Annotated in this window: 719 protein-coding genes, 9 tRNA genes, 1 pseudogene and 1 riboswitch (2 of these 730 running past the window's edge); of the genes and pseudogenes, 445 read left to right on the forward strand and 284 right to left on the reverse strand. The window is 35.6% G+C overall.

The window, feature by feature from the left end:
- From BXY64_RS03040 to BXY64_RS03050, 3 genes are all read left to right on the forward strand, one after another.
- Positions 1 to 100: the 3' portion of a chorismate mutase gene (locus BXY64_RS03040; protein ID WP_120238486.1), read on the forward strand. Its footprint begins 995 nt before the window's first position; only the last 100 of its 1,095 coding nucleotides appear in the window; its start codon lies beyond the left edge, outside the window; its stop codon occupies positions 98 to 100.
- Between the two features lie 143 nt (positions 101 to 243).
- Positions 244 to 2,181, forward strand: a complete 1,938-nt coding sequence (locus tag BXY64_RS03045) for a DUF3857 and transglutaminase domain-containing protein (RefSeq protein WP_120238487.1) — start codon at positions 244 to 246, stop codon at positions 2,179 to 2,181.
- Between the two features lie 9 nt (positions 2,182 to 2,190).
- Entirely contained in the window at positions 2,191 to 3,036 is an 846-nt protein-coding gene (locus BXY64_RS03050; RefSeq protein WP_170150560.1) for a CPBP family intramembrane glutamic endopeptidase, read from the forward strand.
- 71 nt (positions 3,037 to 3,107) lie between these two features.
- Here BXY64_RS03050 and BXY64_RS03055 read toward each other — a convergent pair whose 3' ends face one another.
- Positions 3,108 to 3,851 (reverse strand): CDP-alcohol phosphatidyltransferase family protein, encoded by a 744-nt coding sequence (locus BXY64_RS03055; RefSeq protein WP_120238489.1) that lies wholly within the window; start codon positions 3,849 to 3,851, stop codon positions 3,108 to 3,110.
- A 123-nt stretch (positions 3,852 to 3,974) separates the two neighbouring features.
- Between BXY64_RS03055 and BXY64_RS03060 the strand changes: the two genes are divergently transcribed.
- From BXY64_RS03060 to mscL, 3 genes are all read left to right on the forward strand, one after another.
- Entirely contained in the window at positions 3,975 to 5,039 is a 1,065-nt protein-coding gene (locus tag BXY64_RS03060; RefSeq protein WP_147375881.1) for a putative type IX sorting system protein PorV2, read from the forward strand.
- A 773-nt stretch (positions 5,040 to 5,812) separates the two neighbouring features.
- Positions 5,813 to 6,499 (forward strand): hypothetical protein, encoded by a 687-nt coding sequence (locus BXY64_RS03065; RefSeq protein ID WP_120238491.1) that lies wholly within the window; start codon positions 5,813 to 5,815, stop codon positions 6,497 to 6,499.
- Between the two features lie 171 nt (positions 6,500 to 6,670).
- A complete protein-coding gene (mscL, locus tag BXY64_RS03070) occupies positions 6,671 to 7,099 on the forward strand; it encodes a large-conductance mechanosensitive channel protein MscL (RefSeq protein ID WP_245996580.1) in 429 nt (142 codons plus the stop codon).
- Between the two features lie 43 nt (positions 7,100 to 7,142).
- Here the strand turns inward: mscL and BXY64_RS03075 are convergent.
- Positions 7,143 to 7,218, reverse strand: a tRNA-His gene (locus tag BXY64_RS03075).
- A 23-nt stretch (positions 7,219 to 7,241) separates the two neighbouring features.
- Positions 7,242 to 7,317: transfer RNA gene (locus tag BXY64_RS03080), tRNA-His, on the reverse strand.
- Positions 7,318 to 7,438: 121 nt separating this feature from the next.
- Here BXY64_RS03080 and BXY64_RS03085 point away from each other — a divergent pair.
- From BXY64_RS03085 to BXY64_RS03115, 7 genes are all read left to right on the forward strand, one after another.
- A complete protein-coding gene (locus tag BXY64_RS03085; protein ID WP_120238492.1) occupies positions 7,439 to 8,113 on the forward strand; it encodes a DNA alkylation repair protein in 675 nt (224 codons plus the stop codon).
- A 127-nt stretch (positions 8,114 to 8,240) separates the two neighbouring features.
- Positions 8,241 to 9,002, forward strand: coding sequence for a Bax inhibitor-1/YccA family protein (locus BXY64_RS03090; RefSeq protein ID WP_120238493.1), 762 nt, complete (start codon positions 8,241 to 8,243; stop codon positions 9,000 to 9,002).
- Between the two features lie 34 nt (positions 9,003 to 9,036).
- A complete protein-coding gene (locus BXY64_RS03095) occupies positions 9,037 to 10,251 on the forward strand; it encodes a GNAT family N-acetyltransferase (protein WP_211334397.1) in 1,215 nt (404 codons plus the stop codon).
- Between the two features lie 87 nt (positions 10,252 to 10,338).
- Positions 10,339 to 10,590: a type B 50S ribosomal protein L31 gene (locus BXY64_RS03100; RefSeq protein WP_120238494.1), complete on the forward strand. Its 252-nt coding sequence runs from the start codon at positions 10,339 to 10,341 to the stop codon at positions 10,588 to 10,590.
- 179 nt (positions 10,591 to 10,769) lie between these two features.
- Complete coding sequence (locus tag BXY64_RS03105) at positions 10,770 to 11,960, forward strand: GlmU family protein (protein WP_120238495.1); 1,191 nt, start codon at positions 10,770 to 10,772, stop codon at positions 11,958 to 11,960.
- 171 nt (positions 11,961 to 12,131) lie between these two features.
- Positions 12,132 to 14,585, forward strand: coding sequence for an endopeptidase La (gene lon / locus BXY64_RS03110; protein ID WP_120238496.1), 2,454 nt, complete (start codon positions 12,132 to 12,134; stop codon positions 14,583 to 14,585).
- Between the two features lie 134 nt (positions 14,586 to 14,719).
- Positions 14,720 to 15,820, forward strand: coding sequence for an AI-2E family transporter (locus BXY64_RS03115; RefSeq protein WP_120238497.1), 1,101 nt, complete (start codon positions 14,720 to 14,722; stop codon positions 15,818 to 15,820).
- Between the two features lie 114 nt (positions 15,821 to 15,934).
- Here BXY64_RS03115 and BXY64_RS03120 read toward each other — a convergent pair whose 3' ends face one another.
- The gene (locus BXY64_RS03120) at positions 15,935 to 16,852 is read right to left on the reverse strand and encodes an NAD-dependent epimerase/dehydratase family protein (RefSeq protein WP_120238498.1); all 918 of its coding nucleotides are present in this window, start codon (positions 16,850 to 16,852) and stop codon (positions 15,935 to 15,937) included.
- A gap of 294 nt (positions 16,853 to 17,146) precedes the next feature.
- Between BXY64_RS03120 and BXY64_RS03125 the strand changes: the two genes are divergently transcribed.
- The 18 genes from BXY64_RS03125 (at position 17,147) to BXY64_RS03210 (ending at position 38,844) form a co-directional block, all read left to right on the forward strand.
- On the forward strand, positions 17,147 to 19,996 hold the full coding sequence (locus BXY64_RS03125; protein ID WP_170150561.1) for a hybrid sensor histidine kinase/response regulator transcription factor: 2,850 nt from the start codon (positions 17,147 to 17,149) through the stop codon (positions 19,994 to 19,996).
- A gap of 501 nt (positions 19,997 to 20,497) precedes the next feature.
- Positions 20,498 to 22,225 (forward strand): OmpA family protein, encoded by a 1,728-nt coding sequence (locus BXY64_RS03130; RefSeq protein WP_120238500.1) that lies wholly within the window; start codon positions 20,498 to 20,500, stop codon positions 22,223 to 22,225.
- Positions 22,226 to 22,295: 70 nt separating this feature from the next.
- Positions 22,296 to 23,528, forward strand: a complete 1,233-nt coding sequence (locus tag BXY64_RS03135; protein ID WP_120238501.1) for a hypothetical protein — start codon at positions 22,296 to 22,298, stop codon at positions 23,526 to 23,528.
- 11 nt (positions 23,529 to 23,539) lie between these two features.
- Positions 23,540 to 24,223, forward strand: coding sequence for a hypothetical protein (locus tag BXY64_RS03140; protein ID WP_120238502.1), 684 nt, complete (start codon positions 23,540 to 23,542; stop codon positions 24,221 to 24,223).
- Positions 24,224 to 24,305: 82 nt separating this feature from the next.
- The gene (locus BXY64_RS03145) at positions 24,306 to 25,241 is read left to right on the forward strand and encodes a hypothetical protein (protein ID WP_120238503.1); all 936 of its coding nucleotides are present in this window, start codon (positions 24,306 to 24,308) and stop codon (positions 25,239 to 25,241) included.
- A gap of 120 nt (positions 25,242 to 25,361) precedes the next feature.
- Positions 25,362 to 26,360 (forward strand): hypothetical protein, encoded by a 999-nt coding sequence (locus tag BXY64_RS03150; protein ID WP_120238504.1) that lies wholly within the window; start codon positions 25,362 to 25,364, stop codon positions 26,358 to 26,360.
- A gap of 197 nt (positions 26,361 to 26,557) precedes the next feature.
- Positions 26,558 to 26,902: a DUF805 domain-containing protein gene (locus tag BXY64_RS03155; RefSeq protein WP_120238505.1), complete on the forward strand. Its 345-nt coding sequence runs from the start codon at positions 26,558 to 26,560 to the stop codon at positions 26,900 to 26,902.
- A 27-nt stretch (positions 26,903 to 26,929) separates the two neighbouring features.
- Entirely contained in the window at positions 26,930 to 27,412 is a 483-nt protein-coding gene (locus BXY64_RS03160; protein ID WP_120238506.1) for a hypothetical protein, read from the forward strand.
- A 52-nt stretch (positions 27,413 to 27,464) separates the two neighbouring features.
- Positions 27,465 to 28,007: an outer membrane beta-barrel protein gene (locus BXY64_RS03165; protein ID WP_120238507.1), complete on the forward strand. Its 543-nt coding sequence runs from the start codon at positions 27,465 to 27,467 to the stop codon at positions 28,005 to 28,007.
- A gap of 154 nt (positions 28,008 to 28,161) precedes the next feature.
- Complete coding sequence (locus tag BXY64_RS03170; RefSeq protein ID WP_147375883.1) at positions 28,162 to 29,235, forward strand: hypothetical protein; 1,074 nt, start codon at positions 28,162 to 28,164, stop codon at positions 29,233 to 29,235.
- A 15-nt stretch (positions 29,236 to 29,250) separates the two neighbouring features.
- Positions 29,251 to 29,769 carry a DUF3592 domain-containing protein gene (locus BXY64_RS03175; RefSeq protein ID WP_120238509.1) on the forward strand — a complete coding sequence of 173 codons (519 nt, stop codon included), beginning with the start codon at positions 29,251 to 29,253 and terminating at the stop codon, positions 29,767 to 29,769.
- A gap of 38 nt (positions 29,770 to 29,807) precedes the next feature.
- A complete protein-coding gene (locus BXY64_RS03180; RefSeq protein ID WP_120238510.1) occupies positions 29,808 to 30,575 on the forward strand; it encodes a TIGR00266 family protein in 768 nt (255 codons plus the stop codon).
- Between the two features lie 393 nt (positions 30,576 to 30,968).
- On the forward strand, positions 30,969 to 32,120 hold the full coding sequence (locus BXY64_RS03185; RefSeq protein ID WP_120238511.1) for a cytochrome c3 family protein: 1,152 nt from the start codon (positions 30,969 to 30,971) through the stop codon (positions 32,118 to 32,120).
- Between the two features lie 56 nt (positions 32,121 to 32,176).
- A complete protein-coding gene (locus BXY64_RS03190) occupies positions 32,177 to 35,149 on the forward strand; it encodes a Fe-S-cluster-containing hydrogenase (protein WP_120238512.1) in 2,973 nt (990 codons plus the stop codon).
- 10 nt (positions 35,150 to 35,159) lie between these two features.
- Positions 35,160 to 36,539 (forward strand): NrfD/PsrC family molybdoenzyme membrane anchor subunit, encoded by a 1,380-nt coding sequence (gene nrfD, locus BXY64_RS03195; RefSeq protein ID WP_110361076.1) that lies wholly within the window; start codon positions 35,160 to 35,162, stop codon positions 36,537 to 36,539.
- A gap of 4 nt (positions 36,540 to 36,543) precedes the next feature.
- Positions 36,544 to 37,065, forward strand: coding sequence for a DUF3341 domain-containing protein (locus BXY64_RS03200; protein ID WP_120238513.1), 522 nt, complete (start codon positions 36,544 to 36,546; stop codon positions 37,063 to 37,065).
- A gap of 19 nt (positions 37,066 to 37,084) precedes the next feature.
- Complete coding sequence (locus BXY64_RS03205; RefSeq protein WP_120238514.1) at positions 37,085 to 38,248, forward strand: quinol:cytochrome C oxidoreductase; 1,164 nt, start codon at positions 37,085 to 37,087, stop codon at positions 38,246 to 38,248.
- A 20-nt stretch (positions 38,249 to 38,268) separates the two neighbouring features.
- Complete coding sequence (locus BXY64_RS03210; RefSeq protein WP_110361073.1) at positions 38,269 to 38,844, forward strand: c-type cytochrome; 576 nt, start codon at positions 38,269 to 38,271, stop codon at positions 38,842 to 38,844.
- Between the two features lie 486 nt (positions 38,845 to 39,330).
- Here the strand turns inward: BXY64_RS03210 and BXY64_RS03215 are convergent, their stop codons facing one another.
- From BXY64_RS03215 to BXY64_RS03245, 7 genes are all read right to left on the reverse strand, one after another.
- Positions 39,331 to 39,651 carry a cation transporter gene (locus BXY64_RS03215; RefSeq protein WP_120238515.1) on the reverse strand — a complete coding sequence of 107 codons (321 nt, stop codon included), beginning with the start codon at positions 39,649 to 39,651 and terminating at the stop codon, positions 39,331 to 39,333.
- A 90-nt stretch (positions 39,652 to 39,741) separates the two neighbouring features.
- Positions 39,742 to 40,608, reverse strand: coding sequence for a protoheme IX farnesyltransferase (locus tag BXY64_RS03220; RefSeq protein ID WP_120238516.1), 867 nt, complete (start codon positions 40,606 to 40,608; stop codon positions 39,742 to 39,744).
- Between the two features lie 3 nt (positions 40,609 to 40,611).
- Positions 40,612 to 41,562 carry a cytochrome c oxidase subunit II gene (gene coxB / locus BXY64_RS03225; RefSeq protein ID WP_120238517.1) on the reverse strand — a complete coding sequence of 317 codons (951 nt, stop codon included), beginning with the start codon at positions 41,560 to 41,562 and terminating at the stop codon, positions 40,612 to 40,614.
- Between the two features lie 3 nt (positions 41,563 to 41,565).
- A complete protein-coding gene (locus tag BXY64_RS03230; protein WP_120238518.1) occupies positions 41,566 to 41,853 on the reverse strand; it encodes a cytochrome C oxidase subunit IV family protein in 288 nt (95 codons plus the stop codon).
- A 10-nt stretch (positions 41,854 to 41,863) separates the two neighbouring features.
- On the reverse strand, positions 41,864 to 42,481 hold the full coding sequence (locus tag BXY64_RS03235) for a cytochrome c oxidase subunit 3 family protein (RefSeq protein WP_120238519.1): 618 nt from the start codon (positions 42,479 to 42,481) through the stop codon (positions 41,864 to 41,866).
- Positions 42,474 to 44,084, reverse strand: a complete 1,611-nt coding sequence (locus tag BXY64_RS03240) for a cytochrome c oxidase subunit I (protein ID WP_120238520.1) — start codon at positions 44,082 to 44,084, stop codon at positions 42,474 to 42,476. Before BXY64_RS03240 ends, BXY64_RS03235 begins: the two co-directional genes overlap by 8 nt.
- Positions 44,085 to 44,155: 71 nt before the next feature.
- Positions 44,156 to 44,938, reverse strand: coding sequence for an SCO family protein (locus BXY64_RS03245; protein WP_120238521.1), 783 nt, complete (start codon positions 44,936 to 44,938; stop codon positions 44,156 to 44,158).
- Between the two features lie 225 nt (positions 44,939 to 45,163).
- Between BXY64_RS03245 and BXY64_RS03250 the strand changes: the two genes are divergently transcribed.
- Positions 45,164 to 45,634, forward strand: a complete 471-nt coding sequence (locus tag BXY64_RS03250) for a c-type cytochrome (RefSeq protein WP_120238522.1) — start codon at positions 45,164 to 45,166, stop codon at positions 45,632 to 45,634.
- Between the two features lie 7 nt (positions 45,635 to 45,641).
- Here BXY64_RS03250 and BXY64_RS03255 read toward each other — a convergent pair whose 3' ends face one another.
- The 5 genes from BXY64_RS03255 to rsfS form a co-directional block, all read right to left on the reverse strand.
- Entirely contained in the window at positions 45,642 to 45,905 is a 264-nt protein-coding gene (locus BXY64_RS03255) for an SEC-C metal-binding domain-containing protein (RefSeq protein ID WP_110361064.1), read from the reverse strand.
- An 81-nt stretch (positions 45,906 to 45,986) separates the two neighbouring features.
- The gene (locus tag BXY64_RS03260) at positions 45,987 to 46,763 is read right to left on the reverse strand and encodes an SDR family oxidoreductase (RefSeq protein WP_120238523.1); all 777 of its coding nucleotides are present in this window, start codon (positions 46,761 to 46,763) and stop codon (positions 45,987 to 45,989) included.
- Positions 46,764 to 46,850: 87 nt separating this feature from the next.
- Complete coding sequence (locus tag BXY64_RS03265) at positions 46,851 to 47,675, reverse strand: phosphatidate cytidylyltransferase (protein ID WP_170150562.1); 825 nt, start codon at positions 47,673 to 47,675, stop codon at positions 46,851 to 46,853.
- Between the two features lie 223 nt (positions 47,676 to 47,898).
- Positions 47,899 to 49,923 (reverse strand): ATP-dependent zinc metalloprotease FtsH, encoded by a 2,025-nt coding sequence (ftsH, locus tag BXY64_RS03270; RefSeq protein ID WP_120238525.1) that lies wholly within the window; start codon positions 49,921 to 49,923, stop codon positions 47,899 to 47,901.
- 16 nt (positions 49,924 to 49,939) lie between these two features.
- Positions 49,940 to 50,323: a ribosome silencing factor gene (gene rsfS / locus BXY64_RS03275; RefSeq protein WP_120238526.1), complete on the reverse strand. Its 384-nt coding sequence runs from the start codon at positions 50,321 to 50,323 to the stop codon at positions 49,940 to 49,942.
- Between the two features lie 213 nt (positions 50,324 to 50,536).
- Between rsfS and BXY64_RS03280 the strand changes: the two genes are divergently transcribed.
- Positions 50,537 to 51,286 carry a biotin--[acetyl-CoA-carboxylase] ligase gene (locus BXY64_RS03280; RefSeq protein ID WP_120238527.1) on the forward strand — a complete coding sequence of 250 codons (750 nt, stop codon included), beginning with the start codon at positions 50,537 to 50,539 and terminating at the stop codon, positions 51,284 to 51,286.
- Between the two features lie 78 nt (positions 51,287 to 51,364).
- Here BXY64_RS03280 and BXY64_RS03285 read toward each other — a convergent pair whose 3' ends face one another.
- From BXY64_RS03285 to pyrE, 4 genes are all read right to left on the reverse strand, one after another.
- Complete coding sequence (locus BXY64_RS03285; RefSeq protein WP_170150563.1) at positions 51,365 to 53,674, reverse strand: TonB-dependent receptor; 2,310 nt, start codon at positions 53,672 to 53,674, stop codon at positions 51,365 to 51,367.
- A 108-nt stretch (positions 53,675 to 53,782) separates the two neighbouring features.
- On the reverse strand, positions 53,783 to 54,109 hold the full coding sequence (locus BXY64_RS03290; RefSeq protein WP_120238529.1) for a hypothetical protein: 327 nt from the start codon (positions 54,107 to 54,109) through the stop codon (positions 53,783 to 53,785).
- A gap of 84 nt (positions 54,110 to 54,193) precedes the next feature.
- Positions 54,194 to 54,691, reverse strand: coding sequence for a hypothetical protein (locus BXY64_RS03295; protein ID WP_120238530.1), 498 nt, complete (start codon positions 54,689 to 54,691; stop codon positions 54,194 to 54,196).
- Between the two features lie 86 nt (positions 54,692 to 54,777).
- Positions 54,778 to 55,410, reverse strand: coding sequence for an orotate phosphoribosyltransferase (gene pyrE, locus BXY64_RS03300; protein WP_120238531.1), 633 nt, complete (start codon positions 55,408 to 55,410; stop codon positions 54,778 to 54,780).
- 93 nt (positions 55,411 to 55,503) lie between these two features.
- Between pyrE and BXY64_RS03305 the strand changes: the two genes are divergently transcribed.
- Positions 55,504 to 56,097, forward strand: coding sequence for an NUDIX hydrolase (locus BXY64_RS03305; RefSeq protein ID WP_170150564.1), 594 nt, complete (start codon positions 55,504 to 55,506; stop codon positions 56,095 to 56,097).
- Positions 56,098 to 56,113: 16 nt separating this feature from the next.
- A complete protein-coding gene (locus tag BXY64_RS03310) occupies positions 56,114 to 56,614 on the forward strand; it encodes a hypothetical protein (RefSeq protein ID WP_120238533.1) in 501 nt (166 codons plus the stop codon).
- Between the two features lie 390 nt (positions 56,615 to 57,004).
- Here BXY64_RS03310 and BXY64_RS03315 read toward each other — a convergent pair whose 3' ends face one another.
- The gene (locus BXY64_RS03315; RefSeq protein ID WP_120238534.1) at positions 57,005 to 57,703 is read right to left on the reverse strand and encodes a Crp/Fnr family transcriptional regulator; all 699 of its coding nucleotides are present in this window, start codon (positions 57,701 to 57,703) and stop codon (positions 57,005 to 57,007) included.
- Positions 57,704 to 57,837: 134 nt separating this feature from the next.
- Between BXY64_RS03315 and BXY64_RS03320 the strand changes: the two genes are divergently transcribed.
- The gene (locus tag BXY64_RS03320) at positions 57,838 to 58,293 is read left to right on the forward strand and encodes an OsmC family protein (protein WP_120238535.1); all 456 of its coding nucleotides are present in this window, start codon (positions 57,838 to 57,840) and stop codon (positions 58,291 to 58,293) included.
- Between the two features lie 170 nt (positions 58,294 to 58,463).
- Here the strand turns inward: BXY64_RS03320 and BXY64_RS03325 are convergent, their stop codons facing one another.
- The 6 genes from BXY64_RS03325 to BXY64_RS03350 all read right to left on the reverse strand — a co-directional run bounded on the left by BXY64_RS03325 (position 58,464) and on the right by BXY64_RS03350 (position 65,765).
- On the reverse strand, positions 58,464 to 59,870 hold the full coding sequence (locus BXY64_RS03325) for a TlpA family protein disulfide reductase (RefSeq protein WP_120238536.1): 1,407 nt from the start codon (positions 59,868 to 59,870) through the stop codon (positions 58,464 to 58,466).
- 21 nt (positions 59,871 to 59,891) lie between these two features.
- On the reverse strand, positions 59,892 to 61,028 hold the full coding sequence (locus BXY64_RS03330) for a serine hydrolase domain-containing protein (RefSeq protein ID WP_120238537.1): 1,137 nt from the start codon (positions 61,026 to 61,028) through the stop codon (positions 59,892 to 59,894).
- Between the two features lie 3 nt (positions 61,029 to 61,031).
- Entirely contained in the window at positions 61,032 to 61,511 is a 480-nt protein-coding gene (gene coaD, locus BXY64_RS03335; RefSeq protein WP_110361050.1) for a pantetheine-phosphate adenylyltransferase, read from the reverse strand.
- 34 nt (positions 61,512 to 61,545) lie between these two features.
- Complete coding sequence (locus BXY64_RS03340) at positions 61,546 to 62,349, reverse strand: ABC transporter substrate-binding protein (protein WP_120238538.1); 804 nt, start codon at positions 62,347 to 62,349, stop codon at positions 61,546 to 61,548.
- Positions 62,349 to 64,571: an APC family permease gene (locus tag BXY64_RS03345; protein WP_120238539.1), complete on the reverse strand. Its 2,223-nt coding sequence runs from the start codon at positions 64,569 to 64,571 to the stop codon at positions 62,349 to 62,351. The genes BXY64_RS03340 and BXY64_RS03345 overlap by 1 nt, the downstream gene beginning before the upstream one ends.
- A gap of 66 nt (positions 64,572 to 64,637) precedes the next feature.
- A complete protein-coding gene (locus BXY64_RS03350; protein ID WP_120238540.1) occupies positions 64,638 to 65,765 on the reverse strand; it encodes a DUF4369 domain-containing protein in 1,128 nt (375 codons plus the stop codon).
- Positions 65,766 to 65,907: 142 nt separating this feature from the next.
- Here BXY64_RS03350 and BXY64_RS03355 point away from each other — a divergent pair, with 142 nt between their 5' ends.
- Positions 65,908 to 67,035, forward strand: a complete 1,128-nt coding sequence (locus BXY64_RS03355) for a saccharopine dehydrogenase family protein (RefSeq protein WP_120238541.1) — start codon at positions 65,908 to 65,910, stop codon at positions 67,033 to 67,035.
- A 417-nt stretch (positions 67,036 to 67,452) separates the two neighbouring features.
- Here BXY64_RS03355 and hydF read toward each other — a convergent pair whose 3' ends face one another.
- The 8 genes from hydF to BXY64_RS03395 form a co-directional block, all read right to left on the reverse strand.
- Positions 67,453 to 68,673, reverse strand: a complete 1,221-nt coding sequence (gene hydF, locus BXY64_RS03360) for a [FeFe] hydrogenase H-cluster maturation GTPase HydF (protein ID WP_120238542.1) — start codon at positions 68,671 to 68,673, stop codon at positions 67,453 to 67,455.
- Between the two features lie 38 nt (positions 68,674 to 68,711).
- Positions 68,712 to 70,160, reverse strand: coding sequence for a lyase family protein (locus BXY64_RS03365; protein ID WP_120238543.1), 1,449 nt, complete (start codon positions 70,158 to 70,160; stop codon positions 68,712 to 68,714).
- 2 nt (positions 70,161 to 70,162) lie between these two features.
- Entirely contained in the window at positions 70,163 to 71,326 is a 1,164-nt protein-coding gene (locus tag BXY64_RS03370; protein ID WP_120238544.1) for a sigma-54-dependent transcriptional regulator, read from the reverse strand.
- A 2-nt stretch (positions 71,327 to 71,328) separates the two neighbouring features.
- Complete coding sequence (locus BXY64_RS03375) at positions 71,329 to 72,300, reverse strand: Ppx/GppA phosphatase family protein (protein ID WP_120238545.1); 972 nt, start codon at positions 72,298 to 72,300, stop codon at positions 71,329 to 71,331.
- Between the two features lie 224 nt (positions 72,301 to 72,524).
- Positions 72,525 to 73,865 (reverse strand): ABC transporter permease, encoded by a 1,341-nt coding sequence (locus BXY64_RS03380; RefSeq protein ID WP_120238546.1) that lies wholly within the window; start codon positions 73,863 to 73,865, stop codon positions 72,525 to 72,527.
- A 16-nt stretch (positions 73,866 to 73,881) separates the two neighbouring features.
- The gene (locus BXY64_RS03385) at positions 73,882 to 74,805 is read right to left on the reverse strand and encodes an ABC transporter ATP-binding protein (protein WP_120238547.1); all 924 of its coding nucleotides are present in this window, start codon (positions 74,803 to 74,805) and stop codon (positions 73,882 to 73,884) included.
- Between the two features lie 191 nt (positions 74,806 to 74,996).
- On the reverse strand, positions 74,997 to 76,145 hold the full coding sequence (gene dnaJ, locus BXY64_RS03390; protein ID WP_120238548.1) for a molecular chaperone DnaJ: 1,149 nt from the start codon (positions 76,143 to 76,145) through the stop codon (positions 74,997 to 74,999).
- Positions 76,146 to 76,177: 32 nt separating this feature from the next.
- A complete protein-coding gene (locus BXY64_RS03395; RefSeq protein WP_120238549.1) occupies positions 76,178 to 76,780 on the reverse strand; it encodes a nucleotide exchange factor GrpE in 603 nt (200 codons plus the stop codon).
- Positions 76,781 to 77,028: 248 nt separating this feature from the next.
- On the opposite strand from BXY64_RS03395, the gene BXY64_RS03400 reads away from it, so the two are divergent.
- Entirely contained in the window at positions 77,029 to 77,472 is a 444-nt protein-coding gene (locus tag BXY64_RS03400; RefSeq protein WP_120238550.1) for a hypothetical protein, read from the forward strand.
- 55 nt (positions 77,473 to 77,527) lie between these two features.
- Here the strand turns inward: BXY64_RS03400 and BXY64_RS03405 are convergent, their stop codons facing one another.
- The 4 genes from BXY64_RS03405 to BXY64_RS03420 all read right to left on the reverse strand — a co-directional run bounded on the left by BXY64_RS03405 (position 77,528) and on the right by BXY64_RS03420 (position 82,785).
- Positions 77,528 to 78,064, reverse strand: coding sequence for a TlpA family protein disulfide reductase (locus tag BXY64_RS03405; RefSeq protein ID WP_120238551.1), 537 nt, complete (start codon positions 78,062 to 78,064; stop codon positions 77,528 to 77,530).
- Positions 78,065 to 78,149: 85 nt separating this feature from the next.
- Positions 78,150 to 79,460: a UDP-N-acetylglucosamine 1-carboxyvinyltransferase gene (gene murA / locus BXY64_RS03410; RefSeq protein ID WP_120238552.1), complete on the reverse strand. Its 1,311-nt coding sequence runs from the start codon at positions 79,458 to 79,460 to the stop codon at positions 78,150 to 78,152.
- A 116-nt stretch (positions 79,461 to 79,576) separates the two neighbouring features.
- Positions 79,577 to 80,206 carry a DUF4290 domain-containing protein gene (locus BXY64_RS03415; RefSeq protein ID WP_120238553.1) on the reverse strand — a complete coding sequence of 210 codons (630 nt, stop codon included), beginning with the start codon at positions 80,204 to 80,206 and terminating at the stop codon, positions 79,577 to 79,579.
- A gap of 260 nt (positions 80,207 to 80,466) precedes the next feature.
- Positions 80,467 to 82,785 carry an ATP-dependent helicase gene (locus tag BXY64_RS03420; protein WP_120238554.1) on the reverse strand — a complete coding sequence of 773 codons (2,319 nt, stop codon included), beginning with the start codon at positions 82,783 to 82,785 and terminating at the stop codon, positions 80,467 to 80,469.
- Between the two features lie 264 nt (positions 82,786 to 83,049).
- Between BXY64_RS03420 and BXY64_RS03425 the strand changes: the two genes are divergently transcribed.
- The gene (locus BXY64_RS03425; protein WP_120238555.1) at positions 83,050 to 84,402 is read left to right on the forward strand and encodes a gliding motility-associated C-terminal domain-containing protein; all 1,353 of its coding nucleotides are present in this window, start codon (positions 83,050 to 83,052) and stop codon (positions 84,400 to 84,402) included.
- A gap of 210 nt (positions 84,403 to 84,612) precedes the next feature.
- Here the strand turns inward: BXY64_RS03425 and BXY64_RS03430 are convergent, their stop codons facing one another.
- Complete coding sequence (locus tag BXY64_RS03430; RefSeq protein ID WP_120238556.1) at positions 84,613 to 86,769, reverse strand: elongation factor G; 2,157 nt, start codon at positions 86,767 to 86,769, stop codon at positions 84,613 to 84,615.
- A 409-nt stretch (positions 86,770 to 87,178) separates the two neighbouring features.
- On the opposite strand from BXY64_RS03430, the gene rpsL reads away from it, so the two are divergent.
- The 34 genes from rpsL (at position 87,179) to eno (ending at position 106,663) form a co-directional block, all read left to right on the forward strand.
- On the forward strand, positions 87,179 to 87,556 hold the full coding sequence (gene rpsL / locus BXY64_RS03435; RefSeq protein ID WP_054714004.1) for a 30S ribosomal protein S12: 378 nt from the start codon (positions 87,179 to 87,181) through the stop codon (positions 87,554 to 87,556).
- A 126-nt stretch (positions 87,557 to 87,682) separates the two neighbouring features.
- A complete protein-coding gene (gene rpsG, locus BXY64_RS03440; protein WP_120238557.1) occupies positions 87,683 to 88,159 on the forward strand; it encodes a 30S ribosomal protein S7 in 477 nt (158 codons plus the stop codon).
- A 36-nt stretch (positions 88,160 to 88,195) separates the two neighbouring features.
- On the forward strand, positions 88,196 to 90,310 hold the full coding sequence (gene fusA / locus BXY64_RS03445; protein ID WP_120238558.1) for an elongation factor G: 2,115 nt from the start codon (positions 88,196 to 88,198) through the stop codon (positions 90,308 to 90,310).
- 28 nt (positions 90,311 to 90,338) lie between these two features.
- Positions 90,339 to 90,644: a 30S ribosomal protein S10 gene (gene rpsJ / locus BXY64_RS03450; protein WP_120238559.1), complete on the forward strand. Its 306-nt coding sequence runs from the start codon at positions 90,339 to 90,341 to the stop codon at positions 90,642 to 90,644.
- A 37-nt stretch (positions 90,645 to 90,681) separates the two neighbouring features.
- Complete coding sequence (gene rplC, locus BXY64_RS03455) at positions 90,682 to 91,299, forward strand: 50S ribosomal protein L3 (RefSeq protein WP_120238560.1); 618 nt, start codon at positions 90,682 to 90,684, stop codon at positions 91,297 to 91,299.
- Positions 91,299 to 91,931: a 50S ribosomal protein L4 gene (gene rplD, locus BXY64_RS03460; protein WP_120238561.1), complete on the forward strand. Its 633-nt coding sequence runs from the start codon at positions 91,299 to 91,301 to the stop codon at positions 91,929 to 91,931. Before rplC ends, rplD begins: the two co-directional genes overlap by 1 nt.
- Positions 91,932 to 91,941: 10 nt before the next feature.
- Positions 91,942 to 92,232, forward strand: a complete 291-nt coding sequence (gene rplW, locus BXY64_RS03465) for a 50S ribosomal protein L23 (RefSeq protein ID WP_120238562.1) — start codon at positions 91,942 to 91,944, stop codon at positions 92,230 to 92,232.
- Between the two features lie 7 nt (positions 92,233 to 92,239).
- Positions 92,240 to 93,064, forward strand: a complete 825-nt coding sequence (rplB, locus tag BXY64_RS03470) for a 50S ribosomal protein L2 (RefSeq protein ID WP_110361026.1) — start codon at positions 92,240 to 92,242, stop codon at positions 93,062 to 93,064.
- Between the two features lie 19 nt (positions 93,065 to 93,083).
- Positions 93,084 to 93,353: a 30S ribosomal protein S19 gene (gene rpsS, locus BXY64_RS03475; protein ID WP_110361025.1), complete on the forward strand. Its 270-nt coding sequence runs from the start codon at positions 93,084 to 93,086 to the stop codon at positions 93,351 to 93,353.
- Positions 93,354 to 93,390: 37 nt separating this feature from the next.
- Positions 93,391 to 93,804, forward strand: a complete 414-nt coding sequence (gene rplV / locus BXY64_RS03480) for a 50S ribosomal protein L22 (RefSeq protein ID WP_120238563.1) — start codon at positions 93,391 to 93,393, stop codon at positions 93,802 to 93,804.
- Positions 93,805 to 93,809: 5 nt separating this feature from the next.
- Positions 93,810 to 94,520, forward strand: a complete 711-nt coding sequence (gene rpsC / locus BXY64_RS03485) for a 30S ribosomal protein S3 (protein WP_110361023.1) — start codon at positions 93,810 to 93,812, stop codon at positions 94,518 to 94,520.
- Positions 94,521 to 94,546: 26 nt separating this feature from the next.
- Positions 94,547 to 94,978, forward strand: a complete 432-nt coding sequence (rplP, locus tag BXY64_RS03490; RefSeq protein WP_110361022.1) for a 50S ribosomal protein L16 — start codon at positions 94,547 to 94,549, stop codon at positions 94,976 to 94,978.
- Positions 94,979 to 94,980: 2 nt separating this feature from the next.
- On the forward strand, positions 94,981 to 95,178 hold the full coding sequence (gene rpmC / locus BXY64_RS03495; protein ID WP_054714037.1) for a 50S ribosomal protein L29: 198 nt from the start codon (positions 94,981 to 94,983) through the stop codon (positions 95,176 to 95,178).
- 7 nt (positions 95,179 to 95,185) lie between these two features.
- Positions 95,186 to 95,440 carry a 30S ribosomal protein S17 gene (gene rpsQ / locus BXY64_RS03500; protein ID WP_054714042.1) on the forward strand — a complete coding sequence of 85 codons (255 nt, stop codon included), beginning with the start codon at positions 95,186 to 95,188 and terminating at the stop codon, positions 95,438 to 95,440.
- Positions 95,441 to 95,442: 2 nt separating this feature from the next.
- Positions 95,443 to 95,808, forward strand: coding sequence for a 50S ribosomal protein L14 (gene rplN, locus BXY64_RS03505; RefSeq protein WP_120238564.1), 366 nt, complete (start codon positions 95,443 to 95,445; stop codon positions 95,806 to 95,808).
- Between the two features lie 19 nt (positions 95,809 to 95,827).
- The gene (rplX, locus tag BXY64_RS03510; protein WP_110361020.1) at positions 95,828 to 96,145 is read left to right on the forward strand and encodes a 50S ribosomal protein L24; all 318 of its coding nucleotides are present in this window, start codon (positions 95,828 to 95,830) and stop codon (positions 96,143 to 96,145) included.
- The gene (rplE, locus tag BXY64_RS03515) at positions 96,145 to 96,699 is read left to right on the forward strand and encodes a 50S ribosomal protein L5 (protein ID WP_120238565.1); all 555 of its coding nucleotides are present in this window, start codon (positions 96,145 to 96,147) and stop codon (positions 96,697 to 96,699) included. Before rplX ends, rplE begins: the two co-directional genes overlap by 1 nt.
- A 4-nt stretch (positions 96,700 to 96,703) precedes the next feature.
- Entirely contained in the window at positions 96,704 to 96,973 is a 270-nt protein-coding gene (gene rpsN / locus BXY64_RS03520) for a 30S ribosomal protein S14 (protein ID WP_110361018.1), read from the forward strand.
- 71 nt (positions 96,974 to 97,044) lie between these two features.
- Positions 97,045 to 97,440, forward strand: a complete 396-nt coding sequence (gene rpsH, locus BXY64_RS03525; protein WP_120238566.1) for a 30S ribosomal protein S8 — start codon at positions 97,045 to 97,047, stop codon at positions 97,438 to 97,440.
- A gap of 16 nt (positions 97,441 to 97,456) precedes the next feature.
- Positions 97,457 to 98,011: a 50S ribosomal protein L6 gene (gene rplF / locus BXY64_RS03530; protein ID WP_120238567.1), complete on the forward strand. Its 555-nt coding sequence runs from the start codon at positions 97,457 to 97,459 to the stop codon at positions 98,009 to 98,011.
- A gap of 18 nt (positions 98,012 to 98,029) precedes the next feature.
- On the forward strand, positions 98,030 to 98,386 hold the full coding sequence (gene rplR, locus BXY64_RS03535) for a 50S ribosomal protein L18 (protein ID WP_054714065.1): 357 nt from the start codon (positions 98,030 to 98,032) through the stop codon (positions 98,384 to 98,386).
- 5 nt (positions 98,387 to 98,391) lie between these two features.
- The gene (gene rpsE / locus BXY64_RS03540; protein ID WP_054714068.1) at positions 98,392 to 98,904 is read left to right on the forward strand and encodes a 30S ribosomal protein S5; all 513 of its coding nucleotides are present in this window, start codon (positions 98,392 to 98,394) and stop codon (positions 98,902 to 98,904) included.
- 10 nt (positions 98,905 to 98,914) lie between these two features.
- Positions 98,915 to 99,091, forward strand: coding sequence for a 50S ribosomal protein L30 (gene rpmD, locus BXY64_RS03545; RefSeq protein WP_054714072.1), 177 nt, complete (start codon positions 98,915 to 98,917; stop codon positions 99,089 to 99,091).
- A 29-nt stretch (positions 99,092 to 99,120) separates the two neighbouring features.
- A complete protein-coding gene (gene rplO / locus BXY64_RS03550) occupies positions 99,121 to 99,567 on the forward strand; it encodes a 50S ribosomal protein L15 (RefSeq protein WP_120238568.1) in 447 nt (148 codons plus the stop codon).
- 8 nt (positions 99,568 to 99,575) lie between these two features.
- Positions 99,576 to 100,928, forward strand: coding sequence for a preprotein translocase subunit SecY (secY, locus tag BXY64_RS03555; RefSeq protein WP_120238569.1), 1,353 nt, complete (start codon positions 99,576 to 99,578; stop codon positions 100,926 to 100,928).
- Between the two features lie 21 nt (positions 100,929 to 100,949).
- Positions 100,950 to 101,711, forward strand: coding sequence for a type I methionyl aminopeptidase (map, locus tag BXY64_RS03560; RefSeq protein WP_120238570.1), 762 nt, complete (start codon positions 100,950 to 100,952; stop codon positions 101,709 to 101,711).
- Between the two features lie 23 nt (positions 101,712 to 101,734).
- Positions 101,735 to 101,956, forward strand: coding sequence for a translation initiation factor IF-1 (gene infA, locus BXY64_RS03565; RefSeq protein ID WP_054714084.1), 222 nt, complete (start codon positions 101,735 to 101,737; stop codon positions 101,954 to 101,956).
- An 11-nt stretch (positions 101,957 to 101,967) separates the two neighbouring features.
- Positions 101,968 to 102,084: a type B 50S ribosomal protein L36 gene (ykgO, locus tag BXY64_RS03570; RefSeq protein ID WP_054714088.1), complete on the forward strand. Its 117-nt coding sequence runs from the start codon at positions 101,968 to 101,970 to the stop codon at positions 102,082 to 102,084.
- Between the two features lie 36 nt (positions 102,085 to 102,120).
- Positions 102,121 to 102,498, forward strand: coding sequence for a 30S ribosomal protein S13 (gene rpsM, locus BXY64_RS03575; RefSeq protein WP_120238571.1), 378 nt, complete (start codon positions 102,121 to 102,123; stop codon positions 102,496 to 102,498).
- A 10-nt stretch (positions 102,499 to 102,508) separates the two neighbouring features.
- Complete coding sequence (rpsK, locus tag BXY64_RS03580; RefSeq protein WP_110361010.1) at positions 102,509 to 102,898, forward strand: 30S ribosomal protein S11; 390 nt, start codon at positions 102,509 to 102,511, stop codon at positions 102,896 to 102,898.
- 143 nt (positions 102,899 to 103,041) lie between these two features.
- Complete coding sequence (rpsD, locus tag BXY64_RS03585) at positions 103,042 to 103,650, forward strand: 30S ribosomal protein S4 (protein WP_110361009.1); 609 nt, start codon at positions 103,042 to 103,044, stop codon at positions 103,648 to 103,650.
- A gap of 21 nt (positions 103,651 to 103,671) precedes the next feature.
- Positions 103,672 to 104,664, forward strand: a complete 993-nt coding sequence (locus BXY64_RS03590) for a DNA-directed RNA polymerase subunit alpha (protein ID WP_110361008.1) — start codon at positions 103,672 to 103,674, stop codon at positions 104,662 to 104,664.
- A gap of 6 nt (positions 104,665 to 104,670) precedes the next feature.
- Positions 104,671 to 105,177 (forward strand): 50S ribosomal protein L17, encoded by a 507-nt coding sequence (gene rplQ / locus BXY64_RS03595; protein WP_110361007.1) that lies wholly within the window; start codon positions 104,671 to 104,673, stop codon positions 105,175 to 105,177.
- A gap of 202 nt (positions 105,178 to 105,379) precedes the next feature.
- Positions 105,380 to 106,663, forward strand: a complete 1,284-nt coding sequence (eno, locus tag BXY64_RS03600) for a phosphopyruvate hydratase (protein ID WP_120238572.1) — start codon at positions 105,380 to 105,382, stop codon at positions 106,661 to 106,663.
- Positions 106,664 to 106,730: 67 nt separating this feature from the next.
- Here eno and BXY64_RS03605 read toward each other — a convergent pair whose 3' ends face one another.
- Positions 106,731 to 107,237 carry a response regulator gene (locus BXY64_RS03605; RefSeq protein WP_170150566.1) on the reverse strand — a complete coding sequence of 169 codons (507 nt, stop codon included), beginning with the start codon at positions 107,235 to 107,237 and terminating at the stop codon, positions 106,731 to 106,733.
- 218 nt (positions 107,238 to 107,455) lie between these two features.
- Here BXY64_RS03605 and ettA point away from each other — a divergent pair, with 218 nt between their 5' ends.
- From ettA to hisS, 4 genes are all read left to right on the forward strand, one after another.
- Positions 107,456 to 109,144 (forward strand): energy-dependent translational throttle protein EttA, encoded by a 1,689-nt coding sequence (ettA, locus tag BXY64_RS03610; RefSeq protein ID WP_120238574.1) that lies wholly within the window; start codon positions 107,456 to 107,458, stop codon positions 109,142 to 109,144.
- 80 nt (positions 109,145 to 109,224) lie between these two features.
- Positions 109,225 to 109,578, forward strand: a complete 354-nt coding sequence (locus BXY64_RS03615; RefSeq protein WP_120238575.1) for a DUF4870 domain-containing protein — start codon at positions 109,225 to 109,227, stop codon at positions 109,576 to 109,578.
- A gap of 79 nt (positions 109,579 to 109,657) precedes the next feature.
- Positions 109,658 to 109,999, forward strand: a complete 342-nt coding sequence (locus BXY64_RS03620) for a hypothetical protein (RefSeq protein ID WP_120238576.1) — start codon at positions 109,658 to 109,660, stop codon at positions 109,997 to 109,999.
- 658 nt (positions 110,000 to 110,657) lie between these two features.
- Entirely contained in the window at positions 110,658 to 112,019 is a 1,362-nt protein-coding gene (hisS, locus tag BXY64_RS03630) for a histidine--tRNA ligase (RefSeq protein ID WP_120238578.1), read from the forward strand.
- A gap of 51 nt (positions 112,020 to 112,070) precedes the next feature.
- Here hisS and BXY64_RS03635 read toward each other — a convergent pair whose 3' ends face one another.
- The 6 genes from BXY64_RS03635 to BXY64_RS03660 form a co-directional block, all read right to left on the reverse strand.
- Positions 112,071 to 112,556, reverse strand: coding sequence for a hypothetical protein (locus tag BXY64_RS03635; protein WP_120238579.1), 486 nt, complete (start codon positions 112,554 to 112,556; stop codon positions 112,071 to 112,073).
- Positions 112,557 to 112,566: 10 nt separating this feature from the next.
- Positions 112,567 to 112,956: a hypothetical protein gene (locus BXY64_RS03640; protein ID WP_120238580.1), complete on the reverse strand. Its 390-nt coding sequence runs from the start codon at positions 112,954 to 112,956 to the stop codon at positions 112,567 to 112,569.
- Positions 112,957 to 113,022: 66 nt separating this feature from the next.
- Entirely contained in the window at positions 113,023 to 113,577 is a 555-nt protein-coding gene (locus tag BXY64_RS03645) for an RNA polymerase sigma factor (protein WP_120238581.1), read from the reverse strand.
- Positions 113,578 to 113,890: 313 nt separating this feature from the next.
- Complete coding sequence (locus BXY64_RS03650; RefSeq protein ID WP_245996584.1) at positions 113,891 to 115,954, reverse strand: transketolase family protein; 2,064 nt, start codon at positions 115,952 to 115,954, stop codon at positions 113,891 to 113,893.
- Between the two features lie 158 nt (positions 115,955 to 116,112).
- The gene (locus BXY64_RS03655; RefSeq protein ID WP_120238582.1) at positions 116,113 to 117,489 is read right to left on the reverse strand and encodes a vWA domain-containing protein; all 1,377 of its coding nucleotides are present in this window, start codon (positions 117,487 to 117,489) and stop codon (positions 116,113 to 116,115) included.
- A 61-nt stretch (positions 117,490 to 117,550) separates the two neighbouring features.
- Positions 117,551 to 118,594 carry a transglutaminase domain-containing protein gene (locus tag BXY64_RS03660; protein WP_120238583.1) on the reverse strand — a complete coding sequence of 348 codons (1,044 nt, stop codon included), beginning with the start codon at positions 118,592 to 118,594 and terminating at the stop codon, positions 117,551 to 117,553.
- Between the two features lie 181 nt (positions 118,595 to 118,775).
- Here BXY64_RS03660 and ychF point away from each other — a divergent pair, with 181 nt between their 5' ends.
- The 4 genes from ychF to BXY64_RS03680 all read left to right on the forward strand — a co-directional run bounded on the left by ychF (position 118,776) and on the right by BXY64_RS03680 (position 122,536).
- Positions 118,776 to 119,876, forward strand: coding sequence for a redox-regulated ATPase YchF (ychF, locus tag BXY64_RS03665; RefSeq protein WP_120238584.1), 1,101 nt, complete (start codon positions 118,776 to 118,778; stop codon positions 119,874 to 119,876).
- A gap of 159 nt (positions 119,877 to 120,035) precedes the next feature.
- Complete coding sequence (gene crcB, locus BXY64_RS03670) at positions 120,036 to 120,413, forward strand: fluoride efflux transporter CrcB (protein ID WP_120238585.1); 378 nt, start codon at positions 120,036 to 120,038, stop codon at positions 120,411 to 120,413.
- Between the two features lie 57 nt (positions 120,414 to 120,470).
- Positions 120,471 to 120,821: a DUF190 domain-containing protein gene (locus BXY64_RS03675; RefSeq protein WP_120238586.1), complete on the forward strand. Its 351-nt coding sequence runs from the start codon at positions 120,471 to 120,473 to the stop codon at positions 120,819 to 120,821.
- Positions 120,822 to 120,910: 89 nt separating this feature from the next.
- Positions 120,911 to 122,536: an alkaline phosphatase family protein gene (locus BXY64_RS03680; RefSeq protein WP_120238587.1), complete on the forward strand. Its 1,626-nt coding sequence runs from the start codon at positions 120,911 to 120,913 to the stop codon at positions 122,534 to 122,536.
- Between the two features lie 326 nt (positions 122,537 to 122,862).
- Here BXY64_RS03680 and BXY64_RS03690 read toward each other — a convergent pair whose 3' ends face one another.
- The 5 genes from BXY64_RS03690 to mutY all read right to left on the reverse strand — a co-directional run bounded on the left by BXY64_RS03690 (position 122,863) and on the right by mutY (position 127,016).
- Entirely contained in the window at positions 122,863 to 123,492 is a 630-nt protein-coding gene (locus BXY64_RS03690) for a 4'-phosphopantetheinyl transferase family protein (protein WP_120238589.1), read from the reverse strand.
- A complete protein-coding gene (gene gldD / locus BXY64_RS03695; RefSeq protein ID WP_120238590.1) occupies positions 123,492 to 124,073 on the reverse strand; it encodes a gliding motility lipoprotein GldD in 582 nt (193 codons plus the stop codon). The genes BXY64_RS03690 and gldD overlap by 1 nt, the downstream gene beginning before the upstream one ends.
- Positions 124,074 to 124,100: 27 nt before the next feature.
- Entirely contained in the window at positions 124,101 to 125,339 is a 1,239-nt protein-coding gene (gldE, locus tag BXY64_RS03700) for a gliding motility-associated protein GldE (protein ID WP_120238591.1), read from the reverse strand.
- 125 nt (positions 125,340 to 125,464) lie between these two features.
- Positions 125,465 to 125,890, reverse strand: coding sequence for a single-stranded DNA-binding protein (locus BXY64_RS03705; protein WP_120238592.1), 426 nt, complete (start codon positions 125,888 to 125,890; stop codon positions 125,465 to 125,467).
- Positions 125,891 to 125,966: 76 nt separating this feature from the next.
- Complete coding sequence (gene mutY / locus BXY64_RS03710; protein ID WP_120238593.1) at positions 125,967 to 127,016, reverse strand: A/G-specific adenine glycosylase; 1,050 nt, start codon at positions 127,014 to 127,016, stop codon at positions 125,967 to 125,969.
- 150 nt (positions 127,017 to 127,166) lie between these two features.
- Between mutY and BXY64_RS03715 the strand changes: the two genes are divergently transcribed.
- From BXY64_RS03715 to BXY64_RS03730, 4 genes are all read left to right on the forward strand, one after another.
- Complete coding sequence (locus tag BXY64_RS03715; RefSeq protein ID WP_054714163.1) at positions 127,167 to 127,451, forward strand: HU family DNA-binding protein; 285 nt, start codon at positions 127,167 to 127,169, stop codon at positions 127,449 to 127,451.
- A 248-nt stretch (positions 127,452 to 127,699) separates the two neighbouring features.
- Entirely contained in the window at positions 127,700 to 129,250 is a 1,551-nt protein-coding gene (locus tag BXY64_RS03720; protein WP_120238594.1) for an Rne/Rng family ribonuclease, read from the forward strand.
- 121 nt (positions 129,251 to 129,371) lie between these two features.
- Positions 129,372 to 131,369 (forward strand): protein-disulfide reductase DsbD family protein, encoded by a 1,998-nt coding sequence (locus tag BXY64_RS03725; RefSeq protein WP_120239744.1) that lies wholly within the window; start codon positions 129,372 to 129,374, stop codon positions 131,367 to 131,369.
- Positions 131,370 to 131,546: 177 nt separating this feature from the next.
- A complete protein-coding gene (locus BXY64_RS03730) occupies positions 131,547 to 132,938 on the forward strand; it encodes an NAD(P)/FAD-dependent oxidoreductase (RefSeq protein ID WP_120239745.1) in 1,392 nt (463 codons plus the stop codon).
- Between the two features lie 49 nt (positions 132,939 to 132,987).
- On the opposite strand, the pseudogene BXY64_RS21660 reads toward BXY64_RS03730, so the two are convergent.
- The 4 genes and pseudogenes from BXY64_RS21660 to BXY64_RS03750 all read right to left on the reverse strand — a co-directional run.
- Positions 132,988 to 133,119 (reverse strand): annotated as a pseudogene (locus BXY64_RS21660) (ATP-binding protein); the annotation flags it as partial.
- A gap of 64 nt (positions 133,120 to 133,183) precedes the next feature.
- The gene (locus BXY64_RS03740) at positions 133,184 to 133,489 is read right to left on the reverse strand and encodes a two-CW domain-containing protein (RefSeq protein WP_120238596.1); all 306 of its coding nucleotides are present in this window, start codon (positions 133,487 to 133,489) and stop codon (positions 133,184 to 133,186) included.
- Between the two features lie 113 nt (positions 133,490 to 133,602).
- On the reverse strand, positions 133,603 to 134,562 hold the full coding sequence (locus BXY64_RS03745; RefSeq protein WP_120238597.1) for a DUF4269 domain-containing protein: 960 nt from the start codon (positions 134,560 to 134,562) through the stop codon (positions 133,603 to 133,605).
- Positions 134,563 to 134,717: 155 nt separating this feature from the next.
- Entirely contained in the window at positions 134,718 to 135,287 is a 570-nt protein-coding gene (locus BXY64_RS03750; RefSeq protein WP_120238598.1) for a hypothetical protein, read from the reverse strand.
- A gap of 340 nt (positions 135,288 to 135,627) precedes the next feature.
- Here BXY64_RS03750 and BXY64_RS03755 point away from each other — a divergent pair, with 340 nt between their 5' ends.
- Positions 135,628 to 137,142: a S41 family peptidase gene (locus tag BXY64_RS03755; protein ID WP_120238599.1), complete on the forward strand. Its 1,515-nt coding sequence runs from the start codon at positions 135,628 to 135,630 to the stop codon at positions 137,140 to 137,142.
- A 14-nt stretch (positions 137,143 to 137,156) separates the two neighbouring features.
- Positions 137,157 to 137,765, forward strand: coding sequence for a M23 family metallopeptidase (locus BXY64_RS03760; RefSeq protein WP_120238600.1), 609 nt, complete (start codon positions 137,157 to 137,159; stop codon positions 137,763 to 137,765).
- Between the two features lie 84 nt (positions 137,766 to 137,849).
- Here BXY64_RS03760 and BXY64_RS03765 read toward each other — a convergent pair whose 3' ends face one another.
- The 11 genes from BXY64_RS03765 to BXY64_RS03815 all read right to left on the reverse strand — a co-directional run bounded on the left by BXY64_RS03765 (position 137,850) and on the right by BXY64_RS03815 (position 147,054).
- A complete protein-coding gene (locus tag BXY64_RS03765; RefSeq protein ID WP_120238601.1) occupies positions 137,850 to 138,893 on the reverse strand; it encodes a hypothetical protein in 1,044 nt (347 codons plus the stop codon).
- A gap of 56 nt (positions 138,894 to 138,949) precedes the next feature.
- A complete protein-coding gene (gene lnt, locus BXY64_RS03770; protein ID WP_120238602.1) occupies positions 138,950 to 140,473 on the reverse strand; it encodes an apolipoprotein N-acyltransferase in 1,524 nt (507 codons plus the stop codon).
- 2 nt (positions 140,474 to 140,475) lie between these two features.
- Positions 140,476 to 141,342: a DMT family transporter gene (locus tag BXY64_RS03775; protein WP_120238603.1), complete on the reverse strand. Its 867-nt coding sequence runs from the start codon at positions 141,340 to 141,342 to the stop codon at positions 140,476 to 140,478.
- A gap of 20 nt (positions 141,343 to 141,362) precedes the next feature.
- Entirely contained in the window at positions 141,363 to 141,902 is a 540-nt protein-coding gene (locus BXY64_RS03780; RefSeq protein WP_120238604.1) for a DUF4924 family protein, read from the reverse strand.
- Between the two features lie 53 nt (positions 141,903 to 141,955).
- Entirely contained in the window at positions 141,956 to 142,333 is a 378-nt protein-coding gene (locus BXY64_RS03785) for an RNA-binding S4 domain-containing protein (RefSeq protein WP_120238605.1), read from the reverse strand.
- A gap of 10 nt (positions 142,334 to 142,343) precedes the next feature.
- A complete protein-coding gene (gene pth, locus BXY64_RS03790; RefSeq protein ID WP_245996587.1) occupies positions 142,344 to 142,988 on the reverse strand; it encodes an aminoacyl-tRNA hydrolase in 645 nt (214 codons plus the stop codon).
- A gap of 183 nt (positions 142,989 to 143,171) precedes the next feature.
- A complete protein-coding gene (locus BXY64_RS03795; protein ID WP_120238606.1) occupies positions 143,172 to 143,750 on the reverse strand; it encodes a 50S ribosomal protein L25/general stress protein Ctc in 579 nt (192 codons plus the stop codon).
- 116 nt (positions 143,751 to 143,866) lie between these two features.
- Entirely contained in the window at positions 143,867 to 144,799 is a 933-nt protein-coding gene (locus BXY64_RS03800; RefSeq protein WP_120238607.1) for a ribose-phosphate pyrophosphokinase, read from the reverse strand.
- 186 nt (positions 144,800 to 144,985) lie between these two features.
- Entirely contained in the window at positions 144,986 to 145,588 is a 603-nt protein-coding gene (gene yihA, locus BXY64_RS03805) for a ribosome biogenesis GTP-binding protein YihA/YsxC (RefSeq protein ID WP_120238608.1), read from the reverse strand.
- A gap of 131 nt (positions 145,589 to 145,719) precedes the next feature.
- A complete protein-coding gene (locus tag BXY64_RS03810) occupies positions 145,720 to 146,700 on the reverse strand; it encodes a type I phosphomannose isomerase catalytic subunit (protein WP_120238609.1) in 981 nt (326 codons plus the stop codon).
- A gap of 51 nt (positions 146,701 to 146,751) precedes the next feature.
- A complete protein-coding gene (locus tag BXY64_RS03815; protein ID WP_120238610.1) occupies positions 146,752 to 147,054 on the reverse strand; it encodes a Dabb family protein in 303 nt (100 codons plus the stop codon).
- A gap of 89 nt (positions 147,055 to 147,143) precedes the next feature.
- On the opposite strand from BXY64_RS03815, the gene udk reads away from it, so the two are divergent.
- The 3 genes from udk to BXY64_RS03830 all read left to right on the forward strand — a co-directional run bounded on the left by udk (position 147,144) and on the right by BXY64_RS03830 (position 149,770).
- A complete protein-coding gene (udk, locus tag BXY64_RS03820; protein ID WP_110360963.1) occupies positions 147,144 to 147,761 on the forward strand; it encodes a uridine kinase in 618 nt (205 codons plus the stop codon).
- Between the two features lie 83 nt (positions 147,762 to 147,844).
- Positions 147,845 to 148,567, forward strand: coding sequence for a 3'-5' exonuclease (locus tag BXY64_RS03825; RefSeq protein WP_110360962.1), 723 nt, complete (start codon positions 147,845 to 147,847; stop codon positions 148,565 to 148,567).
- Positions 148,568 to 148,657: 90 nt separating this feature from the next.
- On the forward strand, positions 148,658 to 149,770 hold the full coding sequence (locus BXY64_RS03830) for a hypothetical protein (RefSeq protein WP_120238611.1): 1,113 nt from the start codon (positions 148,658 to 148,660) through the stop codon (positions 149,768 to 149,770).
- Between the two features lie 370 nt (positions 149,771 to 150,140).
- Here the strand turns inward: BXY64_RS03830 and BXY64_RS03835 are convergent, their stop codons facing one another.
- Together BXY64_RS03835 and BXY64_RS03840 are read right to left on the reverse strand one after the other, a co-directional pair.
- Positions 150,141 to 150,950: an alpha/beta fold hydrolase gene (locus BXY64_RS03835; RefSeq protein ID WP_120238612.1), complete on the reverse strand. Its 810-nt coding sequence runs from the start codon at positions 150,948 to 150,950 to the stop codon at positions 150,141 to 150,143.
- A gap of 344 nt (positions 150,951 to 151,294) precedes the next feature.
- Positions 151,295 to 152,008: a pyridoxine 5'-phosphate synthase gene (locus BXY64_RS03840; protein WP_120238613.1), complete on the reverse strand. Its 714-nt coding sequence runs from the start codon at positions 152,006 to 152,008 to the stop codon at positions 151,295 to 151,297.
- Between the two features lie 105 nt (positions 152,009 to 152,113).
- Between BXY64_RS03840 and BXY64_RS03845 the strand changes: the two genes are divergently transcribed.
- The 8 genes from BXY64_RS03845 (at position 152,114) to murI (ending at position 160,016) form a co-directional block, all read left to right on the forward strand.
- Entirely contained in the window at positions 152,114 to 152,779 is a 666-nt protein-coding gene (locus BXY64_RS03845; RefSeq protein WP_110361347.1) for a CBS domain-containing protein, read from the forward strand.
- A gap of 129 nt (positions 152,780 to 152,908) precedes the next feature.
- Positions 152,909 to 153,793: an NAD kinase gene (locus tag BXY64_RS03850; RefSeq protein ID WP_120238614.1), complete on the forward strand. Its 885-nt coding sequence runs from the start codon at positions 152,909 to 152,911 to the stop codon at positions 153,791 to 153,793.
- Positions 153,794 to 154,001: 208 nt separating this feature from the next.
- Positions 154,002 to 154,667: a type IX secretion system protein PorG gene (gene porG / locus BXY64_RS03855; RefSeq protein ID WP_120238615.1), complete on the forward strand. Its 666-nt coding sequence runs from the start codon at positions 154,002 to 154,004 to the stop codon at positions 154,665 to 154,667.
- 3 nt (positions 154,668 to 154,670) lie between these two features.
- Positions 154,671 to 155,417 carry an isoprenyl transferase gene (locus BXY64_RS03860; protein ID WP_120238616.1) on the forward strand — a complete coding sequence of 249 codons (747 nt, stop codon included), beginning with the start codon at positions 154,671 to 154,673 and terminating at the stop codon, positions 155,415 to 155,417.
- 24 nt (positions 155,418 to 155,441) lie between these two features.
- On the forward strand, positions 155,442 to 157,955 hold the full coding sequence (bamA, locus tag BXY64_RS03865) for an outer membrane protein assembly factor BamA (protein ID WP_120238617.1): 2,514 nt from the start codon (positions 155,442 to 155,444) through the stop codon (positions 157,953 to 157,955).
- 76 nt (positions 157,956 to 158,031) lie between these two features.
- Positions 158,032 to 158,553: an OmpH family outer membrane protein gene (locus BXY64_RS03870; RefSeq protein WP_120238618.1), complete on the forward strand. Its 522-nt coding sequence runs from the start codon at positions 158,032 to 158,034 to the stop codon at positions 158,551 to 158,553.
- Positions 158,554 to 158,582: 29 nt separating this feature from the next.
- Positions 158,583 to 159,098, forward strand: a complete 516-nt coding sequence (locus BXY64_RS03875) for an OmpH family outer membrane protein (RefSeq protein ID WP_120238619.1) — start codon at positions 158,583 to 158,585, stop codon at positions 159,096 to 159,098.
- A 90-nt stretch (positions 159,099 to 159,188) separates the two neighbouring features.
- Positions 159,189 to 160,016 (forward strand): glutamate racemase, encoded by an 828-nt coding sequence (gene murI, locus BXY64_RS03880; protein WP_120238620.1) that lies wholly within the window; start codon positions 159,189 to 159,191, stop codon positions 160,014 to 160,016.
- 51 nt (positions 160,017 to 160,067) lie between these two features.
- On the opposite strand, the gene BXY64_RS03885 is transcribed toward murI, so the two are convergent.
- Positions 160,068 to 160,601: a gamma carbonic anhydrase family protein gene (locus BXY64_RS03885; protein WP_120238621.1), complete on the reverse strand. Its 534-nt coding sequence runs from the start codon at positions 160,599 to 160,601 to the stop codon at positions 160,068 to 160,070.
- A 440-nt stretch (positions 160,602 to 161,041) separates the two neighbouring features.
- On the opposite strand from BXY64_RS03885, the gene BXY64_RS03890 reads away from it, so the two are divergent.
- From BXY64_RS03890 to BXY64_RS03920, 7 genes are all read left to right on the forward strand, one after another.
- Positions 161,042 to 164,089 carry a SusC/RagA family TonB-linked outer membrane protein gene (locus BXY64_RS03890; RefSeq protein ID WP_120238622.1) on the forward strand — a complete coding sequence of 1,016 codons (3,048 nt, stop codon included), beginning with the start codon at positions 161,042 to 161,044 and terminating at the stop codon, positions 164,087 to 164,089.
- Positions 164,090 to 164,107: 18 nt separating this feature from the next.
- Positions 164,108 to 165,628 (forward strand): RagB/SusD family nutrient uptake outer membrane protein, encoded by a 1,521-nt coding sequence (locus BXY64_RS03895; RefSeq protein WP_120238623.1) that lies wholly within the window; start codon positions 164,108 to 164,110, stop codon positions 165,626 to 165,628.
- A 204-nt stretch (positions 165,629 to 165,832) separates the two neighbouring features.
- The gene (locus tag BXY64_RS03900) at positions 165,833 to 168,760 is read left to right on the forward strand and encodes a M16 family metallopeptidase (protein WP_120238624.1); all 2,928 of its coding nucleotides are present in this window, start codon (positions 165,833 to 165,835) and stop codon (positions 168,758 to 168,760) included.
- Positions 168,761 to 169,294: 534 nt separating this feature from the next.
- Entirely contained in the window at positions 169,295 to 172,336 is a 3,042-nt protein-coding gene (locus tag BXY64_RS03905) for a SusC/RagA family TonB-linked outer membrane protein (protein WP_120238625.1), read from the forward strand.
- A gap of 14 nt (positions 172,337 to 172,350) precedes the next feature.
- Positions 172,351 to 173,841, forward strand: coding sequence for a RagB/SusD family nutrient uptake outer membrane protein (locus tag BXY64_RS03910; RefSeq protein WP_120238626.1), 1,491 nt, complete (start codon positions 172,351 to 172,353; stop codon positions 173,839 to 173,841).
- 465 nt (positions 173,842 to 174,306) lie between these two features.
- Positions 174,307 to 176,151 carry a 2-oxoacid:acceptor oxidoreductase subunit alpha gene (locus BXY64_RS03915; RefSeq protein WP_120238627.1) on the forward strand — a complete coding sequence of 615 codons (1,845 nt, stop codon included), beginning with the start codon at positions 174,307 to 174,309 and terminating at the stop codon, positions 176,149 to 176,151.
- Between the two features lie 2 nt (positions 176,152 to 176,153).
- The gene (locus BXY64_RS03920) at positions 176,154 to 177,191 is read left to right on the forward strand and encodes a 2-oxoacid:ferredoxin oxidoreductase subunit beta (protein ID WP_120238628.1); all 1,038 of its coding nucleotides are present in this window, start codon (positions 176,154 to 176,156) and stop codon (positions 177,189 to 177,191) included.
- A gap of 336 nt (positions 177,192 to 177,527) precedes the next feature.
- Here BXY64_RS03920 and BXY64_RS21295 read toward each other — a convergent pair whose 3' ends face one another.
- The gene (locus BXY64_RS21295; protein WP_170150567.1) at positions 177,528 to 177,698 is read right to left on the reverse strand and encodes a hypothetical protein; all 171 of its coding nucleotides are present in this window, start codon (positions 177,696 to 177,698) and stop codon (positions 177,528 to 177,530) included.
- A 639-nt stretch (positions 177,699 to 178,337) separates the two neighbouring features.
- Here BXY64_RS21295 and BXY64_RS03925 point away from each other — a divergent pair.
- Positions 178,338 to 181,313, forward strand: coding sequence for a PEP/pyruvate-binding domain-containing protein (locus tag BXY64_RS03925; protein WP_120238629.1), 2,976 nt, complete (start codon positions 178,338 to 178,340; stop codon positions 181,311 to 181,313).
- Between the two features lie 82 nt (positions 181,314 to 181,395).
- Here BXY64_RS03925 and fabD read toward each other — a convergent pair whose 3' ends face one another.
- Both fabD and folE read right to left on the reverse strand, forming a co-directional pair.
- Positions 181,396 to 182,286, reverse strand: coding sequence for an ACP S-malonyltransferase (gene fabD, locus BXY64_RS03930; RefSeq protein WP_120238630.1), 891 nt, complete (start codon positions 182,284 to 182,286; stop codon positions 181,396 to 181,398).
- Between the two features lie 171 nt (positions 182,287 to 182,457).
- A complete protein-coding gene (gene folE, locus BXY64_RS03935; protein ID WP_120238631.1) occupies positions 182,458 to 183,084 on the reverse strand; it encodes a GTP cyclohydrolase I FolE in 627 nt (208 codons plus the stop codon).
- 108 nt (positions 183,085 to 183,192) lie between these two features.
- On the opposite strand from folE, the gene BXY64_RS03940 reads away from it, so the two are divergent.
- A complete protein-coding gene (locus BXY64_RS03940) occupies positions 183,193 to 183,882 on the forward strand; it encodes a hypothetical protein (protein WP_120238632.1) in 690 nt (229 codons plus the stop codon).
- On the opposite strand, the gene BXY64_RS03945 is transcribed toward BXY64_RS03940, so the two are convergent.
- Entirely contained in the window at positions 183,875 to 185,179 is a 1,305-nt protein-coding gene (locus tag BXY64_RS03945) for an MATE family efflux transporter (RefSeq protein ID WP_120238633.1), read from the reverse strand. The two genes, BXY64_RS03940 and BXY64_RS03945, sit on opposite strands and share 8 nt — an antisense overlap.
- Positions 185,180 to 185,362: 183 nt before the next feature.
- Between BXY64_RS03945 and BXY64_RS03950 the strand changes: the two genes are divergently transcribed.
- Both BXY64_RS03950 and BXY64_RS03955 read left to right on the forward strand, forming a co-directional pair.
- Positions 185,363 to 185,965, forward strand: a complete 603-nt coding sequence (locus BXY64_RS03950; protein WP_120238634.1) for a superoxide dismutase — start codon at positions 185,363 to 185,365, stop codon at positions 185,963 to 185,965.
- A 126-nt stretch (positions 185,966 to 186,091) separates the two neighbouring features.
- Positions 186,092 to 186,673 (forward strand): superoxide dismutase, encoded by a 582-nt coding sequence (locus BXY64_RS03955; protein WP_120238635.1) that lies wholly within the window; start codon positions 186,092 to 186,094, stop codon positions 186,671 to 186,673.
- Positions 186,674 to 186,704: 31 nt separating this feature from the next.
- Here the strand turns inward: BXY64_RS03955 and BXY64_RS03960 are convergent, their stop codons facing one another.
- Together BXY64_RS03960 and BXY64_RS03965 are read right to left on the reverse strand one after the other, a co-directional pair.
- On the reverse strand, positions 186,705 to 187,586 hold the full coding sequence (locus BXY64_RS03960) for a DUF6268 family outer membrane beta-barrel protein (protein ID WP_120238636.1): 882 nt from the start codon (positions 187,584 to 187,586) through the stop codon (positions 186,705 to 186,707).
- Between the two features lie 40 nt (positions 187,587 to 187,626).
- A complete protein-coding gene (locus BXY64_RS03965) occupies positions 187,627 to 188,718 on the reverse strand; it encodes an adenylate/guanylate cyclase domain-containing protein (protein ID WP_120238637.1) in 1,092 nt (363 codons plus the stop codon).
- Positions 188,719 to 188,888: 170 nt separating this feature from the next.
- Between BXY64_RS03965 and BXY64_RS03970 the strand changes: the two genes are divergently transcribed.
- Together BXY64_RS03970 and BXY64_RS03975 are read left to right on the forward strand one after the other, a co-directional pair.
- Positions 188,889 to 189,461, forward strand: a complete 573-nt coding sequence (locus tag BXY64_RS03970) for a nitroreductase family protein (protein ID WP_120238638.1) — start codon at positions 188,889 to 188,891, stop codon at positions 189,459 to 189,461.
- 34 nt (positions 189,462 to 189,495) lie between these two features.
- Positions 189,496 to 190,209, forward strand: coding sequence for a carboxypeptidase-like regulatory domain-containing protein (locus BXY64_RS03975; RefSeq protein WP_120238639.1), 714 nt, complete (start codon positions 189,496 to 189,498; stop codon positions 190,207 to 190,209).
- Positions 190,210 to 190,256: 47 nt separating this feature from the next.
- Here the strand turns inward: BXY64_RS03975 and BXY64_RS03980 are convergent, their stop codons facing one another.
- From BXY64_RS03980 to BXY64_RS03990, 3 genes are all read right to left on the reverse strand, one after another.
- On the reverse strand, positions 190,257 to 191,189 hold the full coding sequence (locus tag BXY64_RS03980; RefSeq protein WP_120238640.1) for a DUF4249 domain-containing protein: 933 nt from the start codon (positions 191,187 to 191,189) through the stop codon (positions 190,257 to 190,259).
- 22 nt (positions 191,190 to 191,211) lie between these two features.
- Positions 191,212 to 193,626 carry a TonB-dependent receptor gene (locus BXY64_RS03985; RefSeq protein ID WP_120238641.1) on the reverse strand — a complete coding sequence of 805 codons (2,415 nt, stop codon included), beginning with the start codon at positions 193,624 to 193,626 and terminating at the stop codon, positions 191,212 to 191,214.
- A gap of 113 nt (positions 193,627 to 193,739) precedes the next feature.
- Positions 193,740 to 194,651: a proline dehydrogenase family protein gene (locus tag BXY64_RS03990; protein WP_120238642.1), complete on the reverse strand. Its 912-nt coding sequence runs from the start codon at positions 194,649 to 194,651 to the stop codon at positions 193,740 to 193,742.
- Positions 194,652 to 194,911: 260 nt separating this feature from the next.
- Between BXY64_RS03990 and BXY64_RS04000 the strand changes: the two genes are divergently transcribed.
- Positions 194,912 to 195,499, forward strand: coding sequence for an OmpH family outer membrane protein (locus BXY64_RS04000; protein WP_120238644.1), 588 nt, complete (start codon positions 194,912 to 194,914; stop codon positions 195,497 to 195,499).
- Positions 195,500 to 195,738: 239 nt separating this feature from the next.
- Positions 195,739 to 197,007: a glycosyltransferase gene (locus BXY64_RS04005; protein WP_120238645.1), complete on the forward strand. Its 1,269-nt coding sequence runs from the start codon at positions 195,739 to 195,741 to the stop codon at positions 197,005 to 197,007.
- A 498-nt stretch (positions 197,008 to 197,505) separates the two neighbouring features.
- On the opposite strand, the gene BXY64_RS04010 is transcribed toward BXY64_RS04005, so the two are convergent.
- From BXY64_RS04010 to nhaC, 3 genes are all read right to left on the reverse strand, one after another.
- Complete coding sequence (locus BXY64_RS04010) at positions 197,506 to 197,814, reverse strand: FtsB family cell division protein (RefSeq protein ID WP_120238646.1); 309 nt, start codon at positions 197,812 to 197,814, stop codon at positions 197,506 to 197,508.
- A 398-nt stretch (positions 197,815 to 198,212) separates the two neighbouring features.
- Positions 198,213 to 199,844: an L-glutamate gamma-semialdehyde dehydrogenase gene (gene pruA, locus BXY64_RS04015; RefSeq protein ID WP_120238647.1), complete on the reverse strand. Its 1,632-nt coding sequence runs from the start codon at positions 199,842 to 199,844 to the stop codon at positions 198,213 to 198,215.
- Between the two features lie 251 nt (positions 199,845 to 200,095).
- A complete protein-coding gene (gene nhaC / locus BXY64_RS04020) occupies positions 200,096 to 201,535 on the reverse strand; it encodes a Na+/H+ antiporter NhaC (protein ID WP_120238648.1) in 1,440 nt (479 codons plus the stop codon).
- Between the two features lie 234 nt (positions 201,536 to 201,769).
- On the opposite strand from nhaC, the gene BXY64_RS04025 reads away from it, so the two are divergent.
- Genes BXY64_RS04025 through BXY64_RS04035 form a run of 3 tightly spaced genes read left to right on the forward strand, consistent with a single transcriptional unit; the run spans position 201,770 to position 204,319 of the window.
- The gene (locus BXY64_RS04025; RefSeq protein ID WP_120238649.1) at positions 201,770 to 202,558 is read left to right on the forward strand and encodes a hypothetical protein; all 789 of its coding nucleotides are present in this window, start codon (positions 201,770 to 201,772) and stop codon (positions 202,556 to 202,558) included.
- Positions 202,555 to 203,628: a sensor histidine kinase gene (locus BXY64_RS04030; protein ID WP_120238650.1), complete on the forward strand. Its 1,074-nt coding sequence runs from the start codon at positions 202,555 to 202,557 to the stop codon at positions 203,626 to 203,628. The genes BXY64_RS04025 and BXY64_RS04030 overlap by 4 nt, the downstream gene beginning before the upstream one ends.
- Positions 203,609 to 204,319, forward strand: coding sequence for a LytR/AlgR family response regulator transcription factor (locus BXY64_RS04035; RefSeq protein WP_120238651.1), 711 nt, complete (start codon positions 203,609 to 203,611; stop codon positions 204,317 to 204,319). Before BXY64_RS04030 ends, BXY64_RS04035 begins: the two co-directional genes overlap by 20 nt.
- A 110-nt stretch (positions 204,320 to 204,429) precedes the next feature.
- On the opposite strand, the gene BXY64_RS04040 is transcribed toward BXY64_RS04035, so the two are convergent.
- The 4 genes from BXY64_RS04040 to BXY64_RS04055 form a co-directional block, all read right to left on the reverse strand.
- A complete protein-coding gene (locus BXY64_RS04040; protein WP_147375885.1) occupies positions 204,430 to 204,609 on the reverse strand; it encodes a hypothetical protein in 180 nt (59 codons plus the stop codon).
- 36 nt (positions 204,610 to 204,645) lie between these two features.
- Positions 204,646 to 205,620, reverse strand: a complete 975-nt coding sequence (bioB, locus tag BXY64_RS04045; protein WP_120238653.1) for a biotin synthase BioB — start codon at positions 205,618 to 205,620, stop codon at positions 204,646 to 204,648.
- A gap of 21 nt (positions 205,621 to 205,641) precedes the next feature.
- Entirely contained in the window at positions 205,642 to 205,998 is a 357-nt protein-coding gene (locus BXY64_RS04050; RefSeq protein WP_120238654.1) for a hypothetical protein, read from the reverse strand.
- Between the two features lie 133 nt (positions 205,999 to 206,131).
- Entirely contained in the window at positions 206,132 to 207,421 is a 1,290-nt protein-coding gene (locus BXY64_RS04055) for a type IX secretion system plug protein (RefSeq protein WP_120238655.1), read from the reverse strand.
- Positions 207,422 to 207,627: 206 nt separating this feature from the next.
- Between BXY64_RS04055 and BXY64_RS04060 the strand changes: the two genes are divergently transcribed.
- The 7 genes from BXY64_RS04060 to BXY64_RS04090 all read left to right on the forward strand — a co-directional run bounded on the left by BXY64_RS04060 (position 207,628) and on the right by BXY64_RS04090 (position 214,628).
- Entirely contained in the window at positions 207,628 to 208,983 is a 1,356-nt protein-coding gene (locus tag BXY64_RS04060) for a Na(+)-translocating NADH-quinone reductase subunit A (protein ID WP_120238656.1), read from the forward strand.
- Positions 208,984 to 209,004: 21 nt separating this feature from the next.
- Positions 209,005 to 210,183: an NADH:ubiquinone reductase (Na(+)-transporting) subunit B gene (locus BXY64_RS04065; protein ID WP_120238657.1), complete on the forward strand. Its 1,179-nt coding sequence runs from the start codon at positions 209,005 to 209,007 to the stop codon at positions 210,181 to 210,183.
- Between the two features lie 20 nt (positions 210,184 to 210,203).
- Positions 210,204 to 210,908 carry an NADH:ubiquinone reductase (Na(+)-transporting) subunit C gene (nqrC, locus tag BXY64_RS04070; RefSeq protein ID WP_120238658.1) on the forward strand — a complete coding sequence of 235 codons (705 nt, stop codon included), beginning with the start codon at positions 210,204 to 210,206 and terminating at the stop codon, positions 210,906 to 210,908.
- Positions 210,909 to 210,915: 7 nt separating this feature from the next.
- Positions 210,916 to 211,560 carry an NADH:ubiquinone reductase (Na(+)-transporting) subunit D gene (locus BXY64_RS04075; RefSeq protein ID WP_120238659.1) on the forward strand — a complete coding sequence of 215 codons (645 nt, stop codon included), beginning with the start codon at positions 210,916 to 210,918 and terminating at the stop codon, positions 211,558 to 211,560.
- 18 nt (positions 211,561 to 211,578) lie between these two features.
- Positions 211,579 to 212,196 (forward strand): NADH:ubiquinone reductase (Na(+)-transporting) subunit E, encoded by a 618-nt coding sequence (nqrE, locus tag BXY64_RS04080; protein ID WP_120238660.1) that lies wholly within the window; start codon positions 211,579 to 211,581, stop codon positions 212,194 to 212,196.
- Between the two features lie 54 nt (positions 212,197 to 212,250).
- Positions 212,251 to 213,510 (forward strand): NADH:ubiquinone reductase (Na(+)-transporting) subunit F, encoded by a 1,260-nt coding sequence (gene nqrF, locus BXY64_RS04085; protein WP_120238661.1) that lies wholly within the window; start codon positions 212,251 to 212,253, stop codon positions 213,508 to 213,510.
- A gap of 113 nt (positions 213,511 to 213,623) precedes the next feature.
- The gene (locus BXY64_RS04090) at positions 213,624 to 214,628 is read left to right on the forward strand and encodes an FAD:protein FMN transferase (RefSeq protein ID WP_120238662.1); all 1,005 of its coding nucleotides are present in this window, start codon (positions 213,624 to 213,626) and stop codon (positions 214,626 to 214,628) included.
- Positions 214,629 to 214,763: 135 nt separating this feature from the next.
- Here the strand turns inward: BXY64_RS04090 and BXY64_RS21300 are convergent, their stop codons facing one another.
- Both BXY64_RS21300 and BXY64_RS04095 read right to left on the reverse strand, forming a co-directional pair.
- Complete coding sequence (locus tag BXY64_RS21300; protein WP_170150568.1) at positions 214,764 to 214,931, reverse strand: hypothetical protein; 168 nt, start codon at positions 214,929 to 214,931, stop codon at positions 214,764 to 214,766.
- A gap of 107 nt (positions 214,932 to 215,038) precedes the next feature.
- Positions 215,039 to 215,284 (reverse strand): hypothetical protein, encoded by a 246-nt coding sequence (locus BXY64_RS04095; protein ID WP_120238663.1) that lies wholly within the window; start codon positions 215,282 to 215,284, stop codon positions 215,039 to 215,041.
- A 239-nt stretch (positions 215,285 to 215,523) separates the two neighbouring features.
- Between BXY64_RS04095 and BXY64_RS04100 the strand changes: the two genes are divergently transcribed.
- On the forward strand, positions 215,524 to 217,968 hold the full coding sequence (locus tag BXY64_RS04100) for an alpha-ketoacid dehydrogenase subunit alpha/beta (RefSeq protein WP_211334398.1): 2,445 nt from the start codon (positions 215,524 to 215,526) through the stop codon (positions 217,966 to 217,968).
- 746 nt (positions 217,969 to 218,714) lie between these two features.
- On the opposite strand, the gene BXY64_RS04105 is transcribed toward BXY64_RS04100, so the two are convergent.
- Positions 218,715 to 220,643, reverse strand: a complete 1,929-nt coding sequence (locus BXY64_RS04105) for a Na+/H+ antiporter NhaC family protein (RefSeq protein ID WP_120238664.1) — start codon at positions 220,641 to 220,643, stop codon at positions 218,715 to 218,717.
- Between the two features lie 128 nt (positions 220,644 to 220,771).
- Between BXY64_RS04105 and BXY64_RS04110 the strand changes: the two genes are divergently transcribed.
- Positions 220,772 to 221,389, forward strand: coding sequence for a YqgE/AlgH family protein (locus BXY64_RS04110; RefSeq protein WP_245996588.1), 618 nt, complete (start codon positions 220,772 to 220,774; stop codon positions 221,387 to 221,389).
- Here the strand turns inward: BXY64_RS04110 and BXY64_RS04115 are convergent.
- From BXY64_RS04115 to BXY64_RS04150, 8 genes are all read right to left on the reverse strand, one after another.
- Positions 221,386 to 222,240: an aminotransferase class IV gene (locus tag BXY64_RS04115; protein ID WP_120238665.1), complete on the reverse strand. Its 855-nt coding sequence runs from the start codon at positions 222,238 to 222,240 to the stop codon at positions 221,386 to 221,388. The two genes, BXY64_RS04110 and BXY64_RS04115, sit on opposite strands and share 4 nt — an antisense overlap.
- 1 nt (position 222,241) lies before the next feature.
- The gene (locus BXY64_RS04120; RefSeq protein ID WP_120238666.1) at positions 222,242 to 222,739 is read right to left on the reverse strand and encodes a D-glycero-alpha-D-manno-heptose-1,7-bisphosphate 7-phosphatase; all 498 of its coding nucleotides are present in this window, start codon (positions 222,737 to 222,739) and stop codon (positions 222,242 to 222,244) included.
- A 3-nt stretch (positions 222,740 to 222,742) separates the two neighbouring features.
- Positions 222,743 to 223,348 (reverse strand): rhomboid family intramembrane serine protease, encoded by a 606-nt coding sequence (locus tag BXY64_RS04125; RefSeq protein ID WP_120238667.1) that lies wholly within the window; start codon positions 223,346 to 223,348, stop codon positions 222,743 to 222,745.
- 11 nt (positions 223,349 to 223,359) lie between these two features.
- Positions 223,360 to 225,441 (reverse strand): OmpA family protein, encoded by a 2,082-nt coding sequence (locus BXY64_RS04130; protein ID WP_120238668.1) that lies wholly within the window; start codon positions 225,439 to 225,441, stop codon positions 223,360 to 223,362.
- A 5-nt stretch (positions 225,442 to 225,446) separates the two neighbouring features.
- Complete coding sequence (locus tag BXY64_RS04135) at positions 225,447 to 226,400, reverse strand: PorP/SprF family type IX secretion system membrane protein (protein ID WP_120238669.1); 954 nt, start codon at positions 226,398 to 226,400, stop codon at positions 225,447 to 225,449.
- Between the two features lie 2 nt (positions 226,401 to 226,402).
- Positions 226,403 to 227,020 (reverse strand): T9SS type B sorting domain-containing protein, encoded by a 618-nt coding sequence (locus BXY64_RS04140; protein WP_170150569.1) that lies wholly within the window; start codon positions 227,018 to 227,020, stop codon positions 226,403 to 226,405.
- A gap of 104 nt (positions 227,021 to 227,124) precedes the next feature.
- A complete protein-coding gene (gene holA / locus BXY64_RS04145; RefSeq protein WP_120238671.1) occupies positions 227,125 to 228,126 on the reverse strand; it encodes a DNA polymerase III subunit delta in 1,002 nt (333 codons plus the stop codon).
- 9 nt (positions 228,127 to 228,135) lie between these two features.
- Positions 228,136 to 228,906, reverse strand: a complete 771-nt coding sequence (locus tag BXY64_RS04150; protein ID WP_120238672.1) for an AMP nucleosidase — start codon at positions 228,904 to 228,906, stop codon at positions 228,136 to 228,138.
- Between the two features lie 60 nt (positions 228,907 to 228,966).
- Here BXY64_RS04150 and BXY64_RS04155 point away from each other — a divergent pair, with 60 nt between their 5' ends.
- Positions 228,967 to 229,425, forward strand: coding sequence for a type I restriction enzyme HsdR N-terminal domain-containing protein (locus BXY64_RS04155; RefSeq protein WP_120238673.1), 459 nt, complete (start codon positions 228,967 to 228,969; stop codon positions 229,423 to 229,425).
- Here BXY64_RS04155 and BXY64_RS04160 read toward each other — a convergent pair.
- The 4 genes from BXY64_RS04160 to recR all read right to left on the reverse strand — a co-directional run bounded on the left by BXY64_RS04160 (position 229,412) and on the right by recR (position 235,655).
- The gene (locus BXY64_RS04160) at positions 229,412 to 229,948 is read right to left on the reverse strand and encodes a GNAT family N-acetyltransferase (protein WP_120238674.1); all 537 of its coding nucleotides are present in this window, start codon (positions 229,946 to 229,948) and stop codon (positions 229,412 to 229,414) included. The genes BXY64_RS04155 and BXY64_RS04160 overlap by 14 nt on opposite strands.
- Before the next feature lie 39 nt (positions 229,949 to 229,987).
- Positions 229,988 to 233,044: a PD40 domain-containing protein gene (locus tag BXY64_RS04165; protein ID WP_120238675.1), complete on the reverse strand. Its 3,057-nt coding sequence runs from the start codon at positions 233,042 to 233,044 to the stop codon at positions 229,988 to 229,990.
- A gap of 325 nt (positions 233,045 to 233,369) precedes the next feature.
- On the reverse strand, positions 233,370 to 234,680 hold the full coding sequence (locus tag BXY64_RS04170) for a dihydrolipoamide acetyltransferase family protein (protein WP_120238676.1): 1,311 nt from the start codon (positions 234,678 to 234,680) through the stop codon (positions 233,370 to 233,372).
- Positions 234,681 to 235,034: 354 nt separating this feature from the next.
- On the reverse strand, positions 235,035 to 235,655 hold the full coding sequence (recR, locus tag BXY64_RS04175; protein ID WP_120238677.1) for a recombination mediator RecR: 621 nt from the start codon (positions 235,653 to 235,655) through the stop codon (positions 235,035 to 235,037).
- A gap of 108 nt (positions 235,656 to 235,763) precedes the next feature.
- Here recR and BXY64_RS04180 point away from each other — a divergent pair, with 108 nt between their 5' ends.
- The 3 genes from BXY64_RS04180 (at position 235,764) to BXY64_RS04190 (ending at position 241,116) form a co-directional block, all read left to right on the forward strand.
- Complete coding sequence (locus BXY64_RS04180) at positions 235,764 to 237,206, forward strand: sodium:solute symporter (RefSeq protein ID WP_120238678.1); 1,443 nt, start codon at positions 235,764 to 235,766, stop codon at positions 237,204 to 237,206.
- A gap of 312 nt (positions 237,207 to 237,518) precedes the next feature.
- Complete coding sequence (locus BXY64_RS04185; protein WP_120238679.1) at positions 237,519 to 238,376, forward strand: ChaN family lipoprotein; 858 nt, start codon at positions 237,519 to 237,521, stop codon at positions 238,374 to 238,376.
- A 310-nt stretch (positions 238,377 to 238,686) separates the two neighbouring features.
- Entirely contained in the window at positions 238,687 to 241,116 is a 2,430-nt protein-coding gene (locus BXY64_RS04190; RefSeq protein ID WP_120238680.1) for a PAS domain-containing protein, read from the forward strand.
- 806 nt (positions 241,117 to 241,922) lie between these two features.
- On the opposite strand, the gene BXY64_RS04195 is transcribed toward BXY64_RS04190, so the two are convergent.
- Positions 241,923 to 242,666: a DUF6261 family protein gene (locus BXY64_RS04195; RefSeq protein ID WP_147375887.1), complete on the reverse strand. Its 744-nt coding sequence runs from the start codon at positions 242,664 to 242,666 to the stop codon at positions 241,923 to 241,925.
- A gap of 915 nt (positions 242,667 to 243,581) precedes the next feature.
- Between BXY64_RS04195 and BXY64_RS04200 the strand changes: the two genes are divergently transcribed.
- From BXY64_RS04200 to BXY64_RS04230, 7 genes are all read left to right on the forward strand, one after another.
- Positions 243,582 to 244,037 (forward strand): hypothetical protein, encoded by a 456-nt coding sequence (locus tag BXY64_RS04200; RefSeq protein WP_120238682.1) that lies wholly within the window; start codon positions 243,582 to 243,584, stop codon positions 244,035 to 244,037.
- 14 nt (positions 244,038 to 244,051) lie between these two features.
- Positions 244,052 to 244,651, forward strand: coding sequence for an RDD family protein (locus tag BXY64_RS04205; RefSeq protein WP_120238683.1), 600 nt, complete (start codon positions 244,052 to 244,054; stop codon positions 244,649 to 244,651).
- A gap of 10 nt (positions 244,652 to 244,661) precedes the next feature.
- Positions 244,662 to 245,201, forward strand: a complete 540-nt coding sequence (locus tag BXY64_RS04210; RefSeq protein ID WP_120238684.1) for a hypothetical protein — start codon at positions 244,662 to 244,664, stop codon at positions 245,199 to 245,201.
- A 6-nt stretch (positions 245,202 to 245,207) separates the two neighbouring features.
- Positions 245,208 to 246,068 carry an RDD family protein gene (locus BXY64_RS04215; RefSeq protein ID WP_120238685.1) on the forward strand — a complete coding sequence of 287 codons (861 nt, stop codon included), beginning with the start codon at positions 245,208 to 245,210 and terminating at the stop codon, positions 246,066 to 246,068.
- 53 nt (positions 246,069 to 246,121) lie between these two features.
- Entirely contained in the window at positions 246,122 to 246,682 is a 561-nt protein-coding gene (locus BXY64_RS04220; protein ID WP_147375889.1) for a hypothetical protein, read from the forward strand.
- Positions 246,683 to 247,033: 351 nt separating this feature from the next.
- Entirely contained in the window at positions 247,034 to 247,855 is an 822-nt protein-coding gene (locus tag BXY64_RS04225; RefSeq protein WP_120238687.1) for a DUF4412 domain-containing protein, read from the forward strand.
- A 107-nt stretch (positions 247,856 to 247,962) separates the two neighbouring features.
- Positions 247,963 to 248,796 (forward strand): FKBP-type peptidyl-prolyl cis-trans isomerase, encoded by an 834-nt coding sequence (locus BXY64_RS04230; RefSeq protein WP_120238688.1) that lies wholly within the window; start codon positions 247,963 to 247,965, stop codon positions 248,794 to 248,796.
- Between the two features lie 71 nt (positions 248,797 to 248,867).
- On the opposite strand, the gene ccsA (BXY64_RS04235) is transcribed toward BXY64_RS04230, so the two are convergent.
- A complete protein-coding gene (gene ccsA / locus BXY64_RS04235; protein WP_120238689.1) occupies positions 248,868 to 251,933 on the reverse strand; it encodes a cytochrome c biogenesis protein in 3,066 nt (1,021 codons plus the stop codon).
- 495 nt (positions 251,934 to 252,428) lie between these two features.
- On the opposite strand from ccsA (BXY64_RS04235), the gene BXY64_RS04240 reads away from it, so the two are divergent.
- The 5 genes from BXY64_RS04240 to ccsA (BXY64_RS04260) all read left to right on the forward strand — a co-directional run bounded on the left by BXY64_RS04240 (position 252,429) and on the right by ccsA (BXY64_RS04260) (position 258,152).
- Positions 252,429 to 253,706, forward strand: coding sequence for an alginate export family protein (locus tag BXY64_RS04240; protein ID WP_120238690.1), 1,278 nt, complete (start codon positions 252,429 to 252,431; stop codon positions 253,704 to 253,706).
- A 30-nt stretch (positions 253,707 to 253,736) separates the two neighbouring features.
- Positions 253,737 to 254,336, forward strand: coding sequence for a cytochrome c nitrite reductase small subunit (gene nrfH, locus BXY64_RS04245; protein WP_120238691.1), 600 nt, complete (start codon positions 253,737 to 253,739; stop codon positions 254,334 to 254,336).
- Between the two features lie 19 nt (positions 254,337 to 254,355).
- Positions 254,356 to 255,867, forward strand: a complete 1,512-nt coding sequence (nrfA, locus tag BXY64_RS04250) for an ammonia-forming cytochrome c nitrite reductase (RefSeq protein ID WP_120238692.1) — start codon at positions 254,356 to 254,358, stop codon at positions 255,865 to 255,867.
- A gap of 186 nt (positions 255,868 to 256,053) precedes the next feature.
- Positions 256,054 to 257,295, forward strand: coding sequence for a cytochrome c biogenesis protein ResB (locus BXY64_RS04255; protein WP_120238693.1), 1,242 nt, complete (start codon positions 256,054 to 256,056; stop codon positions 257,293 to 257,295).
- 71 nt (positions 257,296 to 257,366) lie between these two features.
- Positions 257,367 to 258,152 carry a cytochrome c biogenesis protein CcsA gene (gene ccsA / locus BXY64_RS04260; protein ID WP_211334400.1) on the forward strand — a complete coding sequence of 262 codons (786 nt, stop codon included), beginning with the start codon at positions 257,367 to 257,369 and terminating at the stop codon, positions 258,150 to 258,152.
- Positions 258,153 to 258,312: 160 nt separating this feature from the next.
- Here ccsA (BXY64_RS04260) and BXY64_RS04265 read toward each other — a convergent pair whose 3' ends face one another.
- Together BXY64_RS04265 and alaS are read right to left on the reverse strand one after the other, a co-directional pair.
- Complete coding sequence (locus BXY64_RS04265) at positions 258,313 to 258,663, reverse strand: DUF5684 domain-containing protein (protein ID WP_120238694.1); 351 nt, start codon at positions 258,661 to 258,663, stop codon at positions 258,313 to 258,315.
- Positions 258,664 to 258,937: 274 nt separating this feature from the next.
- Positions 258,938 to 261,571 carry an alanine--tRNA ligase gene (gene alaS / locus BXY64_RS04270; protein WP_120238695.1) on the reverse strand — a complete coding sequence of 878 codons (2,634 nt, stop codon included), beginning with the start codon at positions 261,569 to 261,571 and terminating at the stop codon, positions 258,938 to 258,940.
- Between the two features lie 131 nt (positions 261,572 to 261,702).
- On the opposite strand from alaS, the gene BXY64_RS04275 reads away from it, so the two are divergent.
- The 5 genes from BXY64_RS04275 to BXY64_RS04295 all read left to right on the forward strand — a co-directional run bounded on the left by BXY64_RS04275 (position 261,703) and on the right by BXY64_RS04295 (position 265,512).
- Positions 261,703 to 262,671 carry a M23 family metallopeptidase gene (locus tag BXY64_RS04275; RefSeq protein WP_120238696.1) on the forward strand — a complete coding sequence of 323 codons (969 nt, stop codon included), beginning with the start codon at positions 261,703 to 261,705 and terminating at the stop codon, positions 262,669 to 262,671.
- Between the two features lie 149 nt (positions 262,672 to 262,820).
- On the forward strand, positions 262,821 to 263,156 hold the full coding sequence (locus tag BXY64_RS04280) for a MerR family transcriptional regulator (RefSeq protein WP_120238697.1): 336 nt from the start codon (positions 262,821 to 262,823) through the stop codon (positions 263,154 to 263,156).
- A 19-nt stretch (positions 263,157 to 263,175) separates the two neighbouring features.
- Positions 263,176 to 264,270 (forward strand): Nif3-like dinuclear metal center hexameric protein, encoded by a 1,095-nt coding sequence (locus BXY64_RS04285; RefSeq protein ID WP_120238698.1) that lies wholly within the window; start codon positions 263,176 to 263,178, stop codon positions 264,268 to 264,270.
- 4 nt (positions 264,271 to 264,274) lie between these two features.
- Positions 264,275 to 265,111, forward strand: a complete 837-nt coding sequence (locus BXY64_RS04290) for a zinc ribbon domain-containing protein (protein WP_120238699.1) — start codon at positions 264,275 to 264,277, stop codon at positions 265,109 to 265,111.
- Positions 265,112 to 265,182: 71 nt separating this feature from the next.
- Entirely contained in the window at positions 265,183 to 265,512 is a 330-nt protein-coding gene (locus BXY64_RS04295; RefSeq protein WP_170150570.1) for a thioredoxin family protein, read from the forward strand.
- Between the two features lie 46 nt (positions 265,513 to 265,558).
- On the opposite strand, the gene BXY64_RS04300 is transcribed toward BXY64_RS04295, so the two are convergent.
- From BXY64_RS04300 to porU, 4 genes are all read right to left on the reverse strand, one after another.
- The gene (locus BXY64_RS04300) at positions 265,559 to 265,927 is read right to left on the reverse strand and encodes a CoA-binding protein (protein ID WP_120239750.1); all 369 of its coding nucleotides are present in this window, start codon (positions 265,925 to 265,927) and stop codon (positions 265,559 to 265,561) included.
- A 123-nt stretch (positions 265,928 to 266,050) separates the two neighbouring features.
- Positions 266,051 to 266,527, reverse strand: a complete 477-nt coding sequence (ispF, locus tag BXY64_RS04305; protein WP_120238701.1) for a 2-C-methyl-D-erythritol 2,4-cyclodiphosphate synthase — start codon at positions 266,525 to 266,527, stop codon at positions 266,051 to 266,053.
- Positions 266,527 to 267,702 carry a type IX secretion system outer membrane channel protein PorV gene (porV, locus tag BXY64_RS04310; protein ID WP_120238702.1) on the reverse strand — a complete coding sequence of 392 codons (1,176 nt, stop codon included), beginning with the start codon at positions 267,700 to 267,702 and terminating at the stop codon, positions 266,527 to 266,529. Before porV ends, ispF begins: the two co-directional genes overlap by 1 nt.
- 59 nt (positions 267,703 to 267,761) lie before the next feature.
- A complete protein-coding gene (porU, locus tag BXY64_RS04315) occupies positions 267,762 to 271,541 on the reverse strand; it encodes a type IX secretion system sortase PorU (protein WP_120238703.1) in 3,780 nt (1,259 codons plus the stop codon).
- A gap of 338 nt (positions 271,542 to 271,879) precedes the next feature.
- Here porU and BXY64_RS04320 point away from each other — a divergent pair, with 338 nt between their 5' ends.
- From BXY64_RS04320 to sugE, 3 genes are all read left to right on the forward strand, one after another.
- Positions 271,880 to 273,394, forward strand: coding sequence for an SUMF1/EgtB/PvdO family nonheme iron enzyme (locus tag BXY64_RS04320; RefSeq protein WP_120238704.1), 1,515 nt, complete (start codon positions 271,880 to 271,882; stop codon positions 273,392 to 273,394).
- 103 nt (positions 273,395 to 273,497) lie between these two features.
- Positions 273,498 to 274,787, forward strand: a complete 1,290-nt coding sequence (locus tag BXY64_RS04325; RefSeq protein WP_120238705.1) for a UDP-N-acetylmuramoyl-tripeptide--D-alanyl-D-alanine ligase — start codon at positions 273,498 to 273,500, stop codon at positions 274,785 to 274,787.
- A gap of 2 nt (positions 274,788 to 274,789) precedes the next feature.
- Positions 274,790 to 275,116 carry a quaternary ammonium compound efflux SMR transporter SugE gene (sugE, locus tag BXY64_RS04330; RefSeq protein ID WP_282014384.1) on the forward strand — a complete coding sequence of 109 codons (327 nt, stop codon included), beginning with the start codon at positions 274,790 to 274,792 and terminating at the stop codon, positions 275,114 to 275,116.
- A gap of 844 nt (positions 275,117 to 275,960) precedes the next feature.
- On the opposite strand, the gene BXY64_RS04335 is transcribed toward sugE, so the two are convergent.
- From BXY64_RS04335 to BXY64_RS04360, 6 genes are all read right to left on the reverse strand, one after another.
- Complete coding sequence (locus BXY64_RS04335) at positions 275,961 to 276,995, reverse strand: glycosyltransferase family 2 protein (protein WP_120238706.1); 1,035 nt, start codon at positions 276,993 to 276,995, stop codon at positions 275,961 to 275,963.
- Positions 276,996 to 277,067: 72 nt separating this feature from the next.
- Entirely contained in the window at positions 277,068 to 277,943 is an 876-nt protein-coding gene (locus BXY64_RS04340) for a lysophospholipid acyltransferase family protein (RefSeq protein WP_120238707.1), read from the reverse strand.
- 25 nt (positions 277,944 to 277,968) lie between these two features.
- The gene (locus BXY64_RS04345; RefSeq protein WP_120238708.1) at positions 277,969 to 278,769 is read right to left on the reverse strand and encodes an inositol monophosphatase family protein; all 801 of its coding nucleotides are present in this window, start codon (positions 278,767 to 278,769) and stop codon (positions 277,969 to 277,971) included.
- Between the two features lie 71 nt (positions 278,770 to 278,840).
- A complete protein-coding gene (gene mtaB, locus BXY64_RS04350; RefSeq protein WP_120238709.1) occupies positions 278,841 to 280,172 on the reverse strand; it encodes a tRNA (N(6)-L-threonylcarbamoyladenosine(37)-C(2))-methylthiotransferase MtaB in 1,332 nt (443 codons plus the stop codon).
- 232 nt (positions 280,173 to 280,404) lie between these two features.
- On the reverse strand, positions 280,405 to 281,310 hold the full coding sequence (locus BXY64_RS04355; protein ID WP_120238710.1) for a Ppx/GppA phosphatase family protein: 906 nt from the start codon (positions 281,308 to 281,310) through the stop codon (positions 280,405 to 280,407).
- Positions 281,311 to 281,411: 101 nt separating this feature from the next.
- Positions 281,412 to 282,743 carry a PhoH family protein gene (locus BXY64_RS04360; protein ID WP_120238711.1) on the reverse strand — a complete coding sequence of 444 codons (1,332 nt, stop codon included), beginning with the start codon at positions 282,741 to 282,743 and terminating at the stop codon, positions 281,412 to 281,414.
- A gap of 269 nt (positions 282,744 to 283,012) precedes the next feature.
- Between BXY64_RS04360 and BXY64_RS04365 the strand changes: the two genes are divergently transcribed.
- The 3 genes from BXY64_RS04365 (at position 283,013) to BXY64_RS04375 (ending at position 285,236) form a co-directional block, all read left to right on the forward strand.
- Complete coding sequence (locus tag BXY64_RS04365; protein ID WP_120238712.1) at positions 283,013 to 284,299, forward strand: bifunctional folylpolyglutamate synthase/dihydrofolate synthase; 1,287 nt, start codon at positions 283,013 to 283,015, stop codon at positions 284,297 to 284,299.
- A 58-nt stretch (positions 284,300 to 284,357) separates the two neighbouring features.
- Positions 284,358 to 284,432, forward strand: a tRNA-Val gene (locus BXY64_RS04370).
- Positions 284,433 to 284,582: 150 nt separating this feature from the next.
- Positions 284,583 to 285,236: a redox-sensing transcriptional repressor Rex gene (locus BXY64_RS04375; protein WP_120238713.1), complete on the forward strand. Its 654-nt coding sequence runs from the start codon at positions 284,583 to 284,585 to the stop codon at positions 285,234 to 285,236.
- A 77-nt stretch (positions 285,237 to 285,313) separates the two neighbouring features.
- On the opposite strand, the gene BXY64_RS04380 is transcribed toward BXY64_RS04375, so the two are convergent.
- The 3 genes from BXY64_RS04380 to BXY64_RS04390 all read right to left on the reverse strand — a co-directional run bounded on the left by BXY64_RS04380 (position 285,314) and on the right by BXY64_RS04390 (position 288,394).
- Positions 285,314 to 285,562 carry a DNA-binding protein gene (locus BXY64_RS04380; RefSeq protein ID WP_120238714.1) on the reverse strand — a complete coding sequence of 83 codons (249 nt, stop codon included), beginning with the start codon at positions 285,560 to 285,562 and terminating at the stop codon, positions 285,314 to 285,316.
- A gap of 104 nt (positions 285,563 to 285,666) precedes the next feature.
- Complete coding sequence (locus tag BXY64_RS04385) at positions 285,667 to 287,025, reverse strand: sensor histidine kinase (RefSeq protein ID WP_120238715.1); 1,359 nt, start codon at positions 287,023 to 287,025, stop codon at positions 285,667 to 285,669.
- Positions 287,015 to 288,394, reverse strand: coding sequence for a sigma-54-dependent transcriptional regulator (locus BXY64_RS04390; RefSeq protein WP_110361451.1), 1,380 nt, complete (start codon positions 288,392 to 288,394; stop codon positions 287,015 to 287,017). The genes BXY64_RS04385 and BXY64_RS04390 overlap by 11 nt, the downstream gene beginning before the upstream one ends.
- A gap of 249 nt (positions 288,395 to 288,643) precedes the next feature.
- Between BXY64_RS04390 and BXY64_RS04395 the strand changes: the two genes are divergently transcribed.
- From BXY64_RS04395 to BXY64_RS04440, 10 genes are all read left to right on the forward strand, one after another.
- Positions 288,644 to 289,894 carry an efflux RND transporter periplasmic adaptor subunit gene (locus BXY64_RS04395; RefSeq protein WP_120238716.1) on the forward strand — a complete coding sequence of 417 codons (1,251 nt, stop codon included), beginning with the start codon at positions 288,644 to 288,646 and terminating at the stop codon, positions 289,892 to 289,894.
- 4 nt (positions 289,895 to 289,898) lie between these two features.
- Positions 289,899 to 292,247, forward strand: a complete 2,349-nt coding sequence (locus tag BXY64_RS04400) for an ABC transporter permease (RefSeq protein ID WP_120238717.1) — start codon at positions 289,899 to 289,901, stop codon at positions 292,245 to 292,247.
- A gap of 18 nt (positions 292,248 to 292,265) precedes the next feature.
- Positions 292,266 to 292,949 (forward strand): ABC transporter ATP-binding protein, encoded by a 684-nt coding sequence (locus tag BXY64_RS04405; RefSeq protein WP_110361454.1) that lies wholly within the window; start codon positions 292,266 to 292,268, stop codon positions 292,947 to 292,949.
- Between the two features lie 49 nt (positions 292,950 to 292,998).
- Positions 292,999 to 295,437 (forward strand): ABC transporter permease, encoded by a 2,439-nt coding sequence (locus tag BXY64_RS04410; RefSeq protein ID WP_120238718.1) that lies wholly within the window; start codon positions 292,999 to 293,001, stop codon positions 295,435 to 295,437.
- Positions 295,438 to 295,463: 26 nt separating this feature from the next.
- Entirely contained in the window at positions 295,464 to 295,754 is a 291-nt protein-coding gene (locus tag BXY64_RS04415) for a hypothetical protein (protein WP_120238719.1), read from the forward strand.
- 74 nt (positions 295,755 to 295,828) lie between these two features.
- Positions 295,829 to 297,073 carry a hypothetical protein gene (locus BXY64_RS04420; RefSeq protein ID WP_120238720.1) on the forward strand — a complete coding sequence of 415 codons (1,245 nt, stop codon included), beginning with the start codon at positions 295,829 to 295,831 and terminating at the stop codon, positions 297,071 to 297,073.
- Between the two features lie 343 nt (positions 297,074 to 297,416).
- Entirely contained in the window at positions 297,417 to 306,965 is a 9,549-nt protein-coding gene (locus tag BXY64_RS04425) for a T9SS type B sorting domain-containing protein (protein ID WP_120238721.1), read from the forward strand.
- A 36-nt stretch (positions 306,966 to 307,001) separates the two neighbouring features.
- Positions 307,002 to 308,063 (forward strand): PorP/SprF family type IX secretion system membrane protein, encoded by a 1,062-nt coding sequence (locus BXY64_RS04430; RefSeq protein WP_120238722.1) that lies wholly within the window; start codon positions 307,002 to 307,004, stop codon positions 308,061 to 308,063.
- 78 nt (positions 308,064 to 308,141) lie between these two features.
- Positions 308,142 to 309,494, forward strand: coding sequence for a choice-of-anchor Q domain-containing protein (locus tag BXY64_RS04435; protein WP_120238723.1), 1,353 nt, complete (start codon positions 308,142 to 308,144; stop codon positions 309,492 to 309,494).
- Complete coding sequence (locus BXY64_RS04440) at positions 309,491 to 310,543, forward strand: endonuclease/exonuclease/phosphatase family protein (RefSeq protein ID WP_120238724.1); 1,053 nt, start codon at positions 309,491 to 309,493, stop codon at positions 310,541 to 310,543. The genes BXY64_RS04435 and BXY64_RS04440 overlap by 4 nt, the downstream gene beginning before the upstream one ends.
- A gap of 189 nt (positions 310,544 to 310,732) precedes the next feature.
- Here the strand turns inward: BXY64_RS04440 and BXY64_RS04445 are convergent, their stop codons facing one another.
- The gene (locus BXY64_RS04445) at positions 310,733 to 312,187 is read right to left on the reverse strand and encodes a monomeric [FeFe] hydrogenase (RefSeq protein WP_120238725.1); all 1,455 of its coding nucleotides are present in this window, start codon (positions 312,185 to 312,187) and stop codon (positions 310,733 to 310,735) included.
- A gap of 134 nt (positions 312,188 to 312,321) precedes the next feature.
- Complete coding sequence (locus BXY64_RS04450; protein WP_120238726.1) at positions 312,322 to 313,743, reverse strand: CCA tRNA nucleotidyltransferase; 1,422 nt, start codon at positions 313,741 to 313,743, stop codon at positions 312,322 to 312,324.
- 210 nt (positions 313,744 to 313,953) lie between these two features.
- Between BXY64_RS04450 and trxA (BXY64_RS04455) the strand changes: the two genes are divergently transcribed.
- The 6 genes from trxA (BXY64_RS04455) (at position 313,954) to BXY64_RS04485 (ending at position 320,413) form a co-directional block, all read left to right on the forward strand.
- Entirely contained in the window at positions 313,954 to 314,316 is a 363-nt protein-coding gene (gene trxA / locus BXY64_RS04455; protein ID WP_120238727.1) for a thioredoxin, read from the forward strand.
- Between the two features lie 107 nt (positions 314,317 to 314,423).
- Entirely contained in the window at positions 314,424 to 314,864 is a 441-nt protein-coding gene (gene trxA, locus BXY64_RS04460) for a thioredoxin (RefSeq protein WP_120238728.1), read from the forward strand.
- 93 nt (positions 314,865 to 314,957) lie between these two features.
- Positions 314,958 to 315,054, forward strand: a riboswitch (TPP riboswitch).
- A 61-nt stretch (positions 315,055 to 315,115) separates the two neighbouring features.
- On the forward strand, positions 315,116 to 317,587 hold the full coding sequence (locus tag BXY64_RS04465; RefSeq protein WP_120238729.1) for a TonB-dependent receptor: 2,472 nt from the start codon (positions 315,116 to 315,118) through the stop codon (positions 317,585 to 317,587).
- Between the two features lie 53 nt (positions 317,588 to 317,640).
- Positions 317,641 to 318,228, forward strand: a complete 588-nt coding sequence (pnuC, locus tag BXY64_RS04470; RefSeq protein WP_211334401.1) for a nicotinamide riboside transporter PnuC — start codon at positions 317,641 to 317,643, stop codon at positions 318,226 to 318,228.
- A 49-nt stretch (positions 318,229 to 318,277) separates the two neighbouring features.
- Entirely contained in the window at positions 318,278 to 318,901 is a 624-nt protein-coding gene (locus BXY64_RS04475) for a thiamine diphosphokinase (RefSeq protein WP_120238730.1), read from the forward strand.
- A gap of 228 nt (positions 318,902 to 319,129) precedes the next feature.
- A complete protein-coding gene (locus BXY64_RS04485) occupies positions 319,130 to 320,413 on the forward strand; it encodes a DcaP family trimeric outer membrane transporter (RefSeq protein WP_245996590.1) in 1,284 nt (427 codons plus the stop codon).
- Positions 320,414 to 320,464: 51 nt separating this feature from the next.
- Here BXY64_RS04485 and BXY64_RS04490 read toward each other — a convergent pair whose 3' ends face one another.
- From BXY64_RS04490 to BXY64_RS04510, 5 genes are all read right to left on the reverse strand, one after another.
- Positions 320,465 to 322,135 (reverse strand): sensor histidine kinase, encoded by a 1,671-nt coding sequence (locus BXY64_RS04490; RefSeq protein ID WP_170150572.1) that lies wholly within the window; start codon positions 322,133 to 322,135, stop codon positions 320,465 to 320,467.
- Between the two features lie 231 nt (positions 322,136 to 322,366).
- Positions 322,367 to 323,791, reverse strand: coding sequence for a D-alanyl-D-alanine carboxypeptidase/D-alanyl-D-alanine endopeptidase (gene dacB / locus BXY64_RS04495; protein ID WP_120238734.1), 1,425 nt, complete (start codon positions 323,789 to 323,791; stop codon positions 322,367 to 322,369).
- Positions 323,784 to 323,984: an exodeoxyribonuclease VII small subunit gene (xseB, locus tag BXY64_RS04500; protein ID WP_120238735.1), complete on the reverse strand. Its 201-nt coding sequence runs from the start codon at positions 323,982 to 323,984 to the stop codon at positions 323,784 to 323,786. The genes dacB and xseB overlap by 8 nt, the downstream gene beginning before the upstream one ends.
- Positions 323,985 to 325,376 (reverse strand): exodeoxyribonuclease VII large subunit, encoded by a 1,392-nt coding sequence (gene xseA, locus BXY64_RS04505; RefSeq protein WP_120238736.1) that lies wholly within the window; start codon positions 325,374 to 325,376, stop codon positions 323,985 to 323,987.
- A 17-nt stretch (positions 325,377 to 325,393) separates the two neighbouring features.
- The gene (locus BXY64_RS04510) at positions 325,394 to 326,203 is read right to left on the reverse strand and encodes a toxin-antitoxin system YwqK family antitoxin (RefSeq protein ID WP_120238737.1); all 810 of its coding nucleotides are present in this window, start codon (positions 326,201 to 326,203) and stop codon (positions 325,394 to 325,396) included.
- A gap of 310 nt (positions 326,204 to 326,513) precedes the next feature.
- On the opposite strand from BXY64_RS04510, the gene BXY64_RS04515 reads away from it, so the two are divergent.
- Positions 326,514 to 327,260, forward strand: a complete 747-nt coding sequence (locus BXY64_RS04515; protein ID WP_120238738.1) for a hypothetical protein — start codon at positions 326,514 to 326,516, stop codon at positions 327,258 to 327,260.
- A gap of 90 nt (positions 327,261 to 327,350) precedes the next feature.
- Here the strand turns inward: BXY64_RS04515 and dnaK are convergent, their stop codons facing one another.
- Entirely contained in the window at positions 327,351 to 329,267 is a 1,917-nt protein-coding gene (gene dnaK, locus BXY64_RS04520) for a molecular chaperone DnaK (RefSeq protein ID WP_120238739.1), read from the reverse strand.
- Positions 329,268 to 329,694: 427 nt separating this feature from the next.
- On the opposite strand from dnaK, the gene panB reads away from it, so the two are divergent.
- Both panB and BXY64_RS04530 read left to right on the forward strand, forming a co-directional pair.
- Positions 329,695 to 330,513: a 3-methyl-2-oxobutanoate hydroxymethyltransferase gene (gene panB, locus BXY64_RS04525; RefSeq protein WP_120238740.1), complete on the forward strand. Its 819-nt coding sequence runs from the start codon at positions 329,695 to 329,697 to the stop codon at positions 330,511 to 330,513.
- 52 nt (positions 330,514 to 330,565) lie between these two features.
- Positions 330,566 to 331,279 (forward strand): RluA family pseudouridine synthase, encoded by a 714-nt coding sequence (locus BXY64_RS04530; RefSeq protein ID WP_245996591.1) that lies wholly within the window; start codon positions 330,566 to 330,568, stop codon positions 331,277 to 331,279.
- A gap of 36 nt (positions 331,280 to 331,315) precedes the next feature.
- On the opposite strand, the gene BXY64_RS04535 is transcribed toward BXY64_RS04530, so the two are convergent.
- The gene (locus BXY64_RS04535; protein WP_120238742.1) at positions 331,316 to 331,801 is read right to left on the reverse strand and encodes a cytidine deaminase; all 486 of its coding nucleotides are present in this window, start codon (positions 331,799 to 331,801) and stop codon (positions 331,316 to 331,318) included.
- A 258-nt stretch (positions 331,802 to 332,059) separates the two neighbouring features.
- On the opposite strand from BXY64_RS04535, the gene BXY64_RS04540 reads away from it, so the two are divergent.
- Entirely contained in the window at positions 332,060 to 332,995 is a 936-nt protein-coding gene (locus BXY64_RS04540) for a glucosaminidase domain-containing protein (protein ID WP_120238743.1), read from the forward strand.
- Positions 332,996 to 333,056: 61 nt separating this feature from the next.
- On the opposite strand, the gene BXY64_RS04545 is transcribed toward BXY64_RS04540, so the two are convergent.
- Complete coding sequence (locus BXY64_RS04545; protein WP_211334402.1) at positions 333,057 to 333,506, reverse strand: hypothetical protein; 450 nt, start codon at positions 333,504 to 333,506, stop codon at positions 333,057 to 333,059.
- Between the two features lie 291 nt (positions 333,507 to 333,797).
- Between BXY64_RS04545 and BXY64_RS04550 the strand changes: the two genes are divergently transcribed.
- Positions 333,798 to 337,088, forward strand: coding sequence for a WD40/YVTN/BNR-like repeat-containing protein (locus BXY64_RS04550; protein WP_120238744.1), 3,291 nt, complete (start codon positions 333,798 to 333,800; stop codon positions 337,086 to 337,088).
- A 190-nt stretch (positions 337,089 to 337,278) separates the two neighbouring features.
- Positions 337,279 to 337,626 carry a hypothetical protein gene (locus BXY64_RS04555; RefSeq protein ID WP_120238745.1) on the forward strand — a complete coding sequence of 116 codons (348 nt, stop codon included), beginning with the start codon at positions 337,279 to 337,281 and terminating at the stop codon, positions 337,624 to 337,626.
- Between the two features lie 114 nt (positions 337,627 to 337,740).
- Here the strand turns inward: BXY64_RS04555 and BXY64_RS04560 are convergent, their stop codons facing one another.
- Entirely contained in the window at positions 337,741 to 338,115 is a 375-nt protein-coding gene (locus BXY64_RS04560; protein WP_147375893.1) for a hypothetical protein, read from the reverse strand.
- A gap of 5 nt (positions 338,116 to 338,120) precedes the next feature.
- Complete coding sequence (locus tag BXY64_RS04565) at positions 338,121 to 338,684, reverse strand: RNA polymerase sigma factor (protein WP_120238747.1); 564 nt, start codon at positions 338,682 to 338,684, stop codon at positions 338,121 to 338,123.
- A 273-nt stretch (positions 338,685 to 338,957) separates the two neighbouring features.
- Between BXY64_RS04565 and BXY64_RS04570 the strand changes: the two genes are divergently transcribed.
- Positions 338,958 to 339,329, forward strand: a complete 372-nt coding sequence (locus BXY64_RS04570; RefSeq protein WP_120238748.1) for a hypothetical protein — start codon at positions 338,958 to 338,960, stop codon at positions 339,327 to 339,329.
- Between the two features lie 742 nt (positions 339,330 to 340,071).
- Positions 340,072 to 340,830 (forward strand): hypothetical protein, encoded by a 759-nt coding sequence (locus tag BXY64_RS04580; RefSeq protein WP_120238750.1) that lies wholly within the window; start codon positions 340,072 to 340,074, stop codon positions 340,828 to 340,830.
- A 225-nt stretch (positions 340,831 to 341,055) separates the two neighbouring features.
- On the opposite strand, the gene BXY64_RS04585 is transcribed toward BXY64_RS04580, so the two are convergent.
- The 9 genes from BXY64_RS04585 to BXY64_RS04620 form a co-directional block, all read right to left on the reverse strand.
- Complete coding sequence (locus tag BXY64_RS04585) at positions 341,056 to 342,840, reverse strand: acyl-CoA dehydrogenase family protein (protein WP_120238751.1); 1,785 nt, start codon at positions 342,838 to 342,840, stop codon at positions 341,056 to 341,058.
- Between the two features lie 105 nt (positions 342,841 to 342,945).
- Positions 342,946 to 344,130, reverse strand: coding sequence for an acetyl-CoA C-acyltransferase (locus BXY64_RS04590; RefSeq protein ID WP_120238752.1), 1,185 nt, complete (start codon positions 344,128 to 344,130; stop codon positions 342,946 to 342,948).
- Positions 344,131 to 344,177: 47 nt separating this feature from the next.
- Entirely contained in the window at positions 344,178 to 346,577 is a 2,400-nt protein-coding gene (locus tag BXY64_RS04595) for a 3-hydroxyacyl-CoA dehydrogenase/enoyl-CoA hydratase family protein (RefSeq protein ID WP_120238753.1), read from the reverse strand.
- A gap of 34 nt (positions 346,578 to 346,611) precedes the next feature.
- Positions 346,612 to 348,396 (reverse strand): AMP-dependent synthetase/ligase, encoded by a 1,785-nt coding sequence (locus BXY64_RS04600; RefSeq protein ID WP_120238754.1) that lies wholly within the window; start codon positions 348,394 to 348,396, stop codon positions 346,612 to 346,614.
- Positions 348,397 to 348,683: 287 nt separating this feature from the next.
- Positions 348,684 to 349,640 carry a methionyl-tRNA formyltransferase gene (fmt, locus tag BXY64_RS04605; protein ID WP_245996592.1) on the reverse strand — a complete coding sequence of 319 codons (957 nt, stop codon included), beginning with the start codon at positions 349,638 to 349,640 and terminating at the stop codon, positions 348,684 to 348,686.
- Between the two features lies 1 nt (position 349,641).
- Positions 349,642 to 349,809, reverse strand: a complete 168-nt coding sequence (locus tag BXY64_RS21305; RefSeq protein ID WP_165836038.1) for a DUF5522 domain-containing protein — start codon at positions 349,807 to 349,809, stop codon at positions 349,642 to 349,644.
- A 1-nt stretch (position 349,810) separates the two neighbouring features.
- Positions 349,811 to 350,281 carry a nuclear transport factor 2 family protein gene (locus BXY64_RS04610; protein WP_120238755.1) on the reverse strand — a complete coding sequence of 157 codons (471 nt, stop codon included), beginning with the start codon at positions 350,279 to 350,281 and terminating at the stop codon, positions 349,811 to 349,813.
- A complete protein-coding gene (locus BXY64_RS04615) occupies positions 350,274 to 351,731 on the reverse strand; it encodes an LptF/LptG family permease (protein ID WP_120238756.1) in 1,458 nt (485 codons plus the stop codon). Before BXY64_RS04615 ends, BXY64_RS04610 begins: the two co-directional genes overlap by 8 nt.
- Before the next feature lie 157 nt (positions 351,732 to 351,888).
- Entirely contained in the window at positions 351,889 to 352,263 is a 375-nt protein-coding gene (locus tag BXY64_RS04620; protein ID WP_245996593.1) for an START-like domain-containing protein, read from the reverse strand.
- A 349-nt stretch (positions 352,264 to 352,612) separates the two neighbouring features.
- Between BXY64_RS04620 and BXY64_RS04625 the strand changes: the two genes are divergently transcribed.
- The 5 genes from BXY64_RS04625 (at position 352,613) to tsaA (ending at position 356,313) form a co-directional block, all read left to right on the forward strand.
- Positions 352,613 to 352,686 (forward strand) — tRNA-Met (locus tag BXY64_RS04625).
- Positions 352,687 to 353,044: 358 nt separating this feature from the next.
- A tRNA-Met gene (locus tag BXY64_RS04630) sits at positions 353,045 to 353,118 on the forward strand.
- Positions 353,119 to 353,290: 172 nt separating this feature from the next.
- A complete protein-coding gene (locus BXY64_RS04635; protein WP_120238758.1) occupies positions 353,291 to 353,797 on the forward strand; it encodes a DUF4494 domain-containing protein in 507 nt (168 codons plus the stop codon).
- A gap of 295 nt (positions 353,798 to 354,092) precedes the next feature.
- Entirely contained in the window at positions 354,093 to 355,499 is a 1,407-nt protein-coding gene (aspA, locus tag BXY64_RS04640) for an aspartate ammonia-lyase (RefSeq protein WP_120238759.1), read from the forward strand.
- Positions 355,500 to 355,812: 313 nt separating this feature from the next.
- Entirely contained in the window at positions 355,813 to 356,313 is a 501-nt protein-coding gene (tsaA, locus tag BXY64_RS04645) for a tRNA (N6-threonylcarbamoyladenosine(37)-N6)-methyltransferase TrmO (RefSeq protein ID WP_120238760.1), read from the forward strand.
- Between the two features lie 586 nt (positions 356,314 to 356,899).
- Here the strand turns inward: tsaA and hemH are convergent.
- From hemH to BXY64_RS04665, 4 genes are all read right to left on the reverse strand, one after another.
- On the reverse strand, positions 356,900 to 357,910 hold the full coding sequence (hemH, locus tag BXY64_RS04650) for a ferrochelatase (RefSeq protein ID WP_120238761.1): 1,011 nt from the start codon (positions 357,908 to 357,910) through the stop codon (positions 356,900 to 356,902).
- Between the two features lie 90 nt (positions 357,911 to 358,000).
- Positions 358,001 to 358,906 carry an oxygen-dependent coproporphyrinogen oxidase gene (hemF, locus tag BXY64_RS04655; protein WP_120238762.1) on the reverse strand — a complete coding sequence of 302 codons (906 nt, stop codon included), beginning with the start codon at positions 358,904 to 358,906 and terminating at the stop codon, positions 358,001 to 358,003.
- Positions 358,907 to 358,922: 16 nt separating this feature from the next.
- The gene (locus BXY64_RS04660) at positions 358,923 to 359,240 is read right to left on the reverse strand and encodes a DUF6787 family protein (protein ID WP_120238763.1); all 318 of its coding nucleotides are present in this window, start codon (positions 359,238 to 359,240) and stop codon (positions 358,923 to 358,925) included.
- 185 nt (positions 359,241 to 359,425) lie between these two features.
- Positions 359,426 to 360,946 (reverse strand): peptide MFS transporter, encoded by a 1,521-nt coding sequence (locus BXY64_RS04665; protein ID WP_120238764.1) that lies wholly within the window; start codon positions 360,944 to 360,946, stop codon positions 359,426 to 359,428.
- Positions 360,947 to 361,257: 311 nt separating this feature from the next.
- On the opposite strand from BXY64_RS04665, the gene BXY64_RS04670 reads away from it, so the two are divergent.
- The 3 genes from BXY64_RS04670 (at position 361,258) to BXY64_RS04680 (ending at position 365,681) form a co-directional block, all read left to right on the forward strand.
- On the forward strand, positions 361,258 to 362,769 hold the full coding sequence (locus tag BXY64_RS04670) for an NAD(P)H-hydrate dehydratase (RefSeq protein WP_120238765.1): 1,512 nt from the start codon (positions 361,258 to 361,260) through the stop codon (positions 362,767 to 362,769).
- 50 nt (positions 362,770 to 362,819) lie between these two features.
- Complete coding sequence (locus BXY64_RS04675) at positions 362,820 to 363,962, forward strand: DUF4831 family protein (protein ID WP_170150573.1); 1,143 nt, start codon at positions 362,820 to 362,822, stop codon at positions 363,960 to 363,962.
- Between the two features lie 243 nt (positions 363,963 to 364,205).
- Entirely contained in the window at positions 364,206 to 365,681 is a 1,476-nt protein-coding gene (locus tag BXY64_RS04680) for an aminoacyl-histidine dipeptidase (protein WP_120238767.1), read from the forward strand.
- A 100-nt stretch (positions 365,682 to 365,781) separates the two neighbouring features.
- On the opposite strand, the gene BXY64_RS04685 is transcribed toward BXY64_RS04680, so the two are convergent.
- The 3 genes from BXY64_RS04685 to BXY64_RS04695 all read right to left on the reverse strand — a co-directional run bounded on the left by BXY64_RS04685 (position 365,782) and on the right by BXY64_RS04695 (position 368,875).
- Positions 365,782 to 366,231: a DUF2062 domain-containing protein gene (locus BXY64_RS04685; RefSeq protein ID WP_120238768.1), complete on the reverse strand. Its 450-nt coding sequence runs from the start codon at positions 366,229 to 366,231 to the stop codon at positions 365,782 to 365,784.
- Between the two features lie 67 nt (positions 366,232 to 366,298).
- Positions 366,299 to 367,417: an alanine racemase gene (locus BXY64_RS04690; protein ID WP_120238769.1), complete on the reverse strand. Its 1,119-nt coding sequence runs from the start codon at positions 367,415 to 367,417 to the stop codon at positions 366,299 to 366,301.
- Positions 367,418 to 367,456: 39 nt separating this feature from the next.
- Positions 367,457 to 368,875, reverse strand: coding sequence for a nicotinate phosphoribosyltransferase (locus tag BXY64_RS04695; RefSeq protein ID WP_120238770.1), 1,419 nt, complete (start codon positions 368,873 to 368,875; stop codon positions 367,457 to 367,459).
- Between the two features lie 171 nt (positions 368,876 to 369,046).
- Between BXY64_RS04695 and BXY64_RS04700 the strand changes: the two genes are divergently transcribed.
- From BXY64_RS04700 to BXY64_RS04720, 5 genes are all read left to right on the forward strand, one after another.
- On the forward strand, positions 369,047 to 370,432 hold the full coding sequence (locus tag BXY64_RS04700) for an MFS transporter (protein WP_211334403.1): 1,386 nt from the start codon (positions 369,047 to 369,049) through the stop codon (positions 370,430 to 370,432).
- Between the two features lie 261 nt (positions 370,433 to 370,693).
- Positions 370,694 to 372,133: an MFS transporter gene (locus BXY64_RS04705; protein ID WP_120238771.1), complete on the forward strand. Its 1,440-nt coding sequence runs from the start codon at positions 370,694 to 370,696 to the stop codon at positions 372,131 to 372,133.
- A 927-nt stretch (positions 372,134 to 373,060) separates the two neighbouring features.
- Positions 373,061 to 374,425 (forward strand): MFS transporter, encoded by a 1,365-nt coding sequence (locus tag BXY64_RS04710; protein ID WP_170150574.1) that lies wholly within the window; start codon positions 373,061 to 373,063, stop codon positions 374,423 to 374,425.
- Positions 374,426 to 374,632: 207 nt separating this feature from the next.
- Complete coding sequence (locus BXY64_RS04715; protein ID WP_120238773.1) at positions 374,633 to 375,262, forward strand: hypothetical protein; 630 nt, start codon at positions 374,633 to 374,635, stop codon at positions 375,260 to 375,262.
- A gap of 67 nt (positions 375,263 to 375,329) precedes the next feature.
- Entirely contained in the window at positions 375,330 to 375,866 is a 537-nt protein-coding gene (locus BXY64_RS04720; protein WP_120238774.1) for a DUF6515 family protein, read from the forward strand.
- 50 nt (positions 375,867 to 375,916) lie between these two features.
- On the opposite strand, the gene BXY64_RS04725 is transcribed toward BXY64_RS04720, so the two are convergent.
- From BXY64_RS04725 to BXY64_RS04750, 6 genes are all read right to left on the reverse strand, one after another.
- A complete protein-coding gene (locus tag BXY64_RS04725) occupies positions 375,917 to 377,188 on the reverse strand; it encodes an adenylosuccinate synthase (protein WP_120238775.1) in 1,272 nt (423 codons plus the stop codon).
- Positions 377,189 to 377,434: 246 nt separating this feature from the next.
- Entirely contained in the window at positions 377,435 to 377,893 is a 459-nt protein-coding gene (locus BXY64_RS04730; protein WP_054714678.1) for a Fur family transcriptional regulator, read from the reverse strand.
- A gap of 100 nt (positions 377,894 to 377,993) precedes the next feature.
- Positions 377,994 to 380,252, reverse strand: a complete 2,259-nt coding sequence (locus BXY64_RS04735; protein WP_120238776.1) for a RelA/SpoT family protein — start codon at positions 380,250 to 380,252, stop codon at positions 377,994 to 377,996.
- A gap of 195 nt (positions 380,253 to 380,447) precedes the next feature.
- Complete coding sequence (locus BXY64_RS04740; protein ID WP_120238777.1) at positions 380,448 to 381,752, reverse strand: M16 family metallopeptidase; 1,305 nt, start codon at positions 381,750 to 381,752, stop codon at positions 380,448 to 380,450.
- A gap of 2 nt (positions 381,753 to 381,754) precedes the next feature.
- Positions 381,755 to 382,993 carry a M16 family metallopeptidase gene (locus tag BXY64_RS04745; protein ID WP_120238778.1) on the reverse strand — a complete coding sequence of 413 codons (1,239 nt, stop codon included), beginning with the start codon at positions 382,991 to 382,993 and terminating at the stop codon, positions 381,755 to 381,757.
- Complete coding sequence (locus BXY64_RS04750; protein WP_120238779.1) at positions 382,994 to 383,941, reverse strand: NAD(P)H-dependent flavin oxidoreductase; 948 nt, start codon at positions 383,939 to 383,941, stop codon at positions 382,994 to 382,996.
- 342 nt (positions 383,942 to 384,283) lie between these two features.
- Between BXY64_RS04750 and BXY64_RS04755 the strand changes: the two genes are divergently transcribed.
- The 3 genes from BXY64_RS04755 to hutG all read left to right on the forward strand — a co-directional run bounded on the left by BXY64_RS04755 (position 384,284) and on the right by hutG (position 389,321).
- Positions 384,284 to 386,059, forward strand: a complete 1,776-nt coding sequence (locus BXY64_RS04755; protein WP_245996594.1) for a chloride channel protein — start codon at positions 384,284 to 384,286, stop codon at positions 386,057 to 386,059.
- A gap of 338 nt (positions 386,060 to 386,397) precedes the next feature.
- Entirely contained in the window at positions 386,398 to 388,173 is a 1,776-nt protein-coding gene (locus tag BXY64_RS04760; RefSeq protein WP_120238781.1) for a chloride channel protein, read from the forward strand.
- A gap of 137 nt (positions 388,174 to 388,310) precedes the next feature.
- Complete coding sequence (gene hutG, locus BXY64_RS04765) at positions 388,311 to 389,321, forward strand: formimidoylglutamase (RefSeq protein WP_120238782.1); 1,011 nt, start codon at positions 388,311 to 388,313, stop codon at positions 389,319 to 389,321.
- A gap of 153 nt (positions 389,322 to 389,474) precedes the next feature.
- On the opposite strand, the gene BXY64_RS04770 is transcribed toward hutG, so the two are convergent.
- From BXY64_RS04770 to BXY64_RS21190, 3 genes are read right to left on the reverse strand one after another with little or no spacing between them, the layout of a single operon-like run.
- Complete coding sequence (locus BXY64_RS04770) at positions 389,475 to 390,350, reverse strand: hypothetical protein (protein ID WP_147375894.1); 876 nt, start codon at positions 390,348 to 390,350, stop codon at positions 389,475 to 389,477.
- A 10-nt stretch (positions 390,351 to 390,360) separates the two neighbouring features.
- A complete protein-coding gene (locus tag BXY64_RS04775; protein ID WP_120238784.1) occupies positions 390,361 to 391,497 on the reverse strand; it encodes a hypothetical protein in 1,137 nt (378 codons plus the stop codon).
- 32 nt (positions 391,498 to 391,529) lie between these two features.
- Positions 391,530 to 391,724 carry a hypothetical protein gene (locus BXY64_RS21190; RefSeq protein WP_147375896.1) on the reverse strand — a complete coding sequence of 65 codons (195 nt, stop codon included), beginning with the start codon at positions 391,722 to 391,724 and terminating at the stop codon, positions 391,530 to 391,532.
- Positions 391,725 to 391,964: 240 nt separating this feature from the next.
- On the opposite strand from BXY64_RS21190, the gene BXY64_RS04780 reads away from it, so the two are divergent.
- On the forward strand, positions 391,965 to 392,711 hold the full coding sequence (locus tag BXY64_RS04780; protein WP_120238785.1) for a hypothetical protein: 747 nt from the start codon (positions 391,965 to 391,967) through the stop codon (positions 392,709 to 392,711).
- Between the two features lie 770 nt (positions 392,712 to 393,481).
- Positions 393,482 to 395,257, forward strand: a complete 1,776-nt coding sequence (locus BXY64_RS04785; RefSeq protein ID WP_120238786.1) for a chloride channel protein — start codon at positions 393,482 to 393,484, stop codon at positions 395,255 to 395,257.
- Positions 395,258 to 395,329: 72 nt separating this feature from the next.
- Here the strand turns inward: BXY64_RS04785 and BXY64_RS04790 are convergent, their stop codons facing one another.
- The 3 genes from BXY64_RS04790 to BXY64_RS21310 all read right to left on the reverse strand — a co-directional run bounded on the left by BXY64_RS04790 (position 395,330) and on the right by BXY64_RS21310 (position 397,097).
- Complete coding sequence (locus BXY64_RS04790) at positions 395,330 to 395,941, reverse strand: hypothetical protein (RefSeq protein WP_120238787.1); 612 nt, start codon at positions 395,939 to 395,941, stop codon at positions 395,330 to 395,332.
- Between the two features lie 135 nt (positions 395,942 to 396,076).
- Positions 396,077 to 396,580: a hypothetical protein gene (locus BXY64_RS04795; RefSeq protein WP_120238788.1), complete on the reverse strand. Its 504-nt coding sequence runs from the start codon at positions 396,578 to 396,580 to the stop codon at positions 396,077 to 396,079.
- 34 nt (positions 396,581 to 396,614) lie between these two features.
- Entirely contained in the window at positions 396,615 to 397,097 is a 483-nt protein-coding gene (locus tag BXY64_RS21310; RefSeq protein WP_170150575.1) for a hypothetical protein, read from the reverse strand.
- 418 nt (positions 397,098 to 397,515) lie between these two features.
- Here BXY64_RS21310 and glyA point away from each other — a divergent pair, with 418 nt between their 5' ends.
- Both glyA and BXY64_RS04810 read left to right on the forward strand, forming a co-directional pair.
- Positions 397,516 to 398,796, forward strand: coding sequence for a serine hydroxymethyltransferase (gene glyA / locus BXY64_RS04805; protein WP_120238789.1), 1,281 nt, complete (start codon positions 397,516 to 397,518; stop codon positions 398,794 to 398,796).
- Positions 398,797 to 398,953: 157 nt separating this feature from the next.
- Positions 398,954 to 399,724: a sulfite exporter TauE/SafE family protein gene (locus BXY64_RS04810; RefSeq protein ID WP_110361527.1), complete on the forward strand. Its 771-nt coding sequence runs from the start codon at positions 398,954 to 398,956 to the stop codon at positions 399,722 to 399,724.
- Between the two features lie 91 nt (positions 399,725 to 399,815).
- On the opposite strand, the gene BXY64_RS04815 is transcribed toward BXY64_RS04810, so the two are convergent.
- From BXY64_RS04815 to BXY64_RS04835, 5 genes are all read right to left on the reverse strand, one after another.
- Complete coding sequence (locus tag BXY64_RS04815; RefSeq protein ID WP_120238790.1) at positions 399,816 to 400,760, reverse strand: cell envelope integrity protein TolA; 945 nt, start codon at positions 400,758 to 400,760, stop codon at positions 399,816 to 399,818.
- 2 nt (positions 400,761 to 400,762) lie between these two features.
- On the reverse strand, positions 400,763 to 401,155 hold the full coding sequence (locus BXY64_RS04820) for an ExbD/TolR family protein (protein ID WP_110361529.1): 393 nt from the start codon (positions 401,153 to 401,155) through the stop codon (positions 400,763 to 400,765).
- Positions 401,156 to 401,160: 5 nt separating this feature from the next.
- On the reverse strand, positions 401,161 to 401,871 hold the full coding sequence (locus tag BXY64_RS04825) for a MotA/TolQ/ExbB proton channel family protein (protein ID WP_120238791.1): 711 nt from the start codon (positions 401,869 to 401,871) through the stop codon (positions 401,161 to 401,163).
- Between the two features lie 127 nt (positions 401,872 to 401,998).
- Complete coding sequence (gene nhaD / locus BXY64_RS04830) at positions 401,999 to 403,387, reverse strand: sodium:proton antiporter NhaD (RefSeq protein ID WP_120238792.1); 1,389 nt, start codon at positions 403,385 to 403,387, stop codon at positions 401,999 to 402,001.
- 151 nt (positions 403,388 to 403,538) lie between these two features.
- Positions 403,539 to 407,873, reverse strand: coding sequence for a translocation/assembly module TamB domain-containing protein (locus BXY64_RS04835; RefSeq protein ID WP_170150576.1), 4,335 nt, complete (start codon positions 407,871 to 407,873; stop codon positions 403,539 to 403,541).
- A gap of 270 nt (positions 407,874 to 408,143) precedes the next feature.
- Here BXY64_RS04835 and tsaD point away from each other — a divergent pair, with 270 nt between their 5' ends.
- Positions 408,144 to 409,166, forward strand: a complete 1,023-nt coding sequence (gene tsaD / locus BXY64_RS04840) for a tRNA (adenosine(37)-N6)-threonylcarbamoyltransferase complex transferase subunit TsaD (RefSeq protein WP_120238794.1) — start codon at positions 408,144 to 408,146, stop codon at positions 409,164 to 409,166.
- A gap of 57 nt (positions 409,167 to 409,223) precedes the next feature.
- On the opposite strand, the gene BXY64_RS04845 is transcribed toward tsaD, so the two are convergent.
- The 6 genes from BXY64_RS04845 to BXY64_RS04870 form a co-directional block, all read right to left on the reverse strand.
- On the reverse strand, positions 409,224 to 409,667 hold the full coding sequence (locus BXY64_RS04845; RefSeq protein WP_120238795.1) for a hypothetical protein: 444 nt from the start codon (positions 409,665 to 409,667) through the stop codon (positions 409,224 to 409,226).
- 63 nt (positions 409,668 to 409,730) lie between these two features.
- Positions 409,731 to 410,273, reverse strand: coding sequence for a class IV adenylate cyclase (locus tag BXY64_RS04850; RefSeq protein WP_120238796.1), 543 nt, complete (start codon positions 410,271 to 410,273; stop codon positions 409,731 to 409,733).
- A 432-nt stretch (positions 410,274 to 410,705) separates the two neighbouring features.
- The gene (locus BXY64_RS04855) at positions 410,706 to 411,272 is read right to left on the reverse strand and encodes a chemotaxis protein CheB (protein ID WP_120238797.1); all 567 of its coding nucleotides are present in this window, start codon (positions 411,270 to 411,272) and stop codon (positions 410,706 to 410,708) included.
- The gene (locus tag BXY64_RS04860) at positions 411,272 to 412,114 is read right to left on the reverse strand and encodes a CheR family methyltransferase (RefSeq protein ID WP_120238798.1); all 843 of its coding nucleotides are present in this window, start codon (positions 412,112 to 412,114) and stop codon (positions 411,272 to 411,274) included. The genes BXY64_RS04855 and BXY64_RS04860 overlap by 1 nt, the downstream gene beginning before the upstream one ends.
- 3 nt (positions 412,115 to 412,117) lie before the next feature.
- Positions 412,118 to 413,710 carry a response regulator gene (locus tag BXY64_RS04865; RefSeq protein WP_120238799.1) on the reverse strand — a complete coding sequence of 531 codons (1,593 nt, stop codon included), beginning with the start codon at positions 413,708 to 413,710 and terminating at the stop codon, positions 412,118 to 412,120.
- 18 nt (positions 413,711 to 413,728) lie between these two features.
- Positions 413,729 to 417,466, reverse strand: coding sequence for a response regulator (locus BXY64_RS04870; RefSeq protein ID WP_170150577.1), 3,738 nt, complete (start codon positions 417,464 to 417,466; stop codon positions 413,729 to 413,731).
- Between the two features lie 316 nt (positions 417,467 to 417,782).
- Between BXY64_RS04870 and BXY64_RS04875 the strand changes: the two genes are divergently transcribed.
- From BXY64_RS04875 to BXY64_RS04885, 3 genes are all read left to right on the forward strand, one after another.
- Positions 417,783 to 418,307 (forward strand): hypothetical protein, encoded by a 525-nt coding sequence (locus BXY64_RS04875; protein WP_120238801.1) that lies wholly within the window; start codon positions 417,783 to 417,785, stop codon positions 418,305 to 418,307.
- Positions 418,291 to 418,836 (forward strand): PepSY-associated TM helix domain-containing protein, encoded by a 546-nt coding sequence (locus BXY64_RS04880; RefSeq protein ID WP_120238802.1) that lies wholly within the window; start codon positions 418,291 to 418,293, stop codon positions 418,834 to 418,836. Before BXY64_RS04875 ends, BXY64_RS04880 begins: the two co-directional genes overlap by 17 nt.
- 164 nt (positions 418,837 to 419,000) lie before the next feature.
- A complete protein-coding gene (locus tag BXY64_RS04885; protein WP_120238803.1) occupies positions 419,001 to 420,047 on the forward strand; it encodes a hypothetical protein in 1,047 nt (348 codons plus the stop codon).
- 320 nt (positions 420,048 to 420,367) lie between these two features.
- Here the strand turns inward: BXY64_RS04885 and BXY64_RS04890 are convergent, their stop codons facing one another.
- Positions 420,368 to 422,716, reverse strand: a complete 2,349-nt coding sequence (locus BXY64_RS04890) for an ABC transporter permease (RefSeq protein WP_120238804.1) — start codon at positions 422,714 to 422,716, stop codon at positions 420,368 to 420,370.
- A gap of 11 nt (positions 422,717 to 422,727) precedes the next feature.
- Entirely contained in the window at positions 422,728 to 423,438 is a 711-nt protein-coding gene (locus BXY64_RS04895; RefSeq protein ID WP_120238805.1) for an ABC transporter ATP-binding protein, read from the reverse strand.
- Between the two features lie 228 nt (positions 423,439 to 423,666).
- On the opposite strand from BXY64_RS04895, the gene BXY64_RS04900 reads away from it, so the two are divergent.
- The 7 genes from BXY64_RS04900 (at position 423,667) to BXY64_RS04935 (ending at position 434,104) form a co-directional block, all read left to right on the forward strand.
- Entirely contained in the window at positions 423,667 to 425,043 is a 1,377-nt protein-coding gene (locus BXY64_RS04900) for a sigma-54-dependent transcriptional regulator (protein WP_120238806.1), read from the forward strand.
- 4 nt (positions 425,044 to 425,047) lie between these two features.
- Positions 425,048 to 426,391, forward strand: coding sequence for a sensor histidine kinase (locus BXY64_RS04905; RefSeq protein ID WP_170150578.1), 1,344 nt, complete (start codon positions 425,048 to 425,050; stop codon positions 426,389 to 426,391).
- 82 nt (positions 426,392 to 426,473) lie between these two features.
- Positions 426,474 to 427,049 carry a TetR/AcrR family transcriptional regulator gene (locus BXY64_RS04910; protein ID WP_120238808.1) on the forward strand — a complete coding sequence of 192 codons (576 nt, stop codon included), beginning with the start codon at positions 426,474 to 426,476 and terminating at the stop codon, positions 427,047 to 427,049.
- 183 nt (positions 427,050 to 427,232) lie between these two features.
- Positions 427,233 to 428,312, forward strand: coding sequence for an efflux RND transporter periplasmic adaptor subunit (locus BXY64_RS04915; protein WP_170150579.1), 1,080 nt, complete (start codon positions 427,233 to 427,235; stop codon positions 428,310 to 428,312).
- Entirely contained in the window at positions 428,309 to 431,371 is a 3,063-nt protein-coding gene (locus tag BXY64_RS04920; protein WP_120238810.1) for an efflux RND transporter permease subunit, read from the forward strand. The genes BXY64_RS04915 and BXY64_RS04920 overlap by 4 nt, the downstream gene beginning before the upstream one ends.
- A 10-nt stretch (positions 431,372 to 431,381) precedes the next feature.
- Complete coding sequence (locus tag BXY64_RS04925) at positions 431,382 to 432,758, forward strand: TolC family protein (protein ID WP_120238811.1); 1,377 nt, start codon at positions 431,382 to 431,384, stop codon at positions 432,756 to 432,758.
- 245 nt (positions 432,759 to 433,003) lie between these two features.
- Positions 433,004 to 434,104: an adenylate/guanylate cyclase domain-containing protein gene (locus tag BXY64_RS04935; RefSeq protein ID WP_120238813.1), complete on the forward strand. Its 1,101-nt coding sequence runs from the start codon at positions 433,004 to 433,006 to the stop codon at positions 434,102 to 434,104.
- Between the two features lie 25 nt (positions 434,105 to 434,129).
- Here the strand turns inward: BXY64_RS04935 and proC are convergent, their stop codons facing one another.
- From proC to recG, 11 genes are all read right to left on the reverse strand, one after another.
- A complete protein-coding gene (gene proC / locus BXY64_RS04940; protein ID WP_120238814.1) occupies positions 434,130 to 434,936 on the reverse strand; it encodes a pyrroline-5-carboxylate reductase in 807 nt (268 codons plus the stop codon).
- 648 nt (positions 434,937 to 435,584) lie between these two features.
- On the reverse strand, positions 435,585 to 438,419 hold the full coding sequence (locus BXY64_RS04945) for a PAS domain S-box protein (protein WP_120238815.1): 2,835 nt from the start codon (positions 438,417 to 438,419) through the stop codon (positions 435,585 to 435,587).
- Between the two features lie 205 nt (positions 438,420 to 438,624).
- Positions 438,625 to 439,197 carry an electron transport complex subunit RsxA gene (rsxA, locus tag BXY64_RS04950; RefSeq protein WP_120238816.1) on the reverse strand — a complete coding sequence of 191 codons (573 nt, stop codon included), beginning with the start codon at positions 439,195 to 439,197 and terminating at the stop codon, positions 438,625 to 438,627.
- An 11-nt stretch (positions 439,198 to 439,208) separates the two neighbouring features.
- Entirely contained in the window at positions 439,209 to 439,793 is a 585-nt protein-coding gene (gene rsxE / locus BXY64_RS04955) for an electron transport complex subunit RsxE (protein WP_120238817.1), read from the reverse strand.
- Positions 439,793 to 440,401 (reverse strand): RnfABCDGE type electron transport complex subunit G, encoded by a 609-nt coding sequence (locus BXY64_RS04960; RefSeq protein WP_110361557.1) that lies wholly within the window; start codon positions 440,399 to 440,401, stop codon positions 439,793 to 439,795. Before BXY64_RS04960 ends, rsxE begins: the two co-directional genes overlap by 1 nt.
- A gap of 2 nt (positions 440,402 to 440,403) precedes the next feature.
- Positions 440,404 to 441,399 (reverse strand): RnfABCDGE type electron transport complex subunit D, encoded by a 996-nt coding sequence (locus BXY64_RS04965; protein WP_120238818.1) that lies wholly within the window; start codon positions 441,397 to 441,399, stop codon positions 440,404 to 440,406.
- A 72-nt stretch (positions 441,400 to 441,471) separates the two neighbouring features.
- Positions 441,472 to 442,800, reverse strand: a complete 1,329-nt coding sequence (gene rsxC, locus BXY64_RS04970; RefSeq protein ID WP_120238819.1) for an electron transport complex subunit RsxC — start codon at positions 442,798 to 442,800, stop codon at positions 441,472 to 441,474.
- A gap of 15 nt (positions 442,801 to 442,815) precedes the next feature.
- The gene (locus tag BXY64_RS04975) at positions 442,816 to 443,766 is read right to left on the reverse strand and encodes a Fe-S cluster domain-containing protein (protein WP_120238820.1); all 951 of its coding nucleotides are present in this window, start codon (positions 443,764 to 443,766) and stop codon (positions 442,816 to 442,818) included.
- A 4-nt stretch (positions 443,767 to 443,770) separates the two neighbouring features.
- Positions 443,771 to 444,199 carry a SoxR reducing system RseC family protein gene (locus BXY64_RS04980; protein WP_120238821.1) on the reverse strand — a complete coding sequence of 143 codons (429 nt, stop codon included), beginning with the start codon at positions 444,197 to 444,199 and terminating at the stop codon, positions 443,771 to 443,773.
- Positions 444,200 to 445,034: 835 nt separating this feature from the next.
- Complete coding sequence (locus BXY64_RS04985) at positions 445,035 to 446,420, reverse strand: hypothetical protein (protein WP_120238822.1); 1,386 nt, start codon at positions 446,418 to 446,420, stop codon at positions 445,035 to 445,037.
- A 135-nt stretch (positions 446,421 to 446,555) separates the two neighbouring features.
- Complete coding sequence (recG, locus tag BXY64_RS04990) at positions 446,556 to 448,661, reverse strand: ATP-dependent DNA helicase RecG (RefSeq protein WP_120238823.1); 2,106 nt, start codon at positions 448,659 to 448,661, stop codon at positions 446,556 to 446,558.
- 93 nt (positions 448,662 to 448,754) lie between these two features.
- Here recG and BXY64_RS04995 point away from each other — a divergent pair, with 93 nt between their 5' ends.
- The 3 genes from BXY64_RS04995 (at position 448,755) to BXY64_RS05005 (ending at position 450,420) form a co-directional block, all read left to right on the forward strand.
- The gene (locus tag BXY64_RS04995; RefSeq protein WP_120238824.1) at positions 448,755 to 449,501 is read left to right on the forward strand and encodes a hypothetical protein; all 747 of its coding nucleotides are present in this window, start codon (positions 448,755 to 448,757) and stop codon (positions 449,499 to 449,501) included.
- Positions 449,502 to 449,580: 79 nt separating this feature from the next.
- Positions 449,581 to 450,141, forward strand: a complete 561-nt coding sequence (locus tag BXY64_RS05000; RefSeq protein ID WP_120238825.1) for a cob(I)yrinic acid a,c-diamide adenosyltransferase — start codon at positions 449,581 to 449,583, stop codon at positions 450,139 to 450,141.
- 57 nt (positions 450,142 to 450,198) lie between these two features.
- Positions 450,199 to 450,420: a DUF2795 domain-containing protein gene (locus tag BXY64_RS05005; RefSeq protein WP_054714819.1), complete on the forward strand. Its 222-nt coding sequence runs from the start codon at positions 450,199 to 450,201 to the stop codon at positions 450,418 to 450,420.
- 62 nt (positions 450,421 to 450,482) lie between these two features.
- On the opposite strand, the gene BXY64_RS05010 is transcribed toward BXY64_RS05005, so the two are convergent.
- From BXY64_RS05010 to guaB, 6 genes are all read right to left on the reverse strand, one after another.
- Entirely contained in the window at positions 450,483 to 452,054 is a 1,572-nt protein-coding gene (locus tag BXY64_RS05010; protein WP_120238826.1) for an OstA-like protein, read from the reverse strand.
- Between the two features lie 5 nt (positions 452,055 to 452,059).
- Positions 452,060 to 453,025, reverse strand: coding sequence for an AAA family ATPase (locus BXY64_RS05015; RefSeq protein WP_120238827.1), 966 nt, complete (start codon positions 453,023 to 453,025; stop codon positions 452,060 to 452,062).
- Positions 453,026 to 453,105: 80 nt separating this feature from the next.
- Positions 453,106 to 454,458 carry a peptidylprolyl isomerase gene (locus BXY64_RS05020; protein ID WP_120238828.1) on the reverse strand — a complete coding sequence of 451 codons (1,353 nt, stop codon included), beginning with the start codon at positions 454,456 to 454,458 and terminating at the stop codon, positions 453,106 to 453,108.
- A 10-nt stretch (positions 454,459 to 454,468) separates the two neighbouring features.
- Positions 454,469 to 455,308, reverse strand: a complete 840-nt coding sequence (locus BXY64_RS05025; RefSeq protein ID WP_120238829.1) for a peptidyl-prolyl cis-trans isomerase — start codon at positions 455,306 to 455,308, stop codon at positions 454,469 to 454,471.
- Positions 455,301 to 456,947, reverse strand: coding sequence for a peptidylprolyl isomerase (locus BXY64_RS05030; RefSeq protein ID WP_120238830.1), 1,647 nt, complete (start codon positions 456,945 to 456,947; stop codon positions 455,301 to 455,303). Before BXY64_RS05030 ends, BXY64_RS05025 begins: the two co-directional genes overlap by 8 nt.
- A gap of 81 nt (positions 456,948 to 457,028) precedes the next feature.
- On the reverse strand, positions 457,029 to 458,498 hold the full coding sequence (gene guaB, locus BXY64_RS05035; RefSeq protein ID WP_120238831.1) for an IMP dehydrogenase: 1,470 nt from the start codon (positions 458,496 to 458,498) through the stop codon (positions 457,029 to 457,031).
- A gap of 181 nt (positions 458,499 to 458,679) precedes the next feature.
- Here guaB and BXY64_RS05040 point away from each other — a divergent pair, with 181 nt between their 5' ends.
- From BXY64_RS05040 to BXY64_RS05085, 10 genes are all read left to right on the forward strand, one after another.
- Entirely contained in the window at positions 458,680 to 460,587 is a 1,908-nt protein-coding gene (locus BXY64_RS05040) for a RecQ family ATP-dependent DNA helicase (protein ID WP_120238832.1), read from the forward strand.
- 131 nt (positions 460,588 to 460,718) lie between these two features.
- On the forward strand, positions 460,719 to 461,348 hold the full coding sequence (locus BXY64_RS05045; protein ID WP_120238833.1) for a DUF5063 domain-containing protein: 630 nt from the start codon (positions 460,719 to 460,721) through the stop codon (positions 461,346 to 461,348).
- 31 nt (positions 461,349 to 461,379) lie between these two features.
- Positions 461,380 to 461,970 (forward strand): 3'-5' exonuclease, encoded by a 591-nt coding sequence (locus BXY64_RS05050; RefSeq protein WP_120238834.1) that lies wholly within the window; start codon positions 461,380 to 461,382, stop codon positions 461,968 to 461,970.
- Positions 461,971 to 462,054: 84 nt separating this feature from the next.
- The gene (locus BXY64_RS05055) at positions 462,055 to 463,242 is read left to right on the forward strand and encodes a class I SAM-dependent rRNA methyltransferase (protein WP_245996596.1); all 1,188 of its coding nucleotides are present in this window, start codon (positions 462,055 to 462,057) and stop codon (positions 463,240 to 463,242) included.
- A gap of 77 nt (positions 463,243 to 463,319) precedes the next feature.
- Entirely contained in the window at positions 463,320 to 464,528 is a 1,209-nt protein-coding gene (locus BXY64_RS05060; protein WP_120238835.1) for a DEAD/DEAH box helicase, read from the forward strand.
- 22 nt (positions 464,529 to 464,550) lie between these two features.
- Positions 464,551 to 465,747, forward strand: coding sequence for a protoporphyrinogen/coproporphyrinogen oxidase (locus BXY64_RS05065; protein WP_147375898.1), 1,197 nt, complete (start codon positions 464,551 to 464,553; stop codon positions 465,745 to 465,747).
- Between the two features lie 18 nt (positions 465,748 to 465,765).
- Positions 465,766 to 466,293, forward strand: a complete 528-nt coding sequence (locus BXY64_RS05070; RefSeq protein ID WP_120238837.1) for a DUF4230 domain-containing protein — start codon at positions 465,766 to 465,768, stop codon at positions 466,291 to 466,293.
- Between the two features lie 8 nt (positions 466,294 to 466,301).
- The gene (locus BXY64_RS05075) at positions 466,302 to 468,431 is read left to right on the forward strand and encodes a Tex family protein (RefSeq protein WP_120238838.1); all 2,130 of its coding nucleotides are present in this window, start codon (positions 466,302 to 466,304) and stop codon (positions 468,429 to 468,431) included.
- 9 nt (positions 468,432 to 468,440) lie between these two features.
- Positions 468,441 to 468,734 (forward strand): hypothetical protein, encoded by a 294-nt coding sequence (locus BXY64_RS05080; RefSeq protein WP_120238839.1) that lies wholly within the window; start codon positions 468,441 to 468,443, stop codon positions 468,732 to 468,734.
- Positions 468,710 to 468,943 (forward strand): hypothetical protein, encoded by a 234-nt coding sequence (locus tag BXY64_RS05085; RefSeq protein ID WP_120238840.1) that lies wholly within the window; start codon positions 468,710 to 468,712, stop codon positions 468,941 to 468,943. Before BXY64_RS05080 ends, BXY64_RS05085 begins: the two co-directional genes overlap by 25 nt.
- Positions 468,944 to 469,038: 95 nt before the next feature.
- Here BXY64_RS05085 and BXY64_RS21315 read toward each other — a convergent pair whose 3' ends face one another.
- The 7 genes from BXY64_RS21315 to BXY64_RS05120 form a co-directional block, all read right to left on the reverse strand.
- Positions 469,039 to 469,197, reverse strand: a complete 159-nt coding sequence (locus tag BXY64_RS21315; protein WP_170150580.1) for a hypothetical protein — start codon at positions 469,195 to 469,197, stop codon at positions 469,039 to 469,041.
- Positions 469,198 to 469,656: 459 nt separating this feature from the next.
- On the reverse strand, positions 469,657 to 470,382 hold the full coding sequence (locus BXY64_RS05095; protein ID WP_211334404.1) for a head GIN domain-containing protein: 726 nt from the start codon (positions 470,380 to 470,382) through the stop codon (positions 469,657 to 469,659).
- 185 nt (positions 470,383 to 470,567) lie between these two features.
- Positions 470,568 to 471,386 (reverse strand): uroporphyrinogen-III C-methyltransferase, encoded by an 819-nt coding sequence (gene cobA / locus BXY64_RS05100; RefSeq protein ID WP_120238843.1) that lies wholly within the window; start codon positions 471,384 to 471,386, stop codon positions 470,568 to 470,570.
- 10 nt (positions 471,387 to 471,396) lie between these two features.
- A complete protein-coding gene (locus BXY64_RS05105) occupies positions 471,397 to 473,103 on the reverse strand; it encodes an NADPH-dependent assimilatory sulfite reductase hemoprotein subunit (RefSeq protein WP_120239758.1) in 1,707 nt (568 codons plus the stop codon).
- Between the two features lie 16 nt (positions 473,104 to 473,119).
- Positions 473,120 to 474,895, reverse strand: a complete 1,776-nt coding sequence (locus BXY64_RS05110; RefSeq protein ID WP_120238844.1) for an assimilatory sulfite reductase (NADPH) flavoprotein subunit — start codon at positions 474,893 to 474,895, stop codon at positions 473,120 to 473,122.
- 3 nt (positions 474,896 to 474,898) lie between these two features.
- The gene (locus tag BXY64_RS05115; protein ID WP_120238845.1) at positions 474,899 to 475,375 is read right to left on the reverse strand and encodes a precorrin-2 dehydrogenase/sirohydrochlorin ferrochelatase family protein; all 477 of its coding nucleotides are present in this window, start codon (positions 475,373 to 475,375) and stop codon (positions 474,899 to 474,901) included.
- Between the two features lie 12 nt (positions 475,376 to 475,387).
- Positions 475,388 to 475,636, reverse strand: coding sequence for a DUF2061 domain-containing protein (locus BXY64_RS05120; RefSeq protein ID WP_211334405.1), 249 nt, complete (start codon positions 475,634 to 475,636; stop codon positions 475,388 to 475,390).
- Positions 475,637 to 476,431: 795 nt separating this feature from the next.
- On the opposite strand from BXY64_RS05120, the gene BXY64_RS21590 reads away from it, so the two are divergent.
- The 7 genes from BXY64_RS21590 (at position 476,432) to BXY64_RS05155 (ending at position 480,117) form a co-directional block, all read left to right on the forward strand.
- Positions 476,432 to 476,566 carry a hypothetical protein gene (locus BXY64_RS21590; protein WP_262706497.1) on the forward strand — a complete coding sequence of 45 codons (135 nt, stop codon included), beginning with the start codon at positions 476,432 to 476,434 and terminating at the stop codon, positions 476,564 to 476,566.
- 105 nt (positions 476,567 to 476,671) lie between these two features.
- Complete coding sequence (locus BXY64_RS05130) at positions 476,672 to 476,926, forward strand: hypothetical protein (protein WP_054714877.1); 255 nt, start codon at positions 476,672 to 476,674, stop codon at positions 476,924 to 476,926.
- An 11-nt stretch (positions 476,927 to 476,937) separates the two neighbouring features.
- Positions 476,938 to 477,135 carry a PspC domain-containing protein gene (locus BXY64_RS05135; RefSeq protein ID WP_211334406.1) on the forward strand — a complete coding sequence of 66 codons (198 nt, stop codon included), beginning with the start codon at positions 476,938 to 476,940 and terminating at the stop codon, positions 477,133 to 477,135.
- 273 nt (positions 477,136 to 477,408) lie between these two features.
- Positions 477,409 to 478,125, forward strand: a complete 717-nt coding sequence (locus BXY64_RS05140; protein ID WP_120238848.1) for a hypothetical protein — start codon at positions 477,409 to 477,411, stop codon at positions 478,123 to 478,125.
- 253 nt (positions 478,126 to 478,378) lie between these two features.
- Positions 478,379 to 478,759, forward strand: coding sequence for a pyrophosphohydrolase domain-containing protein (locus BXY64_RS05145; protein ID WP_120238849.1), 381 nt, complete (start codon positions 478,379 to 478,381; stop codon positions 478,757 to 478,759).
- Positions 478,756 to 479,541: a PhzF family phenazine biosynthesis protein gene (locus BXY64_RS05150; protein WP_120238850.1), complete on the forward strand. Its 786-nt coding sequence runs from the start codon at positions 478,756 to 478,758 to the stop codon at positions 479,539 to 479,541. The genes BXY64_RS05145 and BXY64_RS05150 overlap by 4 nt, the downstream gene beginning before the upstream one ends.
- A gap of 9 nt (positions 479,542 to 479,550) precedes the next feature.
- Positions 479,551 to 480,117, forward strand: coding sequence for a pentapeptide repeat-containing protein (locus BXY64_RS05155; RefSeq protein WP_120238851.1), 567 nt, complete (start codon positions 479,551 to 479,553; stop codon positions 480,115 to 480,117).
- A gap of 45 nt (positions 480,118 to 480,162) precedes the next feature.
- On the opposite strand, the gene BXY64_RS05160 is transcribed toward BXY64_RS05155, so the two are convergent.
- From BXY64_RS05160 to BXY64_RS05175, 4 genes are all read right to left on the reverse strand, one after another.
- The gene (locus BXY64_RS05160) at positions 480,163 to 480,714 is read right to left on the reverse strand and encodes a carboxymuconolactone decarboxylase family protein (RefSeq protein ID WP_120238852.1); all 552 of its coding nucleotides are present in this window, start codon (positions 480,712 to 480,714) and stop codon (positions 480,163 to 480,165) included.
- 104 nt (positions 480,715 to 480,818) lie between these two features.
- A complete protein-coding gene (locus BXY64_RS05165; protein ID WP_120238853.1) occupies positions 480,819 to 481,637 on the reverse strand; it encodes a helix-turn-helix domain-containing protein in 819 nt (272 codons plus the stop codon).
- 9 nt (positions 481,638 to 481,646) lie between these two features.
- On the reverse strand, positions 481,647 to 482,159 hold the full coding sequence (locus BXY64_RS05170; protein WP_120238854.1) for an SRPBCC family protein: 513 nt from the start codon (positions 482,157 to 482,159) through the stop codon (positions 481,647 to 481,649).
- Between the two features lie 670 nt (positions 482,160 to 482,829).
- On the reverse strand, positions 482,830 to 484,500 hold the full coding sequence (locus BXY64_RS05175) for an alanine/glycine:cation symporter family protein (RefSeq protein ID WP_120238855.1): 1,671 nt from the start codon (positions 484,498 to 484,500) through the stop codon (positions 482,830 to 482,832).
- 258 nt (positions 484,501 to 484,758) lie between these two features.
- Between BXY64_RS05175 and BXY64_RS05180 the strand changes: the two genes are divergently transcribed.
- The 4 genes from BXY64_RS05180 (at position 484,759) to BXY64_RS05195 (ending at position 491,332) form a co-directional block, all read left to right on the forward strand.
- On the forward strand, positions 484,759 to 487,191 hold the full coding sequence (locus tag BXY64_RS05180; protein WP_120238856.1) for an alpha/beta hydrolase family protein: 2,433 nt from the start codon (positions 484,759 to 484,761) through the stop codon (positions 487,189 to 487,191).
- Between the two features lie 189 nt (positions 487,192 to 487,380).
- Complete coding sequence (locus BXY64_RS05185) at positions 487,381 to 488,046, forward strand: tetratricopeptide repeat protein (RefSeq protein WP_120238857.1); 666 nt, start codon at positions 487,381 to 487,383, stop codon at positions 488,044 to 488,046.
- A gap of 68 nt (positions 488,047 to 488,114) precedes the next feature.
- On the forward strand, positions 488,115 to 488,705 hold the full coding sequence (locus tag BXY64_RS05190; protein WP_120238858.1) for an outer membrane beta-barrel protein: 591 nt from the start codon (positions 488,115 to 488,117) through the stop codon (positions 488,703 to 488,705).
- A 119-nt stretch (positions 488,706 to 488,824) separates the two neighbouring features.
- Positions 488,825 to 491,332 carry an endonuclease MutS2 gene (locus BXY64_RS05195; protein ID WP_120238859.1) on the forward strand — a complete coding sequence of 836 codons (2,508 nt, stop codon included), beginning with the start codon at positions 488,825 to 488,827 and terminating at the stop codon, positions 491,330 to 491,332.
- Positions 491,333 to 491,845: 513 nt separating this feature from the next.
- Here BXY64_RS05195 and BXY64_RS05200 read toward each other — a convergent pair.
- Together BXY64_RS05200 and BXY64_RS05205 are read right to left on the reverse strand one after the other, a co-directional pair.
- Positions 491,846 to 492,787, reverse strand: coding sequence for a hypothetical protein (locus BXY64_RS05200; RefSeq protein ID WP_211334407.1), 942 nt, complete (start codon positions 492,785 to 492,787; stop codon positions 491,846 to 491,848).
- A 150-nt stretch (positions 492,788 to 492,937) separates the two neighbouring features.
- Positions 492,938 to 494,119, reverse strand: coding sequence for a CD0519/CD1768 family membrane protein (locus BXY64_RS05205; RefSeq protein ID WP_110361603.1), 1,182 nt, complete (start codon positions 494,117 to 494,119; stop codon positions 492,938 to 492,940).
- A gap of 231 nt (positions 494,120 to 494,350) precedes the next feature.
- Here BXY64_RS05205 and recQ point away from each other — a divergent pair, with 231 nt between their 5' ends.
- From recQ to BXY64_RS05240, 7 genes are all read left to right on the forward strand, one after another.
- Complete coding sequence (gene recQ / locus BXY64_RS05210; protein ID WP_120238860.1) at positions 494,351 to 496,465, forward strand: DNA helicase RecQ; 2,115 nt, start codon at positions 494,351 to 494,353, stop codon at positions 496,463 to 496,465.
- A 97-nt stretch (positions 496,466 to 496,562) separates the two neighbouring features.
- On the forward strand, positions 496,563 to 498,680 hold the full coding sequence (locus tag BXY64_RS05215; RefSeq protein WP_120238861.1) for a S9 family peptidase: 2,118 nt from the start codon (positions 496,563 to 496,565) through the stop codon (positions 498,678 to 498,680).
- A 93-nt stretch (positions 498,681 to 498,773) separates the two neighbouring features.
- Complete coding sequence (locus BXY64_RS05220; protein WP_120238862.1) at positions 498,774 to 499,541, forward strand: LytR/AlgR family response regulator transcription factor; 768 nt, start codon at positions 498,774 to 498,776, stop codon at positions 499,539 to 499,541.
- A gap of 121 nt (positions 499,542 to 499,662) precedes the next feature.
- Complete coding sequence (locus BXY64_RS05225) at positions 499,663 to 502,215, forward strand: NACHT domain-containing protein (RefSeq protein WP_120238863.1); 2,553 nt, start codon at positions 499,663 to 499,665, stop codon at positions 502,213 to 502,215.
- A gap of 232 nt (positions 502,216 to 502,447) precedes the next feature.
- Complete coding sequence (locus tag BXY64_RS05230) at positions 502,448 to 506,686, forward strand: hypothetical protein (protein ID WP_120238864.1); 4,239 nt, start codon at positions 502,448 to 502,450, stop codon at positions 506,684 to 506,686.
- A 32-nt stretch (positions 506,687 to 506,718) separates the two neighbouring features.
- A complete protein-coding gene (locus BXY64_RS05235; RefSeq protein WP_120238865.1) occupies positions 506,719 to 507,951 on the forward strand; it encodes a nucleoside recognition domain-containing protein in 1,233 nt (410 codons plus the stop codon).
- A gap of 42 nt (positions 507,952 to 507,993) precedes the next feature.
- Positions 507,994 to 508,200 carry an RNA-binding S4 domain-containing protein gene (locus tag BXY64_RS05240; RefSeq protein WP_110363871.1) on the forward strand — a complete coding sequence of 69 codons (207 nt, stop codon included), beginning with the start codon at positions 507,994 to 507,996 and terminating at the stop codon, positions 508,198 to 508,200.
- A gap of 90 nt (positions 508,201 to 508,290) precedes the next feature.
- Here the strand turns inward: BXY64_RS05240 and BXY64_RS05245 are convergent, their stop codons facing one another.
- Complete coding sequence (locus BXY64_RS05245; protein WP_120238866.1) at positions 508,291 to 508,674, reverse strand: SRPBCC domain-containing protein; 384 nt, start codon at positions 508,672 to 508,674, stop codon at positions 508,291 to 508,293.
- A gap of 280 nt (positions 508,675 to 508,954) precedes the next feature.
- Between BXY64_RS05245 and BXY64_RS05250 the strand changes: the two genes are divergently transcribed.
- From BXY64_RS05250 to ilvA, 29 genes are all read left to right on the forward strand, one after another.
- Positions 508,955 to 510,259 (forward strand): dihydrolipoamide acetyltransferase family protein, encoded by a 1,305-nt coding sequence (locus BXY64_RS05250; RefSeq protein WP_120238867.1) that lies wholly within the window; start codon positions 508,955 to 508,957, stop codon positions 510,257 to 510,259.
- A gap of 2 nt (positions 510,260 to 510,261) precedes the next feature.
- Positions 510,262 to 512,352 carry an alpha-ketoacid dehydrogenase subunit alpha/beta gene (locus BXY64_RS05255; protein ID WP_245996597.1) on the forward strand — a complete coding sequence of 697 codons (2,091 nt, stop codon included), beginning with the start codon at positions 510,262 to 510,264 and terminating at the stop codon, positions 512,350 to 512,352.
- A 23-nt stretch (positions 512,353 to 512,375) separates the two neighbouring features.
- Entirely contained in the window at positions 512,376 to 512,885 is a 510-nt protein-coding gene (locus BXY64_RS05260; RefSeq protein WP_120238868.1) for a flavodoxin, read from the forward strand.
- Between the two features lie 318 nt (positions 512,886 to 513,203).
- On the forward strand, positions 513,204 to 513,932 hold the full coding sequence (locus BXY64_RS05265; protein ID WP_147375901.1) for a hypothetical protein: 729 nt from the start codon (positions 513,204 to 513,206) through the stop codon (positions 513,930 to 513,932).
- A gap of 283 nt (positions 513,933 to 514,215) precedes the next feature.
- Positions 514,216 to 516,393: a S9 family peptidase gene (locus tag BXY64_RS05270; RefSeq protein WP_120238870.1), complete on the forward strand. Its 2,178-nt coding sequence runs from the start codon at positions 514,216 to 514,218 to the stop codon at positions 516,391 to 516,393.
- 1,916 nt (positions 516,394 to 518,309) lie between these two features.
- Positions 518,310 to 519,668 carry a toll/interleukin-1 receptor domain-containing protein gene (locus BXY64_RS05280; RefSeq protein WP_120238872.1) on the forward strand — a complete coding sequence of 453 codons (1,359 nt, stop codon included), beginning with the start codon at positions 518,310 to 518,312 and terminating at the stop codon, positions 519,666 to 519,668.
- Positions 519,669 to 519,886: 218 nt separating this feature from the next.
- Positions 519,887 to 520,468, forward strand: coding sequence for a toll/interleukin-1 receptor domain-containing protein (locus tag BXY64_RS05285; RefSeq protein ID WP_120238873.1), 582 nt, complete (start codon positions 519,887 to 519,889; stop codon positions 520,466 to 520,468).
- Complete coding sequence (locus tag BXY64_RS05290; RefSeq protein ID WP_245996599.1) at positions 520,468 to 521,079, forward strand: TIR domain-containing protein; 612 nt, start codon at positions 520,468 to 520,470, stop codon at positions 521,077 to 521,079. Before BXY64_RS05285 ends, BXY64_RS05290 begins: the two co-directional genes overlap by 1 nt.
- 17 nt (positions 521,080 to 521,096) lie before the next feature.
- Entirely contained in the window at positions 521,097 to 521,756 is a 660-nt protein-coding gene (locus BXY64_RS05295; RefSeq protein WP_120238874.1) for a hypothetical protein, read from the forward strand.
- Between the two features lie 230 nt (positions 521,757 to 521,986).
- A complete protein-coding gene (locus BXY64_RS05300) occupies positions 521,987 to 522,340 on the forward strand; it encodes a hypothetical protein (RefSeq protein WP_147375903.1) in 354 nt (117 codons plus the stop codon).
- Positions 522,341 to 522,549: 209 nt separating this feature from the next.
- Positions 522,550 to 523,059 (forward strand): hypothetical protein, encoded by a 510-nt coding sequence (locus tag BXY64_RS05305; protein ID WP_120238876.1) that lies wholly within the window; start codon positions 522,550 to 522,552, stop codon positions 523,057 to 523,059.
- 437 nt (positions 523,060 to 523,496) lie between these two features.
- Positions 523,497 to 529,727 (forward strand): right-handed parallel beta-helix repeat-containing protein, encoded by a 6,231-nt coding sequence (locus tag BXY64_RS05310; protein WP_120238877.1) that lies wholly within the window; start codon positions 523,497 to 523,499, stop codon positions 529,725 to 529,727.
- A gap of 116 nt (positions 529,728 to 529,843) precedes the next feature.
- The gene (locus tag BXY64_RS05315; protein WP_120238878.1) at positions 529,844 to 531,283 is read left to right on the forward strand and encodes a M20/M25/M40 family metallo-hydrolase; all 1,440 of its coding nucleotides are present in this window, start codon (positions 529,844 to 529,846) and stop codon (positions 531,281 to 531,283) included.
- Positions 531,284 to 531,732: 449 nt separating this feature from the next.
- Positions 531,733 to 532,812 carry a toxin-antitoxin system YwqK family antitoxin gene (locus BXY64_RS05320; protein ID WP_147375905.1) on the forward strand — a complete coding sequence of 360 codons (1,080 nt, stop codon included), beginning with the start codon at positions 531,733 to 531,735 and terminating at the stop codon, positions 532,810 to 532,812.
- A 110-nt stretch (positions 532,813 to 532,922) separates the two neighbouring features.
- Positions 532,923 to 533,492, forward strand: a complete 570-nt coding sequence (locus BXY64_RS05325) for a hypothetical protein (protein ID WP_147375907.1) — start codon at positions 532,923 to 532,925, stop codon at positions 533,490 to 533,492.
- A 30-nt stretch (positions 533,493 to 533,522) separates the two neighbouring features.
- Positions 533,523 to 534,260 carry a hypothetical protein gene (locus BXY64_RS05330; RefSeq protein ID WP_120238881.1) on the forward strand — a complete coding sequence of 246 codons (738 nt, stop codon included), beginning with the start codon at positions 533,523 to 533,525 and terminating at the stop codon, positions 534,258 to 534,260.
- A 56-nt stretch (positions 534,261 to 534,316) separates the two neighbouring features.
- Entirely contained in the window at positions 534,317 to 534,892 is a 576-nt protein-coding gene (locus tag BXY64_RS05335) for a hypothetical protein (RefSeq protein ID WP_120238882.1), read from the forward strand.
- Positions 534,893 to 535,660: 768 nt separating this feature from the next.
- Positions 535,661 to 538,066: an ABC transporter permease gene (locus BXY64_RS05340; RefSeq protein ID WP_147375909.1), complete on the forward strand. Its 2,406-nt coding sequence runs from the start codon at positions 535,661 to 535,663 to the stop codon at positions 538,064 to 538,066.
- Positions 538,067 to 538,254: 188 nt separating this feature from the next.
- On the forward strand, positions 538,255 to 538,629 hold the full coding sequence (locus BXY64_RS05345; protein WP_120238884.1) for a NifB/NifX family molybdenum-iron cluster-binding protein: 375 nt from the start codon (positions 538,255 to 538,257) through the stop codon (positions 538,627 to 538,629).
- Positions 538,630 to 539,417: 788 nt separating this feature from the next.
- Complete coding sequence (gene ilvD, locus BXY64_RS05350) at positions 539,418 to 541,253, forward strand: dihydroxy-acid dehydratase (RefSeq protein WP_120238885.1); 1,836 nt, start codon at positions 539,418 to 539,420, stop codon at positions 541,251 to 541,253.
- Between the two features lie 23 nt (positions 541,254 to 541,276).
- Positions 541,277 to 543,013 (forward strand): biosynthetic-type acetolactate synthase large subunit, encoded by a 1,737-nt coding sequence (gene ilvB, locus BXY64_RS05355; protein ID WP_211334408.1) that lies wholly within the window; start codon positions 541,277 to 541,279, stop codon positions 543,011 to 543,013.
- Positions 543,014 to 543,109: 96 nt separating this feature from the next.
- Positions 543,110 to 543,625 carry an acetolactate synthase small subunit gene (gene ilvN / locus BXY64_RS05360; RefSeq protein ID WP_120238887.1) on the forward strand — a complete coding sequence of 172 codons (516 nt, stop codon included), beginning with the start codon at positions 543,110 to 543,112 and terminating at the stop codon, positions 543,623 to 543,625.
- 77 nt (positions 543,626 to 543,702) lie between these two features.
- Positions 543,703 to 544,749: a ketol-acid reductoisomerase gene (ilvC, locus tag BXY64_RS05365; protein ID WP_120238888.1), complete on the forward strand. Its 1,047-nt coding sequence runs from the start codon at positions 543,703 to 543,705 to the stop codon at positions 544,747 to 544,749.
- A gap of 557 nt (positions 544,750 to 545,306) precedes the next feature.
- The gene (locus tag BXY64_RS05370) at positions 545,307 to 546,803 is read left to right on the forward strand and encodes a 2-isopropylmalate synthase (protein WP_120238889.1); all 1,497 of its coding nucleotides are present in this window, start codon (positions 545,307 to 545,309) and stop codon (positions 546,801 to 546,803) included.
- Between the two features lie 157 nt (positions 546,804 to 546,960).
- Entirely contained in the window at positions 546,961 to 548,361 is a 1,401-nt protein-coding gene (gene leuC, locus BXY64_RS05375; protein ID WP_120238890.1) for a 3-isopropylmalate dehydratase large subunit, read from the forward strand.
- Positions 548,362 to 548,430: 69 nt separating this feature from the next.
- On the forward strand, positions 548,431 to 549,012 hold the full coding sequence (leuD, locus tag BXY64_RS05380) for a 3-isopropylmalate dehydratase small subunit (protein ID WP_120239762.1): 582 nt from the start codon (positions 548,431 to 548,433) through the stop codon (positions 549,010 to 549,012).
- A 53-nt stretch (positions 549,013 to 549,065) separates the two neighbouring features.
- On the forward strand, positions 549,066 to 550,625 hold the full coding sequence (locus BXY64_RS05385; RefSeq protein WP_211334409.1) for an alpha-isopropylmalate synthase regulatory domain-containing protein: 1,560 nt from the start codon (positions 549,066 to 549,068) through the stop codon (positions 550,623 to 550,625).
- Positions 550,626 to 550,635: 10 nt separating this feature from the next.
- The gene (gene leuB, locus BXY64_RS05390; RefSeq protein WP_120238891.1) at positions 550,636 to 551,706 is read left to right on the forward strand and encodes a 3-isopropylmalate dehydrogenase; all 1,071 of its coding nucleotides are present in this window, start codon (positions 550,636 to 550,638) and stop codon (positions 551,704 to 551,706) included.
- A 101-nt stretch (positions 551,707 to 551,807) separates the two neighbouring features.
- Positions 551,808 to 553,073 carry a threonine ammonia-lyase IlvA gene (ilvA, locus tag BXY64_RS05395; RefSeq protein WP_211334410.1) on the forward strand — a complete coding sequence of 422 codons (1,266 nt, stop codon included), beginning with the start codon at positions 551,808 to 551,810 and terminating at the stop codon, positions 553,071 to 553,073.
- A gap of 71 nt (positions 553,074 to 553,144) precedes the next feature.
- Here ilvA and BXY64_RS05400 read toward each other — a convergent pair whose 3' ends face one another.
- Complete coding sequence (locus BXY64_RS05400; RefSeq protein WP_120238892.1) at positions 553,145 to 555,232, reverse strand: prolyl oligopeptidase family serine peptidase; 2,088 nt, start codon at positions 555,230 to 555,232, stop codon at positions 553,145 to 553,147.
- A 138-nt stretch (positions 555,233 to 555,370) separates the two neighbouring features.
- On the opposite strand from BXY64_RS05400, the gene BXY64_RS05405 reads away from it, so the two are divergent.
- From BXY64_RS05405 to BXY64_RS05440, 8 genes are all read left to right on the forward strand, one after another.
- Positions 555,371 to 556,906 carry a TldD/PmbA family protein gene (locus BXY64_RS05405; RefSeq protein ID WP_120238893.1) on the forward strand — a complete coding sequence of 512 codons (1,536 nt, stop codon included), beginning with the start codon at positions 555,371 to 555,373 and terminating at the stop codon, positions 556,904 to 556,906.
- A 40-nt stretch (positions 556,907 to 556,946) separates the two neighbouring features.
- Positions 556,947 to 558,263 carry a TldD/PmbA family protein gene (locus BXY64_RS05410; RefSeq protein WP_120238894.1) on the forward strand — a complete coding sequence of 439 codons (1,317 nt, stop codon included), beginning with the start codon at positions 556,947 to 556,949 and terminating at the stop codon, positions 558,261 to 558,263.
- 103 nt (positions 558,264 to 558,366) lie between these two features.
- Complete coding sequence (locus BXY64_RS05415) at positions 558,367 to 559,977, forward strand: DUF6377 domain-containing protein (RefSeq protein ID WP_120238895.1); 1,611 nt, start codon at positions 558,367 to 558,369, stop codon at positions 559,975 to 559,977.
- A 193-nt stretch (positions 559,978 to 560,170) separates the two neighbouring features.
- Positions 560,171 to 562,249 (forward strand): glycoside hydrolase family 97 protein, encoded by a 2,079-nt coding sequence (locus BXY64_RS05420; protein ID WP_120238896.1) that lies wholly within the window; start codon positions 560,171 to 560,173, stop codon positions 562,247 to 562,249.
- 194 nt (positions 562,250 to 562,443) lie between these two features.
- Positions 562,444 to 565,725 (forward strand): S41 family peptidase, encoded by a 3,282-nt coding sequence (locus BXY64_RS05425; RefSeq protein ID WP_120238897.1) that lies wholly within the window; start codon positions 562,444 to 562,446, stop codon positions 565,723 to 565,725.
- A 338-nt stretch (positions 565,726 to 566,063) separates the two neighbouring features.
- Entirely contained in the window at positions 566,064 to 568,886 is a 2,823-nt protein-coding gene (locus BXY64_RS05430) for a M16 family metallopeptidase (protein WP_120238898.1), read from the forward strand.
- A 179-nt stretch (positions 568,887 to 569,065) separates the two neighbouring features.
- Positions 569,066 to 569,650 carry a hypothetical protein gene (locus tag BXY64_RS05435; RefSeq protein ID WP_120238899.1) on the forward strand — a complete coding sequence of 195 codons (585 nt, stop codon included), beginning with the start codon at positions 569,066 to 569,068 and terminating at the stop codon, positions 569,648 to 569,650.
- Between the two features lie 41 nt (positions 569,651 to 569,691).
- Positions 569,692 to 571,113: a flotillin family protein gene (locus BXY64_RS05440; protein WP_120238900.1), complete on the forward strand. Its 1,422-nt coding sequence runs from the start codon at positions 569,692 to 569,694 to the stop codon at positions 571,111 to 571,113.
- Between the two features lie 149 nt (positions 571,114 to 571,262).
- On the opposite strand, the gene BXY64_RS05445 is transcribed toward BXY64_RS05440, so the two are convergent.
- The 16 genes from BXY64_RS05445 to BXY64_RS05520 all read right to left on the reverse strand — a co-directional run bounded on the left by BXY64_RS05445 (position 571,263) and on the right by BXY64_RS05520 (position 596,856).
- Positions 571,263 to 571,637: an endonuclease domain-containing protein gene (locus tag BXY64_RS05445; RefSeq protein ID WP_120239765.1), complete on the reverse strand. Its 375-nt coding sequence runs from the start codon at positions 571,635 to 571,637 to the stop codon at positions 571,263 to 571,265.
- 807 nt (positions 571,638 to 572,444) lie between these two features.
- Entirely contained in the window at positions 572,445 to 573,182 is a 738-nt protein-coding gene (locus tag BXY64_RS05450; RefSeq protein ID WP_120238901.1) for a hypothetical protein, read from the reverse strand.
- Positions 573,183 to 573,759: 577 nt separating this feature from the next.
- Positions 573,760 to 575,793, reverse strand: a complete 2,034-nt coding sequence (locus BXY64_RS05455; protein WP_120238902.1) for an MGH1-like glycoside hydrolase domain-containing protein — start codon at positions 575,791 to 575,793, stop codon at positions 573,760 to 573,762.
- Between the two features lie 139 nt (positions 575,794 to 575,932).
- Positions 575,933 to 579,082: a glycoside hydrolase family 2 TIM barrel-domain containing protein gene (locus BXY64_RS05460; RefSeq protein WP_120238903.1), complete on the reverse strand. Its 3,150-nt coding sequence runs from the start codon at positions 579,080 to 579,082 to the stop codon at positions 575,933 to 575,935.
- A 141-nt stretch (positions 579,083 to 579,223) separates the two neighbouring features.
- Entirely contained in the window at positions 579,224 to 580,852 is a 1,629-nt protein-coding gene (locus BXY64_RS05465; RefSeq protein WP_120238904.1) for a dipeptidase, read from the reverse strand.
- Positions 580,853 to 580,995: 143 nt separating this feature from the next.
- Complete coding sequence (locus BXY64_RS05470; RefSeq protein WP_120238905.1) at positions 580,996 to 582,288, reverse strand: S28 family serine protease; 1,293 nt, start codon at positions 582,286 to 582,288, stop codon at positions 580,996 to 580,998.
- Between the two features lie 15 nt (positions 582,289 to 582,303).
- On the reverse strand, positions 582,304 to 583,344 hold the full coding sequence (locus tag BXY64_RS05475) for a proline racemase family protein (RefSeq protein WP_120238906.1): 1,041 nt from the start codon (positions 583,342 to 583,344) through the stop codon (positions 582,304 to 582,306).
- Between the two features lie 10 nt (positions 583,345 to 583,354).
- A complete protein-coding gene (locus tag BXY64_RS05480; protein WP_120238907.1) occupies positions 583,355 to 585,613 on the reverse strand; it encodes a S9 family peptidase in 2,259 nt (752 codons plus the stop codon).
- Position 585,614: 1 nt separating this feature from the next.
- On the reverse strand, positions 585,615 to 586,574 hold the full coding sequence (locus BXY64_RS05485) for an ornithine cyclodeaminase family protein (protein ID WP_120238908.1): 960 nt from the start codon (positions 586,572 to 586,574) through the stop codon (positions 585,615 to 585,617).
- A 63-nt stretch (positions 586,575 to 586,637) separates the two neighbouring features.
- Complete coding sequence (locus BXY64_RS05490; protein ID WP_120238909.1) at positions 586,638 to 588,020, reverse strand: aminopeptidase P family protein; 1,383 nt, start codon at positions 588,018 to 588,020, stop codon at positions 586,638 to 586,640.
- Positions 588,021 to 588,299: 279 nt separating this feature from the next.
- Positions 588,300 to 590,114 (reverse strand): M6 family metalloprotease domain-containing protein, encoded by a 1,815-nt coding sequence (locus BXY64_RS05495; RefSeq protein WP_120238910.1) that lies wholly within the window; start codon positions 590,112 to 590,114, stop codon positions 588,300 to 588,302.
- Positions 590,115 to 590,133: 19 nt separating this feature from the next.
- Positions 590,134 to 590,739 (reverse strand): lysine exporter LysO family protein, encoded by a 606-nt coding sequence (locus BXY64_RS05500; RefSeq protein ID WP_120238911.1) that lies wholly within the window; start codon positions 590,737 to 590,739, stop codon positions 590,134 to 590,136.
- Positions 590,740 to 590,763: 24 nt separating this feature from the next.
- A complete protein-coding gene (locus BXY64_RS05505) occupies positions 590,764 to 591,036 on the reverse strand; it encodes a LysO family transporter (RefSeq protein ID WP_120238912.1) in 273 nt (90 codons plus the stop codon).
- Positions 591,037 to 591,171: 135 nt separating this feature from the next.
- The gene (locus BXY64_RS05510) at positions 591,172 to 592,707 is read right to left on the reverse strand and encodes a RagB/SusD family nutrient uptake outer membrane protein (protein ID WP_120238913.1); all 1,536 of its coding nucleotides are present in this window, start codon (positions 592,705 to 592,707) and stop codon (positions 591,172 to 591,174) included.
- Between the two features lie 12 nt (positions 592,708 to 592,719).
- A complete protein-coding gene (locus tag BXY64_RS05515; RefSeq protein ID WP_120238914.1) occupies positions 592,720 to 595,881 on the reverse strand; it encodes a SusC/RagA family TonB-linked outer membrane protein in 3,162 nt (1,053 codons plus the stop codon).
- A gap of 702 nt (positions 595,882 to 596,583) precedes the next feature.
- The gene (locus BXY64_RS05520) at positions 596,584 to 596,856 is read right to left on the reverse strand and encodes a DUF493 family protein (protein ID WP_170150581.1); all 273 of its coding nucleotides are present in this window, start codon (positions 596,854 to 596,856) and stop codon (positions 596,584 to 596,586) included.
- 363 nt (positions 596,857 to 597,219) lie between these two features.
- On the opposite strand from BXY64_RS05520, the gene BXY64_RS05525 reads away from it, so the two are divergent.
- From BXY64_RS05525 to BXY64_RS05540, 4 genes are all read left to right on the forward strand, one after another.
- Entirely contained in the window at positions 597,220 to 597,834 is a 615-nt protein-coding gene (locus tag BXY64_RS05525; protein ID WP_120238916.1) for a DUF6266 family protein, read from the forward strand.
- A gap of 278 nt (positions 597,835 to 598,112) precedes the next feature.
- Positions 598,113 to 599,231 (forward strand): efflux RND transporter periplasmic adaptor subunit, encoded by a 1,119-nt coding sequence (locus BXY64_RS05530; protein WP_120238917.1) that lies wholly within the window; start codon positions 598,113 to 598,115, stop codon positions 599,229 to 599,231.
- A 26-nt stretch (positions 599,232 to 599,257) separates the two neighbouring features.
- Entirely contained in the window at positions 599,258 to 602,422 is a 3,165-nt protein-coding gene (locus BXY64_RS05535) for an efflux RND transporter permease subunit (protein ID WP_120238918.1), read from the forward strand.
- Positions 602,423 to 602,466: 44 nt separating this feature from the next.
- Complete coding sequence (locus BXY64_RS05540) at positions 602,467 to 603,753, forward strand: TolC family protein (protein WP_120238919.1); 1,287 nt, start codon at positions 602,467 to 602,469, stop codon at positions 603,751 to 603,753.
- A gap of 60 nt (positions 603,754 to 603,813) precedes the next feature.
- Here BXY64_RS05540 and BXY64_RS05545 read toward each other — a convergent pair whose 3' ends face one another.
- Entirely contained in the window at positions 603,814 to 604,275 is a 462-nt protein-coding gene (locus BXY64_RS05545) for a PaaI family thioesterase (protein WP_120238920.1), read from the reverse strand.
- Between the two features lie 252 nt (positions 604,276 to 604,527).
- On the opposite strand from BXY64_RS05545, the gene BXY64_RS05550 reads away from it, so the two are divergent.
- The 4 genes from BXY64_RS05550 (at position 604,528) to BXY64_RS05570 (ending at position 611,053) form a co-directional block, all read left to right on the forward strand.
- Positions 604,528 to 605,658 (forward strand): glycerate kinase, encoded by a 1,131-nt coding sequence (locus BXY64_RS05550; protein WP_120238921.1) that lies wholly within the window; start codon positions 604,528 to 604,530, stop codon positions 605,656 to 605,658.
- A 1,644-nt stretch (positions 605,659 to 607,302) separates the two neighbouring features.
- On the forward strand, positions 607,303 to 607,809 hold the full coding sequence (locus BXY64_RS05555) for a MarR family winged helix-turn-helix transcriptional regulator (RefSeq protein ID WP_120238922.1): 507 nt from the start codon (positions 607,303 to 607,305) through the stop codon (positions 607,807 to 607,809).
- A 445-nt stretch (positions 607,810 to 608,254) separates the two neighbouring features.
- Entirely contained in the window at positions 608,255 to 609,418 is a 1,164-nt protein-coding gene (locus tag BXY64_RS05565) for a hypothetical protein (RefSeq protein ID WP_120238924.1), read from the forward strand.
- Positions 609,419 to 609,442: 24 nt separating this feature from the next.
- Complete coding sequence (locus BXY64_RS05570) at positions 609,443 to 611,053, forward strand: BCCT family transporter (RefSeq protein ID WP_120238925.1); 1,611 nt, start codon at positions 609,443 to 609,445, stop codon at positions 611,051 to 611,053.
- 260 nt (positions 611,054 to 611,313) lie between these two features.
- On the opposite strand, the gene BXY64_RS21320 is transcribed toward BXY64_RS05570, so the two are convergent.
- Entirely contained in the window at positions 611,314 to 611,472 is a 159-nt protein-coding gene (locus tag BXY64_RS21320; protein WP_170150582.1) for a hypothetical protein, read from the reverse strand.
- A gap of 241 nt (positions 611,473 to 611,713) precedes the next feature.
- Here BXY64_RS21320 and BXY64_RS05575 point away from each other — a divergent pair, with 241 nt between their 5' ends.
- From BXY64_RS05575 to BXY64_RS05615, 8 genes are all read left to right on the forward strand, one after another.
- Complete coding sequence (locus BXY64_RS05575) at positions 611,714 to 612,154, forward strand: GNAT family N-acetyltransferase (RefSeq protein WP_120238926.1); 441 nt, start codon at positions 611,714 to 611,716, stop codon at positions 612,152 to 612,154.
- 6 nt (positions 612,155 to 612,160) lie between these two features.
- Positions 612,161 to 613,261 (forward strand): alanine racemase, encoded by a 1,101-nt coding sequence (locus BXY64_RS05580; protein ID WP_120238927.1) that lies wholly within the window; start codon positions 612,161 to 612,163, stop codon positions 613,259 to 613,261.
- A gap of 404 nt (positions 613,262 to 613,665) precedes the next feature.
- The gene (locus BXY64_RS05585) at positions 613,666 to 615,132 is read left to right on the forward strand and encodes a sodium:solute symporter family protein (protein ID WP_120238928.1); all 1,467 of its coding nucleotides are present in this window, start codon (positions 613,666 to 613,668) and stop codon (positions 615,130 to 615,132) included.
- Between the two features lie 398 nt (positions 615,133 to 615,530).
- Entirely contained in the window at positions 615,531 to 616,670 is a 1,140-nt protein-coding gene (alr, locus tag BXY64_RS05590) for an alanine racemase (protein ID WP_120238929.1), read from the forward strand.
- A gap of 187 nt (positions 616,671 to 616,857) precedes the next feature.
- The gene (locus BXY64_RS05595; RefSeq protein ID WP_120238930.1) at positions 616,858 to 617,229 is read left to right on the forward strand and encodes a CorA family divalent cation transporter; all 372 of its coding nucleotides are present in this window, start codon (positions 616,858 to 616,860) and stop codon (positions 617,227 to 617,229) included.
- Between the two features lie 217 nt (positions 617,230 to 617,446).
- Positions 617,447 to 617,665: a CorA family divalent cation transporter gene (locus BXY64_RS21665; protein ID WP_394340476.1), complete on the forward strand. Its 219-nt coding sequence runs from the start codon at positions 617,447 to 617,449 to the stop codon at positions 617,663 to 617,665.
- A gap of 161 nt (positions 617,666 to 617,826) precedes the next feature.
- A complete protein-coding gene (locus BXY64_RS05610) occupies positions 617,827 to 618,420 on the forward strand; it encodes a hypothetical protein (RefSeq protein WP_120238933.1) in 594 nt (197 codons plus the stop codon).
- A 211-nt stretch (positions 618,421 to 618,631) separates the two neighbouring features.
- Positions 618,632 to 621,133: a beta-mannosidase gene (locus tag BXY64_RS05615; protein ID WP_170150584.1), complete on the forward strand. Its 2,502-nt coding sequence runs from the start codon at positions 618,632 to 618,634 to the stop codon at positions 621,131 to 621,133.
- A gap of 74 nt (positions 621,134 to 621,207) precedes the next feature.
- Here the strand turns inward: BXY64_RS05615 and BXY64_RS05620 are convergent, their stop codons facing one another.
- From BXY64_RS05620 to BXY64_RS05630, 3 genes are all read right to left on the reverse strand, one after another.
- The gene (locus BXY64_RS05620) at positions 621,208 to 621,918 is read right to left on the reverse strand and encodes a response regulator transcription factor (RefSeq protein WP_120238935.1); all 711 of its coding nucleotides are present in this window, start codon (positions 621,916 to 621,918) and stop codon (positions 621,208 to 621,210) included.
- A gap of 161 nt (positions 621,919 to 622,079) precedes the next feature.
- Positions 622,080 to 623,570 carry a sensor histidine kinase gene (locus BXY64_RS05625; protein ID WP_120238936.1) on the reverse strand — a complete coding sequence of 497 codons (1,491 nt, stop codon included), beginning with the start codon at positions 623,568 to 623,570 and terminating at the stop codon, positions 622,080 to 622,082.
- 264 nt (positions 623,571 to 623,834) lie between these two features.
- Positions 623,835 to 626,588 carry a TonB-dependent receptor gene (locus BXY64_RS05630; RefSeq protein WP_120238937.1) on the reverse strand — a complete coding sequence of 918 codons (2,754 nt, stop codon included), beginning with the start codon at positions 626,586 to 626,588 and terminating at the stop codon, positions 623,835 to 623,837.
- 292 nt (positions 626,589 to 626,880) lie between these two features.
- Between BXY64_RS05630 and BXY64_RS05635 the strand changes: the two genes are divergently transcribed.
- The 36 genes from BXY64_RS05635 (at position 626,881) to BXY64_RS05810 (ending at position 686,439) form a co-directional block, all read left to right on the forward strand.
- A complete protein-coding gene (locus tag BXY64_RS05635) occupies positions 626,881 to 629,793 on the forward strand; it encodes a triple tyrosine motif-containing protein (protein ID WP_120238938.1) in 2,913 nt (970 codons plus the stop codon).
- 417 nt (positions 629,794 to 630,210) lie between these two features.
- Positions 630,211 to 633,264 (forward strand): SusC/RagA family TonB-linked outer membrane protein, encoded by a 3,054-nt coding sequence (locus BXY64_RS05640; RefSeq protein WP_120238939.1) that lies wholly within the window; start codon positions 630,211 to 630,213, stop codon positions 633,262 to 633,264.
- A 28-nt stretch (positions 633,265 to 633,292) separates the two neighbouring features.
- The gene (locus BXY64_RS05645; RefSeq protein WP_120238940.1) at positions 633,293 to 634,855 is read left to right on the forward strand and encodes a RagB/SusD family nutrient uptake outer membrane protein; all 1,563 of its coding nucleotides are present in this window, start codon (positions 633,293 to 633,295) and stop codon (positions 634,853 to 634,855) included.
- A gap of 41 nt (positions 634,856 to 634,896) precedes the next feature.
- Positions 634,897 to 636,297, forward strand: coding sequence for a PKD domain-containing protein (locus BXY64_RS05650; RefSeq protein WP_120238941.1), 1,401 nt, complete (start codon positions 634,897 to 634,899; stop codon positions 636,295 to 636,297).
- Between the two features lie 64 nt (positions 636,298 to 636,361).
- Positions 636,362 to 637,468, forward strand: coding sequence for a glycoside hydrolase family 16 protein (locus BXY64_RS05655; RefSeq protein ID WP_120238942.1), 1,107 nt, complete (start codon positions 636,362 to 636,364; stop codon positions 637,466 to 637,468).
- Positions 637,469 to 637,505: 37 nt separating this feature from the next.
- Positions 637,506 to 638,333 (forward strand): glycoside hydrolase family 16 protein, encoded by an 828-nt coding sequence (locus tag BXY64_RS05660; protein ID WP_120238943.1) that lies wholly within the window; start codon positions 637,506 to 637,508, stop codon positions 638,331 to 638,333.
- 3 nt (positions 638,334 to 638,336) lie between these two features.
- The gene (locus BXY64_RS05665) at positions 638,337 to 639,893 is read left to right on the forward strand and encodes a sugar porter family MFS transporter (RefSeq protein ID WP_120238944.1); all 1,557 of its coding nucleotides are present in this window, start codon (positions 638,337 to 638,339) and stop codon (positions 639,891 to 639,893) included.
- 95 nt (positions 639,894 to 639,988) lie between these two features.
- The gene (locus BXY64_RS05670; protein WP_211334411.1) at positions 639,989 to 643,441 is read left to right on the forward strand and encodes a hypothetical protein; all 3,453 of its coding nucleotides are present in this window, start codon (positions 639,989 to 639,991) and stop codon (positions 643,439 to 643,441) included.
- A 69-nt stretch (positions 643,442 to 643,510) separates the two neighbouring features.
- Positions 643,511 to 644,395 (forward strand): glycoside hydrolase family 17 protein, encoded by an 885-nt coding sequence (locus tag BXY64_RS05675; RefSeq protein ID WP_120238945.1) that lies wholly within the window; start codon positions 643,511 to 643,513, stop codon positions 644,393 to 644,395.
- Positions 644,396 to 644,432: 37 nt separating this feature from the next.
- Positions 644,433 to 645,374, forward strand: coding sequence for a glycoside hydrolase family 17 protein (locus tag BXY64_RS05680; RefSeq protein WP_211334412.1), 942 nt, complete (start codon positions 644,433 to 644,435; stop codon positions 645,372 to 645,374).
- 17 nt (positions 645,375 to 645,391) lie between these two features.
- Positions 645,392 to 646,471: a glycosyl hydrolase family 17 protein gene (locus BXY64_RS05685; protein WP_120238946.1), complete on the forward strand. Its 1,080-nt coding sequence runs from the start codon at positions 645,392 to 645,394 to the stop codon at positions 646,469 to 646,471.
- Between the two features lie 48 nt (positions 646,472 to 646,519).
- Positions 646,520 to 647,956: an MFS transporter gene (locus BXY64_RS05690; protein WP_120238947.1), complete on the forward strand. Its 1,437-nt coding sequence runs from the start codon at positions 646,520 to 646,522 to the stop codon at positions 647,954 to 647,956.
- Positions 647,957 to 647,978: 22 nt separating this feature from the next.
- The gene (locus BXY64_RS05695) at positions 647,979 to 649,472 is read left to right on the forward strand and encodes a glycoside hydrolase family 30 protein (protein WP_120238948.1); all 1,494 of its coding nucleotides are present in this window, start codon (positions 647,979 to 647,981) and stop codon (positions 649,470 to 649,472) included.
- An 18-nt stretch (positions 649,473 to 649,490) separates the two neighbouring features.
- A complete protein-coding gene (locus BXY64_RS05700) occupies positions 649,491 to 650,495 on the forward strand; it encodes a glycoside hydrolase family 2 TIM barrel-domain containing protein (RefSeq protein ID WP_211334413.1) in 1,005 nt (334 codons plus the stop codon).
- 59 nt (positions 650,496 to 650,554) lie between these two features.
- A complete protein-coding gene (locus BXY64_RS05705; protein ID WP_120238950.1) occupies positions 650,555 to 651,439 on the forward strand; it encodes a hypothetical protein in 885 nt (294 codons plus the stop codon).
- A gap of 38 nt (positions 651,440 to 651,477) precedes the next feature.
- Positions 651,478 to 652,026 (forward strand): GNAT family N-acetyltransferase, encoded by a 549-nt coding sequence (locus BXY64_RS05710; protein WP_120238951.1) that lies wholly within the window; start codon positions 651,478 to 651,480, stop codon positions 652,024 to 652,026.
- An 89-nt stretch (positions 652,027 to 652,115) separates the two neighbouring features.
- Positions 652,116 to 652,907 (forward strand): PfkB family carbohydrate kinase, encoded by a 792-nt coding sequence (locus BXY64_RS05715; RefSeq protein WP_120238952.1) that lies wholly within the window; start codon positions 652,116 to 652,118, stop codon positions 652,905 to 652,907.
- A 41-nt stretch (positions 652,908 to 652,948) separates the two neighbouring features.
- Positions 652,949 to 654,301, forward strand: a complete 1,353-nt coding sequence (locus BXY64_RS05720; RefSeq protein WP_120238953.1) for an MFS transporter — start codon at positions 652,949 to 652,951, stop codon at positions 654,299 to 654,301.
- Between the two features lie 167 nt (positions 654,302 to 654,468).
- Complete coding sequence (locus BXY64_RS05725; protein ID WP_170150585.1) at positions 654,469 to 655,137, forward strand: DNA/RNA non-specific endonuclease; 669 nt, start codon at positions 654,469 to 654,471, stop codon at positions 655,135 to 655,137.
- A 239-nt stretch (positions 655,138 to 655,376) separates the two neighbouring features.
- Positions 655,377 to 655,961 carry an RNA polymerase sigma-70 factor gene (locus BXY64_RS05730; RefSeq protein ID WP_120238955.1) on the forward strand — a complete coding sequence of 195 codons (585 nt, stop codon included), beginning with the start codon at positions 655,377 to 655,379 and terminating at the stop codon, positions 655,959 to 655,961.
- 172 nt (positions 655,962 to 656,133) lie between these two features.
- Positions 656,134 to 657,126, forward strand: coding sequence for a FecR family protein (locus BXY64_RS05735; protein WP_120238956.1), 993 nt, complete (start codon positions 656,134 to 656,136; stop codon positions 657,124 to 657,126).
- Positions 657,127 to 657,312: 186 nt separating this feature from the next.
- Positions 657,313 to 660,564: a SusC/RagA family TonB-linked outer membrane protein gene (locus BXY64_RS05740; RefSeq protein ID WP_120238957.1), complete on the forward strand. Its 3,252-nt coding sequence runs from the start codon at positions 657,313 to 657,315 to the stop codon at positions 660,562 to 660,564.
- Positions 660,565 to 660,581: 17 nt separating this feature from the next.
- Positions 660,582 to 662,114, forward strand: a complete 1,533-nt coding sequence (locus BXY64_RS05745) for a RagB/SusD family nutrient uptake outer membrane protein (protein WP_120238958.1) — start codon at positions 660,582 to 660,584, stop codon at positions 662,112 to 662,114.
- Positions 662,115 to 662,205: 91 nt separating this feature from the next.
- A complete protein-coding gene (locus BXY64_RS05750; protein WP_120238959.1) occupies positions 662,206 to 664,527 on the forward strand; it encodes a GH92 family glycosyl hydrolase in 2,322 nt (773 codons plus the stop codon).
- Between the two features lie 63 nt (positions 664,528 to 664,590).
- A complete protein-coding gene (locus BXY64_RS05755) occupies positions 664,591 to 666,930 on the forward strand; it encodes a GH92 family glycosyl hydrolase (RefSeq protein ID WP_120238960.1) in 2,340 nt (779 codons plus the stop codon).
- A 97-nt stretch (positions 666,931 to 667,027) separates the two neighbouring features.
- Positions 667,028 to 668,473, forward strand: coding sequence for a basic secretory protein-like protein (locus BXY64_RS05760; protein WP_120238961.1), 1,446 nt, complete (start codon positions 667,028 to 667,030; stop codon positions 668,471 to 668,473).
- A gap of 50 nt (positions 668,474 to 668,523) precedes the next feature.
- Complete coding sequence (locus tag BXY64_RS05765; protein WP_120238962.1) at positions 668,524 to 670,545, forward strand: basic secretory protein-like protein; 2,022 nt, start codon at positions 668,524 to 668,526, stop codon at positions 670,543 to 670,545.
- A 166-nt stretch (positions 670,546 to 670,711) separates the two neighbouring features.
- Positions 670,712 to 673,636 (forward strand): GH92 family glycosyl hydrolase, encoded by a 2,925-nt coding sequence (locus tag BXY64_RS05770; protein ID WP_120238963.1) that lies wholly within the window; start codon positions 670,712 to 670,714, stop codon positions 673,634 to 673,636.
- A gap of 667 nt (positions 673,637 to 674,303) precedes the next feature.
- Positions 674,304 to 675,506 carry a site-specific integrase gene (locus tag BXY64_RS05775; protein ID WP_120238964.1) on the forward strand — a complete coding sequence of 401 codons (1,203 nt, stop codon included), beginning with the start codon at positions 674,304 to 674,306 and terminating at the stop codon, positions 675,504 to 675,506.
- A 319-nt stretch (positions 675,507 to 675,825) separates the two neighbouring features.
- Positions 675,826 to 677,595 carry an LPP20 family lipoprotein gene (locus BXY64_RS05780; RefSeq protein ID WP_211334414.1) on the forward strand — a complete coding sequence of 590 codons (1,770 nt, stop codon included), beginning with the start codon at positions 675,826 to 675,828 and terminating at the stop codon, positions 677,593 to 677,595.
- A gap of 32 nt (positions 677,596 to 677,627) precedes the next feature.
- Entirely contained in the window at positions 677,628 to 680,078 is a 2,451-nt protein-coding gene (locus tag BXY64_RS05785) for a PEGA domain-containing protein (protein WP_120238966.1), read from the forward strand.
- A 230-nt stretch (positions 680,079 to 680,308) separates the two neighbouring features.
- Positions 680,309 to 682,990, forward strand: a complete 2,682-nt coding sequence (locus BXY64_RS05790; RefSeq protein WP_120238967.1) for a PEGA domain-containing protein — start codon at positions 680,309 to 680,311, stop codon at positions 682,988 to 682,990.
- 125 nt (positions 682,991 to 683,115) lie between these two features.
- A complete protein-coding gene (locus BXY64_RS05795; RefSeq protein ID WP_120238968.1) occupies positions 683,116 to 684,117 on the forward strand; it encodes an RteC domain-containing protein in 1,002 nt (333 codons plus the stop codon).
- 298 nt (positions 684,118 to 684,415) lie between these two features.
- Positions 684,416 to 684,703, forward strand: coding sequence for a helix-turn-helix domain-containing protein (locus BXY64_RS05800; protein WP_120238969.1), 288 nt, complete (start codon positions 684,416 to 684,418; stop codon positions 684,701 to 684,703).
- A 182-nt stretch (positions 684,704 to 684,885) separates the two neighbouring features.
- Complete coding sequence (locus tag BXY64_RS05805; RefSeq protein WP_120238970.1) at positions 684,886 to 685,626, forward strand: hypothetical protein; 741 nt, start codon at positions 684,886 to 684,888, stop codon at positions 685,624 to 685,626.
- A gap of 375 nt (positions 685,627 to 686,001) precedes the next feature.
- Positions 686,002 to 686,439 carry a hypothetical protein gene (locus BXY64_RS05810; protein WP_147375910.1) on the forward strand — a complete coding sequence of 146 codons (438 nt, stop codon included), beginning with the start codon at positions 686,002 to 686,004 and terminating at the stop codon, positions 686,437 to 686,439.
- 231 nt (positions 686,440 to 686,670) lie between these two features.
- Here the strand turns inward: BXY64_RS05810 and BXY64_RS05815 are convergent, their stop codons facing one another.
- Positions 686,671 to 687,063, reverse strand: coding sequence for a hypothetical protein (locus BXY64_RS05815; protein ID WP_120238972.1), 393 nt, complete (start codon positions 687,061 to 687,063; stop codon positions 686,671 to 686,673).
- A gap of 354 nt (positions 687,064 to 687,417) precedes the next feature.
- On the opposite strand from BXY64_RS05815, the gene BXY64_RS05820 reads away from it, so the two are divergent.
- The 10 genes from BXY64_RS05820 (at position 687,418) to BXY64_RS05865 (ending at position 698,795) form a co-directional block, all read left to right on the forward strand.
- Complete coding sequence (locus BXY64_RS05820; protein ID WP_120238973.1) at positions 687,418 to 687,762, forward strand: hypothetical protein; 345 nt, start codon at positions 687,418 to 687,420, stop codon at positions 687,760 to 687,762.
- Complete coding sequence (locus BXY64_RS05825) at positions 687,749 to 688,678, forward strand: PD-(D/E)XK nuclease family protein (protein WP_120238974.1); 930 nt, start codon at positions 687,749 to 687,751, stop codon at positions 688,676 to 688,678. The genes BXY64_RS05820 and BXY64_RS05825 overlap by 14 nt, the downstream gene beginning before the upstream one ends.
- A gap of 55 nt (positions 688,679 to 688,733) precedes the next feature.
- Positions 688,734 to 689,492: a hypothetical protein gene (locus BXY64_RS05830; protein ID WP_120238975.1), complete on the forward strand. Its 759-nt coding sequence runs from the start codon at positions 688,734 to 688,736 to the stop codon at positions 689,490 to 689,492.
- Between the two features lie 137 nt (positions 689,493 to 689,629).
- Complete coding sequence (locus tag BXY64_RS05835) at positions 689,630 to 690,634, forward strand: hypothetical protein (protein ID WP_120238976.1); 1,005 nt, start codon at positions 689,630 to 689,632, stop codon at positions 690,632 to 690,634.
- A gap of 59 nt (positions 690,635 to 690,693) precedes the next feature.
- On the forward strand, positions 690,694 to 691,353 hold the full coding sequence (locus BXY64_RS05840; protein ID WP_120238977.1) for a hypothetical protein: 660 nt from the start codon (positions 690,694 to 690,696) through the stop codon (positions 691,351 to 691,353).
- Positions 691,354 to 691,454: 101 nt separating this feature from the next.
- A complete protein-coding gene (locus BXY64_RS05845; RefSeq protein WP_120238978.1) occupies positions 691,455 to 695,270 on the forward strand; it encodes a type IIG restriction enzyme/methyltransferase in 3,816 nt (1,271 codons plus the stop codon).
- 185 nt (positions 695,271 to 695,455) lie between these two features.
- Positions 695,456 to 696,235, forward strand: a complete 780-nt coding sequence (locus BXY64_RS05850; RefSeq protein ID WP_120238979.1) for an ADP-ribosylglycohydrolase family protein — start codon at positions 695,456 to 695,458, stop codon at positions 696,233 to 696,235.
- 640 nt (positions 696,236 to 696,875) lie between these two features.
- Positions 696,876 to 697,727: a helix-turn-helix transcriptional regulator gene (locus BXY64_RS05855; RefSeq protein ID WP_120238980.1), complete on the forward strand. Its 852-nt coding sequence runs from the start codon at positions 696,876 to 696,878 to the stop codon at positions 697,725 to 697,727.
- Positions 697,728 to 697,800: 73 nt separating this feature from the next.
- Positions 697,801 to 698,280: a hypothetical protein gene (locus tag BXY64_RS05860; RefSeq protein ID WP_120238981.1), complete on the forward strand. Its 480-nt coding sequence runs from the start codon at positions 697,801 to 697,803 to the stop codon at positions 698,278 to 698,280.
- A gap of 77 nt (positions 698,281 to 698,357) precedes the next feature.
- A complete protein-coding gene (locus tag BXY64_RS05865; RefSeq protein WP_120238982.1) occupies positions 698,358 to 698,795 on the forward strand; it encodes a hypothetical protein in 438 nt (145 codons plus the stop codon).
- Between the two features lie 204 nt (positions 698,796 to 698,999).
- On the opposite strand, the gene BXY64_RS05870 is transcribed toward BXY64_RS05865, so the two are convergent.
- The 3 genes from BXY64_RS05870 to BXY64_RS05880 form a co-directional block, all read right to left on the reverse strand.
- Positions 699,000 to 701,522 carry an NHL repeat-containing protein gene (locus BXY64_RS05870; protein WP_120238983.1) on the reverse strand — a complete coding sequence of 841 codons (2,523 nt, stop codon included), beginning with the start codon at positions 701,520 to 701,522 and terminating at the stop codon, positions 699,000 to 699,002.
- Positions 701,523 to 701,552: 30 nt separating this feature from the next.
- Positions 701,553 to 703,004: an SH3 domain-containing protein gene (locus BXY64_RS05875; protein ID WP_120238984.1), complete on the reverse strand. Its 1,452-nt coding sequence runs from the start codon at positions 703,002 to 703,004 to the stop codon at positions 701,553 to 701,555.
- A 394-nt stretch (positions 703,005 to 703,398) separates the two neighbouring features.
- A complete protein-coding gene (locus BXY64_RS05880; protein ID WP_120238985.1) occupies positions 703,399 to 704,556 on the reverse strand; it encodes an SH3 domain-containing protein in 1,158 nt (385 codons plus the stop codon).
- 520 nt (positions 704,557 to 705,076) lie between these two features.
- On the opposite strand from BXY64_RS05880, the gene BXY64_RS05885 reads away from it, so the two are divergent.
- The 7 genes from BXY64_RS05885 (at position 705,077) to trxB (ending at position 715,097) form a co-directional block, all read left to right on the forward strand.
- The gene (locus tag BXY64_RS05885; RefSeq protein ID WP_120238986.1) at positions 705,077 to 706,960 is read left to right on the forward strand and encodes a hypothetical protein; all 1,884 of its coding nucleotides are present in this window, start codon (positions 705,077 to 705,079) and stop codon (positions 706,958 to 706,960) included.
- Between the two features lie 1,229 nt (positions 706,961 to 708,189).
- On the forward strand, positions 708,190 to 708,417 hold the full coding sequence (locus tag BXY64_RS05890) for a hypothetical protein (protein ID WP_147375912.1): 228 nt from the start codon (positions 708,190 to 708,192) through the stop codon (positions 708,415 to 708,417).
- Between the two features lie 65 nt (positions 708,418 to 708,482).
- Positions 708,483 to 709,106, forward strand: a complete 624-nt coding sequence (locus tag BXY64_RS05895) for a DUF6266 family protein (RefSeq protein WP_120238988.1) — start codon at positions 708,483 to 708,485, stop codon at positions 709,104 to 709,106.
- A gap of 1,011 nt (positions 709,107 to 710,117) precedes the next feature.
- On the forward strand, positions 710,118 to 711,674 hold the full coding sequence (locus tag BXY64_RS05900; protein ID WP_110361971.1) for an acyl-CoA carboxylase subunit beta: 1,557 nt from the start codon (positions 710,118 to 710,120) through the stop codon (positions 711,672 to 711,674).
- Positions 711,675 to 711,713: 39 nt separating this feature from the next.
- The gene (locus tag BXY64_RS05905; protein WP_110361970.1) at positions 711,714 to 711,902 is read left to right on the forward strand and encodes a hypothetical protein; all 189 of its coding nucleotides are present in this window, start codon (positions 711,714 to 711,716) and stop codon (positions 711,900 to 711,902) included.
- 52 nt (positions 711,903 to 711,954) lie between these two features.
- Complete coding sequence (locus BXY64_RS05910; RefSeq protein WP_120238989.1) at positions 711,955 to 713,859, forward strand: pyruvate carboxylase subunit B; 1,905 nt, start codon at positions 711,955 to 711,957, stop codon at positions 713,857 to 713,859.
- 245 nt (positions 713,860 to 714,104) lie between these two features.
- The gene (trxB, locus tag BXY64_RS05915) at positions 714,105 to 715,097 is read left to right on the forward strand and encodes a thioredoxin-disulfide reductase (protein ID WP_211334415.1); all 993 of its coding nucleotides are present in this window, start codon (positions 714,105 to 714,107) and stop codon (positions 715,095 to 715,097) included.
- A gap of 289 nt (positions 715,098 to 715,386) precedes the next feature.
- Here the strand turns inward: trxB and BXY64_RS05920 are convergent, their stop codons facing one another.
- Complete coding sequence (locus BXY64_RS05920; protein WP_120238990.1) at positions 715,387 to 716,637, reverse strand: aminotransferase class I/II-fold pyridoxal phosphate-dependent enzyme; 1,251 nt, start codon at positions 716,635 to 716,637, stop codon at positions 715,387 to 715,389.
- A gap of 168 nt (positions 716,638 to 716,805) precedes the next feature.
- Here BXY64_RS05920 and BXY64_RS05925 point away from each other — a divergent pair, with 168 nt between their 5' ends.
- The 9 genes from BXY64_RS05925 to cysN all read left to right on the forward strand — a co-directional run bounded on the left by BXY64_RS05925 (position 716,806) and on the right by cysN (position 725,461).
- A complete protein-coding gene (locus BXY64_RS05925; protein ID WP_120238991.1) occupies positions 716,806 to 717,609 on the forward strand; it encodes an outer membrane protein assembly factor BamD in 804 nt (267 codons plus the stop codon).
- Between the two features lie 23 nt (positions 717,610 to 717,632).
- On the forward strand, positions 717,633 to 717,968 hold the full coding sequence (locus BXY64_RS05930) for a DNA-directed RNA polymerase subunit omega (RefSeq protein WP_054721395.1): 336 nt from the start codon (positions 717,633 to 717,635) through the stop codon (positions 717,966 to 717,968).
- Between the two features lie 66 nt (positions 717,969 to 718,034).
- Positions 718,035 to 718,592 carry a flavoprotein gene (locus BXY64_RS21520; protein ID WP_245996602.1) on the forward strand — a complete coding sequence of 186 codons (558 nt, stop codon included), beginning with the start codon at positions 718,035 to 718,037 and terminating at the stop codon, positions 718,590 to 718,592.
- 44 nt (positions 718,593 to 718,636) lie between these two features.
- Complete coding sequence (locus tag BXY64_RS21525) at positions 718,637 to 719,239, forward strand: phosphopantothenoylcysteine decarboxylase domain-containing protein (RefSeq protein ID WP_245996638.1); 603 nt, start codon at positions 718,637 to 718,639, stop codon at positions 719,237 to 719,239.
- A 58-nt stretch (positions 719,240 to 719,297) separates the two neighbouring features.
- Positions 719,298 to 720,197 (forward strand): type IX secretion system protein PorD, encoded by a 900-nt coding sequence (gene porD, locus BXY64_RS05940; protein ID WP_120238992.1) that lies wholly within the window; start codon positions 719,298 to 719,300, stop codon positions 720,195 to 720,197.
- A 69-nt stretch (positions 720,198 to 720,266) separates the two neighbouring features.
- A complete protein-coding gene (gene recN / locus BXY64_RS05945; protein WP_120238993.1) occupies positions 720,267 to 721,922 on the forward strand; it encodes a DNA repair protein RecN in 1,656 nt (551 codons plus the stop codon).
- A 118-nt stretch (positions 721,923 to 722,040) separates the two neighbouring features.
- Positions 722,041 to 722,880, forward strand: coding sequence for an enoyl-ACP reductase FabI (locus BXY64_RS05950; RefSeq protein ID WP_110361964.1), 840 nt, complete (start codon positions 722,041 to 722,043; stop codon positions 722,878 to 722,880).
- Positions 722,881 to 723,202: 322 nt separating this feature from the next.
- Positions 723,203 to 724,108: a sulfate adenylyltransferase subunit CysD gene (gene cysD, locus BXY64_RS05955; protein WP_120238994.1), complete on the forward strand. Its 906-nt coding sequence runs from the start codon at positions 723,203 to 723,205 to the stop codon at positions 724,106 to 724,108.
- A gap of 81 nt (positions 724,109 to 724,189) precedes the next feature.
- On the forward strand, positions 724,190 to 725,461 hold the full coding sequence (gene cysN, locus BXY64_RS05960; protein ID WP_120238995.1) for a sulfate adenylyltransferase subunit CysN: 1,272 nt from the start codon (positions 724,190 to 724,192) through the stop codon (positions 725,459 to 725,461).
- 107 nt (positions 725,462 to 725,568) lie between these two features.
- On the opposite strand, the gene BXY64_RS05965 is transcribed toward cysN, so the two are convergent.
- Positions 725,569 to 727,077, reverse strand: coding sequence for an OmpP1/FadL family transporter (locus BXY64_RS05965; RefSeq protein WP_120238996.1), 1,509 nt, complete (start codon positions 727,075 to 727,077; stop codon positions 725,569 to 725,571).
- 106 nt (positions 727,078 to 727,183) lie between these two features.
- Positions 727,184 to 728,722, reverse strand: coding sequence for a hypothetical protein (locus tag BXY64_RS05970; protein WP_120238997.1), 1,539 nt, complete (start codon positions 728,720 to 728,722; stop codon positions 727,184 to 727,186).
- Positions 728,723 to 728,822: 100 nt separating this feature from the next.
- On the opposite strand from BXY64_RS05970, the gene proS reads away from it, so the two are divergent.
- The 4 genes from proS (at position 728,823) to BXY64_RS05990 (ending at position 734,594) form a co-directional block, all read left to right on the forward strand.
- On the forward strand, positions 728,823 to 730,298 hold the full coding sequence (gene proS, locus BXY64_RS05975; RefSeq protein ID WP_120238998.1) for a proline--tRNA ligase: 1,476 nt from the start codon (positions 728,823 to 728,825) through the stop codon (positions 730,296 to 730,298).
- Positions 730,299 to 730,391: 93 nt separating this feature from the next.
- Positions 730,392 to 731,075 (forward strand): hypothetical protein, encoded by a 684-nt coding sequence (locus tag BXY64_RS05980; RefSeq protein ID WP_120238999.1) that lies wholly within the window; start codon positions 730,392 to 730,394, stop codon positions 731,073 to 731,075.
- A gap of 137 nt (positions 731,076 to 731,212) precedes the next feature.
- Positions 731,213 to 732,439, forward strand: a complete 1,227-nt coding sequence (gene pepT, locus BXY64_RS05985) for a peptidase T (protein WP_120239000.1) — start codon at positions 731,213 to 731,215, stop codon at positions 732,437 to 732,439.
- A 145-nt stretch (positions 732,440 to 732,584) separates the two neighbouring features.
- Positions 732,585 to 734,594 (forward strand): sensor histidine kinase, encoded by a 2,010-nt coding sequence (locus tag BXY64_RS05990; RefSeq protein ID WP_120239001.1) that lies wholly within the window; start codon positions 732,585 to 732,587, stop codon positions 734,592 to 734,594.
- 17 nt (positions 734,595 to 734,611) lie between these two features.
- Here the strand turns inward: BXY64_RS05990 and BXY64_RS05995 are convergent, their stop codons facing one another.
- Positions 734,612 to 734,947: a winged helix-turn-helix transcriptional regulator gene (locus BXY64_RS05995; RefSeq protein WP_211334416.1), complete on the reverse strand. Its 336-nt coding sequence runs from the start codon at positions 734,945 to 734,947 to the stop codon at positions 734,612 to 734,614.
- A gap of 115 nt (positions 734,948 to 735,062) precedes the next feature.
- Between BXY64_RS05995 and BXY64_RS06000 the strand changes: the two genes are divergently transcribed.
- The 6 genes from BXY64_RS06000 to BXY64_RS06025 all read left to right on the forward strand — a co-directional run bounded on the left by BXY64_RS06000 (position 735,063) and on the right by BXY64_RS06025 (position 742,529).
- Positions 735,063 to 736,055: a YhdH/YhfP family quinone oxidoreductase gene (locus BXY64_RS06000; protein WP_120239002.1), complete on the forward strand. Its 993-nt coding sequence runs from the start codon at positions 735,063 to 735,065 to the stop codon at positions 736,053 to 736,055.
- A gap of 130 nt (positions 736,056 to 736,185) precedes the next feature.
- A complete protein-coding gene (locus tag BXY64_RS06005) occupies positions 736,186 to 737,271 on the forward strand; it encodes an SGNH/GDSL hydrolase family protein (RefSeq protein ID WP_120239003.1) in 1,086 nt (361 codons plus the stop codon).
- Positions 737,272 to 737,300: 29 nt separating this feature from the next.
- Positions 737,301 to 737,741 carry a DUF6265 family protein gene (locus BXY64_RS06010; protein WP_120239004.1) on the forward strand — a complete coding sequence of 147 codons (441 nt, stop codon included), beginning with the start codon at positions 737,301 to 737,303 and terminating at the stop codon, positions 737,739 to 737,741.
- A 515-nt stretch (positions 737,742 to 738,256) separates the two neighbouring features.
- Positions 738,257 to 739,570, forward strand: a complete 1,314-nt coding sequence (pabB, locus tag BXY64_RS06015) for an aminodeoxychorismate synthase component I (protein WP_120239005.1) — start codon at positions 738,257 to 738,259, stop codon at positions 739,568 to 739,570.
- Positions 739,571 to 739,672: 102 nt separating this feature from the next.
- Positions 739,673 to 740,995 carry a tRNA lysidine(34) synthetase TilS gene (tilS, locus tag BXY64_RS06020; protein ID WP_147375914.1) on the forward strand — a complete coding sequence of 441 codons (1,323 nt, stop codon included), beginning with the start codon at positions 739,673 to 739,675 and terminating at the stop codon, positions 740,993 to 740,995.
- A 451-nt stretch (positions 740,996 to 741,446) separates the two neighbouring features.
- Positions 741,447 to 742,529: an alpha/beta hydrolase family protein gene (locus BXY64_RS06025; protein WP_120239007.1), complete on the forward strand. Its 1,083-nt coding sequence runs from the start codon at positions 741,447 to 741,449 to the stop codon at positions 742,527 to 742,529.
- 65 nt (positions 742,530 to 742,594) lie between these two features.
- Here BXY64_RS06025 and BXY64_RS06030 read toward each other — a convergent pair whose 3' ends face one another.
- From BXY64_RS06030 to BXY64_RS06045, 4 genes are all read right to left on the reverse strand, one after another.
- Positions 742,595 to 744,130: an acyl-CoA carboxylase subunit beta gene (locus BXY64_RS06030; RefSeq protein ID WP_211334417.1), complete on the reverse strand. Its 1,536-nt coding sequence runs from the start codon at positions 744,128 to 744,130 to the stop codon at positions 742,595 to 742,597.
- Positions 744,131 to 744,189: 59 nt separating this feature from the next.
- On the reverse strand, positions 744,190 to 744,699 hold the full coding sequence (locus BXY64_RS06035; protein ID WP_120239008.1) for a biotin/lipoyl-containing protein: 510 nt from the start codon (positions 744,697 to 744,699) through the stop codon (positions 744,190 to 744,192).
- An 18-nt stretch (positions 744,700 to 744,717) separates the two neighbouring features.
- Complete coding sequence (gene accC, locus BXY64_RS06040) at positions 744,718 to 746,241, reverse strand: acetyl-CoA carboxylase biotin carboxylase subunit (RefSeq protein ID WP_120239009.1); 1,524 nt, start codon at positions 746,239 to 746,241, stop codon at positions 744,718 to 744,720.
- 361 nt (positions 746,242 to 746,602) lie between these two features.
- A complete protein-coding gene (locus BXY64_RS06045; RefSeq protein ID WP_120239010.1) occupies positions 746,603 to 747,925 on the reverse strand; it encodes an SO_0444 family Cu/Zn efflux transporter in 1,323 nt (440 codons plus the stop codon).
- 202 nt (positions 747,926 to 748,127) lie between these two features.
- On the opposite strand from BXY64_RS06045, the gene BXY64_RS06050 reads away from it, so the two are divergent.
- Positions 748,128 to 749,297 carry a porin family protein gene (locus BXY64_RS06050; RefSeq protein ID WP_120239011.1) on the forward strand — a complete coding sequence of 390 codons (1,170 nt, stop codon included), beginning with the start codon at positions 748,128 to 748,130 and terminating at the stop codon, positions 749,295 to 749,297.
- Between the two features lie 78 nt (positions 749,298 to 749,375).
- Positions 749,376 to 749,915: an FMN-binding protein gene (locus tag BXY64_RS06055; protein WP_120239012.1), complete on the forward strand. Its 540-nt coding sequence runs from the start codon at positions 749,376 to 749,378 to the stop codon at positions 749,913 to 749,915.
- On the opposite strand, the gene BXY64_RS06060 is transcribed toward BXY64_RS06055, so the two are convergent.
- From BXY64_RS06060 to BXY64_RS06085, 6 genes are all read right to left on the reverse strand, one after another.
- A complete protein-coding gene (locus tag BXY64_RS06060; protein ID WP_120239013.1) occupies positions 749,912 to 750,472 on the reverse strand; it encodes a manganese efflux pump MntP in 561 nt (186 codons plus the stop codon). The genes BXY64_RS06055 and BXY64_RS06060 overlap by 4 nt on opposite strands.
- A gap of 96 nt (positions 750,473 to 750,568) precedes the next feature.
- Positions 750,569 to 752,623 carry a tetratricopeptide repeat-containing sensor histidine kinase gene (locus tag BXY64_RS06065; protein ID WP_211334418.1) on the reverse strand — a complete coding sequence of 685 codons (2,055 nt, stop codon included), beginning with the start codon at positions 752,621 to 752,623 and terminating at the stop codon, positions 750,569 to 750,571.
- Between the two features lie 322 nt (positions 752,624 to 752,945).
- Complete coding sequence (nadA, locus tag BXY64_RS06070; protein ID WP_120239015.1) at positions 752,946 to 753,872, reverse strand: quinolinate synthase NadA; 927 nt, start codon at positions 753,870 to 753,872, stop codon at positions 752,946 to 752,948.
- 24 nt (positions 753,873 to 753,896) lie between these two features.
- On the reverse strand, positions 753,897 to 754,745 hold the full coding sequence (gene nadC, locus BXY64_RS06075; RefSeq protein WP_120239016.1) for a carboxylating nicotinate-nucleotide diphosphorylase: 849 nt from the start codon (positions 754,743 to 754,745) through the stop codon (positions 753,897 to 753,899).
- Between the two features lie 15 nt (positions 754,746 to 754,760).
- A complete protein-coding gene (gene nadB, locus BXY64_RS06080; RefSeq protein WP_120239017.1) occupies positions 754,761 to 756,338 on the reverse strand; it encodes an L-aspartate oxidase in 1,578 nt (525 codons plus the stop codon).
- 153 nt (positions 756,339 to 756,491) lie between these two features.
- Positions 756,492 to 758,696: a bifunctional alpha,alpha-trehalose-phosphate synthase (UDP-forming)/trehalose-phosphatase gene (locus BXY64_RS06085; RefSeq protein ID WP_120239018.1), complete on the reverse strand. Its 2,205-nt coding sequence runs from the start codon at positions 758,694 to 758,696 to the stop codon at positions 756,492 to 756,494.
- 245 nt (positions 758,697 to 758,941) lie between these two features.
- Here BXY64_RS06085 and BXY64_RS06090 point away from each other — a divergent pair, with 245 nt between their 5' ends.
- The gene (locus BXY64_RS06090) at positions 758,942 to 760,753 is read left to right on the forward strand and encodes a glycoside hydrolase family 15 protein (RefSeq protein WP_120239019.1); all 1,812 of its coding nucleotides are present in this window, start codon (positions 758,942 to 758,944) and stop codon (positions 760,751 to 760,753) included.
- Between the two features lie 174 nt (positions 760,754 to 760,927).
- Here the strand turns inward: BXY64_RS06090 and BXY64_RS21195 are convergent, their stop codons facing one another.
- The 3 genes from BXY64_RS21195 to BXY64_RS06105 all read right to left on the reverse strand — a co-directional run bounded on the left by BXY64_RS21195 (position 760,928) and on the right by BXY64_RS06105 (position 765,354).
- Entirely contained in the window at positions 760,928 to 761,299 is a 372-nt protein-coding gene (locus BXY64_RS21195) for a hypothetical protein (RefSeq protein ID WP_147375916.1), read from the reverse strand.
- Positions 761,300 to 761,683: 384 nt separating this feature from the next.
- On the reverse strand, positions 761,684 to 764,830 hold the full coding sequence (locus BXY64_RS06100) for a PKD domain-containing protein (protein WP_120239021.1): 3,147 nt from the start codon (positions 764,828 to 764,830) through the stop codon (positions 761,684 to 761,686).
- A 131-nt stretch (positions 764,831 to 764,961) separates the two neighbouring features.
- Positions 764,962 to 765,354: a hypothetical protein gene (locus BXY64_RS06105; RefSeq protein ID WP_120239022.1), complete on the reverse strand. Its 393-nt coding sequence runs from the start codon at positions 765,352 to 765,354 to the stop codon at positions 764,962 to 764,964.
- Between the two features lie 324 nt (positions 765,355 to 765,678).
- Between BXY64_RS06105 and BXY64_RS06110 the strand changes: the two genes are divergently transcribed.
- Entirely contained in the window at positions 765,679 to 766,113 is a 435-nt protein-coding gene (locus tag BXY64_RS06110) for a hypothetical protein (RefSeq protein ID WP_147375918.1), read from the forward strand.
- Positions 766,114 to 766,165: 52 nt separating this feature from the next.
- Positions 766,166 to 769,903 carry a T9SS type A sorting domain-containing protein gene (locus BXY64_RS06115; RefSeq protein WP_120239024.1) on the forward strand — a complete coding sequence of 1,246 codons (3,738 nt, stop codon included), beginning with the start codon at positions 766,166 to 766,168 and terminating at the stop codon, positions 769,901 to 769,903.
- A gap of 157 nt (positions 769,904 to 770,060) precedes the next feature.
- Here BXY64_RS06115 and purL read toward each other — a convergent pair whose 3' ends face one another.
- Positions 770,061 to 773,750 carry a phosphoribosylformylglycinamidine synthase gene (purL, locus tag BXY64_RS06120; protein WP_120239025.1) on the reverse strand — a complete coding sequence of 1,230 codons (3,690 nt, stop codon included), beginning with the start codon at positions 773,748 to 773,750 and terminating at the stop codon, positions 770,061 to 770,063.
- Positions 773,751 to 774,262: 512 nt separating this feature from the next.
- Between purL and mce the strand changes: the two genes are divergently transcribed.
- The 5 genes from mce to BXY64_RS06145 all read left to right on the forward strand — a co-directional run bounded on the left by mce (position 774,263) and on the right by BXY64_RS06145 (position 778,803).
- Positions 774,263 to 774,667 carry a methylmalonyl-CoA epimerase gene (mce, locus tag BXY64_RS06125; protein WP_110361930.1) on the forward strand — a complete coding sequence of 135 codons (405 nt, stop codon included), beginning with the start codon at positions 774,263 to 774,265 and terminating at the stop codon, positions 774,665 to 774,667.
- Positions 774,668 to 774,789: 122 nt separating this feature from the next.
- On the forward strand, positions 774,790 to 776,346 hold the full coding sequence (locus tag BXY64_RS06130) for an acyl-CoA carboxylase subunit beta (protein WP_120239026.1): 1,557 nt from the start codon (positions 774,790 to 774,792) through the stop codon (positions 776,344 to 776,346).
- Between the two features lie 11 nt (positions 776,347 to 776,357).
- On the forward strand, positions 776,358 to 776,708 hold the full coding sequence (locus BXY64_RS06135) for an OadG family transporter subunit (RefSeq protein ID WP_245996603.1): 351 nt from the start codon (positions 776,358 to 776,360) through the stop codon (positions 776,706 to 776,708).
- Positions 776,709 to 776,712: 4 nt separating this feature from the next.
- A complete protein-coding gene (locus BXY64_RS06140; RefSeq protein ID WP_110361928.1) occupies positions 776,713 to 777,135 on the forward strand; it encodes a biotin/lipoyl-containing protein in 423 nt (140 codons plus the stop codon).
- A gap of 33 nt (positions 777,136 to 777,168) precedes the next feature.
- Complete coding sequence (locus tag BXY64_RS06145; protein WP_245996605.1) at positions 777,169 to 778,803, forward strand: sodium ion-translocating decarboxylase subunit beta; 1,635 nt, start codon at positions 777,169 to 777,171, stop codon at positions 778,801 to 778,803.
- A gap of 421 nt (positions 778,804 to 779,224) precedes the next feature.
- Here BXY64_RS06145 and BXY64_RS06150 read toward each other — a convergent pair whose 3' ends face one another.
- The 3 genes from BXY64_RS06150 to BXY64_RS06160 all read right to left on the reverse strand — a co-directional run bounded on the left by BXY64_RS06150 (position 779,225) and on the right by BXY64_RS06160 (position 782,010).
- Entirely contained in the window at positions 779,225 to 779,449 is a 225-nt protein-coding gene (locus BXY64_RS06150; protein ID WP_120239027.1) for a (2Fe-2S)-binding protein, read from the reverse strand.
- 113 nt (positions 779,450 to 779,562) lie between these two features.
- Positions 779,563 to 780,342, reverse strand: a complete 780-nt coding sequence (locus tag BXY64_RS06155) for an HD domain-containing protein (protein ID WP_170150587.1) — start codon at positions 780,340 to 780,342, stop codon at positions 779,563 to 779,565.
- Between the two features lie 204 nt (positions 780,343 to 780,546).
- Complete coding sequence (locus BXY64_RS06160; protein WP_120239029.1) at positions 780,547 to 782,010, reverse strand: aminoacyl-histidine dipeptidase; 1,464 nt, start codon at positions 782,008 to 782,010, stop codon at positions 780,547 to 780,549.
- A 372-nt stretch (positions 782,011 to 782,382) separates the two neighbouring features.
- Here BXY64_RS06160 and BXY64_RS06165 point away from each other — a divergent pair, with 372 nt between their 5' ends.
- The 4 genes from BXY64_RS06165 to BXY64_RS06180 all read left to right on the forward strand — a co-directional run bounded on the left by BXY64_RS06165 (position 782,383) and on the right by BXY64_RS06180 (position 792,158).
- Positions 782,383 to 785,445: a SusC/RagA family TonB-linked outer membrane protein gene (locus BXY64_RS06165; RefSeq protein ID WP_120239030.1), complete on the forward strand. Its 3,063-nt coding sequence runs from the start codon at positions 782,383 to 782,385 to the stop codon at positions 785,443 to 785,445.
- Positions 785,446 to 785,451: 6 nt separating this feature from the next.
- A complete protein-coding gene (locus BXY64_RS06170) occupies positions 785,452 to 786,819 on the forward strand; it encodes a RagB/SusD family nutrient uptake outer membrane protein (protein WP_120239031.1) in 1,368 nt (455 codons plus the stop codon).
- 463 nt (positions 786,820 to 787,282) lie between these two features.
- Positions 787,283 to 790,528, forward strand: a complete 3,246-nt coding sequence (locus tag BXY64_RS06175; RefSeq protein ID WP_120239032.1) for a SusC/RagA family TonB-linked outer membrane protein — start codon at positions 787,283 to 787,285, stop codon at positions 790,526 to 790,528.
- 19 nt (positions 790,529 to 790,547) lie between these two features.
- Positions 790,548 to 792,158 carry a SusD/RagB family nutrient-binding outer membrane lipoprotein gene (locus BXY64_RS06180; RefSeq protein WP_120239033.1) on the forward strand — a complete coding sequence of 537 codons (1,611 nt, stop codon included), beginning with the start codon at positions 790,548 to 790,550 and terminating at the stop codon, positions 792,156 to 792,158.
- A 216-nt stretch (positions 792,159 to 792,374) separates the two neighbouring features.
- On the opposite strand, the gene BXY64_RS06185 is transcribed toward BXY64_RS06180, so the two are convergent.
- The 4 genes from BXY64_RS06185 to BXY64_RS06200 all read right to left on the reverse strand — a co-directional run bounded on the left by BXY64_RS06185 (position 792,375) and on the right by BXY64_RS06200 (position 799,944).
- The gene (locus tag BXY64_RS06185; protein ID WP_147375920.1) at positions 792,375 to 793,094 is read right to left on the reverse strand and encodes a hypothetical protein; all 720 of its coding nucleotides are present in this window, start codon (positions 793,092 to 793,094) and stop codon (positions 792,375 to 792,377) included.
- A gap of 104 nt (positions 793,095 to 793,198) precedes the next feature.
- Positions 793,199 to 795,592: a TonB-dependent receptor gene (locus BXY64_RS06190; RefSeq protein ID WP_120239035.1), complete on the reverse strand. Its 2,394-nt coding sequence runs from the start codon at positions 795,590 to 795,592 to the stop codon at positions 793,199 to 793,201.
- 108 nt (positions 795,593 to 795,700) lie between these two features.
- Positions 795,701 to 797,353, reverse strand: coding sequence for a Zn-dependent hydrolase (locus tag BXY64_RS06195; protein ID WP_147375922.1), 1,653 nt, complete (start codon positions 797,351 to 797,353; stop codon positions 795,701 to 795,703).
- Between the two features lie 446 nt (positions 797,354 to 797,799).
- Positions 797,800 to 799,944: an HD family phosphohydrolase gene (locus tag BXY64_RS06200; protein ID WP_120239037.1), complete on the reverse strand. Its 2,145-nt coding sequence runs from the start codon at positions 799,942 to 799,944 to the stop codon at positions 797,800 to 797,802.
- A gap of 181 nt (positions 799,945 to 800,125) precedes the next feature.
- On the opposite strand from BXY64_RS06200, the gene BXY64_RS06205 reads away from it, so the two are divergent.
- A complete protein-coding gene (locus BXY64_RS06205) occupies positions 800,126 to 800,923 on the forward strand; it encodes a C40 family peptidase (protein ID WP_120239038.1) in 798 nt (265 codons plus the stop codon).
- Positions 800,924 to 800,959: 36 nt separating this feature from the next.
- The gene (locus BXY64_RS06210; RefSeq protein WP_211334419.1) at positions 800,960 to 801,397 is read left to right on the forward strand and encodes an NUDIX domain-containing protein; all 438 of its coding nucleotides are present in this window, start codon (positions 800,960 to 800,962) and stop codon (positions 801,395 to 801,397) included.
- On the opposite strand, the gene BXY64_RS06215 is transcribed toward BXY64_RS06210, so the two are convergent.
- The 8 genes from BXY64_RS06215 to thrS all read right to left on the reverse strand — a co-directional run bounded on the left by BXY64_RS06215 (position 801,389) and on the right by thrS (position 809,177).
- On the reverse strand, positions 801,389 to 802,030 hold the full coding sequence (locus BXY64_RS06215) for a WbqC family protein (RefSeq protein WP_120239040.1): 642 nt from the start codon (positions 802,028 to 802,030) through the stop codon (positions 801,389 to 801,391). The two genes, BXY64_RS06210 and BXY64_RS06215, sit on opposite strands and share 9 nt — an antisense overlap.
- Before the next feature lie 92 nt (positions 802,031 to 802,122).
- A complete protein-coding gene (lepB, locus tag BXY64_RS06220) occupies positions 802,123 to 803,511 on the reverse strand; it encodes a signal peptidase I (RefSeq protein WP_120239041.1) in 1,389 nt (462 codons plus the stop codon).
- A 101-nt stretch (positions 803,512 to 803,612) separates the two neighbouring features.
- The gene (gene lepB, locus BXY64_RS06225; protein ID WP_120239042.1) at positions 803,613 to 805,004 is read right to left on the reverse strand and encodes a signal peptidase I; all 1,392 of its coding nucleotides are present in this window, start codon (positions 805,002 to 805,004) and stop codon (positions 803,613 to 803,615) included.
- Between the two features lie 32 nt (positions 805,005 to 805,036).
- Positions 805,037 to 805,750, reverse strand: coding sequence for a 4-hydroxy-tetrahydrodipicolinate reductase (gene dapB / locus BXY64_RS06230; RefSeq protein ID WP_120239043.1), 714 nt, complete (start codon positions 805,748 to 805,750; stop codon positions 805,037 to 805,039).
- A gap of 222 nt (positions 805,751 to 805,972) precedes the next feature.
- Positions 805,973 to 806,326, reverse strand: a complete 354-nt coding sequence (gene rplT, locus BXY64_RS06235) for a 50S ribosomal protein L20 (protein WP_120239044.1) — start codon at positions 806,324 to 806,326, stop codon at positions 805,973 to 805,975.
- Positions 806,327 to 806,416: 90 nt separating this feature from the next.
- Positions 806,417 to 806,614, reverse strand: coding sequence for a 50S ribosomal protein L35 (gene rpmI, locus BXY64_RS06240; protein ID WP_054722596.1), 198 nt, complete (start codon positions 806,612 to 806,614; stop codon positions 806,417 to 806,419).
- A gap of 37 nt (positions 806,615 to 806,651) precedes the next feature.
- Complete coding sequence (gene infC / locus BXY64_RS06245; RefSeq protein WP_120239045.1) at positions 806,652 to 807,203, reverse strand: translation initiation factor IF-3; 552 nt, start codon at positions 807,201 to 807,203, stop codon at positions 806,652 to 806,654.
- Between the two features lie 21 nt (positions 807,204 to 807,224).
- On the reverse strand, positions 807,225 to 809,177 hold the full coding sequence (gene thrS, locus BXY64_RS06250; protein WP_120239046.1) for a threonine--tRNA ligase: 1,953 nt from the start codon (positions 809,175 to 809,177) through the stop codon (positions 807,225 to 807,227).
- A gap of 360 nt (positions 809,178 to 809,537) precedes the next feature.
- On the opposite strand from thrS, the gene BXY64_RS06255 reads away from it, so the two are divergent.
- The 4 genes from BXY64_RS06255 to BXY64_RS06270 all read left to right on the forward strand — a co-directional run bounded on the left by BXY64_RS06255 (position 809,538) and on the right by BXY64_RS06270 (position 812,351).
- The gene (locus tag BXY64_RS06255) at positions 809,538 to 811,751 is read left to right on the forward strand and encodes a S9 family peptidase (RefSeq protein ID WP_120239047.1); all 2,214 of its coding nucleotides are present in this window, start codon (positions 809,538 to 809,540) and stop codon (positions 811,749 to 811,751) included.
- 184 nt (positions 811,752 to 811,935) lie between these two features.
- Positions 811,936 to 812,008, forward strand: a tRNA-Gly gene (locus tag BXY64_RS06260).
- A gap of 98 nt (positions 812,009 to 812,106) precedes the next feature.
- A tRNA-Gly gene (locus BXY64_RS06265) sits at positions 812,107 to 812,179 on the forward strand.
- 99 nt (positions 812,180 to 812,278) lie between these two features.
- Positions 812,279 to 812,351, forward strand: a tRNA-Gly gene (locus tag BXY64_RS06270).
- A 355-nt stretch (positions 812,352 to 812,706) separates the two neighbouring features.
- Here the strand turns inward: BXY64_RS06270 and BXY64_RS06275 are convergent.
- The 5 genes from BXY64_RS06275 to BXY64_RS06295 all read right to left on the reverse strand — a co-directional run bounded on the left by BXY64_RS06275 (position 812,707) and on the right by BXY64_RS06295 (position 816,388).
- A complete protein-coding gene (locus BXY64_RS06275; RefSeq protein WP_170150588.1) occupies positions 812,707 to 813,948 on the reverse strand; it encodes a DUF3570 domain-containing protein in 1,242 nt (413 codons plus the stop codon).
- A gap of 38 nt (positions 813,949 to 813,986) precedes the next feature.
- Positions 813,987 to 814,211 carry a DUF4266 domain-containing protein gene (locus BXY64_RS06280; RefSeq protein WP_120239049.1) on the reverse strand — a complete coding sequence of 75 codons (225 nt, stop codon included), beginning with the start codon at positions 814,209 to 814,211 and terminating at the stop codon, positions 813,987 to 813,989.
- Complete coding sequence (locus BXY64_RS06285; RefSeq protein ID WP_120239050.1) at positions 814,204 to 815,244, reverse strand: FAD:protein FMN transferase; 1,041 nt, start codon at positions 815,242 to 815,244, stop codon at positions 814,204 to 814,206. Before BXY64_RS06285 ends, BXY64_RS06280 begins: the two co-directional genes overlap by 8 nt.
- Before the next feature lie 4 nt (positions 815,245 to 815,248).
- The gene (locus BXY64_RS06290) at positions 815,249 to 815,686 is read right to left on the reverse strand and encodes a thioredoxin family protein (RefSeq protein ID WP_120239051.1); all 438 of its coding nucleotides are present in this window, start codon (positions 815,684 to 815,686) and stop codon (positions 815,249 to 815,251) included.
- A gap of 153 nt (positions 815,687 to 815,839) precedes the next feature.
- Positions 815,840 to 816,388, reverse strand: coding sequence for a hypothetical protein (locus BXY64_RS06295; RefSeq protein ID WP_120239052.1), 549 nt, complete (start codon positions 816,386 to 816,388; stop codon positions 815,840 to 815,842).
- Between the two features lie 142 nt (positions 816,389 to 816,530).
- On the opposite strand from BXY64_RS06295, the gene BXY64_RS06300 reads away from it, so the two are divergent.
- The 5 genes from BXY64_RS06300 to BXY64_RS06320 all read left to right on the forward strand — a co-directional run bounded on the left by BXY64_RS06300 (position 816,531) and on the right by BXY64_RS06320 (position 820,720).
- Positions 816,531 to 816,614: transfer RNA gene (locus tag BXY64_RS06300), tRNA-Leu, on the forward strand.
- 91 nt (positions 816,615 to 816,705) lie between these two features.
- A complete protein-coding gene (locus tag BXY64_RS06305) occupies positions 816,706 to 817,383 on the forward strand; it encodes a DUF554 domain-containing protein (RefSeq protein WP_120239053.1) in 678 nt (225 codons plus the stop codon).
- 44 nt (positions 817,384 to 817,427) lie between these two features.
- On the forward strand, positions 817,428 to 818,867 hold the full coding sequence (locus BXY64_RS06310) for a RapZ C-terminal domain-containing protein (RefSeq protein ID WP_120239054.1): 1,440 nt from the start codon (positions 817,428 to 817,430) through the stop codon (positions 818,865 to 818,867).
- Positions 818,868 to 819,071: 204 nt separating this feature from the next.
- A complete protein-coding gene (locus BXY64_RS06315) occupies positions 819,072 to 819,821 on the forward strand; it encodes a nucleotidyltransferase family protein (RefSeq protein ID WP_245996609.1) in 750 nt (249 codons plus the stop codon).
- 269 nt (positions 819,822 to 820,090) lie between these two features.
- Complete coding sequence (locus BXY64_RS06320; RefSeq protein WP_120239055.1) at positions 820,091 to 820,720, forward strand: hypothetical protein; 630 nt, start codon at positions 820,091 to 820,093, stop codon at positions 820,718 to 820,720.
- A gap of 503 nt (positions 820,721 to 821,223) precedes the next feature.
- On the opposite strand, the gene mnmA is transcribed toward BXY64_RS06320, so the two are convergent.
- Entirely contained in the window at positions 821,224 to 822,396 is a 1,173-nt protein-coding gene (gene mnmA / locus BXY64_RS06325; RefSeq protein ID WP_120239056.1) for a tRNA 2-thiouridine(34) synthase MnmA, read from the reverse strand.
- 264 nt (positions 822,397 to 822,660) lie between these two features.
- Between mnmA and BXY64_RS06330 the strand changes: the two genes are divergently transcribed.
- A complete protein-coding gene (locus tag BXY64_RS06330) occupies positions 822,661 to 823,545 on the forward strand; it encodes a DUF3078 domain-containing protein (RefSeq protein WP_120239057.1) in 885 nt (294 codons plus the stop codon).
- A 56-nt stretch (positions 823,546 to 823,601) separates the two neighbouring features.
- Here BXY64_RS06330 and BXY64_RS06335 read toward each other — a convergent pair whose 3' ends face one another.
- Positions 823,602 to 824,015 (reverse strand): DUF6146 family protein, encoded by a 414-nt coding sequence (locus BXY64_RS06335; RefSeq protein WP_120239058.1) that lies wholly within the window; start codon positions 824,013 to 824,015, stop codon positions 823,602 to 823,604.
- A 166-nt stretch (positions 824,016 to 824,181) separates the two neighbouring features.
- Positions 824,182 to 828,063: a fibronectin type III domain-containing protein gene (locus BXY64_RS06340; protein ID WP_120239059.1), complete on the reverse strand. Its 3,882-nt coding sequence runs from the start codon at positions 828,061 to 828,063 to the stop codon at positions 824,182 to 824,184.
- Positions 828,064 to 828,419: 356 nt separating this feature from the next.
- On the opposite strand from BXY64_RS06340, the gene BXY64_RS06345 reads away from it, so the two are divergent.
- Entirely contained in the window at positions 828,420 to 831,677 is a 3,258-nt protein-coding gene (locus BXY64_RS06345) for a UvrD-helicase domain-containing protein (RefSeq protein WP_120239060.1), read from the forward strand.
- Positions 831,678 to 831,734: 57 nt separating this feature from the next.
- The gene (locus BXY64_RS06350) at positions 831,735 to 832,541 is read left to right on the forward strand and encodes a toxin-antitoxin system YwqK family antitoxin (protein WP_120239061.1); all 807 of its coding nucleotides are present in this window, start codon (positions 831,735 to 831,737) and stop codon (positions 832,539 to 832,541) included.
- Positions 832,542 to 832,596: 55 nt separating this feature from the next.
- Here BXY64_RS06350 and BXY64_RS06355 read toward each other — a convergent pair whose 3' ends face one another.
- Positions 832,597 to 833,172: a DUF2284 domain-containing protein gene (locus BXY64_RS06355; RefSeq protein WP_170150589.1), complete on the reverse strand. Its 576-nt coding sequence runs from the start codon at positions 833,170 to 833,172 to the stop codon at positions 832,597 to 832,599.
- 146 nt (positions 833,173 to 833,318) lie between these two features.
- Here BXY64_RS06355 and BXY64_RS06360 point away from each other — a divergent pair, with 146 nt between their 5' ends.
- The 8 genes from BXY64_RS06360 (at position 833,319) to BXY64_RS06395 (ending at position 845,301) form a co-directional block, all read left to right on the forward strand.
- Positions 833,319 to 835,100, forward strand: coding sequence for an SLC13 family permease (locus BXY64_RS06360; RefSeq protein ID WP_120239063.1), 1,782 nt, complete (start codon positions 833,319 to 833,321; stop codon positions 835,098 to 835,100).
- 43 nt (positions 835,101 to 835,143) lie between these two features.
- Complete coding sequence (gene cysQ, locus BXY64_RS06365; protein ID WP_120239064.1) at positions 835,144 to 835,953, forward strand: 3'(2'),5'-bisphosphate nucleotidase CysQ; 810 nt, start codon at positions 835,144 to 835,146, stop codon at positions 835,951 to 835,953.
- Between the two features lie 46 nt (positions 835,954 to 835,999).
- Complete coding sequence (locus tag BXY64_RS06370) at positions 836,000 to 838,801, forward strand: alpha/beta hydrolase family protein (RefSeq protein WP_120239065.1); 2,802 nt, start codon at positions 836,000 to 836,002, stop codon at positions 838,799 to 838,801.
- 85 nt (positions 838,802 to 838,886) lie between these two features.
- On the forward strand, positions 838,887 to 839,234 hold the full coding sequence (locus BXY64_RS21200; RefSeq protein ID WP_147375923.1) for a hypothetical protein: 348 nt from the start codon (positions 838,887 to 838,889) through the stop codon (positions 839,232 to 839,234).
- A gap of 274 nt (positions 839,235 to 839,508) precedes the next feature.
- A complete protein-coding gene (locus tag BXY64_RS06380) occupies positions 839,509 to 839,970 on the forward strand; it encodes an Lrp/AsnC family transcriptional regulator (RefSeq protein WP_110361887.1) in 462 nt (153 codons plus the stop codon).
- A 209-nt stretch (positions 839,971 to 840,179) separates the two neighbouring features.
- Positions 840,180 to 843,539, forward strand: a complete 3,360-nt coding sequence (locus BXY64_RS06385; protein ID WP_120239067.1) for a PAS domain S-box protein — start codon at positions 840,180 to 840,182, stop codon at positions 843,537 to 843,539.
- A 71-nt stretch (positions 843,540 to 843,610) separates the two neighbouring features.
- The gene (locus BXY64_RS06390) at positions 843,611 to 844,537 is read left to right on the forward strand and encodes a hypothetical protein (protein WP_120239068.1); all 927 of its coding nucleotides are present in this window, start codon (positions 843,611 to 843,613) and stop codon (positions 844,535 to 844,537) included.
- A 128-nt stretch (positions 844,538 to 844,665) separates the two neighbouring features.
- On the forward strand, positions 844,666 to 845,301 hold the full coding sequence (locus tag BXY64_RS06395; protein ID WP_120239774.1) for a 7-carboxy-7-deazaguanine synthase QueE: 636 nt from the start codon (positions 844,666 to 844,668) through the stop codon (positions 845,299 to 845,301).
- Between the two features lie 96 nt (positions 845,302 to 845,397).
- On the opposite strand, the gene BXY64_RS06400 is transcribed toward BXY64_RS06395, so the two are convergent.
- Positions 845,398 to 846,147, reverse strand: coding sequence for a TorF family putative porin (locus tag BXY64_RS06400; RefSeq protein ID WP_120239069.1), 750 nt, complete (start codon positions 846,145 to 846,147; stop codon positions 845,398 to 845,400).
- Between the two features lie 483 nt (positions 846,148 to 846,630).
- On the opposite strand from BXY64_RS06400, the gene rbr reads away from it, so the two are divergent.
- Positions 846,631 to 847,209: a rubrerythrin gene (gene rbr, locus BXY64_RS06405; protein ID WP_120239070.1), complete on the forward strand. Its 579-nt coding sequence runs from the start codon at positions 846,631 to 846,633 to the stop codon at positions 847,207 to 847,209.
- A 32-nt stretch (positions 847,210 to 847,241) separates the two neighbouring features.
- On the opposite strand, the gene trmD is transcribed toward rbr, so the two are convergent.
- On the reverse strand, positions 847,242 to 847,919 hold the full coding sequence (gene trmD / locus BXY64_RS06410) for a tRNA (guanosine(37)-N1)-methyltransferase TrmD (RefSeq protein WP_120239071.1): 678 nt from the start codon (positions 847,917 to 847,919) through the stop codon (positions 847,242 to 847,244).
- A 270-nt stretch (positions 847,920 to 848,189) separates the two neighbouring features.
- Here trmD and BXY64_RS06415 point away from each other — a divergent pair, with 270 nt between their 5' ends.
- The 4 genes from BXY64_RS06415 (at position 848,190) to yidC (ending at position 854,542) form a co-directional block, all read left to right on the forward strand.
- A complete protein-coding gene (locus BXY64_RS06415) occupies positions 848,190 to 848,627 on the forward strand; it encodes an Hsp20/alpha crystallin family protein (protein WP_120239072.1) in 438 nt (145 codons plus the stop codon).
- Between the two features lie 294 nt (positions 848,628 to 848,921).
- Positions 848,922 to 850,844 (forward strand): DUF349 domain-containing protein, encoded by a 1,923-nt coding sequence (locus tag BXY64_RS06420; RefSeq protein WP_120239073.1) that lies wholly within the window; start codon positions 848,922 to 848,924, stop codon positions 850,842 to 850,844.
- A gap of 187 nt (positions 850,845 to 851,031) precedes the next feature.
- Positions 851,032 to 852,633: a CTP synthase gene (locus BXY64_RS06425; RefSeq protein WP_120239074.1), complete on the forward strand. Its 1,602-nt coding sequence runs from the start codon at positions 851,032 to 851,034 to the stop codon at positions 852,631 to 852,633.
- A 46-nt stretch (positions 852,634 to 852,679) separates the two neighbouring features.
- Positions 852,680 to 854,542, forward strand: coding sequence for a membrane protein insertase YidC (gene yidC, locus BXY64_RS06430; RefSeq protein ID WP_120239075.1), 1,863 nt, complete (start codon positions 852,680 to 852,682; stop codon positions 854,540 to 854,542).
- Between the two features lie 172 nt (positions 854,543 to 854,714).
- Here yidC and BXY64_RS06435 read toward each other — a convergent pair whose 3' ends face one another.
- Positions 854,715 to 855,104 carry an endonuclease domain-containing protein gene (locus BXY64_RS06435; RefSeq protein ID WP_120239076.1) on the reverse strand — a complete coding sequence of 130 codons (390 nt, stop codon included), beginning with the start codon at positions 855,102 to 855,104 and terminating at the stop codon, positions 854,715 to 854,717.
- Between the two features lie 365 nt (positions 855,105 to 855,469).
- On the opposite strand from BXY64_RS06435, the gene BXY64_RS06440 reads away from it, so the two are divergent.
- Both BXY64_RS06440 and BXY64_RS06445 read left to right on the forward strand, forming a co-directional pair.
- Positions 855,470 to 856,600, forward strand: a complete 1,131-nt coding sequence (locus tag BXY64_RS06440) for an amidohydrolase (protein WP_120239077.1) — start codon at positions 855,470 to 855,472, stop codon at positions 856,598 to 856,600.
- A 383-nt stretch (positions 856,601 to 856,983) separates the two neighbouring features.
- Entirely contained in the window at positions 856,984 to 857,694 is a 711-nt protein-coding gene (locus BXY64_RS06445) for a peptidoglycan DD-metalloendopeptidase family protein (protein ID WP_211334420.1), read from the forward strand.
- 319 nt (positions 857,695 to 858,013) lie between these two features.
- Here the strand turns inward: BXY64_RS06445 and BXY64_RS06450 are convergent, their stop codons facing one another.
- Positions 858,014 to 858,778, reverse strand: coding sequence for a hypothetical protein (locus tag BXY64_RS06450; protein WP_120239079.1), 765 nt, complete (start codon positions 858,776 to 858,778; stop codon positions 858,014 to 858,016).
- 526 nt (positions 858,779 to 859,304) lie between these two features.
- Here BXY64_RS06450 and BXY64_RS06455 point away from each other — a divergent pair.
- The 27 genes from BXY64_RS06455 to BXY64_RS06585 all read left to right on the forward strand — a co-directional run bounded on the left by BXY64_RS06455 (position 859,305) and on the right by BXY64_RS06585 (position 893,947).
- A complete protein-coding gene (locus BXY64_RS06455) occupies positions 859,305 to 860,663 on the forward strand; it encodes a S41 family peptidase (protein WP_120239080.1) in 1,359 nt (452 codons plus the stop codon).
- A 622-nt stretch (positions 860,664 to 861,285) separates the two neighbouring features.
- Positions 861,286 to 863,544 carry an NADP-dependent malic enzyme gene (locus tag BXY64_RS21770; RefSeq protein WP_120239081.1) on the forward strand — a complete coding sequence of 753 codons (2,259 nt, stop codon included), beginning with the start codon at positions 861,286 to 861,288 and terminating at the stop codon, positions 863,542 to 863,544.
- A gap of 684 nt (positions 863,545 to 864,228) precedes the next feature.
- Entirely contained in the window at positions 864,229 to 864,753 is a 525-nt protein-coding gene (locus tag BXY64_RS06465; RefSeq protein WP_120239082.1) for a UpxY family transcription antiterminator, read from the forward strand.
- A gap of 196 nt (positions 864,754 to 864,949) precedes the next feature.
- Entirely contained in the window at positions 864,950 to 866,236 is a 1,287-nt protein-coding gene (gene wecC, locus BXY64_RS06470) for a UDP-N-acetyl-D-mannosamine dehydrogenase (protein ID WP_120239775.1), read from the forward strand.
- Between the two features lie 38 nt (positions 866,237 to 866,274).
- Complete coding sequence (gene wecB / locus BXY64_RS06475; RefSeq protein ID WP_120239083.1) at positions 866,275 to 867,498, forward strand: non-hydrolyzing UDP-N-acetylglucosamine 2-epimerase; 1,224 nt, start codon at positions 866,275 to 866,277, stop codon at positions 867,496 to 867,498.
- Positions 867,499 to 867,510: 12 nt separating this feature from the next.
- Positions 867,511 to 868,971: an MOP flippase family protein gene (locus BXY64_RS06480; RefSeq protein ID WP_120239776.1), complete on the forward strand. Its 1,461-nt coding sequence runs from the start codon at positions 867,511 to 867,513 to the stop codon at positions 868,969 to 868,971.
- Entirely contained in the window at positions 868,950 to 870,134 is a 1,185-nt protein-coding gene (locus BXY64_RS06485; protein ID WP_120239084.1) for a DegT/DnrJ/EryC1/StrS family aminotransferase, read from the forward strand. Before BXY64_RS06480 ends, BXY64_RS06485 begins: the two co-directional genes overlap by 22 nt.
- A 9-nt stretch (positions 870,135 to 870,143) precedes the next feature.
- On the forward strand, positions 870,144 to 871,106 hold the full coding sequence (locus tag BXY64_RS06490; protein WP_120239085.1) for a glycosyltransferase family 2 protein: 963 nt from the start codon (positions 870,144 to 870,146) through the stop codon (positions 871,104 to 871,106).
- Positions 871,107 to 871,112: 6 nt separating this feature from the next.
- On the forward strand, positions 871,113 to 871,877 hold the full coding sequence (locus tag BXY64_RS06495) for a WbqC family protein (protein ID WP_120239086.1): 765 nt from the start codon (positions 871,113 to 871,115) through the stop codon (positions 871,875 to 871,877).
- Positions 871,878 to 871,896: 19 nt separating this feature from the next.
- Complete coding sequence (locus BXY64_RS06500; protein WP_120239087.1) at positions 871,897 to 873,102, forward strand: ATP-grasp domain-containing protein; 1,206 nt, start codon at positions 871,897 to 871,899, stop codon at positions 873,100 to 873,102.
- 3 nt (positions 873,103 to 873,105) lie between these two features.
- Positions 873,106 to 874,065 (forward strand): hypothetical protein, encoded by a 960-nt coding sequence (locus BXY64_RS06505; RefSeq protein WP_120239088.1) that lies wholly within the window; start codon positions 873,106 to 873,108, stop codon positions 874,063 to 874,065.
- Positions 874,062 to 875,327, forward strand: a complete 1,266-nt coding sequence (locus BXY64_RS06510; protein ID WP_120239089.1) for an O-antigen ligase family protein — start codon at positions 874,062 to 874,064, stop codon at positions 875,325 to 875,327. The genes BXY64_RS06505 and BXY64_RS06510 overlap by 4 nt, the downstream gene beginning before the upstream one ends.
- A gap of 10 nt (positions 875,328 to 875,337) precedes the next feature.
- Positions 875,338 to 876,480, forward strand: coding sequence for a GNAT family N-acetyltransferase (locus tag BXY64_RS06515; RefSeq protein WP_120239090.1), 1,143 nt, complete (start codon positions 875,338 to 875,340; stop codon positions 876,478 to 876,480).
- Between the two features lie 39 nt (positions 876,481 to 876,519).
- Positions 876,520 to 877,698, forward strand: coding sequence for a GNAT family N-acetyltransferase (locus BXY64_RS06520; RefSeq protein WP_120239091.1), 1,179 nt, complete (start codon positions 876,520 to 876,522; stop codon positions 877,696 to 877,698).
- Between the two features lie 38 nt (positions 877,699 to 877,736).
- Positions 877,737 to 878,813, forward strand: a complete 1,077-nt coding sequence (locus BXY64_RS06525; RefSeq protein ID WP_120239092.1) for a GNAT family N-acetyltransferase — start codon at positions 877,737 to 877,739, stop codon at positions 878,811 to 878,813.
- Positions 878,810 to 879,721, forward strand: a complete 912-nt coding sequence (locus BXY64_RS06530; protein WP_120239093.1) for a polysaccharide deacetylase family protein — start codon at positions 878,810 to 878,812, stop codon at positions 879,719 to 879,721. The genes BXY64_RS06525 and BXY64_RS06530 overlap by 4 nt, the downstream gene beginning before the upstream one ends.
- A gap of 14 nt (positions 879,722 to 879,735) precedes the next feature.
- Positions 879,736 to 880,818 carry a glycosyltransferase family 4 protein gene (locus BXY64_RS06535; protein WP_120239094.1) on the forward strand — a complete coding sequence of 361 codons (1,083 nt, stop codon included), beginning with the start codon at positions 879,736 to 879,738 and terminating at the stop codon, positions 880,816 to 880,818.
- A gap of 67 nt (positions 880,819 to 880,885) precedes the next feature.
- Positions 880,886 to 882,103 (forward strand): phenylacetate--CoA ligase family protein, encoded by a 1,218-nt coding sequence (locus BXY64_RS06540; RefSeq protein WP_170150590.1) that lies wholly within the window; start codon positions 880,886 to 880,888, stop codon positions 882,101 to 882,103.
- A gap of 159 nt (positions 882,104 to 882,262) precedes the next feature.
- On the forward strand, positions 882,263 to 883,528 hold the full coding sequence (locus tag BXY64_RS06545) for a phenylacetate--CoA ligase family protein (RefSeq protein WP_120239096.1): 1,266 nt from the start codon (positions 882,263 to 882,265) through the stop codon (positions 883,526 to 883,528).
- A gap of 193 nt (positions 883,529 to 883,721) precedes the next feature.
- Positions 883,722 to 884,822 carry a hypothetical protein gene (locus tag BXY64_RS06550; protein ID WP_120239097.1) on the forward strand — a complete coding sequence of 367 codons (1,101 nt, stop codon included), beginning with the start codon at positions 883,722 to 883,724 and terminating at the stop codon, positions 884,820 to 884,822.
- Positions 884,823 to 885,374: 552 nt separating this feature from the next.
- Positions 885,375 to 886,463 (forward strand): polysaccharide deacetylase family protein, encoded by a 1,089-nt coding sequence (locus BXY64_RS06555; protein WP_120239098.1) that lies wholly within the window; start codon positions 885,375 to 885,377, stop codon positions 886,461 to 886,463.
- Positions 886,460 to 887,662 (forward strand): delta-aminolevulinic acid dehydratase, encoded by a 1,203-nt coding sequence (locus BXY64_RS06560; RefSeq protein WP_120239099.1) that lies wholly within the window; start codon positions 886,460 to 886,462, stop codon positions 887,660 to 887,662. Before BXY64_RS06555 ends, BXY64_RS06560 begins: the two co-directional genes overlap by 4 nt.
- Positions 887,625 to 888,374 carry a WecB/TagA/CpsF family glycosyltransferase gene (locus BXY64_RS06565; protein WP_120239100.1) on the forward strand — a complete coding sequence of 250 codons (750 nt, stop codon included), beginning with the start codon at positions 887,625 to 887,627 and terminating at the stop codon, positions 888,372 to 888,374. The genes BXY64_RS06560 and BXY64_RS06565 overlap by 38 nt, the downstream gene beginning before the upstream one ends.
- Before the next feature lie 113 nt (positions 888,375 to 888,487).
- Positions 888,488 to 889,891 (forward strand): sugar transferase, encoded by a 1,404-nt coding sequence (locus BXY64_RS06570; protein WP_120239101.1) that lies wholly within the window; start codon positions 888,488 to 888,490, stop codon positions 889,889 to 889,891.
- Between the two features lie 262 nt (positions 889,892 to 890,153).
- The gene (locus BXY64_RS06575; protein ID WP_120239102.1) at positions 890,154 to 890,945 is read left to right on the forward strand and encodes a polysaccharide biosynthesis/export family protein; all 792 of its coding nucleotides are present in this window, start codon (positions 890,154 to 890,156) and stop codon (positions 890,943 to 890,945) included.
- Positions 890,946 to 891,046: 101 nt separating this feature from the next.
- Positions 891,047 to 893,425, forward strand: a complete 2,379-nt coding sequence (locus BXY64_RS06580) for a GumC family protein (protein ID WP_120239103.1) — start codon at positions 891,047 to 891,049, stop codon at positions 893,423 to 893,425.
- A 111-nt stretch (positions 893,426 to 893,536) separates the two neighbouring features.
- Positions 893,537 to 893,947 (forward strand): BT0820 family HAD-type phosphatase, encoded by a 411-nt coding sequence (locus tag BXY64_RS06585; RefSeq protein ID WP_120239104.1) that lies wholly within the window; start codon positions 893,537 to 893,539, stop codon positions 893,945 to 893,947.
- Positions 893,948 to 894,018: 71 nt separating this feature from the next.
- On the opposite strand, the gene BXY64_RS06590 is transcribed toward BXY64_RS06585, so the two are convergent.
- Positions 894,019 to 895,332, reverse strand: a complete 1,314-nt coding sequence (locus BXY64_RS06590; protein ID WP_120239105.1) for a DEAD/DEAH box helicase — start codon at positions 895,330 to 895,332, stop codon at positions 894,019 to 894,021.
- Positions 895,333 to 895,533: 201 nt separating this feature from the next.
- On the opposite strand from BXY64_RS06590, the gene BXY64_RS06595 reads away from it, so the two are divergent.
- The 9 genes from BXY64_RS06595 to BXY64_RS06635 all read left to right on the forward strand — a co-directional run bounded on the left by BXY64_RS06595 (position 895,534) and on the right by BXY64_RS06635 (position 908,446).
- Positions 895,534 to 895,734: a hypothetical protein gene (locus BXY64_RS06595; protein ID WP_120239106.1), complete on the forward strand. Its 201-nt coding sequence runs from the start codon at positions 895,534 to 895,536 to the stop codon at positions 895,732 to 895,734.
- A 79-nt stretch (positions 895,735 to 895,813) separates the two neighbouring features.
- Complete coding sequence (locus BXY64_RS06600) at positions 895,814 to 897,259, forward strand: site-specific DNA-methyltransferase (RefSeq protein ID WP_120239107.1); 1,446 nt, start codon at positions 895,814 to 895,816, stop codon at positions 897,257 to 897,259.
- Between the two features lie 219 nt (positions 897,260 to 897,478).
- The gene (gene tdh / locus BXY64_RS06605; protein WP_245996612.1) at positions 897,479 to 898,510 is read left to right on the forward strand and encodes an L-threonine 3-dehydrogenase; all 1,032 of its coding nucleotides are present in this window, start codon (positions 897,479 to 897,481) and stop codon (positions 898,508 to 898,510) included.
- Between the two features lie 276 nt (positions 898,511 to 898,786).
- Positions 898,787 to 899,353, forward strand: coding sequence for a sigma-70 family RNA polymerase sigma factor (locus BXY64_RS06610; protein WP_120239108.1), 567 nt, complete (start codon positions 898,787 to 898,789; stop codon positions 899,351 to 899,353).
- Between the two features lie 70 nt (positions 899,354 to 899,423).
- Positions 899,424 to 900,581, forward strand: coding sequence for a FecR family protein (locus BXY64_RS06615; RefSeq protein ID WP_120239109.1), 1,158 nt, complete (start codon positions 899,424 to 899,426; stop codon positions 900,579 to 900,581).
- A gap of 176 nt (positions 900,582 to 900,757) precedes the next feature.
- On the forward strand, positions 900,758 to 904,348 hold the full coding sequence (locus BXY64_RS06620) for a SusC/RagA family TonB-linked outer membrane protein (RefSeq protein WP_120239778.1): 3,591 nt from the start codon (positions 900,758 to 900,760) through the stop codon (positions 904,346 to 904,348).
- A 12-nt stretch (positions 904,349 to 904,360) separates the two neighbouring features.
- Positions 904,361 to 905,875, forward strand: coding sequence for a RagB/SusD family nutrient uptake outer membrane protein (locus tag BXY64_RS06625; RefSeq protein ID WP_120239110.1), 1,515 nt, complete (start codon positions 904,361 to 904,363; stop codon positions 905,873 to 905,875).
- A gap of 31 nt (positions 905,876 to 905,906) precedes the next feature.
- Positions 905,907 to 906,950 carry a substrate import-associated zinc metallohydrolase lipoprotein gene (locus BXY64_RS06630; RefSeq protein WP_120239111.1) on the forward strand — a complete coding sequence of 348 codons (1,044 nt, stop codon included), beginning with the start codon at positions 905,907 to 905,909 and terminating at the stop codon, positions 906,948 to 906,950.
- A 113-nt stretch (positions 906,951 to 907,063) separates the two neighbouring features.
- Positions 907,064 to 908,446 carry a DUF4302 domain-containing protein gene (locus tag BXY64_RS06635; RefSeq protein WP_170150591.1) on the forward strand — a complete coding sequence of 461 codons (1,383 nt, stop codon included), beginning with the start codon at positions 907,064 to 907,066 and terminating at the stop codon, positions 908,444 to 908,446.
- A gap of 810 nt (positions 908,447 to 909,256) precedes the next feature.
- Here the strand turns inward: BXY64_RS06635 and BXY64_RS06640 are convergent.
- The 7 genes from BXY64_RS06640 to BXY64_RS06680 form a co-directional block, all read right to left on the reverse strand.
- A complete protein-coding gene (locus tag BXY64_RS06640; protein WP_120239113.1) occupies positions 909,257 to 909,895 on the reverse strand; it encodes a hypothetical protein in 639 nt (212 codons plus the stop codon).
- A 1,230-nt stretch (positions 909,896 to 911,125) separates the two neighbouring features.
- Entirely contained in the window at positions 911,126 to 911,911 is a 786-nt protein-coding gene (locus tag BXY64_RS06650) for a DUF4422 domain-containing protein (RefSeq protein WP_120239115.1), read from the reverse strand.
- Between the two features lie 49 nt (positions 911,912 to 911,960).
- Positions 911,961 to 913,058, reverse strand: a complete 1,098-nt coding sequence (gene glf, locus BXY64_RS06655) for a UDP-galactopyranose mutase (RefSeq protein ID WP_120239116.1) — start codon at positions 913,056 to 913,058, stop codon at positions 911,961 to 911,963.
- 156 nt (positions 913,059 to 913,214) lie between these two features.
- Positions 913,215 to 914,003, reverse strand: coding sequence for a glycosyltransferase family 2 protein (locus BXY64_RS06660; RefSeq protein WP_120239117.1), 789 nt, complete (start codon positions 914,001 to 914,003; stop codon positions 913,215 to 913,217).
- Between the two features lie 79 nt (positions 914,004 to 914,082).
- Positions 914,083 to 915,030 carry a glycosyltransferase family 2 protein gene (locus BXY64_RS06665; protein WP_120239118.1) on the reverse strand — a complete coding sequence of 316 codons (948 nt, stop codon included), beginning with the start codon at positions 915,028 to 915,030 and terminating at the stop codon, positions 914,083 to 914,085.
- Entirely contained in the window at positions 914,996 to 915,445 is a 450-nt protein-coding gene (locus tag BXY64_RS06670; protein WP_170150592.1) for a sugar 3,4-ketoisomerase, read from the reverse strand. The genes BXY64_RS06665 and BXY64_RS06670 overlap by 35 nt, the downstream gene beginning before the upstream one ends.
- Positions 915,446 to 915,861: 416 nt before the next feature.
- Positions 915,862 to 916,962, reverse strand: coding sequence for a DegT/DnrJ/EryC1/StrS family aminotransferase (locus tag BXY64_RS06680; RefSeq protein WP_120239121.1), 1,101 nt, complete (start codon positions 916,960 to 916,962; stop codon positions 915,862 to 915,864).
- A gap of 326 nt (positions 916,963 to 917,288) precedes the next feature.
- On the opposite strand from BXY64_RS06680, the gene BXY64_RS06685 reads away from it, so the two are divergent.
- The gene (locus tag BXY64_RS06685) at positions 917,289 to 918,698 is read left to right on the forward strand and encodes a hypothetical protein (RefSeq protein ID WP_120239122.1); all 1,410 of its coding nucleotides are present in this window, start codon (positions 917,289 to 917,291) and stop codon (positions 918,696 to 918,698) included.
- 382 nt (positions 918,699 to 919,080) lie between these two features.
- Here BXY64_RS06685 and BXY64_RS06690 read toward each other — a convergent pair whose 3' ends face one another.
- Positions 919,081 to 919,470: a hypothetical protein gene (locus BXY64_RS06690; protein WP_120239123.1), complete on the reverse strand. Its 390-nt coding sequence runs from the start codon at positions 919,468 to 919,470 to the stop codon at positions 919,081 to 919,083.
- Between the two features lie 196 nt (positions 919,471 to 919,666).
- Positions 919,667 to 920,158: a rhodanese-like domain-containing protein gene (locus BXY64_RS06695; RefSeq protein WP_120239124.1), complete on the reverse strand. Its 492-nt coding sequence runs from the start codon at positions 920,156 to 920,158 to the stop codon at positions 919,667 to 919,669.
- A gap of 269 nt (positions 920,159 to 920,427) precedes the next feature.
- On the opposite strand from BXY64_RS06695, the gene BXY64_RS06700 reads away from it, so the two are divergent.
- Positions 920,428 to 921,054 carry a hypothetical protein gene (locus BXY64_RS06700; RefSeq protein WP_120239125.1) on the forward strand — a complete coding sequence of 209 codons (627 nt, stop codon included), beginning with the start codon at positions 920,428 to 920,430 and terminating at the stop codon, positions 921,052 to 921,054.
- 211 nt (positions 921,055 to 921,265) lie between these two features.
- Positions 921,266 to 922,746 carry the 5' portion of a DUF4369 domain-containing protein gene (locus BXY64_RS06705; protein ID WP_170150593.1) on the forward strand. The gene runs 103 nt beyond the window's last position, so the window shows 1,481 of its 1,584 coding nt (coding positions 1-1,481); the start codon lies at positions 921,266 to 921,268; its stop codon lies off the right edge, out of view.

Here is a 922,746-nt window from a genome sequence, read left to right on the forward strand (position 1 = left end):
AAAAAGCCTGGGATTGTCGGAGAAGTTCACCACTCAATTGTTAAGAATGATTCACAAAGAAGCCATTCTTCGACAGAATGAAGTGATGAATAGAAAGTAAATCAAACTACCTGCGATAACTTTTTTATTGAGCATTTATTTTTACAGAATCTATATTATTATGATTTAATAATTCTTTGTGCTTTTGTGTTCACAAAGTTTATGATTTTGTTTAGTTTAAGGTGATCAAAAAAAAATCACCTTATGAAAAGCCTAATAAAAGCTTATTTGTTTATAACCTGTTTGTTGGTTGTGAGCTATGACTCTCATGCAAAAGGAATAAAGTATGGGAAATTCTCAAAAGATGAAATCTTACTATCAGAATGCTCTTACGAAACGGATGCAGTTGCTGTTATTTTAAGTAAAACTTGTGTGGTTGATGTAAGTTACAGAGCAATCAATTACCGACATCACGTTAGGGTTAAAATTCTTAAGGAAGAGGGTTTAGATAAAGCTAATATAGAACTCCCATATTGGCGAAAAGATGGATTGGAAAAGATCACATCAGTCAAAGGACACACCATAAATTTTGATGAGAATAAAAGCAAAGAGGTTACTGATCTTAATGGGAAGTCTGTTTTCGATGTTGACTTGAATGAAAGTTATGGAGCTGTACGTTTTGGGATGCCAAATGTAAAGGTGGGTTCAATAATAGAATATAAATATACGCTAGTTTCCAATTTCTACTCTTACCTGGATACATGGTATTTTCAAGATGATATTCCAACCTTATACAGTTCTATTAAGGTAAGTATTCCAGAATCATTTAGATATAATATGGTAAGCTTTGGGCATAGGCTAACAGCGAAATATCCATCCGTAAGTAGCAATGAGTGGATATTAACCAATTTAAGTTCGATAAAAGAAGAGCCATATGTGAATAACCATATGGATTTTGTTGAGCAAATTCGTTTTCAGCTAACGGGGTATTATAAAAATGCCGATGGAATAGCTGGAGGTATTGAATTTATTACAGTAAAATCTACATGGGATAAATTAGCCAGTGAATATTTGAGGGCTTTCGACTTTTTTGGAAGAAAAGGCTATGCTAAAAAAGTTGTAGAGCAAATTTTAGATGGGGATGAAAACAATTGGGAAAAATTGGAGAAGATATATGACTATGTTCGAACTCAGGTAAAGTGGGATGGAGAATATCGTTTATATCCTAAAAAATCTGCTCCCAAAATCTTAGAAGAAAAGGTAGCATCAAATTCGGAGATAAATTACCTGTTGGTTTTACTTTTAAGAGAAGCTGGATTAAAAGCTGAACCTGCTTTAACTCGTACCAATAACTTAGGACTTTTACAAAAGAGCTATCCTTTGATGAGCCAGTTCAATCAGGCTTTAGCTTATGTAGAAATATTTGGAAAGAAGCTGTTTTTAAATGCTACTTCGCCTTATAGGCCATATCAGTTATTGGAAGAGAATGACTTGAATTACTTTGCTTTGGTGATCGAAAAAAATAAAGCTCGATGGGAAAAGGTAGTGGCATATAGAAAATCTCGTCAACAGTTGGTGCTAAACTATGATTTTACAAATATTGATGATCCAAACTGTAATTTTAAAATTATAGAGAGTGGCTATTATGCAGTAAAATCAAGAAAGTACATCAAGAAGTTTGGTTTGGAAGAGTTTCTGAAAACCATGATTGATGAATCGGAAGTAGAATTGAATAAAGATTCAGTTCAGATGCTTAGCCTTGATAACGTCAATAAACCTTTGGAAATCACATGTAAGTTGCCAATGACAGAAGTGGATTTAGAAAACGATATGATCTATTTTGAACCCATCCCTAATATTTTTACAGATAATCCATTTCTAAAAGAAGATAGGCAATATCGTATTGATTTTAATTATAATCGATATCAGTCTATCCTTATTAATATAAAGCTTCCCGAAGGCTCTCATGTTGAGGATTGGCCAAAGTCAAAAGTGATTAAACTTTCTGAAGGTTTTGGGAAGTATTTGATAACAACAAAAAAACAAACTGATGGCTTGCAGGTGAGGACTCTTTTTGAGATTAAAAAAGCTTTCTTCAGTAAAGACTATTATAGAGAATTAAGAGAATTATTTACGCATATGCTATCCTCCATAAAGGAGCAGGTAGTAATTCAAAAGAACAATACATTATCAGAAAAATAGATGGAAGAAATGAACACACAACAGCAAGAAGCTGTTAAGACCGAAAAAATGGCATATCCAAGCATTAAGCAATCGTGGGGAATAATAGGAATTTTATTGCTGGTTATGATTGGATACAGTATACCTGTTGGATTAATTCAGTATGCACTGGGAGATGTTTTGCAGGGTCCTATGAGTTTTGTTAATTATGCTGTGCCATTAGGCATTATGATTTTTATTGCTATAAGTTTTAAAAAGAAAAATCACAAAAATGAAAGCGCCATTGCATTTAATCCATTCCCTCTGGTTATTCTGCCTATGGTGGTAATTGTAACCTTATGCATGTTGGTAATAAATATTGAAATCACTAGTTGGGTGCCAGCACCTGAGTGGTTGATGGATTTATTTAAGAACATGATGCAGGACAACATTTGGGGATTTGTAACAGTGGCTGTTGCAGCACCTATTCTAGAGGAGTTATTAATGAGAGGAATTGTGCTTGATGGATTACTAAAAAACTATAATCCTTGGAAAGCGATTGTTTGGTCGGCAGTATTTTTTGGGATTATGCATTTTAATCCATGGCAATTTGTTGTAGCTTTTTTAATAGGGATTGTAATGGGATATCTATACTGGAAAACAAAATCGCTTCTGCTTTGTATGATCATTCATGCTGTGAATAATGGAACGGCTTTTTTCCTTAGCAAATCTAATCCCGATGCTATTACATGGAAAGAGATGTTAGGATTAGGAACTGTAGAGAGAATAGGATTGTTTTTTGCTGCTATTTTAATCGTATGGTTGGCTTATCGATATTTCGAAAATTATTTTAAGAAAAGTGATGAACCAATAGAGGAATCAAAATACAACAAGTAGTAACAGAAAAGTCTAAAATAAACAGAAACGCCGCAAAGATGATTTGCGGCGTTTCTGTTTATATGTTTTTTTTATTTCTTCTTGGTAAGATTATCAATGATCGAAAACAGGATGTAAACAAAAATTACAAGAGGAATTACAAGCCATTTTACCAATACGGCCAATAAAACCAAACTCATTAAAAACAAGTATCTGATTTTGTTATCCTGCCAACTTAAGTTCTTCACCTTTAGGGCAAACATTGGTATTTCCGAAACCAATAACAGCGATGTAATTACAATGGCTACAATAATAATTGCAGGATTAGCGAGCCATTCTACAATAAAAGGATAATCGCCAAAGTGCAACACCAAAGGAATTGATGCCCAAAACATGGCATTGGTTGGTGTGTTAACCCCAATAAACGATTCTGTTTGTCGGGTGTCGACATTAAATTTAGCCAATCTTAATCCAGAAAAAACAGGAATAAGAAAAGCCGATAATAGGATGGCAATTTGAGATGCCTCCAATTCGGCAGGATTGAAATCGGCATGAACATCACCCAAAATAGCATATTTTAAATAAGCTAATGCAATAAGTCCGGGCGTGAATCCAAAACTTACCATATCCGCAAGAGAATCCAATTCCTTGCCCATTGGCGAATATGCCTTCAACAACCTGGCAGATAATCCATCACAGAAATCAAATATTGCAGCAATTAATACAAAGGCTGCAGCCAATTCCAAATGACCTTCAACGGCCAGTAAACTTGCTGTGCAGCCCGAAAATAAATTTAAACAGGTAATGGTGTTTGGGATGTGTTTTACAATGCTCATGCTTTCTGTTTTGTTTGTAGATTCACAAAAATAAGTGAATTTTTCGATTCTGCTTATTTACACCCCAATTATGCTACAGATTAAAAAAAGCATATTATTTTTACGATTCTAGAATTGTACAATATGCGAGTATTACTCACACTCTTTTTAATATTAGGATTTTGTAGTTTGTCGATGGCGCAAACTTCGGCTCCTACCTACAGTAACGAATTCCTTTCCATAGGAGTTGGTGCCCGATCTTTTGCCATGGGAAATGCCAGTGTTGCATCTCAATCGAATGTTGAGGCGGCTTACTGGAATCCTGCCTCATTGGTTAAAATCCATAATAAATACGATGTGGCAGCCATGCATGCCGAGTATTTTGGAGGCTTGTCGGCCTACGATTATGCAGGATTGGCTGTGAAGTTGAATAAGGAAAGTACCATTGCTTTCAGTTTTATTCGTTTTGGGGTAGATGATATCCCGAACACTTTAGAGCTGATCGATAAGGATGGAAACCTGCGTTACGATCGCATTACAACATTTACCTCTGCCGATTATGCCTTGCTGATTTCTTATGCGCGCAAAACGGGAATCAAAGGATTAGATGTTGGGGGAAATGTAAAACTAATTTACCGCCATACCGGCGATTTTGCTTCGGCCTATGGTTTTGGTATCGATTTGGCAGCGACCTATAGCACATCTTCATGGAAATTTGGAGCACTTTTGCGCGATGCTACAAGCACATTTAATTCGTGGGTGTTTAAAACCGATCAGTTGGAAGAGGTGTTTGAAGTAACGGGTAACGAAATTCCTGAGAATTCAACCGAGTTAACCTTGCCTAAATTAATTTTGGGTGTGAGCAGAGAGTTTCAATTGTCTGATAAGTTTGCCTTGTTGGCCGAGTTCAATACCGATCTTACTTTCGATGGCAAGCGAAATGTGTTGGTACAGGGCGATCCCATAAGTATCGATCCACATATGGGAATAGAAGCTTCCTTTAAAAAGTTCATTTTCCTGCGTGCAGGGGTAAACAACTTTCAGGAAGAAACAGATTTCGACAACAGCAAAAGCTGGACTTTTCAGCCCAACCTGGGCTTGGGAATCAACTACAAAAATTTCCGATTGGATTATGCATTAACCGATGTTGGCGACCAATCCATCGCACGATATTCCAATGTGTTCTCTTTGGCTTATTCGTTTGATTAAAGATTTTTTTCATACGACCTAATGGTTCGGTTTGTGAATAGATCCTTCCATTCAATCCATTGGCATTTCTATTCAGGCATCACAATCTTTGCTTCAATGACTGGTGTGGATGCTTCAATAAGCACACTTTCCAATTAAGAAGGCTTGCAGTTCGATTCAGAACGCTCGATGTGTGATTCAGAAGACACGGATCTCGATTCAGTACACTTGAAGTTCAATTCAGTGGACCTGAAATGCGATTCATAACACTCGGATTGTCATTCAGTGCGTACTAATTTCCATTCAGAAGCCTCGGAGTGCTTTTCATCGCCTTGGCATTTCTTTTCAATGCATACTCATTTCAATTAGATAGCCTATAATTTCGATTCAGTAGACTGGGAAAATAATTCAGTGAGGTCTGATTTTGATTCGGTTCGTTTGTATTTTGATTAGAAAGCATTTGATATACATAAATAGAAGGTGTAGATCTGTTAGTCGAAAATAAAATCGAATTCGTAAATCTCCTTTATTTTACTGGTGGAATCAGCAAAGTGAGAGATAAAAGCTTGTAAGTATTCAGATGGTGAGTATTATGGGCGAGATTAAACTAAACAGTAGTTTTTGTTTTCTGATAATAATTCTATAAATTCACTCTGATAAAATATAAATGAACAATAAAAACAAATACTATTTTAAAATGAAACGAACATGAATTTTAGCATTCTAAAATACACACATGAGAATGATTAAATTCATCGAGAGTTCCATCTAACCAAAAAATAAAATTTAAACAGATGAAAAAGACAATCATTTCCCGTCACAATGCAAACTTGCAAGTGGTAAATGTTCTTAAAACCAACGAGAGCAAATATTCTGGAATTCCTGCAATGGTAAATGCAGTAGCAGCTTTAAACACTTCGGTTGATAAAGCGGTTGAACTTTTTGCAAAAGTAGGTAGTATTCCGAACAAACCTGCAGGTAATAAAAATGTGGCAAAGGCCGAACTGATATCCATATGCCTGGTGGTAAGTAATGTGGTTCATGTTTATGCCTATATGAAAAAGGATGAGAATTTACAAAGTTTCTTGGTGACCTCAGAAGCTGAATTGGGTGTGAGAATGCGCCAGCAGGATCTGCTGAACTATGCCAAAAACCTGGCAGAGAAAATTGCACCTATAGCTACCGAATTGGCAGATTACGGATTAACTGAAGAATTAAAGACTGAACTGAACAATGAGATTGCCGAGTTCGAAAAGCTCATGATAGAGCCTCGCCAATTGATTAATGAGCGTAAAAATGCCAACGAAATGATAGAAGATTGTATCGTTGAAATTTATAGTTTGCTAATTAATCGTATTGATCCTTTTATGGAGCTATTTAATGGGGATGAGGAATTTTATCGTGCCTACAAAAATGCTCGAATGATTGTTGATCCCGCGAATAGGAAACGACCAGAAGAAGAGACTGCTGCTAATGCATAGCAGTAGCTTTGATAGGATATGTAAAAAGCAAGCTTTTGGGCTTGCTTTTTTTTATTTCAGTTGAAAAGTTATTCATTTAAATATAGGCATTTCAAGTTTGCTTTTAAGTTGATTAGTAGTAATTAAGAAATATATTCATATCTTAAAATTGCTATTAAAGATTTTAATGAAATGAAGATTTTAAAGGAATTCAAAGAATTTGCAATTAAGGGCAATATGTTCGATATGGCTATTGGAATCATTATAGGAGTTGCCTTCAATAAAATTGTGTCATCGCTGGTTAACGATGTGTTATTGCCAGCATTTAGTATGGTAATTGGGAAGGTCAATTTTCAGACTCTTAGTATTGTTTTGCAGGAAAAACAATTGGATGCCAATGGACAAATTATACAGGAATTGGTGGAGCTTAAATATGGGAACTTTATTCAGGTTACTTTGGATTTTTTCATTATTGCTTTGGTAATTTTTGCAGTAGTAAAGGTGATTAATAATATCAGGCGAAAAGGGGAGGATGTGAAAAATGAAACCGTTGCTACGCCTAAAGATATAGAGTTGCTTACAGAGATAAGAGATCTGTTAAAGCAGAGAAATGAAAAATAGGAAAACAAAAAAGCAAGCTCAAATAGAACTTGCTTTTCTTTTAGGGTGAAAGACCGGAATCGAACCGGCGACCTCTGGAACCACAATCCAGCGCTCTAACCAACTGAGCTACATCCACCATGTAATGTAATAAAAATAAGTAGGGTGAAAGACCGGAATCGAACCGGCGACCTCTGGAACCACAATCCAGCGCTCTAACCAACTGAGCTACATCCACCATTTTCGCGTTAGCGGTGCAAATATAGAGAAATCCTGACATATCATCCAAATAAAAATGAAAAAAATATTCCCAAAGAATTATAAAGTCTACCTTTGTAGGCAGTTAACAAATTAAAAAAAATGGAATTTTTTATCGACGATAAGGAAACAGAAGCAGTTTTTCAGGAAATATTTAAGAAAGTTCAAATTTTACGCAATGGTGAAACCCATTCTGAAATGAAAAAATATGGTTTGAACTATCAGAAATCATTAGGGGCAACCATTGTTAATTTGAGAGAATTGGCAAGTGGGTATTCGAAAGATCATTTGCTGGCACATAAACTTTGGACAAAAGCATTTCGCGAAACAAAAATTCTGGCCAGTTTGTTGGAGGAGCCCGAAAAGGTGAATGAGGATCAAATTAATCGTTGGTTGGATGAAATGGATTCCAATGAGCTGATTGAGCAAGTAAGCATGAATTTGTTCTTGAATATGCCAAATGTTTATGAATTGATACCGGAATGGTTGCAATCGGAAAATTACCGAAGAGTATTGTGTGCCGTGATTATTTCTGGTCGACTGGCCATGAAAAAAGATGAGGTGAAGGTAAGAGAGTTGTTCAAATTTGTAGAAATGATTCCAAGCAATATCGATGAATATTATCTGAGAAATCAGATGAAAAGAAGTTTGGGCAAAATGGTTCGCGTAAACAAAGAGATCGCTGATACCATTTGCGAAAAGGTTAGGGGCTTGCGTGCCAAGGATGAAAACTGGCAGGAAGTATGGGATGATTTGCAGTATGAGCTTGACTTGTAGATTATTTTAAGATTATTTAAGAGCCTTATGTTTTAAAAATCTAGGAAATCAGAATTAAACAGAGTAAATTTGAGGTTCAAAATTATATCATAACTATAGAATTATTGTAGATAAACAACTAAAATATATGGCATTAACAAAGAGTTCTAATCCGGTATTAAGCGAAAGAATATTTCAAACTTCACGAGCAGAAGTTTATGGTGAAACGATGACCATTAACGGAACTGTGAATAAAATTGCAATGTTGCTGTTTTTTGTAGTAGCTGCTGCAAGTTTCACATGGGGAATGGTTTCTGTAACCAGTACTGGCGAAATCACTTCATCGGTATATCCATGGATGATTGGAGGAGCAATTGGTGGTTTGATTTTGGCATTGATAACTGTATTTAAACCAAAAGCATCACCTTATACAGCACCTTTTTATGCATTGTTCGAAGGTTTGTTTTTAGGAGGAATTTCTGCATTAATGAATGCTGCATATCCTGGTATTGTAATGCAGGCTGTAGGCTTAACATTTGGAGTCTTGTTTGCCATGTTATTTGCTTACAAAACAGGTTTAATTAAAGTAACACAAAAATTTAAGGCAGGAATTGTTGCTGCTACTGGTGGTATCATGCTATTTTATTTGGTAACCTGGATCATGAACATGTTCGGAATTGGTAACGGATTCTATTATGGTTCTAGTTTATTGAGTATTGGTATTAGTTTGGTTATTGTTGTGATTGCAGCATTAAACCTGGTATTGGATTTTGATTTTATAGAAAAAGGAGCTCAATCGGGAGCACCAAAATATATGGAGTGGTACGGCGCATTTGGATTAATGGTAACATTAATTTGGCTGTATGTTGAACTATTGAGATTGTTGGCAAAAATTGCCAATCGCGATTAATTAATTTTAGGTATCCATATTTAAGAAGTTTCTTGTGAATATTATTGAAGTTACAAATCAAAAGCATCGAACCGAGTTTTTGGATCTGGCTGGAAAGCTGTATAAGAACGATTCAAACTATGCTCGCCCGTTAGATGCCGAAATAGAAGGGATTTTTAATCCAGATAATAACTCTTTCTTTTCCCACGGTAAAGCCATTCGTTGGATTCTGCAGGATGAGAATGGAGCTACCATTGGTCGTATTGCTGCCTTTATAAATGAGAAGAAAGCCCATACTTATGAACAACCAACAGGTGGATGTGGATTTTTTGAATGTATCGATGACAAAAAGGCAGCGTTCTTATTGTTCGATACGGCAAAAAGCTGGCTAAGCGATAATGGTATGGAAGCCATGGATGGCCCGGTAAACTTTGGTGAAAACGACAACCATTGGGGATTATTGGTAGATGGATTTATTCCTCAAGGATATGGAATGCCGTATCATCAGAAGTATTACAAAGCGTTTTTTGAAGAATATGGTTTTAAAGTATTCTTCGAACAATACAGCTATCATCTTGATTTAAGTAAGAAATTTCCAGAGCGATTTTGGAAAATAGCCGAGTGGATTGCAAAGAAACCAGGCTTTTCTTTCGAGCATTTTAGATATGATAACTCAGAAAAGTACGTACAGGATATCATTTCGGTATACAATGAAGCCTGGAAATTTCATGATAATTTCTCACCAATAGATCCGGAAGATCTTAGAAAGATTGCAAGAGAAGGAAAAGGAGTAATTGAGGAGGAATTCATTTGGTTTGCTTATCATGAGGGAAAACCAATTGCATTTTTTGTTGCAATGCCTGATATCAATCAGATCCTGATAAAGATGAATGGGAAATTTAACCTTTGGAACAAGTTAAAGTTCTTGTATTATCTGAAAAGAAAAACAATTACTCGTGCTCGTATTACCATTATGGGAGTTGTACCGAAATACCAGAGATTTGGTGTGGAGTCGGCGATCTTCTGGCATATGGACAAGGTGATGAAACACAAACCTCAATACAATGAAATGGAATTATCATGGGTGGGTGATTTTAATCCAAAAATGGTTTCCATTTATGAATCGGTTGGTGGAGTTAAAATGAAGACTCATTTCACCTATAGATATCTTTTTGACCGAAATAAACCTTTTAATCGAACACCTATTATCCCTCTGGAAAACAGAGGAGATAAGGCAAAGAGGAAAAAAGCCAAGGAAAGTGCAGAATAATTAAATAATTCTTTGCAAAATAAATTACAATATCTACCTTTGCACTCCATTGGAAGAAGATTATAAGAAATTTAAAGGATATTTAAAATGAAAAAGGGAATACATCCGGAAAACTACCGTTTGGTAGCTTTTAAAGACATGTCTAACGAAACTGTTTTTTTAGCGAAGTCTACTGCTAACACTAAAGAAACTATCGAATTTGAAGGAACAGAGTATCCATTGGTAAAATTAGAGATTTCTAATACATCTCACCCATTTTATACTGGTAAGATGACTTTGGTAGATACTGCTGGACGTGTAGACAAGTTCATGAACCGTTACAAGAAGTTCAAGAAGTAAGATCAAAAATTACTATAGAAGAAAAGCTCCGATATTCGGAGCTTTTTTTTTGTGCAAATTTCTGAGGAAGAATTACTATGTATAATTAAAGCAAGTTATTCAACTCTTTTTTTGTATTTTTGACCATACATAAAATTTGAAACACAAGAATCCTTTGGGGATTTACTATTACTACTGCAATGAATTATATTCTTTTTGATGATGGAGCATGGAACGAATTGCTTCCTCTTACATTTACTCGTCCGGTTTCTGAGCTTCGCATTGGAATTACTACCATTCGCGAGAAGTGGGAACGTTTATTAAACACTGAATTTAGCTTTTTAACTCAAGAATATTTGAGTGAGAAGTATCCTTTAAAAAAAGATGATACGAACATTTTAATCAATGGATCTGTTATAGCAAATAAGGAATTGATTGATGCCATTCAGAATTTAAAGGAAGGAGATTTCTTAATTGCAAATGACCTTGTGATTGCGGCTTGTTTAAATGCTGATGAGATCGCACAGGTACAAAAAGAGAAATTGGAAGGTGTAAATACTATCGAATTCACAGGAGAGTTTGATCGAATTAACAAAACCTACGATATCTTCTCATTAAATGATAAAATCCTTCGTCAGGATTTTGCTTTGCTTACGGAAGGAAGACAATCTCAACCCATATCGGATACGGTAAATGTATTGGGCAAGGAGAATATCTTTATAGAAGAAGGTGCATCTGTTGAGTTTGCAACATTAAATGCACAAAAAGGGCCAATTTATATTGGTAAAGATGCTGAAATTATGGAAGGTGTTTTGGTGCGCGGACCATTGGCAATGTGTGAGCATTCGGTTCTGAATTTAGGTGCTAAAATTTATGGAGCCACAACACTGGGGCCTTATTGTAAATGTGGTGGAGAGTTGAATAATGTAGTAATGTTTGGCTATTCAAATAAGGGTCATGATGGATTCCTTGGCAATGCAGTACTTGGAGAGTGGTGTAATATTGGAGCAGATACCAATAACTCTAACTTAAAGAATAACTATTCGCAGGTTAAGCTTTGGAACTATGTAAGCCAAAACTTTGCAAGAACAGGATTGCAATTTTGTGGAACCATAATGGGTGATCATTCTAAGCTGGGCATTAATACCATGCTGAATACTGGTACCGTGATTGGCGTAAGCTCGAATGTATTTGGTGCAGGTTTCCCTCGCAACTTTATTCCGTCATTTTCAATGGGAGGACACCACGGATTTAAAGAGTATCGTTTAAATGCAACATTCGAAGTTGCCGATTTGGTAATGAAACGTAGAGGAAAAGAATTTGATGATGTTGAAAAGAGGATTCTGTCTCACATTTTTGAAATGACAAAAGAGTACAGAAAATCATTTTAAAGTATAAATGAAGAGTCCTTACAAAAAAAATGTGAGGACTTTTTGTTTGGCACAGGGATTGCCAAGTACATAGCAGCAAATTTTTTTTTAGAGGAAGCGACATTTTGTCACATCAGTTTAATAAAAACTTACTTCCTTTACAGATATAATGTAAGAAAGGCAGACGAGATAATGAGTAGTAAGATAGAATTCAATATTAGTGATATAGTTTTGTCGAATATGATGGATGAAGATTCGGATTTTATTCCAATTATAACCGATGAGGATGAAAGTGCATTGGATGAGTTGCAGGTACCTGACACTTTGCCAATACTACCTCTTCGAAATACAGTTTTATTTCCAGGAGTTGTAATTCCAATTTCTGTTGGTAGAGAAAAATCGTTGAAGTTGGTTCGCGAGGTTTACAACAACAAAGGAATGTTGGGTGCAGCTTCTCAAATTGATTTGAGTGTTGAAGAACCACACTTCGAGGATATCAATAAAATTGGTACAGTAGCTCAAATTATCAAGATTCTTGAAATGCCTGACGGAACTACTACGGTAATTCTTCAGGGGAAAAAGCGTTTTGAACTTGAAGAGATAATTAGCGAAGAACCATTTCATGTAGGAAGAATCAAAACAATCAAGGATCAGCGTCCTGAGGTTGAAGATAATGAATACCAGGCTTTGGTTTCTTCTGTGAAAGATATTGCTATTAAGGTAATTAAATTATCACCTCAAATTCCAAATGAAGCATCATTTGCAATAAAGAACATCGAAGGTTCTTCGTTTTTAATCAATTTTATTTCTAGTAATTCAGAAATAAGACATGACCATAAGCAAAGACTTTTGGAGTTTGATAAAATTCGAGATAGAGCAATGAAACTTCTTGAATATTTAGTTCGTGAAGTTCAGGTTCTGGAGTTGAAAGATGATATTCAATCGAAAGTAAAGACCGATATGGATCAGCAGCAAAGAGAATATTTGTTGCATCAGCAAATGAAAACCATTCAGGATGAATTGGGAGGAAGTCCTAATGATCAGGATGTAGTTGAATTGGAAGAGAAATCTAAAGACAAGAAATGGTCTGAGGAAGTATCTGAAACTTTCCAGAAAGAATTAAAGAAGCTTCAACGGTTGAATCCAGCTGCTGCAGAATATTCGGTTCAATTGAATTATTTGCAGGAGTTATTGGATTTGCCTTGGAATGAATTTACTGAGGATAATTTTGATTTGCGGAGAGCTCAGAAAGTTTTGGATAATGATCATTTTGGCTTGGAGAAGGTAAAAGATCGTATCATTGAGCATTTAGCTGTACTTAAATTAAAAGGTGATTTGAAATCTCCAATCTTATGTCTTTACGGACCTCCAGGGGTTGGTAAAACATCATTGGGAAAATCAATTGCTGAATCTTTAAACAGAAAGTATGTCAGAATGTCTTTGGGTGGATTACATGATGAATCGGAGATTCGAGGACATAGAAAAACATACATTGGAGCCATGCCTGGTCGTATTATTCAAGGAATGAAAAAGGCTGGATCATCGAATCCGGTATTCATATTGGATGAGATTGATAAAGTAGGTAGCGATTTTAGAGGAGATCCATCTTCAGCATTGCTTGAGGTTTTGGATCCGGAGCAAAACAATGCTTTTCACGATAATTTCCTTGAGGTAGATTACGATTTATCGAAAGTGATGTTTGTTGCAACAGCAAACAATGTTGGGTCTATTTCTGCACCTCTTCGTGATCGTATGGAGATGATTGATGTTAGTGGATACATTCAGGAAGAGAAAGTTGAAATTGCTCGTCGTCACCTGATCCCTAAGCAAATGGAAAATCATGGAATTACTTCAGATCATATAAAAATATCGAAAGAGGTGATCGCAGTGGTAGTAGATAAATATACTCGTGAGTCTGGTGTTCGTGCATTGGATCAGCGCATTGCAAAAATTATGCGTAGAGTAGCTCGTAAGGTTGCTATGGATGAAGAATACGATGTTAACCTTAAGTCTGAAGATTTAAAAGAGTATTTGGGCGCCGAAATGTTTAGCCGCGAAAAGTATCAGGGCAACGATTATGCTGGAGTGGTAACCGGATTGGCTTGGACTTCAGTTGGAGGTGAAATTCTGTTCATAGAATCAAGTCTTTCTGCAGGAAAAGGAAAATTGACCTTAACTGGGAACCTTGGTGATGTGATGAAAGAATCTGCATTGTTGGCTCAGGAATACTTGCGTGCACACTGTGATTCTTTAGACATTAAGAAAGAAGCTTTCGATGAGTGGAATCTTCATGTTCACGTTCCGGAAGGAGCAATTCCAAAAGATGGACCATCGGCAGGTGTAACTATGGTAACTGCAATGGCTTCAGCATTTACCCAGCGTAAAGTGAAGAAAAACATTGCGATGACAGGTGAGATTACATTGAGAGGTAAAGTACTTCCGGTTGGTGGAATTAAGGAAAAGATCCTTGCAGCAAAACGTGCCGGCATTAAGGAGATTATTCTTTGTAATCAGAACAAGAAAGATATCGAAGAAATTAAAGATGTTTACTTAAAAGGATTAAAATTCCATTTTGTAGATGAGATTATGGAAGTTCTTGAGATTGCTTTAATGAAGCAGAAAGTTAAGAACCCACTGAAAATATAATCAGGATAAAAATTAGAAGAAAGGCTCTCAATTTGAGAGCCTTTTTCATTTAGTAGACCTTAGTGTCATAAAAATTCTTACTTTTAAGTTCAGTTATTCCTTACTGATATTACACATTTAATTGCTTTTCAAGAATGAACGGAAAAGGGAAATATATTTTGGTAGCCATTGGTTTAATCATTTTAGGATTAATGGTTTGGTATTTTAGCAATATTGTTGCTTACATCTTAATTTCGGTAGTTTTATCTTTCATTGGTCGACCTGTAGTCGATTTTTTGAATAAGGTGAAAATTAAGAAATGGACCTGTCCACCTGCTTTATCTGCTGGAATTACCTTAATATTACTTTGGTTTGTGATGGTAATGTTTTTCCGCACCTTTATACCAATGGTAGCTGCGCAAGCGGAGGAATTATCAACTATTGATGTAAACGCAGCAGCTCATAGTTTGGAGGAACCTATTAAAAATCTGGAAACATTAATTGCAAAATATTCTGCAGAAGGAGATGATTTTAACCTGAAAGCTGTTGTAATTGATAATTTCACCTCTTTTGTAAAGATTTCTGATGTATCATCCATATTTGGTTCATTGGCAGGTACATTGGGAAATATATTTATTGCACTTTTCTCCATCTCATTTATCACATTTTTCTTTTTAAAGGATAGCAGTTTATTTTCTGGTGGTGTAGTTTTAATGGTGCCTGCAAAACACGAAGAAGGCGTGCGTCACGTATTGGATTCAATCAAAAACCTACTGATGCGTTACTTTGTAGGCTTATTTTTTGAGGTAATATTAGTGGGATTTTTGGTTACCATTGGTTTAAGTATAGTTGGTTTGCCTTTTGGAACTGCAGTGGTAGTTGGACTTTTTGCAGGCATGATGAATGTGATTCCTTACATTGGGCCGATAATTGGAGCCACATTTGGAATGATAATAGGAATTGCAACAAATATACATGCTGATTTTTACACAGAAATTTTACCACTACTTGGTTATATGGCATTGGTTTTTGCCTGTGTACAGGTTATCGATAACATTTTGTTCCAACCATTAATTTATTCAAATAGTGTGAATGCACATCCACTGGAGATTTTCATTGTAATTATTATGGCAGGAAGTATGGCTGGAATTATCGGAATGATGCTGGCAATACCATCATACACCATTTTGCGTGTTATTGCCAAAGAGTTTTTTAATCAATATCGATTTGTCAAGAAATTAACACAGAATATTTGAAAGAAATAGTTGCATGCTCTGTGCTTAAAGAAATAAAATTAAAAGGACGCAAAGAATGTATAATCTCTTTGCGTCCTTTATTTTATCAACTTCGCGTTCCTTGCGAGATACTTTTTAGATACTCGAAGTCTCAAAATGATTCTTCAGAAGATTGATTTCTTTTTCAAAACTCAATTCTTCACCCTGGTATAATTTCATAATTCGATCATCAACTTTAACAATTTGCTGTGGTAATTCAAGGTGTTGATTGGTGAAAACAATTTCAATGTCAGAACGTTGTTGCTGCACACTTTCTACCAATTCCATAATCGATTTATTATAGTCTACCAGATTATAAACTCCCGAATCTAACTTTCCACCTAACAAATTTGCCAGAATATTGGTTGTTTTGTCAAGGGAAATGAAAGGTAGTTTTTGATTGCCACTACCATGAATTGAGATTTTACCAACGAAATGCGAATCGAATAGAAGGTTGTTCAGAATGCCTTTCATCTTCATACTTACCCCATAGCCAAACACATTACCCAATCGAATAATTTGGGTGTTGATTTTAGGCATAATGCGCTCAACATGTTGTTCACCTCGTAACTTCGAATTACCAAGCGATGAGGTTGGCTCCAACATGGAATAAACATCATATTCTTGACTGGAATAACCGTATACCTCGGTTGAACTGAGATAAATAAATTGTTTTACATTGCTGTCTTCAACCGCATATATCAATTCGGCAGTTCCCCAATTGTTAACCTGTTCGTGCATTTGATGCAGCTTCTCATCATCTGTATTTTCAGCTGCCAAATGATACACAACATCCACATCTTTTATCAAACCGTCGAGTGTTCTGGAATCTAAAAGTTCACCTTTAACAAACTTTACTTTTCCAGGCTTAATTTGAGAATGAAGAAATAGGTTGTAATTATTCTGACTTAAATTATCCAATACCGTTATTTCTTTAACTTCTGGATTTTGATTCAATCTCCTGCATAGTTCTGTACCAATATATCCGGCACCTCCTGTAATTAATATTTTCATGACAGTTCTCTTATTCGATTTTTAATAGGTCTACTAAAGTTACAGATTATCTTACTTAGGCACCAAATCAAACTTTTGTATAGGATCATTAATCATTTTTATTGTTTTATTAAAGATATATCGGTGTTAAATGATAAAAATAATTTGTTGAAACTGTTTTAAAACTTTAAATTCGATTACTGTTAAAAAAAGAAGATTAATAATTGGCAAATAAGAAGTTTAATAGAGTGTTAATTATTAATAAAAGTTAAACGAAACTATCTATCTAATCCAATGGTTATTCTGATGAATAAAATGAATAAACTTTTTGTTATTGTTCTGCTTGCCTTAATTTCATTTAATGCTTCTGCGAAAGACAACTACAGATACAAAAATATTGACAGTTTAAAAATTGTAATCCACAACATGATTAATGTTGATGGTAAGATGCATCGATCCGATAGTGCAATTAAACTGGTTGTCAGGAATCGTAAACTTTTTAAATCGGAGTTTGGTAGTTATTTATTGCTATTAAAGCATAAAATAGAAGAAGACAATGACTCGATAAGTTTGCCGGAAATTTATTATCGACTAGGCGTAAATTATAGATATAAACATCGATACGATTCAGCAAAATTCTACTATAAAAAGGCTCTTCCTTTGGCAGAAATAAAAAAGGATTATTATCAGATAGGTAGAATTTACAATGAATTGGGCGTAGTTTGCCGAAAAACGGATCAGAATAATGAGGCAATCAATTATTTTTTGGAGTCTATAAAAAGTACCAAATACAGTAATAATTATTATGGAAAAGCCATTGCTGAAAATGGGGTGGGAAATATTTATTTGGTGCAGAGAGAATATGAAAAGGCCTTGTATTATTTTCGAGAATCAATAAAGTATGGATTTAAAAACAACAATAGTTTTCATCAGGAATTGTGTTATGGAAATTTGGGTGAGACATATATGTACTTGAATCAAAGTGATTCAGCAAAATACTATATTAATAAGTGTTTGGAATTGGCGGTGAAGAGAAAATATCCAATGAGCCAGGGAATTTGTTATATGCTTTTAGGACAAGTTGAGATGAATCAAAAGCAATATCATAAAGCTTATGAGCATTTTGAGAAATCTTTGGTAATACAAAGAGATATCAAGGACAAAAGATATTTAAGTTCGATTCTAATTCATCATGGAAGTGCAGCTGAAAAACTGAATAAAAATTTAGAGGCGGAAAAGAACTTGTTGGAGGGTAGAGCCATATCCAAGGAAATTCATTCGATTGATCATCTTATTTTTTCGAATCAAGCATTGTATGAACTATACTACAAAACTAAAAGATATCAGGAAGCATGTGATGCTTTGATGTTGACTAAAAATTATACGGATTCATTGTACAATTCGGAAAAATTGAGAGTAACAAATGATTTAGAATTCAAATATCAATCGGAGCAGAAAACTCAGCAGATTGAACTGTTGAATGCAAGAAATCAATTAATTGGAGAATCGAAAAAAATGCAAAGAAATCAGCTTGGTGTTTTGATTTTGCTATTTGGTGGTTTGGCTGCCTTCTTTTACTTTCGATATCAAACAAAACAAAGAGTTACTCATGAGTTAAGAAATATTAATAAAATGAAGTCTAAGTTCTTTAGTAATATTTCGCATGAATTTAGAACTCCATTAACTTTAATAAAAGGTCCTATTGAAAAGCAGCTTCGCACAGTGAAAAATGAAACGAAACGTGAAGATCTTGAGTTAGTTCTGCGAAATTCGAACAGGATGTTGTCTCTGGTAGATCAATTGCTAAATATTTCAAAAATTGACGCAGGGCACTTTGCCATATCAGCGCAGGAAGGTGATTTGTCAACTTTATTGAAAGGGATTTCGAACTCATTTAATTTTCAAGCAAATGAAAAACTTATAGAGTATAAGACAGAAATTTGTGAAACCGGACTGGTTTGGTTTGATCATAACATTGTTGAGATTGTTGTAACAAATATTTTATCAAATGCATTCAAATTTGTTCCAACAAAAGGCAAAGTTGGTATTAGTGCAATTATATTTAATAAAAAGTTGAAAATTATAATTACCAATTCGGGATGTAACTTGACAAAGCAGGAATTGACTCATGTCTTTGATAGATTTTATAGGGGGGGTGATAGTGAAATACAAGGTACAGGAATAGGATTATCTTTGGTTAAAGAACTTTGTAAACTATATAGAACTGATATTAGAGTTTTTCTTTCAAGTGATCATGTAATTTGTTTTGAAATAGACTTACCTATTATTAAAGAACACTTTAAGCATAAAGAAATATCAGAAATTTCAACGAAACAAGAAAAACCTTTCAATATACAAGGAATGGCAATAGAAGCTGATTCAACAGAAGAAATTGGAAATGACGAAATGCCTATTTTATTGATTGTTGAAGATAATAGTGACATGAGAAAGTATATAAAATCATGTTTTAAATTTGATTATAAGATTTTAGAGGCAGAAGATGGAGAGTTTGGTATTCAATTGGCTCAGAAATTTATTCCAGATATTATAATTTCGGATGTGATGATGCCAAATGTTGGAGGAGTAGAGCTTTGTAATAGGTTAAGATCAGATGAGAAAACCAATCATATACCTATTATTTTGCTTACTGCTAAGGTTGGTGAAGAAAATACCCTTGAAGGATTGAAATCAGGAGCTGATGATTATATTACCAAACCATTTAATGCAGAAGCTTTATTGATAAAAGTGGAGCGTTTGGTAGCAAACAGAAAGGCTATACAGGATAAATATCAAAAGGAATTAATAATAAATCCCTTAAATCTGGTTTTTGAATCAGAAGAGGAAAAGTTTGCCAGATCACTTCAAAATATTTTAGAAAAACATTTGTCTGATCCTGATTTTTCGGTTGAACAGTTTTGTGAACTTACTTCCATGAGTAGAACACAATTACATAGAAAGTTAAAAGCTGTCACAGGTTTGTCGGCAACTGCTTTTATTAGAGCACAGCGAATTAAAATGGCCTCTGAAATTTTATTGCAACCAAATATTAGTGTTAGTGAAGCTTGTTTTTCAACTGGTTTTAATGATACATCTTATTTCTCAAAGTGTTTTAAAGAAATTCATGGTTGTACACCAACAGAATATTTAAGACAGCATTCCAATTAAATCTAATTTTACTATAAAAGAACTCCATCTATTCGAAAGAATAGGTGGAGTTTTTTTAATGGGTAATCGATTCATTAATCAATTTCAATTTGTTCATCTTTTTTTAGTGCTTTTAAGATTTTTCTGTTTTTATGGTTGAGTTTACACTCGACATATCAATTCTACACTTTTATAGACTGGAAAAAACTTCTGTATCTCAATAAATACAAGGTTTGGAACAATTGTACTAGCTTTTGAAACATATGTTATAATGCTTGACAATAACAGGGTTCGATGATTTTTGTAATCATTAGTAAATCAGATAGATGTAATCTTCCTGTTTGTTGTTAATATCTTAAAATAGTTTGTTGTTACATTTTAATAATGGCAAAATTAATAAGTGTAACTATCACATTATGAGCAATAGAAACATATGTTATATTCATAAATACATTCCTCATAGTAGCTTTTCCATGTCCACCATACATTTACACTGTATTCAAAACCTAAAAATTGAAACACATGAAAAAGCTAGTTCTAATAACATTATTACTTACAATTTCTATTTCAATTATTAATGCGCAGATTTTAGATCCTAAAAAGGTTGCCAAAAAACAAGGGACAAAGCGTGCAAATAATAAGATAGAAAAAAGTGTTGATAAGGGATTCGATAAACTTGAAGAAGGAATTGGGAGTCTTTTTGGTAAAAAGAAAAAGAAGAAAAAATCGAAAGGCAATTCAACTAAGAATACAGAAACAAGTTCTAATCAACCTAATACACAATCACAATACGCTAATGATAGTGATTTGACAAAGGAAAAGGAATCGAATGTAGTTTGGAGTAGATTCGATTTTGTACCAGGTGATGAGGTCATTTTTTCGGATGGCCCCGATATTATGGAAGAAAACGGCGAGTTCCCCAGCCGTTGGGATTTGTATGAGGGAGGAGCTGAAATAGCAAACGTAGATGGAGCAAACGTAATATTATTTATCACTGCGAGTGGAAATATGTACAGAAAAGGAATCATTCCCTATTTGAAAAATCCTAAAGAAGATTATTTGCCCGAAGTGTTTACAATTGAGTTTGATGGATATTTTAATCCTGATGTATATAATGAGTCGTTTCACATCACTTTATATGACCGCAAAAATCAGAGTCGCAACAACATTCCGCAGATAGATATAGGAGTAAATGAGGCAGAAATGGGGAATAGTAGTGCTAAGCTTGAAGGAAAACGAGGGAACAAAGATGATGTTGCAGGTTGGCGACACATTTCAATAGCCTATACTAAAGGAAAAGCGAAAGTTTATTTAGATGAAACACGCTTAATAAACATTCCTCGCATAGAAGGAAACCCAACAGGAATTACACTTTCTGCAAGCCAAAAAAACATGTTTGTTAAGAACTTTAGAGTTGCCAAGGGCGGTGTAAAATATTACGACCGTGTAATTCAGGACGGAAAAATTATTTGCAACGGCATACGTTTCGATGTCGGGAAAGCTACACTTAAACCCGAGAGTATGGGGCCTATCAATAAAATTTACGATTTAATGACCAAGCAGCCCGACCTTAAATTTAGTGTTGAAGGACACACCGATGCTGATGGCGACGATGCCAAAAACCAAATGCTTTCGGAACAACGGGCAAAAACGGTAATGGAGCAGTTAATAAGCATGGGTATTGCAGCCAACCGCTTTAATAGTAAGGGGTTTGGCGAAAGCATGCCACTTGATAATAACAGAACACCCGAAGGCAAAGCCAATAACCGTAGGGTTGAGTTTGTTAAGTTTGATGGAAACGCTTCATCCTTTGGGCCAAAACCAGCGAATAATAGAGGGAATTCGGCTTATGCAAAAATTAATGCCGTTAGTATCGATAAAGAATTCGATAAACTATCGGATGAATTTCATACTCCTATTTCGGGCCCCAATGGCATAGTAAACGGTGCAGGTACCATCTTCCTGGTTTTTACTTCCGCCAAAAACCTTTGCAAATTGGAAATTCTGGATGTAGATAAAAACGATAACTACAAAACCACCATAAAATATGCCACTTATAACCGTTCGGGAGAAACAGTTAGCCAGTCGGACCACATAGAAATTGAAGGGACTTTTCCGGTTGATTTAGACAAAGGAAATGCAAAAGACCCTGCCAGGGCTGATTGGGACTTGATTTTAAAGCGAAGTAGTGACACCAATGCTTCGTTTGGTTTGGGAGGCGAGAATATAGTTATTCGGAAATATGAATAACCGTAAATTTTAAGAATTCAAAATATGTAAAATAAGGAATTCAGGTCATCATTTTAAAATAGTAAAAAATATGAACACAGGCTTTTCTTTAAAATTAGTTTTTGTATTTCTGGCTATTATGCTTGCAACCCTTTTTGCACAAGCGCAAAAACCTAAGTTTGCAGGAAACTGGCTACTAATAAAAGTAGATAAGAATGGTGTGGTAGAAGATGAAAATACTGAGTTCTTATTCAAAAAAGATGGTCTTGTTTCAAGTTCGGGTTTCGACTTTGCCAAATGGCATTTTAATGCTACTGCCATGGAAATAAACCTCGCTTCCCCTCTTTCGGAAGATGAATTCAACGGTATTCATAAAATAAAACAACTTACCAATAAGCAACTGGTATTTAGCCAGGGTGGTAGAATCTATTATTTCAAACGCATTAACGAAGAGCAAAAGCGAATTGATGCAGAAAAAACAGGAAAAACAAACGAAGTATCGGGCCTGGCAGGCACATGGAAGCTAAACCATAAAGTGTTCGACCAGCTGTTTCTGAAATTGGAATTGCCAGAAACATTTAAGTTTATAAGCTGTGCATCGGGCACAACCACAAGTACAAAAGGGCAATGGCATTATTTGCCCGAAACCAAAGAACTGGAATTAACTGGCGTTGCCGAAGGTGAACATTTTATTCTTAAAGGGAAAAACAGGGTGAAAGACCATTCGGCAGGTTTTCTTGCACTGGTAACGGCACGCGAAACGCTATTATTCGATAAAAAGGATAAATCAGACATCGAGTGGCTAACATTTTCGGCAGATGAATTTAAAAGCCACACGAATGATGAAAACCTGCTTCCCAAAGTCTGGCGAAACAATGCCAGTGTTATATCACATCTGGCTAAACTGCAAAGAATGGTATACCATTGTAAAACCTATGTGCCCGAAGCCGAGGCATTGAAAAACACAAGAACGATACTGAGAAAGGTTGATGCGAAACCGGAAAAAGGAAGTGTAAGTATTGCCAATATCATGATAACAAAATACGACACACTGCAATATTCGGAGAATTATATGGGGAATATGATGAACCAGAACAACTACTTCTTTCCCGAAGAAGAACCTGGTTTTTACAGGGTAACAGGCATCGAAAAATATGAAGGTTATGAATGCACCGTAATTGAAGCAGTTTCGGACAACAAAATATTAAAACTCTGGATGATAAACAATCAGCCTGGAGTATATGCAAAAATAATTGAGCAGGGTAAACACTTTATGACAAATGAAACTGAATACCATGTAATAAGTCTTTTGCGAACCTATTAAACAACATCATCATGAAACCAATAAAACTATTGCTTTCCATACTATTATTGTCATTCTTACAAGTAAAGGCGCAAACACAAAGCTCTTTAATGGATACTACTTTACAAAGCAAAGTAATGAAGTTTATTGAGTTTGTAGATGCTTACGATGATGGTAGCCCGGAATCGCTAAAAAAGGCCAAATACAACGAAATGCTTAACCTTTTTGTTGACGATGCAGGTACAGCCAAAGAACGAGCCAATGCCTATAAAATTATTCATGCTTACATTAAAGCCGATAAAGTACCTGAAAAAGGCGAAGTGGCATCACCAAAAGCCAATCGGCAGCAAACATTCGAAGAGCAGGTAAAAAACACCGATGAGGGTAAACAAGGAGAAGAACTAATGCAGCGCCAATATGCAGCATTTATGAATATCTCGTATCCTGAATTTGAAAAAATGATATTAAGCATTAACCCTGCCACCGGAAAAAAGGAAAAAAAACAGGCCTATAACGAAATGCATAAAGCCAATGGAAAACAGGTTACTATTACTCCTGTCGATAATGAAATGACTGAACTGCAAAAACAAATGTGGGCAATAGAAATCCTTAAAAAACCAAATAACTACGCAGAGTTTTGCAAAGCAGCCAGAATACTACAGCCCGAAATTACAAGCGAGGAGCTTAACACTTTGTGGAGCAAGCGAGATAAGTAAACCTGCAATTTATACAGAAATAAAAATACAGAGAGTTTATCTCTTGTAATAAACTAACAATGAATTTATTAATAGTTAAAAAATGAAAACAAGAAAACTTTATTACTTTTTAGTAGCTGTTTTAACTTTAAGCATTAGCATAACAGCATGTAGTGGCGACGATGGCGATATGGGGCCAGAAGGAAAACAAGGCATACAAGGCGAAGTTGGGCCGGCAGGTGCCGATGGTTCTGTTATTTATAGTGGCGAAGGTGAACCTAATGCCGAAACAGGTGTAGCAGGCGACTATTATTTAGATAGCACTACAGGTATGATTTATGGTCCCAAAAAGAATGATGATAGCTGGAACGAGGTTGACTCATTTTCTCTTAAAGGAGCAAATGGACAGGACGGACAAGATGGTTCAAAAATACTATCGGGCTATGATACTCCGAGCAATTCGATAGGTAATATTGGCGACTACTATCTTGATAAAGAGACCTACACCCTTTACGGTCCCAAGTTGGATGTACCTACTTTTGGTGTGTCAGCCTGGGGAACCGGACTAATGTTAAAAGGAGCAGATGGAAATGCAAATGTGCACACGTTTATAGCAACAGTGGCATCATCTGATTGGTATTCATGGGGTAGTAATGTTGCTGGTAATTTTAGCAAAACATTGACAAGAGATATCAATTTTTCTGCCCTAAACGAAGATATGTATGACAATGGCATTATATTAGTTTACTGGCAAAGTACTAACTCTAGAATACTTTTACCAGAAACTAAACTAAGCTCTCAAAAGAACTTTCTTACACATGAAGGGTATGCATTTAAAAACTCAAGTGATGGTAAATATGTTCTACGAATAAAGAAAAATCTTAAAGGAATAGAAAATTTAACAGAACTTCTTACTACCGAAGATAGTGAGTACCGCATTAAGCTAATAACTGGTCAGCCTGCAACAGAACTAAGTTTGATAAAAAACAATCCTGAAAAATTATTTGAGGTAGTTGCACGCATGGAGGTTGCAAACTAAAGTATACAGGTAGTAGTGTAAGCGGCAGCAGCCTGTTGTTTAATTATAACACTGGCAACAGGTTGCTGTTATATAGTGTCTCATTTAAAATTGTAAACAACCCGTTAAAAGTTCAATATTATGAATAAACTAATTTTAGCTATAGTAATTATGGCAGGTACAATATCGTGTAGGGGCAATGCTAAAGACAAAGTAAAACGCTACGAAGTAAAGTCGGGTATAGTGCAATATAGCACTACCATTTCGGGGAAAGTAATGGGTAGCACCATAAGTGGTAAGGGAACCGAAAGTCTCTATTTTAAAGCATACGGAGCTCTTGAATTAAAAGAAGAAAAATCGGAACGAACTACCACAACCAAAATTTTTGGACAGCAGAATACCGAAACCGAGTATACTCATACCATGAACAAGCTCGATAACAAAATGAGTTACACGGTAGATTTTGATAACAAAGTAATCTATAAAAATCAAGATATGGCCATGAGTGCTATCAAAGCTTTTCATCTCAATGCCGATGCAGGTGATGCGGGTCGAAAAATGCTTGAAGGCATGGGTGGCAAAAAAACAGGTGCCGAAAGTATATTGGGGCACAGTTGCGAAATATGGGATTTGGCAGGTGTTAGACAATGGATTTACAAAGGTGTAACATTAAAGTCGGAAGCTACCATAATGGGTATTACCACCACTACTATAGCTACCTCGGCAAAGTTTAATGTAAGCGTAGCCGATAAATATTTTCAACTGCCCAATTTTCCCGAAAAAGAAATGGAAGTTGGTATGTCTGGTGATGGTGGAGCAGCCGTAATGCAAAGTTTATTTGAAGACATGGATGAGGATGATGAAGGCAATGGCATGGAAGACCTGAAACGCGCAGCTCGTATGTCGTTTGCAGAATTTAAAAGAGAAGCAAAACAAGATGAAGAAATGAGCCGGATGAGTGATGATGATTTGCGCCATCAACACAACATGATAAAGAAAATGGCTCGTGGCGAACAACTTTCTTTTGAAGAATGGAAACGGATGGTAGTAGCCTCAGACAAAGAATTAGGAAATATGAGCGACGAACAACTCTGGCAGATGTACGAAATGTCGAAAAATATGCAACAAATTATAAAGTAATAACCTCAGTTCGATTAAAAATATCCATCACAGAAAATCAAATAGAACCTTATTTAATCAGTAAAAGCAACAAAAGAATTAAGTAAGCTAAACAAATCAGGCAACTTAAATTTTATAAAATATAGCCAAACTGGTAGAACTTACTGTCAGGTTAATAATAATTTAAAAACAGTATAGTCATATAAATAAACAAAAATATGAATTGGTATTTAAAAGTTTTACAGCAGTACGCAATATTTAGCGGAAGAGCCGGACGTAAAGAATTTTGGATGTTCGTGTTATTCAACCTTATTATTTCTATTGCACTTTCGGTTATCAACAGTATAATGGGAACATGGGGCATAATAGGTGGTATTTATGCCCTATTGGTATTAATTCCAGCATTGGCAGTATCGGCTCGCAGGCTTCACGATGTTGGCAAAAGCGGTTGGATGCTATTGGTGGGCTTTATTCCGCTTATTGGGGCAATATGGCTTATTGTACTTTGGGCAAGCGAAGGGCAGCCAGGCAGTAACCAGTATGGGCAACAATCAAACGAATAAATTTTCACATTAAAATAAATCAAAATCATGAAAAATTCAATCTTACCATTTAGTCTAATTCTGGCACTGTGCCTTGTGTTTGTATCGTGCGATAAAGACGATGACACCACACCCAATGTAGCTAAAGGAACCTACGAAGTTTTAATGAATGGTGAAATCGTAGCTGAAGGAAATGATGCAGATGTAGGCTATGCAGAGGGGGGCGAAGGAAGTGTTTCTGTTTCGATCTCAAAAGATGAAGAAGTTTCAGTGTTAATTAGCTCTGTACCAATCGAAATAGGGAGTAGTGTGGCGATTGATGGCTCAGATGTTACGGTTAGTGTATTAGGCAATTTAGTAGGAGGCAGTTATCTAACTCCAGTTGTTGATGCAAGCGGAACGATAATAAGAGTATCTGATTCCAAATTCACTTTCGTCTGTACATGTAAAGATTTAGCAGACTGGGTAGATGGTCCGACCTATGAGTTTGAAGGAACAATTGAATCTTCGGCCTATAAAATGGTTAAATAGCCACAAACATTAATAATTATCTATTTAATAATAAACAAAAATCACTTTAAAAATGAAAAACAGATTAGTTTTAATAATTGTAACTGTGTTAGCTGTATGTTTTAGTTTTAACAGTAAAGCACAAGACTCTAAAGTAATGGTTGGAGCTGGATTAGGATACGCAACTGATATAAGTAACTTGGGAATTTTCGCCAAAGGAGTTTATATGGTAAATGATACATGGGAAATTGCACCTTCATTTACTTATTACTTTAAGAAGGATTATACCAATTGGTCAAGTCTGGATTTTAATGGACAATATGTGTTTTCAGCAAATGAAAAAAATAGTTTTTACGCCATAGGAGGTTTGAACCTCACTTTTTGGAAAGTAAAACTTGAAAGTTCTGATTTTGGGGTGGATGATGAATACCTGGAAGGTGTTGGTGATTTGATTTCATCGGAATTGGAAAGTAATGGTAGTGATGTTGGTGTTAACATTGGTGTTGGCAGCCGATTTGCATTGTCTGATAAAATGTATTTCAATGCTGATATAAAATATACTTTGGGTGGTGCAAACTACTTATCAATGGGAGTAGGAATACTATATAATTTCTAGTATTTATTCTCGCTTTAATTTAAAGACTTTCCCAATAGTGTTGTAGATATATATTCACTTTTCAACCATAATCTTAAACCAATACTAATGCCATTGGGAAGTCTTAAGTAAGGATAAATAGTCATTTAGCTTTTTAATATCTAAAACCAAAATGATGAAATATTTAATTCTTGTCGCGACATTTTTAATTGTAGTGCAAGCTACAATAGCACAGCAGAAAGTACAGAAATATGCTGTGAAATCAGGACATGTAGAATATAAATTAACAGGCAGTACTACTGGCACCAAGTATATTTGGTGGGACAACTATGGAGCTCAATCCTATACGGAAACAAAATCTGTTAGCATTACAAAAGTATTTGGAATAAAAAGCGAAACAAAAGAACATACCATTTCTATAATTAAGGAAGGGCAATTCTGGTCAGTTAATTTAGAAGAAAATAACGGACAAACAGGTAAAATCCCTAATTACCAGCAAATGTTTGGACTTGATGAAATGTCTGAAGAAGAGAAAAAACAGTTTGGGAAAGACATACTGGAAGGCTTGGGAGGTGAAATTTTAGGAACCGAAAAGGTATTGGATTACGAATGTGAGATTGTTGAGTTAATGGGAGCGAAAGTGTGGATTTATAATGGAATAAACTTAAAATCGGAAGCTAAAATACTAGGGATAGAAAATAATGAAATTGCAATTAAATTCGAAAAAAACATTTCAATTTCTTCATCTAAATTTTCTCCACCCGCAAACATCAACTATCAGGATATTAGTGAACAGCAACAAGCAATGTATGGTGGCATGAGTGATATGCAGTCAATGTTTAATATGGGTGATAAATATGAGGATGATGTTGATGTAAAACTATATCCGGTAAATTATCCTTTCCAACAGTTTTCTAACAAAATTAATGCATTTAAATATAAAGGATATCGTAAGTTGGTTAGTTTGAATGAGGACGGAACATACAGTGCAATGTTCATGAAAGGATTAACAGGTAGTTTGGCTGTTGCGGCAACATCTATGAAAAATGGTGACCCATCGGAGCATGGAAATTTTGAAACATTCACTTATAAGGGCAAAAATTGCATGCTTGGCAAATTAGAGGATGATGAATCAAGTAATACCGCAGTACTTGAGATCCCTCAATATAAGACCTACATTATAATTGGTTGTAGTCCTTCTGTTGGCAAGGATGAGATGATACGAATACTGGACCATTTGGCTTTCTAACTAAAGAAACTTATAATGAAAAAGAGTCAAAATTCATTAATCGCAATACTTGTATTTTCTGTAGTTTTTATAATTGGTGGTTGGTTGTTTTATAAAAACATAAGCGAATCAGTTATTGAAGAAGTAAATGCTTCTAAAAACTGGCCAAATGTGCAAGGAAAGGTTATGTTTGCCGATATTAAAACCTCTCTAAGTGATGATGCCAAAATGTACTCTCTTAATTTGAAATATGTTTATTCTGTTAAAGGTCAATCTTATACCGGAACTCGTATATCTGCAATTGATGCAAGTAGTAGTAATCAATCCAGAGTTAAGAAAGTTTTGGAAAAATATGCTGTTGACACATTGGTTCAGGTGTACTACGATCCTGAGTTTCCTTCCATATCAATGTTAGAGCCAGGTCAGAATTTATTTATCTATTTTGTTCAATATGGACCATTGGTGTTTTGTTTTATTGGTTTTTTAATGTTTTTACAATTTTTTAAAAAACTAATCACAATAATTTTTACACTTATTATAAGCTTTAGGGGATAGGATAAAATAAACCATTAACTTTAAAAGAAAAACATTTTATGAGATCACACGAAATTGACTATGAGATTAAAGGGCACGATATACAGTTGGTAGAAATTGAATTGGATCCGAACGAAACGGTAATTGCCGAAGCAGGAGCAATGCTTTACATGAAAGAAGGCATTGAATTTGAAGCAAAAATGGGTGATGGATCGGAACCTGACAAAGGCTTGTTTGGAAAATTACTAAGTGCCGCGTCTAGAAAAATAACCGGCGAATCTATTTTTATCACTCATTTTACTCATCGTGGGATGGGGAAAAGTCATGTGGCTTTTGCAGCTCCATACCCGGGAACTATTGTTCCATTGGATTTAGAGCAGCTTGGAGGTTCAGTAATTGTGCAGCGTGATGCATTTTTATGTGCTGCATTAGGTACAAAAATTAGTATGCACTTTAATCGTAAGCTTGGATCAGGATTTTTTGGAGGAGAAGGATTTATCCTGCAAAAGCTACAAGGAGATGGTAAAGCTTTTATTCATGCAGGAGGAACATTAATCGAACATGAGTTGAATGGAGAAACTCTTCGGGTTGATACGGGTTGTGTAGTTGGGTATCAGGAAGGTGTTAATTTTGATATTCAGCAATCTGGAGGATTAAAATCGATGCTGTTTGGTGGAGAAGGTCTTTTTCTTGCTACACTAAGTGGAAGAGGAAAAGTTTGGCTACAATCTATGCCAATTCGTAAGTTGGTAAGTCAGCTAAGCCCGGGAGGACCCAATGCCTCGAAAGAGAGTAGTGGAGGTATTTTAGATTCATTCCTAGAATAACAAAAGTTTAAGAATTTAATTTATAAGATGCTTCATATTTAATGAGGCATCTTTTTATTTGTAACCATTTTTGAGCACAGAAATTATTTAGAAACGGTTTTTTTTCAAATTTTTTTGAAATACAGGAATTCATAGGAAATACTAATAAAAGATAGTTGAGTCTTTTATTTGACGTGCTAATTATTGCAGTTTGTTATGTGAAAAGGCTGTGATTTAATAGTTTAAATTGTTATATTTGGTAGAGAGCGAGTCATTTATGGAAAAAGATTCGCTTGGATTGTTTCTAGAAATGTTGATGAATTGTAGGGGAGAAGAGGAAAGAAACAGTCAATTTGACATTGCACGATTGCGAATTGCTATTATATAACCTTATCTGTAATAAATGCCTGACCTATGAGTAAACCCTACAGATTAACATGTGCCTTGTTCATATTTATTTTGTTGCTTGCCCCATTTCAAATTATTGCTAGTGAGGCTGATTCTGCAGCAAAAGATGATCATTCTGGTCATTTTGATTACTTTTTAAATGGTGAAAAGAGAGGCGAAAGATTGTTTAAAGGATTAACCAGAACTCCCGTGGAGTGGCAATCCTGTGTTTCCTGTCACAATATCGATTATATCGACACATTAAACTGGAATCCTTCTGCCAAAGACATTGCCGGAACATTTGCCAATAAATCCATTGCCGAATTCCGTTCGGTTTTAATGTCTCCATTGGGCAAAAAAATGGAGGAATCTCATCAAAACTATTCTTTTTCAGATGAAGAGTTAAGCTATATTAAATCTTACTTGATGGATTTAAATAGCGCTGTGCTCTACGAAACAAAACCAAAGGTTAACAACCTTATTGTATTTTTCTTTTTAGGAGCATTAATCACATTGGCTTTGGTGGATCTTTTCTTTACGAAGAAAATCAAGTATAAAATTATTCCTATCCTGATTTTTGTATTGGCATTTGGATATCAGATTCAGATGTTAGCCGAAGGAGCAATGGCTCTTGGTCGTAAGCAGAATTATGCGCCCATTCAGCCAATTAAGTTCTCGCACAAAATACATGCAACCGACAATAAAATTGACTGTCGTTATTGCCACACTACCGTGGATGATAGCAAGTCGGCAGGAATTCCTCATGTGAATTTATGTCTGAACTGTCATGTGATTGTGCGTGAGGGAACCAATTCAGGAAAGTTCGAAATCAATAAGATTCATGCAGCTATTGAAAACAATACACCAGTTGAGTGGGTTCGAATTCATCAATTGCCGGATCATGTTTTCTTTAGTCATGCACAACATGCCAATGTAGGTAAGAGAGATTGTCAGGAATGTCATGGTTTGGTTGAAGAAATGCATGTGGTAAAACAGGTCGAAGATCTTTCGATGGGCTGGTGTTTGGATTGTCATGATAAAACAGCAGTTGATTTTCGCGAAAACGGATATTATTCTGAATCATTTAAAAAGCTACACGAGAAACTTACTTCGGGTGCAATAGATAGTGTTAGAGTAACGGATGTTGGAGGAAGGGAGTGTGCTCGTTGTCATTACTAATGAACTGCGAGTAAAACTCAACCATCTAATTTGTATCACTTGATAATCGTTTACCTATGAAGAAATATTGGAAAAGCCTTACCGAACTTAAAAATGGAGAGAACTCTGTTCCTGATCAACCAATGCCTAAAGGAAATCTGGAACAGATCTTAGATATATTCGACAAGAATGAAAGTGGTTCCAAGAGCAACCGTCGTGATTTTTTGAAACTGTGTGGTTTTAGCCTTGCCATTAGTACAGTGGTAGCCAGCTGCGAAAACTCAGTGCAAAAAGCCATTCCCTATTTGATCAAACCAGAAGAAATAACGCCAGGTAAAGCCAATTATTATGCATCGAGCTTTGCGAAAGGAAGCGATTATTGTAGCATTCTTATTAAAACCCGAGAAGGAAGACCCATTAAGATTGAGGGAAATGATTTATCGGGTGTAACCAATGGTGGAACCAGCTCAAGGGTACAAGCATCTGTATTGGATTTGTACGATACAGGTCGATACAAACATCCTAAGAAAGGAAATCAGAAGTTATCCTGGGAAGAATTGGATGAAACAGTTAAGAAAGAATTAAATCGTCTTAAAAATGCTAATGAACAAGTCGTATTACTTACTTCAAGTGTTTACAGTCCAAGTACCATAAATGTCATTCAGAAGTTTATAGCTCAATATCCAAACGTAAAATGGGTGCAATATGATAGTCAATCTGCTTCAGCATTAATTCAAGCCAACGAAATGTGTTTTGGCAAAGCCGGTATTGCCGATTATCGATTCGATTATGCAGATATGATCGTAAGTTTCGATGCCGATTTTTTGGGTACATGGTTAATGCCTGTGGAGCACATCAGGCAATATACCAAGAAGAGAAAGCTGTGCAATGGAAATACTTCCATGTCTCATCATACCCAAATAGAATCAAGATTGTCGCTTACTGGTAGTAATGCTGATAAAAGGATTCCTGTAAAGCCTTCAGAGCAAAAACTTTTGATAGTGCAGCTTTATAATGAAATTTTAAAGTTAGCAGGAAAAGAGGTTTATTCAACTTCTATAGCTTCCGCAGATATTCAAAACATTGCCAAAGAATTGTGTACGAATAAAGGCAAATCATTGGTGGTTTCCGGATCGAAGGATACTAATGTGCAGGTTATTGTAAATGCTATTAATTTCGAATTGGAGAATTATGGTTCTACTTTAAGGGTAGACAAACAATTACATACTTACCAAGCAAAAGATTCTGATATGAATCAGCTATTGGAAGATATGAAATCCGGGAAGTTAAAAGGAATCATTAGCTATGGCGTGAACCCGGTTTTCGATTATCAGCATGGAAATGAGTTTGCATCTGCTCTCAAGAAAATTGGCTTTAGTGTTGCTATGGATGAGGTACCAAACGAGACAACTGCTTTGATGAGTTTTGTTGCTCCGGATAATCATTTCCTGGAAAGTTGGAATGATTTTGAGCCCAAAACCAATCGATACAGTTTGATGCAACCGGGTATTCGTCCGCTTTTCGACACGCGACAATTCCAATCAAGCCTGTTGAGTTGGATGGGTGAGGACAGCAACTATCTTAATTTTATAAAAAATCATTGGGAAAAGAACATGTACCCAATACAGATGGCTTATCCAAACTTCACAACTTTCTGGAATCATACACTGCAACAGGGAGTATTTGAACCAAGTGTAAAGTCAGTCTTCGATACGAAATTTAGTTTGTCTGATATGAGCAGGTTTGTCAGCCAACTGGCAAAACAAGCGGATAACAAAGGTGTAGAATTGCAATTGTACGAAAGCATTGCCATTGGCGATGGAAAAATGGCTAATAATCCATGGCTGCAGGAGATGCCAGATCCGGTAACGAAAATTTGTTGGGACAATTATTTATGTGTTTCGCCGAAGCAAGCTGAAGAAATGATGTTGGAGACCGGAGATGTAGTTGAATTGAATTCGCAAGTAAAACTTCCGGTGTATGTTCTACCAGGACAAGCATACAATACAGTGGCAGTTGCTACTGGCTATGGACGACAGGTTTGCGGTATTGTTGGGAAGAATGTTGGGGTAAATGTAAATTACTTACTACAATCCAATGATGATTTTATTGGAGATATAAACCTGACAAAAACAGGAGAGAAGTACGATTTGGCCATGACGCAAACGCATCATTCGATGGAGGGAAGAGCCATAGTTCGCGAAGCTGGATTGGAAGAATACAAGAAAAATCCTTCGGCAGGGAATGAATCGCATCATGCCTACGAGAATGCAAGTATTTACGAAAAGCCAAAGTTCCCAAATCATCATTGGGGATTGGTGGTTGACCTGAATTCTTGTGTCGGCTGTGGAGCTTGTTCCATTGCTTGTCAATCGGAAAATAATGTTCCGGTAGTTGGAAAGAAAGAGGTGATTCGCGCACACGAAATGTCTTGGATTAGAATCGACAGGTATTTCTCGGGAGATGAATTCAATCCTGATGTTTCCTTCCAACCGGTGATGTGTCAGCATTGCGATAATGCGCCATGTGAAAATGTTTGTCCGGTGGCAGCAACCAATCACAGCAGCGAAGGACTAAATCAAATGGCTTACAATCGATGCATTGGAACAAGGTATTGTGGTAACAACTGTCCTTACAAAGTGAGACGTTTCAATTGGTTCGACTATACCAAAGCCGATTCGATACCAAACAATTTACACGATGTAGCAGAAATGACCATTGACCTGAAGCGAATGGTACTGAATCCTGATGTTACCATCAGAGCCAAAGGTGTGATTGAGAAATGTTCACTATGTGTTCAACGAATTCAGGAGGGAAAACTAAATGCCAAGATTGAAGGCAGAAAAGTGAAGGATGGAGAAATTAAGACCGCTTGTCAGCAGGCTTGTCCATCGGGAGCCATCATTTTTGGAGATTTAAACGACAAAGAGAGCAAACTGGTAAAAGAAACTTCTAGTAAGAGAAATTACCATCTGCTTGAAGAGATTCACACCTTACCATCGGTAAGTTATTTGACGAAGATTAGAAATAAAAAAATGAACCACTCATAAATCCACGCCTATGTATGTGTCGCCTATTAGAGAACCCCTTGTAACGGGGAAGAAGACCTACAAGAAAATAACGGATGAAATTTCTGCTCCTATCGAAGGCAAGCCCGGAAAAGCATGGTATGCAGGCATCACTTTAACGGTTTCTGCATTGCTGCTCGGACTGGCCATGATGGGATATACCATTTGGGAAGGAATTGGAACTTGGGGACTAAACAAAACCATTGGTTGGGGATGGGGAATCACCAACTTTGTATGGTGGGTTGGTATTGGTCACGCGGGTACCTTTATTTCTGCCATCCTGCTATTGTTCCGTCAAAAATGGAGAACCAGTATCAACCGTTCGGCCGAGGCTATGACCTTATTTGCTGTAATGTGTGCAGGTTTGTTCCCTTTAATTCACATGGGCCGACCATTACTGGGATTTTTCGTTTTCCCATACCCAAATACGCGTGAACTCTGGGTAAACTTTAATTCCCCATTGTTATGGGATGTTTTTGCCATTAGTACTTATTTCACAGTATCTCTGCTTTTCTGGTATGTGGGTTTAATTCCTGATATTGGAACCATAAGAGATCGAATGAAATCCAAATTTAAGAAGTGGATCTACGGATTGTTGAGTTTTGGTTGGACAGGTTCGGCGAAACACTGGCAGCGCCATGAATCAATTAGTTTGATTTTGGCTGGTTTAGCAGCGCCACTTGTACTTTCGGTTCATAGTATTGTAAGTACCGACTTTGCCACCTCAGTGATTCCTGGTTGGCATACCACCATCTTCCCGCCTTATTTTGTTGCGGGAGCCATCTTCTCTGGTTTTGCAATGGTATTAACCTTGCTGATAATAACCAGAAAAGTATTACATCTTGAGAACTACATTACCGTCGGTCATATCGAATCGATGAATAAAATCATTATTGCAACAGGGTCTATTGTTGGTATTGCCTACATTACCGAGTTATTTATTGCATGGTATTCGGGCGTAGAATACGAACAGTATGCTTTTCTAAATCGTGCTACAGGACCATATTGGTGGGCTTACTGGATCATGATGACCTGTAATGTGATATCACCACAATTGTTGTGGTTTAAGAAATTACGACGAAATTTGGTATTTACTTTCATACTTTCCATTTTCATTAATATCGGAATGTGGTTCGAACGATTTGTAATTATCGTTACCTCTCTTCACCGCGACTATTTGCCATCCAGCTGGTCGATGTACGAACCAACAATGGTAGAAGTTGGAATTTTTATTGGAACACTAGGCTTGTTCTTCACCTGTTTTCTTCTTTTTATTCGAGTATTCCCGGTAATTGCAATTGCCGAGGTTAAGAGTGTATTGAAGAGCTCAGGAGATCAAAAAGATAAATCTGAAACCAAAGAAAAACACTAGAGACATGAGGAGATACATTTCGGCATATTTCGAGGATGAGGAGAATCTTTTAAGAGCAACAAAAGATTTAAGAAACAAGCAGTTTTCTATTCAGGATGTTCTGACTCCTTTTCCGATTCACGGTTTGGATCCAATTCTAGGTTTCAAACGATCAAGAATACCAACAATTGGTTTTATTGGAGGAGCAATTGGCTGTATCATAGCCTTTGGCTTCCAGGCTTGGGCATTTGTAGTAGATTATCCTTTGTTCATTGGTGGGAAGCCACATTTTGCGATTCCATCCTTTATCCCAATTACCTTTGAATTGACTGTTTTGTTTGCTGCTTTTGCGATGGTATTTGCTTTCCTGATTCGATCGAAACTAGGACCCGGTGCAAACAATCCAATTCACGATGAAAGAATTACCGATGATCGATTCATGATTATTGTTGATTTGGATGAGGCAGGAAATCAGGATGAGTTGGTGAAAGAGATTCTGCTAAAGGAGGAAGCTCAGGAAATTAAAGTGAAAGAGATTGACAAATAACCTTCAAAATCACACAGAGATGGAAGAAAAATATACTTTAAAACGAAAAACACAATATGGAATCTTATCCATTGCGGGCGTTGGAATTCTCTTGCTGATTTTGGGCTATTTCATCGAATCGCCAAACAGGCAGGAATTGTGGGCCAATGTTTTAATCAACAACCTCTATTTCTTGTTTATTGCCTTGTTTGGAGGAGTTTTTCTAGCGCTTCATAAGATTGCTTATGCAGGTTGGTATACCGCTTTAAAGCGGATTCCTGAAGCCTTAACCAAATTTTTACCAATATCGGCAGCCTTAATGTTTTTGATCTATTTTGGAATGCACGATTTGTATCACTGGTCACACGAAGGACTTCATGATCCCATTTTGGAAGGAAAAGCTGCATATCTAAATGTGCCATTCTTTTTTGCACGCATGGCATTGTATTTTCTGGGTTGGATTGGTTTGACCTATTTGCTGAGGAAGAATACGCTGGATCAGGATTTGAATCCGGATTTAAAATATCACAACAGGGGTAAAATTTTGGCTGCCTTATTTATGGTGTTTTTCGCAATTACTAGCTCTACTATGAGCTGGGATTGGATCATGTCTATTGATGCACATTGGTTCAGCACCTTATTTGGATGGTTCATTTTCATAGGAATGTTTGTGTGCGGTATCGCCACAATTATATTGCTGATAGCCTTCTTAAAATCTCAAGGTTATCTTGAATATATCAACAAAGAACATATCCACGATATGGGAAAATACCTATTCGCTTTCAGTATCTTCTGGATGTATTTGTGGTTCTCCCAGTACTTGTTGATATGGTACAGTCACATTCCTGAAGAGACCGCCTATTTTGCACCACGACTAACTGATCACAAAGTTTTGTTTTTTACAGTCCTGGTCATCAATTTCCTATTTCCATTTCTTGCACTAATGACAAGAGATGCCAAGCGAAATTTAAAATGGTTAAGCTTTGTAGCCATAGTTGTACTGATAGGACATTGGTTGAATATTTACATGCTTGTGATACCTGGAACCGTTGGTAAAACTGCACAGATTGGCTTAATCGAAATTGGTTTTATTGCCTTGTATTTGGGAGGATTCTTGTATGTGGTATTTACTTCCTTGGCTAAAACACCATTGTTGGTGAAAAATGATCCTTTACTCGAAGAAAGTTTCCATTACGAAACCTGATTCACCTAAAAAGATTGATTATGAGAAAAAAGAGATACATATCGATTTTAGCATTGTTGCTGATAGGAGTAATGATTTCATGTGATAAGGATAACAATCATCCGGGCTATTCCTATTTTCCAGATATGCAGGATTCAAGAGCTTATGAAACCTATTCTTCCAATCCAAACTTTGCCGATGGAAAAACACTAAGGTTGCCTGTGGAGGGTACCATTCCAAGAGAAATGATTCCTTATGATTTTGAGAAAACACCAGAGAACAGAACCTGGGCAGGTCAAAATATCGTGAACATGACAGAAATGAGCATGGAGGATGTTGCAAGAGGCAAGGAACTGTTTGGCATCTTTTGCATCAACTGTCATGGAGAAAAAGGTGATGGGCAAGGATTTTTATACACCAGTGGGAAATATCCTTATGAACCTAAGAGTTTGGTTACGGATATCCTGAAATCTACACCCCGCGGAGAGTTTTTCCACGTAATAACTGCTGGTTATGGTGTTATGGGAGCCCATGGTCCTCAGATTAAACCTGATGACAGGTGGAAGATTATTGAATACATTAAAGTTGAACTACAAGGAAAAAATCTGAACAATTAGCTTGAAATACAAATCAATTAGATTTAATATCGGTATGCCTTTTAAAAGACATACCGATATTTGATTTCCTCAAATCCCCTTGAAATATCCCGATATTCCTTCGAATATTTGAGAAAATTTCTAGTCAAAACCAGTACAAACTGTGACAATATTTTTAATCGAACTCAGGTTAGTATTAAGGGCTGATAGTCTGCATCCTTAAAAGATTGGAACATGCCTTCCTTTAAGGATGAAGACTTTCTACCGTCGGTAGAAGGTGTTACTACCGCTCGGTATAAGCATCATCTACCGACGGTATAAGAATCGACTATCGTCGGTATAAACCTCTTATACCGACGGTAGAAAGTGAACATACAAAGGGGACTGATTATTTGATTAGGGAAGGAAGGGACCTTTTCTGATTAGGCTAAGCTAATGAGTACTATGGATAGCAAAAAAAATCAGAAGTAAAGCTACCTCTGATTTTATACTGGTTTAGATATTTTATTATTCATTTACGGTATAGCCTACCGTTTCAATTTTTTGAGCAATCTCCTCACGATTCACCTTGTCTTTTTCAACCATAATGGTTACGCGGTTATTCTTGTGAGAGGCTTTTACTTCTTTTACTCCTTTGACTTGCTTTAATCCGTTTATGACAGTGTTTTCGCATCCGGTACAAGTCATTCCACTCACATCAAATTCCATTTTTTGATATTCTACAGTTTGAGTGGTGCTTGCTTTATCAGTTTGCTCTGATTTTTTTGTGTTCGACTGACATGCGGCAAATAAACCTACCGCCAGTAATAGAATTAATATTTTTTTCATCGTATTTTGCTTTAGTTGATTTATAAATTTAAATAGTATCGCCTTAAATGTCCAGTAAAACCGTTTTAATAACAAATTGATAACAAGATACTACAAGAACAATCTGTCAATTCCAATCATTATCATTACCAGTAAGAAATACAAATTAAGCCTAAGAAATAGTTTTCTGGTATGTGATCTTTCTTCCTTTTTAAGCAATATAAAACTATTGGGTATAATCCACATGGATAGTATGAGTAAGGCCCAAATCAAAATCTGAGAAGAAATCACACTAAATGCGGGTAGTAATAAAGCTACAACAATGGTTGCCAGCATCCATACCAAGGTAATTTTTCGAATTTGATTGAATGTAAATACATCGGTTAGCACCTTAAATCCTGCTTGTTTGTAATCTTCGCCATACAACATTAGCAAGAGCCAAAAATGTGGTATCTGACCAATAAAAAAGAAAAAGGATAATGCCAAAATAGGAGGAGCAAATAAATCACCACCTGCTGCTACCCAACCAATCCAAGGAGGGAAAGCTCCACTTAAAGCTCCTGGAACTACTGCAAAGGCTGTGAATTGTTTAAGTGGAGTGTAAACCAAGTTGTACCAAAAAATGGAGAGGATTGCGATCCATAAACTGGTTATATTTCCTCCCCAGGCAAGAAAACCACATCCTGTCAATAGGAAAAGTGCACTCCACCTCACTGCTTCTGAAATGCTAATTCTTCCCGATGGTATGGGCCTGAACTTTGTCCTGTTCATTAATGCATCTTTCTTGTATTCCTGGATATGATTTAGAGCTGAAGCACCCATTACTATCAAAAATATGCCAAAAACAATATGAAACATTTGCCAGGATATTTCAGGCGTATACAGAATAAATCCTGTAAAACACGATATGGCAATAGGAACAGCAATTTTTACTTTTCCCAATTCTAATAGTACTGATATTTTTGCTTGTATGTTCATAGGCTATTGATCCTCGCTTAAAGTTTTCATGAATTCAATAATTTCTCCAATGTCTTCTTCGGTAAGTTCGTTTTTGTAAGAGAGCATCAACCCTTTTTGATATCCATCTACGATATCATCATTCGGATTGTAAATTGAATTCAATACATATGCACTATCTACAACAACTTCTCTCTTTTCTTTGCCCGTTTTTACCAATTCCTTCGACCCAAATAATCCTTTCCACGTTGGTCCCACTAATTTCGAACCATCAATGGAGTGACAAGCCAAACAACCATTCTTTTTTACGATTGCAAGTCCTAAGGCACCTGGTTTGTCGGAAATTAATTGCACAGTTTGAGTAGTGTCAATGTACCAGGAATCGAACTTTTCCTGAGGCATTACTATTACTGATGTTTGCATGTAGGAGTGCCTCAATCCACAATACTCAGTACAGAACAGATCGAATTCACCCTCTCGTCCGGGGATAAACCACATCATGTGTTCCTGTCCGGGCACAACATCCTGTTTCAATCGAAAAGCCGGAATGTAAACACTATGCAATACATCCAATGCTACCAAATCCAATTTAATGGCTCTATCAATTGGCACGTAAAGCGTATCGGTTGTCTTACCGTTTTCGTACTCGAATTGCCAATTCCACATTCGCCCAATGGTTTTGATCTCAAAAGCATCTTCAGGCGCTTCCTTCATAGGTTTATATCCTATCCAGCCATAGTAAAACATTACCATAACTAAAGCTGTTGGTATTACGGTCCACAATATTTCCAAACTAACACTCCCGTGGATTTGTGTTGCTTTTGGGTTTTTCGATTTACGATATCGAAATACAAAATATATCATTACAATTGTGATGGCTATAAGGAAGAATATGGTAATTCCTAATATCACCATAAAAGAGGTGTCAACTCCTTTTACAAAATTTGAAGCATCGGCTATTCCTTTCGAAAACATAAGCTATCGGTATAAGTAGTCCATGAATGTAATAACTATAACGCAGGCCAGTAGCAAAAACACACTTGCCACCATAATGCCATAAAATTTCTTGTCGAATTTTAAATGCATAAATATCAGCAATACCAAAACCGACTTGATACTTGCCAGTAGTAATGCCATGGTAACCGTATATGGGCCCAAATCAATTTCTGTTACTGCTACTGATACAAATGTCATAAACAGCAGTACGATCAAGACATATACATATGTTTTGTATTTTACGATGTGTGTATGTTGGTCTTTCTCCATAGTGCTTTATTTAGGTAATGAGATAAAATAATGGGAAAAGGAAAATCCAAATTAAATCGACAAGATGCCAGTATAATCCGCTGTTTTCGAGTATGACGAAATTATCATGTTGTACTTCATTTTTAACAACCAAGTACATTACATAGCCAATAAAGGCCATCCCTATAACAATGTGAAGAGCATGTAAGCCTGTCATTGCGTAGTACAATCCAAAGAATAGTAATTCACCTCTACTTGCTTCTTGTAATGTCATGCTTCCCGGATAAATTCCATGAGAGATTTTACCACTCCATTCGAAATATTTGTTCACCATAAAAGCCAGGGCCAACAGAAGAGTAACCCCCATTAATATCAGTGTAAGCTTTTTGTTCTTGTACTGAATGGCACTGATCGACATGGCAATAGTCATACTGCTTACCAGTAGAATAACTGTATTGATTGTCCCTAGAGTTGTATCCAATTCTTCGGCAGCCAAATGGAAAGCCAAAGGATTTAAATATCGATAAACCGAATAGGCAATGAATAGTCCACCAAATAGGAGAAGTTCCGTGAAAATGAAAATCCACATACCGGTTTTAGCACCTTCATCATCTCTGTGTTCGTCTATGTGTACCTGATGATCATTCATATCCGTAAGGGTGTTTGGTTACAGTTGGAATTTCTTCAAAATTTTCAAGGCTTGGAGGACTTGCCACCGTCCATTCCAGAGTTTTGCCTTTCCAAGGATCAGCTTCAGCAGTTTCTCCATGTTTTCCAGAGCGAACAAGGTTGGTGATAATGATAATCAAACCAGAGATCATTAGTAATGCACCAAGCGATGAAACAATATTAGGACCATGGAATTCATCAACATAGTCGTAATATCTGCGAGGCATACCTGTCATACCCAAATAGAACATTGGCAGGTAAAGGATGTTGAATCCTGTAAAGAAAATTGCCAGTCCGATATTTGCCCATGATTTGTCGTACATTTTGCCAAACATTTTAGGATACCAATAATGAATAGCTCCAAAGAAGGCATAGCCTGTTCCACCAAATACAATAAAGTGGAAGTGAGCCACAACAAAAGCGGTATCATGCAAATGCACATTGGTTGATAATGCTCCCAACACCATTCCCGATAATCCACCAACCATAAAGACAAACAGAAAGCAAAGTGCCCATAAGAATGGGGTTTGAATATCGATGGATGCCTTATGCAAGGTTGCTACCCAGTTAAAAATTTTAATTGCACTAGGTATGGCAACAAAGAAGGTTAATATGGAGAAGGTGTACAGTGCCGTACCACTCATTCCCGAGGTAAACATGTGATGTCCCCACACAAAGTAACCCACAAAAGCTATGGCTAGGGTAGAGACCACAATTGCCTTGTATCCGAAGATGGTCTTACGTGCAAATGTTGGAATGATTTCAGAAATCACACCCATGGCAGGTAATATCATGATGTATACAGCAGGGTGGGAGTAGATCCAGAACAAATGCTGATAAAGGATTGGATCGCCACCTAATGCAGGGTCGAAAAATCCAATCTGCATGGTTCTTTCCAGTACAATCATTAAAAGGGTAACTCCTACAATTGGAGTGGCCAATACCTGAATCCAGGATGTTCCATAAAGTGCCCATGGGAACAATGGCATTTTCATCCATGTCATTCCAGGAGCACGCATTCTGTGCATGGTTACAATAAAGTTAATACCTGTAGCAATAGATGAGAAACCTAAAACAAATGCACCCGTAACCGCCGGTAGCATATTGGTTCCTGTTCTGAAACTATATGGAGCGTAGAATGTCCAACCTGTATCTGGAGGACCATCACCTATAAATTGAGCTGATAATGCAATGAAAGCCCCAATAATATATATCCACCATGAGAGTAGGTTTAACTTTGGGAAGGCTACATCTTTTGCTCCAATCATGATTGGCAGAAAGAAATTCCCAAAAACAGCTGGCAAACCTGGTACCACAATCAGGAATATCATTGTAATACCATGCAGTGTAAAGAAGCTGTTGTAGGTTTGAGCATCCATAATGGTCTTGCCCGGAGCAATAAGCTCAATTTTCATGGCAAGTCCAAGCAGGGCTGCTACACTAAACAATACTAACATGCTGTACAAATAGAGCAGACCAATGCGTTTGTGGTCTGTCGAGAAAATCCAGGCAAACAGTCCTTTGAATCGTCCTTTGTATTCAAGGTAACTCACCTCGGTGTGCTGATTTACGGCTTCTGACATATGTGTAGGTATTAATTTATTTGACTACAGATTACACGATAATTACTGTTTTTGAATGGTGTAATTTGTGGTTAGGATCTTTTTTTTCGTGGTTTTCTAATCACCAGTAATAGGAATATGATGATTCCCATTGCAAGTATGATTGTACCTGTAATTTTTGTAATATTTAAAACATAGGCCTGTCCTACAGGATCATATGAATAACAATATTGTAATATTTTATTGATGGTAGGTCCGGCTTGACCTTTAGACGCCTCAAGCATGGCCAGTTTAAATTCGAATGGAAGAAAATAAGTTCCATTTAAATATCGGGTAATCTTACCTTCTGGGCTCAATACTATAACTGTAGCTGCATGTGTATAGTCGTTACCAGTTTTTTTGTAACGAAATCCCATGCTTTGTGTTGCTTTGACAATGTTTAGACTGTCAGCAGTAAAGAATTTCCAACCTTCTTCGGTGTTTTTTCCTTTTACCAATGATTTGTAGTTGTTTTTCTTTTTAATGGCCAAGTCAATGGTTTCTGTAGGATCAAAACTGATTGTGATTACTTGGTAATCTTCGGAAAGTTCTAAGTCACTTTTTTCAATAACTTCTGCCAATCCATCCATTAAGGGACTGCAAATTCCGGGACATCGGTAGTATACAAATATTAATGCAGTAGGCTTATCGATCTGCTTTTTTAGATTAACCAATTCACCTGCTTCGTTGGTAATCATTATGTCCTCAGGGATATATTCTTCAAGGTGTTCTATTACACCTACCTCAAAGTCATAATATAACTCTTTAGCATTTTGACTAACCGAAATAAAAGATTGAAGAAGAAAGGCAAGGCAAATAGCAAGTTTTAACTTCATAGTTATTCCTCCAAATTTTAGGGTTAAGGAGAGAAAATGGGCAATAATCCAATAAAATTATTCTCGTCCGGTTAAGTGGTTCTATATAAATATATAAAATAATTTTGTAGTTTTTTATGCTTAACTTTCTTTTTTTACGACACTTAGCTATTTAGATGGTAGATTTATTTTGATAATATCACTTGTGTTGATTATTTTTATTAGGTCTAAACAAGAATCTGAAGCATGAAATTAATAAACCTAATATTTGTCTTAATCTCATTCCTTTTAGTTACAGCTTGTGGAGGGGCTGATAAAAAAAAGACGGTAAATACAGATCAAAATATAAGTTTGTCGGAAACAGACTTAGAGAAAGGTGCGGTTTTATATCGAGCGAAGTGTATGAATTGTCATATGAAGTCGGGAAAAGGAATAGAAAAGTTTTATCCTCCTTTAGCTGATTCGGATTATTTAAGGGAAAATTTGGAAGATGCCATTTATATGGTGAAGTATGGCAGCAACAAACCAATAAAGGTAAATGGGATAAAATACAATAGCCTTATGCCTGCCTCTGGATTAACTGATGAGGAATTGGTTTTGGTATTCAATTATATCCTTAACTCCTGGGGAAACGATTATGGAAGTATTACTTTGGATCAGGTTAGGGCTGTAAAAAGAAAATCAAAAGAGATCATTCCATGGAATGATCTCTTTTGATAATATTTTAACTTACACTGGTTCTAACTCTAAAATGTTCTTTCCTCAGTTTTTTTACCGATAAGATTTTAATTTCTTCTTCGCCTGTTTTTTCATCTATTTTTCGAACTGCAATTTTGCTTCTTTTTTGATGATCTGGATAATGACAGGATTTGTATTTTTTGCCACTATCGCAATAACATTTTTCATTGCGTTCCATTTTTACGTAGTAAAATTCTTCCTCATTAGTTGAATTGAAGAAGTTTAAAATGTTGTCGAGTAAATTCTTCATTGTACAAGAGTTTTTAGGATTACATTTTGGGTTCCTTTAAGTTAATGTTTATCCTAATTGGAAGCAAATGAAATTATAAATTTAACCGTGTACGCCTAATATTTGCCCACCATCAACACTAATGGTTTGGCCTGTGATGTAACCCGAAGCAGGAGATAGTAGCCATGTTGCCAATTGTCCTAAATCATCAGGATTTCCCATTCTTTTCATTCGAATTCCTGAAGCTATTTTATCTTTGGCTTCTTGAGCTGTAATATTTTCCTGCTCCGCTTTTTTATCCAGTAAACGATTAATGGCTGGAGTTTCATGATAGCCTGGTCCAACAATATTTAATGTTACACCCGAATCAGCAATTTCCTGTGACAATGTTTTTACAAATCCTACCACTGAAAGTCTTAAGGATGTACTTAGAACCAAATTGTCGATAGGTTGTTTTACCGATGAGCTTTCCAGGAATACCATTCTTCCATAAGATTCCTTCAGCATCAAAGGAACAAGAGCTTGAGTAAGGGCTACTTTCCAGCGCAGCAATTGATGATAGGCATTGTCCCAGTCATCAATTTTGGTTTCCAGGGTTTTCATTGCCGGCGGACCATCAGCATTCACAAATACACCAGAAATTTTCCTATTATTAATCTTATCTAGTAAAAGTTGTATGCTCTCAGGTGCAGTAATATCTGCGCAAAAACTTTCAATGGAGTTAGGCTTATCTTTTTCTAGTTCATTTAGTTTTTCATCGCTACGGGCAATAGCAATTACTTTGGCTCCATCCTGAACCAGGTATTTTAATACTGCAGCTCCAAAACCAGAAGTTGCACCGCATACTACAAAAAGTTGATCTTTAATATTTAAATCCATATAGAAATTATTTTTAGATTGAAATTCTACTAAAAATAACTTTTTCTTTTTGGATTTTATTCTCGATATGCAATGATTATGAGTTTTTTAACGGAAGAACTCATTAATGATCTGAAGAAATACGAAAATCATTGGAGAAACAAGTAATATAGCATCGAATCGATCCAATAAACCACCATGTCCAGGAATAATTGTTCCAGAATCTTTAATATTAAGACTTCTTTTTAGTAAGGATTCTACCAAATCACCCATCGATCCGAATACCACAACAATAGCACCGCCAATAATCCATTGTACAGAAGTTAAATCCTTTGAATATAATGAAATTAAGTAGGCAATGACAAGTGTAATTACCGCACCACCAATACTTCCTTCCCATGATTTTTTAGGAGAAATTCTCTCGAATAAACGGTGTTTGCCAAAGTTTACACCAACCAAATATGCACCAGTATCATTCGCCCAAATTAAAACGAAAATGCCCATTAAAATCTCCCAATGAAATTCATTATCTCCAAAAGGGAAAACCATGAAATTCAAAAGAGAAAAGGGTAAAGCTACGTATAGTAATCCCATAAATGTATAGGCGATGTTTCCAAAAGGATTTTCCTTTTTACGGTACATCTCAATTATTGGGATAAGTACCAGTAAAGGAACAAACAAGGCAAATAGTGTGGAGTTGTTAAAATGAGTATAGGCAAAACATGATGTGAACAAAAGCGCTGCGCCAATTAATCCTGTAGTAATTTGAGGAATGCAATTGTTTTTTTGAATGAGTTTGTAGAATTCATAACTAGCTAGTAGTGTAATGCCCATAAATACTGCGAAAAAAGCAAAGGGATGAATAACTATTCCTGCTATAAGTACAATTACGAATATCGCTCCAAATAATGTTCTTGTTAAAAAGTTCCCCACGTGAAAAGAATTAATAGTTCTTTGATGCAAGCACCAATTTGTTCAGTTAGTGTTTCAGCTTTCAAAAGTAGTGTTTTTTCACGACTTATTTGAGTAAGATCTTCTGAGATGATGTTTTAATAACTTCTTACAGATTGTTTGTCAGTATATTTTAAAAATATGTCAAAAAGAAAAGCTGAATTACCAATGGTAATCCAGCTTTCAAATATTCTATTAAAACAGATTAAACTGCTTTACTTTCATTATCATCTTCAGTTGTTGGAGGAATAATTTTCTTTTCTTCTGCCTCTTGTTCTTTGCCAAAATTTCTTTTTCCAAAGATTTCTTCAAGATCCTCACTAAAGATTACCTCACGCTCTAGAAGAAGTTCAGCCAATTTGTTGTGACCTTCTTCATTGTTACGAAGCACTTGTTTTGCTCTTTCGTAACTGTTTTCAATCAAAGTTTTTACTTCTTGATCGATCAACTCAGCGGTTTTTTCACTATAAGGTTTCGAGAAAGAGTAATCAGACTGACCTGATGAATCGTAGTAACTTACATTACCAACCTTATCGCTCATACCAAAGATTGATACCATTGCAATTGCTTGCTTGGTTACCTTCTCCAAATCGTTTTGAGCACCAGTTGAAACTTTACCAAAAGTAATTTCTTCGGCAGCTCTACCACCAAGAGTAGAACACATTTCATCAAGCATTTGCTCTTTGGTTGTAATACTTCTTTCCTCAGGAAGATACCAGGCAGCACCAAGAGCTTTACCACGAGGAACAATGGTAACCTTTACCAATGGATGTGCATGCTCTAGCAACCATGAAATTGTTGCGTGACCAGCTTCGTGATAAGCAATTGTCTTTTTCTCTTCTAAAGAAATGATCTTGTTTTTCTTTTCAAGACCACCAATAATACGATCGATCGCATCAAGGAAATCTTGTTTTTCAATGATATCTTTTTTCTTTCTTGCAGCAATTAAAGCAGCTTCATTACATACATTGGCGATATCAGCACCAGAGAAACCAGGCGTTTGTTTCGCAAGAAATTCCTGATCAATTTTTGGATCAAGCTTTAATGGTTTTAAGTGTACATTAAAGATCTCTCTTCTTTCGTTCAAATCAGGTAATTCAACATGAATTTGACGATCGAAACGACCTGCACGCATTAAAGCTCGGTCAAGAATGTCAGCACGGTTGGTTGCTGCCAAAATGATTACACCTGAATTGGTATCGAAACCATCCATTTCGGTCAATAATTGGTTCAAGGTATTCTCACGTTCATCGTTTGATCCCATATTTGGGTTTTTACCACGGGCACGACCAATTGCATCAATCTCATCGATAAATACGATACAAGGTGCTTTCTCTTTGGCTTGCTTGAACAAATCGCGAACACGGCTTGCCCCAACACCTACGAACATTTCAACAAAATCAGAACCCGACATGCTGAAGAAAGGTACGTTTGCTTCGCCAGCAACAGCTTTTGCCAATAAGGTTTTACCAGTTCCTGGAGGTCCTACTAATAATGCACCTTTAGGAATCTTACCACCTAATTTTGTATATCGTTGTGGATGTTTCAAGAATTCCACAATTTCTTCTACCTCTTGTTTGGCTTCAGCCAGACCAGCAACATCATTAAAATTAACATTGATATTAGATTCTTTGTCGAAAACTTTAGCTTTCGATTTACCAACGTTAAAGATGTTACCACCTCCGCCACCGCCACCGGCACCACGGCTCATTCTACGGAAAACATAGAACCAAATTCCGATAATTAGAGCAAACGGAAGTATCCAACCAATAAAATCACCAAAGTAATTTTCATGAGTTGTATATTCGGGTTCAACCCTGTCGTATTCAGAGATTCTTTCCTGAGCCTTATCTAATTGTTCAGCGAACTGCTCAATAGAACCAATCGGGAAGGTATAATGCGGACCTGATTTAGATGGTGAATCGAAACTAGATTCGAAAAGATCAGGATACTTGTCTAAACTTTCTTCTCTTAGGTAAACATTAACTTCTAAAAGATTTCTGATCACAACAATTCGGTCAACATCCTGGTTGCGGATCATTTCATTTTTAACCTTTTGCCAGCTGGTTTCTTTTGGACTTTGTCCCAAGTCCAGCAAGTTAAGGGCAATGAAGGCTACTGCGATTAAACCATAAATCCAATAAGCATTGAATTTAGGAGGCTTAATCATGTTGTTCCCATTTTTCCCTTTTGAAAAAGGAGATTTATTTTGATTATTATTCTCTGTCATTCTTTTTAGTTAAAGGTTATTGATTAGGCTGAGGATCCTCCATTCGGGTGATTGGAGCATCTGCCCATAAACTTTCTAATTTGTAAAAATCTCTATATTCTTTTTGGAAAATATGAACTACAACATCTGCATAGTCCAAAAGGATCCATTGTGCATTTTGTAATCCTTCTTTTTTCCATACTTTTTCGTTAATTTCTTCTCTTACGTAATCTTCAACGGAATCAGCTAAACCTGTAACATGCGTAGTAGATGTTCCATTACAGACTATGAAATATTTACATACCGAGCTGTCGATATTTCTTAAATCTATTTTTACAATATCTTCAGCTTTCCTCTCTTGCAATCCTTCAATAATTGTCTCAACCAGCTCCTCTGAGTTATACTCCTGCTTTTTTGTCATATTTTAATTTTACTTACAAAGATAATTTTTTTTTATTCTCAATAACTTCCTTTTGCATATTGCTTGTCGAAAGTGTTATAATTTACTAATCTACAGATTTTATAAGCTTTCAAGAGTTATAATTGTTTAATCTTTCTTCTTATTTTTGTCGATCAGGAATGTATTATTTTTAAAGATAGTAATTCCATAAATGATAAACCAACAAGCCATTACATGCAGCAAAAATTATTTACTCCCCAATTAATTATACGTAAGAACGAGATAAATTCCACAAATAATTTTGCCCTGGAATTGATAAAATCCGCAAATCCTGCAGCCGGGACTGTCGTTTTGACATTAAATCAGACAAAAGGCCGCGGACAGCAAACAAATTCTTGGGAAAGTGAAAGTGGCAAAAACCTTACCATTAGTATCATTCTTAGACCAGAATTTCTACCAATTCCCGATCAATTTCATATTTCGATGGTAATTTCTCTTGGCGTGTATGATTATTTGAAAGAATATTTGGATGATGTTCTTGTTAAATGGCCAAATGATATTTATGTTGGAGATAAGAAAATTGCGGGAATCTTGATCGAACACTCCATAATGGGATCTGTACTGAGTACATCGGTATGTGGGATTGGTTTAAATATTAACCAAAGAAAGTTTGTATCGGATGCTCCAAATCCAATTTCTCTTTTGAACTGTACAAATCAGGAGTATGATTTAGAGACAGAGCTTTCGAACTTATTGGGTAAAATTGAAAATAGATACTTCCAACTTGAGGATGGCGATAAAAAACAGTTGGAAAAAGATTACTTAGATACACTTTATTGGATGAATGAACCTCATACCTATGAGGATAAAAATGGTGTATTTAAGGGAAAAATTGTGGGAATTACAGAATGGGGACAATTGAGAATTGTTGCAGAAGGAAAGGAGAGAATCTACAATTTTAAAGAGGTGAGTTTTATTAAATAAGTATAGCTTTAATACCAAATTAAAAAAACCTGATAGACAAGAAGTATTTATCAGGTTTCTTTATTATCGCGGATTCTTTTATAGATTGAATGACAATTTTACATTCACATTTCGTCCCGGATTATAAAATCCTAAAGGTTTAAGACTCGACAAATGATCTGTATAAGTCTTGTCGAACAAATTGCTTACGCCTGCCAATAGTTTAGCATTAAAGTTTCCAATTTTAAAAGAAGTTCCTGTTTGAATATTAAACAGATGATAGTCTGCAGTTTTGGTTTCAAACTGAGCAGGATCATTTTGATCCATAGCATATTTCCATTCGAATTTGATAAAAGGATTCTTAAATTGCTTGTTGCCTTTACCAAAGAATTCCAGGCTTGTATTCAATTTGTGTTGTGGTATAAATGGCAGTCTTCCGCCATCATCTTGCTTCCCAATTACCATTGAATAATCGGAATGAATTTTTAGGTAATCTACTGGTACTACATTTATCGCAATTTCACCTCCATATAATTTGGCATCTTGCTGATCGTATGCATAAACAAATCCGGCTCCTTCTGGGGCAGCTTCATCAGTAGGTGCCAAATAAATAAAATCGTAAACTTTATTATAAAAAAGTGAAAAATCGATATTGTGATTACTTGTGTGATAATGTAGTCCCAAATCGGTTTCGAAACTTTTTTGAGCATCTAAGTCGGAATTTCCTTCCTCGAACCTGTTACCATGAAGACCATGTTGTGAAAGTTCAGCCAAATTTGGCACACGGTATCCTGTAGCCAGGTTAGTTCTCATTAATAATGATTCAGAAAGGTGAAATGTTGCACCTAAGGAAGCGTTCAGGTTATCAAATTTCCGATTGATATGTACCATTTCTTCTTCATGATGTTCCTCCTCTTCTTCGTGATGATCACCTTCCTCTTCATGATGTTCGTCTTCTGGTTCTCCGTGCGAGTGTCCACCAGCTTCTTGTTCCGGAACGTAAAGAGATCTGTGATCATATCTAACCCCAAGTTGAATATCTGCTTTCCCAACTTCCTTTTTCAGCAAAGAGAATAAAGAAAAGTCATCAATTTTCGCATCAGGGATAATTCTATTCGGAGCTCCCTGATTTTTGTTCGATTGATGCATGCCTTGAACTCCCACCAGGAACTCTGTGTTTTCTCCTGTTGGGAAATACAACTTACTGTCGTAGGTGAAGGTTTTTAAATCCATATCCACCAATCGGAAATGCTCCGAATTAGGATTACCTTTTAATTGTCGGTTATTGAATTGATATGCAGCATTTACTTCCAACTTGTAATTTCCCAGAAATAATCTGTTTCTCGACGAAATAAGGTGCTGGCTTAAATCCTGAAACCAATAGTGGTTCTTTCGATTGCCTGCACTTACAACCTCTAAAGCTTCACTGTTTGTCATACCTAATTTAGGCTGTAGGTAGTCGTAATAAAGTTTAAAACTACCAAAGTCTTTAATCAATCCTAAACCCAATTGTAATCCTTCTGAATTGAAACGGGTATTTGGTACAAACTCACCATTTCCGTCTTTGTAATCGCGATGAGATTGTTTTGTTGCTCTTAGCATCCAGAACAAACTGTTCGAACTTCCTTTTACGCCAATGCTGTGATTCCATCCACTGGATACAGAGTGAAATTCAGAAGAAACATCTGCTTGAATTGAATTCGCTGGTGCCGGTTTTTCGCGAAGGATATTAATCACACCACCCATTGCATCCGATCCGTAAAGCAATGAGGCAGGACCTTTTATTACTTCGATATGATTTGCTCCTTGTTCATTAACCAAAAATGGATGATCGGTTGAGAACTGGAAATTTTCTAATCGAACTCCATTGTTTAAGAAAATGATGTTGTTTAGGGATAATCCTCTGATGACAGGAGTACTTACTGCCGGACTTCTTGAGATTACATCAACACCTGGTATGCTGGATAGCTTTTCTCCAAGCGAAGGACTGACCAATAGTTCCAATTTCTCTTTGTTAAGAACTGAAATTTTAATTGAGTTTTCGTGCTGAGCCGAAGGAAAACCACCGGAAACTACGATATCTTGGGTGGTTACTGAGGTAAATTCCATATCAACATTAAGTTGATTGTTTTCGGATTGAATGTTAATGGTTTTGATAATTGATTCGTAACCAACAAAAGAAAACTGAACCGTTAACTTCCCTTCTGGAAGATGTTCCAATACATAAGTACCATCAGAATTACTAACTGCACCTTTTTGTAATTCTGGTACAAAAATACTTACTCCAGGTAGGGGAGTGCCATGGTTTTGATCTTTAACGGTCCCACTTAATTTGTTGTTGCTTAGCTCTACTGATGAGAAAGCGTAAAAAGGCAATAGTAATAATACTGCCAGAAAATATCTGATCATAATTTGAAAAGAGTTTTTTGATTTGGTAAAACACAAATACAAGTCGATAAGTGATATCAACATAGATTCACTTCAAATGCATAATTTGAGACTTGTTTTTTAAGGCATTTATATTTCAAAAAACTCAGGAGGAGCACGCAAGCTAAAATCAAATCTCGGAGGAGTTTGAATTTTAATGGTTTGTTTTGCTTTGTGAGATATGAATTCAGTACTGCTAACAGCAGGGATATGAAGCATATCAGTAGAATCAAAATAGAAGTAGTCGAAATCCTGAATAGCACAAATGTCAGCTACATCAGGAGTGTGATTTGTACAAGAATGACAATGATGCTCGTGATTAGGGAACATCATGTGCTGGGCTTTAATTACAATTGGCAGAACAAATGCCATTGCAAGTAAAAAACCAAGAATTCTATGTCTACTATTTAGATTCATTCAATCCAAAGCTATTTAAAAAATAGCAAGGCACAAAAAAAGCCGTTGAGTTTTTTCAACAGCTTATCCTGATCAAGTTTGATCCTATTCCATATTCTGAAGTGCACTGAAAGGAATTTGAGTCAATCCCTCTGCCAATTGATTGATGCCTTTTTCCAACTTCTTTTTCAGCATCATTTTCATCATGGCATTTAATTCAGCATGCACGGTTAATCGCACTCTAGTGTCGTAAGGTCCCTTATCAATTAATTGAATCCATAAACAGAATTCGAATGGACTTCTTCCGTACCCGGTTAATTTTAAGGTTTTATTTTCTTCTTTTTCGACAAATTGTAATCCAGCTTCACCGAATCCTTTAATTACAAATGTACAGTTGTCTTCAGTTGCTTCCCAATGTTCGATGTGTTCTTTAATGTTCATCTTCTTTTTGGTTTGAGCTTCAATTTGCTCTTGCACCTGAGGATTTTCTGCAGCCAATTCAAAAACTTTGGCAATTTTTCTAAAATCAGATAAGAAACCATATACATCGCCTACCAGATGTGGAATCTTATGTACTTCACTTACAATTTTTGTTGTCGACATTAGTCTTCGTATTAAGAATACAAAAGAGGGTACTCCATAGGAATACTCTCTTTTCTAAAATTATTTTTTTATCGGTAAACCAGTATTTAAACACCCCAGCTTGCCGGATCTTTTCTCCATTCTTTCAATTGATCAACATCTTCAGCTTTAATGTATCCAATTTCTTGAGCACGATCGATCATGATGTTGTATTCACTTAAAGTATCAAGCTTACAATTGTTTTCAGTAAAATTATCAACTGCTTTTTGGAAACCATAAGTAAAAATAGCTACCATACCCAATACTTCGCAACCAGCTTCTCTTAAAGCTTGAACAGCTTTTAAACTACTACCGCCAGTCGAAATTAAATCTTCGATAACCACAACTTTTTGTCCTGGCTTAATTTCACCTTCAATTAAGTTGGTCATTCCGTGAGCTTTTGCCGATGAACGAATGTAAACCATTGGTTTATTCATTTCTTCAGCAACCAAAGCTCCCTGAGCAATAGCACCTGTTGCAACACCTGCAATTACTTCAACTTCAGGATATTTTTCCATTATAACTTCAGCAAAAGCTTTCTTGATATAGGTTCTAACCTCTGGGTAAGAAAGGGTTTTACGGTTGTCACAATAAATAGGAGATTTCCATCCCGATGCCCAGGTAAATGGGTTTGTTGGTTCTAGTTTAATTGCCTTAATTTGTAGCAAATATTCAGCGACTTGTTTAGCAGTATCTTGCATACTTTCTCTGGATTTATGGATTGTTATACGAATTCAAAACACGGAAATTCAAAGCATTATGTTTTTCCGATGTATTTTAAAAATCTACCGCAAATGTATAAAGTATTTTTTAAAGATCGATTGATTTTTTTAGGTGATAAAAAGGAATGTGTGAATTTTGATGGAATGGTTTATGCATGGACTGAAGGAGAATCACTTGAAGGATTAATTCTTCAGTTTGATGAGGAAGAACACAGGGAGCAAATTTTTGTGGTTGCCGACGATCTTGAAGCGCTTTTTGCTCATTTTAAATCGTGCTTTAAATACATTGAAGCTGCAGGTGGAAAGGTATACAATTCGAACCATGAGATTTTGGCCATTTACCGATTGGACAAATGGGATTTGCCCAAAGGAAAAGTAGAGAAGGGTGAAGAAATTCCCGAAGCTGCAATTCGCGAGGTGGAAGAGGAGTGTGGAATCTCTGGAGTTGAGATCGAAAAGGAACTTAACTCGACCTATCATACTTATTGGATGAAAGGCAAATTTGTTTTGAAACGCACCTATTGGTATCAAATGACTTATTCAGGATCTGAAGAATTGGTTCCTCAAACCGAGGAGGACATTCAGGAAGTAAAATGGTTGGCCCAAGATAACATGGAAGCGTTTAAAAACAATACTTATGCTTCCATACTGGAAGTGATTGCATAACCGATAAAATTAGAGAATGCTTGATTGGAGAATTCTGGATTGGAAAAAGAAGCTAAATAAAAGAAGCAATACCGAATTGCTTGATTTATTTCGAGAGAGCAATAGAATTAATATCGATCCACAGATTTATGCAGGTAATTTATTATTCGAAAGGGGATACAATTCTGCAGAACTGCTAAGAATAAAGAATGATTTAAAGAATGCCATTGAAGTAGCATTTGAGAAAATGCATGGGAAAAGTCATTCAGAGATTGTTAGGGAAAATGTGATAAGAGAATTGTTTTATTGCACAATGTTGGCTGTTTTGCTCACATTTGGGTACAGTAAACAAGGCTTTATTAAGTTTGATGATTTATTTGAGAGTAATATTCCAGTATATGTCGTTTTGATTTGTATTTCCTTCCTTCGGATGCTTTTTATCAAACGAAGTAATCAAAAAGCAATTCAAAAATATCAAAAATCCTTACAGGAAAAGCAAGAATTAGTTGCTAAGATTAATAGGGAGCTGAAATTTTAATTTTCGCATATTCTTCTGTGAATTTTTAAAGTATCCGAATGACAGTAAGCTCCTAAAATCCCCACGCATGCTAGGAAAAAATGCGCAGCACGGGTAAAATAAGCGCTGCGTACCTAAATTTGGCGCAGCGCGGCTTAAAAGTTCGTAGATTTGACATATTTTGCCGCAGCGGACCTCAAAAACGCGCAGCTTGATGAGAAAAGTGCGCAGCGGGACATATTTTTGCGCAGCGTGACTTCAAAATGAGTAGGCATTGCTTAAAATCTTCAATGCATGCCAAAAAAATGCGCAGATTTGAGAAAATTTTCCGCAGCGGAGCTTATTTTTGAGAAGCGTGTTAAAATAATGACAAGCACGATGTAATTTTTGGGTAGTGCTCATGAAAATCAACTATCCATTCTTCACAATCAAATCCAGTAGATCAGCTTTTAGTATTGATACTTTTTTATCTGCAATTTCAATAATACCATCGTTATGAAACCTGGTGAGTGAATTGATAACACTTTCTTTAGAGCAACCAGCCAATGAGGCAAGCCCTATGCGAGTTACGGGCAATGTGAAAGTTGAACTAGCATAAATTTCGCTTAGCTCCTGAAGAATAAAGGCCAATGATCCTTCTACATTTTTTCCGGAAATACGGCAGGTTCGATGCAACATCATGCTTGTGCTTAATGACATGTGACGTACGAGTTTAAGCGCAAATTCTCCATTCTCTTTTAACAGGCTTTGGAACACATCCATATTTATCATTCGAATGCTTGCTTCCTCCAATGCAACTGCCGAAAAATCAAAACTTTTACAAGCAAAGCTGCAGGGTAAGCCTATAAAAGAACCACTTCCCAATAGTCCTACTGTAGAAATTTTAGAATCGTTGCTTACATCTACTTTGGTAATGCCTTTTTCTAAAAAAAGGATGTGTGACGCAACATATCCTTGCTTGATTATGGTCTCACCTTTGGCAAATTGAAGCAGAGTGGTGGAATTTTCCACCAATGTTTTTTGATCAGGAGTTAAAGCATTAAAGCAATCTTTGGCGCTAATCGACTCTTGTTTACATTGTTGCCCTTTGGTTAGAAATTCGATATTCATTTTCTCAAGGAATTTACGGACTGAAATTGATATTAAATTCCACCAAATATAGTGAAACTATGCATTGCCCAATAATTTTGAGTGTAGTTGGGATGAGGCATTTTTAAGGATCAATTTAAATATTAAAGAATAAGATGTCAGATTTAAAGTTTAGAGTTAATGCTCATAGTGAAAACCCAACCAAAACAGTTGTAAAAGCACGAGGGTTTGAAATTGTTATTGATGAACCGGCAGAATTAGGAGGAACCAATGAGGGGGCTAATCCAGTGGAGTATATCCTGGCTGCTTTTTGTGGATGTATTAATGTAATGGCACATGTTATTGCCAATGAAATGAACATTGAATTGCGTTCGGTAAAAATTAAAATGGCAGGAGAGTTAAATCCTGATAGATTATTTGGAAAATCTTTTGAAGATAGAGCGGGCTATAAGGCTATAGAGGTATCGATTGAGCCAGACTGTGATGCTAGTGAGGAAGAGTTGAAAAAATGGATGGAAGCGATTGAAGACAGATGCCCTGTATCAGATAATCTAAGAAATATAACTCCTGTTGAGTTGAAATTAAAAACCAAAAAGTTGGTTAAAGCTTAAAATGTATGGTTCATATAGAATATAGTGGGTAACTAAATAGCTTGACCTTTCAATGCCCACTTTGGTCAATGCAACAAGGTAAAGGTAGATAATAATGATTCTAAAGAATTCACCACTACAAATCATATAGGCAAATATAACGACCACCACTACAGAAAAGTGGTGGTTTTTTAATGCTTTTTTTGTGACTTTCTGGCAGCATCCCTGGCAATTTTAAGGAACTCCAAATGGATGTATTCCTTTGGTGCCTGGGCAGGAGCTTTAACAATGTTTCCCTTTGGATCGATTAGTACATAGCTTGGAAAAGCTTTTACTTTGTACTCGTGAATTAGCTGATGCTGATCACCAATAGGAATAAACTTCCAACTGTACTTGTTGTTTTTTGAGAATTCCAGCCACTTTTTCACATCCCAATCGCAAACAATGCTTAAGAACTCAATGTGCTGTCCGAATTGTTGCTTTAGTTTTTCAATCTCTTTAAAATCTTGCAAGCAAGGGTAAGATTGTGTATTGCAGAAATTCAGGTACAGGTATTTTCCTTTGAAATCGGCCAACTGAACACCGCCCAGTATGAAATCGGGAGCAGGGTGGTTTTTCTGCAGGTGAGTAATTTTAGCAATGAAGTTGCGGCAAAGGTTTTTGTTGTAATTGTTGTTCGATGTTTTCATGACATCCTGTAGAATCGAAAGAGTTTTTTCTTTTCCAATAAATTTTCTGGTGAAGGAATCAAAAGTAGATGTTGCAATGATCATATCCAGCAATTGTGCATTGTCGTAGGTAGGATATTTTTGCATCAATTTCTTGATTTCGGCATATGTGTTTTCTGCTTTGTAAGCATTGCTTAATGCCAGGCTTTCTTTCTGTTTAAAATATCCGTTAAAAAAGTTCCCATACTGTTTTTTGTACAAACTCATATAGGCCGGATTGTTCAGCTGAATTTTCTGATTCTTGAAAAAGTCATTCTCAATTTTCAGGAACGAATTTGGGTTCGATAAGAACTCCAAAAATCCCAATCGGTATCGAAAATATTCGGTAAAAAACTCATTTTTCATGCTGCCAAATTCCTGTTTTAGCTGTTCTGAGAATTGAATTCCTGCTGACTTTTCTTTTTTTCTGTAAATTTTGTAAAAGTTCTGATTGATAAAGGAATCCATTTTGTCATCCAGTGTGCGAACGATTCGGTTTAATTCGTTTGCTTCAGTGTTCGCAATCCCAATCATCAATTCATCGGCTTCGAAAAAAGGATTTAGCTTTTGTGCCGGAGTCAACTCTTGTTTTGGAGGCAATCTTAGCTCATATTTTTTACCTGGCTCAACATACAAGAAAGCTTTGTACACTTCCAAAGGCAGATAAATTAGTTGCGTTTTATCGATATCAAACTCGACAGAATATTTGCCAGTTTCATCCACTTTAAAATCGGTAATTTTCTCACTCGTGTAGGTAAATGCATCGGTATGATACATGATACTGATGGTGCTTCCAGCGTAAGTTTTAGCTGTTCCTGACAGAACTACTTTTTCAGCTTTAGTAGCAAGGGAAATCAATAGGAAAAAAGTAAGAAAAAATAGATTTTTCATGGCGAAACTTTCAGAGGTTTTCTATTTCAGAATTTTTAAGGCAATGTCAACATACTTTGGTATATCCATGGTAATCTGGCCTTGTTTAATTTCATCTTTTGCTTTACCAAAGCGAACCACAACGGCATTTTTCTCGGCAATCCCGTAAATGTATTGTCCACGATGACCACGCATGTATGGGATGTTCATGTTTTTGTATGGAAGAACCCAATATTGATATCCATAGAAATCAAGTTTCGCTGTTTTTTCTTCATTCAATAAGTAATCAGCTGCACCAGTTGCATCAGCAATATATTGTTCTGATACCAATTGTTTGCCATTCCATGAGCCTTTGTTCAACACCAATTGGCCAAAACGTGCTGCATCGCGAGCATTGGTGTTAAAACAGCAGAACGATTTTTCGTCGCCATCTTTTTTATCCAGGCTCCAAAGTGCTGTATTTACCGCATGCATAGGTTTCCAAAGGGTACGTTCTGCATATTTCGAAATGGTTTCGCCTGTTGCTTCTTCCACAATAAAAGACAATAGTTGTGTGTTTCCACTTTGGTATCTGAAGCGAACGCCAGGTTTCTCGATTAATTCCTGATCGGTACAAACTTGTCTCAGCTTTTTGCCATAATAGGCTTTTGTGGTAATGGATGTTGGGCTGCTGTAGGCTTCGTCCCAATCTAAACCTGAACTCATGGTAAGCAAATTCTTAATCGTTATTTTACCACGTTCATCATTGGCAAATTCTTCCAAATAATTTCCAATTGGTTCATCCACCGATTTAATTTTGCCTTCGTTAATTGCGATACCAATCAACAGGCTTACGATACTTTTTGTGGCAGAAAAAATATTGGAATGAGAATCTGCATCATAGCCATCCCAATATTCTTCGTACAATACTTTTCCGTCTTGTATGATTAAATAAGCAACTGTTTCATGATCTTCCAGATATTCACGATCTGAAGTTTCTAATTCATATTTGTTGTATGAATCTGCTTCTTTCCACTCTCTGCCATCGGCAACATTAACTTCTGTATTTTCGAAAATCTTGTAATCATCGATATTGGCATACCAGTAAATAAGACTCGTTCGCAAATAATTAGGAGCTATAAGCATCCAAAGTGCCGTTAATAAAGCTAGAATTAAAACAGTTTTGCTTATTCTTGACATGGTTTATGGATTTAGTTTGTATGCATCAGGATCTGTTACTTCCGGTAAAAATTGCGAAGCATCGCCACCATGACGAATGATATCGCGAACAATGGTCGAGGTAATCATGGTATGCTCGGGTGTGGTTAAAAGAAAGATTGATTCTAACTCGTAAACCATTTTTTTATTAATTTGAGCAATTGCACGTTCGTACTCAAAGTCGGCAGCGGTTCTCAAACCTCTTAAAATAAAGTGAGCATTTTTCTTTTTACAGTACTCAACGGTAAGTCCTTCGAAAGTTTCTACCTCAATTTTCGGATTGTTTTGAAAAGCTTCTTTAATCCACTGAATGCGTTTGTCAATTGGGAAAAACTGTCTCTTTTCAGAGTTATATCCTATTGCAATAATAATTTTATCGAATAGAGGTAAAGCCCGGGTCACAATAGATTCGTGTCCGATGGTAAAAGGATCGAATGATCCGGGAAAAATAGCAATGCGTTCCATTTAGTTGTAATTTTTAAAGCAAAAATAGAAAGAATTATTCTGCTTTAATTTTTTTAATCAAGTTTATAAAATAATCTGCTGCTTGCAGCATGTGCGATTCATACCATGAGAACATCTCACCATCTGCCAATTCAATTTTAGCATTGGGAAGAATGTCTCGAATTTCTTTGATGTTGGCTTCCTCGAATGGATATGGCTCAGAAGACAGCAGTACCAATTCAGGATTTAGTTCCTTTATCTCTTCTGCTGTCAGGTTTGGATATCTTTCTTGTGGATCGGATAGAATGTTTACAAATCCACACATTTCCAACATCGAATTAATAAAGGAGTTTTTGCCAACTCCCATGAAAGGATTTCTCCAAATCAGGTACAATACTTTTATGGGTTTAGTGCTTTTAGGAATTTTAGCAAAAGCAGCTCGTATCTTATTTGTGATTTCGAAAGCCTTAGGCTCTGTACCCGTTATCTTTCCTGTGTTTAAAATATTTTGAAGAGCGTCCTCGTAATTTCGAACTTTGCTTACATACACCGGAAAATCTTCCATTAGGGCCTCAACCTGTGCTTTGTTGTTTTCCTCTTCGTTAACCAGGATTAAATCAGGATTTAATAGGTTGATTTTATCGACATACAAGTTTTTAGGACCTCCGATATTGGGCAGCTTTTCAATCTTTCCTTTGGGATATCTACAAAACTTGGTGCGTGAAATTACTTTGCCTTCCAATTCCAAATCGAATAAAAATTCGGTTGTTGATGGAACTGCAGGAATGATTCTTTGGGGTGGAAAGGGAATGTTTACCTCTCGACCCAAATCATCGGTAACTTTAATAAAATCAGCCATTATTTAATTTTAATTTCTTTGTAAGAACTCACAAAAAGTATGTTACCCATATCTTCAAAGCCAGTAAACAAATCAACACCTTCTTCAACCACTTCTTCATGGTTAAAACCAAGAATACTTAAATCAGCATCTATTGATTTCGACATGATTACCTGTTTCTTGTTGGCATAGTTTGCATTAATCAACTGGATATTACTTGGAGATATTGGTAATCGACCAGATTTGATCAAAGCCAATAGTTTTTCTTTCTGGCTTTCCAACTGGTCGCCCGGATAGATTGCAAAAATCTTAATGGTTCCTTTCTTCCAATCAGGATGTCCTTGAATGATGTAGGCCAAAAGAATCATCAAGTTTGCATTTTCCAAATCGTTGGCACCAATCCAAACATGAATTTCTTTCTGATATCCAAATCCTTTATAGGATGTATTCAAAATACAAACATCGAAATGAGTTGATTCAAGCAGTTTGTAATTGTCAATCACATAATTTAATCTTTTTGGTTCGGTTCTCGAGAACTCGAAAAGTATGGTGTTGTAACCGTGTCCGGATATTCCTGATAACTGCATTACCTGTGCAATTGCCGAAGTCATGGATGGAGAAATAATTGTATCAAGATAAACCCGGTTTTTACTTCCCGAAGCCAGGTTAATCAACTTGTTCATTACCTGTTTCGATTCCTCATTGGTTTCCTCGTTTAAGAATCCTTCCAGGAAATGAATATAGGTTCCAAACCCGTATTTATAGGAGATCCATCTTAACAAATCAAATGCCGATCGGCGCTTGAATGAATCTTGAGAAATACAAATGGCAAAAGGCCTCCAGCTTAATTCTCTATCTCCTTTTTCAGCACGTTGCGCAAATATTTGCAAGTGTCGACTCAACTGGAAAACTACTCCGCGGAAAAGTTTCGCCAAGCCCCTGTTTTCTTTCGTGGTTACATTAATTCCATAGTAAATACCACCCATTATCATTAATGACAATATGGCATAAGTCATATTCATTTGGAACATGATCCAAACCGAAAGAACAGCTCCCATTAAGGATAAATACCACTTGGAACGGAAAGTTGGACGGTATGAAGGATCAGCTGCAAAATGCTCAAGGAAGGAGATGATACAAATGGCACCATAGGTTACCATGAAGAACATGGAAATAATCTGGGCCACAAAATCAACATCGCCAATAAATACAAAAACAAATGCAATAGCTATAGAAATCACCGATGCATTAATGGGTTCGTTGTTTTTCTTGCTTTCTGATTTTAACCATTTGTTCAATCCCTTTTGTGGGAAAATATCATCAAGACCAATTGCCTGCAGGGTTCTTGGAGCTACCATTATTGAACCCAACGCTGAGGAAAGTGAAGCCGCAGCCAAACCAATTGGAATAATTGGACCCCAAATGGCAATCTTTCTCATGATTAACTGATCGCTAGCCAAATCTTCAGGACTTGCAGATATGGTAAATTTGTAGGCTGCCCAAATGTATATTAACAATCCACCAACGGTTGCCCAAATGGTTCCTCTAGGTATCGATTTTCTCGGATTTCTTAAATCGCCGGAAAGACCTAAACCAGCAGCTAAACCTGTAAATGCCGGGAAGACAATAGTGAATACATAAAAGAAGCTCTTTGGATTTTCAACCGTAGCATCCAAAACCATTTCCGTTGGAGCATTATCTGGCGATCCGATAAAGAACATGATCAATGAAAGACCTAAAGTTGCTACCACAACATACAAGGCTTTCATCCCCATATTGGCACCTCGATAGAGAAATAAACCAGCCAAAATGGTCATGGTTGGAATACTAATGGCTCTTTTGTCGTAAATTAAAAGACCATAATTATCCGCAAGCCATTGAATTGCCGGATCAAAAGCCTCGGCAAAGGCAATCACATAGAAAGCCACCGAAATTGCCTGCGAAAGATAGAGTGTAATTCCAATTGCGGCACCAATGTTTAATCCAAAAGATCGGGAAATGATGTAGTAGGCTCCACCCCCTAGCACTTTTTGGTTGGTTGCAATCTCTGCAACTGCCATTGCTGTAGGAATGGTAATTAAATGACCTAAAATAATGATTCCAATTACTCCAATAAATCCAACATTACCAACAGCCCAACCGAAACGAAGGAACAAAATTGCTCCTAAAATGGTTGAAATGGCAGTTAGGAAAACTGGCATGGTGCCAAAATTGGCTTTGTTTTTCAGTAAATTATCGGGCATAGTTAAATTTCTTTAGTCTCTTTTATCAAAGTGCTAAATATAGTTAATCGAAATTGATAATGAATACTACAGCTTTGAAAGATGTGAGGAGACTTGCGATTTTAACAATTCTATGTTCAAACTATTTTGGTGATAAATGATTTTCCCATCTTTATCCAACAAGAAAGCATTGAAACCTCTGTCTAAGTATCGCACTACTTCAATGTTTTGGTTCAAGCTTCCAATTTCAATGCAATTCAATTCAGGTCGTGGTTCAGGATGCCAAGCTTTGGTTTCTGTGGTTCCCGGAATTCTTACCCTGGCATATGATGAGTATCTTATGATGTTAACGACTTCCAATGAAGGAAAAGAACTTGTAATATCTTTGACTCCGTCATAATATTGTTGAGCTCGATCAGGAAACCAACATCTCCAAATGTATAGTAATATAGGTTTTCCTTTGTGTTGAGAGAGCTGATATTCTTTGCCATCTAAAGTTTTAGACTTGATTTCAGGAAACTGCCCTTTGTTTTTAAGGGTTTCAATAATATTAACCCTCTTTTGCAAATTGTTAACGTACAATCCATTTGGATTAGCCAGTTTTAAGGTTTTCAATTGTTCTTTTACATACTCCAGGCTACGTTTTGCGGCAAAGTATTCTTCGTAAATCAGGTAAGCAACAACTGGAGAAGAGGCATATTTGTAGAAGTATTCGTCTTTGAATTTGTTTAGTCTGGCATATTCCTTCATGAATTGATTTTTTTTAACCGAATCTGATTGTATTTCCGGAATTTCCAGATTTTCAGCAATTTTTAATTTTTGCTTGTTATTTTCGGCTAGTTTTGCTTGAAAATCCTCATATCTGTTTTGTGCAGGAGAACCTTTTAGTTTACCAATTAAGAATTTGTGGTTCATATCTTTTTTATGAACAAACAGGCTCATTTGGCTTGGAGACAAAAATACTCTTCCAGCTCTTCGCCCTGCAATTTTGAATTCTGCAATAAATGCTTGTTTACATGGTGCTTCGAATTTGAATTCTCCATTTTTGGTTTTAACAGAATCGATAAACTCCTTGGTTTCTCCATCATACTTGTACAGGTAAATGTATTCTTCCTGAAGTCCACCAATCATTCCTTGCAAGCTAAAGGTTTTCTGAGCATTGACAGGGGTTATCGAAATCAATGCAAATAGAAAAAGCCAAAATATTTTAGTCATTGTATATGTGTTAAGGTGTTAATTAAAAAACTAAAGATAACAATAATCAGTTGTAATCATAAGCAATGGCAAACGATTAAAGTTGAAATTGCATGATAGTATTCGTAAATTATATAGAGACTTTTAACCAAAAATCGAAATCATGAAGAAAGTAACTGTATTAGGAGCCGGATTGGTTGGGAAACTAATCGCTATTGATTTAAGTGAAGCTTTTGCTGTAACTGCCATTGATCATGATGCAAATGCATTGGAACAATTGGCCAGGCATCCTAAAATCAAGACCAAGAAAGCCGATTTGTCGGTTGAAGGAACAGTTCGGAAATTAGTTGCTGATTCGGATTTGGTAGTTGGGGCTGTGCCCGGAAGCATGGGATTCAAAGTAGTTCGAGAAGTAATAGAGGCAGGAAAAAATATGGTGGATATTTCTTTTTTTCCTGAAGATGCTTTTGAATTGGATGATCTCGCCAAAAATAACAACTGTTGTATTGTTACGGATTGTGGTGTTGCTCCAGGTATGGGAAATTTGATTCTAGGTTATCACAGTGAGAAAATGAAGGTGAAAAGTTTTAAATGTCTTGTTGGTGGATTGCCTTTCAAAAGAGAGTGGCCATGGGAGTATAAAGCAGTTTTTTCTCCTATTGACGTGATTGAAGAATATACCAGACCTGCTCGATATGTTCAGAATGGAGATATTGTAGTCCGCGAAGCTTTGTCAGATCCCGAACTGATCCATTTTGAAAATGTTGGAACGCTTGAGGCATGGAATTCTGACGGATTACGCAGTCTGATAAAAACCATGGATGTTCCCAATATGATTGAAAAAACCTTACGTTATCCTGGAACCATTGAGTATTTGAGGGTATTGAGGGATACTGGCTATTTTTCTCACGAGAAGATTAATATTGACGGTGTGAAAATCAAACCCATTGATTTGACCTCAAAATTGTTATTCTCGAAATGGAAGTTGAAGCCGGGAGAGAAAGAGTTTACCGTGATGCGAGTAGAAGTAGAAGGCCTACAGAGTGGCTTAAAAAAATGCCTTGTATACGATTTGTTCGATGAGTTTGATGATGAAAAAGGATTTACATCTATGGCACGAACTACGGGATATACCTGTACTGCAGTTGCCAATATCTTGCTAAAAGGCAAATACTCTCGCAAAGGAATCAATCCTCCTGAATTTCTGGGTAAAGATGCTGATTGCTTTAATTTTGTTTTTGAGTATCTGAAAGAAAGAGGAGTTGTTTACAAAGTGAATATGAACAAATGAGATGAACTCATTTAAAATCCAAGTATTAACGTTTTTAGTTGAACTTTTAAAATAGAATCGTGTCCATTTAATGTTGCGAGTTGACATTTCAATGTAAAAAGTTCATGTTTTAACATCGCAAGCTAAGCTGTCAACGTTGAAACCTGAACTTGCAATGTTGATACTTCAAGTTTTCATCTTAAAACCTCAAATTTTAATAAAAATTGATGTCCTGTAGAGCCAAGATTACAGCATAAAAAGTTGAAAGCTCAACTTTTAACATCGAAACTTTATGTTTCAACATTAAAACATCAGCTGTCAATGTTGAAGCCACAAGTATTAACGTTGAAACCTCAGCTTTTAATACTGAAACTTCACGTTAAGACGTCGAGAGCTTAACTTTTAAGATTAAAAATTGATGTTTAAACGGTTCAAATATTACAGATAATCCAATGAAGAATCTTCAATTTTTGCAAAAGGAGCAACGGCACGGTTGTATATTCCTTGCACATAGGCAATAGCCATACCGTAATTGGTAACAGGAATGCCTGCATCTATGGCAGGTTGTAATCTATTTCCCAATTGTTTTGGCGTAATCATACATCCACCACACTGAATGAGTAATGCATAATCCGACATTTCTCCAGGAATTTCATCTAAACCTGCAATCACTACAAAATCAAGTTGTTTTCCGGTATAATTCGAAATCCAGCGAGGAATTTTAACTCTTCCAATATCATCGCAAGAGGTATGGTGAGTACAACTTTCCAAAAGCAATATTTTGTCTCCATCTTTTAGCTCTGAAATTTTTGGAGTTCCCTGAAGGTAAGCAGAAAAATTGCCTTTGAAATGTGCCAGCATAATGCTAAAACTGGTCAAGGCAATATCAGATGGGATAGAAGCCCCAGCTTTCAGAAATACCTGGCTATCGGTAACAACAAGCTTAGGTTTGATTCCTGTTTTTCTAAGGAATGCATCTACTTCGCGTTCTTTTAAAACAATACAGATGGCATCGTTGTCCAAAATATCACGTATGGCTTGTACTTGTGGTAGAATCAATCGTCCTTCAGGCGCTTCAATATCAATTGGCGTAATTAAAAGAACAATATCACCATAGCTAATTAAATCACCAAGAAGCGATGGCGTAGTAAATGCCGATTCGGGAATGGTTTTCTTGATGCTCTTTACGATAGGTTCAATATCTCCGTCTACCGAATTGAAATGCAGAACTTCTTTAGCTCCAGCATTGGTTAGTAGACTCAAAGTATCCTGATGCAATAGTTCTAGATCCTCCTTATTGTGAATGGCGATAAAGGGAACATCTTGCTTTTTGAATTTTTCAATCAAGCCTTTTTCAAAATCACCAAATGTATTTTTGGTAATGACCAAGATGGCCAAATCGATGGTTTTAATGGCCTGATTGGTTTTAAGAATTCGCTTTTTTCCCAATTCACCTGTATCATCTATCCCGGCAGTATCGATAAGTATTACCGGGCCAAATCCTGTGATTTCAAAAGATTTTTTTACAGGATCCGTGGTAGTACCTGCAACATCAGAAACAATAGCAATATCCTGCCCCGCAAGGAAGTTGATTAATGTACTTTTCCCGTTATTTCTTCTACCAAAAATTCCAATATGTGGACGACGTTCTCTACCCATGTTTTTGCAGTGATCAGTTACCTATGAACAGTTATCGGTTATTTCGTATTAATTGTTTCGCTTAAAACGAATCCTAATTTTAATAATTCTTCTGGAGTAATCAGTTCTTTTAGCTTGTCATTCGACAAAATTTCAAGCTTATTGTTGGCTTCCAGTATTGTACAAGAATTCTTCTTCATCTCCTTAGCCAGTTTTGCAGCCTCATGATATCCAATATATGGAGAAAGAGCTGTGGCTACCGAAGGATTATAAAGCACATTTTCTTCGGTAGAATTCGACTGAATCGACAGTTCCTTGAATAGATTCTCAGCAAGTGTATTGTTTGCAGCAATCAGCAATTTGATGCTATCCAATAAGGCATGACCGATAGAAGGTAAATAAGCATTTAACTCCAGGCAGCCTTGTCCTGATAGATTGCTAATCATTACATCGTTGGCATACACTTTATGAGCGGTGCTGATTACAAATTCGGGAATTACCGGATTTACTTTACCTGGCATAATGGAACTACCCACTTGCTTTTGTGGCAAGTGAAGTTCTCTGTTCTGAAATAAATCGGATCCTAAAAGTCGAAGGTCGGCAACCATTTTTTCCAGGTTTACCGCATGTGCTTTTAATGTTGCATGCACTTCAACAAATCCATCTTGATTTGCAGTTGCATCCGATAAATTTTCGGAACGTGTAATTGGCAATCCCGTTAGCTTTCGCAGATTAGGAACCACTTCCATGATAAAAAATCGAGGAATGGATAAACCTGTTCCTATGGCACCGCCACCAAGATTCACCTCCTTGATTCTTTCGAAACATTTGGAAACTCTCCACCAGTCTCGCGACAAAGCATTGTTGTATGTACTAAACAGTTTATCGTATGAGGATGGAACGGCAGCCTGCATTTGAGTGTATCCAATGCGCAATACATTTCTGTAATTGCTTTCTGTTTTTTCCACCTGCAAACGCAAGTTGTTAATTGATTCTTCCAGTTCCTGAAGCAAACGAATTGCCGCAACTTTTAGCGATGTTGGAATAACATCGTTAGTAGATTGGAACACGTTGGCATGCTCGAAAGGATCTACTTTATCGTAATCGCCACAATTTTCACCTGCTTGTTGCAAAGCCCTGTTGGCGATAATCTCATTTACATTCATGTTGATGCTGGTTCCAGCACCACCTTGTATGGCAGGCACAATGAAATGTTCGAAATGCTTGCCCAGATTTATTTCATCAGCAGCATCATTTAAGTTTTCAATCAGATTTTTATCAAGCAATTGAAAAGGAAATTCCTGGTTTGGAAACTTACGATCGATTCCTTTCAGAAAATCAAGGTAAGTTTTGTAACAGGCTTGTTTCACAACTCCAACAGCCATATACCATTCTTTATGAAATTGGGTGTTGTCCGGAAAATTTTCCTTCGCACGTAGAGAATGAATTCCCCAAAGTGAATCTTTGGGAATCTCTCGTTTACCAATAAAATCTGATTCAATTCTCATGATTAATTTGCTGATTTGGTATATGCTTTTACATCTTCAACACTAATGCTATCCTGTCCAAGGATGATTAATCGCTCGATGATGTTTCTGAACTCTCGAATATTACCGGTATAATTGATCTTTTTTAGCTCTTCAATTGCGTCTTCATCAATTCCTTTTACTGGTAATCCCATTTCGCCACAAATCATATCAATAAAATGATTGGCAAGCAATGGAATGTCATCAATTCGATCGTTCAAAGAAGGAACCTCAATTAAAATCACGCTTAAGCGGTGATACAAATCCTCACGGAAATTGTTGTTTTCGATTTCTTCTTTTAAATTTTTGTTGGTTGCTGCAATTACACGAACATTCACTTTAATCTCTTTATCGCCACCAACACGGGTAATTCTGTTTTCCTGCAAAGCTCTTAATACTTTTGCTTGCGCAGATAAACTCATATCACCAATTTCATCCAAGAAAAGCGTTCCACCATCGGCCAATTCGAATTTGCCTTTGCGTTGCTTATGCGCCGAAGTAAAAGATCCTTTTTCGTGACCAAACAATTCGCTTTCGATCAATTCAGATGGAATTGCAGCACAGTTTACCTCAATAAATGGACTTTTGCAGCGATTGCTTTGCTCATGGATTCGATGTGCAACCAATTCTTTACCGGTTCCATTGGGTCCGGTGATTAGAACTCTTGCATCGGTTGGTGCTACCTTATCAATCATTTGATTTACATCCTGAATTGCATCAGCCTCACCAATCATTTCATATTTCTTGCTGACTTTTCTTTTCAGAACTTTGGTTTCTGTAATCAGCTTCGATTTATCCATTGCATTGCGAATGGTAATCAGAATTCTATTTAGATCAAGGGGCTTTTCAATGAAATCGAATGCTCCTTTCTTTATTGCTTCAACTGCAGTGTCGATATTTCCATGGCCCGAAATCATGATGATCGGAGTGTCGATAGCCAATTCCTGTATTTTGTCCAGCACTTCAATACCATCCATCTGTGGCATTTTAATGTCACATAAAATAACATCGAATTCATCATTTTTTGCCATTTCCAAACCAGCAATGCCATCTTCGGCAAGGCTGATGTCGTAGCTTTCATAACTTAGAATTTCTTTCAAAGTATTTCGAATACTTCTTTCGTCATCAATGATTAGAATTTTAGACATAGCTATTTTTTTGATTCTACAGCTGTAGCTGTTTTATTAGTGTTTTTTTCGATGTGCTCAAACAAAGCACCTTCTTTTAGCGCATATGAAGATTGGTACAATTTACTAAAACCAGCTTCTTTTACCAGGTGATTGATAAAAATACTTGCAACCACCATCAACTCAACCCGAGCAGGATCCATTCCTTTCATTGTCTTTCTTTCTTCGAGGCTAGAGTTTAGAAAAATCTGGTGTAATCTGAAAAAATCTTTCAGTTTGATCTCAAATTGAGATTCCGGCAATCCATTTGTTTGATAGCCATCAGCCAAAAGGATTTGTTTGAAAGTATCAAAAGACCCAGATGAACCGATTAAGGTTTTTACATTGTGAAGATCCAGTGCCTCAAATAAGTCGGGCAATTGCTCTTTTAAGTACTCATCTACTTTTGTAATATCCCCTTTTGTCATTGGATCCGAAGGCGCAAACATTTCGAGCAAACGGGTCATACCTAGTGGATAACTTTTTTTCCAGAATACTTTTTCGTTGTTGGCAATAATAATTTCATTGCTACCACCTCCAATGTCAAGAATAGCAACGGCTTCATGATTTAATTCAACAGCATTTTTTGTTCCTGTATAAATCAAATCAGCCTCACGTTCACCGGAAATGATCTCGATGTTTACCTGATAGTTCTCTTCAATTAATCGGACGAACTCTTCACCATTCGCTGCTGACCGAATTGCTGAAGTAGCGAATGCAATTTTCTCGCTAGCATTATATTCTTCTGATATGCAATTCATTTCATCAAATGCATTTTTTGCTCTTTGAATCGCTTCGTCGGTTATTTTATTTTGATTAATTCCGCCCTTGCCAATTTTGGTAGGGTACTTTGAACGGTGTAGGATGTTAGGATGTTTCCCTTCGCTCCATTCTGCTACCAATAAATTAAATGTATTGGTTCCTAAATCAATTACAGAAATCCGTTTCGTTTGCATAAATAATGGTTAAAGTTTTAAGTGAAAGTGATCTAGCCTAGCTTATAGGACTAGATTCATTATCGAAGATAGTAAAATCTTTGTTTAAGAATAATAACTTTTGTCAATGTCTTGTAAATACTGATAAAAGACATGTTTCTGGTTCTTCAAAAACTATGCCTAATTTGAAGTTTATGAAAAATGCCTCGTGAAGAGGCATTTTCTAAAAATCGATACAATATTTGTTAGTTGTGATACCTTAACCACTTCCAAATTTCTTTGTAGGAAACTTTCTTTCCATACATTAATATTCCTGTTCGATATATCTTGGCTGCTATCCATGTGATTAACAGGAATGTGCCGATTAGTAGCGTCATGGAAAGTAGCAATTCCCAAATTGGAACTCCGAAAGGAATTCTTACCAACATTACAATAGGTGAAGTGAATGGAATAATAGAACCCCAGAAGGCCAAACTACTCTCTGGATTTTTTGCTACGGCAAAACCAATATACAAAGCAAGAATTAATGGAATTGTAATAGGAAGCATAAACTGTTGGGTTTCCGTTTCATTATCAACAGCACTACCAACAGCAGCAAATAGTGCTGAGTACAATAAATATCCTCCTAAAAAGAAGAAGATAAATGCGCCAACAATACCAGCAACATAGGCAAGATCGAAAGTTCCCAGAATATCCTGAGCCATTTTTAACTGACCGGCATCTAAAGAAGCTGCACCTGCAGGTAGTTCAGCTACCGACTTTGCCTGTTGCAGGGCTTCCATGTCAACGCCTGGCAGAACTAATGCTGAACCAACCGTAATAATTATGCCAGTTAATACAACCCACATTATGAATTGGGTCAACCCAACCATTGCAACGCCAACAATTTTTCCCATCATCAGTTGGAATGGCTTAACTGATGATATAATTACCTCGACAATACGATTGCTTTTCTCTTCGATTACCCCTCTCATTACCTGAACACCATACATGAAAATAAACATGTAAATGATGAAGCTGGCAGCAAAACCAATTCCCATTGCAATTTCGGTAGAGCTTTGTTTAATTTCTCCACCTTCGCCAAACTTAATAGTGCGCATAGAGATAGGTGTTCTGGTTGCAGCTAGTTTTTCTTCCAAATCAGGCATATTTGCTTCTGCAATAATTTTAGATCGCTTCAGTTTTTCGATATGTTGCCTTATTTGTCTTCCAACATTTGATTTAACTTCGATGGTAACTTGTTTGTGCGAGAATAATTCTGCGGTTTTGGTCTGCAGAATGTTTTTAGGAATTACCAAAATGGCGTAATATCCTTTCTTTTCCATACTACTTTTTACCTCCTCGAAAGAGGCATTTTGCAAGTAGTTGTATGTGGTGAATTCACTGCTTTTAACAGGTTCTACCAATTCCGATTCGTTTAAAACGGCAATAGTTCTCTTTTCAGTATCATCTTTCAACATCATCCAAATCATGAAAGCATAAATTCCTGCAATCAACAATGGAGTAAGAAAAGTAAGAATCAGGAATGACCTTTTCTTTACGCGAGAGAGGTATTCTCTTTGTATAATGATAAATATCTTGTTCATTTTATAAATCTTGTGGTTAGATGGTTTTGCTTTCTTTTACTACTCTAATGAAAATATCATTCATGTTAGGAATGATTTCTCGGAAGGAAACAATGTTCAGATATGGCAGTAGCTGTTCTAATAATTCATTAGAAGTAGATCCGTTATTTAATTTGATCTTAAGAGTATTGAATTCAATTCCTTTGGCTTGATCAATAATTTCAAAATCAGCTTTAAGAACCTGATCCAGTTTGTCGAATTCACCTATGTAGTTAATCTCGTAGGTGTTGGTTCTGTATCTCTTTTTGATTTGCTCAACAGGACCATCAAGAATTTTTTCTGATTTGTTGATTAAGGCAATGTGGTCGCAGATTTCCTCGACTGAACCCATATTGTGAGTTGAAAATATGATGGTAGCACCTTTGTCTCTTAATTCAAGAATTTCTTTTTTCAACAAATTCGCATTAATCGGATCAAAACCACTGAAAGGCTCATCAAAAATTAATAATTCAGGCTCGTGAAGAATGGTAACAATAAACTGTACCTTTTGTGCCATCCCTTTTGATAGCTCTTCAACCTTTTTATCCCACCAAGGTAAAATGTCAAACTTATCGAACCAGGCTTTCAATTTCTTGGTAGCTTCCTTTTGGCTCATTCCCTTTAACTGTGCAAGATAAACAGCTTGCTCGCCAACTTTCATCTTTTTATATAAACCTCTTTCTTCAGGAAGGTAACCAATGCGTTTTACATCTTCAGGTTTTAAAGGCTGTCCGTTAAAAAACACCTCTCCGGCATCGGGACCAGTAATTTGGTTGATGATACGAATTAATGTTGTTTTACCAGCTCCATTTGGACCAAGAAGTCCAAATATGCTGCCTTTCGGAACAGATATGCTTACTTTGTTAAGTGCTTTATGTCCTGCATATTGCTTAACAACGTCTTTTGCTTCGAAAAATGTCATGAATTATATTTTTGGTTAGTGACACTCTATTAAGAACTGAAATCTAAAGTACACAATTTATGAGGATGTCTTCATAAAAAATCGATATAAAGAAGATGATACAAGTTTTAACTTGTTTTTTTATCGATATAAAATTTAGACAAAAAGAAACCCCGACATTTCAGCCGGGGTTGATCTTTTTGTTTTTATATCTATTCGAAGAAGTTTCTTACTTTTTTGAAGAAGCTTTTTTCTTGCGATGATGGTTTTGGTTGAAATGATTCTGAAGATTGAAGTTTTTCAAGAACCTTTCTCTCTTCCTTGCTTACATTGTTTGGAACCCAAACGTTAATCTTAACAAGCAAGTCACCTCGTCCATATCCATTTACATCAGGAAGACCTTTGCCTCTTAAACGTAAAATTTTGCCTGGTTGTGTACCTCCATCAATCTTAACCTTAACCTTGTTTTCGATTGTTGGAATTTCAACAGCTGTTCCTAAAATCGAATCAGGGATACTAATGAATAGGTTGTATAGCAAGTCATTTTCATCGCGAACCAATTCCGGGTGTTCTTCCTCCTGAATTAGAATCAACAAATCGCCATTAATTCCACCACGACGAGCAGCATTACCTTTTCCACTAACCGAAAGTTGCATGCCTTCAGCAACACCAGCAGGAATGTTAATTGAAATTACCTCTTCGTCACGAACAATACCTTCACCAGCACAGCTAGTACATTTGTTGGTAATCATTTTTCCTTCGCCGTTACAAGATGGACAGGTTGATGCAGTTTGCATTTGTCCTAGAATGGTATTCTGAACTCTTGTAACTTGTCCTGAACCATTACAGGTAGAACAAGTAGAGAAAGATGAGCCATCTTTGGCTCCAGATCCGTTACATGAATTACACTCAATGTATTTCTTAACTTTTATCTTTTTCTCAACGCCTTCGGCAATTTCCTTTAAAGTCAATTTTACTTTTACTCTAAGGTTACTACCACGGTTTACTCGACGTGAACTGCGGCCACCGCCACCAAATCCACCACCAAAGAATGATCCGCCACCGAAAATATCTCCAAAGTGTGAAAAAATATCTTCCATGTTCATACCGCCGCCGAAGCCACCACCAGAAGCTCCACCCATACCGGCATGACCAAATTGATCGTAGCGCTGACGCTTTTCGGGATTACTCAAAACTTCATAAGCTTCTGCAGCTTCTTTAAAGTTTTCTTCAGCCTGCTTATCATCAGGGTTTTTATCCGGGTGAAATTGTATCGCTTTCTTACGATATGCTTTTTTTAATTCGGCTTCCGAGGCAGACTTTGATACCCCTAATACCTCATAATAATCTCTTTTCGACATCTTTTTTCAACTTAGAATTAGGAATCAGAGAATTATTCTCCTACAACAACTTTTGAGAAACGAATCACTTTTTCATTTAAAGTGTATCCTTTTTCAACACAATCAACAACTTTTCCTTTCATATCTTCTGATGGCGCAGGAATTTTTGTGATTGCTTCGTGAATGTCGGTATCAAATTCTGTATTAATCGCTTCAATTTCTTTTACTCCATTCTGCGAAATGAAATCTTTGAAATTGTTGTAAATCAAATGAACACCTTCTTTTAAAGCTTCTATATCTTTTGCTTCATCAATAGATTGTAGTGCTCTTTCGAAGTTATCCATTACAGGAAGAACATTAACAAGAATTTTTTCACCTGCCGATTTGGTAAGCTCCATTTTCTCTTTTAAAGTTCTTTTTCTATAGTTGTCGAACTCAGCGGATAAACGCATGTATTTGTCGTTGATATCCTGAAGTTTTGCTCCAAGTTCTTCTATTTCGTCAGCTTTTTTCTCTTTAGCCGATTTCTTTTTTTCTTTCTTTTCAGCCTTTGGTTCTTCTTTTACCTCTTTCTCCTCAACTGGCTGTTCTACCTTAGTTTCCAAATCTTTTTCTTCCAATTCTTCTTTTTTTGATTTGCTTGTATCTTTTGTCATTTTTCAATGATTTTTTGCGTTCTAAATTAACAAGGCAGAAGTAAACAAATAACCTGCCAATTTGTGCCTTTACGACAAATTGGCACAAAGATAGAATTTGAAACTGTAATAATTTCCTTTTTCATGTCTTTTCGTACAGATAATTATACAATTAGCTGATGGCAAAAAATATGGGAAGTTAATGTCATGATGAATTTTTATAAGAAATATCTTTTAATTATATTTAGTATACGTTATTATTAATACTTATGGAAATTAAAATTGACACCAGTGATTTTAACATTCGACTATACAAGGATGTTGTATACCTAAAGGTTGTAGGGATGCAGGATCAGGAGGCCGTTGATTTTTTTATCAAAGCAATTGATGATATGCTTGAAAAGTATCCGAATAAGAACTTTTCATCAATTTGTGATCTCACAGAATTAATTCTTTCCAGTCCAAAACTTGCACGACAGGTTAATGGGGCAATCAAAAAAATAAGTAGTTCCCTTAATTATGAGTACAATGCGGTAATTGTTCAAGCTAAATTTTTACAAATTGTTCAAGCCTACATATTTACATTTTATATGAACAACACCAATGTAAAAACACAAGTGTTTAGAGATGTACAAAAAGCATTTCATTGGTTGGATGAGAAAGGGTATCATACGGAAGAATTGAAAGAATTTCTATTGATTCAATCAAAATAAAAGCCGATAATTAATGTGAAATTATCGGCTTTTATTTTATGTAGGTTTCTTGTTATTATTTTTTCATGTACTGATGAAGAAAATTGTCCAAGTTAGCTCCTCTAAGGTTTTTTGCAAGAATAATACCATTGCCATCAATAAGGAAATTGGCCGGAATGGAATTAATTCCAAACTTGTTGGAAGTAGGAGAGTGCCATCCTTTTAATTCACTTACGTGATATTTCCAATTCAATTTATCTTTAGAAATGGCTGCTTTCCAGCTGGCTAATTTTTTATCCAAAGAAAAGCTATAGATTTCGAATCCACTACCGTTTTTAAATTCGGCGTTTTTAAATTGATTGTAAGCATTTATAAGAATTGGATTTTCTGCTCTACATGGAGGACACCACGATGCCCAAAAATCAACCAATACAACTTTGCCTTTTAAATCACTTAATTTTAAGTTTTTTCCATCAATTGATTTTGCAACAATATCAGGAAGTTTATCTCCAACATTAAAGCCTTCTTTGGCTCCTTTCGATTTATCGCCTGCATAGGCTGAAATTGAGAATAAAAATGCCAGCAGTAGAAATGTATATTTAAACTTTTTCATACGTATTTTAATTAACCATTAATAATCTGTCTAATTTGTAGAACCAAAATAGATATATCCAATTATTTAAACTGTTAAAGAATAGTTAATTAACAATTCTTTTGATATTTGCTCCAATGGCATTCAATCTTAAATCGATGTTTTCGTACCCCCTGTCAATTTGGTCGATATTGTGAATTGTACTCTTTCCTTCGGCCGATAAAGCGGCAATTAATAAGGCAACTCCTGCACGAATATCAGGTGATACCATGGTGGTTGGGCGCAATTGGTTTTCCTGGTTTAAGCCAATTACAGTGGCACGGTGTGGATCACAAAGAATGATTTGTGCACCCATGTCAATTAACTTATCCGTAAAGAACAAACGACTTTCGAACATTTTTTGGTGAATCAATACGCTTCCTTTGGCTTGTGTGGCAACCACAAGGAAAACACTCAATAAATCAGGTGTAAGTCCAGGCCAAGGAGCATCAGCAACAGTTAGAATCGAACCGTCGATAAAGGTATCGATTTCGTAATTTTCCTGTTTAGGGATAAAAATATCATCTCCTCTAAGTTCCATTTTTATTCCTAGTCGTTTAAAGGCATCAGGAATCATTCCCAACTCTTTATAGGCAACATCTTTAATGATAATTTCAGATTTTGTCATGGCAGCTAAACCAATAAAACTACCAATTTCAATCATATCTGGCAGAATTTTGTGTTCGCACCCACCTAGTTTTTGAACGCCTTCAATCTCGAGCAGGTTAGAGCCAACACCAGTTATTTTTGCTCCCATCGAAATTAACATTCTACACAATTGCTGAATGTATGGTTCACATGCTGCATTGTAAATGGTAGTAGTTCCTTCGGCCAAAACAGCAGCCATAATGATATTGGCTGTTCCGGTAACCGATGCTTCATCAAGAAGCATATAGGTTCCTTTTAGTTTTTTTGCTTCAACACGATAAAAGTTTTCACCTTGATTAAAATTGAATACTGCCCCTAGCTTTTGGAATCCAATAAAGTGGGTGTCTAATCTTCTGCGACCAATTTTATCACCACCAGGGCGAGGAATGTATCCTTTTCCAAATCGAGCCAAAAGAGGCCCGATAATCATGATGGAGCCACGAAGCGAAGATCCTTTTTTAACAAATTCAGGCGAATTTAAATATTCTAAATCTACATTTTCGGCTTTAAAAGTATAACTGTTCTTTGATTCTTGAGAAACCTGAACTCCTAAATCTGATAAAAGTTCGATTAATTTATTTACATCAAGAATGTTGGGTATGTTATGAATTGTAACTTTTTCGTCAGTTAATAATGTTGCACAAAGAATTTGTAAAGCTTCATTCTTTGCTCCCTGTGGAGTTAGTTCACCTTTTAGTGGTTGACCTCCAATTATTTCGAAAGTGCTCATTTGGTCTGTGTTTTGGTGTGAATGATAGCTTAAAGATAACCATAAAAGCGAAGGAAAAAACGGAAATATTAAGCTTGTTGAATAAAAAAACCGGTTAAAAAACCGGTTTTTTGTAATTATCTATTTTTATTGTGTTTGCGATGATCGTTGCGATGTCCGCCAGTATGCTTTTTACGTGGCTTATTTTTCTGTGAGAAATCTTTATCTCTGGCTTCGCGTAACTTCAATTCTTCAGGAATTGTAAGTTGTCCCTCAGAAAGCTCCACAATATCTTGAAAAATCTTATCATCAGGTACACTGTCCTTGTTCCAGTTGATGAAAGACTTTTTCATATGATTTGCAATCATTAAAATCAAAGCATCTTTTTCCTTTTGTTCTTCAATTTCGATTGCCTTAGCAATTAAAGATTCAATTGTTTTACCGTAGTGGCGGTACTTAATTCGTTCGTTTTTATATGGAACCTTTTGTGGTTTCTCAGATAATTTTTCTTTTGTAGGAGTTTCAAAAGGAGAATCAATATCCAATTTAAAATCCGACATCAAAGCAAGATGGTCCCAAAGTTTATGTCTGAAATCGCTAACATCTCTTAGGTGTGGATACATGTTACCCATAACAGCGATAATGCTTTTGGCTACTTTATTTCTTTCGTCTCTGTCTTCCACAGTTAGAGCAAAGTCAACCATTTTCTGAACGTTTCGCCCATATTCAGGAAGTACAAGGTGTTTCCTGTTCGAATTGTAATCCATTTATTTAGTTGTGTTAATTACGGTAATCAATTTCTATTATATAAAAGGTAATCTGCGTTAATTCAACACAATACATACCAAAATAAAATTGAAGTCTGTTTCTTAATAATTCGTAGTGACTATTTCTGATTTGTCGCTTATTTTAATGAAGTAAATAAGAATTTTAAACGTTTCGTTTTTGGTAATCGACAAACTTAGAAAGTCTTAGAACTCATTGCAAATGTATATGTTTTCTTTAATCATTACAAATTGTGAGAGAATTATCCTACAATTTTAAGTTTCGCAAATTTAAGTAGCAATTGCTTTTGTCCAACGGTTTTAAAGAATACGGTTGCTTTAATATTCGGTTTACTTCCTTCCAGTTGTAACACTTTTCCTTTTCCAAATCGTTGGTGTTCAACTACCATTCCTGGTTGGATTGAATCAGGATCCGAAGGGGTGAAGTTTGGATCGACGTTTTGATTGCTACTTTGCTTGATACGTGAAACTGGCTGATTTAGTTTGGGTTTAGCCGAAAAACTTCTTTTTTGTTGAAATCTACTTGGTGAATTAGGAACTTCGAATTCAGTTGTACTTTGGTAATTGTCACGACCATTTCCTGAGAATTCTGGTTCTTGTTCATATGTATATTCAACAAACCTTTCGTCAATTTCACGAATAAATCTACTTGGTCGGGGATAACTCATATTTCCCCATTTGTATCTCGATTTCGCGAACGAAAGAGTTGCTTTTTTCTCCGCACGGGTTAAGGCCACATAAAACAATCTTCGTTCTTCTTCAAGCTCTTGTTGGGTGCTTGTAGCCATTTGCGAAGGAAACAGTTCCTCTTCCAAGCCTACAATGTACAAGTATGGAAATTCCAGACCTTTTGCTGAGTGAATGGTCATCAAGGTCACCTTATCTCGATCTTCATCTTTTTCATTATCCTGATCGGTTAACAAGGCCACATCTTCCAAAAAGTTTGGCAAATGCAATTCGCGCCCTTCTTCCAAAGCATTTTGTGTAAATTCCTGTATACCATTCAATAATTCCTGGATATTTTCATGTCTAGATACGCCTTCAGGAGATCTGTCATTGTACAATTCTTTTATGATTCCGGTTGAGTTGGCAATATTGTTGGCCAAATCGAAAGCGGTTTCAGTTGCCAATTGAGCTTGAAAGCCTTTTATCAAATTGGTAAACTTTGCAATTTTTGAGATTGTACCTGCATTCAATCCATAAGGACGCTCATGTAAGCCGCATATAATATCCCACATGCTAAGCACATTTTGAGATGCAGCATCTTGCAGTTTAGCAATTGTGGTGGCACCAATTCCACGTTTCGGATAATTAATCACCCTTTTTATAGCCTCTTCGTCGTGCGGATTTACAGCCATTCTACAATAGGCCAAAAGGTCTTTAATCTCCTTGCGTTGATAGAAAGATAATCCACCATAAATTTTATAAGGCAGGTTCAGTTTTCGCAAGGACTCCTCGAAAATCCTCGATTGAGCATTGGTACGATATAAAATTGCAAAATCCTGATATGCACAATGCGAACGCATTCTGGTTTCGAAAATGTCATTCGTAATCAAGTAACCTTCTTCATGATCGGTTAAAGCTTTTACAATTTTGATTTTATCACCTTCTTCATTATCCGAAAATGATTCTTTTTGAATCTGACCTTTGTTCTTATGGATAATGCTATTGGCAGCATTTACAATATTCTGAGTAGAACGGTAATTCTGTTCCAGTTTGTATAGTTGGTAGTTTGGATAATCGTTTCTAAAGTTTAGGATGTTTTCAATTTTGGCACCACGGAAAGAGTAAATACTCTGTGCATCGTCGCCCACAACGCATACATTCTTGTGTTGTTCAGCCAATTTTTTCACAATTAAATATTGTGCGTAATTGGTATCTTGGTACTCATCTACCAATACGTATTTAAACTTATCCTGATACTTGGCCAATATTTCCGGAAAATCTCGGAATAGGATGTTGGTTTGCAAAAGCAAATCATCAAAATCCATTGCATTGGCCTGTTTACATCTTTGAGAATATCTACTGTAGATTTCTGAGATCCTTGGTTTTCTTGCTTCTGCATCAGCTTTTTGAGCTTTGGCGTTGTTGGCGTAGGCTGCAGATGTCACCAGGTTATTTTTAGCCGATGAAATGCGATTCTGTACTTCGTTAGGTTTGTATACCTTATCATCTAACTGCATTTCTTTAATTATGGCACGATAAAGATTACGCGAATCTTGAGTGTCGTAAATGGTAAAGTTGGAATCGAAACCTAAATGTTCAGCCTCGTATCTTAAAATTCTTGAAAAAATAGAGTGGAATGTTCCCATCCATAAGCTTTGAGCCTGCTCTTGTCCAACCACATTGGCAATTCTGTCTTTCATTTCGCGAGCCGCCTTGTTGGTAAACGTTAAGGCCAAAACCGAATAAGGACGAACACCCTGATTCAACAAGTGAGCAATTCTGTAGGTAAGTACTCTGGTCTTACCCGATCCGGCACCAGCAATTACAAGCGATGGTCCGGTGTAATTTTCAACAGCTTCTTTCTGAACAGGGTTTAACTCATTCAAATATTCCATTCTAACAATTCTTTATCTGTAAATTTCAAGTGTCAAAAATAACACTTGTATATTAATATTGAATTCTTTTTGAGAATTAAGACTTAAGTTATACCATTTATTGAGGAAAAACAGTCTTGGTATAATGCCGATAGATATTTAAAACTCAATAATAAACCTAGCGAAATTATTGAGAAATTTAAATACTTATCGGTATTAATTGCTTAATATGGAAAAAACGGCTTAATTTTTTTTAATATTGTAAATCAAGATAAGCTAAATTAAATGTCCCAAATAAAGATGATAATCAAATCCGATTTTAGATATTCCATTAAGTTTCTTTTTGCTTTTGTTGTAATGTTTTCTGCGATTTTAATGGAGAAAGCAAATGCACAGATATCTGCCGGGAAGGCAAGTTATAGAACTCTAACAGAGTATACCAGCACAGCAAACGATTCAGTTTTTGTGTTTTGTGATAATATAGGAACAGGTGTTGGTGAATTGAGAGCTGATTCTCCTGATGGTACAAATGGATGGGCATTTGCCTGGACGAAATGGGATGCCACTGTCAATGATTTTACCATCAATTTGGTTACGGAAGCAAATCAGAGTTTCTCCATATTGTCAAATCTAACAGATGGAAGATATCGGGTAGTAATGTCTAAAAGTGGTGAAACCGATGTTACAAGTATTGCATGGGTTTTAAATAATAGCAATGCAGACCCGGTTCTAACTTTTAGCCGAATGAATTGTGATGGGGTATATTTTGCAGGTTCATTTTCAAAGAAAGATTTGCAATATCAGGATGTTCCAAATGCAACCCAGATAAATGTAAAGGTTGATGATAGAGTGAGATTTTCTCTGCAAAGAAATGGAGAGGAGAAGCAAGGGACTCCATTTGTAGCTTATGACGGATCTGAGAAGGACCTTTTCGATAATGAAGCCTATGAAGGAGATGAAGCTTACCAGTTGGTTGTAACAGATCAATATGGTTGTGAATTTACATCAAGTTCAATAATATCTAATACCTATGTGGTTAAAGCCGATTTTTTTGTTGATCCAAAGAAAGGTGAGGCTGCTCTAAAGGTGAAGTTTACAAATAACTCTATCAACGCTACTGATTATAACTGGTATTTGTATCAGGATCCTGAAAGGGTTCCTGAAGATGTAACTGATGATGAAGATCGTTTATTGACAGATGGTGTTTTAACAACTGAAGATAAAGATCCGTTTGAATTTACTTACAAGCATCCAGGAAAGTATCAAGTCAAATTGATTGTGAAGTCTAATAAAGGACCTGAGGAATGTATTGATGAAATGATGCTAAGTACTCCAATTATGGTCGATACCTCTTTGGTTCAAGTTCCGAATGTATTTACCCCAAATGGCGATGGTAGGAATGACATTTGGAAAGTTAAGACTCAATCCTTGTTTTTGGAAAGCTTTCATGCTATAGTTTTTAACCGATGGGGAAGAGTTCTGTATGAATGGAGAAATCCGGAAGATGGTTGGAATGGAAAAGTAAATGGGAAAATGGCTACACCAGGAACCTATTTTTATGTGATTACGGCTGTAGGAAGAGAAGAACCTCAAAAAAAATATACCAAGAAAGGTTCCTTTATGCTGATAAGGAAATAATAAATACTTGACTTATTAAAAGAAAAGTCTAGACTTGTGATGAAATAGGTATGGGCTTTATTTTTATCTGGTCTTGATGTTTTTCAAAAAGGTCTTGACTTTCTTTTATAAGATCAAGACCTTTTTTATTGTAATATTACATTGAACAATTATTCTAAAAAAAACCGTCTCGGAACTGAGACGGTTTAAGGTATATACTTAAAAATACAATTATGCTTCAGCTGTTTCTTCTTCGTAAGCAGCTAGTAATTCTTCCTGAACATCTCCTGGAACTTTTTCGTAGCCATCAAATTTCATAGAGAATTGAGCACGACCACCAGTTAACGAGCTTAATGAAGTTGAGTAACGATTCATTTCCTTCAATGGAACCTTAGCAAGAATCTTCTGGAATCCTTTTTCAGCTTCCATACCCATAATCATTGCTCTACGAGTTTGAAGATCACTCATTACATCACCCATTCTGTCTTCAGGAACCAAAACTTCAACATCATAAATTGGCTCAAGAATTTTAGGACCAGCATTTTTAAATGCAGTACTAAATGCATGACGACCTGCAAGTTTAAATGAAATTTCATTTGAGTCTACCGCGTGCATTTTACCATCGTAAACCACAACGCGAATATCACGTGCATATGAACCGGTTAATGGACCTTCATCCATTTTTTCCATTACCCCTTTAAGTATGGCAGGTAAGAATCTGGTATCGATAGCTCCACCAACAATACAGTTACAGAAAACTAATTTTCCACCCCAGTCTAGTTCGTGTTCTTCTGTACCTCTTAAATTCACTTTAAGTTCTTTGCCATTTACATTATACATTGTTGGATCTGGCATTCCTTCAGTGTAAGGCTCAATAATTATATGAACTTCACCAAATTGTCCAGACCCCCCTGATTGTTTTTTGTGGCGATAATCTGCCTGAGCAAGTTTGGTAATAGTTTCACGATAAGGAATCTTAGGATCAAGGAATTCAATTTCCATCTTATCATTGTTCAACAATCTCCACCTTAATGTATTCATGTGGAATTCACCTTGTCCGTGAAGTATAATTTGTTTCAACTCTTTTGAATATTCTATAAGAATTGTTGGATCTTCTTCGTGAATACGATGTAACAATTCTCCTAACCTTTCTTCATCACCATCTTCCTTGGCTTTTACAGCAGTTCTATATTTTGGTTCTGGGAATTCAATTTCTTTATATGTGAAATCACAATCCTTACAGTTTAAGGTATGATTGTTTTTAGTGTTTTTCAGTTTTACGGTTGCCCCAATATCACCTGCTACAAGTTCAGAAACTCTTTCGCGATTTCGTCCTGCAACCAAGTATAATTGCGAGAGTCTTTCTTTGGTGCCATTGTTGATATTTGTTAAATCATCACCTTCCTTTACACTACCCGAAATTACTTTAAAATAACTTACCTCACCAATATGTGGTTCCATTGATGTTTTAAATACAAATAGTGAAGTAGGAGCATTAACGTCACATTTAGCTTCTCTTCCACTCACTGTTGGAATAGCAGGCATTTCTGTAACGAATGGAACGATATTGCCAATAAATTCCATTAAACGGCGCACGCCCATGTCTTTTTTAGCTGAAATACAGAATACAGGGAACAGATCACCAGCGATCATTCCTTTTTTCATTCCTTCGCGCATTTCATCTTCGGTAAGAGTTCCCTTATCGAAATACAATTCCATAAGAGCTTCATCATTCTCAGCAGCCGATTCTACAAGTTCATTGTGTAGTTCATCAGCTTTCTCTTTTTCTGAATCAGGAATGTCTAAAATTTGAGGTTCTCCACCTTCAGGACCCCATTGGTACATTTTCATTTTAAGTACATCCACTACGGCGTTAAAGTTTACGCCAACGTTTACGGGAAACTGTACAATCGAAACTTTGCTACCAAAATTAGTCTTTGCTGATTCTATTGATTGTTCAAAATTCGCTTTGTCGTGATCCAATTGATTCACTACAAAGATAAGAGGCGTGTTTAATGCGGCAGCTCTTCTGCCAATAATTTCAGTGCCAACCTCAACGCCATGTTGGGCATTGATAAGCATTAAGCCGGTGTCAGTTACATTTAAAGCAGAAATCACACCACCAGAAAAGTCGTCGGCACCTGGAGTATCAATAAAATTGATTTTCTTTCCTAACCATTCTGTATACAATACCGTTGAGAATACGGAGTTACCATATTCGTGTTCTACATGATTGTAATCAGAAACGGTGTTATTATCTTCCACGTTTCCGCGTCTTGTAATAACACCGCCTTCAAACAACATAGATTCGGCAAGGGTAGTTTTACCCGAGCCGGCGTTGCCAATGAGGGCGATGTTCTTAATTTCGTTTGATTGATACACTTTCATAATTGTATTTTTTTGGGTTTATATAAAATAAGTATCAAAAGCCGGGTGTTAGGTTAGTGCCCGGCTTTAGGTTTTAAGGCTTACCAAATTAATTAACTTTTTAATAAGATACAATATGCATTAGATCAATTTGTGGAAAATAATTGACTTGCAGGAATTTTGGTTGTATTTTTGTCTTTATCCCGCTATTTTTCTATGGTATGTAGAGTTGAGTCGGAACTTATTTAAAATCAGATGATTTTTTTATTTGATCACTATTTGACTTTTAAAAGGGTTTTCTTACCTTTGTGCGCTGATTTCAAGGGGATTTTTGCAAAAATCAACATAACGATTGTTGTTTTTAGTAAATAAATAATACCTTTGCAAACCAATTTGTTAAAATATATTTAATTAAAAAGTAATTGTTAATATGCCTACAATTCAACAGTTAGTTCGAAAAGGAAGAACCAAGCTTCAAGAGAAGAGCAAGGCTCCAGCGTTGGATTCTTGTCCTCAAAGAAGAGGGGTTTGCGTGCGTGTGTATACCACTACACCTAAGAAGCCTAACTCAGCAATGCGTAAAGTTGCTCGTGTTAGATTGACTAACGGAAAAGAAGTGAATGCTTACATTCCAGGTGAAGGTCACAATTTGCAAGAGCACTCTATCGTATTGATTAGAGGTGGTCGTGTGAAAGATCTTCCAGGGGTAAGATATCACCTTGTTCGTGGTGCTCTTGATGCTTCAGGGGTAGAAGGTCGTATGCAGCGTCGTTCTAAGTATGGTACTAAGAGACCAAAGAAAAAGTAAAACCTAGTTTGTAACTGTAGGAGTTATAGTTTATGTGTTGTTCCCACTTGGTTGAGTAAATAGTCGTGAGATTATTGAAGACGCACTTGGGCAGCTGACATACGAATAGCTCGTAAACTAAAAGAAATGAGAAAATCAAGACCTAAAAAGAGAATCTTGTTGCCGGATCCAAAATTTAATGATGTTTTGGTTACGAGATTTGTGAATGACTTGATGATGGACGGTAAGAAGAATCTTGCGTTCAAAATTTTCTACGATTCATTAGAGATCGTTAAGTCGAAAACTGAAAAGCTTGAAAAATCTCCACTTGAGATTTGGAAAAAAGCTTTAGAGAACATTACTCCAGCTGTAGAGGTTAAGTCTCGCCGTGTTGGTGGTGCTACCTTCCAGGTTCCAATGGAAATTCGTCCAGAAAGAAAAGTTTCTATTTCTATTAAGAATATGATTCTTTTTGCTCGTAAGAGATCTGGTAAGTCTATGGCTGAAAAATTGTCAGCAGAAATCGTCGCTGCTTTCAATGAAGAAGGTGGAGCTTTCAAGAAGAAAGAAGATACTCACAGAATGGCTGAAGCTAACCGTGCTTTCGCTCACTTTAGATTTTAATAGAATTGTTTAAGCAATTTGTAGAGGACAAAGAAAATGGCTAAGAGAGATTTAAATTTTACCAGAAACATTGGTATCATGGCACACATCGACGCCGGTAAAACAACAACTACCGAGCGTATCTTGTATTATACAGGTGTGTCTCACAAGATTGGTGAGGTTCACGATGGTGCAGCTACAATGGACTGGATGGAGCAAGAGCAGGAAAGAGGTATTACTATTACATCTGCAGCTACTACTTGTTTTTGGAACTATGACAGCAAGAAGTATCAAATCAACATTATTGATACCCCGGGTCACGTTGACTTTACAGTAGAGGTAGAGCGTTCGTTACGTGTTCTTGATGGTGCAGTTGCATGTTTTTGTGCAGTAGGTGGTGTTGAAGCGCAGTCTGAAACAGTTTGGAGACAGGCTGATAAATATAGAGTTCCTCGTATGGGTTTTGTGAATAAGATGGACCGTTCTGGTGCTGACTTTTTCAAAGCTGTACGTGAGGTTAAAGAAAAATTAGGAGCTAATCCTATTCCAATTCAAATTCCAATCGGGTCGGAAGAGAGCTTTAGAGGTGTAATCGATTTGATTACTATGAAAGCTATCGTTTGGTACGATGATGAGAATGGTACAAATTACACTTTGGAAGATATTCCAGATCACTTGGTTGCTGATGCAAATGAGTGGAGAGAGAAATTGGTAGAGGCAGTTGCAGAAAACGACGAAGAGTTATTGGAGAGATTCTTTGAGGATCCAGATTCAATTACTGAAGAGGAAATGTATGCTGTTATTCGTAAAGCTACTATCTCTATGGATATTGTTCCTATGCTTTGTGGTTCTGCATTTAAGAATAAAGGTGTTCAGCGTTTATTGGATGCAATTATTACTTACATGCCATCTCCACTTGATGTAGAGGCAATTGTTGGTACTGTTCCAGGAACTGACGAAGAAGTTGTTCGTAAGCCGGATGTTGAGGAGCCATTGGCTGCTTTGGCATTTAAAATTGCTACTGACCCATTCGTAGGTCGTTTAGCATTTACTCGTGTTTACTCAGGATCTATCGAGGCAGGATCATATGTATTTAATACAAGATCAGGAAACAAAGAGCGTATTTCTCGTTTGTACCAAATGCACTCAAATAAACAGAATGCTATCGAAATGGTAGAAGCTGGTGATATTTGTGCTTGTGTTGGGTTTAAAGATATTCGTACTGGTGATACTCTTTGTCAGAAAGAATCTCCAATCGAGTTAGAATCAATGGATTTTCCAGATCCAGTAATCGGTATCGCTGTTGAGCCATTGACTCAGAAGGATGTTGATAAATTGGGTATGGCTCTTGGTAAATTGGCTGAAGAGGATCCAACTTTCCAGGTTAAAACTGACGAAGATTCAGGTCAAACAGTAATTTCAGGTATGGGTGAGCTTCACTTAGATATCATTATTGACCGTTTGAAGCGTGAATTTAAAGTTGAGTGTAATCAGGGAGCACCTCAGGTTGCTTACAAGGAAGCTATCAAAGGTTCTGTTGAACACCGTCAGGTATTCAAAAAGCAGTCTGGTGGACGTGGTAAGTTTGCAGATATTCAATTCCGTTTGATGCCAGTTGATGCAGATTTCGAAGGTGAAGGATTGCAGTTTGTTGATCAGATTAAAGGTGGTAATATTCCTAAGGAATTTGTTCCTTCTGTTCAGAAAGGTTTCACTGATGCAATGAAAAATGGTGTGTTGGCAGGTTACACTGTAGATACATTAAAAGTTGAGTTGTTTGACGGATCTTTCCACCCGGTTGACTCGGATCAATTATCATTTGAGATGGCTGCTAAGCAAGGTTTCAAAGAAGCTTGTGCTAAGGCAAATCCGGTTCTTCTTGAGCCTATCATGAAGATGGAAGTTATTACTCCTGAAGAGTATATGGGTGATATCATCGGTGACTTGAATAAGCGTCGTGGTCAGGTTGAAGGAATGGAATCTAAGCACGGAGCTCGTGTTGTGAATGCTAAAGTACCTTTGGCAGAGCAATTCGGTTATGTAACTGTGTTGAGAACCTTGTCTTCAGGTCGTGCAAACTCTTCTATGGAATTCTCACACTTCGAAGAAGTGCCTAAAGGTATTGCTAAAGAGGTTGTTGAGAATGCCAAGGGTAAAGTTGAATTATTATAATTATATCATCGTATAATATCTAAATAAGATGAGCCAAAAAATTAGAATTAAACTGAAATCTTACGATTACAACTTGGTTGATAAGTCGGCTGAGAAAATCGTAAAGACAGTTAAGGCTACAGGTGCTGTTGTTAGCGGTCCAATTCCACTTCCAACTCACAAAAGAATTTTTACTGTTCTTCGTTCTACTTTCGTGAACAAGAAATCAAGAGAACAGTTTCAACTTTCTTCTTTCAAGCGTTTGATTGATATTTACAGTTCTACTGCAAATACAATTGATGCTTTGATGAAGCTAGAGTTGCCTAGCGGTGTAGAAGTTGAAATTAAAGTTTGATAATCTAGTAAGATTTATTTTTAAAAAGTAAAGAGAAATGCCAGGATTAATTGGAAAAAAAATCGGAATGACTTCCGTTTACAGTGCCGAGGGAAAAAATATTCCATGCACTGTCATTGAGGCAGGTCCATGTGTTGTAACTCAAATTAAGACTATTGAGTCTGATGGTTACGAAGCACTTCAGTTGGCTTTTGATGAAAAGAAAGAAAAGCGAACAACTAAGGCGCTAGATGGGCACTTTAAAAAGGCAAACACAACTCCTAAGAAAAAACTTGTAGAGTTTTCAAATTTTGAAAACGAATACCAGTTAGGAGACATTATCGACGTTGAATTATTCGAAGGCACTCCATATGTGGATGTTAGCGGAGTTTCAAAAGGTAAAGGTTTCCAAGGGGTAGTAAAACGTCATGGTTTTGGCGGAGTAGGTGGCGCGACACACGGTCAGCATAACCGTTTACGTGCACCTGGTTCTATTGGTGCTGCATCTTACCCAGCTCGCGTATTTAAAGGCATGAGAATGGCCGGACGTACAGGTGGGGATAACGTGAAGGTTCAAAATCTTCAAGTACTTAAGGTTATTAAAGAGAATAACCTATTGTTAGTTAAAGGATCTCTTCCAGGGTCTAAAGGTTCATACGTAATTATTGAGAAGTAATGGAATTAGCGATTTTAAACACAGCTGGAGAAGATACTGGTAGAAAAATTGAATTGAATGATTCAGTTTTTGGCATCGAACCAAATGAGCATGCTATTTACCTAGACGTTAAACAATTTTTGGCGAACCAACGTCAGGGAACTCACAAAGCGAAAGAAAGAGCTGAGATTTCTGGTAGTACTGCCAAAATTAAGAAACAAAAAGGTACTGGTACAGCACGTGCTGGTAGCATTAAGTCACCTATCTTCAGAGGAGGTGGACGTGTATTCGGTCCTCGTCCAAGAAACTACGGTTTCAAATTGAATAAAAAACTGAAGCAGTTGGCTCGTAAATCTGCTTTAACGATCAAAGCTCAAAACGATGCTTTAATGGTAGTTGAAGACTTCAATTTCGAAGCTCCTAAGACAAAAGAATTTGTTAATATTCAGAATAGCTTAAAAGTAGCTGATAAAAAAGTGCTTTTAGTTTTATCTGAAGATAATAAAAACATATATTTGTCTTCTCGTAATTTGAAGAATGTTAACGTTGTTCGTGTTTCTGACCTTGCAACTTATGACATTATGAAAGCTTCAACTTTGGTGTTTGTAGAAAGTTCTGTAAAAGGACTTGATGAAATGTTTAAACTAAACTAAGTTTAAAAAAATGGATATTTTAATTAAGCCAATCGTTACTGAGAAAATGACTGAGCAAAGCGAAAAATTCAATCGCTTTGGTTTTGTTGTTAATCGTAGAGCGACAAAGATCGATATTAAGGCAGCAGTAGAATCAATGTACAATGTTAAAGTGGCATCTGTTAATACCATGAATTATCAGGGTAAAAAGAAAAGCCGTTTTACAAAAGCAGGTGCTATTGAGGGAAGAACTGCGTCTTTTAAAAAGGCGATCGTTACTTTAGTTGAAGGTGATAATATAGATTTTTATAGCAATATTTAATTAGAAAATGGCTGTACGTAAATTAAAACCTGTAACTCCTGGTCAAAGAAATAAGATTCTAAATACCTTTGAGCAGGTAACTACAGACAAACCTGAGAAATCATTGTTAAGACCAATGAAGAAAACCGGTGGTAGAAATAACACTGGTAAGATGACAATGAGATATATAGGTGGTGGTCACAAGAGAAGATATCGAGTTATTGATTTCAAAAGAGACAAGGACAATGTTCCTGCAAAAGTTGTTTCGATTGAGTACGATCCAAACCGTACTGCACGCATTGCATTGCTTGTGTATGCTGACGGTGAGAAACGTTACATCATCGCTCCAAACGGACTTGAGGTAGGACAAACTTTGCTTTCTGGAGAAAAAGTAGCTCCTGAAATCGGAAACTCAATGCCATTATCTGATATCCCATTAGGTACAATAATTCATAATATTGAATTAAGACCCTCTCAAGGTGCTGTGATGGCTCGTAGCGCTGGTGCATATGCTCAACTTGTTTCAAGAGAAGGCAAATATGCAATGATCAAATTACCTTCTGGAGAAGTTAGAATGATCCTAGTAACTTGTAAAGCAACTATCGGTACTGTTTCAAATACTGACCATGCGTTGGAAAGAAGCGGTAAAGCTGGTCGTACTCGTTGGTTAGGTAGAAGACCTCGTGTTCGTGGTGTGGTAATGAATCCAGTTGATCACCCAATGGGTGGTGGTGAAGGTAAATCTTCAGGTGGACATCCACGTTCTAGAACCGGTGTATTAGCTAAAGGGTTCAAAACTCGAGCTAAGAAAAACGCTTCTAATAAGTATATTGTAGAAAGAAGGAAAAAGTAATTTGATTAATTAGATTGTTATGAGTCGTTCATTAAAAAAAGGCCCTTTTATCGATTTCAAATTGGAGAAACGAGTATTGGAGCAAAATGAGTCAGGAAAAAAATCTGTGATTAAAACCTGGTCAAGACGTTCTATGATCTCTCCGGATTTCGTAGGTCACACAGTTGCCGTTCACAACGGAAACAAATTCATTCCAGTTTATGTTACTGAAAATATGGTAGGTCATAAATTAGGTGAATTTGCGCCAACTCGTACTTTTAGAGGTCACGCTGACAAGAAGAAAAAATAGCGTGAAGCGTTTTAATTAACATTTTGAATTTGTAAAAATGGGTGCAAGAAAAAGAATAAGAGCAAACCAAATAAAGGAGGAAAAAAAGAGCAAAGCATTTGCTAGCTTGAAAAATGTTCCTACTTCGCCTCGCAAAATGAGACTTGTTGCCGATATGGTAAGAGGTATGGAGGTGAACCGAGCTTTAGATGTACTTCGTTTCAGTCCGAAAGAAGCATCGATTCGCGTAGAAAAACTATTGCTTTCTGCGATTGCCAACTGGCAAGCAAAGAACGAAGGTCAAAGAATTGAGGAAAATGAATTATACATCAAAGAAATTTGTGTTGATTCAGCAAGAATCCTTAAGCGTCTAAGACCAGCTCCACAAGGGAGAGCACATAGAATTAGAAAAAGATCAAATCATGTAACTATATTGTTGGATAGCAAAACTACCAATAATACAAAAGAATAGTTAGAATGGGACAAAAAGTAAATCCAATTGGAAATAGACTAGGAATCATCAGAGGATGGGATTCTAACTGGTTTGGCGGAAAAAACTACGGCGATAAGCTTGTTGAAGATACCAAAATTAGAAAGTACCTAAATGCTCGTTTAGCTAAAGCAAGTATTTCTAAGATCATTATCGAAAGAACTCTTAAATTAATCACTATCACTATCAACACTGCACGTCCTGGTATCATTATCGGGAAGGGTGGTCAAGAAGTTGACAAGTTGAAAGAAGAGTTAAAGAAGATTACAGACAAAGAAGTACAAATTAATATCTTCGAAATTAAACGTCCAGAGATGGATGCTGTAATCGTTGCTAATAACATCGCTCGTCAGATTGAAGGCCGTATCGCCTACAGAAGAGCAATTAAGATGGCTATTGCTTCTACTATGAGAATGGGTGCTGAAGGAATCAAAATTCAGATTTCTGGCCGTTTAAATGGAGCGGAAATGGCACGTTCTGAAATGTATAAAGAAGGACGTACCCCACTTCATACCTTAAGAGCTGATATCGATTATTGTCAAGCTGAAGCTTTAACTACTTACGGTTTGATCGGTATCAAAGTTTGGATCTGTAAAGGTGAAGTTTACGGAAAACGTGATCTAACACCAAACGCTGGCATGAAAGATAGCCGTGGTCCAAAAGGAAAAGGTGGTTTTAATAGAAGAAAAAAGAAGTAGTCTTTAAATTTTAAAGAATTAGTACGATGTTACAACCAAAAAGGACAAAATTTAGAAGACAACAAAAGGGAAGAATGAAAGGTAACGCAGGTCGCGGTACTGAATTAGCATTCGGATCTTTTGGGATCAAGTCACTTGAAGAAAAGTGGATTACTGGTCGTCAAATTGAAGCTGCTCGTGTGGCAGTAACCCGATATATGCAGAGACAAGGTCAAATCTGGATTCGTATTTTCCCAGATAAGCCAATCACTAAGAAGCCTGCAGAGGTACGTATGGGTAAGGGTAAGGGTTCTCCAGAAGGATTCGTTGCTCCTGTTTCACCAGGAAGAATGTTATTCGAATGTGAGGGTGTTCCTTACGAAGTAGCTAAAGAGGCATTGCGTCTTGCAGCTCAAAAATTACCTGTTACTACAAAGTTTGTCGTAAGACGTGATTATGTTGAAAGTTCAAATGATTAATCATGAAGAATTCAGAAATTAAAGAGTTAACAACACAGGAAATAGTAGAAAAGTTGGATGCCGAAAGAGCATCATTAACTCGCTTCAGACTAAATCACGCTATTTCACCTTTGGAAAATCCTTTGCAAATTAAGGAAACGAGACGCAACATTGCCAAATTAATGACAGAGTTACGTCAGAGACAATTAACTGAAAAGTAAAAAAGTGATGGAAAGAAATCTTAGAAAAGAGCGTATCGGGGTTGTGGTTAGCAACAAAATGGAAAAATCCATTACTGTTGCAGTTCACACAAAGGAAAAACACCCGATTTACGGTAAATTTGTGAACAAAACCAAAAAATTCACTGCTCACGATGAGGAAAACACCTGTAATGAAGGTGATACCGTAAAAATCATGGAAACCCGACCTTTAAGTAAAAATAAGAGTTGGAGATTAGTGGAAATTATTGAAAGAGCTAAGTAATCATGATACAAACAGAAAGTAGACTATTAGTAGCTGATAACAGTGGAGCAAAGGAAGTACTTTGTATCCGCGTGTTAGGCGGTACCAAAAAACGTTATGCTTCAATTGGAGATAAAATTGTGGTTACCGTGAAGAACGCTATCGCCGGTTCCGATATGAAAAAAGGAACAGTAACAAAAGCAGTTGTTGTTCGCACCAAAAAAGAGATTAGAAGACAAGACGGATCTTATATTCGCTTCGATGATAACGCATGTGTTTTGTTGAACACTGCTGGTGAAATGAGAGGAACCCGTATTTTTGGACCTGTTGCAAGAGAGTTACGTGAAACTGATATGAAGATCGTTTCTTTAGCACCAGAAGTTTTATAATCTTTGTAAACCTAGAACAATGAAGTTACATATTAAAAAGGGTGATACCGTTATTGTAAACGCTGGGGAATCAAAAGGACAGGAAGGTAAAGTATTAGAAGTTCTTGTTGACAAGCAACGTGCGATCGTTGAAGGTGTTAACATGATTTCTAAACACACCAAGCCAAACGCTGAGAATCCTCAAGGTGGTATCGTTAAAAAAGAAGCCTCAATTCACATTTCAAACTTAAATGTGAAAGATCCTTCAACAGGAAAAGCTACCCGTATTGGTAGAAAAGAGGGCGACAACAATAAATTAGTTAGATACTCTAAAAAGTCAGGGGAGGAGATTAAGTAATGAGCTATACACCGACTCTTAAAAAACAGTATGCAGAAGAAATCATTCCTGCTTTAATGAAGGAATTCGATTACAAAACTGTAATGCAAGCACCTAAATTAACGAAGATAGTAATTAACCAAGGTGTTGGTTCGGCGATTGCTGATAAAAAAATACTTGAATTCTCTGTAAACGAGCTTACTGCAATTACTGGTCAGAAAGCTGTTCAGACTTTGTCTTCTAAGGATATCTCGAACTTTAAGTTACGTAAAGGTATGCCAATTGGTACTACTGTAACTTTACGTCGTGAGCGTATGTACGAATTTCTTGAAAAATTAGTTCGTGTAGCTTTACCACGTATCCGTGACTTTAAAGGTATCAAGAGTAAATTAGACGGTAGAGGTAACTATACTTTAGGTATCGAAGAACAAATCATTTTCCCTGAGATTGTTTTGGATAACGTAAACAAAATCATGGGTATGAACATTACCTTCGTTACTACTGCGAATACCGACGAAGAAGCTTATGCTCTTTTGAAGGAATTTGGATTACCATTTAAAAATCTAAAAAAATAAGACGATGGCTAAAGAATCAATGAAAGCTCGCGAAGTTAAGCGTCAGAAACTAGTTGAAAAATACGCTGCTAAAAGAGCTAAACTTAAAGAGGAAGGCGATTACATCGCTCTTAGTCGTTTGCCAAAAAACTCTTCACCTGTTCGTTTGCACAACAGATGTAAGTTAACCGGTCGTCCGAAAGGTTATATGAGACAATTCGGAGTTAGTCGTATCACTTTCCGTGAAATGGCTTCAGCTGGTTTAATCCCAGGTGTAAAGAAGGCAAGTTGGTAATCAAAATTTTGTTTATCAGAATTTTTTAAATATTGTCCCGAGAAATCGGGATCAATTTAATTTTTTATTATATGACAGATCCAATAGCAGATTTTCTTACACGTTTAAGAAATGCGATCTTGGCAAATCACAAAGTTGTTGAGGTGCCGGCATCGAACGTGAAAAAAGAAATGACAAAGATTCTTAAGGATAAAGGTTATATCCTTAACTACAAATTTGTAGACGATGGACTTCAAGGAGTAATTAAAATTGCTTTGAAATACCATCCAGAAACCAAAATTCCAGCAATCAAAGATCTTAAGCGTGTTTCAAAGCCAGGTTTAAGAAAATATTGTGGAGCTTTAGAATTACCTCGCGTACTTAACGGTTTGGGAATTGCGATTCTTTCTACTTCTCAGGGAGTTATGACTGACAAGGAAGCTCGTCAGAAGCATGTTGGTGGTGAAATATTGTGTTACGTTTATTAATTAAGGAGGATTAGAAATGTCACGAATTGGAAAATTACCTATCAATTTGCCTGCCGGAGTAAGCGTAACGGTAAATAAAGATAATTCAGTAGTTGTTAAAGGACCTAAAGGTGAATTAACACAACAAATTGATGCCGAAATCAAAGTTTCTGTAGAAGAAGGTAAAATCGTTCTTGAACGTCCTTCTGACCAGAAAAGACACAAAGCAATGCACGGTTTATATCGTTCATTGATGAATAACATGGTTATCGGTGTTACTGAAGGTTATAAGATTGAGCAAGAATTAGTGGGTGTAGGTTACCGTGCAACTTCAAAAGGTCAACTTTTGGAATTAGCTTTAGGTTACTCTCACTTGATCCACATGGAAATTGCTCCTGAGGTTAAAGTAACTGCTGTTACCGAAAAGCGTGCTAACCCAATTATCACTCTTGAGAGTTGCGATAAGCACCTTGTAGGGCAGGTAGCTGCTAAAATCAGATCATTCAGAAAACCTGAGCCATATAAAGGTAAAGGTATTAAATTTGTTGGAGAACAGCTTAGAAGAAAAGCTGGTAAATCTGCAGGTAAATAATTTCTAAAACAGTAAATTATGGCTTTAACTAAGCAAGAAAGAAGACTAAGAATTAAAAGAAGAATTCGTAAGTCTGTTTCTGGAACTGCTGAAAGACCAAGAATGTCAGTTTTTCGTTCAAATAAGCAGATTTCAGTACAATTGATCGACGATCTTTCAGGAAAAACTTTATTAGCGACTAGTTCACTAATTAAGGAAATCGCTGAAAAATCAGTAAATAAAATTGAACAAGCTGAACTAGTAGGACAAGCAATTGCTGAAAAAGCAACTGCTGCAGGTATCTCTAGTGTTGTTTTCGATAGAAATGGTTACTTATACCATGGTAGAGTTAAATCATTAGCGGACGCTGCTCGTAAAGGTGGCCTTAAATTTTAATAATTATGGCAGATATCAAAAACGTTAAGACCAGCGACGCAGAATTGAAAGACAGACTGGTTGCTATTAATCGTGTTACTAAAGTAACAAAAGGTGGTAGAACTTTTAGTTTCTCTGCAATTGTTGTTGTAGGAAACGAGAATGGATTAGTAGGATGGGGACTTGGTAAAGCAAACGAGGTTACCACTGCTATTGCAAAAGGAGTAGAAGCAGCTAAGAAAAATTTGATTAAAGTACCTGTTTACAAAGGAACTATTCCTCACGAACAATTATCTAGATATGGCGGAGCACAGGTTTTCATTAAGCCTGCTTCTCACGGTACCGGGGTTAAAGCCGGTGGTGCGATGCGTGCCGTATTAGAGAGTGTTGGGGTAACCGACGTACTTGCTAAATCAAAAGGTTCATCAAACCCTCACAACCTTGTAAAAGCTACTTTCAATGCACTAGCTGAATTGAGAGATGCTCATACTGTTGCTGAGCACAGAGGTGTTTCATTAGATAAAGTGTTTAACGGATAATTTAAGGAAAATGGCTAAGATTAAAATTACTCAAATCAAGAGCAAAATCGGTAGTACCGATCGCCAGAAAAAAACCTTGGAAGCATTAGGTTTGAATAAAATCAATGCTACTGTTGAACATGAAGCTACACCTCAAATTAAAGGTATGGTGGCTAAAGTACAACACTTGGTTTCCGTAGAAGAATAATCATTGTAAATATTTAGTAATAAATAGATATGGACTTAAGTAACTTAAAACCCGCTGCAGGATCGATTAAATCTAACAAGAGAATCGGTCGCGGTCAAGGATCAGGTAGAGGCGGTACCTCAACAAGAGGACATAAAGGTGCGAAGTCAAGATCTGGATACTCTAAAAAAGTTGGTTTCGAAGGGGGTCAAATGCCTTTGCAACGAAGAGTTCCTAAGTTTGGATTTAAGAACATCAACAGAAAAGAATATAAAGCTATTAATGTTGAAGTTTTACAAGCCTTAGCAGAAAAGAATAACATTACAGTTATTGACGTAGAAGTTTTAGTAAATGCTGGTTTAGCATCAAAGAACGATAACGTAAAGATTTTAGGTAATGGTACAATTACTGCTAAGTTAGAAGTAAAAGCTCATGCATTCTCGAAATCTGCTCAAGCAGCGATTGAAGCAGTAGAAGGAACAGTTGTTAAATTGTAAGATTAAATATGAAAGGTTTAATAGAAACATTGAAGAACATCTGGAAGATTGAAGATTTAAGATCTCGTATCTTAACTACAATTGGTCTTCTTTTAGTGTACCGTTTAGGTGCTAAGGTGGTTTTGCCAGGTATTGACCCGGCACATTTGGACGCGTTAAAATCTCAAACAGCGGATGGGGTTTTAGGATTGTTGAACATGTTTTCGGGAGGTGCGTTTGCTAACGCCTCGATATTTGCTCTCGGTATCATGCCATACATTTCTGCCTCAATTGTAATCCAATTAATGGGAATTGCGGTTCCTTATTTCCAAAGATTACAACGTGAAGGAGAAAGTGGACGTAGAAAAATCAATCAGATCACACGTTACCTAACCGTTATTATCCTTGTTCTTCAAGCGCCAGGATATTTATTAAACTTACATACAACATTGCCTGAAGCAGCCTTTATTTTAAAAGGTACATTCTTTACGGTATCTTCTGTGGTAATTCTTGCTGCAGGATCAATGTTCATTATGTGGTTGGGTGAAAAAATTACTGATAAAGGAATCGGTAATGGTATCTCAATTATCATCATGATCGGTATTATTGCAAGATTACCATTCTCGTTCATTGCTGAATTGGGATCAAGAATTGAAGGACACGGCGGTGGTTTAATCGTTTTGGTTCTTGAAATTGTTGTACTATTCATCATTTTTGCACTAACAATTTTGTTGGTACAAGGAACAAGAAAGATACCTGTACAATATGCTAAAAGAATCGTTGGTAACAAACAATACGGAGGAGTTCGTCAGTACATTCCTTTAAAAGTGAATGCAGCTGGGGTAATGCCGATCATTTTTGCTCAGGCAATTATGTTTCTGCCAATGGCAGCGGTAAGCTATGGTAGCTCTGATGGTTCAGGTTGGTTAACCAGCGTAGCTGCAGCTTTATCAAATTTTACTGGATTTTATTACAATGCACTGTTCTTTGTAATGATCGTTTTATTCACATACTTCTATACTGCAATTACAGTAAATCCTACGCAAATGGCTGAGGATATGAAGAAAAATGGTGGTTTTATTCCAGGTATTAAACCAGGAAAGAAAACTATAGATTTTCTTGATACTGTAATGTCACGTATTACTTTACCTGGATCAATCTTTTTAGGTTTAGTAGCAATCTTACCTGCTTTTGCAATGATTGCTGGAGTGAATAACGAGTTTGCACAATTTTACGGTGGTACTTCATTGTTGATTTTGGTTGGTGTAGTGCTTGATACTCTACAGCAAATTGAGTCTCACTTATTAATGCGTCATTACGACGGATTGATGAAGTCTGGTAGAATAAAAGGTAAAACTCCTGGAGGAGCTGCTGCTTATTAAAATATTTTTGCTTTCTTTGCAGTGATTTTTTATAAGACAGAGGAAGAAATAGACTTAATGTCTAAAAGTAATAATCTGGTGGCTAGGACCTTAGGTGAGATATCTAAGGCCATAGCTCCAGGTATTTCGACCTTATGCTTAGATAAAATTGCAGAGGAGTACATAAGAGACAATGGTGCAAAGCCTGCGTTTCTTGGTTACGATGGATTCCCAAACACCCTGTGTATTTCAATTAATAATCAGGTTGTTCATGGAGTTCCATCTTCCTATGAGTTGAAAGAAGGCGATATTGTATCCTGTGATTGTGGTGTTTTGTTGAATGGCTTTTATGGCGATTCGGCATACACTTTTTCTGTTGGAACAGTGAAGCCGGAAGTTCAACAATTGTTGAAGGTTACCAAAGAAGCTCTTTATAAAGGAATAGAAAAAGCTGTCGAAGGTAATCATCTAAGAGATATCGGTTTTGCCATTCAAAAGCATGCTGAGAAGAATGATTACTCGGTTGTTCGAGAAATGGTAGGGCACGGAATAGGAAAAAGTCTTCATGAAGATCCTCAGGTTCCGAATTATGGAAGACAAGGACGAGGATTAAAATTGAGAGACGGATTAGTACTTGCAATTGAACCCATGATAAATCTTGGTAAGCGAGATATTTATCAGGAAGATGATGGATGGACAATTGTAACGGCCGATGGACAAGCATCCGCACATTTCGAACATACAATTGTTGTTCGTAAGGGAAAGGCTCAAATCCTGTCCGGTTTTGAATTTATTGAAGAATAAAACTAATAAAATATAAAGAGCTTATGGCTAAACAGCCTTCAATAGAACAAGACGGTACTATTACCGAAGCATTATCAAATGCTATGTTTCGTGTAGAACTTGAAAACGGTCATGTGATTACAGCGCACATTTCCGGTAAAATGAGAATGCACTACATTAAGATCTTACCAGGTGATAAAGTGAAAGTAGAAATGTCACCATACGATCTTACTAAAGGGCGCATTACTTTTAGATACAAAAATTAAACTCGATAAAAATGAAAGTAAGAGCATCTGTAAAGAAACGTTCTGAAGATTGTAAAATCGTAAGAAGAAAAGGACGTTTGTATGTGATTAATAAAAAGAATCCTAAGTTCAAGCAACGTCAGGGATAATTTGATTAATTTTATAATAAGATAAATATTTAATTTATGGCTAGAATTGTTGGAGTTGATCTGCCTCAAAACAAAAGAGGTGTAATTAGCTTGACTTATATCTTCGGTATTGGTCGTAGCGCCGCTTGTCAGATTTTGGACGAAGCTGGTGTAGCGTATGATACTAAGGTAAAAGACTGGACAGATGAAGAATCTGCTAAGATTCGTCAGGCGATTAATGCAAGCTTTAAGGTTGAAGGGGAGTTGCGTTCTTTAACTCAACTGAATATTAAGCGTTTGATGGATATTGGTTGTTATCGTGGTGTTCGTCACCGTATTGGTTTACCATTGCGTGGACAAAAAACCAAAAACAACTCACGTACCAGAAAAGGTAAAAGAAAAACAGTTGCAAACAAAAAGAAAGCGACTAAATAATTGTTAAGTTATGGCAAAGAAGTCAACATCAGTAAAGAAAAAAGTTGTGAAGATTGAGGCTGTAGGTCAGGCTCATATCCATTCATCGTTTAACAATATTATCATCTCTTTAACCAATAATAACGGACAAGTTATTTCATGGTCTTCAGCTGGTAAAATGGGCTTTAGAGGTTCTAAAAAGAACACTCCTTACGCTGCTCAGCAAGCTGCAACAGATTGTGGAAAAGTAGCTCACGATTTAGGGTTGAGAAAAGTAAAAGTATTTGTTAAAGGTCCAGGTAACGGACGTGAATCTGCAATTCGTGCAATCAATGCATGTGGAATTGATATTTCTGAAATTGTAGATGTTACACCACTTCCACACAACGGATGTCGTCCTCCTAAGAGACGTAGAGTTTAATAAGTATAAGGTTTAATAAAAAATGCAAGCTAGGTGTTTGAACTATTTTTTTTGAATCCTCTCAAAAAAAAACGCGGCACTTTTGTAGTTGAAACCGAGTAAGCAAAGTTTCTTTTATTAGAAAAATTTAAATTTTAAATAACATGGCTAGATATATAGGACCAAAGTCAAAAATTGCTAGAAAATTTGGTGAGCCAATTTTTGGACCTGATAAAGCATTTGAAAATAAAAATTACCCTCCAGGACAGCACGGTAACAGCCGTCGTAGAAAAAAGATGTCTGAGTACGGGGTACAATTGAAAGAAAAGCAAAAAGCGAAATACACTTACGGTGTATTGGAGAAACAATTCTCGAACTTATTTAAAAAGGCCGCAAGAAGTAAAGGTATTACCGGTGAAGTTTTGTTACAACTTCTTGAATGTCGTTTAGATAATGTAGTTTACAGATTAGGTGTTGCTCCAACAAGATCAGCTGCACGTCAGTTGGTTAGCCATAAGCACGTAACAGTAAACGGACAGATCTGTAACATTCCTTCTTACTCGGTAAAAACCGGAGATATTATTGGAATTCGTGAAAAATCGAAATCTTTAGAAGTTATTACCGATTCTTTATCAACTGCCAGATATAACCAAGCATCTTGGTTGGAATGGGATCAAACCTCTCTTAGCGGTAAGTTTCTTAACGTACCTGAAAGAACAGAAATTCCTGAAAATATCAAGGAACAGTTAATCGTTGAATTGTATTCTAAGTAATAAATAGTTAATAAGTAATTTATGGCAATTTTAGCTTTCCAAAAACCGGACAAAGTTATCATGCTCGACGCAGACGATAGATTCGGAAAATTCGAATTTCGTCCATTAGAGCCTGGATATGGTATTACAATAGGTAACGCATTAAGAAGAATTCTTCTTTCTTCTCTTGAGGGTTTCGCTATTACAACTATCAAGATTCAGGGAGTTGACCATGAGTTTTCAACTATTCCAGGAGTTATCGAAGATGTAACTGAGATGGTCCTGAACTTGAAGCAGGTACGGTTTAAACAAAGAGTTGAGGAAGTGGACAATGAATTGGTAACTGTTACCATTTCAGATCAGGAAACTTTTACAGCAGGCGATATTAACAAGTTCCTTACCGGTTTCGAAGTGTTAAATCCGGAGCTTGTAATTTGCAGAATGGATAGCTCTGCTAAATTGCAGTTAGATTTAACTATTAATAAAGGTCGAGGTTATGTACCTTCTGTTGAGAACAAACCTGTTGATGCTGAATTTGGTGTAATTCCAATCGACTCTATTTACACTCCTATTAAGAATGTAAAATACGAAGTTGAAAACTACCGTGTAGAACAGAAAACTGACTACGAAAAGTTAATTTTCGAGATTACTACCGATGGTTCTATTCACCCTAAGGATGCGTTGAAAGAAGCTGCTAAAATTCTTATTTATCACTTCATGCTATTCTCAGATGAAAAGATCACTCTTGATTCTGATGAGAAATTTGCAAACGAAGAGTTTGATGAAGAGGTATTACACATGCGTCAGTTATTGAAGACCAAATTGGTTGACATGGATCTTTCAGTTCGTGCTTTGAACTGTTTGAAAGCTGCCGACGTTGATACTTTAGGAGACTTAGTACAGTACAACAGAAACGATCTTCTTAAATTTAGAAACTTTGGTAAGAAATCTCTAACCGAATTAGATGATCTATTAGTATCATTGAATCTTACTTTCGGTATGGATATTTCTAAGTACAAATTAGATAAGGAATAAGGTAAAATGAGACATAGAAAGAAATTTAATCACTTAGGAAGAAAGACAGCTCATAGAAAAGCTATGCTTGCAAATATGGCTTCTTCCTTGATTTTGCATAAAAGAATCTCAACTACTACTGCTAAAGCTAAAGCTTTAAAAATGTATGTTGAGCCATTGATCACCAAAAGTAAAAACGATACTACTCACTCAAGACGTATTGTATTTAGCTACTTAAAACAAAAAGAAGCTGTTACTGAATTGTTCAGAGAAGTATCTCCAAAAATTACTAACAGAAACGGTGGATATACTAGAATTTTAAAAACTGGTAACCGTTTAGGTGATAATGCTGAGATGTGTATTGTAGAATTAGTTGATTTCAACGAAACTTACACAACTGAGAAGAAAGCAGAAGCTAAAAAGTCTACTAGAAGAAGACGTGGTGGAAAATCTGCTGCTAAGGCAGAAGAAACTGCGGTTGAAGCTAAGGCTGAAGAGGCTACTGAACCAAAAGAAGAAAAGGGAGAAGAATAGTCTACCTTTAAATAATACTAAAGGGATAAAGTTTGGCTTTATCCCTTTTTTAATGCCCTAAAGATTTTTGTAACGTTTGCGTAGATTCTTGGTATGTTTTATATGCAAAAACCATTATAATTTGCTTGAAAATGTCGAAATTTAGGGTTGAAAATTAAGAAGTTAAAATTATTTGCTATTATAATTATTTAATACGTAAGTTATGTCTGAAATTGTAAAGATTCACGGTCGTGAGATTCTAGACTCACGTGGAAACCCAACTATCGAAGTAGAAGTAACTCTTGCAAGTGGCGTTATGGGACGTGCTGGTGTTCCTTCAGGAGCTTCAACTGGTGAAAATGAAGCATTAGAGCTTCGTGATGGTGATAAAGCTCGTTACTTAGGTAAAGGTGTTTTAAAAGCTGTTGAAAACGTAAACACTGTTATTTCTGAAGCTTTAGTAGGAATGGATGCTACTGATCAGGTTGCTATCGATACTGCAATGTTAGAGCTAGACGGAACTAAAACTAAGTCGAAATTAGGTGCTAACGCTATGTTAGGTGTTTCTTTGGCTGTTGCTAAAGCTGCTGCTGATTATTCAGGTATGCCTTTGTATCGTTACATTGGTGGTACTAACGCTAACGTACTTCCTGTTCCAATGATGAACATCATCAATGGTGGATCTCACTCTGATGCTACTATCGCATTTCAGGAGTTCATGATTCGTCCTATTGGTGCTCCTTCATTCCGCGAAGCTTTAAGAATGGGTGCTGAAGTATTCCACGCTCTTGCTAAAGTTTTAAAAGGAAAAGGTCTTTCTACTGCTGTAGGTGACGAAGGTGGTTTCGCTCCAATGTTAGGTGGTACTGAAGAGGCTATCGAGTGCATTCTTACTGCTATTAAAAACGCAGGTTACAAGCCAGGTCGTAAAGAAGATGGTGGTGATGTTTCTATCGCTATGGACTGTGCTGCTTCTGAATTCTTCAAAGATGGTGTATATGATTATAGCATTTTTGAGCCAAACGGAGCTAAAAGAAATTCTGAAGAACAAGCTGCTTACCTAGCTGAGTTGATCGCTAAGTACCCAATCGATTCTATCGAGGACGGTATGGACGAAGGTGACTGGAACGGATGGGTTGCTTTGAACGCTAAGATCGGTGATAAGTGTCAGATCGTAGGTGACGATTTATTCGTAACTAACGTTGATTACTTAGCAAAAGGTATCGAGTTGAAAGCTGCAAACTCAATCTTGATTAAAGTAAACCAGATTGGTACTTTAACTGAGACTTTGAATGCAATTGAAATGGCTCACCGTGCAGGTTATACTTCAGTAACTTCTCACCGTTCAGGTGAAACTGAAGATGCTACTATTGCTGATATCGCAGTAGCAACTAACTCTGGTCAGATCAAAACTGGTTCATTGAGCCGTTCAGATCGTATGGCTAAGTACAACCAATTACTTCGTATCGAAGAAGAATTGGGAGCTAACGCTAAATTCGGATGCTAATCCAATTAAGTATATATAAAAAAAGGGATCCAATTGGATCCCTTTTTTTATTTCAAATATTTAGAGTTTAAACATACTCTTGAATTAGCTCATAAATGGTCTTGCATTGGAATGGTTTCGACAAATATACATCCATTCCTATTTCTACCGATATATCCTTATCATCAGAATAATAATTGGCAGTAAAGGCAATTATCGGAGTTGGTCTTTCAACTTCTCGGTCTTCCTCAATTTTTCGAATCCGTAAAGAAGCTTCAATACCACCCATAATAGGCATCTGCAAATCCATTAGGATAATGTCGTATTCTTCTTCCTTAAATTTTTCTACGGCCTGCTTTCCGTTTTCAGCAATATCAACTCTACCTACCTTGTTTTTCAAATATACCTCAAGAGTTTTTCTATTGCTTGGCTGATCTTCAACCAACAAAACTTTTACATCTTTAATGTCTTTATCAGTTTTGTTAGGATGAGTTTTAACGATTTGAATCGATTCGATACTCTCTTCCCAATATATCTTCCTTTTAGTCTCAATGCCTATTTCTTCAAGCAGTGCAGCTAGTCTTTCATTTACCATTTTTTGCATATCATATATCCCAATGATTAATATTTAAAAATAGAAAAATTAATGTACAATTAAAAAATAGTTCTCTTAAATTAATCAACATAAAACACTTTTGTTTTCTGTATTAATTCTTAATGTATTGCATGCTAATCAATTTAAATCATGATAAACTACAAGCAATTTTTCTATTTTTGCATTGATTGAATTAGATAAATTAAAAACATACGATAATGTCAGACGATAAGAAGATTATATTTTCGATGATGGGGGTAAGTAAAATTTTCCCTCCTCAGAAAAAAGTATTGAATAACATCAACCTATCATTCTTTTATGGTGCCAAAATTGGAATCATTGGTTTGAATGGTTCTGGTAAATCTACTCTGTTAAAAATTATTGCAGGATTAGAAAAATCATTCGATGGACATGTGGTTTGGCCGAAAGAGCACACTATTGGATATTTGGAGCAGGAACCTCAGTTAGATGACAACAAAACTGTTAAAGAAATTGTTCAGGAAGGTGTGCAGGAAATTGTTCAGGTATTAGCCGACTATGAAGCTGTGAATTTAAAATTTGCTGAACCGGAAGTATTAGAAGATCCTGATAAAATGCAGGCTGTTATGGACGAGCAAGCTGTTCTACAGGAAAAGATTGATCGATTTGATGCCTGGAACCTGGATACAAAATTGGAACGTGCAATGGATGCGCTTCGTTGCCCCGATGGTGAAGCTTTAGTAAAGCATTTATCAGGAGGTGAGCGCAGACGTGTTGCATTGTGTCGATTATTGCTGCAGGAACCGGATATTTTATTGTTGGATGAGCCTACCAACCACTTGGATGCCGAATCGGTACAGTGGTTAGAGCAGCATCTTCATAAGTATGCTGGTACGGTAATTTGTATTACTCACGACCGTTACTTTCTGGATAATGTTGCAGGCTGGATTCTTGAGTTGGATAGAGGAGAAGGAATTCCTTGGAAAGGGAACTATACTTCTTGGTTGGATCAGAAATCGAAACGATTGGCCCAGGAGGAAAAAGTGGCTAGTAAAAGAAGAAAAACTCTTGAGCGTGAGTTGGAATGGGTTAACATGGCTCCTAAAGCTCGTCAGGCAAAGAATAAGGCTCGTTTGAAAGCTTACGATACTTTGATGAACCAGGATGTAAAACAAAAGGAAGAGAAATTGGAAATTTTTATTCCTAATGGTCCACGATTGGGTAATAAAGTGATTCATGCCAAAGAGGTTTCGAAAGGATTCGAAAACAAATTGCTATTTGAAAATTTAGAATTCGAGTTACCACCAGCAGGAATTGTTGGAGTGATTGGTCCTAATGGTGCGGGTAAAACTACATTGTTTCGTATGATTATGGACTTGGAGCAACCAAACAAAGGTACTTTTGAAGTTGGAGAAACGGTAAAGGTGGGATATGTAGATCAGCAACATGCCGATATCGATCCGGAAAAAACCGTTTACGAAGTAATTTCGGGTGGAGGAGACTTGATTTCTGTTGGTGGAAGACAGTTGAATGCACGCGCATACGTAAGCCGTTTTAATTTCTCGGGTGCCGATCAGGAAAAGAAATGTGGAGTTTTATCGGGTGGTGAAAGAAATCGCTTGCACTTGGCATTAACTTTAAAGGAAGAAGCCAATGTTCTTTTATTGGATGAGCCTACCAATGATATTGATGTAAATACACTTCGAGCATTAGAGGAAGGTTTAGAAAGTTTTGCTGGCTGTGCGGTTGTGATTTCTCACGACCGTTGGTTCCTGGATCGTGTTGCAACTCACATTTTGGCATTTGAAGGTAATTCTGAGGTGCACTATTTTGAAGGAAGCTATTCCGATTATGAAATCAATCGCAAAAAACGTTTGGGCGACGAAGGTCCTAAGCGCATTCGATATAAAAAATTAATTGCAGATTAAGCAGAAGAGGGAAGATTAAAAAAATGAATCTTCCCTTATTTTTTGTAACTTAAGCTTATATTATTCTTAATAAAAATATCATGAGCGAATTTGCAACACCTAGCGAAGAAAGAAATTGGGCGATGTTTTGTCATCTATCCGCATTTTCTGGATTAATTATTCCTTTCGGTAATATTATTGGGCCACTAGTTCTTTGGTCGATGAAAAAAGAGCATTCAGCTTTGGTTGATCGAGAAGGGAAAAAGGCCTTGAATTTTCAGATTTCGATGAGTATTTACATTTTTGTTTCTGCATTTTTGGTAATCATTGGAATTGGCATATTGTTACTAATTGCACTTGGGTTAATAAATCTTATTTTTGTGGTGATGGCGGTTGTGAAAACGCTTAATGGCGAGGATTACCAATATCCGCTCAGTATAAAAATATTAAATTGACAAATGAAACGAACATGTAATTTTTAAGATTAAAATTACTTGAGAGTTCCATGTGACAATTGCAAGAAAATTTAAATACATGAAATCTTTCTCATTATATAAGACAATCTACTTTTTAGGGGTTGTCTTAATTTTTGTTGGTGGTTACCGATTATTTAAGAATTTTTCCTACGGTGATCTACTGTTTTCAGCTGGTATTCTTTGCTACTCGAGCGTACAGGTATTTCTGTTATTCTTTAAATCATTGGCTGATTGGAAGCTTTTTGAATACCTGAAACTAACGGTAAATGTACTGTTTCTCATAGCAATCATTCTATTGTTGATTTTGGATTTACAGGAATGGTATTATCCATTTATTTTGGGCTTATTGATTGATTTCTTTTCAAATATCCTGAAAAGAATAAATAGACGTCCCGCGTAATTAGGGTTAATTCCAATCCTGATTTTTTAGAGGAAGCTTAATCATTTTCAAAGCTTGTTTCACCTGTTAATACAAGCTTCTTTCTTTCATGCAACAATGAGAAACATTTATGGATAACTCTACGCCATACGCACAAAAATGAGATCCATTCCTGGCTGGATGTGACTCTGATATAGGTTTACTTGATTTGAACGCGTGTTTTCTTGACCCAGATGTAGGAAAAGATGAGTCTGACGCGCGTCGAAATCACATTCACCCATTTTTAGGTCAATTTTTGATGGGTTTACATTACATTTTCCCATGAAAAAGACAGCTATTTCTATGAAAATATCTCAAAAATTAGGGTAGATGTCACATTTACCTACGTCCAGGTGAGTTTTTCCTGCGTTTGGTTCATATATTTCCATGTTCGCTTCAACTTTTTCCATGTTTATCTCACCTACACCCTAGGTAAGATATAAAGTTGTTATTTTATATAAGAAAAGCAATCGCTAGTGATGAAACTGTTCAACTCTATAGAGAAGAGTCTTTTCGATAAATCATTTCGGCTCTTAAATTTTTAATACATATCTAAATTGTGCAGTGGTCTAACTGTGCTACTATCGAAATAATGTATATTTTTGTAGATCTGATAAAAAACCAAAATAAAGAATAAGAAATGGCTCAAAAACCGTCTATTCCTAAAGGAACGAGAGATTTTTCACCAGTTGAAATGGTGAAGAGAAATTACATTTTCGATACCATTAAAGAGGTTTTTCAATTGTATGGATTTATGCCGATTGAAACACCATCAATGGAAAATCTTTCTACTCTAATGGGAAAATATGGAGAAGAAGGGGATAAACTACTTTTTAAAGTATTGAATTCGGGAGATTTTATCTCGAAAGTGCGTGATGAACAATTGCAAGAGCGTAATTCGGTTAAGCTAACTACTAAGATTAGTGAAAAAGGTCTGCGATACGACCTAACCGTACCATTTGCTCGTTACGTTGTGCAGCATCGCAACGATATTAGTTTTCCTTTTAAGCGATACCAAATTCAACCGGTATGGAGAGCCGATCGTCCACAAAAAGGACGTTACCGTGAGTTTTATCAGTGCGATGTAGATGTAATTGGCAGCAATTCACTTTTGAATGAAGTAGAACTAATTCAAATTGTTGACGAGGTATATCGCAGACTACAATTGAATGTGGTTGTGAAGTTAAACAACCGTAAGATTTTAGCGGGTATTGCTGAAATTATTGGTGAAGCTGAAAAAATTATAGATATCACTGTTGCTATCGATAAGCTGGATAAAATTGGTTTAGAGAATGTAAACAAGGAATTGGCAGAAAAAGGAGTATCAGCGAAAGCTATAGAAACTTTGCAACCAATTATTTTGTTATCAGGTACCAATGCCGAAAAAGCTGCAAAATTGAAAGAACTTTTAGCTGGTTCGGAAGTTGGAATGAAGGGGATCGAGGAATTGGAGACAGTATTCAACTACCTTGATAGCTTAAATGTTGAAACTGAAGTTGAATTGGATTTAACGCTTGCCAGGGGATTGAACTACTATACCGGAGCCATTTTCGAAGTAAAATCGAAAGACATGGAGTTTGGCAGTATTACTGGTGGAGGTCGTTACGACGATTTGACTGGTATTTTTGGATTGAAAGATGTTTCTGGAGTAGGTATTTCTTTTGGTGCCGATCGTATTTACGATGTGTTGGAGCAAATGAATAAATTTCCTGAAGAAACTGCTGCAACAACTAAAGTATTATTCATCAATTTTGGCGAAAAAGAGGAGCTATTCTGTTTACCTGTTCTTTCAAAACTGAGAGCTAATGGAATTAATGCAGAAATTTATCCGGCATCGCAGAAAATGAAAAAGCAAATGACTTATGCCAACAATAAAAATATTCCTTACGTGATTATGGTTGGAGAGACTGAAATGGAAGAAGGAGTTGTGAGCTTGAAGAATATGGAAACTGGAGATCAGGAAAAATTAACTCCGGAACAATTGATTGAAAAGTTGGCCTAAAATGGCTTAAAATATATAAGGGCTGTCGATTGACAGCCCTTTTTGTATTGCTTAATTTCTTTCGCGTCGCCCCATATGACGGCCTTTTTCTTTGATTTTTCGTAATAACATGCCCTGGAATTTTTTCTCGGCATGATAAAGTTCCAAGACCTTTTTTATGGGAAGTATCTTTTTAAACTTCTCGTGATATTCCTTATTCAATTTAGCATCTTTAATTCGATACTCAATCATATCATCACTAATTTGAACCAGTTCTTTCTCGGGAAGGCTCTCTAAACCATTTCTGATTTTGTGAAACAATACTCTTCCTTCCTGTCTAAGTTGTTCTTTTTTATTTTCCAATTCATTGTAAACAGGCCAGAACAATTGGGCTTCCTCAGGAGTTAATTCCAGTCGTTGAGTAATGAATGATACTTTCTGCGCTTGAATTTCCTTGTACATTCTGCCATGGCCTTCACCTTTTCCTTTACCATGTTGAGCATTAACCGACAAACAAAATGTCAGTAATATAGATATTGATAGGATTAATCGGTTCATATTTCAATAATTATAAGTTCGCCAATAATTCATCGGTTGCGATATCGTAATCCGAAAGATACTCAATAATTTCATCCGAAGAAGTTTCGGACATGTTGTCAAAGAAGAAATCAGATTCAACATTTTCTGTGTTTACAGTACTGCTGTCTTCTATTTGTGAAATTGGTTGATTTTGAAAATCAGTAGGAACTGCAGTAGTCAAAATCAATTTTGCTACAAATACAAATGCAAGTACACTAGCAGCCATCCACATATATGGTTTCAGAATTTGAATCAAATTCTTCTCCTTTGGATTCTCTTCCTTTTCTATTCTTTCATTAATTCGATCACTTAGGTTCTCGAAATAATTTTCAGGAACTTTAAATGGTTGATCTTTCTTCATATCCGACAGATTATTCATGATTCGTATATTTTTTAGACTGTCAAAATTCAATTTGGTTTAATCGCTATAGCTGAATTAATATTGCTAACATTCAAGCTTTAACAGAGATTCAATTTTCTTTACTGCATGATGATAGGAAGCTTTTAATGCTCCAACCGAAGTTTCAAGAATTTCCGACATATCTTCATACTTCATTTCATCAAAATATTTCATATTAAAAACCAGGCGTTGTTTTTCGGGCAGTTGTAATATTGCCTTTTGCAACTCAACTTGTGCCTGATCTCCATCAAAATATTCATCTGCTTCCAAATTTGCAATCAGCATATCTTCCACATCTTTATTGGCAAAGGCAATGCTTCTTCGTTGTTTGTCTTTCAGAAATGTTAACGATTCGTTGGTTGCAATTCGATACATCCAGGTATAAAGTTTTGCATCGTACCTAAAGTTAAGCAAGCCTTTCCAAATTTTCACGAAAGTGTTCTGCAAAACGTCATCAGCATCATCGTGCGACAATACAATTTTCCTGATTTGCCAGTACAATCTTTCCTGATATTTTTTTACCAAAAGGGAAAATGCTTCACTTTGAGTTTTCTTATCCTGAAAAAGTTGTAATATTTCTTCGTCAGTTATTTGAGTCATCTATTGTTATAATTAAAGCTTTAACCTGAGAATGCGTGATAAAAGTAGCCATTTGCAACTGTATCACGAAAGGTAAGACTCAATTCTTTTAAAAAGGTTTAATTGAAGAGTAAAAATAAATAATTACCCAAACTAATTTATTTTTCTCCTGCCTTAAACTTTTTCACTGTAACTGCTGCTATGCCTGTAAAGTTTGCCTTGGATAAAGAAAAATAGAATTAAAAAATTTAGTTCGTTTCATTAACGATTTTTACACTGGGGCAAAAAAAATCCGGAATCAATTTGATCCCGGATTCATATCTTGAATTGTGAATTATTTTTGAAGAAGAGCTTCAACTTCTTTCACAACATTTTCAGCAGTATAACCAAATTTCTCATCAAGAACTCCGGCAGGAGCTGAGTAACCAAAATGATCTAAACCAACAGCTTTACCGTTAGCGCCAACCAAACCTTGAAGTGTAACAGGCAAACCAGCAGTTAAACCAAGAACTGGAATTCCAGCAGGAATTACTTCGTTTTGATATTCTGCAGATTGTTGTCTGAACAAACCTTCAGAAGGAACAGAAACGATTTGTACTTTCAATCCTTTGTCAGCTTTCAAAATTTCAGCACCAGCAACTAAAGTAGAAACTTCAGAACCACTAGCCAATAGAATAACATCAGGAGTAGATTCTGGTTTTTCAATAATGTAAGCACCTTTTTCTGCAGCCAAAGCTTCCTCGTATCTGTTACCGCTTGCAGCAGGAAGATCTTTAATGTTCTGACGAGATAAGATCAAAGCAGTTGGAGTTTTTGTGTTCTCCATAGCCATTTTCCAAGCAATGGTAGCTTCATCAACATCAGCAGGACGAAGAGCTAATAAACTCATTTCCCCTGAGTGATTTTTCAATTGCTCCAACAAACGAATTTGAGCTTCTTGCTCAATTGGCTGGTGAGTAGGTCCATCTTCACCTACACGGAAAGCATCGTGAGTCCAGATGTACTTCACAGGAACTTCCATAAGAGCAGATAAACGAACCGCAGGCTTCATATAATCAGAGAATACGAAGAATGTACCACATGCAGCGGTAACACCACCGTGAAGAGCAATACCGTTACAAATTGCAGCCATTGTTAATTCAGCAACACCAGCTTGCAAGAATGCACCAGAGAAATCACCTTTAACAATTGCTTTTGTCTCTTTTAAGAATCCATCTGTTTTATCTGAGTTACTCAAATCGGCAGATGAAACGATCATGTTGTCAACATTCTTTGCCAATTCGGCCAATACAGCAGAAGAAGCAGCACGAGTTGCAGCACCTGATTTCTGTACAATTGCAGCATAATCGATTTCTGGAGCATCACCGCTAAAGAATTTTTCCAATTTAGCAGCTAGTTCAGGATTTGCTTTTGCCCATTCAGCTTGTTCAGCTTTTTTAGCAGCAGCATATTCTTGTTTCTTTTTAAGAACTTCTTTGTAGTATTCTTCAACTTCAGGGAAAATCTGGAATGGATTTTCAGGATTACCACCTAAGTTTTCGATGGTTTTATCAAGAGAAGCACCAGCAGCACCTAATGGCTGTCCGTGAGTTGATACCATATTTTCAAAGCTAGCACCTTCAGCGTCAACAGCACCTTTACCCATTAAGGTTTCACCAATAATAAGAGTAGGACGTTCTGTTTCGTTGTTAGCAGCAAGCAAAGCTACGCGAATTTCAGAAGCGTTGTTACCATCAATAGTAATTACGTTCCATCCCCAAGCCTCGTATTTTTTAGCTGTATTTTCGGTTGTAACTTCTTCAACTTTGGTTGAAAGCTGAATGTTGTTAGAATCGTAGAACATGATCAGGTTACTTAAACCTAGAGTTCCTGCAATTCTACCAGCACCTTGTGCAATTTCTTCCTGAATACCACCATCAGAAATGAAAGCATAAGTTTTGTGAGACATCCAATCGCCGAAACGAGCCGCTAAGAAACGCTCAGCAATTGCTGCACCAACAGCCATTGTGTGACCTTGTCCTAATGGACCAGAAGTATTTTCAACACCTCTTTCGAAATCTACCTCAGGGTGACCCGGAGTTGGAGAACCCCATTGTCTGAAGTTTTTCAGATCATCCATGCTATAATTTCCTACTAATGCAAGAATAGAATATAACATTGGAGACATATGACCCGGATCAAGGAAAAATCTATCACGATTAATCCATAGTTTATCAGTTGGGTCGAAGTTTAAAAATTCGGAGTAAAGTACGTTTACAAAATCAGCACCGCCCATGGCACCACCAGGGTGACCAGATTTTGCTTTTTCTACCATAGCAGCTGCAAGAATACGGATATTATCCGATGCCTTATCAGTTACCGTAAGATCCATTTGGTTGTTCATTTCTTTTAGATCCATTTGAAATTAAATGAGATTTTAATGATAAAAACTTGGTAAGGTTTTATTTAATGGATGCAAAGATATACAAAAATGTTATCCTGCATGAGCGAATCTCATCTAAATAATAGATACTTAGAGAAAAGTAATATATTTTATAAAACTGTAAATCAATATGTTTAGAATCTTACTGATCTTGACTTTCCTGAAAATATCTCAAAGCTTGTTTTTCTGGAGTTTTGAGATAGTGAAGCGTTTTTGTTTCTGTAGATTACATGATAAACACCAGGTTGCAAGGTTAAAGTTTCTCTTAGCTTTTTATCATCAATGTCATAAATCCACTCCAGTTTACCTTTGCGTTGTACAAAAAGACTACATGGTCCGCTTGATGGTTTAAAAATGGTTGCCAAACCAGGCTGAGGAATTTTAATACTGGTTGTAGTACTTTGGGCAATCGTTACATTCGGAATTGCAATCCTTGGAAGCGTAAGAACTTCCAAATTATATTTTCCGGTAATGTATTTAATGCTTTGATTTACCTTTTGCGTGTTTATAATCTGAGTATCGATTTTAACAAGAGTTTGTAAATCCTTATACATGTTAGTTCGGTTCGATTCAATTTTTAAAAATCCTTGTGGTGTATCAAATCCAATTTTAGTATGTTTTCCAGGCTGAATGGTTACACTATCTCTGTGTAATTCAGGAATGGTGTGAATGGTAATGTTGTAGGTTAAAAGAGGATCAATATATAAGGTGTCCGGATTTCCTTTTGCATTAATAGTGTGCATAAATTGATAGCGAACCTTTCCTGAAACTTTGTTGTAGAAAGTCATCGCAACATTAGTTTCTGTTGGAGAACCATTGGCATCTATTAAATTCACCTGAGCAGAAGTTTTATTTAAAACTTGAGACATTACATATTCTAATGTACCTCCAAATTTTTCTTCTTGTTCAACTTGTAAAAAGTTTCCAATGCATTCAAAACTACTTTTGAAATTTACATCTAGTCCAATTCCAATAATAAATGGTTTTAAAATGATTCCTGCTTTTTGCAATTTGTCGGATACTTCACAAGGGTCTCCATCACAAGCTTCTACACCATCTGTAATTAAAATTACCACATTGCGAATTCCATTTTCGGTAATCGGAAAGTCATTGGCTGACAATTCCAATGAATGTGCTATCGGAGTGGTTCCTTTGGGGATAAGGTATCGTAAAGTTTGCCTTATTTTTCCAGCATTATTAGGTGAGAATGGAACTTCAAGTTTTGTGTCGTTACAATCCTGTGGTGGTACCGGACTTTGATGACCATATACCCTTAATGCCATTTCGACATTATTTTCACATTCCAGGCTGTCTACCATTCTGATTAAAAACTTTCGGGCTATATCTATTTTTTTTGATTTTTCCCAATAACCGTTCATACTTTGAGAGGCATCGAAAATGAATAGAATTCTTGTTTTTTCTTCAGCTTTGGAAGCTTTGTTTTGCGCAAATGATGTTTGGGCAAAAATTACAGCTAACAGGGCGATGATTAAGTGGCTATATAGTTTCAAAACAAAATATTAATAATTTATCTGACAAAAATAAGAAACCATTTATTATTAAATAACTTAATCAATCCAAAAAGATAAAATTCTCACTTTCCTGCTCTATAATCCGCTCAATAACTCTCAAATTATCCATACTCTGCAATCTCATAATTTTGGAAGAAATATCGGTTGAAGTACTAAATAAATCAATGGCTTTTGTAAGTTTTTTCCGGGCTTTGATAAAGTGATAATACTGTAAGGCATCAACATCACCTTCGTAGTTCAGAATAATTCTTGCATATCGGTAATACTCCATGGCCAAGTTGAATTTGTTAGCTGGATTGACACGAAAAATCTCATCTGCAGTTTTTAACCTCTGTTTGGCTTTTGTTAATTTATTATACTCTAATATACTGTCGGTAAAATGGTAGTTTTCAGTAGTTTCATCCAAGTGTTTGATAATGGTTTCTTCTCCAGCATTAAATACTTCCAGAGGAACAGGACTTTTCAAAAATTGCCACATCGGTATCAATGGCAAATGTGTATTAATAAATTCTTCTGGGAGAGCCATGAAAAATTCATTGGCCTTACTTTTTACTCCTGTATGCTCTAAAATCGCATTGGCCCAACTTAAATCGAAACAAAACCAAACGCCGTCAACTTTGGCCACATTCCATGCATGTGTGGCACGATCCTGTAATGCTCCATTTTTAGTAATATATCCGCTAATCGAATAGCATTCAATTCCCGACTGATTGCAGAAATATTGAAATAAACGCGAAAATCCTTCGCATACAGCTATTCTTCGTTTTAGAACACAAACTGGAGAGGAACAATTGTTTGAACCAATATAGAACAATACAGTAGGATCATATAATAGCTCAATTTGATTTTTGTATTTGATATTTTTAATAATCCAAAAATAGAATGCTCTTACTGCTTCAGTTTGATTAGTGCATGGTTCGACTAAATAGTTGTGAAGATTTATAATGTTATTGGTAACACTATCAGGCGTTTTTCTAACATGCCTGTCGATATGACCAAATTTAATATTTTGAGACTCCTGAGCATTTATAGTTGCAAGAGGAATAAAGGACAGAAGTAATATGACTATTAATTTTCGATTCATAGTTGTGATATAAAACTAGCAAAAAATAAGTTAAATAGTTCATATGGTGAGATTCTTTTTAATAGATTAACATTTTTTTAGGAGATAAAAAGGAAAATTGGCACATCGAAAATTTAAATGTACTTTTGCACAGATTTTTAAAAATAGAATTAAAAGCAAATCAAAATAATATAGAATTGCCATGGCATTACAGTGCGGAATTGTAGGATTACCAAACGTGGGTAAATCGACTTTGTTTAATTGTTTGTCGAATGCGAAAGCACAATCGGCTAACTTTCCTTTTTGTACCATTGAACCAAATGTGGGTGTGATTACCATTCCTGATGAACGATTAATTAGATTGTCAGAGTTGGTAAAGCCAGAAAGAGTTCAACCTTCTGTAATGGAGATTGTGGATATTGCTGGTTTGGTAAAAGGAGCTAGTAAAGGGGAAGGACTAGGAAATAAATTCTTATCGAATATTCGTGAGACCAATGCAATTATTCATGTATTGCGTTGTTTCGAAAATGATAATATCGTTCATGTTGATGGTTCTGTTGATCCAATTCGTGATAAAGAAACGATTGATATTGAATTGCAATTAAAGGATTTGGAAACTGTTGAGGCAAGACTGCAAAAAGCAGCCAAGTTGGCAAAGGTTGGAAAAAATCCGGAAGCAAAAAGATTGTGTGAAGTTTTAGAGCGTTACCAAGAAGCATTGATGCAGGGAAAATCAGCTCGTGTGATTGAGTTGAGCGAGGCAGAGGAAAAGGTAACAACGGATCTTCACTTGCTAACAACTAAGCCTATTCTTTATGTTTGTAATGTTGACGAATCATCAGTAAAAGAAGGAAACAAGCATGTTGATGCTGTAAGAGAAGCTGTAAAAGATGAAAATGCTGAAGTGCTGGTTGTTGGTGCAGGTATTGAATCTGATATTGCAGAATTGGAAACATACGAAGAGAAACAAATGTTTTTGGAAGACTTAGGTTTGGAAGAGCCAGGAGTGAATAAGTTGATTAAAGCTGCTTTCAGACTTCTGGATTTGGAAACTTATTTTACTGCGGGAGTAAAAGAGGTGAGATCATGGACTTACCCAAAAGGTGCAAAAGCTCCGCAGGCAGCAGGTGTTATTCATACCGATTTTGAAAAAGGATTTATTCGTGCAGAGGTAATTAAATATGAAGATTACTCAGAACTTGGATCTGAAAATGCTTGTAAAGAAGCTGGAAAAATGAATGTAGAAGGTAAAGAATACGTTGTTCAGGATGGTGATATCATGCACTTCCGTTTTAATGTATAATTTGCATCAAACAATATACAAGATGGCCATTCAGTTTTGAGTGGCCATTTTTTATGCATGCTGACCAAGTATTAATAATTTCAAACAATAACACTACCTTTGCCCTATCTATGAATCCACATTATTCATTACCAATTGTTCATTATTAATTATTTTGAGATGTTACGTACACTATTGCTAATTGGCATGGGAGGTTTTTTGGGAAGTGTTTCCCGTTTTTTAATTGGTCAGGGATTGCACCGAATTTTTGATACCGTTTTTCCAATTGGAACCATGACAGTTAATATTGTAGGTAGTTTTATCATCGGAGTTGTTTACTCGCTTGCTGAGCGTGATAATTTAATTAGTCCTGAAATCAGGATGTTTCTTGCAGTAGGTTTTTGTGGTGGTTTTACCACATTCTCATCCTTCGCATTCGATAAATTGAACCTTTTAAAAGATAGCGGATTTTTGTATCTTTCTATGTATGTGGGAGGAAGCGTGTTTCTTGGCCTGTTGGCAGTATATTTAGGTACCCAGATTCATAAATTGTTTTAGTTCAGATTTTAGATTGAGAATATCAGTTCTAAGATCTGATAACTTACATCTGAAGCGATGAAACTAAAAGGAAAGGCAAAATTACTTCGAGTATTTATTGGTGAAGCCGATAGGGTTTACCAGCGTCCTTTGTATGAAGCTATTGTTTATGGAGCCAAAAAGTACGGTATGGCAGGTATTACGGTTCATCGTGGAATCATGTCTTTCGGAGCCAGTTCAAGAATTCATACCTCTAAAATATTTGCGCTTGCCGATGATTTGCCAATAATTGTCGAGATTGTTGACTCCACCGAAAAAGTAGAGGGATTTCTTCATATCCTGGAATTGTTAATCGAGAAATCAGGCGGTGGAGGAATGATTACCATGGAACAGGTTGATGTGATTCGATATCAACCACAATCAAAATAATATTGCAATACTGCACAACAGTTCCATAAATCAGTGTGAATCCATTATATTTGTTGCGGACAATTTTTTAACGCCAACACTTATAAAGGATGAACAAACGAATCGGATTTATATTACTGATATTTTTTATCACCAACCTATCACTAGTTCAGGCACAACGAACTCGTAAAATTCCTTCGGAACAACCAAAATTGGTTGTAGGAATAGTAGTAGATCACTTGCGTCCTGATTATTATTTCCGATTTTCAAATCTGATTGGTGAAAAAGGTTTTAAGCGTTTAATGAACCAGGGAACCTACTGTAAAAATGCAAAGTTTAGCTATTTGTATTCACAAACAGGTCCCGATCATGCAACCATATTTACCGGAACGCCACCATCTTATCATGGAGTAATTTCGCATGGTTGGTACGATCGATTATCAGGAGAACTAAACCTGGCAAAAGATGATGGGAATGCTAAAATTGTTGGAATCGAAACGAAAGAAAAAGGCAAATCACCTAAAAACTTATTAGCACCAACAGTTGGCGATGAAATAAAACTATTCAACAACCATTCCAGGGTAATTGGAGTTGGTTTAAATACTGAAGCTGCATTATTTTCTGCAGGTCATGGAGCCGATGGAGCTTACTGGATGGATGATTTATCAGGAAAGTTTGTTACATCTTCTCACTACCAGGACACTCTTTACAATTGGGTAAGTGAATTCAATAATAAGAATTTTGCCGATTTCTATATGGATCGTATCTGGACGCCATTTGATGGACAAGACAAGACTGGGATTTCAGAGAAGATTTTGGGTAAAGTTGGACTATCTTCAGATTTCTATTACGATTTGAATAAAGAGAAGAGAACTTATGGTTACAAAGCCATAAAGGCAACTCCGTTTGGAAACATGTTGGTAAAAGATTTTGCCATTTCGGCCATTATCAATGAAAATTTAGGACGTGATGATGATACCGATTTTCTAGCCGTAACTTTTTCATGCTTGGATTACAAACACAGGGAACTTTCTCCTTTTTCTGCCGAAATGATTGATAATTTTATCAGATTGGATAGAGAAATAGAACACTTTCTGGATTTCCTGGATGAACAGATTGGCTTGGAAAATGTGCTTGTTTTCTTAACAGCAGATCAATCGGCAAACTATACACCAGAAAATTTAAAAGAGCAAAATATTCCTAACGGATATTTTAGTTCCTACAATGCAATGGCATTACTAAAATCATACTTGAATGTTTTGTATGGTAGTGGTGATTGGATTTTAGGATACGATTCTCAGCAGGTCTATTTAAACCATCAGTTGATTGAAGATTCGAAACTATCTTTGGAGGAGATGCAGTTGAAAGCAGCCAATTTCTTAATTCAGTTTACAGGTGTTGCCAGTACTATTCCTGCGAGCAGTCTAACCACAGCTAACTATACACATGGGGTGATGCTGAAGGTGCAACGCTCATTCAATCAAAAACGATCTGGCGATGTATTAATTACCCTTGAACCAGGTTGGATGCACAAGATGAAGGATGAAAGAGATGAAATTGCTCAATACAGCTACACAAATCAAGTTCCATTGTTCTGGTATGGATGGAAAATTAAACGTGGTACAGTATCTCGCACGGTTTACGTCGAAGATATCGTTCCAACAATTTCAAATTTCTTGAACATTTCAATCCCTGCAGGTTGCGATGGTAATCCAATTGAGGAGTTAACGCAGTAGACAGTTATCAGTTGCGATTTGTCCATGTTTAAATAGGCATTCAAAAATTTCTTTTTTTCTTTTGCCAGTTTAGGCATGGGGCAAAAGTCAATATTTTGTGCTTTGCCAATACTGGCATCGGTCAAAAAGTCAATTTTTTGGACTTTACCCATACAAGTATCGGTTAAAAAATCAATTTTTCGGGCTTTACCTATACAGGCATTGGTTGAAAAATCAAATTTTGGAGCTTTGCCTAAACAGGCATCGGTCAAAAGTCAATTTTTTGAACTTTGCCAATACTGGCATCGAAAAAAATACATTTTTGCTTTGCCAGATTAGTAATGATTTTATTTGAAAGAATAAACCAGCAAGTAGTCATCAAACTGTAGGTATTGGAAAGTGTAGGGTTCAGAAAAATCATCGCGACAAACTTCTCCTGTGAATGTATTTTGATCGGGTGCAAAAGGATGAATTTTCAACTCATCAATTAAATGAACATCCTTCTTGCCATAGAATTTAATCAAGCATTCCTTTGCGCACCAGTGTTGGTATAGGTGAAAAGTTCGCTCTTGCTCTGAAATGTTTTCCAGTTCCGATTCTGAAAGAAATCGTTTTGCAATTCGATGAACCCTATCCGATAGGTATTCCATATCTATGGCAGGAATGGAATCCTTACTCACAAAAATAGCAGCAAAATTCTTGGTATGGCTAACGCTAATATTTAAATCGGAACCAATTAAAAATGGTTTCCCATGTTCGTTGTTCTCCATTCTTAAATCTGCAGCAATGTATTTCTGAACCAGTAATCGGGTAGCCAGATATTCTTTTTTCCTCGATTCGCTCCCAAAACCATTGAATTTATCAAGCTCCTTATCGCTTAATTCAACTTGATTTTTTAGGTAATCTACCTCTTCATCAATCTTCCAGATGTACAGATTACAATCCTTACTAATATGTAGGTGTTTAAATAAAGGCATTACTTCCACTCTAAGCTTTCAATCAATTTCACCATATCTTTATCGATATACTGAATTACCGGAGCCAAAGAATCTTGGTTTGGATGTTCTTTAAAGTAAAGTGCACCACGCAAAAAATGCTTGGTACTATCGGTTGCAACAAATTGTACCGATGAGGCTGCATTTCCTTTGATTCGATAAATTAGAGCATATACATTTTTATCCTGATTTTGGAATGCTTGCTCGCCAATGGCATCAGCTTTAATGCTGTGTTTGTATGCCATCTTTCTCGAATCTTCCAAGTACTCCTCAATATTCCCGTTTACACTTTTATAGCTTAAGTGAATGGTTGCCTTGTATTTTGGATAATGAATGTTCAACCAATATTTTTCGGCTCCTTTACTATTGTCTGTGCGCACATTGGCTAACGACAATTTGTCGAAACTGAATGGGTAATTATTACTCCAGGTTTCGTATTGCTTTTCTGGCAAATCAATACGAAAATAACCTTTGGGTTTTGGTGTGTATTTTTCTTTACAGGATATAAATCCAAGTGCAAGAAAGGCAATAAAAGTGTATGAAACGAACTGAGTTAACTTCATTTTGTACTGTATTCAGATGTAATGTGTTTATTTGGCTAATTTCTCTTTAGGAGGAAGAAAACGAATTTTCTTGATTCTTCGGTTGTCAACGGCTTCAACAATAAATCTGAAATACTGGTATTCGAATTCTTCTTTCTTTTGAGGAATTTCACCTTTCATTTCCAATAATAGCCCTGCCAAAGTATCGGCATCACCTTTAATATTTTCAAATAAATCAGAATCTAATTCTGTAATCTTAAAGAAATCGTTAAGCAAGGTTTTTCCCTCGAATAGGTAGGTGCCGTCTTTTTCCAGGGTATAAGTTTCTTTTTCTTCATCCGATTCATCTGGAATGTCTCCAATAATTTCTTCCAGGATATCCTCCATAGTAATGATTCCGGAAGTACCACCGTATTCATCAACAACAATAGCCATATGATTTTTCTGAGTCTGGAATTCTTCCAGCAAATCATTGATCTTTTTGGTTTCGGGCACATAAAACGGAGGCCTGATTATCGATTGCCAACGAAAAGTGTTTGGTTTATGGTGATGAGGAAGTAGATCTTTCACATACAAAATACCTCTTACATTGTCGAAAGTTTCATCGTAAACAGGAATTCTGGAATAGCCCGAATCGATTAAAATTGATTTTAATTTCCCAAAACCAGTTTTTACATCAATGGCAACAACATCAACACGCGATTTCATAATCTCAACCACATTGATGTTACCAAAATTCACAATTCCTTCCAGAATTTCCATTTCATCACTAATCTCATCGGCAGTTAACTCGAGAGCCTGTGATAAATCACCCATCGAAATATTCTGCTTTTTAGAAATTCGCTTGTTAACAATCGAAGTTGATTTAATTAGAATTGCCGACATAGGACGGAAAATCTTTTCCATGTAGTATAAAGGAAAAGCCATAAATTTCGAAAACTTAACCGAGGTTTGCGTAGCATAAACCTTAGGAATGATTTCACCAAAAAGCAATAACAGGAAAGTGATTATCACCACCTGAACCAAAAATCCAATAGTTGGTGCATTTGAGAAATCTACTATCGAATTGGTAATAAAGCTGGAAAGAATCACAATACCAACATTTACAAAATTATTACCAATCAGAATGGTTGCCAGTAGCTCCTCAGGCATTCTTAAAAGTTTTAATAATCTTCGATTTTTCTGATTCTCTTCTGCTTCGATACCACTAATTTGCTGTGGTGATAATGAAAACAAAGCAACTTCGGATCCTGAAATCAAAGCGGAGCAAAATAAAAGAAGTACCATTACAAGTAAACTTATAATGGTACTTATATCTAAAGTGTGAAAAACAATATCAGAATTGTTTAAAAATAGTGTTGAAAAACTGTCTGTTTCCAATTTTCTCTCAAGTTAGTTGACACTCGTGTAATTTAGAATGGAAGATCATCAGTTTCTTCCTCAACAGAAGTATCGGCAGCGGCTGTTGGTTGAGTCATTTCAGAACTTGCTTGTGGAGCAGCTTCATTATCACCTTTTCTACCCAACATTTGCATGTTCGAAGCCATGACTTCTGTGATGTATTTTTTATTTCCATCCTGATCTTCCCAAGATCTGGTTCTTAAGCTACCTTCGATATACAATTGCATACCTTTTTTTACGTAGTTTTCAGCAACCTTAGCCAATCCGCGCCAAAGAACAATGTTATGCCATTCGGTTTGGGTAACTTTTTCACCATTTTTGGTATAAGTTTCGCTTGTAGCCAAAGGAAAATTACAAACACTTACATCATTGTCGAAGTATTTTACTTCAGGATCTTTTCCTACGTTTCCTACTAGAATTACTTTGTTTACTGACATATGTTTAAATTTTTAGTTAGCAATACGTTAAAGGTACAAACTTTTGTGTTGTATCATAATATATTTAAGGCTTATTTTAAATATCACAGTTTAAAATGTGATTATTAATCAACTTAGGGAAAGGGTATTTTTCCGATTCCTTTTTGTTTACAAATATAAACCTTTTAAATTTTTTGATTTCCTCGGCACTAACATCAATATGGATAAAACGGGTATTGATATTTTGATGCGTTAATTTGTGCACGATATTATCACTAATTGATTGTAATACCAAATTGGAAGAATCAAAAATTTCTTTCCATTGATCTGATTGTAATAATTGATCAGTTGAAAGTTCAGCATTGCTTTCAATAAGTGGATATTGATACATGTTTTTCCATATATCTTTTCCTTCTCTTTTTTCAATGGCAAAACGACCTGAGCAAGATAGGAACAAATAGTAAAAATATCGATTCTTTGGCTTAATTTGTTTGCTCTTTACGGGCAATTGATCTATCATGTTAGAACTGTAAGCAAAACAATTAGAATGTACAGGGCAAATGCTACAACTGGGTGACTTTGGAGTACATTGTAATGCACCAAATTCGATTATGGCCTGATTGTATACTTCAGGTCTTGCATTACCCATAGTTTCAGTAGCAAGATTTTGAAATAACTTTTTCCCTTCAGTACTATCAATAGGTGTTTCTATGCCAAACAATCTTGCAAGCACTCTATATACATTACCGTCAATTGCGGCATAAGGTAAGTTGAAAGCAAAAGAAGAAATTGCCGCAGCAGTATATGTGCCAACACCTTTTAATGCAAGAATCTCTTTATAAGTGCTCGGAAATATACCTTTATATATAGTATGAATGGTTTTTGCTGCATGATGTAAATTTCTGGCTCGAGAATAATAACCCAGACCTTGCCATAAATTTAAAACTTCTTGCTCATCAGCTAAAGCTAAATCTGTTACAGTTGGAAACCTTTTTGTAAATTTGTAATAATAGTCAATTGCTGTGACAACTCTGGTTTGTTGTAACATGATTTCAGAAATCCATATTAGATATGGATCCTTGGTATTTCGCCAAGGAAGGTCGCGTTTGTTCTCGCAATACCAGTTTATGATTTGGTTATTAAGCATCTCGAAAAAAAATGTATGATTCAATTTTTTTCAAAAATGCGTAAAAATATTTGTTTTCGATTTCGTTAATAACTGGAAATCTTATATATTTGCAATCTGATTTGAGGAAATGATGTTGTAAATAATTGATAATTAAAGATTTTTTAAGAGATGACTAAAGCAGATATTGTTAACGAGATTTCTAAAAACACAGGAATTGAGAAAATTACAGTTCAAAAAACTGTAGAAGCTTTCATGGATACTATTAAAGGTTCATTGGTAAAAGGAAAGAATGTGTATTTGAGAGGTTTCGGAAGTTTTATCGTTAAGAAAAGAGCAGAGAAAACTGCAAGAAACATTTCTAAAAACACTACAATTATAATCCCTGAACACTTTATTCCAGCTTTCAAGCCTGCGAAAACTTTCGTAAGTAAAGTGAAAACTAACGTAAAGTAGTTTTAGATTTTTAAATTCATTAAATAATTCGAAGTTATGCCTAGCGGAAAGAAAAGAAAAAGACATAAGATGGCTACGCACAAGCGTAAGAAAAGACTAAGAAAAAACCGTCATAAGAAGAAGAAATAATTTTCTTATAGCTTGTTTGTAAGAACAAAATAAATAAACCTAAAGAACTTTTTAGTACTTTAGGTTTATCTATTTGTAAGAACTGATTACCTTTAATAAAAATAAGAAGAATTTAAATAGTGAGTAACGAGCTTGTAATTGATGTAAACCCTAATGAAATTGTAATTGCTCTGCTTAGCAACAAACAATTAGTTGAACTAACCAGAGAAAAAAGTAATCTTCAATTTGCGGTCGGAGACATATATTTGGGTAAGGTAAAGAAGATTATGCCTGGGTTGAATGCAGCATTTGTTGATGTTGGGTATGAGAAGGATGCATTTTTACATTATCTGGATCTTGGACATCAATTCCGTTCACTAAATAAATTCTTACAACAGGCCTTGGCAAGAAAGGGTCGTAATCTGTCCATCTCTAAAATGAGATTGGAACAGGATATAGATAAGAATGGTAAAATGTCCGATGTTCTTAAGTCGGGACAATACATTCTGGTGCAGGTTGCCAAGGAACCAATCTCTACAAAAGGACCGAGACTTTGCTCGGAAATATCTATTGCAGGACGAAATATTGTTTTGATTCCTTTCTCGGATAAAGTTTCTATTTCTCAAAAAATTAAATCTACAGAAGAGAAAAATCGCTTGCGTCAGCTACTTCAAAGCATTAAGCCTAAAAATTATGGGGTTATTGTAAGAACTGTTGCTGAAGGGAAACGTGTTGCTGAACTAGATCAAGAACTTAGATCTTTGGTAGAGAAATGGGAAGGAAGCTTTCAGCATATTCGTGATATGCAACCTCCTAAATTAGTTTTGGGTGAAATGGATAGAACCACTGCTATTTTGCGTGATATTTTGAATTCGTCATTCGAAAATATCTATGTAAATGATGCAAGTGCTGCCAAGGATATTAAAAACTACATTGCTGGAATCGCTCCTGAGAAATCAAAAATTGTGAAACATGTTGGTGGAGATATGCCAATTTTTGATCAGCTAGGTGTTGATAAGCAAATTAAATCTTCCTTTGGGAAAACTGTTTCGTTTAAAAATGGAGCTTACCTGATTATTGAACATACCGAGGCGTTTCATGTTATCGATGTGAATAGTGGAAACCGTTCAAAAGCGGGAAATGATCAGGAAACTAATGCATTAGAGGTGAATCTTGCAGCAGCAGATGAAATTGCACGTCAACTTCGCCTTCGTGATATGGGTGGAATTATTGTTGTCGATTTTATTGATATGCATGCTGCCGAAAACCGCCAGAAGTTATTTGAGCGAATGAAAGATGTGATGGGACAGGACAGAACCAAACACAATATTTTGCCTTTAAGTAAGTTTGGTCTGATGCAAATTACTCGTCAGCGTGTTCGTCCTGAAATGAACATCGAGATTCAGGAAACTTGCCCTACTTGTCTTGGTTCCGGAAAGATTTCACCAGCTGTATTATTAACCGATCAGATCGAAGAGAAATTGAAATCGGTTGCTGATAGTGGTGAAAAGAAACTTACACTAAAGGTTCATCCTTTTGTTGCAGCCTACATTAATAAAGGTTTCTGGAAAACATTGCGCAGAGAATGGCAATCGAAATTAGGAATTAAATTAACTGTAAAAGAAATTCCATCCTACGATTTATTAGTGTATAAGATTTTCGATAATAACAATCAGGAAATCGAATTATAATCACACTTTTTTAATGCTGCTTACAAAATCCTCTTAATAAACTGTTAAGAGGATTATATGGTTTTGTGTAATTTGCTTATAATGCTAATTTTATATGCGTTACTGTAAAAAATTAAACCATATGAAGCAAAAAATTCTCACCTTACTTCTGGGAATACTCCTTACCAGTTTCTTAAACACACATGCACAGATTCTAGAAACTGTTTCCTGGGAATTTACTACCGAAAAATTAAGTGATACAGAATTAAACCTTGTCTTTAAAGCACAAATAGATAAGGAATGGCATTTGTATTCGCAAAATTTTGAAGATGGAGGACCCGTTCGACTAAGTTTTACTTTTGAGGGATCGAAAAATTATGAACGCATTGGTGAAGTAGAAGAAATTACCAAAGCCAAAAAAACTTTCGACGAAATATTCGAAATGGATATCGAATATTTTGAGTATGAAGCAATCTTAAAACAAAAAATCAAGGTTTTATCCAATGCTGCATTTACGATTGCCGGCGAAATGGAATATCAAACTTGTAGAGAAGGAGAGTGTGTGTTATTTACTCCTGATTTCGAGTTTGCCATTAACGAGGGGAACACAGTATTAAATCAAGTTGATGAAATACCTGTAAAAGCTGAAAAGGAAAAAATTAATGCAATGAAAAATCCTAGAAAGGAATATGCTTCCTTGTGGTCATTGTTTTTTATTGCTTTTACCTTTGGTTTGATTGCTTTGCTTACTCCCTGTGTGTTTCCAATGATTCCTATGACAGTTTCATTTTTTATGCACAGTTCGGAGAACAGAAAGAAAGCCATTTTTAATGCAATATTTTATGGCGTTTCAATTATAGGTATTTATACGATCATTGGAACTATTGTAGCCATTACTTTGGGTGCTGATTTTGCCAATTGGTTGAGTACACACTGGATTCCTAATGTCATCTTCTTTGCCATTTTCTTTGTGTTTGCTTTTTCATTCTTTGGAATGTTCGAAATTACAATGCCATCATGGTTGGTAAATAAATCGGTAGCAAAAGAGGACCAGGGAGGATTTGCAGGATCATTCTTTATGGCATTTACACTTGTACTGGTCTCATTTTCTTGTACAGGACCTATTGTAGGTTCTATTTTGGTACAATCGGCAGGTGGCGAGATTTTAGAGCCAATTGTTGGGATGTTTGGATTCTCGTTGGCATTTGCACTGCCATTTACACTTTTTGCCATTTTCCCTTCTTGGCTAAGCAATCTTCCTAAATCTGGTGGATGGCTGAATTCGGTTAAGGTGGTTTTAGGTTTTTTAGAGCTAGCTTTAGGACTAAAATTTTTAAGTATTGCTGATCAAACTTACCATTGGGGAATTTTGGATAGAGAAGTTTATCTGGGAATCTGGATTGTAATTTTTACTTTAATGGGATTCTACCTTTTGGGTAAATTAAAGTTCAGTCACGATAGTGATTTAAAGTACATATCGGTACCAAGATTGATGCTGGCAATTTGTTCATTTTCATTTGTAGTGTACATGATTCCAGGAATGTTTGGAGCTCCTTTAAAGGCGATTTCAGGTTATTTGCCTCCACAAACTACACAAGATTTTGATATTTCTGCCATAGTACGTGATCAATCGGGTGCTGGTTTTAAAGATGCCAAAAGTGAGATTTGTGAAACACCAAAGTACGCTGATAAATTACACTTACCACATGGCTTGCAAGGTTATTTCGATTTTGAGCAGGGGTTAGCTTGTGCCAAGGAGCAAAATAAGCCTATTTTCATCGATTTTACAGGACACGGATGTGTAAACTGTAGAGAAATGGAAGCCAACGTTTGGTCTGATGCCAGAGTGCAAAAAGTGCTTCGTGAAGATTATGTGATTATTGCACTTTATGTAGATGACAAGCAGAAACTACCAGAAGAAGACTGGATAACTTCCACCTACGATGGTAAAGTAAAAAAGACATTGGGAAAGAAATACGCCGATTTTCAGATTACCAGATTTGGTGTAAATGCTCAACCATATTATGTACTTTTAGATCATGAGGAGAATACATTGGTTGAACCAAGAGCATATGATCTGAATGCAGACAGATTCCTTGAGTTCCTGGAGAGCGGAAAGAAAGAGTTTGCCAAAAGATAAAATAAGAATAAATGATAAAGAACCGGAGCATCAATGTGTTCCGGTTTTTATTTGCCTGATATTTATAATCATTATAAGTTTCAACTGTTTTCTTCTTCCAAAAGAATTCCTATTTTTGAAAGTTTGCCTTTCGAAAAAATGGTAAGCCGCTTTAATCTTTTAAAATTTAAATTACGTATGGAAAAATACGATGTGATTATTGTCGGAGCCGGTCCAGCCGGTATTTTTTGTGCTTACGAATTAGTAAAAAATCGAGACGACTTAAAAATCTTAATCCTTGAAAAGGGTAGAGGAATGGACAAAAGATCTTGTCCGAAACACACCAATGGAGGAACTTGTGTACATTGTAAACCTTGTAGTATTACTACTGGTTGGGCAGGAGCAGGTGCATTCTCTGATGGAAAATTGTCTTTATCGCACGAAGTGGGTGGAACTCTTCCGGAATATTTGGGAGTTGAAGAAACCATTGATTTAATTGCTTATACCGATGGTATTTATCTGGAATTTGGTGCAGCTACCGATATCCACGGTGAAAAATTAACTCCTGCAATGGAGAATATTCGTCGCAAAGCCATTGAATCGAATTTGAAATTGGTTCATTGTCCGGTTCGTCATTTGGGAACCGAGAAAGCTCAGGATTTGTACAGACGTTTGTACGAGTATGTAACATCAAAGGGAGTTGAGGTACAGTTTAATTGTGCTGTGGAAAGCTTGATTCTTGATGGTGATAAAATACAGGGAGTTAGGAACGGAAAAGGAAGCTATTATGGTGATTTGGTAATGGTTTCGGTTGGTAGAGATGGTGCTGATTGGCTAATGAAAGAGTGTAGCAAAGAAAGTATTTCTACCGAAGTAGGTGTTGTTGATATAGGTGTGCGTGTTGAATGTAGAAATGAAATCATGCAGGATATCAACGAGAACTTTTACGAAGCTAAATTAATTCACTACACCCAAACTTTTGACGATAAGGTAAGAACTTTTTGTAGTAACCCTGGAGGATTTGTTTCTTCGGAGTATTATGATGGTGATTTGGCAGTTGTAAATGGCCATAGTTACAAAGATCTGAAGAGTGATAATACAAATTTTGCTTTGTTGGTATCGCAAAAGTTTACCGAACCTTTTAAAGCTCCAATTGAATATGGTAAACATGTTGCCAGGTTGGCAAACATGCTAACCAATAACCAAATTTTGGTTCAACGATTTGGTGATTTGGTTCGCGGTCGCAGAACTACTTCAAAGAGATTGTACAGAAACAATATCATTCCAACTTTGAAAGATGCAGTTCCAGGTGATTTGAGTTTGGTTTTACCGCACCGTATTCTAAAAGATATTGAAGAAATGATTTATGCTTTGGATAAGGTAACACCAGGTTTGGCTTCTGATGAAACTTTATTGTATGGTGTAGAAGTGAAATTCTATAGCAATATCACAAAAGTGGACGAAAGCTTCCAATCGACATCGGTTAAGAATCTTTACCTGGGTGGCGATGGAGCCGGTATTACACGTGGTTTAATGCAAGCTTCGGTTAATGGAGTGGTAATTGCAAGAGAATTGCTTAAACAGCTTTAAAATAAATTTAGATAGAAAACAAAAGCTTGGTTGCAATGGCAGCCAAGCTTTATTTTTGGGTATTTAAATCGGTAGGAAGGTAAAAGCTGAATGTACTTCCTTTGTTTAATACACTTTCAACATATACCCAACCATCAAATCTTTTGATAATGCGCTTTACAATCACAAGTCCCAAGCCATGGCTTTTGTTTTTGGCTTTTTAGGAGTACTAAAGAGTGGAATATTAATTGATTTTTAAATAAAAATTAGGAATTGTCTTTTTTTACCAGTTCTTCATTCAATAAGATAAATTCCCGGCTTTCTTCTTCATTCACCATCTTAAAGAAACTGCAGTTAATACATCCTAGTAGTTTTTCTTCTATTTCACCTTGAATGCTCTTGTTGCATAAAGTGCCTTCCACAGTCCAGCAGCTTCTTCCTGCTTTCGATCCGTGATTAACACCTGTGTTTTCAAATTTTACACTTGCAGGACACACTCCCAATTCATTGGTATTGGCTCCTCCTATTTCTCTCCCACAATTAAAGTATTCCCAACAGTTCTTTTTCTTCATCTTTTCTCGTTCTCCGCCCCTAAAATAAATAAGCTCGAACAAAATTGGATATCGATTTGATAAAGTATACTTATTTTAGGGTAAATCAATCTAAAGCAAAAGAATTTGAAATCCTACTTCCAAAGATTTTTGATTTCTCTATCACTATAGGATTCAAGCTGCAATAACTCGTAAAAAGGATCGCCTTTCAGCTTTAACAAATCAGCAAAAGCAGGTTCTGTTTTTATACCAGTTTCTTTAAGCTTTACCACTTCATTATTAAAATCGTCACCTAAAAGTTTTAAAATGCGATCTTCAATCAGCATGTGTCGATATGAATTCTGTGCTACTACAGGATATGCCGAACCAAAAATTTCGATATGGAAACCTTCATACTTGAAGTTTGCAACTACCACCCAATAGCCAGCTTTTTCTTTTTGCTCAATCTTAAAATCTTTTTGTTTTCCATAAATGGATTCCACTACACGCTCAAAACGATCGGCATCAAAGAATCTGCAAGCAATATCTAAATCGCTTTCTTTTGTCGATATGCCTATTGGAATGGTACCGGTTAAAGTAGGGTTATATTCTGCCAAAGAATCTAAAATTCCAAGTTTGTTTAGGCAATTGTATGCTTTCACCTGAACTGGAGATCCATCTTTTAAGTAATTGATATTTCTCCAATCTTTATTGATGTCACGAAATTGTTCAGCTAGTATTTGTTTAGTATCCTCAACTTTTGAATACTCGAAACTTTTTACTTGAGAGCAGCCAGCGATCATTGCTGAAACCTGTTTCTTACCATTCTTGCGATACAAACATATAATTGGTTTATTGATTTCGGCGGCGCGGCCAATTTCGTAACCAACTCCAAGCGAAGGGGTAGTTACTTCAGCCACCACGACATCAGCCTCCATTACCCATTTTAAATCTCGGTCATGAATTTCTTCATCAGATAAATTGGTTTCTTGAACTTTTGAGCCAATATGCTCTGTTAGCACATTGCCATATCTTTTTAGTTCATCGATAATTTGTTTGTAGATTGCAGCATCATCTTGGCCGCCACGGATCGATCCTGAGAAGTATATTTTCATAGTGTGTTGTTTAGATTGTTCTTTTATTTCTTTCGTGTAATTCTAATATAATTGAAATCTGTATATATTCCAATAGTTCAATATTTCTTAAAAATAAATTTCCCTTGTTAAAGTTCTTATTGGAGCATGATGGCTATCGAGATGAGAAAAGAACCTTATCTTAATTGTCTCTTTACATTTTCTGGAATCAATTTTTGTAATCCTTTGGCCTGTGGCGAATTAATATCGATATATTTCCAATTGCTGGATTTTTTACTGGCAATGGCAACCATAGATCGATGAGCCTTAATGGTAAATGAATTACTTTCTTCGTCGTACTTCACATTTTCTTTACCAAATTCTTGTTCGAATTTAGGTTGAACCAATGATGATCCTTGCGACATTAAACCTGAAAGCCTCACTTTAACAATGCCATAGTAATGAATCTTACAATATTTCTCATTACCCGATTCAACAACATTGGAAATTTTGTTGATGGATTTAAAATCGGTAGTCATTTTAACACCCATGTTGTCCATTCCTTGCATGAGCATGATCATATTGTCCTTGCTCATCATTTCAAAAATGCGAGGATACATCATTTCAGTAACAACATCCCATTGTTTGTTGTTAAAAGCAGTAGTATAATTGATTAAATCTTTCTCGAAAGTACTCTTTAGGTTTTTCTGTGCAAATGCACTGGTTAAAAGCAGAGATAGTATTGTTATTGCAAAAAATCGTTTCATGTTGTTGTGTTTTAATTCGCTTGAATATAATAAAAAGGAGCGTGCAGCGGGACTTAAAAGATGTTAAAACTGCTAATTTAGAAGAGAAAGTTTTGTCAATATATATGAACTTGTTGAGGCTTGGTCAGTAGATTTTTTTTTTATTCATATGAATGGATTTACACAAGATTGGAAACATTCATTCTTGCTATTTACAGGTTTATTCATCCTATAGAACAATTATTACCGTGTCAAATAAGCATTAAGTTTGTAGAGATAACATATTTACAATGAAAAATATTTTGTTTATAGTTGATTGTGTGTAAATTCACAAGATAAATCAGAATAAATAAAGTAAAAGATGATTTTAAAGCGGATTGTAAATTTTGTAAAGATTTTAGGATTATTGTCATTTGGTATAATGATCTTTTATTTGATCTCATGGTCGTGTACTGTTTCTCCAGCAAAAAGTGCATATCGTTACCATAAAATTGATCCAAATTCTTTAATAAGCAAGGAAAAAGCTCTAAAGGATTTGCAAAACTATTATCATGCTATTAGAACAGCCCATCCACAACCATATCGTTATACAAGTGATACTGAATTTAGAATTGCAAAAGATTCTCTTGCTAAAATAATTAATACTCATTCAGGCGATAGTTTAAAAAAGGTTGAATTGTACTTTTTACTGCGCAGCTTGGCTGCTAAAACGAAAGATAGTCATACCATTATATTCATGGTAGAAAACGAGCCAATCAGTTATTTTCCGTATGGGGTAAAAATTTTTAACAATCGCTTATATGTTGTGGGAAATGATTCAACAAGTAGGCCATTGCCAATTGGAAGTGAGATATTATCGATTAATGATATTGCTTGTGACAAGATTTTAAGCACGTTATCGAATTTTGAGAGTACGGCGTTGGAACATACTAAAAACAATAAAATTGCAAAGAACTTTTCGTTCTACCTATACTATTATTATCAGATAAAGGATTCGGTAAAGTTAGAAGTAAAATCAAATGGTGTAAAAAGTAATTTTAAGGTTAATTTAATGGATAGGAATCCTGATTTTCAAACTAAAAACCGAATAAAACCCAAATATCAGTTTTATCAATTAGGTGTTAATGGAGATTCTATTCCCGTAATTGATTTAAATGATTTTTCAGACATTGATATGGATCGTTTTAAAAAGGAAGTAGATTTATTTTTCGAAAGTCACTATTCCAAAGATTACTTAATAATTGATTTGCGAGATAATGGAGGAGGAAGTGAAAAATATGGTCGTTATGTGTTGGGATATCTTACCAATAAAAGAATGAAAACTTATGAGAATTATATTTGGAAAATGAGTGAAGTGGCAAGATGGCAGATTAACCAAAAAAAGAATAGAAGTTTTTATAACATGAAAGTTCCTTCTGTTTTATGGAAATTCCCAATTCACAAGCTTCATGAATATGGAAACTATATTGAAGATAAACTAAGCATGAATAATGGTGAACTAAGAAATTCAGGACCATCTTATTTTGATCCTCAAAAAGTGTCATATCCATTTAGAGGTGGTGTTTTAATGCTTATCAATCATGAAACGGCATCAGCTGCCCAGGATGTAGCAGCAATTTTTAAGAGAAATCAATTGGGAGTATTAATAGGTAGCGAAACAAAAAATAGCATGTCGTTTGGCGGAAATATATGGGTTGATTTGGAACTTGAAAATTCTGGAATAAGATATTATATGCCGATGACTTATGGCGTGATTGACTTGTCGGATTCTATAAGCGGAGTTCGACCAGATATAAATGTGCATTACTCCTTTAAAGAATACAGCGGCAATATTGATAAAGAGATGAAAAAGGCAATAGAGCTTATAGAGAATTAAAAAATACTGAATTCATGATGTTAGGAAATATTGTTTTATTGATGTTTACTTTGGTTATTGGAAGCGTAATGGAATATAGCCTTCCAATTAGATCTGAAGATGTGAAATTAGTTGAGCAACTAGAGTTAACGCAGATAGGAGAATTTGGTGTAATAAGAAAATCCAGACCTAAAGTTCCGGCACATTATCACACAGGAATAGATATTAAAAGGCCAAGCAAGAATTATATTGATGAGCCTATATTTCCAATTTGTGAAGGTGTTGTGCTTAGTAAACGAGAAGATGGACCATATGCTCAAATCATTATTGAACATGATTCGTATGATGGAAAGTTTTGGACAGTTTATGAGCATATTGCAGGAATAGATGTTGGCTTGTTTGATGAGGTGAATCCAAAGAGGCCAATTGCCAGATTTATGAATAAAGAAGAGTTAGAACGATATGGTTGGCATTTTGATCATGTTCATTTCGAGGTACTAAAAGTAAGGCCAATAAAGTTGGAGGGGAGTAATTCAAAGCCAAATAGATTGTATGCTTCCTACTCTTTGGTATGTTACACAAAGGAAGATTTGTATAAATACTTCTATGATCCAGTTGTATTTTTGCAAAGACATGTAAATTGAAAAATTGACCGTACAATGAAGACAAGAAAAAACGACCAATCCCTGATGGGATTGGTCGTTTTTCTATATGTTATTTTGGCGAGTTTATTCTAATCTCATCTTACAATTGTTGGCGCGAATATTCAATTTTGAGATTGATTTCTTGGAACCAATTTTTCCTTTTGCAACGTAGGTCTTTTTATCTGCAGTTTCTTCGTTCTTTAAGGTAAAATCATTCGAGTTGTCGAACTTCACCGATTTGTGATTGATTTCGTAATCAATGTTACAACCTTCCATAAAGCTTAAGCCAATGTGGCCATATTTAGAATCAAGTTTAATGAAAGAGAACATGTTGTTAATGTTGAAAACATTGATGTGACCAAATTTTAATTCGTAGTCAATTTCGTCACCCAATTGAGCAATTTCAAACTTGGTAAAGTTCGAAGTTCCGTATAGTGTTTCAATCTCTTTCACATCAAATTTATCGCGTGCCGATTTAATGTTTAGGTTGTCGATTACCTGAATGGTGTATTCAGAATCTCGGCTTTCTCCTGAGACTTTATCGGCATTCTCAATTTTAAATTCAGAACCAGAAGCATCCAATTCAGTGTTTGCAAGCTGATTGATTTTTACATTTACATTGGAAAGTTTAAATCTATTGTTGCCATTTAAGCTATTGGCGGTAAAGTTTCCTCCATTCTGATCCAGACTAAATTTAGCGTTGTGATCATCCAGGAATACATCACCATTTTTTTGAATGATTTCAAGATTAACTGAAGCAGGCATTTGCACTGTGTACGAAATCTTAATTTTACCCTTATTGAACAAAGAGTTAGTCAATTTTTTTAATGAAAAGAAATCACCCAAAACAGTTTGAGCAACTAACTGTTGACCTCCCTCAGTAAAATCCACATTAATATTCTCAACCATGGTTTCGTTTTTATCTTCTTTTGATCCGTCAACCGTGATTAAAACTTCGAAATGAATTTCATCTTTATCCCAATTTTTAATCTGTACTTTTCCGTAATGGGCATCTATTTTTAGGTTCTCAACAGACTTGAATGTCTTGTCAATTTTCTTGTATTTTGCTGCGTTAAGCGTTCCGCTTATCATGCAAACAGCTAGTAAAGCAAGTAATAATCGATACATATTGTGTGTTATTTTAGTTTTAAAAAAAAATCTGAATTCTCTCAAAATTAATGGAATTAAAACTTTCTGCCTGATAATCGATGCGTATAAGTACGAATTTTAACAAAGATTAAGAGAAGAATGGCAAAAAACAGGCAAGTTCGGCCAATGTAATCTCCATGTTCAGAATAAAACGTTTTACCACTTAATAAACTCAGATTTCCGCTAAGTATTGTTTTGTTCCACCAACTTGTTTTAGCAATTATCGTGCCTTTAGAGTTAATATGGGCAGAAATTCCATTGTTTGCTACACGAATATAATCGCGACGAGTTTCAATGGCTCTAATGCGGCTAAAGTTAAAATGATGCAGGTAACCAGGAGTATTTTTCCACCAGCCATCGTTGGTAATCATGCAAATAAATCCAGCTGTTTCAGGAATGCGTTTTGCACAGTAATCCCCGAAAATAGATTCGAAACAAACCACAGGCACAATTGCAGTTGAATCGGCCATAAAGTAATCCGTTTCATTTCTACTGCTGTAAGTTCCATTGTAGCCACCTATTTCGAGAGAATATTTGTTTAAGAACCCAAGGTATTTATCGAAAGGAATTCGCTCAAACATGGGAACCAGTTTTGTTTTGTGGTAGAACTGTGGGATAGAATTGCTGATAAAAAGTGCCGAGTTGAATGATTCATCATCAATCTTACTGTGAACTCCAATTAGGAAATTTGTTTTTGGATATTTCTCTTTTAAACTGACTAGTTGTTGAAAATAAATAGATGAAAATGGTTGTTTTTCATTAATTGCCTGAAGAATTAATGTTTCTGGTCCGAAGAGGTAATCAGGTTGAAATGTTTTGCAAACAGAATCGGCCAATCCTATAAATTCGTTAAAATGGATTGCTTGATTTTCAGGAACAAACTTCTCGGTATAAGGGTCGAGGTTGGGTTGAATCAAGGCAAATGTGCGATTACCTGAAATGTTTTCGGACTTGATATCATTTTTAAAGGAGGAATATAGAAGAGGAATTCCAAATAAGATCAATAAAATGAATACCTGTGAATAGCGAAAGTCCTTTTCTCGTCGGATGATTTCAAAAACACAGTAATTGATGAGGATAACCCACAAGCTACCACCTCTGGTACCGGTATATTCATACCATTGTATCCAGGAAGGAGTAGAAGCGAACGCATTGCCTAGGTTTAACCATGGCCAGGCCAAATCCCATTGTGTATGGAAATATTCAAAGCCTAACCAAATAATTAGAAATGGAAGAAGTATGGAGATGTGCAAGGTCTGCCTGGCTTTACTGATCAACCAAAATATCAGCGCAAGCAACATTGAATTTATTAAAATGATGAGAGTAACTCCTAAAAAATGTGCTTGGGCCACCCACCAATACGCCATTACATTCCAAATTGTAAAACTTAGAAATGTGTAGTTGAAAAGTAAATATGGATTATGATGTTCTTTAAGCCTTTCCTCCAAAAATAGTAATGGAATCCATGCAAATATTATCAGGAAAAAAAGAGATGGAATACAAAAAGGAATTCCAAGAAGGATTCCTGAACTTAAAGCAAGAAGAATATTTTTATTCACAATTATCGGTGTGTTAGGTTAACTCCCACTAAGATAATGATAATTGATGCGATTTGTGCCAATGAAATTTGATCTCCTCCGATTACAATTCCCCAGAAAATTGCCACTATTGGAATAAGATAGGCAATGGAAGCTGCAAAAACGTGCGACGATTGTTTGATGAGGCGATTGTAGCATATTACGCCTGCAAAAGTTAGTAAGGCAAGTAAAGCTAACATTAATGCACTGTTGGTAAAGTTTTCAGCTGCTAATGGTGCACTAAGATCCGTAAAAGCTAAGTAAGAACCTGCCATAGGTCCAACAAAAAGGAATGCCAAAGATGCTATTTCGGTACCTGTTAGTTTTGGTAAGGCAAAGCTTATGATGTTAATACTGGTAGCAACCGAAACCATTGCCATAAAAACATAGAAAATCCCTAGTAAATGGGTTGTGCCATGAGACTCACCAGAAAAGATGATGATTAGTGTTCCTGCGAAACCAAGTAAAATACCTCCGATTATTTTTATGTTGGTTTTGTTTTTAAATAATAGGATTGCCATTAATAAAGTGATTGTTGGCAGCATGGCAGTTAGCATACCAGCAATTGAGGAACTGATTAAGGTTTGAGCTTTGGCAAAAAAGTAGGAGGGACCAATGTTACCAGTCAATCCCGATAATATCAAAGGAATAATGTTATCCTTGCCAAGCTTTTTAAAATTCTTAAATATTAATGGAAGAAATAGTAAAAAAGAAAGAAAAACCTGAAAAGCAGCAACCTGATCGTGGCTAAAACTTTTTAAGGCAATTTCCCTTAAAATATATGGACTACCCCAAATGAATGATACCAGTAAGAGTAAAAGCCAGTTGCTTTTTTTGTTTGATCCTTCCATAGATATTTAAGAGCTTGATGTTATTCTTTTTCTTCCTCGAAAGCTTTGTATTTAGCAGTTAAATCTGAAATTAACTGGCTAAAAGTTGTAACAGCAGCAATGGTTTCTTTCGAGATTTCTTTTTGTTGAAGCTTTAGCATTAAAATGCCATACAAAGCAGTAAGACAAACTTCAATGTCGTTGTTTTCTTCTTTTGCTTGAGATTTCTGACGAAATTCAGAAATGTTACCAGCTGCTTTTTCGAATAATCCAATGTAAGCAGCGTCCTTTTTGTTATTCAAAAGGTGCATATGAAAATCGAATAGTTCATTTACATTGTTTTTCAGAATTTGTAAATGTCCACGTTCTTCAACTTTCTCAATTTTCATCATTTCAATCAAGTTTTCGTACCAGGCTCTAATTTCCTGATGCTTTTCATCATCTTGTTTGAACTGGGAAATGATGTTTTTATCAACAGCTTCGATGTCGAATTTATAAGCTCTTAAAATATCTTCAACTTGCCACATGTATAAAATGTACTCGGCCAAGTTGGTTTTTCTTTTTTCCTGTGCTATTATCATGATACGGTTATCAGTTATCAGTTAACAGTTATTACTGCTCACTGTTCATTGTATTATCCTTTTTTCAGTTTATCTATCAAACGACGTTCTTGTTTTGTAGGACGACCTGTTCCTCTTTGACGTTGTTCGAAGCCAAAATTTTTAGTGGCATTTAGTAAATCCAATTGATCTTGTGCTGTGATGTCTTCAACAAAATCAACAGCTAATTTAGCTGACATTCTTTTGCCAGATATTGCTTTAACGCGATAACTTCGAATAATGGGAGGAACACGAATGTCGATTTTTTCATTCAATTTTACTTCTCTAGAAGGCTTAATTGTAACGTCATTTATGCATACCTTTCCTTTTTTACAAGCATCGGCGGCCATACTGCGTGTTTTAAAAATTCGAACTGCCCACATCCATTTGTCAACTCTTACCTTATCGTCCATATCTTGTGGTCTATTTCCCGTTTTTCTTGGTGTTATAAGCCGTCATGGTTCTTTGAATCCCAATTGTACTCATTCCTTTAATCATGTTGATACAGATTTTGTACAGCTCAGGTAGTTTTTCAGACTCTTCTTCACTCCATTTTCCCAAAACATAGTCTACTTGCTGTCCTTTGTGAAAATCATCACCAATACCAAAGCGAAGGCGAGCATAGTTTTGATGACCTAGTGTTGCATTAATGTGCTTCAACCCGTTGTGTCCGGCATCACTACCTTTTGGTCTCAAACGCAAGGTTCCAAATGGTAAAGCAAGATCATCTACCAGGATCATCATGTTTTCAACAGGAATTTTCTCTTTCTGTAACCAATAATTAACAGCTTTCCCACTAAGATTCATGTATGTACTTGGCTTTACAAGAACATATGTTCTGCCTTTAAATTTATATTCGCACATTGCTCCGTAACGAGCATCTTTAAATTCAATTTTTGCAGTTTCTGCAAGTGCATCCAAAATGCTAAAACCAATATTGTGTCGGGTATTGTGATATTCTGCACCAATATTTCCTAAACCCACAACCAGATATTTCATTGGATCAAATTTTTTATCGCTATCAGAGGAACTTCCTTTCCCCAATAATTTTTTCAGGAACTGTATCATAACAAATCCAAAGTTAGAATAATTGTTTAAATCTAAGGATGTGTTTCAATATCAGAATTAAGCTTAAAACCTGAGTTCGATTAAAAATATACATCACAGAATATTTTTAACCGAACTCAGGTTTATAAAAAACCTCCCAAACCTTTAAAGGTAGGGAGGTTATATTTTTTATCTGAGAATAAATTATTCTGCAGCAGCAGCCTGAGCAGCAGCACGAGCAGCTCTTGTAAGCTTAACTTGTACAACTACGGCGTTTTTAGCATTCAATAATTCTAGGTTATCGAATGCAAGTTCTCTAATCTGAGTACTCTTACCAAGACCTAATTCAGTTACATCGATAGGTAAGAATTCAGGAAGATCTTTCATTAAACCTTTAACTTTTAGTTTTCTCAAGTTAACTGCCAATTTACCACCGGCCTGAACACCTTTCGCGAATCCTTCAACTTTAATTGGAATCAGAACTTCGAAAGCTTTGTCTTCAAATACTTGGTAAAAATCAGCGTGAATAGCTTTATCAGTAGTAGCGTGGAATTGAACTTCTCTCATAACTGCAGTAAACTCTTTGCCTTCGATATCGAATTTTACGATGAAAGTTTCTGGAGTATAAAGCAATTTGTTGATGTCTTTCTCGCTAACTGCAAAGTGAATGTTTTCTTCACCACCGTACAATTCACAAGGAACCATTTCTTCTCTACGTAAAGCTTTAGTTGCTTTTTTTCCTAAGTCAGTTCTTAAAGAACCTTTTAATTCTAATGTTTTCATTTGAAAATAATTATTGTGCTACTCAATACCAATATCATCACCAGGTAAAAAGGTTCAATTAATATCCCATCACACGTTTATAATATTTTTACCTAAAATCGGCGCAAAGATAAGAATTATAAAATGAAATTGGAACTGATTGATTCGCAATTGTAAACATTCAATATTGTTTTTGCGAAAATCTCAGCAATACTTAATGATTTAATCTTGTCAGATTCTTCTCTCAATGGAATTGAGTTGGTGAAAATCACCTCTTCCAATGAAGAGTTTTCGATTCTTTCGTAGGCAGGACCAGAAAGAACTGCGTGAGAAGCAATTGCTCTAACACTTTTAGCTCCTTTTTCTTTCAACATATCAGCAGCTTTGGTAATTGTTCCTGCTGTGTCGATCATATCATCAACAATTACAACATTTTTACCATCAACTTCACCAATAGCTGTCATTTCACCTACAACATTTGCTTTTTCTCTTCTTTTGTGACAAATCGCCATGTCAGCATGCAAGTATTTAGCATACGCATGTGCTCTTTTACTACCACCCATATCAGGAGAAGCAACCACAAGATCACTAAGCTTTAATTCTTCTACATATGGAAGAAGAACCGATGAACCGTAAAGGTGATCCACTGGAACATCAAAGAATCCCTGAATTTGATCTGCATGTAAATCCATTGTCATCACACGATCAACACCTGCAGCCATTAATAGGTTTGCCACCAATTTAGCTCCAATTGCTACTCTTGGGCGATCTTTTCTATCCTGACGAGCAAAACCAAAGTAAGGAATTACTGCACATACTTTGTAAGCCGAAGCTCTTTTTGCAGCATCAATCATCAATAGAAGTTCCATCAAATTATCAGTCGGAGGATAAGTTGATTGAACGATAAAAACATGAGCTCCACGAACTGTTTCTTCGTAAGCAGTTTCAAATTCTCCATCACTGAATCTAATAATGCTAGACTCTCCAACATTTAAACCTGCAGCTTCTGCAATTTTAGCAGCAAGGTGTTCGCTGTTCGAGCCAGCAAAGATTTTAATCGGGGCTTTCATTAAAGTATTATTTGTTTATAAATCAGATATGTTTTATTGTGCAAATTTAAAAATTATTGCTGCAAAAAAATGAATTAAATCCTTTAACAGCAAATATTTTGACCAATTGATTTCTATAGGGTTTACCCCTATTTAAAATAAAAAGAAGATTTCTTTAACAGAGATCTTCCTTGAATTTATACGGTATTATTCCCGTGTCATCTTAATTGTTTCTTCGATATAATTTAGAATTTCATCTTTGCCTAAACCATTAGATGATGAACTAATAAAATATGGAGGCATTTCTTCCCATGATTCCAGCATCATCTTCTTGTATGCCTCTAGGTTTTCTGCCAGTTTACGTTTTGTTAGCTTATCGGTTTTGGTAAAAATTATAGAAAATGGAATTCCGTTTATACCCAACCATTCCATAAATTCAGTATCCTTTGATTGTGGTTCATGACGTGAATCAACCAGTACAAAAAGGTTTACCAAATTTGGTCTGCTCTCGATGTATTTAAATATTAATCTTGAAAAACGTTGTTTAGTATTTTTCGCAACTTTTGCGAATCCGTATCCTGGTAAATCCACCAAGTACCATTCCTTATTTATTAAGAAATGATTCACTAGTTGTGTTTTACCTGGTTTCGAAGATGTTTTTGCCAGATTTTTATTATTGGTAATCATGTTAATTAATGATGACTTCCCAACATTCGAACGCCCTATAAAGGCATACTCTGGTTTATCTGGTTTCGGACATTTTTTAACATCCGAGTTAGACATTACGAATTCTGCTGCAGTAATATTCATTGGTTCTCCGTTTTCGTGCGCAAAGGTATACAGATTCTTAAATTTTCCGAAATAAATTTATTCTTGTTTTAATAAAATAAAAACCTCTTCTCAACAATAGAAGAGAAGAGGCAATTTTTATTTAATGAATTCTACTTGATGTAAACTTCAAGAATTTCAGTTTTTCCTTTAGGGAATAGAATAACATTTTCAAGTGCTGCCGGAATCAAAACAGTTTCACCTTTGGTAACTTCTGTGGTAATTCCATCTTCGCTTTCAATTGTGAAATCACCATCCAAGCACATGTAAATTACAAATGAGTCTAATTGAGAGTAATCTTTTTCAATTTGCTTATCGAACTCAAGTGTGTTGGTTGTAAAGTATGGACAACGAACTAATTCTTTAGACTTGTTGATTTCTGTTTCGTAATCAGTTCTGTATTTTTTCTCGAAACTATAATCGATAGCATCAACAGCTAATTCAGTATGTAATTCTCTTGGATTTCCCTGATCATCAGTTCTATTCCAATCGTACATGCGATAAGTTACATCAGAAGTTTGTTGGATTTCTGCCAATAAAATTCCTTTTCCAATGGCATGAACTCTACCTGCAGGAATAAAGAAACAACTTCCTTTTTTAACAGGTTCGTTGTTTAGGATTTCCTCCAGTTTGCCTTCTTCTAGTTTGGCAACATACTTTGCTTTATCAACTTCCTGGTTGAAACCTACGATTAATTCCGATCCTTTATCAGCTTCAATCACGTACCACATTTCAGTTTTTCCAAAGGCATTATGTCTCTCTTTCGAGAGTTCATCGTCTGGGTGCACTTGAATTGATAGTACATCATTGGCATCGATAAATTTGATTAGCAATGGAAATTCCATACCAAATTGATCGTATACTTTGTCTCCCACCAGGTCGCCCATGTAAACTTCAATAAGCTCCTCAAGATTATTGCCAGCAAGATTACCATTGCTAACAACAGAAATATCTCCTTCAACTCCTGATATTTCCCAACTTTCTCCAGCATTTGGCAGAGGAGAGAAGTCTTTGTTTAAAACTGTTTTTAATTTACTGCCGCCCCAAATTTTATCTTTTAGGATTGGCTGAAATTTTAAAGGATACAAACTCATTTTTGTACAATTAAATAATTTGATTGATGTTTTATGTGGCTTTTGGGACTATTAAAATTCGTAGTCAATAACTTTTCGGTCAATTGCCATTTCCTTAATCACTTCAACAGCTTTCATATGATCAGGGTGTTTAGCATATACCGATAAGGCGTCCAGATTTTCAATATCAACATTCACAATAAAATCATATGAAGCATCTGATTTTAATTGGTCGAAACCTATTTGTAAAAACTTGATTTCTGGAATTGTATTATCTAATCCGTCAAAGGCTTTTACTAATCTTTCCTGATAAATCTTCTCCTCCTGTTCAGACCCGAAAGCCTTGAACTTAAACATTGCAATGTGTTTGATCATTTCAATTCTTTTTTAAATAATTAGTAATTTGCTTGCCGAATTATTGCAAAAGTATCAATTTTGCAGCAAACATCTAAATATCATACAACATGTTGATTATTGGAATTGCAGGAGGTACCGGATCGGGTAAAACTACAGTTGTCAGAAAAATTATAGAGAAATTACCACAGGGTGAAGTGGCTGTGTTGCCACAGGATTCTTACTATAGAGATAATGCTGATATGCCATTGGAAGAACGTCAGGAAATAAATTTTGATCATCCACGTTCGGTTGAATTTGAGCTGTTAGTGGAACACATTAAAAAACTTAAGAATGGAGAAGCAATTGATCAGCCTATTTACTCATATTTAACCTGTTTGCGTTCTGAAGAAACCATTAAGGTTGAACCAAAAGAAGTTGTAATTATTGAAGGGATTTTGGCCTTAACACAACCTGAACTACGCGATTTAATGGATTTGAAAATATTTGTTGATTGCGATGCTGATGATCGATTGAATCGAGTGATCAAAAGAGACATTGTAGAACGAGGAAGATCGGTAAATAAAGTGCTGGATCGTTATGAAAAAACAGTAAAACCAATGCACTTGCAATTTATTGAACCATCGAAAAGATATGCCGATATTATTGTACCTCAAGGAGGAAATAACGTAGTTGCCATTAATATTCTTACCCATTTTATTGAGAAGAATTTGATTGTAAAACTATAATTGTTAATAAGATATTGAAAGGAGACTTTGTTTGAGTCTCCTTTTTTTATAACTTTTCACTTTATTTATGATAAATCATTGCCATGCTTAATAAAATCAAAGCCGACAGTTTACTTTTTATTGATATTGAGACTGTTTCGGGAACAGGAGATTTTGAAGAACTTTCACCCAAGCTTCAGGATTTGTGGGAAAAGAAATCTAACTATTTCAGAAAAGAAGATGAATCAGCTGCTGATGTTTATCAACGGGCTGGAATATATGCAGAGTTTGGGAAAATTGTGTGCATATCAACAGGAATGATCACCTACAAAGAAGGCGGACGTAAATTTGTGGCCAAGTCTTTTTATGGGGATGATGAGCGATTGTTGTTGGAGGAATTTGGTGATATGCTTACTCGATTTTGCAGTAAACCTTATAGAAATCTTTGTGCACACAACGGCAAAGAATTCGATTTTCCGTATATCGCGAGACGTATGCTCATTAATGGAATAAACTTGCCAGATATTTTGGATATTGCAGGGAAAAAACCTTGGGAAGTACAGTTTATCGATACTATGGAACTGTGGAAGTTTGGTGATTACAAACATTACACATCATTGGCCTTACTGTGCGAAGTGTTTAATATTCCAACTCCGAAAGATGATATTGATGGATCGATGGTAGGAGAAGTGTATTGGAAAGATGGAGATTTGGAGCGAATTGCAATTTATTGCGAGAAAGATATTCTTGCAACAGCCCAACTGTTTCTGCGATATCAGGGAGAAGATTTGATTCCAGAAGAGAATTTTGAAAGAATATTGTTGTAATAATCTTTGTTATTATACAATAATTTAACTTTTTTCGTGTTTAACAATTCAATTAAAGAGTAATAATCTAAACCTGAAAATATTAATAGAATGAAGCATTCAATTTATAAAAAGCTATCATTAGCCCTAACTTTATTAGGAGCCCTTTCGTTGTTTTCTTGCGGTGGAAGTAGTGGCGGCGAAGAGGAAGAATTTGAATTCAAAGCATCTGATCTTACCAACAAATATTGGTATGCCAATCCATATAGAAATCAAAATTTCGCTACTGATGATGCACTGTTGGTGTATAAATTTAATGGAAATGGAGATTTGGTTAAGCAAGAATATAGTGGTAGAAGGGATAATGATAAAGCGGGCACCTGGAATTTATCGAAAGATAATACACTAACGATAAATGATAAAACGACTGGAAATGTTCGTGAGTATACAATTGATAGATCATCATCAGGTACGCATCTGGTTTTAAGAGGAGGTGTTTCTGTTGGCAATTGGGACTTTTATTCCGATTTGACAGAACTGAAAGATTTAACAGCTGATGCAGCTATAGTAAAAGAAGTTGTTCTGTCGAATGGCAGTTTTGTGAATAAATATAGATATGACTTTGAGGTAAAAGGAGAATTCATATCACAAGCAAAGGTAATTTTAGAATCGAATAGTTTTGAATTGGTAAAATCTGCGAATGCTGATGATAAGGTAGTCTGGAGGTTAAAAGAAGCTGATGCAAAAAAATATTTTGAAACTTTTAAAGGTGAGGAGTTGGTTAAATTCTATGTGAAAATGAATTCGGGTGATGAGTATAAATTTGAAGATAGAATTGAAAATGTAGACATTGAAGCTCTTAATGTTGAATCTGTAAAAAATCCAGAGCACATTACTGGAACGGGACCATTATCAGTTACAGTAGAATGGAAAGCTATTGATAATGCAAGTGCATACTACTACGTGCAAATTTTAAATTCCAATAAAGACGAAAATAACCCACTGGTAACCTCAAATTGGCAACCAGCCTCTAATGAGGATTGGCAAAGTATTGAGCTTGAAGAAGGGGATGCAGGAGATTTTGGATTGAATCTTGGTGATGTTTTTTACGTTAAAGTTGTGGCATATCTATACGAAGAAGGTATCGAGCCTTATCAAGGAGACATTCATGATTTTAACAAGCAGGCAAAATCACAGTATATCCGATCTGGAGGCGAGTGGTAATATAGAAGAGAATATTGACAAATAAATGAAAGGGCTGTATCAAAAAAGATGAAACAGCCCTTTCCGTTTTTAGTACTGATACTTCTTTGGCAAATGAATTCCTCCGCCAGCGTGCGGACTCATCGAAAAAATAATTGACGTGTTCCGCCAGCGGAAGAGCTCATCAAAAAATTAATTGATGTGTTCCGCCGGCGTGCGAGCTTGTCAAAAAAATAAATGATCACTTCCGCCAGCGTACGGACTCATCAAAAAATTAATTGACGTGTTCCGCCAGCGGAAGAGCTCATCAAAAAATTAATTGATGTGATCCGTCAGCGGAAGAGCTTGTTTAATGTTTGAATAAAAGTGTGTATTATCTTCTTGTGTAAAATTAATCCAGCACAAAATATTCAACAGTTTTAACCAGTAATCTAGGTTGTTCTGCATGAACCCAGTGTCCAGCTTTTGGAACAGTGGTGATTTCAGCATAGGGGAAAATGGTTCGAATTAGCTGATGATCTTCATCGGTAATGTAATTAGAGTTTTCGCCTTTTATAAATAGAACAGGAAAGCCTGTAATGCCTTTCCCTTTCTGAAACTTCTCCTTATCCATGCCATCCATAATTTGTGGTAAATATTCACTAATGGTTTTGATGTTAAGTTTCCAAACAAACTCTTTGTTATCGTTTCGTTTTAAATTTTTGAGAAGAAATTGTCGTACTCGTTCGCTTGAAATATTTTCAGTTAACTTTTGGTCGATTTCTGTTCTGCTTTTGTATGCTGATAAATTAAAATTCAACATTGCCGAAACGATATTTTCATGATCGATTGTTTGTGGAGCGTAATCAGAAATTTTTGTGTAATTTTTTGGTGCAATATCGGCTACAATTAAATTGTTTACCCTTTCAGGATAATCAGCAGCAAAAAACATTATGGTTTTTCCTCCCATTGAATGACCTAGTAAGCTAGCCTTTTCAATTTTGTGATCATCCATAAACTCCAGTAAATCTTCTTTCTGATCCTCGTAGGTATGCGAATCGGAATGAGGGGAAGCTCCATGATTTCTTTGATCCAAAATAAATACTTCGAAATTGTTGCCCAATTCTTTGGCAACATTCAACCAGTTATCCGAAGAGCCATATAATCCGTGAACAATGATTAATGGATATCCTTCTCCGACTTTTCTATAATTCAACTTCATAATGGTAAAGATATAATAACCTGAGTTCGAATTAAAACATTGTCACAGTTTACACTGATTTTGAGTAGAAATTTTCGAAGGAATATCGGGATATTTCGAGGTGATTTGAGGAAGTTTATGCCAAAAGCATGTAAATTCTTTGAAAAAATCATTTTCATCTAATCTTTTCGTTAAAAATTCTTCAAAATATCCCGATATTCTTTCAGATTTTTTTTAAACAAATCTTGAATAAATCTGATTTTCTGTGTCGGATATTTTAAACCGAACTCAGGTTACCAGATAATTAGATTGCAAAAAGAAAGGGTGCCGTGCTGGCACCCTTCAAAAAATATATCTTGTAAATATTATTTAAGACATTTTTTATACATCTGTACTGTGTTTTCTAATCCAAAGTACAAAGCATCAGAAATTAGAGCATGACCAATCGAAACTTCGGCCAAATTTGGAATTTCCTGATAGAAATACTGAAGATTTTCCAAACTTAAATCGTGACCAGCATTAATTTCAAGACCTAACTCGTGGGCTCTTTTTGCTGCAGTAACAAATGGACGAATAGCAGCTTCTTTATCTTCCGGATATTCTGTTGCGTAAGGCTCCGTATACAATTCAATACGATCAGTTCCTGTTGCTACAGCACCTTCAACATTTGTTAAATTGGTATCAACAAAAATTGAGGTTCTGATTCCTGCAGCTTTAAATTGAGAAATAATTTCGATTAAAAGATCCTTGTTCTTTACTGTATCCCAACCTGCATTTGAAGTGATGGCTTCTGGTGGATCAGGAACTAAGGTTACCTGCTCTGGTTTTACCTCAAGAACTAAATCGATAAAATCTTGCGAAGGATACCCTTCAATATTGAATTCGGTAGTTACCAATGGTTTTAAATCCCTAACATCTTGATAGCGAATATGTCTCTCATCTGGACGCGGATGAACGGTAATTCCTTCAGCTCCAAAACGTTCGCAGTTAACTGCTGCCTCGCAAACATTAGGAGTATTGCCACCGCGGGCATTTCGTAATGTTGCAATTTTGTTTATATTTACACTAAGTCTAGTCATTTTAATAGAATCTTAATTGATTAAAATGTAAGGTAAGCGCAGTTTAAAAATCGTAACTCATTTACCTATCGGCAAAAATATAAGTAATTCCTAGAAAAACTATTTATGATCGCAAAAGATTTAATTTCTGATGTAGTTCCTGTTTTAAGGGAAACGGATACTGGAATTCAGGCACTAAACTGGATGGAGATTTTTCGTGTATCTCATTTGCCAATTGTGAAAGGAGATGAGTTTTTAGGTTTGATATCGGATAATGATATCTATGACCTAAATCAGGCAGAGGAGCCAATAGGAAAGCAAAAGTTGTCTTTGTTTAGCCCATATGTAATGGAAAATCACCATATATATGATGTTATTGAGATTATATCACGACTTAAACTTACCGTAATTCCCGTTTTAGAAGACGAGAAAACATATGTGGGCCTAATTACGCTTAATGATTTAATGCAGTATATCGAAAGGATTTATTCCGTTCGAGAGCCAGGGGGTATTATTGTGTTGGATCTTAATTCGGTTGACTATTCCCTTAGCGAGATTTCAAGAATTATTGAAAGTAACGATGCTAAAATATTAAGTCTGTATGTGAAGTCAGCGACTGATTCCAGAAAAATAGAGCTCACCATAAAAATAAATCGTAGCAACCTAACCTCAATAATTCAAACTTTTTTACGTTACGATTATACAATAAAGACAACTTATGTGCGTGAAGATGATATGAAAGACATGTTAGAGGATCGTTACAATTCGTTTATGCGATTTCTGAACATCTGATTAAATCTTCAAATCTTTATTGAATTAAGTTTCCCGATCAAGAGAAACTTTTATATTTGCTTTTACAGATATTGAATGCGTTAATGTGGGCAATTGTCTGTGAAAATCAATAAAACAAACACAAATTAGATGAAAATAGCTCTTTTTGGTCGACTTTTTAATGAAAGTTTCACCGATAGCTTTAAACTCATGTTCGACGAGTTTGCCAAACACAATGTGGAGGTAGACATATACGAACCATTTTACGATTTTTTAATTCGTGAAATCAATTTTAAACCACCCGTTAATGGATATTACAAGGGGTGTGATGATTTGAATAAGGATGTAGATTTCGTTTTCTCTATTGGAGGAGATGGAACTTTTCTGGAAGCGGTAACTATTGTGCGAGATGCGGGAATTCCAATTGTAGGGATCAATAGTGGTAGATTAGGATTTATGGCAGATATTGCGCAGGATGAAATTCCACAGGCATTATCAGACATCTTTGAGGGGAATTATACCATCGAGGAAAGGAACTTGCTTCAGTTGGAAACCTCAAAAAATGGATTATTTCCTGAATTCAATTATGCACTTAACGAGTTCACCGTGCATAAGACCGATACAGCTTCAATGATTACCATTCATACATATTTAAATAATGAATATTTGAATTCCTATTGGGCTGATGGTTTAATTATTGCTACACCAACAGGTTCAACAGCGTATTCATTAAGTGTGGGTGGACCTATACTGGTTCCTAATACTCAGAATTTTATTATTTCTCCAATTTCGCCTCATAACTTAACGGTTCGTCCTATTGTGGTGCCAAATTATCATGAAATTACTTTGAAGGTAGAGGGGAGAAGTGATAGCTATTTAGCTTCCTTGGATTCTCGTTCATGTACATTTGACTCTTCAATTGAACTTAAAATAAAAAAATCAGATTTTAAAATTAGAGTTTTAAAATTGAAAACTCACAGCTTTTACGGAACCTTACGCAATAAGCTAATGTGGGGCGTTGATAAACGTAATTAATAATCTAAGTGATACTGTTTTTCATTTTAACAAAATTTAACTCGATAGACATTATATTTTACCCCTGAAATAAGGATTTTTAAGATTATATGTTACTTTTGTAGCTTGTGAATGAAATTTGGGAGAATGCATCCTGTTTTAACAGGGCTTTAAAGCGATATGCGACGCTCTCAAATCAATTTTACAGGTGAAAAACAAACTTGTTTTTATGCGCAGACTGATTTTTGGTATACTTTTTCTTGTCGCTTGTAATTCGGCATTTTCACAAACCAAAGCAGAATTAGGTTTTTTTGGAGGAGCAGCCTATTATATGGGCGATATTAACCATACCTATCATTTTTATTCAAGTTCTGTTGCTATTGGAGGAATTTATCGGTACAACTTTAATACCAGATATTCTTTAAGAGCAAGTATGTTGTTTTCTGGATTAAAAGGAGAAGATAGAGATTTTAAGAATCAATATCAGCGAAATAGAGGAGCTTCTTTTGATACTGATGTGGTTGACCTGTCTTTGCAAGCAGAATTTAATTTTCAACCATTTTGGTCTCCAGGAAAATCAAGAACCAAAAAGTTGGTTCCCTATGTAACGGCAGGTATAGGATATATCGCACCAAGTAGTACCGAGTCATCCTTTACCATCCCAATGGGAGCAGGATTTAAATATAACCTGGGAGGAAGATGGACTGCGGCCTTAGAGTGGAGTTTTAGGAAAACATTCACCGATAATTTGGATCACTTGGATGATCCTCATAGTTTAAACAAAAGCAATTTAATGCACAATAACGATTGGGCATCCTTCTTTGGAATCATGTTTAGTTATAAACTATTTCCAGATAATGAAGAATGTCATTCATACGGTCGACTTGTTAAGTAATATATGTCATTCAAAGAAAAGATTATAAAAGAAAAGTTGCCTTCACATTTGGCAATAATTATGGATGGTAATGGTCGCTGGGCAAAAATGCGTGGCGAGCATAGAATTGTAGGCCATCAGAATGGCGTTGAAGCGGTAAGACAAACTGTCGAAGGAGCCGCAGAATTAGGAATTTCTTACCTAACCCTTTATGCATTCTCAACTGAAAATTGGAATCGTCCACAAGATGAAGTTCTTGGGTTGATGTCTTTATTGGTGGAGGCTATTGAGAATGAAACTCCAACCTTAATGAAGAACAATGTTCGATTAAAGGCCATTGGAAACCTTGATAGTTTGCCAGAGGAGGTAAGAGAAAAATTGAATGGTACCATTAATACAACATCAGTAAATACTGGATTGACTTTGGTTTTGGCCTTGAGTTATAGCTCGAGGTGGGAAATTGTGAATGCGGTTAAAATGATTGCTGATAAAGTGGCTGATGGGGAAATGTCTTCAGAAGATATCGACGATTCAATTTTTGAAAATCACTTGACAACAGCTGGTATTCCTGATCCTGAGTTAATGATTAGAACCAGTGGTGAAACAAGAATTAGTAATTTCTTGTTATGGCAATTGGCTTATGCCGAATTGTATTTTACCGAATTGTTTTGGCCTGATTTTGATAAGGAGGAATTGTATAAAGCCTTATATAGTTATCAAAACAGAGAACGTAGGTTTGGTAAAACAAGTGAACAGTTAACAGATAATTAAGAATTAACCATTATACGCTTAGTAATGATTAAACGATTAACTTTTATTTTAACCCTTTTTATAAGTTTTACTGCGATAGCGCAGGAAACCGATACGATTTACAATCCAGCTCTTTACTACACTTCTCCTAAAACTTACGAATTGGGTGGAGTAACAGTTTCAGGAGTAAAACACCTGGAAACTAACGTGCTTGTGCAAATATCAGGATTGCGTGTTGGATCTCAGCTAGAAGTGCCAGGAGATAAGGTTACTAAGGCAGTTAATAAACTGTATAAACAAGGTTTGTTTTCTGATATTCAGATTACAGCAACAAAGTTAATTGATAAGAAGATTTATTTAAATATTCACTTACAAGAGAGGCCTAGATTATCTGAGGTAAATTATAATGGAACCTCCAAAAGTGAGACTAATAAAATTAAGGAAAGGTTAAAACTTCAGAAAGGAACTCAGGTTACCGATTATATGATCTCAAATATTAGTACTATTGTAGGGAACTATTTCAAAGAAAAGGGGTTCTATAATGTAGATGTTAATGTTTTGCAAAGAGATGATCCAAATGAAGCAAATAGTGTGATTTTGGATATCAATATGGATAGAAATAATAAGATTAAGATCAAGAATATCTTTATTGAAGGTAATAATGCTCTTACTGATAAGAAAGTAAAGAAGGCAATAAAAGGATCTAAAGAAAAACGATTAAGAAACTTTTTTAAATCATCTAAGTACATCGAAGAAAAGTGGTACGAAGATAAGATTGGTTTGATTACCAAATATAATGAACAGGGGTATAGAGATGCGATTATCATTTCAGATAGTATTGAACAGGTTTCTGATGACAGAGTTAATCTGTATTTAAAACTAAAGGAAGGAAGTCAGTATTTCTTTAATGATATTAGTTGGGTTGGAAATACTGTTTATACCAGCTATGACTTGGATAGAGTTCTAAAGGTTAAGCAAGGTGATGTATACAATCAAAGCTACTTGAATGAACGATTAAGAGAAGATGATGATGCAGTAAGTAATTTGTATTTGGATAATGGATATCTATTTTTTAATGTGAATCCTGTTGAAAGGGTAATTGGAAAGGATTCGATTAATATCGAAATGCGAATGGTTGAAGGTAAACAAGCCACAATTGATCGTGTTAATATTGTAGGTAATACTAAAACTCACGAGCATGTTGCACGAAGAGAATTGTATACTTATCCAGGTGAACTGTTTAGTAAGTCTGATATCATTCGTTCTGTTCGCGAACTGGCACAACTTGGTCACTTCGATCCAGAGGCAATTAACCCTGATATAAAACCGCATCCAGAAAGTGGAACGGTTGATATTACATATGAATTGGCTGAAAAAGCAAATGACCAAATTGAGCTTTCAGGTGGTTGGGGTGCAGGTATGATTATCGGTACTGTAGGATTAAGATTCTCAAACTTCTCTATACGAAATATCTTTAACAAAGAAGCTTGGAGTCCACTACCTACTGGTGATGGTCAAACATTAAGTATTCGTGCTCAAACAAATGGATCTTATTATAACTCATATAGTTTGTCATTTACAGAGCCTTGGTTAGGTGGAAAAAAACCTACCTCATTGAGTACGTCAATTTATTATTCGCAGCAAACAGGCTTTAATCGTAATGCATATTACTATTCGCAAGGTTCTGATCGTTTTGATACAGGACAAAGTCAAAAGATTTTTGGTGCTAGTGTTGGATTGGCTCGTCGTTTGAAGTGGCCAGATGACTATTTTTCTTTATACAACGAGGTAAGTTATCAGAATTTTAGATTAAAGAACTGGGCCTATTATTTGATTTCGGATGGAACTTCAAATAACTTTAGTTTCACCACTACATTGTCTAGAAGCTCTATTGATAATCCATTATATACGCGTAAAGGATCTTCTTTCTCATTGAGTTTGAAATTTACGCCTCCTTACTCTTTGTTTGAGGATTTGGATTATGAAAGAGCAGATGATGATGAAAAGTACAAATGGATTGAATACCATAAGTGGGTATTTAAAGGCAAGATGTATAATGGATTACTTCCTAAAAATGACAAATTAGTGCTTTATACCGGTGCGGAGTTTGGTTATTTAGGATATTACGACAAACACAAGAGATCACCATTCGAAGGTTTCGAAGTTGGTGGCGATGGAATGTCGGGTTATAGTATGTATGGTAGTGATAATATTGGAGTTAGAGGTTATGAAAATGGGTCTCTTACACCAATTCAAAATGATGGAAGACGTTTAGGTGGTAATGTTTACTCTAAACTTACTGCTGAAGTTAGATACCCATTGTCTTTAAGTCAATCGGCAACAATTTATGCATTGGCATTTGCAGAGGCAGGTAACTCTTGGTATGATTTTGAAGATTTCCAGCCATTCAACTTAAAAAGATCTGCTGGTGTTGGTTTAAGAATTTTCTTACCAATGTTTGGTCTTTTGGGAATTGACTGGGCTTATGGTTTTGATGAAGCTAATCTACCTGGACAAAACGGTAGTCAGTTCCATTTTGTAATTGGTCAACAATTTTAACATATTTTAAGGGTTGAGTATTGACTACTCGTTTAATTTAGCTTAATTTAGAGTTTGTTTGTAAAAAGGCTTTTATATGAAACGAATAATCTTATTGATAATAGTATTATTAGTTTGTTTAGGAGATGTATATTCTCAACAACGCTATGGATTTGTCGATACTGAATACATCTTAAATAAGATTCCTGATTATAAAAATGCGCAGGAGCAATTGGATCAATTTTCAAAAAAATGGCAAAATGAAATTGAAAGTGTTGCTGCTGAAATTAAAGAATTACATACAAAGTTTAGGGCTGATGAGGTTTTTTTATCATCAGAAATGAGAGTAAAGAGAGAAAAAGAAATTCATGATAAAGAAGTGTTAGCTCAAAAATTGCAGCAAAAATACTTTGGTCGAAATGGAGAACTTTACAAAAAGAGACAAGAATTAATGAAGCCTATCCAGGATGATATCTATGAGGCAATCAAGGAGATAGCGAAATCTGGAAGTTATGGTATGATTATTGATCGTGCTAATGGGCCGACAATCATATACAGTAATGCAAAATTTGATTTAAGTGATAAGGTGCTGTATAAATTGGGTATAAGAACTAAATAAATATCAAATAAAAACTAACTGAGTATACTATGAGACAATTTTTAAAAGTAACATTAGTAGCCACTTTCCTTCTTACAGGAGCTAACTTATTTGCACAAACTGTAAAATTAGGACATATTAATTCAAATGAATTATTGTCTATAATGCCTGAAAAAGAGCAAGCTCAAAAGCAAATCCAAGCAAAAGCAGAAGAATACGATAAGCAAATTCAGGAAATGAAAGCTGAGTATCAAAAATTAGCTCAGGCATATATTGCAGAAAGAGAAACTTTAACAGATGCAGTTAGAGCAATCAAAGAAAAGGAAATTCAAGAACTTCAAAATCGTATGCAAACTTTTGATGGTTTTGCACAACAAGAACTTCAAAAAACGCAGAATGAATTATTGAAACCAATTTTTGACAAAGCATCTAAAGCAATTAAAGATGTTGGAGCTGAAAATGGATTTACATATATTTTGGATATTAGTACTGGTGTTATCTTGTTTAATTCAGATAATAGTACTGATGTTATGCCATTGGTAAAAGCTAAATTGGGTCTACAATAGATATTCTTATCAAGATATTATGTAGAAAGGTGGTATTTTAATACCACCTTTTTTATTTTTACCAATCATGATGTAGTAAAAAATAAGTGCATGAATAATAATAGGCAAGCAATAGGAGTATTTGATTCTGGATACGGAGGTTTGAGTATTTTAAATGAATTCTTGAAAGAATTACCTGAGTATGATTTTATTTATTTGGGAGATAATGCACGAAGCCCTTATGGAACCAGATCGTTTGATGTGGTATATGATTATACATTGCAGGCTGTGGAACAATTGTTCTCTATGGGATGTGAATTGGTTATACTGGCATGTAATACTGCCTCAGCAAAGGCGCTGCGTACAATTCAGCAATGTGATCTACCAAAGATTAATCCCAATAAACGTGTGTTAGGGGTTATAAGACCAAGCGTTGAAGAGATTGGACTGTTAACTAAATCGAAGCATGTAGGTGTTTTTGGAACTGTTGGAACAGTACGTTCAAATTCATATCCGTTAGAAATTAAAAAACTATTTCCGGATATCAAGGTGATACAGGAAGCTTGCCCAATGTGGGTTCCTTTGGTAGAAAATAATGAGTTTCACACCGAAGGGGGGCGATATTTTATTAAAAAGAATATTGATAGTCTTTTAAAAAGGGAACCTGAGATTGATACGATAATTTTAGGTTGTACTCATTACCCATTATTGAGGGATGAAATCCGAAAATTTCTTCCCGATAACATTCAGCTAATTTCCCAGGGTGAAATTGTAGCGAATAGCTTAAAAGATTATTTGGTCAGGCACCCGGAGATGGATGTTAGATGTTCAAAAAAATCGGAAAGAGAGTTTTATACTACAGAATTTGTTGATAGTTTTGAGGAAAAGGCAAGTAGGTTTTTAAATCTTAGCCTGAGAGCTAGACATATATCATATTAAATAAAAATAGCCTTCATATATGTGAAGGCTATTTTTTAGAATAAATCTCTACTATTTGATTGTCTCTTCGTCAGTTTGATACCAGCTTGCGTACATGGCATAGCTGTTCGCTATTCTATTGATTTCACCTTCAAGAAGTTCAGGACTGATCTCTTTAATTTTCTTAGCTGGAGAACCAGCATAAACACTACCTGATTCTACGTGAGTTCCTTTGGTAACAACTGAACCAGCAGCAATAATTGAATTGCTTTCGATTACAGCATCGTCCAATACAACGGCTCCCATGCCAATTAGTACATTGTCTTTAATGGTACAGCCATGCACAACTGCATTGTGTGCAATAGAAACATTATTTCCAATATTGGTTGGTGACTTTTTATATGTAGCATGTATGGTTGCATTGTCTTGAACATTTACATTGTTGCCTAGCTTAATGTAATGAACGTCTCCGCGAAGAACGGCACTATACCAAATGCTACAATCGTCTCCCATTTCAACATTTCCTATGATAGCTGCATTTTCGGCAAGAAAGCAGTTTTTACCAAATTTTGGTGATTTTCCATTTAAATCTCTAATAATAGCCATTCTTATTTAGTTTGATTATAAATACAAAGATAATCAAAATAAAATCTGATACTTAAAGCATGCGTATGTTGTAAAAAAAAGTTATGCAAACGATAGCGCAACTACAAAGATTATCAATTGAATATGAGTTTTGTTAATTAAAATCAATCTGAATAAAAGTTATTGTTTATTCATTAATGGATTAAGAAATAATAAATTTATGACAATTAAATTTGAATATTTAACATTTTTTTACAACTTTGATGGCGACTAATTAATAGGGGTATTAATAGAAATATGGTGAATATTATCGTAGGGGTGCAATAAAATCACCTATTTAGTCAAAAATAAAACAATTCAAAGGGGTATGTATTCTGTCTACAGCTTAACTAGGGATTAAGCTTAGAATTCATATATGAATAATTATTTAATAAATTAATTAATCCACTAACTAAAAATTTATGAAAAAAAGTTTAGTTTCGACGCTAATCCTAATGTTTATAGGATTGCAGGGGCTTTTAGCTCAAAGTCGAGAAGTTTCTGGGATTGTTACATCGGCCGAAGATGGACTATCAATACCAGGGGTTTCCGTAATCGTTAAAGGTACTACCATCGGTACCTCTACAGACTTCGATGGAAAATACTCAATTAATGTTCCTGAGGGAGAGAGTATTCTTGTTTTTTCTTTCGTTGGTATGACTGCTCAAGAACTTGCGGTTAAAGGATCTACCATGAATGTTGTAATGCAGCCTGCATCAGTTGATGTTGATGAAGTAATGGTTGTTGCTTATGGTACCGCTAAAAAGGAGTCATTTACTGGATCTGCATCTGTGGTGAAAAAAGATGATATCGTAAAAGTTTCTGGTGGTATTGGTAAAGTAATTCAAGGTAAAGTTGCTGGTGTTACTGTTATGGGTGGTGATATTCGTATCCGTGGATTCGGTTCGTTCTCAGCTTCATCTTCTCCTCTATATGTTGTAGATGGTGTTGTTGGTGCCCCTAAGCCAAATGATGAAGATATCGAAAACTTTACAGTGCTAAAAGATGCGGCATCTACTGCATTGTATGGTTCACGTGGTGCTAATGGTGTAATCATTATTACTTCTAAAAAAGGTAAAAAAGATAAAAAACCTACGTTTGAGGTTAAGTATCAGCATTCTGTAGAAAAAATGATTGAGCCTGAATGGGAATTAATGAATGCAGGAGAATATTATCAGCACCAATTTAAAGGAATGGTTAACTATGTAGGAGAAAGCAGAGCTTATACTTACTTTAACTATTATATGAATAATAAAAATCCTTATAATATGGCTGAGCCATTCAATTTAGATGGTTCACTTAAAGAAGGTGCTAAGTTATTGTATGATACAAATTGGAAAGATGAAGCTCTTGAAAATGCATCTAAGGATGAAATATATGTTGCAGCAAGTGGTGGATCAGAAAATTCTAATTACCATTGGTCAGCACGTATGTATAAGTATGATGGATTTGTGCGTACTTCAAAAAGCAAAGGGGCAAATACTCGCTTTAATTACACTATTGACTTGCGTGATAACTTAAAAGTGAATGTTAACTCAACGATATCTTACTACGAAGGTTCGGGTACTTATACAACTAAGGCGAATGAAAATAACCACTTGTATTTGTCATACGTACTTTCTCCTGCTGCTCCTATGTATCAATTGAATCAGATTGATAATGGTGATGGTACTCATAGCTATGAATATGTTCTGGATAAACAAGGAAACAGAGTTTATGACTATTCAAACCCTAACTACAAAAATTACAATCCAATTGGTTTGATGGAAGCAGATTTTGATGACAATTATGGTTTTTCAGCTTTTTTTGCTCCGTCTATTACTTATGAAGTAATTGATGGGTTAACATTAAAAGGTCAGCTTTCGGGAAGATTAAATACTAGAAGAGGAGATTCGTTCCAGAATCCATACTATGGATCAGGTTCAACTGAGAATGGACTTTCTACTAAAGAAACCTATCATACAATGGATTGGACCATGCATACTTCTGCAAACTACAAGTTTGAAGTTGGTGATGATCACTCATTTGATGTGATTGTTGGATACGAAGCTGCAGATTATGACTATCAAGATTTCTATGCTACTAAGAATGGTTATTCTCTAGGTGATATTTCGACTGAATTGTCAACAGGTAATAGTCCTAGATATGCTGGATCATCTACAACTGAAGTTGGTTTGATCTCTTATCTTTCTAATTTGAATTATGACTTTAGAGATAAATACTATATGTCTGCTTCATTCAGACGTGATGGATCTTCAAAATTTGGTGAAGATAATAAATGGGGTAATTTCTGGTCAGTAGGTTTCTCATGGAGAATTTCTGAGGAAAACTTTTTATCAGCAGATTGGATTACCAACTTGAAGCTAAGAACTTCTTACGGTGTATTAGGTACTAACGATATTGGTAATTATAAGTTTGGTGATTACTATAGCCTTGGTGCAAACTATGGTGGTATCACTGGTGTTTCTCATACAAACTTACCTAATGCTCAATTAGGATGGGAAGAATCAGACAACTTCTCAGTGGGTGTAGATTTCGATTTATTCGATTCTAAATTGAGTGGTACAATTGAGTATTTTAATAAGAATACTGATGGTTTATTATATAATGTGCCTCTTCCTACTACTACCGGGTTCCCATCTGTACTAATGAATATTGGTGAAATGCAGAATTCAGGTTTTGAAATGGAGTTGAGTGGAAAGATCCTTTCTGGAGAATTCAATTGGAATGCTGATCTTACTATGACTTATATTAAAAATGAAATTAAGTCATTGCCAGTTGATCAGGTAATCCAAGGTACCAAACGTTGGATTGCTGGTGATAGCCGTTATGAATATTATATTAGAGAATGGGCTGGCGTAGATCCTGAAGATGGTAGAGCTCAGTGGTATATGGATCAAGAAAATGCAGATGGAACTGTAGAAAAAGTGAAAACAAAATCTTACAGCAAGGCTACAAGATACAATATGGGTCAGTCTACTCCAAAATTCTTCTTTGGTTTAAATAACAACCTATCGTACAAAGGATTTGATTTCTCTGTTCAAACAGTTGCAGCTTTTGGTCACAAAATTTATGATGGTCAATACCAAACATTCATGCACGATGGATCAGGTAAAGCTACTAACTTGGCAAAAGATGCATTGAATTCATGGACTCCGGAAAATACTAATACTGATATCCCAAAATATAGATGGGCTAACAATACAAGTAGTAATTCAACATCATCAAGATGGTTAGTAGATGGTGATTTCGTTAAAATCAAAAACATCACATTGGGTTATACTGTTCCAGAAAGATTTTTGGATAAAATGTTCTTGAATTATGCAAGAGTATTTATGACTGTGGACAATGTACACTCTTTCTCTGATTACAAGTCTGGAGATCCTGAAATCAGTCTAGCAGGTGTTAGTAATGGATATTCTTTCAACCCTGCCACTACTTACAGAATGGGTATCAATATTAAATTTTAATCGGATTACTAAGAAATTATGAAAAAATATATTTTATTATTGTTCGCAGCTTCATTCTTTTTCTCGTGTAGTGAGGATTTGATTGAAGTGGATCCTACAACTAAGGTTCCAGCTAAGGACGTTTATAATACTGAGGATGCTATTGATGCGGTTCGCATTGGTATGTATTCGCAATTAGCTTATAGAGGAGATGGTGCTCTTTACACTTTAATGTTTCCAGTTTTAGGTGATATTCTTGCTGATGATATGGTGTATGGTGATACATGGTATCAGGTGTGGGGAACTGAGTATGCTTATGAAACTAGAGCAACCAGTAGTGGTCCAAAACAAATTTGGAATCAATCATATTATTCTGTTGAAATTACAAATACTATGATTCATGAAATTGATTATAGTAAGGTTGAAGGCTTTTCGGAAGATAAAGCGAAGCAGTATGTTGCGGAAGCTAAAGCGGTAAGAGCAATGGTTCATGTTGATTTAGCACGTTATTTTGGTAAAGCTTATCACTTGGATAATGGATCTTCAAAAGCAGTTCCTTATGTAGATAAGATTGGTTATTCTTCAACTCCAGGTGTTGTAGATCTTCCAGAAAGAAATACAATGAAGGATATTTATGCTAAGGCAATTACTGATTTGAATGCAGCAATTCCTGATCTACCTCTTGTAAATGCTGGTAATTCAAGATACATGAATAAAAATGCAGCTTATGCTATTTTAGCAAGAATTTACATGGATATGCACATGTATACTGAAGCAAAAGCTGCAGCTACTAGCGCTTTAGAAGGTGTTAACTTAATGAACAAGGATACTTACTACCAAGGAGGATTGTCAAGAGTTAATGACGAAAGTTTATTGGTATTTGTAAGTGATAAAGATAAGTATTCTAAGTGGAGAACATTTACCTCCTTTCATGACAACTGGGATGGAATGGGTGATGACTTCCGTGCTAATGAAACTTTGGTTGCATTGTTTGCTGATAATGATTTAAGAAAACACTTTTTCTCACCAGAATCTGACCATGAGAATGGTTCAGGTTATGAATATCATAAGCACTACTTAAAATATCCAGGATACGGTGTTACTGTAGGAAAAACAAGCTTAGGATACTATACTTATGGAAAATTCCCTCGTATTGATGCCGTAATTGGTGAAACAAAAGGTTCTTTAGGACTTGGTGAGTACAATTACATTCGTGGATCTGAAATGGTATTAATCATTGCAGAGTGTGCAGCTCGTGAAGGTGCTTCGGGTGAGACTGAAGCTAAGAACAAATTACTTGAAATTCAGCAAAGAATGATTTCTGGAGCAAGTTTATCAACTAACTCAGGACAAAACTTAATTGATGAAATCATTGTTGAGTATAGAAAAGAAATGTTCGGTGAAGGTCATGGTCATAGATTAATGTTACGTTTAGGTAATGGTTTAAAACGTACAGGTGGTAATCATACTGCACTTTTAAATCTTCCAGCAGGAGATCCTAAATTCCAGTGGCCAGTTCCACAATCAGAATTAGATACGAATCCAAACTTAGCTAAATAAGAATATTTAAATATTGAGCTAGTTTGAAAATATAGGAAGCCTGGTCTTTAAGTTTATGGCTATGGCTTCCTTTTTTTATACAATATCATATTGTGTTATGTAATATTCCCTGTCTCTCATGACGGTATACATCCCTATTTTACCGTTTATTTTAATTCTTAAAAGAAAATATATTTCATTAGTAAAAAAGGAAAATTAGATCTTATGAAATTTAAAAAACTTATTTCATTACTCGCTTTGTTTGTGGTTGTTACCTCTAGTGTGTTAGCTAGTGACCTAAACAATATTAAAGAGTATAAATTAAAAAACGGATTAACAGTAATCTTACATGAGGATAAGCATGCCTCTGATGTTTTTGGCTATGTTGTAACAAAAGCCGGAGCAAAAGAAGATCCAGTGGATCAGGAAGGGATCGCTCACTATTTGGAGCATATGCTATTTAAAGGCAATGAACAAATTGGTACGATTAATTGGGAAAAGGAAAAAGTATATATCGATAAGATTTATGCTTTATATGAGAAGTTAAAAAGTACAAAGGATAAAAAGGAAGAAGCTGAGATTCAAAAAGAAATTAATGAACTTTCCAAAGAAGCAGCTCAGTATGCTTGTCAAAATGAATTGGACAAAGTTCTTAAAGACATTGGTTCTACCGGGTTGAATGCAAACACTAGTTGGGATAGAACAGTGTACATGAATAGCTTTCCTGATTTTCAACTTGAGAAATGGCTAAAAATCTATAGTGATCGTTTTATTAACCCTGTTTTTAGAGGATTTCAGGCTGAATTAGAGGTTGTTTTTGAAGAGAAAAATGAATCTTTGGATAACAGAAACAGGAAAATGTATGAAGAATTGCTTGCAAAAGTATTTGACGGTCATGAATATAGTAGAACTGTTTTAGGACGTGTAGAGCATATTAAAAAGCCTTCATTGGTAGCCATGAAAGAATTTTATGACAAGTATTATGTGCCTAATAATATGTGTCTAATTTTAACAGGAAACTTTTCCTCTTCTGAAGCTCAGCCATTAATTGATAAATATTTTGGACGTTGGGAGTCAAAAGATCTACCTAAAGAAGAAGTAAAACCTGTTAAAGATTTTAAAGGGGGAGAGAGCTTAGCTTTAAAATTAGGATATTCAAGAAGAGGATCTTTAGTTTATCGTACAGTTAATAATAAACATGAAGATGCTGTTACTTTAGAATTTGTTGCTCAATTGTTATCTAATTCAACGGAAACTGGATTACTTGATCAGTTAAGATTAGATAAAAAAGTAGGTGGAGCTTACAGTTCTAATATGAACTTAAATGATCATGGTATTTTTACCATCGATTACTCTCCTAAACTTCGTAAAGAAGTAATGATTGAAAAGTATAAGCAAACAGGAAGATATGAGCCTGTTTATGAATCATTTAATGGGGCAGAAAAATTGATGCTTGCTCAGGTAGAAAAATTAAAGAATGGTGAATTTGAAGACTGGAAAATTGATGCTATAAAAAAGGACTTGATAAAAGATTTTGACTTGTCACTAGAAAATAATGTGCGAATGGGAATTCTTTTAGGGGATGTATTTCAAAAAGGTTCTGATTTGAAAGAATTAAAGTCTTATGCCTCAAAGATTAAGTCAATCACTAAAGAAGATATCATCAATTGTGCTAAAAAATATTTAGGTAACAATTATTTGGCACTGAATGCATACGAAGGAAAGCCAAAACAAAAGAAGATAGAAAAGCCAGGTTACGAACCTATTGAACCTGTTGCTGGGAACCTTTCAAATTACGCTAAAGAAATATTCGATACAAAAAATACAAATTCAAAGGAAGATTATGTTGATTTTGAAAAAGATTTTGTGTGTGAGAATATTAGAGATGGTGTTGAACTATATTATGCTGAAAACCCTCATAATGATGTATTTAGTCTTAGAATAAGCTATGGTGCAGGAAATCATCAAATAAAAGATCTTGAATATGCTTCTGGCTTAATGAATTATGCCGGAACATTGAAAAGAGATATCAGTAGCCTAAAAGAAGAATTTGCTAAAATTTCATGTAATTATAGTATCTATAGTACAGACAATGAGTTAATCGTTTCTGTTAATGGAGATGAGAAATATTTGGATAATGCTTTAAAGTTAATTACTGAGTTATTGTTGATTCCAAATTTGGATGAAGAAAAACTTGAACTACTAGTGAATTCGCAAATTTCATCTCGCTACTATGAGAAACAAAGTGTTGGGGCAGTAGCTAATGCTCTTCGTCAGTATATTCTTTATGGAGAAAAATCTGATTATTTAGACAGAAAAACCATTGATGATCTGGATAAATTATTGGTAAGTAAACTAGTTGGTGTTTATCAGGATGCCACAAGTTATGGCGTAGAAATGCATTACTGTGGGGCAAAAGACTTCAACTCAGTTAAGCAATCAATAATTAGTAATTTGAACTTTAAGTCTGATTTGAAACCAAGATGCGAAAAGTTTTCGCGTGAAATGAATAAGGTTGAAAATGATGAAATTTATTTTGTACACGATGCTGATGCTGTTCAATGTAATATTTTCTTATTTGTAAATGGTGAGATATTCAATCCTGCAGACCTTTCAAAAATTATGGCATTCAATAATTATTTTTCTGGTGGATTCAGTGGAATAGTGTTGCAAGAAATTCGTGAAAAAAGATCACTTACATACGGTGCAAGTGCACAATATGGTTTTGGACTTAAAAGCAAGCCAGGATATTTATTGGGTGGTACTAAAACACAAGCAGATAAAACGGTTGAAGCTGTTAAGGTATTTAAGGACATTGTTAAAAATATGCCTGAAAAACAGGACAGAATTAAGAATGTTAAAAGTTATTTGACACAATCATTAATGTCAGGTAAGCCAAGTTTCAGAAGTATGACTCCAACAGTGAGCCGATGGAAAGAGTTAGGATTTACTGAAGATCTAAATCATAAAATGGTTAGTGAAATTAATGAACTGCAATTTGAAGATATTAAAGACTTTTATAAGAAAAGTATTGCTGGAAAACCAATTGCTATTTGTATTGTTGGAAACAAATCAAAAGTAGATGTTAAGGGATTAAAACAAATCAGTAAGCTTAAATTTATTTCAAAATCGAAACTATTTTCAAGTAAATAAGAGAGTTTTAGTTAGTTGACTTTATATGGAAAGCTGTTCTGATTTATAATCAGAACAGCTTTTTTGTTTTTTATATATTTTGAGATGTGTTTAGTATTTAATTTGAATCTAAATACAAAAAAAATAAGAGATGTATGCCTTTATCTTTTCTGGGAGATTTATTTACGCAAACGATTTAGATAACAATGTTGAATATCAATATGGTAATAAGGTTTTAATTTGAAAGGAATAATAAACAATTTACTATTATATTGTAAGAGAACTGAAGGGCAATTATTTAGAATTAAAAAGTTTGAGAAAAAAAAAGATTTGAATTTTTAAGAATTTTTTACACTTTTGACACCTCAGATTTGGTAGGGGTATCGAAATCTGAGAGTTGGATATTTTAATTTAGGGGTATATTATCTGATTCAACTTTAATAAAAAATATTCTAAAGGGAGAATATGCTTTCTATAAATCTAATGGGGAAATTAGTTTATAGAATTTACATATAGATGTGTATTAATTGTTAATTAACCACTAACTAAAAATTTATGAAAAAAAGTTTAGTTTCGATGCTAATCCTATTTTTTGTAGGATTGCAGGGCGTTCTAGCTCAAAATCGAGAAATTTCAGGGGTGGTAACTGCAGCCGAAGATGGCTTGTCTGTTCCTGGCGTTTCCGTAATTGTAAAAGGTACAACCATCGGTACCACAACCGACTTCGATGGTAAATACTCTTTAAATGTTCCTGAAGGTGAAAATGTATTGGTTTTTTCTTTCGTAGGTATGACTACACAAGAAGTAGCTATTACTGGCTCAACTTTAAATGTAGTAATGGAAAATGAATCCATTGGTGTTGAAGAAGTAATGGTTGTTGCTTATGGTGTAGCTAAGAAATCTAGTTTTACAGGTTCTGCAGCCACTGTTGATGCTGATGCATTGAAAGATACACCGGTAACTTCTTTTGAGAAAGCACTTTCTGGAAATGTTCCAGGTCTTCAAGTATCAAGTGCTTCTGGTCAGCCAGGTGCTGCTACAGAAATCCGTATTCGCGGTATTGGTTCTTTTTCAGCGGATCAAAATCCATTGTATGTAATTGATGGTGTGCCAGTTACTACTACTTCCACAGGTGTGAAGTATAGTGGCGAGGAAGGGTCTACAACTACTCCATTATCAACAATTAACCCTGCAGATATTGAGTCTGTAACAGTTTTGAAAGATGCCGCAGCAGCTTCTCTTTATGGTTCTCGTGCAGCTAATGGTGTAATTGTAATTACCACTAAGCAAGGTAAATCGGGTAAGACTAAATTTAATTTTAGTACTTCTCACGGTATTACCGATTTGGCAATGGATAACTTTGAAACTGTAAGTGGTGAGGAATTTATCATGCTTCAAAGAGAAGGTATGATGAATACTGCTATTGACAAGAAAGGTTTAACAGGTACTGCTGCTGAAGATTACGTAAATACTGAGATGGCTAAGTATTTCCCAACTCCTGCAAATGGTAAATTTACAGATTGGGATGATGAGTTACTAAGACAAGGACAAATTCATAATTATGAATTATCTGCTTCAGGAGGAAATGAAAAGACTACTTTCTTTGCATCTGTAAGTGCAAATCAAACTGATGGTGTTGCTCGTAATTCTGATATGGAAAGAGTAACTGGTCGCTTGAACTTAACTCACAAAGCAACTGATAAGCTTACCTTGAACACTAATATATCATTAGGTTCTGTGAAGCAAAATATTGCATTGGGAGGTTCTTACTATGCCAATCCATTTGCTTCTTCAAGATTGTTCTTATTGCCTACTGATATGGTTAAAAATGAGGATGGTTCTTACACTGAAAGATCTCGTTTTGGGTTCTACAACATGGTTAGAGAGTATAGCTTGAATGAGCGTTCTTCAGATACATGGAGAAATACTATCAACTCTTCTTTGAAGTATGACATTATTGAAGGATTGACTTTCAAAACTACTTTCTCTTACGATTGGTTAAACACTGATAACTTGATTTATTCTTCTCCTCTTTCAAGAGCTGGTAAAGCTAATAAGGGTGAGGTATACAGAAGAAACAACAAGAACATGGTGATGACTTCTTCAAACATCTTGACTTATGACAAGACTATCAATGAACAGCACCATTTTAATGTGTTGTTAGGTTATGAGGTTGAAGAAAATAGAAGAAAATCATCTACTGCCGAAGGTTACAACGTACCACAGGGTATCAAAGTAAATGATGGTGCAGCTAAGCCAAACACTGTTTCAGGTTACGATGATAAGAGTACTCTTCTTTCTTATATCGGAAAGATCGATTACGATTTCATGAATAAATACTATATCTCTGCTAGTATCCGTCGTGATGGTTCATCTAAGTTAGGTGATGATGAAAGATGGGCTAACTTCTGGTCTGTATCTGGATCTTGGAGAATGACACAAGAAGAATTCTTAAGCGGTGTTGAGTGGTTAGACGATTTGAAGGTTAGAGCTTCTTACGGTACTAACGGTACTCTTCCTGTTGATTGGTATGCTCACCAAGCACTTTATTCAGTAAATGCTTACAATGGAGAGCCTGCATTAGATTATTCGCAAATTTCAAATGCTGAGTTGTCATGGGAGGAAAGTAAGAACTTAAATATTGGTACAGATTTTAGAATTTTTAGCAGAATCAACGGTAGTTTCGAATATTTTGTGAAGAAAACCGAATCTATGTTGATGGAAGTACCATTGTCAAGAGTTACAGGTTTCAGCAGTATGTGGCAGAATATTGGTGAGATGGAAAATAAAGGTTGGGAATTCACTTTGAATGCAGATATTTTGAAAGATTCTGAATTGAAGTGGAATGCATCTTTAAACTTATCTCATTATAAGAATGAAATTACAAAGTTGAGCAACGGTGAAACTATTTTCGATTTCCCTTACATTAGAAAAGAAGGTGAAGCTTATAATACTTTCTATTTAAGAGATTGGGCTGGAGTTGACCCAACTGACGGAGCTGCTCAGTGGTATGTTCAGGAAGATGGAAAGCGTGCTAAAGACGAAAATGGTAACTTCATTAAAACTAAAAATCCAGGTGCTGCAGCAAAAGCTATCGTTGGAAAAGCTGACCCTAAGCTTCAGGGAGGTATTAACAACAGCCTAAGCTATAAAGGATTTAACTTGAACTTTTTATTCAACTTCTCTCTTGGTGGAGATGTATACAACCATGCTGGTTACAGCCAATGGTCTGACGGAAACGAGCATGCATATGCTATTGGTAAAGACCAGTTGAAGAGATGGCAGAATGCTGGTGATAATACCAACATGCCTAAGCGTTACTACGATAGTGATACCAGATCTAACTGGAACTCTTCACGTCGTGTCTTGAAAAATGATTACCTAAGATTAAAATCATTAACATTAGGATACAACTTGCCAAAAGCTTGGATTGAGAAAATGTCTATCGCTAATGCTAAGATTTATTTTACAGGAACTAACTTGTTAACTTTTAGTTCTCAGGATGTATTCGATGTAGAGCAACCAGTTCACGGTTCAACTACTTGGGAAATTCCAACTGTGAAAACTTACATGATCGGTCTTAATATTGGATTTTAATTAATTGAGAAGAAATGAAAAAAGGATTATTATATACATTATTGGGGCTTTCTTTATTAGGAGCTTCATGTTCGGACTCTTTCCTTGATGAAGATCCAAGTAATAAGTTGGGTGTAGAGGGAAGTATTAAAACTGTAATTCAGGCACAATATGCTATTGATGGTGTTTACGATCAAATGTCAAGCCAAGAGTATTGGGGTAACAATTATATCTCAAACTTCGATGTAATGGCTGATGATATGCGTGCCAGCGAAAGTGGTCGTTTAGATGATTACTATCGTTATACATTCTATACTGAATCTTCTGATGCTGCAATGTGGACTCGTCCATATAGAGCATTAAAAAATGCAGTGTCATTATTAGATGTTATTGATGATGTAGAAGCTGAGGGTGATGATGCTATTGCCGATAAAAATGATATTAAAGGACAGGCTTTGGCTCTACGTGCTTTAATTCACTTTGATTTGGTAAGAACTTTTGGTAAGCCTTATACTCATGGTGATGCTGCTACAGCTCTTGGTGTTCCAATTGTTACAACTAAGGTTAATTTTGATGAGAAGCCTGCTCGTAATACAGTTGAAGAAGTTTACACTCAAGTTATCAAGGATTTTGAAGATGCTATCGCATTGTTAAGCTCAGATCCTAACACTGGTAGAATTAACAAATTAGCTGCTAAAGCATTATTGGCTAAAGTATATTTATATAAGGGCGATATGACAAATGCTCTTGCTTATGCTGAAGAGGTCCTTAGTGAACCTGCTGGAGCAGCAATTATGGCGCGTGAAGATTACGTTTCTGAATGGGGAAACCCTAAAATGTCAGAAGCTTTGTTTGAGCTGGTAAATTCATCTGAAGATAATCCAGGGTTAGAGTCTGTAGGTTACCTTTCAGATCCTGATGGTTATGGTCAGTTTGTAGCAACCGATGATTTTATTAAAAAATTAACTGATTCTGAATATGATATTCGTGGTAAACTGTTGGCAGAAGATGAGTTGTCTACAGAAGATAAGCCGAGAATGGGACGTGTAATGAAATATCCTGGTAACGGCGGTCCTTCATACACTACTAATATTAGAATCATTCGTACGTCAGAGGTATATTTAATTGCGGCTGAAGCTGCGTTAGCTAGTGATAAAAATAAAGCTGCTTCTTATTTGAATGCTATCATCACAAGAGCTTATCCAAAAGAGGATATCATTATTAAGGATGAAGATACAGAAGAGGATATTATTCTATTTGATTATCCAAGTGATGTTCCTACTGTTACACCAGCAAGTGTTGATCTTGCTAGCATCCTTTATGAGAGAAGTTTAGAATTAGTTGCAGAAGGTCATAGATTCCACGATTTGGTACGTAATAACATTACTATCCAACGTGGTGATGATTACTGGGGTAATTCTTACAAGGATATTGAAATGACTGATCACAAGATCATTCAACCTATTCCTAGAATCGAGCTTGATGCGAATACAAATATGGTTCAAAATCCAGGATATGAATCTTAATTAGAAATTTTAAGATATATTCAAGAGGCTACCAAATGGTAGCCTCTTCTTGTTTGCAATAGTTTTATTGAGGTATCAGAGGAATTAGAGACAATTACTTAAATTGTCGAGGTAACTTTATAATAATGTATCAAAATCTTAAATATAGAGTTGGGTGCTGGGTGTGCAGTTCTATTCAAAGGGTGAAAATTATTGACTTTTGGTCAATTGAAATCAGGCTTATTAAGACTTAATCAACTAAAACTCAGACTGATTTATATACATAAGTTAAGTGTAACTTTTTCTAATACAAACGTTTGCAAAAAGTAAGCAAAATTTCATATCTTTTCTTGTCTAAAATTGGGGAAACGCTACCTTTACCATGTTAAATAACATGTAAACGGAGGTTTACTTGGTTTAATGAAATTCAACAGCAATAAACTAAAAAAACAAAAAAATTTAATCTGAGATTAAATTAAAACAGTCATGAGTCAAAAGACAAAAGTCATTGAAAAGGAAGAAGTTGTAATTAGATTCTCTGGTGACTCCGGAGACGGTATGCAGCTTACAGGAACTCAATTTTCCGATACTTCCGCATTATTTGGGAACGATGTAGCTACTTTCCCGGATTACCCTGCAGAAATTAGGGCTCCGCAAGGAACAGTAGGAGGGGTGTCAGGATTCCAATTACACTTTGGGCATACAGAGGTGAATACACCTGGAGATTATGCTGACGTGTTGGTTGCAATGAACCCTGCAGCACTAAAAGCAAACTTGAAATGGGTAAAAGCTAGTGGAACGATCATCGTGAACGAGGATAGTTTTACTGAACGAAACCTTGAGAAAGCAGGTTACGATTCAGATCCGCTTCAGGATGATAAATTGGCGGATTACAATCTGATTAAGGCTAGAGTCACTTCTTTAACTAAAGAGTGTTTGAAAGATTCAGGACTGGATCAGAAAAGTATTCTTCGAAGCAAAAACATGTTTACCTTAGGTATGGTATATTGGATGTTCGATCGTCCATTGGCGCATACCGAAGAATTTATCGGAAGCAAGTTTAAGAAGCACCCATTAGTTGTAGAAGCTAATAAGAAAGTATTACGCGCTGGTTACAACTTCGCAAAAACAATTGAAGCATTAGCTTACAATTACAGTGTAGCTCCTGCTAAAATTAAGAAGGGAACCTATCGTAATATTACAGGTAACAAAGCAACAGCTTGGGGATTAATTGCAGCTGCGGAAAAAGCTGGATTGCCACTATTTTGTGGATCGTATCCTATTACTCCTGCAACTGAAATTTTACAGGAATTAGCAGCTCGTAAAGATTTGGGTGTAAAAACGTTCCAGGCCGAAGATGAGATTGCTGGTATTTGTACTGCAATTGGAGCTAGTTTCGCAGGTAATTTTGCCGTTACTACAACTTCAGGTCCAGGTTTGGCATTGAAGACAGAAGCTGCTGGTTTAGCGGTTATGACTGAGTTACCATTGGTAATTGTAAACGTTCAGCGTGGAGGTCCTTCAACAGGTTTGCCAACCAAAACAGAGCAATCAGATTTGATGCAAGCGATTCACGGTAGAAGTGGTGAGTGTCCTATGCCTGTTATTGCGGCTAGTACTCCATCAAACTGTTTCGAATATGCATACCGTGCAAGTAAAATTGCATTGGAGCACATGACACCAGTTATTCTTTTAACTGATGGTTTCCTTGCGAATGGTGCAGAGCCATGGAGAATCCCAAAAATGGCTGATCTTTCTCCAATTACAGTTCCTTTGGCAAAAGAAGGTGATGATTACATGCCATATGCCAGAGATGAAGAGAAATTGGCAAGAAAATGGGCTGTTCCTGGAACAAAAGGATTAGAGCATAGAATTGGTGGATTGGAAAAAATGGATGTTACAGGTACTGTATCATACGTTCCGGAAAATCACCAGGTAATGACAGATATCAGATCTGAAAGAGTTAGAAGAGTAGCTAATTTTATTCCAGATCTTCCTGTTAAAGGCGATGATAATGCAGATGTGTTAGTTGTAGGATGGGGAGGAACATATGGTCACCTTACAACAGCTGTTCGCGAATTGCAAGCAGATGATAAGAGCATTGCATTGGCGCACTTTAACTACATTTTACCATTGCCAAAGAATACAGAAGAGGTATTAAAGCGTTATAAGAAAGTTGTCGTTTGTGAATTGAACGATGGACAGTTTGCTGAATATTTGAGAAGCAATTTCCAGGATATTAAATTCGAGCAATACAACAAATTGCAAGGTTTACCATTTACTGTAAAAGAATTGAAAGAGAAGTTTAATCAATTATTGGAGGAGAAGTAATCATGGCAGATACATTATTAAAGCAACCAGCTCCTGAGAAATTGACTCCAAAAGATTTTAAGAGTGATCAGGAAGTAAGATGGTGCCCTGGATGTGGTGACCATGGAGTTTTGAATTCGGTACAGAAAGCAATGGCTTTAATGGGAAAACCAAAAGAGAACTTTGCAGTTATTTCTGGTATTGGATGTTCTTCTCGTTTCCCATATTATATGGATACTTACGGATTCCATTCAATTCATGGTAGAGCAGCTGCTATTGCATCAGGTGCTAAATCGGCAAACCCAGATTTGGAAATCCTTCAGGTTTCTGGTGATGGTGATGCATTGGCAATTGGTGGTAACCACTTTATTCATGCTGTACGTAGAAATATTGATATGACCATCTTGTTATTTAATAACGAGATTTATGGTTTGACAAAAGGTCAGTATTCGCCTACATCGAAGCACGGAATGGTAACTAAAACATCTCCATTCGGAACCATTGAGCAACCTTTCCACCCAGCAGAGCTGGCATTGGGAGCTCAATCTAAGTTTTATGCTCGATCAATCGATACCAATATCAAGTTGACTTCTGAAATTCTTTTGGATGCAACAAAGCACAGAGGAACATCAATTGTTGAGGTTCTTCAGAATTGTGTTATCTATAATGATGGAGCTCACTCTTTAATTACTGATAAGAACACCAAAGAAGAGTATCAGTTGGTGCTTCGCCATGGCGAAAGAATGATTTTCGGTAAAGAAAAGAACAAAGGATTGGTAATGGGAGGTAATGGTAAACTAGTTGTTGTTACCATTGGTGAACATGGCATTACCGAACAAGATATCTTGATTCACGATGCTCATACTCCAGATCCACACATGCACTGGTTGTTGTCGAACATGACAGCACCTGAGTATCCTGTGGCACTTGGTGTAATTCGTGATGTTGCAGCCCTTTCTTACGAAGAGAAAATGGTACAGCAAATTAAAGATGTTCAGGAACAATCATCAATCAAATGTATGGATGATTTGTTGAACAGTGGAGATACTTGGGAAGTTTAATAATTTGAATTTTTCAATAGATATATAGAAGAGGGGATCGTTGATTCCCTCTTTTTTTATGCAAGTCTTCAAAATATTAATGAAATAGATAACGGTACTCTGTACCTTAATATTCTTTAAATTATCAATTTATCTATAAATGTCAAGGTGCTCTGCACCTAGGTAATACTCAATTCAAATTCATCAGAAAAGCAGCAGAGCTGCGTAATATTTATAGTTTGATCATCTAAGAGTCTGCTTAGGTACAGAGTACCGTAACTTTTATTTTTGTTGGTGTTTTCCCTTTAATGATGAATGTTTAAAACGTGAATGTCAATCTTGCTTGATACAAAGAAATTATTCCAAACCGAAAATTACTTTCTCCCAACCATCAGGAACCCTAATATCACCCACTGGCAGAGCTTCCCGGATAGCAGGTAAGGTGATATCACCCTGGAAATAGGTGTGCGGATCACTAAAGAGCATATAAAGATCGCAAATATCAGTATGCGAATCATTATAAAGCACATGCAGATCACTATAATAGGCATGCGAATCACTAATATGGCCATTAAGATCCGATCCTGATGGCCATAATGGTGATCTTCACAGTTAAAAAGGTGATCCGCATGTAATGAAAAGTGATCTGCATGTGCTTAGATGTGATTCGCATGATCATTTAGGTGATCTTTAAAGCAATTTTATTGATTCGCATTAGTATTTTAGAGGGAATTGAACTCCGATCCATGTCCGGAATATAGTTCCAAACAGTTTGGAAAGTGCCTAGCTTGTCTTGGAGTTCATTCTCTGGCTTTTTGGAAACTTTCTTTAAGTATTAACCAGTCAGGCTATATTTTGGCACGAGATACCTTACTTCTTATTTGTTAAAAACAGATTTATAGCTATCCGGTTTATCGAGATTTTCTCTAGTCTATGCGTATATTTTAGTTTTTACAGAATTGATGACGATATAGTCAAATCTCACTTTACAGAAAACCATAAAATATTAGTATTTTATACAGCCAATTAAACGCATATATTTGTAAAATTAATTACCATTGTAGTTTGAAAAATTACTGATATTGAAGTTGTCCAACAGACCATTAAGATTAGTAACTTTGTAATAGAATAGAGAAACAACAACACTAAATAAATTAGCTAAAGAATATGGAAGAAATTTCGATTTCGAAAATTTATAAGCGAAAGAAGAACGACCGTGATATTTTTCAGGAATTGATGCCTTACAAAGTGAAGGAGATTCTGTTGATTGCAACTTATTACGACGCATATACAATTGTTCGTGAAGGACAATTCTCAGATAAAATTGTTGGTGAATATTTACAGTTGAATTTGTATGCAGCGCCACGTTTTACGAGTGTTGCTACAAACGAAGAAGCACTGGAAGCACTTGAGAATCGTCATTACGATATGGTGATTTTAATGGCTGGTTTGGACAAGGAATCACCATTAGAGTTAAGCCAGGAAATTAAAAAGGTTGATCCTGAAATTCCTGTTTTGGTTTTGGTGAATAACAATAGCGATTTGGCTTATTTCGATCGCGCTGCAGACAAAATCAAAAACAATATCGACCGAGTATTTGTTTGGAATGGTTCAACCAAGATATTTATGGCAATGACCAAGTATATTGAGGATAAAATGAATCTTGAAACGGATACCAAGAGTGGTGATGTACGTGTAATTCTTTTGGCAGAAGATTCGGTGAAATATTATTCCAGATATCTTCCTTTACTCTACACCTCGGTGATGACACAAACACAAAAGGTGATATCTGATGAAGGTGATATTGATGAGTTGCATAAGATTTTAAAGATGCGTGCTCGACCGAAAGTGATTTTGGTAAGTACATTCGAGGATGCAGTTGATGTTGTAGATAAATATCTTGAAAACTTACTTTGTGTAATCTCCGATGTTCGATTTGCACGTGATGGCAAATTGGATGATGATTCGGGTGTTGATTTGATAAAATACGTGCAGGCAAAAAACATGAGAATACCATGTTTGATGCAATCGCATGATACCGATAATGCAATTAGAGCAATGCAGGTTGATGCTGATTTTATAAACAAAAACAGCGATACTTTGGCATTGGATATTTATAATTTCATTTACACCAAATTGGGATTTGGTGATTTTGTTTTCCGTAACCAAAGTGGAACACGTGTTGCAGTGGCAAAATCGATGGAAGAGTTTGAAGAGAAGTTAAGATTTGTTCCTGATGAATCATTGCTTTTCCACTCTAAACGAAATGGAATTTCAACCTGGCTGATGGCTCGTGGAGAGATTAACGTAGCTAAAAAGCTAAGAAGATATCAGATTGAAGATTTTAAATCCGTAAAGGATCTAAGGAAATTTTGTTTGGATGTATTCGAAGCTTCAAGAATTAAGCAGTTAAGAGGTAGAATTATTCGATTTAAGCCGAATATTGTAAATTCCAATCATTATATTGTTCGTATGGGTAGAGGTTCCTTAGGAGGAAAAGGTCGTGGTCTTGCATTCCTAAGTAATTTTATTGAGAATATCTACTTCAAGAAATTGATTAAAGATATCAATGTATCTATTCCTAAAACGGCTATTGTTGGGGTTGATGAGTATGATAATTTTATCGAGAAAAATAATCTTTACGACAAGATATACCTTGATAAGAACTATAAGAAAGTAAAAGAATTATTCCTTAAAGGAGATATTCCTGATAAATTGGGAAATAAACTTCGCCAATATCTCGAAGAGATCAATAAACCAATTGCTGTTAGATCTTCAGGATTATTTGAGGATTCGCTAATGCAGCCTTTTGCAGGAGTTTATGCAACTTATTTGTTACCAAATAACGATCCGGATATCGAAGTGAGATACCAACAGTTGGTTACGGCTATCAAGTTAATCTACGCCTCTATTTTTACACCTGAAGCTCAATCATATTTCAGCGCGGTTGATTACAAGATTGAAGAGGAGAAAATGGCTGTTATCATTCAGGAAGTTGTTGGTCAGGAATACAATGGCAAATTCTATCCGAATATTAGTGGGGTTGCTCAATCGTACAACTACTATCCATTCTCATACATGAAACCAGAAGATGGTTTTTCTGTAATGGCAATCGGATTAGGAAAGTATGTTGTAGGTGGTGAAAAAACTCACCGATTCTGTCCTGAACATCCTAAGTTGCAGTTGGCTTCAATCGAAGATCAGATTAAAGATTCTCAGAAATACTTCTATGCGATTGATATGCAAAAGGAGAATATTGATTTGATTAACGATGGTGAAGATGCAGTAACTATAAAATATGAGCTTGCAGAAGCAGAGAAAGATGGCAATTTATTGCACTGTGCTTCGGTTTATGATTTCCAGAATGACAGGTTAGAACCGGATTTGAATTTACGTGGACCAAGAGTGGTTGATTTTGCAAATATTTTAAAATACAACCAGGTACCAGTTGCACATGCCCTAAGCGTATTGTTGAATATCTTCAAACAAGCCATGGGAGCACCTGTTGAAATAGAGTATGCTGTTGATTTATCGAAAGGTAAGGATGGCAATCCAACTTTCCATTTGCTACAAATTAAACCTTTGATTCGTCAGGAAATGAGTGTTGAGATTGATATGTCGAAGGTGGATCGCAATAAACTTGTTATGCTTGCCAATAAAGGTATGGGTAACGGAAAAGTGAACCATATCCGCGATGTAATCTATATGGATTTAAGCAAGTTTGACAGAACCAAGACCGAAGAAATGGCTGAGGAAATGGAGCTTTTAAACCAAAAAATGAAAGAGCAAGATCGTCAGTATGTATTGTTTGGTCCGGGACGTTGGGGAACCCGCGATAAGTTTACCGGAATTCCTGTACTTTGGTCTCAGATTTCGAATGCCAAAGTAATTGTAGAGCAAGGCTTGGAAGATTTCCCATTGGATGCTTCATTGGGTTCTCATTTCTTCCACAATGTAACATCGATGAATGTGGGTTATTTCTCAATAAAGAACAATTCGGAACTCAACTTTGTGAACATGGAAATGCTGGACAAGCAGGAGAAAATTGAGCATATTCATTACTTTAAACATGTTCGATTTAAAGAACCATTGGAGATTTTAATGGACGGAAAGAAACAAACTAGTGTAATTAGCTATAAATAATAAAAGGAGGCTTTAGGCCTCCTTTTTCAGGTACAAAAAAGGCTGATCATTTGATCAGCCTTTTCAATATTATTTTAATGAATTAAGCTTGGTATGAATCGATACCAGCAGTTTCCATTTTACGATCAACTTTCTTTACCAATCCTTGAATTACTTTACCAGGACCAACTTCGGTAAATGAAGATGCTCCATCAGCAATCATATTTACCATGGTTTGAGTAAAACGTACAGGAGCAGTTAACTGAGCAACAAGATTTTTCTTGATTTCAGATGGATCAGTAACAGGCTTTGCATTTACGTTTTGATATACAGGACAAGCTGGAGTAGAGAAGTTTGTGTTTTCGATAGCTTCTTCTAACTCAACACGAGCAGGTTCCATTAATGGAGAGTGGAATGCACCACCAACTTTCAAAGGTAAAGCTCTTTTAGCACCAGCTTCTTTTAACTTTTCACAAGCAATTTCGATACCTTTCATGCTACCAGAAATAACCAGCTGACCTGGACAGTTGAAGTTTGCAGGAACAACTACCTCTTCGATTTCTGCACAAACTTTTTCAACAGTTTCATCATCTAAACCGATGATTGCTGCCATTGTTGAAGGTTCCATTTCACAAGCTTTTTGCATAGCCATTGCACGCTGAGAAACCAATTTTAAACCATCTTCGAAAGATAAAGTTCCGTTAGCAACCAATGCTGAGAATTCACCCAATGAGTGACCAGCAACCATTTCTGGTTTGAAATCTTCACCAAGTGTTTTAGCTAAAATTACTGAATGCAAGAAAATTGCAGGCTGAGTAACTTTAGTTTGTCTTAGATCTTCGTCAGTTCCTTCAAACATTAAATTAGTAATGCGGAAACCTAGAATTTCGTTTGCTTTTTCGAAAAGTTCCTTAGCAAGTTCCGAATTTTCGTATAGGTCTTTACCCATACCAACAAATTGGGCTCCTTGCCCTGGAAATACATATGCTTTCATACTTTTTTTCAATTTGTAATGATTATTCTATATCCATACATATAGAATAAAAATCATGGTAAGTTTTGAAATATTCCGGGCACAAATATATTTAATCCGTTCGCAATCTGCAATTTTAGAATTTTATTGCGAACGGATTAATATACTTCAAACCGGTAAGATTGATAAATTTTAGATAGTTTTTGCCGAAATTAATCGAATAAACTCCTCGCGAGTTGCAAGGTTTTCAAATGCTCCCGTAAAATCGGAAGTAGTTGTAATTGAATTTTGTTTTTGAACACCACGCATCGACATGCACATGTGCTGTGCTTCAATCACTACAGCAACGCCTAAAGGACTAAGCGTATCATTAATACAGTCTTTAATTTGAGTAGTTAAGCGTTCTTGCACTTGCAATCGGCGAGCAAATGCATCTACTACACGAGCTATTTTGCTAAGCCCGGTAATATATCCATTTGGAATGTAGGCTACATGAGCTCTTCCTACAAAAGGTAACATGTGGTGTTCACACATCGAATAAACCTCAATGTCTTTTACAATCACCATTTGTTTATAGTCTTCCTTAAACATTGCCGATCGTAAAATATCTTCTGGTTTAATGTGATATCCTTGTGTTAAGAACTGCATAGCTTTGGCAACACGCAAAGGAGTTTTCTCCAAACCTTCACGTTCTGCATCCTCACCAAGTAATTCTAAAACTTTTTTATAGTGATACATCAGTTCTTCTGTAGTTTCCTGATTGTATTTTTCTATTTTTGTGAATCCTTTATCTTCTTGTCCGTTAATTGAAAATTCCATTCGTCACAGTGTTTTTAATAAGTCGTTGTATTGCTCTGCAAAATAAGTAATAATTTCACCTAATAAACAAACTTTTAGGTGCTTTGTTTTAGCTAAGTTCTTGCATTTATGCATATTTTAATCATTACAGAGACATTTGATGTGCTCAAAGATTTTATTTCACAACTTGAATTAGAGGAAAATCTGGGTCAGAATTATGCTCGTTTTAAGTATCAAAACCAATCACTGGATATACTAATCTCGGGATATGGAGGCAGTATGTCGGCCTATGAGTATGCGAAAGCCATAGGTAAATACAAGTATGATTTAGTCTTGCAATTTGGACAGTGCTATGCTTTAAAAGATCAGGTTGAAAAAAATCAATTGGTATGTATTATTGATGATTATTTTGGAGATATTGGAATTGGTGAGGAAAGTAATTTTGCTTCTGTTTTTGATTTACAGCTACGAAATAAAAACGAAGTTCCATTTAAAAATGAAATATTAGAAAACGATACGCTGATTCCAGAAGTGTTTTCTGATTTTAGAAAAGTGAGTGGAATTACTTGCAATGCAATTCCAACAAATCTTAACTCCATAGCTAATGCCTATATCAAGAATTATCCCGATGTAATCAGCAGGGAAGGAGCAAATTTGCTTTATATCTGCCAAAAGGAAAATGTGAAATTAATTCAGATGTTTTATGTGCTAGAAAATATTGAGAATGCTCAATTCAAGATTACTCCTGACGAGCAAATGATGAAAGTAGTTACTGAAAAAATTGAACAGGTTTTGAATGAATCTGTAATGCTTACTTAGAGAAATGAATCAACACCGCTTTTTTGTAATAAATGGCCTGAAAAAGTCCTCGGGCAAACATGAAGCCTAACATTGCGATCCAAAGTCCATGGTTCTCTAAGCTGCTATTTAAGAAGTAATAAAGAGGTATAAAAATTAGAATGGTTGCTGCCATCATGGTCTTGCGCATATAGCTAGAAGCTGTGGCACCAATAAATATTCCATCCATTAGGAATGAAGCAAAACTAAGGAGTGGCAGAAGTATAATCCATTTTAAATAATCTCTGGCAATTGCAAGAGTCGATTCAGCATCGGTTAATATTGATAAGATATCAATACCAAATAATCCGTATACACCTGTGAATAAAATACTGATTACAATTCCCCAAATAAATAGTAATCGAATAAGCTGAGATAAATTTTTTGAGTTGTTTGCACCAATAAATTTACCTACTAAAGCCTCTGCAGCGAAAGCAAAGCCATCCATAAAATAGGAGAAGATAAAAAGAAACTGAAGTAGTAAGGAATTAACTGCAAGGATCTCTTTGTTTACACTTGCTGATTCGGTTGTGAAAAATGTGAAAACAAATATAATGCAGAGAGTTCTAATGAAAATATCCTTGTTGACTAAAAAAAAGTGCTTCAATTCATTCACCTTCATCATTCCTTTGGCACTCCAATACTTGAACAAGCGTTTATAGTTTCTCAGGATAAAGAATAAAGCGATAAACAAGCTGCAATATTGAGCAATTAAGGTACCTAAGGCTACACCTTTTGCATCAAGCATTAATCCATATACAAAAAATGCCGATAGCGAAATATTAATAACATTCCCTGCAATTGCTATTAACATTGGAGTTTTGGCATTTTGCATTCCTATGAACCATCCGTTTAATGCATAAAGACCAATGGTAGCCGGAGCGGCCCAAACTCTTATATAGAAATAGGATTTCGCAATGGTTTCAACTGACTCTTCACTCTCGATTAACCAAAAGCTAAGCATAGCTATTGGTTTTTGAAGTATTAAAATAAGAATACTCCCAGCTAAAGCAACAGTAAGAGCACGGGATAAAGACAGAATAGATTCGCTTAAGTTTCTTGCTCCATAAGCTTGAGCAGTAATTCCCGTAGTTCCCATTCGTAAAAAAGCAAAACCCCAGTATAAAAAGTTGAATATTGTACCACCTAATGCAATTGCTCCAATAAAATCTACTTTTCCCAAATGCCCCATTAAAGCTAAATCAACAAGTCCTAACAAAGGAATGGTGATGTTACTAACTATGTTGGGTACTGCGATATTCAGGATTTTCTTGTTCACGATTCAGCTTTTTATTTGCTGCACGAAAGTAGTTAAAAATCTTGTGCTAAAGGAAAAAACATTTGACCTTTAAAATAAAAGACAAAAAAGTCTTAAAATAATTTGGAATTAATCTGAGTAAAAATTAGATTTGTTTCTAGTGACAAATAAACCTATATCAACCATAAGTAAAATACAAAATATATGGCATTTGAGTTACCAAAATTAGCTTATTCATACGATGCGTTAGAACCGCATATTGATGCCAGAACAATGGAAATACACCATTCGAAGCATCATGCAGGATATACAAATAATTTAAACGCTGCAATAGCAGGAACCGATTTAGAAGGCAAAAGTATTGAAGATATTCTTGCGGATATTTCACAGCACTCTGTTGCTGTTAGAAATAATGGGGGAGGATTTTACAATCATGATTTGTTCTGGAAAGTAATGTCGCCTAATGGAGGAGGAAAACCTGCTGGTGATTTACTTACAGCAATTGAAAAAGATTTTGGATCGTTTGATGCTTTTAAAGAAGAATTTTCGAAAGCAGCGGCAACAAGGTTTGGTTCTGGCTGGGCTTGGTTAGTAAAACAAGATGATGGCAAGTTAGTAGTTACATCAACGGCAAATCAGGATAATCCTTTAATGGATGTTGCAGATGTTAAAGGAACTCCAATTTTAGGATTGGACGTCTGGGAGCATGCATATTACTTAAAGTTTCAAAATAGAAGACCTGATTACATCTCAGTTTTCTGGGAAGTAATCAATTGGGAGGAAGTGGTTAAACGCTTTCAGGATTAGTTTTGTTTATTGTTTTTTTGATTTTGGGGCCGGTTCTTTATAAAGGAATCGGCCTTTTTGTGTTTTTTTATTGAATTTGTAATTTTTTATTGTGAAATTGAAGGGGAAATCAAAAAACAATAAAAAATGGAACACAAACTACCTACTTTATCGTATGAATTAGGCGAATTAGAGCCGTATATAAGTAAAAATACACTTGAATTCCATTACGGAAAGCACCATCAGGCTTACATTACAAACCTGAATAATTTAATTAAAGGAACTGCTTTTGAAGATGCAAGTATGGAAGATATTGTGAAACATTCTGAAGGAGGAATCTTTAATAATGGAGCACAGGTTTACAATCATACTTTTTATTTTGAAGCATTCAAGCCAAATGGTAGTGTTGAACCAAATGGAAAGTTAAAAGAAGCCATTGAAGTCTCTTTTGGTTCATTCGATAATTTTAAGGCTGAATTCTCGAAAGCCGGAGCTACATTGTTTGGTTCAGGATGGGTTTGGTTGGTAGTTGATACTGCTGGCAAATTGGCCATTATGAAGACCAAGAATGCAGGTAATCCGTTGCGTGATGGTTTTAAGCCTATTCTTACTATGGATGTATGGGAACATGCCTATTATTTAGATACTCAGAATGCACGTCCAAAGTACATCGAAAACTTCTGGAATATCATTAATTGGGAACTGGTTGAAAAACGATTCGAAGAATAAATAAAAAAGGGTGATTTCAATCACCCTTTTTTTAAATGCTTACTGAGATACCTGCTTTTATAAACAAATTGTTATCTAAATCAAAATCCGCGATTTTATCACTTCCATCTTTAAATTCGAAGTTTCGATATAGTGTATAACCTGAATTGATATTTAGACTTATTTTTTTTGATAATTTTTGCTTCAGCAATAAACCTCCTCCAACATTCATAATACTAACATTATCAATTGGGCTCGTTTCATTATTATAGACAAGTTTATCTGTTAATGTGAAATTTTCTCCAGCAATAAATAGATTTGCTCCTATTGTAGTTTTATCACTAGCTATATAATTTACATCAAGCATTGGGAAACCGAAATTTATATTCCATTTTTCATTTGGTTTCCAATTTAAACTAACAATAGGAATAGGAGCAGGTACACCAATGGTATTCGAATAAATTGCTCCTAAATTTAGTATCATGTTCTTTTTTTGATTGATAGGTTTGCTAAACAAAGCCATTCCAAATAAATTTAGTTCATCGAAACCGACCGAGGATTCAAAATTAGAAGAAATATTAGGCTTGATAAAAGCTGTAAGGTACCAACCGTTTTTTAATGGGCGTGCATAACCAAATGTATAAGAAATGGTGTGAAAATTTTTTAAATCAGTTTCTAGTAAAGGAGTAGATCCATAATCGATATTGACACCTGAATAGTTAAAGGTATGAAAGATTCTTCTTCCTGGAGTTTTTAGCTTTTTATGAATGCTAAATCTAAAGTCATATTTCTCAAAAGAAATATCATTTCCATTATCTGAATTACCTTTGCCAATGAATACATAATCAGCTCCAAATTTTTCTTGTAGCATTTGGGCTTGCGAGGGGAGCATTATACCCACCATTATTGCTGTTATTAATAAAATTCTCTTCATGCTATGTTTTATAAATTACTTAATAAACAAATATTTGATACTATTGTTTGATGGCATAGATATCTACTTTTTCCTTTTTTCCCTTTAATTCAATGTTATCAATAAAGGAATAATTGAAGGAGTTGTAGAAAGCCAGATCCGTAACTATCAATTTTGATGCCAAAAATTCTTCGTTGAATGAATTACATAGTCCTTGAATTCTTGATGCAGTATTAATTACATCACCATGGTAGGCGATGGAACGTTTTATTACACCTACTTCAGCGGCCATTAGTGTTCCGCCATTTACACCTGCTTTAAATTGAGGTAGAAAGCCGTAAGAATTCATGTAATGATCGGACCTTTTTTGAAGATATTCCTTAAATCTGAAAAATATTTTGATGCACTTTGCATTTTTAATTCCATCATTATAAGGCCATATAAGTACAACTTCATCTCCAATATACTGGTATATATTTGCATCAAACTCATTAACCGCAAGCGTTAAATCGCTGAAGCAATCTTGAATGAGTTGACTATATTTTACATGTCCCAATTTTTCGGCATAGGTTGTAGATGATTTTAAATCCATAAATAAGAATACCATTTTGACCTCTTTGGGTTGACGGTATTTGCCAAGCAATAAATCAAGAAGAACACCTGGACCAAATTTTTGATTGATAATCTGAAATAGGATAATAGTAGCACTTACCAAATATGTAAAAGTTACGATTCTGAAAAAATCACTTGATTTTACAAACATTCTTATTTCCTGAAGTGTTTCTCTCGATATTTCACCTTTTAAAATTAATTGAGATGCAATACCAACTAAGAATATTGTTACTATAGTTAAGATAATATGAATGATACTGTAAAAGAAAATAATCCGCCCATATGATTTTTTTCGAAGGCGTTCTTGTTTGTTTTTGATAAAAACATTTAAAATGCCGAATATACTTCCTAAAAATAAGCCTGCTAAAACTAAATTTAGCTTATTAATTTCAGCAACTGAAATATGCTTAGGAATCTCTCCTTCAATCTTTGGATTAAAGCTGGTAAGAATATCCCAAATAAATACAGCGCTTATCCATATCGCAATAATAATAAAGAAGTCTATGATAACTTTACGAGAGTTTTTATTGAATTTCAGCATACTTATTGAATTTTGCCAAGTTGTAATTTAATATTACAAAAAATAAAATTTAAATAGATTTACTTATTTCTTTGATGAAAAGAGAAAAATCAATTAATTTATGAAGTAGTGGGGTAATTTGTTTGGTAATACAAATAAAGCACATAAATTTTAAAATAATAAATTAAGCAATGTTAAAAGATTTAGTTGCCAAAAACAGAAGTTACAGAAGATTCTTTGAAGATGAAAAAATATCTTCAGATCAAATTAAAGAATGGATTGATTTGGCAAGATTAGGAGCATCGGGAAGGAATGCACAAACCATAAAATATAAGATTGTATTATCTGATAAGATGCGTGATAATGTGTTTCAACAGCTTGCTTGGGCGGGTTATTTGCAGGATTGGGCTGGACCTGAAAAAGGAGAGAGACCAACGGCTTATGTTGTGATGATTAATGATGAAGGTCTTGGGAAGAATTATTTTAGTGACGATGGAATTGCGGTCCAAAATTTGTTACTAGGAGCAGTTGAAAGTGGTTACGGAGGTTGTATTATTCATGCTTTTAAGAAGAAAGAACTTAGTGAACTGCTAAAAATTGAAGAAGGATTTTCGATTATTCAGGTAGTTGCCTTGGGAAAACCGAAAGAAGAGGTAGTTATTGAAGAAATGAAAGATGGAGATATTAAGTATTGGAGAGATGAAAAAGGAGTTCATCATGTACCAAAACGTAGTATCGACGAAATAATATTGGAAGAATTGTAATGATAACTCTACGGAGTTAATAAAAGCTGGTAAAATGAGAAAATATGTGATAGGTTGTATTGCTCTTTTTTGTGTTGTTCTTGCAACAGAGAAGCTAAATGCACAGAAGATAAGGACAGATTCATTGTTTTTTACAGGTGCGGTTATGGATCAGGAAGAATTATCACCATTGCCTTATGCGCACTATAGGGTAAATAATAAAAAAGCTGGTACAGCAAACTCTTTTGGACGTTTCTCATTTTGGGTAAATGCTGGCGATACCATTCAATACTCTTACGTTGGATATCAAAATGTTCAAGTTATAGTAAGCGATAGTCTAAAACAAGATTCATATCTTTTTGGTGTATTTATGGCAAAAGATACCGTTTCGCTGCAAGAGGTGTTAATATTACCTCGATTTGGTAATTTTAGGGAAGCCTTTATTAATGCCAAGGTAAATACTCCAGAGTATGTTCGTGCAAAGAACAATGTGAATTCGGCTACCTACGAGGCTTTAACCAAGCGACCGGATAAAATGGATGCCAAAGCAAATACCGATTTGTTGATAAAGCAGCATGTAATAGAAAATGAGCATAAAGCTATGGTTCCTCAAGATATGGTTGCGGGTGTGAGTACACTTCGAACCTTACCCGAAGTACAACGATTAAAACGCAAGAAGAACATGAAAATTCCTGATAATTTGGTTACAGATAAGGAAATAAATACCTTAAAGCAAATGTATCGATACGGAATTAAAGAAAAGAAATAAAAAAAGCGGTGAAATTTTCACCGCTTTTTTTATCTGTCGAATTCTCGTTAATTAGATTCCTTGATTGTAATAATTTCTGTTTTCTGCACAGAAGAAACAACAAACAATCCCAACGCGTCGTCATCTAAATTACTTCCTCCAATGCGTTTAATATTGGAACGTAGAGGAGCTGGTGGTGGTGAAAATTGTGTTCCTTCATTGTCTCTCTGCTCCTCAGCTAGTCTCATGTAATCGTAAATTTCTTTTGACACCACATATTGCTTGATAAAGTACGATTCTCCCAAATGAGTTGCTTCATCAAAATAGGTTTGCGATTCATCTACGGATGTATAAGCGTTACTGCCAAACAGGTAACCTGAGTAGGCATAGGAATAAGTTAAATCTTCGTCTCCTGTTTGATCTTGCCTGTAAAGTTGCCACAGAAAATAATAGTCTTGGTCCTTTTCAAATTTTGGCTCAAAGCCAATGTAATATCCATCGTCATCATAGCTTACATCATCCGCTTCCTTATACTCAGAAAATATTCTTGGAGTTTGGTTGTATGGGATCACCATTTGAGGTTCGGATTCATATTTGGTTTCATCCTCCAGTGCAATGCACAGCTTATAGGATATCCCTACCTCAAGATTTTTCTTTAAAATATATCTTCCTTTCTGAGGATTGGGCACTTCTTTATTTTGATTGGCATCCCATTCCATTGGAATATCAAATTTCAAATTGTAGGTATTTCCTTTATCATCCTTAAGCTCAACAATTGCCTTGTCCACCACGGGAAACTTATCTGATGAGAAATATGGCAGAGACATGGTTAAGCGTACCATATGCGTTCTCTCCTGACCATTTTCGCCAGGTTCTGCACTAAACCAACCATCAACAACTAACTTGGGACTTGTGGTCGGTACATCAACGGTTATTTGCTTTTCGCATGCATAAAACCATGGTAAGCAAAGTAATACGATATATATATAGTTCTTATTCATTGCAATCAATTGTAATAAAAGATTAAAATTTAAAATTGTATGTAATGGTTGGAACTGGTCTTCCTATAATTGAAAATTGCCAGGCTTCCATTTTATTTCCTTTGTTATAACCATTCCAGTTGTCATCACTTTCCTTGAAATAAACAGAGTAGGCATTGTGTCTGCTGTAAAGGTTGGTTATCCCAAAATTCCAGCTGGCCTGCCACCTTTGATCTTTTTTCTTTTTTTTGCATTGGTAGGTGAATGAAATATCTAGACGGTGATAAGTTGGTAAACGATGCTGGTTTCGATTGATGTAATGTGCATAGGTGTTCCCTTGTAACTCGTACTTTCCATATGGATAGGTAATTGGTCGACCACTCATTAAAATAAAGTTTGTAGCAAAAGACCATCTTTTACTCAATTCATAGTTGGCAACAATTTTTAAATCGTGAGTTTTATCGTAATCGGCCGGAAAATACTTTCCATTGTTTATTTGTGTAGACGGATACATTTCACCTGAACTTGCGTTCATTAATCCTGGAACTTTCTTCTCCGAACGAGAAAGTGTATAGGCTACCCAACCGGTTAGCCTTCCCTCTTTTTTGCGAATACTCAACTCCAGACCATAAGCTCGTCCTTTTGCAGTAAGCAATTCTGTTTCTAAGGTTGAGTTTAGGAGAAGTTGAGCTCCATACTTGTACTCCACCAAATCGTGAAAATTCTTATGGAACAACTCAATAGATGTTTCCCAGGTGTTGTTACCAAAATTCCTGAAATACCCTAATGCAAATTGGTCTACTTTGGCAGGCTTAATATGCTTCCCTGCAGGCACCCAAATATCTAAAGGAGTTGGAGCTGTTGTATTCGAAATTCTATGAATGTATTGTCGAGTTCTATTGTAACTACCTTTTATGGAACTAACATCGGAAAGTGAATATTTGATGGCAACTCTAGGTTCCAATCCAAAATAATTTTCAATTATCTCATTCCTTTCATATTTTTTTGAACCTATGCTACTTTCCTTTTCTTTAGGTTTGTTGGTTTCGTAAGAGTATACTGTTTTCTCACCCAAACTTGTAAAGTTACTAGCTCTTAAACCATACTGCACACTCAAATTTGGTCCCAAGTTTTGTTCCATATTAAAGTATGCCGCAGATTCTAGTGCATTTTCCTTTTCCAGTTTGCTGGATTTTAATACCGAATTTTTTACTGGGTTTAATTTTCCTGGATTAAATTGATAGTAAATACTTCCAAAACCAAATTTCAATTTCATATCCGGATTTGGGAAATAAGAGAAGTCTGCCTTTAGGTTATAATTCTGAATGCTTGATTTCCATTCGAAGCCCATTGTTCCTTCCGGTACCGAAATGGAGTAATCAAAATTGGAGTAAATCCCCGTAAAATTGGAGAATAACTTTTTACTGAACAGGTGATTCCAACGTACCGTTGCTGTTTTATTCCCCCAATGAGAATCGAATTGCTTGCCGAATTTAAAAACATCATTCCCAAAATAACCAGAAATGTATAATCTGTTATTGTCGTTGAATTTGTGATTGATTTTTGCATTTAAATCATAGAAGTAAACGATGTTGTCACGCATTTTAGGGTTTATTCTTAGCAATACATCAGCATAAGATCTTCTTCCCGATAACATGAATGAGGTCTTGTCTTTTTTTATGGGCCCCTCTAAAGTTAATCTGCTGCTAACAAGACCGATTCCCCCGCTTCCTGAAAATCGCTTACTATTCCCCTCTTTCTGGCGAACATCCAATACCGAAGACAATCTTCCTCCATATTGAGCTGGTATTCCTCCTTTATACAGTTGAAAATCCTTAACCGCATCACCATTAAAAACAGAAAAGAATCCGAATAAATGCGATGAGTTATATACAGGAGCTTCATCCAAAAGAATTAAATTCTGATCGGTTCCTCCACCTCTAACATTAAAACCGGAACTACCATCGCCTACGGTACTTACCCCTGGAAGCATCTGTAATGTTTTAATGATATCAACTTCCCCAAGAAAATGAGGTAATTTGCGCACCATTGGAAGAGGCACTTTTTCAACACTCATCTGAATAGATTTTACATTCTGATCCTTTTTTTGAGCAGTTACCACAACATCATTCAGTTGAATGTCATCTGATTTTAATTCGATATTGAAAGTTCTGTCTTCATTCAGGATTAACTCTTTTACGACAGGAGTATATCCTATAAAACTGAATTGAACCTGGTATTTTCCTGGTGTTACTGAGAGTGAGTAGAAACCATATTCATTGGTGACTGTACCTAAGCTTAGTTCAGCAATACTAATGGTTGCGCCAATCAATGCTTCCCCATTAGCACCATCTTTTACATATCCACTAATGGTATGTTTTTCCGCAGCCAAAATACGACTTGTCTGTATGATCAATATTAACCAAAGCAGAATTCCCCTATACATACTTTTTTTCATTTATTGAATTTTAGTTTAGCTATCTTAAGTGAGACAACCAAGAACCTGCTTACACGTATTGAAACAAAAAAAAAGATCACCCTTAGGTGATCTTTTTTTATAACTTGGGCTCATTACCCTCTATTAAATAATGCTTTTATAATCAAGGAAGCCATTTTTGGGTTTTCTTTTAATCTTCGCGTTGAGTATCCAAACCAATCTTTTCCAAAGGGTACATAAACTCTCATGGTATGTCCTTTCTCAACAATTGATTTTCTTAGCTCAGGTGTTACGCCATATAACATCTGGAACTCATACTTATCCTTCGGAACATTGTACTTCTCAATAAGCTTGTATGCACCATCAACCAAAGGTTTGTCGTGAGTTGCAATTCCTGGGTACACGTCATTTTTAAACATGAAATCCAAATCCTTAAGGAAATACTCGTTGATTTCTTCGTACTTTTTGTAAGCAATCTCTTCAGGCTCAACATAGATTCCCTTACACAAGCGGTAGTTTAATTTTGAAACACCGTTTTGCATGTCCATCATGTTGTTCAAATCGTTAAGAGTTCTCTTAAGGTAAGCCTGAACAACAAGTCCTACATTCTTAGGAAATTCTTTCTTTAACCTTCTGAATATGCTGATTTCTTTGTCAACACAAGGAGAATCTTCCATGTCGATTCTCACAAAATTATTGTATTCAGCAGCTTTTGCTACAACAGTTCGGATGTTTTGGTAACAAACTTCCTCGTCAAGCAATAGGCCAAAGAAAGTTGGTTTAACCGAATAGTTACCATCAATCTTGTTGGCTTCAAAGGTTTCGATAATTTCCAGGTAAGCTTCTTTATTTTCGGTAGCTTCATCAAGATTTTTAATGAATTCTCCTAATAAATCAACGGTTACTTTAATTCCCTGATCATTTAATTTCTTCGATTCTCTTACTGCATCAGAGATGGTTTCTCCTGCAATGTATCTTTTCGAGAATATCCAAACCAATTTTTTAGGCATATAGGGTAGGGTTGCCGCTATAAGTTTATTGAACATTGAGTTAAAAATTTAGTGATATACGTTTGATAATTGTAGTTCACAATGTATAGAGTATAAAGTAGAAAAAGAATGATGTTTATCAGCATATCAAAATGTTTGGATATTTGATGATGATTAATGTGTAGGCGATTTTAAAATTGAATGCCAGGAATTTTTTAGTCTACTTATAAAAGTTATATTTGTTAGGCAAAATCAAAAAATGGGAATACCATAATGGTGTTCAAATAAAACTTAGAAAATTTAAATACTAAATACCTATGAAAAATTTATCTGTTGCATTAAATGCTGTGTTAGTTGTTGCTGTTGCAATTCTTTACTTTGTTCAGTTCTCTGGTAAAGGAGAATCGAAAGATGTGAAAACTGTAGCTGGAGAAGGAGCTGTTGTATACATTAACACGGATTCATTACTAAGCAACTATAACTTTTCACGTGATTTGAATGAGAAGTTTTTGAAGAAACAAGAAGATTCGCGTACTGATTTTAACTTTAAAGCTCAGAAATTAGAGAAAGAAGCAGTTGAATTTCAGCGTAAACTTCAAAACAATGGCTTTTTAACTCGCCAAAGAGCAGAAGAAGCTCAGCAAAAATTAATTGCCAAGCAACAAAACTTACAGCAATTAGATCGTGAGTTAAGCGCAGAGTTAATGGGCGAACAACAAGCAAATAGCAAACGTTTATTCGATAGCGTTACCAACTATTTGAAAGAGTACAATGCATCTCATAACTACAGCTTAATTTTAAGCACTACCAAAGGTGGAAACGTATTGTTATCACAAGATGGTTTAGACATTACTAAGGAAGTTATCGATGGCTTAAATGCAAGATATACTACTGAAGCAAAATAATTGAAGATTTATAAAAGTAGAAAGGGCAGATGGCTGATTAGCTATCTGCCCTTTCTTTTGTCTGGAAAAGTCAAAAAGTAGAATAGTTGAAAAGTCCATGATGAAGTAAGGAATTTTAATCCCATTCATTCACTCTTCATTTACTCATTTACTAATTATTTAGTCTTCTCATTCCTTTCGGTGATTTCCCCTTAATCATGAAGTTTTTTATATTTGCGCTTCGTATCTAAAATAGAAATATGGCTTTTGCTGATAAATACCTGAAGAAACAAAGAATGTACCCTGAGTACATTACAACACCGGTTGATGAGAATTTGAATATGATTGTAACAATTCCTTGTTACGATGAACCAGATTTGATTCCAAGTCTGGAAGCATTGTGGAGTTGCGACAGACCCAATGGAGTAGTTGAAGTAATTGTAATTGTAAATTCAGGAGAACAGACTGAGCAGGAAGCATTGGATCAGAATGCAAAAACCATTGCCGATGCTACAGCATGGATGGAAACGCATCAAGATGAGAAACTGAAATTCTTTTTAATTCATCAGCCAAAGCTAAAAAGAAAGTTTGCAGGAGTAGGCTTTGCAAGGAAAATTGCCATGGATGAGGCAGTAGCTCGATTCAATCAAATTGATAAAGCAAACGGAATCATTACTGGTTTCGATGCTGATTCAACTTGTGATGCTAACTATTTGGTAGAAATTGAGAAGCTCTTTAAAAAATATCCTAAAGCCAACGGTGCAAATATATTCTACGAGCACCCATTGGAAGGAGAGGAGTTCGATCAGCAAATTTACGATGCCATTGCTCAGTACGAATTGTACTTGAGATATTACATGCTTGCCATGCGTTATGCGGGACATCCACATGCATACCATACGGTTGGTTCTAGTTTTGCAGTATCTGCTAGTGCATACATCAAGCAAGGAGGAATGAATCGCCGACAGGCTGGTGAGGATTTTTATTTCTTGCAGAAAATTATCCCACTAGGGAAGTTTTACGAGATTAAAACCACACGTGTTATCCCATCGCCAAGGGTATCAGATCGTGTACCATTTGGAACAGGAAAAGCTGTTTCAACTTTTGTTGATGAGGAAATAATCGATTACCAAACCTATAATTACTCAGCCTTTAAAGAACTAAAAGTATTCTTCGATAAGGTGGATGATTTCTTTGGGGTGGATTACGAAACCTATTTGAACGATTTGTTGGTGCAATTGCCAGGTTCTGTTCGTAGTTATTTGAAAGAAGACAATTTCTTCGAAGCATTGGATGAAATCAATAAAAACTGTGCATCGATTGATACCTTCAGAAAGAAATTCTTTGGTGCCTTTAATGCCTTTAAGGTGTTGAAGTACCTGAATAATGTACACGAGCAATTTATTGATGAGGAAAGCATTGTGGTTTGTGCCAAGCAGTTGTTAACCGATTTGGGAATAAATACCAAAGGCATCTATTCAGCCAAAGAGTTGTTGGATATTTACAGAACCTACGAGAAAGAGAATTAATATAAGAACTATGAAATAATATAGAGAAGAGAGTTTAAAAGCTCTCTTTTTTTGATTCTACAAGTCTAATTAGATAAAATAACGGTACGCTGTATCTTTTGTATTTCATATTCAAATTTTCTACAAATATATAGGTGCTCCGTCCCATAGTAATTTAGTTTGTAATATTGAGAAAAGCAGCAGCGCTGCCTAAGATTTATAGTCAGTTAATTTAGACGTTTTTATAGGTGTAGAGCACCGAAACTCTCATTTCTCTTTAAATCATGAATGCTCATGAGCTTTAGTTAGTAGAAAAATAGCTTGTTGAAATAAAGAGTTAAGGTTAAAATCAAAAACTTAGTATACTAAATGTCGAAAACTTACTATAGTATCTTTTGGAAACATACTATAGGTAAAATTGGAAAATACCTATAGTAAGTTTTTGAACAGAAACTTTGGTATAGATTTTCGAAGGTAGAATTGAATTGTTTAGAATAGGGAATTTGGTATTGAGAAGCATTAATCTTCTTCAATAAAAATAAAGATATCCTCATTCTTCTTCTTCATGAGGTATTGCTCACGGGCAAACTTTTCGAGGTTTTCTTTATCGGTTTTTAGCTCGTGAATTCTTTTTTTGTCCTTCTCTATTTTTTCAAGAAAGTAAGCTTTCTCTTTTTCGAGAGCTTCAATATTAGACTCATATTCTTTTCTTTCCCAAATGGAATGCTGATCGCCAAAGAATAACCAAACATAGAAAATCAGGAAAGCAATTACATATTTACTTCTGATTATCTGAGGAATGTATTTTTTAGCGAGTTTAAGAATCATAGGTTTGTCTTTCCGGCTAAATTACAAATAAAGAATAAAAGTAGAAAGGTGAAAAAGTAGAAAATTTGTGTATTAGTAGAGACGTAGCATTGCTATGTCTTTACAGGCAATAACAATAGTGAGATGCAATTCCAATAAAAAAACGACCGAAGAAACTCCGATCGTTTTTATCCAAAATAAATCATGTCATTGGAAGCCGGAGCAAGTCCGGCTTAACTATCCAATATTTTATGAAACAGTTTAAATTTGTTTTTAGAATTTTTTATCGATGATAAATGAAAGATAACAAGGCAAATTTTATGCAAATAGTGGTTCTATTTAAATAGAATTTAACGAAGTTAGGTTTCATCTTTTCATATAAAAAAGCTGAAGGATAAATTTAAAACTGTTTCTCAGTCCTAGTCTTCTTTAAAGTTAGGATACATATAATCTACAGGAGGAACAAATGATTCCTTGATAGTTCTTGGAGAAACCCAACGCAATAGGTTAATCATAGAACCAGCCTTATCATTAGTACCTGATCCTCTACCTCCACCGAATGGCTGCTGACCAACAACAGCACCAGTTGGCTTATCGTTGATATAGAAGTTACCAGCAGTGTGAGTTAAACGCTTCACTAGCTTTTCGATTGCGTAACGACAACCAGCGAAAATAGCACCAGTTAATGCATAAATAGAAGTCTGATCAAGAATATCTAAAGTTTCGTCTACCTTATCATCTTCGTAAACAAAGATTGTAATAATAGGACCGAATAATTCTTCTTCCATTGTAATGTAATCAGCTTTCTTAGCCTGAATTACAGTTGGCTTGATAAAGTAACCTACCGACTTATCATACTCGCCACCAGCAACGATTTCAGCATCAGGAGAAGCCTTAGCATCGTCAATAGCAGATGCTAACTTGTCGAATGTAGTTTCATCGATAACCGCATTGTGGAAGTTTGTGAAATCTTCAGTTCCACCAGTCTTGATCTTAGCAAGATCTTCCTGAACAAATTTCAATACTTCATCCCATTTGCTTGCTGGAATATAAGCACGAGAAGCAGCAGAACATTTCTGTCCTTGATATTCGAAAGCACCACGAGTAATACCTGTTGCAACTTCTTTTGCATCAGCAGTTGGGTGCATGAAAATATAATCTTTACCTCCAGTTTCACCTACGATACGTGGGTACGACTTGTATTTGTGGATGTTGTTACCAATCGTTTTCCAAATGTCCTGGAATACACCAGTTGATCCAGTAAAGTGGATACCAGCAAAATCAGGAGAGTTGAAAATTACGTCAGCAGCAGCAGGACCAGAAACGTATACCAAGTTGATAACGCCATCAGGTACACCAGCTTTTTTGAATATTTCCATTAAAACCTGAGCTGAATAAACAGCAGTTTTAGATGGCTTCCAAACTACAGTGTTACCCATCATTGCAGGAGCAGTTGGAAGGTTACCAGCAATAGCAGTAAAGTTGAATGGAGTTAATGCGAAAATAAATCCTTCTAATGGACGTTGCTCAACGCGGTTCCAAACACCTTTCGATGACATTGGCTGTTGCTTGTAAATTTCAGTCATATACTGAACGTTGAAACGCAAGAAATCAGCAATCTCACAAGCAGAGTCGATCTCAGCCTGGAAAGCATTCTTTGATTGTCCCAACATAGTAGCAGCGTTTAATTTCATACGGTAAGGACCAGAAATTAATTCAGCAGCTTTTAAGAAGATAGATGCGCGATGCTCCCAAGCTAGGTTTTCCCATGCTGGTTTAGCAGCTAATGCAGCATCAATAGCCATTTGTACATGTTCCTTTCCACCTTGGTGGTAGTGTCCCAACACATGTTTGTGATCGTGTGGAGGAGTCATTGCAAACAAGTTGTCTGTTCTTACTTCCTCGTTACCGATATACATAGGTACATCAATCACTTCAGAACGCATTTGTTTAAGTGTAGCTTGCAATTCAGCTCTCTCAGGAGTTCCAGGTGCATATGAGAAAATAGGCTCGTTAGTAGCAGTTGGAACGTTGTATATACCTTTTGGCATGATAATAATTGTTTAAGGGTTAATTTTCTTCATTTTTAAGTCTCTCAACAAATCTAAAAAAAAATCAATTCCTGATTTATGAGTATTATCATGCTTTAAAAATTACATGAAAACATTCAGCTTAAGATGTTCACAAGAATTAGGGTTTTGATGTTAATTTCCAACTTATGATATCAAAAGCCTAACGATTTAATAGTCTAACCTTCTAATCGTCGAACAGTCTATAAGTTTTCCAGATGGCTTAAAATAATTTAGCTTTTAGATATTCTTCTGATCTTTATATTAAGGTAGGCCATGGCAATGGTCACAAAGGGACTGATAATATTAAAAAAGCAGAAAGGTGCGAAAGCTGCTGTGGCTACTCCCAGTGCTCCTGCCTGAGCAGCACCACAAGTGTTCCAAGGCACCAATACCGAAGTAACCGTTCCAGAGTCTTCCAAAGTTCTACTCAAAACTTCAGGTTTTAAATCCTGATCTTGATATGATTTTGCAAACATTCTTCCTGTTACCACTATAGATATATACTGATCGGATGCAGTTAGATTTAAGAATCCACAACTAATAGCAGTAGTGGTTACCAGCGAACCTGTTGAGTGAACCGCCTTCAGCATGGTTTCCGTTATCTTCTTTAATATGCCTGCTGTTTCCAGGATACCACTAAATACCATAGCCGTTAATATCAGCCAAATTGTATTTAGCATTCCTTTCATACCACCAGTTGATAACAGATCTTGTATGTTTTCGTTATCAACCGGAACACTGATATCCGTAAAGATGGATTTCATAACCACATCGTAGCTTGCTTGCACAAATGAGGTGCTATCCGATAATTGATTGATGATTTGTGGTTGAAAGATAATGGCAAATATCCCACCTATTAATGTACCGGCAAATATGGCTGGCAATGCAGGAACCTTTTTGCTGATGATTACAAATAATAATATAGGTACCAAAAACAACCATGGTGTAATGGTGAAGTTTGCTTTAATGGCTGATTGCACTTGTTGAATACTTTCCGGATCGATTTCGCCATGTTTGGTGAATCCTATAATAAGGAATATTACCAGTGTTATTAATATTGATGGTACGGTTGTGTACATCATGTAGCGAATATGAACAAACAAATCGACATTGGCCATGGCAGGAGCCAGGTTGGTGGTATCGGATAAGGGAGAAACTTTATCCCCAAAGTATGCGCCCGAAATAATTGCCCCTGCAACCAAAGCAGGATTAATCTCCATGGCATTTCCAATTCCCAGTAGTGCAACTCCAATGGTGGCAATGGTTGACCATGACGATCCTGATACCACCGAAACGATAGCGCATATTATTACTGATAGCATCAAGAACAGTTTTGGATTCAGGAATTCCAGGCCATAATAGATCATGGCAGGAACGACGCCCGATATCATCCATGTGCCTGCTAAGGAGCCAATCAGTAATAAGATTAACATGGAAGGCATTGCCGTACCGATACTTTTTACAAAACCTTTCTGTAAATCATCCCAACCTTTACCTTGGCGCAAGGCAATAATTCCTCCAATCGCAGCAGCTATCAATAAGGAAAATTGGTTAGCCCCTTCAATGGCTACATCACCAAAAACAATGGCGTTGATACTAAGTAATACAATTAATAATAGTATGGGAATTAAAGCTTCTCCAAGCGAAAGAGATTTGTTGGTTTGGGCCATGAGTTGGGTTTTGGGTTAGTAAGAGCTCATGAACTTACAAAAAATCATGCTGAAATGGAATATAAAACAATAACACTTGTTAAATTTATAATCTGAAACGAAATCGAAATTGTTTTGCTATCTACCGAAATAAGCATGGCAAACATCGAAAGAATTTTAGATTGAAGTATTGATTCCTTTATTTTGATAGTAGATCATGATCAATAGGACAAATGTTTCACTAAAACAATAATCATGAAAACAGAACAGATTAAAAGAATAAAACTTTTTGGAATTTTTATCATTCTTCTTGTGGCTACACAATCTTGTGTGGTGAGTTCATTGCACCCTTTATATACCGATAGCGACCGAGTGCACTTGGATGAATTGGATGGGGTATGGGTCGATGAAGATAAAACCAGATACGAGATTACTACAATTGTGGATACAACAGACATGGCAGATATGCTAGAAAAAATGGAATCTGTCTCCAAATTAAAGCACAAGGTAGGATCGAAATTAAAGGTTAAATACAAACCAAATTCAGGTGTTTCTGTGAATAAAGACTCAATAACAGGTCAGTTAGTTGTTAATGGAGCATTGGATCACAAACAAATTATACATTATTTGTATCCTGATACAAGAAAGCATTATCAGATTAAAATATTCTTCGAAAAAGATACCAGCATTTTTGATGGGGTACTATCTAAATTAAATGGTAATTATTTTTTGGATGTTATACCCAACGATGTCTTCTTGGAAGAAAAACTAGCGGAAAGTCCAGCAATAGGTATGCTTCTTCCTACTCATATGTTTTTTAGAATAGAGGTTAAAGAAGATCAGTTAGTTTTAAATTCAATTGAACCAGATGACTTTAAGAAGCTATTAAAAAGCAATCGTGTTCGCGTTGAGTACATCGAACGCGATGATGATGTTATTATAACTGCACCTACAGAAGATATTCAAAAGTTCCTGATAAAATTTGCTGATTCGAAGATGTTTAACGATCCGGATGAGGCTTTGATTTTGAAAAGAATAAAATGATAGATCGAATTAAAAAAAAGCTAAGTAAGTTAATCCAAAACAGGTTAGTCCACCACTTCCTGTTTTGGACACTTTCATTCTATACGCTGGTTCATTTCTTCGCTTTGCAGGAAGAGGTTTCAAAGATCGATATGGTTTATACAGCACTATTTCATATCAGCTTATTATTTGGGGTATATGTAAATGTGTTGTTACTGATTCCGTATTTATTAAAGAAGGAGAAATACGTATTGCATGCCATTGCTTTTATTGGTTTGTGGCTTGCGGTTGCTTACTTAAATGAATTTACATTCGAACATTTAAGCGATTTCATTGCTCCCGATTATTTCTTTATTTCTTCCTATGAGATAAATGAACTTTTAAAATTCAGTATCGTTTACCTTGGATTAAGCACATTGTTGAAACTTTCGAAATCGTGGTTTAGAGTAATTGAGGCCGAGAAGAAGTTGGTAGAGTTGAAACAAAAACAATCGGAAACCGAATTGTTGGCCTTGAAAACCAATATTCATCCCCATTTCTTATTCAATAACCTGAATTCATTGTACGCTTTGGCCAGAAAAAAATCAGATGAAACACCAAAGTACATTCTTCAACTATCCGACTTAATGCGTTACATGATTTACGAAAGCAACGATGAGTATGTAGAATTGGAAAAGGAGATTAGCTACATCACCAACTACCTGGAATTACAAAAACTGAGGTGCAAAAATAAGACTCGAATTCAGTACATGATTGAAGGGGAACTTGGTGCTCAGAAAATTGCTCCTTTTTTAATGATCCCATTTATTGAGAATAGTTTTAAGCATGGAGGTTTAAATCAGTTGGAACGAGATGTGATTGATTTGAAAATTAGAATTGAAGACGAGCAGTTAGAAATGAATTTACGAAATTCCATTCCAAAACAATCCTCTAAGGAAATTGACCCAATTGGAGGATTTGGGATTGAAAATGTAAAAAGCCGATTGGATTCACTATACCCAAATAAACATGAGTTAAATTTATCGAAACAAGAAGATGAATTTACTGTAGCCCTTAAAATCGACCTAAACCATGAACCAAACCACCAATAAAATATACACTTGCATTATTGTTGAGGATGAGCCTTTATCGCAAGAGATATTGGAATCTTACCTTCAGGATTGTCCTCAATTAAAGCTAAAAGCCATTTGCAATGACGCTTTGGAGGCAAATCAAATCTTACTAAAGGAAGCAATAGATTTGTTGTTTTTGGATATTAACATGCCCAAAATGAACGGAATTGAGTGGTTGAAAAGTTTGGATCAATCACCCAAGGTAATATTTACCACAGCTTACCCCGAGTATGCAGTTGAAGGTTTTGATTTGAATGCTTTGGATTACCTTTTAAAGCCATTCTCTTTTGAGAGATTTTTACGATCGGTAAATAAATTCCTGTCCTTACAGGAGAAGGTAGGAGAGAAGCAAGAAAATCAGGAAGAAACCATTTTGGTAAAATCGAATAAGAAAACCTACTTGTTAAAACCTTCGGAACTGAACTACATTGAATCGGATGGGGATTATTTAAAACTGCACAGGAAGGATGATTGCCTGGTAATTCACGATACCTTAAAACACTTTCAGACCAAGTTGCCATCAAATGACTTTATGCGCATTCATCGCTCGTTTATAATTAATCTTGGAAAAATTGATTATCTGGAAGGAAATCAGGTTTGCATTGCCAAGCAGATGGTACCAATTGCAAATTCATATATCGATCAATTGATGCAGCTTATAAAGAAATAAGTTTTTAAATTTTATTTCAAGGATTAATAAAAGCTCGCTAAAAGTTAAAGATCTTAAAGCGAGCTTATTTTATATTTATCGTATTAACGGACTAAGGAAATTGTAATTACCTAAGTAGGAATGCTTACTTTCGAAGGCGGAATGCCTACTTTCGAAGTCGGAACGCCACTTTCAGAGTCGGAATGCCTACTTTCAAAGTCGGAACTCTTACTTTCAGAATCGGAATGCTTACTTCCGAAGTCGGAACGCTTACTTTCCGAGTCGGAATGCTTACTTTCAAATTCTACCAACTGTTTTTCAATGTGCAACGGTAATAACAAACAATATTACTCCTCCAAAGTTGTCAACTCATGGTATTTTGTAGGAGTCAATCCCAGTTGTCTCAACAAATGCTCATCTTCATTAATGGTCATGTTATCCACAGTAAGCAATTTATCTCCAAAGAAAATTGAATTTGCACCGGCAAGGAAACAAAGTGCTTGTCCTTCCTGACTGTAGTGAGTTCTACCCGCCGCAAAAGCAACAACGGTTTTTGGCATTAAGATACGAGCCGTTGCAATGGCACGAACCATTTCGAAAATTCCAATGGTTTCCTTTCCATAAAAAGGAGTTCCTTCTACTGGCACAAGTGAGTTCAAGGGAACGTTATACGGGTGCTTATCCTGATTTGCCAAAGTGCGAAGCATTTCAATTCGGTCTTCGTCGTTTTCACCCATTCCAAGAATCCCACCAGAACAATATTGAATTCCTGCTTCCTGAAGGTTAGCAAGAGTTTCCAATCTTTCCGAGTAAGTACGTGTAGTTGTAATGTTTGGATAATGTCTCTCCGAAGTATCGATATTGTGATTCACTGCGGTAATACCAAGTTCTGCCAATTTGTGAGCTTTCTCTTTGTTGATCATTCCCATGGTACAACAAACTTCTAAGCCCATTTTTTTTACTTCAGTAATCATTTCAGCAATTTCATCGAAACGATCATCACGGTTTCCATCACGACCAGCCGAGCTAAGGCAAACGCGTTTTACACCATTTTCTTTGGCGAATTTTGCTTCCTCTAAAACTTGCTCTAAGCTTAATTTTTCAGGCTTTACATGGGTATTGTATCTTGCTGATTGTGCACAGTATTTACAATCTTGCGAACATGCTCCGGTACGAACCGAAATCAGAGTATTCATGTTCATTTTCGATGCATCGTGATATTTTCTGTGAATGTTAGCAGCACGATTCACCAAATCAAGCAATGGCAGGTTGTAAATTTCTTTAACTTCTTCGTGAGTCCAGTTGTTTCTAATGTCAGTCATAATAAGATTTTTCTAGTCAATTTAATTTTTAGGATAGGATAATTTTTGAGCAGAAAGAATCTTATTCGACACTAAGCCGGACTCTTTCCCATTGGTGATTTTTCTACTTTCGTTTTGTATCACCAGCATTTCAATAATCTCGGATGTTATTAAATCCGGATCATCTACCTCATTTTTATCCCGCCCGTTTTCTGGTAAAAAACAAAATCCCGAAAAGCCAGATTCTTTCGATGGAACCAATAGGTTGTAACTTGCATTCATGTTGGAAATTTTAATTTCCTGATTCATGCTTGCAAATGCAGCATATGATTTTCTGCTCCATCTTCTGAATACCTGCAAATCTGATTTTTGCTTACCGATTTTTTGTACAGACGTCATAATTATTTGTATTAATTTGAAAAACACAAGATAATGAATCTTGGTATTTCGGAGTCAAAAGTATTATTTTTTTTCTTTTTAGAAGTGTTTCTACAACATGTTGGTAGAGACCTTGCATGCAACATCTTTACGATTAGAATCTGGCAGTGGATTTAATGGTTTTGTATCCAATCAGCATATCGTAATTCAATGCAATATCATGATAATAAACATAGATCACATAGTCGTTTTCGGTTTCCCAATGGTTTCCTTCTATATATCCGGTGTCAGGAATTTTGGTGTTGTGATCAAGTAGTGCAAATTGATAATTGTAATATCCTTGTTTCATGAATATTTTTGAGACGTAAGCTCCCTTGTCGAAATCATAGTGCATTTTGTTTCGCTTGTTGCATTGCCAGTTGTTGAAATTGCCATGCACATAAAAGTCTCCATGCTTTAATTCATTGTCCATTGGCAGTGTAAATGTGATGTAAGCGTAATCAGCTTCTGTTTCCGGGATATCACGTTCTTGCACTTCTACCAGGTAATTGCCATTGATATCTTGTTCGAAAATGTATTGCTTAAAATGGCGATTGTTTCCTGGCGACAGCAATACCGATGTAGTATCGTTTTCTCTTGTGATTTCTCGAATAAATCTGGTTTGATACCTCATGCTTTTTAAGTCGAAATTGCGGAACTCGTTTCCTCCCGGAAATATATTTTCATCTTCGTAATCGAATACCAATTCATTTTTGCGGATGAAAATTGGCTTTAATCTTTTTTCAGTTCCATCAAGGCGATTGTTTTGTGTAAGGATAACATTCAGATCGAGTTGAGGGTTGTCAATTTTAAAATTGGGATGAAAAATACTAAAATCAACTTCCTGGTGGGATTCTCTTTTTTCAATAGAAACAGGATGTTTTACAATTCCTTTGATTTCTACTTTCGAATCCAAAACCATAAAGCGTTGTCGAATAACTACTTTTTCAGGATCGAAATCTTCAAATACTTCAATAATGTAATTGCCAGATAATTTTAGGCTGATGTCATCGTTTGGAATTTTCAGACTATAATGAATGTAATGCACATTGGTATTAAAAGAGTGCTCGTAATCCGTAATCTGATTTTCAGAGAAACCATCTAAAAAATCAAATTCACTTAGCTCTGAATTGTGCCAATTTTTATCACAATGTATAATTCTATAAGAGTAATCTTGAATATTTTCTTTAATTTCGTCAAAGGAAAAAAGGAGCTGATTATCTCCTTTAAGTTCGATTATCGGTGGGGCAAGTTCCCATCCCCTTGGAAAAATTTGAACAGTATGAATGCTACTTTTCTTGATTTCATTGCGATATGTTAGATCAAAATCAGATCCAAAAGCATAGTAAGTTGTTGAAATTGAAATCAAATTGAAGATGAATAATATAAGGAAAATTTTACGCATATTGATATGTATATATATTGGTTAAAAATAAACCAAAAACTTAAAAAATAAGAAATTGCTTTATATATTTGTGTGCGAATTTTTTAGATGTATTACAAAACATGTACTCAATCGTTTTAGAACACATGCTCGCACTTGGTTCTATTATGAAATAGAGTATTATTTAGTTATTTTTGACGCAAATTAATAAAATCAAATAGTTTAACATGTCTGAAGTTAAAAAGATCAAAAAAGGCTTAGATATTAAGCTGATAGGAAAGGCTGAAAAAGTACTTGAGAAAGCTGATCGTTCTGAGACATACGCAATTAAACCTACCGATTTTCCTGGATTAACACCAAAATTAAAAGTTAAGGTTGATGCTGAAGTAAAGGCCGGAAGTCCTTTGTTCTTCGATAAGTATAGCCCTGAAATTAATTTTGCTTCTCCAGTTAGTGGTAAGGTAATTGCCGTAAATAGAGGAGAACGAAGAAAGATTTTAGAAGTAGTTGTTCAAGCCGACGCAGAAATCCAATACGAAGAGTTTAAAAAAGCTGATCCGAATGGTCTTTCGCGCGAAGAGGTTAAAGAAGAGTTACTTAAAAGTGGTCTTTGGGCCTTTATTCGTCAACGTCCATACGATGTAATTGCGAAACCAGAGGATACGCCAAAAGCAATTTTCGTTTCTGCTTTCGATTCAGCACCATTGGCTGCCGATGTTGATTTCCTTGTAGAGGGAGAAGCTGAAGCATTCCAAGCAGGTATTGACGCTCTTGCAAAATTAACCGACGGAAAGGTTCATTTGAACATTAATCCGAACTTGAATCAGGCAAAAATGTTTTCAGAAGTAAAAAATGCTACTGTAAACAAATTTGCAGGAGTTCACCCCGCAGGTAATGTAGGTGTGCAAATTCACCACATCGATCCGATTAATAAAGGAGAAACTGCTTGGGTGGTTCGTCCACAAGAGGTTGTTTTTATTGGTCGTTTGTTCCAAAAAGGGATTTACGATGTAAGTCGTAAAATCGCACTTTGTGGTTCGGAAGTTAAAACTCCATGTTATTTCGAAACCATTACAGGAGCTTCAGTTAGAAACATTTTAAAAGGAAAACTGAAGGATGATGAGAAGATTAGAGTAGTTTCAGGAAACGTATTAACTGGTAAGCATATTCCAGAAGATGGGTTCATTGGAATGTATGATTCTCAAATTACAGTTATTCCTGAAGGAGATAAATTTGAATTCTTAGGATGGGCTATGCCAGGACTAAGCAAATTCTCAATGTCGAAATCCTTCTTCTCTTGGTTAACTCCAAATAAAAAATATCGTTTGGATGCTAACTTAAATGGAGAGCACCGTGCTTACGTTGTTTCCGGAGAGTATGAGAAAGTTCTTCCTATGGATGTATTGCCTGTTCACCTAATCAAATCAATTTTGGTTGAAGATATCGATCAAATGGAACAGTTAGGTATTTATGAAGTAGCACCAGAAGATTTCGCTTTATGTGAATTCGTATGTACTTCAAAAATTGATGTTCAGGATATCGTACGTCAGGGAATTGATCTGATGATTAAAGAAATGAGCTAAAAAAACGGATAATAATATACAATGAAAGCACTTAGAAAATTTCTTGATAAAAAGAAACCTTTATTTGAAAAAGGGGGCAAGTTTGCGAAGTTGCAGTCTACTTTCGACGCTTTTGACACTTTCCTATTTGTTCCTGATCATACCTCCAAAACGGGTACACACATCAAGGATGCTATCGATTTGAAGCGTACTATGTCTGTGGTTGTTATGGCTTTAATCCCTTCGTTGTTGTTCGGTATGTACAACATCGGTTATCAGCATTTCTTATCAGTAGGCGAAACTGCGCCATTGATGGATATGTTTGTTTATGGATTAATCAAAGTATTACCAATAGTTGTAGTTTCATACGTAGTTGGTTTGGGTATTGAGTTTGCCTTTGCGCAAATGAGAGGACATGCAGTAAACGAGGGTTTCCTTGTTTCGGGTATGTTAATTCCTTTGGTTATGCCAGTTGAGGCTCCACTTTGGATGGTAGCTGTATCAACTGCTTTTGCGGTTGTTATTGGTAAAGAAGTATTCGGCGGAACCGGAATGAATATCTGGAATCCTGCCTTGATTGCACGTGCATTCTTCTTCTTTGCTTACCCGTCAAAAATGTCGGGCGATGCGGTTTGGATTGCAGAAAAAGCAGATACTTTTTCAGGAGCGACACCATTGGCTGATGCAGCAGCATTAGTTGATGCAACACCTGCTCAAGCTGAAAGCTTAATGTCTGGAGCATTATCTCAAACTTGGGATATGTTTATTGGTTTGATACCAGGATCAATTGGTGAAACATCTACTCTTGCGATATTGATTGGTGCAGTTATTTTGATTGCTACAGGTATCGGAAGTTGGAGAATCATGTTGTCGGTATTCGTTGGTGGTTATGCAATGGGAGCTATCTTCAACTTGATTGGTGCTAACCCATATATGGAATTGATTCCTGCATGGCAGCATTTAATCATGGGTGGATTTGCATTTGGTGCTGTATTTATGGCAACAGATCCTGTTTCGGCAACTCAAACTACACGTGGTAAGTACATTTATGGTTTCTTAATTGGATTCCTTGCAGTATTGATTCGTGTTATGAATGCTGGTTTCCCAGAAGCTATGATGTTGGCAATTCTTTTCATGAATACATTTGCGCCATTGATCGACCACTATGTTGTTCAAGGCAATGTGAAGAGAAGATTGAAACGAGTTAAGGTGAAAGCTTAATCAAATAATCAAAGTAAGACATGAATACGAATAGTAATACATATACTTTCCTTTATGCTTCTGTAATGGTGTTGATTGTTGCTGCAGTTCTTTCTTTTACTGCTTTACAACTAAAACCTCGTCAGAACAAAAATAGGGAAATTGAGAAAAAGCAAGACATCCTAAAAGCTGTGGGTGTTACTTCTACTCCTGCCGATGCTGAAAAGTTGTATGATCAATATATCGTTAAAGCTTTTACCGTTAGTGCAGAAGGTAATGTGAAGTCAGAAGATAAAGAAGAAGCCTTTAAAGTTGATTTGAAAAAAGAGGGTAGTAAAGATCTTAATGAAAGAAATTTACCTGTTTTTGTTTTCAACAAAGAAGGCGTTGGTGAAAAAATGATTTTACCAGTAAGAGGTAAAGGAATGTGGGGACCAATCTGGGGATACATTTCAATGGAAAAAGATGGGAATACCATTTTTGGAGCAACTTTTGCTCACAAGGGTGAGACACCAGGTTTGGGAGCAGAAATTGCTACTCCTGCTTTTCAAGATCAGTTTGTTGGAAAACAAATTTTCGATAAGAGTGGAAAGTTTACTTCTATCATTTTGGTAAAAGGTACCGCAAAGGGTAATCCTCACCAGTTTGATGCAGTATCGGGTGGTACTGTTACTTCTAAAGGTTTTGAAGCGATGCTTCTTGATAACCTTGGCAGTTATGAAAAGTTTTTAAAATCTTCAAAATAAGGACGAGATGAGCGATAAAGAACCATTATTCTCGGCTAAAAACCGAAAATTGCTTACCAATCCATTGGGAAGCGATAACCCGATTACCGTGCAGGTTTTGGGTATTTGTTCGGCCTTGGCAGTAACTGCAAAATTGGAACCAGCTATTGTTCTTTCCATTTCAGTTATGGCTGTATTGGCACTTGCTAATGTTATAGTTTCATTACTTAGAAATACGATTCCATCAAGAATTAGAATTATTGTACAATTGGTTGTGGTTGCCGCATTGGTAATCCTTGTTGACCAGATATTGAAAGCATTTGCTTACGATGTAAGTAAACAGCTATCGGTATTCGTTGGTTTGATTATTACTAACTGTATTATCATGGGACGTTTAGAGGCATTTGCTCTGGGTAACAGACCATGGCCAGCATTCCTTGACGGAATTGGAAACGCTGCCGGTTACGGTCTTATTCTTGTTGTTGTTGCCTTTTTCCGTGAATTGTTAGGATCAGGAACTCTTTATGGATTCCATGTTATTCCACAGGCAGTTTACGATATGGGATATGAAAACAACGGATTAATGATTCTACCTCCAATGGCATTGGTAGTTGTAGGTATCATTATTTGGGTACAAAGATCTAAGGATAAGTCCTTAATTGAGTCGAACTAATCTAAAGAAAATCGAAACATGGAAAATCTGATTAATATATTTATCAAGTCGATTTTTATCGACAACATGGTATTCGCATTCTTCTTTGGAATGTGTTCATACCTTGCGGTATCAAAAACCGTAAAAACTTCTATGGGATTAGGTTTGGCAGTAGTATTCGTATTGGGTATTACAGTTCCTGTGAACTACTTGCTAGACAAATACATTTTGGCAGAAGGAGCATTAGTTTGGCTAGATCCTTCCATGGCAGATGTTGATTTAAGCTTCTTAAGCTTTATCATGTTTATTGCTGTAATTGCTTCTATGGTACAGTTGGTGGAGATGATTGTTGAAAAATTTGCACCAGCACTTTATTCTTCATTAGGTATTTTCTTGCCATTGATTGCTGTAAACTGTGCAATTTTAGGTGGATCCTTATTTATGCAAGAAAGAGGATACAACTCAATTGCTGAAGTAACATCTTTCGGATTAGGATCTGGAATTGGATGGTTACTTGCGATTGTAGGTATTGCAGCAATTCGTGAAAAAATCCGTTACTCAAATGTTCCTGCTCCACTTAGAGGGTTAGGTATTACATTTATTGTAACAGGATTAATGGGAATTGCTTTTATGAGCTTCATGGGTATCAAACTCTAAGCTGATAACAGAATAAAGTAAATTGAATTTTCAAAAAATTTAATCGGAATAGAGATGATATTATTAACAACACAGGGAACAGTAATTGCCACAAGTATAGCAGTATTCTTGCTTGTCATACTGGTACTGGTTTCTATCCTATTGTACGCTAAAAAGAAGCTTACTCCATCAGGAGAAGTTACAATTGATATTAACGAAGGAGACCAAAAATTGGTTGTTGAGCCAGGTAATACCCTTTTGGGTACATTGGGTAATGCTAAAATTTTCTTGCCATCTGCTTGTGGTGGTGGTGGAACTTGCGCAATGTGTAAGTGTCAGGTACACTCAGGTGCTGGATCAATTTTACCAACAGAAACAGGATACTTTACTCGTAAAGAAGCTCAAAACGATTGGCGTTTGGCTTGTCAGGTAAAGGTAAAAGAGGACATGACTATGTCTATACCTCAGGAAATTATGGGAATTAAGAAATGGGAGTGTGAAGTGGTTTCGAACCACAATGTTGCGACTTTCATTAAAGAATTTGTTGTAAAACTTCCTGAAGGAGAAATTCTTGACTTCAAATCAGGTGGATACATTCAGATTGATGTGCCTAAGATTGATGTTGATTTCAAGGATATGATTATTGAAGATGAGTACAAAGCTGATTGGGATCAGTTTAAGTTGTGGGATCTTACAATGAAGAATCCGGAACCAACTTACCGTGCATATTCAATGGCTAACCATCCTGCAGAAGGTAACATCGTGATGTTGAACATTCGTATTGCGACTCCACCTTGGGACAGAGTAAATAACACATGGATGAAAGTTAATCCAGGTATTTGTTCTTCTTTCATCTTCTCGCGCAAGCCTGGTGATAAAGTAACTGTATCAGGTCCTTATGGTGAATTCTTTATTAAAGAAACCAACAACGAAATGATGTTTATTGGTGGTGGTGCTGGTATGGCTCCAATGCGTTCTCACATCTTCCACTTGTTCCACACAGTGAAAACTGGTCGTAAGGCTACTTTCTGGTATGGAGCTCGTTCATTAAAAGAGGTGTTCTACGCAGAGCAATTTGATGCTATCGCTAAAGATTTTCCTAATTTCGAATGGCACTTGGCGCTTTCTGAGCCACTACCAGAAGATAATTGGGAAGGACCAACTGGATTTATTCACCAGGTAATTTACGATAACTACCTAAGCAAACACGATGAGCCGGAAGATATCGAATACTACTTGTGTGGACCTCCAATGATGAACTCAGCTGTTACAAACATGCTGTATGAATTAGGAGTACCAGACGAAATGGTTGAATTTGACGATTTCGGATCGTAACAATATAAAACAAGCCTCGATTTATCGGGGCTTGTTTGTTTTATGGACTCTGTGTAATTTCGTGTTTTTAGAATGGTAAATTCTTACTCATTCATCAATTATAATTTAATATCATGAACAAGTTAAAGTATATAAGTCTTTTTCTGCTAATTATTGCATTTGGTGCATGCAAACAGGAATCAAAATATCATTTCAATGAGGGGAAAGTATTTGGAACCTTTTATCACATGGTATATCAATATCCAAATAAAGAAGGATTACAGACCGAAATTCTTCAAAAATTAAAAGAATTTGACTTCTCGTTATCTACTTACAATCCTGAATCTGTAATTTCAAAAGTGAATGAAAATGATTCAACGGTTGCTTTGGATAATTACTTTACAACTTGTTTTAAAACCAGTGAACAAATTGCCAAGATTACAGACGGCGCTTTTGATTGGACGGTTGCACCGCTGGTTAATGCGTGGGGATTTGGTTTTAAAAATAAGCTCGAACCAGAAGAAATCCCAGTTGATAGTTTGTTACAAGTGGTAGGATATCAAAAAGTGAGATTGGAGGCTGGAAAAGTGATTAAAGAAGATCCTAGAATCATGTTTGATGCCAGTGCCATTGCTAAAGGGTATGGAGTTGATGTTGTAGCAGATTTTTTAGAATCAAAAGGAATTACCAATTATATGGTTGAAATTGGAGGTGAAATAAGAGTCAAAGGAAATAGCAATAAAAATAGACCTTGGCGTGTAGGAATTGATAAACCTATTGATGACCCTACAAGTTTATCCCGACAAATTCAGGATGTATTGGAACTGAAAAATGGAGCCATGGCCACCTCTGGAAATTACCGACAATTCTATGTGAAAGATGGTAAGAAATATGCACATACAATTGATCCACGATTGGGATATCCAGTACAACACAGTTTACTTTCTGCATCGGTGGTTGCTCCAACTTGTATGAAGGCTGATGCATATGCAACTGCATTTATGGTGTTGGGTTTGGAAAAGAGTGTTGAAATCGTTCAAAATGATCCTGAATTGGATGCCTATTTTATCTATACCGATAAGGAAGGTGCACTAACCACTTTCACAAGTGAAAATTTAAAGGCACAAATTCTGAAATAAGACTTGTGTTGAGGAGTTGTATTTTTCTATTGATCCAAATCTTATAAATAAGTTATCGGTTTTCTGATTAAAGTGTTTGAAAAGTAGTTGTTATGAAATAATACAAACAGAATAAAACGGAAAACCGATAACCAATTAATTCGTTTCACAGGTATCTGCTTCATCATCGTTGCAAGCGCAAGAGCTGCAACCTCCACCTGTAAACTTGGCATTTTTATCAAACAGGAGTTTAATACCAAATCCAATAAATGCCAAAAAAAGCAAAAATACTGCGAGTAATAATATCTTTAGAAACATAGCCATTTTGATCTTTACATTTTATTAAAGATACGTTTAATGGAATTGTGTTGTTTTACAAAAATTAAAATTTTAGTCTTTTTTAACTTTTAGGATATTAAAGCAGAATTGAATTACAAACTTTCCAGTTCTTTATCAAGAAGAGTTAACTTCTTAAATACTTTAGCATTTTTAGCCTTTTCCTGCTCCATTTTGTGTTGTGACGTGGCACAACTAATTCCTCTTTTCTTCAGCTCTTCATTCCTTCCGATATGTAATTCAGGGAATCTACCATTCTTTTTAATCAAGATTGAAATGGCAAACCCAACAAATCCAATTGCCAGAATAACAGCAGTTATAAGTATAACCTTTATAATCATTTCGATAATTCTTAATAAATTAAAGGCAAAGATATCATTTCAGTATTTCTCGACCAAATTAAACAAGAATAAAAGGTCTGAAATACTTGGAGTAATCTTTCTTATTTAGAATAATTCTTTCTAAATTTGATTTTAGAAAAATCAGAAGAATTCTGTTAAATAAACACATAAACACACTAACATACTATGGATTTTGAAATAAGGGGGAAATTATTTCGAATTCAGAAAATTGAAATAATATGTCAGAAACATTAAGAGAAAACATGGAAGCTAAAGATGATAATTTATCATACGAAGATTTTACTTCCGAAGTTCTTGAAGATTATCGCATAGCAAATATAAGCCGTCAGTTAAGTATTTTAGGTCGCAAGGAAGTTTTAACTGGTAAGGCCAAATTTGGAATATTTGGTGATGGAAAAGAGATTGCCCAGATTGCAATGGCAAAATCATTTAAAAAAGGTGATTGGCGATCTGGATATTATAGAGATCAAACTTTTATGCTGGCTGCAGGTATGCTTACACCAGAAGAGTTTTTTGCCCAATTGTTTGGCGAAACTCAATTGGATAAAAATCCTGCAAATGGTGGGCGTTTAATGAATAATCATTATGCATCAAGAAGTTTGAATAAGGATGGTTCCTGGAAGAATCTTACCGAACAAAAAAACTCTTCAGCAGATATTTCACCAACAGCTGGACAAATGCCTAGATTACTGGGATTGGCTTATGCTTCAAAGTTATTTAGAGAGAATAACGAGTTGCATCAGTTCACTAACTTTTCTGTGAAAGGTAATGAAGTAGCTTTTGGTACAATTGGAGACTCAAGTACATCCGAAGGACATTTTTGGGAAACTATCAATGCTGCAGGAGTACTAAAAGTACCGATGGCAATGAGTGTTTGGGATGATGGTTGGGGGATTTCAGTTCCTAATAAATATCAAACTACCAAGCAAAATATATCGGAAGTATTAAAGGGCTTTGAACAAGATGAGAATGGTGATGGATATTTAATATACAAGGCTAAAGGTTGGGATTACCCTGCTTTGTGTAAAATGTATGCTGAAGGAGTTGAGCTTTGCAGACGCGATCATGTTCCGGTGCTTTTCCATGTAATCGAAATGACTCAACCTTTAGGACATTCAACTTCAGGGTCTCATGAAAGATATAAATCTAAAGAAAGGTTAGAATGGGAATCCGATTTTGATCCAATCAAAAAAATGAGAGAGTGGATACTTTCAATGGAAATAATTGAGAGTGGAAAGTTAGATGAGATAGAAAAAGAAGCGATTGATGTTGTTAAGAAAGCCCGTCAAATAGCATGGAAAAGCTTTACGGATCCAATCAAGAAAGAGCGAGATGAACTGATTACTCTTGTAGAAAATGCAGGATGTAATTGTAAGAAGACAGATCGAATTAATAGGATCACTTCGGGATTAAAGAAAGTAATCCATCCTGTTCGTAAGGACAATGTGAGTGCTGCTAAAAAGATTTTAAGACATATCTGTTCAACCTGTGAAAGCTTTAAGCCTTTGAAATCTCAGTTGCAGGTTTGGCTGAAAAGTACTATTGATGAAAATCATGAAAGATACAGTAGCCACTTGTATAGTGAAACAGAGTTAAAAGTTAGCAATATAAAACCGGTTGCACCTATTTATAATGAGAACTCGAAAACGGTAAATGGGAGAGAAGTTCTGCGTGATAATTTTGAGAAATTATTTATGAAATATCCTCTGCTACTAACATTTGGGGAGGACACCGGTTTTATTGGAGGCGTGAACCAAAGTTTGGAAGGAATGCAAGAGAAGTTTGGAGAACTTCGTGTTACTGATACTGGAATTCGTGAAGCCACTATTCTTGGACAAGGAATCGGGCTTGCTTTACGAGGATTAAGACCGATTGCTGAAGTTCAGTATTTCGACTATTTGCTTTATGCGTTACAAACTATGAGTGATGATTTGGCAACCATGCAATACAGAACTAAAGGAGGACAGAAATCTCCTGTTATCATTCGTACTAGAGGTCATAGATTGGAAGGTATTTGGCATTCAGGTTCTCCTTTGAGTATGGTCATTAACTCAATTCGTGGGGTTCATGTTTGCGTGCCTAGAAATATGACAGTTGCTGCAGGATTGTATAATTCACTTTTAGAATCAGATGAACCAGCTTTGGTTATTGAACCTTTAAATGGTTATCGATTAAAAGAAAAAATGCCAGAGAATTTGGGAGAATTTAAGACCGCATTAGGAGTGCCGGAGGTTTTAAATGAAGGTAATGATATTACTTTGGTCACCTATGGTTCATGTGTTAGAATTGCAGAAGACGCAGTGAAACAACTGAAAGATTTTAACATCTCGGTAGAACTAATTGACGTGCAAACATTATTGCCTTTTGATGTGAATCAAAGAATTTTAGAATCGGTAAAGAAAACCAATCGAATTGTATTTTTCGATGAGGATGTGCCAGGTGGAGCGACTGCATTTATGATGCAGAAAGTACTGGAAGATCAGAAAGCTTATTTCTATTTGGATTCTGAACCAAGAACCATTACAGCAAAAGATCATCGACCTGCCTACGGGACGGATGGAGATTACTTCTCTAATCCTAACGCAGAAGATGTTTTTGAAGTAATTTATGATATCATGAGAGAATCAAACCCAGGTAAATTTCCTTCGATTTACACAGAATAGTAATTTTATTATATTGATAATGAATCCACAGACAGAAAAGTTTGTGGATTTTTTTTACGTTTCGTTTCACCCCTTTTTGGAATTAAACTGTCTTATATATGATTGAGGGAACTTTTTAGTAGGTTTTTCTCAATTGGCTTTTTAGTGAGTAGTAGTTGGATGCAATGTGGTAATTCTTCCAAATGATACAAACAATTAAGCAAAATATACTTGTATAAGCAATCACTTCCTTTTAAAGTGATTGCTTTTTTTGTTTATGCACTTAGTTAAAAATATAAATTTTAAAAAAAATAAAATTCTTGTCACCCCTTTTTAATATTCCCCTGTTTTAGTATTGTTCATGACAAGAAATAGGGGTCTTGTTGCGAATAACTTTTTAGTTCGTATGTGCCTTAAGTAAAGTAATGGTAATGATATGAATGGGCACAATTCTAAAGGGCTATATTATATAGCATTTAAACGATCATTCTTAGGGGGAATGATCGTTTTTTTTATTTGATATTTAGATGAATAGGTGTGAAAAACACCAAAAATATTTCCAAAAACGTTAAAGTTTGTTAAAAAAGCAAAGAAATACAGACGAAAAGTAACCCTTTTTGATGTTTTAATCGTCTATATAAGTGAAAACTTTTAGTTAGTGTTGATTTGATTCATTGTGGTTAGTGGTTAATTGTCGATAAGATAATTTGCAAATCAACATAGGATTTTCGCCCGGCATTGTATTTCTTTATATGCCGGGTTTTCTTTTATCTTTTTCCAAGGAATTTTACGATCAAGAATAGGGTGATAAATCCTAGGGGAATTAGTATCCATGAACTGATTCCATAGGCTGCAGGCAATAAGCCTAAAATAATTGCTACAGATCCGACAGTTAAAGCGTAAGGCAGCTGAGTTCTAACATGTTCGATATGATTACAAGAACTTGCTAAAGAGCTTAAAATAGTAGTATCTGATATTGGAGAACAGTGATCACCTAGGACTGAACCAGCCAAAATTGCCGAAACAGTAATGTAAAAAATATTCATACTTTCAGCATCAAGCATTCCTGCCGAATGGCAAAGAGCCCAGGAAGCAGGAAGAATCAGAGGATAAAGAATAGCCATCGTTCCCCAAGATGAACCTGTTGAAAAAGCAATTAAGGCAGATAAAATAAAAGTAAATGTTGGCAAGAATTCAGGCGGAACTTCAGTTGCAATTAAGATTTTCGATATAAAATCTGCTGTATGTAAATCTTTTGTAATGTCAGCTAAAGCCCATGCCAATATCAGAATAAGAATTGCCGTTAGCATGGTTTTAAAGCCTTTTACTAAGGCATCAACAGTTTTCTTTAAACTTAGTATTCTTTGTCCAATGCTTAGAGCTGAAGCTACTAATACCGCCGAAATTGATGACCAAAGCAGAGCCAAATAAGAATCAGAAGCTCCGATAATATGTGATAGTTTTGTTCCAAACGAGATGGAAGAATCATCCCAAATATTTCCATTCCAACCAGTATAAATTAAGCCTGCAAAGGTCCCAAATATTACTACCATAACTGGAATTCCGGCATTGTACCATCTTGTAGGTATTTCAGGCGATATTTCAATACTTTCGATTTCATCATTGGAATGCTTATTGATTTTGGAATATTTTTCTTCGGATTTAGCCCTTTGTTCAGCTTTATACATTGGTCCGAAATCCTTTTTCATGATTACAATCATTAAAATAAAAAACAGGGTGAAGAAAGGATAAAAACGGGTTGGCAATGAATTTAAAAATATACTGTATGGACTTTCATCGATGTTGATTTGAACAGTTGCCGATTGAATGTAACTCAATTCTATTCCAATCCAGGTTGTAATCAAGGCTATTGAAGCCACGGGAGCCGCTGTTGAATCTACTATATAGGCAAGTTTTTCTCTCGATACTTTTAATTTATCCGTTACCGGCCGCATGGTATTTCCAACCACCAAAGTGTTGGCATAATCATCGAAAAATATTAATACACCTAAAAGCCAGGTAACAAATTGTCCGGATCGAGAGCTGTTTGCAAAACGCGACAGCTTGTTCACTACTCCTTGCATACCACCATTTTGAGTAATCAGGTTGACCATAGCTCCAATTAGCATAGAAAAGACAATAATGGAAATGTGGCCTGTATCAGCTAAAGATTGAATGATATAAGTATCCGAAATGGCAAAGATTGCTTTAAAAAAGGCAGAAAAAAATGAGATATCCTGATATCCGAAAATGATAAGTGTCCCAGAGAACAGACCTACAAATAGAGCAGAAAATACTTCTTTAAATATTAAAGCGATTAAAATAGCGATTAGTGGAGGCAATATCGACATCCATAAAGGAATGGCCTTGTACTTTTTTTCTTGTGTTTGTTGCGAAATGCTTACTTGTACAATATCACTTCCTTTAAAAACAAATGGAAGTTTTAATTGGTTTTGTTCAGCTTGAGCCCAGACTATATTTCCATTTATCTTTACCAATACAGAATCATTTTTCAGATGATTTTCATTTTTTAAATGAAGAGTAAGTTCTGAAGGAATATCAGCAATAATTATTTTTGGTAGCTCAATGGTAAAATCTTCATTGATTGGTTGCTTTTCTTTATCAGAAGCAGCAGTACTTTGAAATGATAACAATAGCAGTAAAAAAAGAATGGAGAGGGTCGTGTTTTTAATCATTGTTGGTAATTTGGTTAGGCAGTGTTAAATATAATTATTTTGTCTGCTTTGTACTAATGAAATAGAGGGAAGTATTAAGGTTTTCATAAGCGCTTATGCTTTTTTTCTTTGGTAAAATTGGTTAATTTGTGTCTGTAAACTTTAAAATTAGTAGTGTGGACGGGACTTCGGATTTATTTAGAATGGAAAACAACAATATTAATCCTGAAAAAGGAAAGGTTTTAATTGCGGAACCTTTTTTGGAAGGGAGATATTTTAAACGATCAATTGTATTGTTGGCCGAATTTAATGAAGAAGGTGCAGTTGGATTTGTTTTGAACAAACCGATTAATTTATCGGTTGATGAAGTATTGGTTAGCATTGCCCATTTTGATGGGGATGTTTTTGTTGGAGGACCAGTAGATACCAACCGAATTTATTACATACATACACTGCCTCATTTAATTCCAAACAGCATACATATCTTTGATAATTTGTATTGGGGAGGAGATTTTAGTGTTTTAAAGGATTTAATTGAAGAGAAGAAAGTGTATCCTCATCAGGTGAGATTTTTTGCAGGTTACTCGGGTTGGAGTGCAGGTCAGCTGAATGAGGAAATTAAGGAAAATTCATGGTTGGTTAGTCAAATTGATGTTAGAAGCATAATGAGCCTCAACAATGATAATTTGTGGGAACAATCATTACGCAAGCTTGGTGGCAGATATCGTATGTGGTCTAACTTTCCGGAAAATCCGAGTATGAATTAATATTTGAAAGCATTTTTATTCAATTCCTCAAGTAAGAGTTTTGCAGTTTTATTAAAATACCTACGATCTTTAAAAGCAACTACCCATTTAATTCCGCTAATTGCATTACTTAAGAAAATTTCGTCAGCTTCAACCAAATCGTCAATGGTAATCATACAATCATCGTAAACGGTCATATTTAATTTAAGTGCAGTTTGGATTAACTGTTCTCTCATAATTCCACTCACGGCACCACTTTCAATGGAAGGCGTCATAAGAATGTCATTTTTTACAATGAATAAATTCGAGCTGATACTTTCAATAGGATTGCCTCTCTCGTTAAGAATTAGGCAGTCATCCAAATGCATTCTGTTTTTATAGTTGCCAGCCATAATAAACAAAAGCGAGTTCCCGGTTTTGAATTGAGAAATAATATCGGATGATTTTTTACAATCCTTATAAATATCAATTTTAAGCCCTTTTTTATTAATTACATACTGATCTTCCTCAAGGCGCGATGTTTCAATTAAATAGGATATGGTATTGTCGGTAGGAGTGTATAAGCCACCATCATTTCTAAATACGCTTAAGCGGATTCTCGTACCTGCAAAAGACTTGTTCTTATTAATCAAATAGGTGATATTGATTTTCAGTTTATCTCTGAAATTTTCCGGTACAATCATCCCTATTGTTTTCATTCCCATGATTAATCGATCTAAATGTTGATCGAAAAATTGAATTTCGGTTCCATTTGAATGAATGGTTTCAAAAAGAGAATCACCATATCGGAAAGCACGGTTTGCAGCACCAAAAACAGGGCTGTCTTTTGGAAATAATTCGCCGTTTAAATTGATATATTCGCTATGACTCATACTATAATTCTCCTTTTAAAATTTTATCGCAATAAGATTCGATATTTTCATTTGCTTCTACTTTTATTCCTTTTATTCCAGCTGCTTCCGCCGATTGTTTATCTCTTAAGCTATCGCCAATCATATAAGATTGATCTGGATCGATATTATAATCCTGAATTGCTTTTTTGATGAAATAAGGACTAGGTTTCCTGCAATCACAAACAGCCACACTGTCGTGATGAGGACAGAAGTAGATTTTTTCTATTGTAATGTTCTCTTTTCTCAGAATACAAAGTAGATGATCATGAACTTTATTTACATCATCTTTGGTATAAATCCCTTTAGCAACACCACCTTGGTTGGTAACAATAAACAACTTGTATCCAGCTTCAGTGAATTTTTTTAGTGATGGAATAATGCCTTCATTAATCACAAAATCTTTAACATGATAGATGTAATAATGTCCAATATCGGAATTGATTACCCCATCACGATCAAGAAAAATAGCTTTTTGCATGCTTTAAAAATTGAGAATCTGCTGCAAAAATAATGAGAATAATTTGGGTTTAATGATTAATGGAAACAGAAATCCGAACAACGCACCTGAGAAATGTGCACTATGACCAATATTATCGATATTTTTCTTTCCCATATAGTAGGAATAATAAAGGTAGCCTGCCGCGAAAATAATTCCCGGAATCGGTATCACAAAGAACAAATAAATTGGCTGTAATGGTGCAAAAAATATGGTTGCAAAAACCACAGCAGAAGTAGCTCCAGATGCACCAACCGCATTATAATGGTAGTGTTCTTTGTGTTTTTTTAAATCATATAAAGTAGATAGAACAATTGCGCCTAAATATAAAGCAATGAAATAAATTACACTTGCAGAACCAAAATTATAGCTAAAGTAATATTCAAGTGCATCGCCAAAAAAATACAGCACAATCATATTAACCAGCAAGTGATCCCAGTTAGCGTGTAAAAATCCGTATGTAATGATCCTGTACCACTGATTTCTTTTGGTGATTTGATATGCATTAAACTGATATTTGTACAACAAATCGTTGTTCTGAAATGCAGCTAGTGAGATCAGTACTGTTATGGCAATTATTATGATGGTCATGTTGTGTGTTTCTAAAATGCTTCCAACAGTTTAACTGTTAAAGCGGGTTTGCCTGGATCATATCCTCCGGCTTTGTATTCAACTCTATTTTTTGTAATTCCTTTCGAAATTACATATTCTGCAGCTTGCGAAGCTCTTTCCAGGCTAACAATTTTATTGTCTCTTTTGCCATTGTCAAAGTTTGTGAAACCTATAATTTGAATGGCAATATTTGGATTTACAATCAATAAGTTCGCTAAATTATCGAGTTCAAGTATGGTATTTTTACTTAGTTCAGCTGAGTTTTTCTCATATTCAACACCAAAGAGTTGCATGTTTTCATTTTTGTTGAATTTTTGCAATTCAATTTGCTCAAAATGATCTGCTTGATAACGATAATAGGTAATTACTTTTGTGAAATATCCATCTTTTCGAATGATAACATCATACGATTTTGAAGGATCGATATCTTGAGTAAATTCCCCGTAATCATCGGTCTCGCATAAACTATTGATCTTATAACTACGATTTATAAGTTCTATGTTGGCTTGTTCCAATGCACGTCCGGAAAATTCATCAACAATACTTCCTTTAATCTTTACCCAAGGAGTTGTTTCCAAGGATATATTTAGTTGTTTAGGTGTAGCTCCATTCTGAGAAAAATAAAGAATTCTTTTCGTTTTATAACCTGGTTTACTAATAATTAAACTGTAGTTTTTATGGTCGAAAATATCTATTTTAAACATTCCATTTTCACTACTTTTTGTTGATTTTTCTCTGGATAAATTATCCATTAGAACAATATCTACATTAGGAACAGACTTCTTGGAATACCGATCAACCATTCTTCCGTGTATGGCTGTTACCATCTCTGGATTTTGAGTAAATGAAAAGATATCATCGTTTCCTCTTCGGTTTGATGAAAAGAAACCACTTTCTTTTGAGCCTTTAAAAATAAATCCAAAATCATCTTTTTCAGAATTGAAAGGAAGACCCAGATTTACCGGATAAGTCCAGCTATTTCGTTCAAATGTTGTTTTAAAAATATCCAGACCTCCAAAACCAATATGTCCATCGGAGGCAAAATAAAGATAGTTGTCGTCGCCAATAAATGGAAACATTTCGTTACCGGATGTATTAACTGTAGGTCCCAAGTTAATTGGTTTACTCCAGACAAAACCAAGTTTTCGGCATACATAAATATCAGTTCCACCGTATCCACCTTTCATATTTGAGATGAAATACAAATACCTTCCGTCAGAAGATATACTGGGATGACCAATGGAGTAGGCACGACCTGAAAAAAGAAACAACTCAGGTTTATCCCAGAATTTTCCATTAAAGCGCGATGAATAAATATTCAATTCCGATTTACCTTCAAGATTTACATGCCCTTTGTTGCGAGTGAAAAATACGAATCGCTCGTTTGGCGTAAAGCAAGCAGGACCTTCGTGATATTTAGAATTAAACGTTTCGCTAAATGGAATTGGATCTACAAAACGATCTCCTATTTGTTCGGTGTAATACAAATCAAGATAATGTTCTCCTGTTCTGCCATCAATTTCTTTTGAGGTTTTGTTATGACGTCCCGAAACGAAAACCAAACCATCTTTGTAAAGAGCAGATGCAAAATCGGACTGCGGAGAATTTATTCCAATAGGTTTTACAATAAACTGCTGATTATCCTCTAATTCGTTGATAAGATTACATGACAGGATTAAATTTTGAATGTTTTTATCTCGAGGATTAAGCTTTGCGTATTTTTCGAACCAAACTTTTGCTTCGGTATAATTTCTGGTTCTTTTTAAAAGGTGAGCATAATTAAGAAAATCCTTAGAATTGGCATTAGGGTCAATTACCAATTTTTCCAATAAATAAAGAGCCTCAGTATCTTTATTTATTTGGATATAGCATTCCGCCAATTTTCTTTTTACATCAATATCATTTGAACTTTCTAAGTATTTTTCAAAATAATTGATTGCATGTGCAAATTCACTATTCTTAAAATATCGATTGCCTTTTTCAACCCATTGTGATTGTGCAAATGAAGAGATACTTCCTAAAGTGATTAGAAAAAATACTAATATGATATTTAATCCAGCTTTACTGTTCATGGTACTTAGAAATATCGTGGTGACGTAATTTTGCTCTTTTTTAAAGATAAATTGTAATTTAATATTATTTCGTGATTTGTAAAGCCTTTTGATCTATATTTTCCAAAATATTTTTCATAAGAATATGAAAATCTTAATTTCTGACTCAATTGATATCCAATACTACCAGCCCAGGAATCATCTGTTCTGTATCCTAAACCCAAAGAAACACCACTTTCATGAACCATATCAAAATTTGCCAGGGCCGTAGTTGTACCAGAATAGGAACCAACGACTAAAACAGATGGTTTAAATGTTAATTCAGGATTTAAAGGAAAGGTAGCACCTCCTCCCAAATAGTACACTGTATTTTTGAATTTAAACTTCATATTATCCGAAAAACCTTCGGTATCGGGCTGATCGTTCGAAAGCAATCTTGGAGCTGAAAATCCGATATAATATTTTGGTGTGTAATAATAAAAACCGATTCCAAAACTTGGGACCCATGTTGAAATATCCTGATCAGGAAAAGCAGGATCATCAGGAGATGGGAAATTAGGATCGTAGGTTGTTAGTTCGGTCCAGTTAATTTGCTTGTTGATGAATCCGGCTTGAATTCCCATTGACAAAGTTCCCTCGAGACTAACTTGTAAATGGTAGGCATAATTTAAGAATACAGCATTATCTTTCTGAATTCCGAATCTGTTGTTGTATACAACTGCTCCTAGGCCAAAATTGGTATAGTTTACGGGGGCTTGTATCGATAAAACTGCTGTTTCTGGAGATCCTTCCACATCTACCCACTGATTGCGATAGGCAATTACCGCTTCCATAAAGCGACTACTTCCTGCATAAGCAGGATTATAAAATAATCGGTTATAAGAAAAATTTGAAAACCGGATGTCTTCTTGTGCCCATGATTTAAAAATGGGAAATAAAAGGAGTCCAATTGATATTGTAATTTTGTAAAGTTGATTCATTCTCAGTATTTAACCACAATATAACCACTTTTTACATATTCTTTATCCTTAATAATTAGCTTAAAGAAGTAAGTTCCTTTAGGTAATTTATCTCCGGGACCAAGCTTTACTCCAGCATTGTTGTAACTACCATCCCATGCTTCCTGGTTGTTGTAGTTTTTCTTCTCGTAAACTTTGGTTCCCCAACGCGAGAATACAATGAACTCATTTTCCGGATAATTTTCAATTCCCTTAATGTAAAATTTGTCGTTAATATTGTCGTTATTCGGTGAGAATGACGAAGGTATTAATAATTCGACTTGATTTGGATCAAGAACATTAACCACAATAAACGCATTACTGCAGCGCTTTGCCTGATCACAGATTTCGTAGTAAATCGTATCAGTTCCGAAACTCATTTCGTAAGGATAATATACCATTAGGGTGTTATCCTCTATTAAATAAGCTTTACCAAACTGGTCAGTTTGACGAAGTATAGACTTTTCGAGATCTTCCTTTGATGAAAAGGTGTCATTTTTTAGAAAGTCTATTTCAATATATATTACCTCACTTGCAGAACTTTGGTTTGTAATGGAAACCGTATCGTTTTTGGCAACGGGTGGTTCACCAGTTTGTCCCATACACAATAAATTTGTGCAGAGAGAAAATCCAAGTAACAATATTCGAATGGGTAGATTTATTCTCATATTAGGGTGTTGCGTAAAATTAAGTTTTAACGCTGCTGCTAATGGAGAATTTTAAAAATTAATTCTTTTAAAAGGTCTCCTTGTTTCGTTCCTGTATCACCAAATCCTTTCGATCTTAAATCATATTCTCGCAGCATCTCAATTATAGAAACCAATTTCTTAGGATTGTAATTTCTCGATGCGAGTTTATAATCTTTTACGAAATAAGGATTGATTCGCAAGCTCGAAGCAACAACTTTTTCGTTTGTTTTATTTTTTAAGAAATAATACTTTAAAACTTTGGAGAAATACGAGTGTAGGAGGGCAATGGTTACAACGAGAGGATGATTTTTTTCGTTGGTAGAAAAATAGTTTATGATTTGATTGGCCTTTAATACATCTTTTTTACCTAATGCATTTTGTAGTTCGAAGTTGTTGTAATCTTTTGATATTCCGATGTTTTTCTCAATGTCGGCAGGCGTGATTGTATCGCTATTGGTAATGTTTATGGTTAACTTTTCTATTGCATTGGTAATTTTACCCAAATCGTTCCCTAAGAATTCAGCCAATAGGAAAGCAGCCTTATTATCAACTTTATATTTTAAGTTTGAAGCATATTTTTTAATCCAATCTGGAATCTGATTGTCATATATTTTTTTTGATTCGAAAAGAACCCCATTTTGAGCGACATCTTTGGTGAAAGCTTTTCGCTTATCCAATGACTTATATTTGTAATTAATCACCAAAATAGTTGATTTCAAGGGGTTTTTAATATATGAAGATAACTGATCTATGTTCTTGATATTTTGAGCTTCCCTAACAACAACAACTTGTTTTTCGGCCATCATAGGAAATCTTCTGGCAGTAGTAACAATGGTACCTATGTCAGTATCTTTCCCATAAAGAATGGTTTGATTAAAATCTCTTTCATGCTTGGGTAGAGCATGGTCTATAATATAATCGGTAATCTTATCAATAAAGAAACTTTCTTCGCCCATTAAAAAGTAAATAGGAGCAAAATCTTTTTTCTTAAGGCCTTTAAATATCTCTTCGTATGTCATTGTTCAAGCTTAAAATCTAAGGTGTTTAACAGATTGGCGATTGTGCATGATTTCTTTTAAAGCTTCAATTCCAATTTCCAAATGATTATTCACGTAGCTATCGGTTACCAAAGCATCACTTTTATCTGTTTTAACACCTTCCGAAATCATAGGTTGATCCGATACCAATAGCAAAGCACCAACAGGAATCTCATTATAGAAACCAACCGTAAAAATGGTAGCTGTTTCCATATCGATTGCCATAGCACGAGTTTTGCTTAGGTATTTTTTGAAACGTTCGTCGTATTCCCAAACACGTTTGTTAGTTGTAAAAACGGTTCCTGTATAATAATCTTTATTTCTATCTGATATTACCTGTGAAACTGCCATTTGCAATGAATATGCAGGTAAAGCAGGCACTTCTGGTGGAAGGTAGTCATTTGATGTACCTTCACTTCGAATTGCTGCAATAGGCAAAATTAAATCACCTAATTTGTTTTTTCTTTTTAATCCCCCACATTTTCCAAGGAAAAGTACACCTTTGGGTTTAATTGCACTTAGCAAATCCAAAATTGTTGCAGCATTCGGACTTCCCATTCCAAAATTGATAATGGTAACTCCATCAGCAGATGCATTTGGCATTGCTTTGTCTTCACCTAAAACTTCACAATTGTGCCATTCAGCAAATAGTTCCACATAATGGTTGAAATTTGTAAGCAAAATATAAGGAGTGAATTCTGAAAGTTCACGGCCTGTATATCTTGTAAGCCAGTTTTTTACAATTTCTTCTTTGGTCTTCATGAATGTGTAGCGGTTTTATAAGGAATAATCTTGTAACTTTAGCCGATTAATAGCTTTTTTATGGAAAATTTAAATTTACCAACTTATTCCTTCAAAATAAAATCTGATCTGCAAAGAAAACTAATTTTCGACAGTATCCGAAAGAAGTACGTAGTATTAACTCCGGAAGAATGGGTGAGGCAAAATTTTATTCGATATTTGGTTGAAGAAAAAGATTATCCAGCTTCATTAATTGCTGTTGAAAAAAAAGTTGATGTTAACCTGTTGCCACAACGTAGCGATATTGTTTTGTATAACCGTAATGCCAATCCGGTTATGATTGTGGAATGCAAAGCCAGCAAAATAAAAATTACACAGGATGTGTTCAATCAGATTGCTCGTTACAATATGAAACTGAGAGTTCCTTTTTTGGTTGTAACCAACGGATTAAAGCATTTTTGTTGTTATATGGATTACGAAAATAAAAGCTTTAAATTTTTGGAAGACATCCCCAATTATCAATCCATTAAAGATTTGTAGTATTAATTTTTTGAAGTAAATACTCATCCAGCCATCCATTTTGAGTTTTTATCCAATCCTTTTTTAAGCCTGCTATTTCGAATCCTTGGTTTTGAAATAGTTTTAAACTGGCCTCATTTTTTGATGTGATGTTACAGTATAACTGATGAACTTGCAAAACGGAAAATGCATAATTGCATAAGGTTTCCAACGCTTCGGTGGCATAACCTTTTTGTTTATGTTCTCTGTTATTAATAGAGATTCCAATTCCGGCATGTTGATGAAATGGATCAAAATCAAAAAGATCTATTAGCCCAACCGGTTCCTGATCTTCTTTTCGTTCAATGACCAAGCGCAATTGCTTGCTCTCAAAAATATCCAGATGGCTTGTTTCCAGGTATTGCTTTAAAACAAATAAAGAGAATGGTTTAAGCGTATGACTAACTTCCCAAATTGAGGAATCGTTTTCCCAACTGTAAAGTAATTTTAAATCGGTTGGTTCCAGTGCTCTTAAGCGAATGTTATTATTCTCTAGAATTTGCATTGTTTAGTGCTTTATGAACTAGTTTAAACAACTTGTAGATTAATGCTTGTTATACCATTTAATTTCTCTGGTAAAGGCGTCAAGATATCCTTTTTTGATTACAGAAGAAAGACGACTTTTTGCTTTAGCCTGCGATGAGAATTTTTGAAAAGTATATCTGGATAAACCATCTTTACCATTAAATAAACGCATGTCGTCGGTTCCTAAATTATCGAAATAGTTTAAAGGACGAGCATTTTTTAAGGCCATTACCTGTATGGTATAATAATTCTCAGTTTCTAATGAATTGTTGGCAGGCAATCGTTCGCCACGTAAAGATTTTCTAACAAAAGCATCCCAATAGCCATTCTTTAAAGCTGTACCCAAATCAAGTATTGCATCTCGTTTTGAATTATAAGAGCCATAGGTATATCGATACAATCCCGTTTTGTCAACAAACACACTTACATCACCTAAATCTTTAAAGTAGCTTAAAGGCTTAGGATAACGCAGAGCCATTACTTGAATAGTATAAGTGTTGGTGCCAGTGTATTGTACACCAGAATACAATAATTTATCATTAATGACGGTTCGAATGAAGGCATCCCAATAGCCCATTCTTATTAGTCGATTCATGACCTTAACCGCTTTGTTGTATGATTTGAATTTGCGGTAAGTGAATCGTGTTAAACCATCTTCACCAACATATACTTTTACATTGTCCAGATTATCGAAAAACTCAGCTTCGATTGGGATTTTAAGTGCCATAATCTGAATGGTGTAATAAATTTCACCTCTCTTTTCCTCATTGGCTACTTTATCGTTGGTTAAAATTTTAATTGTAGGTGATTTAAATCCTTTTTTGGCAATTACTTTTTGTGCTTTACTGGCCTCTTTGTAATCTTTAAACTTACCATAGGTGTAATGATATTTATTATCAGGACCTTTAGTTTCAATCACTCCATCCAACTCCTTGAACAGTTCAGGGCGTGGCGAGTTAAAGTTTCCTAAATCCAAAGTAAATGCAAGAGCACCCGAATCGATAGCTTTGATATCAGACTGTTTAGAATCAATTGTAGATTCTTTTTGTATTGGCTTTTCTTTCTTGATTATCGGTTTATCCTTAATTTCTTTTTGAATTGCTTCATCAACATTTGCTAGTTCTGTTACCTTATCCGGAACAGTTACTTTAGCAGGAGTACTTACATTTGGCAATACTTTAGGTGTTACAATACTTTTAGAAGGTATTGCAATATTCGAATCAGTTTTGGTAACAGGATTGTCTTTTCTAATTGTATTGATATCTTCTGATTGTTGAGTGCTGATGATGCTATCTTGTTTAAGCTCTTCTTTTGCTTCAACTACAGGAGCAACTTTAGCAACACTATCTTGTTTTACTTCAGGAGTAACGAATTGTTTATTATCCGGAATTGAATCTTTGCTATTTTCCAAAGCTCCAACTTGATTAATTTTACTCTCTTCAAAATCAATTAAATCAATAGTTTGGGGATAATCAGCTTCATCCTTAGTACGCAGAGTTAATGGTAAAAGAGTAATAACACTATGATTCTCTTTGTTGGCATATTCGAGAGGAATATTCAGAACCGTCCTTAAAGTTCTGTAACCTTCAGCAACAATTTCGATATCATATTTTTTACCAGCATCAATAATGAACAAAAATTTACCAGTAGCAGTATTAGGTGTATAAATACCAATGGTTTTTCCATTTTTACTTACTGTAACTTTAGCTCCTCCAACGACTTTACCATTTGTGTTTACAATCTTTCCTTTCAGCACAAAAAGGCCAGCTTGATCAGCATCTGGAGTTTTAATTAAGAAAATATCTGTTCTACCCAAACTACCAGTGCGGTATGAAGCGAAGTAGGCTCTTTTCCCGTCGGGAGTAGGAGTATAGTAAATGTCATCATCAGTTGAATTAATTGGATATCCAATATTTACAGGTGTAGTCCAACGTCCTTTGATGTTGATGCTCTTAAAAATATCAAGACCTCCCATTGTTTTGTGACCAGCTGAACTAAAATATAAAGTCTTTCCATCAGGGTGGATAAAAGGAGCATCGTCGTTGTATTCCGTATTGATAGCAGGACCCAGGTTTTTTGCTTTTCCCCATTTGCCATTTGGTAGTTTAGTTACCGTGTAAATATCCATTCCACCATATCCTCCGGGTCTATCACTCGAGAAAAAAATAGTTCTTCCATCTGCCGAAATAGAGATGTGACTTTCTTTACTTTTGGAATTAATGTTTGGTCCTAACTTTTTGGCTTCCGACCATTCATTTCCTTTTAATTTACTCACATAAATGTCTCCACCTTCCGATTCTTTTCGGCTAAGGTATCCAGCTTTGTAAATGTAAACTTCTTGCCCATCAGCTGATATGGAAATGGAAGCATCGTGATCTATTGTATTAAGCTTTGGAATTCCAATAGGCTCACTCCATATTCCATTTTTTTTATTCGAGATGTATATATCTTCAAAGTACTGTCCATCAATATCAAGTTTACTTCCAGTACCACTTCTTCGAGAGGTAAAAATCATAGTGCTTTCATCAGCCGTAACACCAGGACTGTGTTCGGCAAATTCAGTATTGATTTTATTTCCAAGGTTGATGATAGAAATATTTACTGGGTTTTTTATCAATTCCAAGCCATTTTTACATATCTTAATTTCGCGTTGTATTTCATTGCGAAATACCGTGTTTTGTGGCGAAATAATTTGTTGTAAGTCTTTGTAAACTTTTAATGCTTCCCTGAATTGATAATTGGTGTGATAGGCTTTTGCCAAATTATAGTACACATCAATGGGAACATTGTTTTTTGAATTGGTGTATTGAATAGATTTTTCGATCAAATCAACTGATTTCGACTTTTCGGAAACAATATTTAGATAACACAAGCCCAGTTTAAAATTCAAATCGGCATTGCGCGAAGCTTGATCTAACAACTCTTTGTAAATGGAGGCAGCTTTAGAATAATTTCCATTTGCCAGGAATTTTTCGGCAACTTGGTACTTTCTTCTATCTTTAATTTTTTGCTTTTTAGGGCTGGCATTAAGAGAGTACGGGCTACAAATCCCTATGTAAATAGAGAAAATGACCATTAAAATTGTCTTTGCGGAAGAAGACAATTGCAGTTTCAGCTTTGGGCCTGTAGTGGGTTTTATATGTTTTAAACTAATTAACAATAACTAAATATAACTTTTATACGTTAATAACGCCAGAGAATCTGATAAAAAAGATGGAATTGTTAATAAAAACTTTCTTTCTATCAGGTTTATTTTCCTTTTTATAAATGTAATTATATAATTCTGCAATAAATAGACAAAATAAATAAAAATGTAACATTATTTAGGCATATCTATTTATAAAACACAAAAAAAGCCGAAGAATAAGATTCAACGGCTCAATTTGACATTAAAAATTCAACTATATATTTCTATTCATATCAAAATTCTCAAGGTATTCAGCAACTCGCTTTAGGAACATTCCACCAAGGGCTCCATCAACAACTCTGTGATCGTAGGATAAAGAAAGAACCATAATGTTTCTGATTCCAATAGTGTCGCCCTGAGGAGTTTCAATAACAGCAGGCTTCTTTTTAATTGCACCAACTGCAAGAATTGCTACTTCGGGCTGGTTGATAATAGGAGTACCTGTTGTACTTCCAAATGCACCTAAGTTGGTAATTGTGAAAGTACTTCCTTGAATTTCATCCGGTTGTAATTTGTTGACTCTGGCACGATCAGCTAAATCATTCACTTGCTTGGTAATTCCCACAAGGTTTTTCTCATCAGCCGATTTTATTACTGGCACAATTAAATTTCCGCTAGGCAAAGCTGTTGCCATTCCAATGTTTATGAATTTCTTGCGGATAATTTTATCTCCATCCACCGAAACATTAACCATAGGGTAATCTTTCAAAGCTTTTGTAACTGCCTCAACAAAAATAGGAGTGAAGGTTAGTTTCTGACCTTCTTTTTGTAGGAATTCATTCTTTATTTTATTTCTCCATTTCACAAGTCCAGTAACATCAACATCAATGAATGAAGTTACGTGAGGCGAAATCTGTTTCGATTGAACCATGTATTGTGCAATAAGCTTACGCATTCTGTCCATCTCAATGATTTCAACATTTTCACCATTGTATGATTGATGTGAAAACGGAGCAGGAGCGGGCGCAGATCTTAGTGGAGCAACTATAGGTTCCGAAACTACAGCTTGTGATCTTTTGCTTTCGATGAATTGAAGAATATCTTTTTTAGTGATACGCTTGTTTTCACCTGAACCTTCAATTTGATTTAATTCTTGTAAACTTACATTTTCTTCCTGTGCAATTTTACGAACCAAAGGAGAGATAAACGAACCATTTTCAGTTTTACTTGCTAGTTTTGCTTCAGTTTCAACAGTAGCTTTTTCTTTAGGTAATTCAAAAACTATTTCTTCTTCCACCTTTGCTGGTTCAGAGCTTACAAGTTCTTCATCGCCTAATTCATCGCCATCAGGAACTATAATGGCAATCACATCGCCAACCTGGGCAACATCACCTTCAGCGAATAAGAATTTTGCGATTTTCCCCGATTGAGGTGCTGGAATTTCCGAGTCAACTTTGTCGGTAGCAATTTCGATAATCGATTCTTCTTCTTCAACCAGGTCTCCTTCTTTTTTTAGAAACTGCGTAATGGTTGCTTCTGTGATTCCTTCCCCCATTGCTGGAATCAATATTTCAATTTTAGCCATGTGTAATTGTTTTTTTGATACCCATTAAGTTAGGCAATCCCGATGAATATTTACATAGAAATCGGGCATAGTGTTTAATTGATTGTGTTTATTTAGTCTAAATACTATGCGAATTTAATAAAATTGAAGAAAAAGACAAACGTATCCGAAGATACAATTTATCGATAAGGAGATAGATAGAATTTAAAGCTTCAAGTATAAAGTATAAAGTATAAAGTATAAAGTGGGCCAGATGTTTGTGTGCATTGCATCTTCTTCCGAACTTTGCGCTAACTGCTAACTGCTAACTGCTAACTGCTAACTGCTAACTGCTAACTGCTAACTGCTAACTGCTAACTGCTAACTGCTAACTGCTTACAAATTCTGATCGAAAGGTGTGCGATGTAGAATTGATCTTCCCAAAGTAATTTCATCAGTATATTCCAATTCATCGCCAATGGATACACCTCGTGCAATGGTCGTGATTTTTACATCAAACTTATTCAGTTTTTTGTACAGGTAAAAGTTGGTGGTGTCGCCTTCCATGGTTGTACTTAAGGCAAGGATTACTTCTTGCATTTTGCCTTCATCAGCTTTGGCAATTAAAGGAGCAATTTGCAAATCGCTCGGACCTATTCCATCCATGGGAGATATAATTCCACCCAAAACATGATAAATTCCATTGTATTGCTGAGTTCGTTCTATCGACATTACATCGCGAATGCTTTCAACTACACAAATGGTTTCATGGTCGCGCTTTGGGTTTGCACAAATATCACACACGTCGGTATCTGAAATATTATAGCAAGATCTGCAATGCTTTATTTCATCGCGAAGTTGAGTAATTGATGAGCCAAAACGATGCACGTCTTCCTTTGGCTGATTTAGCAAGTGCAAAACCAGGCGCAATGCAGTTTTTCTTCCTATACCTGGAAGTTTAGAAAATTCGGCAACTGCATTTTCCAATAATTTAGATGGGAAGTTGGTATAGCTCATTTTGTCTTCAATTCTAAGTTTAGCTCAAAAGTAATAAAAAACCTGTCAGGTTTCTGAAAGCTGATTGCTTTGATTATTTTTGATTTTCATTTTTAAAAAAAATCAACTGTGACACCAATTACCATACTATCTGTTGTTGTTGGGTATTTTGCCCTTCTTTTATTAATATCCTATTTTACTGGTCGCAAGGCTGATAACAAAGGCTTTTTTGTAGGGAATAAACAATCGCCATGGTATGTAGTGGCCTTTGGTATGGTTGGAGCATCCTTATCGGGCGTTACTTTTATATCGGTACCAGGTTGGGTAAAATCCATCGATTTTACCTATATGCAAATGGTATTGGGCTATATGTTGGGATACATTGTGGTGGCCAATATTCTTTTACCACTGTATTACAAATTGAATCTGACATCCATTTACACCTACTTGGATGGACGATTTGGTAGGACTTCCTATAAAACAGGAGCCTCTTTTTTCTTGTTATCAAGAACCATTGGTGCATCGTTCCGCTTGTTTTTAATGGCCAATGTTTTGCAGATAACGGTATTCGATACCTGGGGCGTTCCATTTGCAGTTACCGTAGTTATTACTATTCTGTTGATTTGGCTGTACACCTTTAAAGGAGGAATTAAAACCATTGTGTGGACTGATACCTTACAAACCTTATTCATGCTACTTGCAGTTGGAGTTAGTATTTTTCTGATCATGGATAAACTGAACCTGAATATTTCGGGATTGACTAGCATGATCGGCGAAAGCGAATATTCGCAAGTATTTGTATTTGATGACTGGCAGAGCAAACAAAATTTCTTCAAGCAGTTTTTTACCGGAGCTTTTATTACAATTGTGATGACTGGTTTGGATCAAGATATGATGCAGAAGAACCTGAGTTGTAAAAACCTGGGCGAAGCCAAAAAGAACATGTATTGGTACGGATTTGCCTTTATTCCTGCCAATTTACTGTTCCTTATTTTAGGGGCTTTGTTATTGATTTTTGCCCAGCACGAAGGGATTCCAATTCCTGAGCGTGGCGATGATTTGTTCCCGCTGTTGGCAACCCAACATCTCGGTCCTGTAGTTAGCCTTTTCTTTTTGGTGGGATTAATGGCTGCAGCCTACTCAAGTGCCGATTCGGCTTTAACATCACTTACTACATCATTTACCGTTGATATTTTAGATGCTGATGAGGGCGACGAGGCAAGGACCAGAAAATTACGCCGCCGATCGCACCTGTTATTTTCAGCATTATTGTTGGTTGTAATCATGATATTTAGGGCAATAAACGACGATTCAGTAATTGCAGCCATTTTTACAGTGGCTGGTTATACTTACGGTCCGCTTTTGGGACTTTATGCCTTTGGTTTGTTCACCAAACTGCAAGTAAAAGACAAACTGGTTCCTGTAATCGCCATTCTTTCTCCTGTCATTTGCTACATACTTAAAGACAATTCGATGGATTGGTTCGGTATTACCATTGGATTTGAATTGTTGATGATTAATGGTGCATTGACTTTCTTTGGATTGTGGGGGATTAGTTTGAAAAATAAGTAACCCCATTCTATCTTTCTCCTAAAGGAGAAAAGAACACCGCTTTGGAAATTAATTCTTTGGATCTATCAAGTTAAATTTCTCCCTTTCAGGGGAGATCCCGACAGGGAGAGGGGGGGGCACAAAGAGAAAATAATTTTTACACAAAAGTGTTTTGATGTTTATTGCGTGGTTTAGTAAAGACATTATTAATACAATTTCTATCATTATTGGATATTGGTATTGCCTGTTTTGTGATCTGAATTGTTCTGAGCTTTAACTCAGGGAGCTTAATGATATTTTCTTATCTTAGATAGCAACTCAAAAATCACACTCATGAAAAGACTTATTATTCTGGCTTTTATCTTAATGGGTTTTAGCAATGGAAATCCTACCTATCGATTATTTAAAGAGAATGGCAAGCCTATTCGATATCAGAAAATGATAAAACAAATTGCTGATGCGGATATTGTGTTGTTTGGAGAGTTGCACAACAATCCCATTTCGCATTGGTTGGAATTGCAGGTTACCAAAGATCTGTATCAACTAAAAGGTGAAAAATTGGTGTTGGGAGCCGAGATGTTCGAGGCGGATAATCAGGAATTTGTGAGCAAGTATGTAAAAAGAGAGATGGATGAGGAGAGCTTTATGGATACCACGCGTTTGTGGAAGAATTACAAAACTGATTATAAACCATTGCTTGATTTTGCCAAAAAACACAATTTGCATTTTGTAGCCAGTAATATTCCGCGCCGATATGCATCTATGGTTTTTAGAGGTGGTTTTGAAGCTCTGGAGCAATTAAGCGATCAGGAAAAAAGCTGGATTGCGCCACTTCCTGTGAAATATGATGCCGAATTACCAGGCTATAAAGCTATGAAAAAAATGAGCATGCACATGAGTGCCGATATGCTGGATAATTTTCCCAAAGCACAAGCCATAAAAGATGCTAGTATGGCACATTTTATATTGGAGAACTGGAGCCAAGGACAGCAGTTTATTCATTACAATGGAGCTTATCATTCGAATAACTACGAGGGTATTATCTGGTATTTAAAACAAGCCAATCCTGATTTAAAAATTGTAAGCATATACACTGCAACAGCCAAAAATATCCGTAAAATGAATCCAATACTGAAAGGGAAGAATACTTATTGTATAGTTGTTCCTGAGGATATGACCAAAACTTATTAAATGGTTTAGAATATTAGTTGTTAGTAAGTTTCGAATAATCAAATGGGTATGCGAATTGGTATATCTCTTTTCTTAAATGTGTTCTGAGCTATAAAACCAGTTATTTTACATTTTATTTGTAGATATATATCTGTAAATATGAATATTATGCCTAAAATGTATTCCAAAAACTAATTTTTATTATTATATTAAAAATACGATAAAGATTAGCTACCGATCTATACCCTTCTAATTTTAGAGATTCAACACTTTTGTGTTGATAATCTTTGTGGAAACAAAATTAATAGTAACTGGCACTATACTTAAGGACATGTTTGCAAAAGCTGATAAAAAGCAATTAAGAATTCAAGACCCTAAATTAATAGATGCATATAAAAGATTAGAGGAGAGTGAAGAAAGATTTCAACTTGCGATGAAGGCCTCTAATGATGGGTTGTTTGACTGGAATCTTAAAACCAATTCGATTTATTACTCTCCGGGCTGGAAAAAAATGTTGGGATATGAAGACTTTGAGCTTCCAAATGATTTTTCCGTTTGGGAAAAATTGACAGTTCCTGAAGATGTTGAGAAATGTTGGCATTTACAAAAGAAGTTGATTGCAAAGGAAATTGATCGCTTTGTTATCGAATTTAAAATGAAGCACAAGGATGGACATTGGGTAGATATACTTTCGCGAGCCGAAGCCGTTTTTAATAATCGGAGAGAGGCGATTAGAATTGTGGGTACGCATGTTGATGTAACAGAGCGAAACAAAGCCAAAGCAAAATTAAAAGACAGCAAGAATTATTTGTCTGCAGTGTTTAATCATACTCAGGATATTCAAGTTTTATCGGAATATGTAAGTCATGGGAAGTTTAAAGTTGTAGCGGTAAACAAATCTTTCCTAAAAAAATTGAATCAATTTGGAATTCTTTTATCAGAGCAAGAGATTGTAAGTAAGGATTTAAAAGATCTGGTTCTTGATATTCTTGGTCTTGATGAAAAGATTTGTAACTACACATTGAACAACTATCAGAAAGTAATCGATACTGACAAGAAAATATCATATACCGAAAAGATTGTTCTTAATAACGCGCCATACTATTCGGAGACAACATACATTCCCATTCACAGTTCGGAAGATGAAACGAAATTTGTTCTGTACAATTCCAGTGATATCACAAAAGAGAAAGTATCATTAAAAAAATTGAGATGTAGTGAGGAACGTTTTGCCTTGGCCGTAAAAGGATCTAATGATGCCATTTGGGATTGGAATGATTTGGATAGCGATTTGTATTGGTGGTCGGATAGAATGTATGAAATACTGGGATACAAACCTGGTGAAGTTGAGGCTAGAATTTCGAACTGGATAAAGTGGATGCATCCCGAAGATTCGGGAAACGTGTTGGAAGTACTTACCAATCACTTTGAAAAGAATGATACTTACGAGGTGGAATTTCGGATGAAGAAAAAGAACGGGGAGTATGTTTGGTTGTTTGCCCGTGGGGAGTCGGTGCGAGATGAAAATGGAAAACCAGTACGCATGGCAGGATCAGTATCTGATATCACCAACAGGAAAAGAACAGAAGCTGAATTAATAAAAGCCAAAAATAAGGCGGAAGAGAGTGATCGATTAAAATCGGCTTTTTTGGCTAATATGAGTCATGAAATACGAACACCGATGAACGGTATTTTAGGTTTTGCAGAATTGCTTAAAACTCCTAAAATAAAAAGTGTAAAGAAAGAGAAATACATTGACATCATCGGAAAAAGTGGCACGCGAATGCTAAATATCATTAATGATATTATCGATATTTCTAAAATAGAATCGGGGTCGATGGAATTGGAATTGAGTGATTCGAATGTAAATGAACAAGTGGAATATATCTACACTTTCTTTAAACGCGAAGTGGAAGAGAAGGGATTGATGCTGCAGTTTCATAATGAATTGCCTTGGGACGAAGCCTTGGTTACAACCGATCGCGAAAAGTTATTTGCCATTTTAACAAACCTGGTTAAGAATGCAATTAAATGTACCAAAATGGGCATTATTGAATTTGGGTATTTGAAGAAAGACAAGGAGCTGGAGTTTTTTGTAAGAGACACTGGACATGGGGTTCCAAAGCATCGAATGGGGGCAATTTTCGATCGTTTTGTTCAAGCCGAAAATATTGAGGAAATCGATAGGCAAGGAGTTGGGTTGGGGTTATCAATTACCAAATCGTATATAGATATGCTTGGAGGTAAGATCTGGCTTGATAGCGAAGAGGGATTTGGTTCTACCTTTTATTTTACCATTCCATATCAAATATTATCGGAAGAAGAAAAGTTGAAAAAAGTAGGAAAGGATGGTGAAAATTATAACGAACTGTTGGAATTGGAATTGAGTATTATAATCGCCGAAGACGATGCCGTTTCGAGTGCCTTACTCACAAATTTTATGGAAAAATATAGTAGTGAAATTCTAAGAGTAACCTCAGGTACAAAAGTGGTTGAAGCATGCAGAAAATCATCAGATTTTGATTTGATATTAATGGATATGAGAATGCCCGAACTTAACGGCTATGAGGCTACCAGAAACATCAGAAAGTTTAATAAAGATGTGGTAATTATTGCTCAAACTGCCTATGGCTTATCAGGCGATAGGGAAAAAGCTATAGATTCGGGATGCAACGATTACCTTGCCAAACCCATTAGTAAAAATGCATTGGTTTCATTATTGCACAAGTATTTTGGTAATGGGCGCCCTAAGAAAAGCTGATTGACCTTGCTTTAGATGTAAGTTTAAGCACAAAAAAAGAGAGCAAACCCGAAGGTTTGCTCATGTGTGTTAATTGTTATTTAACCACTACTATTGGGGTATTGTAGCTTCTTTAAAATCTTATTTAGGACTTGCCTACATAAGATGCTGTATTTTATTACTTTTCTTTAAATTTAATTATGCCCCAAAGTTATAAAATAAAATTAAACAATAACCAAAAGTTAAAAAATGATTTATGATTTATTTAATAATACGACTTGGGTAATTTTATAACGTTTGTATAAAAAAGTATTAATTAATTTATTTGGTTGTATATTATTTGTAAGGTTAAATAAAGGGTAAGAGTGTTAGCAAAGTCACTATTGGTAAGGAAAATCTGGTTTTTGATTGCAAAATTGCAAATGAAATACTCCTATACTTTTATTTAGTAAACACATAGCTTGCAAGTTGTAAAGTGTGGTTTTTCCTGTAAATAAGTTTATTGAATCTATTTTAAAATTCATGCTTGTACAATTGTAAGCATTAAAAATTTTTCAATGTCAAATTTATTGACAATATCACCATGTAAACACTTTTAATGCCATATCTATTACTTCTTTTTCTGATTGTTTTATTTAGATGTTAATAATAGGAACTGAATAAATGTTTTAAATCAAAATATTTAGCTTAGGAGAAAAGCAAGTAATAGATTAAGTAATTATAATTTTGTAGCTATATAAGTTATTTGTGATACTTTATCCTTCAAAAATTCCAAAGAAAAAGCAGATCCGAAGATCTGCTCATTCTATTTTAGTATTAACCTATTATTACTGAGTAGACACTATTTCTTCAGTATCTTTTTGGTTGCGTGTTTTTCGGGTACGCACCTTAATATTTGTTTCTTCAATGCGTTCACAAATAATTTTAAAACTGGCAGCATACTTTTCAGGAAGAGCTGCACTTGCCCCTTCTAAATGCGGAATAAGTTTTTCGTTTAAAATTCCACGAACCTTATTTTTCTGTATCGATGGAGCGATGTAATCAACTTTGCTGGCCTTGCTTTCGCTTAATTTTTTGAAAGCTTCGGTTAGTGCAGCGGTTGATGCCTCAAACTTTACTACTCTATCGGGTACACTTAGCAGTATGTCTACTTTGGGTTTAAATGTTTCGTTGCCTAAATTTTGTAGCAAAGCTTTACTCATCGAAATTTGCATTTCGTAGTTAAGCTTGTTTAGTTGAAGGTTGTGCGATTTAATTAATTCGTAAACATCCTCGGCACATTTAGCAATGTCTTCATCGGGCATGTACATGTTGGCTTTAACAAATTGCTTTAAACACATAAAATCATCATCAGCAATTTTGTCTTCCTTGCGCACATTTTCGGCAAGAATATCGCCATGTACATGAGCAATAGACTGACTTAACAATTCATTTTCCTGTTTCAATTCTCTCAGAATCATACTAAGAATAAAGTCGGTTGACCAATCGCCTTTATCCAATTCTGAAGTAGCGACACTTGCAATGGTGTTAATCTCTTTGCTGTCGCAATAATAAAAAACACTTTCTGCCATTTCTTTTGTTTTTTGGGTTAAAGAAACAAACATCGAATCTGGTTAGTATGCTTGTTTCCGAAAACATAAGTTATCTATCATTTTTTTTTGAGTCGAAAACTAAGTTATAAAATAAAAAACTGAACAATAACAAAAAGTTAGCAATTAATTTATGATTTGTATGAAAGTGTAAATTAGCAAACTTGACAGGCGTTTTAGTGAAAAATATTTATTAACTTGGTTGATTCTATATTATTTGTAAGGTTAAATAAATGATAAGGTATTGCCAAAAGCCAATGATAGTGGGTTAAACCCGATTATTAAGATCTATCTACTGCAAAACTGTAAATAAAATACTTCATGAGTCCAATTTATTGAAAAACACGCGTTGCAAATGATGTAACAGCTGTTTTGCTACAAATACGGACATTGAATCACATGAAAAAGGCGTATTTCTACAAATATGGTTTTTGTATGATTTGAAAAGCCCGTGTTGATAACAAAAACAAGGATTTCAATTCGATATATCGCCATAATTGCGCAAAAATGGCCATTTATTTACTTTCAAAGCTTCTATTCGTGCAAATATGCGCATTGCAAAAGAAGAAACGTTCGTATTTGTACAAAAAGGGTGATTTCTTCACTTTTTACACTCATTTTTGTACCATTATGACCATTACAGAACTTGCAATGCCAAATGCGTTAGCAATATCTTCGTTGCAAGGCTTACAATGCCATATTTGTTGCACATATTGCTGATTTCCTTATTTAGATGTTAATAATAGAAGCCAAATAATTGTTTTGAATCAAAATATTTGGCTGAAGAGCAAAAAATAACCGATTAAGTGATTATAATTTTGTAGGTTTGGTGAGTGTGAAAGTGTCTGTAAGTAGATCGTATAAATAATAAAATTTAAACAAGAGAAATAATCTTAGATGGAAGAACAGTACTTATTCGAAGCAGAGAAATTTGGTTTGTCCGATAAATCAATTCATTTATTACGTAATCGATATAGCTATAAAACTATAGATTTAGAGGATGTTGATTCGATTACCATTGCAAAGGGAAAAGATCTTAATAATTGGGCTTGGGTATTGTTTATAGGAGTGATGTTATTGGCTTTTGTTGCTTATGATTTGCTTAAAATACTGAATCTTTATGGTGATGAAAATACTCATGTTATTTATCTTGAGCGACTTTTAATTCCATTGTTTCCATTTGTTTTAGGCATTTATACAGTAATAATTTCATTAAGAAATTCGAAAGTAATGAGAATGTATGTCGGAAGTAAGAAGTATCATTTTTCACTTCGGAGGATTATAAAAGCAAATAGCTACGACGAATTTATTGTACAAATCAAAGATCAATATAAATCTATTAGAATTAATTAAAGTGTAATTAGAATATGACCCAAGATTTTACCGAGGTAATGTCGGAAAGAAGTAACGAAGAATTAATAAAAATTACCACAATACAAAGGTTAGATTATCAACCTGCGGCTGTAGTAGTTGCAGAAAAAGAGTTGGCAAAACGAAATATTGATAAGGATGAGGTTGAGACAACAAAAGAAGAAATTCTGGAAAAGAAAGTAGAAGGTGAAAAGCTTGAAGTATCAAAAGTAAAATCATGGGTTCGCTTTGTGCATTTTCTTGTTGATATTATTACCATATTTTTGATTTATATATTTGTTGTAGGTATCATAACTACTCTGTTTATAGATGAAGTAAATCCAATGATAGCAGAGGCCACCTTACCTTTTTTGTTGTTTGTTTTCTCCTTTTTTTATTACATTATTTTGGAATACAAATACCAAGTTACTGTTGGCAAGATATTGATGAAAACAAAGGTTGTAATGAAGGATGGAAGTGTTCCTGAATTGTCAGATATCATTGCACGTACTTTTTGTCGTATCATTCCCTTCGATAGAATCTCATACTTGTTCACTAAAAATGGATTTCATGATCGTTTGTCGAGTACTATGGTAGTGAAGCAAGTTGAAGAGTAAATCAATTAGTATGAGAAATAAAGTTTTAATAATATCCCTAACAATAATTGGTTTTGCAATTATTGCCTTTTATGCCATGAATTGGTTCAAAGAGTTTATGGTTATTGATTCTTGTTTAGATAAGGGCGGTAGATGGAATTATGAATTAGGAAAGTGTGAGTTTTGTGTTGATTCTGTTGATGTAAATATTGCCTATTGGATAGCGGATTATAATGAGGATAAAGGAGAATATTTAATTAGGGGCAAAAAATTGGATTCAATTGAAAAAACACCAGAAGTATTAATAAATATTCTTAATGGAAGAGAACTGGAATGTAGCTTGGAATATAAGGGAATACGAGGTGATACCATTTGTGTAGGAATAATTAATGGTTTGTATTTATCGGAACGGATGGGCACAACAGGGGCTTATTGTTTTCTGGGAGAGACCATATTTACTTTAACAGAATTGGATTCAATTAATAAGGTAAGTATCGAAATGGAAGTAGGTTCTCATGCTGGACCAGGTGTTTATACAAAAGATGATTTTTACGATTTAATAAAAGAATAATAATACATGATTAATCAACCAGAAAGAGTAAATGCAGGTTTAAGATTGGCCTCAATGTTAGTAGATCATTTTATAATGACTTTTGTGTGTATGCTAATAGCCGTACCTGGTATTTTTATAGCAATGTTTGATGTATTTACCATTGATCATGAACCAACTGATATATTTATGGGATCGGCTTCTTTTATGTTTTTTGTTGGTTTTTCGGCCTATTTTAATAAAGATATTTTTAATGGAAGAAGCGCAGCAAAGCGGATTCTTAAACTGCAGGTTGTTGATATCAAAACGGGAAAGGCAGCTAACCCATTAAAATGTTTTGTGCGAAACATACCAATTGTATTTTGGCCATTAGAGGCAGTTTTTGTTTTGGCTAATCCTAAGCGTAGGTTAGGCGATTTTATAGCAGGAACGAGAATCGAATATGTTGAGCATCCTGAAAAAAATAGAATGGATTGGCCAAAATTTACCATATCAGTTTTTATTGCTATTGGTTTCTCGTTTTTAATGTCCTTGCCATTTTCTTATCTCAGTTCAATGCACGAAACAGAGAAGACTCCATATGTAATAGAATCATTAAATAATCAAAAGTCTGAGGAGGCAAATGCAGTTTTCACAACACAACTCAACGATTTAATAAAGGAGGCAGATTTTAAAATATACGACAATATTCATGGTGAGGAGAGAGGGTATGTTGCGGGAATTCTGTATTTCAAATACCGTGAAGATTATGAAGATTTTGAACAATCGGAAAGCCAAATAAAAGAATTGTTGGCAAAAAAATATCCATTAGAACAATATTGTTGCTTTATCAAATTTGTTTACAAAGAATCTGGTAGTTTAAATACTAGGCAAAGATTTTATAAGTAAGAATACTGTAATAAAAGTAAAACTTTCACAAACCAATAATTCTTTTTAGTGTAATGAAACTTTATCACCTAATATTATTAATAGTCGTTGTGTTTTACTCCTGTTCAAACGATGAATCTAATCGTATTTACGAAGAAATCGATTTATTTGAGTTGGATGATTTTATTTGGCAATCAAGATCAGATTTTGAGAATCATTACAAACATTTCTATGTACAGGAATATGACAAATTACCTTATTATGGTTTTCAGACTGAACAAGGTGTTTACGAAATGAAATGCTATACTGTAAATGAGAATTGGCCAATAATATCAATATGGGCAGGATATCAAGGAACAGAGAGCAGAGAAGAGGCAATCGAGCGAATGAGAAGAATTGCCAATGCTCATTTTAAAACTTTACCTGTTGAGACCAATATCAATATTGATTTGTATTCTCTTGATGGTCCGGAAACTGTAGAGGTTGAAAATTTGGATGAGTTTTATAATAATGCGATTGAAGATAAACTTGAAAGTATAAAGCAATATTGGATCATAGATGATTACATATACCAAATTGCATTAAGAAATAATCACGTGAGTGTTTCTATCTATATATTAAAGGAAAAATTATAGGAGTGATTTTATTAAGCTTGTCTATTAATTAGAGCTTGTATGCCCTCGCTGCCGAACGAATCCTTTCGTGTGGTTTTAAACTCTCCCTATAAAAAATATTTATCGACCTGTCAGACTCATACCTGACAGGTCTTTTTTTACCTTCAGAATTCTATCATATCGCAAAGCCGACCTTCCTTTTCTTGACTTACTTCGCCATATTCCTTAATTTTAATCTCATGCCATTTTTACTATGAAAATAGTGTGTTGGTATATTCCAAAAACACAACCTCTCTTTGGCTTTATCGGAGCATTTATTTTCGGATGAAGCATATACAACACTATTAACTTTAAAGCTTGAAAAACGAAAAAATGAAACGTAAAAAATTGCTAGTAGCCTTGTTGTTTACCGCATTGTTTGTGATGGTTTGTTATCAGCCATTATCGGCAGGATGGATTATTAAGTCGAAAACCACCAGTGAGTATGAGAGTGGTTGGAGCGAGATGTATTTGCAAAACAATGTATTTAAAATGGTTGATGAGGATCACATTTTCATTCTGAATGGAAATACACGCGATCTTACCTTTGTAAATGTGCAGGAGAATACTTACTGGAAAGGAAACCTGGACGATTTTAAGAATAGAATGAAAGAGTTTTTTGGCAAGGCAATGGATCAGTATTCTGCTCAAATGAAAGAGGCAATGAAAAACCTTACCTCCGAACAAAGAGCTATGATGGAGCAAATGGGAAAGAATAATCCGATGCTTAACGAAATGCAAGGCACAAAAACAAAGCCACCGGTGGTAGAAGTTGTGCGAACTGGCGAAGTGATGACCATTGTAAAAAGATCGGCCAGAAAATACATTGTAAAATCGGATGGAAAGAAGATGGAAGAGGTTTGGTTGGCAGAAAATATGATTTCGAAGAAGGATTGGAATCCTGAAATATTCAGAGAATTGGCCGAAAGCATGAGTATGGGAGTGAGCTCGACCGATTATGAAGATAGCGAGCAATATTGGAAGCTTGAAGATAAGGGAATTCCTCTAAAAACGGTTTATTTTCAGGATGATTATAAATCTGTTGATGAGGTGGTGGAATTGACAGAGAAAAACCTTCCTGCATCTACTTTTGAGCCACCAACAGATTGCAAGGAGATGAGTCTGGAGCATATTTTTCAGAATATGGAAGAGTAGGCTATCGACAAGGAAGAAATTTTGCAAATGATTAGCTCTTTGGGCATTTTTATTTTGTAAGTGCTGTATTTCATTATATTTGTCGTTCTAACACAAAATCAACAAAAATGAAGTACAATTTACTGGCCTTGGTATTGGCATTTGTGGCAATCTCATGTTCGAGCGATGGAGAGAAAGACTACAGAGAAGAAAACGATGCGGAGATTGCCGCTTATCTAATAGAAAACAATTTGAATGCAACGCGATCTGAATCGGGATTGTATTACGTAATTGAGGATGAGGGTGCAGGAAAAAATATTAGCATGATTTCGGATGTAACGTTAACTTACAAGGGTTATACCACAAACGGAGAAGTGTTTGACACAACAGGCGATGATTTGGCTTCGTTTAATCTGCAAAATGTAATTAGAGGTTTTGCTGAAGGCTTGTCGTACCTTAACGAAGGAGGTAAAGCTACTTTATTGATTCCTGCTCATTTGGGTTATGGCAGCAAGGATCATGGCAACATATTGGCAGGATCGGTTCTTATTTTCGAAGTAGAGGTGTATTCACCTGAAATGATTGCTGAGAAAAACGATGCAGACATTCAGGCTTACATCGAAAAGGAAGGATTGGATGCTACAAAAACAGAATCGGGTTTATACTATACGGTAGATGAGCCTGGAACAGGAGCGCAACCAACAGATGAATCGATAGTAAAAATTGTATACAAAGGCACTTTTTTAAATGGAACGAAATTCGGTGAAAGTGGTTCGGTAGGTGTTGATATTGAACTAAGCGATGTGATTGATGGATGGAAAGAAGGGATTCCTTTGTTTAAAGAAGGTGGAAAGGGTAAGTTGATTATTCCTGCACACTTGGGATATGGCAGTTACAATTACAGTGGTATGCCTGGCGGTTCGGTATTGGTTTTCGAAATTGAACTATTAAAAGTAAACTAAGCTTAATTGCTTTAATCAGATAATATAGAGAAAGAGGCTGTCTCCTAAAAGGGACAGCCTCTTTTGTTTTTTTAAGCCTCTTCGGTTTCGGGCTCGTAATTGTATTTCTTGTAATTAAAGTATGCTATTAAACTAAGGGCAAATAGTATTGCTACCGAATAATATACCCAGCTTGGTATTGGCACCGGATCCCCTTTTGCGTAGGAGTGTAATCCGGCAAGATAATAGTTAACCCCAAAGTAAGTCATCAGGATAGCTGAGTAGGACCATATCGAAGCCAAATTAAAAGAGTAAACCGATTTTAATCCAGGAATAAAACGCATGTGTAATACAAAGCTATATACCAAGATGCTAACCAGTGCCCAGGTTTCTTTTGGATCCCATCCCCAGTATCGACCCCACGATTCGTTGGCCCATACTCCGCCAAGGAAAGTGCCAATGGTAAGGAAATACAATCCAATGGTCATGGTCATTTCGCTAATGCGAGTCAAATCGACTACATTTTCTGCAATAACATCTTTGTTTTTGTTATTCTGAAGGATGTATAGCGTTAGGTTTATCATTCCTAAAATTGTAGCCAAGGCCAAAAATGCATAACTCGATGTAATAATGGCAACATGAATGGTCAACCAATAAGATTTTAATACAGGAACCAGGTTGGTTACTTCTGGATTCATCCAACTTAAATGAGCTACAAATAAGAACAAACCAGCCAATACTGCAGTTGCAGCCAAAGCCAACTTCGATTTTTTAGCAAATATGAATCCGGCCAACAAGCATCCCCAGGCAATAAAAGTCATGGTTTCGAAACCATTGCTCCAAGGTGCGCGCCCGGCAATGTACCAGCGGGCAGCTAAGCCTGCAGTGTGTAATAAGAATCCAACCCCTAAAATTACCATAGCGATTCCTACTACCCATTTTATTGGAAAATTAGGACGTAGAATGTGCGTAACCAGGAAGATAATTAGGAAGAATCCAATCATTAAATAGTAAGGGAACAAACGCTTAAAGATATTGACGTTGTTGTACAGGATTTCCACTTTTTGTTTCGATTCAGATGGCAATACTTCACTACCGAACTTCTTCTGAAATTTTTTGATGCCATCAATATAGGTGTCGGCTGTTTTGGTATTTCCCGAATTTAAAGCCTGACTCATCAGAACTATTGATTTTTTAATGAACAGGGAGTCTTCAGAGGCTGCAGTAACGGTTGATGTTGGGTTGTACCACGCACCCATTTTATCCTTAGGGTTAGGGAAAATCTTTAAAAATTCCCCTGTGAACACCATATAGGTAATGTTGATACGCTCGTCTACCGCCATAATTTCTTTGTCGTAAGAGGAACGGTGAGCAGGTTTTTTCGAGTAAGCATCCTGAACCTTTTTACTTAGCTTGTATTGGCCCATTTCGTTTACAAAATCCTTGAAAGCGCCATGTTTACCACTAATGCCAAGCTCTCTAGCCAATTCTGAATTACCAACCTTAATCATCTGAACTGTTTGCCACTCTTGTGGATTCACAATCATACTTAGGAAGATCTGTTCGGCAGGATATCCTTTAAACTTTCCTTTTTTGGTTACTTTTCGAATCACTTCACTGGCAAGAGTGTTTACAGGTTCAAATCTTCCGCCATTATCCTGAATCATGACTTCGCCAAAATTCTTAGCTTGCTCCAAAGGAACCACATTTAGGTCTTGTGCACTTGCACTTAAACTGCTTCCACCTAGAGCAAAAGCTAAAATGGCCATCACTTTTACTTTTCGTGATTTACGACCTAAAATTTTGAATCTGCTGTAAGGATTAACCAATGACCATGCCATTCCCAGCATTAGCAGGAAGTAACCAAAGTAAGTAATTGTCATTCCCCAGCGGTCATGATTTACAGAAAGAACAGTTCCTAGCTCATCGGTATCATAAGAAGCTTGGAAGAATCTGTAGCCTTCGTGATTTAGTATGTTGTTCATATAAATTCTGTAATCTTTTTTAATGCCTTTTGTTTCGTCGATAAGAGTAACTTCACTAGCAAAAGAAGAAGGACTGTTAGAACCAGGATATCTTTCCAATTGGAAATCATTCAGTTTTAAGGAGAATGGCAATTCCATAATTTTTGAACCATAGGCTATGGAAATGTTCACATCTCCAATAGAAGTTATTTCTGCTTTGCCAGTATAATCTTTTTGGCCTTTTACAATTAGTTCTTTCTGATAACTTCCATTTTTAATATCGAATACCAATAGAGTAGGGGCATTCTTGTCTTGTCCTTGAATGTACTTGAATTTTGCTGCAGGATAGAAATTTTTAATTACAAGTTTGGTTCCACCAATATCGTATAATTTACGAGGCGAAACAACATGCCATTGTTTGGCTGCCATTGGAATGGCATCGCCACCCATCATACTCAACTCCTTTAATGGCATTGGGCTTATCATTCGTAAACTATCCGTGTAGTCAAATACAATTGCATTTGGATGAGGATTGCTTCCAAAAGCCAATAGGTTGTTTTCAACCATTTTATGCGAGTTGTACTCCAAAGTAAAATTTTGCATTCCATTCATTCCGGCACTACCTACAGCAACCATTTCTATAACTGGAGTACCACTCATATCTTGAACTAGTGTAGTTTGAGCATTTGGTATAAATGTTTTTAACTGGATATCAACTTCACTATCATCAACCGAAAGGCTCTCATTAAAGTCATCCGATTTAACTGAAGATAGGGTAAACTTCTCGCTTAGTTCAGATGTTTTTCCATTCTTTTCCAATTTCACATCAATGTATGAATCCATTGTGGTAATTTGGTTGGTAGATTGACCTTCTCGAATGTGCATGTTTCCTTCAAACCCTACATATCGGGTAAATGCAGAACCCACAATTATTACAACAAAAGAAGCATGGAAAATGAAAATAGACCACTTTTCTTGCTTGTATAACTTGTAGGTAAAAATATTGGCGATCAAATTAAGTGTAAGCAACAAAAGTAAAAGCTCGAACCAGCGAGCGTCGTAAACCATTGCTCGAGCTGCTGGAGTTCCAAAATCATTTTCTATGAATGTTGCTGTTCCAATCGAAAATGCAAACAGGATAATGAGCACTCCCATCATCTGCATAGAGAATAGAAAATTCAAAAGTTTCTTCATCTGATTCAATATATTTTATGAAGTACGCTAGTACTACTGGTTAGTTTAGAATGTTAGTGTATGTAAATTGGATTTCAAGATACGCTTTTCTTTATAAATTAAAAATCGATGCATATCGGTAGATTTAATGAAAAATATATGTTTTTATGTCAATATAAAGGTGTAACTTGTTGCTTGTTAGATATTATTGAGGAGTATAGGTTATTTATTAAGCAATGATGTGCTTTTTTGTATTACATATTAAATGTGTGGTGTGTAAACAGTAATCTTATTTAGATTAAAAATAAATTAAGATGCGAAAGTGTTTTGTTTTTCGTATCAAAATCATCTGAAAGTCAATAGTAGAAAAGGATAAAAAGGTATTAAAATTTAAATATAATAAATTTAAATAATCCATTAATCTTGAAATGAATTAATAATTCAATTAGTATTGTATCAATATCACTTAATTATTGAATTGAATAAGAGATTTTTAATTTAAAATCTAACCGAACTATGAAAAAACTATTTCGCCTATTTCTAGTCCTTTTTCTAGGACTGGTGCCATCTTTAGTAATGGCTCAGCTTACTTTTACCGGAGAAATCAGACCACGTACAGAGTATCGTCATGGTTTAAAATCACTTTTTAACTCTTCAGATGAAGCTGCATTTTTTACTTCACAGCGTACACGTTTAAATTTAGGTTATACTCAGGAGAAATTCAGAGTAGGGCTTTCTGTTCAGGATGTTCGTGTTTGGGGTGATGTTGCTCAATTAAATGTATCCGACAAAAATAAATTAATGCTTCACGAAGCATGGGGGGAAATCATTTTCAACGAAAACTTCTCTTTAAAAGTTGGTCGTCAGGAATTGGTATATGATGACTCTAGAATTTTGGGTAATGTAGGTTGGGCTCAGCAAGCCAGAAGTCACGACTTGGCATTGTTAAAGTTTAAAACTGATGAAAAGGGTAAATTCCATGTTGGTTTTGCTGTTAATAATAATAATGAAACCACTGTTCGAAATTCCTACATTGGTTCATATAAGCATATGGAATTTGCTTGGTATAACAGAAAGAGTGACCAATTTGATTTCAGTTTATTGTTTATGAATGTTGGCCAAGAAATTACAGTTGTTGATGGCGATGATATTTCTTTTGAAGGTGAGAGTGTTCAAACATTTGGAACACATATGAATTACCGTCCTGGTAAAATATCCTTTACAGGGTCGTTATATGCTCAAACTGGGAAACATCCTTTGGGGAATGATATGAAAGCTTACATGTTCAATTTAGGTATGAAATTTCCTGTTGCAGATAACTGGAAAGGTAATGTAGGTATCGAAATGCTTTCAGGTACTGACTATGATGCAACATCAAAAACTAGGTTGGATGAAGATTATAAATCATTTACTCCGTTATTTGGTACAAATCACAAATTTAATGGTCATATGGATTACTTCTATGTTGGTAACCATACTGGCAATGTTGGTTTGACTGATATTTATGGCGGACTGAATCATTCAAAGGGACAATGGTCATTTGCTACTGCAATTCACGTGTTCTCAACTGCTGCTGATCTTTATTTAGGTCCTGAAAAACAAGATAAATACTTAGGAACTGAGCTTGATTTATCAGTAGGATACAAGTACTCAAAGAGTGTTTTGGTTAAAGCTGGTTACTCACACATGTTTGCATCGGATTCGATGGAAGCTTTGAAAGGTGGTGACAAAGATGAAACTCAAAACTGGGGATGGGTAATGCTTGTGTTTAAGCCAAATTTCTTGAAAAAATAAAGAAAACTCCATACATTAAAACTAGTGCTAATGGTAAGATTATTAAAATTTTTAACACCACCTCCAAAATGGAAGCTTCCGGTTTATGTACTGCTTGGGATATTCTTTGGACTAGGCTGCTATGTGCTTTATCTTTCTAAAGCAGCATCTTATTTGTCCGACTCGCCTGAGACTTGCGTAAACTGCCATGTTATGGCTCCACAGTATGCTACCTGGAATCATAGCTCGCATAGGGAAGTTGCCACGTGTAACGATTGCCACGTTCCGCACAACAACGTATTTAACAAGTACTTTTTTAAAGCCAAAGACGGCTTGCGCCATGCAAGTATGTTCGCGTTGAGAATGGAACCAGAGGTAATTTTTATACTTGATGAGGGTAAGGAAGTAGTTCACAACAACTGCGTCCGTTGTCACAGTCAACAACTGACTGATCCGAAACTGGTAGCTAAAGTGCCAAACCATGCCCACAATACTCAGGATAGAGTTTGTTGGGAATGTCACCGAGAAGTACCGCATGGAAGAGTGAACAGTTTATCTAGTGTTCCAAACGCCCGAGTTCCGCTTCCTGAAAGTCCGGTGCCTGACTGGTTAAAAGAATACATGAAAGAAACTGAATTAGAAAACGAATAAAACTTAAACTAAATATACTATGAAACCAATACAAGAATCTGTAGGCAAAAAACCAATGTTGGGATGGTTGATCTTCCTGGTAACTTTGGTTGTTGTATTCCTACTTGGATTGTTAGCTTCATCTATCATGGAAAGAAGGGCAGAATCTGTTTATGCCTATACTCCTCAAGTTGAGCACGGTCAGTGGGAACCAAGAAATGAAGTTTGGGGTGAAAATTTCCCAAGAGAATTTGAATCATATTATAACACAGCTGATACTACTTTCCGCAGTAAGTATAATGGTGGTGCTATGATTGATATGTTAGAGGTTGATCCTCGTTTAGTTGTTCTTTGGGCTGGTTATGGTTTTGCAAAAGACTATAATCAAGGTCGCGGTCACTACTATGCTGTAGAAGATTTAAGAAATACATTAAGAACAGGTGGTCCTGTTGATGATAAAACAGGTCCTATGCCATCTACTTGTTGGACTTGTAAATCTCCGGATGTACCTCGTTTGATGAATGAAATAGGAGTTGCTGAATATTACGCAGGAAAATGGTCTTCGAAAGGACATGAAGTGGTTAACCCAATTGGTTGTGCAGACTGTCATGATTCAGAGACTATGAATTTAAGAATTTCTCGTCCTTATTTGATCGAAGCATTCGAACGTATGGGTAAGGATATCAATGATGCTACTCACCAGGAAATGCGTTCTTTGGTATGTGCTCAGTGTCACGTTGAGTATTACTTTAACAAGAATCGTGTTAAAGGATCTGCATTTGTTCAATTGCCATGGGATAAAGGTATGGGTGTTGAAGAAATGGAAGAGTACTACGATGAAATGGAATTTAAAGATTGGACTCATGCTTTAAGTAAGGCTCCAATGTTGAAAGCTCAGCATCCAGGATACGAAGTATACTTAAAAGGTATTCACGCCGACCGTGGTGTTTCTTGTGCTGACTGTCACATGCCATATAAATCAGAAGGGGGACAGAAATTTACCGATCACCATATCCAATCGCCTTTGAACAACGTTGCCAACTCATGTCAGGTTTGTCACCGTGAGGAAACTGATAAGTTGATTCAGAATGTTTACACTCGTCAGGATCAGATTATTCACAATAGAGACAAACTGGAAGAGTTGTTGGTACGTGCTCACGTAGAAGCTAAGAAAGCATGGGATTTAGGTGCAACAGAAGAAGAAATGAAGCCTATATTAATGGGTATTCGTCACGCACAATGGCGTTGGGATTATGCAGCTGCTTCTCATGGTGGTTCATTCCATGCTCCAACTGAAATAGGTCGTATTATTACAACTGGTGTGGAGCGTGTTCAAGAAGCTCGTATTGCATTGGTTAGAGTATTCCACAAGTATGGATTTACAGGTGAAGTTCCTTATCCAGATATTACTACTAAGGCGAAAGCTCAGGAGTTTATTGGTTTACCAATGGATAAATTGAATAAAGAGAAAGAAACATTCAAGAAGAACTTAGTTCCTGAGTGGGATAAGAAAGCGAAAGAACGCGAAGCCACTTATCAGGTGAAAATGTAATGATTTACAGTTAAAGTAATAGGTTCTATGCCGTCCTTCATGGGCGGCATATTTTTTAGAATAATATTTACCCATATGGGAAATGTCGATTCTATATAAGCACTTTAGGGCTTATTTGTTCTATAAAATGATACGAAATTCTAAAAAATGTTACGATCTTAACAAATCTTGTTTAAATATTGAGATATGAGTAAGACCACTAAACCACTATGGCAAAACCCGTGGGGATATGCTGAAAGTTTTTTAATTGCATTCGGATTATTGCTAATTGGATTCCTATTGGAATTTACCATACAATCTAATTCAGGAACATCCATCAGGTATCCTATGAATTTAATTTTAGGAGGAGTTTTTTTAACGCTACTCCTGGTGTTTTATGGATTATTAAAGAAATCAAAACTATACCTGTTTCTTTCAGGAATACCAGCATCTATTGGTGCAATAAGTATGTTAACGCTATTGGTTATTATTATGGGAGTTACTCCGCAGGTGCCAATGCAAGACAAAAACCTGATAACAAAATTGAGCTTAAATCAGCTTACCACTTCCTGGCCGTTTTTATTTATCAACTTTTACTTACTGGTAATATTGGCATTCGTTATTATTCGAAAAAGTTTTCCATTTAAATGGAAGAACTGGGGGTTTGTTTGCAGTCATTTGGGATTGTGGATTACCATATTTGCTGCGGGTTTAGGTTCTGGAGATTTAATGCGCTTAAAAATGGATTTACATGAGAATAAAACCGAATGGAAAGCGTATGACGATAAAGGGAATTATTACGAATTGCCACTTGCCATTAAACTAAACGATTTTATTGTCGACGAATTTAATCCGAAGTTGGCAGTTGTTGAAAACGAAACGGGAAAACTTTATGAGCCAAGCAAACCATCTATGATCATGATCGAAAAAGATTTGACTGCTCAATTGCACAATTGGTCGGTTACAATAGGTGAGTTTTTACCTTTATCGGGAAGGGCAGGAGATAAGTATCATCCATTACATGATTTTGGTGCTGCTCCTGCAGCTAAAGTAAGTGTTAGCACAAACTCAGCGGAAGCTCTTACTGGTTGGATTTCTTGTGGCAGTTTTAATCGACCACATGAATCTCTTAAATTGAATGATAATTATTCATTGTTGATGACAGTACCGGAACCAAAGAAGTTTTCATCAGAGGTTACCATATATACTCCTGATGGCAAAAAGGAAGATAAAGTTCTTGAAGTAAACAAACCACAAAGTGTGAATGGGTGGAAAATATACCAATTGAGCTACGATGAGAAAATGGGGAAATACTCAAGTCTTAGTGTAGTAGAAGTTGTAAAAGATCCTTGGCAGATTTATGTGTATATCGGTATTTTCATGATGATGATTGGAGCCATTTATATGTTTTGGAGAGGAAATAAAGTAACAATTAACAGTGAACAATGAACAGTGATCAGTTACCAGTAATAATTGTGTTTGTTGATTACTGCTAACTGTTAACTGCTAACTAAAAAAATATGATTTGGAACTATTTTTTAATGGCAGCGGGTGTAAGTTCTGCAAGTTGGATATTATCGGCATTCATTCCTAAAAAAGATATTATCAGGAATTTATTGGTGCTAATAGGAATTCTTAGTATGGCAGTTTATATAGGTTTTTTATGGACCAGTTTGGAGCGACCTCCTCTAAGAACTCTAGGAGAAACACGATTGTGGTATTCATTGTTTATATCGATAATAGGTTTGATTACCTACTTCCGTTGGCGATACCTTTGGATGCTTTACTATTGCCTGTTTATGTCGCTTCTGTTTTTGTTTATTAATTACTTGCATCCCGAGAATTTCTCGAAGACATTAATGCCAGCCTTACAAAGTCCATGGTTCGTTCCGCATGTAGTTGTGTACATCATTTCCTATGCATTTTTGGCCGCATCTACATTGGTTGCAGTTTATGGATTGTACCAAGTAAAGAGAGAAAAATTCGAAGCCAAATACATGCAAGTGGCTGATAATTTAGTATACCTTGGGTTTGCATTCCTAACTTTCGGTCTTTTGTTTGGAGCCTTGTGGGCCAAAGAAGCTTGGGGGCATTATTGGACCTGGGATCCAAAAGAAACCTGGGCATTCATCACTTGGATGGGATATTTGGTATACATCCATCGTCGATATCAGAAGCCAGGAAAGTATGTTTCGGCTTTGTGGATTTTAGCACTGGCATTTGTAATACTTCTTGTGTGCTGGTTTGGTGTTAACTATTTGCCATCAGCACAATTTAGCGTGCATACCTATAGCATGCAACCTTAAAGTTAATAATTGGCGACCATTGCTTGCTGGGAGACTAGTATAGCTACTAGTGGGAAGGGGCCACGAAGATGAGTATGAAAGTAAAATTGTATTAGAGATTGTACTAGATATAAAAATGCCAGTTCGAAAGAACTGGCGTTTTGTATTATAAATAGATTGTTTATTCTTGTTTAATACCTGCAGGACCTTGGTAAGTTGCATCTCCTAATCCTAGGATTGGATAGAAAATAAATGGTAGGAAAATTAACCCAAAGGTAAAGCCTGTGCCTTTCCCAAAACTTTTAGATAAAAGATGGACCATTCTTATGGCAATTATAATATTCACAATTGGAATAAAAATCAATAGCAATAACCACCACCATGGTTTTCCAATGATTCTTAGCCATACTATTGTACTGTAAATTGGAATAATGCAGGCCCAACCAGGTTGGTTTGCCTTTTCATAGGTTTTCCATGCTGATACAATCATTAATACAATCAAACCTAAATAAAAAAGTAATCCTATTGTCATTCTTTTAATTCTATTATTCTCCTACTCGTATGGCTTTTCGGATGCGCCCCGTTTATGGTTTCTGGACTCCATTTGAAATTTGCAGGCGCGAAAGTAACAATTTAAATTATTATGCTTGTTTATTTTTTTAGTTGTTTTTAGAAGAAATGTTGTATTTATTGATGTTTAGTTATTTCTATACTAAGAAAGAATTGTTTAGTAAATAAAAACGCCGATTCAAAAGAACCGGCGTTTTTTATGCTTGTAGCTGAAAGCAGATTACTAACAGCTAAATTTATCCTTCAATTTTGTGAAGTACCATTTTCTTGGCAGTTTCAATGGCTTGTTGTAATCCTTTAGGATCTTTACCACCAGCCGATGCAAAGAATGGTTGTCCACCACCACCACCTTTAATTTCCTTGGCAGCTTCGCGAACAATATTTCCTGCATGTAAGTCATATTCTTTCACAAGGTTATCAGAGAACATGATGGTTAGGTTTGCTTTACCACCCAAATCGGCACCTGTAATGAATACCAAATTATCAACTTCACCTTTTAATTGGAAAGCGATGTCTTTTAAATCAGCAGCACTTCCAACAGTTAGTGGTTCAGTAATGAAATTTACATCTTTGGTTACAGAAATATTTCCTTTAAGATCATTCTTCATTACCTTTAAGCGATCCTTCATAAAGCCATCCAAATCCTTTTTTAAACCTGAATTCTCAGACATCAGGTCTTCAATGTTTTTAAGTAGGTTTTGGCTTGATTTAAATACTTTTTCAATATTTCGCAGCGTATTCAATTTGTCATTAATGTATTGTTCTGCTTTGTCAGCAGTAATTGCTTCAATTCTTCTAACACCAGCAGAGATAGCTCCTTCTGAAATAATCTTGAATAAGCCAATCTGACCTGTTGCTTCAACGTGAGTACCACCACATAGCTCAACAGAATCGTTGAATTTTACTACTCGAACCAAATCGCCATATTTTTCACCAAATAAAGCCATAGCTCCCATATTTACAGCTTCAGCCATTGGGATGTGGTTCTTGATTTCAATAGCAATGTTTTCTCTGATTTTCTTGTTTACAATTGCTTCAACTTTAGCAATTTCTTCATCAGTTACTTTTTGGAAGTGTGAGAAGTCGAAACGCAAGTGATCAGGATTTACCAAAGAACCTTTCTGCTCAACGTGATCGCCTAAAATTTCACGTAATGCATGATGCATTAAGTGAGTTGCAGTGTGGTTGTTTGCAGTAAGATTTCTTTTGCTACCACTTACCACTGCTTTAAAAGTTGCAGTTGGATCGGTAGGCAATTCTTTTGCAAAATGAACAATCAAACCATGTTCTTTCTTGGTATCGATAATGGAAACTTTCTGGCCATTTGCTTCAATGTAACCAGTATCTCCAACCTGCCCACCACTTTCGCCATAGAATGGAGTGATGTTGAATACCATTTGGTAAGAATCTTTTCCTTTACTTGTAATTTTTCTGTAACGAGTAATTCTTACATCTGTGCTTAGGTAATCGTAACCAACAAATTCCTCAACATCATCTTTTAAAAGTTCCACCCAATCTCCAGTATCAATCGAAGTTGCAGAGCGAGATCTGTTTTTCTGAGCTTCCATTTCAGTGTTGAACTCTTTGCGATTCACAACCAAATCTTGTTCTTTCAAAATCAACTCGGTCAAATCTAATGGGAATCCGTAAGTATCATATAATTCAAAAGCCAACTTACCAGGAACAACTTTAAAGTCGTCAGCTTTTGTTTTTTCAATAATTTGATCTAACAATCTAATACCATTCTCAAGTGTTCTCAAGAATGAATTTTCTTCTTCTTTAACTACTTTTTCAATTAAAGTCTGCTGTTTTACCAACTCAGGGAAGTGTTGTCCCATCACTTCAATTAATACTGGAATCAAACCATACATGAATGGATCTTTGAATCCAAGGAAGGTATATCCATAACGAACTGCTCTGCGAAGAATTCGGCGAATTACATATCCAGCCTTATTGTTCGATGGCAATTGTCCGTCTGTAATCGCAAAAGCAATGGTTCTGATATGGTCAGCAATAACACGAAGTGCAATATCAATTTCTTCATCTTTACCATACTCCTTGCCACCCATTTTAGCAATGGTCTGAATAATTGGTTGGAAAACATCAGTATCGTAATTCGAAGTTTTTTCTTGCATTGCCATACACAAACGTTCAAATCCCATTCCTGTATCAACATGCTGGTGTGGAAGAGCTTCTAAAGAACCGTCAGCCTTACGGTTGAATTGCATAAATACAAGGTTCCAAATTTCGATTACTTGCGGGTGATCCATATTTACAAGATCTCTACCTGAAGTAATTTTTCTCTCTTCATCACTTCTTAAGTCGATGTGAATTTCGGAACAAGGACCACATGGACCTTGATCTCCCATTTCCCAGAAGTTATCTTTTTTATTACCGTTAATAATATGATCTTCAGGAAGGTATTTCATCCAATATCCTGCAGCTTCATCATCACGGTCTAACTTATCGTCAGCACTACCTTCAAATACAGAGGCATATAAACGATCTGTTGGCAGTTTATAAACTTCAGTTAAAAGTTCCCATGCCCAATCAATAGCTTCTTTTTTAAAGTAGTCACCAAACGACCAGTTACCCAACATCTCGAACATGGTGTGGTGATATGTGTCGTGCCCTACTTCTTCAAGGTCGTTGTGTTTTCCTGAAACACGAAGACATTTCTGAGAGTTGGAAATTCTGTTATATTTTACTGGTGAGTTACCAAGAAAGATATCCTTAAACTGATTCATACCTGCATTGGTAAACATCAATGTAGGATCATCTTTAATTACCATCGGTGCCGATGAAACGATTTTATGTTGCTTTGAATTAAAAAAATCCAAAAATGCTTGTCTGATTTCGCTTGAATTCATGAGTCTATTATGTTTTAAATAGATGAGATTTCGTTACTTAGCTTGCAAAGTTAGATTAATTCCTTAATTTTGTTGACTTAAATGAGCAAAAATTTAGACTTTTTCTGCAAAAATTAACCTAAAAGTATTAGATGGCGAAAACAAAGTATCAGTTTAACCCTGAGTCTGTTAGCTACGAAAAGGTGGAAATTAATTTTAAGACACGCTTAGTCAATGTTCTTAAGCATATGGCTTCCAGTTCAGTACTAGCTATTTTTATGGTTGTAGTATTGTTCTATTTCTTCGGTTCACCCAAGGAAAGATCATTGGAAAGAGAAAACCAAAGATTAATAAATCAATACAGTTTATTAAATACAAAACTTCAACAGGTTCAAACCGTTCTGAGTGATTTAGAGCAAAGAGATGATAATATCTACCGTGTTATTTTTGAAGCAGAACCGATTCATTCAAACATCCGTAAAGCGGGTTTTGGAGGAGTAAATCGTTACAAGCATTTAGAGAGTATGGACAATGCTGAGCTTGTAATTTCCACTACTAAAAAGTTAGATCAGGTTGCAAAATCATTGTATGTACAAACCAAATCTTACGATGATGTTGAAGAAATGGTAAGGAACAAGTTTAAAATGCTTTCTGCAATTCCTGCAATTATGCCACTTGCAATAAAGGATTTTGGACGTATTTCTGCAGGTTATGGCTGGAGAATTCATCCAATTTATAAAACTCGTAAGTTTCATGATGGAATGGACTTTACAGGAAAGATTGGAACTCCAATTTATGCAACTGGTGATGGAGTTGTAAAAACAGTTAGGAAAGAGAGAGGATATGGTAAGAAAATCGTGATTGATCATGGTTATGGCTATACAACCATTTATGCTCACTTGGATAGTTACAGGGTAAGAAGAGGACAAAAGGTAAAGCGTGGAGAAATTATAGGAGAACTTGGAAATACAGGTATTTCAACAGGACCTCACCTGCATTATGAAGTAAGAAAGGGACGAAAAACATTAAATCCGATTAACTACTATTTTAATGACATTACAGCAGAGGAATACGACCAAATGGTTGCATATGCTGAAAACACTGGTCAAACAATGGATTAATTCTACCGATAAAAATAATAAGAACATAAAAAGTGGCACGGAAAAATTTATTCCGTGCCATTTTATTTATTACTTTAGTTAATAATTTATTCCCATGTGCTTAGCTTTGCCCTTATTAAAAGAAGGGGTAAGATTTAAAATTAATCGACGTGCCTTACAAAGAGAAGAAAATAGAAAAGCTTTATTATTCAATTGGTGAAGTTGCTGATATGTTTAAGGTAAATACCTCCTTAATCAGATATTGGGAAAAGGAATTTGATGTTATTAAGCCAAAGAAAAATAAGAAAGGGAATCGTTTTTTCACTCAGGGCGATATTGAAAATTTTCATTTGATTTTCCACTTGGTAAAAGAACGAGGAATGACTCTGAAAGGAGCTAAGCAAAAACTCAAAGAGAACAAAGAGGATACAGAGAATAATTTTATTGTTGTTTCGCGCTTGCAAGAGATCAAAGATTTGTTGTTGGAAATCAAAGATGCATTATAATCATTAAAACTTATTAGAATTGAAAGTACGGGATATTATTTCGTCTATAGAAGAGGTTGCGCCATTATCTTATCAGGAATCGTATGATAATGCCGGACTTATTGTTGGAGAATACCATCAAGAGGTTAGTGGCATTTTAATCTGTCTTGATGTAATTGAAAGTGTTATTGAAGAGGCAATTCAAAAAGGAGCAAATCTAATTATTGCTCACCACCCGATTGTATTTAAAGGTCTAAAAAGATTTAATGGATCGAACTATGTTGAGCGAACTGTAATGATGGCAATTAAGAATAACATTGCCATTTATGCAGCACATACCAATATCGATTCTGTTCGTGGTGGAGTTAGCGAGAGAATTTGTGATTTAATAGGTTTGCAAAACAAGAAGGTCTTATCTCCAATTGGAGGTGACCTTAAGAAATTAGTAACTTTTGTTCCTAATGATCATGCACAAAAGGTGAGAGAAGCTCTTTTTAGTGCTGGAGGAGGAAGCATTGGTAATTACGATTCGTGCAGTTTTAATGTGGAAGGAGAGGGAACTTTTCGAGGTGGAGAAGAAACAAATCCGTTTGTAGGAGAAAAAGGGAAGCTACATTTTGAGAAAGAAGTGAGGGTTGAAACCATTTTTCCTAAGCATTTAAAAGGAAAAGTAGTAGGAGCAATGCTAAATGCTCACCCTTATGAAGAGGTTGCCTATGATGTTTACTCTTTAGACAATAACAATCCACAAGTGGGATTAGGTATGATAGGAGAGTTGGAAAGTGAAGAAGACACGATCGATTTTTTGAAAAGAATTAAAGAAATATTCGGTTGTGGATGTATTAAGTATACTAATATAAACAAGGGAAATATAAAAAAAGTAGCTGTTTGTGGTGGAAGTGGAAGTTTTTTATTGAGAAATGCCATATCAGCTAAAGCCGATATATTTATTACCGGAGACTTTAAATATCACGAGTTTTTTGATGCTGAGAACAAATTAATAATTGCCGATATTGGACATTATGAAAGTGAACAATTTACTCGGGATATTTTTTATGAGATAGTTACAAAAAAATTACCTAACTTTGCGGTTCATATTTCTGAGATAAATTCGAATCCAATAAATTATTTGTAAACATATGACAACACAAGATCCAAAAGCTTCAGATTTTAAGGATATTTCAGTTGAAGAAAAATTACGTACATTGTACGAAATGCAATCTGTTGATTCTGAGGTAGACCAAATTAGAACGCTAAGAGGGGAGCTTCCTTTGGAAGTGCAGGACTTGGAAGATGAGATTGCCGGACTTGATACCAGAATCGAAAATCTAAATAACGAGGTAAAAGAACTTGTCGATACGATTGCTAAGAAAAAGCAAGAGATTAAAGAAGCTGGTTTGTTAATTAAAAAGTACGAAGCTCAGCAGATGAATGTTCGCAATAACCGTGAGTTTGATTCTATTTCTAAGGAAATCGAATTTCAAAACCTGGAAATTGAACTGTGCGAAAAGCGTATCAAGGAGTTTACTGCGGAAATGGGGAACAAAAAAGCTTTAATCGAAAATTCAGAAGCTATTTTTGCTGAGAAGAAAGCTGATTTGGAATCTAAAAAAGGCGAGTTGGATGAGATCGTTTCTGAAACTCAAAAAGAGGAAGAAAAGTTGATGGATAAGTCTGAATCTTTCAAAACTAAAATTGAGGAGAGACTTTTAACAGCATATTCAAGAATTCGCTCGAACGCAAGAAACGGATTAGCAGTTGTAACTGTTGAGCGTGATGCATGTGGAGGTTGTTTTAACAAGATTCCACCACAGCGCCAAATGGACATCCGTTCTCGTAAAAAGATTATCGTTTGTGAATATTGCGGACGTATTTTGGTTGACCGTTACATTTGCGATTACGATCACAGTCTTGAGGAAGCTGATAAAGCTGCAGCTGCTGCTAAGCCTAAAAGAAGAACTCGTAAAAAAGAATAGTACGATTTTGAAAAATATAGAAACGGTTATCTTTACGGAGGTAACCGTTTTTTATTATGCCATATTACAATATGAATATATCAGATTATAAAGAATTGCAGAGCTTGAAGGATAAGCGAGAATCGTTTTATATTTATTTTTCAGCTCCCAATTGTGGTGTTTGCGAGGTATTAAAGCCTAAATTAGAGGAATTGTTTCAGAATAATTTTGACAAATTAAAAGCATATCATGTAAATACTGCAATGCAGCCAGATATTGCTGCCCAGGAAGGTTTGTATACAAACCCTTCCCTACTTGTTTTTATGGATGGACAGGAAGTTTTAAAAAGAAGCAGAGCGATTGGATTGGATGAGGTCTATGACTCTTTAAATCGATATTATAAGATGTTTTTCCAGGAATAAAAAATGCCAGTAACTCAATTACTGGCATTTCTTTTAATCTCTTGTTCTAATATACTCCCGTATTCAACATCACTAGTGGACATGCTTCTTCGGTTTCTATACCGTGAGCATTTGCTTTTTTGTAAAATTCGGGATTCTCAGTACCTGGAGGAAATAGAATTCTTTCTGGTTTTAATCCAATAATATAATCGTGAAAAGACTCTAGATTTTTAGGTGAAAGATAAATTGCTATTGTTTGAACTTTAGCCTCACACGGCTTTCCCGTTTGGATTTGTACACCAGAAATGATTCCTTCCTTGTTTCCCACTGCAACAGTTTCAATATTGTGTTTACGAAGAAGTTTTACGCATTTGTTTGAGTATCGATCTTCATTTGTACTCGCGCCGATTACGAGTGTTTTTCCTGTATTTTGCATCATGAAATATTTAGATATCTATATGTGATAAATATAGTGAAATAGCTGATACATTTTGCGAATAGGAAAATAAAAAAGCCTTTTACAATACAGTAAAAGGCTTTAGAAATAATATTTAGAGTACTATTTTTCTATTAAAACAGTTGCATAGGCTGATATGCCTTCCTGTTTTCCCACAAAACCAAGTTTTTCGGTTGTTGTAGCTTTGATCGCTAAATCATCTAAATCAATTCCCATAACTTTTGAAAGTGTTTCCTGCATTTTAGGAATTAAAGCTTTGATTTTGGGTTTTTGTAATGCAATTGTTGAGTCGATATTTCCTATTGAATAACCTTTCTCAGCAATGATTTCAACAGTTTTTTTGAGTAATATTTTACTATCAATTCCTTTAAAATCATTCGAAGTATCTGGAAAATGATAACCAATATCTCTCATGTTAGCAGCTCCTAAAAGAGCGTCGCATATTGCATGAATCAAAACATCACCATCAGAATGAGCTACACATCCTTTGTTGTGCTCAATTTTAATTCCTCCCAACCAAAACTCTTCTCCTTCAGCTAATTGATGCACATCGTAGCCAAATCCAACTCTAATCTTCATTATTTTATAATTTTATCAAGATTAGCCGTTAAGGAAAATCTTAAAGTATTTTTAAGGGGGTTGTTTTGAGTTGTTGGAATTAGGTAAGAAAAATCAAGATCAAACATGTTTAATTTTACTCCTAAACCAGCAGTAAAATACTTGCGATTTCCTTTATCTTCATGTTCGTAGTAGTATCCACCTCTTAGTGCAAATTGTTCTTGGTACCAATATTCAAGTCCAAGTGACCATGCAATTTCCTTAAACTCTTCACTCATTCCGCCAGGTGCGTCAGAAAAAGAGCTAAAAATACCACTTACAACTGACTTGTCTGAGGTTTCGCTTCCAACAATAACACCACCATTGTCATCTTCATTTAATGATCCACTATTTGGTGTTGGAACCAAAAGTTTGTTCATGTCAGCAGCAATGGTAAGTGAATTGTATCTGTCCAATTCCATTTTTAATGCAGTACCCAACTTCAAATTGGTAGGAATAAATTCCTTTTCATCATCGTTGGTATAGCTGATTTTTGAGCCAATGTTTGAGACGTTTAGCCCCCAAGACCACACCATGTCTCTTCTATTTCTTCTGAACTCATGCTGATAATAAATAGAAACATCAGCTGCAAAAGCATTTCCTGCTTGAGTTTCTACACCAGCTACATACTGTGATTGGGTTAAATCAGATCTTATGTATCTGAAAGCAATACCTCCTGAAAACTCATCGCTTAATCTTCTTGAGTATGCAATATCAAATGCCCACTCGTTTGGGTTTTGTGCAACAGGAATGTCTTCAGCTCTTTCTAAAAAAGCAATTTCACCTAAAGAGAAGTAGCGAAGCGATGCTCCAATAACTTGATTCTTATCTAATCGGTAATATCCGGTAAGGTATGATATGCTCATATCATCAACCAAATCTCGTAACCAAGGAGTATACGATGCTGAAACACCATAATTTCCATCAATCATGGCAAATTTTGCAGGATTCCAATGCATTGAATTAACATCAGGAGATGTTGCAACACCTGCATCACCCATTGCACCTGCTCTTGAGTTTGGCGTAATTGTTAAAAAAGAAACAGCAGTAGAAATGTAGTTTGCACCAGAAGTTGAAGTCTGGGCAGAAGTTTTGTTAATGCCTGTAAAAAGCAGTAGGCACAGTAAACTTGTGATTAGAGTTAGTTTTTTAGTCATAATATTAATGTGTAGTAAAATACAAATATACTTCAAATAACTAATAAAGCGGATTTTTATTATTTGAGGATCACTAATTTTTGAAATTTATTTACAGTTTTTCCATTATCAGCACGAACTTTTACGCGATAGAAGTAAACTCCACGACCAATGGAATTTCCAAAATCATCTTTTCCATCCCATTGAATGGGGCCAACTCTGTTGCCAGATGAACCAATTGTAGTTTCGATGGTTTTAATTAATTTTCCTGATACTGTTAGGATTTGAATGAGAACATCCAATTCGCTCGAAGCTTGATTGTGTTCAAAATAAAAGCCTGTATTTGTAGTAAATGGATTAGGATAGTTTAGTACATGTTTAATTACCAAATCAGCTGTTTCTGCAACAACAAAATCTAAACTCGCAACTGATGAATTATTCACATTATCCCATACTTTTAGTTGTATTTCATGTTCTCCTGTTTCCAGTTCACTCAATTGATAACTTACTTTTCCTTTTTTATAATTGTCAAGATCTGCTTCGTAGAAATCATTTAGATCGATAGGATTTTCAGATTTTTGATCCAATATTGCTATTAAATCATGACCAATTGAGTTGCCAACGGTGTTGATACCACTTGCATCTTGAACGATAGCCAATAAAAGAGGATTTTCGTTGGTCATCCCGCCTGGTGTAAATTGTTCATCGTTCATGTACAATTCTATTTCCGGACCAATTTTATCATCGCTGGCACTAGGATTGGTTCCCCCAACAATAATTGAATTGGTAAAACCTGCAGCATCCATACCATTACTCGATGCATAATAGGAGATCTTACCTTTTCCATATTGATAGTTTATATCTTTGGGAACAAAGAATGAAAAATCGAATTTGCCATTTTTGATACTTGCTTTTCCTTTGTATAAAATACTGGTTTGGCTAGTATATTCAAATGGAATCCCATCATTCCCTTTGGTTGATTTATTGACGGCTTTGTCATAGATGGTTGGGTAAACAATACCATTAAAATTACTTAGGTCAGCTCCTGATCCTGAAGTAATTTTACCTGAGATTTTAATCTCGCTAAGAGCTTTTAATGTATCTACAGGTTGTGATATTAACACATCATTAAGGTGTGTACTTATAGCATTGTGTTCCGGATAGTTTAAACGCAAAGCAGGATCGCCCAAAAGGGTGAAGTTTCGCTTGTTGATTCCCGAAGAAGTTACATTTTTAGTCAACCTCATGATATCACCCAAACGATAAAATTTCCCATCAGAATCTCTCTCAAATGCATAATTGTAGAAATTTTGATTCAAGGTAAAATTCGGAGATGAAAACACAAGTCGGGTAGTTGTGAAAAGTCCTATACCACCGCCTTTATCTCGAAGAAGTATGATTTCACCTGCTGATAATTTTTTGTAGTTGTCGAATCGGCTAAACTCACAAGTCGCAGTCATGAACAATGGAAGCTTAACTGGATTTTGCCAAGAGTAAATATCATCAGTCATTAAAATATGCTCATGCGCCAGACCATTTTCATTACCATGGCCCGTGTAATTCATGATTAATGTTCCTTTGTTAATACTTTCGTTGATTTCTGTATTTACATTAGGGTATCGCTGACCAGCCGAACTTGTTATTTGTTCAAAATCATCTAAAAATATTCTTTGAGCTCTGTATTGAGGATAATTGTTTTCAATTTGGACAGCCAGCCTGTTGGCATCTCGCATGTGAGTATTGTTATCTTCATCATCGCCGATAAAACAAACCATCGTTTGCCAATCACCTTTTTCGGCAGAATTGTAATTTAGAATTTTATTGACCACGATTTGAGCCTCTTCTGAAGTGTTAACAGGGAACCTTCCTATTCCAATATCGACTAGTCCTGTAGCTTCTCCTTCATCATCATCCAAAAGTCCAAAATAATCATCGGTTACGAAGGATTGAGTTGGACTTAGAGAGTTTTCCGATTGGTAGGTCAATATTTTATTTGTGTTACTTTCTCTATCAGACTTATTATCGAATGAACCATCTCCGAATAATAATAAATACTTGATCATATCCGATTCACCAGATGAACGGTCGTAGAACATTTTAATAAAATTTCGGATGGCTGATACATCAGATGTGCCTGAAGAAAACTCATTGAAAATTACATTTTGATCTACTACGGTAACATGTAAATTATCAATGTTTCTGTGGTAATTAGCAATCTGTTCGGCATGAGATAAAAATGTTTTTGCGCTAACAATCAGCATGTCGGTTTGTGGCAAGGCATGCAAATTTTGATTTTGTATGTTGCCAATCACTTTTGGTTCAGGAAAATTACCTTGAGGATTGAAAACAACAAACTCTTTTAAACTGTTGGTTGTTGCGTTAAAACTACCTGTGGTTCCATTTAAACTAAGTGGAATTTGTTTTGCTGCATTTTGATTGCTAACATCCCAGACAATTGTTGATGTTGAACAGTTTTGAATTTGAAAACGAGAAATGTTACCCGTTGCTACTGATTCAATATCTCTAAATGCAGTTTGTGAACCGTTTAGTGATAGATTGCAGCGAGCATTTACCCTTAAGTAATCTAACCAACCAATAGATGAAGCAGAACTTTTTTCATATTCCAATTTAATATCAACCTGATTGTTTGTAGGTGTAAAACTGGTAAATGTTTTTTCTTCCAATCTGGCATAAGTAGCCGTATAGCTTCCAGTGTTTACTGCTGAAAAATTAATTGTTCCTATGTTGTTAGAACCAGAACTAAGTTTTAAACTGGTTTCTGAGGATGATCTTGCTGCAAAACGAGCTGTAACTATTGCGCTGGAAGTGTTTAATATGTTGGTAAAATTAAAGCTATAGTCGAATTCTGTTGTTACGTCGAATTCCTGTCCCAACCATAACCTGCCACTTTCTAATAAATTGGTTTCATCAATGTCGATTAATCGATAGTCATTAAAAGAATTAACTGTGTTTGTGAAATTTGATTCTGAGTTTTGCTGTTGTATGATTTGAGCACTTCCCTGATCTGAGCTCAGAAAGTAATATGCATTATTGGAGTACAAATGATTTTCATGAACAAATTCAGATTTATCTTCGTCGTATCTCCAATTTCTGGGTCCTTTGGCATAGAATAACAGGAAATCACCATCATTAAAAGTTCCATCGCTGCCAGTGTTGAAATATACAGGAACTACAGGAAGATCATCTTTTACCAATTCCGAGTTCATTTTTGGAAGCATTCCTCCTCCATAACCATAAATACGAACACTTGCCGGATTTGAAATTCCCATATCAATTAATTGTTGATAGGTAATTTTGTGAATGGCAGTTGTGTCAACTGAAATTTTCACCCAGTTTCCACCACTTAAAACAGAATTGCTAGCATAGTTTTTTACTGATTTTACACTTCTTTGTTGACTGATCTTTTTGAACCGAAGTTTAAAACTGATTAGTTTTTCGACTGTACCATTTGTTGGATTTTTTCTGATCGGAACAAATTGCACTTTTTGATATTGAATCTTTCTGATTGAAACTGGTTCTGTTTCAGGTGTTATTTCTGAAGAAAAAGATTTATTTCGTAAAATTTGCTGTTCGATGGAACTTAACTGAGCAAAATGCGTATCCACTAACTCAACAGAGAAAATATCTCCGTTTGAACCTGTTCTTTGTAAGTGATAAAATTCAGGTAACCAGTTGTTCGTCAGATCAAGTGATGCGCTATTAAAGGTTATGGTTCTAATGTTTTCTCCATCTGGAGATGAAATGTAAGTATCAGACCAATCTAGTTTGAAAGTATCGGAAGTTTGGGAAAAACTTACTTTTCCGATCAATAAAATTAGAACAATTATGAGATAGCGCATTTTTTGGTTTTAAGTTTCGTTATTGAAAACAGAATTAACGCAAAATAAATAAAACTTTACACATTGACGAGCAAACTGCTTATGATATCTGAAACTTGATATTTTTACTTGTAGCGAAAAATATTTTATTAAAAATGATTAAGCCTACGGAATGAAGATAAAATCATGAATTAAATTTAGCTACAGAGAATCAGGTAGATGAGTACAGATTAGATTTTTTAGTAAAAAATGTTAAATATTTAATCGAAAAACTAAAATCAGATACAATAAAATTATAGCACTTTTAGTTATATTTGTTGAGTTAAGTATTTTTGAAGATAAACTACATTCAATCTATTATGAAACTAAATTATAGCATAGTTATTGCTGTTTTTGCTGCTGGATTAATGATCTTCCCATCATGTTCGAAGGTTAAGAATCTGGTAGGTAAAGGAGAAAAATCAAAAACTACCGGATGGGCATACAATGATCCTGACAATGGAGGTTTTGAATATCATAGCGGTTACGAACAGGCTACTGGTCCTGGACTAAAATTTGTAGAAGGTGGTACATTTACTATGGGTAGAACCCAGCAGGATGTAATGTACGATTGGAATAATGTTCCAAGAAGAGTTACGGTTCCTTCTTTTTATATTGATGAAACAGAAGTTCGTAATGTTGATTATCTGGAATACTTACATTGGACCAAAAGAGTTTACGTTTCTTACCCTGAAGTTTATAAGAAAGCATTGCCTGACACTTTGGTGTGGCGCGATGAGTTGGCTTACAACGAACCATACGTAAACAATTACCTACGTCATCCTGCTTATGCTGAATATCCAGTTGTAGGTGTATCTTGGGAACAAGCTATTGATTATTGTGAGTGGCGTACTGATCGTGTTAATGAAAGAATTCTTATCGATAAGGGAATCTTAAATGACGATCCTGCACAGCGAGATGAAAATAACTTTAATACAGAAGCATATTTAGCTGGACAGTACGAAGGTTCAGTAAACAAGAACTTACCAGATTTAGACCCGGATAACGAAGAAAGACAAGTTCGTTGGACTGATGGTATTCTACTTCCAAAATACCGTTTGCCATCTGAAGCGGAATGGGAATATGCTGCAACTGCATTGATTGGAAACTCGGAAGAGGAAAGAATTACTGATAAAAGAATTTTCCCTTGGAATGGTCACTGGGTGAGAAACGAGAATAAAAAGGTTCGTGGTCAGATGATGGCTAACTTTGCTCGTGGACGTGGTGACTACATGGGTACTGCTGGCGCTTTGAATGATGCTGGTGATGTAACAGTTCCAGTAAACTCATTCTGGCCAAACGATTTTGGTTTGTACTGTATGGCTGGTAATGTTAGCGAATGGGTTGCTGATGTTTATCGTCCAATGTCGCCAGAAGATATTGCTGAATTTAATCCATATCGTGGTAACGTATTTAAAACAAAAGTACGCGACGAGGAAGGAAATATTGCCGAAAAAGATAGCTTGGGACGTATTCGTTACAGATTACAAAAGGATGAGGAATTGGTAGGACGTGAAAACTATAAGACTGCCGATAACCGTAACTATCGTGATGGTGACGTATCTTCAAGTATTGTTTCTGATTACGAGTGGAACAATCCAGAACATCAAACACAAGGTTCGAGCCGTATGTATGTGCAAGGTAGAGGACAGGATGGTAGCGATTTCAGTTCTATGGTTACTGATAACTCTAGAGTGTACAAAGGTGGTTCTTGGAAAGACAGAGCTTTCTGGATGGCACCAAGTGCTCGCAGATTCTTGGATCAGAAAGAAGCAAGAGATGATATTGGTTTCCGTTGTGCGATGACGCGCGTAGGAAGACCAACTCAGAAATAGAGAAGTAGTTTTCGAAATAAAACAAAACCCCATTCTATAAAAGGATGGGGTTTTTTATTTGATTTTATTAATTTCGTCATTCAAATAATACGAGACAATTCCAATGGAAAATTCTAAACTATACAGCATATTTAAACAGTATCCTATTGTTGTTACTGATACAAGAAAAATTGTTCCCAATTCGATATTCTTTGCATTGAAAGGGGCAAATTTTAACGGAAACAAGTTTGCCGAATCAGCAATTGAACAAGGATGTAAATATGCTGTGGTTGATGAAGAAGAATTTGCAGTGAATGACTCTTGTATTTTGGTGGATGATGTTTTAACTGCATTGCAGGATTTGGCCAGAGAGCATCGCAGGAGTTTAGGGATTCCGATTTTGGCCATTACTGGTACCAATGGAAAAACTACAACCAAGGAGTTGGTAAATGCAGTATTGAGTATGAAATACAAAACATTTGCGACTCAAGGCAACTTTAACAATCATATTGGAGTGCCTTTAACATTGTTATCAATGACCGAAGAAACCGAATTTGGTGTGGTTGAGATGGGAGCAAATCATCCTGAGGAGATAAAGTTCTTGTGTGAGATTGCAGAACCAAATTTTGGAATCATTACCAATGTTGGGAAAGCGCATTTGGAAGGTTTTGGTTCATTCGAAGGGGTTAAAAAAACCAAGAAGGAACTGTACGATTACTTGCAGGGTAGAGGCAAGGTGTTTGTAAACTGCGAGAGCGATCATTTAATGGGAATGTTGAATGATCAGGAAATACATAGCTATGGCAATAGCGAGGAGGCCGATAGTAAAGCCAAATTTTTGCAAGCTGCACCTTATTTGGTATTGGAATTAAGATCTCCGAAAATTGGCAAGCTTTACATCAAAACCAAATTGATTGGTGGCTACAATTTCGAGAATGCTCTGGCAGCCGTTACGGTTGGACGATATTTCGATGTCAAGGAATCGGATATTAAAGTGGCTTTGGAGAATTACGAACCAAGCAACAATCGTTCGCAACTAAAGAAGACCGAAAATAATGTTTTGTTTTTGGATGCCTACAATGCCAACCCAACCAGTATGGGAGTTGCGGTAAACAATTTTGCCGATTTGCCAATAAAAAACAAGTTGGTGATTTTGGGAGACATGCTGGAACTGGGAGAAGATTCGGAAAAAGAACATCAGCAATTAATTGAATTGTTACAGGAAAGATCTTTGGAGAATGTGTACCTGGTGGGAGATATCTTCTCGAAGGTGAATTCCGAAAATCAGTATAAAACTTTTCTTAAAGCAGAAGAGGTTGCTGCCATTTTGGAGAAAGAAGAAGTTAAGAATCATTACATCCTGATAAAGGGATCGAGAGGAATTCAGTTAGAGAAGTTGATAGAAAAATTGTAGAAATGGGAATAGCTTGGATTTATTTAATTGTAGCGGGATTATTTGAGGCCGTTTGGGCCATTGGACTAAAATATGCACAAGGATTCACGAAACTGTGGCCAAGTGTAATTACCATTGTTGCTATGGGCATTAGTCTGTACTTTTTAGCTTTGGCCATTAAAAATTTACCAGTTGGTACGGCATATGCTGTTTGGACTGGGATAGGTGCTTTGTCTACCGCGGTACTAGGAATCGTTTTGTTTGGAGAGCCTGTTCATTTCTCTCGTATATTCTTCATGCTCCTGTTGTTGGTTGCCATTATTGGATTAAAGTTTACAGCTACTACCTAGATGTTTTTTTGTCGATAGTTTGAGATCCATTTGATGAATTAGGAATCATTACTCAAGCAGAATCGATTGTTATTGATTGGTAAAATATTGCGGTGCTCTGCACCTTAATGATAATTGCAATGTCAACCTATCTATAAATATTAAGCAGCAGCGCTGCTTAAAGATAAAATAAAGTAGGAAGCTCATATTGAATTGGTGAGGAACACCAGAATATTTATAGCTCAAGGTTCAATATAAATGAACAGGGGTACAGCGTACCGTAATTTTTCCAATTATTTATCTTCAGGAATTCGTATTTAGTGGCTTATGATCTGTGAAAAGAACAGGCATCCTATTTATTTGCATTGAAATATGAATGAAAAATAGTTACTGATTTATTTTTCATTTATTGAATACAACTTCTTCTGTTGTTCTGTTATTCAGTTATCTTTTGTGCCTACTTGGTTGAGATTCTTGTTCTTCTAAAGATAGTTTGTTTGTAATGTGTTGCAATACATGCTTGTAGTGTTGCTTTTATGATTTTATATATTATTATGTAGCCCCAACGGAAAGCTTCAACCGAGCACCGGAAGATTGTAACCGAGCGGCGGAAAACCTCAACCGAGCAGTGGAATACTTCAACCGAGCGGTGGAAGATTGCAACCTATTGGCGAAAAGTTGCAACACGATGAAGTAAGATTACAACCGAGTGAAGGAATACTACAAATAGGCAGCGGAATGCTGTAACACATCAGTTCTAAAGCTTAACCAGTGGATTAGGCATGGCAAAATGTTGTCTGATTACCACAACCAGGCATTTAAGCATTATTAATAATTAGGAATTTAAAGCAAACAGGCAGAATGGCTATGCTTTTAGTTGTTGTTCAATCTCAGAATATCTTTTCTTCGATCTGAGAAAGTAATCGAAAATGATGCTATTGCGGTAAATTTCTTTGTGATGATTCTTGCTTACAAGAGGTAATAATTCTTTGCGCTTCCTATGGAATTGTCCAATCATGCCATAGAAAGACATGTGAGCTTTAAATACGGCTGCAAAGTTGGCAAATTCACCACCAAGCAAAAATTTAAAGGCTGCAACACCATCTAACACCATTCGGTAAAAGAATGTAGATATGAATTTATTGGATGGCAGGTTCTTGTACAACATCAACAGGTTGTTGCGGAAATTTAGGAACAACTTGCGCGAACTGTGATTAGGAAGGGTTGCCCCGCCAACATGGTAAACCGTTGAGTTGGTATCGCAAATGATTCTGTGCCCCTGGTTTTTAATACGCCAGCAAAGATCGATTTCTTCCATGTGAGCAAAGAAATCTCCATCTAAACCACCTGTATTCTTGTAGATATCAGCTCTGATAAACAAGGCAGCACCACTGGCCCACAGCACATCAATGTTGTTATCGTACTGGGCAGTGTCTTCCTCAATGGTATCAAGAATTCTACCTCGGCAAAACGGGTATCCCAAATAATCGATAAAACCTCCTGCAGCACCAGCATACTCAAAACCCGACTTGTTGTGGTAAGCTTTAATTTTTGGCTGAGCAGCAGCAATATCGGTATTGTTTTCGAACTGCTGGTAAATGGAATCTAACCAGTTTTCACTCACTTCCACATCCGAGTTCAGCAGAACAAAGTATTCATGATCGAGTTGAGCCAAGGCTCTGTTGTATCCTTCGGCAAAACCATAGTTTTTATCCAATTGAATTAATCTGATATCAGGATATTCTTGCTCAAGAAATGCAATGGAATTGTCGGTTGAGGCGTTATCAGCCACAATTATTTCGGCCCATTCTCTTTTAGAGTGGCTTACCACTGAAGGAAGGAACTGTTTCAAAAGTTCTTTGCCATTCCAATTTAGTATTACAATTCCGATTCTATTCATTTCTTCTTTAAAAATACCTGTAAATCAGTAACTCTATTGTTTTGTTGACTGATAACTATTTACTGCTCACTATTAACTGTCTTTCTTGTGCTTCCATCGCTTGTGCGACCATAGCCAATAAGCAGGATTCTTCTGAATGATTTCTTCTAAAACACGAGTATGTTTCTCTGTAATTTCATTGTCTTTAGCCTCTTTAGGATTATCGAACAATGGGATGAAATCAACCTCGTAATATCCTCGTTTTACCTTTTGCATACTACAAAATACAACAGCCTGATCCAATTTCTTGGCAATACGTTCGGTTCCTTGCAAAATAGGTGTATCCTGATTTAAGAATTTGGTCCAGTAATGAATGCTGTTTCTGTTTGGAGTTTGATCGCCAAGAAAAACAGTTACGGTAAATTCTTTTTCACTTCTGTACCTTAGCATGGTTCGCAAAGTATCATCTTTTGGAAGCGTTTTGGCACCAAATCGTTCTCTTAATTGGATGTATAATTTATCGAAAACCTTATTGTGAAGAGGTTTGTAAATCGGAAGCAAATTAACATCTTTCCAAGCTGGAAAGGAAGTCATCCATTCCCAATTGCCATAGTGACCAAGAATAGCCATTACGCTTTTACCAGATTCTTTATACTGATTGAAAAAATCAGGTTGTAGGAACTTACATCTTTTTTTGATTTCCTTCTCGCTTATGGTCCATAGTTTAATGGTTTCGATAAAGCTATCGCAGAAATGCGAGAAGAATTCTTTTCCTATTTTTCTAATCTCTTTATCAGATTTCTCGGGAAAGGCATTCTTTAAATTCGCATGAACAACTTGCTTGCGATACCCCACAACATGGTACACAATAAAGAAAATAATATCAGAAAAGATATAGAGTACTGGCAATGGCAAATAACTTAATAGCTTTATAAAACCATATGCGATATAGGAAAAAAACTTAGTCATGTTATCAGATCAATAAAAAAGAGAATTATTTGAGCATGTACTTTTGCACCACCGATTTAAATTCTTCCTGAACCAAACCGTTTGATGCAATGATTTCTTTTCCGAAGATGTAATCATGGCCTCCTTTAAAGTCGCAAACCGCTCCACCAGCTTGTTTCACAAGGAAAGAACCAGCTGCAACATCCCAGGCCTGAAGGCTGTATTCGTAAAAAGCTTCGAATCTACCGCAGGCAACATAGGCCAAATCGGTAGCCGCAGAACCAGGACGACGAACACCATGAGAATTCAGGATGAAATACTCCAATGTTGCCATAAAGTTCTTTAGTAAATCGTAATCGTAGTAAGGAAAACCAGTAGCAATTAAGGATGCATCAACCGTATTAGCCTTAGAAACATGAATTGAATTGCCATTTAGGAAAGCTCCATTGGCACCTTTCCACGAGTAAAAGCATTCGTCAAGGCTGATTTCGTAAACCACGCCCAAAACAATCTCATCGTTTTCCTGCAAGGCAATGCTTACAGCAAAAGGAGAGAAGCCATGAATGTAGTTGGTTGTTCCGTCAAGCGGATCGATGATCCAATTGTAACGATCGGCACGATAGGTTTCCGTTCCTTCCTCAGCAATAAAACCTGCTTCAGGAAGAATCTTCTTCAACTCGGCAACAATTAACTCTTCCGATGTTTTGTCAACGTAGGTAACAAAATCGTGCATGCCTTTGGTTTCAACAATATCTGCTTTAATTTTATTCTGCTGTTCTTTAATGAAAGCACCAGCTTTTTTAGCAATTTCATTGGTTTTCAGACATAAATCTTCCAATTGGTTCATGACAAATGCGATTGGTAGTGATTTAAAATTGATAATTTACTTCAAAGCTAATATCAATTCTTGAAATATGATTAAATAATCGGCCTAAAACTGAACTCTGCTTCATTTATCAATTCAGCATCAACATGACCTTTTTCGTTAATGTTTACAAGCTGAACTTTTGCCAACTGATTACTCAGGTTTTGATTGTAAGGAATTTCAACTTTAATGTAATTTTCGGTGAATCCGTACATTTTACCATTGTCGTTGTAGCCTTCGAACAATACTTCAAGTTCCTCGTTCAGGTGTTCCTGATAAAAAGCTCTTAGTTTTTTCTCAGATAAGATCTGGAACATTTTAGCACGACGCTTTCTCTCTTCAACAGGAACAGATTCTTTAATTTCAAGCGCCTTTGTTCCTTGTCTTTCCGAATAAGGGAACACATGAAGCTGACTAATTGGCAATTCGTTGATAAACATGTAGGCATCGTTGAAATCTTCTTCGCTTTCTCCACGACTACCAGCAATCACATCAACACCAATAAAAGCATCAGGAAGCAATGATTTGATTTTTTCAATACGTTGAGCGAACAGCTCTCTGTCGTATCTTCTCTTCATCAACTTCAGAACCTTGTTCGATCCTGCTTGCAATGGAATATGAAAGTGATTTACAAATTTCTTCGAGCCGGCAACGAAATCAATAATGTCATTGCTCAACAAGTTCGGCTCTATTGATGAAATTCTGAATCGCTCAATGCCTTCCACTTTTTCCAATTCTTTAATCAGACCCAAGAATGTCTCATTGGTACTTTTACCAAAATCACCAATGTTAACACCTGTAAGGATAATTTCTTTTGCACCTTCGGCAGCTACCTTTTCAGCTTGCTTTACCGTATCGGCAATGCTATTATTTCTACTGCGACCTCTGGCATAAGGAATGGTACAGTATGTACAGAAGTAATTGCAACCATCCTGAATTTTAAGGAAACATCTGGTTCTGTCGCCCATCGAATAGGATGAGTGAAAATCTTTAACCGATTCCACCTCGCAAGGCTGTAGGTCACCCGTTCCTTTTTTCTCTAGGTGATCGATGTACTTATGGATGTTGAATTTTTCGTTCGCACCTAAAACCAAATCAACACCTGGAATTTCAAGAATTTCCTTTGGCTTTAATTGAGCGTAACAACCAATAACCGCAACAAATGCATTCGGATTGGTTTTAATTACTTTCTTAATGGCTTGTCGACATTTTTTATCGGCCTGATCGGTTACCGAACAAGTATTGATTACGTAGATATCAGCTTTTTCTGTCATCTTCACCGTTTCGAAGCCCATTTCTTTAAATGATCTACCTATGGTCGAAGTTTCCGAAAAATTCAATTTGCATCCTAATGTATAAAATGCAACAGTTTTACCTTGCAACATATTCTTTCCCTCTGCTGATTGTACTCTTTATTATAAACATTAACTTTTGGTATAATTCCGATATATTAATGAATGATGTTAGAGAACTTAACACTGCAGCCATTAGTATATCGGTATTATTTCAAACTCTTTGATAAAAAAAGAACTGAATCAATTTTAAATTGAATCAGTCCTAATTTATACAAATAAAATAGTTTGCAAATTTATAAAAAGAATCAGCTTAATACAATTCCTAACTTATTAGAAGTCTATTGGACTTATATTCTTTATAAAGCTGATGAACAATACCATCGGAAACACCAATTTTAGGTACATGAATTGTCTCGGCTTTTGCCCATTCCATTACACTTAAGAAAATTGTTGCAGCAGGAATAATTACATCAGCCCTGTCGGGATTCATATTGTAATTAATCATTAACTCTTCGTGCGAGTATTGTTTTAAATCGTAGAAGATACTTTTCAATTCTTTGTAGCTGATATATTTCTCTTTTCTTGGGGTAGCAAGTTTTACCAAGCGGTTGATGTTACCTCCGGAACCAATAATCTCGATATTTTCGCAATTTGGGCAAATGTCTAACAGGCATTCTTTAATTCGGATAAACTCACCTTTTGGAACGCAATCTTTAAGGATTTTAATGGTTCCAACATTAAAGGAAGCTGAGAAGGTGCAAATGCCTTTCGAGAACAAAGTGATTTCGGTACTACCACCACCAACATCAACGTATAAATAATCTTTGTTCGGCTCTAAAGTATCGGCAATTTTATTATCGAAGATGATACTGGCTTCTTCCTTACCATCAATTATATCAATTTTAATATCTGATTCGTCTTCAATTCGTTTAATGATTTCGCGTCCGTTAGCAGCTTCACGCATGGCCGAAGTAGCACATGCACGATAGTTAACCACTTCGTGAACTTCCATTAAATGACGGAAGGCTTTCATTGATTTAATTAGCTTTTCACCCTTAATTGGTGAAATATATTTATCAATGAAGGTATCTGTTCCCAATCGAATTGGAACCCTGATTAATGATGACTTTTTAAAATGCGTATTCCCGCCTTCCTCAAACACATTCATAAACAGTAATCGGATGGCATTTGATCCGATGTCTATGGCGGCAAATTTCATTATTTTCATACGCGGTGGATTTGATTTTAATTTTGGTTACAAGCTTCAAATCATTTCATACTTTTTCTAATCAATTTAAAAGAAAATTTGCAGTAATGCAACTGGTATATTTACAGTAAGTTACTTGCTAGTTCAGCCAAATGACTTCTTTCTCCTTTTAGTAAGTTCACATGAGCAAAAATATCTTGACCTTTCATTCTATCGGATAAGTATGCCAAGCCGTTTGATTTCTTATCCAAATATGGTGAATCAATTTGCTCAATATCTCCTGTGAAAATCATTTTGGTTCCTTCGCCAGCCCTGGTAATTACCGTTTTTATTTCATGAGGAGTAAGATTTTGTGCTTCGTCAACAATGAAATAAGTGTTTGACAAACTTCGGCCTCGAATGTAAGCCAATGGTGTAATTTGTAGCTTTTCTTCTTTCAGGAGTTCGTCGATTTTAAGATATTCCTTACTGTGAAGGTTAAACTTGTGCTTGATTACACTTAAGTTGTCGAACAGCGGTTGCATGTAAGGACCAATTTTTTCTTTTGCATCGCCAGGCAGATATCCTAGATCTTTATTTGCTAGGGCAACAATTGGTCTTGCCAAAAATATCTGATCGTACATATCGTGTTGGGCAAGAGCAGAGGCCAAAGCCAAAAGAGTTTTTCCCGTACCTGCTTTACCTGTTAAGGCCACCAATGAAATTTTTGGATCCAATAGCGCATTCATCGAGAAGGTTTGTTCTGCATTTCTCGGATAAATACCATAAGCATTAGGCTTTTCAACACGAGTTACTAATCTTTCTACAGGATCGTAATGTGCCAATGCACTTGAAGAATTTCCTTTTAAAATAAAGTACTCATGACCTGATTTAAGCAAGTCAACACCAAATTCTTCTTCTGGAATGCCTTCGTGACTTTTGTATAGCGATGAAATTTTCACATCATCAAAATTATCAAGAGTCGTAATGCCAAGACTCATTACATCATCTAAATCCTGAACCTGGTCGTTTTTGTAATCTTCAGCAAGAACTCCCAGCGATTTGGCTTTCATTCTAAGGTTAATATCCTTAGTAACCAGAATTACTTTTTTACGCTTGTATTGTTTAAAAATGTGTTCAGCTATTGCAAGGATTCTGTGATCTGGAATATTTTCATGAAAGGAGGCTTTCATTGTAGGAGAGAATTCCTTACCTGTTTCAATATAAAGAGTTCCTAGGCCTTTGCCAAGCTTAGCTCCATCTTTAAAAAGGTTATCGCCAGAAATTCTATCAAGTTCTCTTGTAAATTCTCTGGCATGAAAATTTATCTGATCATTTCCTTTTTTAAATTTATCCAACTCTTCGAGAACCGTAATTGGAATAACAACATCGTTCTCTTCAAAATTATAAATTGAATTAAAGTCGTGTAGGATTACGTTTGTATCCAAAACGAAAATTTTTTTGAGTTTTGCCATATTGGGTGTTGTTAGAGGTTAAATATCGACCATTAGATGTAGTCGATTTACAATTTCGATTTAAAAACTGTTTCAACTTAAATTGGTTAGACTTCGGTTTCTGATTATAAATCAGAGTATAAGGTTTTTCTCTTTTGAATTATTCAAATATTACAGTCTTTAATACTTTTAATTTAGCAAAAAATATAGGAAAATCACGCTATCAAATATTTTTTTAAGAATTTTTACTCTTCTTTGCAAAGGATTTAAAATCAGTAAAGATTTTTAAAATGACTTATCAGGAAACACTAGACTATATGTTCACTCAGCTACCTATGTACCAACGTACAGGGAAAGCTGCTTACAAAGCCAATCTCGATAATACATTGGCTTTAGATGCCTACTTTAATCATCCACATAAAAATTTTAAGACTGTTCATGTTGCAGGAACAAATGGAAAAGGATCTGTATCTCATTCTATTGCATCGGTATTGCAAAAGTCCGGTTTAAAGGTTGGTTTGTATACATCACCACACTTGCGTGATTTTAGAGAGAGAATCAAAATTAATGGAAAGATGATTTCAGAATCGGCAGTAGTTGATTTTATTGCAAACCACAAGGCTAAATTCGAAGAGTTAAAACCATCATTTTTTGAAATGACGGTTGCATTGGCCTTTGAATATTTTGCATTAGAAGAAGTGGATATTGCTGTAGTTGAAGTTGGATTGGGAGGAAGATTGGACTCGACCAATATTATTTCTCCTTTGGTTTCAGTAATTACAAATATTAGTAAGGATCATACCAACCTTTTAGGAAATGATATTTGTGATATTGCAAAAGAAAAGGCTGGTATTATTAAACCTGGTGTTCCTGTAGTAATAGGAGAAAGGCAAGAATTTATTGAAGATGTTTTTAAAGGTATTGCACATGAAAGAGAATCGAATATTCTTTTTGCTGAGGATATTTATGAGTTTAGAGACTCTAAAATTACAGCCGGTAAACAAGAGTTAAACTTCTTTTCGGTGAATCAGGAAGAAGAGGTTCTGATTGAATGTGATTTGTTGGGAAAGTACCAGCAGAAAAATATTAGAACTGCCATTTGTGCATTGGAGGAACTAAAAAATCAAGGTCTTTATATATCAGAAGAACACATTCATTCCGGACTTTCCCAAATAGTTAAGGAAACAGGATTATTGGGACGTTGGCAAATTTTGCAGGAAAATCCAAAGGTAATTTGTGATACGGGTCATAATGTAGCAGGAATTAAAGAAATAATTGAGCAAATTGGCATGACTGATTACAGAAAACTGAATGTTGTTTTTGGTATGGTTGATGATAAAAATACCGATGAAGTATTAAGCTTAATGCCAAAAGAAGCCCATTATTATTTTACTCGAGCCAGTATTCCAAGAGCATTAAATGAGATAAAACTTCAGGAACTTGCAAATGCTTATGATTTAAGGGGAAAAACCTACTCAACTGTAGTTGAGGCATTGAATGATGCAAAGTCAGATTCAGAAAAAGAAGATCTGATTTTTGTTGGAGGTAGCACATTTGTAGTAGCAGAGGTGGTGTAAACAAAAGCAAAAAAAATATTGCATCGTAAAAATTTCTGTTTATATTTGCATCCGCAGAGGGCGATTAGCTCAGTTGGTTCAGAGCACTTGGTTTACACCCAAGGGGTCATAAGTTCGAATCTTATATCGCCCACTTTTACTTGTTTAGTTGTAAAAACTAACAACTTATCCTCAGCGCCAAAAAAATCATTTTTTTAGTAATACGTAAAAAAATCAATAAAGAAATTTTTCTTTAATAAAAACTTCTTTATTTTTGTCTTGATTTTGGTATAAGAAATTTTCTATGGTTCAATATTCTAAAAAAATTCAGGCGGTTCCAGAGCCAACTATTAGACGTATGCCTTCATACTTAGCATTTGCTGAAGGTTTGTTGCGTAAAGGGCAGCAGTTTGTGTCATCAACTCAAATTGCAAATTATATGAATATAGACCCTACTCAGGTCACAAAAGATTTATCCTACACTACGATAGTGGGCAAAACCAGGGTTGGATACGAGGTGAAAGCAATTGTAGATGTTTTATCGGAATTTCTTGGTTTTTCGGTGATGGATAATGCATTCCTTGTTGGTGCAGGTTCGTTGGGATCAGCTTTGCTACACGATAGTGGATTAAATCATTTTGGATTAAAGATAGAAGCTGCTTTTGATATAAACCCATCTACAATAGGTCGAAAGATTAATGATGTTGAGGTTTTTCATATCGATCAATTTAGAGATTTAGCACAGGAATTGAATGTGATTATGGGGATTATAACCGTTCCTGCTGAAAATGCTCAAACTGTAGCCGATCTGATGGTAGCGTGGGGAATTAAGGCAATTTGGAACTTTACTCCTGCAAGAATTAAGGTGCCTGATGATATCATTGTTCAGAATACAACTTTGTATTCGAATCTTGCAATTATTTTTAACAAGTTGCATCAGGATAAGAGAGAAGAATAAGTATTTACGATATACTAAAAAAGGGTTTTGATGATATTCAAAACCCTTTTTTATTTATTTGATGTCAAATTCCCTTTTTAGGCATTCTCCAAAATACGGAAAGCGTGATCTAAAATTGTAGTATCATCGAGTTCAACAATTCCTCCATCGGGGCCTTGCTCAACATGGATTCCAGTACTTTTACCTTCATCAAAATTTGTTCCACCAAAATAATTTCTAACTGTTTCTACGTTTAATTGTAAATCTTCCGCAATCCTTTGCATGCTGCCGTCTGGCAAACGATCCTTAATTTGTCTTAGCTCATTAAATGTGATTGTCTTAGTCATATGCTGTATATTTTATTAAGGGTTAGAAATATATTTGCCCTTTAAATTTAATGAAAGAATTTCTTAAATTAAAATTATTAGAATGTTAATTCTTACAGCATTAATTAAAAAGTTAAGGTAAAACTGGTTCGTTCATCAGGCACAGAATGGGCTGTAATAGTTCCTCCATGCAGGCGCAAGATTTGTTTTGAAAGACTCAATCCAATTCCTGAGCCTTTAGGTTTTGTTGTAAAGAACGGAATAAATACTTTGTCCAAAACTTCTTTTATAATTCCTTGTCCATTGTCATTAACTTGAATTGAGATTCTGCCACGTGTATTCATATAGGCCTTTAATTCAATTTTAGGATTTTCGGTATGTTCTACTGCATGAATAGAGTTTTTAATCAAGTTGATTAATACTTGTTCAATTAACTGCTCATCGGCCGAAAGTTCTATAGATTCTGGATTGATACTAATTTCACATTCAATTCCATTTCGCTTGATTTCTTCTTCCATTAATCGATGAATGTTATCGAATAACTTTTGAACCTGGAAAATGCTAAAATTAGGTTTAGGAATTTTCGTAAGATTACGATAGGTATCTACAAAATGAAGAAGTCCTGAACTTCTTTTGTGAATGGTCTCCAAAGCCATTTTTACTTCGTTAAGCGTTTCCAAATCCTGCTCTTCGAAACGATTTGTATTGTTTTCACCAAAATCATCAAGAATGGTGGTTAGGGTTGTAGATAAAGATGAAATTGGGGTTATTGAATTCATGATCTCATGTGTCAGTACACGAATTAGTTTTTGCCAAGATTCTATTTCTTGCTCCTCCAATTCGTACTGAATATTCTTTATAGAAACCAAAATAACCTGACGATTGTTGATTTTAAATTCGGTGGCGTAAACGGCCAACTGTAAAATATCATCGTTATCGTTCACCTTTATCAAGGTGTTCTCACCATGTTTTAAGCTTAATAAGGAATTAACCAAATCAGGACTAAATGATTTTAAATCCTGAATCATTTTAAGATTACTAATTTGGAACAGTTTTTTTGAAGCATTGTTAATCATCTCAACCTTTCCATCGCGATGAAAAGCTATTAAACTGATACCGATGTGTTGAATAACGGTTTGCAAGTAAAAGTAGTGTTCCTCTTTTTCAGCTCTGATTTTTTGAAAATCAGTTATTACTGCATTAAATGATTCTTGTAATTTGTCAAATGAACTGCCTAATCCTTGTACTTGAAAATTTCTGGTAAAATCCGAATATCGAATAGATTCCAGAAAATTTTTAAGTAATCGGTTTGTTTTCTCAACATACCTAATTATCTCGTAAACCTGATAAATTATGGCAATAAAAGTCAGGCTCGCTGTAAAGTATAAACTTTTTTGGGCGACTAGGTAAAATAGCAGGAATATCGTTGCTGATAGAACGATAATCCTGATAATAAAGTTAATTCGAAAGCTTTTATAAACCATATTTTTCTAATCTTCGGTATAGAGAGGTTCTTGTTAATCCAAGTTCGCCTGCTGCTTTAGATATGTTTCCTTTGTTTGTTTTTAAAACCTTTTGGATGATATTTTTTTCTACTTCTTCGAGATTGTAAGAATCAAATTCAACATCATCTTGCTGGCTTCTTTCCATACTGATTTGAAAATCGGATGGCTCAAGGTTTTTGTCGTCAGCCATAATAACCGCTCTTTCCATTTGGTGTTGCAGTTCACGAACGTTACCTGGCCAGCCATAATCATATAGTTTATTGATACAAGCTTTAGATAATGGACTTATTCTCTTCTTGTACTTCTTCGAATAAATTTCAAGGAAATGATTTGCCAACAGAGGAATATCCTCATATCGCTCACGTAGTGGAGGAAGATCAATTTCTACAGTATTTATTCTATATAGTAAATCTTGACGATACTTCTCTTCAGATGCCATTTGTTTTAAAGGCATGTTGGTAGCGCAAATTAAACGAATATCAATTGGAATTGGTTTGTTCGATCCAACTCTAATCACCTCTCTTCTTTCTAAAACCGTAAGAAGTTTAGCTTGCATAGGCAAACTTAAGTTACCAATCTCATCAAGGAAGAGTGTGCCTCCCGAAGCAATTTCAAATCTTCCAGGTCTATCAGCTCTGGCATCAGTAAAAGCTCCTTTAACATGACCGAAAAGTTCGCTTTCAAACAAGTTTTCATTAATTGACCCTAGATCCACACTAACGAATACTTCATCTTTTCGACTCGAGTTTCTGTGAAGAGCTCTTGCGACCAATTCTTTTCCAGTTCCATTTTCACCCAAAATCAATACATTGGCATCGGTTTTTGAAACTTTAGTAATGGTTTGGAATACCTGTTGCATTTCAGGAGATGTACCAATGAAATCGTTAAATGGCTGATCGAGAACAGCATTTAATTCTTTTTGTTTGGTTTTTAGTTCGCTAACCTCCTCTTTTGACTTGCGCAACTTAATGGCTGAAGATATAGTGGCTAGTAATTTTTCATTTTGCCACGGTTTAAGAATAAAATCAGTAGCTCCGGCCTTTATTGCTTTTACTGATTTTTCAATATCTCCGTATGCAGTAATGAATAAGACTACTGCTCTTGGATCGATTTCAAGTATTTTGTTTAGCCAATGATAACCTTCCTGACCACTAATAGCATCTTTTGTGAAGTTCATGTCTAATAGAATAACATCGTATTCTTCTTGCTTCATAAGTTTAGGGATCATTTCAGGATCGGATTCAGTATGTATAAGTTCTACATGCTGCTTTAAAAGTAGTTTAAGTGAAAACAATATATCCTCATTGTCATCAATGGCCAATATTTTTCCGCTTTTTTGCACTGTCATAATATCTATTAATTTGTGGGTTCAATTTATTTTGTTTAAATCTGGACTCAAGTTATTACTAAAATTTCAGAAATAAAAAAATGATGTACGTAATCGAACAGATCGTGTATTAATTTCGTTCAAACTTTGGACACGTTTTAGGTGGTGATTTAGTTTAAGTTGTTGTGATTCAGTGTTAAGTTGTGTTTGGCATGAAAGTGGTTATTATTAGGGCGTGTTTGAAAAAGGTATATAACAAGTCAAAAAAATATGGATAGAATTATTGAGAAGAAGCCATGGTATCTTCGTAAGAAAAATTGGTACCTGGCTGTTGGCGTAATTGCCATAGTTATTCTCTACTCAGCGTTTTTAGGAACATCAGGATTAAGTTATAGAGTAGATGAAGAAACACTTTCGATTGCGGATGTAAAAAACGATTATTTTCAGGAGTACATTGCCAGAACCGGGACGGTTAATCCGATAACGACGGTTTACCTGGATGCCATTGAAGGTGGTCGGGTAGAAGAGATTTTGCTGGAAGAAGGTAGCATGGTGCAAAAAGGTGATATTATTCTTCGTTTAAGTAATTCGGAATTAAATTTGCAAATTCTGAATTCGGAAGCAGCTTTTACTGAGCAGGTAAATAGGTTAAGAGATACTCGCCTGAGTATGGAGCAAGACCGATTAAATATTAAGCGCAATTTGTTGGATATTGATTTGAATTTAGCGAAGAGCAAAAGACAATATACTCGTAACAAAACATTTTTCGAGAAAGATTTAATTGCACAAGAAGAATTTGAGGCATCAAGAGATGATTTTTTTTATCATAAAAAGGTAAAAGAATTACTGTTGGAGCGTCAAAAAACTGATTCACTTTCCAGAACAATTCAAATTGAAAGGTTGGAAGCGAATTTGAGAAAGATGGAAGATAACCTGGATTTGGTAAGAGAAAAGTTGCAAAACTTGAATGTGAAAGCACCTGTTAGTGGTCAGCTGGGAGCATTAAATGCAGAGCTTGGAGAGTCAAAATCAAAAGGTCAGAGGCTTGGTCAGGTAAACGTGCTTGATAATTACAAGATCAACGCTATGGTGGATGAGCTTTATATTGCCAGATTAAATAAAGGATTAAATGCTAGTTTTAAATTTAATGGCAAAGAATATCAATTGATCGTAAAGAAAGTATATCCTGAGGTTAGAAATGGACAATTTGAAATTGATTTAAAATTTGCAAGCGAATTGCCTAATGGAATTAGAACAGGTCAAACTTTCAGAACGAAAATAGAGTTGGGAGAACCAAGAGAGGCGCTTTTGATTCCTAGAGGAGGATTTTTCCAAAGTACCGGTGGGCAATGGGTATTTGTTGTAGATCCATCGGGTGAATTTGCTGTGAGAAGAGAGATTAAGTTAGGAAATCAGAATCCAAAATATTATGAAGTTTTAGAAGGATTGAAACCAGGAGAAAAAGTAATAACAAATAGTTATGAACTCTACGGTGAATCAGAGAAATTACTTTTAAAGTAAGCTAATGATTAAAATTTTACTCAATACTGTTATTCGCAATTTGTACAAGCAAAAAGTATATTCTATAGTTAATATTTTAGGATTAGCTACCGGAGTTACTTGTACGCTTTTGATATTGATTTGGGTAAATTACGAGCTTAGTTTTGACACCTATCATAAGGATATTGAAAGGGTATATACGGTTTTTGAAAATCAGAAATATGCCGATGGTGATGTTTTTTCAGTGTATTCAACTCCAGGTCCTCTTGCAGCATCATTAAAGAAAGAATATTCTGAGGTTGAATATGCTTCGAGATTGGTAAGTACATGGGGACAGCTGGTTTTATCTACCAATGGGAAAACATTTGTCGAAAAAGGAGGGAAAATAGTTGATCCTGACTTCTTTAAAATATTTTCCATACCTGTTTTGTATGGTGATTACATTAGTCCTTTGTCGAATGAAAATACCATTGTTTTAAGTCGAAGATTATCTGAAAAGCTTTTTGGGGATATTGATCCCATAGGATTAAGTGTTGAGATTAATTCAAACTATCAGTTTGTCGTAGGTGCAGTGGTTGAAAATGCACCTGAAAATTCTTCGATACATTACGATTTCTTTCTTCCATTCAAATTTTTTAAAGAATACTGGGAGTATGATTTAAGTGATTGGGAAGCAAACTCATTTCATACATTCGTAAAGTTAAAGGATGGAGTCAATGGTAAAAATTTGACCGATAATATAAGATATCATGTTCGTCAGAGAGTTCCATATTCAAATGTAGAACTGGATTTGCAATCATTTGAAAAATATCATTTGTATTCAATTAGTGAAAACAAATCAGGGCCAATTTGGTATGTTCAGGTATTCTTGTTGGTTGCAGTATTGATACTGTTGATTGCTTGCTTTAATTATATGAATTTGGCTACAGCTCGATCCGAACGAAGAGCCAGGGAAGTTGCAATACGAAAAGTTGTTGGTGCCCAAAGACGTGGATTGGTCGGACTATTTTTAACTGAGTCGATAGTTTTCACAACCATTGCCCTGGGGTTGGGTATTGTATTTGTAGAGTTATTATTGCCTGTTTTTAGTGATCTTACCAATAGAACATTAACATTAAACCCTGGCAACCTGAAGTTTTTAATCGCAGTAGTTTTAATTGTTCTTAGTACAGGAGTTTTATCGGGTAGTTATCCGGCGCTTTTTCTTTCATCTTTTTTACCAATTCAGGTAATAAGAGGTGTGTTTAGGCAAGATTCGGCCATGCTGAGAAAAGTGTTGGTAATTATTCAATTTACCATGTCAATTGCACTGTTTATTTGCACATGCGTAATATATAAACAACTGAACTTTTTAAAGGATTCAGATGTTGGTTACAACAAGGACAATATAGTGTATGTTGAAATGCTCGATGACTTTTATGAAGAATATTCGGAGCTGAAAGGTGAATTATTAAAAATTCCCGGAGTTCATTGGGTAACAGCTGCCAACCAAATGCCAGTTAATTTTTTAAACTCAACATGGGATGTAAATTGGCCTAATAAATTAGAAGATTCAGAGGATGTGCTATTTCAGTTATCCTTTGTGGATTTTGATTTTATAGAAACCTTTGAGATGGATGTAATACATGGGCGAGGCTTTTCCAAACAGTTTGGAGAAGATACTTTAAAATTCATCATAAACGAGTCTGCTGCCGAAAAGATGGGAATGGTTTATACCATAGGCGAAAAAATAAGTCTTTGGAATTATACTGGAGAGGTGATTGGGATAGTAAAGGATTTTAACTTTAATAGTTTACAGGTTGGAGTTGATCCTTTGATAATGATGAGGAACCCAAGCTCCTTTAAATATATAGGAATTAGAGTTGGTGAAGATAAGGAGCCAATTATCAATAAAATAAGAAAAGTTTGGAATAAGAAGTTTTCGCATATTCCATTTAATTATAGATTGTTAGAAGAAGATTTTGCTTATTTCTACCAGGCAGAATCAAGAATGGGAAAATTGTTTGCTTCATTCACGGCAATTGCATTTATCATTTCCTCTCTTGGATTATTTGGTTTAGTTTCGTTTATAACTGAAAATAAAGCCAGAGAAGTAGCGTTACGAAAAGTATTTGGAGCTAATGTTGATAATGTATTCCAATTGTTATTTAAAGAAATTTTGAAATGGATTGTCTTATCAATTGCCATTGCATGGGGCATATCATTTTTTGCAATGGAATGGTGGCTGAATGGTTTTGCCTATAGAATTGAAATGGGTGTTGGAATATTTATTCTTGCAGCAGGTTTATCTCTTCTTATTACACTTATAACCATTTATAGACAGATAGCACGTTTGGTTACAATTGCTCCTGCAAATGTTTTGAAATACGAATAAATTATAAATAAAAAGGCTATGATTAAAACTAAAAATTTAATAAAAATTTTCCGAACAGATGAGGTGGAAACCACAGCTCTTAATAATGTGAATTTAGAGATTAACGAAGGTGAATTTGTTGCCATTATGGGACCTTCGGGATGTGGAAAATCTACATTGTTAAATATTATTGGCTTGCTGGATAATCCAAGCGAAGGAGAAATGCATTTTAATGGATATCAGGTAGAAAACTACACCGAACGTCAAAGAACTAACCTAAGAAAGGAAAATATTGGTTTTGTATTTCAAAGCTTTAACCTAATTGATGAGTTAACTGTATTTGAAAATGTTGAATTGCCATTGCTTTATATGAAAGTGTCAGGTTCCGAAAGAAAAAGGCGTGTGAATGAAGCTTTGGAAAGAATGAATATCGCACACAGAGCAAAACATTTTCCTCAGCAGTTATCTGGAGGCCAGCAACAAAGAGTAGCAATTGCAAGAGCCGTAATATCGAATCCTAAACTAATACTTGCCGATGAGCCTACTGGTAATTTGGATTCAGCTAATGGGGAAGAGGTTATGAATCTGCTAACTCAACTAAATGAAGAAGGAACGACCATTATCATGGTTACTCACTCACCATCAGATGCAGATCGAAGTCATAGAATTATTCAATTGTTCGATGGTCATGTAGTGACAGAAAATATGAGACAAAAGTTATAAAACAAAAAACATAAACCCCACATCTACTTGTTTCAGTAATAGAATTGCTATGCTTAAAAATTTCTTAATTACCATTATTCGAAATTTTAATCGAAATAAGTTTTATACAATCCTAAATGTAGTTGGATTGTCAGTGGGATTGATATGTGCAATTCTCATTGTACTATTTATACAAGAGGAATTATCCTACGATAAGTATAATGTGAATCATAAGAGAATTGTAAGGTTGGCTTCTGACTTTACCCTTAATGGCAAGCGTGATAAAGTTGCTACATCTCCTATGCCATTTGGACCAACTTTCAAAGAAGAATTTCCTGAAGTAGAAGAGTATGTTAGGATTCAAGGATCTGGTAGGCAGCAATTCAGATACAAGGACAAGGAATTTTATGAAGAAAGGATTTCATATGTTGATTCAAGTATTTTTAAGGTTTTTAGCTATAATTTAATTCAGGGTGATCCTGACAAGGCCCTTACTGATCCATATACTATAGTTTTAAATGAAACTTTGGCAAAAAAGTATTTTGGCGATGAAGATCCGATAGGAAAAGTTTTAATTGTTGGGGAAAATAGGTCATTTACTGTTACGGGTGTGATGAAAGATATTCCTCGAAATAGTCATTTCAATTTTCGTGGATTTTATTCCATGAAAACTATTGAATCTATACGTGGAGCAGAGGAATTCAATAGTACCGAACCTATAACATTTTGGAGTTTTAGCAACTACACTTTCTTATTGTTGAAAGAGAACACAAATATAGATGCACTGCAATCTAAGTTTCCTTTGTATTACAATAAGTATATGAAACCTCTAGGAGATCAGTTGGGTGTAGAATATCATCTAATTGTTCAAAAACTTGCCGATATTCACTTAAAGTCAGATCTTCAATGGGATGCACCTACAGGAAATATTAAGTACATTTTTATATTATCAGCCATAGCCTTTTTTATTTTGTCGATTGCCGGAATTAATTATATGAATATGGCAACAGCTCGTTCATCAAAACGAGCAAGAGAAGTTGGTGTCAGAAAAGTTGTGGGTGCTCATCGTGATACTTTAATTCGACAGTTTTTAATGGAGAGTTTATCGCTAACAATTCTGGCATTGATGATTGCGTTAATTGTTGTCGAGTTAATATTGCCGCTTTTTAATTCCTTGGTGGATAAAGATTTATCGCTTTCGGTTAGTGAAACTCCTGAAATATTGGTGTTTAGTATTGTGTTGGCCTTAGTATTGGGAATTGTTTCCGGTAGTTACCCTGCTTTTTACCTTTCATCTTTTCGTCCGGCTACTATATTAAAAGGTTCTACCATAAAGGGAAAAGCTGGAGGATTACTTCGAAAGCTTTTGGTTATTTCACAGTTTACAGTTTCAGCCATAATGATAAGTGGAACTATAGTTGTTGGAGTGCAGCTAAACTATATGAATAATAAAGATATGGGGTTTAGTAAAGAGGATGTATTGGTTAGTATTGTTAGAGATTCACTAATGCGAACCAAGATTGAACCTTTAAAGGATGAATTGCGGAAAAATCCAAATATAAATTCGGTAGCAACTTCAAATACTCTTATAGGGTTTGATGGATCAAAAACTGTGCATTTATATGAGGGAGAAGAAGGAATGGAGCAATATGCACTTAATTTTAGTGTGATTGATTTTGATTATCTGGATATGATGCAAATGAAGGTAATGCAAGGTAGAAAATTTAATAGGAAAATTGCTTCAGATACCAGTAGTGCATTTATTATAAATCAATCTGCTGCAAGAAAGTTTGATTGGAATGAAAAAGCAGTAGGTAAAAAATTACAATTGGGTGTTGAATTGGAAGGAGAAGAAGATGATGATGGTATAATGAAAGGTGAGGTGGTTGGTGTAGTTGCAGACTTTCACTATCGACCTTTGCGTGAAAATATAGAGCCAATCAATTTTTTGGTAAGCGAAAATCCTCGTCATCGCAGAGTTTTGTACGTAAAACTAAATCAGGAAAATAGAGAGGAGAGCATAAAATATATTGAAAGTGTTTGGAATAAATTTAGTTCAAACATGGCCTTTAATTATTTCTTTTTGGATGATAGGTTAAGAGAAAATTATGATTCTGAAGTAAGATTAACCTGGATATTTTCCATCTTTTCGCTGCTGAGCATTTTAATTGCATCGCTTGGATTGTTTGGCCTGTCTTCGTTTATGGCAGAGCAAAGAACCAAAGAACTAGGTATTCGAAAAGTGCTTGGAGCCTCCGTAAAACAATTGGTCAATCTTTTAACTAAGGAGTTTGTGCGCTTAATCCTTATCGCAAATGTTCTTGCCATTCCGATTACATATTGGGCCATGAATTCTTGGCTAAACGATTTTTCATATCGCATACAAATTAGTTGGTGGATATTTCTTCTTACACTAATTGTATCCTTGGTGATCGGTGTATTTACTGTTTCGTGGCAATCGTACAGAGCTGCTTCTGCCGATCCGGTAAATGCAATTAAATATGAATAACTATAATTAACCTAAAACCTAATAAGATGAGAGAAATATGTGTACCAATTCCATTTACCGATGATGAACAGGTAGCCGAAGTTGAAGTAAAATTCGCTAATCGAAAAATAAGTGTTCAGTACCGACTAGAGTCTTTTGTTTGGGATGTAAGTGAAGACCCGGATTTTAATCCCGAAGATGGTATAACAGAGGATTTGATGAAAATCTATAAGCTTAAAAAATTAATAGCCGAATATGATTCTTCATGGGAGTTGATACAGATATTTACACCTGCCGAAAATTCGAAATACATTCAGGTTTTGTTCCGAAAAAAATAAATTTACTTTGCAGCTGTAACTAATGTATAGGTTGTGCGTCTTACAATCGATTCAGAACAATAAAAGCTGCGAATATGGAATATCTAAGTAAGATTGTATTATTTTTTTCTTTGTTTTTTACAATTCTATTGAGTGCTTTGGGAATTAAGGCACAAAATTATCCTTGTTATTTATATGGTTCTATAACTACTGTTGATGGAGATGTTTATGAGGGCCCGATTAGATGGAATGACGAAGAAGTATTTTTAACGGATGTTTTTAATTCTGAAAAAATAGAAAATCCATATTTGAAATATGTCAAGGAAGAAAAAAAGAGAGTAGTTGAATATAAGCGTAGAAAAAGAACTTCATGGTATAGGGTAGAATATGGAGATGATCAATCTTATAGTGCTTTCAATCGAAAATTTGAATGTCGATTTGGAGATATTAATTCCATTTCGGTAACAGGGAGAGAATCAGTTAATCTGGAGCTTAAAACAGGAAAATTCATAAACCTATCAGGTGGATCTAATGATGTTGGCAATCAGGTTTGGATAATGGATCATGAACTTGGCTTGCTTAAGATTGACTGGAACAGAATTGATGTGGTGAACTTTTTCTCTCCGGAGAAGCAACCAATTGAAAATTTTGGTGAACCAATCTATGGTAAAATCACAACTACAATTGGTGAATTTACTGGCTTTATTCAATGGGACCATGATGAAAGATTACTTGGAGATAAATTGGATGGTGTAAGTCGTGATGGTGATATGGATATTCCATTTACTAAAATCAGTAAAATACAAAAAGAGGAGAATGGTTCAAGAATTACCTTAATGTCGGGGCGTAATTTGTTGCTAAAATCTTCTAATGATGTTTCAAGAAATAATCGAGGTATAATTGTGACTATACCAAATGTTGGACGAATTGACTTTACCTGGAAACACTTTTTATCTCTTGATTTATTACCACTCCCGAAAACTACGAAGAGTTGTTTTTCTGAATTTAATGATTCGGAAAGATTATACGGAAAGGTAACTAATAAGGAGGGAGAAACTTTTGAGGGGGTGATAGTTTATGACTTGGATGAGGCAATGGACTCGGAAATTTTAAATGGTTTTAATAATGAATTGGAATTTTCGGTGCCGTTTAGAAATGTAAGAAAAATTACACCTAAAGCTTATAATTATTGTTTGGTAGAATTAAAAAGCGGACAAAATCTCTTCTTGGGCGACCAAACTGATGTTTCAGGTAAGAATGCAGGAATATTAATTTTTACGGGAAATGATAGTTATAGGGTTTTTGATTGGGAAGAGATTCATGAAATAGAGTTCATGTAAATTATTTAAAGAAATGAGCTAAAAAAATAAAATGGGATCGTCTGAAACTATTGAAAAACCTGATCGTTTGAAAGAATGATCAGGTTTTTTTATAATCTTTTGATTTAATACAAATTATAGCTGTTTAATATTAATAAAACAAAAAACTATTCCTAATTTGGAGGAACAAAGTGTAAATTGATCTGGAAATAATTCTGGGGTAATAATTAATATGTTGAAATTTTTCCCCAAATTTGAAACTTATTTATTTTTCTCTCGTCAAAACAAGAAGTTCTTTTATAAAAAGAATAATTGATTTTATCTAACCTGTTGGTGAGTTTGACTGATTAGAAATCTGTTTGTTATGAAAAGGTATGGTATAGGTTTATTACTGTTAATATTATTACATACTGTTTGTATTACTGCGGAAGCACGTGATTTTTACTGGATTGGCGGTTCGGGTAACTTTAATGATATTCAACATTGGAGTGATCAGCCTGGCGGGAAAGTAAATCCTGATGCTTTGTTGCCGGATAAGGATGATAATGTTTATTTTGACGAATTCTCATTTCCTGATCCAGGGGCAGAAGTGGTTATTACAAGTGTTGCTCGATGTGCAAATATGCATTGGGGAAATGTGAAAAATATGCCAACACTTAAGACAGATGACAATTCAGCTCATTATCTGGTAATATATGGTGGAGTTACTTTTAGCAACCAAATGGTAATCGACCTTGATAGACCTTTATATTTTCGTGCTAATACATTAGGTAACATTGTTGATTTTGGAGGGAATACATTCGATGGAGATCTTATTTTTGAAAACAATGGTGGATGGAGAATCACCAATGAACTAAATATTTTAGATAATGATATTCAATTCAATCAGGGAACTTTAAGTATTGAAGCAGAAGTAAATTGTGGAAGAATTATTTCAAATACTACCATTTCGAGAGAAGTGTACTTGAATTCTGCTACGATAAACTTGAATAAGCCAGGAGAATCGGTTTTTACCTTTCAAACAGAAAATCTAAGCATTAACGCAGGTAATTCTACAATTAATGTTTTATCAGATAACTCGAGTATTGAAGTATCTGGTAGTAAAATGATAGATTTTTACAATTTGATATTCTCTGGAAATTCGGGAGCTATTCTTAATACGAGTTTGCGCGCCAATTTTAACAAACTAACATTCCAAAAAGATGGTAGTTTAAGTGGGGCAAATGATTTTCAGGAATTAGAATTTACCGAGGGATATTCTTATGTTATTGATAAAGATGTTCAAAATGTTCATGACCTGTTTACTGCAATAGGGCAATGTCATGCGTTTATAAATATTACAGGAGGTGCTACAGGCGGATTTATTTCAGCCAATGGTGTAGCTTTAGATTATCTAAAGGTTAGGAATGTTACTGCAACAGGTAAAGCGGCTCTTTTTAATGCAACCAATTCTTATGATTTGGGAGCAACTTCGGGATGGAATTTTGGAGCTCCTTCTTCTGATGATTATACTTGGAATGGAGATGGAGGAGATAACAATTGGGGAAATCATGAGAACTGGGATAAAGATTGTGTTCCATCCAGAAATAATAATGCCATTATCCCTAATGGATTTACTGTGAATGTTAATGTTCCTGCAGAATGTAAGGATCTTGAGATTCAAGGTACATCTACATTTGAGGGGAATCAAAATCTGGAAATCTATGCATCCTTAAAGGCTACAAATGCAAGTTGGGATTTTGATGGGCAAACCACATTGAAAGGTGGAGGCACGATATCTTTAAATGCTGCAATGTCGGGAGCCATGATGGTTGATGCCAAAGCGAATACTTATACTTTAGGTACCGCATTGAATGTTGAAAACGAATTACATTTAATTTCGGGAACATTAAATGCAGCTAATTTCACAATTGATGTAAACCGATTTGTTTCGAATTCTTCAGAGCCAAGGACATTAAACATTGCAAATGCAAAATTTGATATCAATACAGGAGTTTTAAAAGCCTGGCATGTTGAGGGGACAGGTTTTTCCTTTTTAGGAACAGGATCAGAAATAACCCTTTACCAAAGTGGAGCTGAATTTTATAATAACAATACCGATGGAATTACTTATGAAAAAGTTCAGTTTCATCCTCAAGATAACCAGGTATTCCTAACCAATGAGAATGCAACGGATTATCCTGCTTTCAAAGAATTAATTTTTAATGGAAGTGCAAAACTTTCTGGGAATCATCAATTTGATAACATCACCTTTGCAGCAGGAAAAGAATATTTATTTCAGGCGGGAAGTACTCAGAAAATCCTAGCAATAGATGGCTTAAATGCTGTTGGTACTTGTTCCGAAAATATCTCACTTAAAGGGGACGGCGGAGTAGCATTCATTGATAGTGATGTAAATTCAAATAACATTGTTCGCGTTAGAGTTGAAGATGTGAATGTTGTTGGAGGCATGGCAAATGTATTGGAAGCCAAGGAATCTATTGGGGTTTCGGGCTATGAAGGTTGGGTTTTTCCTGATGACTTACTTGGTGGAGATGTTTATTGGACAGGTAATGTTGATGACAATTGGTTCGAAGCTGGTAACTGGGATATAAAATGTATTCCGACAAGAAAAGACAATGTGTTTTTTGAGGATGCTAAAGTTACGGGTAGCTCGGCAGTAAATATTTCACTTAGAGGACAGGTTGCTGAGTGTAACAATATGGTATGGAATGTTGCAACGAATATGACTTTTTCAGGAGATCAACCAATCAATATATTCGGAAGTCTTGATATGTCAGGCATGGCAGTAGGAAAGAATTCATTTTCAGGCGAAATGAATTTTAAGGCTGAAAATGATCCTCAAACTATTAATATTGGTGTTGTAGAATTAATGAGTGATCTTAATTTTACTGGAAATGAACAGGAAGATGGAAGTTGGAAAGCCAGTTCTTGGAGTATCACTTCAAATCTGATTACTACAGGTAAGATAGATTTGAAATATGGTGATTTATCTACCAATGGAAATGAAATTGAAGCCAAGGAATTTTATTCTAATTATGGTATAGATAATTTACGTTCATTGAACTTGGCTTCGACAATCCTTAAAGTTGAGAAATTTGAAGTTTCTGCAGAAGCACTTACTCTAAATTCTGGTACTTCGGAAATTCAAATGACAAAAGCAGGAGAGTTTATTGTTTCTGCTGGCGATGAGGATTTGGCATTTTATAACCTGACTTTTGAAGAACCAACAGGAAATGCATATGTAGATATTTTTGCAGATGATGTGAGCTTTAATGAAATGATATTTAATGGGAATACTTATTTCAGAAAACCAACTCCTTCAAAAATGAGTTTTACGGCCAAAAGTATTCAAATGGCCGTGGGAAAAACCTATGTATTTGAAAGTAGACAGGAGTTTGAATTCGAAAATATAATTGCCAATGGAGCCTGTGAAGGAACAATCGATATTTCAGGTTCTGATTCCGATGCTGCGATTTTTAAAGCTAAAGCAGGAGTAACAGAAATAGAAGTAAATTCGGTTAATTTATTAAATGTTCATGCAGATCCGGAAAATGTATTTGTTGCAAAGTCATCATTGGACTTGGGTAACACAACAGGCTGGAAATTTAAAGACGAACCAAAGGGTAAAGATTTATATTGGATAAATGGAGAAGGAGATTGGGATGATCCAAACCATTGGGCAACCTCTTCCGGTGCTGCTGATTCAGGAGGTGTAGCAGATGGTTGTGTTCCAACTGCCAAGGATAATGTTTTTTTCGATGTAAATTCATTCACAGGATTTGATCAGAATGTAAGAACAGGATCAGGAGATATCCGTTGTAGAACAATGGATTGGACAGGATCTGAAACAGCACGACCTAATTTAATTATGGGAGATACCGATATTTCGGGTGTTTACATTTATGGTTCATTCATTCTTAATAATACATTGAAAATTGACCTGTCACCAATGGTTAACTTCTATTTTAGAGCAACAGAAGCACAAACCATTAATACTTTTGGTTATGTATTTCCGAATGTGGTTGAATTCGACGGAAAGGATGGAGAATGGACCATGAACTCTAATTTTCAGACAGAAGGAGACTTGTTTATTCGTCATGGCAAGTTAATTGCGAATGGAAATTTAGTTGAATGTAAAAGTTTAACTTCAATTGAAACTCCTGCAGGCATAAACTCGAGAGGATTAGATATTAAAAATTCAAACTTGATAATAAATGGTAGCGAAGATGTTTCGGGACGTTCGATTTATATCAATTTTGCAGAAGAGGCCTTTGAACAAGGATTTGAGTTTCTTACAGAAAATAGTACCATAAGATTAAAAGATAATGCCGATGTTATTTTACTAGGATCTACTTTAAATAGTGTATCATTTAATGAAATAATATTTGAAAAAGGAGGAGAATTGAATGGTGGATTCTCAGGCTTAGAAGTATATGCATCACATTTATTATTCCAAGGTGATGGTATAATAAAAGGAAAGAAAAATTCATTCGGAACTCTTGAATTGGAAAGAGGCTTTGAATACAAATTAGAAAAAGGCAGAACCATTACAACCGATAAGTTACTTGTTGAAGGTAGCTGTTTTGCTCCAATATACTTACACTCTACTAAGGATGGTGCAGGAAATGAAACGTTTATAGTTGCCAAGAGTGATGTAAATGGTAATTTCCTTGAATTAAAAGATATTCATGCTGATGTTTCAGGTGGAATAAAATACAATGCAACCAACTCTTTCGATTTGGGAAATACAAATGGTTGGACTGTTGATGGAGCCATTGCTCCTATAGCTTTATACTGGACTGGTAATGGTGCAGATGATCATTGGAACAATCATGAAAATTGGAGTAGAGCAATTGATGGTAGTGAAGAAGGTTGTGTGCCAACAATTAATGACGATGTGTTTTTTACATCTAACTCATTCTTTGGTAGTAAATTGGTAGAATTAACGACTGATGCCAAATGTCATAGCATGACATGGAATGATGATATTGATCCGGATGCTAGTTTTTCTGTTACAGCAAAATTGCAGATGGCTGGTTCCATGGACCTGGCCAATAGCATGACTTTGGATATGCAGGGAACTTTCGAATTTATTGGTGACGGATTAACTGATGTTAAGAATGTTGACTTTGCTGATAAAAATCTGGATGGAGATATTCGATTTGTAGGAAAGGATCAAAATTGGAATTGGCAAACAGGATTTGTTACTTCTGGAAATTTGGAAATTGATGAAGGTTCTGTTTCTACTCAAGGTTTCGGTTTTACCGTGAATCAGTTCAAGTCATTGTCATTACACGATTCTGATGCAGTTCGTTCTTTCGACATGACAAATTCAATAGTTAAAGTAACTTCCAATAATATTACAAGTTGGAGTATGATAATGAATACTACTGGTGGTTTAACTTTCACAAGTACAGATTCATACATTACTTTTGAAAATGGAGGAGGTATCTATTGTAAAACTGATGGGGAAGTTCGTTTTGGATTTGTGGATTTTGTTGATAATGGTATTATTAATATTACAAGTGGAGCAGATACAGAAAAAGGATTTTTTGGTTCTGTAAGATTTATGGAAGAAGGAAGGATTTTTGGAAATACTGAATTTCTAAATCTTGAATTCACTTTGGGTTACGAGAACAATACCATTGAGTCAGGAAAAACAGTAACTGTTGTGAATGATTTAAAAATGGAAGGTGTTCGTTGTTCGTACGTTTTTCTAAAAGCAAGCACACCTGGAGTACGAGCGATACTTCACAAAACAGCAGATACTTTCGATAAAATTTATAATGCATCTTTTACTGATATTCAGGGAACTACAGGTTCTGGTGCCATTGATCATCCAGTTAAATACCATTATGATGGAGATAATTCTACTGGTTTTGTTTTATGGAATGATCCAAGTGGTGAAGACAATCCTCCATCATTTGAGGAAAGTTTCGATAAACCAAGAGAAGAGTGGTGTAGTGATGTTGCTGTGCTAGATCATGTTAAGGGATTCCCGATTAATAGTTCAACTACTTTTCAATGGTATTATAGTGTTGATGGAACAGCTGGTACTTATAATATATTGGATGGAGAAACCAACGCGATAATTGAAGTTGATAAAAATGGTTTCTATAAAGTTGAAGTTCGATATGGAAAAAATACTGTAGCTGATGATGGAACTGATTGTAAAATTGAATCAACAATCGAAGTTGCATTGGGTGAAGTTTCTACAGTTTCATTAGAAATTACTGCCAACAATGTAAAATGTTTCGGACAGAGTAATGGACAAATAATTGCAACCGTTAAAAAGAATGCAACTGGAAATTATCCAGATTATACATTTTTCTGGAAATCGGATTCTGGTAAAGATGTGGATTCTGCTGATGATAGTGCAAATTGGACAAGCGCAGCTTTTGGTCTTGAACCTGGAAAATATTACGTAACCGTTGCTGATGGTAAAAAATGTGAGTTCGATACTGTAGTTAATGTTTTTGATGCTTATAAATTATTAATAGATAATATCGATACGAAAGATCTCACTTGTTACACAGTTCACGAAGGAGAAATTTCGATTGAGGCTTCGGGAGGAACAGGAAGCTTATCCTATTATTTGGATAACAATTTGCAAGCAAGTGAAAATATTACCGGATTAGCATCTGGCGATTACAAAGTTTTTGTTCAGGATGGAAATGATTGTAAAACTACGGAAGAAGATGTGACCATAAATTCAAATCCAGAATTAATTGTTGATTTGAATGGTTTGGATCTCAAATGTTTCGGAGATAAAAATGGTGAATTTACTCCAACTGTAACTGGTGGAGTAACAGATTATTCCTACAATTGGACTGGTCCTGACGGATACTCTTCTACAGATTCGAATATTTCTGGATTAGCAGGAGGTTTGTATAAATTGACCATTACCGATAAGGTTGGATGTACTACATCTATGGATCAGGAACTGAATGAACCGACGGAACTTATTGCAGAAGAGCTAGTTGTGGATGATGCTAACTGTCATGGAGAGAAGTCGGGTGAAATATTTATAGTGGGAGGACAGGGTACTCCGGATTACCGTTATTTCCTTGATGGTGTGGAAGAAAGCACCGGAATATTCAAAAGTTTAGCCCCTGAGAATTACGTATTACGTATCGTTGATGCCCATGGGTGTATATTCGAGAAAGAAATCACTGTAAAGGAACCAAACAAAATTGGATTTGTAGTTGCTGATAAAGTTTTGCCTTCTTGTGAAAAATCGGAAGACGGAATTATTCATGTTACACCTTATGGTGGAAATGATGCTTACACTTATACATGGACAGGACCGAATGACTACAAATCGTATGAGCAAAATATTGAAAAACTGGTTTCGGGAAAATATGTATTGCAAATTTCGGATAAGAAAAATTGTTCAAAAACGGACACCGTCAAATTAGATCTTGGTCTCAGTCTTCAGCTTGGTGTTGTTGTAGAACAACACGTTGAAAAAGCCGGAACAAATCAGGGAGTTTTGGCATTGGAATTATTTGAAGGTACCATGCCATACACTTTTACAGTTAGTGGACCAAGTGGAACATTTAGCAGTCCTGATAATTTTGATGAAAATAATTATTTGATTGAAAATCTGGCAGCAGGTGTTTATAAAGTTGTTGCCACTGATGCATCATCTTGTACTACAGTTGAAAAGTCGGTGATTATTGAAGGTCCCGGACAAGTATTTGCATATATTGATCAAGTAAAACCGATAGGTTGTATTGGTTTTTCAGATGGAGAGCTGGAAGCAGTTGTTGGTGGAGGATCAGGAACTTATACTTATTCATGGACAGGTCCATCTGGTTATTCGGGAAGTGGAAAGAATATATCTGGTTTAGAACCAGGAATTTATTCACTTAGCGTGAGTGATGGAGGGAATATAGCAAATGCCACATTTGAGCTCTTACCTGCTGATCCTATTATTGTTAGTGTTGAAAAATTTAAAAATGTTAGTTGTTACCAGGCGGCTGATGGAGAAATTGAATTATTGGTAGATGCTGGTGGAGCTGATTATACAGTTGAGTGGACCAATGATCTGGGTAAAGGATTTTTATCCTCGGCTAAGAAAATTATGAATCTGGAACCAGGTATGTATACCTATAAGATTATAACTTCAAAAGGTTGTAATGTTCCAGGTAGTCAACAAATTATGGAGCCAGTAGATTTAAATCTAACTGCTAGTAATACAGATATTAGTATTGAAGGAGAGCGTGATGGAGTGGTTTCTGCAAATTTTGGAGGAGGAACTGCACCATATACAGTTTTGATTTCTGGACCGAAAGGTTATTCTCATGCCGAGCTTGACAATACATCAGGAACAGTTTCTGTCAATGGACTGGAAATGGGAGTTTACGAAGTTGCAGTTATTGATGCCAATGGTTGTAGAATTGAGGATGTTACAAAGGTACATGAACCTACAAAATTACTACTTTATACTACTTCGGTAACACACATTGCTTGTCCTGGAGGTACGGAAGGGGCTGTTAATCTTGCGGTTGAGGGAGCTAGTGATCCTGCAAATCTTACATTTTCATGGTCCGGTGACAATCACTTTAGAAGTTCGGATAAGGATATAAGTAATTTAAGTGCAGGTGCTTATAAAGTTACAGTGCATGATTCAGGTGGTGATCCTGGTTATGAAGAGCAGACATTGGTGATTATTGTAAAGGAGCCTGATTTACTGGATATTGAGGTGACTGCAAAAGATATCTCATGTCCTGGAATGAATGATGGGTATATTAATATTCAACCTAAAGGAGGAACACCTGGCTATAGTTATACTTGGTTAGGAACTGGAGTTGATGTGAATAAGGAGGATCAGGAAAATTTGTCTCCTGGCATATACACCGTAAATATCACAGATTTAAATGGTTGTAAATCAAAAGATATTGAAATAGAAATTACTGAACCAGAGCGACTCATTGTTACTGTTGGAGATAGTAAAGATCCTACTTGTTATGGTTTGGAAAATGGATGGATTCAATTAGATATCAGCAATGGGACAGAACCGTACATTATTGACTGGGATAACTATGGTAGTGTAACCCAGCGTATTGAGGAATTAACTAGAGGTGTATATGACTATACGGTTATTGATAATAATGGCTGTAGTGAAAATGGTTCATTTACTTTAAATCAACCAGATACTTTAATAGCTGAGATTAATGATTTTACAGATGTTCTTTGTCATGGCGATGGAACGGGAAGAGCATTGGTTGAGATAACTGGTGGAACTCCAGATTATAAAATTCTTTGGTCTGATGGGCAGGATACTGCAGAGGCTACTGATCTTAAGTTAGGAACATATGAAGTTTCAGTTATTGATGCTCAGGGATGTACGGATATTTCGGAGGTAGATATATTCGAGCCCGAACCATTGATGGTGGATGTTGAGGTAATTAGACCAACGACCTATGATGCAATGGATGGAGCCATTGGCGTAAATATATCTGGTGGTGTTAAAGATTATTCCTATAGTTGGCTCAAGGATGATTTATCCTTAGGTTTTACATCCGAAACAATTGAGGATATTGACAGAGGAGTATACAAGTTGGAGTTGATAGATGCCAATAATTGTCCTTTGGATACGACAATAGTAGTTGAGTATCTTTTCGAACGAAGAATTCGAATACCAAAGGCATTTACTCCAAATTCAGATGGTTACAATGATTATTGGGATATAGAGAGGATTGAATTTATCCAGAATCTGAAGATTGTTATTTATGACCGTTGGGGTAAAGCTGTTTATAAATTTGCAGGTACTGGTAACGAATATAAGGGTGAACCTTGGAAGGGTAACGATGGTAGTGTAAAATTGCCAATTGGATCGTATTATTACGCGGTGGAGGTTGAGGATGAAAAGCCAATGATGGGAACCGTAACCATTCTGAGATAGTAAAATAGAACTTTAAAACCTGACCATTATAATCTAATGAGAAGAACATTAATTTTATTAGGTATTCTCTTACTTGGAATATTTCAAGTTAAAGCACAACAATTGCCTCTTTACAGTCAGTATGTAGAGAATGGATTCTTGCTAAATCCTGCTATGGCAGGGAGTAGAATGTATTCGCCATTGCGACTAAGTTTGAGACAGCAATGGGCTGGTGTTGAAGGTGCTCCTGAAACACAAGCGTTAAGCTTTAATAAGAATTTAGGGGACAAATGCACTACATGTAATGTGATGGGGAATCCGCTTGCACGCAGAAACAAACAGCGTGGTGTTGGTGTTGGAGGTTACTTTTTTAATGACAAATATGGGGCTGTATCTCGCACAGGACTTGAGCTTTCTTATGCATACCATTTACAATTAAACCGACGTCGATATGGCAAGGCAGGCACGAAGCTTTCGTTCGGATTGGGAGGTGTGTTTTACCAGTATAAGTTTGATGGACGTGACATCCCCGTAAATGACCCTCTTTATACGGGATCCGATATGGTTACTTATGTGCCAGACGCCAATTTTGGAGTTTATTTATACAATGATGATTATTTTATTGGTTTTTCTGCAGCTCACCTTTTTGAATCTTCGGTAAAGCTTGGTGATAACATTTACACCGATAATATCATGATGCGTCATTTTTACGGTACTGCAGGATATACTTTTCATTTAATGGATTTAGTGGATCTGGAGCCATCTGTAATTGTGAGAAAAACCATGAATTCAGATCTATATTACGATGCAACATTGAAGTTATACATCAATCATTTCTGGATGGCAGCATCATACCGATCAAACGATCAAATTGTTGGTATGGTTGGAGTAAGTTACAATCAGTATTATATCGGGTATTCTTACGATCATTACACCAATAATTTAATAGCCGATAGTAGTGATGGAACTCATGAAATTACCTTGGGAATTAACTTTGACATTCCGAACAAAATGAAGCGTGAAAGTAGAATGCGTGAAAGAAGGGCGGCTGATAGAAACTTTAGTAAGACCAAGACACAACGTCATAAGAGAAAAAGCAAAAACTATATTTTCTTTTAGGCTAAAAATAAATTTAGATCCGGTAGAATACATAACTACCGGATTTTTTTTATCTTCAAATTCCTAAACAATAACTCTATGCGCAATATTTTATCTCTACTATGCTGTTTAAGCTTTACACTTGTAATTTTCTCTTGCGATAATGAAGATGGTTTAAATACTGACCCTAATTTTCGTGTTAGTTTTTCAGTAGATACACTAAAATTTGATACATTGCTTACTGGATTTGGATCAACAACCAAGCAGTTTAAGGTATATAACAAATCATCAAAAAAAGTAAATCTGCAAGAGATCTATTTGCAGGATGCGAATTCACCATATCGACTTAATGTAAATGGAACAGCTGAAGAACGATTTGCAAATGTAGAAATAGGAGCAAATGATAGTCTTTTCGTATTTGTGGAGGTCGATTTAGCGCCTAAAGATACCGATCAAGCCGTTTTATTGGAAGATATTTTGGTGTTTAATGTGAATAATAACCTTCAAGGGATAATTTTAAGCACCTGGAGCCAAGATGTAGTCTTAATTGAGGAAGATATAGTCAATTCACAAAATTGGACGGGAAAACGTCCCTATTTGATTAATAAGCAAGTTTCGATTTCGGAGAATACTGAGCTTGTTTTGGAAGAAGGAACTACTGTATATTTCGGAAAGAATGGAGGATTAGATGTACATGGAACTATAAAAGCAGAAGGAAGCTTTGAAAAACCTGTTTATTTTGGAAGTTCTCGATTAGAGGAATTGTATAAAAATGTGCCAGGTCAATGGAACGGAATTTATATTCATGAAAGTAGTAAATCAAACCAATTGAGTCATTTTATTCTGGAAGATGGGATTAATGGGATTCTGTATGCTGGCAATAATGGGGAATTACAATTAGAATATGGCATCATCAGAAACTTTACCGAAAATGGAATTGCCATTACAAACGCTAGTCTTCATGCACACGATTTGTTAATGGTAAATTGCGGTGACGAATGTTTAAAAGTTGAGGATGGTGAGCTTAACTTATTTCACTCGACACTCTACAATGCCTGGAATTTTGATATAAGAACCGCCCCGACTATTCAGCTTGTAAACACTTCGGAGTACAATTCTAATATGGGCAATTGCATAGTATGGGGAGTACATAGCGACGAGTTTGTTACTGATAATACATCAGGACTAAAAATAGAAAATACCCTCTTAAAGCTGAGTAATTCGCTTCAGGATGAATATGCCACTCTATTCTCAGACTGCATTTTTAATGAGAATCCTGAATTCGTCTCTATTGATGAGAAAAATTACGCACTTAGTGAAACCTCTCCGTGTATAAATACAGGGAAACTTGAGATTGGAACGAAGTATCCTAATGACCTTCTGAATAACTCAAGAACTGATGATTCTACTCCAGATATGGGAGCTTTTGAGTTTAAGGATAATCAGGAATGAAACGAATATACCTTGCCATTTTTCTGTTTCTAATAGGTTTTTATACCTCTGCACAATCTATATTGGAAGGAAGGGAAGAGAACAAGCGTGGTGATTTTAGAGCAATGTTTTACAATGTAGAAAATTGCTTCGATTGTTTTGATGATAGCCTAAAACTGGATAATGAGTTTTTGCCAAACGGAGTAAGACATTGGAATTGGGAAAAGTATCAAAAGAAAGTCAATAGAATATCGAAAGTGATAATGGCTGCTGGTGGGTGGGAGTTTCCTGATATTATAGGCTTGTGTGAAATCGAAAATCGTTTTGTGCTTGAAGGGATCTTTAAGTTCGGTCATTTGAATCAAATTGGTTACCGAATCATTCATAGAGAATCACCAGATAGAAGAGGAATTGATCTTGCTTTGATGTATCAACCCGAAGTTTTTCAACCATTGGATACTTCCTTTATTCAATTGGTTTACCATGGTGAGACAGTATCAACTACCCGCGAGATTTTATACGTAAAAGCAAAGTTGCATAGCAGCGATACATTACATGTTTTTGTGAATCATTGGCCATCGCGTTGGGGAGGACAGCTTGAATCGGAGCATAAGCGTGTTTCGGCTGCAAAATTGCTAAGACAAAAAGTAGATTCAATTTATTTGCAATCGCCAAAAGCAAATGTGCTTATCATGGGTGATTTTAATGATTATCCTGAGAATAAATCCATAAAAAAGACTTTAGGAGCTGATGGAGTTGCTGGTGAATTTAAGAATCAGCAATTGTATAATTTAGCCAGTGTTTTCGTAAAAAATGGAAGTATTGGCAGTCATAAATACCAAGGAAAGTGGGGAATGCTGGATCAGTTTATTGTTTCGGGATCATTGATGAATAAATCTGCCGTATTGTATTGCAATAAAGATGGAATGAGTGTATTTGCACCCGATTTTTTATTGGAAAAAGATGAAACTCATTTTGGGCTAAAACCTTACCGAACGTTTGTGGGCTACAAGTACCATGGAGGATTTAGCGATCATTTACCCATTATTCTTGACCTTTGGAGAAAATAATATTGATCAATAGCGGTAGAAGGCTGCACATTTTATAATGTGCTTAAATTCAGCTATAAGTGCTTGTTTAAAAATCCTAATGCAGAAATGTTTGGTTTCTAGGGCAGAAACCGTCCTTTTCTGGTGCAGAAACTATGAGTTTCTAGTGCAGAAATGAATAGTTTCCGCACTAGAAATTTTTTATCGATATTAATCTTCTAAACTTTCAATTAAAGCTGCAAGATTTTTTTCGTAAAGTCTGCTTCCTGTTTTAGGATCGAAGTTCGAACTTGGTCCGGCAATACAACCACCTTCACAAGCCATTACTTCAACAAAGTTTCCGCTGGTTTTACCAGTTTTTCCAAAAGCCTTCAGCATTTTAATCTTTTTCTTATCCAAACCATTTACAATTACTGGTTTGATATTAACGTAAGGCTTAACTTCTAAAACCGATTGTGCCACACCACCGCTGGCAGCATAAGCTCTACCGTGATTCAAAATGCTTTTGTCTAAAAGTAAAGGTTCTTCCTTGCTAATTTCAATTTTCCAACCATGAAATAGAGCTGAAAGTTCTTCGAATGTCATTACGTAATCAACATTAGGATCTTTCATTCCTTCACGACGCTTGGCAATACAAGGACCTATAAATACAATCTTTGCATTAGGGTGTTTTTCTCTTGCAATTTCAGCTGCATAGTACATCGGACTCTTGGTTTCCGAAACATATTTCTGAATTTCAGGAATGTGCTTTTCGGTTGCTGAAACATATGCCGGGCAACAAGAAGTAGTCATGAATGGAGCTTTATCTTCCAAACGTTCCAATAATTCATCAGCTTCTCTTTCGGTGGTTACATTTGCACCTTTTGCAACTTCTATTACATCACAAAAGCCTAATTGTTTTATAGCACCTAATACGGTATCTGTAGTCGATTTGAATTGACCAATAACGGCAGGAGCAACAATTGCAATGGTTTCTGTCTCTTCATCTTTTATGGATTTCATTACATCCACAATTTGAGAATTCTCCATAATCGATCCGAATGGACAAGCAGTGATACATTTACCACAATCAATACATTTGTCTTCATCGATTTGTTCGATACCATACTGATCTTTGGAAATTGCGCCAACAGGACAAGCATTTTCGCATGGAACTGGCATGAATATAATGGAGTGATAAGGACACACGTTCATACAAATACCACAGTTGATACAAGTTTTAGGATCAATTTGTGCCTGACCATTTGCATTCCAGCTAATTGCACTTTTAGGGCAGTTCATCATACATGGATGTGCAACACAACCTTTACAAAGATTGGTAACGATGTATGAGTTTTTTACACAGGAAGTACAAGCTTCATCAACAACTGTAAGAATTTTGTTGATTGGATTTTTTCTCTCTAAAGCTTCGTCTGCGTATTCTGCCAGAGTTTTTAACTCATCGCGATCATCTTCCAAATCAAATCCCAAAAGAGGAATTAATTTTTCTTTAATGATAACACGCTCTTTAAAAACACAGCATCTATCAAGATCTTGTTTTCTTCGAGGTGCCATTTCTAAAGGAATCCGATCTAATCCTTCTTTAAATTTTCCTTCATTAAAAAGTTCTGCCATTTTCGATAACAGATCTCTTCTGATAATCATTGTATTATCAACGTAGGCCATTGGATGTATAATTATAAATAGTGAGATTGCTTAATTTCCGCAAAAGTAGATATTATGTCGAGTCTATCAAGTGCTGTTTAACAAACTTGAATAGGTTTTATAACAGTAAAAAAAAGTCCGGAATTATTTCCGAACTAATTATTCTTTTTTTTGCCAATAGGTTCAAGCCCTAGTTCTTTTCCTTTTTTAATCATGTATGCATAGGCTGCATCCCTTTCGTTTGGAATAATTCCATCAAGAATGGCATCTTTTATCGCCACTTTTATATCTCCAATGGTTTTGCATGGTGATAAATTAAAAGTGTCGATTATCTCTTGCCCATCAATTGGAGGTTGAAAATTTCTAATTGCATCTTTTTCTTCAACCTCTTTTAGCTTTTTGCGAACCAGTTGGAAATTATCGAGGAATCGTTTTACCTTTTCTTCATTTTTAGATGTTATGTCAGCTTCGCACAATTTCATTAGGTCATCAATGTCATCACCAGCATCAAAAAGTAATCTTCGAACAGCAGAATCAGTTACTACTTCTTGTGCCAATACAATTGGTCTCATGTGTAGCAATACCATCTTCTGAACAAATTTCATCTTTTCATTTAAAGGCAATTTCATATTCTTGAAAATACGAGGGACCATTTTTTCGCCAACAAAATTGTGAGCGTGGAAAGTCCAACCTATTCCTTTCACAAATTTTTTGGTGTTAGGTTTAGCAATATCGTGCAATAGTGCCGACCAGCGAAGCCATAAATTATCGGAGTGTGGTACCAATTGATCTAACACCTCAAGGGTATGATAGAAATTGTCTTTATGGCTAATTCCGTTTCTGGTTTCTCTGCCTTTCAATCTTTGAAACTCTGGGAATATAATTTTTAATAAACCACATTCTTCAAGCAATTTAAAACCGATTGAAGGTTTTGCTGACATCACAATTTTATTCAATTCCTCAATAACTCGCTCCTTAGAAATGATATGGATTCTCTCCTTATTTTCTTTGATAGCATTGAAAGTGACATCAGAAATTTTAAAGTTTAATTGTGTTGCAAAACGAATTGCACGCATCATTCTTAAAGGATCATCCGAGAAAGTAATCATTGGATCCATTGGTGTTTTAATGATTTGGCTATTCAAATCATCAATGCCTCCAAAAGGATCCAGGAGTTCTCCAAAATTGTCTTTGTGCAGACTTAATGCAAGAGCATTAATGGTAAAATCTCTTCTTTTTTGGTCATCCTCTAAACTGCCATTTTCAACAATTGGTTTTCTTGAGTTTCTATTGTATGATTCTTTTCTGGCACCTACAAATTCAATTTCAAAATCTTTATACTTAAGCATGGCTGTTCCAAAATTCTTAAAAATGGAAACTTTAGGATTACCAGCTTTGGCAGCAACTTTTTGAGCCAAATCAATACCGCTGCCTATTACAACAACATCAATATCTTTTGAACCGCGTTTTAAGAATATATCTCTTACAAAGCCTCCAATTACATAGCTTTCAAGCTTTTCTTCAGTTACAATTTCTGATATAATTGAAAATATAGGATGTTTTAAATGTTCTTTCACTTCTTAATGAGTCATGTAACCTGTAATCAGGTTGTTACAATATGAAGGCCTATGTATGACAGACCGACTGTTTAATTTCCTGACAAAATTACAATTAATTAAGGGGATTATGAAAATTCAGAGGAAAATTGACTTTGGTATGTTAATTGTTTGATAAAAATATATAGATTTGTACATATTTATAGTAGTAAATTAAAATAGGCGTTAGTTATGGTAGAACACTTAACGAAAGAATCATTCAAAGAGAAAGTATTTGATTTTGAAAAAAATAAAGATTGGAAATTTGAAGGTAGTAAACCATGTTTGGTAGATTTTTATGCTGATTGGTGTGGACCATGTAAAATGGTTGCTCCAATTTTAGATGAGTTGAAGGCAGAGTATGGCGATGCTATTGATATTTATAAAATTGATACAGAGAAAGAGCAAGAATTATCAGCCATGTTTGGTATTCAGAGTATTCCATCATTGCTATTTATTCCGCAAGATGGTCAGCCTCAAATGGCACAAGGGGCTCTTTCAAAGGAAAATTTCAAACAAGCTTTTGCTGAAGTTTTAAAAGTGGATGCTAAATAATTGTTAATGGTCTTCTGTCCGACACAATTAAAAGGAAATCCTTGTTAGTTTTAGAGCGATAATGAAATAGAAATAAAAGGTGTTCGCACCAGGAAAGGAAAGAGAAAATGAAGAAATTACTAATGATACTGTTGATGGCATTTATTGGAGCCAACAGTTTTGCTCAATCAAATTCGGAGGCTAAAGTAATTCATCTCGATGATGATAGCTTTAAAGAAAAGGTATTTGATTACGAAAAGGGTGGTGATTGGAAGTTTGAAGGAGATAAACCAGTAATTGTTGATTTTTATGCTGATTGGTGTGGACCTTGTAGAAAAATTGCACCTGTTTTAAAAGAACTTCAAAAGGAATATGGCGATGCCATTCAGATTTACAAAGTAGATACAGATGATGCTCAAAAAGTATCAGCAGCATTTGGAATAAAAAGCATACCGTCATTGTTATTTGTACCGATGAAAGGTAAACCAACAATGGCACAAGGGGCTTTGCCAAAGGCCACATTTGTAAAAGCAATTAATGACGTTTTGGGAGTTAAAGCCCCAAATTGATTATAGATTAGAGTAGTTATAATAGTTTAGGTTTTGAAAGTCGGCTTTTTGCCGACTTTTTTGTTTTTGCTAGTTTTCGGATTATCTTTGCGCCAAATCACAGTGGGGTGCCTAAATGTAAACGGGCTGAGATCATACCCTTACACCTGATCCGGATAATGCCGGCGTAGGAAAATTGCGAGCTAACTTTTCGCCAACCTGATCTTATACAACCTCATTGCAATATTTTATTAACGTTTAATTATTACACAATGTTGAAGAAACAACTAAACTCTGTATTGCGCAGAGCTACTCTGTTAATTGTATTGCAATTTGTATGCTTTATCGGATTTTCTCAAATCAATTTAAATGGGAAAGTGACTGATAAAAGTGGAAATGCTCTGCCAGGAGCAGCAATTGCAGTGAAAGGAACTTATTTGGGAACTGTTACCAATTCATATGGTGAATATCAGTTTACAAATTTAAAAGCTGGAGAATACCAATTTGTGATCTCTTTTTTGGGTTATGAAACAAAGGAAAGTTCTGTAAAGCTTACCGAATCAAAGAATTTAGATTTTAAATTGAATCCAACTGCCATAATGGCCGACGAGGTGATTGTTGCTGCAACGAGAGCAGGAAATAAAGCTCCGGTGGCAGTAACCAATTTGGGAGGAGAAGAGCTTAGAAAGCAAAATACAGGTCAGGATATTCCTTACCAGTTAAGCTTGACGCCTTCTTTGGTAGAATCATCGGAAGCTGGTAATGGTATTGGTTATTCAGCTCTTCGTATTCGTGGTACGGATGCTTCTCGTATTAATGTTACCATAAATGGTGTACCATTGAATGATTCAGAATCGCAAGGTGTATTTTGGGTAAACATGCCTGATTTTGCTTCATCGGTTGATAACATTCAAATTCAACGTGGAGTTGGAACATCTACCAATGGTGCTGCAGCTTTTGGAGCTACCATTAACTTTCAAACAGAAACTGTAAATGCGGAACCTTATGCTGAAGTTCAGAGTGTAGCAGGTTCGTTCAATACTTTCCGTAATACTTTTAAAGCTGGAACAGGCTTAATCAATGGAAAATTTAGTTTTGATGCTCGTTATTCAAAGTTAAAGTCTGACGGATTTGTAGACCGTGCATTTTCTGATCATGAATCATTTTTTGCAAGTGGTACTTATTATACAGAAAGAAGTATGTTGAAATTCAACATCATTTCGGGTGATCAGAAAACAGGAATCAGTTGGTGGGGAAATCCAAATATCAACACCGATGATCCTAATGATTATGAAGACAGAAGATATAATCCTGCTGGTGAGTATACCGACGAAAATGGTGTTAAAAGGTATTACGACAACCAAACGGATAATTACAAGCAAACGCATTACCAGTTATTCTACTCACAGGAGTTGACCACTAACTTGAATTTGAATGCTGCATTGCATTATACAAAAGGGAAAGGATATTATGAGCAGTATAAAGAAGATGAGAAATATTCTGAATATGGCTTGGATAATCTTGTGATTGGTGGAGAAACTATTGAGGAAACAGATCTTACTCGTCAAAAATGGCTGAAGAATGATTTTTACGGATTTACATATTCGTTAAATTATAAAAAGAATAGAATTGATGCATCGTTTGGTGGTGCCTGGAATAGATATGACGGAGATCATTTTGGAAATATTCTTTGGGCTCAAAACGGCGGAGTTCCTAATGGTCATCAATGGTATTTGAATACTGGTGAGAAGACCGATTACAATGTTTTTGCCAAGATGAATGTTGAATTGAGTGACAAATTAAATGCTTACGGAGATGTTCAATATCGTCATATTTCTTACGATATGGATGGTACGGATGATGATCTTTTGCCATTGGTTCAGGAGCATAAATTTGATTTCTTCAACCCTAAAGTGGGATTGTATTATACCCTTAACGATAGAAACTCAGCTTATGCATCATTTGGTGTAGCTCATCGTGAGCCAACTCGTGCAAACTTTAAAGATGCCAAAGGCGATCCAAGTTCATATCCTGTTGATGAGTCATTATTTGACTATGAGTTGGGTTATAACTATAAATCGAAAAATGCGACCTTTGGAGTTAATCTTTACTACATGTACTATCGCGATCAGTTGGTGCCAACTGGTGAGAAAAATAGTGTAGGTTACGATATCATGACAAATGTAGATAAGAGTTACCGTGCAGGTGTTGAATTGATTTGGGGTGTACAAATTCTACCAAATTTAAAATGGGATGCTAACCTTACTTTAAGTCGTAATAGAATTAAAGACTTTGTAGAGTATTCAACCTACTATGCAGACTGGAATGAAAGCATTGGATGGTACAATGAAGAAGAGTATAAGGGGAAAGAATTGGGAGATACAGACATTAGTTACTCACCAGAAACCGTTGGAAGTAGTATTTTAACATGGACTCCAACCAAAGGATTCGATGTAAGTTTTGTAAGCAAATATGTAGGTGAGCAATATTTTGACAATACTTCGAATGCCGAGAGAAAATTGGATGATTACAATGTTCACAATTTAAGGTTGAATTACAGTATCAAGCCAAATTGGATGAAAGAAATAGCTTTCCAATTGAGCATTAACAATGTGTTCGATACCAAATATGAAAACAATGCATATGGTGGAAATTGGTATACCGATGGTAAAGAAAACACATGGAGATACTATTATCCACAAGCAGGAACAAATGTTCTGGCAGGTGTGACATTACGATTCTAAAATATAATTTTGTAGAGACGCACGACCGTGCGTCTCTAACAAATAAATAATATATGAACTGGATAACCGACAATATTGTTGAAATCATAGGAACCTTATCAGGATTATTATTTCTGTATCTGGAAATTAAGCAGAACAAATGGTTATGGCCAGTAGGTTTACTTACTTCGGTAATGTATATCTATGTGTTTTTTGTTGCCAAGCTATATGCCGATATGTCGCTTCAGTTCTATTACGTTTTTATTAGTATTTATGGATGGATTTTATGGTCTCGAGGGAGAAAGCAGCAAGAAAAAGACATACCTGTCATTCGCTTGAATATGAGTTTATCTTTAAAACTATTAATGGCTAGCCTTGCAATTTATGCCTTAATAGCTTTCATTTTAGTTAACTTTACAGATGGTACGGTTCCTTATTGGGATGCATTTACTACAGCATTGAGCATTGTAGCTACTTGGATGTTGGCTCGCAAGATTTTGGAACAATGGCTGGTTTGGATTGTTGTAAATTCGGTATCATTAGGCTTGTACATTTATAAGGACTTAAATTTTACAGCTATACTTTTCTTTTTCTATACTACTATGGCTATTGTTGGTTATCTGCAATGGAAAAAAGATATGCTTCGTTCTCAGGCTATTTAAGCTAATTCATTAAATTTACTGGCTCAAATTTTATCATCACTGATCGAGAATGCAAAAGAAAGCAGTAATATTGGCAAATGGAGTCTTTCCAACTCACGAAATCCCTTTAAAGGAGCTAAAAGAATCAAAACATATCATTTGTTGCGACGGTGCAATTAACAATTTAGAAAAGGCAGGATTAGAACCTTTCGCCATTATTGGTGATTTGGATTCCTTAGATTCAGAATTGAAATGGAAGTATAAAGATATAATTCACCACTTTTCTAATCAGGATACCAATGATTTAACCAAATCGGTTGAATGGTGTATTGCCAATAAATTCAACGAAATAGCTATTGTTGGAGCAACGGGTAAACGCGATGATCACATGATTGGGAATGTATTTCTTTTGCCGCAATATGCAAAAAAGGTAAGAGTTAAAATGCTAACCAGTTATGGTGTGTTTACTCCAATAGTTCGTCCAAAGAATTTCGAAAGTTATACAAGACAGCAAGTATCCATTTTCTCTCCAAACAATAATACACTAATAACAACAGCTAACTTGCGTTATTCATTAACGAATCAGCCATTGGAAATGATGTGGCAAGGTACGCTAAATGAATCGATGGGCGATAGTTTCAGAATTGAATTTGAAGGGGGACCATTGATTGTATTTCAGGAATATGAGAAGTAAGCTAAATAAGCTTCTCTTTCTTAAATTAGCAATACAGCTTTTCAAAGCAAATTTTGAATAAATCTGACTTTCTGTGGCATATATTTTTAATTGAACTCAGGTTATTAGGAGTAGCTTGCTGTTTTTCCTGAATTGATCAATATTTAAGGCTTTCCGATTCAAGTTTTTTGCTTGCCATGAAAAAATCCTGTTTATATTTGCAGCCGAATTAAAACCTAACTAAAGTCGATGAAAAAATTAAAAACTCTGTTATTGCTTTTTGTTTCATTCATAAGCATTTCAGGTCTTAACGCACAAAAAAAAGAATTGCCAATTTCGGTGAAATTTGGTGGATATGTACACACTTTATTCACTTACGATACCCGTCAGATGGTTGCTGCACGTGAAGGTCATATTCTACTGTATCCTAAAAATGAGATATTGGATGCAGCAGGCAAAGATATTAATGAAGGTGGAGTGTACAATATGGCGGTAATTCAATCGAGAATGAATGCCAAGATTACAGGTCCTGAAATTTTGGGTGCGAAAACCAACGGAATGATTGAAGCTGAGTTTATTGGAAATGGTGAATCGGATACCAATGGTTTACGTGTTCGTCATGCATTTGTAAATTTGGATTGGGGCAATACTTCTCTTTTAATCGGACAAACCTGGTCTCCATTGTTTGTTGCCGAAGTATTTCCATTTACAGTAGGTGCCAATGCAGGTTTGCCATTCAAGCCATTTGCTCGTAATCCGCAGGTGAGATTAACTCATAAAACAGGAAACTGGAAATTATTGGCAGCAATTGCAACAGAACGAGATTATACAAGTACTGGTCCTGATGGATCAAGTAACAAATATTTAAGAAATGCCGGAATGCCAATTGTTCAAGGGCAAGCGCATTATTACTTAGGAAAGAAGAAACACTTGTTTGGTGTGAGTGGTGAGTTCAAGAATATCAAACCATCATTAATGAGTACGACAGGATCGAAAGAGGCAGGAGATTACCAAGAATGGAAAAATGATGAGATTCTGTCTTCATGGGCTGTAATGGGCTATTTCAAGTTGAATTTCAATCCGGTTACTTTTAAGGCACAAACTACTTATGGTACGAACCTTACCGATGTTTTGATGTTGGGCGGATATGCTGTTAAGGATTTGAATCCTGTAACCAACGAAGCATCATACACAGGCATTAAAGTGATGGGATCATGGGCTGAGCTTTCTTACAAGAAGAACGATTGGGAATATGCTTTCCTTGCCGGATATTCTAAGGATTATGGTTCGGAAGACGATGTTGTTGCGAACATGATATATAGTAGAGGTAAAGATGTAAAGAGCGGAACAGGAATTGGAGAGTTGTATCGTTTGGCACCACGCGTTTCTAAAAAGTACAAGAACTTAAAGTTCGAATTGGAAGCCGAATACACCGCAGCTGCCTATGGTAAACTTGCAGAAAAGGCCAAGGTTAAAGATACCAAATGGGTAGGTGGTACCAGATATTCATTAGGAGTATATTATTTCTTCTAGAAACTATATTTATTTTATAAAAAAGACGTAGCATGCTACGTCTTTTCTTGTTTATAGTGGGATAGTGAAGTAAAATATGGTTCCTTCCTGTGGTTTCGATTTCATCCAAATTTGACCTCCTAGCATTTCAATTAGGCTTTTACTAATTGCCAAACCTAATCCTGTACCTCCATATTGTCTGGTGTTTGCATCTAATTCGGCCTGACGGAATCTGTCGAAAATAATGGCTTGTTTTTCCTCTGGAATACCAATTCCAGTATCTCTTACAAAGAATTCAATAAACTTTCCTTTAACTGCATAGCCAATTTCAATTTCTCCAGTTTGGGTGAATTTGATCGAATTCTCGATAAGGTTGGTAAATACTTGCTGCAATCGAACAGAATCAGTTGTAACTTCTATAATCTGATTATCCTCAGGCGTACTTATAATAAAGTTAAGGTTGTAATTATCTTTATGCTCTTTAAGTGTTTCGTAATCATATTTAACCGAATTGAACAACTTGGAGATATTACATCTGTCCAAAACAATCTTTAATTGATTGGTTTCAATTTTTGAGATATCAAGAATATCACTAATCAATCGTAATAATCCATTGGTGTTCTTTTGAATGATAGAAATGAACTTTTTCCGTTTTGTTGCTGCTACATTATCACCTGAAAGAAGTTCTGTAAATCCTAATATGGCATTCATTGGAGTGCGAATTTCATGCGACATATTGGCAAGGAATGCAGATTTTAATCGGCTTGATTCTTCTGCAACCTCTATCGCTTTTTCGAGTTTTACATTGGTTGCAGTGATTTCGTGCATAAGTGCTTTTTCTTTCTGTTCTCTTAATTTTCTAAGGTGAATATTAATCATCATTACGATGATTATAATTGTTAAAAGGATCAGAATGGTTAAAGTAAGTATAAATATTTCCTTGTTTTCCTTAATCAGACTGTACGGTTCATTAATTAGTTTGGAGTTTTTAGGCAAATCCTTAATCTTGATATCAAAATTTACCAATTCATTGTAGTCAAACTCATACTCATATACCGATTGCATTGGAGGAATATCATCAATAGGTGTACCTGATAGCACTTTTTTAGCGATTTGAGCTGCTTGTTTGCCTTGTATTCTTCCTGTAATTAAGGATCCACCTATAGCACCACGATTAAGATAGAAATCCCAAACACAGTATATTGGAACTTTGCAGTATGGTTTACATTCAGAAAATCCCTTTTCGTAAGTGTAATAATTGCCATCAATATCCCGGTTGTATAATAAGTAAAGAACAACATCATTAGGTTCTAACTTCGATAGCTGAATTTTTAATTCATGAATATTTTTAGGCTTAATAATTAAGTGCCTTACTGGTTCACTCATTTTTTTTATTTCATCCTTTAAAGAGGATAATACTGTTTCGCCAGTGGTACTATGATCGGTTACAATAACAATTTTAGAATAGTTTGGATGATGATCTTCGATTAGTTTAATTGTTGCACATACACTAAATGTTTCAAACACACCAGTGTATCCTTTGGGAGGATCTATAATAGAGTTTAAACCTGAGAAAATTACAGGAACCTCACCAAAAATTTCATCACGATGTTTAATTAAAAAGTCGTAGGCATTGTTGTCGGTAGAAATAATTAAATCAAATTTTTGGTTCTTATACTTGCGCAGGTAATACCCTTTTAAGAGTTCCAGATACTCTTCAGAGAAATATCTTTTTGAATCCATATACTCGATGTGGAGGGTTGTATTTGGATTTGGAAGAAGCTCTCTTTTAATGCTGTTTAAAGTGGAATCAGTCCAACTGAGACCATTATGGTATGAATTTAAAATTAATATGTGTTTGTGTGCGGATGAATAGGCACTTAAACTACATAGTATAAACAGCAAAAGTACTATTGACTTAATACTAATTCTCATAAGAAAATTGAATTGATTTGTATAGTTAACCAATTCAATTTAATAATTATAAATATGAATTAAAAGGTTTAGCAGTTTATTATTGAGTTCCTTTGATGAGCATTGGTGATTGTTAATTAATATACATACAATGTAATCTTTGTCTTTAGAGTTTTTTAAATAACCACAATAAGTTCTTACTCCTGTCATCGATCCGGTTTTTGCCTTCCAATTGGATGCAATAACACTGCTTTTTCCAAAATGTTTTAAAGTACCTGATTTACCGGCAACAGGAAGTGAAGACAGGAAAGCATTGTAATTATTGCTATGATACATGGAAGTTAGGATTTGGCTGAAAAACTCAGCAGAAATTGCATTGAAATGCGATAAGCCACTGCCATCAAGTAAATTTTGATATTTGGTTTCAATACCTTTTTCTCTCCAAAATTCATTTATAGTTTTTGTTCCAGTTCTCCAATCTGCTTTTTCGTTTTGTTTTTGTCCGATTTCAAAAAGCAACTGATCAGCAAAAAGATTTACACTTTTCTGATTGGTCCAGTACACGATATCTTTCAGTTTGGGAGATAGAATTTTGAATAACTCCTTACGATTGGTTTTTGACTTGCCTTTTTGATTCAGAACTTTAATGTTGTTATTCTTTAATTCTGCTTTAAGATCTTCAAGTAAGGCCAATTCAGGATGAAGAAAAGCTCCTTTTACTTTAAATTCATTTCGATTCTGAGGTATGCTACCTTCTATTCTTCTCAAATTACTTGTGTTACCACCAAAAATATATGCCAAATCACGATTGATTTCAGAGCTTACCACCTGATTGTCGAATTTTAATCCCGTATTGTGAGGAAGCGTTTTCCATATTTTAGTTTTACTGCCAGTTTGCCCTGATTTAAAAAACAAGGTGTACATGTTATCACGGTAGTTTATGGCATTGGGAACAGCTCCGTAATAATTGCCAATATCTTCCCATATCCAGGTTCTTGGAATGGAAGGTTTGAAATAAGAATTGTCTACCAAAATATTACCATCAATGACATTGATATCTAATTCTTTTAGTTTGAATACAATTTGCCTGGCAATGTTTTGCTGAGATTCAAAATACTTCGATTCTAATGTAGGATCACCACCTCCTTTAATAATCAGATTCCCTTTTAAGGTTCCATTTTCAATATTCCCATCAGTTACGATAAGCGTTTTAAATTGATAATCTCCACCTAATATTTCCAATGCGCTGGCCGTGGTAACTAACTTTTGACTCGAAGCTGGTGTTAAAGCCATTTTCGAGTTGTGTTGAGCCAATATTTTACCCTTTTCAACATCTTTAATAATAATGGCAACCCCAGCCGAATAAAAGCAGGAATCAGCAGTAAATTTATCTACAAATTGTTGAATTTTATTATCTGTAGTTTTTTGAGAAGTGCACGAAAATCCCCAAAATACGAATGCGAAAAGGAGTAAAATTTTATTCATCAATCTCTTTTAAAATTTTTTCAACTTCTTTTTCAGTATTATTTAATTTTGCTTTACAAATCACCAGTAATTCTGAAACTCGTTTCACCTTTTCAGATAAATCATCAACGTCTAATTCTTCATTTTCAATCAGCATGATTGTTTCTTCAATTTCTGCAATTGCTTCGCTGTAACTAATCTTTTTCTTAGCCATTTATTTGTATTTTTTAGGATTTACTTTTTGAATTTCACTCTCAACCAGACCGTCTTTAAATCTGGTTTCAATTACATCGTTTTTAGATAATGATGAAATGTCTTTCACTATTTTCCCATCCTTTAAAGTTAGTGTATATCCTTTTTGTAGGATATTTTCAGGATTCAGATATTTTACACTTTGCTCGTGTAATGATAATTTATGCTTTTGATTTTCTAGCAGTCGACCAACTCGTATACCAATTTTACTATGCAGGTGTTCAGTATGACTCTTTTCAGTACTTAGTCGATGTTCTAGACCTAATTTTAATTTGGTTTTAAAGTTCTTCAAGTTAAACGAGTGCGACTTTGTTATTTGTTTTGCCGAATGAACTAACTTTTCATTTGCAAGTAAAAGCTGATTGGATTTTCGTTCCAAAATGGTTTTTACCAGTGGCGAAAACTTGTTCGACAGATAATGCAAATTCTCCGAAGCCTCAAGCAGTATTTCATTTATTCCGTTGTAAAATTCTTCCTGCAAACTTTCATGATAAGATTGTTTTTCATCAAAAGAGTCAATCAGGTATTCGGCAGCTGCGGTTGGTGTTTTAACACGCACATTGGCTACAATATCAACAATGGTTTCATCCCTTTCATGCCCAATTCCTGAAATTACAGGAAGCGGAAACTGGGCAATATTAAAAGCCAGCCAGTAACTATCGAAACAATTCAAATCGGCAGTTGAACCACCTCCTCGAATAATGACAACAACATCAAATACTTCTTCATACTCATTAATTCGATCGAGTGCCGCAATAATTGATTCTTCGGCCTGATTCCCTTGCATAATAGCCGGAAACAACTTGTAATGGAATTTGTATCCGGAAGGATTGTTTTCCAATTGATTTGTGAAATCCTCGTAACCAGCTGCTGTGGGAGATGAGATAAGCGCAATACACTTCGGAATTTCCGGGAAATCAATTTCTTTATTCATTTCCAAAACTCCTTCTTCTTCTAGCCTGTTCAGAATCTCTTTTCTTCGTTTGGCAATATCTCCCAGCGTATAACTAGGATCGATATCTTTAATATTTAAGGTATATCCATAAATTTCCTGGAATTCTATGCTGACATTGATTAATACCTTAATTCCTGCAGAAAATCTTTGACCCGTGCTGGTTTCAAAATAAGGTTTTAACATTCTAAAAGTATAGGCCCAAATGGTTGCTCTGGCTTTGGCAATAATTTGATCTGTATCATCATCCTTTTCGACCAACTCCAAATAACAATGGCCATTCTGATTGTAGCGGACTTCGCTAATTTCAGCTACAATCCACAAATCAGAATCAAAAGAGTTTTTTAAAACTCCTTTAATCCGATTATTTAATTGAAATAAGCTTATTCCTTTGTTTGCCATAGTCTCCTTCGTAAAGTTTATCGTCTCATTTGAGAGCGTAAGAATGAATCAGGATCATTTACGTAATTTTCAGGATCACTTTTGATTAGTTTCTCCTTTTGAGCTTCCATTTGCTCCAGTTTTTTCATTTGTTCATTATCGAGCTCATCTTGATTCAAAGCCACACCATTTTTGTATTCAATGGTAAAAAGCAAATCTCCTTTTTCAGAATAATGATTCCAACTACCAGTTTTTTTATTGTTGAGATAATCTCCTCCAAACTGGATAATGCCATTTGGGTAAAAAGCTTGAAAACCACCATTTAATTTACCTTCTTCATACATCGCTTCGATATAAGGTTTACCATTTTCAAAAAAGCGTTTCCAAATACCGTGTTTTTTTCCCTTAGCAAAAGGAATAGATTCTGAAACTTTGCCATTTTTAAAACGGTACTCACTTGGGCCATTTTTAATGCCATTTTGGAATGTTTCAATTGCACGAATATTTCCTTTTTTATCGAAATAATTCCAGGTGCTATCTTTTTGTGAATTTATGAAATTCCCTTTGGCAACTAGCTGAGCCGATTCATTGTAAAGTTCTGATTTTGCTTTAATCCCATCTTTTGAAAAAATTAAAATAGCTTTTAGGTTGCCATTGGTATGAAAGCGTTCCATTCGTCCACTTGGTTTGTTATCAAGAAAACTGCCTTTGTATTTAATTTTACCATTAGGATATTTCTTAATCCAAACACCTTGCTTTAAGCCATTTTTATCTGTTTTGTTGATTTCTTGAGCAGGTGAAAATATTGGAGCTATTAATAAGAGTAGAATGAATAAGTTTTTTATCATTTTGTTCAGTTTTTATCTTCTTGGCAATTTTGTTATTATCGTATTATCAAGCTAACACAAAACTAATAAAACTATAACAGCCATAAAAAAAACTTGAGCTTTTCCCATAAAAACCAATAGGTTCGAATCATTAATAATAGAAATATGTTGTACATCATTTCTAATATTTTTTGGATAGCATTGATATTTCGTATTTTATGAATCAAATTAAATGTATTATTCTCTAATTATGTATTGTTGAATGTGGTGATGAGACAATTGATTTGAAGTGAGAGAATGCGTTTTTTGGATTTGATTTCACAAAACTCAAATGTATAATGGAATCAAAAAAGATGGAAATAATAACAAAAGCATAACTAACAAAATTGGTGGTATGGAGACAATGGATTTTCCTTTTAATTTCGATGAAATGCCAATTGCGGCAAAATTCATCTCCGACAGTTTCTCTAGAGATATTGAGGACTTTCAAAGAGTTTATCCTGTATTTGATGATGTGTTTAAAGCACGCTTTGCTGAGCAAATCAGAAAAGCAAAAGATATCGTATGTTGTGGGCCTGAAGGGGTGAAAATTCAGAATATCAGGATAGGCGTATTCAGAAAAATAGAAAGTTTGAATACTTTAATTTTAGAGGCACAGGATTATTTTCCAATATCAAGAATAAAACAGTTCGATTATATTGTAGAAATTATTGAGAAAAAGAATTTGAGCTCAATCTTATCGATTGTGCCAAATCTTTTACAACAACTTGAGGCAAATGTGCCAACTCAAAACGAAGATGTTGCTCAATCCATAATAGATGGAATTCAATCAATCTATCAGGTTCTGAAGCTAGATCGTATAGAACTCAATCGTTTGCTTAATTCACGTGGATTGCTGAAGGAGGAAGTTTTCCGTTGTTTAAATCATCTTTGGGCAACCATGCAGGATGTAATGGAGATTGGACAAAGTCTATATCGAAAGGATGATCCTATGAAGTGTGTTGAGTATGAACTCAACTATATCAAGATGAAAGTAAAGACTTTCTGGATGCACTCAGTGCCAGATAAAGTAGTTTAGTTTAACTGTTAGTTTTGAACTTATAATAATACCAAGCATAAAAATGGCGATCGAATTTCGATCGCCATTTTATATATATCTGAAGTCAAATTATTTTACTTCTTCAAAGTCAACATCAGTTACTTCATCATCTGATTTTGTTTGGCCTCCAGCTTGACCTCCAGCTTGTGCACCAGCATCAGGACCCGGTTGGCCACCTTGCTGTTGTTGTGCGTTGTACATCTCTTGAGATGCAGCTTGGAATACATTGTTTAATTCCTCAATAGCAGCGTTACAAGCATCAACATCCTGAGCTTTGTGCGCTTCTTTTAACTTGTTCAATGCATCTTCGATTGGCTGCTTTTTGTCAGCTGGCAACTTATCGCCGATTTCTTTCAACTGCTTTTCAGTCTGGAAAATCATACCGTCAGCCTTGTTCAAAGTATCGATTTTTTCTTTTGCCTTGTTATCAGCTTCTTCGTTAGCCTTAGCTTCTTCACGCATTCTTTCGATTTCAGCGTCAGATAATCCTGAAGATGCTTCGATACGAATATTTTGCTCTTTACCTGTTCCTTTATCTTTAGCAGATACATTCAAGATACCATTTGCATCAATATCGAAAGTAACTTCGATTTGCGGAATACCACGTGGTGCTGGAGGAATGCTATCCAGGTGGAAACGACCAATTGTTTTGTTTCCTTGCGCCATTGGTCTCTCACCTTGAAGAATGTGAATTTCTACAGAAGGCTGGTTGTCGGCAGCTGTTGTAAATGTTTCAGTTTTCTTAGTTGGGATTGTAGTGTTTGCTTCAATCAATTTAGTCATTACACCACCCATAGTTTCAATACCTAATGAAAGAGGAGTAACATCCAAAAGAAGAACGTCTTTTACTTCACCAGTTAATACACCACCTTGAATTGCAGCTCCTACAGCTACTACTTCGTCAGGGTTTACACCTTTTGATGGAGCTTTACCGAAGAATTCTTGTACTTTATTTTGGATAGCTGGGATACGAGTAGAACCACCTACCAAGATTACTTCGTCAATTTCTGAAGCAGTTACACCAGCATCGTTCAATGCAGCTCTACATGGCTCAATTACTGCCTGAATCAGGCTGTCAGCCAATTGCTCGAATTGTGCACGAGAAAGAGTTTTAACCAAGTGCTTTGGAATACCGTTAACTGGCATAATGTATGGCAAGTTGATTTCAGTGCTAGTTGAGCTAGACAATTCAACTTTAGCTTTCTCAGCAGCTTCTTTTAAACGCTGAAGAGCCATAGGATCCTGACGTAAGTCGATTCCTTCTTCTTTGTTGAATTCATCAGCCAACCAGTCGATAATTACCTGATCGAAATCATCACCACCAAGGTGAGTATCACCATTAGTTGATTTTACTTCGAATACACCATCACCTAATTCAAGGACTGAAATATCGAAAGTACCACCACCAAGGTCAAATACCGCAATTTTCATATCCTGATCTTTCTTGTCAAGACCATATGCCAAAGATGCAGCTGTTGGCTCGTTGATAATACGTTTAACAGTTAAACCTGCAATTTCACCAGCTTCTTTAGTTGCCTGACGTTGTGCATCGTTAAAGTAAGCAGGAACTGTAATTACAGCTTCAGTTACTTCTTGTCCAAGATAATCTTCAGCAGTTTTCTTCATTTTTTGAAGAGTCATTGCTGAAATTTCTTGTGGAGAATATTTTCTATCGTCAATTTCAACACGTGGAGTGTTGTTTTCACCTTTTAAAATTTTGTAAGGAACACGTCCGATTTCTTTACCTACTTTGTCGTAAGTTTCACCCATAAATCTCTTGATGGAGAAAATTGTTTTAGTTGGGTTTGTGATTGCCTGACGTTTTGCAGGATCACCTACTTTTCTTTCACCATTTTCTACAAACGCTACAATAGACGGAGTAGTTCTTTTTCCTTCACTGTTAGGAATTACTACAGGCTCGTTACCTTCCATTACAGATACACAAGAGTTGGTAGTTCCTAAGTCGATTCCAATAATTTTACCCATTTTAAGTATTTATTTAATGTTCTTATTTTTTTCTAATACACTCGCGGATCATTTTTTTAATCCGACAGGGAATAATCAAAGCCTGTGCCATTCCGAAAATTGTAGTTTCGAATGTAAAACTGGCACAGATTGTAAAATTATCCGCTAAAATCATGACAGTTTTACTGACAGAAAGACAGAATCTCTAATGATTAATTATAAATGATGAATTACTACTGGAATATTCATTCAGCTTTTTATTCATTTAAGCACTCACTTAATATCTCATTAAAGCAACTCTTCATTAACTTTTTCCTTTTAGCTTGATACTTTAAGCTTTTTTATAACTTTGCAGTCTTGTACCATTGAAAAAATATTGATGGTATAAAACTAAAACAGAGTTAGGATAATTGCACCTTACTTATCTATTGTCCAAAAAAATAAGATCATGTCAATTCATAAAGAATCGGTAAAGAGAGTGACAACACATGTACTCTCAGAAATGAAATTGAAGGGAGAAAAAATCTCCATGCTAACTTCTTACGACTACTCTATGGCTACTATTGTTGATAGAGCAGGTATAGATGTAATATTAGTTGGCGATTCGGCATCTAATGTTATGGCAGGACATGAAACCACACTGCCTATTACTTTAGATCAGATGATTTATCATGGTGCGTCGGTTGTTCGTGCTGTACAAAGAGCTTTGGTTGTAGTTGATTTGCCTTTTGGTACTTATCAGGGAAATTCGAAAGAAGCATTGAATTCTTCTATTCGCATTATGAAAGAGGCTAGTGCAGATGCTGTCAAACTGGAAGGTGGTAGTGAGGTATTGGAATCAGTTAACCGAATTCTATCAGCTGGTATTCCAGTAATGGGGCATTTGGGATTAACACCACAATCAATTCATAAGTTTGGTACATATGCTGTACGTGCCAAAGAAGAGGAAGAAGCAGAAAAATTACTTGAAGATGCCAAACTGCTAGAAGAGGCGGGATGTTTTGCAATCGTATTGGAGAAAATTCCAGCCGGATTGGCTAAGAAAGTTGCAGAAAGTGTTTCAATTCCTATCATAGGTATTGGTGCAGGTAATGGTGTTGATGGACAGGTGTTGGTGATTCATGACATGTTGGGAATTACTCAAGAATTTTCTCCACGTTTCTTAAGAAGATACCACAACTTGTTTGCAGAAATTAAGGGAGCAGTTGAAACCTATATTGGAGATGTAAAATCCAAGGATTTCCCTAATGAAAGAGAACAATATTAAAGTTCAAAGTAAAAAGTTTAAAGTCAACAAGTCAATTATTGACTAGTTACCAATGACTAAAAGAATGGCAAGAGAAAGACTAGAAGTATTATATGAGGACAATCACATTATTGCAATAAACAAGCGATGTGGTGATATTGTGCAAGGAGATCAGACTGGAGATGAACCTTTGAGCGAGAAGGTTAAGAAATATATCAAAAGAAAATACGACAAACCAGGAGATGTTTACCTTGGCGTACCTCATAGAATTGACAGACCTGTTAGTGGTGTTGTTATTTTTGCAAAAACCAGCAAAGCCTTAACACGTTTGAATAAAATGTTTCAGCAAAAGGCTGATCAGATTGATAAGATTTATTGGGCAATAGTTCAAAATTGTCCGAGAGTGGAAGAGGAAACTTTAAAGCATTATTTGTTGCGAAACCAAGAGAAGAATCGTACAAATGCATTCGATAAAGAGAAGAAAGGTGCGAAAGAAGCAATTCTTGAGTACAAACTGTTGACTCGTTCTCAGAAATATTTCTTGTTGGAGGTGAAGCTTCATACAGGTCGCCATCATCAAATTAGAGCACAACTTTCGAAAGTTGGCATGCCAATTCGTGGCGATTTAAAATATGGAGCTCCTCGTTCTAAAAATGGAGGAGGAATTGGCCTTCATGCCAGAGAAATTGGTTTTATGCATCCAGTAAAGCAAGAGCCAATTAGAATTAAAGCTCCAGTTCCACAAGACGATAATTTGTGGAAGGAATTGCAAAAATTAGCAGAATAAATAATAAAAAAACGGAAGCCATTGGCTTCCGTTTTTTTATTCATTCAACATATCCTTATCAAAGAAAAGCGGCAACAATTGCTTAATGCTTTCCACGATTCGAATTTTGTTTTCACCACAAAGAATTACTCTAATTGGCTGGTTGTACCTGTCTTCAGTTTCCAGTAGAACTTGTCGGCAAGAGCCACAAGGAGGTACGGGAGTTTCCAGAAAGCTGCCATTTGTTCTTGAAGTAATGGCGATTGCTTTAACGGGCACATCTGGGTATTTGGCATTAGCATAAAAAACCGCTACACGTTCTGCACATAAGCCCGATGGATAAGCAGAGTTTTCCTGATTATTACCTTGAACCATCTCACCATTCTCCAGTAACAAAGCTGCACCAACATTAAATTTAGAATATGGAGCATAAGAGCGATGAGCCGCATCTTTGGCCTGATTAACCAATGCTTGATCTTCTTTCGAAAGTTCGTCTATCGAATCGTATTCGTAAACTGTTGTTATAATTTGTGTTTTCTTCATTTTATAGCCATTAGTAAGCAGTATTAAGTAATTGGTTATATACTAACTACTCGTACTCATAAATATACAATAGTTTCGATAATATTTACTAAAACATCATCGTTAGCTTATCAACGGAATATCTTGTGAATAAAAATTGATACAGAAATATCAATGGATAACAGGATTGTTATATTTTTATGGTTGTTTTTGAAATCGGAACGAAGATATACATAAATTTTGATTTCTCATTTATTATCGCTTTTACTTTAGATTTTTATGAAGAAAATTATCTTATACACACTACTTGTAATTGTCACATGCTCAAGTGTGTTTGCAAAAAATTATACCAGAAAAGAATACATTCAAAAATATAAAGATTTAGCGATTCGAGAAATGGAACGCACTGGTATTCCAGCCAGTATCACAATGGCTCAGGGAGTATTAGAGTCACAAAATGGTAATTCTCTTTTGGCGCGCAAGGCCAATAACCATTTTGGAATCAAATGTCACGATTGGGTTGGGCCGAGTATGAAATTCGATGATGACAAAAAAAATGAGTGCTTCAGAAAATATACTAACCCATATGAGTCGTATAAGGATCATTCAAAATTCCTGACAACACGTTCGCGATATGCTTTTTTATTCAAGTACCGATCGGATGATTACAAACGTTGGGCGCATGGATTAAAAAAAGCAGGTTATGCCACAGACCCAAAATATGCCCACAAGTTGATTAGTATTATTGAAGCTGAACATTTGTATAAATTAGATAGAAAAGGAGCAGGTAAAGATTTTGTTGTAAGCAAACCTGATGATACTGAATTGGCAGATATAGATGGTGATTTAAGTATTGATCCATTTGGAGCCCGATTGGAAGAGGCCAATGGTATTCATTATATCGTAACCAAAAAAGGTGATACTTTCTATAGTATTGAGAAGAACTTGGGAGTAGAACGTAAAAAGTTACTTCGTTATAATGATCTTCCTAAAAACTACATTTTACAGATTGATCAGAGATTATATCTGCATAACAAGCGAAATAAAGCTGCCCGCGGCTATAATTTCCACCGTGTAAAAGAAGGTGAATCATTGTATGGTATTTCGCAGCAGTATGGTGTGAAATTGAAGAGACTTTGCAAGTACAATGGAGTGAAGAAAAATTACAAAGTTCAGACAGGTGAGCGTATTTGGTTACGCAAAAAGAAAAGATAGTTAATATTGAAATTCAATAGGTGTAAAATCCGGTTCCTGAGAACCGGATTTTTTAGTACACTTATTTTTTCGAATAGATCAAACTACCACCAATAGTTAGTGCAGCCGATATAATCATGATGTTTTTGATGACATATTGGCCTTCGAGAGTTGGAAGTAAAATGTTTCCTCCTTGAAAAGTAACTTCAGGAAGTATAAACAAGGGCATAAACGTTCCTGTCATTTGAAGGAATAATAAGCCAATAGCGATGCGTGTGCTTTTTTTAAACAAGAAGAAAATCCCAATTAACACTTCCCACCATCCAATAATATCAACCCAGGTTTCAGCAGCGAATAATGGCATCCAGCTAACGGTTGATTTTACCAAAGGTATCGCAGCTGATAGACCAATTGGCTTTAGTATACCAAACCAAATGAAAATCACAGCAAATGATATGCGAATGGCAGGTATAGATAATCTTTGCATGTACTTGGCAATTTTACGATCCAGTTCTTTAAATTTTATATTCATGATCATCTTAATTTAGTTAATACAATAGTCCAATATTACTGTCATTAGAAATAAAAGACTTATAAGTCTTAAATGTATATTTTTTTCTATTTCTAATATATGTTGGAGAGCAGATGTGGGGAAGGGTATCCTTATTTCAAAGTAAAGAGGTAGTTGGAGAATTAGATTAATGAGTTTTGGTTAGGAAATAATCAGAGAATCATATAAATTCAACAGTTATAATAAAACACACAAGTTGTAGTGTCTACCTTCAACCAAAAATGCACTTCAACTCATCCTAAAACCAATCATATGAATACTTTTACAAGCGGCCTAAGACGGATGTTTGTAGTTTTGGCATTAACAGGCCTTATTCTACCTGCGCATTCTGTTTTGGCAAAGAAAAAGACAAAAGAACCTGCAAAAGATTCTTTAATCAATTCAAGTTTAGTTAGCGGATTAAAATTTAGAGGGATAGGTCCTGCTACCACTTCAGGACGAATTTCTGATTTTGCAGTTAATCCGAATAATCATAGTGAGTACTATGTGGCAGTTTCGAGTGGTAATATTTTTAAAACCATAAACAATGGTACCACATGGAAACCAGTTTTCGATAAGTATGGATCTTACTCAATTGGAGTGGTCACAATGGATCCGAACAACAGCAATGTGGTTTGGGCTGGTACTGGTGAGAACAATCACCAGCGAGCATTGGGCTATGGTGATGGTGTATATAAAACCATGGATGGCGGTAAGAGCTGGAAAAACATTGGTTTAAAAGAATCTCGCCATATTGGTGGCATCGTAATCGATCCTCGCAATTCTGATGTTGTATTTGTTGCTGCCGAAGGTTCGGTTTGGGGACCAGGAGGTGATCGTGGTTTGTACAAGACAAGCGATGGTGGTAAAAACTGGAAAAAAGTTCTTAATATCAGCGAAAACACAGGTGTGAACAATGTAATTATCGATCAGGTTGATCCTGATATCATGTATGCAACTTCGGAACAGCGACGTCGACATGTACATGCAAAAATTAATGGCGGACCAGAATCAGCCATCTATAAATCAACGGATGGTGGAGAAAATTGGCGTAAACTGAAGTCTGGATTACCTTCAGGACATATTGGAGGAATGGGCATTGCCGTGTCTCCGGTAAATCACAACTATGTTTATGCCATAATTGAAGCTGCTATGGGCAGTGGTTTCTATCGTTCTACCGATAGAGGAGAATCATGGTCTAAAATGAGCGATCATGTGAGCAGTGGACAATATTACAATGAAATTTATTGCGATCCTGTTGATGTTGATAAAGTATATTCAGTTGAAACCTTTAGTCATTTTACAGAAGATGGAGGGAAAACCTGGAAACGCTTTGGATTGAAAAATCGCCATGTTGATGATCATGCACTTTGGATTGATCCGACAGATACCAATCACATAATGATTGGTGGTGATGGTGGTATTTATGAAAGTTTCGATGCAGGAGAGACCTATGTATTCAAATCTAATCTATCGGTAACACAGTTTTACAGAGTTCAAGTAGATAATGCACTACCATTCTACAATGTTTATGGAGGAACTCAAGACAATAATACACTTGGAGGGCCGTCTCAAAATATTAGCCGCAGAGGTGTAACCAATGATGAGTGGGAACCAATTCTAGGTGGTGATGGTTTTTGGGCGCAGATTGATCCAAAAGATCCAAATATTGTGTATTGCGAATATCAGTATGGAAATTCATATCGATACGATAAACAAAGCGGAGAAAAAATCAATATTAAACCTCGCGAAAGAAAAGGCGAATTGGCCTACAAGTGGAATTGGAATGCTCCTATGATTTTGTCGGCTCACAAACATACTCGTTTGTATGTTGCAGCCAATAAAGTATTCCGCAGCGATGATCGTGGAAATTCATGGGAGGTAATTAGTGAAGACTTAACTACAGGCAAAGACCGTGATTCGTTTAAGGTGATGGGCAAATATTGGAGTGCTGATGCAGTGAAGAAGCATGTTTCTACTTCGCAGTTTGGTACCATTGTTTCTATGGCAGAATCTCCAAAGAATGAGAACTTGTTGTATGCAGGAACCGACGATGGATTAATTCAGGTAAGTGAACAAGGTGGAAATACATGGATGAAATATGCTACATTCCCGGGAATTCCTCAATACACCTATGTTAGTGATATCATGCCATCAAAACATGATGAGAATGTTGTTTATGCTTCTTTTGATAACAGAAAGAGAGATGATTTTAAGCCATACATTTTGAAGAGTGCTGATAAGGGAAAAACCTGGACCAATATTGCTGGTAATTTGCCAAAGAATGGAACGGTTCATACCATCGAGCAAGATTTTAAAGATCCAAGTTTACTATTTGTAGGAACCGAGTTCGGAATCTTCTTTACAAAGAATAATGGAACAAATTGGGTACAATTGAAGTCTGGTATTCCTACCATTGCTGTGCGCGATTTAACCATCCAGGAACGCGAGTGCGATTTGGTTGCGGCAAGTTTTGGACGTGGATTCTTTATTCTGGATGATTACTCTCCATTACGATCAGTAAATCCAGAAATGGTAGAGAAAAAGGCTGAATTGTTCCCTGTAAAAGATGCTTTAATGTACATTCAGAAAGGTGGAAAAGGAAGTATGGGACATACCTATTTTACAGCTCCTAACCCTGCCTTTGGTGCTACATTTACTTACTATTTAAAGGAAGTGCCAAAAACGGCAAAGCAAGCCCGTCAGAAGATAGAGAAGGACTTGTTTAAGAATGGTGAATTTATTCCTCAGCCAAGCTGGAAAGAGCTGGAAGATGAGAAGAAAGAAGTTGCACCTTACCTTTTGTTCACCATTAAGGATGTGGATGGAGAAGAGATCCGAAAGATAGCAACAAGTGCTAAAAAAGGTATTAATCGTGTGAATTGGGATTTAAAATTCCCATCAGTTTCACCTGTGAAGAATAAGGAGTTTAAGCCTACTAAAAAAGGTAGATCGGGAATGTTCGTTATGCCTGGTGACTATCAGATTGAAATGGGAATGGTAGCAAATGGCAAATACGAAATGTTGGCAGAAGGCATGCAATTTAAAACAGTTACTCTAAACAACAGAACATTACCTGCCGAAAACCGAAAAGAATTGGTAAAATTCCAGCAAAAAGTAGCACGTATGTCAAAGGCGATTCAGGGTAGCATGCAAGTAGTAGAAGCTTTTAAAGCCAAAATAGCTGCCATTAAAACAGCTTTGGTACAAACTCCGGGAATTCCAGCCAATGTATCAGAAAAAGTTGAGGAATTATCAATTGAGTTAAACGAAATTGAATTCTTGTTTGAAGGAGTACCGGCAAGAGCAAGTTGGGAAGAAATACCACCGGCTCAGATTCCAATTTCAAATAGAATCAATAATATTGTTTGGTCGCATTGGGCAAGTACTTCAGGAGTTACCCAAACTCAGAAAGATCAGTTCGAGATATTGAAAGAGGAGTTCCCGGCTGCATTGAAGAGCTTACAGAAATTGGCTGGAGATATGAAGTGGGTGGAAGCAGAATTGGAAAAACAAGGTGCTCCCTGGACACCGGGTCGAATTCCAACTTACACAGTAGAGTAAAAGTCGAAAAGAGATTGTAACAATTGAAAAACAGTTGTTCTTGATTAGAGACAAGGCATTGCCTTGTCTCTTTTTATAGCATATTTTTTTGTGCAAAATCAGATTAATAGGTGTAATTTTTGGCATTGTTTTGGTGGTAACATCAATTCTAAAAAATTATAAACTAATCTGTAATCAATAAAGTTGAATCATGAAAAAAGCAATCTTTTATTGTCTTGGTGTTGTACTATTGGCATCCTGCCAGATGACACAAACCATTGTTACTCCACCTGCCAATGTAAATGTTCCGAAAAATGCACTTTTTATTTCTCAATCGGGAACCGAAAATTCTTTAATGCAAACCGTTATCGATTTGGAAAATAACGAAATGGTAGTGCTTACCTACAGTTATGCAAATATCGAAAATGTAACACGCACCGGAGTGTATTTAAATCCTGATGATTATCGAAACATGAAAATTGTAGGAACAGATGCACCATACTCCAAGGAGGAAGAGGAAAAGCAACCTGCTCACCTAAATGATTCTAAAGAGAAATAAAAATGAATGAAATATAAAAAGGGATAAGTCAATTGCGGCTTATCCCTTTGTTATTTGGAGTAGAGACAAGACATTGCCTTTACTATATTATTTAATGCTATATAAAATTTAAAATCATTCCCCCAACTGATCTTTGGTTCTGCTTAAAAGGAAAGAATCGGCCAGTTGAATGGCTGTAATAATAAATAGTACAAAGGCAATTGGATATTTAAATTGAATTACGAAATCAAGAAGAATGTTTGCCTCTTTCAGTTCAAAATAGAACAAGAATGCAACAGTAAAAGCCATAATTACAAATAGGCCTAGCGACATCATCAGGTGGCGCAACAAGGCTTCTCTAATTGATTTTCTCTTCTCCACTTTTTCCACCACATTATCGGCAAAATCAATTGGAATATTTAGCTCGAAATCATCTTCTAAAATTTCTTTCAGCAATTGATCCACATTTTGGAATTCGTCCTCAGTATGTTTTCCTCTGTAGCTATGCATATCCATTAGTATTTAATTTGTACCAACTCACTTTTCTCTATTAATTCTTTCAGCATTTTCCTTGCCCTGAAAATGTAATTCTTAACCGTTCCAACAGGCAAACCTGTTATTTCAACGATCTCTTTGTATCCCATCTCCTCAAGGTGGTACAAACTTAAAACAGTTTTGTACTGTGTGGGCAATTCATCAATCATTTTTCGAAGGTGGAATTTTAATTCATTCGATTCTGCAATTTTTTGAGGGTGTTCCTCAGTTATCATGTCCGAATGTAAAAATTCACGTTCATTGTCATCAATATCAGTATCGGGCTTTCTTTTTTTCAAATGATTAATGGTAACCCGATAAGCAATGGTTGCAATCCATGTTGAAAGTTTTGAATCTCCTCGAAATTCAGGCAGCTTCTGATGCACCTTAATAAATACTTCCTGACAGACATCCTCCAAATCTTCCTGCTGATTTAGCAAACGTGCTGCCACGTGAAATACAAGGCGCTCGTATTGCTTTACCAAAAACCGAAAGGCCTGTGGATTGCCGTTATTTATCTGATTTATCAGCTCTGTTTCCTTCATCTTCTGTTGCAGTAGACAAGCAAGGTAAGAAATAGGTTGCAGAAAATTTAAATATTTTTTGCTTTACCTCATCCTATCCTTCTCCTGAAGGAGAAGAGAACAAATTTTCAATTAAGGCAATAGATTAATGTTTGCAGAATTCCTCTTCTCCTCAAGGAGAAGGGGCCAGGGGATGAGGTGAAAAAAATAAAAAAAATCCATCAAGCTGCAACCTTTTTTAAACCACCATGGTCTACTAGGCAAAATAGATTGAAAAACTTAAAATTTAAAATTATGCATATTGGAGAATTATTAATGGCAGCGGTGATATTTTATAGTATTATAAAATTTGTACAAATCATGTCATCGCATTTTCTGAAAAGAAAAATTATTAAAACCGGTCATTTAGACCGTGCAGAGATTTTAGATCAAAACACAGAAGTGGAAGTAAAAAAGCAAGTGCAATACGATCAGTATCCTGCATTGAAGTGGGGATTGGTAGCATTTTTTGGTGGACTAGGTTTTGTTGTTCTTGAAATTCTGGGAGCTTATTATCCTGAGTTTAAAAGCTACAGAAGTGCAATGCCTTTCGGAATTTTCTTTGTATTTACTTCTATTGGTTTCTTGTTGTACTATGTGATCATGAGTAACAAGGCAAAAGAATAGAAAATAAATATCCCAATAAAGCGAGGCTGTTCAATTCATTTTGGGCAGCCTTGTTTTGTTTGTAACATTTAGTAAAATAAAAACCGCTGTAGCCCAGTATTTACCGATCCGAGTTAATAAAATAGCATCCGAGTAGCAAAATATACCTTCTGAGTTAACAATTACCCCATCTGAGTAGCTTAAAAACCCATCTGAGTAGTCCCAATACCCTTCTGAGTTATCAATTAACCCGTATGAGTAGTTGAAATACCCATCGGAGTTACCAATATTGGCATCTGAGTAAGCCAAATACCCTTCTGAGTTGAACAAGAAGGGATAAATACTAACTCGGATAGGAAAGTTAATAACTCAGATGGCAAAAATACTTACTTGCATGGGTAGAATATCAACTCGCAAGGCAATTTGACTAATTTGTTTAATGAATTTGCTTACTCAAACAGATGGTGCATAGGCAAAGAGCTGAAAATGCTGCAATTTTATAGAAGGAAGCAAGGCAAAAAGAGAACAGTTGAATACTGTTGCCAAAATATCTTAGCATAAGATATTTATTTTTAGGATTATTGTTTAAATTCACATGCCTAAGACATCTAAAATTATCAGTTTATACAAGCAGATTGGACATGTAAGCTGATAAGAGTAGGGAATAAAAGAAAAATAAGCATAGCTTTTTTAAGCTTATAAATAAGTTAGGCTTAATTGGGTAACTATGCACAAAGAATATGACTCTAATTAATTTATATAAATGAACACATTACTAAAAATCTCTTTGATTTTACTCCTTGTATTAAGTCTATTAGGGATTGCAGATTATTACATCCCAGACTGCTCATTATTTCAAGATTACATTAGAGGTACTTTTACAGAAACTATTGGAATTCTGGTGACTATAGTTTTAATTGAAATTATTTTGAGTAATAGTAGGAAGAAAGAACATGAAATTCTCATTAACAAAAGTGCTATCAGAGCTATCGAAATGATTAATATTTCATTGGAAAATTATAATAGAGCAGCCTTTGATATTGCAACACCTTCGGACAAAAAACACCTTATGACGAATAAAACACTAGACGATAATTTCTTATTTGCAGATTTATGTGAGTTATTTGAAAGCAGTAATTCATTGATATTTGAAGGTATATTTGTAAGTAAGATTGAAGTATATTTTGACAAACTCGACCACTTAGCTCAAACTATTAAAACAGCTTTATATCAAGTTGATTTATCTTATCACAATGAACTATCTAAATTACTAATTGATTTCATTAAGTATATTGAAGAATATTATCCTAAAAATGGAATATTAAAAGACAAAACACAATCTTTGGGTGATGGCAAAATGAAAGATGAAATAAAAAAGATTATTTCTGAACACACTGGAAATGTGGAATACGAAGGAACTGTAAAGGACAAATATGTAAGACTATATGAAATTATTAGATATATAAATAATTTTAAAAAGGGATATAAAAAACTTGAACTTGATATTAGAATGAAAAACTAAGCCTAGCACGCTAGTATAAAGCATTTGGCGTTCGTGAACAAGGAAGATAGGTTGGGTAATCAAACACCGCCAAATCTTTGATTTGGCTCCAAGAGTTTTGGTGGTATGGTTTCGTTAAATCGCCAATCGCTTCATCTAGCCAACCGTTGAATTTTCTTAAAGAATTGCATCAAAAAAAGCGCCTCCCACAACAGGAGGCGCTTCGCATACTAAGCCAATCTTTAACTAAAAACAATATTTATTCTCCTCGATTAATTTCTTGGCAATCATTCGGCGTTCTTCTTTGCTGTTTAGTCCGCTATGCTTGGTAAAGCGTTTCAAGCCTAAAAGCATCATGCGCAATTCGTCGCCCGATGAAATGCTATTGGTAGCATCTTTGGCATTTTTGTGAATGCGATCGGCAGCATCGTAAAAGAAGACCTTACATATGGCAATTTGTTCCTTACAGGCTTCTTCTCCTTTAGTTTCTACCAACTTTTTAACGCGTAGCAATAACGATTCAGCCTGATAACAATCCGTAATGATATCTGAGATGTTCATTAGGATTTCCTGCTCCTTACTTAGCTTTTGCATGAACTTCTGAGCAGCAGCACCAGCTATCAGTAAAGCACACTTTTTAAATCCCTCTACCAATTTGCTTTCAGCAGCCAATAGGCTGGTATCTTCTTCTCCAAAATCAGGAATCGACATTAACTCTTTGGCAACTGCTTGTGAAGCGGCCAACAATGGCAGTTCGTTCTTGAAGGCCTTGCGCAAAAGGTAATCTACCACCAACATGCGGTTGATTTCGTTGGTTCCCTCAAAAATACGATTGATACGAGCATCGCGATAAGCACGTTCCATTGGAGCTTCGGCAGAGTATCCCATACCACCATAAATCTGTACGCCCTCGTCCACCACATAATCCAAAACTTCGGATGCAGCAACTTTCAGAATGGCAGCTTCTGCAGCAAATTCCTTCTGTGCCTGTACAGATGCTTGCTCCTTACTCATTCCTTCTTCAATTAAATGATGCTTGGTGTTCTGAATATCGTTACTACAGCGGTAAATTGCTGACTCTATAGCATAGGTTCGAGTAGCCTGCTCGGCGATTTTGTACTGAATCGCTCCAAAATTAGCAATCTCGGTACCAAACTGAATACGTTCATTGGCATAGTTAATGGAATTGGAGATAACCTTTTTTCCAGCTCCTAAAACGGCAGCAGCCAATTTAATCCTTCCATTGTTTAGGATATTCAAGGCAATCTTAAAGCCTTCACCTCTTTCTCCCAAAAGGTTTTCAACAGGAATTTCACAATCTTCAAAGAACATCATGCAGGTTGAAGACCCTTTGATACCCATTTTCTTTTCTTCCTGTCCTAAACTAATTCCTGGAAAGCTTTTTTCTATAATGAAAGCACTTAAGTTCTTATCATCATCAATCTTGGCAAAAACGGTGTAAATGTCAGCAAACCCACCATTGGTAATCCACATTTTTTGTCCGTTCAAAATGTATTTCGAACCATCATCAGAAAGTTTTACCTTACTCTTTCCCGAATTGGCATCCGATCCAGATCCTGGCTCCGTCAAACAATAAGCTCCTTTGTATTCGCCACTGGCAAGCATAGGCAAATACTTTTCTTTTTGCTCTTGCGTTCCATAGTAGAGGATAGGAAGCGTTCCAATTCCCACATGAGCCGCATAGGCTACCGCAAACGAGCTGTAAGTGCCCATTACCTCGGTGCTCAGCATGGATGTATTCATATCCTGGCCAAATCCGCCATACTCTTCGGGAATTGCAATGCCAAGTAGACCCAATTCACCTGCTTTGTCTAGTAAATCGGTCATTAAACCTTCTTCCTGTTCATCAATTCTGTCCTGCATTGGAAATATTTCTTTCTCCTGGAAATCTCTGCAGGTATCCATGATCATTTTTTGTTCTTCCGATATCTCTTCCGGAATAAAAATATCTTGTGGCATCGTTTCTTTCACCAGAAACTGTCCGCCTTTTACTGTTTTAATCTTTTCCATGTTTGTTAATGTTTAATGATTAGAGATCAATGATAATTGTCTAGTGTTTAATGATTATTGTCTAATGATTGGCATTTAGAATCACTTATAATTAAACCTTAATTATTAACCATTATTCATTAGTTCAAAAATACCAGCAGCACCTTGCCCCGATCCTACGCACATGGTAACCATGCCATATTTTTGATTTCTTTTCTTCATTTCGTGCAAGAGTTGAACCGAAAGTTTTGTTCCTGTACATCCCAATGGGTGTCCCAAAGCAATGGCTCCACCATTTACATTGGTGATATCAGGATTCATGTCCAGTTCTCTCATTACTGATAAGGCCTGAACTGCGAAAGCTTCGTTCAATTCGATTTGCTCTATTTGGTTCATGTTTATTCCTGATCGTTTTAAAACTTTAGGAATGGCTTCAACAGGTCCAATTCCCATGTGTTTTGGCTCAACACCAGCTACAGCATAAGAAACAAAGCGAGCAATTGGCTGCACGTTTAATTGTTTCAACATCTTTTCCGATACCACCAAAACAAATGCTGCTCCATCGGATGTTTGTGAAGAATTTCCAGCCGTAACAGTACCACGTTGATCGAACACTGGTCTTAATTTCGATAATCCTTCTATGCTGGTATCAGCTCTTGGCCCTTCATCAGTGGCAACAATGTGTTCTTTGGTTTCAGCTTTCTCTTGGCTGTTCACAAAAGTCTCCGATACTGTAATAGGAACAATTTCATCTACAAAACGGTTCGCAGCTAATGCCTCTAGAGCCTTCCTGTGTGAGTGAAATGCAAATTCATCCTGATCTTCTCTTGATATTTTGTACTTTTTCTGCAAGGCTTCTGCTGTAATTCCCATGTTCCAGTAGTAATCGGGATTCGATTTGGCTATTCCCAGGTTGGGAACCAATCGCCAGCCACCCATTGGCATGAGCGACATCATCTCCACACCACCTGCAAGAATACAATCTGCCAAGCCAGCTTCAATTTTCGATGCGGCAATGGCTATGGTTTCCAGGCCAGATGAGCAGTAACGATTCACGGTCATTCCCGGAACCTGTATATTATCCAAACCCATTAAGGAGATCATTCTTCCGATATTCAATCCTTGTTCAGCTTCGGGCGTTGCATTTCCTACAATCACATCGTCAACTAGTAAAGGATCAAGACTTGGGGTTTTCTCCATAATGTGTTTTACCACCCTTGCGGCCATATCATCAGGCCTGATGAGGCGAAGCTTTCCCTTTTTTGCTTTGCCTATGGCGGTTCTATATGCGGCTACTATATATGCGTTCATATTTGTCAATTATCAGTTATCAGTAAACAGTTATCAATCACCAATTATTAGTTTCGAAGGATTTTTCCTTTTTGTAGTAGGCTTTGCATGCGTTCCATTGTTTTCTTTTGCTGGCAAAGTCGTACGAAAGCAATTCTTTCCAGATCGAGTAAATATTTTTCCGATACTTGGGCAGGTTCGCTCAATTCGCCACCACTTAGTACTTTCCCAAGCTCTACGGACAAGTGCTTGTCGTATTCCGAGATGAAATTTCCTACTTCCATTCCATCTGCACCCGAATAAACCAAAGCCAATCCTTCACTTCCCAGTACAGTAATGTCTTTGGTTGGAAGAGGAGGAGTGTAGCCTTTTTCAAGCATCAATAAGGCAGCCTTTTTAGCATAGCTTAATTGGTGTTTTTTGCTAATGATTACTTCATCCACATCCTTTCGGAGATATCCCAGGTCGAATGCTTCGTAAGCCGACATTGATACCTTTGCTTGACCGATACTTAAGAATTTATCTCGGAAACGGTTGGTTCGGATATCATCCTGAGCAATCTCTTTGGACAATCGGTAAGCAAATTCTTTGGTTCCTCCACCAGCCGGAATTACGCCAACACCCAATTCAACCAATCCCATGTAGGTCTCGGCATGAGCAATTACTTTGTCGGTATGCATACACAGTTCACATCCTCCTCCCAGAGTCATGCCATGTGGTGCGGCAATTACCGGAACCGAAGCATACTTTAACTTCAGCATGGTATTTTGGAAAGTGCGAACAACCATGTCTAATTCTTCAAACTCCTGCTCAATGGCCAGCATAAATACCAATCCAATATTGGCTCCAGCCGAGAAGTTTTCCCCTTCGTTCGAGATGACCAAAGCTTGATAATCGCTTTCGGCCAACTCAATGGCTTTATTAATACCTTGTATGATTTCACTGCCAATGGTATTCATCTTGGTGTGGAACTCAAGGTTGATAATACCATCTCCAAGGTCGATGATACTTGCACCTTCGTTACTCCAAATGGTTTTAGAAGAGCGAATATTATTTAGAAGAACCAGATTTTCGGTTCCAGGAATGGTTTGGTGAGCATTCGAATTTACATCATAGTACTGTTTTAAGCCGTCTTTCAATTGGTAGAAACTTAGGTCTTCCTGAACCATATTGTACACCCAATTGGCGGCCTTATATCCCATAGCTTCCATCATGCCCAAAGTCTTTTTTACACCTAAGCTTTCCCAAATCTCGAATGGACCCATTTCCCAGGCAAAACCCGAACAGATGGCTTCATCAATTTTGTAGAGATCATCAGTAATCTCAGGCATTCGGTTCGAAACGTAGGCAAATAAACCGAAGAATAGCTTCTGATAGAATTGATTTACCTTGCTGTTTCCTTTTAGGAGAACTTTAAAACGATCATTAAGATGAGGTACAGCCTTGGCTGCTTCAAATTCACCAAACTTTACCCTTTGTTTTTCCTGATACTCGAAACTATCCAGATTCAAGCTTAAAATCTCACTTTTGCCTTCCGTCTTTATCTTTTTATAAAATCCCTGTCCGGTTTTTGATCCCAACCATTGGTTGCCCATCATGTGTTGAATAAACTCCGGAATCTGGAAAACATCTTTGGCTTCATCATCTTGCAGTGCTTTCTGAAGGTTTTGTGCAACAAATACCAAAGTATCCAAACCAACAACATCGCAAGTACGGAAGGTAGCAGATTTGGGTCTTCCAATGATTGGTCCTGTAAGTTTATCGATTTCTTCAACCGAAAATCCAAATTCATCAATCAGGTGAAAAACCGACATCATCGAATAAACACCAACTCGGTTGGCAATAAATGCAGGAGTATCCTTACAACTTACTACCGATTTGCCTAAAAACCTTTCTCCAAAATCAGTCAAAAAATCCAATACTTCCTGATTTGTTTTAGGGGAAGGAATAATTTCTAACAATTTCAAATACCTCGGAGGATTGAAGAAATGAGTGCCGCAAAAATGAGCTACAAAATCTTCCGACCTTCCTTGAATCAACATCTGAATAGGAATGCCTGATGTATTGGTCGTAATCAGGGAATCAGGTTTCCGATGCTCTTCAATTTTGGTATAGAGTTCTTGTTTGATTTTTAGATTTTCGATAATGACTTCTATTATCCAGTCGCATTCAGCGATTTTATGAAGGTCATCTTCGAAATTACCCGTTGTAATTCTGCTAGCATAAGCTTTTAAATACAATGGAGCAGGTTTTAGTTTTGTTGCTTTCAGAAAAAGATCGTTTACAATTCTGTTTCTTACTATGGGATGATCTGAAGACAGACCAGCCTTTTGTTCTTTTTCGTTAAGTTCCTTTGCAGGCATATCCAATAATAAAACCTCGATGCCTATATTGGCAAAATGACATGCAATTTGAGCGCCCATGACTCCTGCACCCAAAACTGCAACTTTTCTAATTTTTCGAGTCATATTTTTATTTGTTATAGTGTGTGTGAATACTTATTTAAAGTTCTTCTTCGTAGGCGTATATATCTCGAATCAGATTGTCGTATTTGTCTTTTAAAACTTTTCTTTTGAGTTTTAAGGTTGGCGATAATTCTCCGGATTCAGGAGTCCATACATTTGAAACCAGTCGACTGGTTTTAATCTTCTTTGGTCGATCGAGATTTACATTGGTTTTCTCAACCTCTTTCCAGATTCGTATTTGAATACGCTCATTTTTAATAATCTCTCCCGGACTAATAAAATCCAATTTCTTTCTTTTGCAGTATTCTTTTAGGAATTCAAAATCCGGAGAAATTAATACAGAAGGAAAGCGTCTGAATTCACCTATAACAATTGCCTGGTCGATAAAAGGAGATTCCTTCAGTTTATTTTCAATTACCTGCGGAGCGATATAAATACCACCTGAAGTTTTAAAAATTTCCTTCTTTCGATCGGTGATTTTGAGGAATCGATCTTCCACCATACAGCCAATATCACCAGTATGAAACCAACCATCTTTATCGATAACTTCATTGGTTAGTTCTGGATTTTTGTAATATCCCAGCATGATATTTGGTCCTCTAGCCAGAATTTCTCCATCATCTGCAATTTTAACCTCTACACCATCTAAAACAGGACCTACGGTTCCAAACTTTACATCTGGGTAGGAGTTTTGATTTGCCGCAATAATAGGAGAGGTTTCCGTTAATCCATATCCTTCCTGAACAGGAATGCCAGCAGCCCAAAATAAACGCTCTAACCTAACCTGAAGCGCAGCTCCGCCCGAACACATGAACATGATGTTACCACCAAGAGCTTCCTGCCATTTGCTAAAAATTAACTTTCTGGCAATTTTCAATTTGAATTCATACCACCAGCCATTTGCTCTGTTCAGTTCATATTTTTGACCAAGATTAACAGCCCATAAGAACAAAGATTTCTTTATGGCAGGCAAACTTTTTCCCTTCGCCATGATCTTGTCATATACTTTTTCCAGTAATCGGGGAACGGTGGCAAACCCATGAGGTTTAATTTCTCGCAAATTATCGCCAATGGTTTCCATACTTTCAGCATAATAGATACTAATTCCTTTGTATTGATACTGATAGTTAACCATTCGCTCATAAACATGGTTGATTGGTAAAAAACTCAAACACTTGTGGCTTGAATTTAAAATTAAACGTGCAGCCGAAGCCAGCACATTACTTGTGAAGTTTTTGTGCGATAACATTACACCTTTAGGGTTGCCTGTTGTTCCCGATGTATATATGATTGTAACCACATCTTGAGGTTCAATATCGTTTTTGATGGATTCTAGTGTAACCTGGTGCTTGTTGCCAAGCTCTTTTCCAATGTCCAATAGTCTAATCCAATGTGCAACAGCTTTTATTTTATCAAAAGTGTATACTTCTTTAATAGATGGATGATCATTGAGGAGTGGTTCAATTTTGTAGTACAATTCATCACTGGAAACGAAAATTAAGCTTGGTTCACAATGGCGAATAATAAAATCGTAGCTTTTAGCACTAATTGTAGGATACAAAGGCACATGAATTACTCCAATTTGTGCCAAAGCCATATCAACAAAATTCCATTCAGGCCTGTTGTTTGATATGGTAATCACTCGATCACCTTTTTTTAGTCCGCTTTCCAATAAGGCATAACTGATTAAATCAGCATATTCCAAATATTGTTCTGTGGAATAGGTAATCCATTTGCCATCTTCTTTCTTTGCGAAAGCATCTGTTTTATCAGGATAATTTTCCCGATAAACATCTAATAAGTCGAAAATGCGCGTAACCATAATTTAAAGTTTAAGTATGTAAGGCATTACAGCATTTCAAAATGAGTTCGAAGCATTTTGATGCGCAGGAACTTAATCTCTAATAATTAGAGGTGAGAGATTTAGTGTTGATTTAAGTTTTGTGTAAGAAGTTGTATTGGGAATTGGTTTCGGAGATTTTCCGAAATCTTTTTACACTTACATAAAATTTACAAAAAGGAATCTGAAAATAAAAGAATAATTGGTAAGAATTCTTTTTTATTTGGTAAGCGAAAAAAAAAGGAAGCTTTTGGGCTTCCTTTTAAATTTTATAAGTGATAGTTGGATATTTGTTGAAATCCGCGAAGAAAATCTTCGACTTTCATTCTTTTCTTGCCGGCTTGTTGTAGAATTGTAATGGATAGGAAACCACCTTCTACAGCCACTTTTAAATAAGTTTTGCCATCGGTGTGCAAACTACCTATTTCTTTGTCGTGATTTTCAATTGTTTTTTCGGTTGTGAAAACTTTTAGGCCGATCTTTTTTCCTTCTTTATTCGGAATCAATTCTGTCCATGATGCTGGGTACGGACTTAATCCTCGAATTAAATTGTGAATGGAATTGATATTCTTAGTCCAATCAATCTTACAGTCTTCTTTAAAGATTTTTGGTGCAGATTTTAATTCGTCTGCAGCAATACTTTCCTGTGGGATTTGTGGATAGTCATTGGCTTCGATTGCTTTAACTGTTTTAACAACCAAATCAGCACCAATATTCATTAGCTTATCATGGATGATTTCAGCATTGTCGTTTTCACCAATCTCAGTTTTTTCCTGAAAAATGATGTTACCTGTATCAATTTCGTGCTTTAAAAGAAATGTAGATACACCAGTTTCTTTATCACCATTAATGATTGCCCAGTTAATTGGCGCAGCACCACGATATTGAGGAAGCAAGGAAGCATGAAGATTTAGAGTACCAAATTTTGGCATGTTCCAAACTACCTCAGGTAACATTTTAAATGCAACCACAACCTGCAAATCAGCTTCTAGTGATTTAAGTTCTGCTAGAAATTCTTCATTTCTGAATTTTTCAGGCTGTAAAATTTTCAATCCTTTTTCTGCAGCAAACTTTTTAACTGCTGCTTCTTGTATTTTTTGACCTCTACCTGCAGGTTTATCCGGGTTGGTTACAACACCAACTACATTAACCCCTGCATTTAAAAGAGCTTCAAGAGGAGCCACCGCAAAATCGGGTGTACCCATGTATACTACACGTAAATTCATATTATTCCTTTAAGTTCCGGTTTCCTTTATTGTGTTTTGGAAAATAAGGGCAATGTTTGCATCCATTGCCACAGCAATATCCTCTTTCGGTAAGGTATTTTTTTGTCATGATTCTATAACCATCAGGATGCATATAGTAATCGATATCTGGTTTTAAATCGTCAAACATATTAGTTTTGTTTAATTTTTAAAAACTCTTTTATGCTTTCGTTTTTAATGGTAACCGAAAGATGATAGTGAGATATTTTATATTCGTTGTTTTCAATAACCAATACGCCAGAAGCTCTACAAACTCCCATCCAGGTATTTAAAAGTTCATCGAACCAAATGGTTTTCTTGTCTTCCGAAGTATAAATTTTTCTATCAAAAGCTTTAAAATCCCAGGTTGTTCCCTTTTCAAAATATGGCTTGCAAAAATTGAGGAACTCTTGTCTTGTCCATCTTTCCGATGGATCGGTTCCAATGTAGGTTGCATTTTCGGTCATTAAGCCAAAATACTTTTCTAAATCAGCATCAGCGGCAGCCTTATGCCAATCATTAAGAAGTTGGTTGACTTCTTTTTCGGAATATGCTACTTGTTTTGTGCAAGCAGAGAATGATCCGAAAAATGCAATTAGAATAATGAATATAGATTTATGCATTTTTCTTTTTGAAAAATTTAGCTGGGTTAATCTTTTTAAAGAAATCAATATAATTCTCGATGTTGAAAACAGCAGAATCAGTAGTTGCTTTGTAGGTTAATACAATTCCCAACGGAAGAATTATCAGTGATGAAATCCACATTCCAATTGCTGGAGGAAGAACCAATTCTTTGGCAAATCGTTCACCAGTCATAGAAATAATGTAATAGAAAATAAAGAATAACACCGATACAATTACTGGCATTCCCAAGCCTCCTTTACGGATGATTGCACCAAGAGGAGCTCCAATAAAGAAGAAAATTAAACATGCAAAAGGGAGTGTGAATTTTCTATGCCACTCATTGGAGAATTTTTTAATCCATTTTTCTTGTACTAAAAGATCTCCTTCCTTTCGCGATACAGTTTCTCTGGCTTTTCTGGCAAAACTAAGAGCTGAACTTACCGAGGTTAATTGTTTTGTGATTGTAGCAGATTTAAATAACGAATCTACATTTAGAGTTTTTGCTGAAAGATCTTGCGATTTCAAAGAATCTTTTCGCATAGATTTTGATTCTTTCTTAAAGTAATGTCTTGCTAGTAATCCGGTAACAAGTCTCTTTTTTTCATTTTGTAATTTTCCTTGTAACGAATCTTCAGAATGTACCAATTGTTTTAGATTTAGCATTCTGTAGTTCTTGCTATATCTATCCTCGCTACCTCTTTTTAATTCAGTGCTTCTAAGGGGAACATTTGTTTTATATTCCTGAAATTTAATCCTTCGTGAAGGATGTTTTTTATCTCTTCTAGATTTGGTTTTTACCTCCTGATACATATTACCACTGTACAAAGTAAGAGCCATATTCTTCTTATCAGGAGAAGTAACCATTGTGCCAGAATCAGCAACTGTTACATTAGTATTTCCTCTTCCTTCTCGATGATCGTAAATCAAAATTTTATGCATCATACCGGTTTCCTTATCAATGTCGTCCACCTTAATGCTAAAATTGGGAAGATCATTAGTGAAAATACCTTCTTTAAGGATTAGTTCTGGCTTTTGATTTTTAATATCAATTAATAATGATGTAGTTTTTAAGGATGCAACCGGCATTACATAGTTGGCAAAGAAAAAAGCACTAATACTTATAATCACCACAAGAGTGGTAAGTGGTTGCATGATTCTCTGCAAGGAAATTCCCGCAGCTTTCATAGCTGTTAATTCATAATTCTCTCCCATATTCCCAAAGGTCATAATGGAAGCCAAAAGAATAGCCAAAGGCAGTGCCATTGGAACTAAAGTAGCAGAAACGTAAAATAAAAATTCAGCAATTACCGTCCACTCTAATCCTTTTCCGACAAGTTCATCGATATATCGCCAAAGGAATTGCATGAGTAAGACAAACATGCAGATAAAGAAAGTAAAGGCCAATGGCCCAAGAAAACTTTTAAGAATAAATGAATGTAAACGTTTCATTCTAAAATATTTTAATTGAAGCGAGATCTAAATTTTATTATATGGATATCGCATTGCTACCTAAAAAATAAGACCAATAACTTGCAGAAACTGGTCTTACATAGCTTACAAAAATAAGCTAATTATTTAGGATTTGGTGTTATGATTTGTTAAAAAATCATATTCCCAATACATGTTTTAATTCGGCAATTTGAGTATCCCAAAGTTCAATGCTTTCTTCTATTTCATCTTCATCAGCAAAATCGGTAATGATTAGAGATAGGTCATTGGTAAGGGCATCAATTTCTATCTTAAATTCGAAATAGCTGTCTTCATCTTCACTATCAAGCCAGTGGAAGCGAATTAAACGATTATCTTTCTTGGTTATTAATTCTGCTTGCTGTTCCGATCCATCCCAAATGAAAGTATAAACTTTACCTTTTTGATTTACATCATCAGCAAACCATTCTGATAATCCACTTGGATTACTAAGTCGATCGAAAATCACTTTTTGCGAAGCTTGTAGTACATATTCCAGTTCAAATTGTTTCATCTGTTGGGGCATAAATGTTTTGATAATAAAATAAGGGGATTAAGTTTGTCTTGATAAATTTTTCCCCCAGTATTAAAATACTACACTAAAAAGGTGAAATGTAAGTCAATACTTAAATTTCGCGCAAGATACTTAAGAATTTTCTAATAATAAAAACTGATTCTTAAATCTTTAGCTTTTCTCATATTGTTAATTCTCAAATATACTTATTTTACCTGCACCATATAAGTTAAGAAAATTTTACAAATCGATAAATTAAATCATTTACAATTTAAGAATTGAAAAAAAATGTAAAATGATTTTTTTTTAAAGAAAAAGGATTCTATATTTGCACCGCATTAGAAAAAACGGCGAGGTAGCTCAGTTGGTTAGAGCGCATGATTCATAATCATGAGGTCGGCGGTTCAAACCCGCCTCTCGCTACTACAAGGGAAACAATGAAAATTGTTTCCCTTTTTTCTTGCCTTAAAATTTCTTTACCTACAATTGTATCGAAAGATCAATAGTCTATGCTTTTTTGAAAATTCAATAGAAAGGATGCAAATCTGACTCAATGTTTGCAATAAAAACGGCAAAAGAGAAGACACTTTTTCGTAAATATATCCTCCAAGCATAAGTGAAATGTAATGTTGTAAAAAAAATCAATATTTTTTTCAACTTGTAACATTTCTGTAAAACAGATAGTTTAAGGAGTCGCGTTATTTCTTTGTAAAGATTTTTAGAAAAAAGATTTTTTTTAGAAATAAAATGCCTTTATATTTGCACCGCAATCAAGCAAAACGGCGAGGTAGCTCAGTTGGTTAGAGCGCATGATTCATAATCATGAGGTCGGCGGTTCAAACCCGCCTCTCGCTACAAAAAGGATGACTTTAGGTCATCCTTTTTTGTTTTATATATCTCCATTTTTTATAAGAGTTGATTTTAATAGAGATCAATTCTTTTATCTTTGTTATCCGTTAAAATAAAATATCAATGTTAAAAGTAACCAGAGCTATGTGGTGCTTTTAGAACTAAATAATGTAATCGTATGAACAATTGGTTTGAGTGTAAAGTGAAGTATGTTAAGGTGGATGAAGTATCAGGAAAAGAGAAAAAAGTATCGGAGCCATATTTGGTGGATGCAATGTCTTTTACCGAAGCCGAGGCCAGAATTCACAAAGAACTGGAGCAAATGATTAGTGGGGAGTTTAATGTAACCAATATCAGCAAATCAAACATCACAGAATTGTATCCTAATGACAATGGTGACCGCTGGTTTAAAGCTAAAGTTGCATTTATTGATGTGGATGAGGCATCTGGTAAGGAAAAGAAAAGCAATAATTACATGCTTGCACAGGCAAATAATGTGAAACAAGCATATGAATTCCTTGAAGAATGCTTAAGTGACATGATAGTACCTTATGAGATTCCAGCAGTTTCAGAAAGTCCAATTATGGATATCTTCCCATTTTTTAGTGATGAGGTGAATGAAGAAATTCCTGAAAATCTAAAACCAGTTTCGGAAATTGAACCGAATGATAACGAATTTGAATAGATCAGAAATTTCTGATCTATTTTTTTTCGAAAACGATTGTTTTCTGTTGAAAAACATACGTCAAGCTTGTTGTTACTGTAAAGTAATGTGTGGTTAATTGTCAGAAAACCAGTAGATATGAATATGTGTGAATTGATATTTTGATTTTTTGTGTTTTTCGTGGTGAAATTTCTTTTCTCTACTACATTTGTCAGCATAAATAAACAACAAAAAACAGACTTGAATAAGTTTTGACTTTTAAGATGAGGGGATCTTTATGAAGTCAGATTTATTGATTTAAACGTATAATCACACCATGAAAACAAGAACTGAACACGACTTAATTGGCTACAAAGAGGTGCCAGCTGATGCATATTATGGCATTCAAACTTTAAGAGCAGTTGAAAACTTTGACATTTGCGGTGTTAAATTAAGTGCATATCCAAACTTTATTAAAGGTTTGGCAATGGTAAAATGGGCAGCAGCTAAAGCGAACAACGATCTTAACCTACTAACTGACGATGTAACTGAAGCGATTACCAAGGCATGTGAAGAGCTTATTGATGGAAAACACCATGATCATTTTCCTGTTGATATGATTCAGGGAGGTGCTGGAACATCTACCAATATGAATGCCAACGAGGTGATTGCCAACAGAGCATTGGAAATTCTTGGATATCAAAAAGGTGAATACGAACACTGTCATCCAAACAACCACATTAACCTATCTCAGTCAACAAATGATGCATATCCAACTGCAATTAAAATTGCATTAATGTATATGAATGAGAATTTGGTGGCAGGCTTAAAATCATTGATTACTGCATTTAGAGCTAAAGGGGAAGAGTTCAAGGATGTTTTAAAAATGGGTAGAACTCAGCTGCAAGATGCTGTGCCTATGACATTGGGACAAGAATTTGAAGCTTGGGCTGTAAACCTTGAAGAGGAAATTCAAAGATTGAACGAAAATGCAAAATTGTTCCTTGAAGTAAACATGGGAGCAACTGCTATTGGTACAGGAATTAACTCGGAGCCTGGTTACTCAGATAAATGTGTTGCACACCTAAACGAAATTACAAATCTTCCAATTGTATTGGCTGGTAACTTAATCGAAGCTACTCCTGATACTGGTTCGTATGTAATGTACTCATCAGCAGTGAAGCGTTTGGCTGTTAAGCTTTCAAAAATCTGTAACGACTTAAGATTGTTATCTTCAGGACCACGTTGTGGATTGAATGAAATCAACTTGCCAAAAATGCAACCAGGATCATCTATCATGCCAGGTAAAGTAAACCCGGTAATTCCTGAGGTTGTAAACCAAATTGCTTACAAGGTAATTGGTAACGATTTAACTGTAACTTTTGCTGCAGAAGCAGGTCAGTTGGAATTGAATGTAATGGAACCAGTTTTGGTTCGTGCTATTTTTGAATCAATGGAAATGTTGGAGAATGGAATGGCAACATTAAAAGAAAGATGTATTGAAGGAATTACAGCAAATGTTGAGCACTGTAAAGAAATGGTTCTAAACAGTATCGGTATTGTAACAGCTGTTAATCCTACATTAGGATATGAAGCTTCTTCGAGAATTGCCAAAAGAGCGTTGGCAGAAAACCGAAGTGTTTACGATTTAATTCTTGAAGAAGGATTATTGACAAAAGAGAAGCTAGACGAAATTCTTTCTCCGGAAAGAATGATTAAGCCTCAAAAATTTGTTGAAGCTTAAAGGATTGATTTTAACCGAAATTTGGTTAATTACTTTGTTTCTTAAACAACAATCCAATTTAACTTGGAAAATACTCTATCATTGAGTTCTTGGCGCATTAAAGAGGTTGATTCGATTTTCGATTCAACCTCTTTTATTTAAATGAAAGTTTGGAACAGTCAAACAGTCAAACAGTCGAACAGTCGAACAGTCGAACAGTCAAACAGTCAAACAGTCGAATAGTCGAATAGTCAAACGGTCGAACTTGAGCAGAGAAAAAATAACAATGCAAATTAGAATTGTTACATTTATCTGATTACAAAAAAGAAATGTCATGTCGGAAATAAGTTTTACATCCATAGGAACAATCTACACACCCCACAAAACCAGGGAAAATATGCCCATTCAGCCTCTGAGTGCAAGAGGTGTTAAGGCAAGAGTGGAATTAAATCCTGAATTGCTTGATGGATTAAGAGATTTAGAGTCTTTTTCGCATGTAATATTGATTTATCACCTACATAAATCGGAAGGCTACGAATTGGATGTAAAACCATTCATGGACGATAAAACCCATGGTTTATTTGCTACCAGAGCACCCCGAAGACCCAATGCCATTGGAATGTCAACAGTCAAGCTGATCTCAATAGAAGGAAATGTTTTGCATGTTGAGGATGTGGATATCCTGGATGGAACCCCTTTGCTTGATATCAAACCTTTCTTCTCGAAATTTGATAATCGTCCGGATGCAGTATCAGGCTGGTTAGATGAGAAGTGGAAAGAGAAGAATCGTGAAATAAAATCGGACAAGCGATTTATTAACCTGAGTTCGATTTAAAATATTGTCACAGATTACACTGGTTTTGACTAGAAATTTTCTCAAATTTCCGAAGGAATATCGGGATATTTCGAGGTGATTTGAGGAAATTTATGCCAAAAGCAGGTAAATTCTTTGAAAAAATCATCTTCATCCAATCTTTACTTTAAAAACTTTTCAAAATATCCCGATATTCTTTCTGATTTTTTAAAACAAATCTTGAATAAATCTGATTTTCTGTGTCAGTTATTTTAAATCGAACTCAGGTTATTAAATAAAGTGTGGAAATTTAATCTGAATGCTTCAAAATTGATTGGAATTTTGTGGAAATGCACTTCAGACGGTCGGAAGTACATTACCACAAATGGTAGAATACTTCAAACGCTCTGAACTGTATTGCCACAAATGGCAGAGCATCTCAGACGGTCTGGACTGTATTGTCCTAACATGGCAGAGCACCTCAAACGGTCTGAAGTACATTGCCACGAATGGCAGCCTACCTCAATTCATCTGAACTGCATTTCCCGACGTGGCAATGCGCCTCAAACGGTCTGAATCATACTACCACAAATGGAAGTCAACTTCAGACGCTCTGAACAAGACTATCTTATTTTGTAACCAAATCTTTAAGGGTTTCAATCCATTTTGGATGATCATTCAAACTCTCTACCAATACCAGTTCATTACCACCATTTTCTTCAAACAGCTCACCGTACTCTAAACCAATTTCGATGGTGGTTTCAAGGCAATCGGCTACGAAGGCAGGACTAAATACCATTAGTTTTTTCGAACCTTTCTGGGCTTGTTCAATTACCACCTTATCCGAAAAAGGTTCCAGCCAGTTTTTGTCCAGTCGTGATTGAAAGGCAACGGTATATTTCTCTTTAGGGATATTTAATTTTTCAGCCAGAAGTTTACTGGTTTCGTAGCAAGTTGCACGGTAGCAAAAATAATCGGTATCAGGTCGGAATTGTTTGTCACAATCGCAATCCTTACAGTTTTTGTTAGGATGAACCTTATTTACCTGTCTTAACGGCAAGCCATGATAAGAGAAAATGAAGTGATCAAAATCATTCAGATCATGCTTGTTTGCGTTATCAACTATTGTATTTAGGTATCCTTCATGGTCGAAAAACTGATTTACCAATTTTATTTCGGGTATCACCTCCCAGCTTCTGATAATCTCCATGGCCTTTTCGAAAGTAGAACCTGTAGTTGAAGAGGCATATTGTGGATACATTGGCAAAATGATCAATTTGTCAGGCATATCCAATCGGATCTTCTCCAAAACTCTTTTCATGGATGGTTCCTGGTAACGCATGGCCAATTCTACCTTAAAATTCTTGTCCAACTCTTTTTGAAGTAGATCCTTTACTTTTTCACCATAAATCATCAAAGGAGATCCATCTTTGGTCCACAATTGCTTGTATATTTTCGATGATCCTTTGGCTCTAAACGGTACAATAATCAGGTTAACCAATATTTTTCGTAGCAACCAAGGGATATCAATTACTCTTCTGTCGTTCAAAAATTCGAATAAGTAGGTACGAACATCAGATACATTGGGACTTTTAGGTGTTCCTAAATTAAGAAGCAGGACAGTAGTTTTCTTAGACATAGTGTTTTATTAGCAACAATTAAAAAAGGAAATGCATTATACATTTCCTCTCTGAAATTAATATTTTTTTTTGATTAAGCTAAAAACAACTTAAACCGAAATTGGTTCAAGCCAATTGATGTCTTTTTTTAAAAGTTGTAAGGTTTCTGCCTCTTTCGATCCTTCATTCACTTCGTATTGATAGGTCCATTTTACTTCTGGCGGCATACTTACCAAAATCGATTCGGTTCTTCCATTGGTGTCCAGTCCGAATTTGGTTCCCTTATCCAATACCAGGTTAAACTCAACATATCTTCCTCTGCGATGCAATTGCCAGTCTTTTTCCTGCTCGCTGTACAATTTAGATGCATTGCTTCGCATGATTTCGCAATAGGTTGGAGCAAAGAGTTCTCCTACATCCATAACAAAGGCGAATAGATCTTCTTTTGTCATTCCCATGGAATCATTCAAATGATCGAAGAAAATGCCTCCAATGCCTCGTGTTTCATTTCTGAATGGCAAATAGAAATATTCATCGGCCCAAGGCTTGAATTTACTGTAAAATTCAGGATTGTGTTTGTCGCAAACTTCTTTCAATTTTAGGTGAAATTCTTTTGCCTGATTTTTATCTACGTAAATTGGAGTGAGATCTATCCCTCCTCCGAACCAATAGGTACCATCATTCAATTCAAAGTAGCGAACATTTATATGAATAATGGGTACATGAGGATTTTCGGGGTGCATGATTAAGGAAACACCTGTTGCAAAAAAATCATCAGCCTCAAGCTTTAATTTGTTCTTTATTTTTTCAGGTAACTCGCCATGAACAGCCGAAAATTGAACGCCACCTTTCTCTATGATATTTCCATTTTTAATAACGCGGCTTCTTCCACCTCCACCAGCTTCACGTTCCCATATATCTTCATGAAATTGTGCACCTCCATCGCAATTCTCCAATGCTTTGGTGATCTTGTCTTGCAATTTTTTAAATTCTTCGGCTATGTATTCTTTTTGCATATTGTGTTCTGTTTGTTTAGCATGATTTTGTAGCAGTCTTGTTGCTTTTCTTCTGAAATCGACTCAACATTTTCTTCTCAAAATTCCAAAAGAAACGGAATTGTCCGAAAAGCGTTCCCACTATCAAAAGTAAAACCTGGTATGTAGGAGTGATGATTAGAATGCTTAGCAAGATTCTTAGGAAAATATTTGTGTCAGCATTAATCGAGAAGTATTCAAATATCGGATTACGAACCAAAACAGATAAACTGCCAGTAATCGAGAATACAATTAGAATAACTACGAGTTGTAGGTTTGAATTGATTTGCCAGCGCTTTTTTAGTTTTTCAAACATGAAGTTCTATTTAGAATTGTTTCAGATAAGACAAATATAATATAAAATACCTTTAGGTCTGAAATGGCGTTTGAGAAATCTGTTTGATTTTATTGATTGCCTAATAGAGGAGGAATGCCAGAATTATTGGCATAAAAAAAACCGCCTCAAATTGAGACGGTTTCCAGAAATATATTTTTAGTTTCTTATTTCGAAACTCTTTCAAGCCATTTAAGCATGAATAGCATAGTAAACATAGAGATGAAACATGCTACAACAAATACTGACCAAGTAGCCCAAATTGGAATGTTTTTATAGAAAATTGCACCAATAATTAGTAACTGGTTACCTAAACCTGTTGCTAATAACCATAGACCTTGCATTAAACCCTGAAGTTTTGGAGGCGCTACTTTCGATACAAATGAGATACCAAGAGGACTAATGAATAACTCAGCGATAGTTAAGATTAGGTAAGTTCCAATCAATAAGAAAGGAGTTACTTTTTGTGCTGCTGGAAGTTCACCCATAGCTCTAACTTCATCAAGGTTTGGAAGTCCGAAAGAACCAAGTGTCATTACAACGAAACCTAATGCTGCAATACCCATACCAATAGCAATTTTAGCAGGAGTAGAAGGTTCTTTACCCTTAGCATCTAACCATCCGAAGAATCCCATTACAACCGGAGTTAAGAATACCACGAAGAATGGGTTAGCAGCCTGGAACATTTCAGCTGTAATATTCCAACTTCCTAGTTTCAATAAAGTGTAATCCTTAGCAAAGAAAGTAAGAGTTAAACCATTTTGGTGGAATGAGAACCAGAAGAAGATAACCACACCAAATACAGCTAATAAAGCGTAAATTCTTTGCTTAACTTCTGCTAATGGCATTTCAATCTCAGCTAATTCTTCAGATGATTTTTGCTGTTTTGAAGCAGGATCTGGAAATCCTTTTTTATTCTTCATGTAAACCACCATAGAGATAAGCATAGCTAAAATCGCTACAGCAAATGAATAGTGGAAGCCAGTATTAAATGTATCAAGATACTTGCTTGAAAATTCACCAAGGTTGGCAATAGATACAGATGAAGCTCCATTAGCTAGAGTTTCTAATTTGGCCATTGCATCAGCACCCATGTTAGCACCTTTCTCAATGTATTCATGACATAGTGCAGGAAGGTTGGCATCGTAAGTATAACCAGAACGACCTAACCACCAGTTACGAACTGCAGGAGCAATAAATGGAGCGAAAATAGCACCAATGTTAATAAACATATAGAACAATGAGAATCCAGAATCACGTTTTGAAGCGTATTGAGGATTATCATACATCTGACCAACCAAAGCTTGTAGGTTACCTTTGAATAGACCATTACCAAAAGAAATGGTGAATAGTGCTAAACAAGTCATGATAATAAGGAACGTTTTATTGTCCTGAGTTACATTTGTTGGAATACTTAAGAATAAGTAACCAAAACTCATCATGATTAAACCCGTGAAAATGGTTCCTTTGTAGTTACGCAATTTATCAGCGATAAGACCGCCAAAGAAAGCCATACCATAAATTGAGAAGTAGAAAGTTGAGTAGATCCAGCCCGATCCAGTTTCGTCCAATCCAAATTTTGACATAAGGAAAAGACTCAAAATAGCCATCATTGTGTAGAAGCCGAAGCGTTCTCCCATGTTGGCTACTGCCGCAGGAATTAGTCCTTTAGGATGTCCTTTAAACATAAATGTTAGTTTTAATTTATAATAGTTTCGTTTCAGTTATGAAAGTGACAAATATATAGAAAAAATCAGAAGTCCATAATGATTTGTAAGCGTTTCGATCGAATTTAAATCGTTTTCGTAGGAAGTGGCGAATTTCAAAAGTTTAGTATCTTTGATAGGAAAGCCCATTTTGCTGTGTGTTTGGCACTTTTGGTATTGTTTTTGGATAGGTGCTACTTGTTGGTAACATGTTATTAAAAAGCAATCCTAATAAGAGTGTTCGCATACAATATCAATTACAATTTTACGTCTAAATAGAAACCGATAGAACCATGAAAATATTTCCCGCCTCTAAAATTGCAGAGATTGATTCCTTTACCATCGAAAATGAACCCATTGAATCAATAGACTTAATGGAGAGAGCTTCGAGCAAATTCTTCAAGAAAATTATGAAGAGATTCCCTGCTCCCAGAAACTGTAAAGTTTTTGTAGGGCCTGGAAATAATGGAGGCGATGGTTTGGCTGTAGCCAGAATGTTAGCAGAAAAGAACTATGCTGTTGAGGTTTTTATCATCAAAATCTCAAATCAGCTTTCGAAAGATGCGGAGGTAAATCTGCAGCGCTTGAAATTGATTAAAAGTGTTGATATTTATGAATTAGCTTCGATTGATGCAATGCCTTGGCTTTTTCCGGATGATATTGTGATTGATGCTATTTTTGGTTCAGGACTTTCGAGACCCATTGAAGGTTTGGTTTTTGAGGTGATAAAAGCAATCAATGCCAGTGAGGCGAGCGTTGTGGCTGTGGACATACCTTCGGGTTTAATGGGAGAAGACAATTCAAAGAACAATTACCAAGGAATTGTAAAAGCCGATTTGACTTTAAGTTTTCAATTTCCAAAGTTGGCTTTTTTGTTTCCGGAAAATGCAGAGTATGTAGGAGAGTGGGAAGTTTTACCTATTGGCTTACATCCCGAAATTATTAAGCAGGAGCAAACTCCTTATAAAATGTTGAATCGCGAGTTTGTAAAATCTTTATTAATGCCCAGAAAAAAGTTCGATCATAAAGGCACATACGGTCATGGTTTATTAATAAGTGGAAGCTATGGGAAAATGGGAGCGGCCATTTTGGCATCGCGCGCAAGCTTGCGTTCTGGGATTGGCTTGTTAACTTCACACATACCGAGGTTAGGCTATGAAATTATGCAGACTGCAGTTCCCGAGGCAATGGTGAGTATCGATCGTTCGGATATCATTTTTACAGAATTTCCGGATTTAAGTCAATTTAAAGCGGTAGCCATAGGTCCAGGTATCGATAAAAAGCAAAATTCTTATTGTGCCATGATCAATTTATTGAAAGAAGTAAAAACACCTATGGTGATTGATGCTGATGCCATTAATATTTTAGGAGAGCATCCTGAATTGAAGGCAGATTTACCAATGGGCTCTGTATTTACACCACATCCAAAGGAATTTGAGCGATTGGTTGGAAAATCAGATGATAGTTTTACGCGCAATAACATGCAACGTGAGTTTGCCAGGGAATATGGTGTAACTCTTGTATTAAAAGGAGCTTATACGGCTATTGCTTGTCCTGAGGGAAGTGTTTATTTCAATTCAACGGGAAATCCAGGTATGGCAACTGCAGGAAGTGGAGATGTGCTTACAGGAATAATATTATCTTTGCTTTCGCAAGGATATTCTTCGAAAGTGGCGACAATTATTGGAGTATATCTTCATGGTTTGGCAGGCGATTTAGCATCAGAGAAAGTAGGATATGAAGCTTTAACAGCTAGCGATATTATCGACTTTCTGCCAAAGGCATGGTTAAGGTTGAAAAAATAGGGAATTGTAGAGAGGTTAATTGCTATGTCTCTACGCAAAACGAAAATAAAATGAACAGAAACATTTTTAAATTACTAGTAGCAATTTTGATTGTTGGTGGAACAATTGGAAATGTAAACGCACAAAAGCGCAGAACTTTAGAAACTCCAAACACGGTTATTTATGCTTTACCACAAACAGTATTAAAAGTTGATGTGGTGGCTGAAAAAACGATCATGAAAAAAGGACCTTTTGCCGATTATGCAAAAAAATACCTTGGTATTTCTGATGTTGTAACCAATGATGGTGTAGAGTGGAAATTAAAATCGATAGAGCTAAATGGATTAGGAGAGGTTGATCCTGATCAGTACTATAAAATAACTACTTCGGTTGATTATGAACCAAGTTTAATTTCTTTAACTCCTGAAGGTTTGATTCGCGGATTTAACGTGAAGAATTCTTCTTTTGAAAATGTAGAAAAAGAGATTATTTCTCTCACTTCTGAAGAAGTTAAGATGGAATACGGAAAATTCTCAATTGACCCAATCGTTAAGTTTAAAGAGGATACCACATACCAGGTTGTGGAAACAGATACAGCATTTATTAAAGTGCCGGTTTTGGAAAAGCAGGCTCTTACCAAATCGGTAGAAGAGAAAGCAGAAGAAGCGGCTCACCAGATTTTTAAATTGAGAAAGAGAAGATTTAAAATTTTGACTTCGAATTATGAAGTGCTACCTCCTGATGGAAAAGCATATGAAGTATTGGTGAAAGAATTGGCGAAATTGGAAGAAGATTACATTTCGATGTTTGTGGGTAAAAAAGTGAGCATTCAGAAGGCTTATCAATTTTCATATGCACCAAAGCAAGGCGAAAATGGTGGCGTTATTTTCCGTATGTCGCCACAAATGGGACCTGTTGGAGTGAACGATTTAGGAGGTCGCCCGGTTAGAGTAGATTTTAAAAACTTGAATGTTACCAACCAGTTGGCAATACTGCCATCGGCGGGAGTGAATCCTCAAACTCAAATTGCATATAGAATACCAGGTATGGCTGATGTATCCATTTCAAATGGCAAAAGTGTTTTACTAAAGAAACGCATGCCAATTGCACAGTTTGGTAAAATTGCAAAAATGCCAGCTGAAGTTCTGTTAAATGAGAATTTCAGTATTGAATTCTATCCAGAACTAGGTTCGATAAAGGAGGTAACAAAGTAATATCAGTACTCAATATGGGATTCTGACTGTAGTTTAGGTTCTCAATATTTAATTTAAAAAATCAAAACCCAAGTCTCAAAATCCATAATTGGATTTTGGAATTTGGGTTTTGAAGTTTCAATAGTTTCTTAAAAATCCTTAATTCCGATTCTCTTTTGCAATAAGTCTTTCCGCCTTTCTCAAAAAATATTACCTTTAGTGCTCTTAAATAATAAACACAAAATTTAACGGAGGAAATATATAATGAGCAAAGAAATTTTAAGCCTCGAGCCTAAAGCAATCTGGGAAAATTTTTATTCTCTAACTCAGATTCCACGTCCATCTAAACATGAAGATGCGATTCAGGATTTTATGATGAAGTTTGGTCAGGATTTAGGTCTTGAAACCATTAAGGATGCAGTTGGTAATATCATTATCAAGAAGCCAGCTACTCCAGGTTACGAAGATCGTCAAGGTGTTGTATTGCAGGGTCACCTAGATATGGTTCCACAAAAAAATGCTGATACAGTTCACGATTTTGAAAAAGATCCGATTACTGCTATTATTGATGGTGAGTGGGTAACTGCTGATGGTACTACTTTAGGTGCTGATAACGGTATGGGAGTTGCAGCTGCAATGGCTGTTCTACAGGCTACAGATATTGAGCACGGTCCGGTTGAGGCTTTGTTTACTGCTGACGAAGAAACAGGTATGACTGGTGCTTTCGGTCTTCAGAATGATGTTTTAGATGGTAATATCCTTTTAAACATGGATTCGGAAGATGAAGGTGAACTTTACGTTGGTTGTGCTGGTGGTATCGATGCAAATGTTAGCATGAAGTACAAAGAAGAGAAGTTGGAAAAAGGATATGTTGCTTACAAACTTTACATGAAAGGTTTGAAAGGTGGTCACTCAGGAATGGAAATTATTCTTGGTCGTGGTAACTCTAACAAGTTGTTGTTCCGCTTCATGAAATATGCTACTAAAAACTTTAAGCTAAAATTGGCTTCTGTTGATGGTGGTTCACTTCGTAACGCAATTCCACGTGAATCTTTCGCAGTAGTTGCTGTACCAGAAAAATACAATGAGAAATTCTTAGCTGCAATTGCTGAATTCGAAGCTACTTACAAGGCAGAATTATCAGCTGTTGAACCAGATTTGGCATTCTTTGCTGAAGCAACTGATGTACCTAAGAAAGTATTCAAGAAAAAATCTCAGAAGAATTTAATTAATGCTATTTACGCTTGTCCTAATGGTGTTATTCGTATGAGTGATGATATGCCAGGATTGGTTGAAACTTCTTTGAATCTTGCACGTGTTTACAGCGAAAATGGTGTAATTACCATTCAAGCTTTGATTCGTTCATCTGTAAATTCAGCTAAGGAAGATTTAGCTCAAATGGTTTCTTCTACTTTCGAAATGGTAGGTGGAAAAGTAAAATTGGAAGGTGAATATCCAGGGTGGAAACCAAATATGGAATCTCCTATTTTGAAAACCATGCAGACTGTTTACAACGACAAGTATGGTAAGATTCCTGAAATCAAAGCAATTCACGCAGGTTTAGAGTGTGGTTTGTTAGGAGCTGTTTATCCAAACTGGGATATGATTTCATTCGGACCAACAATCCGTTTCCCTCACTCTCCAGATGAGAAAGTGAAGATTGATACTGTAGCTAAATTCTATGATTTCTTAATTGAAACTTTGAAGAATGTTCCGGTAAAAGAAGCTGTTGAAGCATAATTTAATGCGATCAGATATAGTAAAGGACGTACGTTGTACGTCCTTTTTTTGCATCTAGATTTTATTGTGTCTATTGTAAAGACGTAGCATTGCTACGTCTCTACCTAAATTTCTTCAGTAAAATTAATATTACCAAATAAAGAACACTACCAACGCCACTGGCAACAATTAAGGAGCCAAGAGCAAACTGTAGGTAGTTTTCACCCAGTGTTTTTAAATCCATTAAATCGGGGACCTCTGTTTGAAAGTGTCCTGTTAGTACAAAAGCTCCGGTTTGATAACCAGCTATAAGAATTAAAGGAATTATTGGAGGTATACTACTAATGTTAACCGTTACCAAAACCAGAACTTTGTTAAGGCGTAGCAAAACAGCCAGCGATAATGCCAATGCAGTTTGGAACCCCCAGCTTGGAGAAAAAGCAATAAATGCACCCAAGGCCAAAGAAATAGCAATTACTGAATTAGAATTGTTGGCTGCTGTGATTTCTGCTACAATAGCTTTTTTAATTCTCGATGGTCTGAATTTTTCTATATATGCTTGATAATTCATATCTGTCCAACTTTTCCTACCCAATTAACAAATCGGAATTAAAAATGTTCGATTAACTGTTTACTGATCACTGTATACTGTTCATTGTTTTAATCCATTTTCCTTCAGTTGTCAGAAAATCTTTCATTAAATTGACAGTCATGCATGAGTGAACAGGCAATATTCCAATAAGATCTCCGATTGTAAACTGATCAAACAAATCATCGCTACAACGAATAATTCCATGCTCTTGAGAAATGCTTGCCAGGAATCCACCACCTAGTATTTCACTCCAGCCATTATCGGTTATTCGTACCAAACTACCGAAGAGTTTTGTGCCTTCGTCGTCAGCCTCAATAAATTCTTTGGAGAAATGAACACCACCACCATGAATCACCAATTCGTTTCTGTCGATATTACGTGCAATTACAGGACAAGCCATTGCTACGGCAATTTCGTTTTCGTCACAAGATCCCAGTACATATTGCATAATGTCATAAAATACAAAATTACCCGGTCGAAGTTCATCTATGCCATAAAACTCTTCACTTATGCTACATGCAGGAGTATCGCCAAGAGAAACTTCAATGTTTGGGATTTCTTTGCGGAATACATCCTTTAACTCATTTAAATCCAGTAGCGTTTTGCTGTGATTCTTGTATATTTCGTTTTGATCTTTTGCATTGTAATTATGTCCGGAATGAGCCAGGAATCCTTTGCAATTCAACTTTTCCGTCTCTTTCATCAGATCAATTAGAATTCTGAATGATCCTATTGCTTCAGAAGGCAAACCACATCTATGATAACCGGTATCTACCTTAATAAAAATACCTACAGAATGTTTCAATTCCGACTCTAAAAAGAGAATGGCTTCTCTCGATTCAACTACCAGATTCAATTGAATTTTGGAAGCCAAATCGTTAATTAAATCAATTTCACGTACGTTAACAGGAATGGCTACAGTAATATCCTTCCAGCCATGATCAGCAAAATATGCTGCCATTTCAATTGATGAAACAGCAATATTTTCAATCCCTTTTTCTTTGAACCAATTTCCTACTTCAGAAGATTGATGAGTTTTAAAGTGCGGACGTAAACGTGCATTGGCTTTCTGAGCCCTTGCTATCATGGCTTCGATGTTGGTCATGCACTTTTGCTTGTCAAGAAGTAAAGTAGGGCGAATTATTTTCGAATCTAGTTTATTCATCGGGCTTTTGTCTATTGAAAGTGATACTGGATATAAAATCTATTTTATTCTTTCTCGGATATTTTTAAGTATACCGTCTCTCAGGTCAAGTAAATTTTCAGATATTCCAACCTTATAAATATGAGGACTTATAAAGCGCTTGTGCTCGTCAGGCAATTGATTAAACCTCTGCTTTAGGTATGCATTGATTTCGCTTGGAGTTTTCTCTTCGATAAGAATTTCACCATTTTCCATTACTTTTTGAGTTAACTCTTCGGCTCTATAGTTGCTTACCTCAGTATTTTTATCTCTATGGAATGGGTGGTAAATTTTGTTTGCACTTTCTTCATTAGCAAGTAAAATTCCATCTCTAAAAAACTTCCCATCCTTATCAAAATATCTGATCAATTTCTTTTTTCCTGGAATGGTAATTTTTTCGATATTCTCTGATATTTTCAATCGAGGATTTCCATTGTTTTCAACCAATTTGTAAACTCCATCCAAAGCACCGGTATCCTTTCCTGTTACCAATTCAGTTCCAATTCCATAACCATCGATTCTTGCACCTTGTTCGTTCAAACTTTTAATTACGTATTCGTTTAATTGGTTTGAAGCAAATATCTGAACATAGTCTAAGCCTTCATCATCAAGCATTTTTCTGGCCTTTTTACTCAAATATGCCAAGTCACCGCTATCTAGTCGAATGCCAATTAATTTATTTCCTTTCTCTTCTAATTCTTTAGCAATAATTATTGCATTTGGAACGCCCGATTTTAGCGTATTGTAGGTGTCAACAAGAAGAACTGTACTTGTTGGATTTATTTCTGCATATTTTCTGAAAGCTTCCAATTCATCATCGAAACTTTGTACCCAAGCATGAGCTTGAGTTCCTGATACTGGAATATCATAGTTGAATCCACTGTATACATTGGATGTAGAATCTGCACCTCCGATTACGGCTGCTCGTGAAGCATGAACTCCTCCTAATCCTTGAGCTCTTCTCAAACCAAAATCAGCGAAAGCTTTTTCTCCAATTACATTTCTAATGCGACATGCTTTGGTTGCAATAAGCGATTGAAAGTTTAAGTAGTTTAGAAGAAGGGTTTCGATTAACTGAGCTTCAATGATATTTCCTTCTACACGAACAATTGGTTCATTGGGAAATACAATTTCACCTTCGCGAACACTATAAATGGTGGCATTGAATTTAAAATCCTTCAAATAATTTAAGAACTCTTCTCGTAGGCCAGACTTCCTTAAAAACTTGATGTTTTTATCGTCATACCTGAAGTGTTGTAATATTTTTAAAAGATCGTAAAGGCCGGCAAAAACAAGGTATCCACCTTTATATGGATTCGTTCGGTAATAGTAATCGAAAACAGTTTGCTCTTGTTTTTTGCCACTTAGGAAGTAGCCTTGTGCCATTGTCAGCTCATAAAAATCTGTGTATAAGCCTGCATTTTCCGTTAATGTGTTCATCGGATTTATTTAAAATAAAAATCACCTCAAATATAGGGATTATCTGCCTTACAAACCTGAAATGTGGAATCATTATAGATAAGTTAAATATGTTTATAACCATTTGTTACTATCTGTATTAATCCTAAATTAGCGGCCTTTTAAAAAATTAAACAACAAAAACTTATAAAAATGGTAATGACTGCGCAATTAAAGGAATCTATTAGAGATTCTAAATCGGCCAGATGGTTTGTTTTGATTACAGTATCGTTTTTGATGCTTACAGGATATTTCTTTACAGATATCATGTCACCTTTACAGGGAATGTTGAGAGATCAAATGGGTTGGTCAAACTCATCTTACGGAACATTTGCCGGATCATATTCAGTTTTGAATGTATTCTGTTTGATGCTGATCTTTGGAGGTATTATTCTTGATAAAGCTGGTATTCGCTTTACTGGAACTTTCTTTGTTGGGGTAATGATTTTTGGGGCATTTCTTAACTATTACGCCATGACTGATACATTTAATAATGGTGGTTTAGGATATGAATTTCTGAATTCATTTTTAACAGATTATAAGCCTTCATTAAAGATGGCTATGATTGGATATGCATTATTCGGTGTAGGTGTTGAAATTGCTGGGATTACTGTTTCGCGTATTATTGTGAAGTGGTTTAAAGGTAAAGAAATGGCATTGGCAATGGGATTGGAAATGGCATGTGCTCGTGGAGGTATGTTAATTGCATTTACTGCTTCTCCATTTATGACAGGTGCTGATAAAGTTATATCTCGTCCATTGGCATTTGGTGTAATCTTATTAATTATTGGGTTATTAGCATTTTTTGTTCACAATATGATGGATAAAAAATTGGATGCTGAAGTAGCAGCTGATGAAACTGTAGAATCTTCGGAAGATGAATTTAAGATTTCTGATGTATTCTTATTGTTCAAGAATCCTGGTTTCTTGCTAATCGCATTTCTTTGTGTATTGTTTTATTCTGCTATTTTCCCATTTACCAAATTCGCTCCCGACTTGATGGTGCAGAAGTATGGTTTTGCTGAAGAGTTTTCAGGATGGATTGTTGGATTACTTCCAATTGGTACTATGGTGTTAACTCCTGTTTTTGGAGCTTTTATGGATAAGAAAGGGAAATCTGCAAGTATCATGATGTTAGGATCATTACTATTGATTTTTTCTCACGTTATTTTTGCTTACCTACCAAGTAATACCGCATTTGCTTTTGTTGCTATGGTTGTATTGGGATTTGCATTTTCTTTCGTGCCAGCAGCAATGTGGCCATCTGTACCAAAAATTATTCCTGAATCACGTTTAGGTTCTGCTTATGCAATGATCTTCATGATTCAGAATGTTGGTTTGATGTTGTTTCCAATGTTATTAGGATATGTATTGGATCAATCAAATCAGGGATTAGCAGAAGGAGCTTCATTGGACTATACTAGTTCAATGACCCTAATGGTAGGTTGTGGTATTGCAGCTTTAGTTGTAGCTTTCTTCCTACGTGTTGTAGATAAAAAGAAAGGATATGGTTTAGATTTACCAAATATTCAGAAATAATTTATATCATTTCTGCTTAAATATTAAAAATTGGAATAGTACCGATGGATATTTAAGTCCTGGTTACAAATACACTGCAGTTACTGGGAATTTGAATACTTTTCGGAACCAATCAAACATATTATGAAAGTCGCCTAATGGGCGACTTTTTTTGTGTCTTGTGTTCTAGTATGAATTCAGTCATTTGTTTTTTAAGTCATTAATCTTAATTTAGTGAGCTCCTAAAATGATTAACAAAAGTTTAACCCTAAAAAAATAATAATGACAGACGCTATTAAAAAGACGTTGAGAGAAAACGCAGGTGCCCGTTGGTTTGTGTTAATTCTCGTTTCGGTAACTATGCTTATTGCATATACCTTTATGGAGGTGCTTTCTCCTCTTCAAACTCAAATTCAAAGTACTTACGGATGGAGTGGTACCGATTGGGGAATTGTTACCGGAGCTCAGGGATACTTGAATGTATTTGCATTTATGCTGATTTTTGCTGGAATCATTCTTGATAAGATGGGTATCAAATTTACCGCAGTAGGATCTGGTTTGGTGATGATTATTGGTGCTACTATTAAGTACTATGCATTTGCTCACAATTATGAAGTGGGAGCAACAATCATTGGAATCGATGCTAGAGTATTTACTTCTGCAGCTGGTTTTGCTGTATTCTGTGTGGGTGCCGAAGGTGCTGGTATTACTGTATCAAGAATCATTGTAAAATGGTTTAAAGGAAAAGAGATGGCTTTGGCTATGGGTACCGAAATGGCATTGGCTCGTTTAGGTTCATTCCTTGCTTTATTTGGATCTCCACGTATTGCAAAAGCTTTTGATATACCTACAACGGTATTGGTAGGAACGATTGCCTTAAGTATTGCATTAATTCTTTTCATTGTTTATTGTGTGATGGATGTGAAATTAGACAAGCAAATTGAAGATGAGGCTGAGGAAGAAGAACCATTTAAAATTGCTGATCTTGGTTTGATCATTAAGAGCAAAGGTTTCTGGTATATTGCGATCCTTTGTTTGTTATTCTATTCAGCAGTATTCCCATTCTATAAATTTTCATCAGGTTTGATGGTTAATAAGTTTGGTATTGACCCTTCAACCGCGGGTGATATTCCATCTATTTTGCCATTTGGTACAATCCTGTTAACACCTCTTTTCGGTTTTATTTACGATAAGTTAGGTAAGGGTGCTTCTATTATGATTTTGGGAGCTGTATTACTGGTGATTGTTCATACCATCTTCTATTTGCCAGCGCTTACTGCAACTTGGGTTGCTATTGCAGCTGTAATTCTTTTAGGAATTGCTTTCTCTTTGGTTCCTTCGGCAATGTGGCCATCGGTTCCAAAAATTATCCCAGAGAAACAATTGGGATCGGCTTATGCTTTGATTTTCTACGTACAGAACATTGGTCTAATGTTGGTTCCAATTCTTTTAGGAATTGTTTTGGATAAGACTAATCCTGGTGTAAACGAGAAAATTGAAACTGCAATTGCAAACTTCAGAGCAGAAGGTGTACCTGCTAACGATATTTCTGCTAAAGTTCAGGGATTAAGAGAAATTGGTGAAATTCCAATGTTCGATTATTCTTCAACCTGGCTAATTTTTGTAGGATTAACGATTCTTGCTACCATTTTTGGTTTCTTATTGAAAGCGGAAGACAAGAAGCAAGGTTACGGTCTTGAATTGCCAAATATTCAAAAATAATTGAATTAAGATATTGTTTTAAAACCGCCTTGAACGCTATGTTTAAGGCGGTTTTTTTTACCGATAAAACCCAAGGCTAACAAGATCCAAAGGTGCTGTCAGGTTTTCCTGATCTGTTAGCCTGCGAAGCTGCTAACAGCGTCAGAGATGATGCTTCACGACAAAGAACAATCCGAATAAGCAAAGATGAGCAGCATCTTTATTGGGAGTAACAGAGTAAATTGCTATCCAGTACCCCAAATTTGGGGTACTGGATAGCAATTTTCCCCTTTCAACCCTCAAACTTTCTATCCCGAAGCTCGATCAAGGGCAAAAGCATAGAAAATTTGGTATATGCTTATAGCAATTATCCTCTAGCTTAGGGCAAGTTATCTCTCTCCGAGCCCATTATTTCTATAGTAAGGGGCAAACTTTCTCTTCAAGAGACCTGAATTGCTCTCAAGAATATCGAATGTCTCAAAAAAAAGATAGCAATTTGCTATCCGTACCCCAAAAATTTGGGTCACCATTAGGAAAGCCGAGGGTACAACCCCCAATGTTGACCCTCCCTAGGGGAAATTTCTTATCCACGATAGCAATTTAGAGGATAGCAAGCCTTTGTCCGATGATCAGGAGAGAAAGTTTCACATGTAAGAGTTCAGTTAGCAGAAAAAAAGGACAAGAGTAAAGGTAGAAAAGAGAAATGTTTCGGTTTGAGGTAGCATTGTCTCAATTCATGCTGCTTTTATGGATCGTTTAATGTTGACCTAAGTATGAACACTGCGGTCTAATAATACCCGAGTCTAAGGTATTCCAATACCTCACCCTGCCTTAGCCTAATACCCCAAGCCAGGGTATTATAATACCTTAATCTAAGGTAGACTATTTATTATGCCATCTGAAAAAGCTTTTGTATTTTCGGTGCTTCTTATAACTAACACTAAACTAATGAATACAGAAGCTTTAAAAAACTCCTTGCGTGATTCCGTTGTTACCCGATGGGCAATGCTCTTTACAGTTGGATTTGTATTGGCAGCTAACTATTATTTCTATGATGCTTTATCACCATTAAAATCAACCTTAACCAGAGAGCTTGGATTCGATAGTACCGATTTTGGACTGTTTGTCTCGGTATATTCAGTACCCAATGTTTTTTTGCTAATGGCAGTTTTTGGGGGAGTAATTCTTGATAAACTGGGTATTCGTAGAACTGGATTCATGTTTATTGCATTTATGGCACTAGGAGCTTTGCTTACTGCTTATGGAGCTAGTGATATGTACCGTAATGAAGGTTTAGGCTACGCTTTCATGTCATCTTTTATGCCTGGATATTCACCAGAGTTAAAAATGATGTTATTGGGGCGATTTTTATTTGGCTTAGGAGCGGAAACCAGTATTGTTGTAATTAGTAAAATCATTGTAAAGTGGTTTAAAGGAAAAGAGCTTGCTTTGGCATTTGGTGTAAAGCTCGGTTTGGCTAGAACTGGATCTATGTTGGCATTAATGCTATCACCTAGATTAATTAATTCTGAAGCGGGGTGGACAGTGGCAACATGGTTTGCAGCTTTCTTTGTAACTACGGCACTTCTTGTATTTTTGATTTATATGATGTTCGACTTGAAGTTGGATAAGCAAGTTGAGAAAAGTACACTCGAATCTAAATCAGATCCATTCAAGTTTTCAGATCTTGGAAAGTTGATTACAAATCGATCGTTTATTTTTGTTACTCTTTTGTGTTTGACCTTTTATTCAGCAGTGTTTCCATTTTTTGCATTTTCGGCAGATTTCTTTAAAAACAAGTTTGGCTTAACTGAAATCCAAAGTGGTGATATTGCAGCTATGATGCCACTAGGAACCATGTTGTTTACTCCTATTTTTGGATTTTTTGTAGATAAGTATGGGAAAGCAGCATCCTTGATGATATATGGGTCATTAATATTAACAATTGTACATCTTACTTTTGCATTTACTACAGTTACTCCATATGTTATGATGGTGGTTTTGGGCTTAGCATTCTCGTTAGTACCAGCAGCAATGTGGCCTTCTGTTGCTAAAATGATTGATGAAAAGAGAATTGGTTCTGCATATGGTTTCATGTTTTCAGTCCAGAATTTAGGTCTCTGGGCTTTCCCAATTTTAGCAGGAATGATTTTGGATGGTACTAATCCCGTAGGGACAGAAAGTTTAGATTATACTTATACAATGATCATGTTTTCTGGTTTGGGAATTGTTGGATTTATCTTTGCCTTGTTGTTAAAACGAGAGGATAAAGTATCAGGATACGGTTTAGAGTTGCCTTCGAATAGTAAATAGAGATATTTCAATATAAAAAACGAAGCTGTCAATGATTTGGCAGCTTTTTTTGTGTCTGAAACTTAGTGTATTGAATGAAATATGATAAAGAAATCATATTTTCTGAGTAGGGTAATGTTCTATTTTATCGTTTTATTAATAGACAAAACTTAAAACTACTCGCAACCTTTTTATTAATGATGCATCTGTAAAATAAAAAATTGCCTTATGAAAGTACGACTAATTTATGCTGGAATAGCCTTGTTCTTATTTGTTTCATGTTCTACTGTATCGAATACAGCAAGAATTAATACCAAAACGATAGAGCAAAAAAACGATAATCAAATTAGCATGCAGTTTCTAGGAAATGACAATTGCTGTATTGAAATGAAAGATTGCGAAGGTGTTTGGAATCATGAGAATAAAACAATCTACATGACAGGTTTAATTGCAGACAGTGATTGTCTGGATACTGCTGAAGAAATTAGTATTGGAGTACAAGGAGTAGACTTACATAACATTAAGTTTCCGTATGTAGTTTGTGGCGAATTTGATGAATCGGGTTATGTATCCTGGTATAATGAAGAGGAGGTACAAAGAGAAAGAAATTTTTGTAATAAGACAGGTGTTTGTGAATATCAGGGCAATGTGAAAAAAGACAAAATTAAACTCACATTAACTGGATTTGAAAACAACGTATTATACGGAAGTTTTGAAGGGCGAATTTTTCTAAAAGGCACTGGTAAGTTGAAATTTGTGAAGACAAGTGAATACAAAGATATCAGTAATGGAACTTTTAGTGTAAATCTAACAAATGAGCAGTTTAAAAAGCGAACTAATTATTTGGTAAATAGATAGATCAGAATTAAAATCACCCGGGAATTATTATTGAATCGATTTGTCGAACAATTAAAAACGTAAAACGATGAGGAAATTAGTGAAACTATTAGTTGCTGTATTTCTTTTGTCGGGTGGTATGCTAATTTCTGATAAGGTTCAGGCTAAACGAGCTTACAAAAAATTAGTAGTAAAGCATAAAAGGTACAAACGATATCCTGCAAAAGGAACACATGTTTTGTATGTGAATTCTGCAAAAAGAATAAAACATAGCAAAGGTGTGTTTTATCATGCAAATGGAATTTATTATAAAAAATCAACCCGGGGATACAAGATTGTTGCTGCACCGGTAGGAATTAGGGTTAAGGTGCTACCGGCAAAGCACGTTCGAATTGTTTTAAATGGTCGTAACTATTTTTACCATTACGGCACCTATTACATTGCGTTAGGAAAAAGGTATGAAATTGTTACGCCTCCTGTTGGCATACAAGTAGACAATTTGCCCAATGGGTACAAATTGATTACGAAAAATGGTAGAACATTTTATGTGGTCGATGGAGTGTATTACAAACGCGTTATTTTAAAAAATGGCGTAAGAGTATTCCAGGTTGTACGTGCAGTATGAAAAAAAAATCCCGCTTAATAGCGGGATTTTCTATATAATATATGTTGATCTTAGTCAATCATTCTGTCGATTGTTTGTGCTCGGTTAGGACCTACCGAAACAACTTTTACAGGAACTCCTGTTTCTTTCTCAATGAAATCAATATACGCATTAAATTCTTCCGGGAATTCATTTTCATGAGTCATTGAAGTCATATCAGTTTTCCATCCTTTAAATTCAGTGTAAACTGGCTCAATATCCTCAGTCATTTCGTAAGGAACGTGTGCTACTTCCTGACCATTTACTTTGTATGAAGTACAGATTTTAACGCTTTCAAAATCATCCATAACATCTGATTTCATCATGGTTAATTCAGTAACGCCATTAATCATGATAGAATACTTCAATGATACTAAATCTAACCAACCACAACGTCTTGGACGACCTGTAGTAGAGCCGTACTCATTACCATTGTCTCTTAATTTTTGTCCATCTTCATCGAACAATTCAGTAGGGAATGGTCCCATACCTACACGAGTACAATAAGCTTTAAAAATACCAATAACATTACCAATTCTGTTAGGAGCAACACCTAAACCAGTACAAGCACCAGCACAAACAGTGTTCGAAGATGTTACGAATGGGTATGAACCAAAATCAATATCCAATAGAGTACCTTGAGCACCTTCCGCAAGAATTGATTTGTTTTCTTTTAATGCATCGTTTAGGAATTGTTCGCTATCGATGTGTTGGAATTCGCTAAGAACTTTAATTCCTTCGAACCATTCAGCTTCGTACTCAGAAATATCATAGTCGAACTCGTAGAATTTATCAAGCATCTGACGGTGCTTAGCAACTAAAAGATCGTATTTTTCTTTAAAATTACTGTTAATATCACCAACTCTTAAACCGTTTCTACCAGTTTTGTCCATATAAGTTGGGCCAATACCTTTAAGAGTAGAACCAATTTTCGATTTTCCTTTGGCAGCTTCCGAAGCAGCATCAAGAATTCTGTGAGATGGTAAAATTAAATGTGCTTTCTTAGAAATGAATAAAGATTTAGATAAATCAATACCCAATCCTTTAATTCCTTCAATCTCTTTTTTAAAGATTACAGGATCAATAACAACACCATTACCAATTACATTGATTTTATCATCACGGAAAATACCAGAAGGGATAGTGTGTAAAACGTGTTTAATCTCGTTAAATTCTAAGGTATGTCCTGCATTTGGTCCACCCTGAAAACGGGTAATTAAATCGTACTTTGGGGTCAGTACATCCACAACTTTTCCTTTACCTTCATCTCCCCACTGGAGGCCTAAAAGCACATCAACTTTCATCTTGTCTAATAATTTGATTTAAATCTTATAATCTAATTTACCGGACCGAATTGTTATTTTTTCGGATTTATAAAACGGTTCGGATTTGATGTTAAATCTTGAAGGATGGTTACAAGTTTTAACAGTCAAAGGTAGTAATTATTTTGATATTGCTTTGTAGAAAATTCAGCTTGTTGATAAAATGTGCAGATACAAAAAAACCTCTTGTTTTAAGAGGTTTTTAGAGAAATATGATTGTTGATAAATCTAGTTGTTTTCTAGTTTTCTACATTCCTGACAAGTGCCGTAGATATACAATGAGTGATGTGAAACTTTAAAATCCATATCATCAGATACATTTCTTCTTACATCATCAAGTCTTGTGTCGCAGAATTCTAACACTTTTCCACAACGAGTGCAAATTAAGTGGTCGTGCTTGTTGCTATCGTAAGCCTTTTCGAATTGAGCAATATTTTTACCAAATTGATGCTTGATTACCAACTTGCAATCTAGAAGCAAATCTATAGTATTATAAAGAGTTGCTCTACTTACACGATAATTTTTGTTTTTCATAAATATGTAAAGAGATTCGATATCGAAATGCCCTTCGCGTGAGTAAATCTCATCTAAAATAGCATATCTTTCAGGGGTTTTTCGATGTCCCTTTTTCTGAAGATATTCGGTAAACATCTTCTTTACAATTTCTTTGGTGTCCTCGTTGCTCATATCTTAAAAATAACCTAGGTGTTATCTAATCTAATTTAAAATAATGGTCTAAAATAGTAATTTTTTTTAGAAATAAAACCTTATTTAGAATAAATTTTATCTAGGAATATTCTTCAATATTTTCGATACGTTTCACGTTATCAAGGCCTTTGATCTTAATCAATTTCACGATAAGGTTGTTAAGGTCTTCCGTATTGTGAACGTAAAGGTGAATCAGTCCTTCGAAAACGCCATCGTGACTTTCGAAATGAAGAGATCTCATATTTACGTCATGATCTTTTGAGATAATATTGGTTACCTCGTTCACAATTCCAATTTTATCAATGCCTGAAAGCTCAATAACAGCAAGGAAAGACATTAATCTATGACTGGTCCAGTCGGCTGCTAAGATTCGATCTCCCTGACTTGACATCAGTTTTAAGGCATTTGGACATTTTCGTTTGTGAATGGTTACATTGTTGGCCATATCTAAATAACCAAGAACCTCGTCACCTGGAATGGGCTTACAGCAAGTGGCAATTTTGTAGGACTCGTTGGCAGCCATTTCATTAAGCATGAAAGTTTTCTTCTTATCAATGGTTGGTTTTACGTCCTCAACTGTTTCTTCTACAGCTTCTTCATCTTTTGTTTCTTCCTTGTCGCGATCTCCAAAAAAGTTAAGTCTCCAATATTTAATGAACTTACTGCGCGATTTTCTGCGAACAACAGCTTCTATTTCGTTAATATCGATTTTACCCATACCAACCTTATAGAATAATTCTTCCTTACCGGATAGCTTATAATGTTCAAGCATTTTGCGTAAGGCTTTCGCATTTAGCTGAAATCCAACCTCTAAAAGTTGATCTTCTACCATTCTGGCACCCTTGCTGGTATATTCTTTTCTCTCTTTCTTAAAAGCGGACTTTATTTTCGATTTGGCTTTTGCTGTAACAACAAATTCGGTCCACTCATGTTTTGGAGATTGTTTTTCGGAGGTAAGGATTTCCACCTGATCGCCACTTTTAAGTACGTGACTAAGAGGAACCAAGCGGTGATTTACTTTAGCACCAATGCATTGGTTGCCAATGTCTGTATGAATTTCATAGGCAAAATCCAGCGTGGTAGCATTTTTAGGTAAGGTTTTAATATGACCTTTAGGTGTAAAAACCTGAATTTCCTGTGAAAACAGGTTCAGTTTAAATTCATCTAAAAATGCCATTGCATCGGCTTCAGGATTATCAAGAATTTCTCTTACATCCTTTAGCCATTTATCAAGTTCCGAATCGCCGGAACCATTAATATTGTATTTTGAATGAACCGCAAATCCTTTTTCAGCAATATCGTCCATTCGTTCTGTTCTAATCTGAAATTCAACCCAATTTCCTTGAGGTCCCATTGCGGTAACATGTAAGGCTTCGTACCCATTTGCTTTTGGTGTACTAACCCAGTCTCTAATGCGCTCAGGTTTTGGTTTGTAGATATCGGTGATTAGAGAGTAAATATTCCAACATTGGTTTTTTTCAGGAATGCCTTCTTCAGGCTTAAAAACAACACGAACCGAAAGCAAGTCATAAATTTCTTCTACGCTAACATTCTGAGTTTGCATTTTGGTCCAAATGGAATAAATGGAACGAGGACGGTTTTTTATGGAGCAGCGGATGTTATTGTCTTGCAGTTTTACTTCAATAGGCGCAATAATTCGCTCAATAAGCTTAGCTTGTTTGGCTTCCTGCTCTTTTATCTTCTCATCAATTAAGTTGTAATCATCAGGATGCTCATATTTTAAACTTAGGTTTTCAAGCTCTGTTTTAATTGAGTACAAACCCATTCGGTGAGCTAGCGGAGCAAAAAGGAAAAGAGTTTCACCAGCAATTTTCATTTGCTTGCGCAATGGCATGGAACTTAAGGTTCGCATGTTGTGCAGGCGATCTGCCATTTTTATCAGAATTACACGTAAATCATCTGATAAGGTGAGAAGCATTTTTCTGAAGTTTTCCGCTTGCATCGATGTTTTTTGATCAAAAACGCCTTTGATTTTGGTTAGTCCATCAACGATTTGAGATACTTTTTCTCCAAATAGATTTTCAATATCTTCAACGGTATAATCTGTATCTTCCACCACATCGTGAAGTAAAGCTGCAACAATCGATTTTGTACCAAGTCCCATTTCTTTGGCAGCAATATGAGCAACTTCAATTGGATGTAATATATATGGTTCTCCTGATTTTCTTCGTACACCTCTGTGGGCTTTCCAAGCAAATTGGAAAGCCTTCTCTATCATCTTACGACTCTCTTCAGCATGACTTCTTTTGCAGTCTTTTAAAAGAGCTTCATAAGCATCAAGTACTAATTGTTTATCTTTTTCGGTTTCAACGTTCATAAATAAACTTGAGTTCTCTTCTTTGTTAATTTTAGTTGTAATCTCTAAATGTAGCGAAATCTAACTATTTTTTAATGCTTTGGTAAGCTTAAAATTGTACTATTTTCTATACAAATCTTCTTTAAAATGTATTTTAAGCAAGATTGCTGATAATTTATCCTATGATTTAATCGGTTTGTTAAAAACTAAGCGTTTTTAGATTGATTTTCTGCAATTGTCTGGACCACAAATAACTAATTTAAGATCTTCTTCTTGAAAATAAGTATTTGCCAAAGTTTTGATTTTTTCAGCATCAACTGTTTTTAATTCTTTTATAAAGTTCTGATAGTAAGAGTTATCTAGTCCAAAAGGTAAATTCCCTTTTAAACTTTCAGAAAGAGCAAAAGGGCTATCAAGATTACGTAGCATTTCACCAGAAATGTAATTTTTAACCAGATTCAATTCTTCATCTGATACCAATTCTTCTCTTAATCTTTTAATTTCTTTATAGATTTCATCAATTGCCGCTTTGCAAACATCACTTCCTACTTCGGTTACAATTACAAAGTGTCCTCCTTTTAAATGAGAGATGATAATAGAATTAATTCCATAAGTATATCCTTTGTCTTCACGGATATTTTGCATTAAACGAGAACCAAAATAACCTCCAAGAATTAAATTGAAAAGATGCAGCGTAGTGTAATCTTTATGCGTTTTGTTGAAAATAGGTCGACCTATGCGAATGCAAGCCTGAACGGCATCATCTTTACATACAAAGCTTTTGTTCTCTTCTGATGATTGGATTTCGTGTTTTGCATCAATCAAATTATCTTTCTTAGGCCAAGCTTTCTTGCCAAATAGCTCTTCCAGTTTATCGATAACAGATTGATCAACTTTACCTGCAATGATAATTTTACAGTTATCCGGAATGTAATGCGTTTTGTAGAATTCCTTAACGGTATTGATATCTAATTTGTCGAACTCCGATTCATCGAAAATATTCGAGTAAGGATGTTGTTTTCCATAGATTAAACTACTGAACTCATCTTTTGCTAGAACATTTGTTTTTTGATGTTCAATCTGAAATCGCTGTTTTTTATTCAAAAGAATGGTTTCAAATTCCTTTTGTGGGAAAATGGAACCTTTAATTAGGTTTTCGGTTATTTCAAGCGTTTCAGAAAGATGCTTATTCAAGGTGTACAAACAAACGCTTGCGTCGTGTTTGGCTGCAGAAAAACCAATGTAAGCTCCATAAAAGTCGAACTTTTCTGCAATTTCAGCAGCATTGTACTTGTTGGTTCCCTCGTTAAGCATACTGTTGGCCATACTTGCTACGAGAGGTGAGTTTTGATACCATATTCCAGCATCAAAAATGAATTCTATTTTTAATACTTCCTGACTTCCTCCATTAATTACATGTACCTGAATATCATTACTAAGGGTATATTTTGTATCTCCAAGAATCTCTATACTATCAACAGTTTTGAACTCAGGAGCAGTATTTCTATATAATTTTTCCATTCCTATTTTTTTGCGTGATAATATAAAACTGAACAATTCTCTTTTCTAAAAAGCTTGGTTGATGTGTCTAGTATATCATCAATGCTTACTTTACGATATTTCTCTACTTCGGTGTTAATATCATTCGCATCGCCAAGTAATTCGTGTGTAGCAAGATTCATTGCTTTGTTCAGGTAACTGATTTCTGAAAATACCAGGCTTGATTCAATCTTGTTTTTAACCTTTTGCAATTCGTAATCAGTAACCTTTTCTGTGGCAATTTTATTTAATTCTTCCCAAATTGCAGCTTCAGCTTCTTCAAAAGAAACTCCTTCGCTTAATTTACCAGTTACCAAAAATAGTCCAGGTTCAAAATCACCAGTAAGATATGCATCAATAGAAGAGAACAAGTTTCGTTCTTTTATCAGCTTTTGAAAAATTCTTGATGATTGACCATTTGATAAAACATCAGAAACCAAATCGGTAGAGTAGAACTCATTATCGGTTCTCTTCCCCATGTGGAAAGCCATATAAATTGCATCGAACGGAACATTGCGTTCTAAATGTAAAGTTCTAAATTCAGTTTGTTCTGGTTCTTCAGGGAGATTTCGCTCTGCAATTTCACGATGTTCAATTGGTCCGAACCATTTTTCTGCCAAGTGTTTTACATTCTCAGTTTTTACATTACCCGACACCACAAGTATTGCATTGTTTGGAGCATAGTGTTTAAAGAAGAATTCTTTTACTTCATTTAATTCTACGGTTTCAATCTGTTCAATTGATTTTCCAATTGTTGACCATTGATATGGATGCTTTTTGTATGCCAATGGGCGTAAATGCAACCAAACATCACCGTAAGGTTGGTTAAAATATCTCTGTTTAAACTCTTCAATTACAACATTTCGTTGAACTTCCAGACTTTTCTCACTGAAAGCCAAACTTAGCATTCTGTCGGATTCCAACCAAAATGCAGTTTCCAGATTATCCTTAGGAACTGTAAGGTAATAGTTGGTAACATCGTTGCTTGTCCATGCGTTGTTGTCTCCGCCAACCAATTGTAAAGGCTCATCGTAATTGGGAATGTTTACAGATCCACCAAACATCAAATGCTCAAATAAATGAGCAAAACCTGTGCGCTCAGGATTTTCATCTTTTGAACCAATATTGTATAAAAGGTTAACAGCAGCCATCGGAGTTGTTTCATCCCGATGTACAATTACTCTTAATCCATTTTCAAGTGTAAATTTATCGAATTCTATCATTTAGATATTGAATTTGGCTAAGCCAGTTAATGCTTCCTTGTATTCGGATTTTATCTCACTCACAATTTCTTCTACCGATTGGATTTTGGAAATTAAGGCCGAAACTTGTCCAATTTCCAATTCACCTTCTTCCAGGTTTCCTTCGAACATGCCTTTTTTAGCACGTCCTTTTCCTAGAAGCTCTCTCATTTCTTCCTGCGATGCACCTCTGCATTCAGCCTCATTAACTTGCTCAAAGAATTGATTTTTAACCAGGCGGGTTGGAGCCAGTTTCTTAAGGGCCAATTTTGTTCCCCCTTCACCCAGTTCAATAACTGATTTTTTAAAATCAATATGCGCTGAAGATTCTTCAGCTACAGCAAAACGAGTTCCCATTTGTACACCATCGGCACCTAGAACCATTGCAGCCAACATGCTTTGTCCCGATCCAATTCCGCCGGCTGCTATTACTGGAAGAGTAGTTGCTTTTCTTACCGAAGGGATTAGTGTCATCGTAGTTGTTTCTTCTCTACCATTGTGTCCTCCGGCTTCAAAGCCTTCAGCAACAATCGCATCAACTCCAGCGTCTTCGCATTTTTTTGCAAAGAATGCGCTTGATACAACATGAACAACTGTAATTCCATGCTCTTTTAAAAATGGCGTCCATTTTTTAGGACTTCCTGCCGATGTGAAAACAATTTTCACTTCTTCCTCAATAATAATGTTCATGATTTTATCCATTTCAGGATATAATAATGGAACATTAACACCAAAAGGTTTAGAAGTAGCAGCTTTTGCTTTTTGAATGTGTTCTTTGAAAGTTTCGGGGTGCATTGATCCCGCACCAATTAAACCTAGACCGCCAGCATTACTTACTGCTGAAGCCAATTTCCAACCCGAACACCATACCATTCCTCCTTGCACAAGAGGGAATTCTATTCCAAAAAGAGATGTAATTCTATTTGTCATTATGTTATATTCTATTAGTATACAAGCAAAAAAGACACAAGAGCATTGTATTTTTCTTGTGCCTTATTAGATGAATTGTTCGATTGCAAATTTAGAAAAATTCTTGATAAGAATAAGATGTTGAAGTATGATTTTGAGCATATCAGTATTGGTAATGAAGGTTTTTATACATTTATTCTTTAGAATAATTATAGATATTGAATTCTGATTAAATATTGGGTTCGAATTGTGCAAAGGTTCTTGTTTCTTACAATCAATATTACTTTTTTTATGCTCGAAAACATTTAGGGGGATTAACCATTATCAATCAAGTAGTTTTGCTTGGTTTTATAAATTTATTGAGTGAAGAAAAAATCATTATTAGGACGTTTTTTAGTTTGGCGTTTAAAGCATGTGAGCGATCGTCAATTTATCTCATTTATGGCGGTACTTATCGGTATAACATCTGGTATTGCAGCAGTAATTATTAAAAACGCTGTACACTTTATCAGTGAGTTGCTCCAAAACAATTCGTCAGATCAGTACCAGAACATCCTTTATGTAATTTATCCTACCATAGGTATTACTGTCGCTGTGTTATTCATCAAGTTTGTGATTCGACGTCCTGTTCGACACGGAATACCAAATGTGCTATACAGTATTTCCAAGACCAATGGACAAATTAATCGCCACAATATGTTTTCCTCCATTGTTACCTCAGCATTTACCGTAGGATTTGGTGGGTCGGTTGGACTGGAGGGACCAACTGTTGCAACAGGTGCAGCATTAGGATCGAATATTGGTAGGTTGTTTCATTTAAACTATAAGCAAATTACTTTGTTATTGGGATGTGCTTGTGCCGGAGCAATGGCTGCTATTTTTAAAGCTCCAATTGCTGCCATAGTTTTTGCGATGGAAGTTATCATGTTGGATCTTACCATGTGGTCTTTGGTACCACTTTTATTAGCTTCAGCTTCTGCAGTTTTAACATCTTATTTCTTTTTGGGAATGGATGTTTTATATCCATTCGAAGTTGAAAATGGTTTTGAAATGAGGGATTTGCCTTATTATATTTTGTTGGGCGTTTTTACGGGCTTGGTTGCTACTTATTTTACAAAATCATACATGTTTATTCATGGTGTTTTTGAAAAAATAGATAATGTTTATAAAAAGTTATTGTTCGGAGCATTGTTTCTTGGGGTAATTATTTTCTTTTTTCCATCATTGTTCGGAGAAGGCTATCATGCAATAAATGCATGTCTTTCGGGCGATTATTCATATCTCTACAACAATTCATTTTTCTATGCTTTACAAGATAACTTTTGGGTGTTTGTTGCTTTAATGGCAATGGTCATATTCTTTAAAGTTATTGCAGCATCAATCACCTTTGGAGCCGGTGGAGTAGGTGGTATTTTTGCACCAACTTTGTTTATGGGCGTAAACTCGGGAGTACTGTTTGCAAAAGTTGTAGGGTATTTTGGACTAAGGGATTTGCCAGTAAATAACTTTGCCTTGATAGGAATGGCTGGAATGATTGCCGGAGTTTTGCATGCTCCGTTAACAGGACTTTTCTTGATTGCAGATATTTCAGGAGGTTATCAGCTTTTTGTTCCCTTAATGATTACGGCAACCATTTCTTATGCTACGGTTAAAACTTTTGAACCTCATTCGGTTTATACCATTCAGCTGGCAAAAAGAAAAGAGCTAATGACTCACGATAAGGATAAGAATGTACTTTCGCTTATGCGAGTTACCAAGTTGATTGAAAAGAATTTTAGTACCATCAATTCAGAAGCTACTCTTGGCGATTTGGTTAAAATTATAGCAAAAGCCCAACGTAACATCTTTATTGTAATTGATGATGAAAATAATTTTGAAGGAATTGTAAAATTGGATGATATTCGTGAAATCATGTTCCAACCAGAAAAATATGATAGTGTTTTTGTTCGCGATTTAATGGTAGTGCCACAGGTGGTTATTCAGCATGATGAATCGATGGCTGATGTTGCCAGAAAATATCAATATTCCGATAAGTTTAATTTGGTTGTGCTAAAAGATGGAAAGTATTGTGGATGCGTTTCGCGTGCTCAAATATTCTCAACTTATCGTCGAATGTTGAAGCACTTCTCGGAAGATTAATGTTTACTTCATCAAATTGTCTTATTTATATCAGTTATAAAAGCAAACGTTTTCCTAATTGTAGCTGCTATTCAGAGCTTTAGTTTGATAATGAAAATCTTTTGAAAAAATCTGGTAAAAAGAGTTTATCCTTTCCAATTATCTATTACATTTGCACTCGATTTTTGAGGGATGTTTAATGATAGTAGTTCATAAGCATACCAAAATCAGCAAAGTACATGAACTCCGACTAACCGCCTGGTAGTTTTATGTAACTTACCCTAAGGCCGCCTGACTTCTGCAGCCATCCGACCTTTTTTAATTTATGTATGTGGAATAGATAATCTTGATTCGGAGCAATGAAGAATAAGAGTTTGCTTTCTCGATTTTTAATTTGGAGAGTAAAAAACATTAAGGAACGACAGTTTGTTTTAATTTTGAGTTTTTTGGTTGGAGTAGTGAGTGGTTTGGCTGCACTTGTACTCAAAAATACAATCCATTTTACCCATCATTTTCTAACTCATCGTTTACATGTAGAGTCTGCCAACTTGTTGTATTTGGCATATCCTGCTGTGGGTATATTACTAACTGTACTGTTCGTAAAGTTCTTTGTGAAGGATAACATTGGTCATGGGGTATCAAGAATATTATATGCCATTTCGAAAAAGAACTCACTGATAAAATCACATAATAACTATTCTTCGGTACTGGCAAGTACTTTAACCATTGGTTTTGGTGGATCGGTGGGAGCAGAGGCTCCAGTAGTATTAACTGGTGCATCAATTGGTTCCAATCTTGGAAGAATGTTCCATATGAACCAGAAAATCATTACGCTAATGGTTGGTTGTGGAGCAGCAGGAGCAATCGGAGGAATCTTTAAAGCACCAATGGCCGGAATGGTATTTACCTTGGAAGTTTTGATGTTGGATTTGACCATGGCATCCTTAATTCCACTTTTGATTTCATCAATTACAGGAGCTAGTATTGCTTATTTCTTTATGGGAAAAGGTGTTTTGCTTTCCTATGATGTAACAGAGCCATTCGTAATTGGCAACTTCCCATATTACATTCTTTTGGGGGTGTTTGCAGGATTGGTTTCGCTTTATTTTACTCGATTTTCAATGTATTTGGAAGGCCAGTTTGATCGAATTACCAATTGCTATCGAAAAATGATGGTTGGAGGAATCTTATTGGGTATTCTGATCTTTTTATTTCCTCCCTTATATGGTGAGGGTTATACTACAATCCAGGCTTTATTAGATGGAAATCACACTCATTTGGTAAACAACAGTATCTTCTATTTTTTAAAAGATAATTACTGGTTGTTGTTGGGATATGTTGTGTTGATTTTAGGATTTAAGGTAATTGCATCAACGGTTACTACAGGTAGTGGTGGTGTTGGAGGTATATTTGCACCTTCGTTATTTCTTGGCGGAGTTTCAGGTTTTTTTGTAGCCCGATTTATTAACGGTTTTAATTTTGTGAAACTGTCCGAAAGTAATTTTACTTTAATTGGGATGGCAGGAATGATGGCTGGTGTTATGCATGCTCCATTAACTGCAATATTCCTGATTGTTGAAATTACCGGAGGATACGAGCTGTTCATCCCAATCATGGTTACGGCAACAATTGCTTACTTGACCATTATGTATTTTGAACCACATTCAATCTACACCAAACGGTTGGCCAAACGTGGGGAGCTGATTACTCACAATAAGGATAAAGCTGTTCTTACCTTAATGAAATTGGGCAAGGTAATCGAGACAGATTTGAAAAAAGTAAGTCCTGATGCCACATTAGGGGAGTTGGTGAAAATTATTTCGCACTCACAAAGAAATATTTTCCCTGTGGTTGATGAGGATGATAAGCTATTGGGAATTGTTCTTTTGGATGATATTCGACATATCATGTTTAATCCAGAGATGTACGAGGAAACGTATGTAAGAAATTTAATGATAATGCCACCTGCCATACTGGATGCCAATGCTCCAATGGAAAAAGTGATGCGAAGATTTGAAGAAACAGGAGCTTGGAATCTTCCGGTAACGCAGGACGAAAAATATTTGGGATTTGTATCCAAAGCTAAAATCTTCAATGTATACCGAAGGGTTTTGGTGCACTTTTCAGATGAATAATAGTTTTATTTTAGATTAGTTTAGGTTAGATGAAAGCTTGCTCGGTTATGAGCAAGCTTTTTTCTTACTATTTGGAGCTTGGAATTTGATTGTTGGACTTTGATATTACTTACCTTTGCAGCAATAAACTATTAATCATGAACAACAAACATTACAAAACCATCGATCCGGATATTTGGAAGGGAAGGATAGATGATGAGGAGGATTACGATGCTTTTCGTTGGCATCAGATTGTAAAACCCATAGATTTACTCGATTCGCAGGATAGAACTTTAAATGGCTTTGGTTTATTGGGGTTTTGTTGCGACAAAGGAGTGCAAAGAAACCTTGGAAGAAAAGGAACCTCAAAGGCTCCCAACAGTATCCGAAAAGAAATGGCAAACCTGCCTTGCTCATTTCCACAAGGTACTAATATTTACGATTGTGGTAATATTGTAAGCAATGGAGTAGAATTGGAAGAGGTACAAAGTATATTATCCGAAGCTGTTTACAAAATACTAAAAATGGGATTGTTTCCATTGATTTTAGGTGGAGGACACGAAATAGCCTATGGACATTATTTGGGAATTGAAAGATATTTGGCAGAGCAAGAAAATCAGGAGCTGGGAATATTTAATTTGGATGCTCATTTCGATATGCGTCCGTATCAAAAGGGTGCAAGTTCGGGAACCATGTTTGCGCAGATTGCTGACCGCTGTAAAGAGAATGGAAAAGATTTTCGTTATATGGTTGCTGGTATCCAACAATATGGCAATACGGTGAGTTTGTTTAAAAAAGCTGATGATTTGGGCGTAAAATACCTAATGGCAAAAGATATCTCCAATGATAGCATGTTTGCCGTAGGACAGGACATTGTTCGATTTACCAAGAAGCAAAGAAAGATTTACATGACTCTTTGCTCTGATGTAATATCATCGGCATATGCACCAGGTGTGAGTGCACCACAGCCATTTGGTTTGCATCCCGAAATTATTGTGAAGCTGATTAAAACCGTAATTCAATCTGGTAAGGTAGTTAGTTTTGATATTGCTGAAGTTTCACCGCGTTTCGATGAGGATAACCGTACCTCAAAATTGGCTGCAATTATCATTTTCGCTGTCATCAACTCGGTGGTTGAGTTTGGTTCAGCATCGGATTGTATTTGTTAGAAAAGAGAATAAGTATTAATGAATAAACCCACTTGCAAATTTTATTGCAAGTGGGTTGTATGTTATTTCAAGATAAACTGTTTCAGAATCCGATAGAAATACTCAAACTAGGAGTTAACTTAGGTTCGGACTACAGTCAATAAAAAAAAAGAATTAATCATTGTCAAATCTTGATTTAAATTTGGTAAAATTCCAATCTACAATAGTTCCTTGATTTAAAATATATACACCGTTTTTATCAATTTTTTCAAAAAAACCAGATATAGCAATAGTATCTCCTTTTATAAAAGAGTTAGTGTTTTGTTTTCTTAATTTACAAAAAGCCAATTTTTCCCAACTTTTTAATACAGTAATTGGTTCATGATCTATTATTGTGTCTTTATAAAAAGTGCCGACTATACTTAATGATTGTTTCTGCGTAATTTTTTTACGTTTATTTTCATAAAATACCAGAGAGTGTGGCATTTGTTTTTTCATGTTTTGAATGTGACAATTGTAGTACCAAACTAAATAATCTTTTTTGCCCCATAAATAATTAAAGATATTGAACTTTTGATATTCACGTTTATTGTATTGATGTTCATTATAGAATTTAAATTCATTAAAGAAAGAATCTTCATAGATCGTATCTCCTTTTTGAAAATTTGAATCTAGTTTGCCATCAACACCAGCACTAATTAATATGAAAGATTCTTTTTTATTAGAGATTCTATTATATAAAGGCACATATAAAAGTGAAGAATTCTCTTGGGTAACAAACGGATCATTAAATAAATTATAAATAAAAAAATCTTGTTTGTTTTTATCCTTATAGTGCATTTTTGCTATAGACTTTAAGCTATCGGGTAAGTTGAAATTAAAATAAGGAAAAGAACTTAGTATGTTGCTTACATTTAATAAGTTTCCTCCGATTCTTGATCGGTCAACATTTTCAACTTTATTTTTATAGTCCTTTTGTAAATGACTATAAAAATATATCAATAAAGATATTGAAAGTATTAAAACTATAAATATTGATATTTTTTTCATATTAATGTATTTAGTCATTACACTCTTTTAAAGCATTTTTAAATAAATTCAGATTAGTTTCATCTAAATTGCTATTTTCACCAAGCTTAATTGATAATAAAACTGCGCATGAACCACCAGTTAAAGAATTTTTCACGAAGTATTCGTAACCTGCCCAATACCCTGTTTTTGAATATCCGTTTGTATTAGCATTGAATTTATCAGGTAAATGGACGTATTCTCCTTCAGTGTAGATATTATCATACCCCATTACACTCATACTTACTGTCATATCTATAGTAATACCATTTATGATAACTCTTCCAGCAAATTCTGCAGCATAGTTGTCTGATCCCATACTTCCAAAATCAAATATGTTGTTTAAGTCTATATGACCTCCGTTTTGCCATACTTTATTTTCATACCTCATGGCATCCATTAAGTGTGCTATTCTATCGCCATTTGATAGGTTGAACCAAGATTTCTTATCAATGGAGTTTAATTCGTCGCAATCTTTTAGTTTTTTAGGTTCGGCATTTTTAGGGCTCCATTTAGTTGGATCTTCCGGTGGATTTCCACCGCCACCTTCTTGGTTGCCCCAAGGTAATTTTTCTCTTTCACCTGCAACCTCTCTACAAATCCATTCGAAGTTATATTCTCTGGAGCTATGACTGTACTTGTGGCTTATTAATTCTCCTCCCACATAAGTATCAACCCAGTGATCAATTTCAGTTTCTACATACTCCATTCTACATTCTTCCTCAAAAGAACCAGCTTTTGTTCCTGTTTGATTCATAGAACCCAACAAATAACCAAGATCAGCTAAAATATCACAATCTATATAGTTGAACAATTTCTTGTCAAACAGCAAAAATAAACTCATAATGTAAGTTCTGTCAGGTACGTTGTCATAACCTACTTCTACAAGAGGATTCAAATAAGCATCGAAATTGTACCTGTCAGTGTAATTAAAAAGTAACTTACCTGTAGCATTGTCATGCAAAATAATAATTACTCCTTCGGTATAATTCGAATTTTCTCTTGCACAAGGAATAAAAGCCAATTTGTCAACATCGTAAGTATTGTAAATTGTGTAATCCCAAACTGGTAAACCTACTTTGTCTTTAACTTGTTGTGCAAAATCCAAATTCTCCTGATAATAATTCATGATTTGATCTCTAAATTCAATATCCAAATCACTTACCGTATGGTGTAAGAGGATTTTAGTGTGTTGGCATTGCCAATATCCTCGTTGTTACTTGAAATAAAGTTTGGATTAAAAAAGTTATCTTTCACATAACTTTCAACCATTGGATTTTCATCGGTATGATAATCATCCTGACATGCCGTAGCAAAGGAAATAAAACATAGTAGTAAAATAAATGTTCTCTTCATTTTTTGTGATTTAATTAATATTACATCTCTTAATTCTCGTTATGGTTAAAAGGTAACCTATAAACTTATATGTTGAAAAACATTATTAACCAAAAAATCGTTCCATTCCCCATTATACTTAAGTTTTGTTTATGATTTAATTTTAAAATAAACGTAATGTTTATTTATAATTTGTTATCCTGCGAATAAAATATTAAATTCTAAGCGTTTTATGTTTTTCTAATTTAAAATTCTAAACCAATGACTAATCAAGAAAACTACGAATCAATTAAGGAAAACCTACTTGCTAAATCTGAAAGCGAAGTTAGTAAACCAGGAATGCCTGTTGATACTTATATTGAAGAGGCAGAAGACAAATATTATTATGCTACACAAGATAAGGATAAGCTTGTTGTAGCAGGTTTAAAGGAAGAATACATCACCAGTCTACCTGTTCGAATTGGGGCTTTGCGTCATGCTCAATCGCAATGGACCAAGGAATCGGAGAACAGAACCGAAGCATCAAAGCAATGGAAATTATTATCGGAAGATGCCTTGGCTTTGCACAGGGTGCTGCTGCATGATTTTAGATTTGCCTATAGAAATGATGCAGGTAAGAAGAAAGTGGTGGACAAAATTGCTGAAGGTAGTGGTTATGGAGATCTGGTTCAGGATTTCAGTGATTTGGATGCCTTTGGGAAAGCAAATCCTGAAGAATTACTTGCCATTGGTTTTGATAATACCAAATTGGTAATGGCATTGGAGTTTGCAAATAGTTTGGGGCCATTACTTAGTGCCATTAATGGCGAAAGAGACGAGAATGATAAACCAAGTAAAGAAATGAGAGATCGTGCCTACGTGTATCTTAAAGAAGCAATTGATCAGATATGTGAATACGGTAAATATGTATTCTGGGAGGACGAAGAACGATTGGAAAAATACTCATCGGCATATTTCCGTAAATTAAGAGAAGAAAGACAAGAGAAAGAAGAAAGTATTACAGAATAATTTAATTGGTGTCTTCTTACAAATAGCCTTTTGTACTCCCGGCTGCATGAAAGTGCAGTCGGGATTTTTTTAGTATACCTTCTGAAAGCCCCGCGCAGACTAGGATGAACACACGCAGCGCGGCTTAAAAGTGTGCAGATTCAGCATATTTTTCCACAGCATTTCAAAATAAAATACAGCAAGAGTAATTTTTACGTAGATAAGCTTAAAAATGAGTAGGTATTTCAAAATTTTAAGAAGCAGGACCTAAAAATGCGAAGCATTGTATTAAAAATTAGAGGCGGAGCATTTTTTTACGCAGCATGGCTTCAAAATGAGTAGGCCTGACTTCAAAATGTCAACACTTGGATTAAAAATCCGAAGACTTGAGAATTTTTTCAGCAGTGGAACTTATTTTTGAGAAGCATCTTCTAAAAATGCAAAGGCCGATGTGATTTTGGCGCAGCTAGGTTTGCTAATGAGTAGGTTTAATAATAACTACACAATCTAATGGTTATTCACTTTTATTCATACGCTTAAAATTTTCTTGCATTTGTCGGATGGGAGGCTCAAGATCAAAATAATCAATAGTGTGTGCGTTTAATAATTATTTTAATCATGCTCGTTTCATCATCAAATTTGTTAAATTAGGAGCTATAACCCAATTTAATACCGATTATTAATTGGTAAAGCCAATTGTACGTTTTACTTACATTAGCTAACTAATTATATATCGGCATTTCAATTTAATATCTCAATGTTTCACATTGAAATATAAATGGTATAAGCCTATGGCAAGAACAACCCGCTGGCGCCGATTCTTAATTTGGCGATTAAAACATATCAACAACCAAAACTTCATGTTAATATTAAGTGTATTTGTTGGAGTTGCCTCCGGCATGACCGCTTTGATATTGAAAACTGCAGTATACCGTGGAAGAGAGTTTTTATTGGAAGGGATTGATTGGGCTTACCAGAATTACTTGTTTTTCTTGTATCCCATGATCGGAGTGGGCTTGACATTGTTGTTTAAGAAATTTATTATACGCGATTTTATTAAGCACAACATTACGGCCATTCTGCAGGCCATATCCAAGCGAAATAGCATTGTAAAGTTCCATAAAACCTACTCATCGGTAATTGGTTCCATTATTACTGCTGGTTTTGGGGGGAGTATTGGATTGGAGTCACCAATCATTTCTTCGGGAGCAGCCATAGGTTCCAATATGGCTCGTAATTTTCATCTGAATTATAAAGAAATAACGGTAATGTTGGCATGTGGTGCTTCGGGTGCCATTGCTGCAATTTTTAATACACCCATTGCAGCCATTGTTTTTGCCCTGGAAGTTTTATTAATCGATTTGTCACGCTTTTCGTTAATACCACTTTTAATGGCCTCGGTAAGTGGTGCAATTACTACAAAGTTGTTTTTAGATGAAGAGATTCTGATAGAATTTGCCATTAATACACCATTTGCGGCAAGGGATATTCCATTTTTCATTTTACTGGGAATCTTGTCGGGCTTTGTATCGGTTTATTTTACCCGTATGTTTTTGTGGATCGAAAATAAGTTTGAAGCCATAAAATTGTTGCGCCACCGAATGCTAATTGGCGGATTGGCATTGGGAGTTTTAATCTTCTATTTTCCTGCTCTTTATGGTGAGGGTTACAATACGGTAAAAGCGCTTATTGGAGGCAGGTTAGATGAAGTGTTTCGTTCGAGTTTATTCGAGAATTACACCGATGTTTGGTATATGGTGGTAATTTTTGTTGGAGCCATGGTGTTTCTAAAAGTAATTGCTACCTCCATTACTTTGGGTGCTGGTGGTATTGGTGGAATTTTTGCTCCTTCGGTATTTACCGGTGCCATGTTGGGCTTTGTATTTGTTTATTTATACAATCATTTTCAGCTAGGCGAACCATTGGATGCCAACAATTTTACTTTGGTAGGAATGGCAAGTGTTTTAGGTGGGGTATTACAAGCACCCTTAACGGGGATTTTCCTGATTGCCGAAATTACCAGTGGTTACGAATTAATTGTTCCTTTGATGTTGTCTACAACCATATCATTCATCACGGTAAAGAGTTTGCAAAAAGAGTCGATTGTGACAACTCAGTTGGCCAGGAAAGGAGAGTTGATCACTCATAATAAAGATAGGGCAGTGCTAACCTTTATGCAGCTGTCAAAGGTAATTGAGAAGGATTTAAAGAGTATTAACGAGAATGCTACCCTTGAGGATTTGATTCAAGTAATCTCGAAATCGAAAAGGAATATCTACCCTGTATTAACCGAAGAAGGATATTTGATAGGAGTGGTGTTGTTGGATGATGTTCGGGAAATCATGTTTGACAAAGAGATGTACAATACACCAATAAGTAATGTGATGATTATGCCGCCAGCTTCTATTTCTTATAAAGACCCTATGGAGGTGGTATTAAAGAAATTTACCGAAACAGGAGCTTGGAATTTACCTGTAATTGATGAAGGAAAATACATAGGTTTTGTTTCCAAATCGAAGTTGTTCTCGGCATATCGTCAGCATTTGGTGAAGATTACGGCGGATTAGTAGCATATAAAAAGGCCTGACAAAATGAATTGCCAGGCTGTGTTTGAAAGGTATTAATAAATATGGATAGCATTACAAATCTATAGTCTTGTTATGCATACCATTGTGTTTGCGATATATTGAATCTCTTTTCTGATAATATTCTCGTCTTTGTTCCAGGAAATCATTTCTTAATGAATCCAGTTCTCTTTGCATTTTGCTATTGTGTTCTTGTCTGAATTGTCTTCTGTTATTCATCATTTCTTCCAATTCTTTGAAAAAATCATTTCGACTCGAATCAGCTTGATGAAAATTTCTGCGAAACATCTTTGAATCGAAGAAATCATTACCAAAAAAGTCATCCTTAAAAAAATCGTCAGAAAAGAATGGATGTTTGTTGTTTTTTTGCCTCATGCTATCCGAACCCAAAAAGCGACTCAATTGCTCTTGCATTCTTTTGTGCACCCTGTTCATGTCCGTTTGGTTGAAAAATGCCGAATCATTAAAAAACTGCTTCGTGCTATCCGATGACCAGGAATAAACATAGCTTGAGTCATAACGAATAAGCTTTCCATCTTCGTCGTATTCTTTGTTTACTTTAATGTCTTTTTTGGGTAAGTTTTCGCTTTCGGTATTTTGTCCAAAGGCAGTAAAAGTAAGTAGCAAAATACCAATTGAAAATAAAATTTTGTTTATGCTCTTCATGATATAAGGACTAATGGTTTTGCCTCATAAAATTACAAAACATCTGTGTTCGTAGTGAGTTAAAATATTTTAAAAAGTATTAAAAAAGCTGCCTCAAGTGAGACAGCTTCCGACGATTATTTGAATTTAAAAGAACTATTTCATGTGTTTTAAGTTGACTGCATACATGATTATAAAAACAATGGTAAAGAAACCTAATACCGCTGTATTCATCATGGTAGCTTCAAAATCAATTAATGCAAGAGGAACGAGCAGCCAGAACAGATTTGCAAAGGTATACAAGTAAAAACCGTTTTTACTCATTTTAAACATTAAAAATACACCTAGTAGACTTAGTAGAGCAAATAAAATATTGGCACCTGAGATTAAGCCAAGGTTTTGTGATGTTTTTTCCAGTGTTACAATTCCATTTTGAATGCTATTATATGCAAATCCAGACTCAACACCAGCATCCGATAATGCTTCTTGTTGAGTTTCCAACATCTCCATTTGTTTAGCATATGTTTTATCGAACATGAAGTACTGGTAAATGTTGCTTCCTAAAAGAAATCCACTACCAATAAAGGATAGAATACACAATACAGTTAAGAATGTAGGTCTTTTTTTAGGCATTTCAACAGCTGTTACATTTTCTTCCATAATTAAAAGGTTTTTGTAGGATGAGTAATATTATTTAGTTCATTTTTTTTAGGTTAATTGCATATAGGGCAATAAAAAGGATGGTAAAAACACTCGAGAATAAGATACCGATGTTTATAAATAAATTAAAGCCTATAAAAATAGCAGGAACAAATAAGAGTAATATTTGCGCTATTGTATAAATATAGAATCCTGCTTTTTTCAATTGAAACATTAGGATTGCTCCTACTAAGCTAGCTGCATATAATAAGAACTGAGTCAAAGAGATTTCGAAAATGTGTTCAATTGCTCTTTGTCCGATTTCTATAGCTTGTTCTAAAAATTGTCTGGCTGGTTCCTCATGCACCTCTTCTAGTGCCATTTCAAAAAAATCAGGCCCCAGGAAGTTTTTTATAGGAGACATTACCATGCCCATTAGGTTATTGATAATACCAAATCCACTACCAATAAAAGTAAGGATGCATAAAACGGTCAATAGTCCGGGTCTTTGTTTAGGGTTGGTTTCAACAATTTCCATATCAGTTGTATTTATGAGGTTAGGGTATAAATTTCACAATGATAAATTTACAATAAAGCTGATAAGTACAAAAAATATTATACTGTTATTAGATTTTGTAGGTTTCTTCCCCGTTGAGTATATGCTTTTACATGATGTCTGAGAACAATGCCGTGATTGATAAAAATTTATCATTGTTTTCCTTGTATGTTCTAGAAATGTTCATTTACAATTTAAATAAGCACAAAATAATTTTTTTAATATCCCGATTTGTCTAATTTTGAACCTGCACTTTAGGAATAGAATTATTGATATTGTATTGTGGTGCATTATCTTTTCAAGGGGGATTGAAATTCAGTAAACATGGGACTTAATCCCTTTAAAACACTAACAAAACATTAAATCATTCCGAGTAATATCGGGGAAAAGACAAACAACAATGGAAAGAGATATACAAATTTTCGACCTAATTGATCAGGAATACCTTCGTCAGAAAAATGGTATTGAGTTAATTGCTTCTGAGAACTTCGTAAGTCAGCAAGTAATGGATGCGATGGGATCTTGTCTAACTAACAAGTATGCTGAAGGATATCCTGGAAAGCGTTACTATGGTGGTTGTCAGATTGTAGATCAAACAGAGCAGTTGGCAATTGACAGAGCATGTGAGCTATTTGGAGCTGAGTATGCAAATGTACAGCCTCACTCTGGAGCACAGGCAAATGCTGCTGTATTTTACGCTTGTATGAAACCAGGTGATACTTTCTTGGGATTAGATTTGGCTCATGGTGGTCACTTATCTCATGGTTCTCCTGTAAATCTATCAGGTAATTTATATAACCCTGTTGCGTATCATGTAAATGAAGAAACAGGATTGGTTGATTATGATGAGGTAGAAAAGTTAGCTATCGAAAACAATCCTAAAATGATTGTTGCTGGTGCTTCTGCATATTCTCGCGATTGGGATTTCCCACGTTTACGTGAAATTGCAGATAAAGTAGGTGCTATTTTAATGGCAGATATCGCTCACCCAGCAGGTTTAATTGCAAAAGGATTATTAAGTAATCCAGTTCCTCACTGTCATGTTTGTACTACAACTACTCACAAAACGCTTCGTGGTCCTCGCGGTGGTTTGATCATCGTAGGAAAGGATTTTGAAAATCCATTTGGAGCTAAGACTCCTAAAGGAGTTACTAAAATGATGTCTGCAGTATTGGATTTCGCAGTATTCCCAGGACAGCAAGGTGGACCATTGGAGCATGTAATTGCTGCTAAAGCAGTAGCTTTTGGCGAAGCATTAACTGATTCTTATAAAGAGTATGCTATACAGATGCAGAAGAATGCAAAAGTAATGGCTGAGGAGTTCATTCGTTTAGGTTACAAGGTTGTTTCAGGCGGTACTGATAACCACTCAATGTTGATCGATCTTCGTTCTAAATTCCCTGAAATTACAGGAAAGAAAGTTGAAAATGTGTTGGTTCAGGCTGATATCACTATCAATAAGAACATGGTTCCTTTTGATACTCGTTCTCCTTTCTCTACTTCAGGTTTACGTGTTGGAACTCCTGCAATCACAACTCGTGGTTTAAAAGAGGAAGATATGCCGGTAATCGTTCAAATGATTGATGAGGTAATCTCTAACATCGAAAACGAAGAGGTAATTGCTTCGGTTCGTACTCGTGTAAACGAAATGATGTGTGAACGTCCTATGTTTGCTTGGTAGTAAAATTATACCATAAGATATATGAAAGGGGAGAGCTTTGGTTCTTCCCTTTTTTGTATTCTACACTACTGTAGAATTATACCGTTAGAAACGTATTTTGTTTTAGAGCATATCCTATCTCGATAATTAACTGTAGTTTAGTGCAAAAATTATTGTTATGGAATGGTATTATTATTTATTGGTTGTACTGGTAGGGGTTTTTGCTGGTTTTTTAAATACTTTGGCAGGTAGTGGTTCAATTATTAGCTTGGCCATGTTGATGTTTATGGGATTACCGGCAAATGTGGCAAATGGTACCAATAGAATTGCCATTTTGATGCAGAATATTGTTGGTGTAAGTAGTTTCAAGAAACAGAAAGTATTTACTTTTAAGGAAGGAATATGGTTGGCTGTACCTGCAATTGTTGGTTCGGTAATAGGTGCAAGCTTGGCCGTTGAAATCAATGAAGAAATGATGGAGAAAACCATTGGAGGACTTCTGGTATTTCTCTTTTTTATTGTCCTTTATAAACCTGATGCCTGGGTAAAAGGTCAGGCAGGATTGGTTCGCTCTAAGCCAAGTGTTTGGCAAATTATAATCTTCTTTTTTATTGGATTGTATGGTGGATTTATTCAAGCAGGAGTAGGATTTTTTCTATTGGCAGGTTTGGTGTTGGGAGCAGGATTCGATCTGGTAAAGGCTAATGCAATTAAAGTATTTATTGTTCTTCTTTATACTCCTTTTGCCATAGGTGTGTTTATTATGAATGGACAAATCGATTATAAGATTGGCTTTATCTTAGCTGCTGGTAATATGATTGGAGCATATATAGCGGCTAATTTTGCTGTAAGTTGGGGAGCTAAATTTGTTCGATATATTTTATTAGCTGTCATTATCTTCGCTTCCCTTAAGTTTTTAGGTGTGTACGAGATGATTGGCTTGATTTAATAGTTATCAGTTATCAGTTATCAGTTATCAGTTATCAGTTATCAGTTATCAGTTATCAGTTATCAGTTGCGGAAAGTAATAAAGCGTACACTTAATTCAACTGGAAATGATAAGTTATGGTTCCCTTTTGATATGCAGGAGCACCGCTATCAGAATTGAATTTGGCTTTTAGAGCGGCTTTTTTCGCAGCTTCTAATAGTGTGGCATTACTTGTGGTCGAACCAGGCCTTCCTGGAAGTGCACTAACAACTTTCCCATTCTTGTCAACAGTTATCTCTACAACAACTTTTCCTCCTTCCTGAAGGTTGTAATGGGGCTTAGGTATAGATAGGGAGTTACGTCCCTGTAAATCGTATGAAACGCCTTTGCTTCCAAGGCCTGTTCCACTGTAATTGTCAGAATTTGGCGAACCGGTTGGTTTGCCTTGATTTCCACTTCCAGAGCTTACACCTTGAGACGAGTTGGATGAAGTTCCCTGTCCAAAAACATTTTTAGCCCGATTGTTAATGGCATCAATTTTTGCCTGTCGTTCTGCAGCTTCACGCTTTTTTCTTTCAATTTCTTCCAAGCGTTTTCTTTCTGCTTCCGCTTCTTGTTGTTTACGGATTTCTTCCTGTCTTTTTTTCTCGGCTTCTATTTTAGCCAATCGATCTCTTTCTGCTCTTGCCTTTTTTGCTTTTTCGTCAGCCGCTTTTTTCTTTGTAATTTCTTCTGCAGATGGTAACTCTGGAGCATCCTCGGTATCCTGAGTCAAAACTTTTTCTTGAGCAGAGCTTGGCTCTGGTTCTGTTTTGGCAGGTGGTGATTTAGGTACTGAGACAGGAGTGGCAGCAGCAACTTTCTTCTGAGCTTTAGAAGGTGCAAGAGCTCTATTTCCTACACCTTGGTTAGAGTTTCCAAAATTCACGAGAATCCCTTCTTCCTCAGGAAGGGGAAGGGGAGTTCGAAAGCCCAGAAAATACAATAGCACGATTAATCCAATGTGGAAAAACAGTGTGCCAGCAAATCCTATTCTCTTGTTCTTGGATTCTTCCATATCTACTTTGCTCGTGTTGCCAATATCAATTTGTACTTGTTGTCCTTTGCAATATTCATCACTTTAACGACCTGTTCCATTGGAACCGATTTATCAACGTGAAGCGATATTGTTGGATCTTCTTCTCTTGCCAGTTTTCTTTGCAATTTGTGTTCCAATTGTGAAAAAGGAACAGGAGTTGTTTCCAAATAAAAATTGAAATTCTTATCGATCGAAACTGTAGTTATTGGCTTGGCAGCAGTTTGGTTACTGCTTTTTGGCAATAGCAATTTTAATGCATTCGGACTAATTAGTGTTGATGTTACCATGAAGAAAATTAGCAACAAAAACACGATATCAGTCATGGAAGACATACTGAAAGCTGCACTTACTTTATTTCTTGTTTTTAGAGCCATACTTTTTACTTGATTGGTTCATTCAACAAATCCATGAATTCTGTAGTTGTAGCTTCCATATTGAAAACCACTTTTTCAACCTTGGCTACCAAAATATTGTAGGCGAAGTATGCGATGATACCCACTGTAAGACCTGCAACGGTGGTTACCATTGCTTGGTAAATACCGCTTGATAATAAACCAACATCAATATTGTTTCCTGCATTTGACATGTCGTAAAATGCCTGAATCATTCCCATTACCGTTCCAAGGAATCCAATCATAGGAGCAGCACCTGCAACTGTTGCTAAAGTAGGTAGGTTTTTTTCTAGTTTTGATACTTCAAGATTACCAATATTTTCAATTGCAGCATTTACATCGTTTAGCGGACGACCAATGCGTTTAATCCCTTTCGAAATCATTCTCGATACTGGAGTATCTTTTGATTGACACAAAGCCAAAGCAGAATCAATTTTACCTTCATGAATGTAATCTCGTATGCGATTCATAAAGTTTGAATCTTCTTTTGTTGCCTTGCGGATAGCAAAATATCTTTCTAAGAAAATGTACATTGCAATTACCGAAAGGGCAAAGATTGGAATCATGATCCAGCCACCTTTAAAGGCCAAATCAACAAAATTCAGAGTTATTTCTGTTGCTTCGGCTCCTTGTTCTTCAATTGGTAGTTCATTTTGAGCCATTTCTTGTACACCTGCAATAAGCGATAGATAATTCATATACGATGTTTTCTAGTTTGATCTAATACATAAAAAAACGAGATATAATATGGAATATTATATCTCGCTAAATTAATATTATTGATTTTATTCCCCTATAGAAATTAAGGGAAATTGAATCTTTATTCTAATGCAATAGCATTGCTTGTAAATAGTATACTCCAGCACCTGCTAAATAACCTACAAATGCAAGAAGAGTAATCTTCTTTAAGTACCAAATGAAATCGATTTTTTCCATACCCATTGCAGCAACACCAGCAGCAGAACCAATGATCAACATAGATCCACCTGTACCAGCACAATATGCAAGGAATTCCCAGAATAAACCATCTTGAACAAAGTTTGAAGCATAACCAACAGCTTCTGCACCTTCGATAGGATACATACCCATTGCAGCAGCAACCAATGGTACATTATCAACAATTGATGAAAGAACACCAATAATCAAGTTGATAATATAAATATCGTGAACGTTCTTGTCCAACCATGACGCTAAAATGTCAAGGTGACCTGCAGATTGCATACTTGCTACAGCTGAAAGGATACCTAAGAAAAATAGTACTGTAGGAACGTCAACTTTTTTCAATACACCAGTTACATTCAAACGACTCTTGAATTCGTGATCTTTGTTACGGTGCATGATTTCAGTAACCACCCACATAACACCAAGTCCGAATAACATACCCAAGTATGGAGGCAAGTGTGTTGTAGTTTTAAATACAGGAACAAATAGTAGAGATGCTACACCCAAACAAAGGATGAATACTCTTTCTTTATGGGTTGTATATTCCTTGTCCTCACCTTCGGTTAGTGCAGGACGAGTAATGTGTCCTTTAAGGTAAGTACTTACGATGATCAATGGAACAATCATTGTAAATAAACTTGGAACAATAACTCGAGTGATGATATTGATTGTTGTAACCTGACCACCAATCCAAAGCATAATGGTAGTTACGTCACCAATTGGAGACCAGGCACCACCGGCATTTGCAGCCAATACAACCATTGATGCAAAGAACCAACGATCTTTTTGGTCGTCAATTAATTTACGGATCAATGCTACAATAACAATTGTAGTAGTTAAGTTATCAAGAGCAGCAGACATGAAGAAAGTTAAAACACTTAATACCCAAAGTAATTTTACTTTGTTAGTAGTTTTAATCTTGTCGGTAATGATTTTAAACCCTTGGTGTTGGTCTACAATTTCAACAATAGTCATAGCTCCCAAAAGGAAGAATAGAATTGTAGAAATTTCAGACAGGTGATGAAGTACTTCATGATGGGTAATGAAGTCCAGCATACCATTGGCATTATCCATTCCAGGATTATGCGCTACGTATTCATTCCAGGCTCTACTCACTCCCGATGAAAGGATATCAACTCCGCCAAATACGTAAATAGTCCAGGTCAACACACCGATTAAAAGCGCGGATGCTGCTTTGTCAATTTTTAGTGGATGTTCAAGGGCTATTGCTGTATAACCAAGAACAAATACCACAACCATTAATGCAAACATAATAATTGATTATTTTAGGTGATTTAAATTTTTTAGATACTTAAACTGCTAATATACTAATATTTGTTTTTCAAAATCAGTTAGCAATTAAAGAAAAAAATCGAGAATTATTAATGCTGCAGAACATTGAGGTAGCGAATTTAAAGCAGTTCTATTCTGCTTTATTCTTTTTATTGTCCTTGTTTTTATTGCCTCGTAAAAAGCTCATGTATTTTTTGAATAGGCCAGAGAATGTATTAAAATCCTCTTTGTAAAAAATACCTATTCCCTGTGTGTTTCTTGATTCCTCGTAAACCAAATATTCATTGGAGCGAGTAAAAGCTTTTAGTTGTAATTTACCCTTTTTATCCAGTTTAATATTCACATCCACATCACCAACAATATCATTGGCTCTTTCCTGGCTGTTACTGGTACCAACATTACCGTTAATGGTTACTTTATCATCGAAAACCTGAGTTGATAGAGCGACTTGAATTTCGTCGCTGGTAAGATTATCTCCTGGGCGGTAACTAACCCCAATATCAAAATCGTTGCTAATTTGACTCAACCAATTGGAAAGTTGATTGGATAATAACTCGCTGGTAGTTACACCAACTGCATAGCTAGAGTTTTTGTTTTCGAAATCAGGATCAGTAGATCGAAGGTACTCAGGAGTGTAAAATCTATTTAAAACCAAAAGGGATAGAATTTGCTTATTGGTTTCATCTTCTGTAGAAAATAAACCTTCCAGAATACTTTGCGTTTGCTGATCTAATGTAGGAAATTCGATATTAAACTTGATGATTGGATTCTCAAGGTTTTGGCTTAGGTTCATATTACATTGAACCGGAATCTTTCTGTTGATATCAATGTATGGCGTATTCAACAACAAATCGTATAAGGTTGTTTTAACATTGTATACTGCATCAATATTTACTGTTGCATTATAAGGATCACCAGCCCATTTTATATTTCCACCATTTGAAAGGTCGAATTTTTTATTGATTACATTCTGCAAAGTAAAAAGGTAACTACCTTTTTGGATTGTGTAATCACCAAATATCTTAAATTCTCCTTTGGTATCAATTTCTAGTTTTAGATTTCCACTTCCTTTTGCTTTTAGAACATCACCAATTTGCGAGTCAAAAATAATTTGAATATCAGTTTCAGGAGTAATTTCAAGGTCGCAATTCATGCGAATTCCTGATAAATCAATTTTGTATTCCTCTTCTTCTTCGCTCTGACCAGCTCTATTTGTATTAACGAATGTAATGAAATTACTTTCCTGAATGTCACCACTATTATTAATGGGAACATATACTCTTGTGTTTTTATCCGTTTTTGCTCTAATTTCTATTTCCAGATCATTAACTGGTCCAAACAGATGAGTTATACCTGTTACGTATGCTTCTCCATAGAACATTTCATTGTCGGATTCCTTTGTGTCAAGAACGTTGAAATTTAAGGTGTTTACTGAAAGATCTAATTGCAAATTATTGAATTGTTCATGTGTAATTGCACCAAATAGCATTGCCGACTGGTCATTTTGATCCTTTATGGTAAAATTGTCAAATCGGAGTTCGCCAGGCATGATGCTAATGCTATCATTACAGTAATATGTAGTTTTTAGAGTATTTACAGTGAATTCTGCCTGTTCGAATTTTAATTTACCTACTGATTTTAAATTATTTGTATGACCTTCGATATGAACACTTCCCGAAGTATTACCTTTGATATCAGATATATTTTCTTGCAGATAAGGGTTCAATAATTCCATTCGCATTTTATCGATATTAATATCCATATTTAAAGAATCAGAATCTGGGAAATAATCTCCAGTTACCTCTATTTCTTTACGCGATGAGAAATCTGTAAACGACGAAAAGCTTAATTTTTTTTGATATTTATCCCAATCACTTATGAGGAATAAATTACCAAGAGTATCCTGATTAAGGATTAAATCTTCAATCATTACGTTTGAGTTGGATAATCTATCGCCATAGAAGTCCGAAATCTGAACATACCCTTTTACAGTACCATTGATACCTATATTTTGTTCACGCGTTAAATCGTTTAAATTCTTCAGGCTGATGTTTTGAATTCTAAAGTTTATGCTGTCATTTGGATTGTTTGAAATCTTACCATCCAGACCAAAGAATTGATTTTCGCGAGCAATTTTAAAATTATCTATTTCATAACTGGTACTATCAATTACAATACGCGATTCGGGAATGGACCAAATGCTGTCGGCCATAATAATAGTACTTGGCAACAGGTTAATGTCCCACTTGACATTTTCTGATGTTTTTGATTTCTCTACTTCACCTTCAGCTGATAAAAATCCACTATAAGTAATTTTATCCCAATTGTTCCATAGTACATTGAGTTTGATTTTGTTTTTTTCAGCAATTAGTTTTTGTGAAAGGTTATACAAACCAAAATTATCAGAGAACTTAAACTTGTTGGTTCTTCCTTTTAGAGTAAGTTTTTCCCTATCTGTATTTAAATCAATCTTTAATTCATCCAAAGATTTTCCTTCTACAACAAGCTTTGGAGTTTCAAAATGCAGGTTTAATTTACGATCAACAGCAATTATTTCACCTTCTAAACTGGTTTCTGGAGCAATGCTAAAATCCGGGAACAACACCGAAGTAATCGGTTCAGTATCCTTGAGCTTTAATTGAAATTTAAAATTATTGGTACTATCTATTTTTGCGTATTCTTTGTTTGGTGCATATGCAGGCAAATAGTAAAAGGCTAGGTTTGCAATGGAGGATATCAATTTGCTAACTTCATAATTACCTTCGACTTTTACATCTGAAACATCAGAATTTAAAATCATTTTTTTGAACTCAGGAGATGTAAAAGAGTTAATGGTAAATTTATTCAAAAGAAATTCGCCTAAGCTATTTTTATAATTGGTTTTGTTAATTTCTATTACACCATTGGCATTATCAAAACTACTACCAGTAAAGTTGGCATTAACAGACAAGCTAAGTTCTGCCTTCTGATCGGTAGTGTTTAAATGCAGAGGAAATAATTTTGCATGATTTAGGTGTGAACTAAAGTTCATTGTTGGAACCTCTTGTGAGAAATCCACCTTACCAGCAAAATCAAAACCTATGTTAGGGTCTTCAATAGAGACTTTACCATCAAATTGGGATTCTGAGAAGAACCCGTTAAGTGTTAAATTTTTGTATTTGTAATCGTAAAAGTCAACTTCACTAATGTTTCCTTTCATGATTCCTTGGGTGGTTTCAGGAGATGTGTAACCACTAACCGAAACATTTAATGAGATCTCACCAACCTTTTCTTGTTCAATTAAACCACCAAGATTAAAATTATTTGTTCTTAGATCACCATTAAAATCGAGTTTGTTATTTCCCTGATTTGGTTTAAACAGGATATCGGTTTTCAAATCTCCCAATTCAGTTTTGAACTTACCATAGAAAACAAAATCATTGATAAAACCATTAAATTTCCCTTTGTATTGAATCAATCCAAGATTGTTAAAATATTCAGGTAGTTTAAAATGTTCTTTGGAGTAACCGGGAATATATACTTTTTCGATATCTGAAATGCTTGTGGTTAACTCTTTAAAATCGGCTTGAAGGTATGCATCACTAAGGTAAGGCAAGCCATTCATATAAAATCTTCCCTTCAAAGCAGTGTTATCGCCATATACAATGTCAATATCCCGTCCTCTTAAATCGTATATGGTACCATAAATTTTTCCCGACAAATAACCTGTTTCTCTGAATCCCAGCAGTTTTTCATTGAAATAAGCCAAATCCAAAAAGCTTAATCTTGATGATTTTAGCAGGAAATCGAGTTGCATTTTTTTAGTGAACTTTGCCCAATAGCCTTGGTTGGGTTCATAATTGAAATAAAGATGCTTTGCTACTACTTTACTGTGTTTTGAAATAATGTTCACATCAGACAAACCCCATTGATTACTGGTAAACCAATTGTTGGCTTTAAAATCTTTTAATACAAATCCTGATTTTTCTTTACAGCTGAGATGCTGCAGGTAAAAACCAACCGAATCACCCACTACCTTTATGTTTCTGGCCTGAATATTTAAATCAGTTACAAAAATATCATCGTAGTTCATTCCAAAGTCTTGTGGAATGTAGTCTGCGGTTTTGTATCCAAAACTAGAATTTTCCATATCAACATTTGCAACATTAATGTTCCATGATTTTTGTGTTGTATCCACAGGATTTGAAGAGTTGCTGTTTGACAAGGAATCAAGAAATACCTCGATGTTTAAAATACGTTCTTCATCTTCGTACAGGTTGAAGAATGTATTCGAAAGAGTAAGTTTATTAATGTAAAATTCTTTTTTACTGATATTAAAAGAATCAATATTGACTTTTAGATTATCAATGTAAATCAAGGTGTCTTGTCGGTAATCCTCAACATATAAGCCTTTTAAAGTAATACTTTTAAAGGGGGAAATATTTACTCCTTCAATGCTAATTGGAGTGTTAGTTTGTTCCGACAAATAATTGGCAATTTTCCTACTTATGTGAGTTTGAACTGTACTACTTAGGAAAAGCAAATACATGATGCAGGGAATCATAATGATAACTGCTGCAGTCCAAATTGATATTTTGAAAATTTTTTTAATAATTTTGCCGTTTTGTGAGTTGCACAAAATTAGGTAAAAAGAAGAAGAAAGTAACAACAATAAAGGGTGATTGGGAGCTTTTTTGATTTTTTTAACGATTGGTAGGATAAATCAATTTAATTGCCCGACATAATAAATAAAAAGATGAGTATAACTATTCTTGGAATTGAATCATCATGCGATGATACTTCCGCATCGATATTAAAAGATGGAATCATTTATTCCAATATTATTGCAAACCAAACCGTGCATATGGATTATGGTGGGGTAGTACCTGAATTGGCTTCGCGTGCTCATCAACAGAATATTATTCCTGTTGTGCATCAAGCTATGCAGAAAGCAGGGGTTACTGCTGATGAGATTGATGCGGTGGCCTTTACAAGAGGTCCTGGATTGTTGGGATCTTTAATGGTGGGTACATCCTTTGCAAAAGGATTTGCCATGGCAAAGAACATTCCTTTGATTGAGGTGAATCACTTGCAAGCTCATATTTTAGCTCATTTTATCGATGATTTAAAAAATACTTACGATCATCCTGAGTTTCCATTTTTGGCATTGCTGGTTTCTGGTGGTAATTCACAGATTATTATTGTAAAGGATCACTTGGAAATGGAAGTAATTGGTGAAACCATTGATGATGCAGCAGGAGAGGCTTTTGATAAGTGTGCCAAAGTTATGGGATTGCCTTATCCTGGAGGTCCGATTATCGATAGAAATGCCAAGCAAGGAAATCCGCATGCGTTTGAGTTTAGTAGACCAAAAATTCAAGGATTGGATTACAGTTTTAGTGGCTTGAAAACTTCTTTCCTATACTTCATTCGCGATAAAGTGAAAGAAAACCCAAACTTTGTTCAGGAAAACATGAATGATTTGTGTGCATCTTTGCAGTATACGATTGTAGATATTTTAATGAACAAGGTTAAAAGAGCAGCTCGCGAAACCGGAATTAAGCAGGTTGCCATTGCAGGTGGAGTTTCAGCGAATTCAGGTTTGCAAAATGCGCTACACGAAGCTGCTGACAAATTTAACTGGAAAGTGTATGTACCTCAGTTGGGTTACTCTTTGGATAATGCAGCCATGATTGCAATAACAGGCTACTTTAAATATTTAAAGAAAGAATTTGTGGGGCAGGATACGGCTCCATTTGCTAGAATGACAATTAAATAATTGTTGAGAGCAAATAAATGAAATAACAAGAAACGGAAGCCATATGCTTCCGTTTTTTTACTCGGGAATATTCAAATAGTTTTTTAATACTGTTATCGAATGATCATTAAAATGTGCCAAATCAAGAGTTAAAACTTCTTTGTTTTTAAGATTTAAGCTCATTTTGTGGTTTTCTATTTTAATGTCATTGATGTCTTTCAGGTAAACTTTTATTTCTTTCGACTTCCAACCTGTTTTGTATTTTAGTTTTCTTGAATTGATGATAAGGTACTCTTTGGGATATAAAATTTTACATCCCAGAAGCAAGCCAATAAAATAAACCGCTAAAGTTGCAAGAACAAATATCAGATAGTTACCATGTGGTAAAAAATTAAAATACCGGTTGAAAATATACAGCAAAACTGCCGAAACCAAAAAAGCAATGGCCAATGCCAACTGTTTTGCTTTGGTTTCGTTGTTGTTGATTTTGTGATCTCTGATGTCGAATTCGAACTGAAGCATTTTTTAGTTTCTTTAGAGTCTTCCCTAAAGTTACTAAATAACCAAGTTTTAGTAAATAAAAATTTATTCCTCTATTAAAATCTGATTGAATAAACTATTTTGTTCCAATAAATCGCTATACGATTGAGAAATTAAATCCTTGGCATTTATTTCCAGTAATTTGATATAGAAATTACATTGTTCCTGTAGCTTTTCTTTCGGTATACCCTCATCCATATCAATGGCTTCAATTTCTACAAATTTACCAAGTCCTTTTACATCATCAATATGAAATTTTACATTCTCGATAAAATAGATTTCTCTTTTTTTATCTACTACACATCTACTTCCCATCGCTTTTTCAAGTATCTCTTTTAAAGTAGAATCAGTTTTGGTTTGGTACAAGTTCACCTTACTTTCTCTTGAACCCTTTGTGTCTTCACGAAAATAGTGAATCAGGTTGTTTTCAATTTTTCCTTCACGCAATTTTAAACGTCCCGATTTGGCATGAAAATAGGTGTCAATTTGATGATCAACTCCTTTAAAGTCGGCATTATTCGATTTTAAAATTTCACGAATTCTATCTTGATTTTTACAGTGAGCTTTAATTTCTACAGTTACAGGCATCTTTTTGTATTTTGCTTTTAAATATGTCCGAAATATCGTAAAAAAATGATCTTAATTGAAGAATTTAACTTGGTAAAAGAGAATGAAAATAAATCGGTAACGCGATTGTTTTTATACGAAATAGATTTTATGATGATTTTACATCGTTCTACTTGAGTGGAATGGCGCAGAATGTTTTAGTTAGGGCCATTGTTCTTTAAAGAATTGCCTTTCACAAAGTTTTTATATCACTCTACCAGGAAGGAAATAAAATGTTTTGGTTGAACCAATTGTTTTTTTCCGAAACAAGTTTTATAATGTTTATATATTAATCTACTCCAGTAGAGAAGGGTAAAATGTTTCAGTAGTGTCTATCTTTTTCAGTAGAATGAGTTTTTATAAAGTATTTGGATTTATTTACTCTAGAGGAAAGCAGTATGAGTTTTCAGGTTATTAGTCTTGTACCGATAACTCAATAAGCTTGTTACTGATTTTATCTAGTTCAAGAACAAAATCAACATTGGTTTCTGATAGTGCAGCTTTGGGCATAATTGATGCAACTGCATTTTCAGGGTTTTCAACTAGGGTAGTTCCTCCATAATCTTTAATGGTTTTAAGACCATAGGCTCCATCTTGATTCAAGCCAGTTAATATTACACCAACCAACCTGTTTTTATAGGTCCAGGCTGCAGATTCAAAAAGCACGTCGATTGAAGGACGAGAGTGGTGTACTTTTAGATCGGCCGAAAATGATATGGTTTCATCATCCTCAACCATCATATGGTAATTAGGAGGAGCAAAATATACATGTCCTTTTTTGATTTCATCTTTCTCCTCGGCTTCTTTAATACTGAGTTTACTGATGCCATTTAAATATTGAACAAACGAATCGTTATTGTGGTCGCCAATATGCAGTACCACAAGAATTGGGAGTTTAAAATCGGCAGGTAAGGCCGGAATAATTGTTTTTAATGCTTCCAGCCCTCCAAATGATGTTCCAATGACTAATGCTTTATTCATCAACCAATTTTCTTTTTAAAGATTTTTTGTTTGGCATCGATATCAGCAAAACTGTGTTCGTGTTGTGTAAAACGAAGCGATTCTTTCGATCCTAAACAAAGATGACCACTATGCACCAAACTTTCATGGAAAAGGTTAATTACTTTATTTTGTAGTTCCCGATTGAAGTAAATCAATACATTACGACATAAAATTAAATTTACTTCGGCAAATACATGATCGGTAACCAGGTTGTGGTCGGCAAAAACCACATGCTTAGAAAGTGCCTGATCAAATTTGATGGAACCATATTTTAAGGTGTAGTAATCGGATAATTTTTCTTTGCCACCAGATTTAATATAGTTGCGCTGAAATTTATCTAATTCCTGAGTTTGATAAATTCCATGTTTGGCGATTTCAAGCACTTTACGATTGAAGTCTGTAGCATAAACCTGGCATCTGTCCAATAAACCTTCTTCTTTTAATAGAATGGCAAGCGAGTATACTTCTTCGCCTGTTGAGCAGCCAGCATGCCATATTTTAATAAAAGGATAGGTTTTAAGAGTTGGCACAACATTTTCGCGAAAGGATTTGTAAAAATCCGGATCGCGAAACATTTCAGTAACATTAATCGACAAGTCTTCCAATAAATCAATAAAAAAAGCTTTATCCCGAAGCACTTTTTCTTGCATGTGCGAGATGGATGTAAAGCGACCAATAGACATTCTGTGCAATAATCTGCGCTTTACATGAGCTTTAGAATAATCCCTGAAATCATAGCTGTATTTTTGATACACAGCTTCTAGAAATAAAGGGATTTCTATATCGATATTATCAATTACTGAAGACTTGTTTTGCTCCATTCGTTATGCAATGCTTTTGGTAATTTGGCTTAGAATTTTTCTTAATGCTTCCTCTTTGAATGGTTTACTAATAAAATCATTCATTCCAGCATCCATACAGGTTTGTTTGTCTTCCACAAAAGCATTTGCTGTTAATGCAATAATAAAAGCCTTATCAACTTCTGGATGATCTGCTTCATAACTTCGAATTTTTTGAGTAGCATTTAGGCCATCTAAAACAGGCATTTGCATATCCATTAAAATTACCTGGTAGTTGTTTTCTTTTTGCATCTCAAATGCTTCCAAGCCATTTTTTGCTACATCACACTGTAGGCCCATATGACGCAAAGTAAGAACAGCTACTTTTTGGTTAATAGGGTTGTCTTCTGCTACAAGAATTGATAATTGTCTTGGAATTTCCACGTTTTCATTATTAAACATATCCGCCTCCTTCTCTTTATATCCAAATTTTAGTTCAAACATAAACTCCGATCCAATACCTGGCTCGCTTTCTAAATTGATTTTACCACCCATCAAGTTGGTTAAATTCTTCGAAATTGCTAAGCCTAGTCCAGTGCCTCCATACTGTCTGGTTGTTGAACTATCAGATTGAGTAAATTCTTTAAATAGTTTTTTCTGTGCGTCTTTCGAAATACCTATTCCAGTATCTTTTATAGTAAAAAACAAAGATACATGCTGATTGTTCTTCTCAAGACACTTTATTGATAATAGAACTGAACCTTTATGTGTAAATTTTATTGCATTATTTGCAAGGTTCATTAATATTTGATTTAGTCTAAATGAATCTCCTAATAAATTTTCTGGTATGTCTTTATCTATTTCAATATTAAACTCTATGCCCTTTTCAATCGCCTTAAAGTTAAGTAGGTGATAGATGGTGTCAGTTAGTTGTTTAATATCGAATGCAATATTTTCAATTTCGATTTGTCCGGCTTCAATTTTCGAGTAATCCAGAATGTCATTAATAATTTGCAAAAGATTTTCTCCCGATGTTGTCATTACTTTCAACATGTCTTTTTGTTCGTCGTTAAGATCTGAATCCAATAACAGTCTCGATAAGCCCAACATACCATTCATTGGTGAGCGAATTTCATGAGACATATTGGCTAAAAATAACGACTTGGCATTTGTTGCTTCTTCTGCTTTTTGTTTTTCAATAATTAATTCTTCATTCTTTCTTTCCAGATATTCCAATAAAGTGTCAAGCTCTTTTCTCTGTCGGTACAGATCAAGAAAGACTTTCACCTTTCCTTGTAAAATTTCAGGAATAATGGGTTTTGGAATGAAATCAACAGCACCAGTTTCAATGCCTTTAATAATATGCAAATCGCTTTGATGTATGGCTGAAACAAAAATAACAGGAAGGTACTTCGTTTTTTTACGCTGACGCATAAATTCAAGTGTTTCGTACCCATCCATACCAGGCATTTGAACATCGAGAATGGCCATGGCGAATTCTTCTTTGAGTGTTTGTTTCAAGGCTGCTTCTCCCGATTCAGCTCTTACAAACTCAACGTCAAAATCGCTTAAAACCCTTTCTAAACTTACCAGGTTTTCAATTTTATCATCTACGATTAGTATTTTGTCTTTTTTCATTTGTTTCTAAATTCTTTTCTAATTGTAAAGCCAAATTTTCAACATCGAGAACAATTTGTTTTCGTCAATAGGTTTTGATAAATAATCATTTGCTCCCGAGGTAATGGCTTTCTGATAATCTTCTTTCATAGCCTTGGCCGTTAAACAAATGATTGGTATATCTTTTATTTCAGGAGTTTTCCTGATGATATTCATGGCTTCATAACCGTCCATTTCCGGCATCATGATATCCATTAAAACTAAATCGATATTGTGGTTTTCTTTTAAAACGTCAACTGCAATTTTACCATTTTCAGCTTCAAGAACATCCATTTCTTTTTCTTCAAGAATCTTGCCTAAGGCAAAAATATTTCTGATTTCGTCATCAACAACGAGTATCTTTTTTCCCTTAAATATGGAATCGTCAATTTCGGTAATTTTAACTTGTGGATTCTCAGGAGCTGTTGTTGCAACTTGGTGCAAGAACAAACTAACTTCATCCATTAAGCGTTCGTCCGATTTTAATCCTTTTAATATTATAGAATTGGTGTATTTGCTTAACTCACGGTGCTCGCTACGACTTAACTCTTTTCCGGTATAAATAATTGTATTAGGAATTTTGACTCTATTCTCTGTAAGTTTTGCTAATAATTCATTCCCAGTAATATCTGGTAAGCCTAAATCCAAAACAATGCAATCGTATTTTTTAGTCGAAATTAATTCCAGAGCTTCTTTTCCTGTATTGGTTTCTTCAATTTGAACATTGGTTGGAGTAAGAATACTCTTGATCAATTGTCGGGTTACATCATCATCCTCAATTACCAGAATCTTTTGTGCTTCGGTAAATAGTTGAGTCTTCATTTTATCGATTGCCTGGGTAATATTTGTTGCATTAACAGTAGGCAAATCGTTGATATTTCTTTCAAGAATTCCTTCAACTGGATTAATAATATGCATTGGAAGTTTTGAAGCATAAGTATGTAACCTTAGTGGATCGAGCACAGCTTCTCCCTTTTCCATTAGTAGATCTAAGCCAACAATTACTGCAGACGGTTGATGTGATTCGATAAGCTGTATTGCATCAGGAATATTTGCTGCTACCAAAGCATGGAAACTGTTATTATGAATTTGATAATATAAATTTGTAGCTTCTTCCTTATTAGGATGGATTAGTACAACACTTGAACCATGCTGAGGTACATCCCGATCATCGTCAATAAACTTAGGAAGTACAACAGCTTCATTACTATGATCTATTTTTAATTCTACTTCCTTTTTTATTGAATTAGTATTATTTGGTGTTTTAGTGGATTGCTTTACAGGAACAAAAAGAGTAAAGCTTGATCCTTTATTCACTTCACTTTCCAGGTGTATTTCACCACCAAGCATTCTGGCCAATTCTTTCGAGATAGAAAGTCCTAAACCTGTTCCTCCATATTTTCTTGAGGTGCTACCATCAGCTTGTTGGAATGCTTCAAAAATTGCTTCTTTTTTCTCAGGAGGAATGCCTACGCCAGTATCCATCACGCAAATCGAACAAGTTTCGGTCGATTTAAGCTCATCTCTCCATAATTTAGAATCACCATTAACACGTTGCATAGATACACTTACAGAACCTTTTGAAGTGAATTTAAAGGCATTGGATAACAGGTTTTTGATAATTTGACTCAAACGAAGTTGATCTGTTTCAATTGTATTGGGAAAATCATCAGAAACATCTACATGAAAATCGAGTCCTTTCTTTTCAGCCTGATGTTTAAAGTCCATTAAAACTTCACTTTTTATATCAAAAGGACTAACCTGTTCCATCTCAATGGTCATTTTCCCAGCTTCGATTTTTGACAGGTCTAGAATTTCATTGATCAATTGAAGTAAATCTTTACCACTCTTATTGATAATTTTTGCAGATTCAACATCTTCAGGAGTAAGATTTCCATTTTTGTTTTTTACCAACATTCCCGATAAAATAAGCAAACTATTAAGCGGTGTGCGTAATTCATGGGACATGTTGGCCAGAAAATCTGACTTGTATTGACTAGCCTGTTCAAGTTCTCGAGCTTTGGTTTCCAGTTTTTCGTGTGCAAGCGAAAGTCCAGTGTTTTTTTGTTCAATTTCTTCCTTTTGAATCTCAAGTTGATTGGTTCTTTCTTCCAATTCCTCGTTCGCAACTCTTAATTCTTCTTGTTGAACTTGTAATTTCTTCTCGTTCTCTGTTAAGATACTTGTTTGTTCGGCAAGCTCTTCATTTGCAACACGAAGTTCTTCTTGTTGAACCTGAAGTTCACTAGCTTGTTCTTGCGTTGTTTTTAATAATGTTTCAAGCTTAATACGTGCAAGAGTTGAAGCAATTTTAACTGTAATACTATCTTTTACCGCCTTTATAAAATCAATTTCCGGATCGGTAATGGTTTTGCTTGCTGCTAACTCCATAACGCCCCACAACGTATTGTCATATACCAAGGGTACTAGAACAATATTGGTTGGCATCATTTTTCCGGTTCCTGAGAAAATTGAAAAATAATCAGCGGGAACATCTTTAATATGACCAAACTTTTGTGTTGTGGCAGTTTGTCCAATTAAACCATGTCCAATCCTAATGTTTTTGTATTGATTTTTATCAGGAATTCCAACAGAAGCTGCTAGGCATAGACTTTTTTGTTCTTCTCTATAGACATAAATTGCACCTAATTCAGCTCTTAAGAAAGCTGTCATATACTGTAATGCTTTACTTGCGACTTCTTTTAATTCATGATCTCCTTGTAACTCATCATTTAAGTTGTTCACACCAGATCTAAACCATAAAGTTTCATCATTTTGTGCTTTAGAATGTTTTAAGGTTTTCACCATTTGGTTCAATGAAACAGATAATTCATCCTCCTTTGATTTAGGAATTAAGCTGATGCCCAAGTCTCCATTAGCTACTTTTCTAGTGTAAGAAACAACATTTTGAAAATCGGTTTGAATACTTCTGAATGATTTAGCCAAAGAACCAATTTCATCTTTGGTTTTTATATTTAAAGGTCTTCGGAAATTTCCTTTTGCAATATCACTAAAATTATCAACCATTTCCCTGACAGGGATTGTAATTGATCTTGAAATGTATCTGGATAAAATTAAAAACAAAATACTAATTGATAAGGAAATGATCACAATCGCCCATACTAATCCAGTGTTTACCTTATTGGCTAAGGTGTTTAATTCTAGACTAATGCCGGCGTAGTATTCTTGAATTTGTAGAAGTTGTTTGTGTGTTTTATCGGTGTCAATTAAATCTTTCTGAGTTTGTAGGTTATGTTGTATTTTTTGTAATAATCCTAGAGTTTTTATTGCCATTTCTCTAGAAGAATCCATTTCGCTATTATTAAAACTGTGTAATGTCTTGATTCTATCGATCAATAAAATAGCATTTGACATTTCATCATTAAAAACTTGTGGAAATTTATTAAAGATATCAGTTGCAATTTCATATTTAGTTTTAACATTCAAATCTCCTCTTATTTCAAGCATTAATTGAATTAATAAATTAGCTTCGTTTAAATGTTTAGCAGATGTATCAAGATGTTTAGGATCTTTGTGAATTTTATAATTATAAAGTTCTTCGACTCCATTCTGAAGTAAATTTTGATGCACTCTAACACCATTCAACATTATACTTAAAAATCTACTTGTGTTGAAAAAGTAGCTTGAAACCATACTTAAGACAACAATCGAAAGTATAGTTGTGGATGTTAATAAAAGCAGTTTGGACTTAATACTCCAATCCTTTAACTTTTTCATCATTATTCGCATAATATCTTTGTGTGTTTGAGTTTTAAGTGTTAAAAAGAGATTTTATTTTTTTAATCTCGGTGATGTTACGGTTTTTCTAGTGAATGGTTACTTTTTATGTGTGAATAAATGATATTTCTCCGTGAATTCTAGTGCAAGTTAAAAAAATGTCTTCTTCTTTAGATTAGAACGGAAAAAAATCATTGAGAAACAACTGTTATTTTGTTAATAAAATGTTATAGTGTTTGGATAATGTTTAGATATGCAATAGGTTTGTTATAAATAAACAAAATCAAACAACTAATTAATCCTAAATCCTAAAAAGATGAAATACTTAAGTTTATTGGCAATGTGCATTGTGATGTTGTCATGTAATTCAGTTCAAAAGGAAAAGACTGAAAAGAAAGAAGTTGCTCAGATCAAACAAGCTGCTTTATCAATTGAGCAAGTAATGCAAACAGCTGCCGATAATGTTGGCAAGGAAGTTTACTTTCAAGGTACCGTAAATCACGTTTGTGCTCACTCAGGAAAACGTTGTATTTTAAAAACTGCTGATGGAAAATTATCGATTAGAGTTGAAGCAACTGGTAAATTGGAAGGGTTTACAAAAGAACTTGCAGGAAACGACCTTATTGTAACAGGAACTTTACGAGAAAAGAGATTGGATACAGACTATATCGACAAATGGGAAGCTGATGTGAAAGCAAAACATGTTGATGAGGAAAAAGGAGAACATTGCAGCTCCGAAATGGCCAACATTAAGGAAATGCGTGACTGGATGAAAGAAAATAACAAAGATTATTATGCAATCTACTATGTAGACGGAACAGCTTATGAAATTGTGGAGTAAAAAATTTTGGAGAAAATGGCTTAGATTGATACATCGTGATTTAGGTTATTTTTTTGTGGGTATAACGATTATTTACGCGGTTTCGGGGATCATTTTGAATCATAAAAAAAATGGAGAAGATCCAGCTTACCGTACCGTTAAACAGAATTATAAACTGGAGGCCAATTTAAGTCCAGATCAATTGAAAACTTACTGGGGAAATAATTTTTCAGACTACCATTTGAATAGAATTATTCCGAATTCCGAAAGGTATGATGTTTATTTAAAAGGTGGTTTGGGTAAATATAATCCAATGAGTGGACAACTGGAATTTGAATTGTATGAGAGAAAACAATGGGTTTATTTTATGAATAAGCTACACTACAATAGCAAGAAGGGTTGGACTCTTATGGCTGATATTTTTGCTGTAGCCATGCTTTTATTTGCACTCTCGGGCATGTTTATGGTTCCTGGTAAAAAAGGCATTACAGGAAGAGGAAAATGGTTAATAGTCATAGGTATTATCCTCCCTTTCTTATTTTTCCTATAAAATATGAGGTGCTGATTTTTCAGTACCTTTTTTTATACAATTTCATAAAATGTCAGGAAGTTTTATTTGGAACGATAATTGATCAAAGAAGGCGAAAACAATAAATGGCTATTTTATCAATCAAAATAATCCGTTAAATTGTCAAGCCTTAAAATAATAATACCATGAATAAAATTCTACTTGCCCTAATTTTAGTTCTGATGCAGTTTAGTTCAATGAGTCAGAATAAAGAATTGAAAAAACTATATTCAAAAGGGAAATACGATCAGTTAATAGAAAAAGCTCAAACTCTCTTAATAGAAAACGATTCTGATCCAGATTTGAATTCGATTTTAGGAAGGGCCTATACCAATTCAAAGCAGTTTAACAAGGCCATTCCATATCTTGAGAAATCGATGTTAAGCGATTCTGCCAGCGAAGAAATTAAGGCTCTTAGTAAGGCCTATCTGGCCAAATGCTATTTTATAACTGGCGAAAAACAAAAAGCCATTACTTATTTAAAAGAGTGTCAGAATGGCAGAATTTCTAAAGAGGCAAGTAAATATGCATATCGATACCTAAATTTATTTCAAACAGGAGTTTATTATCAAACTTGGGAAGTTGTTGAATCAGAGAAAATAAGATTTCATTTTCAGGATAAGGAAAAATTACAAAGTCCCGATGCTTATATGAAACGCCTAAAAGTAAATTATAATAGAATGGCATCTTTTTATGGAATTGATTCTCCGAAAAAGGTAGATGTTTTTGTTTGGCATGACAGGAATGAGGCTTTTCGTAAGTTCAATCGACCATTAGGATTTTATAATTCTGATTTATGCATTGTGAACGTTTGGGATCAGCAGGAAGATGATTACGAATTGTGCCATATGCTAACACAAATGGTGTTAAAACCAAAATCTAAAAGTATGCTTTTGGATAAAGGTTTGGCTGTATATTTCGACACCATGGATAAAAATCTTTTTGCCATTGCAAGAAAGCGAGTGCCTAAAGAGAAATTTTCGCTTCTTGAATTGTGGGAGCAACCTACCAGGTACGAGCGCAACTTAAGTTATCCGGTTGGTGCTGCTTTTATTGAGTTTTTGTTGAATAAAGGAGGAAAAACCAAACTGAAAAAACTTTTGGAAAATCAAACCATAAAAAACGGGAGAGAGGTTTATTTTGATTTCGATAAGTTGGTGAAAACTTTTGAAGCAATGTTACTTAGAAGATAGAGCTGTTGATTTTTATTCTTATAAGATTAACGAATAAGGAAGCTTAAAGTAGGAAGAAGTACTCCGAATGTAAGAAGAAGTACTCTGTATGTAGGAAGAAGTATTCTGTATGTAGGAAGAAGTGCTCCGTATGTAGAAAGAAGAACTCTGTATGTAACAAGAAGTAATGTAAAAGTAGAAAGAAGTACTCCGTATGTAGAAAGAAGAACTCTGTATGTAACAAGAAGTAATGTAAAAGTAGAAAGAAGTACTAAAGAAAAACCACCTTGGAATCAATATTCAAGGTGGTTTTTGTGTTTGTATATAGGTATTGGGTTAATTTACTCGTATTTTAAACTTACAACGGGATTCTTTGTTGCAGATTTCCAGGACTGATAGGCTACTGTTATAGTTGATATAATTAGTAGCATCAGAAACACAGCAATAAACAACCAGAACGGGAAATCAATTCTAAAAGGATAATCCTGGAACCATACTTCCATAGCAAAATAAGTTATTGGCCAAGAAATTAATGAGGCAATTAGAATCCATTTGCTGAAATCTTTACTAAAAATAAGAATCAGTTGATTCATTGATGCACCAAGCACCTTACGAACACCAATTTCCTTAGTGCGTTCTTCAGCATTAAATGAAGCCAAACCAAATAATCCAAGACAGGATACGATTATTGCTAAAATTGAAGCGTAAAGAAGGGTGCTGATTGTGGCTCTTTGACCTTCATACAAATTGTCGTAATGATCATCAAGGAAATTATAAATCAATGGAAATTCTGGATTGTATTTACCACAGATTTTCTGGATCTCCTGAACTGTTTTCGTTGCATTTCCTTCAACGTAGCGCACAAATAAGAACCTTGGATCGTCGCATAAACGAAGTAAAAAAGGTTGTAATTTGCGAGTGTTTGGTGTACAATGGTAATCTTTAACAACACCAATAATTCTTAAATCTTCGTTATTGCCAGTATGAATCATTTTATCAATTACCAATTCATTAGAAATCATTTTTGCAAATGTTTCGTTGATAATTACACAACTTGAATCTGCAGCAGGGTTATTAGCATTAAATGGTCTTCCTGAGTGAAATTTTACTTTAAAAACATCAAAGAATTCTGGGTCTACATAAGGATAAGTTATCAAAGGTTTGAATTCAGGATCTTTACCTTCCCAATTTTCGCCCCAACCGTTACTAAATACATAATAAGGTCTGTGTGAACCATAAGATACATTTTCAATAAATGAACTTCTCATTAATTCACCTTTTATGGTCTCTATCTTTTTTTGCATCTGTTGATTAATATTAATCGCGATTACATTATCCTTATTTAAGCCAATATCCATATTGGTAAGATAATTGGTTTGTAATACAATCGTTAATGTGCAAATAAGTAAGGAAGAGGCCAATATGAATTGCATTACAACCAAAATTCTTCTAAAGCGATTACTTCCTTTTCCTCCTGAAAATGTACCTTTTAATACCATGATAGGATTAAATGAAGATAGGTAAAAGGCAGGATAAGCTCCGGCAACTAGTCCCGTTACCAAGGTAACTCCTACAATAATCAACCAAAATTCCAGGGATGAATAATCCAAAATAAGGTGTCGGTTCATTAAAGAATTGAATTGTGGTAAGAAAAGGTGTGCCAGAATGATTGCGAAGTTCGCCGATATAATTGTGATTAGTAATGATTCACCAATAAACTGCTTAATCAATTGTGGATAAGTAGCTCCAATTGCTTTCTTAAGACCAATTTCTTTGGCTCTTTTAGCTGCACGTGCAGTAGAAAGATTCATAAAATTGAAACAAGCAATAATTAGAATGAAAATTGCAATCATGAAAAACATCTTAACCTGGGTGATTTTGGAAGGTGAATTATCAAGATAGTACAAGTGCCTTTTAAGCAATGGATATAAAAAGGCGTATTTTTCACTTTCCTTATCAACATGATCGATATAAAATTGATCTAATTTTTCGTTTAGCACGTCAATATTCGTTCCTTCGGCAATTTTTGCATATCCAAAATAATTATGCGAACCCCAATTTTCAGACCAGGGATTTGCCTTTCTCATCAACTCGAATGGCATTAACAACTCAAACCTTATTGATGAATTAGTAGGGATATCCTTAACAACTGCAGTAACTGTAAGGGGTTGTCTGTTATCAATGTTTACTGTTTTACCAATTGGGTTTTCATTCCCAAATATTCGTTTCGCTGATTTTTCAGTTAGAACCAAAGAATTAATATCATTCAAACAGGTTTCTATATTTCCTTGTAGTACAGGAAAGTTGAAAATTTTGAAAAAATCCGGATCAGCACCTTTAATGCTTTCATATTGCTTTTTGCCATTGTATTCAAGAAGTAAATTTTCTCCCCAGGCATTAAAATGTGTTGCATATTTTATTTCCGGATATTTTTCTTTCAGGGCATCAATTAGTGGAGTTGGCAAATTTGGCATTGCATTTCGTTTGCCATTCCAGGTCTGATAATTTCCTACCTGATACACTCGTTCAGGATCATTATGGAATGTATCGTAACTCATCTCATGATTTACCCAAAGCAGTAGCAATATGGTACATGCCATACCAATAGCCAAACCTACAATGTTGATAAAACTGTATCCTTTATTTCGGATCAGATTTCGATATGCAATTTTAAGATTGTTAATAATCATGATTGATTGGTTTAAAGGATTTCAGTTTGAACTGCTTTATTAACTTGTTTTTTGTGATTTTCGCTAACAATATGGCCGTCGAATAGTTGAATGGTTCTGCTTGCTCTTTCTGCATCGCTACTCGAGTGAGTAACCATTACAATTGTGGTGCCTTCCTGATTTAATTCAGATAACAAATCCATTACTTCTCTACCATTTGCAGAATCGAGATTTCCGGTTGGCTCATCGGCTAAAATTAAATTAGGATTCGAAACTACCGCTCTTGCAATTGCCACTCTTTGTTGTTGTCCTCCCGATAATTGTTGTGGAAAATGTTTACTTCTATGATCAAGTTGTACGCGTTTTAGTACTTCTGCAACTTTTCTTTTTCGTTCCGATACTGGTACTTTTTGATATACCAAAGGCAATTCAACATTTTCATAAACACTAAGTTCATCAATCAAATTAAAACTTTGAAAAACAAAACCAATATTTGATTTTCTCAATTTAGTTCTTTGCTTTTCCGTATAATGTGCAACTTCATTTTCTATAAATCTAAAATTGCCCGCTGAAGGATTATCGAGCAAACCAATAATGTTTAGTAAAGTAGATTTTCCACAACCCGAAGGTCCCATAATGGCAACAAATTCGCCTTTCTTTATGTGTAGATTAATATTTGATAAAGCTAAAGTTTCTACTTCTTCGGTTCTAAAAACTTTACTTAAATTGGATGTTTGTATCATGATTGTCTGTTTTTATTAGGTTCGACGTGCTTAGTGCGATACTTGTGCCAAAAATCGTAACTACCAGTAGATTAATAGGTAAGGCGTTTCGTGGTGTTTGGGTTGAATATAAACTGTTTCAAAATCATCCATTAATTGTACCAAAATGGAACAATGTTTTATCTGAATATAATGTTTTGTGTTATTTTTATCCGATACGTATGATACGCATATTATAATTATTTACTAATGAAGAAAAATGGGAAACTGCTAATAGTTGATGACAATAAAAGTGTTTTAAGCTCTTTAAAACTCTTTTTAAAGCATCATTTTGAATTATTGGATATTTGTTCTAATCCCAATCAGATACCAGGTCTGATTACAAAAGACAAGTATGATGTAGTGTTGTTGGATATGAATTTTTCGGCAGGAGTGAATTCTGGGAATGAAGGATTGTATTGGCTGCGTGAAGTTTTAAAGCTCGATGCTTCGTTGGTAGTAATCTTATTTACAGCATATGGCGATGTTAATTTAGCAGTTAATGCCATGAAAGAAGGAGCAACAGATTTTATCTTAAAACCTTGGGATAATAAAAAATTGTTGGCAACACTTCAAAGTGGTGTTGAGTTACACAGAACTAGAGTGCAAGTAGAAAAATTAGAGCAACAAAAAAACTATCTGCAAAAAGATTTGAATCAACAGTTTGTAAATATTATTGGAGAATCGGATGCCATTAAGGAGGTTTTAAGTACGGTTAAAAAAGTTGCTGCTACAGATGCAAATATTTTAATACTTGGTGAAAATGGAACTGGAAAAGAGTTAATTGCCAGAGAAATTCACCAATTGTCAAGCAGAAAAAAGAATATCTTCTTGGGTGTTGATTTAGGCGCTTTAAGCGATAATTTATTTGAAAGTGAATTGTTTGGACATGTTAAAGGATCGTTTACCGATGCGAAAGAGGATAGGATTGGAAGGTTTCAGGCAGCCAATAAGGGAACAATTTTCCTGGATGAAATTGGAAATTTATCCATGCCAATGCAAGCCAAGCTTTTATCGATTTTGCAGAATAGAGTGGTTACACCAATTGGTTCAAATCAACAAGATGAAATAGATGTAAGACTAATATGTGCTACAAACGCAAATATTCAGAAATTGATATCCACAGATCGTTTTAGAGAAGATTTGTTATATAGAATCAATACCATCACTATTGAGTTACCGCCTTTGCGTGAAAGGGACAATGATGTATTGATAATTGGAGAGTATTTTTTGAAGCAATTTGCGCAAAAGTATGGGAAAAAGTTACCTGTAATTCACCCGGAGGCTAAGGAAAAGCTTGTTAGCTACTCATGGCCTGGGAATATACGAGAATTGCGTCATTGTATGGAACGAGCCATTATTTTAACTGATTCTGAAGTTTTACAATCTAAAGATTTTCATTTGGAACAAAAGGATTCCCATGTTAGTTTTGGTTCAAAACCGATGAGTTTGGAAGAGGGAGAACGAGTTATTATCGAGAATTCATTAAAAAGAAATCGTGGTAATATTAGTCAAGTAGCGAAGGAGTTAAATGTTGGTCGCCAAACCCTATATCGCAAAATTGAGAAGTATAACATTTTACACTAGCCAAATGATTTATCGTCGACTTTATATTGTTGTAATTGTAAGAGTATTAGGGATATTGGTAAATAGTTTAGTGTTGGCATTTGTCTGGTATGAATATCGTGATATTGTATTGTTGATTAATTTGCTAGCATTACTAATTGTGCAGGTTGTATTATTTATTCGGCGCTTGAATAAAGTTAATCGCGACTTGGAACATTTTTTTAGTACGGTTCGAAATAGCGATACAAGTGTGAAGTTTAGCTCGAATCGAACAAAGGAATATCAGAACTTATACAAACAATTTGATCTAATCAATAAGGATATACTTGGGATAAAAATTAAGAATCAAAATCAAGATCAGTATTTTAAGGTTTTGGTAGAACATGTTGCCATAGGATTAATTTCTATCGATTCCAATGGAAAAGTATTGCTTTTTAATAAGGCTGCACAAGATATTTTCAATAGAATTCATTTGTACAGACTTGAAGATTTGGATAGGATTCAAGAAGGATTAAGCGATGTGATTCATGAAATTGAACCTGCGCAAAAAAGGCTAATTTCTCTTCATAGAAATAATGAATTGGTTCAACTTGCTATAAAAGCAAGCAAATTAAAGTTGAGTAGACAAGAGATAAAACTGGTTTCCTTTCAGAATATTCAGCAGGAACTTGATGAAAAAGAATTGGATGCATGGCAGAAGCTGATAAGAGTTCTTACACACGAAATTATGAATTCGTTGAGTCCAATAAATTCATCAATTGGAACCATATCCGAGATTTTTAGAAATAGAAAACAAGAGGGCGGACAAATTAACCAAGAAGAAAGTGAAGATGTTGTAACGGGGCTCGAAATAATAGAGGAGAGAACTATTGGTATGGTTGATTTTGTGAGTCGTTTTCGGGATTTAACTCTTCTTCCATCACCTAAATTTAAACAGGTTAATTTAGTTGATCGGGTAAATCAAATACTCAAACTGTTGAAGGAGAATTTACAATTGGAGAACATTCAAGTAAATTTGGTTCATCCAAAGAATGGTGTTGAAGTTAATGCAGATCCTGCAATGCTCGATCAAATATTATTAAATCTCATCAACAACTCAATTCATGCATTAAGAGCTTGTGACAACAAACAAATTGAGATTCGGGTAAGTGAATCAAAAGAGCCAAGTATAGATATAGAAGATAATGGATGTGGTATATCTGAAGAAAATAGAGAAGAAATTTTCACGCCATTTTTTACAACCAAGGAGAATGGATCGGGTGTTGGTTTAAGTTTATCACGTCAATTAATGAAATTACATAAAGGATCATTAACCTTTACTTCTCAGCAAGGAGGTCCCACAATATTTAAGATTCAATTTAACTCATAAATAGTGTTAAAAAATCTAAAAATAAATTTGAAAATCAAAATAACACCTATATTTGTACTGAGAATACCAAAAGAGTTCAATTATGGCAAAAACAGATAAGATAGAAATTAAGGAGAGAGTGACAAATGTTGCCTATGAGATGATAATGAAGTTTGGACTTCGTGGTTTAAATATGGTTGAACTGGCTAGGGAGTCTGGTTTGGCAAAAGCTACACTATACAAAATCATTGGAACTAAGGAGGATTTAATCAGGCAAATTGCCTTTCGAATATTCGAAGTGAATTTTATTAAAATGCTTGAGCCTTTTAGATTAATTGATGATCCATCAAAGGCTACCCAAGAATTTCTTGATAATTATTTTGATTATGCAATTCAGGCGCAGAAGATTTTAGTTCAACAGATTTATAGAGAATATCCTTTGATTGAAAAAGAGGTGGATCAGGAATTTAAAGTGGAGACAGAGTTTGTGATTCAACGTTATAAACAATGGCAGAGCGAAGGGCTAATAAGGCAAGATGTTAATGTTGATTATTGTATTGATGCATTGCAACATTTAAATGAGTTTTATGTGGTAGAAAATTATTCGGAAGAAGAGACAATTGCAAGGCTTCGAGCATCATTTACATGTGTTTTAAGAGGCATGGGTATCGAAATTTAGATAAATTTAATTTATAGTTTAAGGAGTATTGTTTTATGCTTCTTATTTTTGTGATAAAAATGAACTAAGTGAACTTTAAAAGTTCAAAAAAGTAATTTGAATGATGTTGGAGTAAACATGCTCCATATATTTTTTGTATAAAAATGAACTCTATGAACAATGCGAGTTCAAAAGGTGGTAAAAATGAAAGTAATAAAAATTTCTAATGTCTTAATTCTGCTGTTTGTTATTTCGGCAGGTCTTTTTTCGTGTAAAGACAAAAAAGAGAGTAAGAAAGAGCTTATTCAGCCTGTGAAGATTTACAAGGTGAATGCAAACGGAGATGAGCAGAATAAGAAAGTTTTTACGGGTTTTGTGAAGGAATCCAGAGAAGTACGATTGGCTTTTCAGGTACCGGGACCTTTGGTTAAATTGAATGTTGATCAAGGCCAATTTGTTAAAAAAGGAGAAGTTATTGCAGAACTTGATAAGAGAGATTTCATGGTAAAGCTGGAATCTGCCAATGCAAATTATGAAAATGCTAAGCTACAAGCAGAACGTTATGCTGCTTTGTATGAAAAAAAGAGCACTTCGAAAAGTGTTTATGACCAGATGCAAGCAGCTTATAAGTTAGCTAAAGCACAAAAAGAGGCAGCAGAAAATGCTTTAAGAGATACTAAAATTTATGCCCCTTTTACAGGTTACATACAAGGAATGTTTGTGGAAAACTTTGAGAAAATAGGAGCAGGACAGCCTATTGTTTCAATTTTAGATTTAAATAATCTGGAAATTACAGTTGCCTTGAGTGAGAATGATTTCTTGATGCGTAACTCATTTGATTCCTTCACTTGTAAGTTTGAAAACTTTAAGAATACTGATTTTGATTTGAGTTTAATTGACATTGAAAGAAAGCCTAATGGTGATAACTTCTTTAAAATGAGATTAAAACTTGATGTTAATAAAAAGCAAGTTGTTCCGGGAATGGTGGCTAGTGTGACAGTTTTTATGAAAGCTGACGGAGAAGAAAACTATAAAGTTCCGGTAGAATCAGTATTTAGTGATAAAGGCAAATCTTACGTTTGGATTTTTGATAACACAAAAAAATGTGTACAGCAAAGAGAAGTTAAAATGTTAGGTTTTGATTCTAATGGAATGGTGAATTTAAGCAGGGGAATTTCCAATGGCGAAATGATTGTTGCAGCTGGGGTTCATTCTTTACGCGAAGGTCAAAAAGTGAAAATATTGGTAAGGAAGTCTAATACCAATGTAGGAGGTCAATTATGAATTTTACAGAAGCAGTATTAAAACAGCGAAAAGTATTGCTGTTTGTACTAATCGCTTTGACTATAGGTGGGGTTTTTTCATTTTTTAAGATGGGAAAACTTGAAGATGCTGAAATTAGTGTAAAATCTGCATTGGTAATCACTAAGTACCCGGGTGCATCGCCGCATGAGGTCGAACTTCGAGTAACTGATGTTTTGGAAACCGCTATACAGGCAATGGATAATATCGATGATATCGAATCACGATCTATGGCAGGATATTCCGAAATTACAGTGAATATTAAAAAATCGGTTAAAAGTAAGGAGTTACCACAATTGTGGGATGTACTTAGAAGAAAGGTTAATGATATCACACCTGCTTTACCACAGGGAGCTTCAAAGCCAATGGTTGTAGATGATTTTGGTGATGTATATGGGATATTCCTTGCATTAAGTGGTGATGGTTATTCGGGAGAAGAGTTGCAAGATTATGCCAGATACATGAAAAGAGAATTGCTCTTGGTTGAAGGTGTAAAAAGAATTAATCTTTTTGGGGAACAGGAAACCTGCATTAATATTGAGCTTTCACAAGAGAAAATGGCATACCTGGGAATACATCCTGCCAATGTAATTCAAATCTTGAATCAGCAGAATGGTATGGTAAATCCGGGTAGCTTGAAAGTTGGTGGCGATAGAATTCGAATAGCATCAGATGGAAGCTTTCATGAATTGGATGATTTAAAGAATATTTTGATTTCGGCAAACGATAAAAATCCAATTTTCTTAAAAGATATTGCCCAGGTAAAAGAAGATTATGTACGACCATTTACAAGAAAAATGAAGTACAATCAAGTTCCTGCCATCGGACTTACCATTGCCATGGAAAAAGGTGGCAATGTGATTGAATTAGGTGAAAGAGTTCAGCAAAGAATTGATGAGTTAAAATCGAACGTTCCTGTTGGTATCAACATCAATCGTGTTTTTTATCAGCCAGAGCGAGTAAGTGTAGCCATTGAGCAATTCATGATAAATCTGATTGAATCAGTTTTAATTGTAGTATTTGTTTTGTTATTGGCAATGGGATTTCGAACTGGACTTTTAATCGGAAGTGGTTTGATATTTACCATTTTAGGAACATTCATTGTCATGTTAAGCGTCGATATTACGCTACAACGTGTAAGTCTGGCAGCCATAATCATTGCTATGGGGATGCTGGTAGATAATGCAATTGTAATTGCCGATGGAATTTTGGTGGATCTGAAAAAAGGCTTGAAACGTGATGAGGCCATGAGCAGAACATCCAAACAGACGGCAATGCCTTTGTTAGGAGCTACGGTTGTTGCCATTCTTGCATTTTTGCCTATTTACCTTTCACCAGATAGTACAGGTGAGTTTTGTGCAAGTTTGTTTCAGGTAGTTGGCATATCATTGTTTCTAAGTTGGATTTTAGCATTAACACAAACCCCATATTTTTGTGATCTGTTTTTAAGAGGCAAAAAATATGAGAAGCAAGAAGGAGAAGAAGCACAAACGGATCCTTATGCCGGGAAATTTTATCAGAAGTTTCGTCACTTTGTAAAATATTCTCTTCGACACAAAACGATGATTTTGGCTGTTACAGTCTTGATGTTCTTTTCGGCTGTGTTTGTATTTAAGTATGTGAAGCAATTGTTTATGCCTAATCTTGAGTACAATCAATTTATCGTTGAATATTGGTTGCCAGAAGGTTCGGATATTGAAACAGTAGAGAGTGATCTAAATGATCTGGAAACTTACTTGTTAAAGCAGGAGGATGTTCTTAATGTTACTACCAGTTTGGGTTCAACACCTGCTCGTTACACTTTGGTTCGACCGTTCAATAATAGTCATGCAAATTATGGGGAGTTGATAATCGATACTAAGGATTATGAAACCACAGTTCGATTTGGTGCTGATTTACAGGAGTTTTTAGATGAGAATTATTCATGGGCGAGAGCTAGGGTAAGATATTATTCTCCTATTTCAACAGAGTCGATGATAGAGGCTAAATTTTCAGGACCAGATCCAAAAGTCCTACGAGAATTGTCAGAAAAGGCGGAGAGAATCATGAAGGACGAACCAATTGCGGTGAAGGTAACCAACAATTGGAAGAATCAGGTTAAGGTTTGGAACCCTCGTTTTTCTCAGGCACAATCACGAATTACCGGAATCAATCGTTCCGATGTTTCTAATGCTTTGGCTTGTGCTACCGATGGATTGGCCATTGGAGTATTCAGAAAAGCAGATGATATATTACCTATCTATTTAAAGACAACAGTTGAAAAAGATAAGTATGTTGAATCTCTTGAGAATACACCAGTTTGGGGAGCTAAACCTCAAAGTATTCCATTGCGACAGGTAGTGTCTGATATTGAAATTGAGTTTGAAAATCCGGTAATCAAAAGATACGATCGACGTAGAGCAATAAAAGCCCAGTGCGATCCGGCACCAGGATACAATGCCCCTGATGTTTTTAATAAAGTTCAAGAGAAAATTGAGGCAATACCACTGCCTGAAGGTTATGATTTAGAATGGTTGGGAGAGCATAAAAACAGTGCTGATGCGAATGAAAATATAGAGAAGTTTTTACCATTGGCATTTTTATTAATGGTCATCATTATCATGATGTTGTTTAACAACTTCCGTCAGCCAATTATCATTTTAACAATTTTACCACTGGCATTTATCGGAGTTAGTTACGGTTTGTGGTTAACTGGCAAGCCATTTGGATTTATGGCTGTATTGGGAACCCTTGGATTAATGGGTATGATGATTAAAAATGCAGTGGTTCTGCTCGACCAGATTAATTTGGATATAAGTGAAGGGAAAGATGTATTAGTAGCAATTATCGACTCTGCAGTATCCAGAATGCGTCCGGTAATTATGGCATCATTCACAACAATTTTAGGTATGATTCCTTTAATTCCAGATGAACTGTTTGGAGGAATGGCTGTTGCGATTATGTTCGGATTGTTAATAGGATCAATTATTACATTAATTATTGTTCCGGTATTGTATGCGGTATTCTATCGTGTAAATACTAAAGAAGTTATGGATTTATAAGACACTTTTTATGAAATTATTAAAATTCAAAATATATACTATTCTTGCTGTTTCCCTGATATCATATCAGGGAATTGGGCAGGAGAAATTATCTCTTCAGGAAAGTAGAAAGTTGGCATTGGAATATAATCAGAGAATAAAAATTGCAGAAGAGTTAATTTCAGAAAGTCAATCGAATGTAAAGTTTGCGTATACGCATTTCCTGCCTAACCTTAGCGCAGAAGGAAGCTATAGTTATTTACATGATATTGATGATATTTCTTTTCCGGGATTTTTTCTGCCAACCGCCAGTAGTTTGGATGAAGCAAAATTGGGAAACTTTACAGGTACAAGTGATGTTTACTTTCCCGGTTTAAATCTTGAAATGGGAAATATTGATTACTATTCTGCAAATTTGATTTTAAGTCAACCTATATATGCCGGAGGTAAAGTAAGAAGCAATTACAATATGGCCAAGTTAGGAGCCGATTTATCGGTATTCAATCGAAAACTGGAAGCTTCTGATGTTATTCTTGAAACCGATAAGGCATATTGGAATCTTGTGTCGGTAAGAGAAAGAGTTAAAGTGGCTGAAAAGTATGTTGAAATGTTGAATCAGTTGGTAACTGATTTGAAGAATGCTTTTGACCTGGAATTGACTACAAAAAATGAATTGCTAAAGGCTCAAGTACAGTTCAACCAGGCAAAACTTGATTTGTTCAGAATTAAAAATGCTCATGTGCTTTCTCAAATGGCATTGTGCCAGGTAATTGGTAGAGATTTGAAAAGCGAAATATCAGCTTCTGACACAATTATTTTAGTTGAGAATAAACATGTCGAAACTAATTTTATTCAGAAGGCAATGCAACAAAGACCAGAAATTTTGATGCTTGGAAAGCAGGTGGAAATAGATAGGCAAGAAGAAAAAAGAACACTTGCCGATTATTTGCCACAGTTGGGTGTAGGAGCTTCTTATGGTTATACAAGTAAAATCGAAAATTTGATGGATTCACGCCAAAACTTATCTGTTCAGGCAAGTTTAAAGGTTCCTATTTTTCACTGGAATGAAAGAAAGCATAGGGTTGCAGCAAAGAAATATCAGACAAAACAACGTGAGCTGCAATTAGACAGAACTAAGGATTTGGTTAGCCTTGAAGTGCAGCAGGCATATTTCAACTTGCAAGAAGCATACGAGCAAAACAAATTGGCTCGAATATCAATGAATCAGGCCGAAGAGAATGTTTCCATAACCAGGAATAGTTTTTACGAAGGTTTGGCCAATGCCACTGAAATGCTCGATGCGCAAGCATTTTGGCAACAGGCACATACCGAATTAATTGATGCAAAAATCAATTTTAAGCTAAAAGAATCGGGTTTCCTAAAAGCAATAGGAGAATTAGCAGAGTAAAATAGTGGGAAGAGAGAGGCATGAATTACATATGGGATGTTGTTGATTGGTGGTTCTTTCAACCTTGTAATTCATCCTCTCTTGTTTTAATAAGTACGAAGATATGAAAGATAGAGATTTGCTTTATGAAGAGGCGATAAGAAGTTTAAAAAATCCCTCAAAAACCAATATGCAAATTATAAAAACACACTTGTTTTGTTTAAAAGTAAATAACGATTACGTGATCAATACCAAAGAACAAATAAATGATTTGGTATCTTTCATCAATTGCAATCATGGAAAATAAGTTATCGCGACATATTTATAAGTCTATAACTTATTTTGGAGCTATCATTCTTACTTGGATTCTGGCATGTTTCTTTTTAACTACTTTTCAGGTTAATGAAAACAATACCATGTCAATTTCGAGGATGGCTGACTTAAACAATGCATTTTGGTCTGGTTTGCTGGCCGGTATTATTTGGGGAGTCATTTTTAAGATATCACAGTATATTAGGAAATTTCTTTCTCGTTTCTCATTAACGATTTTACTTTCCGTTTCGGTCAATGTATTAAGTGCCTATTTATTGATCTATTCGATCTATCACTTAAGTGATATTTTTATGTTTGAAGATTTTCCAAATAGTTTTCAACAGCTATTAGATCTTTATAATTCACAGATATTTTATTCCATTTTAGCTTATTTCTTTATTGTGGGATCTTTAATCGAGATTTTTTTCGAAATAGACAAGCGCTTAGGAAAAGGAGTACTTTTAAAGTTCTTGTTGGGGAGATATTATAAACCAAAGGAAGAGGACAGAGTGTTTTTGTTTATGGATTTAAAATCATCAACCTATTATGCTGAGCAATTGGGGCACTTTAAGTACAGCAGGTTGATTCAGGATTGTTTTAAAGATATCTCTTCTGCCATTGAGAAAAATAAGGCTCAAATTTATCAGTTTGTTGGCGATGAAGTGGTACTGACCTGGAGACTGAAGGATGGATTGAAAAACAACAGGTGCCTGCAAGTGTTCTTTGATTTTATGGAAGAACTGCATAAGAAAAGAGACTATTATCAAAAGGAATATGGAATTATACCAGTCTTTAAAGCTGGAGTGCACTCAGGTAAGGTTATGGTTGCAGAAGTAGGGGAGTTAAAGTCAGAAATCGCCTATCATGGTGATGCCATTAATACAGCATCGCGTATTCAATGCTTATGCAATTCCTATCAATCAAAGCTTTTGGTATCGGGTAACCTGATTAAAGAGTTGAAAGAGAACCAATATTTTGATACTGATTACGAGCCTTTGGGAACAGTGCTATTAAATGGGAAACAGCTCACTACCGCGCTCTATAAAATATGCTAGGTAATGAGCTGTTATTATTGAGTTTTTATGATTCTGTTTCTAAGATCTTTTTGTGACCACTAACCACTCCTTGAACAAGAGAGGAACTAAATCCTTCATGCTCCATTTTATTTAGTGATTTAATGGTTACTCCAAGTGGAGTCGTTACCTTGTCGATTTCTGGTTCGGGGTGAGTTCCATTTTCAATAATCAATTTTGAAGCACCTTTCATGATTTGTGCTGCCACTTCTAATGATTGCTTTGAAGACAGACCAATCTCGATCCCTCCTTGCGAAGCAGCTCTCATAAATCTTAACGCAAAGGCAATACCACAAGAAGCCAAAACTGTTGCAGCTGGCATTTGCGATTCCGGGATAATCATGGTTGCTCCAAGTTGATCGAAAATTTCAACAACTTCATCTTTGTGCTCCAAGCCCTTTTCGTTAAAAGACAATGCAGTCATTGATTCCTGAATGGCGATTGCTGTATTTGGCATAGCTCTAATTACAGGTACATCTACTAAAATATCTTCAAGATCTTGAATTTTAATTCCTGAGATAACCGAAATTAAAACTTGTTTACCTTTTTGTAAAGGTTCCTTAATCTCGTTTAGAAGTATTCTTGCCACAGTTGGTTTTACTGCAACTATAACAATTTGCGAATTGTTAATTGCCTCAAGATTATTGGTTGTAATATTCACACCTATTTCATCTTTTAGGTGTTGAATTAAATGCAATTCAAGATTGGTAACTGTAATTTGTTCAGGTTTTAATAAACCGCTTTGAACTAATCCTTTTGCAATAGAGGATCCTAAATTTCCTCCTCCAATAATTGTAATGTTCTTTGAGTTCATTTTTAAGGTGTGTTTGTAAATATCGTTTAAAATTGCGGCAGCAAAACTAATGAAGATTGCGATTTAAATTACTAACTATTTGTAGTGATTTTTGTGTTATTCAACTAGTCTGGAAAATGATTTTCGAAAGCATACCAGTGTTGTGGAGTTGTGGTCAGTATATCAGATATAAATGGGGTAGAATTATTTTAAGAATACAATTGAGAATTTATGGGTATACCCTTAAACTTTGTGCGTGATTAATTACTGAGACAAAGAGTGTATGCACTCTTACACTACGAGTGCATGCTTATTGAGATGACGAGTGTACGTACTCTTAACCTAAGAGTGCATAGTGGTTGAACCTTAGTAAACAAATTTGTTGAGGTTCAAAGTGCATGCAGTTGTACCCTCAAAGTGTATGCAGTTGTACTCTCAAAGTGTATACAGTTGTACTCTCAAAGTATAGAGGATTGTGTTGAAATTCGGAATAAATTACAATAATCTATCAAAAATGTATTTAATACAATCTCCTTTTTATTGAAAAGATAGGTGAATAGCCTCGTTGATAACGAACGCATCGTTACAATACTAATTAAAACGTCGTTATAACATCATAACATAGAAATTGCTGACTCAAAAGGATCAATTGTTCAAGAACTTAATACATCACACATTAAGCTTCTTTTTCTTCTTGAAGTATTTGTTAATGGTCTCCAGTAACTTTTTTTCATCAAATGGCTTCGCAATAAAGTCATCGCAACCCGCTTCAATACTCTTGTTCTTATCTTCTCTGAAAGCATTTGCCGTTTGTGCAATAATCGGAAGATTGTCACGCATTTTCTTAATAGATTGTGTTGCTTCCAAGCCATTGATGTCAGGTAATCGCAAATCCATTAAAACAAGGTTAATGGTAGGATTTCTTAAGCTCAGTTCTATTGCTTTGTTTCCTGATATGGTATGAAGTATTTTCACTTTTGTAGGCTTTAAAGCTGCTTCGATGTACTTGTAGTTGGTTTCGTCATCTTCTACTACCAAAATCAATTTATCATCCCATTTGTAATCTTTTTTCTTAGCTGTCTTTTTAATGGGTACATTATCTGTATCTACAGGCTTGTAAGGAATGGTAAAGAAGAAGGTTGTTCCTTTGTCTTCAACCGTTGCCATTCTTATTTTTCCTCCCATTAATTCTACAAAACCTTTCGAAATGGCCAAGCCAAGACCAGTACCACCATATTTACGAGTAAAGGATTCCTCAACCTGACGGAAACGTTCAAAAATAATGTCTTGTTTCTCTTTCTGAATACCAATACCTGTATCCTTTACATAGAATTCAAGGGAATTGTCCTTTAAAAGTTTATAGCCAAACTCAATGGATCCTGATGAGGTGAATTTAAACGCATTGTTCAGAAGGTTAGAAAGCACCTGTTTTAGCTTTCTTTCTTCGGTTACTACCAGAGTTTTTTCGTTTGGTAATGATTTAATAACTCTAAATTCAATTTCATCATCAGCAATATTCTCTTTGCTGAATTGCATATGCAAATCGTCTAAAATTGAATTAATCGAGCATTGAGTTTCCTTGATAATGGTTTGTCCGGCATCCAGCTTCGAAATATCAAGAATATCATTAATAATCTTCAATAACTGATTAGAACTCTTGTAAATGATATCTACATATACATTTTGTTGTTCATCAGTTTTTCCAGGCTTTCTAAGCATATCTGCAAAACCAATAATCCCATTCATTGGGGTTCTGATTTCGTGTGACATGTTGGCAAGGAATGCAGACTTTAAACGATCACTTTCTTCCGCTTTTTCCTTCGCTTTTACCAACTCACTTTGCGTATTAATAATAGGAGTAATATCATTAATGATGATCATGGAAGAGGTATCGAAAGGAACCATGAAAAATTCACAATGCCTCTGTTCACCATTTTTAGTATTAATGTGAAATTCTTGTTTCTCAATATCTGTATTGTCCTGCCTTGCTTTTTCAGTAGCTTTTTTCCAAGCTTCAATAACTGTATTTCTGTATTTTTCGTCAGGATAACATTTTGCATACCAGTCTTCAGAGGTAGGAATGTCATTTAAGTTATATCCAAATTGCTCAATAAACTTATCATTCAGGAATTCGATATCTTTATTCTCATCAGTAATTACAATAGGAAGAGGTGATTTGTGAATCATCTTTTTCAACCTGCGTTCGCTCGAAATTATAGCCTGTTGGGCATTCTTCCTTTCGGTGATATCACGTGCCGTGGAAAGAATTACATGCTTTCCTTGCAGGGTTACCAACTGGTTTACTGTTTCCATAGGGGTTTTTTTACCATACTTGGAAACAAACATTTGTTCGCTGGTAAACTGCTTTTCGCGAGTTAGACGTTTTATCGAATCAACAATGTAATCATCATCTAAATTTTCAATAAAATCATGAAGTGTAAGTTGTAATAGTTCTTCGCGAGAATAGCCAAGCAAAATACAAGCTGTATCGTTAGCTTCGATTAATTTTGAAGAACCATCACCTAAATATTCGTTTACCAATATGATATCGGTACTTCCGTTTATCAGGTTCCTGTATTTCTCTTCGCTTGTAGCCAGGGCAGTTGTTCTCTCTTTTACCCTTCCTTCCAGTTTTTCGTTAAAAGATCTTAGCTGTTCCGAGTAATCGTGTATTTCCTGGTATTGTTCACGAATGGTTTGTTCGCCTTTCTCACGCTCCAATATTTCATTCTGAAGTTTGGTGTAGGTTTCGGTTAACTCAGTGATAGAATGGCTTAATAAACTCTCTTCACTAATCCTTTTAACAGAACCATGACCTTGGCCTTGATAAATGGCTTGAGCTTTGTAAATATAATTCTTAATTGGTCGTGAAATACTATCAGAAATTACATAGGTAATAGCAATACAAAACAGTACAATTATCACCGATATAATCGTAAACCAAAATAATGTAGCGTTGTGCATTTCTGACGCTTCCTTATAACTGGAATCAGCTTTGTTTTCAGCAAAATCAGTCAATACTTTGGTTTTTTCCTTAAGCTTATTCAAATGATTTGCTGCCATGCCATCAACCATTTTCTTTGCTGTAAGTTCTTTACCACTAACTTTTAAATCGATAATTTGGTTTCTGATATCTTCCCAGTCCATAAAGGCACGGTGAGCTTCACCTACATCTCTTCCATTGCCTAAGAAATTATTGTAGACAATGTCAAATTCATCTTCCACCTTAAGATGATAAAGATTTATGGTATCAATTGCCTGATCGAACTCCTCTTGAGTGTTAGCAAGTAAGATATCTTTCATTGCACTTTCCATGATTTGAATGTGCGTATTAATATCCCGAATACTATTGCTTACCGTATAGGTGTGATTATAAATGAATTCAGATTCTGATCGTAGTTTTTTTACCTGGAAAATAGAGAGGACGAAGAATGATACCGTAAACAGTAGAATAAGTCCGAATCCAGCAAGCACTCTCGTACGAAATTTTAACTTATTAAGCATTTAGCTTCGCCTGTATTTAGTGTGTAATTAGTGGTTGATTTTGGTCACATTTAGGTGACTTTCATTCCTAAGTTAGTTATTCTTATGGATTTACACAAGATTTTTGACAAAGGTGCTATTATTGCTTACGTAGAGGGGAATTTATACAACAAAAAAAGCAGCTCAAAATGAGCTGCCTATGAAATATAATCAAATGTATTTTGATTTATACGATTCCAGAGAATCCCATAAAAGCCATTGCAAGTAATCCGGCAACAATAAGAGCGGCTGGAGTTCCTTTAATTCCTTTAGGTAATTCTATCATATCAAGGTGTTCACGTAGTCCAGCAAATAATACCAATGCTAGCCCAAAACCAATTGCTGATGCTCCAGAGAATACAACAGCTTCGAGCAAATCGTAATCTTTCTGAATGGTCATGATTGCAACCCCTAAAATTGCACAGTTAGTCGTGATTAATGGAAGGAATACTCCCAAAGCCTGATATAATGCAGGACTTACTTTCTTCAAAATAATTTCTACCAACTGTACCAATGAAGCAATTACCAAGATAAAGGTGATGGTTTGCATGAATCCAATATTATAAGGATTCAAGATATAGTTCTGAATTAAGTAGGTTACGATAGTAGCCAAAACCATTACAAAGGTTACAGCCCCTGTCATACCTACAGCGGTAGATACTTTTTTCGAAACTCCCAGGAAAGGACAAATTCCAAGGAATTGCATCAATACTACATTATTTACAAATATAGCTGATATAATAATTACAATAAATTCCATCGTTTTCCTCCTTATGCTTTTCTCAGTTTGTTAATAAATGCAATTAAGTATCCCAAGGCAATAAATGCACCCGGAGCCAATACAAAAATCAACATTCCATAATTCTCGCTAAAAATGGTGATGCCAAACATTTTTCCTGAACCGAAAAACTCACGAACAGCACCCAACATGGTTAAAGCCATCGCAAAACCTAGTCCCATACTTAATCCATCAATAATAGAAGGAACCAACTTGTTTTTAGATGCAAATGCTTCGGCACGTCCCAATACTACACAATTTACTACAATCAGAGGAATAAATACACCCAATTGTTCGTGCAGAGCAGGTACGTAACCAGCCATTACCAAATCAACCATTGTTACGAAAGAAGCAATGATCACAATAAATGATGGAATCTTTACTTTATCAGGGATTTGAGAGCTAACCAATGAGATTACAAGGTTTGACATGATTAGTACGAAAGTTGTAGCTAATCCCATACCCAATCCGTTAATTGCAGAAGAGGTTACTCCAAGTGCAGGACACATACCCAACAATAGAGTAAAAACAGCATTCTCTTTAAAAAAACCTTTTAAGAAATTTTCTTTGTTTGTCATTACTTGGTTCCTCCTTCCATTTTTTTGTTATACTCATTGTAAGCAGTCTGAACAGCCTCTAAGAAAGCTCTGGAACTGATTGTTGCTGCAGTAATTGCATCAACTTCACCACCATCTTTGCTAACAGTTAGGTTTGCTGTTCCAGGATTTTTGCCCAAAATGCTACACTTGGCTTTAGTTGGATCGGTAGTTTTAAACCAAGGTTCCATTTTTGTACCCAAACCAGGTGTTTCTTTGTGTTCCAATACTGAATAGTTGTTGATTGTTCCATCAGGTTTAAAACCAACCATAATCCAAATATATCCGGAGAATCCGTTTGTGGTAAATGTTTTTACTGCAGTACCAACCAATTCTCCCCCTTTTTTGGCAGGATAGAATTCCAAAAGATCACCTGTAGGCATCTCAACAGAATACATTTCTTCACTTGGATTATTATCAAATTCAGGAACAACTTCCTTAATGGCTTTTAATTTCTTAGCCAATTTAGCAGCAGCGATAGGTTCTTTGGTTAACTCGTAAAGTCCACCCAATGCAGCTGAGGCAACTAGTGTTACGATGAATAACACCAGAACCATATTTATAAATGTAGATTCTTTTTTACCAGCCATGATTATTTCCTTTTTTCGCCGAAACGCTTAGGTTTAACATACACGTTAATTAGTGGCACAAATGCATTCATAATAAGAATGGCAAATGAAACTCCTTCAGGATATGCTCCAAATACACGGATCACTACAGTAAGGACACCGATTCCCACACCGTAGATGATCATTCCTTTGTTAGACATTGGAGAAGTAACATAGTCGGTTGCCATGAAAATAGCACCCAATAACAAACCTCCTGTCAAAATATGGAATACAGGCCCAGCATAAGCTTCTGGATCTGCCATGTGAAGAATTCCAGTTAAGATAGCAACAGAACCAATCACAGCAACAGGAATGTGCCAAGTAATGATCTTACGGATCAACATATAAATTAATCCAAGAACTAAGGCAGCTCCTGCAATTTCACCCATTGAACCTCCCATATTCCCAAGGAACATGTCCATGTTTGAAGGAATCTTGTCCATTAGTGATGAAAGAGATTGACCGCTTTTCAATCCTTCCTTAATGATGGCAAGAGGCGTAGCTCCGGTTTCCACATCAATATATCCACTGGTTAAACCTTTAGACACTGGCCAACTGGTCATTTGAACAGGGAAGGAAATTAATAGGAATACACGACCAACCAAAGCAGGGTTGAATACGTTGTTTCCTAATCCTCCAAATGTCATTTTACCAATACCAATTGCAACCAAGGCTCCAATCATGATGATCCAGATTGGAAGGTTAGATGGTACGTTAAAAGCCAAAAGAATACCAGTGATAAGGGCAGAACCATCGTTAATGGTAACTTCTGTCTTTAGAATGTATTTTTGAATTAAGAATTCGAATAAGTAACATGATGCTACGGCGGTTAGGGTTACAACTAGTGCACCTAATCCAAAGTAAAAGAACGAAAATAGCAGCGCCGGAAGCATCGCAAATACCACACCATACATGTTTTTCTGTATGGAATCTCCACTATGAACATGCGGAGATGGTGCGACAAGTACTTTGGTGTTCATATCTATTTGTTAATTAGTTAATTTTTAATTTGGTAAATGAATGATTATTAATCACTCATTGTGAATTGCTAATTATTTGCGTGCTCTCATGATTTGGGCTACTTTACCCTTTCCTAATCGGATGTAATCCAATAGAGGACGGTGAGCAGGACAAGTGAAACTACAAGAACCACATTCGATACAATCCATTACTGCATCTTTTTCTAAGCGCTCGTAATCTTTTTTATCAGCACATACCATTAGCAAGTATGGTTCAAGTCCCATTGGACAAACAGAAACACACTTACCACAACGGATACAAGCTTTGGTAGCTTTACGAGCAGTTTCTTCTTTAGGAAGAAGCAATAATCCAGAACTACCTTTAGTCAATGGCACATCAATACTTGATAATGCTTTACCCATCATTGGACCACCACCTACAATTTTACCAGTATCTTCAGGCATGCCACCTGCAGCTTCGATAATATCTTTTACTGGGGTACCAATACGGAACATCCAGTTTGAAGGGTTCTTCAATGATTTACCAGTAACAGTTGCAACTCGTTCAAATAAAGGTTTGTTTTTCTGAACTGCCTCATAAACTGCATAAGCAGTACCAACATTCTGAACAACGGCACCAACTTCAATGGGTAGAGCTCCTGATGGAACTTCACGCTTGATGGTAGCAGAAATTAATTGCTTTTCACCACCTTGAGGGTATTGTGTTTTTAATGGACAAATCTCAATTCCATTATAGTTTGCAGCAAGTTTTGTAAGGTGAGCAATGGCATCTGGTTTGTTATTCTCAATACCGATAATGGCTTTGTTTACCTCAAGAGCTTTCATTAAGATTTGAGTACCAACCAATACCTCATCACCTTTTTCCAACATGATTCTGTGGTCAGAGGTTAGGTAAGGTTCACACTCAACAGCATTAATGATTAAAACCTCTGCAGTTTTTCCTGGAGGAACTGAAAGTTTAACATGAGCAGGGAAAGTAGCACCACCCAAACCAACGATACCAGCATCGCCAACTTGTTTGATAATTTCTTCTTTACTTGCTTTGATATCTTTTACCAATTCTTCGCTTCGGTCGATATGCTCTAACCACTCATCTCCATCAACTTTAATGATGATAGAGGTTCTGCGGAAACCACTAGCATCCATGATATCATCTAGCTTGAATACAGCTCCTGATACAGAAGAGTGAATATTTGCAGATACAAATCCTGAAGATTTGGCAATAAGTTGTCCTACTTTAACTTCGTCGCCTTTTTTAACGATTGCCGTAGCAGGAGCACCAATATGTTGTGAAATTGGAATGCTAACCATTTGGGGTATTGGCAATGCCTGGATTGCGCTTTCAGCAGATAGTTTGTTTTCTGCTGGATGAATACCTCCTATAGAAAATGTTTTTAACACTGATTATCCTCCTATTTATTTGTTATCAGATGTTTCTTCTTTCGAATCGTTTGCTTTTGGCTCAGCTTTAGGAGCATCTTTAACTTCCGTTTTAGCAGTTGCAGGTTTTACTGTTTTTGCATCAGGTTTTGCAGCAGGCTTCTCTTTACGAGGAGGGAAGTTTAATTCATGTATTGCATTAGTAGGACAAACTACTACACATTTTCTACACAATTTACATTTGTTGTAGTCGATGTAAGCAAGGTTGTTTTCTACTGTAATTGCATCGAAAGGACATTCTTTCTCACATTTGCGACAACCAATACATGCAACATTACAAGCTTTTTTCGCAACTGCACCTTTGTCCTTGTTTACACAAGACACAAAAATACGACGGCTTTTAGGGCCTTTTTTGCGAAGCTCAATAATGTTATTAGGACAAGCTTTAACACAAGCACCACAAGAAACACACTTGTCTTCAATAATAACAGGAAGACCTGTTTCTTCGTCCATGTACATTGCATCGAAATTACATGCTTCAACACATTCGCCTAGACCTAGACATCCGTGCTGACAACCAGTTTCACCACTGTAAAGTGATGCAGCAATGGAACAGGAAGCTGCTCCATCGTACTGATTTGTTTTCGGACGGTTCTCGCAAGTTCCGTTACAACGTACAACAGCAACAGTTGGGTCTGCTGCTTTAACTTCGTGTCCTAAAAGGGCACCTACATGTGACATTACTGCTGCTCCACCAACAGGGCAGTTGAAGTTTGAGATGTCGTCGGCTTTTACCAATGCTTCGGCAAAACCCCTACAACCCGGATAACCACAACCCCCGCAGTTTGCTGCAGGCAATGCTTCTTCAACCTCGTCAATTCGAGGATCTTCGTACACTTTGAATTTTTGGGCTACAAAATACAGGATAATTGCTGCTGTAACACCAATCGCACACAAAGCCAGAATAGTGATAGCTATAATGCTCATAGAATTAAATGTTTACGATTTTTTCTATTGTAAATGAAAACGTTTTCTTTAAACGTCCTTTAAAAAAGGACAATATGATATAATAAGGTGGTAAAACTGCCAATGATAGTAAACCACTTATTAGTTCGTTGTTAGTAATTGATGTTGCTATAAAAAGAACAAGTAACACAAGAATAAACGGGAGTACATATGCCAACATTAATGCAAACCAGCCTAAGGATTCGCGATAAGTTAATTTGACTTTTTCTCCTACTGAATACTTGTTGCTAAAATCAATAACATCAATTGATTTTTCCTTCATGTCAGACATTGTACATGCTCCTTTAGCATGACAACCTGCACAAGCCGAAACATTAACAATTCCGACTGTAATCTTACCATCCTTTATTTCCAGGATAGTCCCCTCATGATCAATTTGTTTGGGAGTACTCATGATTTAGCCCCTTTTTATTTAATGTATGTGTTTGTTTGCTGTATATCAGCACCTTTTAATAGGTATGTTATTTAACACATGGCAACAAAATTAACACTTTAGGTCACATTCCATCCTGAAAAAGTCTATTTATAGCGTGTTTAAATAGAGGGACTTCCTTGCTTTTGTAATGTAGAGATTACAATTTTTCATGTATCTATATTGAATACAGTTAGTTTGGGCTATTCAAGAAAAAAATCGCTAATTTTTGTATTTTCTGCAAACGAGATAATTTAGATTGCTTTTAGATAATGAATGCTTGAGTGAAGGCTGTGGAACAACAGGAGTCGAGGAATGTGAATTTTCATGCAGAATTAAATTGAACCACAAAGAGACTTTCCCCTTTTTTGAATTCCTAATTTTGATAAGAGTGTATTACCTGTAAAGTGTTAAAAAATAAACTTTACATATGATTATTGTAAAGGAGCTTGTATTAATTGGAGTATAGAACCTGTATTTTACAGTATCTACCTGGTTGCCCAACCAGGTAAAGTAGGTTGGTAGACGTACTAGAGTAGGTTATCCAAATGGGTAAAGTAGGTTGGTAGACGTACTAGAGTAGGTTATCCAAATGGGTAAAGTAGGTTGGTGGACGTACTAGAGTAGGTTATCCAACCAGGTAAAGTAGGTTGGAAAACGTGCTAGAGCAGGTTGTTTAAATGGATATAATAATTTATTGCACTTACTTGGGTAGGTTGTTATTATAATAATTGCAGTTCAAGTAGGTATTTAAAGAAAAATGCCCAGCGTATGTAAAATACATTGGGCAAATATCTTAAGTATATATTGTGCTTCCTTAGAATTGAAAACGCAATGCCACATAAGGCATTACCGAATTATCAGCCTTAAAACTTCCATCATCTTGCTTGTTCCAGGTCCATTTGTAGTCTATTCCTGTTGCTATAATAGGACTTATTTTATATGCGAAACGAATTAATGCCAATGAATTATCATCGAATTCAAAAGCATCACCAAAATCAACCAAATTGGCTTTTGTATAATATCCTTCAATAATAATCTTATCGAATAAATCTTTCGTTTTAAGATTTAGCTGCATGGTGGCAGGGGTTTCTTCACTTACATTATCAGGCAGAAGTAAATTACCTCCAACCAAAACTTTATCCATTAACGAAGCGGTTAAGGATCCGTAAATACCCTGCTTATTTTTAGCATCGCCCAATGCAGCAATTTTTGCATCCTTATTGATTTCGTAATGCGCATCGAAGAATTGCGGCAGGTAATTGTCGGTATACCAAAGGCGTTCAATTCTCGAATTCAATCTAAAGAAATTGCCTACCACATTCATATTGGCATTAACACCAATTCCCATACCTTTTCCTGCGCCATATCCTTGCGCAGGAGGGATTGCCTGATGATATCTGGCCAGTGAATCTGATTTTATTTTTGCCAGTTTGCTAAAGTGGGTATATCCGGTAAGGTTGATAAAATTGGAATTGATAAAAGTGATTCCCATGTCAAAACCATAGGCTTTCATCCCATCAGAAAGGAATTCATTTTTCCCGGTATCATCTCCAAAGCGATTGGTTCTGTCTTTATCGCTAATGTAAGAGAATCCAAAATCTAATGTTTTAAGAACTGGAATTCCACTAGCTCCAAACGGACGAACATAAGGACGAATGGCGAACAGATTAAATGATTCAAGATTAAAATCGCTATACAAACCTTCGATACCAACAACTTTTTTAATTCTAAAATCGTAGCTAACACCTACTTTTCGCTTTTCAAAACTAGGTGAGTTGTTGTAGTTATTTAACAAGCTACCATAGCCAAGAGATTCGCCTCTTAATTGCCCTACTTTAATAAAAACAGGATCTTTTTTCTTACGACCATAACGTACATAGCTGATAAGACGAAGTATTCCAGCTCCATTTTTGAATTCGTCGCTGTACAATTCTCCCGATTCTATGTTGAAATAAATTGGAAGATCAAATCCTACACCTACTTTTCCCAGGTTCAATTCAGGTTGAAATCTTGCACCAGCATAGTTTTCTCCACCAATTCGGGCAAAGACAAATGCACCAGTGAAAAGGCTGATGGAGTCAGGATTGCTTAGGTTTTCGAATGAATTATCGAAACCGTAAAATAAATTGTCTTCTTGAGCATGCAGGTTCCCTACACACAGAAATATAGACAAGATAGAGAGTAGTAATAGTTTTTTCATATGGTTATATTGGTTATTGATATATGTGTACCGAACAAAGAATTATGAACCCTATTTTATTATCAAGAGCATGCTTTTGTGATTAAGGATAATATTGAAAATACAATTTAAAAGTATAAATTTATTATTCAATAATTAGCTAATAACACTCCAATTTACCTTTGTCTTACTAAGTCTTTTTACTTGTTTGGCTAAAGTGAAGTTTTCTTCTTTTTCCAGAAGTGGATCATCGTCTAAAATTTCCTGTGCAACATCTCTTGCATATTGTAGTAACTGACCATCTTTACCAAGATGAGCAATTTTTAGATCATAGGAAATACCACTTTGTTGTGTTCCTTCAATATCTCCAGGACCTCTTAGTTTTAAATCTACTTCGGCAATTTCGAAACCATCGTTGGTTCTTACCATGGTTTCAATTCTTTTTCTGGATTCATTGGAAATCTTGTAGGATGACATTAGGATACAGTATGATTGTTCGGCACCACGACCAACACGACCACGCAACTGGTGCAACTGCGATAAACCAAATCTTTCGGTACTTTCAATCACCATTACCGATGCATTGGGTACATTAACACCAACCTCGATTACGGTAGTTGCCACCATAATTTTGGTTTCACCTTGCGCAAATCTTTGCATTTCAGCATCTTTTTCGGCAGGTTTCATTTTACCATGAACCATGCTTATGCCGTATTTTTCAGGAGGAAAAGCACTGGCTACACTTTCATATCCTTCTTCCAGATTTTTATAATCCATTTTTTCCGATTCTTTAATCATCGGATATACCAAATAGATTTGCCTTCCCAAATCAATTTGCTTTTTCATGAATTGATAAACCTGACGTCTTTTGTTCTCGAAATAGTGAACCGTTTGAATGGGTTTTCTTCCTGGCGGCAATTCATCAATTACTGAAACTTCCAGATCACCATACAAAGTCATTGCTAAAGTTCTAGGAATTGGAGTTGCAGTCATTACCAGTACGTGAGGAGGAATGTTATTCTTTTTCCATAACCTGGCACGTTGTGCTACACCAAACCTGTGTTGCTCATCAATAATTACCAAACCAAGATTATTAAACTGTACAACATCTTCGAGCAAGGCGTGTGTACCAATCAGAATTTGTAACTCTCCACTTTTAAGGTCTTCGTGAATTCTACGTCTGTCCTTTTGTTTTGTGGAACCAGTAAGCAAAGCAACATTCACATCAATTCCTTCCAGAAATTCAGAAATGCTTTCCATGTGCTGTGTTGCCAGAATTTCGGTAGGAGCCATTAAGCATGCCTGGCAACCATTGTCGAGCGCCATAAGCATACACATCAGTCCAACCATGGTTTTTCCACTACCCACATCACCTTGTAACAGTCGATTCATTTGTTTTCCTGAACCAACATCTTTACGGATTTCTTTAATTACTCGCTTTTGTGCATTGGTTAATTCGAAAGGCAAATTGTTTTGGTAGAAGCAATTGAAGTATTCGCCAATTTTTGCGAACGGATGTCCTTTGTATAGGATTTTCCGTTTCATTTTCATTTTAAGAATGTTGAGTTGGATATAGAACAACTCTTCAAACTTTAAGCGATATTGTGCTTTTTTAAGGATCTCGGCATTTTGCGGAAAATGAATTTGCAATAATGCTTCGTGAAGGTTGATAAGACCTAGTCTTTTGATCAGCGGTGCAGGTAAAGTTTCGGGTATTTTCCCATTTACTGATTTGAGTGCATTTTCTTGCAGTTTCTGAATTGCTCGTGAATTCAGAAAGCTATTCTTCATTTTTTCAGTAGTCAGGTAAAAAGATTGAAGCGAAGCATTAATCTTCCCGTTGCTTTTATTGGCTTCTTCTATTTCAGGATGAACAACATTAACCTTTCTGTTGAATTCTGAAGGCTTTCCAAATACAATGTAATCGGTATTTGGCTTTAGGTTGCCTTTAATGTATTTAATGCCTTTAAACCAAACCAATTCCATGGTATCTTCACCATCGGTAAAATAAGCAACCAAACGTTGTTGACGTTTTTCACCCAAAGTTTCGATGCCTGTGATTTGGCCTCTTACCTGAATGTAAGGTAGTTTTGAGTTGATCTCCCTAATTGAATAGAATTTGGTTCTATCGATATATTTGTACGGAAAATGATACAACAAATCCTCGTAACTATAAATCGATAGTTCTTGATTCAAAATGGAAGCTCTTTTGGGACCAACTCCAGCTAAAAATTTTATATCCAGACCAGCTAATTCAGACATTTAAAGTATTGAAAGTTCAAAAAATCTAATAATTTTAATTTTTGAGAAACTCAAATTTACAATTTAATTCGCCAAATATACATAAACACTAGCATGAGTGGAATTCGTTATCGACTAAAAAAAAGATTAATTCGTTTAAGAACTTATCGCCGAAAGGGCTTTGGAGAACATTCGTCATATGCAATTGATTTGATAACTAATGTATTCGGAGCTAAGCTTCATTATTATGCCTTTCGTGATCTTCAACATACCAGGGAATTGGCAATAAAATTGCTAAAAGCTTCCTGTAAGTCAGCTGCCATTAGTGCAGGTCGTGCAAATTATCTGAAGGAGGAAATCCTAAATTTAAAAAGAGGAAAGGATGTGGATCGTTTGATTTTTCGATTGATGAACTACTATCAAGTAAAAAAGCCTGTGTTTATTGGAAATGGTTTGGGCTATACGAAGGCATATATGGCCAAGGTTGATTCTAGAATTAAACTTCACTGTATTGGAGATTGTCTTAAAAATGAAGAGATAAATTCTAAAATTTTTAACAATCAGCTTAAAATTAATAATGTAGAATCTATACATTTTAATGAATTAGGGGGAGTTGATTTTGTGGTAATATCCAATTTGGCCAGTATGGAAGATATTGAGTTGTTTAGAATTAATTACCCTCATTTTTTGGGCAGATCTTCTATTTTAGTTTTTCAAAACATGAATAGAAATCCCCTATTGTTGGAAACTTGGAAAACACTAAAATGTTCTCCTTCATTTGATTTTTACCTAAATATACACTCTGTTGGAATTTTAATTTCTATGGATAATACGAAAAATAAATTCTTAGAATCGTTCTAAATAATAAAAAATTTTATCTTTGTTATAACTGCTAATATTTACCGACAAACTTGTAGGTATTAGCCAAAAAAATAGAGCAATGGATAAATTTAAAGTATATACAAAAACAGGGGATAAGGGAACTACCGGACTTATTGGTGGAACACGTGTTCCAAAATATCATTTGAGGTTAGAAGCATACGGAACAGTTGATGAATTGAATTCTTACATCGGTTTAATTCGATCTCATCAAATTGAAGAAAAAACTCTGGAAGTTTTAAATATAGTACAGAATAAGTTGTTTTTGATTGGTTCTCGTTTGGCTACTGATGATGAAAAATCGGATTTAAAACAAAAGCTAAATCTGAGTGAAGATGATATATTATTATTGGAATCGGAGATGGATAGAATGGATGAAGAACTACCAGAATTGAATAATTTTGTTCTACCTGGCGGGAGTCAGTTAAATGGATTTTGTCATGTTGCAAGAACAATTTGTCGTAGGGCAGAGAGAAGAGCCAATCAATTATCAATAGAAATTGACATAAATCCCTTATTGTTGAAGTACTTAAACCGTTTGTCGGACTACTTATTTGTGTTATCACGCAAGGTTTTAAAGGATGTTGGGGCTGATGAAATAAAATGGGAGCCTGACTTGTAAATTCGGAAAAAAAAATTATATTCGCAGAATAAAGGAACCTAAAAATATTTTGAACTTATGTATTGGACACTTGAATTAGCAACAAAACTTGAAGATGCCCCATGGCCGGCTTCCAAGGATGAGTTGATTGACTACGCAATTCGCTCTGGTGCGCCGCTAGAGGTGATTGAAAATTTGCAGGAAATCGAGGAAGAGGGAGAGATTTTTGAGAGTATTGAGGATATTTGGCCTGATTACCCTAGCAAAGGAGATTTTTTATTCAACGAAGATGAATACTAAAAAATAAAAAACGAGGTTTTGAAACAAAACCTCGTTTTTTATTTCCTGCTTTAATCTGCTCATCAATCAGTAGATTCTGCTTTTAATATACTTTTAGCTGTATGTGGAGGTGTATTTCTCCATATAAATATATCTTCTTTTGACTTTGGCTGAACACCATCGAACCAACGGAAATTTTTCAGGAATAGCATTTCTTGTTCTACTTCAAACAAAGGATACATATTGCCATCAGGTTTTTTGATAAACTTAATCTGATCGATTTTGTTATCCTTTATAAGTATTGTAATATTACTGCTCTTGGCAATATTCATTCCCATTAATATTTCTTTGTCTTTAGGATAATATATGGTTTCACCATTGCCATCAATATCTAATTGGTAAATTTTATTGTCTCTAACATGACCAAGCATGTTCTTTCCTTTAATCTGGTTGTAAAAGACACTGTCTTCTTTTGCCGTTAGAAAAGAAGAACCTCTAAAATGAAGATATTTTAGTTTCTGATTTTGTGTTTCGATACCTATGGTATCAGCAACCATTTGATTTCCCTGTGCCCATAAAACCGGATCGTTAAACAATCGGATAGTGGAGTCTTGCATGGTATATACCAGAGAATCACATTTACCCTGCAAATCAGGTCGGAAAAACTTTACGTGATGGAAAGCCTTTATTAGTTCATAATCTGCACTGTCTTTTGATATGGTAAGGGTATCTGCATGTAGAAAAAGAGAATCCTGTTCGGCCACTTGAATGAATACCGCAGAATCTGTCATTAATGCTTCTTCGGTATTCTTAAAAGTTTCTAAAAAATGTCCTTGTAAGATAATATTATTAACAGTGTCTTTTAATTCTACATTATCGAATATTCTAGCGGTTTCATTGTTTTTATCAAGGTAAATGCTATCGCCTTTTATTTGATATGCTTTACTATTAAGAGTTGTGTTTTTAAAAAATTGCGATATTCCAGTAGCTGTATTGTACCATCCATCTTCCGAATAAAGTGTTTCAGTTTCATTTTCGATGGTAGTAGGACCTAAAATAAAAGCAGTTTTACTAAGCGTGTTGTATTTTAGTGTGTCCGATTTTAAAGTATAGTCATTACTTAGAACCTCAACGCTATCTTTAAAGAACAACAAATCCTGTCGCGTGTAATATCTTCCAATGCTGCTGGTAAGCGTATTGTTTGTGTCTACAATTTTTCCACCATCAAAATAGTAACCTACACTTTCATTCATGTCAAAATCAAGAAATTCAGTGGTAACCGTAACGGTTTTATTTTTAAGCTTTACATTGTCACGCATTTCAGCCAGTTTGGTGTTTCCGTAGTACTTTAGTACATCACCATAAATGTGAACTGTGTCCGAGCTAATAATGTGAACATTACCATATGCAACAATTCTGTTGTCGCCTCTGAACTGATATACGCTATCGCAATACATCTTAATGTTTTCGTGGGTTATAAATACATTGCCATTGAAAACAGTAAGCTGTGATTCTGATTTTAATTCGGCTCTGATATCATCTGAGTTTTTAATTTCGATTAATGATTTTTTCTGAGCTTCCAGCGTAAATGAGAACAGGCAGAATATTCCTGCGAATAGAATAATCGATTTATATTTTGTAATGATGCAAGGCATTCCTTTTATTTTAATAATTCTGTTATAATATCTTCAACACTAATTCCTTCAGCTTCGGCCTTGTAGTTTTTCATGATTCTATGTCTTAATATAGAAACTGCAACTTCCTTTACATCTTCTATGTCCGGAGAATATTTTCCGGAAAGAAGAGCGTGTGCTTTGGCACCAATCACCAAATATTGCGATGCTCTTGGTCCAGCTCCCCAATTGATATACTCATTTGCCATAGGATGCGAGAACTCGGTATTAGGCCTCGATTTTGCCGCCAAATTTACAGCATATTCCAATACATTTCGATTAATTGGTACTTTTTGTATCAATTTTTGATAATAAGAAATCTTTTCACCCGAAATAATCTTGTTCAATGCAATTTCCTTGCCACATGTAGTGTTTTCAACAATCGAAATTTCATCTTCTAATTTTGGGTAATCCAAATAAATGCTAAACATGAAGCGGTCCAATTGAGCTTCAGGAAGAGGATAGGTACCTTCTTGCTCGATTGGGTTTTGTGTGGCCAATACGAAAAAAGGCTTTTCGATTTCGTAGTTTTTACCATTTACCGTTACCATTTTTTCTTGCATTGCCTCCAATAAAGCCGATTGAGTTTTGGGCGGTGTACGGTTGATTTCATCAGCAAGTAGAATGTTGGCAAACAAAGGACCTTTTATGAAATTGAATCTACGTTCATTGTTTAATATTTCTGTTCCAATAATATCAGAAGGCATTAAGTCTGGTGTAAACTGTATTCTTTGGTATTTTAAGTCTAATACCTGTGCAATTGTGTTTACAAGTAAAGTTTTAGCAAGTCCGGGAACACCAATCAGTAAGCAGTGTCCATTGCTAAAAATCGAAATCAATACCTTTTTAATGATTTCATCCTGACCATAAATTTTCTTACCAATTTCCTCAAGTAGCTTTTTGTAATCGGCGTGTAAGGAATTAGCAGCTTCAACTTCTGATTTAAAGTTCATAAGGATTTAGTATTTGGATTTCCTTGAAAAAATTCAGACACAGCAAAAAGGCTGTGTCTGAGAAAATATTTTAAGCTTTATTATTTTTGCCAGCCTTTGAATCTGAATTTTGCATTTTTGTATGAATCATCAATGTGAACGTAAGTGCCAGATTGCTTTTCTTTGATCCATTTATCAAGAATATCTTGCTGCTTTTGATTGGTCAGCATATTCTCAAAAATGCTCCAATCGTCAGATAGGTTTGCTGTGTGAGATTTGGTTTCTGATTTTATCTTGATGATTTTGTAAGCATCCTTTCCTCCTGAAACATCTAATAATGGCTCAGAAATTTCATTGATTTTTAAGCTGTTAATTTGTTGAGCAATTGCAGGAGGCAAATTGTCTTTTTCAAATCTAGATGATCCAGTATATGGATTAACAATCAAACCACCATTATTTCTGGTATCCTTATCAGCTGAGAAATAAAATGCAGCCTCATCAAACTTTAGTTTTTCATTTCGAATTAAATCTGCGATACTATCTAAACGCGCTGTAGCTTCTTTTCTTTTATCTTCTTCAATTTTTGGTTTAAGAAGAATGTGACGTACATTAATTCTTTCTCCTTTTCTATCGATGAATTGAATGATGTGAAACCCGTATTCAGTTTCTACAATCTTAGAAACTTTATCAGTTTTTAGGTTGAAAGCTACGTTTGCAAACTCTGGTACTAAACTAGATCTAGGAGTATAGCCTAATTCACCACCTTGACGAGCACTTCCTGGGTCTTCAGAATAAAGAACTGCCAAGGTTGAAAAGCTCTCACCTTTATGTACTCTGTCTCTAAATTCTCTTAACCTGTTTCTAATTCTGTCTTTCTCATCATCAGTAACTTTTGGATATCGAACAATTTGTTGTACCTCTAGTTTGCCAGCAATTGTAGGCAAGCTGTCTTTGTTTAGTTTATTGTAGAAATCACGAACTTCTGCCGGTGTAATGTGAATGTCTTTTGTGATTTCTGCCTGCATTTTTTCTTTAATACGTTCATTTCTGGTAGGTTCTCGCAAATCATTTTTCATATCAAGAATTGATTTGCCAAAATATTGTTCCAATTTTTCTTTCGAACCTATTCTTTGAATGTACATTTCCATTTTACGATCAAGATCATCCTCAACTTCTTGTTCGGTTACCTCAACACTATCAATCGCAGCTTGGGCAATCATAAGTTTTTGAATCAATAGATCTTCAAAAATTTCGGTTTTCAAGTCAACACTACCCGATGTATATCCTTGAGCTTTAAGACTGATGAATCTTTGCTCAACATCCGATTTTAATACAACCTGATTACCAACCACGGCAATGATTTTATCTACCACATTGTCTTGAGCATTAAGAGTAAGAATACTCAGTAACAATAGTGTTAACACCGTGCAAGTTTTTCTAAAAATGTAACGCATATTTTATGGTTTAATAAATTTTGAATTTATTTTTCGATTCTGCATCTCTGTAGATGTTTTCTTCGAGATTTTTAATGAATTCTATTTTTCGTTTATTGATTATTATTTTTCTAATGTCATCTCTCACAAAGTCAAGAGGAGCAATATTATTCTTGAACTCAACATTTTTAATGGCAACAAAATACCTGTATGTCGAGTCTTCTGTTTCAATGTGCTTTCTACTTTTTAATAATTTGTCTTCATCGCTAAATTCGAAAGGGATTCTACTTAATAGTTCTTTCGCATTTACCCATTGCCCGCTAAAATTATCAAATTTTGTGGCATTCTGAAAACAGTAGTCTTCCAATTCGTCCCAATCTTCTTCTTTTTCTGACTTATAAAGCTTTTGAATTCTTTTGTAATCGGGAACAGGTTTTGAGATTTGAATGTATAATGCTTTGATAATGTTTCTGTTCAGTATGAAATTCCCTGAGTTTTGACGATAATAATTGTCAATTTCAAAAGTGGTAACAGAAGTATCAAGTTTTTGCTCTAAAAGCTGTTGCTGGTATTTGTGAATAATTAAAGAAGAACGATAATCTTCTACCATTTTGCTAACATCTTTATCTTCTTCCGAAAGATTAAGTTCAGCTTTTGAAATGATCAACCGTTTTTTTATCCATTGGTGAATATAGTTATCAGCAATTAATATACTGTCTTCATTAGTACTTCCATTGGGGACGATTGCTGCTACTTCACTCATGTATAAAAAGTTCTGATTTACTTTAGCAACCACCTTGTCTTCTTCCTGATTGTAATTGCAAGCAATCATGCCTGCAAGTAAAATTATTGTTAGTATGTATTTATTCATTCTTATTTGTTCGCAAGTTTGTTAAAGCTGAGAGATTGATTTTTACAGAATATTTCTTTCTAAGTTCTTCCGACCATTTTTCCTCAAGCCAAGCTCTGTAATCCTCCAATACAATATCTTTAACTGTTTTGTAATCAGTTTTTTTGTTGTATTTGTACTGATTGTTAATGTAATATTTTTTTGTCTTTTCTTTGTCTGAAATATTATTCCATATTGTTTCTTTTGTGATAAAATAAACTAGAATTCCATTTTCGTATTCATCCAGCAATGTTTTTAGCTCTTGATGTCTTTCTACAAGTTTATTTTTGTGGTATGCTAAGATACAAGTGTTTGAGAAATTAACATATAATCTATTGATATAATCTTCAAAATTTTCATAAATATCTTTTGACGCTTGTTTACTTAGGAATTCAGCAAACTTTTCTTGAGAGTAATCGTTATCTTCTATCGAAAATAAAGTTTCCCAAAGCTCTGCGTAAGCATAATCCAGAATTGAGTAAAAATTCGATAGTAAATTCTTGTTTTCCTTGAATTGATATCTTTCTTTTAACTGCTTGATTAATTCATTTTCTGAAATTCTTGATCTACTATCTTCTTCCAAAAGCTCAATCAATTCACCTTTGCATTCCTGAAGATTGTTATATTCCTTTTTCTCCAAAATCTGTATAATGTGGTAGCCAAATTCTGTTCTTATGGGTTGTGAAAAATCTCCTTTCTTTTTTAATTCAAAAGCAGTTCTTTCAATTGTTGGGTGAGTTTCGAATAATCCAAACCATGGCAATATACCATTGTTATTTATCGAACTAACATCATCGGAATATTTTTGAACCAACTCGGAAAAATCAGCTCCTGATTGAAGAAGTTGATAGATAGAATCCGCTTTTAGTTTGATCTTATTTTTTTCGTTTTTCTTTTTAAATTCAAGCATAAGGTGCCTAATTTTCACCTTTCCTGGATTTTTAATCTTTTCAATGGTTTGGACAATATGGTATCCGTAAGGTGATCGAATAGGTTTGGAGTATTTGTCTTTTGACATGCTGTAGGCAGCGGTTTCAAAGGCGTAATCCATATCGAAAGCTGTAATGTATCCTAATTCTCCATTGTTTTTTCTAGCTGATAAATCATCAGAAAATTGATTGGCAAGTTTTGAAAACTTCTTACCCTGATTTAATAATGAATAGATTCTGGTTGCTTCCTGATAGGCTTCAAGAGTATCTTTCGGAGTAGCTCTACCTTCAATCTTAATTAAAATATGACGAGGCTTTATAAAATATTGAATTCTTTCGAATGTTTCTTCAAGTAAATTTTGATTGATATTGACAGGATACAAATATGCTTTAAAAGCTTGATTATGGTAGGTTTCAATTTCCTGAATCACTTCTGGTAGAGTGTCAAATTGAAGATTTTTAGCTTCAGTGGCTTTTAGATGAAAATCGATATATAAATCTAAAGATTCTTTTAGAGAAAGCGGTTTGTTGTGCTGATCACGAAGTTTATTACTTTCATAAAGTTTAAAAAATGGAGCAGAAGGATAAGATGTATCATTAATGCTAAAAAGGGTATCTGTTGAATTGTATTGCCCGTAACTTGCTAACGAGCAATATAAAACTGTAATCAGATATAATAAACCCTTCCTCATTCAGTAATTATATGGTAAATATTCTAAAAAAGAAAACGGTAACCCGTACCATAACGGGTTACCGAAATATATGCGATAAAATTATCTGCTATAGTTAGGAGCTTCGCGAGTAATCGCAACATCATGCGGATGACTTTCTGCCATACCCGAAGCTGTAATTTTAACAAATTTGGCGTTGTGCAAATCTTCAATACTTGCAGAACCACAATATCCCATACCAGCACGTAAACCACCAATTAACTGATAGATTACTTCATAAAGAGTTCCTTTATAAGGTACACGTGCAACAATTCCTTCTGGAACCAATTTCTTGATATCATCTTCAGCATCCTGAAAGTAGCGGTCTTTTGAACCATGTTGCATCGCTTCAACAGAACCCATACCACGATACGATTTGAATTTACGACCGTTATAAATGATGGTTTCTCCTGGAGATTCTTCAACACCAGCAAGAAGTGATCCTGCCATAATACAATCTGCACCAGCGGCAATTGCTTTTACAATGTCACCAGAATAACGCAAACCACCATCTGCAATTACAGGAACACCAGTTCCTTTAAGAGCTTTAGATACTTCGTAAATTGCGCTTAACTGTGGAACACCAACACCAGCAATAACACGAGTTGTACAAATAGAACCTGGTCCGATACCAACTTTAACGGCATCAGCACCAGCGTCAACTAGCATTTTTGCAGCCTCAGGAGTAGCAATGTTACCAACAATAAACTGCATGTCAGGAAACTTTTTCTTTGCAGTTTTTAGTACTTCAACAACACCTCTCGAATGACCATGAGCAGTATCAATAATAATAGCATCGGCATTTGCTTGAACTAAAGCTTCAATTCTATCCAATGTATCACCAGTTACACCAACTGCAGCAGCTACTCGTAAACGCCCTTTCTCATCCTTACAAGCCAAAGGCTTATCCTTTGCTTTGGTAATATCCTTGTAAGTTACCAAACCAATCAGTTTGTTTTTTGAATCAACAACTGGTAGTTTTTCAATTTTGTGAGCTTGAAGAATTTCTGCAGCTTTTTCCAAATCTGTGGAATCGGAAGTGGTAACAATGTTTTCACTTGTCATTACTTCTGATATTGGACGATCCATATCCAATTCGAAACGTAAATCACGATTGGTAACAATACCTAATAGTGATTTATCTGTGTCAACAACAGGAATACCTCCAATTTTAAATTCCTTCATCAATGCCAAAGCATCTTTTACAGTTTTGTATGGAGGAATTGTAATTGGATCATAAATCATCCCGTTTTCAGCTCTTTTTACAGTTAATACCTGTTTTGCCTGAGCTTCGATACTCATGTTCTTGTGAATTACACCAATACCACCTTCACGAGCAATGGCAATTGCCAAAGCAGATTCGGTAACAGTATCCATCGCAGCAGACACCATTGGAGCATTAAGAGTAATGTTACGGGAGAACTTAGTTTTTAAACTTACGTCTCTAGGAAGTACTTCAGAATAAGCAGGAACCAAGAGAACATCATCAAACGTTAGACCGTCAGAAATAATTTTATCAGATACGAATGACATTATGCAATAATTTTAGATTTAAATTGCATGCGAAAATACAAAAAAATAGCGGAATAGAACTTGATTCCAAATACTAAAAATTGTTAATTGATTAATTCCACCTAAAAGTTAGTATTTTTAAACTGTTTTATTGTTAGAAAAAGTGAATAAAAAGACCATAAACAAACTGGAAAATAAATAAATGGATCGATTTAAGGATGTTCTAAAAAAATATTGGGGCTATGGAATGTTTCGTCCTTTGCAGGATGAAATTATTAAATCGGTTTCAGAAGGAAAAGATACTTTGGGCTTAATGCCAACCGGAGGAGGTAAATCTTTAACTTTTCAGGTTCCCACTATGGCAATGGAAGGCATCTGTTTGGTGGTTTCGCCTTTGGTTGCCTTAATGAAAGACCAGGTACAAAATTTAAGAGAGAATGGAATTAAGGCTGAATTGTTATACTCCGGGCTTTCAAGACATGAAATTGAAAATATTCTGAATAAGTGTTTATTCGGGAATGTGAAGTTTTTATACATTTCTCCAGAGAGAATAAGTTCAGATATATTTAGGAAGAAAGCTGTGCAAATGAATGTTTGCCTAATTGCAGTAGACGAATCGCATTGTATTTCGCAATGGGGTTATGATTTTCGACCTTCATATTTGAAAATAATTTCGCTTCGAGAGCTTTTGCCGGATGTTCCAGTTTTAGCATTAACTGCTACGGCAACAAAAGATGTAGTTTTTGATATTCAGGAAAAGCTTGGATTTCCCGAGAAGAACGTGTATCGAAAAAGTTTTGAACGTAAAAATTTGGTGTATCTGGTCAGAGAAAACGAGAACAAGCCAAAATATCTGCTTAAGATACTGAACAAGCAAAAAGGAAGTTCGGTTGTTTATGTGCGAAGTCGGAAAAAGTGCAAGGAGTTGGCAGAGTTCCTAAAAAATAATAGAGTAAAAGCAGAGTTCTATCATGCAGGATTGCCGAACGAAGTGAAAGATTTTCGTCAGGAAAGATGGCGAAAAGGGATTGTGCAAGTTATGGTAGCAACCAATGCTTTTGGAATGGGAATCGATAAATCGGACGTGCGTTCTGTTGTACATATGGATTTGCCGGATACATTGGAAGCCTATTTTCAGGAGGCGGGAAGAGCAGGAAGAGATGGCAAAAGAGCTTATGCTGTAATGCTGTATTCAAATCCCGATAAGGTACAGTTGCTGAAAAGAATAAAAACATCATTTCCTGAAAAGGATATGATTGTTAGGACTTACCAGGCATTGGGGAACTTTTTGCAAGTGGCGGAAGGAGCTGGCAAGGATGCGGTTTTCGACTTTGATTTGGGACAGTTTTGTCAGAATTTTAAATTTAATGTTCTGCAGGCTTTTAGTGCTTTAAAGATATTGCAACGAGCTGGATACATCGAATTGACAGATGATTTGGAACATGAGTCGAGAATACATTTTGCAGTCCAACGCGATGATCTGTATAAGTTCCAGGTGGCCAATAAAGATTTTGATGCCTTTATAAAAATACTCTTACGATCGTATACCGGTTTGTTTACCGATTACGTTCCTATTAATATTGATACTTTATCTAAAAGAATTAAAGCCGATAAAGAATTAATAATTGAATACCTAAAAGAATTATCGAAGTATGGTATCATAAAATACATCCCAAGAAAGAAAACACCTTTTATATTATATACCCAGGAGCGATTGCCTGTCAGCTTTATTAAATTGAATAAAGAGGTTTATCAGGCAAGAAAGGAAAATCTTGAAAGTAAAATTCAATCGGTGATTGATTATGCAGAATCGGAAAATATATGTCGATCGAAATTTTTATTAGAATATTTTGGGCAAAAGTATGCTCCCGATTGTGGGATGTGTGATATCTGTAAAAGCAAAGAAGAGAAAGAGCTGAGCGAAGAAGAGTTTAAGGAAATCTATTATGCGATCTTGAATTTAATTGAAAATGATTATTTATGCATTGATGAACTTGTGGATCGTTTAGAATACAAGGATGATAAGATTTTAGAAGTAATTCAACATTTAAAAGACAACGAAGAGGTAGATTGCCAAAGTGGTAATCGAATAAAATACATTCCAATTTAGTTCGTAATTTAACCAATAATATAAGGGGATAGAACAGGCCTATTTGTCAAATCTTATGTGCTGACTGGAAACTAAGGATTTATTATTCGTAAAATCTTGTTATTTTTGCAAGGTTGTAGGAAAAAATAGAGATGGAAGATCAATTTGAACACGTAGTATATTCTAAAAATGTAATTGAATTTGTAACAGTAGCAAATGAATTTTGCTTGCTATTGGAAACAAGTTCAAAAATTTCAAAACTTGAGTTCGTAGAAACAGCTCAAAAATTATTGCCGTTGCTTTATTTAAAAGCAAGTATGTTGCCGAGCAATGAAAATGAGTTGGAAGATGAAGTTGAAAAGTTTGTAACAGAATCAGATTGGGAGTTTATTCATTCTAGTGTGAAGAACAAGATGGGAGCTCATGATGAGTTTTTAGAGGTGTTCGAGAATGATATGGAATATAGTGATAGCCCATTGGTTGCTTCTGTTTCTGAAAATTTTGCCGATATTTATCAGGACCTTAAAGATTTTATTACTTCTTATAAGATAGGAACAGTTGAAGTAATGAATGATTCCCTTTGGGATTTAAACAATCATTTTTACGAGTATTGGGGACAAAAATTGGTGAATTCGTTAAGAGCAATTCACAAATTAGCTGCCGATAAAATGAATTTAGATGATGAATCTAGCTTAGGGGCTGATTCAGATATAGATAACATAGATATGAGTGGGTCTATTTTCTCGCAACGTCAGAGAGAATGGGGCGAAGACAATGAATAGGAAAATAAATTCCGGAGTAAAAGAGTATTAAATGTTGCCATTTCAAAAATCAATTACAAGCGAAGAAGCAAATAAAATGCCGTTAAAGGCTTTCGAAGGAGATATCATTCTAGTTGATGAGTATGAAGATCTGGATGAAGCAGTTCAATACCTGAAAAAGTATGCTATTTTAGGATTTGATACGGAAACTCGACCATCGTTTAAAAAAGGAAAAGTTAACGATGTTGCTTTACTTCAATTGGCAGCTAACTCGAAAACTTTTTTGTTTAGAATCAATAAAATAGGACTTCCTGAAGAAATAATAGAATTGCTTAAGAATCCCAATATTGTGAAAGTAGGGGCTGCAATTAAAGATGATATCAGGGGTTTACAAAAACTAAACGATTTTGATGCCAACGGATTTTTAGAATTGCAAGACTATGTTTCTAACTTTGGAATCGAAAGCTTTTCTTTAAAAAAACTGTCTGCAATAGTTTTAAACTTTAGAATTTCTAAAAGGCAACAGGTCTCTAATTGGGAAGCAGAAATTTTGAGTCCTGGTCAGTTAAGATATGCAGCAACCGATGCTTGGGTGTCTTTAAAGATTTTTGAAAGGTTGAAAGCTACAGAGCAAGAATTGTAAGACTCACACAAAATACCTTGACTGTTTACAGTCGTTAACAACGAATGCTTTTCATTCGTTAATCAGTAAAAAACACATTTCTAAATGATAGATTATCCAAAAGTATACCTGAGAAAAGGAAAGGAACATTCTGTAAAACGATTCCATCCATGGATTTTTTCAGGAGCTGTAAGTAAAGTAGATGAAGGCTTGCAAGAGGGAGATTTGGTCTCAGTATATAACGATCAAAATGAATTTTTAGCAATCGGACATATTTCTATTGGTTCAATTGTAGTCCGTATTTTAAGCTTCGAAAAGAGAGAAATTAACCTGAACTTTTGGGTAGAAAAAATCCGCTCTGCTTGTGAAATGAGAAGAGCTATTTCTTTGTATGGACCAGAAAATAATAATGTATTCAGATTGGTTCATGGTGAAGGAGATGGATTGCCAGGTTTGATTATTGATTTTTATGCTGGAACAGCAGTGATTCAATGTCATTCGGTTGGAATGTATTTGCACCGCGAAGAAATTACAGAAGCATTGCAAACTGTGTTTGGTGAAGATTTGGTGACTGTTTTCGATAAATCGGAAGGAACCATTCCTTTTAAATCAGGAATTGAACCTAAGAATGGATACCTGTTTGGCGAAGCAGAATCGTTTACCGCACTAGAGAATGGATTGAAATTTAATGTGGACTGGTTGAAAGGCCAGAAAACAGGATTCTTTATTGATCAACGTGAGAACAGAAGCTTATTAGAGCATTATTCAAAAGGAAGATCAGTATTAAATATGTTTTGCTACACAGGTGGTTTTTCTTTTTATGCCATGCGAGGTGGTGCGGAGTTGGTACATTCTGTTGACAGTTCTTCTAGAGCAATTGATATCACAAAAGAAAATGTTGAGCTTAACTTTCCAGGAGATAAGCGACATGAGGCATTTGCCGAAGATGCATTTAAATTTTTAGATCAATCATCTCAAAAATATGATTTAATCGTACTCGATCCGCCTGCATTTGCGAAACACAAAAAGGTGTTGGATAATGCATTAAAAGGATACAAGCGATTAAATAAAAAAGGATTTGAACAGATTAAGCCAGGTGGAATTTTATTCACTTTCTCTTGTTCACAAGCAGTTAGCAAGGAAGATTTTAGAAAAGCAGTGTTTGTGGCTGCGGCTAATGCAGGAAGAACGGTTCGTGTGTTACATCAATTGACACAGCCAGCCGATCATCCTGTAAATATTTACCATCCTGAAGGTGAATACCTGAAAGGTTTGGTTTTGTATGTTGAATAGACATTTTTTTGTATCTTCAGTATGGCTTATAAAAGAGAGCAATACTCTCTTCGTATTAATTACTAAATCGAAACTAGTTGAAATTTTCCGAATTTGATTTTTCTCCTGAAATAATGGATGGACTCGATGCCATGGGCTTCGAAACACCTTCTCCGGTTCAGGAGTTATCTATCCCTAAGATTATAGAAAAAAAAGATATGATTGTTTGTGCCCAAACGGGTACGGGTAAAACGGCAGCATACCTTCTTCCGGTAATGGACCAAATCCAAAAGAATCAAATTGAAGGTTTTAGTACCTTGATATTGGTTCCAACGCGCGAGTTGGCCATGCAAATCGATCAGCAAATGGAAGGATTTGGATACTTTGTTTCCATTACTTCATTGTCTGTTTATGGAGGAGGTGATTCATCGGTTTGGGATCAGCAAAAAAAGGGCCTGATGGAAGGAGCAGATGTTGTGATTGCAACTCCTGGAAGAATGATTTCTCACTTGAATTTAGGCTATGTTGATACATCGAAGATCAAGCATTTGATTTTAGATGAGGCCGATAGGATGCTGGATATGGGATTCTTTGAGGATTTAATGCAGATTGTTAGCTTTCTTCCGAAAGAGAGACAAAATCTAATGTTTTCGGCTACCATGCCTCCAAAAATCAGAGAGTTAGCAGAAGAAATTTTGGTTGAGCCGGAAAGTATCAATATTGCAATCTCGAAACCAGCAGAAGGAGTTTTACAAGCTGCTTACATGCTTCACGAAAAACAAAAAATTCCTTTGATTAGCCATTTGTTGGAAGGAAAAGATCTGAAAAGTGTAATTATTTTCTCATCCACGAAAGTAAATGTCAAGGCCATTACAAAAGATCTTAAAAAACACAATTTTAAAGCAGCCGGTATACAATCTGATTTGGAGCAGAGTGAGCGAGAAGAAGTGTTGCGCGAATTCAAAAATAGAAAACATCAAATATTAGTTGCTACGGATATTATTGCCAGGGGAATTGATATTGATTCAATCGATTTGGTAATCAACTTTGATGTTCCGAACGATGCTGAGGATTACGTGCACAGAGTTGGACGTACGGCACGTGCAGAATCGGAAGGAGTTGCCTTAACTTTTATTACAGAAAAGGATCAGAACGACTTTAAAAAGATTGAGGATTTAATTGAGTCGGATGTGTTTAAAATTCCTGTTCCTGCTGAATTGGGAGAAGCACCTGAGTACAATCCTCGAACAAAAACAAAACCTAAAGGCAAACGAAAGTTTTTTAAAAGAAAAAAAACAAACAAATAATAGTAACCCTAACCAAAGAAAAATGACCCAAGCTGAATCTTACGACATGATTGTGATCGGCGCCGGAATAAGTGGATTAAGCCTCGCAAATCATATTGCCCGATCGGGAAAAAAAGTACTAGTTGTAGATACTGCCGATAAGGTAGGTGGATGTTTAAATACTTATTACAAAGATGATTTCTGGGTTGAAATGGGGGCTCATACTTTCTATGCGACCTATACCAATTTGATTGATTTGATTCAGAAAAATGGATTGGAACAGGACATTGTGGCTCGTGAGAAGGTAGGCATGAAAGTGTTTACCGATAAGCATGAGAAAATCATGTCTGGGGTAAATAAGTTTGAGTTAATACGATCGGTTCCCAATTTGTTTTTCTCGAAACGTGATGGAAAAACCGTTAAGGAATACTTTGGTAAAATTGTAGGACCAAAGAACTACGACAATGTTTTTACTCGCATGTTTAGCGCCGTGATTGTACAGAATGCAGATAATTTTTCTGCAGAATATTTTCTAAAGCGTCGCAAAACCAAAAGCAAGGAACATCCTAAGAGTTTTATTCTTAAAAAAGGAATGACCAGCTTTATGGAAGCTCTTGCTGCACATGAGAATATCAAGATTCAGCTCAATACAAAAATCGATCAGCTTACTAAAAATCAGGAAGGGTTTGAAGTGAAATCAGAATTGGGAGATGTATTTACTTCCAAAGATATTGCTTTGGCTGTCTCTCCTAAGCTTGCTTCGGAACTAAGTAAAGGTTTGAACTCTGATTTATCTTCTGTTCTGGCGGATTATCCAATTCAAAATATTGAGTCGAGAACGGTTATTCTGCCTAAAGAAAAGTTGAATTTCGATCCTGTAAGCTTTATAATTCCTTTGCAAGGACCTTGCTTTTCAATGGTTACCCGTGATGTAATGACTCATGACAATTTGAGAGGCTTCGCATTTCATTTTGAAGAAAATCATATCGGTAAGGAAGAACAGGAAAAATTCATGACTGAATTGCTTTGTCTTGATTCTTTGGATGCCGAAACCGTAGAGGCAAAACACAAATTACCACTAATCAAGGTTGGTCATACCGAAAGAATGGCAAAGATGAAGCACTTGGCTGAAGAAACAGGAATTTACATCACAGGAAACTATTTTAACGGCCTTTCTTTAGAGGATTGTGTTGAGCGTTCGAAGCAGGAATTTGAGCGATATGTTGGGAATTATAAATGATGGGTTAAAAATTATTAATTGAAATTATCTGCTAAGAGTTTTCAGCTAAAAGATTTGAGAAAGAGAGAGGTGCAATACACCTTGGTAGGTGTTTGTATTCTTATATATGTGGTGATTATTGGATTACGAATGTATAAATGGAACAACCATTTGAATTCAGATGAACGAATAATTACGCTTGCAACATTTTATGAAAGTCATCCTTCAGGAGGAACTAAAAGTGTTTCAAATTCATTTTCATATTTTTATAATGTTGATGGAAAATATTATTTTGAATCTGTAGTAGTAGATTATATAGATAAAACTGAAGTTGGGAATGGGGATAAAGTCCAGTTTATTGTAGTAGTTTCAAAGAAAGATCCAACAATTCATTGTATTATTTGGAACAAGAAATTAAATATTCAGCAGCCAATAGGCAAGATATTTAATTATAAAATTGATAAGGAAACGATTCAATATTATACTATGCAAATTGGTTTATCACCAAGAGGAAGATTAGACTCGGAAAAGGAAATAAGGCTAAGAAAAATAAACTTGCTTAAGTAGATTATGCAATGAAAAAATATATAGATCAAATATCGAAAAGCTTGCAATTGCAGGCTTTTCAGGTTGAAAATACCATGCAATTACTTGGCGAGGGAGCCACATTGCCATTTATTGCTCGTTATCGTAAGGAAATGACTGGCAGCCTGGACGAAGTTCAGATTGCCAATGTGAAAGAGGAATTGGCTCGATTGACCGAGCTTGACAAGAGACGAGAAAGCATTATAGAGGCCATTGATAAGCAAGAGAAACTGACTGACGAGTTGCGTGCCAGAATTGAAGCTTGTACGGAACTAAACCAGTTGGAAGACTTGTATTTGCCATACAAACAAAAGCGCAAAACCAGGGCAGTAAAAGCCAAGGAAAAAGGATTGGAACCTTTGGCTAAGATCCTGATGAAGCAGCTTGAACGCGATGTGGAATCCAGAGCAAGTCAGTTTGTGAATGATGAGGTTGCCGATGAGGATGAAGCACTGCAAGGTGCACGTGATATTATTGCAGAATGGGTAAACGAGAATGAAGTTTCCCGTAACTCCGTTCGTGGCATTTTCCAACGTCAGGCAGTAATCCGCTCTAAAGTTGTAAAAGGCAAAGAGGAAGAAGGAGTAAAGTTTAAAGATTACTTTCAGTCGGAAGAGCCATTAAAAAGATGTGCTTCGCACCGCATGTTGGCTTTGAGAAGGGGAGAAGCAGAAGGCGTTTTACGATTGGATATTGCGCCCAATGAAGATGATGTATTGGACAGATTGAATAGAATCTTTGTAAAAGGAAATACCGAAGCTTCCGATCATGTTGAGGTGGCAGTAAAAGATTCATACAAAAGGTTACTGAGTTCTTCGATTGAAACGGAGTTTGCCAAATCATCGAAAGAGGAAGCCGACAAAGAGGCCATTCGTGTGTTCTCTGAAAATTTGCGCCAATTGTTGTTGGCATCGCCGCTGGGACAGAAGCGTGTTTTGGCGATCGACCCGGGATTTAGAACAGGTTGTAAGGTGGTTTGTTTGGATGCTCAAGGAAATCTGAAGCACAACGAAACCATTTACCCACATGCACCACAAAATCAGGGAAAGATGGCAGCCAAAAAGCTGACCAATATGGTAGAAACCTACAATATACAAGCAATTGCGATAGGTAATGGAACTGCAAGTCGAGAAACAGAAAGATTTGTAACCAACCTTCATTACGATAGAAAAGTTCAGGTTTTTGTAGTAAGCGAAGCAGGAGCATCAATCTATTCAGCATCGAAAGTGGCTCGCGAGGAGTTCCCACAGTATGATGTTACGGTTCGTGGAGCGGTATCTATTGGTAGGCGCTTGATGGATCCTTTGGCCGAATTGGTAAAAATCGATGCCAAATCGATTGGAGTAGGCCAATACCAGCACGATGTGGATCAAAACTTATTGAAACAGAGTTTGGATCAGGTGGTGGAATCATGTGTGAATAAGGTAGGTGTGAACTTGAACACAGCCAGTAAACACTTGTTGACCTACGTATCAGGTTTAGGTCCGCAGTTGGCGCAGAATATAGTGGATTACAGAACCGAGAACGGAGCTTTTTCATCCCGTAAGGAGATCACGAAAGTGAAGCGAATGGGAGCGAAGGCATTCGAGCAATGTGCAGGTTTCTTACGAATTCCAAATTCCGAAAATCCGTTGGACAATTCAGCGGTTCATCCAGAATCTTATTGCATTGTAAAACAAATGGCAAAAGATGTGAATTGCTCTGTTGCCGATTTAATTGCTGATCAAAATCTGCGCAAGCAAATCGATTTGAACAAATATGTGAGCAATGAAGTAGGATTGCCAACATTGAAGGACATTATGGAAGAGCTTGAAAAGCCGGGACGCGATCCGCGAACTGCCATTAAAGTTTTCCAATTTAAAGAGGGAATTTACAAGATAGACCAGCTTGAAGTTGGAATGGAGATGCCAGGCATTGTTACCAACATCACAAACTTTGGCGCTTTTGTTGATGTGGGCGTAAAGCAAGACGGTTTGGTACACATTTCGCAATTGGCCAACCGATTCGTATCCGATCCGGCTGATGTGGTTCAATTGCATCAGCATGTAAATGTGAAAGTAATTGAGGTTGATGTGGCCAGAAAGCGCATTCAACTATCAATGAAAGATTGTGAGCAATAAAGTAGAGATATGAAGTGTATTTTTGTTCCTGCAGCCTGCAGGAACAAAAATACACTCCTGAAAATCCTTCCTGCAAGCTGCAGGAAGAAAAATACACCCTGTATAATCCTTCCTGCAGGCTGCAGGAAAGAAAATACACCCTGTGAAATCCTTCCTGCAGGCTGCAGGGAAGAAAATACACCTCGTAACTCGGTTTTATATAAACTTTATGAGTTTGAAAAAAATGCTTTTAGGAAGTTTTGGCTATTTTTGAAACTTGATAACAAAAATAAAAGACTATGGATTTTAACGATCAGGATGTAATTATAGAATGCCCGACTTGCAAAAAAGAAATGATTGTAAAGATTTTAGAGATCACCAATCATCATACGGTAAGTTGTCCGGAATGTGGAGCTAAGGTCGATTTATCGGCAAACGATCCATCGGCAAAATTGGGAATTCCTAAAAACTATAAGCCTTTTGAAGGTTTGGATGATTACCTGAAGGAAGTAGAAGCGAAAAGAAAGAAATAGAAAGAATTTTCTATCAGACATATAAACCCAGACTCAAGATTGAGTTTGGGTTTTGTGTTTATTGGATTAGGTTATAAAGTAATATCTTGTTGATTTTAGAATAATAGATCAAAGTATAGGCCCAATATTACCATGCCCAGTAAAAGCAATAAGAATAAAGCCATATACTTTATTTGTTTGGTTGTATAGTAACCAGATTCTCCCATTCCAATGTGTACTTCAACTTTATCGTCTTTTTCTTCTTTCTTTTTCATGATATTGATATAAAACCATCATAAATGTAATAAGATTTTTATTATCAATAAATTTGAGATGCTTAAAAAAGGGTTCTGTATGGAATTTAGTGGGTAAGTAAATTAATCATTATTTGAAAAAAATTATCCTATGATTCTTTGTTTAAATTCGCTTTGCTCGAGCCGCATGGCTCATCCTTTTTCCATTGATGAAAAAGGATGCAAAAAATCTAGGGCGTGTAAGCTCAAACTATTTATACTTGAAAAATTTAAGTGCGGCGGGGTGATCTTCGAACAAGTTCTCAGCTTCCCCGACTTACTACAAATTTTTCCGCGTCTAATCAGCTTGACCTTCCAATGCCCACTTTGGAGAATGGAACAAGATAAGTAGATAGTAATAAATTTAAAGAATTGTCCACTCCAAATCATATAGATCTAAAAAAAAAGAGGCTGTTAACATAACAACCTCCATTTGAAAAATTATCTTCTGCTAACATCTCCACCGCTGGAGCTGCTCACATTTACTTTTGCAGGTTCGCCATAGTAATTTACATCACCCCCAGAACTTGCTGATGCTTCGATAGATTCAATTGCATAAACCGAAACATCACCACCACTTGAAGCTTTTGCCTTACAAATTTTAGCTTTTAAATCAGCTGCTCTTAAATCGCTACCACTGCTTGCTTTTCCATAGAAAGAATTCGCTGTACCCGAAAGATTAGCATCGGCACCAGAACTTACTGAGCAGGTAAGATTTACTGCCTTAAGTTCAAGTTCTGCATCGGCACCAGAGCTAACCGAAATATCAAGATCTTCAAATTTTAGTGGGTGACTTGATTCAAGATCGGAACCGCTCGAAACGCTTATTTCATTCACCTTCACAAAGGTTACATAAACATTAAGCTTCTTGGCTCTACGAATTGGATCTTCCGTTTTAATAACCAGCTTATCACCTTTTATGCGGGTAACAATCAAATCAAGAAGGTTTTCATCCGCTTCAACAGTTACCGATTCTTTATCACCTTGTCTTAGGTAAACATCGACACCACTACTAGACGAAATTGCGCTAAAAGAACCAATTTCTCTATCTTGTTTTTTTACAATGCCATTGCCTTTTGTTCCCCAGAATTGAGCGTTTACGGTTGACGAAAATACCATAGTTAACGCAATTAGTGTAAGGGACATTTTTTTCAATAATTTTTTCATGCGTATAAGATTTTAATGAAATAGTTTATTCCAGGTTTCTAATCATATTATATGACGCCAAGTGTTGGCTTCAAGTTACAGGTGAATTGATATAAAATTGTTCGATGATGAAGCTTTTGGCCTATAAATGATCTGATGTAAAGACGATAAGCTTAAGTTTACAGTTGCATGAAAATTTTTAGGAATTAAAATAAATTCAGGAAAGGCTGTGCTAATAATTTTCTCACATGGCTTTTTAATGATTTCTTGTCCATCCTTCTGGAGGTTATTTTTCCTGGTACTTTTGTGTGATTTCCCAGTATGATAACAGCTGGTGAAGCAGGTAAATCTGACTGATCAATTTTACTAAAGAACTTTGTGTTTCCGCTTAAAATATCACTATCGGTATAACTTACTTTCGAAATCACATTGATATTGGTTTCTTTCGAAAGTCTTTGGTTGAGCTCAAAGGCCATCTCGCTTAAGCGTTCCAATCCCATGTAAATAACAACCGTATCGTTATTTTCTATTTCCCTAATAATACCATCTAAATCGCTTTTCTCTCCTCCAACTTTAATGGCCGAATGAAAGTGAATCCCTGATGATTTTCCTCTTTCGGTAAGAGGAACCCAATATTCATTTGCGGCAGCCATGCCTGCACTAATTCCAGGTATCAATTCAAACTCTACATCCGATTCCAATAAAAACCTGATTTCTTCTACACCCCGACCATAAACCATCGGATCGCCTGACTTTAGTCTAACCACTTGATGACCCAAACTGTGATACATGATCATTTGATTGTGGATGTTTTGCTGTCTTTCCATAGGATTTATTCCATCGCCCGAACGTTTCCCAACCTCAATAACAATCGATTTTTCAGGAAACAGACTGCGAACATCATCCGTAATTAGGGCATCGGTAAGGATTACATCTGCCGATTCCAAAGCTCTTAAAGCTCGTATGGTAAGAAGATCGGAGGCGCCGGGTCCGGCACCTACAATCCAAATTTTTCCTTGACTCATTGCACAAAGTTTAGTGTTTAAAATCTTTAGGATTTACGATTTCCTTTATGTATTGCTTTCTGATAACAAAATCCCCAAAAGCTTCTCCTTCCGTTCTGTTTTGCGAATAATCTTGCAGTATGGGGCGAAGCTCTTGAAGAATTTCCTCTTCGTTTACATTTTCGCGATACAGATTATTTAGTCTTGTTCCGTTAAAGTTTCCTCCCAGGTAAAGATTATACCTGCCCGGACCTTTTCCAATAAGTCCTATTTCTGCTACATAGGGTCTTCCACAGCCATTGGCACAACCAGTCATTCGAATCACAATTTCATCTTTAAATAAGCCAAAATCGCTTAAGCTACTTTCAATTTTATCGATTAAACCCGGCAAATACCTTTCGGCCTCGGCAAAAGCCAAACTACATGTGTTCAAAGCCACACAGGCAATGGAATTCGATCTTGTTCCCGATATTGTACTCGGAAGTGAATCGTACTTTTTCAGGATTTCATTGATTTTGTTCTTGTCTTCGCCCTTAATTTTTCCAAGAATCAGATTCTGATTCCCTGAAAGACGAAAATCTGAAATATTCAAGTCAGCAATTTCCCGCAAAGCAGTTTTTGTCTTTATACTTTCAACATCTTTCACTCTACCACCTTCAATAAATAATCCAAGGTACCAGTCGCCATTCACACTTTGATGCCATCCGAACTTATCGCCGTTTCTGATTAAGGCATATTCTCGTGCAGCTTCCAGTTTGTAAGCTAACTTTTCGTGCAGTAGTTCCTTAAATTTATCTATGCCCAATCGGTCGATGGTATATTTTAAACGTGCATTTTTTCTGATCTTTCGGTTCCCCTGTTCTTTCTGAACCAGCACAATTTTTTCGGCTATATCTACCGTATTTTCCGCTTTCACAAAGCCTAATACAGTTCCCAGTCGGGGATAGGTTTCAGCATCGCCAAAAGTGGTTCCCATTCCACCGCCTGCAACAACATTAAAACCTTCCAGCACACCATTGTTTTCTATGGCTATAAAACCGATATCCTGTGTAAATACATCGGTATCGTTAAAAGGAGGAATGGTAAAACCAATCTTGAATTTACGCGGCAAATAAACCGGACCATACAAAGGTTCAACTTCTCCTTGCGATCCTTCGGCTACCTTTTTCTGATCCAACCAAATTTCGTAATAGGCAGGAGTTCGCGGAGTAAGATGATCGCTTACTTTGCTGGCATAATCCTGAACCTGATCGAACACATTGGAACCATAGGGATGAGGACTGGCCATTACATTTCGGTTTACATCACCACAGGCCGCAATGGTATCAAGCAATGCCTTGTTTATGGATTGAATACTTGGTTTCAGATTACCCTTTAAAACGCCATGAAATTGAAAGGCTTGACGGGTAGTGAGCTTTAGCGTACCGTTGGCGTATTCATCTGCAATTTGATCCATCTGCAACCACTGATCCGCATTCACCAACCCACCAGGTACTCTTACCCTGATAAGGAAAGAGTAAGCAGGTTCCAGTTTGGTCTTTTTTCTTTCCCTTTCGGTATCTCTGTCGAATTGCTGGTAAATGCCATGAAACTTCGATACTTGTCTGTCGTCTACTGCAATTGCCCCTGTAATGGGATCGGCAAGACTTTCAGCCAATGTTCCTCGCAAATAATTACTATCGGTTTTAATTTTTTCAACTTCGGACAAGTCTGCCCAATTTATATTTTGATCTGACATGATTTTCCTTTTTTTTCTAGTAAACATCAAGAAGTAAACGTCTCTCTTTCTTTAATTTTTTCAGATATTCATCTGCTTTTTCGGCTGTTATTCCACCTTCGCTGGTAATGATTTCCTTTAAGCTTTCCTGCACATCTTTTGCCATGTAGTTTTTATCACCACAGATGTAAAAGTGAGCGCCGTTTTCTAACCATTGAAACACCTCAGATGCTTTTTGTTTGAGTTTATGCTGTACATACTCTTTCTCATTCTGATCGCGCGAAAAGGCAACATCCAATTTGTTTAGAACTCCCTTTTGCAAATATTTTTGCCACTCTACCTGGTACAAAAAATCTTCTTTAAAACGCTGGTTTCCGAAAAATAGCCAGCTGTTGGTTTGCTTGTTGTTTTGCTCAATCTCCTGTAGAAAACTTCTGTATGGAGCTACTCCGGTACCTGCTCCAACCATTATCAAAGATTTATCGGTTTCTTTTGGCAATCGGAAAGCTTCATTCTTCTCTATAAAAACAGGGATGTGATCGCCTACATTTATTTGATCTGAAATGTAAGTGGAACATGCACCATTTCGATCTCTTTTCTTGTGCTTGTATCTAAGAGAAGCAACTGTGATATGAACCTCTTCGGGATTTAGAGTCGGACCGGAAGAGATAGAGTAGAGGCGAGCATACAACACTCTTAGAATTCCAATAAATTCATCGATCTTAATTTTTCCGGGGAAATCTTCCAATAGGTCAATCGTATCAGCTCCATAAAGATATTGATCCAGAGCTTCTTCATTTTCCAGCAAAGTAGTGAGCTCTTTGTTTTTTACGATCTCGTTGTACTTCTCAAGAACCTCACGATTTAAAACCGTTATTTCAAGCTTGTGCTGCAATGCTCTAAACAAACTTACATCCTTACCTCCAACTCGAACGATCCGTTCAGGATCTTCTGCAAAATGATTGATGATCAAATCAACCAAATCGACAGGATTATTTGGGAGAACTCCAATGCTGTCACCAGCCTGATATTCTATATCTGAATCTTCCAGCGATATTTCAACATGGTAAATCTCTTTCTCCGATTGTTCCGTTGTAATTCTAACTTTCTCGAGAACTTCGGCATAGAAAGGATTGGTTCGATTGAATTTCTTCTTTTTGGCAGCAGTATTTTCAATGGAAACAGTTGAGTTTGCTGCTGGCTGAATTTTTTGAAGTTCACTTGCAACAGAATCAATCCAACTGTTGGCTATTTCTTCATATGCAACATCTGCTTTATGAATGGGAACGATTTCTTCGCCTCCTAACTTTTTGAATGCTTCATTAAAATCAACTCCGGTTTGGCAAAATTTCTTGTATGATTTATCGCCTAAAGCCAGTACCGAGAACTTTGTTCCTTCCAGTTTTGGAGCTCTTTTACCCAAAACATACTCATGAAAGTCTTCTGCCTGAATAGGAGGTTCGCCTTCACCGTGGGTACTTACAACCAGAAACAGGTACTGTTCTTTCTTCAAATCAGTTTTCTTGTATTCATCTAAGGCCTTAAGCGAAGGCGAAAAGCCTAGGGAGCTAAGTCTATCGTATAAGTCAAGAGCAATTTCTTTGCTGTGTCCGGTGTGTGTGCCATACAGAATGGTAATTTTTTCTGATGATTTTGGTACTGCCGTTGCCAGTGTATTTGCACTGCTTGTGTTGCCATTAATCAAGCCTGAAATGTATCCGTTCAACCAAACCAACTGTTCTTTGTTTAGTTCTTTTACCAGCTCATTAATTTGGCTAAGCTGTTCGCTATTTATTTGATATTGATTTGTCATGATCTAGTTTGCAATTAAGAGTTTTTGAAGTCTGTAGTTTTCGAAATAGTCCTTTAATTGATTTCTGATTTTGATGGATTTAAATACATCCTCACCATTAGAACTTACAGCAATACTGATATTATCTTGTTTATAGATTGCCGGAGAAACAAATTCACAAAAATCAGGCTGGTCGTGAACATTTAGCAGCACATTGGCTTCTCTACAATCACGAATTAGTTGTCGCAAAAAGGCAGGATCCTCAACACAACTATAAATCAAATAGTAATTTTTCAGAACCTCTTTATTGTACTGTTGTTCGTGATATTTGATCCCTGTATTCTTAATCCAGCTAATGATATTTGGAGCCAGAACTTCTACCAAATCAGTACTTCGCTGTAAAATCTTTAATTTCTTATAGGCATCTTCGCCGCCACCAATAATTAGTATTTTCTTATTGGTAATATCTATTGCTATGGGTAAAAATTGTTTCTTCGACATGATAATTTGTTTTTAAATGTGATAATCAACCGGGTGTTTATCTTCTTTTCCAAACTTTATTTTGTTCCAGGTTCTTTCGTGTAGAAAGTAGAGTCCCATTTTCGTGAATAATTCAACACCACCAATCGACATCGCCCAAGTGATATCTCCAATCACCAGCCACGAAATCAGCACCGTGTCAATTGTTCCAATGGTCCTCCACGAAATGGTTTTTGCAATACTTCTGTAAGTTTTTTCTTTCATTTCATTCAGCTTACTCATAAAAAAAGAGCCTTTCTGGTTCGCAGAAAGGCTCGGTATGCTAGTTCACTTATATGCATAACGAAATCTGCTAGGGAGGATACCATAACATACACATACAACAACACATCATTTGATGTGAGATTTGATTGATATGTGATTTTTCGTTTTGCATTTGTGTTACAATTGATGAATAAATTTTCTGTTTTGATTATAAGTAAATCCATAAAAAAAGCCTTTCTGCTATTGCAAAAAGGCTTGTGCTGTTATTTATGTCCTACTATAAATTTAAACAACTCCTTCTTGCAGTTCAATACAATCCATACACATACAACAACAAGCTGTACCTGCAAAAGAAGAAGTGATTGTATTTCCAAGAGTGTTATTCATTGTTTTGTTTAAATAGGATAAATCGATCTTTATTTCGGGTACAATTTTAGGAATTCATTTTGAATATTACAAACTACTGATCTAAAAAAAAATCAGAATAGAATATATCCATTGTTTTGAAATCGTTTTCGATTACTTGTACTGAAACCAGAGATGAATAAGTACTTACCCTTAAAATACAAGCCTTACAGAAGGTCTATCGACGATGGAAAGATGTAATATTACAGGAGACGGTTTTTTATTGGAAAAAAATAAAGGATTTAATAAAGAAGTCTTCACAATTAGTTTTTATCCTATAAGTTGAATTAAATTTGCCATTATATAATTTTTATATAATGACAAAGAAAAATAGAATTGTAAGCTTTAAGAAACTGGATTCTGAATTTCTATCCCTACGGATTTGAAGGTGATATAAAACTTTCTTAATTGGGTCCGGATAAGAGCTTTTATGCTTTCCCCATAAGTGCCGATGAGTACAATATGCTTATAAAAGTAGATGTAGACTATGGTTTTGGCTTAGATATGGAGGAGGAGGAAAGTGGTCAAGAGTCTGATTTGTAAGAAGCCATTACATGAGTTTTAAAAATTAATGAGTGTTCACTTCATTTTTGTTGCTTGGAATTCAATCTCTTCCTATATTTACAGCACATTTAATAATTAAATACTATGCTACCAAAGTTTTTATTAGCAGACAATTCGCAGGAGTTACCAGATACTCTATTCATCGTTCACACACGTTCGCCTAAATGCATTATCGAATGTGATGTAGAAGATTTTAATTCAAACCAGACCATTTACTGGATGGATAAAACACCGGAAGATCAGAATTTGATCGAAGATTTGTTGGATGAGGCTGAAACCTTTTACAATGATGAGTTAGAAAACCAAGAGGATCTTTACGACGAAGAATTCGACGATTAATTAAGAATATAATGAGTAAAAAACTACAGCGATCATCTAATAAAATGATTGCAGGTGTTTGTGCGGGTATTGCTGAATACCTGGGCTTAGACGTAACACTTGTAAGGGTTCTTTATGTGCTAATTTCTATTTTTAGTGCAGGATTTCCAGGATTATTAATCTATGTTATACTTTGGTTTGTAATGCCGGATTATTACGAAGTGTTATAATTGAATTTTACTAAAAACATATAATGGGAAAGCAATAGCTTTCCTTTTTTTATACTTCTATTTTTAGGTATTTTATGTTTTGTGTTAAAGAACAGCGAAAAATTCTTTAAAAAGACCACATTTGTCATGATTTCGAATATTCTAATCTTCTATTTTTGCTGCGATTTTTAGAGATGGATAAATCATGAACCTAATCGCCGTGATAAATAGCTGTTTAAGTCAGAAATATCCTTTCTTTTTAAAACAAACACAAACACTTAAAGATTCTAACAGATGAACCTAAAAAAACTGATCCCTTTAATTGGGTTGGTATGCATTTGTTTGGGAGTTAATGCTGAAAAACTTCCATCAAAAACTAAAGTTAATCGCAGTATTGACTTTGTAAGTAAACACTTATGGAGAGGTAGTCATAGTGGTACAGCACCTACTATTGAGCCAACGCTGGAGATTCAAACCGGTCGTTTTACATTTGGAGCATGGGGAGCTTATGCAACTGATGATAGCTACCAGGAGGTTGACTTGTATGTTTCGTATAACACTCCGCTATTTCAATTTAGTGTTTACGATTTTTATTGTCCACGTCCTAATTTCGAAAAATCAAAATTCTTTGATTTCGACAGTGAAAACTCTGTTCATTTGTTCGATGCTACAGCAAAGTATAAGGGGTGTGCAAAATTTCCTGTTTCTGTAATGGGATCTGTGCTTTTCTATGGAGAGTTTGATAAGGATGAAAATGGAGATCAGAATTACTCTACTTATTTTGAGTTGGGATATTCGAACTTTATTGGTGGAAAGAAATTCTCATATGCATTAGGTTTTTCGCCATTTAAAGGAATGTATGATGATAAATTTAATGTGGTAAACGTTAATGTTACTATGTATGATGAAATTAAATTAACAGATAAGTTTTCATTGCCTATTCGTGGCGGATTAACCTTGAATCCGGCAACGGAAAAGTTATTTCTTACTTTCGCGGTAACATTGAAATAAGATCAGGTATTGATAATATTTACAAGGCTTCCTTTTGGAAGCCTTTTTTGTTTTAAAAGAATTGGTGATATTTAATCTTTACAAGAAAACTACAAATACTGCGTTAGTCTCGTTTTTGAAACAGTCATTTACAATTAGTAAACTCCTTGGGTTCAAAAACTTTGAAAGCCTTGTCTTTGGAGCTTTCTTGTCAAAGATTGTAATGGTGTAGTTTTATGCCGCTACTATATTAGAAGTTTAATAAAGAATTAGAATGAAAGCATTAGATAAAGTACATGAGTTTCACAATGCCTTCGGTGTAAATGTGGAAGAGCAGCCTAATATTCCAAGTGTTGAACGATGCGAGTTAAGACAAAATATTATTCAGGAAGAAGTTGATGAATTGAAAGCAGCTTGGGAATCGGGTAATATTGTTGAAGTTGCCGATGCATTGGCAGATATTCATTATGTAGTTATGGGAACGGTTTTAGAATTTGGCCTACAGGATAAGTATGCTGAAATATTCTCAGAAGTTCACCGCAGCAACATGAGCAAATTAGACGAGAATGGAAAACCTTTGTACCGAGAAGATGGTAAGGTGATTAAATCTACTTTGTACACAAAACCCGATATCAAGAAAATTATAAACAAATGAACTTGAAAAAATATCACATAGATGCTTTTACAAATAAGCTGTTTGGTGGGAATCCAGCATGCGTAATTCCACTGGAAGAATGGCTTTCAGATGATTTGTTATTGAATATTACAAAGGAGAACAATTTGGCAGAGACCGCTTTTTTTGTACCTGAAGCCGATCGTTTTCATATCAGATGGTTTACACCAGAGCTAGAGATGGATCTTTGTGGGCATGCCACTTTGGCAACGGCTCATGTCATTAAAAAACATTTGAATTATCCGGAAGATAAAATTCGTTTTACATCAGCGAGTGGAGATTTAGAAGTAGCTTTTGAGGGAGATAGATATGTACTGGATTTTCCTTCCAGAATGCCTGTGCCAACTTCATTGCCATCTATTATTGAAGACAGCTTGAATATTAAACCTCTAGAGGTGTACCAATCTAGAGATTATGTACTCTTGTATGAAAATGAAGATGATATTCTGGCACTGGAACCTGATGAAAATAAATTGAAAGGCATTGATTTGGGACATGGAGGAATTGTTTGTACCGCCCTTGGTCGGGAAGTTGACTTTGTTTCTCGTTTTTTTACTCCGGGAGCAAGCATTTTCGAGGATCCGGTTACTGGATCAGCACATTGCTCACTGATTCCTTTTTGGAGTGAGAAACTTGGTAAGAAAGAAATGTTAGCCTTTCAATTATCAGATCGAAAAGGTGAATTATTCTGTACCAATAGTGATGATCGAGTAAAAATAGCTGGTCACGCAGTAAGTTATAGTGTAGGAGAAATCTTTTTATAGGAGCAAGTAATGGATTATATTGAAGAGGAAGTTTTCGAAAATCAGGATTTTTCGAATGCTAATTTGCCAAAAGCGGAGTATGACAATTGCCGCTTTGTAAATTGCACATTTGCCAACTCTGATTTATCGAATGTTGTTTTTTTGGAATGTGAATTTGATTCCTGTGATTTAAGCAACGTCAAGGTGAATCATACCGCCTTTCGGGATATTCAATTTAAATCATGTAAAATGTTAGGCATTGCATTTCAGGATTGCAACAAGCTATTGCTTTCTTTTACTTTTACCGATTGTATGCTAAACCTTTCTTCGTTTTATCAACTTAAACTAAAAGCAATTCAATTTGTAAACTGCCAGTTACATGAAGTGGATTTTGCAGAAACTGATTTGACTCAAGCTTCATTTGCAAATTGTGATATGGCAGGAGCTGTGTTTGAGTTTACCAATATAGAGAGAGCGGATTTGACTTCGGCAAGCAATTACTCCATTCATCCCGAGTCGAATAAAATTAAGAAAGCTAAATTTTCAGCCCAAGGTCTGGCAGGATTGTTACAGCAATATGATATTGTGATAAAATAAACAAACCCACCAATTAGGCGGGTTTGTTCTATATTATACGATTGATTAAGCTGCAGATTTGCTTAATTCTTTTGCTTTAGGAAAATCAACTGGAACTTTTGTCAAGTTGTGAGTATAATTGGTAAACGATATTTCCATTACAACTGCCAGAAAATCGATTAAGGCTTTCTCATCGTATCCTGCCGCATAGAAGTCTTCCAAATTGCTTTCACTTGCTCTTCCCCTGTTAGTTGCTACATCGGCAGCAAGTCTGCTTAATGCTTTCAATTTTGAGTCGGCAATGCTTCCTTCGCGCAATTGAATGGTTTCTTCTTCTGTAAAGCCATTCATTTTGGCTATTGCTGTGTGAGCAGCCAAACAGTATTCACATCCATTTACTTCCGATACGGCAAGTTTTATGGCTTCCATCTCTTTTGCCGAAAAGCTTTCTTTACCAGCTTTGCTCGAAAAGTTCAAGTAATTTTCTAAAGTATCGCTCGAGTAAGCAATGGTTGCATATAAATTAGGAATCATACCCAATTGACTTTTTACATTGTTTAGAATACTTTGTGCTTTTTCATCAAGCTGATTTACTCTTGGTACATTGATTGTTTTCATTTCTCTATCCTTTTATAATTAATTTGTTATTACAAAAGTGCAGGAAATAAAAAGTGGGAAGAATGGCAATTCTTCCCACTGGCTTGGCAATTTTTCCTTTTAGCTTAAATGATCGTACTTTTTTTAAAATCAGTTGGACTTTTACCAACCACTTTGCTGAAAAAACGACTAAACTGGGCCGCATCATCAAAGCCTAGCTCATAGGCAACTTCTTTTGCAGTTTTATCTGTATGAATAGATAATCTTTTCGCTTCTAAACCAATGCGTTCCTGAATTACCTGTAAAGGAGTTTTATCATTATACTCTCCAAATAAATTGGAAATGGTTTTGGGTGATTTATGTAGCAATTCGGCGTAATCAGCAACTTTGTGTTTCTGTCTAAAATGCATTTCAACCAATACATTAAACTGCCTGATGATATCCAATTTATCCTGATTAATATCTGGATTTGTCAATGTTTTTCGAGCAAGTCTGGTGCATTTAATCAAGAACCTTTTTAGCAGTACCTGAAGCATTTCTCCCTTAATATGATCCGAATTTTCAAATTCTTCAAGAATCACCTTGATCAACAAATCAAAGCTTTCCTGATCTTTCAAATCCAATGAAACAATTGGAACTTCTGATGATCCAAAAAACAAATACCCATAGCATGATACTTCCTGATCGTGTTGTTGGATACAGTAAAATTCTCGATTGAATGATAATTGATTTAAAGTGGAATTGATTTCATCCACCTCAAGCTGATTAAGAGGTGTGAGGAAAAGAATTTGGTTCTCCTTAATTGTGTAGGCAATTCCATCAACAATTAAACGAGAACATCCGCTTCGCTGCCAAAATATTTTGTAAGTCTGGTTTTTATTTTGGATTTCATCCGAAAATGAAAAGTAGGATGAATCCCTTTTGTTTGAATAGGTCTGAAGCATTGGTAATATTTAAACGTTAATGTACTCGAAACCATCGTTTGGATTCAATGTTTGATCATCACTTTTGTTATGCAATAGAATTTTATATTCCAGGTATGCCTTTAGATTGGTCATCCAAAAAGTCCATCCATTGCTACAGCCTACGAAATTATTCATTTTGCTTGGCTCATCTGTTTTAATTTTACTTTGGGTAAGGCAAACTAAAGTCATGCCTTTTTCTCTTGTCAGCAATACTTCCACTTCATTATCAGCAAAAGCAAAAACGATTTTATCCCTTCCGTTGGCTTCTATTATTTTTCCATTCTCAACACCTAACCAGTTGTACCATTGCCAAGAATAGGTATCCCCAGTTTGAATAAATTCTTTACTTGCTCTGGGCAAATTATCTGCTGATTTGAATTCCGCTTTCTTTAGGAACCATCTTTCCAATTTATGCTGAGTTGCCCAGCATTTGTATACTTTATCAATGGATGATTTAATGTGAATTTTTCGAACAAATTTGGTCCAATCTATTTCTTTCATAACTGTTAACCTTTATTGTTTTGTTCGATTTAAAATACAAAAAAAGACACAGATATTCAGGCCAAATGCCTTCTGAAAAATAAAGTATTGAATTTTAAAGCGTTCAACCATACTTTTTCAATTAATTGGATTCTTCCGTCAGCGGATGGGCTCATCAAAAAAATAAATGATGTGTTCCGCGAGCGTGTGGGCTTGTCGAAAAAATAAATGATTACTTCCGCCAGCGGAAGAGGTCGTCAAAAAATTAAATAAGCTCTTCCGTCAGCGGATGGGCTCCTCAAAAAAATAATTGATGTGTTCCGCGAACGTGTGAGCTTGTCAAAAATATAAATGATTACTTCCGCCAGCGGAAGAGGTCGTCAAAAAATTAAATAAGCTCTTCCGTCAGCGGATGAGCTCCTCAAAAAAATAATTGATGTGTTCCGCGAGCGTGCGGGCTTGTCGAAAAATTAAATGATTACTTCCGCCAGCGGAAGAGGTCGTCAAAAAATTAAATAAGCTCTTCCGTCAGCGGATGGGCTCCTCAAAAAAATAAATGATGTGTTCCACGAGCGTGTGGGCTTGTCGAAAAAATAAATGATCACTTCCGCCAGCGGAAGAGGTTGCCAAAAAATAAAATAAGCTCTCCCGCCAACGGAAGAGCTTATTTATTAATTGTTTAATGTATTTATTACACTTCTGATGGATGTTCTTTTTTGAACTTATCCCAATAAGTATTTAATGTTGACTTCATATCTTTATGCAGCATTAATATCCCGATAAGGTTAGGCAAAGCCATCAGAACGATGGTAATACCGGAAATGGTCCAAATGATTGTTGTATCAGCAAAGGATGCAATAAAAAAGCCGATACAATAAATGATGCGATAAGGAAGCACACCTTTTACACCAAACAGATAGGTAACCGAACGTCCTCCGTAATAGGCCCAGGCAATTGCAGTTGAAAAGGCAAACAAAAGCAGGCCGATGGAAACAATCCATTTTCCCCAATCGCCCAATAAGCTTCGGGTAAATGCCTCGGCAGTTAATGGTGCCGAATGTACCAGCGAGTTTCCCTTAAATGTTACACCATTATTTGATGAATATTTTCCATTGGAAATGGCCACTTTACCATTGTAGAGTTTGTCTTGAGAGTCATAAATTTTGATGTTCTCTGCTACTGAACGAGCATTAATAATGCTTAATTCATTTTTGATTTCACCATTCTCAACAATCAAATCACCTGTAAACACAGGTAAATCCGAAGTTCCACCTAAATAGTGATATAGTTTTTCACGATCTTCTTCATTGGTGTCATCGTACTGATCTGCCATCACCACCATATCGGTTGGTTGAAACTGGTTTGGCAATTTTTCGGTCCATACACCTGATGATAGAATCACTAATCCCGTAAGGGTACAAATTACGATGGTATCGATAAATGGTTCAAGAATAGCTACCATACCTTCCGAAACAGGCTCTTCGGTTCTTGCAGCAGCGTGGGCAATTGGCGCAGAACCCTGACCAGCCTCATTACTAAACAAACCACGGTTTACACCTTTGGTTAGTGCATAAGAAAAACCAGCCCCTAAGAAACCACCAACAGCAGCTGTTCCTGTAAATACATTGGTAAATATTGATACGAAAGAAGGAATAATGTTTTCGTAATTGTAAAAGATTACTGCTAGTGCACCTACAAAATAAATAATAGCCATTGTAGGAACCAGTTTTTCGGTAACTTTAGCAATACGTTTAATTCCACCTAAAATTACAAATGCCAATAAAATGGTAAGAATTCCTCCAACCAACATTTTGTTAAAACCAAATGTAGTAAACATGGAGTTGGAAATGGAGTTAATTTGAGGCAAACTACCTGTACCAAAAGATGAGAAAATGGTCATGACTGCAAAGATTCCAGCCAACCAACGCATATTCAACTTGTTCTTCATGTAGTACATTGGTCCACCCGAAATAAATCCTTCTTCGTCGGTTTCGCGATATTTATGAGAAAGTGTTACCTCTACAAATTTGGTTGTCATCCCTAAAAAGGCTGTCACCAACATCCAAAATAAGGCTGCCGGACCTCCTAAATAAATTGCCAATGCAACACCAGCAATATTTCCGGTTCCAACGGTTCCCGAAAGTGCCGTGGTTAATGCTTGAAAGTGAGATGCATCACCTTTTTCACCAGGTTTGTCATACTTTCCGGTAACAACTTTTAAGGCATGTTTAAAAAATCGAAATTGGGGAAACTTTAAATAAATGGTATAGAACAAGCCAGTTCCGATTAATAAAATTGGAAACCATTTGCTTCCTCCTAAAAATCCTTCAATTAAAGTTAGAAAATCATTAAGGTTATGCATAGATACAGGTTAAATTGGTAATGGGTAATAGATTCTTTTTTTGAAAGTCATCTAAGATAAGAGTTTATTTTGAATTGCCATATTTATGAAATTTGGAATGGATATATTGCAGATGTCTATGTTAATCGTCCGTGATCATAATTTTATCGAAAAGAAATTGAATTCAGCATCTAAATCCATAAATTTAATCTTTGATTTTTTTCCTTACATGAACCAACCGTCCTTTATGGACTTTTAACTATATCAAAACAACAAATAATGAAAAGATTAATTTACGTATTGATATTTTTTGTAGCGCTTAATGCCAGTGCTCAAAACAATATCGATTTTCAAAAGCCTCCAAAAGAGATTTTGGAATTGGCTGATGTGGAGAGAGCCCCATCGGTAATTTTGGATAACCAAAAAGAGAATATGATTCTATTGTATAGAAGTGCATACAAAACAATAGAGGAATTATCTCAGGAAGAAATGCGTTTGGGTGGATTAAGAATTGATCCTAAAACCAATATTGGCAGTAGAACCAGCTACAGTAATAATATTAAACTGAGAAAGCTAAAGTCTAAATCAGATGAAGCTATTCAGGTAAAAGGTTTGCCAAAGAATCCAAGATTAAGCAATTTTATTTTTTCACCAGATCAATCTAAACTGGCTTTTACAAATACAAGTAGCCAAGGTGTAGCAGTTTGGATTTTGGATGTTGCAACAGCATCGGCAGCACAAATAACAGAACCAAAAGTTAATGCCAACTTAAGAGACCCAATCAACTGGTTTAAAAATGAAGAAGCTGTTCTGGTAAAATTTGTTCCAGAAAATAAAAAGGAATTAATTAATACTAAAAGTTCTGTTCCGTCAGGTCCTACCATTTCTGAAAACGCAGGTAAAAAAGCGCAAAACAGAACGTATCAGGATTTGTTGAAAAATAAAAATGATGAGTACAACTTCGAGCAATTGGCATTGTCAGATTTGTACAAGATTAAAATGGATGGAAGTGCTGAAAAGTGGTTGCCATCAGCAATGTACAAAAGTGTGAATTTCTCTCCTGATGGAAATTACGTTATGATTTCGGTGGTTGAAAAACCTTTCTCTTACTTGGTTCCTTATTACAGATTCCCTTCAAAAACTACTGTATATACAAAGGATGCAAAGAAAGTTGAAGATGTTTTGACCGTTCCATTGATCGAAGATCTTCCTCAGGGATTCATGGCAGTTCGTAAAGGAAGAAGAAATGTGAGCTGGCGTTCAGATATGCCTGCATCTTTAATTTATGCAGAGGCATTAGACGGAGGTGATCCTGCAAATGAAGTGGATTATCGCGATGAAGTGTTTCAGCTAGAAGCTCCATTTAAAGGCAATGGAAAAAGCATTTTGAAAACCATAAATCGTTTCTCTGGAATTACCTGGGGTAATGAAAATATTGCAATTGCATATGATTATTGGTGGAATACCAGAAATACAAAAACTTATATCTTTAATCCTTCTGATGCTTCAGTTGCTCCAAAAATGATTAGTGATAGAAATTACCAGGATAAGTATAGTGATCCGGGAAGTTTTGTATCTGCAAGAAACCAATTTGGTAAATATACATTAGCCTTAGATGGCGATAATGCTTTCCTTTTGGGTGATGGGTATTCTAAAGAAGGACAATTTCCATTTTTGGATAAGTTCAACTTAAAGACTCAAAAAACAGAAAGATTATATCAGTCAAAATACACTGATAAGGTTGAAGATTTAAGAAATTTTGATGTTAAGAAAAAAGAACTTTTGGTTAGAATCGAATCTAACTCTGAATATCCTAATTACTTCTTCAGAAAATTAAAAGGAAAGAAACTAAAGCAGCTTACATCTTTTGACAATCCATTTAAGAGCATTGAAGGTGTTCATAAAGAAGTAATCAAATACAAAAGAGAAGATGGAGTAGAGCTTTCAGGTACTTTATATCTACCAGTAGGATATGATATGGAGAAGAAAGAAAAAGTTCCGATGATTTTGTGGGCATATCCAACCGAATACAAGGATAAGGCAAGTGCTGGACAAACTACTGCAAATTCGAACGAATTTACGTATTTGTATTGGGCATCGCCACTTTTCTGGCTAACCAGAGGATATGCTGTTTTGGATGATGCAGCTTTCCCAATTGTAGGTGAAGGAGATGAAGAGCCAAATGATACTTTCCGTACTCAGTTAGTTGCCAATGCAAAAGCAGCTATCGATGCTGTTGATGACATGGGGTATATCGATAGAAATCGAGTAGCTTGTGGTGGTCATAGTTATGGTGCATTTATGGTTGCTAACTTGTTAACACATTCCGATTTGTTTGCAGCAGGTATTGCGCGTAGTGGAGCTTACAACAGAACGCTTACTCCTTTTGGTTTCCAAAGCGAAGAAAGAAACTATTGGGAAGCACCTAATGTGTATTATACCATGTCTCCGTTTATGCATGCCGAAAAAATGAACAACGCATTATTGCTAATTCATGGTGAGGCAGATAACAATTCGGGAACTTATCCGATGCAAAGTGAGCGTTACTTTAATGCTTTAAAAGGATTAGGGGCAACGGTTCGTTTGGTAATGCTACCAAAAGAGAGTCACTCATATCGCTCAAAAGAGAATATTATGCATATGCTTTGGGAACAAGATCAATGGCTTGAAAAGCATGTTAAAAATCGCAAAAAAGAAATTGCTGAAAAGTAATTAATAAAAGATGCATTAGTAAAAGCTTACACAATTTTGTGTAAGCTTTTTTATTTATCCTTTAATTAGAATAATGATAAATTATAATTGAAGTTATACTGATCATAGTAAATGTTTATATTTGGTTTTTTGTTTAAATAGACTGTCTTGTAAGAAACACAAGAATTATAAAAAAATATTAAATTGTTTATGAAATACAGAATTTTTATATGTTTGATTTTTCTATCCTACTTTGCAATTGGACAGGATATTAATGTTGATTTGAATACTCGAAATAGGGCTGCGGAAGTTGCAAATAAGGCAATAGAAAACATACAAAAGCAGGACTATAAAGCTGCTATTCCATTGCTTACCAAGGCCATTTCAATAGATACGACTTTACGAAAACCTTATTTGTATCTATACACTTTAGCCACGAACCGTGAGGAGTTTAGAGATTCAGCATTGAGTTTGCTCCAAAAAGCCAAAAGAATTTTTCAACAAGACGATGAGATTTGCTACTACATTGGTGAAATATATAAAATGCAAGGTGATTTAAATAGGGCAATGTTGGAATATAGTATGGCTATCGCCTATAGTAAAATGAATGGTTCTGATTTTTATTTGGTGCCTCATTATTATTTTAATCGAGCTACAATTTCCTTAAAAAAGAATAGATTTTCCTCGGCAATTATTGATTATTCTTATGCGATACAATTAAAACCAGATTATACAGCCGCATATGTGAATAGAGGAATAAGCCTCTTTCAAGCAGGTAAAAAAGATGATGCCTGTACCGATTGGAAATCTGCAATGGATGCAGGTTCAGGTGAAGCCACAGAATATTGGGAACGAAATTGTAAAGTAAAAAAGTAACGGTTCATAATTATAAAGAGAGTAAGCCGAAAATCACTAAGAGTAGGCAAAATTTTAACACACAATTTATGAGAATAATTTTTACCACGATTTGTTTATTATTTTTTACTAGTTTAGTTTCAGCTCAAATTGAACAGGGCAAATTTTATATTAATGCTCAATCAGGTATTAGTTTTAATTCAGTTAATAGTGAATTTGAAACTGGAAGTTATGCAAAAAGCGAAATGAAATCTAAGCAATTTACATTTGCGCCAAGTATTGGGTACTTTGCTGGTGACGGATTACTTATAGGATTAAGTGTGCCATACAGGAGTCAAAAGAATGAAGATGAGGATGGAGATGAAACAAAATCAAATAGCATATCATTTGGTCCTTTCGCGCGATATTATTTTGATAATGGAGGAAGTAAAACTAAACCCTACTTGCATGGAGGATTAGGAGTTGGTGCATCAACAACCCAGTCAGGATCAAATAAGATGGAATATCGTCTTTCGAATTATGAATTAGGTGGCGGCCTTGCAATATTTTTTCACAAAAATATTGCAATTGATTTAGGTTTGATTTATTCCAATAGTACTCAAAAATATAAGGAAGATAGTGATGTGAAGTTGAAAACGAAAAATTTAGCTTTTAATGTTGGTTTTACTTTTTGTTTGTAATTCATTAAAAAAGAATATTAAAAAGGAATAACAGCTTGATGTGTTATTCCTTTCTTTTTTGCCTATCCGTCACTTTTATTAATTTTGCAAGGAATAAAACTAAGACAGAAAGATAGCGCGTGATATATCCGGAAAATTTTGAGACAAAACTTAGGTTCGATAAAGTAAGAGAACTGGTTAAGAAACAATGTTTAAGTTCCCTGGGAAGAGATTTGGTTGATGAAGTTCGATTTTCGAATTCATACAAGAATGTGAATCGAATGGTGAACGAAACCAACGAATTTAAAACCATTTGCTTAGAGGAGGAGAATTTCCCTTTGGGATACTTTATTGATGTTCGTGGCAGTTTGGAGAAAGTTCGAATTGATGGAACTTATCTTGAATTGGAAGAGCTGTACCATCTGAAGCGATCTTTAGAATCTATTTCTTCTATTTTACGATTCTTTCAAAAAAAGGAAGAGGGTGAATATCCATACCTTATGAAATTGACCGGGAATGTGAAAATGTACCCTTATATTTTCGATAGACTTAATGGAATTATTACAAAAAATGGAAGAATAAAGGACAATGCATCTGCCGAATTGCAGCAAATTAGAAGTTCTTTAATTCAAAAACAATCTACCATCTCAAAACGAATGCAGTCTATGCTTCGTGCAGCTCAAAAAGAAGGTTGGGTTGATCAGGATGTAGCTCTTTCGGTGCGTGATGGGCGTATTGTAATACCAATGCCTTCAGCCCATAAAAGGAAAATTAAAGGGATTGTTCATGATGAATCTGCTACTGGTAAAACATCATATATTGAGCCTGCCGAAATTGTTGAAACCAACAATGAAATTAGAGAGTTGGAGTATGCAGAGCGACGCGAAATCATTAAAATATTACAAGAGTTTACTGCGCAACTTCGTCCGTATATCGATGATTTGTTTTTGGCCTATGAATTCATGGCTAAAATCGACTTTATTCGTGCCAAGGCCATGTTTGCCATTCAGGTAAAAGCTTTATTGCCTAAGATGGTTAAAACGCCAACTTTGTTGTGGGAAAAGGCTGTGCATCCCCTTCTGTTTTTAACTCTGCAAAACGAGGGACGAAAGGTAGTGCCATTAAGTCTTCAGATATCTAATGAGCAAAGAATAATTCTGATATCAGGACCAAATGCCGGTGGTAAATCGGTTTGTTTGCAAACAGTTGGTTTGTTACAATACATGTTCCAGTGTGGATTTTTGGTTCCAATGGAAGAAGAATCCAAGATTGGGATTTTCGATAAAATTTTCATTGATATAGGTGATGAGCAATCCATAGAGAATGACTTGAGTACCTACAGTTCTCACTTGATGAATATGAAACACTTCCTGCGTCACTCCGATACAGATACCTTGGTGTTGATTGATGAGTTTGGAACGGGAACCGAACCTGCACTAGGTGGAGCTATTGCTGAATCGATTTTAGATAAACTGAACAGGAAAAAAGTTTGTGGGGTAATTACAACTCACTATTCAGGTTTGAAGCACTTTGCATCAGAAGCTGAAGGAATTGAGAATGGTGCCATGTTGTACGATTCGCACCAGATGCGACCATTGTTCCAATTGCAGGTTGGAAAGCCAGGTTCTTCTTTTGCATTCGAGATTGCAAGAAAAATCGGTTTGCCAGAGGAAATTCTTAAAGATGCAACCGAGAAAGTTGGTGAAGATCATATCAATTTTGACAAGCACTTGCGTGATATTGTTCGTGATAAACGCTACTGGGAAAGCAAGCGTGATAAAATCCGTCGCAACGAGAAAAAGTTGAATCAATTGGTTGAGCAATACGATAAGGAGCTGAAAGATGCAAGTAAGCTTCGTAAGGATATTATCGAAAAAGCGCAGCAGGAAGCTAAGGATTTATTGCAGAATGCGAATAAGACCATAGAAAAGACCATTCGTGAAATCAAGGAGAGTAAGGCTGAGAAGGAAAGAACCAAAAAGGCAAGAAAACAGTTCGAAGAAACGAAGGTACAGCTAACTCAAGCCGAATTAGAGGAAGAAGAGCGTATTAATCGCAAAATACAGAAGCTTAAAAATCGCGAAAAGCGAAAAGGTCAAAAAGGAGAAGTAACAGAATCGACTGAAAAAGTATCAGCTTCGAAACCAATTGCCAAAGCCAAGAAACAATTCAACCCTGATGTGATTGAGAAAGGTGATATGGTGAAGTTGGATAATCAGAATACTGTAGGGGAAGTAATTGAGATTAACGACAAAACCGCAGTGGTTGCCTTCGGAAGTATTTTAACTTCGGTAAAGGCCAAGCGCTTGTCTAAGGTTTCTAAGTCGCAGCTTAAAAAGCAGGAGAAAACTTACAACCAAACTTCGGCTTTGGTTCAGGAGCGCATCTCGAAAAGAAAGTTGAGTTTCCGTCAGGATATTGATGTGAGAGGAATGCGTGGTGATGAGGCATTGCAAATTGTAATGGATCATGTGGATGAAGCCATAATGTTGGATGTGAAAGAATTTAGAATTCTTCATGGAACAGGACATGGCATTTTGCGCCAATTGATTCGAGATTACTTGCAAACCGTTGATTTGGTTCGCCATTTTAAAGACGAGAGAATTCAAATGGGAGGTTCGGGTATTACGGTAGTTACTATGGAGTAATTGCTTTAAAGTTTTGGTGCAGTAAAAAATGGTTTACAAATAGTAGTGAGAAATGCAGAGGAATGAATTTTTGCTCGAAAATGGGAGTGAGAGAGTTCGATTTGTTGAATTGACTTGTAATTTTTCATTCAGAAAGCCGGATCATGAAATTTTCAAGTAAAAATGTTCTGAGAAATCCAGTGGAATCAAATTTTTCTTGAAAATGAGAGTAAAACTCTCAGATTTTTAAATTTTCAAAGAAAAATAGCATTCAGAAATCTAGAGAAGTCAATTTTGCAATAAAATTTGCCTTGAGAAACCCAGATTTTTGAAAAATGCCTTGTAAAAAGTCCCAGAAACTCAGATTTCTGAAAAAAACAATGTAATTTCCTTTCAGAAAGTCAGCGAAGGGCTATTTTCAATATTAGAACCTTTCAGAAACTCAGATTTGGAAAAAAACAAATTAAAATATTTTGGATAATAAGTAAGTGCCACCTCAATAGAGATGGCACTTACAGTTATATATTGTGCGATCTATTTTAAACCTTCATTAATTGCTTTCGCATAGGAGCTGGATTTTCCATAAGCCGCACACTTTTGAATGTCATCGTACAACCAAATAAATCCACCATCGATATTCTCTTTTTCGCTTGTAATTTTTTCACCAATCGTGGCTGGATTATCTCCATTTTGGCAGTTTTCACCATTTCGGCACCAAAGTCCATACGATACTTTTAGCTTTCCAAAGTACTGGTTCCATTCAGCAGGCTTATTTTTTGCTCCTCCGGCATAACATTGCAGGTAAACACGGTCGATTGTTCCTGGCTTTTCTGCTTCAACTTGTTCATAAACCGATTTCCAATATTCAGTTTCGTTGTAAGGACACAAGCCAACTTTTAATCCCATATCGGCTAACATTAATGTAAAGTCAACGGTAGAAGCAACATCAAAAGTAACTTCATCATCGTAGTTAATTGCTGTAGCACCAGTTATATCTTGCAATTTTTGAATAGCCTTATATAATTTTGTTTCAGGTCCGGTGCCTTCTTTGGCAATTAAATCCTTAATCACTTGCCACGATTTGGCTCCCCAGGCACCAATTCCCAATTCTATTCTATCAACAGAAGTTGGAGCTGTTGTCAATTGTTCCAATCTGGATTTCCACTCAGGATCACCAATAAATTCACCATCCGAATTGATTATTGGAGTATCGTTGTAATTCATACTTCCATCTTCTTTGATGTGGATGGTCCATAAAATTACAGTTGAGAAACCTGATGATTTTAAATCGTTGATCACTTCCATACCACCAGTATAAAAAGGGCCTCCACCAAAAATCGCAGAATATTTTCCTGCCGGAGAACTTGGTACTTCCTCTTTTCTCGCATCGGTATTGTTATCCGATTTGTCACAAGAATTACACGAGGCAACACCAATTAAAATTAGAATGTAGAATAGCTTTTTTAGAATTGTCATTTGAAATGTATTTAATGATTGATGCTCAAAACTACACTTAAGGACTTAATGGAAGAGTTAATTCTTGCTTAATCCTGAATAATTACCATTAATGTATAAAAAAATGCCACCTCTAACGAGATGGCATAATTATTTAGGTGTGATAATATTTTAATAAAGCAACATACTTACCAAAACATATAGGTAGTGGGCAAAGGTACCCGCTAAAATACCTCCTATGGTATGAGAAAGTAAGGCTTTAGAAGTTAGTTCACGATAATTTAATGTATCCAACATTGCTGTGTGTGTACTTAAATATCCACTCCAGCACATTCCCATTGCTGTAAAAACGGCTACAACATTTCCATCAATAATTCCTTTGGCCAAGAAAGCTTTTACCAGCGATAAAGCAGCTCCAACTGCACCTAATGATGTAACTGGGAAAGCAATCAATTCAGGAAATTTGAATCCAAATAAACCTTCGAATAACCACCAAACATATCCAGCTAGTTTAGGCAGTAATGGTACTCCTTCGTATGCTAAACCTTGGTATCCCATTGTTGGATCTTTTGGTCCAAATGTTAGCATCATTACCATAGTAGAAATGATCAAAACACCAGGGATGATTGCCAAACCAAGGTCAACACCTGATTTACCACCATCCAAAATCGAGTTTAGGAATCTTAAGAAAACACTACCTTCCGATTTAAAGCTGATTTTTTCTGTTGCACCTTCAAAATCATTGTCGGTACGCACAGGAATTTTTCCTCTGATTAATCTTTGCATTAATCTGGTTGAAACAACAGCTCCAAATAGAGCTCCAACCAAACCAATTAATGCTGGAATAAACATGTTTTCATCGTTACCAGGAATTTTAAGAGTTGACATGAAGGTAATCACGATCAAACCCATACCGAAAGCTGTACCAAAGTTGGTTAATGATACCAACTGGTAGTTTTTGAAATATTTGCTGAAGTTTTTGTCGTTTGCCAAGCTGATGATAGCTGGGTTATCCGATAAAAAGGTAAGAACTCCTGCCAATGCACCAACTCCAGGCAAATTGAATAATGGTTTCATCAATGGAGCAAGCATTTTCTCCAATAATCTTACTACACCAAATTCGATTAATAGTTTTCCTAAAGCGCCGGAAAGAACAGTAATTCCCATAATGTAGAATACAGTATTCATTAGCAAATCCCATGCTGTTTGCATAATTGTATTCAGCATATTGGATACTCCCATTGTGTGGCCAATGTATCCAAAAATCCCGAAAAATGTCAGAAGAAACATTACGGCTTCGTATCTTCGTTTCTTCAAAAAATCTGTCTCCTTGATAGATTTAATTGCGTTCATAGTTTAGGTCGTATGTTTGAGTTTGTTATTTGCTGCAAATGTATATTATTCATGCAGTTTTTTTATATGATCTTTATCAGCTTTTTAAATATCTTAATATGTTGCAAAATCATATTGTTTTTTATCATGTTTATAGTTGGTAAAACAGTCTAAATTATGGCTTGTTGATAAATTCTTCTTTATTCTTCAGCCGATTTGTACTAGCTTTGTCATCCCAATTAAAATTTCGGCATGTCAGCAGCATCAAACGCATTAAAAAAATATTTCGGATACGATAAATTTCGTCCATTGCAAGAGAAGGTAATCAATTCTGTTTTGCAAGGGAACGATGCTTTGGTGATTATGCCAACAGGAGGAGGGAAATCGATATGTTATCAGATTCCTGCCATTATCATGGAAGGAGTTACCATTGTTGTTTCACCTTTGATTGCTTTAATGAAAGATCAGGTGGAAGGCTTGCGTGCAAATGGTGTTTCTGCTGATTTTTTGAATAGTTCGCAAACCGCTAATCAGCAGGCTGAAATTATTGAAAAGCTTGTTGCAGGTCAAATAAAATTACTCTATGTTTCTCCGGAAAAACTGCTAAGTCAGGATTTCTATTATCTGATGTTACAGCTTAAAGTAAATTTGTTTGCTGTTGATGAGGCTCACTGTATTTCGGTCTGGGGACATGATTTTCGTCCGGAGTATACAAAAATGGCCTATCTGAAGAAGCAGTTTCCTCATGTGCCAATCGTTGCTCTTACAGCTACAGCAGATAACCTTACACAAAAGGATATTGTTTCTCAGTTAAATCTAACAGATCCTGAACGATTCATCTCTTCTTTCGACAGACCAAATTTGAGTTTAACTGTTGCTCCCGGGCGTGATAAGTTCAAATCCATTTTGGGATTTCTTCGTCAACGTCCACATCAATCAGGTATTATCTATTGCCTAAGCAGGAAAGCCACGGAAGGCTTGGCTGAAAAATTACGAAATGCTGGTGTTAATGCTGCTTATTATCATGCAGGTTTATCATCCGAAGAGCGTGCCAAACGACAAGAGGATTTTATTAATGATGAAGTGCCTATTATTTGTGCTACCATTGCATTTGGTATGGGAATCGATAAATCAAATGTGCGTTGGGTAATTCATTATAATTTACCTCGAAATATAGAGTCCTACTATCAGGAAATTGGTCGTGCCGGACGTGATGGATTAAAAGCGGATACACTTTTATTTTATAGCTTCTCGGATGTAATTGTACATCGTAAATTTATTGATGAGTCGAAACTTAAAGAGGTTTCGCATGCCAAACTGGAGCGCATTCAGCAGTTTTGTGATGCTCAAATATGTCGACGAAAAATTTTGTTGAGTTATTTTGGTGAACACTTGGAAGAGGATTGTGGCAATTGTGATGTTTGTAAAAATCCACCTCAATTGTTCGATGGAACCATAATTGCACAGAAAGCTTTTTCAGCAGTGGTTCGTTTGAGAGAACAAGTTGCCGCGGGAACGTTAATCGATGTTTTACGAGGTTCTTCACGTCAGGATATCATAAGCAAAGGATACAACCAAATTAAAACCTATGGAGCGGGGAAAGACATTGCTCATCAGGATTGGCAGCAATATCTACTCCAGCTATTAAATCTTGGCTATATAACTGTTGCTTACGATCATGGTAATGCCTTGCGATTAACCGAGCAAGCCAAAGAAGTACTTTTTGGAGAACGATTGGTGAAATTGGTTCATTTGGCTTCAATGAAATCAGATCCTGTGGTTAAACCAATTGAGAAAAAGACAAGCAAGCAGCTTGATAGAGAAGGTTTGTTTGAAGCTCTTCGTAAACTGCGATTACAAATTTCCAGGGATGAGAATGTTCCGCCATATTTGATTTTCTCAGATGCCACATTGCATGAAATGACTCAGGATAAGCCAACCAGCGAATTCGAGATGAAATTGATTTCGGGAGTTGGAGTTCGTAAATATCAGCTTTATGGAGAATTGTTTATTAATGAAATATTAAATTTTCAGCAAAGCAAAAATCGTGAAGCCAAAAAAAGCGGAGAATCATTCTACAAAACTTACGAATATTACAAGCAAGGGTTTTCGGTGGATGAAATTGCTAGTATACGAAAAGTAAATCCGGTTACGATATATTCTCATTTGGCCTCTTTATTTGAGAAGGGAGCTGATATCGATTTATATGAATTCTTTAGTTCTCGTGAATTAGAGCAGGTTGAAAATGCATTTCGTTCCCTAAACTATACAGAAAACATCAAAGAATTGTACATGTATATGGGCGAGGAAATAGAGTATTACAAAATACGTTTGGCCATTTCATATCTTAAAGTAACTTCTTCATAATCTTGTGCTATTGGAAAATAATTATTGATCATTGAAATGTTTTTGTTAAATTTAGGGTTCAATCTAATTAACCTGTACCTTTAAATTTAAACTAAACATGAAAACAAGATCAATTTTAAGCATTGCCATAATGGTTATGTTTATGGTGGCATGCAATCAGAAAGTTAACTTACCAGATCCGCCGGTTGCTCAAAAAATCTCTAAAGAACTAAAAATTCATGACCATACCAGAATAGACAACTACTACTGGTTAAATCAACGTGAAGATTCTGCAGTTATTAATTATTTGACTGCGGAAAATGATTACTGCGATGCAGTTATGAAACATACGGAAGAGTTTCAAACGAAACTTTTCGATGAAATGGTTGCTCGAATTAAAAAGACGGATGAATCGGTTCCTGCAAAGTCAAACGGATATTATTACTACAGCAGAACCGAAGGTGATGCAGAATATCCTTTGTATTGCAGAAAAGAAGGGGAACTGAATGCTAAAGAGCAAATCATGTTAAATGTTCCGGAAATGGCTAAAGGATTTAGCTATTATAATATTGGTAGCTATTCAGTAAGCGAGAATAATAAAATTTTAGCCTACTCAGAAGATACTTTAAGCCGAAGAAAGTACACTATAAAGTTTAAGAGCTTAGTTGGTGATAAAGTATTTACCGATGAAATTGCAAATACAACAGGAGGAATAACCTGGGCTAGCGATAACAAAACCGTTTTTTATACGGTTAAACATCCGGAAACACTTTTGCCTCATAAAGTTTACAAGCATGTTTTGGGAACTTCATCAAAGAATGATGAATTGGTTTATGAAGAGAAGGATAATACTTTCTATACTTTCTGCTATAAAACCAAATCAAGAAAATATATCATGATTGGAGTTAGTAGTACCGTTTCTTCAGAATACAGATATATAGATGCAAGCAAGCCTAATAGTGAATTTAAGGTAATTCAGCCTCGCGAAAGAGACTTGGAATATGGAATTGCCCATTATAAAGATCACTTTTATATCAGAACAAATTATCAAGCGAAGAATTTCCGTATGATGAAAACTCCTGTGAATAAAACCACAAAGGAGAATTGGGTTGAAATGATACCCAATAGAGAGGATGTATTCTTAAGCAATTTCGAAATTTTCCAGAATTATCTTGTTGTAGGGGAGCGTAAGAATGGATTAAATCAACTTCGAATTCGCAATTGGGAAACTGGAAAAGAGCATTATCTTGATTTTGGCGAAGAAACTTACGATGCATGGATTTCTGCTAACCCGGAATTTGAATCAGATGTATTGCGTTATGGATATACCTCACTAACTACGCCTAGTTCTACCATAGATTACAATATGGGAACAAAAGGGAAAACAATTATGAAGCAACAGGAGGTTCTTGGTGGTTTTAATAAAGATAACTACGAAGCCAAACGCTTGTGGGCGACAGCTGAAGATGGAACAAAGGTGCCAATTTCTTTGGTGTATCGAAAAGATAAGTTTCAAAAAGGGAAAAATCCTCTTTGGCTATCTGCTTATGGCTCATATGGATCTAGTTCGGATGTTTACTTCAGTTCGGTTCGCTTAAGTCTATTGGATAGAGGATTTGTAGTTGCAACAGCTCATGTTCGTGGTGGTCAGGAAATGGGACGATATTGGTATGAAGATGGAAAGTTGCTGAAAAAGAAAAATACATTTACCGATTTTAATTCATGCGCAGAGCACATGGTTGCAGAAGGATATGCAGCAAAAGATAAGGTATTCGCCTGGGGAGGAAGTGCTGGAGGTTTACTAATGGGTGCAATTGTGAATATGAAACCAGAATTGTATAGAGGTGTAATTGCTGCTGTTCCATTTGTTGATGTGGTAACTACCATGTTGGATGAGTCTATTCCTTTAACTACAGGTGAATTCGATGAGTGGGGAAATCCTAAGAACAAAGAGTATTACGATTACATGCTATCTTACTCGCCTTACGATAATGTAAAAGCGCAAAGTTATCCTGCTTTGCTGGTAACAACAGGATTGCATGATTCGCAAGTACAGTATTGGGAACCAGCTAAATGGGTAGCTAAGCTTCGAGATGTGAAAACTGATGATAATCCATTGTTGTTAAAAACTAATATGGACTTTGGACATGGTGGAGCATCAGGAAGATTTGAAAGACTAAAAGAAGTAGCTTTAGAATATGCTTTTGTTTTTGATCAGATAGGAATTGATGAATAAAAAAAATAAGAATGTTAATGGAAAAGCGCTCGTTTCGGGCGCTTTTTTTGTATATTTAAAATTCGATTCTGACTATAAAAAACAATTACGCTTATGATTCGAACCTTAATTATTGATGATGAGATGAAGAGTCAGGCAACTCTTCATAAGTTGCTTGAGAAATATTGTACTGGGATTGAAATTGTTGGGTTTGCACATAATGTAAAATCAGGAGTTGAATCAATAAATGAATTGAATCCGGATTTGGTTTTTTTAGATATTTCTATGCCCGATGGTGATGGATTTGAAGTACTACAAAAGATCAAAAGTCGTGATTTTGAAGTGGTATTTACAACTGCTTTTAATGATTATGCGATCAAAGCTTTTCAATTTTCGGCTTTGCATTATCTATTAAAACCAATTAACTACATAGAATTACAGGCTGCTGTTGAACGTTACAAAGAGAATCATAAAGATTTGGATTTGAATGAAAAGATTCAAGTATTGTTTGATAGTTTGAATAATCAAAACAAAAAGATTGTATTGCCAACTTCCAATGGACTAAAGGTAGTAGAGATCGAAAAGATTGTCTACTGTAGAGCCGATGGTAGCTATACTCACTTTTATTTTTTAGACGAGGAATCTATTATGGTTTCAAAAGCCTTATCTAATTTCGAAGAATTACTTCCATCTGAAATGTTCTGTCGAGTACACAACAAGCATTTAATCAACTTAAATTTTGTTGATAATTACGTAAAGGGAAGAGGAGGAAAAGTGATACTTGAGAACAAAGAGGAAATTGAAATATCAGAGGGTAGAAAAGCCGAATTCCTAAAAAGATTAAAAAATATAGCTGATTTTTTACCAGATTCTAAAAAATAGAAATACGTATTCACAAACTCAAATTACGTATTCGGAAATTAGTATTACGTAGTGGCGAATTATGCATTGAAAAGGCTGTTTTTCTTCAGTATTTTCACGTTGAAATTGAAGAACCACTACTATGATTGAACAATTAAAATCTGAAATTCTCAAAAAATTTGGTGAAGATTTGGTTTACACCAAAGATTGCAAATTTTTAGCAGATACAATTTGTGAAGAAACAGGTAGCAGAATCAGTACTACTACAATTAGAAGATTATTCGGTTTTTTAAAAAGCACTACTACACCTGCCAAATACACATTAAATATTTTATCTGGTTATCTGGGTTACCAAAGTTGGGAGCATTTTTGTAATTATTGGGAATATCAACCAAAAGAAGAAATTGCACCAAAAGAAAACTGGTCTGATTTTTATAAAAAAGCAATTTCTTTTAGCACGGATACTTACAAATATATTTCGGGTCAATCTGGAATTCCTTTTAATGCAGTAACTCCTAGAGAAGAGGCAGAGCTGAGAATAGATAAGTTTTTGAATTCAGGCAATAGTGCCTTGGCATTTATTGCGCCAGGTGGATTTGGAAAATCAACCATGATTGCCAAGTGGTTTGAAAGAAAATGGCTTAATAAGAAAAACGATGATGTGATTCTATTTTTGAATGCATCTATGATGATCAGTTTTTTGAATGCAGATTTTAAGCTGGAAGATTGGTTGCAGGATCAGCTTAAGTTTACACAAAAGGATTCTTTAAAATATTTCCTTGAACATCCGAATGCATGCGAGAGTAGAATTATTTTCGTGATTGACGCATTGGATGAAATTACCTATGATAATTTTAAGTTGGAGAGGGTATTCTTGCAGCTTAAGCAGTTTATTTTAAACTTTAAGGATTCTGATAAAGTTAAACTGATTTTAACCTCCAGAAATACAACTTGGCAAAAATTTGCTATGCCTTTTGTTTTTCAATCAAATGCTTTGAAAGATTGTTGGTACGATTTAAATGATGATTCCGAAAAGATAAATGAGGCAAATATTCCACCATTAAACCATAAAGAGATTCAAAGAGTTCTTGAAAAAACTTTAAATCTTCAATATGCACCCAATGTTAGTGTTGATGATTTAACATACTTGCAGAAGAAAGTTATCTCTAATCCATTTTTTTTGGAATTGTTTATCAAACTATTTTCTCCCAATAACATTCATAAACTAAATAAAGGATATGAATTGATGCGTGAGTACATTAAGAATAAGGTTTATTACTCACGCTATTCTGAAGAGAAAATTGATATTTTATATTCCATTCTGGACCTAATAAATCATGGTAAGGAAGGAACCTCAGCTAAAAAATTGGAATTAAGAGAAAAATTTCCAATTCATTTAAAAACAGCAGGAGATTACTATGCTGCCTACCAGGAGTTATTATCTTTTGGAATTATTACTGAATACATCTCTACCAATAAAAAGAACAATTACTGCAAGTATGTAAAGATTACCAACGAGGTACTATTTGAAACATTAATTGGAATAAGTCTTATTGAGAAGAATGGAGAATTGAACTTTGAACTTATTAAAAAAGTTGATGAGGATTATCAGGGCTATGAGTTGAAAAATAGATTAATTTCTTATTTGCTAGAATCAGCATTTTTGAGTGGCAAACACATGGAATTAAAAAATCTGTTTGAGTTAAGTGATGATACCATTTCTGCTCCATGTGTATTGGAAACCATTTTTAAATCTTCTATTTATACAGAAAAATACAAGTTTGAATTAATTCAGCATTTAGCTGAAAATAAGAAGTCAGAGAAAATATTTTCGAAAGCATTTTCGGATACTTTAAATGTTAAAGATCAATCGAAGGAAGTTCTGGAAATATTTGCGAAAAATGGTGCTACAAAAAACTTAAGAATTAGATCTCTAAGTTTATTGCTGATATCTGCAATGTTTAGTTATGAATCAGACAAGGCAACGGCTTATTACGATGAATTGGCGCAGGAAGAAGCAGATACAAGCTGTTCAGGTTTTACAATAGCAATACGATTGGCAGCAGTTTTAATGTACAATCATTTTATAGGTAATGATACCGATGATATTGAATTGTTTAAACTGTTCTATTACCGAGAAATGGCATATTTAAAATATGCAGAAGTAAATAGTGCGGTTGACGGAGAATTTGAATTAATTCTTTGCATGGCATTAACCTATATGGAATCATACCACAAGGTTTTACAATTGGTAGATGATGCGGAACATTTGTATAAAAGTGAAGAAGATAAGGGTTGGTCGTCGAATTATAAATTGTTACAATGCTATAAGATTTTTGCACAGTATTCACTGGGAATGACTATAAGCAAAGAACAAATTGACTATTTGTTAAACAGTAAAAGTGAAGTTAACTCATCTCAAAATTACTACCTACAAATATATTATAACTCATTTTTGAGTACTTGTTACCAGGAAAAGAACAAGGTTCAGAAAGTTGAGGAATTTTTTAACAAGGCAATTGAGTTAAGCGAATTTACAAAATATCATTCATGTACAGTAAGCCTTTACAGGAAAATGGCACGTTTTTACAATGGCATTAATGAGAAGACCAAAGAACAAATTTGTATCTTAGAGGAAACACGATTATTAAAGAAATATGCGTCTAGCTATACTTTAGAGGCATTGTTAGTATAATACTCTTCACAAATTCACTTTAATTTTAAAGCTGTTTGTTTAGGCAAACAGCTTTATTTTGTTTATTATATTACAATTCCGCTTCAAAATTATAACTTTACGATTATTGTGATTTAGGAAAGTTTTACCCATGTATAAATGGGAACTTCTTTTAAATCAAGAATAATAAGTACATGAATAAAACGTTGAAAGCAATAGTTAGTTTTAACGTATTCTTAAATGATCCATAAATATGAATTTTTCTCAATATAATCTGCAGTTTATAATAAAATTGTGCACTGTCGTTTTTCTGGTTTTTTGTAGTTTTTCTATTTCTGCACAAGAGAAATATTCAGTAACCGGAAAGGTGAAAATCGAAAATGGAAGTATTGATAATACATTTCTGACAATTTATAAAAATGCAAATAAATTAGAGTCTAAATCCATTCCCAGTAATGGTAAATTCAATTATGAAATGGATTTTGGACATGATTATATGTTCGAATTCTCGAAGGAAGGTTTTGTAACCAAGAAAGTTAGTATTTCCACATTTGTTCCCGAAGACGTATTGAGCAGGGATAGTCAGTTTCCTCCATTTAAGTTTGCAATTGATCTGTTCCCTGCCTATGAAGGATTAGATCTTTCAATCTTTGATCAGCCGATGGCAATGATCATGTACGACAAGGAGTTGGATAATTTTGAATATGATACAGAATATGATGCTCAGATTAGGGAAGCTATCGAGAAGGCCAAAGAAGAGGCAAGAAGACGAGCTGCAGAATTGGAAGCACAGCGACTGGCTAAAGAAAAAGCATATAATGCAGCTATTCAAAAGGGTGATATTAATTTTAGGGGAAAGAAATATGAAGAAGCCAAAATGGCTTACAATGAAGCTTTAGCTGTTAAGGCAGAAGAGCAATATCCAAAATCACAGATTACAAAGATTGATGAATTGCTGGCAGAACTGCAACAGCAAGCTGAAGAAGCGGCGCGATTGGCAGCAGATAAAAAAGCTTTGGATGAGAAATATGCAGCTATCATTACCTTGGCAGATTCTCAATTTGAATCAGGAGATTATCCATCAGCAAAAACATCTTATTCTGATGCCTTGGCATTGAAAGCAGAAGAGCAATATCCAAAATCACAGATTGCTAAGGTTGATGATTTATTGGCAGAACAGCAACGACAGGCTGATGAAGCAGCACGCCTGGCAGCAGATAAAAAAGCTTTGGATGAGAAATATGCAGCTATCATTACCTTGGCAGATTCTCAATTTGAATCAGGAGATTATCCATCAGCAAAAACATCTTATTCTGATGCCTTGGCATTGAAAGCAGAAGAGCAATATCCAAAATCACAGATTGCTAAGGTTGATGATTTATTGGCAGAACAGCAACGACAGGCTGATGAAGCAGCACGCCTGGCAGCAGAGAAGAAAGCTTTAGATGAGAAATATGCAGCTATCATTACCTTGGCAGATTCTCAGTTTGAATCAGGAGATTATCCATCAGCAAAAACTTCTTATTCTGATGCCTTGGCATTGAAAGCAGAGGAACAATATCCAAAATCGCAGATTACAAAGATTGATGAATTGCTGGCAGAACAGCAACGACAGGCTGATGAAGCAGCACGCCTGGCAGCAGAGAAGAAAGCTTTAGATGAGAAATATGCAGCTATCATTACCTTGGCAGATTCTCAATTCGAATCACAAGATTATACTTCAGCGAAAACATCTTATTCTGATGCCTTGGCATTGAAAGCAGAAGAGCAATATCCAAAATCACAGATTGCTAAGATTGATGAATTGCTGGCAGAACAGCAAAGACAGGCTGATGAAGCAGCACGCCTGGCAGCAGAGAAGAAAGCTTTAGATGAGAAATATGCAGCTATCATTACCTTGGCAGATTCTCAGTTTGAATCAGGAGATTATACCTCTGCAAAAACTTCTTATTCTGATGCCTTGGCATTGAAAGCTGAGGAACAATATCCAAAATCACAGATTGCTAAGGTTGATGATTTATTGGCAGAACAGCAAAGACAGGCTGATGAAGCAGCACGCCTGGCAGCAGAGAAGAAAGCTTTAGATGAGAAATATGCAGCTATCATTACCTTGGCAGATTCTCAGTTTGAATCAGGAGATTATCCATCAGCAAAAACTTCTTATTCTGATGCCTTGGCATTGAAAGCAGAGGAACAATATCCAAAATCGCAGATTACAAAGATTGATGAATTGCTGGCAGAACAGCAACAACAGGCTGATGAAGCAGCACGCTTGGCAGCAGAGAAGAAAGCTTTAGATGAGAAATATGCATCCATCATTGCTTTGGCAGATTCTCAGTTCGAATCGGGAGATTATACCTCAGCGAAAACATCTTATTCTGATGCTTTGGCATTGAAAGCTGAGGAACAATATCCAAAATCGCAGATTGCTAAGATTGATGATTTGTTGGCAGAACAGCAACGACAGGCTGATGAAGAAGCACGCTTGGCAGCAGAGAAGAAAGCTTTAGATGAGAAATATGCATCCATTATTGCTTTGGCAGATTCTCAGTTCGAATCACAAGATTATCCATCAGCGAAAACATCTTATTCTGATGCCTTGGCATTGAAAGCAGAGGAACAATATCCAAAATCGCAGATTACAAAGATTGATGAATTGCTGGCAGAACAGCAACGACAGGCTGATGAAGCAGCACGCCTGGCAGCAGAGAAGAAAGCTTTAGATGAGAAATATGCAGCTATCATTACCTTGGCAGATTCTCAATTCGAATCACAAGATTATACTTCAGCGAAAACATCTTATTCTGATGCCTTGGCATTGAAAGCAGAGGAACAATATCCAAAATCGCAGATTACAAAGATCGACGAGTTGTTGGCAGAACAGCAACAACAGGCTGATGAAGCAGCACGCTTGGCAGCAGAGAAAAAAGCTTTGGATGAGAAATATGCAGCTATCATTACCTTGGCAGATTCTCAGTTCGAATCAAAAGATTATACCTCAGCGAAAACTTCTTATTCTGATGCTTTGGCATTGAAAGCTGAAGAGCAATATCCAAAAAAACAGATTGCTAAGATTGATGATTTGTTGGCAAAACAGCAACAACAGGCTGATGAAGAAGCACGCTTGGCAGCAGAGAAGAAAGCCTTGGATGAGAAATATGCTTCTGTTATTGCTATGGCAGACTCTCAGTTTGAAAATCAGGAATACAATTTGTCGCGTGAAAGCTATAAAGATGCGCTAAATATGAAACCTGCTGAGCTGTACCCAAGGGAACAATTAAAGAAGATTTCGGAAATATTTGCTGAGCAAAAGAGACAAGCAGAGGAAGAAGCAAAGCTTTTAGCGGAGAAGCAATTGAATGAGAACAAATATCTGAAATTGATTAAGTCGGCAGATGAATATTTCGAATCAGAAAAGTGGAATTCTGCTTCAAGAGATTATCATGGAGCATTGAAGCTAAAACCAGAAGAACAATATCCACAAAGTAAAATAGATGAAATTGAAGCGATTTTAGCTGAATTGGAAAGAAAAGCGAATGCAAAATCAGAGTTGAAAAATAAGTATGACAAATTAATTGAAATAGCGGATAAGCAATTTACCAATGAGGAGTACGATTTTGCAGTACTGAAATATCAAGAGGCTCTGGACTTAATGCCAAAAGAGTCGTATCCAAAAACTCAAATCAAGAAAATTGAAGTGATTCTGGAACGCAGAGCAATAGCGGAAAGAAAAGAGCAAGAGTTGAATTTAAGATATAGTGAAGAACTGGAAAAGGCAGAGGGTTTCTTCAAAAAAGAACAATTTAGTGTTGCCAGACATCATTACAAAGCAGCATTGGAAATTAAGCCTAAGGAGAAATATCCAAAAGAGAAGTTAGAGGAAATCAATGAAAGATTGCAGGCCTTAAAAAATGCAGAACAAGAAGCAATTGCAAACAATCCAACGAATTTCGAGAAGAAACTTTCTATCATTAAAGAAAGAGAATATGCAGAATTGATTCAAAAGGCGGACAATGCTTTTCAAACCTCTCAATACACGGTTTCGAAAGTGATGTATGAAAGAGCTTTGGGAATGTTTAATAGAGAATATCCGAAGAAACAACTGAAGGAAATTGACAAATTAATTCGAGATGAGAGGAACTCTGCTTTATCGGAAGAATACAAACAGCTGATTGCAAAAGGTGACAAGGAGTTATCTGCGAATCATTATTCGGTTGCCAAATTTTATTACAATAAAGCAATTGCTTTGAACAAAAAGGAGAAATATCCTAAAAATCAACTGAAGAAGATTGATGAGTTGTTGAAATCGAATAAAAACCAGAAGTTGGATAAAGAGTATGAGGAAGTCATTACAAAAGCTGATTCTGCCTTTGATAAAGGAAACTTGACGGTAGCCAGATTTTATTACAAGAAAGCACTTCAATTAAAATCGGGTGAAGATTATCCAAAAGAAAGGCTTAAAATGATTCAATCTAAACGAAGCAAAAAGTAATTTTGTATTTTCATTCTATTTAAGAACACAGTATGGCATTAAACTATCTCTTTATTTTCTTTTTTCTGATTGCCTTTGTTGTAGGTTTAATCAAGCTTATTTTTTGGGGAGACTTGGATGTATTCCCGGCAATGATTGATTCTACTTTTAGCATGGCCAAAACAGGCTTCGATATTTCTCTTGGATTAACGGGCGTATTGACCCTTTGGCTGGGAATCATGAAAATAGGTGAGAATGGTGGAATTGTAAGAGTATTTTCAAGGTTAATAGGGCCATTCTTTAACAAGCTGTTCCCGGAATTGCCTAAGAGTCATCCTGCACATGGTTCAATCATGATGAATCTGGCAGCCAATATGCTGGGATTGGATAATGCGGCCACGCCTCTTGGTTTAAAGGCAATGAAGGAAATGCAGGAAGCCAATCCCGATAAGGATAAAGCTTCGAATGCTCAAATCATGTTCCTGGTTTTAAATACTTCGGGCCTGACGATTATTCCGATTTCCATCATGGTATATCGTGCTCAATTGGGAGCTGCGAATCCATCGGATATATTTATACCAATATTACTGGCGACCTATTTTTCTACCATTGCAGGTTTAATTAGTGTGTCAATCGTGCAAAAAATCAAATTGTGGGACCGAACCATATTGTCTTATTTGGGAGGATTGACTGCCATTATCATTGGAATCATAGCATATTTCTCTAGCCTGGAAAAAGAACAGATTACGACAGTTTCAACGGTTGTAAGTAATGTGTTCCTGTTTGGGATTATTATTTCATTTATTTTATTGGCAGCTAAAAATAAGGTGAATGTATATGAAAGTTTCATCGATGGAGCCAAAGAAGGATTTAATATTGCCATAAAGATCATACCCTATTTGATTGCCATATTGGTTGCAATTGGTGTTTTCAGAGCGTCAGGAACAATGGATCTTTTTGTAGAAGGCATGAGAAGACTTTGCTTGTTACTTTCGGTAGATCCCGATTTTGTTGAAGCCTTACCAACAGCAATGATGAAGCCATTGAGCGGAAGTGGAGCAAGAGGAATGATGGTGGATGCAATGACCACGCATGGGGCAGATAGCTTTGTGGGAAGGTTGGCATCTACATTGCAAGGAGCAACAGATACCACATTTTATATTATTGCAGTTTATTTCGGTGCGGTTGGAATCAAGAATACCAGATATGCGGTTACTTGTGGTTTAATTGCTGATTTTGCAGGAATTATTGCAGCCATATTAATTGCTTATTTGTTCTTTCATTAGAAAATGATTTGACTTACATTTGTTGCTCAAAAAATTGAAAACATGATCACATTTAAAATAGATACAGAATACATCGAACTTATTAAGCTTTTAAAAGCAACCCGTGTGAGTGAAAGTGGGGCACAGGCTAAAATATTTGTAGAAGACGGAATTGTAATGCGAAATGGTGAAGTTGAAACCAGAAAGCGAGCTAAGATTCGTCCAGGTGATAAAATTGAGATATTCGATGAGGTGATTATCGTAGAATAATAATAATGATCGATATAAAAAAAGCGCAAGAACCATTTAAGTTCTTGCGCTTTTTTTAGCTAAAGGCCTATAGCCAAAAGCTAAAAACCATTAATAGAATTCAAGAAAGTTCTTCACTGAATCCAAGTAATATTCCTTCCAACCTTCTACAATCTCTTCATAAGCATCATCAGGAATGTTTGTATGTGTTAATTCAATACGAGTATCTTTTCCAGCCTTTTTCAGGATCATGCTAACAATTGATGGGTTTTCAGTTTCTCCAAAAAACCATTCCTGGACAATCTTATAGTCTTTGACCATCTCCAAATTGCATCCTGAAATATCTCCTTCCCAAAGAGAAAAAACAGTTCCAACTTTATCATCCATTGTGGCAGGGTATCCAGTCCATAATTCAATTTGAAAAGAATTGGTTAAAGCAGTGTAAACTTCTTCCTGACTTGCGCTAATATTAAATTGATAGGTAAATTCTTTCATGAGATTCTGATTTGTGATTGCAAAATTAAGTCAAAATGCTAACAATTCCTTTAGTTAATTGTAATTAATTCAGAAAGCTTAAAAAGCGGGGGAATTTGCTGTAAATGCTGACTTGTATGATTTCAAACATGTTACGATTTAGTAAAATCGATAAGCTTATAGAAAAGTGTAATCTAGAGATTGCAAAATATTTAATCTTAAACAAGTCTAAATAAGAATAAAATTTTATATTTGTATCGATACATTTAAATATGAGTATAAATATTAAACGATAAGTTATATGTCTAGCTTTGAAATTCTAATGCCCAAAATGGGTGAGAGTGTGCAAGAGGCTACTATCACAAAAATGTTCGTGAAACTGAACGATCAGGTTGAAGAAGATGATGTGCTTTTTGAAATTGCAACGGACAAAGTGGATTCAGAAATTCCTTCTCCAGTAGAAGGCAAGATAGTTGAAATTCGCTTTAAAGAGGATGATTTGGTTCCTGTTGGAGAAGTTGTTGCAGTAATTGCAATGGGTGATGCTGATGATGTTGCAGATAGTCCTGTGGAAGAACAAAGTGCCAAGGAAGAGGTGCTTGTTGAAGAAACTGTTGTGGCTGAAGTTGTAGATGATTTTAAATCAGAAAGTGGTCGTTTTTATTCTCCATTGGTGAAGAGTATTGCGAAAAATGAGAATATTTCCATTCACGAATTAGATTCGATTCAAGGAAAAGGTAAGGATGGTAGAGTACAAAAGCAAGATGTATTAAATTACCTATCTCAGAGAAATGGATCAGTTGTTGCTCCTGCTGAGAAAGCAGTACCAGAAGTACAAGCATCAAAACCTGTAGCACAGGAAATCGAAAAGCCAAAAGTTTCCATGTCAGTTGGAGCGCAGGATCAAATTGTGGAGATGGATCGTATGAGAAGAATTATTGCCGATCATATGGTGATGTCGAAGCAAACTTCTCCTCATGTAACCGCCATGGTTGAAGCTGATGTTACCGACATGGTGAATTGGAGAAGTAAAGTAAAGGATGAATTCTTTAAGAAAGAAAAGACCAAATTGACTTTTATGCCAATTATCATTGAAGCAGTTGCAAAATCGCTTCGTGAATTTCCAGGAATCAATGCATCGGTTGATGGATACAATATCATTTTAAAGAAGGATATTAACATTGGAGTAGCTGTTGCATTGCCAAGCAACAATCTAATTGTACCAGTAGTAAAAAATGCTGATCACAAGAACCTGATTGGTTTGGCAAATGATATGAATCAGCTGGCCGATGATGCAAGAAATAATAATTTAAACCCGGATGACATTCAAGGTGGAACATTCACCATTTCGAACTTTGGATCGTTTAAGAATGTAATGGGTACGCCAATTATTAACCAGCCACAGGTAGCGATACTTGCTGTTGGTACCATCGAAAAGAAACCAGCGGTAATGGAAACTCCTGCCGGAGATGTAATTGTACCGCGCCAAAAGATGTTCCTGTCTCTATCATACGATCACAGAGTTGTGGATGGAGCTTTAGGAGGAGCATTCCTAAGAAAAATTGCAGACTACCTGGAAGAATTTGATATCAACAGATCTATTTAATTATGGAAACATTAGAATTAACCTCAGTTGAGAAAGAAAAGAACAAGAAGATGACCGAGACGAAAAAATTTAGTATTAAGAACACTTCCAAAGAATTGTTGGGTCGTTGGTATCATTTAATGACTCTTGGTAGAGCGTTAGACGAAAAGGCACCTAACTATCTGAAGCAGGCGATTGGATGGTCCTATCATGCACCTTATGCAGGACATGATGGAATTCAGTTGGCCATTGGTCAGGTGTTCAACAAAGAAACAGATCATTTATTCCCTTACTATAGAGATATGCTAACCTCAATTTCAGCTGGATTAACAGCCGAAGAGGTAATCTTTAACGGAATTTCGAAAGATACAGATGTTGCAGGTGGTGGACGACACATGTCGAATCACTTTGCAAAACCAGAGTGGAACATTCACAATGTATCATCATGTACGGGAAACCATACGCTGCATGCAGTAGGTGTTGGTCGTGCCATGAAGAAGTACAAGCACGAAGGTGTGGTGTTTAGCTCACAGGGAGAATCATCGGTGTCGGAAGGATACGTGTATGAGGCCATTAATGGAGCAACCAATGAGCAATTGCCTGTTGTTTTTGTTTTTCAGGATAATGGATATGGAATTTCTGTTCCTAAGAAAGATCAAACTGCAAACCGTAAGGTAGCAGACAACTTCAGAGGAATGAAATACCTGAAAATCATTCACTGTAATGGTAAAGATGTGTTTGATTCGATGAACGCAGTATTGGAAGCCAAAGAATATGCCATGGCAAATTCAACTCCTGTTATTGTGCAGGCCAACTGTGTGAGAATGGGTTCACACTCAAACTCAGATCGTCACGAGCTGTATCGCGATAACGCTGAATTGAACTATGTACAGGAGTACGATCCATTGGCGAAGTACCGCAGAATGTTGGTTCGCTACAAGCGATTTACCGAAGAGGAACTTCAGGCCATTGAGGCAGAGGTGAAGCAGGAAGTTAAAAAAGCACACAAAGCAGGTTTAACTGCACCGGATCCTGATCCGGCATCTATTTATGATTTCGTATTGCCTGAAGCCTACGTATCAGAGAAATATCCGGAAGGAACACATGACTTTACAGGGAATGAGAAAAAGCTGATTGAAGGTTTGAACGAAACCCTGAAAGCAGAATTCCGTCACAATCCAGATACATACATTTGGGGACAAGATATCGCCAACAAAGACAAAGGTGGAATCTTCAACGTTTCGAAAGGAATGCAGCAGGAGTTTGGTAAGGAAAGAGTGTTCAATGCTCCGATTGCCGAAGACTTTATCATGGGAACAGCCAATGGTATGAGCCGTTTTAACGATAAGATCAGAGTTGTGGTTGAAGGTGCTGAGTTTGCGGATTACTTCTGGCCGGCAATGGAACAGTTCGTGGATACGACTCACGATTACTGGAGATCGAAAGGTCAGTTCTCACCAAATATTACGGTTCGTTTGGCATCAGGTGGATACATTGGTGGAGGATTGTATCACTCCCAAAATATCGAAGGGGCATTAACAACCTTCCCAGGAGTTCGAATTGTTTATCCATCATATGCGGATGATGCTGCAGGTTTGTTAAGAACCAGCATGCGTTCGAGAGGGATGACGGTATTCATGGAACCAAAGGCTCTGTACAACGATCCTAAGGCAGCCACTCCAGTACCGGAAGATTTCGAAGTACCTTTTGGTAAGGCACGCGTAAGAAGAGAAGGTGCTGATTTGACAATCGTTACATACGGAAACACCACTCACATGTGTGTTGAAGTTGCAGATAAACTGGCAGAAGAATCAGGCAAGCAGGTGGAAGTAATCGATCTTCGTTCTTTAATTCCTTTGGATAAAGAAACGGTATTGAAATCGGTAGCGAAAACTAATAAAGTGCTTGTTGTTCACGAAGACAAAGTATTCTCAGGATTTGGAGCAGAAATCTCAGCAATGATTACTGAAGAGGCATTTGAAAAGTTAGATGCGCCAGTAAAACGTGTGGGATCAACATTTACTCCTGTAGGATTTAATAGAATTCTGGAAAGAGCGATTCTTCCAAACAACGATAAGATTTACGCAGCAGTCAAAGATCTGTTGGATTACTAATTCTTGATTAAAATGTGAAACAAATGAAAAAAATAGGATTATTCTATAGTTTCAATACAATAAAGACAGCGAAGAATGCAGAGAAAATTAAGAATGCATTTGGTGATGCTGCGGATATCGACAAAGTAAATGTTGAAGAAATAGACGAGGAAACATTCCTGAGCTATGACAATATGGTATTGGGTGTTCCAACCTGGTTCGATGGCGAATTGCCAAACTATTGGGATGAGTTTATGCCAGCCATTGAAGACCTGAAACTAAAAGGCAAAACAGTTGCTTTGTTTGGTTTGGGTGATCAGGTTGGGTATCCTGAAAATTTTGTGGATGCCATTGGAATTCTAGCCAATGCTTTGGAAGAAAGAGGAGCAAAAGTGATTGGATTGACATCAACTGAAGGCTTCACATTCGAACGATCGGCAGCTTTGCGTGATGGAAAATTCTTAGGTCTTGCACTGGATATCGAAAATCAGGCTGCATTGAGCAACGATAGAATTAAAGATTGGGTTGAACAGTTGAAAGCGGAATTCAATTAAGCGATAGCAAATAATTAATGAAACGAACATGAATTTTAATATTCTAAAATAAATACACGAGAATGATTAAAATTCATCAAGAGTTCCATCTTGCAAATAAATGCAAATTTTAAAAGATGAAATTAATAGAGGAGACGTACGGTGTTGCGTCTCTTTTTTTGTTTAAACAGCTATTTGCTAATGTTTGTGAAGGTAATAGAAGATAAATTTTTCGGATTTCAAGTTTGTGTTTTATATAAGTAAATTTTATGAATTGTTTTAGTTTAAATGTTTTTATATCTTGTAGTTCCTAAAATCTAATATTACAATCCCTTAATGATGAAAAAACTAAAAGCAATTTTATACTTATGTATCCTAAGTGTATTCATATCATGCGATAAAGATGACTATGTTTCACAAACATTTGTAAGATCGGATTTTGTAGAAGGTAAGGTTAAGATGTATACAAATAATGGTGTAGTAGAGGATAATGAAATAATCAATGATTTTATTGCGAGAAATAACTTCAGATGGATATATGATGAAAATGCACAGTATGATGAGTTTTTTGATTCTGATAAGGACATATTTAATCGGTATGATTTAGAAATTAAATTTAGCTCAGATAATGAAGGTGAAATTGATTGGATTACAGATGGTAAAGAGTTAAGTTATAAATTTCATTTGCAGCGTAAAGAATCTTACACAAACATAAGTATGCATGATACCATCATATACAATACCAATGGTGAATTAGTATTGCCATTGTTAAAATGTGCCCCTGAAGTAATTGAAGAATCTCAACTACCTATAACATCTGGATTTAAGAAATCATTTAAGCTATTTAAAACCTTGCATGTTAAGGAAGTTGATAATGAAATTCATGTTTATCACTGTCTCGTTGCAAATCATTCCTATTATGATGATGCCTTAAGAAGTTTGTCAGTTTATTTAGGAGGTAATAACATGATTAACGAAGACGATCTTCGAGGATTATCCTCAAAAGAAAAATCATGGAAAGATACAGTTGTATATAAAGAAAGCTACATTAGGTTTGTGGTTAAATAAAAATATTATTGCTTTCTACTGCGATGTAATAGTACAAAATTATTAGATTTACCGAATCTACATGGTAATTATGAATTCGGAATTATCTATAATACAAAACAGATCATACAAAGGTCTTTACGAATGCTGGATTTGTTGATACAGCAACACCTCTCTATCTCTAAACAGGGATAGATATAGCCTTGTGTGGCTATTTCCCAATAAAAATGAATTAAATAAAAATTGAAACTCACGCTCATGTTGATGTAGCAGTGGGTTGTATTTTAATGAACCAAACTCAACAATGAACAAACTAACATTACTATTACTTGCCTTTTTGTGCGTATTTGGTGTGCAGGCACAAAAAAGCTTCCAGCTTGAAGATATTACCAACAAAGGAACATTCTATGCCCGATCGGTTTACGGATTAAGATCGATGAAAAGCGGCGAAAGCTATACGGTATTAAAGCAGGGACAAAAAATTGAGCAATATGCCTATGCTACCGGCGAAAAGGAAGAGCTTATTTTTGATTTGAAAGCCTTGAATAAGGAAAATATAAAAGGAATTGATGGTTATCAATTCTCTGCAGACGAAAGAAAGATCTTGATTACAACGAATCGTGAAGACATCTATCGTCATTCATTCTCGGCAGAGTTTTTTGTATATGACAGAGACAAAAAGAGTCTTGAAAAACTATCGGAAGGAAGACAGCAATTGGCAGATTTCTCTCCATCAGGAGAAATGGTTTGTTTCTTTAGAAAGAACAATCTGTTTGTTAAGGATTTGAAATCTGGCAAGGAGACACAGTTTACTTTCGATGGAAAATACAATCACATTATTAATGGTGCGCCAGACTGGGTATACGAAGAGGAGTTCTCGTTTTGGCAGGCATACCAATGGTCGCCTGATGGCAAAAGAATTGCCTACATGCGCTTTGATGAAAGCGAAGTGAAACAGTTCAATATGACTGTGTTTAAAGGCATGAATCCTGAAAAGAAAGCAAACGCACTATATCCTGAAAACTATACTTTCAAATACCCAAAAGCGGGAGAGAAGAATTCGCTAGTAAGCGTTCATGTATACGATTTGGAAAGCAAGAAAACCACTACGGTGGATGTGGGAGAAGAAACCGATCAGTACATTCCAAGAATCAAATGGACACAAGATCCGAAGGTTTTGAGTTTGGTGAGAATGAATCGTCATCAGAATCATTACGAGTTGTTGCTGGCAAATGCTGACAACGGTAAAACCAACTTGTTGTACGAAGAAAAGAACAAGGCTTGGGTTGATGTGAACGATGATTTGACCTTTTTGAAAGACAACAAACACTTTATTGTAACCAGCGAAAAGTCGGGATTCAACCACATCTATTTGTACAATATGAAAGGCGAGTTGGTTCGCCAGGTAACCAAAGGCGATTGGGAAGTGAGCAAGTACCTGGGATATGATGAGGACAAGAAACTGTTCTACTACCAGGCTGCAGCCGTTTCTCCATTGCAAAGAGAAATCTACTCGATAGATATCAAAGGAAAAAGAACTCAGAAGCTGAGCGAGCAAGAAGGAACAAACTCGGCAAAATTCAGCAAGGGATTCAAATACTTTATCAACTATTACTCGGCCAATGGAGTGCCAACCGTAGTAACATTGCACAATGCCAAAGGCAAGTTGATTCGTACCCTGGAAGACAACCAGGATTTGAGAAAGAGATTGCAGGAGTACGAGATTCCAAAGCGTGAGTTCTTCTCGTTCGAAACATCGGAAGGTGTGAAATTGAATGCATGGATGATGAAACCGGTAGGTTTTGATGAGAACAAGGAATATCCTGCATTGTTGCACTTTTATGGCGGACCAGGTTCACAGCAAGTTTTGGATAGATATAAATTTGACTGGTTGGAGTATTTGGCGCAAGAAGGTTTTGTGGTTGTGGTAGTAGATAACCGTGGAACTGGCGGACGCGGAGAGGCATTCAAGAAATGTACCTACATGCAGATTCAGAACCTGGAAGCCATCGACCTGATTGAAACCGGAAAGTACATGGCAAAGCAGCCATTTATTGCTGCCGATAAAATTGGTGTGTATGGATGGAGTTTTGGAGGACAGATGTCTTCGCTTTGTATGTTCCGCGGAGCAGATGTGTTTGCAGCAGGAATTGCGGTGGCACCGGTAACTACCTACCGTTATTACGATAGCATCTACTCGGAACGTTACCTGAGAACACCACAAGAAAATCCGGAAGGATACGATGATTATGCACCAATCAATTTTGCAGATCAGTTAAAAGGAAAGTTCCTGTTGATTCACGGAACATCGGATGATAATGTTCATGTACAGAATACATTGGAATTGTCGGAGGTGTTGGTACAGCACAATAAAAAATTCGAGATGTTCTTGTATACCAATCGCAATCATGGCATTTACGGGGGACAAACCAGATTGCATTTGTTTACCAAGATGGTGGATTTTTTGAAGGAAAACTTGTAACAATTAACAATTAACAATGATCAATTAAGAATTATCAGTTACCAATATTGGAATTGTTGGTAGATCAGATAAATGGGGGGAGGGGCGCTTGATGCGCCTCTTTTTTGTGTAGAGGTTTGTTATTAAAGAATGTGGTCAAGTTAAAGGAATATACCCCAAACCCCTAAAGGTGTGCGCGTCAACTTAATACATATATAAGTTTGATAATCATCGAAGTTGTTTTTGCATTTCAATTTCACCCTTTCGCCTGTCGGCACTTTCCCTGTAAGGGAAAGAGGCTAAGATTCAACGATAGTTCACAATTCAATTTACAGCAGAACCTTTATTTGTTGCGTTCTCCCTTTTCAGGGGAGATGTCCGACAGGACAGAGGGGTGAACTAATTTCCTGAAAATATAAACCTTACGGCTTAGGTTGACGCGTATGCCCTAAAGGGGCTTTTCCTGTGCGTTGTTCCCTACGGGATTCAATTGAGAAAGAAGGTTAGTTATTTTGTTCCTACCTCATCCCCCTGTCGGGACCTTCTCCTCAAGGAGAAGGAATTTAAAATTTGAGGATAGTATAAATATGTTGCAGCCATTTCCCTCTTCTTGAGGAGCAATGTCATTACGTGTAGCCTCGAAGAGGCGTTAGCAATAGAGTGGGGCAACGCCCTACTTTGTAAAATTTGGCAATAAAAGCCCTGAAAGGGCGCAAGCTTACGCCCTTTCAGGGCTAAAGATTTACTGCATATCCAATCAAAGGGCGATGCCCTTTGCTAATGCTTTAAGACTTTCAGCCTTAAATTAATGATATTGCCTTGAGGAGAGGGCTAGGATGAGATGTTTTCACAATATGAAATTTGATCAGAGGTATGTATAAGTAAACCATATATTGTAATATATCAAAAGCAAAGCGTGAAATTATATACAATAGAGAGTAGTTCAAATAAAAAGCCTCCCTACGAGTTTTGTAATTGTTGAATAAAAGACCCAGTAATCCCAATAGGCTCGAAAGTCAGGCTAGTTAAGCTTTAGCTGGAATATTGAAAATCGAAAATCTAAATTAACTCGAAGGGAATTTAACAATAATTCGCGTGAGAGCTCGTCAAACGCGCGGTGGAGCATCTCTCCCGCGAGTTTGAGCACTTTTTTCGGGCGGTGGAGCATGATTTTCGTGCGGTGGAGGAGCTCAATGCGCCGAAATTTATCCATAACCGCACGAATATGATCAATTTTCTTGCGAATGAGGAGCTCCACCGCGCGAATGAGACGCTTCACCGCCCGTTTGAGCCAGAATTTCGCGCGGTGAAAGCCACCAAACGTGCGGTAAAAGTGCTCCACCGCGCGAATGAGCGTAACAAACGCACGAGAAATGGCTTAAAACGATCGAATAAAACACTTAGCAAACAGATTATAGTAAAATGAACAATAAGTGAGAGTGTGTAGATGTTAGGAGTGGTGCGAACAAATGGCACATATTAATAAACGGTATTGATTGTTCCTGATCAGACTGCCACTTTAGATGTGGTACTGAAATACATAGAAATAGAAGAAGCAGTGCCGGTAGAATAGCCTGCTCTTAACTCTCTGTTGTTTTGCCTAAACTTTATAGCCGCCAAGTGATTGGTGGCTTTTTGTTTTGGAATGAAAATAGAATAACCAATATAGGATAGAAGTATACTTTGGTAATTATTATTTAAAGTGAATCTATGTGTGATAGGATTTATAGATTGATAATTAATGGTTAAATTCGTTGTTGCTTGTTGCTTGTTGCTTGTTGCTTGTTGCTTGTTGTTTGTGAGAGGCATTATAGTTTTACAAGAGTAAGAAATGTATAGATGAGAATATAAGCGATAAGTGAATAAAAAATATGAGTGATATAAGATCAATGTGATGTTATTCACAATTATAAAGAGCCAAATAAAGAACCGAATTAATGCAATACGATGTATTCATATGCCATGCTAGCGAAGATAAAGATGACTTTGTTAGACCCTTAGCGGAGAAGTTAAGACAACAACATCTTGAAGTGTGGTATGACGAATTTTCTCTTAAAATTGGAGATAGTTTAACTCAAAAAATTGACGAGGGTTTGGCAGTCTCAAATTATGGGATTGTTGTGTTAAGTCCTAATTTCTTCAAAAAACCTTGGGCTAAAAGAGAGTTGAAGGGTTTAACATTAAGAGAGATGACGGAGGAAAGGGATTTAATATTACCAATTTGGCACAGAGTTGGCGTAAAAGAAATTCTAGAATATTCACCACCCTTAGCAGATAAAAAAGCAGGTTCCTCCGCAGATGGTATAAATTCTTTAATTCGAGAATTAAAAAACAAAATTAAACCAGAAGAAAGTCCACTAAAAGTAGCGCGTGATTATCTTTCTAAACTTAATGTTGATTCACCTCCAATATCAGACGAATGGTGGCTTGATATCGTTGAGTATAAAGAATTTCTTAAATATCCAGATTTGAATTCAGGAAAACGTTGGATATTTCCATTACCTTATGGTAATGATGACCATGGAGGAAAGAAGGGACAAAACATTGCATCAACAGCTTTACAACTTGATTGGTCATTTGAGGGAGAAGAATTAAATATTTCTCCAACGACACATCCAGATATAGTGCATGAATATATTCATCGTTGGCCTGGATTATATGATTGTGCAAGAGCAAATCCACACATATTGGCAATGTATGTTCCTCAATTGACAATACCTGGTTTCGACGAGGGATTTGAGGATGTATTTGATGAACTTCTTCTTCCTGAGAATAAACGTGCAGACATAATTTTTTCCTATGGTAAGCATGCTACTATTGACGATAAAGTTCCACTGTGTGGAGATGTTATCGCATACAGACATCCATCATTTGGGAACTATATTGTCGAAGAACTTGCACATTGGTATTTTGACGCACATGACACCAGTTATATTCGTTCAACTTGGGATATATTTGAAGGTTTAGTATGGTTACTGAGTTCTGACTCAGATTGGTTGCCAAAAAGACATAGAGAGACATTCTTAAAAGGAATTTTCAAACGTGATAGGTGGATTAATCGCGATTATTCAAGTTGGCATAATCTATTCGCACGAGACTTAATGCGAAAAAATCGGAAACAATTTAAGTATACAAAAGGAGTACTAAATGGACTAGAGGAGTTAGTAACAACAGCAATTAATAAATTAGGAATTGTAGAAAAACCGAATATAATTATTGAGAAAATAATCGATTTGAAATTAGTAGATCATTATTATGATTACATTGAATGGTTTGACTCAAAAAGAAGAAAATAGCAGTGTATAACAAAAAATATATGTAATGTGGGGTTTAGCGATTAGTTCCACCGCAGTTTTTCGTAGCAACAATGGCAATTCGTCTTTGATGATTTGGCTTTTAGAAAAAATATGAATAAACGAATTGGCTCGGTGGAAGCCTAACAGGAAAACATTTCAATGTCCCGCACTACACATAACTAAACCGATGTGATTAATTAAAACGAACACCTACATTTATGACAAAAGGATATAATAAAGCTAATGTTTTTGACAAATTATCTTGGATACTAGAAAAGGAAGAGATAAAGAAGCGAGCTTGTGTGTTTTTAAGTCATAAAAAAGAAGATAAACCTGCTTGTAGAAAAATTGCAGAATATTTATCTAAAGCAGAAATAGATTACTATTTAGATGAAGAGGATAGTTCTCTTCAACAGGCGGTTGGTTCTGATGATGCTCATAAAATAACTGAAAGCATTAAAAAAGGTATTACAGAAAGTAGCCATATGCTTGTTGTAGTTTCAGAAAAAACATATGAATCTCAATGGGTTCCCTTTGAAGTAGGTTATGGTCATTCTTCACTAGTTGATGGTACAAATGACAAACTCAAACTTTCAATATTGACATTAAAAGACCTTTCTGAAAAAGAATTACCAATATTTATGCAAGTCGGAAATATTCTAAGAGGAACAAAATCTTTGAATCAATATATTTCGGAAGTTTCTAATAAGCTTGAAAAATCAATGATTAACGAAACGAGATTATTTTCACACTCAACAAGTAATCATCCTTTAGATAATGTTTTAAATTGGCAACTATAATGAATATGACAAAACACAAAGTATTTATCAGTTATCATCACGATAATGACCAATGGTATAAAAATGAATTGTTAAGATTAAATGAATTGCATAATATTTTCATAGATGGTTCTGTAGATACAGGAGACATTGATGATAGATTAGATAATGAAACTATAAGGCAAATAATTAGAGATAATTACTTGAAAGATACAACAGTTACCATTTTACTTGTTGGAACTGAAACTAAGAATAGAAAACACATTGATTGGGAACTAAAATCTAGTATGATAAATGGTGCTGTGAATAAAAAATCTGGTATTCTTGTTATTAATTTACCTAGTACTGGATGTACTTATTATACAGCAACTCATTCAGGTGAAAAAGAAAAGGTTCATCCAGAAAATAATTCTTGGATGTCAATTGATACTAGAGCAGAATATGAAAGGAGATACCCATATTTACCTGCAAGGATAATAGATAATTTATTAAAATCAGAAGCTAAAATCTCAGTTGTTAACTGGAGTGAAATTAATATTGAAAAACTCAGATTTTTAATTCACGCAACTTTTGAAGATAAAGAAAGTTGTGAATATGATTTAAGCAGAACTATGAGAAGAATAAACGCCTAATAACTAATTGAGAAAAAATGGAAGATACTAAATTGAAAATAATTGATTTCTATTTTGATATAGAGAAAGGAGTCTTTTCCTTTACTTTAAATTTATGGGTTTTACTTATTGTTATTATTTTAATTTTTATAGTTACATATTTAATAAAGAGATATCGAAATAATTCAGTAATTGAAAAAAATCTTAAACCAGTAAAGTTAAAGTATTCACTTGGAGGAACGGAAGTTGAATATGAGATAACTCGCAACTATAAAAATATTGAAATAGCCCATAGGATTTATATCGAGTTAATTACACGAAAAGCTGCCCTTGAAATAGAAGAGGATAAGGATGTTATTGTTGAGGTTTATAATTCTTGGTATTCATTATTTAATATTACAAGAGATGAACTAAAATCTATTGATGGAGTGTTGATTAAAGATAATAACAAATCTAATGAACTAGTTGGATTGCTTACAGATATACTTAATAAAGGGTTACGTCCACATTTGACAGAGTATCAAGCTAAATTTAGAAAGTGGTATAATGAGCAAATTGAAATTGATAATTCTTCAAGCCCACAAGAAATCCAAGCTAACTATGAAGACTTTACACCCTTAATGAATTCGATGAAACAGGTTAACACTAATTTAATGGATTACTCAAAACAATTAAAGAAGATAATTGACGGAGAATAAATAATAGCTAAGCCCCCGCTAGCGAGAGCTTTGCAGCTCGTGCTTTGCGAATGCAAAAGGTATCACATGAAAGCATCTAAACCAAGAATAGAAAAGTTCTAATTTCTGCCAAGGCAGAGTACGAGTTACAAACTCGCACTAGCAAGAGATGTTTTGAATGGGGCAAGTTCAGAATTGCAAACTAGAACCAGCTATGAGAGCATATAAAAACAAATACTAAACCTGATTGAATGACTAAAATAAAAACCATGAAATTAATCTCATTGATATTAATTGCCTTTATTCTTTTTTCTTTTACTCAAAACAAGGAGGAAAAACTAGAAATCAACGTTAAAAATCTTTGTGGTGCTTATGGTGGAGACGAAGAAACAGAAAATGCACATTTTGGAATTTATGAAGATGTGATTTACTATCCTGATGCAGATCTGGAATTGAAATATGAATTAAGAAAGGATACTATAATCACAATTGACAGTGAGAAAAATATGGGAAAGTGGTTAATTTTAAAATTAACAACAGATTCATTGGTATTCTACGATATCAATTATGACCTAAAAACATCATTAAATAGAAGAAAAAAATAGAAAAATCCCGTTAGTTCACGATTCTATTGTGTTCTATTTTTAACATAGAAGCACACGAGAGGACCCCCGCTAGCGCGAGCTTGTAGCTCGTGCTTTGCGAATGCAAAAGGTATCACATGTAAGCAGCTAAACCAAGAATAGAAAAGTTTTAATTTCTGCCAAGGCAGAGTACGAGTTGCAAACTCGCACTAGCAAGAGTAGATACTAGAATGACAGAACAAGAAATAAAAGATAAAATATTAGAGATTTTTAAGTCTCAAAGGAAAAATCCGACAGTAGACTTTGATGAGTCACACTTCATGGACTATTTGACGTATCCTGCACACCCTAAAAACACGATAAAAAATTCATTCAAGGGAGTAAGGAGATATTACAGGTTTATGGATGAGCTGGAATTAGAATTTAGTATTTGTTTTTCGCTCCAAGATTTAGACAAATATTACACCGTTGATAAGTTGAGTAAAAAGGTTCTTGACAGAATCAAGAAAGGAAAAGGGAATCATATGATTCTCAAACGGAGACTCGAACAGAAAGAGAAGTATTATTTTGAGATTGCTCTAATATTGATTCTTGCGGCTTTGTATTATTGGCATGGTATTAATTGGATTTCAATTTTGATTACTATAGGATTCGGGATTATAATATATTGGATTTTAAGTAGTAAATTACATAGTAAGAGACATAATAAGAGGCTTGCTGAAAGGATGAAACCACAATAATGGATATAACTTCAGATAAAGTAAGCTTTGTAGTTCGTACTTTTCAAAATCAAAAGCTATTATTTGTAAAATATATAAGCTGCCAGGCAATTGGCAGCTTTTCTTTTGGTATGAACATAGGTATGAAAAGATGGTTCGATAAATAGTATACAAACGTATTAATTATTTATAACGAATCTATGTATTATTAGGATAGATAGATTGGTGGGGAATGGTTAAATTCGTATTTGTTTATTGCTGAGAGAGATTTATGTTTTTTTTGCAAAAGAAATCAGTAATAAACAAGAGGATGAGGATTTGTAAAGCAATGTATGTTTACAGTAAGGTACAGGTTTTCAGAAGTGCCAATTACAAACTCATTCTGCAAAAATAAAGAGTACTTTACTAAAATTTGATAACCAATAATAATACACCTTATTAACTACCTGTTCCAAAAAATGAAATACCGCGAATTAATTAAAACCATTTTAGTAAGCACCCTATTATCGATCTCATGGGTGTTGAATGCTCAAACAAATATATCTGGAGAAGTAAATGGTGTTTGGACAAAAGAGAAATCTCCCTATCTGATTGATGGAGACATATCAGTACCTCAGGATAATAAATTAACGATTGAACCAGGAGTAAAAGTTAAATTTACAGGATATTACAAAGTAGATATTAAAGGAACTTTATTGGCAATTGGAACAGCAAATGAAATGATTCATTTTACAGTTGCAGATGCATCTGGCTGGAATAACCGAGATACTAATGACGGTGGTTGGGGTGGCATAAGGTTCGATAGAACGCAGGCAAGTGATACTTCCAAGATTGAGTTTTGTAAGTTTGAATATGGTAAGGCCATGGGAAGTGGTTGGGAAGAAGATAATGCCGGAGGAGCTATTTTTATAGATGGTTTTTCAAGATTGCGAATCCAAAATTCGATATTTACCAATAACTGGGCACGATGGAATGGAGGTGCCATTTATTGTGACGGTGCAAACCCGGTTTTCGAAAATCTTCTGATATATAATAACAAGGCAGAAAGAAGTGGGGGAGGAATTTGTATAGAAAGTAATAGTTCGGCCAAACCAGAACTTATCAACCTAACCATTACGAAGAATGTATCGGAAAAAGGGGGAGGAATTTCATGCGATTGGGGATGTAGTCCAAATGTTATTAATACTATTATATGGGATAATGATGCATCAAGTGGATCTCAAATTTATCTAAGTGAAGAAAATGCAGATCCGAATTTTATCAATTGTATTGTTGAGGGTGGAACAAGTTTTTTTGGAGGAAACGGATCTTATTTGAACTTTAATGGGAAATTTGAGAATTGCATGAAAGTGAATCCTCAATTTGTAAATCCAGAAGCGTTTAACTTTCAGTTGAAAAATAACTCTCATGCGATTAATACGGGGAAATTATTCGATCCGAAACTAGCTGATCATACCGATATAAATGGAAAGAAAAGATTGTATGGAAGCGATATTGACATGGGAGCTTATGAATGCCAGTCAGCCCCTGTCAACAGAATACCAATTCTTAAAGATCTGCCAAATTTACAAACGAAGGTAGATACTCCTGTAGAATTTGAGGTTTCGTTTTTTGATCCAGATTCGAACGATAATCATAAGGTGACTGTTTCAACCAATGTTTCGGGTACTGAAGTTGTAAAGTTGGGTAGTGAAGCTAATCCGGCAAAATATAAGGTTGTTCAACCATCTGGGTGGAGAGGAACCATGACCGTTAGCGTGCAAGTTGTTGATGATTCGAAACAGACCTATAATTTGAATACAAAGTCGTTTAACATTAAGGTCGCGAATAATTTGAATGCAGGAGGAGATATTACTGAAAATACAGTTTGGGATGCTGATACCATTTCTGTTATTTCAAATATTAAAATTCATGATGATGTTTTGTTGGAAATATCTGCAGGAACGATCGTTGAATTTCAGGGAAAATATGGCATAAATGTGTTCGGTACAATAGCTGCAATTGGAAATAAGACAGACTCTATTGTATTTAGGGGAAAAGATAATTCTACAAAATGGTCAGGTATCCAATTCGTAAATGATTGGGCAGGAGCAGGTGGTGTAATGAATGATAATGATTCCACGAAGTTTGTGAATTGTGTTTTTACCGGAGTTAGCAATTATAATGAGATTAAAGGCGCAATATACATGCGCTCCTATTCAAAAGTATTGATAAAGGGGTGCAGGATATCGAATAATGTGTCTGGATATGGTGCAATTACTTGTTATTCAGGTTCACATCCAAGAATCGACGGCAATTTAATCTCCTACAATGAAGCCAATCAACATGGAGGAGGAATATGGTGTGATCAATCCAGTCCTGTCATTGTAAACAATACCATTATTCACAACGGACATGTTCATGTTCCTCAATTGGGAGGAGGAATTGCTCTGCAAAATTCAAATGCCTACATTGCCAATAATGTAATTGCTCACAACCTGGCACATTCATCGGGAGGAGGAATTTCTTGTTATTACTCTTCCAATCCAAAAATTATTAACAATACCATAAGTAACAATAGTGCATATAGCGAGGGCTATTCGGGAGGTTATGGGGGAGGAATCGCTTGTGACGATAATTCTAAGCCTGAAATCATAAATTGTATTTTATGGAACAATACCAACAAGGAAGGAAATGATCAATTGCATTTGTTTACAAAGGACAATTTTCCATCCATTCAACATTGTGTAATTCAGGGAGGCCTGGAAGGCATTTCGGATTTAAGTGTTGATGCATTGAATGAGCTTAAAAAATTAAGCAAGAACAACCTAACGCAAGATCCGGAATATAGAAATGCAGAATCGTTGGATTTTAACCTTCAAAGTAACTCACCATGTATTGATAGGGGAACAGCAGATACAACAGGGTTGAGTTTACCTAAAATGGATTATTTGGGAAAGCCACGAATTGCAAATGAATCTATTGATATAGGAGCAATAGAATATCAAGGCAAATCAACCAATAAAAAGCCACTTTTAGAAAGACATGATGCAGTTAGTAGTTTGGTGAATGCTCCTATAGAGATGTATGTAATTTTTGAAGATCTGGATGATGGCGACACACATACAATTTCTGTTGTTTCTGATCATCCCGATGTAAAAATTGAGCGTATCAATGGAAACACTTCGGGATCTACTTATAATATTGTACCAACTGAAAATTGGACTGGCTCTGCCAATATCACTGTGAAAGTAACCGATAATAGTGGAGAAAGCAATGCTTCGGATTCATACTCCTATCCGCTAACCATAATGGAAACAGCATGTGGTGATATTTTAGGAAACACCATATGGAGTCAGGATACAGTTAAGGTAACATGTGATGTTACGGTAAGTGAGAATGCTACTCTTCAAATCAAAGCGGGAACGGTAATAGAGTTTCAAAATCATGACAGACTAAATGTATATGGAAAATTGATGGCTTTGGGTACTTTAAATGACAGTATCCGATTTACAGTAAAAGATACCAGCAAATATTCCCAATATTATAGCCATACAGGATGGAATGGTGTGCGATTTTATAACAATCAAAAAGATACCTCTGTACTAGAATATACCAGGTTCGAATATGGAAAAGCGAAAAAGGAAGGAGATTATTATCATGAAGACAATAGTGGAGGTGCAGTTTATATTAGTGATTACAAAAATATAAACATTTCCAATTGTTATTTTTATCGAAACTATTCCGATCAAGGAGGTTCAGCTATTTATTCTAAGAATGGTTCACCTGTTATTTCACAATGTAAGTTTCATAAAAATAAAGCCAGAACTGGGACCATAGTCGTTAACCGTAAAGCACAGCTGATTGACAATTTAATTTCAAATAATACAAGTAGCGAAATGGCTGCCGGTATTATATGTGCTGATTCTACCTTGATAAAAGGGAATAGAATTGTGAATAATGAAGGTAGTGGAATGAGAATTACGGGTAGTCCAATCATTCTAAATACCATAATTTGTAACAATTCGGGTGTTGGTATTAGTACTTATGATTGTAACTCCAAAAAAATCAGTAACATTATTGTTTACAACAATGGTTCTGATGAGCATGGCTTTGCTCTCAATATGTGGACCTCATATCTAGATATATACAACTCGGTGATAAAAGGGGGTATTGATGCAGGATGGGGATATCCAACATTTTACAATTGTAGTTTAGATGTGAACGGAGATTACAGTAAAGATCATAATGATGTGAACTGTATTTATTCTGAACCTGGTTTTGTTTCACCAAGTGCAGGCTCGGGTAAGGAATACGATGCAATTAAAGCCGATTGGTCTTTGCTAGCAACATCTACCTGTATTAATTCAGGAATAGATCCTAATATTGAGGAGTTTGATACGGATATTGTTGGAAATCCAAGAGTTATGCATGGTACTATTGATATTGGACCGTTTGAATATCAGTTAAAACCAGCAAACCGTCGACCATTGATTGAGAAGATGGATGATAAGAAGATTCCGCCATTTTCTGAAATGGAACTCGCAGTTTATTTTTCAGATCAAGATGAAGAGGATTTACATTCAATAAGCATAAAGTCTAATACCCCACATGTTAAAATAACGGAATTAAGCGGTGATACCATTGGTTCAACATTTAATGTGGTTTCACCAGACGAATGGTATGGTACGGCACAAATTACAATAGAAGTAAAAGATAATTCTGAAAGTGAAAACTCAATAGCATTGGATACGGTAAATGTTACTGTTACGAACCGTCTTTGTGGTCACATCACCAATAATTCAAAATGGTTTGGCGATAAGGTAAAAATAAGTTGTCCGCTTACAATAGACGATGAGGTGACGCTTAGAATTATGCCAGGCATTAATGTTGAGTTTGAAAAAGATGCATCGCTTGAAGTGATTGGTGCACTTTTAGCTGAAGGAAATAAAACTGATAGTATTGTATTTACAGCGGAAAATCGTGAAAATGGTTGGATGGGGATCAATTTTAAGAATGGTTTTTACGCTTATGGACATCCAAGTGGAGTAATGGATGATACATGTAAACTCTCTTATTGCAAATTTGAATACTGTAAAAGTCAAGTTTTATTTGTTGATGATTTTGATAAGTTATTGGTATCTAATTCCAGGTTTGTAAACAACCAGGGATCATGCATAAAAATTTATGAGGCAAGCCCTACTATAATAGATAATGTATTTGAATTGAATAGTACCACCTATTATGAGTCGGGAACCATATGGATTGAGCGATACTCTAATCCTATCATTAGAAGAAATATTATTAGAAACAATAGCGCATTGTTAGGGGGTGGAATTAATTGCGATTATCATTCTAATCCTTTAATTGCCAATAATCTAATATATGGGAATAGTGCCAATTCGGGAGGAGGTATTTATTGTACGCAATCATCGCCAACAATTGTGAACAATACGATTGTAAACAATACGGCTAATAATGGTGCTGGTATTTATTGTTCTTATTCAGAACCAGGTCTATACAATTCCATTGTTTGGGGAAATGAAGCTACAGAGGATACCTACCAGATTTACAGACATAAAAATGCAGGTAAGATTTCGAACTGTATGATTCCAGAGGATGGTCTTTATTTGGATGGTGATAACAAGAAAACAGGCTTAATTATTTCCAAATCGCCGAATTTTGTAAATGAGTCAGCGCATGATTATCATCTTGCAAGCAATTCGTACTGTATCAACACGGGATCAAATGATTATTGTGAACAGAACAACATTACGCTTGATCTCTTTGGTAATAGCAGGTTTAATGAAGAGAGATCAGATATGGGGGCCTATGAATTTCAAGGAGTGCCAGATGAAATGAATCCAATTGTAGTGGCATTGTCAAGTGAACAAATCTACGAAAATAAACCAATCAGGACATTGGTTGGCCTGTTGTCGACACTAGATCCTAATGTTAAGGATACTCATGCTTATTCAATTGAAAAAGAAGAGGGGGAAGATTCTGAATTTATGATTGTGGGAGATTCTTTGTTCTCTGCCATGGAATTTGATTATGAAACTCAAAATAATTATTCCATTTCAATTGTTTCAACAGATCAAACCGGGAGAAGTGTTTCACACGAATTTACCATTGCCATACGAAATGCGAATGATTTTCCAATATTATTAAATCCTATTCCAGATGTTATAGGAAGTGATGAGGAGGAATTCTATTTTAAAATTCCTGAGAATACTTTTTATAAGGATGAATACGAAACTTTGAAATATACGGCCAAGCTTGTTGATTCAAACTTTCTGCCATCATGGTTAAGTTTTGATCAGTATCGGGGTATTTTTACAAGTAGTAATCCTGAAGCGGGAACCTATAATATTGAAGTTACCGCTAATGATTGGCAATATACGAGTGAACCGGATACTTTTTTACTTACCATTACGGGAATTCCAACTTCAGTAGATGAGATACCAGAAATAAATCAAATCGTTGTATATCCAAATCCATCAAGTAGATATTTCTATGTAAAAGGTATTTCTTCCGATATCACCAGATATAAAGTAATCAACATGTATGGGAGAGTTATTCTTGAGAAAGATATTATTGACCAGAATAGCATACTGAAGATTAATTTATCAAATTATCCAGATGGTCTTTACTTGCTACAATTAATTGGTAAGTCTAAAAGTAAAACCTATAAACTTATAAAAGGATAATGTAGAAGATATAATTACAACACATATAAATTAGAATAAAAAGTGCCCAGGTAGCAACGCTTGCCGCCCAAAACAAAGTGAGGTGAAATGAATAAAATTTAAATAATCAGTATACAATGAAAGAGAAGATATTCTTAGCATTTATTGGAATCATTTTATCATTTACAGGCATCAGGGCGCAGAGCTCTGCTGATTTGTATAGCAAAGACATTAAGGCAAAAAACTTGAAAGAGCATGTTTACATTTTAGCATCGGATTCGTGTGCTGGTAGAGATGTTGGAACCTTGGGAATTAAAATTGCTCGAGACTATATTGTTTCTCAGTGGGAAGAAAATGCCGTGCTTCAAAGCTATTTTGAAAATACTTGGTTCCAAGCTTTCTCCTTGCTCACTATTGAAGAGAGAACGCCCCATTTACAAAGCAAGAATACAGAGCTTTTCTCTGATAAAGACTTTATGTACTCAGGTATATTTGATAGTTTCAACAAAGAACTTCCACTTGTTTTTGCTGGATATGGAAGAGAGGAAGACTACAAAAATCTGAACGTAAAAGGAAAAGCGGTATTGACATTGCATCATAATCTAAGGGCAGCAGTTAGAAATGCCAGAATAGCTAAAGAATATGGTGCTGAACTAACAATAGTAGCCAATCCGAAAAGCAGCAATCAATTTGAAAGCATTGTCTTGCAATTCGAAGATTTTAGCAAATTTAAGAAATGCAGGTTGCCTAATAATGTTGCAATGGATAGTTTCATGGTAGACATGCCAAGTTACAGGTATATGACCATTAGCTCAAAAAGTGTAAAGAAATTAACAGGCAAAAGTATACAGCATTGGAAAAATGAAGCGATAGAAGGAAATGAGCCTATAGGAGAAATAAAATTTTCGGTTGAACCTTTGAAGGTGGATACCATTATTGAAAACAATGTTGTGGCTTATATACCGGGAAGCAATGCAAATGAATCCATTGTTGTTGGTGCTCATTACGATCATTTGGGCACGGTAGATGGTAAAATATACAATGGTGCTGATGATAATGCTTCGGGTGTATCAGCATTGATAGAACTTTCCAAAGCATTCGCGAAAGCTTATCAGGATGGATACAAACCTGAGAAGAACATTATATTTGCTGCTTTCTCGGCAGAAGAAGGTGGGATATGGGGCTCGAAGTATTTCGCGGATCATCTTGAAAACAAAGAGCAAGTGAAGCTGATGATTAATATCGATATGATCGGACGTGCGGATTATCATCATGAGAATGATCCGGGCTACTTCTATTTTATTGGGAAGCATTTGGCAGACTCTCTTTATACTCAAGAGAAGCAACTTAGTAAAAAGTACAAGCTAACCTCTAATTACTCAGCAATTACCGATTATTCGGATAATAAATCGTTCTCGGATATCGGAATCCCAAGCATTTTCTTCTTCGATGGTAAAAATCATGACTTGCACAAGCCAACGGATACAGCCAATAAGGTCAATTACAAAAGAATGGAGAAAATAAGCCGGATGATTTTTGAAACAATTTGGAGAAATGCGGCTGTTGGAAAGAACTAATGAATAATAATACTTTGATGCTCTTAATTAGGGTGAGGGTATCAATATAAGATAAATGGGAGTTTCACCCGCTGGTGCGCGATCAATGTCATTAAGTTAGTAGATTTCGCCTCGCGCTCACCCTTTTATTATTCCTTTTAGTCATGAGACGCTTCGCTTTGTACCTTAAAGGGAACAGCGCACAGGACAAAGCCCCTTTAGGGGTTTGGGGTAATTTTGGCAATGTTTATCAAAAGGGATACACCCTTCTCCCTGTCGGGATCTCCCCTAAGAGGGGAGAACTTATAAATTAGACGATTGTATATCTAATTGTTTGTAGGATCATATTTAAGAAAATAAATAAGAATAAAGAATTTCATCCGCTGGTGCGCGATTCTATCGCGTTCCATTTTTAAATAGAACCATACGATAGGACTCGTGCGGTAGCAAGGGATCTAAAAAAATAAGCTATGTATAAAAATATAATTATTGTTCTTACTCTTTTTTTAATGATTATGAGTAACGCTAATGCACAAGGTGATAAATTATTTTATGACAGTATTTGGCGAATTACAAATGAAAAAAATGCTGAATATTATCGTGTAGGTACTGTAAGTTCAGGTTGTTTTACAGGGAAAATAAAGGATTGTTTTATTACGGGTGAACAACAAATGACAGGTAACTATAACAATGGCAAAAAAGAAGGAGAATTTAAGTTCTACTTTAAAAATGGGAAGCTGAGAAAGCAAGGATCTTTTGAAAACAATGAAAGAATAGGGGTTTGGAATTACTATAATTCTAATGGAACTCTAAGACAAAAACTTCAGTTTAGCAGTAATCATGAATTTAAACTTTTAGAATATAATGACAGTTTAGGCAATGAAATTGAAAGAGAAGGCAATAAGCTTGTTTGGAAAAATAGATATGTAGATTACTATACCGATGGATATTCCAGGTTTGGGAAATTCCATATTGAAGGGGCATTTGAAAATAATGTAAAAAGCGGAGAGTGGATTTGTACGGATGGGAATGGAAATATTTTATATGTAGAGAAATTTTCCAAAGGTAATTTTAAGAAACGAACTTCAAGATCCGATCAATTTTCATATAGATATCCAGATAGTCCTATGAAAGTGCCATTCAAAAAAAACGAAGAAATATACAATAAATTACCGGTTGAGAATAAATTTTATAGAACTGAGAATTTTATATACTCACCAAATGTTATAATTAAAGGGTTTAAGCCACAAATGTTCATTGTTTCTGAAGTAATGCCTTCTGCATTATTCACAAAGGATATTTTAAAATCGGTAACGAATCAGATTAAAGAAGTAGTTTCAGAAACACATCCTGATGATAAGAAATTAGAAATTAAATACCTTATTCAAAAGGATGGAACCATATCAAATATTTCTATGGAGAAAATTGAGGATCAAGTGGTTTCCAAGAAAATTAGAAATATTATGAGTGAAAATATTTTCTGGACACCAGGATACCAGAGACAAGAACCAGTTTACATTTCGAAATCTTTGGTTATTGAATTAGAATAATAGCAGTAATCAATACCCCCACGTTGCTTCACTATTCTATCGCGTTCCATTTCTAAAATAGAACCACAATAGAGGACTCGTGCGGTAGCGATGACAAAATGAATGAAGTTATGAATAGCGAAAAAATAGCCTTATTTGATATGGACGGAACCATTTGTGACTATGTTGGTTCGATGAAATTGGAGTTGGAAAAATTAAGAGCACCCAATGAGCCAATTGTAGATCCGTTTATGGTGGGTGATGCACCCGAATATCAGTATTTATGGGACAGGATGGAGTTGATCAAATCGGATGAGAAGTGGTGGGCCAATCTACCGAAATACCAATTGGGCTTTGATATTTTTAAGCTGACCAAAGAGTTGGGCTATCACAATGAGATTTTAACCCAGGCACCAAAGAAGAATCCGGCAGCTTTGGCGGGTAAGCTACAATGGATCATCAATAACCTAGATGGAGAAATAGAGTTTACCATGACCCGAAATAAAAGCAGGCATTATGGAAAAATATTAGTAGATGACTATCCTGGTTACATCATACCATGGCTAAAGCACCGCCCAAGAGGTTTGGTTGTAATGCCTTTGAATGAATACAACAAGGGATTTACTCATGAGAATGTGGTGGTGTATGATGGCAGCAACATTGATGAGGTGAAGAAGATCATCATGGAGCGAATTGGGTGATTAATACCTGGAAATGAATAAAAACTACATATGAGAAGAATTATTGCGTTTAGCATTTTACTGCTTACATCTTGTTTTGTGAAAGCACAGCATGTTGATGTACCTGCATCGTTCAAATACCTAAAATACATAGAGGTTGATGATAGAATGGAAATCTGTGCCTGGGATCATAACCCAATGTTGTTCTACAATGAGAACATTACCAATTTGATACAAAAACAAGTATTGAAAGGGCATCCTTTGTACTTCGAAAATGCTGAATATTTTTTCATAACCGATGTAGCAAGAAGCAAGATTGATTACAAGAAGGATGAGTATTATAGGATAATCTTTAGTTCGGCAGAAAGTTGTGATCCAATGTATTCCATCTATAAGGAAACGGGTGATAGTTTGATTAGCATGGGAACTATTGAATGTTTGGATTTATTTGTTCCTGGCAATGGGTATCTGTATTGCAGAGGTCATGCCAATACAACCTATAACAAGCGAAAGAAATACAAGCTGGTAGGCGATCAACTGGTAGAGGTAAAACAGCCCTATTATCATGTGGGGATTCGCAGTGAGATCATAGAAAGTATTGTTTTGTATACGGATAAAACACTAAAGGAAGAATTGGCAAAATTGCCAAAAGGAGCAGAGGTTGAGGTGCTATTGAATGAGGATGAAATGTTCCTGGTGAAAACTTCATTTGGTTTGGTTGGCTGGTGGAAACCTGAATCGCTTTATCCTAAAAGTCCGGTGCCTGATTTGTATTTTCGTGGGGATTAGGAATCTGGCAAATTAAAATCGGCAAAGCGGAATAAAAATTCAAGAGTAATTACTGAATGAGTAGAAGTTTAGAAAATATATTAAGGAAGAATCTGGTTAAAGGAAGAGTTTCGAAGGGGAATAAAAAGCTTGATAACATTATTGTATTCCTATTTATTCTGGGGATAGCTCTGCTGACTTGTGAAATATACATTTACAGAAAGACATTGATTGAATTGAAAATTCCTTTGATGATTTGGTTAACGCCTGGAATTGTTCTAACACCTATTTTTTACAACAAGCTGAATGATATCGATGGGATGAAGGCACATTGGAGTCTTCACTACATTTTACATAGCTGCATGACAGGTGCGTTTGTATTATTTAGCTTTATGGCAGTGAACTATTTTTTTGCCGATAATGAAGTTGTAAGCAAAGAGTTTAAGGTGCAAGAAACAGGGAGCTTGGCTGGTGGAAAAAGAAGCAGAAACAAAAGATCGCCTTATGTGGTTATAAATTATGAAGGAATGGAAAAACAACTTGTTTTTTCAAATTCGCAGATGGATAAGGTAATGAACTCAAAGTGGGCAGTGCTGAAAGTAAGGAAAGGAAGATTAGGATTTGACGTGTTGGAAAACTACACGGTGAAATAGGCTTATCCAGAATGTGTAACTCACACGGAGTACCAAGTAGGCGGTTTAAAACTGTCTCACATGAAGGCATTATAAATAGATTTGCACATTTAATAACTCATAACATAGATTTTTAAGAGGTCCTTTTGCATCCCATAAACTTAAAGCAGACTTCATACTAAGCAAACATTGCAGTAGAAAAGAAAAACGATATTTGCATTGTACTTATGTCTGATAAAACAGATAAATCATTAGTTCGGTTATTGTTGTTATGTGAGCTCTCAAGCGAGAGCTCTTTTTTATGAAAATTACCAATGCCTGAATAAAACAGATAACGGTACTCTGTACCTTTATTATTTGTTAAATTGAAGAATCTACAAATATTACGGTGCCCTGCACCTAGGCATTATACAATTCATAATCACTAGAAAAGCAGCAGAGCTGCGCAAGATTTGTAGTTTAATTATTAACAAGTCAAGCTAGGTGCACCGTAACTTTCATTTGTATAGTATCTACCTTATTATTATGAATGTTTTAATATAAAGTCCAATAGTAGAAAAATAAAAAAGTAGAATGGTCTAAATAGAGGAATGATTGAAGAGTTTGGAAGGGAGTGTAAGAGCATGTGTTAAAATGTCAAGAGTGCTGAAAACCGTACAGTGTAGTGTTCGATGGCGAACAAGTTATGAGCAGAAATTTGAAGGCTGTGTTTTACAATTTGTTGATATTTAATGCTAAGTGAATGCTGGTGTGGTATTTGATACGGTTTACAGATCAAAACCCAAACTTATGATACGAAACTATTTCCTGATTGCATGGCGCAATTTGTTAAAGAACCGTGTGTTTACTTTGGTAAATATACTTGGACTTGCCATTGGTATAGCCGCATGTTTGTTCATTTCCATGTATGTGAATTATCACAACAGTTACGACAGTTTTTATGATGATGTGGATGATATCTACCGCGTTAGATGGGAACGACACTCTCAAAAAGGAGATGAGATTCGTTTTGCATCCGCTTGTCCTGCTGTAGGGGAAACTTTTCAAGAAGCATTTCCAGAGGTTGAAGCCGTTGCGCATTGTTACAATGCCCATGGTATTTTTAGCTATAAGGATAAAGTATTTCAGGAAGAAAGGGCTTATTGGGTAGACAATGAATATTTAAACCTATTTTCCTTCGAGTTTGTAAAAGGAGATCGATCGAAAGCATTGATTGCAGAAAATTCAGTAGTGATTTCGGAAAGTACAGCCCAAAAGTATTTCCAAGCTGAAGATCCTGTTGGTAAACTTCTGAAGATGAATAAGGATTTGGCTTTGGAAGTGACAGGGGTTTTTAAGGATAGACCTTCGAATGTACATTGTAAAACCGATGTGTTGATTTCTTACAAAACTTTGGCTCGTCATTATGGACCAAGGGTAATGAAATCGTGGTTGTACAGTGGCTTCTATACTTACGTAAGGTTAAAAAAAGGAAGCGATCCCAAACTGATCGAGGAAAAGGTTCCTGCTTTGCTGGAGAATAAAATCAGTGAAGTGCTGAAGAAATTCCAGTTGGAAATGTTTTTCTATTTGCAACCTGTTAAGGACATCCACCTGACCTCTCATTATATGCAGGAATTGGAAACCAATGGCGATAAAAAAACTGTAAGTTTCCTATATATCATTGCCTATTTTATCATACTGATAGCCTGGGTGAACTTTCTAAACTTGTCAACCATATCATACATCGGAAGAGCCAAGGAGGTAGGACTTAGAAAAGTAGTAGGCGCTTCAAGAGCCAAAGTGATATTGCAGTTTTTAATGGAGTCTTTGTTTATCAATCTGATCGCTGTAGGTTTAGCCGTGATCTTCATTGAGCTGTTCATGTCTGGATTTAAAAACCTAACTGCCATTTCATTGGAATATAGTATTTGGCATCAAACCTGGTTTTACTGGAATTTACTTGCCATGCTCTTTGTTGGGGTATTCATATCAGGAATGTATCCGGTTTGGGGATTGAACTTTACGGATATGAATAAAATGCTGAAAGGAGAATACCTGGGAAGTAAGTCTGGATTGGTACTTCGAAAAGGATTGGTTTTGTTACAATTTTTGATTTCGATTGTATTGATTGCAGGTACCTTGAGTGTGATGATGCAGTTGAATCATATGCACAAGTTAGATCCGGGTTTTAACAAGAATGATATCGTAGTATTGAGCACGCCTATGGTTGGTGATTCTACCTTAATTCACCGAAGAGATGCCTTTAGGGAAGAGTTGAGTCGTCATCCGCAAATCAAAGCCGTTTCCTATTCTTCTTATGTGCCGGGAGAGGATATAAAATCAAATTTGGGAAGCATTTACCGCGAAGGGGATGAACCTACAGCCAGTAAAAACTACAGGTTGATCCAGGTAAACGAGGAGTTCTTGGATTTGTACGAAATGAAAATGCTAAAGGGAAGAAATTTCTCGAAGCTTCATCTTTCGGATAGTAAGGCAGTAGTAATAAATGAAAAAGCAGCTTACCATTTGGGATACAAAAATCCAGCGGATGCCGTTGGGGATAATATATTTTTGAGTAGGGACAAGAGAAAAGTGATTGGTGTGATCAAGGACTATGCACATCAGACTCCTAAAGAAGAGCATGAACCCATTATTTTCCATACCCGACCTGGTGTCTTGGGAAGCTTGTCTGTAAAGCTAGAAAGCCCGGTTTCCAAGAAGTTGATCCATTTTATTGAGGGTAGGTATCAGGATTTATTTGATGGAAATCCGTTTAACTACTATGTATTGAATGAAGCTTACGAAGCACAATACCAGGATGATATTCGATTTGGAAAAGTGTTTGGAATATTTGCCTTACTCGGGATTATTATCACCACTCTTGGCTTGTTGAGCTTGTCTGCTTTTACAGCCAATCAGCGTAAAAAAGAGATCGGAGTTCGTAAGGTTTTAGGCGCAAGTGTTAAAACCATATTGCTGATGCTATCGAAGGAATACTTTAGACTCTTGATTATTGCAACAGTAGTAATGTTGCCATTGTTCTACTTTGGTATCAGTTATTGGTTGAATGGCTTTGCTTCACAAATGGAAATATCGGTATTGCTGTTTATTGTGCCTGTATTTGTAGTGGGAATTGTTGCGATTTTAACGGTAAGCTACCAGTCTTACAGAACGGCCAACTTAAATCCTATTGATTCGATAAAATATGAATAAGGATTGAATAGTTAAACAGTCGAAAAGACGAATAGTCAAAAGGTAATGTGGTGCAGAAAGCTATTCTCAATCCGTAAAACACAAATAGAAAGCACAGAAGTTTGCACGCTTATTATTGTTTTGTACTTTTGAAGCCTGAAATGAGTATATTCTCATTTAATAATAGTTAATCAAAAGAAAATAAACGAATGAAGATTGCAGTACCAGTTACCAGTAGCAAACAAGTTGATGGCCATTTTGGACATTGTGAATTTTATAATATCTATACAATTTCAGAGCAGAACGAGATTGTAGGAAGTGAAATCATGGATTCGCCGCAAGGTTGTGGTTGTAAGTCGAACATTGCTCCATTATTGGCAGAAGCTGGCGTAAAGGTAATGCTTGCTGGAGGAATTGGTCAAGGTGCCATTAATGTACTTTACAACAATGGTATTGAGGTGGTTCGCGGATGTTCTGGTAGTGCTGATGAATTGGTTCAACAATTTATTTCAGGAATGGTAGAAGATAGCGGAGAAACATGTAACCATCATCATGGAGCTGATGGACATTCATGTAATCACTAAAATAGGAAATAGCGAAAATTTGAAGTGTTAATTTGTTCGAATTGAACATTGAATACATGAAGAAAAATGTTGTGTGATTCTCTTTTTTATTCATGTTGGATGGAAAAATATTAGCGCAAAGCTTTGCGAAAAATAAGTTTTGGGCTATAAAATTGAATTGAAGCTTACATTTTCAGAAAAAACCTATTTAAATAATAGTGTCAGAAAATCAAGTTGTTGCGAAAGTTATTTAGAATTTAAATTTCGTAAAAACAGGAATTGGGAATCGTAGGATTTGGAAAAAAAAGATTTTTTCACATACATTTGTCGCATAGATTTGTCAGCGTAATCAGATCGAAAGAAAGATTGTAAATGTTCGTTGACAAAATTAAAAACAAACAAAAAAAATTACAACATGCGTTTAAGCACAGTCATTATTATTAACGTCATTATTCTTGTCCTTCTAGGACACAGAACGGGGCTTTGCATGTTTAAGTAAACGAATTTAATTGTTACAAAATATCTAAAGCCTCTTCAAAACGAAGGGGCTTTTTTTTGATCAGGTTATTGTATGTTATCATTTAACGTAGTCATTATCGTCATTATTATTTCTATCGTCATTATTGGAATGAGGATCAGGGAAGACGTGCACACACAATAACTTCGAAGCAAACGAATTTATGAGCGCTCTTCCCAAAAGGAAGGGCGTTTTTTTTGCTTCGACTGCGCTCAGCACAAGTTTGAAAGCGCTACAAGCAAGAGATTAAGTGAGAACAAACACAAGATAAACGATTTAACTATTAAGCGAAATGTATAAGAAACCGTTACGAAGTAATCAAACCACACAGGGCCGAAGAATGGCAGGAGCCAGAAGCCTTTGGCGTGCCAACGGAATGAAAGAAGAGATGTTTGGCAAACCTGTTATTGCTGTAGTAAACTCTTTTACACAATTTGTTCCCGGACACGTTCATTTAAAGGATGTTGGGCAAATGGTAAAGCAGGAGATTGAGAAGTCGGGCTGCTTTGCTGCTGAGTTTAACACCATAGCCATCGACGATGGGATTGCCATGGGACATGACGGCATGTTGTATTCACTTCCATCAAGAGAAGTTATTGCTGATAGTGTGGAGTATGTGTGTAATGCGCACAAGGTAGATGCCATGATTTGTATCTCGAATTGTGATAAAATTACGCCAGGAATGATGATGGCCGCAATGAGGCTGAACATTCCAACTGTGTTTGTATCAGGAGGTCCAATGGAGGCTGGTGAATCGAAAGGTGAAAAGCTGGATTTGGTTGATGCCATGGTAAAAGCCGGAGATGAAAGCGTAAGCGATGAGAGATTGCAAGAGATTGAAGAGTCTGCTTGTCCAACTTGCGGTTCGTGTTCGGGAATGTTCACAGCCAATTCGATGAACTGTTTGAACGAAGCACTGGGATTGGCATTGCCAGGAAATGGTACTGTTTTGGCCACTCATGCAAATCGCAAGCGCTTGTTTATGGATGCTGCAAATTGCATTGTTGAGATTACCAATGCCTACTACAAGGATGGCGACGAGAGTGTTTTGCCTAGATCAATTGCAACATTCGAAGCCTTTAAAAATGCAATGACTTTGGATATTGCAATGGGTGGATCAACCAATACAGTGCTGCATTTGTTGGCAATTGCAAGTGAGGCAGAAGTTGATTTTACCATGAAGCACATGGATGAGCTTTCGCGCAAGACACCAAACCTTTGTAAGGTAGCACCAAACTCGGATAAATATTACATCGAAGATGTGAATCGTGCTGGTGGAATCATGAGTATTCTTGGAGAGTTGGCAGCTGGTGGATTGTTGAACACCAATGTTGGTAGAGTGGACTATTCAAGCTTGCAGGAAGCCTTGAACGAGTACAATCTAAACTCTACGACGGTAAGCGATAAAGCTTTGTCTACTTACCATTCAAGTCCAGGCAGAAAGGGAAGAAACTTGAGTTTTGCATCTCAGAATGAAGTATATGCTGATTTGGATGCAGATCGTGAAAAGGGATGTATCCGAAGCATGGAAAATGCTTACACCAAGGATGGTGGACTGGCTGTACTGTTTGGAAATATTGCACCAGATGGTTGTGTTGTAAAAACAGCAGGTGTTGCCGAAGAGGCATTCAATTTTACAGGAACGGCAAAAGTTTTTCAATCGCAAAGAGATGCTTGTGAAGCAATTCTAACCAAAAAAATAGAAGCAGGTGATGTGGTGGTGATCCGTTACGAAGGACCATCGGGAGGACCGGGCATGCAAGAGATGTTGTACCCAACTTCCTATCTGAAATCCATGGGACTGGGAGCAAAATGTGCACTCATTACCGATGGAAGATTTTCAGGAGGAACTTCAGGCTTATCCATTGGTCATGTTTCTCCGGAAGCAGCAGCAGGAGGAGCTATCGCACTCATTGAAGATGGAGATCAAATTGAAATCAGTATCCCAAGCAGAAGTATCAATGTTTGTATTTCGGATGAGGAACTGCAAGGAAGAAGAGCTGAAGAGGAAGCATTCGGAAATGAGGCTTATCAGCCAAGAGGCAGAGGACGAGTCGTTTCGAAAGCTCTACAAGCTTATTCGAAACTAGTCTCCTCGGCAGACAAAGGAGCGATACGACAATTGTAATGGAACAGCAAAAAACGAACAAAATGGAAACAGCAGCAAAAGCAGAAAATATCAAGGAGATGAATAATACAGGTGAAACCTTATCTGGGGCAGAAATATTGGTTCGTAGTTTAATACAAGAAGGTGTTGATACCATGTTTGGATACATTGGTGGTGCTATCATGCCTGTTTACGATGCTTTATATGATTATCAGAAAGAACTAAAACATTATATGTCGCGCCATGAGCAAGGAGCAACTCATAGTGCTCAGGCTTATGCCAGATTGACAAAAAAACCAGGTGTTTGCTTTACGACTTCGGGACCGGGAGCAACAAACCTATTGACTGGTTTGGCTGATGCTTATTTGGATTCGACTCCAATGGTTGTAATAACCGGACAGGTTCCTAGTGGTTTATTGGGATCAGATGCATTCCAGGAAACCAATATGGTTGGACTTTCGATGCCAGTTACCAAATGGAATTTCCAAATCACGAAAGTGGAAGAGATTGCAGAGGTAATGGCAAAGGCATTTTACATTGCACGCACAGGACGTCCAGGACCAGTATTGATTGATATCACCAAGGATGCACAGGTACAGAAAGCTGAATACAAGTATGAAAGATGTAAAGGAATTCGTTCGTACCAGCCGGTACCAAAGCTAAATATGGATGAGATATTGGCGGCAGCTGAACTGATTAATTCTGCCAAGAAACCAATGATACTTGCAGGGCAGGGAATTTTATTGTCGGGAGCAGAGCAGGAGTTGATGGAGTTTGCTGAAAAGATACAAACACCAGTTGCTTGTACTTTATTGGGCTTGTCTTCATTTCCTACTGATCATCCATTGTATGTTGGAATGTTGGGAATGCACGGGAACTACGGTCCTAATATGAATACCAATCAATGTGATGTTTTGATCGCGATTGGAATGCGCTTCGATGATCGTGTAACTGGAGATACATCGAAATATGCCAAGCAAGCAAAAATTGTTCATATCGATATTGATAGATCTGAGCACAACAAAAATATAAGTGTTGATGTTCCGGTATTGGCAGACGCCAAGCAGGCATTAACAGAACTGAATAAAGTGGTAAGTGGTTCTGAGCGTGAGGAATGGATGCAGTCTTTCAAAGATTATTACCAATTGGAGTATGAAAAGGTAATTGAAAAGCAAACGCACTCATCTCGCGAGAGAATTAATATGGCTGAGGTAATTGATTGTTTGTCGGAAAAAACAAATGGTGAGGCAGTACTTTGTACAGATGTAGGACAGCACCAAATGACAAGCGCAAGGTATTACAAGTTCAAGAACCCGAATACACAGGTTACCTCTGGTGGATTGGGAACCATGGGCTTTGGTATGCCGGCAGCAATTGGAGCTCAAATTGCAGATCCAAATGCAACCGTTGTTTCGGTTTCGGGCGATGGTGGTTTCCAGATGACCATTCAGGAATTGGCAGTAATTCGCCAGTACAAATTGCCGGTTAAGTCGATTGTATTGAACAATTCATTCCTTGGAATGGTACGCCAGTGGCAGGATTTATTCTTTGAGCAACGATTCTCATACACAGAGATGGACAATCCTGATTTTGTGAAAATTGTAGAAGGATACGGCATTAAGGCAAAAAGGGTAAGCAAGCGTGAAGAATTGCAGGATGCGATTCAGGAGATGATTGATTTTCCAGGAGCTTTCTTCCTTGAAGTGGTTGTAGAAACAGAAAGCAATGTATTGCCAATGATCGCTCCAGGAGCTGCTGTATCTGAAATGAGACTGGAATAATTAGTAATTAAGAATTAATAATGAGTAATAAAAGAGTGATTATAAGATCTGTAAATAATCTAACTACTTAATACTAGTTACTAAATACTAAAGAAAATGAAAGAATATACAATAACGGTTTTTTCCGAAAATAATATAGGATTGTTGAATGAGGTAACAATAGTTTTTTCTCGTCGAAAAATAAATATTGAAAGTCTTACTGTTTCAGAATCTGAAGTAAAGGGAGTATCGCGCTATACCATCGTAGTTTTTTCTGATGAAAAGAAAATTGAGAATGTGGTTCGACAACTGGAAAAAATCATAGGCGTATTTAAGGCGCTTTATTTTAAAGCAGAAGAAATCGTTCATCAGGAGGTGGCGCTATTCAAGATTGCCAACTCTCCGAAACTGAATGGGAATCTTGAAGCCTTGATTCGTAGACAGAATGCCAAGATATTAACTGTAAATCCGGACTTTTTGGTGATTGAGCGAGTAGGATACAAAGCAGAGAATCAAGAGTTGTTCAATGAGTTGGAACAATATGGTGTACTGCAGTTTGCAAGATCAGGAAGAGTAGCAGTCTCTTGTCAGAAAAAAGAGTTTACAAGTTATCTAAAAGAGTTATCGCACTAACTAAATTAAAGCAGACATAAAAATCTGCAACATACAGAATATCTAATATTATTTAACCAGAATAAAAAATTTAAAAAATGGCAACAATTAATTTTGGCGGCACAGAAGAACAAGTAGTAACTCGTGAAGAATTTCCATTGGAAAAAGCTCGCGAAGTATTAAAAGAGGAAACCATTGCAATTATTGGTTATGGTGTACAAGGGCCAGGTCAGTCATTAAACCTAAAAGATAACGGCTTTAATGTAATCATTGGTCAGCGTAAAGAATCAAAAACTTGGGATAAGGCCGTAGCCGACGGTTGGGTTCCGGGAGAAACTCTTTTCGAAATTGAGGAAGCTTTAGAGAAGGCAACTATCATTCAATATTTGCTTTCGGATGCTGGACAGATTGCTGTTTGGCCAACCGTTAAGAAATATTTGACTCCAGGGAAAGCATTGTATTTCTCACACGGATTTGGAATCACATATAAAGAACGTACAGGTATCGTTCCACCAGAAGATGTTGATGTAATCCTGGTTGCACCTAAAGGATCAGGAACCAGTTTGAGAAGAATGTTCCTGGAAGGTAGAGGTTTGAATTCATCTTATGCAATTTTCCAGGATGCAACAGGAAAAGCTTTCGATAGAGTGGTTGCATTGGGTATTGGTGTTGGTTCAGGTTACCTTTTCGAGACTACATTCAAGAGAGAAGTATACTCAGACCTAACAGGTGAGCGTGGTACATTGATGGGATGTATTCAAGGTATTTTTGCAGCCCAGTATGAAGTTCTTCGTGCCAATGGTCACTCTCCATCAGAAGCTTTCAATGAAACGGTTGAGGAATTGACTCAAAGTTTGATGCCATTGGTTGCTGAGAACGGTATGGACTGGATGTATGCAAATACTTCAACCACTGCACAACGTGGAGCTTTGGATTGGTGGAAGCCTTTCCGCGATGCAACCAAGCCTGTTTTCGAAAAACTATACAAAGAAGTTGCTGCTGGTAATGAAGCTCAACGTTCTATCGACTCAAATAGTGAAGAGAACTACCGTGTGAAGTTGGAAGAAGAATTGAAGGAATTACGTGAAAGCGAAATGTGGCAAGCAGGAACAGCTGTTCGTAAGCTTCGTCCAGAAAATAATTAGTGTAGTTAGGTAAAGTAGTTATTGTGTGAATGGAAGGGTGAATTGATTGCATTTTTACTTTTTCCATTTACATGATCACTCAAAATTCACTCTTTAAAACAGCTTGAAGATCCCATATTTAGACTTGTTGAAACGAGGCTTAATTGAAAGTAAATGAGTTAAGTATGAGTGAGGGTTCAGCAAGAAAAATAAAATTGGATCGCTTTGAATATCGTAGCTTGTTGAGATAAATTGTTTTCTCTCATTCTTATAAGTTCTTAGGTTTGTTGCAGAATAAAAACAACAACAAAAACATTAACACAGAAACAAAAAGATGATGTACGCAAGTTCATTAATTATTGGTTTAATTCTCATTCTTGATCTCATTATTATTAAAAGATCGAGTAGGAAGACTGTGTTATAATCTGAGAAAGATAAAATGATCATAATGCAAAGTTCTTCCAAGATGGAGGAACTTTTTTTTTTACAACAAAAACTAACGAAACGGGTGAAAGATTATTGATAGAATAATTTTTTAACAGTTTCACTATTAACCAAGTTATCAAAACACGAAAGAAATGAGTGACAAGTTATTTATTTTCGACACAACATTGCGCGATGGTGAGCAAGTGCCGGGTTGCCAATTGAATACTATTGAAAAGATTGAAGTGGCAAAAACACTTGAGGCATTAGGTGTTGATGTAATCGAAGCTGGCTTTCCGGTTTCAAGTCCAGGGGATTTTCAGTCGGTCGTCGAGATCGCTAAAGCAGTAAGCAATCCAACCATTTGTGCGTTAACACGTGCAGTTGAAAAAGATATAGACGTTGCTGCTGAGGCGCTCAAGTTTGCAAAACGAGGAAGAATCCACACAGGAATAGGAACTTCACCATATCATATCAAATCGAAATTAAATTCGAATCCCGATGAAATTCTTGAACGTGCAGTTCGTGCCGTAAAATACGCAAAGCGATATGTTGAGGATGTTGAGTTTTATGCAGAAGATGCAGGTAGATCGGACAATGAGTATTTGGCCAGAGTAGTTGAGGCGGTAATTGCTGCAGGTGCTACGGTAATTAATATTCCTGATACTACAGGTTACTGTTTGCCCGCTGAATATGGTGCTAAAATCAAATACTTGATGGAGAATGTGTCTAACGTTCACAAGGCGATTCTATCTACTCACTGTCACAACGACTTGGGAATGGCAACAGCCAACTCATTAAGTGGTGTGATCAACGGAGCTCGCCAGGTCGAGGTAACCATCAATGGGATAGGGGAACGTGCTGGAAATACTTCTCTGGAAGAAGTTGTGATGGCTGTTAAAACGCATCATGATTTGCCATTGCATACCGATATCAATACCAAGGAAATTTATGGAGCAAGTCGTTTGGTATCCTCATTAATGAACATGCCGGTACAGGCCAACAAGGCAATTGTAGGTAGAAATGCATTCGCTCACTCTTCAGGAATCCACCAGGATGGAGTTTTGAAAAACAGAGAGAACTATGAAATTATTGATCCGGTTGAAGTTGGTATTCAGGAATCAGCAATTGTATTGACAGCTCGTAGTGGTCGTGCAGCTTTAAATCACCACTTGGAACAAATGGGTTACAATTTGACGAAGGAAGAATTGGATGAAGCCTATTCTAATTTCTTGGTGATGGCCGATCAGCGTAAGAATTTGAGCGAGAAAGACCTTGCTGAATTGATGGGTGAAAAAGAGAATTTGGACAAAACGGTAGAATTGGAATTGTTGCAGGTTGTTTCCGGTAAATCAACCATTCCAATGGCAACGGTTCACCTTAAAATTAAAGGAGAAAGTTGTGCGGCAACTGCCGAAGGTAATGGCCCAATCGATGCTTGTTTCAATGCAGTGAAGAAGTTGATCAAACAAAAATTCACCTTGGGAGAATTCTTGGTGCAGGCCTTAACCCGGGGAAGTGATGACCTTGGAAAGGTACACGTTCAATTAGAGCACAATGGTAAGGTAGTATACGGCTTTGGTGCCAATGTAGATATCATTACCGCTTCGGTTGAAGCCTTGGTAGATGCGCTTTCGAAAGTAGTTTACTAAATTAAATTTCCATGAGATTCTCACTTTCAGTGAGGCTCTCATTAAAATCAATACTGAATAATTGGTAATCTCACATGAAGTGAGAATACCAAACCCAGAATGAAAAAATAACAAATGAGCCAATAGCGATATGCTAAAGGTTAAGAACTAAAAAGAAATGGAACCAAAAACATTATTTGATAAAGTTTGGGATGCTCACGTGGTTGAGAAGATCGAAGGAGGTCCTAGTGTATTGTATATCGATAAACACCTGATACACGAGGTAACAAGCCCACAGGCATTTGCTGGTCTTGAATCTAGAGGATTAAAAGTTTTTCGACCAGAGAAAACCGTTGCCACTCCTGATCACAATATCCCAACGGTAAATCAGCATCTGAAAATTGAGGATGAATTGTCAAGAAATCAGATAGAAACTTTAACTGCAAATTGCAAGAAGAATGATATTACCCTTTACGGATTGAATCATCCAAAGAATGGTATTGTTCACGTGGTTGGACCAGAATTGGGACACACGCAGCCGGGTATGACTATGGTTTGTGGAGATAGCCATACCTCTACACATGGTGCTTTTGGAGCTGTTGCTTTTGGTATTGGTACTTCGGAAGTTGAAATGGTATTGGCTACCCAGTGTATTCTTCAGCCTAAGCCTAAGAGAATGCGCATTACCATTGATGGTGAATTGCAAAAAGGCGTTACAGCTAAAGATCTTACCCTATATGTGATTGCTCAATTGGGAACAGGTGGAGCAACCGGATATTTTGTGGAGTATGCAGGATCTGCAGTTCGTAACTTGACCATGGAAGGCAGAATGACGGTTTGTAACATGAGTATTGAAATGGGTGCTCGTGGTGGAATGATAGCACCAGACGAAACCACTTTCGAATATGTAAAAGGTCGGGAGTTTGCCCCTAAAGGTGAAGATTGGGACAAAGCCGTTGCCAAATGGAAGGAATTAAAAACCGATGATGGAGCAGTATTCGATAAGGAATACACATATAAAGCAGAAGACATTGAACCAATGTTGACTTACGGTACAAATCCAGGAATGGGAACAGGAATTTCCGGCAACATTCCAACGGCTGAGGAAGTTGAAGCTTCCGAATTGCCTACCTTCAAAAAATCATTGGAATACATGGGCTTTGGTTTGGGTGATAAGCTGCTAGGCAAAAAGGTAGACTACGTATTTGTTGGAAGCTGTACCAATGGAAGAATCGAAGACTTAAGAATGTTGGCATCTCTTGTTAAAGGCAAGAAGAAAGCTGATTCGGTAACCGCATGGATTGTTCCAGGTTCCAAGCAAGTGGAAAAACAAGCTCAGGAAGAAGGATTGGTTGAAGTATTGGAAGAAGCCGGATTTGAATTGCGTCAGCCAGGATGTTCGGCATGTTTGGCCATGAACGACGATAAGATTCCTGCAGGAAAATATAGTGTTTCTACATCGAACAGAAATTTTGAGGGAAGACAAGGTCCTGGATCAAGAACTCTTTTGGCTAGTCCGCTAACAGCGGCAGCAGCTGCAGTTACTGGTGTAATTACCGATCCTAGAGAATTGTTTTAATAAAATATTTACAAATATTTTTTAGCTGAAGGCTTGTGGCTGGAAGCTAATCGCTTAAAAGATAAAAAAATGCCAATAGATAAATTTACCGTATTAGAGTCGAGTTATGTACCTCTTCCAATTGAGAATGTAGATACGGATCAGATTATTCCTGCACGATTTCTTAAAGCAACCAGTCGTGAAGGTTTTGGAGAAAACTTGTTTAGAGACTGGAGATTTGCTGCTGATGGATCAGAAAACAAAGACTTTGTATTAAATAACCCAAAATATTCAGGACAAATTCTAGTTGCAGGTAAAAACTTTGGAAGTGGTTCTTCAAGGGAACACGCAGCATGGGCTGTTCACGATTATGGATTCAAGGTAGTAGTTAGCAGTTTCTTTGCTGACATTTTCAGAAACAATGCACTAAACAATGGAGTGTTGCCAGTAATTGTATCTCCTGAATTTTTGAGCAAAGTATTTGCTGCAATTGAAGAAGATAGCAGTCAGAAACTGGTTGTGGATCTTGAAGAACAAAGTATATCACTAAATGGTGAGAAAGAGGAGTTTGAAATTAATCCTTACAAGAAGAACTGCTTGTTGAATGGATTCGATGATATCGATTATCTCCTGGATAAAAAAGAAAATATAGTAGAATTTGAGAAGGAGTAATTATAGATTATTCTTATTGCCACTCAAATTAAAAATACACAATCACAAATAAAATGAACGAACTGCGTAGCTTAGAGATAATGGATACCACCCTTAGGGATGGTGAGCAGACTTCGGGAGTTAGTTTTAATGCCGATGAAAAATTGGGTGTTGCTAAGCTCTTGTTGAAATCCGTTAAAGTAGATCGATTGGAAGTTGCTTCCGCGAGAGTATCAGAAGGAGAATTTCAGACGGTAAAACGAATTACTAAATGGGCCGAAGAAAATGGTATGATTGATAAAATCGAGGTACTTGGATTTATTGATGGGAAAGCTTCGTTGGATTGGATTTACAAAAGTGGTGCACGTGTAGTAAACTTGCTGTCGAAAGGTTCCTTAAAGCATTTACAGGGACAGTTGCGGAAAACTCCCGGGCAGCATGTTCAGGATGTAAAGGATGCGGTTGCTTACGCAGAAGAATTAGGCATAAAAGTGAACCTTTATTTGGAGGATTGGTCGAATGGAATGCTGACTTCGAGAGATTACGTTTGGTACCTTTTGGATGAATTGCAAAATGAAAACATTCAAAGATTCATGTTGCCTGATACTTTGGGAGTGATGAATCAGGTTCAGGCATTCGATTTTTGCTATGCTTGTCGCGAAAGATATCCAAAACTTCATTTCGATTTTCATGCCCATAACGATTACGATTTGGCTCTGGCCAATGTGTATTCATCGGTGTTGGCAGGTGTAAACGGAATTCATACCACGGTAAACGGATTGGGCGAAAGAGCAGGAAATGCACCTTTGGCCTCTGTTGTTGGAGTAATAAAAGATCACCTGTCACGACAAATCAATGTAAACGAGGAAAAGATCAATACGGTGAGTCGTATTGTTGAAACTTTTTCAGGTGTAAGAATTCCGGCCAACAAACCATTGGTAGGTGAGAATGTATTTACCCAAACTTGTGGAGTGCATGCTGATGGTGACTCCAAAGACGACTTGTACTTTAATCGATTAATGCCAGAGCGCTTTGGTCGTGAACGAAAGTATGCTTTGGGGAAAACATCCGGTAAGGCAAATATCAAGAAAAACTTGGAAGAGCTGGGAATGACACTGGAAGAGGAAACCATGAAAAAGGTGACTCAGAAAGTAATTGAACTTGGCGATAAAAAGGAAAGCGTTACCACTGAGGATCTTCCTTACATTGTTTCTGATGTTTTGAATCAGAGCATGGAAGAGATGCCAATTGTAATAAAGCATTATTCCTTGTCTTTATCGAAAGGGATGAGGCCTTTTGCATCGGTTAATTTGGAAATTAACGGACAGATGCACGAGGGAACCGCATCTGGCGATGGACAGTACGATGCTTTCATGAATGCAATTTGGTCGGTGTATGAGCAGCTGGGAAAAGATCGACCTGTGCTGAAGGATTATTTCGTAAGGATTCCTCCCGGAGGTAAAACCGACGCACTGGTAGAAACCTTAATTACCTGGGATTTTAATGGAAGAGAGTTTAAAACTCGTGGATTGGATCCCGATCAGGTGGAAGCAGCAATTAAAGCAACAGCTCGAATGTTGAACCTTTTGGAGCAACAAAACAATGTAGAATACAAAAAAATAAAAACAGAATAACTTAAAAACAATGGCTTACAAAATAGCAGTATTACCCGGAGATGGAATTGGTCCTGAAATTGTAGCGCAGGCAAAGAAAGTGTGCGATGCAATCACAAAGAAATTTGGTCACGAATTTGAATATACCGAGGCTTTGGTAGGAGCTACGGCAATCGATCAGGTAGGAGATCCTTACCCTGCCGATACGCATGAATTGTGTATGAATTCCGATGCAGTACTTTTTGGTGCAATTGGTCATCCAAAGTTCGATAATGATCCTTCGGCTAAGGTTCGTCCTGAGCAGGGGCTTTTGAGAATGAGAAAGACCTTGGGCTTGTATGCGAACCTTCGTCCGGTGAATACTTTTAAATCATTAATTCACAAATCACCATTGAAAACCGAGCTGGTTGATGGTGCTGATTTTATGTGCATACGTGAGTTGACAGGAGGGATTTACTTTGGTCGTCCGCAGGGAAGAAGCGAAGATGGACAAACGGCCTACGATTCTTGTGTTTATACAGCCGAAGAAATCGAGAGAATCATTCGATTGGGCTTTGAATATGCCGGAAAAAGAAGAAAAAAACTGACCATTGTTGATAAGGCAAATGTATTGGCCACTTCAAGATTGTGGAGAGAGATAGGACAGAAGGTTGCTCCTGATTATCCGGATATCGAAGTGGAATACATGTTTGTTGATAATGCTGCCATGCAGATTATTACCTGGCCAAAGCGTTTTGATGTAATGGTTACCGAAAATATGTTTGGAGATATTCTTACCGATGAGGCAAGTGTGATCTCAGGTTCTATGGGAATGTTGCCATCAGCATCGATTGGGGTTCATACATCTGTATTCGAACCAATTCACGGATCGTATCCACAGGCAGCAGGCAAGAACATTGCCAATCCTTGCGCAACCGTACTTTCTGCAGCCATGATGTTCGAATATGCATTTGGCATGATGAAGGAAGGAGCCTTGATTCGCGAAGCTGTGGATCAGTCGTTAGAAGCAGGTGTAGTTACCGAAGATATTGCCGATGGTAAGAAAGCTTACTCAACATCAGAAGTAGGTGATTGGTTGGCAGAATATATAGAAAAAGCGTAAAGAAAAAAAGCGAACAGCTAACAGCAGTCAGCGATCAGCCAAAAGAATGTGCTGAAAGCTGTTGGCTGACAGCTGTATGCTCTTTAATCAAAGGGGGAAAAGTGACAACAATAACAAAACATTATTATCCAAAAATGGCAGATATTGTGAAGGCCGGTCGAACGGTACAGGAAGTCGTGGAAAGCACTCCTGTATTGAAAAACATGAACCTGTCTGTAAAGTATGATGCCAATATCCGTTTAAAGCGTGAAGATCTTCAGATGGTAAGATCTTATAAAATAAGAGGAGCTTACAATAAGATTGCAGGCTTGAGCAAGGAACAACTCCAGAAAGGAATTGTTTGTGCCAGTGCTGGCAATCACGCACAAGGCGTGGCTTATTCTTGCAAGAAATTGGGCTGTTCAGGTGTAATTTACATGCCTGAAACAACGCCACGACAAAAGATCAAGCAAGTAAAAATGTTTGGTGGTGAGTTTGTTGAGGTAATTTTAACAGGAGATACTTTCGATGATGCTTCAAACAAAGCTTTGGCTGATGCGGAAGAACATGGCAAAACCTTTATTCATCCTTTCGATGATCCAAAAATTATTGAAGGACAGGGAACCATCGGTCTTGAAATCCTGCAAGATTGTCCTGATCCTATTGATTACATTATAGTGCCAATAGGTGGAGGAGGTTTGGCTTCCGGACTTGGGGCATGGATAAAGGAATTTAGTCCACAAACAAAAATTATAGGTGTTGAGCCTGAAGGAGCTCCATCGATGAAAACGGCATTCGAGAAAAAGGAAAATGTATCCCTGGAAAGTATCGATCGATTTGTGGATGGCGCTGCAGTGCAAAAAGTGGGAGACTTAACCTGGCGCATTTGCGAAAAGGTATTGGATGATGTTGTTGTGATTCCTGAAGGATTGATTTGTTCTACAATTTTAAGGTTGTATAACGAAGATGCGATAGTTGCGGAACCGGCGGGAGCATTATCGATTGCTGCTTTGGAATTGATATCCGATCAGATAAAGGGAAAGAATGTGGTTTGCATACTTAGTGGTAGCAATAATGATATCACAAGAATGGAGGAAATCAAGGAACGTAGTTTATTATACGAAGGTTTAAAGCACTACTTCATTGTTCGTTTCCCTCAACGATCAGGAGCATTAAAAGAGTTTGTAAATGATGTATTAGATCAAGGTGATGATATTACGCACTTTGAGTATTACAAAAAGCACAGTAGAGAAAAGGGACCGGCTGTAATTGGCATAGAAGTCCGTCAACCAGAAGATTTAAAGCGATTACAAGAGCGAATGGCGGAAAGAAACTTTGTGTTTGAGTACCTGAATGATAAGACTGATTTGTTTCAGTTCATAGTTTAATATTCAATGTTTATAACGATTAATAAGCGATACCTGTAAGTCAGATATCGCTTTTTTAATGTATAGTAAAACTACTGATTTAGTATCTTTAAAATAAACCCGTACATATCAGCTTTTTTTCTTAAGTGTCCATTTTTATTCATTGCACCATTGTGTCCTGCATCTTGTTCTACACGTAGCAATATTGGATTTGTTTGTGCTATACGATTCTGAAGCCTGGCAACAAATTTATAAGAATGAAAAGGAGGAACTCTGTCGTCGTTTTCTGATGTCATAACAAGCATCGAAGGGTAATTTACATCTTCTTTGATGTTGTGTAGTGGAGAATAGGATTTTAAATTTACAAAATCCAAAGAGTTTTGTACTGAACCAAATTCATCAATGTGAAAATTGCCTACCGAGAAATTTTCAAATCGTAACATATCCATTACACCTACTACAGGAACTACAGCTTTGTATAAATCCGGACGTTGTATAGCAGCTGCAGCAACCAATAATCCACCGTGAGAACTACCTTTAGCCGCTAATTTCTCAGAGCTGGTATATTTTTCTTTAATTAGGAATTCTGCAGCAGCATTAAAATCATCAATAGCATTTTGTTTATTTAGTCTGCGACCCGCCAAAGTCCACTTTTTCCCTAAATCACCACCACCTCTAACATTAGCATAGGCAAATACACCTCCTTTTTCAATAAAATAAACGATACCGGGGTCAAATTTTGGTTTGAATATTCTACCAAAACCACCATAAGCGCACAACATGCAGGGGTTATTACCATCTAACTTCAATCCTTTTTTATAAACCAAGGTTAATGGTACTTTTATACTGTCATTTACTGTATAATTTATTGATTTGGTTTCATAATTCTTAAAAGCAAAAGTTACGTTTACCGGATCACCATACTTTCTCTCAAATGTGCGGGTGTTAAAATGAAATGTTATGGCAGGTTTAGTTAGTTCTTGCAGTGTAAAAGTAATATCCTCTTCACCTTTTTCGCCATAAAATCCATTTACAGAACTTGATTGTGGCAATTCTAAACTATACAGTTGTTCTCCCGAGTATTTAAAAATTTTTAGAAGTGGAGTTTGGTTTCGTTGAAAAATAGTGATTAAGCGATCAGCTTTTGGTATGCATCTAAGCAATACACCATTCTTTATTGCAGGTACAATTTCTCTCCATTGATATGGATTGTATGGATCTATTTCAACAATAGAGCCCCCATTTGATCCTTTTGTTATTTTAGCAATGATTTTACCATTTTGACTATCCAATATATGTATGAAATTCTTTTGTTTCATTAATAATGGACGCAAGTAAGGTTGATCAGAGTTAAAATCAATGAAGAAATAATTACAATGAGTTTTGGTTTCTTCATATAAAAAGAAAAACCTTTCATTTGAACTTGTCATGAATCCAAAATGAACAGATGGATCTTTTCTTTTAAAAATTAGTTTGTCTTTATCTTGAGGATCACCCAGCTTGTGATAATAAATTTCCTCTCCGATGCTGGAATAAAACTCCCCTTTATTTGGGTATTTTTTGTAATAAAAACCATCTCCTTTCCATTCAGTAGATGAAAATTTCACTCCTTTAATGTGGTCAGAAAGTTTTTTTCCAGAAGGTAATGAAACAACTTTTATTTCTCTCCAATCGGTTCCATTTCTATTGATTGTGTATGCTAAAAGCTTTGAATCTTTAGAAGGGTGATAGCTGGTAATGGAAACTTTGTCACCTTTATTGTTATAATTAGGATCGATTAAGATTTGATCAACTTCATTGTATTTTTCGCCAATGTATAAACTTGCTGATGCCATACTGTTTCTTATAACTTTACGATAGAAGTATTTCCTTTTTTTAACTGCTTTCTTGCTTCTAACGTAACTGAATTTATCTAGTAGGCTTTTACAATTGTATTTTGCCGATGCTTTCGATAAAAACTTTCGTGATAATTTATTCTCTGCTTCAATCCATTTAACAGCACTATCACTTCTTACATTTTCCAGCCATCGGTAATTTTCAGTTACTATATATTTATTAAAAAAAGTATCTGCAACAGTATGTTTTGGGCAGAACGGATATTCTAAATTTTGAGCTTTTGTTGCCGAAAAGCTAAGTATTAGGGCAAGAACAGTCAAAACTTTTGTAATGGATTTAATCATTGTATAAAAGTTAATGTAAGTGTTTGTATTGTTAAGGAGCGACGAATTTAGGAAAAATCATTTTATTATGACAATAAAAATTATTAACTTTTGTCTGCCAATAAAATCAAAGAAAACCCTAACCTTAAACACATTTGTATGAATAATGAAGTTTCAAGAAGAGAGTTCATCCGAACAGGATCTGTCTCTCTTGCAGGAATGGCGATTCTTCCTTCCTTTCTAAGTTTTGGATGCAATCGATTAACAGAACAATCAGGACTAAATGAGTATCTGGAACATTTCGGAGTGAGCAAGGAAATGTTGCAAAAAGTAATGGCTGAAGCCTTATCGAGAGGTGGAGATTATTGTGATTTGTATTTTGAACACACCCTTTCGAACAATGTTGGCCTGATGGATAACGAAGTAAATCGTGCAGGTTCGAATATTGCTTATGGAGTTGGTGTAAGGGTATTAAAAGGTGACCAAACAGGATATGCTTTTTCTGAAGAAGTAAGTTTGGAAGCAATGCTTAAAGTTGCTAAAACTGCTGCAAGTATAGCAAATGAAAGCAAAGATTTCCCTTCTATCAATTTAAGTGAAAAAGTTAATCCAGATTACTACAAATTTAAAACTGCTTGGGAAGATGTATCCATCAAACAGAAAATCCCTTATCTACAAAAATTGAACGACAAGATTTTTGCTTTAGATGAAAAGGTGGATAAGGTTCAAGTTTACCTGAATGATGAATCTAGCTACGTATTGTTTGCCAACTCAGAAGGTATTATGAGTTGTGATTACAGACCAATGTTTAGTTTGTATGCTAGCGTAGTAATGATTGATGGAGACAAGAAAGAAGATTTTGGTTCATCTAGATCAATGAGAGTTGGTTTTGAATATCTAACTGAAAACTTACTGGATGAAGTTGCCAAAGAAGCTGTAGATGGAGCAAAAAGACAATTCTTGGCAGGAAAGCCTAAAGCTGGTGAAATGCCTGTTGTTTTAGCTGCTGGTAGTTCAGGTATTTTATTACACGAAGCTATTGGTCATGCATTCGAAGCGGATTTCAATCGCAAGGAAACTTCAATTTTCTCTGATAAAATGGGTAAGAAGATTGGTAAAGATTTCGTTACCATCGTTGATGATGGAACCAATCCAAATATTCGTGGTTCGGTGAATATCGATGATGAAGGAATTGATACACAAAAAACCAACTTGGTTACAGATGGAGTATTGACAAGTTATATTCATGATAGAATTAGTGCCAAGCATTATGGTGTAGATCCTACTGGAAATGGTAGAAGAGAATCTTTCAGATATGCACCTCTTCCTCGTATGAGAAATACTTATATGGAAAATGGTCCTCATACACAAGAGGAAATCATTGCTAGTGTAAAAGAAGGTGTATTTGTTGATTCATTCACCAATGGAGAGGTAAAAATTGGAGCTGGAGATTTTACATTCTATGTGAAATCAGGCTATTTAATTGAAAATGGAAAACTGACTCAGCCAATTAAGGATATCAACCTGATTGGTAATGGTCCGGAATCATTGGCTGAAATTGAAATGGTAGCCAACGATTTTAAAATGGACTGCAGTACCTGGACATGTGGTAAAAGCGGACAAGGCGTTCCTGTATCACTAGGATTACCAACAATAAAAGTATCGAAACTTACTGTTGGAGGAGTGAATGCATAGTTGTATTCTAGTATCATTTATCAATTAAAAAGAAGAATCAATGAAAGACAATAAAAAAATGGAATTGGCCCATTGGGCTTCCAAATATGCAAAGGAAAATGGAGCAAATGAAGTTTCAGTTTCTGTATACGACTCTAAACAATCTGATGTTGAGATTAGAGAACAAAAAATCGATAAAATTCAGGAATCAATCGAAAGTGGATTAAGTATTAAACTTTATGTGAATGGCAGATATTCAACGCATTCTACTAACCGATTGAACAAGCCTGAATTGGAAAGATTTATTAAAGAAGCTATTTTAGCAACCAATTATCTTGCTGAAGATAAATACAGATCTTTACCAGATCGTGATCTTTGCTACAATGGTGAAGAGCGTGATTTGAAACTCTCTGACTCAACCTACGATGCAGTTGATCCTCGTGAAAAGATTGAAGCTGCTATGAAAGTTGAAGCCGAAACCATTGGAATGGATGATAGAATTATTACTGTTTCTGGTTCCTATGGCGATGGATCATCACGAGGCTATATGGTGATGAGCAATGGAGTTGAGGGATTCAATGAGTCTACTTCTTTCTACGTAAGTGCCAGTGCTTCCATCAATGGAGGCGATAGCAGACCTTCAGCAGGTCATTATATGGCAACTCGTTTTTGGGATAAATTAAATCCTGAAGGAGTTGGAAAGTATGCTGTTGAGAGAGCTTTGCAGAAAATTGGAGCGAAAAAAATCAAATCAGGTAAAATGGATATGCTGATTGAAAATCGTTCTGTTGGTAGAGTATTCAGCTCTTTACTTCAACCACTGTATGGTTACAATTTGCAGCAAAAACGTTCCTTTATGGAAGGTAAAATTGGACAGAAGGTGGCTTCGGACGCCTTAACTATTATTGATAACCCATTTGTTGAATCGGGGCGTAATTCTCGCCTTTTCGACAGAGATGGATTGGCAGCTAAGGAAATGACTGTGATTGAAAATGGAATTCTCAAGACCTATTATATTGGTAATTATTACGGAAAAAAATTAGAGATGCAACCAACTAGTGGTTCACCGTCTAATTTAATTTTCGAAAAAGGAAGCAAAGATTTAAATGGCTTAACCAGAGAAATGAAAGAAGGTATTTTGGTTACTGGTTTTAACGGTGGTAACTCTAATCCTGCTACTGGTGATTTCTCTGTGGGAGTTGAAGGTTTCTATGTGAAAAATGGCGAGGTAATTCATCCAATTGCTGGAATGAACATTACAGGTAATCACAAAGAGATTTGGAATCAACTGGCAGCTGTAGGAAATGATCCATTAACCGATCGCTCATGGCAAACACCAAGTATGCTATTTGAAGGAATTGATTTTAGTGGATTGTAAAATATTGTTCTAAAAATTTAAATAGTAGGGTCTGTTGGGATTTTGTTCCGAACAGACCTATTTTTGTAATGCGAAATGATCAAACTGATTTTAATTTAAAAATATGTACTCAAAGCAATTCATCTTACTATTTCTGATTCTCTTATCATTTACATCTTATTCAAATTCTATATTTCAAACTAGTAAAGAAAAGAATGTAAATTATTATCTGAATTTAAAGGATAGTATTGATGATGCAAAATGGAGGAAAATAAACTCAATTACTGCTTCTGTAAATCGATTAAACAAGAAAGTAAACTTAGAAGATCAATACCATTTATTTTCAAGTTTAAGCAAAGAGTATGAATATTTCGTTTATGACTCTGCTTTTCATTATGGGAATAAGTCTTTACAAATGGCTTATCAGTTAAAAGACGCAGAGAAAATTGCAGAATCTAAATCGAATTTGGCACTGGTTTTACTGTTAAAAGGTTTATACAAAGAAACCATTGATACCATACAAACCATAAGAGGGCAAGATTTGCCTAATGAAAAAAGAATTGAATTTTATGCCGTAGCATATCGTGCATATTATGATTTGGCAAATTCTCGGTGGGGATATTATTCACCAAAGTATAGGAAATTAGGAGATCAGTATGTTGACAAAATTGAGAAGGAGGGAAAAAACAACTTTTTTCATTATAATTTGGCTCTTGCATTAAAAAATCTAAACAATCAAAAGGATGAGCAGGCAGTAAAATATTACACTAAAGTAATGAAAGGCTTAAAACTCGATCCTCACCAAATGGCAATATGTCAGAGTGGTATGGGAGTTGCTTTAGCGAGATTAGGAAAAGCAGATGAGGCAAAAAAAGCCATCGAAAAAGCGGTAATTGGAGATGTGTTATCGGCTACTAAAGAAACATTAGCTTCCAAAATTTTGGCTGAGATTTTGTTTTACGAAGGAGATCTTGAAAAGGCTAATAAACTAATTGAGCAGGCAAGAAAAGATGCTGAATTTTATGGTAGTGATGTACGCAGGTTGGAAATATCTTTCATACAACCTGATATTGATGCAGCTGTTGTTGGAGAGTTGGAGAAAGAAAAAAAGCAGGTTGTAATCATTGGTATTGTTATTTCGGTGCTGCTAATTGTAATTATTATACTGGCAATTGTATTCTTTAAACAGCTACAAGAGTTAAAAAAGGTTAGAAAGGAAATTGGAGAGCGCAACGAAAACCTTAGAATAGTAAACGAAAGTTTAAGAGAGGTAAGTAGAATTAAAGAGGAGTATGTTGGGTATTATTTTAATTTCAGTTCTCAGTTTATTGAGAGAATGGAAGGTATGAAAAAGGCCATATCCCGACAGTTAATGACAAAGCAATACGATGCGATTGAATCGGAATTAAAAAATTACAATCCCAAAAAAGAACGGCAATTGCTATTCGAAGATTTTGACAGAATTTTCTTAAAACTGTTTCCTGATTTTGTGAAGCGATTCAATTTGTTGTTTGAAGAATCCGAAAGGATAATTTTAAAAGATTCTCATTGTCTAAATACAGATTTAAGAATATTCGCTTTAATAAGATTGGGTGTTAACGATAATGAAAAAATAGCAAGTATTTTAAACTTCTCCGTAAATACAATTTATACCTACAAAACGAAAATTAAGAACAGATCACTCATTTCAAATGATGAATTCGAGGCGAAAATCATGGAAATTAAGTCGGTTTAAACGGATATTTGATCTATATGCCATCTATATTTTGCAGTGTCTTGTTTTGGTGTAAGTGTTATATTATCAGGCTTTAGTATTTTTGTTGCTGTGTTTGGTTTCTATATTTTGGGTTTGTTTTTAGATATTGATTAACTTCTACTGTTATTTTGAAGTCGAAGAAAACAGATTAACTAAATCAATAAACTCAGCAATGAAAATTAAATCAATTCAAAGTTTGTTAATTGGTTGTTTGATGATTTTTGCATCATGTACCAATGGGAAAATGACAACCAAGGTATCATCGCCAGATGGTAAAATTGGTGTTGAAGTGAGTATGGTAGAAGGTCAGGCTACTTACCAGGTTTCGTTTAATGGTAAGCCAGTAATTGAGCCTTCATCAATGGGATTTGACTTGAAGAACATGCCAGCCATTGAAAAAGGTTGGAAAATTGTAGATTCTGAAAGTTCATCTAGCGATTCAAGCTGGGAAATGCAATGGGGAGAGAAACGAGTTGTAATTGATCAGTTTAATCAATTAAAACTGAGTTTGGAGGAACAACAAGCTCCAAACAGAAAAATGAACATCGTATTTAAAGTGTATAACGATGGTTTAGGTTTTCGTTATGAATTCCCTGAGCAAGATGCGATGAAGGAAGTATTGATTACTGAGGAAAATACTCAATTTAATTTGACTGGAGATCATAAAACATGGTGGATTCCTGGTGATTGGGATATTTATGAGCATTTGTACCATACCACAATGTTCTCGGAAATTGATGCTACAAAATTGAGAAATCATGCAAGTTTAGCGCAAACATCAATTCCTAATAATGCGGTAAATACTCCTGTTTCAATGAAAACAGATGATGGTGTTTACTTAAGTTTTCACGAAGCAAACTTGACAGATTATTCTGGAATGACCTTGAAAGTGAACAAAGATGAATTGATGTGGGAATCCTGCTTGGTTGGTTCATTAAATAACGATTACAAAGTAAAACGTAGCGTTCCGTTTAATACCCCTTGGAGAACCATTCAAATTGCTGATAAAGCAGGGGATTTAATTGAATCAGATCTGATTGTAAATTTGAACGAACCAAATAAAATTGGTAAGGTAGACTACTTTAAGCCAATGAAGTATGTAGGTATCTGGTGGGACATGCACTTGGGAACCAAAACCTGGGATAAAGCAAGTGGACGCCATGGTGCTACTACCAAATATGCAAAAGAATTAATTGATTTCGCATCAGAAAATAATCTTGGAGGTATTTTGGTTGAAGGTTGGAATACCGGATGGGAACATTGGATTGGTTTTGAGGATCGTGAAGGTGTTTTTGATTTCGTAACACCTTATCCTGATTACGATTTAGCCGAAGTGGTTCGTTATGGAAAATCAAAAGGTGTTGAGTTAATTATGCACCACGAAACATCGGCTGCTCCACGTACTTACGACCAGCAAATGGATACAGCATACCATTTAATGAACTCACTGGGAATTCATTCAGTGAAAACTGGTTATGTGGGTAAATTAATTCCTAAAGGAGAATTCCATCACGGACAATGGATGGTGAACCACTACAGAAGAGCCTTGGTTAAAGGAGCAGAGAACAAGATTGCTATTAATGCTCACGAACCAATTAAAGCAACAGGTTTACGTCGTACTTACCCAAATGCGATTGCAAGAGAAGGTCTTCGCGGACAAGAATTTAATGCTTGGTCTTCTGATGGAGGAAATCCGGCAGAACACTTGCCAATCGTTGCGTTTACACGTATGTTATCAGGACCTATTGATTACACACCAGGTATTTTTAATATCAAATTGGAACCATATAAAAAAGAGAATCAGGTAAATACAACTTTGGTTCATCAATTGGCTTTGTATGTTGTAATTAACAGTCCAATTCAGATGGTGCCTGACTTGATTGAAAGTTATAAAGGAAACGATGCATTCCAATTTATCCGTGATGTTGCTGTAAACTGGGAACAAACAAAAGTATTAAATGGTGAGATTGGTGATTTTGTTACCATCGCACGTCAGGACCGTGAATCGAATAATTGGTTTGTAGGTGCTATTACCGACGAAAATGCTCGTGATATGAAAGTTGCTCTGGATTTCTTGCCAGCAGGTAAAAAATATATGGCTACTCTATATACGGATGGTGACAATGCACATTGGGATAAAAACCCTACTGAATACAAGATTGAAAAGATGGAAGTTGATAACACTTCTGAATTGAACCTAAAATTAGCTGCAGGTGGTGGAGCTGCAATTAGTCTGATTGAAATGAAGTAGTTTTTAATACTCTTTTTATTAAAAATATTATTTCGAGTATTATGCCGATAGACATTTGATATTGAGTATAAAGCTTTACGCAAATCGGAAATAAATCATTTTAAGTGGTATTCTTCTCGGAGGATGCCACTTTTTTTGTAGCTTCACTACATCAATTTTTTAATTGAGATCCTTAATTCACAAATACTAGTAACATGCTAAAAATCAGATTGAGAATTGGTGTATTGTTCATCGTTCTTATGAGCATTATTGGAAGTGCTCATGCAAAAGAGGATGTTCGTTTATTACGATATCCTGACATTAATAACAATTTAATCGCATTCGTGTATGCTGGCGATATTTGGACTGTAGATTCAAAAGGTGGCGATGCAACACGTTTAACTTCTCATATGGGAATGGAATTGTTCCCTAAAATTTCTCCAGATGGAAAATGGATTGCCTTTTCAGGAGAATACTCAGGAAGTCGTCAGGTGTATGTAATGCCTGCAACAGGAGGTACTCCAAAACAGTTAACTTATTACAATTCGGTGGGTTTAATGCCACCACGTGGAGGTTTTGATAATGTTGTTTTGGACTGGACACCAGATAGTAAATCTATCCTGGTACGTATGAATCGTACTGCTTTTGGTGAAAGAAATGGTAAATACTTTAAAGTTGGTATTGATGGAGGAATGGAAGAAGAACTTCAAATTCCAGAAGGTGGATTTGGTGTATTTTCGCCTGATGCCACTAAAATGTGTTTTGCCCCAATTAGCCGTGAATTTCGTACTTGGAAGAGATACAAGGGAGGACGAGCAGCAGATCTTTGGATTTACGATTTAGAGAAGGATCAATCGGAAAGAATTACGAAGTTTGTTGGTTCCGATCAAATTCCTTCATGGTACAAGAATGCCATTTATTTTGCTTCTGATCGTGATTTGAAACTGAATATTTACAAGTATGATGTAAATAGTAAGAATTTGACTCAAATGACACATCACAAGAATTTTGATGTGATGTGGCCATCGGGAGAGAATGGACAAATTGCCTATGAAAATGGAGGGCAACTATACAAATTAAATCTTGAAACAGGTAAGGAAGAACGCGTAGTTGTAAATATCAATTTTGATAATCCAAACACATTGCCATTCTACAAAAATGTGAAAGGATTCATTGAGAATTGGGCTGTTTCCCCTTCTGGAAAACGTGCTTTATTCGATGCTCGTGGTGATATTTTCTCTGTTCCGGCTAAAAATGGATCTACAATTAATTTAACGCAAACACAAGGCGTTAGAGAAATGTCGCCAAGCTGGTCACCAAATGGGAAATACATTTCATATTACTCTGATGCTACAGGTGAGTATGAAATCTATTTATTGGAAAATAAGAAAGGAGCCAAGGCAAAACAAATTACCAAAGGATCTTCTTCTTGGATGTATCAACCAAAGTGGACTCCGGATAGCAAGCATATGGTTTTCTTCGATCGCAGTTTAAAATTGAAGTTGGTTAATGTTGAAACTGGAGAATTAAAAGTAATTGATAAAGCAGAGAGAAATGAAATTAGAGATTTCTCGCTTTCACCAGATTCAGACTGGATTGCCTACGTAAAAGATAGCTCGAATGGGCAAGGTGCAATTTGGGTTTATCATGTTTCGACAGGGAAGAAACATGCTTTAACCAATGATACCTTTGGCGATTCTTCTCCTGTATTCTCTAAAGATGGAAACTTTATGTATTTCCTATCGAATAGAGATTTTAACCTTGATTTTTCAAGCTTTGAGTTCAATTACTTGTATAACAATGCAACTCGCATTTATGCAATGGCTTTAAAAGCTGATGGACCAAAATTATTCCCTCTAAAAAATGATGTAGAGGAGTACAAGGAGGAGGTGAAAGAAGAATCATCGAAGTCAAGGAAAAAAGCCAAAGGTGATGCTGCAAAAGAGCAGAAACTGAAGGTGAAAATTGATTTGGATGGCATTAACAATCGCATCGTTGCATTCCCAGTATCATCAGGAAACTACAGTGGGTTACAGGCTGTGGAAGATGGAATTTTGTACAGAACCAATGGTAGTTTGCACCACTACATGGTAAAGAAAGAAAAAGATGAGGTGATTTTGAAGTCTGTTTCTTCTTATGAATTGACAGCAGATGGAAACAAGATCATGTACCGTTCTGGAGCAACTTATGGCATTACAGATTTATCAAAAGCTCAGGCACCAAAGGCTGGAGCATTGGATCTTGATGATATGGAAATGAAGATTGATCCTGTTAAAGAATGGAATCAGATCTATACTGACGGTTGGAGAATCTTCAGGGATTATTTCTATGTAGAAAACATTCATGGTGTTGATTGGGCGAAAATTAAGGCTGATTATGAGCCGATGGTGAAAGACCTGGGACACCGTGCGGATTTGGATTACATTTTAGGTGAGATCATTTCGGAAACGAATACAGGTCATGCCTACGTGAACTATGGAGATTTTGAAAAAGTAAAATCAGTTCAAACTGGCTTATTGGGTGCAAAACTAAAAGCTGATTTGAAAAATGGTAGATATATCATTTCAAAAATTTACGATGGTGAAAACTGGAATTCATCTCGTCGTTCCCCTTTAACTGAGCAAGGTGTTAATGTGAAAGAAGGTCAGTACTTAATTAGCATTAATGGACATGATGTTACTACCAAGGTAAATCCATACTTGTATCTTGAGAATATGGTTGGTAAGAGCGTTGAGATTACTGTTAATTCTACTCCAAGTGCTGCGGGGGCTAAGACTTATACCATTAAACCAATTGCTAGCGAATTGGAGTTAATTTACCTGGACTGGGTGAATGAACGTCGAGCAATGGTTGAGAAATTATCAGGTGGAAAAATAGGATACATTCATGTTCCAAACACGGCTGTTGAAGGTAACCGTGAATTGCACAGAGGAATGTATGCATATCACGATAAAGAAGCATTGATTATTGATGACCGTTACAATGGTGGTGGATTTATTCCTGATCATATGGCAGATTTATTGGATCGAGATGTACTTTCATACTGGCACTTACGTGGATTGGAACCTTGGAAAACACCTGGTGTAGCTCACGATGGACCTAAAGCGATGTTGATTAACCATTACTCTTCATCAGGTGGAGATGCATTCCCATATTTCTTCCGCAAAAAAGGTTTGGGTAAACTAATTGGTACTCGTACCTGGGGAGGATTAGTAGGTATGTCAGGTAACGCAGGATTGGTTGATGGAGGTTATATTGCCGTTCCTCGTTTCGGTATTTTCGATGAAAACCAAAATTGGATTATCGAAGGAGTGGGTGTTTATCCTGATTTCGAGGTGTACGATGAACCGCATTTGATTGCGAAAGGAATTGATCCTTGTATTAAAAAAGCTGTAGAAGAGTTGTTAAAAGAACTGGAAAGTCAGCCAGCTAAGAAAAAAGTTACTCCACCTGCTGATCCTAACCGATCGGAGTGGATTGAAGAAGATATCAAATAGTAAGTATATCAATATTAGTAGAAGGAGCATCAAATCTGATGCTCCTTTTTTATAATCAAAATTAGGGATTGATGTATAGTTTAGATTAGATCTATATTGAAGGTTAACAGAAGTGATAAGTTTATGAAAATAAATGCGACTTTATTTGAAGAAAAGTGAATGTTCTAGAAGCTTTTGCGAGGAATTTACATTTGGATTTATATTGTAAAGATTAAGTCATCTAATTGTTAAAAAATGCAAATAGAATTGTTAAATAACTATTTCTTTCGTTAATTTATAATGTATTTACATTTATGTTGGATAAGTATATATAATCAAATCACCAAAACAGATATCAAATGATTAAAAATTTTATTGGTAAAGTTAGCCTTTGTGGGACTTTACTATTGGCTGGAACAGGAATGTTAACAGCCCAAAATAAAATGGATTCTAAACTTCCTATGGATCCAAATGTAAGAACTGGAAAGCTAAAAAATGGATTAACTTATTACGTGCGACACAATGAGGAACCTAAGGATCGTGCCAGTTTCTATATTGTTCAGAATGTAGGGGCAATTCTAGAAAATGACAACCAGAATGGCTTGGCTCACTTCTTGGAGCATATGGCTTTCAATGGAACCGAACATTTTCCTGGTAAAGGAGTTCTAAATTACCTTGAGAAATATGGTGTTGCATTTGGACGAAACATTAATGCCTATACCAATGTTGATGAAACGGTTTACAATTTGAGTAATATACCTACCTCAAACGAAAACCTATTGGATTCAGCTTTATTGGTTTTACATGATTGGTCGAATTACCTAAGTCTTGAAGGTAAAGAAATAGACAACGAACGCGGAGTGATTCACGAAGAGTGGAGAACCAGAAGATCAGGTGGCATGAGAGCTTACTTGGAAAAGAGTAAAGTAATCTACAAAGGATCTAAGTATGCTGAACGTGATGTTATTGGGAGCTTGGATGTAATTGACAATTTTGACCATAAAGTTATCCGCGATTTTTATCATGATTGGTACCGCACAGACCTACAGGCTATTGTAGTTGTAGGTGATATTGATGCAGAAAAGTTTGAAAATAAGATTAAGGAAATGTTCGCTCATATTCCTGCTGTTAAAAACCCTAAGGAAAGAATTTATTATGATGTTCCAGGTAATAAAGAACCAATTGTTGGCATTATTACCGATCCTGAGGTAAGCAATTACTCGTTTGAGGTTTTTTACAAGCATAAGGCAACTCCTTTTAACGAAAAGAATATGAAATACTATCGTAATTCTATTATTGAGAGTTTACACTCTAGTATTTTAGGAAATCGTTTAAATGAATTGCTTCAGAAAGGTAATGCTCCTTTTATTAATGCATGGGCTGCTTATTACAATAAAGCTCGTAAAATGGATGTTTATCACAACAGTGTAACATTGAAGGAAGACAATTTGCTTGGAGGAGCTGAAACCTTCTTAAAAGAAATTGAAAGAGCAAACAGACATGGTGTTGTTGCAACAGAATTAGAAAGAGCAAAAACTGAAATGTTGAGCAGTATTGAAAAGCAATACAAAGATCGTAACAAGCAACATAACGATAGATTGGTAAGAGGTTACCAAAGACACTTTTTGGTAAATGAACCTGTTCCAGGAATTGAATTTGAATTCGAAGCAATTAAGAAACTATTACCTGGTATTTCAGCTGAAGAGGTAAATGCATTTTCGAAGAAATGGATGACTCAGGAAAATGTAATCATCACATTTACAGCTCCTGAGAAAGAAAATGTTGAATTACCAACAGAACAGCAACTTTTAGCTTTACTTGAGAAGGTTAGAAATGCAGATTTAAAACCATATGTAGACAAGGTAATTACCGAACCTTTAATTTCAGAAATGCCAAAAGCAGGAGAGGTAAAGAAAGAGGCAGAACTTAATGGTTTTGGTGCTACAGAATGGACTTTAGCTAATGGAGCAAAAGTAGTAGTGAAGAAGACTGATTTCAAAGAAAATGAAATTCGTTTACAAGCATTTAGTAAAGGTGGAAATTCATTATACGGTGTAGAAGATTTAGCTTCAGCTGAGATGGCAGGTGGATTTATTGCTAATTTCGGTTTAGGTAAGTTTGATCAGACTAGCTTGCAAAAATTATTAACAGGAAAATCAGTTCGCGTTTCACCATACATTAGTGAATTGTCTGAAGGTTTTAGTGGAAATTCGTCTGTTAAGGATTTTGAAACCATGTTGCAATTGGTACACATGTATTTTGTTGCTCCACGTTTCGATGAAGAAGCATTTACAGCATTAAAAGGTAGATATATGGCTTATGTAGCCAATATGGGTGCTGATGTTAACAAGGCTTTCAGAGATTCTGTTTCGGTAACAACAACCGATCACAACCCTAGAACAATCTTGTTCAACACAGATATGATTGCAAGCTTGAATCTTGAAACAATGAAGCGAGTGTATCAAGAAAGATTTGTGGATGCAAGTGATTTTACTTTCGTATTTGTTGGTAATATCGATGTTGAAAAAGCGAAACCATTGATCGAAACATATTTGGGAAGTATCAAGGATATCGATCGTGAGGAAACTTGGAAAGATAATGGTGTAGACTATCCTAAAAAAGATACTTACAACCATTTTGCAAGAGAAATGGAAACTCCAAAAACAACCATTCATATCGATTTGCATGGTGATATCAAATATTCAAGAGAGAATAAGCTTATGATGAGCTTTGTGTCTAGTCTGTTGAATAAGAGATATCTTGAAGTGATTCGTGAAAAAGAAGGTGGATCATATGGTGTTGGAGTTAGAGGATATGTATCTAAATTCCCACGTGAAGAGTACAACTTAGTTATTCGCTTTGATACTGACCCAGCTAAGGCTGACAAGTTGAAAGGTATTGTTTACGATGAAATTCAAGGCTTATTTAAAAACGGAGTAAAAGAAGTTGATTTGGTTGAAACGAAGAAAAACTTCATTAAAGAATATCAGGAAAATCTTCGTAAGAACGGTTATTGGATTAATGCAATTAATCGTTACTATACATATGGTGAAAGTGTTAAATCATTTGAAGATTATGAGAAAATGATTAATTCGATTACCAAAGAAAATGTAGAGAAATTTGCGAAGAAATACTTTGCCAAAACAGGAAAAGTAGAAGTTGTAATGTCTCCAAAAGAATAATAATTCATACCAATAATACCATAAGGAGCATCAGGTTTGATGCTCCTTTTTTTATCTGATAAAAATCAGTCAAAAACATGTGAAATATAGAATACAACTAAAAAGCAAAAAACAGCTAAGCATAATCACTGTTAGGTCAAGAATTCTTACTATTTTAGATCAAATCAAAATCAATAATTATGATACTACAAATTTCTGATTGGTGGAGTACCATGGATATGGTTGAAAAAATATTCTGGGGAATCTCCGTGCCATTCTCAGTTCTGTTTCTCATTCAAATGGTAATGACTTTTCTTGGAGGAGATGTGGATGATGTTGCTGCTGACGGTGATGCGGATGTTTCTGGAGATACAGGAATCGATTTTCAATTCCTTACCCTGAAAAATCTGATTGCATTCTTTACCATTTTTGGATGGACAGGAATCATTTGTGTTCACATTGGATTTGGACCGTTCATATCTACTTTTATTGCTACAATTGCAGGTTTAATCATGATGGTAATAATGGCTTCCATCCTGTATTTTATGGGCAAACTGACCGAAGAAGGTACTTTAAATCTGAATAATGCAATTGGAAAAATTGGTAATGTATACCTAACAATTCCAGCTAGCAGAAAAGGCATGGGGAAAGTTCAAATTCAAGTTCAGGGATTACAAACCCTTGATGCCATTACCGATGCTGAAAAAGACATTAAAACTGGCGCTGTCGTTGAAGTGATCGAGATTCTTAACGATCAAATTCTTGTTGTATACCCAATAGGTTAATCAATTAATAATCATTAAAACCATTTAAATAACAAAACATTATGGGAGAATATATTGTTCTTTTAATTACTGCTGCAGTAATATTCGTTTTCGTACTTATTGTATCCTTCTTTAAAAGGTACAAGCGTTGTCCATCCGACCGAGTTTTGGTTGTGTATGGTAAGGTAGGAAAAGGTAGTGGAGCCGAATCGCGCTCAGCCAAGTGTATTCATGGTGGTGCCGCATTTGTTTGGCCTATCATTCAAGATTATGCATTTCTTGATCTTACACCAATTTCAATTGAAATTAACTTAACCAATGCTTTAAGTAAGCAGAACATTCGTGTTGACGTGCCTTCTCGATTTACAGTTGGGGTTTCAACCGAAGCAGGTGTGATGACCAATGCTGCTGAGCGTCTTCTGGGATTATCGCAGGTAGATGTTAGCAATTTGGCAAAGGATATCATCTTTGGTCAGTTGCGTTTGGTAGTTGCTACCATGGATATTGAGGAGATCAATAGCAACCGTGATAAGTTCCTTGCTGCTGTATCATCAAACGTTGAGGCGGAATTGAAAAAAATTGGTTTGAAACTGATCAACGTGAACGTTACGGATATCAACGATGAATCGGGTTATATCGATGCATTGGGTAAGGAAGCAGCTGCGAAAGCGATAAATGATGCGAAGAAGAGTGTAGCTGAGAAGAATCGTGATGGTTCTATTGGTGAGGCCAACGCAATGCAGGAACAACGTGTTCAGGTTGCTGCGGCAGATGCAACAGCTGTTGAAGGGGAGAATACGGCGAAAATTACTGTTGCCAATTCGGATGCGGATAGACGTGAAAAAGAAGCGGAAGCAGAACGTTTGGCTACGGCTGCAGAGAAAGTTGCTACAGCACGTGCATTAGAGGAAGCATATTCAGCAGAGCAGAAAGCAGAAGCTGCCCGTGCGGTTCGTGATAAAGCATCGCAGACTGCAGATATTGTTGTACCTGCACAAATTGACAAGGAAAAGATTGAGATTGCTGCAGAAGCGATTGCAGAGCAAACCCGTCGTCATGCGAAAGGGGAAGCAGATGCGATTTACATGAAGATGGAAGCGGAAGCGAAAGGGATCTACGAGATATTAAGTAAGCAAGCTGATGGTTTCGATAAGATTGTAAATGCTGCTGGTAGCGACGCTAAGGATGCTGTAATGTTAATGATTGCAGATAAGTTGCCAGAATTGGTATCTACGCAAGTTGAAGCTATTAAGAATATCAAGATTGATAAAGTTACCGTTTGGGAAAATGGAAATGGCAAGGATGGCAAAACATCTACTGCTAACTTTATGCAAGGTATGATGGGATCTATTCCTCCAATGGAAGAGTTATTCAAAATGGCTGGAATGGAGTTACCAACTTATCTAGGCAAAAAAGTAGAGGAAAATAATGAGACTGTAGACTTCGAAGATGTTTCTGAACAAGAAAACAAAGAAGAGGAATAGCAGTTGATCGGATAGAAGTGAAAAGGAGCATCGTTTGGTGCTCCTTTTTTATGCTTTAACATCCCCCTGTATCCCCCTTGAAAGGGGGAATATAACTGTCAAGTTTTGCAGTTATCAATTCCCCTCATGAGAGGGGATAAAGGGGAGTGTTATTGATTTTGTTCGATCCAATTTATAATCTCATCAATAACACTTGCCATATTCTGTTTTACTTGCAAATCATCAAAACGAAGAAATATAACACCTTCAACTTCTAGGCGAACTTGTCGACTTTCATCATTTAACCCAACTTCAATAAAATCATGTGTACTGCCATCAATTTCTATTACAAGCTGTAATTCATGGCAGTAAAAGTCTACAATATAATCCAATATTGGAACTTGCCTGTGAAATTGAAATCCTAGAATTTGCTTATTTTTTAATTCACTCCACAGAAGGATTTCTGCGATAGTACTGTTTTTTCTCAATTTTCTGGCTAACTGCTTAAGATCTTTTCGATATGGAATGATTTTGTTTCTACTCATTTTTTGTTGTATTGACATTTCCTTGTATTCCCCCTCTGAGAGGTGGTAAAGACAAAGGTTATTTTTATCTGCTCATTTAAACAGTATTGACATCCCCCTTAATCCCCCTTGAAAGGGGGACTTGGAACTGCCAATTTTTGCAGTTTCAATTCTCCTTTTGAAAGGGTGTAAAGAGGGGAGTCTTTTGTTTCCGCTCCTTTTTTATGCTTTAACATCCCCCTGTATCCCCCTTGAAAGGGGGACTAGAACTGCCAAGCTTTGCAGCTCCAATTCCCCTCTTGAGAGGGGACAAAGGGGAGTGTTTTTATTAATGAGAGTTACTAGTATCATTCTCATGTTTTTTGGGTTTACCCCCTTCGGGGGATGGTTTTATATTAGTGCTTTCCCACCCATTTTATGGGTGGTTATTCATGGTTTAGTCACTTCGTGACAATAAGACGAAAATTAATGATAGAGTTATATCATAATCGTATACCCTGAAAGGGTTTAACCATAAATAACTGTCCGTGCAACGGACGGATTAAGAGTAAGTTTATCTAATTCTCCGAAGGAGGTAAACTCATTAGTATAATCAGAACATCCCAACCTCTCGATTGGGATGTTCATATCGGTATTATTTAGTTGTATGTAGTAATTATTGAATTCTCCGCTTGAATGAGACCTTTCTCCGGTTTTTTAAGCCTTTCTCCAGCCAATTGAGTGAATTCTCCAGCAGATTGAGGTGTTCTCCAGCTATTTCACCCAATTCTCCAGCTTTCAGACCCGTTCTCCAGATAAAAATCCGTTCTCCATGTGGGTTTTAGCGATTTATACTTCGGGAGTTGCCTCTTGTTTTTCGCGTTTTTTCCTGTGGTATTCACTGGTATATAATTTCATTTTGGCTTCATCTTCCCAGAAAGTATACTTTCCAAAATCACGAATTTCGTCCACAATATTCTTCAAATAGGTATAGGCTCTATCTCTCATCTCTTTTTCCTCCTTATCACTATTTTTTCGGATACCATTAACTTTTCCCAATAGCGTTCTAAGACTATGTGAGTATTCATCGGCCTTATCCAGTTTGGTTAAGTCGAATTTCACAAGGTTTAGAGGTTCAGGATTGGCTTTTCCTATTACCGCATAATCGCTCAAGTCTTGCACCATATCAGCATGTCCGCTGCCATCGGCAATTCGATTAACCTGAGTAAGGATTTTTGCATCTTTGCGATAGGCAAATTTGAACACATGTTGCAATTCTCGTTGTAGATTGTAACCATCTTGCGAGGCAATAGCCCATTCTTCCAGAGTGATACTTTTTCCATTAAAAACTTGCATCCATTCCGACTGCTTATCTTGCAAAAAGGCAATGGCAGGCGGAAGTTCATCAATTAAGCTTGCATCTAAACCATTTGCCACCAATTTACCTTTATCCTTCGTGGCATAATTGAATAGGTTTTCAACTTCAATAACATAAGAGTCTACTGGCATAGGAGGGTGAGTGATTTGATCCTCTAATAATTCAGCTACTTTTTCTTCAATGGTTTTAGGGGTTGTTGTTTCAGTCATGGTATTTTTTGATTTGGTTAGAAATAATAAAATAGTTTTGATTGTTATTAATGATAATCAAGTTGAGAAATGTATGTTAAGCGACAAAATATTTTTAGTTAATTTGTTGAAGTTGTTTTAATATGATAGTGATCTGTGGCTGTGATTTAAAGATCAGAAAATAAGCTCTAAGAGGCTGTATTGGCTTATATTTTAGTGTTAGGTAGCTATGTGTTAATATAGGTTTGGCTTGTGTATTAGTGTTTATTGTTTTGTAGTTTTAGGTTGAATATAAAATATGTGTCAATGAATAATATTAAAGCGGTTTAAGTGGAAATGCGACATACAAAAACACCTCAACCTCCCATAGGGAAGTCAAGGTGTTCAACTATTAACTAATGAAAAACTAGATGTGCTCAATAAAATTGAGCGGTGTTTGTTGTTGTTGTGTTTTACCCAGAAAATTCAAAAGAATTTTCTCTTCCGCAGGCAGCGATTAAATTTCGCAACCAATTTTGCTTCACAAAATTCGGCTCAGCTATATCGGGGTAACCTGCATTTTGTATTCATCGCGACAAATTTTGATGAATAATGCAGGTTAAATTTCGTCTGTTAGCAATAGTAGATAATGTGCTGCCGACCATGAAAAATGATTGGCATTTAATCCTTTACCCGTAATTGGATGATAGTTTTCGCGGATAGGAGCATCCTGCAATAAGCCTTCTGCATTCTTAATCAATTTTTGAGTCAATGCATCGGCATCTTGCTTGTAGCCATAGTTTTTCAATGCCTGTACACCAAAATACGCCTGATCTAACCACACCGGACCTCGCCAGTATCCTTTTAAAGGATTAAACTTGTGATGATCGGCAACCAGGGTAGGAAAGGGCACTTTGGTTGCGAATTTTGTACTATCTGTTAGTAAGTTTTTAACGCCCTTTGCCTGCTCCTGGTTTGCGATATTCGTATACAAAGGAATCCATCCTTCTGGTCCTTGTTGTACGGTTAGCAGTTTTCCTGTTTTAATTGCCCTGTCGTAAAAGAACCCCTCTTTGGCATCGTAGAAGTCTTTTACAATTCTTTCTTTTAGTGCTTTAGCTGACTTGGTAAATGCTTTGGTATCTTCTGTTTCTCCTAAAAGATCAGCCAGTTCAGCCAACTGTTCTTTTTCTGCAAACAAGTAGGCATTCAAATCAACTGATTCCTGATCCATCGACCATCCATTATCGTTATTCTTTAGCATTTTTGCATCATCGAAACGAACGGCATTGTCCATTCCGCTTTCCCATTTTGCAGCAATCAATGTTCCATCGGTCGAACCATATTCACACAAACCATTCTGGTCGTGATCGCGATATTGGTACCACCATTTGTGATATTTTACCAATTTAGGATACATTTCACGCACGAAATCCAAGTCGTTGGTACGCTTGTAGATTTCTAATACAGCCCAGGCTGCCAATGGAGCTTTGGTGTCGCGCCAGTTGTTTTCTTTCGGATCGAAATACACACAATCAGCTACCATTCCCATCTCATCCTGATACTGGAACATCGATAGAATATTGCTCTTGGCCAATTCTGGATTAAAGCGAACCAATGCTACCGCTTGTTTCCAGCTATCCCACGACCAGAAACCGTAAAACCCTTGATATGCAGCCGATGGAAATACACCATCGTGTTGCAAATCGCCAGCAGGAGAACGCCAATTGGTCAGTAAGGTTTGTACACATTTTACAGCAAGCTGTTGGTTTACATCTTTATCTAATAATGGGTTCTTGCTATCCAAAGCTTTGCTTAAATATCCGTTCCAACGCGATTTGTTTTGTGAGAAAACATCTTGTGGATCTTTCAGCCATAGGCTTAGCAGTTTTCCTTCTGCCATAGCTTCTTTCTCATTAAAATAATGGGAATGAAGCATGCTAATTTCACTTTTCTGACCAGCTTTTACCAATTGATTTTCTCTAAGATTCATTTGATAGGAAAGCTTGTTTTTGGCAACGCTAACTTCATTTGGTAGGTGAGTTTGCATTAAGAAGATTTCATCGCTCTTTTTGTAATTTACCTGGACACCATTGGTGCTTTTTGCCAATTGTAATTCTTTCTCGAACAATTCTCCTTTCCAACCCACTTTAAGCTGCATATCCTTATTGGAATTATTGCTTATGGATGTTTGGATAAGAGAAGTTCTGTTGCTGGCAAATACAAGCTGAATATTGATTGTAATGTCCTGTAATTGCAATTTTTGCTGCAACTTACCTGGTTTGTAATTCATTTCGGCCTTTGCTTTGCTCAAATCAATTTCTTGATTTGTATTGGCATCGGTCAAAACCAACTGGCATAGATTCTTACCCAACCATTGTCCCCACATTTTCATGCTCAAAGGTCCGGCAAAACCACCATAGTAGGCAGTACTGTCCTGATGAGGCAAAGCATATCCATGCCAGGCTCCCATATCCGAGAATCCAAATGGTTTTAAATCGTATTGTTTTGCAGGTACTCCTTGTATGTTGAGTACATTGGTATATTTTTCTTGTAGATCTATTGCTGCATTATCTTTCTTCTCTTGCTTTTTTTGAGCGCAGGAAGAGAACGAAAGTATTGCTGCAATTAAACTGATGTGTATGAATTTCATAGTATCTATTGTTTATCTCTTTTCGGTGATTAAGTTTTTTATTAACATCCCCCTGTATCCCCCTTGAAAGGGGGACTTGTGACTACTAAATATTGTTGTCCAAATTCCCCTCTCAAGAGGGGATAAAGGGGAGTGTAATTTATTTTACTCTCGTCTTACTCAATTCATTTAAATCCTTTTCCCCATTAATCGGACGAAGGATAAAACTGTACTGATATGGTTGAGAAGGAATACAATATTCTGCATGAACAGGAGCGCCCCAAGAGTTATCGCCACCAACACCCATTTGCTTGTAGTCAATCTGAAAACTAATTACATCTCCTTGTTTGATTGCATTACCATGTTTGTTTGGTTTGTCCTTTCCACCATGATACAACTCTTTATAATCGAATCCTAGAGCCGAACCTGATAGTAATGGAGCTCCAATAGCCATTAAACCTTTACCATCTTTGTTGGTAAGTGCTATCCAGCGAAGATCGGTTTTATTACCTGTTTCCTGCGGACGAACATATGGGTGATATTGTTCCCAAACTGTTCCTTTGTAATGATCAAGCATCGCACCTGATTTTCTGTCCCACATACTTTCTTGTGGTCCACGGCCAAACCATTCGATGTTCGAAAACTCTTTTGGCAGCTGCATTTGCATTCCCAAACGTGGTATCATAGGTAGATCATTTGAATTTGGAACGAAAGTGTTTTCGATTTCAACATCGCCATTACCTGATACCAGATATTTCGTTTTGTAGCTGCTAGAAGCTGTTGGTAAATTGTATTTTACGATCACCTCGATTTGTTGTGCTGAAATTTGATTGGTTTCAATGGAAAGCAATTCACGCTTTTCTCCAGCTGTCTTCCAGACCTTGCATCTGGCTGGGGTACCATTCCCTAAGTCATTATCGGTAACCGCACGCCAGAAGAAAGGTTCCAAATCTTTTTCAATCAATTCTGTTCCATCTATTTTATAAGAGTTTAAACTTCCGTTTGATTTCGAAATACGAAGTTTAAATCCTTTAGCATCGATCTTAATCTCATTCTGATCTTCGTTCAGTGTAAGTGCAGACAATTGATTTGCTTCAATAGCTGTTACCTCCTTATGAATTGGCAGCTGGAATTGTTCCCATGCAATTCGGTGTCCTTTAGGAACCATTGGTTGTTCAACAGCGCTATGCGCTTCGAACAGCAAGAAATATTCCTTACCTGCCTTGGCCTTAATGTCAGTAATTTCAATACTAAACCTTCTGCTTTGATGAGCAGCTAAGTCTTTAGAGTCTACCGTTCCATTTGCAATTTCTGTGGCATCTTCTTTCAGAGTCCAGGTAATCTCAACATCATCCAGGCTGATAAAATCATATCGGTTGATCAGTTCAAATTGGTTTGCAGAATGATCAACTTTTTTTATTGCAATGGGTTGATATACTTTCTTAACCTCCCAAATGTGAGGGTGAAGTTTTCTGTCGGCACTTACCAATCCGTTGGCACAGAAGTTAGAATCGTTTTGAACTTTGTAAACTCCCATATCGCCGCCATAGCCAAAAATGGTATCACCTTTTTCATTTGTTTTTCTAAAGGTTTGATCAACCCAATCCCAAATGAATCCACCTTGTAACTGGCGGTGCTTGTAAATTAAATCCCAGTAATCTTTCAGGTTCCCAACGCTATTTCCCATGGCATGGGCATACTCACATTGAATTAAAGGTCTTTTCTGTACATACTCCACATATTTAATCATTTCCCACATGCGATCGTACATTGGGCAGAAGATATCAGTATTAAACTCTCTGCCTGAATCTTCCGATTGAACAGGACGGCTATCATCTCTCTCTTTAATCCACTTGTATGTGGCATGGAAGTTACGGCCTCTTCCGGTTTCATTTCCTAATGACCAAATGATAATGGATGCATGGTTTTTGTCACGTTCCACCATTGAAACGGTTCTGTCCATGAATGCTTTTTTCCAATGCGGCTTATCGGCCAATGTTTTTTCTTTGTTGTATGGTTCGCAACCATGAGCCTCAATATTTGCTTCGTCAATCATGTACAATCCATATTCATCACATAGCTCGTACCAACGCTCACGATTTGGATAGTGAGAGTTACGAACAGAATTGATATTGAATTGCTTCATCAATAGAATGTCCTGAATCATCGATTCTTCAGTTATCACTCTACCATTATCCATATCATGCTCATGGCGATTTACACCGCGAACTGTAATCGGCACACCATTAATCTGTAGCAATCCGTCTTTGATTTCACTGGTGCGGAAACCAATTTTTCTACGAATTACCTCAATGGTTTTATTGCCTGATTTCAATTCGATTTGAAGGGTATAAAGATTAGGCGTCTCAGCAGTCCATTTGCGCACATTTGGAATTGTTTTTGAGAAAATAAAATCATTATCACCTTGTGCTAACTTGCTGTTTGATTTCAAGTTGATAACTTCTTTCTTTCCATCCAAAACTTTTACCTGTACAGATCTGTTGGCACCTTTATTTGCAATTTGGTTTACTTTAACATTTAAAGAAAACTCCCCATCTGTATAGGTATCATCCAATCCTGCTTGCACAAAGAAATCTCTGATGTGGGTTTTAGGTCTGGCATACAGATATACATCACGCTCAAAACCACTTACTTTCCAATAATCCTGATCTTCAAGGTAACTTCCATCGCTAAAGCGATAAATTTCAACCGCCAACTGGTTTTTGCCTGGTTTTACGTATTTGGTAAGGTTAAATTCTGCTGGTGTTTTACTTCCTTGTGTATATCCAACTTTTTTGCCATTTACCCATACGTATGCAGCAGAACGAACTCCACCAAAGTGAATATAGATTTCCTGACCTTTCCAGTTTTTCGGAATGCTAAAGTTTCTCTTGTACGATCCTACCGGATTGTAATCGTGAGGAATGTATGGTTCGTTGTTTGGAAAAGGATAGGAAACATCAGTGTAGATTGGCACTCCATATCCTTCCAGCTCCCAATGTGCAGGAACTTTAATATCATTCCATTTTGATACGTCGTAGTTGGTTTTGTAAAAATCTACCGGACGATCGGCAGGTTTTCTTACCCAATTAAATTTCCATGTGCCATTTAAATTGATAAAATAGTTCGAATTGGCTTTACTATTTTGAATGGCTTTGTTTTCGGTTCTGTAAGCATAGAAAGATGCTCTTGCTTGCTCTTTGTGGATACCAACAATCTCTGGATTTTCCCAGTCGTTCTGTTTGCCGTTCTCTTGAGCATAAATGCCCTGGTAGAAGAGAAGAAGCATAATTGTTAAAAGTGTTCTCATGATTAATTCAAAAATCAAGTCAAATTTAGAATTGCTAATTATTTAGTTTAAATGTTCTTGTTTGTGTTTTGGTTGAAAAGAGAGTCCGGCAAACAATCACCACAACCCTGCCGGATTTCTCTTTTCTTCCTGTTTGGATCTTTACGATCCTTGTTTGTTGTTTGTGTATTTAGTAATTAATGTATTCCTGATTTCATTGTATACATCCAACACTTTTTGCATGTTTTCATGACACTTTTTAGTCAGGAATTCCTTCGCCTTTTTAGGGCTTTTATCGTATAGTTTTTGTGCTTGTTTGTCGTTTTCTTCAATCTGATTGAAAAAATCAGCTTGCAAAGGTTCTCTCATTGTAAACAGATCTTCAACCGCATCCTGCCATCTTAAATAAAGCAGGTTGTCTACAAAATCAATTGCCCAACGTGCCGATCTTGGATCATATTGATTTGGATCATAAATTTTGTAAGATTCGTGAATCTCTTGTGTTCCGCAGTAGATTGGCACATAAGGTGAAGTGTACTGGTTATCCTGAAATACCCAGTAAATTCCACCAATTGGATCTGGCAACCAGGATCTCAACTGACAAATCATACCATAATTCCCTTTCGATACATTTCTACGATTGGTAATATCCAGTAGTTCACGCATTGCCTTGGTTGGGAAAGGTGTTGTTAATGGACTTTTAATCAACTTGCCATCCTTGCTTGGAACATACCAATCAGGATCAGATGTTTTATCGTAAATGGTTCCCTCAAAAGTTGAACGTTGAAATTCCATGATATCCTGAACAGAAACCTTTTTCTCCGGTTTAACCGAAAAAGGATACATGGAAATGTCTTCTACATATTGGTGGTAAGCATCTTGCCCTTTAAAAGGATCACTTAACTTTCTGTTTGGCCATTCTTTAAAATTTGGAGCATATTTAGAGTAGAACAACCAAAATCTTCCGCTCGACCATTCACGAAGGGTAGGGCTGTATGCCTCTTGCCAAATAAATGGTTTGCCCGATTTTGGATTGTACCAAGCATGATCGATAGCAACTTGCTTGTAATTCTTTGAAGCCATAAACCATTCAGGTTTGCTTAAATCGATCTCTTTAATGATACTCCAGTTAGGAACAATGGCAATGTGATCATCCGGAACTCTTTGCGCAGCCCAAATTGCTCCTGATTTACCTGAGTTTGGTTCCCAATCTTTACCTACAGCCACAATTTCAAGTACCCAAACTTCATTCGGGTCTGCTATGCATAATGCTTCTGATTCAGGTCCACATGATGGCAAGAATCCATATTCCTCCATTAGTGAAGTGATTAGTTTGATGGCTTCACGTGCAGTTTTACATCTTTGCAGGGCAAAAATCTGAGCCTGCTCAACAGTCATAATTTGCTTACCGGATTCTCTGTCGACCTGCAACTCTTTCTTCTGACTTAAAGTACTTTCCGCAATAGCCAGCTGAAACTCATTCATGTGAGAGTAAGCAGAATGAAAGTAAGTATAAGTTTGTCGAACTTGTGGGATATAGCCAAGTATTTCACCATATTCTTCCAACCCACCGTTGATTTCCTGTAATCCATAATAAACAGGAGTTTTTGATCCTGTAGGAAACTTTCGCCCATGAACTACTCTAATTCTGGTATCATTTCCTCCATAGGTGTGAGATGTAATTACAGAACCATCAACTGTAGCTTTTTTGCCCGCTACAATATCGGTGCAAGCATGACTCTTTGGTAAAGTCAGGCAAGCTAAGATTGTAAGCAAAACTAGTTTTTTCATAAGAATTGAGTTTTTGTTTTTTACATCCCCAGTTGCCCACCTTGAATATAGGACTTGTGACTACTAAATTTTGTAGTTCCAACTCCCCTCTTGAGAGGGGATAAAGGGGAGTGTTTTAATTACTCATTACTAATTATTCATTATTAATTCTCGATTGGCATTTCCAACCACTCTTCCAAGGTTCTGATAATTTCAGTTTTCATCTCAGCAGGGAAATTACGGATTCGAGTTCCATGAGATCCTTCCGGGTTTACAAACTTTTTACACTTTGTATTGTCTTTTAGATCAACTGCCGTAGCCGACCATGTATCCCATTCACCATAAATGAAAAGCATTTTTTCAGCATCAGTTTGTAACCATTTATTCACTTGAATCATCGATTCTGGATTGAATTTCCTGATTGGTTCATTAGGAAATACATGATCGAATGTTAAGTCCTTCTCATAGTTAATGTATGGTTTAAATGGAGCTACTTCATAACTGTACATTCCAATTTCGGTAAGTGCCTGGTGGTAGAAAGCCAAACTTGGTTTCAAGCTAATCTCATCGAAGAAATCCATGCCTGAAACACGAACCAAATGCTTAAATAAATCCTGAGCTTTTGCATCAGGAGATGGAATATCTTCACTCTTCGTACCTCCCCATTGCCAGAAAGCAAAAGAGTATTCCAAAATGGCAAGGTCAAGAGCCTTTTTCAATCCCATTGAAAATGAATATCCTTTCTTTTCAGCATGAGTTTTTGCTAGAGGAAGAAGCTCTTTCTTGTTTTTAAAACAAGCCAATTGGAACTGGTAAATCTTATCTCTGCATTCCTTGCTGCCAACTGTTGCCAGGTGTTTGTGTATTCTCTTGTCTTCTCTTGCTAAATTCTGAGGAGCTACATAAGGAACACTTACATCAACATCATTTGGGTAGAAAAAGCGGTGGTAAATGGTTGTTTGTCCACCTTTACTAATACCCGTAGTAATCCATTTGTTCTTGTAAATTTTCTTTAATGCTTGTATTACTTTGTGTTGATCCGCTGCGGCTTGCTTGATATTTAAATATTTCCAATCCAGGCTATCAGGCATTGAATTCTTAAAATATCTATGCTCAATGGTCAATTGATTGGCATTTAAAAGTTTGCTCAATTCACCAGCTTTTTCTGTCCAGATATTATAACCCTGAATCTCAACAACCATTGGTTTTTCAATGGCATGATGCCCCAATAGCACTCTTTGTTTAAATGTTCCGGCTTCAGGATTTTCATGATCCAAAGGTTGAGTGAAATACAATTCATAGTATTCGGCATATGTTGTATCGCCGGTAATTTTTTGAACTGTTACATCAGGAATTTGATTTAGTTTCTCTTCCAATGTTAAAGGTTGAGTACAAGCAGCAAGTCCAATGCTTAGTACAAAAAGAAGAGAGATAATTTTAGTGCTTAGTTTATTCATGATTAGATTTTGTTTTTATCTGAAAATAAATCCATCCTTTAATGGATCATTTGGATCGAAATAGAATTCATTTTGTCCGGTAATCGAAGCTGTACCACTTACTTCAGGAATGATTGCATCAATTCCTTCATAATCGCAGCATTCAACCACTTTTACACTCATGCAAGTACCTAAAATACTTTCGATGATAATTTCTTCATCTTGCTTCAGTTCACCTTTGGCATAATGTATGGCAGCTCGTCCGCTAACACCCGATCCTGTTGATGATCGATCAACTTCTCCTTCAGCGAAAATGCATACATTTCTAGTATGGTGATTAGGATCTTTGGCTTCGCCAATAAAAATTGTTCCGTACAAGAAACTCAAATCCTCTTCTACCGGATGCTTGATTTCAAACTGATCCATTACAGCATATTTGATTTTTCTGCCGTAATCAATTAATCGGTTATAATCCGTTTCGTCTAATTTTAATCCTAAGTCTTCGGCTTGTACATAGGCATAAAAAGCTCCACCATAACCAATATCAAACTTTACCTTTCCAATTTCCGGAACATCAACAATTTGATCTTTTAAAGGCATAAAAGAAGGAACATTTTGAAAAGAAACTTTTTCAACTTTCCCATTCTTTCTGAATGCTTTACAGGTAATTCTTCCCGGAGGAGCATCAATTTTAATCGTTGGATTTTGTTCTTCACGAACAATCATGCCTGTATCCAGAACCAATGTTACCAAGGCAATCATTGCGTGACCGCACATGGTGCTGTATCCTTCGTTGTGTAAAAAGAAAGTTCCAAAATCACCATCCTCGGTAGTAGCTTCAGTAATAATCGCTCCATACATATCTGCATGTCCGCGAGGTTCCCACATGGTTCCCGTTCTGATGTAATCAAAATGATCTCTAAAATACCTTCTCTTTTCCAGTATGGTATTTCCTTTTATTTCAGGAAGTCCACTTGTATAAACTCTTAAAGGTTCACCTCCGGTATGAAGATCAATGGTTTTGATTTTTAACCAATCTTCCGGGGCTTTCCAGTTCCAGTTATCTGTAATTTTCATAGCCAATTGATTAGTTGATTTTGAATTCTTTTGGCGCTTGTTTGTGCATCAGGTAATTTACAAAGAAGTCCCAACGCTTGCGAATAAAATATTTGTCATAGTAGCAAGTACCATGATCCTTACCAGGAAGCAGAATTAATTCAAAATCCTTATTCGCTTTAATAAATTCATCAGCCATACGAATTGAAGCTGCAGGGTTCACATTATTGTCCATATTCCCATGAACCATCAACAGTTTTCCTTCTAGTTTATCAGCCAAAAAGAAGTTTGATTGTTCGTCATAGTGCTTTTCAGCCGGGAATCCCATGTACAATTCAGGCCACCATGCTTTTGCACTTCTGTGGTCGTGATTTCCTGCTGAGGATACACCAACTTTATAAAAATCAGGATGAGTTAATAGTGCATGTGTAGCATCATAACCTCCTGCAGAGTGTCCGTAAATTCCAACATTATTTACATCCATGTATGGATATTTTTTAGCAAGATCTTTGATTGCTTTGATATGATCTGGTGCACCGATATCACCCAGGTTTTTATAGGAAACATCGTGGAATTTTTTCGATCTAAAAGCAGAACCCAATCCATCAACTGTAACTACAACAAAACCAATTTGTGCCATGGGAACATCCATGTTGATTAATCCACGACGGAAAGTTTTAGGTGTTCGAATGGTTTGTGGTCCTGAATAGGTGCCATCAATAACCGGATAAGATATTGAAGCATCTAATTTGAATGGTCTAAAAATTACACCATAAATATCGGTTTCATTATCTCTACCTTTTACCGTGTAAACTTCAGGTGCTTTCCAACCCATTTTAATAATGTCCTCAATGTCTGTTTTGGCAACATTTATTACAGTTTTGCCATTTTTAGCACTTCTAACCACAAAGTGATCCGGAAGATCTACACGAGAGTAATTGTCGAATATGTATTTGCCATTAGGGCTTATGTTACAAGTATGGTAGGCATTTTCAGGTGATAACAATTTCATGCCATTTCCATCAAAATTGATAGAGTAGAGGTAAGTGTAGTAAGGATCTCCTTTTTCATTTCCATTTGCTCTGAAGTAGATTTTCTTCTTTTTATAGTCTACTTTGCAGATTTCCCTTACAACAAATTCACCCTTCGTAATTTGGTTTTTTAACTCACCACTTGCATAATCGTATCGGTAAATATGGTGCCAACCATCTTTCTCAGATGACCAAATTACATCATCCGTATCTTTATTTACTTTATAGATGTGCATGTTTGGATCGACATAGGTATCAGCTGTTTCTGAAACAATTGTTCTGCTTTTACCAGTTTCCACATCTACCTCTATCAATTCTCTTTTTTGATATCCACGATAGTATCTTAAAGTATAGGCTTTTGTGTTCGATTTCCATTGAAAGCCATACTCCAGAAAAGTTGCATTTTCAGGAAGATCGCAATCAATTGTTTTGCCTGTTTCCGTATCAAAAATTACATACGATACTCTGGTAAGGTCTTTGTCGCCGGCAATGGGTCTTTCATAAGAATAAACTTCCGCTCTAAATCCATCTTTTGGTTTAGATTGATACATGAAAAGCTTTTGCGTATGCTTGCGATTGTACTTTGTGCATATCAAGTATCTTGAATCAGGAGACCAATAGGCATCAATCTCGTATTCCATTTGTTGATTCTTGCTCTCATTTCGAACAAAGTACCAGGAAATGGAGGTTCCATAACTCAATTCTTCATTGCCATCTGTGCTCAACTGCTTTTTCTCATCGCCAGATTTAAGAAATAGATTGTAATCTTTAATAAACGCTATTTTTTCCTTGTCTGGCGATACCAATTCTTGACTCGTGTATTTCTTTGGTTTATCTCTTTTCGAAACATTATAGGATACTAAATCAACTGACAGTAAGAAGGTATCCAATTTAAAATCAAGTTCTTTTTGATTTTTGAGTTTGATGTTTTTTAATTTTAATCCGTAGCTTTTTAATTCTTTACCAGTGTATGAGCTAAGGATCTCGCTCATTTTTTGGTGATCGAAAAGCTCTTTTTGTTTTTTGTTTTTAATATCAACAAGAAAGTATTCTGTACCTTTTCTAGTTTTTGTACTGTACCAAAGGGAATCACCCTTTCCAATCCAATTGGGATATATATTGCTATTGTAAATTTTACTTTCGATATTGTTCCAAAGCCATTTTTCAGCTTCCTGGTAATTTTTTAGCTCTCCTTGGGCAAATAATTTGCATGAGCTAAGGATTATAACGAATAGGAGTATGTATGGAGTTCGTTTCATTTTATAAGTCTGCTTGGGTTCCGATATTTTCTTTAATTGCTTTTTTGTACAAATATTCAGCTACAACGACATCAAACAGTGCCATTCCTACTGATTTAAAAAAGGTAGTTCCGGTTTGGTCATATTGCTTGTTAGCAATCAAATTACTAATGGTGTTCACCTGGTTTTCCTGCAAGAGATTATTTTCCAGAGGCGTTGCGATATCTCCACTTTCTTTTGCTGCAAAAGGAGTATCCACCCATACCTTTGTAATTTGTGAAAACAGAGCATCAGGGAATTCTCTCATGTTTGGTTTGTATGATCCTATCCCAATAAAACATTTGTCTTTAAGTAAGTTCCGATCATTGGGAATTACAGGGTTTTCTGAGCTTGTCGCACAAACAATGATATCTGATTTTTTGACTAACTCTTCAGATGAATTCATACCATTAAATTCTATTTCAGGTAATTTCTTTTGAAGTTTATTAATGAATTCAGTTAGCTTCTTATCATCCAAATCAAATACATTGATTTTTTTTATGGGACGCACGGTACAAGCAAATAATGCTTGAGTAAATCCTTGAGTTCCTGTTCCAATAATTCCAACACTTTCGGATGATTCTTTACTGATGTACTTCATGCCAGTTGCTCCAACAGCACCGGTTCTTATTGCTGTTAATGCTGCTCCATTCAATAAAGCCAACGGTTCACCTGTTTCGGAATCATTTAAAATCATGTTTCCATAAATGGAAGGTTTTCCAATAGTTTGATTTTTGGGATTTACACTAACCAATTTTGTGCCGAAATACTGACTTGTGAAACATGGCATCAACAATAAGGTGATGTCATCATAGTGTGCATGCATTCTATCTGGCATATTAAAATTGCCTTCATGAAATACATTAAAAGCCTTTTCTATTGCTTCCAGAACCTCACTTCTTGAGAGTAAGCTTTCTATTTGTTTTTGGTTGAGAATTAGCATGGATTCAAAAATGGCGGAGGGGAGTTTTAAAGTTCTCACCCTCCTGATGGAAACAAAAACTAACTATGATCTTTGAGATTCTACATCTTCAATGGTTTTTGGAATAGGCTTACCTAAAAGACGGGCTCCATCATTGGTAATTAAGAAATCTTCTTCATTTCTTAAGCCTCCAAAATCTTTATATTGTTCTACTTTATCGTAATTGATAAAATCGGTGAATTTCTTTTCAGCTTTCCATCTATCAATCAATTCAGGAATAAAATAGATTCCCGGTTCGATTGTCAAAACGAATCCAGCTTCTAGTTCTCTTCCCAGTCGCAATGATTTTAAACCAAACTGAGTGCTTTTTGCTTCGCCATTGTAACCTACATATACTTCTCCAAGATTTTCCATATCGTGAACATCCAAGCCCATCATATGTCCAAGTCCACATTGGAAAAATAAAGCATGTGCACCTTGCTGAACAGCTTCATCCATATCCCCTTTCATGAAACCCATTTGTTTCATTCCTTCAGCAATGGTTTTACAAGCTTTCAAGTGTACATCTTTAAATCGAACACCTGGTCTTAGTTCTGCAATGGCAGCTTCATGTGCATTTAATGCGATTTGATAAATTTCTCTTTGACGTTCTGTGAAAGTTTTGCTCACAGGGAAGGTGCTCGACATGTCTCCAGCGTAATGCATACCATTTTCAGCACCACAATCAATTAAAAGCATATCGCCACTCTTAATTGTGTTCCCGTGATAGTGATTGTGAAGGGTTTGTCCATTTATTGTAGCAATGGTTGGAAATGAAAGCTGTCCTCCGGCTCTAATTGCAACTTCTTGTACTGCAGCAGCAATTTCCGATTCTTTCATTCCAGGTTTAGCCATTCTCATGGCAGTAAGGTGCATTTCAGCCGTAATGTTTACTGCTTCTTCAATCTGAATGATTTCTTCTTCAGATTTATAATTTCTTTGATTTACTACTGCCTGAACAAATTCTGCCGATGAGTTCTCTACCGCTTGATTTGGATGGATATTTAACCAGTTAAGCAATTTAACTTGATGTTCAGGGCGATAAGGAGGCAAGTAATGTACTTTTCTGCCTTGAGAGCTAGCCTTGCTTAGATAGTCCTGTAACTGACCAGAAGGAGCTGTTTCATAAATGCCTACAGCTTCACTTTTTTCTTTAATGGTTGGTTGGGTTCCCATCCAAACAATGTGATCGATGCTTAGTTCATCTCCGAAAATAATTTCTCGATTTTCATCGATGTCGATTATTGCATTTAATCCAGCATAATCAGATCCAAAGAAGTACAAGAATGTACTGTCTTGTCGGTAATGGTAAGTGTTATCAGCATAATTCATTCCGCATTCGTCATTTCCTAAAAATAGAAGAATGCCTGATTTTACCGTTGATTTTAATAATTCTCTACGTTTTTGATAAGTTTCTTTCGTAAACATAAGATTGGGTTTATGGTGTTTTATTAAATTCTAAAGGATATAGTTATTCCAATAGAAGACATAAATTGTTGATAAAAAAGATCTGAAATGTTCTTGCAGAGGGGAGGAATTAACAAATCCAGCATTCGTACAATCCTTTGTACGAATCATTGTAGCGTGTTATGTAGTCGTTGAATAAGAACATACAATTGAATTTGTCTTGGGTAAATTTAGAAAAAAAACGCTAATAATTATTTTAAAATCGAAAAAACTATAACTGATTAAATAATTATTAATCAGTTATAATTTTAATATTTTTTTGGAATAAACTTTATTCGTTGCAATCACTTTTATTACATAAGGACCTTTAGCTAAAAACTGAAGATTTATCTGCTCTTCTGTTTGAAAAGAATTCAGCTTTTTATCATACAATTTGCAGCCATTTGAATTGTAAATTTCAATTTTAGCATTTGAAAGTTCATTTTGTAATCCTTTTATTTTGATATAATCTACTACAGGATTTGGATATACTACCAAATCTGATGATTTGTTGATAGGTGTTATTGCTGTTACTTGGTTTAAAGTAAAACTAATTACACCATTCTCATCTTTTATATCACGAATCCATACTTCCGAATATTCACCATTAAATAGGTTTGAGTTAGGATTTGAGTCCGGACCAAATTCTCTATTGTTAGTAGTTCCTGGAAAAAGATCACTGGCTTTACCACGGTCCATAGCATTGTACAATCCTGAAGATACATTAAAATCGGCTTCTTCTAAGCGTACTCCAGGATTGTCTCTGTCGCTATTTACATCGTATCTCAAATTTGCTTTATCATCATTAATGTGATAAATAGCCAGACCAGATGTTGGTTGGGCTAAATCATTCCCTTCGGTTCTCTTATTTGCCAATAAGAAGTATTCTCCATCTTTTGTGGTATTGATACGATAAATCTCGTTCAAATTTGCATTAGAGGAGTTCAAGGAATAATTGCCATAGTCATCGAAGTTTATAATTTTAGGTTCATCCCAGCCCAATTTAATACGCGACCACGCACAGAAATTAGAGGGTTTAAAACCTCTGTTTAACCAAGAGCCTGCTGACATGATTGCCCAATGCCCTAATCCATTCGATTTTCCTGTTCCATCATATAAGTCAGGAAGGCCTAAAGCGTGACCAAACTCGTGAGCAAATGTTCCAATACCAGCATCTACCCATTTGTTGTCATATTCACGCATTTCGCAAGCAATTACATAATCATTTACTTTGGTATCGTTAATGGTAATTGGTAACCCAACAGTATATTGCAATGACCATGATCTTGGCCAAATGTACTCTTCTTGTCCATAATGGTCTGCCCCTAATCCTGCATGCATAACCATTACGGCATCTACATCACCATCTCCATCATTATCGTAAGGTGTAAAGTCAACTCCTGCAGACCTAGCTTTTTCAACTGCTTTTTTCACCAATTTACCAGCTCGTTTTCCACCTTTGTTTTCGGCAACCTCTTCCAATTTCAATCCTGATTGATACCAACCAAATACCTCAAATTGTATGTCTAGCTGATTATGACTGGCTCTCAAATAATATTCACGCAAGCTCGCATAACCGTTATGTCCATCCTGCATAAACATGGCTTCTATGTTCTCTTTACTGCGAGTATGTAATTGGTCCGCAAATTCAACAAGTAGCACAGCAACCTTTATTTTGCCTTTTGAAGGAACCCCGCCAATGGTTTTAAGGGATTTAATTTTGTTTTTTTGAACAGATAATGCTGTTTCGTTGTGTAAACGTAATTCTTCTAGCTTCGATTTGTATTTTGTAATATTCTGTAATGAGACTAGTATCTCAGTATTGATTATTTCGTTGTTAACTATTTTCCCAAAAAGGTACAGACCATTAAATTGGGAGAAAATGTACTTTTCTTTGGTTTCTATCCAATGCAACCTACTGTCTCCTTTATAAAATGCCTCAACAGTTTCTCCATTGTTTAGAATAATTGTTTTGAGATCATTGCAAACCGGAGTTCCCGTTGGGATTTCAGATTGGGCATAAATAAGATTTGATAGAAAAAGAACAAAAATCAGGTTGGTTATGTATTTGAACATGGGTTAAATTCTAATTTAATTAGAACACTTCCAAGATAAAAGGAACAAGGAATGGAACCAGAATTGTAAGAACAATCCCACTAAAGATGGCAATAATTGCCCACTCTTTTCCTGTGTATTTTGAGATGATCGGAAGTGTTGTATCCATTGCTGTTGCACCACCAGAAGCAATACCGGCAAGTTTGCCAAAGTACTTTACAAAAATAGGTACAGCAAGTAAGGTTATTATTTCACGTAAAATATTAGAAAGCAGAGCGATTACACCTAGTGTTTCTCCGCTAATTTGAGTAATGAATATAGAAGATAAACTATAGTATCCGAAACCAGCACCAACGGCTAAGGCTTCTTTTAATTGAATTTCGGGAGTAAATATTGAAATTGCTCCAACCCCAACCAATGATCCAATGATAACACATAGCGGGACAAGTATAATTTTAATGTTGGTTTCTTTAATTACTCTCCAGGACGATCGATCAGCACCAATTCCAATACCCACTAAAAACATTAGTAAGTAAAGGGCATATAACGAAAAATCTGATTCCATAATAACATTAGGAAGAAATCTTGTTAATCCCAAAACTAATCCTAAAGCAAAAAATCCAAGTATGATAAGACTGTTCTTCATGTCAAAATTTATTCTGTTGTTAGCTTATTTACTTTTAAAAAATAGTTTGTAGGTGATATATGCGAAAATCAAACTACCCAATATGGCACCAACAGTTAGAATGAGTGCTTGCAACCCAATTGTGTGCAAATTGTTTATGATTTTCTCATTTAATCCTACCCCTATTCCTAATAGGAACAGAAGTAAATAAATTGACCATGTAGTCATTTTGTCAACCCCTTTAATCACTTTGGGAAACTTCCCTACGAAAAAACCCAATCCTATACCCAAGGTCATTAATACTAAAACTGTAATCATGATAAATAATCTTTTTGTTCTTCGGGGTGAATTTAATTAAATTTTATTGTAATGTTAGATTGGTTAATCAAATGAAGTGCCCTCAACTAATGGAGGGCACTTCTGATTTAATAAATAATAATTAACTAACCTAATCTACTCTATTTCGTTGTTTGAGTTTACTTCTGATTCAGGAATCGGGAAGAAGTGTGAGTCATCAGTTACTCCGGTTCTTCCATTCGCAGCCATGGTTTCGTTTAGTTTACCCCATCGGCGTAAGTCGTGGAAACGCGATCCTTCCATAGCAAATTCACAAATTCTTTCATGTTCAATCTGAGCTCTAACAGCAGCTTTATCACTTCCTGTCATAGCAGGTAGTTCACCATGTATAGCTCTTACATTGTTAATATGAGGTATTGCCGTTGATGTTTCGCCTAATTCGTTTAAAACTTCTGCATACATCAACAATACATCTGCGTATCTCATTAATGGCATATTGTTACCATGTGATTTAGCCCTAAGATCATCGTAACTAGCTGGTAAATATTTTCTAAACCCTGTGTAATCATAGGCTGTACTTGTATAATCCCACCAATCTTTGAAAGTATAACCATATACTCTTGGATTATTTGAATCATTGAAATATTCATCGTCGAAGAATAGAGTTTCATATAAACGGTGATCGTAACGACCGTCGGATGCAACTTTTCCTTCTTTTTTGAACTCAGATAATAAGAAGTCGCTACCAGCTATTTCATCCCAACCACCTAAACCTTTAGGCTTAAGCCATCTGTGATGTGGAAACTTGAACCATGCACCGTTATCGGTATTGTTCGAAAGCTGTAATTCAAAAACAGATTCGCTTGAGTTTTGATTGGTGCCATTAAACATGCTTATGAAGTTAGGTGCCAATGAGTAATTGTTCGAACCTACAACTTCAGCTAAAGCGGCTTTAGCAGCTTTGTAATATTCAGTTGCATTTGCGCTGTCTTCTCCAGCTCGGAAAAGGTTTGCTTTTCCAAGGTATGCAAAAGCAGCCCATTTGGTTGCTCTACCAACATTTTGTGCATCGTAAGAGCTAGGAAGATTTTTAGTAGCTTCTTCAAAATCAGTAATAATAAAATCCCAGCATGCTGACCTTTCGCTTAAAGCCTTGTGAGTTTCAGGTATGCTTTTTGGATATTTATCACGTAGAACAATTTTTTCCCATGCAAGAAGTAGTTTGAAGTGATAATAGCCTCTTAAAAAATGAGCCTCTGAAATCAATTCATTCTTTTTTGCAGCATCAATTTGCTCTTCGGTCATTTCCATCAAATTTTCTAATACTTGATTGGTAAAATTGATACCTCTGTAATGGATATCCCAATAAGATGAAATTTGAGTGTTGGCAGAATTTACATTAAAATTATAAATGGCTAACCAATCTTCATAATTGTATGCATCTCCACCAATTCTTACCAAATCAGAAGGGTACAATTCTACAGGAAACTTTACCTCAGCAAAGCCCCAGTAATCCGTAGCACATTCAAGGTGAGAATATGCCGATGCCATCCCAGCTTCTGCATCATTAGCATTTCTCCAAAAGTTATCACTTGTTAGTTTGTCTGGTGACTTCGTCTCCATGAAATCATCATCACATGACGAGAAGCCAATTAAGACACAGGCAATAAGTATATATATTAATTTTTTCATGTTTTCTGTTGTTTAGAATGATAATTGAATTCCGGCAAAGAATGATTTGTTGATTGGGTAGAAGCTACGATCAATACCTTGATCTAGTACGCCTCCACGTCCTACTTCAGGATCAATACCAGAGTAATCCGTACTTGTCCAAATATTTTGAGCATTTACATATACTCTACACTTTGTGATTCCAATTCTACTAATCACGTCTTTAGGCAATGTATATCCCAATTCGATATTTTTAAGTCTCAAGAAAGAGCCATCCTCTAAATATCTTGTAGATTCACGAGTATTACCATTTGGATCACCAAGAACAGCTCTAGGCATACTTGTGTTTCGATTATCTTCGGTCCAGGCATTTAATGTGGTAGCAAGAAAGTTCTGACCCGCTGACATGTTTTCTAAATAGTAGCGATTACCATTATACAAATCATTTCCGTGTGAACCATAGAACATCATAGAGAAGTCAAAACCTTTGTATTTTGCATCAAAGCTTAAAGAGTAAGTGAAATCAGGAATCCCGCTTCCAGAATATACTTTATCCTTAGGGTCGATTACTCCATCACCGTTCATATCTTTAAAACGAATATCTCCAGCTTTAGCATATTTTTGTAATAATTTGCCTTCAGAGTTAACATGAGCATTAACCTCATCCATCGACTGGAAGATTCCATCTGCCTGGTACAGGTAGAAAGCACCAATTTCAGTACCTACCTTAGTTTGAGTTGGGAAGTGAGAAGTACCAAACTTCAAGCCTTCTCCAAATAGTGATTGATCAGTATCAGCAAGACTTAGAACTTCATTTTTTATGGAGGTTAACGTACCATTGATATTAAAAGTGAAATCACCTTGGTTTTTGTGATATCCCAGTTCCAATTCAAAACCTTTGTTTTCAATCTCTCCCACATTAACGATTGGGTCATTTATACCTGCTGATCCAGCTAATTTATTAACTACCAACATGTCTTCAGTTGTAGTATTGTAATAGTTTGCCGTACCAGTAATTTTTGAATTGAACAACGCAAAATCCAAACCTAAGTTTTTAGAAATGGTAGTTTCCCATTTAAGGTCAGGATTAGCTACATCCCATGTGGTACTTCCTGTCCAAGGATTAGCTCCTGTACCTTTAACATAGCCTGTATTAGATCCGGTTCCAGAGTAAATTAAAGTTTCATATTGATACAATCCTAATGTGATCTCATTACCCAATTTACCCCATGAAGCACGCAATTTTAAATTGTCGATAAAATCATATGATGACATGAAATCTTCTTCGGTAATTCTCCATCCTAAAGCGAATGAAGGGAATGTTCCATATCTTTCATTTTTACCAAATTTAGAAGAACCGTCGCGACGAGCAGTTACTTGTACAAGGTATTTGCTATCAAATGAATAATTTACACGACCTAGAATCGATGTACGGGTGTATTTGTTATTGCTACCTGAGGCGCTATAGGTACCACCTTCACCACCATTTAAGGTCATGAATTTCGGATCAAGAAAACCTGCTGGAATATCATTTGTTATTACATTACTACCTTCTGCAGAATATACTGTTTTTTTACCTGTAACATTTGCACCGATCCAATTGTTAGTGATTTTAGAGGCTGTATAACCAGCTACAGCACTTACAGAGTGTTTTCCAAAATCTTTATTGAAGTTGATCAAGTGCTCCATGATCTGTGAGCGATAATTATTGCGTTCTTCACCGTAATAAATCCAATCTTCACCATCTTTTGGACTGCGTTCGAATTTTGGGTGATAACTCCATTCGATATCGTTACTGTTAATTAAACCCAGGTTCACCTGATATGATAGCCAATCTGTAAGTTTAAGGCGGCCGGTGATATTTGCAGTGAAATATTGTAAATCTTTTTCACCTTTTTTATTGATGTGATTTGCATAAGGATTCGCGTTAGCAGGCATGTCACCATGTGTCAACTGTACATTGCCATCTTCATCAAAAGGAGTAATTAACGGAGTAAGATTATAAGTATCCCTTAATGAGAATTTTGCACCTTCAGAGTTGGTTTCTGCATATGAAATATTTGCATCTACTTTTAAACGACCTTTTTCCATTCCAAGTTTTGCACGAAGAGTCTTTTTAAGGTATTTACTTCCAATAAGAGTTCCTTCTTCATCATTCCAACTTCCAGAAATACCGTAGTAACCTAAATCGTTACCACCATTAATGCTAACATTATAGAATTGTTGCATAGCTGTTCTTGAAACTTCATCTTGCCAATCTGTATTAGCTGTGATTGGGGCAGTTGCATAAGCAGGAACAGTTTCACCAGCATTTTCATACATCATTTTATGAACTGCTACATATCCTTCAGAATCCAATAGATCCAATTGATCAATTGCCTTAACAGATCCCACATGCATATTAAAATCAACATTTACTTTACCAGCTTTTCCTTTTTTTGTTGTGATTAAAACCACACCATTGGCAGCTCGAGAACCGTAAATTGCAGCAGCAGCTCCATCTTTCAAAACTTCAATGGAAGCAATGTCATCAGGATTAAGTAATGACATTGAACCAGGTAAACCATCAATAATGTACAATGGATTGTTGTTACCAATGGTACCAATTCCTCGGATAGTAATGTTTGAACCTGCACCCGGAGCTCCACCATATTTAGTAATGGTTACCCCAGCAACTTTTCCTTGTAATGAATTAACAGGATTAGAAGATGGAGTTTTTGCCAAATCTTCGGCTTTTATAGATGCAACAGCACCAGTTAAATCCGATTTTTTCTGAGTTCCATAACCCACTACAACCACCTCGTTCAAACCCTGGACATCCTCTTTAAGAACGATGTTTAGGGTAGTTTCATTGCCAATTGTAATTTCTTGATCTACATAGCCAATGAATGAGAATTTGATAACACCATTCGCAGGAACATCTAACTGGAAATTACCATCAAAGTCGGTTACAGTACCAATAGTGGTTCCTTTTACAAGAATGTTAACACCGATTAAAGGTAGATTTTGCTCATCAACAACCTTACCTGTAATGGTTTTTTGGTTTTGTTGAATTGCATTGGTTTTCATAGATCCAGCTGCTTGAAGTGGTTGAGGGCCAACTAAAACAGCCAGGATGCAAAGTTTCATGATCCATGAAACCAAGCCCTTTTGCACGGATGTAGTCCGCACAATAGTTTTTGCATTTTTTTTCATAAATTTAGATGCGTTAAAAGTTAGTTTTGTTGTTCTTTATTTAAGCGTTTAGAACAACAAACGATTAATATTTGATAACAGGGATTGTTGGTAGCTTTCCCTGTTTTCTTTATTTCTTCGTTTGGCAAAAACTTATTGGTGCATAATTTCAATCTAATGTATTATACTAGATACTACCGCGGTAGTATTACTCCAATAGTTCTCTAAAATAAATTAATTGGTTTAATTTGAGGTGGTATCGAAATAGTTGGTAGCTATTTCAATAATATGATGAGATATCAACAAATAAGACATTCGAATAATCCGCGATGAGAATGTCTGTATACTAGTCTAACGGTTGTTGTTTGCATGGGAATGAACATTAACGTGTGAACAATTAAAATTCTACTTCATTTATTCCATCTCTAGGTTCTAATGAAAACCTTTGCAGCAAATATATAAAAAAACACTACCAGTACATACTAGTATGTGATAAAATAATGAGTTTTTTATGAGATTTAATTTATCTCTGTTTCTGAAGTCCTTGTTTTTATTGATGTTTATGGAGTTAATATAGAATTGAAAAAAAAGTAAAAAAAATTAGACCTTAAGTAAGTATGTATTGAAAACGAACATATTTAAGCTGTAATTACATTCGCAAAAGGGCATAAAAAAAGCTGATATTACATCAGCTTAAGCATTTTTTTATGATGACACTTCATTTTATAATGCCATAATTCCTCGAATTCCTTGTGCCCTTGAATATATTTCAACTACATCTTCGGCCGAGTTCATCATTATTTTTACTGTTACCCCAATAAATCGGATGTCTCTTGATGTTTTGTAGGAGAATTCTGTTTCTTTTGGAAACAAATTTCTTACAGCATTTAATTTTTCATCGTTGTTAGGTACTATGAATTTAAACATGTACAACGAAGGCCATTTTGTTGAATCCAGCAACTGTTGTTTGATTCTATTATATTTTTCTTGATCCATTGTCATCTAATAGTTTTATAAGACCTGCTCAATTTTTGCTGCAAAAATGCTAAAATTTTTATGAAGCATTCCTACATTTTAATGAAAACGCATCTAAAATTAAATTGTTTCAAATTTAAAGAGAGTCTTTTAAAGCATTCATGCTTACCTAGAGATAGTTTTTACATGGTTTGAATGTATAATGTCTGTATGATAATTCTTGAATAAACTTTAGATGAACTCACATTAAACTTGGTATAAACTCATATCAAATTCACGTTTTTACGAATTTAATCAATAAATGAACTAAAAATGTAGTATCTTAATATAGAGTAGTTTGAAGAGTAGCTATTGCTTAATAGATGATTTAAATACTTTGAAGATATGGTAAAAGTGAAAAAAGGTTTACTGATTTCAGGAGGAGGTTCCATAGGGAATTTGGTGTTTTATACAAGGAATGGTAATACCTACGCAAGAACTAAACCCTCTCAATATCGGGATAAAAAATCGCAAGCTCAATTGGCGCAACGAAAGAAATTTGATGTTGTGTTGAGGTTCTTAAAGAAATTTAAAGTCTTATTAAGAATTGGGTTTGCTGGAGAAGCTATAGGAAGATCGGCTTTTCAGGCAGCACAATCCTATCATCTAAAACATGCTGTAAAGGGCGAATATCCGGATATTGAGTTCGATTATTCTAAAAGCAAGTTGTGTAGTGGAAATGTGAAATTTCCTGAACAAGTTAGTATTAGTAAAGCAGAAGATCATATATTGATAGAGTGGGAGATGCCGGAAGTGAAAAATATGAATGACACCTTAATTGTAGCGGCATCTACTTCTATAAGATGTGATTATCAGATTACTGGTGTTAGAAGATCAATGATGAAATTTAAATGGTTTACAAATTTGTCTGACTATACTGGTTTGCATGTTTGGGTAGCTTTTAGAAATGAAAAAGAGAGCGATGTAAGTGATAGTCTTTACTTTTATTTAGAAAGATAGTTGTATTATTTGTTTGCAATAGTTGTTTTTGGGAGTTGATCATATATCCTTTAAAAAAGAGTGTAAACTTACCTCTTATTATAAAACGGCTCCATTATTTTCATTTAAGATAAAACACTAATTTATTAAGGAAATTACTATTTTATTTTAACAGAAAAATTAACGCTTCATTAAGAATTTTGTTTTCTAATAGCAAGGATTAATTTTTCTATAAAGCTTATATTTATAACTTTATAAAGCCCCAGTTAAACAAACCACATACTAAACCTAAAAGTTATATGAATCGGAAAATTATAATTGTCATCCTTATACTAGCCACGTTGGGTATAGCAATGTTTTTGACAATGTTTCTTAAAGGCATGAAAGAAGATCCTGCCAAAAACTTAGATAATAACAAACTGCCCACGGTAAAAATCCAGAAAGTCGAGTATTCCTACATTGAATCTCCTATTGTTGAAAAAGGGAGGTTGGCTTCCAATTTGGAAGTGAATTTAAGTTCTGAAGTAGCTGGAAGAATCGTTGAATCAGGAGTGCCATTAAAAGTGGGGCAGAAATTTAATAAGGGAGATTTGCTGATTAAGATTTACGACAAGGATGCAAAAATGGATTTGCGTGCTCAAAAAAGTCGATTCTTAAATAAGTTGGCTGAAAACCTTCCTGATATCAAGGTTGATTACGCTGATAACTTTGAAAATTGGATGAGTTTCTTCAATTCGATTCATTTGGATGAGAATGTTCCTGAATTGCCTAGGGTTAAAACTACGCAGGAAAAGGTATTTATGGCAAGCCGAAATATTTTGGGAGATTATTATGCCATTAAAAGTGCTGAGGTGAAACTGGAAAAGAGAAACATTTATGCACCTTTTAATGGATCTTTTATAGAGGTGAATACACAGGTAGGATCGGTAGCAGGGATGGGTTCAAAATTGGCTGGTATTATTGAATCTAATAAGTTGGAATTGCAAGTGCCAATAGAGTCGGAAGATATTAAATGGTTACAACTAAATGATGAGGTAGAAATTCTGGATTCTAATGGAGAGCTGCTTTGTATGGGCAAGCTGGTTCGTAAATCTGAGTTTGTGGATCAAGGGACTCAATCTGTTTCCGTTTTCGTTAAACTATATAAGAATAGTGAAGTAGAATTGTATCAGGGGCAATTTTTAACAGCTCGATTCAATGGTAAAAAGATTGCACAAGCTATGGAAATCCCTCGAACTGCAGTTTTCAGTTCCAATAAAGTATATGTATTGGAGAATGAGGTAATGAAATCGAGGAGAATTAATGTTTTAAAAAGAAATGAAAACTCTTTGATTTTTAATGGACTGAAAGAGGGTGAATTGCTTGTGGTTGAGCCACCGGTAAAAGCTACTGAGAACATGAAGGTTCAGGTTCATTAATTGGGTAATAAATCAGATATCACGAGATGGAAAAAATTGTTACAAGATTTGTAAAGTATCCGTTTTACGGAAAGATGATTATTGCCTTGTTGCTAATTGCCGGAATTACCTCTTTGGTATTCATGAAAAAATCATTCTTTCCGCAAACAGAATCTAAAACCATAACAGTTTCTATGGTTTATCCTGGAGCTAGTCCGAAGGAGGTAGAGGAAGGGATAACCTCCAGAATTGAAGATGCCATTCGGGGGATTGTTGGGATTAAGGAAATGAACTCGGTTTCATCAGAAGGTTTTTCGAGAGTAACCATTACTACTACGGGAGAATATGATTTGGATGAAACATTGGCTGACATTAAAAATGCAGTTGATGGAATTCCGAGTTTTCCAACGGGAGCAGAGAAAGCGGTTATTGCAAAGCGAAGGTCAACAACTCCGGCAATTAATATGGTTGTTACCGGAGATGTGGAATTGATAAACTTAAAGAGATATGCTGATGAGATATACGATGATTTGCTTCGATCCAAAAAAATGTCGCAGATTAGCCTTTCGGGCTTTCCAAGGTTAGAGTTATCGGTTGAAGTTAAAGAAGAAAACTTAAGAAGGTATAATCTTACTTTTAGTGAAATATCACGCGCCATTGCAAGCAATAATATTGATATTTCAGGAGGAACTATTAAAAATGAGGTTGAGGAGATTCTAATTAGAAGTAGAAATCGTTCTGTAGATCCTGATAAAATTGGAGAAATCATTTTAAAGGCAAATCCTGATGGAAGTTATCTTAGAATTAGAGATGTTGCTAGTACCCATTTTCAATTTCAGGATGTTCCAAATTCTACCTATGTGAATCAAAATCCAGCGGTTTACATTGTAGTTAATAAATTGAATAATGAAGATTTAAAAGAGATATCAGAATTCTGTAACCAGTATGTAGAAGAATTCAATGCCAGTCATGATGATGCACAAATAATTGTGACTTTCGACTTTGTTGATATGCTAAAATCCAGGTTGGATCTTTTATATAAAAATGGTGGCTACGGACTCGGTTTGGTGGTGATTGCACTGGCATTGTTCTTAAGTTTCCGGTTGGCTTTATGGGTTGCTTGGGGAATTCCAGCATCTTTTCTTGGGATGTTTATTATTGCCAACCTAATGGGTGTTACCATCAATATGATTTCTCTTTTCGGAATGATATTGATTATTGGTATTCTGGTTGATGATGGAATTGTGATTGGAGAGAATATCTACTCTCATTTTGAAAAAGGCAAAAGCCCAAGGAGAGCTGCCATTGATGGAACCTTGGAGGTAATACCTGCCGTGTTAACCTCCATTACGACAACCATGGTTGCATTTTCACCATTACTATTGGTAACAGGAAATATGGAATTTCTTTACGAAATGGCGTTTGTAGTTTGTGGTTGCCTTTTCTTGTCACTCTTCGAAAGTTTCTTTGTTTTACCAAGCCATGTTGGGAATGATGTGGTTTTAAATGTGAAGAAAAAAAAGAATGCATTTAATCGATTCAGAGATAAAATTGAAAAAGGCATCATTTTCATGCGTGACAAGGTTTATGCTGATGTTTTAAATTGGGTAGTTGAATGGCGATGGTTTGTTGTTTTTACACCTATAGCATTAATTTTAATAACCTATGGTTTGTTTAGTGGTGGATTAATTAAGAGTACATTCTTTCCGAATATGCCTTTCGATTCGTTTAATATCAATGTAGCATTTAAGCCAGGAAGCAATAAAGACATTACTACTGCTTACCTTAAAGATTTTGAGAAAGCAGTATGGGAAGTGAATGATGATATCATGAATGAATACAATGATACAACCAGCTACATTCAATATACTGGTGTATCAACTGGTTCATCGTTTAGTGGACAGGAAAATGGTCCGCATGCAGGAAATATGTGGGTTATGCTTCGCGATATGGAAGGAGCTCCGATATCTAGTTTTGAGATAACAAACCGGGTAAAAGCGAAAATTGGCGAAGTGCCTGAAGCTGAAAAATTCACAATTGGTGCATTTAACCGATGGGGAGCACCTGTTTCTGTGAGTTTATTAGGAAGTGATTTGGATGAGCTAAATCGTGCCAACCAATTTTTCCAGGATGAACTTCGAAAAATGGCATCACTTTATAACATTAGTGACAATAACCCGCTTGGAAGTAGAGAGGTGAGACTTAGATTAAAACCAAAAGCCTATTATCTGGGTATGGATATTAGAACCATTACCTCTCAGATAAGACAAGGTTTTTTTGGAGGTCAAGCACAACGTTTGCAGGAAGGAAAAGATGAAATAAAGGTTTGGGTTAGATATCCTAAAAGTGATAGAATCTTTATCGGCCAGATGGAGAGTATGAGAATTCGAACTCCCAAAGGAGCCTTCCCTTTGTCGGAACTGATAGAGTATGATATACAGCGTGGTCCTGTAAGTATACAGCGTTACAATGGATCTCGTGAGATTAGGGTTGAGGCAGAGCTTTTGGATCCAAACGAACCTGTTCCTCCTATATTAGAATATGTAGAGACAAATATTTTCCCTGAATTGGACAATAGGTTTCCAGGAGTGAGAACCGAATATCAAGGGCAGCAGAAACGCTCGAAGGAGGATGCTGAGGAATTGATGCTTTATTTCTCAATTGCATTCATGATTATCATTTTTATTGTGATGATTCACTTCCGAAGTTTTACTCAAGGTATTATCGTTTTGATGATGGTTCCATTAGGATTTTTAGGATCCGCATGGGGACATGGAGTGGAAGGATTTCCTGTTTCGATGCTAAGTGTTTGGGGTATGGTTGCCTTATCGGGTGTTATTATTAATGATGCTGTGGTATTCCTGTCCAAATACAATTCCTTAATTCAGGAAGGAAAGACTCCGGTTTCGGCGGTAAAAGAGGCAGGGAAAGCAAGGTTTAGAGCCATTGTTCTAACAACCATTACCACATCTGTTGGCTTGTATCCACTTATTCTTGAGAATTCATTCCAAGCAAAATTCCTGATTCCAATGGCTATTGCATTGGCATATGGAGTACTAATCGGTACAATGTTTATTTTGATGTTTTTCCCTGTTTTAATCATGATATTAAATGATTTGAAGCGATATTCAAAACAAATTTGGGAAGGCTATAAAATTGATCCAAGAGATGTGGAGCCTAAAGTAAAAGAATCAAAAGTAAGTTTAGATTAATAACCGGAGAGAAAATTACTTCGAACCATTATCAAAGTCAAAAAATGATAAAAAAGATATCATTAAGCCTATTGTTGAGTTGCCTTTTTTTGAGCTTGATAGCTCAGGAGGAGTTGAGCTTGTCAAAAGCCATTCAGGTTGGATTGGAAAATAACTATGAATTAAAAATCATCCGTAAATCAGAACAGATTTCCGAATTAAATAATTCGTGGGGAAATGTTGGTCGATATCCTCGAATTCAGTTTAACCTTCAGGGAAGAGGAATTAAAGACTATAATGAAAGCAATGATTTTACAAGATTGAGTATAATTCCATCCTTGGATATGAATTGGACACTTTTTGAAGGTTTTGCTGTGCAAATCAGAAAGGATAAATTCGATGATTTGGAACAACTCTCAAAAGGAAATACGCTGATAGCAATTGAAAATAGAATTGAGTTGATTATACTGGCTTATTATAAAATATTACTCGAAAAGGAGAGATTGAAAGTAAGTGAGAAGATTATGAAACTGTCTTCCGACAGATATGAAAGGAGTAAGGTTGGTAAAGAGTTGGGTAGTGCTGTAACTTACGATGTTTTACAATCGAAAAATGCCTGGCTCGAGGATCGCTCATCATATCTATTGCAAGAGGTTAATTTCAACAATGCTGTGCGTGATTTGAATTTTTTATTGGGTGTTAAAGCGAGTAAAGCCTATGAGTTTTCGGATGAGTTTTTGCCGGTAAGCGATGAATATCAATTGGCTAGTTTATTGGATAAAATGCTTGGTAATAACAGTAACTTAAAGAATCGTTACATTCAGGAAATGATTTTAAGGAGAGATGTGGAGCTGGCAAGGAGCAATTTTTATCCTAAGTTGAAAATGGGTGCAGGAATTCAAGGCAATAGAATTAGAACAAAACCTGATGGTATGTCGTCCAATACAACTGATTCCCATAATCTGTATGCCAACCTTAGTTTGAGTTATATGATATTTAATGGGAATTCGAATCGCAGGGCATTGCAAATTGCAAAAATCCAGGAAGAGATTGGAAAAATTGAAACAGAGGATTTAAAGCATACCCTAACGAATGCCTTAGCACAGAATTATGAATTGTACCAGGTTAGGAGGGAGTTGTATTTATTGGCTGAAGAGAATTTGGAAGCTGCAGAACTGAATTTGTCTATCTCGAAAGACAAATACGAATCGGGTAGTATTAATTCCTTTAACTATCGCGATGTTCAAATTGGCTATCAAAATGTGGCTTTGGCTCGATTGAATGCAATTTTCAATTTGATTCAATCCAGAACCTCATTGGTTCGACTAACCGGTGGAATTTTAAACGAATAAGTAATCTCACAAATTGTAAAAAGGCTATTCAACCGATGTGAATAGCCTTTTGTTTTGCATTTATTCTCCAAAATTATCAGGTACCAAGACGGCAACAATTTCACCTGTTACACAAAGTTTGCCGCCAGCATAAAGTTCTGCAACAACAGTTGCCTTACGCTCATTGATTTCGGCAATTGTACCTTTTATTTCAATCTCCCCATCAATAGGTGTTGGTTTTAAATATTTTACTTGCAATGAAGCAGTAACACATCTTGGAGCATTGTGTTCGCACAATTCAATATTTTGTTGTTTGGCAAAGGCCAGTGCTGCCGAACCAGTTCCATGACAATCAATCACCGAAGCCAACATGCCACCATATACAAATCCCGGTATTGCCGTGTGATATTCTTTCGGGATAAATTTGGTAATGGTATGTTCTCCATCCCAATAAGTTTTCAAGTGATGACCATGTTCATTTAATCTTCCACATCCGTAGCATTGTGCAAAATGGTTGGGATAGTAATCTTGTATTCCTTTCATGTTTGTTGTGAATCGTATTTATAATGATAGAATTCTTAGGAACTGTTTAAATTTGTTTTTAGAATTTTTTATCGATGAAAAATGAAGCGTAACAAGGCAAATTTTATGCGAATAGTGGTTTTATTTAAATGGAATTTAACGCAGTTAGGCTTCATGTCTTCATATAAAAAAGCTGAAGGATAAATTTTAAACTGTTTCTTACATCTGTAAAAGTAATTCAATATCTTTCGAATTAGAAAATTTTCTAAAGATATGACCAAAATAATCATAGCTCCCGATAAATTTAAAGGATCCCTAACCGGGCTTCAGTTTTGTGATGCCATTGAAAAAGGAATCAGAAAACATGTGCCTGATATTGAAATTGAGAAACTGCCTTTGGCAGATGGAGGGGATGGGACTGTTGAGGTTTTGCAGTACTATCTTGATGGGGAAATGATTTCATTAAACGTGAATGATCCATTAGGGAGAAAAGTGGAAGCTTCTTACTTGTATTCCAAAATCAAGAAGACTGCTTTTATCGAAATGGCTGAAGCATCAGGAATTCGTTTACTTAGCAATGAAGAAGCAAATCCACTAAAAACAAGCACATATGGAACCGGTGAGCTCATAAAAGATGCCCTTGACAAAGGGGTAGAACACATCATTTTGGGAATAGGTGGAAGTGCTACCAATGATGCGGGTATGGGCATGGCCAGGGCACTGGGATATCGATTTTTTGATAAGGATAATAAGGGGTTGTTGGGAATAGGTAAAGATTTGCAAAAGATCGAAACCATTGATGCTTCAGGGGTGCATTCCAAAATTAAGGAAGTAAACTTCGAGGTGGCTTGTGATGTGGATAATCCACTATATGGACCAAATGGTGCTGCTTACGTGTACTCACCTCAAAAAGGGGCATCCTCAAAAATAGTAATGGAACTCGATAATGGTCTTACCAATTTTAATGAGATGGTGAAGTCTCAGTTCCATCTCGACCTGCAGAATATTAAAGGAGCAGGGGCAGCAGGAGGCTTAGGTGCAGGCTGTATTCTTTTCTTGGGAGCAAACTTGAATTCTGGAATTGAACTCATCAAAAATGAAGCAGGCTTTGATCAAAAAATTAAAGGTGCCGACTGGATCATTACAGGAGAAGGGAAGCTGGATTCTCAAACTTTCTCGGGTAAAGTAATTAGAGGTGTATTGGATTCATTGGAAGATCAGAAGCTGGCACTCTTCTGTGCTTTGGTAGACTTGTCAGAAACAGAAAGGGAGAAGCTGAAAGTAGATCACATCGCCGAAACTTCGCTTTATGCCAAAGACTTGCAGGACTCTATGCAAAATGCAGGGAAATACCTAGAGATGGCTGCTGAAAGCTTTGGTGAGACATTGAAAGTTAAAGGATAAATATAATAGGTTTCTTTAGACTTTAGAAAGACTCTTTTCCAGGATTTTTGGGAAAGTGTTAAATAAGATATTGATTAGTTTATTGCTAAAGCAGCCACATTTGGGAGTGGTTGCTTTTTATTTTCATGAAAATGTTTTTCCACCAGAAACACCTATAAGTTATCCGTATAGTATTTATTTTAGTTCAATTATCCTCTTTTATTAATACCTTTAATTTGTCTGCGAATTGATTTTTTAGTGACAAAAGTGGAAAAATATGGTGTTTTGTTGTAAAATGAAGTCGGATTTTTAGCTCGTAAAAATAGAAGTTGACTGAAAAATGATAAACAATAAAATAGTTCAAATAAAACTTCTCGGAAATTAGGACAAGCGCATTTATATACCTTATATATGTATAGAGGGCAAGTTTTAGGGATGTGTAAAAACAGTTTTGAGAGAAAGAATTACAAGAAAGCCCGAAATTAAAGGGTTTGAGAGTGATTCTCACATTATTTTGGTGAATTCTCACACTTAAAAATGCTCAGATTAGAGTGTGAGACTCATTCTCACATGTGTGAGAGTGAGTCTCACACGTGAAAATCCTCAGTTCAGCTATTTTTTGACGATTCTCACATTTGAAAATTGCGATTTTCATGTTCAAGGTGGGTATTTATATGTTTTTTGATGATTCTCACACTTGAAAATCGTCAGAATATAGTGTGAGAATTGCTCTCACATGTTTTTTGTGGACATTTTCACCCGAAAATTGCCACAAAACACTCCAAAAAATCACTCTCACAGCTCAAGAAATGACCACATAAGGAAATAATAAAGCCGGATATTCTTAATATGAATTATCATAAATTGGATCTTATCTTAGAATGTAAAAATTTTTTTTTGATGGATTGAATGATTGAAATGATTTTGTGATGATATGTTATATCAATGAAAAGTTTTGAGGCTGTTTTGTACTGTTTGTAAGAAATTGGAGAGTTTTTCTCTTTTTGGAAAATATCTTGCTATTTATGTTTTTGTTTGAGAAAATGAATGTTTTCGAATTTGAAAAATGAGATTTTCAAATTTTCTCACCTCTCTTAGTAGTCATAAAAATGTATTGTCGATTGTGTAAGTTAGTTGCTATGAGAAGTGAAATGAATCATAATAAATAAAATAAATTGTTCACTTATTTGTGATTTATTTTTGTGCTCCTCTTACAAGTGCGATCGGCAAGTTTTACCTGTTTGATGACCAACCGGTGGGTTGTCCTTCCAAAATGTCCACTCAAGTTGAATAAATGTTATGACAATTATATCTGCCAAATGTGTCAAGTTGCAAGGAATCAGCTCTTTTAATGAAATTTAACATTATTGCTTGTTATTTTTATTCATTGATTTTCCTGCGAAAGCACAGTTTCTATTTCTGTATCTAAAAAAAAAATAAAGCCATGCAATGAGTAGTATGTAATAATTGTGCAGGATTGCTTACTTTTGTAAGCGAAGCAGAGTCTCTAACAATAGATTTATACCGATTAGTAATTGGTATGAGTTATTTGTTCGTGTTACTCCTAATAACTTACTAATTATATATCGGCATTTTAATTTAATATTTCGTAGTCTCGCAAAGCTTTCGCGATAGCTTTCGGGACTGAAATTTAAATGGTATAATATGGATTACAAGAATATTATTATAAAGATCAGACGAATTGTCCGATCGATTAATCTGGAGTCTAAAAAGATTCAGAAGGATCATGGGGTAAGTATTCCGCAGATTTTATGCCTGGAGTATTTAAAAAGTTCGCCAAATTATCAGGCTACCCAAAAGTCTATTCGTGCTCACCTAAATTTAAATTCGAGTACGGTAACTGGTATTATCGGCCGATTGGAGAAAAAAGGTTTTCTTGCTCGCTTACCAAAAGCTGGAGATAGAAGAACTACCGTAATTGCTTTAACATCTTTGGGAGATCAATTACTAAAGAATACGCCAGATTTATTGCAGCAACGTTTGGCTGTGAAATTAAAGAAGATTCCTGATACAGATTTGGAAAAAATTGAAGAGACTTTGGAAATTCTTGTAAACATGCTTGAGATTGAAGAACTGGAAGCTTCGCCAGTACTTACTGCCGAGGATTTTATTAAGGAGGAATTAAACTCTGAAGAAGAAAATTTAGAATAAAAGAAGATTAGGAATAGTGAGCCATCATGATTGTGATGGCTTTTTTTGTGCCCTTAATTTTAGTGTGGTTAATATTGATTTCTTCAGATGTTTTACCAATCCTTAAAATATCGATTCATATAAAAAGCTTTTTTTATTCTGTCTCAATGTCACTTTATCTCATTTATGGAAATGGGGAGAAGAAATGGTTTTACACGAATGAATTGATGGAGATAGAAGTGGGTAATTTAAATTGAACAAACGGTAAGAGTTTAAAATGTGCACAAATACAGAGTGTTGTGAGTGGTTTGAGAATTCTATATTGTGTGTTATTCGGCAATTGTGTTGTGTAGAAATAAAATTTCCTTTAGATTTGTCGCGCAGAAACTAAATCTGCACTCTTCGTTCTTTATTTCATGTTGTCAAGAGATAGATGGTGGAGTATGGGATAGGATAAACTTGAATTATGAAAGAAACTCTCTTAAGAAGAATCAAATTGCTATTGGCATTGATGATCATTGTGAATGTTACGCAAGCTCAAAAAATTAAGGATGTTAAGATAGGCGGAGCCCTTCGTTTTAATTACAGATACAAGGATTGGGATGAAAACAACAAGGATGTAGGCGGCGATGCTGTGCTTGATGTTTTTCGTTTGAATGCCAAGGCAAGGTATGAGAAATTGTACCTGGATGCGGAATATCGTTTCTATCCGTCAGAATTTGGTGGCGGTATGCTACATCATGGGTTTATTGGCTATAACTTCAATGATAATTCACATTTGGAATTAGGTGTTCATCAAGTTCCATTTGGAATTCAGCCATTTGCTTCGCACTCGTGGTTCTTTAATCTTCCATACTATGTAGGGTTGGAAGATGATTACGATACAGGATTAAAGTATGTGTTCGACACGAACAAATGGAATTTTGCCTTTGCATTTTATAAGAATGCTGAGGGAGGTAGGTCGTGGACAACCTTTTCGAACGGATCAGAAGGAAATGCGGTTGATTTGGCAAGATACTCTTACGACTTGGCTGGCGATAACGAAGAGAATGGGCAATTCAACTTTCGTGTAGCCCGCAAATTCAACAATCAGGAAATTGGTTTTTCTGCACAGTTGGCCCGATACAGAAACCATGTAAAAGATAAAAACCATCACTACAATGCCTTCGCACTTCATTATCATGGTCGTTTTCTTAAAGATGAAAGGTTGGATGTAAAGTTTGAGCTAACCCGATACGATTACAAGGGTACCGATAATGATTTGATAAAGATGGCTGCCTACAATTACACTTACGATATTGCCAGTGAAGCAAGCATTATTTGTGGAGGTATTGCCTATACCATACCTGTGGAATGGGGACCAATTGAATCGGTGCAAGTGTATGACAATTACAACTACATGAAAAAAGGCAATTCTCAATTCAACGATACCCAAATGAATGTGTTGGGAATGATGGTGAAAGCTGGTCCGATTTATACTTATATCGATTATGCATCGGGTAAAAATCAGGATTGGTTAGGACCATGGGGTGCTTTTGGTGATTCAGCCAGTGAATATGGTTTTGGCCGAGGAGCCGCAAATCCAGAATGGCATTCATGGTTTAATGTGAATGTGGGGTATTATTTCTAAGCGATACAAACGAATTAAAGATATATGAGTTTAAAAGAAAAAATAGAAAAAAAAGATCAAGCCAAGGCTGTATCCATAAGTGTTGATGATCAGAAGAAGTATGTTCGTTCCGATCAGAAAACTTTTTGGGGTATAAAAGCCAATGGTACTGTATTTATATCCTCTTTCTTGGTGGTATTTATTTTGGTGGCCACTACCTTAATAGTAGGGAAACCAATGGCAGCTTGGTTCTCGAAAACACAAGCAGTTGTATCCAACAATGTAGGATGGATGTTCGTTCTGCTCATGAATGTTTTCCTGGGGTTTACCTTGTTTTTAGGATTTGGTAAGTTCGGAAAGATCCGTTTGGGAGGTCAGGATGCAAAGCCTGAATTTAAAATGACATCGTGGTTTGCCATGTTGTTTAGTGCTGGTATGGGTATTGGTTTGTTGTTTTGGGGAGTTGCTGAACCAATTTTCCACTTCGATAATAATCCTTTTGCCATGGAAGGTGTTGCTTCAGCCAAATCGGCCATGGGGGTTACCTTTTTGCATTGGGGATTTCATGCCTGGGCAGTATATGCTATAGTAGGATTGGCTCTTGCCTATTTTACTTTCAATAAAAAATTGCCACTTACCATTCGTTCGGTCTTTTATCCTCTGTTTGGAGAAAAGATTTACGGACCTATTGGTGATATTATTGATATTGTATCGGTTATTGCCACTCTATTTGGTTTGGCTACCTCTTTAGGTTTTGGTGTACAGCAGGTAAATGCAGGTTTAACCTATTTGTTCGATGTTGAGTACGGAACGACTTGGCAAATTGGTTTGATTTCGGTAATTACCTTATTTGCTACGCTTTCTCTGATTTTGGGTCTTGACAAAGGGATTCGTCGCTTAAGCGAGATAAATATGCGCTTGGCACTTCTCTTGTTATTTTTTGTTTTATTGATTGGCCCAACTGCATTCTTGTTGAAATCATTTGTTCAGAATTTGGGTTATTACCTAAGCAACTTTATGGAGTTGAGTTTTTGGACCGAAACATATATTGGTGCCAAAGAAGGCACTCACTGGCAAAACTCATGGACCATTTTCTATTGGGCATGGTGGATCGCATGGTCGCCATTCGTAGGTATTTTTATTGCTCGTATCTCAAAAGGTAGAACCATACGTGAATTTGTTTTGGGTGTACTGTTTGTGCCTGCATTATTGACTTTTTTATGGATTTCGGTATTTGGAGGAAGTGCCATTTATCAGGAGTTACTTGGAAATACTCAGATATCGGAAGCAGTTAATGCCAATATTGCTACGGCAATTTACCATCTGCTGGAGCAGTACCCATTGCCATTTGTTTCATCCTTACTAACGGTGATTTTGGTAGCATGTTTCTTTGTTACTTCATCTGATAGTGGATCTATGGTGGTTGATACATTAACCACGGGAGGAAAATTGGATGCTCCTGTTGGACAAAAAATATTTTGGGCCTCAATGGAAGGCTTAATTGCAATCGTATTGCTGATTGGAGGTGGTTTGGCTGCCTTGCAAACGGCTACAATTTTAACTGGCTTACCCTTTGCAATTGTATTGCTAATTATGTGTTACAGTTTATTAAAGACTCTTAAGAATGATAAAGTGATAAAAGCAAAAGAGTCTTAGATAAGGTTTTTCTTGTTATAGTCAGTAATAGAAAAGAGGTCTTCGGACCTCTTTTTTTATTTCCACATATTTTAAATCGAACTTAGGTTAATATGCTAATCAAAATGGATGTAAATGCTATTAGGATTCCTAAAGCTTTTAGTTTTGTTATTTGTGTTATTACGACTATTAATAAAAAAAGGCCTGTTGAAATGCTACAATTACCACTAAATATTCAAAAATAAAGAATATAAGCACAGAGGTAAATTTCGGGTATATTTTTAATGATCTGTTTTAGATTTTTCATTACGATCTGAAGAAGAGTTTTTTGCTTTATTTAAAGTCTTTTTCTTTGTTGAATTCTTCTTTTTTATACTCCCATCTTTTTGCCATTTTTTCCAAAGTATGTCTTTATAGATTAATCCTAAATGATAGCTCATAGGTCAATATTTTTAATAAAATAGTTCTATGGAAACAAAATACATACAAGATATTAGATGTGCAAGTTGTTTAAAGTTAAAGTTCAAAGTATTTTATTGTCGATTGTGTTTGTGTAAAGCACAGTGAATAAATGAAATAAGGGTGGATTTCTTGTGTCTGTGTCTGTTGAGATTGTTTTGTTTAAGTTAATCGAATTGTTATATTTGTTCTATAGAAACAAAAAAACTTAAAAGTATAAGTATGATTACAATTAAACTTATGACCTCCTCTCTACGTCCTGATGGTATTGAAAAGAAAGAACTGCTTAATTTCCTGTATGATCACCTTGAAGAATACGGAGATGACAAGGCAGACATTGAAAAAGCAATGCAGTATGCATTAAAAGAGAGACCATCAATGGGCGGTTTTATTTTGGCTGCAAAATTAGACAGTAAAATTGTTGGTGCTGTAGTTGTAAATAGAACAGGAATGGAAGGTTATATACCTGAAAACATACTTGTATACATAGCATCTCATAATAAGCATAGAGGAGAAGGGATTGGAAAGAAACTGATGGAAGAAACCATAAAAATTGCGAAAGGTTCAATTGCGTTACATGTTGAGCCGGATAATCCTGCAAAACATTTATATGAAAAAATGGGATTTGAGAATAAATACCTTGAAATGAGATTCACAAAATAAAATGTAATGGCATTTGTAACTCTTAATACTTCCAAACTACAAGAAAACTACTGTTTTTTGGATAAATTATTTAAAGAAAATAGCATTCAATGGACTGTGGTTTCTAAATTGTTGTGTGGAAACAAATTGTTTTTAGAAAACTTAATTTCCTTAGGAATTAAGAGCCTTTGTGATTCCAGGGTTTCTAATTTGAAAATGATTAAGAAACTAGATCCCAATATTGAGACGATCTACATAAAACCTCCCCCAAAATTATCTGTCAGTGAAATCATCAAGTATGCAGATGTTAGTGTAAACACTGAATTAAAAACCATCGACTTGCTTTCTCGTGAGGCTTTAAAACAAGATAAAAAGCATAAAATTATTATCATGATCGAAATGGGAGAGCTAAGAGAGGGGGTAATGCGTGAAGATTTTATCGACTTCTATAAGAAGGTTTTTGAATTGCCAAATATTGAAGTGGTAGGTATTGGAACAAATCTTACTTGCTTAAATGGCGTATTGCCTAACGAGGACAAATTAATCCAGCTTAGTCTGTACCGACAACTGATAGAGGCCAAGTTTGATAAGAAAATTCCATTGGTTTCAGGAGGGTCATCTGTAACCATCCCGCTTTTACTTCATGATATATTACCTGGGGGTGTCAACCATTTTAGAGTTGGTGAATCATTGTTTATGGGTACCGATGTATATAATGACACAGCTCTTGAAGGATTAAATACCAATGTATTTAAATTGTATGCTGAGATTATTGAACTAATAGAGAAACCTATGTTACCTACAGGCGAAATGGGTACCAATGTTGAAGGTGAAAGTCATTCATTGGAGGTCGATCAAATGGGAGAGACTTCGTATCGGGCAATTATAGACTTGGGAATGTTGGATGTAGATAGTAAGCACATTAACCCAAAGGATAACTCAATAGATCTTGTTGGGGCAAGCTCGGATATGCTGGTAGTAGATTTGGGGGACAATAAGAATAATTATAAGGTAGGAGATTTAATTGAATTTACGATGGATTATATGGGCGTTCTACGCATTATGTCTTCCAAGTATATCGAAAAAAGAATTGTTGAGCCTGCTGCAGTAAAAGAGAATTGTAAATGAGAAGTGGTAAAATATTAGAGCAAGGAATAATAGAATTTGTTCGTTTAAATCAACCAGTAGGTTTGGGCCATATATTGGCAGGTTTAAATTTGTAACATTATTCTGGTGCAAAAATTGTTCTTGGCCTAATTCAAAAGGAGAAATTAAAATATTCAGATGGTGGAAAGCGAATTCTGATCAAATAGTAATACTAATTAATTTCAACGAATGCAGTTTTTAGGTAATTGAGATATACTAAGTTAATATTCTTTTCCCATGTTATAGAGGGTATTCCAATTGTATAAAAATGCACAACGTCACCAGATTACTGGTGGCGTTATTTAATTAGTGGAGCAGTTGTTTAACTCATACATATAACTCGAAGTAAGAGGTGAATACTGGTGTTAATTTATAACTTTTTATCTATGCATATTATTGATATTATCATATTTATTGTCTACTTCACAGTCATGCTGGGCATTGGAGTTTATTTCTTTAAGAAAAATGAAAACAATGAAGATTACTATGTTGGAGGCAGACAACTTGGTGCCTGGCATATTGGATTATCTGTTGTGGCAACCGATGTAGGTGGAGGGTTTTCAATAGGATTGGGCGGTTTAGGCTTTGCCATTGGACTTGGAGGATCATGGATGCTATTTACTGGTTTGGTTGGCGCATGGTTGAGCGCTGTTGTACTAATTCCTGTAATCAGTAAGCTTTCAAAAAAAAATAAGCTATTTACCTTTCCTCAAATATTCGAATACTTCTATAACCATAAGGTAGCTCTTATTGCAGGAGTAATTTCGGCAATTGGATATATTGGATTTACAAGCTCACAACTTCTGGCGGGAGCAAAACTGGCATCAGCTACTTTTACCGAAATAGATTTGAACACTGCATTAATAATAATGGGGGTACTTGCAGTTGTTTACACCAGTATAGGTGGATTAAAAGCTGTAATTTATACCGATACAGTACAGTGGATTATTTTAATGGCAGGACTACTATTTATTGGAATACCTGTATCCTATTACAAAATTGGTGGTATAGAAGTAATCCGGGAGACACTTGGCAGTGAATTTCTTTCCTTGGGGAATATATCTTGGCAACAGATTGTGAATTGGGGAATTACCATCATACCTATTTGGTTTGTTGGAATGACACTATATCAACGAATATATGCCTCTAAAAATGAAAAAGAAGCCAAAAAAGCATGGTTTATTGCAGGCTTATTCGAATGGCCTCTAATGGCATTTATGGGGGTTACCTTAGGATTGTTCTCCCGTGTGGCATATGAAAATGCGATGTTTGCAGAGTTTGGCTATGCATTAGGAACAAGTTTGGATGCAGAAATGGGATTGCCAGTTTTGCTGAATACTGTTCTGCCTGCAGGTATCATGGGACTCATGCTTTCAGCATACTTTTCAGCAATCCTATCAACCGCGGATAGTTGTTTAATGGCCGCATCGGGAAATGTGCAAACAGATATTCTAGGGAAAATTTTCAATTTTAAGCAAGATACCAAATTCCAACTGAGGGTTTCGCAAGTTATAACATTAGTGATTGGAGGGGTGGCATTGTTCCTGGCTTCTCATATGACCAATGTACTTGAATTGATGCTTTACTCTTATGCATTTATGGTATCTGGTTTGTTTGTTCCTGTAATTGCAGCATTGTATGGTAAAAAACCTAATGCCACGGCAGCTATCTCATCTATGATTTCAGGCGGTGCAACAACAGTTCTCTTAACTACATTGAAAGTTAAATTGCCATTTGATTTGGATGGCAATATTTTTGGGATTTCAACATCAGTTTTTGTTTATCTGATTTTCTCCTTAATTTATAGGGGAAAATATGAGAAACGTAATAGAATTATGGAGAGAATTACATAAATAGTCCATAAGTACTAATAAAGAAATTTGAAACATCTGGACGCATTGTCAGTTTTTTTAACAATGATATGAATCGGCTTTCAAATCATTTGGAGCAAATCATTTAAATAGGTTGTAAGGCAAGAAAATTTATAATATACGCTTGAATGTTAAGGGGGGGCTACTGTCTTGTGTAGTAAGGAATGTGTTAAGTTATTTAGGGGACTGTCTAGGAGAATCAGTTGGTAATGGAAAGAATTCAAAAACTTTTTAAAAGGTCAGAAGATTTCGGCTATTACACCCTAAAATAAAATAGGGGCTTTTTGCTTTGGGGCAGGAATTAATGTATTCTTCTCGATGTATCACAAAATCAATCATAAATAATTGAAATCGATAATCATTACAAAAACAATAGTTCAATGCTAGGAAGTTCATTTATTACCCTGAAAAGAGAGGCACTTCAAAATAATATTCGATTCCTCAAGAAAAAGTTGGGAGATAATGTTCGGATATCATCGGTGGTAAAGGCGAATGCATATGGACATGGAATTGAACAAATTGTTCCTATGTTCGAAGAAGAAGGGATCAATCACTTCTCAGTTTTTGATTTTGGAGAGGCTGTCAGAGTTCAGAATAGTCTTAAAAATAACAGAGATATAATGATTATGGGATGGATTGCCGATGAAAACATTGTTGAAACCATAAAAAGAGGAATAGAGTTTTATATATTTAATATGAATCGTTTGAGTGTGGTTCTTGAGGTAGCATCCGAAATTGGAATAAAGGCCAAAATTCATTTAGAGGTTGAAACTGGAATGAATAGATCGGGCTTAACAATGAAGGAGTTGGAAGAGGCAATTTCGATAATAAAAGAAAATCCACAATTTTTTGAAATAAAAGGGTTCTGCACTCACCTTGCAGGTGCAGAAAGCATTTCAAACCATGTGCGTATTCAAAAACAATTAAAGACATATCACAAATTGCATCGTATTCTTATTGAGAGTGGAATTACCCCGGAATATAGGCATGTAGCCAATTCAGCTGCTGCTTTTGTGTATCCAAAATCTAGATTGGATATGGTGAGAATAGGTATTATGCAGTATGGATTCTGGTCGAGTATTGAGACTTTTTTACGCTATACCCATCGAGAAAGAGACCCTCTTCAACGGGTATTGGGTTGGAGAAGTCAAATCATGTCAATAAAAGAAGTGAAGAAAGGTGAGTTTGTTGGCTATGGCATATCATTTTTGGCACAGTCAAATATGAAAACAGCTTTAATTCCAGTTGGATATTCTGTAGGCTATAGCCGATCACTTAGTAATAGGGGGCGTGTTCTGATTAATGGTCATAGGTGCGGCATAATAGGCATGGTGAATATGAATATGATTATTGCAAATGTGACTGAATTGCCAGATGTGAAAGTTGATGATGATGTAGTAATTATTGGAATGCAAGGGAAGAGTGAGATTAAAGTGTCTGCATTTAGCAATATTAGTGACAGTCTAAACTATGAGATATTAACTCATCTGCCAAACAATGTTGAACGTGTTATTATATAGGTGCATGTAAAAAATCATTTAAAAGTATTGGTGAGCAGTTATTGGAATATAATGAAATGAAAATATCATGTTGAATTGCTTTTATTTACTTGATGATAAGTTGACTTGTTTGGATAATTTTAGCAGTGATGCTGGAGTGTTAATTTGGGTTGACCTAATAAAATAGAGCTCTGAGGAATTTAAGCTTGTGGAAAAGGATTTAGAGATTAGACTCTTTTCGGCACAAGATAGAGAGGAGATTGAAACCAGTTCCAAGTATATTGAAAATGAAAAGTTTGTTGGCCTAAACCTAATTTTTTTGAGTTTTGATGATGATGAATACAAGATGGATCCGGTATCCTTTATATTGAAAGATAGGGTATTGATAACTCAACGCGAGAGAGAGTATAAGAGTTTTGAGGATGTATTGGAAAAACTGAATAGTTTAGAGCTTAAGAATGGTGTTGATTTATTACTGTCGTTATTGGAAACAAGAATAGATATTGATGCGGATTTAATTGAGTTAATAACTGATGATATTAATAAACTGAACAAGGTAATCGCAAAAGAAATTGGATAAAGCATTTTTATTGCATATTTCTGATATTAGAAAATCAAGTATTTTGATTCAGAAAACACTTATGGAGAAGGAACGGGTTGTTTTTGCAATTTTGAAAAGCAATTTCTTTCCTCTTACCGATAAAGATCGTTTTCTGGTAATGAACAAGGATATTTCATCGTTATTGCAGCATTCGGGTTTTAATTTTGACAGGCTTGAGTTTATGTAGAATACATTTATTGGCTTGGTAGGAATAGAACAAAACAAGAGTATAAAAATGTTGACTATTGTAACTGTAATCTTTACACCTCCAATTTTAATTGCTGGGATATATGGAATGAATTTGGATCAAATGTCTGAGATGAAAATGATTTTTGGCTATCCGCTTAGTCTGTTATTAATGTTGCTTTCTTCTTTGGCCCTTTTTCTTTTCTTTCGTTGGAAGAAGTGGTTATAACATAATTGAGGTTCTCCTTAAAACGTTCATAGTTATTGTTTTTTAAAGCTCTATGCTATTTGATTCTTCAAATCATACCCGACGTGCTGAAAGTATAAATGATAATATAATAAGGATTAATAATAAGATACCTTTTACTATTTTTGGGTAAAAATTAAGGCATGTCAGGAGCATTGGAAATAACACATTCAGCACCCATTCCCGAGATATTCTACTCGGAGAAGGAGGAGAAACAATTCACGGAGTGTACCATTTGTGGCAAGAATTTAGCCGATGGTAACGAGTTGTATTTGATTGAGAAGGCATTCGAAAGAAAATCTGGTTTGGATAAACCGCAATTGGTTTTCGAATTGGCCTGCTGTATGGATTGCAGGCAGGAGATGCATGATTCCTTATCCAAAGAGTCGAACGAGAAAATTGCTGCATATTTTGAAGCCAACAGTAGGGTTGAAGAAAGAGATAGAGAACTGAAGAAGCATGATTTGATAGATACAGATGTCTGGTTAAACAATTGTATTGTGAAAAATAAGGCTATGGATGAGGTAAATGAATATCAGATTTACGCTTTGTGTTGGAAGGATGAGATGGTTTTTCATCAAATGCCTTTTATGCTTTGTGGTGAAACCATTGATGATATCATGAATTTATTATCCAATAAAAGTTTGGATATCATCAATGATCTAACTGCAGATTTAATTGATTTGCCTCCCGAATTTAGAGAGCTATTCAAAGATAAAAAGGTGTTGTTTATATAAAAAGAGTATAATAATGATAGTATAACGACCGATGAATTGTCAACTTGTTTGGTTTACAATTCATCGGTTTCTTTTTTTCTGATTATTTTAGCGATTGAATTCCTAAAAGCCAAAGCCAAACAATAAAAACAAACTTATGTCTCGACTATGTCTTGCGCTAGTTGTGGTCCTGCTATTTCTTCTGGGCTGCAAATCACAAAATCAAAACTTAATGATTGTGAAAGAGTTGAACTCCAATTGGGAGTTTTCTGAAACGGATTCGGTAAACTGGTTGCCTGCTAAAGTACCAGGTTGTGTTCATACCGACTTGCTTGCGAATGGTAAGATTGAAGATCCTTTCTATCGTTTAAATGAACATGATTTGCAGTGGATCGATAAAAAGGATTGGATCTATAAAACGGAATTTAAACTGGATCAGAATTTTTTGAATAAAGATAGACTTGTGCTTGATTTTAAAGGTTTAGATACCTATGCTGATGTTTACTTGAATGATCAGAAGGTACTTTCGGCAGATAACATGTTTCGGGAATGGACTGTTGATGTAAAGAAATATTTGAAAACCGGGAAAAATAAACTGAAAGTTGAGTTTCGGTCGCCAATTAGTGAAGGTTTAAACTTGTATGATGCTAATGGATTTGTATATCCCGGAGCGGAGAATGATCAAGCTGAATTGGGCCAGGTTGAAGGAAATAAGAGGGTAAGTATCTATACTCGTAAAGCCGGTTATCATTATGGTTGGGATTGGGGCCCACGCTTGGTGTCCAGTGGTATTTGGCGCCCGATTTTACTTAAGGCATGGGACAATGCAAGAATTAAGGATTTACAGATTGTACAAAATGAGGTGAGTGAAGATCTTGCCAGGTTTACTGCTATTCTTGAACTGGAAGCAGAGCAGGAAGTCCTGGCAGAGATTCAAATTCAGAATGGTGGGATGGACTTAGCTACTTCAGAAGTTCAATTGAAAAAGGGAAATCACACTTATGAGCTGGATTTTGATATTAAAAATCCCAAACTTTGGTGGCCTAATGGATTGGGAGATCAAAATCTATACAACATCAAGGCACAGGTAAATATTAATGGAAAAACAGAGCAAGCGACTCATAGAATTGGTATTAGAACCGTAGAAGTGGTCCGAGAAAAGGATGAGAAGGGGACTTCCTTCTTTTTTAGAGTAAATGGAGTACCTGTATTTATGAAAGGGGCGAATTACATACCCAATGATATATTCCCTTCGCGAGTAAGTCAGGAACAATTGAAAAAGGTTATTGCTACTGCCAAAAAATCCAATATGAATATGTTGCGCGTTTGGGGAGGTGGTTATTACGAAGATGATTTGTTTTATGACTTATGTGATGAGGCAGGAATATTGGTCTGGCAGGATTTCATGTTTGCATGTGCCATGTATCCGGATGATCAGGAGTTTTTAAATAATGTAAAGCTTGAAGCAAGAGATAATATCAAGCGACTAAGAAATCATCCAAGTATAGCACTTTGGTGTGGAAACAATGAGATTCTGGTTGCCTGGCACAATTGGGGGTGGAAAAAGCAAGCCAATGAACAAGGAGAGGAAGTAACACAGAAAGTCTGGAAAGCTTACACTGATATTTTCCATGAGGTGTTACCTAAGGCTGTGAAAGAATATGATCCGTCTAGGTTCTATTGGAGTTCAAGCCCTTCCTCAGGAACAGGTATAAAGCCGGATTTAGTTAATGGTGATGATCATTACTGGGGAGTATGGTGGGGAAAAGAACCATTTGAAACTTATGCTACGCATATTGCACGATTCATGAGTGAATACGGTTTTCAATCTTTCCCGGAAATGAAATCGGTAAGAAAATATGCTGAACCTAAGGATTACGATATTTATTCAGAGGTTATGAAATCGCATCAGCGATCTTCGATTGGAAACGAAACCATAGAATATTACATGCTGAAGGATTATAAGAAACCTAAAGACTTTGAATCATTTTTGTATGTGAATCATGTATTGCAAGCCGAAGGAATTAAGTTTGCTTTGGAAGGGCACCGGAGAGCCATGCCATATTGTATGGGAAGCTTGTACTGGCAGATTAATGATTGCTGGCCAGTTGCTTCATGGAGTTCTACCGATTATTATCAGGAATGGAAAGCTTTACAATACTATGTAAAAAAAGGATTTGAACCTTTGTTGGTTTCTCCTTATTTCGAAAATGATAGTATTAAGGTAGCTGTGGTAAATGATCCACTGAAAGAAGTCAACGCCAAATTGATCATGAAAGTGCTAGATTTTTCAGGCAAGGAAAAATGGTCGAAGAGTAAAGATATCAGCATTCGAAAAAATTCAAGCGAAGTTTTCTTTACTCATGAGCTTAAGTCATTTTTACAGAATAGAAATCCTAAAAAGGAATTATTTTCGGTTGAATTGAGAATGGGCGAAGATGTGTTGGCAAGAAATATCTTGTATTTTAAGCCTGGGAAAGATCTCATTTTATCTAAGCCAAATGTTGATTTTAAGATAACAGAAGAAAAAAAGGCCTATGAAATATCCTTATCATCGGATGTGTTGGCCAAGAATGTATTTTTAAGTCTTGGCGATGAAGATGGATTCTTTTCTGATAATTATTTTGATGTATTGGCAGGAGAATCAGTAAACATCAAGTTGGAAACGGAACTATCGCTGGCAGAAATCAAGAAAGTGATTCAGCTTAGAACACTTGATACTACCTTTGAGTAGAAGTAAAAACTTATATTATAAAAGAAGGAGTACCTATTTTAAGAGTACTCCTTTTGTATTTTATACAGCTGATTTTATTTCACCAAAAATAAATATCCTCTGCCTCGTAGTGTTTGTATTTCAATATGATCATCTTCGGCAAAGTAGTTGCGAAGCTTTTTAATGTACACATCAAGGTTACGGGAATTGAAGAATGAATCGTCGCCCCAAACCTGCATTAAAATGTCTTTTCGTTCCACAACCTTACTTCCCATTTCGGTTAGTTTTTTTAGCAATTCGCCTTCACGGTTCGAAAGGTTAATGGTTTTCGAAGGTGTGATCAATTCATATCTTTTAGGGAAATAGGTGTAAGTCCCTAATTTAATTTCATCATGTTCAATTTTTTGCTCCTTTGCTGTTTCTTTGTTCTCGCCAATGCCATGTAACTTTAATTGGTTATCGATTCGAATCGCCAATTCTTCAATGCTAAATGGTTTGCGGATATAATCGGTACCTCCAGCTTCAAAACCTTTTACAAGATCCGGAGTTTCGGTTTTGGCCGTAAGAAAAATAATTGGGAGTGTTGGAAATTTGGATCTAATGTGCTCACACAATTGATATCCATCAACATTTGGAAGCATGATATCCAGAACACAAATATCAGGAGTAAAATCATGAAATTTCGACATTACCTGTGCTCCATCTGTCTCCCAAATGATATAGAATCCTTTTAGGATCAACGAATCGTAAACGATTTGGCCTAAATTAGGTTCGTCTTCAACGTAAAGTATCTTCGTTTTGTTCATGATTATCTTAGCTTGAGTGCCCTGCAAGATAAGAAAATGTGAGAAGATTGAGTGGGGGTGATTTTGTTAATAAAACTTAAATGTCAGTTATCAGTTATCAGTTATCAGTTATCAGTTATCAGTTGCGCAGGCACAGCAAACCTTTTAACTTTGTTCATTGTCTAAGCAGGGAATTCTAATTTTATTTCACAGCCATGTTCTGTTAGATTATCAGCCCCGATTGATCCATTGTGTTGTTTCATAACCAAAGCCGCAAAACTTAGTCCTAAACCAAACCCTTTTACATTGTGTTGGTCGCCAGTTGGTACTCTGAAAAAGCGATCGAAAACCTTATTCAAGTATTCTTTCGGAATTCCCGGACCATTATCGATAACGGATATGTACACATGTAATCCTTTTTGCCAAAGGTTTACAATTATACTTACATCATCACCACCATATTTTTTACTGTTTTCAATCAAATTACGAATAACCCCTTCAATATAGACCTGATCGATTGGGATGCTTATCAATTCATTAGGTTTAGTGAATTTGATATTGATCGTATTTGCAGAAAAGAGTTGTACCGACTTCACAATTCGATCGACAAATTCATTTAAGTTGGTTTCTTCCTTCTTTAATAGATGTTGGTTAGACTCAAGCTTTGAGTGTTCCAATACTCTTGAAGTAAGACTATCCAGGCGGTTCATTTCTGAAGCAACCATTTTAAGATAGGACTTTGTTTTTTCTTTATCGTCGGAGATTCCATAATTCAGAATGGCTTCCATGGCAGCTTTTGCTGTGGATACCGGAATTTTTAGTTCATGAGTAATATTACTAACGAAATCGGAACGAAGCATATTTAGCTTTGCTTGGCTAAGGTAACTACGATAAGCAACTACCAAAGCAAATACCGACAGACTGATTAATACAATTCCGAAGATAATTTGCGGTAGAATTTCTGTAATTAGATGTAGGAAATAATGCTCAAAGTATAGAACGCTTGCTTTATCATACCTGCGAGTATATATGATGATGCCCAATTTTCCTCTTCTTAATACTTCATGATTGGTTTTTTCAATCAATTCAATATTTTCCCTGTCAATTTCATCCTCATGTCCAGCTTTTATATTTGGGAAATTAATAGCAACATTTCTTAAGAATATATTTCTTAAAAATTGTTGAGTAGTATCATTTGATTTTTTCCTTTGATTATAAAGAATTTGAGCAGGGTAAATTTGATAACGATAACCCAATCTTAAAATGTCATAATATCGTTCATCTCTTAAACTATCAGGGATAAATGAACTTGCTTCAATAGCTCTAAAGATATTTGTATAGTTTTGATTGGTATCTATAAATTCTTTTAACTCTTTGATGTAAGATTTTTTAAAGTCTGAACTGGTTTTTGGTGACCCTATTTTTAAGCTTTCGAAATTTATGGTGTCCTGATGATTCAAAGCAGGTTTTATCACATTTCGATAAAAGAGGATAAATTCTCCATCGTTTATGGATACATGATAAAGTCTGGATAATTCTACTTGCAGGTTTTTCTTTTCATTATTGTATTGAGAATGCAACCAGTACCCCACAAAAGTTACCAATAAAAACATACTTAAAACCATTGGTGAAATGATTTTAAATTTCTTTCGATTTAATCGGTTTTTAGACATGAAACAAATATACTGGCTTTCAGTAGTAAATGTTTGAATTGTTAACCTTAATTAACCAAATTACAGTCAGCGCTAAACAGCAATTAATGAACAATTATCAATAAATTAGACAAAAAAATAGCTGTTGACAACAATATAGCAGTTTAAAATCAGCTTGAATCATATACATCTTAAAAAAAAATAGGCCATTCCGAAAGAATGACCTACAAACATTGACTATGAAAATTTAAAAGAAAATAATTTTTTGTTTTGATGTTTATGGCATTACATCATCATGTAATTGCCATAACCAGGATACATTCCATGTCCTCCTCTGTGCTTTCTTCCTTTTCCTTTGCCATCTCTTAATTTATAACTGAAGGTAAGGATGTAGAATTTATTCAACTTATTTGTATAATAATCTGCAGTATATAGGTCATTAACATAATGAGATCTTTCATCCTCTTTGCTTAAGATATCATAAGCTGTAAATGATAATTCACCACGTTTATTTTTAAATACTTTGGTAGATATGCCAAGGTTTAGATGCCAAAAGCTATCCACATCGTTGGTAGAAAAGTTATTTTGATAATTGTTGCTTGCATTTGTTCTAAAAACCAAATCTTTATAGAAATTCCAATACATGTTTAATGAGGTGGTTTGAGATAAATATTCTGAACCAGAGTTTGATGTATTATTGGATTTTTGATAGTTGCTTGAGCTGGTGAATGTAAAATCTATTTTTTCATTAATGTTTGAACTAAGTGTCATTCCATGATTCAAGTTCCATGAATTAGTATATGCCTTTTTATCATTAACAAAAGTAGGATTGTGAGAGAATCGACCTCTTGTGTTGATGTTCAGTTTAGACTTTAATTTTTTAAGAGGAAAGCTATACGAAATACTTGTTCCTATTGAATATTGACCATCAAGATTTACAGGTTCTGAAAATTGTCCTCCTGCAGGTAAAAAGTACTTTCCATTTATGGTTGTATCCTTAGCTGCAACAATTGTTCTTCTACCGAAAGTATTGTTTGTTGAGGTTGCCATTGCATGAATGGATAAATGGCTTCCTTTTTTCATGTTTGACGCTGAATAAAGAGCCATTAAAGTGTGAGATCTTGATTGTTCTAATTCAGAATTACCTGTTGTAATGTTTAATGGATTTGAAAGGTTAACAACTTCTTGTAAATCGCGAATGTTTGGAGTCATTGTTCGTGACATATAGTTCAAGTTGATTCTTTTTTGATTCTTTAAAGTAAGAGAATACCTAACGTATGGCTTGAATGAGAAGAAATCCTTATCAAAATCTGTTTTATTCGGAAATGATTCTTCATTTTTAAGCGTAGTCATCTCAAAATCTGCTCCTAAGCTAAAACCATGAGTTTTACCATTAAGGTTATAAGAAAATCTTCCCGCATTTTTAATACTTGAGTTTTCAAAATTATTGGTGGTTAGTTCATCTAAATCGCTATAAGAGTTTTCACTTTCATTAAAGTTATATCCGTATTTATCGGATTTTTGTTCGTTATAATTAAAACGATATCCTAAACTGGCAAATCCTTTTTCACCAATAGGTTCGCTAAGTGATATTCCAGCATCAACACCTGAGTTTTTTCTTTTAGAATCTGAAATTCGATTAATACTTTGGCTTACTTCATTGCTTTCATTTAAAGTTTCGGACAATTGTTTGCCATCGGATTCATTGTTGGAGTAATTAAATCCAGCATTTAAGTTCAAGGAACGACCTTTTTTACCCAGGCTTTTTGAATAATTTACAGTTTGATATAGGTTGTAGTTTTTATTTTCGGATGAGTTCAGGTTATTATTCGAATTTAAAGGGTTACCATTTAACTTGGTATCAGAAATGGAATTGGAATTTGATTCACCATCAGTTGTGGAAATATTGGTATTCAGCATTAACCTGTTTTTCGGGTTGGAGTTTAATGATACTCTCAGATTAATACGGTGATCATTGTTGTCGTTGGTCGAATGGTTTGTCGAATTTTGAACCTGACCAGCTAGTGCATCAGATGTATAAGTTTTAATACTATTGCTCTTGTTTTCATATTCTTGATTGCCATATTCGTAGCTAAATTCAATATCATTTTCATTTTTTGAATTTACAAAGTTGATTCCAAAAGAGTCATCCTGAATGTCATTTCCATCAATGCTTCTATTTCCAAAATTTCTATTGCTTAATTTTAGAGGGGCATTTACATCTCTCGACTTTGCAGTAATTGTAATGCTATTGTTATCTGAAAAACTGTTAATGTTCCCATCGAAACCATATCTGTTATCTTTCCCAAATCCTGCAGCCACATCACCAAAAACAAGTCTTTTGTTTTTCTTATTGGTAACAATGTTTAGGGTTTTTTTATCTTCTTCATTTCTTTTTAGTCCGGTAAATTTTTCTTCATCGCTTTTGTATTCATAAACTTCAATGTTTTTAATTACATCGTTTGGAATAGTTGCCAAAGCTTGATTCATATTATTCCCAAAAAACTTTTTCCCATCCACTAATACTTCAGCAACCTCTTGTCCTTCTACAACCAGTTTACCATCCATTTCATAAAAGCCAGGCATTTTGGCCAAGAGTTCCCCTGCAGTAGCATCTGGATTTACTTTGAATGCATCTGGATTAAATACAGTGGTATCGCCTTTGATTTTTGTTGGCGGTAAGGTCTCTGTAATGTTTATTTCCTGAAGAAATTCAGAGTTTTCAATCAATTTAAACAGACCCAGGTCAATGGATGATTTATCTACGGAGATTGATTTTTTAATCTCCTTATAGCCGATAAAAGAAACTCGAAAATCATATTGTCCTGGTTTTACTTTTATATTGAAATTGCCTAATTCGTTGGTTATGGTACCTTTTTTTTGAATGGTATCCGATTTATTAATTAGTAGAATGGTTGCACCAGGTAAAGAAGCTTCTTCTTGCGAGTCTAATACTTTACCAGTTAATGTATAACTTTTCTGAGCAAATAAGGATAATCCGCTAAGGATGAAAAATATAGATAGTAAAATTCTGTACATTAATCTTCGTTTTAAAATTCAATTCAAAGAAAGTTCACATTCATGTATCATTAGATGATTTAAGGTGAATCAAGGTTAAATAAGGTTAATTTGAGAAATCGCTTATTGATTGTAAGTGGTAGGTTTGTAGTGTTTTGTGTATTTGAGGTGGTGTTTTTGATGTTAAGAGTTGTTAATTGTAAGTCTTTACTTTTAGCAAGGAAAATTATTCTTGATGTTTTGTAGTATCTAAAACAACTTTGCATATTTTTATGAATCATTATATATTTCAATAAACAAAATCGCCATTGCTTTGAATAAATCAAGTACAATACTACTCCTATTTCTACTTTTAAATTTTTCTTGTTTCGCCAAGGTAAAAAACAAAGGAATTCCCTTTATTAAAAATTTTCCAAGAAGTGAATATCATGGAGGAACTCAAAATTGGGACATTACACAATCTTCTAAAGGATTGATGTATTTTGCCAATAATGAAGGAGTTCTGGAATTCGACGGAACCAACTGGCGATTAATAGAAATGCCTAATAGATCGGTAGTGCGTGCTTTGGCAATCGACAAGTCGGACAGGGTTTATGTGGGAGCATACAATGAATTTGGGTATTTGGAACCCGATTCAAAAGGCAAGTTGGTTTACAGGTCTTTGGTAAATCTGCTTCCCGAGGCGGAAAGAGATTTCGAAGAAATATGGCAAATTTATCACTTCAGGAATGGAATTGTATTTCACACCTTTGAAAAAGTCATTTTCTATAAGGATAATAAATTGTCCATTATTGGTGACAGAATGATTTTTCGTAAGAGTTTTGTTATAGATGATTCGTTTTATGTACAGGTTCTAGGAAAAGGGCTCTGTAAATTGAATGGACAAGACTTTCATCTGGTGGCAGGCGGTGAAAAGTTTAAAGATATAGAAATTGTTAGTGTACTGCCTTACTCCGAGGATGAACTTCTTATTGCAACTGCCCTGAATGGTTTATTTATATATAATGGAAGAGAAACTAAATCATGGAATCTTGATGCAAACAAGTCATTTGTTAAAGAGCAAATCTACTCAGGTTTAGCACTAAGAGATGATCATTTTGTTTTTGGAACGGTTAGAAATGGTTTATATATTCTCAATAAAAGGGGACAAATTATCCAGCATGTTAATACAGATTTAGGTTTGCTAAATAATACCATACTTAGTTTATTCCAGGATTCGGATAAGAATCTTTGGCTAGGTTTAGACAATGGAATTAATCACCTTGAAATTAGTTCACCAGTAACCACTTTTCCCAGAGTAAGAGATATCGGAACAGGATATTCCTCAATTTATTTTAAGGGATATTTGTACCTGGGAACAAATATGGGCTTGTTTGCCCGTAAGTACGATTTTTTAGATATGGATTTAAACTTGAATGAAAAGTTTAGGCTTGTTGAAAAAACTTCTGGTCAGGTTTGGAGCTTGCAAGTAATAGGTGGTGAGCTCATATGCGGACACACTAAAGGTACTTTTAGGATCAATCAGGATAGAGGTGAATTGATTTGTGATGTTGAAGGAGGATGGAAATATTTATATAAAAGTGAATTCCCAAATCAAATGATAGGAGGAACTTATTCTGGTTTGATCCTTTTCGAAAGGGAATCGGAAAAGGGGAAGTGGAGGTTTAAACAAAAAATCGGCGGTTTTCAGGAATCATCCAGAGAAATGATTTGGAATGATGATAACAGCATATGGATGAGTCATGGTTATAAAGGATTGTATCGGATCGTTTTAAACAATACATTGGATTCATGTATTAATTTTAAACTGTATGGAAAGGAAGATGGGCTTCCTTCTGATTTAAGTATTGGGATTCATAAAGTTCGTGATAAAGAGGTTTTCACAACCAATAAGGGCTTTTATGAGTATGTTCCTGAGATCAACAGGTTTGAAGCTTACCAATCATTAAATAATCTATTTGGAAAGGAAAAGGAGCTTACAAAACTTTTTGAGCAATCAAATGGTGATATCTGGTATTTTCAGGATGAAAAGTTAGGAGTATTGAAATTGCAAGTAGATAACTCTTATGAGAAACGCGAAATGGCTTTTTCTTCGATTCGAGGTTCTTTTATAGGGGCTTTTGAGAATGTTTATGAAATAGACAGGTCAAATGTATTAATTGCTACTGAGGATGGATTTGTTCATTATAATCCGGAAATGCGAAAAAGGTACGAGAATACTTTCCATACTTTAATCAGAGAAGTGAAGGTGGCAGATAAGACAAGCTTGCAAGATTCAATTATTTACTCGGGGTTTAAAAGGGAGGATGAGGAGATGCCCGTGATTCTTAAGTTTAGGAATAATGCAATTGGTTTTCAATATAGTGCTCCGCAGTCGAGTCAAATGCAGTTGGTCAACTATAAGTATCAATTACAAGGCTTCGAACAAGATACCTCTAACTGGGAAACCAACACAAGTAAGGAGTATACAAACTTGCCTGAAGGAGACTATGTTTTTCGTGTACTTGCCCAAAATCAATATGGAGTGCAATCGGTTCCCGATGAGTTTAAATTTACAATTTTACCACCTTGGTATCGTTCAAAATTGGCCTATTTTATTTATCTCTTGGTTAGTATAGCCATTTTATGGGGCATTGTGTTGTTAGTGCGATTGCGCATAAGAAGAATGCATGAAAGGTTAGAGAAGCAACAGCAAGAGGAGTTAAAGGCCAAAGAGCAAAAGTTTAGAGAAGAAGCGCTAATCGCTGAAAGGGAGATTGTACAATTAAGAAATGAAAAATTAAGGAGTGAAGTTGACTTTAAGACTCGAGAGTTAGCAAGTTCTACTATGAATATTATTCATAAGAACGAGGTTCTTTCCTATGCTGTTGGAGAACTGAAAAAAGCATTAAAGAAGATAAAGGATCCAACAGCTCTTGTCCAAGTTCGACAATTAATGAAAACTCTGGATTCAGAGTTTAATAGCGATCAGGATTGGGAACAGTTCGAATTACATTTCGATCAAGTGCATGAAAACTTCTTAAGAAGGCTAAGAAGTGCATATTCTCAACTAACCCCAAAAGATCTGCGAATGTGTGCTTATCTAAGAATGAATTTATCTACTAAGGAAATTGCACCTCTGATGAATATATCAGTGCGAGGGGTTGAAATTAGTCGATACAGACTTCGGAAAAAATTTGATCTCTCAAGAGATGAAAATCTAATCGATTTCTTACTGAACGTGTAAAAATATCAATTTTAAGTGAAAAGGGCAGGTCTACTTTGTGGATTTGCCCTTTTTGTTTTTTGATGTATGAGAGGTGTGCAATTTTTAAGAAATGTTGAGTTTGTTAAGTGTGAGTAAATGAGTAAGATAAAGCTTTTGATAAGTGTAATGATGTAGTAATGATGTATTGGTTTTGTCGTAATGATGAGTTTGTGATGTAGCTGTTTTTTTGACATTGAGTTAACATTGGAAGATATTGCAAACGATTTAGGTGAATAAATGTTATGCCGTTTTAATGTCAAAATTACGATGGTATAATGCCGATGGATATTTAAAAAATATATAACAAACAGAGTGCAGTTGTGAATTTACTTAAATACTAATCGGTATAACCCAAATGAGTAAACTAATTTTTTTCTAATCTTAACGAACGAATTTATGAAAAAAACAGTCTTGTTTTTAGTTATGGCTTTCTTTTGTTTGCAATCTTTTGCACAAAAACAAGTTGTAACAGGTTTAGTTACTTCGGCCGAAGATGGTACACCTTTACCATTTGCCTCGGTTGTTGTTAAAGGTACTACTATAGGTACTTCTACCGATTTTGATGGTAAGTTTAATATTGAAGTATCTAAGGAAGATGTTTTGGTATTTTCTCTAATTGGTTTTACCTCTCAGGAAATACTTGTAGGTGATAAAACTGAAATTAATGTGATTTTGGACACAGAAACAACAGGCTTAGATGAGGTTGTTGTGATTGGTTATGGTGTTCAGAAGAAGAGTGCAGTAACGGGTGCGATATCTTCGATTAAAGCTGAAGATATTCAAAAAATGCCTATCCAACGTGCAGAGCAGGCCATTCAAGGTCAGGTTGCTGGTGTGCAGGTTTCTGCCAATTCAGGACAGCCAGGTTCTGGTATAGCAGTAAAAATTCGTGGAGTTGGTACCACTGGAAACTCACAGCCATTATATATTGTAGATGGTAATCCAGTTGGTGATATTTCTTATTTAGCTTCTACAGATATTGGAAGTATGGAGGTTTTAAAGGATGCTTCTGCTTCTGCTATTTATGGTGCTAGAGGTGCCAATGGGGTTGTTATTGTAACAACTAAAAAAGGTACTCAAGGAGCAGCCAAGCTATCTTATGATGGATACTACGGTGTGCAAAATGCATGGAGAAACATGGATTTACTAAATGCCCAACAATACCAAATGATCATCAATGAATCATTGTTAAATTCTGGTTACAACAATACACATGCTAGCTGGATTCAAGATAGTGAAGTTGCAGGAATCGGCTCTGGTACTGATTGGCAAAAAGAAATTTTTAGAGATAATGCTCCAATTCAAAGTCATACATTAACACTTAGTGGAGGAAATGAGAAGATTGTATATTCTTCTGCAGTCTCTTATTTTTCTCAAGATGGTATTGTGTCGGAAGATAAGTCAAGCTACGAACGTATAAACTTTAGAGCGAATGCTGATTATACTTCTTATGATGAAAAACTAAAAGTTGGTTCATCGATATTGTATTCACGCTTTAAATCACAAGGAGTTGATCCTAATAATGTGTATAATTCACCTCTTGCAAGAGCAATAAATATTGATCCTATTACGCAAGTTAAGGACGAAAATGGTGAGTTTATGAAGCCTATCAGAAATATGCAGGAAATTGTAAACCCTGTGGCTGGTATGTTTTATTTACATGATTCATATAAAACTGACAAGGTTGTTGGAAATTTATATGCTGAATATAAATTTCTTGAAGATTTTAAAGTTAAAACATCTATAGGTATCGATTATGCTTATCAGTGGCATGATGTTTATACTCCGCTTTTCGAGTTAAGTGATATTACTAAAAACACAAGTACACGTGTTGCTAAGGATATGAACAATTGGTATACCTATAACTGGGAAACTACTCTTAATTATCACAAATCGTTTGGTAATCATGAGGTTGATGCAATAGTTGGTACTACAGCAATGACAAGTACGTATGAAAATCTTTCTGGTAGTGCGAGTGATTTAATTATAGATGGTGTTGATTATGCTTACATTGATAATTCAGGAAACACTGAAAGTAAAACATCTGGTGGCGGCTATAACGAGAATTCATTGTTTTCATTCTTTGGTCGAGTTAATTATAGCTTTGGAGACAAATACATGGCTTCTGTAACTGTTCGTCATGATGGATCTTCTCGTTTTGGTTCTAACAATCGTTATGCTACTTTCCCTTCTATTTCTACTGGATGGATCATTTCAGAAGAAGATTTCTTGAAGGATAAACTTGGTCCAATTAGCTTCTTGAAAATTAGAGCTAGTTGGGGACAAAACGGTAACGAAAACATTGGAAACTTTGCTTATCTATCTTCAATTGTTAATAACAACAACTATAACTTCAATGCAGGGACTACTGTAAACGGTTCTGCCCCTTCAAAAGTTGCAAACCCTGATCTAAAATGGGAAACTTCTGAACAAACAGATATAGGTTTTGACTTATGGATTGGTTCAAAGTTTACTTTAAACTTTGATTATTATAACAAAACAACCAAAGATCTTTTAATTGATGCACCTATACCAGGGTACGTTGGTAATGATGCGCCTACAGTAAATGGAGGAACAGTTGAAAATAAAGGGGTTGAATTATTGTTAGGTTATAGAGATCAAATTGGTGACTTTTCATATGGAGCTACTTTGAATTTCTCGGCTAACAAAAATGAAATGACGAAAATTAACAATGATGAAGGTATCATTTATGGAGGTGTAAATATCGGACCTTCAGGGATGAAAGAGTTGACCATTGCTAAAGTAGGGGAACCTATCGGATATTTCTGGGGATATGAAACAGCTGGTATTTTTCAAAATCAAGCAGAGGTTAATGCACATAGTGTAGATGGACAATTAATACAGTCAAATGCAGCTCCTGGTGATTTGATTTATGTAGATCAAAATGGTGATGGAGTATTGGATGATGCAGATAAAATTAACTTAGGTAATCCACATCCTGATTTTACAGCTGGTTTAAACATTAACATGGCATATAAAAATTTCGATTTAAGTATGTTTTGGTATGGTGTTGTAGGTAACCAGATTGTTGATGCTACTCGTCGTTATGACTTACCGAATGCAAATTACCAAACTTCTATTTTGAATAGATGGACGGGTGAAGGAACTTCTAATTCAGAGCCAAGAGTTGTCTGGAGTGATAACAATAATAATCAAGGTAATTTCTCTGATTACATGGTGGAAGATGCTGATTATTTAAGACTTAAAAACCTTCAAATTGGATATACTTTTCCAAAGTCAATCCTTAAGAAAGTTAATATAGAAAGAGTTAGAGTGTATGTTTCAGGTGATAACCTATTAACATTTACTAAGTACACAGGTTTCGAACCAGAGATCGGTAATAGTGATAATATCTTCTACACAGGTATAGATCAGGGTATTTATCCTCAAGCAAGAGTATTCTCAGTAGGAGCTAATATTACTTTCTAAGATAATTTAACAGATTAAACTAAGAGCAATGAAAAAGCTAATATATTTATTTTTATGTGCTGTGGCATTGATGGGCTGTGAAGACTATCTGGAAAAGAATGATGTTACATCGCAAACAGAAGAGACTTTTTATCGTACGGAAGACGATATGTATCGTGCATTGGTAGCGGCATACGAACCATTGCAAAGGAACTGGGGTAGTACTTATCAGTTAACCTTGGATATTGCATCAGATGATTGTTACGGCGGTGGTGGTAGTGCTACAGATGGTGTAGATGTAAAGAAAGTTAATAGAGGAAATACAACTGCTTCAGAAGGAATGTGGAGTAATATTTGGAATGACCACTATGCTGGAGTATACCGTACCAATATCTTTTTGGAAAAAGTAGAAGCTTCTGAGATTACAGAAGATCACAAAAAGGAATATACTGGAGAAATATTATTCTTAAGAGCTTACTATTATTCTAATTTAGTTAGATTGTTTGAAAATATTCCGTTGATTACAAATACATTATCAACTTCTGAATATTCCCAAAGTCAAGCTGCAGTAGATGATGTGTACGCACAAATTGCAAGCGATCTTGAAGCAGCAATTGTTAACCTTAAAGGTGTTACTTATAGCAATGCAGAAAAGGGTAGAGTTACTGAGTGGGCTCCTAGAGCTTTGTTAGCAAGAATGTATTTATTCTATGATGGAGTTTATGGTAGCGGAAATGGTTCAACTACTATGCCTGGTGATGTAACAGCTAGTGATGTACTTGGTTATTTGAATGATATTATTGATGATAGTGGAGCAGATCTAATTGACTTTGCAAGTTTATGGGGACACTCAGATGTTGATGGTACTTGGATTGAAAATTCTATTGAAGGTATTTTCGAAGTTCAGTTTTCAAATCAGGGAGAAAGCTGGCAATGGTGGAGTGCACCATATGACACAGGTAACAAAATGGTTGTGTTTGTTGGACCTAGAGGAACACCTGAAAGCTCTGAGTATTATTCTTCATGGAGTTTTGCGCCAGGAACGCAGCAATTGTACGATTCTTACGAAGATGGAGATATAAGAAGAGATTTAACTTTGATTGATGCTGACTTAGAGATGGGTGAAGGAACTTATACGATCGGAGATCAGCATACAGGTTACTTCAATAAAAAATATGCAGGATTAAAAAGTCAGGTGCCAGAAGTTGGACAGGAACAATTGAACTTTCCACAAAACTATATTTCTATCAGATTTGCTGATGTTCTTTTAATGGCTTCAGAATTAGAAGTTAAAATTGGTACCAATGGTAATGCAGTTTCGCATTATAATAGAGTAAGAGCTCGTGCTTTCGGTACTGCATATTCTCCAGTTGGAGCAGTAACACTGGCAGAAATATTCGAAGAAAGAAAATTAGAATTTGCTTATGAAGCAATCAGATATTTCGATCTACGCAGACAAGGTATGGATATATTAACTGCTGCTATCAATGCTACAAACTTAGGTGGTATTTATGATTCAGGAGTAAATGCTGAAGCTAGAGGTTTTTGGCCTATTCCATCAAGCGAAATAGCTCTTTCTAATTATGCTTTGGAACAAAACGAAGGTTACTAATAGAATTGTTTTAGTTAACGAATAAATTAAAATCTAAAGAGATGAAAAATTTAATATATTTAATAGCACTGTTAGTAGCTGTTGTTTCATGTTCGCCTGATGAGTACAGTGCACCTGCTAACTTAACAGCCGATCAGATCGAATGGGAATATTTTGAAACTGATGTAGTTAATGAATTTACATTAATTAATAAGACTGAAGGAGTTACTACTTTATGGGATTTAGGAAATGGTACAACTGCTAAGGGCGATACTGTTACTGCTCGCTACACTTTTGCTGGAACTTATACGGTTAAATTAACTGTTATCAATCAAGGAGGTACTGTAGAAGTTCAAGATAATATTGTTACAGACAGAGACAATATGGCTTTCTTATCGGGATATCCTTACGATCAGCTAATTGGTGAAGGGACTCAAACATGGGCTATTGATGCGTACTACAAAGGACACTTTGGCTTAGGACCAACAATCGAGAATCCGGTTGAATGGTATGGAGCTAATCCGGGTGAAAAAGCTGATCGCGGTTTATACGATGACAGATTTACATTCGAAATTACAGAATCTGGTTTAACAGTAACTCAAGTAACCAATGGCGATGTTTATGCTAATGGCGGCTGGGCTGCAGATCTTGGAACAACAGCTGGAAATGAAGAGCCTGATGGAGGTGATTTTATTATGCCTTTTGATGGAGGCGAATTTGTTTGCTCATTTGCTGGAGATATACTTACTGTTAATGGAGGCGGTTTCCTTGGTTATTATGCAGGGGCAAATGAATATCAAATTTTAGCTTTGGAAGACGATTTATTAGATGTGGTATTCTGGGATACAAAAGCAAACTTTTATTGGTTTACACGTTTCAGACCATTAGATAAATTAACGCCAGAGCCAGTAGAAGAACCTAAAGAGCTGTTAGCTCTTGATATCATGGATGATTTTGAAGGTAATGGAAATATTCAGTGGTCTACCTCCGATATCGATAAGTTTGCAGTAATCGACAACTTTGCTCCAGTACCAATTAACGAATCAGAAAAAATTGCTATCTATCAAAAAGGTGCGGGCGAGTGGACTAATGTTAAAGCTGTATTAACGCACTACATGGATCTTACAGAAAGAAATGTTTTCTCGATGAAGGTTTTTATTCCAAGTTTTAATGATTATGAAACGGAATGCAATCCGGGAACAGACTGGTTGGCAACACATAACTTGATGCCACAAGTTGATGTTAAACTTCAGGATAGTTCATTGGGAGGAAATGCATGGACAACCCAGCAAGTTAGAACTCATGTATTAACCAGCGATCAGCAAGACATGTGGGTTGAATTAACTTTCGATTTCAGTGATGTTACTGACCGTGTTGATTTTGATCAGATCATTATTCAATTAGGAAACGAAGGACATTGTAATTCGGGTATTTTCTATATTGATGATTTTGAATTGTTATAATTTTTAGTACCCCTGGGACTTTTGGTCCCAGGGGTTTATCATCACCTTTTTAATTTTAATTCGTATGTATAGCATTAAAAAATATATTGTTTCCGTAGCAAGTTGTGTTCTATTGTTAACTCCATTGTTTCTATCGTGCTCAAGCAGTGATGATGATGATGTAAGTTATTTTGCAGATTTTTCGTTTGAAATTGATAGTAATAATCCTAACAATGTAACTTTTACAAATAATTCTACTGGTGATTATCTATACATCGAATACGATTATGGTAATGGTGAAACTTCAGGAGCACAATCTAATAAATCTTATACAGGAACGGCATACTATCCTTTAAAAGGAGATTATACTGTTACTTTAACTGTTTACGGATCATCTAACACAAGTGGAGATATTAAAAATGTTAGCAAAACAGTTAGCATAGCTGCAGATGATCCGGATTATATACCTGTAGAAGAAGGCCTGATTTGGTCTGATGAATTTAATGAATCAACCATTAATACTAACTACTGGACATTTGAAGTTGGTACTGGAGATTGGGGATGGGGAAATAATGAGCTTCAGTATTATACAGAAGGTGATAATGCCCATATCGAAGGTGGAAAATTAATTATTACTGCCAAAAAGGTTGATGATAATACGACTACTGGTTCTTATACATCTACACGTATGATAACTAAGGATAAACAAGAGTTTACTTACGGAAAAATTGAAATAAGAGCTAAACTCCCTTCAGGAAGAGGAGTGTGGCCAGCAATTTGGATGCTTGGCTCAAATATTAGCACTGCTGGTTGGCCTGCATGTGGTGAGATTGATATCATGGAATATGTAGGGTATGAGCCTGATGTTGTTCATTCAACAGTACATACAACTGATGGCTCAGGAAGTAATGGTAGCGGAAGTTCTATGGTTTTAGAAACTGCAGAAGAGGAATTTCATGTATATGGAATTAATTGGAGCGAGGATGAAATCGTATTCTATGTAGATTCGCCAGAAAATATTGTTCACACTTATGGACCAGCAATAAAAACAGCTAATAACTGGCCGTTTGACAAACCTCATTTTTTCATTTTGAACATGGCAGTTGGAGGAACTTGGGGAGGTGCTCAAGGAATCGATAATTCGATATTCCCTCAAACTATGGAGATCGACTACGTTAGAGTTTACCAATAATTCAATTGGATTTTTAATCCCTGTAAAAGTGAATCATATGCTGCTAAAAAACTTAAGCCTGTTTGTAGGTATGGCACTTCTTGTGTCTGCATGCAATTTAAATACGACGAAAAAACAAAGCCACGAAGTAAAAAGTGAATATCAATTGGTATGGTCCGATGAGTTTGATTATACCGGTTTACCCGATTCTACAAAATGGATTTATGATACCGAAGGAAATGCCGATGGTTGGGGAAATTGGGAAGCCCAGCATTATACTAATGCAAATAAAGAAAACGCATGGGTTGAAAATGGTGTACTCAATATTATAGCAATTAATAAGCAATTTGAGGGTAAGGAGTTTACATCTGCACGTTTAAACTCAAATACAGCATGGTTACATGGTAAATTCGAAATTAGAGCAAAATTACCAGATGGAAGAGGCACTTGGCCGGCCATTTGGATGATGCCTGAAGGCTGGACCTACTCTCATGGAAATTGGCCAAATATTGGGGAGATCGATATCATGGAACATGTAGGGTCAGATGTTGGAGTTATTCATGCTTCGGCTCATTCCAAAGATTATCAATGGCAAAAAGGAACTCAGCAAACAGCAACTCTTAAGGTTCCCGATGCAACCGAAAATTTTCACAATTATATTTTCGAATGGTCTGAAGATATCATGAAATGTTATGTAGATGACCAGCTGTATTTCGAGTACAAAAATGAAGGTCTGGGAGAATCGAAATGGCCTTACACAAAACCATTTTACCTGATCTTAAATGTTGCAGTTGGAGGTGCCTGGGGAAGTGTGAAAGGAATAGACAATGAAGCTTTTCCACAAACAATGGAAGTAGACTTTGTAAGAGTTTATCAAAAGAAGTAAAATATGAATTTAAAATATAGTGCTGCTGTTTCTTTAATTGTTGCATTAGGAGGATTTCTAATGGGATTTGACGCGTCGGTGATTTCAGGCGTTGTGAAATTCATTGAACCTCAGTTCGACCTGAGCAAAATACAGCTGGGTTGGGCTGTGAGTTGTTTGACTCTTACTGCAACCTTGGCCATGATGTTAGCTGGCCCTGTTAGTGATAGGTTTGGAAGAAGAACAGTGTTGAAATACGCTGCAGCATTATATTTTATTTCAGCTTTAGGATCAGCCATAGCTCCTAACTTTTTACTATTGGTTTTGGCAAGAATGATTGGAGGAATTGGAGTTGGCGCATCGCTGATTATTGCTCCAATGTACATTGCCGAAATCGCCCCTCCAAAACTTAGGGGTACTATGGTGTCCTTTAACCAACTGAATATTGTACTGGGAATAACGGTTGCTTTTTTCACCAATTACCTGATTTTACAATTGGGAAAATCAAACACTACTTGGACAAATTGGTTTCAGTTTGACGCATACAATTGGAGATGGATGTTGGGATTGGAAGCTATTCCAGCAATTCTATATTTTTCCTTGCTGTTTTTTGTGCCAAGAAGCCCGCGTTGGTTAGCCATGAATGGTTTAGATGATGAGGCTTTAAATGTTATGAAAAGAGCAGTTGGAGAAGAGGAAGCAAAAGATCAATTAAAAACTATTGCAAAAAGCATTAGTTCATCTAAAACAAAAGAACGCACTTCGTTAAAAGAATTGTTTAAACCATCTCTTAAGCTAGTATTGTTAATAGGTATTGTTATTGCAATTACTCAACAAATTACTGGTATTAATTCTGTTTTCTTCTATGCGCCGATGATATTCGAGCAAACAGGAATCGGAACAGATGCCTCTTTTTCACAAGCCATTCTTGTAGGATTAACCAACCTTGTATTTACTCTTTTCGCCATTTGGCTGATCGACAGGGTGGGCAGAAAACCACTCCTGGTTTTTGGTTTGTTTGGAATTGCAATATCCATGTTTGTGCTTTCAGCAAGCTTTGGCAATGCCACATACCAGTTAAGCGAAAAGAGTATATCTGAATGCTCAAGTTTTATTGAGCCTTCCCAATTAAAAGAGATTGAGAATGTTGTATTCGAAAGCGATATGGATTTCAATAATGCACTATTGAGCAGTGTGGGAGAACAAACTTTTAAAGAACACCAATCAGAATTTATCGCAAAAGCAATCAGTATCAACCCTTGGTTGGTATTGGCCGGAATTATTGGCTTTGTTGCATCCTTTGCGATTTCTATAGGACCTGTAATGTGGGTCTTGTTTTCAGAACTTTTCCCAAATCGGGTAAGAGGATTGGCCATATCATTTGTAGGGCTGATCAACTCGGGGATAAGTTTCATAGTACAGTTGGCTTTCCCTTGGGAACAAATGAATCTGGGAAATGCAACAACCTTTTTAATATATGGAATATTCGGAGCATTAGGATTGGTATTTGTCATTGTAATGCTACCCGAAACCAAGGGGAAATCCCTTGAGGAATTGGAAGTTATTCTGGTAAAGGAATAAACAGGATATAGGAACAGATTAAATCCTACTTGGATTTTATTATATAATCAGAATTTTTAGAAGTAATAATTGAAGTAGAATCAATTAAGATTAAAATGAAGAAGAAAAACATTTATTTGGGAGACACGAATTTAAATTGTAGCGAGGCTGAAGTCGAGGGTAAATTCGTAGAACTGCATAATGAAAAGTTTTACAAGATCAGCAATTCTGATCAAATGTCAGACTTCTTTATGAGTATAGTTAGTGATTCGGATCACTGGATGTTCATATCGAGCAATGGTTCTTTATCTGCAGGAAGAAAAGATAGAAATAATGCATTGTTCCCATATTATACCGTTGACAAAATTCACGATTTTCGAGATAAGACAGGGAGCAAAACCATAATGTTGGTTGAGAAAGGAGACAAAACTCTTTTATGGAAACCATTCTCGAATGGTCTTCGAAAAATATATAAAATTGAAAGAAACTTGTACAAAAGTATCTATGGCAACAAGATTATTTTTGAAGAGGTCAACTTTGATTTGAAAATGAGTTTTCAGTACTCATGGAGCAATACTGAAAAGTTTGGTTTTGTTAAAACTTCTCAAATAAGCAATTGGGGTGAAGAAGGTGTAAAGTTCGAGATTCTTGATGGTTTGGAAAATATTCTTCCAAGTGGTGTAGATTACGATTTTCAGAATGAATACAGCAATTTACTTGATGCTTACAAAAAGAGTGAATTATTGGAAGAAACTGGTCTTGGTTTGTATATGCTAAGTTCAATTCCTGTTGATAGAGCAGAACCAAGTGAATCTTTAAATGCAACAACAGTTTGGTCTTATGGTTTAGATGGAAGTAAAATTTTATTATCAACCAAGCAAGTTGATAAGTTTAAAGAGGGACAAAATCTTGCCACTGAGATTGATGTTAGAGCAGCTAAAGGAGCATACTTTTTGAATAAAGAGCTTGAGTTGGTAAAAGGCGAATCGAAGGAGTGGATGTTTGTTATTGAGTTGAATCAGGATAGTGTTGCGGTTGCCAACCTTAATGAGTTTATCAAAACGGAAAAAGACATTGTAAATTCATTAAAGCAGGATATAGATTTAGGCACTACCAATTTGATTAAAATTGTTGCTGATGCTGATGGTTTGCAAATGGGAAATGATGATTTAAGTTATGCTCGTCATTTTTCCAATACACTTTTCAATGTTATGCGTGGAGGAATTTTTACGGATAATTACCTTGTAGATTCATTAGATTTTAAGCTGTTTGTGCAACAAACAAACATGCCATTAGCAAAAGAATATCAGCAGTGGATCGGGAAGTTACCTGCTCAAATTTCATATGCTGAGCTGTGTGAACTTGCCAATAAGACCAATCATGCTGACTTGATCAGAATTTGCAATGAGTATCTTCCTTTAACTTTCAGCCGAAGACATGGTGACCCTAGTCGTCCGTGGAATCAGTTTTCTATAGAAACTAAAAATGATGATGGCTCACCAAAATTGAATTATCAAGGAAACTGGAGAGATATTTTCCAAAATTGGGAAGCTTTGGCATTATCCTATCCAGAGTTCTTGGAAGGAATGATCAGTAAATTTGTGAATGCATCTACGGCAGATGGCTATAATCCCTACAGAATTACGCGTGAGGGCATCGATTGGGAATGTCCAGATCCACATGATCCATGGGCTTATATTGGTTATTGGGGTGATCATCAGATTATCTACTTGCAAAAATTTTTAGAGTTATCGAATGAATATCATCCTGGAAAGCTGAATGATTTATTAACAAAAGAGAATTTTGTATACGCAAATGTTCCTTATAGAATAAAATCATATCACGATATTATAAAAAACCCACAGGATACTATCGAATTTGATTATGACTTAAATGATCAGATTGTTGATATGGTTGGTAAGCTTGGAGCTGACGCCAGATTATTAAGAAAAGGAAATGAGCTTTATCAGGTGAATCTTACCGAAAAAATATTGGTAACCTTATTAACAAAACTGAGCAATTTCATTCCTGAAGCAGGTATTTGGTTGAATACACAACGCCCTGAATGGAACGATGCAAATAATGCATTGGTAGGAAATGGTGTTTCGATGGTTACGCTGTGCTACTTAAGAAGATTTCTTCAATTTTGGTCTAATAAATTCGATCAAATTTCTGTTGGTGAAATAAATATTTCGGAAGAGGTAAAAATTCTTTTGGATAGCATTTATTCGCTGTTTATGAACAATGCTGAACTTATGCATAAAGGATTTTCAGATCAAGACAGACGTCGTTTCGCCGATGTGTTAGGTGAAGCTGGTACCAAATACAGAAATGGAATTTATGCAGACTCTTTTTCAGGTGTCAAAAGATCGATTCAAGTATGTGAATTAAAAGAATTTATTGATCTTTCTTTGGCTTATATGGACCAATCTATTCAAGCAAATAAGCGAGAAGATGGACTTTATCATGCTTACAATTTGATTTCTTTTACTGATCAAGATGTTTCTATTCGTTATTTGTATGAAATGCTTGAAGGGCAGGTAGCTGTTTTAAGTTCTGGTTATTTAAATGCAGAAGAAAGTCTTGATGTATTGAATTGTTTAAAATGGAGTCAACTTTTTAGACGTGATCAGTATAGTTATTTCCTTTATCCTGACAGACAATTACCTCGATTTACAGAAAAGAACAATATTCCTGAAGCCAGAGTTAAGGAGTCTAAACTATTATCTAAACTGATTGAGAATAATGATACTTCAATAATTGGAGTAGACCAAATTGGTGGATATCATTTTAATGGTTCATTCAGAAATGCTGAAGTATTAAAAAGTGCATTAGTTGACCTTAATCAAGCTGATTATAAAACCTTGGTTGAAGAAGAAAAGGAACAAATACTTGATGTTTTTGAAGATATTTTTGATCACCAATCATTTACCGGACGTTCTGGAACATTTTATGGATTCGAAGGATTAGGAAGTATCTATTGGCATATGGTTTCGAAATTATTGCTTGCCACACAAGAAAGCTATTTTAATGCAATTAAGGAAGGAGCTGATCCTGTAATTATTGGAAAAATGAAAGATCATTATTTCGAAATTAAAGCAGGAATAGGCCTGTATAAATCTCCGGAATTATATGGTGCTTTTCCTACCGATGCGTACTCGCATACTCCATCAACTGCCGGAGCACAACAACCAGGTATGACTGGTCAGGTGAAAGAGGATTTCATATCGAGAATTGGAGAGTTGGGCATTCATGTTAAGAATGGTGAAATTGTATTTGGGACTTCCTTATTGAATGGACAAGAGCTTTTAAAACACGAAGAACAATTTGTTTATTTTGATGTGTTTGGAAATGAACAAAAAATAGGCTTAGGTGAAGATCAGTTAGCCTTTACTTTCTGTAAAGTTCCTATTGTCTACACTAATGCCGATAAAAATCAAATTACAGTATTGTATAAAAATGGAGATACCAAAGAGATACAATCTAATATAATTGATCAGAAAACTAGTGCTTCTGTCTTTAGTAGAAGTGGTGAAATCGAGAGGATTGATTATTCAATCGGAAATTAATAAAATGAACAAATCTGTATGAGCACATGACAAATTATGACTCATACAGATTGCTTTAAACTTTAACCTATGTCTGTAAGAAGTGAATATCTATTGTCATTAGCAGGAGTCGACCTAAATGGCAAAAGCAAAGATGAATTGAGATCTTTATATTATCAGTATTTGAATAGTGGTATGCATGGCATTTGCTTTAGCCCTTATGTTGATGGACAAGAGCCAGGAGATCAGATAAGTGAAGAGCAAATACGTCGAAGAATGGAAATTGTTAATCCACATACAAAATGGATCAGATCTTTTTCATGTACCGAAGGAAATGAATTAATTCCCCAAATAGCCAAAGAAAATGGACTAAAAACATTAGTTGGAGCATGGCTGGGAAAATATAAAAGCATTAACGATAAAGAGATCGAAGGGCTTATTAAAGTAGCTAAAGATGGGAATGCAGATATTGTTGCTGTTGGAAATGAGGTATTGTACCGTGAGGATTTGAGTGAAGACGAACTGCTGGATTACATCTACAAGGTAAAGGAAGCACTTCCTGGTGTTCCTGTTGGCTACGTTGATGCCTACTATGAATTTGGAAATCGACCTAGAATAACTGAAGCATGCGATGTGATTCTAGCAAATTGTTATCCATTTTGGGAAGGCTGCAGTCTCGAACATTCGTACTTCTACATGAAAGACATGTATAATCGTGCGCTACAAGCGGGCAATGGAAAGAAAGTGATCATTACCGAAACGGGATGGCCAAATGTTGGAGAACCTTTCCATGGAGCAGAACCGTCGCAAGAGAACGCCATGAAATATTTTATTCAGGCTCAAAATTGGTCCAAAGAAGAAGATATTGAAATATTCTATTTCTCATCCTTTGATGAAGATTGGAAAACTTCTGATGAAGGTGATGTTGGCGCATATTGGGGAATTTGGGATAAGAATGAGAAGTTGAAATTCTAATTCCTCCTATTTACGAACAAAGCTAAGAAGCTATATAATGAAGAAAATTACAGAACATCTAGATATAAAGTTTGATAAGGCGATTTGTTACTCAGGATTCAGACAAGGACAAAGTCCCGATGCAGGTATTTTTCCAACATACGATCAGATTAAAGAAGATCTTTTGATTTTACAGGGGCATTGGAAATACCTAAGGCTTTATGCTTGCGATAAACAAACCGATATTATTCTTGAGGTGATTGAAAAAGAGAATCTTGATTTTCAGGTAATGCTTGGAGCATATATTGGTGCTGAGATGAATAATTTTGGCTGTCCATGGGGTGGAGCTTTTTCTGAAGGGCAGTTAATCGCAAATAAAGAGCACAATATTAATGAGATAGAGAAGCTTATAAAACTAGCAAATCAATACCCGGATATCGTTTTTGCATTGTCAGCGGGTAATGAAGCTACAGTAAGTTGGACTGACCATTATGTGCCGGTTGAGAGTGTTATTCGCTACGTTAATATCATAAAAAAGGGTACTAAACAACCTGTTACTTTTTGTGAGAACTATGTCCCTTGGCTTGATCATCTAAAAAAATTGGTAGAAGCTGTTGATTTTATTTCGATACATACCTACCCTGTTTGGGAATACAAAAACATTCATGAAGCCCTGGAATACACCAAACAAAACTATTACAGCATTGCAGAAAGATATCCTCACAAACCGGTTGTAATTACTGAAGCAGGATGGGCTACTAACTCAAATGGTCGAGGAATTGATCCCGGAAATGTTAGCGAGGATTTACAGGAAGTATACTATCAGGATTTAATGAAATGGACAGAAGAAGAAGAAATTTTGGCATTTTATTTTGAAGCTTTCGATGAACAATGGAAAGGATCACCGGAACCAATGGAACCTGAAAAACATTGGGGATTATTTACTGTTGAAAGAAAACCCAAGAAAGTTATGAGAACGCAATTTGCAGACTTCGTTTAACCTAACAAATATCAAACATGAAAAACCTAACCATGAAAAATATTTCAATATTAGTTTGCATCACGATTGGATTATTCTCTTGTAAGAATTCTGCTAAAAAGTCGGATTCAAATATTCAAAAAGAACAAAAGCAGAATATGGAAATCAAGCAAGAAAAAAAGGACCTTTTAAATGGCACTTCTTGGGCAGTTTGTTATTCAGGATTCCGAAGTGGACAACATCCAGACAGAGGGAATGGAGCAGTAAATCCAAGTGAGTCAGAAATTCTGGAAGATCTTCAAATTATATCAAAAGATTCGCTTTTCCATTTAATAAGACTGTATGATTGTGGAGAAAATTCGCAAGCCGTACTTAGAATAATTGAAGAAAATCAATTGAATATTAAGGTGATGTTGGGAGTTTGGCTAAAGGCAGAGCTTAGTGCACATGAAACTTGTTCATGGCTTACTGAACCTATTTCTCAAGAGGTTTTGGATAAAAACAAACTGCTGAATCAGGAAGAAATTAAAAAAGGAATCTTGTTGGCCAATAAATATCAAGAAACAGTTGTAGCTGTGAATGTTGGAAATGAAGCATTGGTTGAATGGAACGACCATAAAGTGGATACAGATTCTATTATTTCTTATGTGGAAAAAGTACAGAAAGAGATTGATCAACCTGTAACAGTGGCCGATAATTATGAATGGTGGGCTGCACAAGGTAAAAAGTTGGCCGAGGCTGTTGATTTTGTTTCCATACATGTGTATCCGGTTTGGGAAGAGAAGGATATCGACGAAGGTATGTCTTATACTATTGAGAATGTTCAGAAAGTTAGAAATGCTTTGCCTAGTAGTAAACTGGTTATTACTGAAGCTGGTTGGGCAACAGTAGCCTCTGAGTTCGGCGAGAGAGCAAGTGAAGAGAAACAAGAGCGTTACTACCATGAATTAAAAAAGTGGACAAATGAAATGAATATTACAACATTCTTTTTTGAAGCTTTTGATGAGGATTGGAAAGGCGAAACCTCTGATCCGTTAGGAGCAGAAAAGCATTGGGGAATATTTACAGTTGACAGAAAACCGAAAAAGGTAATGCAGGCTCTTTACCCTGAACTTTAACCAACAATATCTAATTACGAATCACTCATACCTAAAATACGAATCAATATGGCACCATATAAAACAGCGGCAGAAGATAAAGTTCCCTTTGCACAGAAAGCAGCTTACGGAGCAGGACAGTTAACAATCAACCTTTATCCGGCAGCCCTGGGCGTTTTTATGTTCTACCTGATCTACGGATTTAAAATGGATCCTGTTTTAGCTGGTTTATTATCTGCCTTACCAAAATTTTTCGATGCTCTTATTGACCCAATCATGGGTTATATTTCGGACAATACCCGCACTCGGTGGGGAAGAAGAAAGCCTTATGTGTTGTTGGGAAGCATCATTACAGGGATTGCTTTTATGGTGCTGTGGCAATTGCACCCTGAAAATTCGGAAATCTATAATTTCTTTTACTTTTTAATTCTATCGGTTGTTTTCTTTCTGGCTTTTACCATATATTCTACACCATTCATAGGTTTGGGCTACGAAATGACACCGGATTATAATGAACGAACCCGTTTAATGGCGGTAGGGCAGTTTTTTGGTCAGATGGCTTGGATGATTGCACCTTGGTTCTGGATTTTGATTGGTAACTCTGATTTATTTTTCGAAGAATCAACAACAGGAGTAAGGGTGTTATCTTTTTGGGTTGGAGGTGCAAGTATCATATTGGGGGCACTGCCAGCATTGTTTTGTAAGGAGCTTAAATTGCCTGAATTGGAAGGTGAGTCCAAGTTAAGCATGAAGAAACTTGCATCAAATATTAAAGAATTTTGGAAAGCAATTGTACAAACTTTAACCTGTAAACCATTCGTGAAGTTGTGTGGTGCCACTTTTTTAATATTTAATGGTTTTCAGACAATAGCGCAGTTCTCGTACTTTATTATTCTTTATTATTTGTTTGATGGTAGCATTAGTGCAGCAGGCGCCTGGCCTCCATGGTTTAGTACCGTAAATGCAGGTTTTACGGCATTTCTTATTATCCCAATTGTAACTCGTATTTCAACAAAAGTTGGAAAGAGAAAGGCCTTCATAATATCCACATTGCTTTCCATTGTAGGATACATACTAAAATGGTGGGGTTTTAACCCTGCTAATCCATGGTTAATGTTTTTACCCTTGCCATTAATTTCATTCGGTATTGGAGGCTTGTTTACCTTAATGATGTCAATGACTGCGGATGTTTGTGACTTAGATGAACTAAATAATGGAACACGCCGAGAGGGAATGTTTGGAGCCGTGTATTGGCTAATGGTAAAATTAGGTAATGCACTCGCATTTTTGGTAAGTGGGGTGGTTCTAAAAATGGTTGGCTTTGACCAAAATGCAGAAATACAAACTACGGAATCGTTAATTAATCTGAGGTTGGCGGATATTATTATTCCAATAATATTTGCGCTTATAGCCATTTGGATGATGATGAAATATAGTATTTCTGAGAAGAGAGCACTTGAAATTCGCGAGGCTTTAATTGCTAGAAGGGGAAAAGTAAAACACTAAAACTATAACCAATTATAAAATCATGAATAAGACAAAAACTATTGCTGGAATCCTTTTAATGACTGTGGTTATGGCATGTAACAGTAAACAGGAAAAGTTAATGATTGATGTTTATGAAACGTCAGCAGCAGGAAATAAACTTCAAAAAGTGGAAGTTTCAGAATCAGGAACTACAGATTTAGAAATCACAATAAAACCAGAAGAAAAGTATCAAGAAATAATTGGTTTTGGAGGTTCGTTTACCGAATCATCTGCTTATCTGTTAAATCAATTAAGCAATAAAAACAGAAAGCTAATTATAGATGCATACTTTGGAGAAGAAGGAGCAAAATATTCTTTAACCAGAACACATATTAACTCTTGTGATTTTTCGCTGAGCAACTACTCCTACGCTCCTGTGGAAGGAGACAAAGAGTTAAAGCATTTTTCGATAGATGAAGATCGCGATGATATCATTCCAATGATAAAAGAAGCTATGGCAGTTTCGAAGGATGGCTTTAAGATTATGTCGTCGCCATGGACCGCTCCTGTTTGGATGAAGGACAATAAGGATTGGAAAGGTGGAAAACTACTGTCTGAATATTACGATACCTGGGCATTGTTTTTCTCGAAGTACATTAATGAGTACAAGAAAGAAGGCATCGACATCTGGGGGCTAACGGTTGAGAATGAGCCATTGGGTAATGGTTACAACTGGGAAAGTATGCATTTTACTCCTGAAGAAATGGTAGATTTCGTAAGCAAGCACCTTGGGCCAAAATTGAAGGCAGATGGTCATGATGTAAAGGTGTTGGGTTACGATCAAAATCGTGATGAGTTGAAAGAGTGGGCTGATATCATGTATAAAGATGAGGAATCCTCGAAATACTTTGATGGTATGGCGATTCACTGGTATGCCAGTACCTTCGATTATATGCCGGAAGCTTTGCAATATACACATGCGAAAGCTCCTAGTAAGCTTATGATTCAATCAGAAGCCTGTGTGGATGCAGAAGTTCCTCACTGGAATGATGATGCCTGGTACTGGAAAAAAGAAGCGACTGATTGGGGTTGGGACTGGGCGCCCGAAGAACAGAAGCATCTTCATCCAAAATATGTGCCGGTATACCGTTATGCTCGCGATATTATTGGTTGCCTGAACAATTGGGTACAAGGATGGGTTGATTGGAATATGGTGCTTGACACTCAAGGTGGTCCAAACTGGGCAAATAACTGGTGTTTGGCTCCTGTAATTGTTGATCCTAAGAAAGATGAGGTATACTTCACTCCAATGTACTACACTTTGGCACACTTTAGCAAGTACATTCGTCCTGGAGCTATCCGAATTGGTTTTGAATCGAATAATGATGATTTAATGGTAACTGCGGCTCAAAACCCTGATGGTTCAATTGCCGTTGTGGTATTGAATATGAAAGAGGAAGCCAAGCAGTTAAAGTTGACAATGGCAGGAAAGGAAAGCGCTTTTAAAATTGACGCCCAAGCTTTACAAACAATTGTCATTCATCAGGATAAATAAACAGAAATCATGCCTACTATGAATAAATTTCTATGTATAGCCTTTTTAATGATTTGTTTTGCGTGCAATCAAAAGCAAAATCTTGTTTCAATATCAGGTAGAAATATTGTGCTTAATGATTCTGTCTATCTCATAAAAGGAATTTGTTATCATCCTGTTCCAAAAGGCTGTAAACAAAGAAGCTTTGAAAGACTTGAACAAGATTTGGCCTTGATGAATGAGGCAGGAATAAATACCATCAGACTGTATTCTCCTGTTGATGATCAAGCAGTATGGGATCAAATCCATAAGGCAGGAATAAAAATCATAGTAGGCTTTGGTTACAATCAAAATGGACATTTTGATATTCTATCAGGGAGTTTTGCCAATTACATTAACAAGTATAAATCACACCCAGCCATTCTTTTTTGGGAATTGGGGAATGAATACAATTACCATCCCGAGTGGTTCGATGGTGATCTGAAAAACTGGTATGCTGCATTGAACCATGCAGCACAAAAAGTTCATGAAATTGATAAGCATCACCCTGTTGCTACGGCTCATGGTGAGCTACCCGATTCCCTTGCACTTTCCATTTGTACTGATATTGATATCTGGGGAATGAATGTGTATCGCTGGGATGATCCGACAGACATTTTCGGTGAGTGGAAAAGCATTAGCAAAAAGCCAATGTACCTGTCTGAAGCCGGTGCCGATAGTTACATGACCATTTCGAAGAGTGGTTATGAGCAAGGTGAAAACCAAAAAGCCCAGGCCGATGCTATCAGGAAGATTTTAAAGTCGACTTTCGGGAATCAGGAGGTATGTGCAGGACTTGCTTTATTTGCCTTTGTAGATGAATTCTGGAAAGCAGGAAATCCGGATACACAAGATCCGGGAGGTTGGGCACCAAACAGCAGTGGTGTTCCATATGATGGTGCTCCCAATGAAGAGTATTGGGGCATTGTAGATATCGAAAGAAACAAGAAGGAAGCATTTCAAGTTGTGAAGGAACAATATTTGAATGTAAAGGAAACAAACTAACAGATTGTGTTTTATCATTGAACAGAGTATTGAGATAGGCAGTCAGAAAAAAAGCTTTAATGAGTCATCTTCTAAAAAATAAGAACCTGGAAATTTGCATTGATATGCCATTGGAAAATTATCAGTTTTCAAGGTTTGACTGGACAGGGAAGATCACATCCGTGAAGTTTAACGGCATTCCCATTTCTACCCAGGAAAAGATAAATGGTGACCCTGAAAATGTGTTTGGCAAGGGTTTTTACAATGAGTTTGGTATTGAAATTCCAATTGGTTTTGGTGAGATAAATGAGGGAGGTACTTTTCCAAAAATCGGTGTGGGAGAATTAAAGAAGAAAGGAGAATCTTACAACTTTAGCAAATTCTATGAAGTAAAACCTGCCAGTTTTAAATTGATTAAAGAGTTCAATAAGTTAAGAATAGAATGTATCTCGGGAATTGTGACTGGTTATTCTTATGAGCTCATAAAAGAAATAGAACTATTGGAAAGTAGTTTCGAGATTCGATATCGACTGAAGAATACAGGAAAAAAGACCATTGTAACCAATGAATACTGCCATAATTTTTTAGCCATCGATAATGAATTGTTGGGCAGCAATTACATCTTAAATTTTCCTTTCGAACTTAAGCCGGAATTATTTGATGAAGCTCTTAATCAGGAAGAAAAAGTGATTGTAAATAAAGAGGAAATTACTTTCAATGATATTCCTGAGGAGCAGTTTTTTTACGGGAATCTTACAGGAGGAAAAAGTGTATTTGCAAGTTGGGAGTTGCTTAATACCAAAAGCAAAATAGGAATTCGGGAAACAGGAGATTTTGAAACCTCAAAAATTAACCTGTGGGGATGGAAGCATGTAATTAGTCCTGAATTGTTTTTTGAAATTCATGTGAAACCTGATGAAGTTATTGAATGGAAGCGAACTTATAGTTTGTTCAATTTAGAATAATAACAACTAATTACAAATTAGTTAAAAATACAGGAGAAATGAAGTTATATCTAAAAAACAGGAAGGATTTATCCTCTTTTGAAATTCAAAAAATAGTTGAATTACTTTCCTCTATCTGGCCTCCAATTGAAGAAAGTATTGATATCAATCAAATGATTCAGACTTATTCAACTACACCTCTTTATTCATTTCATAAAGTTCTATTGTATTTTAAAGATGAAGAACTTATTGGACATACCGAGGTATTCAACAGAGAAGTTTTTGTTGGAACCAATAAAATGGAAATCCTTGCCTTGGCAGGTGTTTGTGTTAAGCCGGAATTTAGAGGTAAGGATATCGGTTTTAGTATGGTTGAAAATGCATTCAGATTTGTGGATAACGGAAAATTTAAATGTTCCATATTTCAAACCAATGTTCCTGGATTCTATGAGAGAATTGAATGCAAACAAATTCAAAATAGATTTGTCAATCGAAAAAGTAAAACTGATGTAAATAAAAACCCGTGGAGGGATCCTTTTGTTATGTTGTATCCGGAAAGCCTTAATCTTGGTCTGTCTGAGATCGATTTAAATGGGGAATGTTATTAAAAAGTGAAGTGGTTTTGTAACATCAAGTTCAGGTTTTATTTTAATAATTAGAAATCAAAAAGATACTTAATACATTATAATTTGAATTTATGAAAATTACTGCCTTAAGTTCTTGCTGTGTGGATTTGTATCCAGAGTTGAATGAAGTATATGTTGGAGGAAATTCATTGAATTTTGCCACTCAATGTAAATTGTCGGGGATAGCCAATGTTTCAGTAATTGGAGCATTAGGAAATGATAAATATGCAGATCTTATCGAAAATCATCTCGATAAAAGAGAAATTGATCGATCCAGATTGTATAGAGTTGATTCTCCCACAGCTTCAAATAAAATCTTTATAGATAAATATGGCGACCGATATTTTAAAGCTGATAGTTGGCAAGGTGGCGCATTTGATAGGTTTCGCTTGTCGGAAAGTGATTTTAGTCAGCTGGAAAGTCAGGATATCGTTGCGATGCCTGCTGGTGATCCCAATTTGGATCTCTTTTTGAAAAGACGAAAAAAAGAGCAGCTGGTCGTTATCGATTTTTTGGATTACCATCCAATTGAGTTTATTGAAAATCGAATTAATGATATCGACATATCTTTTTTAAGTGCAAAAGAAGAGATGTTTGATGATTTGAAAGTAGTGGCTGATAAATCAGGAAAAATGATAGTGGCAACTCTTGGGGCCAGAGGTAGCGTAGCTTTTTATAAAGAAAAGTGTTACAGAATGGATGCTTTACAAGTTGAAGAAGTAGTTGATACCACCGGATGTGGCGATGCATACCAGGCAGCATTTGTGATTGAATGGTACAAATCGAAAAATATTAAACAGGCTATGTATAAAGGAAGTTGTGCTGCAGCCAAAGTTTTATTGTTTAAAGGTGGTGTTGAGTAAGAAGAATACACTTCTAAAATCCATATTACAAGATAAATAACATGAAAAATATAGAGTCAAAACTTTCACTAAAGGAGAAAATCGGGTACAGTTTAGGAGATACAGCCTCCCATTTTGTTTGGGATATGGTTGGTTTCTGGATTCTGATATTCTACACCGATACTTTTGGAATCTCGGCCGCCGCCGCAGGAACCATTATGCTAATTGCTCGTTTTTGGGATATGATTAGCGATCCGGTAATGGGAATTATTGCAGACAGGACAAAGACCAAATGGGGAAAATTTAGACCTTATGTTTTATGGATGGCTGTACCTTATAGTGTTTTAGCTGTTTTGACCTTTACTACACCAAATTTGGGTCCAACAGGTAAGGTAATTTATGCTGGGACTACCTACTTTTTATTAATGACAGTGTTCACTGCTATTAACCTGCCTTATTCATCTTTAGGAGCTGTAATGACTTCCGATTCATATGAACGTGCTGGTTTAAATTCCTATCGATTTATATTTGCTTTTGTTGGGCAATTTATTGTTTCTGGAACTGCACTGTCGTTGGCTTTGTATTTTGGTGGTGGCGATACTGCTAAGGGATATCAATACACATTAATATTGTTTGGAGGAATCAGTTTGATTCTGTTCTTAATTACCTTTAAAACTACCAGGGAAAGAGTTCAACCTCCAAAAGACCAAAAGGAGAACCTAAAAGAAGATTTTAAAAACTTATTTAAAAATAGACCTTGGGTAATTTTATTTTTTGTTGGCATCATCTCATTTATCATGTTTGCCATGCAGAATTTATCCATTGCATATTATTTCAAGTATTATATTGGGAATGAAGAAAATGTCCAGTTATTCAATGTGATTGGAACGGTAGCGCTTATTGTTGCTATTCCGTTTTCGAAACCATTGGCTCAAAAATTTGGTAAGAGAAATGTGTTCTTGGCTAGTTCATTATTGTCTGGATTTTTCTTCATTTGCCTTTATATCCCTTCTTCCGATAACCTATATCTGATTTATACCTTTAATATTCTTGCGAAAATAGCTTATGCTCCGGCAGTTCCTTTGTTATGGACCATGTTGGCCGATACGGCAGATTATTCGGAATGGAAATCGGGCCGCAGAGCTACCGGACTGGTATTTTCGGCAGCTACCTTTGCCCAAAAGGCAGGTTGGGGAGTTGGAGGAGCTTTGGCAGGTTGGTTACTTGCAGTTTTTCAGTTTACACCAAACGTTGAACAAACAGCAACTGCTATTACAGGCATTAAAATGATGATTTCAGTTTTCCCTGGAATATTATATATGTCGTGCGCGATTTTATTGTACTTCTATACTATTGATCATGAAACTTGCGAACGAATGAAAAGGGATTTGGATACAAGGAGATTAAATGGATAGAATCTATCTTTTATAAATTACAAAAGGCTTTCTATAGAAAGCCTTTTGTTTTATGTAGGAATTGAAGGTTTGCTTCTAAATAGTTTAGGAGGTAAAAATGGAAAATCGTTCTTCTCCCATTTTTTCTAGCTTTGCAAGCTGTTTAAACATTTTAAAAATTATACTTGGTGAAACGTACATTAACTTTTTTATTTATCTTATTTTCTATTGCTGCACAAGCTCAGTATTGGTTACCTAAATCGTCGGGAGAAATTGTGAAGCACAAATATTATACACTTAGTTATAATGAAGAAGAAGAGCAAGCAAATTGGGTAGCCTATAAGCTTACGAGCAAAATGATTCAAGGTCTGGCAGAGCGAAAAAATAATTTCAAAGCAGATCCAAAAGTCTCAACTGGGTCAGCAAGCTTAGCTGATTACAAGGGCTCTGGATACGATCGGGGGCACCTTTGTCCTGCCGCATCAATGAAAATTGATCAACAGGCAATGAGTGATAGTTTTTATATGAGTAATATGTCTCCTCAAGTTCCAGCTTTTAATCGAGGGAAATGGAAAAGTTTGGAAGCTAAGGTCAGAAAGTTAACACTTAAAAATGATTCACTTTATGTAGTTTCCGGACCTGTTTTTAAAAATATGAAAGGCGAAATTGGTCACAATAAAGTTTCTGTTCCTGGTTATTATTTTAAGGTGATATTTTTTCCGCGTCAAAAGAAAACATTAGCTTATTTATTGCCTAATCGAAAAATAGAAAAAGAAATTGATACGTTTATTGTCCCTTTGGATAGTATCCAAAGTTTTTCAAACGTCTATTTCAAAGGTTTTGATAATGCTCTTTAAAAAATAAGTATAGATATTTCTGATTACTTAAACTGCTTCAATTGTTGGAGCAGTTTTTTGTTTTAACGGCAAAAGCATATTCATCCATAAGAATCAGTTTTCAACTTAAACTTCCATTTTGTTTGCTGTAATAATTTACGAAGAATCAGGATTGTTTTGCATACCATGGAAAACTATAAACTATTACAAAATTCAGAATTAGAAATCTTTTTCTAAATTTGAATTCGAGAAAATAGTCTATGACAAATCTAAACAACCCATTGTATTCGAAATTAAAGGCTGGAAATAAAAATGCTTTTCAAGAATTGTTTGAGGAGTATTATACTTCTATGTATTTCTATGCATGTAAGTTTGTAGATGATGATTTGGCAAGAGATTTAGTTCATGACGTATTTATGATATTTTGGCAGAACAAAGAAAATATTACAATTAAATCCTCTTTATCTGCCTACCTCTTTAGAATGGTTCGTAATAAATGTCTTAAGGAGATTGAAAGACAAAAAGTTAGAGACGATTATAGTACAGAATCATTAAATCTTGATGAGTTAGCTTATTATAACGATGGTATCAAAAGTATCATTGAATTAGAATTGGAAGAAAAGCTTAAAAAAGCTATGGATAAGATGCCCGATGGTTGTCGTAAGGTGTTTGTTATGAGTCGTTTTAGTGGTCTAAAGAATAAGGAAATTGCTGAACAACTTGGAATTTCTGTGAAGGCAGTTGAAAAACAAATCACTAAATCTCTAAAAATTCTAAGGCTTGAGTTAAAAGAATATATTCCCCTATTGGTGTACATATACTTTAATGGACGAGATTTTTTATAAAATGATGTGGTCGAATTAGAGTACAATAAAATTCCTTATTCCAATTGTTGATCTTCACAGCAAACTGACCATTTAATATCACCGCAGAATTATAAATATTAAAAAAATGAAAATTGGAGGTAGGGTAAAATCTATTTTTCCGATCATGTAGAATAGAAACCGATAATTAAAGATGGATAATAAGGATAAAATAGCAGAATTCCTTCAGGGACAGCTTGGTGAGGAAGAGCAGGTTGAGTTTCTTGATTGGGTTTATTCGAATGCCGAAAATAAAAAGGAGTATTTTCAGCAGAAGGATATCTGGGATTCCTATAAAATGTATTCGGAAAAAGGAAAAATAAATCTGAAGAGGGAATGGAGAATTTTATCCAATCGAATTGATCTATTAAAAAATCCTAAAGTTTATACCATAAGAAAGAATTTTGGTTTATGGATGAGGGTTGCTGCAATAGTAATTATAGTATTTGGTCTGGGATGGGGAACTAATATAGTTTTAAATTCTTTTGACAAAGCAGAACAGATGGTGCATCAACTTGAGGTTCCTAAAGGACAGAGATCTAAGTTAGTTTTAGCCGATGGAACGGAAGTGTGGTTAAATTCTGATTCGAAATTGGGTTTTTCATTCGATGATGATAAAAAACAGAGAATTGTAACATTAAGTGGAGAAGCATTTTTTAATGTTAGCAAGGATGAAGAAAAACCTTTTGTTGTAAATGTGAAAGGACAAAGCTTAAAGGTTCTTGGGACTATATTTAATGTGAGATCATACGATAATGAAGAGAATGTATATACAACACTTGAAGAAGGAAGTGTTGAAGTAAAAGCGGCAGGACGAACGGTTGTAATAGAGCCAAATCAGCAATTGATTTATAGCCGAAGAAGTAATAGGTTATCGTTGAAAAAGGTAGAAACAAATTACTATACGGTATGGCGTGAAGGTCGTTATGTTTTTGAAAATGAAAGTTTTGCTAATCTGATTCGAATGGTTGAAAGATGGTATGATGTAAAGTTTGAATATCCGAAGGAGTTTTTTAAAAACATGCACTACTCTGGAGTTATTAAGAGGACTAAACCTGTTGAGCATGTTTTGACATTAATTAATTACACAACTAAGATCAAATATGAGATTAAAGGGGATGTTATTATTATTATCCCTGATGAATAAATACAAACAATGTTTTTTATTTCATCATTTACTAAAACGTTTTAGTAAATGATACAAAAATTGAAAATACTATTGCCGATAAGGAGCTTTTTGATTTAAAAAAAAGGGAAATGCGGTAACATTTCCCTTTGCAAAATAAACCTCTTTATTGACAAAAGGATTCATTAATTAATAACCGCTAAATTTATGAAAAAAAAATCGTTTTTAATGTCTGCTAAATGGAGAGAATATGGCAGACGCTTAGCAATTGTTTGCTTGGTGAACATTTTGCTGTTACTTTCTACTGCATATACAGGCTATGCAAAGAACATCAATCAGGAGAAGCGTATTACTGTAAAAATGCAAAATGTTTCTATTGTAGATGTATTTAAAGAAATACAAGCTAAAACAGACTTTGATTTCTTTTATAAAAATGAGCAATTGCCTCATTCAAAAAAGGTTAGTGTAGATGCAAAGGATTTGTCTGTTGAGGAAATTCTGAATCGAGTACTAAAAGGTACAAACTTAACATTCAAGCTTGTAGATACGGACATTGTTATTTCGCCTCTTCAGCAAAACAATCAAGAAAAAAGGAAAATTTCGGGTAAGGTAATCGATTCTAAGGGATTACCATTACCAGGAGTTAGTGTTGTTATCGAAGGAACTACACGTGGTGGTGTAACTGATTTTGATGGAAATTACGAAATCGATAACGTAGAGTCGAACCAGGTTATACTATACTCTTTTATAGGTATGACTTCGCAGAGACTTATAGTATCTGCTGCTACAAGCTTCGATATTACACTTCAAGACGACACACAAGGTTTAGAGGAAGTTGTGGTAATTGGTTATGGTGCTGTTCAAAGAAAACAAATTACCAGTTCTGTAGCTACTGTTGATACTGATGATATTGCTAAGGTAACTGCTTCTTCTCCGGTACAGCAAATTCAAGGTCGTGTAGCTGGTTTAACAGTGTCTACTCCTAAAGGATCAGATCCTAATGCTAGTCCAGACATTTTAATTCGTGGGGTAACTTCTACAGGAGGTCAATCGCCACTAATCATTGTTGATGGTGTTGCCGTTGGATCTTTAGATATTGTTGCTCCTGAGGATATTGCTACTTTTTCAATTTTGAAGGATGGTTCTGCAGCTGCAATTTATGGATCCAGAGGTACTAATGGTGTGATTTTAATTACTACCAAAGAGGGGAAAGAATCAAAACCAACAGTTGAATATTCTGGTTATTACGCATTTGATCAGATTAGCAAAAGACCTGATGTTTTAACTGCTGATGAGTTTCGAGCTTTAGGAAATAAGATGGGTGTTGCAACAGGAGATGCTTCTACCGATTGGTACGACGAAATGCTACAATCTAATCACAACACGGTTCATAATATCGCATTTAGTGCAGGAAATAAAAATTCTAATTATCGCGCATCTATTAATTATATGGATAATAAAGGTGTTGCATTAGAATCTTTTAAGAAAAACTTAAGTGGTCGTATTAACATTAATCACAAAGCGATTAACGATCGATTAAATGTGCGTTTGAGTTTATCTGCTTCTCAGGCAAAATACAGATTGGCAGATTATGGAGCTTTTGGTTCTGTTGCCAAGTTTAATCCTACTAGACCAGTTTATGAAGAAAATGGAGAATTTGCAACCTTCCAGGAATTTGGTGTAGATAATCCAATTGGAAATATACTAAATTACTCTACCGAGAATATTAAGAAAGTTTTATTAGCGAATGTTTTTGCAGAGTTCGAAGTAGTAAAAGGATTAACAGTTGGAGGTAGAGCTGCCTGGAAAGTAGAAGATGCAAATTCAGGATCTTATACTTCATCGAAAAATGAAAATTTAGCAAAAGATGATATTAAGGGTGTAGCAAGTACATCATCTTTTTATAGCTATAAATATACTTACGAGGGAAATATCAATTACAGAAAAAGGTTCGATAAGCACGATTTTAATGTAATGGCCAACTATACTCACGAAGAAGATACCTGGTATACCTACTCTATGAGTAACTCGGGCTTTGTAAACGATAAATTTCTATGGCATTCAATTGGTTCAGGACTTAAATTAACAAATCCTGTTAATGATGATGGAGTTCAGGATTTGAATGGACCTGCAAGTATGGGAAGTGGAAGAAGCGAGAAAACCCTTGAATCCTGGAGAGGACGTTTAGTGTATACTTATGATGATAAATATGCATTAACAGTTAGTTACAACAGAGAGGGTAGCTCTATTTTTGGAGAAAATAATAAATGGGGTAATTTTTATGGAGTATCTGCAGGTTGGACCATATCTGATGAAGATTTTATGGAAAAACTATCATTTGTTAATTATCTGAAATTGCGTGTAGGATATGGAGAAACAGGTAACCCAGCTACAGGCCCATATAATTCATTATCAACGGTTGTTCAGGAAGGCTTGCCTTATGTGTTCAATGGAAATGTGGTAAGTGCATACGCTTTAGAAAAAAATCCAAATCCTGATTTGAAATGGGAGCGCAAAAAGGAATACAATATTGGTTTTGATTATGCTCTTGCAAAAAATCGTTTTGATGGTAGTGTAGATTTGTACTCAAGAAAAACGGATGATATGTTGTATAGCGCAGCGGCTCCTGTTCCTTCTTTAATTAAACCTACCATTGTTAGTAATATTGGTGAGATTTCTTCAAAGGGTATTGAGCTAAGTATAAATGCTAAAATTCTTCAAGATACAGAAGTAAAATGGAACGCTAACTTTAATGTTTCTTATAATGTAAACGAGGTTGAGAAACTATCCAATGCCGATGAAGAACCTGTTCCTTTTTATGCCGGAGATTTGCCAGGTAATGGTTTAGGTAGTGCCTACAGAGTAAAAGAAGGTGGATCTATTGGTGATTTTTATGGCCCTCGTTTCGATAAGTTCGATGAAAATGGTGGATGGGTATTTAAAGATCTTAATGATGAAGTTGAAGGTTACCATGCTGATACCGATAAAGAAGTAATTGGTAATGGAATGCCTAACTATTTTGTTGGTTTAACCAATAGTTTGGAATACAAAAGATTCGATTTGGAGATTTTTATGCGTGGTGCTTTCGATTATCAAGTGCTTAACGTTGGTAGAATTTATATGGAGAATCTTGATAAATTTCCTCAAAGCAATATATATACATCTGCTTTATCAAGTCCATTACGTGCCCCTTCTCAATATTCCGATTACTATTTAGAGGATGGAGATTATTTAAAAATTCAGAATATTTCCTTAGGGTATACTTTTGATACAAGCAAATGGAAGAATGTCTCCTATGCAAAATTATATGTTTCATGCAGCAATGTGCATACTTTCACTAATTACTCAGGATTATCACCTGAACTTGGAGGCCATTCTGGTATTACCCCAGGATTTGATAATTTGAATTTTTACCCTGTAACACGCACATTTACAATTGGCGCTGTTGTTAAATTTTAATTGGAGGAGATTATAGAATGAAAAAAATATCATTATTTATAGTAGGAGTTCTGGCATTATTAATGCAGTACTCTTGTTCCGAATTAGATGAGAAAGTGTACAGTAGTAATTTAACTACTAATTTTTATACTTCAGCTGAGGAAATTGAAGGTGCTTATATGCGTCCTTGGTCACATTTGCTTTTCTGTGATACCTATTACTATTTAAAGTTGAGAACTTTAGGTACTGATATGGCAGCATGGACAACCAAAACATCAGAAAATCATGGTTATGATAATGCTCTTTGGTCTGAATTGCACAAGCATACCTGGGGTACTCGCCACGGCGAAATAGAATCATCATGGAATACGGTTTGGGAAGGTGTTGGTTTTGCCAATGCTGTTCTTGAGGGGATAGAAGAAAAGGATTTTGAAGAAATGGGAGTGTCCATTCCTAAATCTGAGATGCAGGCACAATTGCGAGCTTACAGAGCATACATGCACATGATTGGTCTCGATTTTTGGAGAAATATTCCGATTGTAACCAAAGTAGGAGATCCTTACTATCCAGAAACAAAATCAGCACAGGAAGTATTCGAATTTATAGAAACAGAATTTTTAGCTGTTAAGGAAAGTTTACCAACTGCTTTCGAACCTTATGCTCAAGGATTTTTTAGTCAGCAAAGTGTTGAAGCTTTACTATCTCGTTTGTATCTAAATGCCAATACTTATATTGGCGTCGATAAGTACGAGGATGCCATAAAAATGTGTGATGCTGTTATTTCTTCTAATTTTTTCGAGTTAGAGGCAGACTATTTAAGTGCTTTCTCAAAAGATAATAATTTATCAAAAGAAAACATTCAGGTACTTACCCAAAAAGGGGGATCTTCTATGTCAGCACCTTTGCACGCACTTACTTGTTACTGGAGCAATCACGTAGATGCAGGTGGATGGAACGGAATTATCACACAAGAGGGTTTTTATGATTCTTATGGTGATGATGATACTCGTAAAAAACAATTTGCAGTTGGTCCTCAGTTTTATGCAGATGGAACTCCTGTATATATTGAAGCTGGAAACCCGGGTAGTGGACAGCTTGTTTATTCTAAAGAGGTAACAACTTTTCATAGTGAAGGTTTGTTTGAAGGAGCACGTTGTAAAAAATATGAGGCTATTGCAGGTTTAAACTGGAATCAAGAGTACGATATTGTTTTAATTCGTTATGCAGAGGTACTTATGAACAAAGCAGAAGCAATTATGCGTCAAAACAACGGACAAGCAGATCAAACTGCGGTTGATTTGGTAAATGAAGTGAGAAAACGTGCATTTGGAGATAAATTTGAAGAAAACAAATACACTACAACTGCCTTAACTTTAGATGAGTTATTGGCAGAGCGTGGTAGAGAGTTTGCTTACGAAGGACACCGTAGAACTGATTTAATTCGATTTGGAAAATATTTACAGCCTCGTTGGGAAAAAGAATCAACTAGTGATGCTACAAGAATTCTATTTCCAATACCACAAACTCAGAGAGATATCAATACCAACCTGAAACAAAACGACGGTTATTAATTAAGAAATTTGAGCTGGGCACTGGTTGCCCAGTTCAACTAATAAAATTTTAGCTGCCTAAATTGTTGTAGTTAACAGAAAATAGAAAAGCATGAATAAATTATTGTTAGGAGTTTTCATTTTTGCAGCTTTGCTTTTACAGGCATGCTCAGCAAAAAAGAATGGAAATCTTAAAAGTGGGGGAGATTACACAAAATTTGTAAAACCTTTGGTGGGTACTTTAGGCGAAGGAAATACTTACCCTGGTGCTCAGGTTCCTTTCGGAATGGTGCAATTAAGTCCGGATACTGAAAAATGGGAATGGGGAGCTGCCTCGGGTTACGAATATTCTGATAGTACCATCTATGGTTTTTCCATGACTCATTTGCATGGAACAGGAATTCCTGATTTAGGTGATATTTTATTTATGCCTACAACAGGTAAATTGTACATTAACGAAGGGAAAAAAGATTTATCAGAACCTGGATATTTGTCAAGCTTTTCTCATGAAAATGAGATTGCTGAAGCCAATTATTACTCTGTTTTGTTGGATGACTACCAAATTAAAGCAGAATTAACAGCTAGTAATAGAGCTGGATTAATGCGTTTTACTTTTCCAAAATCAGATAGTGCACATATTGTTTTGGATTTGAGCCATGTATTGCGTCATAAAGTAATTTGGTCGAATGTTAGAGTTGAGGATGACAACACCATTACTGGGATGCACCAGGTAAAAGGTTGGGCAAAAGAACGCTATGTTTATTTTGCTGCCAAATTTTCCCGACCTTTCGATGCTACTCGTATTTTTTCGAATAAAAAGGAAGAAAAATACGACTCATATAAAACCTACCGATTTAGGAGTAGTGTAGAGTCAGCTGGTCCCGATATTCAATTTGTGGCCGATTATTGTACAAAGGAAGCGGAACAAATTATGGTAAAAGTGGGTATTTCGGCAGTAAGTACTGCCAATGCCATGAAAAATCTAGATACGGAAATTCCTCATTGGGATTTTGAAAAAATTAAATCTGAAGGAAAAGCCCTTTGGAAAAACGAATTGGCTAAATTCGAAGTAGAAGGAAGCAAAGTTCAAAAAGAAACTTTTTATACAGCCGTATATCATTCATTTATGGCACCCAATACCTATTTTGACGTTGACCGTTCTTACCGAGGTTTTGATCAGAATATTCATAAAGCAGAAGGGTTTGACAATTATACCGTATTTTCTTTGTGGGATACTTACCGTGCAACGCATCCCTTGTTTTGCTTAACACAGGCCGATAGAAATGCCAATATGATTAATTCTATGTTGGAGCATTACAAACAAAGCCCGGATAAATTGTTACCAATTTGGTCTTTTTGGAATAACGAAACCTGGTGTATGATTGGTTATCATGCTGTGCCTGTAATTGTTGATGCTTACTTTAAAGGAGTAAAAGGTGTAGATTGGGATTTGGCCTATCAGGCATGTGTTCACTCGGCAACTCATCCCGAATACGATGCAACAAAAGAATACGAAAAATTAGGTTATGTGCCTTATGATATAGAAAACGAATCGGTATCGAAAACCCTCGAATATGCTTACGACGATTATTGCATTGCTCGTATGGCTAAGGCAATGGGTAAAACTGAAGATGCTAAGCGTTTTTCGGAACGAGCAATGGCTTACAAAAATCTTTTCGATTCTAATATTGGCTGGATGCGACCTAAAGACAGTAAAGGCAATTGGATGCCAGATTTTGATCCTCATTTTTTCAAGCATTTGGGTGCTTTTACAGAGGGTACTACCTGGCAGTATACATGGACCGTTCCACATGATGTTCAGGGATTAATTAACTGCTATGGTGGAAATCAGGAGTTTACTCAGAAATTAGATGCTGTTTTTGCCAATAAAGAGGGTAAAGATTATATAGGAGTAGATGATATTCATGGTAGAATTGGAGATTACTGGCATGGAAACGAGCCTAGCCATCACATCAGTCATTTGTATTCTTATGCCGGACAGGCGTGGAAAACACAAGAGCTAACGCGTAAGATTATTGCTACTCAGTATGGTAATACGCCTGGTTCTTTATGTGGAAACGATGATTGTGGACAAATGTCGGCCTGGTATATTTTTAATGCTATGGGTTTTTATCCTGTTTGTCCCGGTAGCGATCAGTACATAATCACTTCTCCAGCTTTACCATATGTAAAAATGTACATGAGCAATGGTAATGCAATAGAAGTTATTGCTAAGAATTTTTCAGAGAAAAATATTTATATCCAATCGGTAAAAATAAATGGTATTGATTGGAACAAAGCTTGGTTTAGTTATTCAGATATTGTGGATGGAGGGAAAATAGAGTTTGTTTTAGGTGATGTTATGAATAAAGGCTTTGCATCATCAAAATCAGCTTGCCCTCCTTCATTCTCTGATGGTATTGAAGAGAAGTAATCGGCTTTAAGCCAGACAAAAGTATTTTTATAAATTAGTAACAAATTACTAAAATACAGATTTATGAGATCAATTATTTTTGCCATAAGTAGCTGTTTCTTTCTTGTTCTTGGAAGAGGAGCATTTGCCCAGGATACTGATTTAACAAAGTATGTAGATCCATTTATTGGAACCGAAGAAATGGGACACACATTTCCAGGGGCTTGTGCTCCATTCGGAATGGTTCAGTTGAGTCCCGATACAGATAGTGTACAGTTTATTCACGAAGGAAAGTACAATAAAGAAGTTTATCGTTACTGTGCCGGATATCAATATCAGGACAAATCAATCGTTGGTTTCAGCCACACACATTTAAGTGGAACAGGACATTCCGATTTAGGTGATTTCCTAATTATGCCAACAGTTGGGAAGGTAAATTACAATCCAGGAACAATCGAAAATACCAGCAAGGGTTATCGTTCGCTATTTCGAAAAGAGACGGAAAAGGCAGAGCCTGGATATTATACAGTTGAATTGGATGATTATAAGGTGAAAGCGGAATTAACAGCCACACAGCGCGTAGGTTTTCATCAGTATACTTTTCCTGCTACTGATAATGCTCATATTATTCTTGATTTAACTCATGGAATTTATAATTACGATGGCAAGGTTTTGTGGTCTACCATTCGTGTTGAAAATGATACTTTGGTAACAGGTTATCGAATAACAAGAGGTTGGGCAAGATCTAATTATCAATATTTTGCCATGACTTTTTCTAAGCCTATTAAAAATTACGGATGTCGTAATAATGAAAAAGTGGTGTACAATGGTTTTTGGCGCAAATTCGACGAAACGGATAATTTTCCTGAAATGGCCGGAAAAGCATTAACTGCGAATTTTGATTTTTCTACCAAGGAAAATGAGAAGATAAAAGTAAAATTTGCCTTGTCGGCAGTGAGTACCGAAGGAGCATTAAAAAACTTGAAAGCAGAAGTTCCTCATTTCGATTTCGACAAAGTTAGAAAGGCTACCAAAGCAGAATGGCAAAAGCAACTAAATCGTGTGCAAGTGGCGGCGTCTGAAGAGAAAAAAGTTACTTTCTATACTTCTTTATACCATTCATTCATCAATCCTGTTGAATATATGGATGTGGATGGAAAATACAGAGGCTTAGATCACAATATTCACCAAGCTGATGGTTTTACAAACTATACTGTTTTTTCTTTGTGGGATACTTACAGGGCACAACATCCTTTGCTTTCGCTGATACAGCCAAAACGTTCTGCTGATATGATCAATTCCATGTTGGCACATTACGATCAGAGTGTTCATAAAATTCTTCCTATTTGGAGCCATTTTGGTAATGAAAATTGGTGTATGATTGGTTATCACGCAGTACCTGTAATTGCCGATGCTTTGGTAAATGGGTTGGAAGGTGTTGATAAAGAAAGAGCCTTGGAGGCTTGCTTATCAAGTGCAAATTATAAAAAATACGATGGTATTGGTGATTATCTAAGTTATGGGTATGTACCTCACGAAACAAGCAGAGTGGGAGCGTCTATCACATTAGAGTATTCTTACGATGATTATACAATTGCACAATTGGCGAAAGCATTGGGAAAAGATGCTATTGCAAAAGAATACATTCAACGATCGGAAAATTGGAGAAATTTATTTGATGATAAAACAGGCTATGTACGAGCCAAAAGCAAGGCCGGAGAGTGGGTAAGTCCATTCGATCCTTTGGATACTCATGCAGCTGGTTTTATCGAAGGAAATTCTTGGAACTATTCCTTATATGTTCCTCAGAATGTTAGTGGTTTGGTTAGCAAAATGGGTGGTGAGAAGCGTTTTTCAAATCATTTGGATTCGCTTTTTACCATGCATATTCCAGACAAATATTTTGAGCACAACGAGGACATTACCCGTGAGGGGATTATGGGTGGATATGTACACGGAAACGAACCTAGTCATCATGTTGCTTACATGTACAATTGGGCAGGTAAGCCATGGAAAACTCAAGAGCGAATCAATCAGATAATGAAAACCAAGTACCTGAACAAACCTGATGGTTTGTGTGGCAACGATGATTGTGGACAAATGTCGGCCTGGTATATTTTTTCATCTTTAGGATTCTATCCTGTTTGTCCTGGTTCTGGTCAGTATGCAATTGGAGCACCTTCGGTTGATCAGGCAATTCTAAATTTGGAAAATGGTAAGCAGTTTATCATAAAAACTAAAAATTACTCATCGAAGAATATTTATATCAAATCGGTAAAATTAAATGGTAAAAAGTGGGATAAAAACTATGTGAACCATACTGATATTGTAAATGGAGGAGAGTTGCTATTCGAAATGAGCAGTCGCCCAAATAAAAAGCGCGGAATTTCAAAGGACTCTTATCCTTATTCTACTACAAAATAATTTTAATGTGAATTTCTATAGCTGGAAACCTGACTTTTGGCTATAGAAAATCCTTTTTAAATCACTTAAAAATAACAGTAAGCGAAATAAAATAAACATGATAAAAAACAGAAGTAAACTCATGCTGTTAGCATGTGTAACAGCACTACTTATGTCTTGTAATTTGCAGGAAACCACTCCTGTAAATGTAACAAATTACAAGTGTGAGGTAATGTCTGATAGGAATGATTCTCCTGTTGGTGAAGATGTTATTAAGTTGGTTGATGGAGATGTTTATTCGAAGTATTTAACATTTAACAGCAGTGCCAGCATTCAATTTACCACTTTAAAAAAATGCAAGTTAAGTTCCTATTCTTTGGTTTCGGGAGGGGATGCCGAGGAACGTGATCCAATGATTTGCGTTTTAGAAGCTAGTAATGATAAAAAAACGTGGCAAGAAATCGATAGGCAAAAAGATTTACAGTTTTCAGGACGTAATCAAAAGCTAAGCTTTCCTGTATCTGCAAATGAAAACTATAAATATTATCGTTTGCAATTGGAAAGTAATGGAAACGATATTTTGCAACTTTCCGAAGTAGAATTATTGGCTGCCTGGGATAGCAATGATAACACTCCAATAGCTTTGTTTAAAGCAGAAGACAGAGCTTTTTTTACAAAAGGATTGGTTGAGTTTAACAATTTGTCTGTGCAGGCTGATGCTTACCATTGGTATTTTAAAGGAGGAAAGCCAGAAACAAGTACAGCAAAAAATCCAAAAGTGAAATACGAAAATTTTGGGAAATATCCTGTGCAGTTAGTAGCCGAGAATAAGGGATTGAAAGACACTATAATCTTAAACGATTATGTGAGTGTTAAACGCGAAGGTGGCTGGAATCAATTCTCTTATCCTAAAATTAACTTCGTTAATAAAACATTAGGAGGAAATGGTGATTTGTACACAGAATTGGTTCCAAACCCTAAAGAATTAATCAATAATGTTTGTTTAAATGTTTGTAAGATTTTGTACAGAAGTGTTGATGAAATTGATGTTTTAAATGTTTTAGATTATTCAATTGAGGATTTAGAAACCATATCGGCAAAAGGAGGGAATCCTCCACATATCAATATCTTCTTTAGCTCATTGTACCTGAAAAATAAAAAAGGAGAAATGAGCAATAAGGATTTGGTAGATGAGATTGTAGGTGTTTTGTATCACGAATTAGCTCATGGCTATCAGTATTCGCCAAAAGGAGCAGGAGCTTATGCCGGAGGATCTGATTTTTTCGGTTTTTTAGAAGGAATAGCTGACTATGTTCGATTAAAAGCAGGATATTCCAGCTACGAGTACAGAAAAGTTGGTGGTCATTGGAATGATGGTTACAAAACAACAGCTTTTTTCATCGATTGGTTACATACAAAAGATCCTGATTTTGTATACAAAATGAACCAAACAGCAAAAACTATTATTCCTTGGTCTTGGGATGCAGCTACCAATAAAATCTTTGATCAATCTACTCAATCGTTATGGGATGAGTATCAAGCGTATTTAAATGCGAATAAATAATAATTATCAATTTTGATTGCAAAAATAAATAACCCTAAACAATTTTAATTATGAGGAAATTAGTAAGTGTTTTCTTTATTGCATTACTAGCAATTTTAAGCAGTTGCGATAAAGAAGAATCGTTTCAACTTGATAAAGTTGAGGCCAATGTAGAAGCCAAGTTTGTATCCGATAAGCAAATTGTATTTCCTGGAGATGCAGTACAGTTTACCAACTCATCGGTTTATGCAACAAATATCGAGTGGACTTTCGAGGGAGGTTCTCCTGCTACTAGTACCGAAGAAAATCCTATTGTTACCTATAACGAATTAGGAGCTTTTAAGGCAAGCTTAAAAATTAGTAATGAGTATGGTGAGAATATTAAGGAAGTTGTTGATTTTATTACAGTAACAGATGATGCCGGATGGGATAGTTTCGCTTTTCCAACCATTCATTTTACCAATCAAACCATTAACGAAAATGGTGCTTTGTATAAGGAGTTAATACCTAATGAGCAAGATTTTATTAAACATGCTTGTTTAAAAGTATGTTTCGAATTGTTCTTGTTAGCTAATGATGTTAATCAGGTTTCTAATATTACCTATACAGTAAAAGATTCAGAAACCATTTCGGCTAAAGGAGGATCTGCTCCACATATCAAGATCGATTTTAGCTCAAGCTATTTGGTTCAAAAGAAAAATCAAGGTTTAAGCGATGAAGAATTGATTAGAGAAATCGAAGGAGTATTAATTCATGAAATTACTCATGGGTATCAATATGAACCTCAGGGAGCTGGAGGATATGAGTCGGGAACTGATTTTTATGGTTTTATTGAAGGTTTAGCTGATTACGTTCGCTATGTTGTAGGATTTACTCCTGTAAGCAAGCGTAAAGCAGGTGGAAACTGGAATGATGGTTACAATACTTCCGCTTTCTTTATTGACTGGTTGCATTCAAAAGATCCTAAGTTCATTTACAAGTTTAATGCTACTGCAAAAAATATCAACCCATGGTCGTGGGAGGAAGCAATTAAAATGGTATTGGGAGCAGATGCTTCGGTAAGTGCATTGTGGAACGAGTATCAGGCGGATATTGCTTCCGGGAAAATTTCTGAAATAGATGCAGATCTAAAAGAAATGAGAGAGGCTAGAGAAAAGCCTGAATATACTAATCAGGAGCCTGTAGCCGATCTAATTGATGTTACAGATACAGGTTTTACAGCTATTAGAGATACTGAGTTTGATTCTCCTTCAGGTGAAGAAATAGGAAATATCATTGATAATAACATTGCTTCTAAATTTTTGATTTTTACTGATAATACATGGGTGCGTTTGGAGAGCGAAACTTCTTCTGTTGTTTCATCTTATACTTTAACATCTGCTGATGATGCTCCAGGCAGAGATCCTAAAAAAGTAATTCTTTCGGCTAGTAACGATGGCGAAAACTGGGATGTTTTAGATATTAGAGAAGATGTTTCTTTTGAAGAAAGACATCAGACCAAAGCTTTTGCTTTTAATAATAACAAAGAGTACAAATATTATAAATTCGATTTTGAAAATACCGACCAAGGGGGAATTTTTCAGTTAGCAGAATTAGAGCTGATGGGAACCAAAGAAGGTGGAAATTCTGGTTCTTCTTCAGAAACTGTTGATATTACTGATAATTCTACAGCTACTTGGCAAGAGGAAGGTTTTGACTTTTTCGATTGGGGATTACCAAGCTTTGCTTTTGATAATGATGCAGGAACTGCATTTTTTAATATGAACGACAATACTTGGTTTACTTTCGCAACAGAAGCTAAACACAATGTTACTAAAGTAGCAATTACAGCAACTGCTAATATTTTAGGCATCGATTATGTATTTACTCCTGATACTTTTGTATTAGAAGGTTCTAATGATGGAGAAAACTGGTCTGAAATTACCTCGGTATCAGAAACAGGAATAGTAGCTTTCGAAGAAAGAAAAGAGTTTACTTTCACCAATTCGGAGTATTACTCTTACCATAGAATCTCAATGACTGCCGAAATTGAAGAGGGCGATAACAAAAGAATAATGATTGGCGAATTGGAATTATTTGGTACTGCTGAATAGTTTGAATTAGAAGATCGACTAAACAAGCCTAAGGTTCCAGTTAGCAATATTGCGCTGGAACCTTTCGTTATATATACTTTAACAAAAAAATGTTTAGGGATACATTTTTAACTTTAAGAGGTGTCTTGACAAAATTTAGTTACAATTAATAATTTGGACCACAATAATGAGAAATTTTATATGGATTTTAGTCTTAAGTATGATCTTGTATTCGTGTGATACAAAAAAGGATTATACGCAGTATGTTGATCCTTTTATCGGAACAGGTGCTCATGGTCACACATATCCTGGTGCACAGGTTCCATTTGGAATGGTGCAACTAAGCCCTGATACTCGAAACGATGAATCTTGGGATGGTTGCGGTGGTTATCATTATTCCGATTCTTCTATTATCGGATTTAGCCACACTCACCTATCAGGAACAGGGGTTTCCGATTATGGAGATGTTCTATTATTACCTATAACAGGTAAGGTCAATTTGAATTCAGGAACAAGTAAAAATCCGGATGCAGGTTATCGTTCACGTTTTTCTCATGACTCTGAATGTGCAGAACCTGGCTATTATTCTGTTTATTTGGATGATTACAAGGTAAAAGTTGAGTTGACTGCAGGGAACAGAGTTGGATACCATAAATACACTTTTGATGAGGAAGGAGAAGGAAAAATATTGCTCGATTTAATTCATCGTGATCCTGTTATTGATTCTGAAATAAAACTCATAGGCGAAAAGCGAATTGTTGGAAAAAGAAGATCTAAATATTGGGCAGGTGATCAGCAACTGTTTTTTGCTATCGAATTCTCCAAGGCTTTTCAACGCGTTGAATTGTTTAACGCAAAGCAAAAAAAGGAAAGTGCTGAGCAAATCAAAGGAACTCAATTGCAGTCTTTGGTATTTTTCGATGCAGAAAAAGGAGAGGCTATTGAGCTGAAGGTTGCTTTATCGAATGTAAGTGCAGAGGGTGCACTTAAAAATCTGGAGAAAGAATCGGAAGAAGTAAACTTTGATAAGGCAAGAAAATCAGCGAAAGCGATTTGGAAAAAAAGCTTGGGCAAAATAGAGGTTGAAGGTGGAAGTGTGCAGGAAAAACGCATTTTTTACACAGCTTTGTACCACTCTTTACTAAGCCCAAATATTTCGCAAGACGTAGATGGAAAGTACAGAGGAATGGAAGGAAAAGTGCATACCGCCAAAGGTTTTACCAACTATACTGTTTTCTCTTTGTGGGATACTTTTAGAGCATTACATCCATTGTTAACCATTATTGAGCCAGATAGATCTGGTGAATTTGCACAATGTTTGGTTCAAAAGAGTAAGGAGTTTGGAGAATATCCAATGTGGGAGTTGGCTTCGAACGATACTCGTTGTATGATTGGTTATCATGCTGTTTCGTTAATTGCAGATGCACATGCAAAAGGAATTACAAATTTTAGTTTGGAGGATGCTTTCACCGAAATGGAGCGAACTGCGATGCTCGATAAAAGAGGATTAAAAGCCTATCGAACCTTAGGATATGTACCTTCCAATAAAAGCAGTCAGGCCGTATCCAAAACATTGGAATATGCCTATAACGACTGGTGTATAGCACAAGTGGCAAAAGCCTTAGGCAAGGCCGACAGATATTCTTATTATATGAACAGGGCCTCTAACTATCGTAACATTTATGATCCTGAAGTTGGATTTATGCGTGGGAAAACCGATGAGCACAAATGGGTTCCCAATTTTGATCCTACAGCAGTTGGATACAATTATACTGAAGGAAACTCTTTTCAATATAGCCTGTTTGTTCCACATGATATTCCAGGGGTAATCAGTTTATTGGGAGATAAAAAAGAGCTGGAACATTGGCTTGATAAATTATTTGCAACTGAAATGGAGCACGAACTTGGTGATGATACGGATGTAAGTGGTCTAATTGGTCAGTATGCTCACGGAAATGAACCAAGTCATCATATGGCATATTTATACAACTATGCAGAAGCTGCTTGGAAAACGCAAGCAATGGTTCGTGAAATAATGGCTACACAATACCAGGATACACCTGATGGCTTGTGTGGAAACGAAGATTGTGGTCAAATGTCGGCATGGTATGTATTAAGCGCAATGGGCTTTTATTCCGATTGTCCGGGTAAATCTGTATATGCCATTGGTTCACCGATATTTTCTAAAGTGAAAATCCATTTGGACAATGGAAAAACTTTTACACTTATTGCAAATCATAACAGTAATGAAAATAAATATATACAATCAGCGATACTGAATGGAAAAGATTTGAATTTAAGTTCTTTATCACATGCAGATATTCTAAAAGGAGGAAGTTTGGTATTGGAAATGGGGGATACACCTAATGAAGCTTGGGGCACAAATATTGATTTGAATGTTGAGTTTAATGCTTCACCAATTGCTTACCTGACAGAATCATCAGATGTGTTTATTGAAAAATTTTTGGTAGATATAAGATGTAATGATCCTGAAGCTAAAATCTACTATACCCTCGATGGATCAGAACCTAATAAACAAAGTCAACAATTTAAGAAAGCATTTAAAATCGGTAAAAGTTCAAGTTTGAGCTTCAGAACCTACAAAGAAGGATGTGAACCCGGAATTGTGGTAAAGCGAAGATTAACAAAGCAAAACTCGGGAAACTATCATGCAAAGAAGATAGAAAAAGGGTTACAATACTCTTATTTCGAAGGAATTTACCGTTCTGTTTACGATTATGAATTGGATGAGCCTGTGAAAACAGGAGTTGTTTCAGTTCCCACTTTGGATGTTTGCTCGAGAAAAGAATGGATAGGACTCGATTTTAAAGGCCTGATTGACATCCCAAAATCGGGCGAGTATACTTTTTATATGTCGTCGAACGATGGATGTAAGTTGAGCATTAATGGTGAGGAACTGTTTGAAAGTGATGGACGAAAAACAGTTACTTTTGGTCAACAGGCACAATTGCAATTGGAGAAGGGATTGCATCAAATACAAATGGGTTTCTATCAATGTTCGGATCATATTGATTTGGTGGTTGAGTGGGAAGGCCCTGGCATTGCTCGTCAAACAATCCCAAAGGAATTTTATAAACACTTGGCAAATTAGTTGCTATTATTTAGTTGATTATTCCAATAAGGACATTATCCCACAAGGGGTGTAAATGAAATAATAAGGGTTAGGCATATGGTCTAACCCTTTTTTTATACAGCCTGGAATCTGGCTTGTGGATTTAATATTGTGTCTTTCTAATAGTTCTTCCATGTGGTCATTCTGGTCAATCTGCAGAGGTTACACTTCCAGTGGATCCGGGAGCAAAGCACATTTACACTTTCTTTGGAACAGCTGAGGCTGAGGAAAACTCTTTGTACCAATACCAAATGGTGTCTTTGATGCAAGTGGTTTTATGTATTAATTGCTTTAAACTGCTTCAATTAAAGGAGCAGTTTTTTGTTTTAAAAGATAATTTAAGCAAATAAGGTTTAAATTATATTTAAACTAAGAGTAATGAGAAAGAGCTCTCATTCTTGAAAGCTCTTTGTTTACTAGTCGGGGCGAGAAGATTCGAACTTCCGACCCCACGCCCCCCAGACGTTATCGGTTATTTATTTTGAAAAGTACAAATTTTGCGAAAATTCCATGCAGTATCAGTAAAATATAGATATAGAGTGCTTTGTGTTGCTTTATTTTTTTCTTTATAAAAAGAAAAAAATGTATATTTAATTTATATTTGTTGCTCCCATGTTGCTCCCAAATAAAATTAAACACAAAGAGTATGGCTACAGTAAACTTATTCCTTTTCAAAAATAAGGTTCTAAGAAATGGTACTTCTCCTATTGTAGTGCAAGTAATTCATAATCGAATTCGTCGACGTTATTCAACTGGGATTAATGCTCTGCAAGAAAATTGGGATAAATCGGCGGGAGTTTTGGTGAATTATCCCAAGAAGGAGAAAAGAGTATATGAAAAAAGAAATCTGAAATTAAGGAAGTTGCTTATTGAAGCTGAGGAAATTGTTCTTGATTTTGAGAATAGAGGAGAGGTTTATACAGCAGATGATGTTATAACAAAATTAAGAGGATTAAAGAGTGCAAGTCTTTTTTCATTTACAGAAAGTACAATAGAAAATCTTAGAAGTCTAGGTAAAAATGGAAATGCCAGAGTTTATGGAACCACTCATAGTGTTTTAAAGAAGTTCTTAAAAGATAATGATGTCAGCTTTGATGAAATCAATTACAACTGGTTAAAAAAGTTTGAAGAACATCTGATTAAAGAAGGAGTAAAATTGAATGGGATAGCCCATTACATGAAAACGCTAAGAGCAATATGCAACCGAGCCATTAAAGAAGGAGTAGCCCGGAAAGAATTGTATCCTTTTGAAAACTTCAAAATAAAGACTGAAAAAACTCTCAAACGGGCACTTACCAAAGAAGAGATAATTCAGATTCGAGATATTAACTTGGATAAATATCCAGCTCAGAAAAGAGCACGTGATTTATTCATGTTCAGTTTTTACTGTATGGGAATTTCATTTGTCGATATTGCATATTTAAAGGTTAAAGATATTTACAAGGGAAGGTTAAATTATTCCAGACAGAAAACAACACAACTTTATAATATGGCAATTGTAGAACCTGCACTCGAAATAATAAGGAGGTATTCAACATTGCAAGATAAAGATGAGTTTGTTTTTCCAATTTTGGATGAGGACCATCCAAACCTTCATGAACTTTACCTATCTCAAATGAGAAATAACAATAAAAGATTAAAGGATATAGCGAAGAAGTTAGAATTGTCAATTCCTCTTACTTCATATGTAGCCCGTCATTCCTGGGCAACCATAGCCAAAAGATCAGGTATTCCAACCGCGGTTATTTCTGAAGGATTAGGGCATACTACAGAAAAAACTACCCAGATTTACTTAGATAGTTTTGAAAATGATGTTCTCGATAAAGCCAATCGAATTATTACACTTTAAGATAATTGCTTTATTATAAGAATTGAAGTGTGTTATGTTTATTGTTTGTTTTGTATTAATGCATCTTAAAGATGTTTTTAATAATTACATCCTTATGTTGGAACAATGAATTTAAACGTTCAATAAGTAAGTCTTATGTGTATAGTTTAAGGCAATAGATTTGGTTAGTTTTGCTTATTGAAGTTATTGCATATGTTAATAATGGATGGTTTTAATTGTGTATTTATTTTCATTTAAATTATTATTCGTAATACTTCTATTCTATGAAATTAACCGATAAAGTATAATGGCGAGGAAATTTATTGTCACACTATTTTTTTTGAATTTAGGCTTTAGTGCTCTTTTCGCACAATCAGTAGAACAAATCAAAGCCGATCGAAACAATTATATTTGGGGAGAAGGAGATGGCATTACTCTTAAAAATGCAGATCAGCAAGCGCTCTCCATGTTAATATCACAGATTTCTACTCATGTAGAAAGTGAATTTTCTCTTCTCCATAAAGAGTTACAGACAAATGGAAAGGGGGATGACTTCAAAACGGTTTGTAAATCTGTAGTAAATTCCTATTCAAGTGCTACACTTAAAAATACAGAGAGAATAATCTTAAAAGATGAACCGGAAGCCAAAATATTTCGATATATCAAAAAAGCAGATGTTCAAAAAATTTTTCAGGAAAGAAAAGATAAGATAAATGGTTTTATTCAGAATGCTGAAAATGCATTGGAAAAGACTCAAGTTGCTGATGCATTACGATATTATTATTGGGCATTGACTTTATTAAAAAGTCATCCTAATGGTGGAGAAATGAAATATTTGGATAAAAACCAAAAGAGTTATCCTTTGGCAACATGGATACCATTACAGATCAATAATATTTTTGTTGACCTGGATATTCAGATATCCAATATTGACAAACAGGATGACGAGTGTATTTATACTCTCGATATAAAATACAAAAACAAACCTGCTGAAAATTTTGATTATTGCTATTGGGATGGAATGGATTACAGTAATTTGATAAGTGCCCGAAATGGTATTGGATTAATAGAACTTTACGGAATGGCTTCTACCGCAAAAAAGTTAAAAGTGAAAGCTGAATATATTTTTGAGGGAGAGGCGCGTATTGATAGAGAACTGGAAGATGTACTGGCAAAGATCGACCCAATTCCATTTCGTAATAGTTACTATACCATTTCTTTAGAGAATCCTATGGTAAGAAAAACTGTGTCGTCAAATGTTTCAATAACATCAGCTTATACAGTGGTAGATAATCCTAAGCCTTACGAACAAATAATTGAGTCGGTATTGAATTCCATTCGTGGGAAGCGATATGCTACTGCTCAAAATGAATTTACTCCAGAGGGATTTGATGTTTTTAACCGGATTATTAGATATGGAAATGCAAAGTTAATAGGTGATTATCAATTAAAATTCATTAAGGACCATGATAAAGTAATTTGTCGCTCTGTGCCAATGTGTTTCAATTTTAAAACAAACAATAAGCAGTTTGTCGAAGAGATTATTTTCCATTTTAACAAAGACAAAAAAATAGAAGCTTTATCATTTGGATTATCAAAAGCGGCACTGGATAATATTTTGCTAAAAAAAGTATGGAAAGAGCGCGACCGAATGATTTTGATAAACTTTTTAGAACACTATAAAACAGCTTATGCATTAAAACGACTCGACTATATCGAAAATATATTTTCTGATGATGCTCTGATCATAACCGGTACCTTGGTTAAAGCCAAGCCAAATGAGATGAATCAATTTAAAAATAATCGTATTATTAAATACAATCGTCAAACCAAATACCAGTATCTGAGGAATCTGAAATCATCCTTTGCCAGTAAAGAGTACATCAACATCAAATTTGAAGATAGTAACATCAGAAAAGCAGGCAAAGGTGGTGATATTTTTGGAGTACAAATCAAACAAAATTACTTTTCATCCAACTACGGAGATGTGGGGTACCTGTTCCTTATTGTTGATTTAAACAATTCCGATGAACCCATTATACATGTTCGTACATGGCAGCCAAAGATTACCTCTAACGATAACCTTTACGATTTAAGTAATTTCAATTAAAACATATTCAAATCAAATAATTCCAGTTTCCCATGTTAATCAAAAAAACTATTTCTATCCTTCTCTTTTTATTTGTCATTGTATTGGAGTTAAGTGCCCAAAACATCAATGTAAAATCTTTTCATTCAGCGCCGGATGACATGACCGCGCGGGTTACCGCTCCGGTTACTGACCAAAATGGTGATAAGTGTGCTTTGATTAAAATTAAAACCACTCAAACAGGCTTTGCTTTCGAAGGCGATATGATGGGAATAGAAAAAACAGTTCAAAAGGTTGCTGAAATATGGGTTTACGTACCATTTGGAGCGAAAAAGATTAGTATAGCACATCAGAATTTAGGGCGTTTGGATAATTATAAATACACTGAACCTATTAAAGAAGCTACAGTTTATGTGATGGAACTTACTACAGCCAATGTACGAACGGTTGTAGAAAAGATTGAGACTCCAATGCAGTGGTTGGCCATAGAGAGTGAGCCAGAAGGTGCAGATGTATATATAGATGACCAATATTTGGGTACTACCCCTTATGCCAAAAAAATGGAAGTGGGTAAGTACAATTATCGCATTGAGAAGAGTATGTATCATTCTCAAGCAGGAGTTGTTAATCTGACCTCTGATAAGAAAGAAACTATAAATCTTAGTTTAAAACCCAATTTTGGATATGCAAAAATTACGAGTAGCCCTGAAAATGGTGCAAGCATTGAGCTTGATGGTCAACCTGTAAATGGTAAGACACCATATGTTACATCGAAACTCATTAGTGGTAAGCATAGAGTAACAGTTAAAAAGCCAATGTTTAGTGCTAAAACCATTGAGTTTGATGTAGCTGATGGACAAACTATCAATGTAAATGTATCATTGGGTGCCAACTTTGGAACTGTAAACATAAGCACCACACCTCTAGCAGATATATACATTGATGATGAACGTGTAGGTAAAGGGAAATATACTGGTAGAGTAATGCCTGGTATGCACATCTTTGAGGCAAAAAAAGAAAAGTATACTTCTTATAAAACACAAGTAGAAGTGTATGCAGGTCAACAAAAAAGTATTAGCCTACATCCAAAACCGAAAACTGGTCAAATTGATATCACCAGTAAACCTTTTGGAGCTCAAATTAGCTTGAATGGCAAAAGTTATGGGACAACACCTAATACAATTAACAACCTACTAATAGGAGATTATAAGCTTACATTGAGCAAAGAGGGGTTTGGTACAGTAGTGAAAAATGTAAGTATCCGGAAAAATGAAACAAGTGTGGTTAATGCAGAATTGCCTAAGGGGAGAAAAATAACGATCAATAGTAATCCTCAGGGGGTACAATTAACAATTGATGGAATTCCGAAAGGTAAAACTCCCTATGTTTCAACTCTTTCTTTTGGGAGTCATAAAGTTCAACTTGTAAATGGTAAAAGAAGAGAGATAAAGCAAATTCAAATAACACAAGCAGGCAATAATAGCTTTATGTTTGATGTTAGAGAGTTTTGTAATTTTACAGTACAAAAACAAGGATTAAAATTACCAATGATTGCTGTTAAAGGTAGGAGTAGTGGAAGTGATTTTTATATTGGAAAATACGAGATTACCAATAAGCAATTTCTCATTTTTTTAAATGACCGAAATATTAGCAGTAATGGCAGTAGTGGTAAGTATGGAGGAAAGGAATTAATTCATTTGGATCGCGGCTGCGCGATAGATTATAGCAATGGGAAATTTTATCTGAAAAATGATTCAAGAGCCAATCATCCTGTGATATATGTGACATGGTATGGTGCAAACGAGTTTTGTAAATGGTTAACTGCTAAGACAGGAAAAAATTACCATTTACCAAGTGAGGCAGAATGGGAATATGCTGCTCGTGGAGGCATTAAGAGCAAAGGTTACAGATATTCTGGAAGTAATAATATTAATGAAGTGGCATGCTACACCTCCGGTGGTAGGAAAATACAGAATGTAGGTGGTAAAAAACCAAACGAACTGGGAATATACGATATGAGTGGGAATGTCTGTGAATGGTGTTCTAATGCAATGGTCCGTGGCGGTAGTTGGTGTGACGAAAAATCGCGCTGTCAAGTGACTTACAGTTCTAGAAAAGATCGTGATAATTGGTATGGCTATGTAGGCTTTCGAATAGTCTGTTCATTTGAGAATACCGAAGAGGTAACCCAAAATGATGAGGAATTATCATCTGGAGATTATATTTCTCAATATAACTTTGCTTTGAAGAAACTGAATGCTGCTATCGCAAGGCATAAACAAGCAAACGAAATTATGGATGCTAAAAAGTATAATGAAGCAATTAAAATGGTTTATACTGAATACGAAAATGTAATTCCTTATTTTGAAAGAGTTCTTAAAATTAAACCAGATGAGAAAAACTCAATGATGGTGTTGAAGCAGTTGTATTTCAAACTGAAAAATGAGAAGCCAGAATATCTGGAAAAATACAACAAGATGAAATCTCTGTTGGAAGGGGTGTAATAAAAGAAAAGTAAGGTAATCATGTTTATGTATTACAGAAAACAGGTGGAGTCTATTATAAAATTTGGGTTGGTGGTATAGTTGGTTTTGTGTCAAAAGGATTTTTGCAAGATTAATATATTGGTTTCTTTAGAATTGAAATACCAAGACTGGAATCTGTGTTGTGTTTGTAAGATTAAGTGTTATAGTTAACCTTGAATCAAAAACTCTCAACTAATTGATAAACTATCATGTCAATAAATAAAATCATATCCATAGTTTTCTTTTTTTGTGTTTTTGGAGCAAATGCCCAAAACATCAATGTGAAATCTTTTTATTCGGTTCCCGATGACATGACTGCACGTGTTACAGCTCCCGTAACTGATCAAAATGGAGATAAATGTGCATTGATTAAGATACGAACTACCGAAAAAGGTTTTGTTTTTGATGGTGATATGCTGGGAATTACAAAAATAAGTCATGAGGTCGGTGAGTATTGGGTATATGTACCTCCCAAAGCAAGAAAGATTACCTTAAAGCACCAAAAACTCGGTGTATTAGATAACTATATCTATTCAGAACCAATAAAAGAAGCCACTGTTTATGTGATGGAATTGATCACAGGAAGAATAACTACTACTGTGGAAGCTATTGAGACCATTAAGCAATATGTGGTAATTTCTACCACACCCTCGGGAGCTGATGTATATATTAACAATAAGTATGCAGGGCAAACACCTTTTGATAAGCTAATGCCGCTGGGGAATTATAACTATCGAATAGAAAAATCAATGTATCACAATAGTGCTGGAGTTTTCAGTCTTACTGAAGATGAAAAGCAGATAATTGAACAGAACTTGCAACCCAATTTTGGGTTTGCGTTCATCTCTTCTTCCCCAGAAAAAGGAGCCGAAATCTTAATTAATGGGCAACCAACAGGTTTGATTACACCAGCAAAAACAGAGCGATTGAAATCTGGCGATTATACAATTACTTTGCGTAAAGATTTGTATGAGTCAGTTAGTGAGAGAATTCAGGTTAATGACGGACAGACAACAAATCTGAATATAGATATGTCTGCTGATTTTGGAAGTCTGAAAGTGAATAGTAATCCAACTGGAGCAGAAATTATTTTAGACGGAAATCTTTTACAACAAAAAACACCTTGTACGATCCTCAAAGTAGCTAAAGGTATGCACATTCTTAAATTGAAGAGAAAGTGGTACGAGCCCAAATCAGTTCAAGTGAATGTAATGAATAATGAAACAACAGAACTGATACAGGAATTGATGCCCATTTTTGGCGAGCTTAAGATTATAACCAATCCCAAGGCTGATATATACATCAATAAGGCAAAAGTAGGAAATGGATCTTACCAGGGACGCCAGGTTGAGGGATACTACACCATTGAAGCACGTCTTGACAAACATCATTTGCAATCGCGAGAAGTAAATCTAATAGCTGGTGAAGTCCAACAAATTCAATTAGATCTTCGCCCTAAATACGGTTCTTTAAATGTTAGAACAGATCCATTTAATGCTACCATTAAGTTAAATGGAATAAAAAATGGCACCAGTCCAAATGTAATTCGTGATCTATTGGTTGGTGAATATCATGTGGAATTAAGCAAGGACGGATTCGGTACTGTTGTGAAGAATATTAATATTCAGGAAAATGAAACAACAGAGATTAATGAAAAATTACCGGATGGTCGCAAAGTAACCATCAATAGCAATCCTCAGGGAGCAGAGCTGAGAATTGATGGAGCTATTGTAGGAAAAACACCTTATACTTCAACTCTTTCTTTTGGGAGTCATGAAATTCAATTGGTAAATGGCAAAAGAAGAGAGATGGAGCAAATCCAAATAACACAAACAGGTAATGATAGATTTTCTTTTGATGTCAGCGAGTTTTGTGATTATACGCTGCAAAAGCAAGGGGTGAAAATGGAAATGGTTGCTGTGAAAGGTGGTACATACTTTATGGGAGAGAATGTAAATGCTTATAAAGATTATGCACCAAAGCATGAAATAGAGATTCCCGATTTTTTTATTGGAAAATATGAAGTAACGGTAAAACAATTTTCTGAATTTGTAAAGGCCACTGCTTATGTAACGGAAGCTGAGAGAAAAGGATTTTCTTATCTCCCTGGCAAACGTGAAGCAAGGGAAGTGAAGGGGATAAACTGGCGATTTAATGAGAAGGGTAAAAGATATAAGGTTTTTGGTAATGAACCGGTAGTGCATCTAAGTTGGTGGGATGCAAAAGCTTTTAGTGAATGGGCTGGAGGCAGGTTGCTTACTGAAGCAGAATGGGAATATGCTGCCAGGGGAGGAATTCATAAAGATCCTTACAAATATGCAGGTAGTGATGTTATTGTAGATGTGGCATGGTACGATGGAAGTTATGAGAAAGAGATTCATGAAGTTGGTCGAAAAAAGTCAAATGCTCTTGGAATTTATGATATGAGTGGTAATGTGAGTGAGTTTTGTTCAGATTGGTACGATAGAGATTACTATGCCAACAGTCCTGTGTTTGATCCGAAAGGCCCTTTGGAGGGCAAATATAAAGTTATTCGAGGTGGAAGTTTCTATTTTTCTAAAAGTGGATGTGAGGTGATAAAAAGAGCTTCGGTATCCAGTAATATAAGCAGGTCATGGCATAGAGGTTTTAGAATTGCTAAAGACAGCAAAACAGCTAAGATAGCTTCAAGAATTAACACAAATGAAGTAAAAAAGACTCCCAATTCATATTTGTACAAAGCAACATTAAAAATGGAGGCTACTATTCGAGAGGAAGCCAATGTCAACTCTAAAGTTTTAAAAAATAAGGAAAAAGGTGAGATCGTTTATATACTAAACAAGTCAGAAGGGATTTTCTATAGAGTTTGGGTTGATGGTGTAGTTGGCTATATGTCAAAAAGTTATTTGTAATAATTCAACATTGATTTGTAAGGTTTGTTACCCTTTAATTCAGAACCTTGATTTGCGTTGTTTTTACAAGTTAAGTTTGCATGCTATTTTATATTTTTTAAATTAGTGTGAAAATAACTTTTTGTATGATAATTGAAAAGAACTTTCTACTCCTGAAAGAAGAACTATCAAAGATGGTTGTCGAATTTGAAAAAGACGAAAAAAATTACAAAACTTATTTTAACAACCATACAGAATTAAAGAACTATCAGTCCCATTTGAACAAACTTCAAATTGATTTTGTGAACGAGTTGAGAAATAACTTGACTAGGATAAAGACCAAGGAAGAAGTTCAAATGTATTTGGTAACTATGAAGCGAGTGTTTGAATTGCTCGGTGTAAAATTAGATATCAATACAAGTACAGACTTTACTGGTTTAAATATTAAAATGGTTTCTCGGGCTAATGGAGCAATTGCTTGTATCAATACGGGGCCCGACGAATTCATGTGTGTAAATGAGTATCTTCAGTGTCAATATCAAACTGTTCAGGATGTAATTTCAATAATAAAAGAATGTTCTGACAACAGCTCGAAGCCAGGCAAAAAGAAATCTTCAAAGAAACAAAAGCTCGAAAAAGATTCATGGCAGGATGATATCAAAGAATATTACCCAATGACCATGAAAATGAAAGATGATTTGCATAACATCACTTCGTTGAAAGAAAAGCTGGATCATGTTGAAAAAGAAAAGGAAGGTCTTGAATTAGTTTTCAAGTCTAAAGGGAAAGATTTCTATACCTCAGCGCTTAGTTTATTGTTTAGAGGTAGAATAGATGCTTACCGTGAATTATTGATATCCGAAGATATCAAGGATGATCATTCTTATTCTTCTCAATTGGTTTGGAATAAAAGTAAAACAGACTTTTTGGAACTTATGAGTGCACTTCATCTCTCAAAAGCCATCAGTTTAAAAAATGGAGATTCGCTCAGTCGAAAAGATCAGGTTGAAATATTTGAAAAATTGTTGAATATTGGGCTCATTCCTGATTCCGACAGTAGAATATCAAAATTGCATGTAAGAGATGAACCTTGTTCATTTCTAAAGAAACTACAAAATGCAATAATCAGATATTTAACCCAAAAGTAGTTGTATCATTAGTAATAAAAGATTGCTTTCATTTACATTCAACCTGCATTCACCTTGAATCCTCATCGAAGCATTCAAGGCAATAACGAAGCAATCTTTCAAAATCTAAAAAAAATACAATCATATCCAAACTCGCATGATTAAAGCGATACAGATGTTTTACCTAAAATTTGATTGAAAAAAACTACATTCAAGTTGGATATATAATCTTTTTCAATGCTTTAAACTTGCCATAAATATTAACCAAACTGATCACTGTTTACTGCTAACTGTTCATTGATCATTAATTATTTATCGCATGGAAAAAGAATCTGCTACCCTAAAAATGTTTCTCTCCATTAACGAGAAAATTTCTTCTATTGAGAAACAAGTACGACAACTATCACTCAAAGAGAGAAATCCACTGGGTGATATCTATCTCGATACCGATGAAGTATGCGAAGTATTAAAAATCTGTAAACGTACACTGCAGAAACATCGCGATGAGGCCTCAATAGCCTACATCCAGTTTGGAGGCAAAACCCTCTACAAAAAGACCGACATTCAAGATCTTCTCGAGAAACACTACCAACACGCCATCTCTTAAGGATGCTGAGCGCAGTAGAAGTAAACTGTTAACCGATAACTATCAACTATTGCCAAGTGACTATTGACCAATGATCATTTATCACTGGTGACGTCCGTAATTCAAAATTCGCAATTGCTCAGCTGAAAGCTGTTAATTATTCATTACTCATTATTAATTGTTAATTGTTTACCATGCGCAGCATGAACATCCCCATCGAGCTTTTGGTCTTTGCCCTTTCAAAGCGCAAAGTAAACCAGGTGCGACTCTATCTTTACCTGAAGAGTCAGTGCTCGGGATATCTGCCATGGAATCAGGAAACAATTGAAAAAATCAAGAGAAATCTTTCTATTAAAGAAACCAGGACAATTCACAATAATCTTGAGTGGTTGGTGAAAAACTCCTGGGTAATCATGAACTCGAAACGAGGAGTCATACGTGTAGTCAGTTATCTTGTACTTTCTAAAAAGCTACAATTCCACTCTGCTACCGGAGCACTTTTCGATACCTCACAATTTCATAATTTCCGGCCTTTCATATATGCTGCTGTACTCACATATTATCTCAAGTACAGGCATAGGATAGCAAGACAATCGGAACGAAAAAAAGGGCGTTCCATTACGAATTGTAGCTTCCACGAAATGCCTGCACAATACCTGGCCAGTATTCTCAAACTCGGTAAGTCAACCACTACGCGTTACCGACAAAAGGCCTGGGATGCCGGATTTATAAAAATGAAACACCGGTACAAACCACTATATATCCCTCTCGATGAGCTCGAGTTTTGTCGCATTTATGGTGATGAGGAAGCCTGGCAACTGGTTATTCACAATAATCAGGTCATGGTCCAGCTTTCCAACGCCATAACCAGCTACGTGCGCCTGCGTACAAAACCCGCATTGAAGAAGTGTATCTGCTCCAGGGAAAAAGTGGACCCGTTATAAGAAGGGATCCTAAGGGAAGACTGCGATAGCAGAAATTCCCGTAAGGATCCCATAGCCAAAGGCTATAATCCTTATAATTTTGAGCTTTGGTTTTGGGATTTTCTTCCTTTATCCTTTATCCTTTATCCTTGAAACTTGCCTCTTGTAGCTTGAGACTGATCGCTGAAAGATGGTTGCTGAGCGAAGTCGAAGCACATTATTAATTACTCATTGTTAATTCTTAATTGATATCTCATGTTGACCCTAAAACAATACCTAACCAACCTCCACTTCCAAACAAACCTCCTCATCAGCTTCTTTTTGGAAAATAGCTCCTTATTGTCCGACGAGATAATTTCTCTCATGGACAAATCCCAGTTGGAACTCCACGATCTCATGGAAATAAAAGGAGAGTTGGAGGCCAAGTTGAATTGCTTCGAAAACATCGAAACAATTTGCAAGCACCCACGATATTTTAACATCGAAAAACCATCAGAATTGATTCAATTCTACAGCTCAAAAGAATGCTTCAGAAAAAACACCTATGCTTTGAATACCTTCCTGGCATATGCCAATTCCTTTGCACAAGCAATGCACAAGTCAAATATAGAAGTCATTGAAAATTTACCACCCTTGTACCAATCCATTTTAAATCACAGCAGGAAAAATAAGAGAGATGGATTTAGAGAAATCCTGGCCAAGATTGTTTACGAACATCCATTTCCGGAAATCCTAACTGCAGAATACATCCGCATCACAACATTGATTGCCGACTTGGCCAAATCAAAAACAGCCCTCAATTATTTCATCTCAACCTTGGAGCAGCAATTTTAATTGGTAGCTGAGCGAAGTCGAAGCTTGAATTCCAACTTTGCTGGTCCCGACCCTTCGGGATTCGACTTTCAAAAACAAGAAAACCTCCCCAAACAGGGAGGTCCTTTACAACTATTAACTACGGTTAATATTAATTATTTACGATAATAAAGTTATATAGAAAATTATTATTAACCAAAATATTTTTATGGTATAAATATGGACGATCTTTGGGAAAAGGAATTGTTAAAATTACTTACTCAGAAAAATATTAAGTCTGTGTTCATTTTCCTTTAATTCAGAATCATTGGATATACCCCAAAGAATTGAGCTATCCTTGCTAAAGTAATTTTCAAGTGTTTCCACGTATTCTCCAGCTTCTTCAATGGTAATGTTGTCGTCAAAGCAGTTAATGGAAAGAATAATTTGAAATTCCTGATCATTGTAATCCAAATCTTTTAAAGCATTTTGCAATTGACCATTAATTAATGTTTTATCTGCTTGTAGGCTTATATATTTAATTTCTGATTTGCCAGCAAGTATAGTCAAGAAATCTTCAGGTTCAATTCTTATATATGAGGGTTCTGTTATGGATTGTAATACGGCTTTCGATAGATCAGTACATACACTTTTAAACGTTTTCATAATAACTTGTCTTTTGGATAAAACACAAATATGAAATGAGTGACTGCCAAAACGTGACGTAGATTGCAAATTTCAATTTGGAATATACCTCAAAAATCATTTTGAATATCTTTTTTCTAAATAAGTTAAAATATAATCATTCAGCAAGTTAAATGTTTAGCTTTCAACTTGACACATTTGGCAGTTTCTTTTTTGTTTAATAAAATGTAAATTCATCCTTCTTTGTTGCCATTAGAATAAATGCTAATTCAATAATATACTTTACAGTTCTAATATCGATATACAAGATGAAGAACTACGTCATGTTATGGCGGTGGGAATTGTTAGTATTGTGTGATTACTAAAACATAGGTTATGGAAGCTATAGAAAGTACAACCAGGAAAAGGTTATTTACCAATGCCGAAATCCAGAAAAGAATTGTAGCAGTTGCTGAAAAACTGCCAAATGAAGAGTTAAACAAATTTCTTGATAGGGATCACAGTAACGAAATTTTTGGAGTTAGGTTGCCATTGTTTATTCGGATTAAAGTAACAGCTACCACTGAAGATAAAAATACAATAAAAAAAGATCAAAAAGGATACAATCGATACACATGGAAATATGAGTTTAGTAGAGCAGGATATAACTACGCAATTGTGAATGATTGGTATCCTCGTCATGACAAAAATGTGAAAAAATGGCTAGATGAAAATGAATAGTAAGCTTAAATATCCCCAAGCACATTTGAATAAAACCTACCTCGAAATCCTAAAAGTTCACAATAAAGAGGTGCCAATGGCAAATATGTTGGCTTATTTATTTAAACCTGATGAGAATCATCAATTAGGAACAACATTCCTAACAGCTCTATTAAGTACTACCTGTTATGAAATTAAAGGTGAAAAAGGAGATGTAGGAACCATTCTAAAACAGAATTGTGTAAGTTCTTCAGGATTATCTGTTACACCAAATCTCAATTTTGACAACATAAAGGTTGAAACAGAAGTTCCTACCAATGGGCAAAAAGAAGAAGATAAGCGCATAGATATATTGATTGAAGCTGAAAATTTTGTGGTATGTATTGAGTTCAAAATTGATCATGATTTGGATAATCCACTTGAGATTTATCAAACTTATGTGGAGGAAAATTATCCAAATAAATACCACTACTTTCTTGTGCTAGCTCCATACCGAAAGCAACCTATTGGAGCCGCAGAAAAATACTTGAAAACAAAAAACGATTTTAAACTCGTCATTCTAAGTCATTTTGTGGAGCAGGTGAAACTGTCAATACCTGATCATTATTTTGAGGAGAAAAGTTCTAATGTATATGCACAATATGTATTTGACTTTATTCAAACCATTGAGAATAGAAAATTTCGAAATCAAATCGTCAACAAGCTGGAAGATGTTAAGAAAACCATAGAAAAAGCTGGCATATCAAGTCAAATTATTCGCAAATGGAATGGTGGATATTTATTGGTTTCTAAAAAAGATCACAATCTGAAGGTGCGAGTTAATGAAGGTACTTATCAATTAGAAAAATGGTCTTTTGCACCTGAGAATAAGAAATTAGAAGAAATAACACTTGTGGATCTTGCCGATATCTTGAAAGTTGTAAAAAGCGATAACTAAGGAATAGTACTCACGCTCACAGGCTCAATTTATAATAAACACAAAAGAACCAATCATGGAGTACAACAAAAAATTAGATAACCTATTTGATAGGTGGGAACAAGAAGCCAAAATGAAAGGCTTTAATGGCTTCTGTAGAGATGGTCTACTGTATAAAGGAAAAATCTGGAACACAATCGGAAGTGATGGGAAAACATATTTTGGACGTGGTCCAGGAAATGAAGATGAGCTTTGGTACAATGCAAACAAAAAAATTATATTTCTTACAAAGGATACCAATTCAAACCCCAATCAAGATTACCGTGAATGGCTAGGACGTCAAGGTGAAGGCATTATTACCCATAAATTCTTTAAAAATATTGCAATTTGGCTTTATGGTCTGAGTTCATTTGATTCACAGGGAAAATATAGCACTTTCGAAGAAGCTGCGATAGGAGAGAATTACACTCGTGCATTCGATGAAATTCCGTTCTGTATAGTGAATGCAAAAAAGGAATCAGGAGGGCCGAAAATTAATAATGCCGACCTTTTGTATCATGCAAATTTATCTGCACGCTTTCTGAAAGAACAATTCGAAATTTTAAGTCCGGATATTATTGTTTGTGGTGGTGGCCAAGGTTCCGTACTAAAGGTTGCCAAAGAGATCATTTACCCCGAATTGGAATTTATAAAAATCAACAATTGGATTTATTTTAATGCAGAAACTCAAAAAGTACTAATTGATAGTTATCACCCTAGTGCGATTATAAGTTATGAAGAAATGTATTTGGGTATGATGAATTCATATAAGGAATTTCTTGAGAAGGAGAGATGATGTGCTCAATAATAATGAATACAGAGTGAAGATGAAATAGATTTTTTGAAAATCAATTTAATCATGCCAAACAAATCAAAAATGCATGTCTGGAATCTAATTTTGGTTCTATCTGATAACTGATAAAATTTTAATACATGAAAATAGAAATAGCAGAAAACCTAGTATATACTTACCTAAAACATTCAGAAGGTTGTAGAGTTACGCAAACAAACTGGAAAACAAGTGGGCAATGGACCACAAATAAATTTGAAGAAAAGCCAGCAAGAGAATTGTACGAAAGGATAATGGAATCACCAAAACTTAGTACAATATTTAAGGAGAGCAAATTTGATCAGTTAATTAAACAGGCAGAAATTGATGTTTTGGGTTTGAATACTACCGAGCATGCGGTTTATGGTATCGATATTGCCTTTCATAGTGCTGGCTTAAATTATGGTCCGCCTAAAAAAACAGCTGAAATTGTTTTAAAGAAGATTATTAGAACAATTTTTATAATGCAGACCTATTTCAATGACTTCAAAAAGTTTCACTCATTTTTTGTAACTCCAAAAGTTTATCAATCTACCGAGAAGCCTATACTGGAATTGATGGAAGAAGCTAAAAGCTTGCTTAAAGATGAAATGATTTCTATTGATTTTATTGCCAACGATGATTTTTACAAAACTCTTGTTGACCCAGTAATCGAAAGTGTTTCTAATGAAAATGATACAGCTGAATTATTTTCAAGAGCATATAAATTATTACAACTCGATAAGCGAATTAAAATATCCGAGAGTTCAGACCAAAACAAATCAAATACCATAAAAAGACTTAATGGAAATACTTCTAAGAGAACAGAGGAGGGCATGAAAATTGGCCAGTTCGTCCAATATAAAATGAAAACCCTTTATGAGCAAAATAAGATATCAGAGAAGGAAATTATCAATTTGCAAGATATGGAGTACTCAAGGAAAGTTTTTAATCAGACTTATGAAGTATTAAGGAGTAAAGGAAAAGATATTAAAGGCAATGATGGCAGAACCAGATATTATGCAACAAATGAATTTTGTGGAGATTACTTCATGACTGCACAATGGACAGAAAAACATTGGGAACCATTCTTATCGTGGTTGAGAAAAATGGAAAAAAACGAGATTTAAATATTTATAGTGTTTTGTAGAAAAGGTCCTTTTTAGTTTAAATCAATCATAGATAAAGAATGCAAAACCCCTGGAGAAACCTAAATACTGATGTAACCAGCATACATCCATTGGACATGCAAGCGGTTGACGAATTTAATTCCCAAGCAAAAGAGGAATACCAATTTTGCAAAACCCTTTTACCGGACCCTTACATTGGTAACTTGAAAGCCAATGTTTTGTTTTTGGCCTTAAACCCTGGATTAAGTGCTGAGGATTATCAAACACATGCCGATGAGCAATTTCGTTTCCTCTACAAACAAAACCTGACACAGGTAAAATCCGATTATCCATTTTACTACCTACACCCCGAACTAAACTGTCCAGGATCTAAATGGTGGCGTAGCAAATTACGCTGGTTTTTAGAAGTAATAGATGATAAATCCTTGTCGAAAAGAATTTGCTGTTTGCAATACATGCCCTACCATTCGGTACAGTTTAAACAGCCAAAACAAAAGCTGCCAACCCAGGAATACACAAAAGAAATTGTAAAATCATTTATCGAAAGAAATACACCTATTGTTTTTATGCGAAGCAAAACAAAGTGGATTGAATTGGTGCCTGAATTAGAAAATTATCAGAAGGCCTTTGTTTTAAGAAACCCCAGGAACCCAACTTTTAGCCCGAAGAATATGGAGGAGGAGAATTTTAATAGATTAATTAATACCCTTAAAATTTAATGAGTTATATGGGATACATTAAACTTGACACCTCTGGCAAGTGCTTTTTTATATTAAAAAGAATAAATTTGATACTCTAAAACTAAAATAGTTGAACTCAAATGACCAATAGAATTAATACTCGAAAAGCATTGAATCCGGCTTATCGAAAGCATAAACCTCATAGAAAAGAAGTAAATCATTTTATTGAACAACTAACTTCCTGCTTAAAAGCAATTGAGTCAAGTGTTGATAGAAATGAAAGTGAGGAACACATTAAAGAGCCCATTAGGCAATTTTTGAGCTCAACATTTTATAAAAAGAATTACATTAATACAAGAGATAGAGTTGATCTTGCCATTTACCTTGGAAATGATGCTGCAAGTCATATTGGCGTATTAATGGAGGTGAAAAAGCCAGGAAACGACGCTGAATTTCTTAAAGAAGATAATATTAATAGAAAAGCTTTACATGAATTATTATTGTATTATTTGCGTGAAAGGATAGATCATCAGAATAATAACATCAAGCATTTAATTGTAACCAATGGTTATGAGTGGTTTCTGTTTAAAGGTGAAGATTTTTACAATTTATATTATAAGAATAATAGTTTAGTTAAGGAATATGAGGCATTTAGAGATGGATTAAAAGATTCATCTAAAAATGAATTATTTTATAATGAAATAGCAAAGAAATATATTGCTGATACAGAATCGGTTTTGCCATTTGTATACCTAAATTTTAAGAGAACTAAATTTGATAGGTTGACCGATGGTCATTTAAATACCTTATATAAAATATTCTCCGATGTTCATATCTTAGGTCATAGTTTTGGTAATGACAGTAATAAACTAAATAAGCGATTCTACAATGAATTACTTCACATTGTTGGACTTGAAGAGAAAACAATAAAAAGTAAAAAAGTAATTCAGAGAAAAAAAGAAGGTGAGCGTGATTATGGATCTTTATTAGAGAATACCATATTTACTTTAGAAGATAAAGATCACCTACGTGATATAAAAAGCATTACACAGGTAGAAGATAAGTCTTTTTCAGCAGGACTTGAGCTGTGTCTAACATGGATTAACAGAATACTTTTTTTAAAACTATTAGAATCCCAATTGTTAGCTTATCACAATGGTAACAATAATTATAAGTTTTTAAACTCTGATTTTATCAAAGGATATGATGATTTAAACAATTTATTTTTCTCTGCTCTTGCCAAAAAGGAAGAAGATAGGCACGATAAATATAAAGACCGTTTTAAATATATACCATATTTAAATAGTTCGCTTTTCGAATTGAATACACTGGAGCGAGAAGCGTTCGAAATCTCATCTTTAACTGATGATGAAATTGAAGTATCTGGTTCTACAGTTTTAAAAGATGTCAATGGTAAAAAATTAAAAGGTAAACTTAAAACACTAGACTACTTTTTCAAGTTTTTAGATGCTTATGATTTTGCCACGGATGGTAAAGAGGGGATTGAAGATAGAACAGAAACTAAGACCTTAATAAACGCATCTGTTCTTGGATTAATTTTCGAGAAAATAAATGGTTACAAAGAGGGATCATTTTATACACCTGCATACATTACAATGTATATCAGTAGGGAAACAATTCGCAGAGCAGTTGTTGAGAAATTTAAACAGCAAGAAAATGAACAAATCGAAAAATTTGAGGATGTAGTAGCATACTGTAACAAATTTTTCAAGCAACAGGATAGTTTAAGATTTAATTCCATAATAAATTCAATACGTATTTGTGATCCTGCTGTTGGTTCCGGTCACTTTTTGGTAAGTGCTTTAAACGAGATTATTGCAATAAAAAGTGAGTTGGGAATTTTATGCGATCAAGAAGGTATACCATTGAGATGTGATGTGCAGATAGAAAATGATGAACTATATATTTCAGATTCTATCGGGCATTTGTTTGAGTATAGTCCGGAAGATGCTGATAGCTGTAAGATCCAAAAAACCCTGTTCCACGAAAAACAATCTATCATTGAAAACTGTTTGTTTGGTGTTGATATCAATCCAAATTCAGTAAAAATTTGTCGATTGCGTTTGTGGATTGAGTTGCTCAAAAATGCCTATTACACCGAAGAGAAGAATTTGCAAACCCTTCCCAATATTGACATTAACATTAAGTGTGGTAATTCGTTAGTAAGTAGATTTAAATTAGATGATGATTTAAAAGCCGCATTTAAAGGCAAAGATGTAAAGTATAATTTTAATGACTATAAGGATGCAGTTCTAGAATACAAACGAACCAACGATAAAAATCGTAAGAGTGAAATAATAGAAATAATCGATGAGGTTAAAAATAACTTTAAGAGCTCTTTAGACAAACCATTTCTGGATAAATGTAAAAAAACAGAAGGGGATTACATCAATGAGAAAGAACGCTTAAATAATCTCGAGAAATTTGGAGAAAAAATAAAAGCCAAGGAAAAAAAGCACTTAAAGGATCTAAAAATCAAATTCGAAAAAGCCACAAAAGAAAAAGAAGAAATTGTAAACAATGCCATATATGTAAACGCATTCGAATGGCGATTCGAGTTTCCCGAAATACTAGATGAAGAAGGCAAGTATTTAGGATTTGATGTTGTTGTGGGGAATCCTCCATATATCAGACAGGAGGATTTTAAGGAAATAAAGAAGTATTTAAGTAAACACTTTTGTGTTTATAACTCTCTTGCAGACTTATTAACTTATTTTGTCGAATTAAGTAGTAGGATTTTAAGATCGAAAGGAGTTTTTCAGTTTATTATTTCAAGTAAGTTTGCAAGGGCTAAGTATGGGGAGTTATTAAGAGATTTCCTTTCTAAAAATACATTATTAACCCACTTTATAGACTTTGGAGGAAAGAAAATATTTGATGAAGCTACTGTAGACGCTGCTATTATAGGATTCATAAATTCTTTGCCAGAAGAAACATCTAGGTTCATATATCAGGAAATTCAAAAGAAAGATAATATTCAAGTTGATTTTAAGAAATTCTTAAAAGATAATGCCATTCTCTACAGAAACAACCTACTTGGATCCAAAGCTTGGAGTTTTGAAAGTAATCAATTATTAGAATTGGTAAATAAAATTGAAATAATAGGCACACCTCTCAGAGACTGGGATCTTAATGTGAATTTTGGAATTAAAACTGGATTTAATAAAGCATTTGTAATTGATGAAGAAATTAAAAAACAATTAATTACGGATGATGCGAAATTGGCCAATATTGTTAAGCCTCTCTTGAGAGGGCGTGATATTCAAAAATATAAGTCATCAGAGATTGAAAGATGGTTAATTGGTACATTTCCAAGTTTAAAGATAGATATTAAGAATTACACATCACTTGAAGCCTATTTAAAAACTTTTGGAAAGCGAATTGAACAAACAGGTGAAAAAGGAGCTAGAAAGAAAACCTCACACAAGTGGTACGAGACTCAGGATAATATAGCGTTCTGGCAAGATTTTGAGAAACCAAAATTGGTATGGAAAAGAATTGGTTCGATACTACGTTTTTGTTATGATGATTCTGGAGTTTACTGTTTAGATAGTACCTGTATAGCAACTGGAGAGAAAGTTAAGTTTCTGTGTGCTGTTTTAAATTCTAAACTTTGTAATAAAGAATTGTTTAGAACCGCGCCAAAAACAGGGACGGGAGATTTGATAATTAGTGTTCAGGCTTTAGAGCCGCTTTGTGTACCTATGCCAACGGAGGAACAAGAGCAAAATATATTAAAGGTTTTTGAGGAAATCTTAAATCTTAAAAAACAAAATATACAAATAGACACTAGCCTTTTGGAAAGTCAAATAGATATAATGGTATATAAGCTTTATCAATTAAATCATAATGAAGTGTTAATTATTGATCCCGAATTTCAGTTAACAGAAAGTGAGTACAATGCATTTGAGCTTGAAAATACTGTTGAGTCTTAGAAAAATTATTTGATCGTAGATTATTAGAAACACCGCATTAAACACTACCAATAGCGGTGTTTCTTTTTATTTGGGTACAATTGCGGGAGATTAAATAACTTCTATGTCTTACAAGATATCCTTCACCACCCTTTGGCACACCAATTCCCTAATTTTGTCCCATACATTAACCTAAAACACATATCATGATAGGAGCAATAGCAGGAGATATCATCGGTTCGGTCTTCGAATGGAACAACTACAAGGGAACCGACTTTGAATTATTTCATTCAAATACTGACTTTACCGACGATTCAGTTTTAACAGTGGCCACCGCACAGGTATTGTTAGAAGGAGGAGGTTATACCGAAGCATATCAAAAGTACAGTCAAGATTATCCAGGCAGAGGATATGGAGGCAATTTTGCAACATGGATTTACGATGAATCTCCTCAGCCTTACAACTCTTGGGGTAATGGATCGGCCATGCGAGTAAGTCCGGTAGGTTTTTACTGTAATTCATTAGAAGAAGTACTAATAGAAGCCGAAAAATCGGCAAGTGTTACCCACAATCATCCCGAGGGCATAAAAGGAGCTCAAGCAACTGCTTTGGCAATATATCTTGCCAGGACAGGGCATAGCAAAGATGCTATTCGCGAAAGCATTACCAACCTGTTTGGCTACAACTTAAATCGCACTTGCGACCAAATTCGTCCAATCTATCAATTCAATGAATCCTGTCAGGAAACCGTTCCCGAGGCCATTATTGCATTTTTGGAAAGTAGCGATTTCGAATCAGCCATTCGTATGGGCATCTCACTAGGTGGTGATAGTGATACTTTAGCTTGCATCACAGGAGGGATTGCTCAAGCTTACTACAAAGAAATTCCCGAAATCATCATTCATAAAGTAAATTCTCTTTTGCCTGTAGAATTCAAAAATACAATTCATCAATTTAACCACAAATGTGGGATCAATTACAAATAACAGAAGGGAATACTTATTAGTTTTTTTCTTAAGGCTTGGTGCTTGCGGCTTGAAGCTAATTAATACCATAAATAAGTTCTGTATGATTTATAGTGGGTCATTCTTTAGAATTATTGTTTTGACCGTTATTTTGTTCCAGTGACCCATGTGGGTATTGGAAGGTCGAGCTAATTAGACGCAGAAAAATTTTTAGTAAGACGGGGAAGCTGATTCCGAAATAGATTTTGTAAGCATTTGAGAAGCAAATGCAACAAAAATCATAATCGGGAGAAGATCACGCCGCCACACTTAAAGTTTTCAAGTATAAATAGTTTGAGCTTACACACCCTAGATTCTTTGTTTACTTTCTCATCAATGGAACCGACCGAAGGGAGCTCATGAATTCCTTATTAAAGAAATCATTTAATGAATAAAAAGTAAAAGCCCTGCGGCTTGAGCAAAGTAAAGTTAAAATAACGAATCATAGGATAATTTTTCATCAAATAAAGTTTGCTTTAGTTACCTTCTAAATTCCATATAGAACCTATAAATATCTACACATTCACAAAATAAATGCTGTTTTTTTTTAAGTGAATTGAGCTTGTTATCATGTTAATTATGTATTTTCGACTTTATAATTTTTGAATTCGAAAAACACTTAATGTCCCAACAAGCAACAATAAAGCGTTACCTCCTTGTATTAGAAAAAGTAAAGCGAGGCTTTTATCCATCCAGGCAAGACTTAATTGATTATTTAAATGATCAAGGATTAAAATGTTCCACAAGAACATTTCAGCGAATACTTGAAAGTATTAGAAATGAATTTGGGGTCGAAATAAAATACAACAGCCACAAGCAGGGCTATTATATCGATCAGGAATTAAGCGATGATTTTGAGCCCTTCATTAGATTGTTGGAAATGTCACAATCAGCCAATACAATAATCGAAACTTTAAGTGAAGGAAAAGATGCGATGCAATTTATTCACTTCGATTCCAGTTCTCTGATGCAGGGAATTCATTACCTAAAACCACTCTTAAGAGCGATTAGGGATAGTCTGCAGATAAAAATTCAATATTCCTACTTTTACAAAGAAGAAGAGCGTAGCTTTATTCTAAATCCGGAGTTCTTAAAAGAATATATGAATCGCTGGTATGTAGTGGGGCATGTTGATTATACCGAAGGTGAAAGAGTATATGCTTTGGATAGAATCAAAAGCGTAGAATTACTTTCGGATACATTCACAAAAAAACTAGGTGCAGTCGGTAATTATTTCGACGACATTATCGGAGTTAATTTTTCGGGCGAAGAAGTAAAAAAAGTCGTATTGTCTTTTAGTCCGCATCAAGGTAATTACATACGAACATTACCCTTACATCATTCTCAAGAGATTATTGTCGACAACAAAGATGAATTTAGAATTTCCATTCGAGTAAAACCTAATTTCGAATTAAAGCAGCGAATTCAAATGTATGGGGATCAAGTAAAAGTAATTGAGCCTGAGCTATTCTAAGTCAGAACGTCATGTTTTGGCACACCTCCTTATTTTCTTTGTGATAGAAGTTATTAACGAATACTTTAAAGTCATGAACAAAGAAAAAAGAATACAAGATGCTTGGGAGTGGATTCCTCCTCAAAATCGACCAAGTAAATTTGGAGGTGATCTAAATGTATATCCTAAAAATGAGAACAGAATACCAATTTATGTAATCGACTCTTCTGAGGAAGATAACGAAGTGTTTTTCATTAACAACAGTAAAAAAGCACTCAAATGTGTTATTTCATCCTATTCTGGAGAATGGACAGAAAATAAAGACGATCAAAAATTCTTTTACGAAAACGTCCTTCCAGGTGAAGCTGTGAAAATTGATGATTTCGATCCAATTTACGATTACAAAGAAATGATCCAACAAGATGTATTCATAGAGGATCTTGAAGGAAACAGAACTCGATTCTTTTGCGTTTCATATGGTAGTATCATTCCTGAAACCATTTTACTATACAACGATAACTCGAGAGATAAAGGAGTGAACATTCAAGAACTCTCTAAATGTGGCCCAAAATAATAACCTGATTCTATTATTCATTTAGCTTATACCATCGCAATTGCGATCTCAAGAATTAATTTCTAAAAATTAATGGTATGGAAGCAAAAAAGGCAATCGACCTTTTGACCTCGGAAAATGGTCGGTCTGATTTCGAATCTCTGATTTTGGAAATATTAAAAGCCAGGGAAAAACTCAAACAACCCCAAAATGCCTCATTCTATCTTCGCAAAGGAATAGAAAGTCTGAAAAAAAGAATGAACCACTTGGAACTGGAATACGAAAATTTACGAACTAGAATCAACTCAAATACACTCTCTGATTTCGAAGAATTATTGGCCAAGAAAAAAGCCGATCTCAATAGATGGAAACAAAAAGAGGAAATCCATATTTGTGATAGAATCGCAATTAACGCATTACAAACAGGAGTCTATAATTTTGAGTCTTTGATTCAAATAAAGCACAAATACAAACACCTTAAGCCATTAGATTTTTATCTGAACAATACAGTGGAATTAGTAAAACTATTAGAGTAATACCTCTTTGTAGTTTTGTAATGAGCTATAAGACCAGGTTTTGAAGTTGAGGCAATGCATAAAACTAAATAGGGGAGTAGTCTTAAAACAGTTATTAACTATATTTTAAAGGATTAGACTGAACGCCTAACCCTCTAGATTTCATTTACACACTTTGTGGGACAGTGTCCATTTAAACTTGGTAGATAATGTCCTGGAAATTTATCAATTCTTTGGTTGTTTTCCAATCTCAGATTTAATGCAATGATCCAAACTATCTGTATCCCAACAACTGTTATATCGACCATCGCGAGCATCACACCAATCTTCTCTGTCTCTATAGCTACACCTTCCATCTGCTTGGTGATAATAACAGGCAGATAATGCATTCATTTTAACGTACCCAGAAGATTGATCCCAAATTTCTTCTAAAGTATAAGTCCTTTCTTGTTCTTCACTTTCCTTGCGTAGTCTTGCGCTTTCTTCTTCCTGTTCTCTTCTTCTAGATTCAGCTTCCTCTCTTTCTCTTCTTCTTTTTTGTTCTTCTTCTTTCTCTTGCTCTTCTCTTCTGTATGCAGCTTTTTCTCTCTCTTGTTCTTCTCTTCTGTAATTTTGTCTTTCGTTTTCTAACCTTCTTTGTTCAGATTCATGCTCATTTTGATTCTCTAATTTTCCATTATTATAAAAATAAACCTCTAATTCATTCGCTTTTTTTATCCCATGTAAGTTTTCCCACTTAGGATTTGTATTTTTACCTATTGAGATTGGTGATGTTTTTATAGTAGTTTTAATAATTGATATTGCTCTGCGTCCAATGGCGGCAAATCGATTGTTGTTAAGTGGTATAATTTTACGATAACTTAATTTAATTCTGGTATTATGTATCGGCTCTTTTTTATCTATATGCCAAATTTTAGATTCATCCGAAGCAGTAACAAAATACCCTTCGTTTGAAATAAAATATATACTTCCCAGACTGTCCTCGTATTTATCAAAGCTTTCGCGTTCCATTACCAGATTACCTTCTAAATCATACTGATAGATATATTTTGAAGTGTATACAAGTATGTATTTACCACAAGGACTAAAGGTGTGTCTACAAGTAGATTGGAGTTTGTGAGAATATTGTTTTGAAAAAAGAACTTTTCTATTACTTAAATTCCAAACAGTAAGTATACTCTTTCTTTCTTCATCATCATCATTACTGAAAATAACTATAGGTGAACATGGAGAGAATGACATAACTGTTCCGTATCTATTCTTTATAGGAATCGTTACATCTACGAGTTGTTCTTTTTTATATAAATCAAATATTTTAATGTGATCAACTCTAAATAAGCCAAAAAATCTATTGTTTTCAGAGAAATAAGGTCTGGCAAGTAAGCTTTCATCTTCCGTATCATCTTCTTCTAAAATATTAAATTCGACTTCAAATTTTGAGCCTCTTATTAAATTTTGTAGGAAAACTTGTTCACCATCGTATTCTGCCATGAGATAATTATTTGAAGACAATTGGTTGTGTAAATATTTCCTTATATGACTTTGATTGGATTCTTCAACTTTTCTCAATTGTTTCGACAGAATATCAATTATATATTCATTTCCTTCGCTGGTTAAATGTAGATGTTCAGAATCAGGATAATAACTTACATCGTGAAAACCATGTGTTTTACAATCTAAATCTTCTGAAGTAAATTCACTTTCTAACTCAGATTTAATTTTAATACTTTCGTCTAGCGCAAAAACCTTAACTCCCTCTTTGTCAATTGCAATTAAATTATTATTAATGAAATCCAATGTGGATACAAATGTAACCTTGCTTAATTTAGCTCTACCAATACATCTGCCTTTTAGTGTAAAAATATGGATGTCATAAGTGTCCGAAATGAATAGGTGCTTATTTTTATAATAAATTTCATAGGTATCAGATACAACATCAAAGTAATCACTTAGATTTTCTGATTTAAAAACTTCTCTTCCCGATTTTAGGTTATGCAGATGCACCACACCACCTTGGTCAAGGTAAAAAATATTAGTAGATGAACAGAAGATATTTTTAACTGGGAGTTCTTCTGTCTTCACGATATACGAAATCTTAAAATCTTTTAAGTTTATAGATAGTAATTTTCCAGTATGATAACCATATTCTCCCTCGTATCCCAGTATAATTAGGTTCCTACCATTACCAGTTAACTTCATATCTTCTACACCATCAATATATGAACTTAAAAGGATTTCGCCATAAATTTCTAGAGACCAGCGGTTAAGTATGATTAAATCGCCTTTGAAATCAGTTGCGTAAATGTGATTTCTATTATCAACGGTTACAAATGGAGATGAATAATTTTTTTTACAAGTACTACCAATTTCAACAGTCCATTTTAATCTATTTTCAATGCTTAAATAAGGATCTGTTTCAAAACATCGTATTCTCCTTCGGTCATCTCCATAGTCGCTTATGTAAATATACTGTCCTTTATTGTCTAGGGCTAATGCTATAAAATCTAAGCTTGATGAGAGTGGTAACTCTTCAATATGACCTTTCTGTTCATATGAACCATCACTGTTTAGTTTATAAATCCAAACTTTGTAGGAATCTTTTTTTGCAAAAACAGCAAAAAAATTATTATTTGGGGATTTGATGAATTTATAGTTTAACTCAGAAAATCTTTCTCGAGAGTATCTTTCTAGTTCTGAGATAGTATTTTCATAAGGAAATTGTATTGTTTTAGCTGGTGGAATCCACATATTATTGAAATTTAATTTTCTTAATATAAATTAGTCTATCATAAAAGTTCTGGTTTTTCTAAATGTTCCAGATGCATATCCTCTCCATTCATCTCCATTATCATCAGTCCACTTGCCGTTGTTGTAGGTTATTGTACATTTATATGCTATATCTTTAGTATAACCATCTGTCACTTCCATTTTTTTTGCTTTTATACCATCTTTTATTATTGGTTTATTAACCTGTTTTTGCTTTGATGATTGTTGTTGTTGTTGTTGTTGTTGTTGTTGTTGTTGTTGTTGTTGTTGTTGTTGTTGTTGTTGTTGTTGTTGTTGTTGTTGTTGTTGTTGTTGTTGTTGTTGTTGTTGTGTAATCTGTTTGTTTGATGTTTTTTTCTTTTGGGGCTTTTGTTTTACTAAAACCTGATTAGATTCTTTTTTGGACAATCTATTCATAAGTTCAGCATATTCGTCTATTGGGCTATGATAAACTGGTACCGTTATTTTTTTTTCGAAGTCAATTTTATCACTTTCATTCACTTTTTTCTTTGTGAATTTATATGACCGTAATTTCACTAAATTGTAGTGACTAAGTATAATCAATAAAAAACTGGGAAGAGCAAGTTCAAAACCAATAATCATTATATTAAAAATACCTACATAGGTTATAACTAAAGCGTTGACAATTAAAGATAATGATAATAAGCTGCCCTCAGGTTGATACATTTTTCTTTGAATAACTTCCACAATAAGCTTTATAGCTAATGCAATAGGTGTTATTATGATATAATAGATCGCTAATGTTTCATATTTGTCATTATGGAATTTTAAAATGATAAAACTCAAAATTGTAATTACTATAAAAGTAATAATTGATGTTTTGAATTTGATTTTTTGACGACTCCTGCTATAATAATTCATTATTTTGTAATGAATGCTCAGGCTGTAGTAGAGTGTCAATAGAATGATTTGAAAACAAAATATATTGATATATTGTATATACGATATTTCTGAATAAATAATGTTTCTTATACTGAGGTAATCATAGTGTAATAGTAGATACGCGAGACTAGAAAATACCAATAAGGATAAAATAGTGTGCATCCTAAACAAAGTTTTTGATTCAGTTTTTTTATTGGCCAATTGAGCAACTAGAATGATAACTGCGCAAGCAACACATGTGGTTATCCAAAAAATAAGGTTTTGTTCGTTTGGTTTGCTTGTTCGTAAACTAGCTTGTTCTTTAATCCTTACTGTAAGATTTACTATTTTTTTTATGTGTTTACTAGAAATATAAGCATACTCATTTTTATATTTAATTTTCGTCCATCTGGCATTCCTTGATAGTGCATATATGGTGTCTGTTTTTTCTAGCGCTCCAATTATTTTGGCTTCTACTGAAGGGCGTTTTCTAATGTTTAATTTTTGGCTTGTAACTGTATAGTGTTCTGCGAATAAACTCATTGATATGAGTAGAAGTATTAATGAGATTGTGTATTTCATAGTTTAAGATGATTTTAAGCTGAATGTTTGGTTGTGATTTATAATTCCTGATACACAAATACTTTATAGGTAGAAAGAATTGTTTACAGGAGTATAAATCAACTTAATTCTTAATTATAGTTATTGAATAAACTTATTGTTTTAATTAAACAATTAAAAAAAAAGAAAAACAGTTTTGTGTGTTATTGAGCTTAAAGGTCAGATAATCAGACGTGTGGGTGTTTGGTAATTTATCGAATCTTATTACTTATTTAGCAAATAAAATAAATGTAGTTCCTGGCTTCAGCATAAGTGCAATATGCTAAAAACAAATCCAAGATATTCGTTTCAATATTATCCTGTCAGGTATAACTCTCCTGACAGGATACTTTTTAAATTAAAACTACTGATTAATTTATTTTTCGATTTCTCTTACTTCATTACCAGAAGTATATTCGTAATCCTTACCATTATCTCCATGCCATCTTCCACCAAGGCCTTCTTCCAATTTAACTTTGCGCCATCCATCATATATACTTGGAGAATCATCTATGTGTTCGTTCGATTCCGATGATGAGCTAGAACTTCCACTGTCTCCAGAGGCTAATGTGTCTCGCAAACCGCGAGTAATTTTTGAGATTTTTAATAAAACAATTATCAAAACAGGAGCTAGTATAAGCAAAACGATAATTGTAACAGCAAAATTACATGATAGATATATTGCAAGTCGCCAAATTCCTGTAAGAACATTGTGATGCTTAAAAATTTTAAATCCATAAAAAACAGTTGTTCCGACTATTATTGCAACTCCTGACAATAGCCAAACTTCTGAAGTATAAAAAGCAATAATTAACCCCACAAGACTTCCTATTATCCAAAAAAGTGGACTCAAAAGGAATTTATCTTTCTTTTCAAAAAAACTATCAAAATAGAAAAATGTAAAAAAGAGTATACCAATGGAATACAAAGCAAATAAGATAATAGATAATATGACCTTATACCATGGCAAATCAGAGAAAAACCAAAAAGGATTAGGCATGGCAAGAAAATAATAAATCAACAGAAAACTATTGATAAACACCGATAATTCATAAATAACCCTGAATAGATCTGGTTTTTTATAATCTTCTGGCTCTTTAAAGGAAAGAAGGATATGAAAAATTCCTAAAAGTAAAATAATATATGCCAAAATCTTTTGATTAATCCCAAACGAATAATCTGTAAAATCTAATACATATCGATCGAAAACAATTGGCATTGGTAGTATATTTCCTTGTCCACTTGTTGCAAATCCAGTGGAGTTCTTTTTCTCTATTCTTAATGGTTTAGGAATTTTTCTAATATATTTTGTGGAAACCCAGCCTCTTTCCATGTCTATATAAAGCATACTCCAACCATTATAATTATAGCTAATTTCAATAGTATCACCTTTGTGAACTTTAGCAATAGATGAACTTGTTGCACTAGCTTCTTTTCGCACATTCAATACATCAACATTTACAACATATCTGTCTTTTGCAGATAAATTAAAGCACAAAAACAGGCTTAATAAAATAACAAAATAAGACTTCATAATTATTCAATGGTTAGTTTAAGTTTCAAATAACAAATAGAATGAAGTAATTGATCATTTCAAATACAATTAAGTAGGAGAGCTTCCCTTGTTTATCGAACCCCATGGTTTATTTATTTGGCATGTATATGGTTTGTAATTGCAATAAAATTTGATTTTTCAGGGACGTAGTTATGGAGTTACAATAAAAAGGAAATAAGACGGTTCCATCAACAGATCGATAATTTGCTCCAAAGCACTCAACATACTTTTTAAAATCGATATCCGATCTTTAAATCTCACAATTCATGCCTCAAATTTTACTTATATAAACTGCATGATTCATGAATAATACTCAGTTTTATTTCTTATCGAATTTAGATTCTCGTTAGCTGTATACCGATCTACAGCTATTTATTTATCGAAATCAATACTTTATTTATCAGGCAAAAGGGACTAAATCATTAATAATAAAAAGAAAAAAATACATTTGTTACTAATACACTTTTTATATTAAAAATAGATTATACCTACAAAAACTATGATTAAACCAAGATTACGCCTAATACTTCTTTTTCTCTTATCTACACTATCTACATTACAAGCTCAAGATTTTCTCAATGCACATCCTTTAAGTTTTTCAGAATTAGAAATACAATCTGCAAGTAAAATAGAAAACAAAACGCGATCCAATGTAATTGTAGTAGATGCTTCTAAAATTACAGTACTCAAGCAAGCAGTTACCAAATACAACGATAACTTGTACAATTTGATAAATCAGGAGAAAATTAAAAGGCAAGCCATGGCCAATACCTTGCATAAGATAATGCAGCAACGTAATACCACAGAAATAAAAAACCAAATAATTAAAGCTCAAAAGGATTATAAGGAGATGCACTCCGACATCATAAAAAATCTTGAAAAGGCACAGGAGTGTAAAGGTTTATATGTCTTTGTAAAAAAAGACATCCCTGCCATGCCAAATCAAACACAATTAATCAATGAGGCCGAAAAAAAGATTACTCCTATAGCTATTGAGCAATTACGAGGCATATACATTCAATCGGTTACCGAATTATATAGTAGCGATCAATTTGATTCTCAATTGTACCAACACATAAAAGAAACCATTAGTGGGACTTTTGAAATTGAGACAAAGTACAAACATGCTGTTGATTACCAGCAAAGAGTGTTTTATTATGTGGCAAAAGTTAGAGTAAATCCATTAAAGAAAAACCTGGTTCAATATGAGATGTCACCTGATGCAGGAAAATTGCCATCAAATATTGCCATTATCAACTACATGAAGGATAAATCACAAACAGAAAGTATTTTACAAAAAATGGGAGTTTCCAATCATTTAATAACACAAATTAAAGGTTACGCAAGACAAAATACTTTTAATGTAAGTAATGATAATCAAGCACGGAAGCAACGTCAAAAGCAAATCATATATGAAGGACAAAAACAGCTTGATGAACTTAGTTCGCAGATAACACAATTGAAGCGTGAGCTTCGTGAAAGTCAGTTTAGTTTGAAGCAGATCATTGAGCAAAATACCACCGTGAAGTTTAATACTGAAAACCTTAATGCTACGCTCCGTGCTGCGGAAGATCAATTAAAGCAGGCAATTCTAAATAGTGAGAAGTATGAATTAGTATTACATGAAAAAATACTAAAAGCAGAATGGGATAGACCAGTTGCTCCAACCGATGATGCGGTAAAACAAGTTGCAGCGGATGCTTTTAATATTAAAAATCAATTGGAAAACAATTATGGCGAAATAGAACTTTTCATCGAAACTCACAATCTTGTCAATGGAGATTATACTGAGAAGCAAGGCCAAAAGAAAGAGTACAAACAAAAAATTAGCAGATTCTGGTTATTCCCTGAAGCAATAGTCACAGGCTATAAACTACATACAATTGCCCAATTTAAAATTATTGGTGAAACAAGTGTGAGTGATGATGATAAAATGCAGAAAGAAAAGGATGAGGAAGTAATAGTCCTAGAGGGACCTTGTTCAGGTCCAGAATATTTATCAAATGAAGATTATTATAGATGTACTGGTATGGGAGAAAGTGCAGATATGATATATTCTAAAAAAATAGCTAAAAATCAGGCTCGAGATAGATTGAAACAAATAATAAAAACTACTATACCAATAATTCTTCAGAAATATGTAAAAGCAAGAAAATGGGAAGTTGAGGAGGTTGTAAATGAAGCGAGTGAGCAATTATTGAATAATTCAAGAGTTATCTGTAATAAACTAAAAAGAACCCGTAAAAATACATTTCAAACCTACATAACCATAGAAATGAGTGCTAAGGATTTGAATAAGGTTGTAAGGGACATACGAACACTGCGTACGTTCGAAATTGATATAATAAATTTCAAAACGAGTGATGAATCTGACAGGAAATAAGGCGTTCACTCCTCGGGCCTCGGTAAAAATTTCGCCAGGGCTTTCCAAAATCCTGTTGCTTGTTCCGCTAGAACTCTAAAGTTAGGTTCATGCATCAAACCAGTAGCTACTCAAGCAACAGGCATTTGTCAGTGAATTCACCCTTGCTTTAGCAGGGGTGTTTGTTTTTTCATGATCTCACTCCAGCTGAGGCTCTGAATTAGTTCAATCTTAACTACAGCAAGGGTTCACCCTGTCACAATTTTTTCGCTCAACCACTCGTCGTTCACAGCAATTCCCGGCTTTCCGAGCCATTGTCGCTATCACTCCAAATGCAAAAAAGCCTCCATTGCTCACTTTAAGCGAGCCTGCTGGGTCGGGTGCTATCAGTTTTTGTCATCTTTTTTGAGCGGCCACGGCCAGTACTTTGCCCTGGTAAAAATTTTGCATTCCCAGTAAAATAAAGGCAATTTCAAATAGAGATGGAGAGAGGCAAAAAAAAAGAACTGTCATTTACTCGCAAAATTTTATACCACTTCAAAGCACTTTAACCTATTCACCCGGGTCAAGCACCTCCAACCCAATTGTTTTCTCATACATTTCATTCGAAGCATTCAAAAACAACCAACCCGATGCTTCACCCGGCAACATCCAACACCGCTTCAAAAAAGCCGCCAAAAACTGCTGGCTGTCAATCACAGAAAACCAGTTTCTGTTTTACTTGCCAGTCACACCCTTCCACTCGCGGGCGGCTCGCCACTCTGTATTATAGGCCGCTACCAACCACCACAAACCCCACCACCACCCATTTAAAAAGCAAGCATTTTAATGAGTGATGGAATGTTGTGCAGGAAGAATTGATAATTGTTTACAGATCATTGTCCTTTGAATTTTTCCTCCTCCCTGATAAACAAAGATATTTCCTCTCTTCGTCCCAATATCAAATGTTTACCCCGCTTGAATTTTGCAATTCAGCCAACAAGTCAAGCTTATACAAAGTTTTGATGGATTTTTTGATCCAAACAATTTTCTTGGGCATAAAAAATCCATCAAAAAGCTTGACATCTCACCCGCATTCCGGATAATGATTGGATGCTTATCAGATAGCAGCAAAAACTCTGGATGATTTCTCCTCCCAAATATTAATTTAAAGCATGTTGGTGCAAGTTGAAGTAAATCAGTCTATTGGTTTGGCTTTCTCTTGGAAAGATACATAAGTTTGTTATAAGTACTAACCAAATCATCATCATATGAATAAGATATCATCATTTGTAATCGGCACTTTATCCACAATGGGAGTAGCAGAATCATTGGGAATGGGAAGTCCTAATATTCAAGCTGTACAGGAAGTACCCGTTGACAGCGCGGAAGCACTAATTTCTGTTATTGGTGGAGCCATCTCAACCATTATTGTGGCCTTGTTAAAGCGCTGGTGGAAAAAATTGGATGAGAGAAAGAAACAGCCTAATACCTCCTAGGGACCAAGTCTGTATCTGTCTCAATTCTATGTTTATTAATGCAATACTAACCAAAACCTTTAATCATGGGGAAATACAATCAAGGAATCCTGGGGCCATTTACGGGGAAAGTGGGCTCAGTAGTAGGTAGCAGTTGGAAAGGGGTGAATTACATCAAGTCACTACCAGGTCCGAATGCATCGAATACGGAAGGGCAACAAAAGCAACGCAGCAGATTCAAAGCTGTTGTAAGTTTTGCCTCTTCTTTATTGGAAACACTCATTCGTCCTGTCTGGAATCTTTCAGCAGGAAAAATGACCGGCTACAATTTGTTTGTGAAAACAAACATTGCTGCCTTTGATGAAACGGGAGATTTATCAAACTTCTCTCAATTTAGAGCATCAGTGGGTAATTTGAGTTTGCCTTCAAATCTTACCATCCAGGATGATGCTGAAGTGTCATCAGGAATCGAGATGAGTTGGAAGGATGAAAGCACTACTGGAGTTGGGAATGCTGACGATAAATTACATTTGCTTGTAATGAGTGACTCAAAGGTTCATATGATTCATTCCACTGCAGCAAGGTCTGATCAATCTGCAGAGATTACTCTTCCGGTGGATCCTGGTGCAACTCACATTTATGCTTTCTTTGGAACAGCTGAAGCTGACGAATACTCTTTGGACCAATACCAGATGGTTAATGTGACTTAAAAGTCAAGTAATTTTAGGGTGCTTAAAGCTGCTGCGATTTTCGTAGCAGCTTTTTGTTTTTCGAAGAAAATGTATATCACTTTTGTGGCTCCCATGTTGCTCCTAAGCAGAAATCAAACAAATTTCAAATTTTAGAAACCCCATGTTTACTGGTCATGCCGAGAGATTGTGTATGTATAGCTCACTGTCCCCCAGACGTGTACTCTAACCTGGCTGAGCTACGCCCCGAATAGAACAACAAATATAGTTTATGAAAATCATCCTGCAAAAAGTTTGCTAAAAGAGATTAATGTTGCGTGGTATAGTAAAAGATCGTTTTATATTAAAGAAATAATTCCTTATAACTACACTTTGAATTATAAGGATTTCTGGATACTTATTCTCTAAGTTAAGAATGTCCTTCTCGCTAATCATAAACAATGATATTTCAATTAAGCTGATGAAATTTCTTTTTTATCTATATGGCTTAAAATGCATAAAAGAATGAAGTTGATATGTATAAAAAAATCATTAGTATTTTGAAGCGATTGGGTAATTATACCTATTGATAGATAGTTTATTAATATGCATTTTTGCTTCGTAGAAAAGCTTGTTGGGTTTTCGTTTGATGGCTTTTGTCATTTTAAAACTTGCTCTTTATATGTTGTACAATATTTCTAGCGATTTTTTGACAAAATTTGAAAAAAACAACTAATTGTGATTAATAATCTGGAAAACAGATTGATATAAGTATTGATTTTTAGCTAGGTTTGATATTCAAACGTTTACGCTGGAAAGTGCTGTTTTTAAACAGTTTCTTATCTACAATGAAAGTATTTATATTCGTCCATCAATATTGAAATAATTCTTTAAAGGGGATTGAGATTTAAATACAGACTTTATTAATTGATGTAAAGATTAACTGCTCAATTAAAGGGATAAGAATTAAAAGAAGAATTGAATAGCAATTGAAGTATATATAGAAATTCCTTGAGATTTTCTTAGCAAATTACTTGAAAATAAATATTAAAGATGAAGGTATCTGAAAAGTTAGATCTCTTAAAGAAAAAAAGAGAAGAAGTTAAAATGATGGGCGGGGAAGCTCGTGTTGCCAAGCAGCACGATAAAGGTAAGCTTTCCGCACGAGAGAGAATAGACTTGCTTTTTGATGAGGGAAGTTTTAGAGAATTGGATATGTTTGTGGAACACCGTTGTACAAACTTTGGCTTCGAAAATACTGAAATTCCAGCTGATGGCGTTATTATCGGTCATGGGTTAGTAAATGGTAGAACAGTATTTGCTTATTCTCAAGATTTTACTTCAAGAGGAGGATCTTTAGGTGAAATGCACGCTGCAAAAATCTGTAAAGTTATGGATTTGGCTGTTAGCGCTGGAGCTCCTGTTGTAGGATTGAATGATTCTGGTGGAGCACGTGTTGAAGAAGGTGTTGATGCATTGAAAGGTTACGGTGAAATTTTTATGCGTAATTCAAGAGCATCGGGTGTGGTTCCACAGATTTCTGCAATTATGGGTCCTTGTGCTGGTGGTGCAGTATATTCTCCAGCTATGACTGACTTTGTTTACATGGTTAAAAAACAGAGTCACATGTTTATTACATCTCCATACGTAATTAAAACAGTTACAGGTGAAGAGACTACTTTCGAAGAGTTGGGTGGAGCTATGGCCCACAACGCTAAGAGTGGTAATGCTCACTTCGCTTGCGATACTGATGAAGAAACAATTGAAGCAATTCGCGATTTGTTAAGCTACTTGCCAAACAATAACTTGGAAGAAACTCCACAGTTGGCAATGGGTGACGATCCTCAGCGTATTTGTGAAGAATTGGATACAATGATTCCTGATGATGCAAAAACACCTTACGATATGAAGGCTGTTATTGAATCGGTACTTGACCAGGGAGAATTCTACGAAGTACACGAGCATTATGCAGAAAATGCAATTATCGGTTTTGGTCGTTTAGATAACCAATCAGTTGGTATCATCGCAAACCAGCCATTAATTCAGGCAGGTTGTTTAGATATCGATGCATCTGATAAGATTTCTCGTTTCGTACGTACTTGTGATGCTTTCAATATACCAATGGTAACATTTGTTGACGTTCCTGGATACCTTCCTGGAGTACAGCAAGAGCTAGGAGGTATTATCCGCCACGGTGCAAAGTTACTTTGGAGTTATGCTGAAGCTACTGTACCCAAGTTTACTGTTGTAACACGTAAGGATTACGGTGGAGCTTACCTGGCAATGTGTTCTAAGCCATTAGGAGCTGATATGGTATTTGCTTGGCCAACTGCTGAAATTGCGGTAATGGGTGCTAAGGGTGCTGTAGAGGTTATCTCATCTTACAAGAAAGAAATTGCTGCTGCTGACGATAAGCAAGCTAAGACTGATGAGAAGATTAAGGAATACGAAGACGCATTTAACGTTCCTTACTTGGCAGCTCAGCGCGGATACATTGATGATGTAATCCTTCCTAGCGAAACTCGTGCTCGTTTGATTGACGCATTAAATGCAATGAAGACTAAAGCAGAGGTATTACCAGCTAAGAAACACGGAAATATTCCATTGTAAGAAAGATTTTAAAAAGTTAATTATTAATACCAAATAATTATGACACGAGAAGAGAAGATTAAAAAAGCAGTGGCTATAGCAGTTGCTCACTATGTTGAGCAAGAAAAAGCTGAAGCATTGAAGGTTGAAAATTCAAATAGTAGTTCTTGGTCACGTACTGGCATTAAAATGATGATGACCAAACGTAAGGTAGTACAACTTCGTGGTCGAAGTCTACGAAGTGCATAATTTATTTTCCTGATGCATTGGGAAAAGTATTAATTCAAAAAAAGATAAAAAGATGACATTCGATAAACACGGGGTTTTAGAAATGGCCCAACTGAACTTTGACAAAGATCGTCCAAAGGCAGAGAATCCAATTAAAATTAATGATGTAAGTTTACGTGACGGACACCAGTCGCTTTTCGCAACTCGTGGTCGTACAGAAGATATGCTGCCAGTTGCAGAAATGATCGATGATGCAGGCTATAATGCTGTTGAAACATGGGGAGGTGCAACTTTCGATACTATGCACCGTTTCTTAGGTGAAGATCCATGGGAGCGTTTAAGAGTGTTGAAAAAGCACATGCCTAAAACTCCATTTTCAATGCTTCTTCGTGGGCAGAATGTAGTAGGATACCGTAACTATGCTGATGATGTAGTAAGAGCTTTCGTTCAGCGTTCTATTGATAACGGTATGGATATTTTCCGTTGTTTCGATGCTTTGAATGATTTCAGAAACTTCGAAACTGCAGCTAAAGTTATTAAGGATAACAAGAAGCACTTACAAGGTGTTGTGTGTTATACTTTGAACCAACCTCGTTTAGGTGGTGAAGTATACAACATGGAATACTACATCAACAAAGTAAAAGATTTGATTGAGTTTGGTGTTGATTCTGTTTGTATTAAGGATATGGCTGGTTTGGTTGCTCCTTACGATATTTACAACTTGGTACGTGAAATCAAGAAATTCACTGATACACCAATTAACTTGCACACTCACTTTACTTCGGGTATGGGTGACTTGGCTATTTTCAAAGCAATTGAAGCAGGTGTAGATATCGTTGATACTTGTATCGGACCTTATGCTTACCGTACTTCTCATGCTGCTGTTGAGCCATTGATCATGTCGTTATTGGGAACTAACCGTGATTCAGGAATGGACATTAACAAGATTAATGCTATTGCTGAAGAGATGGAGAAATACATCCCTAAATATAAGCACTTAGATAACAATCCTAAGTATGCTACAACTGATATCAACGTATTGTTGCACCAAACTCCAGGAGGAATGCTTTCTAACTTGGTGAACCAGTTGAAAGCTATGGATGCATTGGATAAACTTCCTGAAGTATTCCGTTTGCTTCCTAAAGTACGTAAGCAACTAGGTAATATTCCATTGGTTACTCCTACATCTCAGATTGTTGGTGTACAGACAGTTAATAATGTATTGTTCGATTCTTACGAAGGAGAATATGCACAGATTACTAAAGAGGTAAAAGACCTTTGCTACGGATTGTATGGTAAAACAACTCATCCAATCGATCCTGAGGTACAGAAGAAAGCATTGAAGGATTACCCAAGAGGTGAAGAGCCAATTACAGCTCGTCCTGGATCTATTCTTGAGCCGGAAATGGAAGATGTTAAAGCTGAGTTTGGTGATCTTGCAAAAGATATCGATGACGAAGTATTATGCGCACTTTACCCAGTAACTGGTAAGCGTTTCTTGAAATGGAAGTATGGTATGGAAGAAGTTCCAGCTGATGTAAAAGCTAAAACCATGGCTGAAGTTGAGAAAGAGCAAGAGTTGATTAGAAAAGCACTTTCTGGAGAATTGACTTCCAAAGGAAAAGGAGCTGGTCGTGAGCTTGAGGTTACAGTTGATGGCGAAACATTTACTGTTGAAATTAATGACCCTAACGGTCCTGCAGCACCTCAATTCAAAGGTCGTAAGAAAAAAGAATCTGCCGCTGACGAAACTGCAACAGGTAGTGTTGTTGCACCAATCCCAGGTATGATTGTTGAGTGCAAAGTTAAAGTTGGCGATGAAGTTAAAGTAGGAGATACATTAGTAGTACTTGAAGCGATGAAGATGATGAATAATCTTGATGCTAAAGCTGAAGGTATTGTAAAAGAAATTAAATGTGACTCTGGCGATTCTGTTGCTAAAGGTGATTTACTTTTAGTAGTAGAGCCAAAAGCCTAATGACTATTTAATTATTGAGTTTTTATGGCCCCCTGAAGATATTCAGGGGGTATTTTTTTGCCCTTTTGTAAACTCTTGATCGCTAATCTCGTGTTTTTCTGATTGATTAAACAAACGACTATGATCATTAGATAAAATTGATTCAGTGATTTAATCTTTCTATTGATGAATACAGTTAATTATCTGGATATTTTTGTAGATTTGTTTGTCCAATTATTATTTAGAAACAGAATAGGTAAACATACATGGAATTTAAATCAATGAACCTAAACGAAAAATCACCTGTTGTCCCTGAAGGTGATGTTGAGAAAGTTAAATGTTTAATCGTTGGTTCTGGACCAGCTGGTTATACTGCGGCAATTTATGCTGCTAGAGCAAATTTAAATCCTGTTGTGATTGAAGGTCTTCAGCCAGGTGGTCAGTTAACAACTACTACCGAAGTAGATAATTTCCCTGGTTATCCTCAAGGAGTAACAGGACCTGATATGATGGCAGATTTAAAAAAGCAGGCAGAACGCTTTGGTACAGATTGTCGTTGGGGCTTGGTTACGGCTGTTGATTTTTCGATATATCCACACAAAGTTGTAGTTGATGAGAAAAAGGTGATTGAAGCGGAGTCGGTTATCTTGGCAACGGGAGCAACTGCAAGATATCTTGGTTTCCCAACTGAAGAAAAGTACATGGGTTCTGGTGTTTCGGCTTGTGCTACCTGTGATGGCTTTTTTTACAGAGGAAAAGATGTAGCTGTAGTTGGAGGTGGCGATACTGCTGCCGAGGAGGCTACCTATCTTGCTGGCTTGTGTAATAAGGTATATTTAATTGTTCGTAAGCCATTTTTAAGAGCTTCAAAAGCCATGCAAGATCGTGTTTTTAAAACAGAGAATATCGAGGTTTTATTTGAGCACAATACTAAAGAATTATATGGCGATGGAGTTGTAGAAGGAGCCAAGCTTATCAAGAGAATGGGAGAGGCTGATGAAGCAGAAGTGGATATTAAAATTGATGGGTTCTTCGTTGCAATTGGTCACACACCAAACTCAAAAGTATTTGCTGATTACCTAAAGACAGATGATCAGGGATATGTAATCACAGAGCCAGATTCAACCAAAACAAATGTTCCTGGTGTATTTGCTTCCGGAGATTTAAAAGATCCTCATTATCGTCAGGCTATTACATCAGCAGGATCTGGGTGTATGGCTGCTATGGATGCTGAGAGATTTTTAGCTGAAAGAGAGTAAGTTTATTTTAAAAATATAGTAAAGCCTGACTTGTAAGAGTTGGGCTTTTTTATTGTATTGAGACTTCTTATTGTGGGGGAAGGCTTCCCCTCACTCCAGGGGATGTTACTCGTTCGCTCGAGGGGAGGACTCTTGCTCGGTCGAGGGGATGCTAACCCCTCGTTGCTGGGGAAGTTTATCCCTGATTAATGGCGGTGCATTTTGCCTTAAAAAGTATAAAGGAATATTATTGATAAAAAAAAACGACATCCTTTCGAATGTCGTTTTTAATATCATAGTAATAGTAAGATTACTGCTTGAATACATCAGCAAATTTATCTTTACTATATTTTCCGTCTTTCAATTTCTGAGCAACATCCTTAAATGCGTTAACTGTGTACTCAACATCTTCAAGAGAGTGCATTGCGGTTGGAATCAAACGAAGCAATAACTGTCCTTTTGGAATTACTGGGTAAACTACGATAGAACAGAAAATGTTATAATTTTCTCTTAAGTCCATAGTAACCTGAGTTCCTTCTGCTACACTACCAGAAAGATAAACTGGAGTTACAGGAGATTCAGTTACACCAATATCCAAACCAGCATCTTTTAAACCAGTTTGAAGAGTATTTGCAACAGACCAAAGTTTTTCACGAAGTTCTGGCATTGTTTTCAACATATCCAAACGCTTCAATGAACCTTCAACGATAGGCATTGGAAGAGATTTAGCAAAAATTTGAGATCTCATAGTGTATCTTAGGTAAGTACCAACTTCTTCATCACATGCGATGAATGCCCCGATACCAGCCATAGCTTTTGCGAAAGTACTAAAGTGAAGATCAACTTTGTCTTCAACACCAAAGTGTTCAATAGCACCAGCACCATTTTTACCCATTACACCGAATCCATGAGCGTCATCAACCAATAAACGGAAATTGAAATCATCTTTCATTGCACAGATTTCATCCAATTTACCTAGGTCACCTGCCATACCGAAAACACCTTCGGTAATAACAAGAATACCACCACCAGTTTTTTCAACCCATTTGGTTGCGCGTTCTAGTTCTTTACGAAGATTATCCATATCGTTGTGAGGATAAACGAAACGCTTCCCAGGGTGAAGTCTAAGACCGTCCATGATACAAGCGTGAGATTCTGAATCGTAAACAATTACATCGTGACGACCAACAAGAGCATCGATAATAGAAACCATTCCTTGGTATCCAAAGTTCAAAAGGAAAGCATCTGGTTTTCCTACGAATTCAGCAAGTTTTGATTCTAGTTCTTCGTGGAGGCTTGTTTGTCCCGACATCATACGAGCACCCATTGGGTATGCTAATCCCCATTTTTCAGCTGCTTCTGCATCAGCTTTTCTAATTTCCGGGTGATTTGCCAAACCAATATAGTTGTTCAAACTCCATGTTAACACCTCTTTCCCACGAAACTTCATTCTTGAGTTAATTTCACCTTCCAATTTAGGGAAAGCAAAATATCCATGAGCTTGTTTTGCGTATTGCCCAATATTCCCTTTTTGGGTTTTAATTTTGTCAAAAATATCCACGATTTATGCTTTTTTGAGTTATTTTCTTTGTAACTGTGCAAAAGTAATCTTTTTTGGGTTCAAACCAATAAATTATAAAGAATTGTATAATATACACGAGAAAGTGTGCTATATTTCATATGAAAACTTTATCTTTGCAAAATGCAAAAAAATATAGTAGCAAGGCCTATGAGAAAAATTGTCTTACTGTTCGTGCTTTTCGCCTTCGTTTTAGGAGGATGTAGCGAGTATCAAAAGTTACTGAAAAGTTCCGATAACTCTCTGAAATACAAAAAAGCTGTTGAATATTACAGTTCGGAAGATTATGCAAAAGCAGCCACTTTGTTTGAAGAATTGCTTCCTATTTATAGAGGAACAAGTAAAGCAGAAACCATAAGTTATTACATTTCTTATTGCTCTTATGGGCAGGGAGATTATATTGGTGCTGGATATTTTTTTAGAAACTTTTTGAAAACATTTCCTGATAGTCCATATTCAGAGGAGTGCTTATATATGAGTGCATATTGTTACTATTTAGAATCGCCAAAACCGAGATTGGATCAAACACCAACGCAAGATGCTATTGATGCATTTCAGTTGTATATTAACCGATATCCAAACTCAACCAGAATTCCTAAGTGTAACGAATATATAGATGAAATGCAGGATAAATTGGTTTATAAGTCTTATTTGAGTGCAAGAAATTATTACGATAGAGAGAGATATCCTTCGGCAATTATTGCACTTCAAAATAGTATTAAAGACTACCCTGGTTCGTCACACAGAGAAGATTTAATGTTTATGCTTTTAGAATCAAAGCATCAGTTGGCTTTTAAGAGTATACCTTCGAAACAAAGAGAAAGATACAACAATGCAAAAGAAGAATATTATGCATTTGTTGATGAATACCCTGAAAGTAAGCACATGAAGCGTGCTGAAAAAATGCTAGAGGATATCGAAGCATATTTAAGTAAGTTTAATATAAATAATTAAAATAGATCTAATTCTTACACAGTATGGATTATAAAAAAACAAATGCAGCAAGTTCTACAGTTACTCGCAATATGAACGAATTGAGCAAAGAAGTGGGTAATGTTTATGAATCTGTAATGATCATGGCTAAAAGATCAAACCAGATTGCTGTTGAGCTGAAAAGTGAGCTGAATAAGAAATTGCAAGAATTTGCTTCTTATACAGATAACTTGGAAGAGGTGTTTGAAAACCGTGAACAAATTGAAATCTCGAAATACTATGAGAGATTACCAAAACCTACATTGATTGCGGTTGAGGAATTCATTAATGGAGAAATCTATTATAGAAATCCTTCTAAAGAACAAAAATCAGAAGACTAATTAGTAAATAATGGTCAAGTTCCCTTTTGAATAAAAAGGGAACTTTTTATTTTTTAGAAATAGTTTATGTTAAAGGATAAGAATATAATTTTAGGTATTACTGCTAGCATTGCAGCATATAAAGCAGCCTCTTTGGTTCGTTTGCTAGTAAAAGAAGGTGCTAATGTTAAGGTTATCATGACTCCATATGCGAAGGAGTTCATCTCACCAGTAACTATGGCTACTTTATCTAAGAATACAGTATTGTCTGATTTTTTTAAGCATGATGATGGTTCTTGGAATAGTCATGTTGATCTGGGGATTTGGGCAGATGTGATGATTATTGCACCAACTACCGCAAATACTATGGCCAAAATGGCACACGGTATTTGTGATAACTTACTTCTTACAACTTACTTGTCGGCAAAATGTCCCGTTGTACACGCTCCAGCGATGGATTTGGATATGTTTAAACATCCTGCAACGCTTCGCAATATGGATATACTTAGATCATATGGCGATACATTTATAGAGCCATCGAGTGGCGAATTAGCAAGTGGATTGTACGGAAAAGGAAGAATGGAAGAGCCGGAGATAATTGCTCAGAAATTAAGCCAATTCTTTGAGGATAAAAAAAAAAGTTAAGTGATAAAAAGATTTTAATCACAACAGGGCCTACTTACGAAAAAATTGATCCAGTTAGATTTATTGGTAATTTTTCATCAGGAAAAATGGGATTTGCCATTGCTGAAGAATTAGCTGAAAATGGTGCAAATGTCGTTTTGGTGAGTGGGCCAACAGCTTTAAAAACAAAGCATCCAAATGTCAATAGAATTGATGTTGTAACTGCAGAAGAGATGTATCAGGCATCTATCGATAATTACCCTAACTGTAATGGTGGGATTATGACGGCTGCCGTAGCCGATTTTACTCCTTTAAATCCCGAAGATAGAAAAGTAAAGCGTGGAAAAGAGAATTACTCTATCGAATTAACACCTACCAAAGATATTGCAGCATCTTTAGGAAAAATAAAAGCTAAAAATCAATTTCTTGTTGGTTTTGCGCTCGAAACTAATGATGAGGAATTTAATGCAAAATTAAAACTAGAAAAGAAAAATCTGGATTTTATTGTACTCAATTCTTTGAATGATTCGGGAGCAGGCTTTCAGCATGATACCAATAAAATATCGATTATCGATAATGAAGGTTCAGCTAAAAAATTCGAATTGAAACCTAAGACAGAAGTTGCTAAAGATATCGTAGAAGAATTAATTCAGTTTTATGAGAAATAAGTTGGCATCTGTTTCGTTATAATTTTTAACTTTAGCTGTGAACTTTTGATTTATTATTATGCGTAAATTCTTTCTAGTATTATTTATAACATTGTTTTCAATTCCTTTGTTTTCACAAGAATTCAGATGCAATGTTCAAGTGGTTAGTCAGAAAATTCAAGGTACCAATAAGCAAGTATTTAGAACCATGCAAACTGCCATTAACGAGTTTATGAATGCTCGTAAATGGACAAACCATGTGTACAGTTACGATGAGAGAATTGAATGTACTTTCATGTTTAATCTTACGGAACAAATTTCAGCAGATGAATTTCGCGGAAGTTTACAAGTTCAAGCAAGCAGACCAGTTTATAATTCCTCTTATAATACGGTGATGCTAAACTTTAAAGATGACGATGTTCAGTTTAAATATGTTGAGTATCAATCTCTGGATTTTAACGAAACAGTTACTCCTTCGGAATTAACAGGGCTTTTGGCTTATTATGCCTACCTTATATTAGGTTTGGATTATGATACTTTTGCGATGGATGGTGGAGCACCGTATTTTGCTAAAGCTGAAACCATCGTGAGTAAAATGCAGAATTCAAATACTACGGGTTGGAAAGCATATGAAAGTCGAGATAATAGATATTGGTTAATCGAAAATATTCTTAACAATGCATATAGTCCGGTTCGTGAGTGTTTGTATCGATACCACAGGTTGGGATTAGATCGAATGGCAGATCATTTGACGGAAGCAAGAGCCGAAATTGCCGAGAGTTTACGCTTGATGCAAAAAGCCTATCGAGCGAAGCCCGGAGCCTTTATTCTTACCATATTTTTCGATGCCAAGGCTGACGAATTGGTAAATATCTTTAGTGAATCATTTACAGATGAGAAAAAAAGGGTCTATAATATTCTTAGTGAAATAGATCCGGCAAATATCAAAAAGTACAAAAAAATTATAGGACAAAAATAGGAGAGGATTTTGAATTGGTTATTCTCTAATCCTTATTTTTGTTACAAATAATAATTTTAGTTTGAGATTATGCTTCAATCAATATCGATACAGAATTTTGCTTTAATTAATCAGTTGGAAATCGATTTTTCGGATGGATTTTCTGTAATAACAGGAGAAACCGGATCTGGGAAATCCATTTTACTAGGAGCTTTATCTTTGGTTTTAGGCCAGAGATCAGAAGGAAGTGTGCTGAAGGATAAAGAGAAGAAGTGTATTATTGAATGTTCATTCTCAATTGAAAAGTATAATTTGCAGGAGTTTTTCGAAAAGAATGAATTGGACTACGAAAAGGAGGCCATAATTCGTCGCGAAATTTTACCTAGTGGAAAAACGCGTGCTTTCGTAAATGATACTCCTGTAAACTTAAAAACATTAAAAGAGCTTGGTGTATGTTTGGTGGATATACATAGCCAAAACCAAAATCTTGTTTTAGGAAGTTTCGAATATCAAGTAGGTATTGTTGATACTTATGCCCGGAATGCAGCTTTACTTGCAAAATATCAACTATCCTTCAAGAAATACCAAGACCTAAGAAAAGAGTTAAAAAATCAGGAGGAAATTGCCGCTAAGGAAAAGGCTGATTTGGATTATTTCCAGTTTCAATTGGAGCAGCTTAACGAAGCCAATCTGGTTGAAGGGGAACAGAAAGAGATGGAGGAGGAGTTAGAAACTCTAAATCATGCCGAGGAAATTAAATCAGGACTGTATCAGGCATATGGATTTTTGTCGGAAGGCGAATCATCTGTAATTTCTCAAATAAAAGAAGCCAGAAGTGCAATTTCTAAAATTCAAGGAGTATTTGCTGATGCAGATTCTTATTTTGAACGTTTGGACAGTTCACTAATAGAGTTGCAAGATCTGTCTCAAGAGTTAGACAGAAGTAATGAATTGGTGGAATTCGATAATGGAAGAATCGATTTTTTAAATCAACGTTTGGATACGATTTACTCTTTGCAACAAAAGCATCGTGTCGATTCTGTCGAGGAATTGATTCAAATTCGTGAAGAGTTAGAAGAAAAAGTTGGGAAAATTGAGTCGAGTGATGAATTAATTGAAGATTTGAAGGAACAATTGACTGTGCAAAAGATAAAATTGCAGAAAACTGCTGATAATCTTTCGAATAGTAGAAAGAAGGCGATCCCCAAAATTGAAAAAACAATTGTAAATCAACTTGTATTACTAGGAATTCCTAATGCTAATTTTAAAGTACAAATCATCAATAACGAAGAATTTCAGCAATTAGGAGCCGATAAAGTAACCTTTTTATTTAGTGCCAATAAGAATGGTAGTTTAGAGGAAGTACAGCGTGTTGCTTCTGGGGGAGAGTTGTCTCGACTAATGTTGAGTATTAAGTATTTAATATCATCTTCAACTGCTTTACCTTCTATTGTTTTTGACGAAATTGATACTGGTGTGTCGGGCGAAATTGCAGATAAAATGGGTTCTATGATGAATCAAATGGCTGAAAATATTCAGGTAATAAGCATCACACACTTGCCTCAAATAGCTGGAAAAGGAAAATATCATTACAAGGTTTATAAAGCCGACGATGAGCATGAAACCTATTCAAATATCGTACTTCTGAACAAACCAAAACGTATAGAAGAGCTAGCAAAAATGCTAAGTGGAGCAGATCTGACGAAAGCTGCTTTGGAAAACGCTAAAGTATTGCTAGATAGTTAGATATTTATTTGAAATTTCAATTAAAGAATTTATTCAGTCTTAATTAATAGGCTTGTTTAGAATCATTATAAGAATTAATGGTTATCTTTACAGCCTGAAAAATTGAAAATTTCAAGTTATGTCGTATAATTTATTAAAAGGAAAAAAAGGGATTATTTTCGGGGCATTGAATGAAATGTCGATTGCCTGGAAAGTTGCAGAATTGGCTGTAGAAGAAGGTGCTGAAATCGTCTTGACCAACACACCTGTATCAATTCGTATGGGAACCATTGATGAATTGGCTAAAAAATGCAATGCAGAGGTAATTCCTGCCGATGCAACCAACCCTAAAGATTTGGATGAATTATTTACCAAATCAATGGAAGTGTTGGGTGGAAGAGTCGATTTCGTTTTACACTCTATCGGTATGTCTCCAAATGTTCGTAAGGGACACTCTTACGATGACTTAAATTATGAATATCTTAAGAAAACTTTAGATGTTTCAGCAACATCATTCCATAAAGTATTGCAATCGGCTAAAAAGTTAGATGCTATTAACGAATGGGGATCAGTAGTTGCGCTTTCGTACGCAGCAGCTCAAAGAACCATGTATGAGTATAACGATATGGCAGATGCAAAAGCAATGCTAGAATCTATCGCTCGTAGTTTCGGTTACATTTATGGTCGTGAGAAACGCGTTCGTGTGAACACCATTTCTCAGTCGCCAACTGTTACAACAGCAGGTAGTGGTGTAAAAGGATTCGATTCTCTGATTGATTTCTCTGAAAGAATGTCTCCTCTGGGTAATGCAGATGCTCAAGAGTGTGCTAACTTCTGTATTACTTTGTTCTCTGATTTAACGAAGAAAGTAACCATGCAGAATTTGTTCCACGATGGAGGGTTTTCTAGTATGGGTATGAGTTATAGAGCGATGAGCCAATACAACAAGAGTTTTAAAACTTGTGATGATTGTGAGTAACAAGAATATTATAATTGTTTTAAAATCCGGGTTGTAAAGCTCGGATTTTTTTTGCTTAGATGGTGAATTATATAGATTGAATAGATTTTTAAAATCTAGTGATAATATGTACATTTGCCTTTAATTTTCTGAAGCTTGGTAAAGCATAGAGGAAATAACTGTTTTGATAGCCCAATAATAGATTGAAGCCGTTGCTAATGAAATTATTGATGTAGAGATTTTTTGAAGTGTAGAAATACACTTGAGAATATGTGAAGGGAGACTTGAACGGACTTAGAACACACCCATTGGGTAAGAAGAGAAGTAAATAAATTATTTTCGAATGAAGGAATACAATATTAATCATTTAAGAGAACTTGAGGCGGAATCTATTTTCGTAATTCGTGAGGTTGCTGCTCAATTTGAAAATCCTGTGATGTTATTTTCAGGAGGAAAAGATTCCATCGTAATGTTTCACTTGGCACGTAAAGCGTTTGCACCAGCAAAAGTTCCATTTGCTTTAATGCATATCGATACAGGTCATAACTTTCCAGAAACGATTCAGTTTCGTGATGAGTTGATGGATGAAACAGGAACTCGTTTAATCGTTCGCTATGTTCAGGATTCAATTGATCAAGGAAAAGTAGTTGAAGAAACAGGATTTGATGCAAGTAGAAACAAATTGCAAACTGTTACTCTTCTTGACGGAATTGAAGATTTACAAGTAGACTGTGCTATGGGTGGAGGTCGTCGTGACGAAGAAAAAGCCAGAGCAAAAGAGCGTTTCTTTTCACATCGTGATGAATTTGGACAGTGGGACCCTAAAAACCAACGTCCAGAATTATGGAACCTGTTCAACGGCAAGAAGCACATGGGAGAGCACTTTAGAGTATTCCCTATTTCGAACTGGACAGAAATGGATGTATGGCAATATATCTATCTGGAAAATATTAAAATACCAAATATTTACTTCTCTCACGAACGTGATGTATTCGTGCGTAATGGAAATTTATTGTCAGTATCTGATTTTATTCCAATGCGTGATACCGAAACGGTTGAAAAAAGAATTGTTCGCTTTAGAACCATTGGTGATGCCACATGTACAGGTGCAGTAGAATCGGAAGCGAATAGTTTGGAAGATATTATTGAGGAAGTAGCAGCATCTCGAACTACCGAGCGTGGAACTCGTCATGATGACAAGCGTTCTGAAGCAGCAATGGAAGATCGTAAGAAAGAGGGTTATTTCTAAACAGGTATAAGTTAAGAGTTTAAGCTAAATGCTATCCCGATAGTTATTGGGAGCTAAAAGCTAACAGCTAAAAAAATTGATATGTCAGATAAAACATCAGGATATTTAGATATGGAGCTTTTACGATTCACTACTGCAGGTAGTGTAGATGATGGTAAAAGTACTCTTATCGGTAGATTATTATACGATAGTAAAGCCATTTTCGAAGATCAAATGGAAGCTATTGAAATTAGTAGCCAAAAAAGAGGTGACGAGGAAGTTGACTTAGCCTTGTTAACCGATGGATTAAGAGCAGAGCGTGAGCAAGGGATTACAATTGATGTTGCTTACAGATATTTTGCTACTCCAAAACGTAAGTTTATTATTGCAGACACTCCAGGTCACATTCAGTATACCAGAAATATGGTAACTGGTGCATCTACAGCAAATGCAGCTTTAATTTTGGTTGATTCAAGAAATGGTGTAATTGAACAAACTTTACGTCACTCTTATATTGCTAACCTTTTACAAATTCCTCACATTATTGTTTGTATCAATAAAATGGATTTGGTTGATTACTCTGAAGAGACATACAACAAAATCAAGGAAGACTACAAAAAGGTTGCTGAGAAATTAAATATTGAGGATGTTCGCTTTATTCCAATTTCTGCAAAATTTGGTGATAATGTTGTGGATGCTTCAGAAAATATGGATTGGTACCAGGGGGCGACTTTATTAAACCTTTTGGAAACAATCGAAATTGTTGATGACAGAAACCATCAAGATGCTAGATTCCCTGTACAATATGTAATTCGTCCTCAGTCTGATGAATACCATGACTACAGAGGTTATGCAGGTCGTGTTGCAAGTGGGGTTTTCCGCCCAGGTGATAAGGTGAAAGTATTGCCTTCGGGATTGGAAACAACTGTAAAATCAATTGATACTTTCGATGGAGAATTAGATATGGCATTCCCTCCACAATCAGTTACACTAAATTTAGCTGATGATATAGATGTATCAAGAGGTGATATGATTGTTTCTGCTGAGAATGCTCCGAAGGTAGAGCAGGAAGTTGAAGCAATGATTTGCTGGATGAATGAACGAGCTATGATGCCTCGTGGTAAGTACACCATCAAGCATACTTCTAATGAAGCAAGATGTATGGTTCGTGACGTAAAGTTCAAAGTGAATGTTAATACTTTGGAAGAGGTTACTGATGATAAACAAGTAGGATTAAATGACATTGCTTGTATTACTTTCAAATCTGCTAAACCTTTATTTGTTGATTCATATAAAGAGAACAGAATTACTGGTAGTTTTATCATGATTGATGAAGGAACCAACGAAACTGTTGCTGCAGGTATGATTTTGTAAGCATTCGAAATTAAAATATATAAAGCTGATATCTTATAGGTATCAGCTTTTTTTATGCATAAAAAAAGGTGGCTTTATGCCACCTTTATCTTGTAGTAGTGTTAGGATTAAAACTTAAATCCAAAAGTTACTTTTACTTCATGTTTTTTATTATTCTCTTTTATTTGATCTGAAGAGAAGGAGAAATCAGGATTAGGATCAGAATAAGAGTAGTATACAAACTGGTTTTCTACATCAGCATAGCTATAAGCTAAATCCATGAAGAAATTGTTTTGTCTGAATCCGAAACCACCTGAGAATACATCAAATCCATCATCAACACCTGATACTTTAAATGAATTACCCATTTTTGCGTATCCGGCGCGAAGGCTAAAGTTAGGTGTTGCTCGAAACTCTAATCCAGTTCGTAAATTGCCTGTATTTTGGTAGCTGGCTTTAATAATGTCATTGGTATCCGGATTTCCAGGAGTGCCGTTAAAATCTTCACCATCATCTCCATCATAAAATTTTGCCTTTGAGTAATCAATAAGCTCATAATCTGCACTTAGAATTAATCTTTTCTTCAAAACCAAAGCTGCACTAAAGGTAGCTTTTAAAGGCGTACGATATTTATAAGAGTATTTACCTTCAGGTGATTGGGAGTAATAACTCGAATCACCATTCTCGTCAGCCGTATTAAAGTTCGAAGCCATTGAACTATGGTAGTCTTCATCAAAAGAATAGAAGGTAGGCGTATGAATAGATGCTCCTAGACGAAGCCATTGTTCTGGCTTGTAAATTACACCTAGTTTAAAATTAGCACCTACACCTGATGACTTAAATGATTCTTCAAAAGTGTAATCGTTAAAATCAGAATCACTATCTGATAAAATACTTTCTGAAAAAGCTTTGGTTGATTTGTAGTATATGGATTGAATTCCTAATGAACCCCCAATGTATAATTTGTGATTGTAATTGGCAGCAAAAGCCAAAAGGAATTCACCAGCATATCCTTTTTCATCAATGGTTTGTGCTTGATTTAAAATTTCACTGGTTATAGCTTCATATTCATTGTTAGTATTTTCAACAACATCAATTAGATATGTGTCATAAGCTAAAAACTCTCGAAATGAATTTAGAGAATTAGGACTTATGCCATTTGAATTATTCACCATTACATCTAATAGTGAAGTAGGAGCTTCGGGGGCATTTGATCTTGCATTTTTTCTATAAGTATTCAGTTTGTTGTATCCAATTGCAAAGTTGAAGTTCTGCCAACCTCCTTCTGACTCTATTCTGGGTTTGTTAGTTGATACATATCCAATATTCGAAATGCCGAATGAATATTTATCTTCGTTTAAACTGGTTTTAGTCTGTAGGTTTAAGCTTTTGGCGTCATTAAAATTAAGATTTGATGAAAAAGTGAATTCTGAAGTTCTGTAAACCGCTAATCCTGCGGGATTAATAGCGATGCCTGTAAAATCTCCACCTAAAGCTCCAAAAGCACCACCCATTGCAGCAGATCTGGCTGTTCCGTTAAAATACTGTTTAGAGTAGCGTAATGCATCATCGGCTGTCTGAGCATATGTAGCTCCTGCGATGATTATTAATGAGATGAGAATATATATTCGTTTCATAATTTTAGGTTTTAATATTAGAACCCATATTGGGAAAATATGTACTAATTAAATTATAGTTGTATTACTAGTATAGGGAAACTGGAGGATTGTTTCCCTATCTGTTTTATCTTCTTCTTGATCCACCTGATGTTGATCGGGAACCACCAGATGATGATCTGGAAGTACCACTTGATGAACGTACAGAACTACCTGACGATCTTGATCCGCTGCTTGAAGATCTGTAAGTACTACTTCGTGAAGAATTGGATTTAGAGCTCGACGATCGGTAAGAGCTTCCTCTGCTTGAGCTTCTGGAGTTACCTCTCACTTTGGAATATGAAGATCTTGTTGCAGATCTGTTTGAATAGCTCGAGTTTCGTGATCCTCTTGTAGAGTTATAAGTAGGTCGAGTAGCAGTTCTTGTTTTGTTATAGCTAGGTGAACTACTTCTTGTTGTATTCGAATACGTGCTGCCAGATCTTCTTGTTCTATTTGTTTGTGTACCGTAACGAGTTCTCGAATTAGTAGTTGTGCTACTTACACTTCTTCTTGTATTTGGATTTGTACCATTATATGTTCTTCTAGTAGTGTTAGAGCGATTACTGTATGCACTTCGGTTTGCAGAACTGTATCTTGAAGCAGCTCTGGTTCTTCTTACATCTGCAGCATATGATGAATTTGCAGATCTTCTTGTTGCCACATTACTGGTTCTGTTACTCGTAGTTCTGTTTGTTCCGGTTCTATTAACATTAGTTCTTGCATTTGCTCTTCTTGTTACATTTGCATTAGAACTTCTGTTGGTTGTGTAGGAAGAGGTTCCAACATGAGATCCTGTTGCAGTTCTTCTTCCATGATATATATTTCTTCCGTAGTGCCCATCATAATGTCCTGCATAGTGGTGGTGATGGTGGTGGTGACCATAGTACCCGTAGTAATGACCATATGGGTAGTAATAACCACCATAATAAGGGTAATGATGATTCCAGCCAAAATTCAGATCCCAATACCAAGGATCCCAACTAATGTTAACTCCCCAACTCGGATAAAAATATCTGTAACTATAGTCATAGGCAAAGAAGCTGCCATATTTCATAGTATGGAAGTTGTAAGAGTTATAAAAGCGATAGTTGCTCCAGGTTGGAGTCCACCAAACTTTATCTCCATCAACATATACATTCCAATCAGAATCTCCAGCCAACCACATGGCTAAACTATAACCACTACCATCGGTATAGCCGAATCCTTGCGGATACATCGCTCTTAATCGTTCAGCTTCTTCACGGTCGCTTTCAGATCCTGTGAAACCACCATAATAATAACCAGCTTCTTCAGCTTGATAAACCAATGTGTCAACATTGCCAATTGAATCGTTTTGAAGAATCGCAGCATACTGCTTTTGAATTTCAGAAAAATCACGATCATCAACAGGAGCAATACTTGATTTAGTTTCTGGTACTACTTTTGTTTGATTTTCTTGAGCAGGTGCTAGTGGATTGTCTTTTTTTGCAATCACAGTTTTGCTTTCAGTTTTTTGCACAATCAAAGGTGCATCGCTTGGGTCATAGTAAATATCGTCGTCATAAAGGGAAGTTCCCATATATGAAGGCGAACATCCTGTTGCAAACAGGGCAGAAATTAATAGAATTTTGAAATAGGTTTTCATCGTAAGTCCTCCAATAATGAATATATAAGATAATTTTATACTTTTGTATTGAATTTTATTCAGCCTAAAAGTAGCAAATACTATACCAAAACTATATCGAATGGCAAAAGTTTTAACGAGCAGAAGCGAAAATTATTCGCAGTGGTATAATGATCTGGTAATGAAAGCAGATCTAGCAGAGAATTCTGCTGTGAGAGGATGTATGATTATTAAGCCTTACGGTTATGCAATCTGGGAAAACATGCAGGCAGAATTGGACAAGATGTTCAAGGATACCGGTCATCAAAATGCATATTTTCCATTATTGATCCCAAAATCATTCTTGAGTAAAGAAGCAGATCACGTAGAAGGATTTGCAAAAGAATGTGCAGTTGTAACCCACTACCGTCTGAAAAATGACCCCAATGGGAAAGGTGTAGTTGTTGATCCTAATGCTCAATTAGAAGAGGAGTTAATTATCCGACCTACCTCGGAAACCATTATTTGGAACACATATAGAAACTGGATTCAGTCTTATAGAGATCTTCCTATTCTTTGTAACCAATGGGCAAATGTAATGCGTTGGGAAATGCGTACTCGTTTGTTCTTGCGTACTGCAGAATTCCTATGGCAAGAAGGGCATACTGCTCATGCTACTAAGGAAGAAGCATTGCAGGAAACTGAGCAAATGATTAATGTTTATGGCGATTTTGCTGAGAACTTTATGGCAGTTCCAGTATTGAAAGGTCATAAAACAGAGTCGGAAAGATTTGCAGGTGCTTTGGATACTTATTGTATTGAAGCATTAATGCAAGATGGAAAGGCATTACAAGCAGGTACTTCTCATTTCTTGGGACAAAATTTTGCAAAAGCATTTGATGTGAAATTTGCGAACAAGGAAGGAAAAGAGGATTACGTTTGGGCTACTTCCTGGGGAGTTTCAACTCGTTTGATGGGAGCGTTAATTATGGCTCACTCTGATGATAATGGTTTGGTTTTACCTCCAAAATTGGCTCCAATTCAGGTTGTAATTGTACCAATTTACAGAAAAGCAGAAGAGTTAGAGAAGATTGCTGCTAAAATAGATCCAATTGTTGCGAAGCTTAAATCGATGGGAATTTCTGTGAAATTTGATGATAGCGATAACCGCAAACCAGGATGGAAATTTGCCGAGTACGAATTGAAAGGTGTACCTGTACGTTTGGCGATTGGAAATCGTGATTTGGAAAATGGAACAATCGAATTGGCTCGTCGTGATACTTTATCAAAGGAAACTCTTCCAATTGAAGGTATCGAAGAGGTAATTGAGAAATTATTAGAAGAAATTCAAACTAATATTTTCCAGAAAGCACTTGATTTTAGAGCTGAGAAAACAACTAAGGTTGATTCATATGATGAATTCAAAGAGTTGTTGGAAACAAAAACTGGATTTTTCCTTGCTCACTGGGATGGAACAGCTGAAACGGAAGAGCAAATTAAAAATGAAACCAAAGCAACCATCCGTTGTATTCCTTTCGATGCAGAAGAGGAAGAAGGGGTATGTATGGTTACAGGAAAACCTTCAAAAAGACGTGTTGTTTTTGCGAAAGCGTACTAAGAAAGTATACAATACAATCATAATAAAAACAGTCATCGAAATTTCGGTGACTGTTTTTTTGTATATTTAAAAATTACCTTAAACAACTATACAATGAACATATTGAATACTAAGACAGCCATTTTAAATACGATTCGTGAAAAAGCGACCTTAAAGCAACAAGTTTATCAGAACACAAAAGAAATATTTGAAGATTTAAGAGATGTTTTGGAAGGTTTGGTACTTGAGTATAATGCAGAGCTACAAGATGCAGACGAAAAGGTACAATTGGGATATGAAGATAGGGGTGAGTTTGAGTTTCAAATAAAAGTAGCATCTGATATTTTGATATTTAGTTTGCATACCAACGTTTTTCAATTTAATCGAGATCACAATGTTTGGGAACAAAACTATGTAAGAACAAATCCGGATAATGCTTATTCTGGAATCATTAATATTTACAATTTTCTTTACGATTCGTTTAAGTACACTCGCTATGATGATTTAGGTTATTTGGTAGCTCGTATTTTTATCAATCGCGAAAAGCACTATATCGTAGAAGGAAAGAGACAAATGGGGCTCTTGCAAACAGATTTATCAGCTAGCATGGCGACAAAAGAAAGTTTACGAAGAATTGTTGAAACGGCTATCAATTACTCCTTAAATTTTGACTTGTTGGTTCCACCATATGATAATGTTAAGATTATGTCGGTAGCACAAATCTTTGAAAAAATGCAGAATGCAAGAATCCAAACTGGTAAACGATTGGGATTTCAGTTTAAATCGGATGACGTTTAAAGAAAATTATGAATTAAGAATTATAAGTTATGAATTCATATTAAAGGATCATTTTAGTAATATTGTAGGCGCTTCAATTTTTTGAAGCGTTTTATTTTACCTGAGGGTGAGACTTATACTATTAACAATACACAACAATGAATACTGTAGTAGATAAATTTTTAAAATACGTAAAATTCGATACCGAATCGGATACAGAGACAGGTTTGACACCAAGTACACCAGGCCAAATGGTTCTAGCAAAAGAGCTGGCAAAAGAATTGGAAGAAATTGGATTGGAAAGTGTAAGTGTTGACGAGAATGGATATGTAATGGGAGTTCTTCCTTCGAATATTGATAAAGAAGTTCCTAAAGTGGGTTTCGTTGCTCATATGGATACAAGTCCTGATTTTTCTGGAAAGAATGTAAAACCTCAAATTCTGGAAAATTACGATGGCATGGATATCGTTCTAAATAAGGAGCAGGATATCGTAATGAAAGTGGCTGATTTTCCTGAATTGACAAATTATAAAGGTCAAACTATAATTACAACAGATGGTACAACCTTACTTGGTGCCGATGATAAAGCCGGTGTTGCCGAGATTATAACAGCAGTTGAATATTTGGCTAAGAACCCTGAAATTAAGCATGGTCCTGTGCATGTTGGTTTTACTCCAGATGAGGAAATTGGAAAAGGAGCAGACTTTTTTGATGTTAAGAAATTTGGAGCCGATTTCGCATATACATTAGATGGTGGAGAAATAGGTGAGTTGCAGTACGAGAATTTTAATGCAGCCTTTGCTAAAATTACCTTTAAGGGACGAAATGTTCATCCAGGAATGGCAAAAGACAAGATGATCAATTCCATGAGCATTGCAAATGAATTTGCTGCTTGTTTGCCAAAGGATGAAGTTCCTGAAAAGACCGAAGGGTATCAAGGTTTTTATCATTTAATTGCTATGAATGGCGGAGTGGAGAGCAGTTCTCTTCAGTATATCATTCGTGATTTTGACATGACCAATTACGAAGCTCGCAAGAAGCTCATTGAAGATTTGTGTGCAGAATATAATCAGAAATTAGGGGAAGGAACAGTTACGCTTGAAATGACCAATCAGTATTATAACATGCGCGAAAAGGTAGAGCCTGTGAAGTATATTGTTGATATTGCGGAAGAAGCCATGAAAGAAGTTGGTGTTTCTCCAATGGTGATTCCAATTCGTGGAGGTACCGATGGAAGCCGATTGTCATACATGGGCTTGCCTTGTCCGAATATTTTTGCAGGAGGGCATAATTTCCATGGTAGATTCGAGTATGTTCCGGTTCAATCAATGGAAAAAGCAGTGGATGTAATTTTGAAAATTGTAGAGATGATTTCGAAAAGATAAATAAGACTCATTATTTATAGAAAGGCAGCCAATAGGTTGCCTTTTTTTGCATATGAATAATTGTTAAATTTAAGTGAGCAAATCATTAAAAAGATCATCCTATTAAGCTTTGATATTAGACATACATTAATAGACAGCCTTCTTTATGAATAAAATTTTAGTAACACTTTTGTTAGTACTATCCATAATACAAGCTAATGCACAGGAGAAATTTCGTATAGGTGCCTTTAGTTATTATCCAGCTATTTTTATGGATTCTGATGGTATTGTGAAAGGATTTTATGTGGATGCACTTAAAGAGGTTGAGGAGCAAAATAACATACAGTTCGAATATGTTTTTGGTTCGTGGGATAAGTGTTTGGAGCGGATAAAAAATGAAGAAATTGATTTATTGGTAAGTGTTGCATATACCGAAGAACGATCAATGTATATGGATTATGGCAAGGAACCATTGCTAACTGTTTGGGGAGAAGTGTATGTCAATGCCGACTCTGAAATTGATGGAATTCTTGATCTGGAAGGGCAAAAAGTTGCCATTATGAAAGCAGATATCAATTCGTGGTATTTGCAGGACTTAACCCAAAAACTTTCTGTTAATTGTAAATTTATCTATGCTAAGGATTCAGAGGATGTATTCAAAATGTTAGCATACAATAAGGTAGATGCAGGAGTTGTGAATAATACTTTTGGAGCAGCACAATCAAGAAAATATACATTGCGTTCTAGCGGAATTATCTTTAATCCTTTTGATATCTACTTTACAGTTAAGAAGGGAAAAAATGAAGAAATCCTAAATCTTTTGAATAATTATCTAAAGGAATGGAAATACCAAAGCAACTCAGTTTACAATAATGCCCGACAAGAATGGTCTCATGGTGAAATAGGGAGTATTACAGTATTCCCCAGCTGGTTAAAAAATACCATTATTCTGATATCTGGTGTTTTAATACTATTATTAGCATTTGTGTTTTTCCTTCGTTACCGGGTAAATGTTGTTACAGGAAAAGTAAAAAGAACTGAGGAGAGTTTTAGATCAGCAATATACTTTGCCCCATTTCCTATCATGATTCATGCTGAAGGTGGTGAGGTGGTAACAATTAATGATGCATGGACAGATTTAACAGGCTATACTCGTAATGATATCGTTACAGTTCAGGAATGGACAGAGAAAGCGTATGGAGCAGAAGGTAAACATTTTCGTAAATTAATTGAAGAACTTTATAATTCTGATAAGATAATTGAAGGTGGTGAATCAGAGATAATAACGGCTTCGGGTGATAAGGTAATTTGGGATTTTAGTTCGGCTCCAATTGGAGTTTTAGATGATAGCAGAAAATTAGTGATCTCAATAGCCAAAGACGTAACTGAGCGAAAGAAATATGAAGCAGAATTAATATATGCCAAAGAAAGAGCAGAAAAGAGTGATTTGTTAAAATCTGCATTTTTGGCAAATATGAGTCATGAAATCCGAACCCCTATGAATGGAATCCTTGGATTTGCAGATTTATTAAAGACTCCACAATTAAATAAAGAAAAGAAGACTCGTTATTTAGAAATTATATCGCAAAGTGGGAAGAGAATGCTAAGTATCATTAACGATATAGTAGACATCTCTAAAATTGAATCCGGACTAATTGAAATCAATATTCAAGAATCAAATATCAATAATCAGCTAGAGGAGCTTTATAATTTCTTTAAACCAGAATTGGAGAACAAAAATGTAGAGTTGACATGTACCGACAAGTTGCTAAGCAAAGGTGAATTGATAGACACCGATGAAGAAAAAATACATGCCATTTTAAGCAATCTTCTGAAAAATGCCATAAAATATTGTGAAAATGGCTTTATCGATTTTGGATGTGTAAGAAAGAAGGAGTGGTTGGAGTTCTACGTGAAAGATACTGGTATTGGTATTGCAAAGGATAGGCAAAAAGCGATTTTTGAGCGTTTTATCCAAGCAGATATATACGATGTGAATGCGAAACAGGGAGCTGGTTTAGGACTTGCTATTGCGAAATCTTACGTTGAAATGCTTGGAGGAAAAATTTGGGTAGAAAGCAAATTAGGAGAAGGAGCCAACTTTCATTTTACCATACCCGTTCAACCAATTTTAATACAACAGATGAGTGATTTTGCCACAAAGTCATCCATTTGAATTTGGAAAGAACCAATTTATTTCAACTTTTTCTCCAATATCTTTCCACCCCGAAACATAGCAATTAATACCGGATGTATTTCATTTCCCAACTTACTTAGGCTATATTCTACTTTTGGAGGTACTTCGGGATATATTTTCTTTTCGATAAAACCTGATTCTTCCAGCTCTTTTAGGTTTTTACTAAGCATTCTATCGCTTACATCAGGAATGAGTTTCACCAATTCCGAATATCGTTTTGTACCTTGTTTCAGGTGCAAAATAATGGTTGCCTTACGCTTTCCTTTTACGTAATTAATAAATGTATCGATAGGACAAATTCCTTTTTCCAATTTTTTGAAATTTTTATTCATTGATAATCAGTAAATCAGAACAAAATGTTAGTATGTGATGTAATTGTAAGCTCTTGATTTGCAGATTAAATGCACGTAATTTTGTTGCAAGATAAGAATAAAATACAGAACCGTTATGGATAAAGAATTTAAAGCACTTCGTATCAGGGAAGAAAATGGAGAATACAAAAGAGAGATTGTAAGCAGAAAGATTGAGGATTTACCTGAAGGTGAAGTTTTAATTCGGGTGCGTTACTCATCATTAAACTACAAAGATGCCTTGTCGGTATCGGGAAATAAGGGAGTAAGCAGAAATTATCCTCACACGCCGGGAATTGATGCTGCAGGAGTTGTAGAAGAATCATCAAGTGATCAATTTAAAGTGGGTGATAAGGTAATTGTTACCAGCTATGATTTGGGAATGAATACCGATGGTGGTTTTTCTGATTACATTCGTGTTCCTGCTAACTGGGTGGTGGCTTTGCCAAAAGAGCTTAGTTTTCGCGATGCTATGATTTATGGAACTGCAGGTTTTACAGCAGCACTTTCTGTGTACAAGCTATTGGCATCTGGTCAAACACCAGAAATGGGCCCAGTTGTAGTTACAGGTGCTTTAGGTGGTGTAGGTAGTATTGCCATTAGTATCCTATCATCATTAGGTTTTGAGGTAACTGCTGCAACTTTTGATGCAACTGGTGATGAAGAGGTATTAAAAGAGTTGGGAGCCAGCAACAGAATTTCAAAAGATATTACTGATGATCAATCGAGAAGACCATTGTTAAGACCACTTTGGGCTGGCGCAATTGATGTTATCGGTGGAAATACATTACATACATTATTGAAAGCTTGTAAGCCAATGGGTAGTGTAACTTGTTGTGGAAACGTTGGATCAGGAGATTTACCTATGACTGTTTACCCATTTATTTTAAATGGAATCAGTTTGATTGGTATCGATTCTCAAAATTGTCCAATGGAGTTAAGACAAAAGGTTTGGGACAAATTGGCGGCAGAATGGAATGTATACAAGCACAAGGAACAGGTAATTGAATCTACTTTAGAAGAATTGGATACTTATATCGATTTGATGTTACAAAAGAAAAGTAAAGGAAGAGTAATTGTGAAACTCTAAGGTTTCATTAGATGTTTATAGTTTGGGGCAGCCGGTTGGCTGCCTTTTTTGTTACTATTTAAGAAAGAAGCACTAATTTTTAATTAAAATAATAAGTAGTTTTGAAATTCCATACTATAAAATCCATATCATGAAAAATACCTATTATCTCCTAATTGTTTTGATTGCAATTTTTACAGCTTGTACAAAACAACAAAGTTTAACTGTTCCATTCTCAAACTCAGAAATTAAATATTCAGGAAGAATTGATACTACGAGTTTTGATCACGCAGAGCTGTATTGGTCGGGAAGCTCGATCAAAATAAACTTTGAAGGAGAATCGTTAAGTGCTTTAATGAAGGATGAAAAGGCTGATAACTATTATAATATTATCATCGATAAGGACAGTATTGTACTGTTTCGTCCCGATACAATAAAGGAGTACCATGAATTGGCTACTAATTTATCGCCAGGGAAACATAGTATAGAGTTGTTTAAACGTACTGAATGGGATAGGGGAGCAACCAACTTTTATGGTTTTAAGATTGGTGGAAAAGCCAAGCTATTAGCCAAAGCAGATGTGCCAAAAAGAAAGATAGAGTTTTATGGGAATTCCATCACGGCAGGATACGCAGTGGAAGATACTTCAGGAAAAGACTCTCCGGACAGTACTTTTACAAACAATTATTTAAGCTATGCCTCAATAACTGCCAGACATTTCGATGCCGATTACCATTGTATTTGTAAAAGTGGTATTGGAATTACAATTAGTTGGTTCCCTTTCGAAATGCCAGATATTTACGATCGATTAAACCCTGCAGATTCAATCAGCAAGTGGGATTTTTCCTTGTATGCACCCGATGTGGTGGTGGTAAATTTATTTCAGAATGATTCATGGTTGGTAAATATGCCCGAAAGAGATGAGTTCAAGAAGAATTTTGGTGAAAAATCTCCAAGCGAAGAATATTTGATTCATGCATACCAGCAGTTTGTAGCAGGGATTCGAAATCACTACCCTAAAGCAGAAATCATATGCATGCTGGGAAATATGGATGCTACGAAGGAAGGCTCTCAGTGGCCAGGGTATGTTAAAAAGGCAGTTGCTGGCTTAAAAGATGATAAAATCTACACACATTTTGTTCCTTTCAAAGAAACAACAGGACATCCATCTATTAAAGAACAAGAGGAAATGGCCAATAGCCTGATTCAGTTTATCGATGAAAATATTAATTGGTAAATTGAGAGAAATAAATATCCCTTTACTTTATGAAATATCTGATTTTAATTCTTTTCTCGATTTGTGCCTACTCCTGTTCTACTCAGGATATTCAAGCTCTTCATTTTTTGGAAGGAACCTGGCAGGTTGAAGGAAAGCAACAGTTCGAAAAGTGGGAGATAAAAGGGAATGAATTGATTGGAACCGGATATAAGCTGAAGGATGGCAAGCATAAGATTTTGGAGCATTTAGCTATTAAGCTGATTAAAGGAAAAATGGTTTATCAGGCAAGTGTACTCAATCAAAACCAGGGAGCTACAATTTATTTTCCTTTAAATGAGTCCATTTCTGACTATTATTCATTTGAGAACCCTAAGCACGATTTTCCCAAGAAAATTCAATACTTCAAACTAAGAGAGAAAAGAGTTAAAGTAAATGTTTTGGGTGATAATGATGAGGGATTTTCTTTTGTGATGATACGGATGCGATAGCTGCTTTACATACAGAGATATAAGCTATTTTTCCTTCTTTAATTGCAGGAGGTCTGATTTCTACTGATTCAACTATCAGACTTGTTACCATCTTTTCTCCCTTATTTGTAACTTTTTGCGACATGTTGTTCTTAGCCAGAGGTTTGTCGCCTTTAGCCAAAGGTTAGTCGTCCTCAGCCAGAGGCTTGTCGCTCTTAGCCAATGGCTTGTCGCTCTTAGCCAAAGGCTTGTTGTCCTTAGCCAGAGTTTTGTCGTCTCTCTTTTATATTTTTCCCACAGTACAGTATTGTAAAATACCTGCGACAAGAGCTAAAGGAATGGCAGCAAGTTACAAAAAAATGATAACAGGATATAAAGTAGCAGCAACAATTCATAAAGTAGCAATTTCAAACTTTAGCCTTCTTCCTAACTAAAATAAAGTGCCATCGTATTGGAGTAGAACAGTGATGTTGTCACACAAAAAGTTTTATCTAAAGCAGAAAGTATCTTGTGTATCTTTTGCCTAAATTTGCGGCATGCGAAAACAGCTTACATTTCATATCACTAATCCGAGCAGGTTTAAGGATCAGCTTCTATTTTGGAGCAAGAAGTTCGAGTATGTTAGTATACTCGATAGTCATGAGGTGAATCAGAAAGTAAATTCGAAGGCCGAATACAATACCTACGAATTGGTTGCCGGTATTGATGCGCTTCAAATTATTGAACCAAAACAGGATTGTTTTCATTATTTGAAAGAGAACATTGAAAAATCGAAAGATTGGTGGTTTGGTTATTTGGGCTATGATTTGAAGAATGAGATTGAAGAGTTAAAGTCTGAAAATCATGATGGATTGGATTTTCCGGAAATGAACTTTTTCCGACCATGTTGGGTCTTCCTTTTGGATGAGGATACGCTGATTGTTCATTATTACAATGAAGAATTTACTGAAGATGAGGTGCTTTCTTTGGTTCAAAATCTTCAAGACATGGAATTGCCTGGTGAAAAATCCATTTCTGTAGATCAAATTCATTCAAGAATCTCTCGTGATGAGTATTTGGAGGCTGTTAATCAACTGAAAGATCATATTCGAAGAGGAGATATTTACGAGGTGAACTTCTGCCAGGAATTTTATGCCGAAGATTGCTACATTAAGCCTCGCGGCACCTATCAGAAACTAACCGAAGTTTCGCCTACTCCGTACTCGGGCTTTTACCAAATGGGGCAGCAATATTTGTTGTCGGCCAGTCCGGAGCGATTTATCAAGAAAGTTGGAAAGAAAATTATTTCTCAACCCATAAAAGGAACAGCCAGGCGGGGAGCAAGCGAAGCTGAAGACAAGCAAATAAAGGAGACTTTGTTTAACGATCCGAAAGAGAGAGCTGAGAATATCATGATTGTAGATTTGGTACGAAACGACTTATCGAGAACAGCCGAAAAAGGATCGGTAATCGTTGAGGAGTTGTGTGGGATTTATTCTTTCCCTCAGGTGCACCAAATGATTTCGACTGTTGTTTCGGAGCTTAAAGAAGGGGTACACTTTATTGAAGCCATTCGTCAGTGTTTTCCTATGGGATCGATGACCGGCGCTCCTAAGGTTCGTGCCATGAAACTGATTGAAAAGTACGAAACAACAAAAAGGGGATTGTTTTCCGGAGCTATAGGATACATTACACCTGAAGGTGATTTTGATTTTAATGTGGTAATTCGCAGCATACTTTATAATGCAAGAAATCATTATCTTTCGTTTATGGTTGGTGGGGCCATTACCATGCAAGCTGAGGCTGAGAAAGAATATGAAGAGTGCATGTTGAAAGCCAAAGCCATCATGAAAGTTTTAAAAAATCATTAAAAAAGAGAATGTGTAATTTAGTTAGAGTGGAAATCTTTAAATGATACTCTGATTTTAAATTATTCATTGTTAATTGCTCATTACTAATTATAAATTGTGACCGTGTTTCGTAAGTTAGTTCGCTTTGTAGAAGAAGAAAATCTGTTTTATCGTGATGAAAAAATTTTGGTTGCGGTAAGCGGAGGAATCGATTCTGTTGTTTTGCTTCATATGTTATTAAAAATGGAAGTAAACTGCGCCATTGCACATTGCAATTTTCATTTACGAGGCGATGAGTCGGATGGCGATTTTGAATTCGTGAAAAACCTGGCCAATAGTAACAACATTCCGTTCTATTCAAAAGATTTTGACACCAAAGCTTACGCTGATAACAATAAGCTTTCTATTGAAATGGCAGCTCGTGAATTGAGGTATGAGTGGTTCAATCAAATTCTGGAATTAGAGAATTACCAATACATTGCCGTTGGTCATCATGCCGATGATGTTGCAGAAACTGTACTGATTAACCTGGTAAGAGGTACCGGAATTCATGGCTTAACAGGAATAAAACCAAAATTGGGTAAGATAATTAGACCACTGCTTCCTTTCACCCGAAAAGAGTTAGAAGAGTTTGCAGAAAGCGAAGGTTTAAATTATCGCGAAGATTCAACCAATCGAGAAACCGACTTTGTAAGGAATAAAATTCGCCACCAGGTAATTCCGGTTTTAGAGCAAATTAATCCAGCCATTAGAAAAACCATGAGCGAAAATGTTCAACGGTTTAAGGAGGTTGAACAGATTTACAATGATGTAATTGAAGAGAATCGCTTGCATTTGGTTTTTCAGAGGGAGAATCAACTGTTAATCTCCATTGCACGATTGCAGGAATTGCCTTCTCCATCATCTCATTTGTTCGAAATATTATCACCTTACGGATTTCACCATCGTGATGTAAGAATGATTGCCAAATCGTTAGGTTCCATTTCTGGTAAAAGGTTCTTTTCATCCACACACCAGGTTTTAAGAGATAGAAAGTATTTGATTTTATCTGAATTGGAAGAAAATGATTCCAGCGAATATCTGTTGGAGGAAAAATCAGGTTTGATTGAATTTCCAATGGAAATGGAGGCATCATTTATTGATAGAACGCCAAGCTTTAAATTTCCAAGCAATCCTGAAATTGCATGTCTGGATGCCAGTAAGTTGAAGTTTCCGCTTAAGCTGCGTAAATGGCAACAGGGAGATAGTTTCCGTCCGATAGGCATGAAGGGAAACAAGAAAATATCCGATTTCTTTATCGATCAAAAGTTTTCTTTACAGGATAAGGAAAATACCTGGTTATTGATTTCTGGCGATAGAATTGCCTGGGTTGTTGGCCATCGTTTGGATGATCGATTTAAGATTACCGCTACAACTACCAAAATATTTAAATTGGAGATGAAGTAGCATCTGGTAATATTACGGTGCGCTGCATCTGTCTTCTCATCACGATTACTTTCTATAAATATAACGCAACTCTGTTGCTTGATTTACATGAATGAATATGGTAGGGAATACCTTAATCTTTTCTTTTGGGATATTTTAAAGTATAGTGGTTGCGATTGGTTTTGATCCGCAATTTGGGTAAGAATTTGGCTTGGGAATTTAATTATCCTATAATAAAACGTTGCTCTGCACCTGGCTTTCCACAATTATTATTGGCTATAAATATAACGCAACTCTGTTGCTTGAATTGCATGAATGAATATGGTACGGAGTACCTTAATATTTATAGAATGACATTGCTTGTTTTTTAAGGTGCAACGCACCGTAATATTTTGAGATTAAAAGCTAATACTTGACCCATAATTTATAAATTAGCCTCTACAATTAAACAACTAACCAATAAACTCAAAACATGATAAAACTAAAACACAGCCTAGCTATCTTTTTATTAGGCATGCTTTCTCTTTCAGGATTTTCTCAATCTCAGGAAATTAAAAGTGAGATTGAAGAGCTTAAGAATTACAACGAAAATTTAGACCACCGATTGGATCGTTTACAAAAAATGGTAGATGATATCATTTGGTTCGAAAGATTAGGTGATGTTGCTCATATCGATAAATTATACATTTACGGACCACCAAAGTGGAAGGAGAAAAATCCGACGGCAAAAGGAGCAGGGAATCCTGTAAAGTTTTGGACCTATGCCTTTTTTCCAAAAAACTTAGATGTCAATAAGAAGTACCCTTTAATGGTGTTGCCTCACGGTGGAGTACATGGCGATTTTACAACCTATTACACCCATATTGTTAGAGAGTTAATTGCTCAGGAATATATTGTTGTTGCTGCAGAATATCGTGGCAGTACAGGATACGGTAAAGGTCATTACGAGAAAATAGATTACGGTGGATTAGAGAATGAAGATGTTTATGCCAGCCGCAATTACATGATTGAAAATTACGATTTTGTTGATGATAATAGAGTAGGAATCATGGGGTGGAGCCATGGTGGAATGATTACACTTTTCAATTTGTTTAATCACCCAAATGATTATAAAGTTGGATTTGCAGGAGTTCCCGTGAGTGATTTGGTTGCTCGTATGGGATACATGACGCAATCATATCGCGATTTGTACTCGGCTGACTACCATATTGGCAAAACAGCCAATGATAATTTGGCTGAATATCGCAGGCGATCACCAGCTTGGAATACTCATAAATTTCAGAATACACCCTTATTGATTCATACCAATACCAACGACGATGATGTAAATGTTTTAGAAGTAGAGCATTTAATTAAATCGCTAAAAGCGGATGGTAAAACATTTGAATATGAAATTTATCAGGCAGTTCCTGGTGGGCACTCTTTTGATAGAATGGACACAAAGAAGGCAAAAGAAATCCGTGTAAAGATTTATAAGTTTTTGTCGAAGCAGTTAAAACCCAACAAACCTATAAATACTTTTAAAGATATTCAGAAAGCTGGGTATCGATTTTAAATACAACAGCATATATAAAAGAAGCATGACTTTTAAGCCATGCTTCTTTTTGTATTTAATCTGATCTATAAAGGAATGTTTCCGTGTTTTTTAGGAGGATTTTGTTCACTCTTATTGGCACACATTTCCAGAGCCTGAATCAGCTTGTATCTACTTTCCTTAGGTTGAATTACTTCATCAATATACCCCAACTCTGCAGCTTTATATGGATGAGCAAACTTATCACGGTAATCATCGATCGCCTCTGCACGTTCCGTTTCGGTTAAACCTTTGTGCATGATATTTACAGCACCTTCGGCTCCCATTACAGCAATTTCTCCTGTTGGATATGAATAATTGATATCAGCACCAATATGTTTTGAAGCCATTACGTCGTATGCACCACCATATGCCTTACGTGTAATTAATGTGATTTTAGGAACAGTTGCTTCGGCAAATGCATAGAGAAGTTTAGCACCATGCTTTATAATTCCACCGTACTCTTGAGCTGTTCCAGGAAGGAATCCAGGGACATCTACAAATGTGATTAAGGGAAGATTAAAAGCATCGCAGAAACGAACAAAACGAGCAGCTTTGGTTGAACTGTTAATGTCTAATACTCCAGCCATATTTGCTGGATTATTAGCAACGATTCCAACTGGTTTACCTGCTAAACGAGCAAAACCAATGGTGATATTCTGAGCATATAATGGCATTACCTCAAAGAAATTGTGATCATCAACAACAGTTTCAATAATCTCCTTGATATCATATGGCTTGTTAGGATCGGCAGGAACAATGGTCTGAAGTTTTTCATCTTCGCGATGAATATTATCGGTACAAGGTTTTACCGGAGGATCTTCCATATTGTTTGAAGGTAGGAAGCCAATTAACTCTCGCAACATCATCATTGCCTGTTCATCATTATCGGCGGTAAAGTGAGCAACTCCACTTTTTGAGTTGTGAGTAAGAGCCCCACCCAGTTCTTCTTTGGTTACCTCTTCGTGGGTTACTGTTTTAATAACATCCGGACCTGTTACAAACATATAGCTTGTATCTTTCACCATCATTATAAAATCGGTGAGGGCAGGAGAATACACAGCACCACCGGCACAAGGTCCCATAATTGCAGAAATTTGTGGTATAACGCCAGAGCCACGAACATTTTGATAGAAAATATCAGCATAACCAGCCAAACTTTGTACACCTTCTTGAATTCTTGCCCCACCAGAGTCATTTAATCCAATAATAGGAGCACCCATTTTCATAGCCAGTTTGGTAATTTTTACAATTTTATCAGCATTTGCACGACTTAATGAACCTCCAAATACTGTAAAATCTTGTGCAAATACATAAACCAGTCGGCCGTCCACCTTACCATATCCGCATACAACACCATCGCCTAGAATTTTGTTTTTTTCCATTCCAAAGTCGGTAGAACGGTGAGTTACCATTTTATCAACCTCGACAAATGTTTCTGGGTCCAATAGGTCATGTATTCTTTCGCGCGCTGTTTTTTTACCTGCAGCATGATGCTTGTCAATTCTTTCTTGTCCGCCTCCTTCTTCAGCAGCCTTATTTAATTCTTCAAATTTTTTGATTTTATCTTCTAATGTCAACATGTTTCTTAAATTACAAATTATCAATTACAAATTACAATTTGAAAGTGAGTAGTCGAACGCTAATCGATGTATATTAATGGTTGATTTCCATCAATAGTATCATCTTCATCAACATAGATCTCTTTAATTACTCCATCTTTCATGGCTTTGTATTCACTCTCCATTTTCATTGCAGAAACAATGATTACGGTTTCTCCCTTACAAATATCCTGTCCAATTTCTACAGGGATCTTCACAACTTTTCCTGGCATAGGAGAAGATATTGTACTTTCTGCAGCCTCAAGGTCCCCCTCATTTCTTGCATTCAGATACTTGGTTTCAGCATCTATAATTTCAGCTTCGTAGGAGTGATAAAAAGTATTAACCGTATACTTTTTAGGAGAACTGTTTTCAATTAGTTCTACATTAAATGAACGACCTTTGTACATCACAGAATAAACTCCATTTTCAACCTGTTGCATATCTAAGTCATACTCTCTGTCGTCGACTATAATCTTTACATGATTGCCATCTTCAGTAAGAAGCTCTACCTTGGCAATTCGGTCATCTAATTTTATTTCTAGTGCCATAATTAATTTCTTTAATCTTTAATTTTCACTTGATCTGTACACACCTCTTCGGCGACCGAAATCTTTCCACCTGCTAGGTTTGCATGTAGATGGATCTGCTTGTACATTTTTTAATTTGTGGTGATAGTCCAAAAAGGCTGTAACTATGGCTAAATCTTCGAACTGTTGCTTGGCTTCATCATCGGCAAGCAAGAATTCTTCATTGTTTTGTATAAAGTGAGTATCATATGTTCCTTCTCTAAATTCACGGCAATCCATGATTCTTTCAAGAAACTTGATAGAAGTTTTCACACCGGTAATTTTGTACTCATATAATGCTCTTCGCATTCTTTCAATGGCTTCATCCCTGGTTCTTGCCCAAATGATCAATTTTGAAATCATTGGATCGTAATGGATAGGAATTTCATATCCTTCATAAACGTAGCCATCAGTTCTAACTCCAAGTCCCATTGGTTCTGTAATATGGGTAATTAATCCTGGACTTGGCATGAAGTTGTTGTCGGTATCTTCGGCGTATATTCTACATTCAATTGCATGTCCAAACTGGAAAATATCTTCTTGTTTGATATCCAGTTTTTTACCTTCAGCAATTAGAATCTGTTGTTTTACAAGGTCGTAACCTGTAGTTCTTTCTGTAATTGGATGTTCTACCTGCAAACGAGTATTCATCTCGAGGAAGTAGAAATTATGATCGTTATCAGCCAGGAATTCAATTGTTCCTGCCCCATAGTAATCAACAGCTTTTGCCGCAGCAACAGCAGCATCTCCCATTTTGGCTCTTAGCTCTGGGGTCAATAAAGGGGATGGCGTTTCTTCTACAACTTTCTGGTGTCTTCGTTGTACCGAGCACTCCCTTTCACACAAATGAACAACATTACCATGTTGATCACCTAAAATTTGAAACTCGATATGATGTGGAGAAGAGATGTATTTTTCCACATAAACTGTATCATCTCCGAATGCAGCTCTTGCTTCTGATTTTGCAGCTCTAAGGCCTTCAAGAATATTTTCTTCTTTGTCAACCATTCGCATCCCTTTTCCACCTCCGCCAGCAGAAGCTTTAATCATAACCGGTAAGCCAATTTCTTTAATAACGCGAAGAGCAGTTTCATCATCTTCAAGATTTTCTTTTGTTCCTGGTACTACGGGAACACCACCATCAATCATGGTTTGGCGAGCAGTAATTTTATCACCCATAGTAGAGATAACTTCAGGAGTAGGTCCAATAAATATGATACCTTCTTCTTTACATCGTCTAGAAAATTCGGCATTTTCACTAAGAAAACCGTATCCAGGATGGATAGCATCGGCTTTTGATCGCTTGGCTACTTCAATTATTTTTTCAATGTTTAAATAACTTTCCGCTGATGCTGCAGGTCCAATGTGAAAAGCCTGATCGGCATATCGAACATGCATTGAAGTTCGATCAACATCAGAATAAACTGCAACGGAAAGAATTCCTAATTCTCTGCATGAGCGCATTACTCGCAGTGCAATTTCTCCTCGATTAGCAACGAGGACTTTTGAAATCTTCGTAATCATAGTTTTGGTTAATTGTTAATTGAGCTTTATAAAAGCTTTGTTTTAAGTCAATTATTTACCATTAGATTAGGAATAGTTTCCCAAAAAAAAGATAATATACAGCATAAATATGTTGTACAGCATGTCAAAAATAATTAAAAAATCGAAGTTTCCAAGTAATTAAATATGAACATGTATCAATGCGATTTGACATAAAAACATGACAAATATCATGAGATTTGCGCGAGTTTATTGGAGTTCTTACTCTTAATTAGAATTTATATATGTCAGTTTGTTAACGAATAAAAAAGTTGCAAAGTGAGATTGTAAGTGGGAGTACTATAGTTACTTAGGTGCTTTAAGAGGAGTGGGAGGAATATTTTTATTTCTCAGATTTTTCATCAAATTCAAACCCTAAGCTTTCGATTTCTTTTTTTATTTGAGATAGCTTAATTGATGTTCCAACCATGCGCAATATTTTCTGCTCAAGGTTAACTTCTGCAATCTCAATATTACAAAGTGCACCAATGTGTTTTTCAACACTATTTTTACAATGGTTGCATTTCATTCCATTTACGATTACAAATTTTTCTTCTTTTTGAGGTATTGTAATTTGAGTTTGTAGTTCTTTTTTAGATGATAAGTATTTCTGAAAATATCCATTAATGATTAAAAGTGAAAGACTAATACTGCTTCCCCATTTTAGCCAATTAGGAAGTTCCCAATGACCTTCATGTCCAGTCATGTGATGATGTAATCCACCAAAAGCAAACCATTCTCTTGGAAGAAGATTATCTATTAGTAGTCCAAATACAATTGCACCACTAATTATAGAGATAAGATAAGCCCACATTGTTTTTTTTCCAAGAACCTTATTTAGTACAGTAATGGTTGCAGCATTAGTGGCAGGGCCAGCCATTAAGAAAACAAGAGCAGCTCCTGGCGATAAGCCTTTCATCATTAGAACTGCTGCTACTGGCACTGATGAGGTTGCACAAATATACAATGGAATGGAAGCTATTAGTATAACTAGCATTCCTATAAGATCATTTCCAATAAAGCTTGTAAAGAAATCATCAGGAATTAATACAGAAATAGCAGCGGCCAATAGTAAACCAATAATCAACCATTTTGAAATATCTTGTAAGAATTCAACAAAGGCATAATGGAAAAGTGTATATATCTTTGATTTTTTTGTTTTAGAAAGCTTTTTGTTTGAATCGCATCCATCATTATTCTTTTCACTCTTGGTACAGCAATTGTCAGAACTAATTTCAGAATTGATATTATCTGAATCATCTACTTTATTAGTTAAAACGCCACCAAAAAAACCAGTTGTCAAAGCAATAAAAGGTCGAATAATTGCAAATGGCAGTCCTAAAAGCGAATAGGTAACTAGTATAGAATCTACACCAGTTTGTGGAGTCGAAATAAGAAATGAAACCGAAGAACCTTTTGTAGCCCCACTTTTAAAAAATGATATGCCGGTTGGAATCACTCCACAAGAACAAAGTGGTAATGGGATTCCAATTAATGAAGCATTTAATACTGACTTACTATTTTTTTGCCCCAGATATTTGTCTATGAAGCGTTGTGGAAAAGCCACTTTTAAGATTCCTGCAAACAAAAAGCCAAGCATTAAATAAGGCGACATCTCATTCAGGATGTCAATAAAGTCATATATAAATTGGTTGAAATATTCCATTGTTTTCTTCTTGTAATCAAAGTAATTTCTGATTCAAAAGTATTAAAATATCTGGATGCTTTGATGTTTATATGCGATGAATTCTGCTCTGAAGTTAAAAAATACCAACATGTAGGTATTTTTATTTATTAAGACTGAATCTAATTTTGTCGCAGATAATAACACTAACGATTATCAGAATTAAAACCTAAGAAAATACGAAATGAAGAAAGTATTATTACTATTGGCAATCTGTTTTGCATTTGGTGTTACCAATGCACAAGATCAGAAAGAACCACAAAGTATTGGATCAACAATTTTAGAGAAAATCAAGAGTGAAAAATTGAGCATTGGAGGTTACGGAGAGGTTCACTACAATCAGCAAATTAGCGGTAATGAAAGATATAATGGGAAAATGGATGTTCACAGAATGGTTTTATTCTTTGGATATCAATTCAACGAAAAAACATCTTTTGTAACTGAGATCGAGTACGAACACGTTAAAGAGTTGTATGTAGAACAAGCATTTTTAAATTACAATATTAAGCCAAATACAAGTATTCGAGGTGGTTTGATGTTGGTGCCAATGGGTATTATTAATGAATATCACGAGCCAACTACTTTTAATGGAGTTGAGCGTCCTAGCGTTGATAAGTACATTGTTCCAACTACTTGGAGAGAAATTGGGGTAGGTATTACAGGCAGATTGGCAAATGCTCCTTTAAAGTACCAATTGTACGTTATGAATGGATTTAACGGATTTGATGGTAGCGGTAAATTAAGAGGATCAGATGGATTAAGAAAAGGTCGTCAAAAAGGTGCTGAGTCTACATTTACTTCTCCTTCTGTATCAGCAAAAGTTGATTACTATGGAATTAAAGGGCTTAATCTTGGTTTATCAGGTTACTTCGGGAAAACTCAATCATCAGAATTCAATGGTTTAGATAAAGATGATGATTTTGCAGAAGCAGTTGCAGATTCGACTCGTGTTGGAATTAGCATGTTAGGTCTTGATTTGCGCTACAAACTTGATGCATTCCAGGTTAAAGGTCAATATATTCATTCTTACATTAACGATGTAAAAGAGTATAACGATAAGACGGGAAAAGATTTAGGAAAGCAAATGAGAGGTTACTATCTTGAAGCAGGCTACGACTTGTTGCATGGTAAAGAGCAATCTTTAGTTCCTTTCGTTCGTTACGAAAACTATAACACGCATCACAAAGTTGATGGTATTACAGCTAATAAAGCTTACGATCGTGAGGATTGGTTTGTTGGTTTAAGTTATCACTTGGCAAAAGGAGCTGTGGTAAAAGTAGATTACCAAAGATTTAAAGATGGTAATGATGTGAAGAAAAACTTTATCAATTGCGGTGTTGGAGTTTGGTTCTAATTCGTAATTTTTAACAAATTATATACTGCAGAGCGGGTTATATCCTGTTTTGCAGTTTTCTGTTATTTAAAACTTACTATGAAGAGATTATTGCAAGTATTAATTGTAGCATCAATTGTATTGATTTACGGTGATGTAAATGCTAAAGATTATCCTAAGCCAATTCAGAAAAGAATTGATAAAGCCATAAAAAGTACTTTTGGTACTGAAGATGTGAGTTTTATAGATTTATCTGAAGTTTCATATGATATTACCAGATTTCCGGGAATTGAGAAAGTATCTGTTAGTAAACTAATGAATGAAGGAGCTGAAATTGGCTTAGCAGGTTTTGCCAGTTCGAAAGGAAAGAACGATCTGTTTGATTATTTGGTATTATTTGATAAATCAATGACCATTAAAAAAGTTGTAATTCTTGTTTATCGTTCATCATATGGTGGTGAAATAATGGCCAAATATTGGTTGAAACAGTTTGAAGGAAAGTACAACGGAGAACAACTTGAATTCAATAAAGATATTGATTCAATTTCAGGTGCAACAATAACTGCTCCGTCCATAACTGCAGGAATAAAATCTCTTAGTTTGTTAATGGTTCATTTAAAAGAAACTGGAAAGCTTTAAAAGAACAAGTGTTCAATTAAGATTCGAAGGCCAATTAGTATTAATACAATCCCACCTAATACTTCGAATCTTTTACTGGTTTGACTTCCTATCTTTTTGCCAAGCAGCATTCCAAGCATTGAAGCAATAAATGTAACAACGCCTATTATTACTGCAGGCCACCAAATGATTACATCAATAAGTGCCATACTGAAACCTATGACCAAAGCGTCTATGCTAGTAGCAACAGATATGCCAATAAGAACTGTTAATTTTAAAGGATTAAAGGAGGAATCTTCTTCATTGTTGGATAAGCTTTCATAAATCATTTTGCTTCCTAGTCCAGCCAAAAGGATAAAAGCAATCCAATGATCAAACTCCTTTATCAATTCGTTAATTTCCCAGCCGATAAACCAACCAATAACTGGCATTCCACCTTGAAATAAAGCCAGAAAAAAGGCAATTTTTACAGCTTGAAGAAATCGAATTTTTTTAATAGCTAATCCACTGCATACTGATGCAGCGAAAGAATCTACTGATAGCCCTAAGGCAATTAGAAAAATGCTTACTAATTCCATGATTTATTAGATTGGAGGGCAAATATAAAAGGAAATACTGAAGCTAAAAAAAGCGATTCCCAAAAAGGAATCGCTTGGTATTTGTTTAGATTTTTTCTAAGCTATTTTTAAACTCAATATAAATTCACTGCCTTTATTTTCTTCGCTTTTTACCCAAATATCACCACCATTTCGTTCGGCGAATTCTTTGCAAAGAATTAATCCTAGTCCACTTCCAGCTTCATCTGCAGTACCAACTGTTGTATAATTACAGTCTAGTTTAAAGAGCTTCTCTTGGTTTTCCTTACTGATACCAATTCCTGAATCTTTAACCTTTAGGAACACAAATTCATCTTGTATATCAGCAGAGATGGTTATATCTCCGTTTTTTTCTGTGAATTTTAGAGCATTGCTAATTAAATTTCTAAGTATTGTACTCACCATATTAATGTCCCCATAAGCTTCAGTATGAGGAGGAATATCAGAACTTAATGTAATTGCTTTATCTGCAGCCTTTAATTTAAAAATAATAATATTAGATTGAACCAGGTGATGTAGATCAAATTGTACGGGATTAAATTCCAGTTCACCTCGCTGGCTTTTTGCCCACTGTAATAAGTTTTCAAGCAAGGTAAACAAGCTGTGCGAAGACTCATTAATATTAGAATTGTATTCTTCAATCAATTTAAGGTTTTTACTTTCCTTTAATTCGCTTTTGATTAACTCTGAGAAGCCTAAAATGGAATTGAATGGTGAGCGTAAATCGTGAGCAATAATGGAAAAGAATCTATCCTTCGTAGCATTTGTTACTTTTAGCTTTTGATTCGATTCTTCCAACATACCATTGATCTTATTGATTCTTTGGTTGACTTTTGTTTTTGATTTATACAAGAAATAAACCAGTATTAATAAAGACATTGTGATTACAAAAAACACAATCAGGTAGTTGGTGAATGCTTTTTCTTTATCTAATTTTTCCTGAGTTAACTCATTTGTTACTTTTAATATTTCGTTTTCTTTTTCTTTTTTTTCTGTTTCAAATTGTGTTTGCAAATGAGCAATTTTATCAGATTTACTAGCTTCTATTAGACTGTCTTTAAGTTTGTTGTAGTTTTCGTAAGTTTTGTAAGCTTTTTTATAATTCCCAGCTGAGTAATAGTATTCCGATTTAAGCTGCAAGAAACTACGTTCTATTGTTTTTATCTTAAGTTTCTTGCATAATTTTAGTCCTTCGTTTATGATATCGTAGGCTTTTTGCAATTTTCCTGTAAATAAATAAACTTTTGCTAGCGATTCCAGGTTGTAAACAATATCAGTTTCTAACTTCAATTTTCTATTTATGGCAAGAGAATTATCGATATAAAATATAGCTTCTGGGATATTCCCCGTTTTGAAATAGTTTTCGCCAATATTATTCATAGCTAGAGCTTCTCCAGCTTCGTTACCTATTTGGTTGTTGATATTCAGACTTTTTTTAAAGAACTCTAAAGCTTTCGCATAATCTTTATTTTCTTGGTGTATGGTAGCTATGTTATTATATACAATAGCTTGAGAATCAAAATTTTTATCTCTGATTGCTAAATCAAGAATTTTTTGGTAATATTCAAGGGCTATATTATTTCTACTTTCATCAGCATATATATTGGCTATGTTGAGTAGTAAAACCAACTGTAAATTGGTGTCTTTTAGCTCCTCAGCAATGCTATATGCTTCCATGTATTTTTTTAAAGCTACTTCTAAATTGCCACGTTCCCAGTATATGATTCCCAATCCATTCAGAATACTAGCAAGAGTTCTATCGTTTCTTGATATTTTACAATATTCAATTGCGATATTAAAATTTTCTATAGCCTTGTCATATTCACTATTTTTAGAGAAATGGTAGCCAAAAAAAAGGTATACCCTTCCTAACATTGCAGTATCACTTAGGGAATAAGCTAATGCTTTAGCTTCTAAAAGATATTTATATGATTTTTCGGATTGTCCTAGTTGAGAATAACTGTTGGCTAAATTTAAGCCAGCTCTGAACAAAATCGATTTATCCTGATTGATTTTGGCAAGATTGTATGCTTTGTTAGCATAGAGAAAAGCACTGTCAAGGTTAGTTGCAGCATATTTTCCGGAAATATTTATTAGTAATTTAGTTTTGCTACTATCTGGTTCTATTTTCAACTGCTTTTTTAGTTGATCAATTTTCTCTTGTGCAAAAATGGTATAGGGGAGAAGGCAGAAAATTAATAATACAAGTTTAAGGGGAAATTGCATATTATAAAAGATCGTTCGTTAACAATAGCTGTTTGGTGTACGTTAGAAAAGAGAATTTGTTATTTGGTTTTTGTTTATTTAGATTGGTTATTACTAGAATAGTTAATGGTTTTATTAATGAATGCTAAATATACCATATTTTTGTTACTCTCAAGTTACTAACATTAAAAAAGCTAAGGAGAGTCATAAAAAAAACCTTTCCGTATTTTGGAAAGGTTTTTTTATATTTTTAGCCAATTTCAAGCATTCGTTGAATTGATGTTATTGCTTTTTTTGATATCTCTTCAGGAACTTTCACTTCATATTTTTCTTCCTGTAATGCTTCTAGTACCCCTTGAAGTTTTACTCTTTTCATCGAACCACAAATGGTTTTTGGATGGATAAGAATAAATTCTTTTTCAGGATTTGCTTTCTCTAATTGGTGTAGAGTACCTAATTCAGTTGCAATGATAAACTGTTTTTTGTTCGATTCGGCTGCATGCTTAATAATTCCAGCTGTAGAATAGAAGAAAGCATTTGGCATGTTCAAAATTTCATCATCATTGGCACAGTTGCTTTCTGGATGAATTAAAATATCTGCTTCTGGATATTGATTGGCCATACCAACAATCATATTGCTGTCTATTCGTTCATGAACACAACAATCTCCATTCCACAAATCCATTTCAATTCCTGTTTTCTGTACAATGTAGGCGCCAAGATTTTTATCAGGCGTAAAGAATATTTTTTTGTCTTTCCCTAAATGTTCTACCACCTGAATTGCATTGGATGAAGTACAGCAATAATCGGTTTCAGCCTTTACTTCAGCAGTAGTGTTTACATATGAAACCACTAATCCATCAGGATTTTTAGCTTTCCATTCCTGAATATCCTTACCAGTAATACTTTCAGCAAGCGAACATCCACACTTTTGTGCTGGAATTAGAACTTTTTTATTAGGAGATATTACAGATGCTGTTTCTGCCATAAAATGAACTCCACAAAATACAATAATATCGGCGGTTGTATTTCCAGCTTCACGTGCTAAGCCCAATGAATCACCAATGTAGTCAGCTATATCTTGTACTTCAGGATGTGTATAATAATGAGCAAGAACAATTGCATTCTTTGCCTTTTTCAACTCCTCAATCTGTCTTGTAATCTCTTTATTTTCCATTTCGGAAACCTCTTTCTAATTAAACTATAGAATAATATTTTGACTGATATCCAGTGCTGTTACTGAATGTGTTAGTGCTCCAATTGATATAAAATCTACACCTGTTTCAGCAACACCTTTTAATCTTTCTAAACTCATATTTCCAGAAGCTTCTGTTTTAGCTTTACCATCTACAAGATGTACGGCTTCTGTCATGACTTCATTACTCATGTTATCAAGCATGATAATGTCAGCACCAGCACTTAAAGCTTCTTTTACCTCTTCAATGTTTGTGGTTTCTACCTCAACTTTTATATGATTTGGAATCGACTTTCTGACCTGTTCAACTGCAGGAGCAATTCCTCCGGCAATTTTTATATGATTGTCTTTAATCATTACCAAATCGTATAACCCAATTCTGTGATTGGTTCCACCACCTGTTTTTACAGAATACTTGTCTAAGCTTCGAAGTCCTGGCACAGTTTTTCGCGTGTCTAAAATCTGAACATTAGTGTGTTTTACTTCGGCAACATACTTTGCAGTTTCACTTGCAATCCCAGACATTCTTTGCATTAAGTTCAGAGCTAAACGTTCACCTGTAAGTAATGCTCGAAAACTTCCATGCATTTCAACAATTACATCTCCTTTTTTAATGGTATCACCATCTTTTACCAATGGTTTCCAAATTAAGTTTGGATCTAATTTTTTGAAAACTTTTTTAGCTATTGGTAAACCTGCAATTACACCATCTGCTTTTGCAGTCATACTTGCTTTAGCAGCTGAATTCTCGGGTACCAAGTTATTGGTTGTGATATCGCCCTCGCCAATATCCTCACGAAAAGCGTGTTCGATTATATATTCTAATTCTTGAATATTCAATCCTGTTTCTTCCATTTGAATGAAATGATATTATTCTGATTTTATTTCTACAGGTACAAAAGTAAGCTCTTTATTTAATTGTTGCACCGAGTGAGCAAGAAAGTCTTCATTTTCGGTATTAAAATCTTCACGATAATGACCTCCACGACTTTCTTTTCGAGCCAAAGCAGCCGTTGTAATTAGATGGCAAACACTTAAAAGGTTTTGCATACGAATGCTGTAGTATTCGTTAGTTTTAAAAGGGAATGTAGTTTTAACTTCATATAGTAAATCCAAAACATCTTGCAAATGTTGAGCTGTTCTTACAATCCCAACCTTTGTATTCATAGCTTTGGCGATTTTATTAACATTATTTAAGAACAAGCCAGATAAGTCATTGTCAACAGATATACCTTCTTGATTTGTTTTTGATGGAGTAATGCAGGTATTTTTTTGAGCGTGTTGAATGGCTCGCTTACCAAAGACCAAACATTCCAAAAGTGAGTTTGATGCTAAACGATTAGCACCCATTACACCTGTTGATGCTAGTTCACCACAAGCATAAAGATGATCAATATTTGTTTTTCCCTGATTATTGGTTTTAATTCCACCTACAGTATAATGAGCTGCTGGAGCAATAGGGATTTTATCTAAAAAATCAGCTCTCGATTCTTTGCATTTTGCATATATCGAAGGGAATCGATTCTTAAGCTTTTCTCCATCCAGGTGTTTTAAACTTAGTGTTACATTTTTATCGTTATTCTTTTGCATTTCATTAAAAATGGAACGTGCCACGATGTCTCTGGGAGCCAGTTCAGCCAACTCATGAATATTGGTCATAAATCTTTCCCCTTTGGAATTGATTAAATGTGCACCTTCGCCTCTTACCGCTTCGCTGATTAAAAAAGTATAGCCTTCTTCGGAATAAAATGAGCTTGGGTGAAACTGAATGAATTCCATATCCGTAATTTCTGCACCAGCATTGTAAGCCAAGGCAATTCCATCTCCAACCGTAGTTTCTGGGTTTGTAGTTCTTTGATATACAGCCGAAGCTCCTCCTAAAGTTAATAGGGTAGATTTTGCATGAATACAAAGATTTGAATTGTCCTGTCTATTAAAACTTTTCGCTCCCAGGCATTTTTGTTCTTCAACCAAAAGTTCATAAACCATTTGGTTTTCGAAGATTGTAATTGAGGAATTATTTAAAACCTTCTGGATTAAAAATCTTACCAATTCTTTTCCTGTTGAATCGCCTCCTGCGTGCAATACTCTTCTTCTATGATGACCACCTTCTAAAGCTAAAGATAGTTCACCATTTTCTGTGTCGAACTTCATTCCAAGATTTATCAAATCCTTGATTCGATCAGGACCTTCATTCACCAATATATCAACAGGAGTATAATCACACAAACCTCTGCCGGCAATAAGTGTATCCTCCAGGTGTAATTGAGGATAATCGTCAGAATCAGTTACCGCAGCTATTCCTCCTTGTGCATGGTATGAATTACTAACATCTAATTTAGATTTAGTTACGATAGCAACAGAGCCATGTTTTGAGGCTTCGAATGCTGAATATAATCCTGCAAGTCCACTTCCGATTATTAAAAAATCGAATTGTTTGTGTAACATTTTAGAAAAATCTTGGTTCGTGCGAAAATAGCTATTTTCCAGCTATCAGTTATAAAATTGGAGAAAAAATACTGCGATAATATTAATTCTAACTGAATATCAGAAAAAAAAGGTGACAATATTGCCACCTTAATTTTAAAATCTGATGAGTGATTAATTCAATTCGGAAAGTAAGTTGCGAACTTTAGCTACAGAATCTACTTTATATCTGGCCGCTGTATGTTTTAAGCCCACTTTAATGGTAACCGATGATTCTGGCAATTCTCTAAACATGTATTCATCTGTCCAATCATCGCCAATGGCCAAAATAAAATCAAAATTCTGATTTTGCAGGAATTGAAGTGATGCCATTCCTTTATTGATACCACCACTCTTTACTTCAATCACTTTATTGCCTTCCAATATTTCAAGATTGTGATTGGCAATCATGGTGGTCAACTCATCCTTAAGTTCGTTAGCTCTTAGTTCACCTTGTTCAGGTTCGGCTTTTCGAAAGTGCCATACTAAAGAATAGTTTTTCTCTTCAATGAAAGAACCTGGTGTTCTGTCAACAAAAGTTTCTAGAATAGGGCGTATGCTCGGTTTCCAGGTGTCATTTGCATTTGCAAGCATTTTCCAATCTTTGCCATACTTTTTAATCCAAACGCCATGTTCAACAATCAAGTTGATTTTATGACCTTCCAACCATGACTCTAAACTTTCTCTATCTCGACCACTAATAACGGTAATTACATTTTTAGGGTCTTCTTCCAGTTTATAAAGAATTTTGTGTAATTCTTCATCAGGTTTTGCATCATTCGGGTTTTTCTTAAATCCTGTAAGTGTCCCATCATAGTCCAGGAATATAGATCTTTTTTGCGTACCTGCATATTCAGTTTTTATTTTCTCTAAAATGGAAGAGCTTACTTTTTTTGCATATATAGAATTTTGAAGTTTCTCTACTTTTCGTAATGACTTTACAAACTCAGATGACCATTTGAAAACATCATAACGCTTGATTCTATCCTGTAAATAAATCATCCGTTCTCGTTGCTCATCCAAAGGCATTGTTAAAGCCTGATAAATGCTCTGTGCAATTTCTCCTGTGTTATTAGGGTTGATCATTAGAGCTTCTCCCATTTCTTTGGAAACACCAGCCATCTCACTCAAAATAATAACTCCAGTTCGGTTGGTACGTGAAGCCACATATTCTTTAGCTACCAAATTCATCCCATCTCTTACAGGAGTAACCAAAGCTACATCACATGAGCTATAAAGTTCAATTAGGCTTTCGAAAGGCATGGATCGATAGAAATACCAAACGGGCGTGTAATTAATACTGCCAAACCTACCATTTACGTTACCTACCAATTCCTCAACTTCACGTTTAAGGTTGATGTAGTGCTCAACCGTACCTCTCGAGGGAACAGCCAACATGATTAAGGTAACTTTTCCAATAAATTCGGGATATTCTTCCAAAAACTTGGCAAATGCCTGCAGGCGGTTTGGAATACCTTTCGAATAATCTAATCTATCAATGGATAGAATAAGTTTTCTGTTTGGAGAAACAAGAAAGTACTTTTCCAATTCTCGATGCAACTTTGATTTCTCTTGCAAAGGTTTCTGAAAAGTTTGAGTGGCAGCATCTCTAAATTTGTCGTAGTCTATTCCCATTGGAAATGAATCAACTAAAATGATTCTATCTTCAATATGAATTTCATTAAAGGATATTTCATACCCCATTAATCTGCGAACGCAGCTAAAGAAATGGCGTTGGTAATCGAAAGTATGAAAGCCAATTAAATCGGCACCAAGCATTCCCTGAATTAGTTCTTTTCGCCATGGCAGTATTCTGAATACTTCGAATGATGGGAAGGGGATATGTAGAAAAAAACCAACCGTTACGCCAGGCTTCTTCGATTTAATCATTTCCGGAACTAAAAGAAGCTGATAATCATGAATCCAAATGGTGTCTCCTTCTTCAATAGTTTCCAATGCTTTATCAGCAAATTTCTGATTTACCTTTACAAAAGCATCCCAAAGCTGTGGCTCATAATCGATGTATTGGGCAAAGTAATGAAAAAGAGGCCAAATGGTTCTGTTACTAAAACCATCGTAGTACAAATCTATTTCTTCCTTCGACAGGTGAACGGAAACACAATCTTCTTCAACTAATTTTTCTTCAATATCTGTTTTTAAATTATCACCTAATTCATCGCTAGGTAAACCTGGCCATCCAATCCATTTGCCATTATATTCTTTGTATACCGATCTCATACCAGTTGCCAGACCACCAACACTAGGTATCAGTTCGATATTGTCATTTTCTACGTTTATACTTACAGGAAGTCTGTTGGAGACAATGTGAATTCTATTCATAAAATGTGGTTTTTTATTTTGGTAGAAATGTTATTAATATTCGTGAAAAATCTCTATTTTCCGAATCATATCTAACGCAAACATTTAAAAATTAACAATTACTTAATGATGATATTATTCCAATAACATCAATATTCTTTCCTTAAGCGTTTGATTGTTTGTGTGTTTTGTGTTGTTGTGGATCTGTCAAAACAAAAATGGCTTGGCGGATCATATTTTGTTAAGCTCTAAAATAGTGATTTTTTATGAAGAATTTAAATTATGGAATAATTGGTAATTGTCGAAGTGCTGCATTAATATCAGAAACAGGATCTTTGGATTGGGTTTGTTTACCTCAATTCGATTCTTCTGCGGCATTTGCTAAGATTTTGGATCAGGAAAAAGGAGGGAGCTTTGAAATTATTCCAGAAAACCTGTCAGAAATAAAGCAAGAATACCGATCTAAAACCAATATATTAAAAACGAGATATGAATGTGTTGATGGTGTGTTTGAGGTATTGGATTTTATGCCGCGATACCTGACTGATAATAAGCAGTACTATGCACCGCCAGATGTGGTTCGTTTTTTTCGATTGGTATATGGAAAGCCATCATTTAGAATCAAATATAATCCAAAACTAGATTATGCCCGTAATCATACCGAGAACTTTATTTCGGAGGAAGGGTTCATAAAATCGTACACTACCAAAGGCAATTACGATTCTCTTTATCTGTATTCAAGTTTTGATAATGAGAATATATTGAATAGTGATTTGATTCATTTGGAGAAAAATGAATTTTGCTTGATGAGTTACGACCAAAAGCTTTTGGAACAAGACATTGAGCGAGTTTATTTAAAGTTGCAAAGAACTAAAACTTACTGGCTGAATTGGAGTGAGAAAACAAAGTATTTACCCGAGTACAACGAACAGGTTACCAGAAGTGCATTGGTGCTGAAACTACTGAGCTACCAGAAAAGTGGGGCAGTGTTGGCGGCTCTTACAACTTCCTTACCTGAAACCATTGGAGAGGTTCGCAATTGGGATTATCGCTTTTGTTGGATTCGTGATGGGTCGATGGTGGTGAAGATTCTTACTCAATTGGGGCATTACAATGTAGCTAAGCGTTACCTAAAATTCATCATGGATATCTTACCTGAAAAGAATGAGAAGATTCAAATCATGTATGGAATTAATGGTGAAAAGAAGCTAACCGAATATGAACTGGAACACCTTTCGGGATATGAAAACTCGAAGCCAGTGCGAGTTGGGAATGCAGCCTATAAGCAAAAGCAAAACGATATTTATGGCATTTTGCTGGATCTGATTCATCAGCAATTTGAAACTTTTGAGAATTCCTTGGAACATAGTGAGGAACTCTGGACCATTGTTAGAAGCATAGTTAAAGTTGTTGAAGCAAACTGGAAAAAACCAGACCGAGGAATTTGGGAAATCCGAGGAAGAAGTTTGCATTTTACCTTCAGCAAGGTGATGTGTTGGGTGGCTTTCGATCGTGCGGTTAAAATTGCCAGCTTGCTCAAGCGCGATTATTATGTGGGAAAATGGAAGGTGCTAAGACATTCGGTTAAGGATGATATTTTAAAGAAAGCTTGGAGTAGAGAGAAAAAAGCTTTTACTCAACATTATGGATCATCAGACATGGATGCTTCAGTTTTGTTAATGGAAACTTACGGATTTATTGATGCGAAGGATCCTAAATTTAAATCAACGGTTCTTACCATTCAAAAAGAATTGGAGCACGATGGTTTAATGTATCGATACAAGAATCAGGATGATTTCGGAACACCAAAATCTGCCTTTACCATTTGTTCCTTTTGGATGATTAATAGTTTGTTCAAAATCGGAAAGAAAAAAGAGGCAAGGGAAAAGTTCGAAAAGCTCCTGACTTATTCGAATCATTTGGGTTTGTTTGCCGAAGACATCGATTTTGCCACCAAACGCATGTTGGGGAACTTTCCTCAGGCCTATTCACATTTGGCCATAGTGGAAACGGCGCTCAACTTCTCAAATTTTCAAGCAGATGATGAGGAGAATTTACTGGATCAGTTAACGAGCTAAGAAAGTAAGAATATATAGAATAAACAGCATCAGGTAAAAGCAATTACTTGGTGCTGTTTTGTTTTTATACCATTTAAATATTAAAATGTGCTGGTATAATGCCGAATATTCAAAGTGCCTTTAGAAGTGAAACGCACTAAAGGCTCATTTTGAGTAGTAATCGGTATAGAATATTTAGCTCTTAAGCAATGTAATCACCTCTTTTAAGGTTTTATTTTCATTCTCGAGCAATTCTAGTTTTCTTTTAAGTTCATCCATTTCTTTATGAATATCCTTTATTTCAATACCTTTTTGTTTGGCCTGTATGCTTTGAATTTCTTTTTCAAGATGATTGGCAATTTCCTGAAAAAGATTCCACTTTAAGGCTTTGCAAATACTCCAAAGTCGATTTACCTGTAAGCTATTACGATATAGTTGTTGGTGTAATGAAGTTGGTGTAAGATGAATGTCTTTGGCTAATGAAGATACTGGGAGGTGAGTTTCCTTTAAACGTATACGAATCGTTCTTTGAATATCAAAGGGTACTTTATCTGGATTTTTAGGCATTTTACAAAGGATTTGGTTGATAAATTGCTGAACACTACTAAAGTTAGGGGATATTTTTTGTAAAATCAATAAGGAAATAAGTGTAATAGATAAAAATATTTTATGAATACCTAAAAAAATAGGTGTAATACTATAAAAAGTAGGTTTAAAAAATATAATTATATGTAAACAACCTAAAAATATATTTAAAAAACCAAAATAAATAATTAAAAAGCATATAAACATCTGTAAAATACACAAATATGAACTTGATTTATAGCATTAGTCCATATTTCTAGTCTGAATTATTTAGAGTTTAGATGACAGGAGGTAGATAACTATCAAAATAAAAAGAGCTTGCCGAATATCAACAAGCTCTACTACTACAATCTGATTAGCTATAGTTTATTTTACCAGCAGTTTTCCTTTGTAAATCTTTTCTCCTTGTAATTTAATGATATGAATGCCTGGTTTCAATTGCTCTCGATTAATGGTTACATTATTTCCTGTTATGTTTTCGATTATGCGTACTACTTTGCCACTGGCATCAACCACAATTAATCGGTACTTCTGGTTGCTTTGATTTGGAAATTCCAACTTGCTTTGATCCACCATAGGGTTAGGATAGATTCTTAAATCTTCAATCGCATTGTCTGCAATGTCGTCATCAATACCAACAGGCTGACCTCCTACATTTATGGCCGTTGTAATGGTTTGTGTGTCTTCTCCAACGGCATTTGCAACTGTAAGGCTAACGCTATAAGTTCCTTCTTGATTATAGCTGATGTTTGTTGGATTTTTCTCTGTTGAATTTGCGGGTGTTCCTCCTTCAAAATTCCAATTCCAACTGTTGATTCCATCACCAATCGATCGGCTTGTAAAATTGGTGGTTTCACCTGCTTGAAGTTGACTATTTTCGATTCCGATGAGAGCTTGTGGGGCAGAACCGCTAAAATCAATGTTGCCGGTAAAGGCGCCGTTGCCATGTGTTCCTATGGCAACAAAACCATCGCGTCGACTTTTAACCATTGCTGATATTGTTGTTCCAATTAAATTACCCGCTTCTTGAGTCCAAACAATTGGATTGGCATTTAAGTTATCGGTTTTGTAAAGACCGGTACTTGTTCCTGCAAAATAAAGGGTTGTGGTTGGTGTTGGCATAATAGATACTGAACGAACCGAAGGACCATCACCATCAGGATTTCCATTTTCTTCCAAATTACCACTAACTGCAGTCCAACTATCTCCTTTATCGGTAGAATGATAGATGCTTTCTATTTTGTAATTGGAGAATGCCACCATTACTTCATCAGCGTTTAAAGGATTTACCGCTATGGATATCACATTGCCCTCAGGCATATTGGAATCTGTAATATCTACTCTTTCTGCCTCGCTTGAATTGGCTTTGTCAATTCTATATACTTTTCCATTACTAGTTCCATAGTACAGCGTATTTGCAGGGTAGGTAGAAGTGGTAAGTGCACTAACTGTTCCAGTAACCTCCGAAATATCTAATTTCTCCCAATTTACTGTCGCTTTATCGTTGCTTAGCTTAGGAATTTCGAAGATGTTAAGATTTCTCCAAATAAATTGGCCTGCGGCGTAATACATTAGTTTGTGATTGTTGGCATCAATTACAAATGGATTAATGAATAATTGTCCTTCTGCTCCGTCAGGATCCACTCTTGTAAAGTAATAATTGTCTTCATCATATACATTGTCTTCTAGGTATGTTGTTCCATTTTGCGATGAGGAGATAATTGTATTGCCATTGTTGTTTATACTACAGAAACTTCCATCTCCCGATCCCCACCTTATCCAATCGGTTGTTGCATTTGCATTATCTGCAATCCATGTTCCATTGTCTTGAAATCCCGATATGAGGGTGGTTCTGTCAATATTGTCATGATCAATTGCAATGGTGTATGATTGTGTGGTTAAGTATCCATTGTTTAGCAATTCCCAGTCTACAGGTTTATTATTTTCAGGTGTATTTTCATTGTCATCTTCAATTCCAGAATCATTGGTCTGCATAAAGTTATTGGTAATGCTAACGCCGCCATCATGGCCACATAGCACGGTATTGTCATCAATAAAAGCTAATGCATGTAAATCAGCATGATGATTGTCGTATTGACTCACATCATTTTCTGTGGAATATCCACCAATCCAATAAGTGTTGGAATTGTTTGTGATGCCATCGCTGACAGGAGAAGCTTTTGTTGCAAATGCGTCATCAGAGCGAAACAGGTTAGTTCCACCAATGAATACAACATTCTCGTTGGTTGGCGATACTTTAATCACCATGTTGTAAGAATTTTGCGAATTATATCCATTTACTTCGCGATCACCTTCATCCCTATCAGGTAAATTTTGTGAACGATCGACCCAATTTGCGGGGCTTGGTTCACTAGAATCATAAGTTAATTTCCAAAAACTATGATCTTGAAATCCATCTCCGCTTGTTCGTGCTAGTATGTATACAATATCCTTGCTTGTATTGCTTGGTGCGTGTGCCAAAACAATCCTATCATAGGACGAAGGAAATCCTTCTGGGTTTATATTTTCCCAAGTAGTAGCTCCACTATCTTTTCGCCAGATACCTCCATTTTTATCACCTCCTGAACTAATGCTGGCATACTTAGTGCCATCAGGAGTACAAATTACATCGGTGTAAGCCGCATAATTAGGATCGGTAGAATTAAAAGATTCTATTTCGCGAGTCCATGTGCTACCTTGATTCTTCGAAATATAAATTGCACCATAAGTAGCAGCATATACATCTCCATTGTTAGGATCTACGCATATATTCCAGCAGATGTCGAAAAAACGATCAAAAGAAGCAAAAGTATTTTCGGCAGTACTAGGTAAAAGATCCCAGGTATCGCCATTATTTGTAGACTTAAATATTCCGTTTCCAGCGTAGAATGCTCCATCTTCGCTAGCGCTACCTAAATATTCTCCCGTAGTATAATACCAAATGTTTTGTGAACCACTTCTTGGATCCTGAGCAATGGCTGTAACGCTTGGGTGGTCATCCAAGTCTGTTGTTCTGATCCAAGAAACACCTCTGTCTGTTGATTTCCACATTCCTCCGGTAACTCCACCTGCCAATATTGTATTGCCAGATGGGTTGCTAATGTCAACTGCCAAAGCTCTTGTTCTACCTCCAACATTGCGAGGGCCACTTGTTTGATAGCTAACTTCATCTGCTTTTAAATTGTTTTGTAATTTTGATTTTGCAGAAAGAACATATCTTTTTTCCAGTAGTTTAATGTTGTTGGGAATTTTACCCGTAATAGGATTCTTAAGCTGATTGTATTCAAACTCTTGTCTTCTTATTGGATCATCAGAAAAGTTGTATTTCCCGGCTCTGCGATCAGCAATTTTAGATAGCTTGCTTTTGTTTACATTTCTGTTTGTAATATTTTGGAATGTTTTCTTGCTGATGACAATGTTTTGTACTTTTTCTTCCTTCTTCTTTTCTTTGTTTTCTGCAAATACAGTACAACTGAGTATAGAGATCGCTATAATAATTAACAAATTCTTCATTGTATACAGTGTTTATTCAGCACTCAAACAATTAGGTGCAGTTCAACTTTTTAATTTTAGTAGTACCCAGCAAAAGAGATTGTTTGCATTAGTGTGAGAGGAGAAGAAAAATACCTTTAATGTAAGAGTTCTTATTTGAGTTCAATAAGTTTTAGAGATGTATTATTATTCATACCGGTGACTTGTGAAATGACACAAGAAATGTTTTTTTGATTTTTAATTTCTTTTAAGTGTTCATCTGATATGTTCAATTCAATTTCTTGATTTACATGAAAAGAAATTGAGAATCCAGCTCCGTATCCATGAATTTTTACAATTTTAGCTTTTATGGAACTGCTATCAATAAATAATTCAATATCAGTAACTGATAAGTAACAAGTAGCTGGTGCTATTTGTTGATGAGTTTTGTCTTTTTTTTCAGGGTTGGACAAAGGAGAGGTTTTTTCTGAATTCGCAATAGGTTTAGAAGTATTGCATCCAGAAAGAAAGATTACAAATAAAAATATACAATATACGTTCTTCATAACTGATTTATTTGACTGATTCGATATAAGTTACAAAAAAGATTGCATTTTCGGGAATAGACAAATCTAAATGTTGATATGCTTGAAATTGAGAAGTTATAGTGCTTGGTGTGATTATTTAGTTAAATGGGGGAATGAGGTGGATTTAAATTTTGAATGAAAAAATGTAATTGTACAATATTTATACTGCTTATATATTCTTTGTTGAAATTTTATATATCCTGTATTGTTATTATATTTATTTCCTCTTTTTGAAAAAATAATTTAATACAGCTATATGGTATTGATGTTTAGTTAGATTTGAAACTTATTTAAATTACACCTATGAGAACTATAATTCTAAATATAATCTTGATAATGCTATTCTTTGGATGTGCAACGAAGAACAAATTAAGTGAAAAGCTTAATGAAAGTGACCAGATCACTTATCAGCATTTTGCTAAAGATAAGTTTGGAGAGGAAGTTGAGTTTACATTTAATTCTGACAAAAGTTATGTGATTTGTGAGAAATTAAACTCCAAATTACAATCTAATCCAAATCAGTTAAAAGAGTTTTTTGTATATGATATTATAAATGGACTTACCATTTATGAAGATAAGATTGCCAATGCAAAGATCGAATGGCATAACAAAACACAACTTCTAATTACCATGCAGAGAGGATATATAACAAATCCGAAAGATACAGGGAAATGGACTTATGTGTTTGATTTAATATCAAAGAAAAAAATAACTGAAACAGTGAAAGATAAGAAATAACTAATTAACCAATTAATTAACAAACCAAATCACTAATTAACTTTAAAAGTTTATGAAGAAATTTTATTATCTACTTGTGGGTGGACTAATTGTTTTATCGATGCTTGCGGTGACCAAGTACATTAAGCAGGATAAAAAACAATTCTCGAGTAATGATTTTACACCTAAAGAGTTTTGGCAAAATCAATTTCAGAAAAAAAAGGAAAAAAGAAAAGTAGGCTATAGTAAGGCGGATAAGCCTGATATGTATAGCAAGTACTTTAAGGCCATTACAACCCCAATTGGGCAGGCTAAGTCTGGTTACCAGATGAGTTATAGGGTTTTAGAACTGAATAAGGCTCGCGAAAATAGTCCGAAATTAAAAAGTGGGAAAGCTGCTTTGAATTTTGTATCTCGTGGACCTGCGAACGTTGGGGGACGTACTCGTGCAATTCTTATTGATCCGGATGATGCTGAAAAAGATCTTTGGTATGCCGGTAGTGCAACTGGAGGAATATGGAAAACAGAGGATGGTGCTGATACCTGGACAAACTTGTCAAGTGATCTAAGTAATTTGTCGGTAAATGCATTGGCCATGGCAAAATCGAACCATGATATTATTTATGCTGGTACAGGAGAAAGTTTTCCTGGTAGTGCCCAAAACCTGGGGAATGGTATTTGGAAATCAGTTAACCGAGGATTGAATTGGACCCAATTGGCAAGTACTGCTGTTGATGAAAAATTTGGATACATTAACAGATTATTTGTTGATCCTATTGATGAGAATATTGTGATAGCTGCCACTGAATCAGGTATTTTTAAATCTATTAACGGAGGATCAGATTGGACACAAGTATATAGTAGTGATGGAGGGGTAGAAGATTTAGCATTTTACCCAACTGCAAGTGATACTATTTTTGCAGGAGAAAACAAGAAAGGAATTCTGCGTACAATTAATGGAGGTGACACTTGGGAACTTTTCTCAAAAGGACTTTCAGCAGGTTCACGTTATGAGGTTGCAGTTTCGCCTGTGGATAGAAATTTTGTTTATGTTAGTGTTGATGTTTCTGATAAAGAGTCTCATGTGTTCTTATCTCAGGATAATGCCAATAATTGGACCAAGTTTAATGATGATCAAAATTTCCTGGGCGGACAAGGAGGCTATGACAACACGATAGAAGCTCATCCATTTATTGATAGTGTTGTTTTTGTGGCTGGTGTTGATATGTGGAAACTTGCCTTTAATAAAACTCCAACAGAACAGGAGAAAGCGGTGACTGCGGCATATACTGAGAATACCGATTTTCTATCATTTGTAGGTTTTGGTGGTAGTTATCTTAATGGAGGTTTAAGTACCGATGAAGGTACTGATGTTTTATCAACAGATTGGACTTCGGTAGAAATTAGATTCGGACCTGGATTAGGTCAGAAAGCCCATCGATTTACAGTCGCAAATCAAGGTACTTCAGGTGTACCTGCTTCAAGTTATACTTACCAAGACTATGTATATGTTCCTTTTGAGGTTTGGGATATTACAAATAATAAACAGTTGATGGTATCTTTCCGCGATCAAGAAAGTGATGGTAAGTTTAATCTTTATGCTCGAAATGGTGATAGTGATGCTTATGGCGATTTAGGGAGAGAGTATATTTACGTTAATGCAGTGGAATATAATGCAAACACTCCTGACGCTAATATTTCTAGCACTAAAAACCATCTTTACAAAGCACTTTATATGATATGGCCTGATTTGGCACAAGGAGCAACTTGGGAGCCAGATAATCTGCCAACATCGAAAATTGTGATCGAATATGGTGCTACAAAAGTTTTTGATGGGGAAAAAGTAAGTGTTGCTGATGCTTATGGAAATTATGGCGGATCAAATGGTTATGACCAAGGAGCTGGATTTGGAGATACAAAAATTCCAGGTTTGCATCCGGATCATCACAATATTACAATGATTCCAAAAGAAGGTGGAAATTTCTGGATTGTAAATGGTAATGATGGAGGAATTGGAGTTTCAAAAGATAAAGGTGTAACCTTTGAACAAAAGCCGAATAATTATATTACCACTCAATTTTATGGTGTTGCAAAAAATCCTAATGCCAATGAATATATAGGAGGAATGCAGGACAATGGAACATGGCAATCAAAAACTGGTGAAGATGCTTCTTCAACAACCAAATACTTTTTCCGTTTAGGAGGTGATGGTTTTGAATGTTTGTGGCATAGTGAGGATCCTAAAAAAATAATGGGAAGTATCTATTATAATGCCATCTATAGAACAGTTGATGGGGGTGAAAATTGGTCGTCAGTTACTGGCATCACCAAAGATGATGGTCCTTTCTTGACTAAATTATCTACTTCAAAAGGGAAGCCGGATGTTGTATTTGCCGTTGCAAAAAATGGCGTATATAAATCAACTGACTTTGGTGCAAGTTGGACTTTAAAAAATATTGAGAGTGCTTGGCAAGGAGTTACGAGTCAGCATAATGTTGAGGTGTCATTGGCTGATCCCAAAATTGTTTGGGGTGGTGCAGCTATGACTCAAAGTGGTAGTTATAAAATTTTTGTTTCTCAAGATGAGGGAGAGAATTTTTCAGGTGTAAATGCATATTCGGAGAGAAATATGGCAGCCTATATTAGTGGTATTACTACTCATCCACATGAAGCTTCCACTGCTTATTTGATGTTTTCTATTAGTAAGGCTCCAAAAATAATAAGAACAAAGGATCTTGGTCAAACTTGGGAAGATATTACAGGTTTTGGTGCATTTGGTACTGTTAGTGATAATGGTTTTCCAGATGTTGTAACGCATTGTCTATTGGTAATGCCGCATTCTCCAAAAACATTATGGGCTGGTACTGAAATTGGTATTTTTGAATCTACTGATGATGGAGTGTCCTGGCATATGCTAGAAGGAAATTTCCCTCCTGTTTCGGTTTATGATTTACAGATAGTTGGAAATCAGGTTGTAATTGCTACACATGGTAGAGGAATTTGGAGTGTTGATATTCCTGAGATAGATAATATACCGGTAATTTCAGATTTACGAGAAGTAAATGATAAGGTAATTAATCTAAATATGGATGTTAAGGTAGCTTATGATAGTTTAGAAATATATGTTAATAATAATTTGTATGAAAATATAAAAAGCCCTTCAGTAGGAGAGCAAGCTTTTGAGATAACTGTTCAAGAAACAGGATCTTATAAATCATATGTGCTAGCTTATATGGATGGAAGTGCTTTAAAATCAAATGAAAAGGAAGTTGATGTTAAGGATAAAATTCCTGTTGTTAATGATTTATTCTTGATAGGTGATAATAAGCTACTTTTAAAAGCTCAATTCCCGGTAGCATATGAGAAAGTAGAAGTTTATGTGAATGATGAGCTTTATGAGACAGCTGGTAATGGTCCGATTGGTGTTGCAAACTATGATATTGATTTTGAAGAATCAGGAAATTATGCTGCCTATGTGATCGGATATAAGTTTGATAATCCATACCAATCTAATACTTTGGAAGTAGATGTTATAGCAACTGGAATTGAAGATCCTCTTAAAGAAACAACCAAGGAGTTTAAAATGTATCCTAATCCTTGTAGAGGTGAATTTAAACTTGCATTGGGAAATGCAGCCAAAGAGTTTGCTGTGGAGATTTTTGATTTAGGAGGTAAGAAAGTACTTTCAAAGAAAGGCACTAATTCTGGAGAAAATACGATTAAAATCGAATCATTAAAAGCTGGTTTGTACATTGTGAGAGTTCAAGCTGGAAATGAAATTTATTCAGGTAAGATTCAGGTAATTCGATAGTATTTTAAGAGATATTATAATGATTTTAGCCTCAGGTAAACATTACCTGAGGCTTTTTTTATGGAATTTAGATAAAATTAGTATTTGGAGACACTTTCTTGCTGGATATAAAAAAAGCCACTGCAATTACAGTGGCTTTTTTATATTTTAAATGAGATTATTTATTTTCAATAATCCAGTTTTTAGCATTTACGAAGGCTTCAAACCATGGAGTCAATTCATCTTCCATGCGATTTTCATCGTAGTATGCCCAGTTCCATGGATAAGTAGCACGCTCTAAGTGAGGCATCATAGCTAAATGACGACCATCTTTCGATGAGATTGCTGCTGTTGCAAACGGCGAACCATTTGGATTAGCAGGATACTGATCGTAAGCATACTTCATAGGAATGTTGTACTCTTCTTCTCCGTATGGTAAATCGAACTTACCTTCACCGTGAGCAACCCAAATTCCTAATTTACTTCCTGCAAGAGAAGAAAGCATTACCGAGTTGTTTGCTGGTACTTCAACGCTAACAAATCCCGATTCGAATTTGTGAGAGTTGTTATGAAGCAGTTTTGGATGCTTTTCATGCTCTGGATAGATCAATCCTAGCTCAGAGATCAACTGACAGCCGTTACATACACCCAAACTTAAGGTATTAGGTCTGCTATAGAAGTTGTCAAGAGCAGCTTTTGCTTTTTCATTATAAAGGAATGCTCCAGCCCAACCTTTAGCCGATCCTAAAACGTCAGAGTTAGAGAAACCACCAACAAATACGATCATATTTACATCGCTAAGATCTTCGCGGCCAGAGATCAAATCTGTCATGTGAACATCTTTCACATCCATACCAGCCAAATGCATGATCCAAGCCATTTCTCTATCTCCATTCACACCCTTTTCACGGATGATAGCAGCTTTAACACCTGACAAGTCTTTTCTCTTAGGATCGATACCGTATTGAGTGAATTTACCAGTGAAGTTCTCAGGGAACTTGTATGTCAATTCATTCTTCTTATAGCTTTCGAATCTTTCCAATGCAAGATCTTTGCCTGATTGGTTACGATCCAATAAGTAAGAAGTCTTGAACCAAAGGTCACGTAAACTTGCAATATCTAAATTGAAAGATTGATCATTTTTAGCAATTGAAAGTTTTCCAGCTTCAGCAGGAGAACCAATAAAGTGGAAACGAAGACCATTATCAGCAAGAGTTTTGCTAACAGCATCCTTGTCCGCAACCTGGAAAATAACACCTGGATTCTCGCTGAAAAGTACTTTAATTAAATCTTTCTCTTCAATCGAGCTTAAGTCGATGTTCGCACCTAAATTGTTGTCAGCAAAACACATTTCCAATAAAGCAGTAATCATACCGCCGGCAGAAATATCGTGCCCAGCCAATACTTTTCCATCAAGGATCAATTGCTGTAATGTTTCAAATGCTTTTACAAAGTAATCAGCATCGGTAACATCAGGAGTTTGCTTGCCAAGTTTGTTAACGATTTGAGCAAAACTACTACCTCCCAGTTGGAAATCGTCTTTAGAGAAATCAAGATATACCAAGTGAGAGTTTGCATCATTTTTCATTACCGGAGAAATCATCTTTTTGATATCAATAATCTCACCTACAGTTGAAATGATTACAGTTCCCGGAGAGTATACAACATCATCTTGTCCATACTTTTGAGTCATGGAAAGTGAGTCCTTGCCAGTTGGAATGTTGATTCCCAAATTGATTGCAAAATCACTGATCGATTGAACAGCATTGTACAAACGAGCATCTTCGCCTTCGTTTTTACATGGCCACATCCAGTTTGCAGAAAGTGAAATTCCTTTCAAACCTTTCTCGATTGGAGCCCATACCATATTGGTTAATGATTCAGCTACCGACAAGCGGCTACCATTTTTAGAATCAACCAAAGCAGCTACAGGAGTGTGTCCAATAGAAGTCGCAATCCCTTTTTTACCCTGGAAGTCGATAGTAACTGCACCAAGGTTATTCAATGGCAATTGCAAAGGACCTGCACATTGTTGCATTGCAATTTTACCTGTTACCGAACGGTCAACTTTGTTTGTTAACCAATCCTTACAAGCTACTGCTTCTAATTGAAGAACATCCTCTAAATATTCTTCGAATTTGTTAATATCATATGAAACAGCTTCGAACCCTTCGTTAACTGTCTTGTCATTCATGATTGTTTTTGGAGGTTTACCAAACATTTCAGAAAGTCCAAGATCAATAGGGTTTTTACCTGTTTTCTTGTCTTCAAAAGTAAATCTCATATCACCAGTTGTTTCACCAATCTGATAGATAGGAGCTCTCTCTCTTTCAGCAATCTTAGTCAAAAGCTCAACATCTTTTTCCTTCATTACCAATCCCATTCTTTCCTGAGATTCGTTACCTACAATCTCTTTTGCAGATAGGGTAGGGTCACCAACGGGAAGGGCATTCAAGTCAATCTTTCCTCCGGTTTCCTCAACCAACTCCGAAAGACAATTCAAGTGTCCACCTGCACCATGGTCGTGGATAGAGATGATTGGATTCTCATCAGCCTCAGCCATTGCACGAATTGCATTACATACACGTTTTTGCATTTCAGGATTCGAACGCTGAACGGCATTCAATTCAATGGAGTTATCAAATTCTCCGGTTGCAACCGATGAAACGGCTCCACCACCCATTCCGATGCGGTAGTTATCTCCACCAAGAAGAACCACTTTATCACCTTTTTCAGGAACATCTTTTTGAGCTTGCTCCAAACGACCATATCCAATACCACCGGCTTGCATGATTACTTTGTCGTAACCATATTTCTTGTTGTTTTCGAAGTGTTCGAAGGTAAGAACAGAACCAACAATAAGAGGCTGTCCGAATTTGTTACCAAAGTCAGAAGCTCCATTTGATGCCTTAATAAGGATCTCTTCAGGAGTTTGATACAACCACTCTCTTGCTTCAGTTGCATTTTCCCAGTTACGAGATGCTTCCAAACGAGGATATGAGGTCATATAAACTGCAGTTCCAGCCATTGGAACTGAGGCTTTACCACCCGCAATTCTATCACGAATCTCACCACCAGTACCAGTTGCAGCACCATTAAATGGTTCTACCGTAGTAGGGAAGTTGTGAGTTTCTGCTTTAAGCGAGATTACAGTTTCAATATCCTTGGTATAGAAAAAATCTGCTTTGTCATGTGAGAAAGGAGCAAATTGCTCAGCTTTAGGTCCACCAAGGAAAGCACAATTGTCTTTGTATGCAGATACAATTCTGTTGTGGTTTTCTTTTGATGTCTTTTTAATTAATTGGAATAATGAAGATTCTTTTTCTTCTCCATCTATAATAAAGGTGCCATTAAAAATTTTATGGCGACAGTGTTCTGAGTTTACTTGAGAAAAACCGAATACCTCAGAATCTGTTAATTTTCTACCAATTTTTTCTGAAACATCATTCAAGTAAGAAATTTCATCAGCACTTAATGCTAAACCTTCTTGTTGATTGTATTCTTCAATATTATCAATGTAAACAATTGGCTCTGGTTGCTTGTTAATGGTATAAACTTCCTGATCCAGGCCTTTATACATCGACTGAAGCATAGGGTCAAAATCAGCTTTGTCGGAATCAACAAGTATGTATTGCTCTATTCTTAGCAAGCCGTCAATTCCCATGTTTTGAGTGATTTCCACAGCATTTGTACTCCAAGGAGTAATCATTTCTTTTCTTGGACCCACAAAAATTCCATCAAGCCTGTCTTGATCTAATTTTTCTGCATTACCAAACAGCCACGATAGCTTGTCAAGATCTAATCCATTCAATTGGTTTGTTGTCTGAACAACAAAGTGTACTTCGTCTTTTTTGAAGAATAAAATCATCTTAAAGTCAACTTATAAATTTATAAAACTGGTTGAATGTTGTTTCAAAGTGCAAATATAAATAAAAGACTTGCATTATTGTCTTTATTTATATGCTGATTTATTTGAATAATCAAGAATAATTTTCCGTATAGCTAGTAAATAAATATCGTAGGTGTTCTCGCCCAATATTTTGTCAAAATAGAACTGGAGTTTTAGCTCTTTAATATGCTGCAGAGATATGTTTTGTAATAGTAAAAATTTTGTCATTTAATTTGAAAAAAACATTTTCCTTTGGAGTGCAATTCAAAATGACGTTTAATTCTGCAAAGGTTTTCGAAAAAAATATATGAAATCGTTATCGTAATACTCGAATTAAAGTGTTATTTTATTGAAATTCAACAAGTAAATGGGTTTTTTGGCCGTAAATCAAGAATATGTTGAAGAACAACTTTAATAATGTTCAAGATCATTGACCAAAATTTTTTGATTAGATATTTTTGTCCAAAATAAATTTTTAAAAATTAACTAGTATGAAACCAACGCATATTGAACATATCGGTATCGCTGTAAAAAGCTTAGAAGAAGCAATTCCATTTTATGAAAAAGTATTGGGATTGGAGTGTTACGCAATTGAAGAAGTTGTTGATCAGAAGGTGAAGACTGCTTTTTTTAAAGTTGGAGACGTAAAGATCGAGTTGTTGGAGTCTACAGATCCTGAAGGACCAATCGGAAAATTTGTAGAGAAAACAGGAGGTGGTATGCACCACTTGGCTTTTGCTGTTGAAGACGTACAAGAAGCATTGAATGATGTTCAGGAAGCTGGTTGCCAAGTAATCGATAAAGCTCCTCGTGGCGGTGCTGAAGGTTTAAAGATTGGATTCTTACATCCAAAATCAACCATGAGAGTATTGACAGAGCTTTGTGGTGAAAAATAAAAACTCATAATTACATAAAAACTCAATAATTATAATATACTAATTAACGTGAGCTCGAAATAAATTTCTAAGGATGGAATTTTAGGTCGGACTCACGTTAAAATAATAACTCAATAAAAGTTATGGCTAGTCAGGATAAGATTAAAAAACTAATTGATTTAAGAGCAGAGGCTAAGCTTGGTGGAGGTGAGAAAAGAATCGAATCTCAACACAAGAAAGGCAAGTATACAGCTCGCGAAAGAATCGACATGCTTCTTGATGAAGGAAGTTTTGAGGAATTCGACATGTTCGTAAGTCACCGTTGTACTAACTTTGGTATGGAAAAAACCAAATTCTTAGGAGATGGTGTTGTTACAGGACAGGGTACAATCGATGGACGATTGGTATTTGTGTTCTCTCAGGATTTTACTGTATTTGGAGGTTCATTATCGGAAACCTTTGCGCAGAAGATTTGCAAGATCATGGATATGGCAATGAAAATGGGTGCACCAGTTATCGGATTGAACGATTCAGGTGGAGCTCGTATTCAGGAAGGTGTTACTGCTTTAGCAGGATATGCTGAAATCTTCGAAAGAAATATTCTTGCTTCTGGGGTTATTCCTCAAATTTCTGCAATTTTTGGTCCATGTGCAGGTGGTGCTGTTTATTCTCCAGCCTTGACTGACTTCATCATGATGACTGAAGAGAAATCATATATGTTCGTTACTGGTCCTAAGGTTGTAAAAACTGTAACAGGTGAAGATATTACTGTAGAGGATCTTGGTGGAGCTAAAATGCACGCTTCTAAATCAGGTGTTTCTCACTTCATGTTGGAAGATGAGGAAGAAGGTATTGCTATTATCCGTAAGTTGTTATCTTACATGCCTTCAAATAACTTGGAAGAAGCTCCAATCGTAGCGAGTAACGACCCTATTGATAGAATGGAGGACGTTCTTAATGAAATTATTCCTGACAATCCTAACATGCCTTACGATATGAAGGATGTTATTTATGCAATTGCTGACGATGCAGAATTCCTGGAAGTTCACCGTCACTATGCTAAGAATATCATCGTTGGTTTTACTCGTATGGGCGGAATGTCAGTAGGTGTGGTTGCTAATCAGCCAAACTTCCTTGCTGGTGTTCTTGATATTGAATCATCTAGAAAAGCGGCCAGATTTATCCGTTTCTGTGACTGTTTCAATATTCCAATTTTAACATTGGTTGATGTTCCTGGATTCCTACCTGGATCAGGACAAGAATTCGGTGGTATCATTACTCACGGTGCGAAATTAATGTTCGCTTATGGTGAAGCTACGGTACCAAAAGTAACTATTACTCTTAGAAAATCTTACGGTGGTGCTCACGATGTAATGTCTTCTAAGCAACTTCGTGGTGACTTGAACTACGCTTGGCCAACTGCTGAAATTGCAGTAATGGGTGCAAAAGGAGCGATTGAAGTACTTCACGGTAGAAAGCTTGCTGAACTGAACGATGATGATAAAGTGAAGTTCATTGAAGAAAAAGAAGTTGAGTACAACGAAGCATTTGCTAATCCTTACAATGCTGCTTCTTACGGTTACATTGATGATGTAATTGAACCAAGAAATACTCGTTTCCGTGTGATTCGCGCATTCCAGTCTCTACAGACCAAGAAGTTGGTGAATCCACCTAAGAAGCATTCTAATATTCCATTGTAAAAAATAGCACTATGATGATGAATTTATTATCTATAGGAAGTCAAGGAGGATGGACAGTAGCATTAGTGGGGTACTCAATTGTATTTGTAGCACTGGTACTTTTAGTTGTTGTTTTCACCAATTTGCCTAAACTTCTACAGCTTAATTTAAGAAAGAAGCTTGTAAAAGAAGGTAAACCTTGCGCAGAAGTTGATGATTTAACAGTTGAAGGAAATGTGAATGCAGCTATTGCAATGGCTTTGCATATGCACTTCAACCAATTGCACGATGAAGAAAGCAATATCATCACAATTAAAAAAGTTACTAAGAATTATTCTCCGTGGAGTTCTAAGATTTATGGAGTAAATAATCAACCAAGATAAAAAAATGAAGAAGTTCAAATTTACGATAAGAGGGCAGGAATACGATGTAGAAATCAAGGATTTTGAAGGATCGAATGCCAAAATTGAAGTGAACGGAACTAGCTATGATGTAGATGTACATGTTGAAGAAAAAGCAACTAAAACTCCTACACTAGTTCGTAAGCCTGTTATTAATAAGCCAGGCGAAGGAAAAATTCAAAAAGGTGGTGCTGGTGCAACTGCTGTTAAAGCTCCACTGCCAGGTAGCATTATTAAAATCAACGTTGCTGTTGGTGATACCATTAACCCAGGTGATACTTTGTTGGTAATGGAAGCAATGAAGATGGAAAACAATGTTATGGCTGAAAAAGGAGGTACTGTTAAAGCCGTTAAGGTTGCAGTAGGCGAAAGTGTACTTCAGGACGATGTTCTTGTTGAAATTGCATAACATTTTTGAATTTAAAGTCAAAGAACTGACACAATGAGAAAACTTTATACATTGGTATTCTCGATGATTTTGATAATGGGGTTTGCAATAAACTCTATTGCTCAAGATCAAGGGGATACAACAGCTAAACTAACAAGCGGAAAATGGGTTAACCACGCTGATGGTTATATTCCAAATCCTATTGGTGAATCGAAAACAACGGTAAAACGTTACAAAACTATCGAGTTCAAGAGGGATAATACCTTTACAATGGACTCTATTAAGCAGAGATTTACTGGTCATTGGGTGCTAAATGGTACTAATTTAACGATGACTTTTAATCCTAAAAAAGTTACTCACCTGCATAAGAATACTGACCCTAACTCAGGTTCAAATGCATATGTAACAACGTCAGAAGTTCTTCAAATTGCTGAACGAAATGCAAAAATTGAAGGTGACTTTCTAAACTTTGGAAACCCGGTATTAGATAGCGAGCACAATTCAAGTGCGGTAGTAGGGTTGAAAAACTTTTATGAATTTACCGGATTTGCAAACGTTACAGGCGGTAACCTGTTAATGGTGTTAATCGGATTGGTTTTCATATTCTTAGCAATTAGATATGATTACGAGCCATTACTATTGATTCCTATCGGTACAGGTATTATTATTGGTAATATTCCAATGTTCCAGGCGGTTGACTTCAACTTGAAGTTGGGTATCTACGAGCCAGGTTCAGTAATGAATATTCTATATTCCGGGGTTGTGAATGGATGGTATCCACCTTTGATTTTCTTGGGAATTGGTGCAATGACCGATTTCTCATCATTGATCTCGAATCCAAGATTAATGGTATTGGGAGCGGCTGCTCAGGTTGGTATTTTTGCTACTTTCCTAGGTGCTCTTTGGTTAGGATTTGCTCCACCGGAAGCGGGTGCAATTGGTATCATTGGTGGTGCTGATGGTCCAACAGCTATCTTCCTTTCATCGAAATTGGCGAACGGTATGAACGTAATGGCCAATGGTGAGACTGTGAAGAACTTGATTGGTCCTATTGCGATTGCAGCTTATTCATACATGGCATTAGTTCCTGTGATTCAGCCTCCAATCATTAACTTGCTTACAACTAAGAAGGAAAGAAAGATTAAGATGAAGCCACCTCGTGCGGTAACTCGTCTTGAGAAGATTATTTTCCCTATCGTAGGTTTGTTGCTAACTGCATACATTTCACCAACGGCTCTACCTCTATTGGGTATGTTGTTCTTTGGTAACTTGTTGAAAGAATCAACTGTTACGAACCGTTTGGCAGATACTGCAAGTAATGCATTGATTAACACCATTACAATCTTGTTAGGTGTTACTGTTGGTGCTTCTACTCAGGCTGACGTGTTCTTAACTGCTGACTCAATCATGATCTTCGGTCTTGGTGCAGCTTCGTTTATCGTAGCAACTGCGGGTGGTGTAATTTTCGCTAAAATCATGAACTGGTTGTCTCCAAAAGATCGTCCAATCAATCCAATGATTGGTGCTGCAGGTGTATCAGCTGTGCCAGATAGTGCTCGTGTAGTTCAGAATATGGGATTACAGAACGATCCATCTAATCACTTATTAATGCATGCAATGGCTCCTAACGTATCTGGGGTAATTGGTTCGGCAGTAGGTGCTGGTATCTTATTGAGCTTCTTAATGTAGCCAAATATCTATAGTTTATATATCAAAAGGGCTGTTGAGTTATCGACAGTCCTTTTTTTTTATGGTTCTTATCAGATATGTAACGATTTTCATCGTGTTTGGAACACCTCCCATTGGGATAAGAGCGCTTCTCATAGGTCCGGGAACCTATTCATCTTACCAAGGGCCTTACTTTCGGGTTTGGAACTTATCTATTAGAACAATAAGTGAGCATTGCAGGGCTTTCAAGTGCTTTGACCTTTTCAAATATCTGATTTTTTTATATTGATGGGATGTTATATATTTATAACAACTAATTATATCAGATGTAAAAATGGTTTTAATGGGAGAGGCGAGAAGGATATTGTTTTTTCGTTTCTCCTGTTTCTGTTTTTTATGAATTAGTAGAAATAAAAAAAGCTTCGATTTTCGAAGCTTTATATTACCATAGTTTAAATCTACTACTTTGTGTGCTTTCTTCCTTTTTAACGATTTTAGGAACTTCTACATCTAAAATGCTATTAATGTACGACATACACTTTCCACATCCCGTATTAGCTCCTGTGTATCGTCTGATTTCTTCTATTGTAGTGGCATTTTTATCGTGAATTGCTTTATCTATTGTGTTTCTGTCTACCATTTGACAGTTGCAAACTATGTCTCTCATGTTAATCTCAAATTATATATAAACCTGATGTAAATATATATATTCTTCGATTTAAAACAGAGAAATAAAGTAATTAATTTAAAATAAATCTAAATAAAAATATAGTAGATTGATTATAAGTTGTTTTCCAGGTAAATTTTCATTTGTCTGTACATATCTATAACTTCATCTTTCTTAGGCAGTGACTCATAGATTTTTTTCAGATAGTTCTTTTCGCTTATCACTTTAAAGCTTTTTTTTAAGTTTAAATCGTAAACCCATGACATTTGATGAAGCTTTTGTTCATTAAGTGTAAGAACATCCTTTTTGCTAACAACCTTTTCGTCCATAACCGATTTATAAACCATTTTTGAGATTTCAGGTTTATCTGCCAGCTCCATTTCTAATCTTTTATTAGCGCCAGGCTTATATTCGGTATAGTACTTCGAAAGAATGTTTAGGATGTCTATTCTATCAGCATCTCTAAGTAGTTTAAGAAATGTTAAAGCGTTTTCGTTTACGGATTTAGGTAAGTTATCGATATCATGATAGCGAATGCATTCGAAAATAATTTGTACGGTATCTTCTTCGAGTTTTCCAAGTACATTTTCCGATTTTAAAACATCGATACCTAAATCGATATGGTTATCCTGTTCGTTATCCGAGAAAGTTTCGTGTTTCAATAATTGCTCGAATCTTCCAACATCATGCAGGAGAGCAATTGTTTTAGAAGTTAATAACTGCTCATCATTTAATTCACATTCTGATGAAAGTTCTGTAATGATCTCAACCGTATTAAAAGAATGATTTCTTTTAAGGTCAAAATTCAATTGAATTTCTTCATTCTCGCTTGAAAAACTGTTTGAGTATGTTTCAAACCAGGATTCTATATTTTGGTAAATTTCTTGATTCAAGATGTGTGTGTTAAAATAGCACGCAAAACTACATCTTTTCTATAAAAGCGGAAAGAATTTGTACAATAGAATTGATAAGGATTTGACCAATGTTCATGATTCATGACAAGGGGCTAAATCCATTGGTTTAATACTTAAATTTTCAAGATTGGAGATAGAAAAAATGCGACCAATTATTGATCGCATTATCTGAATTATCGTTTTTTAATTTGTAGGCATACTCTGAATGATATCCACCAAATGTTGCCAGAATTTCTCTACCGTTTCAATATTAATTCTTTCATCAGGAGAATGGACATCTCTTAAAGTAGGTCCAAATGAAATCATATCCATTTCTGGATATTTTTCCAGGAATAAACCACATTCTAAACCAGCATGAATAGATCTTACTACAGGCTCTTTTCCAAAAAGTTTTTTGTAAGAATCTACTGCAACAGTTAAAATTTCAGAATTAGGGTTTGGTGCCCATCCAGGATAACCATCAGTATGTTCAATTTGAGCTCCGGCCAATGTTAATGAACTTCCGACCATTTGAGCAATGTTGTACTTTTCGCTGTCCACATCGCTACGTTGCGAAGTTGTGATTTGGATTTTGTTGTCATCAGTAAATTTAACAGAAGCCAAATTGGTTGATGTTTCTACCATACCTGGCATTCTTGAGCTCATAGTGAAAACTCCGTGAGGACAAGCGTAAATAGCATCCATTAAATTATTACTAGTATTGATATCAATAACAAATTCTGGTTTTTCAACTGACTCTAATGTGATCTTAAGTTTCGGCTCGTAAATTTCCCAAACATGCTCCATTTCTGCAGCGTAAATATTCAAGTCTGCTCTTACATTTTCCTTAAACTCCGAAGGTATGGTAATTATAGCATATGCTTCACGAGGAATTGCATTTCTTAGGTTACCACCATTAAATTCGTTAATTCGAATATGGTATTTCTTATTGATTTGCCATAAAAATCTATTTAGTATTTTATTCGAATTTCCTCGTCCTTTGTTGATTTCATCTCCTGAATGCCCACCAAGCAATCCCTTAACATCAATTCTAAGGGTAAAATGTCCATTAGGAATCTCCTCTTTCTGATATTCCATATTGGCTAAAGTGTCAATTCCTCCGGCACATCCAATAAAAATCTCACCTTCGTCTTCTGAGTCCAAATTCAATAAGATTTTCCCATCGAAGAAGCCTGGTTGTAGAGCAAAAGCACCTGATAAACCTGTTTCTTCATCTACAGTAAAAAGGCATTCTATAGGACCATGTTCAATATTATTAGATGTAAGAAGAGCCATTTCCGCAGCCATACCAATGCCATCATCGGCACCAAGAGTAGTTCCTTTTGCTTTTACCCAGCCATTATCAATCCATGGAATTATTGGATCTGTGTCAAAATTGTGAACAGTATCATTGTTTTTCTCACAAACCATATCCATATGTGATTGCAAAACCACTGTTTTGAGGTTTTCTTTGCCAGGAGTAGCTGGTTTCTTAATTAATACATTGCCAATCTCATCTCTTTTTGTTTCTAAACTGTTCTTCTTTCCAAACTCAATTAGAAACTCAATTATCTTTTCTTCCTTTTTAGATGGACGAGGAACCTGACAAATGTCTTCAAAGTGTTTCCAAACTTCCTTTGGTTCTAATTTGTTTAATATATTTTCCATTGTTGTTTAAATTTTTTTCAAATGTAAGAATAAGTAATTGTAATGTGCTCTCAAATGTTACCTCAATAAAGATCTTTTTTTAGTGTTTAATTTTTTTTTTGCCTTTTGTACAAAAAAAAGAAAAATAAGTTTAATCTAATGTAAAAAGTGAAATTAGAGTTGATTGTGAGGAAATTATAGTGTTTGTAATGTTATATTCAGGAATGTGTTTTATTTAAAAACTCAATAAACATGATAAAAGTCATATGTTTGTTGACCTGTGAGGGTATGTTAAAATTTGTTAAAAGAGATAATTCTATTATATTTATGATCTAAAATTACCATTAACCATATTAGAATCTTTACTTAATTACTAACTAAAAAAGTTTTTTTATGAAAAAAATGATTGGACTATTTGTGTGTCTATTTCTTATAGGTTCACAAATAGTAAATGCGCAAAGTAAGCAGATTTCTGGTACCGTAACAAGTGCCGAGGATGGCATGGGTATGCCAGGTGTGTCTGTTGTTATTAAAGGTACTACGATTGGTGCTAGTACTGATATTGATGGAAAATATTCGTTAGAAGCCCAAGCATCGGATGTTTTAATGTTTAGTTTTGTTGGGACGGTAACACAAGAGATTACAGTTGGTGATCAAACCGTAATAAACGTTGTGTTAGAATCTGAATCAATTGGTGTTGATGAAGTTATTGTAACAGGTTATACAGCTCACAGAAAAAGTGAGGTAACTGGTTCTACAGTGCAGGTGAAAGGTGAAGATCTTGCCGATATGCCTGTTGTCAGTGTCGATCAAGCGCTTCAAGGTAGAGTAGCTGGTGTAGCTGTTTCTGGTGCGTCAGGAACACCTGGTTCAGCGCAAAAAATTCGTATTCGTGGTAGAAGTTCTATTACAGCAGGTAATAATCCACTTTATGTAATTGATGGTGTGCCTATGGTGGATGGAAATGTTTCAACAAGTTCTGCTACATCTTCTCTTTCAATGTTGGCAACTCTAAATAGTAATGATATTGAATCTATTTCTATTTTGAAGGATGCATCTGCTACTGCAGCTTATGGTGCTCGTGGAGCAAATGGTGTTGTTGTTATTACAACAAAATCAGGAAAATCAGGTAAAGCTAATATCAATTTTAGTGCTACCTATGGTGTGTCAAATGATGCTGTTGATGGTCCTGGAGTTTTAACTGGTGCTGAAAGAGAAGAATTGTTTTTGGAGTCTTTAATCAACTCTTTTGGAGGTGATTATGGTTTTAGTGATCAAGATGGCGCTAGAGAGTTTTATAATAATAATACAGGCTACTTTTGGAGTGATTATGCAAATTGGAATGCTGCTGGCAGACCTGAAACTGATTGGGCTGACTTAATTACCAATAAAAATGCTCCAATGCAGGAGTATAACTTATCTGCTACAGGTGGTAAAGATGGTATTAGTTATTACATTTCTGGAGGTTATTTAAAGCAAGAAGCTACAGTTATTGGTGCTGAATATGAGAGAATTTCTGGTACTGTAAATTTAGATGTTGATTTATCTCCTAATTTTAAGTTCTCAACGAAGAATACAGGATCTCATTCATATCAGGATGGTTTGTTAGAGGGTAGTGCTTATTTTTCTTCTCCTCGATCAGCTAAATTCTTTATGCCTTCAATTACACAAGCTTACAATGAAGATGGTACGCCTAACTTAAATACAGACCTACCTAATCCATTGTACATTGCAGAGCAGGATATTGATGAAAATAAATTAACAAGAATTCTTACCAATAACTCATTAACTTGGAAGACTCCTATTGAAAATCTAACATTCACAACTAGAATGAATATTGATTATCAGGTATATCACTACAAAACCTATGATAACCCAGTTTCTGGTGATGGTGATGGAGCAACAAGAGGTTATGGATATCAAACTAATAGAAATCGCGCAAATTATGTATTCCAGAATATGTTAGATTATACATTGGCATTAGATGGTGGACATGATTTCGATTTTAAAGTGGTTCAGGAGTTTCAAAAGAATAGACTTTATTTCTTGGCTGCTGAAGCAGATAATTTTTCTGATGTAGGTTTAACAAACTTGAATTCAGCGGGTAATCCTACAACTGCAAATTCTTGGTTTACAGATTGGTCTGTAGCTTCATACTTAGGGATGATTCACTATTCCTTTAATGGTAAGTATGTAGCAGATGTAACATATCGTCGTGAAGGTAGCTCTAGATTCTCTGCTGATAACCGCTGGGGTAATTTCTGGGCAGTTGGTGGTGCTTGGAATATTAACCGTGAGGATTTTATGGCTAATATTGACCAAATTGATATGTTGAAATTAAGAGCTTCTTATGGTAAAACAGGTAATGCCAATATTAATTTAAATCAATATCAGGAATTATTAAATTTTGATGCTGATTATACAGGGGAAGGTGCATCTTATGCTGGGACTTTTGGTAATCAGGATTTAACTTGGGAAACTTCTTACTCTCTTGATTTAGGACTTGATTTTGGCTTATTCAATAATAGAATTTCTGGTTCGGTGGGTTATTATTTCCGTGAAACAACAGATATGCTATTAAATGAACCTCTTTCTCTAACTACAGGATTTACGTCTCAAACCAGAAATATTGGTAAAATGGAAAATAAGGGATGGGAATTTGAGTTAAATGCAGATATTGTTCGTTCAAATGACTTAAATGTATCTCTTGGTCTTAACGTAGGAACGACCAAAAATAAGGTGACAGAGTTGGCTGTAGATAATAATGGAGTAGAAAGAAATATTACAGATAATACAACTAGAGTAGCAACAGGGCATCCTGTGTACGGTTGGTACATGCCAACTTGGGCAGGTGTTGATCCAGATACTGGAAATGAATTGTGGTTTGTTGATGGAGAAGGAAGTGAAACTACTTCAAACTTTAATGCAGCAAATCAAGTATGGCAAGGTGGTAGTGCAATTCCTGAAGTAACAGCAGGTTTAAACTTACATGTAGATTACAAAGGTTTCTTCTTGGATGCAAGTGCATATTTTGCAGGTGGTCATAAAGTTTATGAAGAGTGGCATCGTTATACTAACGGTACTGATAGATTTTCTCTACAATTCTACCAAGGTGTTGATAAATTGTTAGACAGATGGCAAAAACCTGGTGATACAGGAACAAGATATGGTAAGATGGAATATACTGCTAGACCTTGGCAAAGACATTCTAAATTCTTATATGATGGAGATTATATTCGTTTAAAGGATTTATCTGTTGGTTATGATTTCAATAAGAACATTACTGATGCTATGGGCATTGGAGGTTTAAGAGTATATGTTAGAGGAACAAACTTGTTAACTTGGGTAAAAGATGACAATTTGGAGTATGATCCAGAAGTTGATACAGATGGATTTACAGGATTGACAACTCCTCCGGCAAAATCATTTATTTTTGGTGTTAATTTGAAATTTTAAGGAAGTATGAAAAAATTAAATATATTATCAAGAATAGCAATGTTTATTGTGCTGTTCTTCACAATAAATGCGTGTTCAACTGGTGATCTAGATCCATCTTTAGAGCAAAATAAAGATGTGAATGGTGGGATTACTTCTGCAGACAACTTATACGCTATTATTAAAGGATCTTATAGTATTTTGACTGATAATGGATACTATGGTAGGGATTATATTATTAATAACGAAGTTAGATCAGATAACTGTTTTTCAAACGGGAATTCAGGTCGATTTACTACTCAAGCAGGATTCTCATATAATGCGAATACTGGATATTTCTGGGATGAGGCTTATGAAGCGATTGCAGGTGCAAATATTATAATCAGTCAAAACCCTGCCGAGTTAGAAGGAGAAGAGGCTTATATTAAGCATCTTCAAGGACAAGCTTACGCGTTACGAGCATTAGTTCATTTTGATTTATTAAAGCAATATGGACAGCAGCATACTGGCGGTACTTTAGGTATTCCTTATGTTACTGAATTTAAAGGTGAAAATTTAATTCCTGCTCGTAACACTGTAGAAGACTGTAAAACAAAAATAATGAGTGATTTGGATATGGCTTTTAGCTTAATGGATGAGTCATATAATACATCTTCTGAATTTCTTACAAAATTTGCTGCGAAAGCAATTGAATCTAGAGTTGCTGTATATTTTGGTATGTGGACAGACGCTATCTCTGCTTGTGAGGCAGTTATAGGTTCGGGAAATTACTCTATTATTGCTGCAAGTGACTATGTGAAGCATTGGACTTCAGATCAATCTTCTAATTCAATTTTTGAATTGGCATTTAACTCTTCAGATAATCAGGGTATTAATGGTTTAGCTTACATTTACAGAACTACTGAAGGTGGTAGTTACGGTGATGTTCAGGTAATTGATGAAGTTGAAGATTTGTATGAAGATGGTGATGTAAGAGCTGGTATTCTTGGTTGGGAAGGTACTATGCTTAGAAATATTGGTAAATATCCTAATAATAAGGGAGAAGATAATGTAATCGTAATTCGTTATGAAGAAGTGATCTTGAATTATGCTGAAGCATTATTTGAAACAGGAGGCGATGCTCTTACACAAATTAATCTGATTACTGAGAATCGTGGAATCAGTCCTTATACTTCAGTTACAAAAGATGATATCTTAAATGAAAGAAGAAAAGAATTTATCTTTGAAGGACATCGTTTTGAGGATCTTGTAAGATTTGGTAAAAATATTGAGAAAATATCTTTACAGCAAAATTTTGCAGCTACTATTCCTTATGGTGATTATAGATTGTCATGGCCAATTCCTCAAGCTGAGGTTGACGCGAACTCTAATATGGTTCAAAATACTGGATACTAGAATTTAATATCTAGTTCAAGCAAATTAAGCTGTCTCTTTTTGAGGCAGCTTTTTTTTTGTTTGATTCTGAAAACAGGAACTTGTTGTGAAAAATTTATTATTGAATACTAAGAAAAGAAAATTATAACTTTTTCAGTGATTATAATAAAAGATGACAAATGTCATGATATTGTTTTATTATTAAATTGAAAGTATGACAAATGTCAGTTTTAATTAAGTGTTAAAGGTAGATATATAGGAACTTATAGCTTGACAATATTCATGTTTTATATTGGATCTTAAATTGTAGCAATAATAATATGACAATCATAATGCTCAACAATAATCTACGTAAACGATTGAGAGAAACGCTGTTATGAATTGTTAAAATTTGTTAAAACCATTTAAAGTGCTATTTTTATCCTCAAGAATTACCATTAACCATTTTGCATCTTTACTTAATTACTAACTAAAAAGTTTTTTTATGAAAAAAATGATTGGACTATTTGTATGTCTCGTATTAATGGGATTACAAATAGTAAATGCGCAAAGCAAGCAGGTTACCGGTACGGTAACAAATGCTGAGGATGGTCTGGGCATGCCTGGGGTATCTGTTGTTATTAAAGGTACTACTGTTGGTTCAAGTACCGATATTGATGGTAAGTATACCATAGAAGCTTCCCCTAATGACATTTTAATGTTTAGCTTCGTCGGTATGATTACTCAAGAAATTACAGTTGGAGATAAAACTGTAATCGATGTTGTTCTTCAAACCGAATCTATAGGAGTAGATGAGGTAGTTGTTACCGCTCTGGGTATTACTAGAGAGAAAAAAGCTTTAGGATATTCTGTAACCGATCTTGGTGGTGACGAAGTATCAAAGGTAAAACAGCAAAATCTTGTCAATTCCCTATCTGGTAAGGTTGCTGGAGTTCAAATCAGACAGTCAAACAACTTTGGTGGATCAACAAACATGGTGATCCGTGGTAACTCATCAATTTTCGGTGGTAACCAACCTTTATTTGTTGTTGATGGTGTACCTATTTCTGGTTCTACCTTTAACTCAGCAGCTCAAAGAGGTGGTAGTACGGGTTATGACTACGGTAACGCTCTTTCCGATATCAATCCCGACGATATCGCAAACATGAGTGTACTTAAAGGTGCGGCAGCAACAGCTATTTATGGTTCTCGTGGTGCCAATGGTGTTGTAATGATTACCACTAAAAAAGGTAAAAAGAAAAAAGGTTTAAGTATCAGTATTAATTCTGGTATTACAATTGGTAAAATTGATAAGGAAACATTTGCTGAGTATCAGGATGAGTATGGTGCTGGATATGGACCTTATTATGGTTCTACAGGTTATTTTGAAGATCTTGACGTTAATGGAGATGGAACTGATGATCTAGTAGTGCCTACCTATGATGATGCATCTTATGGAGCAAAATTCAGTGGTCAACAAGTTTATCATTGGGATTCGTTTGTACCTGAGTCGGCTAATTTTGGTAAAGCTTATGAATATAAGGCTGCTGCTAATACTCCTGTTGACTTTTTCGAAACAGAAGTTGGTTATACAAACAATGTAGAATTGACAGGAGGTAATGAAGATGGTACTTTCCGTTTAAGTTATACAAACTTCCATACCAACGGTATTCTTCCTAACTCTAAACTGAACCGTAATACTGTTTCATTTAATGGTGATTATAACATTAATCCAAAATTAAAAGTAGGTGTTTCTGCCAATGTTTCACTGCAGGACACTAAAGGTCGTAACTCAACGGGTTATTCTGATAACTTAATGTCACAAATGCGTCAGTGGTGGCAGGTTAATGTTGATGTAAAAGCTCAAGAGGATATTTATAAGCAAACTAAAAAGAATTACTCTTGGAATCATCAGGAATCAACTGGAGATGGTGTTTTAAATCCTTTGTATTGGGATAATCCTTATTGGACAAGATTTGAGAATTACCAGACTGACTCGCGTGATCGTATATACGGGAATGCATTCTTTACATTTGATGCATTTGATTGGTTAGATATCACAGGTCGTGTTTCTCTAGACCATTATACTTCGCTTCGTGAAGAACGTCGTGCGGTTGGTTCTGTAGCAGCTCCTTTTGGTGTGTTAAGAACTGACGAGAAATCGGGTTACCAAAGATATGAAATTGGTTTTACCGAGGTTAACTACGATTTTATGGCAAATTATAATACTTCTCTTAGTGATGATATTACTTTAGCTGGAGTGGTAGGTATTAGTATTCGTGACGAATCTACAGATAGATACCAGGCTTCTACTTTGGGTGGTCTTGTAGTTCCTAATCTATATTCATTAAGCAATTCGGTAAATACACCTTCAGCACCGATTGAAACTCTTGAAGAGAAACGTGTTTATGGTATGTATGCTCAAGCTACATTCTCGTATAAAGATATTTTATATCTTGATTTAACTGATCGTATAGACAAGTCATCGGCACTGCCAAAAGATGAAAATACTTATAACTACTACTCAATTGCAGCAAGTTATTTGTTCTCAACTCACACTGAATTACCTTGGTTGAACTTGGGTAAATTAAGAATGAGTTATGCGACAGTAGGTAACGATACAAGTCCATTAAACGTGTATGATACTTATGTGAAGAATGATAATTTCGGAAAATATACCTTGTTCTCATATCCTAACACTAAAAATAACATTGAACTGAAGCCAGAATATACAAAAGAATTTGAAGTTGGTTTGGAAACGAAGATGTTTAATAACCGTGCAGGTATTGACGTTTCTTACTATACCAAGGAAACTGAAGATATGTTGATTCCGGTTGAGGTTTCGAAAGCTACAGGTTATTCGTTTAACTGGGTAAATGCTGCTACAGTTGAAAATAACGGTATTGAGGTTGCATTGTACGGTAACCCTATTAAAACTGAAGCTTTCTCATGGGATATCAATGTAAACTGGGCAAGAAACCGTAACAAGGTATTAGATCTTTACAATGATGTAGAAAATATTGTGATCAACTCTTATCAAGGTGGTATCTCTATCAACGCAACCAAAGGACAACCTTTGGGAACAATTCGAGGTACAGGATTCCTATTTGATGATAATGGAAACAAAGTTGTTAATTCCTCTGGTTATTATATTTCTCAATCAGATCAAATAATTGGTGATCAAAATCCAGATTGGACTGGAGGTATTTCTAATACTTTTAGTTATAAGGGGCTTACTTTAAACTTCTTGATTGACATTCAAAAAGGAGGAGATGTATATTCACTGGATATGCATTATGGTCAAGGTACTGGTGTTTTGAAGCATACCGCCGGACTTAATGAATTGGGTAATCCTAAGAGAGATCCTGTATCAGAAGGTGGAGGTATTCTTAATGTAGGTGTTACCGAAGATGGATCTCCAAATACAACAAGAGCTAGAGCTGATTATTATGGTGGAGCTTATTATTGGGGTAATTCTTCAAGAAACCCTGGTGCTCTAACTGTTTATGATGCGTCTTTTGTTAAGTTAAGAGAATTGGCTTTAACTTATAATCTACCTAAGAATTTGATAAGTGGATTTGCTCAAAATGTATCTCTTTCTCTAGTTGGAAGAAACTTATGGATTATTCATAAGAACGTACCTTACGCTGATCCTGAATCAGGATTATCTTCTGGTTTGGCTCAAGGTTATTTGTCAGGATCTTATCCAACGGTAAGAAGCTGGGGATTTAATGTAAAGGTTGATTTTTAATTGATAATTATAGAAAGAAATGAAAAAATATATATATAAATTAAGTATTTTGTTTCTTGCCGTTGCGATGGTTGGGTGTTCAAACCTTGACGACGAGCTTGAAAAAATAAACATCGACTCTAAAAATCCTTCTGAGGTTCCTGGAGAACCATTGTTCACCAATGGAGCAAGAGATATGTTTGATTTACTTTTAGGGACGAATGTGAATAGTAATGTGTTTAGACTTTACTCTCAATATTGGGCTCAAACTACTTACCCTGATGAAAGTCAGTATAATCAAGTAACCAGAAATATCCCTGATAATATGTGGCGAACTCTTTATCGCAATACATTAAAGGATATTACGGGAGCAAGAGAAATAATTTCACAACAAGAAACTGTAACAGCATCAGAGGAAGCAATTAAGAATAACAAATTAGCTGTTATTACTATTGTAGAGACTTTTGCTTATGCAACATTGGTTGATATTTTTGGCAATGTGCCATTTACAGAGGCTTTAGATGTTAATAACGTTTCTCCGTCATATGATGATGCAGCTACTGTATATTCAACAATTATTGGGAATTTAAATACTGCTATTTCTGCTATTACTCAATCAGAAGTTGGTTTTGCTAACCAAGATCCAATTTATGAAGGAGATATGGCAATGTGGTATAAAATGGCAAATTCATTAAAACTTCGTTTGGCAATGAGATTAGCAGACGTTAATGCTTCTACTGCTCAAACAATGGCTGAAGAAGCAGCTGCCAATGTTATTAGCTCGAATAGTGAAAACTTTAGTATTGCCTATACCAATTCCTCACCAAATACTCATCCATTATGGGTTGACTTGGTTCAAAGTGGTCGTAATGATTTTGTGCCATCCAATGTGTTAACTGGTGTTATGAATGGTTATTCAGATCCTCGTATGTTAAAATATTTTACTCAACAGGAATTTGAGTATGATAAAGATGATAATGGGGATAATATTGATACTGAAATTGAAGGAAGTGGATCTTTATTGTTAGTTTTTGAAGATGTTGATGGAATGGATTCATTAGTAAGTGTGAATTTACCATATACTGTTTTAGCAGCAGATGATTATGAATTTGGTTATTTTACAGGAGGTGTTTATGGATCGGCGAATGCAGCATCTGGATTCTCTCAAATTGGTGACTTTTTCAAAGAGCCTGATTTACAAGGAACCTTATTATCATATGCAGAAGTAGAATTCCTATTGGCTGAGGCGGCAGCAAGAGGTTATAGTGTTGGTGGAACTGAAGAGTCACACTATGAGGCTGGTATTAGAGCTTCTATGGATGAATTCGGAATAGGCAATATTTATGTAGATGCTTACTTATTGGAACCTGATGTTGCATATGCAACTGCTGCAGGTGACTGGAAGCAAAAAATTGGTACGCAAAAGTGGATTGCAATGTACAATATTCCTTTTGAAGGATGGACCACATGGAGACTGTTAGATTTTACAGGAATTTTCCAGGCACCTGAAGGTTTAACTTTAGGTGATATTCCAGTAAGGTTTATATATCCTATCGAAGAAGCTACTTTGAATGGAGCTCAGTATGATGCTGCAGCATCTGCTATTGGTGGAGATTTGAAATCAACAAAACTATTCTGGGATGTAAACTAGAATTTTAGCAGATTAACATATTATAAGAGAGGTTATCGACAGGTAATCTCTCTTTTTTGTTTTTTATTGAGCAGAACTAATTGATGTATGGCAACAATCAATAATAGATCTATTCTTTACTAATTAGAAGTTTTATTCAAGAGTTAATGATTGATAAAAAAAATAGGATGTCCTTTTCAGACATCCTATTGGTATACTAGATTAAAGTATTATTTTTTAATTTAACTTGTTGTAATAATCAATTATTCTGGAAATGTCTTCTCCTTTTGATGTTTTTAATTTGTTTTCATTAATGAATGTTAAAACTTCCACTTTTTTATCCGATAATAAAGAAACTATATCCTTTTTATTTTTGATTAAATTAGCGGTATAACTTCCTTCTTTCTTTAAGTAATAAGAAATTGGTTCTGCTTTAAATTTTGCAGGCTTATATTCAACATATCCATGTGCAGGTTTGGCTTCCACAAAATTTACTTTTTTCTTACTGTAAAGAGTAACTTTTCCATCGGATATAATCTGAAAATAACCCAGTTTATCACCTTCCTTTGATTTGAATTTTAACCTTTCGTAAATTCGATCATTTATTTTTACATACAATAGAGGAAATTGATTCGAGAGTTCATATGAAATGTCATCTTTTTGAAACTCAATAATGTCCTGGTAATTATTATACCTAAGAATTAGACCCGTATAAAGTAGGCTATCCTTACTTATTACAAATCCCTTTTCAAATTGTTTGTTAAGGTATGGGCTTCCATCGATGGATTCATACTGATTCGCATCCATCGTTTTGGATGTTTTTACCTGGTTGTATAAGTTGACCAGTGAGGGTGCGTATAGATTAAGATTATCGTAGAGCCTTATGGACTCTTTTTGGCACATTGCAGTTGTGAACATGCAAAAAACAAATACTATTAGAATAAAATATTTTTTCATATCGACATGATTTTGTTTGCAATAGTAAATTTAAACAAATTATATCAATAATATCTATTCTATGTTTGTGTAATGTGTTAAAAGTCAAGCATTATAAAGGAGTGTTATTTTAGATTAATATCTACTCCCATAATAAAATTCCTTCCAACACCTGCAATTCCTGAGGAATACGGACGATATCTTTTATTAAATATATTCTCGATTGAAAAGTTAAGATTTATTGAGTTTGTAAGTTTATAATTGTTGTTCCAACTTACAATTAACCACTCAGGAGAATAAGGGTTGCCATTCTTATCCTGAGCATACAGGTAAGCTTTGTCTTTTTCGACCTCTGCAAGGTCGTTGTAAGCTATTTTAGCATTGTACTCTAAAGCAATATTGGAAGATAGTTTATTTGACTTATAATCCAGTTTAAAAGAGCCAAACATTGGAGCAATATGTCTAACAGGACTACCATCTTTGTATTCTCCATTGTTGTAGTTCATATTTGCTGTTGCTGAAAAGTTTTGATTGATTTTTGCAATACACTGGAAGTTAACTCCCCATACTTTGGCATTGTCAGCATTAACAATTGCTTGAACTTCGCTCTCTGTATCATCGTAAATTATTGTATGATGACCATCAAAACTGTAGTCGCTTCGAATCATTGCATCATCAAGAAATGAATAAAATGCATTGATATCAATGAAAAATTTCTGATTAAAATTCTTACTGACATTAAAGTCGAGATTGTAAATATATTCTGGTTTTAGGTCTTTGTTAGGAACAACCACTTTTCCTGGTTCAGAATCAAAAATTTTACCTATGTCATCAATATTTGGAGCTCTAAAACCAGAGCTTGCATTGAATTTGAGGTCCCAACCAGAATCTGAATTGTAAGTTACTCCTAGACCGCCATTAAGTGAACCAGTTGATAAATCAAGATTGGTAAATGGAAAGTTGTAGTAAGTATTATCAAGTTCGGAACTGATCCAGATATGAGAATATCTGATTCCCGTATTTAATGTCCAGTTTGAATTCAATTTGTGTTTGATATTGCTGTAAAAAGCAAGTGTTGAGTATTTAGATTTATCTGGATAACGACTTGCAATTTCCTCAAAGGTATTGGTTTCAATATTGGTACTATGTCCTGTTGACCTTAATCGATTGTGAGTCATTTCTGCTCCCCAGAATAAATGGGTCGATTTTGTTAATTTTTTTTCTGCATCTGCATTTATGATATAGATCTTTAATTTCTCAGATCGATTTCGTTTTATTGCAGAGGAAAATTTTCTATCGTGTCGACTTTCTTTATAATTTTGAAATGCTGTAGTTAATCTGAATGAATCATACAAAAGCTTGGCTTTCTTCAATGTAATTTGAAAGTTATGCATTTGTAATGTTTGCGGCCCATAATACCATTCTGCATACTTTAAATTATCTCCTTTGTATTGGATTAATCTATCATAACGAGGAATGTCAGAACTTGTTGTGTAGTGAAATCCATAAAGTAAATCGGTATTTTCAGAGGCTTTATATCTGATCTTCTGAACCAGATTGAATTGGTTGTAGCCTGATTGTTTTTGGGATTTAGGTTCAGAGTTAGTGATTATTTTGTCGGTCCCATTATCTATAATAACATATTCATTTCTTAAATACTCATCAGGACCATGGCTACCCATTTTTTGGTCATCAAAATCACTGTAAGTAACGCTTCCGGCATAACTCAAACGTTCTTTCCCAATATTATATGATACATGGTTCATTACTTCGTTATTAGCAGATGAATAACGGTTTTTGTATCTTAATTTGGTGTTGGTTTTTCCCGAGGTTGAATAGAGTGGTTTTATGGTATGAAAATCCATAACACCACCAATTGCATCGCTACCGTATATAATTGAACCAGGTCCTAAAATAACTTCTGCAGATTCAAGACTGTTGGCATCAATACTTATGACATTTTGCAGGTTGCCACTTCGGTAAATTGCATTGTTTAAACGAACTCCATCTAAAACAAGTAAAACTCGGTTTGCAGCAAAACCTCTAATCATTGGACTGCCACCACCTAACTGGCTTTTTTGAATATAAACCTGATTGCATGATTTTAACAAGTCGGCAGTTGTTTGGGAGTTAGTATTTGAGATTTCTGCTTTGTCAATTTTATGAACTTTTAAAGGTACTTCTTTGATATTTTGTTCCCATTTATTTGCAGAAACTACGACCTCTTGTATTGGAAATATATTGGAATGTAATTTAACAATGAAATTTTGAAGTTTAATATCGTTAAAATCTTTTTCTAAGTTCTGATAAGATGGATGCTGAAAGTGTAAAAGCCTTTTTTCTTTAAATTCTGATAAATCAGCAATTCCAAGTTCATTGGTTAGTATGGAATTGTAATTGTCAAATATGTATACATTTTCAATTGGCTTATTGGATTCTTTATCAACAACTTTAATTTGTTGCGAAAAACTTAAATTTGCAATTAATACAAGTAAGAAAGAGCTTAGTAGGCGAAACATATATTATGAATTAAATAGAAAACTCAAATATATGATTAATATTTTATTTGGAGTATAAAAAAGGGCATCTCTTGGATACCCTTTAAAAAATACTTGTTCAAAGCAACATTACTTTTCAGCAATTATTACTTTTTCTCCTTGATCATAAGTTAAGTCTTTAGGAATTTTTGCACGTTGAATTCGATATAAGTCTTGCAATAATTCATTTCTGATATACCCTTTATCCTTTATAAGTTTGTCAGCAGCTGCGTAATCACCATTTCCTTGAATTTCAAGAACCATTTTGGCAAGAGATTCAATTGCTTTCTCCATTTTGTAATCATTGATTTTATAGGTCCCCGTATTCTTATGGTATTTAAAAGCTTCATGTTCCTGGAAATAATAGAAACGTATCATATTTGCTACACCTTGAGCGTCGGTAACACCAAATCGAATGGATCTAAATACATCAGCCATATAGGTTACATAGTTGTCGAGCATATCTATTCCTTCGGTTTGTCGCATATCATGAACCTGATTTAAAAGATACATTCTTAATACATCATTTTTAAGCTCATTAATAACATTGTAATGTCCTTTTAAGGCATCTTTTACATCTCCATTTCCGTTAATTGTGTTTGTGATATCAATACCACTGGTAAGTTCAAAGAAAATGGTATTTAAGAAAAACGATTCAAAATTTACATGTTTGCGTTGTTGTTCATCTATTACCAATCCACTAATTGGATTTAATATTTTATTGAATTTGGCTTGCATTACATTTTTAAAGTATACTCGTTTTGCATCTGACGCCTTTTGAAGTCCTACCGGAAGATTTAAACCAATTAGTTTATTACCAGCATTGCAGTATCCAGAATTATATAGTACGTTATAAATCGACAAATTGGCTTTGCTACTTACAGATTCCGCTTTAAGCTTATCATCAACAGGTAAATTTTGCTGTAAGAATGGCAATAAAGAAGCGTATTTAGATACGTTGTTGGTACATTCGTTATCTCTTAGGAGAATAAAGGCACCATAGGAGTATTTTGTCCAAATCAACTGATCTTCCGTGTTTACAATAGGACCTGCAATAAAATCCAGTTGGTTATTATTGAGTTCTAACCAAAGCTTATCACTTTCAGTAAAGTTATCGGAAGTGAGGTCCTTAGCTCTTTGAAGTAAATACTGTTTAAAATCATCAGATTCAGCTAAATTGGCAGCTTCTTTCAAATGATCAGAAGCCAATTGTAATTGTGTACTGTAAGCAACATTAAAAGGAACTACTTTTAAGTTTCCATTTGCATCTCTTGTAAGATTTGTAAATGCACTGTATTTTTCATCGTTATTCAATTGAAAGAACTCTTCCTGATTGATATCAGTCGGGAAAAAACCAATTCCTAATGGTCTTGGAGGAAAGTCTTCAGTAAATGGTTTAAATCCATCTAATCTATCCCAGGGACCATAATTTATTTTGGCATACTTCTTCATGTCAGGATCTTCAATGCTATTTAAGAGAGCATTTTTATCTCCATAGGCTTGCATCCAATAAATATCATCAATTGCATCAGCAGCCTTTATTAGATGAGAGAACAATTTTATTTGTTGGGAAGAGAGGGAGTTTAGATCTGCAGATAGCTTAACTTCTGCATAGTTGGCTAATTTTCTTTGTATCACTGTATCGCCAGTTTTTTTGTCTTCTGCCTTTTTTTCAGGTTGGCAAGACACTGCAAATACCATTGATACAATCAGACCGAGTAAAAATATGCTATTTCGTATCATAATAGTAGGGTTTTGGGTGAAGATTAAGTAAACAGATGGTTTTACATCAAATAAATTTCACATGAAAAATTAATATGTTTTGTGTGAAGTTGGTCACACTCTATAAGTTACAAAAAATAGGAGTGGGAAAAAAATTGACTTTCTCGAAACTGAGGATGAAGGTGATCTGGATTAGAATGAAGAAAGTGGGAGGATAACAATTGCCGATCTTGTTGCTTTAGAGTACACATGATTAGTAGGATTCAACTTAAAGTTTTTATTGGTTCGAAGTGTAAGACTAAAATATGCGTACTTTGCGGTACTATTTTTAACAGGTATTAAAATTACTTTTAACACGTGTCAAAAAATATTTCAATACGTGTTATAATTTATAAGCATAACTTCACTTAAAATGAAATGAGCTTAGGTAGCCCATAGCACCTAAGCTCGTTTTGTCTACAAGTTAATTAGTTTTTGTTTTTTATTTCTTTTGGATATTCAATTCTTGCATGATACACATTAATCAAGTTGGTTGTAAAAATCTCCTTGATTTCATTGATATTCCTAAAAGTGATATCCGCATTTGCAAAGCGATTTTCTTTCACTTGTTTGTCAATGATTTTATCGATTAACTCTCGAATGGTTTCCGAAGTTTTTTCCTTCAAGCTTCTCGAAGCAGCTTCAATTCCATCAGCCATCATTAAAACAGCGGTTTCTTTGGTAAATGGATCTGGTCCTGGATATTGGAATTTCTCTTCGTCAATTTCCTTGTCCGGGTATTTGTTTTTAAAGGATGTATAGAAGTACATCACTTTACCTGCACCATGATGAGTTTCAATAAAGTCGATAATTTGTTGAGGCAACTTGTGTTTTTTTGCAATTTTCACTCCAAATTTCACATGGTCAGTAATAATTTGAGCACTTTTATCAAATTCAAGGTCATCGTGAGGGTTTTTGTTCGACATCTGATTTTCGATGAAATAAACGGGATGTTTCATTTTACCAATATCATGGTAAAGTGCACCAGTTCTCACTAATAATGGATTACCGCCAATTTTATTAATTGCAGCTTCGGCAAGGTTGGCAACCTGTAAACAGTGCTGGAATGTTCCTGGCGATTGTTGAATTAACTGTCGCAATAGGGGGTGATTTTGGTTTGATAATTCAATCAATGTAACATCAGAGAGGAATCCAAATAACTTTTCGAAGATGTAAATTAATGAATATGAAAAGGTAAGTAGCAAGCCATTAATAGCAAACCATACAAAATTGAACCATTTAATCTCTTCGATGCTACCTTCTTGCGTAATCGCGAAAGCGAAATAAACAACACTGTAAGTTAAGAATGTAATAATGGCAGTTAATACAAGCTGACCACGTCTCTCAAGTCTAGGCAAGCTGTAAATGGCCATAATACCTGCTGCCAGTTGAAGAAATACAAATTCGAAGCCGTTAGGGGCTAGAAATCCAGTAATTAAAACCGTAACGATAAAAACAAACAATGCTGTTCTACTATCCATTAATGTTCGTACCACAATTGTAATAAGTGCAAACGGGATAATGTAGATGTTTACATCTACGTTTTGGTTTTGTAGTTTTAATATCAGAGTTGTAAGAGCAACGAATAGCAAAACCAACAGAAAAATGAAGAGAAGCTTTTTATTATCGTGTAAAATTTGTTTTCTAAAGTTTCGTAGGTATAAGAACAAAAGAACAATACAGGAAATGATCAATAAGGCTTGACCTCCTACAATTAGGTAATGATTTTTTGATGACCCTAAAATGTTTTCCTGCTCTTTTTTAAGAGATTCCAATATTAGAAAAGTCTCATCGTCGATTATGTCTCCAACTAAAACAATTCTAGTACCTCGGTCAACTTTCCCTTTTGTAAATGAAATATTCGAAAGCATGCTGTTTTTAACCTGATCGGACATTGTTTTGTTGTAAAACAGATTTTGAGTCAGATAAGAGTCAAGGTTTAGATTCTGAAGAAAACTTTGAAAAACAGGATTGTTGTAATCGGATTTTAAATTCGAACTAATGTTTTCATAGGCAGTTCTTGCTGAATAGATTTTATCGGTAAGAATTTTTTCATTAATGTTATTTACTGACTTGTTGATTGCTTCAGTCAGTTTGAAGTTATACTGTAATTTCTCATTTTGAAAATCAGCAATACCGATATTGTAATAATTTTTAAGGTTGGTTTTAAGGTAATTGTAACAAAGTAATTTTTCGGCATCCGATCTCTTTTGAGAATAGTTTAGTTTTTTATAAGCTGATGACTTCTCAAATTTTCTCCATTTTTTTTCAAAATTCTTTTCAAACCTTTCTATTATTGAAGGATAAATGGAAGTGTCAACTTTAAAATAGGGGCTGAATCGGCTCAAAATACTATCTCGATTCTGATTCAATTCCTGTTCTGTTTTTAAGATAGAAAAATCAAAAGGAGCAATAAGGGTTTCATGCATCCAAGGTTTGCCTTTCTGGTATTCATACTTAAAGTTTCCCGTATTCGGGAAGAGTAGCATAATTAGTACAATGGTAATTGTAGTAATAGTAAAGCGATAAATGTTACTTAAGTTTTGTCGAATTAACCTAAAGTATTTATTCATTCTAAATGTAATTATAGGAGTGTTGAAATTCTTTTTATAAAATTAGTTGAATATTTTTTGGTAAAAAATATTTATTCATTTCTTTTACCTGCGATATACACAGCAAATATATCAATGCAAATGTAAAAACATAATTATATTTTTTATATTTGATTGATAACAATCATTAAGCAACCAATACATGAATTACGGAATTTCCGATTTAAGTATCATCCCTGTACGAAGCGAACCTGCTGAAAAAAGTGAAATGGTTACCCAAATTTTATTTGGAGAGCATTTTGAAGTTATTGAGGATGTTGAAAACTGGAGCAAGGTACGATTAGCCTACGATAATTATGAGGGTTGGGTTGATACTAAAATGATAAGTGTTATCAATGAAGAGTTTTATAATTTACTAGCTATTCAGGCACCAGCGGTTGCGAATGATACTTTTAATATTGTTTTTCAAGAGAAAGATTATTCAAACAAACTAATTGTACCTGGAAGTTCGTTCCCCTTTTGTGATCGAAAAGAGAAATCTTTTAAAATAGGAGAGAAGAAGTATTTCTACCAAGGAAAAGTTACTGGAAATGGTGATGAAACGAATGTCCGAGATTCCATTATTGAAGCAGCTTTAAAATATTTCAACGCACCTTACCTTTGGGGAGGAAGAACTCCCTATGGAATTGATTGTTCTGGCTTAACGCAAATTGTTTACAAGCTGAATGGAATTAGTTTACCTCGCGATGCCAGTCAGCAAGTTTTGGTGGGCGAACCATTAACTTTTGTAGAAGAAGCAATGCCAGGTGATCTGGCCTTTTTCGATAATGCCGAAGGTAAAATTACACATGTTGGTATTATTTGGGACAGACACAAAATTATCCATGCTTCCGGTAAGGTGAGAATTGATAATGTCGATCATCAAGGAATTTTTAATGTAGACACCAAATGTTACACGCATAAATTAAGAGTAATTAAGCGAATTATTGCACAAGTCTAATTTATTTTACTCATTCACTCATTCACAAACTACATCATGTATACATACGAATATCCACGTCCGGCATTAACTGTTGATTGTGCCATTTTTTGTAAATGTGAAAGCAATCATTATGTGTTGTTAATTGAAAGGGCCAATAATCCTTTCAAAAACAAATGGGCTTTTCCTGGTGGTTTTGTTGATATGGATGAAGATTTGGATATTGCAGCATATCGTGAGTTAAAGGAAGAAACCGGTTTTGAAGGCGTTTCTATTTCGCAGTTCAAAACATATGGTGCAGTAAATCGTGATCCTAGAGGACGTACGGTTTCGGTTGTTTATTTGGCTCAAATGGAGGCAGAATGCTTACCACAAGTTAAAGGTGAAGATGATGCATTAAAAGCTCAATGGATTGATGTTAGCAAATTACCAGCCTTGGCGTTTGATCATGATGCAATTATGCAAGATCTTAAAGATCACCTTTCATTACTTTAGGCATGATTCCAAATAGTACGAGCTATCAGGACCTAAATTAAATATCAAATCCAAAATGCTTAGGTTGGGAATGAAACCATGTTTATTGCCAAAAACTTGAGTGTAAGTTTGTGGGTTAAACGCGGTATCATTTATTTCTTTTGAAGGTTTTGGATGAATAACATTTCTAAAATCAGCAATGTTAGGAGTGTTTACAGGAATAAAATCATCGGTTAAGGAGTTCTTGTTTTCTATTTCAAGGATTTCACAAATCTCGGATTGAATTTCAAGATTAAAATCTAAAAGGAAGTCCCACTTTTGGTTGAAAAATCGCTCCAAATCATCGATGTAATATTCGTAAAAAGGTGATGATTTGTAAGCAGATTCTATACCTTTCCAATGTAGCTTTTGCCAGTTGGTGTCGTAAGAGATCTTAACATCTTTGGTTAATACCTTTTTATTGGTAGCCTTTACCACTGGGACAGAAATAGCCAATGCTCCATTTGCTCCATAAATATTACACCTGTTGCGGTACGATTGCTTTGAATAGTTTTCCCATTGTTCAATCAATACATTTGAGTACTGAATCATTTTGCAATAGTACTGAATTGGTGCAAAATATGCTGTTGAAAGTAGAGCTGTGGTATTTTCCATTGTTCTTCTGTTTGGACTGCGAAACTATAAAAAATATAGATAAAAGAAAAAGGCATCTTTGCAGATGCCTTTACATATTTCGATTTAATAACTTAGTGTATCCACTTGAAAATTCTATCCCATCTGATTTTTCCAAAGCCGCTTTGGTCCTTATCAAGCGATAGCCAGATGAATGAAGCTTTACCTACTACATGGTCTTCTGGAACATATCCCCAATAACGAGAATCTGCTGAGCGGTGACGATTATCACCCATCATCCAGTAGTAATCCATTTCAAAAGTGTAAGAATCTGCAGCTTTCCCATTGATGTAAATGATAGAGTCTTTTACTTCCAAATCATTACCTTCATAGGCGTTAATTGCTCTTTCATACAATGGAAAAGTTTTTAAATTCAACTCAACAGTCTGGCCTTTTTGCGGGATTACAAGAGGTCCAAAATTATCTCTGTTCCAGTTGTAATGTTCGCTAAATGGGAAAACATCTTCTGGAGTGCCCACCCCATGAACCATTTTCACCATTGATGATACATTGCTTAGCTTACTTAGTTTATCCGCTTTTTCTTTGGATAAAGGCATGTGATAAACTGAACCACTATGGCTAATCTCGTCTTTAGCAATATTCATATCCTCTAATTTTCGAGGATTGATCATTGTTCCGTTTGTACGGATTTCATAATTGTATTGCACTTCTCCAACTTTATCTTGAGCTTTCCCATTGATGTATAGCTGACCATCTATACTAGAAATGGTATCTCCTGGCATGGCAACACATCTCTTAATATAGTTTTCACGTTTATCAACTGGACGTGTATCAATTTCCATGTTTTGGGCGAAATATTTACGTGCAACTTTCATATAGGTTTGATCAGATTGAAGTGCACGTCCTCTTCTCATGTCATTCTCTTTTATGGTTGCAGTAGCTGCTCTTAATTGAGAATAGTAATCTGGGTTTTCGGCTCCTACAACAATGGTATCTCCTGCAGGAAAATTGAATACCACAACATCGTTACGTTTTATCTCATTCAATCCACCAAGACGCTTGTAAGGCCAGTTAATCCATTCCAAATATGATTTGGTTTTGGTTGTTCCTGGCATGGTATGGTGTGCAAAAGGGAAGGATAGAGGTGTGTTAGGTACTTTAGGACCATATGCTACTTTACTAACAAATAAATAATCGCCAACAAGTAATGATTTTTCCATCGAGCTTGTTGGGATTGTGTAAGCCTCAATAAAGAACATTCTAATGATTGTTGCAGCGACTACTGCAAAAATAATGGCATCAATCCATTCAACAGCTGTACTTTGTTTTTTAACTCCTTTTTTCTTCCAAAAGGCCCAATGCACCCTTTTGCTGATATAAACATCAAACAGGATAGGTAATCCTAATAAAAGCCAATAATTGCCAATCCAAATAATCATTAATAAAGTAATGATTAGCGCGATTGAAAATTTAAACCATTTGTTTCTTAAAAATTCCTTCATAAGGTATGTATGTTTTTTATAAGCTTAACTTTAGTTGTTGCGAATCTACAAAAATTATCATTTCCATTTAAATGATAAAGTAGAGGTAACAATTCTTTGTGCTATTTTACACTCTTAAAAAATCTATCCCAGCGAATTTTATTAAAAAAGGATTTATCCTTGTCAAGAGATAGCCAAATAAATGATGCTTTGCCTACGATATGATCTTCTGGAACAAATCCCCAATAACGCGAATCTGCTGACATGTGTCGATTGTCACCCATCATCCAGTAGTAATCCATTTTAAAAGTATAAGATGTAACTGGCTTATTATTGATATGGATTTGGTCATTTATTACTTCCAGCTTGTTGCCTTCGTAGGTTCGGATAATTCTCTCATAAAGAGGTAAATTATCTGTTGTTATCTCCATAGACTCACCTTTTTTAGGCATTACAATTGGACCAAAATTATCGCGATTCCAATTGTAATTTGGGCTAAAAGGAAACACATCTTCCCTCTTACCTTTTGGTGATAATACTCTTGTTATGGATGCTACGTTATTGAATTTCTTTAGAATCTCTACTTTTGGAATGCTTAATGGAAGAATATAAGTATTGGAGTTTCGTTTTTTTCTATCAGCCTTCGCGATATTTAACTCATCTAATTTTCTAGGATTAATAGCAGTTCCATTTGTTTCAACAATGTAATTGAACTGCAGTTCTTCTGGATTATCCAATGCTTTTCCGTTCACAAACAATTGTCCGTCTCTAAATGTTAGTTCATCTCCAGGTAAAGCTACACAGCGTTTGATGTAATTCTCACGTTTGTCTACAGGTCGAATCTTAATTTCAGCTTTGCTTTCAAGAAGCTGATAAGCCATTTTGTTGTAATAGCTGTTTGATTGAATCTTGTTTTGTTTTTGCTTATCCTCATTGCGAAAATGACTGCTATGAAATCTTAACAAAGAATATATATCAGTCTGCGTATTTCCCACCCACACTGTATCACCAGCCGGAAAATTGAAAACAACTACATCATTGAGTTTTACTTCTCCAAAGCCTCCCAATCGTTTGTATGGGCGTTTTATTAACTCTGAGTATGAATTTGTTGATTTAGTGCCGGGAAGAGTGTGATGAGCAAAGGGGAAAGACAAAGGCGTATTCGGCATTTTTGGCCCGTATGCTACCTTACTAACAAATAAATAATCACCAACCAACATGGATTTTTCCATGGACGATGTTGGGATTGTATACGCTTCTATAAAGAACATCCTAATTATAGTAGCAGCAACAACAGCAAATATAATGGCATCAATCCATTCAACAGTTGTACTTTGTTTCTTAATGCCCTTTTTCTTCCAGAAAGTCCAATGTACTTTTTTACTGATATATAGATCGAATAGGATTGGTAATCCTAATAAAAGCCAATAATTGCCAATCCAAATAATCATTAACAGAGTAATGATAAGAATGATTGAAAACTTAAACCATTTGTTTCGTAGTATCTTCCCCACAGTTTATTTTAAGGTATTGATTTTGTATTCTATTATAGTTGAAGCAAATCTTTCATGCCATAAAAACCTTCTTTTTTCGGCATAAATTCGGCTGCTAATACTGCTCCCAAAGCAAATCCTTTTCTACTGTACGCTTGATGCTGAATCATGATTTCATCAACTTCAGAATGCCAGGTAATGGAATGTGTACCAGGAACTGCACCATGGCGTTTGGCCAATATGCTAAGTTCATCTTCCTTCATGCTGGTTGCTTCAATCCACTTTTCCTTTTTAGGATGATTTTCAATAATCCCATCAGCTAATGTCAAAGCGGTTCCACTCGGAGAATCCAATTTGTGAATGTGGTGAATTTCCTCCATATCCACATTGTATTCCTTAAATGGAGCCATTAGTTTGGTTAGCTTCTTATTCAATTCAAAAAACAGATTTACGCCCAAGCTAAAGTTCGATGCATAAAAGAAACCTTTGCCTTCAGCACATTGTTTCTCAATCTCTGGCAGTTGATCAAGCCAGCCAGTTGTTCCGGATACAACAGGAACATTAGCTTCGAAGCATTTTAAATAATTGCCAAACGCCGAGTCAGGATTTGTAAACTCAATGGCAACATCAATATTTTGTAAATGATCTGCACAAAGATCTTTTGGATTGTGCTGATCGATAATTAATCCGATTTCATGGCCACGATCCAGAGCAATTTGCTCTATTTCTTTACCCATTTTTCCGTAGCCTATTAATGCAATTCTCATTTGTGGTTTATTTAGTGGGAAATTGGTTTGGTTAATAGCTTTCCCTTGTTATGATTTCAAAAATAGTAAATCCAAAGCATAATAATGTCAAGCATTGCAGCTATTATTATGCTTTTTCGATAATGTACTTACTGAGGGCAATAAGTACTAATTATTAGGAGTTGAAACGTAAAAAAGGGATTGTGAAACACAACCCCTTTTCAAAGTAAATAATTTATAGTACTATTTAGCTGCTTGTGCTTTACCCACTACAGCTTTAAATGCTTCTGGATGATTTACAGCTAAATCTGCTAAAACCTTACGGTTAATTTCGATGTTAGCTTTGTGCATCAAACCAATTAATTGTGAATAAGAAAGACCTTCAAGTCTTGCCGCTGCGTTAATACGCTGAATCCACAATGCTCTGAAGTTTGATTTCTTTTTCTTTCTATCGCGGTAAGCATATTGCAAACCTTTTTCGAAAGTATTTTTGGCTACTGTCCAAACATTAGCTCTTGCTCCAAAGTTACCTCTGGTTTCTTTTAAAATTCTTTTTCTTCTAGCTCTTGAAGCTACAGAATTTACTGATCTTGGCATAATTCCTAATTTTTGAATGTTAGCGTTCCATTTAAGGACTCTTTGGTGCTAACCACTCGGTTAATAACTAAAAAAATCAATAACTGATTCTTACAACATGTTAAGCATTAACTTAACGTTTTTCTGGTCTGCTTTATTTACAGTACCAAAGTAGGTAAGATTTCTCTTCCTTTTAGTGCTCTTTTTAGTCAAAATGTGACTTTTAAAAGCGTGCTTTCTTTTGATTTTTCCAGATGCAGTCAAAGTAAATCTTTTCTTTGCACTGCAATTTGTTTTCATCTTAGGCATTGTACAAATTTAAAAATTAATGTATATATAAATTATTCTACTTTTTCTTTGGAGTAATGAACATAGTCATACGCTTACCTTCTAAACGAGGCATTTGTTCAACTTTTCCTAATTCTTCAAGATCTTGAGCGAATTTTAACAATAAAATCTCACCTTTATCTTTAAATAGAATTGAACGTCCTTTAAAGAAAACGTATGCCTTAACCTTTGCTCCTTCGTTAAGGAATTTTTCAGCATGTTTCAATTTAAAGTTGTAATCGTGTTCGTCGGTATTTGGTCCGAAACGAATTTCTTTTACAACAACTTTAACCGCTTTAGCCTTCATTTCCTTTTGTTTCTTTTTCTGCTGATAAAGAAACTTTTTGTAATCGATGATCTTACAAACTGGTGGATCGGCTTTTGGTGAAATTTCAACTAAATCCAATTCTTGATCTTCAGCAAATTTCAATGCTTCTGAAATTGAATAAACTCCTGGTTCTACATTGTCTCCCACAACGCGAACAGTACGGGCTCTAATTAACTTGTTAATTTTGTGTTGAGCCTCCTGAGGCTTTCTGGGTCCTCTGTTTCTGTGATGAAATCCAGCTATGGCTAGGTCCTCCTATTTTAGTTAGTAATTTTCGATAGAAGATAATTGACCTTCTACCTCTTTATTAATAAATTCTGAAAATTCTGTAATAGTCATAGATCCCATATCACCTTCTCCTTGTTTACGAACCGAAACTGTATTTTCAGTGGCTTCTTTCTCGCCAACAATAATTAAGTATGGGGTCTTTTTCAACTCGTTGTCACGGATTTTTCTTCCGATTTTCTCGTTGCGATCATCTAATACGGCGCGAATATCGGAATTATTTAACGAATTTAAAACTTTTTTTGCATAATCGTTATATTTTTCGCTAATCGGCATGATAACAGCTTGTTCAGGTGTTAACCACAATGGGAATTTACCACCTGTATGTTCAAGCAATACAGCGACAAAACGTTCCATAGATCCAAACGGTGCACGGTGAATCATAATCGGGCGATGTTTCTGATTATCACTGCCTACATATTCCAATTCGAATCGCTCAGGCAAGTTGTAATCAACCTGAATTGTTCCCAATTGCCATTTACGTCCAATTGCATCCTTAATCATAAAGTCAAGCTTTGGGCCATAGAATGCAGCTTCCCCGTATTCCACTACAGTGTTCAAGCCTTTTTCTTCTGCCGCTTCGATAATTGCTTTTTCAGCTTTATCCCAATTTTCTTCAGCACCAATATATTTTGCATGATTTTCTTTATCACGAAGAGATACCTGAGCAACATATTCGGTAAAGTTCAATGCTTTAAAGATGATGAAAATGATATCGATTACCTTTTTAAATTCATCTTTCAATTGATCTGGAGTACAGAACAAGTGAGCATCATCCTGAGTAAAACTACGAACACGAGTTAATCCGTGAAGCTCTCCACTTTGCTCGTAACGATAAACGGTTCCAAATTCTGCAAAACGAACAGGAAGGTCTTTATAAGAACGAGGTTTGAATTTATATGCTTCACAGTGGTGAGGACAGTTCATTGGTTTTAGCAAATACTCTTCTCCTTCTTGTGGAGTTTGAATTGCCTGGAATGAATCTTCACCATACTTGTCGTAGTGACCGGAAGTTTTGTACAAATTAATGTTACCAATGTGCGGTGTGATAATTTGCTCGTATCCAAATTTCTTTTGAACTCGCTTCAGGAATGATTCCAGGCTTTCGCGCAATTGAGCACCTTTTGGCAACCAAATTGGCATCCCCTGACCAACATTTTGAGAGAAAGTGAACAATTCCATTTCCTTACCCAATTTTCTGTGGTCACGCTTTTTAGCTTCTTCCATCATTACCTCATACTCGTCAAGGTATTTTTTCTTTGGGAAAGTAATACCATAAACACGAGTAAGCTGAGGGCGTTTTTCGTCGCCTCTCCAGTAAGCACCAGCTACCGAGTTTAGTTTGATAGCTTTGATGTAACTTGTGTTTGGCAAGTGTGGACCTCTACACAAATCGGTAAATCCCCCTTGTTGGTAAAAGCTAATTGTACCATCTTCCAATTCGTTGATCAACTCAACTTTGTACTCCTCATTTCTTTCACCGAAAAACTGAAGAGCTTCCTCTTTTGTTACATCGGTTCTTTTATATTCGTTCTTGCTACGTGCAAGTTCAAGCATTTTCTGTTCAATCTTAGGAAGATCTTTGTCGGTAAGTACCGTACCATTTCCTAAATCAACATCGTAGTAAAAGCCCATTTCAATTGCTGGACCAATACCAAATTTTACTCCTGGGTACAATACCTCTAAGGCTTCAGCCATTAAGTGAGCTGAAGAGTGCCAAAAAGCGTGTTTCCCTTCTTCATCATTCCAAGTGTGAAGCTTAATACTTGCATCTTCGTTAATCGCACGTGTAAGATCATACAACTGATCGTTAACGGTTATCGACAAAACTTCTTTTGCCAATCGACTGGAAATGCTTTTCGCGATCTCGATACCGGAGATGCCATCTTCAAACTCTTTTACTGTTCCATCTGGAAATGTAATTTTAATCATCCTATTGTTTTTAATTTTTATTCACACCGCTACAAACCAGCATGATATACTTAAATAGAAAATATGAATTTCGTGCTAATATTCAGTTGATTGAGATAATAAATCAACCATTTTGCAATTCAATCCACAAAGATATAACTTTCTGTGCAAATAGAACTTTAAATTGTAAGCAATATTTAGCATTTCAATAGATTTGGCAATTTCTTAAGATAAGAGGTTATTTTAAGAGGGGGATTGGGACTTGTATTGCTTGTTAGTGCTGATTTATATCAGGATTAAAAATTTTTCTTTTCTCTAAAAAAGTAGAATCTTTGGACTTTGTAAATACAACCTATACAAATTGTAAATAATTCAACAAACATGAGGAAAATAAGATTGATTTTAACATCAGCTATCGTGATGTGTTTCTCACTTGTAGTTCTTGCGCAACAAGAGGTGAAGAAAATAAGCATGGAAGATTTGATGCTAAATCGCACATTTGGGCAAAAATCGGTGTATGGCTTGCGCTCGATGAATGATGGTGTACACTATACCACATTGGAAGATAACGGAACTAAAATTGTGAAGTATAGTTTTGCGACAGGAAAAGTTGTTGAAACACTTTTTGATTTAAGTGAAATGAAGGATACTGACTTAAAGTATATCAGTGAATATACATTCAGTAATGATGAGAAGAGGCTGCTTTTGACAACAAATCAGGAAAGAATTTACAGAAGATCGTTCACGGCAGATTATTACGTTTTTTCATTTAAAAATAAAGAGTTGGTTCCCCTTTCGAAAAATGGAAAGCAACGATTGGCAACTTTCTCTCCTAATGGAAACCGAATTGCTTTTGTGAGAGACAACAACTTGTTTATTCATAACGTACTTTTTAGATCGGAAATTAGAATTACCAAAGATGGTGAATTCAATAAGATTCAAAACGGTACACCAGACTGGGTTTACGAAGAGGAATTTGAATTTAATAAAGCATTTACATGGTCGCCTGATAGTAAGTTTCTTGCATATATGAAGTTTGATGAAAGCGAAGTGAAGGTGTTCAATATGAATAAGTTTGAAGGTTTGTATCCACAAGTGAAAGAAAATGCTCTTTATCCTGAAAACTATACTTACAAATATCCTAAAGCAGGAGAGAAGAACTCGGATGTAAGTGTTTGGGTTTACAATGTAGAAGATCGCATTACCAAGAAAATGGATGTGGGAGAGGAGAAAAATCAGTATATTCCAAGATTGAAGTGGACAAAAGATCCTAAGAAATTGACCATTTTCCGTTTGAATCGTCATCAGAATAAATTGGAGTTTTTGCTTGCTAACGCTAAAACTGGTGAATCGGATGTAATGTATACACAAGAAAACAAATATTACGTTGAGGAACGTAATTTTGATTTTCTAACTTTCTTGGATAATGGAAATCAATTCATTTATGCTGATGAGAAAGATGGATTCAATCACTTGTATTTATTTGATATGATTACTGGAAAACCTGTTAATCAAATTACATCGGGAGATTGGGATATGACAGATTTTCTAGGTTTTGATGAAGCCAAGAAAGTGTGTTATTACGAATCAGCAGAGGTTTCGCCAATGGACAGAAATACCTGCTCTGTGAAGCTAAATGGAACGGGAAAGAAATTGATTACTCCTGCTAAAGGAACAAACAGAACGGTATTTAGTAATGGATTTAAATACTATATCAATTATTTTTCGAGTGTTACACAGCCAAACACAGTTAGCTTGTATAACTACAAAGGGAAATTGATTCGTGTGTTGGAAGATAATAAGGCATTGGTTGAGAGGTTGAAGAGTTATCGATACAATCCAAAAGAGTTTACCATGTTACCAGCAGCTGATGGTATGACCATGTTGAATACATGGATGATTAAACCATTCAATTTTGATGCTTCTAAAAAATATCCTGTTGTAATGACTCAATATAGTGGACCAAATTCACAAAGTGTTGAAAACAGATGGAGCTTTGATTGGTATCAATATCTAGCTCAAGAAGGATATATTGTGGTTTGTGTTGATCCTCGTGGAACTGGTGCTCGTGGTCAGGAGTTCCGCAAGTGTACCTATATGCAGTTGGGAAGACTTGAGTCGGACGATATGATTTCAGCGGGCAAAGCATTATCCGAGGAATCCTTTATTGATGAAAATAGAATTGCAATTTGGGGATGGAGTTTTGGTGGATTCATGTCATCGCTTTGTTTGGAGAAAGCTCCTGATGTTTTTGCTGCTGCAATTGCGATTGCTCCGGTAACCAACTGGAGATACTATGATTCAGTTTATACAGAGCGTTTCATGAGAACGCCACAAGAAAATCCTAAAGGTTACGACGATAATTCTCCAATAAATCATGTAGACAAATTACAGGGAAGTTTATTGCTTTGTCATGGAACTGCGGATGATAACGTGCATGTTCAAAATGTTTATGAGTTTGCTGAGAGATTGGTTCAAGCTGATAAGCAATTCGAAATGCAAATATATACCAACAGAAATCATAGCATTTACGGAGGTAAAACCAGGTTACATCTTTACAAGCGTTTCAATAAATTTTTAAGAGATAATCTATAAGCACGATTTTAGCTGATTTAAATAATGAAGGGAAAGAATTGAGAAATTTTTTCCCTTTTCTTTTGTGCAAATAGTCAGAATTTTAGATGACCGATCGTTATTTTTTTGAAAAAAACACTTGCGAAAACCTTGGGAATATCTATATTTGCATCGCAAAAGTAAGAACAAGGGTTCATTACAAAATGCGAGAATAGCTCAGTTGGTAGAGCATAACCTTGCCAAGGTTAGGGTCGCGAGTTCGAGTCTCGTTTCTCGCTCAAAACGGTTTTTCTTTTCCGTTTAAATAAAAAAGAAAATGCGAGAATAGCTCATCCCGATAGCTATCGGGAGTTAGAGCATAACGCAAATAAATTATGCGAGAATAGCTCAGTTGGTAGAGCATAACCTTGCCAAGGTTAGGGTCGCGAGTTCGAGTCTCGTTTCTCGCTCAAAAACGGTTTTTCTTTTCCGTTCAAATAAAAAAGAAAATGCGAGAATAGCTCATCCCGATAGCTATCGGGAGTTAGAGCATAACGCAAATAAATTATGCGAGAATAGCTCAGTTGGTAGAGCATAACCTTGCCAAGGTTAGGGTCGCGAGTTCGAGTCTCGTTTCTCGCTCTTTTGAAGAGATTTCCTCTTAGGAGGATTTTTTTACTGTACAAACTAGCATTACTAAAGCTGCTTCATTTTTTGGAGCAGCTTTTTTATTTCTTGAATCCACTAAAAAATACCTTCTTTTTTTAGGCTAGCATATCAAAATTTTAAATATTCTGCCTCTGGCACAATTCAGGATATAATTTTTTGCAAATCGATCACCTGTGTCGAGCCAGATGATCAACTTTTTGTTCGGCGAGAGTCTGACTAGTGAGAAATAATGCTAAATCCCTCTTTCAAACCTACTTCATAAAATAGGAAAGGAGTCCTCTTTTAAGCAAAAAAAGACCCCCTTTTGGAAGTCTTTTCGATATATCAATTAGAATGTGAATCCAAAATTAAGGCTCACTAGCCATGCATTTAATCCATCGCTTCTGTCGTAATAAGCTGCTCTTAAGCCCACACTTTTAAATTGGGCCACCTTTCCTTTTCTAAATGGGGATTTAAATCTGCCAATTCCCATAACAGGTGAATATTGAAAACCAACACCAACTTTATAGCTGTCAAAATCTGAAAGATCGTAATCTGAAGTATAAAATTCCGGAGTATTGGTAGCACTTGCTTGACCAAATTTATAAAAATCATCAGCGGCAGTTTGGGTGTGATACCTGAAAAATGGCGAAACGATAAATGATTGAGAAACCATCATTGGCAATTCAATACTAGCCGTGTGAGCTGATATTCCCCAACTATCAGTATAGAATCGATAAAAAGTTTTTAAGCGTACAAAATCACTTAAATAATAATTCCAACGCATAGAGATCGGAATTTTCAATCGACTATCATCTAGCTTTTCTACATTACTTAAGCCTCTTAGGGTAGCCATATCATCATTGATGTTCGCATCATCGAAGAATACTCTATGAAATGGAGTTGAAAGCAAACCGCTTTGCGATACTACTTCTGCCGAAAACAAAGCTTGTAAGCGTTTGTTGATAACCTGAGAGTAGGATAGACCAAACTTAAGAGTTGTTCTTGTATCGTCCGATAAATTGGCTTTGTTCGTACCTCTTATTTCAGTTGGGTAAAGCAAATCCCAACTGTCATTCATAAACAATGCATCGAGGGTTAGCGATCGGTTCTGATCTTCGGAATTGAAAGTGTACGATCCGCCAAAATTGAAGGATGTTACATCGTATTCGCTTGAGAATCCACCTAGAATGCTATAGGCATTGCCTGATTTTGCCAAAGTATGCGAGTAAGCCATATTGATATGAGCTCTTGCATCTTTACTCGAAGCTGATGATTTCTCCATATCGAAATAATCGATATTATCGGTTGAAGCCGATGAGTAAATATCTACTCCAAAATTTAAATCGACAGCTGATAAAGAATCCAAAGGAACATGAACTACAAAACTTGGAGCTACATTATCCAATTCTTCGGTGCCCATACCACCAGTAACAGGAGAATGATCGCCATCTTGTTCGTAATAGTTGAACAAGAAGTTCACTTCAGTGTCTTTAAAATCTTCAGGTGATTTTTTTGTTTTTACCTTCTTGCGACTATCTTCTTGTTTGTCGTCAATACTGTTTTTATCAGTTTGAGAGAATCCTGTCATGCCAATTCCTAATAATAATAACAGGCCAAATAGAGCTTTTAATTGCATCCGCAACCTCCTCCCGATTTTCCACCATTCGCACCAGCAGCGCCTTCGCGGTATGCCTGGAAATTGGTTTCATAAACTTCTAATTTCTTTGCTTGCAATGCCATTTCCGTATCGTTAAGATATGCTTTTTGGTATGCAGCCACCGAAACACAACTGTTCATGGCCACTACCGCAAGCAATCCAAATAGCATTAATTTGATTTTTCTTCTACTCATTGAATTTTCCTATTTGAATTTGATGTGTGTTATTTTGATTATTTGCTTTGTGATATTCTAATTTTAAATTGGAAGAGGTGAGCATTTTTTGATCATCAGTAACTAAGATGCATTCAATTCCATTTAGTTTGTTGATTAATTGTAAGCCACTTTTTGCTCCTAATACAAAAATAGAAGTAGCAAGTGCATCTGCTAATTCGGCATTCGGACAAATGATGGTAACGCTACTTAATCCACTTACCGGATAACCTGTTCTGGGATCGATAATATGTGAATATCTTTTGCCGTTGAAGGTGACGAATTTCTCGTAGTTTCCCGAGGTTACAACTGCAGTTTCGCCAATGCTTAACCAAGAGAATATTTGGTCTTTTTCTTTGGGATTTGATATTCCGATTTTCCAATCCTTACCATCTTCATCTCTTCCCCAGGTAATCAAATCGCCTGAAGCATTAACTAAGGCGCCATCTAATCCCATTTTCGACATTATTTCGAGTGCCTTATTGGCTGCATAACCTTTACCAATTGCACCAAAGCCAATTTTCATTCCTTTTTTCTTGAGAAATACATTTGTGTTTGCATTGTCAAGAATAATGTCTTTGTAATTTATTTTCGATACGGATTTTGCTACGCTGGCTGAATCTGGCATTTGCATCATGCTACCGTCAAATTTCCAGATCTTGTCCATTGATGCATAACTAATATCGAAGGCGCCATGGGTTAAATGGGATATTTTCTTACATCTTCTAATTAGATTGAACAGTTCACGATCTACCTGCACAGACTTTATGCCTGCATTGCGAACAATTGCTGAAGTTTGTGAATCGGAATCCCAAGAAGAAATCAATTTTTCAATCCTTTTGATTTCATTTATTCCAACTTCAATTGCCTTATTTGCTTTTGTTGCATCCTCCGAAATTGCTGTAATTTCGAATCGAGAGCCCATTAAAAGTAAGACCTGTTTATGCGATTTGTTTTGTCCGTGTGAGATAAAGCTTAGGCCTAACAAAAATGATATTACTAGTATTTGTTTCATTCTTTTACTTTAAGAATGACTTAATGTGACTAATGTATTGATCAGGATTTAGCTTTTTATAGCCTGTTTTTCCCAATACTTCTCCATCTTTATTCAGTAGGACGATGGTGGGAAACTGTCCCTTTTTGTTATATTTTTCGGCAAGTGCTTCGTTTATTTTAATTTGCTCTTTGCTTAGTCTGTTTTTTTTCGAGCGAGGGAAATCTACATCTAAGATAACCAGTTCATTTTTGGCAAAATCTTTAAACTCATCTGTATTTAAGATCGTTTTTTTAAGTATGATGCATGATCGGCACCAATCGGAACCAGAGAAATTCATCAATATAAATTTGTTCTCTTTTTTAGCCTGATCTAAAGCTTGGTTTAGGTTGGATTGAGCTTGAATATTGTTTGTGGTAAATAATACCACAAACAATAAAATTATTGATTTTGCAATATTCATTCTAGTTTTCTATTTAGTTTATTGTTCTTTGATTTTTAATTGTCAAAAAATAAATTCTAAATCAAAACTATAAAAAAATACTTTGCGGTGTTTTATTCTTGTGTTAAAAAATGTAAAAATCTAGATATTTGTACAAGTATTGTGTTTACTTGGTTAGAATTGAATTCCATTGTTGTGAAGTATGCTAATTACTTCATTACCCAATTGAGGTTTTACAGCTCTTAGCATTTGGTTTATTTTTTCATTCTCGATATCTGTTAATCCAAGAATAATGTATGCTGAATTTCTATCTTCAGGAGCATCCTTAATCAATTCCATTAGAATATTGGTTCCTGAATGAAACTCTTTGTTGGATAAAACAGAAAGGTTTACGAAAAATTGACTTGCAGTACGAACAATTTGTCCATCAGTTTCAACCTGAATGAAAGGAAACAAAGCCATCACAGCTTTCGGGTTATTTTTTCTGATAACTGAACTGAGAGCTGTAAGCAGTTTGGTTCGTTCTTCGCTGGTAGTGTTTTCGATTAAATATTCAAACATGCGAAAAAGAACAGGAATAATATTCTTGTTGCGGCTTTCACCATATAAAAAACAGGTTCTAAAAGCCATTACTTGCAATTCATTCTTATCCAATTCATCCCATTTATCTGCTTGCAATGCGATTTTATCTAAATAGGAGTAGTCCTTTTTCTGATTAGCCATATTGAAATTTTAATTTGCGCAAAGATATAAACATGAAAGCATTCTCCAATATACAAAACAGCAGAATTAATTAGATGAAATTATTTGGATCGCATCAGAAATCTTTTGCAATTATTACTTTTTTGTTAATTTTGCTTGCCTTGCCCAAGTGCTGGAATTGGTAGACAGGCATGGTTGAGGGCCATGTGTCCGATTGGGCGTGCGGGTTCGACTCCCGCCTTGGGCACAAAAGCTTTGTCAACTGACAAAGCTTTTTTTATTTCTCCTCTCTGAAGATTTCATTAATTTATTTAATTTAGATATCAAATTTGTAATTTATGATAGGAACTCTGGTCAACGTTGGAGCTATAATTCTTGGAGGAAGCATCGGGCTTTTATTTCGAGCAAAAATTCCTGAACGTTTATTTAAAATTGTTTTTCAGGCAATTGGTGTATTTACCCTTTACCTGGGAATTAGTATGGCACTAAAAGCAAGCGAATTGCTGATTATGGTGTTTAGTTTGGTATTGGGATCTTTGTTGGGAGAGTTGCTGCGTTTGGAAGAACGAGTTGAGAAGTTAAGTGAAGGCTTGAAGAAAAGAGTTGGCAGTGGAGATGCCAATTTTTCAACAGGCTTACTTACTGCATTTATGCTTTTTTGCATGGGTGCAATGACCATTGTTGGAAGCTTAGAGGAAGGCATGGGCAAAGAACCAACTTTGTTGCTAACCAAATCATTAATGGATGGCATATCCTCGGTAGCCTTGGCTGCAGTAATGGGAATAGGAGTTCTTTTTTCGGTTGTGCCTCTATTGATTTACCAAGGTGGATTAACCCTTTTGGCAGCTTTGTTTGGCGACATTATTCCCCAAATTGTGATCGATGAAATAACAGGAATAGGAGGTGTGTTAATAATTGCTTTAGGGATAAGCATTTTAGAGCTTAAAAAAATTAAAGTTTTGAATATGTTACCCGCAATTTTAATTGAAATACTTCTGTGTTATATCTTTTTATAAATTTGTAAATCCGCATATCAGGATAACTTCAAAAAAATATTGAATTGAAACAAGAGACTAAAAACGCGTTAATCAGGTTGTTTGAAAAATGGGCAGGAGATAAAGTTGTTGAAACAGAACTTCTTCCGCAATCTGGTTCGTATCGAGAATATATACGAATTATTGGTGAAAAGAGAACTGTACTTGGAGCCTTTAATGCCGACCTAAAAGAAAATCATGCTTTCATAAGTTTTAGCAAGCATTTTTTATCTAAAAATTTACCAGTTCCCGAAATCTATCATCAAGATGATGAAAATGGGTTGTACCTTTTACAGGATTTGGGAAAAACTACCTTGTTCGATTATATACTTCACCTTCGCGTTGGTGAAGGATTCGCTACCGATTTGGTCTTGATTTACAAGAAAATCATCAGTCAATTGGTGCGTTTTCAGGTTGAAGGAGGAGAAGGATTGGATTTCTCGGCATGTTATCCACGTGATAGCTTCGATAAGCAATCGATGATTTGGGATTTACATTACTTCAAGTATTATTTCCTAAAATTGGCCAAGATTCCGTTTGATGAACAATTGCTGGAAAATGACTTCCAGAAATTCTCGGATTACCTCTTAGATGCACCAAGAGAGTACTTCTTGTATCGCGATTTTCAATCAAGAAATATCATGTTGGTGAATGGTGAACCATGGTTTATCGATTATCAGGGAGGAAGAAAAGGAGCTTTGCAATATGATTTGGCATCGTTACTATACGATGCTAAAGCAGATTTGCCTCAGGAGGTAAGAGATGAATTGTTTGACCATTATCTTCAAGAGGTTCAGAAAGTACAAAAAGTTGATCCGAAAGCATTCAAATCATTCTTCCAAGGATATGTTTTGATTCGCATCATGCAAGCAATGGGAGCTTATGGATTCCGTGGATTTTACGAGAGAAAAGAGCATTTCTTAAAATCGATTCCATATGCATTAAAGAACTTGGAAACCATATTGGGTAGATTGGATTTGCCTGTGGAATTAACGGAGTTAACCAAAGCTCTTAATGAAGTGGTTGGTTCGGAATTTTTACAGCAAGTAGGTCAGGAAGAAGAGGTAAAACTACATGTAGAAATCAACAGTTTCTCCTATCGCAGGGGAATACCATTGGACAAGTCAACCAATGGAGGAGGATTCGTGTTCGATTGTCGAGCTATTCATAATCCGGGAAGATATCAGGAGTATGTAGAAATGACAGGAAAAGATCAGCCAGTAATTGACTTTTTTAAGGAAAAAAGTGAAATGGATGAATTCCTTACATCGGTTTTTGCTATTGTTGATATGAGTGTAGACAAATACATCAAACGAAAATTTACCAATTTACAGGTGAGTTTTGGTTGTACAGGAGGTCGACATCGTTCGGTGTTTTCAGCAGAAAGTTTAGCCAAGCATTTGCGTGAAAAATTTGATGTGAATGTTAGTTTGCGACATATTGAAAGAGAAATAGAGGGGAATTGAAATGAGCAAGAAGCGTTGTAAATTGTCACCAGAGGAGTATGCGGAGAAGGTTTGTAAAACGGAACAATTTGTTTGTCCGAAATGCAATAGAGTAGCGAAAAGTGCCAAGAAACTTTGCAAGGCGAAAAAGATAGAAATAGATAAAGACAGAATATTTTACAGATAGTTGTGTAACTGTTTACTGATCACTGTTAACCGAAAAGAATGTTGAATGCAATGATATTTGCCGCAGGATTGGGCACAAGGTTAAAGCCTTATACCAATACCAAACCAAAGGCTTTGGTTGAACTTGCGGGCAAGCCTCTGCTCGAAAGAGCGATTATAAAATTAATAGATTTAGGTGTTGATCGTATTGTGATTAACGTGCATCATTTTGCAGATCTGATTGAGAAGTTTTTAGAAGAGAATAATTATTTTGGAGCTGACATTCGCATTTCAGATGAAAGAGACGAACTTTTAGATACTGGAGGAGGATTAAAAAAGGCGAAAGATTTATTCATTCCTGATTCTCCTGTGTTGATTTACAATGTAGATATTCTTTCTTCCATTAATTTGGCTGATTTGATTAAAGAACACGAATCAGCAAAAGCTTTGGTTAGCATGGTTATGCGAAAGCGAGATAGCAGTCGTTATTTGTATTTTAATAGCGATAGGCAGCTAACAGGTTGGAAGAATTGTAAGACTGATGAGGTGAAGCAAGCTAGAGCTGATATGGAAGAATCAGAGCCATTGGCATTTAGTGGTATTCATTTAATCGATCCCAAACTGTTTGAATTGATAGAAGAAGAGGGGAAATTCTCCATTATCGATTTGTATCTGCGATTGGCAAAAACTGAAAAAATGTTGGCCTACAATGATGAATCAGATTTGTGGTTCGATTTGGGAAAACCAGAGCAACTGCAGAAAGCAGAAACATTAATTACGAATTACGATCCTGATAACTCTCGGGAATAAATTACGAATTACGTTTCTTTGCAAAGATATAATTGATGAGCAAAAAATAGGATATAGGAGTTCTCCCGTTTAGGGGATTCACGATAGCTATCAAGACCCGATAGGAAGAGGGGTGTTGTTAGCGTACTTTCTTCTATATTTTTTGCTTAATATGAGAAATAATTTTGTGTAAAGAAATGTTTGAATAAATTATAACAATAGGACTTTCTAACGGTTAGACTATTAGACTTTCTGACGGTTAGACTATTAGACTTTAAAAAATATAAGAGATGAATTTAAAACCAATCATTTTTGCTGCACTTAGAGTAATTCTATATGCAATTCCAGTTGCAGCATCAGCATTAATCATTAAAAGCGATGCAGGTATTCTTATCGATGGGGGAAAATTTGGCGAAGGTTCCCAAACCGAATGGATGCAGCAAATGTATTTATTGCTAACCAGTATTGTGTTTATTTTGGCTGGGATTCGTTCCAAGGGACATCAAGCCATTTCCTATCTATTTGGTGGTGGTGCCTTGGTAGCCTTAATTCGTGAGTTCGATGTTTATTTCGATAAGATCTATCACGGAGCCTGGTTTCCATTTGCATTGTTTGTATTGTTGCTTTCCATCTTCTTGGTATATCGCAAACGTCAGCAAATTTGGGAAAACCTTGAGGAATTTTTTACAACACCAGCATTCGGAACCTTTATTGCAGGTTTTTTAGGTGTATTTGTTTTCTCACGTTTGTTTGGAACCAAGAAAGTATGGCGTGCCTTGTTCGATGTTGAAAAGTTGGAGCCAGTGCAACGTTGGGTAAAAAATGCAGTTGAAGAGGGAAGTGAGCTATTTGGATATACTTTGCTTTTTATAGCGGCAATTGAGTTTTTTGTATATGTTTCGAAAAAGCTGAAAGAGTAAAACTTTTATAAATCAAAATAAATTAAAGTGTGCCAATAGGCGCACTTTTTTTATGGCTGGAATTCAATAAATAGCACTTATGATATCAGATATATGGTAATAATGTTTTATGAGATTATTTCTAAATAAAGGAATGCTCTTCAATTGGCTGAGGAGGTCATTTTCTCAAAAAAGAAGCTCCTCAATTGGCTGAGGAGATCATTTTCTCAAAAAAGAAGCTCCTCAATTGGTTGAGGAGGTCATTTTCTTAAAAAAGAAGCTCCTGAATTGGTTTAGGTAATCGTTTTCTCAAAAAAGAAGCTCCTGAATTGGTTCAGGTAATCGTTTTCTCAAAAAAGAAGCTCCTGAATTGGTTCAGGTAATCGTTTTCTCAAAAAAGAAGTTCCTGAATTGGTTCAGGTAATCGTTTTCTCAAAAAAGAAGCTCCTGAATTGGTTCAGCAGATTGTTTCCATAAAAAAAGCCACTCAAAAAATGAATGGCTTTAAAAAATTATCGTAGAATTTAATCAATCACACCCGAACCAATCAATTCACCTTCATCGTACCAGGCAGCAAACTGTCCTGAAACAACGGCACGTTGTGGCTCATCAAAGTGGATGTACAATCCTTCCTCTTTAAAATGAATGCTTCCACCTTGTAAAGGTTGGCGATAACGAATTCTGATATCGTATCTTCTTTCACAGTTTTCGGTCGGACGCAAATCTTCGCGAATAAAATGAATGTCTTCGTTCGGAATAAACAAGGCCTTGCGCATTAGCAACGGATGTTCGTGTCCCATTCCCACGTAAACAATGTTTTCCTTTACATCGGTACCAATAACAAACAAAGGTTCTGCTTTTCCACCAACATTTAGTCCTTTACGCTGACCTACGGTAAAAAAGTGAGCTCCATTGTGCGTTCCTACCTCTTCTCCCATTTCAGGAGAAAACTGATAGGGTTGAGCAATGTCTCTTAAATCCTCTGACTGAGGAATAATTTCTTTTGCCTTATCAGCAGATATTTCGATAATTCTTCCTTTTTTAGCCTTTAGCTTTTGCTGAAGAAATACTGGCAAATCAACTTTACCCACAAAACAGATACCTTGCGAATCTTTCTTTTCGGCTGATGCCAATTTTTCTCTTCGGGCAATTTCTCTTACCTCAGGTTTTTCAATATGTCCGATTGGAAACATCGCTTTCGACAATTGCTCCTGCGATAGTTGACACAAGAAGTAAGACTGATCTTTGTTGTTGTCTTCACCAGCAATTAAGCGGTAAACTTCTTTGCCATCTTTAACAATGGTTTCTTTCTGGCAATAATGTCCTGTTGCAACGTAATCGGCACCCAGTTCCAATGCCTTCTTTAAGAAAACATCAAATTTAATTTCACGATTACACAATACATCAGGATTAGGAGTTTTCCCTTTTTCGTATTCGGCAAACATGTAATCAATTACTTGTGCACGATATTCGGTACTCAAATCCACAAAGTGGAAAGGAATATCCAGTTTTTTAGCCACCATTTGTGCAAACAAAACATCCTCTTCAAAAGGGCATTCTTCCGATTTTAATCCGACAGTGTCGTTCCAGTTTTGCATAAAAAGTGCTTCCACTTCATAGCCTTGCTCTTTTAGCAAATAAGCAGCAACACTTGAATCTACTCCTCCCGACAGTCCGATTACAACTTTTTTCTTCATTAAATAAAATCTCCTTGTTTTTTCAAGGAGCAAAAGTATTCATTTTTTACAGATGTGGCAAACAATCAAATTTTAAGGAGTTGTTAATATGCAATAACTAGTTTTAAATCGATCATAGATATTCTTTAATAGGCAATTGTAATTTTCAATGATAAAAATTCTTATGAATTTTTTTTGGTGCATATTTTGCGTTAAATTCGTTAATAATTTAAAATTGAGACAGCTCTCTTTAACTAACTAATAAACAAAGCTAAAATTTAACACATGAAGAAACTTGGTTTAACACTTATTGCTGCAATGATTTGTTTTGTTGCAATATCTCAAGAAAAACAAGATACATCCTATTGGAAAAAAGGTGGGATGATTTCAATATCATTTTCTCAAACATCTTTAACAAACTGGTCTGGTGGTGGAGATAATGCTATTTCTACAAATTCTCAATTAAATTTATTCGCCAATTACAACAAAGGAAAAAACAGTTGGGAGAATAAATTGAACTTGGAATATGGATTGGTAAAGCAAGGTGACGAAGGAGTTCGTAAGAGTATAGATAAGTTGGAATACTTTACCAAGTATGGTTATAAAAATGGTGGGCATTGGTTTTATACAGCTCTTTTTGATTTTAAGACGCAGTTTGCTAAAGGTTACAATTACAGTAGTGAAGAAGGGGTGGATGATGTGAAAATTTCGAATTTTCTTGCTCCTGCCTATATGAACCTATCGGTTGGTATGGATTACAAACCAAGTGATGTATTTTCTGCATACATTTCACCAGTTACTGGAAAAATGACTGTGGTAAATGATGATGATCTTTCGGATAAAGGTGCTTTTGGTGTTGATCCTGGTGATAAATTTAGAAGTGAGTTTGGTGCATATTCCAAATTGTCATTGAATAAAGATATCATGGAAAATGTAAATTTAAAAAGTACGCTTGATTTATTTACCAATTACTCAGAAAGCTTTGGTAATATTGATGTGACCTGGGAAGTACTGTTAAACATGAAAATTAACAGCTTCTTAACAGCTTCGGTAAATACTTCACTAGTATACGACGATGATGTTGACTATTTTAATGAAGATGGTATTAATAAAGGTCCAAGAATTCAATTCAAAGAAATCATAGGAGTCGGTTTAGCTTACAAGTTTTAATCGAATTGATATAAAGTACAAGCGGAAGATTGATGGTCTTCCGCTTTTTTTTGCATTTATTTGCCTCTTTGAACTAAAATAATGCCGGTTTTTTCTTCAACAAACTGAAAATAGTGATACAACTTGTAGTTGACATCAAAACCATAATCCTCGAAAGGATCGTAGTAAATGTGATTCTCGAAATATGGGTGTCCTTGTGAGTGTTTTATATTCCACTCTATAACATACCTGTGATTCCAATTTTTATAATAGCTATTGGAGTGTGCTGTGGCTGGCATATTTCGTGTAACAAACCAGTTCTCGAAACCAACATCTAGGATTAATAATTCGTATTCTGTACTATCTGTAAGTTCATTTGTTGCAAGCTCAGTTGTATTATCATTTACAATTTCAGGTTGATTGAATGAAGAGTATGAACTGCAAGCCGCTAATGCAAATAAAGCAACCAGAATAAATAATAAATGTTTCATAGTTCATTCGTTTTAATGCTTAAAAGAACACTTGTAGTATTGATTGAATCAATATTAAGAGAGGCTGTATTATAGGAACGTTTTGAAAAATAAAAAGTTGCGAATATTAACGCTTAAAAAAAGAAAAGCAGGTGTAAAACACCTGCCTTTACATTTAGTAATCAAATTATAATTTTAGTAGTTTTTTGGTAATCACTTCTTCTTCATCTTCAATAGAAATGAAATACATTCCTGGAGGAAGATCGGAAACATCAAGTGTGTTATTCTCCACGTCAAGTGTAACAATTTTTATCGTCTTGCCTGTTATCGAGCTAATTTTTACTCTGGACTGCATGTTCCCCTGAATGAATAGGTTCACATAGTCTTTGGCAGGATTAGGATAAAGTTTTAGTTCTTCAACAGGAGGTGTATCACTTAATGGTAATCCGAATGATGAATTTTTAGCAATACTTGCAGGAGCTGTATTCGAAATGTTTACTGTGTAATCTTCAACTTCACCCTGGCTAAAGATTTGACAACCATTAGAAGCCGCTCTTCTGTGCTTTAATATGACTCTCATGCGTGTATGTCCTAGCGCCGCATCAGATGAGATATTTACATTTTTGGATGATATGCCAGAGCTGATTGTATATCCTGTAACAACCAATTCACTACTGCTAAAGTTACCATCTCTATTAAAATCGATGTAAATTTTCCAATTGGCCGCGTAGGTTCTTCTTGTGTATGCTAACGAGAAGTTTAATGTGTAGGAGTTACCAGGAGCAACATTTGCAATTAGTCCGGTATAGTCTCCATAACCACCATCATTTCCTGAAGGATTGCTCATGTCTGCAAACTCAACCAAATCTATGTATTCATATCGAGTATCTTGACCGTAAGATTCGCAATATTCAGGAGTTGGAGATTCTCCCAATGTAGTTAAGGATTGTATAGCAGTATAATCGCTATCTCCAGTTGTATTTGTTGCTCTCACCTGATATTCGTATGTGGTTTCGGCCAAAGCACTGGTGTAATCGAAACTTGTAGAAGTTGTTGAATAAGATTCCCAAGCACCACCTAATTCTCTAACTTGAATATCATAGTTATCTGCAAATTGCATGGAATTCCAGTTAAGTGTAAATGAGGTGGATGCGATGTTTGATGCACTTAATCCTGTTGGGGTGTTTGGAGCTGGAACAGGATCGGTAGTCAAACTTCCAATGGTAGAATATTCACCCGGTCCAACTTCATTATTCCCTTTTACTCTGAATTCATAGTTTGTAGAGGCATCAGCATTTGTATAGTCGTAAGAGGTTGCACTTGTATTGAATGAGGTCCAGTTTCCACCAGAAATTCTAATATCAAGATCATAATCATCGGCATCAGTTAAAGCATCCCAACTTATTGTAAATGAATTGTAGGTAATGTTTGAAGCAATTACATTCTGTGGAATACCAGGAGCTGTTGGAGCTTCAAGAGTTGTTGCTGCTTCCACAGCTGAATATGCACTGGAACCTATTTCATTGTTAGCTCTAATCTGGAATTCATAAGTTGTTTCACCTGTTAGTCCTGTATAGTTATATGAAGTTCCTGTTTGATTAATGGTAGTCCAGTTTCCGCTTTGTTCTCTTACCTGTAGATCGTAATCATCAGCATCTGTTACAGCATCCCAGCTTATGGTCATTGAATTGTAAGTAATTGATGAAGCCATTAAGTTAGCAGGAGTTTTTGGAGCTGTTGGAGCTTCAAGAGTTGTTGCAGATTCCACAACAGAATATGCGCTGGAACCTATTTCATTGTTAGCTCTAACCTGGAATTCATAAGTTGTTTCTCCCGTTAGTCCTGTATAGTTATATGAAGTTCCTGTTTGATTAATGGTAGTCCAGCTTCCTCCTTGTACTCTTACCTGAAGGTCATAATCATCGGTGTCAGCCATAGCATCCCAGCTGATTGTCATCGAGCTGTAAGTAATAGACGATGCGGTAAGGTTGGTAGGAGTATCAGGAGCAGTAGGAGCAGCTTCTGTAGTTGCACTGGCAATTGCAGAATAATCGCTGGATCCTACTTCATTGTTAGCTCTAACACGGAATTCATAAGTTGTTTCAGCTGAAAGGCTAGAGTAATCATATGAAGTGCCCACTTGATTAATTGTTGTCCAGGATCCACCTTGTGGACGAACATCAAGATCATAGTCATCAGCATCTGTTACTGCATCCCAACTTATTGTCATTGAGTTGTAGGTAATTGCTGATGCTGCAAGATTTGTAGGTGTATCAGGAGCTGTTGGTGCAGCTTCTGTTGTTACATTTGCAATTGCAGAATAACCACTTGATCCGGCGTCATTATTAGCTCTAACACGGAAATCGTATGTTGTACCAGCAGTAGCATTGGTGTAATCATGAGTTATAGCTGTTGTATTATAATCTTGCCAACTTCCACCTTCTTCTCTTACTTGCAAATCGTAGCTAGTGGCACCCGAAACTGCATTCCATTCAATGGTGAAAGAAGTTTGGCTTACGTTGGTTGCTGTTAGTCCTGAAGGAACAGATGGTAAATTATCATCACTTAATGCTTTATAAGCGTTTAGTCTTCCACTACCTAGTTTACCAGCGTGTGTTGCACTTTGTAAAGCATCAATATTATCAGTATTATCAACCAGTTTATTCCAAAGTTCGGTAGGAGTGATGTTGCCTGCATATTTTGAAACGACTAATGCTGCAACACCTGAAACATGTGGACAAGCCATAGATGTTCCTTGCATTACTCCATATTGATCGTTAGGATATGTGCTATGAACTGCTGTTGGATCTTCATTGGTATTTTCCAATTCTCCACCAGGAGCTGCAATGTCAACCCAATCGCCGTAATTAGAGTAGTATGATCTAACATCATTCTTATTTGTTGCAGCAACAGATAATACCTTATCATAATAAGCTGGGTAGTATCTACTTTGTGAATTATCATTACCAGCTGCAAAAATAACAATTCCACCATTCATTGGTGCATCAGGTCCACCAGCATTGGCAATAAAATAATCGATCCCATCAAGTACAGCTTGGTCATAGTAATAGGGATATCTGTAACTCCAACTGTTTTGAGAAATTACAGCACCATTATCTGCTGCGTAGGTAAATGCTTCTGCAAATCCACCAGTTGATGCAGCAAAAACATTACATGACATGATTCTGACACCATCGCCATTGCCGCTACCGCCGGCAATACCACTAAGGCCAACACCATTATTATTTACGGCAGCAATGGTTCCTGCGACGTGTGTTCCATGATCACCAACGTAAATTTCACCTGTATCATCACCAAAGTTGTAGCCATATATGTCATCAACGTAACCATTGTTGTCATCATCAATACCATTGCCAGCAATTTCGCCAGGATTTATCCACATGTTTGCTGCCAGATCGACATGGTCAAAGTCTACACCACCATCTTCTACGGCAACAATTACATTGGTATTTCCAGTTTCAATTTGCCAAGCTTCCAGCAAGCTGATATCAGCACCAGGAGTACCATTGTTTTGACCAGTATTTTCATAATGCCACTGATCTCCAAACAATGGATCATTTGTCCCTGATGGCAAAGCTGCTGGAGCAATTTTATTTCCCTCATCCATTGCTACATGTTTCACTGCATGTACACCTTCTGCAATTGAAATTTCAGCAATGTTGTTATATGACTCGATTAATTGTTTTACAGGTGTTGGCGAATTAAATTCTAATTCGTACCAAAGGTGTAAGCCAAATTTTTTGTGTCGAGCTTCGTGTTTACCTGCATGACGGTAAACTCTTTTCATTTTGTGTGCTTTGAATTGTTCATTAACCCTGTTGACACTTTCAAAATTGGTTTTAACAAAAGCTGGTTTTTGCTTGAGCTTAACATCTTTAGCTTCTTGAAGAAGTTGATGTAAGGTTTGAACTTTTTGGTCTTCAGTTTGTTCAAATTTAATTCGAATAATTCCTTTGTATTTTCCCTCTGAATTAATTTCTTTTTCTTGGCTATAAGTAAAGCCAGTTAGAAATATGAAACAAAGAAATAGAGTAAAAAATTTTTTCATAACTGCTTGGTTTAAAGTGAATGTTTTAGAAAACTTTCAATAAGTTAATTAAAAATGATTAATGATACAATATCAAATAGTTAGGTGGGTTTGTTTGAGTTTTTGTATTAAAACTATTGTTAACTTATTGAAGATGTTATCCAATAGTGTAGGATTATTTGTTATTATTTGCTTGCAGAGATTTTTGTTTAATTTCAATTGATTATTTAAAATTAAACTATTTAGGATATTAGGTTAATGAAATTTATTTATCAAAAAGATGAATTTTACAATTAAAGGATCTGATATTAATTTTATAGTTTATTAAGAACTGTACTGAAAAGATTATTTGTATTTTCGGCATAAAGCAATTTTGAATGTCACAACTTAATATATATAGAGCTTCAGCAGGCTCAGGAAAAACGTATACACTTACTGGTGAGTTTTTAAGCATCGTTTTCAGCGATCCTTTAAGTTATAAGAATATTTTAGCGGTTACTTTCACAAATAAGGCTACCGATGAAATGAAATCGAGAATCTTAAAAGAGATTCATATTATCTCATCCGGAAAAAAATCGCCATATGTCCAACAATTGTGTGAGGCGAATCAACTTAATGCTGAAGAGTTGAAAAGGAGAGCAAATGAGATATTGAATCGAATGCTTCATGATTATTCGAGATTCTCAGTAACTACCATTGATAGTTTTTTTCAAAAGGTTGTGCGTTCTTTTACGCGCGAGATAGGTTTGCAAATGGGTTATAATATCGAGTTGGATCAAAACTCTGTTTTGAGTGATGTTGTAGATCATTTGTTGCAAGATGTTGATAAAGATTCGCAATTAAGAAATTGGCTATCTTCCTTTGCAGAATCCAAGATCAGGGATGGAAAAACCTGGAATTTTAAGCAGGATATTTTAACGCTTGGAAGTGAAGTGTTCAAGGAGGATTTCCAAAACTTCTCGAACAGTTTGATCGAAAAATTATCTGATAAAAAGTTTCTAAGTTCTTACCGAAAAATCCTGAATGAGATTAAGGAGGAATTTGAACAATTTTTTGCCCAAAAAGGTGAAGAAGCAACACGAATTATGGAGAATCACTCTTTAAATGTTGCTGATTTTTCATACGGTAAAACTGGAGTAGCTGGCTATTTGGAACGATTGGGAAAGGGAGGAAAGTATGAACCTGGTGCAAGAGCCAGAGCAGCAATTGATACTCCGCAAAAATGGGTTGCCGGTAAAGCTGGAAAAGAAACCAAGATGGCTGTTGAAGCAGCAGTTTCAGCTGGCCTGAATGATGTTCTTAAAGCTGTAGTGAATTATTACGATGAGCAATCAATGTTGTACAATTCAACCGAAAAAACACTAAGCTACATCTATACTTTAGGAATTCTTACTGACCTTTCGAAAAAAGTTCGTGAGTACTCCGAAGAGGAGAATATCTTTCTTTTATCAGATGCAAGCAGGTTGTTAAGAGACATTATCGGAAATAATGATTCTCCTTTCATTTACGAGAAAATTGGTAATGTGTACAAGCACTTTATGATTGACGAGTTTCAGGATACATCATCTATGCAGTGGGATAATTTCAGACCATTGGTTGGAAATTCTTTGGCTGAAGATCAACACTCACTTGTTGTAGGTGATGTAAAGCAATCCATTTACCGATGGCGAAATGGAGATTGGAAATTGTTGGCAAATCAATTGGATACTGATTTTAGTGGTTATGGAGTGAATGGTTTAAGCTTAAATTACAATTGGAGAAGTAGTAGGAATGTTATTGATTTTAACAATGCAACCTTCGCACTAGGAGCTCAAATTATGCAAAATCAATACAATGAATCGATTCCTGCCGAGATTTCTGATCGAATGGAGGATGAGAAACAAAAAATTGTAAGCGCTTACCAGGATGTATATCAGCATATCCCTGATAAAGGGGAAGGAGTATCAGGATATGTTAAAGCACATTTTCTGGAAAAGGAAAATGAATCGGATTGGGTAGAGCAGGTTTTGGAAGATTTACCTTTGAAAATAGAAGAATTACAATCCAGTGGTTACAAGGCACGAGACATTTCAATTTTGGTTAGAAATGGCAAAGAGGGAGGTTTGGTAGCTGATACCTTAATGGCCTATCGCGCAAGTGAAAAAGCAAAAGAGAATATCAATTACGATGTTATTTCCAATGATTCCCTTTATTTAAAGAACTCATCGACTGTAAATTTTTTAGTGCATCTGCTTCATTATTTGGTTTATCCTGATGATAAAATTAACATTGGCTTCTTAAAACAAGAGTATAGTTTGTACGTTAAGGAATCTGTGAAAACAAGTACTGATGATTTGTATGTGATTATCGATGAGAATTTTGATTCCACTTTTCCACAGGAATTTATAAATCATATTGGAGAGTTAAAACGTCAGCCATTATATGATTTAACTGAGAAGCTAATTAAAATATTTGGCTTGAATCAAAATTCAGATGATTATCCTTTCCTGGAAGCATTTCAAGATTTGGTTTTAGGGTTTACAAAAAGTGATTCACCAGATTTGAATTCCTTTGTACAGTATTGGGAGGAGAGAAAAGACAAAGAGGTAATTTCGGTATCAGATGAACAGGATGCCATCCGAATCATGACAATTCATAAATCTAAAGGTTTGGAATTTAAAGCTGTGATTTTGCCTTTTGCAAATTGGGATTTGGATAATACCCGACATACCAATATTTTATGGTGCCAGCCTAGGGTTGAAGGCTTTGATATTTTAGATGTTTTGCCCGTTCGCTACAGCAGTTCCTTGCGCGAAACCATATATTATCAGGAATACTTCGAGGAGAAGTTACAGTCATACATTGATAATCTGAATTTATTGTATGTGGCTCAAACCAGGGCAGAAGAGGTATTTATTAGCTACTCGCCAATAAATAAAAACAAAGAGCTAAAAACAGTAGCAGATTTGTTACATTTTGTTTTTAAGGAAGCAAATGAGTTTTCAACTGATTTTTATGGCGACAAAATAGTATCTCTTGGTGAGTTTTGGAACGAGGAAGATAAAAGTTTTGAGATGGGGAATTTACCAAGTCAGGAGAATAAAAGTATCCCAGCTCCAAAAGAAAAGTCGATAGAATATCCAGCTTCATTATTGGATGATAGGTTAAAGTTAAGGTCTCATTCTGCCGATTATTTTGATTTTTCAGAAGCAGAATCAGTGGAGTCTTTTTCTCCTGTGAGTAGAGGTAATATTTTGCATCAGCTTTTCCAATTAATAGAGTATGCTGAAGATTTGGACCAGGCAGTTTCACAACTTCAATTTGAAGGAAAGTTAGATGATAAACAAGCTAGCGAAGTCTTGGCATTTGCAAAAACATTGCTGGCTGATGATCGGGTTGCGAAATGGTTCTCTAAAGATTGGGAAGTTGTGAATGAAAGAGATATTCTAAAAGGGAATGGTGAAGTCTATCGTCCTGATAGGGTGATCCGAAAAGGAAAAAATGCCATTGTGATTGATTATAAGTTTGGAAAAAAGAAATTAAAATCTCACGAAAAACAAGTATCGGTATATAAAAAACTGGTTGAATCCTTAGGTTTCGATCGAGTTGAAGGATATGTGTTGTATGGAAAATTATCTGAAATTGTAAGTGTTTAGTTTTATTTATGATAATTTTAATTAACTTGTGAAGCCAACTAACCAACTAACATTTAAATGAAAAAAATAATTCTTTTGTCCCTTGTTGTCATCATGTTTAGCTCATGTGATCTAATTGTTTCAGCAGTTGATTCCATTAAAACCATTAATCGTGAAACAAAAAAGCAAGAAGAAGTAAAAAAGGAAAACCAAGTTATTTACAAGCAACCCAAAAATGGTGTCAAGAAGTACAAGTACGATAATGGGAATATCAAATCCATTGTAACTTTTAAGGATGGCAAAAAAGTGGGTGTAAGTAATACGTTTTATAAGAGTGGAGAAAAACAATATGATATTCCTTATCAAGATGGTAAAAAGCATGGTAAGGTAATTTGGTATTACAAAAGTGGAAAAGTATATAGAGAAACTGATTACAAACTTGGTAAGAAGGATGGATATCAGAGGAAATATTGGGAATCTGGAAACTTAAAATCCGAGATGGTATATAAGGATAATATGTTTTCGAAGGGGTTAAAAGAAATCAATAATTCCAATAAAGTTAAATCTACTCCAAAAATTCTTGTTGATGAGATTGATAGAGTAAAAACAACAGGAGAGTATATTTTAAGATTTAGTTTAAGCAACGATAGAAAAAAAGTAGTTTACTACATTGGAGAACTGGTAGAAGGAAAATATTTTCCTGAAGATGGCAAGGGTTTTATGGAACTGCCTTCCAAAAATGGTATTGCAGAATACAAATTCAAAGTTGGCAAAGGAACTCAGCTGATAAAGAATGTGAAGCTTGTTGCCATAGAATCTACATCATATAAAAATAAAAGAGTATTATCGGTTAGTGTACCTATATCGGTTCGGAATCCACAATAGAATGTATTTAATTATAAGCTCCTCAAAAGGGAGCTTATTTTTGTTTTAAATCAGACTATTTTTTTAAGATTGCTCCAACACTACTCACATATTCGGGTATGATATTTTTTGCTGCCCATTTTAATTCATGTTTAAACAAATCAGTGAGTATTTTTCCTACATTAAATCCGAAAGCTACCAGGTTATAGCGCATTTTTACAGGGAAATAACATGATTTTCCTTTGATTATTGAGCAGGTAGTACAAATTTCACAACTGTTGGCTGCTATCATTTTACCATCAACGGGTTCATTTATGCGTAGGTAACTTTGTAGCTCTTCTTTGGTAAAATTATATGCTTCAAGTGAACACTCTTCTTCAGGCAGAAAATCAAATTGTTTTGTTGAAGTAACAAATAGGAACAATTGGATTTTTGAATAAGATTCGGAGTAATCTTCGAAATTTGGACAGTTGGGCGGACAAGTCCATTTGCGATTGTGGTTTGGACAAGCATTTCTACAATTTGAATTGAACTCTTCTTTGTTCAGAAAATGTAATATTTCTGATTTTGAAATTTCCAATACTTTTCTTTCAATTTTGATTTTCTGATTTTTATAATGCTTAACAATTGTATCTGTCTTAACCTCTATCATAGTAATATTCAATTTATCACAAAAGTATAATAATTGTTCTCGTAAAAATAGCTTGTATAACATTTGTGCAAAGGTGTGAGAAAGACATCCGTACCTGAAGGTATTTTTGTATATTCGTATCTTGAATTGTACCCAAAAATTTATCTATGCTCTCACTTGATGCGATCATTGTATTAATCGTATTGGTTTTTATTCTTATTTCCTTCTACAAAGAATGGATTGGTCCTGCCTTTACATTCTTAATAGGTGTGGTGATTTTAGGAATAAGTGGGATTTTAACACCTTCAGAAATTCTTAGTGGGTTTGCCAACGATCAGGTGGTCGTTATTCTAATGTTGCTTCTTATTGGTGATATTATTAGGGATTTGGGAATTGTAGAAACTCTCTTCGATAAAGTGTTTCAACGAGCGAATGGCTACAAAGCTTTTATGGTCCGAATGATGCTTTTGGTTGGAGGATTTTCGGCATTCTTAAATAATACTCCATTGGTTGCTGTAATGATGCCATACGTGCACAGTTGGAGCAAGCGAAACAATATTTCTCCTTCAAAATTACTAATTCCGCTTTCCTATGCAGCCATTTTGGGTGGTTGTATAACTCTTATAGGAACATCAACAAACCTAATAGTAAACGGTATGGTTAAAGACCAAACCATTGTAACGGGTTTGGAATCCTTAAGCATGTTTAGTTTTGCTTATGTGGGAGTGCCAATGATGTTTATTGGGTCAGCTTATTTATTGTTTGTAAGTAAAAAATTACTTCCTGAGAAGGAGGATATTTTAGGCGATTTTTCGGAAAATACCAGGAAATATATCGTAGAAGCACACGTTAAACCCAATTCCGATTTGATTGGAAAATCCATTGAAGAGGCAGACCTTAGAAACTTAAAAGGACTTTATCTTTTCCAGATTAATAGAGGAGGAGTAAGAGTTGCAGCAGTTTCGCATGAATTTAGATTGGAGGAAGGAGATAGACTATTATTTGCTGGCGATACGGAAACCATTGCAGATTTGGTGTTGCCAAATTCAGGTTTAACGCTTCCAACAGTAGGTATGCTTACTCATAAAAAGCATATCGAGGTTGTTGAAATTGTAATTTCTCACAATTCAACCCTGATTTCAAAAACTGTAAAAGAGGCCAATTTTAGAGGGCAATTCGATGCTGCTGTAATTGGAATCCATAGAAATGGAGGCAGAGTTAGTGGAAAAATTGGAGAGGTAAAATTACGTGCAGGAGACGTTTTGTTACTGCTTGGTGGTGATGACTTTGTGGAAAGAACGCATCGTATTCAAGATTTTTACTTTATCTCTAAAGTAAAAGAATTCAGAAAGCAGGAAGGATATAAAATTGGTTTATTGCTGGGAGGTACAGTCTTGGCAGTAATATTATCCGCTTTAAATATAGTACCACTCTTTATGACCTTGATTGTAATGATCATTGTAATTTTGGGCTTGAAGATATCCAACCCTAAGGATATTGCCAGAATGGTAGATTTTAATTTGGCACTGATCATATCCCTCTCACTGGCTTTTGGAACCGCCATGATAAAATCAGGATTGGCAGAGATTATTGCAGATTTATTAATATCCGTATTTCTTCCATTGGGTAAGGTGGGAGTGTTGTTTGGGATTTACTTGATCACCTCTGTTTTAGCGGCTTACATCACCAATAAGGCAGCTGTGGCAATTGTTTTCCCAATTTCATTAGCAATGGCCTTAAGCTTGCATTTGGACCCCGAACCATTTGTGCTAATTGTGGCTTTTGCAGCTGCAGCTAACTTTATGACTCCTATTGGATATCAAACGAATATCATGGTCTACGGTCCGGGAGGTTATTCGTTTAAAGATTTCTTCAAAATAGGATTTCCCCTAACAATCATTTACATGATTTTTACAGTTTTGATTCTGTCATACATTTATTTTTATTAATAGATAAGCGCACAGAATAAAGTAATATTACGACAATCTATTCATGAATTTTATTAGAAGAAAAAAGCTTTTGATTGAAGCCATTTCGGCATCATTATTGGCAGGTGAAGAAATCCTGAAAGTGTATCAATCCGAAGATTTCGAGATACAATTAAAATCGGATAATACACCTTTAACCATAGCTGACCAAAGAGCTCATAATGCCATTGTTTCTGTTATCGAAAACTTGGGAATTCCTATTTTAAGCGAGGAAGGTGAGCATTTGAATTATGAGGAGAGGCAGAAATGGGAGCAATGTTGGATTGTTGATCCGCTTGACGGAACCAAAGAATTCATAAAACGGAATGATGAATTTACGGTGAATATTGCTCTGGTTATTAAGGAAACCCCAGTGGTAGGTGTGATATACGTTCCTGTATATGAACAGCTGTATTTTGCCGATATGGAATTAGGTGCTTATCGAGTGGATAAGATAAGAGATTGGGATAAAGATTTAGATGCCTTGGTTCAAAAAGCTCACAAATTACCTTTGGCGCAAAATCGTAATGAAACGCTTATTGTTGGTTCCCGATCGCATATGAATGAAGAAACCAAACAGTTTATTGAGAATTGGAAGCAAGATAAAAAAGAGGTGAAGTTAATTTCGAAAGGAAGTTCACTAAAACTTTGTATGATTGCGGAAAATGGGGCAGATGTTTATCCAAGGTTTGGTCCGATTATGGAGTGGGATACAGCTGCTGGTCATGCAATTGTTAAAGCCTCGGGAGGTAAAGTATTGCAATATAATACCAATATTGAATTAAAATATAACAAGAAGGACTTGATGAATCCGAGCTTTATTTGTACTCGTTAGATTCATTGGAAATTAACCTATAAATCAACCTACAACTAAAAAACAAATGAAAAATTTATTAAAAGCCGTATTGGTCTTTTTGCTTATGGCTCAGGCAACAGCTTATGCGCAAAAAGTTCCATTGAAGCATACCGATTACGATGGATGGAAAAATTTAAAGAACCAGCAGGTTTCTGCCAATGGTGAATGGATATCTTATGAAGTAAATCCACAAAAGGGGGATGGATTTCTTTATCTATATCAGGTAAAAACGAAAAAGTTAGATTCTATTGCCAGAGGTTTTAATGCTGAATTTTCACCAAAATCGGAAACCTTAACTTTTAGAATTAAAGCTCAGTATGACACAGTTCGTCAGGCTAAATTAGATAAAGTTGACAAGAAGGATTTACCAAAAGATTCTATTGGAATTTGGAATTTAAGCAATAAAGAATTGGTGAAATTACCAGAGTTAAAGTCTTTCCAAATGCCTGAGGAAAAAGGGGAGTGGATGGCTTACTACCTGGAAATGCCAAAGGAGGAAAAAGACAGTTTAGCGAAGGACTCGGTAGAAGTTAAAAAGCCTAAGAAAAAGAATGGTAAAGACAAGATTAAAAAGGGTAAGCTTATTATCAAGAACTTTGTAAATGGTAAGGAATTTAACTTTGAAGATGTAACCAATTATGCGCTATCCAGAAATGGAAATGCTGTAAACTTTATTCAGTCGGTTGGCGATAGCACACAAACTGTAATGGTTAAAACCTTTGATGGAAAAGCAGAGAAAATAAACCAGGTTTTCGAGAAAGAGGGAGAAGCGGATAAAGCGACCATTTCGGCAAACGGAGATCAGATTTCCTTTATTTTTACTGCAGATACAACAAAAAACAAATGTTACGAATTGTATTATGGCAATTTAGCAAACAATAGCAAACGTATTGTTGATACTTTATCTCGTGAGATTCAAGAGAATTGGACAGTGAGCAAAAATGGAAGACTTTCTTTCTCAAGAGATGGAGAGAAATTATTCTTTGGTGTTGCTCCAAAGCCAGAAAAAGAGGTGAAAGATAGCTTGTTGGATGAGGAAAAATACCATGTTGATGTATGGAACTGGAAAGATCCATTGTTGCAGCCACAGCAAAAAGTTCAGGCTGAGAAAGAGAAAAAGCGCACATGGATGGCTGTTTATCATACCAAAAACAACAAACTGGTTCAGTTGGCTGATAAAGATATGCGTAGTGTCGAATTGTATGATCGTGGAAACTCTGAATTGGCATTGGGAAGTTCACCTCTTCCATATCAGCAATTAACTTCGTGGGACGATTGGTATTCCGATTATTACCTTGTAAATACCAGCACTGGCAAAAGAGAATTAATCCTTGAAAAGAAAAATTCAGATGTGAGAATTTCTCCTGCGCAGAAATATCTATTGTGGTACGAAACGCAGGATAGTATTTGGTATTCATATCAGATTGAAAGCAAAAAAACAGTTGCATTAACAAAAAAAATCAATGCGAATTTCTACAGCGAAACTCACGATACTCCAAACGATCCAAATCCATATGGAATAGTAGGGTGGACCAAAGGCGATAAGAATGTAATTATTCAGGATCGTTATGATTTTTGGATGATTGATCCGGCGGGAGTGAAACCAGCAGTGAATCTTACCAATGGCTTTGGCCGCAGAAACAATATCCGTTTTGATTACGTGAAATTGGATGATGAGGAGTTGTTTATTGATTTGAAAAAGCCAGTTCTGTTAAGCGCATTTCATGAGTTCAATAAAAAATCGGGCTATTATCAACTAAAAAAAGAAGATGATCCGAAGCAAATTGTGTTCGAAGATGCAAAGTTATATGGTGTAGAAAAGGCAAAATCTGCGGAGCAAATCATGTTTAAACGATCAACTTTCGTTGATTATCCAAACCTTTGGACCAGTAACTTGAATTTTGCTAATCAAACACAAGTGTCTGATGCCAATCCACAACAGAAGAATATCAACTGGGGAAGTGTTGAATTGGTTGATTGGACATCGGGAGATGGTGAAAAACTACAGGGCTTACTTTATAAACCAGAAGATTTCGACCCAAACAAAAAATACCCAATGTTGGTGTATTTTTACGAAAGAACTTCCGATCGTTTACACAATTACCATGTGCCACAACCAAACTGGTCTATCATTAATCCAAGTTATTGTGTAAGTAATGGCTACCTTATTTTCATGCCAGATATCACTTATCACAAGGTTGGATATCCGGGCGAATCGGCATATAGCTCAATTGTAACAGGAACATTGGCAATGATGGATCGTTATGATTTTATCGATAAGGAAAATATTGCTTTACAAGGGCAAAGCTGGGGTGGATATCAAATTGCTTATCTGGTAACCAGAACCGATTTGTATAAATGTGCAATGGCGGGAGCTCCTGTAAGTAATATGACGTCAGCATATGGTGGAATTCGTTGGGGAAGTGGAATGAGCCGTATGTTCCAATACGAGCGCACACAAAGTAGAATTGGAGGAACACTTTGGAACAGTACTTTGCAGTATATCGAAAATTCGCCGGTTTTCTTCGCACCAAAAATTAAAACTCCGCTTTTAATCATGCATAATGATAATGATGGTGCGGTGCCATGGTATCAAGGAATTGAATTGTTTGTAGCAATGCGTCGTTTGCAGAAACCATGTTGGATGCTAACCTACAACAACGAGGAGCATAACCTAAGAAAACGTCCTAATAGAATGGACTTATCGATTAGAACCATGCAATTCTTCGATTATTATTTGAAAGGAAAACCTGCTCCGGTTTGGATGACTGATGGTATTCCAGCAGTTAAAAAAGGAAAAATGGATGGTTACGAGTTAAAGAAATAGAACCTGAAATTTAAATATAAGGATGCGTCTCAGTTATGAGGCGCATTTTTTTATGCAATGATTTTTTTGGAAAAAAAGACAAGTTTTGGATTTTGGGGAAGTCAATTTTGAAAAAAAACGCCTTCCCCAAGTTGGGGAGAGCCCGTTCAAAAAAAAGAGACCTTCCCCAGCTTGGGGAAACTCGAACAGAAAAAAAGAAAGGCCTCCCCAGCTTGGGAAAAGAAGAAAACGAAAAAAGAGAGCCGTTCCCAGCTTGGGAAAGCTCGAATTGAAAATAATAAGCCTTTCCCAGCTTGGGGAAATGCAAAATGAAAAAAAAGAAAGCTTTCCCAGCTTGGGGAGACTTGTATTTGAAAAAAATAGTCCTTCCCCAGAATGGGGAAGCTTAAAATGGAAAAAATATAGCCTTTCTCCAATGGGGATTGTGCATTAAAAAAAACACCTTTATCCTGAGAGAATAAAGGTGTTTATATTAACCCTAATTGTTAGTTAAGTGTGTTGTGTTTGTTTAGCTATTAAATAGCCGACATTATATGAGTATTTGTTGTTGTTTCCAGTGTTATATACTGACAAAGTAAAGGTCTTTCCGATAAAAAACATAGTGTTTTTGTTCAAATAAGTAAAATTTACCGATATTGTGACACTTAATAGATAAAACTACTTTTACGTTTCCGCAAACGTTATAAATCAGAGTAAAAATTTCTTTTATGGATAAGCTTGATCAAACTGATAAAACGATTCTTAGAATATTGCAAACCGACTCAAAGAAAACAGCAAAAGAGATTGCAAGTATGCTGAATTTAACTCCTTCGCCAGTGTATGAGAGAATCAGAAGATTGGAGAATCAGGGGTTCATTAAAAAATACGTGGCCATTCTCGATAAAAAAAGAATTGAGCGAAGTGTAACAGCCATTTGTCAGGTTTCAATGCGCTATCATGATGAGACTTTTATTGATGAATTTGAGGAGCAAATTCAGGATTTAAAGGAAGTTCAAGAGTGTTACCACATGGCAGGTCAGGTTGATTTTATTTTAAAGATTCATGTAAAAAGCCTTGAGGAGTATCATGAATTCGTTCGTTATAAGCTATCTAAAATAAAAAACATTGGTGTGCTAAATAGTACATTCGTTATTAAAGAAATAAAGCATAGTTCCGAATACTACATCTAATGACATTTACATTTTAATATGACTGAAGTCTAATATCGTATTGAGTAAATTAAAGATCAATAACAATCGTAGTGAAGTTATTGGTCTTTTTTATATTGCATTGGGTATAACTTCCCCTCAAACTCTTTTACCAATTAGATTAAATACTTGGCGCGATTTTTATTAACTTAGTATGGACTGCGAATTTTGTATCTAATGTAAAATCAGGAATGTCGGAAAGTTTTGAGAATATATCGCCGGAAGAATTTGAAAAGCGAATGTTTGAGTGTCAGGAACAGATAGAACAATTACAAAAACATTTATCTGCTCTCGATTCGGAAAATACCTATTTGGCAAATGAGCTCAAAAATACAAGAACCAACGACGAGTACAATCTACTTTTTAAATCTACAGGACAAGGTATAATTATAAGAGATGCTGATGGAAAAATAAGCTATGCAAATCCCGCTGCATCGAAAATACTGGGACAACCGATTAAAGATTTACTAGGAGTAGACAGCTTCGAACCTAGGATAAATAATATTTTACCCGATGGCTCTCTAATGGATGCAAATGCTCATCCTGCAAAAGTAGCGCTGGATACAAGAAAAGAAATTACGAGGTCTACTTTGGGGGTGTTCAATCCTGAAAAACAGGATTATATTTGGATTAGTGTAACTGCAACGCCAATGTTGGATAGACAAACCAATAAGCCAACGAAAGTTTTTACAATTTTTGAAGATATTACTACAAAAATAGATGCTGATCTGCAGATAAAAAATAGCGAAGCAAAAGCCAAAGCTTTGTTGGAAACCATACCTGATTTAATTATACGAATTACTCGTGATGGAAAAATAATAGACTTACATGGAAAGCCTAATGGATTATTTACATATCCCAAGAGTATAGATAATGTGAATATAAGAAGCCTTTTTGATCAAGAGTTGCGAGAGAAATTCTCCAATGCAATGGAAGAGGCTTTTGATTCAAGGCTGGTTCAAATATTTGATTATCGAAAAAATGTTGAGAATAAGGGTGTTTGCTTTTACGAGTTTCGTCTAAGTTCGATCGGAGAAAGAGAAGTTACGGTAATTATACGCGATATCACGGAGCAAAAACGTTCACAGCGTAAAGTGATTGAAGCTACAAGAAGGTTAACCACTTTAATTGGAAATCTGAAAGGGATGGCATATCGCTGTTTGGTTGATGAATACTGGACGATGTTGTTTGTAAGTGAAGGAGTGAATGAACTCACAGGTTATACTTCTGAAGAGTTGAATTACAATGCGAGTATATCTTATAATGACGTTATTCACCCCGATGATAGGGAATATGTAAGTAAAGAAGTTGATGAGGCTGGAGAAAAAGACCAACGATTTTCTCTAGAATATAGAATCATTACAAAATCAGGGAAACTAAAGTGGGTTTTCGAGCAAGGACTAACCATAAAAGATCGTATGGGTAGACCTTTGTTTATAGAAGGATATATTGCTGATATAACGGATAGAAAATTAGTAGAGCAAAAGCTGACATTGAGCGAGAGTAAGTTTCGTTTGTTGTTTAATTCCTTAAATGAAGCAGTTTTTGTACATCCATGGAAAGGTGAAGGTCTTGAGAATTTTATTGAAGTAAATGATACAGCTGTTGATCGTTATGGTTATACCAAAGAGGAATTTAGAAGTCTAAGTCCAAAAGATATTGTTCGCAAAGGTGTATTGAGCAAAGATAAAGTTTCTGAAATAAGAGAAATTATTGAGGAATTGGGTAGTTTCTTTATGCGTACATGGCATTGCACTAAGGATGGTTTGGAGTTTCCTGTCGAGTTAACGGCAAACCTTATCGATCTTAATGGGGAAAAGTATATTCAGACAGTAGTTCGCGACATTAGCAAGCAGAAAAAAGCAGAGAGTGAATTGGCCCGAAAGACAAGGATCGAAAAACTTCTCAGTAAAATATCTGCCGAGCTAGTGAGTGCTTCTGTTGAGGATATTAATAAAGCGATTGATTCCGCAATAGAGAAAATTGCCAGCCATACAAAGGCTGATAGAGCATATATGTACTTGGTAAGCAAGAATCAAAAATATTTGGAAAGAACACATGAATGGTTTTCCAATGAAAAGGTAGCTCGGTTTGATAACCCAAAATTGATGTTGAGCGAGGGATTTTCTTGGTGGATAGAAAGGTTTCGAAAGCATAAAAATTTTGTAGTAAATGATATTAAAAAATTACCATCTCATGCATTTGGGAATTTCGAATATGATCCTAGGAAAGTAGTAAAATCACTGTTGGTATTTCCGTTAATTACCCAGGAAAATATACTTGGCTGTGTAGTGTTTGATGTAGTAACTCAATCAAAAAAATGGAATAAAACCGATGTGATTCACATTAAAACTTTTGCAGATATGTTGGCTGGTGTTCTTAGTAGAAAGAGATACGAACAGGAACTGATATTTGCAAAAGAAAAGGCAGAAGAGAGTGATCAGTTAAAATCAACATTTTTAGCTTCAATGTCTCATGAGTTAAGAACGCCTTTGAATGCGATTATTGGGTTTAGTACATTGTTGAAACCGGAATCGCCACCCGATAAAATTGAGAAATGGAATGGTATTGTGAAAGCCAGTGGCAAACACCTGCTAAAAATTATTGAATCAATTTTCGATGTTTCGTTATTGCAAGCTAAGGAGGTGAAATTAAATATTGATCAGTTTTCATTGCTTGAAATGTTTAATACCATCCAGCAGTATGTAAAAGCTGAGGTGAAAAAGTTCAATAAAACAGAATTGGGAATCAACTTTAAGTCTTGCAGCGAATGTGATATTTTTATTACCTCGGATAGGACCAAGGTAATGCAGATGATAACAAACCTTTTGAATAACGCCATTAAGTATACAGATTCAGGACAAATTGATTATGGATGCAAGATTCATGATAATAATATTGTATTCTTTGTGTCGGATACTGGAATTGGTATTTCTGAAGAGCATAAAGAAGTTATATTTGATATTTTCCGCCAGGTAGAAGAGCCATATTGGGGATTGCAATCTGGTGTTGGCCTTGGTTTGGCAATTTGTAAAGAAATAGCAAATTTATTGGGTGGTGAACTTTGGTTGGAGTCTGAAAAAGGCAAAGGATCGTGTTTCTATTTTAAATTAAACGATGTGGTAACCATACCTGACTCTAAGGAATGCGAAATGCTAAGCTCTATAAAGCCGCCAAACTTGAAAAGTAAAAGTATTTTGATTGTCGAGGATGTTGAGATAAATTTTGATTTACTGGAAGAGATATTAATTCCTACCCAAGCAAAGATATTGTGGGCAAAGAACGGTATTACTGCAGTAGGTATGGTGCAATCGCATCCGGAAATTGATTTGGTTTTGATGGATGTTAAAATGCCTCATTTGGATGGATATCATGCAACTAAAAAAATATTGGAACAAAAACCAAGTGTGCCAATTATTGCACAAACGGCTTATGCATTAAAAGGAGATAGGCAAAAAGCAATAGATTCTGGTTGTGTCGCATATATTACAAAGCCCATCGATAGAGTTAAGCTTTTTGAGTTGTTGCAAAATCATATTGCAGATATTTAGTTGGCTTATTCTAAATATTTTTAATATTCGATAAAAATTCACAGATTTGCCTCTCACTAAAACAACATATTGTGAAATACTATATCTACACACTAAGCCTGTTAGTTATTTTATTGGTTTCTTGCCGTCAATCTTCTCAAGTAAATAAAGAGGAATTAATAAGTGGTGAGAAAGAAAATTACAACTGGGTAAAATACAATCCAATTTTACTTTCAGATCAACTGCCAAAGAAGGTAGATGAGCAATCGGGAATGATTTGGCATAATGATTTGATTTGGGTGAATAATGATAGTGGAGGAGCTGCTACTTTATATGCTTACAATAAAAATGGAGAGTTAAAGCAACAACTGCATATCGAGGGAGGTTCGAATCTGGACTGGGAGGCTTTGGCTGAAGACGAGAAATATTTTTACATTGGAGAATTTGGAAATAATAATGGAACTCGCAAGAATTTAAAAGTTTTTAGAGTAGAAAAATCTAAAATTAATGATAAGCCTGAGGTAAGTATTATTGCTGATGAGATTGGTTTTACATGGGCTGATCAGAAGGACTTCAAGCGTAAAAAGCACAATCATAACTTTGATTGTGAAGCTTTCTTATCTTATGGAAATTCTTTGTATTTCTTTACCAAGAATTGGGAAAATCATAAAACCAGAATGTATGTGATGGAAAAATCTGTTAAGCATCACGATTTGAGTCCAAAAGCCGAATTTGATACCGATTTTATGGTTACGGGAGCAGATATTAGTCGAGATGGTAAGATTGTAGCTTTGATTGGCTATAAAAACTATAGAACCTACATGATTCTTTATTACAACTTTATTGGTTCAGATTTCTTTGGCGGAGAACATGTTCGACTAGATTTGAGTACTTTGGGAGGAGCTCAAACAGAAGGTGTTGTTTTTACTGATAACAATGAGTTGCTTATAAATACAGAGGCAACAAAGCAGGCACAAGCTGTATATAAAATTGATTGGAAGCAATTGATTAAGAATTAAGCTTGGAGGTGATATATCAAATAATCTCTTGCTTTGATTTTGAATTCCTTAAAAAGCTTCTAATTTTGTAGCCCAATTTGCTAAACAGCCACAGCTTTAAAATTGTTTTACAAGAAAAGAAGAAGGTTTTGAAAGACAAGTACAAAGAAATATTCGACAAAGGAACAGATTTACCTCTGGTTGAGGATTTCTATACCATTCAAGGTGAGGGGTATCATACCGGTAAGCCTGCATATTTTATTCGTATTGGTGGTTGTGATATTGGATGTCGTTGGTGTGATAGTAAAATCTCATGGAATCCTGCAGAACATAGACTAATTTCAGTTGAGGAGGTGGTGAGAAAAGCAGTTGAATCTCCTGCTAAATCGGTGGTTGTAACTGGTGGTGAACCATCTTTGTATAACTTGGAGCCTTTGTGTACGGAACTAAAGAAACACAATATTGAGAATTTCCTTGAAACTTCCGGGGCATACGAAATTAGTGGAGAATGGGATTGGATTTGTTTATCGCCAAAGAGAAATAAGTTGCCAGTACCATCGTCCTATCAAAAAGCCAATGAGCTTAAGGTTATTATTTACGATTTGGAAAAAGATTTTGAATGGGCAGAAGAGTTGGCTGAAAATGTAGGTGATGATTGCCTTCTGTATCTTCAGTCTGAGTGGAGTCAGTATGTTCATAATGTGAAACCAATAGTGGAGTATGTGAAGAATAATCCTAAATGGAATATTTCTTTGCAATCTCATAAGTTTATGAGAATACCATAAAGGATATATAAAAAACAAGAGAGAAGGGCATTCAAAATTTTGAATGCCCTTCTTTGTCCTAAGCTAATATATTAAATAATTGGAAAAATATTGCGATTAAAATGATACTCCAAACACTAAAAATAGATTTTCGGACATTGGGTTAGCAATAACAGAAGCTGAAAGTGGAAGTGAAAACTTTTCTGTAATTGCTACTTCCTTTGATGCAGTAAAGCCTAAGTTTACAAAACCAGCTGTATCCCCGTAAAAACCGGATTCTCCTTTGTCCTCATCTGCATCGATAGGAGTGAAGCCTGCAAATAAGTCAATATTTACATCTTTATAGGTAAAGCTATGTCCTAGTTCAATGTATAAGGAATATTGCTGATCACCATTTGCATTTTGATCTGCTCCCCAAAAGTTCATTGCTGCCATAATACTAATGGGAAAACTTTTCGTGCCATTAAAGGCAATGCTTCCTTCAAGAATATGATCTGTTGATTCTTTTTTGAAATCGAAATAAGAGTTGTTTGCTGCAATCTGATCATTTGGGAAGAAATAATCGGTAAGGCTTACTGTAAATAAATCGTCTGCAAAACGATACGAAACGTAAATGTCTGCTTCTGCTCCGTCATTATCACCGTCGAAGGAGTAAGATCCCCATGCGCCAATTGCGAATGCTCCCTTACTGTATTCAATTCCTGGTTGAATTACGGGACCAGTTGAAAATTGAGTACCTCTCCAAATGTATCTGCTCATAAGGTCAGCCCCCAGGGAAATTTCGCCTTTTTCATTTTGAGCAAATAAGGAGCTTGTGCTTATAATAACTCCAATGAGTAAGGTGGTTAATTCTTTAGTTCTCGTCATAATAATGGGTTTTAGATTAATAATTAAGGTAAATAGTTATATCTCGATTAAATAAATTGTGGTTTTTTTACTAAAAAAATAACACTTACCCCTTTACAAAAGGGGTAAGTGTTGGTGCAAATCAACTAATTTCTAATTCTAACCCTAATGAATGGGGTGTGATTCAAAAATAATCAAAAAATATTCAAAACGTCAAATAAAAATAGGGGGTATATTTAATAAAAACACTAAAAATTTAACGCAAAGGTTTTAAAAGTAGGGGTAGTAGAATGGAAAAGTACTTTTTTTGAAACATCTTCATTTTTGAAGGACTTAACAAAAATACATTGTGTATTTCCAGACTAACTTTTCTTAAAATCAGGCTTGATTTACATGCTAAGCTTTTTTGTAATCAGTATAAATTGTTTGATTAGTATTGGATTTCTTTTATGTTGAAGTAAAAAATCAAGATATTCGTATAACAGAATTAAAAAAAATAATACCATGGAAAAAAGTATAAAAGGAACCGAAACGGAAAAGAACCTTTTGAAAGCATTTGCTGGTGAATCTCAAGCTAGAGGTAGATATACTTACTTTGCGAAGCAGGCAAAAAAGGAAGGTTACGAGCAAATTGCAGCTTTGTTTTTAGAAACTGCAGAGCAGGAAATGCAACATGCTAAGCGCTTTTTTAGCTTTTTAGAAGGTGGTGATGTAGAAATTACAGCTGCTTATCCAGCTGGAAAAGTAGGTACAACAGCAGAAAACTTAAAAGCGGCAGCTTGTGGAGAAAACGAAGAGTATACTGAATTGTATCCTGAGTTTGCACGTATCGCAGAAGAGGAAGGATTTAAAAAAGTTGCTACTGCATTTAAATTGATTGCTAAGGTTGAGCAAATGCATGAAGAGAGATACTTAAAGCTTTTAAGTAATCTTGAAGCAGAGAAAGTATTCGAATCGGAAGAAGAGGAAGAGTGGTATTGCCGCAAATGTGGTTACGTACATAAAGGTAGTAAAGCTCCTAAAAACTGTCCTGCATGTGAACATCCTCAAGCATATTTCGAGAAAAAAGCAAAAAACTATTAATAAAAAGAAAAGGCTCCTTTAAGGAGCCTTTCTTATTCATCCAATAAATCAGGACGTAATTTTTTAGTTCTTAAATAGGCTTGTTCTTCTTGCCATTGCTCAATTTTTTTATGGTCTCCCGAAAGTAAAATTTCAGGTACTTTCCATCCTCTAAACTCAGCAGGTCTGGTATAGATTGGTGGCGACAACAAGTTATCTTGGAAAGAGTCGGTAAGAGCTGAAGTTTCATCGTTCATTGCTCCAGGAATCAAACGAACAACACTGTCTGTAATTACTGCAGCAGCAAGTTCACCTCCGGTAAGAACAAAGTCTCCTATCGAAATTTCTTTGGTAATAAAATGATCTCTGATTCTTTGATCAATTCCTTTATAGTGGCCACAAAGGATTATTATATTCTCTTTTAGTGATAATGTATTTGCAGTTTTTTGTTCGAACTGTTCACCATCTGGAGTAGTAAAAATAATTTCATCATACTCCCTTTGATCGGTTAAATGTTCAATTGCCTTAACAACTGGCTCTAATCGCATTACCATACCAGCTCCGCCACTAAATGCGTAATCATCAACTTTATTGTGTTTGTCTTCCGAAAAATCACGGATGTTGTGTATGTGTATTTCAACTACGCCTTTATCTTTTGCTCGTTGAATTATAGAATGATTCAAAGGACTTTCCAATAATTCTGGAACAACAGTTAATATATCGATTCTCATTAATTCTAAATTTTGTGTAAAAGTATATATCACATACAAGTGATGCAAGAAAATAGAAAATGAAGATGATAAATCATTCAAAGCGGACAATGTGACATGAGGTTTTGTGTAAACAAAGACAATATGGCATAGTGTAGTGAGTGATAAACTGACGATTTGAATTGTTTTTAGTGATGGTATGCCATTTGAAGATTGGTCATCGAATTTGAACAAGTAAACAATCGGAATCCGGAGCCGAAGAATTAATAAAAAGTATAGGAGATTAGAGTTATGACATTATTAAGATATGGAAAAAGACCAAATGATTTTTTTACAAATCAATTAATGAATCAATTGTTTAAAGAAACTCAAGATAGTTTTAAAGCTGCTGTTGAAAGAGAAAGTGGTTTTCGCCCAGCGACTAATGTTGTCGAAGAGGAAGATTACTATTTGATAGAGGTTTCTATTCCTGGTTTCGCAAAAGAAGATGTGAGCATTAAGGTGGAGAATGGTTCTATTAAAATCTCGGTAGAGAAGAAAGATGCAAAGGAAGATAAAAAGTACTTAAGAAGGGAATTCGGAGTGTGCAAATTTGAACGTAGCTTTAAGTTGGTTGATACAATCAATCAACAGAATATTTCTGCCGAAGTATTAAATGGGATATTAAATATTGTTCTTCCAAAAGTTGAAGAAAAAAAGCCTGAAGTTCATAATATCGAGATCAAATAAAGGAAACGATAAAAGGTTTGAATAGGTAATATTCATAATAAAGAGTAAGGTTTAAAGAAGAAGGATTTTTCCGGATATAAGGAGGAATTTAGGTTAGTTAATTAGTTTGTTTTGGTTAAGAGGTTCATGTAATGCATGAACCTCTTTGTTTTAAAGGGTAAGAAAATATTTAAAATCTTTGAGGATTAGCACTTAATTAGTTAAATTCGTAAGAGTAGGCTTAAAAGTTTTCTTTTAGGTGGTATTGTTAACGCGAGTTTTGCCTTGTTCGAAACTTAATCTAACTCAATTTACATGAAAGCACCAGACCTGTCAAATCCCTCACATGAGAATGAATTGAATGAAAATTTAGAAGCGAAAGATAATGTTGCAGATTCTCATGAAACCGAAAATTTAAAAGAAGATAACGTTAGTGAAGAAACTTCGGAATCTAAACTGGATGGCAATACAGAAGATAATTCTGATTCTGCTTCAGAAATGGATTCTGAACTTCAGAAAGAACCTGACTATACATCAATGGAGAAAGGTGAACTGAAGAATCGCTTGGCATTACTTCTCGAAAATGAATCCTTATCGGCAATAAAAGAAAAAGTGGAGGCCATAAAACAAAACTTTTATAAAAAGCACAAAGAAGAAGTTGAAGCTGCGAAGCAAAAGTTTCTTGCAGATGGTGGTGTTGAAGAGGAATTTGATTTTGGTACGGATGAGTTAGAAGTTCATGTTCGTGAAATGTTGCAAAAGTTTAAGGAGAAAAAGTCAGAATTAAACCGCAATGTAGAACAGGAAAAGGAAGATAATTTAAAAAAGAAATACCAGATAATTGAGGATATTAAAGAGCTGGTAAACCGAAAAGAATCATTCGATAAAACCTTCCATGAATTTAGAGTTTTGCAAAAGAAGTGGCATGAGATTGGAATGGTACCTCAACAGGCATTAAAAAACTTGTGGGATAATTACCACCATCATGTAGAGAATTTCTATGATTATATTAAAATCAACAAAGAACTTCGGGATCTGGATTTGAAAAAGAACATGGCTTCGAAAATAAAACTTTGTGAAGAAGCAGAAAAATTGTTGAATGAGTCTTCGGTAGTAAAGGCATTTAATACGCTTCAAAAGTACCATGAACAGTGGAGAGAGATTGGTCCTGTTCCACGAGAAGACAAAGAAAAATTATGGGCAAGATTTAAAGAAGCTACAACAGTTATCAATCGTAAACATCAGGAATATTACGAGGGCTTAAAATCCGAGCAGAAAAATAACTTAGCTCAAAAGACTGTTCTTTGTGAAAAAGCAGAAGAAATTGCCAATCGAGTGATAGGTTCTCATAAAGAATGGAATTCTAGCTCGACAGAAATTATTGATCTTCAGAAAGAATGGAGAACCATTGGTTTTGCTCCAAAAAAAGAAAACAACAGAATTTATCAAAGATTTAGAGCGGCCTGCGATCTGTATTTCGATAGGAAGCGTGACTTTTACATGGCTTTGAAAGAGAAGTTGAATGTGAATTTGGAGAAAAAGAAGGAGCTATGTGCCATTGCGGAAAGTCTACAAGATAGTCAGGATTGGAAAGGGACCACGGAAAAATTGATTGCCATACAGAAAGAATGGAAGAATATTGGCCCTGTACCTAGAAAAGTTTCTGAGGATCTTTGGGTTCGTTTTCGTGCGGCTTGCGATAAGTTTTTTAATAACAAATCGGAACATTTCGATAATGCAGATGCCGGACAAGTGGAGAACTTGAAGTTGAAAGAAGCATTAATAGAAGAAGTGAAGGGATTCGAACTTGGAGAAGATAATGATAGCAACTTAAATGCTTTGCGCCAGTTCCAAAAAGAGTGGTCGAATATTGGTCATGTGCCTTACAAGAAGAAGGATAAGGTACAGGAATCTTTCAGAAAAGCCATTAATGGCTTGTATGATAGAATGAATATGGATAGTGACAACAAGGAGGTGCAGAAATTTAAGTCGAAGATTGATACTTTCTTGACCATGAGCAATTCTGAAGATAAGATCATTATTGAGAGAAATAAGATTGTAAATAAAATCAGGCAATTGGAAAGTGATATTGCCCTATGGGAAAACAATGTTGGGTTTTTCTCTTCATCAAAGAATTCGAGTGTTGTAAGCGAAATTGAAGAGAAGATTGAGAGAGGAAAACAAAATCTTGCTATCTTAAATGAAAAGCTCAAGGTTATTGACGGTTTAGTTTCATAAATTTGTATTAAATAGATGCGTTTAAAAGCATTTCTCAACACGGGGAATGCTTTTTTCATGTTTAAGAATTTATTCTTTGCGCAAAGAAATCAACAAATGATAGTTTGAAACATTGAATTTGTTTCCTAAAAACCTATAATTTGACTACTTTTGCAGCTTTAATAAATCAACTAAAAAAGTTTATAAAGTGTCAACAACCAAATACATCTTCGTTACAGGTGGGGTAACCTCATCATTGGGAAAGGGAATTATAGCATCGTCGCTAGCTAAATTATTGCAGGCTAGAGGGTACTCTGTAACTAACCAAAAGTTAGATCCATATTTGAATGTAGATCCAGGAACATTAAATCCATATGAACATGGTGAGTGTTTCGTTACCGATGATGGTGCAGAAACCGATTTGGATTTGGGACACTACGAACGTTTTACAAATGCTCCTACATCTCAGGCGAACAACGTTACTACAGGTAGAATCTATCGTAACGTAATCAATAAAGAGAGAAAAGGAGATTTCTTAGGAAAAACGGTTCAGATTATTCCTCATATCACCGATGAAATTAAAAGAAACATCAAACTGTTGGGAACCAAACACAAGTATGATGTTGTAATTACTGAGATTGGTGGTACTGTAGGTGATATTGAATCATTACCATATATCGAGGCAGTTCGTCAGTTAAAGTGGGAGCTTGGACAAGATGCCTTGGTAATTCACTTGACTTTGGTGCCATACCTTGCTGCTTCAGGAGAGTTGAAAACTAAACCAACACAGCACTCGGTGAAGTCGTTGTTGGAAACAGGAGTTCAACCAGAAGTATTGGTATTAAGAACAGAGCACGAATTGACTACAGATGTTCGTAGAAAAGTAGCATTGTTCTGTAATGTTGATCCAAAAGCAGTAGTTCAGTCTATTGATGTATCAACCATTTACGAAGTGCCTTTGAAAATGCGCGAAGAAAAGCTGGATCAAACGGTTTGTGAAAAGCTTGGACTTGATTTGAAGAAAGAACCAAAATTAAAGGAATGGACAAAATTTCTGACTCGTCTTCAGAATCCGAAAGCAGAGGTGAAAATTGGTTTGGTAGGTAAGTATGTGGAGTTACATGATGCTTATAAATCAATTGCTGAATCATTTATTCATGCAGGTTCGGTTAACGAATGTAAAGTGAAAATTGAGTGGGTTCATTCAGAAAAATTGAATGATGCAAATTACCAGGAAGAGTTGAAAGACTTGAAAGGTATTTTGGTTGCACCAGGATTTGGTCACCGTGGATTGGAAGGAAAGATTTTAGCCGTAAAATATGCTCGCGAAAACAACATCCCATTCATGGGTATTTGTTTAGGTATGCAGGTTGCAGTAATCGAGTTTGCACGTAATGTGTTAAAACTAGAAGGTGCAGATTCTTTGGAAATGAATCCAAAAACTCCACATCCGGTTATCAACCTAATGGAAGAGCAAAAGAATGTAACCGAAAAAGGTGGTACAATGCGTTTGGGAGCTTACGATTGTATCTTAAAAGAAGGTTCGAAAGCATTTACTGCATACAAGCAGAAAGAAATTTCGGAACGTCACCGTCACCGTTATGAATTCAACAACGAATATTTGGAGCAATTCGAAGCTGCAGGTATGAAAGCTATAGGTATGAATCCAGATACTGGTTTGGTTGAAGCGGTTGAGCTGGACGGCCACAAGTGGTTTGTTGGTGTACAATTCCACCCAGAATACAAGAGTACGGTTATCAAACCTCAACCATTGTTTGTTGAGTTTGTAAAAGTAGCAATGGAAAAGTAATCTGTAGATTATAACACATTACTTAGAAAAGATTAAATAATAGAATATGGATAGAAATTCGATTTGGGGCTTGGTTATCATCGGTGCGATTTTGATTGGGTATACATACCTGACAAAACCATCGGAGGAAGAAATCAAAGCCATGCAGACCAGAGATTCAATTGCCCGTGTTGAAAGATTGCGTAATGAGCAATTGGAAACGGAAAGAGTCGAGGCCTTAAAAAAGCAGTACGCAGAAAAGAAACAAGATACTGCCGCACTTCAAAGTGAATATGGAGCATTTGCCGGAGCAGTTCAGCAAAAAGAAGAAATTATTACCCTTGAAAACAAATTGGTGAAAATTAGCATCAATACTTTAGGGGGTAAGATTGCTAACGTTGAGTTGAAAGATTACAAAACTCACGATGCAGAGAAGTTGATGCTTTGGGGTGAGAAAAATTCCAAATTCGGATTGGCTTTCTATGCTCAGAACAAAGCAATGAATACTCAGGATTTGTATTTTACTCCTGTTAACTCGGTTAAAACAGTTGATGCTTCAACAGCTCAACAAGTGGTTAACATGCGCTTAAATGCAGGAGAAGGCAAATACATTGAGTACAAGTATTCATTAGAGCCAGATTCTTACATGCTTGGTTTTGATATCAATGTTGTAGGAATGCAGGATGTAATTGCTTTGAATCAAAGAGATTTGACCTTTAACTGGGCAGCTGATATTCCTAGCCAGGAAAAAGGACGCAAGTTCGAAAATCAGTATACAAATATCTACTATAAGTTTTTCGAAGATGATGTAGATAACATGTCAGCTTCTGGAGAAGATGAGGAAAGTTTATCTACAAAAGTAAAGTGGATTGGCTTTAAGCAACAATTTTTCTCTTCTGTTTTAATTGCTGATGACTCATTCAAAGGAATCGAGTTGAAGTCGGTTGACATGGATGAAACTTCTCCAATCTTGAAGAACTTCTCAGCTTCAATTTCATTGCCATACCAGGGATCTCAATTAGAGAACTACCCAATGAATTTCTACTTTGGTCCGAACAAGTATAAGACCATGAGAAAGTATGGTAAGGATATAGAATTGCACGCATTGGTTGATTTGGGATGGAAAATGTTTGCCTGGGTAAACAAGTGGTTTGTAATTCCTATTTTCAACTTCTTGGAAAATCACATTGCAAGTTATGGTATCATCATCTTGATTTTAACAATCATCATCAAGCTGATTTTAGCGCCATTAACTTACAAGTCGTACATGTCGACTGCAAAGATGAAGGTGTTGAAGCCACAAATCGATGAGATCAACGAAAGAATCCCTAAGGATAAGGCAATGGAGCGCCAGCAGGCAACCATGGCATTGTACAAAAAAGCAGGAGTGAACCCAATGGGTGGATGTTTACCTATGCTGGTACAGTTCCCAATCCTGATTGCACTGTTCCGATTCTTCCCATCCTCTATCGAGCTTCGTCAGAAGAGCTTCTTATGGGCTGAGGATTTATCATCATTTGATGCCATTGTAAGTTGGGATGCTCACATTCCATTGTTGAGTACTTTTTATGGAAATCACATCAGTTTATTCTGTTTGTTGATGGCAATTACCAACTTGGTATACACTCGTATGAACAGCCAAATGCAGTCTACCAATCAAATGCCTGGTATGCAAACCATGATGTACTTAATGCCACTAATGTTCCTATTCTGGTTCAATAGTTATGCATCAGGTCTTTCGTACTACTACTTTATTGCAACATTATTTACTGTAGCTCAAACTTGGGCAATCCGTAAGTACATGGTTGACGAAGACAAAGTATTGGCAACTATCGAGGCAAACAAGAAGAAGCCAGTTAAGAAATCGAAATTCCAACAGCGTTTGGAAGAAGCTGCAAAGCAAAGAGGTTACAAGCCTCCTAAAAAATAAGATCATTACGATTCTATATACAGCCCCGCATTTTATGTGGGGCTTTTTTGTTTTTATGCCTCATTCCACTCCCAATGAATGACTAGGGTGAGGTATTTGATGGAAAAGGAAAGACCTCATCCCCAACCCCTTCTCCTTAAGGAGAGGGTTAGGGTGAGGTGAGAAAAAATATTTACAAAGAATCCATATTATTAATAAATTCCTCCAGACGCCTTAAAGCTCCCTTAATATCACAATCTATTTCTTCATTCGTAAACCTAATTACTTGGACACCCAAATATCTAAGTTCAGCAGTTCTTCCTTCATCATATTCTTGATTCTCACTTGTGTTGTGAATTTTCCCATCAAGTTCGATTATCAATTTTAATTCATGACAGTAGAAATCGGCTATAAATATATCTATGGGGTGTTGTCTGCGAAACTTTAATCCTTTGAATCTTCTATTTCTTATGTATTCCCAAAGGATTTTTTCTGTATCAGTCATGTTTTTTCTGAGTTCTTTTGCTCTTTTATGAATCTCAGGAGGGGCATTGTAAAACAAACATTCCTTATAGTCAACCATGTTGTAGTAAGTTAGGTATAGAAAATTAATGATAATTATTGAATTTTGTTACTCATTTTTTTGATTAATACCTCATCCCCCAACCCCTTCTCCTCGAGGAGAAGGGGAGTACACTGCAAATCCTTGGCAGTTCCAGTTCCCTCTCCTTAAGGAGAGGGTTAGGGTGAGGTATTTCGCATGAGGCAATCATCCAATTTATCACTATCTTACACCTACCTTTAATACCATTTATAAAAAAAAGAGAGCTATTTTAAGCTCTCGAATAGTTTAGGTATAATGCCGATATATAATTTATTAGGCATTAGAAGTGAAGCGTACTAATGGCTTTTACAAATTAATAATCGGTATAACACAAACCACATAAAATGAACACAAAACTCGTTGCTTTAAGGCACCAATTGCATTCACAACCCGAATTATCGAACAAAGAATACAAAACCGCTCAAATTATTGTCGATTTTGTGGAAGATTATCAACCTCATGAAATCATTCATTTGGGAGATACGGGTAGAGCATTTGTATTTAAGGGAGCCGAGGCGGGCAAGACTACCGTATTTCGCGCAGAGTTGGATGCATTGCCAATAGAGGAAAATACGAGGCTAAAGTATGCCTCGATTTACAATGGAGTGGCACATGCCTGCGGGCACGATGGACACATGGCGATACTGGCTGGAATGGCTCAGCAATTGTCAGAAAATCCACCGCGAAAAGGCAAGGTAATTCTGCTTTTTCAACCAGCCGAGGAGGTAGAGCAGGGAGCAAGGGATGTACTGTTGCATCCTAAATTTGCCGATCTGAATCCCGATTACATGTTTGCCCTGCACAATGTTCCCGGGCAGGAAACCAATACCATATTGTTGCGACGCGGAAGTTTTTCTGCGGCATCGAAAGGAATGACCATTCGATTGAAAGGAAAAACATCGCATGCTGCAGAGCCTGAGAAAGGAAGAAACCCGGCCATAGCCATCTCAAAAATCAGTCGTGAGTTAAACGATTTGCTCAACAATAAAGCCCTGTTTACCGATCTTACACTGCTTACATTTATCTACATCCGTATGGGTGAGCAGTCTTTTGGAACCTCGGCAGGAAATGGCGAAATGGGCATCACCCTGCGCTCTTTCGAGAATGCCGATATGAAGGTTCTAACCCAAAAATCGGAAGAAATTGTAAACAGAATTGCTGCCGAAGAAAATCTGGAATGCAGCATTGCCTATCACGAAGAATTTCCGGCAACGGTAAATCAAGATGAATGTGTAGATATGCTTCAGGATTTGGCCGAAGAGCACAATTTGTCGTATCAATATCTGGACAAACCCTTCAAGTGGTCCGAAGATTTTGGCTATTTCTCTCAGAAATACACCTGTGGATTTTTTGGCTTGGGAGCTGGCATCGATCAGGCAGCCTTGCATCATCCCGATTATGATTTTCCCGACGAAATTATCGAAACAGGACTTACGATCTTTACAGGTTTGTATCAAAAAATAAATGGAAAATAAAGTACGCAGCCTTCCCAACGCTCACCCTTCGATTCCCTAAAGGGAACAGCGCGCAGGAAAAGCCCCTTTAGGCATACGCGTTAACTTAAGCCGTAAGGTTTATATTTTCAGGAAATTGTACACCCCTCTGTCCTGTCGGACATCTCCCCTGAAAAGGGAGAACGCAACAAATCAAGGTGCTGCTGTAGTTTGAATTGTGAACTATCGTTGAATCTTAGCCTCTTTCCCTTACAGGGAAAGTGCCGACAGGCGAAAGGGTGAAATCGAAATGCAAAAACAACTTCGATGATTATCAAACTTATATGTGTATTAAGTTGACGCATATGCCCCTTTAGGGGTTTGGGGTAATAGTAAAAGGGAAAAAATACCTACAATAAATAATATTGAGAACAAAAGCTAAAACAATAAACCAACACCAAATGCTAAAAGAACTTTTACAAAACAATCAACACCTCTTTACCGATATTTTCCCATTCAACTTAAATCAAGAGAAACATCACAAGCTCGATCTTTCCATCGATAATCAAGCCCTGTATTCCATTGATTTGAGTTCGGTGGAGGCATTACAGCAATACATTTCGGATTGCTTAAGGCAGACTGGCGCCAAATATGCCATTGGCGGATACAACGAGGACAGGCTGATTTATCGCAAGAGCAAACACTTTGGCGAGGGCGAAGATGCACGAAGCATTCACTTGGGAACCGACGTTTGGTTGGCAGCCAATACCAGCCTTTCTGCACCTATTGATGGTAAAATTCATAGCTTTAAAAACAACGATGTATTTGGCGATTACGGCCCAACCATCATACTCGAGCATTGCATCGAAGGAACTACTTTCTACACCCTTTACGGACATCTATCTGTAGATTCCTTAAAAGGGAAAAGTGTAGGGCAAGAGATAAAGCAAGGCCAGCTCTTTGCCGAACTGGGCAACGATCAGGAGAACGGCAATTGGCCATGCCATCTGCATTTCCAGATCATGGCCGATATGAATGGGCGAGAGGGAGATTTTCCAGGCGTATCCAATCAGGCCGATCGCGAAAATTACCTTAAGACCTGTCCCGATCCCAATTTGATTTTGAAGCTGAAGTGATTGAATTGCAATAGAAAGCTTTAGCAAGACAAAAGCCTACATCAACAAGACAGGCAGTCAGTTGCTCCAAGACACAAAAAATGAGCTCCAAGACCGCCGTAAGGTGCTCCAAGACATAGAAGAACCTTCTCCAAGACAAGAGGCAGGTGCAAAAAGACAGGTGGGTGAAGCCTCCAAGACAGGTTTGACACTCTCCAAGACCGAAGACTGGAAACTACTGTTGTCTTTTTCATCTTATTTCCTGTCTTGCCGGCATAAAAAAGAGGGAATCCGCAGATTCCCTCTCAAGTGTAAAACTCAAAACCCGTATTTATGAACATTAACTTACTGTTTCTTCTTGTGTATTTTCTTCTTCTTTTTTCTTACGGCGGTATTCAGCTTTTTTGTTTCTCAGGTACTTACTAGAATAAAGCATTGCATGTTCCTCTTCGTCTCTAAATACAAATTGTCCGTATTCCTTTAAATCATCGGCATAATGCTTCACCAAAGAGTATGCTTTGTCGCGGATTACCTTTCTGTCATCGTCAACATACAACGAGCCGTTTACTTCAGCCAAGAGAGCTCCCATGCGTTCCGATTCGCTAATTGCAGTGTTACATTTTGCGATATCGAATCCAATACCTGTTAATGGTTCTTGATTATTATTTCCCAGTGTCCCTAGCCTTAATAAATCCATTACAGCATCTGCATTGGAGTCACCTTCGTTTATTTCATCAAGAATTTCTTGTAATTCATCGTTCTTGCGATAAGCAAAGCGCATATTATCATTTAAATCACGTATTAGCTCAAACATGGCAGGTGCATCCTTTTGCCATTTTTTCTGAGCATCTTTCTGCGCCGTTAATTGGGTATCCCAAATGGCCTGAGCAATAGAAAGTGCTCCCGTTAAAACTTCAAGTTTGGTAAGGTTTTCTGCTGTATAGCCAACAGGGGTCAACAAAGGCAAGTCTTCTTTTGCCACATGAATCATAGCTTTAATCTCTTGAATGTACATTCCAACAGGCATGCTGCAATGTTTTACATTTTCGTTTTTCACAGCTTTAATTTCTACCAAGCTGTCGTCATAGTTTTGTTGTTCTGACATTTTAGTAATGTTTAAAGATTAATTATTTCCTCCGCACTAATCCTTCTACAATAACTTCTGCTCTGATTCTACTGCTTTCATGGTTGACAAATCGATAATGAATTTATGAAACAATATCGAAAATTAAAAACAATATGATGATTAATTGATAAGGAATTAAGTTTATACTGCGTATTGAATTCTACCTCTCCCTGCGAATTTAAAGGCGTAGAGCGAACTTAGATTTCTTTGAAAAAAATGTTATTGATATGGTAAAGTTGAATGTTAAGGTGTTGATGTATATAAACGACTTAGGTGATGTGTAATAGCTGATAAGAGGTTTGTAATACCTGATAAGGGTAATTTATTGCATTTGCATTGTGTGGGTTTATTTGTTAAGTGCGAATTGATGAGTTGCTTTCAGAATGGGCTTATTTGGAATGAGGATGGATTGTTGGATAGGGTTGGGGATTTTTGTTTATATGGTTAATTTAGAGTGGTTTGATTAAATAGATAATAGATAGTTATTTCTTCTAAAATTATACAAATGAAAAGTGTATTGATCTCGATTGTTTTTTCTGTTTTTATATTCCAATCTGCAACAGCACAAGAGTACAAACCCACTTACTTTCAAAAGAAAGAACTGATAGAAGATTTATCTTTCATGATGGCGAAGGTGGAAACAATGCATCCCATGTTGTTGGATGAGGCACTTGATGTGAAGTGGTACAAATCTGGACTTAAAATAGAAGAAGAATTGCCCGATAGTATGTCGATCAACCAATTCTATGTACAAATGGCTGAGCTGATGGGCGAATTGGAGGATACTCATACTGGCATCTCTTTTCCATACAGCGAAAGAAAAAAGTACATGATTGATGGAGGAGGTGTAAGCATGCCTTTTTCCATAACTGTTAAGGATCATAAGCTGTATGTAAACGAATATATTGGTGAAGATCGCTCGCATGATATTGCAGGCAAGCAAATATTGGCCATTAACAACATTACTTCGGATCAGATTCTGCAGGACATGAGAAGTACAGTAGGAGTGAGAGGTCGGGAATGTGGAGATCGATCTGTGGAGAAGATGTTTGCCATGTCGTTCTGGGCTTTGTATGGCGAAACCAATGTTTATCGTTTAAAATTAATGGGAGAGGATACGCCGCTTGTCATAAGTGGAGTTAGCAATGCCAAATACTTCGAGTTGAAGAAAAAATACGGCTCTCAGCAAAATCCAGAGAAGTATCGCTTGGCTTTTTCTGAGGATCAGCAACTGGCAAAGATGAGCATTGCCTCTTTTTATGGGGATGAGCAATATTATCAATTTTTGAAAGATGCTTTTCAAGAGATCAAAAGCAAAGGCAGCAAGCAGTTGATTATTGATGTTAGAAATAATCCGGGAGGAAGAAGTCGCGCGGTAGATAGTTTACTGAATTACTTAACGGATAAAAGCTACTCACAATACAAAAGCATAGGAATTAGGGTAAGCGAGGAGCTGAAAGCAAACTACAAGCAAAAGCGACCTGAATTATATGCTCGTATCGAAAAACTGCCCAACGATACATTGTTCTATATGGATAGTACTGCCTATAAACACGAACCCAATTACAAGGAATCGGCCTTTACAGGGGAGGTATATGTTCTAATTAATGAGCGATCGAATAGTGCTGCAGCTACCTTTGCAGGTGTGGTAAAAGAGAAGGGTTTGGGAAGCATTGTAGGCAACAAAGCTACAGGTGAAAACATACGCTACTATGGTGATTTCCTGATGTACAAATTGCCCAATACTAAAATCACGTTCTATGTTTCGCCAAAGGAATTTATACAATATGGTGGTACAAAGCTGAACCAGGGCGTTGAACCTGATGTATTGATTCGAGATTTTAAGTATAAAGATATCCTTTAGTGTAGGGCATGCCAAGCATCTCAAAGATGCCAGGCATGTTTATGATATTACTCTAAGAAACCGCCAAAGATTTCATGCTTTGGCGGTTTTTTGTGTTTGCACTCACCTCATCCCCAAGTTCCAGACAATAAGGGGAGTGTTCTTAAATGGTAGTAAATATTCCAAAATATTAATAGGTTCTTGTAAATCAGACTGAAAGTCTGGTTTAATTTAGCCAGAAGCAACGCCTCTGGGTGTTAAGCTATTTTTGAATACGTCCTGAAAGGACAACTTAATTTTAAACTGTCCTTTCAGGACGCATTTTCCTTAATGAAACTACCCAAGGCGTTGCCTTGAGGCTGAAATAATCTGCCACTTTGTGGCGATATCTTGAAAAATCATTGAATTTGAACTAAAACAACAACAGTGTAATTCTTAAAACCATGTTGAACAACATGAATTTACATCTTTCCATTGAGAACAGAATGTCGGAATTTTAATAGAGTAAAACCCACCCAAGAAAGGACCGTGAAGTTGAGTCGTTTTACGAGTGTACCTCATAGCTTCGTCTATTAGTCCTCTTTATCTTGCGTTCTGCAAGCCTGCAAAATCAAAAACAATTGCGCTCAAACTAACACTTATCATGGCAAAATTTACCAAAGAGGATGCACTTCGGTATCACGAAGGCAAACGTCCAGGGAAAATCGAGGTGATCCCAACCAAACCACATTCCACACAATTGGATTTATCGCTTGCTTACTCTCCAGGTGTGGCAGAGCCTTGTTTGCAGATCGAGGCAAATCCAAAAGATGTATACAAGTATACCGCCAAAGGTAACCTGGTAGCGGTAATTTCGAATGGTACAGCTGTTTTGGGCTTGGGCGATATCGGTGCAGAAGCCGGTAAGCCTGTGATGGAAGGGAAGGGCTTGCTGTTTAAAATCTTTGCAGATATTGATGTATTCGATATTGAGGTGGATAGCAAGGATGTAGATGAGTTCGTGAAAATTGTAAAAGGGATTGCTCCAACTTTTGGCGGAATTAACCTGGAAGACATTAAAGCACCAGAGTGTTTTGCCATTGAGGACAGGTTGAAAAAGGAATTGGACATTCCTATCATGCACGATGATCAGCATGGTACGGCAATCATATCGGCAGCCGGATTGTTGAATGCTGTTGAGATACAAAAGAAAAAGCTAAGCGATATAAAAATTGTAGTGAATGGAGCAGGTGCATCGGCAGTTGCTTGTACTCGCCTTTACATTGCATTGGGTGTGAAGAAAAAGAACATCATCATGCTCGATAGCAAAGGAGTAATTCACAAATCGCGTACTGATTTAAGCGATATCAAAAAGGAGTTTGTTACATCGATTAATGTGAAAACCCTGGAAGATGCCATGGATGGTGCCGATATGTTTTTAGGCTTATCGGTAGCCAATGTGCTTAAGCCAAGCATGGTAAAAAGCATGGCCGATAGACCTATTGTATTTGCTTTGGCCAATCCTAATCCTGAAATCGCCTACGAACTGGCTATGAAAACACGTAAGGATCTGGTGATGGCAACGGGTCGATCTGATCACCCGAACCAGGTAAACAACGTGTTGGGGTTCCCATTTATTTTCCGCGGCGCATTGGATGTTAAAGCTACAGGCATAAATGAGGAAATGAAAATTGCTGCCGTAAAAGCATTGGCAAAACTGGCAAAAGAGGATGTTCCTGATATCGTAAATACGGCATATCACGAAATGAATCTTAGCTATGGAAAGGATTACATTATTCCGAAACCACTTGATCCGAGATTGCTGACTGTGGTAGCTCCTGCTGTGGCTAAGGCAGCTATGGATTCTGGCATTGCAAAAGCTCCAATTCACAATTGGGAGGAGTACAAAAACCTGCTGGAACAAAGGTTGGGTAGAGACAACAAGCTGCTGCGAGCTTTAACCGACAAAGCCAAGCGAAATCCGAAACGTGTTGTATTTGCCGAAGGTGCTAATTTTAAAGTTTTAAAAGCTGCACAAACAGTTCTTCACGAGGGTATTGCAGTGCCAATATTGTTAGGTAATCCTGAGCACATCCACAAAGTAATCCAAGAGAATGATTTGGATCTGGATGGTGTACCAATCATCAATTGGAGAGGGGCGGAAGAACGCTCAAGAAGAGAGGAGTATGCGAAAATATTGTTCCGAAAGCGCAACCGCAAAGGACTAACCTACAACGAGGCAGTTGATAAGATGACTAACCGAAATTATTTTGGTGCCATGATGGTAGAAACTGGTGAAGCTGATGCTTTCATTAGTGGATCAACATCGAAATATGCCGATACCATTAAGCCTGCAATCCAAACTGTGGGAATCAAATCCGACATCAATCACATTGCTGGTATGTATTTGTTGATGACCAAGCAAGGACCAATCTTCTTCTCGGATACAACGGTAAACCCTCGTCCCGATGCCCAAACTTTGGTGGATACCACCTTACTAACGGCTGAGGCAGTGCGCAAGTTTAATATTGAACCTGTAATTGCAATGGTTTCTTATTCCAATTTTGGTTCCATTAGAGATGGTAGTCCGGTTCGAGTACAAAAAGCAGTTGAGATTCTTCATCACGAACATCCAGAATTGATTGTGGATGGTGATATTCAGATGAATTTTGCTTTAAATCCTGAGCTTAGAACCAAAATGTTTCCTTTCTCGAAATTGGGTTGGCGCAGGGTGAATACCATCATATTCCCGAACCTGAGTAGTGGTAATATTGCTTACAAAATGATGCAGGAGATTGGTGGAGCCGAAGCCATTGGACCAATTCTTTTGGGTATGAATAAATCCATTCACATTGTACCATTGGAAAGTTCGGTTCGCGAGATTGTAAATATGGTAACCATTGCTGTGGTAGATGCGCAATAAGTTGAATTAATCCATTAACCATACTCAGCTTATTAATATTATTTAAACCTGTTGGATTATTTATTTCTAACAGGTTTTTATTTTCAAACCGTCTGTTTTTCGTTTGAAAAATATTATAGATAAACTACCTAAAGTCGTGATAAATAGTGGGTTTAAGAATTGTTAATACCTATATTGTTTAAGGAAAAATAAAACAAGGCAGGATGTTTAATTTTTCTTAGCTACTGATTGTCAGGTTAAAGTGAAGGTTGATCATGCGAGATGATACTCTTACCAAAATAACTTAGACTCAATCTAAGTAATGATAGGGTATATTTGTTCAACTCAGAAAATCTTACGAAATTTTATTTACCGTTTAAAAAATACGAGAAAGAAAAATCTGGTGTTTTTACGGTTTACATGAAGATACGACCCAGCTTTATGTAATGAAATTAATTACTACCCAAACCAACTATCATCCGCCCAGGAAAAGCTTTGAGCTTTTCGAATTTTAATGTGCAAAAAATGAATCGGCATAACTGTTTTCTGTGACCGAGGAAGCGAAGCTGTGCCGAGACATCATATAATATAATAAGAACGCTATTCGCTGATAGAATGATTTTAGGGCTTCAACCACCCTTCAACCAGAATCATTTTAGAGGCAGATCTTTTATTCACTAGTATAAACCTTAAACTCAATCAACCATGCAAGCCTTAAGAAGGCCTTATCTTTGGCACGCGATTTATACCAAATCGCGTGCAGAAAAGAGGCTGTACAAAGAACTGTGCTCGAAGAATATTGAGTGCTACCTTCCTTTAAAAAAAGAGCTTCGTCAGTGGAGCGATCGAACCAAGTGGGTTGAAGAACCATTGATTCGATCTTATTTGTTTGTGAAAGTCAGTGAAAGGGAGTATTACAACGTAATCAATTCTGCTTACGCTGTTGGATATGTAACTTTTGGTGGCAAAGCTGTGCCTATACCTGAACATCAGATTCAGGCTCTTCGAATTTTTCTGGATGATGAAAATCGCAAGGTGGATTTAAGTCATGAGAATTTGGAAAAAGGAGAATTGGTAGAGATCATGGGTGGTCCTTTCAAGGGAATCAAGGGCGAGATCATGCAAATAAAAGGCAAGGATCGTATTGTTATCCGATTCGATTCTTTGGGAACTTGTGTTTATACTGATATTTCGTTAGACAAGATTAAACAAGTTCAACCCGTCGCTTGATACAAAGAAACTGTTTAAAGTTATCCATCAGTTTTTTTATATGAATAAATGAAGTCTAACTTCGTTAAATTCTATTTAAATAGAACCACTATTTAAATAAAATTTGTCTGGTTACTTTTCTTTTTCATCGATAAAAAACTCTAAAAACAAATTTAAACAGCTTCTGATTACAGTATCGCAGAAATCAGAAATTTTTATGAGTAAGTTTGAAGTAGTTACCACAATTGGATTGGGGTATATCGGACTTCCTACGGCCTCACTTATTGCTAGAAGTGGGATTCGTGTGCAAGGAGTAGATGTAAATCCAAAGGTAGTAGAGGCAGTAAATTTGGGTGAAATTATTATTGTAGAACCCGATTTGGATGAGTTGGTGCATCAGGTTGTAGAGGACAATTTGCTTTCCGCTCATACCGAAGTGCAGGAAGCTGATGTTTATACCATTGCGGTTCCAACTCCTTTTAAGGGAAATCACGAACCCGATATTTCATATGTATTGGATGCCACCAAGGCAGCAATTCCGGTATTAAAAGAAGGCGATTTATTCATTATTGAATCCACATCACCGGTTGGAACTACCGAGAAGGTGAGAGATTTAATATATACCAAGCGCCCTGAGCTGGAAGATCGAATATTCATCGCCTATTGTCCGGAACGTGTACTTCCTGGGAATATCATTTACGAGTTGGAACACAACGATAGAGTAATTGGTGGGATTGATGAAATGTCGACAGAAATGGCATGCGAGTTCTTCCGAAACTTTGTGGTAGGTGAACTTCACAAAACAAACTCTCGAACTGCCGAAATGTGTAAGTTGGTTGAGAATTCTTCTCGCGACGTACAAATCGCATTTGCCAACGAACTATCAGTGATTTGCGAAAAGGCAGGAATTAATGTTTGGGAGTTGATTGAATTGGCCAACAAGCATCCAAGGGTAAATATACTTAGTCCGGGTTGTGGTGTAGGTGGTCATTGCATTGCTGTAGATCCTTACTTTATTGTTTCTGAATATCCTTTGGAAAGTCAAATCATTGGTAAAGCACGCGAAATCAATAATTACAAGGCATTTTGGTGTGTCGAGAAAATTAAAAATGCACGATTGCAGTTTCAGTTAGATCGTGGGTATGAACCCAAAATTGCAGTAATGGGATTGGCTTTTAAGCCTAATATCGATGATTTAAGAGAATCGCCAGCCATGTATATCGCCAATAAAATTACGCAATCGCAACAGGATGATTACTTAATTGTTGAGCCTAATATTGAAGAGCATTCAAGCTTCCAGATTTGTGATTACCAGATTGCTTTCGATATGGCAGATATGATTGTTTATTTGGTGGCACACAATGAGTTCAAAAACCTTCCATTTTCTGATGAGAAAGTAATTCTCGATTTCTGCGGAGTTACCAATCATCAGGAGAAAATCTTTAATGAAATTCCTGTTGAAATTCCTAAGCCAAGGGAGAACAAAAGGAAGAAGTTAAGATAATACGGCTACTACTTTTTTACCATCTAATGATTAAGAAAATGAGTGATAATAATAAATATAGAGTATTGTTGGTTTTTGGTACTCGGCCAGAAGCTATTAAAATGGCACCTTTGGTTAAGGAGTTTCAGAAATATCCGGAACAGTTTGAAACCATAGTATGTGTAACAGGCCAACACCGCGAGATGTTGGATCAGGTGTTAAATCTTTTCGAAATCGTACCTGAATATGATTTGCAAATCATGAAATCAGGTCAGGATTTATACGATGTTACCAGCCGAGTTTTAATAGGTATGAGAGATGTATTGAAAGTGGCAGATCCAGATTTGGTTCTGGTTCATGGCGATACTACCACATCATCCACAACGGCTTTGGCGGCTTATTATCAGCAAATTCCTGTGGCTCATATCGAGGCAGGTTTGCGTACCAATAATTTGTATTCTCCTTGGCCCGAGGAAGCCAACAGACAGATTACAGGTCGTTTGGCTCAGTGGCATTTTGCACCAACCATAATGGCACAAAAGAATTTAATGGATGAAGGAATTTCAAAAAGCAGAATTGTGGTTACTGGCAATACTGTGATTGATGCGCTTCAGCTTACGCTTACAAAAATACATCGCTCTTCGAAAGTGGTTATGGATATTGTGAATGTGTTGCAAGCCAAAGGAATTTCTACCGGTCGGGTTGCCGAGTGGGTATATCGAACCCGCAAAATGGTATTGATTACAGGACATAGAAGGGAAAATTTTGGAAGAGGATTTTTAAATATATGTGAGTCAATTAAGTTTTTAGCTGAGAAACATCCAGAAGTAGATTTTGTATATCCGGTTCATTTGAATCCTAATGTTCAAAAACCAGTTTATGATATTTTAGGACAAGGAGCAGATTCAGAAAGCAACTCAAATAACAATATCTTCCTGATTGATCCGATTGATTATTTGCCATTTGTTTACCTGATGGATTTATCTTATTTGATACTTACCGATTCGGGAGGCATTCAGGAAGAAGCTCCATTCCTGGGCAAACCTGTATTGGTAATGAGGGATACAACGGAAAGACCGGAAGCTTTAACTGCTGGTACAGTAAAGTTGGTTGGTACGGATTCTCAGAAAATCATAGAATCGGTTGACTTGTTGTTCCATGAAGATGCAACCTATCGAAAAATGGCTCAGGCCATCAATCCATATGGTGATGGGAAAGCTTGCATCAGGATTGTACAGGAATTGAAAAAAGCATCATCCATTCGGGAACGTATTGTTGCCTAGCTTTACAAAAGCATGTCTGATTTAAAGAGCAAAACCATTAAAGGTGTTTTCTGGAGCTTTGTGGAAAAGTTTGGGAGTCAATTTATCCTTTTGATATCGCAAATTATTTTGGCCAGATTGTTAGAGCCCCGGGATTTTGGTTTACTTGGGATGCTTGCCATTTTTATCGCGGTATCGCAGGCCTTTATCGATAGTGGTTTTGATAATGCTTTGATTCAGAAAAAGAATGCTAATCAAACAGATTTTTCAACGGTATTCTTCTTTAATATTAGCATAGGAATTGTTCTTTACCTGATCTTGTTTTTTGCAGCTCCTCTGATTGCTGATTTTTTTAGAAGTCCGGAACTGGTGGATCTTACAAGAGTAGTTTGCTTGATTTTGGTGATCAACTCTTTTGGCTTGATACAATTTGTAAAGTTCAAGATCGACATGAATTTTAAAGCCATTGCACAAGTGGTTGTAGCAGCAAATATTTTGTCGGCAATATTAGGAGTTAGCTTGGCATTATTGAATTTTGGAGTATGGGCTTTGGCTGCACAGGTAATGGGTATATATGTATTTAGAACCCTATTGTTTTGGATCAGGAGTTCCTGGCGACCAAGTCTGGTTTTTTCAATCAAATCATTTAAAGGTTTATTCAATTTTGGATCGAAATTGTTACTGTCAGGATTGATTAGTCAAACATTTGAAAACATTTATTTGCTGGTAATTGGTAGAATGTTCTCAGCTACGGCATTGGGTTTTTACGATCAGGCTAAAAAATTTCAGCAAGTACCCGTTGCTACTTTGGCACAGGTTGTTGGCAACGTTACATTTCCTGCTTTTTCTAAAATTCAGGATGAGGATGAACGCCTTCGAATGGGGTTCAGAAAACTCATTAAGCTTTTGGTCTTTATCAATTTTCCATTGATGATTGGACTGGCTGTAATGGCTGAACCATTGTTCTCAATTGTTTTGGGAGAAAAATGGATGCCTTCTGTTCCTTACTTTCAACTCCTGTGTATTGCAGGTATGATCTACACATTGCATTCATCAAACTTGAACATTCTTAAGGTAAAAGGACGATCCGATTTATTTCTTTACCTGGAAATCATTAAAAAAGTATTTGTTGTATTGGCAATTGTTATTGGTTTGCAATGGGGTATTATGGGATTAATTGTTGGACAAATTGTAACCTCTTTCATAAGCTTTTTTATCAATGCCTATTATACAGGGAAGTTAATTTCCTACTCAACTATCAACCAAATTAAAGACGTGAGTCAAACCTTTTTAATCACTCTTGTGACTGCTGCAGTTATGAGCATTGGTTGGTTGATACAAAATCAGATTCTTTCACTCTCTTTTCAGATACTGGCAGGTATCGGTACATACCTACTATTGGCTTGTGCTACAAAACAAGAAGCAGTTAGCGATGGTATTTCAATTCTTAAAGAAATTATACCGACACGAAGATGGAAAAACGTAAAATATTAGTAACAAGACCTCAATTGCCACCTCTTAACGAGTTTATTCCTTTATTGGCTGACATTTGGGATAGCAGGTGGCTTACCAATAATGGAAAGTATCATCAGGAATTTGAAAAGGCGTTGGCAAACTACTTGGGAGTTCCCTATGTTGTATTGTTTGCAAATGGCACCTTGGCTTTAATGGCTGCGCTGCAGTGTTTAAGAATAAAGGGAGAGGTAATTACCACACCTTATAGTTTTGTGGCTACAACGCATTCATTATGGTGGAACGATATCAAGCCTGTTTTTGTAGATATAGAGCCTGACTATTGCAATTTGGATCCCGAGAGAATTGAGGCTGCCATAACACCGGCAACTACTGCCATTCTTCCGGTTCATGTGTATGGTAATCCTTGTGAGGTAGACAAAATTCAGGACATGGCAGATTACTATGGCTTAAAGGTAATTTATGATGCAGCTCATGCCTTTGGAGTTCGATTAAAGGGCTCAAGTGTTCTGAATTATGGAGATTTATCAATTGTTAGCTTCCATGCTACCAAGGTATTCAATACCATTGAAGGTGGAGCGATTATTTGTCATGATATCAAGACCAAGAAACGATTGGATTACCTTAAGAATTTTGGAATTGCGAACGAAACCACAGTAGTTGCTCCGGGAATTAATGCTAAAATGAATGAATTGCAGGCGGCTTATGGATTGTTACAATTGAAATATTTCGATACCGTAATTGATGGGCGTAAGCATATTACAGAAAAATATAAGCAGGGATTGAAGAATATTCCTGGAGTAAGATATCTGGATGAACCACAGGAGGTAGATTACAATTATTCTTATTTTCCAATATTTATTGACGAGTCGGAATTTGGCAGAAGTAGAGATGATTTGTTTGAAGAATTAAAGAAACATGGAATTTATGGACGAAGATATTTTTACCCATTGATAAGTGAGTTTCCAACCTATAGAGGTTTGCCTTCGGCCAAAGGCTTAGGTATTGCCTATGAGGTATCAAGGCAGATTATTTGCTTGCCTTTGTATCCTGATTTGGCAGACGAAATCGTTGATTTGATTATTTCCATTATTTCTGAAATGGTACAAGTTGATTCAAATAAAGTACCAGTAAAGGTTCTGAAAACCTATAAAGAGAAAAGAAAATTCCCTAAAGAAAAATAAACGAGTCCTATGGATAAGCCTTTGGTAAGTGTAAAAACCATAACCTACAATCACGAGAAATACATTGCTCGGTGTATTGAAGGAATCTTGAATCAGAAAACAGATTTTGATTTCGAATATATTATCGGCGAAGATTGCAGTACGGATAAAACTATGGAGATAATACAGGAATATGCTGTGAAATATCCTGATATTATTCGAGTAATAACAAGTGAGAAAAATGTAGGAGCAACTATTAATGATCAAAGAACCGATGAGGCTTGTCGGGGAAAGTATGTAGCTTTTTGTGAGGGTGATGATTATTGGACTGATCCTTATAAACTGCAAAAGCAGGTTGATTTTCTGGAAGCAAATCCGGATTATGGACTGGTGCATACCAATTTTTCATGTCAGAAAGGAGATAAATTCTTAAGAGGGATTAGAAATGGTAAGAATTTGCCGTGTGGAAATGTTCTTTCAGATTTAATAAGAGGGAATCACATTGCCACAGCATCGGTTTGTATGCGAAATGATTTGTTGCAGACCATTCGAATTGGAGAACCAATCAGGAAACATAACTGGAGAATGGGTGATTATCCTTTGTGGATAGAATCTGCTGCCAGGATGAAAATTCATTATTTGGCCGATGATACCATTACCTATCGTATTCATGGAACTTCTGCTACTCATGGACTGGATGTGATGGGTGATTTCAGATTCTTTAGTGATCGATATGATATTAAGAGACACTACATCAGGAAGTTTGGATGTGAAGATTTAGAACCATTTATCAACAAAATGTATCATCGTGAATTGCTAAAGTTTGCCATTTTCTTGAAGGATGAGGAGTTGAGAGAAAAGTGTCAGCAGTTTTTTAAGGATTCATCGGTTGGAGAAAGCTTTCCGTATTTAATGCTTTCGCAATATCCTATATTCGATCCGCTGTATTGCTTTGTATATACTACCCGTAAAAAATTGAAAATGGTAGTTTGATATCTTATGAGACCAAGTTCGTATCAAAAATTAGAGAATCAGGTAAAAACCTGCGAATTTCCACTTCCGGGAAGTGTTGCGATTATTCAACCTTATGTATTTCCTTATTTGGGATATTTTCAATTGCTTCACGCTGTTGAGAATGTAGTTTTTTACGATGATGTAAATTTTATTAAACGCGGCTGGATCAACAGAAATCAAATACTGGTGAATGGAAAGGAATTCATGTTTACCATTCCTTTGCGAAAAGCAAGTCAAAACAAACTCATCAATGAAATTGAACTGGTAGAAAAGCAATTGTTTATTCAAAAATTTCGTCATCAACTAAAGTTAGCATACGCAAAAGCACCCTATTACCACGATGTTAAGGAGGTAATAGAATCTGTGTTTGTTGGGGATTATTCAAATATAGGAGATTTTGCCATTGTAAGTATTCTTGCCGTTTACAGGTATTTGAATATGGATTTGAACTGGATGAAATCATCCGAAGAGTTTTGCGAAACAAAAGGACAAGAAAAAGCTGATAGATTGATTCATATCAGTAAGATGCTTGCTTGTGATACCTATATTAATCCGGTTGGAGGAAAATCTCTTTACCACAAAGATTATTTTGCAAAGCATGGCATAGATTTGGGCTTTATAGAATCGGGAAAAGTGAATTATAAGCAGTTTGAAAATGACTTTGTTCCATACCTTTCAATTATTGATGTACTGATGTTTAATAACAAAGCCGCGGTGATAGAATTATTGAACAATTTCAAAATCGGATGATTTAATTTCTGATCACATCATGCAAAATCAAACAAAAAAAATACTAATTCTTGGGGGAACATCCTTTCAAATTCCTTGCATTAAATATGCAAAGGCTAAGGGTTTTCATGTGATTACTTGTGATTATAATCCAGATAATCCCGGACACAAATATTCCGATGAGTTTTATAATATTAGCACCACGGATTTGAAGGCGGTTTTAAAATTGGGACGAAAGTTGGAAATAGATGGTATTTTGGCTTATGCATCAGATCCGGCAGCACCTACCGCAGCTTATGTGGCAGAGAAAATGGGATTGCCGGGAAATCCATACAAATCGGTTAAGACACTTTCAGAAAAGGATTTGTACAAAAGTTTTTTAAGATTAAAGAAATTCAATACGCCATCGTACGGAGCTTATGGAAGTTTAAAAGACTTTTCGGGTTCCAGTGATGAATTCAGGTATCCTATCATTGTAAAGCCAGTTGACTCAAGTGGGAGTAAAGGGATTAGTGCTGTAAATGACTTTTGGGAAATGGATAAGGCAATTGATTATGCCATGAAATTCTCGCGATGTAAAAGGTTTATTGTTGAAGAGTTTATTGAAAAGAAATATCCGCAATTGGATGGGGATATTTTTGTGTATGATGGTAAAATTATTGCTTACTACCTGGGAGACCAGAGGAACGATGTTGAGGTAAACCCCTTTGTTCCTTCAAGTATTAATTACCCATCCATGTTACCGGAACACATTCATGCTAAAATTCAATCGGACTTGCAGCGGGCTATCGATTTGCTGAAAATAAAGTTTGGCGGCTTTAATATTGAAGTGATTGTGGATGAAAATGATGAGGTGTTCTTGATTGAGATTGGCGCGAGAAATGGTGGCAATTGTATTCCGGATATCATTAAATGTGCCAGTAATGTTGATATGATAAAAATGAGCGTGGATGCTTGCATGGGAGAAGAACCAAGAATTCACAACCGTAAGGATATTGATAAGTTTTATACAACTTATGTAATTCATTCCAATGTGGATGGAAAATTTAAATCGGTTAAGGTTCATGAAAATATAAGCGACTATGTTCTTGACATCAGGTTGATGGTTGAAAAGGGTGGAGATGTCTTCACGTTTAAGGGATCGAACTGTACAGTTGGAATTGGACTTCTGGAATTTCCAAACCTTGAGATACGCAACGAAATGATGGATAAGATTGAAGAATTTATAGCAGTTGAACTCGAATAGGATATGGTTAGGGCTATTGGTGGATATTTTGAGTTGGAGAACCGATTCGAATCGGAGTACTATCCGAATTTAATTCGTTTAAATACCGGACGAAACTGCTTGGAATACATCCTGAGAGCTCGAGCATATAAAAAAATATATTTGCCTGAATACTCTTGTGATGCAGTAATGGAGCCCATTTTAAAATTGGGGCTGGAATATGAAAAGTATCCAATTAATATGCAGTTGGAACCAGATCAACTCATTTATCCAGAAAAGGATGAGGCCTTTTTGGTAATCAATTACTTTGGATTAAAAGGGAGATATGTGAACTTTTTAACGAGGCGTATGCACAATTTAATAGTGGACAATTCTCAGGCCTTTTTTGAAGTCCCAGTAAAAGGGTTTGATACTTTTTATTCGGCAAGAAAGTTTTTTGGTGTAAGCGATGGAGCTTATTTGAGTACCGATAGTGCTTCATATATGGATTTTAAGCAAGAAGTATCCTGGAAAAGAAGTGAGCATTTGTTGCGAAGACTGGAGAATGGTCCTAATGATGGATATCTGGCATTCAAAAGAAATGAAGAGTATTTGTGTGGTCAGGAGATAAAATTGATGTCGGATTTAACCTACAGAATTCTATCGAGTATTGACTATGCTGCAGTTAAAAGCAGAAGGAATCGTAATTTTCAATACCTGCACTTAAAGTTGAAAGAATACAATGGCTTAAGCATTAATGATGCGGATATTGATGGGCCAATGGTTTATCCTTTTTATGTGGAAAATGATGATTTACGAAAGGAATTAATGCTGCAGGAAATCTATACCGCAAGCTATTGGCCAAGTGTGACCCAAAATGTAGAATCGGATAAACTAGAATATAAATTGGCTAAATATATGATTCCACTTCCTGTAGATCAGCGCTACGGATTATTAGATATGGATAGGATTTGCAAATTGATCATACAATTGTTGAAGCAATGAAGTATATCGAAATTGCATTTTGGTTTCTCATCTTTTTTGTAGCCTTTTACCTAAAAGGGTTTACAGTTGGTGGACAAGAGATGGTTTACTTGTGGAAACTGCCTTTACTGTTGTTCTTGATATCACGAGTAGTTGGTCAGGAAACAAAGCATGCCTTTTTGGTTTTGGCTTATTTGTTTGCAGCAAAGAATTTGGTGAATGTATCATTCTTTAAGTTTCCAGTAGATTCTATTATCAATTTTATAAAGTATCTAACCATACCGGTTTTTGTTCATTGGATTTATCTAAATATTAATAGTGCAAGTACATTAAAAAAGTTAAGGTTGGTGCCTGTATACATGGCAGCCTTTTTTATAGTGTGCAACATTCCTTACTATCTGGGAGTGTTTGCTGCACCAGTAACCACAATGTTATGGATGGAGGACACACAAATTGATGGATTAATTGGAATGTTGGGAGCACCACATTATACGTCGGCTGTACTGGCAGTTGCAAGTGTTGTGCTTCTTGATTTTGTGGCTAATAAAAGAGGGAACATTAAAGTGAATCTTATCGTGATTCCCATCCTGATTATAGGTGTGTTTTTTCTTTTTAAAACCTATACAAGAACAGGTTGGATGATGTTTCTGGTTGGTGTTGTCGTTTTGTTTGCCAGAAAAGTATCTTTTAAAAACTTAGGGAAAATTGCTGCTTTTGGAGTACTGATGGCAATTGGTTTGTCGGTATTGTTTCAAACCAACGAGGGATTTCGAAGAAGGATTATGGATGAACGAGCCGGACAGGAGGACAAGTCTGCCTATGAGACAGTTGGATCAGGGCGATTGCAAATTGCTGATATTTATCTGACCAATCTTTATGAAAGCAACTTTGTTACCTATCTGTTTGGCATGGGAATGGAAGAATCGATGCGAAGGTATGAACAGAAAGATGGCATGCCTTTGTTTGCTCACAATGGCTTTATTCAAACCTTAGTTGACAATGGAATTATTGGTTTCATGTTGTATATGTTATTTCTGATCACACTTTACAGGGCCATTGCAGGGGCCGAAAGTAGTCACAATCAATTGACAATGGCAATGTTTTTTATGTTTCTGTCATGTTTGGCTACTCAGCAAGCCAATTATTTTCTGGTGGATGTATTTCTTTCCATTTACATTGGAATTGCTTTGATTGAATCGAGGGTAAATCGTTATATCGATTTTAAAAGGAAATCTGACATTTACAAAAACATGAAGCCCTCATATCCTTTCTATAAAAGATAAGATCACGTAAATGTATAGCTTTAGTTTAATTACATTAGAAGACCTTCAGCAGATTGAGTATTCCAGTAAGTTTCCGGGGACTCAGACTTCTTGGATTGCAGATTGGTATCATACATTCAAAAAGCATAACGATAATCATTTCGGGCTTGACAAAAAAGCTTACATCGTTACTGCTTATGAGGGAAATAAGTTGGTTGCCATTGTTCCATTGATGAGGCTAACGCGAACTTATTTCAAATACTTTAAATTGCAGTTTCTTGAATTTCTTGGACAGCAATGGTCGGGAATGGGGCATGATATTATTGTAATCAGGGAGCTAGAAGCTGGTTTTGTTGAAGAGTTGTTTTATTGGATCAAAAGAAATATTTCCTATCATTTTTTATTTCTTAAATATCTTCCATCGAGTAGTAGGTTAAAATCTAAGTTTCGTTTTTATAGATACGCTGGCGCTCCGTTTGTTCAAACATCTTCTTTTTCTGATTACGAAAGATTTCGATTAAAAGTGTACTCCAGAAAATTCAGAGAAGATCTTCGCAGAACCTATCGAAGAATTAAAAGAGATGGATTTAAAATGGAGGTAGAACAACATGAAATTGATGAATACAGTTTAGCGGCCATTAGGAATATCTCGGCAAGTAAAACTACTGATGGGAAAAGTGATTTGTATGAGAACAAACTCAAAGAAGATTTTCATTTAAAGATATATAGACAGAATCCATCTAAAGTGGTTTTTATAAAGTTTAATGGCGAAGCCGTAGCTTATGGTACTTTAATAGATATTAATGGACAAAGGATTGGTGTTGACTCTGCTTTTGATAGAAAATTCAGAAAATATGGAGTCGGAATTCATTGTATTGACCAGGTAATTCGTGATGGCTTTGAAGACAATGTTCAAAAATTATCATTCGGATTGGGAATGGATACCTATAAGTTTCAATTTACCAATTGCATAGAAGAGTTTTTTATGTGCTATGACTTTAAAATCAGACTGAAGTCATTATTGGTATTGCCTTATTTTCATTACCGAATAAAAAAAATGAATCAGGATGTTTCTTTGGTGATGGAGAGAAACAAACAGCAAGTAATAACAGATGCAGAGAATAATAAAACCTCTAATGACAAATTCAATTTTGTTGAAAGTGTTGAGATATAGATTTATTATACGCAAAGAAGTTTAATGCCCTAGGTTCTAATGTATCGTTTCGAAACCATTTCGATTGAAGAACTCGAAAATTTTCAATACAACACCAATTGTCCTAGCTGTAGATTCGAATGGATTTATAGTTGGTATCAGGTTTTTGAGAAAGTAGAAAACAATATTGTTGGGTTTAAAAAGAAGCCCTTCATCATTCTTGTTTATAAGGAGGAGAAGTTAACTGCGATTATTCCTTTATTAAAATTAGTGAGGATATACTTAAAGTTTATTCGCATATCCTTTCTTGAATTCTTTGGTCAACAATGGTCTAGCTTAGGGAATGATATTTTGATTGTTGAGGAAGTTGATAAACTGTTTTATCGTGAATTGAGGCATTGGATCAGGAAAAATATTTCCTATGATATCATTTTTCTAAAGTACATACCAAAGCAGTCTGAATTGGTAAAGTGTTTCCGATTGTTTCATTATTCAGTAGCTCCTTGTGTACAATTAAATCGATATGAAGGATATCAGGATTTTACTAAAAAAGTATACTCTAAAAAGTTTAGAGAAGAACTTAAACGTACCGCAAGAAAGTTGGCAAGAGAAAATTTGGAATATACTATAGAGGTTAGAGCGGTTAGTAAAGAAAATTTAAAATTGATTAAGCATATCTCAAAATCAAAAGAGATAGATGGCAAAAGTTTTTTATATGGAAACTTCGAAAAAGAAGCCTTTCATTTAAGTATTTATGAGAGTTTTCCATCTCAGATAATATTGCTAAAGCTCAATGATGAGATTGTTGCCTATTCTACATCAATTGATTGGCAAGGGAAACGATTGGCAATAGACTCATCCTTTAATAGAAGATTTCGAAAATATGGTATTGGGATTCACTGCGTAGATTCTTTTATCAGGAATGCATTTGATGATAAGATGAAGAAATTATCATTGGGTATGGGACATGATTCGTACAAGTACAGGTTTTGTGACGATATGGATCAATTTTTTATGTGTTTTGATTACAAAATCAGTTGGAAATCTTTATTGGCTTTGCCCTACATTAAGTATAGATTGATCAAAACAGACAAAGAGATTCTAGCAAAAAACCAAAAGATATCCGCAATTATAGAAAAGAATAAGCAAAAGAGCAGAAATAAGGAAGAATTAAAAATAAAGACGAACCATAAAACCTCTATTAATAAAATTAATATTTCTGAACGTGTTGAAATGTAGAATGGTATTATTCTAAAGAGTTTAAACCCTAAAATCTAATGTATAATTTTGAAACCATTTCAATTAAAGAACTTGAGAACCTTGAGTATAAAGCAAATTTTCCTAGCAATAGATTCGAATGGATTTATAGTTGGTATGAGGTTTTCGAGAAAGTGGAAAACAATGTAATAGGTTTTCAGAAGCAAGCTTATATTGTAACTGCTTATGAAAATAACCAATTGGTTGCCATTATTCCTCTTGTAAAGCTAATTCGTAAGTTTTGTAAATGTATAAAGCTTGAATTTGTTGAGTTTCTTGGACAGCAATGGTCCTGCATTGGACATGATTTAATCGTACTCAAAGAATTAGATTCTAGTTTTACGAAACAGCTTCTTAGCTGGATCAAAAAGAACATTCGTTATCATTTCATCTTTTTCAAGTATGTTCCTAAAAAATCGATTCTGACAAAAAACTTTAAGATGTATCGATACTCGGGAGCTCCCATGATTTGCATTTCGGATTACAGAGATTACAATGAGTTTGCTAAAAAGGTTTATGCAAAGAAGTTTCGGAAGAAGTTAGAGAGAACCTTACGAAAGATTGAAAAAGATGGATTTCGTTTAAGCTTGTCCTACGAGGAAATCAACTCATCCAATTTTGAGACCATTAAAAGAATATCAAAATCAAAAATGCTGGATGGAAAAAGCTTTGTATATGATGATGTAAACAAGGAAAAGTTTCATAAAAGTCTGTACCATAAGTTTCCATCGCATGTGATGTTCGCCAAGTTTAATGATTACCCGGTTGCCTATGTGGCAAATATAGATTGTGATAATGCAAGGATTGCCATTGATTGTGCTTTCGATCGCGATTATAGAATTTATGGAGTAGGTGTTCAGTGCATGGATTGTAACATTCGAAAGTCATTTTCGCTGAACAAGGAGAAATACTCTTTCGGAGTTGGCATGGATGTATATAAGTTCCAGTTCACAAAGACTGCAATGCCATTTTACATGTGTTTCGGCCTACAGAATAGACTGAAATCATTTTTAGCAAAGCCATTTGTTTTGTATAGAGCAAAGAAATCTGATCAGAAATCCAAGCAAGAATTTGAAGGAGTAGAAGAATACGTATGAAGAAACTAATTGCCAACATACTAGGATATCTATTGCTGTTGATATTTGGAAAGTCAGCTTTAAAGCAGTTCGATAAACAGGTGTTATCCATCTATTTTCACGATCCTTCGCTTTTGCTTTTTAAAGGAATCATTGGCTTTTTGCTTTCGAAAGGCTTCAGGTTTATTTCGGAGGAAGAATATTTTCAAATCATTAGTGGAGAGAAGAATGTAGAAGGAAGAACAGCCTTTATTTCTTTTGATGATGGGTGGAAAGGCAATTTAAAATTGATTCCAATTCTTGAGAAATATCAAATACCAGCAACTTTCTTTATTCCCGTTCGACCTGTAATGACTGGAAATTTTTGGTGGGAGTTTGCCGCTCAGTTTGTGGAGGAAAACGAGGAATTTAAATCTGTTGAAGAACTGAAGAAATTGCCAAACGATAGAAGGATGCAGTTGATTCGAGGTGCTGCAGGCAGATATGATTTAAAGAGATCTTGTATTGAACTGTCAGAGTTAAAACGCTTAAACGAGAATCCATTCATTACAATTGGATCTCATACCTATCATCATCCGATTACCATACAATGTTCGGATGAGGAATTGGATTTTGAATATCGTGAATCTAAAAAAACATTGGAAGAGTGGTTATCGGTAGAAATTAATTCTTTTTCCTTTCCCAATGGCGACTATAACCAAAGAGATTTGGACTTACTGAAGAAGTACAATTACAAGATGGCTTTTACTGTGAATCCTGAATTGAATTTGAATTTCATCTCTGAGTTCCAGATTCCAAGAGTATCCATCAATTCGAATGGAGGAAAATATGAGAACATTGCACGAATGCTTCGTGTTTGGCACAAATTTGTTCAGCCGCTGCAGCAAAAGCAAGCATTGTTATTCAATCCTAAATTATCAGGAAGTTAATATCAATTAAACGGATGAAAGAGGTTCTATACATAGCACCGGGTAATCAGAATTCGAAAGGTGGAATTGGATTGTGTGTAAACAATTATTCGAAACACATGTCCGACTTTAAGGTTTTGGTTACGCATCGGTTTACATCCAAATTGATGAACACTTTATGGTTCCCGATTTGCATTGTGGAGTTGTTGTGGATTCTGATTAAAGATCGGGATATTAAAATTCTTCACATTCATGGGGCATCGAAAGGTAGTTTTTACAGGAAGTACATTTTGTATGCATTTGCAAGAGCATTTTCCAATAAGAAAATTATCTATCACATACATGGAGGAGGTTTTCGGGACTTTTACCTGGGATCATCAAAGTTTATACAGCGTAGAATTCGATATTTAATTAATACTGCAGATTTGGTGATTTGCTTGTCGGAAAAATGGAAGCACTTTTACACCAGTGCCTTTAAGCCAAAACAGATCAGAATCTTAAATAATATGATTCTTCCTCCGTTTAATACTGAAAGAAAGCTATCCAAGGATAAGTTTAGGTTGTTTTTCCTGGGATTGATTGGTGATAACAAAGGCATTTTCGACTTGATTAAGATTATTGCAAAAAACAGAAGTCAATTTGAGGATAAACTGGAGCTTGTGATCGCTGGAAATGGGGAAGTGGATCGATTGACCAATACCATTTCGAAATGGAAGATGCAGAAAATCGTTCATTTTAAAGGTTGGGCCAACGAAGAAAAGAAAGAAGAGCTTTTTCGATCATCGGATGCATTTATTCTGCCATCCTATAAAGAAGGTTTGCCTTTATCCATTCTTGAAGCCATGAGCTATGGATTGCCTATAATATCAAGTAAAGTGGGAGGGATTCCAGATTTGATTCACAAAGGGAAAAATGGAATACTTGTGGTTCCCGGTAATCAAAGAGCCATTAAAAATGCAATCGTCAAGTTGATGACAAACCAAGCTCTTTGCATAAACTACTCACAAAATTCAACAAGAGCAGTTGTTGATTTTTATCCAGATCGTGTATTAAAAACATTATTCTCAATCTACCATGAATTACAGGGGAATAAGGGATTACTTTTTGAGCAAAATTAAATTCGGTATCGGGTTTGAAAGGGAATTGAAAAGAATTAAGGAGCTATACTCAATTAGTGAATCCCAATTGTCAGAATTAAAAAACAAAGAATTTGTAAAGCAGTATCGAAATGCCTACCTAAACTCCAAGTTCTACAATGAGTTGTATCGAAAGCATGGCTTAAGTGTACATTCGGTAAAATCGATTGACGACGCAGAGAAAATACCAATCATTACAAAAGATGATATTAGGCATCGTGTTGATGATTTGTTGACGACAAACCGTTTGTTTGTTTACAAAGCTTTTACAAGTGGAACAACAGGTTCGCCATTAAAACTGTATCGCGATTATCGGTCGGTTTGCAAGGAATACTCCTACGGATACTATTTTCAGAATATCCATGGATACAAGCTAGGCGATAAGGTGATATCCATAAAAGGAGATTTGGACAAGGATGAAATTTCGAGGTTTGACAAGGCCTTGAATACATTGCATTTATCGAGTTATAACCTGAACGAGAAGAACATCCTAAGGTATTATGAATTAATTAAGGAGTTTGAACCAAAAGTGGTTAAGGCTTATCCTAGTTCGTTGCAGATTTTATCGACAGAATTGTACAAAAAAGGATTGGATTTGTACATTCCGATTGCATTTACTTCATCTGAAGTATTGCACGATTGGCAAAGACGAATTATTGAAAGGATACTGCATTCCAAAGTGATTGATTGGTATGGAAATTCGGAGCAAACCATTGCTTTGGGACAGGTAAAAGAAAACTTGTATCAGGATGCTCCATTGTATGGACACATTGAGGTAAAAGAGAACCACATCATCACCACTGGGTTCATCAATAAATCATTCCCATTGATTCGTTACCAGGTAGATGATATTATCAAGTTAAAGTGTGATGCGAGTTGTATTCGTTGTTGCACCGAACGAATAATTGGACGCGATAACCAATATGTAAGGTTAAAGAATGGACAGCAGGTTGGCTTGCTCGATCATGCATTTAATTTCAGCAACATTAAAAATATCCTGGCTGCACAAATTGTTCAGAAAGTGCCAGGCGAAATCGATTTGAATATTATACCTGATTACAATTTTACAGAGCAAGATAAAGAAGAATTGCTAAAGAATCTTACGCAGTTGGTAACAGAAGATTGTAAGATTCATTACAATGAGATAAGCGAAGATCAGATTATAAGAACAAAGGCTGGAAAGTTTAATTTGATGGTTTCCTATTTGGACACCAAGGATAAGGATGCTGCGGCGAAGGAGATCTTGAAGGAGATTGATACAGCTTAAAAGATTTGTAAACCACGAATTTTACAGATTACACGAATAGATTCATATTTTGGTTTATGTGAATTATTTGATGATTGATAATTCGTGAAAATTGGTAAAATTCGTGGTTCATACAAAGGTAATAAAGGTAATAAAGGTAATTCGTAGTTAGTTGAAGATATGGCAGTACAGTTAATAAAAGATTTGATTGCCTATAAAATAAAATTTGGCAGAGCATTCGAGCGTGAATTGCGACGGATTATTGAACTGGATCAAATGTCTAAAGCTGAGATTTTAGAATTGAAAAGTGAAGAGTTCGTGAAGCAATATCGTAATGCTTATACCAATGCTGAATTCTACAAACAATTCTACAAAAAGCATGGATTGAATCTTTATTCAGTAAAGGATTTGTCTGATAAGAACAAACTACCCATTATTTCGAAGGTGGATGTTCGTAATCATGCCAAGACGATGTTGACTAAACCAAAATTGTGCGTGTTTAAAGCTTATTCGAGTGGAACAACAGGTACACCATTACAGGTTTACAGAGATTTTTCCTCTACAATAAAAGAGTATGCTTACGGTCACTTCTTTCAGCAAATGCATGGCTATCATTTGGGTGATCCGGTAATATCCTTACGAGGAACTTTAAACCGAAATACATTTTCTTATTACGATAAGAGCAATAATGTATTGTATTTGTCATCTTATCACTTAAAGTCGGAAAGAATTGATGAATACTACAAGCTAATTAAGGATTTTAATCCCAAGGTAATTAAGGCCTATCCGAGTTCCATGCACATTCTGGCGACAGAATTGCACAAGAAAGATTTGAGTTTAGACATTCCGATTGCTTTTACATCATCGGAGGTTTTGCATGGATTCCAGAAAGATATTGTTGAGAAAACCCTGAATACAAAAATATACGATTGGTATGGCAATGCAGAGCAAACAGTCGCTTTGGGGCAGTTCGAGGATGAATTGTATCGTGAGTTTCCATTGTATTCTCATACCGAGTTTGAAGATGACCATTTGATTACCACAAGTTTTATTAACTCAGCTTTTCCGTTGATTCGTTATCGAGTAGATGATGTGGTGCAATTGGCTGAATGTAGCAATGGTATTTGCGTGATCAAAAAGATTGAAGGCAGAGATGATGATTACATTGTTTTAAAGGATGGACAACGAATTGGTCGGCTTGATTTGGCCTTTAAAAAAGCTAAGAATTTGTTAGCTGCTCAAATTGTGCAAGATGAACCTGGCATTATTCGGGTAAACCTGATTCCGGACAAGAGATTTGATAAAAGTGATTTGGATGCAATAGAATTGAACTTGCGTGATTTACTTGGGGATGAATGCATGATTCGTTTTGATAAGATAGAAACAGATCAGTTGATTAGAACAGCCAAAGGGAAATTTAATCTTGTGGTTTCCCAACTTAAATAATTTTAGTTACGGTGCTCTGCACCTTTAAGATGCTATATATATTAAGCTATAAATATTGTGCAGCGCTGCTGCTTAAAGCATTAAAAAAGGCCAACTAAATTGTTATAGGTGCAGAGCACCGTACTATTTATAGGAAGCAGATTAGTTAGCAGCGATAGGTACAGCGTACCGTTATATTCCGCCATCAATACCAATGAAAAATTATTCAGAGAAAATACTAGTTGTAGGAGCAGGACCTCAGGCCTTGTTTTTGGTGCGGGAGTTTAGTCGTTTGAATTACCATGTAATTTTAGTTGGCAGAAAAAACGAAATTGCCATGCATTCGAAGTATGGGGAGAAAAAAGCGATTCGTAGCGAGGAGTATTTGGTATTGGAATTGAATTCATTGGCAAATACTTATCCCAAGTTAAAAGCCTATGTCGCCAGTGGATTTTATTTGGCCTTCTTAATGAATCATTTTCCACGCTTCTTTCAGTTGTACCAGGTGATGCCGGGACATAAAGTGTCGATAGAACAATTGATGACCAAAAACAAAACTTACAAGCTTGCAAAAAATGTTGCGGTGTTGTTTCCCCAGACCCATATTTTGAAGGATGTAGAAAATCAGAAATTGGTGAATCAACTCCATTATCCTCAGATCGTGAAATGGAACAAGGATATCTTTCTGTTTGAAAAACCCAGATTTAAAACTCAATTGATTGAGAATATTGCAGAAATGATTGATCTGCTTAAAATATTAAGTGAGCAGGAAAAGACATCGCTCATTACACAGGACTTTTTAGGTGCGGATTTAAAAAACAATTTTTCATATGGCGCTTATGTGCATGAGGGAGAGGTGAAGTTGGATATTTGTGTAAACGAGGTTCGTCATTTCCGATCGGGCGTTTCATCGGTGGTTGAGGAGTATGTTGGAGGCTATGCCAAGGAAATTAAACAACAAGCAGAGGCAGTTCTGAATCAAACCAAGTTTACTGGCTTTTTAGATGTAGAGTTTAAAATTAGAGATGGACAATTGTATTTGCTTGAGGTGAACCCTCGACCTTTTGGTTTCATTAAAATCATGAAGAAGAAATATCCTGAATTGATTCCTTATGTGATGGGGCATAAGCAGGTAGCTTATAAAAATCCGAAAACAGTAAAATGGATTAATGTACTTCGCGATATGGTATTGATTTTAAAGAATCCAAGTGAAGCCATTCACATGCTAAAAGTTCTGTTCGACTTTAACAAGCGAACCTTCGATGTTTGGGACATTTATGATCCCTTGCCATTCTTTTATCAGATGAAGCGATAGTTAATATAAACTAAGATAAGGGTTTAGGGTTGTTGTGGTATCGGAGTTTAATGTAAAAAATGACTGTGTAAATGGGCAAAATATGCATGTAAATGCAATTGGAGTGAATGTAAATGTATTTGTAGTAGCATTAACAGGACTTGTTGGCAGATGAAGAGCATCTGGAGTAGCATTAACAGGACATGTTGACAGATGAAGAGCATCTGGAGTAAGTGTAAGAGTACAAAACACACTTGTAAATGTATCTGGAGTAGATGTAAGGCAATGTAAATTAAATGTAAGTGTATTCAAATCATTATGAACTGGCTGTGTTGAAAGATGAAGATCACTTGGAATTGATGTAAAAGAACAGAAAGTTAGTGTTAGGAAGTAAAACAAGTATGTAAATGTATCTGGAATAGATGTAAGTGTATTTGTTAATCGAATTCAGGGTATAATAAAGTTAATCTTATTTGAATTATTATTTGACAATTCCATTCATTAATTACATCAGCATTATACCCAATAAATAAGTCTACCTTTTTAGTTGAAGTAGTATAAGAATACTTAAGAATGATCTCACTTTGTTTGACATTAGATTATGAACTGTTTGGATCGGGAAAAGGTAATGTGTTTACGCATATAATAGAGCCTACCAACCGCTTACTCGCCATTTGTTCTAAGTATGGAATGAAACTCACCATATTCTTCGAGGTGATAGAGTATTGGAAACTGAAGGAAGTATATGAAAGCGGTGAGTCGATGGGATACGAAAGAAATCCTGCCGAAGCCATGGCCAATCAGATTAAGAAAGCTCATCAGTTGGGGCATGATATTCAACTGCACCTTCATCCACAATGGATTGATGCCCAATATCAGAATGGAGAGTGGCAACTGAATATGGATTACTGGAGATTGCCAGAAGTGCCGGATCAGGCCAATGAGAAAATCAGTATGGGATTGAGCAAATTGATTCGCAAAGGCAAAGAGGAGTTGGAAAATATGCTACGGCCAATTAATCCATTATACAAATGCAATGTATTGCGGGCAGGAGGTTACAATATCGATCCATCGGAACGTTTGTTAAAAGCATTAAAAGAGAATGAATTTATAGCCGATAGCTCGGTTTATTATGGTGGAAAAGCCGAAAGTGAACTGTCGAAATACGACTATAGTCGTGTAAAAAAGGAAATTCCTTATTGGTTTACCAATGGTTCTTTGTTAGCAGTCAGCAAGAGTGATAAGGAGTTTGTGGAGTTGCCTGTTTTTGCAAAAAAAATCAGAAGAATTTCGAAATACGATTTAGTGAGGATTCGATCAGCTTTAAAGAACAAGGCGAATTCTATTGAAAAGTTTAAGAACAACAGTACTAAGAAAACCAAATGGGAAATCCTCCAATTTTTAATGGATAAAGAAGCCGTTACATGGGATTTTTGCCTGTTCTCGAAATCGAAAATGCGGAAGTTTCTTAATGCAGCCATCAAGATCAAGGAAAGTTCCAATACATCCTTTCATCCTTTTGTATTGGTGGGACATCCGAAAGATTTCTACTACTCCGATGCCATTGAGTTTTTGGCAATGAAAGCGTCAGGAGGGAAGTTAAAGTTCTTCACGATTAGTGAAGCTATTGTTCAAATTAAAGAAACACACACGAATAAATGATAGCACAAAGTCTCGAAAAACTTCGAGTTTATGTAGAAGACCAAGAATACAAAGGTTGGGATCCTTATGATGGATTAAACTCCAAACTTTTTCAGTCGATTCCTTTTTTGAACAAGAGTCGATTGATGAGATTGATATGGATTCAGGCCTTTAAAAGAAATCCAATGAATTTCCGGGATCTTGCAGGGATTAAGAAAGCTTATAATCCTAAAGGTCTTGGTTTATTTCTTAGTGGTTATTGTAAGCTTTATCAGCTTGATCGCACACAGGAGGTAAGATCCCGGATCCTTTTTTTAAGTCAGAAGATATTGGAATTGCAATCGACAGGATGGTCGGGAGCTTGTTGGGGATACAACTTCGATTGGCAAGCCAGGGCATTTTTTCAACCCAAAGGAACACCTTCGGTTGTGGTTACATCATATGTTACCAACGCTTTGCTGGATGCCTACGAAATATTGGATGATAAAGAATTGTTGGAAGCAGCCATTAGCGCGAAAGATTTTATTTTGAACGATTTGCATCGCAGCTACGATGGAAATGGTGATTTTTGTTTTTCCTATTCACCACTAGATGAAACAAGAGTTTTTAATGCTTCATTACTGGGAAGTAAAACTTTAGCTCGAATTTATTCCATTACCAAAGATGAGGAGTTGGCTGAGGAAGCGAAAAAGTCAGTTCAGTTTAGTATTAATTTTCAGCATGCAGATGGATCGTGGGCATATGGAACTTTACCTTATCATCAGTGGATTGATAATTTCCATACTGGATTTAACCTGGAGGCTTTAGCCGATTACCAGAAATACACAGAGGATGAATCCTTCCAGGAGAATATAGAAAAAGGACTGGAATATTACTTGAATCATTTCTTTACAGAAGAGGGGATTCCTAAATACTTTAACAATTCAACTTACCCTGTAGATATCCATTGTCCGGCACAATTGCCAATTACTTTAAGTAAGCTTGGTGCTTTTCAATCACAGAAGGAGTTGATAGATCGGGTATTGAATTGGACCATTTCAAACCTGCAAAGTCCTGAAGGATATTTCTATTTCAGAACAGGAAAGAATTTTAAAACAAAAATACCATACATCCGTTGGGCTCAAGCTTGGATGTTTTTGGCTTTATCAACCTATTTATTAGAAACCTTTAAAACACCGGAATATGAGAAAACGAGTTACAATAATGAATTCGCCGGTTGATGTTTTAACAATGCGAGAAACCATTGATATTATCGATGATTCCATTCGCGAAAGAAAATCAATTCAACACATTGTAGTTAATGCAGCCAAGCTGGTTAATATGCAAGAAGATGAGGAATTGTATCAGTCGGTAGTTGATAGTGATATTATTAATGCTGATGGAATGGCAGTGGTATGGGCTGCAAGTTTGTTGGGTAAACCATTGCCCGAACGAGTGGCCGGGGTTGATTTAATGCAAGAGCTTGTAATTCTTGCTTCTGAGAAAAAGTATAGGATTTTCTTTTTTGGCGGAAGGGAAGAGGTCGTTTCCGAGGTAGTTAGAAAATATACTACGGTATTTGGAAAGGAAATCATAGCAGGATATCGCAACGGATATTTTAAAAAAAATCAGGAAGCCAATATTGCAGCTCAAATTGCAGAATCGAAAGCTGATATTTTGTTTGTAGCCATTAGCTCACCGACCAAAGAGATTTTTTTAAACACCTATAAAGACAGATTGAAAGTACCCTTCATTATGGGTGTTGGAGGATCGTTTGATGTAGTTGCAGGCAAAGTAAAAAGAGCACCTGTTTGGATGCAAAAAACAGGTTTGGAATGGTTCTACAGATTCTTGCAAGAACCCGGAAGAATGTGGAAAAGATACCTGGTAACCAATTCGCTATTTATTTACTATGTACTGAGGGAGAGATTTTCAGTGAACAGTAATCAGTGATCAGTTATCAGTAAACAGTTATCAGTTGCGCGATTAAAATGCAGCTGCCAAAGCGTAAAACAATATAAAATAAGCATAAATAAATTCACTTTATAACCTTAAATAAACCGAGCATGATTAAAGGAAGAGAAAAAACACTGGCAAGGATAAGCACCATAGTTCAGGTTGCTTTATCCTTAGGCTGCTATTGGTTTGTTGCTTGGGCAACAAACAATTATATGCGGCCAGTTGAAATAGCTGCTCACGATACCAATATTGTTTATTTAATGATTATCGCAATATGGTACACTCTTATTAAAGAATTCAATTTGGGAAAGATGCTAAGGGTAAAAACCTATTCCGAATTGTTTGCCGAATATTTTGCAATGGTATTCATCAGTTCAGGCTTGTTGTATTTGGGAAGCTTGTTTTTAACCGATACTGTTCCGGTATTAATTCTGGCTTTGTTTGCCTGTTTGAATATGGCAGTTTTGTTCAGCTTTAGAATGTTGAGCTATACCATTTTCAAGAAAATTAGAGGAAAGGGATATAATACGCGCAATGTATTGATTGTAGCTGATGATGAATCATACCTGCACTTTATTGATAGAATGTTATTTATTCGTGATTGGGGATATCGTGTTTGGGCAATCATGTCTGATGGGAAGCACATCAAAAACAAATACGATTCGCATGTAAGAGTACTGCATGAGCATTTCCAATTGAATGAGATTATTGATGCCAATGTAGTGGATGAGGTGATTTACTGTAAAGGAAAATTTAATAATGACGAAGTGCGTGCATTAATCTATGCCTGTTCGGAAGTTGGAGTAACTTTTAGGGTATACTCCGAACTTTTAAGTGTGGTTAGTATGCGTTCTCATTTGACTTACTTTAAGGAACTTCCATTTTTGACATTCGCTAACAATACCAAAAATTATTTTGCTCTAAAAGTGAAGGAGATTCTCGATTTTGTATTTTCATTCTTCATTGTTGTATTGATTTCTCCGGTGTTACTAGGCATAGCCATTGCAATTAAAATTGAGGATGGCGGTTCCATCTTTTTCAAACAAGAAAGAGTTGGTTTAAACGGACGATTGTTCAAGTGTTTAAAGTTTAGAACAATGGTTGAGAATGCAGAGGCTCTTAGAGTGAAACTGGAAAATATGAATGAACAATCGGGACCTGTTTTTAAGATTAAAAACGACCCAAGGGTTACTCGTGTTGGAAGGTTTCTGCGCAAAACATCACTGGATGAGCTTCCACAATTCTTTAATGTATTAAAGGGTGAGATGTCGATTGTAGGTCCTCGTCCTCCAATTCCTTCTGAGGTACAGCAGTATCAGCGTTGGCAAAGACGCCGATTGAGTATGAAGCCAGGAATTACCTGTATCTGGCAAGTTTCAGGAAGAAACAACATTCCATTCGATGAGTGGATGAGATTAGACATGATGTACATAGATACCTGGTCGTTAAAGCTTGACTTAATGCTTTTTCTTAGCACCATTAAAGTAGTTCTTACTGGGGATGGACAGTAGGCAGTTATCAGTGAACAGTAAGCAGTAAACAGTTGAAAAAAATGCAGCTACCAAGATTCCCCTTTCAGGGGGGATTTATGGGGGTGTAATTCATTCGAAATATTATCAGTCACAAGAGAGAATTTAAATAAGATCTCCTGTAATTTATTCTCTCAGATCTTTATTGTAAGACACTCTGTCTTACAAGTATGAACAGGTATCTGATTCATAATTTATTCCCGATAACAATCGGAACCTAAAGAAATAAATAAAAACCAAGACCATGAATAAAAAATTAATTACCCTAATGAGCCTTGTTATAGTAATGGGTCTCATTTCCTGTCGATCGAGTAAAGATCTTGTTTATTTGCAAGATGTTGATGCTGAAGTTTTGGCTCCTGAGTTTGTAATGAAGGTGCCTGAATACAAGATTAAAACCAACGATAACCTGTTTGTTAGTATAAAGTCGATGAATCCAGAGATTAGTCAGCTTTACAATCCTGCTCAGGCCATAGGAGGTCAACAAGGAACACAAAACCTTTATAGCCAATTGCCCGATCAGTATTTGAATGGATACCAGGTAGATTCCAATGGTAATATATCTTTGCCAATAATAGGAATCATTGGTGTTGCAGGCTTAACACAAAAAGAAGCTCAGTCAAAAGTTCAAGAACATGCCGATGAGTATTTGAAAGATGCAAGTGTTAAGGTGAAACTTCTGAATTTTAGAGTGACTGTTATGGGAGAAGTTACAACTCCCGGAGTTTATTACAATTATAACAGCAGCTTAAGTATTCTGGAAGCACTAAGTATGGCCAATGGAATTACCGATCACGCCAAAATAAACAGGGTACTGGTAATTAGAACCAACAATCAGGAAAGTAAAACTTACCGATTGGATTTGTCGAGTAAGAATTTTCTAAAATCGGAAGCTTTTTTTATTCAACCCAATGATGTGATTTACGTTGAGCCTCATAAGATTAAAAATACTAACATGAACTCTAATGTATACAGTTTGTTGCTTTCAACAGTATCAACAGCTGTACTGATTACCAGTTTAATAATTTCCAATTAAGATAGAATTGTTATGAAACGAGCCATTAGAAAAATTTCTCACCAGAGGAATGACAAACTTGGCGAGTTCCATATGGCAATTGAAAAATAAATTCAAGACATATGAAATACGTAGATGAAGTAATGGACTATTTCGACAAGAAGGATGGTCCTGACGTAAAAGATTTCCTCTACAGGATTTTATCTAAGTGGAAGATATTTGTAATCTGTGGAGTAATGGGGATATGTATTGCCTATTTGGTGAGTAAATATTCAACCCCTGTTTATATGATGCGAAGTAGTTTGTTGGTGCATGTGGATCCTGATGAGACAAGTGCAAAGCAAATGTTCGAAGGGTATCAACTGCGAGATAAGGCAAACATTCAAAATCATGTGGAAATCTTAAAGTCTTTTACCATAAACCGTAAAGCAATGGAGAATCTGGGCTGGACACAGTCCTGGTACAAGAAAACATGGTTTATGGACAAAGGATTGTATCGAAATGAACCTTTTGATGTCATTCAACACGAAGGGACCAACCTTACTGATGTTCCTATTTTTATCGAACAGGTTGATGGTCATACCTATAAAATAATAGTTGATGGCGAAGCTGAATACAAAGGTGATGAGGTAAAGGTGAAGTTTGAAAAGGAAGGTTTTTTTAATCAGGCCTTTAAGAATAAGTACTTTCATTTTACGATCAAACCTAGGCATAAGAAAATAGATGAGGAAGCGAATCACTACTTTGTATTTAATGATTTGGACAAGCTTACGCTTAAATACATGGAGAGTATGGTAATTACGGTGGCCGAGAAGAAAGCCGAATTGATTCACCTGAGAATAGATGATTCAGAACCTGCTCGAGGAGTTGATTTCCTGAATGAATTGAATTGGGTTTACCTGCAGTTTAGGTTAATAGAGAAAAACAAAAAGTCAGAAAATACTGTTCGATTTATCGATTCACGATTGGAAGGGATTGTGGATTCCTTGCAGTTGGCTGGTCAGAGTTTTACCAATTTCCGTTCTAGAAACAGGATTGTAGACCTAGGACAAGAAGCAGGAGTGGTAGTGGCTAAAATGGAGGAGTTGGAAACCCAACTTTCTCAAGCACAGATCTCATTGGAGTATTATAAAAATTTACTTCGAAATTTGGGTGACGCCAATCAAATGAAGCAAGTAGTTGCTCCTTCGGTTGCAGGAATAACCGATCCAACTTTGGATGCTTTGGTAACAAAGTTGACAGATCTTTATGGAAAGCGTGAGGTGCTTTCCTATAGTGTTCAGGCTAAAAATCCAAGTTTGGTTATTCTAAACAAGGAAATAGATGTGATTCGCCAAAGTTTGGATGAAAACCTAAAATCTATGGTTGCCAATTCTCAAATTGAAGTCGCCAGCTTAAGTGAACGTATGTCGAAGGTGAGAGATCAATTGTCACGAATGCCTAAAAATGAACAGAAGTTTATTAATATGAAGCGCAACTTCGATTTGAATAACGAGTTGTATACATTCTTGCTCAAGAAGAGAGCTGAAGCTGCTATTGCAAAGGCTTCAAATATTTCTGATGCTCAAATTATTGATCCTGCACGATTGGCTACAATTATTAAGATTAAACCGAAACTTGCCATTAACCTGTTAATTGGGATGTTTTTGGGTTTGGGATTTCCTTTTTTGATTATTATTCTACGAGAGTTTTTCAATGATAACATTCAAAGTAGGGAAGAGTTGGTGAAGAAAACACATTTACCCCTTTTGGGAACCATTGCTCATAATCGTTATCCAAATAATCTGCCTGTTTTCCATCAGCCACGATCTGCTATTTCGGAGTCGTTCAGGTCACTTCGAACCAATTTGAACTATGTTCTTCCCGATCAGCCAACAAAAATAATTGGGGTTCATTCAACCATTCCTGCAGAGGGTAAATCATTTGCTACGGTTAATCTTGCCAGTATTGTTGCCATGAACAACAAGAAAGTTCTTTTGATAGGAGCTGATATGAGGAAGCCTAAAGTTGAGCAAATGTTCGATTTAGAGAATAAGGTTGGTTTAAGTACGTATCTAATTCGATACAACAAATGGCAAGAGGTGGTGCAAAATACACACATTAAGAATTTGTATTGCGTGACTTCAGGTCCTGTTCCTCCTAATCCTGCAGAGTTGCTTGAAAATGGACGTTTGGAGATGTTTTTAAATGCGGTAAAAGGTAAGTTTGATTATGTGTTTATCGACAATGCTCCAATATCAATGGTAACTGATGGCTTTATTACTGGAAAGTTGGCAGATGCCAATCTGTTTATACTTCGACAAGGTTTTAGTCATAAAGAACAAATCAATTTTGTGAATCAAATCGCAGAAAGAGGAACGCTAGATAATGTATCCTTGATTCTAAATGATGTAACGTCAAATGGAACATATGGGAATTATACCAATGGGGAAGGATATTATTATGAGGAACCATCGCCAGGGATTGTCCGTAAGCTTTGGGAAAAGGTAAGTAATAATTAAAATAAAAAAAAGGTTCGAAAATTTTCGAACCTTTTTCTTTTGCATAATCTTAGAAAGCTAAGATTAATTCTATAAATTTAAAGGGAGTATTATTCCCTTAATAAGAAATTCATGATTATTGCTGTTGATTTTGATGGAACCATAGTGCAACATAAATACCCTCAAATAGGAGATGAAATTCCTTTTGCAATTGAAAGTTTACTTGAATTGCAAAAAGAAGGACATCAGCTAATTCTTTGGACCTACCGAACAGGCGCTTTACTGTATGAAGCTGTGGATTATTGCGAAAGCAAAGGCTTGGTGTTTTATGCTGTTAATAAGAATTATCCCGAAGAGGAGTTTGATGAAAGTGTAAGTCGTAAAATTTATGCCGATTTGTATATCGACGATAGAAATATTGGGGGCATTCCTGATTGGGGAAATATCTACAACATGATTTCGACAAAAGAAGAGGTATACCCACCAGAGAAAAAATCAGGTAGTTCGTTTACCCGATTTCTTGATAATTTATTTGGAGAGTAGTGGATCAATCATTGTCTAATGGCTTAAACCTTTAAACTATAATTGATAACTACTCACTGGTAACTGTAAAGTTATTTTGAAACTTGAATCTTAATTTTCTTCTTCTTTACTCTTTCGTTCTTCAATTTATTGGCAAGCTTATTTCCTAAACCTCTTTTTACAGCTACGAAAGAAGTATGATCCAGCACATCAATTTTTCCAAGTTCGTCTTTTTGTAAGTTTCCTTTTTTAAAGAAGAATCCAACCAAGTCTACTTTATTAATTTTCTCCTTCTTACCTAAACCAATATAAAGGGTTTCCCAAATGGGAGCGATGGGGATTTGCACTTCACTTTTAAGAGAGAAAAACGGAATGTCATCAGAAATAAATTCAGGAACTTTTTCTTCTTCGGCCAATACAATAAATGAATTGCCTTTTGCATGCATTCTGGCTGTTCTACCATTTCTGTGAATAAATGCTTCCTCTACTTTTGGCAATTGGTAATGAATTACATTTTGAATTTCAGGAATGTCCAAGCCTCTTGATGCCAAATCGGTAGTAATTAACAAATGGTTGCTACCATTGCGGAACTTGATTAAAGCACGTTCCCTGTCTGCTTGCTCCAGTCCTCCATGAAATATATCGCAGCTGATATTTTGTTCCTTTAACAAATCAGCAATTCGTTCAACTGCATCTCTGTGATTGCAGAAAACCAAGCCAGGTTGATCTCCAACAGTACAGATTAACCTGTACAAAGCATCCAATTTGTCTTTGTCATCAGCTATCACCTTACGCTGTGTTAAGGCAATGGCCTTTTGTTTTGGCAGAAAATTAATTTCCTTAGGAGAGTTCATTCGCGCAAACTCTGGAATTTCAATTCCCTGTGTAGCCGATGTAAGAACTTTCTTTACATTTCGAGGTAATGATTTAATTACTTCATTCATTTCTTTTTGAAATCCCAATTCAAGAGCTTTATCGAACTCATCAAGAATTAGAAATTTAATTCCTGAAGTATCAAAATTCTCTCTACGAATGTGATCGGCAACTCTACCAGGGGTTCCTATTAATACAGAAGGTGGATTTTGCAAATTGTTCTTTTCAGTTCGCATAGAGTGGCCACCGTAGCAGCAATTCACCTTATAGGAAGTTCCCATATCTTTAAAAACAGATTCAATTTGCAGAGATAACTCTCGAGCAGGTGAAAGAACAAGTGCCTGAACTCCCGTTTGATCGGAATTTAGATCTTTCAGCATTGGCAAAAGAAATGCTAGTGTTTTTCCGGAACCTGTAGGAGATAATAGAACTAAATCATTCGATTTAACCCACGATTTGGCACAAACATTTTGCATCTCATTCAGTTGCTGAATGCCCAGCTTTTTTAAAATATCCTCAGTTTTTATTTGCATGGCGCAAAGGTAATAACAATTGGCAGTAAACAATGATCAAAGAAGAGTTATCAGCTTTAAGTATAAAGGATAAAGTTGCGCAGCGTGAGGAAATTTAAAATTTTGCCTGTAACAATTTAATCAGTTTTAATTAACCTATGTGAAACATCTCATGGAAATGCCTTTCGTAGATTAGCATTAACGAAACTATAATCTAAAATCATGGAAGCATATAAAGAAGGAATGTATAGAATTGAGGTAATTAATCTTGAAGGAGATGTTGTTTACTTGAGTCTTGACTCGCAAAATCGATATTGTGAAGAATCTTTACCAGGAAATTTACCTGAAGATGCTTACACAGTAAGAATTACTGGCAATGATGATTATTTATTTGATAAGTTGTTGTTGGCTGAAGAGTGCTAGGTTTCGATACAATCAAATTTTTTTACCAATGGGAAATGTGTTAGGTTTGCGTTACAGATTATCGCTTACCTAAAACATCATGACCAATAATTCATCACTTTTAAGTTCATATAAAAAGCAAAAGCAATTAAGAGAATTGAAGGCAATTTTGCCAGAGATCTTTGAAGGAGAAGTGCTCGATATTCAGAAATTGAAAGCTTTTGTTGGTGAAGATGCTTTTGTTGATCATGCAAACTATGAACTTTCATGGTACGATAAAAAGTTAGCTTTTGATTCTGCCAAAGCAAATTGTGATGCAGAGCTTGTTTTGGTAAAAGATAAATCGATTTTACCTAAAAAATCGAAGAACCTGTTTATTGAAGGAGATAACCTGGATGCTCTCAAACTTCTTAGGAAGGATTACCAAGAGAAAATAAAATTGATATACATCGATCCTCCTTACAATACGGGTAAAAACTTTGCATTTAGCGATAATTACCATTTGGCAGCAGATGATTATCTTGAATACCTGAACCAATTTAATATTGGTAGGGTTGATGAACTTACCCAACACAGAATTGAAAGTGGAGAAATTCATACCCAATGGTTGAATATGATTTTACCTCGTTTGATACTAACCAAAGATCTTTTAACTGATGATGGAGCCGTGGTAATCTCGATAGATGAATCGGAGAAAAATAATTTACAGTTGATTTGTAATGAGGTGTATGGGGAAGAGAATTTTATTGCTTGCTTTATTTGGGAGAACCGTAGCATTAGCAATGATTCGGTGAACTTATTCTCAACAATTCATGAGTACATTCTTGTTTATGCCAAGGATAAATCAAAGCTAAAGTTTAAGGGAGAAGAAAAGGATTTTTCGAATTATTCCAATCCTGATTGTGATGTAAATGGAGAATGGATTCCCGATAATCCAACTGCAGCAAGTGGCAATGAAAACTCAAGATTTCAGATTGTAAATCCCATTACCAATGAAGAATATTTGCCACCAAATGGCAGATATTGGGCTTTTTCTAAAGCAAGAGTTGAAGAGTGGACGAAATCAGGAAAAATGGTATTTCCAAAAGAAAAAGGGAAGCGATTTTTATTGAAGAAATATCGCAATGAATTGAGAAGTGAGAAAAAACCACTTTCATCAATCATCACTGGTATTCCGGGCTTAAAGGGAACAAAGGAGTTGAAAGAGTTGTACCCTGAAGAAATACCATTTAAACATCCAAAACCTACGGACTTGTTAATATTTCTTTTCGATCAGCTGTCGGGTAAGGAAGATATTGTGTTGGATATTTTTGCAGGCTCGGCTAGCACTGCTCATGCCGTTTACAAAATGAATCAATCACAGGATTCAAATCGAAAGTTTATCTGTATTCAAAAGCATGAAAAGCTTGCGGTGAATTCTGCAGGTTACAAAATGGGATTTTCTTCAATTAGTGATATTGCAATCGACAGAATTGGAAGAGCAGGAAAATTGCAGTCTGTGAATAATTCTGGTGTAAATTATTTAAAAATTGAATATTCAAAGTAAATATTACTGGAATATTAAAACTTTATCCGCAATTTCGACTAATTCTTAAGCTGCAATTCAGAACATTCAGTTTTATTTACTTAATAGGTAATACAAGGCTTGAATTTAAGGTCAAGTTTTTTTACTTTGTGTGAGGCTTTTTTGCAGATGTCGATTAATTAAATCTGTAGAAAAGAACAGTTTAGATTTTCAACAAAAACAACAAACACATACATCATCATGGCTAAAATGAAAGCTCTTGTAAAATCCAAGCCAGAAAAAGGTCTTTGGATGGAAGAAGTAGATATTCCTGAAATAGGAGTAAACGACGTTCTTGTAAAAATTAAGAAAACTGCAATTTGTGGTACCGATTTACACATTTATAAGTGGGATGAATGGTCACAAAATACCATCAAACCAGGAATGATTATTGGTCACGAATATGTTGGTGAAGTTGCACAAATTGGAGCAGGTGTTACTGGTTTCGAAATTGGCGATCGTGTAACAGGTGAAGGTCATATTGCTTGTGGACACTGTCGTAACTGTAGAAGAGGTCGTAAGCATGTTTGTGAAAATACAGTAGGTATTGGTGTAAATATCGATGGTATTTTTGCTGAGTATGCTGCTATTCCAGCATCGAATTTGATGAAAATGAGCGACAAAATTCCTGATGAGATGTTGGCCATTATGGATCCATTTGGAAATGCTACTCACACAGCTCTTTCATTCTCTTTAATTGGTGAAGATGTATTGGTAACTGGTGCTGGATTAATTGGTAGCATGTGTGTTGCAGTAGCAAAATTTGCAGGTGCACGATATGTTGTTGCTACGGAAACTAATCCTTTCAGAATTGAGTTGGCTAAGAAAATGGGTGCTGATCGCGTAATCAATCCAATGGAAGAAAGTTTGGATGATGTAATCAAGGATCTTGGTATGATTGGTTTCGATATAGGTTTGGAATGTTCTGGTGCTCCAGCTGCTTTCAACGATATGGTTGGACACATGTACAACTCAGGAAAGATTTCATTATTAGGAATTCTACCATCACAAACTACTGTGAACTGGACTGATATCATCTTCAAGAGTCTTCAGTTGAAAGGAATTTATGGTCGTGAAATGTACGAAACATGGTACCAAATGGAACAAATGCTAATGAGTGGTTTAGATCTTTCACCTATGATTACCCACCGCTTTAAAGCTGATGAATTCCAGAAGGGTTTCGAAATTATGGAAAAAGGAGATTGCGGAAAAGTAATCCTGGATTGGGAATAAAATTGGTGTTACCATCAAATGATATAGAGAAGCTCGGTTTTATACCGGGCTTTTTTTATGCATCCAAGTTTAGCTGTCAAACTGTTGTAAAGTCAAAAAAAACTGGAGAAGTCGAATGGTGAAAAATACCATGTTTGAGATGGAAAGAGCAAACTATTTGCAATCTTACTGGATTTATTGGGTGTATTACTTTGCAATTAAGCTTTCAGTACATAGCTGTGTAGAGAGTTTGCAGAAACCAAAAAAAATTACAAGCTTTGAGCACCTAATTTAACCATGAGAACCACCGATAAGTACATATGCGAATTGTTATCTGCTGATAATAAGCAGGGAATGAATCTACTCTTTAAAAAGTATTTCGAACCTTTAGTGATTTGGGCAGATACTTTTTTAAACGATATGGATCAATCTCAAGATTTGGTGCAGGAACTTTTTGTTGGCATATGGAGGAAAAAAACTTACCGAAATTGGAATCCTGATAAACTAACTTCCTATTTGCATGTTGCCGTTAAGAATTCGTGTTACAATAAGCTTGAAAAAATAGATGTGCTTAAAGACACAACTGATATTGATAGTTTCGATAAAATCTACGACGAATTTGAATCCAATAAAGAGGAAATTGTAGCCAAAATTCTAGAAGAAGTTGAAAAATTACCAGAACGTGGGAGAGAAGTAGTCAAGTGTATTTACTTGAGAGGTATGAAATACCAAGAAGTTGCTGATGAGTTAAATATTTCACTTCAAACGGTAAAAACCCATTTGGTTAGATCTCTTAAAATACTAAGAACCAGTTCTGAGAAATTGGGTGATTTCTTTCTTCTTTACTTTTTTTCAAAAAAATAGAAATTCTTGTCAACCGTTTTTCGTTTTTTCCTGTACTTGTAGTGAAAGTGCACTAGTAAGAAAAAGAAAAATGGATATTAACGATCAAAAATACCAGGAAATTGTAGATTACATTTCAGGAGGACTCAATGAGGAAGGTAGGAAATCTATGGAGGCATGGATCAATTCTTCTGACGAGAATCAAAAGATCTACGAAAAGATTCTGAAAAAATCTTTGTTTGTGCGTTGGAGTTTAAAATCCAATCAGATTGACACGAAAAAAGAATTGAAGAAATTCGAGAATCGACTTAATTCTCGTGTTCGTTACATGGGTTGGATAGCAGCTGCGGCCAGTGTTATTGTGATATTGAGTCTCTCAGTTCCTTATTTATGGAATCAGTATCAGGAAAATCAAGAATTGATTTCAGCAAATCAAACCATTCAGCCAGGAAAGAAAGGAGCTCAACTGATTTTGTCAACAGGAAAACAGGTAGCTGTTGAAGATCATCACCAAAAGATAAAAGAAAAAGATGGTTCATTCATTCAGTTGGATTCGAAAACTGGCCTGGAATATTCTAAAGGTGAAACAAGCTCAAATAAATTAATTTACAATACACTAAAAACTGCTCGGGGAAACGAGTTTAGCATGCAATTGGCCGATGGAACCAGAGTGTGGCTGAATGCAGATTCAGAGTTGCGTTACCCGGTTCAGTTTACAGGAAAGAATCGAAAAGTATATTTAAAAGGCGAAGCTTATTTCGATGTGGTTCATGATAAAGACAAAGCTTTTATTGTGAATTCTTATAATCAGGAGGTCAAAGTATATGGTACGGAATTTTGTATCAATGCCTACAGTCAGGAAGAGATCAAAACTGTTTTGGTAGAAGGTTCAGTTGGGGTAAGAGCTAGTCCTAAAAGTGCTGAAGAAAAACTGAAGCCAGGAGAATTGAGCTTGGCAGACATGCAATTGGGAACAATCGAAATTCAAAAAGTGAATGTTCGACCATACATTGCCTGGAAGGATGGCGATTTTGTTTTTGAGAACGAATCACTGGAAAATATCATGTTGCGTTTGGAACGCTGGTACAACGTGAAGGTGTTTTACATGAATGAAAAATGCAAGGATTTCCGGTTTTCGGGTGATATGGAAAGATATGCTGATGTGAGTAGTTTGTTGTACTTTATACAGGAAACCTCAAATGTGAAATTTGAAATTAACAAAAATACCATTGTAGTAATGGCTAAATAATTAATTCTAAATAAAAAACGGAAAGATTTGCAGATCCTTCCGTTTTGAAATCAATAATCGAATAGATACTTGGCGGTTTCTATTCAAATTTTAACTCATTTCATTACAAAATTATGAAAAAAAACAATTTGTTTGCACATTTCCATCAAAGGAAATGGCTTAAAATCCTCGTGGAAATGAAAATAACTATTCTATTAGTACTATTAATTTCATTTGGAGCCTCTGCAAGTATTTATTCTCAAAACCAAAGAGTAAGTATGCAGTTTGAAGATGCTACCATATTAGAAGTACTAAATGAAATTAAAACTCAAACTGGTTTACGTTTTATCTTTAACGAAGATAAAATTGAAGGATTGCAAGCCATTGATTTAGACGTAGGAAATATTACTGTTGAGGAAGTTTTGAGTGAGGTCTTTGAAGAAACAGATTTGGAATGTAAATTTCAAGATGATGTGATCATGATTGTGGAAAGAGCTCCAGAACCTGTGATTCAAGATCAACAGCAGCAAAAAGAAATAAAAGGAACCGTAACCGATGATAAGGGCTTACCTCTTCCAGGAGTATCTGTAGTTATAAAGGGTTCAAATACAGGTGTATCTACCGATTTTGATGGAAACTTTTCATTGGAACTTCCTGATGGAGAGGTGACATTGGTGTTTTCTTTTATTGGAATGCAGCCTCAGGAAGTACTTGTTACCAATCAGACAGAACTAAACATTACTTTAACTGCCTCAACAGAACAGTTGGCTGAGGTTGTGGTTACAACGGGTTACCAGAAAATCGACCGAAAATTGTTTACAGGCTCTGCAACGGTCTTGAAAGCTGAAGAAGCAAAAGTAGCCGGTGTTGCAGATGTTGGACGTATGTTGGAAGGTAAAGTAGCAGGGGTTTCTGTGCAGAATGTATCGGGAACTTTTGGAGCGGCACCTAAAATTCGAGTGCGTGGAGCTTCCTCTATTTATGGTGATACCAAACCACTTTGGGTAGTTGATGGAGTGGTATTGGAAGATGTTGTTGACATCTCGCCAGATCAATTGTCTTCAGGTGATGCTGCAACTCTTATCTCTTCATCTGTAGCTGGTATCAATGCTGATGATATCGAAAGCTTTCAGATTTTGAAAGATGCATCAGCAACTGCATTGTATGGTGCCCGCGCCATGAACGGTGTAATTGTAATTACTACCAAGAAAGGGCGTGCAGGTAAGAATTCTATCAGGGTGACCTCTGAATTCACCATGAAAATGAAGCCTAACTATGCCAATTACGATATTCTGAACTCACAGGATCAGATGGAGATGTTTCTTGAAATGGAAGAAAATGGGTGGTTGAGTTATGCGGATGTAATGCGATCAAAAGATGCTGGTGTTTTTCACAAAATGTACAGTTTAATTGAATCTTATGAGAATGGTAAATACGGTCTAGAGCATACTGATGAAGCGAAAGCAGGATTTTTACGCAGATATGAAAGAGCCAATACCGACTGGTTTGATGTATTGTTTAGAAACTCATTGCAACAAAATCACTCTGTTTCTTTTTCAGGAGGATCGGAAACATCCAAGTTTTATGTGTCAACTTCATGGTTGAATGATGAAGGATGGACCATTGCCGATAGAGTTGACCGTTACACTGTGAATATGAGAGGTGATTTCGACGTGACAGATAAACTTACGGTAGGAGTTCAAACAAAAGGTTCTATTCGTGAACAAAAAACACCTGGAACGTTCAATCGAAGTAACGATGTTGTAAGTGGAAATTATTCCCGTGAGTTCGATATCAACCCATTCTCTTATGCATTGAATACTACCAGAACCATCACTCCTTACGATGAGAATGGAAACCTGGAGTATGTAAGAATGAATTATGCTCCTTTCAATATTTTGGAGGAGTACAAGAATAACTACATAAATCTGGATGTTTTAGATTTATCTATTCAGGCTGATTTGGGTTACAAATTCAACAAGCATTTAGAGTATAAGTTTACAGGGTCCATGCGTTACGTGAAATCTTCAAATGAGCACATTATTAAAGAGGGCTCAAATGTGGTTTCAGCTTATAATGCTGGTATAGATGATCCTGTAATTTCAGATGCCAATAAGTATCTTTGGAGAGATATTACTTATCCAAACTCAAGAAAGATTTCTGTTCTACCTAACGGTGGCTTCTACAACAAGGAGTCAAATACAATGAAGAATTTCTACATTAGAAACATGTTGAACTTCAACAAAACATACAATGAGATTCACTCTGTAAATGTAATGTTGGGACAGGAATTGAAGTATGTAGATCGACAAAGTGATTACTTCAACGGATATGGTTACCAGTACAATAGAGGAGGAACGGTATTTACAGATCCTAACATCATCAAGTCTACCAATGAATCAGGATTCTCATACTTTGGAATGCAGGAGTTCAGAGATCGATTTGTGGCAGCATTTGCCAATTTCGCGTATTCATACAAAGGAAAATATACCTTTAACGGTACTGCCCGTGTTGATGGTTCGAACCAATTGGGGCAATCCAAAAGTGCAAGATACTTACCGACTTGGAACTTGTCGGGGAAATGGAATGCAAAGGAAGAGGCTTTCTTATACGATGTGGAGTGGTTATCTAACTTATCTTTCAGAGGTACTTATGGATTGACAGCTTCTATGGGACCTGCAAACAATGCTTCTATTGTTTATAGAAATGCCATTACTACAACTCCATATGATTCTGAAAAGCAAAATGCGATGTTTGCAGCTTCGCTGGAAAACTCTGAATTAACTTGGGAAAAGCAGTATGAAACCAATGTTGGTTTCGATATGAGCTTGTTCAACAGAATTTCATTAAGTGTAGATGCTTACCAAAGAAAAGGTTTTGACCTGATTGCATTTGTGAGAACATCAGGTGTTGGTGGTGAAGGTTGGAAGTTTGCCAACTACGCCGATATGACCTCCAAAGGGATTGAGTTTAGCTTGGGAACAAGAAATGTTGTGGGTGATGATTTCAATTGGACATCCAACCTAACCTTTGCTTTCAACAAGAATGAAATCACCAACTTGAAAAACAGACCTATCGTGTATGATTTGGTAAAAGCTGAAGGTGGTGCCTTGCAGGGAGGTCCGGTTCGCGGCTTGTATTCTATCCCATTTGCTGGATTGAATGAATATGGTTTACCAACATTCTACGATGAAAATGGAAATATCACTACTCAGGTGTATTTTCAGGATAACGCTATCAGTCATTTGAAGTACGAAGGTTCTATCGATCCTAAAGTTACAGGAGGATTCTCAAATATTTTTGAGTACAAGAATTGGAAATTGAATGTATTCTGCAGCTACCAGTTTGGAAATAAGATCCGTTTGTATCCATCATTCCATGCTTCCTACAGCGATATGGATGCCATTACAAAAGATATGAAAAACAGATGGCTGATGCCAGGAGACGAAGAATATACAAATATCCCGGTTATCGCCAGTAAAGAGCTCTACGATAAGTATGGTTATGAGTTGGAATCTACCTACAATGCTTATAACTATTCTGACCAACGAGTGGCAAAAGGTGATTTCATCCGCTTGAAGGAAGTTTCTCTGGAATACAGAATTCCTAAAAAATTCTTAAGCAAATTAGGATTATCAAGTGCTTCATTAAAAGCGCAGGGAACGAACTTGTGGTTAATGTATTCCGATAAAGCTTTGAACGGACAGGATCCGGAATTTTTCGGAACAGGAGGGGTTGCTCTTCCGGTGCCTAAACAATATACATTCTCGCTTAAATTAGGATTCTAAAAATTGAAACAGATGAACAAGAAAATATTATATATACTGACATTCATTATGACACTTGGGTGCGTGTCGTGTGATGAATACCTGGATACCACACCGGACAACAGAACAGTGTTGGATTCGGAATTGAAAGTGAAAGAGTTGTTGACCGCAGCTTATCCTGAAGCTACCTATGGAATGTTTTGTTTCTCTATGTCGGATAATGCTGATGACAAGGGACCTGGTCATTTCACACAGATCAATAATCAACAGGGGTATTTTTGGGAAGAATTTACCGATAATGGACAGGATTCTCCGGCATATTATTGGGATGCATGTTACAATGCGATTTCACATGCCAACCAGGCCTTGGAGTTCATCGAAAAGCAGCGCGTTGCTGGTGAGATCCCTGAATCATACCTGCCATACTATGGTGAAGCTTTGATGGTTAGAGCCTATTGTCATTTTATGTTGGTGAACCTTTGGGGAAAGCCTTACAATTCTACTACTGCAGCAAGTGACCTGGGAGTTCCTTATGTAACCGAGGTGGAAGATGTTGTATTCAAGGATTACAAAAGAGAAACAGTTGCTAAAGTGTATGAGTTGATTGAAAAGGATATTGAAGAAGGAATACAGTATGTACAAGATGAAGCATATGAAGTTCCAAAATATCATTTAAACAGAGCAGCGGCCAATACATTTGCATCGCGATTTTATTTGTACAAAGGAGAGTGGCAAAAAGTAGTGGATTATTCAACTGCAGCATTAGGGAGCAATCCGTCATCTTACCTAAGAGATCTTTCGGGTAAGTATGCAGCTATGGGCTTGAATGAACAAGTAGCTGAATATTCTAAGGCAAGTGAGCCGGCAAATTTCATGCTAACCAGTAATGTGACTTATTGGTTTCACTATTTCCATGCTACATCGCAGTATGCTTATACTCCTTATATCAAAGCAAACTTATTTTCTAATAATTTTCTGATAAATTCAGATTGGGATTGGGCTCAGTCATCTGCCAGTTTTGGAGAAGGTGATGATCTGATTGTGAAATGGGGTTTCTTCTTCAAAAGGCTGGATGTCAACTCAGATATTGGCTACTACTATGCAATGACTCCAAAGATTGTTGCTGAAGAAGCCTTGTTTAACCGCATTGAGGCCAATGTGATGCTGAAAAAGTATGGTGAGGCAGAACAGGATCTGGACTTGTACTTTGAGAAACGTATCAAATGGTATTCCGATACCCATAAAGTGACTGAAGAGAAAATCAATGATGCATACTTGAATGATTCACATGCTGCATCTCCGCTTAACCCATGGTATGGATTTGAGGAAGAGAAGCAAAGAACTTACATGAACTGTGTGCTTGATACCCGAAGAAGAGAGTTCTACTATAATGGTTTAAGATGGTTCGATATTCGCCGTTTTAACCTGAAGGTAGAGCACAATGTTAAGGATGGAACACCTGTAATTCTTGAGGCAGATGATGCAAGAAAGGTATTACAAATTCCTATTCCGGCACAGCAATATGGTTTGCAGCCAAATGCAAGGTAATTTTTTGGTGAATGAAATAATCTAAATAGACATGAAGAAAATATATATATTACTACTAATGTCAACAGTCTTGTTCTCTTTCTTTTCGTGCGATAAGGAGGATGAATTGAGTGAAGAGTCAGTAGTAGCTTATGACGAAGCACTGCAGAATGAACTGGATGTGTGGATTTACGAGAACCTTACAAAAACATACAATGTGAAGGTGAAGTACAAATGGGATGATTCCGAAGTATTTAACGATTTCCACGTGGTTCCTCCTACAATGGAGAAGGCCAAAGAATTTTTGGAAGCATACTTGAACCTTTGGATCAAAACCTATGAAGAAGAATCAAAAGTAGGTGGAAATCCGGATTTCATGTATAAGTTTATGCCTAAGTTGTTAGTACTTATAGGAAGTCCCCAGTATAATGCCGATGGAACCACGACACTTGGATTGGCAGAAGGTGGAAAAAAAGTAACCATCTTTAATGTGAACAAATTTGCAGAGGTGGATTTATTTGGGGGCGAGACTCCTGAACAAATTCTGGATATGAAAAGAACAGCTGTTGTAAAATCATTCCATACACTGCACCACGAGTTTGGTCACATATTGCATCAAACCAAATTTTATCCTGATGAATTTAAGGAAATCAGCAAAGGGAAGTATACCGGGAACTGGATGGATATTAACAATGATGATGCCAAAAAGCATGGATTTATTACCGCTTATTCGATGTCTGAAGAAAATGAGGATTGGGTAGAAATTGCAGCTTCAATGCTCTCTTTAGCGAGTCATACCAATGAACCTTACCTGTATCATGATTTGGCAGTTAAAGATGCCGATGGAAATTTAACGAGTCAGGATGCTGACATGTATCTTTCTGATTGGAATTATGAACTCCATTTTTGGGGATGGGAATTAGATTTTGACCAATCACCTGTTAGATGGAAAGTGACTCCGGAAACATTGGAAAATTGGCATAAGTTCCATACCAAAGTAGACATGGTAACTACCTATTACAAAGAAAAGTGGGGTATCGATATGTATGAAATGCAGAAAAGAATCGATACTGCGGTTGCTGAATTGTATAACTAATTGAAAGATATGGAACGAGCTATGGTATACTTCTTTTTCAGAGAAGCCCTGATAGCATTTCGGGGGTAATCATGGCGGATTTCATACGATCAATGGAAATTAAATTTAAACGTATGAACAAGATATTATATTTATTATTGGTTTTGTGTGTCTTTTCTTCCTGCGACCAGGATTTTGAGGAGGTGTTCGACAAAAACCCAACGGAAAGAAAAAATGAAGCGAAAGCTGAATTGACAAATGTACTGGCTAATGCTGAACATGGTTGGAAAACCATTTTGGTAGTGGGAGATAAAGTGAAAGCTGGTGATTTTTTCCTTTTTGATTTTGTTCCGGTAGAAGGACAAAATAATGGGGAGGTTACGGTAGCCAATCCATTTGATTCAAGCACATCGGAATTTGAGATCCGTAGCGAAAATGGTACAGTACTCAGCTTTAATTCATGGAATGAGGTCTTTTATTGGTTGGTAACACCTAATGGCTGGGAGCCAGGCGGAGTTGGTAGCGATTTGGAGTTTGTTTATGTGAAGGAAGAAAATGGCAAGCTATTCTTTAGAGGTAAGGCAAAAGACATTGAAATGGTTCTTGAGCCAGCAACAGCTGAAGATTGGGATACTACAGCTATTCAGGAGCAATTTGCGAATTTTAGAGCTAGATTCAATACAAACTTTACAGGGATCCGTTTAACCAAAGGAATGGGTGCTACTGAAGAGACTCCTTTTGTATCAGTATTTTTCGATGCTTTTATTTCAAATTCATCACTTGGATTTCCTGAAAAAAAGGATTTCTTCTACGGGATTAAGTACTGGACTGGAGAGAAACGACATGAAACTGCTGAGGCAAGCTTTGTTTTTACCAAGGATGGTATCGTGCTGGCAAATCCATTAGTTATTGAGGGAGATACCCTTAGTAAATTAACCTATAATGCTGATCTTGATACCTGGGAAGTAGCAGATGAAGGTCTTGAAGGGGAAGTGGTAAGTTCCGATCTTCCAATTCATTCTCATCCTAATGCAACAGATTATTTGTTCGAGGTTTTGAAAACCACTTATAACAAATCATGGTATTTTAGTCCCTGGTCAGATAGTTGGTCTGGTAAATTTACTGAAATCCTAGGCCCGATTTACGATGGACCGGTGGTAAACTATGTTCAGCTTGGGGCGGAATATACTTCTCCTGAAGGTGAAGTGTATGGTCCTGGGATCTTATTGAAAGGATCGGTATGGGGTACTTCTGCATACCTTCCGGTGGAAGTTATTAAGAATGGAGAGAGTGAGTTTCGATTGGAATGGACCGGTGAAATCATCTCTGATATTGAAGGAGTGGAAGATTTTATTAATACGGATGCCAATATGAAACAAATATTGGAAATGCTTTTCAATGAGACAGGATGGAGTCTTGCCCTGGATATTTTTGAATATCCTGATGGAAGTAAAATCTACGATTACGAAATGTACTACATGCCCGATCCATCATACAGATTCTATGCATCGTTCTAGCAAATTATAAACTACAATTGTTTACACAATAAACACTAAAGAGTGCCTCTCCAGCTTGGTCTGGAGAGGATTTCAGATTCTTTTATTACTAATTTTTCCATATCCTAAAGATTTTTCCTTCTTATTTATAAATCATGAGCAAAGATTTTCTTAAAATCTAGTAGTTATTAGGGAAAGTTATAAATGGTAATAAACTTCTTGAAAAATAGTATTTCACTTAAAAAGTGCTTGGAATAAAAATTACATCTAAATGGAAATGCTATGTCCCAAATGATTCCGGATTTTTTTATCAGAAGTTAATGTGTTTTGGTAAGACGATTGTATCCAAGAAAATATAAAGACAGTGTGAAATTGCATTTTTAATGTAATTGATTTTATCCCTGTTTTGTAAAACTATGACTAGTTAGTGAGTTGAGAGTTTTCTGGTTGTTATTTTCCCACTATACCGGAAGACTCTCTTTTTTAAGAAATATTTAGCCGAATACCATTGGTATATACCGGCACCAAGAGAGAAAGGATTTAGAAGTGTGTTTGGATAAAATATTAAGAGTTGATTAGTTTATGATTGTTGAGGAGTGGGCATAGTAGCTATTGCCTGCTCCAATCATAAATTATAAACGATTGGGTTCAGAAATACATTCCCTTTTGGGTAAAGGATGTATTTCATTTGATTAGTTAGAGGAGCAAGCTGTTATGGCTTGCTCTTTTTATTTTTGCCTTTTTAAACTCCACTTTTAGTGATCTGTTAAGTCTTTAGGCAGCTTAAAAAGGCTACACCTTAAAGTGTAGCCCTAATTTATACAAGTCAATTTACCTCAAAGCCTCCAGGGTAATGCTATCTACATTTGATTTCTGACCAACAATTTGGCCTTTGTAAAGGAAATAGGCATAGTAAGTTCTGGTTTCAGGTTTTAAAGGATCCATTCGAGCTTTGGTATCTTTCCAGAATGGTCGGGTTATGGTTTCTTCGTATTCCATTTCCTGATCGCCATAGCTAATTCTGCAAAACAAACGAATACCATCAAAAATAGATTTTGTGTACTTAATGCGAGGAGCACCAGAAATCAAATCTACATGAATTTCAGGCTTTTGGGTGTCCGTGTCGATTACACGATGTGTAGAACTCAGTCCAAAATCCTCTAAGATTGCAGGAGTACAGTTGGGATTGTTTTCAAGTGCTTTTCTGAAATTGCGAAAAGCTTTTACGCATAGGGGATGGTTTGTATCATATTCTTTGGTTGTAGCACGCGATTGGGCTTGAATGATGTTTTTCTTTTCACTCAATGCTTTGTCTTTTTGAATTATCCCCGTAAATTCTGCTACTTCTTCATCACTCAGACCAAGAATAGCTTGATAAACCAGAAGTTTTGCAACAATGTTTTCGCCTTGAGCATTAAATTCGTCTTCGGGTTTTGCAATGTAATCATTTGAAAGTTTAACTTGTGTCATGGTATTTCGCTTTTAGTTCATGTTAAAAAAGAAATTCATAAAACGATCGTTTAATGTTTTGTTATCTAGGTGTCGTATAATAAAGTTGAGATGTATTTTTCGAAATGTCAAGAAGTAAATCGAATAAAAAATTTCTTTAACCATTGAAAAACTTGCGTATATCATATAAAATAAGGCTTTAAGCATTGTTGAAAAAAGTTGAAATTTTTCTTTTTTAACAGAAAAATGAGCGAGAATTCTTTAAAATATTTATTTTCTGAACTTCCGTTAAAAGCCTATGTTAATAAAGTGATGTTTAATTTTCCGAAAATTGAGATTTTCATCTGGTTTAATAAAAGTAAAACACCTGTAATTATTAGACATTTTCGGTTGATAAAATCAAAAGCCTGTTTTGGGAAGAATTTTTTAATTTAGATATAGTTATCTAAGAAGAAAGGAAAAAATATCTAAAATATTGATGAATAAAAGGCTTCGTGTGTTTTAGGATATTTTCGCATATCTCATTAAGTTTATAATTATAATTGACCGATTGGTCTGTGTTTTTTCTAAAATCACCTCAAAAACTTCAAAATTCTGATTTTTGAAGCTAAAAAATTTGCTATCCTAACTTAGGAAAAGCTTTTCCTAAGCTGGAAAAGCACCAACGGATGTTAGGAAAGTGTTTTCCTATCATAGGAAAACGCCAACGGAAGACAGAAACACATTTTCCTACCGTAGGAAAAGTTGTACGGATAATAGAAACATGTTTTCCTATCATAGGAAAAGATATACGGAAGGTGAAAAAAGTATAACGGAAGTTAGGAAAGTGTTTTCCTAAGTCCCGTTGGGCATAACGGAGCTTAGAAAAAGCATTTTCTGCTTTAGGAAAATGTGTTTCTGTCTTCCGTTGGCTCTAACAAATGTTCCGTACATGTTTTCCTACGACAGGAAATACTTTTCCTACGATAGAAAAAGCTTAACGGAAAGTCCGAAAAGGTATTTTTAGGGTAATGTTACAAACAAAATTTTATCATTTACTTTGAATTCGCATGTGTGGTTATTGATATTCGAAAAGAAAATACGCTAGAATTAATTATAGAGTTAATAGGAGGTGAGATGGTTAGAATATTCCCGGTGCTAGTAAATAGAAGTAAGAGAGTAGGCTATTAAATAAAAAAATATCCAACAAAAATCGGTATTCATTTTGTTGGATATTGTAGTGTAAGAAAATATTTTAGTTCCAGTTCAGGATTACAATTTATTGAAATATAAAACTGGTAACTCTTTAATTTTTAAGTTTTCTTTCGAAAGCCAAACTAAAATCAAGCGCTCGGCAATAAAGCCATAAATACGTTGGTGATAAGAGCTGTATCCCGTTAGGTCAACTCTTTTCTCTAACTCAAACAAGATTTCGAATAACCATTCCATGTAACGATCGAATTCTGGTTTCTTCATTAAAAACATGTTGCAAGCATAGATTTCATTCTTGCTCATCATGCTATTAAATGCTTCGCTGTATTCAGGAAACTTCTCATTGATGATATCGCCAACGATATTCAAATCGTTATTGGGTCTTCTAATTGCATATTGCTCATTTACGCTTCGCTTCAATAAACGCAACTCAGGTAAGATAATGTCATGATCTTCCAGTATCTCTTTGGCGGTAGCAAGGTCAAGAATTTGATCTCTTCTTTTTTGAGAATCCTTGGCGTAAATTACTCCTTTTCTCTTTTTACCCAATCCAATCAGGAACATCATTTTTTGCATTAACTTCTCGTACCAGGATTTATCTGTTTTCGAGAAATATCTGCGGTAATGTGATAATCCAATATAGTCATCTTTGGCATTTTTCCACATCCAGTACATGCCTGTAGCTTCGCAAAAAGAGCCATTTTTATCAGAAATGTTATCACCTGTATCGTCGCCAATCATTCCCAGGTCAACTTTCGACATTCCTTTTCCAACATGTAAAGGTTCATATAAGCTATCCTTGCTAAGTTGTTTGGTTGCTTTGTGGTAAGCTACATATATCTTCATTTAACTATTCTTTATTTTGACTTCTAATTTTGTATAGATTCTTAAGCAATTATAAAATTTCTTCTGCCTTATTCAAGGCCGAGGCAATTACCTTATCCATGTCGTAATATTTATACTCTCCAAGGCGGCCGCCGAAAATTACTTTCTCATCTGCCTCACCTAAGCTCTTGTACTTTTCGTATAGGGCATTATTGCGATCATCGTTGATTGGATAATATGGTTCCATTCCTTTTTCCCAATCCATTGGATATTCTCGTGTAATTATAGTCTGAGGCTGAGTGCCAAACTCAAAATGTTTGTGTTCTATAATACGGGTAAATGGCACTTCTCTTTCGGTATAGTTCACTACGGCATTTCCCTGGTAGTTATCACAATCCTCTTTTAATTCATGTTCAAACTTTAAACTTCTATACTCAAGCTGACCATACTGGTATTCGAAATACTGATCAATTTCACCTGTATAGATGATTTTATCAGCAATGGATTTGTAATGCTCTTTGTTCTCCAGGAAATCTACACCCAGTTTTACTTCAGCTCCTTTTAGTAAATTTTCTACCAATACATTGTAGCCTCCTTTAGGGATTCCCTGGTATGGATCGTTGAAGTAATTATTGTTGTATGTAAATCGGAAGGGTAGTCGTTTGATGATAAATGCAGGAATTTCTGTTGCTGGTCTTCCCCATTGCTTTTCGGTGTATCCTTTGATCAGTTTCTCATAGATATCTTCACCTCCAAGAAACAATGCTTGTTCTTCCAGATTGCTTGGTTCTGTATCCTTATACTTTGCTCGCTGCCTATCAATTTCAGCTTTTGCTTCATCAGGTGTGATGGTTCCCCACATCTGATAAAAAGTATTCATGTTAAAAGGAAGATTATAGATCTTTCCTTTATAATTGGCTAAAGGAGAATTTACGTAGTTATTGAAACTAGCAAATTGGTTCACATACTCCCAAACTTCTTCATTGCTGGTGTGAAATATGTGTGCGCCAAATTTGTGTACATTAATTCCAGCACGTTTTTCGCAATAGGCATTACCTGCAATGTGGTCACGTTTTTCAATGACCAATACTTTTTTCCCTTTTTTTATCGCTTGCTGAGCAAATACAGCACCATAAAGTCCTGCCCCAACAATTAGAAAGTCATACATCCGCATTCAATTTATAAACCGCATAGTAAGCACCATTTGAATAAATCAAATGGGGCTTACTATGCTCAGAGTCGATTAATTTCGCCTCAAGATAATTATAAAAAGAATACCTATAAGCTTTATATTAAAGATTTTAATTGTTGATAAAAGGCGTGCCTACCACTTTTTCAAACCAAAGCTGAATAGTTTAATAATTATATTAATGGCTTTTGACATTTTGCGTTGATAGCGCAAGGGGCCATTATGATATTTAAAAATAAAATCTTGATGTTTTTTATTGACAATATCGATGGTCTTTTTCTTTTTTTCTTTATTAAATCCCTTTCTAAGAGAATTTGGGTGTATTCGGTAATAAAAGCCAGTAATAGGAAGTTTATGGGCAGTACCTCCATGTTCTAGAATTGAAAGCCAATATTCCCAGTCTTCCCATCCCCAAGTCATTTCTTCTGAATATCCTCCTGCCTTTTCCCAGTCCTTTTTTCGATAAAAAGAGCAGGCAAAAATAATGTTCTTACGGCTTATGGTTTTTAGCGAGAAAGGAGGGAGCTCCCATTTTCCGGTTCGATCGCCAAAAAATTCAGCTTCACAGTATACTATTTTTATATCTTCATTTTGCTCAAGAACTTGAACTGCTTCGTCCATGTAATCGGATGATATTCTATCATCAGCGTCTAGAGGAAGTATATATTCTCCTTTGGCTGATTTTATACCACAATTTCGTGCAGCAGGAAGTCCCTTGTTGGTTTGATATAAGTATTGAATTTTATCAGATCTTTTTTTTAAATCTTCAACTATCTTTTTGGTATTGTCAGTTGAGCCATCATCAACAATAACTATTTCATAATCCTGATAGGTGGAGGTGAGTATAGATTCAATTGTTTCGGTAATATACTTAGCGGAGTTATATGACGGGATTACAATTGATACTTTAGGTGTATTCTGCATAATAAATGAGTTTTTACAAAAAAAATGAGGGAAATATTGCTCTGGCTACTTTTAAAAAATCCTAGAGTAGCTAACTCAATCAATGAGTAATGTTTGGGTCTTCTTGTGTATATGATTTACGAATAGAGAATTGAGGATGTTTATTGTTACATAGAAACAAGCGACCCAGATATTCTCCAACCATACCAATAGCCATAAGTTGAACACCTGAAAATAGAGTAATGCTTGCTATGGTTGATGCATAACCAACAGGTAAATTGGGATTTATCAATTTTTCACCAATTGTAATGCCTCCATAAATAAAACCGCACATTGCTATGATCAAACCTGTTATCATAGCAACACGCAGAGGTAGTATGGAAAAATTGGTAAACATGTTTAACCATAGGCTTATTAGCTTACTTAAGGTGTATCCTGATTCTCCGTTTTGTCTGGCATTATGAACAACTTTTACCTTTCCAATATTAGAAGTTGTTCTAAGAATAAGTCCATCAATATAAGGAAAAGGGTGGTTGTATTTTATAATTTCTTCCACTAAAAAACGATCAAGAACCTTAAAGCTTGATAAATATAAATTGGTTGGTTTTTTGAGCATCCACGAAGCAACAGCATTGTTGAATCTGCTACCTAAATTTCGAAATAAGGAATGCTTCTTACTATCATAATAAGAGTAAACCACATCAAAATCAGTAGTGCTGGCATAGGTTACCAATTGAATAACACTTTCCGTTGGGTTTTGAAAATCATCATCCATAATGACAACTTTATCACCGGAACATTTGTTTAGTCCCGCCATAACAGCATTATGTTCTCCTACATTTTTAGCCAGTGAATAAAACTTTACCCATCGAGGGTATTTTTCAAAAAGTTGAATGCACCTATTTTCAGAATCATCCGGAGAACAATCGTTTATAAGCACAATTTCTAACTTAAAAAGTTGGGAAAAAGAGGCAATTAGTTCAGGTACAAGCTGCCCTATTGAATTTGCACCATTATAAACAGGAATTACTATTGATAGAGACTTCATTGTTAAGTATATCTAAAAAATGTTGTTTGTCAAAAATATAATCATCTTTGCTGTAACTTGATGAGCATAAAACAAGAAGAATTGAATCGTTGGTAAGAAAGCGCTGCCAGTCCCAAATCATTTTGTCTATAAAAACGCCTTCATTTTCGTTCAATAGTATTGTTTTGTAGTTGTTTGTTTCCAGTCCTACCTCTATCTGTCCTTTTAAGCAAATTAAAAATTGTTTTGTTTGAAAATGGGCATGTTCACCACGTATCGCTCCCGCAGGTACATTCTTAACGTAAAATAAGCGATGAACTTTAAATGGAAGTTCTGAAAATTCGAGAGGAGTAAGTTCCCCCCTGAAATCTTTAAATACACGATGTTGTTTCTTGCTGATAACACCAATATGCTTTTTTTTAATAGAAGTATTCATTATTGTCTGATTAAAAAAACTTAATATGCTTATTCGCATTTACACCTAATGTTATTTCTTGATGCACATGCAACTATAAATTTATCAAACAGATTGTTTATTAGCTCTGCGATTGAAATTGAAACAGAATTCATCGAGTTATTATTACTAATAATCTCTGTCGATTTTATGAAAAATACTTGTCAGCCGGCTTTTGTATTAGTAATATGCTACCAAGTTAATTCTTTGCTAATTTTTTCAGAACAACCTCAACATCATGCTCTTTTGCAAGACCTTTTAGCTTCAAATATGAAGTAGAGGTATATGTTATAGATGTGCCTGGTTTGAAATAGATTGTGTCATAAGTTCATTAGTTTTATTAACCTTGTGACAATTAAAAAGCGGGATACACGTACTCGTGCAAAAAAAAGTTAGTATTAGACGTATTTGATTGTTTTTTGAACAGTTTTTATTACTTGCTCAATGTCACTGTTAGGCATAGAAGGGTAAAGAGGTAATGAAAATACTTCATTAGCCGCTTGTTCTGTGATAGGTAAATCTCCGATTTTATATCCTAATTGGCTATATCCGTTCATAAGATGGATTGGGTGGGGATAGGTTATAGCTACAGGAATACCTTGTTTCTTTAATGCAGCTACAATTTTGTTGCGTTTGGTATGACGACAAACATATTGATAATATACATGTTCGTTGTTGTTGCCAACGATGGGAAGTTGTAAAGGAAGAGAAGAAAATGCATTGTCGTAAATTGCAGCGATTTCTTGTCTTCGTTTTATGTAGTGGTTAATATGTTTGAATTTTATTAATAGTATGGCGGCTTGTAATTCATCTAATCGAGAATTGTAGCCGTGTGTTTCTGCACTGTACGCTTCTTTCATTCCGTAAAAACGAAGTGATTTTAATTCGTTTGAGAGAATAGAGGATTTCGTGCAAATTAGACCTCCATCCCCATACGTGCCTAAAACTTTTGTAGGATAAAATGAAAAAGCACTTGCATCACCCATGCTTCCGGCTTTTTGATTTTTATAGCTTGCACCATGAGCTTGGGCACAATCTTCAACAATGTACAAATTGTATTTTTTTGCTAAAATTTTTAATGGTTCCATGTCTACACACTGTCCATATAAATGAACTGGAAGAATACATTTGGTTTTTGACGTTATCAATTGTTCCACTTTGTTTACATCCATAAGAAGGCTTTGTGGGTCAATGTCAACAAAAATAGGTGTAGCTCCAGTTGAAACAATAGCTGATACGGTTGGTACTGCTGTATTTGCTACGGTAATTACTTCACTGTCGTTGTCAATTTTTAATGCTTTAAGAGCCAGAAATAAAGCATCTGTTCCATTGGCTACACCAATTCCGTACTTTGTTTGACTGTAATTGGCAAATTTTTTCTCAAATTCACTTACTTTCTCACCTAATATTAACTGTCCCGAATTAAGAACTTCTTGAATAGCATTCATTGTGGCAGATTGTTCTTTTTTCAATTCGTCTAAATAGTTCCAAAATTTCATAGCACAAAAAATGAGTTGTTTTAATGTTAGTTGAATGAATTTTCTGTTAAGGGCAAAAGTATTTTATTATTTATAATATTTTATCAATAAAATGTTAATAAGTGTTAATAAGTGTTAATAAGTCAGGGTTTTCAAGTAAGAATAATATTTTTGAACCTAAGACTGTATATTCTTGTTTGTAAGCTTTAGGCTATTTCCATTAATATTGTATCTTTGGCGATGTATTATACATAAAGTGTGGTTTTATTGTTTCGCTAGGAGAAGCGAAAATGTCAACAATCCTTTCTTTTTAGATAAAATTTTAAATCAATTTAATATGAACAGTTATGAATAAAGAAGCTAAGATTACTGGTGTGTTTTTATGCATGATTGCTGTTTTTGTTGTTGCAGCTATGTGGTATCCTTGGATGGGTAGTGATTCTGGTTATTACTTGAAAATAGCATATGACCTTTCTAAAGGCATTTCTTTTTTTAAAGATATTGGATGTGGTTATACTCCAATGGGAATGTATGTATATTCATTACCATTTCTGATTTATCCGCAGATGGAAGGATCGCTGTTGTTTTTATATTTGTTGTTTATATATGTTGTATCTGTTTTTTTATTTTACAAGATTATTGGGTGTCTCGGAGTCGATAAACCAATGCGTGTGTTGTATAGTATCTTGTTGTTGTTAGCTTTGTTTACACAACAAGGTACGCATTTTTTATTGGAGCCAATTGTGTTGGTTTTTCAACTTGCAGCAATATGGTTTGCCCTTGTTGGGGTGAAACATAATAGGGCTTTGCTTTTCTTTTTTTCCGGTTTTGCAGTATTTTTAGCATTCTATTCCAAGCAATATGCTTTGTTTATTGTTCCCGGAATCCTCGTTTTAATATCTATTCATATCAATTCGGTAAGAAAAATGGTTTACCGCTTGATACTGGTCGGTACTGGCTTTTTTCTTCCATTGCTTGTCATTTTAAGTTTTCAACATTTTGTAAATGAATTATCAATTATAGATATTTTAAAACGTTTTGCAGGAATTGATTATATAATTGGTAATGGAAAAATAACTGGGGTTGATTATTCATTTAAAAAATTTATAGCATCCATTAGCCTGTTTTTATTACAGTTTCCTTTTGTGTTTTTACCTTTTTTCTTAAAAACTTCTCGATCAGATTGGAAGGATAAAAAAATAATCGCATTTTCACTTTTGGCAATTTGTTCTTTTTTGCAATTGTACTTTGCAGCCTATCGACATTATTATCAACTAATTGTTCCTTATGTGTTGATGTTGTTTATTTTGTTGATTGCAAAAAAATATAATCAGGGACATTGTAATGTTCGAAAAATAGCAATCTATCTGGCTATTTTCTTTATTTTACCCGCTTCCATTCAATTGATTCGAGAGTGTAGTAAGCGACCTAAAAGATATGTGATACAAAATAAGGAGCGTCAAATTTTTGACGATGCTAACCTAACTTATTCGAAAGTTTATCTTCAAGGTATATCTCCCGCATACTATTTTTTGTGTAAATTTGATTCCCCAAATCTAAGATACTTGGGATATAAATTTCCTGAAGAGTTATCTTTGGAAGATATTGATAACCATTTGTCTGATAGTAGTTATGTGATTGGAAATACTGAATTTCTTACGAATAAATCATTTGCTCATAAGTATCTTGTAATAAAAACCTTTTTAGATAAAAAAGAGAGGAAAATCTATGTTCTAAAGAAGAATAGTGAAAAATGACCCTATGATTAGGACTTATATTGAGTGTTTAAAATAGTGTTGTATTCGTAATGATATTACTATTAATAGACTAATGTTGAGATTAATTAAGAATGATGTTATATGGAATATAGTGGGTAATCAAATTTTAATTTATTACAAGTAAAGTAGATCATGTTAACGAAATTATAGGTATTTCTATAGCCTCATTATCTTTTCTTGGTCAATTGAATGTAGGAATGACTGTTTTTTTATACACTAATAACTTATTCGCCTTTACACACAATTTGTTTGAGCTAGTCTCCACGAAAAGTTAAAAAAACAAAACATAAAAAAGGAAAGATCTCTCGATTCGAGCTCTTTCCTTTTTAATCCAAACACAAAATGATTTATTGTCAATCGCCTATTTCTTTTTCGGCTTTTGTGTTTTTACTGAATCCACATTGTGGATTTTATGTACTTTCTTCAAACTATCAATCGAGATATAATTGATTCCGGTAGAATCTACAATAATACGGATACCAGTTGTTTTTGAACTTACAATGGTATCGCTACTTGCACCCAGAATTAACTTACTACCATCCGACAGAATCAGTGTAGCTTGTTTCTTTCCCGGTTTAATTTTTTCTTCCTTATTTGCCAGCACATTTTTACTTAGTGGCATGCAAAAAGCTAATAGAATGAATACAACAGCAAGTCTTTTAATGTTTGTTTTGCTGTCTTTACTAGCATTCTCATTCTCGCCTTTAAAATCCATTGCACTATTTGCTACGGCAATCTCTCTCTTCTTCATTTTTCCCCCTTAGCGATTAAGCTGTTTATTTGTTTTACGAATTACAATATAATAACAGTCGATTGTTAGAAATGGGTGAATGAAAAGAAGAAATTATTTGTTAAAAAACCTTTAATTTTGATTTTTGAAAGCAAATTATCTTGTTTAAGTAACAATTTGATAGTTGCTTGTTGTGGTTTGCACATGAAAAAGAAAACTATTTCATTGATGAATATTTGTACTCACATCCATCCGTATCTATCAAAGGAAGTCTTTTGTTTTTCCATGCTGCTAATCCTCCTTGCAATTCATATACATTGTTAAAGCCCAATTTTACCAAAGCGGTAACAGCAGCAGGACTTCGAAGTTCTTTACCGCAGTATACCATGATTTGATGATCGCGGTGCAAAGATTGAAGCGCTTCTCTAAAATAGCTGAAATCGTAAATTAATTTGGCTCCCTTAATTCTGGGTTCCGATATGTATACTTCTCTTGGCCGAATGTCGTAAATTTTAACACTATCGCAAGTTTGTATCAGTCGGTAAAACTCTTCCGCATCTACTAAACCTGTGATATCACGGTATTGTGCAAATGCTTCGGGACTTTCCACTGATTGTTTACTTTCAGCAACTTTACTACTGGTGCGATTTTGATTTTTATTGCATGAAAAAAATACAAGGCTAAGAATTATAAGCTGAACGATTCTCATTTTACTTGGATTAGATTTTTGTTCTGTGTATGTTTGATGGGTTCAAAGATATTATTATTGTGAGTATTTATTTTCTCAAAACAATTATTCACAAATGGAGTTCATCAAAAATAATTGAATCTAATTATACTTCATTTAGGTTAATTAAGGTTAAAAAATCAATCTTTCATTCACACATTTTACAATTTAATGTGTCCTAAGAGTATAAAAAGAAATTTAATAAAAGGTAATTACCACAAAATTTAACTCAAAATGAAAAAGTTATTACTGTGATTGGTTATTCAGATGCTTTGGAATTTGGAAGTGAAACCTATAAGTACATTATTGCCAACAAAGATAAGTTTATTGCAGAGGAAGAAATCGGTCAGGAGAATTATGATGATGTTATTGGAGCTACTGTGAACAAATATGTATCTGGCATTGCTAAAACAGGAACAATTGATGAATTAAAATCAGCAATTGAAGAAGCTAAGAAAGACTTTACATCTCCTCAGCAAAAGATGATGGAGGACAATTGGTACTCTACTTATTACTTGGCGCACAAAGAGTATGATACCTGGTTCAACAAACAGATCTCATCGGCTAAGGAAACTTTGAAGACCGATAAGAGAATGGGATCAAGCATCTTAATCAATACCACTTACCGTGTAGCAATGGATCCTGCTTTCGAAGGCGCTGGTATTTATGGAAAAGCAATTACTGCAGTTGAAGATTATATGAAAGAGGATAGTGAAATGTTAGCAGGTTACTATTGCCTAGCAAGTTTGTATAAAAAATCAAATAACAAAGAGAAAGCATTGGAAAATATCAATGCATTTATCTCTAAAAATGCCGAGAAAGGTGGTAAAAACGACCAGCGTGTAATGGCATTAAAAGAAGAAATTGAAAAAATGTAATTTAAAAATAATTTATTGATTATTTTTAACAACTTAATATGTGGTTTGGCAAATCATTTAGGGGAGTCAAACCACTTTTACCCAATCAAAAAAACAAATTTATAAACTGATCTGATGAAACGAGCATGATTAAAATGATTGTTAAATATATAAGACAATAATGATTTTGATCTTGCGGCTTACATCCGACAAAAAAAGAAACTCTAAACGGATGAAATTTAAATTAAACCTACTAGTTGTCCTGGCTGCCATGCTGGGAATGTTTGCATGTAACAATGCCAAGAAAGAAACAAAATCAGGAATGATTTTATCAGGTACCATTACTGGTGTTGATGATGGTACAAAATTGGAATTAGCGCATTATACTGCTAGCGGTATGCAAAAAGATACTGCAATTATTAAAGAGGGTAAGTTTGAAATCAAGGGAGATTATCCAATTCCTACCTTGTGTTATTTTGCAATTGCAGAAACCAATACTTATGCACAAATCTATGTGGAAAATGCTCCTATAAGCGTAACTGCTGATGTGAAAGATTTCGCAAACATGAAAGTTACAGGAAGTAAAGAGCATGATACTTATGCGATTTATCAGAAGCAAAGCAATGAAATTCGTGCAAAGTATAAAGACATCATGGCTCAGCTTTATAAGCCTGGTAACACTAAAGAGCAAGCTGAAGAATTAATGAAAAAGTTAGAGCCTCAGCAAAAAGAAATTGAAGCTTTAAATGAGAAGTTCATTAAGGAATATCCAGCTTCTGCTCATGCTGCAAGCCTTGTAGTTAGAGAGCTTTCCGGCAAGAACTATAAGGAAGCTCAGAAAATGGTTGCTGCAATGGATCCTCAAATTCAAAAGAACGCTACTATTATTAGCACCCTTGCAGAAATGGCTAAAAAAGGGGAAAAAGATGTTAGTATTAAAGAGTTAATGGCTAATGTAAAGAATGTTTCTTACCAGGTTGATAAGAAATTTAAAGGGGAAGCTTTAACTGATATTATTTATCTGGGAACATTTAAAAATAATAACATTTGTGCTTTAAAGAAAGATGGTAGTATTCAGGTAATCGATCCAAATGGAAAAGTTTTAAAAACGATGAAACCAACTTTTAATGGTAAGCCTTCATCATTAGCCATTGATACTGATAACAATATTTATTTACTATGTGCCATTCAGGAAGAAGTAGAGAAGAAAGTACGTGGTAGAAAAATTAAAAGAATGATGCCTAAATCGGTAGAGTGTGTTGTTCTTGATGAAAATGGAAAGGAAAAAGCAAAGTATGTTTTGAAAGATGTAATTACAGCAACTGGAGCAAGAATAATTGACAACAAGCTTGTGATTGCTGATTACAGAGGTGCTAAACTTGCCATGTTTAATAAAACCAACGGAGAAGCTGGTCCGGTAATGAAAGATATGCGTCCATGTTGTGGTATCCTTGATTTCTCGGTAAACGCGAAAAACGAAATTTTGGTTGCTAACCTGGGAGCTTTCCGTGTTCAAGGATTTAACTTTTCTGGTGAAAGTATTTTAACATTCGGTCAAAGAGGTAAAACATTGAATGATTTCCACGGATGTTGTAATCCTGTTTCTGTAGCTTCATTAAACAGTGGTGCTATTGTAACGGTTGAAAAAGACCCTACACGTATTAAAGTATACAGCAATGCAGGAGCAAAACAAATAGCTGGAATCGAAGAGTT

Source organism: Marinifilum flexuosum (assembly GCF_003610555.1).
GTDB classification, from domain to species: domain Bacteria; phylum Bacteroidota; class Bacteroidia; order Bacteroidales; family Marinifilaceae; genus Marinifilum; species Marinifilum flexuosum.

Excerpts from the sequence above, each read along its gene's own strand:
- eno (WP_120238572.1), top strand. The coding sequence starts at position 105,380 with ATGTCTGAAATTGTAAAGATTCACGGTCGTGAGATTCTAGACTCACGT.
- mce (WP_110361930.1), top strand. The coding sequence starts at position 774,263 with ATGAAACCAACGCATATTGAACATATCGGTATCGCTGTAAAAAGCTTA.
- ilvB (WP_211334408.1), top strand. The coding sequence starts at position 541,277 with ATGGAAACAGCAGCAAAAGCAGAAAATATCAAGGAGATGAATAATACA.
- BXY64_RS03885 (WP_120238621.1), bottom strand. The coding sequence starts at position 160,601 with ATGGCTATTATTAGAGATTTAAATGGAAAATCACCAAAATTTGGTAAA.
- BXY64_RS04290 (WP_120238699.1), top strand. The coding sequence starts at position 264,275 with ATGACAACACAAGATCCAAAAGCTTCAGATTTTAAGGATATTTCAGTT.
- wecB (WP_120239083.1), top strand. The coding sequence starts at position 866,275 with ATGAGTGATAATAATAAATATAGAGTATTGTTGGTTTTTGGTACTCGG.
- BXY64_RS04220 (WP_147375889.1), top strand. The coding sequence starts at position 246,122 with ATGAAACTTTATCACCTAATATTATTAATAGTCGTTGTGTTTTACTCC.
- BXY64_RS03090 (WP_120238493.1), top strand. The coding sequence starts at position 8,241 with ATGGCATTAACAAAGAGTTCTAATCCGGTATTAAGCGAAAGAATATTT.
- BXY64_RS05430 (WP_120238898.1), top strand. The coding sequence starts at position 566,064 with ATGATTAAAAATTTTATTGGTAAAGTTAGCCTTTGTGGGACTTTACTA.
- BXY64_RS21190 (WP_147375896.1), bottom strand. The coding sequence starts at position 391,724 with ATGAAGAGAACATTTATTTTACTACTATGTTTTATTTCCTTTGCTACG.
- BXY64_RS05705 (WP_120238950.1), top strand. The coding sequence starts at position 650,555 with ATGAGTCATCTTCTAAAAAATAAGAACCTGGAAATTTGCATTGATATG.
- BXY64_RS04150 (WP_120238672.1), bottom strand. The coding sequence starts at position 228,906 with ATGAAGACCAAAGAAGAAATTGTAAAAAACTGGCTTACAAGATATACA.
- BXY64_RS03960 (WP_120238636.1), bottom strand. The coding sequence starts at position 187,586 with ATGAAGAGAATTTTATTAATAACAGCAATAATGGTGGGTATAATGCTC.
- pyrE (WP_120238531.1), bottom strand. The coding sequence starts at position 55,410 with ATGCAAGATACTGCTAAACAAGTCGCTGAATATTTGCTACAAATTAAG.
- BXY64_RS03130 (WP_120238500.1), top strand. The coding sequence starts at position 20,498 with ATGAAAAAGCTAGTTCTAATAACATTATTACTTACAATTTCTATTTCA.
- lepB (WP_120239041.1), bottom strand. The coding sequence starts at position 803,511 with ATGAAGGAATTTTTAAGAAACAAATGGTTTAAATTTTCAATCGCGCTA.
- pabB (WP_120239005.1), top strand. The coding sequence starts at position 738,257 with ATGCGAAAACAGCTTACATTTCATATCACTAATCCGAGCAGGTTTAAG.
- BXY64_RS04395 (WP_120238716.1), top strand. The coding sequence starts at position 288,644 with ATGGATAGAATTATTGAGAAGAAGCCATGGTATCTTCGTAAGAAAAAT.
- BXY64_RS06565 (WP_120239100.1), top strand. The coding sequence starts at position 887,625 with ATGAGAAAACGAGTTACAATAATGAATTCGCCGGTTGATGTTTTAACA.
- BXY64_RS05995 (WP_211334416.1), bottom strand. The coding sequence starts at position 734,947 with ATGAATAAAAATTTCAAAAAATTGGAAAAAGGAATTTGTCCTATCGAT.
- BXY64_RS04945 (WP_120238815.1), bottom strand. The coding sequence starts at position 438,419 with ATGCTTAATAAGTTAAAATTTCGTACGAGAGTGCTTGCTGGATTCGGA.
- BXY64_RS06615 (WP_120239109.1), top strand. The coding sequence starts at position 899,424 with ATGGATATTAACGATCAAAAATACCAGGAAATTGTAGATTACATTTCA.
- cysQ (WP_120239064.1), top strand. The coding sequence starts at position 835,144 with ATGAATTTTATTAGAAGAAAAAAGCTTTTGATTGAAGCCATTTCGGCA.
- BXY64_RS05685 (WP_120238946.1), top strand. The coding sequence starts at position 645,392 with ATGAAAAACCTAACCATGAAAAATATTTCAATATTAGTTTGCATCACG.
- BXY64_RS04265 (WP_120238694.1), bottom strand. The coding sequence starts at position 258,663 with ATGACAATAGGATTACTTTTTTATTTAGGTTTGATTGTATTAATGATT.
- porU (WP_120238703.1), bottom strand. The coding sequence starts at position 271,541 with ATGCGCTATCTCATAATTGTTCTAATTTTATTGATCGGAAAAGTAAGT.
- nqrF (WP_120238661.1), top strand. The coding sequence starts at position 212,251 with ATGATATTATTAACAACACAGGGAACAGTAATTGCCACAAGTATAGCA.
- BXY64_RS05385 (WP_211334409.1), top strand. The coding sequence starts at position 549,066 with ATGAACGAACTGCGTAGCTTAGAGATAATGGATACCACCCTTAGGGAT.
- BXY64_RS03615 (WP_120238575.1), top strand. The coding sequence starts at position 109,225 with ATGAGCGAATTTGCAACACCTAGCGAAGAAAGAAATTGGGCGATGTTT.
- BXY64_RS06400 (WP_120239069.1), bottom strand. The coding sequence starts at position 846,147 with ATGACGAGAACTAAAGAATTAACCACCTTACTCATTGGAGTTATTATA.
- BXY64_RS03825 (WP_110360962.1), top strand. The coding sequence starts at position 147,845 with ATGCTTAATAAAATCAAAGCCGACAGTTTACTTTTTATTGATATTGAG.
- pruA (WP_120238647.1), bottom strand. The coding sequence starts at position 199,844 with ATGCCAAAAGGTATATACAACGTTCCAACTGCTACTAACGAGCCTATT.
- BXY64_RS06665 (WP_120239118.1), bottom strand. The coding sequence starts at position 915,030 with ATGAAGTCTCTATCAATAGTAATTCCTGTTTATAATGGTGCAAATTCA.
- BXY64_RS04880 (WP_120238802.1), top strand. The coding sequence starts at position 418,291 with ATGAAATTGTGGAGTAAAAAATTTTGGAGAAAATGGCTTAGATTGATA.
- BXY64_RS04925 (WP_120238811.1), top strand. The coding sequence starts at position 431,382 with ATGAAATTATTAAAATTCAAAATATATACTATTCTTGCTGTTTCCCTG.
- BXY64_RS03830 (WP_120238611.1), top strand. The coding sequence starts at position 148,658 with ATGAAGCATTCAATTTATAAAAAGCTATCATTAGCCCTAACTTTATTA.
- BXY64_RS04545 (WP_211334402.1), bottom strand. The coding sequence starts at position 333,506 with ATGAATATAAAATTTAAAGAACTGGATCGTAAAATTGCCAAGTACATG.
- BXY64_RS05225 (WP_120238863.1), top strand. The coding sequence starts at position 499,663 with ATGATTGAACAATTAAAATCTGAAATTCTCAAAAAATTTGGTGAAGAT.
- BXY64_RS04255 (WP_120238693.1), top strand. The coding sequence starts at position 256,054 with ATGAGTAAGACCACTAAACCACTATGGCAAAACCCGTGGGGATATGCT.
- BXY64_RS04155 (WP_120238673.1), top strand. The coding sequence starts at position 228,967 with ATGGAAAATTTAAATTTACCAACTTATTCCTTCAAAATAAAATCTGAT.
- BXY64_RS03740 (WP_120238596.1), bottom strand. The coding sequence starts at position 133,489 with ATGAAGAAAAAGAACTGTTGGGAATACTTTAATTGTGGGAGAGAAATA.
- ykgO (WP_054714088.1), top strand. The coding sequence starts at position 101,968 with ATGAAAGTAAGAGCATCTGTAAAGAAACGTTCTGAAGATTGTAAAATC.
- BXY64_RS03120 (WP_120238498.1), bottom strand. The coding sequence starts at position 16,852 with ATGAAAATATTAATTACAGGAGGTGCCGGATATATTGGTACAGAACTA.
- BXY64_RS03350 (WP_120238540.1), bottom strand. The coding sequence starts at position 65,765 with ATGACTAAAATATTTTGGCTTTTTCTATTTGCATTGATTTCGATAACC.
- rsxE (WP_120238817.1), bottom strand. The coding sequence starts at position 439,793 with ATGACAAACAAAGAAAATTTCTTAAAAGGTTTTTTTAAAGAGAATGCT.
- BXY64_RS21320 (WP_170150582.1), bottom strand. The coding sequence starts at position 611,472 with ATGAGCTATCATTTAGGATTAATCTATAAAGACATACTTTGGAAAAAA.
- BXY64_RS03810 (WP_120238609.1), bottom strand. The coding sequence starts at position 146,700 with ATGAGTTTGTATCCTTTAAAATTTCAGCCAATCCTAAAAGATAAAATT.
- BXY64_RS04975 (WP_120238820.1), bottom strand. The coding sequence starts at position 443,766 with ATGAGCATTATAGCTATCACTATTCTGGCTTTGTGTGCGATTGGTGTT.
- BXY64_RS05875 (WP_120238984.1), bottom strand. The coding sequence starts at position 703,004 with ATGAAATACACAATCTCATTAATACTTCTACTCATATCAATGAGTTTA.
- BXY64_RS03345 (WP_120238539.1), bottom strand. The coding sequence starts at position 64,571 with ATGCCCGATAATTTACTGAAAAACAAAGCCAATTTTGGCACCATGCCA.
- BXY64_RS06530 (WP_120239093.1), top strand. The coding sequence starts at position 878,810 with ATGAAGAAACTAATTGCCAACATACTAGGATATCTATTGCTGTTGATA.
- BXY64_RS04210 (WP_120238684.1), top strand. The coding sequence starts at position 244,662 with ATGAGAAATAAAGTTTTAATAATATCCCTAACAATAATTGGTTTTGCA.
- rplW (WP_120238562.1), top strand. The coding sequence starts at position 91,942 with ATGGATATTTTAATTAAGCCAATCGTTACTGAGAAAATGACTGAGCAA.
- mnmA (WP_120239056.1), bottom strand. The coding sequence starts at position 822,396 with ATGAAGAAAAAAGTTGTAATCGGACTGTCGGGAGGAGTAGATTCAAGT.
- BXY64_RS05185 (WP_120238857.1), top strand. The coding sequence starts at position 487,381 with ATGAAATACAGAATTTTTATATGTTTGATTTTTCTATCCTACTTTGCA.
- BXY64_RS04675 (WP_170150573.1), top strand. The coding sequence starts at position 362,820 with ATGAACAGAAACATTTTTAAATTACTAGTAGCAATTTTGATTGTTGGT.
- BXY64_RS03050 (WP_170150560.1), top strand. The coding sequence starts at position 2,191 with ATGAACACACAACAGCAAGAAGCTGTTAAGACCGAAAAAATGGCATAT.
- rpsM (WP_120238571.1), top strand. The coding sequence starts at position 102,121 with ATGGCTAGAATTGTTGGAGTTGATCTGCCTCAAAACAAAAGAGGTGTA.
- BXY64_RS03355 (WP_120238541.1), top strand. The coding sequence starts at position 65,908 with ATGAAGAAAGTAACTGTATTAGGAGCCGGATTGGTTGGGAAACTAATC.
- BXY64_RS04515 (WP_120238738.1), top strand. The coding sequence starts at position 326,514 with ATGTATAATGGAATCAAAAAAGATGGAAATAATAACAAAAGCATAACT.
- nhaD (WP_120238792.1), bottom strand. The coding sequence starts at position 403,387 with ATGTTTGCATTAATGGTTGTGGTATTTGTTCTTGGTTATACAGCAATA.
- BXY64_RS06295 (WP_120239052.1), bottom strand. The coding sequence starts at position 816,388 with ATGGCTAATCAGAAAAAGGACTACTCCTATTTAGATAAAATCGCATTG.
- BXY64_RS05250 (WP_120238867.1), top strand. The coding sequence starts at position 508,955 with ATGTCTAGCTTTGAAATTCTAATGCCCAAAATGGGTGAGAGTGTGCAA.
- BXY64_RS04140 (WP_170150569.1), bottom strand. The coding sequence starts at position 227,020 with ATGGGACAAACTGGTGAACCACCCGTTGCCAAAAACGATACGGTTTCC.
- BXY64_RS05980 (WP_120238999.1), top strand. The coding sequence starts at position 730,392 with ATGAACATATTGAATACTAAGACAGCCATTTTAAATACGATTCGTGAA.
- BXY64_RS04610 (WP_120238755.1), bottom strand. The coding sequence starts at position 350,281 with ATGCATAAATCTATATTCATTATTCTAATTGCATTTTTCGGATCATTC.
- BXY64_RS03200 (WP_120238513.1), top strand. The coding sequence starts at position 36,544 with ATGAGGAGATACATTTCGGCATATTTCGAGGATGAGGAGAATCTTTTA.
- ccsA (WP_211334400.1), top strand. The coding sequence starts at position 257,367 with ATGATTTGGAACTATTTTTTAATGGCAGCGGGTGTAAGTTCTGCAAGT.
- BXY64_RS04920 (WP_120238810.1), top strand. The coding sequence starts at position 428,309 with ATGAATTTTACAGAAGCAGTATTAAAACAGCGAAAAGTATTGCTGTTT.
- BXY64_RS05155 (WP_120238851.1), top strand. The coding sequence starts at position 479,551 with ATGGATTATATTGAAGAGGAAGTTTTCGAAAATCAGGATTTTTCGAAT.
- BXY64_RS03950 (WP_120238634.1), top strand. The coding sequence starts at position 185,363 with ATGGCATTTGAGTTACCAAAATTAGCTTATTCATACGATGCGTTAGAA.
- BXY64_RS05770 (WP_120238963.1), top strand. The coding sequence starts at position 670,712 with ATGAGAAATTTTATATGGATTTTAGTCTTAAGTATGATCTTGTATTCG.
- BXY64_RS04200 (WP_120238682.1), top strand. The coding sequence starts at position 243,582 with ATGGAAGAACAGTACTTATTCGAAGCAGAGAAATTTGGTTTGTCCGAT.
- BXY64_RS03900 (WP_120238624.1), top strand. The coding sequence starts at position 165,833 with ATGAAATTTAAAAAACTTATTTCATTACTCGCTTTGTTTGTGGTTGTT.
- BXY64_RS05455 (WP_120238902.1), bottom strand. The coding sequence starts at position 575,793 with ATGAAATTCATACACATCAGTTTAATTGCAGCAATACTTTCGTTCTCT.
- rpsD (WP_110361009.1), top strand. The coding sequence starts at position 103,042 with ATGGCTAGATATATAGGACCAAAGTCAAAAATTGCTAGAAAATTTGGT.
- BXY64_RS21770 (WP_120239081.1), top strand. The coding sequence starts at position 861,286 with ATGGCAAAATTTACCAAAGAGGATGCACTTCGGTATCACGAAGGCAAA.
- BXY64_RS05690 (WP_120238947.1), top strand. The coding sequence starts at position 646,520 with ATGGCACCATATAAAACAGCGGCAGAAGATAAAGTTCCCTTTGCACAG.
- rplE (WP_120238565.1), top strand. The coding sequence starts at position 96,145 with ATGAGCTATACACCGACTCTTAAAAAACAGTATGCAGAAGAAATCATT.
- BXY64_RS06105 (WP_120239022.1), bottom strand. The coding sequence starts at position 765,354 with ATGAAGAACGTATATTGTATATTTTTATTTGTAATCTTTCTTTCTGGA.
- BXY64_RS05800 (WP_120238969.1), top strand. The coding sequence starts at position 684,416 with ATGGAAAAAGAATCTGCTACCCTAAAAATGTTTCTCTCCATTAACGAG.
- BXY64_RS05795 (WP_120238968.1), top strand. The coding sequence starts at position 683,116 with ATGATAATTGAAAAGAACTTTCTACTCCTGAAAGAAGAACTATCAAAG.
- BXY64_RS03235 (WP_120238519.1), bottom strand. The coding sequence starts at position 42,481 with ATGAATGATCATCAGGTACACATAGACGAACACAGAGATGATGAAGGT.
- fmt (WP_245996592.1), bottom strand. The coding sequence starts at position 349,640 with ATGAATTTACGTGTAGTATACATGGGTACACCCGATTTTGCGGTGGCT.
- BXY64_RS03925 (WP_120238629.1), top strand. The coding sequence starts at position 178,338 with ATGGAAGAAATTTCGATTTCGAAAATTTATAAGCGAAAGAAGAACGAC.
- BXY64_RS05510 (WP_120238913.1), bottom strand. The coding sequence starts at position 592,707 with ATGAAAAAATTAATATATATACTTATTGCCTGTGTCTTAATTGGCTTC.
- BXY64_RS05930 (WP_054721395.1), top strand. The coding sequence starts at position 717,633 with ATGGATTATAAAAAAACAAATGCAGCAAGTTCTACAGTTACTCGCAAT.
- BXY64_RS03260 (WP_120238523.1), bottom strand. The coding sequence starts at position 46,763 with ATGGATTTAAATATTAAAGATCAACTTTTTGTAGTATGCGGTGCAACT.
- BXY64_RS06505 (WP_120239088.1), top strand. The coding sequence starts at position 873,106 with ATGGTTAGGGCTATTGGTGGATATTTTGAGTTGGAGAACCGATTCGAA.
- BXY64_RS03680 (WP_120238587.1), top strand. The coding sequence starts at position 120,911 with ATGAACAAACGAATCGGATTTATATTACTGATATTTTTTATCACCAAC.
- BXY64_RS05550 (WP_120238921.1), top strand. The coding sequence starts at position 604,528 with ATGACCAAAATAATCATAGCTCCCGATAAATTTAAAGGATCCCTAACC.
- BXY64_RS06210 (WP_211334419.1), top strand. The coding sequence starts at position 800,960 with ATGTATACATACGAATATCCACGTCCGGCATTAACTGTTGATTGTGCC.
- BXY64_RS03315 (WP_120238534.1), bottom strand. The coding sequence starts at position 57,703 with ATGAATATCGAATTTCTAACCAAAGGGCAACAATGTAAACAAGAGTCG.
- BXY64_RS04995 (WP_120238824.1), top strand. The coding sequence starts at position 448,755 with ATGAGTGGAATTCGTTATCGACTAAAAAAAAGATTAATTCGTTTAAGA.
- BXY64_RS06465 (WP_120239082.1), top strand. The coding sequence starts at position 864,229 with ATGCAAGCCTTAAGAAGGCCTTATCTTTGGCACGCGATTTATACCAAA.
- BXY64_RS06670 (WP_170150592.1), bottom strand. The coding sequence starts at position 915,445 with ATGAATACTTCTATTAAAAAAAAGCATATTGGTGTTATCAGCAAGAAA.
- BXY64_RS06150 (WP_120239027.1), bottom strand. The coding sequence starts at position 779,449 with ATGAGAGACATAGTTTGCAACTGTCAAATGGTAGACAGAAACACAATA.
- BXY64_RS04430 (WP_120238722.1), top strand. The coding sequence starts at position 307,002 with ATGAGAAGAACATTAATTTTATTAGGTATTCTCTTACTTGGAATATTT.
- BXY64_RS05120 (WP_211334405.1), bottom strand. The coding sequence starts at position 475,636 with ATGAGTAAGCTGAATGAAATGAAAGAAAAAACTTACAGAAGTATTGCA.
- BXY64_RS06345 (WP_120239060.1), top strand. The coding sequence starts at position 828,420 with ATGTCACAACTTAATATATATAGAGCTTCAGCAGGCTCAGGAAAAACG.
- recR (WP_120238677.1), bottom strand. The coding sequence starts at position 235,655 with ATGAGCTATACCAACTTCCCATCTAAATTATTGGAAAATGCAGTTGCC.
- BXY64_RS04035 (WP_120238651.1), top strand. The coding sequence starts at position 203,609 with ATGAACCAAACCACCAATAAAATATACACTTGCATTATTGTTGAGGAT.
- pnuC (WP_211334401.1), top strand. The coding sequence starts at position 317,641 with ATGAACTGGATAACCGACAATATTGTTGAAATCATAGGAACCTTATCA.
- BXY64_RS04365 (WP_120238712.1), top strand. The coding sequence starts at position 283,013 with ATGACTTATCAGGAAACACTAGACTATATGTTCACTCAGCTACCTATG.
- thrS (WP_120239046.1), bottom strand. The coding sequence starts at position 809,177 with ATGATTAAAATTACATTTCCAGATGGAACAGTAAAAGAGTTTGAAGAT.
- BXY64_RS06515 (WP_120239090.1), top strand. The coding sequence starts at position 875,338 with ATGTATAGCTTTAGTTTAATTACATTAGAAGACCTTCAGCAGATTGAG.
- BXY64_RS04935 (WP_120238813.1), top strand. The coding sequence starts at position 433,004 with ATGATTTGGTATCTTTCATCAATTGCAATCATGGAAAATAAGTTATCG.
- BXY64_RS04090 (WP_120238662.1), top strand. The coding sequence starts at position 213,624 with ATGAACAAGTTAAAGTATATAAGTCTTTTTCTGCTAATTATTGCATTT.
- BXY64_RS06415 (WP_120239072.1), top strand. The coding sequence starts at position 848,190 with ATGACATTATTAAGATATGGAAAAAGACCAAATGATTTTTTTACAAAT.
- BXY64_RS03775 (WP_120238603.1), bottom strand. The coding sequence starts at position 141,342 with ATGGAAGGATCAAACAAAAAAAGCAACTGGCTTTTACTCTTACTGGTA.
- trxA (WP_120238727.1), top strand. The coding sequence starts at position 313,954 with ATGGTAGAACACTTAACGAAAGAATCATTCAAAGAGAAAGTATTTGAT.
- BXY64_RS05415 (WP_120238895.1), top strand. The coding sequence starts at position 558,367 with ATGTACTCAAAGCAATTCATCTTACTATTTCTGATTCTCTTATCATTT.
- yidC (WP_120239075.1), top strand. The coding sequence starts at position 852,680 with ATGGATAGAAATTCGATTTGGGGCTTGGTTATCATCGGTGCGATTTTG.
- BXY64_RS04820 (WP_110361529.1), bottom strand. The coding sequence starts at position 401,155 with ATGGCTCTAAAAACAAGAAATAAAGTAAGTGCAGCTTTCAGTATGTCT.
- BXY64_RS05500 (WP_120238911.1), bottom strand. The coding sequence starts at position 590,739 with ATGAAGAACAGTCTTATCATACTTGGATTTTTTGCTTTAGGATTAGTT.
- BXY64_RS06035 (WP_120239008.1), bottom strand. The coding sequence starts at position 744,699 with ATGGCACTAGAAATAAAATTAGATGACCGAATTGCCAAGGTAGAGCTT.
- BXY64_RS05640 (WP_120238939.1), top strand. The coding sequence starts at position 630,211 with ATGAAAAAAACAGTCTTGTTTTTAGTTATGGCTTTCTTTTGTTTGCAA.
- BXY64_RS05270 (WP_120238870.1), top strand. The coding sequence starts at position 514,216 with ATGAACAAACTAACATTACTATTACTTGCCTTTTTGTGCGTATTTGGT.
- BXY64_RS05015 (WP_120238827.1), bottom strand. The coding sequence starts at position 453,025 with ATGAACTTTAAATCAGAAGTTGAAGCTGCTAATTCCTTACACGCCGAT.
- dapB (WP_120239043.1), bottom strand. The coding sequence starts at position 805,750 with ATGAGAATTGCATTAATAGGCTACGGAAAAATGGGTAAAGAAATAGAG.
- tsaA (WP_120238760.1), top strand. The coding sequence starts at position 355,813 with ATGTCGGAAATAAGTTTTACATCCATAGGAACAATCTACACACCCCAC.
- BXY64_RS03975 (WP_120238639.1), top strand. The coding sequence starts at position 189,496 with ATGAGAAAATATGTGATAGGTTGTATTGCTCTTTTTTGTGTTGTTCTT.
- BXY64_RS06025 (WP_120239007.1), top strand. The coding sequence starts at position 741,447 with ATGATAAAACTAAAACACAGCCTAGCTATCTTTTTATTAGGCATGCTT.
- BXY64_RS06195 (WP_147375922.1), bottom strand. The coding sequence starts at position 797,353 with ATGATACGAAATAGCATATTTTTACTCGGTCTGATTGTATCAATGGTA.
- BXY64_RS03215 (WP_120238515.1), bottom strand. The coding sequence starts at position 39,651 with ATGAAAAAAATATTAATTCTATTACTGGCGGTAGGTTTATTTGCCGCA.
- BXY64_RS03890 (WP_120238622.1), top strand. The coding sequence starts at position 161,042 with ATGAAAAAAAGTTTAGTTTCGACGCTAATCCTAATGTTTATAGGATTG.
- BXY64_RS04065 (WP_120238657.1), top strand. The coding sequence starts at position 209,005 with ATGAAAGCACTTAGAAAATTTCTTGATAAAAAGAAACCTTTATTTGAA.
- BXY64_RS04170 (WP_120238676.1), bottom strand. The coding sequence starts at position 234,680 with ATGGCTAAAATTGAAATATTGATTCCAGCAATGGGGGAAGGAATCACA.
- nhaC (WP_120238648.1), bottom strand. The coding sequence starts at position 201,535 with ATGGCCCAAACCAACAAATCTCTTTCGCTTGGAGAAGCTTTAATTCCC.
- BXY64_RS05495 (WP_120238910.1), bottom strand. The coding sequence starts at position 590,114 with ATGTTCAAATACATAACCAACCTGATTTTTGTTCTTTTTCTATCAAAT.
- pepT (WP_120239000.1), top strand. The coding sequence starts at position 731,213 with ATGAATACTGTAGTAGATAAATTTTTAAAATACGTAAAATTCGATACC.
- BXY64_RS03250 (WP_120238522.1), top strand. The coding sequence starts at position 45,164 with ATGAAATTAATAAACCTAATATTTGTCTTAATCTCATTCCTTTTAGTT.
- BXY64_RS04165 (WP_120238675.1), bottom strand. The coding sequence starts at position 233,044 with ATGGTCATTTTCTCTATTTACATAGGGATTTGTAGCCCGTACTCTCTT.
- rpsE (WP_054714068.1), top strand. The coding sequence starts at position 98,392 with ATGGCAGATATCAAAAACGTTAAGACCAGCGACGCAGAATTGAAAGAC.
- alaS (WP_120238695.1), bottom strand. The coding sequence starts at position 261,571 with ATGAATTCAAGCGAAATCAGACAAGCATTTTTGGATTTTTTTAATTCA.
- BXY64_RS03635 (WP_120238579.1), bottom strand. The coding sequence starts at position 112,556 with ATGAACCGATTAATCCTATCAATATCTATATTACTGACATTTTGTTTG.
- BXY64_RS06500 (WP_120239087.1), top strand. The coding sequence starts at position 871,897 with ATGCAAAATCAAACAAAAAAAATACTAATTCTTGGGGGAACATCCTTT.
- BXY64_RS05755 (WP_120238960.1), top strand. The coding sequence starts at position 664,591 with ATGAGATCAATTATTTTTGCCATAAGTAGCTGTTTCTTTCTTGTTCTT.
- BXY64_RS05165 (WP_120238853.1), bottom strand. The coding sequence starts at position 481,637 with ATGCTTCAGACCTATTCAAACAAAAGGGATTCATCCTACTTTTCATTT.
- recQ (WP_120238860.1), top strand. The coding sequence starts at position 494,351 with ATGTCAGCAGCATCAAACGCATTAAAAAAATATTTCGGATACGATAAA.
- BXY64_RS04560 (WP_147375893.1), bottom strand. The coding sequence starts at position 338,115 with ATGCATAGCTACAGAGGAAAACATACTGAGGACGAATTCCAAAATGTG.
- BXY64_RS05615 (WP_170150584.1), top strand. The coding sequence starts at position 618,632 with ATGATTGTGAAAGAGTTGAACTCCAATTGGGAGTTTTCTGAAACGGAT.
- BXY64_RS06190 (WP_120239035.1), bottom strand. The coding sequence starts at position 795,592 with ATGTTTCGCCTACTAAGCTCTTTCTTACTTGTATTAATTGCAAATTTA.
- BXY64_RS21315 (WP_170150580.1), bottom strand. The coding sequence starts at position 469,197 with ATGAAAAAGAAAGAAGAAAAAGACGATAAAGTTGAAGTACACATTGGA.
- BXY64_RS05580 (WP_120238927.1), top strand. The coding sequence starts at position 612,161 with ATGGCATTTGTAACTCTTAATACTTCCAAACTACAAGAAAACTACTGT.
- BXY64_RS04360 (WP_120238711.1), bottom strand. The coding sequence starts at position 282,743 with ATGGCAAAACTCAAAAAAATTTTCGTTTTGGATACAAACGTAATCCTA.
- BXY64_RS03135 (WP_120238501.1), top strand. The coding sequence starts at position 22,296 with ATGAACACAGGCTTTTCTTTAAAATTAGTTTTTGTATTTCTGGCTATT.
- BXY64_RS05670 (WP_211334411.1), top strand. The coding sequence starts at position 639,989 with ATGAAGAAGAAAAACATTTATTTGGGAGACACGAATTTAAATTGTAGC.
- BXY64_RS04680 (WP_120238767.1), top strand. The coding sequence starts at position 364,206 with ATGAGCAAAGAAATTTTAAGCCTCGAGCCTAAAGCAATCTGGGAAAAT.
- BXY64_RS04425 (WP_120238721.1), top strand. The coding sequence starts at position 297,417 with ATGAAAAGGTATGGTATAGGTTTATTACTGTTAATATTATTACATACT.
- BXY64_RS05320 (WP_147375905.1), top strand. The coding sequence starts at position 531,733 with ATGTATAAAAATATAATTATTGTTCTTACTCTTTTTTTAATGATTATG.
- ilvD (WP_120238885.1), top strand. The coding sequence starts at position 539,418 with ATGTATAAGAAACCGTTACGAAGTAATCAAACCACACAGGGCCGAAGA.
- BXY64_RS05735 (WP_120238956.1), top strand. The coding sequence starts at position 656,134 with ATGGATAATAAGGATAAAATAGCAGAATTCCTTCAGGGACAGCTTGGT.
- BXY64_RS05765 (WP_120238962.1), top strand. The coding sequence starts at position 668,524 with ATGAGGAAATTAGTAAGTGTTTTCTTTATTGCATTACTAGCAATTTTA.
- BXY64_RS05050 (WP_120238834.1), top strand. The coding sequence starts at position 461,380 with ATGTTGCCATTTCAAAAATCAATTACAAGCGAAGAAGCAAATAAAATG.
- BXY64_RS06115 (WP_120239024.1), top strand. The coding sequence starts at position 766,166 with ATGAAGAAATTTTATTATCTACTTGTGGGTGGACTAATTGTTTTATCG.
- glf (WP_120239116.1), bottom strand. The coding sequence starts at position 913,058 with ATGTATGACTTTCTAATTGTTGGGGCAGGACTTTATGGTGCTGTATTT.
- BXY64_RS04405 (WP_110361454.1), top strand. The coding sequence starts at position 292,266 with ATGATTAAAACTAAAAATTTAATAAAAATTTTCCGAACAGATGAGGTG.
- BXY64_RS03660 (WP_120238583.1), bottom strand. The coding sequence starts at position 118,594 with ATGAATCGAAAATTAATAGTCATATTACTTCTGTCCTTTATTCCTCTT.
- BXY64_RS06510 (WP_120239089.1), top strand. The coding sequence starts at position 874,062 with ATGAAGTATATCGAAATTGCATTTTGGTTTCTCATCTTTTTTGTAGCC.
- BXY64_RS04855 (WP_120238797.1), bottom strand. The coding sequence starts at position 411,272 with ATGAATAAAGCATTAGTCATTGGAACATCATTTGGAGGGCTGGAAGCA.
- BXY64_RS05890 (WP_147375912.1), top strand. The coding sequence starts at position 708,190 with ATGAATAAGATATCATCATTTGTAATCGGCACTTTATCCACAATGGGA.
- BXY64_RS03280 (WP_120238527.1), top strand. The coding sequence starts at position 50,537 with ATGCAGCAAAAATTATTTACTCCCCAATTAATTATACGTAAGAACGAG.
- BXY64_RS06185 (WP_147375920.1), bottom strand. The coding sequence starts at position 793,094 with ATGAAAAAATATTTTATTCTAATAGTATTTGTTTTTTGCATGTTCACA.
- BXY64_RS04705 (WP_120238771.1), top strand. The coding sequence starts at position 370,694 with ATGACAGACGCTATTAAAAAGACGTTGAGAGAAAACGCAGGTGCCCGT.
- ettA (WP_120238574.1), top strand. The coding sequence starts at position 107,456 with ATGTCAGACGATAAGAAGATTATATTTTCGATGATGGGGGTAAGTAAA.
- BXY64_RS06380 (WP_110361887.1), top strand. The coding sequence starts at position 839,509 with ATGGATAAGCTTGATCAAACTGATAAAACGATTCTTAGAATATTGCAA.
- BXY64_RS04825 (WP_120238791.1), bottom strand. The coding sequence starts at position 401,871 with ATGAATTATCTATCGCTTATTGCAGGTGTACAAGAAATGGCTCAAAAT.
- rplC (WP_120238560.1), top strand. The coding sequence starts at position 90,682 with ATGCCAGGATTAATTGGAAAAAAAATCGGAATGACTTCCGTTTACAGT.
- BXY64_RS04400 (WP_120238717.1), top strand. The coding sequence starts at position 289,899 with ATGATTAAAATTTTACTCAATACTGTTATTCGCAATTTGTACAAGCAA.
- BXY64_RS06315 (WP_245996609.1), top strand. The coding sequence starts at position 819,072 with ATGTTGAATGCAATGATATTTGCCGCAGGATTGGGCACAAGGTTAAAG.
- BXY64_RS04670 (WP_120238765.1), top strand. The coding sequence starts at position 361,258 with ATGAAAATATTTCCCGCCTCTAAAATTGCAGAGATTGATTCCTTTACC.
- BXY64_RS04135 (WP_120238669.1), bottom strand. The coding sequence starts at position 226,400 with ATGAATCAACTTTACAAAATTACAATATCAATTGGACTCCTTTTATTT.
- BXY64_RS05665 (WP_120238944.1), top strand. The coding sequence starts at position 638,337 with ATGAATTTAAAATATAGTGCTGCTGTTTCTTTAATTGTTGCATTAGGA.
- BXY64_RS06555 (WP_120239098.1), top strand. The coding sequence starts at position 885,375 with ATGATCTCACTTTGTTTGACATTAGATTATGAACTGTTTGGATCGGGA.
- BXY64_RS06575 (WP_120239102.1), top strand. The coding sequence starts at position 890,154 with ATGAATAAAAAATTAATTACCCTAATGAGCCTTGTTATAGTAATGGGT.
- nadB (WP_120239017.1), bottom strand. The coding sequence starts at position 756,338 with ATGTTACACAAACAATTCGATTTTTTAATAATCGGAAGTGGACTTGCA.
- BXY64_RS05625 (WP_120238936.1), bottom strand. The coding sequence starts at position 623,570 with ATGTCTAAAAACCGATTAAATCGAAAGAAATTTAAAATCATTTCACCA.
- nrfA (WP_120238692.1), top strand. The coding sequence starts at position 254,356 with ATGAAACCAATACAAGAATCTGTAGGCAAAAAACCAATGTTGGGATGG.
- udk (WP_110360963.1), top strand. The coding sequence starts at position 147,144 with ATGTTGATTATTGGAATTGCAGGAGGTACCGGATCGGGTAAAACTACA.
- BXY64_RS04380 (WP_120238714.1), bottom strand. The coding sequence starts at position 285,562 with ATGACTAAGACAATCACATTTAATGAGCTAAGACAAATTAAGGATCGT.
- nqrE (WP_120238660.1), top strand. The coding sequence starts at position 211,579 with ATGGAAAATCTGATTAATATATTTATCAAGTCGATTTTTATCGACAAC.
- BXY64_RS03100 (WP_120238494.1), top strand. The coding sequence starts at position 10,339 with ATGAAAAAGGGAATACATCCGGAAAACTACCGTTTGGTAGCTTTTAAA.
- BXY64_RS06275 (WP_170150588.1), bottom strand. The coding sequence starts at position 813,948 with ATGACAGGATTCTCTCAAACTGATAAAAACAGTATTGACGACAAACAA.
- BXY64_RS05535 (WP_120238918.1), top strand. The coding sequence starts at position 599,258 with ATGGAAAAAATTGTTACAAGATTTGTAAAGTATCCGTTTTACGGAAAG.
- BXY64_RS05130 (WP_054714877.1), top strand. The coding sequence starts at position 476,672 with ATGCTACCAAAGTTTTTATTAGCAGACAATTCGCAGGAGTTACCAGAT.
- BXY64_RS04885 (WP_120238803.1), top strand. The coding sequence starts at position 419,001 with ATGAATAAAATTCTACTTGCCCTAATTTTAGTTCTGATGCAGTTTAGT.
- BXY64_RS05230 (WP_120238864.1), top strand. The coding sequence starts at position 502,448 with ATGAATTTTTCTCAATATAATCTGCAGTTTATAATAAAATTGTGCACT.
- BXY64_RS05790 (WP_120238967.1), top strand. The coding sequence starts at position 680,309 with ATGTCAATAAATAAAATCATATCCATAGTTTTCTTTTTTTGTGTTTTT.
- rpmC (WP_054714037.1), top strand. The coding sequence starts at position 94,981 with ATGAAGAATTCAGAAATTAAAGAGTTAACAACACAGGAAATAGTAGAA.
- nqrC (WP_120238658.1), top strand. The coding sequence starts at position 210,204 with ATGAATACGAATAGTAATACATATACTTTCCTTTATGCTTCTGTAATG.
- BXY64_RS05760 (WP_120238961.1), top strand. The coding sequence starts at position 667,028 with ATGATAAAAAACAGAAGTAAACTCATGCTGTTAGCATGTGTAACAGCA.
- BXY64_RS05140 (WP_120238848.1), top strand. The coding sequence starts at position 477,409 with ATGAACCTAAAAAAACTGATCCCTTTAATTGGGTTGGTATGCATTTGT.
- BXY64_RS03795 (WP_120238606.1), bottom strand. The coding sequence starts at position 143,750 with ATGAAAACATTAGAATTAAAAGGTTCTTTAAGAACTGACTTAGGAAAA.
- BXY64_RS04050 (WP_120238654.1), bottom strand. The coding sequence starts at position 205,998 with ATGACGTCTGTACAAAAAATCGGTAAGCAAAAATCAGATTTGCAGGTA.
- BXY64_RS06200 (WP_120239037.1), bottom strand. The coding sequence starts at position 799,944 with ATGAATAAATACTTTAGGTTAATTCGACAAAACTTAAGTAACATTTAT.
- ftsH (WP_120238525.1), bottom strand. The coding sequence starts at position 49,923 with ATGACAGAGAATAATAATCAAAATAAATCTCCTTTTTCAAAAGGGAAA.
- rplQ (WP_110361007.1), top strand. The coding sequence starts at position 104,671 with ATGAGACATAGAAAGAAATTTAATCACTTAGGAAGAAAGACAGCTCAT.
- BXY64_RS04595 (WP_120238753.1), bottom strand. The coding sequence starts at position 346,577 with ATGACTCGAAAAATTAGAAAAGTTGCAGTTTTGGGTGCAGGAGTCATG.
- BXY64_RS06545 (WP_120239096.1), top strand. The coding sequence starts at position 882,263 with ATGGCAGTACAGTTAATAAAAGATTTGATTGCCTATAAAATAAAATTT.
- BXY64_RS06290 (WP_120239051.1), bottom strand. The coding sequence starts at position 815,686 with ATGAATATTGCAAAATCAATAATTTTATTGTTTGTGGTATTATTTACC.
- BXY64_RS06480 (WP_120239776.1), top strand. The coding sequence starts at position 867,511 with ATGTCTGATTTAAAGAGCAAAACCATTAAAGGTGTTTTCTGGAGCTTT.
- BXY64_RS04540 (WP_120238743.1), top strand. The coding sequence starts at position 332,060 with ATGAAGAAAATTATCTTATACACACTACTTGTAATTGTCACATGCTCA.
- proS (WP_120238998.1), top strand. The coding sequence starts at position 728,823 with ATGGCAAAAGTTTTAACGAGCAGAAGCGAAAATTATTCGCAGTGGTAT.
- BXY64_RS04615 (WP_120238756.1), bottom strand. The coding sequence starts at position 351,731 with ATGAAACGTTTACATTCATTTATTCTTAAAAGTTTTCTTGGGCCATTG.
- BXY64_RS05310 (WP_120238877.1), top strand. The coding sequence starts at position 523,497 with ATGAAATACCGCGAATTAATTAAAACCATTTTAGTAAGCACCCTATTA.
- rpsC (WP_110361023.1), top strand. The coding sequence starts at position 93,810 with ATGGGACAAAAAGTAAATCCAATTGGAAATAGACTAGGAATCATCAGA.
- BXY64_RS03190 (WP_120238512.1), top strand. The coding sequence starts at position 32,177 with ATGAAGAAATATTGGAAAAGCCTTACCGAACTTAAAAATGGAGAGAAC.
- BXY64_RS06580 (WP_120239103.1), top strand. The coding sequence starts at position 891,047 with ATGAAATACGTAGATGAAGTAATGGACTATTTCGACAAGAAGGATGGT.
- hemH (WP_120238761.1), bottom strand. The coding sequence starts at position 357,910 with ATGTCTAAGAAAACTACTGTCCTGCTTCTTAATTTAGGAACACCTAAA.
- BXY64_RS04000 (WP_120238644.1), top strand. The coding sequence starts at position 194,912 with ATGAAAAATTTATCTGTTGCATTAAATGCTGTGTTAGTTGTTGCTGTT.
- BXY64_RS04300 (WP_120239750.1), bottom strand. The coding sequence starts at position 265,927 with ATGCAAAATACAGGAAAAACACTCGTAATCGGCGCGAGTACAAATGAA.
- BXY64_RS03780 (WP_120238604.1), bottom strand. The coding sequence starts at position 141,902 with ATGATAATAGCACAGGAAAAAAGAAAAACCAACTTGGCCGAGTACATT.
- BXY64_RS05065 (WP_147375898.1), top strand. The coding sequence starts at position 464,551 with ATGACCCAAGCTGAATCTTACGACATGATTGTGATCGGCGCCGGAATA.
- BXY64_RS05150 (WP_120238850.1), top strand. The coding sequence starts at position 478,756 with ATGAACTTGAAAAAATATCACATAGATGCTTTTACAAATAAGCTGTTT.
- BXY64_RS05285 (WP_120238873.1), top strand. The coding sequence starts at position 519,887 with ATGACAAAAGGATATAATAAAGCTAATGTTTTTGACAAATTATCTTGG.
- BXY64_RS05850 (WP_120238979.1), top strand. The coding sequence starts at position 695,456 with ATGATAGGAGCAATAGCAGGAGATATCATCGGTTCGGTCTTCGAATGG.
- BXY64_RS03240 (WP_120238520.1), bottom strand. The coding sequence starts at position 44,084 with ATGTCAGAAGCCGTAAATCAGCACACCGAGGTGAGTTACCTTGAATAC.
- rsxA (WP_120238816.1), bottom strand. The coding sequence starts at position 439,197 with ATGGAATTTATTGTAATTATTATATCAGCTATATTTGTAAATAATGTA.
- BXY64_RS06685 (WP_120239122.1), top strand. The coding sequence starts at position 917,289 with ATGAATAAAGAAGCTAAGATTACTGGTGTGTTTTTATGCATGATTGCT.
- BXY64_RS04105 (WP_120238664.1), bottom strand. The coding sequence starts at position 220,643 with ATGATTAAAAACACGACCCTCTCCATTCTTTTTTTACTGCTATTGTTA.
- BXY64_RS03980 (WP_120238640.1), bottom strand. The coding sequence starts at position 191,189 with ATGAATAAGAACTATATATATATCGTATTACTTTGCTTACCATGGTTT.
- BXY64_RS04865 (WP_120238799.1), bottom strand. The coding sequence starts at position 413,710 with ATGAAAAAAGACAAAATACTAATCGTAGATGATAAAATTGAAAACCTG.
- BXY64_RS05885 (WP_120238986.1), top strand. The coding sequence starts at position 705,077 with ATGATTAAACCAAGATTACGCCTAATACTTCTTTTTCTCTTATCTACA.
- BXY64_RS05475 (WP_120238906.1), bottom strand. The coding sequence starts at position 583,344 with ATGAAAATTACAGATAACTGGAACTGGAAAGCCCCGGAAGATTGGTTA.
- BXY64_RS05000 (WP_120238825.1), top strand. The coding sequence starts at position 449,581 with ATGGATAAATTTAAAGTATATACAAAAACAGGGGATAAGGGAACTACC.
- BXY64_RS05400 (WP_120238892.1), bottom strand. The coding sequence starts at position 555,232 with ATGATTAAATCCATTACAAAAGTTTTGACTGTTCTTGCCCTAATACTT.
- BXY64_RS04055 (WP_120238655.1), bottom strand. The coding sequence starts at position 207,421 with ATGCGTAAAATTTTCCTTATATTATTCATCTTCAATTTGATTTCAATT.
- BXY64_RS03220 (WP_120238516.1), bottom strand. The coding sequence starts at position 40,608 with ATGAACATACAAGCAAAAATATCAGTACTATTAGAATTGGGAAAAGTA.
- BXY64_RS04985 (WP_120238822.1), bottom strand. The coding sequence starts at position 446,420 with ATGAAAAAACTATTACTACTCTCTATCTTGTCTATATTTCTGTGTGTA.
- BXY64_RS06010 (WP_120239004.1), top strand. The coding sequence starts at position 737,301 with ATGAAATATCTGATTTTAATTCTTTTCTCGATTTGTGCCTACTCCTGT.
- BXY64_RS05115 (WP_120238845.1), bottom strand. The coding sequence starts at position 475,375 with ATGTCGAAGAAACAATTTTTACCCATAGCAATAGATATTACCAATAAG.
- BXY64_RS03910 (WP_120238626.1), top strand. The coding sequence starts at position 172,351 with ATGAAAAAAGGATTATTATATACATTATTGGGGCTTTCTTTATTAGGA.
- BXY64_RS03295 (WP_120238530.1), bottom strand. The coding sequence starts at position 54,691 with ATGTCGACAACAAAAATTGTAAGTGAAGTACATAAGATTCCACATCTG.
- BXY64_RS03305 (WP_170150564.1), top strand. The coding sequence starts at position 55,504 with ATGTATAAAGTATTTTTTAAAGATCGATTGATTTTTTTAGGTGATAAA.
- BXY64_RS03955 (WP_120238635.1), top strand. The coding sequence starts at position 186,092 with ATGGAACACAAACTACCTACTTTATCGTATGAATTAGGCGAATTAGAG.
- BXY64_RS06205 (WP_120239038.1), top strand. The coding sequence starts at position 800,126 with ATGAATTACGGAATTTCCGATTTAAGTATCATCCCTGTACGAAGCGAA.
- BXY64_RS05565 (WP_120238924.1), top strand. The coding sequence starts at position 608,255 with ATGAAAGAAACTCTCTTAAGAAGAATCAAATTGCTATTGGCATTGATG.
- BXY64_RS06630 (WP_120239111.1), top strand. The coding sequence starts at position 905,907 with ATGAAGAAAATATATATATTACTACTAATGTCAACAGTCTTGTTCTCT.
- BXY64_RS06660 (WP_120239117.1), bottom strand. The coding sequence starts at position 914,003 with ATGCAGAATACACCTAAAGTATCAATTGTAATCCCGTCATATAACTCC.
- BXY64_RS21520 (WP_245996602.1), top strand. The coding sequence starts at position 718,035 with ATGTTAAAGGATAAGAATATAATTTTAGGTATTACTGCTAGCATTGCA.
- BXY64_RS04725 (WP_120238775.1), bottom strand. The coding sequence starts at position 377,188 with ATGAAAGTTGATGTGCTTTTAGGCCTCCAGTGGGGAGATGAAGGTAAA.
- rplP (WP_110361022.1), top strand. The coding sequence starts at position 94,547 with ATGTTACAACCAAAAAGGACAAAATTTAGAAGACAACAAAAGGGAAGA.
- BXY64_RS03325 (WP_120238536.1), bottom strand. The coding sequence starts at position 59,870 with ATGAAAAATCTATTTTTTCTTACTTTTTTCCTATTGATTTCCCTTGCT.
- BXY64_RS05750 (WP_120238959.1), top strand. The coding sequence starts at position 662,206 with ATGAATAAATTATTGTTAGGAGTTTTCATTTTTGCAGCTTTGCTTTTA.
- BXY64_RS04875 (WP_120238801.1), top strand. The coding sequence starts at position 417,783 with ATGAAATACTTAAGTTTATTGGCAATGTGCATTGTGATGTTGTCATGT.
- rpsG (WP_120238557.1), top strand. The coding sequence starts at position 87,683 with ATGAGAAAATCAAGACCTAAAAAGAGAATCTTGTTGCCGGATCCAAAA.
- BXY64_RS06085 (WP_120239018.1), bottom strand. The coding sequence starts at position 758,696 with ATGAATAGAATTCACATTGTCTCCAACAGACTTCCTGTAAGTATAAAC.
- BXY64_RS03310 (WP_120238533.1), top strand. The coding sequence starts at position 56,114 with ATGCTTGATTGGAGAATTCTGGATTGGAAAAAGAAGCTAAATAAAAGA.
- BXY64_RS05330 (WP_120238881.1), top strand. The coding sequence starts at position 533,523 with ATGAGAAGAATTATTGCGTTTAGCATTTTACTGCTTACATCTTGTTTT.
- BXY64_RS05715 (WP_120238952.1), top strand. The coding sequence starts at position 652,116 with ATGAAAATTACTGCCTTAAGTTCTTGCTGTGTGGATTTGTATCCAGAG.
- BXY64_RS05830 (WP_120238975.1), top strand. The coding sequence starts at position 688,734 with ATGGAGTACAACAAAAAATTAGATAACCTATTTGATAGGTGGGAACAA.
- BXY64_RS04125 (WP_120238667.1), bottom strand. The coding sequence starts at position 223,348 with ATGACCATCATAATAATTGCCATAACAGTACTGATCTCACTAGCTGCA.
- BXY64_RS05775 (WP_120238964.1), top strand. The coding sequence starts at position 674,304 with ATGGCTACAGTAAACTTATTCCTTTTCAAAAATAAGGTTCTAAGAAAT.
- alr (WP_120238929.1), top strand. The coding sequence starts at position 615,531 with ATGCTAGGAAGTTCATTTATTACCCTGAAAAGAGAGGCACTTCAAAAT.
- BXY64_RS04320 (WP_120238704.1), top strand. The coding sequence starts at position 271,880 with ATGAAACTAAATTATAGCATAGTTATTGCTGTTTTTGCTGCTGGATTA.
- BXY64_RS04390 (WP_110361451.1), bottom strand. The coding sequence starts at position 288,394 with ATGACAGTGCAAAAAAGCGGAAAAATATTGGCCATTGATGACAATGAG.
- BXY64_RS03785 (WP_120238605.1), bottom strand. The coding sequence starts at position 142,333 with ATGGACGATAAGGTAAGAGTTGACAAATGGATGTGGGCAGTTCGAATT.
- fusA (WP_120238558.1), top strand. The coding sequence starts at position 88,196 with ATGGCTAAGAGAGATTTAAATTTTACCAGAAACATTGGTATCATGGCA.
- recN (WP_120238993.1), top strand. The coding sequence starts at position 720,267 with ATGCTTCAATCAATATCGATACAGAATTTTGCTTTAATTAATCAGTTG.
- BXY64_RS05525 (WP_120238916.1), top strand. The coding sequence starts at position 597,220 with ATGGTAAAAGTGAAAAAAGGTTTACTGATTTCAGGAGGAGGTTCCATA.
- ychF (WP_120238584.1), top strand. The coding sequence starts at position 118,776 with ATGGCATTACAGTGCGGAATTGTAGGATTACCAAACGTGGGTAAATCG.
- BXY64_RS05240 (WP_110363871.1), top strand. The coding sequence starts at position 507,994 with ATGATCACATTTAAAATAGATACAGAATACATCGAACTTATTAAGCTT.
- BXY64_RS06450 (WP_120239079.1), bottom strand. The coding sequence starts at position 858,778 with ATGTCAGAACAACAAAACTATGACGACAGCTTGGTAGAAATTAAAGCT.
- leuC (WP_120238890.1), top strand. The coding sequence starts at position 546,961 with ATGGAACCAAAAACATTATTTGATAAAGTTTGGGATGCTCACGTGGTT.
- BXY64_RS03330 (WP_120238537.1), bottom strand. The coding sequence starts at position 61,028 with ATGTCAAGAATAAGCAAAACTGTTTTAATTCTAGCTTTATTAACGGCA.
- BXY64_RS05645 (WP_120238940.1), top strand. The coding sequence starts at position 633,293 with ATGAAAAAGCTAATATATTTATTTTTATGTGCTGTGGCATTGATGGGC.
- BXY64_RS05235 (WP_120238865.1), top strand. The coding sequence starts at position 506,719 with ATGGCATTAAACTATCTCTTTATTTTCTTTTTTCTGATTGCCTTTGTT.
- cobA (WP_120238843.1), bottom strand. The coding sequence starts at position 471,386 with ATGAGTCAAGGAAAAATTTGGATTGTAGGTGCCGGACCCGGCGCCTCC.
- BXY64_RS06610 (WP_120239108.1), top strand. The coding sequence starts at position 898,787 with ATGAGAACCACCGATAAGTACATATGCGAATTGTTATCTGCTGATAAT.
- BXY64_RS06420 (WP_120239073.1), top strand. The coding sequence starts at position 848,922 with ATGAAAGCACCAGACCTGTCAAATCCCTCACATGAGAATGAATTGAAT.
- BXY64_RS03765 (WP_120238601.1), bottom strand. The coding sequence starts at position 138,893 with ATGTATCGATTATTACTTGCTTTACTAGCTGTTTGCATGATAAGCGGA.
- BXY64_RS06170 (WP_120239031.1), top strand. The coding sequence starts at position 785,452 with ATGAAAAAATTAAATATATTATCAAGAATAGCAATGTTTATTGTGCTG.
- BXY64_RS05175 (WP_120238855.1), bottom strand. The coding sequence starts at position 484,500 with ATGCATAACCTTAATGATTTTCTAACTTTAATTGAAGGATTTTTAGGA.
- BXY64_RS06440 (WP_120239077.1), top strand. The coding sequence starts at position 855,470 with ATGAACACAAAACTCGTTGCTTTAAGGCACCAATTGCATTCACAACCC.
- BXY64_RS05080 (WP_120238839.1), top strand. The coding sequence starts at position 468,441 with ATGAAGTGTATTTTTGTTCCTGCAGCCTGCAGGAACAAAAATACACTC.
- ccsA (WP_120238689.1), bottom strand. The coding sequence starts at position 251,933 with ATGAAGAAACTTTTGAATTTTCTATTCTCTATGCAGATGATGGGAGTG.
- BXY64_RS05860 (WP_120238981.1), top strand. The coding sequence starts at position 697,801 with ATGAACAAAGAAAAAAGAATACAAGATGCTTGGGAGTGGATTCCTCCT.
- BXY64_RS04580 (WP_120238750.1), top strand. The coding sequence starts at position 340,072 with ATGAACACATTACTAAAAATCTCTTTGATTTTACTCCTTGTATTAAGT.
- accC (WP_120239009.1), bottom strand. The coding sequence starts at position 746,241 with ATGATTACGAAGATTTCAAAAGTCCTCGTTGCTAATCGAGGAGAAATT.
- BXY64_RS05540 (WP_120238919.1), top strand. The coding sequence starts at position 602,467 with ATGATAAAAAAGATATCATTAAGCCTATTGTTGAGTTGCCTTTTTTTG.
- BXY64_RS03185 (WP_120238511.1), top strand. The coding sequence starts at position 30,969 with ATGAGTAAACCCTACAGATTAACATGTGCCTTGTTCATATTTATTTTG.
- BXY64_RS03640 (WP_120238580.1), bottom strand. The coding sequence starts at position 112,956 with ATGAATAATCTGTCGGATATGAAGAAAGATCAACCATTTAAAGTTCCT.
- BXY64_RS06160 (WP_120239029.1), bottom strand. The coding sequence starts at position 782,010 with ATGGAAAATATATTAAACAAATTAGAACCAAAGGAAGTTTGGAAACAC.
- trxB (WP_211334415.1), top strand. The coding sequence starts at position 714,105 with ATGGAATTTAAATCAATGAACCTAAACGAAAAATCACCTGTTGTCCCT.
- BXY64_RS04010 (WP_120238646.1), bottom strand. The coding sequence starts at position 197,814 with ATGATTCTTAAACTCGCTAAAAAATACATTCCTCAGATAATCAGAAGT.
- BXY64_RS04530 (WP_245996591.1), top strand. The coding sequence starts at position 330,566 with ATGACTAAAAGAATGGCAAGAGAAAGACTAGAAGTATTATATGAGGAC.
- BXY64_RS04415 (WP_120238719.1), top strand. The coding sequence starts at position 295,464 with ATGAGAGAAATATGTGTACCAATTCCATTTACCGATGATGAACAGGTA.
- BXY64_RS03245 (WP_120238521.1), bottom strand. The coding sequence starts at position 44,938 with ATGAAGTTAAAACTTGCTATTTGCCTTGCCTTTCTTCTTCAATCTTTT.
- BXY64_RS03320 (WP_120238535.1), top strand. The coding sequence starts at position 57,838 with ATGTCAGATTTAAAGTTTAGAGTTAATGCTCATAGTGAAAACCCAACC.
- BXY64_RS05030 (WP_120238830.1), bottom strand. The coding sequence starts at position 456,947 with ATGAGGAAGGGTTTATTATATCTGATTACAGTTTTATATTGCTCGTTA.
- dnaJ (WP_120238548.1), bottom strand. The coding sequence starts at position 76,145 with ATGTCGAAAAGAGATTATTATGAGGTATTAGGGGTATCAAAGTCTGCC.
- purL (WP_120239025.1), bottom strand. The coding sequence starts at position 773,750 with ATGATTTTATTCTTCAAAAAAGACGAAGTACACTTTGTTGTTCAGACA.
- BXY64_RS03965 (WP_120238637.1), bottom strand. The coding sequence starts at position 188,718 with ATGCTGAAATTCAATAAAAACTCTCGTAAAGTTATCATAGACTTCTTT.
- BXY64_RS06055 (WP_120239012.1), top strand. The coding sequence starts at position 749,376 with ATGAAGAGATTATTGCAAGTATTAATTGTAGCATCAATTGTATTGATT.
- BXY64_RS05340 (WP_147375909.1), top strand. The coding sequence starts at position 535,661 with ATGATACGAAACTATTTCCTGATTGCATGGCGCAATTTGTTAAAGAAC.
- lon (WP_120238496.1), top strand. The coding sequence starts at position 12,132 with ATGAGTAGTAAGATAGAATTCAATATTAGTGATATAGTTTTGTCGAAT.
- BXY64_RS05855 (WP_120238980.1), top strand. The coding sequence starts at position 696,876 with ATGTCCCAACAAGCAACAATAAAGCGTTACCTCCTTGTATTAGAAAAA.
- BXY64_RS03175 (WP_120238509.1), top strand. The coding sequence starts at position 29,251 with ATGAAAAAGAGTCAAAATTCATTAATCGCAATACTTGTATTTTCTGTA.
- BXY64_RS05290 (WP_245996599.1), top strand. The coding sequence starts at position 520,468 with ATGAATATGACAAAACACAAAGTATTTATCAGTTATCATCACGATAAT.
- BXY64_RS05460 (WP_120238903.1), bottom strand. The coding sequence starts at position 579,082 with ATGAGAACACTTTTAACAATTATGCTTCTTCTCTTCTACCAGGGCATT.
- BXY64_RS05630 (WP_120238937.1), bottom strand. The coding sequence starts at position 626,588 with ATGTACAGAATTTTACTATCTATATTTTTCATCCTTAGCGGATTATCC.
- BXY64_RS06340 (WP_120239059.1), bottom strand. The coding sequence starts at position 828,063 with ATGAAAAAATTTTTTACTCTATTTCTTTGTTTCATATTTCTAACTGGC.
- tsaD (WP_120238794.1), top strand. The coding sequence starts at position 408,144 with ATGAGTATAACTATTCTTGGAATTGAATCATCATGCGATGATACTTCC.
- BXY64_RS06570 (WP_120239101.1), top strand. The coding sequence starts at position 888,488 with ATGATTAAAGGAAGAGAAAAAACACTGGCAAGGATAAGCACCATAGTT.
- rplF (WP_120238567.1), top strand. The coding sequence starts at position 97,457 with ATGTCACGAATTGGAAAATTACCTATCAATTTGCCTGCCGGAGTAAGC.
- BXY64_RS06335 (WP_120239058.1), bottom strand. The coding sequence starts at position 824,015 with ATGAAACATTTATTATTTATTCTGGTTGCTTTATTTGCATTAGCGGCT.
- BXY64_RS06650 (WP_120239115.1), bottom strand. The coding sequence starts at position 911,911 with ATGAAGATATATGTAGCTTACCACAAAGCAACCAAACAACTTAGCAAG.
- BXY64_RS05300 (WP_147375903.1), top strand. The coding sequence starts at position 521,987 with ATGACTAAAATAAAAACCATGAAATTAATCTCATTGATATTAATTGCC.
- BXY64_RS04695 (WP_120238770.1), bottom strand. The coding sequence starts at position 368,875 with ATGAACACATTAACGGAAAATGCAGGCTTATACACAGATTTTTATGAG.
- BXY64_RS03405 (WP_120238551.1), bottom strand. The coding sequence starts at position 78,064 with ATGAAAAAGTTTAAATATACATTTCTACTGCTGGCATTTTTATTCTCA.
- BXY64_RS05965 (WP_120238996.1), bottom strand. The coding sequence starts at position 727,077 with ATGAAACGAATATATATTCTCATCTCATTAATAATCATCGCAGGAGCT.
- BXY64_RS03860 (WP_120238616.1), top strand. The coding sequence starts at position 154,671 with ATGTCATTCAAAGAAAAGATTATAAAAGAAAAGTTGCCTTCACATTTG.
- dnaK (WP_120238739.1), bottom strand. The coding sequence starts at position 329,267 with ATGGGTAAAATTATTGGAATCGACTTAGGAACTACCAACTCTTGTGTA.
- rplB (WP_110361026.1), top strand. The coding sequence starts at position 92,240 with ATGGCTGTACGTAAATTAAAACCTGTAACTCCTGGTCAAAGAAATAAG.
- BXY64_RS05200 (WP_211334407.1), bottom strand. The coding sequence starts at position 492,787 with ATGACAATTCTAAAAAAGCTATTCTACATTCTAATTTTAATTGGTGTT.
- BXY64_RS04585 (WP_120238751.1), bottom strand. The coding sequence starts at position 342,840 with ATGGAAAAGATTAAAACAGTAAAAGGCGGACAGTTTCTGGTGAAAGAA.
- BXY64_RS04190 (WP_120238680.1), top strand. The coding sequence starts at position 238,687 with ATGTTTGCAAAAGCTGATAAAAAGCAATTAAGAATTCAAGACCCTAAA.
- BXY64_RS06005 (WP_120239003.1), top strand. The coding sequence starts at position 736,186 with ATGAAAAATACCTATTATCTCCTAATTGTTTTGATTGCAATTTTTACA.
- gldD (WP_120238590.1), bottom strand. The coding sequence starts at position 124,073 with ATGAAGTTAACTCAGTTCGTTTCATACACTTTTATTGCCTTTCTTGCA.
- BXY64_RS04960 (WP_110361557.1), bottom strand. The coding sequence starts at position 440,401 with ATGGCTGGTAAAAAAGAATCTACATTTATAAATATGGTTCTGGTGTTA.
- BXY64_RS03160 (WP_120238506.1), top strand. The coding sequence starts at position 26,930 with ATGAAAAATTCAATCTTACCATTTAGTCTAATTCTGGCACTGTGCCTT.
- BXY64_RS05170 (WP_120238854.1), bottom strand. The coding sequence starts at position 482,159 with ATGAAAGAAATAGATTGGACCAAATTTGTTCGAAAAATTCACATTAAA.
- BXY64_RS05870 (WP_120238983.1), bottom strand. The coding sequence starts at position 701,522 with ATGTGGATTCCACCAGCTAAAACAATACAATTTCCTTATGAAAATACT.
- rbr (WP_120239070.1), top strand. The coding sequence starts at position 846,631 with ATGGAAAAAAGTATAAAAGGAACCGAAACGGAAAAGAACCTTTTGAAA.
- BXY64_RS04850 (WP_120238796.1), bottom strand. The coding sequence starts at position 410,273 with ATGCCTGTAACTGTAGAAATTAAAGCTCACTGTAAAAATCAAGATAGA.
- BXY64_RS04325 (WP_120238705.1), top strand. The coding sequence starts at position 273,498 with ATGGAAAATTCTAAACTATACAGCATATTTAAACAGTATCCTATTGTT.
- holA (WP_120238671.1), bottom strand. The coding sequence starts at position 228,126 with ATGACATACGAAGAGATATTTAAAGGCCTTAAGAAAAAAGATTTTGCT.
- BXY64_RS05085 (WP_120238840.1), top strand. The coding sequence starts at position 468,710 with ATGGATTTTAACGATCAGGATGTAATTATAGAATGCCCGACTTGCAAA.
- BXY64_RS04160 (WP_120238674.1), bottom strand. The coding sequence starts at position 229,948 with ATGCAAATTCTAGAGAATAATAACATTCGCTTAAGAGCACTGGAACCA.
- BXY64_RS06535 (WP_120239094.1), top strand. The coding sequence starts at position 879,736 with ATGAAAGAGGTTCTATACATAGCACCGGGTAATCAGAATTCGAAAGGT.
- wecC (WP_120239775.1), top strand. The coding sequence starts at position 864,950 with ATGAGTAAGTTTGAAGTAGTTACCACAATTGGATTGGGGTATATCGGA.
- leuB (WP_120238891.1), top strand. The coding sequence starts at position 550,636 with ATGGCTTACAAAATAGCAGTATTACCCGGAGATGGAATTGGTCCTGAA.
- BXY64_RS04910 (WP_120238808.1), top strand. The coding sequence starts at position 426,474 with ATGGCAAAAACAGATAAGATAGAAATTAAGGAGAGAGTGACAAATGTT.
- BXY64_RS04895 (WP_120238805.1), bottom strand. The coding sequence starts at position 423,438 with ATGATACAAACATCCAATTTAAGTAAAGTTTTTAGAACCGAAGAAGTA.
- BXY64_RS06135 (WP_245996603.1), top strand. The coding sequence starts at position 776,358 with ATGATGATGAATTTATTATCTATAGGAAGTCAAGGAGGATGGACAGTA.
- BXY64_RS05315 (WP_120238878.1), top strand. The coding sequence starts at position 529,844 with ATGAAAGAGAAGATATTCTTAGCATTTATTGGAATCATTTTATCATTT.
- BXY64_RS05825 (WP_120238974.1), top strand. The coding sequence starts at position 687,749 with ATGAAAATGAATAGTAAGCTTAAATATCCCCAAGCACATTTGAATAAA.
- BXY64_RS06130 (WP_120239026.1), top strand. The coding sequence starts at position 774,790 with ATGGCTAGTCAGGATAAGATTAAAAAACTAATTGATTTAAGAGCAGAG.
- BXY64_RS06330 (WP_120239057.1), top strand. The coding sequence starts at position 822,661 with ATGAAGAAACTTGGTTTAACACTTATTGCTGCAATGATTTGTTTTGTT.
- BXY64_RS04115 (WP_120238665.1), bottom strand. The coding sequence starts at position 222,240 with ATGAGTCATAGCGAATATATCAATTTAAACGGCGAATTATTTCCAAAA.
- BXY64_RS05255 (WP_245996597.1), top strand. The coding sequence starts at position 510,262 with ATGGAAACATTAGAATTAACCTCAGTTGAGAAAGAAAAGAACAAGAAG.
- BXY64_RS03915 (WP_120238627.1), top strand. The coding sequence starts at position 174,307 with ATGAGTCAAAAGACAAAAGTCATTGAAAAGGAAGAAGTTGTAATTAGA.
- BXY64_RS05910 (WP_120238989.1), top strand. The coding sequence starts at position 711,955 with ATGACATTCGATAAACACGGGGTTTTAGAAATGGCCCAACTGAACTTT.
- BXY64_RS06050 (WP_120239011.1), top strand. The coding sequence starts at position 748,128 with ATGAAGAAAGTATTATTACTATTGGCAATCTGTTTTGCATTTGGTGTT.
- ilvC (WP_120238888.1), top strand. The coding sequence starts at position 543,703 with ATGGCAACAATTAATTTTGGCGGCACAGAAGAACAAGTAGTAACTCGT.
- BXY64_RS03840 (WP_120238613.1), bottom strand. The coding sequence starts at position 152,008 with ATGACTAGACTTAGTGTAAATATAAACAAAATTGCAACATTACGAAAT.
- BXY64_RS21310 (WP_170150575.1), bottom strand. The coding sequence starts at position 397,097 with ATGGAAATTGTTGAAACCAACCCTAAACAAAGACCCGGACTATTGACC.
- BXY64_RS05205 (WP_110361603.1), bottom strand. The coding sequence starts at position 494,119 with ATGAACGCAATTAAATCTATCAAGGAGACAGATTTTTTGAAGAAACGA.
- BXY64_RS03380 (WP_120238546.1), bottom strand. The coding sequence starts at position 73,865 with ATGAACAAGATATTTATCATTATACAAAGAGAATACCTCTCTCGCGTA.
- BXY64_RS04590 (WP_120238752.1), bottom strand. The coding sequence starts at position 344,130 with ATGAACGCATATATAGTAGCCGCATATAGAACCGCCATAGGCAAAGCA.
- BXY64_RS03170 (WP_147375883.1), top strand. The coding sequence starts at position 28,162 with ATGAAATATTTAATTCTTGTCGCGACATTTTTAATTGTAGTGCAAGCT.
- rplN (WP_120238564.1), top strand. The coding sequence starts at position 95,443 with ATGATACAAACAGAAAGTAGACTATTAGTAGCTGATAACAGTGGAGCA.
- rpsL (WP_054714004.1), top strand. The coding sequence starts at position 87,179 with ATGCCTACAATTCAACAGTTAGTTCGAAAAGGAAGAACCAAGCTTCAA.
- BXY64_RS04565 (WP_120238747.1), bottom strand. The coding sequence starts at position 338,684 with ATGAAGGAAACAGAGCTGATAAATCAGATAAATAACGGCAATCCACAG.
- BXY64_RS06000 (WP_120239002.1), top strand. The coding sequence starts at position 735,063 with ATGGATAAAGAATTTAAAGCACTTCGTATCAGGGAAGAAAATGGAGAA.
- rplV (WP_120238563.1), top strand. The coding sequence starts at position 93,391 with ATGGGTGCAAGAAAAAGAATAAGAGCAAACCAAATAAAGGAGGAAAAA.
- BXY64_RS05485 (WP_120238908.1), bottom strand. The coding sequence starts at position 586,574 with ATGCTAATTCTCAACCAAAAACAAATAGAAAGCTTACTCTCAAGAAGT.
- murA (WP_120238552.1), bottom strand. The coding sequence starts at position 79,460 with ATGAGCACTTTCGAAATAATTGGAGGTCAACCACTAAAAGGTGAACTA.
- trmD (WP_120239071.1), bottom strand. The coding sequence starts at position 847,919 with ATGAGAATCGATATATTAACTGTTGTTCCAGAATTATTGGAAAGTCCT.
- BXY64_RS04465 (WP_120238729.1), top strand. The coding sequence starts at position 315,116 with ATGTTGAAGAAACAACTAAACTCTGTATTGCGCAGAGCTACTCTGTTA.
- BXY64_RS05695 (WP_120238948.1), top strand. The coding sequence starts at position 647,979 with ATGAATAAGACAAAAACTATTGCTGGAATCCTTTTAATGACTGTGGTT.
- BXY64_RS05040 (WP_120238832.1), top strand. The coding sequence starts at position 458,680 with ATGGATCGATTTAAGGATGTTCTAAAAAAATATTGGGGCTATGGAATG.
- BXY64_RS05970 (WP_120238997.1), bottom strand. The coding sequence starts at position 728,722 with ATGAAAACCTATTTCAAAATTCTATTAATTTCTGCCCTGTTTGCAACA.
- BXY64_RS06100 (WP_120239021.1), bottom strand. The coding sequence starts at position 764,830 with ATGAAGAATTTGTTAATTATTATAGCGATCTCTATACTCAGTTGTACT.
- BXY64_RS06030 (WP_211334417.1), bottom strand. The coding sequence starts at position 744,130 with ATGTTGACATTAGAAGATAAAATCAAAAAATTTGAAGAATTAAATAAG.
- BXY64_RS04385 (WP_120238715.1), bottom strand. The coding sequence starts at position 287,025 with ATGGTTTATAAAAGCTTTCGAATTAACTTTATTATCAGGATTATCGTT.
- BXY64_RS04965 (WP_120238818.1), bottom strand. The coding sequence starts at position 441,399 with ATGAACACCAAAGTACTTGTCGCACCATCTCCGCATGTTCATAGTGGA.
- BXY64_RS05620 (WP_120238935.1), bottom strand. The coding sequence starts at position 621,918 with ATGAACAAAACGAAGATACTTTACGTTGAAGACGAACCTAATTTAGGC.
- BXY64_RS03645 (WP_120238581.1), bottom strand. The coding sequence starts at position 113,577 with ATGACTCAAATAACTGACGAAGAAATATTACAACTTTTTCAGGATAAG.
- murI (WP_120238620.1), top strand. The coding sequence starts at position 159,189 with ATGAATAATAATAGGCAAGCAATAGGAGTATTTGATTCTGGATACGGA.
- nrfD (WP_110361076.1), top strand. The coding sequence starts at position 35,160 with ATGTATGTGTCGCCTATTAGAGAACCCCTTGTAACGGGGAAGAAGACC.
- BXY64_RS05570 (WP_120238925.1), top strand. The coding sequence starts at position 609,443 with ATGAGTTTAAAAGAAAAAATAGAAAAAAAAGATCAAGCCAAGGCTGTA.
- BXY64_RS05925 (WP_120238991.1), top strand. The coding sequence starts at position 716,806 with ATGAGAAAAATTGTCTTACTGTTCGTGCTTTTCGCCTTCGTTTTAGGA.
- BXY64_RS03425 (WP_120238555.1), top strand. The coding sequence starts at position 83,050 with ATGTCCCAAATAAAGATGATAATCAAATCCGATTTTAGATATTCCATT.
- leuD (WP_120239762.1), top strand. The coding sequence starts at position 548,431 with ATGCCAATAGATAAATTTACCGTATTAGAGTCGAGTTATGTACCTCTT.
- BXY64_RS04740 (WP_120238777.1), bottom strand. The coding sequence starts at position 381,752 with ATGGAAAAATTATATAGAAATACTGCTCCTGAGTTCAAAACTGTTGAT.
- BXY64_RS03870 (WP_120238618.1), top strand. The coding sequence starts at position 158,032 with ATGAAACGAATAATCTTATTGATAATAGTATTATTAGTTTGTTTAGGA.
- BXY64_RS06090 (WP_120239019.1), top strand. The coding sequence starts at position 758,942 with ATGAAGAATTTAAATTATGGAATAATTGGTAATTGTCGAAGTGCTGCA.
- BXY64_RS03705 (WP_120238592.1), bottom strand. The coding sequence starts at position 125,890 with ATGTCAGTAAACAAAGTAATTCTAGTAGGAAACGTAGGAAAAGATCCT.
- coaD (WP_110361050.1), bottom strand. The coding sequence starts at position 61,511 with ATGGAACGCATTGCTATTTTTCCCGGATCATTCGATCCTTTTACCATC.
- BXY64_RS04795 (WP_120238788.1), bottom strand. The coding sequence starts at position 396,580 with ATGGAAGAAAATGTAACAGCTGTTGAAATGCCTAAAAAAAGACCTACA.
- BXY64_RS03140 (WP_120238502.1), top strand. The coding sequence starts at position 23,540 with ATGAAACCAATAAAACTATTGCTTTCCATACTATTATTGTCATTCTTA.
- BXY64_RS03290 (WP_120238529.1), bottom strand. The coding sequence starts at position 54,109 with ATGAATCTAAATAGTAGACATAGAATTCTTGGTTTTTTACTTGCAATG.
- BXY64_RS06690 (WP_120239123.1), bottom strand. The coding sequence starts at position 919,470 with ATGAAGAAGAGAGAGATTGCCGTAGCAAATAGTGCAATGGATTTTAAA.
- BXY64_RS05530 (WP_120238917.1), top strand. The coding sequence starts at position 598,113 with ATGAATCGGAAAATTATAATTGTCATCCTTATACTAGCCACGTTGGGT.
- BXY64_RS05490 (WP_120238909.1), bottom strand. The coding sequence starts at position 588,020 with ATGTTTACGAAAGAAACTTATCAAAAACGTAGAGAATTATTAAAATCA.
- BXY64_RS06525 (WP_120239092.1), top strand. The coding sequence starts at position 877,737 with ATGTATAATTTTGAAACCATTTCAATTAAAGAACTTGAGAACCTTGAG.
- BXY64_RS03150 (WP_120238504.1), top strand. The coding sequence starts at position 25,362 with ATGAATAAACTAATTTTAGCTATAGTAATTATGGCAGGTACAATATCG.
- BXY64_RS05180 (WP_120238856.1), top strand. The coding sequence starts at position 484,759 with ATGAAAAGATTAATTTACGTATTGATATTTTTTGTAGCGCTTAATGCC.
- cysD (WP_120238994.1), top strand. The coding sequence starts at position 723,203 with ATGAAGGAATACAATATTAATCATTTAAGAGAACTTGAGGCGGAATCT.
- BXY64_RS05095 (WP_211334404.1), bottom strand. The coding sequence starts at position 470,382 with ATGAAAAAATTATTGAAAAAAATGTCCCTTACACTAATTGCGTTAACT.
- BXY64_RS06165 (WP_120239030.1), top strand. The coding sequence starts at position 782,383 with ATGAAAAAAATGATTGGACTATTTGTGTGTCTATTTCTTATAGGTTCA.
- BXY64_RS05465 (WP_120238904.1), bottom strand. The coding sequence starts at position 580,852 with ATGAAAAAACTAGTTTTGCTTACAATCTTAGCTTGCCTGACTTTACCA.
- BXY64_RS04905 (WP_170150578.1), top strand. The coding sequence starts at position 425,048 with ATGATTTATCGTCGACTTTATATTGTTGTAATTGTAAGAGTATTAGGG.
- BXY64_RS03105 (WP_120238495.1), top strand. The coding sequence starts at position 10,770 with ATGAATTATATTCTTTTTGATGATGGAGCATGGAACGAATTGCTTCCT.
- BXY64_RS04890 (WP_120238804.1), bottom strand. The coding sequence starts at position 422,716 with ATGATTATTAACAATCTTAAAATTGCATATCGAAATCTGATCCGAAAT.
- BXY64_RS05905 (WP_110361970.1), top strand. The coding sequence starts at position 711,714 with ATGACACGAGAAGAGAAGATTAAAAAAGCAGTGGCTATAGCAGTTGCT.
- BXY64_RS04790 (WP_120238787.1), bottom strand. The coding sequence starts at position 395,941 with ATGAAGAGCATAAACAAAATTTTATTTTCAATTGGTATTTTGCTACTT.
- BXY64_RS05520 (WP_170150581.1), bottom strand. The coding sequence starts at position 596,856 with ATGGATCAAGAAAAATATAATAGAATCAAACAACAGTTGCTGGATTCA.
- BXY64_RS03045 (WP_120238487.1), top strand. The coding sequence starts at position 244 with ATGAAAAGCCTAATAAAAGCTTATTTGTTTATAACCTGTTTGTTGGTT.
- BXY64_RS21305 (WP_165836038.1), bottom strand. The coding sequence starts at position 349,809 with ATGTTTGACGATTTAAAACCAGATATCGATTACTATATGCATCCTGAT.
- BXY64_RS06060 (WP_120239013.1), bottom strand. The coding sequence starts at position 750,472 with ATGGAATTAGTAAGCATTTTTCTAATTGCCTTAGGGCTATCAGTAGAT.
- BXY64_RS03895 (WP_120238623.1), top strand. The coding sequence starts at position 164,108 with ATGAAAAAATATATTTTATTATTGTTCGCAGCTTCATTCTTTTTCTCG.
- BXY64_RS06305 (WP_120239053.1), top strand. The coding sequence starts at position 816,706 with ATGATAGGAACTCTGGTCAACGTTGGAGCTATAATTCTTGGAGGAAGC.
- BXY64_RS04715 (WP_120238773.1), top strand. The coding sequence starts at position 374,633 with ATGAAAGTACGACTAATTTATGCTGGAATAGCCTTGTTCTTATTTGTT.
- BXY64_RS04230 (WP_120238688.1), top strand. The coding sequence starts at position 247,963 with ATGAAGTACAATTTACTGGCCTTGGTATTGGCATTTGTGGCAATCTCA.
- BXY64_RS04215 (WP_120238685.1), top strand. The coding sequence starts at position 245,208 with ATGATTAATCAACCAGAAAGAGTAAATGCAGGTTTAAGATTGGCCTCA.
- BXY64_RS04225 (WP_120238687.1), top strand. The coding sequence starts at position 247,034 with ATGAAACGTAAAAAATTGCTAGTAGCCTTGTTGTTTACCGCATTGTTT.
- BXY64_RS04335 (WP_120238706.1), bottom strand. The coding sequence starts at position 276,995 with ATGAATAGAATCGGAATTGTAATACTAAATTGGAATGGCAAAGAACTT.
- panB (WP_120238740.1), top strand. The coding sequence starts at position 329,695 with ATGTCAATTCATAAAGAATCGGTAAAGAGAGTGACAACACATGTACTC.
- BXY64_RS04375 (WP_120238713.1), top strand. The coding sequence starts at position 284,583 with ATGGTTCAATATTCTAAAAAAATTCAGGCGGTTCCAGAGCCAACTATT.
- BXY64_RS03415 (WP_120238553.1), bottom strand. The coding sequence starts at position 80,206 with ATGGATTACAATTCGAACAGGAAACACCTTGTACTTCCTGAATATGGG.
- BXY64_RS03690 (WP_120238589.1), bottom strand. The coding sequence starts at position 123,492 with ATGCCTTTATTTAAACACCTACATATTAGTAAGGATTGTAATCTGTAC.
- BXY64_RS04635 (WP_120238758.1), top strand. The coding sequence starts at position 353,291 with ATGAACAATTGGTTTGAGTGTAAAGTGAAGTATGTTAAGGTGGATGAA.
- BXY64_RS06590 (WP_120239105.1), bottom strand. The coding sequence starts at position 895,332 with ATGCAAATAAAAACTGAGGATATTTTAAAAAAGCTGGGCATTCAGCAA.
- BXY64_RS03835 (WP_120238612.1), bottom strand. The coding sequence starts at position 150,950 with ATGAAGTTGAATTATAGAAAAGTCGGAGAAGGATATCCATTAATCATT.
- BXY64_RS05220 (WP_120238862.1), top strand. The coding sequence starts at position 498,774 with ATGATTCGAACCTTAATTATTGATGATGAGATGAAGAGTCAGGCAACT.
- bamA (WP_120238617.1), top strand. The coding sequence starts at position 155,442 with ATGATTAAACGATTAACTTTTATTTTAACCCTTTTTATAAGTTTTACT.
- BXY64_RS03970 (WP_120238638.1), top strand. The coding sequence starts at position 188,889 with ATGTTAAAAGATTTAGTTGCCAAAAACAGAAGTTACAGAAGATTCTTT.
- BXY64_RS05445 (WP_120239765.1), bottom strand. The coding sequence starts at position 571,637 with ATGAGTAGAAACAAAATCATTCCATATCGAAAAGATCTTAAGCAGTTA.
- BXY64_RS06145 (WP_245996605.1), top strand. The coding sequence starts at position 777,169 with ATGAGAAAACTTTATACATTGGTATTCTCGATGATTTTGATAATGGGG.
- rpmD (WP_054714072.1), top strand. The coding sequence starts at position 98,915 with ATGGCTAAGATTAAAATTACTCAAATCAAGAGCAAAATCGGTAGTACC.
- coxB (WP_120238517.1), bottom strand. The coding sequence starts at position 41,562 with ATGTTTTCGAAAGGAATAGCCGATGCTTCAAATTTTGTAAAAGGAGTT.
- BXY64_RS05895 (WP_120238988.1), top strand. The coding sequence starts at position 708,483 with ATGGGGAAATACAATCAAGGAATCCTGGGGCCATTTACGGGGAAAGTG.
- BXY64_RS06370 (WP_120239065.1), top strand. The coding sequence starts at position 836,000 with ATGAAAAATTTATTAAAAGCCGTATTGGTCTTTTTGCTTATGGCTCAG.
- BXY64_RS06560 (WP_120239099.1), top strand. The coding sequence starts at position 886,460 with ATGATAGCACAAAGTCTCGAAAAACTTCGAGTTTATGTAGAAGACCAA.
- BXY64_RS05480 (WP_120238907.1), bottom strand. The coding sequence starts at position 585,613 with ATGAAACGAACTCCATACATACTCCTATTCGTTATAATCCTTAGCTCA.
- BXY64_RS06490 (WP_120239085.1), top strand. The coding sequence starts at position 870,144 with ATGGATAAGCCTTTGGTAAGTGTAAAAACCATAACCTACAATCACGAG.
- BXY64_RS05190 (WP_120238858.1), top strand. The coding sequence starts at position 488,115 with ATGAGAATAATTTTTACCACGATTTGTTTATTATTTTTTACTAGTTTA.
- nadC (WP_120239016.1), bottom strand. The coding sequence starts at position 754,745 with ATGGAAGAAACAGGATTGAATATTCAAGAATTAGAATATATAATCGAA.
- BXY64_RS03165 (WP_120238507.1), top strand. The coding sequence starts at position 27,465 with ATGAAAAACAGATTAGTTTTAATAATTGTAACTGTGTTAGCTGTATGT.
- BXY64_RS04485 (WP_245996590.1), top strand. The coding sequence starts at position 319,130 with ATGAAAAAATTAAAAACTCTGTTATTGCTTTTTGTTTCATTCATAAGC.
- rplR (WP_054714065.1), top strand. The coding sequence starts at position 98,030 with ATGGCTTTAACTAAGCAAGAAAGAAGACTAAGAATTAAAAGAAGAATT.
- BXY64_RS06455 (WP_120239080.1), top strand. The coding sequence starts at position 859,305 with ATGAAAAGTGTATTGATCTCGATTGTTTTTTCTGTTTTTATATTCCAA.
- BXY64_RS05610 (WP_120238933.1), top strand. The coding sequence starts at position 617,827 with ATGTCAGGAGCATTGGAAATAACACATTCAGCACCCATTCCCGAGATA.
- BXY64_RS06495 (WP_120239086.1), top strand. The coding sequence starts at position 871,113 with ATGAGACCAAGTTCGTATCAAAAATTAGAGAATCAGGTAAAAACCTGC.
- BXY64_RS05025 (WP_120238829.1), bottom strand. The coding sequence starts at position 455,308 with ATGAATAAATACATACTAACAATAATTTTACTTGCAGGCATGATTGCT.
- fabD (WP_120238630.1), bottom strand. The coding sequence starts at position 182,286 with ATGAAAGCATATGTATTTCCAGGGCAAGGAGCCCAATTTGTTGGTATG.
- BXY64_RS04870 (WP_170150577.1), bottom strand. The coding sequence starts at position 417,466 with ATGAAAAAGTTAAAGGATTGGAGTATTAAGTCCAAACTGCTTTTATTA.
- BXY64_RS03815 (WP_120238610.1), bottom strand. The coding sequence starts at position 147,054 with ATGATCAAACACATTGCAATGTTTAAGTTCAAGGCTTTCGGGTCTGAA.
- BXY64_RS06680 (WP_120239121.1), bottom strand. The coding sequence starts at position 916,962 with ATGAAATTTTGGAACTATTTAGACGAATTGAAAAAAGAACAATCTGCC.
- cysN (WP_120238995.1), top strand. The coding sequence starts at position 724,190 with ATGTCAGATAAAACATCAGGATATTTAGATATGGAGCTTTTACGATTC.
- BXY64_RS06635 (WP_170150591.1), top strand. The coding sequence starts at position 907,064 with ATGAACAAGATATTATATTTATTATTGGTTTTGTGTGTCTTTTCTTCC.
- BXY64_RS04810 (WP_110361527.1), top strand. The coding sequence starts at position 398,954 with ATGGAATGGTATTATTATTTATTGGTTGTACTGGTAGGGGTTTTTGCT.
- BXY64_RS03060 (WP_147375881.1), top strand. The coding sequence starts at position 3,975 with ATGCGAGTATTACTCACACTCTTTTTAATATTAGGATTTTGTAGTTTG.
- BXY64_RS05420 (WP_120238896.1), top strand. The coding sequence starts at position 560,171 with ATGAAAATTAAATCAATTCAAAGTTTGTTAATTGGTTGTTTGATGATT.
- pth (WP_245996587.1), bottom strand. The coding sequence starts at position 142,988 with ATGATACAGTTCCTGAAAAAATTATTGGGGAAAGGAAGTTCCTCTGAT.
- BXY64_RS05435 (WP_120238899.1), top strand. The coding sequence starts at position 569,066 with ATGATACTACAAATTTCTGATTGGTGGAGTACCATGGATATGGTTGAA.
- BXY64_RS04205 (WP_120238683.1), top strand. The coding sequence starts at position 244,052 with ATGACCCAAGATTTTACCGAGGTAATGTCGGAAAGAAGTAACGAAGAA.
- BXY64_RS05305 (WP_120238876.1), top strand. The coding sequence starts at position 522,550 with ATGACAGAACAAGAAATAAAAGATAAAATATTAGAGATTTTTAAGTCT.
- BXY64_RS05845 (WP_120238978.1), top strand. The coding sequence starts at position 691,455 with ATGACCAATAGAATTAATACTCGAAAAGCATTGAATCCGGCTTATCGA.
- rplO (WP_120238568.1), top strand. The coding sequence starts at position 99,121 with ATGGACTTAAGTAACTTAAAACCCGCTGCAGGATCGATTAAATCTAAC.
- BXY64_RS04915 (WP_170150579.1), top strand. The coding sequence starts at position 427,233 with ATGAAAGTAATAAAAATTTCTAATGTCTTAATTCTGCTGTTTGTTATT.
- BXY64_RS04845 (WP_120238795.1), bottom strand. The coding sequence starts at position 409,667 with ATGCTTCAGTTCGAATTCGACATCAGAGATCACAAAATCAACAACAAC.
- BXY64_RS03115 (WP_120238497.1), top strand. The coding sequence starts at position 14,720 with ATGAACGGAAAAGGGAAATATATTTTGGTAGCCATTGGTTTAATCATT.
- BXY64_RS04730 (WP_054714678.1), bottom strand. The coding sequence starts at position 377,893 with ATGAGCAACGAGGACACCAAAGAAATTGTAAAGAAGATGTTTACCGAA.
- BXY64_RS03620 (WP_120238576.1), top strand. The coding sequence starts at position 109,658 with ATGAAATCTTTCTCATTATATAAGACAATCTACTTTTTAGGGGTTGTC.
- BXY64_RS05325 (WP_147375907.1), top strand. The coding sequence starts at position 532,923 with ATGAATAGCGAAAAAATAGCCTTATTTGATATGGACGGAACCATTTGT.
- BXY64_RS05805 (WP_120238970.1), top strand. The coding sequence starts at position 684,886 with ATGAACATCCCCATCGAGCTTTTGGTCTTTGCCCTTTCAAAGCGCAAA.
- BXY64_RS05405 (WP_120238893.1), top strand. The coding sequence starts at position 555,371 with ATGAATAATGAAGTTTCAAGAAGAGAGTTCATCCGAACAGGATCTGTC.
- BXY64_RS03420 (WP_120238554.1), bottom strand. The coding sequence starts at position 82,785 with ATGGAATATTTGAATGAGTTAAACCCTGTTCAGAAAGAAGCTGTTGAA.
- BXY64_RS03145 (WP_120238503.1), top strand. The coding sequence starts at position 24,306 with ATGAAAACAAGAAAACTTTATTACTTTTTAGTAGCTGTTTTAACTTTA.
- hutG (WP_120238782.1), top strand. The coding sequence starts at position 388,311 with ATGAACAACAAACATTACAAAACCATCGATCCGGATATTTGGAAGGGA.
- recG (WP_120238823.1), bottom strand. The coding sequence starts at position 448,661 with ATGTCTGAATTAGCTGGTCTGGATATAAAATTTTTAGCTGGAGTTGGT.
- BXY64_RS06585 (WP_120239104.1), top strand. The coding sequence starts at position 893,537 with ATGATTATTGCTGTTGATTTTGATGGAACCATAGTGCAACATAAATAC.
- BXY64_RS05245 (WP_120238866.1), bottom strand. The coding sequence starts at position 508,674 with ATGAAAGAATTTACCTATCAATTTAATATTAGCGCAAGTCAGGAAGAA.
- BXY64_RS06550 (WP_120239097.1), top strand. The coding sequence starts at position 883,722 with ATGAAAAATTATTCAGAGAAAATACTAGTTGTAGGAGCAGGACCTCAG.
- BXY64_RS06285 (WP_120239050.1), bottom strand. The coding sequence starts at position 815,244 with ATGAAACAAATACTAGTAATATCATTTTTGTTAGGCCTAAGCTTTATC.
- BXY64_RS04785 (WP_120238786.1), top strand. The coding sequence starts at position 393,482 with ATGGCAAGAACAACCCGCTGGCGCCGATTCTTAATTTGGCGATTAAAA.
- BXY64_RS05145 (WP_120238849.1), top strand. The coding sequence starts at position 478,379 with ATGAAAGCATTAGATAAAGTACATGAGTTTCACAATGCCTTCGGTGTA.
- BXY64_RS04780 (WP_120238785.1), top strand. The coding sequence starts at position 391,965 with ATGACTAATCAAGAAAACTACGAATCAATTAAGGAAAACCTACTTGCT.
- mutY (WP_120238593.1), bottom strand. The coding sequence starts at position 127,016 with ATGCTTAATAACCAAATCATAAACTGGTATTGCGAGAACAAACGCGAC.
- BXY64_RS03180 (WP_120238510.1), top strand. The coding sequence starts at position 29,808 with ATGAGATCACACGAAATTGACTATGAGATTAAAGGGCACGATATACAG.
- BXY64_RS04030 (WP_120238650.1), top strand. The coding sequence starts at position 202,555 with ATGATAGATCGAATTAAAAAAAAGCTAAGTAAGTTAATCCAAAACAGG.
- BXY64_RS04095 (WP_120238663.1), bottom strand. The coding sequence starts at position 215,284 with ATGATTATAAAGGTTATACTTATAACTGCTGTTATTCTGGCAATTGGA.
- BXY64_RS04685 (WP_120238768.1), bottom strand. The coding sequence starts at position 366,231 with ATGAATTATCAAGCATATATAGAAAAATTCAGACCATCGAGAATTAAA.
- BXY64_RS03125 (WP_170150561.1), top strand. The coding sequence starts at position 17,147 with ATGAATAAACTTTTTGTTATTGTTCTGCTTGCCTTAATTTCATTTAAT.
- BXY64_RS05720 (WP_120238953.1), top strand. The coding sequence starts at position 652,949 with ATGAAAAATATAGAGTCAAAACTTTCACTAAAGGAGAAAATCGGGTAC.
- gldE (WP_120238591.1), bottom strand. The coding sequence starts at position 125,339 with ATGGTACTTCTTTTATTTTGCTCCGCTTTGATTTCAGGATCCGAAGTT.
- nrfH (WP_120238691.1), top strand. The coding sequence starts at position 253,737 with ATGGTAAGATTATTAAAATTTTTAACACCACCTCCAAAATGGAAGCTT.
- BXY64_RS04750 (WP_120238779.1), bottom strand. The coding sequence starts at position 383,941 with ATGACAAATAGAATTACATCTCTTTTTGGAATAGAATTCCCTCTTGTG.
- rpsQ (WP_054714042.1), top strand. The coding sequence starts at position 95,186 with ATGGAAAGAAATCTTAGAAAAGAGCGTATCGGGGTTGTGGTTAGCAAC.
- BXY64_RS05990 (WP_120239001.1), top strand. The coding sequence starts at position 732,585 with ATGAATAAAATTTTAGTAACACTTTTGTTAGTACTATCCATAATACAA.
- BXY64_RS05675 (WP_120238945.1), top strand. The coding sequence starts at position 643,511 with ATGTCTGTAAGAAGTGAATATCTATTGTCATTAGCAGGAGTCGACCTA.
- BXY64_RS04770 (WP_147375894.1), bottom strand. The coding sequence starts at position 390,350 with ATGAAAAAAATATCAATATTTATAGTTTTAATACTTTCAATATCTTTA.
- BXY64_RS03590 (WP_110361008.1), top strand. The coding sequence starts at position 103,672 with ATGGCAATTTTAGCTTTCCAAAAACCGGACAAAGTTATCATGCTCGAC.
- BXY64_RS06595 (WP_120239106.1), top strand. The coding sequence starts at position 895,534 with ATGGAAGCATATAAAGAAGGAATGTATAGAATTGAGGTAATTAATCTT.
- BXY64_RS03745 (WP_120238597.1), bottom strand. The coding sequence starts at position 134,562 with ATGAAAATATACTTCTCAGGATCGATCCGTGGCGGCCAAGATGATGCT.
- bioB (WP_120238653.1), bottom strand. The coding sequence starts at position 205,620 with ATGACTGACATTAGAAACAACTGGACTCACGAAGAAGTTAAAGAAATT.
- BXY64_RS03725 (WP_120239744.1), top strand. The coding sequence starts at position 129,372 with ATGAAGCAAAAAATTCTCACCTTACTTCTGGGAATACTCCTTACCAGT.
- rsfS (WP_120238526.1), bottom strand. The coding sequence starts at position 50,323 with ATGACAAAAAAGCAGGAGTATAACTCAGAGGAGCTGGTTGAGACAATT.
- BXY64_RS05585 (WP_120238928.1), top strand. The coding sequence starts at position 613,666 with ATGCATATTATTGATATTATCATATTTATTGTCTACTTCACAGTCATG.
- BXY64_RS04535 (WP_120238742.1), bottom strand. The coding sequence starts at position 331,801 with ATGAAGAAAACACAAATTATAACAACAGTTTACGAATACGATTCGATA.
- rplX (WP_110361020.1), top strand. The coding sequence starts at position 95,828 with ATGAAGTTACATATTAAAAAGGGTGATACCGTTATTGTAAACGCTGGG.
- tdh (WP_245996612.1), top strand. The coding sequence starts at position 897,479 with ATGGCTAAAATGAAAGCTCTTGTAAAATCCAAGCCAGAAAAAGGTCTT.
- BXY64_RS06355 (WP_170150589.1), bottom strand. The coding sequence starts at position 833,172 with ATGATAGAGGTTAAGACAGATACAATTGTTAAGCATTATAAAAATCAG.
- BXY64_RS04555 (WP_120238745.1), top strand. The coding sequence starts at position 337,279 with ATGAAAAAAGCAATCTTTTATTGTCTTGGTGTTGTACTATTGGCATCC.
- BXY64_RS04420 (WP_120238720.1), top strand. The coding sequence starts at position 295,829 with ATGGAATATCTAAGTAAGATTGTATTATTTTTTTCTTTGTTTTTTACA.
- BXY64_RS05055 (WP_245996596.1), top strand. The coding sequence starts at position 462,055 with ATGATAGATTATCCAAAAGTATACCTGAGAAAAGGAAAGGAACATTCT.
- BXY64_RS03065 (WP_120238491.1), top strand. The coding sequence starts at position 5,813 with ATGAAAAAGACAATCATTTCCCGTCACAATGCAAACTTGCAAGTGGTA.
- BXY64_RS06520 (WP_120239091.1), top strand. The coding sequence starts at position 876,520 with ATGTATCGTTTCGAAACCATTTCGATTGAAGAACTCGAAAATTTTCAA.
- porG (WP_120238615.1), top strand. The coding sequence starts at position 154,002 with ATGCGCAGACTGATTTTTGGTATACTTTTTCTTGTCGCTTGTAATTCG.
- BXY64_RS04600 (WP_120238754.1), bottom strand. The coding sequence starts at position 348,396 with ATGGTTACGCGCATTTTCGACTTATTAGATGTTTATCGGGAAAATTAT.
- xseB (WP_120238735.1), bottom strand. The coding sequence starts at position 323,984 with ATGGCTAAGAAAAAGATTAGTTACAGCGAAGCAATTGCAGAAATTGAA.
- BXY64_RS04775 (WP_120238784.1), bottom strand. The coding sequence starts at position 391,497 with ATGAATTATTATCAGGAGAATTTGGATTTTGCACAACAAGTTAAAGAC.
- BXY64_RS03715 (WP_054714163.1), top strand. The coding sequence starts at position 127,167 with ATGACTAAAGCAGATATTGTTAACGAGATTTCTAAAAACACAGGAATT.
- BXY64_RS04980 (WP_120238821.1), bottom strand. The coding sequence starts at position 444,199 with ATGAGTACTCCCAAACAAATTGATCATGAGGGGACTATCCTGGAAATA.
- BXY64_RS06695 (WP_120239124.1), bottom strand. The coding sequence starts at position 920,158 with ATGAGAATCGTTCAGCTTATAATTCTTAGCCTTGTATTTTTTTCATGC.
- BXY64_RS03340 (WP_120238538.1), bottom strand. The coding sequence starts at position 62,349 with ATGGCTGATTTTATTAAAGTTACCGATGATTTGGGTCGAGAGGTAAAC.
- BXY64_RS05730 (WP_120238955.1), top strand. The coding sequence starts at position 655,377 with ATGACAAATCTAAACAACCCATTGTATTCGAAATTAAAGGCTGGAAAT.
- BXY64_RS05110 (WP_120238844.1), bottom strand. The coding sequence starts at position 474,895 with ATGACAAATCAATATCAAATAAATAGCGAACAGCTTAGCCAAATTAAT.
- BXY64_RS05515 (WP_120238914.1), bottom strand. The coding sequence starts at position 595,881 with ATGAAAAAAAATGCAAAAACTATTGTGCGGACTACATCCGTGCAAAAG.
- mscL (WP_245996580.1), top strand. The coding sequence starts at position 6,671 with ATGAAGATTTTAAAGGAATTCAAAGAATTTGCAATTAAGGGCAATATG.
- BXY64_RS03905 (WP_120238625.1), top strand. The coding sequence starts at position 169,295 with ATGAAAAAAAGTTTAGTTTCGATGCTAATCCTATTTTTTGTAGGATTG.
- BXY64_RS03230 (WP_120238518.1), bottom strand. The coding sequence starts at position 41,853 with ATGGAGAAAGACCAACATACACACATCGTAAAATACAAAACATATGTA.
- yihA (WP_120238608.1), bottom strand. The coding sequence starts at position 145,588 with ATGAATATTACTGCAGCAGAATTCGTAATGTCTAACTCGGATGTTAAA.
- BXY64_RS05555 (WP_120238922.1), top strand. The coding sequence starts at position 607,303 with ATGGATTACAAGAATATTATTATAAAGATCAGACGAATTGTCCGATCG.
- BXY64_RS04570 (WP_120238748.1), top strand. The coding sequence starts at position 338,958 with ATGCATATTGGAGAATTATTAATGGCAGCGGTGATATTTTATAGTATT.
- BXY64_RS04720 (WP_120238774.1), top strand. The coding sequence starts at position 375,330 with ATGAGGAAATTAGTGAAACTATTAGTTGCTGTATTTCTTTTGTCGGGT.
- guaB (WP_120238831.1), bottom strand. The coding sequence starts at position 458,498 with ATGTCATTCGTATCTGATAAAATTATTTCTGACGGTCTAACGTTTGAT.
- BXY64_RS05470 (WP_120238905.1), bottom strand. The coding sequence starts at position 582,288 with ATGAATAAACTAAGCACTAAAATTATCTCTCTTCTTTTTGTACTAAGC.
- BXY64_RS06255 (WP_120239047.1), top strand. The coding sequence starts at position 809,538 with ATGAGGAAAATAAGATTGATTTTAACATCAGCTATCGTGATGTGTTTC.
- BXY64_RS03875 (WP_120238619.1), top strand. The coding sequence starts at position 158,583 with ATGAGACAATTTTTAAAAGTAACATTAGTAGCCACTTTCCTTCTTACA.
- BXY64_RS05820 (WP_120238973.1), top strand. The coding sequence starts at position 687,418 with ATGGAAGCTATAGAAAGTACAACCAGGAAAAGGTTATTTACCAATGCC.
- rpsH (WP_120238566.1), top strand. The coding sequence starts at position 97,045 with ATGACAGATCCAATAGCAGATTTTCTTACACGTTTAAGAAATGCGATC.
- BXY64_RS05505 (WP_120238912.1), bottom strand. The coding sequence starts at position 591,036 with ATGATTACAGTTTTAGTATTAATGACCTTGGGTATAGGATTGGGTTTT.
- crcB (WP_120238585.1), top strand. The coding sequence starts at position 120,036 with ATGTTACGTACACTATTGCTAATTGGCATGGGAGGTTTTTTGGGAAGT.
- BXY64_RS03365 (WP_120238543.1), bottom strand. The coding sequence starts at position 70,160 with ATGAGAATTGAATCAGATTTTATTGGTAAACGAGAGATTCCCAAAGAT.
- BXY64_RS03605 (WP_170150566.1), bottom strand. The coding sequence starts at position 107,237 with ATGGTAAATGAAAGACTAGCTGCACTGCTTGAAGAAATAGGCATTGAG.
- BXY64_RS04100 (WP_211334398.1), top strand. The coding sequence starts at position 215,524 with ATGTCAGAAACATTAAGAGAAAACATGGAAGCTAAAGATGATAATTTA.
- BXY64_RS05440 (WP_120238900.1), top strand. The coding sequence starts at position 569,692 with ATGGGAGAATATATTGTTCTTTTAATTACTGCTGCAGTAATATTCGTT.
- BXY64_RS03370 (WP_120238544.1), bottom strand. The coding sequence starts at position 71,326 with ATGTCTAAAATTCTAATCATTGATGACGAAAGAAGTATTCGAAATACT.
- BXY64_RS06215 (WP_120239040.1), bottom strand. The coding sequence starts at position 802,030 with ATGGAAAATACCACAGCTCTACTTTCAACAGCATATTTTGCACCAATT.
- BXY64_RS06485 (WP_120239084.1), top strand. The coding sequence starts at position 868,950 with ATGGAAAAACGTAAAATATTAGTAACAAGACCTCAATTGCCACCTCTT.
- BXY64_RS05020 (WP_120238828.1), bottom strand. The coding sequence starts at position 454,458 with ATGCGTTACATTTTTAGAAAAACTTGCACGGTGTTAACACTATTGTTA.
- BXY64_RS04690 (WP_120238769.1), bottom strand. The coding sequence starts at position 367,417 with ATGAATAAACTAGATTCGAAAATAATTCGCCCTACTTTACTTCTTGAC.
- BXY64_RS05835 (WP_120238976.1), top strand. The coding sequence starts at position 689,630 with ATGAAAATAGAAATAGCAGAAAACCTAGTATATACTTACCTAAAACAT.
- BXY64_RS03985 (WP_120238641.1), bottom strand. The coding sequence starts at position 193,626 with ATGAAAAAAAGTATGTATAGGGGAATTCTGCTTTGGTTAATATTGATC.
- sugE (WP_282014384.1), top strand. The coding sequence starts at position 274,790 with ATGGGAATAGCTTGGATTTATTTAATTGTAGCGGGATTATTTGAGGCC.
- BXY64_RS05010 (WP_120238826.1), bottom strand. The coding sequence starts at position 452,054 with ATGCCTTGCATCATTACAAAATATAAATCGATTATTCTATTCGCAGGA.
- BXY64_RS04340 (WP_120238707.1), bottom strand. The coding sequence starts at position 277,943 with ATGACTAAGTTTTTTTCCTATATCGCATATGGTTTTATAAAGCTATTA.
- rpsJ (WP_120238559.1), top strand. The coding sequence starts at position 90,339 with ATGAGCCAAAAAATTAGAATTAAACTGAAATCTTACGATTACAACTTG.
- hemF (WP_120238762.1), bottom strand. The coding sequence starts at position 358,906 with ATGCAAAAAGAATACATAGCCGAAGAATTTAAAAAATTGCAAGACAAG.
- BXY64_RS04075 (WP_120238659.1), top strand. The coding sequence starts at position 210,916 with ATGAGCGATAAAGAACCATTATTCTCGGCTAAAAACCGAAAATTGCTT.
- nadA (WP_120239015.1), bottom strand. The coding sequence starts at position 753,872 with ATGGAAAATAAAGAGATTACAAGACAGATTGAGGAGTTGAAAAAGGCA.
- BXY64_RS05335 (WP_120238882.1), top strand. The coding sequence starts at position 534,317 with ATGAGTAGAAGTTTAGAAAATATATTAAGGAAGAATCTGGTTAAAGGA.
- BXY64_RS03395 (WP_120238549.1), bottom strand. The coding sequence starts at position 76,780 with ATGACAAAAGATACAAGCAAATCAAAAAAAGAAGAATTGGAAGAAAAA.
- hydF (WP_120238542.1), bottom strand. The coding sequence starts at position 68,673 with ATGGGTAGAGAACGTCGTCCACATATTGGAATTTTTGGTAGAAGAAAT.
- mtaB (WP_120238709.1), bottom strand. The coding sequence starts at position 280,172 with ATGTTGCAAGGTAAAACTGTTGCATTTTATACATTAGGATGCAAATTG.
- BXY64_RS06620 (WP_120239778.1), top strand. The coding sequence starts at position 900,758 with ATGAAAATAACTATTCTATTAGTACTATTAATTTCATTTGGAGCCTCT.
- BXY64_RS04345 (WP_120238708.1), bottom strand. The coding sequence starts at position 278,769 with ATGAACCAATTGGAAGATTTATGTCTGAAAACCAATGAAATTGCTAAA.
- BXY64_RS03650 (WP_245996584.1), bottom strand. The coding sequence starts at position 115,954 with ATGGATCTAAAAGAAATGAACAACCAAATGGATCTTACGGTAACTGAT.
- BXY64_RS04710 (WP_170150574.1), top strand. The coding sequence starts at position 373,061 with ATGAATACAGAAGCTTTAAAAAACTCCTTGCGTGATTCCGTTGTTACC.
- BXY64_RS04275 (WP_120238696.1), top strand. The coding sequence starts at position 261,703 with ATGGCGAAAACAAAGTATCAGTTTAACCCTGAGTCTGTTAGCTACGAA.
- BXY64_RS05745 (WP_120238958.1), top strand. The coding sequence starts at position 660,582 with ATGAAAAAAATATCATTATTTATAGTAGGAGTTCTGGCATTATTAATG.
- proC (WP_120238814.1), bottom strand. The coding sequence starts at position 434,936 with ATGAACTCAAAGAACATTACAATTATTGGAGGAGGAAATTTAGGATCC.
- BXY64_RS06110 (WP_147375918.1), top strand. The coding sequence starts at position 765,679 with ATGAGAACTATAATTCTAAATATAATCTTGATAATGCTATTCTTTGGA.
- hisS (WP_120238578.1), top strand. The coding sequence starts at position 110,658 with ATGGCTCAAAAACCGTCTATTCCTAAAGGAACGAGAGATTTTTCACCA.
- BXY64_RS06045 (WP_120239010.1), bottom strand. The coding sequence starts at position 747,925 with ATGGAATATTTCAACCAATTTATATATGACTTTATTGACATCCTGAAT.
- BXY64_RS06435 (WP_120239076.1), bottom strand. The coding sequence starts at position 855,104 with ATGGTTGACTATAAGGAATGTTTGTTTTACAATGCCCCTCCTGAGATT.
- rplT (WP_120239044.1), bottom strand. The coding sequence starts at position 806,326 with ATGCCAAGATCAGTAAATTCTGTAGCTTCAAGAGCTAGAAGAAAAAGA.
- BXY64_RS06180 (WP_120239033.1), top strand. The coding sequence starts at position 790,548 with ATGAAAAAATATATATATAAATTAAGTATTTTGTTTCTTGCCGTTGCG.
- BXY64_RS04700 (WP_211334403.1), top strand. The coding sequence starts at position 369,047 with ATGGTAATGACTGCGCAATTAAAGGAATCTATTAGAGATTCTAAATCG.
- BXY64_RS05950 (WP_110361964.1), top strand. The coding sequence starts at position 722,041 with ATGTCGTATAATTTATTAAAAGGAAAAAAAGGGATTATTTTCGGGGCA.
- BXY64_RS03400 (WP_120238550.1), top strand. The coding sequence starts at position 77,029 with ATGGAAATTAAAATTGACACCAGTGATTTTAACATTCGACTATACAAG.
- BXY64_RS05810 (WP_147375910.1), top strand. The coding sequence starts at position 686,002 with ATGGAAATAAAAGGAGAGTTGGAGGCCAAGTTGAATTGCTTCGAAAAC.
- BXY64_RS04355 (WP_120238710.1), bottom strand. The coding sequence starts at position 281,310 with ATGAAAATAATGAAATTTGCCGCCATAGACATCGGATCAAATGCCATC.
- porD (WP_120238992.1), top strand. The coding sequence starts at position 719,298 with ATGCGTAAATTCTTTCTAGTATTATTTATAACATTGTTTTCAATTCCT.
- BXY64_RS04760 (WP_120238781.1), top strand. The coding sequence starts at position 386,398 with ATGAAGAATAAGAGTTTGCTTTCTCGATTTTTAATTTGGAGAGTAAAA.
- BXY64_RS03385 (WP_120238547.1), bottom strand. The coding sequence starts at position 74,805 with ATGACATTTTTCGAAGCAAAAGACGTTGTTAAGCAATATGCAGGACAT.
- BXY64_RS04060 (WP_120238656.1), top strand. The coding sequence starts at position 207,628 with ATGTCTGAAGTTAAAAAGATCAAAAAAGGCTTAGATATTAAGCTGATA.
- BXY64_RS04120 (WP_120238666.1), bottom strand. The coding sequence starts at position 222,739 with ATGCAAAAAGCTATTTTTCTTGATCGTGATGGGGTAATCAATTCCGAT.
- BXY64_RS05840 (WP_120238977.1), top strand. The coding sequence starts at position 690,694 with ATGCAAAACCCCTGGAGAAACCTAAATACTGATGTAACCAGCATACAT.
- BXY64_RS05295 (WP_120238874.1), top strand. The coding sequence starts at position 521,097 with ATGGAAGATACTAAATTGAAAATAATTGATTTCTATTTTGATATAGAG.
- BXY64_RS05260 (WP_120238868.1), top strand. The coding sequence starts at position 512,376 with ATGAAAAAAATAGGATTATTCTATAGTTTCAATACAATAAAGACAGCG.
- BXY64_RS03755 (WP_120238599.1), top strand. The coding sequence starts at position 135,628 with ATGATTTTAAAGCGGATTGTAAATTTTGTAAAGATTTTAGGATTATTG.
- BXY64_RS04735 (WP_120238776.1), bottom strand. The coding sequence starts at position 380,252 with ATGAACGTTGAAACCGAAAAAGATAAACAATTAGTACTTGATGCTTAT.
- BXY64_RS05410 (WP_120238894.1), top strand. The coding sequence starts at position 556,947 with ATGAAAGACAATAAAAAAATGGAATTGGCCCATTGGGCTTCCAAATAT.
- BXY64_RS05740 (WP_120238957.1), top strand. The coding sequence starts at position 657,313 with ATGAAAAAAAAATCGTTTTTAATGTCTGCTAAATGGAGAGAATATGGC.
- BXY64_RS05005 (WP_054714819.1), top strand. The coding sequence starts at position 450,199 with ATGTATTGGACACTTGAATTAGCAACAAAACTTGAAGATGCCCCATGG.
- BXY64_RS05660 (WP_120238943.1), top strand. The coding sequence starts at position 637,506 with ATGCTGCTAAAAAACTTAAGCCTGTTTGTAGGTATGGCACTTCTTGTG.
- ilvN (WP_120238887.1), top strand. The coding sequence starts at position 543,110 with ATGAAAGAATATACAATAACGGTTTTTTCCGAAAATAATATAGGATTG.
- BXY64_RS05045 (WP_120238833.1), top strand. The coding sequence starts at position 460,719 with ATGGAAGATCAATTTGAACACGTAGTATATTCTAAAAATGTAATTGAA.
- BXY64_RS05680 (WP_211334412.1), top strand. The coding sequence starts at position 644,433 with ATGAAGAAAATTACAGAACATCTAGATATAAAGTTTGATAAGGCGATT.
- BXY64_RS03155 (WP_120238505.1), top strand. The coding sequence starts at position 26,558 with ATGAATTGGTATTTAAAAGTTTTACAGCAGTACGCAATATTTAGCGGA.
- BXY64_RS05280 (WP_120238872.1), top strand. The coding sequence starts at position 518,310 with ATGCAATACGATGTATTCATATGCCATGCTAGCGAAGATAAAGATGAC.
- BXY64_RS03850 (WP_120238614.1), top strand. The coding sequence starts at position 152,909 with ATGAAAATAGCTCTTTTTGGTCGACTTTTTAATGAAAGTTTCACCGAT.
- BXY64_RS05075 (WP_120238838.1), top strand. The coding sequence starts at position 466,302 with ATGAAAAAATATATAGATCAAATATCGAAAAGCTTGCAATTGCAGGCT.
- BXY64_RS06600 (WP_120239107.1), top strand. The coding sequence starts at position 895,814 with ATGACCAATAATTCATCACTTTTAAGTTCATATAAAAAGCAAAAGCAA.
- BXY64_RS03750 (WP_120238598.1), bottom strand. The coding sequence starts at position 135,287 with ATGAAACGATTTTTTGCAATAACAATACTATCTCTGCTTTTAACCAGT.
- secY (WP_120238569.1), top strand. The coding sequence starts at position 99,576 with ATGAAAGGTTTAATAGAAACATTGAAGAACATCTGGAAGATTGAAGAT.
- BXY64_RS06360 (WP_120239063.1), top strand. The coding sequence starts at position 833,319 with ATGCTCTCACTTGATGCGATCATTGTATTAATCGTATTGGTTTTTATT.
- BXY64_RS04295 (WP_170150570.1), top strand. The coding sequence starts at position 265,183 with ATGAATATATCAGATTATAAAGAATTGCAGAGCTTGAAGGATAAGCGA.
- BXY64_RS05785 (WP_120238966.1), top strand. The coding sequence starts at position 677,628 with ATGTTAATCAAAAAAACTATTTCTATCCTTCTCTTTTTATTTGTCATT.
- BXY64_RS05865 (WP_120238982.1), top strand. The coding sequence starts at position 698,358 with ATGGAAGCAAAAAAGGCAATCGACCTTTTGACCTCGGAAAATGGTCGG.
- BXY64_RS04185 (WP_120238679.1), top strand. The coding sequence starts at position 237,519 with ATGAAAAGACTTATTATTCTGGCTTTTATCTTAATGGGTTTTAGCAAT.
- BXY64_RS05105 (WP_120239758.1), bottom strand. The coding sequence starts at position 473,103 with ATGTCAGATCAAAATATAAATTGGGCAGACTTGTCCGAAGTTGAAAAA.
- BXY64_RS04815 (WP_120238790.1), bottom strand. The coding sequence starts at position 400,760 with ATGGAAGAATCCAAGAACAAGAGAATAGGATTTGCTGGCACACTGTTT.
- BXY64_RS04475 (WP_120238730.1), top strand. The coding sequence starts at position 318,278 with ATGCAAAAGAAAGCAGTAATATTGGCAAATGGAGTCTTTCCAACTCAC.
- BXY64_RS03730 (WP_120239745.1), top strand. The coding sequence starts at position 131,547 with ATGGAAAAATACGATGTGATTATTGTCGGAGCCGGTCCAGCCGGTATT.
- BXY64_RS05425 (WP_120238897.1), top strand. The coding sequence starts at position 562,444 with ATGCTAAAAATCAGATTGAGAATTGGTGTATTGTTCATCGTTCTTATG.
- glyA (WP_120238789.1), top strand. The coding sequence starts at position 397,516 with ATGGAAAGAGATATACAAATTTTCGACCTAATTGATCAGGAATACCTT.
- BXY64_RS04025 (WP_120238649.1), top strand. The coding sequence starts at position 201,770 with ATGAAAACAGAACAGATTAAAAGAATAAAACTTTTTGGAATTTTTATC.
- BXY64_RS03675 (WP_120238586.1), top strand. The coding sequence starts at position 120,471 with ATGAAACTAAAAGGAAAGGCAAAATTACTTCGAGTATTTATTGGTGAA.
- BXY64_RS05135 (WP_211334406.1), top strand. The coding sequence starts at position 476,938 with ATGAGTAAAAAACTACAGCGATCATCTAATAAAATGATTGCAGGTGTT.
- folE (WP_120238631.1), bottom strand. The coding sequence starts at position 183,084 with ATGGAATTTTCAATTAACGGACAAGAAGATAAAGGATTCACAAAAATA.
- rpsN (WP_110361018.1), top strand. The coding sequence starts at position 96,704 with ATGGCTAAAGAATCAATGAAAGCTCGCGAAGTTAAGCGTCAGAAACTA.
- BXY64_RS03800 (WP_120238607.1), bottom strand. The coding sequence starts at position 144,799 with ATGAAAGCCCCGATTAAAATCTTTGCTGGCTCGAACAGCGAACACCTT.
- BXY64_RS04620 (WP_245996593.1), bottom strand. The coding sequence starts at position 352,263 with ATGAAACAATTTGAACTGGAATATGTACTACAAGCTTCGCAAAAAGTG.
- BXY64_RS03285 (WP_170150563.1), bottom strand. The coding sequence starts at position 53,674 with ATGATCAGATATTTTCTGGCAGTATTATTACTATTGCCTTTTTACGCT.
- BXY64_RS04665 (WP_120238764.1), bottom strand. The coding sequence starts at position 360,946 with ATGTTTAAAGGACATCCTAAAGGACTAATTCCTGCGGCAGTAGCCAAC.
- BXY64_RS04005 (WP_120238645.1), top strand. The coding sequence starts at position 195,739 with ATGGCTTTTGCTGATAAATACCTGAAGAAACAAAGAATGTACCCTGAG.
- aspA (WP_120238759.1), top strand. The coding sequence starts at position 354,093 with ATGAAAACAAGAACTGAACACGACTTAATTGGCTACAAAGAGGTGCCA.
- BXY64_RS04130 (WP_120238668.1), bottom strand. The coding sequence starts at position 225,441 with ATGAACAGTAAAGCTGGATTAAATATCATATTAGTATTTTTTCTAATC.
- dacB (WP_120238734.1), bottom strand. The coding sequence starts at position 323,791 with ATGAATAAAATTTTACTCCTTTTCGCATTCGTATTTTGGGGATTTTCG.
- BXY64_RS04435 (WP_120238723.1), top strand. The coding sequence starts at position 308,142 with ATGCGCAATATTTTATCTCTACTATGCTGTTTAAGCTTTACACTTGTA.
- BXY64_RS03990 (WP_120238642.1), bottom strand. The coding sequence starts at position 194,651 with ATGTTCAATAAACTTATAGCGGCAACCCTACCCTATATGCCTAAAAAA.
- BXY64_RS03210 (WP_110361073.1), top strand. The coding sequence starts at position 38,269 with ATGAGAAAAAAGAGATACATATCGATTTTAGCATTGTTGCTGATAGGA.
- BXY64_RS05545 (WP_120238920.1), bottom strand. The coding sequence starts at position 604,275 with ATGAAAGGAATACAAGATTACTATCCCAACCATTTTGCACAATGCTAC.
- BXY64_RS06280 (WP_120239049.1), bottom strand. The coding sequence starts at position 814,211 with ATGAGTAGAAGAAAAATCAAATTAATGCTATTTGGATTGCTTGCGGTA.
- BXY64_RS05450 (WP_120238901.1), bottom strand. The coding sequence starts at position 573,182 with ATGACTGAAACAACAACCCCTAAAACCATTGAAGAAAAAGTAGCTGAA.
- BXY64_RS04195 (WP_147375887.1), bottom strand. The coding sequence starts at position 242,666 with ATGGCAGAAAGTGTTTTTTATTATTGCGACAGCAAAGAGATTAACACC.
- BXY64_RS04900 (WP_120238806.1), top strand. The coding sequence starts at position 423,667 with ATGAAGAAAAATGGGAAACTGCTAATAGTTGATGACAATAAAAGTGTT.
- BXY64_RS05815 (WP_120238972.1), bottom strand. The coding sequence starts at position 687,063 with ATGAAAACGTTTAAAAGTGTATGTACTGATCTATCGAAAGCCGTATTA.
- BXY64_RS04490 (WP_170150572.1), bottom strand. The coding sequence starts at position 322,135 with ATGGATTCAAAAAGATATTTCTCTGAAGAGTATCTGGAACTCTTAAAA.
- BXY64_RS05345 (WP_120238884.1), top strand. The coding sequence starts at position 538,255 with ATGAAGATTGCAGTACCAGTTACCAGTAGCAAACAAGTTGATGGCCAT.
- BXY64_RS03085 (WP_120238492.1), top strand. The coding sequence starts at position 7,439 with ATGGAATTTTTTATCGACGATAAGGAAACAGAAGCAGTTTTTCAGGAA.
- BXY64_RS05215 (WP_120238861.1), top strand. The coding sequence starts at position 496,563 with ATGAAAACAAGATCAATTTTAAGCATTGCCATAATGGTTATGTTTATG.
- BXY64_RS06350 (WP_120239061.1), top strand. The coding sequence starts at position 831,735 with ATGAAAAAAATAATTCTTTTGTCCCTTGTTGTCATCATGTTTAGCTCA.
- BXY64_RS05160 (WP_120238852.1), bottom strand. The coding sequence starts at position 480,714 with ATGAAAACAATCAATGTACCAAGAGTAAATCAGCTTGATGAAAAAGCA.
- BXY64_RS03205 (WP_120238514.1), top strand. The coding sequence starts at position 37,085 with ATGGAAGAAAAATATACTTTAAAACGAAAAACACAATATGGAATCTTA.
- BXY64_RS04410 (WP_120238718.1), top strand. The coding sequence starts at position 292,999 with ATGCTTAAAAATTTCTTAATTACCATTATTCGAAATTTTAATCGAAAT.
- trxA (WP_120238728.1), top strand. The coding sequence starts at position 314,424 with ATGAAGAAATTACTAATGATACTGTTGATGGCATTTATTGGAGCCAAC.
- BXY64_RS03845 (WP_110361347.1), top strand. The coding sequence starts at position 152,114 with ATGATCGCAAAAGATTTAATTTCTGATGTAGTTCCTGTTTTAAGGGAA.
- BXY64_RS05900 (WP_110361971.1), top strand. The coding sequence starts at position 710,118 with ATGAAGGTATCTGAAAAGTTAGATCTCTTAAAGAAAAAAAGAGAAGAA.
- BXY64_RS04510 (WP_120238737.1), bottom strand. The coding sequence starts at position 326,203 with ATGATAAAAAACTTATTCATTCTACTCTTATTAATAGCTCCAATATTT.
- BXY64_RS05700 (WP_211334413.1), top strand. The coding sequence starts at position 649,491 with ATGAATAAATTTCTATGTATAGCCTTTTTAATGATTTGTTTTGCGTGC.
- BXY64_RS04860 (WP_120238798.1), bottom strand. The coding sequence starts at position 412,114 with ATGGAGCAAAACAAGTCTTCAGTAATTGATAATATCGATATAGAAATC.
- infA (WP_054714084.1), top strand. The coding sequence starts at position 101,735 with ATGGCTAAACAGCCTTCAATAGAACAAGACGGTACTATTACCGAAGCA.
- BXY64_RS05265 (WP_147375901.1), top strand. The coding sequence starts at position 513,204 with ATGAAAAAACTAAAAGCAATTTTATACTTATGTATCCTAAGTGTATTC.
- rpsS (WP_110361025.1), top strand. The coding sequence starts at position 93,084 with ATGAGTCGTTCATTAAAAAAAGGCCCTTTTATCGATTTCAAATTGGAG.
- BXY64_RS03255 (WP_110361064.1), bottom strand. The coding sequence starts at position 45,905 with ATGAAGAATTTACTCGACAACATTTTAAACTTCTTCAATTCAACTAAT.
- BXY64_RS21300 (WP_170150568.1), bottom strand. The coding sequence starts at position 214,931 with ATGGCTATGTTTCTAAAGATATTATTACTCGCAGTATTTTTGCTTTTT.
- BXY64_RS03940 (WP_120238632.1), top strand. The coding sequence starts at position 183,193 with ATGCATATTTTAATCATTACAGAGACATTTGATGTGCTCAAAGATTTT.
- BXY64_RS04660 (WP_120238763.1), bottom strand. The coding sequence starts at position 359,240 with ATGTTTGAAAAACTAAAAAAGCGCTGGCAAATCAATTCAAACCTACAA.
- BXY64_RS05655 (WP_120238942.1), top strand. The coding sequence starts at position 636,362 with ATGTATAGCATTAAAAAATATATTGTTTCCGTAGCAAGTTGTGTTCTA.
- BXY64_RS05575 (WP_120238926.1), top strand. The coding sequence starts at position 611,714 with ATGATTACAATTAAACTTATGACCTCCTCTCTACGTCCTGATGGTATT.
- BXY64_RS03920 (WP_120238628.1), top strand. The coding sequence starts at position 176,154 with ATGGCAGATACATTATTAAAGCAACCAGCTCCTGAGAAATTGACTCCA.
- BXY64_RS04550 (WP_120238744.1), top strand. The coding sequence starts at position 333,798 with ATGAATACTTTTACAAGCGGCCTAAGACGGATGTTTGTAGTTTTGGCA.
- BXY64_RS06640 (WP_120239113.1), bottom strand. The coding sequence starts at position 909,895 with ATGACACAAGTTAAACTTTCAAATGATTACATTGCAAAACCCGAAGAC.
- BXY64_RS03055 (WP_120238489.1), bottom strand. The coding sequence starts at position 3,851 with ATGAGCATTGTAAAACACATCCCAAACACCATTACCTGTTTAAATTTA.
- BXY64_RS05370 (WP_120238889.1), top strand. The coding sequence starts at position 545,307 with ATGAGTGACAAGTTATTTATTTTCGACACAACATTGCGCGATGGTGAG.
- BXY64_RS03430 (WP_120238556.1), bottom strand. The coding sequence starts at position 86,769 with ATGAAAGTGTATCAATCAAACGAAATTAAGAACATCGCCCTCATTGGC.
- BXY64_RS05880 (WP_120238985.1), bottom strand. The coding sequence starts at position 704,556 with ATGAAGTCTTATTTTGTTATTTTATTAAGCCTGTTTTTGTGCTTTAAT.
- BXY64_RS06385 (WP_120239067.1), top strand. The coding sequence starts at position 840,180 with ATGTCGGAAAGTTTTGAGAATATATCGCCGGAAGAATTTGAAAAGCGA.
- porV (WP_120238702.1), bottom strand. The coding sequence starts at position 267,702 with ATGACTAAAAAACTAACTCTAATCACAAGTTTACTGTGCCTACTGCTT.
- rplD (WP_120238561.1), top strand. The coding sequence starts at position 91,299 with ATGGAATTAGCGATTTTAAACACAGCTGGAGAAGATACTGGTAGAAAA.
- BXY64_RS05710 (WP_120238951.1), top strand. The coding sequence starts at position 651,478 with ATGAAGTTATATCTAAAAAACAGGAAGGATTTATCCTCTTTTGAAATT.
- BXY64_RS04440 (WP_120238724.1), top strand. The coding sequence starts at position 309,491 with ATGAAACGAATATACCTTGCCATTTTTCTGTTTCTAATAGGTTTTTAT.
- BXY64_RS04240 (WP_120238690.1), top strand. The coding sequence starts at position 252,429 with ATGAAAAAACTATTTCGCCTATTTCTAGTCCTTTTTCTAGGACTGGTG.
- ispF (WP_120238701.1), bottom strand. The coding sequence starts at position 266,527 with ATGAAGATTAGAGTTGGATTTGGCTACGATGTGCATCAATTAGCTGAA.
- BXY64_RS06625 (WP_120239110.1), top strand. The coding sequence starts at position 904,361 with ATGAACAAGAAAATATTATATATACTGACATTCATTATGACACTTGGG.
- BXY64_RS04445 (WP_120238725.1), bottom strand. The coding sequence starts at position 312,187 with ATGGCCTACGTTGATAATACAATGATTATCAGAAGAGATCTGTTATCG.
- xseA (WP_120238736.1), bottom strand. The coding sequence starts at position 325,376 with ATGGCAAACAAAGGAATAAGCTTATTTCAATTAAATAATCGGATTAAA.
- BXY64_RS21195 (WP_147375916.1), bottom strand. The coding sequence starts at position 761,299 with ATGCCTAAAAATCCAGATAAAGTACCCTTTGATATTCAAAGAACGATT.
- BXY64_RS06140 (WP_110361928.1), top strand. The coding sequence starts at position 776,713 with ATGAAGAAGTTCAAATTTACGATAAGAGGGCAGGAATACGATGTAGAA.
- BXY64_RS03760 (WP_120238600.1), top strand. The coding sequence starts at position 137,157 with ATGATGTTAGGAAATATTGTTTTATTGATGTTTACTTTGGTTATTGGA.
- BXY64_RS05650 (WP_120238941.1), top strand. The coding sequence starts at position 634,897 with ATGAAAAATTTAATATATTTAATAGCACTGTTAGTAGCTGTTGTTTCA.
- BXY64_RS06175 (WP_120239032.1), top strand. The coding sequence starts at position 787,283 with ATGAAAAAAATGATTGGACTATTTGTATGTCTCGTATTAATGGGATTA.
- rpmI (WP_054722596.1), bottom strand. The coding sequence starts at position 806,614 with ATGCCTAAGATGAAAACAAATTGCAGTGCAAAGAAAAGATTTACTTTG.
- rpsK (WP_110361010.1), top strand. The coding sequence starts at position 102,509 with ATGGCAAAGAAGTCAACATCAGTAAAGAAAAAAGTTGTGAAGATTGAG.
- BXY64_RS04745 (WP_120238778.1), bottom strand. The coding sequence starts at position 382,993 with ATGATAGAATTCGATAAATTTACACTTGAAAATGGATTAAGAGTAATT.
- BXY64_RS03375 (WP_120238545.1), bottom strand. The coding sequence starts at position 72,300 with ATGCAAACGAAACGGATTTCTGTAATTGATTTAGGAACCAATACATTT.
- BXY64_RS06320 (WP_120239055.1), top strand. The coding sequence starts at position 820,091 with ATGAATTTAAAACCAATCATTTTTGCTGCACTTAGAGTAATTCTATAT.